The 922746-nt window shown below is 71.9% G+C and carries 771 protein-coding genes, 4 tRNA genes, 3 rRNA genes, 18 pseudogenes and 4 riboswitches (1 of these 800 running past the window's edge); of the genes and pseudogenes, 482 read left to right on the forward strand and 314 right to left on the reverse strand.

Annotated elements, in window-relative coordinates; translation table 11 throughout:
• Window positions 1-306 precede the first annotated feature (306 nt).
• The gene (gene nrdR / locus BX283_RS29600) at window positions 307-828 is read left to right on the forward strand and encodes a transcriptional regulator NrdR (RefSeq protein ID WP_101390516.1); all 522 of its coding nucleotides are present in this window, start codon (window positions 307-309) and stop codon (window positions 826-828) included.
• A 141-nt stretch (window positions 829-969) separates the two neighbouring features.
• The gene (locus BX283_RS29605; protein WP_101392644.1) at window positions 970-3864 is read left to right on the forward strand and encodes a vitamin B12-dependent ribonucleotide reductase; all 2895 of its coding nucleotides are present in this window, start codon (window positions 970-972) and stop codon (window positions 3862-3864) included.
• A 149-nt stretch (window positions 3865-4013) separates the two neighbouring features.
• On the opposite strand, the gene BX283_RS29610 is transcribed toward BX283_RS29605, so the two are convergent.
• Window positions 4014-4544 carry a TerD family protein gene (locus BX283_RS29610; RefSeq protein ID WP_101390517.1) on the reverse strand — a complete coding sequence of 177 codons (531 nt, stop codon included), beginning with the start codon at window positions 4542-4544 and terminating at the stop codon, window positions 4014-4016.
• A 124-nt stretch (window positions 4545-4668) separates the two neighbouring features.
• On the opposite strand from BX283_RS29610, the gene BX283_RS29615 reads away from it, so the two are divergent.
• The 3 genes from BX283_RS29615 to BX283_RS29625 all read left to right on the forward strand — a co-directional run bounded on the left by BX283_RS29615 (window position 4669) and on the right by BX283_RS29625 (window position 6922).
• Window positions 4669-5274 (forward strand): YdbC family protein, encoded by a 606-nt coding sequence (locus BX283_RS29615; RefSeq protein WP_101390518.1) that lies wholly within the window; start codon window positions 4669-4671, stop codon window positions 5272-5274.
• A gap of 64 nt (window positions 5275-5338) precedes the next feature.
• A complete protein-coding gene (locus BX283_RS29620; protein WP_101390519.1) occupies window positions 5339-5998 on the forward strand; it encodes a histidine phosphatase family protein in 660 nt (219 codons plus the stop codon).
• A gap of 12 nt (window positions 5999-6010) precedes the next feature.
• Window positions 6011-6922 carry an ADP-ribosylglycohydrolase family protein gene (locus BX283_RS29625; protein ID WP_101390520.1) on the forward strand — a complete coding sequence of 304 codons (912 nt, stop codon included), beginning with the start codon at window positions 6011-6013 and terminating at the stop codon, window positions 6920-6922.
• Between the two features lie 71 nt (window positions 6923-6993).
• Here BX283_RS29625 and BX283_RS29630 read toward each other — a convergent pair whose 3' ends face one another.
• On the reverse strand, window positions 6994-8550 hold the full coding sequence (locus BX283_RS29630) for an MFS transporter (protein ID WP_101390521.1): 1557 nt from the start codon (window positions 8548-8550) through the stop codon (window positions 6994-6996).
• A gap of 217 nt (window positions 8551-8767) precedes the next feature.
• Here BX283_RS29630 and BX283_RS29635 point away from each other — a divergent pair, with 217 nt between their 5' ends.
• The 3 genes from BX283_RS29635 (at window position 8768) to BX283_RS41740 (ending at window position 10941) form a co-directional block, all read left to right on the forward strand.
• Window positions 8768-9394, forward strand: a complete 627-nt coding sequence (locus tag BX283_RS29635) for a TetR/AcrR family transcriptional regulator (protein ID WP_101390522.1) — start codon at window positions 8768-8770, stop codon at window positions 9392-9394.
• Window positions 9395-9514: 120 nt separating this feature from the next.
• Window positions 9515-10225, forward strand: a complete 711-nt coding sequence (locus BX283_RS29640) for a ribonuclease HII (protein WP_101390523.1) — start codon at window positions 9515-9517, stop codon at window positions 10223-10225.
• A 392-nt stretch (window positions 10226-10617) separates the two neighbouring features.
• A complete protein-coding gene (locus BX283_RS41740) occupies window positions 10618-10941 on the forward strand; it encodes a hypothetical protein (RefSeq protein WP_257583927.1) in 324 nt (107 codons plus the stop codon).
• 228 nt (window positions 10942-11169) lie between these two features.
• Here BX283_RS41740 and BX283_RS29650 read toward each other — a convergent pair whose 3' ends face one another.
• The 3 genes from BX283_RS29650 to BX283_RS29660 all read right to left on the reverse strand — a co-directional run bounded on the left by BX283_RS29650 (window position 11170) and on the right by BX283_RS29660 (window position 14840).
• On the reverse strand, window positions 11170-11796 hold the full coding sequence (locus BX283_RS29650) for a hypothetical protein (RefSeq protein WP_101390525.1): 627 nt from the start codon (window positions 11794-11796) through the stop codon (window positions 11170-11172).
• Window positions 11797-12018: 222 nt separating this feature from the next.
• Entirely contained in the window at window positions 12019-14187 is a 2169-nt protein-coding gene (locus BX283_RS29655; protein ID WP_101390526.1) for a RecQ family ATP-dependent DNA helicase, read from the reverse strand.
• 59 nt (window positions 14188-14246) lie between these two features.
• The gene (locus BX283_RS29660; RefSeq protein ID WP_101390527.1) at window positions 14247-14840 is read right to left on the reverse strand and encodes a TetR/AcrR family transcriptional regulator; all 594 of its coding nucleotides are present in this window, start codon (window positions 14838-14840) and stop codon (window positions 14247-14249) included.
• A 171-nt stretch (window positions 14841-15011) separates the two neighbouring features.
• On the opposite strand from BX283_RS29660, the gene BX283_RS29665 reads away from it, so the two are divergent.
• Window positions 15012-15428 (forward strand): pyridoxamine 5'-phosphate oxidase family protein, encoded by a 417-nt coding sequence (locus BX283_RS29665; RefSeq protein ID WP_101390528.1) that lies wholly within the window; start codon window positions 15012-15014, stop codon window positions 15426-15428.
• A gap of 94 nt (window positions 15429-15522) precedes the next feature.
• Here the strand turns inward: BX283_RS29665 and BX283_RS29670 are convergent, their stop codons facing one another.
• A complete protein-coding gene (locus BX283_RS29670; protein ID WP_101390529.1) occupies window positions 15523-15969 on the reverse strand; it encodes a nuclear transport factor 2 family protein in 447 nt (148 codons plus the stop codon).
• 143 nt (window positions 15970-16112) lie between these two features.
• Here BX283_RS29670 and BX283_RS29675 point away from each other — a divergent pair, with 143 nt between their 5' ends.
• The 16 genes from BX283_RS29675 (at window position 16113) to BX283_RS29750 (ending at window position 33254) form a co-directional block, all read left to right on the forward strand.
• Complete coding sequence (locus tag BX283_RS29675) at window positions 16113-17582, forward strand: FAD-dependent monooxygenase (RefSeq protein WP_101390530.1); 1470 nt, start codon at window positions 16113-16115, stop codon at window positions 17580-17582.
• Window positions 17583-17637: 55 nt separating this feature from the next.
• Window positions 17638-18327: an antibiotic biosynthesis monooxygenase gene (locus tag BX283_RS29680; RefSeq protein ID WP_101390531.1), complete on the forward strand. Its 690-nt coding sequence runs from the start codon at window positions 17638-17640 to the stop codon at window positions 18325-18327.
• A gap of 411 nt (window positions 18328-18738) precedes the next feature.
• Window positions 18739-19068: a TcmI family type II polyketide cyclase gene (locus tag BX283_RS29685; protein ID WP_067162612.1), complete on the forward strand. Its 330-nt coding sequence runs from the start codon at window positions 18739-18741 to the stop codon at window positions 19066-19068.
• The gene (locus BX283_RS29690) at window positions 19065-20339 is read left to right on the forward strand and encodes a beta-ketoacyl synthase (RefSeq protein ID WP_143676493.1); all 1275 of its coding nucleotides are present in this window, start codon (window positions 19065-19067) and stop codon (window positions 20337-20339) included. The genes BX283_RS29685 and BX283_RS29690 overlap by 4 nt, the downstream gene beginning before the upstream one ends.
• Window positions 20336-21547, forward strand: a complete 1212-nt coding sequence (locus BX283_RS29695; protein ID WP_101390533.1) for a ketosynthase chain-length factor — start codon at window positions 20336-20338, stop codon at window positions 21545-21547. The genes BX283_RS29690 and BX283_RS29695 overlap by 4 nt, the downstream gene beginning before the upstream one ends.
• A gap of 129 nt (window positions 21548-21676) precedes the next feature.
• Window positions 21677-21943, forward strand: a complete 267-nt coding sequence (locus BX283_RS29700) for an acyl carrier protein (protein WP_101390534.1) — start codon at window positions 21677-21679, stop codon at window positions 21941-21943.
• Between the two features lie 23 nt (window positions 21944-21966).
• Entirely contained in the window at window positions 21967-22752 is a 786-nt protein-coding gene (fabG, locus tag BX283_RS29705) for a 3-oxoacyl-ACP reductase FabG (protein WP_101390535.1), read from the forward strand.
• A 30-nt stretch (window positions 22753-22782) separates the two neighbouring features.
• Complete coding sequence (locus tag BX283_RS29710) at window positions 22783-23718, forward strand: aromatase/cyclase (RefSeq protein WP_101390536.1); 936 nt, start codon at window positions 22783-22785, stop codon at window positions 23716-23718.
• A 6-nt stretch (window positions 23719-23724) separates the two neighbouring features.
• Window positions 23725-25200: an FAD-dependent monooxygenase gene (locus BX283_RS29715; RefSeq protein ID WP_101390537.1), complete on the forward strand. Its 1476-nt coding sequence runs from the start codon at window positions 23725-23727 to the stop codon at window positions 25198-25200.
• An 84-nt stretch (window positions 25201-25284) separates the two neighbouring features.
• Complete coding sequence (locus BX283_RS29720; protein WP_101390538.1) at window positions 25285-26787, forward strand: FAD-dependent monooxygenase; 1503 nt, start codon at window positions 25285-25287, stop codon at window positions 26785-26787.
• Window positions 26788-26917: 130 nt separating this feature from the next.
• The gene (locus BX283_RS29725; protein WP_101390539.1) at window positions 26918-27796 is read left to right on the forward strand and encodes an alpha/beta fold hydrolase; all 879 of its coding nucleotides are present in this window, start codon (window positions 26918-26920) and stop codon (window positions 27794-27796) included.
• A gap of 12 nt (window positions 27797-27808) precedes the next feature.
• A complete protein-coding gene (locus BX283_RS29730; RefSeq protein WP_101390540.1) occupies window positions 27809-29089 on the forward strand; it encodes an MFS transporter in 1281 nt (426 codons plus the stop codon).
• On the forward strand, window positions 29086-29757 hold the full coding sequence (locus tag BX283_RS29735; protein WP_257583928.1) for a 4'-phosphopantetheinyl transferase superfamily protein: 672 nt from the start codon (window positions 29086-29088) through the stop codon (window positions 29755-29757). The genes BX283_RS29730 and BX283_RS29735 overlap by 4 nt, the downstream gene beginning before the upstream one ends.
• A gap of 59 nt (window positions 29758-29816) precedes the next feature.
• On the forward strand, window positions 29817-31397 hold the full coding sequence (locus BX283_RS29740; RefSeq protein WP_101390541.1) for an acyl-CoA carboxylase subunit beta: 1581 nt from the start codon (window positions 29817-29819) through the stop codon (window positions 31395-31397).
• A gap of 28 nt (window positions 31398-31425) precedes the next feature.
• Window positions 31426-31722, forward strand: a complete 297-nt coding sequence (locus BX283_RS29745) for an acyl-CoA carboxylase epsilon subunit (protein WP_257583929.1) — start codon at window positions 31426-31428, stop codon at window positions 31720-31722.
• Window positions 31723-32453: 731 nt separating this feature from the next.
• Entirely contained in the window at window positions 32454-33254 is an 801-nt protein-coding gene (locus tag BX283_RS29750; protein WP_371655131.1) for a response regulator transcription factor, read from the forward strand.
• A gap of 328 nt (window positions 33255-33582) precedes the next feature.
• Here BX283_RS29750 and BX283_RS29755 read toward each other — a convergent pair whose 3' ends face one another.
• From BX283_RS29755 to BX283_RS29785, 7 genes are all read right to left on the reverse strand, one after another.
• Window positions 33583-33984, reverse strand: coding sequence for a GNAT family N-acetyltransferase (locus BX283_RS29755; RefSeq protein ID WP_101390542.1), 402 nt, complete (start codon window positions 33982-33984; stop codon window positions 33583-33585).
• Window positions 33968-35254, reverse strand: coding sequence for an adenylosuccinate lyase (purB, locus tag BX283_RS29760; protein WP_101390543.1), 1287 nt, complete (start codon window positions 35252-35254; stop codon window positions 33968-33970). The genes BX283_RS29755 and purB overlap by 17 nt, the downstream gene beginning before the upstream one ends.
• Before the next feature lie 52 nt (window positions 35255-35306).
• On the reverse strand, window positions 35307-36809 hold the full coding sequence (locus BX283_RS29765; protein WP_101390544.1) for a glutamine synthetase family protein: 1503 nt from the start codon (window positions 36807-36809) through the stop codon (window positions 35307-35309).
• A gap of 3 nt (window positions 36810-36812) precedes the next feature.
• On the reverse strand, window positions 36813-38192 hold the full coding sequence (locus tag BX283_RS29770; protein WP_101390545.1) for an amidase: 1380 nt from the start codon (window positions 38190-38192) through the stop codon (window positions 36813-36815).
• A 33-nt stretch (window positions 38193-38225) separates the two neighbouring features.
• Window positions 38226-40148 carry a hypothetical protein gene (locus tag BX283_RS29775; RefSeq protein ID WP_101390546.1) on the reverse strand — a complete coding sequence of 641 codons (1923 nt, stop codon included), beginning with the start codon at window positions 40146-40148 and terminating at the stop codon, window positions 38226-38228.
• On the reverse strand, window positions 40145-40495 hold the full coding sequence (locus tag BX283_RS29780; protein WP_218976530.1) for a 4Fe-4S dicluster-binding protein: 351 nt from the start codon (window positions 40493-40495) through the stop codon (window positions 40145-40147). The genes BX283_RS29775 and BX283_RS29780 overlap by 4 nt, the downstream gene beginning before the upstream one ends.
• A 755-nt stretch (window positions 40496-41250) precedes the next feature.
• Entirely contained in the window at window positions 41251-42183 is a 933-nt protein-coding gene (locus BX283_RS29785) for a sigma-70 family RNA polymerase sigma factor (RefSeq protein WP_101390547.1), read from the reverse strand.
• A gap of 238 nt (window positions 42184-42421) precedes the next feature.
• Here BX283_RS29785 and BX283_RS29790 point away from each other — a divergent pair, with 238 nt between their 5' ends.
• The 3 genes from BX283_RS29790 (at window position 42422) to BX283_RS29800 (ending at window position 46614) form a co-directional block, all read left to right on the forward strand.
• Complete coding sequence (locus tag BX283_RS29790; protein WP_101390548.1) at window positions 42422-44611, forward strand: MMPL family transporter; 2190 nt, start codon at window positions 42422-42424, stop codon at window positions 44609-44611.
• 163 nt (window positions 44612-44774) lie between these two features.
• Complete coding sequence (locus tag BX283_RS29795; protein WP_101390549.1) at window positions 44775-45539, forward strand: SDR family oxidoreductase; 765 nt, start codon at window positions 44775-44777, stop codon at window positions 45537-45539.
• A gap of 202 nt (window positions 45540-45741) precedes the next feature.
• Complete coding sequence (locus tag BX283_RS29800; RefSeq protein WP_101390550.1) at window positions 45742-46614, forward strand: sigma-70 family RNA polymerase sigma factor; 873 nt, start codon at window positions 45742-45744, stop codon at window positions 46612-46614.
• A 156-nt stretch (window positions 46615-46770) separates the two neighbouring features.
• Here BX283_RS29800 and BX283_RS29805 read toward each other — a convergent pair whose 3' ends face one another.
• The 3 genes from BX283_RS29805 to BX283_RS29815 all read right to left on the reverse strand — a co-directional run bounded on the left by BX283_RS29805 (window position 46771) and on the right by BX283_RS29815 (window position 49116).
• Entirely contained in the window at window positions 46771-47499 is a 729-nt protein-coding gene (locus BX283_RS29805) for a gamma-glutamyl-gamma-aminobutyrate hydrolase family protein (protein WP_180357285.1), read from the reverse strand.
• Window positions 47500-47541: 42 nt separating this feature from the next.
• Window positions 47542-48369 (reverse strand): SDR family oxidoreductase, encoded by an 828-nt coding sequence (locus tag BX283_RS29810; protein ID WP_101390552.1) that lies wholly within the window; start codon window positions 48367-48369, stop codon window positions 47542-47544.
• A gap of 291 nt (window positions 48370-48660) precedes the next feature.
• The gene (locus BX283_RS29815) at window positions 48661-49116 is read right to left on the reverse strand and encodes a VOC family protein (protein ID WP_101390553.1); all 456 of its coding nucleotides are present in this window, start codon (window positions 49114-49116) and stop codon (window positions 48661-48663) included.
• A 502-nt stretch (window positions 49117-49618) separates the two neighbouring features.
• On the opposite strand from BX283_RS29815, the gene BX283_RS29820 reads away from it, so the two are divergent.
• The 10 genes from BX283_RS29820 to BX283_RS29865 all read left to right on the forward strand — a co-directional run bounded on the left by BX283_RS29820 (window position 49619) and on the right by BX283_RS29865 (window position 60360).
• Window positions 49619-51124, forward strand: a complete 1506-nt coding sequence (locus BX283_RS29820) for an FAD-dependent monooxygenase (RefSeq protein ID WP_101390554.1) — start codon at window positions 49619-49621, stop codon at window positions 51122-51124.
• Between the two features lie 40 nt (window positions 51125-51164).
• Complete coding sequence (locus tag BX283_RS29825) at window positions 51165-51533, forward strand: antibiotic biosynthesis monooxygenase (RefSeq protein ID WP_101390555.1); 369 nt, start codon at window positions 51165-51167, stop codon at window positions 51531-51533.
• 552 nt (window positions 51534-52085) lie between these two features.
• Entirely contained in the window at window positions 52086-53141 is a 1056-nt protein-coding gene (locus BX283_RS29830) for a ParB/RepB/Spo0J family partition protein (protein WP_101390556.1), read from the forward strand.
• A gap of 251 nt (window positions 53142-53392) precedes the next feature.
• The gene (locus tag BX283_RS29835; RefSeq protein WP_101392647.1) at window positions 53393-54535 is read left to right on the forward strand and encodes an inositol-3-phosphate synthase; all 1143 of its coding nucleotides are present in this window, start codon (window positions 53393-53395) and stop codon (window positions 54533-54535) included.
• Window positions 54532-55482, forward strand: coding sequence for an SCO3242 family prenyltransferase (locus BX283_RS29840; RefSeq protein ID WP_101390557.1), 951 nt, complete (start codon window positions 54532-54534; stop codon window positions 55480-55482). The genes BX283_RS29835 and BX283_RS29840 overlap by 4 nt, the downstream gene beginning before the upstream one ends.
• Window positions 55479-56345: a sugar phosphate isomerase/epimerase gene (locus tag BX283_RS29845; protein ID WP_101390558.1), complete on the forward strand. Its 867-nt coding sequence runs from the start codon at window positions 55479-55481 to the stop codon at window positions 56343-56345. The genes BX283_RS29840 and BX283_RS29845 overlap by 4 nt, the downstream gene beginning before the upstream one ends.
• Window positions 56346-56347: 2 nt before the next feature.
• Window positions 56348-56956 (forward strand): EboA domain-containing protein, encoded by a 609-nt coding sequence (locus BX283_RS29850; protein WP_101390559.1) that lies wholly within the window; start codon window positions 56348-56350, stop codon window positions 56954-56956.
• A gap of 2 nt (window positions 56957-56958) precedes the next feature.
• On the forward strand, window positions 56959-57807 hold the full coding sequence (locus tag BX283_RS29855; protein ID WP_101390560.1) for a TatD family hydrolase: 849 nt from the start codon (window positions 56959-56961) through the stop codon (window positions 57805-57807).
• Window positions 57808-57811: 4 nt separating this feature from the next.
• A complete protein-coding gene (eboE, locus tag BX283_RS29860; protein ID WP_101390561.1) occupies window positions 57812-58981 on the forward strand; it encodes a metabolite traffic protein EboE in 1170 nt (389 codons plus the stop codon).
• Window positions 58978-60360, forward strand: coding sequence for a nucleotide pyrophosphatase/phosphodiesterase family protein (locus tag BX283_RS29865; RefSeq protein ID WP_101390562.1), 1383 nt, complete (start codon window positions 58978-58980; stop codon window positions 60358-60360). The genes eboE and BX283_RS29865 overlap by 4 nt, the downstream gene beginning before the upstream one ends.
• 86 nt (window positions 60361-60446) lie before the next feature.
• Here the strand turns inward: BX283_RS29865 and BX283_RS29870 are convergent, their stop codons facing one another.
• Window positions 60447-61529: a methyltransferase gene (locus tag BX283_RS29870; RefSeq protein WP_101390563.1), complete on the reverse strand. Its 1083-nt coding sequence runs from the start codon at window positions 61527-61529 to the stop codon at window positions 60447-60449.
• A gap of 335 nt (window positions 61530-61864) precedes the next feature.
• On the opposite strand from BX283_RS29870, the gene BX283_RS29875 reads away from it, so the two are divergent.
• The 9 genes from BX283_RS29875 to BX283_RS29915 all read left to right on the forward strand — a co-directional run bounded on the left by BX283_RS29875 (window position 61865) and on the right by BX283_RS29915 (window position 75022).
• Entirely contained in the window at window positions 61865-63103 is a 1239-nt protein-coding gene (locus BX283_RS29875; RefSeq protein ID WP_101390564.1) for a ScyD/ScyE family protein, read from the forward strand.
• A 271-nt stretch (window positions 63104-63374) separates the two neighbouring features.
• The gene (locus BX283_RS29880; protein WP_101390565.1) at window positions 63375-63830 is read left to right on the forward strand and encodes a carboxymuconolactone decarboxylase family protein; all 456 of its coding nucleotides are present in this window, start codon (window positions 63375-63377) and stop codon (window positions 63828-63830) included.
• 249 nt (window positions 63831-64079) lie between these two features.
• A complete protein-coding gene (locus BX283_RS29885) occupies window positions 64080-65594 on the forward strand; it encodes a DUF4192 domain-containing protein (protein ID WP_101390566.1) in 1515 nt (504 codons plus the stop codon).
• 521 nt (window positions 65595-66115) lie between these two features.
• Window positions 66116-68032: a glycogen debranching N-terminal domain-containing protein gene (locus tag BX283_RS29890; RefSeq protein WP_373979307.1), complete on the forward strand. Its 1917-nt coding sequence runs from the start codon at window positions 66116-66118 to the stop codon at window positions 68030-68032.
• Between the two features lie 209 nt (window positions 68033-68241).
• The gene (locus BX283_RS29895) at window positions 68242-69012 is read left to right on the forward strand and encodes an NUDIX domain-containing protein (protein ID WP_101390568.1); all 771 of its coding nucleotides are present in this window, start codon (window positions 68242-68244) and stop codon (window positions 69010-69012) included.
• A 303-nt stretch (window positions 69013-69315) separates the two neighbouring features.
• Window positions 69316-71097, forward strand: a complete 1782-nt coding sequence (locus BX283_RS29900) for an ATP-binding cassette domain-containing protein (RefSeq protein ID WP_101390569.1) — start codon at window positions 69316-69318, stop codon at window positions 71095-71097.
• Window positions 71098-71257: 160 nt separating this feature from the next.
• Entirely contained in the window at window positions 71258-72145 is an 888-nt protein-coding gene (locus tag BX283_RS29905) for a FadR/GntR family transcriptional regulator (protein ID WP_180357286.1), read from the forward strand.
• Window positions 72146-72492: 347 nt separating this feature from the next.
• Window positions 72493-74037 carry an RNA polymerase sigma factor gene (locus tag BX283_RS29910; protein ID WP_101392648.1) on the forward strand — a complete coding sequence of 515 codons (1545 nt, stop codon included), beginning with the start codon at window positions 72493-72495 and terminating at the stop codon, window positions 74035-74037.
• Between the two features lie 154 nt (window positions 74038-74191).
• The gene (locus tag BX283_RS29915) at window positions 74192-75022 is read left to right on the forward strand and encodes a trypsin-like serine protease (RefSeq protein WP_101390571.1); all 831 of its coding nucleotides are present in this window, start codon (window positions 74192-74194) and stop codon (window positions 75020-75022) included.
• Window positions 75023-75120: 98 nt separating this feature from the next.
• On the opposite strand, the gene BX283_RS29920 is transcribed toward BX283_RS29915, so the two are convergent.
• Window positions 75121-75351 carry a hypothetical protein gene (locus BX283_RS29920; protein WP_067165114.1) on the reverse strand — a complete coding sequence of 77 codons (231 nt, stop codon included), beginning with the start codon at window positions 75349-75351 and terminating at the stop codon, window positions 75121-75123.
• Between the two features lie 432 nt (window positions 75352-75783).
• Here BX283_RS29920 and BX283_RS29925 point away from each other — a divergent pair, with 432 nt between their 5' ends.
• The 6 genes from BX283_RS29925 to BX283_RS29950 all read left to right on the forward strand — a co-directional run bounded on the left by BX283_RS29925 (window position 75784) and on the right by BX283_RS29950 (window position 82685).
• Window positions 75784-77904 (forward strand): type IIA DNA topoisomerase subunit B, encoded by a 2121-nt coding sequence (locus BX283_RS29925; RefSeq protein WP_101390572.1) that lies wholly within the window; start codon window positions 75784-75786, stop codon window positions 77902-77904.
• A gap of 189 nt (window positions 77905-78093) precedes the next feature.
• Complete coding sequence (locus BX283_RS29930; protein WP_101390573.1) at window positions 78094-78609, forward strand: CcdC protein domain-containing protein; 516 nt, start codon at window positions 78094-78096, stop codon at window positions 78607-78609.
• On the forward strand, window positions 78606-79781 hold the full coding sequence (locus BX283_RS29935; RefSeq protein WP_101390574.1) for a sensor histidine kinase: 1176 nt from the start codon (window positions 78606-78608) through the stop codon (window positions 79779-79781). Before BX283_RS29930 ends, BX283_RS29935 begins: the two co-directional genes overlap by 4 nt.
• Window positions 79782-79903: 122 nt before the next feature.
• Window positions 79904-80515, forward strand: a complete 612-nt coding sequence (locus BX283_RS29940) for a response regulator transcription factor (RefSeq protein ID WP_257584410.1) — start codon at window positions 79904-79906, stop codon at window positions 80513-80515.
• 98 nt (window positions 80516-80613) lie between these two features.
• Window positions 80614-81090, forward strand: a complete 477-nt coding sequence (locus tag BX283_RS29945) for a DUF485 domain-containing protein (RefSeq protein ID WP_257583930.1) — start codon at window positions 80614-80616, stop codon at window positions 81088-81090.
• Window positions 81087-82685: a cation acetate symporter gene (locus BX283_RS29950; RefSeq protein ID WP_101390577.1), complete on the forward strand. Its 1599-nt coding sequence runs from the start codon at window positions 81087-81089 to the stop codon at window positions 82683-82685. The genes BX283_RS29945 and BX283_RS29950 overlap by 4 nt, the downstream gene beginning before the upstream one ends.
• Window positions 82686-82765: 80 nt before the next feature.
• On the opposite strand, the pseudogene BX283_RS29955 reads toward BX283_RS29950, so the two are convergent.
• The 6 genes and pseudogenes from BX283_RS29955 to BX283_RS29980 form a co-directional block, all read right to left on the reverse strand.
• A pseudogene (locus BX283_RS29955) lies at window positions 82766-83041 on the reverse strand (helix-turn-helix domain-containing protein); the annotation flags it as partial.
• A gap of 29 nt (window positions 83042-83070) precedes the next feature.
• On the reverse strand, window positions 83071-83748 hold the full coding sequence (locus BX283_RS29960; RefSeq protein WP_101390578.1) for a response regulator: 678 nt from the start codon (window positions 83746-83748) through the stop codon (window positions 83071-83073).
• On the reverse strand, window positions 83745-85466 hold the full coding sequence (locus BX283_RS29965; RefSeq protein WP_101390579.1) for a sensor histidine kinase: 1722 nt from the start codon (window positions 85464-85466) through the stop codon (window positions 83745-83747). The genes BX283_RS29960 and BX283_RS29965 overlap by 4 nt, the downstream gene beginning before the upstream one ends.
• Window positions 85467-85599: 133 nt before the next feature.
• On the reverse strand, window positions 85600-85836 hold the full coding sequence (locus BX283_RS29970; RefSeq protein WP_101390580.1) for a hypothetical protein: 237 nt from the start codon (window positions 85834-85836) through the stop codon (window positions 85600-85602).
• Window positions 85837-85932: 96 nt separating this feature from the next.
• Window positions 85933-86514 carry a DUF6082 family protein gene (locus BX283_RS29975; protein ID WP_101390581.1) on the reverse strand — a complete coding sequence of 194 codons (582 nt, stop codon included), beginning with the start codon at window positions 86512-86514 and terminating at the stop codon, window positions 85933-85935.
• A 24-nt stretch (window positions 86515-86538) separates the two neighbouring features.
• Entirely contained in the window at window positions 86539-87246 is a 708-nt protein-coding gene (locus BX283_RS29980; protein ID WP_101390582.1) for a DUF6082 family protein, read from the reverse strand.
• Window positions 87247-87506: 260 nt separating this feature from the next.
• Here BX283_RS29980 and BX283_RS29985 point away from each other — a divergent pair, with 260 nt between their 5' ends.
• Window positions 87507-88601 (forward strand): GTP-binding protein, encoded by a 1095-nt coding sequence (locus BX283_RS29985; protein WP_257583931.1) that lies wholly within the window; start codon window positions 87507-87509, stop codon window positions 88599-88601.
• A 33-nt stretch (window positions 88602-88634) separates the two neighbouring features.
• Here the strand turns inward: BX283_RS29985 and BX283_RS29990 are convergent, their stop codons facing one another.
• On the reverse strand, window positions 88635-91085 hold the full coding sequence (locus BX283_RS29990; protein WP_101390583.1) for a DNA topoisomerase (ATP-hydrolyzing) subunit A: 2451 nt from the start codon (window positions 91083-91085) through the stop codon (window positions 88635-88637).
• A gap of 181 nt (window positions 91086-91266) precedes the next feature.
• On the opposite strand from BX283_RS29990, the gene BX283_RS29995 reads away from it, so the two are divergent.
• The 4 genes from BX283_RS29995 (at window position 91267) to BX283_RS30010 (ending at window position 96060) form a co-directional block, all read left to right on the forward strand.
• On the forward strand, window positions 91267-92619 hold the full coding sequence (locus BX283_RS29995) for a pitrilysin family protein (RefSeq protein ID WP_101390584.1): 1353 nt from the start codon (window positions 91267-91269) through the stop codon (window positions 92617-92619).
• A gap of 17 nt (window positions 92620-92636) precedes the next feature.
• Window positions 92637-94004, forward strand: a complete 1368-nt coding sequence (locus BX283_RS30000; RefSeq protein ID WP_373979642.1) for a M16 family metallopeptidase — start codon at window positions 92637-92639, stop codon at window positions 94002-94004.
• 225 nt (window positions 94005-94229) lie between these two features.
• Window positions 94230-94390: riboswitch (cyclic di-AMP (ydaO/yuaA leader) on the forward strand.
• 13 nt (window positions 94391-94403) lie between these two features.
• The gene (locus BX283_RS30005) at window positions 94404-95174 is read left to right on the forward strand and encodes a M23 family metallopeptidase (protein WP_101390586.1); all 771 of its coding nucleotides are present in this window, start codon (window positions 94404-94406) and stop codon (window positions 95172-95174) included.
• A gap of 208 nt (window positions 95175-95382) precedes the next feature.
• Entirely contained in the window at window positions 95383-96060 is a 678-nt protein-coding gene (locus tag BX283_RS30010; RefSeq protein WP_101390587.1) for a GntR family transcriptional regulator, read from the forward strand.
• Window positions 96061-96273: 213 nt separating this feature from the next.
• On the opposite strand, the gene BX283_RS30015 is transcribed toward BX283_RS30010, so the two are convergent.
• Window positions 96274-96555 (reverse strand): HPr family phosphocarrier protein, encoded by a 282-nt coding sequence (locus BX283_RS30015; protein WP_067165150.1) that lies wholly within the window; start codon window positions 96553-96555, stop codon window positions 96274-96276.
• A 174-nt stretch (window positions 96556-96729) separates the two neighbouring features.
• On the opposite strand from BX283_RS30015, the gene BX283_RS30020 reads away from it, so the two are divergent.
• The 4 genes from BX283_RS30020 to BX283_RS30035 all read left to right on the forward strand — a co-directional run bounded on the left by BX283_RS30020 (window position 96730) and on the right by BX283_RS30035 (window position 102343).
• Complete coding sequence (locus BX283_RS30020) at window positions 96730-99798, forward strand: bifunctional GNAT family N-acetyltransferase/acetate--CoA ligase family protein (RefSeq protein ID WP_101390588.1); 3069 nt, start codon at window positions 96730-96732, stop codon at window positions 99796-99798.
• Window positions 99799-99834: 36 nt separating this feature from the next.
• Window positions 99835-100422 carry a DUF5998 family protein gene (locus tag BX283_RS30025; protein ID WP_067167157.1) on the forward strand — a complete coding sequence of 196 codons (588 nt, stop codon included), beginning with the start codon at window positions 99835-99837 and terminating at the stop codon, window positions 100420-100422.
• Entirely contained in the window at window positions 100422-101615 is a 1194-nt protein-coding gene (locus BX283_RS30030; protein WP_101390589.1) for an alkaline phosphatase family protein, read from the forward strand. The genes BX283_RS30025 and BX283_RS30030 overlap by 1 nt, the downstream gene beginning before the upstream one ends.
• An 80-nt stretch (window positions 101616-101695) precedes the next feature.
• On the forward strand, window positions 101696-102343 hold the full coding sequence (locus tag BX283_RS30035) for a thymidine kinase (RefSeq protein WP_101390590.1): 648 nt from the start codon (window positions 101696-101698) through the stop codon (window positions 102341-102343).
• Between the two features lie 72 nt (window positions 102344-102415).
• On the opposite strand, the gene BX283_RS30040 is transcribed toward BX283_RS30035, so the two are convergent.
• Window positions 102416-103189, reverse strand: coding sequence for a VOC family protein (locus BX283_RS30040; protein ID WP_101390591.1), 774 nt, complete (start codon window positions 103187-103189; stop codon window positions 102416-102418).
• Between the two features lie 224 nt (window positions 103190-103413).
• Between BX283_RS30040 and BX283_RS30045 the strand changes: the two genes are divergently transcribed.
• The gene (locus tag BX283_RS30045) at window positions 103414-104262 is read left to right on the forward strand and encodes a sulfurtransferase (protein WP_101390592.1); all 849 of its coding nucleotides are present in this window, start codon (window positions 103414-103416) and stop codon (window positions 104260-104262) included.
• 78 nt (window positions 104263-104340) lie between these two features.
• Here BX283_RS30045 and sepH read toward each other — a convergent pair whose 3' ends face one another.
• Window positions 104341-105375 carry a septation protein SepH gene (sepH, locus tag BX283_RS30050; protein ID WP_101390593.1) on the reverse strand — a complete coding sequence of 345 codons (1035 nt, stop codon included), beginning with the start codon at window positions 105373-105375 and terminating at the stop codon, window positions 104341-104343.
• Between the two features lie 509 nt (window positions 105376-105884).
• Between sepH and BX283_RS30055 the strand changes: the two genes are divergently transcribed.
• Window positions 105885-106691 carry a hypothetical protein gene (locus BX283_RS30055; protein WP_101390594.1) on the forward strand — a complete coding sequence of 269 codons (807 nt, stop codon included), beginning with the start codon at window positions 105885-105887 and terminating at the stop codon, window positions 106689-106691.
• A 4-nt stretch (window positions 106692-106695) separates the two neighbouring features.
• On the opposite strand, the gene BX283_RS30060 is transcribed toward BX283_RS30055, so the two are convergent.
• Complete coding sequence (locus BX283_RS30060; RefSeq protein ID WP_101390595.1) at window positions 106696-108006, reverse strand: D-arabinono-1,4-lactone oxidase; 1311 nt, start codon at window positions 108004-108006, stop codon at window positions 106696-106698.
• Window positions 107975-109213: an MFS transporter gene (locus tag BX283_RS30065; protein WP_101390596.1), complete on the reverse strand. Its 1239-nt coding sequence runs from the start codon at window positions 109211-109213 to the stop codon at window positions 107975-107977. The genes BX283_RS30060 and BX283_RS30065 overlap by 32 nt, the downstream gene beginning before the upstream one ends.
• Window positions 109214-109375: 162 nt before the next feature.
• Here BX283_RS30065 and BX283_RS30070 point away from each other — a divergent pair, with 162 nt between their 5' ends.
• Complete coding sequence (locus BX283_RS30070) at window positions 109376-110527, forward strand: ferrochelatase (protein WP_101390597.1); 1152 nt, start codon at window positions 109376-109378, stop codon at window positions 110525-110527.
• 9 nt (window positions 110528-110536) lie between these two features.
• Window positions 110537-111385: an inositol monophosphatase family protein gene (locus tag BX283_RS30075; RefSeq protein ID WP_101390598.1), complete on the forward strand. Its 849-nt coding sequence runs from the start codon at window positions 110537-110539 to the stop codon at window positions 111383-111385.
• A gap of 82 nt (window positions 111386-111467) precedes the next feature.
• Here BX283_RS30075 and BX283_RS40785 read toward each other — a convergent pair whose 3' ends face one another.
• Entirely contained in the window at window positions 111468-111641 is a 174-nt protein-coding gene (locus BX283_RS40785) for a hypothetical protein (RefSeq protein ID WP_180357287.1), read from the reverse strand.
• Between the two features lie 391 nt (window positions 111642-112032).
• Here BX283_RS40785 and BX283_RS30080 point away from each other — a divergent pair, with 391 nt between their 5' ends.
• The 4 genes from BX283_RS30080 to BX283_RS30095 all read left to right on the forward strand — a co-directional run bounded on the left by BX283_RS30080 (window position 112033) and on the right by BX283_RS30095 (window position 115605).
• Complete coding sequence (locus BX283_RS30080) at window positions 112033-112686, forward strand: response regulator transcription factor (RefSeq protein ID WP_101390599.1); 654 nt, start codon at window positions 112033-112035, stop codon at window positions 112684-112686.
• A gap of 4 nt (window positions 112687-112690) precedes the next feature.
• A complete protein-coding gene (locus BX283_RS30085; RefSeq protein WP_101390600.1) occupies window positions 112691-113929 on the forward strand; it encodes a HAMP domain-containing sensor histidine kinase in 1239 nt (412 codons plus the stop codon).
• A 393-nt stretch (window positions 113930-114322) separates the two neighbouring features.
• The gene (locus BX283_RS30090) at window positions 114323-114619 is read left to right on the forward strand and encodes a DUF4193 domain-containing protein (RefSeq protein ID WP_067165176.1); all 297 of its coding nucleotides are present in this window, start codon (window positions 114323-114325) and stop codon (window positions 114617-114619) included.
• Between the two features lie 11 nt (window positions 114620-114630).
• Entirely contained in the window at window positions 114631-115605 is a 975-nt protein-coding gene (locus BX283_RS30095) for a hypothetical protein (RefSeq protein ID WP_101390601.1), read from the forward strand.
• 130 nt (window positions 115606-115735) lie between these two features.
• On the opposite strand, the gene BX283_RS30100 is transcribed toward BX283_RS30095, so the two are convergent.
• Entirely contained in the window at window positions 115736-116197 is a 462-nt protein-coding gene (locus BX283_RS30100; RefSeq protein ID WP_101390602.1) for a DUF3093 domain-containing protein, read from the reverse strand.
• A 58-nt stretch (window positions 116198-116255) separates the two neighbouring features.
• On the opposite strand from BX283_RS30100, the gene BX283_RS30105 reads away from it, so the two are divergent.
• The 8 genes from BX283_RS30105 (at window position 116256) to BX283_RS30140 (ending at window position 123665) form a co-directional block, all read left to right on the forward strand.
• The gene (locus BX283_RS30105) at window positions 116256-116840 is read left to right on the forward strand and encodes a PaaI family thioesterase (RefSeq protein WP_101390603.1); all 585 of its coding nucleotides are present in this window, start codon (window positions 116256-116258) and stop codon (window positions 116838-116840) included.
• Entirely contained in the window at window positions 116837-117352 is a 516-nt protein-coding gene (gene dut, locus BX283_RS30110) for a dUTP diphosphatase (RefSeq protein WP_101390604.1), read from the forward strand. The genes BX283_RS30105 and dut overlap by 4 nt, the downstream gene beginning before the upstream one ends.
• Window position 117353: 1 nt before the next feature.
• Entirely contained in the window at window positions 117354-118145 is a 792-nt protein-coding gene (locus tag BX283_RS30115; RefSeq protein ID WP_101390605.1) for a DUF3710 domain-containing protein, read from the forward strand.
• A 131-nt stretch (window positions 118146-118276) separates the two neighbouring features.
• Complete coding sequence (locus BX283_RS30120; RefSeq protein ID WP_101390606.1) at window positions 118277-119008, forward strand: ABC transporter ATP-binding protein; 732 nt, start codon at window positions 118277-118279, stop codon at window positions 119006-119008.
• 137 nt (window positions 119009-119145) lie between these two features.
• On the forward strand, window positions 119146-121689 hold the full coding sequence (locus BX283_RS30125; RefSeq protein WP_101390607.1) for a sensor histidine kinase KdpD: 2544 nt from the start codon (window positions 119146-119148) through the stop codon (window positions 121687-121689).
• A gap of 31 nt (window positions 121690-121720) precedes the next feature.
• The gene (locus tag BX283_RS30130) at window positions 121721-122410 is read left to right on the forward strand and encodes a response regulator (protein ID WP_101390608.1); all 690 of its coding nucleotides are present in this window, start codon (window positions 121721-121723) and stop codon (window positions 122408-122410) included.
• A 97-nt stretch (window positions 122411-122507) separates the two neighbouring features.
• Window positions 122508-122906, forward strand: a complete 399-nt coding sequence (locus BX283_RS30135) for an OB-fold nucleic acid binding domain-containing protein (RefSeq protein ID WP_079126363.1) — start codon at window positions 122508-122510, stop codon at window positions 122904-122906.
• A 3-nt stretch (window positions 122907-122909) separates the two neighbouring features.
• Window positions 122910-123665 carry a DUF3159 domain-containing protein gene (locus BX283_RS30140; protein ID WP_101390609.1) on the forward strand — a complete coding sequence of 252 codons (756 nt, stop codon included), beginning with the start codon at window positions 122910-122912 and terminating at the stop codon, window positions 123663-123665.
• A 156-nt stretch (window positions 123666-123821) separates the two neighbouring features.
• Here BX283_RS30140 and BX283_RS30145 read toward each other — a convergent pair whose 3' ends face one another.
• Entirely contained in the window at window positions 123822-124499 is a 678-nt protein-coding gene (locus BX283_RS30145) for a TrkA family potassium uptake protein (protein WP_101390610.1), read from the reverse strand.
• Window positions 124499-125167, reverse strand: coding sequence for a TrkA family potassium uptake protein (locus tag BX283_RS30150; protein WP_101390611.1), 669 nt, complete (start codon window positions 125165-125167; stop codon window positions 124499-124501). The genes BX283_RS30145 and BX283_RS30150 overlap by 1 nt, the downstream gene beginning before the upstream one ends.
• 302 nt (window positions 125168-125469) lie before the next feature.
• On the opposite strand from BX283_RS30150, the gene BX283_RS30155 reads away from it, so the two are divergent.
• Both BX283_RS30155 and BX283_RS30160 read left to right on the forward strand, forming a co-directional pair.
• Window positions 125470-127521 carry an APC family permease gene (locus tag BX283_RS30155; RefSeq protein ID WP_101390612.1) on the forward strand — a complete coding sequence of 684 codons (2052 nt, stop codon included), beginning with the start codon at window positions 125470-125472 and terminating at the stop codon, window positions 127519-127521.
• Window positions 127522-127750: 229 nt separating this feature from the next.
• On the forward strand, window positions 127751-129103 hold the full coding sequence (locus BX283_RS30160; RefSeq protein ID WP_101390613.1) for a class I SAM-dependent RNA methyltransferase: 1353 nt from the start codon (window positions 127751-127753) through the stop codon (window positions 129101-129103).
• Window positions 129104-129593: 490 nt separating this feature from the next.
• Here BX283_RS30160 and BX283_RS30165 read toward each other — a convergent pair whose 3' ends face one another.
• Window positions 129594-132740, reverse strand: coding sequence for a tetratricopeptide repeat protein (locus BX283_RS30165; protein ID WP_101390614.1), 3147 nt, complete (start codon window positions 132738-132740; stop codon window positions 129594-129596).
• Window positions 132741-132998: 258 nt separating this feature from the next.
• A complete protein-coding gene (locus tag BX283_RS30170) occupies window positions 132999-133274 on the reverse strand; it encodes a hypothetical protein (protein ID WP_180357288.1) in 276 nt (91 codons plus the stop codon).
• Window positions 133275-133538: 264 nt separating this feature from the next.
• On the opposite strand from BX283_RS30170, the pseudogene BX283_RS41745 reads away from it, so the two are divergent.
• From BX283_RS41745 to BX283_RS30190, 3 genes and pseudogenes are all read left to right on the forward strand, one after another.
• Window positions 133539-133734: pseudogene (locus BX283_RS41745) on the forward strand (hypothetical protein); the annotation flags it as partial.
• Window positions 133735-134075: 341 nt separating this feature from the next.
• Window positions 134076-136337: a hypothetical protein gene (locus BX283_RS30185; RefSeq protein WP_257583932.1), complete on the forward strand. Its 2262-nt coding sequence runs from the start codon at window positions 134076-134078 to the stop codon at window positions 136335-136337.
• A gap of 81 nt (window positions 136338-136418) precedes the next feature.
• Window positions 136419-142601: a hypothetical protein gene (locus tag BX283_RS30190; RefSeq protein WP_101390617.1), complete on the forward strand. Its 6183-nt coding sequence runs from the start codon at window positions 136419-136421 to the stop codon at window positions 142599-142601.
• Window positions 142602-142720: 119 nt separating this feature from the next.
• Here the strand turns inward: BX283_RS30190 and BX283_RS30195 are convergent, their stop codons facing one another.
• Complete coding sequence (locus BX283_RS30195; protein ID WP_101390618.1) at window positions 142721-143788, reverse strand: enoyl-CoA hydratase/isomerase family protein; 1068 nt, start codon at window positions 143786-143788, stop codon at window positions 142721-142723.
• A gap of 163 nt (window positions 143789-143951) precedes the next feature.
• On the opposite strand from BX283_RS30195, the gene BX283_RS30200 reads away from it, so the two are divergent.
• The gene (locus BX283_RS30200; protein ID WP_101390619.1) at window positions 143952-144347 is read left to right on the forward strand and encodes a molybdopterin-binding protein; all 396 of its coding nucleotides are present in this window, start codon (window positions 143952-143954) and stop codon (window positions 144345-144347) included.
• Between the two features lie 17 nt (window positions 144348-144364).
• On the opposite strand, the gene BX283_RS30205 is transcribed toward BX283_RS30200, so the two are convergent.
• The gene (locus BX283_RS30205; RefSeq protein ID WP_101390620.1) at window positions 144365-145897 is read right to left on the reverse strand and encodes a PucR family transcriptional regulator; all 1533 of its coding nucleotides are present in this window, start codon (window positions 145895-145897) and stop codon (window positions 144365-144367) included.
• Between the two features lie 199 nt (window positions 145898-146096).
• Here BX283_RS30205 and BX283_RS30210 point away from each other — a divergent pair.
• Window positions 146097-146369 (forward strand): annotated as a pseudogene (locus tag BX283_RS30210) (molybdopterin-dependent oxidoreductase); the annotation flags it as partial.
• A 65-nt stretch (window positions 146370-146434) separates the two neighbouring features.
• Here BX283_RS30210 and BX283_RS30215 read toward each other — a convergent pair.
• A complete protein-coding gene (locus BX283_RS30215; RefSeq protein WP_101390621.1) occupies window positions 146435-150898 on the reverse strand; it encodes a bifunctional nitrate reductase/sulfite reductase flavoprotein subunit alpha in 4464 nt (1487 codons plus the stop codon).
• Window positions 150899-151172: 274 nt separating this feature from the next.
• A riboswitch (cobalamin riboswitch) is annotated at window positions 151173-151324 on the forward strand.
• A gap of 183 nt (window positions 151325-151507) precedes the next feature.
• On the opposite strand from BX283_RS30215, the gene metE reads away from it, so the two are divergent.
• Window positions 151508-153829: a 5-methyltetrahydropteroyltriglutamate--homocysteine S-methyltransferase gene (metE, locus tag BX283_RS30220; RefSeq protein WP_101390622.1), complete on the forward strand. Its 2322-nt coding sequence runs from the start codon at window positions 151508-151510 to the stop codon at window positions 153827-153829.
• Window positions 153830-153889: 60 nt separating this feature from the next.
• Here metE and BX283_RS30225 read toward each other — a convergent pair whose 3' ends face one another.
• Window positions 153890-154684, reverse strand: a complete 795-nt coding sequence (locus tag BX283_RS30225; protein ID WP_101390623.1) for a VOC family protein — start codon at window positions 154682-154684, stop codon at window positions 153890-153892.
• A gap of 238 nt (window positions 154685-154922) precedes the next feature.
• Between BX283_RS30225 and BX283_RS30230 the strand changes: the two genes are divergently transcribed.
• The 5 genes and pseudogenes from BX283_RS30230 to BX283_RS30250 all read left to right on the forward strand — a co-directional run bounded on the left by BX283_RS30230 (window position 154923) and on the right by BX283_RS30250 (window position 158647).
• The gene (locus tag BX283_RS30230) at window positions 154923-155825 is read left to right on the forward strand and encodes an ABC transporter substrate-binding protein (protein ID WP_101390624.1); all 903 of its coding nucleotides are present in this window, start codon (window positions 154923-154925) and stop codon (window positions 155823-155825) included.
• A gap of 113 nt (window positions 155826-155938) precedes the next feature.
• Window positions 155939-156328 (forward strand): cell division protein SepF, encoded by a 390-nt coding sequence (locus tag BX283_RS30235; protein ID WP_101390625.1) that lies wholly within the window; start codon window positions 155939-155941, stop codon window positions 156326-156328.
• Between the two features lie 134 nt (window positions 156329-156462).
• Window positions 156463-157587, forward strand: coding sequence for an AAA family ATPase (locus BX283_RS30240; protein WP_101390626.1), 1125 nt, complete (start codon window positions 156463-156465; stop codon window positions 157585-157587).
• Window positions 157584-157904 (forward strand): annotated as a pseudogene (locus BX283_RS30245) (nucleotide pyrophosphohydrolase); the annotation flags it as partial. The gene BX283_RS30240 and the pseudogene BX283_RS30245, both read left to right, overlap by 4 nt.
• Window positions 157905-158155: 251 nt before the next feature.
• Window positions 158156-158647, forward strand: coding sequence for a DUF6099 family protein (locus tag BX283_RS30250; protein ID WP_101390628.1), 492 nt, complete (start codon window positions 158156-158158; stop codon window positions 158645-158647).
• Between the two features lie 26 nt (window positions 158648-158673).
• On the opposite strand, the gene BX283_RS30255 is transcribed toward BX283_RS30250, so the two are convergent.
• The gene (locus BX283_RS30255; RefSeq protein ID WP_101390629.1) at window positions 158674-158904 is read right to left on the reverse strand and encodes a hypothetical protein; all 231 of its coding nucleotides are present in this window, start codon (window positions 158902-158904) and stop codon (window positions 158674-158676) included.
• A gap of 248 nt (window positions 158905-159152) precedes the next feature.
• Here BX283_RS30255 and BX283_RS30265 point away from each other — a divergent pair, with 248 nt between their 5' ends.
• The 6 genes from BX283_RS30265 (at window position 159153) to argF (ending at window position 167708) form a co-directional block, all read left to right on the forward strand.
• Window positions 159153-160082: an LLM class F420-dependent oxidoreductase gene (locus BX283_RS30265; protein WP_101390630.1), complete on the forward strand. Its 930-nt coding sequence runs from the start codon at window positions 159153-159155 to the stop codon at window positions 160080-160082.
• Window position 160083: 1 nt separating this feature from the next.
• Window positions 160084-161031 (forward strand): homocysteine S-methyltransferase, encoded by a 948-nt coding sequence (gene mmuM, locus BX283_RS30270; RefSeq protein ID WP_101390631.1) that lies wholly within the window; start codon window positions 160084-160086, stop codon window positions 161029-161031.
• 140 nt (window positions 161032-161171) lie between these two features.
• Window positions 161172-162638: a 3' terminal RNA ribose 2'-O-methyltransferase Hen1 gene (locus tag BX283_RS30275; RefSeq protein WP_101390632.1), complete on the forward strand. Its 1467-nt coding sequence runs from the start codon at window positions 161172-161174 to the stop codon at window positions 162636-162638.
• A complete protein-coding gene (locus tag BX283_RS30280) occupies window positions 162635-165283 on the forward strand; it encodes a polynucleotide kinase-phosphatase (protein ID WP_101390633.1) in 2649 nt (882 codons plus the stop codon). Before BX283_RS30275 ends, BX283_RS30280 begins: the two co-directional genes overlap by 4 nt.
• A 99-nt stretch (window positions 165284-165382) precedes the next feature.
• Window positions 165383-166615 (forward strand): arginine deiminase, encoded by a 1233-nt coding sequence (locus BX283_RS30285; protein ID WP_101390634.1) that lies wholly within the window; start codon window positions 165383-165385, stop codon window positions 166613-166615.
• A gap of 61 nt (window positions 166616-166676) precedes the next feature.
• On the forward strand, window positions 166677-167708 hold the full coding sequence (gene argF, locus BX283_RS30290) for an ornithine carbamoyltransferase (RefSeq protein WP_101390635.1): 1032 nt from the start codon (window positions 166677-166679) through the stop codon (window positions 167706-167708).
• Here the strand turns inward: argF and BX283_RS30295 are convergent.
• Window positions 167653-168129: an ATP-binding protein gene (locus tag BX283_RS30295; protein ID WP_101390636.1), complete on the reverse strand. Its 477-nt coding sequence runs from the start codon at window positions 168127-168129 to the stop codon at window positions 167653-167655. The two genes, argF and BX283_RS30295, sit on opposite strands and share 56 nt — an antisense overlap.
• Before the next feature lie 327 nt (window positions 168130-168456).
• Between BX283_RS30295 and BX283_RS30300 the strand changes: the two genes are divergently transcribed.
• From BX283_RS30300 to BX283_RS30310, 3 genes are all read left to right on the forward strand, one after another.
• Window positions 168457-169284, forward strand: coding sequence for an enoyl-CoA hydratase family protein (locus tag BX283_RS30300; protein WP_101390637.1), 828 nt, complete (start codon window positions 168457-168459; stop codon window positions 169282-169284).
• Between the two features lie 3 nt (window positions 169285-169287).
• Window positions 169288-171600: a bifunctional salicylyl-CoA 5-hydroxylase/oxidoreductase gene (locus BX283_RS30305; RefSeq protein ID WP_257583933.1), complete on the forward strand. Its 2313-nt coding sequence runs from the start codon at window positions 169288-169290 to the stop codon at window positions 171598-171600.
• A gap of 125 nt (window positions 171601-171725) precedes the next feature.
• Window positions 171726-172181 carry a tellurite resistance TerB family protein gene (locus BX283_RS30310; RefSeq protein WP_101390638.1) on the forward strand — a complete coding sequence of 152 codons (456 nt, stop codon included), beginning with the start codon at window positions 171726-171728 and terminating at the stop codon, window positions 172179-172181.
• Window positions 172182-172247: 66 nt separating this feature from the next.
• On the opposite strand, the gene BX283_RS30315 is transcribed toward BX283_RS30310, so the two are convergent.
• The 4 genes from BX283_RS30315 to BX283_RS30330 form a co-directional block, all read right to left on the reverse strand.
• Complete coding sequence (locus tag BX283_RS30315) at window positions 172248-173210, reverse strand: M56 family metallopeptidase (protein ID WP_101390639.1); 963 nt, start codon at window positions 173208-173210, stop codon at window positions 172248-172250.
• 4 nt (window positions 173211-173214) lie between these two features.
• Window positions 173215-173649 (reverse strand): BlaI/MecI/CopY family transcriptional regulator, encoded by a 435-nt coding sequence (locus BX283_RS30320; RefSeq protein WP_101390640.1) that lies wholly within the window; start codon window positions 173647-173649, stop codon window positions 173215-173217.
• Between the two features lie 149 nt (window positions 173650-173798).
• Window positions 173799-174635 (reverse strand): PaaX family transcriptional regulator C-terminal domain-containing protein, encoded by an 837-nt coding sequence (locus BX283_RS30325; protein ID WP_101390641.1) that lies wholly within the window; start codon window positions 174633-174635, stop codon window positions 173799-173801.
• Window positions 174636-174639: 4 nt separating this feature from the next.
• Window positions 174640-176259: an AMP-binding protein gene (locus tag BX283_RS30330; RefSeq protein ID WP_180357289.1), complete on the reverse strand. Its 1620-nt coding sequence runs from the start codon at window positions 176257-176259 to the stop codon at window positions 174640-174642.
• A 230-nt stretch (window positions 176260-176489) separates the two neighbouring features.
• Here BX283_RS30330 and BX283_RS30335 point away from each other — a divergent pair, with 230 nt between their 5' ends.
• From BX283_RS30335 to BX283_RS30385, 11 genes and pseudogenes are all read left to right on the forward strand, one after another.
• Entirely contained in the window at window positions 176490-177599 is a 1110-nt protein-coding gene (locus BX283_RS30335) for an acyl-CoA dehydrogenase family protein (protein WP_101390642.1), read from the forward strand.
• On the forward strand, window positions 177596-177994 hold the full coding sequence (locus tag BX283_RS30340; protein WP_101390643.1) for a RidA family protein: 399 nt from the start codon (window positions 177596-177598) through the stop codon (window positions 177992-177994). The genes BX283_RS30335 and BX283_RS30340 overlap by 4 nt, the downstream gene beginning before the upstream one ends.
• A gap of 314 nt (window positions 177995-178308) precedes the next feature.
• Window positions 178309-180666, forward strand: a complete 2358-nt coding sequence (locus BX283_RS30345) for a collagenase (protein WP_101390644.1) — start codon at window positions 178309-178311, stop codon at window positions 180664-180666.
• A 79-nt stretch (window positions 180667-180745) separates the two neighbouring features.
• Entirely contained in the window at window positions 180746-181936 is a 1191-nt protein-coding gene (locus tag BX283_RS30350; protein ID WP_101392652.1) for an FAD-binding oxidoreductase, read from the forward strand.
• A 161-nt stretch (window positions 181937-182097) separates the two neighbouring features.
• Window positions 182098-182409 (forward strand): annotated as a pseudogene (locus BX283_RS30355) ((2Fe-2S)-binding protein); the annotation flags it as partial.
• Window positions 182390-183883, forward strand: a complete 1494-nt coding sequence (locus BX283_RS30360) for an NAD(P)/FAD-dependent oxidoreductase (protein ID WP_101390646.1) — start codon at window positions 182390-182392, stop codon at window positions 183881-183883. The pseudogene BX283_RS30355 and the gene BX283_RS30360, both read left to right, overlap by 20 nt.
• Before the next feature lie 118 nt (window positions 183884-184001).
• Window positions 184002-184931, forward strand: coding sequence for a dihydrodipicolinate synthase family protein (locus BX283_RS30365; protein WP_101390647.1), 930 nt, complete (start codon window positions 184002-184004; stop codon window positions 184929-184931).
• Between the two features lie 2 nt (window positions 184932-184933).
• Complete coding sequence (locus BX283_RS30370) at window positions 184934-185935, forward strand: proline racemase family protein (protein ID WP_101390648.1); 1002 nt, start codon at window positions 184934-184936, stop codon at window positions 185933-185935.
• 11 nt (window positions 185936-185946) lie between these two features.
• On the forward strand, window positions 185947-186900 hold the full coding sequence (locus BX283_RS30375; RefSeq protein ID WP_101390649.1) for an ornithine cyclodeaminase family protein: 954 nt from the start codon (window positions 185947-185949) through the stop codon (window positions 186898-186900).
• Between the two features lie 28 nt (window positions 186901-186928).
• Window positions 186929-187639, forward strand: a complete 711-nt coding sequence (locus tag BX283_RS30380; RefSeq protein ID WP_101390650.1) for a GntR family transcriptional regulator — start codon at window positions 186929-186931, stop codon at window positions 187637-187639.
• Between the two features lie 144 nt (window positions 187640-187783).
• Window positions 187784-189331, forward strand: coding sequence for an MFS transporter (locus BX283_RS30385; RefSeq protein ID WP_101390651.1), 1548 nt, complete (start codon window positions 187784-187786; stop codon window positions 189329-189331).
• Between the two features lie 103 nt (window positions 189332-189434).
• Here BX283_RS30385 and BX283_RS30390 read toward each other — a convergent pair whose 3' ends face one another.
• On the reverse strand, window positions 189435-190961 hold the full coding sequence (locus BX283_RS30390) for a UDP-N-acetylglucosamine 1-carboxyvinyltransferase (protein WP_101390652.1): 1527 nt from the start codon (window positions 190959-190961) through the stop codon (window positions 189435-189437).
• A 366-nt stretch (window positions 190962-191327) separates the two neighbouring features.
• Here BX283_RS30390 and acnA point away from each other — a divergent pair, with 366 nt between their 5' ends.
• Both acnA and BX283_RS30400 read left to right on the forward strand, forming a co-directional pair.
• Window positions 191328-194042, forward strand: coding sequence for an aconitate hydratase AcnA (gene acnA, locus BX283_RS30395; protein WP_101390653.1), 2715 nt, complete (start codon window positions 191328-191330; stop codon window positions 194040-194042).
• Between the two features lie 473 nt (window positions 194043-194515).
• On the forward strand, window positions 194516-194740 hold the full coding sequence (locus BX283_RS30400; RefSeq protein WP_101390654.1) for a hypothetical protein: 225 nt from the start codon (window positions 194516-194518) through the stop codon (window positions 194738-194740).
• Between the two features lie 1196 nt (window positions 194741-195936).
• On the opposite strand, the gene BX283_RS30405 is transcribed toward BX283_RS30400, so the two are convergent.
• The gene (locus BX283_RS30405) at window positions 195937-196446 is read right to left on the reverse strand and encodes a hypothetical protein (protein WP_101390655.1); all 510 of its coding nucleotides are present in this window, start codon (window positions 196444-196446) and stop codon (window positions 195937-195939) included.
• Window positions 196443-200324 (reverse strand): polymorphic toxin-type HINT domain-containing protein, encoded by a 3882-nt coding sequence (locus BX283_RS30410; RefSeq protein ID WP_143676496.1) that lies wholly within the window; start codon window positions 200322-200324, stop codon window positions 196443-196445. Before BX283_RS30410 ends, BX283_RS30405 begins: the two co-directional genes overlap by 4 nt.
• A 526-nt stretch (window positions 200325-200850) precedes the next feature.
• Here BX283_RS30410 and BX283_RS30415 point away from each other — a divergent pair.
• Both BX283_RS30415 and BX283_RS30420 read left to right on the forward strand, forming a co-directional pair.
• Entirely contained in the window at window positions 200851-201246 is a 396-nt protein-coding gene (locus tag BX283_RS30415; protein ID WP_257583936.1) for a hypothetical protein, read from the forward strand.
• 122 nt (window positions 201247-201368) lie between these two features.
• Window positions 201369-202976, forward strand: a complete 1608-nt coding sequence (locus BX283_RS30420; RefSeq protein ID WP_101390658.1) for a trypsin-like serine protease — start codon at window positions 201369-201371, stop codon at window positions 202974-202976.
• A 93-nt stretch (window positions 202977-203069) separates the two neighbouring features.
• Here the strand turns inward: BX283_RS30420 and BX283_RS30425 are convergent, their stop codons facing one another.
• The 5 genes from BX283_RS30425 to BX283_RS30445 form a co-directional block, all read right to left on the reverse strand.
• Entirely contained in the window at window positions 203070-203987 is a 918-nt protein-coding gene (locus tag BX283_RS30425) for a VCBS repeat-containing protein (protein WP_257583937.1), read from the reverse strand.
• Window positions 203988-204204: 217 nt separating this feature from the next.
• A complete protein-coding gene (locus BX283_RS30430; protein ID WP_101390660.1) occupies window positions 204205-205137 on the reverse strand; it encodes a VCBS repeat-containing protein in 933 nt (310 codons plus the stop codon).
• Window positions 205138-205398: 261 nt separating this feature from the next.
• Entirely contained in the window at window positions 205399-206364 is a 966-nt protein-coding gene (locus BX283_RS30435; RefSeq protein ID WP_257583938.1) for a VCBS repeat-containing protein, read from the reverse strand.
• A 192-nt stretch (window positions 206365-206556) separates the two neighbouring features.
• Entirely contained in the window at window positions 206557-207543 is a 987-nt protein-coding gene (locus tag BX283_RS30440) for a VCBS repeat-containing protein (protein ID WP_101390661.1), read from the reverse strand.
• 149 nt (window positions 207544-207692) lie between these two features.
• Window positions 207693-211544 carry a GH92 family glycosyl hydrolase gene (locus BX283_RS30445; RefSeq protein ID WP_101390662.1) on the reverse strand — a complete coding sequence of 1284 codons (3852 nt, stop codon included), beginning with the start codon at window positions 211542-211544 and terminating at the stop codon, window positions 207693-207695.
• 530 nt (window positions 211545-212074) lie between these two features.
• On the opposite strand from BX283_RS30445, the gene ngcE reads away from it, so the two are divergent.
• The 10 genes from ngcE (at window position 212075) to BX283_RS30500 (ending at window position 225805) form a co-directional block, all read left to right on the forward strand.
• Window positions 212075-213529 carry an N-acetylglucosamine/diacetylchitobiose ABC transporter substrate-binding protein gene (gene ngcE, locus BX283_RS30455; protein WP_101390663.1) on the forward strand — a complete coding sequence of 485 codons (1455 nt, stop codon included), beginning with the start codon at window positions 212075-212077 and terminating at the stop codon, window positions 213527-213529.
• A gap of 58 nt (window positions 213530-213587) precedes the next feature.
• Window positions 213588-214514, forward strand: coding sequence for a carbohydrate ABC transporter permease (locus tag BX283_RS30460; RefSeq protein WP_067165528.1), 927 nt, complete (start codon window positions 213588-213590; stop codon window positions 214512-214514).
• On the forward strand, window positions 214511-215425 hold the full coding sequence (locus BX283_RS30465; RefSeq protein WP_101390664.1) for a carbohydrate ABC transporter permease: 915 nt from the start codon (window positions 214511-214513) through the stop codon (window positions 215423-215425). Before BX283_RS30460 ends, BX283_RS30465 begins: the two co-directional genes overlap by 4 nt.
• A gap of 217 nt (window positions 215426-215642) precedes the next feature.
• On the forward strand, window positions 215643-216842 hold the full coding sequence (locus tag BX283_RS30470; protein WP_101390665.1) for an ROK family transcriptional regulator: 1200 nt from the start codon (window positions 215643-215645) through the stop codon (window positions 216840-216842).
• Between the two features lie 120 nt (window positions 216843-216962).
• Window positions 216963-218078, forward strand: coding sequence for a sugar ABC transporter substrate-binding protein (locus BX283_RS30475; protein ID WP_101390666.1), 1116 nt, complete (start codon window positions 216963-216965; stop codon window positions 218076-218078).
• Window positions 218079-218275: 197 nt separating this feature from the next.
• On the forward strand, window positions 218276-219064 hold the full coding sequence (locus BX283_RS30480) for an ATP-binding cassette domain-containing protein (protein WP_101390667.1): 789 nt from the start codon (window positions 218276-218278) through the stop codon (window positions 219062-219064).
• Window positions 219061-220392 carry a sugar ABC transporter permease gene (locus BX283_RS30485; RefSeq protein ID WP_180357291.1) on the forward strand — a complete coding sequence of 444 codons (1332 nt, stop codon included), beginning with the start codon at window positions 219061-219063 and terminating at the stop codon, window positions 220390-220392. The genes BX283_RS30480 and BX283_RS30485 overlap by 4 nt, the downstream gene beginning before the upstream one ends.
• Window positions 220393-220620: 228 nt before the next feature.
• On the forward strand, window positions 220621-222534 hold the full coding sequence (dxs, locus tag BX283_RS30490) for a 1-deoxy-D-xylulose-5-phosphate synthase (RefSeq protein ID WP_101392655.1): 1914 nt from the start codon (window positions 220621-220623) through the stop codon (window positions 222532-222534).
• Between the two features lie 164 nt (window positions 222535-222698).
• The gene (locus BX283_RS30495; protein WP_101392656.1) at window positions 222699-224174 is read left to right on the forward strand and encodes an amino acid permease; all 1476 of its coding nucleotides are present in this window, start codon (window positions 222699-222701) and stop codon (window positions 224172-224174) included.
• Window positions 224175-224257: 83 nt separating this feature from the next.
• Window positions 224258-225805: an ArnT family glycosyltransferase gene (locus BX283_RS30500; RefSeq protein ID WP_373979308.1), complete on the forward strand. Its 1548-nt coding sequence runs from the start codon at window positions 224258-224260 to the stop codon at window positions 225803-225805.
• On the opposite strand, the gene BX283_RS30505 is transcribed toward BX283_RS30500, so the two are convergent.
• Window positions 225751-226176: an NTP pyrophosphohydrolase gene (locus tag BX283_RS30505; protein ID WP_101390668.1), complete on the reverse strand. Its 426-nt coding sequence runs from the start codon at window positions 226174-226176 to the stop codon at window positions 225751-225753. The genes BX283_RS30500 and BX283_RS30505 overlap by 55 nt on opposite strands.
• Before the next feature lie 159 nt (window positions 226177-226335).
• Here BX283_RS30505 and BX283_RS30510 point away from each other — a divergent pair, with 159 nt between their 5' ends.
• Window positions 226336-227493, forward strand: coding sequence for a hypothetical protein (locus BX283_RS30510; protein ID WP_257583939.1), 1158 nt, complete (start codon window positions 226336-226338; stop codon window positions 227491-227493).
• 86 nt (window positions 227494-227579) lie between these two features.
• Here BX283_RS30510 and BX283_RS30515 read toward each other — a convergent pair whose 3' ends face one another.
• From BX283_RS30515 to BX283_RS30535, 5 genes are all read right to left on the reverse strand, one after another.
• Window positions 227580-229709, reverse strand: coding sequence for a 3-hydroxyacyl-CoA dehydrogenase NAD-binding domain-containing protein (locus BX283_RS30515; RefSeq protein WP_101390669.1), 2130 nt, complete (start codon window positions 229707-229709; stop codon window positions 227580-227582).
• The gene (locus BX283_RS30520; RefSeq protein ID WP_101390670.1) at window positions 229706-230932 is read right to left on the reverse strand and encodes an acetyl-CoA C-acyltransferase; all 1227 of its coding nucleotides are present in this window, start codon (window positions 230930-230932) and stop codon (window positions 229706-229708) included. The genes BX283_RS30515 and BX283_RS30520 overlap by 4 nt, the downstream gene beginning before the upstream one ends.
• Before the next feature lie 207 nt (window positions 230933-231139).
• Window positions 231140-232423: a ribonuclease D gene (locus BX283_RS30525; protein WP_101390671.1), complete on the reverse strand. Its 1284-nt coding sequence runs from the start codon at window positions 232421-232423 to the stop codon at window positions 231140-231142.
• A gap of 113 nt (window positions 232424-232536) precedes the next feature.
• Window positions 232537-233199: a response regulator transcription factor gene (locus BX283_RS30530; RefSeq protein WP_101390672.1), complete on the reverse strand. Its 663-nt coding sequence runs from the start codon at window positions 233197-233199 to the stop codon at window positions 232537-232539.
• Window positions 233200-233510: 311 nt separating this feature from the next.
• On the reverse strand, window positions 233511-234155 hold the full coding sequence (locus BX283_RS30535; RefSeq protein ID WP_101390673.1) for a DUF3000 domain-containing protein: 645 nt from the start codon (window positions 234153-234155) through the stop codon (window positions 233511-233513).
• A gap of 91 nt (window positions 234156-234246) precedes the next feature.
• Here BX283_RS30535 and hemE point away from each other — a divergent pair, with 91 nt between their 5' ends.
• Entirely contained in the window at window positions 234247-235311 is a 1065-nt protein-coding gene (gene hemE / locus BX283_RS30540; protein ID WP_101390674.1) for a uroporphyrinogen decarboxylase, read from the forward strand.
• Window position 235312: 1 nt separating this feature from the next.
• On the opposite strand, the gene BX283_RS30545 is transcribed toward hemE, so the two are convergent.
• Window positions 235313-236692 carry an FAD-dependent oxidoreductase gene (locus BX283_RS30545; RefSeq protein ID WP_101390675.1) on the reverse strand — a complete coding sequence of 460 codons (1380 nt, stop codon included), beginning with the start codon at window positions 236690-236692 and terminating at the stop codon, window positions 235313-235315.
• 122 nt (window positions 236693-236814) lie between these two features.
• On the opposite strand from BX283_RS30545, the gene hemG reads away from it, so the two are divergent.
• Window positions 236815-238254: a protoporphyrinogen oxidase gene (hemG, locus tag BX283_RS30550; protein WP_101390676.1), complete on the forward strand. Its 1440-nt coding sequence runs from the start codon at window positions 236815-236817 to the stop codon at window positions 238252-238254.
• 4 nt (window positions 238255-238258) lie between these two features.
• Window positions 238259-238972: a hydrogen peroxide-dependent heme synthase gene (gene hemQ / locus BX283_RS30555; protein ID WP_101390677.1), complete on the forward strand. Its 714-nt coding sequence runs from the start codon at window positions 238259-238261 to the stop codon at window positions 238970-238972.
• A 74-nt stretch (window positions 238973-239046) separates the two neighbouring features.
• Here hemQ and BX283_RS30560 read toward each other — a convergent pair whose 3' ends face one another.
• The 6 genes and pseudogenes from BX283_RS30560 to BX283_RS30585 all read right to left on the reverse strand — a co-directional run bounded on the left by BX283_RS30560 (window position 239047) and on the right by BX283_RS30585 (window position 245905).
• Window positions 239047-240645: an alpha/beta hydrolase gene (locus BX283_RS30560; RefSeq protein ID WP_101390678.1), complete on the reverse strand. Its 1599-nt coding sequence runs from the start codon at window positions 240643-240645 to the stop codon at window positions 239047-239049.
• Window positions 240646-240786: 141 nt separating this feature from the next.
• Window positions 240787-241536 carry a TIGR04222 domain-containing membrane protein gene (locus BX283_RS30565; RefSeq protein WP_101390679.1) on the reverse strand — a complete coding sequence of 250 codons (750 nt, stop codon included), beginning with the start codon at window positions 241534-241536 and terminating at the stop codon, window positions 240787-240789.
• A 74-nt stretch (window positions 241537-241610) separates the two neighbouring features.
• Entirely contained in the window at window positions 241611-242357 is a 747-nt protein-coding gene (locus tag BX283_RS30570; RefSeq protein WP_101390680.1) for a DUF4142 domain-containing protein, read from the reverse strand.
• A gap of 199 nt (window positions 242358-242556) precedes the next feature.
• The gene (locus tag BX283_RS30575; RefSeq protein ID WP_101390681.1) at window positions 242557-244176 is read right to left on the reverse strand and encodes a DUF692 domain-containing protein; all 1620 of its coding nucleotides are present in this window, start codon (window positions 244174-244176) and stop codon (window positions 242557-242559) included.
• 103 nt (window positions 244177-244279) lie between these two features.
• Window positions 244280-244947 (reverse strand): annotated as a pseudogene (locus BX283_RS30580) (DUF4142 domain-containing protein); the annotation flags it as partial.
• 226 nt (window positions 244948-245173) lie between these two features.
• The gene (locus tag BX283_RS30585; protein ID WP_257583940.1) at window positions 245174-245905 is read right to left on the reverse strand and encodes a peptidyl-tRNA hydrolase; all 732 of its coding nucleotides are present in this window, start codon (window positions 245903-245905) and stop codon (window positions 245174-245176) included.
• 70 nt (window positions 245906-245975) lie between these two features.
• Between BX283_RS30585 and BX283_RS30590 the strand changes: the two genes are divergently transcribed.
• The gene (locus BX283_RS30590) at window positions 245976-246653 is read left to right on the forward strand and encodes an AIM24 family protein (RefSeq protein ID WP_101390683.1); all 678 of its coding nucleotides are present in this window, start codon (window positions 245976-245978) and stop codon (window positions 246651-246653) included.
• A 172-nt stretch (window positions 246654-246825) separates the two neighbouring features.
• Here the strand turns inward: BX283_RS30590 and BX283_RS30595 are convergent, their stop codons facing one another.
• Window positions 246826-247713 carry a polysaccharide deacetylase family protein gene (locus tag BX283_RS30595; RefSeq protein ID WP_101390684.1) on the reverse strand — a complete coding sequence of 296 codons (888 nt, stop codon included), beginning with the start codon at window positions 247711-247713 and terminating at the stop codon, window positions 246826-246828.
• Between the two features lie 606 nt (window positions 247714-248319).
• Between BX283_RS30595 and BX283_RS30600 the strand changes: the two genes are divergently transcribed.
• The 4 genes from BX283_RS30600 to BX283_RS30615 all read left to right on the forward strand — a co-directional run bounded on the left by BX283_RS30600 (window position 248320) and on the right by BX283_RS30615 (window position 254484).
• Window positions 248320-249669 carry an MFS transporter gene (locus tag BX283_RS30600; RefSeq protein ID WP_101390685.1) on the forward strand — a complete coding sequence of 450 codons (1350 nt, stop codon included), beginning with the start codon at window positions 248320-248322 and terminating at the stop codon, window positions 249667-249669.
• On the forward strand, window positions 249666-251615 hold the full coding sequence (locus BX283_RS30605) for a prolyl oligopeptidase family serine peptidase (protein ID WP_101390686.1): 1950 nt from the start codon (window positions 249666-249668) through the stop codon (window positions 251613-251615). Before BX283_RS30600 ends, BX283_RS30605 begins: the two co-directional genes overlap by 4 nt.
• A gap of 200 nt (window positions 251616-251815) precedes the next feature.
• Window positions 251816-253756 (forward strand): RiPP maturation radical SAM C-methyltransferase, encoded by a 1941-nt coding sequence (locus BX283_RS30610; RefSeq protein ID WP_101390687.1) that lies wholly within the window; start codon window positions 251816-251818, stop codon window positions 253754-253756.
• 50 nt (window positions 253757-253806) lie between these two features.
• Window positions 253807-254484, forward strand: a complete 678-nt coding sequence (locus BX283_RS30615; protein WP_101390688.1) for a DUF5825 family protein — start codon at window positions 253807-253809, stop codon at window positions 254482-254484.
• Between the two features lie 7 nt (window positions 254485-254491).
• Here the strand turns inward: BX283_RS30615 and BX283_RS30620 are convergent, their stop codons facing one another.
• From BX283_RS30620 to zapE, 4 genes are all read right to left on the reverse strand, one after another.
• Window positions 254492-255385, reverse strand: a complete 894-nt coding sequence (locus tag BX283_RS30620) for a PPK2 family polyphosphate kinase (protein ID WP_101390689.1) — start codon at window positions 255383-255385, stop codon at window positions 254492-254494.
• 71 nt (window positions 255386-255456) lie between these two features.
• Complete coding sequence (locus BX283_RS30625) at window positions 255457-256833, reverse strand: alkaline phosphatase PhoX (protein WP_101390690.1); 1377 nt, start codon at window positions 256831-256833, stop codon at window positions 255457-255459.
• Between the two features lie 165 nt (window positions 256834-256998).
• The gene (locus tag BX283_RS30630; RefSeq protein WP_101390691.1) at window positions 256999-257424 is read right to left on the reverse strand and encodes an OsmC family protein; all 426 of its coding nucleotides are present in this window, start codon (window positions 257422-257424) and stop codon (window positions 256999-257001) included.
• 52 nt (window positions 257425-257476) lie between these two features.
• Window positions 257477-258547, reverse strand: coding sequence for a cell division protein ZapE (gene zapE, locus BX283_RS30635; RefSeq protein ID WP_257583941.1), 1071 nt, complete (start codon window positions 258545-258547; stop codon window positions 257477-257479).
• 36 nt (window positions 258548-258583) lie between these two features.
• Between zapE and BX283_RS30640 the strand changes: the two genes are divergently transcribed.
• The 7 genes from BX283_RS30640 (at window position 258584) to rrf (ending at window position 267660) form a co-directional block, all read left to right on the forward strand.
• Window positions 258584-259348 (forward strand): pyrimidine reductase family protein, encoded by a 765-nt coding sequence (locus tag BX283_RS30640; RefSeq protein WP_101390692.1) that lies wholly within the window; start codon window positions 258584-258586, stop codon window positions 259346-259348.
• Between the two features lie 182 nt (window positions 259349-259530).
• Window positions 259531-259983, forward strand: coding sequence for an indole-3-glycerol phosphate synthase (locus BX283_RS30650; protein WP_257583942.1), 453 nt, complete (start codon window positions 259531-259533; stop codon window positions 259981-259983).
• Window positions 259984-260124: 141 nt separating this feature from the next.
• Window positions 260125-261516: a UDP-N-acetylmuramate--L-alanine ligase gene (gene murC, locus BX283_RS30655; RefSeq protein WP_101390694.1), complete on the forward strand. Its 1392-nt coding sequence runs from the start codon at window positions 260125-260127 to the stop codon at window positions 261514-261516.
• 13 nt (window positions 261517-261529) lie between these two features.
• On the forward strand, window positions 261530-261937 hold the full coding sequence (gene msrB, locus BX283_RS30660) for a peptide-methionine (R)-S-oxide reductase MsrB (protein ID WP_101390695.1): 408 nt from the start codon (window positions 261530-261532) through the stop codon (window positions 261935-261937).
• A 599-nt stretch (window positions 261938-262536) separates the two neighbouring features.
• Window positions 262537-264062 (forward strand): 16S ribosomal RNA (locus BX283_RS30665).
• A 280-nt stretch (window positions 264063-264342) separates the two neighbouring features.
• Window positions 264343-267467, forward strand: a 23S ribosomal RNA gene (locus BX283_RS30670).
• Window positions 267468-267543: 76 nt separating this feature from the next.
• A 5S ribosomal RNA gene (gene rrf, locus BX283_RS30675) occupies window positions 267544-267660 on the forward strand.
• The 16S, 23S and 5S rRNA genes sit together here, the layout of an rRNA operon.
• A gap of 110 nt (window positions 267661-267770) precedes the next feature.
• Here rrf and BX283_RS30680 read toward each other — a convergent pair.
• On the reverse strand, window positions 267771-268157 hold the full coding sequence (locus BX283_RS30680) for a VOC family protein (RefSeq protein ID WP_101390696.1): 387 nt from the start codon (window positions 268155-268157) through the stop codon (window positions 267771-267773).
• A 62-nt stretch (window positions 268158-268219) separates the two neighbouring features.
• Here BX283_RS30680 and BX283_RS30685 point away from each other — a divergent pair, with 62 nt between their 5' ends.
• The 3 genes from BX283_RS30685 to BX283_RS30695 all read left to right on the forward strand — a co-directional run bounded on the left by BX283_RS30685 (window position 268220) and on the right by BX283_RS30695 (window position 271138).
• The gene (locus BX283_RS30685; RefSeq protein WP_373979309.1) at window positions 268220-268888 is read left to right on the forward strand and encodes a nucleoside/nucleotide kinase family protein; all 669 of its coding nucleotides are present in this window, start codon (window positions 268220-268222) and stop codon (window positions 268886-268888) included.
• Between the two features lie 83 nt (window positions 268889-268971).
• Entirely contained in the window at window positions 268972-269931 is a 960-nt protein-coding gene (locus tag BX283_RS30690) for a hypothetical protein (protein ID WP_101390698.1), read from the forward strand.
• Between the two features lie 76 nt (window positions 269932-270007).
• Window positions 270008-271138, forward strand: coding sequence for an aminopeptidase P family protein (locus BX283_RS30695; RefSeq protein WP_101390699.1), 1131 nt, complete (start codon window positions 270008-270010; stop codon window positions 271136-271138).
• Window positions 271139-271146: 8 nt separating this feature from the next.
• On the opposite strand, the gene treZ is transcribed toward BX283_RS30695, so the two are convergent.
• Window positions 271147-272895, reverse strand: coding sequence for a malto-oligosyltrehalose trehalohydrolase (treZ, locus tag BX283_RS30700; RefSeq protein WP_101390700.1), 1749 nt, complete (start codon window positions 272893-272895; stop codon window positions 271147-271149).
• A 117-nt stretch (window positions 272896-273012) separates the two neighbouring features.
• Between treZ and BX283_RS30705 the strand changes: the two genes are divergently transcribed.
• Window positions 273013-274362: a GH1 family beta-glucosidase gene (locus BX283_RS30705; RefSeq protein WP_101390701.1), complete on the forward strand. Its 1350-nt coding sequence runs from the start codon at window positions 273013-273015 to the stop codon at window positions 274360-274362.
• 33 nt (window positions 274363-274395) lie between these two features.
• On the opposite strand, the gene BX283_RS30710 is transcribed toward BX283_RS30705, so the two are convergent.
• Window positions 274396-275358 carry a GNAT family N-acetyltransferase gene (locus BX283_RS30710; protein ID WP_101390702.1) on the reverse strand — a complete coding sequence of 321 codons (963 nt, stop codon included), beginning with the start codon at window positions 275356-275358 and terminating at the stop codon, window positions 274396-274398.
• 163 nt (window positions 275359-275521) lie between these two features.
• Between BX283_RS30710 and BX283_RS30715 the strand changes: the two genes are divergently transcribed.
• Both BX283_RS30715 and BX283_RS30720 read left to right on the forward strand, forming a co-directional pair.
• The gene (locus BX283_RS30715; protein ID WP_101390703.1) at window positions 275522-276076 is read left to right on the forward strand and encodes a DUF1707 and FHA domain-containing protein; all 555 of its coding nucleotides are present in this window, start codon (window positions 275522-275524) and stop codon (window positions 276074-276076) included.
• A 91-nt stretch (window positions 276077-276167) separates the two neighbouring features.
• Complete coding sequence (locus BX283_RS30720) at window positions 276168-276656, forward strand: GNAT family N-acetyltransferase (RefSeq protein WP_101390704.1); 489 nt, start codon at window positions 276168-276170, stop codon at window positions 276654-276656.
• 22 nt (window positions 276657-276678) lie between these two features.
• On the opposite strand, the gene lpdA is transcribed toward BX283_RS30720, so the two are convergent.
• Window positions 276679-278133: a dihydrolipoyl dehydrogenase gene (gene lpdA, locus BX283_RS30725; protein ID WP_257583944.1), complete on the reverse strand. Its 1455-nt coding sequence runs from the start codon at window positions 278131-278133 to the stop codon at window positions 276679-276681.
• A gap of 121 nt (window positions 278134-278254) precedes the next feature.
• Here lpdA and BX283_RS30730 point away from each other — a divergent pair, with 121 nt between their 5' ends.
• Window positions 278255-279202 (forward strand): LysR family transcriptional regulator, encoded by a 948-nt coding sequence (locus BX283_RS30730; protein ID WP_101390705.1) that lies wholly within the window; start codon window positions 278255-278257, stop codon window positions 279200-279202.
• Window positions 279203-279245: 43 nt separating this feature from the next.
• Window positions 279246-280271 carry a cytochrome P450 gene (locus BX283_RS30735; RefSeq protein WP_101390706.1) on the forward strand — a complete coding sequence of 342 codons (1026 nt, stop codon included), beginning with the start codon at window positions 279246-279248 and terminating at the stop codon, window positions 280269-280271.
• Here BX283_RS30735 and treY read toward each other — a convergent pair.
• Together treY and glgX are read right to left on the reverse strand one after the other, a co-directional pair.
• Window positions 280231-282633 (reverse strand): malto-oligosyltrehalose synthase, encoded by a 2403-nt coding sequence (treY, locus tag BX283_RS30740; RefSeq protein WP_101390707.1) that lies wholly within the window; start codon window positions 282631-282633, stop codon window positions 280231-280233. The genes BX283_RS30735 and treY overlap by 41 nt on opposite strands.
• A gap of 194 nt (window positions 282634-282827) precedes the next feature.
• A complete protein-coding gene (glgX, locus tag BX283_RS30745) occupies window positions 282828-284948 on the reverse strand; it encodes a glycogen debranching protein GlgX (protein ID WP_101390708.1) in 2121 nt (706 codons plus the stop codon).
• A 377-nt stretch (window positions 284949-285325) separates the two neighbouring features.
• Between glgX and BX283_RS30750 the strand changes: the two genes are divergently transcribed.
• Entirely contained in the window at window positions 285326-286561 is a 1236-nt protein-coding gene (locus BX283_RS30750) for an SAV2148 family HEPN domain-containing protein (RefSeq protein ID WP_101390709.1), read from the forward strand.
• Between the two features lie 99 nt (window positions 286562-286660).
• Window positions 286661-287383, forward strand: coding sequence for a 3'-5' exonuclease (locus tag BX283_RS30755; protein ID WP_101390710.1), 723 nt, complete (start codon window positions 286661-286663; stop codon window positions 287381-287383).
• Window positions 287384-287456: 73 nt separating this feature from the next.
• Here BX283_RS30755 and BX283_RS30760 read toward each other — a convergent pair whose 3' ends face one another.
• A complete protein-coding gene (locus BX283_RS30760) occupies window positions 287457-288308 on the reverse strand; it encodes an aminoglycoside phosphotransferase family protein (protein WP_101392662.1) in 852 nt (283 codons plus the stop codon).
• Window positions 288309-288767: 459 nt separating this feature from the next.
• Between BX283_RS30760 and BX283_RS30770 the strand changes: the two genes are divergently transcribed.
• The 4 genes from BX283_RS30770 to mgt all read left to right on the forward strand — a co-directional run bounded on the left by BX283_RS30770 (window position 288768) and on the right by mgt (window position 293159).
• The gene (locus tag BX283_RS30770; RefSeq protein WP_101390711.1) at window positions 288768-289697 is read left to right on the forward strand and encodes a carbohydrate ABC transporter permease; all 930 of its coding nucleotides are present in this window, start codon (window positions 288768-288770) and stop codon (window positions 289695-289697) included.
• Window positions 289698-289804: 107 nt separating this feature from the next.
• Window positions 289805-290602, forward strand: coding sequence for a carbohydrate ABC transporter permease (locus BX283_RS30775; protein WP_101392663.1), 798 nt, complete (start codon window positions 289805-289807; stop codon window positions 290600-290602).
• Complete coding sequence (locus tag BX283_RS30780; protein WP_101390712.1) at window positions 290602-291894, forward strand: ABC transporter substrate-binding protein; 1293 nt, start codon at window positions 290602-290604, stop codon at window positions 291892-291894. The genes BX283_RS30775 and BX283_RS30780 overlap by 1 nt, the downstream gene beginning before the upstream one ends.
• Window positions 291895-291959: 65 nt before the next feature.
• Window positions 291960-293159, forward strand: coding sequence for a macrolide-inactivating glycosyltransferase (gene mgt, locus BX283_RS30785; RefSeq protein ID WP_101390713.1), 1200 nt, complete (start codon window positions 291960-291962; stop codon window positions 293157-293159).
• A gap of 207 nt (window positions 293160-293366) precedes the next feature.
• On the opposite strand, the gene BX283_RS30790 is transcribed toward mgt, so the two are convergent.
• Complete coding sequence (locus tag BX283_RS30790) at window positions 293367-295628, reverse strand: MMPL family transporter (protein WP_101390714.1); 2262 nt, start codon at window positions 295626-295628, stop codon at window positions 293367-293369.
• A gap of 412 nt (window positions 295629-296040) precedes the next feature.
• Between BX283_RS30790 and BX283_RS30795 the strand changes: the two genes are divergently transcribed.
• The 4 genes from BX283_RS30795 (at window position 296041) to BX283_RS30810 (ending at window position 301366) form a co-directional block, all read left to right on the forward strand.
• Window positions 296041-297249: a S8 family peptidase gene (locus BX283_RS30795; protein WP_101390715.1), complete on the forward strand. Its 1209-nt coding sequence runs from the start codon at window positions 296041-296043 to the stop codon at window positions 297247-297249.
• A gap of 76 nt (window positions 297250-297325) precedes the next feature.
• Complete coding sequence (locus tag BX283_RS30800; protein ID WP_101392664.1) at window positions 297326-297874, forward strand: DUF1697 domain-containing protein; 549 nt, start codon at window positions 297326-297328, stop codon at window positions 297872-297874.
• Window positions 297875-297971: 97 nt separating this feature from the next.
• Window positions 297972-298598 (forward strand): DsbA family protein, encoded by a 627-nt coding sequence (locus BX283_RS30805; protein ID WP_101390716.1) that lies wholly within the window; start codon window positions 297972-297974, stop codon window positions 298596-298598.
• Between the two features lie 125 nt (window positions 298599-298723).
• On the forward strand, window positions 298724-301366 hold the full coding sequence (locus tag BX283_RS30810; protein ID WP_101390717.1) for a fibronectin type III domain-containing protein: 2643 nt from the start codon (window positions 298724-298726) through the stop codon (window positions 301364-301366).
• A 159-nt stretch (window positions 301367-301525) separates the two neighbouring features.
• On the opposite strand, the gene BX283_RS30815 is transcribed toward BX283_RS30810, so the two are convergent.
• Entirely contained in the window at window positions 301526-302800 is a 1275-nt protein-coding gene (locus BX283_RS30815; protein ID WP_101390718.1) for an MFS transporter, read from the reverse strand.
• An 88-nt stretch (window positions 302801-302888) separates the two neighbouring features.
• Between BX283_RS30815 and BX283_RS41750 the strand changes: the two genes are divergently transcribed.
• On the forward strand, window positions 302889-303869 hold the full coding sequence (locus BX283_RS41750) for a winged helix-turn-helix domain-containing protein (protein WP_257583945.1): 981 nt from the start codon (window positions 302889-302891) through the stop codon (window positions 303867-303869).
• Here the strand turns inward: BX283_RS41750 and BX283_RS30825 are convergent.
• From BX283_RS30825 to BX283_RS42485, 11 genes and pseudogenes are all read right to left on the reverse strand, one after another.
• A pseudogene (locus BX283_RS30825) lies at window positions 303859-304664 on the reverse strand (sirohydrochlorin chelatase). The gene BX283_RS41750 and the pseudogene BX283_RS30825 sit on opposite strands and share 11 nt — an antisense overlap.
• Window positions 304665-304670: 6 nt before the next feature.
• Window positions 304671-305591, reverse strand: a complete 921-nt coding sequence (locus BX283_RS30830; RefSeq protein WP_101390719.1) for an ABC transporter permease — start codon at window positions 305589-305591, stop codon at window positions 304671-304673.
• Window positions 305578-306390: an ABC transporter ATP-binding protein gene (locus BX283_RS30835; protein WP_101390720.1), complete on the reverse strand. Its 813-nt coding sequence runs from the start codon at window positions 306388-306390 to the stop codon at window positions 305578-305580. Before BX283_RS30835 ends, BX283_RS30830 begins: the two co-directional genes overlap by 14 nt.
• Before the next feature lie 36 nt (window positions 306391-306426).
• Complete coding sequence (locus BX283_RS30840; protein WP_101390721.1) at window positions 306427-307536, reverse strand: aliphatic sulfonate ABC transporter substrate-binding protein; 1110 nt, start codon at window positions 307534-307536, stop codon at window positions 306427-306429.
• Between the two features lie 249 nt (window positions 307537-307785).
• The gene (locus tag BX283_RS30845) at window positions 307786-309135 is read right to left on the reverse strand and encodes a sulfate adenylyltransferase subunit 1 (RefSeq protein ID WP_101390722.1); all 1350 of its coding nucleotides are present in this window, start codon (window positions 309133-309135) and stop codon (window positions 307786-307788) included.
• 1 nt (window position 309136) lies between these two features.
• Entirely contained in the window at window positions 309137-310075 is a 939-nt protein-coding gene (gene cysD, locus BX283_RS30850) for a sulfate adenylyltransferase subunit CysD (RefSeq protein WP_101390723.1), read from the reverse strand.
• Window positions 310072-310641 (reverse strand): adenylyl-sulfate kinase, encoded by a 570-nt coding sequence (cysC, locus tag BX283_RS30855; RefSeq protein ID WP_101390724.1) that lies wholly within the window; start codon window positions 310639-310641, stop codon window positions 310072-310074. Before cysC ends, cysD begins: the two co-directional genes overlap by 4 nt.
• The gene (locus BX283_RS30860) at window positions 310641-311351 is read right to left on the reverse strand and encodes a phosphoadenylyl-sulfate reductase (protein ID WP_101390725.1); all 711 of its coding nucleotides are present in this window, start codon (window positions 311349-311351) and stop codon (window positions 310641-310643) included. The genes cysC and BX283_RS30860 overlap by 1 nt, the downstream gene beginning before the upstream one ends.
• Window positions 311348-311530: a hypothetical protein gene (locus BX283_RS30865; protein ID WP_101390726.1), complete on the reverse strand. Its 183-nt coding sequence runs from the start codon at window positions 311528-311530 to the stop codon at window positions 311348-311350. Before BX283_RS30865 ends, BX283_RS30860 begins: the two co-directional genes overlap by 4 nt.
• Window positions 311527-313224, reverse strand: coding sequence for a nitrite/sulfite reductase (locus tag BX283_RS30870; RefSeq protein WP_101390727.1), 1698 nt, complete (start codon window positions 313222-313224; stop codon window positions 311527-311529). Before BX283_RS30870 ends, BX283_RS30865 begins: the two co-directional genes overlap by 4 nt.
• Window positions 313225-313339: 115 nt before the next feature.
• Window positions 313340-313423: a putative leader peptide gene (locus tag BX283_RS42485; RefSeq protein WP_310591794.1), complete on the reverse strand. Its 84-nt coding sequence runs from the start codon at window positions 313421-313423 to the stop codon at window positions 313340-313342.
• Between the two features lie 179 nt (window positions 313424-313602).
• Between BX283_RS42485 and BX283_RS30875 the strand changes: the two genes are divergently transcribed.
• Window positions 313603-316203 (forward strand): NACHT domain-containing NTPase, encoded by a 2601-nt coding sequence (locus BX283_RS30875; RefSeq protein WP_101390728.1) that lies wholly within the window; start codon window positions 313603-313605, stop codon window positions 316201-316203.
• Here BX283_RS30875 and BX283_RS30880 read toward each other — a convergent pair.
• The 3 genes from BX283_RS30880 to BX283_RS30890 form a co-directional block, all read right to left on the reverse strand.
• Window positions 316200-316763 carry a GNAT family N-acetyltransferase gene (locus tag BX283_RS30880; RefSeq protein WP_101390729.1) on the reverse strand — a complete coding sequence of 188 codons (564 nt, stop codon included), beginning with the start codon at window positions 316761-316763 and terminating at the stop codon, window positions 316200-316202. The two genes, BX283_RS30875 and BX283_RS30880, sit on opposite strands and share 4 nt — an antisense overlap.
• A gap of 43 nt (window positions 316764-316806) precedes the next feature.
• Window positions 316807-318066 carry a helix-turn-helix domain-containing protein gene (locus BX283_RS30885; protein WP_101392666.1) on the reverse strand — a complete coding sequence of 420 codons (1260 nt, stop codon included), beginning with the start codon at window positions 318064-318066 and terminating at the stop codon, window positions 316807-316809.
• 373 nt (window positions 318067-318439) lie between these two features.
• Window positions 318440-320086: an acyl-CoA dehydrogenase family protein gene (locus tag BX283_RS30890; protein ID WP_101390730.1), complete on the reverse strand. Its 1647-nt coding sequence runs from the start codon at window positions 320084-320086 to the stop codon at window positions 318440-318442.
• A 17-nt stretch (window positions 320087-320103) separates the two neighbouring features.
• On the opposite strand from BX283_RS30890, the gene BX283_RS30895 reads away from it, so the two are divergent.
• Window positions 320104-321273, forward strand: a complete 1170-nt coding sequence (locus BX283_RS30895) for a YihY/virulence factor BrkB family protein (RefSeq protein WP_101390731.1) — start codon at window positions 320104-320106, stop codon at window positions 321271-321273.
• Here the strand turns inward: BX283_RS30895 and BX283_RS30900 are convergent.
• From BX283_RS30900 to BX283_RS30915, 4 genes are read right to left on the reverse strand one after another with little or no spacing between them, the layout of a single operon-like run.
• Entirely contained in the window at window positions 321270-325169 is a 3900-nt protein-coding gene (locus BX283_RS30900) for an SAV_2336 N-terminal domain-related protein (RefSeq protein WP_101390732.1), read from the reverse strand. The two genes, BX283_RS30895 and BX283_RS30900, sit on opposite strands and share 4 nt — an antisense overlap.
• Window positions 325159-326196 carry a MoxR family ATPase gene (locus BX283_RS30905; RefSeq protein WP_101390733.1) on the reverse strand — a complete coding sequence of 346 codons (1038 nt, stop codon included), beginning with the start codon at window positions 326194-326196 and terminating at the stop codon, window positions 325159-325161. The genes BX283_RS30900 and BX283_RS30905 overlap by 11 nt, the downstream gene beginning before the upstream one ends.
• A gap of 19 nt (window positions 326197-326215) precedes the next feature.
• Window positions 326216-327952 (reverse strand): trypsin-like peptidase domain-containing protein, encoded by a 1737-nt coding sequence (locus BX283_RS30910; protein WP_101390734.1) that lies wholly within the window; start codon window positions 327950-327952, stop codon window positions 326216-326218.
• Entirely contained in the window at window positions 327952-328329 is a 378-nt protein-coding gene (locus tag BX283_RS30915; RefSeq protein ID WP_101390735.1) for a CU044_2847 family protein, read from the reverse strand. Before BX283_RS30915 ends, BX283_RS30910 begins: the two co-directional genes overlap by 1 nt.
• Before the next feature lie 81 nt (window positions 328330-328410).
• Between BX283_RS30915 and BX283_RS30920 the strand changes: the two genes are divergently transcribed.
• Window positions 328411-329133, forward strand: a complete 723-nt coding sequence (locus BX283_RS30920) for a helix-turn-helix domain-containing protein (protein ID WP_101390736.1) — start codon at window positions 328411-328413, stop codon at window positions 329131-329133.
• Here the strand turns inward: BX283_RS30920 and BX283_RS30925 are convergent.
• On the reverse strand, window positions 329073-329465 hold the full coding sequence (locus BX283_RS30925) for a VOC family protein (RefSeq protein WP_101390737.1): 393 nt from the start codon (window positions 329463-329465) through the stop codon (window positions 329073-329075). The two genes, BX283_RS30920 and BX283_RS30925, sit on opposite strands and share 61 nt — an antisense overlap.
• Window positions 329466-329631: 166 nt before the next feature.
• Here BX283_RS30925 and BX283_RS30930 point away from each other — a divergent pair, with 166 nt between their 5' ends.
• The 6 genes from BX283_RS30930 (at window position 329632) to BX283_RS30955 (ending at window position 336784) form a co-directional block, all read left to right on the forward strand.
• Complete coding sequence (locus BX283_RS30930) at window positions 329632-331134, forward strand: hypothetical protein (protein ID WP_143676497.1); 1503 nt, start codon at window positions 329632-329634, stop codon at window positions 331132-331134.
• Between the two features lie 85 nt (window positions 331135-331219).
• Complete coding sequence (locus tag BX283_RS30935) at window positions 331220-332188, forward strand: LysR family transcriptional regulator (protein ID WP_373979310.1); 969 nt, start codon at window positions 331220-331222, stop codon at window positions 332186-332188.
• 231 nt (window positions 332189-332419) lie between these two features.
• Entirely contained in the window at window positions 332420-333544 is a 1125-nt protein-coding gene (rsgA, locus tag BX283_RS30940) for a ribosome small subunit-dependent GTPase A (protein ID WP_101390739.1), read from the forward strand.
• 88 nt (window positions 333545-333632) lie between these two features.
• Complete coding sequence (locus tag BX283_RS30945; RefSeq protein WP_101390740.1) at window positions 333633-335039, forward strand: DNA-3-methyladenine glycosylase 2 family protein; 1407 nt, start codon at window positions 333633-333635, stop codon at window positions 335037-335039.
• A gap of 55 nt (window positions 335040-335094) precedes the next feature.
• The gene (locus tag BX283_RS30950) at window positions 335095-336192 is read left to right on the forward strand and encodes a calcium:proton antiporter (RefSeq protein WP_101390741.1); all 1098 of its coding nucleotides are present in this window, start codon (window positions 335095-335097) and stop codon (window positions 336190-336192) included.
• A 136-nt stretch (window positions 336193-336328) separates the two neighbouring features.
• Complete coding sequence (locus tag BX283_RS30955; protein ID WP_101390742.1) at window positions 336329-336784, forward strand: MarR family winged helix-turn-helix transcriptional regulator; 456 nt, start codon at window positions 336329-336331, stop codon at window positions 336782-336784.
• On the opposite strand, the gene BX283_RS30960 is transcribed toward BX283_RS30955, so the two are convergent.
• From BX283_RS30960 to BX283_RS30970, 3 genes are all read right to left on the reverse strand, one after another.
• The gene (locus BX283_RS30960) at window positions 336785-337156 is read right to left on the reverse strand and encodes a PPOX class F420-dependent oxidoreductase (protein ID WP_101390743.1); all 372 of its coding nucleotides are present in this window, start codon (window positions 337154-337156) and stop codon (window positions 336785-336787) included.
• 140 nt (window positions 337157-337296) lie between these two features.
• Window positions 337297-337779 (reverse strand): DUF456 domain-containing protein, encoded by a 483-nt coding sequence (locus tag BX283_RS30965; RefSeq protein ID WP_180357295.1) that lies wholly within the window; start codon window positions 337777-337779, stop codon window positions 337297-337299.
• A 93-nt stretch (window positions 337780-337872) separates the two neighbouring features.
• Window positions 337873-338847 carry a LuxR family transcriptional regulator gene (locus BX283_RS30970; RefSeq protein ID WP_101390744.1) on the reverse strand — a complete coding sequence of 325 codons (975 nt, stop codon included), beginning with the start codon at window positions 338845-338847 and terminating at the stop codon, window positions 337873-337875.
• Between the two features lie 199 nt (window positions 338848-339046).
• Here BX283_RS30970 and BX283_RS30975 point away from each other — a divergent pair, with 199 nt between their 5' ends.
• From BX283_RS30975 to BX283_RS30990, 4 genes are all read left to right on the forward strand, one after another.
• Entirely contained in the window at window positions 339047-342799 is a 3753-nt protein-coding gene (locus BX283_RS30975) for a S8 family serine peptidase (protein ID WP_101390745.1), read from the forward strand.
• Window positions 342800-342955: 156 nt separating this feature from the next.
• Window positions 342956-344518 (forward strand): protein phosphatase 2C domain-containing protein, encoded by a 1563-nt coding sequence (locus BX283_RS30980; protein WP_101390746.1) that lies wholly within the window; start codon window positions 342956-342958, stop codon window positions 344516-344518.
• 28 nt (window positions 344519-344546) lie between these two features.
• A complete protein-coding gene (locus BX283_RS30985) occupies window positions 344547-346289 on the forward strand; it encodes a pyruvate dehydrogenase (protein ID WP_101390747.1) in 1743 nt (580 codons plus the stop codon).
• A gap of 376 nt (window positions 346290-346665) precedes the next feature.
• Entirely contained in the window at window positions 346666-347124 is a 459-nt protein-coding gene (locus tag BX283_RS30990; RefSeq protein ID WP_101390748.1) for an ATP-binding protein, read from the forward strand.
• Between the two features lie 19 nt (window positions 347125-347143).
• Here the strand turns inward: BX283_RS30990 and BX283_RS30995 are convergent, their stop codons facing one another.
• Together BX283_RS30995 and BX283_RS31000 are read right to left on the reverse strand one after the other, a co-directional pair.
• The gene (locus tag BX283_RS30995) at window positions 347144-348205 is read right to left on the reverse strand and encodes a DUF2637 domain-containing protein (RefSeq protein WP_101390749.1); all 1062 of its coding nucleotides are present in this window, start codon (window positions 348203-348205) and stop codon (window positions 347144-347146) included.
• Between the two features lie 193 nt (window positions 348206-348398).
• The gene (locus tag BX283_RS31000) at window positions 348399-349235 is read right to left on the reverse strand and encodes a (2Fe-2S)-binding protein (RefSeq protein WP_101390750.1); all 837 of its coding nucleotides are present in this window, start codon (window positions 349233-349235) and stop codon (window positions 348399-348401) included.
• Between the two features lie 125 nt (window positions 349236-349360).
• On the opposite strand from BX283_RS31000, the gene BX283_RS31005 reads away from it, so the two are divergent.
• Window positions 349361-350134, forward strand: coding sequence for a GntR family transcriptional regulator (locus BX283_RS31005; protein ID WP_101390751.1), 774 nt, complete (start codon window positions 349361-349363; stop codon window positions 350132-350134).
• 458 nt (window positions 350135-350592) lie between these two features.
• Here BX283_RS31005 and BX283_RS31010 read toward each other — a convergent pair whose 3' ends face one another.
• Complete coding sequence (locus BX283_RS31010) at window positions 350593-351369, reverse strand: hypothetical protein (RefSeq protein WP_101392669.1); 777 nt, start codon at window positions 351367-351369, stop codon at window positions 350593-350595.
• Window positions 351370-351560: 191 nt separating this feature from the next.
• The gene (locus BX283_RS31015; protein ID WP_101390752.1) at window positions 351561-353234 is read right to left on the reverse strand and encodes a PucR family transcriptional regulator ligand-binding domain-containing protein; all 1674 of its coding nucleotides are present in this window, start codon (window positions 353232-353234) and stop codon (window positions 351561-351563) included.
• Window positions 353235-353493: 259 nt separating this feature from the next.
• On the opposite strand from BX283_RS31015, the gene BX283_RS31020 reads away from it, so the two are divergent.
• The 5 genes from BX283_RS31020 to BX283_RS31040 all read left to right on the forward strand — a co-directional run bounded on the left by BX283_RS31020 (window position 353494) and on the right by BX283_RS31040 (window position 360393).
• Window positions 353494-354384 carry a xanthine dehydrogenase family protein subunit M gene (locus BX283_RS31020; protein WP_101390753.1) on the forward strand — a complete coding sequence of 297 codons (891 nt, stop codon included), beginning with the start codon at window positions 353494-353496 and terminating at the stop codon, window positions 354382-354384.
• 2 nt (window positions 354385-354386) lie between these two features.
• Window positions 354387-354980 (forward strand): (2Fe-2S)-binding protein, encoded by a 594-nt coding sequence (locus BX283_RS31025; protein WP_101390754.1) that lies wholly within the window; start codon window positions 354387-354389, stop codon window positions 354978-354980.
• A 5-nt stretch (window positions 354981-354985) separates the two neighbouring features.
• Window positions 354986-357379 carry a xanthine dehydrogenase family protein molybdopterin-binding subunit gene (locus BX283_RS31030; RefSeq protein WP_101390755.1) on the forward strand — a complete coding sequence of 798 codons (2394 nt, stop codon included), beginning with the start codon at window positions 354986-354988 and terminating at the stop codon, window positions 357377-357379.
• Window positions 357380-357722: 343 nt separating this feature from the next.
• Complete coding sequence (locus tag BX283_RS31035) at window positions 357723-359180, forward strand: NCS2 family permease (RefSeq protein ID WP_101390756.1); 1458 nt, start codon at window positions 357723-357725, stop codon at window positions 359178-359180.
• Window positions 359181-359241: 61 nt separating this feature from the next.
• Window positions 359242-360393: an XdhC family protein gene (locus BX283_RS31040; protein WP_101390757.1), complete on the forward strand. Its 1152-nt coding sequence runs from the start codon at window positions 359242-359244 to the stop codon at window positions 360391-360393.
• A gap of 275 nt (window positions 360394-360668) precedes the next feature.
• Here the strand turns inward: BX283_RS31040 and BX283_RS42215 are convergent, their stop codons facing one another.
• The gene (locus BX283_RS42215) at window positions 360669-361679 is read right to left on the reverse strand and encodes an ArsR family transcriptional regulator (RefSeq protein WP_101390758.1); all 1011 of its coding nucleotides are present in this window, start codon (window positions 361677-361679) and stop codon (window positions 360669-360671) included.
• A gap of 55 nt (window positions 361680-361734) precedes the next feature.
• On the opposite strand from BX283_RS42215, the gene BX283_RS31050 reads away from it, so the two are divergent.
• Window positions 361735-362988: an MFS transporter gene (locus tag BX283_RS31050; RefSeq protein WP_101390759.1), complete on the forward strand. Its 1254-nt coding sequence runs from the start codon at window positions 361735-361737 to the stop codon at window positions 362986-362988.
• Window positions 362989-363041: 53 nt separating this feature from the next.
• Window positions 363042-364307: a GNAT family N-acetyltransferase gene (locus BX283_RS31055; protein ID WP_101390760.1), complete on the forward strand. Its 1266-nt coding sequence runs from the start codon at window positions 363042-363044 to the stop codon at window positions 364305-364307.
• Window positions 364308-364497: 190 nt separating this feature from the next.
• Here BX283_RS31055 and tsaA read toward each other — a convergent pair whose 3' ends face one another.
• On the reverse strand, window positions 364498-364965 hold the full coding sequence (gene tsaA / locus BX283_RS31065; protein WP_143676499.1) for a tRNA (N6-threonylcarbamoyladenosine(37)-N6)-methyltransferase TrmO: 468 nt from the start codon (window positions 364963-364965) through the stop codon (window positions 364498-364500).
• A 215-nt stretch (window positions 364966-365180) separates the two neighbouring features.
• Here tsaA and BX283_RS31070 point away from each other — a divergent pair, with 215 nt between their 5' ends.
• The 4 genes from BX283_RS31070 to BX283_RS31085 all read left to right on the forward strand — a co-directional run bounded on the left by BX283_RS31070 (window position 365181) and on the right by BX283_RS31085 (window position 368502).
• On the forward strand, window positions 365181-366221 hold the full coding sequence (locus tag BX283_RS31070; protein WP_143676500.1) for a 3-oxoacyl-[acyl-carrier-protein] synthase III C-terminal domain-containing protein: 1041 nt from the start codon (window positions 365181-365183) through the stop codon (window positions 366219-366221).
• A gap of 144 nt (window positions 366222-366365) precedes the next feature.
• Entirely contained in the window at window positions 366366-367367 is a 1002-nt protein-coding gene (locus tag BX283_RS31075; RefSeq protein ID WP_218976531.1) for an FAD-dependent oxidoreductase, read from the forward strand.
• Window positions 367364-368227, forward strand: coding sequence for a hypothetical protein (locus BX283_RS31080; protein ID WP_101390763.1), 864 nt, complete (start codon window positions 367364-367366; stop codon window positions 368225-368227). Before BX283_RS31075 ends, BX283_RS31080 begins: the two co-directional genes overlap by 4 nt.
• Entirely contained in the window at window positions 368224-368502 is a 279-nt protein-coding gene (locus BX283_RS31085; RefSeq protein ID WP_257583949.1) for a phosphopantetheine-binding protein, read from the forward strand. The genes BX283_RS31080 and BX283_RS31085 overlap by 4 nt, the downstream gene beginning before the upstream one ends.
• On the opposite strand, the gene BX283_RS31090 is transcribed toward BX283_RS31085, so the two are convergent.
• From BX283_RS31090 to BX283_RS31100, 3 genes are read right to left on the reverse strand one after another with little or no spacing between them, the layout of a single operon-like run.
• The gene (locus tag BX283_RS31090) at window positions 368456-368755 is read right to left on the reverse strand and encodes a muconolactone Delta-isomerase family protein (protein ID WP_101390764.1); all 300 of its coding nucleotides are present in this window, start codon (window positions 368753-368755) and stop codon (window positions 368456-368458) included. The two genes, BX283_RS31085 and BX283_RS31090, sit on opposite strands and share 47 nt — an antisense overlap.
• A gap of 13 nt (window positions 368756-368768) precedes the next feature.
• The gene (locus BX283_RS31095; RefSeq protein WP_101390765.1) at window positions 368769-370016 is read right to left on the reverse strand and encodes an MFS transporter; all 1248 of its coding nucleotides are present in this window, start codon (window positions 370014-370016) and stop codon (window positions 368769-368771) included.
• Window positions 370013-371056: a 3-oxoacyl-[acyl-carrier-protein] synthase III C-terminal domain-containing protein gene (locus tag BX283_RS31100; protein ID WP_257583950.1), complete on the reverse strand. Its 1044-nt coding sequence runs from the start codon at window positions 371054-371056 to the stop codon at window positions 370013-370015. The genes BX283_RS31095 and BX283_RS31100 overlap by 4 nt, the downstream gene beginning before the upstream one ends.
• A gap of 502 nt (window positions 371057-371558) precedes the next feature.
• Between BX283_RS31100 and BX283_RS31105 the strand changes: the two genes are divergently transcribed.
• From BX283_RS31105 to BX283_RS31130, 6 genes are read left to right on the forward strand one after another with little or no spacing between them, the layout of a single operon-like run.
• Complete coding sequence (locus BX283_RS31105; RefSeq protein ID WP_101390766.1) at window positions 371559-372521, forward strand: chlorinating enzyme; 963 nt, start codon at window positions 371559-371561, stop codon at window positions 372519-372521.
• A 45-nt stretch (window positions 372522-372566) separates the two neighbouring features.
• Entirely contained in the window at window positions 372567-374201 is a 1635-nt protein-coding gene (locus BX283_RS31110) for an amino acid adenylation domain-containing protein (RefSeq protein WP_101390767.1), read from the forward strand.
• A gap of 18 nt (window positions 374202-374219) precedes the next feature.
• Window positions 374220-374492: a phosphopantetheine-binding protein gene (locus BX283_RS31115; RefSeq protein ID WP_101390768.1), complete on the forward strand. Its 273-nt coding sequence runs from the start codon at window positions 374220-374222 to the stop codon at window positions 374490-374492.
• A gap of 7 nt (window positions 374493-374499) precedes the next feature.
• Window positions 374500-375288 (forward strand): thioesterase II family protein, encoded by a 789-nt coding sequence (locus BX283_RS31120; protein ID WP_101390769.1) that lies wholly within the window; start codon window positions 374500-374502, stop codon window positions 375286-375288.
• Entirely contained in the window at window positions 375285-376457 is a 1173-nt protein-coding gene (locus BX283_RS31125) for an acyl-CoA dehydrogenase family protein (RefSeq protein WP_101390770.1), read from the forward strand. The genes BX283_RS31120 and BX283_RS31125 overlap by 4 nt, the downstream gene beginning before the upstream one ends.
• Window positions 376454-377695, forward strand: coding sequence for a benzoate/H(+) symporter BenE family transporter (locus BX283_RS31130; protein ID WP_257583953.1), 1242 nt, complete (start codon window positions 376454-376456; stop codon window positions 377693-377695). The genes BX283_RS31125 and BX283_RS31130 overlap by 4 nt, the downstream gene beginning before the upstream one ends.
• A 28-nt stretch (window positions 377696-377723) precedes the next feature.
• Here BX283_RS31130 and BX283_RS31135 read toward each other — a convergent pair whose 3' ends face one another.
• Window positions 377724-378866, reverse strand: a complete 1143-nt coding sequence (locus BX283_RS31135) for an aromatic ring-hydroxylating dioxygenase subunit alpha (RefSeq protein WP_101390771.1) — start codon at window positions 378864-378866, stop codon at window positions 377724-377726.
• Window positions 378867-379061: 195 nt separating this feature from the next.
• Here BX283_RS31135 and BX283_RS31140 point away from each other — a divergent pair, with 195 nt between their 5' ends.
• Together BX283_RS31140 and BX283_RS31145 are read left to right on the forward strand one after the other, a co-directional pair.
• On the forward strand, window positions 379062-380387 hold the full coding sequence (locus tag BX283_RS31140) for a cation:proton antiporter (RefSeq protein ID WP_101390772.1): 1326 nt from the start codon (window positions 379062-379064) through the stop codon (window positions 380385-380387).
• A 32-nt stretch (window positions 380388-380419) separates the two neighbouring features.
• On the forward strand, window positions 380420-382216 hold the full coding sequence (locus BX283_RS31145; protein ID WP_101390773.1) for a serine/threonine-protein kinase: 1797 nt from the start codon (window positions 380420-380422) through the stop codon (window positions 382214-382216).
• 24 nt (window positions 382217-382240) lie between these two features.
• Here BX283_RS31145 and BX283_RS31150 read toward each other — a convergent pair whose 3' ends face one another.
• Window positions 382241-383257: a PAS domain-containing protein gene (locus BX283_RS31150; protein ID WP_257583956.1), complete on the reverse strand. Its 1017-nt coding sequence runs from the start codon at window positions 383255-383257 to the stop codon at window positions 382241-382243.
• 359 nt (window positions 383258-383616) lie between these two features.
• Between BX283_RS31150 and BX283_RS31155 the strand changes: the two genes are divergently transcribed.
• The 3 genes from BX283_RS31155 to BX283_RS31165 are packed head-to-tail and all read left to right on the forward strand — an operon-like array spanning window position 383617 to window position 388390.
• Window positions 383617-385002, forward strand: a complete 1386-nt coding sequence (locus tag BX283_RS31155; protein ID WP_101390774.1) for an acetyl-CoA carboxylase biotin carboxylase subunit family protein — start codon at window positions 383617-383619, stop codon at window positions 385000-385002.
• Window positions 384999-387035 carry a PEP/pyruvate-binding domain-containing protein gene (locus tag BX283_RS31160; RefSeq protein ID WP_101390775.1) on the forward strand — a complete coding sequence of 679 codons (2037 nt, stop codon included), beginning with the start codon at window positions 384999-385001 and terminating at the stop codon, window positions 387033-387035. Before BX283_RS31155 ends, BX283_RS31160 begins: the two co-directional genes overlap by 4 nt.
• Window positions 387032-388390, forward strand: coding sequence for an MFS transporter (locus tag BX283_RS31165; protein WP_257583957.1), 1359 nt, complete (start codon window positions 387032-387034; stop codon window positions 388388-388390). Before BX283_RS31160 ends, BX283_RS31165 begins: the two co-directional genes overlap by 4 nt.
• 22 nt (window positions 388391-388412) lie before the next feature.
• On the opposite strand, the gene BX283_RS31170 is transcribed toward BX283_RS31165, so the two are convergent.
• From BX283_RS31170 to BX283_RS31180, 4 genes are all read right to left on the reverse strand, one after another.
• Window positions 388413-389033 (reverse strand): hypothetical protein, encoded by a 621-nt coding sequence (locus BX283_RS31170; protein WP_101392674.1) that lies wholly within the window; start codon window positions 389031-389033, stop codon window positions 388413-388415.
• A 223-nt stretch (window positions 389034-389256) separates the two neighbouring features.
• Window positions 389257-390555 carry a phosphatase PAP2 family protein gene (locus BX283_RS31175; RefSeq protein WP_101392675.1) on the reverse strand — a complete coding sequence of 433 codons (1299 nt, stop codon included), beginning with the start codon at window positions 390553-390555 and terminating at the stop codon, window positions 389257-389259.
• Between the two features lie 604 nt (window positions 390556-391159).
• Window positions 391160-391303 carry a hypothetical protein gene (locus BX283_RS40790; RefSeq protein WP_180357296.1) on the reverse strand — a complete coding sequence of 48 codons (144 nt, stop codon included), beginning with the start codon at window positions 391301-391303 and terminating at the stop codon, window positions 391160-391162.
• A gap of 239 nt (window positions 391304-391542) precedes the next feature.
• The gene (locus BX283_RS31180) at window positions 391543-393381 is read right to left on the reverse strand and encodes a DUF262 domain-containing protein (protein ID WP_101390777.1); all 1839 of its coding nucleotides are present in this window, start codon (window positions 393379-393381) and stop codon (window positions 391543-391545) included.
• 373 nt (window positions 393382-393754) lie between these two features.
• Between BX283_RS31180 and BX283_RS31185 the strand changes: the two genes are divergently transcribed.
• Window positions 393755-394423 (forward strand): restriction endonuclease, encoded by a 669-nt coding sequence (locus BX283_RS31185; RefSeq protein WP_257583958.1) that lies wholly within the window; start codon window positions 393755-393757, stop codon window positions 394421-394423.
• 144 nt (window positions 394424-394567) lie between these two features.
• On the opposite strand, the gene BX283_RS41760 is transcribed toward BX283_RS31185, so the two are convergent.
• Genes BX283_RS41760 through BX283_RS31195 form a run of 3 tightly spaced genes read right to left on the reverse strand, consistent with a single transcriptional unit; the run spans window position 394568 to window position 398750 of the window.
• Window positions 394568-396994 carry an ATP-binding protein gene (locus BX283_RS41760; RefSeq protein ID WP_306822870.1) on the reverse strand — a complete coding sequence of 809 codons (2427 nt, stop codon included), beginning with the start codon at window positions 396992-396994 and terminating at the stop codon, window positions 394568-394570.
• The gene (locus BX283_RS41765) at window positions 396904-398337 is read right to left on the reverse strand and encodes a caspase family protein (protein ID WP_257583959.1); all 1434 of its coding nucleotides are present in this window, start codon (window positions 398335-398337) and stop codon (window positions 396904-396906) included. The genes BX283_RS41760 and BX283_RS41765 overlap by 91 nt, the downstream gene beginning before the upstream one ends.
• On the reverse strand, window positions 398334-398750 hold the full coding sequence (locus BX283_RS31195; RefSeq protein WP_180357297.1) for a hypothetical protein: 417 nt from the start codon (window positions 398748-398750) through the stop codon (window positions 398334-398336). The genes BX283_RS41765 and BX283_RS31195 overlap by 4 nt, the downstream gene beginning before the upstream one ends.
• A gap of 447 nt (window positions 398751-399197) precedes the next feature.
• On the opposite strand from BX283_RS31195, the gene BX283_RS31200 reads away from it, so the two are divergent.
• Complete coding sequence (locus tag BX283_RS31200; protein WP_101390779.1) at window positions 399198-400418, forward strand: damage-control phosphatase ARMT1 family protein; 1221 nt, start codon at window positions 399198-399200, stop codon at window positions 400416-400418.
• 135 nt (window positions 400419-400553) lie between these two features.
• Here the strand turns inward: BX283_RS31200 and BX283_RS31205 are convergent, their stop codons facing one another.
• On the reverse strand, window positions 400554-401729 hold the full coding sequence (locus BX283_RS31205) for a magnesium and cobalt transport protein CorA (protein WP_101390780.1): 1176 nt from the start codon (window positions 401727-401729) through the stop codon (window positions 400554-400556).
• Window positions 401730-402370: 641 nt separating this feature from the next.
• Between BX283_RS31205 and BX283_RS31210 the strand changes: the two genes are divergently transcribed.
• Entirely contained in the window at window positions 402371-403411 is a 1041-nt protein-coding gene (locus BX283_RS31210) for a winged helix DNA-binding domain-containing protein (protein ID WP_101390781.1), read from the forward strand.
• Between the two features lie 45 nt (window positions 403412-403456).
• On the opposite strand, the gene lysA is transcribed toward BX283_RS31210, so the two are convergent.
• Both lysA and BX283_RS31220 read right to left on the reverse strand, forming a co-directional pair.
• Window positions 403457-404788, reverse strand: a complete 1332-nt coding sequence (gene lysA, locus BX283_RS31215) for a diaminopimelate decarboxylase (RefSeq protein ID WP_101390782.1) — start codon at window positions 404786-404788, stop codon at window positions 403457-403459.
• Between the two features lie 15 nt (window positions 404789-404803).
• On the reverse strand, window positions 404804-405235 hold the full coding sequence (locus BX283_RS31220; protein WP_101390783.1) for an SAV_915 family protein: 432 nt from the start codon (window positions 405233-405235) through the stop codon (window positions 404804-404806).
• A 427-nt stretch (window positions 405236-405662) separates the two neighbouring features.
• Here BX283_RS31220 and BX283_RS31225 point away from each other — a divergent pair, with 427 nt between their 5' ends.
• Window positions 405663-407351 (forward strand): AMP-binding protein, encoded by a 1689-nt coding sequence (locus BX283_RS31225; RefSeq protein ID WP_101390784.1) that lies wholly within the window; start codon window positions 405663-405665, stop codon window positions 407349-407351.
• Complete coding sequence (locus BX283_RS31230) at window positions 407348-408955, forward strand: AMP-binding protein (RefSeq protein ID WP_101390785.1); 1608 nt, start codon at window positions 407348-407350, stop codon at window positions 408953-408955. Before BX283_RS31225 ends, BX283_RS31230 begins: the two co-directional genes overlap by 4 nt.
• Window positions 408956-409048: 93 nt before the next feature.
• On the opposite strand, the gene BX283_RS31235 is transcribed toward BX283_RS31230, so the two are convergent.
• Entirely contained in the window at window positions 409049-409732 is a 684-nt protein-coding gene (locus BX283_RS31235; RefSeq protein WP_101392677.1) for a hypothetical protein, read from the reverse strand.
• Window positions 409733-410312: 580 nt separating this feature from the next.
• Between BX283_RS31235 and gcl the strand changes: the two genes are divergently transcribed.
• Both gcl and BX283_RS31245 read left to right on the forward strand, forming a co-directional pair.
• The gene (gene gcl / locus BX283_RS31240) at window positions 410313-412094 is read left to right on the forward strand and encodes a glyoxylate carboligase (RefSeq protein WP_101390786.1); all 1782 of its coding nucleotides are present in this window, start codon (window positions 410313-410315) and stop codon (window positions 412092-412094) included.
• A 205-nt stretch (window positions 412095-412299) separates the two neighbouring features.
• Entirely contained in the window at window positions 412300-412521 is a 222-nt protein-coding gene (locus BX283_RS31245; protein ID WP_067166032.1) for a hypothetical protein, read from the forward strand.
• Window positions 412522-412754: 233 nt separating this feature from the next.
• Here BX283_RS31245 and BX283_RS31250 read toward each other — a convergent pair whose 3' ends face one another.
• From BX283_RS31250 to BX283_RS31290, 9 genes are all read right to left on the reverse strand, one after another.
• Window positions 412755-413513 carry a DUF6415 family natural product biosynthesis protein gene (locus tag BX283_RS31250; protein WP_101390787.1) on the reverse strand — a complete coding sequence of 253 codons (759 nt, stop codon included), beginning with the start codon at window positions 413511-413513 and terminating at the stop codon, window positions 412755-412757.
• Window positions 413510-413695: a hypothetical protein gene (locus BX283_RS31255; RefSeq protein WP_143676502.1), complete on the reverse strand. Its 186-nt coding sequence runs from the start codon at window positions 413693-413695 to the stop codon at window positions 413510-413512. The genes BX283_RS31250 and BX283_RS31255 overlap by 4 nt, the downstream gene beginning before the upstream one ends.
• 58 nt (window positions 413696-413753) lie before the next feature.
• On the reverse strand, window positions 413754-414620 hold the full coding sequence (locus BX283_RS31260) for a helix-turn-helix transcriptional regulator (protein WP_101390789.1): 867 nt from the start codon (window positions 414618-414620) through the stop codon (window positions 413754-413756).
• The gene (locus tag BX283_RS31265) at window positions 414617-415357 is read right to left on the reverse strand and encodes a DUF6879 family protein (RefSeq protein WP_101390790.1); all 741 of its coding nucleotides are present in this window, start codon (window positions 415355-415357) and stop codon (window positions 414617-414619) included. Before BX283_RS31265 ends, BX283_RS31260 begins: the two co-directional genes overlap by 4 nt.
• Window positions 415358-415724: 367 nt before the next feature.
• Window positions 415725-415985: a hypothetical protein gene (locus BX283_RS31270; protein ID WP_101392678.1), complete on the reverse strand. Its 261-nt coding sequence runs from the start codon at window positions 415983-415985 to the stop codon at window positions 415725-415727.
• Between the two features lie 65 nt (window positions 415986-416050).
• Complete coding sequence (locus tag BX283_RS31275; protein WP_143676503.1) at window positions 416051-416452, reverse strand: hypothetical protein; 402 nt, start codon at window positions 416450-416452, stop codon at window positions 416051-416053.
• 735 nt (window positions 416453-417187) lie between these two features.
• The gene (locus BX283_RS31280) at window positions 417188-418645 is read right to left on the reverse strand and encodes a catalase (protein WP_101390792.1); all 1458 of its coding nucleotides are present in this window, start codon (window positions 418643-418645) and stop codon (window positions 417188-417190) included.
• 205 nt (window positions 418646-418850) lie between these two features.
• Window positions 418851-419741, reverse strand: a complete 891-nt coding sequence (locus BX283_RS31285) for a 2-hydroxy-3-oxopropionate reductase (RefSeq protein ID WP_101390793.1) — start codon at window positions 419739-419741, stop codon at window positions 418851-418853.
• A 38-nt stretch (window positions 419742-419779) separates the two neighbouring features.
• Complete coding sequence (locus tag BX283_RS31290; protein WP_101390794.1) at window positions 419780-420643, reverse strand: TIM barrel protein; 864 nt, start codon at window positions 420641-420643, stop codon at window positions 419780-419782.
• A 135-nt stretch (window positions 420644-420778) separates the two neighbouring features.
• Here BX283_RS31290 and BX283_RS31295 point away from each other — a divergent pair, with 135 nt between their 5' ends.
• From BX283_RS31295 to BX283_RS31325, 7 genes are all read left to right on the forward strand, one after another.
• On the forward strand, window positions 420779-421030 hold the full coding sequence (locus BX283_RS31295; protein WP_101392679.1) for a hypothetical protein: 252 nt from the start codon (window positions 420779-420781) through the stop codon (window positions 421028-421030).
• Window positions 421027-421404: a helix-turn-helix domain-containing protein gene (locus tag BX283_RS31300; RefSeq protein WP_101390795.1), complete on the forward strand. Its 378-nt coding sequence runs from the start codon at window positions 421027-421029 to the stop codon at window positions 421402-421404. The genes BX283_RS31295 and BX283_RS31300 overlap by 4 nt, the downstream gene beginning before the upstream one ends.
• Window positions 421405-421561: 157 nt before the next feature.
• Window positions 421562-422086 (forward strand): 2-oxo-4-hydroxy-4-carboxy-5-ureidoimidazoline decarboxylase, encoded by a 525-nt coding sequence (gene uraD, locus BX283_RS31305; protein WP_101390796.1) that lies wholly within the window; start codon window positions 421562-421564, stop codon window positions 422084-422086.
• Window positions 422086-422490 carry a hydroxyisourate hydrolase gene (gene uraH, locus BX283_RS31310; protein ID WP_101390797.1) on the forward strand — a complete coding sequence of 135 codons (405 nt, stop codon included), beginning with the start codon at window positions 422086-422088 and terminating at the stop codon, window positions 422488-422490. The genes uraD and uraH overlap by 1 nt, the downstream gene beginning before the upstream one ends.
• Before the next feature lie 5 nt (window positions 422491-422495).
• Entirely contained in the window at window positions 422496-423443 is a 948-nt protein-coding gene (gene pucL, locus BX283_RS31315; protein WP_101390798.1) for a factor-independent urate hydroxylase, read from the forward strand.
• A gap of 138 nt (window positions 423444-423581) precedes the next feature.
• Window positions 423582-424970 carry an 8-oxoguanine deaminase gene (locus BX283_RS31320; RefSeq protein ID WP_101390799.1) on the forward strand — a complete coding sequence of 463 codons (1389 nt, stop codon included), beginning with the start codon at window positions 423582-423584 and terminating at the stop codon, window positions 424968-424970.
• A 308-nt stretch (window positions 424971-425278) separates the two neighbouring features.
• Window positions 425279-426682 carry a nucleobase:cation symporter-2 family protein gene (locus BX283_RS31325; protein ID WP_257583966.1) on the forward strand — a complete coding sequence of 468 codons (1404 nt, stop codon included), beginning with the start codon at window positions 425279-425281 and terminating at the stop codon, window positions 426680-426682.
• An 81-nt stretch (window positions 426683-426763) separates the two neighbouring features.
• Here the strand turns inward: BX283_RS31325 and BX283_RS31330 are convergent, their stop codons facing one another.
• Complete coding sequence (locus BX283_RS31330; protein ID WP_306822829.1) at window positions 426764-427612, reverse strand: chitosanase; 849 nt, start codon at window positions 427610-427612, stop codon at window positions 426764-426766.
• Between the two features lie 131 nt (window positions 427613-427743).
• On the opposite strand from BX283_RS31330, the gene BX283_RS31335 reads away from it, so the two are divergent.
• Complete coding sequence (locus tag BX283_RS31335) at window positions 427744-428361, forward strand: TMEM175 family protein (RefSeq protein ID WP_101390800.1); 618 nt, start codon at window positions 427744-427746, stop codon at window positions 428359-428361.
• Here the strand turns inward: BX283_RS31335 and BX283_RS31340 are convergent.
• Entirely contained in the window at window positions 428324-429334 is a 1011-nt protein-coding gene (locus BX283_RS31340; RefSeq protein WP_101390801.1) for an Lrp/AsnC family transcriptional regulator, read from the reverse strand. The genes BX283_RS31335 and BX283_RS31340 overlap by 38 nt on opposite strands.
• 133 nt (window positions 429335-429467) lie before the next feature.
• On the opposite strand from BX283_RS31340, the gene BX283_RS31345 reads away from it, so the two are divergent.
• Window positions 429468-430919 (forward strand): MFS transporter, encoded by a 1452-nt coding sequence (locus BX283_RS31345; protein ID WP_257583969.1) that lies wholly within the window; start codon window positions 429468-429470, stop codon window positions 430917-430919.
• Here the strand turns inward: BX283_RS31345 and BX283_RS31350 are convergent.
• Window positions 430888-431484, reverse strand: a complete 597-nt coding sequence (locus BX283_RS31350; protein ID WP_101390803.1) for a TIGR03086 family metal-binding protein — start codon at window positions 431482-431484, stop codon at window positions 430888-430890. The two genes, BX283_RS31345 and BX283_RS31350, sit on opposite strands and share 32 nt — an antisense overlap.
• A gap of 150 nt (window positions 431485-431634) precedes the next feature.
• On the opposite strand from BX283_RS31350, the gene BX283_RS31355 reads away from it, so the two are divergent.
• Window positions 431635-432606 carry a fibronectin type III domain-containing protein gene (locus BX283_RS31355; protein ID WP_101390804.1) on the forward strand — a complete coding sequence of 324 codons (972 nt, stop codon included), beginning with the start codon at window positions 431635-431637 and terminating at the stop codon, window positions 432604-432606.
• A 4-nt stretch (window positions 432607-432610) separates the two neighbouring features.
• Here the strand turns inward: BX283_RS31355 and BX283_RS31360 are convergent, their stop codons facing one another.
• The 3 genes from BX283_RS31360 to BX283_RS31370 form a co-directional block, all read right to left on the reverse strand.
• Window positions 432611-433816 carry an FAD-dependent monooxygenase gene (locus tag BX283_RS31360; protein ID WP_101390805.1) on the reverse strand — a complete coding sequence of 402 codons (1206 nt, stop codon included), beginning with the start codon at window positions 433814-433816 and terminating at the stop codon, window positions 432611-432613.
• Window positions 433817-433896: 80 nt separating this feature from the next.
• A complete protein-coding gene (aceB, locus tag BX283_RS31365; RefSeq protein WP_101390806.1) occupies window positions 433897-435516 on the reverse strand; it encodes a malate synthase A in 1620 nt (539 codons plus the stop codon).
• A gap of 238 nt (window positions 435517-435754) precedes the next feature.
• Window positions 435755-436363, reverse strand: a complete 609-nt coding sequence (locus BX283_RS31370) for an NTP transferase domain-containing protein (RefSeq protein ID WP_101390807.1) — start codon at window positions 436361-436363, stop codon at window positions 435755-435757.
• Window positions 436364-436515: 152 nt separating this feature from the next.
• On the opposite strand from BX283_RS31370, the gene BX283_RS31375 reads away from it, so the two are divergent.
• Window positions 436516-436824 carry a DUF5955 family protein gene (locus tag BX283_RS31375; RefSeq protein ID WP_101390808.1) on the forward strand — a complete coding sequence of 103 codons (309 nt, stop codon included), beginning with the start codon at window positions 436516-436518 and terminating at the stop codon, window positions 436822-436824.
• 162 nt (window positions 436825-436986) lie between these two features.
• Here the strand turns inward: BX283_RS31375 and BX283_RS31380 are convergent, their stop codons facing one another.
• The gene (locus BX283_RS31380) at window positions 436987-438474 is read right to left on the reverse strand and encodes a PLP-dependent aminotransferase family protein (protein ID WP_257583971.1); all 1488 of its coding nucleotides are present in this window, start codon (window positions 438472-438474) and stop codon (window positions 436987-436989) included.
• A gap of 121 nt (window positions 438475-438595) precedes the next feature.
• Here BX283_RS31380 and BX283_RS41770 point away from each other — a divergent pair, with 121 nt between their 5' ends.
• On the forward strand, window positions 438596-438727 hold the full coding sequence (locus BX283_RS41770) for a hypothetical protein (RefSeq protein ID WP_257583973.1): 132 nt from the start codon (window positions 438596-438598) through the stop codon (window positions 438725-438727).
• Window positions 438724-439233 carry a universal stress protein gene (locus BX283_RS31385; RefSeq protein ID WP_257583974.1) on the forward strand — a complete coding sequence of 170 codons (510 nt, stop codon included), beginning with the start codon at window positions 438724-438726 and terminating at the stop codon, window positions 439231-439233. The genes BX283_RS41770 and BX283_RS31385 overlap by 4 nt, the downstream gene beginning before the upstream one ends.
• 67 nt (window positions 439234-439300) lie before the next feature.
• On the opposite strand, the gene BX283_RS31390 is transcribed toward BX283_RS31385, so the two are convergent.
• The 5 genes from BX283_RS31390 to BX283_RS31410 all read right to left on the reverse strand — a co-directional run bounded on the left by BX283_RS31390 (window position 439301) and on the right by BX283_RS31410 (window position 442929).
• A complete protein-coding gene (locus BX283_RS31390; protein ID WP_101390811.1) occupies window positions 439301-439879 on the reverse strand; it encodes a hypothetical protein in 579 nt (192 codons plus the stop codon).
• A gap of 9 nt (window positions 439880-439888) precedes the next feature.
• Complete coding sequence (locus BX283_RS31395) at window positions 439889-440701, reverse strand: papain-like cysteine protease family protein (RefSeq protein ID WP_101390812.1); 813 nt, start codon at window positions 440699-440701, stop codon at window positions 439889-439891.
• A gap of 9 nt (window positions 440702-440710) precedes the next feature.
• Window positions 440711-441037 carry a hypothetical protein gene (locus BX283_RS31400; protein ID WP_101390813.1) on the reverse strand — a complete coding sequence of 109 codons (327 nt, stop codon included), beginning with the start codon at window positions 441035-441037 and terminating at the stop codon, window positions 440711-440713.
• An 84-nt stretch (window positions 441038-441121) separates the two neighbouring features.
• Complete coding sequence (locus BX283_RS31405) at window positions 441122-441763, reverse strand: response regulator transcription factor (RefSeq protein WP_101390814.1); 642 nt, start codon at window positions 441761-441763, stop codon at window positions 441122-441124.
• Window positions 441760-442929, reverse strand: coding sequence for a sensor histidine kinase (locus BX283_RS31410; RefSeq protein WP_101390815.1), 1170 nt, complete (start codon window positions 442927-442929; stop codon window positions 441760-441762). Before BX283_RS31410 ends, BX283_RS31405 begins: the two co-directional genes overlap by 4 nt.
• 133 nt (window positions 442930-443062) lie before the next feature.
• On the opposite strand from BX283_RS31410, the gene BX283_RS31415 reads away from it, so the two are divergent.
• Complete coding sequence (locus BX283_RS31415; protein ID WP_101390816.1) at window positions 443063-444100, forward strand: ABC transporter permease; 1038 nt, start codon at window positions 443063-443065, stop codon at window positions 444098-444100.
• Complete coding sequence (locus BX283_RS31420; protein ID WP_101390817.1) at window positions 444097-444786, forward strand: ABC transporter ATP-binding protein; 690 nt, start codon at window positions 444097-444099, stop codon at window positions 444784-444786. The genes BX283_RS31415 and BX283_RS31420 overlap by 4 nt, the downstream gene beginning before the upstream one ends.
• 158 nt (window positions 444787-444944) lie before the next feature.
• Here the strand turns inward: BX283_RS31420 and BX283_RS31425 are convergent, their stop codons facing one another.
• Complete coding sequence (locus BX283_RS31425) at window positions 444945-445745, reverse strand: IclR family transcriptional regulator (protein WP_101390818.1); 801 nt, start codon at window positions 445743-445745, stop codon at window positions 444945-444947.
• A 349-nt stretch (window positions 445746-446094) separates the two neighbouring features.
• Between BX283_RS31425 and allB the strand changes: the two genes are divergently transcribed.
• The 5 genes from allB to BX283_RS31450 all read left to right on the forward strand — a co-directional run bounded on the left by allB (window position 446095) and on the right by BX283_RS31450 (window position 451965).
• Entirely contained in the window at window positions 446095-447432 is a 1338-nt protein-coding gene (allB, locus tag BX283_RS31430; protein WP_101390819.1) for an allantoinase AllB, read from the forward strand.
• 13 nt (window positions 447433-447445) lie between these two features.
• Entirely contained in the window at window positions 447446-448567 is a 1122-nt protein-coding gene (gene alc, locus BX283_RS31435; RefSeq protein ID WP_101392682.1) for an allantoicase, read from the forward strand.
• A 283-nt stretch (window positions 448568-448850) separates the two neighbouring features.
• Window positions 448851-450083 carry a sensor histidine kinase gene (locus BX283_RS31440; protein WP_101390820.1) on the forward strand — a complete coding sequence of 411 codons (1233 nt, stop codon included), beginning with the start codon at window positions 448851-448853 and terminating at the stop codon, window positions 450081-450083.
• Window positions 450080-450760 carry a response regulator transcription factor gene (locus BX283_RS31445; RefSeq protein WP_101392683.1) on the forward strand — a complete coding sequence of 227 codons (681 nt, stop codon included), beginning with the start codon at window positions 450080-450082 and terminating at the stop codon, window positions 450758-450760. The genes BX283_RS31440 and BX283_RS31445 overlap by 4 nt, the downstream gene beginning before the upstream one ends.
• Window positions 450761-450786: 26 nt before the next feature.
• Window positions 450787-451965 (forward strand): cytochrome P450, encoded by a 1179-nt coding sequence (locus BX283_RS31450; protein ID WP_101390821.1) that lies wholly within the window; start codon window positions 450787-450789, stop codon window positions 451963-451965.
• A gap of 37 nt (window positions 451966-452002) precedes the next feature.
• Here the strand turns inward: BX283_RS31450 and BX283_RS31455 are convergent, their stop codons facing one another.
• On the reverse strand, window positions 452003-452779 hold the full coding sequence (locus tag BX283_RS31455; RefSeq protein ID WP_143676505.1) for a hypothetical protein: 777 nt from the start codon (window positions 452777-452779) through the stop codon (window positions 452003-452005).
• 95 nt (window positions 452780-452874) lie between these two features.
• Here BX283_RS31455 and BX283_RS31460 point away from each other — a divergent pair, with 95 nt between their 5' ends.
• Entirely contained in the window at window positions 452875-454086 is a 1212-nt protein-coding gene (locus BX283_RS31460; protein ID WP_101390823.1) for a cytochrome P450, read from the forward strand.
• A gap of 17 nt (window positions 454087-454103) precedes the next feature.
• On the opposite strand, the gene BX283_RS31465 is transcribed toward BX283_RS31460, so the two are convergent.
• Window positions 454104-455102, reverse strand: coding sequence for a Gfo/Idh/MocA family oxidoreductase (locus BX283_RS31465; RefSeq protein WP_101390824.1), 999 nt, complete (start codon window positions 455100-455102; stop codon window positions 454104-454106).
• A 155-nt stretch (window positions 455103-455257) separates the two neighbouring features.
• Here BX283_RS31465 and BX283_RS31470 point away from each other — a divergent pair, with 155 nt between their 5' ends.
• The 15 genes from BX283_RS31470 (at window position 455258) to BX283_RS31540 (ending at window position 468805) form a co-directional block, all read left to right on the forward strand.
• Window positions 455258-455977: a GntR family transcriptional regulator gene (locus tag BX283_RS31470; protein ID WP_101392684.1), complete on the forward strand. Its 720-nt coding sequence runs from the start codon at window positions 455258-455260 to the stop codon at window positions 455975-455977.
• A gap of 140 nt (window positions 455978-456117) precedes the next feature.
• On the forward strand, window positions 456118-457131 hold the full coding sequence (locus BX283_RS31475; RefSeq protein WP_101390825.1) for a substrate-binding domain-containing protein: 1014 nt from the start codon (window positions 456118-456120) through the stop codon (window positions 457129-457131).
• Between the two features lie 98 nt (window positions 457132-457229).
• Window positions 457230-458243, forward strand: coding sequence for a sugar ABC transporter substrate-binding protein (locus BX283_RS31480; RefSeq protein ID WP_373979311.1), 1014 nt, complete (start codon window positions 457230-457232; stop codon window positions 458241-458243).
• Complete coding sequence (locus tag BX283_RS31485) at window positions 458240-459289, forward strand: ABC transporter permease (protein ID WP_101390827.1); 1050 nt, start codon at window positions 458240-458242, stop codon at window positions 459287-459289. Before BX283_RS31480 ends, BX283_RS31485 begins: the two co-directional genes overlap by 4 nt.
• Window positions 459286-460131 carry an ATP-binding cassette domain-containing protein gene (locus tag BX283_RS31490; protein ID WP_101390828.1) on the forward strand — a complete coding sequence of 282 codons (846 nt, stop codon included), beginning with the start codon at window positions 459286-459288 and terminating at the stop codon, window positions 460129-460131. Before BX283_RS31485 ends, BX283_RS31490 begins: the two co-directional genes overlap by 4 nt.
• Window positions 460132-460312: 181 nt before the next feature.
• Window positions 460313-461464 (forward strand): ROK family glucokinase, encoded by a 1152-nt coding sequence (locus BX283_RS31495; RefSeq protein WP_101390829.1) that lies wholly within the window; start codon window positions 460313-460315, stop codon window positions 461462-461464.
• On the forward strand, window positions 461464-462054 hold the full coding sequence (locus BX283_RS31500; protein WP_101390830.1) for a hypothetical protein: 591 nt from the start codon (window positions 461464-461466) through the stop codon (window positions 462052-462054). Before BX283_RS31495 ends, BX283_RS31500 begins: the two co-directional genes overlap by 1 nt.
• A 75-nt stretch (window positions 462055-462129) precedes the next feature.
• Entirely contained in the window at window positions 462130-463479 is a 1350-nt protein-coding gene (locus tag BX283_RS31505) for an alpha/beta fold hydrolase (protein ID WP_257583976.1), read from the forward strand.
• 42 nt (window positions 463480-463521) lie between these two features.
• Window positions 463522-464160 carry an MBL fold metallo-hydrolase gene (locus BX283_RS31510; RefSeq protein WP_180357299.1) on the forward strand — a complete coding sequence of 213 codons (639 nt, stop codon included), beginning with the start codon at window positions 463522-463524 and terminating at the stop codon, window positions 464158-464160.
• Between the two features lie 39 nt (window positions 464161-464199).
• Window positions 464200-464979 (forward strand): exodeoxyribonuclease III, encoded by a 780-nt coding sequence (locus BX283_RS31515; RefSeq protein WP_101392686.1) that lies wholly within the window; start codon window positions 464200-464202, stop codon window positions 464977-464979.
• 74 nt (window positions 464980-465053) lie between these two features.
• Window positions 465054-465488, forward strand: coding sequence for a DUF6278 family protein (locus tag BX283_RS31520; RefSeq protein WP_101390832.1), 435 nt, complete (start codon window positions 465054-465056; stop codon window positions 465486-465488).
• A 126-nt stretch (window positions 465489-465614) separates the two neighbouring features.
• Window positions 465615-466358: an amino acid ABC transporter ATP-binding protein gene (locus BX283_RS31525; RefSeq protein WP_101390833.1), complete on the forward strand. Its 744-nt coding sequence runs from the start codon at window positions 465615-465617 to the stop codon at window positions 466356-466358.
• A gap of 19 nt (window positions 466359-466377) precedes the next feature.
• Complete coding sequence (locus BX283_RS31530; RefSeq protein ID WP_101390834.1) at window positions 466378-467283, forward strand: glutamate ABC transporter substrate-binding protein; 906 nt, start codon at window positions 466378-466380, stop codon at window positions 467281-467283.
• Between the two features lie 8 nt (window positions 467284-467291).
• Window positions 467292-467936, forward strand: a complete 645-nt coding sequence (locus BX283_RS31535) for an amino acid ABC transporter permease (RefSeq protein ID WP_101390835.1) — start codon at window positions 467292-467294, stop codon at window positions 467934-467936.
• Window positions 467933-468805: an amino acid ABC transporter permease gene (locus BX283_RS31540; RefSeq protein ID WP_101390836.1), complete on the forward strand. Its 873-nt coding sequence runs from the start codon at window positions 467933-467935 to the stop codon at window positions 468803-468805. Before BX283_RS31535 ends, BX283_RS31540 begins: the two co-directional genes overlap by 4 nt.
• A gap of 34 nt (window positions 468806-468839) precedes the next feature.
• On the opposite strand, the pseudogene BX283_RS31545 reads toward BX283_RS31540, so the two are convergent.
• Together BX283_RS31545 and BX283_RS31550 are read right to left on the reverse strand one after the other, a co-directional pair.
• Window positions 468840-469072 (reverse strand): annotated as a pseudogene (locus tag BX283_RS31545) (acyl esterase); the annotation flags it as partial.
• Window positions 469073-469084: 12 nt separating this feature from the next.
• Window positions 469085-470311, reverse strand: coding sequence for an Ig-like domain-containing protein (locus tag BX283_RS31550; RefSeq protein WP_180357300.1), 1227 nt, complete (start codon window positions 470309-470311; stop codon window positions 469085-469087).
• A 223-nt stretch (window positions 470312-470534) separates the two neighbouring features.
• Here BX283_RS31550 and BX283_RS31555 point away from each other — a divergent pair, with 223 nt between their 5' ends.
• The 6 genes from BX283_RS31555 (at window position 470535) to BX283_RS31580 (ending at window position 477416) form a co-directional block, all read left to right on the forward strand.
• The gene (locus BX283_RS31555) at window positions 470535-471692 is read left to right on the forward strand and encodes a peptidoglycan bridge formation glycyltransferase FemA/FemB family protein (protein WP_101390837.1); all 1158 of its coding nucleotides are present in this window, start codon (window positions 470535-470537) and stop codon (window positions 471690-471692) included.
• Window positions 471689-473326: a murein biosynthesis integral membrane protein MurJ gene (gene murJ, locus BX283_RS31560; protein ID WP_257583977.1), complete on the forward strand. Its 1638-nt coding sequence runs from the start codon at window positions 471689-471691 to the stop codon at window positions 473324-473326. The genes BX283_RS31555 and murJ overlap by 4 nt, the downstream gene beginning before the upstream one ends.
• 93 nt (window positions 473327-473419) lie before the next feature.
• Window positions 473420-474103, forward strand: a complete 684-nt coding sequence (locus BX283_RS31565) for a response regulator transcription factor (RefSeq protein ID WP_101390838.1) — start codon at window positions 473420-473422, stop codon at window positions 474101-474103.
• The gene (locus tag BX283_RS31570) at window positions 474100-475614 is read left to right on the forward strand and encodes an ATP-binding protein (protein ID WP_257583979.1); all 1515 of its coding nucleotides are present in this window, start codon (window positions 474100-474102) and stop codon (window positions 475612-475614) included. The genes BX283_RS31565 and BX283_RS31570 overlap by 4 nt, the downstream gene beginning before the upstream one ends.
• On the forward strand, window positions 475611-476108 hold the full coding sequence (locus tag BX283_RS31575) for a hypothetical protein (protein WP_101390840.1): 498 nt from the start codon (window positions 475611-475613) through the stop codon (window positions 476106-476108). The genes BX283_RS31570 and BX283_RS31575 overlap by 4 nt, the downstream gene beginning before the upstream one ends.
• Window positions 476109-476159: 51 nt before the next feature.
• Window positions 476160-477416: a cytochrome P450 gene (locus BX283_RS31580; RefSeq protein WP_101390841.1), complete on the forward strand. Its 1257-nt coding sequence runs from the start codon at window positions 476160-476162 to the stop codon at window positions 477414-477416.
• Here the strand turns inward: BX283_RS31580 and BX283_RS31585 are convergent.
• A complete protein-coding gene (locus tag BX283_RS31585; protein WP_101390842.1) occupies window positions 477364-478098 on the reverse strand; it encodes a hypothetical protein in 735 nt (244 codons plus the stop codon). The genes BX283_RS31580 and BX283_RS31585 overlap by 53 nt on opposite strands.
• A 116-nt stretch (window positions 478099-478214) precedes the next feature.
• Between BX283_RS31585 and ggt the strand changes: the two genes are divergently transcribed.
• Window positions 478215-480011 carry a gamma-glutamyltransferase gene (gene ggt, locus BX283_RS31590; protein WP_101390843.1) on the forward strand — a complete coding sequence of 599 codons (1797 nt, stop codon included), beginning with the start codon at window positions 478215-478217 and terminating at the stop codon, window positions 480009-480011.
• A gap of 169 nt (window positions 480012-480180) precedes the next feature.
• The gene (locus tag BX283_RS31595; RefSeq protein ID WP_101390844.1) at window positions 480181-480888 is read left to right on the forward strand and encodes a glycoside hydrolase family 75 protein; all 708 of its coding nucleotides are present in this window, start codon (window positions 480181-480183) and stop codon (window positions 480886-480888) included.
• A gap of 45 nt (window positions 480889-480933) precedes the next feature.
• Here BX283_RS31595 and BX283_RS31600 read toward each other — a convergent pair whose 3' ends face one another.
• From BX283_RS31600 to BX283_RS31610, 3 genes are all read right to left on the reverse strand, one after another.
• Entirely contained in the window at window positions 480934-481590 is a 657-nt protein-coding gene (locus BX283_RS31600) for a DUF4360 domain-containing protein (RefSeq protein WP_101390845.1), read from the reverse strand.
• A 211-nt stretch (window positions 481591-481801) separates the two neighbouring features.
• On the reverse strand, window positions 481802-482569 hold the full coding sequence (gene map / locus BX283_RS31605; protein ID WP_101390846.1) for a type I methionyl aminopeptidase: 768 nt from the start codon (window positions 482567-482569) through the stop codon (window positions 481802-481804).
• Between the two features lie 71 nt (window positions 482570-482640).
• The gene (locus BX283_RS31610) at window positions 482641-483810 is read right to left on the reverse strand and encodes a thiolase family protein (RefSeq protein WP_101390847.1); all 1170 of its coding nucleotides are present in this window, start codon (window positions 483808-483810) and stop codon (window positions 482641-482643) included.
• A gap of 127 nt (window positions 483811-483937) precedes the next feature.
• Between BX283_RS31610 and BX283_RS31615 the strand changes: the two genes are divergently transcribed.
• The gene (locus tag BX283_RS31615) at window positions 483938-484405 is read left to right on the forward strand and encodes a helix-turn-helix domain-containing protein (protein WP_101390848.1); all 468 of its coding nucleotides are present in this window, start codon (window positions 483938-483940) and stop codon (window positions 484403-484405) included.
• A gap of 136 nt (window positions 484406-484541) precedes the next feature.
• On the opposite strand, the gene BX283_RS31620 is transcribed toward BX283_RS31615, so the two are convergent.
• The gene (locus BX283_RS31620) at window positions 484542-484793 is read right to left on the reverse strand and encodes a helix-turn-helix domain-containing protein (RefSeq protein ID WP_101390849.1); all 252 of its coding nucleotides are present in this window, start codon (window positions 484791-484793) and stop codon (window positions 484542-484544) included.
• A 329-nt stretch (window positions 484794-485122) separates the two neighbouring features.
• Here BX283_RS31620 and BX283_RS31625 point away from each other — a divergent pair, with 329 nt between their 5' ends.
• From BX283_RS31625 to BX283_RS31660, 8 genes are all read left to right on the forward strand, one after another.
• Window positions 485123-486346, forward strand: coding sequence for an alginate lyase family protein (locus BX283_RS31625; protein WP_101390850.1), 1224 nt, complete (start codon window positions 485123-485125; stop codon window positions 486344-486346).
• A 183-nt stretch (window positions 486347-486529) separates the two neighbouring features.
• Complete coding sequence (locus BX283_RS31630; RefSeq protein WP_101390851.1) at window positions 486530-487921, forward strand: hypothetical protein; 1392 nt, start codon at window positions 486530-486532, stop codon at window positions 487919-487921.
• 52 nt (window positions 487922-487973) lie between these two features.
• Window positions 487974-488489 carry an HAD family phosphatase gene (locus BX283_RS31635; protein ID WP_218976532.1) on the forward strand — a complete coding sequence of 172 codons (516 nt, stop codon included), beginning with the start codon at window positions 487974-487976 and terminating at the stop codon, window positions 488487-488489.
• A 118-nt stretch (window positions 488490-488607) separates the two neighbouring features.
• The gene (locus tag BX283_RS31640) at window positions 488608-489450 is read left to right on the forward strand and encodes a nitrilase-related carbon-nitrogen hydrolase (RefSeq protein ID WP_101390853.1); all 843 of its coding nucleotides are present in this window, start codon (window positions 488608-488610) and stop codon (window positions 489448-489450) included.
• The gene (locus BX283_RS31645) at window positions 489447-490727 is read left to right on the forward strand and encodes an aspartate aminotransferase family protein (protein WP_101390854.1); all 1281 of its coding nucleotides are present in this window, start codon (window positions 489447-489449) and stop codon (window positions 490725-490727) included. Before BX283_RS31640 ends, BX283_RS31645 begins: the two co-directional genes overlap by 4 nt.
• A 50-nt stretch (window positions 490728-490777) precedes the next feature.
• Window positions 490778-492184 carry a dihydropyrimidinase gene (hydA, locus tag BX283_RS31650; RefSeq protein ID WP_101390855.1) on the forward strand — a complete coding sequence of 469 codons (1407 nt, stop codon included), beginning with the start codon at window positions 490778-490780 and terminating at the stop codon, window positions 492182-492184.
• Window positions 492185-492200: 16 nt separating this feature from the next.
• A complete protein-coding gene (locus BX283_RS31655; protein ID WP_101390856.1) occupies window positions 492201-493199 on the forward strand; it encodes a TIGR03842 family LLM class F420-dependent oxidoreductase in 999 nt (332 codons plus the stop codon).
• A 109-nt stretch (window positions 493200-493308) separates the two neighbouring features.
• Entirely contained in the window at window positions 493309-494820 is a 1512-nt protein-coding gene (locus BX283_RS31660) for an NCS1 family nucleobase:cation symporter-1 (RefSeq protein ID WP_257583984.1), read from the forward strand.
• 192 nt (window positions 494821-495012) lie between these two features.
• On the opposite strand, the gene BX283_RS31665 is transcribed toward BX283_RS31660, so the two are convergent.
• A complete protein-coding gene (locus tag BX283_RS31665; protein WP_101390858.1) occupies window positions 495013-496068 on the reverse strand; it encodes a biotin/lipoate A/B protein ligase family protein in 1056 nt (351 codons plus the stop codon).
• Between the two features lie 195 nt (window positions 496069-496263).
• On the opposite strand from BX283_RS31665, the gene BX283_RS31670 reads away from it, so the two are divergent.
• The 6 genes from BX283_RS31670 to BX283_RS31695 all read left to right on the forward strand — a co-directional run bounded on the left by BX283_RS31670 (window position 496264) and on the right by BX283_RS31695 (window position 503628).
• The gene (locus tag BX283_RS31670) at window positions 496264-498027 is read left to right on the forward strand and encodes a gamma-glutamyltransferase family protein (RefSeq protein WP_257584416.1); all 1764 of its coding nucleotides are present in this window, start codon (window positions 496264-496266) and stop codon (window positions 498025-498027) included.
• Window positions 498028-498127: 100 nt separating this feature from the next.
• Entirely contained in the window at window positions 498128-498952 is an 825-nt protein-coding gene (locus tag BX283_RS31675) for an inositol monophosphatase family protein (protein ID WP_373979312.1), read from the forward strand.
• 157 nt (window positions 498953-499109) lie between these two features.
• Window positions 499110-500534 carry an NAD(P)/FAD-dependent oxidoreductase gene (locus BX283_RS31680; RefSeq protein ID WP_180357301.1) on the forward strand — a complete coding sequence of 475 codons (1425 nt, stop codon included), beginning with the start codon at window positions 499110-499112 and terminating at the stop codon, window positions 500532-500534.
• Entirely contained in the window at window positions 500531-501067 is a 537-nt protein-coding gene (locus BX283_RS31685; RefSeq protein ID WP_101390861.1) for an O-acetyl-ADP-ribose deacetylase, read from the forward strand. The genes BX283_RS31680 and BX283_RS31685 overlap by 4 nt, the downstream gene beginning before the upstream one ends.
• A 582-nt stretch (window positions 501068-501649) precedes the next feature.
• Window positions 501650-503119, forward strand: a complete 1470-nt coding sequence (locus BX283_RS31690; RefSeq protein ID WP_101392690.1) for an AlkA N-terminal domain-containing protein — start codon at window positions 501650-501652, stop codon at window positions 503117-503119.
• 11 nt (window positions 503120-503130) lie between these two features.
• Window positions 503131-503628 carry a methylated-DNA--[protein]-cysteine S-methyltransferase gene (locus BX283_RS31695; protein WP_101390862.1) on the forward strand — a complete coding sequence of 166 codons (498 nt, stop codon included), beginning with the start codon at window positions 503131-503133 and terminating at the stop codon, window positions 503626-503628.
• 34 nt (window positions 503629-503662) lie between these two features.
• On the opposite strand, the gene BX283_RS31700 is transcribed toward BX283_RS31695, so the two are convergent.
• From BX283_RS31700 to BX283_RS31725, 6 genes are all read right to left on the reverse strand, one after another.
• Window positions 503663-507055, reverse strand: a complete 3393-nt coding sequence (locus BX283_RS31700; RefSeq protein ID WP_101390863.1) for an SAV_2336 N-terminal domain-related protein — start codon at window positions 507053-507055, stop codon at window positions 503663-503665.
• A 2-nt stretch (window positions 507056-507057) separates the two neighbouring features.
• Window positions 507058-508011, reverse strand: coding sequence for a MoxR family ATPase (locus BX283_RS31705; protein ID WP_101390864.1), 954 nt, complete (start codon window positions 508009-508011; stop codon window positions 507058-507060).
• Entirely contained in the window at window positions 508008-510251 is a 2244-nt protein-coding gene (locus tag BX283_RS31710; RefSeq protein ID WP_101390865.1) for a trypsin-like peptidase domain-containing protein, read from the reverse strand. The genes BX283_RS31705 and BX283_RS31710 overlap by 4 nt, the downstream gene beginning before the upstream one ends.
• Window positions 510252-510254: 3 nt before the next feature.
• Window positions 510255-510665: a CU044_2847 family protein gene (locus BX283_RS31715; protein WP_101390866.1), complete on the reverse strand. Its 411-nt coding sequence runs from the start codon at window positions 510663-510665 to the stop codon at window positions 510255-510257.
• A gap of 74 nt (window positions 510666-510739) precedes the next feature.
• Window positions 510740-511231 carry an NUDIX hydrolase gene (locus BX283_RS31720; protein ID WP_101390867.1) on the reverse strand — a complete coding sequence of 164 codons (492 nt, stop codon included), beginning with the start codon at window positions 511229-511231 and terminating at the stop codon, window positions 510740-510742.
• A gap of 84 nt (window positions 511232-511315) precedes the next feature.
• Window positions 511316-513013 carry a BCCT family transporter gene (locus BX283_RS31725; protein ID WP_101390868.1) on the reverse strand — a complete coding sequence of 566 codons (1698 nt, stop codon included), beginning with the start codon at window positions 513011-513013 and terminating at the stop codon, window positions 511316-511318.
• A gap of 143 nt (window positions 513014-513156) precedes the next feature.
• Between BX283_RS31725 and BX283_RS31730 the strand changes: the two genes are divergently transcribed.
• Entirely contained in the window at window positions 513157-514311 is a 1155-nt protein-coding gene (locus BX283_RS31730) for a glycerate kinase (protein ID WP_101390869.1), read from the forward strand.
• A gap of 243 nt (window positions 514312-514554) precedes the next feature.
• Here BX283_RS31730 and pssA read toward each other — a convergent pair whose 3' ends face one another.
• The 9 genes and pseudogenes from pssA to BX283_RS31770 form a co-directional block, all read right to left on the reverse strand.
• A complete protein-coding gene (gene pssA, locus BX283_RS31735; RefSeq protein WP_180357302.1) occupies window positions 514555-515406 on the reverse strand; it encodes a CDP-diacylglycerol--serine O-phosphatidyltransferase in 852 nt (283 codons plus the stop codon).
• The gene (locus tag BX283_RS31740; RefSeq protein WP_067166206.1) at window positions 515393-516049 is read right to left on the reverse strand and encodes a phosphatidylserine decarboxylase; all 657 of its coding nucleotides are present in this window, start codon (window positions 516047-516049) and stop codon (window positions 515393-515395) included. The genes pssA and BX283_RS31740 overlap by 14 nt, the downstream gene beginning before the upstream one ends.
• Window positions 516050-516234: 185 nt before the next feature.
• Window positions 516235-517440, reverse strand: a complete 1206-nt coding sequence (locus BX283_RS31745; protein ID WP_067166208.1) for an acyl-CoA dehydrogenase family protein — start codon at window positions 517438-517440, stop codon at window positions 516235-516237.
• Window positions 517441-517442: 2 nt separating this feature from the next.
• Window positions 517443-517955 carry a MaoC family dehydratase gene (locus BX283_RS31750; protein WP_101390870.1) on the reverse strand — a complete coding sequence of 171 codons (513 nt, stop codon included), beginning with the start codon at window positions 517953-517955 and terminating at the stop codon, window positions 517443-517445.
• Window positions 517956-517959: 4 nt separating this feature from the next.
• Window positions 517960-518925, reverse strand: coding sequence for a CoA ester lyase (locus BX283_RS41075; RefSeq protein WP_218976533.1), 966 nt, complete (start codon window positions 518923-518925; stop codon window positions 517960-517962).
• Window positions 518922-520933 (reverse strand): annotated as a pseudogene (locus BX283_RS31755) (protein meaA). Before BX283_RS31755 ends, BX283_RS41075 begins: the two are co-directional and overlap by 4 nt.
• A 14-nt stretch (window positions 520934-520947) precedes the next feature.
• Entirely contained in the window at window positions 520948-522285 is a 1338-nt protein-coding gene (gene ccrA / locus BX283_RS31760) for a crotonyl-CoA carboxylase/reductase (RefSeq protein WP_101390871.1), read from the reverse strand.
• Between the two features lie 398 nt (window positions 522286-522683).
• Window positions 522684-523502 (reverse strand): TetR family transcriptional regulator, encoded by an 819-nt coding sequence (locus BX283_RS31765; protein WP_257583987.1) that lies wholly within the window; start codon window positions 523500-523502, stop codon window positions 522684-522686.
• 115 nt (window positions 523503-523617) lie between these two features.
• Entirely contained in the window at window positions 523618-525399 is a 1782-nt protein-coding gene (locus tag BX283_RS31770; protein ID WP_101390873.1) for a 3-hydroxyacyl-CoA dehydrogenase family protein, read from the reverse strand.
• A 614-nt stretch (window positions 525400-526013) separates the two neighbouring features.
• Between BX283_RS31770 and BX283_RS41775 the strand changes: the two genes are divergently transcribed.
• Complete coding sequence (locus BX283_RS41775) at window positions 526014-526589, forward strand: adenylosuccinate lyase (protein ID WP_101390874.1); 576 nt, start codon at window positions 526014-526016, stop codon at window positions 526587-526589.
• Window positions 526590-526669: 80 nt separating this feature from the next.
• On the opposite strand, the pseudogene BX283_RS31780 reads toward BX283_RS41775, so the two are convergent.
• The 3 genes and pseudogenes from BX283_RS31780 to BX283_RS31790 form a co-directional block, all read right to left on the reverse strand.
• Window positions 526670-527068: pseudogene (locus BX283_RS31780) on the reverse strand (N-acetyltransferase family protein); the annotation flags it as partial.
• A 23-nt stretch (window positions 527069-527091) separates the two neighbouring features.
• Complete coding sequence (locus BX283_RS31785) at window positions 527092-527493, reverse strand: RidA family protein (RefSeq protein WP_101390875.1); 402 nt, start codon at window positions 527491-527493, stop codon at window positions 527092-527094.
• Window positions 527494-527550: 57 nt separating this feature from the next.
• Window positions 527551-528591 (reverse strand): Rv2578c family radical SAM protein, encoded by a 1041-nt coding sequence (locus BX283_RS31790; protein WP_101390876.1) that lies wholly within the window; start codon window positions 528589-528591, stop codon window positions 527551-527553.
• A gap of 165 nt (window positions 528592-528756) precedes the next feature.
• On the opposite strand from BX283_RS31790, the gene BX283_RS31795 reads away from it, so the two are divergent.
• The 4 genes from BX283_RS31795 to BX283_RS31810 all read left to right on the forward strand — a co-directional run bounded on the left by BX283_RS31795 (window position 528757) and on the right by BX283_RS31810 (window position 535339).
• Window positions 528757-529200, forward strand: coding sequence for an SRPBCC family protein (locus tag BX283_RS31795; RefSeq protein ID WP_101390877.1), 444 nt, complete (start codon window positions 528757-528759; stop codon window positions 529198-529200).
• Window positions 529201-529453: 253 nt separating this feature from the next.
• A complete protein-coding gene (locus BX283_RS31800) occupies window positions 529454-531931 on the forward strand; it encodes an MFS transporter (protein ID WP_373979313.1) in 2478 nt (825 codons plus the stop codon).
• 134 nt (window positions 531932-532065) lie between these two features.
• A complete protein-coding gene (locus BX283_RS31805) occupies window positions 532066-534507 on the forward strand; it encodes a SpoIIE family protein phosphatase (RefSeq protein WP_101390879.1) in 2442 nt (813 codons plus the stop codon).
• A gap of 106 nt (window positions 534508-534613) precedes the next feature.
• Complete coding sequence (locus tag BX283_RS31810; protein ID WP_101390880.1) at window positions 534614-535339, forward strand: class I SAM-dependent methyltransferase; 726 nt, start codon at window positions 534614-534616, stop codon at window positions 535337-535339.
• A gap of 15 nt (window positions 535340-535354) precedes the next feature.
• Here the strand turns inward: BX283_RS31810 and BX283_RS31815 are convergent, their stop codons facing one another.
• Window positions 535355-536206, reverse strand: coding sequence for a lytic polysaccharide monooxygenase (locus BX283_RS31815; protein ID WP_101390881.1), 852 nt, complete (start codon window positions 536204-536206; stop codon window positions 535355-535357).
• A 179-nt stretch (window positions 536207-536385) separates the two neighbouring features.
• Between BX283_RS31815 and BX283_RS31820 the strand changes: the two genes are divergently transcribed.
• Genes BX283_RS31820 through BX283_RS31835 form a run of 4 tightly spaced genes read left to right on the forward strand, consistent with a single transcriptional unit; the run spans window position 536386 to window position 541518 of the window.
• Window positions 536386-537219 carry a M55 family metallopeptidase gene (locus tag BX283_RS31820; RefSeq protein WP_101390882.1) on the forward strand — a complete coding sequence of 278 codons (834 nt, stop codon included), beginning with the start codon at window positions 536386-536388 and terminating at the stop codon, window positions 537217-537219.
• Complete coding sequence (locus BX283_RS31825; RefSeq protein ID WP_101390883.1) at window positions 537212-538537, forward strand: M20/M25/M40 family metallo-hydrolase; 1326 nt, start codon at window positions 537212-537214, stop codon at window positions 538535-538537. The genes BX283_RS31820 and BX283_RS31825 overlap by 8 nt, the downstream gene beginning before the upstream one ends.
• Before the next feature lie 15 nt (window positions 538538-538552).
• Window positions 538553-540574: a prolyl oligopeptidase family serine peptidase gene (locus BX283_RS31830; RefSeq protein ID WP_101390884.1), complete on the forward strand. Its 2022-nt coding sequence runs from the start codon at window positions 538553-538555 to the stop codon at window positions 540572-540574.
• Window positions 540571-541518, forward strand: coding sequence for an LD-carboxypeptidase (locus tag BX283_RS31835; RefSeq protein ID WP_101390885.1), 948 nt, complete (start codon window positions 540571-540573; stop codon window positions 541516-541518). The genes BX283_RS31830 and BX283_RS31835 overlap by 4 nt, the downstream gene beginning before the upstream one ends.
• Before the next feature lie 78 nt (window positions 541519-541596).
• Here the strand turns inward: BX283_RS31835 and BX283_RS31840 are convergent, their stop codons facing one another.
• Window positions 541597-542688, reverse strand: a complete 1092-nt coding sequence (locus tag BX283_RS31840) for an adenosine deaminase (protein WP_101390886.1) — start codon at window positions 542686-542688, stop codon at window positions 541597-541599.
• A gap of 32 nt (window positions 542689-542720) precedes the next feature.
• Window positions 542721-543461: a GntR family transcriptional regulator gene (locus tag BX283_RS31845; protein ID WP_101390887.1), complete on the reverse strand. Its 741-nt coding sequence runs from the start codon at window positions 543459-543461 to the stop codon at window positions 542721-542723.
• Between the two features lie 207 nt (window positions 543462-543668).
• Between BX283_RS31845 and BX283_RS31850 the strand changes: the two genes are divergently transcribed.
• The 5 genes and pseudogenes from BX283_RS31850 to BX283_RS31865 all read left to right on the forward strand — a co-directional run bounded on the left by BX283_RS31850 (window position 543669) and on the right by BX283_RS31865 (window position 547378).
• Window positions 543669-543914 carry a lipopolysaccharide assembly protein LapA domain-containing protein gene (locus tag BX283_RS31850; RefSeq protein ID WP_101390888.1) on the forward strand — a complete coding sequence of 82 codons (246 nt, stop codon included), beginning with the start codon at window positions 543669-543671 and terminating at the stop codon, window positions 543912-543914.
• Window positions 543915-543997: 83 nt separating this feature from the next.
• Window positions 543998-544168, forward strand: a pseudogene (locus BX283_RS41780) (DUF1905 domain-containing protein); the annotation flags it as partial.
• 155 nt (window positions 544169-544323) lie between these two features.
• Window positions 544324-544434, forward strand: a complete 111-nt coding sequence (locus BX283_RS41785; RefSeq protein WP_257584417.1) for a YdeI/OmpD-associated family protein — start codon at window positions 544324-544326, stop codon at window positions 544432-544434.
• A 279-nt stretch (window positions 544435-544713) separates the two neighbouring features.
• Window positions 544714-545273 (forward strand): annotated as a pseudogene (locus BX283_RS31860) (GNAT family N-acetyltransferase).
• A 134-nt stretch (window positions 545274-545407) separates the two neighbouring features.
• A complete protein-coding gene (locus BX283_RS31865; protein WP_101390890.1) occupies window positions 545408-547378 on the forward strand; it encodes a DUF5107 domain-containing protein in 1971 nt (656 codons plus the stop codon).
• A gap of 71 nt (window positions 547379-547449) precedes the next feature.
• Here the strand turns inward: BX283_RS31865 and BX283_RS31870 are convergent, their stop codons facing one another.
• A complete protein-coding gene (locus tag BX283_RS31870; RefSeq protein WP_101390891.1) occupies window positions 547450-547800 on the reverse strand; it encodes a VOC family protein in 351 nt (116 codons plus the stop codon).
• 24 nt (window positions 547801-547824) lie between these two features.
• On the reverse strand, window positions 547825-548634 hold the full coding sequence (locus BX283_RS31875) for a methyltransferase domain-containing protein (RefSeq protein WP_101390892.1): 810 nt from the start codon (window positions 548632-548634) through the stop codon (window positions 547825-547827).
• 237 nt (window positions 548635-548871) lie between these two features.
• Here BX283_RS31875 and BX283_RS31880 point away from each other — a divergent pair, with 237 nt between their 5' ends.
• Window positions 548872-549633: an MBL fold metallo-hydrolase gene (locus BX283_RS31880; RefSeq protein WP_101390893.1), complete on the forward strand. Its 762-nt coding sequence runs from the start codon at window positions 548872-548874 to the stop codon at window positions 549631-549633.
• Window positions 549634-549645: 12 nt separating this feature from the next.
• Here BX283_RS31880 and BX283_RS31885 read toward each other — a convergent pair whose 3' ends face one another.
• Entirely contained in the window at window positions 549646-551169 is a 1524-nt protein-coding gene (locus BX283_RS31885; RefSeq protein ID WP_101390894.1) for a bifunctional phosphatase PAP2/diacylglycerol kinase family protein, read from the reverse strand.
• Window positions 551170-551253: 84 nt separating this feature from the next.
• Here BX283_RS31885 and BX283_RS31890 point away from each other — a divergent pair, with 84 nt between their 5' ends.
• Window positions 551254-551844 carry a TIGR03086 family metal-binding protein gene (locus tag BX283_RS31890; RefSeq protein WP_101390895.1) on the forward strand — a complete coding sequence of 197 codons (591 nt, stop codon included), beginning with the start codon at window positions 551254-551256 and terminating at the stop codon, window positions 551842-551844.
• A 7-nt stretch (window positions 551845-551851) separates the two neighbouring features.
• Here BX283_RS31890 and BX283_RS31895 read toward each other — a convergent pair whose 3' ends face one another.
• Window positions 551852-552331 (reverse strand): CBS domain-containing protein, encoded by a 480-nt coding sequence (locus BX283_RS31895; protein ID WP_101390896.1) that lies wholly within the window; start codon window positions 552329-552331, stop codon window positions 551852-551854.
• A gap of 266 nt (window positions 552332-552597) precedes the next feature.
• Between BX283_RS31895 and BX283_RS31900 the strand changes: the two genes are divergently transcribed.
• On the forward strand, window positions 552598-553431 hold the full coding sequence (locus tag BX283_RS31900) for an RNA polymerase sigma factor SigF (RefSeq protein WP_101390897.1): 834 nt from the start codon (window positions 552598-552600) through the stop codon (window positions 553429-553431).
• Here BX283_RS31900 and BX283_RS31905 read toward each other — a convergent pair.
• Entirely contained in the window at window positions 553343-554545 is a 1203-nt protein-coding gene (locus BX283_RS31905) for a PAS domain-containing protein (RefSeq protein WP_101390898.1), read from the reverse strand. The genes BX283_RS31900 and BX283_RS31905 overlap by 89 nt on opposite strands.
• 71 nt (window positions 554546-554616) lie before the next feature.
• Between BX283_RS31905 and BX283_RS31910 the strand changes: the two genes are divergently transcribed.
• The 3 genes from BX283_RS31910 to BX283_RS31920 all read left to right on the forward strand — a co-directional run bounded on the left by BX283_RS31910 (window position 554617) and on the right by BX283_RS31920 (window position 557806).
• The gene (locus tag BX283_RS31910) at window positions 554617-555327 is read left to right on the forward strand and encodes an ANTAR domain-containing response regulator (protein WP_101390899.1); all 711 of its coding nucleotides are present in this window, start codon (window positions 554617-554619) and stop codon (window positions 555325-555327) included.
• Window positions 555328-555455: 128 nt separating this feature from the next.
• Window positions 555456-556670: an aminotransferase class I/II-fold pyridoxal phosphate-dependent enzyme gene (locus tag BX283_RS31915; protein WP_101390900.1), complete on the forward strand. Its 1215-nt coding sequence runs from the start codon at window positions 555456-555458 to the stop codon at window positions 556668-556670.
• Window positions 556671-556732: 62 nt separating this feature from the next.
• Window positions 556733-557806: an MBL fold metallo-hydrolase gene (locus tag BX283_RS31920; RefSeq protein WP_101390901.1), complete on the forward strand. Its 1074-nt coding sequence runs from the start codon at window positions 556733-556735 to the stop codon at window positions 557804-557806.
• A gap of 12 nt (window positions 557807-557818) precedes the next feature.
• Here BX283_RS31920 and BX283_RS31925 read toward each other — a convergent pair.
• Together BX283_RS31925 and BX283_RS31930 are read right to left on the reverse strand one after the other, a co-directional pair.
• Window positions 557819-558474: pseudogene (locus BX283_RS31925) on the reverse strand (DedA family protein).
• Window positions 558474-559244, reverse strand: coding sequence for an MBL fold metallo-hydrolase (locus tag BX283_RS31930; protein WP_101390902.1), 771 nt, complete (start codon window positions 559242-559244; stop codon window positions 558474-558476). Before BX283_RS31930 ends, BX283_RS31925 begins: the two are co-directional and overlap by 1 nt.
• A gap of 269 nt (window positions 559245-559513) precedes the next feature.
• On the opposite strand from BX283_RS31930, the gene BX283_RS31935 reads away from it, so the two are divergent.
• The 6 genes from BX283_RS31935 to BX283_RS31955 all read left to right on the forward strand — a co-directional run bounded on the left by BX283_RS31935 (window position 559514) and on the right by BX283_RS31955 (window position 565999).
• The gene (locus BX283_RS31935) at window positions 559514-559918 is read left to right on the forward strand and encodes a hypothetical protein (RefSeq protein WP_101390903.1); all 405 of its coding nucleotides are present in this window, start codon (window positions 559514-559516) and stop codon (window positions 559916-559918) included.
• Window positions 559919-560017: 99 nt separating this feature from the next.
• A complete protein-coding gene (locus tag BX283_RS31940; RefSeq protein WP_101392693.1) occupies window positions 560018-562144 on the forward strand; it encodes a phage holin family protein in 2127 nt (708 codons plus the stop codon).
• Window positions 562145-562210: 66 nt separating this feature from the next.
• Window positions 562211-563593, forward strand: coding sequence for an amino acid permease (locus BX283_RS31945; RefSeq protein ID WP_101390904.1), 1383 nt, complete (start codon window positions 562211-562213; stop codon window positions 563591-563593).
• Window positions 563594-563723: 130 nt separating this feature from the next.
• Window positions 563724-564056 (forward strand): hypothetical protein, encoded by a 333-nt coding sequence (locus tag BX283_RS31950; protein ID WP_101390905.1) that lies wholly within the window; start codon window positions 563724-563726, stop codon window positions 564054-564056.
• A 64-nt stretch (window positions 564057-564120) separates the two neighbouring features.
• Window positions 564121-564270 (forward strand): hypothetical protein, encoded by a 150-nt coding sequence (locus BX283_RS40795; protein ID WP_180357304.1) that lies wholly within the window; start codon window positions 564121-564123, stop codon window positions 564268-564270.
• Window positions 564271-564427: 157 nt separating this feature from the next.
• Window positions 564428-565999, forward strand: a complete 1572-nt coding sequence (locus BX283_RS31955; RefSeq protein WP_101390906.1) for an alpha/beta hydrolase — start codon at window positions 564428-564430, stop codon at window positions 565997-565999.
• Between the two features lie 15 nt (window positions 566000-566014).
• Here BX283_RS31955 and BX283_RS31960 read toward each other — a convergent pair whose 3' ends face one another.
• Both BX283_RS31960 and BX283_RS31965 read right to left on the reverse strand, forming a co-directional pair.
• A complete protein-coding gene (locus BX283_RS31960; RefSeq protein WP_101390907.1) occupies window positions 566015-567091 on the reverse strand; it encodes a type III polyketide synthase in 1077 nt (358 codons plus the stop codon).
• A gap of 289 nt (window positions 567092-567380) precedes the next feature.
• Window positions 567381-570287: a glycoside hydrolase family 2 TIM barrel-domain containing protein gene (locus tag BX283_RS31965; protein ID WP_257583993.1), complete on the reverse strand. Its 2907-nt coding sequence runs from the start codon at window positions 570285-570287 to the stop codon at window positions 567381-567383.
• Between the two features lie 256 nt (window positions 570288-570543).
• Here BX283_RS31965 and BX283_RS31970 point away from each other — a divergent pair, with 256 nt between their 5' ends.
• Window positions 570544-570924, forward strand: a complete 381-nt coding sequence (locus tag BX283_RS31970; RefSeq protein WP_373979314.1) for a nuclear transport factor 2 family protein — start codon at window positions 570544-570546, stop codon at window positions 570922-570924.
• On the opposite strand, the gene BX283_RS31975 is transcribed toward BX283_RS31970, so the two are convergent.
• Together BX283_RS31975 and BX283_RS31980 are read right to left on the reverse strand one after the other, a co-directional pair.
• Window positions 570914-571717, reverse strand: coding sequence for a helix-turn-helix domain-containing protein (locus BX283_RS31975; protein WP_101390910.1), 804 nt, complete (start codon window positions 571715-571717; stop codon window positions 570914-570916). The genes BX283_RS31970 and BX283_RS31975 overlap by 11 nt on opposite strands.
• Window positions 571718-571720: 3 nt before the next feature.
• Window positions 571721-573163, reverse strand: a complete 1443-nt coding sequence (locus BX283_RS31980) for a glycosyltransferase family 87 protein (protein WP_306822830.1) — start codon at window positions 573161-573163, stop codon at window positions 571721-571723.
• 112 nt (window positions 573164-573275) lie between these two features.
• On the opposite strand from BX283_RS31980, the gene BX283_RS31985 reads away from it, so the two are divergent.
• Entirely contained in the window at window positions 573276-574433 is a 1158-nt protein-coding gene (locus BX283_RS31985) for a molybdopterin-dependent oxidoreductase (RefSeq protein WP_101390911.1), read from the forward strand.
• Window positions 574433-574834 carry a hypothetical protein gene (locus tag BX283_RS31990; protein WP_101390912.1) on the forward strand — a complete coding sequence of 134 codons (402 nt, stop codon included), beginning with the start codon at window positions 574433-574435 and terminating at the stop codon, window positions 574832-574834. Before BX283_RS31985 ends, BX283_RS31990 begins: the two co-directional genes overlap by 1 nt.
• Before the next feature lie 129 nt (window positions 574835-574963).
• On the opposite strand, the gene BX283_RS31995 is transcribed toward BX283_RS31990, so the two are convergent.
• Window positions 574964-575785 carry a TrmB family transcriptional regulator gene (locus BX283_RS31995; RefSeq protein ID WP_101390913.1) on the reverse strand — a complete coding sequence of 274 codons (822 nt, stop codon included), beginning with the start codon at window positions 575783-575785 and terminating at the stop codon, window positions 574964-574966.
• Between the two features lie 261 nt (window positions 575786-576046).
• Between BX283_RS31995 and BX283_RS32000 the strand changes: the two genes are divergently transcribed.
• Window positions 576047-578065 carry a putative Ig domain-containing protein gene (locus tag BX283_RS32000; RefSeq protein ID WP_101390914.1) on the forward strand — a complete coding sequence of 673 codons (2019 nt, stop codon included), beginning with the start codon at window positions 576047-576049 and terminating at the stop codon, window positions 578063-578065.
• 95 nt (window positions 578066-578160) lie between these two features.
• Here BX283_RS32000 and BX283_RS40800 read toward each other — a convergent pair whose 3' ends face one another.
• From BX283_RS40800 to BX283_RS32015, 3 genes are read right to left on the reverse strand one after another with little or no spacing between them, the layout of a single operon-like run.
• A complete protein-coding gene (locus tag BX283_RS40800; protein WP_101390915.1) occupies window positions 578161-578820 on the reverse strand; it encodes a bifunctional 2-polyprenyl-6-hydroxyphenol methylase/3-demethylubiquinol 3-O-methyltransferase UbiG in 660 nt (219 codons plus the stop codon).
• The gene (locus BX283_RS40805; RefSeq protein WP_257583995.1) at window positions 578817-579467 is read right to left on the reverse strand and encodes a DUF2064 domain-containing protein; all 651 of its coding nucleotides are present in this window, start codon (window positions 579465-579467) and stop codon (window positions 578817-578819) included. The genes BX283_RS40800 and BX283_RS40805 overlap by 4 nt, the downstream gene beginning before the upstream one ends.
• Complete coding sequence (locus BX283_RS32015; protein ID WP_101390916.1) at window positions 579464-580174, reverse strand: glycosyltransferase family 2 protein; 711 nt, start codon at window positions 580172-580174, stop codon at window positions 579464-579466. Before BX283_RS32015 ends, BX283_RS40805 begins: the two co-directional genes overlap by 4 nt.
• Window positions 580175-580290: 116 nt before the next feature.
• On the opposite strand from BX283_RS32015, the gene BX283_RS32020 reads away from it, so the two are divergent.
• Window positions 580291-581034, forward strand: coding sequence for a response regulator transcription factor (locus tag BX283_RS32020; protein ID WP_101392696.1), 744 nt, complete (start codon window positions 580291-580293; stop codon window positions 581032-581034).
• A complete protein-coding gene (locus tag BX283_RS32025; protein ID WP_101390917.1) occupies window positions 581031-582143 on the forward strand; it encodes a sensor histidine kinase KdpD in 1113 nt (370 codons plus the stop codon). Before BX283_RS32020 ends, BX283_RS32025 begins: the two co-directional genes overlap by 4 nt.
• Window positions 582144-582150: 7 nt before the next feature.
• Here the strand turns inward: BX283_RS32025 and BX283_RS32030 are convergent, their stop codons facing one another.
• A complete protein-coding gene (locus BX283_RS32030; RefSeq protein WP_101390918.1) occupies window positions 582151-583164 on the reverse strand; it encodes an NAD(P)-dependent oxidoreductase in 1014 nt (337 codons plus the stop codon).
• A 78-nt stretch (window positions 583165-583242) separates the two neighbouring features.
• Here BX283_RS32030 and BX283_RS32035 point away from each other — a divergent pair, with 78 nt between their 5' ends.
• Window positions 583243-583554, forward strand: a complete 312-nt coding sequence (locus BX283_RS32035; protein ID WP_101390919.1) for a 4a-hydroxytetrahydrobiopterin dehydratase — start codon at window positions 583243-583245, stop codon at window positions 583552-583554.
• Window positions 583555-583641: 87 nt separating this feature from the next.
• Here the strand turns inward: BX283_RS32035 and BX283_RS32040 are convergent, their stop codons facing one another.
• Window positions 583642-584520, reverse strand: a complete 879-nt coding sequence (locus tag BX283_RS32040) for a sigma-70 family RNA polymerase sigma factor (RefSeq protein WP_101390920.1) — start codon at window positions 584518-584520, stop codon at window positions 583642-583644.
• Window positions 584521-584734: 214 nt separating this feature from the next.
• Window positions 584735-585598, reverse strand: coding sequence for an NmrA family NAD(P)-binding protein (locus BX283_RS32045; protein ID WP_101390921.1), 864 nt, complete (start codon window positions 585596-585598; stop codon window positions 584735-584737).
• Window positions 585599-585714: 116 nt separating this feature from the next.
• On the opposite strand from BX283_RS32045, the gene BX283_RS32050 reads away from it, so the two are divergent.
• On the forward strand, window positions 585715-586701 hold the full coding sequence (locus tag BX283_RS32050) for an AraC family transcriptional regulator (RefSeq protein ID WP_101390922.1): 987 nt from the start codon (window positions 585715-585717) through the stop codon (window positions 586699-586701).
• Entirely contained in the window at window positions 586698-587654 is a 957-nt protein-coding gene (locus BX283_RS32055) for a trans-aconitate 2-methyltransferase (RefSeq protein ID WP_101390923.1), read from the forward strand. The genes BX283_RS32050 and BX283_RS32055 overlap by 4 nt, the downstream gene beginning before the upstream one ends.
• Before the next feature lie 182 nt (window positions 587655-587836).
• Here BX283_RS32055 and BX283_RS32060 read toward each other — a convergent pair whose 3' ends face one another.
• A complete protein-coding gene (locus tag BX283_RS32060; RefSeq protein WP_101390924.1) occupies window positions 587837-588676 on the reverse strand; it encodes an aldo/keto reductase in 840 nt (279 codons plus the stop codon).
• A 306-nt stretch (window positions 588677-588982) separates the two neighbouring features.
• Here BX283_RS32060 and pqqA point away from each other — a divergent pair, with 306 nt between their 5' ends.
• From pqqA to BX283_RS32110, 11 genes and pseudogenes are all read left to right on the forward strand, one after another.
• Complete coding sequence (pqqA, locus tag BX283_RS32065; RefSeq protein ID WP_101390925.1) at window positions 588983-589093, forward strand: pyrroloquinoline quinone precursor peptide PqqA; 111 nt, start codon at window positions 588983-588985, stop codon at window positions 589091-589093.
• A 10-nt stretch (window positions 589094-589103) separates the two neighbouring features.
• Window positions 589104-589367, forward strand: a pseudogene (locus BX283_RS41790) (pyrroloquinoline quinone biosynthesis protein PqqB); the annotation flags it as partial.
• Between the two features lie 56 nt (window positions 589368-589423).
• A complete protein-coding gene (locus tag BX283_RS41795) occupies window positions 589424-590011 on the forward strand; it encodes an MBL fold metallo-hydrolase (RefSeq protein ID WP_257583997.1) in 588 nt (195 codons plus the stop codon).
• A 32-nt stretch (window positions 590012-590043) separates the two neighbouring features.
• On the forward strand, window positions 590044-590748 hold the full coding sequence (gene pqqC, locus BX283_RS32075) for a pyrroloquinoline-quinone synthase PqqC (protein WP_257583998.1): 705 nt from the start codon (window positions 590044-590046) through the stop codon (window positions 590746-590748).
• A complete protein-coding gene (pqqD, locus tag BX283_RS32080) occupies window positions 590745-591002 on the forward strand; it encodes a pyrroloquinoline quinone biosynthesis peptide chaperone PqqD (RefSeq protein ID WP_101390927.1) in 258 nt (85 codons plus the stop codon). The genes pqqC and pqqD overlap by 4 nt, the downstream gene beginning before the upstream one ends.
• Complete coding sequence (gene pqqE / locus BX283_RS32085) at window positions 590999-592105, forward strand: pyrroloquinoline quinone biosynthesis protein PqqE (RefSeq protein WP_101390928.1); 1107 nt, start codon at window positions 590999-591001, stop codon at window positions 592103-592105. Before pqqD ends, pqqE begins: the two co-directional genes overlap by 4 nt.
• A gap of 7 nt (window positions 592106-592112) precedes the next feature.
• A complete protein-coding gene (locus BX283_RS32090; RefSeq protein ID WP_257583999.1) occupies window positions 592113-593375 on the forward strand; it encodes a glycoside hydrolase family 105 protein in 1263 nt (420 codons plus the stop codon).
• Window positions 593372-596629, forward strand: a complete 3258-nt coding sequence (locus tag BX283_RS32095) for a glycosyl hydrolase family 28 protein (protein WP_101390929.1) — start codon at window positions 593372-593374, stop codon at window positions 596627-596629. Before BX283_RS32090 ends, BX283_RS32095 begins: the two co-directional genes overlap by 4 nt.
• A 173-nt stretch (window positions 596630-596802) precedes the next feature.
• Entirely contained in the window at window positions 596803-597804 is a 1002-nt protein-coding gene (locus BX283_RS32100; protein ID WP_101390930.1) for a chitinase, read from the forward strand.
• Between the two features lie 10 nt (window positions 597805-597814).
• Window positions 597815-599077, forward strand: a complete 1263-nt coding sequence (locus BX283_RS32105; protein ID WP_101390931.1) for a glycosyl hydrolase family 8 — start codon at window positions 597815-597817, stop codon at window positions 599075-599077.
• A 20-nt stretch (window positions 599078-599097) separates the two neighbouring features.
• Window positions 599098-601176 (forward strand): PQQ-dependent sugar dehydrogenase, encoded by a 2079-nt coding sequence (locus BX283_RS32110; protein WP_101390932.1) that lies wholly within the window; start codon window positions 599098-599100, stop codon window positions 601174-601176.
• A 60-nt stretch (window positions 601177-601236) separates the two neighbouring features.
• On the opposite strand, the gene BX283_RS32115 is transcribed toward BX283_RS32110, so the two are convergent.
• Both BX283_RS32115 and BX283_RS32120 read right to left on the reverse strand, forming a co-directional pair.
• A complete protein-coding gene (locus BX283_RS32115) occupies window positions 601237-603036 on the reverse strand; it encodes a long-chain fatty acid--CoA ligase (protein WP_101390933.1) in 1800 nt (599 codons plus the stop codon).
• Between the two features lie 242 nt (window positions 603037-603278).
• Window positions 603279-604763, reverse strand: a complete 1485-nt coding sequence (locus BX283_RS32120; RefSeq protein WP_101390934.1) for an MFS transporter — start codon at window positions 604761-604763, stop codon at window positions 603279-603281.
• Between the two features lie 114 nt (window positions 604764-604877).
• Here BX283_RS32120 and BX283_RS32125 point away from each other — a divergent pair, with 114 nt between their 5' ends.
• Window positions 604878-605846 (forward strand): Lrp/AsnC family transcriptional regulator, encoded by a 969-nt coding sequence (locus tag BX283_RS32125; RefSeq protein WP_101390935.1) that lies wholly within the window; start codon window positions 604878-604880, stop codon window positions 605844-605846.
• On the opposite strand, the gene BX283_RS32130 is transcribed toward BX283_RS32125, so the two are convergent.
• A complete protein-coding gene (locus BX283_RS32130) occupies window positions 605821-606690 on the reverse strand; it encodes a LysR substrate-binding domain-containing protein (RefSeq protein ID WP_101390936.1) in 870 nt (289 codons plus the stop codon). The genes BX283_RS32125 and BX283_RS32130 overlap by 26 nt on opposite strands.
• Window positions 606691-606922: 232 nt before the next feature.
• Between BX283_RS32130 and BX283_RS32135 the strand changes: the two genes are divergently transcribed.
• Window positions 606923-607957, forward strand: a complete 1035-nt coding sequence (locus tag BX283_RS32135; RefSeq protein WP_101390937.1) for a bile acid:sodium symporter family protein — start codon at window positions 606923-606925, stop codon at window positions 607955-607957.
• Here the strand turns inward: BX283_RS32135 and BX283_RS32140 are convergent.
• On the reverse strand, window positions 607941-608873 hold the full coding sequence (locus BX283_RS32140; protein WP_101390938.1) for a zinc-binding dehydrogenase: 933 nt from the start codon (window positions 608871-608873) through the stop codon (window positions 607941-607943). The genes BX283_RS32135 and BX283_RS32140 overlap by 17 nt on opposite strands.
• Window positions 608874-608980: 107 nt before the next feature.
• Here BX283_RS32140 and BX283_RS32145 point away from each other — a divergent pair, with 107 nt between their 5' ends.
• Both BX283_RS32145 and BX283_RS32150 read left to right on the forward strand, forming a co-directional pair.
• Window positions 608981-609436 carry a MarR family winged helix-turn-helix transcriptional regulator gene (locus tag BX283_RS32145; RefSeq protein ID WP_101390939.1) on the forward strand — a complete coding sequence of 152 codons (456 nt, stop codon included), beginning with the start codon at window positions 608981-608983 and terminating at the stop codon, window positions 609434-609436.
• A 94-nt stretch (window positions 609437-609530) separates the two neighbouring features.
• The gene (locus BX283_RS32150) at window positions 609531-610070 is read left to right on the forward strand and encodes an isochorismatase family protein (RefSeq protein WP_101390940.1); all 540 of its coding nucleotides are present in this window, start codon (window positions 609531-609533) and stop codon (window positions 610068-610070) included.
• Window positions 610071-610089: 19 nt separating this feature from the next.
• Here the strand turns inward: BX283_RS32150 and fdhD are convergent, their stop codons facing one another.
• Complete coding sequence (fdhD, locus tag BX283_RS32155; protein WP_101390941.1) at window positions 610090-610938, reverse strand: formate dehydrogenase accessory sulfurtransferase FdhD; 849 nt, start codon at window positions 610936-610938, stop codon at window positions 610090-610092.
• A gap of 290 nt (window positions 610939-611228) precedes the next feature.
• Between fdhD and BX283_RS32160 the strand changes: the two genes are divergently transcribed.
• Together BX283_RS32160 and BX283_RS32165 are read left to right on the forward strand one after the other, a co-directional pair.
• A complete protein-coding gene (locus BX283_RS32160; protein ID WP_101392698.1) occupies window positions 611229-612167 on the forward strand; it encodes a beta-ketoacyl-ACP synthase III in 939 nt (312 codons plus the stop codon).
• 226 nt (window positions 612168-612393) lie between these two features.
• Entirely contained in the window at window positions 612394-613929 is a 1536-nt protein-coding gene (locus BX283_RS32165) for an aldehyde dehydrogenase family protein (protein ID WP_101390942.1), read from the forward strand.
• 152 nt (window positions 613930-614081) lie between these two features.
• Here BX283_RS32165 and BX283_RS32170 read toward each other — a convergent pair whose 3' ends face one another.
• Both BX283_RS32170 and BX283_RS32175 read right to left on the reverse strand, forming a co-directional pair.
• Window positions 614082-614537 carry a peroxiredoxin gene (locus BX283_RS32170; RefSeq protein WP_101390943.1) on the reverse strand — a complete coding sequence of 152 codons (456 nt, stop codon included), beginning with the start codon at window positions 614535-614537 and terminating at the stop codon, window positions 614082-614084.
• A gap of 145 nt (window positions 614538-614682) precedes the next feature.
• On the reverse strand, window positions 614683-615957 hold the full coding sequence (locus BX283_RS32175) for a DUF2254 domain-containing protein (protein WP_101390944.1): 1275 nt from the start codon (window positions 615955-615957) through the stop codon (window positions 614683-614685).
• 322 nt (window positions 615958-616279) lie between these two features.
• Between BX283_RS32175 and BX283_RS32180 the strand changes: the two genes are divergently transcribed.
• Window positions 616280-616367 (forward strand) — tRNA-Leu (locus BX283_RS32180).
• A 633-nt stretch (window positions 616368-617000) separates the two neighbouring features.
• Here the strand turns inward: BX283_RS32180 and BX283_RS32185 are convergent.
• The 5 genes from BX283_RS32185 to BX283_RS32220 all read right to left on the reverse strand — a co-directional run bounded on the left by BX283_RS32185 (window position 617001) and on the right by BX283_RS32220 (window position 622523).
• Window positions 617001-618107: a methyltransferase domain-containing protein gene (locus BX283_RS32185; RefSeq protein ID WP_101390945.1), complete on the reverse strand. Its 1107-nt coding sequence runs from the start codon at window positions 618105-618107 to the stop codon at window positions 617001-617003.
• A gap of 328 nt (window positions 618108-618435) precedes the next feature.
• The gene (locus BX283_RS32190) at window positions 618436-618702 is read right to left on the reverse strand and encodes a hypothetical protein (protein ID WP_143676507.1); all 267 of its coding nucleotides are present in this window, start codon (window positions 618700-618702) and stop codon (window positions 618436-618438) included.
• A gap of 113 nt (window positions 618703-618815) precedes the next feature.
• On the reverse strand, window positions 618816-620021 hold the full coding sequence (locus tag BX283_RS32195) for a helix-turn-helix domain-containing protein (protein WP_101390947.1): 1206 nt from the start codon (window positions 620019-620021) through the stop codon (window positions 618816-618818).
• A gap of 1154 nt (window positions 620022-621175) precedes the next feature.
• On the reverse strand, window positions 621176-622009 hold the full coding sequence (locus BX283_RS32215) for a helix-turn-helix transcriptional regulator (RefSeq protein WP_101390951.1): 834 nt from the start codon (window positions 622007-622009) through the stop codon (window positions 621176-621178).
• Window positions 621993-622523, reverse strand: a complete 531-nt coding sequence (locus BX283_RS32220; protein ID WP_101390952.1) for a DUF6879 family protein — start codon at window positions 622521-622523, stop codon at window positions 621993-621995. The genes BX283_RS32215 and BX283_RS32220 overlap by 17 nt, the downstream gene beginning before the upstream one ends.
• Before the next feature lie 1056 nt (window positions 622524-623579).
• Here BX283_RS32220 and BX283_RS32230 point away from each other — a divergent pair.
• Together BX283_RS32230 and BX283_RS32235 are read left to right on the forward strand one after the other, a co-directional pair.
• Window positions 623580-625259, forward strand: a complete 1680-nt coding sequence (locus tag BX283_RS32230) for a cytochrome bc complex cytochrome b subunit (protein ID WP_101390953.1) — start codon at window positions 623580-623582, stop codon at window positions 625257-625259.
• A 175-nt stretch (window positions 625260-625434) separates the two neighbouring features.
• Window positions 625435-627492, forward strand: a complete 2058-nt coding sequence (locus BX283_RS32235; RefSeq protein ID WP_101390954.1) for a phosphocholine-specific phospholipase C — start codon at window positions 625435-625437, stop codon at window positions 627490-627492.
• Window positions 627493-627556: 64 nt separating this feature from the next.
• Here BX283_RS32235 and BX283_RS41805 read toward each other — a convergent pair.
• A pseudogene (locus tag BX283_RS41805) lies at window positions 627557-627900 on the reverse strand (alpha/beta fold hydrolase); the annotation flags it as partial.
• A 161-nt stretch (window positions 627901-628061) separates the two neighbouring features.
• Between BX283_RS41805 and BX283_RS32245 the strand changes: the two are divergent.
• Window positions 628062-629486, forward strand: coding sequence for an NAD(P)/FAD-dependent oxidoreductase (locus tag BX283_RS32245; RefSeq protein ID WP_101390955.1), 1425 nt, complete (start codon window positions 628062-628064; stop codon window positions 629484-629486).
• Window positions 629487-629502: 16 nt separating this feature from the next.
• Here BX283_RS32245 and BX283_RS32250 read toward each other — a convergent pair whose 3' ends face one another.
• The gene (locus tag BX283_RS32250; RefSeq protein WP_101390956.1) at window positions 629503-629964 is read right to left on the reverse strand and encodes a MarR family winged helix-turn-helix transcriptional regulator; all 462 of its coding nucleotides are present in this window, start codon (window positions 629962-629964) and stop codon (window positions 629503-629505) included.
• Window positions 629965-630154: 190 nt separating this feature from the next.
• Between BX283_RS32250 and BX283_RS32255 the strand changes: the two genes are divergently transcribed.
• From BX283_RS32255 to pcaG, 3 genes are read left to right on the forward strand one after another with little or no spacing between them, the layout of a single operon-like run.
• A complete protein-coding gene (locus BX283_RS32255) occupies window positions 630155-630958 on the forward strand; it encodes a CoA transferase subunit A (protein WP_101390957.1) in 804 nt (267 codons plus the stop codon).
• Window positions 630955-631758, forward strand: coding sequence for a protocatechuate 3,4-dioxygenase subunit beta (pcaH, locus tag BX283_RS32260; RefSeq protein ID WP_101390958.1), 804 nt, complete (start codon window positions 630955-630957; stop codon window positions 631756-631758). Before BX283_RS32255 ends, pcaH begins: the two co-directional genes overlap by 4 nt.
• The gene (pcaG, locus tag BX283_RS32265) at window positions 631755-632276 is read left to right on the forward strand and encodes a protocatechuate 3,4-dioxygenase subunit alpha (protein ID WP_257584004.1); all 522 of its coding nucleotides are present in this window, start codon (window positions 631755-631757) and stop codon (window positions 632274-632276) included. Before pcaH ends, pcaG begins: the two co-directional genes overlap by 4 nt.
• 73 nt (window positions 632277-632349) lie before the next feature.
• Here pcaG and BX283_RS32270 read toward each other — a convergent pair whose 3' ends face one another.
• From BX283_RS32270 to BX283_RS32280, 3 genes are all read right to left on the reverse strand, one after another.
• Entirely contained in the window at window positions 632350-633111 is a 762-nt protein-coding gene (locus BX283_RS32270; protein ID WP_101390960.1) for a hypothetical protein, read from the reverse strand.
• On the reverse strand, window positions 633111-634385 hold the full coding sequence (locus tag BX283_RS32275; RefSeq protein WP_101390961.1) for a VWA domain-containing protein: 1275 nt from the start codon (window positions 634383-634385) through the stop codon (window positions 633111-633113). The genes BX283_RS32270 and BX283_RS32275 overlap by 1 nt, the downstream gene beginning before the upstream one ends.
• A gap of 89 nt (window positions 634386-634474) precedes the next feature.
• The gene (locus tag BX283_RS32280; RefSeq protein ID WP_101390962.1) at window positions 634475-635152 is read right to left on the reverse strand and encodes a helix-turn-helix transcriptional regulator; all 678 of its coding nucleotides are present in this window, start codon (window positions 635150-635152) and stop codon (window positions 634475-634477) included.
• A 304-nt stretch (window positions 635153-635456) separates the two neighbouring features.
• Between BX283_RS32280 and BX283_RS32285 the strand changes: the two genes are divergently transcribed.
• The 5 genes from BX283_RS32285 (at window position 635457) to BX283_RS32305 (ending at window position 642828) form a co-directional block, all read left to right on the forward strand.
• Complete coding sequence (locus BX283_RS32285; protein WP_143676508.1) at window positions 635457-636167, forward strand: hypothetical protein; 711 nt, start codon at window positions 635457-635459, stop codon at window positions 636165-636167.
• A 40-nt stretch (window positions 636168-636207) separates the two neighbouring features.
• On the forward strand, window positions 636208-639504 hold the full coding sequence (locus tag BX283_RS32290; RefSeq protein ID WP_101390964.1) for a BTAD domain-containing putative transcriptional regulator: 3297 nt from the start codon (window positions 636208-636210) through the stop codon (window positions 639502-639504).
• Window positions 639505-639676: 172 nt separating this feature from the next.
• Entirely contained in the window at window positions 639677-640705 is a 1029-nt protein-coding gene (gene tdh / locus BX283_RS32295; RefSeq protein ID WP_101390965.1) for an L-threonine 3-dehydrogenase, read from the forward strand.
• A gap of 30 nt (window positions 640706-640735) precedes the next feature.
• Window positions 640736-641917, forward strand: a complete 1182-nt coding sequence (locus tag BX283_RS32300) for a glycine C-acetyltransferase (RefSeq protein ID WP_101390966.1) — start codon at window positions 640736-640738, stop codon at window positions 641915-641917.
• On the forward strand, window positions 641914-642828 hold the full coding sequence (locus BX283_RS32305; RefSeq protein WP_101390967.1) for a LysR family transcriptional regulator: 915 nt from the start codon (window positions 641914-641916) through the stop codon (window positions 642826-642828). The genes BX283_RS32300 and BX283_RS32305 overlap by 4 nt, the downstream gene beginning before the upstream one ends.
• 75 nt (window positions 642829-642903) lie before the next feature.
• Here the strand turns inward: BX283_RS32305 and BX283_RS32310 are convergent, their stop codons facing one another.
• A complete protein-coding gene (locus BX283_RS32310; RefSeq protein WP_373979315.1) occupies window positions 642904-643335 on the reverse strand; it encodes a hypothetical protein in 432 nt (143 codons plus the stop codon).
• Complete coding sequence (locus tag BX283_RS32315) at window positions 643329-643793, reverse strand: ATP-binding protein (RefSeq protein WP_101390968.1); 465 nt, start codon at window positions 643791-643793, stop codon at window positions 643329-643331. Before BX283_RS32315 ends, BX283_RS32310 begins: the two co-directional genes overlap by 7 nt.
• Before the next feature lie 184 nt (window positions 643794-643977).
• Here BX283_RS32315 and BX283_RS32320 point away from each other — a divergent pair, with 184 nt between their 5' ends.
• Both BX283_RS32320 and BX283_RS32325 read left to right on the forward strand, forming a co-directional pair.
• On the forward strand, window positions 643978-644838 hold the full coding sequence (locus tag BX283_RS32320; RefSeq protein WP_101390969.1) for a helix-turn-helix transcriptional regulator: 861 nt from the start codon (window positions 643978-643980) through the stop codon (window positions 644836-644838).
• Window positions 644839-645075: a DUF397 domain-containing protein gene (locus BX283_RS32325; protein ID WP_067166531.1), complete on the forward strand. Its 237-nt coding sequence runs from the start codon at window positions 644839-644841 to the stop codon at window positions 645073-645075.
• 58 nt (window positions 645076-645133) lie between these two features.
• Here BX283_RS32325 and BX283_RS32330 read toward each other — a convergent pair whose 3' ends face one another.
• Window positions 645134-646978 (reverse strand): FAD-dependent oxidoreductase, encoded by a 1845-nt coding sequence (locus BX283_RS32330; protein WP_101390970.1) that lies wholly within the window; start codon window positions 646976-646978, stop codon window positions 645134-645136.
• Window positions 646979-647174: 196 nt separating this feature from the next.
• On the opposite strand from BX283_RS32330, the gene BX283_RS32335 reads away from it, so the two are divergent.
• Window positions 647175-647591: a YchJ family protein gene (locus tag BX283_RS32335; protein ID WP_101390971.1), complete on the forward strand. Its 417-nt coding sequence runs from the start codon at window positions 647175-647177 to the stop codon at window positions 647589-647591.
• Window positions 647592-647679: 88 nt separating this feature from the next.
• Window positions 647680-649503, forward strand: a complete 1824-nt coding sequence (gene phsA, locus BX283_RS32340) for an O-aminophenol oxidase PhsA (protein ID WP_101390972.1) — start codon at window positions 647680-647682, stop codon at window positions 649501-649503.
• Between the two features lie 30 nt (window positions 649504-649533).
• Here the strand turns inward: phsA and BX283_RS32345 are convergent, their stop codons facing one another.
• A complete protein-coding gene (locus tag BX283_RS32345; protein WP_180357307.1) occupies window positions 649534-651612 on the reverse strand; it encodes an MDR family MFS transporter in 2079 nt (692 codons plus the stop codon).
• 71 nt (window positions 651613-651683) lie between these two features.
• A complete protein-coding gene (locus tag BX283_RS32350) occupies window positions 651684-652679 on the reverse strand; it encodes an urea transporter (protein ID WP_101390973.1) in 996 nt (331 codons plus the stop codon).
• Between the two features lie 238 nt (window positions 652680-652917).
• Between BX283_RS32350 and BX283_RS32355 the strand changes: the two genes are divergently transcribed.
• The gene (locus BX283_RS32355; protein WP_101390974.1) at window positions 652918-654825 is read left to right on the forward strand and encodes a long-chain fatty acid--CoA ligase; all 1908 of its coding nucleotides are present in this window, start codon (window positions 652918-652920) and stop codon (window positions 654823-654825) included.
• On the opposite strand, the gene BX283_RS32360 is transcribed toward BX283_RS32355, so the two are convergent.
• The gene (locus tag BX283_RS32360) at window positions 654761-656044 is read right to left on the reverse strand and encodes a helix-turn-helix domain-containing protein (protein WP_101390975.1); all 1284 of its coding nucleotides are present in this window, start codon (window positions 656042-656044) and stop codon (window positions 654761-654763) included. The genes BX283_RS32355 and BX283_RS32360 overlap by 65 nt on opposite strands.
• Before the next feature lie 722 nt (window positions 656045-656766).
• Here BX283_RS32360 and BX283_RS32365 point away from each other — a divergent pair.
• The 17 genes from BX283_RS32365 to BX283_RS32445 all read left to right on the forward strand — a co-directional run bounded on the left by BX283_RS32365 (window position 656767) and on the right by BX283_RS32445 (window position 672780).
• Window positions 656767-658263 carry a DUF6801 domain-containing protein gene (locus BX283_RS32365; RefSeq protein WP_101390976.1) on the forward strand — a complete coding sequence of 499 codons (1497 nt, stop codon included), beginning with the start codon at window positions 656767-656769 and terminating at the stop codon, window positions 658261-658263.
• A 14-nt stretch (window positions 658264-658277) separates the two neighbouring features.
• Window positions 658278-659330, forward strand: coding sequence for an ABC transporter ATP-binding protein (locus BX283_RS32370; protein WP_101390977.1), 1053 nt, complete (start codon window positions 658278-658280; stop codon window positions 659328-659330).
• A complete protein-coding gene (locus BX283_RS32375; protein WP_101390978.1) occupies window positions 659327-660148 on the forward strand; it encodes an ABC transporter permease in 822 nt (273 codons plus the stop codon). Before BX283_RS32370 ends, BX283_RS32375 begins: the two co-directional genes overlap by 4 nt.
• A gap of 1 nt (window position 660149) precedes the next feature.
• Window positions 660150-661013 carry an ABC transporter permease gene (locus tag BX283_RS32380; protein WP_101390979.1) on the forward strand — a complete coding sequence of 288 codons (864 nt, stop codon included), beginning with the start codon at window positions 660150-660152 and terminating at the stop codon, window positions 661011-661013.
• Between the two features lie 17 nt (window positions 661014-661030).
• Window positions 661031-662320 carry an MCE family protein gene (locus tag BX283_RS32385; RefSeq protein ID WP_101392700.1) on the forward strand — a complete coding sequence of 430 codons (1290 nt, stop codon included), beginning with the start codon at window positions 661031-661033 and terminating at the stop codon, window positions 662318-662320.
• On the forward strand, window positions 662317-663351 hold the full coding sequence (locus BX283_RS32390; RefSeq protein ID WP_101390980.1) for an MCE family protein: 1035 nt from the start codon (window positions 662317-662319) through the stop codon (window positions 663349-663351). The genes BX283_RS32385 and BX283_RS32390 overlap by 4 nt, the downstream gene beginning before the upstream one ends.
• Complete coding sequence (locus BX283_RS32395; protein WP_101392701.1) at window positions 663348-664421, forward strand: MCE family protein; 1074 nt, start codon at window positions 663348-663350, stop codon at window positions 664419-664421. The genes BX283_RS32390 and BX283_RS32395 overlap by 4 nt, the downstream gene beginning before the upstream one ends.
• 17 nt (window positions 664422-664438) lie before the next feature.
• A complete protein-coding gene (locus BX283_RS32400; protein ID WP_101390981.1) occupies window positions 664439-665491 on the forward strand; it encodes an MCE family protein in 1053 nt (350 codons plus the stop codon).
• Between the two features lie 62 nt (window positions 665492-665553).
• Window positions 665554-666633, forward strand: coding sequence for an MlaD family protein (locus tag BX283_RS32405; protein ID WP_101392702.1), 1080 nt, complete (start codon window positions 665554-665556; stop codon window positions 666631-666633).
• Window positions 666630-667865 (forward strand): MlaD family protein, encoded by a 1236-nt coding sequence (locus BX283_RS32410; protein ID WP_101390982.1) that lies wholly within the window; start codon window positions 666630-666632, stop codon window positions 667863-667865. The genes BX283_RS32405 and BX283_RS32410 overlap by 4 nt, the downstream gene beginning before the upstream one ends.
• A 4-nt stretch (window positions 667866-667869) precedes the next feature.
• Window positions 667870-668367, forward strand: coding sequence for a hypothetical protein (locus BX283_RS32415; protein ID WP_101390983.1), 498 nt, complete (start codon window positions 667870-667872; stop codon window positions 668365-668367).
• Between the two features lie 14 nt (window positions 668368-668381).
• Complete coding sequence (locus tag BX283_RS32420) at window positions 668382-668969, forward strand: hypothetical protein (RefSeq protein WP_101390984.1); 588 nt, start codon at window positions 668382-668384, stop codon at window positions 668967-668969.
• A 27-nt stretch (window positions 668970-668996) separates the two neighbouring features.
• Window positions 668997-669572 carry a nuclear transport factor 2 family protein gene (locus BX283_RS32425; RefSeq protein ID WP_373979648.1) on the forward strand — a complete coding sequence of 192 codons (576 nt, stop codon included), beginning with the start codon at window positions 668997-668999 and terminating at the stop codon, window positions 669570-669572.
• A gap of 14 nt (window positions 669573-669586) precedes the next feature.
• Window positions 669587-670267, forward strand: coding sequence for a nuclear transport factor 2 family protein (locus tag BX283_RS32430; protein ID WP_101390986.1), 681 nt, complete (start codon window positions 669587-669589; stop codon window positions 670265-670267).
• A gap of 5 nt (window positions 670268-670272) precedes the next feature.
• Entirely contained in the window at window positions 670273-670851 is a 579-nt protein-coding gene (locus tag BX283_RS32435) for a hypothetical protein (RefSeq protein WP_101390987.1), read from the forward strand.
• Entirely contained in the window at window positions 670841-671527 is a 687-nt protein-coding gene (locus tag BX283_RS32440) for a DUF5819 family protein (protein WP_101390988.1), read from the forward strand. The genes BX283_RS32435 and BX283_RS32440 overlap by 11 nt, the downstream gene beginning before the upstream one ends.
• Entirely contained in the window at window positions 671524-672780 is a 1257-nt protein-coding gene (locus BX283_RS32445; RefSeq protein WP_143676510.1) for an HTTM domain-containing protein, read from the forward strand. The genes BX283_RS32440 and BX283_RS32445 overlap by 4 nt, the downstream gene beginning before the upstream one ends.
• Here BX283_RS32445 and BX283_RS40150 read toward each other — a convergent pair.
• The gene (locus tag BX283_RS40150; RefSeq protein ID WP_143676512.1) at window positions 672752-674101 is read right to left on the reverse strand and encodes a DUF6801 domain-containing protein; all 1350 of its coding nucleotides are present in this window, start codon (window positions 674099-674101) and stop codon (window positions 672752-672754) included. The two genes, BX283_RS32445 and BX283_RS40150, sit on opposite strands and share 29 nt — an antisense overlap.
• Window positions 674102-674382: 281 nt before the next feature.
• Between BX283_RS40150 and BX283_RS40815 the strand changes: the two genes are divergently transcribed.
• Window positions 674383-675390 carry a DUF6801 domain-containing protein gene (locus BX283_RS40815; protein WP_180357308.1) on the forward strand — a complete coding sequence of 336 codons (1008 nt, stop codon included), beginning with the start codon at window positions 674383-674385 and terminating at the stop codon, window positions 675388-675390.
• Window positions 675391-675532: 142 nt separating this feature from the next.
• On the opposite strand, the gene BX283_RS32470 is transcribed toward BX283_RS40815, so the two are convergent.
• A complete protein-coding gene (locus BX283_RS32470; RefSeq protein ID WP_101390992.1) occupies window positions 675533-676522 on the reverse strand; it encodes a DUF916 domain-containing protein in 990 nt (329 codons plus the stop codon).
• A gap of 76 nt (window positions 676523-676598) precedes the next feature.
• Window positions 676599-677849 carry a DUF6801 domain-containing protein gene (locus tag BX283_RS40820; RefSeq protein ID WP_180357309.1) on the reverse strand — a complete coding sequence of 417 codons (1251 nt, stop codon included), beginning with the start codon at window positions 677847-677849 and terminating at the stop codon, window positions 676599-676601.
• A gap of 836 nt (window positions 677850-678685) precedes the next feature.
• Here BX283_RS40820 and BX283_RS32485 point away from each other — a divergent pair.
• From BX283_RS32485 to BX283_RS32510, 6 genes are read left to right on the forward strand one after another with little or no spacing between them, the layout of a single operon-like run.
• A complete protein-coding gene (locus tag BX283_RS32485; RefSeq protein ID WP_101390995.1) occupies window positions 678686-685450 on the forward strand; it encodes a type I polyketide synthase in 6765 nt (2254 codons plus the stop codon).
• A 31-nt stretch (window positions 685451-685481) separates the two neighbouring features.
• A complete protein-coding gene (locus BX283_RS32490) occupies window positions 685482-689918 on the forward strand; it encodes a type I polyketide synthase (protein ID WP_101390996.1) in 4437 nt (1478 codons plus the stop codon).
• On the forward strand, window positions 689915-690268 hold the full coding sequence (locus tag BX283_RS32495) for a phosphopantetheine-binding protein (protein WP_101390997.1): 354 nt from the start codon (window positions 689915-689917) through the stop codon (window positions 690266-690268). The genes BX283_RS32490 and BX283_RS32495 overlap by 4 nt, the downstream gene beginning before the upstream one ends.
• Window positions 690259-691116, forward strand: a complete 858-nt coding sequence (locus BX283_RS32500; RefSeq protein WP_101390998.1) for an alpha/beta fold hydrolase — start codon at window positions 690259-690261, stop codon at window positions 691114-691116. Before BX283_RS32495 ends, BX283_RS32500 begins: the two co-directional genes overlap by 10 nt.
• Entirely contained in the window at window positions 691113-692309 is a 1197-nt protein-coding gene (locus BX283_RS32505; RefSeq protein WP_101390999.1) for a glycosyltransferase, read from the forward strand. Before BX283_RS32500 ends, BX283_RS32505 begins: the two co-directional genes overlap by 4 nt.
• A 21-nt stretch (window positions 692310-692330) precedes the next feature.
• On the forward strand, window positions 692331-693389 hold the full coding sequence (locus BX283_RS32510; protein WP_101391000.1) for a class I SAM-dependent methyltransferase: 1059 nt from the start codon (window positions 692331-692333) through the stop codon (window positions 693387-693389).
• Between the two features lie 9 nt (window positions 693390-693398).
• Here the strand turns inward: BX283_RS32510 and BX283_RS32515 are convergent, their stop codons facing one another.
• The gene (locus BX283_RS32515) at window positions 693399-694469 is read right to left on the reverse strand and encodes an ATP-dependent DNA ligase (protein WP_101391001.1); all 1071 of its coding nucleotides are present in this window, start codon (window positions 694467-694469) and stop codon (window positions 693399-693401) included.
• Between the two features lie 65 nt (window positions 694470-694534).
• Here BX283_RS32515 and ligD point away from each other — a divergent pair, with 65 nt between their 5' ends.
• On the forward strand, window positions 694535-695560 hold the full coding sequence (ligD, locus tag BX283_RS32520; protein WP_101391002.1) for a non-homologous end-joining DNA ligase: 1026 nt from the start codon (window positions 694535-694537) through the stop codon (window positions 695558-695560).
• A gap of 4 nt (window positions 695561-695564) precedes the next feature.
• Here the strand turns inward: ligD and BX283_RS32525 are convergent, their stop codons facing one another.
• Window positions 695565-696314, reverse strand: a complete 750-nt coding sequence (locus BX283_RS32525) for an IclR family transcriptional regulator (RefSeq protein WP_101391003.1) — start codon at window positions 696312-696314, stop codon at window positions 695565-695567.
• A gap of 248 nt (window positions 696315-696562) precedes the next feature.
• Here BX283_RS32525 and BX283_RS32530 point away from each other — a divergent pair, with 248 nt between their 5' ends.
• Together BX283_RS32530 and BX283_RS32535 are read left to right on the forward strand one after the other, a co-directional pair.
• Window positions 696563-696811 carry a WhiB family transcriptional regulator gene (locus tag BX283_RS32530; RefSeq protein WP_101391004.1) on the forward strand — a complete coding sequence of 83 codons (249 nt, stop codon included), beginning with the start codon at window positions 696563-696565 and terminating at the stop codon, window positions 696809-696811.
• Between the two features lie 168 nt (window positions 696812-696979).
• Window positions 696980-698581 carry a GMC family oxidoreductase gene (locus tag BX283_RS32535; protein ID WP_257584013.1) on the forward strand — a complete coding sequence of 534 codons (1602 nt, stop codon included), beginning with the start codon at window positions 696980-696982 and terminating at the stop codon, window positions 698579-698581.
• Window positions 698582-698591: 10 nt separating this feature from the next.
• Here the strand turns inward: BX283_RS32535 and BX283_RS32540 are convergent, their stop codons facing one another.
• The 3 genes from BX283_RS32540 to BX283_RS32550 form a co-directional block, all read right to left on the reverse strand.
• A complete protein-coding gene (locus BX283_RS32540; RefSeq protein ID WP_101391006.1) occupies window positions 698592-699566 on the reverse strand; it encodes an acyl-ACP desaturase in 975 nt (324 codons plus the stop codon).
• 176 nt (window positions 699567-699742) lie between these two features.
• Window positions 699743-701383 (reverse strand): ABC-F family ATP-binding cassette domain-containing protein, encoded by a 1641-nt coding sequence (locus BX283_RS32545; RefSeq protein WP_101391007.1) that lies wholly within the window; start codon window positions 701381-701383, stop codon window positions 699743-699745.
• A gap of 330 nt (window positions 701384-701713) precedes the next feature.
• Window positions 701714-702130 (reverse strand): SsgA family sporulation/cell division regulator, encoded by a 417-nt coding sequence (locus tag BX283_RS32550; protein WP_101391008.1) that lies wholly within the window; start codon window positions 702128-702130, stop codon window positions 701714-701716.
• Between the two features lie 246 nt (window positions 702131-702376).
• On the opposite strand from BX283_RS32550, the gene BX283_RS32555 reads away from it, so the two are divergent.
• Entirely contained in the window at window positions 702377-703462 is a 1086-nt protein-coding gene (locus tag BX283_RS32555; protein WP_101391009.1) for an oxidoreductase, read from the forward strand.
• Here BX283_RS32555 and BX283_RS32560 read toward each other — a convergent pair.
• The gene (locus BX283_RS32560; protein ID WP_101391010.1) at window positions 703459-703761 is read right to left on the reverse strand and encodes a YciI family protein; all 303 of its coding nucleotides are present in this window, start codon (window positions 703759-703761) and stop codon (window positions 703459-703461) included. The two genes, BX283_RS32555 and BX283_RS32560, sit on opposite strands and share 4 nt — an antisense overlap.
• A 39-nt stretch (window positions 703762-703800) precedes the next feature.
• Here BX283_RS32560 and BX283_RS32565 point away from each other — a divergent pair, with 39 nt between their 5' ends.
• Entirely contained in the window at window positions 703801-704505 is a 705-nt protein-coding gene (locus BX283_RS32565) for an endonuclease V (protein ID WP_101391011.1), read from the forward strand.
• Between the two features lie 50 nt (window positions 704506-704555).
• Here BX283_RS32565 and BX283_RS32570 read toward each other — a convergent pair whose 3' ends face one another.
• Window positions 704556-705779, reverse strand: coding sequence for a trans-acting enoyl reductase family protein (locus BX283_RS32570; protein WP_101391012.1), 1224 nt, complete (start codon window positions 705777-705779; stop codon window positions 704556-704558).
• Window positions 705780-705884: 105 nt separating this feature from the next.
• On the opposite strand from BX283_RS32570, the gene BX283_RS32575 reads away from it, so the two are divergent.
• The 5 genes from BX283_RS32575 to BX283_RS32595 all read left to right on the forward strand — a co-directional run bounded on the left by BX283_RS32575 (window position 705885) and on the right by BX283_RS32595 (window position 712150).
• Entirely contained in the window at window positions 705885-706268 is a 384-nt protein-coding gene (locus BX283_RS32575) for an MmcQ/YjbR family DNA-binding protein (protein ID WP_101391013.1), read from the forward strand.
• Between the two features lie 100 nt (window positions 706269-706368).
• Window positions 706369-707559, forward strand: a complete 1191-nt coding sequence (locus BX283_RS32580) for a CaiB/BaiF CoA-transferase family protein (RefSeq protein ID WP_180357310.1) — start codon at window positions 706369-706371, stop codon at window positions 707557-707559.
• Window positions 707556-708698: an acyl-CoA dehydrogenase family protein gene (locus tag BX283_RS32585; RefSeq protein ID WP_101391015.1), complete on the forward strand. Its 1143-nt coding sequence runs from the start codon at window positions 707556-707558 to the stop codon at window positions 708696-708698. The genes BX283_RS32580 and BX283_RS32585 overlap by 4 nt, the downstream gene beginning before the upstream one ends.
• A gap of 21 nt (window positions 708699-708719) precedes the next feature.
• Window positions 708720-709934: an acetyl-CoA C-acetyltransferase gene (locus BX283_RS32590; RefSeq protein ID WP_101391016.1), complete on the forward strand. Its 1215-nt coding sequence runs from the start codon at window positions 708720-708722 to the stop codon at window positions 709932-709934.
• Window positions 709935-709975: 41 nt separating this feature from the next.
• Window positions 709976-712150, forward strand: a complete 2175-nt coding sequence (locus BX283_RS32595) for a 3-hydroxyacyl-CoA dehydrogenase NAD-binding domain-containing protein (RefSeq protein WP_101391017.1) — start codon at window positions 709976-709978, stop codon at window positions 712148-712150.
• 40 nt (window positions 712151-712190) lie between these two features.
• On the opposite strand, the gene BX283_RS32600 is transcribed toward BX283_RS32595, so the two are convergent.
• Together BX283_RS32600 and sph are read right to left on the reverse strand one after the other, a co-directional pair.
• Window positions 712191-712928: a MerR family transcriptional regulator gene (locus tag BX283_RS32600; protein WP_101391018.1), complete on the reverse strand. Its 738-nt coding sequence runs from the start codon at window positions 712926-712928 to the stop codon at window positions 712191-712193.
• 125 nt (window positions 712929-713053) lie between these two features.
• Entirely contained in the window at window positions 713054-714043 is a 990-nt protein-coding gene (gene sph, locus BX283_RS32605) for a sphingomyelin phosphodiesterase (RefSeq protein WP_101391019.1), read from the reverse strand.
• Between the two features lie 231 nt (window positions 714044-714274).
• Between sph and BX283_RS32610 the strand changes: the two genes are divergently transcribed.
• Window positions 714275-715132 (forward strand): oxygenase MpaB family protein, encoded by an 858-nt coding sequence (locus BX283_RS32610; RefSeq protein ID WP_101391020.1) that lies wholly within the window; start codon window positions 714275-714277, stop codon window positions 715130-715132.
• A 49-nt stretch (window positions 715133-715181) separates the two neighbouring features.
• Here the strand turns inward: BX283_RS32610 and BX283_RS32615 are convergent, their stop codons facing one another.
• Together BX283_RS32615 and BX283_RS32620 are read right to left on the reverse strand one after the other, a co-directional pair.
• Window positions 715182-716216: a LacI family DNA-binding transcriptional regulator gene (locus BX283_RS32615; RefSeq protein WP_101391021.1), complete on the reverse strand. Its 1035-nt coding sequence runs from the start codon at window positions 716214-716216 to the stop codon at window positions 715182-715184.
• 204 nt (window positions 716217-716420) lie between these two features.
• A complete protein-coding gene (locus BX283_RS32620; RefSeq protein WP_101391022.1) occupies window positions 716421-717917 on the reverse strand; it encodes a M1 family metallopeptidase in 1497 nt (498 codons plus the stop codon).
• Window positions 717918-718107: 190 nt separating this feature from the next.
• On the opposite strand from BX283_RS32620, the gene BX283_RS32625 reads away from it, so the two are divergent.
• Entirely contained in the window at window positions 718108-720102 is a 1995-nt protein-coding gene (locus tag BX283_RS32625) for a Xaa-Pro dipeptidyl-peptidase (protein ID WP_101391023.1), read from the forward strand.
• Window positions 720099-721373, forward strand: coding sequence for a M14 family metallocarboxypeptidase (locus BX283_RS32630; RefSeq protein ID WP_101391024.1), 1275 nt, complete (start codon window positions 720099-720101; stop codon window positions 721371-721373). Before BX283_RS32625 ends, BX283_RS32630 begins: the two co-directional genes overlap by 4 nt.
• Window positions 721374-721379: 6 nt before the next feature.
• On the opposite strand, the gene BX283_RS32635 is transcribed toward BX283_RS32630, so the two are convergent.
• The gene (locus tag BX283_RS32635) at window positions 721380-722351 is read right to left on the reverse strand and encodes an FAD-dependent oxidoreductase (protein ID WP_180357311.1); all 972 of its coding nucleotides are present in this window, start codon (window positions 722349-722351) and stop codon (window positions 721380-721382) included.
• A gap of 65 nt (window positions 722352-722416) precedes the next feature.
• Between BX283_RS32635 and BX283_RS32640 the strand changes: the two genes are divergently transcribed.
• From BX283_RS32640 to BX283_RS32665, 6 genes are all read left to right on the forward strand, one after another.
• Window positions 722417-723436 carry an oxidoreductase gene (locus BX283_RS32640; protein WP_101391026.1) on the forward strand — a complete coding sequence of 340 codons (1020 nt, stop codon included), beginning with the start codon at window positions 722417-722419 and terminating at the stop codon, window positions 723434-723436.
• A gap of 95 nt (window positions 723437-723531) precedes the next feature.
• Window positions 723532-725169, forward strand: coding sequence for an ABC-F family ATP-binding cassette domain-containing protein (locus BX283_RS32645; RefSeq protein WP_101391027.1), 1638 nt, complete (start codon window positions 723532-723534; stop codon window positions 725167-725169).
• Between the two features lie 95 nt (window positions 725170-725264).
• On the forward strand, window positions 725265-726398 hold the full coding sequence (locus tag BX283_RS32650; protein ID WP_257584017.1) for an ATP-binding protein: 1134 nt from the start codon (window positions 725265-725267) through the stop codon (window positions 726396-726398).
• Window positions 726395-727090, forward strand: coding sequence for a response regulator transcription factor (locus BX283_RS32655; RefSeq protein ID WP_101391029.1), 696 nt, complete (start codon window positions 726395-726397; stop codon window positions 727088-727090). The genes BX283_RS32650 and BX283_RS32655 overlap by 4 nt, the downstream gene beginning before the upstream one ends.
• A 339-nt stretch (window positions 727091-727429) precedes the next feature.
• Window positions 727430-728563 (forward strand): non-hydrolyzing UDP-N-acetylglucosamine 2-epimerase, encoded by a 1134-nt coding sequence (gene wecB / locus BX283_RS32660; RefSeq protein WP_257584018.1) that lies wholly within the window; start codon window positions 727430-727432, stop codon window positions 728561-728563.
• A gap of 173 nt (window positions 728564-728736) precedes the next feature.
• Entirely contained in the window at window positions 728737-730065 is a 1329-nt protein-coding gene (locus BX283_RS32665; protein WP_101391030.1) for a glycosyltransferase family 2 protein, read from the forward strand.
• 85 nt (window positions 730066-730150) lie between these two features.
• On the opposite strand, the gene BX283_RS32670 is transcribed toward BX283_RS32665, so the two are convergent.
• Both BX283_RS32670 and BX283_RS32675 read right to left on the reverse strand, forming a co-directional pair.
• The gene (locus BX283_RS32670) at window positions 730151-732511 is read right to left on the reverse strand and encodes a Tex family protein (protein WP_101391031.1); all 2361 of its coding nucleotides are present in this window, start codon (window positions 732509-732511) and stop codon (window positions 730151-730153) included.
• A gap of 80 nt (window positions 732512-732591) precedes the next feature.
• Window positions 732592-733455 carry a hypothetical protein gene (locus tag BX283_RS32675; RefSeq protein WP_101391032.1) on the reverse strand — a complete coding sequence of 288 codons (864 nt, stop codon included), beginning with the start codon at window positions 733453-733455 and terminating at the stop codon, window positions 732592-732594.
• 122 nt (window positions 733456-733577) lie between these two features.
• Here BX283_RS32675 and BX283_RS32680 point away from each other — a divergent pair, with 122 nt between their 5' ends.
• On the forward strand, window positions 733578-734540 hold the full coding sequence (locus tag BX283_RS32680; protein WP_101391033.1) for a GlxA family transcriptional regulator: 963 nt from the start codon (window positions 733578-733580) through the stop codon (window positions 734538-734540).
• Between the two features lie 29 nt (window positions 734541-734569).
• Window positions 734570-735205 carry a DJ-1/PfpI family protein gene (locus tag BX283_RS32685; RefSeq protein ID WP_101391034.1) on the forward strand — a complete coding sequence of 212 codons (636 nt, stop codon included), beginning with the start codon at window positions 734570-734572 and terminating at the stop codon, window positions 735203-735205.
• A gap of 50 nt (window positions 735206-735255) precedes the next feature.
• Here the strand turns inward: BX283_RS32685 and BX283_RS32690 are convergent, their stop codons facing one another.
• Window positions 735256-736011: an enoyl-CoA hydratase/isomerase family protein gene (locus BX283_RS32690; protein WP_101391035.1), complete on the reverse strand. Its 756-nt coding sequence runs from the start codon at window positions 736009-736011 to the stop codon at window positions 735256-735258.
• Window positions 736012-736086: 75 nt separating this feature from the next.
• Between BX283_RS32690 and BX283_RS32695 the strand changes: the two genes are divergently transcribed.
• Both BX283_RS32695 and BX283_RS32700 read left to right on the forward strand, forming a co-directional pair.
• Window positions 736087-736755, forward strand: a complete 669-nt coding sequence (locus BX283_RS32695; protein WP_101391036.1) for an HdeD family acid-resistance protein — start codon at window positions 736087-736089, stop codon at window positions 736753-736755.
• A 133-nt stretch (window positions 736756-736888) separates the two neighbouring features.
• Window positions 736889-737389, forward strand: coding sequence for an ATP-binding protein (locus BX283_RS32700; protein ID WP_101391037.1), 501 nt, complete (start codon window positions 736889-736891; stop codon window positions 737387-737389).
• Here BX283_RS32700 and idi read toward each other — a convergent pair.
• A complete protein-coding gene (idi, locus tag BX283_RS32705; RefSeq protein ID WP_101391038.1) occupies window positions 737364-737957 on the reverse strand; it encodes an isopentenyl-diphosphate Delta-isomerase in 594 nt (197 codons plus the stop codon). The genes BX283_RS32700 and idi overlap by 26 nt on opposite strands.
• 190 nt (window positions 737958-738147) lie before the next feature.
• Entirely contained in the window at window positions 738148-739089 is a 942-nt protein-coding gene (locus tag BX283_RS32710) for a cation diffusion facilitator family transporter (protein ID WP_101391039.1), read from the reverse strand.
• A gap of 442 nt (window positions 739090-739531) precedes the next feature.
• Here BX283_RS32710 and BX283_RS32715 point away from each other — a divergent pair, with 442 nt between their 5' ends.
• The 19 genes from BX283_RS32715 to BX283_RS40825 all read left to right on the forward strand — a co-directional run bounded on the left by BX283_RS32715 (window position 739532) and on the right by BX283_RS40825 (window position 760591).
• Window positions 739532-741370, forward strand: coding sequence for a DUF5941 domain-containing protein (locus BX283_RS32715; protein WP_101391040.1), 1839 nt, complete (start codon window positions 739532-739534; stop codon window positions 741368-741370).
• A complete protein-coding gene (locus tag BX283_RS32720) occupies window positions 741367-742104 on the forward strand; it encodes a sugar phosphate nucleotidyltransferase (RefSeq protein WP_101391041.1) in 738 nt (245 codons plus the stop codon). Before BX283_RS32715 ends, BX283_RS32720 begins: the two co-directional genes overlap by 4 nt.
• Window positions 742092-743153 carry an iron-containing alcohol dehydrogenase family protein gene (locus tag BX283_RS32725; RefSeq protein WP_101391042.1) on the forward strand — a complete coding sequence of 354 codons (1062 nt, stop codon included), beginning with the start codon at window positions 742092-742094 and terminating at the stop codon, window positions 743151-743153. Before BX283_RS32720 ends, BX283_RS32725 begins: the two co-directional genes overlap by 13 nt.
• Window positions 743131-743910 (forward strand): CDP-alcohol phosphatidyltransferase family protein, encoded by a 780-nt coding sequence (locus tag BX283_RS32730; protein WP_101392704.1) that lies wholly within the window; start codon window positions 743131-743133, stop codon window positions 743908-743910. Before BX283_RS32725 ends, BX283_RS32730 begins: the two co-directional genes overlap by 23 nt.
• On the forward strand, window positions 743907-744791 hold the full coding sequence (locus BX283_RS32735; protein ID WP_101391043.1) for a glycosyltransferase family 2 protein: 885 nt from the start codon (window positions 743907-743909) through the stop codon (window positions 744789-744791). Before BX283_RS32730 ends, BX283_RS32735 begins: the two co-directional genes overlap by 4 nt.
• An 89-nt stretch (window positions 744792-744880) precedes the next feature.
• Window positions 744881-745762, forward strand: a complete 882-nt coding sequence (locus BX283_RS32740) for an ABC transporter permease (RefSeq protein ID WP_101391044.1) — start codon at window positions 744881-744883, stop codon at window positions 745760-745762.
• Window positions 745755-746558 (forward strand): ABC transporter ATP-binding protein, encoded by an 804-nt coding sequence (locus BX283_RS32745; RefSeq protein WP_101391045.1) that lies wholly within the window; start codon window positions 745755-745757, stop codon window positions 746556-746558. The genes BX283_RS32740 and BX283_RS32745 overlap by 8 nt, the downstream gene beginning before the upstream one ends.
• A gap of 429 nt (window positions 746559-746987) precedes the next feature.
• Window positions 746988-747881, forward strand: coding sequence for a squalene synthase HpnC (hpnC, locus tag BX283_RS32750; RefSeq protein WP_180357312.1), 894 nt, complete (start codon window positions 746988-746990; stop codon window positions 747879-747881).
• Window positions 747878-748828 carry a presqualene diphosphate synthase HpnD gene (hpnD, locus tag BX283_RS32755; RefSeq protein ID WP_180357313.1) on the forward strand — a complete coding sequence of 317 codons (951 nt, stop codon included), beginning with the start codon at window positions 747878-747880 and terminating at the stop codon, window positions 748826-748828. The genes hpnC and hpnD overlap by 4 nt, the downstream gene beginning before the upstream one ends.
• Window positions 748829-748964: 136 nt before the next feature.
• On the forward strand, window positions 748965-750347 hold the full coding sequence (gene hpnE / locus BX283_RS32760) for a hydroxysqualene dehydroxylase HpnE (RefSeq protein WP_101391047.1): 1383 nt from the start codon (window positions 748965-748967) through the stop codon (window positions 750345-750347).
• Complete coding sequence (locus tag BX283_RS32765) at window positions 750344-751447, forward strand: polyprenyl synthetase family protein (protein WP_101391048.1); 1104 nt, start codon at window positions 750344-750346, stop codon at window positions 751445-751447. Before hpnE ends, BX283_RS32765 begins: the two co-directional genes overlap by 4 nt.
• Window positions 751448-751558: 111 nt before the next feature.
• The gene (gene shc, locus BX283_RS32770) at window positions 751559-753550 is read left to right on the forward strand and encodes a squalene--hopene cyclase (protein ID WP_101391049.1); all 1992 of its coding nucleotides are present in this window, start codon (window positions 751559-751561) and stop codon (window positions 753548-753550) included.
• Entirely contained in the window at window positions 753550-754218 is a 669-nt protein-coding gene (locus tag BX283_RS32775) for a 1-hydroxy-2-methyl-2-butenyl 4-diphosphate reductase (RefSeq protein ID WP_373979316.1), read from the forward strand. Before shc ends, BX283_RS32775 begins: the two co-directional genes overlap by 1 nt.
• 5 nt (window positions 754219-754223) lie before the next feature.
• Complete coding sequence (hpnH, locus tag BX283_RS32780) at window positions 754224-755246, forward strand: adenosyl-hopene transferase HpnH (RefSeq protein ID WP_101391050.1); 1023 nt, start codon at window positions 754224-754226, stop codon at window positions 755244-755246.
• Between the two features lie 4 nt (window positions 755247-755250).
• Window positions 755251-756420, forward strand: a complete 1170-nt coding sequence (gene ispG, locus BX283_RS32785; RefSeq protein WP_101392707.1) for a flavodoxin-dependent (E)-4-hydroxy-3-methylbut-2-enyl-diphosphate synthase — start codon at window positions 755251-755253, stop codon at window positions 756418-756420.
• A gap of 44 nt (window positions 756421-756464) precedes the next feature.
• A complete protein-coding gene (dxs, locus tag BX283_RS32790; RefSeq protein WP_101391051.1) occupies window positions 756465-758372 on the forward strand; it encodes a 1-deoxy-D-xylulose-5-phosphate synthase in 1908 nt (635 codons plus the stop codon).
• On the forward strand, window positions 758369-759766 hold the full coding sequence (locus BX283_RS32795; RefSeq protein ID WP_101391052.1) for an aspartate aminotransferase family protein: 1398 nt from the start codon (window positions 758369-758371) through the stop codon (window positions 759764-759766). Before dxs (BX283_RS32790) ends, BX283_RS32795 begins: the two co-directional genes overlap by 4 nt.
• A gap of 62 nt (window positions 759767-759828) precedes the next feature.
• Complete coding sequence (locus tag BX283_RS32800; RefSeq protein ID WP_101391053.1) at window positions 759829-760437, forward strand: helix-turn-helix domain-containing protein; 609 nt, start codon at window positions 759829-759831, stop codon at window positions 760435-760437.
• Window positions 760438-760447: 10 nt separating this feature from the next.
• Window positions 760448-760591, forward strand: coding sequence for a DUF6126 family protein (locus BX283_RS40825; protein WP_180357314.1), 144 nt, complete (start codon window positions 760448-760450; stop codon window positions 760589-760591).
• A 44-nt stretch (window positions 760592-760635) separates the two neighbouring features.
• Here BX283_RS40825 and BX283_RS32805 read toward each other — a convergent pair whose 3' ends face one another.
• Complete coding sequence (locus BX283_RS32805) at window positions 760636-761451, reverse strand: tyrosine-protein phosphatase (protein ID WP_101391054.1); 816 nt, start codon at window positions 761449-761451, stop codon at window positions 760636-760638.
• A gap of 197 nt (window positions 761452-761648) precedes the next feature.
• Here BX283_RS32805 and BX283_RS32810 point away from each other — a divergent pair, with 197 nt between their 5' ends.
• The 3 genes from BX283_RS32810 (at window position 761649) to BX283_RS32820 (ending at window position 766189) form a co-directional block, all read left to right on the forward strand.
• A complete protein-coding gene (locus BX283_RS32810; RefSeq protein ID WP_101391055.1) occupies window positions 761649-763763 on the forward strand; it encodes an alpha-galactosidase in 2115 nt (704 codons plus the stop codon).
• Between the two features lie 408 nt (window positions 763764-764171).
• Window positions 764172-764338: riboswitch (cyclic di-AMP (ydaO/yuaA leader) on the forward strand.
• Between the two features lie 4 nt (window positions 764339-764342).
• Complete coding sequence (locus tag BX283_RS32815) at window positions 764343-765266, forward strand: M23 family metallopeptidase (RefSeq protein ID WP_101391056.1); 924 nt, start codon at window positions 764343-764345, stop codon at window positions 765264-765266.
• Window positions 765267-765397: 131 nt separating this feature from the next.
• Window positions 765398-766189: an SGNH/GDSL hydrolase family protein gene (locus tag BX283_RS32820; protein WP_101391057.1), complete on the forward strand. Its 792-nt coding sequence runs from the start codon at window positions 765398-765400 to the stop codon at window positions 766187-766189.
• A gap of 64 nt (window positions 766190-766253) precedes the next feature.
• On the opposite strand, the gene BX283_RS32825 is transcribed toward BX283_RS32820, so the two are convergent.
• From BX283_RS32825 to BX283_RS32840, 4 genes are all read right to left on the reverse strand, one after another.
• Complete coding sequence (locus BX283_RS32825) at window positions 766254-767246, reverse strand: NAD-dependent epimerase/dehydratase family protein (RefSeq protein WP_180357315.1); 993 nt, start codon at window positions 767244-767246, stop codon at window positions 766254-766256.
• A 78-nt stretch (window positions 767247-767324) separates the two neighbouring features.
• Window positions 767325-768122, reverse strand: a complete 798-nt coding sequence (locus tag BX283_RS32830; protein WP_101391058.1) for a polysaccharide deacetylase family protein — start codon at window positions 768120-768122, stop codon at window positions 767325-767327.
• A 137-nt stretch (window positions 768123-768259) separates the two neighbouring features.
• Window positions 768260-769243 (reverse strand): pentapeptide repeat-containing protein, encoded by a 984-nt coding sequence (locus tag BX283_RS32835; RefSeq protein ID WP_101391059.1) that lies wholly within the window; start codon window positions 769241-769243, stop codon window positions 768260-768262.
• Window positions 769244-769373: 130 nt separating this feature from the next.
• Window positions 769374-769553, reverse strand: a complete 180-nt coding sequence (locus BX283_RS32840) for a hypothetical protein (RefSeq protein ID WP_101391060.1) — start codon at window positions 769551-769553, stop codon at window positions 769374-769376.
• Window positions 769554-769700: 147 nt separating this feature from the next.
• On the opposite strand from BX283_RS32840, the gene BX283_RS32845 reads away from it, so the two are divergent.
• From BX283_RS32845 to BX283_RS32875, 7 genes are all read left to right on the forward strand, one after another.
• Window positions 769701-770141: a PPOX class F420-dependent oxidoreductase gene (locus BX283_RS32845; RefSeq protein ID WP_101391061.1), complete on the forward strand. Its 441-nt coding sequence runs from the start codon at window positions 769701-769703 to the stop codon at window positions 770139-770141.
• Between the two features lie 97 nt (window positions 770142-770238).
• On the forward strand, window positions 770239-771432 hold the full coding sequence (locus BX283_RS32850) for an MBL fold metallo-hydrolase (protein ID WP_180357316.1): 1194 nt from the start codon (window positions 770239-770241) through the stop codon (window positions 771430-771432).
• Between the two features lie 197 nt (window positions 771433-771629).
• Complete coding sequence (locus BX283_RS32855) at window positions 771630-773519, forward strand: ATP-binding protein (protein WP_107503687.1); 1890 nt, start codon at window positions 771630-771632, stop codon at window positions 773517-773519.
• Window positions 773520-773526: 7 nt separating this feature from the next.
• Window positions 773527-773961, forward strand: a complete 435-nt coding sequence (locus tag BX283_RS32860) for a roadblock/LC7 domain-containing protein (RefSeq protein ID WP_101391062.1) — start codon at window positions 773527-773529, stop codon at window positions 773959-773961.
• Between the two features lie 2 nt (window positions 773962-773963).
• On the forward strand, window positions 773964-774335 hold the full coding sequence (locus BX283_RS32865; RefSeq protein WP_067166125.1) for a DUF742 domain-containing protein: 372 nt from the start codon (window positions 773964-773966) through the stop codon (window positions 774333-774335).
• On the forward strand, window positions 774313-774927 hold the full coding sequence (locus tag BX283_RS32870) for an ATP/GTP-binding protein (RefSeq protein ID WP_101391063.1): 615 nt from the start codon (window positions 774313-774315) through the stop codon (window positions 774925-774927). The genes BX283_RS32865 and BX283_RS32870 overlap by 23 nt, the downstream gene beginning before the upstream one ends.
• A complete protein-coding gene (locus BX283_RS32875; protein WP_101391064.1) occupies window positions 774924-775493 on the forward strand; it encodes a GAF domain-containing protein in 570 nt (189 codons plus the stop codon). The genes BX283_RS32870 and BX283_RS32875 overlap by 4 nt, the downstream gene beginning before the upstream one ends.
• 26 nt (window positions 775494-775519) lie before the next feature.
• Here the strand turns inward: BX283_RS32875 and BX283_RS32880 are convergent, their stop codons facing one another.
• Complete coding sequence (locus BX283_RS32880) at window positions 775520-776725, reverse strand: acyl-CoA dehydrogenase family protein (RefSeq protein WP_101391065.1); 1206 nt, start codon at window positions 776723-776725, stop codon at window positions 775520-775522.
• 611 nt (window positions 776726-777336) lie between these two features.
• Between BX283_RS32880 and BX283_RS32885 the strand changes: the two genes are divergently transcribed.
• From BX283_RS32885 to BX283_RS32910, 5 genes are all read left to right on the forward strand, one after another.
• Complete coding sequence (locus BX283_RS32885; protein WP_101391066.1) at window positions 777337-778521, forward strand: Gfo/Idh/MocA family protein; 1185 nt, start codon at window positions 777337-777339, stop codon at window positions 778519-778521.
• Window positions 778522-778629: 108 nt separating this feature from the next.
• A tRNA-Pro gene (locus BX283_RS32890) sits at window positions 778630-778706 on the forward strand.
• A gap of 167 nt (window positions 778707-778873) precedes the next feature.
• Complete coding sequence (locus BX283_RS32895; protein WP_101391067.1) at window positions 778874-781096, forward strand: NADP-dependent isocitrate dehydrogenase; 2223 nt, start codon at window positions 778874-778876, stop codon at window positions 781094-781096.
• A 169-nt stretch (window positions 781097-781265) separates the two neighbouring features.
• Complete coding sequence (locus BX283_RS32900; protein ID WP_101391068.1) at window positions 781266-782309, forward strand: trypsin-like peptidase domain-containing protein; 1044 nt, start codon at window positions 781266-781268, stop codon at window positions 782307-782309.
• A gap of 2968 nt (window positions 782310-785277) precedes the next feature.
• On the forward strand, window positions 785278-785583 hold the full coding sequence (locus BX283_RS32910) for an acyl carrier protein (protein WP_101392710.1): 306 nt from the start codon (window positions 785278-785280) through the stop codon (window positions 785581-785583).
• 7 nt (window positions 785584-785590) lie between these two features.
• Here BX283_RS32910 and BX283_RS32915 read toward each other — a convergent pair whose 3' ends face one another.
• The 11 genes from BX283_RS32915 to BX283_RS32965 form a co-directional block, all read right to left on the reverse strand.
• Window positions 785591-786847 (reverse strand): MFS transporter, encoded by a 1257-nt coding sequence (locus BX283_RS32915; RefSeq protein WP_101391069.1) that lies wholly within the window; start codon window positions 786845-786847, stop codon window positions 785591-785593.
• Between the two features lie 112 nt (window positions 786848-786959).
• Complete coding sequence (locus BX283_RS32920) at window positions 786960-787322, reverse strand: helix-turn-helix transcriptional regulator (RefSeq protein ID WP_101391070.1); 363 nt, start codon at window positions 787320-787322, stop codon at window positions 786960-786962.
• 188 nt (window positions 787323-787510) lie between these two features.
• Window positions 787511-788236 carry an SDR family NAD(P)-dependent oxidoreductase gene (locus BX283_RS32925; protein ID WP_101391071.1) on the reverse strand — a complete coding sequence of 242 codons (726 nt, stop codon included), beginning with the start codon at window positions 788234-788236 and terminating at the stop codon, window positions 787511-787513.
• Between the two features lie 60 nt (window positions 788237-788296).
• Window positions 788297-789673 (reverse strand): aldehyde dehydrogenase family protein, encoded by a 1377-nt coding sequence (locus tag BX283_RS32930; RefSeq protein ID WP_101391072.1) that lies wholly within the window; start codon window positions 789671-789673, stop codon window positions 788297-788299.
• A complete protein-coding gene (locus BX283_RS32935; RefSeq protein ID WP_101391073.1) occupies window positions 789673-790770 on the reverse strand; it encodes a phenazine biosynthesis protein in 1098 nt (365 codons plus the stop codon). Before BX283_RS32935 ends, BX283_RS32930 begins: the two co-directional genes overlap by 1 nt.
• Before the next feature lie 216 nt (window positions 790771-790986).
• Window positions 790987-791871, reverse strand: coding sequence for an inositol monophosphatase family protein (locus BX283_RS32940; protein WP_101391074.1), 885 nt, complete (start codon window positions 791869-791871; stop codon window positions 790987-790989).
• Between the two features lie 4 nt (window positions 791872-791875).
• Window positions 791876-792733, reverse strand: coding sequence for an NAD(P)H-binding protein (locus BX283_RS32945; protein ID WP_180357317.1), 858 nt, complete (start codon window positions 792731-792733; stop codon window positions 791876-791878).
• A 44-nt stretch (window positions 792734-792777) separates the two neighbouring features.
• Window positions 792778-793452, reverse strand: coding sequence for an FmdE family protein (locus tag BX283_RS32950; RefSeq protein WP_101391076.1), 675 nt, complete (start codon window positions 793450-793452; stop codon window positions 792778-792780).
• A 61-nt stretch (window positions 793453-793513) separates the two neighbouring features.
• Entirely contained in the window at window positions 793514-794131 is a 618-nt protein-coding gene (locus tag BX283_RS32955; protein WP_101391077.1) for a hypothetical protein, read from the reverse strand.
• Window positions 794128-795588, reverse strand: coding sequence for an adenylosuccinate lyase family protein (locus tag BX283_RS32960; RefSeq protein WP_101391078.1), 1461 nt, complete (start codon window positions 795586-795588; stop codon window positions 794128-794130). The genes BX283_RS32955 and BX283_RS32960 overlap by 4 nt, the downstream gene beginning before the upstream one ends.
• Window positions 795585-796865 carry a Glu/Leu/Phe/Val dehydrogenase dimerization domain-containing protein gene (locus BX283_RS32965; RefSeq protein WP_218976534.1) on the reverse strand — a complete coding sequence of 427 codons (1281 nt, stop codon included), beginning with the start codon at window positions 796863-796865 and terminating at the stop codon, window positions 795585-795587. The genes BX283_RS32960 and BX283_RS32965 overlap by 4 nt, the downstream gene beginning before the upstream one ends.
• 174 nt (window positions 796866-797039) lie before the next feature.
• Here BX283_RS32965 and BX283_RS32970 point away from each other — a divergent pair, with 174 nt between their 5' ends.
• Window positions 797040-797474: a MarR family winged helix-turn-helix transcriptional regulator gene (locus tag BX283_RS32970; protein WP_180357318.1), complete on the forward strand. Its 435-nt coding sequence runs from the start codon at window positions 797040-797042 to the stop codon at window positions 797472-797474.
• A 366-nt stretch (window positions 797475-797840) separates the two neighbouring features.
• Here the strand turns inward: BX283_RS32970 and BX283_RS32975 are convergent, their stop codons facing one another.
• A complete protein-coding gene (locus BX283_RS32975; protein ID WP_373979650.1) occupies window positions 797841-799016 on the reverse strand; it encodes a nitric oxide synthase oxygenase in 1176 nt (391 codons plus the stop codon).
• Window positions 799017-799353: 337 nt separating this feature from the next.
• Entirely contained in the window at window positions 799354-800148 is a 795-nt protein-coding gene (locus BX283_RS32980) for a helix-turn-helix domain-containing protein (RefSeq protein ID WP_101391081.1), read from the reverse strand.
• A 111-nt stretch (window positions 800149-800259) separates the two neighbouring features.
• Between BX283_RS32980 and BX283_RS32985 the strand changes: the two genes are divergently transcribed.
• Window positions 800260-801423 carry an MFS transporter gene (locus tag BX283_RS32985; protein WP_101391082.1) on the forward strand — a complete coding sequence of 388 codons (1164 nt, stop codon included), beginning with the start codon at window positions 800260-800262 and terminating at the stop codon, window positions 801421-801423.
• Here BX283_RS32985 and BX283_RS32990 read toward each other — a convergent pair.
• Both BX283_RS32990 and BX283_RS40830 read right to left on the reverse strand, forming a co-directional pair.
• Window positions 801375-802286 (reverse strand): diacylglycerol kinase family protein, encoded by a 912-nt coding sequence (locus BX283_RS32990; protein ID WP_218976535.1) that lies wholly within the window; start codon window positions 802284-802286, stop codon window positions 801375-801377. The two genes, BX283_RS32985 and BX283_RS32990, sit on opposite strands and share 49 nt — an antisense overlap.
• 37 nt (window positions 802287-802323) lie before the next feature.
• Window positions 802324-802418, reverse strand: a tRNA-OTHER gene (locus BX283_RS40830).
• A 219-nt stretch (window positions 802419-802637) separates the two neighbouring features.
• On the opposite strand from BX283_RS40830, the gene BX283_RS32995 reads away from it, so the two are divergent.
• Window positions 802638-803309 (forward strand): GDSL-type esterase/lipase family protein, encoded by a 672-nt coding sequence (locus BX283_RS32995; protein WP_101391083.1) that lies wholly within the window; start codon window positions 802638-802640, stop codon window positions 803307-803309.
• Window positions 803310-803328: 19 nt separating this feature from the next.
• On the opposite strand, the gene BX283_RS33000 is transcribed toward BX283_RS32995, so the two are convergent.
• Window positions 803329-804555 carry an aminotransferase class III-fold pyridoxal phosphate-dependent enzyme gene (locus tag BX283_RS33000; RefSeq protein WP_101391084.1) on the reverse strand — a complete coding sequence of 409 codons (1227 nt, stop codon included), beginning with the start codon at window positions 804553-804555 and terminating at the stop codon, window positions 803329-803331.
• A gap of 140 nt (window positions 804556-804695) precedes the next feature.
• Between BX283_RS33000 and BX283_RS33005 the strand changes: the two genes are divergently transcribed.
• Window positions 804696-805619, forward strand: coding sequence for a DUF2156 domain-containing protein (locus BX283_RS33005; protein ID WP_180357319.1), 924 nt, complete (start codon window positions 804696-804698; stop codon window positions 805617-805619).
• A 21-nt stretch (window positions 805620-805640) separates the two neighbouring features.
• Here BX283_RS33005 and BX283_RS33010 read toward each other — a convergent pair whose 3' ends face one another.
• The 3 genes from BX283_RS33010 to BX283_RS33020 all read right to left on the reverse strand — a co-directional run bounded on the left by BX283_RS33010 (window position 805641) and on the right by BX283_RS33020 (window position 808535).
• Complete coding sequence (locus BX283_RS33010) at window positions 805641-806378, reverse strand: AfsR/SARP family transcriptional regulator (protein ID WP_257584022.1); 738 nt, start codon at window positions 806376-806378, stop codon at window positions 805641-805643.
• A 256-nt stretch (window positions 806379-806634) separates the two neighbouring features.
• Window positions 806635-807528, reverse strand: coding sequence for a hypothetical protein (locus BX283_RS33015; protein WP_101391087.1), 894 nt, complete (start codon window positions 807526-807528; stop codon window positions 806635-806637).
• The gene (locus BX283_RS33020) at window positions 807525-808535 is read right to left on the reverse strand and encodes an SPFH domain-containing protein (protein ID WP_101391088.1); all 1011 of its coding nucleotides are present in this window, start codon (window positions 808533-808535) and stop codon (window positions 807525-807527) included. Before BX283_RS33020 ends, BX283_RS33015 begins: the two co-directional genes overlap by 4 nt.
• A gap of 263 nt (window positions 808536-808798) precedes the next feature.
• Here BX283_RS33020 and BX283_RS33025 point away from each other — a divergent pair, with 263 nt between their 5' ends.
• Entirely contained in the window at window positions 808799-811459 is a 2661-nt protein-coding gene (locus BX283_RS33025) for a TIM-barrel domain-containing protein (RefSeq protein ID WP_373979317.1), read from the forward strand.
• 115 nt (window positions 811460-811574) lie between these two features.
• Here the strand turns inward: BX283_RS33025 and BX283_RS33030 are convergent, their stop codons facing one another.
• Window positions 811575-812459 carry a DMT family transporter gene (locus BX283_RS33030; protein ID WP_180357320.1) on the reverse strand — a complete coding sequence of 295 codons (885 nt, stop codon included), beginning with the start codon at window positions 812457-812459 and terminating at the stop codon, window positions 811575-811577.
• On the reverse strand, window positions 812456-813358 hold the full coding sequence (locus BX283_RS33035) for a phosphatase PAP2 family protein (RefSeq protein ID WP_101391090.1): 903 nt from the start codon (window positions 813356-813358) through the stop codon (window positions 812456-812458). Before BX283_RS33035 ends, BX283_RS33030 begins: the two co-directional genes overlap by 4 nt.
• A 167-nt stretch (window positions 813359-813525) precedes the next feature.
• Here BX283_RS33035 and BX283_RS33040 point away from each other — a divergent pair, with 167 nt between their 5' ends.
• Window positions 813526-814125 carry a TetR/AcrR family transcriptional regulator gene (locus BX283_RS33040; protein WP_101391091.1) on the forward strand — a complete coding sequence of 200 codons (600 nt, stop codon included), beginning with the start codon at window positions 813526-813528 and terminating at the stop codon, window positions 814123-814125.
• A 33-nt stretch (window positions 814126-814158) separates the two neighbouring features.
• On the opposite strand, the gene BX283_RS33045 is transcribed toward BX283_RS33040, so the two are convergent.
• A complete protein-coding gene (locus BX283_RS33045; protein ID WP_101391092.1) occupies window positions 814159-814938 on the reverse strand; it encodes a DeoR/GlpR family DNA-binding transcription regulator in 780 nt (259 codons plus the stop codon).
• 196 nt (window positions 814939-815134) lie between these two features.
• Here BX283_RS33045 and BX283_RS33050 point away from each other — a divergent pair, with 196 nt between their 5' ends.
• From BX283_RS33050 to BX283_RS33065, 4 genes are all read left to right on the forward strand, one after another.
• Complete coding sequence (locus BX283_RS33050; protein WP_101391093.1) at window positions 815135-816022, forward strand: SIS domain-containing protein; 888 nt, start codon at window positions 815135-815137, stop codon at window positions 816020-816022.
• A gap of 72 nt (window positions 816023-816094) precedes the next feature.
• Complete coding sequence (locus BX283_RS33055; RefSeq protein WP_101391094.1) at window positions 816095-816952, forward strand: ketose-bisphosphate aldolase; 858 nt, start codon at window positions 816095-816097, stop codon at window positions 816950-816952.
• A 135-nt stretch (window positions 816953-817087) separates the two neighbouring features.
• Window positions 817088-818308 (forward strand): cytochrome P450, encoded by a 1221-nt coding sequence (locus BX283_RS33060; RefSeq protein ID WP_101391095.1) that lies wholly within the window; start codon window positions 817088-817090, stop codon window positions 818306-818308.
• Window positions 818309-818548: 240 nt separating this feature from the next.
• Complete coding sequence (locus BX283_RS33065; protein WP_101391096.1) at window positions 818549-819325, forward strand: cobalt-precorrin-6A reductase; 777 nt, start codon at window positions 818549-818551, stop codon at window positions 819323-819325.
• Here BX283_RS33065 and cobF read toward each other — a convergent pair.
• The gene (cobF, locus tag BX283_RS33070; protein WP_101391097.1) at window positions 819294-820049 is read right to left on the reverse strand and encodes a precorrin-6A synthase (deacetylating); all 756 of its coding nucleotides are present in this window, start codon (window positions 820047-820049) and stop codon (window positions 819294-819296) included. The genes BX283_RS33065 and cobF overlap by 32 nt on opposite strands.
• An 81-nt stretch (window positions 820050-820130) precedes the next feature.
• On the opposite strand from cobF, the gene BX283_RS33075 reads away from it, so the two are divergent.
• The 3 genes from BX283_RS33075 (at window position 820131) to BX283_RS33085 (ending at window position 823032) form a co-directional block, all read left to right on the forward strand.
• Window positions 820131-820886, forward strand: coding sequence for a (Fe-S)-binding protein (locus BX283_RS33075; RefSeq protein ID WP_101391098.1), 756 nt, complete (start codon window positions 820131-820133; stop codon window positions 820884-820886).
• On the forward strand, window positions 820883-822301 hold the full coding sequence (locus tag BX283_RS33080; RefSeq protein WP_101391099.1) for a LutB/LldF family L-lactate oxidation iron-sulfur protein: 1419 nt from the start codon (window positions 820883-820885) through the stop codon (window positions 822299-822301). Before BX283_RS33075 ends, BX283_RS33080 begins: the two co-directional genes overlap by 4 nt.
• 65 nt (window positions 822302-822366) lie before the next feature.
• Window positions 822367-823032 carry an LUD domain-containing protein gene (locus BX283_RS33085; protein ID WP_257584024.1) on the forward strand — a complete coding sequence of 222 codons (666 nt, stop codon included), beginning with the start codon at window positions 822367-822369 and terminating at the stop codon, window positions 823030-823032.
• 66 nt (window positions 823033-823098) lie between these two features.
• Here BX283_RS33085 and BX283_RS33090 read toward each other — a convergent pair whose 3' ends face one another.
• The gene (locus BX283_RS33090; RefSeq protein WP_101391100.1) at window positions 823099-823575 is read right to left on the reverse strand and encodes a DUF309 domain-containing protein; all 477 of its coding nucleotides are present in this window, start codon (window positions 823573-823575) and stop codon (window positions 823099-823101) included.
• Between the two features lie 106 nt (window positions 823576-823681).
• On the opposite strand from BX283_RS33090, the gene BX283_RS33095 reads away from it, so the two are divergent.
• Window positions 823682-823758 (forward strand) — tRNA-Pro (locus BX283_RS33095).
• 265 nt (window positions 823759-824023) lie between these two features.
• Here the strand turns inward: BX283_RS33095 and BX283_RS33100 are convergent.
• The gene (locus BX283_RS33100; protein WP_101392714.1) at window positions 824024-825028 is read right to left on the reverse strand and encodes an AraC family transcriptional regulator; all 1005 of its coding nucleotides are present in this window, start codon (window positions 825026-825028) and stop codon (window positions 824024-824026) included.
• Window positions 825029-825306: 278 nt separating this feature from the next.
• Between BX283_RS33100 and BX283_RS33105 the strand changes: the two genes are divergently transcribed.
• Window positions 825307-826557, forward strand: coding sequence for a hypothetical protein (locus tag BX283_RS33105; RefSeq protein WP_101391101.1), 1251 nt, complete (start codon window positions 825307-825309; stop codon window positions 826555-826557).
• A 116-nt stretch (window positions 826558-826673) separates the two neighbouring features.
• Here the strand turns inward: BX283_RS33105 and BX283_RS33110 are convergent, their stop codons facing one another.
• The 3 genes from BX283_RS33110 to BX283_RS33120 are packed head-to-tail and all read right to left on the reverse strand — an operon-like array spanning window position 826674 to window position 828237.
• Window positions 826674-827333 (reverse strand): phosphatase PAP2 family protein, encoded by a 660-nt coding sequence (locus BX283_RS33110; RefSeq protein WP_101391102.1) that lies wholly within the window; start codon window positions 827331-827333, stop codon window positions 826674-826676.
• Complete coding sequence (locus tag BX283_RS33115) at window positions 827330-827572, reverse strand: hypothetical protein (protein WP_101391103.1); 243 nt, start codon at window positions 827570-827572, stop codon at window positions 827330-827332. Before BX283_RS33115 ends, BX283_RS33110 begins: the two co-directional genes overlap by 4 nt.
• Window positions 827572-828237: a DedA family protein gene (locus BX283_RS33120; protein WP_257584026.1), complete on the reverse strand. Its 666-nt coding sequence runs from the start codon at window positions 828235-828237 to the stop codon at window positions 827572-827574. Before BX283_RS33120 ends, BX283_RS33115 begins: the two co-directional genes overlap by 1 nt.
• A 116-nt stretch (window positions 828238-828353) precedes the next feature.
• On the opposite strand from BX283_RS33120, the pseudogene BX283_RS33125 reads away from it, so the two are divergent.
• From BX283_RS33125 to BX283_RS33145, 5 genes and pseudogenes are all read left to right on the forward strand, one after another.
• Window positions 828354-828749: pseudogene (locus tag BX283_RS33125) on the forward strand (BlaI/MecI/CopY family transcriptional regulator); the annotation flags it as partial.
• A gap of 248 nt (window positions 828750-828997) precedes the next feature.
• Window positions 828998-829345: a hypothetical protein gene (locus BX283_RS42220; protein WP_101391105.1), complete on the forward strand. Its 348-nt coding sequence runs from the start codon at window positions 828998-829000 to the stop codon at window positions 829343-829345.
• A 40-nt stretch (window positions 829346-829385) separates the two neighbouring features.
• Window positions 829386-829955, forward strand: coding sequence for a DoxX family membrane protein (locus BX283_RS33135; RefSeq protein ID WP_101391106.1), 570 nt, complete (start codon window positions 829386-829388; stop codon window positions 829953-829955).
• A 159-nt stretch (window positions 829956-830114) separates the two neighbouring features.
• Complete coding sequence (gene panD, locus BX283_RS33140; protein ID WP_101391107.1) at window positions 830115-830573, forward strand: aspartate 1-decarboxylase; 459 nt, start codon at window positions 830115-830117, stop codon at window positions 830571-830573.
• Window positions 830574-830587: 14 nt separating this feature from the next.
• Window positions 830588-831217 (forward strand): aspartate/glutamate racemase family protein, encoded by a 630-nt coding sequence (locus BX283_RS33145; protein WP_101391108.1) that lies wholly within the window; start codon window positions 830588-830590, stop codon window positions 831215-831217.
• A 46-nt stretch (window positions 831218-831263) separates the two neighbouring features.
• Here the strand turns inward: BX283_RS33145 and gndA are convergent, their stop codons facing one another.
• A complete protein-coding gene (gndA, locus tag BX283_RS33150) occupies window positions 831264-832706 on the reverse strand; it encodes an NADP-dependent phosphogluconate dehydrogenase (RefSeq protein ID WP_101391109.1) in 1443 nt (480 codons plus the stop codon).
• A gap of 164 nt (window positions 832707-832870) precedes the next feature.
• Here gndA and BX283_RS33155 point away from each other — a divergent pair, with 164 nt between their 5' ends.
• Window positions 832871-834070: a transglycosylase family protein gene (locus tag BX283_RS33155; protein ID WP_101391110.1), complete on the forward strand. Its 1200-nt coding sequence runs from the start codon at window positions 832871-832873 to the stop codon at window positions 834068-834070.
• On the opposite strand, the gene BX283_RS33160 is transcribed toward BX283_RS33155, so the two are convergent.
• Complete coding sequence (locus tag BX283_RS33160; RefSeq protein ID WP_107503688.1) at window positions 834040-834978, reverse strand: DMT family transporter; 939 nt, start codon at window positions 834976-834978, stop codon at window positions 834040-834042. The two genes, BX283_RS33155 and BX283_RS33160, sit on opposite strands and share 31 nt — an antisense overlap.
• A 257-nt stretch (window positions 834979-835235) precedes the next feature.
• On the opposite strand from BX283_RS33160, the gene BX283_RS33165 reads away from it, so the two are divergent.
• Complete coding sequence (locus tag BX283_RS33165; RefSeq protein WP_101392715.1) at window positions 835236-835928, forward strand: (2Fe-2S)-binding protein; 693 nt, start codon at window positions 835236-835238, stop codon at window positions 835926-835928.
• A gap of 130 nt (window positions 835929-836058) precedes the next feature.
• Complete coding sequence (locus BX283_RS33170) at window positions 836059-837594, forward strand: SDR family NAD(P)-dependent oxidoreductase (RefSeq protein ID WP_101391111.1); 1536 nt, start codon at window positions 836059-836061, stop codon at window positions 837592-837594.
• 71 nt (window positions 837595-837665) lie between these two features.
• Here the strand turns inward: BX283_RS33170 and BX283_RS33175 are convergent, their stop codons facing one another.
• Window positions 837666-838226: an inositol oxygenase family protein gene (locus BX283_RS33175; RefSeq protein ID WP_101391112.1), complete on the reverse strand. Its 561-nt coding sequence runs from the start codon at window positions 838224-838226 to the stop codon at window positions 837666-837668.
• A 343-nt stretch (window positions 838227-838569) separates the two neighbouring features.
• On the opposite strand from BX283_RS33175, the gene BX283_RS40835 reads away from it, so the two are divergent.
• From BX283_RS40835 to BX283_RS33190, 5 genes and pseudogenes are all read left to right on the forward strand, one after another.
• A complete protein-coding gene (locus BX283_RS40835) occupies window positions 838570-838740 on the forward strand; it encodes a hypothetical protein (protein WP_180356959.1) in 171 nt (56 codons plus the stop codon).
• 168 nt (window positions 838741-838908) lie between these two features.
• Window positions 838909-840123, forward strand: coding sequence for a DUF6777 domain-containing protein (locus BX283_RS33180; RefSeq protein WP_257584029.1), 1215 nt, complete (start codon window positions 838909-838911; stop codon window positions 840121-840123).
• A 36-nt stretch (window positions 840124-840159) separates the two neighbouring features.
• The gene (locus BX283_RS33185; protein ID WP_101391113.1) at window positions 840160-842199 is read left to right on the forward strand and encodes a SpoIIE family protein phosphatase; all 2040 of its coding nucleotides are present in this window, start codon (window positions 840160-840162) and stop codon (window positions 842197-842199) included.
• 37 nt (window positions 842200-842236) lie between these two features.
• Window positions 842237-842394: pseudogene (locus tag BX283_RS41810) on the forward strand (WS/DGAT domain-containing protein); the annotation flags it as partial.
• 3 nt (window positions 842395-842397) lie between these two features.
• Window positions 842398-843258 (forward strand): Fpg/Nei family DNA glycosylase, encoded by an 861-nt coding sequence (locus tag BX283_RS33190; protein ID WP_101391114.1) that lies wholly within the window; start codon window positions 842398-842400, stop codon window positions 843256-843258.
• A gap of 32 nt (window positions 843259-843290) precedes the next feature.
• Here the strand turns inward: BX283_RS33190 and BX283_RS33195 are convergent, their stop codons facing one another.
• Window positions 843291-843938 (reverse strand): zf-HC2 domain-containing protein, encoded by a 648-nt coding sequence (locus tag BX283_RS33195; RefSeq protein WP_101391115.1) that lies wholly within the window; start codon window positions 843936-843938, stop codon window positions 843291-843293.
• An 86-nt stretch (window positions 843939-844024) separates the two neighbouring features.
• On the opposite strand from BX283_RS33195, the gene BX283_RS33200 reads away from it, so the two are divergent.
• On the forward strand, window positions 844025-844786 hold the full coding sequence (locus BX283_RS33200) for a LytTR family DNA-binding domain-containing protein (protein WP_101391116.1): 762 nt from the start codon (window positions 844025-844027) through the stop codon (window positions 844784-844786).
• 29 nt (window positions 844787-844815) lie between these two features.
• On the opposite strand, the gene BX283_RS33205 is transcribed toward BX283_RS33200, so the two are convergent.
• On the reverse strand, window positions 844816-845307 hold the full coding sequence (locus tag BX283_RS33205) for a hypothetical protein (RefSeq protein WP_101391117.1): 492 nt from the start codon (window positions 845305-845307) through the stop codon (window positions 844816-844818).
• 121 nt (window positions 845308-845428) lie between these two features.
• On the opposite strand from BX283_RS33205, the gene BX283_RS33210 reads away from it, so the two are divergent.
• Complete coding sequence (locus tag BX283_RS33210; protein ID WP_101391118.1) at window positions 845429-845617, forward strand: zf-HC2 domain-containing protein; 189 nt, start codon at window positions 845429-845431, stop codon at window positions 845615-845617.
• On the opposite strand, the gene BX283_RS33215 is transcribed toward BX283_RS33210, so the two are convergent.
• On the reverse strand, window positions 845536-846183 hold the full coding sequence (locus BX283_RS33215) for a sigma-70 family RNA polymerase sigma factor (protein ID WP_257584030.1): 648 nt from the start codon (window positions 846181-846183) through the stop codon (window positions 845536-845538). The two genes, BX283_RS33210 and BX283_RS33215, sit on opposite strands and share 82 nt — an antisense overlap.
• Window positions 846184-846394: 211 nt before the next feature.
• Here BX283_RS33215 and BX283_RS33220 point away from each other — a divergent pair, with 211 nt between their 5' ends.
• Complete coding sequence (locus BX283_RS33220) at window positions 846395-847606, forward strand: CapA family protein (RefSeq protein WP_101391119.1); 1212 nt, start codon at window positions 846395-846397, stop codon at window positions 847604-847606.
• 129 nt (window positions 847607-847735) lie between these two features.
• Here the strand turns inward: BX283_RS33220 and BX283_RS33225 are convergent, their stop codons facing one another.
• Complete coding sequence (locus tag BX283_RS33225) at window positions 847736-848260, reverse strand: universal stress protein (RefSeq protein WP_101392718.1); 525 nt, start codon at window positions 848258-848260, stop codon at window positions 847736-847738.
• Between BX283_RS33225 and lysX the strand changes: the two genes are divergently transcribed.
• Entirely contained in the window at window positions 848259-851546 is a 3288-nt protein-coding gene (gene lysX, locus BX283_RS33230; protein ID WP_101391120.1) for a bifunctional lysylphosphatidylglycerol synthetase/lysine--tRNA ligase LysX, read from the forward strand. The genes BX283_RS33225 and lysX overlap by 2 nt on opposite strands.
• A gap of 106 nt (window positions 851547-851652) precedes the next feature.
• Window positions 851653-852495 carry a polysaccharide deacetylase family protein gene (locus BX283_RS33235; RefSeq protein ID WP_101391121.1) on the forward strand — a complete coding sequence of 281 codons (843 nt, stop codon included), beginning with the start codon at window positions 851653-851655 and terminating at the stop codon, window positions 852493-852495.
• A gap of 12 nt (window positions 852496-852507) precedes the next feature.
• On the opposite strand, the gene BX283_RS33240 is transcribed toward BX283_RS33235, so the two are convergent.
• Window positions 852508-853167 carry a class F sortase gene (locus BX283_RS33240; protein WP_101391122.1) on the reverse strand — a complete coding sequence of 220 codons (660 nt, stop codon included), beginning with the start codon at window positions 853165-853167 and terminating at the stop codon, window positions 852508-852510.
• A 342-nt stretch (window positions 853168-853509) separates the two neighbouring features.
• On the opposite strand from BX283_RS33240, the gene BX283_RS33245 reads away from it, so the two are divergent.
• Window positions 853510-853989 carry a hypothetical protein gene (locus tag BX283_RS33245; RefSeq protein ID WP_101391123.1) on the forward strand — a complete coding sequence of 160 codons (480 nt, stop codon included), beginning with the start codon at window positions 853510-853512 and terminating at the stop codon, window positions 853987-853989.
• A 113-nt stretch (window positions 853990-854102) separates the two neighbouring features.
• Here the strand turns inward: BX283_RS33245 and BX283_RS33250 are convergent, their stop codons facing one another.
• The 3 genes from BX283_RS33250 to BX283_RS40840 form a co-directional block, all read right to left on the reverse strand.
• Window positions 854103-854645 carry a hypothetical protein gene (locus BX283_RS33250; protein ID WP_101391124.1) on the reverse strand — a complete coding sequence of 181 codons (543 nt, stop codon included), beginning with the start codon at window positions 854643-854645 and terminating at the stop codon, window positions 854103-854105.
• A gap of 227 nt (window positions 854646-854872) precedes the next feature.
• On the reverse strand, window positions 854873-855637 hold the full coding sequence (locus tag BX283_RS33255; protein WP_101391125.1) for a DUF4239 domain-containing protein: 765 nt from the start codon (window positions 855635-855637) through the stop codon (window positions 854873-854875).
• Window positions 855638-855690: 53 nt separating this feature from the next.
• Window positions 855691-856251, reverse strand: a complete 561-nt coding sequence (locus tag BX283_RS40840) for a hypothetical protein (RefSeq protein WP_180356960.1) — start codon at window positions 856249-856251, stop codon at window positions 855691-855693.
• A 227-nt stretch (window positions 856252-856478) separates the two neighbouring features.
• Here BX283_RS40840 and BX283_RS33265 point away from each other — a divergent pair, with 227 nt between their 5' ends.
• The 3 genes from BX283_RS33265 (at window position 856479) to BX283_RS33275 (ending at window position 860658) form a co-directional block, all read left to right on the forward strand.
• Window positions 856479-857456, forward strand: a complete 978-nt coding sequence (locus tag BX283_RS33265; RefSeq protein ID WP_101391127.1) for an SCO0930 family lipoprotein — start codon at window positions 856479-856481, stop codon at window positions 857454-857456.
• A 218-nt stretch (window positions 857457-857674) separates the two neighbouring features.
• Window positions 857675-858487, forward strand: a complete 813-nt coding sequence (locus tag BX283_RS33270) for an SAM-dependent methyltransferase (protein WP_101391128.1) — start codon at window positions 857675-857677, stop codon at window positions 858485-858487.
• Window positions 858484-860658 (forward strand): bifunctional diguanylate cyclase/phosphodiesterase, encoded by a 2175-nt coding sequence (locus tag BX283_RS33275; protein ID WP_101391129.1) that lies wholly within the window; start codon window positions 858484-858486, stop codon window positions 860656-860658. The genes BX283_RS33270 and BX283_RS33275 overlap by 4 nt, the downstream gene beginning before the upstream one ends.
• Here the strand turns inward: BX283_RS33275 and BX283_RS33280 are convergent.
• A complete protein-coding gene (locus BX283_RS33280; protein ID WP_101392719.1) occupies window positions 860628-861545 on the reverse strand; it encodes a LysR family transcriptional regulator in 918 nt (305 codons plus the stop codon). The genes BX283_RS33275 and BX283_RS33280 overlap by 31 nt on opposite strands.
• An 83-nt stretch (window positions 861546-861628) precedes the next feature.
• Between BX283_RS33280 and BX283_RS33285 the strand changes: the two genes are divergently transcribed.
• Genes BX283_RS33285 through BX283_RS33295 form a run of 3 tightly spaced genes read left to right on the forward strand, consistent with a single transcriptional unit; the run spans window position 861629 to window position 865047 of the window.
• Entirely contained in the window at window positions 861629-862336 is a 708-nt protein-coding gene (locus tag BX283_RS33285; RefSeq protein ID WP_101391130.1) for a succinate dehydrogenase, read from the forward strand.
• Entirely contained in the window at window positions 862337-864295 is a 1959-nt protein-coding gene (locus tag BX283_RS33290; RefSeq protein WP_101391131.1) for a fumarate reductase/succinate dehydrogenase flavoprotein subunit, read from the forward strand. It abuts the gene before it with no gap.
• The gene (locus BX283_RS33295; RefSeq protein WP_101391132.1) at window positions 864292-865047 is read left to right on the forward strand and encodes a succinate dehydrogenase/fumarate reductase iron-sulfur subunit; all 756 of its coding nucleotides are present in this window, start codon (window positions 864292-864294) and stop codon (window positions 865045-865047) included. Before BX283_RS33290 ends, BX283_RS33295 begins: the two co-directional genes overlap by 4 nt.
• A 63-nt stretch (window positions 865048-865110) precedes the next feature.
• Here the strand turns inward: BX283_RS33295 and BX283_RS33300 are convergent, their stop codons facing one another.
• From BX283_RS33300 to BX283_RS33310, 3 genes are all read right to left on the reverse strand, one after another.
• The gene (locus BX283_RS33300; RefSeq protein WP_101391133.1) at window positions 865111-865785 is read right to left on the reverse strand and encodes a hypothetical protein; all 675 of its coding nucleotides are present in this window, start codon (window positions 865783-865785) and stop codon (window positions 865111-865113) included.
• Window positions 865786-866071: 286 nt separating this feature from the next.
• Entirely contained in the window at window positions 866072-868450 is a 2379-nt protein-coding gene (locus tag BX283_RS33305) for an excinuclease ABC subunit UvrA (RefSeq protein ID WP_101391134.1), read from the reverse strand.
• 9 nt (window positions 868451-868459) lie between these two features.
• A complete protein-coding gene (locus tag BX283_RS33310) occupies window positions 868460-869470 on the reverse strand; it encodes an LLM class flavin-dependent oxidoreductase (RefSeq protein ID WP_101391135.1) in 1011 nt (336 codons plus the stop codon).
• A 47-nt stretch (window positions 869471-869517) separates the two neighbouring features.
• On the opposite strand from BX283_RS33310, the gene BX283_RS33315 reads away from it, so the two are divergent.
• Window positions 869518-870006, forward strand: a complete 489-nt coding sequence (locus BX283_RS33315) for a hypothetical protein (protein ID WP_101391136.1) — start codon at window positions 869518-869520, stop codon at window positions 870004-870006.
• 36 nt (window positions 870007-870042) lie between these two features.
• Here the strand turns inward: BX283_RS33315 and BX283_RS33320 are convergent, their stop codons facing one another.
• Window positions 870043-870264, reverse strand: a complete 222-nt coding sequence (locus BX283_RS33320; RefSeq protein WP_101391137.1) for a dodecin — start codon at window positions 870262-870264, stop codon at window positions 870043-870045.
• A gap of 251 nt (window positions 870265-870515) precedes the next feature.
• Between BX283_RS33320 and BX283_RS33325 the strand changes: the two genes are divergently transcribed.
• A complete protein-coding gene (locus BX283_RS33325) occupies window positions 870516-871769 on the forward strand; it encodes an extracellular solute-binding protein (RefSeq protein ID WP_101392720.1) in 1254 nt (417 codons plus the stop codon).
• Here BX283_RS33325 and egtD read toward each other — a convergent pair.
• Genes egtD through egtA form a run of 4 tightly spaced genes read right to left on the reverse strand, consistent with a single transcriptional unit; the run spans window position 871747 to window position 876084 of the window.
• The gene (gene egtD, locus BX283_RS33330) at window positions 871747-872751 is read right to left on the reverse strand and encodes an L-histidine N(alpha)-methyltransferase (protein ID WP_101391138.1); all 1005 of its coding nucleotides are present in this window, start codon (window positions 872749-872751) and stop codon (window positions 871747-871749) included. The genes BX283_RS33325 and egtD overlap by 23 nt on opposite strands.
• The gene (egtC, locus tag BX283_RS33335) at window positions 872724-873503 is read right to left on the reverse strand and encodes an ergothioneine biosynthesis protein EgtC (protein ID WP_101391139.1); all 780 of its coding nucleotides are present in this window, start codon (window positions 873501-873503) and stop codon (window positions 872724-872726) included. The genes egtD and egtC overlap by 28 nt, the downstream gene beginning before the upstream one ends.
• Window positions 873503-874834, reverse strand: a complete 1332-nt coding sequence (gene egtB / locus BX283_RS33340) for an ergothioneine biosynthesis protein EgtB (RefSeq protein WP_101391140.1) — start codon at window positions 874832-874834, stop codon at window positions 873503-873505. The genes egtC and egtB overlap by 1 nt, the downstream gene beginning before the upstream one ends.
• A complete protein-coding gene (egtA, locus tag BX283_RS33345) occupies window positions 874831-876084 on the reverse strand; it encodes an ergothioneine biosynthesis glutamate--cysteine ligase EgtA (RefSeq protein WP_101391141.1) in 1254 nt (417 codons plus the stop codon). Before egtA ends, egtB begins: the two co-directional genes overlap by 4 nt.
• A 134-nt stretch (window positions 876085-876218) precedes the next feature.
• On the opposite strand from egtA, the gene BX283_RS33350 reads away from it, so the two are divergent.
• Both BX283_RS33350 and BX283_RS33355 read left to right on the forward strand, forming a co-directional pair.
• Window positions 876219-877043, forward strand: coding sequence for a TIGR02452 family protein (locus BX283_RS33350; protein WP_101391142.1), 825 nt, complete (start codon window positions 876219-876221; stop codon window positions 877041-877043).
• Between the two features lie 92 nt (window positions 877044-877135).
• The gene (locus tag BX283_RS33355; RefSeq protein ID WP_101391143.1) at window positions 877136-878176 is read left to right on the forward strand and encodes a glycosyl hydrolase family 18 protein; all 1041 of its coding nucleotides are present in this window, start codon (window positions 877136-877138) and stop codon (window positions 878174-878176) included.
• Here the strand turns inward: BX283_RS33355 and BX283_RS33360 are convergent.
• Both BX283_RS33360 and BX283_RS33365 read right to left on the reverse strand, forming a co-directional pair.
• Window positions 878166-880850 (reverse strand): sugar-binding domain-containing protein, encoded by a 2685-nt coding sequence (locus tag BX283_RS33360; RefSeq protein ID WP_180357321.1) that lies wholly within the window; start codon window positions 880848-880850, stop codon window positions 878166-878168. The genes BX283_RS33355 and BX283_RS33360 overlap by 11 nt on opposite strands.
• 87 nt (window positions 880851-880937) lie before the next feature.
• Window positions 880938-882125, reverse strand: a complete 1188-nt coding sequence (locus tag BX283_RS33365) for an ROK family protein (protein ID WP_101391144.1) — start codon at window positions 882123-882125, stop codon at window positions 880938-880940.
• Between the two features lie 170 nt (window positions 882126-882295).
• Here BX283_RS33365 and BX283_RS33370 point away from each other — a divergent pair, with 170 nt between their 5' ends.
• The 8 genes from BX283_RS33370 (at window position 882296) to BX283_RS33400 (ending at window position 888476) form a co-directional block, all read left to right on the forward strand.
• The gene (locus BX283_RS33370) at window positions 882296-883735 is read left to right on the forward strand and encodes an APC family permease (RefSeq protein WP_101391145.1); all 1440 of its coding nucleotides are present in this window, start codon (window positions 882296-882298) and stop codon (window positions 883733-883735) included.
• 119 nt (window positions 883736-883854) lie between these two features.
• Window positions 883855-884493 carry an HAD family hydrolase gene (locus tag BX283_RS33375; protein ID WP_101392722.1) on the forward strand — a complete coding sequence of 213 codons (639 nt, stop codon included), beginning with the start codon at window positions 883855-883857 and terminating at the stop codon, window positions 884491-884493.
• A 99-nt stretch (window positions 884494-884592) separates the two neighbouring features.
• Window positions 884593-885795 (forward strand): helix-turn-helix domain-containing protein, encoded by a 1203-nt coding sequence (locus BX283_RS33380; protein ID WP_101391146.1) that lies wholly within the window; start codon window positions 884593-884595, stop codon window positions 885793-885795.
• A gap of 91 nt (window positions 885796-885886) precedes the next feature.
• Window positions 885887-886063, forward strand: coding sequence for a hypothetical protein (locus BX283_RS40845; RefSeq protein ID WP_180357323.1), 177 nt, complete (start codon window positions 885887-885889; stop codon window positions 886061-886063).
• Entirely contained in the window at window positions 886063-886560 is a 498-nt protein-coding gene (locus BX283_RS33385) for a hypothetical protein (protein ID WP_101391147.1), read from the forward strand. Before BX283_RS40845 ends, BX283_RS33385 begins: the two co-directional genes overlap by 1 nt.
• The gene (locus tag BX283_RS33390; RefSeq protein WP_101391148.1) at window positions 886557-886820 is read left to right on the forward strand and encodes a hypothetical protein; all 264 of its coding nucleotides are present in this window, start codon (window positions 886557-886559) and stop codon (window positions 886818-886820) included. Before BX283_RS33385 ends, BX283_RS33390 begins: the two co-directional genes overlap by 4 nt.
• A 110-nt stretch (window positions 886821-886930) precedes the next feature.
• The gene (locus tag BX283_RS33395; protein WP_101391149.1) at window positions 886931-887968 is read left to right on the forward strand and encodes a LacI family DNA-binding transcriptional regulator; all 1038 of its coding nucleotides are present in this window, start codon (window positions 886931-886933) and stop codon (window positions 887966-887968) included.
• A gap of 250 nt (window positions 887969-888218) precedes the next feature.
• Complete coding sequence (locus tag BX283_RS33400) at window positions 888219-888476, forward strand: hypothetical protein (protein ID WP_101391150.1); 258 nt, start codon at window positions 888219-888221, stop codon at window positions 888474-888476.
• Here the strand turns inward: BX283_RS33400 and BX283_RS33405 are convergent.
• Window positions 888440-889993, reverse strand: a complete 1554-nt coding sequence (locus BX283_RS33405; RefSeq protein WP_101391151.1) for an IclR family transcriptional regulator C-terminal domain-containing protein — start codon at window positions 889991-889993, stop codon at window positions 888440-888442. The two genes, BX283_RS33400 and BX283_RS33405, sit on opposite strands and share 37 nt — an antisense overlap.
• A gap of 163 nt (window positions 889994-890156) precedes the next feature.
• Here BX283_RS33405 and BX283_RS33410 point away from each other — a divergent pair, with 163 nt between their 5' ends.
• The 3 genes and pseudogenes from BX283_RS33410 (at window position 890157) to BX283_RS33420 (ending at window position 894052) form a co-directional block, all read left to right on the forward strand.
• Complete coding sequence (locus BX283_RS33410) at window positions 890157-891341, forward strand: thiolase family protein (RefSeq protein WP_101391152.1); 1185 nt, start codon at window positions 890157-890159, stop codon at window positions 891339-891341.
• 228 nt (window positions 891342-891569) lie between these two features.
• Window positions 891570-893004 (forward strand): annotated as a pseudogene (locus BX283_RS33415) (benzaldehyde dehydrogenase).
• 118 nt (window positions 893005-893122) lie between these two features.
• A complete protein-coding gene (locus tag BX283_RS33420) occupies window positions 893123-894052 on the forward strand; it encodes an AEC family transporter (protein ID WP_101391153.1) in 930 nt (309 codons plus the stop codon).
• Between the two features lie 23 nt (window positions 894053-894075).
• On the opposite strand, the gene trxA is transcribed toward BX283_RS33420, so the two are convergent.
• The gene (gene trxA / locus BX283_RS33425) at window positions 894076-894444 is read right to left on the reverse strand and encodes a thioredoxin (RefSeq protein WP_101391154.1); all 369 of its coding nucleotides are present in this window, start codon (window positions 894442-894444) and stop codon (window positions 894076-894078) included.
• A gap of 137 nt (window positions 894445-894581) precedes the next feature.
• Here trxA and BX283_RS33430 point away from each other — a divergent pair, with 137 nt between their 5' ends.
• Window positions 894582-896015, forward strand: coding sequence for an NAD(P)/FAD-dependent oxidoreductase (locus tag BX283_RS33430; RefSeq protein WP_101391155.1), 1434 nt, complete (start codon window positions 894582-894584; stop codon window positions 896013-896015).
• 15 nt (window positions 896016-896030) lie between these two features.
• Here the strand turns inward: BX283_RS33430 and BX283_RS33435 are convergent, their stop codons facing one another.
• Window positions 896031-896918, reverse strand: coding sequence for a nuclease (locus BX283_RS33435; protein ID WP_306822832.1), 888 nt, complete (start codon window positions 896916-896918; stop codon window positions 896031-896033).
• 221 nt (window positions 896919-897139) lie between these two features.
• Here BX283_RS33435 and BX283_RS33440 point away from each other — a divergent pair, with 221 nt between their 5' ends.
• Entirely contained in the window at window positions 897140-897616 is a 477-nt protein-coding gene (locus BX283_RS33440; RefSeq protein WP_101391156.1) for a GNAT family N-acetyltransferase, read from the forward strand.
• Between the two features lie 16 nt (window positions 897617-897632).
• Here the strand turns inward: BX283_RS33440 and BX283_RS33445 are convergent, their stop codons facing one another.
• The 3 genes from BX283_RS33445 to BX283_RS33455 form a co-directional block, all read right to left on the reverse strand.
• On the reverse strand, window positions 897633-898682 hold the full coding sequence (locus BX283_RS33445) for a M4 family metallopeptidase (protein WP_101391157.1): 1050 nt from the start codon (window positions 898680-898682) through the stop codon (window positions 897633-897635).
• 123 nt (window positions 898683-898805) lie between these two features.
• Window positions 898806-899888 carry a magnesium and cobalt transport protein CorA gene (locus BX283_RS33450; protein WP_101391158.1) on the reverse strand — a complete coding sequence of 361 codons (1083 nt, stop codon included), beginning with the start codon at window positions 899886-899888 and terminating at the stop codon, window positions 898806-898808.
• Window positions 899889-899974: 86 nt separating this feature from the next.
• Window positions 899975-900337: a M48 family metallopeptidase gene (locus BX283_RS33455; protein WP_101391159.1), complete on the reverse strand. Its 363-nt coding sequence runs from the start codon at window positions 900335-900337 to the stop codon at window positions 899975-899977.
• 141 nt (window positions 900338-900478) lie between these two features.
• On the opposite strand from BX283_RS33455, the gene BX283_RS33460 reads away from it, so the two are divergent.
• Window positions 900479-901444: a pirin family protein gene (locus BX283_RS33460; RefSeq protein WP_101391160.1), complete on the forward strand. Its 966-nt coding sequence runs from the start codon at window positions 900479-900481 to the stop codon at window positions 901442-901444.
• 23 nt (window positions 901445-901467) lie between these two features.
• Here the strand turns inward: BX283_RS33460 and BX283_RS33465 are convergent, their stop codons facing one another.
• The 3 genes from BX283_RS33465 to aceA form a co-directional block, all read right to left on the reverse strand.
• The gene (locus BX283_RS33465; protein ID WP_101391161.1) at window positions 901468-901893 is read right to left on the reverse strand and encodes an acyl-CoA thioesterase; all 426 of its coding nucleotides are present in this window, start codon (window positions 901891-901893) and stop codon (window positions 901468-901470) included.
• 186 nt (window positions 901894-902079) lie between these two features.
• Window positions 902080-902306: riboswitch (cobalamin riboswitch) on the reverse strand.
• Between the two features lie 46 nt (window positions 902307-902352).
• Entirely contained in the window at window positions 902353-903219 is an 867-nt protein-coding gene (locus tag BX283_RS33470) for a 3-hydroxybutyryl-CoA dehydrogenase (protein ID WP_373979318.1), read from the reverse strand.
• Window positions 903220-903286: 67 nt separating this feature from the next.
• Window positions 903287-904570 (reverse strand): isocitrate lyase, encoded by a 1284-nt coding sequence (aceA, locus tag BX283_RS33475; RefSeq protein WP_101391162.1) that lies wholly within the window; start codon window positions 904568-904570, stop codon window positions 903287-903289.
• Between the two features lie 368 nt (window positions 904571-904938).
• Between aceA and BX283_RS33480 the strand changes: the two genes are divergently transcribed.
• Window positions 904939-906360 carry a short-chain fatty acyl-CoA regulator family protein gene (locus BX283_RS33480; RefSeq protein WP_101391163.1) on the forward strand — a complete coding sequence of 474 codons (1422 nt, stop codon included), beginning with the start codon at window positions 904939-904941 and terminating at the stop codon, window positions 906358-906360.
• 13 nt (window positions 906361-906373) lie between these two features.
• Here the strand turns inward: BX283_RS33480 and BX283_RS33485 are convergent, their stop codons facing one another.
• From BX283_RS33485 to BX283_RS33495, 3 genes are all read right to left on the reverse strand, one after another.
• Window positions 906374-906838 (reverse strand): Crp/Fnr family transcriptional regulator, encoded by a 465-nt coding sequence (locus tag BX283_RS33485; RefSeq protein WP_101391164.1) that lies wholly within the window; start codon window positions 906836-906838, stop codon window positions 906374-906376.
• Between the two features lie 47 nt (window positions 906839-906885).
• Window positions 906886-907251 carry an STAS domain-containing protein gene (locus BX283_RS33490; RefSeq protein ID WP_101391165.1) on the reverse strand — a complete coding sequence of 122 codons (366 nt, stop codon included), beginning with the start codon at window positions 907249-907251 and terminating at the stop codon, window positions 906886-906888.
• A gap of 217 nt (window positions 907252-907468) precedes the next feature.
• Entirely contained in the window at window positions 907469-908092 is a 624-nt protein-coding gene (locus BX283_RS33495) for a TetR/AcrR family transcriptional regulator (protein WP_101391166.1), read from the reverse strand.
• Window positions 908093-908308: 216 nt separating this feature from the next.
• Here BX283_RS33495 and wrbA point away from each other — a divergent pair, with 216 nt between their 5' ends.
• The 3 genes from wrbA to BX283_RS33510 all read left to right on the forward strand — a co-directional run bounded on the left by wrbA (window position 908309) and on the right by BX283_RS33510 (window position 909708).
• Complete coding sequence (gene wrbA, locus BX283_RS33500) at window positions 908309-908914, forward strand: NAD(P)H:quinone oxidoreductase (protein WP_101391167.1); 606 nt, start codon at window positions 908309-908311, stop codon at window positions 908912-908914.
• A 213-nt stretch (window positions 908915-909127) separates the two neighbouring features.
• Window positions 909128-909271: a hypothetical protein gene (locus BX283_RS42490; protein WP_373979319.1), complete on the forward strand. Its 144-nt coding sequence runs from the start codon at window positions 909128-909130 to the stop codon at window positions 909269-909271.
• A gap of 17 nt (window positions 909272-909288) precedes the next feature.
• Window positions 909289-909708, forward strand: coding sequence for a VOC family protein (locus BX283_RS33510; RefSeq protein WP_101391169.1), 420 nt, complete (start codon window positions 909289-909291; stop codon window positions 909706-909708).
• A gap of 35 nt (window positions 909709-909743) precedes the next feature.
• Here the strand turns inward: BX283_RS33510 and BX283_RS33515 are convergent, their stop codons facing one another.
• Window positions 909744-910787 carry a CdaR family transcriptional regulator gene (locus BX283_RS33515; protein WP_101391170.1) on the reverse strand — a complete coding sequence of 348 codons (1044 nt, stop codon included), beginning with the start codon at window positions 910785-910787 and terminating at the stop codon, window positions 909744-909746.
• 123 nt (window positions 910788-910910) lie between these two features.
• Between BX283_RS33515 and BX283_RS33520 the strand changes: the two genes are divergently transcribed.
• Window positions 910911-911807: an alpha/beta hydrolase gene (locus BX283_RS33520; protein ID WP_101391171.1), complete on the forward strand. Its 897-nt coding sequence runs from the start codon at window positions 910911-910913 to the stop codon at window positions 911805-911807.
• 203 nt (window positions 911808-912010) lie between these two features.
• Window positions 912011-912532 (forward strand): hypothetical protein, encoded by a 522-nt coding sequence (locus tag BX283_RS33525; protein WP_257584042.1) that lies wholly within the window; start codon window positions 912011-912013, stop codon window positions 912530-912532.
• 64 nt (window positions 912533-912596) lie between these two features.
• Here the strand turns inward: BX283_RS33525 and BX283_RS33530 are convergent, their stop codons facing one another.
• Window positions 912597-912998: a VOC family protein gene (locus tag BX283_RS33530; protein ID WP_218976536.1), complete on the reverse strand. Its 402-nt coding sequence runs from the start codon at window positions 912996-912998 to the stop codon at window positions 912597-912599.
• 194 nt (window positions 912999-913192) lie between these two features.
• Here BX283_RS33530 and BX283_RS33535 point away from each other — a divergent pair, with 194 nt between their 5' ends.
• The 3 genes from BX283_RS33535 to BX283_RS33545 all read left to right on the forward strand — a co-directional run bounded on the left by BX283_RS33535 (window position 913193) and on the right by BX283_RS33545 (window position 915325).
• Window positions 913193-913864 carry an NADPH-dependent FMN reductase gene (locus tag BX283_RS33535; RefSeq protein WP_101391173.1) on the forward strand — a complete coding sequence of 224 codons (672 nt, stop codon included), beginning with the start codon at window positions 913193-913195 and terminating at the stop codon, window positions 913862-913864.
• A 229-nt stretch (window positions 913865-914093) separates the two neighbouring features.
• Window positions 914094-914711 (forward strand): hypothetical protein, encoded by a 618-nt coding sequence (locus BX283_RS40850; protein ID WP_180357324.1) that lies wholly within the window; start codon window positions 914094-914096, stop codon window positions 914709-914711.
• A gap of 209 nt (window positions 914712-914920) precedes the next feature.
• Window positions 914921-915325 carry a DUF1003 domain-containing protein gene (locus BX283_RS33545; protein WP_101391174.1) on the forward strand — a complete coding sequence of 135 codons (405 nt, stop codon included), beginning with the start codon at window positions 914921-914923 and terminating at the stop codon, window positions 915323-915325.
• Window positions 915326-915382: 57 nt separating this feature from the next.
• On the opposite strand, the gene BX283_RS33550 is transcribed toward BX283_RS33545, so the two are convergent.
• The gene (locus tag BX283_RS33550; protein ID WP_101391175.1) at window positions 915383-916099 is read right to left on the reverse strand and encodes a TetR/AcrR family transcriptional regulator; all 717 of its coding nucleotides are present in this window, start codon (window positions 916097-916099) and stop codon (window positions 915383-915385) included.
• A 180-nt stretch (window positions 916100-916279) separates the two neighbouring features.
• Here BX283_RS33550 and BX283_RS33555 point away from each other — a divergent pair, with 180 nt between their 5' ends.
• Complete coding sequence (locus BX283_RS33555) at window positions 916280-917926, forward strand: CocE/NonD family hydrolase (RefSeq protein WP_257584043.1); 1647 nt, start codon at window positions 916280-916282, stop codon at window positions 917924-917926.
• Between the two features lie 22 nt (window positions 917927-917948).
• Here BX283_RS33555 and BX283_RS33560 read toward each other — a convergent pair whose 3' ends face one another.
• The 3 genes from BX283_RS33560 to BX283_RS33570 all read right to left on the reverse strand — a co-directional run bounded on the left by BX283_RS33560 (window position 917949) and on the right by BX283_RS33570 (window position 921858).
• Window positions 917949-918860 carry a CAP domain-containing protein gene (locus BX283_RS33560; protein WP_257584044.1) on the reverse strand — a complete coding sequence of 304 codons (912 nt, stop codon included), beginning with the start codon at window positions 918858-918860 and terminating at the stop codon, window positions 917949-917951.
• Between the two features lie 181 nt (window positions 918861-919041).
• Complete coding sequence (locus tag BX283_RS33565) at window positions 919042-920103, reverse strand: PepSY-associated TM helix domain-containing protein (RefSeq protein ID WP_257584045.1); 1062 nt, start codon at window positions 920101-920103, stop codon at window positions 919042-919044.
• Between the two features lie 213 nt (window positions 920104-920316).
• Window positions 920317-921858, reverse strand: a complete 1542-nt coding sequence (locus tag BX283_RS33570; protein WP_143676516.1) for a hypothetical protein — start codon at window positions 921856-921858, stop codon at window positions 920317-920319.
• A 677-nt stretch (window positions 921859-922535) separates the two neighbouring features.
• On the opposite strand from BX283_RS33570, the gene BX283_RS33575 reads away from it, so the two are divergent.
• A protein-coding gene (locus BX283_RS33575; RefSeq protein WP_143676518.1) for a hypothetical protein crosses the window boundary here: on the forward strand, window positions 922536-922746 show its start. It continues 449 nt past the right edge of the window; only the first 211 of its 660 coding nucleotides appear in the window; the start codon lies at window positions 922536-922538; its stop codon lies beyond the right edge, outside the window.

Genomic DNA, 922746 nt, shown 5'->3' on the forward strand with positions numbered 1-922746 from the left:
CCGGCGGTTCCCGATCCGGGGTTCCGGCAGCGGCCGGCCGGTGCTCCGTAGCCCTCCGGGCCCGCGCGGACACGGGCCGGAATCACGCCTCTCGGCGCTGTTCCCTGCGCGACCGCCCCGCGACACGCGGTAGTGGGCAGTTGGCGGCAAAACCCCAGATCTAGTGGTTGGATTGGCACCGCCACCCAGAAGTTGTGGTTGTGGTCCTTGGGGCTGCGGTCATCGCCTATGCTTGTGGCTGCTTCGCGGGGCCTGTTCAGGCCCGACGAGGCCATTCAGTCGTGCTGCGAAGGAGGGTTGGGATCCATGCACTGCCCCTTCTGCAGGCACCCCGACAGCCGTGTCGTCGACAGTCGGACGACCGACGACGGCACGTCGATCCGCAGGCGCCGTCAGTGCCCCGACTGCTCCCGTCGTTTCACGACGGTGGAGACGGCCTCGCTGATGGTGATCAAGCGGTCGGGCGTCACCGAACCCTTCTCGCGCACCAAGGTCATCTCTGGCGTCCGCAAGGCGTGCCAGGGGCGGCCGGTCACCGAGGACGCCCTCGCCAAGCTCGGCCAGCGGGTCGAGGAGGCGGTGCGCGCCACCGGCAGCGCCGAGCTGACCACCCATGACGTGGGTCTGGCCATACTCGGCCCCTTGCAGGAGCTCGACCTCGTCGCGTACCTGCGCTTCGCGTCCGTGTACCGGGCGTTCGACACCCTTGAAGACTTCGAGGCCGCCATCGCGGAACTGCGCGAACAACGGCCTCCCGCGGACGACGCGGACGCGCGCGTGGCCGGAGTGACCCCCGAGGTCCCCGTGCCCGCCACCGCTGCCGACTGACCGGCGTACCCCGGTCGCCGATCGGCGGCAATCCAGGACCTGTCACGGGCGCCCGCGCGGCGTCCGGGGCACCAGACACACACCGTGCCACGGGAACATTCGGGCACTTTTGGGCGTTTTCGCCCGCGTATGGGAGGCGGCATGACAGAGACGGCGAGCGGCCCGGCACGAGGATCCCGCACCAAGGGTTCCAAGGCGACCAAGGGTCTGCGCATCGAGCGCATCCACACCACCCCCGGAGTGCATCCGTACGACGAGGTGGCCTGGGAGCGTCGTGACGTCGTCATGACCAACTGGCGCGACGGCTCGATCAACTTCGAGCAGCGTGGCGTCGAGTTCCCCGACTTCTGGTCGGTGAACGCGGTCAACATCGTCACCAGCAAGTACTTCCGCGGGGCCGTAGGCACCCCGCAGCGCGAGACCGGCCTCAAGCAGCTCATCGACCGGATCGTGAAGACGTACCGCAAGGCCGGCGAGGACTACGGCTACTTCGCCTCGCCCGCGGACGCCGAGATCTTCGAGCACGAGCTGGCGTACGCCCTCCTGCACCAGATCTTCAGCTTCAACAGCCCGGTGTGGTTCAACGTCGGCACGCCCCAGCCGCAGCAGGTCTCGGCCTGCTTCATCCTGTCCGTCGACGACTCCATGGAGTCGATCCTCGACTGGTACAAGGAAGAGGGCATGATCTTCAAGGGCGGCTCCGGCGCCGGCCTGAACCTCTCCCGTATCCGCTCCTCCAAGGAGCTGCTCTCCTCGGGCGGCAACGCCTCCGGCCCGGTCTCCTTCATGCGCGGTGCCGACGCCTCCGCCGGCACCATCAAGTCGGGCGGCGCCACCCGCCGCGCGGCCAAGATGGTCATCCTCGACGTCGACCACCCCGACATCGAGAACTTCATCGAGACCAAGGTGAAGGAAGAAGAGAAGATCCGCGCGCTGCGCGACGCGGGCTTCGACATGGACCTGGGCGGCGACGACATCACGTCCGTCCAGTACCAGAACGCCAACAACTCGGTCCGCGTGAACGACGAGTTCATGAAGGCCGTCGAGACCGGCGGCAAGTTCGGGCTGCGCGCCCGGATGACCGGTGACGTCATCGAAGAGGTCGACGCCAAGTCCCTCTTCCGCAAGATGGCCGAGGCGGCCTGGGCCTGCGCCGACCCGGGCATCCAGTACGACGACACGATCAACCACTGGCACACCTGCCCGGAGTCCGGCCGCATCAACGGCTCGAACCCCTGCAGCGAGTACATGCACCTGGACAACACGTCCTGCAACCTCGCCTCGCTGAACCTCATGAAGTTCCTCAAGGACGACGGCGAGGGCCACCAGTCCTTCGAGGTCGAGCGGTTCGCCAAGGTCGTCGAGCTGGTCATCACCGCGATGGACATCTCGATCTGCTTCGCGGACTTCCCGACGCAGAAGATCGGCGAGAACACCCGCGCCTACCGCCAGCTGGGCATCGGCTACGCCAACCTCGGCGCCCTGCTGATGGCCACCGGCCACGCGTACGACTCGGACGGCGGCCGCGCGCTCGCCGGTGCCATCACCTCGCTGATGACCGGCACCTCGTACAAGCGCTCCGCCGAGCTGGCCGCGGTCGTCGGCGCGTACGACGGCTACGCCCGCAACGCCGAGCCGCACCAGCGCGTCATGAAGCAGCACGCCGACGAGAACGCCAAGGCCGTCCGCATGGACGACCTGGACTCGCCGATCTGGGCCGCCGCCACGGAGGCCTGGCAGGACGTGGTCCGGCTGGGCGAGAAGAACGGTTTCCGCAACGCTCAGGCGTCGGTCATCGCCCCGACCGGCACCATCGGTCTCGCGATGTCCTGCGACACCACCGGCCTGGAGCCCGACCTCGCGCTGGTCAAGTTCAAGAAGCTGGTCGGCGGCGGCTCGATGCAGATCGTCAACGGCACGGTCCCGCAGGCGCTGCGCCGCCTCGGCTACCAGCCGGAGCAGATCGAGGCGATCGTCGCCCACATCGCCGAGCACGGCAACGTGATCGACGCCCCGGGCCTGAAGACCGAGCACTACGAGGTCTTCGACTGCGCCATGGGTGAGCGCTCCATCTCCGCGATGGGCCACGTCCGCATGATGGCCGCCATCCAGCCGTGGATCTCCGGCGCGCTCTCCAAGACGGTCAACCTGCCGGAGACGGCGACCGTCGAGGACGTCGAGGAGGTCTACTTCGAGGCGTGGAAGATGGGCGTCAAGGCGCTCGCGATCTACCGCGACAACTGCAAGGTCGGCCAGCCCCTCTCCGCGAAGACCAAGGAGAAGGAGAAGGCGGAGGTCACGGAGAAGGCCGAGGCCGAGATCCGCAAGGCCGTCGAGAAGGTCGTCGAGTACCGCCCGGTCCGCAAGCGTCTGCCCAAGGGCCGTCCGGGCATCACCACCTCCTTCACGGTCGGTGGCGCCGAGGGCTACATGACCGCCAACTCCTACCCGGACGACGGTCTGGGCGAGGTCTTCCTGAAGATGTCCAAGCAGGGCTCGACCCTCGCGGGCATGATGGACGCCTTCTCGATCGCCGTCTCTGTCGGTCTGCAGTACGGCGTGCCGCTGGAGACGTACGTCTCGAAGTTCACCAACATGCGCTTCGAGCCGGCCGGTATGACGGACGACCCGGACGTGCGGATGGCGCAGTCGATCGTCGACTACATCTTCCGCCGCCTGGCGCTGGACTTCCTGCCGTTCGAGACCCGCTCGGCGCTCGGCATCCACTCCGCCGAGGAGCGTCAGCGTCACCTGGAGACCGGTTCGTACGAGCCGACCCTGGACGACGAGGACATGGACGTCGAGGGCCTGGCCCAGTCCGCCCCGCGCCAGACCGAGACGCTGAAGGCCGTCGCCGCGCCCAAGCCGGCGGTCGTCGAGCCCCCGAAGGCCGTGCACAACTCGGCCGAGCTCGTCGAGATGCAGCTCGGCGTCAGCGCCGACGCGCCGCTCTGCTTCTCCTGCGGCACCAAGATGCAGCGGGCCGGCTCCTGCTACATCTGCGAGGGCTGCGGCTCGACCAGCGGCTGCAGCTGATCACGGACGCTCGTACCCCGAGCGCTGACTGAGGGCCGACAGGCCCTGCCCCGTGGGGACCGGTGAACTTCCGGTCCCCACGCGGGCGTTCAGGGGGTGTGCGCCCCTCCGCGCCCCTGTGCTTCACCTACGTACTACGTACGTAGGAGTCAGACGGCCCGCGCGCCCATCGCCGCGGTGAAGGCGTCCGGGTCCAGATCGAAGCCGCGTACGGCCGGGCGGAGCTCCCAGGCGCCGCCCGGGGTCCGGACGAACTCCGCGACCGTCGCGGCCGTGCTCTGGGCCACCGACGAGAAGTCGTCGCTCGCCAGCTCCCGGTACCCCTCGCGGATGCGGACCTCGGGGTTGGCCACGTCCGCGAAGACGAGCCGGTCCGGGCGCTGCTGGATGACCACGCCGACCACGATCCGGGCGTGGGCCTCGGGCTGGCGGGCGAATTCCAGCGTCAGCACCTCGTCGTCCCCGAAGCCCTTTCCGGTGGTGCTGTCGCGGCTCAGATAGACCGTGCCGTCGGGTGAGCGGCTGTCGAAGTGCACCAGATAGGCGGGGCTGCCGTACGGATCGGACGCCGGGTAGACCGCGGCGATCACATCGAGGTCGTGGGCCGGGGAGCCGACCGGGCTCGGGTCCCACCGCAGTGCCACCTCGACCTTGTCGAGTCCCTTGCTGAAGCCGCTCATCCCCAAACCCCTCCCCGTGACTGCCCGTTGTCAGCCGCTCACCGACCATGCTGCCACGCGCGCGGGGCGGTCCGGTCCTGCGGAGTGGGACCGGCGCCAGGGGCGCTGGCCGTACGATGGCGCGGTGCTGGTCAAGTGGATTCGCTGCACTGTGGTCGACCGTCCCGGCTTCGACCGGGGGCAGCGGAAGTGGGCGGGACTGCTGGGGGAGCCGGGATTCAGGGGCCAGGGCGGCGGGTGGAGCCGGGGGCGGGCGGATGTGGCGCACGTCTTCACCTTCTGGGAGAGCCGCCCCTTCTACGACTCCTTCATGGCGCGTGCCCACGACCGGCTCGCCGCCGCGCAGTCCGGCACGTTCAAGGACGCGCGCGTCAAGCTGTTCGACCACCGCTTCGATGTGAAGACCGGCTTCGAGCCGCGCTTCGGCGACGCCGACGTGGTGCGGGTGGCGCACTGCCGGGTGCACGCCGACCGCGTCGAGCACTTCAGCAGCGCGCAGGAGCGGATCTGGAACCCGGCGATGGCCGGGTCGCCCGGGATGCTGCGCGGGGTGTTCGGGGAGGCCCCGGGCAACGAGTTCCTGGTGCTCTCCATGTGGCGGTCGGCGGCCGAGCACGGCAAGTACCGGGCCGACCGGGTGGAGCGCCTCGCGCTGCGCGCGGGGACGGAGGCGGATGTCGCGGGCCTGTCCGGGGCCGTCGTCGACCTCAATCCCAGCTGGACGGTGTGAGCGATACGCCGGATGGCGGCCGGACGGCTGCTCGAATGTCAGACCGGCGATCTAGGGTTTACGCATGGCAAGACCGCGTCGCATCGTCCTCGTCCGGCACGGCGAGTCGGAGGGGAACGCCGACGACACCGTGTACGAGCGCGAGCCCGACCACGCGCTGCGGCTCACCGCGACCGGGCGGCGGCAGGCGGAGGAGACGGGGGAGCGGCTGCGCGAGATGTTCGGGCGCGAGCGCGTCAGCGTCTACGTCTCGCCGTACCGGCGCACCCACGAGACGTTCCGGGCGTTCGGGCTCGATCCGGAGCTCGTGCGGATCAGGGAGGAGCCCAGGCTCCGCGAGCAGGACTGGGGGAACTGGCAGGACCGCGACGACGTAAGGCTCCAGAAGGCCTACCGGGACGCGTACGGACACTTCTTCTACCGCTTCGCGCAGGGCGAGTCGGGGGCGGACGTGTACGACCGGGTGGGGTCGTTCCTGGAGAGCCTGCACCGCAGCTTCGAGGCGCCCGACCACCCGCCGAACGTCCTGCTCGTCACCCACGGCCTGACGATGCGGCTGTTCTGCATGCGCTGGTTCCACTGGACGGTGGCGGACTTCGAGTCGCTCTCCAATCCGGGGAACGCGGAGACCAGGACGCTGCTCCTCGGCCCCGACGGGCGGTACACGCTGGACCGGCAGTTCGAGCGGTGGCGCGTCCCCGAGCCGTACGGCATCACCGGATAGAGTGGGTGTGCGATGACCGCTGACTCCACACTCGAATCACGCTTCGAACGCGCGCTGGGCAGCCTGCGCGGGCTGTCCGTGGGAGACGCCCTGGGCTCCCAGTTCTTCGTCCCCGCCCACTATCCGCTGCTCAAACGGCGCCAACTGCCCGACGGCCCGTGGCAGTGGACCGACGACACCGAGATGGCCTGCTCGGTCCTGGCCGTACTGGCCGCGCACGGCCGGATCGACCAGGACCGGCTCGCCCGCTCCTTCGCCGAGCACCACGACTTCGACCGGGGGTACGGCCCGGCCGTCAACCGGATGCTGCGGCTGATCCGGGAGGGCGGGGACTGGCGGGAGCTGGCCGCCGCGCTCTTCAACGGGCAGGGCTCCTGGGGCAACGGCTCCGCGATGCGGATCGCGCCGCTGGGCGCCTGGTACGCGGACGACCCGGAGCAGGCCACCCACCAGGCCGAGATCTCCTCGTACACCACCCACCAGCACCGCGAGGCCGTGGTGGGCTCGATGGCGGTGGCGGCCGCCGCCGCGCTGGCCGCCGCTCCGGCGGGCCCGCCGACCCCGGCGGAGCTGCTCGACGGCGTCGTGGCACTGGTGCCGCGCAGCGCGGTCGGCGCGGGGCTCAGGCGGGCGCGGGACATGCTGGACTACGGGGACGCGGGCACGGTGGCCGCGGTGCTCGGGTGCGGGCGGCGGACCAGTGCGCACGACACGGTGCCGTTCGCGCTGTGGTCGGCGGCGCGCTCGCTCGGCGACTACGAGAAGGCGTTCTGGACGACCGCGCAGGCGGGCGGCGACGTCGACACCACCTGCGCGATCGTCGGCGGGGTGATCGCGGCCGGCAAGGCCGGGGCGCCCCCGGCCGAGTGGCTGGCGCGGACCGAGGAGCTGCCGGGCTGGGTCCCGGCGACGGTCTCGGGCTGAGCCGGATCCGGGGCCCGGGGCCTTCGCCGGGGGCGCTGCCGTGGCGGCCCCGACCGGTGGGGCGCCGCGGGTCAGCCCGGCACGCCCGCCTTGCCGCTCAGCGCCTCCAGATCGCTCTTGCGGACCTGGATGACGAAGATCGCGACCAGGGACGCGAGGGACACCAGGGCCACGGCGGCGATGAAGGCCGTGCCGATGCCGTGGGCGAGGACCTCGTCGCTCCAGGGCGCGGGCAGCTGGTGGGTCTTGGCGAAGGCCGCCTTCTGCTCGGGTGAGCCGTGCGCGAGGAAGTCCTTGAGCTGGGTCCTGCCCTCGTCGCGGCTCGCGGTGCCGAAGACCGTGGTCAGGATGGACAGACCGAGCGCGCCGCCGACCTGCTGGGTGGTGTTGAGCAGGCCGGACGCGGCGCCGGACTCGCTGTCGGCGACGCCGGAGACCGCGGTCAGGGTGAGCGTGACGAAGTTCAGGCCCATGCCGAAGCCGAAGAGCAGCAGCGGCCCGATGATCCCGCCGGTGTAGGTGCTGTCCGGGTCGATCAGGGTCAGCCAGGCCATGGCGCCCGCGGTGATCAGCGAACCGGCGACCACGATGGGCTTGGGCCCGATGCGGGGCAGCAGGTTCGTGGCTAGGCCCGCCGCGAGGACGATCGCCAGGGTCGAGGGGAAGAAGGCGACTCCGGCCTTGACCGGGCTGTAGTGCAGCACGTTCTGCACGAAGAGCACGATGAAGAAGAACATGCCGAACATGGCCGCGGCGAGGCTCAGCATGATCACGTACGTACCGGAGCGGTTGCGGTCGGCGAACATCCGCAGCGGGGTGATGGGCTGGGCGGAGCGGCGCTCCACCGCGACGAAGGCGAGGAGCAGGACCACGGCCGCGCCGAAGGAGGCCAGGGTGAGGCCGTCGCGCCAGCCGTCGCTCGCGGCCCGGATGAACCCGTAGACCAGGGCCGCCATGCCGCCGGTCGAGGTGAACGCGCCGGCCAGGTCGAAGGTGCCGGAGTGGCGCTCGGACTCCCGGATGTAGCGCGGTGCGAGCGCGGCGATGACCACGCCGATGGGCACGTTGACGAAGAGCACCCAGCGCCAGTTGAGCCAGTCGGTGAGCATGCCGCCCGCGATCAGGCCGATGGCGCCGCCGCCCGCCGAGACCGCCGAGAAGACGCCGAACGCCCGGTTGCGCTCGGGGCCTTCGGGGAACGTGGTCGCGATCAGGGCGAGCGAGGTGGGGGAGGCGATGGCGCCGCCGATGCCCTGGAGGGCGCGGGCGGCGAGCAGTTGCCAGGGTTCCTGGGCGAAGCCGCCGAGGAGCGAGGCGAGGGTGAAGACCAGGATGCCGGTGATGAACATCCGGCGCCGGCCGAGGAGGTCGCCGGCCCGGCCGCCGAGCAGCAGCAGCCCGCCGAAGGTCAGCGCGTAGGCGTTGATGACCCAGGTCAGGTCGCTGGTGGAGAAGCCGAGGGAGGTCTGGATGTGGGGGAGCGCGATGTTCACGATCGTCGCGTCCAGGACCACCATCAGCTGGCACATCGCGATGACCGTGAGGGCGATGCCGGGACGGTCGGGGCGCGGTGGATGCGGTTCGGGTGCGGGGGTGCCGGGCTTCGCGTCTATCTGATCTGACGTCATAAAGGGTCCCTTGAGACGTACTAGGAAACGCCACCGTTCACTATCGAAGACCCTAGCGAGCCGGAAAGAGTGAACACAAGCGTTCACTAAGGGGAGTTGGGGCTGGTTGGCGCCGGGATGGTGGTTCCCGTACGGGGTGTTCGGGGACGCCGTTCCTGGTCAAACGGCCGACGGGCCACCACCATGGGGGCAGACCGTCCCCAACGGAGAGAAGACGATGGCTACTTCGCGCTGGACTGCTGCCGACGAGGCCCCGCAGGTCTCGCCGCGCCGCCGGGGCCCCGTCCTGGAACGGGCGATCCTCGACGCGGCCCTGGAGCAGTTGAGCACGGTCGGCTGGAACGCCCTCACCATGGAGGGCGTGGCCGCCGGGGCGCAGACCGGGAAGGCCGCGGTGTACCGCCGCTGGTCCTCCAAGGAGGAGCTGGTGGCCGACGCGCTGCGGGCCGGGTTCCCCCATCTGGACCGGGCCGACGACCACGGTTCGCTGCGCGAGGACCTCTACCAGCTCTGTCTGCGGCTGCGGGAGGCGATGTACTCGCGGTCGGGTTTCGCCCTGCGCTCGGTGCTTTACGAGTGCGACGCCGCCAGCGCCGAACGGTTCCACGGGATGGTGCTGCGGCGTCTGGTCGAGCCCGCCCAGCGGCTCTTCCGGGAGGCCGTGCGGCGCGGAATCGAGCGGGGCGAGGTACGGGCCGACGCCACGGCGGAGGTGATCTTCGACGTCATTCCCGGGCTGATGATGTTCCGCGCGAAGGTACGCGGAAGCGAATGGCCCGACGAGGCGGTCGCGGAGATGATCGATCACGTGATGGTGCCGTTGCTGCGGGCGGGGAATGCCTGATCAGGGGGTGCGGGACTGTCTGATCGGGGCGTGCCGCCCGGCCTGATCGCGGTGTGCTCGCGCGGTACGGGGTGGCCGGGGTGTCCTCGGCAGCGCGGGCGGCGTAACCTTGCTGGCGCCATGCCGTACGAACCACCCACCCACACCGTCGAGCGCTCACTCCGCGCCACCACCGGATGCAAGATCATCGCCGGTGTCGACGAAGTCGGACGCGGGGCGTGGGCCGGTCCCGTCACGGTGTGCGCCGCCATCACGGGGCTGCGCCGACCGCCCGAGGGTCTGACCGACTCCAAGCTGATCAGCCCCAAGCGCCGCCTCGAACTGGCCGGGGAGCTGGAGTCCTGGGTGACGTCGTACGCACTCGGGCACTCCTCGCCGCAGGAGATCGACGAGCTCGGAATGACCGCCGCGCTCCGTCTCGCCGCAGTCCGCGCGCTGGACGCGCTTCCGGTACGGCCGGAGGCGGTGATCCTCGACGGCAAGCACGACTACCTCGGCGAGCCGTGGCGGGTCCGTACCGTCATCAAGGGGGACCAGTCCTGCATCGCGGTCGCGGCCGCCTCGGTGATCGCCAAGGTGCGCCGGGACGCGATGATGGCCGAACTCGGGGGAGCGGCGGGGGAGTACGAGGCGTTCGGCTTCGGCGACAACGCGGGCTACCCCTCGCCCACGCACAAGACGGCTCTGGAGGAGTGGGGTCCGACCCCGTACCACCGGCTGTCCTGGGCGTACCTCGACGCGCTGCCGCGCTGGCGGCACTTGAAGAAGGCCCGGGTCTCGGCGGCGGCGGCCGCACTGGAAAGCGGGGGCCAGCTCGGCTTCGACTTCTGAAATCCCTGGACTTTCCCCGCCCTTTACGGGGAGACTCCGCCCCGATCGCACTTTTGTGCCCACCCGGTGGTGCCCCATTCACCGGCGTTTGATAGACCTTTACCCATGCCTCTCATCCCCGAGGAGCCTCAGATTCACGAGAGCGCCCAGGGTCCCCGCGTCACTCCGGCCGCCGGCCGCACCGCGCCGACCCCCCGTCCCGTTCCTGGTCCGCGTACCGCGGCCGCACCGCGTCCCGGAACTCCGGGCCCCGGTCCCGCCCGGCCCACGCCCCCGCGCAGCGCACGCACACCGCCGCGCAGCCCCAGGCGCCCCGTCCGGCCGCTTCCGGGCCGCAGGTCCAGCTGATCCCGGCCGCGGCCGACGGCGCGCTCGACGCCGCGGGCGAGGCGGTGGACCTGCTGCTCGACACCGGTCGCGCGCCGGGCGACATCCTGGTCCTCACCACGGGTGAGCAGCATCCGTGGGCGGCGCACGAGCTGTCCTTCGGCGAGGAGTCGTACTGGGCGCAGCACGATGCCCGCGACGACGTGTTCTACGCGTCCGCCGCGGTCGCCGCGCGTGCGGCCGGTCGGCCCGTGGTGATCGTCGCCGTCAACGGCGGGGATGACGCTGCTGTGGCCGCGCTGTCGGTCGCCCGGGAGCGGGCGGGGGCGCTGCTGATCGTCTGCGGTGATCCACAGCGGGTCAACGCGGTGCTTGGCGCCGGCGTCTGAGTTTGGGCGCGCCGCCTTTTCGGCCCGGGGTTTGTCTGCGGGGCGGTGGGGGCTGGCCGCGCAGTTCCTCGCGCCCCTGGGCCCGTTGTCGTCTGCGGGGCGGTGGGGGCTGGCCCGGCCCTGAATCCGTTGTCGTCTGCGGGTCGTACGTGGCCGGTCGCGCAGTTCCCCGCGCCCCTCAAACCCGTGGCTGGGCGTGCCCTTCCCCGCGCCCCCTTTCGGGGCGCGCTAGCGTGCTGCCACTCTGCGTAGGGCTTCCGCTGAGCCGCTGCGTACGGGCAGGGGATCGGGGTCGGTGTCCGCGAGGGAGCCGGGGCGGGTTGTGGAGCTGGGGTGGCGGCCGCCGCGGCCCTCGCCCAGCACCTGCCAGCCGGCGCGGGTCAGCGTGATGTACGCGCCGCAGCGCAGCCCGTGCAGGGTGCAGGCGTCCCGCAGGCCCCACATCCAGGCGCCGTCCTCCTCGGTCCAACGCTCGTCGCCGTCACGGCAGTAGAGCAGGACGGCGGTGCGCACCGGGGTCCGGCGGCGCAGGTCGTGCGGGATCACCCGGCGCAGGTGCGCGAGGAGCGCGTTGCGGAACTCCCAGCCGTCGGCGGCGACCGGGCGGCGGACGAACGAGGCGCTGGCAGTCAGCCGTTCCTCGTGGTCCAGGACGGCGACCACGGCCGTCGACGGGGTCGGGCGGTGCCGGACGTGCAGCCCGCTGACCACCTCGCGGGGGTTGCGCAGCAGCGGGATCCCCGCCGAGGCCCACTCCGCGGGCTCCAGCATCCTGGCGAGGCGGTTCGCCGAGGCCGCCGACATGAGGGACGACGCGCCTGCCGAGGCTGCGGACGGTGCGAATCCGAAGGTCACGGTCCTCCCTTCCGGATACGCGCCCACAGTGCGGGCAGGGTCGGGTGAGGGCGCAGCACGGCACGGCCCGGGACACCGGGTCCACCGCTGAGGCGCGGCTCCAATTCTCGCTGGCTCACGGGCACGCGGCAACGAGCAAATGGAGCCGCTGACTGGAATCGGAGGGTATGACGCTCATATCCCTGCCCAGTCGCACCCCCGGTCACGCCCCGGACTCCCGGCTCACCCCTGCACGGCGAGGACCAGCGGAAACACCCCCTGCGCACCCGCCCTGCGCAGCAGCCGGGCCGCCACCGCCAGCGTCCACCCCGTGTCCGAGCGGTCGTCGACGAGCAGCACCGGACCGCCCGCCTCCCGCACCGCCCGCGCCAGCTCGTCCGGCACCGTGAAGGCGTGGTGCAGGGCGCGCACCCGCTGGGCGCTGTTGGAGGCCGGAACGCGGACCCCGGCGGCCTCCTCCCCGTACTCCACCCGCCCCAGGAGCGGCATGCGGCCGATCTCGGCGATCCGGGCGCCCAGCGACTCCACGAGCCGGGGCCTGGTGAGCGAGGCGACGGTGACCACTCCGGCCGGCCGCGGCGGGGCGTCGGGGCCGCCGCCCGCCCAGCCGCCGGGGCCCTTGGCCCAGTCGGCCAGGACGGTCACCACGGCGTCGACCACATCGTCCGGGACCGGTCCGTCGGGGCTCTGGGGGGCGAGCATCGGGCGCAGCCGGTTGCCCCAGCCGATGTCCGAGAGACGGCCCAGGGCCCGGCCGGGGAAGGCCTGTTCGCCCGCGGGGATACGGCCCTTGAGGTCCACGCCGACCGCCGCGAGCCCGGTCGGCCACATCTTGCGGGGCTCGACCTCCACGCCCGGCCTGCCCAGCTCTCCCTTGGCCGCGTCGAGCGCCTTCCCGGAGACGTCGGCGGTGAAGCGGGCGCCCGCGCAGTTGTCGCAGCGGCCGCAGGGGGCCGCCTGCTCGTCGTCGAGCTGGCGGCGCAGGAACTCCATCCGGCAGCCGTCCGTCGCCGCGTAGTCGCGCATCGCCTGCTGCTCGGCGGAGCGCTGGCGGGCCACCCACGCGTACCGCTCCGCGTCGTAGACCCACGGCTGTCCGGTGGACGTCCAGCCGCCCTTGACGCGGTGGACCGCGCCGTCCACGTCGAGGACCTTGAGCATGGTCTCCAGGCGGGTGCGCCGCAGCTCGACCAGCGGCTCCAGGGCGGGCAGGGAGAGCGGGCGGCCCGCCTGGGCCAGCACGTCCAGGGTGCGGCGGACCTGCTCCTCGGGCGGGAAGGCGACCGAGGCGAAGTAGCGCCAGATCGCCTCGTCCTCCTGGCCGGGCAGCAGCAGCACCTCCGCGTGCTCCACCCCGCGGCCCGCGCGGCCCACCTGTTGGTAGTAGGCGATGGGGGAGGAGGGCGAGCCCAGGTGGACCACGAAGCCGAGGTCCGGCTTGTCGAAGCCCATGCCCAGGGCGGAGGTGGCGACCAGCGCCTTGACCCGGTTGGCCAGCAGGTCGTCCTCGGCCTGCTGGCGGTCCGCGTTCTCCGTGCGGCCCGTGTAGGAGGCGACCGGGTGCCCGCACTGGCGCAGATACGCGGTGATCTCCTCGGCGGCCGCCACGGTCAGCGTGTAGATGATCCCGGAGCCCGGCAGCTCGTCCAGGTGGTCGGCGAGCCAGGCCAGGCGGTGGGCCGCGTCCGGCAGCGACAGCACGTTCAGACTCAGGCTCTCGCGGTCGAGGGGGCCGCGCAGCACCAGCGCGTCGGTGTCCGCGCCGGTGCCCAGCTGCTCCGCCACGTCGGCCGTCACGCGCGCGTTGGCCGTCGCCGTCGTCGCGAGGACCGGGACGCCCGGGGGGAGCTCGGCGAGCATGGTGCGCAGCCGGCGGTAGTCGGGGCGGAAGTCGTGGCCCCAGTCGGAGATGCAGTGCGCCTCGTCCACCACGAGCAGGCCGGTGGCCGCCGAGAGCTTGGGCAGCACCTCGTCGCGGAAGTCCGGGTTGTTGAGCCGCTCCGGGCTGACCAGGAGTACGTCGACCTCGCCCGCGGCCACCTCGGCCTGGACGGTCTCCCACTCCTCGGTGTTCGAGGAGTTGATCGTGCGGGCGCGGATGCCCGCGCGGGCGGCGGCCTCCACCTGGTTGCGCATCAGCGCGAGCAGCGGCGAGACGATCACCGTGGGGCCGCTGCCGCGCTCGCGCAGCAGCGAGGTCGCCACGAAGTACACCGCGGACTTGCCCCAGCCGGTGCGCTGGACGACCAGCGCCCGCCGCCCCGCGATGAGCGCCTCGATGGCGCGCCACTGGTCCTCGCGCAGCCGGGCCTCTCCGGTGGGGTCGCCGACGAGGCGGGCCAGGACGGCGTCGGCCTCGGTGCGCGGATCCGTGGTGCTCGTGTGGTTCATGCCCCCATACAACAGGACGGGTCTGACATCCGGCCCGCCGCGCGCCCCCCGGGCGGTCGCTACGGCGTGATGTGGTCCGAGCGCAGGCCGTCCAGGACGATGTCGATGTAGCGCCGCCAGTCGCCGCTGCGGCGGTGCACGATCGAGGTGAGGCCGCAGGTCAGGGCGAGGATGTCGGCGCCCGCGATATCGCGCCGGATGGCGCCGGACGCCTGGCCCTTGCCGACCAGGTCCACCAGCTCCGCCTCCAGGTCGGCCCGCATGGTGCTGGGCGGGCCCTCGGAGCCGAGCGTGCCGCCGACGACGCTGGCGAAGCCCCGGTCGCGCGCCTCCACCTCGCCGACCCGGGTGAGCAGCATCTGGAGCGCTTCGAGCGGCTCGGCCGACTCGCGGCACACCGTGCGGTAGTACGTGAGGATCTCGCCGAAGCGCTGCTGGGAGGCCGCCACGACCATGGCTTCCTTGGTGGGGAAGTGGCGGTAGAGCGTGCCCACGCCGACCTCGGCGTGCCGTGCCACCTCGTCCATGGAGACGTTGGCGCCGCGTTCCGCGAACAGCTCGCGCGCCGCGTTCAGGACCCGGGCCCGGTTGCGCTCCGCGTCGGCCCGGAGCCGGCGGCCACCGCTCTCGGTGACCGGCGTTGACGTTGGCATACGGAACCTCCCTCCGTTTGACTCTACTATGCCCTGACGTCACCTACTGAACCAGCCCCGACTTCACGCCAGTTGGGGTATGCGGTTCGCAGTTGCCCAGCAGGTTTCAAAGGTCGGCCCCGGGTGTTGACAATGGCCTGGTAGCTGCAGTGAGACGGAAGGACGAACACGATGTCGTTGCCCCTGGGGCGTACGAGTGCGCCGGAGGTGTCGGCGTCGGTGGAGGCATTCCTGGCGGAGCCGCACATCGGCACGCTGACCACCATCCGGCCCGACGGGTCCCCGCACGTGGCGCCGGTGCGGTTCACCTGGGACGCGGAGGCGGGGCTCGCGCGGGTGATGACGGTCTCCTCGTCCCGCAAGGCCCGCAACCTGATCGCCACGGCGGGCGGTCGCGTCGCCATCTGCCAGGTGGCCGGGTTCAGTTGGGTCACCCTGGAGGGCACGGCGCAGGTCGTCGACGAGCCCGCCCGGGTCACCGAGGGCGCCAGCCGCTACGCCCGGCGCTACCGCTCCGGCCCGCCCAACCCGCCCGGCCGTGTGGTGGTCGAGATCCGGGTCGACCGCGTGATGAGCCTGAACGTATAGAAGGAGACGAGGGCTCTTCGGCAAGTGGCATGCGGAGAGCGGCGGTACGGGGGGTTCCTCCCCGTACCGCCGCTCTCTTGTCGGCCGGACGTGCTCAGCCCTTGCGGGGCGGGGTGCCGGTCACCCAGATCATGCGCAGCGACAGCAGACTCAGGCGCCAGCCGTCCGGGGTGCGGCGGGCCTTCGCGCTCACCAGGCTTCCGTTCGCGAATATCGGGTCGCGGTCGGCGTCCTCCGGATGGTCGGACGGGTGGTGCACGTGCGTGGAGACGATGTTGGCGCGCAAAGAGGCCTGGTCGCCGTCGATTTCGACCACGGCGGGCGAGTTGATGTGCTGGGTGCGGGCGAAGGCCGCCAGCGCCGTGCTGTGGTACTCGGCGAGGCCCGTGATCCCCTCGTGCCGGCTCATCGGGAACTCGACCACGGCGTCCTCGGTGAACAGCCCCCGGGCCCAGGCGTCATCGAGCTTGTCGTCGTCCAGATTGATCAGGTAGCGGTCCAGGAGTCCCGCGACATCGGCGGTGGATTGGCTTGAGGTCATGGTTGAGGATGACCGGGGACCAGGCCTCTGACCAAGAGTCCTTGTAGCAGAGTTGACGTACTTGTCAAAGGCCTGTACTAGCAGCTATTTACGCTCGCTTGCCCCCTCGGGATACTGGAGAAACGCCAGTCGGAAGAGGGTAGATGTCTAACTTTGACGCGGACGTAATTATCGCGGGAGCCGGCCCCACTGGACTCATGCTCGCGGGCGAACTGCGCCTGAACGGCGTGTCCGTGATTGTCGTCGACCGCCTTGCCGAGCCGATTCAGCAGTCGCGTGCTCTGGGATTCTCGGCGCGTACCATCGAGGAATTCGGCCAGCGCGGACTGCTGTCCCGATTCGGTGAAGTGGACGTCATTCCGGTCGGCCATTTCGGCGGAGTGTCCATCGATTACCGGTTGGTCGAGGGCGGTTCGTACGGCGCCCGGGGCATCCCCCAGTCGCGCACCGAGGGCGTGCTGGCCGGCTGGGCCGGGCAGCTGGGCGCCGAGGTCCGCCGCGGGGTCGAGGTCACCGGCCTGGAGGACGGCGCCGACGGGGTCACCGTGGAGGTCTCCACGCCCGAGGGCCCGGCCACGCTGCGCGGCCGCTACCTGGTGGGCGCGGACGGCGCCCGCAGCGCGGTGCGCAAGCTCGCGGGCATCGACTTCCCGGGCACCGACCCGGCCATCGAGCTCCGGTTCGCCGACATCAGCGGGGTGCCGCTGCGCCCGCGCTTCAGCGGCGAGCGGGTGCCCGGCGGCATGGTCATGGTGCTGCCGCTCGGCCCGGAGCGCTGCCGGATCGTCTACTTCGACCGGAGCGAGCCGCTCCGCAAGAGCCCGGACCCGATCACCTTCGACGAGGTGGCCGAGGCGTTCAAGCGCCTGTCCGGCGAGGACATCAGCGGTGCCACGGTGCACTGGGTCTCCACCACCACCGATGTGAGCCGCCAGGCCGCCGAGTACCGCAAGGGCCGGGTCTTCCTGGCCGGCGACGCCGCGCACATCCATCTGCCCATCGGCGCGCAGGGAATGAGCGCCGGCGTGCAGGACGCGGTGAACCTCGGCTGGAAGCTCGCCCTGGAGATCAAGGGCCAGGCGCCCGAGGGCCTGCTCGACACGTACCACTCCGAGCGCCACCCGGTCGGTGCCCGGGTCCTCACCAACACGCTCGCCCAGCGGATCCTCTACCTGGGCGGCGACGAGATCACCCCGCTGCTCGACGTCTTCACCGAGCTCGCTGAGTTCGAGGACGTCCAGAAGACGCTGATCGGGATGGTCACCGGCCTGGACATCCGGCACGACGTGGGCGAGGGCGACCATCCGCTCCTCGGCCGCCGTCTGAAGGACGAGGAACTGGTGGTCGACGGCAAGAAGACCACCAACTTCGAGCTGCTGGCGGCCGGCAAGGCCGTTCTGTTCGACCTCACCGACGACTCCCACCTGCGCGAGCTCGCCGCAGGCTGGGCCGACCGTGTCACCACGGTCACCGCCAAGCAGCACGACTGCGACGACGGTCTGGACGCCTTCCTGGTGCGCCCCGACGGCTATGTCGCCTGGGTCTCGCCCTCCGCCTCGCGCACGGAGGGGCTCGTCGAATCCCTCAACCGGTGGTTCGGCCGACCCAACTGAGCTGGGCCCGCATCCCTTTCCACTGCCACTCGTACACCCGAAGGAAGCGAAGAACATGCCCAAGATTTCTTCCGATGACAAGAACCTGACCGTCCTCAACCTCTTCTCCACGGACGCCCCGGAGAAGCAGGAGGGCCTGCTCGGCGCGATGCGCGAGATCGTCGACTCGGCCGCCTACCCGGGCTGGATGTCCTCCACCGTGCACGCCGGTGTGGACAAGCCGGGCACGGCCAACTTCATCCAGTGGCGCAGCCGCGCGGACCTGGAGGACCGGTACGACGGCGAGGAGTTCAAGCATCGCACGCTGCCGCTCTTCGGCGAGCTGACCACCTCGATCCGCCTGCTGCAGAACGAGATCGGCTACTCGCAGTCGAAGTCGGGCGACGGCGTCGAGATCTCCCCGGCCCGCACCGACTACACCGTGATCGCGGTCTTCGGCGTCGAGGAGAAGAACCAGGACGACCTGGTCGACGCGCTCGGCCCGTCGATGAAGTTCCTGAGCGACGTTCCCGGTTACGTCTCGCACACGATCCTCAAGGGCATCGCCGCCCGCGGCCTGGAGGGCTCCTTCGTGGTCTCCTACTCGCAGTGGGAGAGCAAGGAGGCGTTCGACGCCTACCAGGCCGTGCCGCAGGCCGAGAAGCCCGCCGCCCGCCTGGAGGCCGAGAAGCGCACCGGCTCGCTCCTGACGTCGGTGGACTCCAACACCTACCGCGTCGTCCACACCCGCGCGGCCGGCGAGTAACACCTGGCACCACCGCACCACAGAACGCCCGGCTCCTCTCCTGGAGCCGGGCGTTCGCGCATTCCGGGCCGGGACGCGCAGGGAAGACGCTCCGGTTCGCGACCTGACGACACCTGACGCCGACGTGACAATTCCCGTGCGCTCACCTGCTCATCGCTGCCGGTTCTCTGACATGGCTGCGGTGTATTTGCGGAACCTGACCGAACCGGACGTAGACCTGAACCGGGGCGCCTTGAACGGCGAGCGGGATCAGAAGACCCTTGAATACATGATCCGGGGCGTGGTTCGCCACCGCTGATCCTCTCGCTCAACTCCCGTTCATGGCCCTCGAATCCGGTCGCGTCCGACGTCGTACGCGCGAGGAAGAAGGCCAGTGCCGGATCAACCGCAACCGCTGAGGAGCGAATACGTATGCACAGCACGCTCATCGTCGCCCGCATGGAACCCGGTTCGAGCACCGACGTCGCCAAGCTGTTCGCCGAGTTCGACGCGACGGAGATGCCGCACCGGATGGGAACGCTGCGCCGCCAGCTGTTCTCCTACCGGGGCCTCTACTTCCACCTGCAGGACTTCGACGCGGACAACGGCGGTGAGCTGATCGAGGCCGCGAAGAACGACCCGCGGTTCATCGGGATCAGCAACGACCTCAAGCCGTTCATCCAGGCGTACGACCCGGCCACCTGGCGCTCGCCCGCCGACGCCATGGCCGCCCGCTTCTACAACTGGGAGGCGGGCGCGTGACAACGCCTCGCAGGGTCGTCATCACGGGGATGGAGGTGCTCGCCCCGGGTGGAATCGGCACCAAGAACTTCTGGAGTCTCCTCAGCGAGGGCCGCACGGCGACGCGCGGTATCACCTTCTTCGACCCCACACCGTTCCGCTCCCGGGTGGCCGCGGAGATCGACTTCGATCCGTACGAGCACGGTCTGAGCCCGCAGGAGGTCCGGCGCATGGACCGCGCCGGGCAGTTCGCGGTCGTCGCCTCGCGCGGCGCGGTCGCCGACAGCGGTCTGGAGCTGGCGGGCCTTGACCCGTACCGGATCGGTGTCACCGTCGGCAGCGCGGTCGGCGCGACCATGGGACTCGACGAGGAGTACCGGGTCGTCAGCGACGGCGGCCGGCTCGACCTCGTGGACCACGAGTACGCCGTCCCGCACCTCTACAACCACCTGGTGCCGAGCTCCTTCGCGGCCGAGGTCGCCTGGGCCGTCGGGGCCGAGGGCCCCAGCACCGTGGTCTCCACGGGCTGCACCTCCGGCATCGACTCGGTCGGCTACGCCGTCGAGCTGATCCGCGAGGGCTCCGCCGACGTCATGATCGCCGGTTCCTCGGACGCGCCGATCTCGCCGATCACCATGGCGTGCTTCGACGCGATCAAGGCCACCACGAACCGCTACGACGAGCCCGAGACGGCCTCGCGGCCGTTCGACAACTCGCGCAACGGCTTCGTGCTCGGCGAGGGCACCGCCTTCTTCGTCCTCGAAGAGCTGGAGAGCGCCCAGAAGCGCGGCGCCCACATCTACGCGGAGATCGCCGGCTACGCCACGCGCTCCAACGCGTACCACATGACCGGACTGCGCCCCGACGGCGCGGAGATGGCCGAGGCGATCCGTGTGGCGCTCGACGAGGCGCGGATGAACGGCGACGAGATCGACTACATCAACGCCCACGGCTCCGGCACCAAGCAGAACGACCGCCACGAGACGGCGGCCGTCAAGCGGATCCTCGGCGACCACGCCTACCGGACGCCGATGAGCTCCATCAAGTCGATGGTCGGGCACTCGCTCGGCGCGATCGGCTCGATCGAGATCGCCGCCTCGGCGCTCGCCATGGAGTACAACGTCGTGCCGCCCACGGCGAACCTGCACACGCCCGACCCCGAGTGCGACCTGGACTACGTCCCGCTGACCGCCCGCGACCGGAAGACCGACGCGGTCCTCTCGGTCGGCAGCGGCTTCGGCGGCTTCCAGAGCGCCGTGGTGCTCGCCCGTCCCGAGAGGAAGCTCGCATGACGTCGTCCGTGGTGGTCACCGGCCTGGGGGTGGCATCCCCCAACGGGCTCGGCATCCAGGACTACTGGGCGGCGACCGTCGGTGGCAAGAGCGGCATCGGCCGCATCACCCGCTTCGACCCGTCGTCCTACCCGGCCAAGCTGGCCGGCGAGGTCCCGGGCTTCGTCGCGGAGGACCTGCTGCCGAGCCGGCTGCTCCCGCAGACCGACCGGGTGACCCGGCTCGCGCTGGTCGCGACCGACTGGGCGCTCGCCGACGCGGGCATCACCCCCGCCGAACTCCCCGAGTTCGACATGGGCGTGGTGACCGCGAGCGCGGCCGGCGGCTTCGAGTTCGGCCAGGGCGAGCTCCAGGCCCTGTGGTCCAAGGGCAGCCAGTACGTCTCGGCGTACCAGTCCTTCGCCTGGTTCTACGCGGTCAACAGCGGCCAGATCTCCATCCGCAACGGGATGAAGGGCCCCAGCGGCGTGGTCGTCAGCGACCAGGCCGGCGGTCTCGACGCGGTGGCGCAGGCCCGGCGGCAGATCCGCAAGGGCACCTCGCTGATCGTCTCGGGCGCCATCGACGCCTCGGTCTGCCCGTGGGGCTGGGTGGCCCAGCTGGCCAGCGACCGGCTCTCCACCAGCGAGGAGCCGACCCGCGCCTACCTGCCCTTCGACCGCGAGGCCGCGGGGTACGTGCCCGGCGAGGGCGGCGCCATCCTGATCATGGAGGACGCCGAGGCGGCCCGCGCCCGGGGCGCCCGGATCTACGGCGAGGTCGCCGGCTACGGCTCGACCATCGACCCGAAGGCCGGCTCCGGCCGTCCGCCCGGGCTGCGCAAGGCCATCGAACTCGCCCTGGCCGACGCGGGGGTCGCACCGGGTGACGTGGACGTGGTCTTCGCCGACGCGGCCGCCGACGCCGAGCTCGACCGCCAGGAGGCCGAGGCGCTCAACGCGGTCTTCGGCACCCGGGGGGTCGCGGTCACCGCGCCCAAGACGATGACCGGACGGCTCTACTCGGGCGCGGCCCCGCTGGACCTGGCCGCCGCCTTCCTCGCCATCAAGGACGGGGTCATCCCGCCCACCGTGCACATCGACCCGGCCGCCGAGTACGACCTCGACCTGGTCCTGGGCGAGCCGCGCACCGCCGAGGTGCGCACAGCGCTGGTGCTGGCTCGTGGCTATGGCGGGTTCAACTCCGCCGTGGTCGTCCGTTCCGCGTAACGCTCCGCGAGGGCGTGGTCTTTGACTGCGGGCCGTCTGTGGCTGGTCGCGCAGTTCCCCGCGCCCCCAGGGGGGCGTGGTCCAGCCACAGACACCCGGAATGCCGTATTTCTAAGAAAGGGAAATCCCATGGCCACCACGTTCACCCTCGACGACCTCAAGCGCATCCTCCTTGAGGCCGCGGGCGCCGACGAGGGCGTCGACCTGGACGGCGACATTCTGGACACCGAGTTCGAGGTCCTGGGATACGAGTCGCTCGCGCTGCTGGAGACGGGCGGCCGGATCGAGCGTGAGTACGGCATCTCGCTGGACGACGACGCGCTGACCGACGCCACCACGCCGCGCGCCCTGATCGACGTCGTCAACGCCCAGCTGTCCTCCGCGTCCGCCGCCTGAGCCACAGACAAAGGAACAACGACATGACCGAGAACACCGCACGGGTCGCACTGGTGACGGGTGCCACGAGCGGCATCGGGCTCTCCGTGGCCCGGCTGCTCGCCTCCCAGGGCCACAAGGTCTTCATCGGCGCGCGCAACGCCGAGAACGTCACCGAGACCGTCAAGCAGCTCCAGGGCGAAGGGCTGGAGGCCGACGGCTCGGCCCTGGACGTCACCGACGCCGACAGCGTCAAGGCCTTCGTCCAGGCCGCCGTCGACCGCTTCGGCACCGTCGACGTGCTGGTCAACAACGCCGGCCGGTCCGGTGGCGGCGTCACCGCCGACATCGAGGACGAGCTGTGGGACGCCGTCATCGACACCAACCTGAACAGTGTCTTCCGGGTCACCCGCGAGGTCCTCAACACCGGCGGCATGCGCCACAAGGACCGCGGCCGGATCATCAACATCGCCTCCACCGCGGGCAAGCAGGGCGTCGTGCTCGGCGCCCCGTACTCGGCCTCCAAGCACGGCGTGGTCGGCTTCACCAAGGCGCTCGGCAACGAGCTCGCGCCCACCGGCATCACGGTCAACGCCGTCTGCCCCGGTTACGTCGAGACGCCGATGGCGCAGCGCGTGCGGCAGGGCTACGCGGCCGCGTACTCCACCTCCGAGGACGCGATCCTGGAGAAGTTCCAGGCCAAGATCCCGCTCGGCCGCTACTCCACCCCGGACGAGGTCGCGGGTCTGGTCGGCTACCTGGCCTCCGACACCGCCGCCTCGATCACCGCGCAGGCGCTCAACGTCTGCGGCGGCCTCGGCAACTTCTAGCACGCCCAAGTACCCGAAGGAGGAGCGGATATGACGACCCGTGAGGTCGAGCACGAGATCACCATCGACGCCCCCGCCGCCGCGGTGTACCGGCTGCTGGCGGAGGTGACCAACTGGCCGCGGATCTTCCCGCCCACGATCTACGTGGACCAGGTCGGTGAGCACGACAACCACGAGCGCATCCGGATCTGGGCCACCGCCAACGGCGAGGCCAAGAACTGGACCTCGCACCGCGAGCTGGACCCCGAGGGCCTGCGCATCACCTTCCGCCAGGAGGTCACCACGCCTCCGGTCGCGGCGATGGGCGGCACCTGGATCATCGAGACCCTGGGCGAGAACTCCTCGCGCGTGCGGCTGCTGCACGACTACCGGGCGATCGACGACGACCCCAAGGGCCTGGCCTGGATCGACGAGGCGGTCGACAAGAACAGCCGCTCGGAGCTGGCCGCGCTCAAGCAGAACGTCGAACTGGCCCACGCGACCGAGGAGGTGACGTTCTCGTTCACCGACACCGTCATCGTCCAGGGCTCGCCGAAGGACCTGTTCGACTTCATCAACGAGGCGAACCTGTGGTCCGAGCGGCTGCCGCACGTGGCCGTGGTCCGGCTGACCGAGGACACCCCCGGGCTCCAGACCCTGGAGATGGACACCCGCGCCAAGGACGGCTCGGTGCACACCACCAAGTCGTACCGGGTGACCTTCCCCAACCACAAGATCGCGTACAAGCAGATCACGCTGCCCGCGCTGATGAGCCTGCACACCGGGATCTGGACGTTCGAGGAGACGCCGGAGGGCACGGCCGCCTCCTCGCAGCACACCGTCACGCTCAACACGGACAACATCGCGAAGATCCTCGGCCCCGAGGCCACCGTCGCGGACGCCCGTGAGTACGTGCACACCGCGCTGTCCACCAACAGCACGGCCACGCTCAACCACGCCAAGACGTACGCCGAGTCGAAGGGCTGATCCCGCATGACCACCACGGACCGCCTCGACACCCAGGTCATCGTCGTCGGCGCCGGCCCCGTCGGGCTTCTGCTCGCCGGTGAGCTGCGTCTTGGCGGAGCCGACGTGGTCGTACTGGAACAACGGGCCACGCCCACCACGGAGTCGAGGGCCTCCACGCTGCACGCCCGCACCATGGAGCTCCTCGACAGCCGTGGGCTGCTCGACGTCTTCGGGACGCCGCCGAACGAGCCGCGCGGCCACTTCGGCGGCATCCCGATGGACCTCACACTGCCCAGCCCCTACCCCGGGCAGTGGAAGATGCCCCAGACCCGGACCGAGGCCCTGCTCCAGGAGTGGGCGCTCTCGCTGGGCGTGGACATCCGGCGCGGGCACGAGCTGCGCGAGGTGTCCGACCGGGGCGACTTCGTCGAGGCGACGGCGGCCGGGCCCCAGGGCACGGTCGTGGTGCGCGGTGGCTTCCTCGTCGGGTGCGACGGCGAGGACTCCACCGTGCGCCGCCTCACCGGGGCCGAGTTCCCCGGCAACGACGCCGGCCGCGAGCTGCTGCGCGCGGACGTGGCCGGGGTCACCATCCCCAACCGCCGCTTCGAGCGGCTGCCCGCCGGGCTCGCCATCGCGGCGACCCGCGACGGGGTCACCCGGGTGATGGTGCACGAGTTCGGCTCCAAGGCCGAACCGCGCACCGGCGACCCGGAGTTCGGCGAGATCGCGGCGGTCTGGAAGCGCGTCACCGGCGAGGACATCAGCGGCGGCACCCCGCTCTGGGCCAACTCCTTCGGCGACGCCAACCGCCAGCTCACCCAGTACCGCAGCGGCCGGATCCTGTTCGCCGGGGACGCCGCCCACCGCCAGATGCCGATCGGCGGCCAGGCCCTCAACCTCGGCCTCCAGGACGCCTTCAACCTGGGCTGGAAGCTGGCCCTGCACCTCGGCGGTTCGGCCCCCGAGGGCCTGCTCGACACCTACCACACCGAACGCCACGAGGTCGGCCGGCGGGTCCTGTCCAACATCAGGGCGCAGGCCATGCTGCTGCTCGGCGATCTTGAGGTCGAGCCGCTGCGCTCGGTGCTCACCGAGCTCCTCACCCACGACGACGTCCGGGCGCACCTCGCCGGGATGATCAGCGGTCTCGACATCCGCTACGACGTCGGCGGCCCCGAGCACCCGCTGCTCGGCGCCCGGCTGCCGGACGCGGGCCTGACCACCGGCGAAGGCCCGGTGAACACGGCCCAGTTGCTGCGCACCGCACGCGGTGTGCTCCTCGATCTGTCCGGCGGCGGTGCGGCGCTGCCGGACACCTCCGGCTGGGCTGACCGGGTCACCGTGCTGCCGGCCGCGCCGGAGAAGGACGGCGCCCTCGACGGCGTGGGCGCCGTCCTGGTGCGGCCCGACGGGCACGTGGTCTGGGCGGGCGCGCCGGACACCGACGGCACCGGGCTGCGGGAGGCCCTGGAGCGCTGGTTCGGCCCCTCCCACTGACCTCCCGCAGGCACAACCCCCCACCCCCGCGCACGACCGTACGACTCCTCAGCACGACAGGGCACGTCCAGGAAAGGGAACACTATGGAGGGGACAGCCGTGGACACCGATGTCATCATCGTCGGCGCGGGTCCGACCGGTCTCATGCTCGCCGCCGAGCTGCGGCTCGGCGGGGCGCGGGTCGTCGTCGTCGAGCGGCTGGCGAAGCCCACCGGGCAGTCCCGCGGCCTGGGCTTCACGGCCCGCGCCATGGAGATCTTCGACCAGCGCGGACTGCTGCCCCGCTTCGGGCAGGGCGAGACGCTGGAGATCAGCCCGATGGGCCACTTCGGCGGGGTGCAGTTCGACTACACCGTCCTGGAGGGCGGGCACTTCGGGGCGCGCGGCATCCCGCAGTACAAGACCGAGGCGGTCCTGGAGGAGTGGGCGGCCGAGCTGGGCGTCGACATCCGGCGCGGCTGGGAGTTCCTGGAGCTGACCGACGGCTTCCTGGACGGCGACGACGTCGAGATCACCGTCCAGACGCCGAACGCGGTACGCAAGCTGCGCGCCTCCTACCTGGTGGGCGCCGACGGCGGCCGCAGCGTGGTGCGCGAGGCCGCCGGGTTCGACTTCCCGGGCACCTCCGCGACCCGGGCGATGTTCCTCGCCGACGTCACCGGCTGCGAGCTGCGCCCGCGCTTCCTGGGGGAGCGGCTCGACAACGGCATGGTGATGGCGGCCCCGCTCGCCCCGGGCGTGGACCGGATCATCGTCTGCCCCGACGACGCGCCCGCCCGCCCCAGCGGCGAGTCGGTCTCCTTCGAGGAGGTCGCCGCCGCCTGGCAGTCGATCACCGGTGAGGACATCTCGCACGGCGGCGCCGAGTGGGTCAGCTTCTTCAGCGACGCCACCCGCCAGGCCTCCGAGTACCGGCGCGGCCGGGTCCTCCTGGTCGGCGACGCCGCCCACATCCACCTCCCGGCCGGCGGCCAGGGCCTGAGCACCGGCGTCCAGGACGCGGCCAACCTCGGCTGGAAGCTGGCCGCGGAGATCGCCGGGACCGCGCCCGAGGGGCTGCTCGACACGTACCACGGCGAGCGGCACCCGGTGGGTGCGCGGCTGCTGATGAACACCCGCGCCCAGGGCATGGTCTTCCTCGGCGGGCCCGAGGCCGACCCGCTGCGCCAGCTCTTCGGCGAGCTCATCCAGTACGACGACGTCAAGCGCCACCTCGCCGGGATCGTCAGCGGTCTGGACATCCGGTACGAGCTGGGTGACGGGCACCCGTTGGTGGGGCGCCGGATCGCTCCGCGCACCCTGGTCCTGGCGGACGGCGAGACCAGCACGACGGCGTTGCTGCACCCGGCTCGTGGGGTGCTGCTCGATCTGGGCGACTCCTCGTCCGTACGGGGCGCCGCCGCCGGGTGGCAGGGGCGGGTCGATGTCGTCACCGCCTCGGCCAAGCCGGTGGACGGCGGCACCGATCCGCTCGCGGGTGCGGGTGCCGTGCTCGTTCGGCCCGATGGATATGTCGCCTGGGCCGGGGACGACGTCTCGGCCCTGGAGGCCGCCCTCGGGCAGTGGTTCGGTCCGGCGAGGCCGTGACGCGGGAGAGCTCGGTTCTGAAGGCGGTTTCGCGTCTGCGGACCGTAGGTGGCTGGTCGCGCAGTTCCCCGCCCCCCTTCAGGGGCACGGGGCCGCGGCCGATCGAACCTCAACGCAAACGGGGGCTTTGATGGAAAGCACGCTCGCACCGGCGGCCGTTTCGCAGGGTGTTCGCAGGATCACCCTGGACGCGGGCGGTGTCACCCTGTCCGCGCTGCTGTGCGAGCCGGAAGGCACCCCCCGCGCGACCGTCGTCGCCGTGCACGGCGGCGGCATGAGCGCCGGGTACTTCGACGGCCAGGCCCACCCCGAGCTGTCCCTGCTGACGCTGGGCGCCCGGCTCGGCTACACCGTCCTGGCCGTCGACCGGCCCGGCTACGGGCAGTCCGCCGCCCAGCTACCCGACGGCCTCACCGTCGCCGAGCAGACCGACGTCCTGCGCGCCGGGATCGACGACTTCACCGCCAAGTACCCGACGGGAGCGGGCATCCTGCTCGTCGCGCACTCCTTCGGCGGCAAGCTCGCCCTGTCGGCTGCCGCCCACTGCACCGGCGACGGCCTCCTCGGCCTCGACATCTCCGGCTGCGGCCACCGCTACGCCGTCACCCCGGGCGTGCTCCGCAAGGGGCTCAAGCACATCGCCCGGCACTGGGGGCCGCTGCGGCTGTACCCGCCGAACACGTTCCGCAGCAGCGGCTCCCTGGTGGCGCCGATGCCGGAGCGCGAGGCGAGCGAACTGCCGCGCTGGCCCGAGCTGTTCGCGGCCCTCGCGCCGCGCGTCCGCATCCCCGTCCGGCTCACCTTCGCCGAGCACGAGGGCTGGTGGCTGCACGGCGACAAGGACCTCGCCGACCTCGCCGCCCAGCTGACCGCCGCACCCCGCATCGTCGTCGACCGCCAGCCGGACGCGGGCCACAACATCAGCCTCGGCTGGGCGGCCCGCTCCTACCACCTGCGCACGCTCGCCTTCCTGGAGGACTGCATCACCAGGGCGGGACGCGATGCCTGACCATCCGAGCCTATGACCAGCACCTTCGCCCATCCCTTCCGCTCCCTGGCGGTCCGCAACTTCCGGCTGTTCGCGGCCGGGCAGGTCGTCTCCGTCGCGGGCACCTGGATGATGGTCGTGGCCCAGGACTGGATCGTCCTGGGCCTGGCCGACAACTCCGGCACCGCCCTCGGCGTCGTCACCGCGCTCCAGTTCACGCCGCTGCTGCTGCTCACCCTGTACGGCGGGCGCCTCGCCGACCGCTACGACAAGCGGCTCCTGCTCACCTGCGCCAATCTGGCGTCCGGTGTGCTGGCCCTGGTCCTGGCGCTGCTGGCGTTCGCGGACGCCGTGCAGCTGTGGCACATCTGGCTGTGCGCGTTCGGCCTCGGGGTCGTCAACGCCGTAGAGGTGCCGACCCGGATGTCGTTCGTCAGCGAACTGGTCGGACCCGAACTGCTGCCGAACGCGTCGGCGTTGAGCGCCGCGTACTTCAACACCGCCCGGGTGGTCGGGCCCGCTCTCGCGGGGCTGCTCATCACCGGCTTCGGCACCGGCTGGGTGATGCTGTTCAACTCCGTCAGCTATCTGGCGACCGTGATCGGACTGCGGATGATGCGGCCCGGCGAGCTCCTGCTCGGCGCGCGGCAGGAGACCCGGCCGCGGGTGGTCGACGGGCTCAAGTACGTGGCCGGGCGCCCGGACCTGAAGCTGCCGCTCGCCCTCGTCGGGGTGATCTCGCTCTTCGGGCTCAACTTCCAGCTCACCCTGCCGCTGTACGCCAAGACCGTCTTCGACGCCGACGCGGCCTCGTTCGGGCTGCTCACCACCGGGTTCGCCGCGGGCTCGCTGATCGCCGCGTTCGCCACCACCGCGCGCCGCAGCCGCCCCTCCAGCCGGCTGGTGGTGGGCGCGGCGCTGGTCTTCGCGGCCCTGGAGACAGTGGCGGGCTGGGCGCCGAACTTCCCGGCCGCGATCGTGCTGCTCTCGCTCACCGGCGGCGCCACCATCTTCTTCGTCCAGGCCGTCAACCACCGCGTCCAGCTCGGCAGCGACCCGCGGTACCGGGGCCGGGTGATGGCGCTGTACACCCTGATCCTCCAGGGCTCGACCCCGCTGGGCTCGCTGCTCATCGGCTGGCTCGCCGAACACCTGGGCGCCCGCTCGGGCTTCTACGTGGGCGGTCTCGTCTCGCTGGCGGCCGCGCTCACCGCGCTGGCCTACGACCGGCGCGGCGGGCGCGTGGAGCCGGTCGGGGAGCCCGAGGGCGACCCGGAGCAGGGCGGCCCCCTCCACGAGGCGGTGCGCCGGTGAACGCGACCCGTACGCCGCTGCGGGCGGCCCCCGCGGCCGGGCGGCTGCACCTGCTGGTGTTCCGGCCGCCCGCCGAGGAGGTGGCGCAGGTGTGCCCGCTGATGCAGGCGCTGGACGAGATGGAGGCGGCGCGTGCGGCCTCCTACGTCTCCGCCCGCGACCGCACCCAGTACGTGGCCGCGCACGCCACCCTGCGCGGCCTGCTCGCCGCGTACACCGGCCTCGAACCCGGCCGGATCGTGCTCGGCCGCGGCGCGGAGCCGTACGGGAAGCCGCAGTTGATCGATCCGCCCGTGCCGCTCCACTTCAACCTCTCGCACAGCCACGGCCTGATCGCCATCGGGGTCGCGGCGGCTCCGGTGGGCGTCGACGTCCAGCGCGTCCCGTCGCCCGAGGCCGTCGAGATGGTGCTGCCCCGGCTGCACCCGCAGGAGCGCGCCGAACTGCGCGAACTGCCCGCGGCCGAGCGGACGGTGGCGTTCGCCCGGCTGTGGACCCGCAAGGAGGCCTATCTCAAGGGCCTGGGCACCGGACTCACCCGCTCACCCGCGGCGGACTACCTGGGCGACCGCAACGCCCAGGGCCGCCCGCACGGCTGGACGGTGCGCAACGTGCCCGTACAGCCGGGCTACGCCGCCGCGGCCGCGCTCCGCAACCACCCGACGTGACCGTGAAGGCAGTCGACTCCGCACCAAGGATCCGCAACCTACAGGGGGAACCGAACACCATGCCGACCACGCCGACCACACAGTCCTCCGCCGAGGTCTCCGACCGGCTGGACGAACTCAGCGAACGCAAGGAACAGGCCGTCCGCGGCCCGAGCGACAAGGCGACCGAGGCGCAGCACGCCAAGGGCAAGCTGACCGCGCGCGAGCGGATCGAACTCCTCCTGGACAAGGGCAGCTTCACCGAGGTCGAGCAGCTCCGGCGGCACCGCGCCACCGGCTTCGGCCTGGAGGCCAAGAAGCCGTACACGGACGGTGTCATCACCGGCTGGGGCACGGTCGAGGGCCGTACGGTCTTCGTCTACGCCCATGACTTCCGCATCTTCGGCGGCGCCCTGGGCGAGGCCCACGCCTCCAAGATCCACAAGTTGATGGACATGGCCATCGCGGCCGGCGCGCCGCTGGTGTCCCTGAACGACGGCGCCGGCGCCCGTATCCAGGAGGGCGTCTCGGCGCTCGCGGGCTACGGCGGCATCTTCCAGCGCAACACCAAGGCCAGCGGGGTGATCCCGCAGATCAGCGTGATGCTGGGGCCGTGCGCGGGCGGCGCGGCGTACTCGCCCGCGCTGACCGACTTCGTCTTCATGGTCCGCGAGACCTCGCAGATGTTCATCACCGGCCCGGACGTGGTCCAGGCGGTGACCGGCGAGGAGATCTCGCAGAACGGGCTCGGCGGCGCGGACGTGCACGCCGGGGTCTCGGGCGTGGCGCACTTCGCGTACGACGACGAGGAGACCTGCCTCGCCGAGGTCCGCTATCTGCTGTCGATGCTCCCGTCCAACAACCGGGAGATGCCGCCGCTGGCGCAGACCTCGGACCCGGTGGACCGCGAGGGCGCGGCGCTGCTCGACCTGGTGCCCGCCGACGGCAACCGCTCGTACGACGTGCGCGGGGTCATCGAGGAGCTCGTCGACGACGGCGAGTACATGGAGATCCACGCGGCCTGGGCGCCCAACCTGGTGGTGGCCCTGGCCCGGCTCGACGGCCACGTCGTCGGGATCGTCGCCAACCAGCCCTCCGCCATGGCGGGCGTCCTGGACATCAAGGCGAGCGAGAAGGGCGCGCGGTTCGTCCAGTTCTGCGACTCCTTCAGCATCCCGCTGATCACCCTCGTCGACGTCCCCGGGTTCCTGCCGGGCGTCGACCAGGAGCACGACGGCATCATCCGGCGCGGCGCGAAGCTGCTGTACGCGTACTGCAACGCCACCGTCCCCCGTATCTCGGTGGTGCTGCGCAAGGCGTACGGCGGTGCCTACATCGTGATGGACTCGCGCTCGATCGGTGCCGACCTCTCGTTCGCCTGGCCCACCAACGAGATCGCGGTGATGGGCGCCGAGGGCGCGGCGAACGTGGTCTTCCGCCGGGAGATCGCCGCCGCCGAGGACCCCGACGCGATGCGCAGGCAGAAGATCGACGAGTACAAGAACGAGCTGGTGCACCCCTACTTCGCGGCGGAGCGGGGTCTGGTCGACGACGTCATCGACCCGCGCGAGACCCGCTCGGTGCTGTGCCGCTCGGTCGCGATGCTCATCGCCAAGGACGCCGAACTGCCCCGCCGCAAGCACGGCAACCCGCCCCAGTAGGCCCGACTCCCGTAGAGAGGTGACCGACATGAGCGAGATGACCCAGATCACCGAGCCCGCCACCGAGCCGGCCGAGCCTGCCGAGATGACCCTGGAGCACTGCCGTGAGCTGCTGAGAGTGGAACGCGGTAATCCGGATCCGGAGGAACTGGCGGCGCTGGCCGCGCTGTTCTTCGCGCACTTCTCGGCCATGGAGGCCCGGGCGGAGGCGGCCCGGGTGATGATCCCGAGGCAGCGCCGCTCCGCGAGCTGGCGCCGCACCGACCGGGCGACGGGCTTCGACGGCCCGCGCACCTGGCGGGCGGGCGGCCCGGTGCTCGCCTGACGACAATTCCTGACGGTTAGTCAATTAGCAGGCCGTCCCGCGCCTTTCCCTCCGGGGAGAGCGGCGCGCAGCGCCCCGAGCGGGCCGTCCGAACAGGGCGGCTCCGCCCGGGGCGCGCCGCTGTTCAGGCCGCCGGACTTTACTTGACACAGACTCTCCCGGACGACCATTCTGTGCGGTGAATGGGGGTCTTCGTCATGCAGGTGTTGCCGTACTGCAAGCTACAGCCCGATCACAGGGAGCGCTGGGGGGCGCGAGCCGCCCCTGACTGAGGCGCAGTACCGGCGAATTCAAGCCACCGGCCATCGTGACGTCACTTGGACACCTGTTATTTAACTTGCTGTCAGCAGACCCGCCTGAATTCCGTAAACCTCCAGGCCTATGTGGCGAACATCATGTCATGGCATCGTCAACGTCAGAGCCGCGCCAAGATGGCCGGATTATGTGAGTCGCGGCGAGTTACCCTTGGTTGAATCACCCCTGGTCGAATCAACTGATCCTCCAGCGTTCCGCTTCCGCATGGCGGAGACTGGTTGACGGGGGCTCCCAGTCGTGATCACGTATGGAAACGAAGAGGCGCTCTGTCCGATCTCGCTCAATAACCGACACAGTTTATTTGTTATTTGCTCGAACCTCTTTGAATTCCGTAGCAACGGTCTGTAGGTTCGTCGGTGTTCGCAGTGAGATCCGGACCGGATCTCGTATTGGACTCACTCAGATGGGGGAGGGACATGACTCGCGGGGGAGGCATGACTCAGAGTTCGTCAGAGGCAGTGCTGGAGCCTCATATACCTGTCCAGCGTGGTCCAGGGGGACCACACCTGATCGAAGAGGGCGTGTCGGAAGCGGTGCGCAGGGTGGCCGGCCTCTCCCGGGGCCGGCGGATCCTCGTGGTCGACAGCGACGTCGACGGCGCGGAGTCCCTGGTGTGCCGACTGCGCAGGCACGGCCACGAGGCCATCGGCGTGAAGAGCGGCAGCACCGCGCTGCAGGCGTACGAGGACGTCGATCTCGTCCTGCTCGACCTCGAACTTCCTGACCTGGACGGCCTGGAGGTCTGCCGGGCCATCCGCTCGGTCAGCGGCATCCCGGTGATCATCGTGACGGCCCGCGGCTCCGAGCTCGACTGCGTCCTCGGCCTCCAGGCCGGCGCGGACGACTATGTGGTCAAGCCCTACGGTTTCCGGGAATTAATGGCACGGATCGAAGCCGTCATGCGTCGCGCGAGGTTCCAGCCGCCTGTTGCCAGAGAGATCTTGCACGGGCGGTTGCGCATTGACGTGAGCTCCCGCGAGGTGAGCCTGGACGGCCGCGAGGTGGGGCTGACCCGCAAGGAATTCGATCTGCTCTGCCTGCTCGCCTCCCATCCGGACACGGTCATTCCGCGTAAGCGTCTGCTCCAGCAGGTCTGGGGCGACTCCTGGTCGCGCCGCACTGTCGACACCCATGTCAGCAGTCTTCGCGGCAAACTGGGCGACAGCGGATGGATCATTACCGTGCGCGGGGTCGGTTTCAAGCTGGGCAACGGGTGAATTTCCGCCTTTCCGCCCGCTGGGAACAAGAGAAAAACAAGTTGAACAACCGTCATATATCCAAAGAATTCTTTGGTGCGGCAGCCTGGTAATGGATGCCAAGGGTAAGGCGGGTTTTCGGCCGGGGCCTCCGGGGTAATGACATTGCCCCGGAGGCCCCGCCGCATTACCAGGTATCCACCGGAACATCAATTCCGTGCAACATCCTTATTGCACACTCCGTACGATCCCGTGGACAACTTCGTACACACCTCCGTACACACGAAAAGGCCCCCGCGGCCGGACGAGCCGGACCGCGGGGGCCTTCGTGCGAACTGCCGCCGGGTTCCTACGGGTTGAGGACCCAGGCGGAGTTGTGCTGGGTGAAGCCGATGTGCGGGTAGTAGTCCACCGCGGCCGGCGCCGACAGCAGGATGACCTTGGCCTGCGGGGCCTCCTTCTGCGTGGCGTCGATCAGCGCCCGGCCGATGCCCGAGCGCTGGTAGTCGCCGCTCACCGCGATGTCCGAGAGGTACGTCGCGTAGCTGAAGTCGGAGATGCTGCGGGCGATGCCGATGAGCCTGCCCTCCGCCCGGGCCACGACCACGAGATTGGCGTTGCGCACCATCGCGGCGAACCGCGTCACGTCCTCGATCGGACGGCGCTCACCGAGCCCGGAGGAGCGGTAGACCTCAAGGACCTCCTCCAGGTCCAGGTCCGCACCCTCCACACGCTCAATCTTCCAGGTCACGAAGTTGCTCCAATCGATCGAGAATCACGCCGTGGTTGACGAGGAAACGCTCCGGGCGCAGCTGGCCGATGTCCATGCCCTCCTGGCGCAGCGTGTCCCCGAAGTGCTCGCCGGTGGCGATCGTACGGTTCGCGGCGGCCTGGACCGCGCGGTAGGCCTTCTCCCGCTCCACCCCGTCCGCCAGCAGGTCGGCCAGGACGGCGGAGCTGTACACCAGACCGTCGGTGCGGTCGATGCCCTCCCGCATCCGGTCCGGGAACACCTTCAGGTCGCGGACCAGTTGGGTCGCCATGGTGGCCTGGAAGTGCCCCACCGCCAGCGCGTCCGGCAGGATCACCCGCTCCACCGACTGGTGCGCCAGATCGCGCTCGTGCCACAGCGCCACGTTCTCCAGGGCGGTGGCCGCGTAACCGCGCAGCAGCCGCGCCAGACCGTTCAGGCGCTCGCTGGTGGTCGGGTTCCGCTTGTGCGGCATGGCGCTGGAGCCCTGGTAGGCGGAGGTGCGCTGCTCCTCCACCTCGCGGACCTCGGTGCGCTGGAGCAGCCGCAGCTCCAGGGCGACCTGCTCGATGCTCGCGCCGAGCAGGGCGACGGCCTGGAGCAGCTGGGCGTGCCGGTCGCGGGAGACGACCTGGCTCGGGGCGGGCTCCACACCGAGCCCGAGCTCCTCGCAGACGTATGCCTCGACCGAGGGGTCGATCAGCGCGTACGTGCCGACCGAGCCGGAGATGGTGCCCACCGCCACGGCCTTGCGGGCCGCCTTGAGGCGGGTGAGCGAGCGGTCCACGGAGAACGCGAACTGCGCCAGCTTGTGGCCGAACGACGTCGGCTCGGCGTGCACCCCGTGGGTGCGGCCGACGATCACCGTCTCCCAGTGCTCCAGGGCCCGCTCGACGAGGACCTTGCGCAGCTCCACGCCGGCCGCGAGCACCAGGTCGGTGGCGCGGGCCAGGTTGTAGCCCAGCGAGGTGTCGACCAGGTCGTAGCTGGTCATGCCGAGGTGGACCCAGCGGGCCGACTCGTCGGGGATGCCCTCGCAGTAGGCGGCGAGGAACGAGAGCACTTCGTGGTCCCGCTCCCGTTCGATCTCCTGCACCCGCTCGGGGGTCGGGACGCTGGCCCGCCGCATGTCCTCGACGGCGTCCTCGGGCACCCGGCCCAGGCGCACCTGGGACTCGGAGGCGAGGATCTCCACCCGGACCCAGGTCGCGTAGCGCGCCTGGTCCGAGAAGATGTCCGCCATCGCGGGCAGGGTATAGCGGGGAATCATTTGGGCCAGCACCCCCAGGGTGAGCTTGTCGACAGGTGGTTCGGACGGGCCATCAGTAGGCCTCGAAGTATTCGCGCTGCTCCCACTCGGTGACCTGGCCCTCGGCGGGCCGCTCCTGGGCGCGCCAGGCCTCGAAGCGGGAGAACTCGCTCTCCTTGAGCTTGGCCAGGGTGGCGGCGAGCGGCTTGCCGAGCAGCTCGGCGCCCTGACCGGCCCGGAAGGCCTCCAGGGCCTCGCCGAGGTTCTGCGGCAGGGTCTCGTACGCGTCGTCGCCGCCGGCCGGGCGCGGGGCCGCGCCCACGGTGGCGGTGAGCCCGTCGAAGCCCGCGGAGAGCTGGGCGGCCAGGGCGAGGTACGGGTTGGCGGTGGGCTCGCCGGTCCGGTTCTCCACATGCGTCGCGGAGCCGCCGCCGACCACCCGGAGCATCACGCTGCGGTCCTCGTAGCTCCAGCCGATCCGGGTCGGCGAGAGCGAGAACTCCGAGCTGAGGCGGCGGTAGCCGTTGACCGTGGGCACGGAGAGCAGACACAGGTCGCGCGCGCGGGCCAGCAGGCCGTCGATGTACGCCTTGCCCTGGTCCGAGATGCCGCCGCCGTCGGCCGCGAAGATGTTGCGGCCGTTCGCGTCCATCACCGACTGGTGCAGGTGCCAGCCGCTCGGGTCGAAGCTGTCGACGCGCGGCAGCGACATGAAGGTGGCGTGGTAGCCCTGCCGGGTCGCGGTCTGCTTGACCAGGGTGCGGAACAGCAGCATCGCGTCGGCGGTGTCCAGCGCGTGCATCGGGTTGAAGGTCGTCTCGATCTGGCCCGGGCCCGACTCGTGCTCGATCGACCGCAGCGGCAGGCCGAGTTCGAGCAGCTTGAGGGCGAGCGGGCTGGTGAAGTGGGCGACCGAGTCGTAGTTGGAGTCCAGGTTGAACTGGTAGCCCGAGTTCACCGCCTCGACCTGGGGGGCCGCGCCCTGGAGGCCGAAGCCGTTGCCCGCGTTTCCGGGGGGACCGGGCAGCCGCTTGGTCAGGTACCACTCGACCTCCAGGCCAAGCACCGGCGTCAGGTCGCGGGCCGCGTACCGGGCGACGACCTGGCGCAGCACATTGCGCGCGGAGAGCGGGTGCGGGGAGCCGTCGCGCAGGTACTCGTCGCCGAGCACCCAGGCGGTGCGCGGCCCCTCGTGCGGCAGGAGCTGGAAGGTCAGCGGGTCCGGCACCAGGACGAAGCTGCCCGCGCCGGCGATCTCGTCGACGCCGACGCCCGGGTCGGAGAGGTAGTCGAGCGCGGCCGCGTGGCCGGTGTCGAAGATGAAGGGCCCCGAGCTGAAGTCCATGCCGTTGCGCAGGACCGAGCGGAACGCGTCGGCGGTGAGCGTCTTGGAGCGGGCCAGACCGTGCGGGTCGCCGAAGACCAGGCGGACGAGGTCGACCTCGTCGAGCGACGCCTCGATCTGCTCGGCGGCGGCGGCCTGTTCATCGGTCCAGAGGCCGAACTCGGTGACGAACGCGGGGCGTCCGACACCGCCCGACTCGGAGAAGGGGCGGGACCACGACCGGGAGAACATGGGTTACAGGATCCTTTCGGTTACTCGGTCCGGTGCGGCCGGCAGGGGCCCGAGGTCCGCCTCAAGGCGGCGTGCGGCTGACAGGACCAGATCGTCCGCCCCGAACGGGCCCACGAGTTGGAGCCCCACCGGGAGTCCGGCGTGGGTGAGCCCGGCCGGGAGCGAAACGGCCGGCTGGCCAGTCATATTGAAGGGATACGTGGCGGGTGTCCACGCCAGCCAGAGCAGGTCCTCCGGACGGCTCGCCCACTGGGGGCCGATCGCGTGGGGGTCGAACGGCTCGATGGGCACGGTGGCCATGGCGAGCAGGTCGTACCGGTCGAAGATCTCGTGCAGTCTGGTGCGCAGCGCGAGCCGCACCTCCTCGGCCCGCATCACGGTCGCGCCGCTGAGCGTGCGCCCGTGCCGGACGATCGCGAGGCGGCCCGGGTCGCACCACTCCTCGTCGGCGGGCGAGGTGGCGGCGGCGTCGCTGGCGGCGAGGATGTCGACGAGGGCCGGATACGGGTCGCGGAAGGGCACCTCGATGCGTTCGACGCGGTGGCCCTGCGCGCTGAGCGCGGGCAGCGCCTGCTCGCTGACCCGGCGGATCTCCGGCGAGGTGCCCGGGAACTCGATCCACCCGATCCGCAACGAGCGCCGCTGGCCGGGCACTTCGGCCGTGCCGAGCAGCGAGTCCGGGTCGCCCGGGTGCCCGCCGGTGATCACCGAGGCGAGCTCGATGACGTCCGGCACGGTCCGCGCGATCGGCCCCTGGTGGGAGAGCCGGTCGGCGCAGGCGGGCACATAGGGCACCTTGGCGAACGACGGCTTGTAGCCGACGACGCCGCAGAACGCCGCGGGGATGCGGATGGAGCCCGCGCCGTCGGTGCCGAGCGCGCCCGAGCCGAGGCCCGCCGCCACCGCGGCCGCGGCGCCGCCGCTGGAGCCGCCGGCGGAGAGCTCGGGGTCCCACGGGTTGCGGGTGGGCGGGGCCACCCGGCTCACCGTGGAGGCGCTCCAGCCGTACTCCGACGTCGTGGTCTTGCCCACCACGATGGCGCCGGCGGCCCGCAGTCGTGCGACCGAGGGCGCGTCCGCCCGGGCCCGCCGGTTCTCCAGGAGGGAGCCGCGGGCGGTGGGCAGGTCCCCGGTCTGGATGAGGTCCTTCACCGAGACGGTGATCCCGAGCAGCGGCTGCCGCTCGAACGCCGCCCGGCCCAGCTCGCGGATCCGGGCGTCGGCGAGCTCGGCCTCCCGTACGGCCTCGTCGCCCGCGACGGAGACGAACGCGCCGAGCTCGATGTCGGTCTTCTGGATCGCGGTGAGGACCGACTGGACGTGCTCGGCCGCGGTGAGCTCGCCCCGGGCGAGGAGCTCGCGTATGTCACCGATGGAGGTCAACGGATCTCCTTGCAAGGACAGGTGGGACGCCGGTCACGACACCGGCTGCGGCTGCTTGGCGTTCGCCGCGGCCTGGACCGACTTGAGGTGCCATTCGGAGTCGAAGGCGGTGACCTCGATGTCCTCGCCCGCGGCCACCAGCGCGGCGGCGGCGCTCATGGCGCTGGCGATGAACCCCGAGGTGCGGTGCGCGGCGAGCAGGTCGGACTCGTTGAACGGGGTGCCGTCGCAGCGCAGCAGACGCAGGTCCATGAACCCGTTGAACTTCTGGCCCATCACCTCGACCGCCTGGGGGCTGCGGATGCTGAAGCGCACCTTCGACGCCACATGGCCGTGGTGGTGCTGGTCGGAGTAGAAGGCGACGTCGGGGATGGTCGGCGGGATGAAGTGGTCGCGCTCCACCACCGCGGGCACCTTGGGCAGGTTCCCGGCGATGAAGTGCCAGGAGTTGTACTGCATCCGGGAGGACATCGCCCAGGCGTTGTCGGCCAGTTGCAGCACCGAGTCCTCGTAGTGGCGCTTGGCCGCCGGGGCGGGCACCACGCAGCAGAAGAAGTCGGTGATGTCCCACTTGGTGATCTCGGCGTAGCTCTGCTCCCGCAGGGCGCGCATGAGTTCGGGGATGGAGCGCATGCCCCGGCTCATCGCGAAGTCGGCCTCGAAGACGTCCGTCGCACCGGACACCGTCTCGTACACCAGGGCTTCGAGACCGGTGCCGAACTCGCCGTGCGGCCGGGCGAGCCAACCGGGGGACGCGGTGAGGCTCGCGCTCAGCTCCTCGAAGGTGGCGCCGGTGAGCGGCAGCCGGTCGCGCAGCCGCGCGACGAGCTCCGCCTCGCGCCGCTTCGACGCCTCGCCGTACGGCCCGGCCAGGCGCTCGATCTTGTGCATCAGCGCGCCGTGGATCTCGCGGTAGAGCTGGGCGTTGGGCAGGACGTGTCCGACGCGGCGCTCGCGCAGCGCCATGGCGAGGGAGTTCAGCGCCTCGACCCGGTGGGTGGGGGCGGCCGGGACCGGCTCGCCGCCGGGCACCGCGTTGTAGTTGCGGCGGGTGCGCTCCAGCATGAACGCCAGGTGGTCCAGGGTGAGCTGGGTGCCGTTGGCCTCCTCGATGCGGCCGGCGCCCGCCGAGCGCACGAGCAGGGTGAGGCAGACGACCAGCATCGCGTCGTGGTCGGACCAGCGCTCCATCTCGACGCCGAGCAGGCTGCTGAACGTCTCGCTGGGGTGGCCCGCCCACAGGGTCTTGCCGATGAGGTTGTTGCCCTCGCGGAAGTTGGTGTACAGCTTCCCCTCCTGGTGCAGGACGAAGGGGGCGGTCCGCAGCGCGGACTCCCGTACCGTCTCCAGGAGTTCGTCGCGGGCCTGGGTGCCGAGCGCCGCCAGCCACTGGCGGCAGTCGACGACCTGGTCGGCGTAGCGGGCGGCCGCGCGGTTGACCTCGCTCTCGTAGTCGAGCAGGTCCTGCGCCGACCACGGCACCTCGATCACGCCGTCGACGAGGTTCAGGTTCTCCTCGTCGGCGAGCGAGCCCTGGGAGGGGACGCGGATGACGATGCGGCCGGTGCTGGTCAGGCCCAGCTCGCCCAGGAACGCCGGGCGCTCCAGGGTGTCGCGCACCGGGGCGGCGAGGTCCTCCTCGCGCCACGAGATGCCGCAGAGCACCTTGAGCGCGGCCTCGTCCGCGGTGCGCAGCGCGCGCAACTGGACGTCGGCGGGGACATGGCCGTCCAGGGTGAGCAGGGCGGTCACCGCGGTCCGCAGGTCGGGGGCCTCGACGGCCCTCTCCCAGGCGCGCTTGAGGAGGGTGGGGAAACCGGCCTCCTCGTCCTTGACGCGGTCCGGCTTCGGCGTGGCGCCGGCCACCGCGCCCAGGCGGCTGGGCCGGCGGCTCTGCCGCTTCTTGGCGTTGATGGCCCGGCGCGAGGCGCCGTTGCGCTCGGCGAAACTGGTCATGACACACCCTCAGCGGTAAGCCCGATGTGGTTCCACATCTCGTCGGACGTCGGGGTCCAGTCCTCGTCCACGTAGATGCAGTCGACGGGGCACTCCAGGACGCACTTGGGGCAGCCCGAGCAGAGCTCGGGGATGATGACGACGTCGAGCCCGTTGTCGAAGATGGCGTTGAACTCGGGCGGGCAGGCACGCAGGCAGGTGTCGCAGGTGATGCACTCGGCCCGCTCGATGCGGCGCGGCGGCTTCTTCCACGTCTCGCTGCGGGTGCGTTCGGCGATCACCTTGTTGCGCCCGGATACCGAGCCTTCCACCTCGTCGAGTGAGTCGTCGGAAGTATTCGTGGGCATGTGGCCCCCCTCTTGTCCTGTATCGCTCGTGACCACGTAAGAGAGCATCAATAGCGGCGCCGCACCTGGGCGACGTCGGCCAGAATTACACGGAGGCCCGCTTCATGGGAATGGCGGGCGAGCGGTGTGCAGGCGCGGATCAAAACGTGTGGTGGATTCCTGCTGGAGGGAATCTTGAATCGCGCGGACTCTTGATAATCCCCGGTTCCGCAAGGGGACGCAATATGCTCAAGTCACCGCGCGGCGGCCGGGCGTACGGCGGGCGCAGGATCCCGCGAGGAGCCGGTTGACCTGCGGTAACCGGGAGATCTGGGCGAAGGGCGCGGGCGGCGGGGCCGGGCCGCGGCCGCCACACCGTACGAAGGTATACGGGAAGCGCGCCCGTGCAACCGCGGAAGTTTCGCAGTCGAACACCTTGCGCGCGCACCGCGATCTGTCAACTCCGTACGCGATTGCTTACTGGTGTCACCCTACCGTTTTCCGGGATTTGTGTCCGTTATCCCTGCCGTGCACATTCGGGTCCGGCCGGGGCTTTGGGCGAAGCAAAGGGAATCCCGTCGGGCGGGGGATTGACGGACGGGTGAAGGCGTTCTCGGGACGTCGATACAGGCGGCACGGGCGGCGCCGATACGGGATGCCGGGGCGGTCGATGTCGGTGCGGGCGACGACAGCGGCGCGCCACCGGGGCCGATGCCCGGTGGCGCGCCGCCCGTGATGCCGCTCGGTCGCCTCGTCCCCTCGCTCGCCTCGTCGCCTCAGTCGCCCAGGATCGTCAGATCGGTCCGGCTGAGCCGGTCGGGGGCCGCCCGCATGTCGATGCCGGTGATCCGCTCGTCCACGATCGTGAAGCCGAAGACGACCCGCGGCCGTCCGCGCGGCGCCCACACCGCGCCCACCGACCCGTCCACCAGCGCCAGTTGGGCGTACCGGGCCCGCCCCGAGAACGTCTTCGCCACCGAGTCCGCCCCCCGCACCTCCGTCGGCGCGCCCGCCGCCACCGCCTCCGGGTCGGCGTGCAGCACCACGTCCGGGGCGAGCATCGCGACCAGGGTGTCGAAGTCGCCGCCGCGCGAGGCGGAGAGGAAGGAGTCCACGATCCGCCGCCGCCGGTCCGGGGCGTCCGGCAGCGGGTCGACGCTCTGCACCCGCACCCGCGCCCGGCCCGCGAGCTCGCGGGCGGCCTGCGCGTCGGCGGCGCCGACGATCGGCGCGATCTCCTCGTACGGCAGCCCGAAGAGGTCGTGCAGGACGAACGCCATCCGCTCGGCCGGGTCCAGCGTCTCCAGGACCACCAGCAGCGCCAGGCCCACCGAGTCCGCCAGCAACTCCTCGTGGGCCGGGCCCATCCCGGCCAGCTCCGCCGCCAGCGCGTCGGGCACCGGGGCCGCCAGGTCGTCCGGTGCGCGGCGCGCGGCGGGCACCAGCGGCAGCAGGGGCGCGTCCGGCGAAACCGTTCTGCGCGAGCGCAGCCGGTCGAGGGAGACGTTCGCGACCACCGTCATCAGCCAGGCGGGCAGGCCCCGGACACCCTCGTCCGTGGCGTCGTCGCCGCTGTCGATGATCTGTAACCACGCTTCCTCGACGGCTTCATCGGCCTCGTTCAGCGTCCCCAGCATCCGGTACGCCACGGCCCGCAGATGCGGCCGGTTCTCCTCGAAACGCCGCGCCAGCCATTCGCCGTCGTCCATCGGTCACATTCCTCCGTCGCGCTCCGTCAGTGAGTGACGAACGCGTCACGGTCCTACCCTCTGGCCACGTTCCGTCATATCAGTGACGAACAAAACCCAGCTCATGTGACAGGAAGAGGTACCCCGATCGAGTCGAGGCGATCGGGTCGTACAGGGGAGGCCCCTCGAACAACCGGAGTTCGACCGAGCCCTGAGCGGCACACGAGCGCGCAGGACTCCCGACCCTTAGCGAGCAGTCATGACGACGCATCCTCCATCACCCAGGAAGTCCACCGAGGAGCCGCCGCCCCCATCCACGACTTCGTTCGCCCACAAGTACGCGAGGGCCGTCGCAGGCCGTCGCGCCAAGTGGGCCGTCCTCGTGCTGTGGGTGCTGCTCATCGGCGTGGGCGGATCCCTGGCGGCCAAGCTGGGCGACGTCCAGAACAACGAAGCCCAGACGTGGTTGCCGAAGAACGCGCAGGCGACGAAGGCGGTGAAGATCGCCGAGGACTACTTCGCGGACAAGGGCCGCCTCGGCGCGGTCGTCGTCTACGCGCGCGAAGACGGCCTCACCGACGCCGACTTGGCCAAGGTCAGCGGCGACCGCGACCGGTTCGTCACGGACAAGATCGCGGCGGCGGAGATCCCGCAGGTCACCGTGGCCTCCGACAAGAAGGCCGCGTTCCTCAGCGTGCCCATCAAGTCGGACAAGAGCGACAACAGCGTCCTCGGCGACGGTGTGAAGGACCTGCGCAAGGCGGCCCAGAAGAACGCGCCGGACGGCCTCGACGTCCGGATCACCGGCCCGGCCGGCAGCATCGCCGACTTCATCGATGTCTACTCCGGCATGGACGGCGCGCTGATGGGCGCCACGCTCGGACTCGTCGCGATCTTCCTGCTGTTCACCTACCGCAGCCCCATCCTCTGGTTGATCCCGCTCCTCTCGGTGGCTTTGGCCAGCCAGGTCGCCAGCGCCGTCGTCTATCTCCTGGCGAAACACGCCGGGCTGACGGTCAACGGGCAGAGCGCCTACGTACTGATCGTGCTGGTCCTGGGCGTCGGCACCGACTACGCGCTGCTGCTGATCGCCCGGTATCGCGAGGAACTGCACCGCCACGAGGACCGGCACGAGGCGATGGTCTACGCGCTGCAACGCTGCCTGCCCGCCATCACGGCGTCCGCGGCGACCGTCGGCATCGCCACGCTCTGCCTGGTGTTCGGCTCGATGAACTCCACCCGGGGCCTCGGCCCGGTCGTCGCCCTCGGCGTCGTCATCGTCTACTTCGCGATGACCACGCTGCTGCCCGCGTTCCTGGTGATCCTGGGCCGCTGGGTGTTCTGGCCGTTCACCCCGCGCTACTCGGCGGAGTACGTGGACGCGAGCGTCGAGAAGGAGCACGGCTTCTGGGCGAGGATCTCCGGCTTCGTGGGCCGCAGGCCGCGCCCGATCTGGATCGGCACGGTGATCGTCCTCGGGGCGCTGGCGTTCGGCGCGATGTCGCTGTCCACCGGGCAGACCCAGGCCGAGCAGTTCACCAAGAAGGTCGACTCGGTGGCGGGCCAGGAGCTGCTGTCCGACCACTTCCCGGCCGGCTCCTCGGCGCCCGCCGACGTCTACGTCAAGGACGCGGGCGCGGCCGCAGCTCTCACCACGGTCAAGGGCGTGGACGGCGTCACCAGTGCGACCAGCGTGGCGTCCAGGAACGGCTGGACGCACATCGAGTCCGTCCTCAAGAACGCGCCGGACACCCAGGCCGCCAAGCAGACGATCGACCGTATGCGCACCGCGCTGGACCGCAGCTCCGGCGAGGCCCAGGACGCGGTGGTCGGCGGCCAGACCGCGATCGCGCTCGACACCTCCGACGCCCAGGGCAAGGAGGAGAAGGTACTGATCCCGCTGATCCTCGCGGTGGTCCTGATCATGCTGATCATCCTGCTGCGGGCCCTGGTGGCGCCGCTGATGCTGCTGCTGTCGGTGGTGCTCTCGTACACCGCGGCCGTGGGAACCGCGGCGCTGCTGTTCCACGCGGTCGGGTATCCGCGGATCGACCGGGGGCTGCTGCTGTTCGGCTTCCTGTTCCTGGTCGCCCTCGGTGTCGACTACACGATCTTCCTGATGACCCGGGCCCGGGAGGAGGTCGGCAAGCGCGGCCACCGCGACGGCGTCCTGACCAGCCTCACCGTCACCGGCGGCGTGATCACCTCGGCGGGCCTCGTCCTCGCCGCCACCTTCAGCGTCCTCGCGGCGATTCCGACGGTGGCCTCGCTGCAGCAGGGCCTGCTCGTCGCGGTCGGCATCCTGCTGGACACGTTCATCGTCCGCAGCCTGCTGATCCCGGCGCTCGCCCTGGAGCTCGGCCCGAAGTTCTGGCGCCCGGGGCACCCCGAGCGCGACGAGGCGGACCTCCCGGTCAGGCCGCGCGCCGAATCGGCACGTCTGGGCTGACCTCGTACGCACGACAGGCGCACCTGCTCGTACGTGCGGTCCTCGATCGCGGGCGCGTCGCTTCCCGAGGGAGGCGACGCGCCCGTGGCGTGTCCGGAACCGCGGCGTCACACTTTCGCGGGCCGTCTCGTCAGTGTGGCGACACTTCAACCGAGGAGGAGCCATGACGTCGCCCATCCTGGTGACCGGCGGCACGGGCACGCTGGGACGACTGGTCGTCTCACGGCTGCGGGACGCCGGTGCCGACGTCCGGGTGCTCAGCAGGAAGAGCCGCCCGGACGAGAACGGCATCGCGTACGTGACCGGCGACCTGGCCAAGGACCAGGGCATCGGCCCCGCGGTCGAGGGCGTCCGGGCGCTCGTGCACTGCGCCAGCGACAAGAAGGGCGACGCCGACGCCACCCGCAACCTGGTCCGCGCGGCGGAGAAGGCGGGGGTCGCGCACGTCGTCTACATCTCCATCGTCGGCGTCGAGGACGTCTCGTTCGGCTACTTCAAGTCCAAGCTGGAGTCGGAGCGGGTGATCACCGAGTCCGGGCTGCCGTGGACGCTGCTGCGGGTCACCCAGTTCTACGACTTCATCCTCGACGGGGCCAGGAAGGCGCGGAAGCTGCCGCTGGTCCCGGTGCCCTCGGGCTTCAAGGTGCAGCCGATCGACCCCGAGGAGGTGGCGGTCCGGCTCGCCGAACTGGCCCTGGACAAGCCCGCCGGGCGCGTCCGCGACCTGGTGGGGCCGCAGGCCACGGACGCCGTAGCGATGATCCGCGCGTATCTGAAGGCCGTCCACAAGGGCTCCCCGGTGGTGCCGGTGTGGATGCCCGGCATCGGGAAGATCCGCTCCGGCGGGCTGCTGCCGAAGGGCCCGAGGGACGGGTACGACACGGCCCGGGTGACCTGGGAGGACTTCCTGGCCGCCAAGCTCGGCTGACGGCCGGGAACCCTGTCCCGGACGGCCGGGCGGCGTCCGGGACGGGGAACGGGAACACCAACAGGAACACCAACGGGAAGACAATTTCGTAGGAAATATCCGAACTGGATACCGAACATCCAAGATGTGAACTTAATGTGACTTGTCCCATAGGCTGGGCTTCGCGGTACGTGACGACGAGCCCGGTGGAGGAATGTGACCGATGGACGAGACCGAACGGCTGGCGGAGCGCTTCGAGGCGTACCGCCCCCATCTGCGGGCCGTCGCCTACCGGATGCTGGGCTCGCTGAGCGAGGCCGAGGACGCCGTGCAGGAGTCCTGGTTCCGGCTCAGCCGCTCGGACGTGAGCGCGGTCGAGAACCTGGGCGGCTGGCTGACCACGGTCGTCGCCCGCGTCTGCCTGGACATGCTGCGCTCGCGCGAGTCGCGGCGCGAGGACCTGCTGGGCGAGCGGCCACCGCCCGTCCACCACGGCGTACATGAGAGCGCCGACCCCGAACAGGAGGCGGTGCTCGTCGACTCGGTCGGCCCGGCGCTGCTCGTGGTGCTCGACACGCTCTCGCCCGCGGAGCGGCTCGCCTTCGTGCTGCACGACATGTTCGCCGTCCCCTTCGACGACATCGCCCCGGTCGTGGGGCGCTCCACCATCGCCACCCGGCAGCTCGCCAGCCGGGCGCGCCGCCGGGTCGCGGGCGCCGAGGCCGCGCCCGCCGCCGACCGCGGGCGCCAGCGGCAGATCGTCGACGCCTTCCTGGCCGCCTCGCGCGCCGGCCGGTTCGACGAACTGCTCGCCCTGCTCGACCCGGAGGTCGTGGTCCGTGTCGACGGCGCCGCCCTGGCGATGGGCGCGAGCGGCGCCCTGGGTGCCCAGGCGGTCGCCAAGACCTTCTCGGGCCGGGCCCAAGTTGCACAGCTCGCGCTGGTGGACGGGGCTCCGGGCATGGTCTGGGCGCCGAACGGCAGCGTGAAGGTGGTCTTCGACTTCATCGTCGTGGACGGGCGGATCGCCGCGATCGACATGCTCGCCGACCCCGGGCAACTGGACGAAATGGACGTGAAGGTGCTCGCGGAGTAACCGGCCAACCCCCGGACGGAGTACGGAAACCGGGAACGTCCCCTGTTTCGGTGGCGCCGGAACACCCTTCCATGCAACACCAAGAGGCGCAGCGCGGCCATCGGGCCGTGCTGCGCCTCTGTCATTCCTTGAGCGGATCCCGACCGGTGCGGAGCCTCAGCCGCGCCGTACCGACATCCGCTGGCGCGCCGCCTCCGCGAGCGCGATGAACGGGCTGTCGTCGTCGGACTCCTCGGCGTGCCACTGCACCCCGACCGCGAACGGGTGGTCGTTGACCTCGATGGCCTCCACCGTCCCGTCCTCGGACCAGGCGGTCACCGTCAGGCCCTCGCCGACCTCGTCGATGACCTGGTGGTGGTGGCAGGGCACGACGTCCTTGGCGAGGAACTTGGCGAGATGGCTGCCCGGTTCGAGGCGCACCTTCTGCTGGCCGTACTCCTTCCCGCCGGGGGAGTGGTTGTCGTGGCCGACGATCTCCGGAAGGTGCTGGTGGAGGGTGCCGCCGCGCAGGATGTTCATCAGCTGCTCGCCCCGGCAGATGCCGAGCGTGGGCAGGTCGGAGGCCAACGCGGCTTCCAGCAGGGCCAGTTCGTGCCGGTCGCGGACCTTGTCGTTCCAGCCGGTCTTCTCGTGCTTCTCCTGGCCGTAGAGCTCCGGGTCCGCGTCCGGACCGGCCAGCATGAGCAGGCCGTCGAGCCCGTCGACGGCCTGCTCGATCCCGGGCTGCGGAGCCAGCAGAACCGGTATGCAACCGGCGTCGGCGACCTTCTGGACGAACGTCTGGGGGACGAACGTCGCGTCCATCTCGAAGATCGCGAATTTGATCTGGGTCACGACGGCCGTGATGCCGATGATGGGCCGGCGGGTGCGGTCCAGCGAGTTCAAGGTCTCATTGACGGCGGAATGCACAGTGCACCTCACAAAGTGTCAGAGCTGGGGTACGGGGCGGAGCTCCGCCTCGTGGTGGGTGATCCACTCGGCGTACGTGTAGGCCGGCCGGCCGGTGACGACGTCGACGGTGGGAAGCACGGGTGCGACCTCCCCCTGCGTGTCCCGGCGCCGGTCGAGGATCTGGTCGGCCACGTACCCCGAGAGGTACTTGACCATCTGCTCGCGGACGCGTTCGCGCGGCACTTCCTGGAAGCGGGTGGGGATGCCGAGCGCGGCACCGATCATGCGCACCCGCTCCTGCGGGCTGAGCGACTGGGGTCCGGTGATCGAATGGATCACTCCGGATTCCGCCGCGAGCAGGGACTTCACCGCGACCGCCGCGATGTCGCGCTCATGGATCGGCGCCATCGCGGAACTTCCGTACACACCGTGCACCACTCCGTCTTTGGCGATCTGGGGTATCCAGAGGAGATCGTTGGACATGAACGCGCTCGGCCGCAGGAACGTCCACGACATTCCCGACTCGACGACTGCCTTCTCGCACGCGATGTGCGGCTCTTCGGCAGCATAGGTGACCGCCTCCGAAGACAGCATGACGACATGTTGCACCCCGGCTCGCGCGATGGCGTCGACGGCTCCCTGGAGCCGGCCGAACACCGGCCAGAGGTAGAGGCGTTCGACCCCGCGCAGTGCGGCGGTCAGGGTTTCGGGCCGGCTCAGGTCGGCCGCCAGGACCTCCACTTCGCCCGGCAGGGCGCACGTGGACGGGTCGCGTGCGATGGCCCGCACCTGCTCCCCCGATTTCAGCAGCTCGTCGACGATGTTTCTGCCGACGTTCCCGGTCGCGCCGGTTACCAAGATCATGTCTTCTCCCGTGGTCAAGGGGGGACTGACGGATGGCTTGCATTTTTGCGAAGGCGACACGAAACGGGCACGGGAAATCCGGGCAGGGCGGAACCCGGCACGGGAATTGCGGGCGGTGGACAAAAGCGGTCAGCGGGCGGCCGGGCGGCGGGCGCCGGGAATAAGTGACTGACCGGTAAGTAATGGGATTATGAAAGAAAAGTTCCGCAGGGAAGCGTCGGCCATGAGGCAGCGGTGCCTCATGGCCGACGGTGGAGCGAGGTGGAGCGGGGCGGGTGCGGGGGAGTGCGGTTACTTGACCTTGCTCTCCGAAAGGTTGATCCGCCAGGAGACCCCGAACTGGTCGTTGACCCAGGCGAACTTGGCGCTGAAGCCGTAGGTGCCGACCGGCATGATCACCTCACCCTTCTCGGAGAGGCCCGCGAAGACCCGGTCGAACTCCTCGTCCGAGTCGCACTGGATGTACACCGCCATCGCGGGAGAGAACGCGTAAGTGTCCCAGGGGGCGTGGTCGGAGCCCCGGGCGCCGTCCGGCGGAATGTTGATGCACATGAACTGCTGGCCGGCGATGGTGAAGACCGCGTGCTGCAGGGTCCCCTCCGTCCAGCCGGGCTCCCCGGCGCGGGCCCGGATGGTGTTGATCACCTCGGAGTCGTCGAAGAGGGACGTATAGAACGTCACTGCCTCCTCGGCATCCCGCGGGAACGCCAGAAAAACGGTGAGCTTCTGCGTGACTGCGGAGGACATCGTGGCTCTCCTTATTAAGTCTGGTGTTCTGCGTGGATCACCTTTCCAACATCCATTTCGCCGAGTCAAGAGGGCAACCGCGGAAAGTCGATGTCGAGCGGAGGGTTGGATCTTGGCGCCACGTCGGCTATCTGGAATGAGCCGTTACGGTCTCCTGAATGCTTCATTCCTATTCCAGTTTTTTGATCCTTTCCGGAGGGCGGAAAAGGATCACTCGAAGGATCTCTCGAATAATTCAATAAGGCTTGCCTAAGTGGCCGGGAGTCCACTTCTTGAAAAGATCATGAAAATCAGCAGGACTCATTCCCCTTGACGCCCCTGATCGCCGGGTTGCAGACTTCTTCGGCGGCCCGAAAGGTCTTTTCCCGAGCCGTTGAGCATGATCACATTCAACGCTCCGTTTTCGAGCTCGATAGGCCGCTGAGCGGCATCGAGAAGCGTTGCGAGTTCATTCCTGAAGTGCTGAATTCGATCTCGCATATCTCATCCAGGAGGGCGAAAAATGGGAACTGGCGTGATCATTGCCGGTGCCGGACCGGTCGGGCTGATGCTGGCCGGCGAACTCCGGCTGAACGGCGTCGACGTCGTTGTCTACGAGCAGAGAGCCACTCCGAGCGGCGAGTCGCGCGGGGTGGGCTTCACCCGGCGCGCTGCCGAGGTGTTCCACCAAAGGGGGCTGCTGGCCCGTTTCGGGGACATCGAGATCGGCAACGAGGGCCACTTCGGTGGCGTGCGCATCGACTTCACCGCCCTGGAGGACAACCACTTCGGCATCCGCGGAGTGCCCCAGTACCGCATCGAGGAGATCCTGGAGGCGTGGGTCACCGACCTCGGCGTGGACGTGCGCCGCGGCTACGAGGTGGTCGACTACCGGGAAGGGTCCGACGACATCACGGTGGTGGTGGAGGGGCCGGACGGCCGTGCGGAGCACGCCGCCCAGTACCTGGTGGGCTGTGACGGCGGGCGCTCCAGGATCCGCAAGCTGGCCGGCATCGAGTTCCCCGGCCGCGAGGCCACCCGGGGCATGTACGTGGCCGACGTCGTGGACCGCCCCGACATCAAGCCGCGCGTCATCGGCGAGCGGGTCGACGGCGGCATGGTGATGGCGATCCGGCTGGAGGAGGGGGTGACCCGGATCATCATCCATCCGGCGAAGCTCACGCCCCGCGACAACAGCAAGCTGACGTTCAGCGAGATCGCGGACTCCTGGCAGGAGCTCACCGGGCAGTCGCTGCACGGCGCCGAGACCAAGTGGGTCAGCGCGTTCACCAACGCCACACGCCAGGCCGCCGAGTACCGGCGCGGCCGGGTCCTGCTCTCCGGCGACTCCACCCACATCCACATCCCGGCCGGCGCCCAGGGGCTGAGCGTCGGCGTCCAGGACGCGGTGAACCTCGGCTGGAAGCTGGCCGCCACCGTCAACGGCTGGGCGCCCGAGGGCCTGCTCGACACGTACCAGAGCGAACGGCACCCGGTGGGCGAGAAGTTGCTGCGCAACACCCTCGCCCAGGCCTCCCTCTATCTCACCGGCGACGAGATGGAGCCGATGCGCCAGGTGATGCGCGAGCTGGTGCAGTCGCCCGACGCGGCGCGGCGCCTGGCCGGGCACGTCAGCGGGCTCGGCATCCGCTACGACATGGGCGGCGCCACCGGCCACCCGCTGCTCGGGCTGCGCATGCCCGACCGCGAGGTCAAACTCGGCGACGGCTCCACCACCCGGGTCTCCCAGCTGCTGCACCCGGCGCGCGGCGTCCTCGTCGTCGCGGACGGCAGCACCGAGGCGGCCCGGCTCGCCGCCGGCTGGTCCGACCGCATCGACATCGTCACCGACGCGAACTGGTCGGACCGGGTGGACATCGTCCCGGACGGCTGGGTTCCGGCGGACACTGCCGAGGGGACGACGCCGGACGCCGTCCTCATCCGTCCCGACGGGCACGTCGCCTGGGTCTCCCCGGACGGCGGCGAACTGCTCGACGCGCTCGTGCGCTGGTTCGGCTCGCCGCGCTGACCCACGGCCCGCCCGTCCCGTCCGACCCGCAGGAGGTCCCGTGATCGAATTCGTGGAGGCCGACGAGACCACTCCTTATGTACGGCAGCTCCAGGAGCGGACCGGCCCGGTCGTGCTCGTCAACACCTTCACCGTCCCGGAGGGCAAGGCCGAGGAGTTCCTGGCGCTCTGGCGCGAGGACGCCGCATACTTCACGCGGCAGCCCGGCTTCGTCTCCACGCAGATGCACCGGGGCATCGCCGGCAGCCGGATCCTGGTGAACGTCGCGGTCTGGCAGTCCGCCGCCCATCTGGCGGCCGCGCACAACAACCCCGACTTCCACCCGGGTGGTGAGGGCTACCCGGAGGGGTGCACGGTCTCGCCCCATCTGTACGAGAAAGTCGCGGTCGACGGTATCTGCGCCGCCTGACCCTTCGCAGGCCCGGGGCCCGTCACGCCGGTGTGACAGGTTCCGGGTCTGTTCTCGGCCAATAAACCGGCCAACTTCACGCCAGTGGGGTGAAGTTGGTCCACCGCCTCGCGCCGGAAGTGCGACCGGCGGTTACCCCGGCGGTGGGCGACGGCCCGGGGAGCATCACGAGTGCGAACCCGATCAACCGGGCGGAATGTGTGATTCCGGCAGCTCCTCTGACGTTGCCGAACGTCCGGCCCCCCTCGGTGGGCCGATCCCCATGACTGTTCACCTTCGACGGTACAGAAGGTTGTCCGCGCTTGACGGAACCTGAACTTCCGCTCTGACGGCCCGACGTTTGCCCTCGTACAGCAGTGCGGTACGCACCGCTCCGGGGGCCCTTAGGGCTGCCCTGCGGGCGGCTCGCGCGCGCGTGAACACCCTTGTCCTGTACGGGAATCCGGGCCTCGCGAACCGGCTCCAGGGTGGTTGACAAGGCTTCTCCGGTCGCCTTTCATTTCGCACACCGGAAGTGGATTCCGGTTCCGATTCATTGCGAGGGGGCGCAAAGTGAGTCTGGCCGAGCAATCGATTGACGATCAGTTACTGAAGATCCACGCGGCGGACCTCGACGAGGTCGTGACCTCCATGGTCTGGATCGAGTCGCATCCCGCCGGTGAAGTACGCATCGACTCCCTGGTCTTCGAGGACTCGCCCCGTCTCGGCGGCGCGGACGAGGACCACGTCCGCGTGCTCGCCGAGGCCGGCGACTCGCTGCCGCCGATCACCGTCCACCGTTCGTCGATGCGCGTCATCGACGGCACCCACCGGGTGCGCGCCGCGCTCCTCAACGGCCGCACCACCATCCAGGCCCGGATGGTCGACTGCGACGAGGGCGCCGCATACGTCCTCGCGGTCAAGGCCAACGTCACCCACGGTCTGCCGCTGTCGCGGTCCGACCGCTCGGTGGCCGCCGCGCGCATCATCATGACCCATCCGCAGTGGTCGGACCGGGCGGTCGCGGCCGCCGTCGGCCTCTCCGACAAGACCATTTCCCGGATCCGGTCCCGCTCCTCGGCGGACGCTCCGCAGTCGAACGCGCGCCTGGGCCGCGACGGCCGCCTGCGCCCGCTGGACAGCGGATACCGCCGCCAGCAGGCCGCCGCGATGATCCAGGAGCGGCCCAACGCGGGGCTGCGGGAGGTGGCCCGGGCGACCGGCCTCTCCCCGGCCACCGTGCGCGACGTGCGCCAGCGCATCGACCGGGGCGAGGACCCCGTGCCGGGCCGCTACCGCACGGCCGCGGGCCAGAGTCCGGCGCCGGGCACCCCCGTGGTGCCCCGCCAGACGCAGCGCGCGGTGAGCGCCCGCAGCGAGCGCCGGGAGGTGTCGGTCGACCGGCAGAAGCTGCTGGCCAAGCTGAGCGAGGACCCCTCGCTGCGGCTCAACGAGGCGGGCCGGCGCACCCTGCGCTGGCTCCACCACTACACGGTGGACGGCGAGGGCATGGAGAGCCTGGGCCGCGGTCTGCCCGGTCACTGGGCGCCCGAGGTCGCCGACCTTGCGCGCAGCTGCGCGGCCGCCTGGCAGACCCTTGCCGAGCAGCTCCAGCAGCGGGCCGAGTGAACCGGCCGGGCGCCGGCCGTGACAGCGCCGGTGAGCGCTGACCACCGCGCACAAGTGAAGAGCGAGAAGGCAGGAGTGCTGGTCGCGGGCCCGACGCCCGCGCCAGCACTCCGCCCGTTCACCCGTGCAACTGCGGCACACCCGCATCCGTCCACCGACCGGCGGATCATCGATACGTTCGAACAGCTGCCCAACCAGCCGCCACTTCCGTCAGGTTGGAAAGGCTTCAACGCGCTGACGTAACCAGGAGGCTGTCCGTGTCCCCTTACGCAGATACCAGCGACCACGGCCCCCGGACGGGGGTCTGGTTCATCGGAGCCCGCGGCTCCGTAGCTACCACGGCGGTCGCCGGATGCGCCGCCGTCACCGCCGGGCTCCAGCCCGCCACCGGCATGGTCACCGAGACCCCCGACTTCGCCGGCAGCGGCCTTCCCGACCTGTCGACCTTCGTCTTCGGCGGCCACGACGTGGCCAGCAGCCCGCTGCCCAAGCGGGCCGAGGAACTCGCCGCCGGGGGCGTGCTCCCGCACGGCCTGCCCGCCGCCGTGCGCGCCGAACTCGCCGCCGCCGACGAGGAGATACGCATGGGCGGCCCGCTGCCCGGCGACACCCGCGACGACGAGGAGCTGATCGCCGCCTTCGCGGCCGACATCACCGGCTTCGCCCGCCGTACCGGAGTCGCCCGCACCGTCGTCGTCAACGTCTCCTCGACCGAGCCAGCGCCCACCGCGGGCGACACCCGGCTGCCCGCCTCCTCGCTGTACGCGGCGGCCGCGCTGCGCGCCGGGTGCGCGTACGTCAACTTCACCCCGTCGACCGGCCTGCGCCACCCGGACCTGGAGGCCGCCGCCGACGCGGCCGGCGTCCCGTACGCGGGCCGCGACGGCAAGACCGGCCAGACCCTGCTGCGCGCGGTGCTCGCCCCGATGTTCCGCCAGCGCGCCCTGGCCGTACGGGCGTGGTCCGGCAGCAATCTGCTCGGCGGCGGGGACGGGGCGTCGCTCGCCGACCCGGCCGCCGCGGCGGCCAAGAACGCGGGCAAGAACCGCGTGCTGGAGGACACCCTCGGCACGCTGCCCGAGGGCGAGGTGCACATCGACGACGTACCGGCGCTCGGCGACTGGAAGACCGCCTGGGACCACATCGTCTTCGAGGGCTTCCTCGGCTCGCGGATGGTGCTCCAGACCATCTGGCAGGGCTGCGACTCGGCGCTCGCCGCGCCGCTCGTCCTCGACCTGGCCCGGCTCACCGCCCGCGCCCACGAGGCCGGGCTGACCGGCCCGCGCCCGGAGCTGGGCTTCTACTTCAAGGACCCGGACGGCGGCTCCTCGGCGCTGGCCGAGCAGTACGGGGTGCTGCTGTCGTTCGCCGAGCGGCTGCGGGAGGCCCGGTGAAGCCGGTCCTGCGCGACTGGGCCGAACTCCTGCGCGTCTCGGCCCTGTTCACCGTTCCCGGCGACGCCCTCGCGGGGGCGGCGGCCGCCGGGCTGCGCCCCAACCGGCGCACCGCGCTCGCCGTGGGCTCCTCCCTCTGCCTGTACGAGGCGGGGATGGCCCTGAACGACTGGGCGGACCGCGAGGAGGACGCCGTGGACCGCCCGCACCGACCGATCCCGTCCGGCCGGGTCAAGCCGGCCGCGGCCCTGGCGGCGGCGGCCGCCCTCACCGGCGCGGGCCTGGCGCTCGCCTACCGCGCGGGCCGCCCGGCGGGTCTGGTGGCGACGGCGCTCGCGGGCACGGTGTGGGCGTACGACCTGCGCCTGAAGCACACGGCGGCGGGCCCGGCGGCGATGGCCGCGGCCCGCTCCCTGGACCTCCTCCTGGGCGCGACGGCCACGACCGGCAGGGTGACCAAGCACCCCCTGCTGCCGGCGACGGCCCTGGGCGCGCACACGTACGCGGTGACGACGGTGTCGCGGAACGAGACGCAGGGGGGCGCGGCGGGCGCACCACTGGCCGCGCTGGGGCTGACCACCGCGCTGGGTGCCCTCGCCGGTCGTCCCGACCAGTCGGGGCCGGGCGGTCGGCGGGGAGGCGCGGGTGGGCACAACGCGACCGCGGCCCGCAGCCGGGTCCTGGGCGGAGCCGCGGTCGCGCCACGTGACCTGGCGCGAGCGGCCCTCGCCGCCGTCTACGTGGGCACCGCCGCCAAGCCCTACTTCCACGCCACCCTCAACCCGTCGCCGCAGCTCACCCAACGCGCGGTCGGCGGCGGCATCAAGGCCATGATCCCGCTCCAGGCGGCGCTCGCGGCGAGGGCCGGATCCCTGCGTACCGCCGTCGCCCTGACCGGCCTGATCCCCGTGGCCCGCAAGCTCGCACGAAAGGTCAGCCCCACATGAGCCTCCGCCTCGGCTACGGCACCAACGGCCTCACCGACCTCCGCCTCGACGACGCCCTGGGGCTCCTCGCGGACCTCGGCTACGAGGGCGTCGGGCTGACCCTCGACCACATGCACCTCGACCCGCTCGCCCCCGAACTCCCCGCCCGCACCCGCCGCGTGGCCCGGCGGCTCGGCGAGCTCGGCCTCGGCGTGACCGTGGAGACCGGCGCCCGGTACGTACTGGACCCGAGGCGCAAGCACGGCCCGTCCCTCCTCGACCCGGACCCCGACGCCCGCGCCCGCCGCACCGGCCTGCTCGTCACGGCCGTCCGCGTCGCCGCCGACCTCGGCGCGCACGCCGTGCACTGCTTCAGCGGCATCACGCCCGAGGGCACCGACGAGGACACCGCCTGGAAGCTGCTGGGGGAGGCCCTCGCCCCGGTCCTGGACGCGGCCGCGGACGCCGGTGTTCCGCTCGCGATCGAGCCCGAGCCCGGCCATCTCCTCGCCACCCTCGCCGACTTCCACCGGCTGCGCGAGCAGCTGGGCGACCCGGAACCGCTCGGGCTGACCCTCGACATCGGCCACTGCCAGTGCCTGGAGCCGCAGTCGCCCGCGGAGTGCGTACGCGCCGCCGCGCCCTGGCTGCGGCACGTCCAGATCGAGGACATGCGGCGCGGGGTGCACGAGCATCTGCCGTTCGGGGACGGCGAGATCGACTTCCCGCCCGTCCTGGAGGCGCTGGCCGCCACCGGATATGACGGTCTGACCGTCGTCGAGCTGCCCCGCCACTCCCACGCGGGCCCCGAACAGGCCCGCCGTTCCCTGGAGTTCCTGCGCCCGCTGACCGCCGGTGCCGCCCCGGCCCTGAAGGGAGCCTAACCGTGATATCTCGTGCGGAACTCGACGCCCGCTTGGGCGGCGCCGCCCGTGCCTGGCTCGACGAGGCGCTCGCCGAGGCGGCGCACACCGCCGCCCGCCCGGTCACCGGATACGGCACCCCGCCCTGGGAGCTGCGCTTCGCCTCGGCCGGGCGCCACCTCGGCGCCGACGCCGTGGACGACGCCCGCGTCCTGCTGCTGCGCACCGCCCGCGTGGACGCGGCCACCGCGACCCGGATCTACCAGCAGGGCACCGCCGCCGAGCGCCGCGCCGTCCTGCTCGCGCTGCCGGACCTCGGCCTCGACGCGGCGGCCGGGGTGCCGCTGGTCGAGGACGCGCTGCGGGCCAACGACACCCGCCTGGTGGCGGCGGCCGTCGGCCCCTACGCCGCGGCCCACCTGGACCCGCACGCCTGGCGGCACGCCGTACTGAAGTGCCTGTTCACCGGCGTGCCCGTGGACGCCGTCGCCTCCTTGCGGGAGCGCGCCCACGGCGACGGCGAACTCGCCCGGATGCTCGGCGACTACGCGAAGGAACGTACCGCCGCCGCCCGCCCCGTCCCCGACGACCTGCACCGCGTACTGGCCCTCACCGGGGCCGAGGAGTCCTGACCATGCGCATCTTCGACCCGCACATCCATATGACGTCCCGCACCACCGACGACTACGAGGCCATGTACGCGGCGGGCGTGCGCGCGGTCGTCGAGCCCGCGTTCTGGCTGGGCCAGCCCCGTACCTCGCCCGCGAGCTTCTTCGACTACTTCGACGCGCTCCTTGGCTGGGAGCCGTTCCGGGCCGCGCAGTACGGCATAGCCCACCACTGCACGATCGCCCTCAACCCCAAGGAGGCGAACGACCCGCGCTGCACGCCCGTCCTCGACGAGCTGCCGCGCTATCTGGTCAAGGACGGCGTGGTGGCGGTCGGCGAGATCGGGTACGACTCGATGACGCCCGCCGAGGACCACGCGCTCGCCGTCCAGCTCCAGCTCGCCGCCGAGCACGGCCTGCCCGCGATGGTGCACACCCCGCACCGCGACAAGCTCACCGGTCTGCGCCGCACGATCGACGTCGTACGGGAGTCGGCGCTCGCCACCGACCGGGTGCTGCTCGACCACCTCAACGAGACGACGGTGCGCGAGGCCAAGGACAGCGGCGCCTGGCTCGGCTTCTCGGTCTATCCGGACACCAAAATGGACGAGGACCGGATGGTCGCCATTCTGGACGAGTACGGTCCGGAGAAGGTGCTGGTCAACTCGGCCGCGGACTGGGGCAAGAGCGATCCGCTGAAGACCCGCAAGGTCGCCGACGCCATGCTGAAGGCCGGGTTCGACGAGGACGCGGTGGATCTGGTGCTGTGGCGCAACCCGGTCGCCTTCTACGGGCTGAGCGGCCGTCTCGACCTGGACCTGACCGCGCCCGAGGCGCTGCACGAGGGCAACTCCATCCTGCGCGGCGGCGAGTGAGCCCATGCGACTGCGCCACTTCGACGGCTCCACGGTCCACCTCGCGTACTGCACCAACGTCCACCCCGCCGAGACCCTCGACGGCGTCCTAGCCCAGCTGCGCGACCACTGCGAGCCGGTGCGCGAGCGCCTGGGCACCGACCGGCTCGGCATCGGCCTGTGGCTGGCCAGGGGAGCGGCCGAGGAGCTGAGCGCCGATCCGGCCGCGCTGCGCGGGCTGCGCGCCGAGCTCGACGGACGCGGCCTGGAGGTCGTCACCCTCAACGGCTTCCCGTACGAGGGATTCGGCGCCGAGGAGGTCAAGTACCGCGTCTACAAGCCGGACTGGACCGATCCGGAACGCCTGGAGCACACCGCCGACCTGGCCCGGCTGCTCGCCGCGCTGCTCCCCGACGACGTCACCGAGGGCACCATCTCCACCCTGCCGCTCGCCTGGCGCACCGGCTTCGACGCGGCGGCGCGCCAGGCGGCGCACTCCGCACTGCGCACGCTGGCGGGGCGCCTGGACGCACTGGAGGAGGAGACCGGCAAGTCGATCCGGATCGGCCTGGAGCCGGAGCCCGGCTGCACGGTCGAGACCACCGCCGACGCCATCGCCCCGCTCACCGCGATCGGCTCGCCGCGCATCGGCATCTGCGTCGACACCTGCCATCTGGCCACCTCCTTCGAGGACCCGGCGCAGGCGCTCGACGCGCTGCACGCCGCCGGGGTCGCGATCCCCAAGGTCCAGCTGTCGGCCGCGCTGCACGCCGAGCGGCCGGACCGGCCCGAAGTCCGCGCCGCGCTCGCCGAGTTCGCCGAGCCGCGCTTCCTGCACCAGACCCGCACCAGGAACGGCGCCGGGCTCCTGGGCACCGACGACCTCGGCGAGGCCCTGGCCCAGGGGGCCCTGCCGGACACCGCGCCCTGGCGCGCGCACTTCCACGTACCGCTGCACGCGCGGCCCGCGGCGCCGCTGACCTCCACGCTGCCCGTGCTGCGCGAGGCCCTGGCGGGCCTGGTCGGCGGCCCGGTCGCGCACACCCGCCATCTGGAGGTCGAGACGTACACCTGGCAGGCCCTGCCCGCCGAGCTGCGCCCGCGCGACCGGGACCAGCTCGCCGACGGCATCGCCGCCGAACTCACCCTCGCCCGGGACCTGTTGACCGACCTCGGCCTCAAGGAACTGCCATGACCGACGCCCCCACCCCGCTCCTCGTCCTGGACGTCGTCGGGCTGACCCCGAAGCTCCTGGAGCACATGCCGCGCCTGAAGGCGCTCGCGGGCTCCGGCTCCAAGGCGCGGCTCGGCACGGTGCTCCCGGCCGTGACCTGCGCGGCCCAGTCGACGTTCCTGACCGGCACGCTCCCCGCCGAGCACGGCATCGTGGGCAACGGCTGGTACTTCCGCGACCTCGGCGACGTCCTCCTGTGGCGCCAGCACAACGGCCTGGTCGAGGGCGACAAGCTGTGGGACGCGGCCCGCCGCGCCCACCCGGGCTACACCGTCGCGAACATCTGCTGGTGGTACGCGATGGGCGCGGACACCGACATCACGGTCACCCCGCGTCCCGTCTACTACGCCGACGGCCGCAAGGAGCCCGACTGCTACACCCGGCCGCCGGCGCTCCACGACGAACTCCACGACAAGTTCGGCACGTTCCCCCTCTTCAACTTCTGGGGACCCGGCGCCGACATCGTCTCCTCCCAGTGGATCGTCGACGCCACCCGCCACATCCTGGCGACCCGCGCCCCCGACCTGGCGCTGTGCTATCTGCCGCACCTGGACTACGACTTGCAGCGGTTCGGGCCCGACGACCCGCGCTCCTACCGGGCGGCCGCCGACCTCGACGCGGCCATGGGGCCGCTGCTCGACGACGCTCAGGCGGCGGGCCGCACGGTCGTGGCCCTGTCGGAGTACGGCATCACGCGCGTCAGCCGGCCCGTGGACATCAACCGCGCCCTGCGCCGCGCCGGACTGCTGGAAGTCCACACCCAGGACGGCATGGAGTACCTGGACCCGATGGCGTCCCGCGCCTTCGCGGTGGCCGACCACCAGCTCGCGCACATCTATGTGCGCAGGCCCGAGGACCTGGACGCCACCCGCGCGGCCCTCGCGGACGTGGCGGGCATCGACCAGCTCCTCGACGACGAGGGCAAGAAGAGCTTCGGCCTCGACCACCCGCGCGCGGGCGAACTGGTCGCGGTCGCGGAGTCGGACGCCTGGTTCACGTACTACTACTGGCTCGACGACGACCGCGCCCCCGACTTCGCCCAGCTCGTCGAGATCCACCGCAAGCCCGGCTACGACCCGGTCGAGCTGTTCATGGACCCGCTCGACCCGTATGTGAAGGTCAAGGCCGCGAAGGCGCTGGCGCGCAAGAAGCTGGGGATGCGCTACCGGATGGCGGTCGTGCCGCTCGACCCGTCGCCGGTGCGGGGCAGCCACGGACGGCTCCCCGACGACCCGCGGGACGGGCCGCTGCTGCTGTGCTCGGATCCGGACGCGGTGGGCGACGCGGTGGAGGCCACCGAGGTGAAGGGGCTGCTGCTGAGGCTGGCGGGGCTGGAGTAGTCCGCCGCCGTACTTGGTGTACGAGGAAGCTCCTGGCGGAACGATCCGCCAGGAGCTTCCTCGTACGTACGTGAGGCGAGGCCGGATCAGACCGGGCGCGCCTCGACGATGGAGACGCCCGCGGCGGTCTGCACGATGCGGTCCAGCTCGAAGCCGGTGGCGCGCAGGATCTCCGAGTACTGGCGGGCGGTGCGCTCCTTGCCGCCGACCAGGATCATCAGCCACAGGTCGACCAGCTTGGCGGGGTGCGCCGCGTTGCCCTCCGGAGGCACGAATTCCATGACGAGGAGACGGCCGTCGGGGCTGATTGCCTCACGGGCGTTCTTGAGGATCTCCAGCGCCTTCGGCTCCGGCCATTCATGCAGAATGTGCTTCAGCAGATAGGCGTCCGCACCGGCCGGCAGCGGACCGAAGAGATCGCCCTTGTCGATCTCGACCCGGTCGACCACGCCCTCTTCGGTGAGAAACGCGTCGGCGCCGAGCTCGTCCGCCCGGGAATCGAAGAGGATGCCCTTCGACGAGGGCGTCTTCTTGAGGATCGCGGACAGCAGACCGCCGCGGCCGCCGAAGACGTCGACGAGCGTCTTGTACTTGGAGAAGTCGTACGCGGCGAGAATGGGCTCGGTCTCCATATTCGAGAGCGTGCCCATACCGTTGAGGAAGATCTCGGCGAATTCCGGGTTCTGGCCCAGGTACTCGTACGCGTGCATGCCGCGGTTCTTCTCGAGGCTCGGCTGACCGGTGCGCACGGTGTGGATGAGCGCACCCCAGTCCTCCCAGCTCGCGGGGTGACCTGTCAACAGCGCCATGTCGCGCATCGACATCGGCGTGCCGGTGCGCAGCGCGTTCGCCATCGGCGTCAGCTTGAAGCGGCCGTCGCTCTGCTCGCTGAATATCCGGTAGCTGGCGAGGGCGCGCAGCAGCCGGTGGACCGCGTCGGGGTCGGCCTCGATCCGCTTGGCGATCTCCTCCGAGGACAACGGGCCGTCGGCGAGCTGGTCGGCGATCTTCAGCTCGGCCGCCACGTAGATCGCCTGGGACACCCAGGCGCCCTGGGCCAGTTCGAGGACGGCGATCGGCGCGGGCACCAGCAGCTGGGCGAAGCGCTGCACCCGCGCGCGGAACCCTTCGACGATGCGGACGACTCGGGCGGGCGGAATCGGGGGCATGCGTATCCTCCATCGGCGGTTGCGCAGCGGTATCAAGAGTCTCAATTACCGGGATACCGGAAACTATGGGCGTCGCCCGGCAGACTCTAGAGCCGAGCCCGGCGGCGAACAACCACTCAACGCGCGAAATCCCGCCCCTGGTTGGCCGAAATTCGGCGCGAGTTCGGCACCAGTGAATTCCGAGCGCGAATCAAGTGTGCAACTGCGGATGGGGTGCAGTCGGACAGGGCTTACAACTTACCTGTGAATACAGGACGGTTGAGGTAGAAGCGTCTATCGTGGCGCCGGTTGAGTCGGCTCCCAATGACGGGGGCACGCCATGATGAGGGAGAGACATGTCGAGAATACGCAGGTCTTGGAGTGGGGCCTTCGTGGCAGCGGCGGCGGTGGGCACCCTGGCCGTCACGCTGATCCCCGGCCCGGCACAGGCCTCGCCGAAGGAGGCGAAGGCCGCTGCCGGTACCACCGCGGGTGCCACTGCCAACATCGAGGTCATTGCGAGCAAGCTCAACAACCCCCGCGGCCTCTCCGTGCAGGCGGACGGGACGATCCTGATCGCCGAGTCGGGCGTGGGCAAGCCGGGCTGCGCGCCGGGCACCAAGTGTGTCGGAACGACCGGTTCGATCTACCGCGTCAAGGGCACCCAGCAGGGCCGCGTCGTCACCGGCCTGGCGTCCTCCGCGGTGGCCCCGACCAACCCGTACGAGCCGATCTCGGCCGCCGGCCCCAATGACGTGGAGGCCAACGGGTCGGGCTACCTCGTCCTCAGCGGCTTCGGCGGCGGCACGGACGACCGCGCCAAGCTCGGCGCGGACGCGGCCAAGCTCGGCACGCTCCAGACGGCGAGCGGCTGGGTCGTCGGCGACCCGGTCAAGCACGAGACGCTGCTGGACCCGGACTGGATCCTCGGCCACCCGGCCAACCCCGAGGAAGCGTCCATCCACAGCAACCCCTGGCGCTTCGCCCGCAACGGGCGCGGCTTCCTGGTCACGGACGCCGGCGCCAACGACCTGATCGGCGTCGGCTTCGGCGGCCGCACCACCACCGAGGCGATCTTCCCGGACAACGAGCTCCCGGCGCCGGGTGGCGCCGCGACCCCCTCGGCCAAGGAGAAGAAGGCCCTGGAGTCCCTCGCCCCGCAGGCCAAGACGGTCGCGGCCGATGGCACAGTCAAGGTCCAGGCGGTGCCCAGCGGCATCGTCAAGGGCGCGGACGGCGCGTTCTACGTCGCCGACATGGGCGGTCTGCGTCCGGGCGCCTCGCGCATCTGGCGGATCGTGCCGGGCCACCGCGCGGAGGTCTTCGCCAGCGGTCTGACCGCGGTGACCGACCTGGCCGCGGACAAGAACGGCAACCTGATCGCGTTGACGCTGACCGGCGGCTTCCAGCAGCAGGGCCCGCCGCTGCCGGGCAAGCTGAGCCGGGTCGACATCAAGACCAAGGCGGTCACCGAGATCCCGACCGACGGCAAGCTGGCGATGTCCACCGGCCTGGCCGTCGGCCCGAACAACGAGATCTACGTGACCAACAACTCGGTCGGCACCGAGGGTCAGCTGATCAAGATCACGGAGTAGTACCGCGCGGAGTACTCCTGTCTCGGGCAGTACTCCATACGCGAGTGGTACGGAGCGGTACTGGTCCACGGATCAGCGCGTGACGTGCGGCCCCGCCGGGAACCTGACGCCCGGCGGGGCCGCTTCGTCGTATGCGCGGAAAAATCTTCCTCCCCTTCGGTCACACTCCTGCGCCGGGACCCGTCAGACCAGTGACACGGGATCCCGGCCGATGGAATCGAGCCGGGGTCGCCGCTGAACGACCGCAGTAGATCTCTGAAGGAGAGCAGTCATGGAAGCACGGATGCAGAACCCGGCGATGGTCCTCCCCGACGCGATGCAGGCCATCCAGAGCCTGTACAAGGCCACCTACGCGGGCGGCGTCCCGGCGGGTCTGCTCGCGCTGAGCCACCTGCGCGCGAGCCAGATCAATGGCTGCGGCCCCTGTGTGGAGTCGGCGTCCGGCCAGGCGCGCAAGGCCGGCGAAAGCGACGAGAAGATCTTCTCCGTCGGCGCGTGGCGGGAGACCCCCTTCTACACCGACTCCGAGCGCGCGGCGCTCGCGCTCACCGAGCACGTCACGCGGCTGAGCGACCGCGAGGACCCGGTCCCGGACGCGGTGTGGAACGAGGCCGCCAAGCACTTCAACGAGCAGGAGCTCGCGGCGCTCGTGCTGCACATCTCCGTCAGCAACCTGTTCAACCGCCTCAACGCCACAACGAAGCAGCAGGCCGGACAGAAGTGGTAGGCACGGCCTAGCGAGGTGTTCGGTACGGCCAGGCCGGACCCGGACCGAGTGGGCGGTGTGGCGGTCGCGCGACAGCACGCGACGGCCACACCGCCCCTCCGTACAGGGACCGCCCCGCGCGGCCCGCTCAGGTGGTTCGGTTCGCCGACGCGACTCAGTATGCAGATCATCGCGGTGGCTTGTTCTCGCCTGTGGACAACGTTTTCCACAGGGGTGGTGAGGGGTGGCCGGGCGCGGGACCGTCGAGGCATGAACAAGCACCACGAATCGCACGGTTCCCACGGTCTGCCCGACGACGACCCGCAGCTCACCCTGCGCAGCCCGGCCGAACTGGCCGATGCCCTGCCGTATTTGATGGGCTTCCATCCGACGGACTCCATCGTGATGGTCGCCCTCCACGGTCGCCGGGGCCGCTTCGGCGGGCGGCTCCGGCTCGGCATTCCCCGAGCGCCAGGGGAGTGGCCGCATGTCGCGGAGCAACTGGCCGAGTGCCTGATGGCGGGGAGCGAGCGGCGGGGCCCGCGCCCGGACGGGATCATTGTGTTCCTCTGCCAGGACCCGGAGCCGGGCAGCGATATGACGAGCAGTCAAGTCATGGAGAGGCTACGGCCGTTGGCCCAACTCCTGCGTACGGCGTGCGGCGCCCTGGACGTCCCGGTCCTGGAGGCGCTGTGCATCTCGGACGGGAGGTACTGGTCGTACTGCTGCCCGGACGCGCGCTGCTGCCCGCCGGAGGGCAACGTGCTGGCCATGGCGGGTACGTCGGTGCTGGCGGCGGCCGCGACCTTCGCCGGGCTCCAAGTCCGGGGCTCCCTGCGGGAGATGGAGGCGCGGCTCGCCCCCTGGCGGCGGCCGGCGGCGGCCGACCAGGAGCGTGTGCTCGCGGCGGCGGAGGAGGCGCTGGTGCCCCGCATCCTGGACGAGGAGGAGCGGCTGCGGGTCGGCCGGGAGACCCTGGACCTGGCGGGCCGCGTGATGCGCCGCCTCTCCGGCGCGCCCCCGGCCACGGGCCGCACGGACGCGGACGCGCTGGACGACGCCCTGATCGCCCACGACGAGGCGGCGGCCCTGGTCCTCGGCCTCCAGGACCGCACCACCCGGGACCGCGCGGCCGAGTGGATGGAGGGCCCGGACGCGGCCCCGGCCCAACGCCTGTGGCGCGCCCTTGCCCGCCGCTGCGTGGGCCGCTATGGGGAGCACGCGGCGGCCCCGCTCACCCTGGCGGGCTGGGTGGCCTGGTCCACCGGCGACGAGCCCGCCGCCAGGGTCGCCCTGGGCCTGGCCCTGCGCGCGGACCCCGAGTACCAGTTCGCCCAACTCCTCCACCAGGCCTGCAACCGGGGCCTGGACCCGGAGGCGTTGCGCAGGTGCTTGCGGGAGGAGAGGCGGGAGCGGGAGGAGGGGGGTGCGGCTGCGGCGGGGGGTGCGGTCGGGGAGGCGGGGCTTGGTGGCTCGGACCGGGTGCCTGCCCTCGGGGCTGAGGCGGATGTGGCCGAGCCTGCCGCCGCCGAGCGCAGGGTGGCCGTGGAGGCGTCGGCGTCGGGTGTGGGCGGGCCCGTTCGGCGGCTCAGGTCCCGCCGTAAGTCTCCGGCGGCGACCCGGAACGAGGGCGCGGCGGCCACCTCCCCGGCGAACAGGCGGGACGCGGCGCCCGCCTCCGCCCGCCCCGAGGGCGTCGAAGGCGGCGCTCCGGCGGCCGGGTCCGCCCGGCGTGGGGCCCGGCGGACCGGCCGGGCGGGACAGCGGGACGGGACCGGCCGATGACACCGGGGCCACGCCACGCCGTGTCGCTCCGTGACCCGCGCACGGCCCGCCGCGTTCACGTGGGGGGCGCCGCGCGAGGGCGGTCCGCCCGTCCCGCGAATGCGGCCGGAGTGCTCGGAAGGCAAGGTATGGCGTTCGATGTCCCTCCCCGGGCCAATCCCCCGTCCCGGGTCGATCCCTCTTCCCGTTCCCGGGGCAATGCCTCGTCTGGGGCGGAAGACCCGCCCTCGCCCTGGGGTGACCGCTCCCTCCGGGGCGGAGCCCGGGGTCACATCCCGCCCCCGGACCCCGCCGGAGGCAGACCGGCCACCCTCGGTGCAACGGGTCGGGGGCCAGGACTCGGGGCCGGGGCCGGTGCCGGGCCTGGACAGGGCACAGGCCCGGCAGCGGGACTGGGACCGGGCCGACGCCCGGCACCCGCACCCCGCGCGTCCGGCCCGACCGGAACCTCCGGACACGGCCCAGGCTCAGGTTCAGGCCCGGGCCCCGGGTTCGGCGAGCTCCCCCCACTGCACGCGACCTTGATCTCCGTCGCCCTGCCCGGTCTCGTCGTCTCGGCGGAGCACGGCCAGCTCACCGGCCACGGCCTGGAGGGCTTCTACCGCCACGGCCGCCGACTGCTCGCGCGCTGCCAGCTGAAGGTGGCCGGGCGGGAGCCGATCGCCCTCCAGGGCAGATCGATATCGGCCGACCGCGCCCGCTTCTTCGCGGTGGTGCGCACCCCGGCCGACAGTGGCCCCGACCCCGAGATCGCGATCGAGCGGCTGCGCCAGGCCGACGGCAGCGAACGGATCACCCTGCGCAGCTCGTCGCCCCGCCCCCTGCGGCTGCCCGTGGAGATCGCGCTCGGGACCGACCTGGCCGACCTGGGCGCGGTCGCGGCGGGCCGGGCCGGGCCCGAACTGCCGGGCAGCGTCCACGACTCGGGCATGCGCTGGACGGCCCCCGGCGCGCACGCGGTGGTGAGCGCGCACCCGCCCCCGGCCGACGCGCTCGCCTCGGCGGGCGTGCTGCGCTGGGACGTGGAGCTGCCCCCGGGCGGTGCGTACACGATCGAGCTCAACATCCGCACCGACCGCCCCGCCCGGCCCCCCGGCCAGGCCGCGAGCCATCCGCTGCCGCAGGCCGAGGCGGAGGGCGACGACCCCCGGGTCGGGCCGCTGCTCCAGAGCGGCCTCGACGACCTGCGGGCCCTGCTCGTACGGGACCCGGGGCATCCGTTGGACGTGTACGCGGCGGCGGGCGTCCCCTGGCGCACCGGTCCCGCCCCGGCCGAGGCGCTGTGGGCCGCGCGGATGGCCCTGCCGCTCTCCACCCGCTTGGCGGCCGCGACCCTGCGCGCCGTCGCCCGCACCCAACTGGCGGGCGGGGAAAGGGAGTCGGGCCGCATCCCCGGGCCGCTGCGGGACGCGGGTCCGCATCTGCCCCCGAGCTGCACCGGAGTGGAGGCCACGCTCGCGTTCCCGGTGGTGCTCGCCGAGGCCCGCCGCTGGGGGCTCGCCGAGTCCGAGGTGGCCGAGCTGCTGCCGGCGGCGGAGCGGTGTCTGCGCTGGCTGCGCGGGTGCGTCGGCGCGGACGGCTATCTCGGCGAGCCGGGCCCGGCGGCGGGTCTTGCGCGGGCCGAGACCCAGGCCCACGCGCACCGCGCCGCGGTGCTGGGCGCCGAACTGCTGCGGGAGTACGGCAGACCGGGGGCCGAGGAGTGCGCGGCACTGGCGGCAGGGCTGCGCGAGCGGTTCCGGGAGGAGTTCTGGATCGAGGACCTCGCGGGCGGCCGCCCCGCTGCCGCCCGTACCGCCGACGGCCGCCCCCTGCCCCCGCTCGGCGCGGGCGCCGCGCACCTCCTGGACACCGGGCTGCTCGGCGCGGGACGGCTCGCCCCCGGCCTGCTCGACAAGGTGCAGACGGAACAGCTGGCCCGCCTCCTGGGCGGCCCGGCCATGGACTCCGGCTGGGGCCTGCGCGGCCTCGGCGCCAAGGAACCGGGCTACAACCCGTTCGGCCACCGCGCGGGCGCGGTGCGGGTGTACGACACGACGGTCGCCGTGACGGGCCTCGCGGCCGCCGGGTACGAGAAGGAGGCGAGCGGGCTGCTGCGCGGACTCCTGGACGCGGCGGAGGCGTTCGGCTACCGGCTGCCCGAGATGTACGCGGGGGAGCAGCGCACCGCCGACGGCGCCCCGCTGCCGCACCCCGCCGCGTGCCGCCCGGCCGCCGTCGCCGCGGCCTCGGCGGTCCAGCTGCTCACCACGCTCGCGGGGATCCGCCCGGACGCCCCGGCGGGCACGGTCGCCCTCTGCCCCGTACGGTCGGCGCCGCTCGGCGCGGTGCGGCTTTCCGGGCTGAGTGTCGCGGGGGAGCCGTTCGCCGTGCGGGTCAGCAGGCTCGGCGTCGGCATGGTCGAGCAGGCCGCCGGCCGGCTCCAGTTGGGAGGCTGAACGGAGTGCTGAGTGAATCCGGTACGGAGAAAGAGGCCGCGCCCGTCCCCGGGGCGGGGGCGGTGAGCGCCGAGGGTATCGAGCCATATGGGGTGAGAAACCGGGCGCGGGGCGCCTCGGGAGGAACCCGTGGGGCGCCCGGTGAAGACGGTGCGACCGGCCGCGTCCGGGGGCGTGTTTATCGTCAGGGAGACGACTATGATCGCTTCATGTCTCCCTACGACCCGTCGGCCTACCCGCCCTTCGCCGTGACCGTCGACCTGGTCGTGCTCACCGTGCGCCGCCACGCCCTGTGCGCGCTGGTCGTCCGTCGCGGGGAGCCGCCGTTCCAGGGGCGGTGGGCGCTGCCCGGCGGCTTCGTCCGGGCCGACGAGGACCTGTCGGCCGCGGCGGCCCGCGAGCTGACCGAGGAGACCGGACTCTGCGCCCAGGACCCGGCGGCCACCGCCCCGGCCCCGGGCAACGGTGCCCATCTGGAGCAGCTCGCCACGTACGGCGACCCCCGGCGCGACCCCCGGATGCGGGTCGTCAGCGTGGCGCACCTGGCGCTCGCCCCCGATCTGCCCGCCCCGCGCGCGGGCGGCGACGCGCACAGCGCGCGCTGGGCGCCGGTCGAGGACCTGCTGAGCCAGGACGGCGGCTTCGGCCGCGAGGACGAGCAGCCCGCCCCGCTCGCCTTCGACCACGCCCAGATCCTCGCGGACGGCGTGGAGCGGGCCCGCTCAAAGATCGAGTACTCGTCGCTGGCCACGGCGTTCTGCCCGGCCGAGTTCACCGTCGGGGAGCTGCGGCGGGTGTACGAGGCGGTGTGGGGGGTCGCGCTCGACCCCCGCAACTTCCACCGCAAGGTGACCGGCACCCCGGGCTTCCTGGTCCCGGCGGGCGGTACCACGACCCGCCAGGGCGGCCGTCCCGCGCAGCTGTTCCGCGCGGGCGGCGCGACCCTGCTGAACCCCCCGATGCTCCGCCCGGAGGTCTGACCCACCGCCCCTGAGGGGCACGGGGCCGTGCCATCGTGCGGCTCCGCCGCGACGGTGGTCTCCCTGTTCGAGCGGAGTCGAGAACTCGGGGGAGCGACCAGCCGCGCACGCTCCGCGGGCGAACGACGCACCCCTCGGGGAGCGCCCGCCTGCGGACAGACGCATGCCCGCCGTGGCTCACACACGCCCCGGGATGCATGAAAAGTCCTAAATGTCGCGTTATGTTACTCCGGTACCCGGCGCCCCCGCCGTACTCGTCCTCCCGCCGTGCCGTCGAGCGGTCTCACCCCCGCGAGAGAAGCGATGCTCCAGGCCATCGGACTCACCAGCACACCCCACCGCGACCGTCCGCCCGAGGTGGACGATCTGACCTTCGAGGCCCGGCCGGGCCTGATCACCGCGCTGCTCGGCGCCCCCGGCTCCGGCAAGACCACGGCCCTGCGCCTGATGCTGGAGCTCGAACCGGGCCGGGGCGTCACCTACTTCCGGGGCCGCCCGCTCCACAAGGTGGCCCACCCGGCCCGCGAGGTCGGCACCCTGCTCGGCGACGTGCCGGGCCACCCCGCCCGTACGGTCCGGGGCCAGCTCCGCCTCATGTGCGCGGTCGCCGGGGTCCCGGCCGCCCGGGCCGAGGAGATGCTCCACGTCGTCGGCCTCGACGGCCTCGGGGACCAGCGGCTCGGCACCCTCTCGCTCGGCATGGACCGCAGGCTCGGCCTCGCCGCCGCCCTCCTCGGCGACCCGCACACGCTGCTCCTCGACGAGCCCGCCGAGGGCCTCTCGCCGCGCGAGAACAGCTGGCTGTACGGGCTGTTGCGCGGCCACGCACAGCAGGGCGGCACCGTGCTGTGCACCTTCGCCGACCCCAAGGAGGCGGCCCGGGTCGCCGACCGGGTGGTCACCATCGACGGGGGCCGCCTCGTCGCGGACCAGGACGCGAGGGAGTTCGCCCGCACCCGGCTGCGCCCCCGGGTCGCCGTCACCACCCCGCACGCCGCCCGCCTCGCGTCGCTGGTCGGCCGCGAGGCCCGCGCCGCCCGCCGCTCCGTCGAGGTGGTCGCCGAGGACGGCAGCCACCTCTCCGTCTACGGCACGACCTGCGCCGAGGTCGGCGAGACGGCCTTCCGCCACGGCGTCCTCGTCCACCGCCTCACGGAAGAGGTCGGCGACACGGGCCCGACGCCGCCGGGCCCCCGCCCCGCCCCGGCGGCGGCAACCACTCCGGACACCGGGGCGGCGCCCACGGAACCCCTCCCGCCGCACACGAGCGCCCCCACCCCCCACCCGCGCCCCCCGATCACTCCCGCCCTCCCGCGCACCCCACTCCGCCCCCTCCGCTACGAGCTCCGCCGCCTGCTCGGCGTGCGCACCACGTACCTGCTCGCCGGCGCCGTGCTCGTCGGATCGGTCGCGCTCGCCGTGGTGCTGGGGCGCGCCGGGCACACACCGCTGCCGCGCCTGGCCGCCGCCTGGCCGGAGCTGCTGCCGCTGCCGCCCGCGGCGTTCGGCGCCGGAGTGCTCGGCGCGCTCGCCTTCGGCGAGGAGTACCGCTATCCCGCGCTCGCCGCCGACCGCGGCACCGTCCCGCGCAGGCTCGGGCTGCTGCTCGCCAAGCTCGCCGTGTCGGCCGCGGCCGCCCTCCTGCTGGCCGTGCTCACGGTCGCCCTGGACGCCCAGGCCCTGCGGCTGGTGTACGGCGGCGACTTGGTGCGGATCCCGCCGGACTGGCCCTCCCTCGCGGCGAGTTGGGCGGGACTGACCGTCGGCTGCGCCTGGGCCGGGCTGCTCGCGGCCGGCATTTTCCGGGCCACCGCGGCCGGGCTCGCCGCCGTCCTGGCGGTGCCGGTCGCCGTCGTACCCCTCGTACAGAAGGCGTTGTCGGCTCCGCAGGCGCGTTCGGTGGCCGGACTTCCGGCCCGGCTGCGGGACGTGGCCTGGCTGCGCTGGCCGCATCTGCTGGACAACGGTCTCGCCGCGGCCCTGCACCTGCTCGCCCGGCCGCAGGGCGCGGCCCTCGCGCTGTCGCTCTGCGTGCTGCTCTGCGCCTACGTGCTCACCAGCCTTCGATCGAGGGCTCGTTGGTGACCACGCCCTGACCTCGCCGTATACCGATGGCCACAACTCCCCGGAGAATGCCCGCTTCTTTCCGATAAAGCGTCAATTGCGAGGGGTGCGGCGATCACCCTTTCGTGTGCTTTTCACCAAAGACCTCAAGGGCCGTGGAAGTCCCGCCGACAAAGGATGCGTGAGTACCCTTGCGCACACCATGATGACCACCGCCCGCGCCGCCGACACCGGCCTCGCAGGACCGGGCGAACTCGACCGCTACCCCTATGCGGAGGCGCGTGGCGCCGACCGCGTCTCCCTCCCCTCGTGGGACGGGGCCGACGCAGACCTCGGCCGGGTGAGCCGCCGCGCGGCGGGCAGCCGCGGGAGAGGACTGCACGGCCAACTCGTCCAGCAGCTCGGCCAGATGATCGTCTCCGGCGATCTCGGCGCCGACCGCCCGCTGGTCCCCGAGGAGATCGGGCAGCGCTTCGAGGTCTCGCGGACCGTCGTCCGCGAGTCGCTGCGCGTACTGGAGGCCAAGGGCCTGGTCAGCGCCCGCCCCAACGTCGGCACCCGGGTCCGCCCGGTCAGTGACTGGAACCTGCTGGACCCCGACATCATCGAGTGGCGCGCCTTCGGCCCGCAGCGCGACGACCAGCGGCGCGAGCTCAGCGAGCTGCGCTGGACGATCGAGCCGCTGGCCGCCCGGCTCGCGGCGGGGCACGGCCGCGAGGACCTCCAGCAGCGCCTCGGCGACATGGTCGAGATCATGGGTCACTCCCTCGCCCAGGGGGACGTGATCACCTTCTCTCGGGCCGACGCGGAGTTCCACTCGCTGCTGATCCAGGCCGCGGGCAACCGCATGCTGGAGCACCTCTCCGGCATCGTCGGCGCCGCCCTCCAGGTCTCCGGCGGACCGGTCACGGGCTGTGACCGCCCGTCCGACGCCGCGCTCACCCACCACGGCCGGATCGTGGACGCGCTGGCGGCCGCCGACGGGGTGGCGGCCGAGACGGCCATGCGGCAGCTGCTCACCGTCCACCCCGAGGTGGAGCGCGTCGTTCCCGCGCCGCGCGAGCACTGACGGCGGAGGCGGCCGGGCGCGGGCCCGCCGCCCCCGCCCGGAGGAAGCACGCGTCGCCGGACCTCGGGGGGTCCGGCGACGCGATTATGGGCACTATGTCCCTTGTGGCCGTTTCTGTCGTTAATGGGGTGTGACTCGGGCCACGTGGAATGGGCGTAACACTCCTCGAAACCGTGCGATGACCTAAGAGGTAACAGCCGAGGAAGGAATACAGCAGTCGCTCGCGGCGCTGTGCAGCTCCGAGGTTCAGCCCGCGCCGTCGGCACAATCCCCAGCCGACGGTCGTCGGCTCCGGCCCGATCATGGGCGGGGCCGGAAGCCGTTTCCATCGTTCCGAGAGGTTGTTCGTGTCGGCCAGCACATCCCGTACGCTCCCGCCGGAGATCGCCGAGTCAGAGTCTGTGATGGCGCTCATCGAGCGGGGAAAGGCTGATGGGCAGATCGCCGGCGATGACGTGCGTCGGGCCTTCGAAGCCGACCAGATTCCGCCAACCCAGTGGAAGAATGTTCTGCGCAGCCTCAACCAGATCCTCGAGGAAGAGGGTGTGACGCTGATGGTCAGTGCCGCGGAATCTCCCAAGCGCACCCGGAAGAGCGTCGCAGCGAAGAGCCCGGCGAAGCGCACCGCCACCAAGACCGTCGCGGCCAAGACGACCGTGACCAAGACCGTCGCGGCCACCGCGGCCCCGGCGGCCGAGACCGTGGACGTGTCGGCGGACGACGCCGAGGCGCCCAAGAAGGCCGCCGCCAAGAAGACGGCAGCGAAGAAGACGGTCGCCAAGAAGGCCGTGGCCAAGAAGACGGCCGCGAAGAAGACCGCCGGCAAGAAGGGCGACGACGAGGTCATCGAGGGCGAAGAGCTCCTTGAGGACGTCGCGCCCGGCAAGGGCGACGAGGAAGAGCCCGAGGGCGAGAGCAAGGGCTTCGTCCTGTCCGACGAGGACGAGGACGACGCGCCCGCCCAGCAGGTCGCCGTGGCCGGTGCCACCGCCGACCCGGTCAAGGACTACCTGAAGCAGATCGGCAAGGTCCCGCTGCTCAACGCCGAGCAGGAGGTCGAGCTCGCCAAGCGCATCGAGGCCGGCCTGTTCGCCGAGGACAAGCTGTCGGCCGCCGACAAGCTCGCCCCCAAGCTCAAGCGTGAGCTCGAGATCATCGCCGAGGACGGCCGCCGCGCCAAGAACCACCTGCTGGAGGCCAACCTCCGCCTCGTGGTCTCGCTGGCCAAGCGCTACACGGGCCGCGGCATGCTCTTCCTGGACCTGATCCAGGAGGGCAACCTCGGTCTGATCCGCGCGGTCGAGAAGTTCGACTACACCAAGGGCTACAAGTTCTCCACGTACGCCACCTGGTGGATCCGTCAGGCGATCACCCGCGCCATGGCCGACCAGGCCCGCACCATCCGTATCCCGGTGCACATGGTCGAGGTCATCAACAAGCTCGCGCGCGTGCAGCGCCAGATGCTCCAGGACCTGGGCCGCGAGCCCACCCCGGAGGAGCTGGCCAAGGAGCTCGACATGACCCCGGAGAAGGTCATCGAGGTCCAGAAGTACGGCCGCGAGCCGATCTCCCTCCACACCCCCCTGGGTGAGGACGGCGACAGCGAGTTCGGTGACCTCATCGAGGACTCCGAGGCGGTCGTCCCGGCCGACGCGGTCAGCTTCACGCTCCTCCAGGAGCAGCTGCACTCGGTCCTCGACACCCTGTCGGAGCGCGAGGCGGGCGTGGTCTCCATGCGCTTCGGCCTCACCGACGGTCAGCCGAAGACCCTGGACGAGATCGGCAAGGTCTACGGGGTGACGCGTGAGCGCATCCGCCAGATCGAGTCGAAGACCATGTCGAAGCTCCGCCACCCGTCGCGCTCGCAGGTCCTGCGCGACTACCTCGACTAGGCCGCGTTCCTACGTACGTAGTACGTAGTGGTACGTGACGCAGGGCCCGGTTTCCGCAAGGGAACCGGGCCCTCGTGCGTGTCTGAGCGGGTGCGGGCCGTCAATTGCTCGTTGACTCTGGGTGTGCCTGTGTCACCCGGAGTCAGGAGACCGTATGCGACGTCCCACCGTCCGAGCGCTGCGCGGGGCGCTGGCCCTCACGGCCGCCGCGACCGCAGTACCGCTGGCCGCGCCGGTACCGGCCGCCGCCGACAGCGTGGTCATCGGGGGCACACCCGTCTCCGTGGAGAGCAACCCGTACGCCGTCGCGCTCTCCAGCCGTACCCGGTTCGGGGGTACGCGCGCGGGCCAGTTCTGCGGGGGAGCGGTGGTCGCGCCCACCAAGGTGGTCACCGCCGCGCACTGCCTCAGCAAGGAGGTGCTCGGCGCCAACGGGGTGCGGGACCTGAAGGTGATCGCGGGGCGCTCCCAGCTGCGCGGCAGCACGGGCCAGGAGGTCGAGGTGCGGGACACCTGGGTCAACCCCGGCTACAGCCCGGTGACCAACGCCGGTGACCTGGCGGTGCTCACCCTGGCGAGCGCGCTGCCCGAGTCGTACGTCATCGGGCTCGCCGGGCCGGGCGACCCCGCCTACGCGCCGGGCACCGCCGCGACCGTGTTCGGGTGGGGGGACACCTCCGGGCGGGGCAGCTACGCCTCGACGCTGCGGTCGGCGCCGGTCCAGGTGCTCCGGGACGGGGTCTGTGAGCGCGCCTACCCGGGGAACTCCGAGGGGGAGTACCTGGGCGCCACCATGCTCTGCGCGGGCGATCCCAGGGGCGGCCACGACGCCTGCCAGGGCGACAGCGGGGGGCCGCTGGTCGCCCGAGGCCGGCTGATCGGCCTGGTGTCCTGGGGCAGCGGCTGCGGGCAGGCCGAGAGTCCGGGGGTGTACACCCGGATCTCCGCGTTCGTTGGCCCGTCACGGAACGCGGCGCCCCTGTAGCGGGGCGCGGGCACGAGAACGGGCGGCCGCCCCCGCGCGCGGGGGCGGCCGCCCGTCGCCGGTCCTGGACCGGCCCTGGCTCGTCGTCAGTGCGAGGTTCAGCGATCCTCTTCGCCTGCGGATTCGGGCACCGCGGTGAGGCGGTCCGTCTCGTCCTGTATCTCAGCGGCGATCTTCTTCAGTTCCGGCTCGAACTTGCGTCCGTGGTGAGCACAGAAGAGCAGTTCGCCGCCGCTGGTCAGAAGGACACGCAGGTATGCCTGTGCGCCGCAGCGGTCGCAACGGTCAGCGGCCGTCAGGGGGCTCGCGGGGGTCAGAACAGTAGTCACGTCGCCTCTTCTCTAGCTCGACGAGCTGTCGTACCAGGGTCAACATCCAACCAGGCCGAAAACGTTCCCGCTCGTGCCTTTTCCTCGAAACTTCTTGGTCAAGGTGGCTGTCTGCTGCCGGTTGGCGGCGAATGAGCCGTATTGCGTTGCTTTACGGTTTCGCGTTGCTTGTCTCGTTTGGTCCTCCCGGCGGGGTTGCCGGTTGTTCATGAGGACGTGCCCGGAGCCTAAATGGTTCATGCCTGGATGGGAACGTGATATCCGCATCACCCCAACGAGGGATCGAACATGCATACGAGACTGGACTAGCATGAGTATTGCCGAGGGTGGCGTGACAACGGCTCTACCAGGCCTCGGTACCCTCTGACCGGCGACCGACGCCGGCCCCCTACCCATCGGGGGCGTATGGAAATTCAGCGAGGAGCGAACTGCGTGACCGCCGAGACGTCCGTTCCGTCCACTGCGCTGCTGTCCGGCGCCGACCGGGACGGCTCCAACTACACCGCGCGGCACCTGCTCGTCCTTGAAGGCCTCGAAGCGGTCCGCAAGCGCCCCGGCATGTACATCGGCTCGACCGACAGCCGCGGCCTGATGCACTGCCTCTGGGAGATCATCGACAACTCGGTCGACGAGGCCCTGGGCGGGTACTGCGACTTCATCGAGGTGATCCTGCACGACGACGGCTCGGTCGAGGTGCGGGACAACGGCCGGGGCATCCCGGTCGACGTCGAGCCCAAGACCGGTCTGTCGGGCGTCGAGGTCGTCATGACCAAGCTGCACGCGGGCGGCAAGTTCGGCGGCGGCTCCTACGCCGCCTCCGGCGGTCTGCACGGCGTGGGCGCGTCCGTGGTCAACGCGCTCTCGGCCCGCCTCGACGTCGAGGTCGACCGCAACAGCGCGACGCACTCCATCAGCTTCCGGCGCGGCACCCCCGGCATGTTCACCGAGCAGGGCCCCGACGCCCCCTTCGACCCGTCGAGCGGGCTGCTCAAGGGCAAGCGGGTGCCCAAGACCCGCACCGGCACGCGCATCCGCTACTGGGCGGACCGCCAGATCTTCCTCAAGGACGCGAAGCTCTCCCTGGAGACGCTCCACCAGCGCGCGCGTCAGACCGCCTTCCTGGTCCCCGGCCTGACCATCGTCGTCCGCGACGAGCGCGGCCTGGACGGCGAGGGGAAGACGGAAGAGACGTTCCGCTTCGACGGCGGGATCAGCGAGTTCTGCGAGTACCTGGCGCAGGACAAGGCCGTCTGCGACGTGCTGCGGCTCACCGGCCAGGGCACCTTCAAGGAGACCGTCCCGGTCCTGGACGAGCGCGGCCACATGACCCCGACCGAGGTCACCCGTGAGCTCGCCGTGGACATCGCACTGCGCTGGGGCACGGGATACGACACGAACCTGAAGTCGTTCGTGAACATCATCGCCACCCCCAAGGGCGGCACCCATGTCACCGGCTTCGAGCGCTCGGTCGCCAAGACCGTCAACGAGGTGCTGCGCTCGGCCAAGCTGCTGCGCGTCGCCGAGGACGACGTCGTCAAGGACGACGCCATGGAGGGCCTGACGGCGGTGGTCACCGTCCGTCTCGCCGAGCCGCAGTTCGAGGGCCAGACCAAGGAGGTGCTCGGCACCTCGGCGGCCAACCGGATCGTCGCCAATGTGGTCGCCAAGGAGCTCAAGGCGTTCCTGACCTCCACCAAGCGGGATGACAAGCAGCAGGCCCGCGCCGTGATGGAGAAGATCGTCGCGGCCGCCCGGACCCGGATCGCGGCCCGCCAGCACAAGGAGGCGCAGCGGCGCAAGACCGCCCTGGAGTCCTCCTCGCTGCCGGCCAAGCTGGCCGACTGCCGCAGCGACGACGTGGAGCGCAGCGAGCTTTTCATCGTCGAGGGCGACTCGGCCCTCGGTACCGCCAAGCTCGCCCGGAACTCGGAGTTCCAGGCGCTGCTGCCGATCCGCGGCAAGATCCTCAACGTTCAGAAGGCGTCCGTCTCGGACATGCTCAAGAACGCCGAGTGCGGGGCGATCATCCAGGTCATAGGAGCGGGCTCGGGCCGCACCTTCGACATCGACGCGGCCCGCTACGGCAAGATCGTCCTGCTGGTCGACGCCGATGTCGACGGCGCCCACATCCGCATCCTGCTGCTGACGCTCTTCCAGCGCTACATGCGCCCGATGGTCGAGGCGGGCCGGGTCTTCGCCGCCGTCCCGCCGCTGCACCGGATCGAGCTGGTCCAGCCCAAGAAGGGCCAGGACAAGTACGTGTACACGTACTCGGACAACGAGCTGCGCCAGACCCTGCTGGAGTTCCAGCGCAAGAACATCCGGTACAAGGACTCCATCCAGCGCTACAAGGGCCTCGGCGAGATGGACGCCGACCAGCTGGCGGAGACCACGATGGACCCGCGCTTCCGCACCCTGCGCCGGATCAACATCGGCGACCTGGAGGCCTCCGAGCAGGTCTTCGATCTGCTGATGGGCAACGAGGTGGCGCCGCGCAAGGAGTTCATCACCAGCTCGGCGGCGACGCTGGACCGCTCGCGCATCGACGCGTAGCCGCGGCGGGTCCGGCCGGGATGACCGGGCCCGCCCGGGCGTTCCGGGGCACCGGGGTGGCGCGTCCACCCGTGGGTGGAGCCGAGAGCTCCACCCACGATCAACCCCTGCTCCGATGTGTCTGACCAGCCCGTTTCCGTAACTTCGATGGCGTAGGGAAGTCCTGCCGTCGTAGTTCCGGAGGCCCAGATGTCCGCGCTCGTGAATGTGCTGGTGGCGGTGGCCGTCGTCGCGCTGATCGTCTCGCGTCAGGTGCGGCCCCAGCAGCTGGCCGACGCCAAGCGCTGGTGGCTCGTCCCGGCGGTCCTGGTGTACCTGGCGATACGGGAAAAGGGCCTGGTCGACCCGGACCACCACCTGGCCTCGGTGCTGCTGCTCGGCACGGAGGTCGCGACCGGGCTGCTCATGGGCGCGGCTTGGGGCTGGACCAGCAAGCTGTGGACCGAGGCGGACGGCTCGGTGTGGACCAAGGGCACCAGGGCGACGGCGGCCGTCTGGGCCGTGGGCATCGCCGTCCGGGCGGGGCTCGCCGGCATCGGCGCCCTGGCCGGGATACGGATGGGCACGGGCGCGCTGCTCCTCGGCCTCGCGGCCTCGCTCCTGGTCCGCAGCGGCATCCTGGTGTGGCGGACCCAGTCACTGCCCGCGTCGTACGGTGTTGCCGGCGACAGCCCGGCCCGGCCGCTGTGGAAGGACCGCGTGTGACCACCGACGTCTGGTTCACCTGGCCCTCGCGGGAGGCGCTCTCCCGCGAGGGGCTCAGCCGCGCACGGCTGGGCATCATGTGGGGCGTGCGCGCGCTGCTGCTCGGCGGGATGCTGTGGACCGCGATCAGCGAGAAGGGGCGCGACGGCTGGGCCTGGGCGGCGGGCGTCGCCATGGTGCTGGTCATGGTGGTGCTGGCCCGGGCGTTCTGGCAGCAGACGCTCGCCCACCGGCTGTGGCCCTCGCTGGGGCTGCTCGCGCTGCTGATGGCGTCGGCGCTGGTGGCGCAGCGGACCGACTGGCCCGTCTTCGCGATCATCGTGTGGTGCGGCTGCGCGCTCTCGGCCCTGGAGCGCCTCCCGCTGTGCGCCGCCGTCCCCTGCACGGCGGTGGCCCTCGGGGCGTACGCGGTGGTGAACACCGACAACTGGCTGACCACCGCCCTCACCACCGGGGGACTCGGTCTCGCCGGATACGTGCTGCGGCTGGACGCGGAGGCCCGGGGCAGCGCCCAGCGGCTGCTCGCCCAGGAGCGGGCCGCCCGCGCCGCCGAGGCCGAGTCGGCCGCGCTCGCCGAGCGGGCCAGGATCGCCCGCGAGATCCACGACGTGCTGGCGCACAGCCTCTCCGCGCAGCTGGTGCATCTGGAGGCGGCCCGGCTGATGATCGAGCGCGAGGCCGCCGGGGACTTCCGGGACCGGATCCTGGAGCGGGTGGTCGCCGCCCGGTCGATGGCGCGGGACGGCCTGGCCGAGACCCGGCAGGCGCTCTCCGCCCTGCGCGGCGAGATCACGCCGGTCGAGGACTTCCTGCACACGCTCGTCGACGGCGGCGGGCCCGGCGGCCCGGCCGGGGTCGAAGTGGCGGGGGACCGGCGGCCGTTGACGGCCGAGGCGTCCCAGGCGGTGCGGCGGGTGGCGCAGGAGGCCCTGACGAATGTGCGCAAGCACGCGCCGGGCGCCGCGGTGGCCGTCCGGCTGGAGTATCTGCCGGACGAAGTGGCCCTGGAGGTACGGGATTCGGGTGGCGGCCGGGTCGCCGAGGAACTGGCGGTGAGCGGTTCCGGATACGGTCTGCTGGGGATGAGGGAGCGCGCCGAACTGCTCGGCGGGACCCTGGAGGCGGGACCGGAGGAGGAGGGCTTCGTGGTGAGGCTGAGGGTGCCGGCATGACCGGCGAAGGGGGCGGTGTGGCGGTGGGAGGTACCGGGCCCGAGGGCGGGACCGGAAGCGGGGGCCGCGCGATCCGCGTGGTCGTGGCGGACGACCAGTCGGTGGTGCGCGAGGGGATCGTAATGCTCCTCGGGCTGCTGCCCGGGGTCGAGGTGGTGGGCGCGGCCAGGGACGGCGAGGAGGCGGTCGCGCTGGTCGCCGAAGTGGCCCCGGACGTCGTCCTGATGGACCTGCGGATGCCGCGCTGCGACGGGGCCGAGGCCACCCGCCGCATCCGCTCCGCGTATCCGGGGACGCAGGTGGTGATCCTGACGACGTACGCGGACGACGACTCGCTCTTCCCGGCGCTGCAGGCCGGGGCGCGCGGGTATCTGACCAAGGACGCGGGCGGCGACGAGATCGTCAGGGCGATACAGGACGTGCTGGCCGGACAGGCCGGTCTGGCGCCCTCGGTGCAACGGCGGCTGCTCGAACGGGTGACGGCGCCACCGCCCGCGGCCGCGCCGCCGGTGCTGCCCGACGGGCTCACCGGCCGCGAGGGCGAGGTGCTCGGCCTGGTCGCGGAGGGCCTGTCCAACCCGGAGATCTCCCGTGCGCTGCACATCTCCACGGCGACGGTGAAGACGCACATCAACAACATCTTCGCCAAGACGGGAGCCCGGGACCGGGCGCAGGCCGTGCGGTACGCGTACCAGCACGGCCTCACCCGGCCACCGGGTCCGGCCATCACCTAATGGGGTGAAGAGGGGGCGTTGAAGAGTTGCGGGGGCGTCCCCTCTGCCCATCCTTGGGCACGCGGCCGAACAGGGCCGTGGACAAGGAGTGTTGTTCGGTGGAGAGACAGGAACGGCACGACCCGGCGGCGGGGCGGATCGACGACCCCTGGTACGACGCGCTCGCCTCCGGGTGGGGCGAACTGGACGGCACGGTGCCCGCGTTCGCCCCGCCGCGGCAGCGGGCGGCCGAGCCGGAACCGGGGCACAGCGCGGCCGACATCTATCTGGAGGTGCAGCACAGCGCCGCCTTCCAGGAGGTGCGCGCCCGCTACCGCAGGTTCGTGATCCCGGCCGCGCTGGCGTTCCTCGCCTGGTACATCGCGTATGTCGTCGCCGCGACCACCGCACCTGAGCTGATGGCGCGTCAAGTCGTCGGGGCGGTCAATGTGGCCATGGTCGCCGGGCTCGGACAGTTCCTCTCCACCTTCCTGCTGACCTGGGCGTACGCCCGTCATGCGCGGCTGCGCCGGGACCGGGCCGCGCTCGAACTGCGCTGGGAAACCCAGGAGATGACGCGGGGGATGGCCAGGTGAGCGCCGGCAGGGACCATCAGGCGCTGGCGCTGCTGCTGTTCAGCGCGTTCGTGGCGGCGACGCTGGCGATCACCACCTGGGTGAGCCGTAACCGGCGCGGCTCGGCGGAGGAGTTCTACGCGGGCGGGCGGCTGTTCTCTCCCATGGAGAACGGTTTCGCCATCGCGGGCGACTACATGTCGGCCGCCTCGTTCCTGGGCATCTCCGGACTCATCGCGCTGTTCGGGTACGACGGGATGCTCTACTCCGTCGGGTTCCTGGTGGCCTGGCTGGTGGTGCTGCTGCTGGTGGCCGAACTGGTCCGCAACTGCGGGCGGTTCACCCTCGCCGATGTGATCGCCGCCCGGATGAGCGAGCGCCCGGTGCGGATCGCGGCGGGAACTTCCTCGGTGACCGTGTCCGTTCTCTATCTGGTGGCGCAGATGGTCGGCGCGGGCAGTCTGGTGGCGCTGCTGCTCGGCGGCTCCAGCGGCGCGGCCCGCTCGTGGACCGTCATCGGCGTGGGCGCGCTGATGGTGGTCTATGTGTCGCTCGGCGGGATGCGGGCGACCACCTGGATCCAGATCGTGAAGGCCGTCCTCCTCATGGCCGGAGCGGTCACGCTCACCGTGCTGGTGCTGATGCGCTTCCACGGAGACGTCAACCTGCTGCTCAACACGGCGGCCGAGCGGAGCGGCCACGGAAAGGAGTTCCTCTCCCCGGGGCTCAGATACGGCGGCGGCTGGACCGCGCGGCTGGACTTCATCAGCCTGGGCCTGGCCCTGGTGCTCGGTACGGCGGGGCTGCCGCACATCCTCTCCCGCTTCTACACGGTGCCGACCGCCCGGGCCGCGCGCCGCTCGGTGGTCTGGGCGATCGGTCTCATCGGCGGCTTCTATCTGATGACCATCGTGCTCGGCTTCGGCGCGGCCGCCGTGGTGGGCTCCGCCGAGGTGAAATCCGCGAACGCGGCGGGGAACACGGCCGTACCGCTGCTGGCGCTCGATCTGGGCGGCGGCGCGGGCTCCACAGGCGGAACGGTTCTCTTCGCGGTCGTGGCGGCGGTCGCCTTCGCGACCATCCTCGCCGTCGTCGCCGGGATCACCCTCGCCTCCTCCGCCTCGGTCGCCCATGACCTGTACGCCTCGCTGCGGCGGCGCCACGCCAAGCAGCACAGCGAGGTGGCGGTGGCCCGGGTCGCCGCCGCCGGGATCGGGGCGGTCGCCATCGGCCTGGGGCTGCTGGCCCGGGATCTGAACGTGGCGTTCCTGGTCGGGCTGGCCTTCGCGGTGGCGGCCTCGGCCAATCTGCCGGTGCTGCTCTACACGCTGTTCTGGCGGAACTTCACCACCCGGGGCGCGGTCTGGTCGGTCTACGGCGGGCTGGTCCCGGCGCTGGTCCTGGTGGTGCTGTCGCCGGTGGTCTCCGGCGGGCCGCACGCGCTGTTCCCCGGGGTGGACTTCCAGTTCTTCCCGCTGGAGAACCCGGGACTCGTCTCCATCCCGCTGGGCTTCCTGGCCGGGTGGCTGGGCACGGTGACCTCGCCCGAGCCGCCGGACGAGGCCCGCCACGCGGAGACGGAGGTGCGGTCGCTGACGGGGGCGGGCGCGGTCTAGCCATCGGCAGGATCGATCCTCCCGAGGTCAGGGCCACACGTCCGTCGTCCGCCGGATGTCCGCCGGTCCCGGTCCCGCCCTCACACCGCCCAGGCGTACCGGTGTTCCGGGCGGCCCGTCTCCCCGTACCGCAGAGTCAGGCGGAGGCGGCCGGACTGCTCCAGGAGCCGGAGGTAGCGCTGGGCGGTGGAGCGGCTGAGGCCGGTGCGGCCCGCCACCTCATGGGCCGAGAGCGGATGGTCCGCGTGGTGCAGCACCTCGCGGATCAGCTCCGCCGTGGGCTCCGAGTGGCCGCTGGGCAGCCCGGGGGCGGTCGCGGCGGTCCGCAGCGCCCCGAAGATCCGGTCGACCTGGTCCGAAGGGCTGAGACGCCCGGAACCCGGTGTCAGCGGCCGGTCGCCCACTCGTAGCGGTGCTCGGGGCGGCCGGTCTCGCCGTAGCGCAGACCGAGCCGCACCCGGCCCGCCCGCTCCAGGAGCTTCAGATAGCGCTGGGCCGTCTGCCGGCTCACCCCCGCCCGCTCCGCGATCTCCTGCGCCGAGAGCGGGCCGTCGGCCGCGAGCAGCACCTGGCGCAGCAGTTCGGCGGTGGAGGGGGAGTGGCCCTTCGGCAGGTCGGGCTCGGCCGAGACCGAGAGGGCGCCGAAGATCCGGTCCACCTGGGCCTGTTCGGCCTCGCCGCCGCTGTCGAGGGTGCGGCGCAGCGCCGCGTACGCCTCCAGCTTGGTGCGCAGCCCCGCGAAGTTGAACGGCTTGACGAGGTACTGGAGCGCCCCCTGGCGCATCGCGGCCTGGACGGTGCTCACGTCGCGGGCGGCCGTCACCATGATCACGTCGGTGTGGTGGCCGAGCCTACGCAGCTCACGTACGACGGCGAGGCCGTTCTCGTCCGGCAGATAGTGGTCGAGCAGGACCAGATCGACGGGGCGCTCGGCGATGACCGCGAGCGCCTCCGCGGCCGAATGCGCCTTCGCCACCACCCGGAAACCGGGAACCTTCTCGGCGTACGCGGCATTGATGTCGGCGACCCGACGGTCGTCGTCCACGACGAGGACGTCGATCATCGCGCCTCCCCAGGCAGTACGGTGCCGTGCGGATGCGCAGACGGCGCGGTCCCGTTCGGATCGTCACGCGGTACGGCCCCGTTCGCATCCCCGTCCAGCGCCTCGCTCAGCGCCTCCGGCAGGACCACGGTGAACTCGGCGCCGCCGTCCGGACCCGTCGCCACGCGCGCGTGGCCGCCCTGCCGCTCGGCGAACCGCCGGACCAGGGCGAGCCCCAGGCCCCGCTTGCCGTGGGCGGGCAGGGCCTTGGTGGACCAGCCCTCGGTGAAGATCAGTTCGCGCTGGTCGTCGGGGACGCCGGGGCCGCTGTCGACGACCCGCAGTACGGCCGTACGCCCCTCGGCGCGCAGGGTCACCCCGACCGAGGCGTCCGAAGTGCCGGCGGCCGCGTCCAGCGCGTTGTCCACGAGGTTCCCGACGACGGTGACGAGCCCGTGCGGGTCGACCAGCCGGTCGGGGAGCAGGCTGTCCGGGGTGATGCGCAGGGCGACCGCGCGCTCGGCCGCCACGGTGGCCTTGCCGACCAGCATCGCCGCGAGCAGCGGGTCGCGGACCTTCTCGGTGACCTGCTCGGCGGTCGTCCGGTGCACCCCGACGACCTCGGTGATGAACTCGACCGCCTCCTCGTGCATCCCCAGCTCCAGCAGGCCGAGCAGGGTGTGCAGCCGGTTGGCGTGCTCGTGGTCCTGGGCGCGCAGGGCGTCGATGAGGCCGTGGGTGGAGTCCAGCTCGCGGCCCAGGCGCTCCAGCTCGGTGCGGTCCCGCAGGGTGGCGACGGCGCCGCCGTCGTCGGTCGGCATGCGGTTGGCGACCAGGACGCGGTGGCCGCGTACGGTCAGCAGGTCGGTGCCCGTGACGCGGCCCGCGAGCACATCGGTCGTCCGGCCGGTGCCGAGCACCTCGTCCAGCGGGCGGCCCGCGGCCTCGGGGCCGACGCCGAGCAACCGCTGGGCCTCGTCGTTGAGCAGCCGGATCCGGCCGGTCCGGTCGAGCGCCACCACGCCCTCGCGGATCGAGTGGAGCATCGCCTCGCGCTCCGCGAGCAGCGCCGAGATATCGGAGAAGGCCAGGTCACGGGTCTGCTTCTGGATCCGGCGGGAGATCAGATACGCGGCGAGCGCCCCCGCCGCGAGGGCGCCGCCCGCGTAGGCGAGCAGCCCGGGGATGGCGGCGAGCAGTCTGGCGCGCACGCTGTCGTACTCGATCCCGACCGAGACCGCCCCCACGATCGCGCCGTCGGAGTCCCGCAGCGGCACCTTGCCGCGCGCCGAGCGGCCCAGGGTGCCGCTGTCGATCTCCATGACCTCCTCGCCCGCCAGCGCCTCGCTGGGGTCGGTGGAGACGACCTTGCCGATCTGCCGGCCGTCGGTGTGCGACCAGCGCACCCCGTGCCGGTCCATGACCACCACGTACTCGGCGCCGGTGGCCCGGCGGATCCGCTCGGCCTCGCGCTGGACGGGGCCGTCGGCGGCGGGCGGGGACGCGACCAGGTCCGCCGCGACCTGCGGCTGGGCGGCCGTCGACTGGGCGATGGCGAGGGCCCGGCGCATCGCCTGGTCGTCGAGCTGGTGGCTGAGCGGGGCGAGGAACAGGCCGGTCGCGAGCACGGTGACACCGGCGGCGATCGCCAGCTGCATCAGCAGCACCTGGGAGAAGACGCGCTGCGGCCAGCCGAACCGCCGCCGTCCGGGTGGGGGCGTGCTGGGGACGGCACTCATGCGTATGCACGGTAGACGGCTCCGCGACGCATTCCGAATCTGTTCGCAAATCTGTTCGCATCGTGGGCGCCGCCGACCGTCTGGCTGCGGGCGTGGATTCTTTATCCGGCCCTTATCTCTATCTATCGGTGCCTTATACCTCCGGGATGTCCGCCTTGGCGCGCACCAGCGTTTCGCGGGAGATCGCGACGATCCGCTCGTATTCGGCCCGGGCGGCGTCGCTCGGCAGCTTGCCGTCCAAGTACTCGGTCATGTCCGTACCGATGACCGCGAACCTGCCGTCGCTCAACTCGAAGATGTCCGGGCATGTCTGCCCCGACAGGCTGCCGCGTTCCCGTGGGGAGGCACCGACCCTGCGCACGATTGTCACCAAGGGACCGTTCCAATGGCTCGGAGGAGTCTAGGACTTAGGACAGACAACCAGACTCGCGGCTGTGGCGGTGTGCGCATACGGAATTGGTGACAATTACCTCAACTTGCTGATGTTTCGCACGATCTCGTCCACGCGGCGGCCGAGGCGTGCCTCCTGGGAGTCCTCCTGGAGCGCGTTCCGGTGCTGCCGGGTGGACTCCCAGTATTCGCGGAAAATAGGACTGCGGCAGATGACCCGCAGATGTCCGCCGATCTCGCTCTCACTCGTCGAACCGGTCCGGTACGCGTGCAGCACATTGCTGTAGAGGGCGTTCGCGTAGAGGAACTGCCGCTGTTTGACCGGCGGTACGTCCCCTTCGAACGTGTCCAGGACCGCTGCCAGTTCGGGGTCGTCCATGGCCTTGCTGAGCAGGTCGAAGTGGAGCCGGTGCTGGTGGGTGAGGGTGATCCGGCGGGCCAGCAGCCGGTGCTGGAGGGCGAGTCCGGCCGCCCCCGCGGCGACCGCGAGCCCGGCGAAGACGCCGCCGGCGGAGGCCCCGGCGGCCGCCGGGGCGATCGCGTGGAACCCGGCGCCGAGCGCCAGGCTGAGGACGGCGGCCAGCGCCACGGCGCCCGCCGCGAGCGCCGCCGTCGCCGCCGTACCGTCGTGCTGTCCGGTTCTGTGCAGGCTGGTCATGTCTCTTCTCCCGTACGACTGTTACTACTGTGGGGGAGCGGGCGGCCCCGGCGTGGTCCTGATCTCCTCATCGATCAGCTCTGCCAGTTTCCTTTCGTGGCTGTCCCCGGGAAGAGCGAATTTCGCGTCCCTGGAGAGTGCCCAGTAGCGACGATAGGGCTCACTGCTCCGTAAGGACCTCGCGTGTACGCGTAGTTCGTCGTCCGAATAGCTTCCCCACTGGCGGGCGAGCAACAAGTGCCCGAACGTCAGGTTGGCGAACAGATACTGACGCTCCTCCTCATGAGGGATACCCGGAAAGCCGTTCCACACTGCGGCGAGCGACGGATCCTCCATGGCCATCCGGGTGAGCTGCACATGCAGGGAACGCATATTCGCCTCGGCGCTGCGATGGAGTTCCTGGCGGGACTGGGTCAGTTCCTCGCGCTGGTCCGCGAGTTCGGTCCGCTGCATGCGCAGTTCCTGGTATTGGAGCAGCAGCGCCACCACGAGTATGAGGAATGCCAGACCGGAGAAGACGGCGCTGGCGGCGCCGAAATAGTTGCCGATCTGGCTGCGGCCCTCGGCGCGGTCGAGGCCGCCCTCGCGCCGCTGCACGGTGTCGATGAGCCAGCCGCTGACCAGGACGGCGGCCGCGCTCACCAGGGCGGTTCCGGCGAGCGTGGCGGCCGTCCAGAGGGCGAACTTCGCGGTGGAGCGGAGCCGGCCGGACGGGGCCGGGGTTCCTGTCATGAGACCTCCCGGGTGTGGGCAGTCAATCTGCCCGCGTGCCTTGAGGGCGACGCGCGGCCGGGAGGGCGGGACGGGCGTTTTGGCCAGGGGCGGGGGCGCTCGGGCGCGCGGGGGTGCGGCGACGCGCCGCGGGGGCGGGCGTCGGACCGGGCCCGCCCCGGCCGGGCCGCCCCGTTCCCAGCGCCAAATATCCTGGAGCGGGTCCGAGGAGCATCCCCGGGCCCCGCCCACGTCCCCGTCCCCGTCCGAGAGAGGCCCCCGTGAGTCCGACCGGTCCGACCCAGCAGATCCCCGTCGTCGTCCTCGCGGGCTTCCTCGGCTCGGGCAAGACCACCCTGCTCAACCATCTGCTCCGGGCCAGCAGGGGCACCCGGATCGGGGCGATCGTCAACGACTTCGGGTCCATCGAGATCGACGCGATGACCGTGGCCGGACAACTCGGTGATTCGACGCTGTCGCTCGGCAACGGCTGCCTGTGCTGCGCCGTCGACGCGAGCGAGCTCGACGTCTACCTGGAGAAGCTGACCCGGCCCGCCGCCCGGCTCGACGTCGTCGTCATCGAGGCGAGCGGCCTCGCCGAGCCGCAGGAGCTGGTGCGGATGGTCCTGGCCAGCGGGAACCCCCGGGTGGTGTACGGCGGGCTCGTCGAGGTCGTCGACGCCGCCGAGTACGAGGCGACCCGCGAGAAGCACCCCGAGATCGACCGGCACCTCGCCGTCGCGGACCTCGTGGTGCTCAACAAGACCGACCGGGTGGCGAGGGCGGGCCTCGACCGGCTGCGCGCGTCGCTCGACGGGGCAGCGTCGGTCGTCGAGTCCGTGTACGGCCGCGTCGACCCGGAGCTGTTCTTCGACCGCAGGCCGAGCACCGAGCGGGTCGGCCAGCTCGCCTTCGAGGACCTGCTGGACGATGAGGAGGAGCACGGGCACGGCGAGGTGTGCGGCTCCGAGTGCGGCCACGCGGCGCATCTGCACACCGCGTACGAGTCCGTCGCCTTCACCTCGGCCGCGCCCATGGACCCGCGCCGGCTGATGGCCTTCCTCGACAGCCGCCCCGAGGGCCTCTACCGCATCAAGGGGTTCGTCGACTTCGGCGCGGCCGACCCGCGCAACCGCTACGGCGTCCACGCCGTCGGCCGCTTCCTGCGCTTCTACCCGGAGCCCTGGCCGCCCGGCGAGGAGCGCCTCACCCAGCTCGTCCTCATCGGCTCCGGGACCGACGCCGACGGCCTGCGCAAGTCACTGGAGGCGGCGGTCGCGGGCCCGGGGGAGGTCCAGGACGAGCCCGCGATGTGGGGCGTGCTCCGATACGTACAGCACGACGAGGCCGAGGAGGCCCCGGACGCGGACGACTGACCGCGGCCGGGGCCTCCCCGTACGAACCGTCCGCTACGACGCCGGGCCCGCCAGCGCCGTCACCGCGTGGCCCAGCGGCGTGCCCGAGCCGTCCCGGCGCGGGTCCGGCTCCGGGAGCTCCACCGGTGTGCCGTTGGCCTGCGCCGCCTTCGCCGGGGCCGCCCCCGCCCAGGCCAGGACCAGCATGTCCTCGCCCTTCAGGAACCGCTGGCAGCGCACCCCGCCGGTGGCCCGGCCCTTGCGCGGATACTGGTCGAACGGCGTCAGCTTGACGGTCGCCGCCGAGTCCCCGAGCAGCGTGCCGCGCGAGCCCGCCACCGTGAACACCACGCCGTCCGCCGCCGGGTCGACCACGGTGAACGAGATCACCTTGGCGCCCTCGGCGACCTTGATGCCTGCCATGCCGCCCGCCGGGCGGCCCTGCGGCCGCACCTGCGAGGCCTGATAGCGCAGCAGCTGGGCGTCGTCCGTGATGAAGACCAGGTCCTCCTCGCCGGTGCGCAGCTCCGCCGCGCCCACGATCCGGTCGCCGTCCTTGAGGGTGATGACCTCCAGCTCGTCCTTGTTGGCCGGATAGTCGGGCACCACGCGCTTGACCACGCCCTGCTCGGTGCCGATCGCCAGACCCGGCGACGACTCGTCCAGCGTCGTCAGACAGATCAGCGTCTCGTCGGCCTCAAGGGACAGGAACTCCGAGACCGGGGCGCCGCCCGAGAGGTTGGGTGCCGCCGCCGTGTCCGGCAGCTGCGGCAGGTCGATCACGGCGAGCCGCAGCAGCCGCCCGGCCGAGGTGACCGCGCCGACGTCGCCGCGCTGGGTGGCGGGCACCGCGGACACGATCACGTCGTGCTTGGTGCGCCGCTCGGCCTCCGCGAGCGGTTCCGCGTTCGCCGTACGCGCCAGCAGGCCCGTCGAGGAGAGCAGCACCCGGCACGGGTCGTCCGCGACCTCCAGGGGCACCGCCGCGACCGGCGCGCCCGCCGACTCAAGGAGGACCGTCCGCCGCTCGGTGCCGAACTTCTTGGCCACCGCGGCCAGTTCGGTCGAGACCAGCTTGCGCAGCTCGGTGTCGGACTCCAGGATCCCGGTCAGCTCGTCGATCTCGCCGGTGAGCCGGTCGCGCTCGCTCTCCAGCTCGATGCGGTCGAACTTGGTGAGGCGGCGCAGCGGGGTGTCCAGAATGTACTGCGTCTGGATCTCGCTGAGCGAGAAGTGCTCGATCAGGCGCTGCTTGGCCTGCGCCGAGTTGTCACTCGACCGGATGAGACGGATGACCTCGTCGATGTCGAGGAGCGCGACGAGGAGGCCCTCCACCAGGTGCAGCCGGTCGCGGCGCTTGGTGCGGCGGTACTCGCTGCGCCGGCGCACGACCTCGAAGCGGTGGTCGAGGTAGACCTCCAGGAGCTCCTTGAGGCCCATGGTGAGCGGCTGGCCGTCCACCAGCGCCACGTTGTTGATGCCGAAGGACTCCTCCATCGGCGTCAGCTTGTAGAGCTGCTCCAGGACGGCCTCGGGCACGAAGCCGTTCTTGACCTCGATGACCAGGCGCAGACCGTGCGAGCGGTCGGTGAGGTCCTTGACGTCGGCGATGCCCTGGAGCTTCTTCGAGCCGACCAGGTCCTTGATCTTGGAGATCACCTTCTCCGGGCCGACCGTGAACGGCAGTTCCGTGACGACCAGGCCCTTGCGGCGGGCCGTCACGTTCTCCACCGCCACCTTGGCGCGGATCTTGAAGGTGCCGCGGCCCGACTCGTACGCGTCCTTGATGCCGGACAGGCCGACGATCCGGCCGCCGGTCGGCAGGTCGGGGCCGGGGACGAAGCGCATCAGCGCTTCCAGGTCCGCGTTCGGGTGCCGGATCAGATGGCGGGCGGCGGCGATGACCTCGCCCAGGTTGTGCGGCGGCATATTGGTCGCCATGCCGACCGCGATCCCCGTCGCGCCGTTGACCAGCAGGTTCGGGAACGCGGCGGGCAGGGCCACCGGCTCCTGCTCCTGGCCGTCGTAGTTCGGGGAGAAGTCGACGGTGTCCTCGTCGATCGACTCCGTCATGAGCGAGGTGGCGTCGGCCATCCGGCACTCGGTGTAGCGCATCGCGGCCGGCGGGTCGTCGTTGCCGAGCGAGCCGAAGTTGCCGTGGCCGTCGACCAGCGGCACACGCATCGAGAACGGCTGCGCCATCCGCACCAGCGCGTCGTAGATCGACGCGTCGCCGTGCGGGTGGAGCTTGCCCATGACCTCGCCGACCACGCGCGCGCACTTCACATAGCCGCGCTCGGGGCGCAGGCCCATCTCGTTCATCTGGTAGACGATGCGGCGGTGCACCGGCTTCATGCCGTCGCGGGCGTCCGGCAGGGCCCGCGAGTAGATCACCGAGTAGGCGTACTCGAGAAAGGAGCCCTGCATTTCGTCCACGACGTCGATGTCGAGGATCTTCTCCTCGAAATCGTCCGGCGGCGGGGTCTTCGTGCTGCGGCGGGCCATCGCGGCTGCGGCTCCTTCACCAACGAGTTCTTCTTAGCGACCACCAACAAGGTCTGCTGCTGACGCCGACCATTGTGGACCGTCCCACTGACAACGCCGACCGCGACCCGGGAACTTCGCCAGGTGTCGGTGCGCTTGCATACAGTGGCAGGACTTCTTCACCGCGATCGAAGGGACGTACATGCCCATGGGTCACACGGCCACCGCCCAGGCCGGCTCCGGCGGCCTGACAGCGACCGAGCACCGGCTGGCCAACGGCCTGCGCGTGGTGCTCTCCGAGGACCACCTGACCCCGGTCGCCGCGGTCTGCCTCTGGTACGACGTGGGTTCCCGCCACGAGGTCAAGGGCCGCACGGGCCTGGCGCACCTCTTCGAGCACCTGATGTTCCAGGGCTCGCACCAGGTCCACGGAAACGGTCACTTCGAGCTGGTGCAGGGGGCCGGCGGCTCGCTCAACGGCACCACCAGCTTCGAGCGCACCAACTACTTCGAGACCATGCCCACGCACCAGCTGGAGCTGGCGCTGTGGCTGGAAGCCGACCGTATGGGCTCGCTGCTCTCCGCCCTGGACGAGGAGTCCATGGAGAACCAGCGCGACGTCGTCAAGAACGAGCGCCGCCAGCGGTACGACAACGTGCCGTACGGCACGGCGTTCGAGAAGCTCACCGCGCTCGCCTACCCCGAGGGCCACCCGTACCACCACACGCCGATCGGCTCCATGGCCGACCTGGACGCGGCGACCCTTGAGGACGCGCGGAACTTCTTCCGTACGTACTACGCGCCGAACAACGCGGTCCTCTCCGTCGTCGGCGACATCGACCCCGAGCAGACGCTCGCCTGGATCGAGAAGTACTTCGGCTCCATCCCGACCCACGACGGCAAGCAGCCGCCGCGCGACGGCGCGCTGCCCGGCGTCATCGGCGAGCAGCTGCGCGAGGTCGTCCACGAGGACGTCCCCGCGCGCGCCCTGATGGCCGCCTACCGGCTGCCGCACGACGGCACGCGCGAGTGCGACGCCGCCGACTTGGCGCTCACCGTCCTCGGCGGCGGCGAGTCCTCCCGGCTGCACAACCGCCTGGTGCGCCACGACCAGAGCGCCGTGGCGGCCGGGTTCGGCCTGCTGCGGCTGGCCGGCGCGCCCTCGCTCGGCTGGCTGGACGTGAAGACGTCCGGCGGCGTCGAGGTCCCCGACATCGAGTCGGCCGTCGACGACGAGCTGGCCCGGTTCGCCGAAGAGGGCCCCACGGCCGAGGAGATGGAGCGTGCCCAGGCCCAGCTGGAGCGCGAGTGGCTGGACCGGCTCGGCACGGTCGCGGGCCGCGCCGACGAACTGTGCCGGTACGCGGTGCTGTTCGGCGACCCGCAGCTCGCCCTGACCGCCGTCGACCGGGTGCTCGACATCACCGCCGAGGAGGTGCGGGACGTGGCCCGGGCCACCCTGCGCCCGGACAACAGGGCGGTGCTGGTGTACGAGCCGACCGCCGCCGAAGCAGACGACGCGGCCGACGCCGACGCCAAGGGAGCAGAGCAGTGAGCGAGACCGGCGTGACCATGCAGTTCCACCCCCAGCCGGCCGCCGGCATCGCGCGTCCCTGGGCGTTCCCCGCCCCCGGCCGCGCCACCCTGCCCAACGGGCTCACCGTGCTGCGCTGCGACCGCCCCGGCCAGCAGGTCGTGGCCGTCGAGATCTTCCTCGCGGCCCCGCTGGACGCCGAGCCGGAGGGTCTGGACGGCGTCGCCACGATCATGGCGCGCGCGTTCTCCGAGGGCACCGACAAGCGCTCCGCCGAGGAGTTCGCCGCCGACCTGGAGCGCTGCGGCGCCACCCTGGACGCGCACGCGGACCACCCGGGCGTGCGGGTCTCCCTCGAGGTGCCGGTCTCCCGGCTGCCCAAGGCGCTCGGCCTGCTCGCCGAGGCGCTGCGCGCCCCCGCGTTCGCCGACGCGGAGGTCGACCGGCTGGTCCGCAACCGCCTCGACGAGATCCCGCACGAGCTGGCCAACCCGGCCCGCCGCGCCGCCCAGCAGCTCTCCCGCGAGCTCTTCCCGGCCACCGCGCGCATGTCGCGCCCGCGCCAGGGCACCGAGGAGACCGTCTCGCGGATCGACGCGGCGGCGGTCCGGGCCTTCTACGAGGCGTATGTACGTCCGGCGGCGGCCACCGCGGTGATCGTGGGCGACTTGGGCGCCACCGACCTGGACGCGGTCCTGGCGGACACCCTGGGCGCCTGGACGGGCACCCCGGCCCAGGAGCGCCCGATGCCCCCGGTCACCGCCGACGACACCGGCCGCGTGGTCATCGTCGACCGGCCCGGCGCCGTCCAGACGCAGCTGCTGATCGGCCGGATCGGCCCGGACCGCCACGACCGCGTCTGGCCCGCCCAGGTTCTCGGGACGTACTGCCTGGGCGGCACGCTCACCTCCCGCCTGGACCGCGTCCTGCGCGAGGAGAAGGGCTACACGTACGGAGTGCGGGCCTACGGCCAGGTGCTGCGCTCCGGCGCGGAGGGCACCGGCGCTGCCATGCTCGCCATCAGCGGCTCGGTCGACACGCCCAACACCGGCCCGGCGCTGGACGACCTGTGGACGGTGCTGCGCAAGCTCGCCGCCGAGGGTCTGACGGACCCCGAGCGGGAGACCGCCGTGCAGAACCTGGTGGGAGTGGCCCCGCTCAAGTACGAGACGGCGGCCGCCGTCGCCGGGACGCTGGCCGACCAGGTCGAGCAGCACCTCCCGGACGACTTCCAGGCGCAGTTGTACGCACGGCTGGCCGACACGGGCACCGTGGAGGCCACCGCGGCGGTCGTCAGCGCCTTCCCGGTGGACCGGCTGGTGACCGTCCTGGTCGGGGACGCGGCGCAGATCGAGGAGCCGGTCAAGGCGCTCGGCATCGGTGAAGTCACCGTCGTGGCAGGCTGATTGAGCCGCCCGCCGGGGCTGGCCCGAAGGCGGGCGGACGAGTCGGGTGAGGACCCCGGTGGCCGAGTGGCCGCCGGGGTCCTCCCTTATGTCCGGTTTATTGGGGAGGTTGCCTGTCTGTCATGTGGCGTGCGCTACAAAAAGACGTGTCTGTTTGGTGATTGAAAGATCAGCCGTCTAGCGTCAGTCCGGCTGTCCGTCACCACCCGTCGCAGCCGCGGCACCGGACAGCGATCGCCGAGTCCCCAACTGGCGCGAGCCAGGGGAGCCGGGGACCCACTCAGTCCCTGGGGTGAATCGGACGCCTCCGCCCGCGGAGGGGCCCGTAGGAGACCTTCCAGCTCCGAACCCGTCAGCTAACCCGGTAGGCGAGATGGAAGGAAAGGACACCGCCTCTCCATGGCGTTCACCCGTGCCACCGGGAAACACCGTCGTCCGAGCGCCGTGTCGCGCAAGAGCGCGAACATCGCGGGCATCGCCACCCTCGCCACCGCCGGCGTCGTGGGCACCCTCGCCTCCCCGGCCCTGGCCGCCGAGAGCTCCGCTCCCGCCGCCGCCTCCGTCGAGGACACCGGCATCACCCAGGCCATCGTGATCGGCGACTCGCTCGCCGACCGCATCGACGCCCAGGCCGCCGCCCAGAAGCACGCCGCCGACAAGGCCCGCGCCATCGCCGAGGCGAAGCGCAAGGCCGAGGCGAAGGCCAAGGAGGAGCGCGAGGCCAGGGAGCGCGCCGCCCGCGAGGCCGAGCGCAAGCGCCTCAACTCCTTCGTCGCCCCGATCGACGGCAGTTACGTCTCCACCGGCTACAAGACCGGCGGCTCGATCTGGTCCTCCGGCAGCCACACCGGCATCGACTTCCACGCGGGCATGGGCACCCCGGTGCACGCCGTGGGCCTGGGCACGGTCGTCGAGGCGGGCTACGGCGGCGCCTACGGCAACAACATCGTCATCCGGATGAACGACGGCACGTACACCCAGTACGGCCACCTGTCGTCCATCGGTGTCTCCGTCGGCCAGCGCGTCGAGCCGGGCCAGCAGATCGGCCTCTCCGGCAACACCGGCAACACCACCGGCCCGCACCTCCACTTCGAGGCCCGCACCGGCGAGTCGTACGGCTCGGACATCGACCCGATCGCGTATCTGCGCTCGCACGGCGTCAACGTCTGACGGCCGCCCCCGCACGTTCCACCGGAGCCCCCCGGCGCACCCGCGCCGGGGGGCTCCGGCGTCGTGGCCGGGGCGCGGTGAGCCGTCCGTGGCCAAAAGATATGCATTGCATACGGCATGTCACCGGGAATTAACAGCCGCTGGAATAGAGTCGCCGAACAGGCGTCGATCGACCGCGTTTCGCGGGGATTAAGGCGGAGGTTCGGTCATGCGCATTCCGGCGCAATCGGTATGCACGGCAATCCGCGACGACATCGTCGCGGGGCTCTTCGCGCGCGGCAGCCGGCTCACCGAGGAAGTGCTCGCCCGGCGGTACGGGGTCTCGCGCGTCCCGGTCCGCGAGGCGCTGCGCACGCTGGAGTCCGAGGGGTTCGTCACCACGCGCCGGCACGCCGGGGCCTGTGTCGCCGAGCCGACCGAGCAGGAGGCCGCCGACCTGCTCGAACTGCGCGCGATGCTGGAGCCGCTGGCCGCCTCGCGGGCCGCCGCCCGGCGCACCGAGGCCCATCTCAAGGTGCTGCGCGGCCTGGTCAGGCTGGGGCAGGACCGCATCCGGCGGGCCCAGGGCGAGGATCTGCGCTCGCTGGAAGTCTGGTTCCACGAGACGCTCGCCCAGTCCTCCGGCAGCCCCGGCCTCATCGCCCTGCTCACCCAGCTGCGGCACAAGATCGCCTGGATGTACGTGGTGGAGCAGCCCGCGCTGCCCGCCGAGTGCTGGGCGGAGCACGGGGCGATCGTGGACGCGGTGGCGCGCGGCGACGCGGAGCGGGCCAGGTCGCTGACCGCCCACCACGCCGAGCGCGCGTTTTCCGCCTATCGCCTGCGGGGTCCGGTGGACGTGAGGACTTCGCAACATGCCGTAAACACCGCGAGCGTCCGCGCTTAACGGGATCGCCGTATACAAAGGGAGTGCCGGGGTGGGCTCCTTTTGCGCTGCCTGAAATCGCCGCAGGAATTCGACTGCCTGGGCGGGACCGCAACGCGACCTGATCCTCCCGTCCAAAAGAAAGAAGCCGCGGACCCTGAATTCAGGGTCCGCGGCTTCTTTCGCGAAGTGCGGTGACGCGCCGGTCCCGGCCGTTCGGCCGACCGGATGCGGTCAGACGGTCTCGGGGAGCTCCTCGAGGCCCTCCGCGACGAGCTTCGCCAGGCGCTCCAGGGCCGCCTCGGCGCCCTCCGCCTCGGAAGCCAGCACGATCTCCTCGCCGCCCTGCGCGCCCAGGCCGAGCACCGCGAGCATGGAGGCGGCGTTGACCGGGTTGCCGTCGGCCTTGGCGATCGTCACGGGGACGCCGGAGGCCGTGGCGGCGCGGACGAAGATGGAAGCGGGGCGGGCGTGCAGGCCCTCGGCCCAGCCGACATTGACGCGGCGCTCAGCCATGGTGATGCCCTTCGAAATCTCTGACGGTTGTCTAGACCAGTCTCTCATGTCCTGCGCAGTGCTCGTGCCGACGTCGGTCCCGGATCCGGCGGCCCTTCGGCCCTGGCCGCCCTCTCCACCTTGCCCCCCACCTTGACCTGACCGCGGCGGCCCCGCGACCCGTAGGCTGCCCGTATGCAGGCTCCGCAGGAGAAGACGCAGGACCCCGCGTACCCGGCCCACTGGGAGGCCGACGTCGTGCTGCGCGACGGGGGGACGGCACGGATCCGGCCCATCGCGGCCGACGACGCGGAGCGGCTCGTCTCGTTCTACGAGCAGGTGTCGGACGAGTCCAAGTACTACCGCTTCTTCGCGCCCTACCCCCGGCTGTCGGCGAAGGACGTGCACCGCTTCACCCATCACGACTACGTGGACCGGGTCGGGCTCGCGGCGACGGTGGGCGGCGAGTTCATCGCGACCGTCCGCTTCGACCGGATCAACGCGCAGGGCAGGCCCGCCTCGGCGCCGGCCGACGAGGCCGAGGTGGCGTTCCTGGTCCAGGACGCGCACCAGGGACGCGGGGTCGCCTCCGCGCTGCTCGAACACATCGCGGAGGTCGCGCGCGAGCGGGGGATCCGGCGGTTCGCGGCGGAGGTGCTGCCCGCCAACATCAAGATGATCAAGGTGTTCACGGACGCGGGCTATCAGCAGAAGCGTTCCTTCGAGGACGGCTCGGTCCATCTCACGCTCGATCTGGAGCCGACCGCCGAGTCGCTGGCCGTGCAGCGCGCCCGCGAGCAGCGCGCGGAGGCGCGGTCGGTGCAGCGGCTGCTGGCCCCCGGTTCGGTGGCCGTGATCGGCACCGGGCGCGCGCCCGGCGGCGTGGGCCGCACGGTGCTGCGCAACCTGCTCGGGGCGGGGTTCACGGGACGCGCGTACGCGGTCAACCGGGCGTTCCCCGAAGGGGGTTCGCGGATCGACGGCGTCCGCGCCGTCCGCTCGCTCGGCGACCTCGCGGAACAGGTCGACCTCGCGGTGGTCGCGGTCCCGGCCGAGCGGGTGCCGGAGGCGGTCGCGGAGTGCGGCGAGCACGGGGTGCAGGGTCTGGTGGTCCTGTCCGCCGGGTACGCCGAGAGCGGCGCGGCCGGGCGGGAGCGCCAGCGCGAACTGCTGCGGCAGGTGCGGTCGTACGGGATGCGGCTGATCGGTCCCAATGCCTTCGGTGTCATCAACACCGCACCGGGCACGCGCCTGAACGCCTCGCTCGCCCCCGAGCCGCCGCAGCGGGGCCGGATCGGTCTGTTCACCCAGTCGGGCGCGATCGGGATCGCGCTCCTGTCGGGCCTGCACCGGCGGGGCGCGGGCCTGTCGACGTTCATCTCGTCGGGCAACCGGGCGGACGTCTCGGGCAACGACATCCTCCAGTACTGGTACGAGGACGCGGACACGGACGTGGTCCTGCTGTACCTCGAATCCATCGGCAACCCGCGCAAGTTCACCCGGCTCGCGCGGCGGACGGCGGCGGTGAAGCCGGTGGTGGCGGTGAAGGGCGCCCGCCACAGCGGCTCGACGCCGCCCGGCCACGCGGTCCCGGTGACCCGGGTCCCGGACGCGGCCGTGTCGGCGCTGCTGCGCCAGGCGGGCGTGATCCGGGTGGACACGGTGACCGAGCTGGTCGACGCGGGCGTCCTCCTGGCGGGCCAGCCGCTCCCGGCGGGCCCGCGCGTGGCCATCCTCGGCAACTCGGAATCCCTCGGCCTCCTCACGTACGACGCCTGCCTCACGGAGGGCCTGCGCCCGCACCCGCCGGTCGACCTCACGACGGCGGCCACCCCCGAGGACTTCCGGGACGCGCTGGCCCGCGCCCTGGCGGACGAGTTCTGCGACGCGGTGGTGGTCACGGCGATCCCCTGGGTGGGCGAGCCCGGCTACCCCGACGAGGCCCTGGCCACAGCGCTCCAGCAGGCCACGGCGACGGCGCCGGCGAAGCCGGTGGCGGTGGTGCACGTAGAGCTGGGAGGCCTGGCAGAAGCCCTGGCAAGCGCGGCGAGCACGGCCCGCCGCACACCCCAGCACCGCGCCCCCGCAGCGCCCGCTTCTGGGGCTCAGGGCCAGCCCCCCACCGGCGCTCCGGGCCAGATCTACGCCGGGGCCCCGGGCCAGCCCCCCACCGGCAGCCAGGGCGCACAGCCCGCAGCCACCTCCACCGGCTCTCCGGCCCAGACCCCGACCGGGGTTCCGAACCAGCCCCCCACCGGGGTTCCGGGGCGGAGCCCCGAGGGGGTGCAGGGGCGCAGCCCCGCTGGGGGGCCGGGGGCGCAGCCTCCGGGTGTCCCCTCCCTCCTCAGCCCACCCCCACCCCCGGAGGGTCTCGGGAAGGGGCGGGGTGGGGGAGAAAACACCATCCCCGCCTACCCCGCCGCGGAACGCGCGGTACGCGCCCTCGCGGAGGCCGTCCGCTACGGACAGTGGCGACGGCAGGCCGCCGAGCAGGGCAGGGTGCCGGAGTACGACGACATCGACGAGACCGGCGCCGCCGCCGACATCGAGCGGCTGCTCGGGGACGGCGACCCCAGGGGGACGACCCTCGCCGCCACCGAGGCCGCCGCCCTCCTCGCCCGCTACGGCATCCCCGTCCGCGAAGCCCTGCCCGCCCCCCATCCGGACGCCGCCGTCGACGCCGCCGCCCGCCTCGGCTACCCCGTGGCCCTCAAGACCACCGCCCCCCATCTGCGCCACCGCCCCGACCTCGGCGGTGTCCGCCTCGACCTCGCCGACGAGGAGCAACTGCGGCGTGCGTACGCCGAGTTGACCCAGGTCCTGGGCAAGCCGGAGGAGCTGCTGCCGGTCGTCCAGGCGATGGCACCGCGCGGCGTGGACACCGTCGTCCGCGCCGCCATCGACCCGGCCGTCGGCGCCGTGCTCTCCTTCGGCCTCGCCGGAGCCGCCTCCGAGCTGCTCGGCGACACCGGCCACCGGCTGGTCCCCGCCACCGACCGGGACGCCGCCGAGCTGGTCAGGTCGATCCGGACCGCGCCCCTCCTCTTCGGCTGGCGCGGCTCCGCGCCGGTGGACACGGCCGCCCTCGAAGAGCTGCTGCTCCGGGTCTCCCGCCTGGTCGACGACCACCCCGAGGTCGTCGCCGTCTCCCTGGAACCGGTCGTCGTCGCCCAGCACGGCCTCTCCGTACTCGGCGCGAGCCTGCGCCTCGCGCCCCCGCCGCCCCGCTCCGACCTGGGGCCCAGGCGCCTGCCCAGCTACTGAAACGATCGGGCCCGAAGGCCCCGTAGGATGGAGCTCATGGCGAAGACCGGCACGATGACCCAGGGGCTGCGCGCGGCGATCGAGCGCAGCGGCTACTACCCGGCCCTTGTGGCCGAGGCGGTGGAGGCCGCCGTCGGTGGTGAGCCCATCGCGTCGTACCTGGTCCACCAGGAGACCACCTTCGACGCCAACGAGGTGCGCCGCCACGTGACGGTCCTGGTCCTGACGGGCAACCGCTTCATCGTCAGCCACACCGACGAGCAGAACGCCGACACCAGCTCCCCGACGCCGTACGCGACGACGTCCACCGAGTCCGTGAAGCTCGACCGGATCTCGTCCGTGGTCGTCAGCCGCGTGGTCGCCAACCCCGAGTCGTACACCCCGGGCACCCTGCCCCGCGAGGTCGTCCTCACCATCGGCTGGGGCGCGGTCTCCCGGATCGACCTGGAGCCCGCCGCCTGCGGCGACCCCAACTGCGACGCCGACCACGGCTACACCGGCAACTCCACCGCCGACGACCTGAGCCTGCGCGTCAGCGAGGCCGGGGACGGCCCGGACACCGTGCGCCAGACCCTCGACTTCGCCCAGGCGCTCTCCGAAGCCACCGCGGCCACCGCCCGCTGATGGCCCAGCCCGCCTGGCAGGACCCGGAACCCCTCGCCCTCGACACCGCCCCCCTGCCCGAGTACGGCAGCGGCTCGCTCGCCGACCTGCTGCCCACCCTCGCGGCCGGCATGGGCGTGCCCGGCGTGAGCGCCGCCATCCCCGAGCTGACCCCGGCCGACCGGAACTGTGTGTTCCTGATCGACGGGCTCGGCTGGGAGCAGATCAAGGCCCACCCCGACGAGGCGCCCTATCTGCACGGGCTGCTCGCCACCTCGCGCGGCGGCACCGGACGGCCGATCACCGCCGGGTTCCCCGCCACCACCGCCACCTCGCTCGCCTCCGTCGGCACCGGCCTGCCGCCCGCCGCGCACGGCCTGCCCGGCTACACCGCGCGCAACCCGCAGACCGGCGAGCTGATGAACCAGCTCCGCTGGAAGCCCTGGACCGACCCGCACGTCTGGCAGCCGTACCCCACGGTCTTCCAGCTGGCCGACGCGGCCGGGGTGCACACCGCCCAGGTCTCCTCGCCCACCTTCCAGCACACCCCGCTCACCAAGGTCGCGCTCAGTGGCGGAACGTTTCACGGCCGGCTGACCGGCGAGGACCGGATGGACCTGGCGGCCGCGCAACTGGCCGCCGGGGACCGCTCGCTGGTCTACACGTACTACAGCGAGGTCGACGGCAAGGGCCACCGCTTCGGCGTCGACTCGGACGCCTGGCGCGGTCAGCTGATGTACGTCGACCGGCTGGTCCAGCGCCTCGCCGAGCAGCTGCCGCCGCGCTCCGCGCTCTATGTCACCGCCGACCACGGCATGATCGACATCCCCTTCGACGAAGAGTCCCGTATCGACTTCGACGAGGACTGGGAGCTGGGCGCGGGAGTCGCCCTGCTCGGCGGCGAGGGCCGGGCCCGGCACGTCTACGCGGTCCCGGCCGCCGAGGCCGACGTACTGACCGTCTGGCGCGAGGTGCTCGGCGAGCAGTTCTGGGTGGCGAGCCGCGACGAGGCGATAGCGGCGGGCTGGTTCGGGGCCCCGGGCGTCTGCGACGAGCGGGTGTACGGGCGGATCGGCGACGTCGTCGCGGCCGCGAGCGCCGACGTGGTGATCACCGCCTCGCGGAACGAGCCGCACGAGTCCGCGATGGTCGGCATGCACGGCTCGATGACCCCCGTCGAGCAGCTCGTACCGCTCCTCGAAGTACGCTCGTAACCCTTCCGCACTTCCCCCTCCTCTCCTCCACGCGGACGTACGCGGACGCGTGCGCAGATCCGAAAGGCCGTCACCCTCCCATGCCCGAGCTGGTGTTCTTCTCCGGAACGATGGACTGCGGAAAGAGCACCCTCGCTCTTCAGATCGAGCACAACCGCTCCGCGCGCGGCCTCCAGGGCATGATCTTCACGCGGGACGACCGCGCGGGCGAGGGCAAGCTGTCCTCCCGGCTCGGCCTGGTGACGGACGCCGTCGAGGCCGCCGACGGCTTCGACTTCTACGCGTATCTGGTCGCCCACCTCTCCAAGGGCGGCCGCTGCGACTACGTGATCGCCGACGAGGCGCAGTTCCTCGCGCCCGACCAGATCGACCAGCTCGCCCGGGTCGTCGACGACCTCGACCTGGACGTCTTCGCCTTCGGCATCACCACCGACTTCCGCTCCAAGCTCTTCCCCGGCTCCCAGCGCCTGGTCGAGCTGGCCGACCGCGTCGAGGTCCTCCAGGTCGAGGCGCTCTGCTGGTGCGGGGCGCGGGCCACGCACAACGCGCGTACGCGCGGCGGGGAGATGGTGGTCGAGGGCGCGCAGGTCGTGGTCGGTGACGTGAACCAGTCCGAGGACGAGATCGGGTACGAGGTGCTGTGCCGGCGCCACCACCGGCGGCGGATGACGGCCGCGGCCGCGCGGGCGGCCGCGTTGTCGCCCGACGTGCTGCCGGTCGACGCGTAGCCGCATCCGCGCAGGCCCGGATCTCGGCCGCGGCCACCCGGCGGAGCCGCCGAATGCCACGGCCCCGCGCCCCTAGGGGGCTGACCGGACCACCGTGAACACCGCTCCCTCCGGGTCCGCCACCGTCGCCGTGCGGCCGCTGGATCCCTCGTGCGGGGGCCTCAGCACCTGGCCGCCCAGCTCCACCACCCTGGCCGCCGCCTCGTCCGTGTCCGCGACCTCGAAGTACGTCATCCAGTGCGCGCCCTTGTCGCGCGGCAGGGCGTTTCCGACGCCGTGCAGGGAGCAGACCGGGCGGCCGTCGATGTGCAGCGTCACGTAGTCGAAGTCGGCCGAGACCACCGCCTCCTTGTCGTAGCCGAACACCGACTCGTAGAACTTGCCGACCGTGGACGTCTCGCGGGTCACCAGCTCGTTCCAGACGGGCGTGCCCGGCGCGCCCGCCACCATCGTGCCGACGTGCGCCTGCGCCTGCCAGGCGCCGAAGACCGCGCCCTCCGGGTCCGAGGCGATCACCAGGCGGCCCGCGTCGCCCGCGTCCAGCGGCCCGACCCCGACCGTGCCGCCGCAGTGCCGGATCGTCTCGGCCGTCGCGTCGGCGTCGTCGGTGGCCAGATACGTCGTCCACGCGATCGGCAGATGGCGGTCGGGCGGCAGCTGGCCGATGCCCGCGACCTCGGCGCCGTCGAGCAGCGCCCGCACATAGGGGCCGAGCGAGGCGGGCCCCGGCCGGAACTCCCAGCCGAACAGCGCCGCGTAGAACTCCTGGGTAGGAGCCAGGCCGTGCACCATGAGGCTCACCCAGCAGGGTGTGCCGGGCGTGCGCCGGGTCTCTGCCTGGGACATCGTGACTCTCTCCTCGGACCATCGCTGGGGGGAACGCGCCCTGAAGAGGCGGACGGCCGGGCCGCGCCGGCGCCCACCCCTCGCAGATGCTTGCACCACCGACGGCCGAGCGCCCCCCGGCCGCGCCGCTTTTGGCGCGTTCCCGCAGGAGCATGCCCGCTTTGGCATTTCTCATCCGTTTCGCGACCGTTACGCGGCGCCGCCCACTGCGCGAGGATGGCCCCATGAACGCCATCATCAGCGCATCCGAACTGGCGGCCGAGCTGGCCGGGGCCCGCCCCCCGGTGCTCCTGGACGTCCGCTGGCAGCTCAGCGTGGCGAAGGCGGCCGGTGCCGCCGCCTTCGACGGCCGGGCCGAGTACGAGGCCGGGCACCTGCCCGGCGCGGTCTTCGTCGACCTCGACGAGGAGCTGGCGGGACCACCCGGCGCGGGCGGACGCCACCCGCTGCCCGACGTGGCGGCGTTCGGCGCCGTGATGCGCCGCGCGGGCGTGTCCGCCGGGACACCGGTGGTCGTCTACGACGGCGGCCAGGGCTGGGCGGCCGCGCGCGCCTGGTGGCTGCTGCGCTGGACGGGTCACCGGGACGTCCGGGTCCTCGACGGCGGGCTCGCCGCCTGGACCGGCGCCCTGTCCACGGACGTCCCGGCGCCCGCCGAGGGCGACTTCGCCCCCGAGCCCGGCGCGGTGGGCCTGCTCGACGCGGACGGGGCGGCCGCGCTCGCCCGCTCCGGACTGCTGCTCGACGCCCGCGCGGGGGAGCGGTACCGGGGCGAGGTCGAGCCCATCGACCGGGTCGGCGGCCACATCCCGGGCGCGGTCTCCGCCCCCACCACCGAGAACGTGGGCCCCGACGGGCGCTTCCTGGCCCCGGAGGTCCTCGCTGACCGCTTCAAGGCCCTGGGCGCCTCCGGCACCGAGGTCGGCGTCTACTGCGGCTCCGGGGTCTCCGGCGCCCACGAGGTGCTGGCCCTGGCGGTCGCGGGGATCCCGGCCGCGCTCTACGCCGGGTCCTGGTCGCAGTGGTCCGCGGACGAGTCCCGCCCGGTCGCGACGGGCCCCGACCCCCAGTAGCGCACGACGAGGGGCCCGCGCTCGGCGCGGGCCCCTCGGCTCGTATCGACGTGTCCCACGCGGATGCACGGGGCCGTCCTACTCCTGTTTCTTGCGCCGGGTTCCGAAGACGATCTCGTCCCAGCTCGGCACGGCCGCCCGGCGGCCGGGCCGGACGCCGTCCGCCTCGGCCTGGCGGTCCGTGGTGCCGGTGAGGCGATCACGGTGACCGGCCACCGAGCGGGGCATCAGGACGTCCGCGTACGCCGCGCCGGCGCCCGCCGACGCCGCCGGTGCGGGCGGCTCCTCGACCTCGGGCTCCGCCTCGGGCTCGCTCGCCGGGGGCTCCGGCGGAGCGGCGGGCCGCTCGGGCACCACCATGTCGCCCCGGAAGCTCGGCACGGCCTCCAGGAGGCTGGTGAGCGAGTCGCTCTCGTCCGCCGCCGGTTCCGGGGCGGGCGCGGTGGGGCGCTCCAACTGGCGGTCCAGGGCGCGGTCCAGCGGCCGGTCCCGGGGCAGCCGGGCGATCCTCGGCACGAACGGGAAGCTCGGCTCGGGGGTGTCGTCGCTCTCGCCGATCAGCGAACGGGCCTCGTCGTCGACGGCCTGGACGAGCCGGCGCGGCGGGTCGTAGGTCCAGCTCGCCGCGTGCGGCTCGGTGGCCACCCGGTACACGAGCAGGACTTCCCAGGTGCCGTCGTCGCGGCGCCAGGAGTCCCACTGGACGCTGTCCTTGTCGGCGCCGCGCAGCAGCAGCCGCTCCTGGACGGCCTCGCCGAGCTGGGGACCGGTGTTCTCGCCGGGGCGCCGCACGGGGGTCTTGCGCGCCCGCTCGGCCATGAAGGCACGCTCCGCGAGCACCGGGCCCTCGAAGCGCCGGACCCGGTCGACGGGGATCCCGGCGAGCTGGGCGACCTCCTCGGCGGAGGCACCCGCACGTATCCGTGCCTGGATGTCGCGAGGCCGGAGGTGGCTCTCGACCTCGATCTCGATCTGCCCGAGCCGGGCGCGGTCGTTGCGCACGGCGGCGCGCAGCCGCTCATCGATCGGAAGCGTGTACTCCGTGCTGTCCGCAGCCTTGAGCACCAGTCGTGTGCCGTCGTTGGAGACGGCCACGACACGCAGTTCGGGCATGGGGACCTCCCGGGTGGTGCCTGCCGACGTCACCTGCGTCGCTGCTTCCGCTAGTCGAGTGTGGCCTGCCCGGGTGCAGCCTGCCACAACCTTGCCGAGTTGCCCGGCGTGTCGGGCATGGGCCCTGGAACGCCGTTATGGCACGGTTACCTGTTCGCGACGCAGAGTGACCGAAGTGGTCGCTCTGGACAGCAGGCGTCCGTGCGGTGCCGCGGCGCCGCCGGTTCGAGTGCCGCTTTCGGCCCCCTCCCGCAGAGCCCGGAAACCCGCGAGGGAGACCAGGCCCAGGGCTCGCCACAGTACTCCATTCGGGCCACCTGGGTGGACCGCCGCGCCGCCCAAGTTCTCCTGGGGGGCGGGAGTTGAACGCCGTGCGCCCTGCGAATACGCACTTCATACGTGTCGTGCTTCACAGAATCACCAGAAACGGAACTAATCGCTTCGCCCATAGGTCCCCACTACGTACAAGCTCACGGAGAAGCGTGGAGAAGGGCGAACAGAGGCTGAAAATGGGTGACAAGCCGGATACCGGGACGAAGCAGGACGAGAGGCGACTCGACCTGAGTGTGCCCCAGGTCGCGGGCAGCGCGCTCGCGGCCATCGCGGCCGCCGTGCTCGCCTCCCAACTCGGTGTCTACGGGACGATCGTCGGCGCCGGTGTGGTGAGCGTCGTGGCCACCTGCGGCGGCACGGTCTTCCAGCACCTGTTCCGCCGTACCGGGGAACAACTGCGCGACGTCACCGTCCAGTCGCTGCCCAGGGCGCGCCGCGATCCGGGCCGTCCGGCGTACGAGGACGTCCGCGAGGGCGAGTTCGGCGCGGCCACCGTCCACGGCACGCGGCTGCGCGGCTGGAAGCGGTCCGCGCTCGGCGCCGCCGTCGTCTTCGCGGTCGCGATGGGCGGCATCACCGCCTACGAACTGGCGTCCGGCGGGGAGCTGGGCGGCGGCAAGGGCGGCACCACCTTCGGTTCGGTCGTGAGCGGCGGCGGGGGCGGCGGCAAGTCGTCGCAGCGGGACTCGGAGAAGGATTCCGACCCCGGGCGGCGCACCCCGCACACGCCCGGCACGGGCGCCGACGGGGGCACGTCCACCTCGCCGGACCCCGGGCAGGGGACCGCTGGAACGCCCGCCACGGGCGGCACTTCGGGCGCGGGCGGCACCACCCCGACGCCCACCCCCACCCCGACCCCCTCGGCCTCCACCGGCGGCACCCCGACACCGCCGCCGTCGCCCCCGCCGTCCACCGGCTCGGGCGACACCACCCCGGACACCGGTGCGGGAACGGGGTCCGCGGCGACCCCGCCCGCGCCTTAGGAGGTCAGTCCCCGAGCACCCGGCGCAGATACGCGTTGCCGAACAGCCGGTCCGGGTCGAGCCGGTCGCGCAGCGCCGTGAACTCGCCGAAGCGCGGATAGGCCTCGGCGAAGTACTCGGCGTCGCGGGTGTGCACCTTGCCCCAGTGCGGACGGCCCGCGTGCGCGGTCATGATCCGCTCCACGGCGGTGAAGTACGCCTGGTACGGCGTGCCCTTGTACATGTGCACGGCGATGTACGCGGTGTCGCGCCCCGACGCCGTGGAGAGCGCGATGTCGTCGGCCGGGGCGGTGCGCACCTCGACCGGGAAGCTCACCCGCAGGTTCGACCGCTCGACCAGCGACCGCACTTCGCGCAGCGCCGCCACTACGGCCTCGCGCGGCACCGCGTACTCCATCTCCACGAACCGCACCCGACGCGGACTTGTGAAGACCTTGTACGGAATGTCGGTGTACGTACGGGCGGAGAGGGCGCGGCTGGAAACCTTGGCGATCGCGGGGATCGTCGCGGGGACGGCCCGGCCCAGCGAACAGACGACCTGGAAGAGGCCGTTGGACATGAACTCGTCCTCGATCCAGCCGCTCACCCGGCCGGGCGGGGCGGCGGGACCGGCGCTGCGGTTGTTGCGCTTGGTGTTGCAGTTGCCGGTGTGCGGGAACCAGTAGAACTCGAAGTGCTCGTTCTCCGCGTGCAGCGCGTCGAACTCCGAGGTGACCTTGTCGAAGGTCATCGGCTCCTCGCGCGCGGTGAGCAGGAACTCGGGCTCCACGGCGAAGGTGAGGGCCGAGACGACGCCGAGCGCCCCGAGCCCGATCCGGGCCGCCGCGAAGACCTCGGGGTTCTCCTCGGCCGAGCACTTCAGCAGCGAGCCGTCCGCGGTGATCAGTTCGAGCGCCGTGATCTGCGCGGCTATCGAGGCCGAGTCGCGGCCGGTGCCGTGGGTGCCGGTGGAGGTGGCCCCGGCGACCGTCTGCTCCATGATGTCGCCCATGTTGGTGAGCGAGAGGCCCTCGCGCGCGAGGACCGTGTTCAGCCGCTTCAGGGGCGTGCCCGCCTCGACGGTCACGGTCATGGCCGTACGGTCGATCTCCCGGATGCCGGTGAGCAGGTCCGGGCGTATGAGCACGCCGTCGGTGGCGGCGGCCGTGGTGAAGGAGTGGCCGGTGCCGACCGCCTTCACCTTCAGGCCCTCCTCGGCCGCCCGGCGCACGGCGTCGGCCAGTTCGGCCACCGAGGCGGGCGAGACCTCCCGCACCGGCCGGGCCGTCACGTTGCCCGCCCAGTTACGCCACGTGCTGCTGCTCGCTCCGCTCATCTGCTCCGAGCCCCTCCCGTTGCGGCGCCGGCCTGCGCAGCCGGCGGTACCCCAGGAACGCCACCGCGGCCGCGAGCGCTCCCGCCACGACGGGCACCAGATACCCCGAGCGCGCGCCCGCCGCGTCCACCGCCCAGCCGGCGGCCGACGACCCGAGCGCCACACCGACCGCGAGCCCGGTACTCGTCCAGGTCATGCCCTCGGTGAGCTTGCTGCGCGGTACGTGCTGTTCGACGAGGGCCATGGTGGTCACCATCGTCGGTGCGATGGACAGGCCCGCGACAAAGAGCGCCACGGCCAGGAACGGCAGGCTCCCGGCCAGTTGGAGCGGGATCATACTCACCGCCATCGCACACACTCCCACCAGCCACCTCGTGGCCGGGGCCCCCTTGAGGCGCAGCAGCCCGAACACCGCTCCCGCGAGGCAGGAGCCGAGCGCGTAGACGGCGAGCACCAGGCTGGCCGCCGCCTTGTGGCCGCGCTCGTCCGCGAAGGCCACCGTGACCACGTCGACCGCGCCGAAGATCGCGCCGGTGGCGACGAAGGTGGCGACGAGGACCTGGAGGCCGGGCGAGCGCAGCGCGGAGCCGCCGGTGTGGTGCTCGCGCGGGTGCGGCACGGGCTCGGTGGCGCGCTGGGCGGTCAGCCAGAAGACGCCGACGACCAGGAACCCGGCCGCCATCAGCGGCCCCGCCTCGGCGAACCAGGCGGTGGAGAGTCCGATGGAGAGGATCGGCCCGACGATGAAGCAGAGCTCGTCGACGATCGACTCCCACGAGTACGCGGCGTGCAGGCTCTGCCCGTCGCCCCGGTACAGCTCGGCCCAGCGGGCCCGGACCATGGAGCCGACGCTCGGCACACAGCCCGCGGCTCCCGAGAACACGAACAGCGACCAGTCCGGCGCGCCCTGCTGGGCGCAGACGAGCAGCCCGGCCACGGCGGCCACCGCGGCGAGCGTCGCGGGGCGCAGCACCCGGCGCTGGCCGTGCCGGTCGACCAGGCGCGAGATGTACGGCCCGAGCACGGCGGCCGACATCGCGAGGGTCGCGGAGAGCGCCCCGGCCAGCCCGTAGCGGCCGGTGAGCTGGGAGACCATCGTGACGATGCCGATGCCCATCATGGACAGCGGCATCCGGCCGAGCAGCCCGGCCGCGGAGAACCGCTTGGTGCCGGGGGCGGCGAATATCGCGCGGTACGGACTGGACATGGGCGCTCCGGCTTCCGGCTCAACCGTGCGGGTGAGGCACTAGGTACTTAAGTTCTAAAGCTTACGGTGTTGAACTCTACGGTGGCGAGCGTCCGGGGCGCACGGGGTTTTCCGGGATTCCCGGTGGCCCGGTTGTCAGTGGCGGATGGCAGGATCGATGTCATGTCCGATCTGCGCGATCAAGCTCCTGGAGCGGCCGGCGACGCGGCTCCGTACGACGCCCTGCTGCTGCTCTCCTTCGGCGGCCCCGAGGGCCCCGACGACGTGGTCCCGTTCCTGGAGAACGTGACGCGCGGCCGGGGCATCCCCAAGGAGCGGCTCAAGGAGGTGGGGCAGCACTACTTCCTGTTCGGCGGGGTCAGCCCCATCAACGACCAGAACCGCGCCCTCCTGGACGCGCTGCGCGAGGACTTCGCGCAGAACAGCCTGGACCTCCCGGTCCACTGGGGCAACCGGAACTGGGCGCCGTACCTGACGGACACCCTGCGCGAGATGGCCCTGGCGGGCCACCGCCGCATCCTCGTGCTCACCACCAGCGCCTACGCGTCGTACTCGGGCTGCCGCCAGTACCGGGAGAACCTGGCGGACGCGCTGGCCGCCCTTGAGGCGGAGGGCGTCGAGCCGCCGCGCGTGGACAAGCTGCGCCACTACTTCAACCACCCCGGCTTCGTGCGCCCGATGATCGACGGCGTCCTGGCCTCGCTGAACGACCTCCCCGAGGAGGTCCGCGCCGGCGCCCACCTCGCGTTCACCACGCACTCGATCCCGGACGCCTCCGCCGACACCTCCGGCCCGGCCGAGGAGCACGGGGAGGGCGGCGCCTATGTGCGCGAGCACCTGGACGTGGCCCGGCTGATCGCCGACGCGGTGCGCGAGGAGACCGGCGTGGAGCGGCCCTGGGAGCTCGTCTACCAGTCCCGCTCCGGCGCCCCGCACATCCCCTGGCTGGAGCCGGACATCTGCGACCACCTGGAGACGCTGCACGGCAAGGGCGTGCCCGCGGTCGTGATGGTGCCCATCGGCTTCGTCTCGGACCACATGGAGGTCCTGTACGACCTGGACACGGAGGCCACCGCCAAGGCCGCCGAGCTCGGTCTGCCGGTCGTGCGCTCCGCCACGGTCGGCGCGGACCCCCGGTTCGCCGCCGCCGTGCGCGAGCTCGTCCTGGAGCGGGCGGCCACCGAGCGCGGGGCGAGCGTCGAGCGCTGCGCCCTGGGCGCGCTCGGCCCCTCTCACGACCTCTGCCCGGTCGGCTGCTGCCCGGCCCGCGCCCCCCGGCCCGCCGCGGCCGGCGCCGACAGCCCGTACGCGTAAGGAGCGACGATGACCGACAACGCCGAGAGCGTCGAGAACGGCGGGCACGCCGAGAACGCCGGGCACGCCGAGAACGCAGAACTGCTCGCGCTCGCCCTGGAGGCCGCCCGCCGGGCCGGGGCGCTGCTGCGGGACGGGCGCCCGGACGACCTGGGCGTCGCCGCCACCAAGACGAGCTCCATCGACGTCGTCACCGAGATGGACATCGCCGCCGAGAAACTGATCACCGGCTTCCTCTCCGAGCACCGCCCCGCCGACGGCTTCCTCGGCGAGGAGGGCGCCTCCAGCGAGGGCACCAGCGGCGTCCGCTGGGTCATCGACCCGCTCGACGGCACCGTCAACTACCTGTACGGGCTGCCCACTTGGGCCGTCTCCATCGCCGCCGAGCGCGACGGCGTGCGGGTCGCGGGCGTGGTCGAGGCCCCGATGCGCGGCGAGACGTACCACGCGGTGCTCGGCGGCGGCGCGTTCCTCGGCGAGCGGCGGCTGCGCTGCCGCCCGGCCGCCCCGCTGGAGCAGTCCCTGCTCGGCACCGGCTTCGCCTACGTGCAGTCGGTCCGCGCCCACCAGGCGTCCGTCGTCCAGCGGCTGATCCCGCGGTTCCGGGACATCCGGCGCGGCGGCTCGGCCGCGATCGACCTGTGCGACGTGGCGGCCGGGCGGCTCGACGCGTACTACGAGCGCGGGCTCAATCCCTGGGACCTGGCGGCGGGCGACCTCATCGCGCGCGAGGCGGGCGCCCTGACCGGCGGGCGCGCGGGCGACCCGCCCTCCCGCGAGCTGACGATCGCGGCGACCCCGGAGCTCTTCGGCCCCCTCCAGGCCCTCCTGGAGGAGCACGGCGCCTGGCACGACTGAGAGCCTGTCTTTGAGCCGCCGGGCCCCGGACAGCGGAGACCCCCGGCACCGTCCCGCGGTGCCGGGGGTCTCCTGCGGCGTGTCAGTGTGCCGCGGCCGCCACCTCGACGCCGTGTTCGGCGGCGAGGCGATGGAGATCGTCGAGCTCGGCCTGCTCGACCTCCGCGAGGAAGTCGTCACCGTTCTCGCGAGCCAGCGTGAGGTCCGTCTCCGTGGCTTTGATGCGCTGCAGCAGTCCTGCGGTGAATGCGTCCATGGTGCGCCCCCTCGTCGTGGGTCGGTGGCGGTGGCACGGGGGTGTGCCGACGGGGTCACGATCACGGGCAACCTGTACGTGGCATGCCACATACAGGGCGTGATCGCGGGTGTGCAGTCGTCCTCCCCAGACCCGGTGTACGAGAAACCTCAACTCGCGCGGCAATCCCCGTAATTCCCGGACGGCCCGGGAAGCCGCAGGTCGGGCGGCGGACGGCCGGTGGCACCGTCTTACCGCCGGTTTATGGCCGTTAGGGGCAGGATGGAAGCACACAGTCACTGCTTCAGTGCCCACAGAACCGCCCGTACGGGCCCAGGAACGCCCGCGCGGGGTCCACAGGCGCCCACGGGGCAACACCGGCCCGCCAGGGCTCACAGGAAGGAAATGCGCCGTGCGCGTACTCGTCGTCGAGGACGAGCAGCTGCTCGCCGATGCGGTGGCCACCGGACTGCGCCGGGAGGCGATGGCCGTCGACGTCGTGTACGACGGCGCGGCCGCCCTGGAGCGCATCGGGGTCAATGACTACGACGTGGTCGTGCTCGACCGGGACCTCCCACTGGTGCACGGCGACGACGTCTGCCGCAAGATCGTCGAGCTGGGGATGCCCACCCGGGTCCTGATGCTGACCGCCTCCGGCGACGTCAGCGACCGGGTGGAGGGCCTGGAGATCGGCGCCGACGACTATCTGCCCAAGCCGTTCGCCTTCAGCGAGCTCACCGCCCGGGTGCGGGCCCTCGGGCGGCGCACCACGGTGCCGCTGCCGCCCATCCTGGAGCGCGCGGGCATCAAGCTCGACCCCAACCGGCGCGAGATCTTCCGCGACGGCAAGGAGATCCAGCTGGCCCCGAAGGAGTTCGCGGTCCTGGAGGTGCTGATGCGCAGCGAGGGCGCGGTCGTCTCGGCCGAGCAGCTCCTGGAGAAGGCCTGGGACGAGAACACGGACCCGTTCACCAACGTGGTGCGCGTGACGGTCATGACGCTGCGCCGCAAGCTCGGCGAGCCGCCCGTCATCGTCACGGTGCCCGGCTCGGGATACCGGATCTGACGCGATGGCCACCACCCCCGCGCCACCCGCGGCGCCACCGAAGCCCACCTGGGACCCCCGGGGAGCAGAGCCCCCGTTCCCCTGGGTGCGCCCGACCATCCGCATAAGGCTGACCCTGCTCTACGGCGGCATGTTCATGATCGCGGGCATCCTGCTGCTGTCGATCATCTATCTGCTGGCGGCGGCCGCGCTGCACTCGGGCAACACCCCCTTCAAGATCCTCAGCGGGCAGAACGTGACGGTGGCCAGCGGCAGCTGCCAGATCCCGGCCACGGGCAACGCCCAGGAGTTCAACGACGCGATCAGCCGGTGCATGGCCCAGCAGCGCCAGCACGCCCTGGACAGCCTGCTGACCCGCTCCCTGATGGCCCTGGTGGGCCTGAGCGTCATCGCCTTCGCCTTCGGTTACGCGATGGCTGGCCGCGTCCTGTCGCCGCTGGGCCGGATCACCCGCACCGCCCGCCGGGTGGCCGGGACCGACCTGACCCGGCGGATCGAGCTGGACGGCCCGGACGACGAGCTCAAGGAGCTCGCGGACACCTTCGACGACATGCTGGACCGCCTGGAGCGGGCCTTCACCGCCCAGCAGCGGTTCGTCGCCAACGCCTCGCACGAGCTGAGGACCCCGCTGGCGATCAACCGCACGCTCCTGGAGGTCCACCTCTCCGATCCCGGGGCGCCCGTGGAGCTCCACCAGCTGGGCAAGACGCTGCTCGCCACCAACGAGCGCAGCGAGCAGCTGGTGGAGGGCCTGCTGCTGCTGGCCCGGAGCGAGAACGAGATCGTCGACCGCAAGCCGGTGGACCTGGCCGAGGTCGCCTCCCGCGCCATCGACCAGGCCCGCGGCGAGGCCCAGGCCAAGGGCGTGGAGATCCGCGGCGAGCGGGCGTACGCGGTGGTCCAGGGCAACGGCGTGCTGCTGGAGCGGATCGCCCTGAACCTGGTGCAGAACGCCGTGCGCTACAACGTGCCGCAGGGCGGCTGGGTCTCGGTGACCACCGAGCTCCAGGACGGCCAGGCGGTCCTGGTGGTCTCGAACACGGGACCGGTGGTTCCCGCGTACGAGATCGACAACCTCTTCGAGCCGTTCCGGCGGCTGCGGACCGAGCGGACCGGCAGCGACAAGGGCGTCGGGCTCGGCCTGTCCATCGCCCGATCCGTCGCGCGGGCCCACGGAGGCCGTATCATCGCGGAGCCCCGTGAGGGAGGCGGCCTCGTGATGCGTGTCACCCTGCCTGTCTGAGATGCTTTTCGATGCTGTCGAGAAGTTCGCTTTGAGCGGAATTTTCGGGACCTGTTCCGAAGATATCCGTGTGTGATCAATCACAGGGACAAAAAACCGGCCATCTACTCTCCGTGATCAAGGCTTCCCCCGGAAAACCGGGAAAAGTCCGGGTTTCCGGGGGGTGAGATCACGGGAAGTACACGGGGTGACGCCCGTGAAGTGCGACATTCGGACCGTGTACGGTCCCGATCGCCATCCAAGACGATCACTCTTGAGGAGTGCGGCTGGGTGTCGATTGAGTAACAGACCTTGATGTGAGGCAAAATCTCCGCCTCGGGTCGGGCACAAGTCCGGCCTCTCACGCGTTACGTGCGCTGGAGACACCGCAACCACCCAGAGGGGGAGAGCGACATGGCAACGGACTACGACACCCCACGCAAGACCGATGACGACGTCGATTCCGACAGTCTTGAGGAACTGAAGGCCCGGCGGAACGACAAGTCCGCCTCGGCCGTCGACGTCGACGACTTCGAGGCCGCGGAGGGCATGGAACTGCCCGGCGCGGACCTTTCCAACGAGGAACTCGCCGTCCGGGTCCTGCCCAAGCAGGCCGACGAGTTCACCTGCATGAGCTGTTTCCTCGTGCACCACCGCAGCCAGCTGGCCCGGGAGAAGAACGGCCAGCCGATCTGCCGCGACTGCGACTGATCAGGCAGGCTGTGGCAGGCGCCGAACCGCCCCGGAAGCGACCGTTCCGGCGAAAGGGTGCCTCGGGTACGCCCGAGGTGTCACAGGGCGGCACAGGCCCGGCAGAGGGCGTCCAGACGCCCACCGAGCCCTCCGCCCTCCCCGCGGTGAGCTCTGCCGCTCGTGCACATGAGGACGAGCGGGGCCGGCCGGCCTCGCTCGAAGCAGCACTGGACGACCAGGCGGGGCCCGCGGCCGGGGCCCGACGCCTGGACGCCCTGCGCCGGGCCGCCGCCACCAGGGGCGTCCCCGCGCTCAAGAAGGGCGTCCGCTGGAGCGGAGCGAGTGCCAAGGCGGGAATCGGGCACCTCGCCGACCGCGTCATCGACATCGCCCCGCGCATTCCGGTCCGCGACCTGGCGACCCTGCGCGGGCAATTCCCGGGTCTCGGCCCGGAGGAAATCGCCGACAAACTGATCGCGGGCGCCGCGAACGCCACGTCCACGGTGGGCGCGGGCATCGGCGCCGCCGCGATGCTTCCCGTCCCGCCGGCCATGCCGGCCGAGCTGGCCGCCGAGATCACCGGCGTCGCCGCCATCGAACTCAAGCTCATCGCCGAGCTCCACGAGGTCTACGGGATGCGCCCGCCCGGCAATCTGAAAGAGCGCTCCATGGCGTATCTGACGTCCTGGACCGAGGAGCGCGGCGTCCAGGTGACCAAACCGGCGACCATCAATGCCGCGCTCGGCGGCCAGATGAAACGCGAACTGCGCCAGCAGATCATGAAGCGCATGGTCCGCAATCTGCCGAACCTGACGCCGTTCATGGTCGGGGCGGCGGTGGGCGCGGTGATGAACCGGCGCGATACGAAGAAGGTCGCGGCGCATGTGCGCGACGATCTGCGCAAGCACCAGGTGCCGTGGGACGCGCTGCCGCCGCTCCCGGCGCTGGAGCAGCCCGCCGATCCGCTGCGGCCCGGGGAGATCCCGAAGGAGCTCGGGCACTAGGCGCTTCGCCGGAGGCGTTGTTTCTTCGGCCGCGGGCCGTCCTGGGCTGGTCGCGCAGTTCCCCGCGCCCCTGAAGGCGGGCACCACGTCGGGTAGGGCCCTGAAAACGTGAGCCGGCGCCCCGCGCCCCTTAAAGAGCCGACCGCACCCCGTCCAGTGCCGCCTTGAGTGCCTGGGGGGCCCTCGTGGAGAGGTAGGCGTACGGGGTCGGGTCCTCGGGGTCGGTGATCTCCACCCGCACCGCCGTCGGGATGTAGCTGCGCAGCAGCATGAAGGCGCGCGGGTCGGCCTTGTGCAGGCGCCAGGCCCTGGCCTCCTCCGCGTCCAGCACCTCGGGTTCGCCGAGCGCCGCCACCGGGATCCGGGCGTCGCCCGCCACCAGGGTGCCCGCAACGACCCGGATCCGTACCGACCCGTACGAACTCACCACCACCGCGGCCGCGGCCGTCCCGCCGATCAGGCCCGCGAGCAGCGGCAGGCCGCCCAGCGGCAGCAGCATCAGCGCGCACGCCACCCCGACCAGGGCGGCGATCAGCCACCACGAGCGGGGGGCGGTGAGGCGTTCGGTGTACTGAGGGGCGTTCGGCTGCATGACAGCAAGCTTGGCACGGCGCGACCGGCGCCCGGGACCGCGGGTAAGGTCAGCGGCTGTGACTGCTAGATCTGCGTCCCTGACGCCCCCGGCCGACGCGAAACCGCCGGTCCGGCACCCCGACGCGCCCGCCCCGGGCGAGCTGCTCGGCGCGCACTACGAGCACTGCTTCGGCTGCGGCGGCGGACAGCCCCACGGACTGCACCTGGAGGCGCGGGCCGGTGCGGGCGTGACCGTCACCGCCGAGTTCACCGTGCGCCCCGCGCACCAGGGCGCGCCCGGTCTCGCGCACGGCGGGGTGCTCGCCACCGCGCTCGATGAGACGCTCGGCTCGCTGAACTGGCTGCTGCAGACGATCGCGGTGACCGGCCGGCTGGAGACCGACTTCGTGCGGCCCGTGCCGGTGGACACCGTGCTGTTCCTGGAGGCCGAGGTCACCGCCGTCGACGGCCGGAAGATCTACTCCACGGCGACCGGGCGGATAGGCGGCCCCGACGGGCCGGTGGCGGTCCGGGCCGACGCCCTCTTCATCGAGGTGAAGGTCGACCACTTCATCGAGAACGGCCGCCCGCAGGAGATCCAGGCCGTCATGTCCGACCCCGACCAGGTCAGGCGCGCCCGCGCCTTCGAGGTGAACCCGTGACCCGTAACCCCGTAGACGTCCTCATCCGCCGGGTCGACCCGGACGTGCCGATCCCGGCGTACGGGCACCCCGGCGACGCGGGGGCCGACCTCGTCACCACCGAGGCCGCCGAGCTCGCCCCGGGGGAGCGGGCCGTCCTGCCGACCGGGGTGAGTATCGCCCTGCCCGACGGGTACGCGGCCTTCGTGCATCCGCGGTCCGGCCTGGCCGCACGCTGCGGTGTCGCCCTGGTGAATGCCCCGGGGACGGTGGATGCCGGGTACCGTGGGGAAATCAAGGTGATCGTGGTCAATCTCGACCCGCGCGAGACCGTGCGGTTCGAGCGATTCGACCGGATTGCCCAACTTGTCGTCCAGCAGGTCGAGAAGGTGCGCTTCCACGAGGTGGCGGAGCTTCCCGGCTCGGCGCGGGCCGAGGGGGGCTTCGGTTCCACCGGCGGTCATTCCGCCGTGGACGGCACTACGGGTGGGAATCGATACGCTTCGGTCGTATCCGACCGGGAAGGACAGTGACGTGTTCGGACGTCGCAAGAAGAGCGGATCCGCCGAAGACGCGGCGGGCGAGGCCGAGCAGGTCGTCGACGGCATCGATGCTGAAGACGGCGACTACGCCGATGCCGACTACGCCGGTGACGCGGACGAGCCGCGCAGGGTGAACCTGCCGCCGGCGCCCCGGCCGGACGGTCCGTGGGACATCTCCGAGGTCTCCGAGGCGGGCGAGGGCCGGGTCGACCTGGGCGGCCTGTTCGTCCCCGGGGTCGAGGGCATGGAGCTGCGGGTCGAGGTCGCGGGCGACGCCATCGTCGCGGCGACCGTCGTGCTGCGCGACAGCGCCGTACAGCTGCAGGCCTTCGCGGCCCCCAAGAACGAGGGGATCTGGGGCGAGGTCCGCGAGGAGATCGCCTCCGGCATCACCCAGCAGGGCGGCGTCATCGACGAGGTCGAGGGTCCGCTGGGCTGGGAGCTGCGGGCCCAGGTGCCGGTCCAGCTCCCGGACGGTACGAACGGGGTGCAGCTGGTCCGCTTCGTGGGCGTGGACGGGCCGCGCTGGTTCCTGCGCGGTGTGATCTCCGGCCAGGGCGCGGTGCAGCCGCAGGCCGCGGGGCTCCTTGAGCAGATCTTCCAGGACACGGTCGTCGTGCGCGGCGAGGGCCCGATGGCCCCCCGCGACCCGATCGTCCTGAAGCTGCCGGACGACGCGCAGATGATGCCCGACGGCGTCCAGACGGAGGAGCAGGAGGGCTCGCGCTTCTCCGGCGGCATGGGCCAGCTCCAGCGCGGCCCCGAGATCACCGAGGTGCGCTGACCGGTTCCGGTTCTTCGGCGGGCCGTACCCCTTCGCGGGGTGCGGCCCGTCGGCGTACGCGGGCATTGCCCGGACGGGTGCCCGCTGCACATACTGGCGCGGCCGGGGAACACGCGTACGGGGGAGTGGGAATGAGCGAGAGCACCAGCGGGCGCGGCACGGCCGTCGCCGAGCAGCCGGGCACCGGGCCGATGGTCGTCGTCGAGGACCTGCGCCGCTCGTACGGCGAGGGCGCCGCCGCCGTCCACGCGCTGCGCGGGGTGTCCTTCGAGGTGCCGCGCGGCGAGCTCGTCGCCCTCAAGGGGCGCTCCGGGTCGGGCAAGACGACCCTGCTCAACCTGGTCGGCGGGCTCGACCGGCCCGACGGCGGCCGGATCACCGTCGACTCCACGGACCTGGCGGACCTGGGCGAGGAGGGGCTGCTCGCGCTGCGCCGGGACCGGATCGGCTTCATCTTCCAGTCCTTCGGACTGATCCCGATCCTGTCGGCCGCCGAGAACGTCGGCGTCCCGATGCGGCTGCGCAAGGCCGACCCGCGCGAGCGCGACGCGCGCGTGGAGCTGCTGCTCGCCCTGGTCGGGCTCGGCGACCACGCCCAGCAGCGCCCCGGCGAGCTCTCCGGCGGCCAGCAGCAGAGGGTCGCCATCGCCCGTGCGCTCGCCAACCGGCCCGCGCTCCTGATCGCCGACGAGCCCACCGGCCAGCTGGACGCCGAGACCGGGCTCGCCGTCATGGAGCTGCTGCGCGCGGTCGTGCGCAGCGAGGGCGTCACCGCCCTGGTCGCCACCCACGACTCCCAGCTGCTCGGGCTCGCGGACCGCGTCCTTGAGCTGAGCGACGGGCGGATCATCGACCACGGCTGACCGCCCCGGGCCCCGCCTCGCGCATCAGAATCACGTCAATACGGCAGCTCAGCCGCACCCCCGGTCCGATTTGCCGGAATCGGGGGCCGTAAGGTCGACAGCGCGTAGACGGCAGTTCTCTGAAAGACAATGGGGCCATGGCACGCGGCAAGCTTCGGATATACCTCGGTTCGGCACCGGGCGTCGGCAAGACGTACGCGATGCTGTCCGAGGGACACCGGCGCGTGGAGCGCGGCACCGACTGCGTGGTGGCGTTCGTGGAGCACCACGGGCGCCCGCGCACCGAGGTGATGCTGCACGGTCTGGAGCAGGTCCAGCGGCGCACGATCGAGTACCGAGGCTCCACCTTCACCGAGATGGACGTCGACGCGGTCCTGGAGCGCCGGCCCGCGGTCGCCCTGGTGGACGAGCTCGCCCACACCAACGTGCCCGGCTCGCGCAACACCAAGCGCTGGCAGGACGTCGAGGAGCTGCTCCAGGCGGGCATCGACGTGGTGTCGACCGTCAACATCCAGCACCTGGAGTCGCTGGGCGACGTCGTCGAGTCGATAACCGGCGTGCGCCAGCGCGAGACGGTGCCCGACGAGGTGGTGCGGCGGGCGAACCAGATCGAGCTCGTCGACATGTCGCCCCAGGCGCTGCGCCGCCGGATGGCGCACGGCAACATCTACAAGTCCGACAAGGTCGACGCGGCCCTGTCCAACTACTTCCGCCCCGGCAATCTGACCGCCCTGCGCGAGCTCGCGCTGCTGTGGGTCGCGGACCGGGTCGACGAGTACCTCCAGCAGTACCGGGGCGAGCACAACATCCGCTCCACCTGGCAGGCCCGGGAGCGGATCGTCGTCGGTCTGACCGGCGGACCCGAGGGCCGCACCCTGATCCGGCGCGCGGCCCGGATGGCCGCCAAGGGCTCCGGCAGCGAGATCCTCGCGGTGTACGTGGCCCGCAGCGACGGGCTGACCTCCGCCTCGCCCAAGGAGCTGGCCGTCCAGCGCACTCTGGTCGAAGACCTCGGTGGAACGTTTCACCACGTCATAGGCGACGACGTCCCCGCCTCCCTCCTGGAGTTCGCGCGGGGCGTCAACGCCACCCAGATCGTCCTCGGCTCCAGCCGCCGCAAGACCTGGCAGTACGTCTTCGGGCCGGGCGTCGGTGCCACCGTGGCCCGCGAGTCCGGGCCCGACCTGGACGTCCACATCGTCACCCACGAGGAGGTCGCCAAGGGGCGCGGCCTCCCGGTGGCGCGCGGCGCCCGGCTCGGGCGGGCCCGCAGCATCTGGGGCTGGCTGACGGGCATGGCGGGCCCGGCGCTGCTCACGCTGCTGCTGACCAACGTCGACGCGGACCTCGGGCTCGCCAACGACATGCTGCTCTTCCTGACGCTCACGGTCGCCGCGGCCCTGCTCGGCGGACTGATGCCGGCGCTCGCCTCCGCCGCGTTCGGCTCGTTCCTGCTGAACTACTACTTCACCCCGCCCGTCCACCAGATCACCATCGCCGACCCCAAGAACATCCTGGCCATCGCGATCTTCTTCCTGGTGGCGGTGTCGGTGGCCTCCGTGGTCGACCTCGCGGCCCGCCGCACCCACCAGGCGGCCCGGCTGCGCGCCGAGTCCGAGATCCTCTCGTTCCTGGCCGGCAGCGTGCTGCGCGGCGAGACCACCCTCGACGCGCTCCTGGAGCGCGTCCGCGAGACCTTCGCCATGGAGTCCGTGGCCCTGCTGGAACGGGCGGGCGACGTCGAGCCGTGGACCTGCGCGGGCAGCGTCGGCCCGCACCCCGTGGCCCGCCCCGAGGACGCCGACGTCGACATGCCGGTCGGCGACCACATGGCGCTGGCGCTGAGCGGCCGGGTGCTGCCCGCCGAGGACCGCCGGGTGCTCGGCGCCTTCGCCGCCCAGGCCGCCGTCGTCCTGGACCGCCAGCGCCTGGTCGACGAGGCCGAGGAGTCGCGCAAGCTCGCCGAGGGCAACCGCATCCGCACCGCGCTCCTCGCCGCCGTCAGCCACGACCTGCGCACCCCGCTGGCCTCCATCAAGGCCGCCGTCACCTCGCTGCGCTCCGACGACGTCGACTGGTCCGAGGACGACGAGGCCGAGCTCCTGGCGGGCATCGAGGACGGCGCCGACCGGCTCGACCACCTCGTCGGCAACCTGCTCGACATGTCCCGCCTCAACACCGGCACCGTCCGGCCGATCATCCGCGGGATCGACCTCGACGAGGTGGTCCCGATGGCGCTCGGCGGCGTCCCCGAGGACAGTGTCGAACTGGACATCCCCGAGAGCCTGCCGATGGTCGCCGTCGACTCCGGGCTGCTGGAGCGGGCCGTCGCCAACATCGTCGAGAACGCCGTCAAGTACAGCCCCGACGCCGTGCCCGTCCTGGTGGCCGCCAGCGCCCTCGGCGACCGCGTGGAGGTCCGGGTGGCCGACCGCGGCCCCGGCGTCCCCGACGACAGCAAGGAACGGATCTTCGAGCCCTTCCAGCGGTACGGTGACGCTCCGCGCGGCGCCGGAGTCGGCCTGGGGCTCGCGGTCGCCCGGGGATTCGTCGAGTCGATGGGCGGCACCCTCACCGCCGAGGACACCCCCGGCGGCGGTATGACCATGGTGCTCACCCTCAGCGCGGTGCCCGGCCCCGGCCCGGTCGTCGCCGACCTCTCCGCCCAGGTCACCTCGTGACCCACGGCCCACGGCAGAAAGCAGGATCCGCATGACCCGGGTGCTCGTGGTGGACGACGAGCCACAGATCGTCCGCGCCCTCGTGATCAACCTCAAGGCGCGGAAGTACGAGGTGGACGCGGCCCCCGACGGGGCGACCGCCCTCCAGCTCGCGGCCGCCCGCCACCCCGACGTGGTCGTCCTGGACCTCGGCCTGCCCGACATGGACGGCGTCGAGGTGATCAAGGGGCTGCGCGGCTGGACCCGGGTGCCGATCCTGGTGCTCTCCGCCCGCCACACCTCCGACGAGAAGGTCGAGGCGCTGGACGCGGGCGCCGACGACTACGTCACCAAGCCGTTCGGCATGGACGAGCTGCTCGCCCGGCTGCGGGCGGCCGTCCGCCGCGCCGAGCCGGTCGGCGGCGACGGCGCGGACGACGTGGTGAGCGTGGAGACCGACGGCTTCACGGTCGACCTGGCCGCGAAGAAGGTCAACCGGGAGGGCCGGGACGTACGCCTCACGCCCACCGAGTGGCACCTCCTGGAGGTGCTGGTCCGCAACACCGGACGGCTGGTCAGCCAGAAGCAGCTCCTCCAGGAGGTCTGGGGCCCCTCCTACGGGACGGAGACGAACTACCTGCGCGTCTACATGGCCCAGCTGCGCCGCAAGCTGGAACTGGACCCCTCGCATCCGCGCCACTTCATCACGGAGCCGGGGATGGGGTACCGGTTCGAGCGGTGAGCGCGCTGTGTCCCCTCGGTGAGCGGGCTGTGAGCGGCTCCGCGGCGGGGTGACCGCGGGCACCTCCCGTGTCGGTGGGGGCCGGTACGCTTTCTGTATGAGTGCTGACCTTCGAACCGAGAAGCCCGCGGGACGCTTCCGCCGGATGCTCGACCGGCTGTCCACCTCGCAGGAAGAGCTGCACTCCGCGGAACTGCAGGAGGACACGCAGGCCACGGGGTGCACCCGCATCTCCGACTGCGACGACCGCCAGATAGTCAAGGTGACTGGTACCTTGCGGACGGTCACCCTGCGCCCGAGGGCGGGCGTCCCGGCGCTGGAAGCCGAGCTCTTCGACGGGACCGCCCCGCTGGACGTGGTGTGGCTGGGACGGCGCTCGATCGTGGGCATAGAGCCGGGCCGCAAGCTGATCGCCTCGGGCCGGATCTCGATGAGCCACGGCCGGCGGGTGCTGTTCAACCCCAAATACGAACTCCGACCGCTCGGACAGGAGTAGCCGGTGACGTCAGTCGACAAGCCGACCACCACGACCCCCGCCGGACACGCGCGCACCGCACCGGACGCCGACGCCAAAGCCGTCACCGAAGCCGCGCTCTTCGAGGCGTTCGGCGGGATCCGGGGCATGGTGGAGACGTGCCTGCCCGGCCTCCTCTTCGTCACGATCTTCACGGTCAACAAGGACCTGCACAGCTCGGCGATCGCCGCGGTCGCGGTCTCGCTGCTGCTGGTCGTGGTCCGGCTGATCCGCAAGGACACCGTCAAGCACGCCTTCAGCGGCGTCTTCGGCGTGGCCTTCGGCGTGGTCTTCGCGATGATGACGGGCAACGCGAAGGACTTCTACCTGCCGGGCATGCTCTACACCCTGGGCCTGGCCGTCTCGTACCTGGTGACGACGCTCTTCGGGGTCCCGCTGATCGGGCTGATGCTGGGCCCGGTCTTCAAGGAGAACCTGTCCTGGCGCACCAGGAACCCCGGCCGCAAGAAGGCGTACGCGAAGGCGAGTTGGGCCTGGGGCCTGATCCTGCTCGCCAAGTGCGCGATCCTCTTCCCGCTCTACTGGTGGGCCAACACCTCCCAGCTCGGCTGGGTGCTGATCGCCCTGAAGATCCCGCCGTTCCTCCTGGCGGTCTGGCTGACCTGGATCTTCCTGGCCAAGGCCCCGCCGCCCATCGACGTGTTCGCGGAGATGGAGGCGGAGGAGAAGGCCGCGGAGGCGGCGAAGGCCGCGAAGGCCGCCGAGGCGGCCGGGAGCTGACGGCATAAAGGGGGGGCCAGGGTGCGATACGCACCCTGGCCCCCCCTTTATGCCGAGGGGCGCGGGCTGTGACATTTTGCGGCTCCGCCGCGTGGGCGCGACCAGCCACAGCCGGCCCGCAGTCACACCACGCCCCCCCATGCTCGTGAGGGAGCGTCAGCTCGCGGACCCTTCCCGCCGTACCGACAGCAGGTCCTCCAACTGCTCCTCGCGGGCCTGCGCGGCGACGAACAGCAGCTCGTCCCCCGCCTCCAGCGTCTCCTCCGGCTGCGGAGTGAGCACCCGGGTGCCCCGGATGATCGTGACCAGCGAGGTGTCCTCGGGCCAGGCCACGTCCCCGACCTGAGTGCCCGCCAGCGCCGACTCCGGCGGCAGCGTCAGCTCGACCAGGTTGGCGTCGCCGTGGCTGAAGCGCAGCAGCCGTACCAGGTCGCCGACGCTCACCGCCTCCTCGACCAGCGCCGACATCAGCCGCGGCGTCGAGACGGCGACGTCCACGCCCCACGACTCGTTGAACAGCCACTCGTTCTTCGGGTTGTTGACCCGGGCGACCACGCGCGGCACGCCGTACTCGGTCTTCGCGAGCAGCGAGACGACCAGGTTCACCTTGTCGTCGCCGGTGGCCGCGATGACCACGTTGCAGCGCTGGAGCGCCGCCTCGTCCAGCGAGGTGATCTCGCAGGCGTCGGCCAGCAGCCACTCCGCCTGCGGCACCCGCTCCACCGAGATGGCGGTGGGCGCCTTGTCGACGAGGAGCACCTCGTGACCGTTCTCCAGGAGCTCGCCCGCGATGGAACGACCCACCGCGCCGGCCCCGGCAATCGCGACGCGCATCAGTGACCGCCCTCCTCGGGACCCTGGGCGAAGGCCGCCTCGACCTTTTCGACCTCGTCCGTACGCATCATCACGTGGACCAGGTCACCTTCCTGCAGCACCGTCTGCGAGCTCGGCAGCACCGCTTCGCCCAGCCGGGTGAGGAAGGCGACGCGCACGCCGGTCTCCTCCTGCAGCTTGCTGATCTTGTGGCCGATCCAGGCCGTGGAGGTGTGCACCTCCGCCAGCTGGAGCGCACCGCTCGGGTCGCTCCACAGCGGCTCCGCGCCGGACGGCAGCAGCCGCCGCAGCATCTGGTCGGCGGTCCAGCGGACCGTGGCGACCGTCGGGATGCCGAGCCGCTGGTACACCTCGGCGCGGCGCGGGTCGTAGATGCGGGCCGCGACGTTCTCGATCCCGAACATCTCGCGGGCCACCCGGGCCGCGATGATGTTGGAGTTGTCGCCGCTGGAGACCGCCGCGAACGCGCCGGCCTCCTCGATCCCCGCTTCACGCAGGGTGTCCTGGTCGAAGCCGACGCCGGTGACCCGGCGCCCGCTGAACCCCGAACCGAGCCTGCGGAAGGCCGTGGGGTCCTGGTCGATGACGGCGACCGTGTGCCCCTGCTGCTCCAAGGTCTGCGCGAGAGCGGCTCCCACTCGCCCGCAGCCCATGATGACGATGTGCACGTCCCCTCACATACTTCCTTGTCGGCGTTGCCCGGTGACGAGCTTATGCGGCTCGTGGCGGGATGCACTCACCAGCGTCGGTACTTCCCCGGGCGCGGCCGGTGAGCCCGCCACGCCACGCCGTGCCGCCGCACCCCCGTCGCACAGGCAGAGACGCGGGAAACCGCCCCGGCGTTCACTCCCGCCACGCGCCGCCCGCGCGGTGGCCGGGGCCGTGGTCACGGCCATGCGGGCGGCTCTCTCGTACGGATGGGGGGTGGCGGGTGGGCCGTGTCAATCCATAGCCCTTACTCTTCTCTGTTGTGTCCAAACTGACCGACGTGCCCAAACGGATCCTGATCGGCCGGGCGCTGCGCAGCGACAAGCTGGGAGAAACGCTCCTCCCCAAGCGCATCGCGCTCCCCGTCTTCGCGTCCGACCCGCTCTCGTCCGTTGCGTACGCGCCCGGAGAAGTCCTCCTGGTGCTCTCCGTGGCGGGTGTGTCGGCGTACCACTTCAGCCCCTGGATCGCGGTCGCGGTCGTGGTGCTGATGTTCACCGTGGTCGCCTCGTACCGGCAGAACGTGCACGCCTACCCCAGCGGCGGCGGTGACTACGAGGTCGCCAACACCAACCTGGGACCCAAGGCCGGACTCACCGTCGCCAGCGCGCTCCTCGTCGACTACGTCCTGACCGTGGCCGTCTCGATCGCCTCCGGCATCGAGAACCTCGGCTCGGCCGTCCCGTTCGTCGTCGAGCACAAGGTGCTCTGCGCGGTCGTCGTCATCGTGCTGCTCACGCTGATGAACCTGCGCGGCGTGAAGGAGTCGGGCAAGCTCTTCGCCATTCCCACGTACGTCTTCGTGGGCGGCGTCTTCGTCATGATCGCCTGGGGCGCCTTCAAGGGCATGGTCCTCGACGACACGATGAAGGCCCCGACGGCCGACTACACGATCCACGCCGAGCACCAGGGCCTGGCGGGCTTCGCGCTCGTCTTCCTGCTGCTCCGCGCCTTCTCCTCCGGCTGTGCCGCGCTCACCGGCGTCGAGGCGATCAGCAACGGCGTCCCGGCCTTCCGCAAGCCCAAGTCCAAGAACGCGGCGACCACTCTCGCCCTGATGGGCGCCCTCGCGGTCACCATGTTCTGCGGCATCATCGCGCTGGCCATGGCCACCAAGGTGCGGATGGCCGAGAAGCCCGCCACCGACCTGCTCAGCAACGGCGTCCCGGTCGGCGACGGCTATGTCCAGAACCCGGTGATCTCGCAGGTCGCGGAGGCCGTCTTCGGCAAGGGCAGCTTCCTGTTCATCATCCTGGCGGCGGCCACCGCGCTGGTCCTGTTCCTGGCCGCGAACACCGCGTACAACGGCTTCCCGCTGCTCGGCTCGATCCTCGCGCAGGACCGCTACCTGCCGCGCCAGCTGCACACCCGCGGCGACCGCCTGGCGTTCTCCAACGGCATCGTGCTGCTGGCCGGGGCCGCGGTCCTGCTCGTGGTGATATACGGCGCGGACTCGACCCGGCTGATCCAGCTCTACATCGTCGGCGTCTTCGTCTCGTTCACCCTCAGCCAGACCGGCATGGTCCGGCACTGGAACCGGCACCTGGCCGGCGAGCAGGACCCGGCCAAGCGCCGGCACATGGTCCGCTCCCGCGCGATCAACGCCTTCGGCGCCTTCTTCACCGGCCTCGTCCTGGTCGTCGTGCTCGCCACCAAGTTCACCCACGGCGCCTGGGTCGCCCTGATGGGCATGGTGATCTTCTACGGAACGATGACCGCGATCCGCAAGCACTACGACAAGGTGGCCGACGAGATCGCGGCGGCCGAGGAGCGCCCGGACGAGTACGTGCGCCCCTCCCGCGTCCACTCCGTGGTCCTGGTCTCCAAGCTGCACAAGCCCACCCTGCGCGCCCTCGCCTACGCCAAGCTGCTGCACGCCAACCAGCTGGAGGCGATCAGCGTCAGCGTGGACGCGGCCGAGACCAAGGCGCTCAAGGACGAGTGGGAGCGGCGCGGCATCGACGTACCGCTGAAGATCATCGACTCGCCGTACCGCGAGATCACCCGCCCGGTCATCGAGTACGTCAAGGGCCTGCGGCGCGAGAGCCCGCGCGACGCGGTGAGCGTGTACATCCCCGAGTACGTGGTGGGCCACTGGTACGAGCACCTGCTGCACAACCAGAGCGCCCTGCGCCTGAAGGGCCGCCTGCTCTTCACACCGGGCGTGATGGTGACGTCCGTCCCCTACCAGCTCCAGTCCTCGGAGGCCGCCAAGAAGCGGGCCCGCAAGCGGCAGGAGTGGAACGCGCCGGGTTCGGTGCGGCGTGGCCCGGTGGCACCGCAGCGGCCGAAGGAGCCGAGCGGCAAGGGGTGAGCGGTTCGGCTGATCGGCTCGGGTCGATCGGCTCGGGCTGATCCGCTCGCGCTGAGCCGCTCGGGCCGAGCGGCTGTGGCCGAGCGGTCGGCGTCGTCGGCGCGCGCACGTAGACTGGGGGGCTGCTGTCCGTACGGGACCTGTGAGGGTCTCCTACGGGGACGGCGGCCCCCTTCCCCGTTCTTCCCCTGGCACCCTGGAGTCCCCCTCAATGCCCTCAACGCCCGCAATGCAGAACGAGCCCGCGTCCTCGTCCGAGGCTTCGTCCGCGCCCTCGCTGGTCGGGGAGGAGTACGAGGTCGAGGTCGGCCCCGTGGCGCACGGTGGCCACTGCATCGCCCGCACGGAGCAGGGCCGGGTTCTCTTCGTGCGGCACGCGCTGCCGGGCGAGCGGGTCGTGGCCCGGGTGACGGAGGGCGAGGAGGACTCCCGGTATCTGCGGGCCGACGCGGTCGAGATCCTGTCCGCGTCCAAGGACCGGGTCGAGGCGCCGTGCGTGTTCGCGGGCCCGGGCAAGTGCGGCGGCTGCGACTGGCAGCACGCGAAGCCGGGCGCGCAGCGCCGCCTCAAGGGCGAGGTCATCGCCGAGCAGTTGCAGCGGCTCGCCGGGCTGACGCCCGAGGAGGCCGGCTGGGACGGCACGGTCATGCCCGCCGAGGGCGACAAGCTCCCCGCGGGCCAGGTCCCGCAGTGGCGCACCCGCGTCCAGTACGCCATCGACGAGGACGGCCGGGCCGGCCTGCGCAAGCACCGCTCGCACGACGTCCAGGTGATCGACCACTGCATGATCGCGGCGCCCGGCGTCAGCGAGCTGGGCATCGAGAAGCGCGAGTGGCCGCAGATGGAGTCGGTCGAGGCGATCGCCGCGACGGGCTCGCACGACCGCCAGGTGGTCCTGACCCCGCGCGCGGGCGGCCGCCTCCCGCTGGTGGAGCTCGACAAGCCGGTGTCGGTGCTGCGGGTCGAGGAGAAGGACGGCGGAGTCCACCGCGTCCACGGCCGCGCGTTCGTCCGCGAGCGCGCTGACGAGCGTACGTACCGCGTCGGCATGGGCGGCTTCTGGCAGGTCCACCCGCAGGCCGCGGACACCCTGGTCAAGGCCGTGATGCAGGGCCTGATGCCGCGCAAGGGCGAGATGGCGCTCGACCTGTACTGCGGCGTGGGCATCTTCGCGGGCGCCCTCGCCGAGCGCCTCGGCGAGACCGGCGCGGTCCTGGGCATCGAGTCGGGCAAGCGCGCGGTGGAGGACGCCCGCCACAACCTGGCCGACTTCCCCCGCGTACGCATCGAACAGGGCAAGGTCGAGCAGGTCCTGCCCCGCACGAAGATCACCGAGGCCGACCTGATCGTCCTGGACCCGCCCCGAGCGGGCGCGGGCAAGCAGACGGTCAAGTACCTCGCGGGCCTGGGCGCCCGCCGCATCGCCTACGTCGCCTGCGACCCGGCGGCGCTGGCGCGGGATCTGGCGTACTTCGCGACGGGCGGCTACAAGGTGCGGACGCTGCGGGCGTTCGATCTTTTTCCGATGACTCATCATGTGGAGTGTGTGGCGATTCTTGAGCCTGCGGAAAAGGGCGCCTGACCTGGCGTTTTGCGTGTTATGTGCCGTGTCGGCGCTACGGGCGATATCTTGACGCTGAAATGGCGTTCGTGATGCTCATTTGAGGCTCGTTCTGATGGGACGTCAGGCATTTCGTTTCGCTGGTCAGGCGGCCTGCTGGCCTGAGTGCGGCAGGGCCTTGAGGGTCTCGTGACGGTTAGCGGTGTGTTTGTCCCTGCGTGCGCAACGTCCTGCAGGGTTCTCGGTTCTTGCGGCAGACACCCTGACGTCTAGCAGCGGCTGTATCGCGGTTGTCAGCTGTATTGGTCCGCACTCGGTCCGGATCTCGCTCCGGGGACCCCGGAGCGAGAAGGCTTCTCTCCTGGCACCACAGGACGTAGGTAATTGAAAGCGCCCTGAGGCGGCCAGGCGTTCTAGCCGGAGGCGCAAGCGCAGGTCATCTTGTGCTTCGAGGGCGTCAACGGGCAGCGGGCGCCGTCGCTTGTTCCTGTAGCGGTGGTTCAAGGCACTGCTACCTTCGCGAACCGGTCTGGGTGCCCGCAGGGAGTCCGCTGTCGACGGACTCCTGCATCCTGGTCACGAGCGCAACCACCTGTTTGGTCAGCGCCTCGTCGTTGGTCTCGCCGAGTGCGGCGACCGCCGCTGTACCGAGCGCGATGGCCTCCACTGGGTCTGTCGCCCACAGAGCCGACGAAAGCAGGGAAAGTGCGTACCCCTCTCCATGGCGGTCCCGTGCCGTTCGGAAGAGCGTGATCGCCTCACGGACTGCTTCCGTGGCCCGGTCCGGGAGCTCTAGTTTCGCCCACACTTCGCTCAGGTTCATCAGCGCCTTGGCTTGCGCGTGAGCGTTGCCGGCCTCCTTGAGCAGCTCGCTCGCCCTCGTTAGCATCTGAGCGGCCTCGGCCGATGCGCCTGCCTGGTTCCGACTGGCCCCGAGGTTCGTCAGCGCAATGCCTTCCCCGAGCTTGTCCCCGATGTCGCGACATATGGCGACGGCCTCCTCAAGAACTTCCGAATCGCCACCGAATCCGCCTTGTCGCAGAGCCGTGCCCAGATTGGCGAGGGCCATAGCGACACCGTGGCGATCGTCGGCCTTGCGGAAGGAGTCCCGTGAGGCCGCGTGCGCAGCCGCAGCTTCACCGGCCTGCCCTAGCTCCCTTAGAGCCAGGCCCAGATTGTTCTGGGCGATCGCCTCAAGGTGCCAGTCCCCGAGGAGGCGGCAGATCTCGATACCCCGGTGGTATACGCCCACCGCCTCCTCGTAGCAGCGCGACTCTTCCAAAGAGCGTCCGAGATTGTTGAGCGCGGCGGCTTCGCCACGGCGATTTCCCGTCTTGGCCTGGAGGACCACGGCCTTTCGCAGCACGAGTACAGCCCGCTCGATGTCACGCATCTCTTGGAGGGTGTAACCGAGGTTGGTCAGCACCTCCGCTTCGCCCAGAAGGAAGCCCTCCGCCCTGTGGGCGCTGAGGGCTTGCTCGTGTGCGGCAACTGCTTCGGAGAACCGGGTCAGTCCTCTGAGAGCGCATGCACGTGCGTCGATGAGCGCGGCGCGGACGCGGGTATGGGCGCTTCCGAGGCAGAGCTCCAGCGCGCTGTCGTATACGGCCGTCAATTCGGCGAAGCCTCGCCGCAGTTTGAGGTAGTCGCCGATACGTATCGCCATCTGCAGGATGGCGTAGGAGTTAGGTGCGCGGGGTGTTGCGGTGATGGCCGCGACGAGGTTCGCCCGTTCTTCATCCAGCCAGGAGAGCGCGGCGCTCCGGTCGGCGAACCGGGGCGCCGGAGACTGACCCGGGACGAGATGGCCGTGCGCCTCGGCCAGGCGGCCCGCGTAGTGGCGGAGCAGCCGAGCCGAGGCGGCGGAGCGATCGTCGTCGGACTGCTCCGCCCGCCCGGTCTCGTCCGCGTAGAGCCTGATCAGGTCGTGCATGCGCCACCGGCCGTATGTGGCCGCGCTCTGCACCAGATGGCCGCGCCCCAGGGCTTCCAGGAGTTCCTCGGCTGTGTCCGGGTCGACATCGCATAGCTGGGCCGCGGACTCGGTCGAGACGTCGGGGCCGGGGTTGAGCGCGAAGAGCCGGAAGAGCCGTGCCTGGTCCGGCGGCAGGTGCTGGTAGGACAGTTCGAAAGCGGCTCGTACCGCGAGGTTCCCCCGGCTCAACCGACGCAGGCGACGATGCTCGTCGTCCAGAGCCCGGGCCATCGAGGACAGCGGCCTGGCAGGCTGGTCCGCGAGGAGAGCGGCGACAATCCGCAGCGCCAGCGGCAGGTACCCGCACTGCCGGGCGATGGCCTCTGCCGCGTCTGGGGCGTCGTCGACCCGCGTGTCCCCCTCGCCCCGGCTCGCCCGCAGGACAAGGCGGAGCAGATCTAGGGAGTCCACGGGATTGAGGATGGTCAGGTCGTGCAGGCGAGCATCGAGGTCGGACAGCGTGTGTCGGGAGGTGATCAGTACGGGGGTGCGTGCGTCACCTGGGAGGAGGGGCCGGACCTGCTCGCCGTCCATGGCGTCGTCGAGGACGATCAGAGTGCGCTGGCCCCCGTCGGCTCGGTTGCGCAGCGTCGATCGGTACAGCCGCGCGCGGTCCTCGAGCCCCACGGGGATGTGCTCGTGGTCGATGCCCAACCCCCGGAGCATGAAGGCGAGTGCCTCGTCGGGGCCCTGACGGCGGGCAGGGTCGTATCCGTAGAGCTCGGCGACAAGGACACCGGCGAACCACCCGTCCCGCCCATGGGCGCGATGGGCAACCTGCCGCACCAACTCGGTCTTTCCGACGCCGGGCAACCCAGCTACGACGTGGACCGCCGACCCTTCGCCGATGGCACCCGGGTCCAGCACCGCGAGCAGCTCGGCCATAGCGGCTTCCCTACCGGTGAATGTGCCGGACAGGGTAGGCAGCCCCGAAAGGGCGGGGGTGGTCCGACGGGCAACGCGGAGGCGGGTGGCCCCACCCGCCGACGGTGCCACAGCGTCTCCCTCTTGTGGGATCGCGTACTGCAGCCCGTACTGCGGGAGTTGGGCCGCCAAGGCCGCCGCGTCGAGGCGCGTGCCCAGGGAGTTCAGGAGGAGGTCGCCCAAGGCGAGGGCCGCCAGGCGGCCGGGAGCCCCGGCCAGCGCCCTTTCGGCGAGGGCTGCATTGACGGCGACCACGTCGCGCTCATCGGGCCACTCCACCCACAGGGAACGGAGCATGCGCCATGCTGCTTCCGGTGCGCCATAGATCCGGGGGGCCGCAAGTTCGTCGAAGGGAGCACGGAGTTCGTCCGTCAGCCAGTCACGGACGAAGGAGGGGAAGTCGTCGGAGCGACGGGCGCGGTCGCCGAGTTCCTGGAGCGGCCGGGCCGGCACCATGGAGACGAAGTGGAACTCGTGGCCCGCCTCGGCGTGGGTGCGCAGATGCCGCCAAATCCCCTTTGCCTCCAGGGACGCGACGTTCCAGCCGTTGGCATTACGGTTCTGTCGTTTGACTTGGTGCACCTCGGTGCGGCCGCCGTGGCGGTAGACGAACTCGGTTCCCTCGCCCAGGATTCCGTTCGGTTCGAGGGTGAGTGAATCGCCGTGCCCGAGCAGGATGTACAAGGCGTGCCTGATCGTCCAGGCCCCCTCGTAGCGGTTGCCGAACTTGTCCGTCTCACCACCCGGCCTCGGCGCCACCAGCTCCCCCTTGCCCGCCCAACGGACGACTCCGCGACCCCGCCCCGTGCACGGTCGCGCGCAGGGCCACCGTACCCGGCGGCGCTGACAGCGGTGTTCCGCCGGCAGCATGGCTGGGGGAAGGCCACTGAGCTGGGCTCAGTGCGCTCGCCGTCGGCTGCCGCTGGGATTCCGGTGGAGTGGCAGATTCACAAAGGCGACGTGTGGCCGCCTGCCGAGGAGTGCTCCCCGCGGGCGGCCACAACAGGCATGGGGGAACTACTGCTCGTCGAGCACCCCGGCCCCGGCACCGCCCCAGCGCCGCAGCGTCTCTGGAACGGTGACCGTGCCGTCGGGGTCGCTGGTGCTTTTCGAGGATCGCGGGCAGCGGACGGCCGGTGGCGAGGGCCTAGGCGTTGAGGGTGTGGGCGTGTACGCCGCCTTGTCACTACCGGCCGGGCGGTAGCGGATGTTGCCGCGCCGGGCTTGGTGGCCGCGGGCGTTCGAGACCGAGCTGACCTCGACGTAGGTGTTGCTGCCGAACAGACGCTGCACCGGATCCCGACCATGCTGCGCCTGTATGCGCAGTGCGCGAGCATCGCAGCGGCAGTTCGACGAGTCCTTGGGCGGAGGCGTGCAGGTCGTCCAGTGACTCCGGCAGACGCGGCCGGAATTCCTCCCGGTACAACGCGAGGTCCTCGGCGACCGGGCCCGGGACGTCGCCGGACTCGGGGGCGGCCTGCTGCGGGCTGGAGGCATGCCTCCATTACGTCGCCGGGGAAGCGGCGCGGGGGACGACGGGCGAGCCGTGACGCAGGTGTGGCACTTGGGTTGCCATCGAGGCTTCCTACGCGGGTGGCCACCGAGAGGCGCGGCATCAGCGAGGCGGAGATCATTCGCCAGAGCATCCACCTTGTCGGCACGGCCAACCGCGTCTGGCCCGGGCCTCTCCCGTACGTACGAGAGGGTTGTCCGCACTACCACAAAGCGAGAGGTGCGCGGCGCCGTCGCCGACGACCTGCCCTGCTTTCCGATGGCTCACGTGGAGTGTGTGGCGATTCTGGAGCCTGTGCGGGACGAGGACCGAGCCGCGTTACTCCGAAGCCCCCCTCGGGCGACGCCGTTTCTGACAGAACGGCAGCTGGTGCCGTGCGAGCACAAGGCTTGAGGACTCCGTATGAGTCACTGTTGGCCACCGTAAAGTGACGAAAGTGCTTCCGGAATGTTTCGGATGGGCATACCCTGCGGGGATTACCGCACGTCAGACCGCAGCGGCTGAAGCGCGGCGGAGGTGTCATGGGTGGGGACCCGTATCTATCAGCAACGGTTGACGAACATGGGGGGTCGCAGGCGTCGTTGACGCCCGACGACAGGGCGCAGGTGCCTGATCCGTACGGGGAACGGGCCCTGCTGACCGCTGCCATGACGAAGGGCTACGGCGCCGTACCCGACGAAGAGCGTGGCCGGTTGCGGCACTATCTCGAAGCAGTCGTCTCGGTTCGTCCGGCGCCCGTCCACACCGCCGTCGCCTTCAACGCCGTGTACTTCGGGTACGACCTCGGTGGCGACGGCTACGGCGGCAGCCCACTCCGCCTCGACGACTTCCCTGTGATCACCTTCGGTGAGTGTGCCCCCGTGCTCCCGGTCGGTGCGATGGTGCGCGTCACCACCGGGTCGGACCCGGTTTACGCCGAGATCGTCTATCGGGAAGGCGCCCACCCTGAGGTCGGTGCCCTCGGTGACGTGCCGGCCTGGGTTTCGGGGGCGCCTGCGGGCGCCGAGGGCCCGGGCAGGCCGGGAGAAGATGTCGGGCTACGGCGCAGGGAGCTCCTGGTCCCGGACCTCGATGCCTTCGGGCCGGCTCTGAGCCTGTCGTCGGCCCAGCTCCACCGCTTACGCACGCGTCGGCGCTGGATGAACGAGGACGGGCATGTCGTGGTCGACGTGTGCTATCCGTCCCCGGAGGCGGCCCGGCGCGACGACCTGACGGCTTATGCGGAGCATCTGCTGACGACGGCGCGGGAACAACTGCTCAGCCCCTTCGTTCCCGTTTCCCTGGCTGCGCTGGTGGGTGGCACACAGGACGACGACCTGAGGGCGGGCCTGCTCGGTCTCCTCGACACGGTGAAGGGTGTACTCGACTCCAGCGCCGCCTTGCGCACGTGGCGGGACTACGCCATGAGCCGGACCTCCCTCGCGGAATGCTGGCGGGACCCCGGGCCGCTGGGAGGGGATGACCTCAGGTCGCTCGCCGCGGAGGTCGAGCGCGCGGCCACTCCGGAGCGGCGGCGCTACGGTCTCACCACGCCGGTCACCGTGTATACAGCCGTCGGGCCGAGGATCCGTGGATTCCCGGGAGCGACGGAGTTACTCAGGGGAGTGGGGTACGCCGCAGCGGTGTGCCGGGCGAACGTGGCGCTCACCGACGTCGTCCAAGGGAACAGCGAGCACGGGCTGTTCGAGACGGGCTCCCGGATCACGCTCGATGATGCCTTCGAAAGCGGAGGCGTGTGGCGGTCCCATTATCCCGGTGGCGCGGAAGCGGCGGGAGACACCTTCGCTCCGGCCGGGCGGGGGTGGACGTCCACGTTACCCCCGCCCTTGGAGCCGGAACCGACAACAGAGTTGGAGCCCGAGGATCTGTGCCTGGCCGACGACGCCGCTCTGAGTATCGGCGAACTCTTGCGGAGTGATGCACAGGAAATCGTCTGGCGGGTGCCCCTGCGACTGTCCCAGTTCATCGACGGGTGGTTCCCCTTGCCTCTGTGCGTCGTGGAAGAACTTCGCGGTTCTGCCGGTGCGTGCCGCCAGATTCGCCTTGAACTCCACCATGAGGGTGAGGTGTTGGGCCCGGAAGAGGCGGTGCAGGATGTCATCGCCGAACTCGGTGACGAGTCGGGCCGGTTGGCCGGGATTGTCTGGCCGCGCGACTTCTTCCCGGGCCTGATGCTGGAGCTGCGCTGTCTCCGCGGTAGCTCGTTGATCCGGCTGGCCACGACGCGGCTTGCGGAACGAGTGCAGGTCGGTGACCGTGTCACCGGCCATTGCTATGAGCCCCGTGTGCTCACGAGGGAGGACGTCCCGGGAAGCGACCGCTACGGTGACAGCGCGGTCGGGCTCGGCCCCCGGCAACTGGTCATGCGCACCGTGCGCCGTTGCGGCCTGCTCACCCTGGATGGCCATGCTCTCCTGGACCGTTCGGTGCTGCCGAGCGCGGCCTACGGGCGTTGGCCGGCTCGATCGCAGGCCGCCGCGCTGGAATCGGCTGTGGTGGAACTCCTCGCGGAAAGGCTTCTGGAACCGGCCCTCGGTAGCCGGGACTCCTGGGGGCAGCCGCATTTCCCGCCGCGCGACGGGCAGCGAACCATCCCCCTCATCGCCTACCGCCCCGCTGCCACGCGCGTAATACGTCCCTGGGGCGGCACCGGATTGGGAGGCGAGGAGATGCGAGGCGTTCAGTTCGTCCCCGGCCATCTGCGCCGCCTGCGACCGGGATGTTCGCCCAGTGAAGTGCAGCGTGTCGCCTTTCGGGAGCACTGCCGCAGGCTCGGCAAGGCGGACGGCTGGGAACTTCCCTACGGATACACGTTCGTAACCGAACATATGCGCGGTCACTGATCCGTCACCTCTTCGCGTGTCCACGGGTCCGGACGGCTCCCCTCTTTCGTCCCTGTGTCCACAGAAACGGAGTACGCGTACATGCAAGACCGCTACCGCGTCGTCACGGGGCCGCCGTGGTCCCCGGTGAGCGTCCCGGCGCAAGACCTCGAAGGCCTGGCTGTCGCGCTCAACGCCTTGGAGCCGCCGACGATCGCCGCCCTGAACGACCTCACGGTCGACATGGTGGAACTGGCCTTCAACTCCCTGCGGCCAAAGGACCGGCAGCAGTTGCTCGGCAGTCTGGGGATCCGCATGGCGGCCCCCCGTCGGGTGAGCGGTGCCCTGTGCCGGGACGTGCTCGCCAGGTTGCGGCGTGAGTCCCGGCAGCAGACCGCCACGCACGGGATCAGAGCACTCACGGTCACCGTGATGAATCAGGTGAGTGACTTCGTCTTCGCACCGCGGGGTGAGACCGTTCCCGACCCCGTTGCCCGGTGGGGCACGACGCTCGTCCGGGCCACTGTGTTCGCGTGGTGCCATGCCTCCGTTGCCAGCGCCCACATCCTTGCCTGGGCGGCGGACCAGGACTGGTTCGCGGTGATGGCCGACGGGAAGGAGACTGCTCAGCTCGTAGCTGTTGCTGCGGCGGCACGGTCCCTCGTCGAGGCGCACCCTGGCTTCGTCCCCGGAGCAGCGGAAGCCGACGACTCGCTGCTCCCGGGCGAGGGAAAGACCGTACGCCCAGCCGTCACTGAGCGGGCGGGCGGGGATCCCCCCTCCTACCAGACCGGGGTACTCGATCTCGGCACTCCTCACGAGATGACCGCTGCGGCGTCCGACGACATCGGTACCGACGAGGGGACGGATCCGGAGTCGGCATGCAGGCAACTGGAGTCAGCTCTCGCGCGTGCCCGGCAAGCTGCCGAGAACGTGATCGGCTCGATCATGGACGGTTGCCCTCCGCGGAGCGAGGACCTGGCTCCACTGGTCGCGCTGGGAGCTGCCTTCGACAGCGTCGACGCGGTGCTCCGCGCGGTGGGGATCGTGGAAGTGCCGCGCCGTCTGGAGGAGTTGACTCGTGCCGCACGTGCTTACGGGGCGGTGCGCGAGCATGACCTCCGGGCACGGGAGTTGCTGCGCGAACTGCTGAATGTCACCGCCCGGCCGGACAGCTCCGCCGCGGCTGCCGCTGCCGCTGACGCCGTGCGCAGCGCGGCCCGTTGCTTGCTGGACACTGCGCTGTGGGAGGACCGGCAATGGGATGAAAGCGCCGCGTTGGCCGCCTTGGCCCGGATCATCGGGCTCGGGCGGCAGGCGGATGCCGCGGCGGAGATCCTGGCCCTGCAGGAGCAGGTCGTGCAGACGTTGCCCACCTGCGCCATAGCGGTGGTCATCGCAGCTGAACTCACGTTGGCCCAGCCGGAGGACGCCGGTGGTGAACCCGATGAGGCCGAGGCGAGACGCGCCGCCGAGCACGCCGGCGGCGAAACGACTGTGAAGTACGCCGACCTGCCACCGTCCGGAGAGCCGGAGGAGACTGCCCGCCGCCCCGTTGAGGAGCCCGCGCCCCGGCACATCTCCGAACCGGAAGCCGTGACGGCCTACGAGCCCACGTCTGCCCTCGATGGGCAGGGCGCGCCAGCTGCAGAGAAGGACCCGACACCTCCCACCGGCCAGGACACGCCTGTCGCGACAGCGGTCTCCGAGCCGGTCCACGTTACCGAAGCGCATGCCATGCCCTCCGTGGACAGAGACCCGGACTCGTTGACGGAGCCGGAGGCGATTGTCTCGGATTCCGCGGCGCCACCTATCCGTCCCGCCGAGGACACGCTCGTCCGCGAGGCGGCTCCGGCCGTGGGTGATGCCTTTGATGAGGCCGCGGCCGAGCAGGCCTTGGCGCATCTGGTCGTGAAGCGGCGCTTCGGACTGGCCCAACATCTGGCGAGGGCCGCCGGCTACCCCGAGCCTCAGGTGGTGGCACTCCGCTTGGCCGGTGCCGCCGCGCTGCTCACCTCCGGTGACAGTAGGGCTGCCCGCCTGACGGCAGACCTGCTCCAGCAGTACGGCGGATACGCGGGCCCGGACACCGAGGGCAGTGAACTCCTCCTGCTGCCCGCACTGCTGCGAACCGCCCTGATCACTGGTGACCACTCGGCAGGGGCCCAGCTCAAGGCGCTGGTGCCCCGGCTCCCTGAGGGGCTCGCGGAGGCGGGAACCGCCGTCGCCGACCGGGCCCTCAGCGGTGCCCTGATGATCGCCTCTCCGCTGGTTGCCGGTGCCTCCGAAAGCGAGGTTCGGGTGCGGGAGCTGCGCGAGCAGAGCCGTGCCCTTCTCGCGCCGCAGAGGCTGCGGTTCGCGCGGGCGACGGAGATCGCCAAGTGCTGGCTCGCTCCGGAGGACGGGATGCTGGGATCTTTGCTCACGACCGTCGCCGGCGACAGTCGCGAAGCGATGCAGCAGGTGCGGGAACAGGCCGAGCGGCTGGGCAGGCTGGCCGAGATCAACAGCGAGATCGACCGCATGGACCGCAAGCACCGCTCGTCCAGTGGCAAGCCGCTCCAAGGCTCCGGGCGCCAGGATCTGGTCCACTTGGTGGAGCGAGCCGTCAGTCTGGTCAAGGAGTGGTGCCTGGCGGTCGAAGGTACCCGGCGCAGTGACCGTTCCGATGGGAACCGGGCGGCCAAGGAGATCGCCTCTTTGCGTCGGTCCCTGCTGGACGGCCAAGAGGCGGCGCTGATGGAGCTGGAGCAGATGGCGCGGCGTTCGGATGCCCTCGCCGCCGCGACGGCCTGGGCCGCACGCGCGTCGATGGAGGAGCTGTTCGCCATGCTCGCCGGTGACGCCATGGCCAGGCGCTCGGGTGTTTCGGTCCGCCCGGAGCTCGTGCTGGACGCCGAATTGCTGAAGGTGTGTGACACCTGTGACGAGCGGCCCTCGCTCGAGGCACTGCTGAACGCGGTCGACCGGAGCTGGCGGGACGCCCTCGACGAGCGACTCTCCCGAGACGCCTTCGCCGCGGCCCGTAGCATCGTCGAACTGGCCGAACTAGGCCTGCTGCCCGGGTCTCGGGCCGATGAGTTCGTCCCGTTCGACGATGCTGAGATCGACAGACGGGAATCCGCCCGGCGCACGAAACTGCGCAAGGCGCACGGCGAACTCGTCGCCGAGCTGCACCGTGCCCAGGCTGACGGAGCCGTGACCGAGGACCAGGACCTGGGCCTTCAGGAACTGCTGGCCGACGCTCATGACCGCCTGGAGGACGCCGACCGGCATGACCTGCTGGACGTGCGGCGGGCGTTGGACACGGTTCGGAGCGACCTGCCCGCCTTCCGCCGACAGGCGTCCGATCGGATCCGCGCCCGGCTCGACGCCCTGGAGCCCACCGCGGAGGAGCGTGCCCAGGTGCTGCGACGCCTGGAGACGAACGACCTGGCCACCGCCGCCGACCTCGTCTACTTCCTGGAAATCGGCGAACCGGTCCCGGAGATCGAGGGAGGCGAGTCGCACCTACCCGACTTCTTCCCGGCTGTGCCCGACGGTCTGCCGGGAGGCATCGACCGCAACCTCGTCGATCTGGTCCGATCGGGTGGCAAGCATCCCTCGCTTCCCATCCTGGACTATGGCGGCCTTTCCACGGACGAGGCGGCACTCGCGGCCGACGCCCTCGACGAGTGGCACGCGATGGCCTCCACGGAGCGGAATGACCGGATCCAAGTGGCTCCGACGAGGCAGGTACCGCCGCTGCTCAAGCTCCTCGGCTATGACGCCAAGAGTGCCAGAGCGCTCGACGACAGGTCCCAGCACCGGCGGGAATATCGTCTCTTCGAAGCGACTGGGGTGGAGATCAACGGCAGGGCGAAGGCGCCCGCGTTCGGCTCTCAGATCAGGGAACAGGGTGGCAACCTTCGGGTGATGGTGGTCTGGGGCAGACCGCCCGCGAAGGTCGTCATGAGCTGGGCAGAGCGTGACACCAGCGATGCGAGCCTCCTCGTCGTCTACTTCGGCACGCTGAGCCGCGAGGCTCGCGTCGAACTCGCCGTCGGTTCCAGTCGGTTGCAGCCGCTGATGGTGGTGGACGACGCGGCCCTTGCCTATCTCGCCGCCCGTGGCAATCGCCAGGTCAGTACAGCGACACAGACCATGCTGCCCTTCTCCGGTGTCAACCCGTACATCAGGGAGAAGCGTGGCCGGATCGGCGGCGAGATGTTCTACGGCCGTGACGCCGAACGCAAGAGCATCCTCGACCCGCGCGGTACCCAGGTCATCTACGGCGGCCGAGGTCTTGGCAAGTCGGCACTGCTAGCCGATGCCGGGGAGCGGTTCACGGAGCAGCGCCCCGGCTACCACCAAGCGGTGTACGTCAACCTGGACCAGGAGAACATCGGCAAAGGCAGCTCGTTCGGTCCGGAGGCGTTGTGGAGCGTCCTGGAGCGGGAGCTGGCCGAGGCGGAGATCCTTGACGACCGCCCGCAGGGGCGCAGGAAACGGCAGGAGATTTCCGAGCGGGTACGCGTCGGCATTCGAGCCTGGCTCGACGGGGACACGCGCCGCCGTCTGCTCATCCTGCTCGACGAGTGCGACCAGTTCTTCGAGGCGGACGCTCCTCGCTTCGACCAGACCAAGAAGCTCAAGGGCCTGGGGTCCGACACGAAGGACCGCGCCAAGGTCGTCTTCGCCGGACTGCACTCCGTGCAGCGCTTCTCCAAGCTCGCGAGCAACGGACCGTTCGGGCACCTGGCGCAGACTCCAAAGGTGATCGGCCCATTGGCCCCCCAGTCCGCGGCCGAGCTTCTGGTGGAGCCGATGCGGGCGCTCGGGTTCGAATTCAAGGACCTGGATCTCGTCAACCGTGTCCTCGGCTACTGCTCCTACCAGCCCTTCCTGCTGCAGATGTTCGGACACCGGTTGGTCGAGCTGATGCACCGCAAGCGGGCGCGGCGCGGAGCCGAGGGACCCTCTTATGAGGTGGAGGTGACCGACATCGAGGTCGTGGAGTCGGACGCCGCGCTCAGGGACGGCATCTCTGCGGCCTTCAAGGACACGCTGAGTCTCGACCACCGCTACGACGTGATCGCCAACGTTCTCGCTTACCACGCCCGTCATCACGGGTTGGAGGTGCGACTCAGCGACACGGAGCTGCGCGAGGAGTGCGAGACGTACTGGCGCCAGGGGTTCGAGCAGCTCGACACCGAGGGTTTCCGCGCCTACCTCTCCGAGATGGTCGGCCTCGGCATCCTCGCTCCCAACCACGACGGCCTGGGCTGGCATCTGCGCGGCCCCAACGCCTTGCGCATGATCGGTACCTCCCACGAGGTGGAGGCCCGCCTGCTCAGGGCCGAACAGGACTGTGAACTGCAGGAGAGCATCGTGCAGGAGGGCCGCCCAGAGCTGCCGGATGGCGAGCCGGCTCCGCTGACCAACACCCAACTCGACGATCTTCTGGGCGAGCGGTCCAACCGGACCCGAGTAGTCCTCGGCACATCCGCCACCGGAGTCACTGACGTTGCGCGGACCCTCCGTACGATCGCCGGACCGATCGATGGCTGGACGCTGCCGCCCGTCGGCAAGCCCAGCGTCTACAAGCAGGAGCTCACCGGAGGACGGCCCCGCGAGCGACGGGTGGTCATCAGTGACTTCGTCAACTACCGGGATCCGGTGCGGCCTGAGACCTGCCGGGAGGCGGTCGATCTCGCCGAGACGCTACTGCCCGCCACCCCGGGAGTCACCCGGGCGGTCGTCCTCGTCACCGACTCCACCCAACTGGCCCTGTGGCGCTCCCTGCTGATGGGAACCGAAGACACCTCGGCCGCCCCGGTGGTGCTGCGTCGCCACGACCGCCGCAGCCTTCGCGGCTGGGCTCAGCGTGTCAACATGTTTCATACGGAGGACCGCCTGGACCGTCTCCACGAGCTGACCGGAGGCTGGCCGCTCCTGGTCGTCCGGGCGCAACGCCTGCACGACGAGCTGGGCGACTCCGACGAGGTGTTCCGCCGCCTGGCGGGCCTGCGCTCGGACCCGTCCGAGGCCCGCGCCTTCGTCGAGGCGACCGGTGTGTACGCGGACCCTCTGCTCACCGCCGGGTACCGAGCCCTCGAGGAGGAGTTCAAGGGCGACCATTTCGATCTGGAGGCCGCGGTAACGGCTGTGGGACTCAAGATCGAGGATGAGGATGAGGCGCGATGGCTTGTCACCTGCCTCGATGCGCTCCAGGTGTTCGATCGCAGGGAGAACCAGTTGCGCCTGGAACCGCTGCTGCGTGAGTGCGCGGCGCTTCGCATGTGAAGCCCTGCGATGTCGGTCCGGCCGCCCGCATGTCCGGGCGGCCGGTCGTGGATGCTCTCGGTACCTATACGTGTTGTCCAGGGACGCGGTCATTGCCGGGACGCTTGAGCTCGACACCGTCACGTGAAGAGGAACTCCCGGCCGTCGGCGCCCGTGAAGAACCAATCCACCATCCCCTCAGTCACGTCACCCAGCGCCCCCGGCCTCCACCGAGGCTCCCGGTCCTTGTCGATCACCTGGGACCTGATCCCCTCGATCAGGTCCGGGGAGGTCAGGGACGCGCAGGAGATGCGGTACTCCTGGGTCAGGACCTCCTCCAGGGTGGGGAGTTCACGGGCTCGGCGCATCGCCCGCAGGGTGACCTTCAGGGACGTCGGGGACTTCGTCAGGATCGTTTCGGCTGTTTGCTTCGCCTCCTGGACGCCCGTCGCGAGCAGGCGGTCCACGATCTCCTCGACCGTGTCCGCCGCGTAGCAGTCGTCGATCCAGTCGCGGTGGGCGGCGAGTACGCCGGGTGGCGGAGGCTGGTGGGTGTGGCGGGGGAGTGCTTCCCGTACGGGGGAGAGCGACAACTCGTCCAGCAAAGCCGGGAGTTCGGGTGACGGTACGTAGTGGTCCGCCAAGCCGCACACGATCGCGTCCGCCGCGCCCACCGGCGCGCCCGTCAGGGCCAGGTGCGTACCCAGCTCGCCGGGTGCGCGGCTGAGCAGATACGTACCGCCCACGTCCGGGACGAAGCCGATGCCCGTCTCGGGCATGGCGACCCGGGAGCGTTCGGTGACGATGCGTACGTTGCCGTGGGCCGAGATGCCGACCCCGCCGCCCATCACGATGCCGTCCATCACGGCCACGTACGGCTTGGACCAGCGCGCGATGCGGGCGTTGAGGCGGTACTCGTCACGCCAGAAGTCCGCCGAAGCCGTGCCGCCCGAGCGGGCGTCGTCGTGGATCGCGCGGATGTCGCCGCCCGCGCAGAGCCCGCGGTCGCCGGCGCCGGTGAGGACGACCGTCTCCACCTCCGGGTCGTGCTCCCACGCCGTCAGTGCCTCGTCGATGCGGCGGACCATGGCGTGGGTCAGCGCGTTGAGCGCCCTCGGCCGGTTGAGGGTGAGGGAGGCGGCGCGGCCACGGCGTGCCAGCAGGACGTCCTCGGCGTCGGGGGCGGTGCCGGGGGTGCTGGGGGCCATGGGCTGGCGGTTCCTCTCGGATCCGGGCAGATACTCGTGTGCTCGTGTGCTCGTGCGCGTGGATCTTGGGGTGATCTCCTCGAAGATATAGTTGGACGTCCTAGTAAGTCCATCGAGTGAGGTCGGCGGGTCTGTCGGCCGCCTCCGCGCCTAGAGTGCTCGCGTGCCCACGTACACCATTGGCCAGGCAGCGGTGCTGCTCGGCGTGAGTTCCGAAACCGTGCGGCGGTGGGCCGATGCCGGGCGGCTGCGGATGGAGCGGGACGGCACGGGCAACCGGGTGATCGACGGGGTCGGGCTCGCCGCGTTCGCGCAGGAGCGGGCCGTCGGGGTGTACGAGGTGCCCGGCGGGGTGGCCACCTCGGTGCGGAACTCCTTCGTGGGGATCGTCACGGCCGTGACGGTCGACGACGTGGCCGCGCGGGTGGACATCCAGTGCGGGCCGCACCGGGTGGTCTCGCTGGTGACGCGCGAGTCCGTCGAGGAGCTCGGCATCGAGGTCGGGGTGACCGTCACCGCCCGGGTCAAGTCGACTCATGTCCATGTCGACCTGGGGTGAGCGGTGGCCTGTGGTGCTCAGCGGCACAGCAGCGCTGCCCGTAGGTCCAGCTTGTGGTCGAGGCGGGAGAGGTCTCTGCCGGTGAGCACCTCCACGCGCTCGATGCGGTAGTGGACCGTGTTCACGTGCAGATGCAGCGCCTCGGCCGTACGCGCCCACGAGCAGTTGTGCGCCAAGAAGACCTCAAGTGTCTCCAGAAGCATGGCATGTGACGCATTGTCTGCTTCTGTCAGCGGGCCGAGCGTGCGCGCGCAGTACGCGGCCCGCACCTCCGCCGGTACGCCTGCCAGCAGCGACTCCAGCGTCGACAGCTCCTCGACCGCCGTCACCCGAGCGGCGCCCGGCGACGTGGTCCGGGCCGCCGCGAGCGCGTACCGCGCCTGCCCGAGAGCGGCGCCGAGCCCTGCCGCCGCGCAGGGTGCGCTCACCCCGGCGTGGAGCGCGGTCGCCTTCGGCTCGCACTCCGCCAACAGTGGCCATACGTCGACGAGTTGACGTCGGATGTCTTCCCGATCCTCGATGATCGCCATCGCCTCGACCCCCTCGCCCCGGCCCACGACGAAGGCGACCGGAGCCACGTGACTCAGCGCCTCCGTCAGCGCGTCGGCGGCGCCCATACGCCCCTCGGCGCCGCCGGCCGTCGCGACCAGCGCGCGGTACGAGCCCCCGGCCCGAAGACCGCACGCCCGCAGCGCGCCCTCCACCGCCCTGGCGTCCGGACCGGGACCCGCCACCCCCGCCCTCACCGCCGCGACCATGTCGTCCTCCGTCTGCCGTCCCGCCGCCCGGCGGCGGTCGTGGTCGTGCCGGGACTGGGCGAGGACCTCGGCTATCTCGTGCAGCACACGCGGCGGCACCTCCGGCGCGCCCGGCGGAAGGTGCAGATGCCAGGCGTCGTACGTGCCGCTCTCCGCCTGGATCCGCAGCGTCGTCCCCGCCGCGCCACGCACACTCAGTGCGGCGCGGTCCGCGGGCAGTGGGGGTGCCGACGGGGTGCGGGCCACCGTACGGCCGCTGCTGGTCAGCAGGTAGCAGGGCGGGCCGCCGAGCGGGGCGAGCGCGCGGTCGAGGAGCACGCCGGGGTCCGCGCCGCGGTCCACGAGCCGGCTGAGCTCGGTGCGTACGTACTCCGGAAGCGCGTAGTGCGGTGCCGGGAGGCGGCTGAGGTCGCCCCACTGACGCAGGTACACCGCCTCGGTGATGGCGCGGAAACTCGTCCGCGCGGGGACGGCGAGCAGCGGCACCTGGTGCTCGCGGCAGGAGTCGATCAGCTCGTCGGGGACCGTGCCGTGGGTCTCCTCGCCCGCCAGGAGCGCGGTCGCCCCCGACGTACGCAGTGCCGAGACGAAACGGTCGGTCTTGGCGCGCGCGTCGCCCGGGTTCCACCACACCAGGCCGCTCAGCACGACTTCCCCCTCCTGGAGGAAGCGCGCCGGGTCCTCCAGATCGGTCGCGGTCACGCCGCTGATCTCTCGGCCGAGGAGCGTTTCCTCGCCCCACAGGAGGGTGAGGTCCAGGCTGTCGAGCTGGAGGAGGTGTCCGACGTGCATGCTCTGGCTCCTTGCGCGGCTGTCGGACGGGCGGATGCCCGGCTTCTCACATTCACCAGGTAAGTGCGAGTTGAGACATCGTAAATGCCAGGTCAGGGATGGGGAATGGTTGTTGGGTGATCCTCCAGATACGGGTCGCGTCGTTGGGATGTTTTCGGCGTGGCCCGCCGGGACGGTGGGCCGGATGCGGCTGTGGGGGCCGGCCTTCGACGTCCGCCGCCGCAAGGACCGCTCCCGCTTCCTGCTGGCGGTCAGCGGGGACGACGGCCACCATACGGTCGTGGCCTGAGCCGAGATCGACACCGACTTCGGCGACAAGCCCATCCTGCTCGCCACCCGTATGGACGGCCGCGAACTCGACTCCGAGGGAGCCCAGTTGGTGGCCCCGCCCGACCGGTGCGGGGCGTGCTACGTCAGCGCGATCACCAGCATCTGGGTCGGCGGCTTTCCCCCGGCGGCGGAGGTGCCGTAACCGCCAGAGCCCCGTGCCTGCCCGGCTGGCCGGATGGCGGTCACTCACCTCCGGATGGCGGTCACTCAGTAGACGTCGCGCACGTATCGCTTCCCCGCCGTCAGCTGCTTCAGATACGCCGCCGCCGACTCCTCGTCCAGCCCGCCGTGCGCCATCGCGATGTCGCGCAGCGCCCGGTCGACGTCCTTGGCCATACGGGACGCGTCACCGCACACATAGAAGTGCCCCCCGTCCTGGAGCCAGGACCACAGCAGCGGGCCGTGCTCGCGCATACGGTCCTGTACGTACACCTTGGCGCGCTGGTCACGGGAGAACGCCGTGTCCAGGCGCGTCAGGGTGCCCTCCGCGCTCAGTTTGGTCAGCTCGTCCTCGTAGTAGAAGTCGGTGGCACGGTGCTGCTCGCCGAAGAACAGCCAGTTCGGGGCGTGATGGCCCAGCGCCCGGCGTTCGTAGAGGAAGCCGATGAAGGGGGCGACGCCGGTGCCGGGGCCGACCATCACCATCGGCGTCCCCGGGTCGGCGGGCGGCCGGAAGTGCCGGGTGTGCTGTACATACACCGGAAGCGGCGCGTCCGGCGGTGAGTCCGCGAGCAGGGCCGAGCACACGCCCGCGCGCGGGTGGCCGAGGCGGTTCTCGTACCGGACGACCGAGACCGTCACGGACACCTCGTGCGGGTCGGTCAGCGGGCTGGACGATATCGAGTACAGCCGTGGCCGCAGGCCGCGCAGGACGCCCGCCCACTCGGGCGCGCTCGCGCGCACCCCGTGCTCGGCCACCACGTCCACCGCCTGGCGGCCCCAGGACCACTGCGCCAGCTGCCACTTGTTGTCAGGGCGCAGCAAGTGCTTGAGGCGGCGGTCATGGGTTCGCTCGGCGACGAACTTGAGCAGGTCGGGGCCGATCCGCGTGATGTCCAGGTGCTCGTGCAGCGCCGTACCGAACGGGACTTCGCCGACCCCGCGGATCTCGACGGGAGTCGTGGAGTCCAGACCGGTGACGGCCAGCCACTCGGCCACCAGATCCGGTGAGTTGACCGGGTGCACGCCCAGCGCGTCCCCGGCCGCGTAGGTGAGCGGGGTGTCGCTCGCGCGGGTGTCGAAGGTGAACCGCCGTACCTCTTTGCTCGACCCGGGGAGGCTGAGCAGTGAGTTCCCCGTCAGCCGGGCCGTGACGGCGGCGGCCCGGGAGCTGGGGAGGGGGACGGAGGAGGTGGTAGGGACCCTGGCAGCCGTGGAACTGCCGGGGATGGGTGTGGTGTTGAGGACCGAGGATGTTGCTGTACCCGGTGAACGGACGCCGTGCGAGGTGAGTTCCCGCTCGGCCGCGAATTCGTCGGGGAAGTTTCCGGGAGTCCCGGGGGCGGGTGCGGCGGGGGTGCCGAGGGATGTGTCGCCGGGGAGGCCGGCGGGCTCGCCGGGAGCCGATTTCCCGGCCGCCGACAGCTCCTCCAGCTTGGCCAGCACCCCGTCGAGCCACTCCTGCGCCCGGTCCTCGAAGTCCGGTTCGCAGTCGGTGCGGGGGAGCAGCCGGACCGCCCCCAGCTCGGCAAGGCGCCGGTCCAGGCGCCTGCCGTGCCCGCAGAATTCGTCGTACGACGAGTCCCCGAACGCCAGGACCGCGAAGCGGCGCCCTTCCAGACGCGGAGCCTCGTCGTCGGCCAGGGCGTCCCAGAACGCGGCGCCGTTGTCCGGCGCTTCGCCGTCTCCGGTGGTGCTGGTGATCAGCAGCACCTCGGCGTCGGTGGGCAGCGTGTCCGGAGCGGTGTCGTCCATCGGGACGAGCCGGATCCGGTGCCCGGCGGCGGCGAGCCGTTCGGCACCGGCCGCGGCGAGCTGCTCGGCGTTGCCGGTCTGCGAGGCCCACAGCACCAGCACGTCACGGCCCCGGGGGGCCTGGGGCGGCGCGGCAGGGGCGGGGCGCGGGGTGGCCCGCGAGTACATCCCGGCCAGCACGCCGTTCACCCACAGCGCGTGCTCCTCGCTGAACGGCGCCGTCGGCGGCAGTACGGGGATGCCGGGCGCGCCCGACTCCAGCCCGGCCAGGAACCCGGCCAGGTACTGGCGTTCCCGCTCGGTGAGGACCGGCGGAGGAGCGCCGAGCCCGAACACGACGGCGGGAGCGGCGCCCTGGCCCGCCCACTGGGGCGAGTCGGGGGCCGTGCGCTGGGCGGGGACGGCGTGCGGGAGGGGCGCGGGGGCGTCGAGGAGCGCGGTACCCGCGACGGGCGCCCCTGTAGTGCCGCTCACGCCCGCTGTCGCCAGCGCGCCACCCGAAACGAGCGCTCCCGCCGCTCCCGACGCGTCGGCCGAGCGGCTGGGGGATGTCACCACGGCGTCCGTCGCCGTCCCCGGCATGACGGGCCGCGCCACCTCCGCCGCGACCTTCGTCAGCGACACCGCGCACACCTTGAACTCGGGCTGCAGCGAGATCGGATCGACCGCGTCGCTGGTCACGTCGTTGATGCTCAGATCCGCGCCGAACAGGTCGTTCCAGTGGAACGGCGCGAAGCAGCACCCCGGCCGCACCCGGTCGGTCACCACGGCGGGCAGCACCGCCCGTCCGCGCCGGGAGGCGATCTCCACCCCGTCGCCCTCGGCGATGCCGAGGCGTTCGGCGTCCTGGGGATGCACCTCCACGAACGGCGCCGGGTTGAGCTTGTTGAGCTTGGCCACCTTCCCCGTCTTGGTGAGCGTGTGCCACTGGTGCTGCAGCCGCCCGGTGTTGAGCACGAACGGGAAGTCGTCGTCGGGCATCTCGGCGGCCGGCAGGTGCGGGCGCGCGTGGAAGACGGCCCGCCCGCTTGCCGTAGGGAACACCGGACCGCCGCCGTCCTCGGTCACGTACCGGATCGGGTTGCGGTCGGGACCCTCGGTGGTCGGGGCGGGCCACTGCACCGGCGTGGCGCGCAGCCGCTCGTACGTCACCCCGCGCAGGTCGTAGCCGGTCTTCGGGTTCCAGGCCCGCTTGATCTCCTCGAAGACCTCCTCGGGACCCGTGTAGCTGAACGCCTCCTCGTACCCCATCGCGCACGCCACGCGCGCGATGATCTGCCAGTCGGGCAGCGCCTCGCCGGGCGCGTCGACGGCCTGCCGGGCGAGGGTGAGGTTGCGCTCGCTGTTGATGAGGACACCCTCGGCCTCGGTCCACAGGGCGCCCGGCAGCACCACGTCCGCGTACGCGGTGGTCTCGGTCTCGGCGAACACGTCCTGGACGACGACGAACTCGGCCGCCCGCAGGCCTTCGACGACGGTGCGGCGGTTGGCGACGGAGGCCACCGGGTTGGTGCAGATCACCCAGCACGCCTTGATGTCGCCGTCGGCCATCCGCCGGAAGAGTTCGACGGTGCCGAGCCCCGCCCCGTCGGTGCGCAGCGTGCCCGGCTCCAGCCCCCACAGCTCCTCGGTGAAGGCCCGCTCCTCGTCCACGAGCACCGAGCGCTGGCCGGGCAGCCCGGGGCCCATGTAGCCCATCTCGCGGCCGCCCATGGCGTTCGGCTGGCCGGTGAGCGAGAACGGGCCGCTGCCGGGGCGGCAGATCGCTCCGGTCGCCAGATGCAGGTTGACCAGGGCGTTGGTGTTCCAGGTGCCGTGGGTGGACTGGTTGAGCCCCATGGTCCAGCAGCTCATCCACTCCCCGGCCGCGCCGATCCACCGCGCCGCCGTACGGATGTCGTCCTCGGGGATCCCGGTGGTCTGTGCGACCGAGGCGGGTGGGTAGTCGGCCAGGAACTCGCCCATCGCCTCCCAGCCCTCGGTGTACTCGGCGATGAAGGCGGGATCGGTGTGCCCGTTCTCCTGGAGCAGGTGCAGCAGGCCGTTGAGCAGCGCGAGATCCGTGCCCGGCTTGATCTGGAGGAACAGATCTGCCTTGGCGGCGGTCGCGGTGCGGCGCGGGTCGACGACGATCAGCTTCGCCCCGGCCTTGACGCGCTCCATCATCCTCAGAAAGAGGATGGGATGACAGTCGGCCATGTTTGACCCGATGACCAGGAAGACGTCCGCCTTCTCGAAGTCCTGGTACGAGCCGGGCGGCCCGTCCGCGCCCAGCGACAGCTTGTAGCCGCTGCCCGCACTCGCCATGCACAGCCGGGAGTTGGACTCGATCTGGTTGGTGCCGATGAACCCCTTGGTCAGCTTGTTGGCCAGATACTGTGCCTCCAGGCTCATCTGACCGGACACGTACAACGCGACGGCGTCCGGCCCGTGCTCGTCGACGATCGCCCGCAACCTGCCCGCCGCCTCGGCGATCATCGCGTCGACACCGGCGGGCACCGGCTCGGCCCCGCGCTCACCCCGTACCAGCGCGGTGGACAGGCGTCCCGGAGCGGCCAGCATGTCGGCCGTCGTCGCGCCCTTGGTGCACAGCCGACCGGAGTTGGTCGGGTGTGATTTGTCACCGGAGGCCTTGAGCACCGTGCGCCGGCCGTCCGGCCCCATGGCGATGTCGAGGACCATCCCGCAGCCCACACCGCAGTACGAGCAGACCGTGCGCACCTGTTCGGTGGCGGCCCGCGTGGCCTGTGCGGTCAACGGGTGTCCCCTCTCGTCTCGGCCGGGATCCCTTGGGTTTCCGACCGTACGAAATGCCCGTTACTTCGATGTCACGTGCGGCGATCACGAGTGGTTACGTCGGCCACACTAATCGCGCCCCGATGCTGTGAGCACCTGTGTGCGACTGCGGCACGCCTCCGATGTCGGACATCACGAGGCGTGCGCGTCCGATGTGAGGGGTGGCCCCGGCCCCCTGTCTGGGTAGGGTGGCGCTCGCAGCTGGTTCGCCCTGCCCGCCAGGCAGGCGCGTCGCAAGAGGGAACCCGGTGGGAATCCGGGACTGCCCCGCAGCGGTGAGCGGGAACGACCGCCGTCATACGCACTGGGCCCGGCCGGGTCTGGGAAGCGACGGCCAGTAGGTGTCCGCCGGGAATCCGGCAGGCGTGCCCGCGAGTCCGAAGACCTGCCCGTTGCCCGTGCGCGACCGATCGCGCGCGGAGATCTTGGTGACCTCGTGGGCGGGTCGGCGGGACGAGAGGTGGTTCGAGCGCGGGCACCGTTCCGCGCGGGCCGCCCTGTCCGTCATCCCTTCGCGCCCACGACCCGTACCAGGGTCGATTTCGGGACATTCTCGCGAAGGAGAGTTTCGTGACCAGCACGTCCGCAGCCGCGGCAGCACGGGCCACCGTGTACGGCTACCCCCGCCAGGGCCCCGACCGGGAGCTCAAGAAGGCCATCGAGGGCTACTGGAAGGGCCGAGTCGGCGCCGACGCCCTCCGTGACACCGCCCGTGACCTGCGCCGCGCCAATTGGCTCCGGCTCGCGGAGGCAGGCGTCGACGAAGTGCCGACCGGCGACTTCTCGTACTACGACCACGTCCTCGACACCAGCGTGATGGTGGGTGCGATCCCCGACCGGCACCGCACCGCCGTCGAGACCGACACCCTGGACGGCTACTTCGCCATGGCCCGCGGCACCCAGGACGTGGCGCCGCTGGAGATGACCAAGTGGTTCGACACCAACTACCACTACCTGGTCCCCGAACTCGGCCCGGACACCGTCTTCACCGCCGACTCCGGCAAGCAGGTCGCCGAGCTCACCGAGGCGCTGGCGCTCGGCCTCGCGGCCCGGCCCGTCCTGGTCGGACCGGTCACCTACCTCCTGCTGGCCAAGCCCGCACCCGGCGTCGACGCCGACTTCCAGCCGCTGGCCCTGCTGGAGCGGCTGCTGCCCGTCTACGCCGAGGTGCTCGCCGATCTGCGGGCGGCGGGTGCCCAGTGGGTGCAGCTCGACGAGCCCGCCCTCGTCCAGGACCGCGGCCCCGCCGAACTGGACGCCGCCGCCCGCGCCTATGGGGCGCTCGGCAGCCTCACCGACCGACCCAAGCTGCTGGTCGCCTCCTACTTCGACCGCCTCGGCGAGGCCCTGCCCGTCCTGGCCAAGGCGCCCGTGGAGGGCCTCGGCCTGGACTTCACGGGACCGGCCGCCGCCAACCTCGACGGCCTCGCCGCCGTCGGCGGGCTGCCCGGCAAGCGGCTGGTCGCGGGCGTCGTCGACGGCCGCAACATCTGGATCAACGACCACGAGAAGTCCCTCGCCGCCCTCGGCACGCTCCTCGGCCTCGCCGGCACCGTCGACGTGGCACCGTCGTGCTCGCTGCTGCACGTCCCGCTCGACGCGACGGCCGAACGCGACATCGACCCGCAGATCGCCCGCTGGCTCGCCTTCGCCCACCAGAAGACCACCGAGACCGTGACCCTGGCCCGCGGTCTCACCGGCGGCACCGGCGCGATCGCCGCCGAACTCGCCGCCAACCGCGCCGACCTGGCCTCGCGCGCCGGCTCCGCCCTCACCCACGACCCGGCGGTACGCGCGCGTACGTCGACGGTCACCGAGGCCGACGGCCGCCGCTCCCAGCCGTACGGCGAACGCGCCCCGGCCCAGCGCGCCCGCCTGCGGCTGCCGCTGCTGCCCACGACCACCATCGGCTCGTTCCCGCAGACCACCGAGGTACGCACCGCCCGCGCCGACCTGCGCGCCGGACGCGTCGACACCGAGGGCTACGAGGAGCGCATCAAGGCCGAGATCCGCGAGGTGATCGCCTTCCAGGAGAAGGCGGGCATCGACGTCCTCGTCCACGGCGAGGCCGAACGCAACGACATGGTGCAGTACTTCGCCGAGCAGCTGACCGGCTACCTCGCCACCCAGCACGGCTGGGTCCAGTCGTACGGCACGCGCTATGTCCGCCCGCCGGTCCTGGCCGGCGACATCTCCCGGCCGAAGCCGATGACGGTGCGCTGGACCGCGTACGCCCAGTCGCTCACCGACCGCCCCGTCAAGGGCATGCTCACCGGGCCGGTCACCATGCTGGCCTGGTCGTTCGTCCGCGACGACCAGCCGCTCGCGGAGACCGCCCGCCAGGTGGCGCTCGCGCTGCGCGACGAGGTGAACGACCTGGAGGCGGCGGGTACTTCGGTCATCCAGGTCGACGAGCCCGCTCTGCGCGAGACGCTGCCGCTGCGCGCCGCGGACCGCGCCGCCTATCTGGACTGGGCCACGGAATCGTTCCGCCTGACCACCGCGGGCGTACGTCCCGACACCCAGATCCACACCCACATGTGCTACGCCGAGTTCGGTGACATCCTCCAGGCCATCGACGACCTCGACGCCGACGTCATCAGCCTGGAGGCGGCCCGCTCGCACATGAGGGTGGCCGACGAGCTCGCCGCCGCCGGGTATCCGCGCGAGGTGGGACCCGGTGTCTACGACATCCACTCGCCGCGCGTACCGAGCGCCGAGGAGGCGGCCGCACTGCTGCGCAAGGGGCTCGCGGCCATCGCCCCGGAACGGCTCTGGGTCAACCCCGACTGCGGATTGAAGACCCGCGGCTGGACCGAGACGAGGCAGTCCCTGGAGAACCTCGTCGAGGCCGCCCGGACGGTCAGGGCGCAGGTGCGGCAGGGGGCTTGACACAGCCGGGGTGTGCGGGCACGCGCGCGTGCCCGCACACCCCGGGGCCCTTCCGGCTCGCTACACGTCGGCCATCTGCGGCATCTCGCCCTGCGTCGTCTGCAGGTCGATCACCGAGAAGGACGCGCCCTGCGGGTCGCTGAGCGCCGCGAACCGGCCGAAGGGCGTGTCCATCGGCCCGAACCGCAGCACCCCGCCCCGCTTGGTGGCCTTCGCCACCGCGTCGTCGCAGTTGTCGACCGCGAAGTACACGTTCACGTACGACGGCACCTCGGGCGGGAACTCCTCCGTCATCTTCATGCGCCCCATGACCATCTCGTCACGCACGCTGAAGACCCGGAAGTCGGCCGCGTCGTCCTGCATCTGCTTGGCGCCGTACGGGAAGACCGCGGGCAGGAACGCGTCGACCTTTTCCGGGTCGCGGGTGAAGAACTCGGCCCAGCAGAACGAGCCGGGCACACCCTTGGCCTCGAAGCCCTCGTGGCTGCCCGCCTGCCACACGCCGAAGACGGCGCCGCTGGGCTCGCGGGCGATCGCCATCGAACCGAAGTCGCCGACCTGCATCGGCTCCATCAGCACCTCGCCGCCGTTGTCCTTGATCTTCTTCGCGGTGGCGGCGACATCCGGCGAGGCGAGGTAGAGGCACCACGCCGACTGGCCCTCCTGGCCCGGCATCGGCGGCACGACGGCCGCCACCGCCTTGCCGTTCGCGTACGCCTGCGTGTAGTTGCCGTACTCCGACGACGCCTCGCCGAACGTCCAGCCCAGCACGTCACCGTAGAAGCTCTTCGCTCCCTCGACATCGGTGAACATCGCATCGGCCCAGCACGGAGTGCCCTCTGGTTCTGCGGCCATGACTGTGCTCTCTCCTGTGTGACAGACGGTCCGGCTTGCCACGCTAGCCAGCCGCCCCCGACCCCGCGCGTCGAGCGCTTCCACGCGCCGGAGCGCGCACTACCGGGGCGCACGAAACGGGTGACGCGCCGGGACGACGGGCAGGTAATCGGGTACGGATCCTGGCGGGGCGGGACGACTCGGGCGTAGCGTGACCCGGCGCTGGCGCGCACAGCGACTACAGGGGGCGTGTGACCTCATGGACAAGCCGGTCTGGCAGTTCTCGGACGACCGCGGGCAGGTGGCGACGGCGAGCGGGGTGCCCAGCCGGGTGACCGCCTACATCCAGGCCGGAGCCACGCTCTGGGACCACGGAGTCGGCACCGGAGCCGTCTTCGGCTCCTTCCACGACGGGGCCTCGCCCGACCGCGCCAAGGCCGGTGGGCTGCCCCTGGACCGCCTGCGCTACCTGGGCGCGGGCAGCGCCCTCGACCTCGACATGCTGCTCCAGGGCACGCCCGACCTCGTGGTCGCCGTCAGCTACGGCGGCGGCCAGGTCTACGGCCTCGCCCCCGAGACGGCCAAACACCTGGAGGAACACGTTCCGGTGGTCGTCATCGACATCGGGCACTCGCGCTCCCTGGCCGAGATCAGGGACCGCTTCACGGACCTGGCCCGCGCCCTCGGCGGCGACCGCCACCACGAGGACGCCGCCCGCCGCCTCGACGCGGCGCAGCGCCGCCTGCGCACCGTGACGACCGCCACGCGCGCGTACGCGCAAGCGTCGGCGGAGCCCCGCGTCCTCGCCCTCTCGCCCGCCGGAACCGACCAGGTCCACGTGGCGCGCCCGGGCGCCTGGCCGGAGCTGCGCGCCCTGGCGGAGCACGGCGTCCACCTGGTCGAGCCGCCCGCCGGAACCGGGGCGAACTGGACCACGCTCACCTGGGAGGAGGCGGCCGCCCTGCCCGCCGAAGTCATCCTGTCCGACGTACGGGTGAACGCCACCCCCGTCGAGCAACTACGCGCCGACCCGCACTGGCGGACGATCGAGGACCGCGCGCGCGTACTGCCGTGGAACCCGGAAGCACCGTGCAGCGCCCGCGCCCACGCCCGGTTCTTCGCCCTGGTCGCCGACGCGCTGGACTCCCGTACCGCACGTTAGTACGCCTCGGTCCGGACAACTTCACAGCTCAGAGCCGTGTCGGAGTTGGGCTGAACGGGTGAGCGGCGTCATCATGGCCGGATGCAGATACAGCACATGGGCGAGGTGGTCCGGTGAGCAGGTACGACGTCACCGATGAACAGTGGGAGGGGCTCGCCCAGGTAGTTCCGCTGCGCAGTCGCAACGAGTGGCCGTCGCGCGTCGACCACCGCACCATCCCCAACGAGTACGCGGCCGTCGAACAGCGCCGCTTCGTGGTCCTGCGCGTCCAGGTCTTCGCGGACGCGCGCGAGGTCGCCGAATACATGATGGCGCAGACCCCGGTCCTGCTCGATCTGACCGGCGCGGACACCGAAGTCGCCAAGCGCATACTCGACTTCAGCAGCGGAGTGGTCTTCGGCCTGGGCAGCGGAATGCACCGGGTCGACCGCAACGTCTTCCTCCTCGCCCCCGTCGGCACGGAGGTGGAGGGCATCGCGGAGGCCGTCGTCCCGCATACGTAAGGCGGTCCGGCGGTCCCCGGCGCGGGCAACCGCTATGCAGGGCCGTCCCGCGTGCAGGGCACCGTCCCTCATTCGTAGGAAGGTGATCGAGGCGTAACGGTTCGTCACGTTTCCTGCTCATACGGTTCCGTTCCATGAACGGAACCTGCGACCGGCCCACCGTCACCGAACTGCGGCTCTCCGCCTTCAAGGCGCACCGCGGCGCGGTCTTCCCGCTCGGCCCGCTCACCTTCCTGGCGGGACCGAGCGGCAGCGGCAAGTCCAGCGTCCTCCAGGCGTACGAGGCACTGGCCAGGCTCGGCTCCGGCGCCACCCTCGCCTCGGCGTTCCCCGACCCCGCCGGCTGCGTACCGGAACGCGCCGAGGCGGACGCCCAGGGCCGACGGGGATTCCGCATCGGCTGCACCGTCGACGGGCCCGCCGGTCCCGTGCAGCTCGACCTCGCCGTCCAGGCCGAGCCGGAACTCCGCGTCGTCGGCGAACGTTTGACCAGTGACGGCGACACCCTCCTGTCCACCGCCCTGCGCGACCCCGGCCGCTCCACCGTGCAGGCCGCCTGGCACACCGCCGGCGCCGTCCCGGTCACCCGCGCCCCGCTCCCCGACGACCGGCTCGGCACCGCCCTGCTGCCGCTGCGCGTCGCCGGGACAACCGAGGGACAGCTGCGCGTCCTCGCCGCCGCCGAACAAGTCGTCGTCGCCCTGCGGTCCGTGTTCGCCTGCGACCCCCAGCCGCAGCGCATGCGCGAACCCGTCCTGCCCGGCCAGGGAAGGCTGCGGCGAGGCTGCGAGAACCTCGCCGAGATCCTCTCCCGCACCGCCGAGGAGTGCACCATCCGGCACGCCCGGCTGGTCACCGCGGCCCGCGCGGGCTGCGCCGGGCAGGTCACCGCGCTCGCCGCCGAGGAACTCGCCGACGGCACGTTACGAGCCGTCGTGGGCCGCGGCGAACGTACCCCCACGCCCGTGGCCCGCCTGGGCGAGGGCGAACTGCGCTACCTCGCGCTCGCCCTGGTCCTGCTCACCGGCCCCGGCGTCCTCGCCGTCGACACCGTCGCCGAGATCCCCTCCGCCCTGCAGACCCTCACCGTCCTCACCGACGGCTTCGACCGGGGCCTCGACCGGCATCAAGCCCGTGAACTGTCCGCACTGGCCGCCGAGATGTGCCGCCGCGGCCACATCCGCCTCGCCGGCACCGTCACGGACGCCGGGTGCGCCCGAGGAGTCCAGGGAGCGGCAGTGGTAGACCTGGAGCCGTGACCGAACTCGACGTAGCGGGACTCCAGCGCCGACTGGCCGACTTCGCGGCCGCACGCCACTGGCAGCCCTTCCACACCCCCAAGAACCTCGTCTCCGCCCTCAGCGTCGAGGCCTCCGAACTCCTCGAGATCTTCCAGTGGCTGACCCCCGAGCAGTCCGACCACGTCATGCAGGACCCCGACCGCGCCCACCGCGTGACCGACGAAGTCGCCGACGTCCTCGCCTATCTCCTCCAGCTGTGCCAAGTCCTCGGCATCGACCCGCTCGCCGCGCTCTCCGCCAAGATCGACCGCAACGAGCTCCGCTTCCCCGTCCCCACCGCCCCGCCCACCCCGCAGCCCCCCACCGGGCTCACCCCGCCACAGACCCGCCCCACCCCTGCACAAACCGGCCCCGCCGCTGTACGAAATCCCGAAGAAAGTCCAAACGGTCACTCTTCGGAGTGAGCGAGTTATTCAAAACCCCCTGCTCGTCCACAGATTTCCCAATTCCTCTGGCTTTCCTGGCCTCAAAAGCTCACTCTAGGTAGTGACGGGGAAACGGATCGTCGTATGAACGGGGGCGACGCATGGACGCGGTACGGCTCATCGGGGTGAGCAGGTTAGCGCTCGCGGAAAGCACCGCGGCATTGGAGATCGTCGCCGAGGCCTGGCAGGCACAAGCCCTCGCCCAGGCCATCGGAAGCCACCTGGCGGCCACCGGCCCGCCGGAACTCAGGGGCGAGGCACGCGGCCTCAGCGAAACCGGCGGCCGCGGCTGCGGCGCCCTCGACCACCCCGGACTGCGCATCGGCGGCATCCGCGCCACCCAGCTCTCCGAAGTCACCGACGCCAGACAGACCCTGACCGGACTCGGCGGCCTGCTCGGAGACGTCGGCATGGCCCTCGTCGGCGTCGCCTGCGCCACCGACGAAGAAGGCCTCTACTGGCAGTGCATCGAAGCGATCGACGCCGCCGACGAGTCGAGCGACCGGGTCCGCGGAATGCTCCGCAGGCTCACCGTCCGTGAGCAGGAAAGACGGCCCGGCGCCCTGCGCGACTCGACGGCGGGCCCGTCATGACCGTACGGAACTCACCACACCGGCACTCACACGCCCGTGGAGCTGCCCTCCACCTGCCCACCGGCGTCCTGACCAGGCGGCATCCGCTCGGCCGACGACTGCAGATCGGCGTCGAGCTGCGACAGATCCGCGTTGAGCGCCGCCATCAGCTCCTCCATCTGCTGCAGCAGCCCCTTCGGCGCACCTTTCTGCTCGGGCACCAACTGCCCGGCCGGCTCCTGCGGCACGGCCTGTTCCGGCACGGCTTCCTGGGACATGGCGGCCTCCTCGGCCCAAGCCCTCCCGCGCGGCTGCGGGGGTGGCAGTTCGACAGACGCGTCGGCAACGGCCGCCGGCGCGCGGGCCGGGCGGTCCGGCTCCGCCCGAGCCAACGACCACTCAGCGCGACAGTCACTGGTCAGAGCCCGCGCGGCCCGTCAGGTGGACGATATTCACCCGACCGGGCAGCCATCGCGCACGCCGCAAGGGCGGGGTTGACGACAGTTCGAAGGTGCAGGATGGATGCATGGATCTTCGAATCTTCACGGAGCCCCAGCAGGGCGCCGACTACGACACCCTCCTCGCCGTCGCGAAGGCCACCGAAGCCCTCGGATTCGACGCCTTCTTCCGCTCCGACCACTACCTGCGCATGGGCTCCGCCGACGGCCTCCCGGGCCCCACCGACGCCTGGATCACCCTCGCCGGACTGGCCCGTGAGACCAGCCGCATCCGCCTCGGCACCCTGATGACCGCCGGGACCTTCCGGCTCCCCGGCGTCCTCGCCATCCAGGTCGCCCAGGTGGACCAGATGTCCGGCGGCCGCATCGAACTCGGCCTCGGCGCGGGCTGGTTCGAGGAGGAGCACAAGGCCTACGGCATCCCCTTCCCGAAGGAGAAGTCCGCACGGCTCGAAGAACAACTGGCCATCGTCACCGGCCTCTGGGCCACCGAGACCGGCAAGACCTTCAACCACGACGGCACCTACTACCAGCTCACCGATTCGCCCGCGCTCCCCAAGCCTGCCCAGGCCAAGGTGCCGGTCCTGATCGGCGGCCACGGCGCGGTCCGCACCCCACGGCTGGCCGCACAGTACGCAGACGAGTTCAACATCCCGTTCGCTTCCCTGGCCGACAGCGAGCGGCAGTTCGGCCGGGTGCGAGCCGCCGCCCAGAGCGCCGGACGCAGCCCCGACGATCTGGTGTACTCCAACGCCCTGGTCGTCTGCGTGGGAAAGAACGACGCCGAAGTGGCGCGCCGGGCGGCCGCCATCGGAAGGGAGGTCGAAGAGCTCAAGGCGAACGGACTGGCGGGCTCGCCCGCCGAAGTGGTGGAGAAGATCGGCGCGTACGAGGCGATCGGTTCGTCCCGGATCTACCTCCAGGTCCTCGACCTGGATGACCTCGATCACCTCGAACTGATCTCCTCCCAGGTCCAGTCCCAGCTGAACGGGGCCTGACGTGCGGCCCGCCCGTCCACTCGCCGACGCCCTGGCCCAGCGGACCGTGGTCCTCGACGGTGGCCTCTCCAACCAGTTGGAGGCCCAGGGCTGCGACTTGAGCGACTCGCTCTGGTCGGCCCGGCTGCTGGCCGACGACCCGAGCCAGATCGAGGCCGCACACGAGGCGTATGTACGGGCGGGCGCACAGGTACTGATCACGTCCAGCTACCAGGCGACGTACGAGGGCTTCGCCCACCGGGGAGTGCCCCGCCGCGAGGCGACGGCACTGCTCACTCGGAGCGTGGCGCTGGCCAGGAGGGCGGGGGAGAGGGCGGGGAGGGGGGAGGGGGGAGGGGAGGGGGAGCCCCCCAAGGACACCGAAGTCTGGGTCGCCGCCTCCATCGGCCCCTACGGCGCCTACCTGGCCGACGGCAGCGAATACCGGGGCGGGTACGGGCTCGGGGTGAAGGAGCTGGAGCGCTTCCACCGCCCCCGTGTCGAGACGCTGGCGGCGGCCGAGCCGGATGTGCTCGCACTGGAGACCGTGCCCGACGCCGACGAGGCCGAGGCGCTGCTGCGGGCGGTCGAGGGGTGCGGCGTGCCGGTGTGGCTGTCGTACAGCGTGGAGGGGCTGCGGACCAGGGCGGGCCAGCCGCTGGAGGAGGCGTTCGCGCTGGCGGCGGGGCTGGACCAGGTGATCGCCGTGGGTGTGAACTGCTGCACGCCCGCCGACGCGGACCACGCCGTGGAGCTTGCGGCATCGGTCACCGGCAAGCCGGTGGTCGTCTACCCCAACAGCGGGGAGCGCTGGGACGCGCAGGCCCGGTCGTGGCGGGGCGGCGCCACGTTCGATCCGTCCCGTGTGCGTGCCTGGCATGTGGCGGGCGCCCGTCTGGTGGGCGGTTGCTGCCGAGTAGGGCCGACCGAGATCGCACGGCTGGCGGGGTTCGTGGCGGAAGGGGCGTGAGGGGCAGGACGAGCTGAGAGCAGGGGGGCGCCGAACCGGGCGTGAGGGGCTCGGGCACACCACCCGACTCGGCGCTCCACCCCGGGCACTCCAGGGAAAATGCCTGGTAGGAGCCGTAGAAACCGGGTGATACTCGACGCGTGTTCCTGACAATCACCACGACCGGTACCCCCGAACGCCCCGCCACCGACCTCGGTTTTCTGCTGCACAAGCATCCCGGGAAGGCGCAGGCGTTCTCCACGTCGCACGGCACCGCGCACGTCCTCTACCCCGAGGCGACCGCCGAGCGCTGCACGGCCGCGCTGCTCCTGGAAGTGGATCCGGTCGCGCTGGTGCGGCGGGGCAAGGGCAAGGGCCGTGGCGGAGCCCCCGATTCCGCGCTGGCGCAGTACGTCAACGACCGGCCGTACGCGGCCTCGTCGCTGATGTCCGTCGCGCTGAGCACCGTCTTCAAGAGCGCCCTGCGCGGTGTGTGCAACGCGCTGCCGGAGCGGGCCGAGGCGCCGCTGCCGCTGCGCATCGAGGTGCCCGCGCTGCCCGCGCGCGGTGGCGCCGACCTCGTACACAAGCTGTTCGGGCCGCTGGGCTGGGCCTCGGTCTCGGCGGAGCCCGTCGCGCTGGACGAGGAGTTCCCGGAGTGGGGCGAGTCCCGTTACGTACGGCTCGTACTGGAAGGGGAGTTGCGGCTCGCGGACGCGCTGCGGCAGTTGTACGTACTGCTGCCGGTGCTCGACGACGCCAAGCACTACTGGGTCGCGCCCGACGAAGTCGACAAGTTGCTGCGCGCCGGTGACGGCTGGCTGGCCGACCACCCCGAGCAGAAGCTGATCACCAGCCGCTATCTCTCCCGGCGCTGGGGGCTGACGCGGCAGGCGATGGAGCGCCTCGAACTGGTACGGCTGGCCGAGGCCGATGACATCGCGGTCGAGGCCATCGACAACGCGGTGGACGAGACGACGGACACGGAGGACCGGCCCGTGCCGCTCGCCGTGCAGCGGCGCGACGCCATTGTGGCGGCGCTGACCGGCGCCGGGGCGAGCCGGGTGCTCGACCTGGGCTGCGGCCAGGGCCAGTTGGTGCAGGAGCTGCTCAAGGACGTCCGGTTCACCGAGATCGTGGGTGTGGACGTCTCGATGCGCGCGTTGACGATCGCCGCACGGCGGCTGCGCCTGGAGCGGATGGGCGAGCGGCAGGCCGGGCGGATCACCCTGATGCAGGGCTCGCTCGCGTACACGGACAAGCGGCTCAAGGGGTACGACGCCGCGGTGCTCAGTGAGGTGATCGAGCACCTCGACCTGCCGAGGCTGCCCGCGCTCGAGTACGCGGTGTTCGGTGCGGCGCGCCCGCGAACGGTGATCGTGACGACGCCGAACGTCGAGTACAACGTGCGCTGGGAGTCGCTCCCGGCAGGGCATGTGCGCCACGGCGACCACCGGTTCGAGTGGACGCGCGCGGAGTTCCGCGACTGGGCCGCTTCGGTGGCCGAACGACACGGGTACGGCGTCGAGTTCGTGCCGGTGGGACCGGACGACGCCGAGGTGGGTCCGCCCACGCAGATGGCTGTATTCGAGATGATCACGACCGCGAAGGAGGCGAACGCCGCATGAACGCCCAGAACGAGACGGCCTCCGAGGCCGGTACCGGCGCCAGCACCAGGGCTGGGACGTACACGGAGACCAGGACTGGAACGGGGTCGGGGACCGCCCCCGGGTCCTCCACCCCGCCCCGCAAGCGCGCGCTCGCCGTCCCCGACCTCTCGCTCGTCGTCCTCGTCGGCGCCACCGGATCGGGCAAGTCCACTTTTGCCCGTCGGCACTTCAAGCCCACCGAGGTCATCTCGTCGGACTTCTGCCGTGGCCTGGTGGCCGACGACGAGAACGACCAGAGCGCCAGCGGCGACGCGTTCGACGTGCTGCACTACATCGCGGGCAAGCGGCTCGCGGCCGGGCGGCTCACTGTCGTCGACGCCACCAGCGTGCAGGTGGAGAGCCGCAGACAGCTGGTCCAGCTGGCTCGGGAGCACGATGTGCTGCCCGTGGCGATCGTGCTCGACCTGCCGGAGGACATCTGCGCCGCCCGCAACGCGGCCCGGCCCGACCGCGCCGGTATGCCCCGCCAGGTCATCGCGCGGCACCGCCGTGAGCTGCGGCGTTCACTGAGCGGCCTGGAGCGCGAAGGCTTCCGCAAGGTTCATGTCCTGCGCTCCGAGGCGGAGGTGGACAGCGTCGAGATCCAGATCGAGCGACGCTACAACGACCTCACCCACCTCACTGGCCCCTTCGACATCATCGGTGACATCCACGGCTGCCGCTCCGAGCTGGAGACCCTGCTGGCGAAGCTGGGGTACGTGGACGGGGCGCACCCCGAGGGCCGGACGGCGGTCTTCGTCGGTGACCTCGTGGACCGCGGTCCGGACAGCCCGGGCGTGTTGCGGCGCGTGATGAAAATGGTGGCCGATGGTAACGCTCTGTGTGTTCCCGGGAACCATGAGAACAAGCTCGGACGTTATCTGGGTGGCAAGAAGGTCCAGCGCACCCATGGACTGGCGGAAACCATCGAGCAGTTGGACAGGGAGGACGATGGATTCAAGGAGCAGGTGAAGGAGTTCGTCGACGGGCTCGTCAGCCACTACGTACTGGACGGCGGCAAGCTGGTCGTCTGTCACGCGGGTCTGCCCGAGAAGTACCACGGGCGTACGTCGGGGCGTGTTCGCTCGCACGCGCTGTACGGGGAGACGACCGGCGAGACCGACGAGTTCGGCCTGCCCGTGCGCTACCCGTGGGCCGAGGGCTACCGGGGTCGCGCGGCGGTCGTCTACGGCCACACGCCTGTCCCGAACACGTCGTGGATCAACAACACCATCTGCCTGGACACGGGTGCGGTGTTCGGCGGAAAGATGACCGCGCTGCGCTGGCCGGAGCGCGAGCTCGTCGACGCGCCTGCCGAGAGGGTGTGGTACGAGCCGGTCCGTCCGCTGGCCACCGAGGCGCCCGGTGGCCATGACGGACGGCCGCTCGACCTCGCCGATGTGCACGGCCGCCGGGTCGTGGAGACCCGGCAGCTGGGCAATGTGGCGGTGCGCGAGGAGAACGCGGCGGCGGCGCTCGAAGTCATGGGCCGGTTCGCTGTCGACCCACGGCTGCTCGCGTATCTGCCGCCGACGATGGCACCGACGGCGACCTCACGGGAGGAGGGTTATCTGGAACATCCGGCGGAGGCGTTCGCTCAGTACGCGGCGGACGGGGTCGCGCGGGTCGTGTGCGAGGAGAAGCACATGGGCTCGCGGGCGGTGGCCCTGGTGTGCCGTGACGCCGAGGCGGCGCGCGAGCGGTTCGGAGTGGAGGGGCCGACGGGCGCTCTGCACACCCGCACCGGTCGTCCGTTCTTCGACGACGCGGCCGTCACCGAGGAGGTCCTCGGCCGGCTGCGGGCGGCCGTGTCCGCGGCCGGGCTGTGGGACGAGCTCGGTACGGACTGGCTGTTGTTCGACGCCGAGCTGATGCCGTGGTCGCTGAAGGCCTCGGGGCTGCTGCGTTCGCAGTACGCCGCGGTGGGTGCCGCGTCGGGGGCGGTCTTCCCTGACGCGCTCGGGGCTCTGGAGGCGGCCGCGGCGCGCGGTGTCGACGTGGACGGGCTGCTTGCGCGTCAGCGTGGGCGGGCGCGGGACGCGGAGGCGTTCACCGACGCGTACCGGCGGTACTGCTGGACCACGGACGGCCTGGAGGGGGTGCGGCTCGCGCCCTTCCAGATCCTGGCCGCCCGGGGCCGCAGCCTGGCCGCGGTGCCGCACGACGAGCAGTTGGCGTGGCTGGACCGGCTGGTCGAGCATGACCCGACCGGTTTGCTCCAGGTCACCCGGCGCCTGGTCGTCGACACCGGCGACGAGGCGTCGGTGCGGGCCGGTGTCGACTGGTGGCTGGAGCTGACCGGGGCGGGCGGCGAGGGCATGGTCGTGAAGCCGCTCCAGGCGCTGGCCCGGGACGGCAAGGGGCGCCTCACGCAGCCCGGCATCAAGGTGCGCGGACGCGAGTATTTGCGGATCATCTACGGTCCGGAGTACGTGCGCTCCGAGAACCTGGAGCGGCTGCGGCAGCGCTCCTTGGGGCACAAGCGGTCGTTGGCGCTGCGGGAGTACGCGCTGGGCCTGGAGGCGCTGGACCGGCTGGCGGCGGGGGAGCCGCTGTGGCGTGTCCACGAGGCGGTGTTCGCGGTCCTGGCCCTGGAGTCGGAGCCGGTGGACCCCCGGCTGTGACGCTGTGGGGGCGCAGCGGCACGGCTGCGTCCCCACAGGCCGGGGCGGAAGCCGCCGGTTCGCCGGGTGAGCGGGCTGCGGGCGGGACAGGATGGGGGCATGGGATTCCATGTCGACTCCGAGACCGGGCGGCTGCGCCGCGTCATCCTGCACCGGCCGGACCTGGAGCTGAAGCGGCTCACTCCGAGCAACAAGGACGCTCTCCTCTTCGACGACGTGCTCTGGGTGCGCCGGGCCCGCCAGGAGCACGATGGTTTCGCCGACGTGCTGCGCGACCGCGGGGTCGAGGTGCACCTCTTCGGCGATCTGCTGCGCGAGTCGCTGGCGATCCCGCAGGCGAGACGGCTCGTACTGGACCGGGTCTTCGACGAGAAGGAGTACGGGCCGCTGGCCACCGGGCATCTGCGCGAGGCCTTCGACGAGCTGTCCGCGGCCGAGCTCGCGGAGGCGTTGGTGGGCGGTATGACCAAGCGGGAGTTCCTGGAGCGCCACGCCGAGCCGGTGTCCGTCCGGTTCCACGCGATGGACCTGGACGACTTCCTGCTGGGCCCGCTGCCCAACCACCTCTTCACCCGTGACACCTCCGCCTGGATCTACGACGGGGTGTCCATCAACGCGATGCGCTGGCCCGCCCGGCAGCGCGAGACGGTGCACTTCGAGGCGATCTACCGGCACCATCCGCTCTTCGCGGGCCCCGAGGCCGGGCGGTTCCACACCTGGTCGAAGGGGCAGAGCGACTATCCGTCGACCATCGAGGGCGGCGACGTGCTGGTGATCGGCAATGGCGCGGTGCTCATCGGGATGAGCGAGCGGACGACTCCGCAGGCCGTGGAGATGCTGGCGCGCGGGCTCTTCGCGGCCGGTTCCGCACGGACGATCGTGGCGCTGGACATGCCCAAGCGCAGGGCCTTCATGCACCTCGATACGGTGATGACGATGGTCGACGGAGAAACCTTCACTCAGTACGCCGGGCTCGGCATGCTCCGCTCGTACACGATCGAGCCGGGCGCCGGTGAGCAGGAGCTGAAGGTGACCGACCATGCGCCGGAGCACATGCACCGCGCCATAGCGGCCGCCCTCGGCCTGGACGGGATCCGGGTGCTGATGGCCACCCAGGACGTGCACTCGGCGGAGCGCGAGCAGTGGGACGACGGCTGCAATGTGCTGGCGGTCGAGCCGGGTGTGGTGGTGGCGTACGAGCGCAATGTCACCACCAACACGCATCTGCGCAAGCAGGGCATCGAGGTGATCGAGATTCCCGGCAGCGAGCTGGGGCGGGGGCGGGGCGGGCCGCGGTGCATGAGCTGTCCCGTGGAACGCGATGCCGTATAGTGATGCGTTCAATCGCATATACTTACAGTGTCCCGCTTTCCGTAACCCAGGAGCAGTCACCATGGCGACAGACCTCGCAGGCCGCCACTTCCTCAAGGAGCTGGACTTCACCGCCGAGGAGTTCCGCGCTCTGGTGGACCTCGCCGCCGAGCTCAAGGCCGCCAAGAAGGCGGGCACCGAGGTGCAGCGGCTGCGCGGGCGCAACATCGCGCTGATCTTCGAGAAGCCGTCGACGCGTACGAGGTGCTCCTTCGAGGTGGCGGCCGCCGACCAGGGTGCCTCCACGACGTACATCGACCCGGCGGGCTCGCACATCGGCAAGAAGGAGTCGGCGCGGGACACCGCACGGGTGCTCGGGCGGATGTTCGACGCGATCCAGTTCCGCGGGGACGCCCAGGAGACCGTCGAGACCCTTGCCGCGCACGCGGGCGTGCCGGTCTACAACGGGCTCACCGACGCCTGGCACCCCACCCAGATGCTCGCCGACGTCCTCACTATGACCGAGCACACCGACAAGCCCCTTGAGCGGACGGTTTTCGCCTATCTGGGTGACGCCCGGTACAACATGGGCAACTCCTACCTGTTCACGGGCGCGCTGCTCGGCATGGACGTACGGATCGTGGCGCCCAAGGCGTACTGGCCGGCCGAGGACGTCGTGGCCCTCGCGCACGGGGCCGCCGAGCGGAGCGGCGCCCGGATCACCCTCACCGAGGACATCGCCGAAGGCGTGGCGGGCGCGGACTTCGTCGCCACCGACGTCTGGGTGTCGATGGGCGAGCCGAAGGAGATCTGGGCCGAGCGGATCAAGGCGCTGGCGCCCTACGCCGTGACCATGGACGTCCTGCGCGCCACCGGCAACGCCGACGTCAAGTTCCTGCACTGCCTGCCCGCCTTCCACGACCTCGGCACGGCGGTCGCCCGCGAGATCCACGAGCAGTACGGCCTGGCCGAGCTGGAAGTCACCGACGAGGTCTTCGAATCGGCCCACTCGGTGGTCTTCGACGAGGCGGAGAACCGCCTGCACACGATCAAGGCGGTCATGGTCGCGACGCTTGCGGGAACTCCGGCAGGGGCGGACGCGCCGGCAGCGTGAACCACACGGCCTTGCCGTGTGCGGTGGGGCGGTGACCGCAGGCCGAGCTCAGGGTACGGATCAGCAGCAGGCCCCGGCCGTGCTCCTGCCAGGGGTCGGGCTCGCTGTCCGGTTCCGGGGTGCCGAGGTCGCCCGGAGGCAGCGGGGAGCGGTCGTGGACCTCGACCTGGCAGCCCGAGTCCAGCAGCTCCACGACCAGCTCGATGGGCTGGTCGGCGGCGGTGTGCTCGACGGCGTTGGCCACCAGCTCGGCGGTGAGCAGTTCGGCGGTGTCGCTGTCGGCGGGGGCGTCGATGTCCGCCAGTGCGGTACGGATCAGGGCGCGGGCGATGGGGACGGCGGCATTGGTGTGGGGGAGCGGGATACGCCAGGAGGTCGGGGCGCCGGCCGGTTCGCGGGCGGCGCCGGAGGGGTCGGGCACGGCGGGGGTTTCCGTTCGGTCGCGTGAAGCGTCCGGGGCGCGCGGGATGCGCGGGGCGCTGCTACTCCCTTCAACTTTACGAACCGGGGCAAGGGGCAGGACAGAGCCCCCTGGCAGGCGGTGAAAGGGACGTGCGGCGCACCGGACAGGGCCATTCGCCCCGTCGCTCTGTCCGGCACCGCCGCCTCGGTCCTGGGTGAGGCCGCGCCCGGAGCGCAACCGGCAACGCGGCTAGTCCTCCCTATCGCGCCATCGTGACGACAGTCACACATGAGTGATACCTTCGAAGTGCAGGCATCTGGCAGCCCGCTGAGGAGGCCGCACGCCATGAGCCCGTTCCCCAGCTCCGCACCCCGCACCGAAAACTGGCGCCACCTGCGGCTTTCCGTGGCGGACGGGGTGGCCACCGTCACCCTCGCCCGCCCCGAGAAGCTGAACGCGCTCACCTTCGGGGCCTACGCCGACCTCCGCGATCTGCTCGCCGAGCTCGCCCGGGAGCGGGCCGTGCGCGCCCTGGTCCTCGCGGGCGAGGGGCGCGGCTTCTGCTCCGGCGGCGACGTCGACGAGATCATCGGCGCCACGCTCTCCATGGACACCGCCCAGCTGCTCGACTTCAACCGGATGACCGGCCAGGTCGTACGGGCCGTGCGGGAATGCCCCTTCCCGGTGATCGCGGCGATCCACGGCGTCGCGGCCGGTGCGGGCGCCGTCCTCGCACTGGCCGCCGACTTCCGTATCGCCGATCCCTCCGCCCGGTTCTCCTTCCTGTTCACCAAGGTCGGCCTCTCCGGCGGCGACATGGGCGCCGCCTATCTGCTGCCGCGCGTCGTCGGGCTCGGCCACGCCACCCGGCTGCTGATGCTCGGCGAGCCGGTCCGCGCCCCCGAGGCGGAACGGATCGGCCTGCTCAGCGAGCTCACCGACGAAGGGCAGGCCGACGCGCGCGCCGCCGAACTCGCCCGCCACCTCGCGGCCGGACCGGCCCTCGCGTACGCGCAGACCAAGGCCCTGCTCACCGCCGAGCTCGACATGCCGCTCGCCGCCGCCGTCGAACTCGACGCCGCCACCCAGGCGCTGCTGATGAACGGGCAGGACTACGCCGAGTTCCACGCCGCCTTCACCGAGAAGCGGCCTCCCAAATGGCAGGGGCGCTGAGCCGTGCCCGGGCCCCGGGACAGCGGCCCTCACCCCGCCGAAAGGCCGCTGCGGATCGCGGTCATCGGCGGCGGCCCCGGTGGGCTGTACGCCGCCGCACTGCTCAAACGGCTCCGCCCCGAACGTGAGATCACCGTCTGGGAGCGCAACGCCCCCGACACCACCTTCGGCTTCGGAGTCGTCCTCTCCGACGAGACCCTCGGCGGGATCGAGCACGCCGACCCCGTGGTGTACGAGGCGCTGAAGGCCGAGTTCGTCCGGTGGGACGACATCGACATCGTCCACCGCGGCCGCACCCTCACCTCCGGCGGGCACGGCTTCGCCGCCCTGGGCCGGCGCAGGCTCCTGGAGATCCTGCACCAGCGCTGCCGCGCCCTGGGTGTGCGACTGCGCTTTTCCACCGAGGCGCCGCCCGCCGCCGAACTCGCCACCGACTACGACCTGGTCATCGCGGCCGACGGCGTGCACAGCGCCACCCGTGAGGCGCACGCCCAGCACTTCGCGCCCCGTATCACCGGCCACCGCTGCCGCTATATCTGGCTGGCCGCCGACTTCGCCTTCGACTCCTTCCGCTTCGAGATCGCCGAGACCGAGCACGGCGTGATGCAACTGCACGGCTATCCGTTCTCCGCCGACTCCTCCACCGTCATCGTCGAGATGCGCGAAGAGGTCTGGCGGGCGGCCGGGTTCGACGAGCTCGACGAGCAGGGGTCGGTGGACCGCTGCGCCAAGATCTTCGCGGACGCCCTGGGCAACCGGCCGCTGCGGAGCAACAACTCCTCCTGGACCGTCTTCCGTACCGTCGTCAACGCGCACTGGTCGTACGGCAACACCGTGCTGCTCGGTGACGCCGCGCATACCGCGCACTTCTCCATCGGCTCCGGTACCAAGCTCGCCGTCGAGGACGCCCTCGCCCTGGCCGCCTGCGTCGAGGAGCAGCCCACTCTCCCGGAGGCACTCGCCGCGTACGAACAGGAGCGCAGGCCCGTCGTCGAGTCCACCCAGCGCGCGGCCGCCGCCAGCCTGCGCTGGTTCGAGGAGCTGGCACTCTACCTCGACCAGCCGCCCCTGCAGTTCGCCTTCAACCTGCTCACCCGCAGCCGCCGGGTCACCCACGACAACCTGCGGCTGCGCGACCCCGGCTTCACCGGCGCGGTCGAGCGTGACTTCCCCTGCCCCTTGGGCACGCCTCCGATGTTCACCCCCTTCCGGCTGCGCGGGCTCGAACTGCGCAACCGTGTCGTCGTCTCTCCCATGGACATGTACAGCGCCGTGGACGGCCTCCCCGGCGACTTCCACCTCGTCCATCTCGGCGCCCGGGCCCTGGGCGGCGCGGGCCTGGTCATGACCGAGATGGTGTGCGTGAGCGCGGAGGGCCGCATCACTCCGGGGTGCACCGGTCTCTACACCCCCGAGCAGGCCGCGGCCTGGCGCCGGGTCACCGACTTCGTGCACCGGCAGGCTCCCGGCACCGCCATCGGCGTCCAGCTCGGCCACTCCGGGCGCAAGGGCTCGACCAAGCTGATGTGGGAAGGCATCGACGAGCCGCTCGACGACGGCAACTGGCCCCTCGCCGCCGCCTCACCGCTCCCTTACCGTCCCGGTGTCAACCAGGTCCCGCACGCGCTCGACCGCGCGGGGCTGACCGACATCCGCGAGCAGTTCGCCGCGGCGGCCTGGCGGGCCGCCCGCTGCGACTTCGACCTGCTCGAACTGCACTGCGCCCACGGCTACTTGCTCTCCGGATTCCTCTCCCCTCTCACCAACCAACGCACGGACATCTACGGTGGTTCCCTCGCCAACCGGCTGCGTTTCCCGCTGGAGGTGTTCGACGTGCTGCGGGGCATCTGGCCCGCGGAGCGGCCGATGACCGTCCGCATCTCGGCGACCGACTGGGCGCCGGGCGGCACCACCGCCGAGGAGTCCGTCGAGATCGCCCGCGCGTTCGCCGCGCACGGCGCCGACGCCATCGACGTGTCCACCGGGCAGGTCGTCGCGGACGAGCGGCCCGAGTTCGGCCGCTCGTACCAGACGCCGTACGCCGACCGCATCCGCAACACGCTCGGCGTGCCCGTCATCGCGGTCGGGGCGATCTCGTCCTGGGACGACGTGAACTCGCTGCTGCTCGCCGGCCGCGCCGACCTCTGCGCCCTCGCCCGGCCCCATCTCTACGATCCGCACTGGACCCTGCACGCGGCCGCCGAGCAGGGCTATTCGGGGCCGGGAGCGCCCTGGCCGGCGCCGTACCGGGCGGGCAGCCGCAGGCCTCCGACCGGGCGTACGGACGCGCCCCGACCGCGGCTCACCCTGAAGTGAGCCGCGAGTCAGCCGCGAAGTGAGCTGTGGATCACAGGAAAATGACGCGCCGTGGGAACCATTCGGTCCGCCCGTCAGTTTCTACAGCGTTGTAGAAGTGACTATCAAGACCAGATGGAGACCTCATGGCCCTGTGGGACCGCTTCAAGGAGTCCGCGTCGACCATGCAGACGCAGCTGCTCGCCAAGAAGAACGACCTGAAGAGCGGCGCGTTCCGGGACGCCAGCATGGCGATGTGTGCCCTGGTCGCCGCGGCCGACGGCACCGTGGACCCGTCCGAGCGGCGCCGCGTCGCGCAGCTCATCTCCACCAACGAGGTGCTGCAGAACTTCGCGGCCGACGACCTCCAGCGCCGCTTCGACGACTACCTGAACAAGCTCACCGCCGACTTCGACTTCGGCAAGGTCAGCGTGTTGCAGGAGGTCGCCAAGGCGAAGAAGAAGCCCGCCGAGGCGCGCGCGGTGATCCAGATAGGCATCGTCATCGGCGGCGCCGACGGCGACTTCGACAAGACGGAGCAGGCCGTCGTCCGCGAGGCCTGCTACACGCTGGACCTGCCCCCGGCCGAATTCGACCTGTAGGAGGACCCGTTCTGCCTGGGGCAGAGTGCCCGTTCCGTGAGCCGGGCCGCCCGCCGGGGCGGCCCCTCACAGCACGGTCGCGGCCTTCAGCACCGTGAAGAGCGTCACGGTCGCGTTCGCCGACGCCAGCGCCGAGACCGCCGCGCCGCCCGCGGCGGTCCACAGCGCGAGCCCGGCCGCCGTCCACGCGGGCGGCAGCGCGGGCGCCGGGGGCACCGGGCCGAGCAGCGCCGCCACCCGGCGCGGCACCGGCCCGGCGGTCGCGAACCCCACCAGTGCGGTCGCCGCGCCCCGGCCCGCCGCCGGGCGCGACACCAGCGCGGCCTTGCCGATGGCCCGCGCCACCGTCCTGCGGTCGCCCACCGTCCGCGCCGCGTCCTCGTCCGCCCAGCGCTCGGCGGTGTACACCACGGCGGTGCGCAGCGGGCGCAGGAACGGGTTCGCGCGCGCCGCGAGCCCGGCCACCAGCAGGAACCGGTGGTGGCGCGCCGTCAGATGCGCCTCCTCGTGCGCGATCAGCGCCTGCCGTTCGCGTGCGTCGAGGCTCTCCAGCATCGCGCGCGACACGACGATCCGGCCGCGCGCCCGGGCCGCACCGCGCCCGCCCGGCAGCGCGTACGCATAGGCCCGCGCGTCGTCCGGCAGTACAGCCAGCCTGCCCTCGGGCAGCCCGGCCAGTGTCCGGGTCGCGCGTGTGCGCACCCGCCGGTGCAGCCACACCAGGTGCGCGCACGCCCCGGCGACCGCCATCAGGAGCGGGATCGCCACCTGGCCCACCACCTCGTCGTACGGCAGCACGGCCCGCACCTCGGGGTCGGCCCACGCGTCGGGCAGCGGATTGCCCGGGAGCTGCGCCGTGCCGACCACCATCAGCAGCATCAGGCACAGGGTGCTGCACAGCGCGAGGACGCCGCCGACCGCGGCGAGCAGCCAGGTCGCCGCGCGCGGATGCAGTTGCTGCTCGGCCAGGCGGGCGATCGGCCAGGCGGTCAGCGGCAGGACGAGCGGCAGAAAGACGAACACACCCACTACGTCAGTCCCCGGTCTCCGCTTCGGCGCCGTCCACAGCCGGCACGTCGTCTGAGCCGTCCACACTGTCCGCGCTGTCAAGGAGTGCGCGCAGCAGCCGCTCGTCGTCGGGCGAGAGCGCGGTGACGAAGCTGGCCAGCACGGCGCCCCGGTCCTGCTCGCCGTCCAGCACCTTGCGCATCCGCAGCGCCGCGAGTCCGGCCTCGTCGGCCGCCGGCGTCCAGACGAACGAGCGGCCCGCGCGCTCCCGGGTCACCGACTGCTTGGCGTACAGCCGCGACAGGATGGTCACGACGGTGGTGTACGCGAGCGCTCCGCCGATCCGCTCCCGCACCCAGCCGGCGGTCACCGGCCCCGCCGCGTTCCGCAGCGCCGCCAGGACCTGGGCCTCCAGCTCACCCTGCCCCCGCCTGCGGGCGCGCCTGTCCTCATCCGTCACTTCGTCATCCTACTGAGGGAGGTCGACACTCCCCGAGGGTTCGGGTAACACTCAGCCGTCAGCCGTCAGCCGTCAGCCGTCAGCCGTCAGCCGTCAGCCGTCAGCCGTCAGCCGTCAGCCGTCAGCCGTCAGCCGTCAGCCGTCAGCCGTCAGCCGTCAGCGCCCGGCTCTCGCCGTACGAACGCCGCCCCCGCGTCCCGCAGTCGGGCGTGCAGACGGTGGAACACCGCTGCCGACCGCTCGCCCGGCCAGTCGGGCGGCAGCAGGGCGGCGGGCAGGCCAGGGTCCGCGTACGGCAGGCGGCGCCAGGAGTCCAGGGCGAGCAGATAGTCACGGTAGGCCTCCTCGGGCGGCACTTCGGACGACGTCTGCGCGCGTGCCTCCCAGGCCCGCAGGGCGGGTTCGTGCAGCCCAAGGAACTCGTCGTGCTGCTTGGCGATCGCCGTCAGGTCCCACCACCGGCCGACCGCCTCGGCCGTCGGTGCGAAGCCCAGGTGCTCGCCCCGGAACAGGTCGACGTACGGGGCGAGTTGGAGGCGTTCCAGGGTGTGCCGGGTCTCGTCGTACAGCCGCGCCGGGGCGATCCACACGCCGGGCGCCGCCGTGCCGAAGCCGAGCCCCGCGAGCCGGGAGCGCAGCACATGGCGCTTGTTGCGCTCCGACTCGGGGACCGAGAAGACGGCCAGGACCCAGCCGTCACGCGCGCGTGGACGCGCGTGCGGGTAGATGCGGCGGTCGCCGTCGTCGAGCAACTGGCGCGCGTCGGCGGACAGGGCGTACCCGGCGGCGCCGCTCGCGGTGCGCTCGGGCACCAGGAGCCCGCGCCGTTTGAGCCGGGAGACCGACGACCGTACGGACGGGGCGTCCACGCCCACGGCGGCGAGCAGGCGGATCAGCTCGGCGACCGCGAGGGAGCCGGCCGTCTCGCGCCCGTACGCGCCGTAGAGGGTGACGATCAGGGATCGGGGTGTGTGCTGCTCGGCCACGTGATCACTCTAGGGCCCGCAGCCTGAAGCGCTGCAGCTTGCCGGTCGGCGTCCGGGGGAGGGCGTCGAGGAAGACGACCTCGCGCGGGCACTTGTAGGGGGCGAGCTCGGCCTTCACGTGGTCGCGCAGCAGCCCGGCCATGGCCTCCCCGCCCACCACCCCGTCGCGCAGCACGCAGTACGCCACGACCACCTGCCCGCGGGCCTCGTCGGGGCGGCCGATCACGGCCGTCTCCACCACGTCGGGGTGGCGCATCAGCGCGTCCTCCACCTCTGGGCCCGCGATGTTGTACCCGGCCGAGATGATCATGTCGTCGGCGCGGGCGACATAGCGGAAGTAGCCGTCGGGCTCGCGCACATAGGTGTCGCCGGTGAGGTTCCAGCCTCCTTGGACGTACTCCGACTGGCGGGGGTCGGCCAGATAGCGGCAGCCGACCGGTCCGCGCACCGCGAGCAGACCCGGCTCGCCGTCAACCACCGGTTGACCCGAGGCGTCGACCACGCGCGCGTGCCAGCCGGGCACCGGTTTGCCGGTGGCGCCCGGTCTGATGTCGTCGTCCGCCGCCGAGATGAAGATGTGCAGCAGTTCGGTGGCGCCGATGCCGTTGATGATGCGCAGCCCGGTGCGTTCGTGCCACGCTCGCCAGGTCGCGGCGGGCAGGTTCTCCCCGGCCGACACACAGCGCCGCAGTGCCCCCACGTCGTACCCGTCGAGCTCCTCCAGCATCGCCCGGTAGGCGGTCGGCGCGGTGAACAGGACGGAGACCCGGTGCCGGGCGAGCGCGGGCAGCAGCTGCTTGGGGCCCGACTGTTCGAGCAGCAGCGAGGAGGCGCCCGCCCGCATCGGGAAGATGACCAGGCCGCCCAGGCCGAAGGTGAAGCCGAGTGGCGGGCTGCCCGCGAAGACATCGTCGGGGCGGGGGCGCAGGACGTGCCGGGCGAAGGTGTCCGCGATGGCCAGCACGTCCCGGTGGAAGTGCATACAGCCCTTGGGGCGGCCGGTGGTGCCCGAGGTGAACGCGATCAGCGCCACGTCGTCCGCCGCCGTCGCCACGGCCGTGAACGGCCCCCGGGCCGTGGGCGCGTCGGCGAGGCGCAGCAGGTCGTCGGCCGTACTACCCCCGTAGGGGGTGATACGCAGCCCCGGCACGGCGGCCTTCTCCAGGTCCTCCAGCGACCGCGCGTCGCACAGGGCGTGCCCGATCCGGCCGAGCTCGCAGATGGTGGCGAGCTCGTGGGGCCGCTGCTGGGCCAGTACGGTGACGGCCACCGCGCCCGCCTTCATCACCGCCAGCCAGCACGCGGCCAGCCACGGCGTGGTGGGCCCCCGCAGCAGGACCCGGTTGCCCGGGACCACACCGAGCTCGGTGGTGAGGACGTGGGCGATCCGGTCGACCCTGGCGCGCAGCTCGCCGTACGTCCACGGCGCGCCCTCCGCCGTACGGAAGACGGGCCGGTCCGCGCCGAACCGCTCGATCGTGCGGTCCAGGAGCTCGGCGCCGCAGTTGAGCCGCTCGGGGTAGCGCAGCTCGGGGAGGTCGAAGACCAGTTCCGGCCACTGATCGGCGGGCGGCAGATGGTCGCGGGAAAACGTGTCGGCATGCGCTGAGGTCTTCAGCTCCATACGGGATCGCCCCCTTGTCGCATCTGGAGCGTATCGTTTGGATGACGACAGTCAACGGTTCGCGATACGAGCAGTTTTACGGGTTGGTAGGGCGGGCTTACGGGTCGGTGGGGACGGGTTGGCGAGTCGGTGCACTGAAAGCTCGGGAGTCGGTCGGCTCAAACCCGGAGTCGGTGTACGGAACACGGCGGGGACGCAGCGAGACTGGACGCGAGACGAGAGGGGCCGCCATGCCCGCATTCGCGCTGGAGCCGGAGCAGCAGGAGTGGTGCGCATGGCTGCGCACCACCGCCGGGGAGCGGTTGCGTCCCCTTGCGGACAAGGGTGACCCGGGGCGCGTGAACCGGCCACTCGTCGCCGCCCTCGGCGAGCTCGGGCTCCTGGAGCGGCTGTTCGCCTCGGGCGCGCTCGACCTGTGTCTGATGCGCGAGTCACTGGCGTACGCGTGTACCGAGGCGGAGACCGCGCTCGCCCTCCAGGGGCTCGGCGCCCACCCCGTGGCCGCGCACGGCACCGAGGCGCAGCGGGCCCGCTGGCTGCCCGAGGTCACCGCGGGGCGGGCCGTGGCCGCCTTCGCGCTGAGCGAGCCGGACGCGGGCTCCGACGCGGCCGCCCTCGCCCTCAAGGCCGAGCCGGACGGCGGCGGTTGGCGGCTGACCGGTGAGAAGTGCTGGATCTCCAACGCGCCCGAGGCCGACTTCTGCACCGTGTTCGCCCGGACCACCGAGGGCGCCGGGGCACGCGGCGTGACCGCCTTCCTGGTCCCCGCCGACCGGTCCGGGCTGAGCGGTACCGCCCTCGACATGCTCTCCCCGCACCCGGTCGGGACGCTCGTCTTCGACGGGGTGCGCGTCGGCGCGGGCGACGTCCTGGGGGAGCCCGACCGGGGCTTTCGCGTCGCCATGGGCACGCTGAACCTGTTCCGGCCGAGCGTCGGCGCGTTCGCGGTCGGGATGGCGCAGGCGGCGCTGGACGCGACCGTCGCGCACACCGCGCGCCGCAGCGCGTTCGGCGGCCCGCTCAAGGACCTCCAGGCGGTCGCCCACCAGGTCGCGGAGATGGCGACCCGTACGGAGGCGGCGCGGCTGCTCGTGTACGGGGCGGCTGCCGCGTACGACAGGGGTGCGCCGGAGGTTCCCAAGTATTCGGCGATGGCGAAACTGCTCGCCACGGAGACCGCGCAGTACGTGGTCGACACGGCCGTCCAGCTCCACGGCGCGCGGGCGCTGCGGCGGGGCCATCTGCTCGAACATCTCTACCGAGAGGTGCGCGCGCCCCGGATCTACGAGGGCGCGACCGAGGTGCAGCGCACGATCATCGCGAAGGAGCTGTACCGATGAATCTCCACCGGGTGAACCCCGCCGAACTCTCCCCGGCCACCGGCTTCAGCCACGCCGTCGTCGCCACCGGCGGGCGGCTGGTCTTCCTCGCGGGCCAGACCGCGCTCGACGCCGACGGCAAGGTGGTGGGCGAGACGCTGCCGGAGCAGTTCCGGACCGCGCTCACCAACCTCCTCGCCGCGCTCGCCGCCGCCGGGGGCACCCCGGCCGACCTGGCCCGGGTCACCGTGTACACCACGGACGTGGCGGACTACCGCGCCCGCGCCCACGAACTCGGGCTCATCTGGCGCCAGCTGGCCGGGCGTGATTACCCGGCGATGGCGGTGATCGGCGTCGTACGGCTGTGGGACGAGCAGGCGCGGGTGGAGCTGGACGGGTTCGCGGTGTTGGACTGACGGCTATCGGCTGGCAGATGACAGATAGCAGCTGACGACTGCCAGCTGACCGTCACCCCTCAATCGTCACTTCCCCCGTGCACATACCGGGGAATTAGAGCCCGCACAAGTCTTGTCAGTGCAATTTCACATTACTATGTTACAGCTCACGCGGCGGCTCACCAGGCCCCCAACTGCCGCACAGAACCAGGCGATTCACCCCATCTTCGGGGCGGCTTCGCCGTGCCCCGCCAAAGACCGCCGCTGCTAGACCCGTACACGCATCCCCGCACCGCCGCGCCACCCCCCAATCACCTCCCACACAGGAGACTTCGGTGTCCCAGCTCAGATCCGCCCGCAAGCCCCTGCTCGCCGCCGCCGTCGCGGCGACCCTGCTCGTCACCGCCGGGCAGGCCGCACAGGCAGCCCAGGCCCCGCACCCCGCCAAGGCCGACGCCTCGCGCGCCCTCCCCGCCACCTTCTCCGGGCGGTCCGCCCCGGGCGCCGACACGGGGGCGAACCCGTTCGACGAGGTCGACCACATCGCCAAGGCGCCCAAGCAGACGGCCCGTCAGCTGCCCGCACCCGGCGGCCAGCAGGAGGGACGCATAGCCGGGCCGCAGACCCGCGCGGTCGCCCCGGCCGCCCACAAGGGGCTGCGCGCCGCCGGAGTCGCCTGCACCCTCGACGGCATCACCGGCCTGAGCCCGCAGGGGCTCGCCGACTTCCTCACGGACCCGGCCGTCACCGCCGACGGCTGTCTGCGCGGGCTCATCTGGACCTGGGACGCGCGCCTGGCGCCGGTCATGTCCGACGCCCACGTACAGGCCGTCGCCCGGCGCGCCACCAGCCTCGCCGCCTCCCACGACGGCAAGAACAGCAGCCATCTGCTCGAACTGTTCACCTACCTCCACGCGGTCGCGTACCAGGACTACGGGCGTGACGAGATCGACGTCACCGACCAGCCCACGGTCGACGCGATGCGCGAGGCCGTCGCCGCGCTCGGCTCCGCCGCGCACACCTTCGACGTCACCCCGCAGAACGCCCAGACCCTGCGCGAGGCGCTGTACGCGGCGAGCGCGCCGGGGCTGCGGCAGCACCAGCTCCCCCTGATCAAGCGGGTCCTGGCGACCATGGCGCCGGGCGCTCCGACCGCCGCCAGCAAGGACTGGGCCGGCGCCGCGCTCGCCGCGCTCTCCGTCAACTACCTCGGCGTCTACCCGGGCAACAAGGACACCGCGTTCCACGCCGCCGCGGCCGCCGACCCCGCCTACCGCGCCGCCTTCCGCGCCTTCTCCGGCTACACCCACCTCAAAGGCACGGACAACGCCTGGGCGGTCCGCGACGCGCTGTCGGAGTACGGCCGCTTCGGCCAGATCGACGCCGTCAAGAGCCAGATCGTGCCCGACCTCGGCGCCCTGCTGGCGATCACCGAGACGAACTTCGGCAAGATGAGCCCGCCCTGGATGTCGCTCGCGAGCTGGCTCAACGTCTACGGCGAGTGCGCCGCGTACAACGTGTGCAAGGACCAGGTCGAGAAGCAGCTCTTCACCCACACGTACAGCTACGACAACGGCGCCATCCAGGTCCGCACGGCCCTCGACCAGGCCACCGTCGACCAGCTGTACTACGCGAGCAAGCAGGTGAAGTCGCAGTACTTCCGGGTGCTCGGCACCGACAAGCCGCTCGCGGGCGACACCAACACCACGCTCCACATCCACCTGTACGCCTCGCGCGCCGACTACGAGGTCTTCCAGCCGTTCCTGACCGGCCTGTCCACCAACAACGGCGGGATGTACATCGAGGACGGCGCGACCTTCTACACCTACCAGCGCCGGGTGCCGCAGGACTCCACGCTCACCCTCGAAGAGCTCTTCCGGCACGAGTACACGCACTACCTCAACGGCCGCTGGGCGGTGCCCGGGACGTTCGGGCAGGGCGCCTGGTACACCGGCGACCGCACCACGGCCATGGACGAGGGGACCGCCGAGTTCTTCGACGGCGGCACCCGCGGCGACGGCATCGCCGTGCGTAAGTCGCTGGTCAAGGGCATCATCAACGACACGGCGCGCGGCGGCCCGCGGATGAGCGTCGACCAGCTGCTGCACGCCACGTACGACGGCGACGGCTTCCGCTTCTACAACTACGCGGGAACGTTCTTCGAGTTCCTGTGGAACGAGCGGCCCTCGCTGCTGCGGGAGATGTACGGGTACCTGCGCGCGGACGACCCGGCGGGCTTCGACGCCTGGCGCAACCGGATGGGCCGGGACGCGGAGCTGCAGGCCGAGTACAACGCGTTCCTGGACGCGCAGATAGCCAAGGTGGACACGCTGTACGTGCCCGACACCAAGTACACCCCCAACGCCAAGCTGAAGTACTCGGCCCTGTCGGGCGTGCGCACCGCGTTCGCCAAGTCCACCTACACCCAGCCGGACTGCGTCGAGAACGGCGACCCGGGCAAGCGCCGCTTCACCTGCACGGGCCGGATCACCGCGCGCCTCGCCGACGCGAACGACCCGGACCAGGTCTTCGTGGACATGTCCGAGACGGTCGACTCCTTCATCCTCGACCGGGCGGAGAAGGGGGGCAACAACCTCGCCGACATGAACTGTTCCTTCGGAACAGTGGACATCTGGTCCAACAAGGCGGGCGGCACCTCCACTTACTCCTGTGAGGGCCCGCTGCGCAGCTGACGTCCCGGCTCCGGGGCCGGGGCGACTCCGACCGCTCCGGCCCCTTGGCCGCCTTGGAGGAATGTGACATATTACTGTGGTGCCCAAGAGACACCCCCTGGACGCCGTGATCGTCGGCGCCGGAGTCGTCGGTGCGGCCTGCGCGTACTACGCGGGGCGCTCCGGACTCCGCGTCGCGGTGGTCGACCGCGGTCCCGTCGCGGGCGGCACCACGGGTGCGGGGGAAGGCAATCTGCTCGTCTCCGACAAGGAGGCGGGCCCCGAGCTCGACCTCGCGCTGCTGTCCACCCGACTCTGGCGCGACCTCGCCCACGTCCTCCCACCGGAGATCGAGTACGAGCCCAAGGGCGGTCTCGTCGTGGCGCCCGACGAGACCGCTCTCACGGCGCTGCGCACGTTCGCCGAAGGGCAGCGCAAGGCCGGGGTGCAGGCGCGCGAGATCGCCCCCGACCGGCTGTACGACCTGGAGCCCCATCTCGCCCCCGGCCTCGCCGGCGGCTTCCTCTACCCGCAGGACGCCCAGGTCCAGCCCGCCCAGGCGGCCGCGCAACTCCTGCGCGCGGCACGCCAGTTCGGCGCCGAGATCCATCTGGACCAGGAGGTCGAGGACGTCCTCACCGGGCCGGACGGCCGCGTCCGGGGCGTCCGCACCCCGCAGGGCGACCTGCTCGCCCCGGCCGTCGTCAACGCCGCCGGGACCTGGGGCGGCGAGGTCGCCGCCCTGGCGGGCACCTCGCTGCCGGTGCTGCCCCGCCGCGGCTTCGTCCTGGTCACCGAGCCGCTGCCGCGCCTGGTGCGGCACAAGGTGTACGCCGCCGACTACATCGCGGACGTCGCCAGCGGCTCGGCCGCGCTCCAGTCCTCCGCGGTGGTCGAGGGGACGGCCGCGGGGCCGGTCCTGATCGGCGCCACGCGCGAGCGCGTGGGCTTCGACCGCGCGCTGTCGACCGAGGCGCTGCGCCGCCTCGCCGTCCAGGCCGCCGCCCTGTTCCCGGTCCTCACGGGCGTCCGCGCGATCCGTACGTACCATGGCTTCCGCCCCTACCTTCCCGACCATCTGCCCGCGATCGGCCCCGACCTCCGGGTGCCGGGCCTGCTGCACGCGTGCGGCCACGAGGGCGCGGGCATCGGCCTCGCACCGGCCACCGGCCTGCTGCTCGCCTCGGCGCTGCGGGGCGAGCGCACGGCCCTGGACCTCCGGCCGTTCAGGCCCGACCGGTTCGCGGAGCAGGAGCACGACGGTGAGTACGAGCAGGGGGCCGGCCGATGACGAAGGCGTACGAGCCGGAGGACGGCTCCACGGCGAGCCGCCCCGACCCCAGCCGCTCCGACCCCAACAGCTTCGACGCCAACCGCTCCGACCCCAACAGCTCCGACGCCAACCGCTCCGACCCCAATCGCCCCACCCCCAACCGCCGCTCCCCGAGGGGCGCCTCCTCGCCCGCCGCGCTCGTCCGGGCGACCCCCGGCCCCGCCTTCGACCTCACCTTCGACGGCCGGCCGATCACCGCACTGCCGGGGCAGAGCATCGCCGCCGCGCTCTGGGCCGCCGGGATCCTCTCCTGGCGCACCACGCGCGCGGGGGGCGAGCCGCGCGGCGCGTTCTGCGGGATCGGCGCCTGCTACGACTGCCTCGCCACCGTCAACGGCCGCCCCAACCAGCGCGCCTGCCTCGTCGCGGCCCGCCCCGGCGACGCGATCACCACCCAGGAGGGCACCGGCCATGCCGACCTCGCCGTCTGAGCCGTCTGAGCCGTCTGAGCCGTCTGAGCCGTCTCAGCCCTCTGAGCTGCCGGAGCCGGCCGGGCCGTCCGACCTGGCCGTCGTCGGCGCCGGACCCGCCGGGCTCGCGGCGGCCGTGGCCGCGGCCGACCTCGGCCTGAGCGTGACCGTCCTGGACGCGGGGGAGCGGCCCGGCGGCCAGTTCTACCGGCACCCCGCACCGGGCCTGCGCGCCGCCCGGCCCGAGGCGCTGCACCACGACTGGGAGGCGTTCGCCACGCGCGCGTCCCGGCTCGAAGCCCACCGTCGGGCGGGCCGGGTCACCTACCTCGCCGCCCACCACGTCTGGACGGTGGTACGGGACGCGGCCACGGGGGAGTGGCTGCTGCACGCGGTCGCGAGCGGCCCCGGCGGCGAGGAGAGTCCGGCCACGGTCCGGGCGCGGGCGGTGCTGCTCGCGACCGGCGCGTACGAACGCCAACTCCCCTTCCCCGGCTGGACCCTGCCCGGCGTCGTCGGCGCGGGCGGGGCGCAGGCCATGTTGAAGTCCGGCCTGGTGCTGCCCGGCAGGCGGATCGTGGTGGCGGGCAGCGGCCCGCTGCTGCTCGCCGTCGCCGCCTCGCTCGCGGCGGCCGGGGCCACCGTCCCGGCCGTGGTCGAGGCGTCCGCGTACACCTCGTACGCACGCGAACTGCCCGCGCTCCTCCGCAACCCCGGCAAACTGGGCGAGGGGGCGCTGTATGGCGGCGGGCTGCTGCGGCACCGGGTGCGGCTGCTGACCCGGCACGCGGTGACGGCCGCGCACGGCAGCGGCCGCGTCGAGGCCGTGACGGTGTCCCGGCTCGACCGCGACTGGCGGCCCGTGCCGGGCAGCGAGCGCCGGGTGCCGTGCGACGCGCTCGCGGTCGGCCACGGGCTCGTCCCCCAGCTGGAGCTGGCGACCGGCCTGGGCTGCGCCACCCGCCCTACGGCCGACGGCACCCTCGCCCTGGAGCTCGACCCCGCGCAGCGCACCTCCGTGCCCGGGATCTGGGCGGCGGGGGAGACCGGCGGCATCGGGGGCGCGCAACTGGCGCTCACCGAAGGTGAGTTGGCGGCAGCGGCGATCGCGTACGAGCTCCACGGAACCCGGCGTCCGCGGGGGATCGCCGCTCTGGTGCGCGGGCGGGCACGGCTGCGCCGGTTCGCGGAGGCGATGGCGGCCGCGCACCGGCCCGGCGACGGCTGGACCGGGTGGGTGGACGACGCCACCCTGGTGTGCCGCTGCGAGGAGGTTCCGGCCGGGCGGATCAGGGAGGCCGTCAAGGACCTCGGCGCGCACGACGCCAGGAGCGTGAAACTGCTGACCAGGGCCGGTATGGGGTGGTGCCAGGGCAGGATGTGCGGCCAGGCCGTGGCCTGCCTCGCGGGCGGCGGGCCGGCCGAGGACCGGCGGCCGCTGTCCTGCCCGGTGGAGCTCGGCCACCTCGCCCAACTACCGCCCTCCGCAAGCTGACCGCGCCCCCCGGACGGCCGTCCGTGAACAGACGACCGCTGTCATCACCCTGGTGCGCCTCTTGTGGCCGACGTACAGCGTTCAGTAAAATGTCACACACCACACTAGGGAGTCACCGATGACGTCTGCCCAGACCGCCGTGTCCGCCCGCCCCTCCGCCGCCCGGCAGCCCTGGCGCGGCATCATGGTCGCCACCGCCCTGCCCCTGCGCGAGGACCTGTCCGTCGACTACGACGCCTACGCCGACCATGTGCGCTGGCTGATCGACAACGGCTGCGACGGCGTCGTGCCGAACGGCTCCCTCGGCGAGTACCAGACCCTCACCGACGAGGAACGGACCCGGGTCGTCCAAGTCGCCGTGGAAGCGGCGGGCGACGGGGACCGGGTGATGCCCGGCGTCGCCGCGTATGGCAGCGCCGAGAGTCGCCGCTGGGCCGAGCAGGCCGCCGAGGCGGGCGCGGGCTCGGTCCTGCTGCTCCCGCCGAACGCCTACCGCGCCGACGAGAGTGCGGTGCGCGCCCACTACGCCGAGGTGGCGCGGGCCGGAGTGCCGGTCGTCGCGTACAACAACCCCATCGACACCAAGGTCGACCTCACGCCGCCGCTCCTCGCGCAGCTGCACCGGGACGGCAGTATCGTCGCGGTCAAGGAGTTCAGCGGGGACGTGCGCCGGGCGTACGAGATCGCCGAACTCGCCCCGGAGCTCGACCTGTTGATCGGCGCCGACGACGTACTCCTCGAACTCGCCCTCGCGGGCGCGGTCGGCTGGGTCGCCGGGTACCCCAACGCGCTGCCCGCCGCCTCGGCCACCCTCTACCGCGCCGCCGTCGCCGGGGACCTGGAGACCGCCCTGCCGCTCTACAGGTCACTGCATCCGCTGCTGCGCTGGGACTCGAAGACCGAGTTCGTGCAGGCCATCAAACTGTCCATGGACATCGCCGGACGGCCCGGCGGCCCGGTCCGGCCGCCGCGCGCCCGGCTCCTGGGGGACCAGGAGTCCGCCGTCCGCGCGGCCACCGAGAAGGCACTCGCGGAAGGGCTCCGCTGACCATGCGCACACGTCACGTCTACCACGCGGTCGACTCGCACACCGAGGGCATGCCCACCCGGGTGATCACCGGCGGAGTCGGTGTCATCCCGGGCGCGACCATGGCCGAGAAGCGGCTCCACTTCCTCGACCACCTCGAACACCTCCGCACGCTGCTGATGTACGAGCCGCGCGGCCACGCCTCCATGAGCGGCGCGATCCTCCAGCCGCCCACCCGCCCCGACGCCGACTACGGCGTCCTGTACATCGAGGTCTCCGGACTGCTGCCGATGTGCGGCCACGGGACGATCGGCGTGGCCACCGTGCTGGTGGAGACCGGCATGGTGGCGGTGACCGAACCGGTCACCACGGTCCGCCTCGACACCCCCGCCGGGCTGGTGAGCGTCGACGTCCAGGTGGCGGACGGCGAGGCGAAGTCCGTCACGCTCACCAACGTGCCGTCCTTCTGCCTCGGGCTCGACCGCAAGGTGGAGGTGCCCGGCCACGGCACGGTCACCTACGACATCGCGTACGGCGGGAACTTCTACGCCTTCGTCCACCTCGACGACCTCGGGCTGCCCTTCGACCGGGCGCGCAAGGACGACCTGCTCGCCGCCGGGCTCGCGATCATGGACGCCATCAACGCCACCGACCGGCCGGTGCACCCGGAGAACCCCGAGATCGGCGGCGTCAAGCACGTCTACCTGGCCGCGCCCGGCTCGGACGCGGTCCGCTCCCGGCACGCCATGGCGATCCACCCGGGCTGGTTCGACCGCTCCCCGTGCGGCACCGGCACCTCCGCCCGGATGGCGCAGCTGCACGCCCGGGGCGAACTCCCGCTCCACCGCGACTTCGTCAACGAGTCTTTCATCGGTACGGAGTTCACCGGCAGGCTCATCGAGGAGACCGCGGTCGGCGGCCACGTGGCGGTGGTGCCGACGGTGACCGGACGCGCCTGGATCACCGGGACGGCCCAGTACTTCCTGGACCCGTCCGACCCCTTCCCGGCGGGCTTCCTGCTGTGAGCGAACCCGGCATGGATCTCGCCCTGGTCGGCGCCGAGGAGATCGCCCGCCTGCTCACGCCCGCCGCGGCCGCCGAGGCGGTGGCGGGCGTGCTGCGCGACGGGTTCGACCCCGAGTCGGACCCGCCGCGCGTCAACCTGCCGGTCACGGCGGGGGAGCTGCTGCTGATGCCCGCCGCGTCGGGGGCGTACGCGGGAGTGAAGATCGCGGGCGTCGCCCCGGCCAACCCGGCGCGCGGCCTGCCCCGGATCACCGGAAGCTATCTGCTCCTGGACGGCGCGACCCTGCTGCCGCTCGCCCTGCTGGACGGCGCGGCCCTGACGACCCTGCGCACCCCGGCCGTCTCCGCGGTCGCGCTCGCGCACCTGGCGGCGCCCGAAGCGGCTCGGCTCGTCCTGTTCGGCGCGGGCCCGCAGGCGTACGGACATCTGCGAGCGGCCCTGGCCGTACGGGAGTTGAAGGACGTCACCGTGGTCGCCCGCAGCCCCGAGGCCGTCGAGGCGCTGGTGGCGTACGCCCGTACGCTCGGGCTTGAGGCGCGGGGCGGCACCCCGGACGACGTCCGCGACGCCGACCTCGTCATCTGCTGCACCACCGCGCGCGAGCCGCTGTTCGACGGCCGGCTCGTCGCGGACGGGGCCACCGTGGTCGCGGTCGGCTCGCACGAACCGGACGCCCGCGAGACCGACTCGGCGCTCGTGCGGCGCTCGGCGGTGTACGTGGAGTCGCGGGCGGCGGCCCTGCGCGAGGCGGGCGATCTGCTGATCCCGCTGACCGAGGGCGCGATCGGGCCCGGCCAGGTGATGGGCAACCTCGCCGAGCTCGTCAACGGGCGGGCCGCCGTGCCATCCGATCGCCCGCGCCTCTTCAAAAGTGTGGGCATGGCCTGGGAGGATCTGGCGGTGGCGGCGGCATGGCACCGTGCACGGTGCAACCCGACAGGGCAACGTGACATTGTACGCTGAGCCTCCGCGGATTCACGGAGGAAGTGCCATGGGCGACCTGAAGCAGCGCAATCTCATCACGGCCCAGGAACGGCTGCGCGACCAGGTCGCCCACGCCCTGCGCGCCGCCCTGGTCGCCGGTGAACTCCGCCCCGGCAACATCTACTCCGCCCCCGGCCTCGCCGCGGACTTCGGCATCTCGGCCACCCCGGTCCGCGAGGCGATGCTCGACCTGGCCCGCGAAGGACTCGTCGAACCCGTACGGAACAAGGGCTTTCGCATCACCGAGGTGAGCGAGCGCGACCTCGACCAGTACACGGAACTGCGCGCGATGATCGAGGTGCCCACCGTCGGCAAGGTGACGCAGATCGCCACCGTGGAGCAGCTGGAGGAACTGCGGCCCGTCGCCGAGGAGATCGTCGCCCACGCGCGCGACCACAACCTCATCGGCTATCTCGACGCCGACCGCCGCTTCCACCTCCAGCTCCTCGGCCTCGCCGGGAACGAGCGGCTCGTCGAGACCGTCGGCGACCTGCGCAAGCGCTCCCGTCTTTACGGACTGACCCGGCTCGACGAGCGCGGCCAGCTCATCTCCTCGGCCGAGGAGCACATCGAGCTCCTCGACCTGATGGTGGCGGGCGACGAGCTCGCCGCCGAGGAGTGCATGGCCCGCCACCTCGGCCATGTCCGCTCGCTGTGGGCGCAGGCCCGCGACGAGCCGGTGGAGCCGCGCCCCAAGCGCACCCTGGGCAACCGCTGACCTGCGCACGGTGACGACTGCCGGGCTGCGGCGGGCCGTTGGGGCGGGCGGGACTTGATCGACTGGTGAGGCCCAGGGGCCGGGCTTAGTGTCGAGGGGTGGACGGGACCGTCCACCGTCCCTCGTGCGAGGGCAAGGTCCGCCATGACGAGTTCGCAGCCGACACCCACGACCGACACCGCCGCCCCCGACCGCGGAGGCGGCGGCAAGGGGATCGCGCTCCTGGTCATCGCCTCGTGCCAGTTGATGGTGGTGCTCGACATCACCATCGTGAACATCGCGCTTCCGCACATCCAGAGCGCCCTGGACTTCTCCACGACCAGCCTGGCCTGGGTGGTGAGCGCCTACACGCTCACCTTCGGCGGGCTGCTGCTGCTCGGCGGCCGGACCGGCGACATCCTCGGCAGACGCCGGGTGTTCGTCTTCGGCGTCGTGCTCTTCGCGATCGCCTCCCTGCTGGGCGGACTCTCCCAGGACTCCGGCCAGTTGCTGGCCGCGCGCGCCTTCCAGGGCGTCGGCGGCGCCATCGCCTCGCCGACCGCGCTGGCCCTGATCACCACCACGTTCACCGAAGGCCCCGAGCGCAACCGGGCGTTCGGCGTCTTCGCGGCGGTCTCCGCGGGCGGCGGCGCGATCGGCCTGCTCGCCGGCGGCCTGCTCGTCGAATGGCTCGACTGGCGCTGGGTGTTCTTCGTCAACGTGCCGATCGCGGCGCTGATCGTCCTCGCGACGCCCCGGCACATCCAGGAGTCCGAGCGCCATCCGGGCCACTTCGACTTCACCGGCGCGCTCACCTCGACGCTCGGCATGACCGCGCTGGTGTACGGCTTCATCCGCGCCGCCCAGGAGGGCTGGCGCGACCCGTACACCCTGGGGTCCTTCGGCGCCGCCGTACTGCTGCTCGTGGCGTTCTTCCTGGTGGAGCGGCGTTCGGAGCGGCCCATCACGCCGCTGCACATGTTCGCCGACCGCAACCGCGCGGGCACCTACGGCATCATGCTGAGCCTCGCCGCCGCGATCTTCGGCATGTTCTTCTTCCTCACGCTGTTCGTGCAGAACGTGCTGGGCTTCAGCCCGCTGAAGGCCGGGCTCGCGTTCCTGCCGGTCAGCGCCGTCATCGCGGTGGGCGCGGGGATCGCCTCGCAGCTGCTGCCCAAGTACGGCCCCAAGCCCTTCATGGTGACGGGCTCGGTCCTGGCCGCGGCGGGCCTGTCGTGGCTGACGCTCACCGACATCCACTCCACGTACGCGGGCAGCATCCTGGGCCCGATGCTCGTCTTCAGCCTCGGCATGGGCCTGAACTTCGTCTCGCTGACGCTGATGGCCGTCTCGGGCGTGCCCGTGCACGAGACGGGCGCGGCCTCCGGCATGCTCAACGCCACCCAGCAGGTGGGCGGCTCGCTGGGCCTGTCCATCCTGGTCACGGTCTTCGGCACGGCCAGCCGCAACGAGGCGAGCGACCAGGTGCCCAAGTTCCTGCACCAGGCGACCCCCGCCGAGCGCCTGGCGTTCCAGCGCACCGGCAAGCTCCCGCGCCCCTGGAGCGACCAGGTGCTCGCCTCCGGGGTCTCCACCGCCTTCATCGTGGCCGCGATCTTCGCGGTTGTGGCCGCGGTGATCGCCCTGCTGGTCATCCAGGTCCGCCCCGCGGACCTGGAGCGCCTCCAGGGCGGAATGACCCCCGGTCCCTGAGGCCGCCCGGCGGGGACGATCTCAGGGACCGGGGACCGGCGGCGCATGTACGGAAGCAGCCGCCGGACGATCTACGGGCTTCTCTGCTAAATGTCCCAGCAGATTAAATGTCCCGGAAGATCTCGATCTGTGCGCCCACCGAGTTGAGCCGCTCCGCCAGCTCCTCGTAGCCGCGGTTGATCACGTACACATTGCGCAGTACGGACGTGCCCTCCGCCGCCATCATCGCGAGCAGGACCACCACCGCCGGGCGCAGCGCGGGCGGGCACATCATCTCCGCCGCGCGCCAGCGGGTCGGGCCCTCGACGAGCACCCGGTGCGGGTCGAGGAGCTGGAGGCGGCCGCCGAGGCGGTTGAGGTCCGTGAGGTAGATCGCACGGTTGTCGTAGACCCAGTCGTGGATGAGGGTCTTGCCCTGCGCCACGGCCGCGATCGCCGCGAAGAACGGCACGTTGTCGATGTTGAGGCCGGGGAACGGCATCGGGTGGATCTTGTCGATCGGCGCCTCCAGCTTGGAGGGGCGGACCGTGAGGTCGATCAGCCGGGTGCGGCCGTTGTCGGCCGCGTACTCCGCCGAGCGGTCGTGGTCCAGGCCCATCTCCTCCAGGACCGCGAGCTCGATCTCCAGGAACTCGATCGGCACCCGACGGATCGTCAGCTCCGACTCGGTGACCACCGCGGCGGCCAGCAGGCTCATCGCCTCGACCGGGTCCTCGGACGGCGAGTAGTCGACGTCGACGTCGATGTCCGGCACGCCGTGCACGGTCAGCGTGGTGGTGCCGACGCCGTCGACCCGTACGCCCAGCGCCTCCAGGAAGAAGCAGAGGTCCTGGACCATGTAGTTGGAGGAGGCGTTGCGGATGACGGTGACGCCGTCGTTGCGGGCGGCGGCCAGCAGCGCGTTCTCGGTCACCGTGTCGCCGCGCTCGGTCAGCACGATCGGGCGGTCCGGGGCGGTCCGCGTCACCTCGGCGTGGTAGATGCCCTCGGTGGCCGTGATGTCCAGGCCGAAGCGGCGCAGGGCGATCATGTGCGGCTCGATGGTGCGCGTACCGAGGTCGCAGCCGCCCGCGTAGGGCAGCCGGAAGCGGTCCATGCGGTGCAGCAGCGGGCCCAGGAACATGATGATGGAGCGGGTCCGGCGGGCGGCCTCCGCGTCCATGCCGTCCATGTCGAGGTCGGCCGGGGGCACGATCTCCAGGTCGACGCCGTCATTGATCCAGCGGGTGCGCACCCCGATGGAGTTCAGGACCTCCAGGAGCCGGAAGACCTCTTCGATACGGGCCACCCGGCGCAGCACGGTGCGGCCCTTGTTGAGGAGCGAGCCGCAGAGCAGCGCCACGCAGGCGTTCTTGCTCGTCTTGACGTCGATGGAGCCGGAGAGCCGGCGCCGGCCGACCACCCGCAGATGCATGGGCCCGGCGTAGCCGAGGGAGACGATCTCGCTGTCGAGTGCTTCGCCGATGCGGGCGATCATCTCAAGGCTGATGTTCTGGTTCCCGCGCTCGATGCGGTTCACGGCGCTCTGGCTCGTGCCCAGAGCCTCGGCCAACTGCGTCTGCGTCCAGCCCCGGTGCTGCCGGGCGTCACGGATGAGCTTGCCGATGCGTACGAGGTAGTCGTCTGACATGGCGGCAGGTTATCTCACATATGAGATGAGATTCCTGTTGGGGTGCGCCGTCGGGGTGAGGACTGTGTGAAGCGCCGTCAGTTCCGATGGTGGTGCGGCGCGAGCGCCGGGGCAACCGGAGTGCATCCGTCCGGGGCCCTTCGGGGCAGCCCGCGCACGCGTACGGGGCGTGCCCGCGCATGACCAGCGGCCGCCCATGTACTAGAGTTATCTCGACATCGAGATATCTGCCGAGGCGCACCGCGGCCGCACGTCATCGACGAAGTGACGGTAAGGGTGACCTAACTTAGCCTTACCTTAGCGGATTGGCTATCCAGCGTGGCGGCAGGATGCGGTGGAACGCGCACATATATGAAGGAGACTGTCGTGTCGGCGAACAGCTTCGACGCCCGCAGCACGCTGCAGGTGGGCGACGAGTCGTACGAGATCTTCAAGCTGGACAAGGTCGAGGGCTCCGCGCGCCTCCCCTACAGCCTGAAGGTGCTGCTGGAGAACCTGCTCCGTACCGAGGACGGCGCGAACATCACCGCCGACCACATCCGGGCGCTCGGCGGCTGGGACTCCCAGGCGCAGCCCAGCCAGGAGATCCAGTTCACGCCGGCCCGCGTGATCATGCAGGACTTCACCGGCGTGCCCTGTGTCGTCGACCTCGCCACCATGCGCGAGGCCGTCAAGGAGCTCGGCGGCGACCCGGCGAAGGTCAACCCGCTCTCCCCGGCCGAGCTGGTCATCGACCACTCCGTCATCGCCGACAAGTTCGGCACCAAGGATGCGTTCGCGCAGAACGTGGAGCTGGAGTACGGCCGCAACAAGGAGCGCTACCAGTTCCTGCGCTGGGGCCAGACCGCCTTCGACGACTTCAAGGTTGTCCCGCCGGGCACCGGCATCGTCCACCAGGTCAACATCGAGCACCTCGCTCGTACGGTCATGGTCCGCAACGGCCAGGCCTACCCCGACACCCTGGTCGGCACCGACTCGCACACCACCATGGTCAACGGCCTCGGTGTGCTGGGCTGGGGCGTCGGCGGCATCGAGGCCGAGGCCGCGATGCTCGGCCAGCCGGTCTCGATGCTCATCCCGCGCGTCGTCGGCTTCAAGCTGACCGGCGAGCTGAACCCGGGCACCACCGCCACCGACCTGGTCCTCACGATCACCGAGATGCTGCGCAAGCACGGCGTCGTCGGCAAGTTCGTCGAGTTCTACGGTGAGGGCGTCGCCGCCACCTCGCTGGCCAACCGCGCCACCATCGGCAACATGTCGCCGGAGTTCGGCTCCACCGCCGCGATCTTCCCGATCGACGGCGAGACGCTGAAGTACCTGCGTCTGACCGGCCGCTCCGAGCAGCAGGTCGCGCTGGTCGAGGCGTACGCCAAGGAGCAGGGCCTGTGGCTGGACCCGGCCGCCGAGCCCGACTTCTCCGAGAAGCTGGAGCTCGACCTCTCCACGGTCGTCCCCTCCATCGCCGGCCCGAAGCGCCCGCAGGACCGCATCGTCCTGGCCAACGCCGCCCAGCAGTTCGCCCTTGACGTGCGCAACTACGTCGAGGACGACGACGAGGCGGGCAAGGAGTCCTTCCCGGCCTCCGACGCCCCGGCCGCCACCAACGGCGTCCCGAGCCGCCCGACCACCGTGGTCGCCGCCGACGGTTCGACGTACGAGATCGACCACGGCGCCGTCACCGTCGCCGCGATCACCTCCTGCACCAACACCTCGAACCCGTACGTGATGGTCGCCGCGGCCCTCGTCGCGAAGAAGGCGGTCGAGAAGGGCCTGTCCCGCAAGCCGTGGGTCAAGACCACGCTCGCCCCGGGCTCGAAGGTCGTCACGGACTACTTCGACAAGGCCGGTCTGACGCCCTACCTCGACAAGATGGGCTTCAACCTGGTCGGCTACGGCTGCACCACCTGCATCGGCAACTCGGGCCCGCTGGACGAGGAGATCTCGAAGGCGGTCAACGAGCACGACCTCGCGGTCACCTCGGTGCTCTCCGGCAACCGCAACTTCGAGGGCCGGATCAACCCCGACGTCAAGATGAACTACCTGGCGTCCCCGCCGCTGGTCGTCGCGTACGCCATCGCCGGTTCGATGAAGGTCGACATCACCACCGAGGCCATCGGCACCGACACCGACGGAAACCCGGTCTTCCTCAAGGACATCTGGCCGACCGAGGCCGAGGTCAACGACGTCGTGGCCAACGCCATCGGCGAGGACATGTTCAACAAGTCCTACCAGGACGTCTTCGCGGGTGACGCGCAGTGGCAGTCGCTGCCGATCCCGACCGGCAACACCTTCGAGTGGGACCCGCAGTCCACCTACGTCCGCAAGCCCCCTTACTTCGAGGGCATGCAGATGGAGACGACCCCGGTCACCGACATCACGGGCGCGCGCGTCCTGGCGAAGCTGGGCGACTCGGTCACCACCGACCACATCTCCCCGGCCGGTGCGATCAAGGCCGACACCCCCGCTGGCAAGTACCTCACGGAGCACGGCGTCAGCCGCCGCGACTTCAACTCCTACGGCTCGCGCCGTGGCAACCACGAGGTCATGATCCGCGGCACGTTTGCCAACATCCGCCTGCGCAACCAGATCGCGCCGGGCACCGAGGGCGGCTTCACCCGCGACTTCACGGTCGAGGGCGCCCCGGTCTCCTTCATCTACGACGCCTCCCAGAACTACCAGGCCGCCGGCATCCCGCTGGTCATCCTGGCGGGCAAGGAGTACGGCTCGGGCTCGTCCCGCGACTGGGCCGCCAAGGGCACGGCGCTGCTCGGCGTCAAGGCCGTCGTCGCCGAGTCCTACGAGCGCATCCACCGCTCGAACCTCATCGGCATGGGCGTCCTCCCGCTCCAGTTCCCCGAGGGCGCCACGGCGGCGTCGCTGGGCCTGACGGGCGAGGAGACCTTCTCCATCACGGGCGTCACCGAGCTGAACGACGGCACGACCCCGCGCACGGTGAAGGTCACCACGGACACGGGCGTGGAGTTCGACGCGGTGGTCCGCATCGACACCCCCGGCGAGGCGGACTACTACCGCAACGGCGGCATCATGCAGTACGTGCTGCGGAACCTGATCCGTAACTAGGGATCGGGCTCTGCCAAGAGGCAGACCTTGATACGACTTGAGGGGCAGCACTCCAGGTGAACCTGGGGCGCGGCCCCTCAGCGTCTTTCACATCAGGACGTGGATGTGCCCGTGTCAGCAGAGACAGTCAGGCTATGCCAGGTAGAAAACCGCACGTCTTCCTCACGGCCCTTCCCCTACGGTTCGCTGCTCCGTACACGCGGACCTTGCCTCCGTAGGCAAGCAGCGACCCGGGCGATGCCGCAGCGTCGTGCTTGAACCTGTGCGGACTGCGACGCCAGGCCCGTCGAGTGCTATGGGAGAACCGTGCGCGAGCGCGTGGATCGGCGGCAGATCGCCGAACTCGCCGCCCGGCTGACCCAAGCAGCACGCGAAGCCAGCGAAGACCACGACGAACTGCTCGCCCCCACGTCACGGACTGGCCTTGACTACGGTCGAGGAACGCTGGCCCACCCCACTCCTGTTCGGCCAGCATGACCCCGTTATCTACCTTCCCGGTCGACGCCCTTCCCGTCTGTGTGGGCGAACAAGCCAATGCTGTCGCCGAGTTCACCCGGATTCCCGCCGACACAGCGGTCACGATGGCACTTGCCGCGCTCTCCACGGCCGCCAGTGTGCGCGTCGACGTCCAGATCCGCGACGGCTGGACCCACCTAGACGAACCTCTACCTGGTCGCCGCGATGCCCCGGCCTCCTGAAAGTCCGATGTCTTTGCCGCCTTGGCCCGTCCGCTATACGGCGTCGAGGCCGAGGTCGGGTAGGGGCTGCCGAAGCGCGAGCCGACGGCATCATGCAAAGACTGGCAAGGCCGACGACGCCACTGGCTGCACTGCCTTGGGCGGCGTAGTCACCGGCCTACATATGGACGCCGAGTTCATCACCGTCCCACCCATGCCCCGCCTGCCCGCCTCGGGTGACGTCGCCCCTGAGACCTGACCAAGCTCCTGGCCACACAGGGAGACAGAGGCGTCCTGTCTCCGGAAGGCGACCTGCTCGACATAATTTCGGGTCGTTACAATGACAAACCCAATCTCGGAGTCTTTGCAGGCCCAAGAGGGCGAGCGCCTGCAGGTCGAATACATCACCCGCGAAGTCGGCATGGGCAAGAAGCCCGCCCTCGCCATCGACATCACTCCGCGGCCCCGTTCTGACGGAACTCGCCCAAACCTCGGCGCCCGCGGCCGAGACCTGTTGGCCCGCTTCTTCCTCTCTTCCTGTCGCCTCAACCCATGGATTTTGCAAGGTTTCTGTTCCATCGAACGTGCGATCGCCATCGGCGAGTACTACAACACCCACGTGCTGGTGGCCTTCACCCTCATGGCGACCGACGCGGGCAGAGAGAGGCCCCAACCGGTGCTCGACTGGGTCCGCCGGACCACGGCGATCAGATTCAAGGCGCATGAACCCGGTATGGCCCGCTGCCGCGCTTTCCCACCGCGAGCGCCACAGCCCCGGCGCCCAGATCCCTCAAGGAGCTCGGTTGCCTTGGTGAGGGGAACCCAACCGCCTCGGGCCCACGCGGCCAACTTCCTGCGGCTACCCACCGCGTATAGCCTTCGCTTTTGGTTGATGGTCTACTTGCGGGCTGAAACGTGGGGAAGCGACGGTTCTCGAAAATGGAGTTGGCCCGCCGGTGGGTCCGGCGGGCCAACAGGGTGAGTAACGCCTGACTGAGGATGGCGTCAGCAGATGTTGTTGTATTCCCTCAACCGAGCGCCAGTCACAGAGGCCCGGAGCTAACGGATCCCCGCCGACGGAGTGGCGAGTGGGTCACCTCCACCGATGCGGCTATGCAATTTCACCCGTAACCCCGCGTAGCCAGGGATGCCACTTTTCCGAAGCAGGATAAACGAGGTTCATTGGCCGTTCGGGCAAATGATTTCCACCGTCCTTTTCACAGGAATTTTGGATCGATGATATCCAGGCCCCAAATGTCGCCGTGTCCGGGATATGGGCCGCGTTCGGAGGACGGGTCATCGATCACGGTGACCGTGACTCCTGTCTTCTGTGACCGGAATATTCTGTCCCCTTGAGTAACAGTTGATGAATCAAACGGCAGGCACCCGGAAGGGTGATGGAGCTCGTTCTCTACATCCGCCCATTCCGTGTACGATGCAAGGTCGATTCCGGTCTGGTCTCTAATCTTGTCCGCAAGGTCTGGCATGGAAGCGAGTCGGTGGATTTCGAGAATGATGGACCGGCAGGTCCAGTCCGACTCATCACCAAAAGTTGCCTCGAAGAGGCCGTAGTCCCGCCGCAGCATTCGCGCGCCGCGACGGCCTTGGATCTCCTCGATATAGTCGAGGGTGATCGTCTTCTCGGCCTCGACCAGCTTAACCCCCACAGAGAAGCCGAACAACGAGCCCGCCTCGATGACTCTCGCAATAAATTTTGGCCCGTTCATCCCATCTTCTCCAGTGCCTTGATCAGGAAGTGAAGTTCGCTTGCGCGGTTGCTCTCGTTACCCCAGTTGTGGCTGTTCATCTCTTTCATCGCTGCGCGGGACTTGGCGATCAGGTCCTGGCGGAGTTCGCGGCTGTTTTTGAGCGTTTCCAGGACCTTCTGCACGCTCTTGTCAGATGCCCATCCGCCGCTCATTCGGAGCGGCTTACCTCCAATTCCAGTCTCGTTGGCGAACACGCGAACCTCGTCTGAACCAACGTGTAGATGCGCTCCCTTCGTGGCCCAGTCCGAAGCCATGGAGGATACGCGGACTCCACAGATGTCATTGTGGACCAAGACTGGGGTGTGTCCCGCGAACACATAGTAGGTGTGCAGGCTGTCAACTGTCAGATTGTAGGTCCGGGCGCGCTTGGTAAAGGGGGTGTTGGACTGGACAGCCGCCGCACTGCCGTCGGCAGTCTGCAAGGTCATCCCGGCGCGGAGGTCGCTGGCCTCCACCCACTTCTTTTCCGACGGGGACCAGAAGGGGTGCTCTTGTGTGGCGGTGAGTAGTTCGCTTCCGCGATCAGTGGCTATGTCGAGCTCGTTGAAGCTCTTGTCATAGTCCGTGATGATCAGGTCAGACACTTCCTGCTGTTCAGTCTTCCCGGTTGCAGGGTCAGTCGATACAACCCTGTCGCCGATCTTCACCGATTCGATGCTCTTCGCAGATGCATCCGCCATGAGAATCTTCGTTCCAGCAAGGAAGCATGTGGCGCACTTAATGACCCGCCCGGCGCGAGAAGACTTAGCGATGTCCTCGATTCCTTCTGCACCCTTCTTCAGCAACTTGAGCTTGCCGACGGGCAGCACGCCAGCTGCAGCGAGGGTGCATTTACCAAGGCTTGGATTCTTGAAACAGTCGAGGACGTCGGTGGCGCCGAGGACTTCCATGCCTCCCTTGAGGAGGAGCTTTGCAAGGCCCATGTCGACGGTGGGCTGGACGATGATGGCGTCTTCGTTGTACACGCAGGGAGCGAGGCTGTCCCGGCTCATGAACTGGATGCACTTGTGCTTTTTGCGCTTGCCCTGCTCCTGCTGCTTGCGCTGCTCTTCGGCCAGTCGGCGCTCTTCCGCCTCCTCGGCCTGGCGCTTCTTCATCACGTCGGCCCAGGCCTGCGAAGCGAGGGTATTGGCTTCGGTGGAACTCTTACCCGCTGCCAGCGCCGCAGCGTGTGCGTCGGCCGCCGAGCTGTCAGCCTCTTTGGCAGATACACGAGCGTAACTCGCGGAGAATTCGGCTTGGGCTGCGGATTCGGCGGCGTCTGCGGCGTCGCGGTCTGCGGCGTCTGCGGCGTTGCGGGCAGTCTGGGCGGACTTGGCGGCCTGGTTGGCGCTGGCTTGGGCCTGGTCGGCCGAGTCCTTAGCGGCGCTTGCGAAGTCGGCAGCGCGTTTGGCGTTCCTGTCGGCTTCGGCTGCGGCTGCGTTCGCCTTGTCCTTCGCGTTGCCTGCGAGGAATGCTGCCTGGGCGGCGAGATAGGAGTTCTTCTGGGCGGTGGCGGCTACTCCGTCGGCCTCGTTGATCAGGCGCTGGACCTGGGCGACGTGGTTATTGGTGAGCTGGTCCTTGCGGTCGGCCATGTACTGGCCGGCCTGGATGAAGGAGTGGAGCTGGTCGGCCGGGCCCTGGAGTGCGGCCAGGGCCGCGCCTTTGACCTCGGGGCCTCCGTCGTTGACGAGCTTGCTCGCGAGGACGCGCTCGTCGATGTTGCGGGCTTCGTACTGGCCGCTGTTGAGGAAGGCGGACATGGCCTTGGCGCTGCCGTCGGCGAGGGCGGCCTTGGAGGCCTCCTTCACGCTCGGCCCGCCGTCGTTGTTGATCTTTGAGATCAGTACGCGGTAGTCGATGGCCGCCACCTCGTACTGGCCGGTGGCGTAGAAGTCGCGGACCTGCTGGTCACTGCCCTTCAAAGCCTCGGTCGCGCCTGCGCGCACCGTCTCGTAGGGGCTGTTGGAGGCGAGGTCCGTGACCTGCTGGCGTACCTCGTCCGCCGCCGCCTTTGTGATCCCGGTCCGCAAGTACTCAAGAACGTCGGCGTCTTCGCCGGACAGGGCCCGGGCGGCTGCTTCCTGGCGCCAGGAGCCGTAGTGCTTGAGCGCGCGCAGCGCGACCGCGCGGCCCTTGGCCGCAATGTCCTTGGTGTCGGCGCCAGCCTTGTCAGCGTCGGCGGCGAGTGCGGCCGCGTCGTTGGTGATGTTGGTGTCTTCGAGGGCGACCTGGGCGAGCTGCTTGGTGAACTCGTCGCTGGCAGCCTTGTTGGACTTGGCGCGCTCGACGGCTGCGTGGTTGCGGGCGGTGAGGTCTTCGGCCTCGGTGTCTCGGGCGATCGCGAAGAGCTTCTTGGCCGAGGCGACGGCGGCGCTGGCGTCGTCGGCTGCTTCCTTCGCCTTGGCAGCCTGTGTGCCCGCCTCGGTGGCCAGCTTGGTTGCGTCGCCCGCGTACTTGGCCGCGTCTTCCGCGGCGTCCGCGGCCTTCTCCGCGTGAGCGGCGGCCTTCTTGGCGTGGTCGCGGGCCTCAAAGGCGGCTTCGGCGGACTTGTTGGCCAGGGCCTGGGCGGCAGCGGCGGCACGGTTGGCCTCACGGGCGTGGCGGCGGGTCTCGGCGGCTGCGGCCTGGGCCTCGCCGGAATGGATACCCGCTGCTTCGGCCGAGGCGTTGGCCTCGTCCGCCGAGGCCGCGGCGGCATCGGCGTTGGCACCAGCATCCGCCGAGGCCTTCGCAGCCGCACCGGCTGCGACAGATGCCTTTCCGGCCTGCTCGGCAGCGGCTGCCGAGGTCGTGGCGAGAGCGGCCGCCTTGCGGGCGTTCTGGGCGTAGTTCTTGGCCGCTTCAGCCTTGCTCTTGTCGCCGAGTGCGGCGAGCGAAGCGTTGTAAGCGTCGTCGGCGGCGTTGGCGGCTGCGGCTGCGGCGCTCGCGGTCTGGGCGGCCGCGAGGGCGGCGACGCGGGCAGAGCGGTTGGCGGCGTTGGCTGCGTCGATCGCCGTCTGCGCGGCCGCGGCTGCGGCCTTGGCGGCAGCCGCGGCCTGCTTGGCCTTGGCGGCGGCCATCTTGGCCTCTGCCTTGGCTTCCTTCGTTTCGTCCGCAGCTGTCTTCGCTGCCGTCATGGCCAGCTCGGAGGCGGCGACCGCCTTGGCCGAGGCTTCCTGGGCAGCCTGTGTCGCCTCCTCCGCCTGCTGCCCGGCCTGGATTGCCTGCTCGTTGAGCTGCGCGATCGAGGCGCGTTCCTGGTCGCGGTTGCGTGCCGTGAACTGGCCGATCTCCAGGAACTCGACCACGTCTTCCGGGCTGCCCTGAAGCGCGACCTTCCCGGCTGCCTTCATGGCGGGGCCACCGGAGTTGATGAGCTTGGAGACCTTGACCCGGTTGTCGATCTTCCTGGCGTCGTACTGACCGTCGGCCAGGAACTTGGCCACGTCCTCCTGGCTGCCCTCCAGGGCAGCCTTGCCCGCGTCCTTGACGCCGGTGCCACCGAAGTTGATGATCCGCGACACCTCGGCGCGCTGGTCTGTCTCGAACGGGGCTTTCCAGCCATCCCGTAGGAACGCGGCCACATCATCCGGGTTCTTGGACGCGAGGGCCTTCTTGGCCGCCGTGCGGACCCCAGTGCCACCCACATTGATGATCCGGCTGACCGCTACTCGGTCATCAACGACCTGGATGGTAGGCACGTCGGTGAGGAACCGCTTGATGTCCTCGTCGGACCCCAGCAGTGCCTTTTCTGCCTCTTCCTTGGTCCCTGCACCACCCGCTTCCCACAGCTCTACCACTTGGCCGCGAAAGTCGACTGCGCTGGGGTCGTCCGATGCTGTGGCGGGCGTGGCTCCGAGCAGGCTGGCCACCAATGTGACGGGCAGTGCTCCTGCAGCGATGCCGCGTAGTCCGTGCTGCCGTCGTCTGCGTGCGTCTGCTGGGGAGCGTTGGGCCCTCGTGGGGAGCAGTCGATGTTTCACCCGTTTTATTCCTTTCGCGTCCAGCGCGAACGGCCGCGGCTGCCCACCCGGCAAGTGCGGCGAGGTTCCCCCTGCACATGTCGAGATATGGAGGAGCGTGCATGCGACTGCGAAGGCATGCCTCGACGGGCGCGACCCGCCCCCCGGGAGACCGCAACTCCCCCTGGTCGGATGGGGTTGGGGGCGCGCTCGGCTGCATCTTACATATGTTTTACTTACGTGAATCTCATGGGCATCTCATGTGTCCGTGCTTCATGATTGTGAGGATGCTGTGATGACGTCTCGCGCCCGGAAGGTGCTCCTGTCGACTGGTATCGGTGTAAGCGCGGCATCAGTCGGCTTTGCTTCGCTCGCTGTGGCACAGGCGGCCCCCAAGGTGACGGCTCCTACAGCTGTGTCTGCGGCAGCCGCTGACATGCCATCCACTGTCGAGGATTTCGCCTACCCGGGGGCCGCGAAGATCCTCCAGAACCAGAAGATCACCCTGAAGCGGGGAGACGGCCGCATTCAGCTGACCGACTGCAACAGCGGCTATGACATCCAGGTCGAATCGCACGTCGGCGGGCACTTCTTCTGCTTCGCCGTCAGCGGTAAGCAGGGCTTCCTGACGCTGGAACTTCCCGACGCCTACGGCATCTGGACCAAGAGCCACCCGGTGAAGGCCACCCTCACCGCCAAGGACGACGGCGCGCAGGCAGTCGTCAACGCCCCTGCCGCCGAGCGTGGCGAAGAGACTGCGTACACCCCCGTCGGTGAGAGCGGCGACGTCGGCAAGCGCTCTGTCCTCGTCGAGCTCCGCGTCACCGGCTGACCAACAGCTGCTCTCGGGCGCCGTGGCGCGCCTGCGTTCAAAGAAGCGCAAGAAGCGGGATCCCGGGGAACGGATACGGATCCTGTGCACCACCAATCGAAAGTTCGACAAGGGAAATACGCATGACTGGAAGAAGTTCGCAGACGGCGTGGACAACGGGACTTCTCGCGGCAGTGGTTGTCACGGGCTCAATATCAGGCATCCCTGCACAGGCTGTCGTTGGTGACTCCCCCAAGGATGGCGACTACTCCTTCGCCGTCAAGATTCACATCGGCGACGGCCAGCGGACCTGCTCCGGTGCGCTGGTGGACCCGCAGTGGGTGCTGACTGCTGCGAGTTGCTTTGCCGACAACCCTCAGCAGGGGTTTGACATCCCCGCTGGCGCACCGAAGATGAAGGCGCTGGTGACGCGGGCGGGGAGTCTGGATGCCGCTCCCATTCCGTTCTCCAAAAATAGAGCGGTCACCACGTTGGTTCCGGCCAAGGGGCGTGATCTGGTGATGGCCAAGATCGAGAGTGGGCTCACTATAGGGACCGGCGCTGTGCCGACTGGGTTGGAGCCGGCCTTCCGGTCTCCGACGCAGGCTGTGCCGATCCAAGTTGCGACCACAGCCCCTACCGAGGGCGAAAGCCTGAAGGTTGTCGGCTTCGGGCGCACCAAGGACGAGTGGGTGCCGGAGAAGCCTCATACGGGAGCCTTCTCCGTGGGCGGCGTCGGCGGCGAAAGCTTCGGCGTTGACAAGAAAGCCGAATCCACCGCGAGCCTGTGCAAGGGTGATGCTGGCGCTCCTGCTTTCCGGGAGAAGGACGGCAGGGTTGAGCTCGTTGGTATCAACAGTCGCTCGTGGCAGGGCGGGTGTCTTGGGGAGGATGAGACTCGAACGGGTGCCGTGGAGACCCGCATCGACGATCTCAACGGCTGGATCCAGAAGACCCGGCTGCCCGCCAAGCCTCCGGCCCTCAGCACGGTGACGACGACCGCGGACTTCAACCGCGACGGACGCACGGACGTCGCTGCTGTACTGGAAGATGGCTCGCTGAACGTGTTCTATGCGAACGCGGATGGAGCTCTGCAGTACGGCCGTCTCCTGTGGGCGTACGACGGCTCTTGGAAGTCGATGAAGAGGATTGTCGCCGGCGACTACAACGGTGATGCCTTGCCCGACATCGCGGCTGTGGACGGGGACGGCGCCCTGAGGCTGTATCTGGGTAAGCCTGATGGCGGACTTGCTGACGGCAAGCAGATGTGGTCGGACAATTCCTGGAAGACCATGCTGCACGTTGCCCGATACAAGGTCGACAGCTCTGGTCGTGACGGCCTGATCGCGGTTTGGGGCGATGGCTCCCTCTACTCGTACACGACGAGCACGGATGGTGTCCTCTCTGGTCAGAAGCGTCAGATGTGGCGGGACAGCACATGGAAGCCGATGAAGCAGCTCGCCACGGGCGACTTCAACAGCGACGGTCGCGACGACATTGCTGCCATCACCAGCGATGGCGAACTGCGGGGATACCACGGCAACGCCCAGGGTCTGCTCGCCGACGGGGTGCCGATGTGGCGCGACAAGTCGTGGGGCAACACGAATGTCCTTCTCGGCGGTGATGCGAATGGCGACGGCAAATCCGACCTTGTGGGTCTGTGGACCGGTTCTCAGGCCCTGAGGCTCTACAAGGGCACTGGCATGTCCGCCTTCGCGGACGCTGTGTCCCTGTGGCCGCAGGCTGCCTGATCTCTGCTCCCGCGCATCCCATAGCAATGGGCCGTACTCCGGCGAGGAGTACGGCCCATTGCCGTCTTCGGGGACCTCAATGAGGTCCGGAGATCAGAACAGCAGGCGGTACGTGTTCCAGCCGCCGGAGCCGATCTGCACGCGGGACTTGTACGGCGCCGAGGCGTTGCCCGTGCCCGAGTAGCGCCACAGGGTGCCGTCGTTGCCGCGGGCGATCAGGTCGGCCTTGCCGTCGTAGTCGACGTCGCCGGTGGAGACGAGGGTGTTGTACGTGTTCCACCCACCGCCGATCCGGGTGCGGCCCTCGAAGGGGGCCTTGTAGTTGCCGGTGCCCTTGTAGAGCCACAGGGTGCCGTCGCCGCCGCGCGCCACGATGTCGGCCTTGCCGTCGCCGGTCAGGTCGCCGTTGCCGGCGATCTGGGTGTACTGGCCCCAGCCGCCGCCGACCTTGTAGCGGGACGTCAGGGTGCCGTCGCCGTAGCCGAGGTAGATGTAGAGGTTGCCGCTGCCGTCGCGGGCGAGCAGGTCGCCCGCTCCGGCGCCGCCGAGGTTGCCCACGGACCAGATGTGGTTGTAGGTGTTCCAGCCGCCGCCGACGGTGAACTCACCGACGTCCCACATGAAGTAGCGGAGGTAGCCGTCGGAGCTGCGGTACCAGATGCCGTCCGAGTGGCCGTCACCGTTGTGGTCGACCTGGGTCAGGTCCTTCTCGTTGCCCCAGTTCTCACCGGACTTCACGCGGGCACCGAGGCCGCCGTTGCCATCCGGGGCGTAGCTGTACAGGTAGCCGTTGCTCGCGAAGCCGTACAGCGCGTTCCGGGTGATGTCCGAGGCCGCGGACGAGCGCAGGCCAGCCGGTGTGTGCGCCTTGGCGGACGAGGACTGGGCGGACTTGACGGGGTTCTCCGCCGCAACGGCGCTCGCGCCCGTAGCGACAAGGGCGGCGGTGACCGCCGCGGCGGCGAGACGCGAGGCTATGCGTCCGCGCGTACGGCCAGAAGTCTTGGCCACGTATTTCTCCATGGAGTTGTTGAGACATGGCGCGCCACACGACGTGCGGCCCGCCATAGGATCACCGAGATCGTTTCACGGGTTTCTCACATCCTCCAAACAGGTTTGTGCAGGAATCGTCACGGCCGGTTCGGTGGTGAACCCCGGTATGCCGAAGGGCCGCACCGCCGAAGCGGTACGGCCCTCCGTCACCTCAGGTCAGGGACCCGACGGTCGATCAGAAGAACAGCCGGTAGGTGTTCCAGCCGCTCGTGCCGATCTTCACACGGCCCTGGTACGGGGCCGCGGCGTTGCCGGTGCCCTTGTACAGGTACAGCGCACCCGCGGCGTCGCGGCCGATGAGGTCGGCCTTGCCGTCCAGGTCGATGTCGCCCGGAGCGAAGATGGTGTTGTAGGTGTTCCACCCACCACCGATCTTGACCCGGCCCTGGAACGGCGCCTTGTAGTTGCCGGTGCCCTTGTAGAGCCACAGCGTGCCCGAGGCGTCGCGCGCCACGATGTCGGCCTTGCCGTCACCGGTCAGGTCGCCGTTGCCCGCGAGCGCCGTGTACTGGCCCCAGCCGCCGCCCACCAGGTAGCGGGACGTCATCTTGCCGTCGCCGTAGCCCAGGTAGAGGTACAGGTTGCCCGAACCGTCACGGCCCAGCAGGTCACCCGCGCCCGCGCCGCCCAGGTTGCCCGGGGACAGCAGCGTGTTGTAGGTGTTCCAGCCGCCGCCGACCTTCCACGGCTGGCTGCCGTCGTTGGCCGCGTAGTACAGGTTGCCGCTGTAGTCGGCCTGCCAGATGCCGTCCGCGAGGTTGTCGGCGTTGTGGTCGACCTGGCCGATCCACTTCTGGGCCCAGCCGGTGTTGCCGTCGAAGCCGATACGGCCCTCGAGGCCGCCATTGCCGTCGGGGGCGTAGTACCAGGCCGTGTTCGACTTGTCGACGCCGTACAGGCCGAACACCGGAGCGTCGCCCACGTCGGACGCCTGCGCGCTCGTCAGGGCGCCCTTGGCCGGCTTGGCCGCCGGAGCCTTGAACGGCTTCGCCGAGGGGTTGTCGGCGGCGAAGGCGGAGGCGCCGGTGCCGACGAGGGCGGCGGTAACCGCCGCGGCAGCGAGGCGGGAAGCTATCCGTCCACGCTTACGGCCAGAGATCTTGGCCACGTATGTCTCCATTGGTCGTGAATGAGACGTGGTGCGGCTCGGGTGCCGAGTCGCGTCACGAGTTCAGCGGAATCGTTTCACGACTCCTTTACCTGTCAACCCGCCCACCACCAAAGGGGACCAAGACAACAGCTCTTTCTTGGCCCTTGTTCACCCGCCGTATCCCAAAAACGCCCAAAAGGGCCGCATTTCCCAAACAGGAATGCGGCCCTCCGGATATCGGCCGGTCATCCGCCGGCCATCCGCCGTGCGCAGAAGGCGTCAGAACAGCAGCCGGTACGTGTTCCAGCCGCCGTTGCCGATCTTCACGCGCGGCTTGTACGGGGCCGCCGCGCTGCCCGTGCCCTTGTACAGCCACAGCGCGCCCGCCGCGTCGCGGCCGAGCAGGTCGGTGGTGCCGTCGAGGTCCACGTCGCCGGAGGAGACGAGCGCGTTGAAGATGTTCCAGCCGCCGCCGATCTTGACCCGGCTCTCGAACGGTGCCTTGTAGTTGCCGGTGCCCTTGTAGAGCCACAGGGTGCCGTCGCCGCCGCGCGCCACGATGTCGGCCTTGCCGTCACCCGTGAGGTCGCCGTTGCCCGCGAGCGCCGTGTACTGGCCCCAGCCGCCGCCCACCAGGTAGCGGGAGGTCAGCTTGCCGTTGCCGTAGCCCAGGTACAGGTACAGGTTGCCCGAGGAGTCGCGGCCGAGGAGGTCGCCGGCGCCCGCGCCGCCCAGGTTGCCCGGGGACAGCAGCGTGTTGTAGATGTTCCAGCCGCCGCCGACGGTGGTGGTCTCCAGCTCGACGTACGGCTCGTACGTCATCGTGCCCTTGGTGTCCCACTTCCATATGCCGTCCGCGACGCCGTCGGCGTCGTTGTCGACCTGGGCGCCGTTCTTGAGACCGCCCTGGCCCTCGTCGAACTGCACCCGGGGCGAGAAGCCGCCCTCGGAGTCCGGCAGATAGGCGTAGGTGTTGCCGGAGCGGTCCACACCGATCAGCGGGAAGGACGGGTAGGCGCCGTTGGGGTCGCCGTCCGCCTTGGTGGCGCCGTGCTTGGCGCGCTTCGCCGCGGCGTGCGCGGCGGCCTTGGCGGCGGCGGCCTTCACTGCCGCCTTGGTGGACGGGGTCGGCTTGTCGGCCGCGAACGCGGAGGCGCCGGTGCCGACGAGGGCGGCGGCAACCGCCGCGGCAGCGAGACGGGCGGCTGCTCTTCGCCCACGCGTACGGCCAGAAGTCTTGGCCACGTATCTCTCCATAGAGTCGATGAGCCATGACGCGGCACCGGGCACGCCTGCGAACCGTGCGCCGGACACGTCACGCGATCATCGAGATCCTGACACAACTCCTTTACCTGTCAATGTGTTTGAGTGCGGAACGACGAGAAAGGGCCGCACCCCCTGCCGGGAGTGCGGCCCTTCACCCAGTGGGTCAGGCCATCAGAAGAACAGCCGGTACGTGTTCCAGCCGCTCGTCCCGATGTTCTTGCGCCCCGCGAACGGCGCCGCCGTGTTGCCCGTGCCCGAGTAGCGCCACAGGGAGCCGTCGTTGCCGCGCGCGATGAGGTCGGTCGTGCCGTCCAGGTCCAGGTCGCCCATCGAGAACAGGGCGTTGTACGTGTTCCAGCCGCCACCGATCCGGACGCGGCCCTCGAACGGCGCCTTGTAGTTGCCGGTGCCCTTGTAGAGCCACAGCGTGCCCGAGGCGTCGCGCGCGACGATGTCGGCCTTGCCGTCACTGGTCAGGTCGCCGTTGCCCGCGATCAGGTTGTACGCGTTCCAGCCGCCGCCGACCTTGTAGCGGGTCGCCACCTTGCCGTTGCCGTAGCCCAGGTACACGTACAGCGTGCCGGTGGTGTCGCGGGCGAGCAGGTCGCCGGCCGCCGCGCCGCCCAGGTTGCCCGGGGCGAGCACCAGGTTGTACGTGTTCCAGCCGCCGCCGACGGTCCACGGGGTGTCCGAGTCGTCCGCGGCGTAGTACATCGTGCCGTTCTTGTCCCACTCCCACCAGCCGTCGGCGTACCCGTCGGCGTCGTGGTCGACCTGGGTCGTCCACTTGATGGCGTCCCAGCCCGTGTCGATCTTGGCGCGCGGGCTGAGGGCGCCGCCGCCGTCGCGGATGTAGCCGTAGAGCGTGTTGGCGCGGTCCGCGGCGAACAGGTCGAACTGGGGGGCCTCGGGGCTGGGCGCGGAGGCCACCGCGCCGGACCGCGCGAGCGACGGCGTCGCCGACGCCGGGGCGGCGGGCGTGAACGGCTTCGGCGCGTTGACCGCGACGGCCGCGGTCGCACCGGCGCCGACGAGGGCGGCGGCGGCCACGGCGGCGCCGAGCCGGGCGGCTATCCGGCTCCGCTTGCTACCGGAAGTCCGAGAAGTCCCGGAAGTCCCGGAATCCTTGGCCAGGGTCTTGGCCACGTAGTTCTCCATGATCGATGAGGCTCAGATGCGACGTGGCGCGCCTCAGCAGTCGAGACGCGCCACGGGTTTCACCGGAATCTTGCCATGACTCCTTTACATGTCAATCGGCTTGAGGTAAAAGCGGCCAACTCGATATGACCGCCCGCCCGCTGGGGCCGTCAGCGCAGCAGCTCGACCTCCGCCAGCGTCGCCGGTCCGCCCGCCGGCACCAGCCGGTAGTGCCCGTACGAGCCCGGCCGGGCCACGCCGAACACCCGGGTCTGCCTGTCCCAGGCGAACGACTCACCCGAGCGTCTGTCCAGATCGACCCACTTCATCCCGTCCGAAGACCCTTGGAGGACCCACCCCTTGGGGGCCTTCGCCCGGTCGGCGGACGTCAGGGTGTACTGCACCGCGCGCGTGGCCGACGCCACCGGCAGCTCGACCGAGTCGAAGGTGCCCGCGGTCGCCGAGGTGTCGTCGAACAGCGGGCCGCTGCCCGAGACCGCGTCGGACGGCGGGGCGGGCACCTTGTCGTCGCGCGTGATCGACACCGGCGCGGCCTTCTCGCCGGTGCCCCAGGCCGAAGGGCGCGGCCCCATCGCGAAGTCCAGCGTGCCGCCCCGGGCCAGCAGGGAGTGGGGGAGCGCGGTGGAGTTCCAGGACTTGCCGTTCACCTTCAGCGACTGGACGTAGAGGTTGCGGGAGCTGTTGCGCGGGGCCTTCACCACGAGGTCGCGGCCGTTCTCCAGGTGCACCGTCGCCTTGGTGAACAGGGGCGAGCCGATGGCGTACTCGCCGCTGCCCATGACCAGCGGATAGAACCCGAGCGCGGAGAAGAGGTACCAGGCCGACTGCTCGCCGTTGTCCTCGTCGCCGTGGTAGCCCTGGCCGATCGCGCTGCCCGTGTAGAGGCGGTTCATGACCTCGCGGACCTTCTCCTGCGTCTTCCAGGGCTGCCCGGCCGCGTCGTACATGTACGTCACATGGTGGCCGACCTGGTTGGAGTGGCCGTACATGCCCATCCGGACGTCCCGCGCCTCCGTCATCTCGTGGATGACGCTGCCGTACGAACCGGCGAATTCGGGGGAGGCCGTCTCCGGGGTCGCGAAGAACGCGTCGAGCTTCTTCGCGAGCCCGGCGCGCCCGCCGTAGAGGTTGGCCAGGCCACGCGAGTCCTGCGGGGCGGTGAAGGCGTAGCCCCAGCCGTTGGTCTCGGTGTAGTCGTACCCCCAGACCCGCGGGTCGTAGGCGGCGCTCGGCACCCGCCGGTCGCCCTTGGCGTCACGGCCCTGGAAGAAGCCGGGCGCACCCGCCCCGGCGCTCGCCGCGTCCGGATCGAAGAGCTTCACGTAGTTGCGGGCGCGGCCCAGGAAGTACGCCGACTCCTCCTTGTAGCGGGACTTGTGCGTCTTCTCGTAGAGGGCCTCGCCCATCTTCGCCAGGCCGTAGTCGTTGAGGTAGCCCTCAAGGGACCAGGACAGGCCCTCGTGCGTGGAGGTCGGGGTGTAGCCGAGGAAGGGCGAGGTGTCCATGCCCTTGCGGCCGACCCCCGCGGACGGCGGGGCGACGGTCGCGTTCTTCAGCGCGGCCTCGTAGGCGGCCTCGCCGTCGAACTTCACGCCCTTCACATAGGCGTCGGCGAACGCCACGTCCGAGCTGGTCCCGGTCATCAGGTCCGCGTAGCCGGGCGAGGACCAGCGCGAGATCCAGCCGCCGTCCTTGTACTGCTGGACGAACCCGTCGACCATCTCGCCGGCCCGGCCCGGGGTGAGCAGCGAGTACGCGGGCCAGGTCGTGCGGTAGGTGTCCCAGAATCCGTTGTTGACGTACACCTTGCCGTCGACGATCTTCGCGCCGGTGTGCGTCGGGGTGTCCTGGCCGGTGCCGGGGGAGAACGGGCTGGCGTACCGGTACCTCGAACCGACCTTCTCGAAGCCGGAGTTCGGGTAGAGGTAGAGGCGGTAGAGCGAGGAGTAGAGCGTCGTCAGCTGGTCGTGGCTCGCGCCCTCGACCTCGACCCGGCCCAGGATCTCGTCCCAGGCCTGGCGCGCCCGGTCCCGTACGCGCTCGAAGGAGGTGCCCGCCGGGATCTCCGCGGCGAGGTTCGCCTTCGCCTGGTCCACACTGATGAGTGAAGTCGCGAGCCGCAGGGTGACCGTGCGGTCCTTGCCGGGCTTCAGCCGCAGATAGCCGGTGACGTCCGCGCCGCCGCCCCCGGGCAGCTTGCCGCCCGCGGTGGCCGGGGCGTCGAGGACGCCGTACACGAAGAGCCTGGTGGCGCCCTCGGAGAGGCCGCTCTTGACATCGGAGTAGCCGGTGAAGGAAGAGGCCGACGGGTCCAGGGTGAGGCCGCCGTTGTTGTTGACGTTGTCGAAGAGCACGCTCGCGTCGTCACCGGGATAGGTGAACCGCATGGTCGCGGCGTGGTCGGTGGGCGCCATCTCGGCCTTGAGGCCGTTCTCGAAGGTGACGCCGTAGTAGTACGGCTTCGCCGTCTCGTTCTCGTGCCGGAACGCCAGCGCGCGTGCGGTGCGCGAGGCGTCCGGAGTCCCGGCGGCCGCCGACGGCATCAGCTGGAAGGTCTGCCGGTCGCCCATCCAGGGGCTCGGCTCGTGGCTGGCCGAGAAGGCCTGGAGGGTGGGCAGGTTGTCGGCGTTGTTGCGGCGCGCGTAGTCGTACAGCCAGTCCTGCGAGCCCGCGTTGGTCACCGGGGTCCAGAAGTTGAACCCGTTGGGGACGGCCGTCGCCGGGAAGGTGTTGCCGCGCGAGAAGGAGCCGCTGGAGTTGGTGCCCCGGGTGGTGAGCGCGTAGTCGGCGAGGTGCGCCAGGCGCTTCTCCGGCTTCTTCGGGGCGATCGACAGGTCGTCGATCCAGCCCTGGAACTTCGCCGGGCCCTTGGGCGAGTCGTACGCCACCAGGATCCGGTCGACGGTCTTACCCGCGGCCACCGCCCCGATGCGCGAGGACACCTGGTTCCACTGGTTGACGTAGAGCGTCTTGGCCGCGCCCTGGCCCTGCGGGGTGAGCAGGCCGCCGTGCGAGTCGAGGGCCTTGAGGTCGCTCAGATAGGTGCCGTCGGTGAAGGCGAGGTCCACCGACACGTTCGTGGCGGGATAGCCGAGGTCGGTCTCCGGCATCGACGGGAAGACCTTGTAGTCGAGCACGGTGTCCCGGCCGATCCGGGTGTCCACGTCGAAGATCTTGTTGTACGAGTAGGCCCGCCCGTCCGCCTTGTGCGTACCGGCGTAACGCAGTGCCCTCTTTCCGGTGAATCCGGCGTTGGCCTTGGCGGTGGGTGAGCCGCCGGGCCCGCGGTCCGTCAGCGTCAGCATGTCCGGGGGAACCGGCGTGCTGGTGTCCCCGTTCGAGAACTGCACATCGGCCAGCTGGGTGAGATCGGCTCCGCCATTGCGGGTGATCTCCAGGCGGTAGTGCGCGTACGCCGTGGAGCCGGCGAAGTCGTACGTCTTGGTCTGGAAGCGGGAGTTGAACGTTTCACCCGAGCGGGTGTCCAGCGTCGTCCAGGTGCTGCCGTCCGCCGAGCCCTTCAGCGTCCAGTCCTTGGGGTCGCGGGGAGCCGCGTCATTGGCCGAGGTCAGCGCGTAGGTGACGACCTTGACCGGGCTGTCGAGATCGAATTCCAGCCAGGCGGTGGGCTGGAAGGCCAGCCATTTGGTGCTCGGCTGGCCGTCGACGAGGTTCTCCTTCACCTCGCCCGAGCCGTCGTTCTCGGCGCTCGCCCGCACCGCCGTGACCCGGTCGGTGACGTTGCCCGGTATGCCGCTGGTGAATCCGCCGTCGACCCCCGACGTACGTTTCCTCCCGTCCGGGCCGGTGTCCACCGTGCTGCGCCAGTCCGGCTGCGGCTGGCCGGTTTCGAAGGAGGTGCGGAACTCCTGGCCGACGGAGGCCGGTTCGGCCGAGGCGGGCTGGGCCGACGCGGCCCCCTGGGCCGTCACCACGAGCAGGAAGGAGGCCGCCGCGAGGGCGGCCGCCGGCCCTTGTCGGAGCCGGGATCTGGGCAGCATACGGAGGCCTTTCCATTGGCGGGCGCATGACATGCAGACGCACGGCCGAGGCCGGTGCGCTCCGGTCATACGATCTGGACAACGTTGTCAGAGAGGAAATGCAGGATCCAGTAGGGAGCCAAGGCATAGGTGGTGTCAAGGGTGTTGAGGGGGAATGGCCTGGGCGTTTCGCGGCATCGCGGGAGTGTCGCGGGGGTCCGGCCCACCGCGCTCCGCCATCAGATATCCAAGAGGTCTCAACTCGGGAAAGGATGCCGTCCAACCATGCTTTCGATCTTGCTCAGTTGACGGAAAGTGGACTATACCTGTCGGCGTCCGCTCCGCCGGGAAACCGGCGGGCTCGGGGGACGGGGGACGTCGGGGAAGCAACGGCACGTCATCCTCCGCAATGTCCGACGTATCCGCTGCGTACCCTGCACTACCCAAGCTTCAGCACAACTGACCGCGGTGGCGGGGCCCTTCGCCTGCAGGCGATTTGGTACGGGCGACCGGTACACCGCCTGAGTCCTGGAGAAGGCGAGGACTTGAGCATGGGATCCACCTCCGCCCACGACAGCAATGAGGGCCTGGGCCGTCGCGATCTGATCAAGCGGTCCGCGGCGCTCGGTCTGATCACCGTTCCGGCGATGGGCTTTTTGTCCGCCTGTGCGAGCAGCAGCGACGACAGCTCCAAGGAAAAGCCCACCGGCGGCCCCAAGACCGCCAAGAACCCGCTCGGCGTCAATGAGTCGGCCGGTCTCGACGTCGTCATCTTCGACGGCGGTTTCGGCACCAAGTACGCCACCGACGCGAACGCGGTGTACGAGAAGGCGTTCCCGAAGGCGAAGATCACTTTCCACAAGACCCAGAAGATCCAGTCCGAGCTCCAGCCCAAGTTCAACGGCGGCACCCCGCCGGACCTGATCGACAACTCGGGCGCCGAGCAGATGGACATGGGCGTACTGGTCGGAAAGAGCCAGCTCACCGACTTGACGCCGGTCCTGGACGCGCCCTCCATCGACGACCCCAGCAAGAAGGTCCGCGACACGCTGCGGCCCGGCATCGTCGAGATGGGCCAGTTCGACGGCGACCAGTGCTGGATCTTCTACTACGCGTACACCGTGTACGGCGTCTGGTACTCGCAGACCGCGCTCGACAAGCTCGACGCGAAGTACCCGGAGACCTGGGACGAGATGCTCGCCCTGTGCGAGAAGGCCAAGAAGCAGGGCATCGCGGGCTGGACCTACCCGGGCAAGTACCCGTACTACCTGCCGTTCTCGCTCTACCCGTTCATCGCCAAGATCGGCGGCCGCGAGGTCCTGGACGCCATCGACAACCTGGAGCCGAAGGCCTGGGAGCACCCGGCCGTCAAGGCCGCGTTCGAGGCGTACTACGAGCTCTTCAAGAAGGGCTACATCCTCCAGGGCACCCCGGGCATGACCCACATCCAGTCCCAGACCGCCTGGACCAAGGGGCAGGCGCTGTTCATCCCGAACGGCTCCTGGGTGGAGAACGAGGCCGCTCCCACCACGCCCAAGGACTTCAAGATGATGGTGGGCGCGCCCTCCAGCCTGGACGGCAACGACAAGATGCCGTTCGGCACCATCTGGGCTTCCGGCGGCGAGCCGTTCATCGTCCCGGCCAAGGCGAAGAACCCGGTCGGCGGCATGGAGCAGCTGCGCATCATGCTCAGCGAGGCCTCCTCGAAGAACTTCACCACCCAGGTCAAGTCGCTCTCCGCGTTCAACGGCGGCACGGACGGCCTGTCCCTGTCGACGGCCCTGCAGTCCGGCGTCGACGCGCTGAAGAAGGCCGGCACCAACGTCGTCAACCCGCGGCTCCAGGACTGGTACGTCAAGCTCCAGAAGGAGCAGATCGGTGTCGCCGGTCTCGGTGAGATGATGGCGGGTCGCGCGACCCCGGCCGAAACCATCAAGAAGATCCAGGGTTACGCCGACAAGGCCGCCCAGGACCAGAACATCAAGCACTACAAGCACAAGAAGTAGCGGCAGTGGTCAAGCGTCACCAGCGGCGGCACCCGCTAGAAGATCGGGGTCGGTAACCATGCAACACGGCAAGTACCGGTTCATCGTGGGATTTCTGGTACTCCCACTGGCGTTGTACTCACTCTTCGTCATCTGGCCGTTCATCCAGTCCATCTACTACTCGTTCACGGACTGGACCGGTCTGAGCCCGGACTTCAAGATGGTCGGCTTCGACAACTACACGCGGATGTTCGACGACGACATCTTCTGGAAGTCGTTGCAGCACAGTCTGCTGTTCGTCCTGCTGCTGCCGCTGGTGACGCTGGGTCTCGCGCTCTTCTTCGCCTTCATGCTCAATGTCGGCGGGCGGCGCCGAAAGGGCGCCGCCATTACCGGAGTGCGCGGTTCCGGCTTCTACAAAATCGCCTACTTCTTTCCGCAGGTGCTCTCGATCGCGATCGTCGCCCTGCTGTTCCAGTTCGCGTACAACCCCAACAACGGCGTGATCAACTCCGCGCTCAAGGGGGTCGGTCTCGGCAGCGTCCAGCCGAACTGGCTGGGCGACCCGGATCTGGCGCTGTACTGCGTGATGGCCGTGCTCGTCTGGTCCACGGTCGGATTCTTCGTCGTCCTGTTCTCGGCCGGAATGGCGTCGATCCCCAGGGACTTCTACGAGGCGGCGCTGCTCGACGGCGCCAGCCGCTTCACCACGTTCTTCCGGATCACGCTGCCGCTGCTCTGGGACACCGTGCAGTCCGGCTGGGTCTACATGGGCATCCTCGCCCTGGGCGCCGAGGCCTTCGCCTCGGTGCAGATCATGACGGTGGGCCCGGGCGGCCCCGACTACTCGACCACGGTCCTGCCGCTCTACGTCTATCAGTCGGCGTTCCGCGACGGTCAGGCCGGATACGCGACCACGATCGGTGTCGCGCTGCTCGTCGTCACGCTGCTGTTCGCGGCGGTCGTGATGCGACTGGGCCGGCGCGAGCGGCTGGAGTTCTCATGACCACTGACACCTCGACCGCCGACCTCGCCGAGGAGCGCCCGCCCGTGGCCAAGCAGGCGGCACCCGCGAAGAAGGAGAAGAAGGGCGAGGGCGCCGTCCTCAACGTCTTCTCGCACGGCGTGCTCATCCTGTGGGCGTTCATGGTCGTCATCCCGCTCCTGTGGGCGGTCATGGCGTCCTTCAAGGACGACAACTCGATCCTGTCGACCCCCTGGGCGCTGCCGGACAAGCTGCACTTCGACAACTGGTCGCGGGCCTGGACCCAGGCCCATATGAGCGACTACTTCCTCAACACCATCCTGGTGGTGGGCGGCTCGCTGATCGGCACGCTGCTGCTCGGCTCGATGGCCGCGTACGTACTGGCGCGCTTCGAGTTCCCCGGGAACCGGTTCATCTACTACCTGTTCATCGGCGGGATGAGCTTCCCGATCATGCTGGCCCTGGTGCCGCTGTTCTACGTGATGAACAACCTGAGCCTGCTGAACACCACGCACGGCCTGATCCTGGTCTACATCGCGTACTCGCTGCCGTTCACGGTCTTCTTCCTCACCTCGTTCTTCCGGACGCTGCCCACCTCGGTCGCCGAGGCGGCGATGATCGACGGCGCCTCGCACACCCGTACCTTCTTCCAGGTGATGCTGCCGATGGCCCGTCCGGGTCTGATCAGCGTGGGCATCTTCAACTTCCTGGGGCAGTGGAACCAGTACATGCTGCCGACGGTCCTCAACACGGACCCGGACAAGCGGGTGCTCTCCCAGGGCCTGGTCGAGCTCGCGACCAGCCAGGGGTACAAGGGCGACTGGTCCGGCCTCATGGCGGGCCTGGTGATGGCGATGCTGCCGGTGCTCGCCGCGTACATCGTCTTCCAGCGCCAGGTCGTCGCGGGACTCACCGCGGGGGCGCTCAAATAGCGGTACGTCACGCTCCGTATCCACCACGGGACCGCCCGTCGGCGACACGCCGACAGGCGGTCCCGTGCTATGTCCCACTGCTCAGGTCTTGACGGGAGACAACCCGAAAGGCTCAGCTTAGAGTTCACATGTTGGAGATAGGGCGGGGCCTCAAAGCTGCGGCCCCGTGCGGGGGCGGCCGTCGTGCCGCCTGCCTACGGCAGGAGTGGATGAGTCGATGGAGACTCCGGGGTCGCAGACGTCATTGCACCGGGCCAATCTGGAGCGGGTCGTACGCGCGGTCCGCATGGCGGGCTCGCTCACCCAGGCCGAGATCGCCAGGGCCACGGGCCTCTCCGCGGCCACGGTCTCCAATATCGTTCGTGAACTGAAGGATGGCGGGACCGTCGAGGTCACGCCCACCTCGGCGGGCGGCCGCCGGGCCCGCAGCGTCTCGCTCAGCGGCTCCGCGGGCATCGTCATCGGCGTCGACTTCGGCCACACCCATCTGCGCGTCGCGGTCGGCAACCTGGCCCACCAGGTGCTCGCCGAGGAGGCCGAGCCGCTCGACGTCGACGCCTCCTCCGCGCAGGGCTTCGGCCGGGCGGAAGAGCTGGTCACCCGGCTGATCACGGCCACCGGCATCGCCCGGGACAAGGTCATCGGGGTGGGCCTGGGCGTACCCGGGCCCATCGACGTGGAGTCCGGCACGCTGGGCTCCACGGCCATCCTGCCGGGCTGGACCGGCATCAACCCCCGCGAGGAGCTCTCGGGCCGCCTGGGCGTGCCGGTGTACGTCGACAACGACGCCAACCTGGGCGCCCTGGGCGAGCTGGTGTGGGGCAGCGGGCGCGGGGTCAAGGACCTGGCGTACATCAAGGTGGCGAGCGGTGTCGGCGCCGGGCTGGTGATCGACGGGCAGATCTACCGGGGCCCGGGCGGCACGGCCGGCGAGATCGGGCACATCACCCTGGACGAGTCGGGCCCGGTGTGCCGCTGCGGCAACCGGGGCTGCCTGGAGACCTTCACGGCCGCGCGGTACGTGCTGCCGCTGCTCCAGTCCAGCCACGGGGCCGATCTGACCATGGAACGCGTGGTCCAGCTGGCCCGTGAGGGCGACCCCGGCTGCCGGCGTGTCGTCGCGGACGTGGGCCGCCACATCGGCAGCGGTGTCGCCAACCTCTGCAATCTGCTCAACCCCAGCAGGGTGGTGCTCGGCGGTGATCTGGCCGAGGCCGGGGAGCTGGTCCTCGGGCCCATCAGGGACTCCGTGTCGCGGTACGCCATCCCCAGTGCGGCTAGGCAGCTTTCGGTCCTTCCGGGGGCCCTGGGCGGCCGCGCCGAGGTGCTCGGCGCGCTGGCTCTGGTACTGAGTGAAATGGGCGATTCGACCCTGCTTGAGAGTGCTCTCCCCGCCGGAGCTCCTGCGTTCACTTAGATAACGGATGGCACCGTTGTCATCTCGTTAAGGATTTACTCCTTGACGGTGGCCCCGCAGCCGAGTTGACTTCCAGCCACCTCGGCCGCAACGTCGCGGCCTCGTCAGGGAGGTTTCAGGATGAACACGCGTATGCGTCGTGCCGCCGTGGCCGTGGCCGCCACCGCGATGGCTGTCTCTCTCGCCGCCTGTGGAAGCGCCAAGGAGTCCGGCGACAAGACCAAGGAGTCGGGCGGCGCCAAGAAGGGCGACGCGATCAAGATCGGTCTGCTCCTGCCGGAGAACCAGACCGCGCGTTACGAGAAGTTCGACAAGCCGCTCATCGAGAAGAAGGTCAGCGAGCTGACCAACGGCAAGGGCCAGGTCGTCTACGCGAACGCCAAGCAGGACGCGACGACGCAGACGCAGCAGGTCGACACGATGATCACCAACAAGGTCGACGCGCTGATCGTCGACGCGGTGGACTCGAAGGCGATCGCGGGCGCGGTCAAGAAGGCCAAGGACCGGGGCATCCCGGTCGTCGCCTTCGACCGTCTGGCCGAGGGTCCGATCGACGCGTACACGTCGTTCGACAACGAGCAGGTCGGCCATGTGCAGGGCAAGGCCCTGGTCGACGCGCTGGGCACGAAGGCCAAGGACGGCCAGATCGTGATGATGAACGGTGCGATCACCGACCCGAACGCCGCGCTGTTCAAGAAGGGCGCGCACGCCGAGCTCGACGGCAAGGTGACCATCGGCAAGGAGTACGACACCAAGGAGTGGAAGCCGGAGAACGCCAACGCCAACATGGAGGGCGCGATCTCGGCCCTGGGCAAGGACAAGATCGTCGGCGTCTACTCCGCCAACGACGGCATGGCCGGCGGCATCATCACCGCCCTGAAGGCCGCCGGCCTGTCCACGCTTCCCCCGGTCACCGGCCAGGACGCGGAGCTCGCCGGTGTGCAGCGCATCGTCGCGGGTGAGCAGTTCATGAGCGTCTACAAGCCCTACGTCCAGGAAGGCCCGATCGCGGCCGAGATGGCCGTCGCGCTGGCCAAGGGTGAGAAGCTGGACTCGATCGCGAAGTCCAAGGTCGACAGCCCGACCACCAAGGGCGTCCCGTCGGTGATCCTCCCGGTCGTGTCGCTGACCAAGGACAACATCAAGGACACCGTCATCAAGGACGGTATCTACAAGGTCGACGAGATCTGCACCTCGAACTACAAGGCCGCCTGCGACGCGCTCGGCCTGAAGTAGTCCCCCGCCGGAACCCGCGCACCCGTGGTGCGCGGGGCCCCGGCCCCCGAAGCCCCTCCGGCGCCCCGCCCTCCTTCTCAGCCCCCGCTATCGGGCGGGGCGCCGGACGGAACGCTTCTTCTCCCCGTTCTCTTCTGCTCAACCTCCGCGCCCCCCTCCTCGGGCGCGGCATCCCCGCCGGTCAGGCGGCGAAGGAGATGGTTCACGTGTCCGCTACGCCCGTGCTGGCGTTGCGCGGGGTCTCCAAGCGGTTCGGTGCCGTTCAGGCGCTCACCGACGTAGAGCTTGAGGTCCACGCCGGTGAGGTGGTCGCCCTGGTGGGCGACAACGGAGCCGGAAAGTCCACGCTGGTCAAGACGATCGCAGGGGTGCACCCCATCGATGACGGCGTCATCGAGTGGGAGGGCCGCGGCGTGCAGATCAACAAGCCGCACGACGCCCAGGCGCTCGGCATCGCGACCGTCTACCAGGACCTCGCGCTGTGCGACAACATCGACGTCGTAGGCAACCTCTACCTGGGCCGGGAGCTGCGCAAGCGCGGCATCCTCGACGAGGTCGAGATGGAGCGCCGCTCGCGCGAGCTGCTCACCACGCTGTCGATCCGCATCCCCAGCGTCCGCATCCCGATCGCGTCGCTCTCCGGCGGCCAGCGCCAGACCGTCGCCATCGCCCGTTCGATGCTCGGCGAGCCCAAGCTCGTCATCCTCGACGAGCCGACCGCGGCCCTCGGCGTCGAGCAGACCGCACAGGTCCTCGACCTGGTCGAGCGGCTGCGCGAGCGCGGCCACGCGGTCATCCTCATCAGCCACAACATGGCCGATGTGAAGGCCGTCGCGGACAAGGTCGCCGTGCTGCGCCTGGGCCGCAACAACGGCGTCTTCGAGGTCAAGACCACCTCGCAGGAAGAGATCATCTCCGCCATCACCGGCGCCACGGACAACGCCGTGACCCGCCGTGCGGCGCGCAACGCGGAGGTTCAGAAGTGAGCACCGACAAGACCTCCCCCGTGGACAAGGCCGACCCGACCGAGCCCATCCACCTGGACAAGCCGCACGAGGCCCCCGTGGACGCGCCGCCGGCCGCGGGCGAGGCGGTCACCGCCGTCGACCCCCGCCTGCTCGTGCGCGAGCAGGGCTTCGCGGGCTACCTGTCCGAGTTCAAGCGCAAGATGAAGGCGGGCGACCTCGGGTCGCTCCCGGTCGTCGTCGGCCTGATCGTCATCATGGCGATCTTCCAGAGCCTGAACTCGAACTTCCTGACCGCCGGCAACCTCTCCGACATCTCGGTCGCCATGGTCGGCACCGGCATGATCGCCACCGGCATCGTCTTCGTGCTGCTGCTCGGCGAGATCGACCTGTCGGTCGGCTCGGTCAGCGGTGTCGCGGGCGCCACCTTCGCGGTGCTCAACGTCACGCACGGCATGGCCGAGTGGCTGGCCCTGGTCCTGGCGATCCTGACCGGTACGGTCGCGGGCGCCATCCACGGCTTCGTCTTCGCCCGGATCGGCGTCCCCGCGTTCGCCGTGACGCTGGCCGGTCTGCTGTTCTGGAACGGCTTCATGCTCCAGGTCCTGGGCAGCAACGGCACGATCAACCTGGACTCCGAGGGCCTGGTCGCCAAGCTGACCAGCTACTACTTCAGCGATGTGGCGGCCGCGTACGGCCTGGCCGCGGTCGCGGTGGTGGCGTTCTTCCTCACCTCGTTCCTCGACAGCCGGCGCCGCGAGGCCGCCGGGGTGCCGTCCCGGCCGCTCAGCGAGATCGTGCTGCGCACGGTGCTGCTCGCCGTCCCGGCCGTCGGCGCCGCCGCCGTCTACAACCAGTACAAGGGCCTCCCGCTCGCGGTGGTGCTCTTCCTGGCGGTCCTGGTGCTCACCGACTTCGTGCTCCGGCGCACCGCGTACGGCCGCAAGGTCTTCGCGCTCGGCGGCTCCATCGAGGCCTCCCGCCGCGCCGGCATCAACGTGGTGTGGATCCGCACCTCGATCTACGCCATCTCCGGCACCTTCGCGGCCATCGGCGGCCTCTTCCTCGCCTCGAAGATCACCGCGGCCAACCAGGGCGCGGGCAGCGGCGAGCTCCTGATGAACGCCATCGCGGCGGCCGTCATCGGCGGCACCAGCCTCTTCGGCGGCCGCGGCCGCACCTGGAACGCGCTGCTCGGTGTGCTGGTGATCACCTCGATCCAGTACGGCCTGGCCCTGCAGGGCATCGCCTCGCCGATCCAGTACATGATCACGGGTGGCGTACTGCTCGCGACCGTCGTGATCGACGCGGTCACCCGCAAGACCCAGAAGTCCGCTGGTCGCGCCTGACCCGCGGCCCCAACCCCCCGACACCCCTTGCGGGGCAAGGGGGGACCCCACAGCAGGACCACGGACGTGCCCGGTGCCCTCGGCGGCGCCGGGCACGTCCGTGCGCGGGCGCGGATGTCAGCCATTCGCGTGACGCGGAACGCACCGCCCGATGACCGCCGTCGCGAACGGAACATTAGACTCGGCGGAATCGGCATGCTCGACCAGCACGGATGCAAGGAGGCACGGGTGCCGCTGCTTACCCGTATCAGGGGACCGCGCGATCTCGACCGGCTCAGCCCGGAGCAGCTGGACCAGCTGGCCGCTGAGATCCGGACCTTTCTCGTGGACGCGGTCTCCAAGACCGGCGGGCACCTCGGCCCCAACCTGGGTGTCGTGGAGCTCACCATCGCGCTGCACCGCGTCTTCGAGTCGCCCAAGGACAAGGTCCTGTGGGACACCGGCCACCAGAGCTATGTGCACAAGCTCCTCACCGGCCGCCAGGACTTCGCCAAGCTGAAGATGAAGGGCGGGCTCTCCGGCTACCCGGCCCGCGCCGAGTCCGAGCACGACTTCATCGAGAACAGCCACGCCTCCACCGTGCTGGGCTGGGCCGACGGCCTGGCCAAGGCCAACGAGGTCCTCAAGAAGGACGACCACGTCGTCGCGGTCATCGGCGACGGTGCGCTCACCGGCGGCATGGCCTGGGAGGCGCTGAACAACATCGCCGCCGCCAAGGACCGCCCGCTGGTCATCGTGGTCAACGACAACGAGCGCTCCTACGCGCCGACCATCGGCGGCCTCGCCAACCACCTGGCGACCCTGCGCACCACCGACGGCTACGAGCGCTTCCTGGCCAAGGGCAAGGACCTCCTGGAGCGCACCCCGGTCGTCGGCAAGCCGCTCTACGAGACGCTGCACGGCGCCAAGAAGGGCCTCAAGGACTTCATCGCCCCGCAGGGCATGTTCGAGGACCTCGGCCTGAAGTACGTCGGCCCGATCGACGGCCACGACATCGAGGCCCTGGAGTCGGCCCTGACGCGCGCCAAGCGCTTCGGCGGCCCGGTCATCGTGCACTGCCTCACCGAGAAGGGCCGCGGCTACCAGCCCGCCCTGGCGGACGAGGCCGACCGCTTCCACGCCGTCGGCAAGATCCACCCCGACACCGGCCTGCCGGTCTCGACCTCCGGCCTCGACTGGACCTCGGTCTTCGGCGAGGAGATGGTCAAGCTCGGCAAGGAGCGCGCGGACATCGTCGCGATCACCGCGGCCATGCTCCAGCCGGTCGGCCTCGACAAGTTCGCCAAGGCCTTCCCCGACCGGGTCTACGACGTGGGCATCGCCGAGCAGCACGCCGCGGTCTCCGCGGCGGGCCTGGCCACCGGCGGGCTGCACCCCGTCTTCGCCGTCTACGCCACCTTCCTCAACCGCGCCTTCGACCAGGTCCTGATGGATGTGGCCCTGCACAAGTGCGGGGTGACGTTCGTCCTGGACCGGGCCGGGGTCACCGGCACCGACGGCGCCTCGCACAACGGCATGTGGGACATGTCGATCCTCCAGGTCGTCCCGGGCCTCAGGATCGCGGCCCCGCGCGACGCCGACCAGGTGCGCGCGCAGCTGCGCGAGGCCGTCGAGGTCGAGGACGCCCCGACCGTCGTGCGCTTCTCCAAGGGCGCGGTCGGCCCGGCGGTCCAGGCCGTCGGCCGGATCGGCGGCATGGACGTGCTGCGCGAGGCCGACGCGGAGCGCCCGGACGTGCTCCTGGTCTCGGTCGGCGCGCTCGCCCCGATGTGCCTGGAGATCGCCGACCTGCTGGACGCCCAGGGCATCTCGACCACCGTGGTCGACCCGCGCTGGGTCAAGCCGGTCGACGAGGCGCTGGCGCCGCTCGCCGAGACCCACCGGGTCGTCGTCACCGTCGAGGACAACAGCCGCGTCGGCGGGGTCGGCTCGGCCGTCGCCCAGGCGCTGCGCGACGCGGGCGTCGACGTGCCGCTGCGCGACTTCGGCATTCCGCCGCGCTTCCTCGACCACGCCTCCCGCAAGGAGGTCATGGCCGAGATCGGGCTGACCGCGCCGGACATCGCGCGTCAGGTCACCGGCCTGGTCGCCAAGCTGGCCGGGCTGGAGAGCGAGAGCGCCGTGGAGCCCGCGCGCGACTGACGAACGCGTCGGTGACAAGCCGACGACCTGTCAATGGTCCGGTCCGATCGCCCTGTTCGGGTGGTTGGACCGGACCATCCGCGTGAATTACCGTTGCTGCCCCGTATCCGTACCGCGTCTCGTCCCGATCATTGCGGGGACATGAGCTAGCGGAGGTGCACAAGGTGGCTGGTACCGGTCTCTTTCGGACCAAATCAATCGAGAAGTCCATCGCGGACACAGAGGAACCGGAACACGCGCTCAAGAAGTCGCTGTCGGTCCTCGATCTGACGGTCTTCGGCGTCGGTGTCATCATCGGCACCGGGATCTTCGTCCTGACGGGCAAGGTCGCCAAGGAGAACGCGGGCCCGGCGGTCTCCCTCGCGTTCGTGGCGGCAGGCGTCGTCTGCGCGCTGGCGGCGCTCTGCTACGCGGAGTTCGCCTCCACGGTCCCGGTGGCCGGGTCCGCCTACACGTTCTCGTACGCCTCGCTCGGCGAGCTGCCCGCGTGGACCATCGGGTGGGACCTGGTGCTCGAATTCGCCCTGGGCACGGCGGTGGTGGCCGTCGGCTGGTCGGGCTACGTACGCTCGCTGATGGACAACGCGGGCTGGCACCTGCCGGACGCGCTGGCCGGCCGCGAGGGCGCCGACGGCTTCGGGTTCGACATCCTCGCCGCGGCCCTCGTCCTGCTGCTGACCGCGATCCTCGTCCTCGGGATGAAGCTCTCCGCACGCGTGACCTCGGTCGTCGTGGCCATCAAGGTCACCGTCGTACTGATCGTGATCATCGCGGGCGCCTTCTTCATCAAGTCCGAGAACTACAAGCCGTTCATCCCCAAGGCGCAGCCGCAGGAGGCGGGGGGCAACCTCCAGGCGCCGCTCATCGAGCTGATGTCCGGATACGCGCCCACCAACTTCGGTGTGATGGGCATCTTCACCGCCGCCTCCGTCGTCTTCTTCGCCTTCATCGGCTTCGACATCGTGGCGACCGCCGCCGAGGAGACCAAGAACCCGCAGCGGGACATGCCGCGCGGCATCCTGGGCTCGCTGTTCATCTGCACCGCTCTGTACGTGGCGGTCTCGATCGTCGTCACCGGTATGCAGCACTACTCCAAGCTCTCCATCGACGCCCCGCTCGCCGACGCCTTCAAGGCCACCGGGCACCCGTTCTACGCCGGTGTCATCAGCTTCGGCGCCGCCGTCGGCCTCACCACGGTCTGCATGATCCTGCTGCTCGGCCAGACCCGGGTGTTCTTCGCGATGAGCCGCGACGGGCTGCTGCCCCGCTTCTTCTCCCGCGTCCACCCCAAGTACCGCACCCCGCACCGCCCGACCATCCTGCTCGGTGTGCTCATCGCGATCCTCGCGGGCTTCACCAGCCTCAGCGAACTGGCCGAGCTGGTGAACATCGGCACCCTCTTCGCCTTCGTCATCGTGGCGGTGAGCGTGATCATCCTGCGGCGCACCCGGCCCGATCTGCACCGCGCCTTCCGCACCCCGCTGGTGCCCTGGGTGCCGATCCTGTCGGTGGCCGCCTCGCTGTGGCTGATGCTCAATCTGCCCGCCGAGACCTGGCTGCGGTTCGGGATCTGGATGGTGATCGGCTTCGTCGTCTACTTCCTGTACGGCCGCTCCCACAGCCGTATCAACGTGGAGTGACGGCCGTCGGTTCCCGGAGTTGATGACACGGCCCCGTATGTCCCGCTTCGGCGGGAACTGCGGGGCCGGATAGCGTGCACCCCGTGCACCGTACGCCCATCGACTCCCTCGCCCCGTCACACTCCGTACGTACGTCACGGGTGCCGCGGCAGCGTGCGGAGCCGGTGCGCGGGCGCGGCAGCGGGTACTGGGCGCGGCTGCTGCCCGCGCTCGCCGCCCTGGCCGTACTGACCCGGCTGCCTTCCTTCCGGCATCCCCTGTGGAACCCCGACGAGGGCTATCTCGCCGTCCAGGCGCGCCAACTCGCCGCCGGGGGAGCGCTGTACGACACGGTCGTCGACCGCAAGCCGCCCTTGCTGCCCTGGCTGTACGAGGCCGCCTTCGCGGTGTTCGGCGACACCTCGCTCGGCCCGCTGCGCATCGCCGCCGTCGGGGCGCAGCTGCTCACCGCCGTGCTCCTGGCCTCCACCGCCCGCCGCCGCTGGGGCGACCGGGCGGGCCGGGTCGCGGGTGTGCTGCACCTGCTCGTCTCCGTCGGCCTCAACCCCGAGGACACCCAGGCGGCCACCTTCGAGGTGTTCATGCTGCCGTTCACGGTCGCCGCCGTGCGCTGCGCCGACCGGCGCCAGTGGGCCCGCGCGGGCCTCGCCGTCGCCGGGGCCTTCCTCACCAAGCAGACCGGCGGCGCGGCGCTCGTCCCGGTGCTGTGGCTGATGTGGCGCTCGGCCCCGCCGCGCCGCTGCGCCCTGCTGCGCACCGGCGCCGGGCTCTGCGGCCCGGTGCTGCTCGGCGCGCTGCTCACCGGCCCGGCCCGGTTCCTGTTCTGGACCGTCACCGGCTCCGGCGCCTACGCCTCTTTCACCGGCTCCGAACTCCACGTACTGGCAAGGGGGCTGGTCAACACCGCGCTCCTCGCGTTCGCCTGCGCCGGGCTGCTGCCGCCGGTGGTGCGGGTGCTGCGGATCGCCAGGACCGGCGCCGCGGACGTGTGGCTGTGGCTCGCCTCCTCGGCCGGGGCGGTCCTCGCTGGCTTCCACTTCTTCGGCCACTACTACCTCCAGCTCGTCCCGCCGCTGGTGCTGCTGGCGGCGGCCGCGCTCCAGATCCTCCCGCCGCACCGGCTGACCGGCGCGCTGCTCGCGTCGGCCTGCACCTGCGCGCTCTTCCTCGTCTGGGGCCTGCTCGCCCCGCGCCCCGAACTGGCCCACGCCGAGCGGCTGGCCGCGGCCGTACGGGCGCGCTCGGCGCCGCACGAGGCGGTCCTGGTGTGGGGCATACACCCCGAGACGTACTGGCTCTCCGGCCGCGCCCCCGCCACCCGCTATCTGACCGCCGGACTGCTCACCAACTACAGCGGCGGCCGCGACGGCCCCCAGGTGGGCGAGAAGTACGGCGTGGAGGGCTCCTGGCCGGTCCTGCGCACCGAACTGGCCGCGCGGCCGCCGGTGCTGATCGTCGACGACTCCCGGGGCGCCCCGTACGCCCCCGAACGCCTGCCCAGCCTGCGCCGTCTGCTCGCGGCCCGCTATGAACCGCTGGCCGGGACGGTCGACGGGGCGGTGCTGTACGTACGGACTCAGCCGGCCGCTTCGTCGGCGGCATCGGCGGCGTCGGCGTCCCCGGCGGGATGACGCACCGCCCGCGGCCCCACGCAGCGCGCCCCGTGCGCCTCCACCCGGCGGCGCAGCTCGCGGTCGGCCGTCACCACCAGGCAGGGGCGGTCCGGGGCGCGCCCGGCGGCCAGCTCCACGATCCGGTCGTCGCCGCTGCCGGGCGCCGCGTCCACCCGTACGCCCGCCACCGGCGCCACCCCGCGGGCCGCGCCCTCGACCACCAGGACCAGCTCGACGGGGCCCGGCCAGCCCGGCAGACCGGCCTCGGCGTACCCCACCAGGCGGTCGCGCAGGCGCTCGGCGGCGCCGCGCCGGTCGCGCCACCAGCCGTCCGGCACCGAGCCCACCACATTGGCCGCGTCCACGATCACCAGCGAGGTCGTCCCCATCCCGGCAGCGTGCCACGCGGCGGGGGAAAATCGCACGTCGGACCGGGGAAATCCCGCGAAATCCGGGCCCCGGAGCGAGTGTTATTGTCGCTGGGTCTCATGGTGTGTCGCATCTTGCCGCTCATCGCGGATCTGGTAAGGAAAGGCGGTCGGTGAGCCATGGCGTTCAAGCCTGCGCGTGCGTCGAAGGGGCAGGCGGGCCCGGAGCACGAGACCCCCACCGCCGCACCCGCCGCCGCGCCCGGCCTCGTCCCCTCGCCCGCCCTGCCCGACGGCTCCCCGGCGGTCACCAGCTGGCTGCTGCGCGGCAAGGACGGACGGCTGACCGCGTACGCGCCGGGCGCGGGCGGTGTGCTGCGCTGGACCGAGACGCACCCCGGCGGCCCCGAGTGGACCGGCCCCGAGCTGGTCGCCCCGGCGCCCGGGCTCGGCCCGCGCCTCACCGTCGTCCAGGGCGCCGACGGGTACGTCCACTTCCTCGCGCTGCAGCAGAACACGACGGCCGCGGGCGACCCCCACTACGACGTCATGCACGCCGTCCAGTACCAGTCGGGCCGCCCGGTGAAGGACTGGTCCCCGCTGGGCACCCCCTACCGCGACCAGCAGAAGGCCGCGAAGGTAGGCCATCCGGCCGCCGTCGTGGACTCCGCCGACAACGTGTGGGTCTTCGTCCGCAACGCCGGGGGCGGGCTCTGCGCCCGAGGCCAGCTGTCCTCCGGCAAGTGGGGCAACTGGAAGGACCTCCAGGGCTCCGGCTCGTACGGCACGATCTGCGCGAGCACGGCGGAGGAGGGCCGCATCGACGTGCTGGCCCCGGCCGAGCGCGGGGTGATGCGCTGGACCAAGGGCCCGGGCGCCGACGAGTTCGAGCAGCTGCCCGACCTCAAGCTCCAGGTGGCCAACGGCTCGGTGAGCGCCCAGCACACCGGCGAGGGCCGGATCACCTTCTTCTGGCGCGAGGCCGACGGCGGCGAGGTGCACGCCTTCCGGGACGAGCTCCCCGCCGTACCCCTGGGCGGTGACGCGAGCGGCCCGGTCGCCGTGCTGCGTACGCCCGTGGACGGCCACGACTGCACCCTGCTGGCCCAGCGCGGCCCCGACGGCCGCCCGGCGCTCGCCGCCTACCCCACGGAGGCCGAGTCGGCGGGCGCGGTGTGGGCCTCCACGGGCGAGGTCTGCGAGGGTGTGCCGGCGCTCGCCACCGACGCCGCCGGGCGGGTCGTCCTCGCCGCCTTCGGCACCGACGGACGGCTGCGCGTCACCCGCCAGAAGACCACCGAGCCGGGCCTCGCCCTGGAGCCGTGGGGGATCGTCTGACCCCCTGGGCGCCGGCCCGCTCACCCCTGATACGCCAGGAGGCCCCCCGCAGCTGCGGGGGGCCTCCTGTGTGCTGTGCGAGGGGGTTACGCCGGGACGCTCGCCACGCCCTGCGCCAGGAACTTCTTCCCGTTCACGCGCTCCGAGACGCCCTCGCGGTCCAGGTACGGCGTGATGCCGCCCAGGTGGAAGGGCCAGCCGGCGCCGGTGATGAGGCAGAGGTCGATGTCCTGGGCCTCGGCCACGACACCCTCCTGAAGCATCAGACCGATCTCCTGCGCCACCGCGTCCAGGACGCGGTCACGGGTCTGCTCCTCGGTGAGGACGACATCGCCCTGCTTGAGGAGCGCGGCGACCTCGGGGTCCAGCTCCGGCTTGCCGGAGTCGTACACGTAGAAGCCGCGCTTGCCGGCCTTCACGACCGCCGCGAGGTTCGGGGACACCGTGAAGCGCTCCGGGAAGGAGCGGTTCAGCGTCTCCGAGACGTGCAGACCGATGGCCGGGCCGACCAGCTCCAGGAGCACCAGCGGCGACATCGGCAGACCCAGCGGCTCGACCGCCTTCTCGGCGACCTCGACCGGGGTGCCCTCGTCGATGACGTTCTGGATCTCGCCCATGAAGCGGGTCAGGATGCGGTTGACGACGAACGCCGGGGCGTCCTTCACCAGGACCGCGGTCTTCTTCAGCTTGCGCGCGACGCCGAAGGCCGTGGCCAGCGAGGCGTCGTCGGTCTGCTCGCCGCGCACGATCTCCAGGAGCGGGAGGATCGCGACCGGGTTGAAGAAGTGGAAGCCGACGACCCGCTCGGGGTGCTTCAGCTTCGACGCCATCTCGGAGACCGACAGCGAGGAGGTGTTGGTGGCGAGGATCGCGTGCGCCGGGGCGACCGCCTCGACCTCCGCGAACACCTGCTGCTTGACGCCGATCTCCTCGAAGACCGCCTCGATGATGAAGTCGGCGTCCGAGAAGCCCTCGGCCTTGTCGAGCACACCGGAGACCAGGCCCTTGAGGCGGTTGGCCTTGTCCTGGTTGATACGGGACTTGGCGAGCAGCTTGTCGATCTCGGCGTGGACGTAGCCCACACCCTTGTCGACGCGCTCCTGGTCGATGTCGGTCAGCACGACCGGCACCTCAAGGCGGCGCAGGAACAGCAGCGCGAGCTGCGAGGCCATCAGGCCCGCGCCCACCACGCCGACCTTGGTGACCGGACGCGCCAGCGACTTGTCGGGCGCACCCGCCGGACGCTTGGCGCGCTTCTGCACCAGGTTGAAGGCGTAGATGCCGCTGCGGAGTTCGCCGCCCATGATCAGGTCGGCGAGCGCCTTGTCCTCGGCGTCGAACCCGGCCTGGAGGTCGCCGTCCTTGGCCGCCTCGATGATGTCGAGCGCGCGGTAGGCGGCCGGGGCCGCGCCGTGCACCTTGGAGTCGGCGATGAACCGGCCCTTGGCGACGGCCTGGTCCCAGGCCTCGCCGCGGTCGATCTCGGGGCGCTCGACGGTGACGTCGCCCTTGAGGACGTTCGCGGTCCAGATCAGCGACTGCTCCAGGAAGTCCGCGCCCTCGAAGATCGCGTCCGCGATGCCGAGTTCGAAGACCTGCTTGCCCTTGAGCTGGCGGTTCTGGTTCAGCGAGTTCTCGATGATGACCGAGACCGCGCGCTCCGCGCCGATCAGGTTCGGGAGCAGGGCGCAGCCGCCCCAGCCCGGCACCAGACCGAGGAAGACCTCGGGCAGCGAGAAGGCCGGGATGGCCTTGGAGACGGTGCGGTACGAGCAGTGCAGACCGACCTCGACGCCGCCGCCCATGGCCGCGCCGTTGTAGTACGCGAAGGTCGGCACGGCCAGCGCGGCGAGGCGCTTGAAGACCTCGTGGCCGCTCCTGCCGATGGCGAGCGCGTCCTCGTGCCGCTTGAGGATCTCGACGCCCTTGAGGTCGGCGCCGACGGCGAAGATGAACGGCTTGCCGGTGACACCGACGCCGACGATCGCGCCCTCGGCCGCCTCCTTCTCCACCTGGTCGAGCGCGGCGTTCAGGTTCGCCAGCGAGCCGGGGCCGAAGGTGGTCGGCTTGGTGTGGTCGAAGCCGTTGTCCAGCGTGATCAGCGCGAACTTGCCCGCGCCGAACGGCAGGTCGAGGTGGCGCACGTGCGCCGAGGTGACGACCTCGTCCGGGAACAGCTCGGCCGCACCCTTCAAAAGCTCAGCGGTGGTGCTCACTTGCTGCCTCCGGCGTCCTTGTGGTGCGGGTTCTCCCAGATGACCGTGGCGCCCATGCCGAAGCCGACGCACATGGTGGTGAGGCCGTAGCGGACCTCCGGCTGCTCCTCGAACTGCCGCGCCAGCTGCGTCATCAGACGTACGCCGGAGGAGGCGAGCGGGTGGCCGAACGCGATGGCGCCGCCGTACTGGTTGACGCGGGCGTCGTCGTCGGCGATGCCGTAGTGGTCCAGGAAGGAGAGGACCTGGACGGCGAAGGCCTCGTTGATCTCGAAGAGGTTGATGTCCTCGATCGACAGACCGGCCTTGGCCAGCGCCTTCTCGGTCGCCGGGATCGGGCCGTAGCCCATCACCTCGGGCTCGACGCCCGCGAAGGCGTACGAGACCAGGCGCATCTTGACCGGCAGGCCGTTCTCGCGCGCGAACTCCTCGGACGCGATGATCGACGCGGTGGCGCCGTCGTTGAGGCCGGCCGCGTTGCCCGCGGTGACGTTGCCGTGGACACGGAACGGCGTCTTCAGGTTCGCCAGGCTCTCCAGCGTGGTGCCCGGGCGCATCGGCTCGTCGGCGGTGACCAGGCCCCAGCCGGTCTCGCCCACCTCGGCGTTGGTGTTGCGCACCGAGATCGGGACCAGGTCCTGCTGGATCTTCCCGTTCGCGTACGCCTTCGCCGCCTTCTCCTGCGAGCGCACGGCGTACTCGTCGGCGCGCTGCTTGGTGATGTGCGGGTAGCGGTCGTGCAGGTTCTCCGCGGTCATGCCCATGAACAGGGCGGACTCGTCGACCAGCTTCTCGCTGACGAAGCGCGGGTTCGGGTCGACGCCCTCGCCCATGGGGTGGCGGCCCATGTGCTCGACGCCACCGGCGATCACCGCGTCGTACGCGCCGAAGGCGATGGAACCGGCGACCGAGGTCACGGCGGTCAGCGCGCCCGCGCACATACGGTCGATGGAGTAGCCCGGCACGGACTGCGGCAGACCCGCGAGGATGCCGGCGGTGCGGCCGAGGGTCAGACCCTGGTCGCCGATCTGCGTGGTCGCGGCGATGGCGACCTCGTCGATCTTCTTGGGGTCGAGGGCCGGGTTGCGGCGCAGCAGCTCCCGGATCGCCTTGACGACGAGATCGTCGGCCCGGGTCTCGTGGTAGATGCCCTTCGGGCCCGCCTTGCCGAACGGGGTGCGGACGCCGTCGACGAAGACGACGTCCCTGACGGTACGAGGCACGATGGCTCTCCTCCAGGGTGCGGGGTGGCACTGCTGCGCGTGGCGCACTCGCCTGAGCGCGCGCTCACCCCGCCATGCTACTTGCGGGTAACCAAACTGCCCAGTCCCCTCGGCAGGAGCGGCGAAGGTCACACTCCGCGAAGGCCCCGTCATGGCCGTACCCCCTGATGACCGTGGTCGTCAGGGGGTACGCGAGTGCCGTGCGGCTCAGCTGTTGGCGGCCAGCGCCGCCGCGAGCAGCGGCGTCACCTGCTCGACCTGCCAGCGCCGGGCGCCGTACGCCGTGAGCGCCTCGGCCACCGCGGCCTCGGACCGGTCGCCCGGCGGCTCCCAGCACACCCGGCGGACGGTGTCCGGGGTGATCAGGTTCTCCTGCGGCATGTTCAGCCGCTCGGCCAGCTCCGAGACCGCCGCCCGCGCGGCCGAGAGCCGGGCCGCGGCGGCCGGGTCCTTGTCCGCCCACGAGCGCGGCGGCGGCGGGCCCGCGACCGCCTGCCCGGGCTGCGGAAGCTCGGAGTCCGCCAGTGCCCGCGCCCGGTCGACGGCCGCCTGCCACTGCTCCAGCTGGCGCCGCCCCATCCGGTGCCCGTACCCGGGCAGCGCCATCAGGGCCTGCACGTTCAGCGGCATCGCCAGCGACGCCTCGATGATCGCGGAGTCGCTGAGCACCTTGCCCGGCGAGACGTCACGGCGCTGGGCGACCTTGTCCCGGGCCGTCCACAGCTCGCGCACGGCGGCCATCTGGCGGCGTCTGCGGACCTTGTGCATGCCGGAGGTGCGCCGCCAGGGCTCCTTGCGCGGCGGCGCGGGCGGCGCCGCGGCGATCGCGTCGAACTCCTGACGGGCCCAGTCGAGCTTGCCCTGCCGGTCGAGCTCCTTCTCCAGCGCGTCGCGCAGGTCGACGAGGAGCTCCACGTCGAGCGCCGCGTACCGCAGCCAGGGCTCGGGCAGCGGCCGGGTCGACCAGTCCACCGCGGAGTGGCCCTTCTCCAGGGCGTATCCGAGGACGCTCTCGACCATCGCGCCCAGGCCCACGCGCGGGAAGCCCGCGAGGCGGCCGGCGAGCTCCGTGTCGAAGAGCCGGGACGGCACCATGCCTATTTCGCGCAGGCACGGCAGGTCCTGGGTGGCGGCGTGCAGGATCCACTCGGTGTCGGCGAGGGCGTCGCCGAGCGCGGAGAGGTCGGGGCAGCCCACCGGGTCGATGAGCGCGCTGCCCGCGCCCTCGCGGCGGAGCTGGACGAGGTAGGCGCGCTGGCCGTACCGGTAGCCGGAGGCGCGCTCGGCGTCCACGGCCACGGGGCCGGTGCCGGCCGCGAACGCGGCGACGACTCCGGCGAGCTCTTCGTCGGTGGCTACGACGGGCGGAATGCCGTCACGCGGCTCCAGCAGGGGAGTCGGCTGCCCATCGACCGGGACGTCGTCGTCCGGGGGGGCGCCCCCGGTGGTTCGCAGTGCTGTCTCTGCTGCGGTCTTTTGGGCGTCGGTCACCTGTCAAGGGTACTTGTGTATACGCCGCGCCCGTCGACGGAACGTTCCGTCGACGGGCGCGCGAGGGGCGCACGGCGCCTTGTGGGGGGAGCATGCCCCTCGGGACCCCTGGGTCAGTGGATGATTCCGGTGCGCAGGGCGACGGCCACCATCCCGGCCCGGTCGCCCGTGCCGAGCTTGCGCGCGATCCGGGCGAGGTGGCTCTTCACGGTCAGCGCGGAGAGCCCCATGGACACGCCGATCGCCTTGTTGGACTGGCCCTCGGCGACCAGCCGCAGCACCTCGACCTCGCGGCCGGAGAGCTCGCGGTAGCCGCCCGGGTGGCTCGGGGCACCCGGGGGGCGGCGGTGCATACGGGCCGCCGCGGCGCCGATGGGGGCGGCGCCGGGACGGGTGGGGTGGCCGATGTTCGTTCGCGTACCGGTGACGACATAGCCCTTCACGCCGCCCGCGAGGGCGTTGCGCACGGCGCCGATGTCGTCGGCGGCCGACAGGGCCAGACCGTTGGGCCAGCCCGCCGCGCGGGTCTCGGACAGCAGGGTGAGCCCGGAACCGTCGGGCAGATGGACGTCGGCAACGCAGATGTCGCGCGGGTTGCCGACGCGGGGACGTGCCTCCGCGATGGACGACGCCTCGATGACGTCCCGTACTCCGAGGGCCCACAGGTGGCGTGTGACGGTGGAGCGGACTCGGGGGTCGGCGACGACGACCATGGCCGTCGGCTTGTTCGGGCGGTAGGCGACCAGGCTTGCGGGCTGCTCAAGAAGAACGGACACCAGGCCTCCTGGGGGGAAGGTGCGGGACGGAGCCGACTCGGGGATGAAGCCGGGGCGAACCGTGCAGATAGGGTCACAGACCTCTTCGGCAGGGTGCCCGTCCGGCTTTAGGGAATGATCACGATTTGGTGAGAAACATTTAGGGCAATTCGGACTGGTGGTCGAGCGGGGCGCGGCCGGTCGACAGGGGCCGCCTTACGAGCGGGCGCGCCTGACATCCCTGGGCGGGCCCGCACCCCTGGGGGCGCGGGGAAACTGCGCGACCAGCCACAGACGGCCCGCAGACGAACGACGACCCCTCCAGTGAAGCGCTAGCGAGGATCCCGTCGCTGGGGCAGCGTGACGACCCCGGCGTCGGCCGTCGGCACCGGCGGCAGCCCCGCGACCTGGCACAGCAGATCGCACCAGGCGGCCAGATGCGCGGCCGTGTCCGGCACCCCTCCGTGCCCCTCGCGCGGCGTCCAGGACGCCCGGATCTCGATCTGGGTGGCGGGCAGCCGCTGGGCGAGTCCGCCGAAGTAGTACGAGCCCGCCCGCGTCACCGTGCCGCTCGACTCCCCGTACGAGAGCCCGCGCGCCTCCAGCGCACCCGTCAGCCAGGACCAGCACACCTCGGGCAGCAGCGGGTCCGCCGCCATCTCCGGCTCCAGCTCCGCCCGTACGAGCGTGACCAGGCGGAACGTTCCCTGCCAGGCGTCGTGCCCGGCCGGGTCGTGCAGCAGCACCAGCCGGCCGTCCGCGAGGTCCTGGTCGTTCTCGACGACCGCCGCCTCCAGCGCGTACGCGTGCGGCGCGAGGCGCTGCGGCGGCCTGGTCGGGTCGACCTCGATCTCGGGGCGCAGCCGCGCGCCCCGCAGCCCGTCGACCGCCTGGCGGAAGGCCAGCGGAACGGTCCTGCCGTCCGCACTGTCCGTGCCGCCGGCGCCATCCGAAGTTCGTCCCTGAGCGGCAGCCATGCGGGGAAGACTAGGCGGAACGGGCGCCCGGCGCCGGTAGGGACACCCGGGCCCGGCCGTCGGCTTCGGGGCACGTGCGAAGATTCAGGGCGTGAACGCCAACGCACGCCCCTCGGGCCCGCCGACACAGACCTACGACTCCGCCTTCCTCAAGGCCTGCCGCCGCGAGCCGGTGCCGCACACGCCGGTCTGGTTCATGCGGCAGGCGGGGCGCTCGCTGCCGGAGTACCTGAAGGTCCGCGAGGGCATCCCCATGCTGGAGTCGTGCATGCGGCCCGAGCTGGTCACCGAGATCACCCTCCAGCCGGTGCGCCGCCACAAGGTGGACGCGGCGATCTACTTCAGCGACATCGTGGTCCCGCTCAAGGCCATCGGCGTCGACCTCGACATCAAGCCCGGCGTCGGCCCGGTCGTCGCACAGCCCATCCGCACCCGCGCGGACCTGGACCGGCTGCGCGACCTCACGCCCGAGGACGTCCACTACGTCACCGAGGCCATCGGCATGCTGACCGCCGAGCTCGGCGAGACACCGCTGATCGGCTTCGCGGGCGCGCCCTTCACCCTGGCGAGCTACCTCGTGGAGGGCGGCCCGTCCCGCAACCACGAGCACACCAAGGCGCTGATGTACGGCGACCCGCAGCTGTGGGCCGACCTGCTCGACCGCCTCGCCGACATCACCGGCGCCTTCCTGAAGGTCCAGATCGAGGCGGGCGCCTCCGCCGTCCAGCTCTTCGACTCCTGGGTGGGCGCGCTGGCCCCCGCCGACTACCGCCGCTCGGTGATGCCCGCCTCCGCGAAGGTGTTCCGCGAGGTCGAGAAGTACGGCGTGCCGCGCATCCACTTCGGCGTCGGCACCGGCGAGCTGCTGGGCCTGATGGGCGAGGCCGGGGCGGACGTCGTCGGCGTCGACTGGCGCGTCCCGCTCGACGAGGCCGCCCGCCGCGTCGGCCCCGGCAAGGCGCTCCAGGGCAACCTGGACCCCGCGGTCCTCTTCTCGACGCCCGAGGCGGTCGAGACGAAGACCCGCGAGGTCCTGGACGCGGCGGCCGGTCTGGAGGGCCACGTCTTCAACCTGGGCCACGGCGTCCTGCCGACGACCGACCCGGACGCGCTGACCCGTCTGGTGGACTACGTCCACACGCGGACCGCGCGCTGAGCTAGCTCCCCGCCGCCCGCACCGCCGACACGGCCTTGCGGGCGGCGACCAGGACCGGGTCCCAGACCGGCGAGAACGGCGGGGCGTACCCCAGGTCCAGCGTGACCATCTGCTCCACGGTCATCCCCGCCGTCAGCGCGACGGCCGCGATGTCGACGCGCTTGGCGGCGCCCTCGCGGCCGACGATCTGCACGCCGAGCAGCCGTCCCGTACGCCGCTCGGCGAGCATCTTCACCGTCATCAGGGCGGCCCCGGGGTAGTACCCCGCGCTGTTGGTCGACTTGACCGTCGCGGTGACGAACTGGAGCCCCGCCTCGCGTGCCTCGCGCTCGCGCAGCCCCGTGCGGGCGATCTCCAGGTCGCAGACCTTGCTCACCGCCGTACCGACGACGCCCGGGAACGTCCCGTAGCCGCCGCCCACGCCCGAGCCGATGAGCTGGCCGTGCTTGTTGGCGTGCGTGCCCAGCGCGATGTGCCGCTCGCGGCCCGACACCAGGTCGAGGACCTCCACGCAGTCGCCGCCCGCCCAGATGTCGTCGTGGCCGCGCACCCGCATCGCCAGGTCCGTGAGCAGCCCGCCGTGCTCGCCGAGCGGCAGCCCGGCCTTGCGGGCCAGCTCGGTGCGCGGCTCGACGCCGATGCCGAGGACCACGACGTCCGCCGGGTACTCGGCGTCCTTCGTCGCCACCCCCCGGACCCTGCCGTCCGCACCGGTGAGGATCTCGGTGACCTCGGCGCCGGTGACCGTGGTGATGCCCATCCCGTCCATCGCCTCGTGGACGAGGCGGCCCATGTCCGCGTCGAGCGTGGACATCGGCTCCTCGCCCCGGGTCACCACCGTGACCTCGTAGTCGCGGTGCAGCAGCGCCTCGGCCATCTCGACGCCGATGTAGCCCGCGCCCACGATCACCGCGCGGCGGCCCTCGGTCGCGTTCAGCGTGTCGAGCAGGGCCTGACCGTCGTCGAGGGTCTGCACCCCGTGGACGCCCGGCGCGTCGATGCCCGGCAGCCGCGGCCGCACCGGGCGGGCGCCGGTGGCGACGACGAGCTTGTCGTACGCCGTCCACGACTCCTCGCCCGACTCCAGGTCGCGGGCGCGCACCCGCCGCCCGTCGGTGTCGATCTCCAGCGCCTCGGTGCGCATCCGCAGATCGATGGCGCGCTCGCGGTGCTCCTCGGGGGTGCGCGCGATCAGCTCGTCGCGCTCCGCCACGTCGCCGCCCACCCAGTAGGGGATGCCGCAGGCGGAGTACGAGGTGAAGTGGCCGCGCTCGAACACCACGATCTCCAGGTCGTCCGGCCCCTTCATCCTGCGGGCCTGCGACGCGGCGGACATCCCCGCCGCGTCGCCCCCGATGACCACCAGTCGCTCCGCCGCCATTGCGCACCCCTAGCTCGGTCCGTCCCGCTCTTCCTTCGGAAGATACGTGCGGGAGCGCCCGGGAATTCCCCTGGCGCGGCACTCGGCGCAGGGCTGTCGGCGGTGTCTGAGAGAGTGGACGCATGGACAACTCGCCCGTCAGCGCACCCCACATCGTCGTCGTCGGGGGCGGCATCTCCGGCCTCGCCGCCGCCCACCGCCTGCTGGAGTCCGGCGCGCGCGTGACGGTCCTGGAGGCCACCGACCGCCTCGGCGGCAAGTTGTACGCGGGCGAGATCGCGGGCGCGCGCGTGGACCTCGGCGCCGAGTCGATGCTGGCGCGCCGGCCCGAGGGCGTCGGCCTCGCGCGCGAGGTCGGCCTCGGCGACCGGCTGCGGCCGCCCGCGGCGACGGCGGCGATCTGGACGCGGGGCGCGCTGCGCCCGATGCCCAAGGGGCATCTGATGGGTGTCCCGGCCGACCCCGCCTCGCTCACCGGGATCGTCTCCGCCGAGGGCCTGGCGCGCATCGCCCAGGACCGCGAACTGCCGCCGACCGAGGTCGGGGACGACATCGGCGTCGGCGAGTTCGTCGCACGCCGCATCGGCCGCGAGGTCGTCGACCGGCTGGTGGAACCGCTCCTGGGCGGGGTGTACGCGGGCGACGCCTACCGGATCTCGATGCGCGCCGCCGTGCCCCAGCTCTTCGCCGCCGCGCGCGAGAACACCTCGCTGCTCGACGGCGTCGCCCGGATGCAGGCGAAGGCCGCCGCCGCGCCGCAGAACGACGGCCCGGTCTTCCTGGGCCTCGACGGCGGCATGGGCACCCTGCCGCTCGCGGTCGCGGACGCGGTGCGGGCCAAGGGCGGCTCCATCCGCACCAGGACGCCGGTGCTCGCCCTGACCCGCACGGCCACCGGCTGGCTGGTGCGCACGGAGTCGCCGGAGGTGCCCGCGATCGAGGCGGACGGCGTGATCCTGGCGTCCCCCGCCCGGTCCGCGTCCGCGCTGCTCGCCGCCGAGTCCCCGGCCGCCGCGGCCGAGCTGGCCACCGTGGAGTACGCCTCGATGGCCCTGGTCACCATGGCCTTCCGGCGTACCGACCTGGAGCGCCTGGAGCGCAGCTCCGGCTTCCTGGTCCCGTCCGTCGACGGCCGCACGATCAAGGCCTCCACCTTCTCCTCGTACAAGTGGCAGTGGGTCACCGACCGGGCCCCCGACCTCTTCGTGCTCCGCACCTCGATCGGGCGGTTCGGCGAGGAGCAGCACCTGGAGCGCGACGACGCCGATCTGGTGGACCTGTCGCTGCGTGACCTCGGGGAGGCGGTGGGCCTCGCCGCCAAGCCGGTCGCGACCGAGGTGACGCGCTGGACCGGCGGCCTGCCGCAGTACCCGGTGGGCCACCTCGCGCGCGTGGCCCGGGTCCGCGCCGCCGTGGCGAAGCTGCCCGGGCTGCGGGTCTGCGGGGCCGCGTACGACGGGGTCGGCATCCCGGCGTGCATCTGGGGCGCCCGCCTCGCCGCGGACGAGATCATCGCCACGTCGACCCTGGCGCAGAACACTCAGCGTGACGCGGGACAATAGCCACATGAGTGCACCGGAAAAGATCCCGAACGCAGGGAAGAAGGCGAAGGACCTCAACGAGGTCATCCGCTACACGCTGTGGTCCGTCTTCAAGCTGCGCGACGTGCTGCCCGAGGACCGCTCCGGCTTCGCCGACGAGGTCCAGGAGCTGTTCGACCAGCTCGCCGCCAAGGACATCACCGTCCGCGGCACCTACGACCTCTCCGGGCTGCGGGCCGACGCCGACCTCATGATCTGGTGGCACGCGGAGACGGCCGACGAGCTCCAGACCGCGTACAACCTCTTCCGCCGCACCAAGCTGGGCCGCGCCCTGGAGCCGGTCTGGTCGAACATGGCGCTGCACCGCCCCGCCGAGTTCAACAAGTCGCACATCCCGGCCTTCCTGGCCGACGAGACCCCGCGCGACTACGTGTCGGTCTACCCCTTCGTGCGCAGCTACGACTGGTACCTGCTGCCCGACGAGGACCGCCGCCGTATGCTCGCCGACCACGGCAAGATGGCTCGCGGCTTCCCCGACGTGCGCGCCAACACGGTCGCCTCGTTCTCGCTCGGCGACTACGAGTGGCTGCTCGCCTTCGAGGCCGACGAGCTGTACCGCATCGTCGACCTCATGCGTCATCTGCGCGCCTCCGAGGCCCGGATGCACGTCCGCGAGGAGGTCCCGTTCTACACGGGCCGCCGCAAGTCGGTCGCGGACCTGGTGGCGGGCCTGGCCTGACGGCCGCCCCCACCGCGTATGCCCGGTGACCGGGCCCGCCGAGGCGGGCCCGGATTCACCCCTGACCCGGAAGATCAGAGAGCGGACGGCCGCTGCCCAGCCCTGGGTGCCGACCGCTCGTCCAGCGACACCGGGTTCGGCTCCGGGTGCGGCGCGCACGCAGCGCGCCGCACCGGCGTCCGTCCGTTCAGCAGGTAGTCCACCAGGTAGCCGTTGACGCACTGGTTGGGACCGCCGCCGATGCCGTGCGTACCGGCGTCCTTCTCGGTCACCAGGACCGACCCCGGCAGTCTGCGCTGAAGCTCCAGCGCCCCCGGGTACGGCGTCGCCGCGTCCCGCTCGGCGGCCAGGATCAGCGTCGGCGGCAGCGCCCCGTGCTTCGCCCCTACGTCCACCGGCTTCTGCCGGGGCGCCGGCCAGTAGGCGCACGGCAGGTTCATCCACGCGTTGTCCCACGTCTCGAACGGGGCGATCTCCGCCAGCTCGCTGTTGTCGCGGTCCCAGGTGGCCCAGTCCGTCGGCCAGGGCGCGTCGTTGCACTCGACCGCCGTGTACACCGCGTTCCCGTTCTCGTCGTCCCACGCCGCCTCCGGGCGCGGCGCCGCCTGCGCGATCAGCGGCTTGGGGTCGCCCTTGAGATACGCCGAGAGCGCGGTCGCCCGCATCGCCCAGTAGTCGTCGTAGTACCCCGCTTTCAGGAACGCGCCCTGGAGCTGTGCGGGGCCGACCTTGCCGCCCGCGGGCTCCTCGGCCAGCCGGGCGCGCACCTTCTCGAAGTTCTCCAGGACCTGCTCGGCCGTGGTGCCCAGGTGGTAGACGCCGTCGTGCCGGGCGACCCAGGCGCGGAAGTCCTCCCAGCGGCTCTCGAACGCCAGCGACTGGTCGAGGTTGTTGCGGTACCAGATCTGCCGCGGGTCGGGGTCGACCGCCGAGTCGAAGACCATCCGGCGCACGTGGGAGGGGAAGAGCGTGGCGTACACGGCGCCGAAGTACGTGCCGTAGGAGGCGCCGACGAACGTCAGCTTCCGCTCGCCGAGCGCGGCCCGCAGCACATCGAGGTCGCGCGCGTTGTTGAGGCTCGTGTAGTGCCGCAGCGCCGCGCCCGCGTTCCGCGCACAGCCCTGCGCGTACGCCTTGGCCTGGGCGATCCGCTCCAGTTTGTACGAGGGCGAGGGGTCGGTCGGGGACTGCGTGGGCGCCTTGGTGAAGTCCTTCGGGTCCTGGCAGGACAGCGGCGCGGAGCGGCCCACCCCGCGCGGGGCGTAGCCCACCAGGTCGTACGCCCCCGCGATCCGCTTCCACTCCGGCAGGTTCGCGACCATCGGGAAGTACATGCTGGAGGCGCCCGGGCCGCCCGGGTTGTAGACCAGGGAGCCCTGGCGCGCGGCCCGCTTGCCGGTGGACCGCACCCGGCTGACGGTGAGGGTGATCTGACGGCCCCTCGGCTTGGCGTAGTCGAGCGGGACCCGGACCGTGCCGCACTGGACGGAGCCGGGGAGCATCTCCGCCTTGGGGCAGCGGCCGAAGGCGATCCCGGTGGCGGCCGCGCGCTGGGCGGCGACCACGGTGCCGCGTGCCTCGGCGGTGAGCGGATCCACGCCGCCGGCCGGTGCGGCGACCAGGGTGGAAAGAACGACGGAACCGAGCGTTCCGTACAGCGCTGCTGCTCTCATCGCACATCCCTTTGCGGTCCATCCGGCACGACAGGCCCGGTACAAAAGGGATGATTAGCGGATCAATTGATGAAGTAAAGCACCGGAGTGCGGTGCGCCGGGATCAAAGTCCGAGAGCATCGACGTCGAGAGACGTGTCGGTCAGGCCGCCCGCCGGGCGCTCAGGGCGGTCCGTAACGCCGGGTCGTCCACCGCGCTCACGCCCCGCACCGCCACGGCGGTGAGCGGGTCGCCGGCCGGGTCGATCCGGCCGAGCAGGCGCTGGCCGTCGGGGGAGGCCCAGCGGGTGTGCGGATGGACCTCGAAGCGGGCGATGAAGAGGCAGCCGAGGGTCAGGACCATCGGCAGCGAGAACCAGGCGGCGATCTCGGCCTGGGTGGCGCGGTCCTGACCGGGCATCAGCAGGGCGATCGCGCCCAGGGCGAGGGTGAGTGCCGCCGCGCCGCGCACGGCCCGTACGGAGGCCGTGACGCCCGTCCTGGTCGCGTCCGGGACGGCGAGCCCGGCGGCCGCCAGCCGGTCGGCCAGGGCGTGCACGGCGTCGGCGGCGGCCGTGGCCGACCGGATCGCCGCTATCCGGGCCTGTCCGCCCGGACCGATCGCGCCGATCACCGACCGCTCCAGGTCGTCGCGGCCCTCCGGGTCGACGACCGTGGCCCAGCCGGTGTGCGCGAGCAGCAGCCGGCGGGCGCGGTGCATGGTGACCAGGGTCAGATCGGTGACCCGGAACGGGCCGCCCGCCAGGAACGCGGCCTCGTACAGCGACAGGCCGAGCTCCGGGTCCCGGGTGACCGGCCCCTGGTCGGCCGCGGCGGACGCGGCGAGGCAGAGCCGCGCGCACGAGAGCGCGGACGCGAGGCACGCGGCGACCAGGAAAAGTACCCAGAACATGGCCGAGTTGTATGTGAAGCCGTCAACTCGGCGCCATGCCTTTCCCACGATGTGGGCACGGAGTTATCGGTTCGTTACGGAGTGTCGGTGGGGTTGGCCCGGCTGGCGGCGGGCGGCAGTGGGAACGACGGGGTGACCGGTACGGGAGAGGCGAAAGTGGCGCCCGGGGTGGGCGGGGGCGGCCCGCTGGGCGACGCGGTCGTTCCGGCGACGCTGTCCCGCGACAGCGCGTCGAAGTCGACGAGGCCGGTCGCCTCCAGCATCCGGATGTGGTCCAGGACCGTCGTGTTGGCGTCGTCGGCGAGCGCGCGCACCAGCGAGTTGCGGGTGTTGGCCCGGACCTGCGCGACCAGCGAGAACACCTTCCCGTGCGCCGAACGCAGGATGTTGGCGAAGTCCTTCTCGTACGTGGTGCCGCTCTCCGAGGTCAAGGTCCGCAGCCATCCCTGCTGTTGGGCGTTGGGCTGGTCCGGCAGCTCCATCCCGAGCTGGGCCGCGACCTCGCGCACGCGCGCGTCGAGGAAGGCGTGCCCGTCGATGAGGTGGTGCCCGGCGGCCGTGACGGCCGCGCTGGGCGCCCGCTCGACGGCCTGCTGCCCGGCGGGCAGCTCCCACAGCCCGGCGAGTCTGACCCGTACGACGAAGTCCCGGTCGGAGGCCGACAGCGGCCCCCAGCGGGTGGGCACGGACCCGGCGTTGAGATTGGCGAGCCCGGTGCCCGAGCGGTCGGCGTAGGACCAGACGGGGAAGAGCAGGGCGGCGATGGTCGCGGTCAGGGCGACGACGACCAGGCCGGTACCGGAAAGAATTATCCGACGCATGAAAGCCTCCAAGTGCGGTGCGCACGGTAATGCGGAGGCGGGTGATCCGGGGAGTCTTTTGGAGAAAACAGTGACGGGACGGTGTGGGAGGCATCACGAGTTGGGCGAGGCGGCCATGGGCGGTGTCGGCGGCTGGTATGTTGCCCGCCCTCGTTCAGGCTGCCCTTGTTCAGGCCGCCCTCGTTAAGACCGTCCTCGTTTAGGCCGCCCTGACGAGCCCCTTCAGGAAGCGGGCGGCGCGCCCCTGCGGCCGGGTGCCGGCGCGCTCCTTCCACCACCGCCCCAACTGCCGTGCGACGTCGCCGTCGAGGTCCTGCTTGAGCAGCGACTCCACGAAGTCGAGGGCGTCGCGCCGGTAGCCGTCGCGCAGGGGGCGGCTCCTGGCGTACGCGAGGTACGCCGACCGGTACGCGTCCCCGAGGATCCGGGGCAGCTCCGGCGCCACCTTCGCGACGACGTCGGCCCGTTTGGCGGCGAGGGCGCGGGCCTGGACGCGGAGGCGGGCGGGGTCGAAGCCGTGGGGGATGGGGGTGCCGGCGACGAGGGCGGAGAGGAGGGAGGTCTGGGCCAGGGCGAGCGTGAGCCGGGTGTCGGGGGCGGGTGGGTTCTCCCCACCCCGCCCCTTCCCGAAAGCCCTGGGCGGCCGGCCGGGTGGGTGCTTGATGCTCGCTGCCGGGGGCTTCGCCCCCGGACCCCCTCGTTCGTCTGCGAGCCGTGGGGGGCTGGTCGCGCAGTTCCCCGCGCCCCTTAGGGGGTTGGGAGTGTCCGGTGCCGATTCGTCGCCCTTTGAGGGGGTGGGGGTGTCCAGGGCTGGCCTGGCGGGTTCGGGGGAGTGGGGCACCTTCAGCCCCTCCGGCGTTTGAGGAGCGGGGTCCGGGGCGGAGCCCCGGAAGCGGGGTGCAGGGGCCGCAGGCCCCGCGAGGGGGTCCGGGGGCGTAGCCCCCGGCAGAACCCCCACCCCCCGCCCCCGGAGGGTTTCGGGAAGGGGCGGGGTGGGGGAAATCCCCGCCAGCACGGCCCGGATCGCCCCCAGCTCCCCCGCCAACTCCGCCTCCGGCGGAAACGCGTCGTCCCGCTCCAGCAGCACCCCCCGAGGCGAAACCCGCGACACCAGCTCCGCCAGGACACCCAGCACCTCCGCCCCCACCGGATGCGCATGCGTGTCGTGCCACACCCCGTCCTTCTCCACGCCCCCGGCGACATGGACGTACGCGATCGCCTCCACCGGCAGCTCGGCGAGGGCCTTCGCCGGGTCCTCCCCCCGGTTCACCCGGTTCGTGTGGAGGTTCGCCACGTCGATGAGGAGCCGCACCCCCGTACGTTCCACCAGCTCCGCGAGGAACTGGCCCTCCGTCATGTCCTCGTCCGGCCAGTTCACCAGCGCCGCTATGTTCTCCAGGGCGAGCGGCACCGGCAGACAGTCCTGCGCGATACGGACGTTCTCGCAGAGCACCTCCAGCGCGTCCCAGGTGCGCGGCACCGGCAGCAGGTGCCCGGCCTCCAGGCGCGGCGACGCGGTGAGGGCGCCCCCGGCCCGTACGAACGCGATGTGCTCGGTGACCAGCGGAGCCGACAGCGCCTCCGCCCGCGCGGCCAGCTCGGCCAGGCGCCCCGGGTCGGGCCGGTCGGCACCGCCGAGGCCCAGCGAGACGCCGTGCGGCACGACCGTGACCCCGCGCCGCCGCAGCCGTACCAGCGACTCGGGAAGGTGGCCGGGGCAGAGGTTCTCGGCCACGGCCTCCACCCAGTCGACGCCCGGCAGCCGCTCCACGGCGTCGGCGATCTCGGGCCGCCAGCCGATACCGATGCCCAGCTCCATGGTGCGCCCCCCGGCGGTTCGATGTCGTGGCGTCGCCCACGACGTGCGGTGCAGTGGTCATGGCCCCGCCACGCCCGCGCCAACCCGCCGGGCCCCACCTTCAGAGGTTCATTTGAGGTTGGCGCGGTGCGGTCGGGGCGGCCGGGTCGGGCGGGGCCGGGGCTACTTCTGCGTCACCAGCGCGTCGTAGTCGACCATCCCCGTCGCCTCCAGCATGTTGATGTGGTCGAGCACCGTCTGGTTGGCGTCCTGCGCCAGGTCCCGGACGAGGGAGTTGCGGGTGTTGGCGCGGACCTCCGCCACCAGGTTGAAGACCTTGCCGTGGGCGCGCCGCAGCAGGTTCGCGAACTTGACCTCGTAGTCGCGCCCCTGGGCCGCCGTCAGCTCCTTGAGCCACCCCTGCTGCTGCTCGTTGGGCTGGTTGGGCAGCTCGACGCCCAGCTGCGCGGCGACGTCCCGGACGTGCTTGTCGAGCGCGGTGTGGCCGGTCACGAGGTGGTCCCCCGCCATCTTGACCGCCATGCTGGGCGCCCGTTCCTGCGCCTGCTGTCCGGCGGGCAGCTCCCACAGCCCGGCCAGCCGCACCTTGGTCACGAACTCGCGGTCGGTGGGCGAGAGCGGGCCCCAGCGGGTCGACACGGATGCCGCGTCCAGGTTCGACTGGTCCGTGCCGAGCCGGTCGGCGTACGACCAGACGGGGAAGGCCAGCGCCCCGATGGTGGCGGCGAGCGCCACGATGATCAGTGCGGTCCCGTTGAACCGGCCGAGTATCCCGACTCCTTCGGTCCGGTCCGTCCGTCGGATGCGTCCCACAACATGCCTCCCAGGCAGGCAACTTGGCAGTACCGGGAGGTACGGACGGGACGCGTGTTGCGTTCAGACCCTTCAGAGCCAGCCTTCGGACCCTTCAGAGCCTTCGGACGATCAGGGATCAGCGATCAGTGATCAGCGATCGTCATCCGTCATCCGTCATCCGTCGTCCGTCATCTGTCATCCGCTATCCGCGGCCCCGCAGCCCCGGGTGGTCCGCCACCACCGTGCAGGACCCCGGCGCGATCTCCGTGAACCCCGCGTCCCGTACCACCGGCAGCCCGCCGGCCGTCAGCGCCGCCCACTCCCCGCGCGGCGCCACCCGTACCGACAGCGCGAAGTCCGCCTCCCGCCACGCCGTGCGCTGCGCCTGCGTCAGCTCCCACCACGCGAGCTGCGCCCCGTGCCCGGCCTGGGCCATCGCCTTGCCCGCCGACATGTCGAGCTCCGGGTTGAGCCACAGCACCGGCGCGAGCGGGTCGGGGGCGCCCGGCTCGGCCGGGTCGTCCAGATCCGTGCCGGAGACCTGGAGCTTGGCCAGCTCCTTGGGCCAGCCGTCGAGCGGGACCGGCGGGAAGACCCGCACCTCGGCCGACTTCCCGGTGACCGTGATGCCCGGCAGCGCCGAGGCCTTGCGCCACTCCGCGCCCCGCGCCCGCCGCACCACCTTGCGGATCCTGGCGTCCTGCCAGTCCCGCATCGCCGCCGCCCACTCCCCGTCGCCGAGCGACCGCTCGTCGCTGAGCATGACCAGCACGGCCCGGGCCGCCGTCTCCAGCGCGTCGGTGCGGGCCGGCGGCTCCGTCTTCTCGATGCGGACGACCATCGGGAGGACGTACTGAGGGGCCTCGTCGCGAGGGTTCGGCTCCTGGTGGAACGGGCTCGGGGCGGGGGTCACGGGGGTCTCGTCACTGCTCACCCGACCAGTCTGCCAGCCGCCGATTCCCGGAATCTTGGCGGAACGAATCGTTCCGGGACAGGATGCCGCCATGAAGAGCGATCTTTTCTCATCGGCGCACATGGCGCAGCCGGCCACCGAGGCCGGAATGACCCTGCAGAACGCCAAGTCCATCAAGTACGCGGTCAACGGCGAGATGCTCGCGCGTCAGGGAGCGATGATCGCCTACCGCGGAAACCTGCAGTTCGAGCGCCGCGGCCAGGGCATAGGCGGCATGCTCAAGCGCGCCGTCACCGGTGAGGGCCTGCCGCTGATGGCGGTCAAGGGGCAGGGCGAGGCGTGGTTCGCGAACGAGGCGCAGAACTGCTTCATCGTCGACATCGAGCAGGGCGACGTCCTCACGGTCAACGGCCGCAACGTCCTCTGCTTCGACGCGTCCCTCTCGTACGAGATCAAGACCGTCAAGGGCTCCGGCATCGCCGGTGGCGGCCTCTTCAACAGCGTCTTCACCGGCTGGGGCCGTCTCGGCCTGGTCTGCGAGGGCGACCCGCTGGTCATCCCGGTCACCGCGCAGCAGCCGGTGTACGTCGACACCGACGCGGTGGTCGGCTGGACCGCGAACCTGAGCACCTCGCTGCACCGCTCGCAGTCCATCGGCTCGATGATCCGCGGCGGCTCCGGCGAAGCCGTGCAGCTGATGCTCCAGGGCGAGGGCTATGTCATCGTCCGCCCGAGCGAGGCGACCCCGAAGAAGACCGAGCAGCACTGAGCCCTGCGGCGACACCGAGCCCCGCGCGCACCCTGGGCTCGGTGGGCCGCAGCGGTCGCCCGCCCCGGTACGCCGTCAACGGCCTGATACGCCGTCAACGGCCCGGTCCGCGGGGAGTGGACTGGTGACGTGACCGGCGCCCGCCTGCGCCGGCTGACCAAGGCCCCGGGGCCTACCTCTTGGCGGCCGAGCCGATCAGGTCGGACACCTTCACGAAGCGGTAGCCGCGCTTGCGCAGCTCCGGCACGATCCGCTGGATCGCCCGGTCGGTGACCGGCGCCGCGCTGCGGGTGCAGTGCATGACCACCAGCGAGCCCGGCTTCACACCGGCGAGGACCTGCTCGGCGACCGCGTCCGCGTTGTGCGCGAACGCGTCACCGCTCACCACGTCCCACTGCACCGCGGTCATCTTCAGCGGCGCCAGCGTCCGCAGCGCCTCGTCGTCGTAGCAGCCGCCGGGGAAGCGGAAGTACGGCACCGCGTTGCGCACGCCCGCCTTCTTGAAGGAGGCGGTCGCCTTCTCGACGTCGGCGCGCATCTCGTCCCCGGGGACGACCGGCAGCCCGTAGCAGGGGGACTTGAAGGCGTAGTGGCTGTACGAGTGGTTGGCGACCTCGAAGTTCGGGTCGGTCCCGATGGCGCGCGCCTCGGCCGGGTACTCGTCGGCCCAGCGGCCCGTCATGAAAACGGTGGCGGGCACCTTGAGCCGCCGCAGATCGGCGATGAGCGCGGGGTTGTCGAAGCGCTCGCCGCTCGCCGCGCGCGGCCCCTGGTCGGCGGTCATGTCGGCGTCGAAGGTGAGCGCGACGACCTTCTCCGCGCCCATGGGCGCGCGGCTGAAGACGGGGGTGAGACCGCCGGGGCCGGGCGCGAGGGTGGGCGCCTGGGCGGGGGCGCGCGGGGTGGGGGAGGCAAGGGGCGCCGAGGGCGCGGTGGACGGCTTGCTCGCGCCCGGCGCCGCCTTCGCGCCACGGTCGGCGGGGGCGGGATCGGAGCTGCAGCCCGCGAGCGCGGCACCGAGAACGGCAATCGCCAGCAGCTTTCGTACAGAAATGGTCACTTGCGGAAGCTATCCGATCATCTGCTGAGCGGAGGTGTACGCCGCCGTCGGGCCACATACGTTTCCGGCCAATGAGTGAACCGGAAGGAACCGGTCCGAGAACCCGGCGCCAGGGAGCGCATGCGCAGGCGCCGAGTCGCCCCGGCGGGGTGCCCGGGTCCGGCCGTGTGCCGCGCGCGCCCCGGGGCCGGTTCGCCGCCGGGAAGGTGAATATGCCGGAGCGGGCGCACGATCCGGCGTGTTCGGGCACGGTGTTCGCCGCAGCGAAGCGAGGGAGCGGGATCCGGCCGACGGATCCGGTCGCGGGGGACGCGGTCATTCCCCTTGTCCCGCACCGGAGTTGGTAAGAGCCGCCGCCCGCCCGGGAACCCATACAGAGCAATCGGTTTCTTTGCCGAGCGCTTACGGAGTCCAATTCCGGCCTCTGCGGCAGAGCCCTTGTCGCTCCGCCGGACCCGTGGTTAGGCTCCCGCTCGCTTCAATTTCTGCACACTTTCTTCGCAACCTGACCAACTGTGGGGTGGCTGTGCGTGAAACAGGGTCTTTGGCGTGCGCGGTGCTGTTACCGCAGCTGCCGGAGTTAGCTCTGTCGCCCGTGGGGCGCTGATGGGTTCCGCCACCGAGGCGCCCGGCAAGGCCGCCGTCCGTCGGCCGCTGTCCCGGGACGTCCGGCTCTTCTGGTGCGCCAGCGCCACCGACGCGCTCGGCAGCCAGGCCTCCGGCGTCGTGCTGCCGCTGCTGCTCCTGGGCCTCGGCCACTCGGCCGCGACCGTCGGGCTCGTCGCGGGCGTCTCCACCGCCGCCGGGCTGCTCCTCGCCCCGATCGCCGCCGTGCCCGCCGACCGGGGCGCGCGCAAACCGGTGATGCTCTGGTCCGCGCTGGTCTCGGCGTGCGCCATGGGCGGGGTGGCCGTCGCCGCCGCCACGGGCCGCCCGCCGATCGCCCTGCTCCTGGGCGCGGTCCTGGTGGAACGATTCTCCACCGCCGTCTACGAGGCGGCCTCGGCCGGCACCGTCGCCCTGATCGCCCCGCCCGCCGACAGCCCCCGGGTGGTGGCCGGGCTCTCGGCCGCCGACCAGGGCGCGCTGGTCGTCGGCCCGGCCCTGGGCGGCGCCCTCTACCAGGCCTCCCGCGCCCTGCCCTTCGTCGCGGACGCGGTGTCGTACACGGTCGCGGCGGTCTGCGTGGGCGCGCTGAAGTCGGACCTGCGGCCGGGGGAAGGGGAGGCGGCATCCGAGGGAGCGGCGGGGCCGGAAGAAGCCGTGCTCGCAGAGTCGGCCCAGGAGCCGCGGCGCGGCGCGCCCGACGTCCGGAGCCAGGCCGGCCCCCGCCCAAGCCCCCCGCGCCGCCCCGCCCTCCGCGCCGAACTGGGCGCCGGGCTCGCCCTCGTCCGCACCTCGCCCTTCCTCCGGCTCGTCCTGATCTGGACGACCACGGTCAACGGCGTGATCGTCGCGCTGTACTACGGCGCCGTCTTCACCCTCCAGAAGGGCGGCCACGGCGGCGCCCCGATGGGTCTGGTCCTCGCGCTCTCCGGCGCCGCCGGGCTCGTCGGGTCGCTGGCCGCGCCGCACCTCGCGGGCCGGATCGGCGCGGCCCGGCTCCTGGTCACCGTCTCGTGGCTGCTGGTGCCGCTCGCCGCCGCGCTCGCCACGGTGCGGGGGCCCTGGGCGTACGGCGGTCTGTTCGGGGTGTTCTGCCTGCTGATGCCGCTGGTCACCGTGGTGCTCCAGTCCCGGGCGATCCAGGAGACCCCGCCTGCCCTCCAGGCCCGTACCGGCGCGGTCCTCGCCTCCGCCGTCGGCGGCTCGGCAGCCCTCGCGCCCGTCGTCGCGGGAGTGTGCGCGTCCCGCGCGGGCACCGCCGCACCCGCCGTGGCGAGCGCGGCGGTGCTGACACTGCTCGCCTGCTGGACGACGTACGTACGGGTCCCGGCGCGGGGGGTCGCCGTATGACCGGCCGCTACCAGGTCTACCGGGCCGCCCTGCCCGAGGTGTGCGCCGCCGACCCGGCACGGATGGCGTTCACCGCCGACGCCGAGGGCCGCTGCGAGGTCTTCACCTGGGACGCGCGGACCGGCCGGACCCGGCAGGTCACCGACCGCCCGCACGGCACCTTCCACCACGCGATCGACCGCGACGGCCAGGTGTGGTGGTTCGACGAGGACGAACACGGCTCCGGGCACTGGCGGTTCCAGCCCTTCGAGGGCGGGGACGACCGACCCGGCCTGACCGGCCCGGCCCCGGGCGAGCCGCGCGGTCTCGCCGTCGGCGACAACGCGACGGTCGCGATGGGCCTCGGCGACGCCCGGACCACCGCCGTCCACATCGGCCCGCGCGGCGGCCCGGCCCGCGAGGTGACGCGCGTCGACGGCCACGTCACCCTCTCCGGCATCACCCCGGACGGCCGCCTCCTCGCCGTCAGCGGCGCGGCGGGCTCGGCGCGGGCCGTGACCGTCCTCGCCGACGACGGCACCACGCGCGCGGTGCTGCCCGGCGACGGCGAGCACGGCAGGCTCTGGTCCCTGGGCTTCGCCCCCACCGGCGACCGCGCCGAACTGCTCCTCGTCCGCGAGGCCGACGACCGCTATCTGCTGGCGAGCTGGCGCCCGGAAGCGGAGTACGGCGTTCCCAATACAGGTCCGGATACCGCGTCCACAGGTCCGGGTACCGCGCCCGGCCTCACCACCCACACCTGGTGCGCCTTCGACACCGAGATCACCGCCCGCTGGCACCCCGACGGCCGCTCCGTCCTCGTACGCCAGGACCGCCACGGCCGCAGCACCCTGCACCGCGTCGACCTGGACGCACGCACGGTCGAGCCGGTGCCGGTGCCGCGCGGCACCCTGCTGGACGCCGCGCCCCGCGCCGGGACCGACGTCCACTACCTCTGGACGGACACCGCGCACCCGCCCCGGATGGGCTCCACCGCCGGGACGCCGCTGCCGCCCACGCACGGCATCCCCGCCCCGGTGCCCGGCGAGCACCGGGACCTGTGGACGCCCGGCCCCGACGGCCCGGTGCACAGCCTGCTCAGCCTGCCCGAGGGCCGTGGGGGCGCCGTCCCCGCGGTGTTCCTGGTGCACGGCGGGCCCGCCGACCACGACCGGGACGCCTACGACGGCGTGGTCCACTCGCTGGTCGCCTCCGGCTTCGCCGTCGTCCGCGTCAACTACCGCGGCTCCACCGGCTACGGGCCGCGCTGGCGCCGGGCGTTCGGCCAGGGCGTCGGGCTCACCCAGGTCGACGACCTGGCCGCGGTCCGCGCCGACCTCGTCGCGCGCGGTGTCGTCCGGGCCGACGCGGCCGGGCTGTGGGGCACCTCCTGGGGCGGCTACCTCGTCCTGCTCGCCCTCGGCGTGCGCCCGGGTCTGTGGCAGGCGGGCGTCGCCGTGAAGCCGGTGGCCGACTGCGCCGCCGCCTACCGCACGAGCACCCCGGCCCTGCGCGCCCTGGACGAGCGGCTGTTCGGCGGCACCCCCGACGAGGTGCCCGAGCGGTACGAGCGCAGCTCGCCCCTGCGGTACGCGGCCGCCGTGCGCGCCCCGCTCCTGGTGGCCGCCGCGACCCGGGACGCCAAGTGCCCGCCCGGCCAGGTGCGCGACTACCTCACCGCCCTGCGCCACGCGCGCGTACCGCACGAGTCGATGTGGCTGGAGACCGGCCACGACGGCTACCAGGCGGACGACCACGTGGCGGTCCTGCGCCGCGCCGTCGTCTTCCTCGACCGCGAGCTGCGCGGCCCCCGCCGCGCGGCCGCCCCCAGGACTCCCCGCTCGGACCGGAGCGGGGATTCCGGACGGGTCCGCACCACGGCCCCCGCCGGAACAGGCACCACCCGACACGATGAGAGGAGTTCCCATGCAGAAGGACATCATCCAGAACGACCCGCTCGCGGGTGACGAGGAGAACCGCAAGCCCAGCGTCGGCGTGACCATCAAGGTTCCGTTCCGTAACGCCGAGGACGGCGAAGAGGACTGATCCTCGCCGGTCGGCCCGGCGGTCTCCTCGACCGCCGGGCCGGCCGGTGCCTCGCCTTCCCCTTCCTGCACGCCCTTACCGCTCTTACTCCCTTACGTCGCCGTACCCGCGAGGAGCCCACATGCGTGTTCTGCTGGTCAACATGCCCTGGTCGCCGATCGACCTGCCGTCGCTGGCCCTGGGAATCCTCAAGCGCAGCGTCGACGAACGCGTACCGGGCGCCGGTGCGGAAGTGCTGCACGCCAATCTCGAATTCACCGACTGGATCACCGAGCGCACCGAATTCACCGCCGACGACTATGAGTACTACGCGCTCTCCTCCTATTTCATGGGCTGCGGCGACTGGGTGTTCTCCTCCGCCCTCTACGACGACCCGGCCTGGCGCGACGAGGAGTTCGCGGATGCGATGAAGGGCAAGCTGCGCAAGTCCCGGCTGCGTATGTCACAGGAACTGCACCGCGCCGTACCGGAGTTCGTGGAGATGATCGCCGAGCGGATCGTGGCGTACGGGCCCGACGTCGTCGGCTTCACCTCCACCTTCCAGCAGAACACCGCGGCCCTCGCCGCCGCCCGGCACGTCAAGCGGCTCGCCCCGCACATCGTGACCGTGATGGGCGGCGCCAACTGCGACGGCGAGCAGGGCGAGGCCGTCCACCGCAACTTCGCGTTCGTCGACCACGTCATCCGCGGCGAGGGCGAGACGGCCTTCCCGCAGCTGCTCACCGCCATCGGCGAGGGCGGCGACCCGGCCGCGCTCGCCGCTGTGCCGGGCCTGTGCCACCGCGCCGCCGACGGCACGCCGGTGGTCAACCCGATGGCCACCAGCCCGATCCCGCCCGTCGCGATCCTGCCCCCCGACTACAGCGGCTACTTCGAGCGGCTCGGCACCTCCGTGGCCCGCAACTGGGTCGAGCCGAAGCTGGTCGTCGAGGGCGCCCGGGGCTGCTGGTGGGGCGAGAAGCACCACTGCACCTTCTGCGGGCTCAACGGCTCCTTCATGCAGTACCGCTCCAAGACCCCCGAGACGTTCTACTCGGAGATCATGGAGCTCGCCCGCCGCCACCGGGTCCTCGACATGTACCTCGTCGACAACATCCTCGACATGGGCTACCTCACCACGGTGCTGCCGCGCATCATCGAGAGCGGCTACGACCTGCGCATGCACATCGAGATCAAGGCCAATATGCGCCGCAGCCAGCTCCGTACGCTCGCCGAGGCCGGACTGATCTACGTCCAGCCGGGCATCGAGAGCCTCAACAACCGGGTGCTCGACCTGATGGACAAGGGCGTCAGCGGCTGCCAGAACGTCCGGATGCTCCGCGACGGCGCCGAGACCGGGCTCTCGGTGGCCTGGAACTACCTCCACGGCTTCCCGGGCGAGACCGCCGAGGACTACGACCCGGTGATCGCCCAGATACCGGCCCTGGAACACCTCAACCCGCCGGTCGACCTCTCGGCGCGCATCGCCATCGAGCGGTTCAGCCCCTACTTCAACCGCCCCGAGCTCGGCTTCGACGGCCTGCGCCCCGAGGAGCACTACCGCTTCACCTACGACCTGCCCGAGTCGGAGCTCTACGACCTCGCGTACGTCTTCGAGGCCCCGCAGCGCGGCATCGGCGAGCCCACCGTCACCGCGCTCAACGACGCCATCGACGCCTGGAAGAAGCACCACGCGGACGCCCGGCTCACCCACACCGACCTCGGTGACCGCATCGTCCTGGTCAGCCGACGCCGCACGTTCGCATGGCGCGCGATGGAGCTGACCGACCCGTACGAGCTGGTCGCCTTCCGCCTCCTGGACCAGCCGCACACGGCCGCCGCCCTCACCCGCAAGGCCGCCGCCCGCGCCAAGGACGCCGCCGCCCGCGACGAGAGCGAGGTGCAGCGGCTGCTCGACTCCTGGCTCGCGCTCGGCATCGTCTTCACCGACGGCGGCCAGTACGTCCACATCGCGCCCTCGGCCGTCAACGAGGACCTGCTGCGCCTGGACTTCATGCGCCACGCCCACGCCGCACTCGACGCGGCCGAGCAGCCCGCCCGCCCCGAACCCGCCCACGTATGACGGCCACGACCGCCGACCGCGAAGACCGTACGAGCCGGAGGACCAGCCCGATGAGCACCGCCCTCACCACGCGCACCGCGGCCCTCACCGTCGCCGCCTGGCGCGACTACGACCCCGACGCCTGCGCCCTGCCCGGGATGCACCTCGGCGACCTCGAACTGACCGGCCCCACGACGGAGGAGGCCGACCGGCTGTGGGAGACGGGCGTGCGCCGCGTCCGCCTCGCGGAACCGGTCGACCTCGCCGACGTGCGCGCCCCGGGCGCCGCACACCGGGCCGTACGCGCCCTCAGCCTCGTGCGGGACCTCACCGCCCGCGCGGTGCTCGTCGAGTGGCGGCTGCGGCTCGACCCGGCGGCGGACGCCGACGCCTGGCAGGTGCTGAGCCACCTCCAGCCGCCGCAGCGCCTGGAGGGGCCCGCCGACGCGGCCGAGGCGCTGCGCCGGTGGCGCGACGGCCACTACCTGTGCAAGTGCCTGTGGCGCCAGGGGCCCGGCTTCGTCCAGATCCGCGACCGCCGCTGGGGCGACCTGCGCCGCTTCACCGCGGACGAGCCCGAGTACCACGAGGTCATCGAGGCCCTGGTGCACGGCGCCCCGGCGGACTCGGTCCCGCCCGCGGTCCTGGCCGACTTCCTCTCCGAGAAGCTGGTCCTGGAGGTGGGCGACCTGGCGTGGTGGCTGCCGTACCGGGTCAACCGCTGGATCCAGGAGGCCATGGCGATCTGACGAAACGTCAGATCTGCTGGTCCAGCAGCCGCGCCCGGCACTCCGCCACGTCGAAGTCGCCCTTCGGATACCGCGGGTCGAGCTCCCGCAGCTGCTCCAGGAGGATCCGGCTGACCGCCCAGTTCCGGTACCACTTGCGGTCGGAGGGCACCAGGTACCAGGGGGCCGCGTCCGTCGAGCACCGCTCCAGGGCGATCTCGTACGCCTCCTGGTACGCGGGCCACAGCGCCCGCTCGTCGAGGTCGCCGGGGTTGAACTTCCAGTGCTTGTCCGGGTTGTCGAGCCGCTCCAGGAGCCGTCGGCGCTGCTGCTCGGGGCTGATGTGCAGGAAGACCTTGACCACGCTCACGCCGTCCTCCGCGAGCGACTGCTCGAACCGGTTGATCTGCCCGTAGCGGCGGCCCAGCCGGCGGCGCGGGACCAGCTCGCGGACCCGGGCGATCAGCACGTCCTCGTAGTGCGAGCGGTCGAAGATGCCGATCTCGCCGGGCTGCGGCAGCGCCCGCATGACCCGCCACAGGAAGGGGTGGTTCAGCTCCTCCCGGGTGGGCGCCTTGAACGCCTTGATCCGGCAGCCGGACGGGTTGAACAGGCCGATGACGTGCTTGACCGTGCCGCCCTTGCCGCTGGTGTCCATGCCCTGGAGCACCAGCAGCACCCGCCGCCGGTCGCCCGCCGTGCTCGCCGCGTACAGCCGCTCCTGGAGCTCGGCGAGCCCCTCGCCCATCCGGGCGGTCGCCGCCAGCCCCTCCGCCTTGTCCTTCGGGCCGCCCGGGGTGGCGTCGGCCGGGAAGGAGGCGAGGTCGACGGGCTTGCCCTGGGGGATGCGCAGCAGCCGGCGCAGATCCCGCCGCTCGGGCTTCTTCCCGCCCTTGCCGCCTTTGCTGCCCTTCTCGGCCACTGCGCACCCCTTGGAGCCTGTCCACGGTCGGTTCCCTCGATCGTGCGACGGAACGCGGCGCGGCGCGAGCGCTACCGCACGAAGGGCCCCGTCACCGCGAAGGTCGTCCCGGGCGTGTAGCAGTTGACGTACATCGTCCGCCCGTCCGGGGCGAAGGTGACCCCCGCGAACTCGCCCCATTCGGGGGCGCCGGGCTTGCCAATGTCCTGGCGGCCGCGCGCCATCGCGTACACCTCGCCGCGCCGGGTCAGCCCGAAGACGTGCTGGGCGCCGTTGCCGTCCTCGCACACCATCAGGCCCCCGTCCGGCGCGAGCGTGATGTTGTCCGGGGACTCGCCGGGCAGCTGGATGTCGGTCGCCGGGCCGAAGACGACCACCAGGGTGAGGCGGCAGCGCCCCGGCTCGTACCGCCACACCTGGCCGAAGTGGTCGGCGCCCGAGCCTTCGGCCACGCGCGCGTAGCTGGAGACGAAGTAGACGCAGTCGCCGCTCCAGTAGCAGCCCTCCAGCTTCTGCGCGTGAGTGATGCCGCCCCGGCCGAAGTCCTGGAGCCGGACCGGCGTCCGCCGGGCCGACGGGTCGGGCACCGGTACCCACTCGATCCCGGTGAAGCACGTGCCCGGCTCCTGCACCACCGACAGGTCGGGCACGTCCGGGACGCGCATCGCCTCCAGGGCGCCGCCCGCGCGCAGCGAGCCCGTACCGCCGAGCGGCCGGTTCGGCAGGAAGCGGTAGAAGAGCCCGAAGGGCTTGTCGAAGGCGTCCTCGGTCTCGTACACGACGCCGTGGCGCGGGTCGATCGCGATCGCCTCGTGCTGGAAGCGGCCCATCGCGGTGAGCGGTACGGCCCCGGTGCGGCGCGGGTCGGCGCCGTCGACCTCGAAGACGTAGCCGTGGTCCTTGGTGTACCCGTTGGTCCCGGCCCGGTCCTCGGTCTCCTCGCAGCTCAGCCAGGTGTTCCAAGGGGTGCGGCCGCCCGCGCAGTTGACGGCGGTGCCGCTGAGGGCGACCCGCTCGGACAGCACCCGGTTGTCCGCGTCGAGCTCCAGGGCCGTACATCCGCCCTTGCCCATCGGGTCGTACACCAGCCCCTCGGCGTGCGGCACCGGGATCGCGGCGGTGACCCGGTTCTCGTGGTTGCGCACCAGCCGGACGCCGCCGTGGCGCCCCGCGAACGCGGCCATGCCGTCGTGGTTGCTGGGCACCCGGCCTCCGCCGGAGCGCAGCGGGTCGCCCTCGCGCGAGAGCACCCGGTAGCGGAATCCTTTCGGCAGGTCGAGCAGCCCGGCCGGGTCGGGCACCAGCGGCCCGTAGCCGCGCCGGCCGGCGGCGGCCGCGGCCGGGCCCCCGCTGAAGAGTTCGGAGACCGCGCCCGTGAAAGCGATCGCGGCGGCCGAGGCGCCGGTGCGGGCGAGGATCTGGCGTCGTGTTGCTCGCGCTTCGGACATGAGGCAACTCCCCTGTTGGCGGACAGGTATGACGAGACCCGCATGATCCATCACGCGATCAGGTGATAGGCGGATCATGCGGGTCGTGTCGCCGTACATGGCCGAAAACAGCCGGAGAGCCGTCCGGGCAAGGACGGGAGGGCCGTCCGGGCGGACGGCCGGGCGTCAGGCGAGCTCGGCGGTCAGCGTGATCGTCGTGCCCGTGAGCGCCTGGCTGACGGGGCAGTTCTTCTTGGCGTCCTCGGCGGCGGCCGCGAAGCCCTGCTCGTCCAGGCCCGGCACCTCGCCGCGCACGGTGAGGTGGATGCCGGTGATGCCCTCGCCCGGCTGGAACGTCACGTCCGCCTTGGTCTCCAGCCGGGTGGGCGGGTTGCCCGCGCCGGTCAGACCGTGCGAGAGGGCCATGGAGAAGCAGCTGGAGTGCGCGGCCGCGATGAGCTCCTCCGGGCTGGTCTTGCCGTTGGCCTGCTCGGCGCGGGACGGCCAGCTGACCGGCTGCGAGCCGATGCCGGACGAGTCGAAGGTGACGGTCCCCGAGCCCTTGATGAGCTCGCCTTCCCAGACCGTGTGCGCCGTACGCGTGGTGGCCATGATGTATCCCTTCTGGTGGCTAAGGGGGTTTACGGGCCCCCGTGCGCCAAACCTACTGCTCCACAAGACCCTTCGCGTCGCGCGCGAGGGCGGTGAGCCGGGAGATGGCCCGGAAGTACTTCTTCCGGTAGCCGCCGTTCAGCATCTCGTCACTGAACAGCCGGTCGAAGGGGACCCCGGACGCCAGCACCGGCACCTCGCGGTCGTACAGCCGGTCGGCCAGCACCACCAGCCGCAGCGCGGTCGACTGGTCGGGAACCGGCTGCACATCGGTGAGGCACACCGCCTTCACCCCGTCGGTCATCGCCCCGTACCGGCTGGGGTGGACCCGCGACAGATGGCCGAGCAGCCCGGGGAAGTCGTCGAGCGCCGCGCCCTCGGTCGCGTACGCGGCCTTGGTGACCTGCTCGTCCGAGTACGGCGCCGGAGCCTCGGGCAGCCCCCGGTGGCGGTAGTCCTCGCCGTCGATCCGCAGCGGGCGGAAGTGCGCCGACAGGCCCTGGATCTCGCGCAGGAAGTCGACGGCCGCGAACCGGCCCTCGCCCAGCTTGCCGGGCAGCGTGTTGGAGGTCGCGGCCAGCGCCACGCCCTGCTCCACCAGCTTGCCGAGCAGCGACGACACCAGGACCGTGTCGCCCGGGTCGTCCAGCTCGAACTCGTCGATGCAGAGCAGCCGGTGCCCGCTCAGGGTGCGCACGGTCTGCTGGAAGCCCAGCGCGCCGACCAGGTTCGTCAGCTCCACGAAGGTGCCGAACGCCTTGAGCGCGGGCTCGGCCGGGGTGGCGTGCCACAGGGAGGCCAGCAGATGGGTCTTGCCGACGCCGTACCCGCCGTCCAGATAGACCCCGCGCGGCGCGGCGGGCGCGGCCGGCTTGCGGGCGAACCACTTGCGGCGCCCGCTCCCGGTCGCGTGCGCCCCGCCCAGACCGGCCGCGAAGGAGCCGAGCACCTTGACGGCCTCGCTCTGGCTGGGCTGGTTCGGGTCCGGCACATACGTCTCGAAGCGGACCGAGTCGAACCGCGGCGGCGGCACCATCTCGGCGACCAGACGGTCGGCGGGGACATGCGGCTCGCGCGCGCAGAGCGACAGCGGGGCCGCTTCGGTTATGGGACTGGTCGACACAGTTCCCCACTGTAAGCGCCGTGTAAGACTGCACGGATGCGACGCCTGTTCCCTGTGACCGACCAGACATCCGCCGCCGACCAGGGCGAGTGGTCGTTCGACGCGCTGGCGGAGGCCTACGCGTACCCCGAGACGGACGGCCCCTGGCTGCGGGCCAACATGGTCTCCTCGCTGGACGGCGCGGGCCAGCACGAGGGCCGCTCGCAGCCCCTCTCCTCCGCCACCGACATGCGGATCTTCGGCACCCTGCGGGCGCTGTCCGATGTGATCGTGGTGGGCGCGGAAACGGTACGCCAGGAGGGCTACCGCCCGGCCCGGGCGCGGGAGGCCTTCGCGGCCCGGCGCGGGGCCGAGGGGCAGGGCCCGGCCCCTGTGATCGCGGTGGTGACGGCTGCTCTCGACCTGGACTTCGGCCTGCCCCTGTTCACCTCGCCGCTGGTTCCCACCCTCATCCTGACCGGCGCCGCCGCGCCGCCCGACCGGGTGCGCGAGGCCGAGCGGGCCGGCGCGGAGGTCGTCATCGCGGGCGACGGGCCGGGCGTGGAGCCCGCCAGGGCGGTCGCGGCGCTGGCCGAGCGCGGGCTGCGCCGGATGCTGACGGAGGGCGGGCCGCGGCTGCTCGGCCAGTTCGTGGCCGCCGGAGTGCTCGACGAGCTGTGTCTGACGGTGTCGCCGATGCTCACCGCGGGCAGTGCCCAGCGCATCGCCGGAGGGCCACCGGTGACCGCCCCTGAGCACTTCCGTCTGGAGTTGTTGCTGGAAGAGGCCGGGTTCCTCTACACGCGTTACCGTCGAATCTGACAATCAGCGGAATTTGCCGTTCCGGTTAGCTTCCGGTGGGCACACTTACTCACGCAGACCCCGTGCGGTCACGGGGAAGGATGGTTTCCGCAGGGGCGGGTAACCACGTCGAGGCCCCGCTGCCTCGCGGGGCACCGGCCGGAGTGAAGAGAAGGGCGTTTGTCGTGTTCACAAGCGTATTGATGATCGAGAAGCCCCTGACCTCCGTGGACGTGGAATTCGTCACCACCCTGCACGGCGACGAGCCGGTCTCCTTCGTCGTGCTCATGCAGCCCCGGGGCGACCAGGACCGCCTGCTGCGCGCCATCGACGACGTGGCCATCGGCGAACTCGACGAGGCCGTCCACGAGAGCGGCGACCCGGGCCCGGCCGCCGCCGTACGCGCCCTGGAGCACTCGCTCGCGTCCCTGCGCGCGACCGGCAGCCAGGCCGTCGGCCAGATCGTCGAGGACCACCCCCTGGACCTGCTGAAGTCCATCGTCGACGAGGTGAACGCCGACGAGGTCATCGTCCTGACGGCGCCCCACTACGTGGAGGAGTTCTTCCACCGCGACTGGGCCTCCCGGGCCCGGCACAAGGTCGGCGTCCCGGTCCTCAAGCTCTTCGCGCACAGCGAGGAGGCGCACAGCGAGTAAGGGGACGGGCGCGCCCGGACGAGGTCCGCCGGGCCGACGCCCCGTGCGCCCGCCGACCGGCGAATAGGGCGAGCGCCGCCCAGCGAATAGGCTGAGGCCGAACCGAACTCCGTACGTCGCACCCCCCGGGAGACACACGCAATGGCACCCGCGATTCCCACCGCCATGGAACGGCCGCACTTCATCGGCATCGGCGGTGCCGGAATGTCGGGGATCGCGAAGATCCTGGCGCAGCGCGGCGCGAAGGTCGCGGGCAGCGACGCCAAGGAGTCCGGCACGGCCGAGGCGCTGCGCGCGCTCGGCGCGACCGTCCACATCGGACACGCCGCCGAGCACCTCGCCTCCGACGCCAGCAGCGTCGTCGTCTCCAGCGCCATCCGCGCCGACAACCCGGAGCTCGTCCGCGCGGCCGAGCTCGCCATCCCCGTCGTCCACCGCTCCGACGCGCTCGCCGCGCTCATGGGCGGCCTGCGCGCCATCGCCGTCGCCGGCACCCACGGCAAGACGACCACCACCTCGATGCTGGCCGTCGCCCTGACCGAGCTGGGCCTCGACCCCTCGTACGCGATCGGCGGCGACCTCGCCGGGCCCGGCACCAACGCCCGCCACGGCGAGGGCGACATCTTCGTGGCCGAGGCCGACGAGAGCGACCGCAGCTTCCAGAAGTACGACCCCGAGGTCGCCATCGTCCTCAACGTCGAACTCGACCACCACGCCAACTATGCCTCGATGGACGAGATCTACGACTCCTTCGAGACCTTCGTCGGCAAGGTCGTCCCCGGCGGCACCCTCGTCATCTCCGCCGACCAGGCGGGCGCCGTCGAGCTCACCCGCCGGGTGCGCGACCTCTCGTCGCTGAAGGTCGTGACGTACGGGGCGGACGAGCACGCCGACGTACGCGTCCACAAGATCACCCCGCGCGGCCTGACCAGCGAGGTCACCGTCCTGCTCGGCGGCAAGTACCTGACCTTCACGGTCTCGGTCCCCGGCCGCCACTACGCCCTCAACGCGGTCGCGGCCCTCGCCGCCGGCGTCGCCCTCGGCATCCCGGCGCACAACCTGGCCTCGGCCCTCGGCAAGTACACCGGCGTCAAGCGCCGCCTCCAGCTCAAGGGCGAGGCCGCGGGCGTCCAGGTCATCGACTCGTACGCGCACCACCCGACCGAGATGACCGCCGACCTGGAGGCGATGCGGGCCGCCGCCACGGACTCCCGGCTGCTCGTGGTCTTCCAGCCGCACCTCTTCTCCCGCACCCAGGAGCTGGGCACCGAGATGGGCCGCGCGCTCGCGCTGGCCGACGCCTCGGTGGTCCTCGACATCTACCCCGCGCGCGAGGACCCGATCCCGGGCGTCACCAGCGCGCTGATCATCGACGCGGCCGGAACGGCCGGCGCCGACGTCACCGCCGTCCACGACAAGACGACGGTGCCGGACGTGATCGCGGGAATGGCCAGGCCCGGCGACCTCGTTCTCACCATGGGCGCGGGCGACGTGACGGACCTGGGCCCGCAGATCCTGGCGCGGTTGAGCTGAGGGAGTGCCTTCGATGTCGTACGAGGTAGAGAAGCCGGACGAGCAGTGGCGGGCGGAGCTGAGCCCGGCCGAGTACGCGGTGCTGCGGCAGGCCGGCACGGAACCCGCGTTCGTCGGTGAGTACACGGACACCAAGACCAAGGGCGTCTACTCCTGCCGGGCCTGCGGCGCGGAGCTCTTCACCTCCGAGACGAAGTTCGAGTCGCACTGCGGCTGGCCGTCCTTCTTCGACCCCAAGGACACGGACGCGGTGGAACTCATCGCGGACCGGTCGCACGGAATGGTCCGCACGGAGGTGCGCTGCGCCCGCTGCGGCTCGCACCTGGGCCATGTCTTCGAGGGCGAGGGCTACCCGACCCCGACGGACCAGCGGTACTGCATCAACTCGATCTCGCTGAAGCTGACGGCGGACGAGGACTGACGACCGGCGCGACATCCGACCTGAGTTGACGTCGGGTACGGGAGTGCGTAGTGTTCTCCGAGTTGTCGCGGGGCCGTAACGGTTCTGCGACAGCCGTCCGCCGCAGACTTGCGGCAACCCAACCCAGCACGACCTCCCGAACGGGACGAATTTCGGCATGCCGAATTTCATTTCGAATGGGCGGGTGGGAGTGGATGACTCGAACGGCCCGATTAGGAGCCGCCCGGAAAGTCCGCTAGAGTCTGGGACGTCGGAACGGCCCAACAGCCGGAAAGACAAAACGACTTGACCCGGGAGACCGGGAATCGGACACGAAAGAGTCTGATAGAGTCGGAAACGAAGGAAGCGCCCGGAGGGCCCGGAAACGGGAACGAAGGAAGCGTCCGTACCTTGAGAACTCAACAGCGTGCCAAAAGTCAACGCCAGATTGACAACCCCGGCCCACCGCTTGTCGGTTGGGTTGGAGGTTCCTTTGAAAAGTCCTGCTGACCTTCACGGTTGGTAGGCAATTACACAGCGAGGACGCTGAGGACGGTCGGTCTTATTCCGACATGACTGTCCCGCTCTTTCGTGTGTGCGCACCGGATTACCGGTACACATTCATGGAGAGTTTGATCCTGGCTCAGGACGAACGCTGGCGGCGTGCTTAACACATGCAAGTCGAACGATGAAGCCCTTCGGGGTGGATTAGTGGCGAACGGGTGAGTAACACGTGGGCAATCTGCCCTTCACTCTGGGACAAGCCCTGGAAACGGGGTCTAATACCGGATACGACCCGCCTCGGCATCGAGGTGGGTGGAAAGCTCCGGCGGTGAAGGATGAGCCCGCGGCCTATCAGCTTGTTGGTGGGGTAATGGCCTACCAAGGCGACGACGGGTAGCCGGCCTGAGAGGGCGACCGGCCACACTGGGACTGAGACACGGCCCAGACTCCTACGGGAGGCAGCAGTGGGGAATATTGCACAATGGGCGAAAGCCTGATGCAGCGACGCCGCGTGAGGGATGACGGCCTTCGGGTTGTAAACCTCTTTCAGCAGGGAAGAAGCGAAAGTGACGGTACCTGCAGAAGAAGCGCCGGCTAACTACGTGCCAGCAGCCGCGGTAATACGTAGGGCGCAAGCGTTGTCCGGAATTATTGGGCGTAAAGAGCTCGTAGGCGGCTTGTCACGTCGGATGTGAAAGCCCGGGGCTTAACCCCGGGTCTGCATTCGATACGGGCTAGCTAGAGTGTGGTAGGGGAGATCGGAATTCCTGGTGTAGCGGTGAAATGCGCAGATATCAGGAGGAACACCGGTGGCGAAGGCGGATCTCTGGGCCATTACTGACGCTGAGGAGCGAAAGCGTGGGGAGCGAACAGGATTAGATACCCTGGTAGTCCACGCCGTAAACGTTGGGAACTAGGTGTTGGCGACATTCCACGTCGTCGGTGCCGCAGCTAACGCATTAAGTTCCCCGCCTGGGGAGTACGGCCGCAAGGCTAAAACTCAAAGGAATTGACGGGGGCCCGCACAAGCAGCGGAGCATGTGGCTTAATTCGACGCAACGCGAAGAACCTTACCAAGGCTTGACATATACCGGAAAGCATTAGAGATAGTGCCCCCCTTGTGGTCGGTATACAGGTGGTGCATGGCTGTCGTCAGCTCGTGTCGTGAGATGTTGGGTTAAGTCCCGCAACGAGCGCAACCCTTGTTCTGTGTTGCCAGCATGCCCTTCGGGGTGATGGGGACTCACAGGAGACTGCCGGGGTCAACTCGGAGGAAGGTGGGGACGACGTCAAGTCATCATGCCCCTTATGTCTTGGGCTGCACACGTGCTACAATGGCCGGTACAATGAGCTGCGATGCCGTGAGGCGGAGCGAATCTCAAAAAGCCGGTCTCAGTTCGGATTGGGGTCTGCAACTCGACCCCATGAAGTCGGAGTTGCTAGTAATCGCAGATCAGCATTGCTGCGGTGAATACGTTCCCGGGCCTTGTACACACCGCCCGTCACGTCACGAAAGTCGGTAACACCCGAAGCCGGTGGCCCAACCCCTTGTGGGAGGGAGCTGTCGAAGGTGGGACTGGCGATTGGGACGAAGTCGTAACAAGGTAGCCGTACCGGAAGGTGCGGCTGGATCACCTCCTTTCTAAGGAGCACAGTACCGATTGCAGGCAAATGTTCTGCACGGTCAGCTCATGGGTGGAACGTTGACTATTCGGCACGGTTTTCGAGGGATCACTAGTACTGCTTCGGCGTGGAACGTGAACCTGAGGGAGCCGGGCCGGGCACGCTGTTGGGTGTCTGAAGGCACGGGCTTTGCCCGCTTGTACTTCAGTCGCCGGCCCCAGTGCACTCAGACCTTCGGGTTTGGGGTGATGGGTGGCTGGTCGTTGTTTGAGAACTGCACAGTGGACGCGAGCATCTGTGGCCAAGTTTTTAAGGGCGCACGGTGGATGCCTTGGCACCAGGAACCGATGAAGGACGTGGGAGGCCACGATAGTCCCCGGGGAGCCGTCAACCAGGCTTTGATCCGGGGGTTTCCGAATGGGGAAACCCGGCAGTCGTCATGGGCTGTCACCCATGCCTGAACACATAGGGCATGTGGAGGGAACGAGGGGAAGTGAAACATCTCAGTACCCTCAGGAAGAGAAAACAACCGTGATTCCGGGAGTAGTGGCGAGCGAAACCGGATGAGGCCAAACCGTATGCGTGTGATACCCGGCAGGGGTTGCGCATACGGGGTTGTGGGATCTCTTTTTCATAGTCTGCCGGCTGTGAGACGAGTCAGAAACCGTATGAATAGGCGAAGGACATGCGAAAGGTCCGGCGTAGAGGGTAAGACCCCCGTAGCTGAAATTCATGCGGCTCGTTTAAGAGACACCCAAGTAGCACGGGGCCCGAGAAATCCCGTGTGAATCTGGCGGGACCACCCGTTAAGCCTAAATATTCCCTGGTGACCGATAGCGGATAGTACCGTGAGGGAATGGTGAAAAGTACCGCGGGAGCGGAGTGAAATAGTACCTGAAACCGTGTGCCTACAAGCCGTGGGAGCGTCGCGCATCGAGTTTACTCGGTGCGTCGTGACTGCGTGCCTTTTGAAGAATGAGCCTGCGAGTTAGCGGTGTGTAGCGAGGTTAACCCGTGTGGGGAAGCCGTAGCGAAAGCGAGTCCGAACAGGGCGATATAGTTGCACGCTCTAGACCCGAAGCGGAGTGATCTAGCCATGGGCAGGTTGAAGCGGAGGTAAGACTTCGTGGAGGACCGAACCCACCAGGGTTGAAAACCTGGGGGATGACCTGTGGTTAGGGGTGAAAGGCCAATCAAACTCCGTGATAGCTGGTTCTCCCCGAAATGCATTTAGGTGCAGCGTCGTGTGTTTCTTGCCGGAGGTAGAGCACTGGATAGGCGATGGGCCCTACCGGGTTACTGACCTTAGCCAAACTCCGAATGCCGGTAAGTGAGAGCGCGGCAGTGAGACTGTGGGGGATAAGCTCCATGGTCGAGAGGGAAACAGCCCAGAGCATCGACTAAGGCCCCTAAGCGTACGCTAAGTGGGAAAGGATGTGGAGTCGCAGAGACAACCAGGAGGTTGGCTTAGAAGCAGCCACCCTTGAAAGAGTGCGTAATAGCTCACTGGTCAAGTGATTCCGCGCCGACAATGTAGCGGGGCTCAAGCGTACCGCCGAAGTCGTGTCATTGCAGCAATTAAGCCCCAACGGGTGCTGTGATGGGTAGGGGAGCGTCGTGTGCCGGGTGAAGCCGCAGCGGAAGCTAGTGGTGGACGGTTCACGAGTGAGAATGCAGGCATGAGTAGCGATACACACGTGAGAAACGTGTGCGCCGATTGACTAAGGGTTCCTGGGTCAAGCTGATCTGCCCAGGGTAAGTCGGGACCTAAGGCGAGGCCGACAGGCGTAGTCGATGGACAACCGGTTGATATTCCGGTACCCGCTTTGAAACGCCCAATATCGAATCAGGCGATGCTAAGTCCGTGAAGCCGTTCCGGACCCTTCGGGGAAAGGAAAGTGGTGGAGCCGACGAACCAGACTTGTAGTAGGTAAGCGATGGGGTGACGCAGGAAGGTAGTCCAGCCCGGGCGGTGGTTGTCCCGGGGTAAGGGTGTAGGGCGCTGTCTAGGCAAATCCGGACAGCATGAAGCCTGAGACCTGATGCCGAGCCGATTGTGGTGAAGTGGATGATCCTATGCTGTCGAGAAAAGCCTCTAGCGAGTTTCATGGCGGCCCGTACCCTAAACCGACTCAGGTGGTCAGGTAGAGAATACCGAGGCGTTCGGGTGAACTATGGTTAAGGAACTCGGCAAAATGCCCCCGTAACTTCGGGAGAAGGGGGGCCATCACTGGTGATGAGTCTTGCACTCTGAGCTGGGGGTGGCCGCAGAGACCAGCGAGAAGCGACTGTTTACTAAAAACACAGGTCCGTGCGAAGCCGTAAGGCGATGTATACGGACTGACGCCTGCCCGGTGCTGGAACGTTAAGGGGACCGGTTAGCTCCATTTCGGTGGGGCGAAGCTGAGAACTTAAGCGCCAGTAAACGGCGGTGGTAACTATAACCATCCTAAGGTAGCGAAATTCCTTGTCGGGTAAGTTCCGACCTGCACGAATGGCGTAACGACTTCTCGACTGTCTCAACCATAGGCCCGGTGAAATTGCACTACGAGTAAAGATGCTCGTTTCGCGCAGCAGGACGGAAAGACCCCGGGACCTTTACTACAGTTTGATATTGGTGTTCGGTTCGGCTTGTGTAGGATAGGTGGGAGACTTTGAAGCTGTGACGCCAGTCATGGTGGAGTCGCCGTTGAAATACCACTCTGGTCGTGCTGGATGTCTAACCTGGGTCCGTGATCCGGATCAGGGACAGTGTCTGATGGGTAGTTTAACTGGGGCGGTTGCCTCCTAAAGAGTAACGGAGGCGCCCAAAGGTTCCCTCAGCCTGGTTGGCAATCAGGTGTTGAGTGTAAGTGCACAAGGGAGCTTGACTGTGAGACCGACGGGTCGAGCAGGGACGAAAGTCGGGACTAGTGATCCGGCGGTGGCTTGTGGAAGCGCCGTCGCTCAACGGATAAAAGGTACCCCGGGGATAACAGGCTGATCTTCCCCAAGAGTCCATATCGACGGGATGGTTTGGCACCTCGATGTCGGCTCGTCGCATCCTGGGGCTGGAGTCGGTCCCAAGGGTTGGGCTGTTCGCCCATTAAAGCGGTACGCGAGCTGGGTTTAGAACGTCGTGAGACAGTTCGGTCCCTATCCGCTGTGCGCGTAGGAATATTGAGAAGGGCTGTCCCTAGTACGAGAGGACCGGGACGGACGAACCTCTGGTGTGCCAGTTGTCCTGCCAAGGGCATGGCTGGTTGGCTACGTTCGGAAAGGATAACCGCTGAAAGCATCTAAGCGGGAAGCCTGCTTCGAGATGAGTATTCCCACCTCCTTGAGAGGGTAAGGCTCCCAGTAGACGACTGGGTTGATAGGCCAGATGTGGAAGCCTCGTAAGGGGTGGAGCTGACTGGTACTAATAGGCCGAGGGCTTGTCCTCAGTTGCTCGCGTCCACTGTGTTAGTTCTGAAATAACGAACAGCTGTGTCAACACCAGCGTTCAAATTTCATAGTGTTTCGGTGGTCATAGCGTTAGGGAAACGCCCGGTTACATTCCGAACCCGGAAGCTAAGCCTTTCAGCGCCGATGGTACTGCAGGGGGGACCCTGTGGGAGAGTAGGACACCGCCGAACAAATTTTGAGAAAAGCCCCGTACCGGGAAACCGGTACGGGGCTTTTCTGCGTTCAGTCGCAAAATTGCGGCGCCAAATCCGGCGTCAGAACCGGCGCCGAATACCGACGCTCACGCAGGCTGGAGCAAGTCCCAGCGGTTGCCGTAAAGGTCCTGGAAGACCGCGACCGATCCGTACACCTCGTGGCGCGGCTCCTCCAGGAAACGGACGCCGGCCGCGGTCATCCGGGCGTGGTCGGCCGCGAAGTCCTCGGTATACAGGAAGAAGCCCACCCGGCCGCCGGTCTGGGCGCCGACGCTCGCGCGCTCGGCTTCGTTCTTGGCGCGGGCCAGCAGCAGCGACGCGGTGCCGGTGCCGCGCGGGCGGACCACCACCCAGCGGGAGCCGTCGCCGCGGTCGGTGTCCTCGACGAGTTCGAAGCCGAGGGCGTCGGTGTAGAAGGCGATGGCCTCGTCGTAGTCGCGGACTACGAGCGTGATCAGAGCAATATGGGACATGGAGCGAGGTTATACGTATGACTGTGAGGGTGCCAAGCCGGCACGAGACAGTGCGCGGCACAATGCCCGGCATGGAGATCGCTGCCGAGTCCGCTGCGGAGACCGCCGCGCTGAACCGTCTCGTCGAGCGCGCTCGGCGGCTCGCCGTCCCCGGCCGTCGGCGCGTGCTCGGTATCGCCGGGGCGCCCGGGGCCGGGAAGTCGACGCTGGCCGGGCACCTGGTGGAGCGGCTCGGCGGGCAGGCCGTGCTCGTCCCGATGGATGGTTTCCACCTCGCCCAGGCCGAACTCGTCCGCCTCGGACGCGCCGATCGCAAGGGCGCGCCGGACACTTTCGACGCGGCCGGATACGTCGCGCTCCTCGCTCGGCTGCGAACGCCCGTGCCGGGCACCGTGGTGTACGCGCCGGCCTTCGACCGCTCGATCGAGGAGCCGGTCGCCGGGAGCATTCCGGTCGATCCGGCCGTACCGCTCGTCGTCACCGAGGGGAACTACCTCCTGCACGACGAGGGCGGCTGGGCGCCGGTGAGGTCGCTGCTCGACGAGGTCTGGTTCCTGGAGATCGACGGCGAGGAACGGGTGCGCAGGCTCGTTGAGCGGCATGTGCGGTACGGGAAGGCCCGCCCGTACGCCGAACGGTGGGTCAGGGAGTCGGACGAGGCCAACGCGCGCGTGGTGGCGGGTGGCCGGGACCGTGCGGATCTTGTGGTCGGTCAGTGGGGGGCTGGGTAGGCTCGGCCTTCACCGGGCGTGGGAACGTCGTGGAGATCTACCGCGGGGCTACCGTGTGACCCGTGTGACGGAAGGCAGCTGACGTGGGGATATTCCGACGGGGGCCGAAGCGGGACCGGAGCGACGCGCCCCGGGACGCGGAGTTCGGCTATTTCTCGGGCGACGAGGGCTCGCGGTTCCGTGCCCAGGTGCGCGAGGCGTTCGCCGAGCAGGGCCTGGAGGTGACCGTCTATGCGGACTCCGTGAAGGACAGCGGCGAGCGCCGGTTCGGTCTCGCCAACCTCGCGGCGGTCTGCCACAACGACCGCCGTGGGCCCCGTGTGTGGCCGGAACTGATTCGTCGGCACGTCGGCATGGTGTTGCGCACCATGGACGGCCCCTCCGCCCTCGACACCCTGCCGCCCGAGCAGATCCGCGCGCAGCTCTACCCCCGGGTGATCAGCGAGGCGGGGCTCGACCCGCAGACCTTCAGCTACGCGCGCGGTGTCGCACCCGGCCTCTACGAGATCCTCGCCCTGGATCTGCCGGAGAGCGTCATGATGCTCACCGACGAGGCGCTGGAACCCCTCGGCCGCGTGCCGGATTTGCGCGCTCAGGCCCTGCACAACCTCAGGCAGCTGCCCGTGGAGTCGCATGAGAGCGTCAAGGGCGAGGACGGCATGCGGTTCGAGGTGATCGCCGGGGATTCGTTCTACACGGCCAGCCGGGTGCTCGCCCTGGACGCCCTGGTGCCGCAGCTCACCGGGCAACAGCTGACGGCGGACGGCGCCCTGGTCGCCATGCCGTTCCGGCACCAGCTCGCGTTCCACGTGATCCGCGACTCCGGCATGATCCCGGCGCTCAACGCCATGGCGTCGTTCGCCGCGTCCGGTTTCGAGGACACGCCCGGCGCGATCAGCCCGTTCGTCTACTGGTGGCGTGACGGAACGTTCACCCAGCTCAGCGACCGCGAGGACGAGGGCGACGGCCTGCGGATCGTCGTCGGAGACGACTTCCAGGAGCTGTTGGAACGGCTGGTGGGGGACAGCCAGGAAGACGCCTGACCGGCGTCCTGGCAGCGGGCACGTTTTTTCGCCGTCCCGATCGCGTGCCCGGTGGCGTACGGGCAGGATGGGGCCCATGGCTATTACACCTGTTCCCGCGCCCTTCACCGCCGACGACTACCGGGCCAGGATGGCCCGAGCCGCCGAGTCCGCCGCCGACGCCGGACTCGCCGGTGTCCTCGTCGCGCCGGGGCCCGACCTGGTCTATCTGACCGGCTATCAGCCGACCGCGATCACCGAGCGGCTGACGGTTCTGGTGCTGGCGGCCGGGCAGGAGCCGGTCCTCGTCGTACCGAAGCTGGAGGCGCCGGACGCCGAGCGTGCCGCCGGGGCTTCGGCGCTCACCTTGCGGGACTGGACCGACGGCACCGACCCGTACGGCGTGACCGCGCCCCTGCTGGACGTGGACGGCCGGTTCGGCGTGAGCGACAACGCCTGGGCGATGCATCTGCTCGGACTTCAGCAGAGGCTCCCGGGAACGTCCTACACGGCCCTCACAGAGGCGCTCCCGATGCTGCGGGCGGTCAAGGACGCGCACGAGCTGGCGCGCCTGGAGGCGGCCGGGGCGGCGGCGGACGAGGCGTACGGAGAGATCCTCAAGGTCCGGTTCGCCGGGCGCAAGGAGACGGACGTGGCCGCCGATCTGGCCGCGCTGCTCCTGGAGTTCGGCCATTCGCAGGTGGACTTCACGGTCGTCGGGTCCGGCCCCAACGGCGCCAACCCGCACCACGAGGCGGGCGACCGGACCATCGGGCGCGGCGACATGGTCGTCCTCGACTTCGGTGGCCTTAAGCACGGCTACGGCTCGGACACCACCCGTACCGTCCACGTCGGCGAGCCGAGCGCCGAGGAGCAGCGCGTCCACGACGTCGTACGGGAGGCGCAGCGGGCCGGGTGCGCGGCCGTGAAGCCCGGGGCGGCCTGCCAGGACGTCGACCGGGCGGCGCGGGCGGTGATCGAGGAGGCCGGGTACGGCGAGTACTTCATCCACCGCACCGGCCACGGCATCGGCGTCACCACCCATGAGCCGCCCTACATGATCGAGGGCGAGGAGCAGCCGCTGGTGCCCGGCATGTGCTTCTCCGTGGAGCCGGGGATCTATCTGCCGGGCCGGTTCGGCGTACGGATCGAGGACATCGTGACGGTCACCGAGGACGGCGGACGCAGCTTCAACAACACCGCGCGCGAGATGGCGGTCGTCGAGTAGCCGTCGGGTCAGGTGGCCGGGCCGAGCACCGCGCACGACTCCGGCGGCAGCCGGAACTCGCCGTCCGGACGCGGTGGTTGCACCGGCTCCCAGGCGGCGAGCACCCGGCAGTTGTTGCGGCCCAGGGGGATCACCGCGGGCTCCTTGCCGAGGTTGACGACGGTCCTGATGTCGCCGCGCCGGAAGGTGAGCCAGCGTGCCTCCTCGTCGTGGACGACCTTGACCGCGGCGATGTCCGGGTCGGTGAGGTCGGGGCGGGTGCGGCGCAGCGCGATCAGTTCGCGGTACCAGGCGAGCACGCGCGCGTGGGGCTCCTTTCCGGGCTCGTCCCAGTCCAGACAGGAGCGCGCCCGGGTGGCGGGGTCCTGCGGATCGGGGATGTCCTCCTCGGCCCAGCCGTGCGCCGCGAACTCCCGCCGTCGGCCCGTCCGTACGGCCTCGGCGAGCTCGGGGTCGGGGTGGTCGGTGAAGTACTGCCAGGGCGTGCGGGCGCCCCACTCCTCGCCCATGAAGAGCATCGGCGTGTACGGGCCGGTCAGCACCAGCGCGGCGGCGCAGGCGACCAGGCCGGGGGAGAGGGTCGCCGAGAGCCGGTCTCCCAGCGCTCTGTTGCCGATCTGGTCGTGGGTCTGGGCGTAGCCCAGGAAGCGGTGTGCGGGGGTCCTCGTGCGGTCGACACGCCGTCCGTGGGTGCGGCCGCGGAAGCTCGAATAGGTGCCGTCGTGGAAGAAGACCCGGGTGAGGGTCTTGGCCAGGGCGGCGAGCGGGGCGCGCGCGAAGTCGGCGTAGTAGCCCTGGGACTCACCGGTCAGCGCGGTGTGCAGGGCGTGGTGGAAGTCGTCGTTCCACTGGGCGTGCAGCCCGAGGCCGCTCTGCGCGCGCGGGGCGGTGGTGCCCGGGTCGCACCGGTCGGACTCGGCGACCAGGAACAGCGGGCGGCCGAGCTGTACGGAGAGCACGTCGACGGCGGTGGAGAGCTCTTCGAGGAACGGCAGCGCGCGCGTGTCGAACAGCGCGTGCACGGCGTCCAGGCGCAGACCGTCGAGCCGGTAGTCGCGCAGCCAGGCGAGCGCGCTCTCCAGGAAGTACGCGCGCACCTCGTCGGACCCCGGGGCGTCCAGGTTGACGGCGGCGCCCCACGGCGTGTGGTGGGTGTCGGTGAAGTACGGGCCGAAGGCGGGGAGGTGGTTGCCGGAGGGGCCGAGGTGGTTGTGGACGACGTCGAGGACGACCCCGAGGCCGTGGGCGTGCGCCGCGTCGACAAATCGTTTCAGCCCTGCGGGGCCGCCGTACGGCTCGTGTACGGCCCACGGCGCCACGCCGTCGTACCCCCAGCCGTGCCGCCCCGGGAACGGGCACACCGGCATCAGCTCGACATGCGTCACCCCCAGTTCCGCCAAATGGGCGAGGCGGGCGGCCGCGGCGTCGAAGGTGCCCTCGCGGGTGTAGGTGCCGATGTGCAGCTCGTAGAGGACCGCGCCGGACAGCCGGCGGCCCTCCCAGGGCTGCTGCCAGGGGAAGGCGTCGTGGTCGACGACGGCGCTGAGCCCGTCGGGCCCGTCCGGCTGGCGGCGCGAGCGCGGGTCGGGCAGCGGGTGGCCGCCGTCCACGACGTACCCGTAGCGGTCGCCGTCCCGGGCCCCGGCCTCGGTGAGCCACCAGCCGCTCCGCACCGGGTGCGGCTCCATGTCGTGGGTCGTGCTCTCCAGCTTGAGAGCGACCCGGTCCGCCTGCGGCGCCCATACCTCGAACAACATTCTTGATACCTCCCGTTGCCCGCGTACCGTCAAACCGTGCAGGAGGGCATCCATCCTCCGCGGAAGCCGGGATCAAGGTCTGGAGGTTGTGGTTACTCGCCATTAAGGTCCGGATCCATGACCCTGCCGCCGTTCCCGCACGGCTTCCTCTGGGGAGCCTCCGCCTCAGCCTTCCAGACCGAGGGGGCCGCCGCAGCCGAGGGCAAGGGCCCCTCCGGCTGGGACGCCTTCGCCGCCGAACCGGGCCGCATCAAGGACGGCGCCGACGCCGCCCGCGGCACCGGGTTCCACGAGCGCTACCGCGAGGACGTCGCCCTGCTCGCCGGGCTCGGCGCCGGAGCCTTCCGCTTCTCCGTCAGCTGGCCGCGTGTCGTGCCGGGCGGCAGCGGACCGGTCAACGCTGCGGGGCTCGACTTCTACGACCGGCTCGTCGACGAGCTGTGCGCCCACGGCATCACCCCGGCGCCCACGCTCTACCACTGGGACACGCCGCTGGAGCTGGAGGAGGCGGGCGGCTGGCTCCGGCGCGACACCGCGTACCGGTTCGCCGACTACGCGCGCGTGGTGGCCGAGAGGCTCGCCGACCGCGTCCCCATGTGGATCACCGTCAACGAGCCTGCCGAGGTGACACTGCTGGGCTACGCGCTCGGCGAGCACGCCCCCGGCAAGAAGCTGCTCTTCGACGCCCTTCCGGCCGCCCACCACCAGCTCCTCGCCCATGGCCTGGCCGTCGGGGCGCTGCGCGCGGCGGGCGCCCGGAACATCGGCCTCGCGGTCTCGCACACCCCCGTATGGCCCGCGAGCGAGAGCGAGGAGGACCGTTTCGGCGCGGACCTCTACGACACCATCGGCAACTGGCTGTTCGCGGACCCCGTCCTCACCGGCCGCTACCCCGACGAGAACTTCGCGGCCCTGATGCCGGGCCCGGTCGCGGACGACCTGGCCGTCATCTCGGCCCCGCTCGACTGGTACGGGGTGAACTACTACAACCCCACGCGCGTGGGCGCGCCCGCGCCCGAGGCCGTCGAGTCCTTCGCCGGATTCGAGATGCCCGCCGAACTGCCCTTCGGGATCAGGGAGATCGAGGGGTACGAGACCACCGCCTTCGGCTGGCCGGTCGTCCCGGACGGCCTGCGCGAGATGCTCCTCCTACTGAAGGCGCGCTACGGGGACCGGCTGCCCCCGGTGTACATCACGGAGAACGGCTGCTCCTACGACGGCATCGACGACGCCGGTCGCATCCGCTACCTGGACGGCCATCTGCGCGCCCTGCACCGCGCCATGGCCGAGGGCGTGGACGTACGCGGCTACTTCGTGTGGTCCCTCACCGACAACATCGAGTGGATCGAGGGCGCCGCACAGCGCTTCGGCCTGGTGCACGTCGACTACCCGACGCTGCGGCGCACCCCGAAGGACTCCTACCGGTGGTACCGGGACGTGATCCGGGCCCAGCGCGCCGCCGGCTGAGCCCGGAGATACGTTTCAGCCGAGTCCGGCGGCTCAGCTGCCGCTCGGCCACACCATGTTGATCGCGCGCTGGAAGGTCACGTACCCCGCGCGCGCGAAGGCGTCGGCCATCGGCACGTTGGCGAGGTCGGTGGCGGCGCGGATGCGCGGGACGTCCTGCGCCGCCAGGATGCGCGTGCCCTCGGCCAGGATGTCGTCGATGTAGCCGTGGCCTCGGTGGGCGGGCAGTACGCCGATGTACGCGATGATCGGGTGGTAGTGGTTGCGGGCGGGGATGACGAAGCCCACCGGGCCGCCGCCGTCCGGGAGTTCGGCGATCTGCCACCACTCGCGCGGCGACTTGTAGGTGTCGAACTCCTCCGCGTACATCAGCTCAGCGGACGCCCGCGGCGTCATCGTCAGCAGCTCCGTACGGCTGTGCTCGTCGAGCGTGCCCTCCAGGACCAGCGTCATCAGCGAGAGCAGTTCCTCGCGGTCGGTCGCCGGGCGGAACACGAGCCGGGTGGAGGGGGCTGGCAGCGGCGTCCCCGGGCGCCACTCCAGGCGCAGCCGCTCGACCAGGAGCCGCGCACCCGTCTCGGCCAGGATGTTCATCCGGGTGTCGACGACCTCGCGCGCGTGGGGATCCTCGCGCCAGTCGCCCGGCGTGAAGCGGCCGTACTCGGGGCGCGGGGCGCCGGCCGGGATCACCGCGGCCGTCGCGGTCTCCAGGAGCTTCAGCCCTACGGCGTGGCGCTCGGCGGGCGGCAGCGAGTCGTCGACGTCGAAGAAGTCGAGGGTGAAGGGGTCTTCGTGGTCCGGCGGCGTCCACCAGGACAGGCGGGCCAGCACCCGGTCCCCGCGCAGTGCCACCCACATCCACGCGGGCAGGCGGCGGCCGGAGGCCAGATCGTCCTCGACCTCGTGGTCGAGTACGTACGAGAGCTGCTGGAAGAGCCCGAGTTCCTCGGGCCCGGCGAGCGGACGGAAGGTGATGTCCGACGCGGATGTCGTCAAGGGGTTCCCCTCATGGGCGGTGACGGTCGCCAGACCCTAGCAATGGCGCAGGGCAGCCCGGCAAGCGGTTTTCCGTGCAGGTCAGGGGGGATGGAGCGGGGGAACAGGGGCAATGTGCGGCCCTGCTGGACACGCCGAGGCCGTCGGCCCGACAATCTCTGTTGTGACGTCGTCCTTCCAGTTCTCCACGTATCCCGCTCCCGCCCGGCTGTCGGACGATGAGCGCGACCGTGTGCTCGACGTGCTCAGAGAGGGCGCCGCGCAGGGAAAGCTGTCGCACGACACGTTCCTGCGCCGGATGGAACTGGCCCTGTCCGCACGCCGGTCCGACGAGCTGGCCGCGCTCACCGCCGACCTGGACACCCAGAGCCGCTGGTCGCGGGCGCTGTACGGGGCGGTGAGCCGGGTGTCCGGGTTCAGCGTGGCGATGCGCCGGGCGTGGCAGTCCGAGCGGCTGCCGAAGCTGCTGTTCCCCGTGCCCGGCCCGTATCCGCTGCGGATCGGCCGCGATCCGCACAACGGGCTGCGGCTCAGCCACGAGACGGTCTCCCGGGTGCACGCCGAGCTGACCCACCAGTCCGGCGTGTGGGTGCTGCGCGACCTCGGCTCCACGAACGGAACGAGCGTCAACGGCCGCCGGGTGACCGGGGCGGTGGTCGTCAACGACGGCGACCAGGTGAGCTTCGGGCGGATGAGCTTCCGGCTCGCGACGCACTGACCCGGAGCCCGTCGGCCCGGCTGCCACCGCGCTGAGCTGGGCGTACGCTCCCGCCGGGGCCGTTGTCAGTGGTGCCCCTCATCATGGCGGTATGAACGAGGACCAGCAGCCCCGAGTGCGGCCCGCCCGCCCTTCCGACCTGCCGCGCCTGGCCGAACTCGCCGCGGAGCACGCGGTGTACGAGAAGGCCGCGCCGCCCGCGCCCGATCTCGCGGAGCGGCTCGGAGCCCTGCTCTTCGGGCAGGAAAGGCCCCGGGCGCGCTGTTTCGTCGCCGAGATACCGGGCGGCGAGGTCGTCGGGTACGCGAGCTGCGCCCCCGAGTTCTCCACCTGGCAGGCGCGGGAGTATCTGCACATGGACTGCCTCTTCCTGCGCGACGGCCACCGGGGCCTGGGCCTTGGAGCGCTGCTGGTCGACGCGGTGGCCGCCGAGGCCAGGGAGCTCGGGATGGACCAGGTGCAGTGGCAGACGCCGGTGTGGAACGAAGGGGCGCGCCGGTTCTACGACCGCGTGGGCGCGATCGGAAGCGAGAAGCTGCGCTACTCGCTTCCGATCGACCGGGACCGGGTCTCCGGGTAGTTCCGCGTACCACCGCCCACGGTCACTGCTGGTGGAGGCCGCGTCCCGCGAGGGTCAGGAACGTCTCGCCGACCGCTTCCGACAGGGTCGGGTGGGCGTGGATGTGGCGGGCCACGTCCGACGGCTCGGCGTCCCAGCCGACGATCAGCTGGGACTCGGCGATCATCTCGGAGACGTGGGGGCCCACGAGATGGACGCCGAGGACCTGTCCGTCGCGCTCGGCGACGACCTTCACCACACCGCCCTGGCCGTGCACCATCCCCTTGGCGACGGCCGTCAGGGGCATCGAGTTGACGACGACGTCGTGCCCGCGGTTGCGGGCGTCCGCCTCGGTCAGACCTACCGAGGCGGTCTGCGGAGAGGAGTACGTGACACGGGGCACCGCCGCGTAGTCGACCGGCGGTGATGTCAGACCGGCGAGGGTCTCGGCCACCAGCAGGCCTTCGGCGAACGAGGCGTGGGCCAGGCCGAGGGAAGGAGGGGGCAGCAGGTCACCGACGACGTGGATGCCGGCAACGGCGGTTTCGAGCCTGGCCCAGTCGGCCGGGGCCACGAACCCGCGCTCGTCCGTGGCCAGTCCGGCCGCGGCCAGGTCGAGCCCGTCGGTCACCGGGGCCCGGCCCACGGCGACGAGCAGCCGCTCGGCCTCGACGGTACGGGTCTCGCCGCGCGCGGTGCGCACGGTCGCTCGTACGCCGTTCTCCAGGACGTCCGCGCTCAGGAAGCGGGCGCCGGTCTGGACGTCGATGCCGCGCTTCTTGAGGCCGCGGGTCAAGTGGCGGCTCACATCGGTGTCCTCGAGCGGCACGAGCCGGTCGGCGGCCTCGACCAGGGTGACGTCGGCGCCCATCGAGCGGTGGAAGGAGGCGTATTCGACACCGATCGCGCCGCCGCCGAGGACCAGGACGGACTGCGGGAGGCCAGGGGCGAAGAGCGCGTCGTCGCTGGTGACCACGCGCCGTCCGTCGGCCTCGAGACCGGGCAGCATCCGGGGACGGGAGCCCGTGGCGAGGACGATGCCGCGCCGGGCGGTGAACTCGCCGTGCCCGTCCACGTGTACGGTCCGGGGCCCGGTCAGCCGCGCGCTGCCCCGGACCACCGCGACCCGGGCGTGGGAGAGGTGGCCCTCCACGCCCTTGTGGTTGCGGGAGACGATGTCGTCGCGGGTGGCGACCAGGGCGGGCCAGTCCACCGAGTCGAGCGTGGCCTTCACACCCCACCGCTCGCGGGCCTCTGCGATGCCGTCCACCAGCTCGGCGGCGTGCAGCATCGCCTTGCTCGGGATGCAGCCGCGGTGCAGGCAGGTGCCGCCGACCTTGTCGCGCTCGGCGAGGACGACCGTCAGACCGAGGGCGGCGGCGCGCAGCGCGGTGGAGTAGCCACCGGTGCCACCGCCGATCACGATCACATCGGGCACTCGGTTCACATCTGACGTGTGGTGGACGGGGGTTACGGCGATTGCGGCGTTCTCGGTCATGGGCCCAGCCTCCGCCCGGACCCTGTCATGCGTCCAAGGCAATGTTCTTGTGGGGTCGATGCACAATGCTTATGGCAGAACGCTCAAGCGGGCGCGTGTTCATGGGAGAGGTGGGGGCGGAGTGAGTCTTCGGCAGATGGAGTACTTCGTGGCGGTCGTGGAGGAGTCCTCCTTCACGCGCGCGGCCGAGCTGCTGCACGTCACCCAGCCCGCCCTCTCGCACCAGATCAAGGCGCTGGAGAAGTCCGTCGGCGGCGATCTGCTGGAACGGCTGCCGCGCGGCGTGCGGCTCACCCCCATGGGCCGCGCCTTCCTGCCCCACGCCCAGCTCGCCGTGCGCAGCGCCGCACGCGCCCAGCGGGCGGCCCGGGCTTCGGCGGGGGCGCGGGGCGGCGAACTGCACATCGCGGCCGTGCACTCGGTGGCCGTCGGGGTGCTCCCCGACGTCTTCGCGCGCTGGCGCCGCGACCACCCAGGCGTCGGCCTCGTCCTGCACGAGTACGCCTCCACCGAGGCGCTGGAGGAAGAGCTCGAACGCGGCACGGCCGACCTCGCCGTGGGCCCCCGGCCGCGCCGCTGGGACGGGCCGGTGATCGAGGTCGGGGACGAGGAGATCGCCCTCATCGTCCCCTTCGACGACCCGCTCGCCGGGCGGTCGAGCGTGCGGCTGGAAGAGCTGGCGGACCACGACTGGGTGCGGTGTGCGATGGAGCCGCTGGTCGACGGGGTGCCGTTCCTCGACCTGGTCTGCGGCCGGGCGGGCTTCGCGCCCCGCACCGCCCTGCGCACCGAGCACACCTCCACGGCGGTCCGGATGGCCGCGGCCGGGGTCGGCGTCGTGGCCGCCCCCTCGCACGTGGTCCGGGGCGGGATCGGCGAGGACTGTGTGGTGCTGCCCGTCGACCCGCCGTGGAAGCGGGCCCTCGCGGTCTTCTCCCGCGTGGAGCTGACCGGCGCGGCGGCCGCCTTCGCCGAGCTGCTGCGCGGGTCCGCGCCGTATGGGGGCAAGGGTGTGTCACCCGTACGGCCGAACGCCGATCGCGACTGCGAGGCGGCGGTGGTCCGCTGAGAACAACCGCGCCCGCCCGGGCGCCGACCGGGGAGGACACCTCATGCCGGTCGACCCGGGCACACCGATACCGCCGACGCCGCTTCCGGCCGCAGCCGCAGCCGCCCCCGTGCCCGGCGTGCCCGCCGTCCCCTCCCTCTCGCTCCTCGGGCCCGAGGCGGCGAGTTGCCGCTACGGCTTCTATCGCACCCTGCGCGAGTCGTATCCCCTCGTGCGGGACGACCGGCTCGGGGCATGGCTGGTCAGCAGGTACGGGGATGTGTCGGCCGCGCTGGGTGACCCGGGGCTCGTCCGGCCCCGGCGCGGGCTGTGCTGCTGGCCCGGTGAGGCGTGGTGCACGGGGCCTCGCCGCGAAGCGGACGACGAGGCGTTCGGGGTGCTGCGGGAGGTGTCCGAACGGACCGCCTTCGTGCTCGCGCGGCGGCTGGCGCAGCGCGAAGTGGCCGACCTGGCAGAGGAGTTCTGCCACTGGCTGCCCGTGGGGACCGCCGCCACCGCACTGGGACTGTCGTGCGCGGAGCTGGCGCGCGGCAGCCGGGCCGGGGGCCGGCGGGCGGGCCCGGCCGCATCGCTGGCCGTGCTCTGCGCCGACCGGTCCGCCCTGATCGGCAAGGCGCTCGCCTCCCTTCTCGCCAACCTCCTTGATCGTCCGGACGAGTGGGCGGCCGTACGGGACGCGCCGGGCGCCCTCACCGCCGCCTGGCGCGAGTCCCTGCGGCGGAACCCGCCCGTCCATGTCGTGCTGAGACGGGCACGCGGGGACGTCCGCGTAGCCGACGGCACGGTCCCGGCGGGTGCTGCGGTCGCCCTGCTGGTCGGGGCCGCCGGCCGGGATCCTGATCGGTTCGCCGCCCCTGATCGGTTCGACCCGCGCCGGGCCGCTCCGGCCCAGCTCGCGTTCGGGCCCCCGGACTGCCCGGCCGCGCGCGTGGCCGAACTCCAGGCGGAGTGCGCGGCACGGGCCCTGTGCGAGGCCATGCCGGAGCTCCGGTGGGCCGAGGGCTTCCGGCCCACCGAGACCGGGCTGCTCACCCGGGCCCCGCGGACCCTTCTCGTACGACCCGCCTGAGCAGCGCGACCGGACGGTCGGCGAACAGATCGCGCAGCTTCACCGCACCACTGAACTCCCGGCCGCAAGGGCCGGAGCCGCCGGTGCCCAGGACGTCGGCCCACGCCCCCTCCGGCAGCGCCAGCTCCGTCGGGCCCCAGCCGCCCGACTCGGCCAGCCGCAGGGAGAGCCGGGTCACCGCTGTCACCACCTCACCGGAACGGGAGAACGCGAGGCAGTGGTCGGCGGCCGGCCCGGTGGCGATCAGCGGCTCGTATGTACTCAACTCCCCGAACGCCTCCGGAAGTTCCCGCCTCAGCCGAAGAGCCGCCACCGATACCTCGCCCTTCTCGTCCGGGGGCGAGTCCGGGCCGGTGTCCGGGAAGTCCACCGGGCGCCGGTTGTCCGGGTCGACCAGCGTCAGGCACTCCGACTCCGTGCCCTGGTACACATCCGGCACGCCCGGCATCGTCAGATGCACCAGGGCGGCACCCAGGACGTTCGCGCGCGTGGCCGAGGCCAGGCCCCGGGAGAACTCCGCGATCCGCGCGGCGAGCGCCCCGGCGGGGCCCGACGCGGCGAAGTCGGTGAGCGCCCGCTCGTACACCGGATCCTGTTCGGTCCAGCTCGTGCGCAGCCCCGCCTCGCGTGCGGCCTTCAGCAGGGCGCCGCCCAGTCGCTCCTCGGTGAGGCCGGTGCCGCCGAGGCCGACCGCCGTCTGCCAGGCCGTCCAGGCCAGCTGCGGATCGGTCGCGGGCACGCCGGAGAGCCGGCCGAGCAGGGCCCTCCACCGCCCGGGGCACTCGGACAGCACGGCGATCCGGGCCCGTACGTCCGCACTGCGCTTGGTGTCGTGCGTGGACAGCACGGTCCCGGTCGTCGGCCAGTCGCGGGCGATCCGCTTGCAGAAGGAGTGGAACTCCTCGGGGCTCACCGACGGTTGCCCGGGATCGCCGCCCACCTCGTTGGCGGACAGCAGGGCTACATATCGATAAAACGCCGTGTCTTCGAGCGACTTGGCGCGCAACGCTGATGACGTCTGCGCGAAACGCGCCTGGAATGCGCGCAGTTCGCGGCCGTCCTCCTCGGAGCTCCCTCCGTACTGTCCGAGCACCAGATCCCGTACGGCGTCGACCGCCGAGGCCTCCTCCGGTACCGCGAAGGACTCCCGCGCCCGGCCGGCCATCTCCGGAGTCAGCACCTCCTGCGCGTCGGTCCCGTACGGCCGGTACACCGGCATCCGGACCAGCAGCTCGCACAGGGCGAGCCGCAGGGCCCACGGCGCGTGGTCGCGCAGCCCCGGGGGGCGGGCGCACAGCCGTGCCGCCGCGCGCGTCAGGCGGTCCACTTCGGCGGCCAGGTCGTGCGTGACCACCTCGTACGCGGCGCGGCGTGCGGTCGGCTCCCAGTGCCCGCCCCGGTCACCACCGCCACCGTCCTGACCTGTGAACTCCTGGTAGTGGGCCAGAAGTTCCCGATGGCCGACCGGATCGGTGAAGAGGCCGTCGATCCGGTGGAGCGCGTCGTAGCCGGTCGTCCCCGCGACCGTCCAGCCGGACGGCAGCGGCTCGCTGCGGGCGAGGATCTTCTCCACCACCGTCCAGGCGCCCCCGGTCGCCGCGCTCAGGCGCCGCAGATACGTTTCGGGGTCGGCGAGGCCGTCCGGGTGGTCCACCCGCAGCCCGTCCACCACCCCGTCCCTGACCAGCTCCAGCACCTTGGCGTGGGTGGCGGCGAAGACGTCCTCGTCCTCCACCCGGACGCCGATGAGATCCGAAATCGTGAAGAAACGACGGTAGTTGAGCTCGGTGCGGGCAAGGCGCCACCAGCCGATCCGGTACCACTGCGCATCCAGCAGCTCGGGCAGGGGCAGCCCCTCCGTACCGGCGCGCAAGGGGAACTCGTGCGCCTCCCCGTACGCCAACACCCCCTCTTTCCGGTCCACCGTCAGCCGGTCCAGCTCGTCCCCGATCGGCCCGGCGAGGACCGGCAGCAGCACCTTGCCGCCGCCCGCCGCCCAGTCGATGTCGAACCACGCGGCGTACGGCGAGCCGGGGCCCTCGCGCAGCACCTCCCACAGCTGCCGGTTGTGGCGCGGCGCCGCCGCCATGTGGTTCGGGACGATGTCGAGCACCAGGCCGAGCCCGGCCGCCCGCGCGGTGCGGGCGAGTCGCCGCAGCCCGTCCTCGCCGCCGAGCTCCTCGCGTACGCGCGCGTGGTCGACGACGTCGTAGCCGTGCGTCGACCCCGGCACCGACTCCAGGACCGGCGACAGATGCAGATGCGACACCCCGAGCGAGGCCAGATACGGCACGGCGCGCTCGGCGGCACGGAAGGGGAAGTCCGGCTGGAGCTGCAGCCGGTAGGTCGCAGTCGGTGTCATACGAACGTACGTACCCCGCAACGCGGCTTCTGTGCCTTCGGCCCGCGTGTCCGCACCCGTCTGCCGCGTCGGCTTCGCCCGATGTCCGGAGCCCCGCACCCCTGTGCGCGGCCCTCTCGTGGGCGGTACGGGGCCCGTCGGGCCCCTACCGCCCGGAGGGGCCCCGGCTCCTCAGCGGGCCGTCCCGGGCCCGCTCAGGCCGGACGTCGCAGCACCGTCAGACTCCGCCCCACGAGAGTGACCCGTTCGCCCGCCGTCACCTTGGCGCCCTCGCCCGGCGGCACCCCCTCGCGTCGGCCCGTGTCGACCACCACCTGCCACTGCCGGCCGTGGTTGACCGGCACCAGGAAGTCGATGGTCTCCGCGCTCGCGTTGAACATCAGCAGGAACGAGTCGTCGGAGATGCGCTCGCCGCGCGGGCCGGGCTCCGAGATCGCGTTGCCGTTGAGGAAGACCGTCAACGCCTTGGCGCTCGCCGACTGCCAGTCCTGCTGGGTCATCTCTTCACCCTCAGGGGTGAACCAGGCGATGTCCGACAGCTCGTCGTGGGTCCCCTCCACGGGCCGGCCGTGGAAGAAGCGGCGGCGCCGGAAAACCGGGTGGTCGCGCCTGAGCCACACCATCGTCCGGGTGAACGCGAGCAGCGTCCCCTCCGGGTCGCTGCCCGGCTCGGGCCACTTCACCCAGCTCAGCTCGCTGTCCTGGCAGTAGGCGTTGTTGTTGCCGTGCTGGGTGCGGGCGAACTCGTCGCCGTGGCTGAGCATCGGCACGCCCTGCGACAGCATCAGGGTGGCGATGAAGTTGCGCATCTGGCGCTCGCGCAGCTCGATCACGCCCGCGTCCTCGGTGTCGCCCTCCACGCCGCAGTTCCAGGACCGGTTGTGGCTCTCGCCGTCCCGGTTGCCCTCCTTGTTGGCCTCGTTGTGCTTCTGGTTGTACGAGACGAGGTCGTTGAGGGTGAAGCCGTCGTGGCAGGTGTGGAAGTTGATGGAGGCCAGCGGCCGCCGTCCGTCGTCCTGGTAGAGGTCGGACGAGCCGGTGAGGCGGCCGGCGAACTCGGCGAGCGTGCGCGGCTCGCCCCGCCACAGGTCGCGCACGGTGTCGCGGTACTTGCCGTTCCACTCGGTCCACATGGGTGGGAAGTTGCCCACCTGATAGCCGCCCTCGCCGACGTCCCAGGGCTCCGCGATCAGCTTGACCTGGCTCACCACCGGGTCCTGCTGCACCAGGTCGAAGAACGACGACAGGCGGTCCACGTCGTGGAACTGCCGGGCCAGCGTCGCCGCGAGGTCGAAGCGGAAGCCGTCCACGTGCATCTCGGTCACCCAGTACCGCAGCGAGTCCATGATCAGCTGGAGGACGTGCGGCGAGCGCATCAGGAGCGAGTTCCCGGTGCCGGTGGTGTCCTCGTAGTAGCGCGGGTCGTCGGCGAGCCGGTAGTACTGCGCGTTGTCCAGGCCGCGGAAGGAGAGCGTGGGGCCCAGGTGGTTGCCCTCGGCCGTGTGGTTGTAGACCACGTCCAGGATGACCTCGATCCCGGCCTCGTGCAGCGCCCGTACCGCCTGCTTGAACTCCAGGACCTGCTGCCCCCGGTCGCCCCAGGAGGCGTACGTGTTGTGCGGGGCGAAGAATCCGATCGTGTTGTAACCCCAGTAGTTGGACATCCCCTCGTCCGCGAGCCGGTGGTCGTTGACGAACTGGTGCACCGGCATCAACTCCAGAGCGGTGACCCCCAGTTCCGTCAGATGGCCGATGACCGCGGGGTGCGCCAGCGCCGCGTAGGTGCCGCGCATCTCCGGGGGCAGCTCCGGATGGAGCATCGTCAGGCCCTTCACATGGGCCTCGTAGAGCACCGTGCGGTGGTACTCGGTGCGCGGCGGGCGGTCGTCGCCCCAGTCGAAGTACGGGTTGACCACCACCGATGTCATGGTGTGCGGTGCCGAGTCCATGTCGTTGCGGGCGTCGGGGCGGTCGAAGTAGTAGCCGTACACCGCCTCGCCCCAGTCGATGCTTCCGCTGATGGCGCGCGCGTAGGGGTCGAGGAGCAGCTTCGCCGAGTTGCAGCGGTGGCCGTTCTGCGGCTCGTACGGGCCGTGCACACGGAAGCCGTAGCGCTGCCCGGGCATTACTCCGGGCAGATAGGCGTGGCGCACGAACGCGTCACTCTCGCGCAGCTCCACCGCCGTCTCCGACCCGTCGTCGTGCAGGAGGCACAACTCGATCCGGCGGGCGGCCTCCGAGAAGACCGCGAAATTGGTCCCGGCGCCGTCGTACGTGGCGCCGAGCGGGTACGCCTGTCCCGGCCACACCTGCATGGGCAAGACTCTTCCACTTCTGATCCGGGTACTGAGGGGCACTTGACACAGATCCTCCCGGAAAAGAAGTCCGTCCCCTAGGACGCCGGAGTGCTCCGGAGGGTGATCCCCACAGCGGCTACCCCCATAGGGGCGCCGGTACCCCGGACGATCCGGACGGGCTGCGCCGGACGGATCCGGCCACAGGAGGGGGTCGCCCGGGGTCCCGGCCCAGGTGGAACCGCTATGAATCAGCTCACTCCCCCCGAACGGGCCGCACGGAACGGATCCCGTCAACAAGGGAGTTGAGAAACAGCCTTTCCATCCGGCTGCACCGCCTCCTGCTCGCGGAGTACTCTTCCTTGATCGTTGGAGGGGGACCGGAAGGCGGTGCGCGGGTGAGCTCGGGAGGGCTGGAGCTGCCCCCTGGTGACACGGGTCACGAGGGGGAGACCGGCGACATCCCGCCCGGCGCGGTGTCCGTGGCGCGTCCGGTGGAGATCGGGGCCGAACTGGACTGGGGCGCGGACGCCTGGAGCGAGGTGCGCACGCGCGCGCAGCGGGCCGGCCGGGCGTACATCTGGCTGAACCTGGTGGAACAGCGGCTGCGGGCCGTGGTGGCGGCCGTGCTGCGCCCCATCTACGAGCCGGTGCACGGCGACGACTGGGTGGTCGCGGCGGCGGGCCCGGCCGGGCAGGAGTGGGTGCAGCGGGCCGTCGCCGTACGGGAGGTCTCGCGCCGCAAGGGGTATCTGCTCGACCCCGCCGACGACAACGTCCTGAGCTTTCTCACCCTGCCGCAGCTGCGCGAGCTGATGGTGCAGCACTGGCCCTGCTTCGAGCCGTACGTGGACGACCGGCGCGACGTCGAACTCGCCCTGGACGAGCTGGAGGTCGCGCGGAACGTGGTCTCGCGCAACCGCGCGCTCAACGAGGCGGTCCTGGCCCAGGCCGAGCGTGCCTCGGCCCGGCTGCTCGACGTGCTGGGCGGCGGCGCGGGCGCGCCCGCCGCGCACCGGCTGCCCATCGACGCCGTCGAGGACCTGGTGGGCGACCGGTACGCGGACGTGGTCTCGGTCCACTCCGACCGGGTGCGGCTGCAGCGCCAGCTCCCCGCCGAGGACCTGTTCAGCCACGCCCGCCGGCTCGACGCGATAGGCATCGGCCTCAATCTGCTGGTCCAGAACTACTCGGGGCGCCGACTGGTGCGGCTCGCCGAGTCGGGCTGCCGGGTCCGGCTGCTCTTCCTCAACCCGGCGAGCAGCGCGGTCAAGCGGCGCGAGCGCGAACTGGGTCTGAAGAAGGGCGAGCTGAGCCGTTCGGTCGAGATGAACATCCTGCACATGCGGCGGGTGCGGGCCCGGCTGCGCGACCCCGGGGCCTTCGAGATCCAGGTGTTCGACGAGACCCCGCGCTTCACGGCGTATCTGGTCGACGGGGACGGCACCGACGGCCTCGCGGTCGTCCAGTCGTATCTGCGCCGGGCGCGCGGGATGGAGGCGCCGGTGCTGGTGTTGCGCGGGGGAGCGCGGCGGGATGTCGTGCGCCCCGACCAGGACGCCGAACACGGGCTTTTCGAGACATACCGTGAGGAATTCGAGTCGGTGTGGGCGGACTCGCGGCCCGTTTCCTGACCGGCCGTCGGGCGGTCCGCCGGCCTTCCGGCCCCCGTTGTCAGTGGTGCGTGCGAGGCTGGTCGTCACTGGGGGAGAGCACCAAAAGGGAGGGCCAAGATGGGGTGGCACCGCGAACCGCTGGTCGGATTCGACCTGGAGACGACCGGCACGGACCCGCTGGAGGCACGGATCGTGACGGCCGCGGTCGTCGGGGTCCGGGGCGATGAGGCGGTCCGGCAGCGGAACTGGCTGGCGGACCCGGGCATCCGGATCCCCGCGCAGGCCTCGGCGATCCACGGCATCAGCAACGAGCGGGCGGCGTCGGAGGGCCGCCCGGTGCGCGAGGTCGCCGACGAGATAGCGGAGACGATCACGGGTTACTGGGCGCGGGGCGTGCCGGTCGTGGCCTACAACGCGGCCTTCGACCTGACGCTCCTGGCGGCCGAGCTGCACCGGCACGGACTGCCGTCGCTCACCGACCGGCTGGGGGGCGCGGCCCCGGGCCCGGTCGTCGACCCGTACACGATCGACCGTGCGGTCGACCGCTACCGCAAGGGCAAGCGGACGCTGGAGGCGGTGTGCGTGGAGTACGGAGTGGTGCTCGACGGCGCCCATGAGGCGGGCGCGGACGCGCTGGCCGCGGTCCGGGTGGCCGTGGCGATAGCCGACCGCCATCCGCAGGTCGCCCGGCTGCTCCCGGCGGAGCTGCACGAGCAGCAGATCGAGTGGTACGCCGCGTGGGCCGCCGACTTCCAGCGCTTCCTGCGCAGGAAGGGCACACCGGACGCGATAGTCGACCCGGCCTGGCCGGTACGGGAACTGGTCCCGGCCCAGGGCTGACAACACGCGGCGACGGCCGACGGCACCCGGTCCGACCCGGGCGGCGCTCCGGCGCGGAGCGAGGTGCGGCGGTTCAGAACGGGTACCAGCGGACCTCGGGATCCCCGTCCCGCAGGGAGGCGACCCGGCGGCGGAACTCGTCGAGCGCCTTGGGGTTGACCGGGGCGTGCTGGGCGACCCAGGCGCAGCTGGCCGTCTCCCGGGCGCCGCGCAGCACCGCGCACCCGTCCCACTCCCGCACGTCCCACCCGTACGCCTCGGTGAACGCGGTGTACTGCTCGTCCGGCAGCCCGTACCGGTCCCGGGAGAGAGCCATGACCACCAGGTCGTGCTCCCGGAAGTCGGCGGAGAAGGTCTCCAGGTCGACCAGGACCGGGCCGTCGGGGCCGACATGGACGTTGCGCGGCAGCGCGTCGCCGTGGATCGGGCCCGGCGGGAGGTGAGGGGCGAGGGCGGCGGCCGCCTCGGCGAAGCCGTCCCGGCGGGCGCGGAGATAGGCCGCGTCGGCGGGGTCGATCGCGTCCCCGGCCAGCCGCAGCCAGCGCTCCACGCCGCCGAGCAGCTCGCGGCGGGGCAGGGCGAACGGCGGGGCGGGCAGGGAGTGGACGATACGCAGCAGCTCGGCGAGGTCGCGCGGGCCCGCGGGGCGGACCGCGGCGGGCAGCCGGTGCCAGAGCGTCACCGGGTGGCCGTCCACCAGCCGGGGCGCGGGCTCGGCGGCCCGCACCGCCGGGACGCCGCACTCCGTGAGCCAGCCCGCGATGGCGACCTCGCGCTCGGCGCGCGCCAGGAGTTCGGGGTGACGGGTGGCGTCGCGGCCGACCTTGACCACCAGGTCGCCGGTCGCGAAGACGGCGTTCTCGCCGAGAGCGAGCAGCTCGGCGGGCGCGAGCAGCTCGGCGGGCGCTCCGGCGAGGGCTTCCACGGAGCCGGTCGCGGGGCTGTCCGTGGGGTCGTTCACACCCGCCGCACCTGGCGTGCCCGCCGCCCCCGCCGCACCTGGCGTGCCCGCCGCCCCCGCCGCACCTGGCGTGCCCGCCGCCCCCGCCGCACCTGGCGTGCCCGCCGCGCCCACCACACCCGCCGCACCCGGCGTGCCCGCCGCACCCGGCGTGCCCGCCGCGCCCGCCGCACCAGGCGTGTCCGCGCGCGCCGCGTCCGCCTCCGGTGTGCCCGGTCGCCGTGCCGCGCCGAGTCCCGCCGCGGCCAGTAGCTCGCGCGCCCGTGCCTCGTCCACTGTTCACTCCCGGTGATCGTTCCGTACCGGGCAAGTCTCGCATTCACGCAGGTCGTCTCGGAGAGGAGGCAGGTTGTCTTGACGAACCGACAGACCGTCAGCACGATGACGGGGGTCATTCGGCAATCCCGGCAAAGGGGTCGAACAATGACATCGGTCACCGCAACGGCGCGGACGGGGAGACGTTCCGGCGGGCGCTCCGGCAAACCCCCGGACCACGGGGCCTGGTTCCTGGTCCTGCCCGCGCTGATCCCGATCCTCGTCCTGAGCGTGGGGCCACTGCTCTACGGCATCGCCCTGGCCTTCACCGACTCCCAGGCGGGCCGCACCGCGCCCACCCAGTGGACCGGGCTGCTCAACTTCCGGGACCTGCTGCACGACACCCTGTTCTGGGAGTCGTTCAGGATCGGCCTCCTCTGGGCGGTCGGGGTCACCGTGCCCCAGTTCCTGCTGGCCCTCGGCCTCGCCCTGCTGCTCGACCAGAACCTCCGCTTCCGGTGGCTGGCGCGGGCGCTCGCGATCATCCCCTGGGCGATGCCGGAGGTCGTCGTCGGCATCATGTGGCGGCTCGTGTACAACCCGGACGCGGGCATCCTCAACGAGACGATCGGCGACCTGGGGCTCGGGGACGGCCGGGGCTGGCTGACCGGGCTCGGCACCGCGCTGCCCGCCGTGATCGTGGTCGGCGTCTGGGCGGGCCTGCCGCAGACGACGGTGGCCCTGCTCGCCGGGCTCCAGAACACCCCGCACGAGCTGCACGAGGCCGCCGCGATCGACGGCGCCGGCGCCTGGCGCCGCTTCCGTACGGTGACCTGGCCCGCGCTCAGGCCCGTGGCGCTGGCGATCACCGCGCTCAACTTCATCTGGAACTTCAACTCGTTCGCCCTGGTCTACGTGCTGACCAACGGCGGCCCCGGCGGCAAGACCCGGCTTCCCATGCTCTTCGCCTACGAAGAGGCCTTCCGGTACGGGCAGTTCGGGTACGCGGCGGCGATGGGGTGTGTGATGGTCGCGGTGATCTCGGTGTTCCTGGCGTTCCACCTGGTGGCGCGGCTCGGCGGGGGTGAGGACACGTGAAGTCCCTTAGCGGTCCGCTGAGTTCACCGCCTTCAGCCAGGCCAAGGCGTCCGGGTCCGGGCCCCGGTCCGGGTTCGGCCCGATCGTGGGGGCGCGCCGGGCAGTATCTGGCGCTCCTCGGCTATCTCGTCTTCCTGGCGTTCCCGTTCTTCTGGCTGATCTCCACGGCCTTCAAGCCCGCGCGCGAACTGGGCTCGCTGCACCCGACCTGGATCCCCAGGCACCCCACCCTCGACAACTTCCGGCAGGCCTTCGACGAACAGCCGCTGCTGCGCGCGGGGTTCAACAGCCTGGTGGCGGCGGTCTCGGCCGCGCTGATCGCCGTGGTCGTGGCGACCCCGATGGCGTATGTGATGGCGCGCAGACGCGGCAGGCTGGCGACGGCGGCGACCGGCTGGGTGGTGGTGAGCCAGGCCTTCCCCTTCGTCCTGCTGATCATTCCGCTCTTCCTGGTCCTGAAGAGCCTCCACCTCATCAACTCCGTGGCGGGGCTGGTCATGGTGTACGTGGTGTGGTCGCTGCCGTTCGCGCTGTGGATGCTCGTCGGGTACGTCCGCGCCGTACCGCTGGAGCTGGAGGAGGCGGCGGCCGTGGACGGGGCGGGGCGGCTGCGCACCCTCGTCTCGGTGACCGCGCCGCTGCTCGCCCCCGGCATCGTGGCGACGGGGCTCTTCGCCTTCATCACCGCGTGGAACGAATTCTTCTTCGCGCTCGTTCTCCTCAAAACACCGGAGAAGCAGACCCTGCCGGTCGTCCTCACCCACTTCCTCGGCGCGGAGGGGGCCGCCGACCTCGGTCCGCTCGCGGCGGCCGCCTTCCTCGCCACCCTGCCGTCGCTGGCCGTCTTCGCCGTCATCCAGCGGCGGATCACCAGCGGGATGCTCGCCGGGGCGGTGAAGAGCTGATGCGCTCACGTCTGTTGATCCTGGCCGGGGTTGTGCTCGCCCTGCTGCTCGCCACCCTCACCGGCTGCTCGGACAGCGGCTCGGGCGGCGGCGGGAAGGTCCGGCTCCGCTTCCAGTCGCTGGCCTGGCAGAAGGAGTCGGTGGCGGCCACCAAGGAGCTGGTGAAGGAGTGGAACGCGGCCCACCCCGAGGTCCAGGTCCAGTACGTACAGGGGAGTTGGGACACCGTCCACGACCAGCTGCTCACCGCGTTCGAGGGCGGTGAGGCGCCGGACGTCATCCATGACGCCTCCGACGACCTCGCGGACTTCGCCTACGGCGGCTACCTCGCCGATCTGCGCCCCCTGCTGCCCGCCGCGCTCAAGGAGGACATCCCCGCGCGGAGCTGGCAGACGGCGACGTTCGGGAAGGGGGTGTACGGGGTGCCGTTCCTTCAGGAGCCGAGGGTTCTGATCGCCAACACGAAGATCATCACGTCCTCGGGAGTGCGGATACCCACGCCCGAACAGCCGTGGACCTGGGAGGAGTTCCGACAGGTGGCGAAGCGGCTGAGCGGCAAGGGGCGGTACGGGATCGCCTGGCCGCTGAGGGAGCCCGTGTCGATCACGCTCAACCTGGGGCTCTCCACCGGCGGGCAGCTGTTCCACCGGGAGGCGGACGGCAAGGTGCGGGTGGCGTTCGGGGAGGGGGACGCGGCCGTCCCCACGGTCGTCCACGATCAGGTCAACGTGGACGGGAGCGCCGCGCGGACCACGCTCGGCATGGGCGGCTCCGACACCCTGCCGGGCTTCTTCGGCGGCAGGTACGCGATGGCCGCGCTGGGCTTCTCGTACCGTCAGCAGATCGTCCAGCAGGCGCCCAAGGGGTTCGAGTGGACCGTGCTCCCCGCCCCGGCCGGAAGCGAAGGGCTCGCGCAGGGGGTCAGTCCGCAGACCCTCTCGGTCGCCGAGGACAGCCCGCACAAGAGGGAGGCGGCCGCGTTCATCGGCTTCCTGCTGCAACCGCGCAACATGGTCCGGCTCGCCCAGGGCGACTGGATGCTGCCGACGGGGGCCGCCGCGCTGAAGGACCCGGCCCTGCACACCGCGCGGTACGGCTGGGCGACCGGTGCCGCGCTGGCGGGGGCGCTGCGCTCGGCGCCCGCGCAGTCGGTGCGGGGGTACCCGGAGTGGAAGGACAAGGTGGCGACCCCCGCGCTCCAGGAGTACTACAGCGGGGCGATCGACCTCGGGCAGTTGCGAAAACGCCTGGTCAAGGACGGGAATCTGGTGCTGGCCCGGTATCAGCGCTGAGTTCCCGCCCGGGCGGGGCGTAAATCAAATTGCACGAGACGTCTCGTCTTGTTTACGGTCGGGGCATGACCGCATCGAAGCGTGCCCACATCGCCATGTTCTCCATCGCCGCCCACGGGCATGTGAACCCGAGTCTGGAGGTCATCAGGGAGCTCGTCGCCCGGGGCCACCGGGTGAGTTACGCGATCCCCGAGTCGTTCGCCGCCAAGGTCGCCGTGACCGGGGCCGAGCCGGTGGTCTACCGGTCGACGCTGCCGACCGAGGACCATCCGGAGGAGTGGGGGACCGAACTGATCGACAACATCGAGCCGTTCCTGAAGGACGCCCTCCAGGCGCTGCCGCAGCTCGCGGACGCCTTCGAGGACGACCGGCCCGACCTGGTCATCAGCGACATCACCTCGTACCCGGCGCCGGTGCTCGCCCACCGCTGGGGCGTCCCCTATCTCCAGCTCTCGCCGAACCTGGTGGCGTGGGAGGGGTACGAGGAGGAGGTGGCGGAGCCGATGTACGCGGAGCTGCGCGCGTCCGAGCGGGGCAAGGCGTACTACGCCCGGTACCGGGCCTGGCTCGACGAGCACGGGATGCACCACACGGATCCCGACCGGCTCGTCGGCCGTCCCGCCCGCTCGATCGTCCTGATTCCCCGGGCGCTCCAGCCCCACGCCGACCGGGTCGACGAGTCCGTCTACACCTTCGTCGGCGCCTGCCAGGGCGACCGCGCCGAGCAGGGGGAGTGGCAGCGGCCGGAGGGCGCCGAGAAGGTGCTGCTGGTCTCGCTCGGCTCGACCTTCACCAAGCAGCCCGCGTTCTACCGCGAGTGCGTGAAGGCGTTCGGGGATCTGCCGGGGTGGCATGTGGTGCTCCAGACAGGCAAGTTCGTCGACGTCCGCGAGCTCGGGGAGATCCCCGCGAATGTGGAGGTGCGCGACTGGGTTCCCCAGCTGTCGGTGCTGCGCCAGGCCGACGCCTTCATCACCCACGCGGGCGCGGGCGGCAGCCAGGAGGGTCTGGCCACCGGGACGCCGATGGTCGCGGTGCCGCAGGCCGTCGACCAGTTCAGCAACGCGGAGATGCTCCAGTCGATCGGGGTCGCCCGCCACGTACCGATGGAGGAGGCCACCGCCGAGACCCTGCGGCAAGCGGTCCTGGCGCTGGTCGAGGACCCCGAGGTGGCCGAGCGCGCCGAGGCCGTCCGCGGCGCCATGGCCCACGAGGGCGGCACCCGGCAGGCGGCCGACCTGATCGAGGCGGCGCTCGCGGGGTGACGCCCGGCGCGGCCCTCGCGGCTCTTCGGGCAGCCGGAGCGCAAAGGCCCCGAACCCGCCCCCGACCGCAAACGCCCGACCCCGACCGCCCGACCCGACCCCGACCGCAAGCGCCTGCCCCGACCCCCCACGGCGTCAACAGGCAGGGGCCCGAGGAGCATCGATCGCTCCCCGGGCCCCTGCCCGTAACACCCGCCCGCGAGGGCGTCAGACCCGCACCACCCGGTCCCGGTCCTCGTCGCCGTGGTGGGCGGTGACCGGCGGGGCGACGGCCGACTCGTCGTGGGTGAGGTCAGGCAGCCAGCGCAGCCACTTCGGCAGGTACCAGTTGCGCTCGCCCAGCAGGGCCATGACCGCCGGGAGCAGGACGCCCCGGATGACCGTGGCGTCGATCAGGACGGCGGTGGCGAGGCCGACGCCCATCTGCTTCATCGACTGCATCGACAGCGTTCCGAAGATCGCGAACACCGCCACCATGATGACCGCCGCGCTCGTCACCACACCGGCCGTCGTCACCACGCCGTGCTGGATGGCGTCCCGGGTCGTGCGGCCCTGGAGGCGGGCCTCCCGGATCCGCGACACCACGAACACGTGGTAGTCCATCGACAGGCCGAACAGGATCACGAACAGGAACAGCGGCAGCCAGGAGATGATCGCGCCGACGCCCTCCGCGCCCACCAGCGAGGCGCCCCAGCCGTGCTGGAAGACGGCGGTCAGCACGCCGTAGGCCGCGCCCACCGAGAGGAGGTTGAGGATGATCGCGGTGATGGCGATGGTCAGCGAGCGGAAGCAGAGCAGCATCAGCAGGAAGGCGAAGACCACCACGAAGGCGAAGACCGGGGTGACCGCGCCGACGATCTTGGCGTTGAAGTCCTTGGACCCGGCGACCTGACCGGTGATCGGCGCGTCCAGACCGCGCACCTTGCCCAGGGTGTCGGGCCGGACGTGGTCGCGCAGCACGTCGAGGCTCTTCTCCGCCTTCTTCTGGTCGGAGCCGCCGATCAGCGGGACGTCGACGACCGCCACGTTCTCCGCGCTGTGCAGGGTGACCTTGATGGGGCCGTTCGAGGCGCCCCGGGCGACCGCCTGCGTACGGAAGTCGGTGATGGCCTGCTTGACCTCCGGCGTGTTGATGTCGGCGGCCTTGATGACGACGTTGGCGGGGCTGGCGCCGCCGGGGAAGGTCTCGTTGACGCGGTCGTAGGTGCCGACGATGGGCAGCGAGTCGCCGAACTCCTGGTCCAGGGTCAGGTTCTGGGTGTGCATGCCGAGCGCCGGTACGGATATCGCGATCAGCGCGCCCGCCGCCAGCACCAGGGCGGCCTTCGGGCGGCGCAGCACCGCGCCGAGGACGGCACGCCAGACGCGGCTCTCGCCGTTGCCGTTGCGCTTGCCGCGCTTGAGGCGGTTCAGGAACGGCAGCCGGCCCTTCTCGACGCGCTCGCCGAGCAGCGACAGGAGCGCGGGCAGCACGGTCACCGAGCCGACCATGGCCACCGCGACCACCATCAGGGAGGCCAGACCCATCGCCTCGAAGTCGGCGAGCCCGGTGAAGAGCATGCCCGCCATCGCGACGCAGACGGTGACACCGGAGACGATGATCGCCCGGCCGCTGGTCGCGGCGGCGATGCGCAGGGCCGTCTGGGCGTCGCGCCCGGCCTCGCGCTCCTCGCGCTCGCGGCGCAGATAGAAGAGGCAGTAGTCGACGCCGACGGCCAGACCGACCAGCAGCATCACGGAGTTGGCGGTGTCGCTCATCGCCTGGACGTGGCTGACGATCGCCATCAGGCCCATGGTGGCGATGATCGCCGTGAGCGCGAGCGCCACCGGCAGCAGTGCGGCGACCAGGGCGCCGAACGCGATGAGGAGGATACCGAGGGCGACGGGCACCGCCGAGTACTCGGCCTTCTTGAAGTCGTCGCCGAAGGCGTCCTTGAACGTCTTGCCCATGCTGGCGGCGCCGATCTCCTCGATCCGCAGCCCCTTGTGCTCGCCCTGCACCTTCTTCACCGCGTCGAGCACGGGCTCGATGCGGTCGGGCGCGGTGTCGGCCTCGCCGCGCACGTCGAACTGGACCAGCGCGCTGCGGCCGTCCTTGGAGAGCGTCTTCGCCGTATACGGAGAGGTCACCTTGGTGACCTGGCCGGTGGCGTCGACCGCCTTGATCACGGCGTCCACGGCCGCCCGGAACTCGGGGTCGGTCGCCTTCACCGAGCCGTCGCGGGCCTGGATGAAGACGGTCTCGCCGGCCGGCTCCTCAAGGCCCGCGTCATCGATGATCGTCTGCGCCTGGCCGACCTCGCCGGGCAGCTGGTTGTCCTTGACGTTGATGCGCCCGGCCGCCGAGCCGATGCCCATGGCCAGGACCACGAAGAGCACCCAGATCACCACCGCCGCCCAGCGGTGGCGGGCGCTCCACCCGCCGGCTCGCGCGGCCACTCCGCGCACTCTCGTAACCCCATTGACCATGACGAGCCTGCCCCCTGATGAGCGGTGGCAGCCCGGCGCCGCCATCCCCATATGACGCTAGGGGCAGGATCCAGCCGTCTCCTCGTGCTCGTTGGTGAACCGGACCTCCGGTATCTACTCCCTGCGATGTGGGGGCATCCCCTACAAGTCGCATTCAAGCCCCTTACACGTAAAGCCGATTGAGGGGGAAGCTCCGCTTGCGTGTCGCCACGAGGTGTCCACCAAGCCTGCACATAGGGCCAGTTGACCTGCGCTGGCCTGTTCTTTGTTACGAAACCTTGTTGTGTAAGTCACAGCTGCGTGGAGCTCTTGATCTGCGCTCGTCAATCGGCAAGGGTTTCGAGCCAGCCCCGGAAGGTTTCCATCCGGTAGGCCGAACCCCCCACAAAAACTGACGAGGAGACGCCACTTCATGGCAACTCACAAGCGCAAAAGCCGCCTCAAGCTCACAGCCGGGATAACCGCCGTGGCGGCCGCGGCCGGAGTCACCGTCATGACCACCCAGATGGCCGGCGCGGCCGCGCCCGCCGAGGGCACGGTGTTCGGGCTGAACGCCCAGGGCGCGATCGACGGCAGCTACATCGTCCTCCTGGACGAGAAGGCCTCCGCGGACGCCAAGCGCAAGCTCGCCGACCAGTACGGCGGCACGCTCCAGCGCGACTACACCTCCACGGTCAACGGGTTCTCGGCGAGCGGGCTCTCGCAGACCGAGGCCAAGCGGCTGGCCGCCGACCCGGCCGTCGGCAAGGTCGTCCAGAACAAGAAGTTCCACATCACCGCCGAGCAGGCCGGCCCGCCGTCGTGGGGGCTCGACCGGATCGACCAGGCGGAGACCGCCGGGGACGGCAAGTACACCTACCCGGACAGCGCGGGCGAGGGCGTCACCGCGTACGTCATCGACACCGGTGTGCGCATCAGCCACAAGGACTTCGGCGGCCGGGCCTCCTCCGGCTTCGACGCGGTCGACAACGACAACACGGCCGACGACGGCAACGGCCACGGCACGCACGTCGCGGGCACCATCGCGGGAACCGCGCACGGCGTCGCCAAGAAGGCGAAGATCGTGGCCGTCCGCGTCCTCGACAACGAGGGCTCGGGCTCCACCGAGCAGGTCGTCGCGGGCATCGACTGGGTCACCAAGAACCACAAGGGCCCCTCGGTCGCCAACATGAGCCTCGGCGGCGGCGCCGACCCCGCGCTCGACACGGCCGTCCAGAAGGCCATCGCCTCCGGCGTGACCTTCGCGGTGGCGGCGGGCAACGAGTCCGCCGACGCGGGCCAGGGCTCGCCCTCGCGCGTGAAGGAGGCGATCACGGTGGCCTCCTCCACCAAGGACGACAAGCAGTCGGACTTCTCCAACTTCGGCTCGGTGGTGGACCTCTACGCCCCCGGCTCGGACATCACCTCCGACTGGAACACGGACGACAACGCCACCAAGACGATCTCGGGTACGTCCATGGCGACCCCGCACGTCGTCGGCGCGGCCGCCGTCTACCTCGCGGGCCACAAGGACGCCACCCCGGCCCAGGTCTCGGACGCGCTGACCGGCGGAGCCACCGCCGACAAGATCTCCAACCCCAGCGCGGGCACCCCGAACAAGCTGCTCAAGGTCGTCGAGTAACCGTCCCCACGCAGTCGTGAACGACGGCTCCCGTGCCATCCCCCACGAGGCACGGGAGCCGTCCTATCGTGTGGACATGACGACGATGTACGCCGCCCTGCTGCGCGGGATCAATGTGGGCGGCTCCAAGAAGGTCCCGATGGCCGAGCTCAGAGCGCTGCTCACCGAGCTCGGCCACGGCTCCGTACGCACCTATCTGAACAGCGGGAACGCCGTCTTCAGCAGCGACTCCGCCGACCCCGACGCGCTCGCCGCCGAGCTGGAGCAGGCCATCGAGAAGCACTTCGGCTTCCGGGTCGCCTGCATGGTGCGCACCGGCGCCTATCTGAAGGCCGTCGTGGACGCCTGCCCCTTCCCGGCCGACGAGCTGGAGGGCAAGCAGCTGCACGCCACGTTCTTCTCCGCTCCCGTCGACCCCGAGCGCTTCGCGGGCATCGACACCAAGGCGTTTCTGCCCGACACGTTCCGCCTCGGCGACCGGGTCCTCTATCTGTACGCACCCGACGGCATCGGCCGCTCCAAGCTCGCCGAAGCACTCGCGAAGCCCGCGCTGCTCAAGGGCGTCGAGGCGACGGCCCGCAACTGGAACACGGTCAAGGCGCTGGTGGAGATGACCGGAGCCTGAGCGTCCGCCGGGGGCCGGGCCGCTGCGCGAAGTGGCCCAGCCGACCGGTGCGCGAATGGCCCGGACCCCGGTGCCAATCCGCCGCTACCTTCGTCCTATGGACACCACCGAGCACACCGGCCCCACCACCGTCGACTTCTACTTCGACCCCGCCTGCCCGTTCGCCTGGATCACCTCGCGCTGGATGCTGGAGGTCGAGCGCCACCGGAACATCGATCTGCGGTTCCGGGTGATGAGCCTGTACCTGCACAACATCGGCAACGAACTCCCGGACTGGTACCGGGAGTTGGTCGACAAGTCGATCCGCCCGGTACGGGTGGCCGTCGCGGCCGCGCAGGACCACGGGGACGGGGTGCTGCGCGACCTCTACACGGCGTACGGCACCCGGATACACCAGCAGAAGAACGAGGACTTCGACGAGGTCATCGCCCAGGCGCTGGCCGAGCTCGGCCTCCCGGCGGCGCTCGCGGACGCCGCGCACGACCCCGCCTACGACGAGGCGGTGCGGCGCAGCCACGACGCGGGCAAGGATCCGGAGGCGGACGCGTACGTCGGGACGCCGACGATGCACCTCGACGGGACCGTCTACTTCGGCCCGGTGCTGAGATCGATCCCGCGCGGCGAGGAGGCGGCCCGGCTCTTCGACAGTGTGCGCGTGATCGCCGCCCACCCGGACTTCTTCGAGCTGAAGCGGACCCGGACGGGCGGTCTCGACTTCGACTGAACCGGCTCAAGTGATCGGATGACTGGCGGGAGTTGGGTGTTTGAGCGGAGCGATTTCGCCCCATGCGTTGACCGCTCCCTGCCAGTGCTCCTATGTTTCCCTGGGTCGACCCCAGAGGAGGCAGGATGCCCGCGCTCCGGAGCACGCCCGCACGAGCCGCACTGACCGGGGTGCTCGCCGCCCTGGTCCTGGCGGGCCCCGGGCTGGTGCCGTCGGCCGGGGCCGGGCCCCGTACCGCCGGCGTATATGTCTCCCCGTCCGGCCGGGACGCCGCCGACGGCACGGCGGGCCACCCCGTACGCACCCTGACCCGCGCCCGCGACCTGGCGCGCGACAAGGCCGCGCACTACCGCTCCGCCCGCTACTCCGGCGACATCACCGTGCACCTCGCCTCCGGTACGTACCGCACGACCGGGCCGCTCGTCCTCGACGCGCGCGACTCCGGCCCGGCCGGGCACCGGATCGTCTGGCAGGGAGCGGGTGCCGACTCGACGCTGATCAGCGGCGGACGCAAGGTCGAGGGCTGGCGGCCGGTGGCCGGGCGCCCCGGCCTCTGGTCCGCCCCGGCGCCCCAAGGGCTCGGCGACACCCGGCAGTTGTACGTGGACGGGGTGCGCGCCCGGCGTGCGCGCGGCGAGGTCCCGGTCGGGCTGACCATGACGGCGACCGGCTACACCGCCTCCGCCGACACCCTCGCGCGCTGGCGCCGCCCCGCCGACGCCGAGTTCGTCTACACCAGCGGCGAGGCGCTGTGGAACGTCGAGCGCAACGGCCTCGGCCAGTGGACCGAGCCGCGCTGCCGGATCGCGTCCGCGACGGGCACCGCGATCACCATGGCCCAGCCCTGCTGGGACAACTCCACCAAGCGCGTGGAGTTCCCGGACCGGCCCGGCCGGACCGTGAGCATGGTGGGCCCGGGCCGTCTGACCAACGGCGGCCGGGCCTCGTACGTGGAGAACGCCTATGAGCTCCTCGACCAGCCCGGTGAGTGGTACTTCGACCGCTCCGCGCACACCGTCTACTACCTGCCGCGCACCGGTGAGGACCTGAGCCGCGCCGACGTGGAGGCGGCCGCCGCCGAGAAGCTCGTCGACGGGCGCGGCACCAAGGCCGCGCCGCTGCACGACATCGCCTTCCAGGGCCTCCAGTTCGGCTACGCCACCTGGCTGACGCCGTCCGGGCCCGAGGGGTTCTCGGAGATCCAGGCGGGCTACACCCTCACCGGTCCGAAGGGCTGGGCGACCCAGGGCCTGTGCGGTTTCGTGGACGGCGGCACCTGCCCGTTCGCCTCGTGGACGAAGATGCCGGGCAATGTGTCCTTCGCGTACGGGCGGCGCATCGGCATCAGCGACAGCGTCTTCGCGCACCTGGGCGCGGCCGGGCTCGACCTGGGCGCCGGGACCAAGGACTCCACCGTGCGCGGCAACGTCTTCACCGACATCTCCGGCAACGGCCTGGAGATCGGCGGCGTGGACGGCCAACCCGCCGCCTCGGGCGTAGAAGTGACGAACAATCACCTCTACGCCCTGCCGCGCGAGTACCACGGCGGCGTGGGCATCCTCGACGGCTACACCCAGCACACCACGATCGCCCACAACCAGCTCGACCACCTCGGCTACAGCGCGATCTCCCTGGGCTGGGGCGGCTGGCCCGACAAGATCGGCTCGCCCGCGACGCCCAACCCGAGCCACGACAACGCCGTGCGCGACAACCTGGTCTTCGACTACATGCAACTGCTCGACGACGGCGGAGGCGTCTACACCCAGGGCCTGACCGGCACCTCGATGGCCGACGGCGAGAAGGTCACCGGCAATGTCATCCACGACCAGTGGGGCCTGGGCAAGAGCGTCTACACCGACAACGGCTGTACGTACGAGACCGTCCAGGGCAATGTGCTGTACGGGGCCGCGTACGCCAACGTCGCCAGCCGCCACACCGACTACCGCGACGCGCTCGGCAACAACGACCCGACCCTGATCGCGGGCAACTGGTGGGAGGAGGGCGCCGCCGACAGCTCCAACAAGGGCCTGGTGACCAGCGGGAACCACCTCATGGCCGGACTGTCCGACGTGCCCCCCGAGGTCGTCGCCAACGCCGGGATCGAGCCCGCGTACCGAGGTGTGCTCGCCCGTACGGCGGGTGCGGTGTCCGTGCCCGAGGCGCCCGCCCGGGTCGGGACGAGCACGGCGGGGAGCGACGGGCTGTACGTCACGTTCAACCCGAGCTTCGTCGACGGCGGTTCACCGGTCACCGGGTACACGGCGCGCGCCCTGCGCCCGGACGGTACGGAGGCGGCCCGGGCGAGCGTCGACGCGGCGGACTTCAAGCGCCTCGCGGTGGTGCGGGTCGGGGGGCTCGCGGCGGGGGAGGGGCCGTTCCGGGTGGTCGTGACCGCGCGGAACGCGTACGGGGAGAGCGCGCCCTCGCTCGCGTCGGCGCCGCTCGCGCCGAGGGCGGCGTCTGTGGTGGCCGGCGCGCCGACCGGGGCGAAGGTGCGCGTCGGCGCCCGTGCGGTGACGGTGGTGTGGACGCCGCCCGCGGGTGCGGGGGACGCCGAGGTGATCGGGTATCGGATCACCGTGTCCGACGGGCGGGTGGTGCCGGTCGGTGGGCGGGATGTGCTGGTCACCCGGCCGTCGGGCAAAGGGATGTTCCGGGTGGTGGGGTTTCTTGAGCCCTCCACCTCGTACACCTTCACGGTTGCCGCGGTTACGGCGGCGGGGACGGGGGCGGGGGTGAGCGTGACGGCCACGACGTCTGCGGCTTAGGGGGGTCGTCGTTCGGCTGCGGACCGTGGGTGGCTGGTCGCGCAGTTCCCCGCGCCCCTGGGTAGTACGGGGCTCGCTCGTCGTCAGGTGCGCCAGCCCCGCGCCCCTGGGTAGTACGGGGCTCGGCCCCCGTCAGGTGCGCCAGCCCCCCTGCCCCCCTCACCGTTCGCCCCGCCACTCCCCGTCCCGCTCGGCCCACCGCACCGCCGGGCGTACCGCCAGGCCCGCTGTCGCGAACAGCGTGGCCAGGATTGCCCAGCCCGCGAAGCCGTGGCCCACCGCTGTCACCGTGATCAGGGCCGGGCCCGCCATCATCGCGACCGCGCTGCCCGAGCTGAACACGCCCTGGTAGACACCCTGCGCGCGGGAGTCGGCGAGTTCGTAGCCCAGGGTCCAGCCGCCGGCCGAGGACAGGACCTCGCCGAACACCTGGATCACCGCGCCGGCGGCGAGCACCGCCGCCGCCCACAGTGGGGAGAGCCCGGCGGACAGCGCGAAGACCACGCACGCCGCCCCGAGCAGCAGCCCCGCGCGGCCCATCGCCCGTACCGCGCCGGGCACGTCGGAGGCGCCCCGGGTCGCCCGCACCTGGAGCAGCGCCACCAGCACGCAGTTGACGATCATCACCAGCGCCACCGACCAGCGCGGGGCCTCGGTGTTCTCCACGATCCACAGCGGCATGCCCACTTCGAGCAGGCTGAACTGGAGGATGGTCACCGCGTTGAGGACGGTCACCGCCAGGTAGGGCAGGTCCCGTACCGCCCGCCAGCGGCTCTCGGCCGGGGCCTGCGCCGTGCTCTGCGCGTCGCGCGCGGCGGCAGCGGCGTTGAGCGGCAGGCTCCGTACGAACACGGCGGGCACCACATAGGTGGCCGCGTTGACGAGGATCAGGGCGAGGTAGGCGGCGCGGGTGTCGGCCTGGAGGGCCACCGCGCCGATCGCGCCGCCCACGCCCATCGCCACATTGGTGACCATCCGCAGATAGCCGCGCGCCTCCACCCGGGTCGCGGCGGGCAGCACGTCCGCGAAGAGCGCGGACTTCACGCCCCAGCTCGCCTGGTTGAGCGAGGCGTAGCAGACGGCCGCCACCAGGAAGCCCGCATAGCCGTCGACCAGGGAGTACGCGGCCATCGTGGCGCCGCAGCCCAGCCACAGCGCGGCGATCACCCGACGGCTGCCCCAGCGGTCGGAGGCCCGCCCGGCGGGGATGCCCGCCGCCACCCCGAACAGCCCGGCCACCGTGAGCCCGAACCCGACGTGGGTCGCGCCGATGCCGCAGACGCGGGTGAAGTACAGCACGCTGACGGGGAAGAAGAGGCCGTTGCCGAAGGAGTTGAGGGACGTCATCGCGGCGAGCCGGCGCAGCACCGGGTCGACGGGGAGGAGTCCGGCTCTGGTAGCGGGTGGGGCGGGGGTCTGCGCGGTGGCGGTCATGCCGTCACTCAACCCGGTGTGTACACGCCAGGGGCAATCATTTAGCGTCGGACTAAAGGGTGGGACCACGGGGGACGGCGGGGCCGGTGTGATCGAGTTCAGGTTCGGCGTCGGCGACCTCGCGAGCACGTCGTTCGCGTACTCGCCGTTCCAGGAGGCGGTGTTCTCGCTGTGGGGCTGGTGGGACACCTCGCGCTTTCCCCATCAGCGGCCGTGGCTGCGCCGGTTGCGCCCGCTCTACGAGCGCCAGGACACCGAGCTGTTCGCCGCGCTGGTCGCCCCACACGGCTTCATCCCGGACTTCCTGACGCCCCGGCCGCACAAGGTACGGGCCACGTTCGCCGAGCAGCTGGCGCAGCTGCGGGCCACGCCGGTCGAGGTGATCGGGCCGGATGTGCTGCGCACCTTCGGCGACGCGGAGCTGCCGCCGCTGCTGCGGGACGGGCTCGCCGACCCGGCGGCGCTCCTGGAGCGGGTCGCCGCCGCGTTCGACCGCTACTGGCACGAGTGCCTCGCCCCCGACTGGTGGCCGAGGGCCCGCGCGGTCCTGGAGGCCGATCTCGCCCGGCAGTCGAAGGTGCTGGCCGAGCAGGGCGCGGCCGTGCTCTTCCCGGACCTCGACAAACGGCTCACCTGGCACGGGGACCGGGTGCGGCTCAAGCACCCGATGCCGGACAAGTGGCCGGCGGCCGACATCCAGGTCGCGGGCCGGTCCATGATCCTGATGCCGACCACGTTCGCGCGCGGCGCCATCTCCACCATCGACCCCGGTCTGCCGCCGGTCCTCAACTACCCGGCGCACGGCCGGGGAACGCTCAGCGAGCTGCCGCCGCCGGTGAACGACCGCGCCCTGGTCCGCCTCCTCGGCCCGGCCCGCGCCCGACTGCTCACCCTGCTCGCGGAACCGGCCACCACCACCGAGCTCGCCCGGCGTCTGGAGATCACCCCGGGCGCGGTGAGCCAGCACCTGTCGGTGCTCTACGACGCGGGGCTGCTGCAGCGCGCCCGGCGGGGCCGCAGCGTCCAGTACGCCCGCACCCCGCTCGCCGAGGACCTGCTCAGGCGGTGAGCGCGGCCGGTCCCGCCGCCCGCGCGCGGGCCTCCTCGTACCGTACGAGCAGCAGCCGGGCCAGCTCCGGGGCCGCGCCCAGTACATCGGCCAGCACGTCGGCGTCCCGCGCGCCCCGGGCGATCCGGTCCGGCAGGAAGCCGGGGGCGATGACGTACGGGGCGACGGCGACACGCCGCACGCCGGACGCCCGCAGCTCCCGTACCGCGTCTTCCGTACGGGGATAGCCCCCAGAAAGAACAGCGGAGGCGAACGCAGGTCGCACGGCGCACCAACCGGTGTGCCGCAGCTCCCGCGCTACGTCAGCGATCACTGCGATCGCCTCCGGGTCCGTGGAGCCCGCCGAGGCCAGGACGACCCCGGTCGAGCGCTTGTCGGCGGGGGTGAGCCCCGCCTCGTACAGGGCCTCCTGGAGCCGTCGCTCCACCGTGGACAGGAGCAGCGGCGACGGGCCGAGGACGTCGGCGATGCGGATGTCCAGCTGCGGCGGCGCCTGGGCGAGCACCGCCGGGATGTCGGCCTTGGCGTGGAAGGCCCGGGTCAGGAGCAGGGGGAGGGCCACTACTTCCCGTACGCCTTCGAAGGCCAGGCGCTCCAGGACCCGTGGCACCGAAGGGGCGTTGAAGTCCAGGAAGCCGGTCTCCACGCGCAGCCCGGGCCTCCCCAAGGTCTCGGCTCCGCTCGACCAGGGGGCACCCCCATCGACCGCACGCGCCGCACCAGGGCGTGCACGGTCGCCGCGTGCCGCGGGTCGCGGCTGCCGTGGGCGATGACGAGGAGGACGGGTCCGTACATCGTGGCTCAGCTCTTCACCAGCAGACCGCGGCTGCGCAGCACATAGCGCTCCAGCGGGCTGAAGATGAGCAGGTCGATCGCGATGCCGACGATCAGGATCAGGAAGATGGCGAGGAAGACGCCGGGCATGTCGGAGTTGTTGCGGCCGTTCTCCAGCAACTGGCCGAGCCCCAGGCCGAGATCGGGCGAGGAGGCGATGATCTCGGCGGCCATCAGCGAGCGCCAGGAGAACGCCCAGCCCTGCTTCAGGCCCGCCAGATAGCCGGGCAGGGCGGCGGGCATCACGATGTGCCAGGTGCCGCGCAGACCGGTGGCGCCCAGCGTGCGGCCCGCGCGCAGGAACAGCGGGGGGACCTGGTCGACGCCGGAGACCAGGCCGTTGGCGATCGAGGGCACCGCGCCGAGCAGGATCACCGCGTACATCATCGAGTTGTTCAGACCGAGCCAGATCACCGCGGGCGGCACCCAGGCCACCGACGGCAGCGACTGGAGGCCGGACAGGATCGGACCGATGGCGGCGCGGATGAACCTCACCCGGGCCACGATCAGCCCCAGCGGCGTCCCGATGGCCAGCGCGAGCAGGAAGCCGAGCAGCCCGCGCGAGACGCTGGTCCACACGATGTCGAGCAGGGTGCCCTGGAGCCACAGCTCCTTGAGGCCCGACCAGACCGAGGACGGCGAGGGCAGCTTGGTCTCGTCGGCGACCTCCGCCCACACCAGGCCCTGCCAGACCACCAGGACCAGCGCGATCGCGGAGAGGGGCGGCAGGACCTTCTGGACCAGGGTCTCGCGCAGCGGCGTGCGGCCGCTCTGCACCGTCTCCAGTGCGTCGAGGCCCGCCTCCAGACCGGCCAGGTCGTGGGTGTCCTTGTCGGCCTCGACGGTCTTGACGGGCTCCTCGCCCGTCGACGTCTCAGTGCTGGCCATGGCGGCGGATCTCCCCACGCAGTTGTTCGGTGATCTCTACGGAGAGCTCCGCGACGTCGGAGTCCTCGATACGGCGCGGCTGCGGGATGTCCACGGTCCACTGGTGCGCCACCCGGCCCGGCCGGGACGAGAGCAGCACCACGCGCTGAGCGAGCCGGACCGCCTCGCGCACGTTGTGCGTGACGAACAGGACGGACAGGTTCCCCGCGACGGAGTCGCTGGTGTTCGCAGCGCGCCAGATGCGGGTCAGCTCGTCGTGCAGCACGTCCCGGGTGATCGCGTCGAGCGCCGCGAACGGCTCGTCCATCAGCAGCAGTTGGCTGTCCTGCGCGATCGCGCGGGCCATCGCCACGCGCTGGCGCATACCGCCGGACAGCTCGTGCACCCGCTTGCCGTACGCGCCGGTCAGCCGCACCAGTTCGAGCAGCTCCTCGGCGCGCTCGCGGCGTTCGGCCTTGGGCACGCCGCGCAGCCGCAGGGCGAGCTCGATGTTCTTGCCCGCGGTCAGCCACGGGAACAGCGCGTGCTCCTGGAACATCAGGGCGGGCCGCCCGCCGGGCGTCTCGATCGTCCCGGCGGTCGGCTTGTCGAGGCCCGCCACCAGGTTCAGCAGCGTCGACTTGCCGCACCCGGAGGCTCCCAGGAGGGTGACGAACTCGCCCGGCGCGACATCGAGGGTGATGTCGTCGAGCACGAGCTGGGGGCCGGCGGGACCGGCGAACGACTTCGATACGTGCCCGATCCGGGCGGCGTACTCCGTCGTGGCACGCTCCTCGGCCTCGGCGACTGCGGTGGCCATGGTCGTCACCTCCTGGGAACTGGTGCGGATTCGGGGTTACTTGACGCCGAAGCCGGCGTCGGCGACCGCGGGCTTGCCCAGGGCCTTGAGGACCTTGTTGAGCGGGGCCAGGTCGTAGATGCCGTCCAGGTCGGGCTTCTTCAGCAGACCGGCCTTGACGGCGTGGTCGGCCTCGATGCCGAGGGTGGCGGCCAGCGGGTCGTCGGTGGTCTTGATCGACTGCCAGGCCGGGTCCAGGACGTTCGCGGGGAGCGCCTTGCCGCTGAGCGCCTTCAGCGCGGTGTTAGCGGAGGCCTTGGCCTTGTCCGGGTTGGCCTTGATCCAGTCGTTGGTCTTCACCGAGCCGCGCAGCACCGCCTCGACGACGTCGGGGTGCGCCTTGAGGAACTTCTGCGACACGATGATGTTCGTGATCACGAACTCCTTGTCGGCCCACAGGTCGGCCTCGTCCAGGAGCACCTTCGCGCCCTGCGCGACCAGCTTGGACGCGGTCGGCTCCGGCACCCAGGCGCCGTCGATGGAGCCGGACTTGTAGGCGTCCGGGGTGATCTTGTTGTCCGTGCGCACCACGGAGACGTCGCCCTTGCCGCTCTGGGCGTCGACCTTCCAGCCCTTCTCCGCGATCCAGTTGAGGAAGGCCACGTCCTGGGTGTTGCCGAGCTGCGGGGTGGCGATCTTCTTGCCCTTGACCTCGTCCAGGGACTTGATCTTGTCCGGGTTGACCACCAGCTTCACGCCGCCCGAGGCGGAGCCGCCGATGATGCGCAGGTTCTGGCCCTTGGACTTGGTGTAGCCGTTGATCGACGGGGACGGGCCGATCCAGCCGATGTCGATCGATCCGGCGTTCAGCGCCTCGATCTCCGAGGGGCCCGCGTTGAAGGTGGAGGTCTTCACCTGGGTGCCGCCCAGTTCCTTCTGGAACAGGCCCTCCTGGACGCCGACCAGCGCGGTGGCGTGGGTGAGGTTCGGGAAGTAGCCGATCTTCACGGTGTCCGCCGACAGCTTCTTGGCGTCGGAGGCGGCCCCGGCGTTCTGGCTGTCGTCGGACTTCTTCTCGGAGCCGTAGCTGCACGCGGCCAGCGCGAGCAGCGGGAGGGCAGCGGCGGCGGCGAGGCTGCGGCGAAGGGCGGTGCGGTTGGCAGGCACGGGAGGTGTTCCTCTCGTTGGCCCGGCGGTCAAGTCCCCCTGGGGACGGGGGAGTTGGCCGGGGGAGCGGCAGGTCTTCGTCTGTGCGGATGGAGCGGGTCGTGCGGGTGGAGCCGCGGGGCGCGCGAGCGGTGCGCGTACGTCATCGCGCACATCGGCCGACCCCGCCCTGACCGCTGCCGAGGACGCCGCTGCCGATGCGGCCGCCCTCCTTCGCGAACGTGGAGTAGAAGTCCTGGACGCTCATGGTCAGAAGTCCCACCCGTCGTAGTCGACGTCGGCCTTGACCGGCTCGGGCGAGGCGAACGACTCGCCGACCATCCCCGCGGTGAGCGTGGTGCCGTCGGCCGGGTCGATCAGGATGAAGGCACCGGTGCGCCGCGAGTCGGCGTACGAGTCGAGCGGCAGCGGCTCGGCGGTACGGATCTTGACGCGGCCGATGTCGTTGGCGACCAGCTGCCCCGGGTGCGGGTGCAGCGACAGGTCGTCCAGGGTCAGCCGGGACGGGATGTCCTTGACGATCGCCTTGACCGTACGGGTGCCGTGCTTGAGCAGCACGCGGTGGCCCACGGCGAGCGGCAGGTCCGCCACGTGGCAGACCGTCGCCTCCACGTCCTGCGTGGTCGCGGGCGCGTCCCCGCTCGGCACGATCAGATCGCCGCGCGAGATGTCGACGTCGTCGTCCAGGAGCAGCGTCACGGACTGCGGGGTCCAGGCCACGTCCACCGACTCGCCGAGCAGGTCGATCCCGGAGATCTTCGAGGTGCGGCCCGAGGGCAGCACGGTCACGCTCTCGCCGACGCGGAAGGTGCCCGCGGCGATCTGGCCCGCGTAGCCCCGGTAGTCGGGGTGCTCGGCGGTCTGCGGACGGATCACGTACTGCACGGGCAGCCGGGCGTGGCAGCCGGTGAGGTCGTGGCTGACCGGGACCGTCTCCAGGTGCTCCAGGACGGTCGGGCCGCCGTACCAGTCCATGTGCGCGGACGGCTCCACCACGTTGTCGCCGGCCAGCGCCGAGATCGGGATCGCGGTGATCTCCGGCACGCCCAGCTCGGCGGCGTACGTGGTGAACTCCTCGGCGATCGCCGCGAAGACCGCCTCCTCGTACCCGACCAGGTCCATCTTGTTGACCGCAAGGACCACGTGCGGCACCCGCAGCAGGGCGGCGACCGCGGCGTGCCGGCGGGTCTGCTCGACCACGCCGTTGCGGGCGTCGACCAGGACCAGGGCGAGGTCGGCGGTGGAGGCGCCGGTCACCATGTTCCGGGTGTACTGCACATGCCCGGGGGTGTCGGCCAGGATGAACCGGCGCCGGGGGGTGGCGAAGTAGCGGTAGGCCACGTCGATGGTGATGCCCTGCTCGCGCTCGGCCCGCAGGCCGTCGGTGAGCAGCGCCAGGTCGGGGGCGTCCTGGCCGCGCTTGGCGGAGGCGGCCTCGACGGCCTCCAGCTGGTCGGTGAGGACCGACTTGGAGTCGTGCAGGAGCCGGCCCACCAGGGTGGACTTGCCGTCGTCGACGGATCCGGCGGTCGCGAAGCGCAGCAGGGTGGTGGCGGAGAGGTCCGCGAACTGCACAGCATGGTCAACGTGCGTGGACATTTTAGAAGTACCCCTCGCGCTTGCGGTCTTCCATCGCGGCCTCGGACATCTTGTCGTCGGCGCGCGTCGCGCCCCGCTCGGTGAGCCGGGAGGCGGCGATCTCGGCGATCACGGCGTCCAGCGTCGTCGCGTCGGAATCGACGGCGCCGGTGCAGGACATGTCGCCGACCGTGCGGTAGCGGATCAGCCGCTTCTCGACGCTCTCGCCCTGCTTGGGGCCGCCCCAGTCGCCCGCGGTCAGCCACATGCCGGCCCGCCGGAACACCTCGCGCTCGTGCGCGAAGTAGATCTGCGGCAGCTCGATCTCCTCGCGGGCGATGTACTGCCACACGTCCAGCTCGGTCCAGTTGGAGAGCGGGAAGACCCGCACGTGCTCGCCCGGCGCGTGCCGGCCGTTGTAGAGCTGCCACAGCTCGGGGCGCTGGCGGCGCGGGTCCCACTGCGAGAACTCGTCGCGCAGCGAGAACACCCGCTCCTTGGCCCGGGCCTTCTCCTCGTCGCGCCGCCCGCCGCCGAACACGGCGTCGAAGCGGTGCCGCTGGATGGCCTCGGTCAGCGGCACGGTCTGCAGCGGGTTGCGGGTGCCGTCCGGGCGCTCCTTGAGGACGCCGCGGTCGATGTACTCCTGCACGGAGGCGACGTGCAGCCGCAGCCCGTGCTCGGCGACCACCCGGTCGCGGTACTCGATGACCTCGGGGAAGTTGTGCCCGGTGTCGACGTGCAGCAGCGTGAAGGGGACCGCCGCGGGGGCGAACGCCTTCAGCGCCAGGTGCAGCATGACGATCGAGTCCTTGCCGCCGGAGAAGAGGATCACCGGCCGCTCGAACTCGCCCGCCACCTCGCGGAAGATGTGCACCGCCTCGGACTCCAGGGCGTCGAGGTGGCTCAGCGCGTACGGGCTGTCGGTGCCCCCGGCCGGGGCGGCAGCGGTCGTCGTCATGCGAGACCCCTCTCGGTGAGCAGTGCGTGGAGCGCGGACGCGGACTCGCGGACGGTCTGCTGGTGCGACGCGATCCGCAGGTCGGGCGATTCGGGGGCCTCGTAGGGGTCGTCGACCCCGGTGAGCCCGCTGATCTCGCCCGCCGCCTGCTTGGCGTACAGGCCCTTCACATCGCGCTCGGAGCAGACCTCCACGGGTGTGGCGACGTGCACCTCCAGGTAGGGGGTGCCCTCGGACTGGTGGCGCTTGCGGACCGCGTCACGGCTGTCCGCGTACGGCGCGATCACCGGCACCAGCGCCTTGACGCCGTTGGAGGCGAGCAGTTCGGCGACGAAGCCGATCCGCTGGACGTTGGTGTGCCGGTCCTCGCGGGTGAAGCCGAGCCCGGCCGAGAGGAACTCGCGGATCTCGTCGCCGTCGAGCACCTCCACCCGGTGGCCCTCCCCGCGCAGCCGCTCCGCCAGCTCGTACGCGAGGGTGGTCTTGCCCGCGCTGGGCAGCCCGGTCAGCCAGACGGTGGCTCCGGTGGTCGCCGCGCTCACTTGGTTCTCCTGGGTGTTGGTCATCAGCCGTGCAGCCCGCACTCGGTCTTGTTGCGCCCGGCCCAGCGGCCGGCCCGCGCGTCCTCGCCCTCCGCCACGCGGCGGGTGCAGGGCGCGCAGCCGATGGACGGATAGCCGTCCATGAGCAGCAGGTTGGTGATCACGCCGTGCTCCGCGACGTACGCGTCCACGTCGTCCTGCGTCCAGCGGGCGATCGGGGAGACCTTGACCTTCTGCCGCTTCTCGTCCCAGCCGACCACCGGGGTGTTCGCCCGGGTCGGGGACTCGTCGCGGCGCAGGCCGGTCGCCCACGCGGAGTACGCGGTCAGGCCCTCCTGGAGCGGCTTGACCTTGCGCAGCGCGCAGCACAGGTCCGGGTCGCGGTCGTGCAGCCTGGGTCCGTACTCGGCGTCCTGCTCGGCCACGGTCTGACGTGGCGTCAGCGTGATGACGTTGACGTCCAGCACGGCGGCCACCGCGTCCCGGGTGCCGATGGTCTCCGGGAAGTGGTAGCCGGTGTCGAGGAACACGACGTCCACGCCGGGCATCGCCCGGGAGGCGAGGTGGGCGACCACCGCGTCCTCCATCGAGGAGGTCACGCAGAACCGCTTGCCGAAGGTGTCGGCCGCCCACTGGAGGATCTCCAGGGCGGAGGCGTCCTCCAGGTCGCGCCCGGCCTGCTCGGCCAGGGCCTTCAACTCCGCTCCGGTGCGCTGCTCCTGAGTCGTCGTCATATCTGCTCGTCCCCTCCGGTGTCGGCTCGCTGGAGCCCCCGGGCCAGCAGCCCGAGGAACTTCAGCTGGAATGCGCGGCTGCACGCCGCGCATTCCCAGGCGCTGTGTCCCTGCTCGCTGGGCCGCAGGTCCTCGTCGCCGCAGTAGGGGCAGTAGAAGGGCGCCGCTCGCTCGCTCACGACAGGGCCTCCTCGGTGGCGCGGGCGGTCCACGCGGCGAACCGCTCGCCGCTCTCGCGCTCGGCCTCGAAGCGCTTGAGGAGCCGCTCCACATAGTCGGGCAGTTCGTCCGAAGTGACCTTCAGGCCGCGGACCTTGCGGCCGAAGCCCGCCTCCAGGCCGAGCGCGCCGCCCAGGTGCACCTGGTAGCCCTCGACCTGCTCGCCCTGGTCGTTCAGGACGAGCTGGCCCTTGAGACCGATGTCCGCGACCTGGATACGGGCGCAGGCGTTCGGGCAGCCGTTGATGTTGATGGTGAGCGGCTCGTCGAAGTCCGGGATGCGGCGCTCCAGTTCGTCGATGAGCGCGGCGCCGCGCGCCTTGGTCTCGACGATCGCCAGCTTGCAGTACTCGATGCCGGTGCAGGCCATGGTGCCGCGGCGGAACGGGGACGGCGCGACCTTCAGATCCAGCGCCTCCAGGCCCGCCACCAGCGACTCGACCTGCTCCTCGGCCACGTCGAGCACGATCATCTTCTGCTCGGCGGTGGTCCGCAGCCGGCCCGAGCCGTGTGCCTCGGCGAGCTCCGCGATCTTGGTCAGGGTGGTGCCGTCGACGCGGCCGACGCGGGGCGCGAACCCGACGTAGAAGCGGCCGTCCTTCTGCCGGTGGACGCCGAGGTGGTCGCGCCAGACCGCGGGCGGCTGCTGGGGCGCGGGCCCGTCGGTCAGCTTGCGCTCCAGGTACTCGTCCTCCAGGACCTGGCGGAACTTCTCCGCGCCCCAGTCGGCCACCAGGAACTTCAGCCGGGCGCGGGTGCGCAGCCGGCGGTAGCCGTAGTCGCGGAAGATGCCGATGACGCCGCCGAACACGTCCGGCACGTCCTCCAGCGGCACCCAGGCGCCGAGCCGCACGCCCAGCTTGGGGTTGGTGGAGAGCCCGCCGCCGACCCACAGGTCGAAGCCGGGGCCGTACTCGGGGTGTTCGACGCCGACGAAGGCGATGTCGTTGATCTCGTGCGCCACGTCGAGCAGCGGCGAGCCGGAGATCGCGGACTTGAACTTGCGCGGCAGGTTGGAGAACTCGGGGTTGCCGATGAACCGGCGCTGGATCTCGTCGATCGCGGGCGAGCCGTCGACGATCTCGTTCTCGGCGATGCCGGCGACCGGCGAGCCGAGGATGACGCGCGGGGTGTCGCCGCACGCCTCGGTGGTCGACAGGCCGACCGCTTCGAGGCGGCGCCAGATCTCCGGCACGTCCTCGATGCGGATCCAGTGGTACTGGATGTTCTGCCGGTCGGTGAGGTCGGCGGTCCCGCGCGCGAACTCCTGCGAGATCTCCCCGATCACCCGCAGCTGCTCGGTGGTCAGCCGCCCGCCGTCGATCCGCACGCGCAGCATGAAGTACGCGTCGTCGAGCTCCTCCGGCTCCAGGATCGCGGTCTTGCCGCCGTCGATCCCGGGCTTGCGCTGGGTGTACAGACCCCACCAGCGCATGCGTCCGCGCAGGTCGTTGGGGTCGATGGAGTCGAATCCGCGCTTGGAGTAAATCGTCTCAATACGTGTCCGCACATTGAGACCGTCGTCGTCCTTCTTGAACTGCTCGTTCCCGTTGAGCGGCGTGAAGTGACCGACGGCCCACTGGCCTTCACCACGGTGGCGCCCCGGCTTGCGACGGGGGGCGGCGGAGGCGGGCTTGTCTGGGGTGGCGGCCATGGGGATACGTCCTTCGGGACTGCAGGAGGGCGGCTCTGACCTGCACACTCGCGCTGCGGGCGCGGCGGTGCGCAAGTACGGTGAAGAAGACTGGGGGCGGCGGTGCTGGGGTCTCTCAGCGGGCCGGACAGATGGCGCTGGACATGCGGCCCAGGTCGACGTGTCGTCGACTCACCAAGGCAATTCCAGTTCCGGACATGACGGAAGCGTGTCACGGGCATCTCTGGCCAGTCCACCACTATCCAAAATGTGGACAACAATGTCCCGCATCCTGAGACGCTGTGTTGTGGGTCACCTCGGGCATCCACCGGACGCGGGACCGGCGCCGCTCCTATCCTGCCTTGTGCCGGGAGGCGCCGGGGGTGAGGGGGCACGCTCGTGTGGAGTCAGCCGCAGACATGGGGCCCGGCCGTCGCGGCCTTCGCCGCCGGGGTACTGGTCCTCAAGCTGAAGGACTGGTTCACGTCACTCGTAGACAAGGCCGCCGCCCTCCTCTACGACCGGCTCGCGGGCAGCGCCCCGCTCGCCCGTACGGCCCTGCGCCGCTACATCGTCCGCGTCCACGAGCGCCACGAACGCTTCTCCGTCTCCTTCCGGGTCGACGACCCGCAGGCCATGGACATGGCGGCGGTGTACGTCCCGCTGCGCACCGCGTCCGGCTTCGGCGCGGGCGCGGAGCAGAGCGAGGCGGCGGCGTCGCTGCACGAGGCCCGCCGGGCCGTGGTCCTCGGCGTCCCCGGCGCGGGCAAGACGATGCTCCTGCGCCACACCGTCCTCGCCTGGTGCCGCGAGCGCTACCGCCCGGACGGCCCGCCCCGCCGCACCTGGTACGGGCGCCGCCGCCCGCCGAGGGCGGAACCGGGGGAGCTCGTCGACGTACCGGTCCTGCTGAAGCTGCACGAGGTGAACCTGGAGAAGGGGGACCTTCGTGACCACATCGTGAAACACTTCGCGGACCATGACTTCCCGGCTGCCGGGAAGTGGGCCGACCGGGCGCTCGCGGAGGGCCGCCTCGCCGTGTACTTCGACGGTCTGGACGAGGTGCCGACGGCCCGGCGCAAGGAGGTCGCGGACGCGATCGGCCAGTTCATGCGGACCCACGCGAAGTGCCGGACGGTGGTCACCTGCCGGATCGCCGTCTACCGGGGCGAGTTCAACGAGGACGTCGACCGGACGCTGCGGGTCCAGGAGTTCGACGAGCGCCTGGTGCGCCGCTTCCTGCACGGCTGGCCCTGGCCGGAGCACCTGCCCGCCGACACCGTGGAGCAGCTGCTCGGTGCGCTGCGCGACACCCCGCAGCTGATGCCGCTGGCGCGCAACCCGCTGCTCCTGACGATGGTCGCGTATCTGTACAGCCATGTGTACGCGGGCACCGACCAGGTGCTTCCGCACACCCGCGCCGACTTCTACAAGCAGGTCACGGACAGCCTGCTCGGCGACCGCCAGCGCGACGCGCGCTTCTCGCACCCGGTGAAGAAGGCGGTCCTGCAACACCTGGCGCTGGCCGCGCAGGACGTCCCCTCGGACGTCCACGACCGCCTGGCGCTGCCGGAGCGGGAGGTGCTCACGCACGTACGGGCCGCGCTGGCGGTGCAGGGCCGTCCGGTCGAGCGGGCACAGGAGGTGCTGGAGGAGATCGTCGAGCGGAGCGGGCTGCTGCTGGCGGTGGACAGCGGGGAGCGCTACCAGTTCGCGCACCTCACGCTCCAGGAGTATCTGGCCGCGACCCACCTCGCGGCGGACCCGCGGGGCCTGCTCGCCCGCTACGCCCGCGACCCGGCCGCGTGGCGGGAGACGGTACGGCTGTGGTGCGGTGCGGAGCCGCGCGACTGCACGGAGGTCGTACGGACGGTGCTGGAGCGGGACCCGGTGCTCGCGTTCCAGTGCGTGGCGGACGCGCAGGTGGTGGACGAGGCGCTGGTCGAGGAGATCGTCCGGATGTTCCGTGACCGTCTGGGCCGGGAGCCGGGCACGGACCGCCAGGCGGTCATCGCCGCGTTCGCGGTGGCGGCGGCCTCGCGACGGACACGGGGCACGGCCGTGTTCGGCATGCTCTCGGTGTTCGCGGCCGACGGCCGTCGCGCCGAGCGTCAGGAAGCGGCGCTGGCCGCGCTCGCGGCCACCAATCTGCCGAGGGCGGCGGAGCGGCTCGCCGAACTGCTGCCCACGGTCCCGGGGGCCGGACCGGCTCTGGTGGCCATGGGCGACCTGGCGGTCCCCGCGCTGCGGCGGGCCGCGCTGAGCGGGGAACCTGCCGCGTTGAGGCTGCTGTGGGAGATACGGACCCCGCGCGCGGCCGTGGCACTGGCGGACTACCCCGAGCACGTACAGATGTGGCCTGCGACAGCGTTCTTCCTGGCGGACATGCTGCGGGACCCGGAGATTGAGCAGGCGCTCCGGCAGCTCCCGCAGAGCTCCTACGCCCCTGGCTTCCTGTGGGTGTGGAAGCCCTTCGCCACCGGTGAGGACGACCACCTCGTCAAGCGGGTGAGCCTGCTCGCGATGGCGATCTGGGTCGACGCAGGAACGGACGCACCGCGGGGAGTGCGGGTCGACCCGCGCATCCTGGCCGCGCTGGCCCTCGTGGGCAACGGGAGCGAACCCCTCACTCGCCTCGCCCCGGAGGTGTCCGATGCGAGGCTGGCGAGGGAACTGGGACTCAGGCCCGGCGCAAGGGTCTCCGATTTAATGGTGCTAAGCGTGCTGAGGGCCGGTGCCGCCCCGGAGGTGGGGGAGCGCTTCCTCCGGATGGCGGGCCTCTCCCCGGTCCAGGTCCGCATGCTCGCCCAGCTCCCGGCCGCCGGGCGGTCGTACGCCGGAGCCCTGCTCTGTCAGTTCGGAGCGTTCCCCAGGGCCGCCTGGGAGCGGGCCGGCGCAGTGGGCACCCGAGCGCTGATCCCGGCCCGAAATCCCCAACAGGTCCTGCGCGACTTCATCCAGGACCACCTGACGGTGCGCTCACCCGACCAGACGGACTAGTGCGCCCCCGCCCAAGGCCCCGGCGTCGCCGCCTCCGCCTGCTCCTCCACCTTCGTGTCGAAGAGGCGGAACCCCCGCCGCAGGTAGTTGTCCATCGCGTGCTCCCCGTCCAGTGAGCACGTGTGCACCCACACCCGCTTGGTCGCGGCGCGGTCCGGCCAGCGGTCGGCCAGGTCCCATGCGCGGGCGATGCCGTACGACAGGAGGTGGCCGCCTATGCGCCGGCCCCGGAACGCCGGGATCAGGCCGAAGTAGACGATCTCCACCGCGCCCTCGTCCTGCGCTTCGAGCTCGACGTAACCCGCCGGGGTGCCGTTCTCGTACGCCACCCACGTCTCCACGCCCGGCCGGGCCAGGAACTCGCGCCACTTCGCGTACGGCCACGGCAGCCGGTCGAGCCAGTGGATGTCGCCGCCGACCGCCGTGTAGAGGAAGCGGCTGAACTCCGGTGAGGGCACCTCGGCGCGGACGATCCGGATGTCTCCGGCGGGCTCGGCGGCGGGGCGCAGGTCGGCCGGGGACGTCTGCTCCAGGGACCAGGTGGTGACGGGGATGCTCATGCCGTCACCGAATCACGGCCGGGGCTCCCCGTTCAAGCGCAGGTCAGTGCGGGTGGTGGCGGGCGCGGGCCCCTCGCACCGCCGGGGCCGTCGAGTGCGGGAGCAGGTCCGCCGCGTGGGGCGGCCGGACCACCTCCACCTCCACGTCCTCCGCGAACCGGTACGGCCGGTGGGCCAGCACCTCGGCCAGATGGCGCCGCAACCGGGACATCTCCGCCCGTACCGTCACCGTACGCGTCGGGTCCTCGAAGATGTCGTGGGCCAGCTGCGCGGCCGTGCGGCCGGTGCGGTGCAGGGCCAGTACGTAGAGGAGCTCGGCGTGGCGCGGGCTCAGCTCCTGGGTCCAGCTGCCCGCGTCCCCCGAGACCGTCACCGAGGAGCGGCGCGGGCGGCTCAGGTCCAGCACCACCCGCCGGGGTATCGCGTCCGCAGGCCGTACGTCGTCGCCCACCGCCTGCACCAGCCAGCCGCCCGGCAGCGGCTCCACCGCGCACATGCCGAGCGAGGGCAGCCAGACGCGGCCCGCCCGGAACGACTTCGGCAGCGGCAGCCGGTCCACCGGCGGCATCCCCGTCACCGCGGCCGTCCAGCCGTTGGTGTCCACGGCGAGCGCCCGGCCGCCGACCCGGCACAGCACGGGAGCCGCCACCGTGCGCAGCCGCTCCACGGCGGCGAGATGGCGGGTGCGCAGTTCGGCCTCGGCGAGGCGCGAGACGGAGGTGACGAACGCCAGCGTCGCCGGGTGCATCGTCGACAGCGGGCCGCTCACGTCGACCACGCCGAGCAGCCGTCCGTCGCGCGGGTCGACGATCGGCGCGCCCGCGCACGTCCAGGTGTGGTGGGTGGAGACGAAGTGCTCGGCCGAGTACACCTGCATCGGGCGGCCGGTGACCAGCGGTGTGCCCACCCCGTTGGTCCCCACCACGCCCTCGCTCCAGTCGGCCCCGACCTCGAAGCCCAGCGCGTCGGCGCTGCGCAGCACTGAGGCGTGGCCCTCGCGCCACAGCAGCTTTCCGTCCGCGTCGGAGACGACCATGATGTGCTGCGCGGCGTCCGCGACCGACACCAGCGCCTCCCGCAGCACCGGCAGCACCTCCCTGAGCGGGGAGGACTGGCGCCGCCGCTCCACCTCCGCCAGCGGCAGCAGCCTGGTCTGGCGGGCGCCGTCCGGGTCCACGCCGTGGCCGAGCACCCGGCGCCAGGACGCGTCTATCTCCGCGCGCGGGGCGACCTTGGAGGGCAGTCCGGCGAGCGCGGCCGCCCGCATGCCCTTCAGTAGCCGAGTGGCTTCCCGCACGTCCATCGCGGCCAGCCGGGCCGGGTCGAGGGGGGTGGTGTCCTGCACTGGGTCCTCCTGCCGGCACCCGCGTTCCGAGGGGGAGTTGAACGCGGGTGCCACCTGTTCATCGTGCCCGCCCGGCCGTTCGCGCGCGGCGATATGCCGCACAAGGTTGCAACCCTTTGCAACTCTCGCGAACGACCGCGCGTGTGTACGAAGGTGGTGGAACACCGGACGTCCGGTCGTCATGGCCCGTGAGGGCACATGAGAGTGCGGGGGTGGTGCCGTGTCGGCGCAGCACCACCCCCGACGCACGTTCCGGTGAGGACGCCCGGGCCGCTGAAGGCCCGGGCGTCCGCCTTTCCCGGAACGCCGGTCGGCCCGGCCCCGCCGCGGGTCAGACCCGCGCCCGCGCCCGCTCCACGACCGCGCCCAGGTCGAGCGTGTGCGGCAGCGTCCCGAAGGCCGTACCCCAGTCGCCGCCGAGCCGGGACGCGCAGAACGCGTCCGCCACCTCCGACGGCGCCCACCGCACCAGCAGCGCCCCCTGGAGCACCAGCGCCATCCGCTCCACCAGGCGGCGCGCCCGCGCCTCGATGCCGTCCAGGTCGGCCAGCTCCGTCAGCAGGTTCTTGATCGACCCGTCCAGGCGGTGGTCCGCGCCGCGTGCCTGCCCGACCTCCTGAAGGAAGGCGTCCAGGGCGTGCGGCTCGCGCTGGAGCGCCCGCAGTACGTCCAGCGCCTGGACGTTGCCCGAGCCCTCCCAGATCGAGTTCAACGGCGACTCGCGCAACAGCCGGGGCAGCCCGGACTCCTCCACGTACCCGTTGCCGCCCAGACATTCGAGGGCCTCGGCGACGACCGGCGTACAGCGTTTGGTCACCCAGTACTTGGCGGCCGGCACCGCGAGCCGCAGCAGCGCCTGGTCCTGCTCGCTGCCGGTGCTCTGGACGGCGTCCTGAGCCGCCGCGAGCCGCAGCGCCAGCGCGGTCGCCGCCTCCGACTCCAGCGCCAGATCCGCCAGCACGTTCCTCATCAGCGGCTTCTCGATCAGCACCCCGCCGAACGCGCTGCGGTACGCGGCGTGGTGGATCGCCTGCGCCACGCCCTGCCGCATCAGCGCCGCCGAACCCACCACGCAGTCAAGCCGGGTCGCCGCCACCATCTCGATGATGGTGCGCACCCCGCGCCCCTCGTCCCCGACCCGGCGCGCCCACGTCTCGTCGAACTCGACCTCGCTGGAGGCGTTGGACCGGTTGCCCAGCTTGTCCTTGAGCCGCTGGATCCGGAACGTGTTGCGGGTCCCGTCGTCCAGCACCCGGGGCACCAGGAAGCAGGTCAGCCCGCCGGGCGCCTGCGCGAGCACCAGGAACCCGTCGCACATCGGCGCCGAGCAGAACCACTTGTGCCCGGTCAGCAGATACTCCCCGGCGTCCCCGAGCGGCCTGGCCTGCGTGGTGTTGGCCCGGACGTCGCTGCCGCCCTGCTTCTCCGTCATGCCCATCCCGAAGAGCACCCCGGCCTTGTCGCCGGCCGGCCGCAGCCCCTCCTCGTACACATGGGAGGTGAGCCGGGGCTCCCACTCGGCGGCCAGCGCCGGATCGGTCCGCAGCGCGGGCACCGCCGCGTGCGTCATCGACAGCGGGCACCCGTGGCCCGCCTCCGCCTGCGTCCACACCAGGAACCCGGCGGCGCGCCGCACATGGCCGCCCGGCCGCCCCCAGGCGTCGGTCAGCCCCGCCCCGACGGCGTGCCCGAGCAGCCGGTGCCAGCTCGGGTGGAAGTCCACCTCGTCGATCCGGTTGCCGTAGCGGTCGTGGGTGCGGAGCCTGGGCGGGTTCTCGTTCGCCAGGACGCCCCACTCCTGCGCCTGGGCGGAACCCGCGGTGCGCCCGAGGGCGCTGAGCTCGTCCCGCGCCTCGTCGAGGAGACCGGGTGCCAGATGCCGCTCCACCCCCTCGGTGAGAGCGCGGTCGGACAGGAAGACGTCGTATCCCACCAGGGGCGGAGCCTGGTTGGTCACTGTGTGGGTGGTGGCTGCCATGCCGATACGGTAAGGAGGTGCAGCCAGCAAATGAAACACCCGAGCGGCCATCGGGCCGACTCCACCGGGCCCCGAGCCGACTCCACCGGGCCCGTGTCCTCTACCGCAACGTGTCGAAGCGGAAGATGGCCTGGCTGCTCCTCAAGGACACCGTCAACTCGTGCATCGAGTACCGCATCCTCGGGCTCGCCGCCGAAGCGGCCTTCTTCACCCTGCTCTCACTGCCTCCGCTGCTGCTCAGCCTCATCGCGCTGCTCGGTTACGTGGACGGCTGGACCAACACGGACACCGTCGCCAGCATCAACAAGAACATCCTGACCGCCGCCCAGTCGGTCCTCTCCGACCGGGGCGTCCACGATTTCGCCGAGCCCCTCCTGGCCGACGTCACCAAGGGGAAACGGCCGGAAATCGTCTCCCTCGGCTTCGCCTTCGCGCTGTGGTCGGGCTCCCGGGCCGTCAACGTCTTCATCGACACCATCACGGTGATGTACGGGCTCGACGGCCACCGGGGCATCGTGCGCACCCGGATGCTCTCGCTGCTGCTCTACATCGTGGCCCTCCTGATCGGCGCGGTGGTGCTGCCGCTCGCGGTGGTCGGCCCGGACCGGGTGGTCGAGCTGATCCCGTGGGGGACGGATGTGATCAGCGTTCTGTACTGGCCCGTGATGATCCTCCTTTCGGTGGCATTTCTGACCACCCTCTTCCACGTCTCGGTGCCGGTCCGCTCGCCGTGGATCGAGGACGTGCCGGGCGCCCTGGTCGCCCTGGCGATGTGGGTGCTCGGCTCGTTCCTGCTGCGGATCTACCTCACCAACACGGTCGAGGGCCCCACGATCTACGGCTCGCTGGCCGCGCCCGTCGCCGTGCTGCTGTGGATCGGCGTCTCGGCCTTCGCGGTGCTGGTGGGCGCGGCCGTCAACGCGGCGATCGACCGGGTGTGGCCGTCGGTCGCCACGGCCGCTGCCCGCGCCGCCAACGAGCGGGCCAAGACGGCCCAGGCCGCCGAGATCGTGGCCCGCGCGGCCCAGGCCCGGGCCGCCTACCAGGGCGACCCGGACGACTACGACCCCGCCGACCCCGGGATGCCGTCGGAGTACCCGGAGCGGTGGTCGCGCTTCCTCCCGCCGGACGACGTGAAGTCCCGCCTGCACGGGACGCGGGACCCGCACGGGCGCGACAAGCCCTAGCCGTCCTGGAGCGCGTCGGTGATCGCCCCGAGCGACGTGGTCACCAGCGTCGCCCCGGCCGCCCGCAGGTCCGCCGCGGAGGCGGCTCCGTCGGCCAGGCCGATGTAGGGGACGCCGAGCCGGGCGGCGCTGGCGGCGGCGCCGGGCATGCGGCCGACGACCAGTGCGTCGGCGACGGTCCCGACGGCTTGGAGGATGGCGTCCTCGCCCATCTGCGTCCGCGCCCGGATCCCGGCCAGGTCGCCCGCCGCGTCCCCGAGCACCCTTTCCACCGCCTCCGCGTCCCCACCGGTCACGACGACGACCCGCCGCCCCGACGCGACGAGCGCCCGGATCGCCTCTTGGGCATGCGGGCGGGAGAGGGTGCCGTCGTGGTCGACGAGGACGGTGCGGACGGGGGCGAGGAGGGTGCGGAGGGGGGTGAGGGAGGGGTGGAGGGTGACACGGGCCAGGAAGTCGCCGCCGCCCTGCCCCAGGGACTGGGGCTTGCTCAGCCGTGCGTCGACCCTGACCTGCGCGAGGTCGAGCTGGGCGAGTCCGTGCTCGCGGACCAGAGGGGCGAGTTCGTCGCTCAGCCAGCGCCGGACCTCGTCCACCGCGGCGGGGCTGTCCAGCAACCACCAGGCGACGTCCGCCCGAGCCGTGAAGGCCAGGCCGTCCACGGCGCTGGGGAGGGGGAACTGGAAGGTGATGCGGCGCCCCGACGGTGGCTCGATCCGCCGGAACCACACGATGTGTCCGGCCTCCTCGAACCGCTCGTACTCCTCGGCGCCGCGGGCATCGAGCATCCGGTGGAGCGCGTCCGGTACACACACGTCGACCACGCCGGCGCGAGCCGTGTCCGCCGGAGTCGGCGGAATGCCGATGACGAACTTGGCCCGGCTGTACTGGCCGTCCGGATCCACCAGGACGCGCAGCCGTACGGATTCGAGTTCGGTGCGCGGCATGTCCCGGATCAGCCGCGCGGGCAACTCCTCGACGATCTGTTCCAGTACGGCGAGCGGCGGGGCGGCGGGGCGGACCAGAAGGCGGGTGGCGGCGCCGTAGGGCTCCGCGGCCTCCGGTGCGACGCCGAACACCGCTTCGACGGCGGTGAGCAGCGAGGCGGGCACGGGTCGCAGGGCGCTGTCCGGCAGGACCTCGACGACCACCAGCGGGTGGGACGACACGATCCGCAGGAGGTCCCGCCGCTCCCTCACCATCCGCAGCAGCTCCGCCAACTCCCCCCGGTGCCGCGCCGCCCACTCGCCGGGCATCCCCTCCAGCGGATCGCCCGCCCACAGGCCGAGCGCTCTCTCGTACCGGTCCAGGGCCAGGGATCGTTCGCCCGAGGACTCGGCGGCCTCGGCCTGGAAGACGAGCTGTTCGGCGCTGAGCAGGTCGATGTCGGCGCCCTTGAGCGTCATCCGGTACGTCTCGTCGGCCGTGCCCACGACCGGGTGGCCCAGGAGCCTCAGCCGGTTCGCGACGTCGCGGACGTCGTCCCGCCAGTTCGGCTCCCACAGCTCGGTGCCCGCGATCCGATCCCCTTGCGCCAGCACCAGCGCGCACAGCATCCGCAGCTCGGGGCCGTCGGAGTCCGGCGCCGGGATGCCGTTGACCCAGGCCTCGGGCGGGCCGAGCAGGCGGTAGACGCGGCGGGTGGTGGAGGGGGAGGACAGCAGGTCGGCGGCGGCTCGCGAGCGGGCCCTGCGCGAGCCGTCCAGGAGCCCGAGGATCGTCGATGCGAGGTCGGAGGGGAGGTGGGCGAGGGCAGCGCGCGGTGCGGCCTCGGGCGTGGTGGACTCCGTCGCCGCCGACCGGGTGCCGACCGCCATCCGGAAGAGCAGCCGTCCCGCCTCCAGCAGGTCGTCCTCCAACCGAGGCCCCGGGTCGTGCCGGACGCCCGGATCGCACAGCAGCGCCCCGCGCTCGGCCGACAGCAGGACGTTCTCGGCCCGTACGGAGCCGTGGACGATGCCCTCCTCGTGCAGGGCGTCGAGAGCGGACAGCAGCTCCCGGCCGGTTTGCAGGACGTCCTCCACCGGCCACCCGTCCGGGTGCCGCGCCATCGCCTCGTCCAGCGTCGGCGCCTCCACCAGCTCGGTCACCAGGCACCACGCGTCCTCGGTCGCGAAGGCGTCGAAGTTCAGCAGCAGATGGGGGTGGTGGATGGCGGCGACCTCGCGGGCCCGGGCGAGGAAGCCGTGTGTGGGGGCGGACCTTCCGTCCGTTGGGAGGCGGTAGAGCGTGACCGCCACCATCTGTCGCAACGTCAGCTCCCGGGCTCTCCACACCTCACCGGGCGGTCGTGGTCCGATCCGCTCCCGCAACTCGTACCGCCCCTCAAGCACCCGCCCCCCGCCCACCTCCTCCGGCCCCCGGAGCAACCGCACACTCTCCCGGCTCACCAGCGCGAACGGATCCCCCGGCACCGCCCCCACCGGTCCGCCCCGCGCCGCCACCAGCGCGCGGAACTCGCCCGGGACCGCCCCCGCCATCGCCTCGATGCGGGCGTTGACCCGGCTCAGCAGTCCGCTCGTACGGACGTGGGCCGTGTGCGGCAGGGTGCCGAGCAGGACCTCGCGGACGCCGGGCCGGAAGTCGTACGCGCCCGGCGGGCCCGGCACCGCCGTGAGCATGCCGCTCAGGACGACCTCGGCCAGGTGCTGCGGCTGCGGGTGCGGCTCCACGGCCGCGTGCACGAGCCGCATCACCGGCAGATGCGCGCACCCCACCGCCAGATGCGCCGCGAGCCGGAACGCGGCCGGGGACGCCACCGACCTGAACCGCAGCACGAGTTCGTCGGGCGGCAGGTCGAGGACCGGAGCCGCCGTCTCCGCGCACGGCGGCCGCCCCCCGAGCACCGCCGCCGCGCCCGGCACCTGCGTCCCGCCGCGCGCCCCCACCAGCTCCGCCCAGTTGCGCAGCCAGCGCGCGGCGGGTTCGAGGACCGGCACGGGGATGCCGCCGGGCACGGTCGCGGCCACGTCGCTCTCGTACGGGAGGAAGGTGAGCGAGGCCCCCGCCGCCCCCGGGCCCGGCGCGCTCAGCAGTCCGGCGGCGGGTGCGAACGCCGTGTACTGCCACAGCCGTTCCGGCAGCGGCTGGACCACGGCGACCGGCAGGGTGCGGGCCCAGCCGCGCAGCGTGCGGTACCAGCGGCGCCCGGCCGGGCCGTCCCGCCACTGCGGGCCCATACAGTCGCTGAGGACGAGCACGGCGGTACGGCTGGTCGCCGCCGGGCGCGCCGGGAGCCCGCCGTCGGCGGCGAGCGGCAGCACCTCCACCGTGCGGAACGCGCCCGTCTGGGCCAGCGCCCGGTGCAGATCGCGCAGCAGCGGGCGCCACATCGCCATCGTCGGACCCGCGTCGAAGACGATCCGCAGGTGCAGCCAGCGCTCCGGGCGCGGGCGCAGTACGGGGAACCACCACTCGGGGCGGTCACCGGCCAGCGCGCCCCGGTGGGCGGTCGCCGTCTCGTCCAGCTCCCGCTCGTACGCCGACGGCACCCGCCGTTTCAGCGGGCGCACGGCCCGCTGAAGCGCCAGGGGGTGCGCGAGCATCGCGGGCGCGGGTGCGAGGAGGGGCGCGTGCTTGCCGCCGGGCTCCGGCGCGGGCGCGGGGGGCGGGGGTGTGCGCAGCGGTACGCGGTCGGGTTCCTCCGCCCGTACGGGCGGGTCGGGCTCGGGCGCCTCCGGCTCGGGCCCCGGTCCCTCCACCGCGGGCTCGGGGCGCCGGTCGGGCAGCCGCCGGTCCAGGCCGCCGCTGTGGACCTCCGGCTCCGGCCGCATGTGCTGCGCCAGCCACAGCGCCTCGGCGAGCTCCCGCCCCGTCGGCGCACGGCCGCCCGCCGCGGCGAGCACGCGCCGCAGCCGGTCCGCGAGATGCCGTTGCCCGGCGGGCTCAGAACTCATCGGGCCGCAGGCCCTCCGGCTCCAGCTGCTGGCTCAGATACGGCATGAGATGCTCGGCGAGCTGCTCGCGCGAGGCGCCCTGGAGCCCCGAAGTGCGGGTCAGATAGACCGCGTTGAGCAGCTGGTCGGTGGCCAGCTCGCCGCCGGACGCGCGGTGCAGGAACGTGTCGACCAGCTCCAGTGCGTCGTGGTCGAGCTGCCCCAGATGCGCCTCCACGATCGCCTTGAGCTGCTGCTTGTCCGGCTGCTTGAGCTCCAGCGTCACACAGCGGCGCAGGAACGCGGGCGGGAACTCGCGCTCGCCGTTGCTGGTGAGCACGACGAAGGGGAAGGCGTGGCAGCGGATACGGCCCCGGTGCACCGGCACACGGTCGTCGGCGCCCGCCACCATGATGTGCGCCTCGGGGTCGCGGTGCGCCGTCCGTACCAGCTCGGGGATCTCGAACTGCCCTTCCTCCAGGACGTTCAGCAGGTCGTTGGGCAGGTCCAGATCGCCCTTGTCGATCTCGTCGATCAGCAGGACCCGGGGGCGCAGGTGGGGCAGGAGCGCGGTGCCGAGCGGGCCGAGCCGCAGATGGTCCGCGATCTGCTCGCGTCGCGCCACGCCCCAGCCGTCGTCCCTTCCCTCCTCGCGCGCCGCGTACAGCCGCGACAGCGGGTCGTACTGGTACAGCCCGTCGTCCAGCGTGCTGCGGCTGGTGACGTTCCAGCGCAGCACCGGCCCCAGCATCAGCTCGCGCGCCACCGCGTACGGCAGGCTCGACTTGCCGCTTCCGGGCGGGCCCGTCACCAGCAGCGGGCGCCGCAAGTACAGGGCCGCGTTGACCAGTTCGACGCTCTGCTCGGTGACGACGTAGGTCTCGGCGCGGTGGGTGCGGTCCGGTGAGGAGGCCGCGTCGTCGGGGTCCTCGGACGGCGGCGGCAGCACCGGCTTCCCGTTGAAGGCGCGCCAGGGCGGCGGCGGAGGGAGCTGGGTGATGCCGTCGTGCGGCTCGCCGCCGCCGGTGTACACGGGCCACAAGGACATACGGGCTGCTCCAGATCCTTCAGCTCAGCGGGGACCGGTCGGGCGGGGCGACGGCGGGGAAGCGGCGCGGGTCCTCCCAGACGAGGGTGAGCCCGGCCGCCCAGTGCGGCGCGTCCTCGTCGTGCATGAACGCCTCCTTGCGCAACTTCAGTACGTGTCCGGGAAGTTCGCCGGGCGGCAGATCGGCCAGCCAGCGGGCCAGCTCGTCCAGGAAGCCGCTGCCCCGGCACCCTTCGTCGCAGGCGGCCCCGGTGCAGCCGGTGTGCGGCCAGAGCACGATCGGCGAGGGCGCGTTCAGCGCGGCCCCGTGCGGCTCGGTGGCCGCCCGCGCCGGGTCCGGCGGCCGGGCGAAGCCCACCGGGCCGTACACGTCCTGGAGTTGGACGGAAAGCTTGTCCGGGCGGGGCGCCCTGCCGCACTCGATGCGGTGCACGGGGGAGCCGCGGCGGCCGTCGAGGGTCTCCCACATCTGGCGCAGCGTCCACTGGAGCCTCGGGTTCTTGCGGCGCAGCCGGTCCATGACGACGACCGGCGACACACAGCCGAGCGGCGGCTCGATGCCCTTGCGCCGCACCCACTGGTCGACCGGCTTGTGCAGCCAGTTGCGCGGCAGCGCGAACGCGACCAGCGCCCGGCCCCGGTCGTCGAGGTCCCCGAACGCGGCGTCGACCCGGTCCAGGACCCACTCGCGCAGCTGTCTCTCGCCGGTGACGGTGGCCGCGTCGACGAGCCTGCGGCTGCCGTCCCGGTACGCGTACACCTCGACCAGAAGCGCGTTCCGGCCCTCGCCGCTGCGGTTGATCTCCACCAGGACCGGCGACCAGCCCAGGTCGGGGGCCCGGCCGGGGCCGCCGCCCGGGTCGTCGAAGCGGGCCCGGTAGGCGCGGGCCCACTCGCGCAGCCCGCTCCCGAGCCCGGGGTCCGGCGCCGGACCCTCGTCGGCCGCCGCCGCGAGCCGCACCGCGAACTCGGCCAGCGGCAGCGCGCCCGCCCTCGGCACCGACTCCGCCAGCAGATGCCACACGGCCTCCCACAGGTCGGCGAAGCAGCCGTCCGGGGGCGCGAGGCCCAGCGGCCCCACCGCCTGCCGGAACAGCCGGTCCGGGTCGGCCGCGCCCTCGGGCACGCGGGCCAGGAGCGCGGCCAGGGCCCGCTTCTCGGCGGCCTGGTGGCCGGGGGTCGGCACATGCTCGGCGAGCGGCGGCCAGGACCGGGCGAGGACCTGCGCCGAGACCATCCGCACCGGGTCCATCGAGGAGACCATGCCGACCACCTCGCCGCCCTCGGCCAGATGGACACCCGCCCCGCTGAAACCGCCGCTCACCGGCGTCCCGTACCCCTTCCAGTCCTCCAGCTGTGTCCACTCGTTGCTGGTCAACTCGGCCGCGCCGACGCGCAGTTCACTGATGACGCCCTCCTCGTAGTCCTCCGGGAAGCCGTGGGCGAGGAGCTTGGGCGGCGGGTACGCGTACGGCGCGTCCGGGCGGGCGAAGCGGGCGGGGCGGACCGGGACGGCCTCGGCCAGTTCGAGCACCGCCCAGTCGCCGGGGTCCCGGGAGCCGCCCGCCCAGCCGCCGCGCGCCACCACGCGCGCCGCGACCGGCGGGTGTCCCGGCAGCCCGGGAAAGCGCACCTCGGCCCGCTCCTCCTGCCACACCACATGGGCGCAGGTCAGCACCTGGCGGTCGGTGAACAGGAAGCCGGCGCCGACCGCGCCGCCGCACTCGATGTACGCGTGCCAGGAGGGTGACGCCATCACTGAGCTGCCGTGGCTCCGGGGTCCGGGGCGGTGATGGGCGCGGCGGGAGCGCCGCCGGTCCCCGGCGACCAGGACAGCTTCACCAGGAGGTGGCCCTCGACCGCCGTCCTGGCGATCACCGCGCCCGCCTCGGCGGTCAGCTTCACACCGAACTCCAGCTCCACCGCGTCCGGTTTGAGGCGGCCGTCGCGGAAGACGTGCAGCGCGGACTCGGCGGCCGCCCGGATGCCTTCGAGGGCGTTGTCGAACGTACGGGCCGCCTCGGACACCGAGTTGTCGCCCCGGCGCACCAACTTGGCGCCGGAGGAGTGCCGTTCGACCTCCACCACGACCCGCGCGCCTTCGTCGGTCTGGAACTCCATCAGCGCACCCATCGCCGCCCCCTCGCAGCCGTGCCGGACCGGGCGACCATTGTGGCGGAGCACCCCGGCCGCTGTCCGGGTTAGCCTCGAATCATGTACCGAGAGCGTGCCTCGCGGCTGGCCGGCGCGGTGGTCTGGGCGCGCACGGTGGAGCCGGGCGCCGTCCGCCCCGTCCTGCCGGACGGCTGCATGGACCTGCTGTGGCGCGACGGCAAGCTGTTCGTCGCCGGTCCCGACACGCACGCGTACGTCCCGGACGCGGCCGCCGGGGCCCGGTTCGCGGGCGTGCGGTTCGCGCCGGGCGCGGGCCCGGCGGCCCTGGGCGTACCGGCGCACGAGCTGCGCGACCGGCGCGTGGACCTCGACGCGCTCTGGCCGGGCGACGAGGTGCGCCGCCTCGCCGAACGGATCGCCGAGGCACCGGATCCGGCCACCGCCCTGGAGGCCGTGGCGCTGGCCAGGGCCGGGGAACCGGACCCGCTGATGCGGGCGGTGGCCGAGCGGCTCGCGGCGGGCGCCCCGGTCGCCGCGACGGCCGAGGCGGTCGGGCTCGGCGCCCGCCAGCTGCACCGCCGCTCCCTGGACGCCTTCGGCTACGGCCCCAAGACCCTCGCGCGCGTCCTGCGCCTTCAGCGGGCGCTCGACCTCGTGCTCGCGGGCGTGCCGTACGCGCAGGCGGCGCTCGCCGCGGGGTGCACCGACCAGGCGCACCTCGCCCGCGAGATGCGCGGCCTGGCCGGGACCACCCTCACCGCCTACGCCGACGCGGCGAAGAGGGAGACGCCCACCCCGTCCGGGTCGTGGAGCGTCGCGTAACGCTGCCCCCAGAAGGCGTCGAAGGGCTTGAGGTGACCGGCGTATCCGGCCGCCACCAGTTCCTCGTACAGCCGGTCCACCTCCTGCGGACTGTCGCAGACGAAGGCCAGGTCGGCGCGGCCGCCGCTCTGCGGGCGGGTCCAGTCCGGGTCGAAGGAGCGGATCACCTCCTCGGTGTCCCACAGGATCCGGGTGCCGCCCGGGAGCGTGTGCTCCACGTGCGGCTCGCCGTCGGCCCCGGCCGGGATGTCCAGGCCCAGGCGGCGGTAGAAGGCGAGCGAGGCGGCCATGTCGGAGACGATCAGGCCGATGGAGTCGAATCGTGCGTTCATGGCTCCAACGTAGGCTCGGCCCGGCCACGGGTCTTGTACGGAACGGACATGGACGCGGCGCCGGGGCTCGCGGGCCGCCGCCCGACCCGGTCGTGCGCGTTCCGCTTCCGTACCCCCTTGGCGCACTCTGCCTGCCCGGCGGCGCCCGGCCGCGTAGCGTGGGCGCATGGCTGCCGCCGATCAAGCGACCCGGACCGTGCCGAGCCGACAGGCCACGCGCGCCCCGCACCGGGACACCATGCGCCTCGCCCTGGCCGGCGTCGCCCTCGCGCTCGCCTGCGGCGCGGTCCAACTGGCCACCGGCGCCTGGCGGCTGCCGCTCGGCTGGGACGAGACCGTGTACGTCAGCCAGGTCGACCCCCGCGTCCCCGACGCCTTCTTCAGCGAGCCCCGGGCCCGGGGCATCAGCTGGCTCGCCGCGCCCGCCGCCCAGCTCACGGACTCGGTGCCGGTGCTGCGCGCCTGGATGCTGCTGCTCGCGGCCGCCGGGCTCACACTCGCCTTCCGCCCCTGGCTGCCCCTGGTGGGCCGCCGGGTCGTGCTGCTCGCCGCCGTCCTCTTCGCCGGTCTGTGGGTGGTGCAGTTCTACGCGGGCGAGGTCATGCCCAACCTGTACGTGGCGTACGGGGCGCTCGCCGGGGCGGGCTGGTTCCTGCACGCCGCCGCGGATCGCGACCGGCGGCGCGGACCGCTGCTCGCGGTGGCGCTGAGCGTGGCGTTCACGGCGCTCGTACGACCGTACGACGGCGGCTACTTGGCGGTGGCCCTGCTCGCGGCGGTCCTCACGGTACGGGCCTGGCGGCACCCGCGCCTGGCCGTCGCGGTGCTCGGCGGCCTCGCCGCCGGAGTGCTGCCCTGGGTGATCGAGGCGTATCTGCGCTTCGGCGGCCTCCTGGAGCGGGTGCACGGCGCGGGCGAGGCGCAGGGAGGGCTGAGCCTGCACAACGCGCTCGGCATGAACCTGATGACCCTCAACGGCCCGCTGCTGTGCCGCCCCTGCACCTCCGGCTGGCCCAACCCGCATCTGACCGCGGTGTGGTGGCTGGCCCTTCCCCTGCTCACCGCCCTCGGCGTGCTGTGCGCGGCCCGCACGGGGCGGGCGCGCACGGCGCTGCTCGCGGTCTGGTGCGCGGCGGTGCTCGGCGTGCCCTACCTCTTCGGCATCGGCTATGCGGCGCCGCGCTTCCTGATCCCCGCCTACGCGCTGCTCGCCCTGGTCGTCGCCGAGTGCGCGGCAGGGGCGGTGGAGGCGGCGCGGGGACGGTGGCGGCCGGTCGTGGTGGCCGCCCTCGCGGTGTGCCTGGGGCTCCAGCTCTGGGGCCAGTACGGGATCATGGACCGGCGTACCGCACGCCAGCAGGCGCTGCGCTCCGACGACGAGTGGCTGGTGGCCCGGCTCGGGGAGTACGGCATCCGCCCGCCCTGCACGATCGTCGGCGAGCAGTCCCAGCCGCAGGCCTTCTACGGCGGCTGCTCCTCGCAGGCCAGCGACCGCGCGGACCGCACCCAGACGGTTCCGGGCATCGTGGCGGCGGCCCGGCGCACCCCGCTGGCCCTGGTCCAGCCGACGCCGGGCCCGCCCGCCTACGCCCGGTCGTGGCCCGCCCGCAAGGTGGTCACGCCCCGGACGGGGACGGTCTGGTACGTCTTCCTGGCACCCGCTCCCTGAGCTGTTCGCCCGAAAGCGCACGTCGAAGGCCGCTCGCGGCGGGCGCCGGGCCGCCCGATCCATAGGGCGGATCGATACTTGACGGGTGACGGAGAGAAAAACGAATGGATCGGCCTCGGGCCCGCCCGACCCGGACCGCCCCGCCCGCCCCCACGCCCCCCTCGACCTCACCCATCTGCGGACCTTCCTCGCCGTCCACCGCACCGGCAGCTTCACCGCCGCCGCGCGGCTGCTGAGCCTGTCCCAGCCCACCGTCACCACACAGATCCGCGCCCTGGAGCGGCAGCTCGGGCGGGAGCTGTTCGAGCGGCTGCCGCGCGGGGTGGCGCCGACGCCGTACGCCGACGACCTCGTCGCACGCGTCGCCGCCCCGCTCGACGCGCTCGCGGCCGTCGCCGACCGCGGCCCCGGCGACGGCGCGCCCGCGCAGCCCGTGCACCTGGCCGGACCGGCCGAGTTCCTCTGCGTCACCGCACTGCCCGCCCTCGCGCCGCTGGTCGCGGACGGGCTGCGGCTGCACGTCGTCACCGGCCTCTCCGACGAACTGCTCGACGGACTGCGCGCGGGCCGCCACGACCTGGTCGTCTCGACCGTGCGGCCGCGCGGGCGCACCCTGACCGCCGTACCGCTGGCCGACGAGGAGTTCGTGCTCGTGGCCGCGCCGGAGTGGGCGCGGCGGATCGGCGCCGGGCACGTCGCGGCGGACGGCCCGGCCGCGCTGGCCGGGGTGCCCCTGGTGACGTACGCCGAGGACCTGCCCATCGCCCGTCGCTACTGGCGCCACGTCTTCGGCCGCCGCCTCACCGCCGAGGCCGCGCTCACCGTCCCCGACCTGCGCGGGGTCCTCGCGGCCGTGACGGCGGGCGCGGGCGTCACCGTGCTGCCCCGCTACCTGTGCCGCGCCGACCTCGACGCGGGCCGCCTGGTCGCCCTCCTCGAACCCGAGGACGCGCCGATCAACACCGCGTACCTGGTCCAGCGCCCGGGCACCCCCGACAACCCCCAAGTCACGCGCTTACGGGACCGGCTGCTGGCGCTGGCGGGGGAGTGGTGAGCGGGCGCGGATAAATCAGTTGGCCGGGTCCGGGGACCGGCGTTATGGTGACTGCGTTCCGTACGGCGGCCGTTGGCCGGCGTACTCCGGCTGTGAACCCGATCCGGGAGGTGTGAGATGGCTGTCATCGCGATGGGCGCTGCCCTCATCCAGAAGCGCATCAATTCCACTCCCGTGGCCGCCGGCTGAACCCAACGCACCGCCGGGGCCACCCTTGTGAAGGGTCACCCCTTGTCCTCCTCTTCTGCTTTCCGGCAGTCGTCCTCGCAGCACTCCTCCACCTCACACGCCCTGTCTCCCTACGGCTGGGACGACGACTGGGCCGCCGCCTTCGCGCCCTACGCCGACCAGGGCCTGCTGCCTGGCCGCGTCGTCCGCGTCGACCGGGGCCAGTGCGACATCGTCACCGCCGACGGGCTGCTGCGCGCCGACACCGCCTTCGTCACCCCGCACGACCCGATCCGGGTCGTCTGCACCGGTGACTGGGCCGCCGTCGAACCCGTCGGCGACCCCCGGTTCGTCCGCGCGTACCTGCCGCGCCGGACCGCCTTCGTACGCAACACCTCCTCCAACCGGTCCGAGGGGCAGATCCTCGCGGCCAACGTGGACCACGCGATCATCGCGGTCTCGCTCGCCGCCGAGCTGGACCTCGGGCGGATCGAGCGGTTCCTGGCCCTGGCGTGGGAGTCGGGCGCGCAGCCGCTCGTCGTCCTCACCAAGGCCGACCTGGTGCCCGACCCGGTCGGGCTCTCCTACCTGGTCCAGGACGTGGAGACGGCCGCGCCCGGCGTCCAGGTCCTGCCCGTCAGCTCGGCGACCGGCGACGGCGTCGAGGTGCTGCGGGCGATCGTCTCGGGCGGCACCAGCGTGCTGCTCGGCCAGTCCGGCGCGGGCAAGTCGACGCTGGCCAACGCACTGCTCGGCGCGGACGTGATGGAGGTGCAGGCCATCCGGGACGTCGACGGCAAGGGCCGGCACACCACCACGACCCGCAATCTGCTCGCCCTGCCCGGCGGCGGCGTCCTCATCGACACGCCGGGGCTGCGTGGGGTCGGCCTGTGGGACGCCGAGAGCGGTGTCGGGCAGGTCTTCGCGGAGATCGAGGAGCTGTCCGGGCAGTGCCGCTTCCACGACTGCGCCCACGAGGCGGAGCCGGGGTGCGCGGTGCTCGCGGCGATCGAGGACGGCTCGCTGGCCGAGCGGCGCCTGGAGAGCTACCGCAAGCTGATCCGCGAGAACCGGCGGATCGTCGCCAAGACCGACGCGCGCCTGCGCAACGAGATCCGCCGCGACTGGCGCATCAAGTCGGCCGAGGGCCGGGCGAACTACGCGGCCAAGCGGGGCGGCGGCCGCTGACGGCCGCCCGGGGATCCGGACACGGCGCCACGAGCGCCGTGTCCGAATCCCGCGAGTCGAACCGCCCGGCCTCGCGCACACTGGACGTGTGACCACGTGCGAAGAAACCGAGACGTACGAAGAGACCGCGACGTACGAGCAGGCCGACGAGACCCGGTACGAGGCCGTCAGCAGCCGGGACGCCCGCTTCGACGGCGAGTTCTTCTTCGCCGTGTCGACCACCGGCATCTACTGCCGCCCCAGCTGCCCGGCCGTGACCCCCAAGCGCAAGAACGTCCGCTTCTTCCCGACGGCCGCCGCCGCCCAGGGCCACGGCTTCCGCGCCTGCCGCCGCTGCCGCCCCGACGCGGTGCCCGGCTCGGCGGAGTGGAACGTCCGCGCCGACGTGGTGGGCCGCGCCGTCCGGCTGATCGGCGACGGCGTGGTGGACCGCGAGGGCGTCCCCGGTCTCGCGGTACGGCTCGGATACAGCACCCGGCAGGTCCAGCGCCAGCTCACCGCCGAGCTCGGCGCGGGCCCGGTCGCCCTGGCCCGTGCCCAGCGCGCCCACACGGCCCGGGTGCTGCTCCAGACCACCGGCCTGCCGGTCACCGACATCGCCTTCGCGGCCGGGTTCGCCAGCGTGCGGCAGTTCAACGACACCATCCGGCAGATCTACGCCCGTACGCCCAGCGCCCTGCGCGAGGAGTCCGGGACGAAGGCCGGGCGGGGCTCGGCCGCCTTCGCCGCCGGGATCCCGCTGCGGCTCGCGCACCGGGGCCCGTACGCGGCGCGCGCCGTTTTCGACCTGCTCGCCGAGGAGGCCGTCGCCGGGGTCGAGGAGATGACCGGCGAGCCGGGCGCGCGCACCTACCGCCGCACCCTGCGGCTGCCGTACGGCACGGGCATCGTGGCCGTCGACGAGGCGCGCCCGCGCCGGGGCGGCTGGCTTGAGGCCCGTATCCACCTCACCGACCTGCGCGACCTCACCACCGCCGTGCAGCGGCTGCGCCGCCTCTTCGACCTGGACGCCGACCCGTACGCGGTGGACGAGCGGCTCGCGGCCGACCCCCGCCTCGCCCCGCTGGTCGCGGCCCGGCCGGGGATGCGCTCGCCTGGGGCGGCGGACCCGGACGAGTACGCGGTACGGGCGCTGGTGGGCGGGGCAGCGGCGGGGGAGTTGACCGAGGTGTACGGGAAGCGGCTCGACGTGCCGTGCGGCGCGCTCACCCACCTCTTCCCGGAGCCCGGCACGCTCGCCGCGCACCCGGATCCGGCCCTGGCCGCGCTCACCGCCGCGCTCGCGGACGGCAGCCTGCGCCTGGACGCGGGAGCCGACCGCGAGGAGGCGGTACGGACCCTGCGCACTCTGCCGGGCCTCGACGCCCGCACGGTGGCGCGGATCCGTATGCGGGCGCTGGGCGAGCCGGATGTGGGCTTCGACGAGGAGGACGAACTCCGGCGCCCCTGGCGCTCGTACGCCTATCGGCACCTGAGCGCGGCCGACAGGCCCTAGCGCCGTACGGCTTCGCCGACAGGCGCGCCCCGCCCCCGTCTGGGAACGTCGGTACATGATCCGTCTCGCCCGCGTCCCCCTGGACCGGTGGTCGGCGTTCGTGCCGGCGCTCGCCCTGGTGCTGCTCGCGTTCACCTGGGGGCGGTCGCTTCCCTCGGGGCTGGTCGCGCTGGTGTCCTGCTTCCTGGCGGGCGCGGTGCTTGCGGCGGTGCACCACGCGGAGGTCGTGGCGCACCGGGTGGGCGAGCCGTTCGGCTCGCTCGTGCTCGCGGTCGCGGTGACGATCATCGAGGTCGCGCTGATCGTCACCCTGATGTCGGACGGCGGCGACAAGAACGCCACGCTCGCCCGCGACACCGTCTTCGCCGCCGTGATGATCACCTGCAACGGGATCGTCGGCGTCTGCCTCCTGATCGGCGCGCTCCGCCGCAGACTGGCCGTCTTCAACCCCGAGGGCACCGGCGCTGCCTTCGCCACGGTCACCACGCTCGCCGGGCTCAGCCTGGTGCTGCCGACCTTCACCACCAGCAAGCCGGGCCCGGAGTTCTCCACCGCGCAGCTCGTCTTCGCCGCGCTCGCCTCGGTGGCGCTGTACGGGCTGTTCGTCGCCACCCAGACCGTGCGCCACCGCGACTACTTCCTGCCCGTCACCCAGCAGGGCGAGGTGCTCGACGAGGAGCACGCCGATCCGCCGTCCGCCCGCACCGCGCTGATCAGCGTCGCGCTGCTCGGGGTCGCCCTGGTCGCGGTCGTCGGCCTCGCCAAGGGCGTCTCGCCGACCATCGAGCGCGGGGTGGCCGCCGCCGGGCTGCCCGCCTCCGTCGTCGGCGTGGTCATCGCGCTGCTCGTGCTGCTGCCCGAGACCATCGCCGCCTCCCGCGCCGCCGCCCGCGACCGGGTGCAGACGAGCCTCAACCTGGCGCTCGGCTCCGCGATGGCGAGCATCGGACTCACCATCCCGGCGGTCGCGCTGGCGTCGATCTGGCTGTCCGGGCCGCTGGTGCTCGGGCTCGGCGCCAGCCATATGGTGCTGCTCGCGCTCACCGTCGGCGTGGGCATCCTCACCGTCGTCCCGGGCCGCGCGACCCCGATGCAGGGCGGCGTCCACCTGGCCCTGTTCGCCGGATATCTGGTGCTCGCGGTCAGCCCCTGACCCGACGGCCGGGGCACCCGGCTGGCGCGCGGCTGTCCGGAGGGGCGGGGCCGTCGCCGACCGGTTGGGCGGCATGTACACGCTGGGGATTACACTCGCCTGACCTGAATTCGGTGCGGGGGGCGGCGGACGGGCGATGATCATCGACGACGATGCGGCGCTGCAACTGGTGATCTCGCTCCACCGGTTGCTGCGCAGTCTGCGCCGGGCCGCCCCGGCCGACGGGATCCAGCCCACCCAGATCGTGGTGCTCTCGCTGCTCGCCGAGAGCGGGCCCGCCCGCATCGGCGAGCTCGCGGCCCGGGTGCCGTGCTCCCAGCCGACCGCCACCTCGGCCGTCGCGGGCCTGGAGTCGACCGGGCTCGTGCTGCGCGAGAGCGACCCCACGGACGGCCGGGCCGCCCGTATCGTCCTCACCGACCAGGGCGCCCGCGCCCTGGTGGACGCCGCCCGCGCCGAGGCCGAGGTGCTGGCCTGGCGGCTCGGCGCGCTCGGTGCCGAGGAGGCCCGGGCGGTCGTCGCGCTCGGCCCGCTGCTGCGCCGCCTCGCCGAGGCGGCTCACGATGGCTCCGACCCGGCGAGCCGGGCGTAGTCACACGTCCTCCAGCCCCCAGCTGTGGATCTTCCGCGGCCGGATCCGGATCAGCTCCTCGCTGAAGTGCGGCCCCAAGTCGTGCGGCCCGGTGAGCAGTTCGGCCTCGCCCCGGATCTCCACGCCCCGCACCCGCCAGGGCCGTACGCTCACCACGTCGTCCACGACCAGCGCGAGCCTCGGGTTCGCCAGCAGGTTGCGCCACTTCTTGGTGGTGCCGAGGGCGTATCCACCGATCAGGATCGTGCCGTCGTCCTGCGGGAAGAACCCGACCGGGTTCGCCTGCGGCTGGCCCTTGGGGTCGACGGTCGCCAGCCGCCCCAGCCGCTGGGACTTCAGGTACGCGCGCTCGGCCGCGCTGAATTCGGTCATGGCCCCAGCGTCACACGCGTGCCCGCCGAAGGTCATCGGCTACGGGAACCAGAGCGTCCGGGTCGTACGACCTACGTCCGCACCGGCTGGGAGCCTGTTTTCGCACCCCCGTCTGGACCTCGTCGCCCGGCACGCGGCTCTCAGCCCCAGATCACCACGCCCGCCCAGGTGCCCACCACCAGCAGGCACGCGAGCAGCTCCATCAGGACCGAGTACCCGCCGGACCGCAGCACCGTACGGGCCGACGTCCAGCCCGCCCCGTGGCTGCCGAGCCGCATCCGCTCCGCGCCGTAAAGCCCGCCGAGGAAGCCCAGGATCCCGCCCACCACCGGGAGCAGGAAGAACCCGGCGATCGCCGCGACGCCGCCGGTCAGCAGGGAGCGCCGGGGCGCGCCGGCCGCCCTCAGGCGCCGGGGCGGCATGACCAGCTTGAGGGACTGGGCGAGCAGCAGCAGGCCCGTCGCCCCGGCCAGGACCGCCCAGGCCGTGCCGGTGGCGTCGCTGAGGGCCCACCACGCCACGGCGGCCCACACGATCGCAAGCCCGGGTACCCCGGGCACCAGCACGCCGAGCAGCCCGAGGAGCATCACCAGGCCCATCTCCAGGAGCTGCCACACGCCCACCTGCCCAGCGTGCAGGAAAGAGAACGTCTCCGCAGGTCCGGGCCCGGCGCCCGGCCCCTGATCCGGCCGGATCACGCCCCTGGCGCCCGGCCGCTACCGGGCCACCCAGCCGCGCTCGTACGCGTGCCAGCCCAGCTGGAGCCGGGTGGTGACGCCCGTCAGCTCCATCAGGCCCTTCACTCGGCGCTGTACGGTCCGCAGCCCCAGATCGAGCTGTTTGGCCACGCTCGCGTCCGTCATCCCGGCCAGCAGCAGCGACAGGACCTCCAGGTCGGTGGCGTCGGGGCCGGACACCTCCTCCCGTACCGCCGTGCCCGCGAGCCGCAGCGGCAGCGCGTCCCGCCACACCGCCTCGAAGAGGCCCATCAGGGACTCCAGGAGGCCGCTTGCGTGCACCACCAGGGCGGCGGGCTCGGCGTCCCGGCCGGTCAGTGGCACCATCGCCAGGCTCCGGTCGGCCACCACCAGCTTGGTCGGCACCCGGTCGACCGTGCGCACCTGCTCGTCGCGTCCGAGCGCGGCCGTGACCTCGGTGATCCCGGCGGGCAGGGCGAGCACCTCGCGCTCGATGACCACCCGGTAGGCCACTCCCCGGGTCGCGGCCCGCTCCTCGGACTCGTTGTCCATCCCGGTCACCGCGATCGGATTGCCGGTGACCAGCGCGCACACCTCGTCGGCGGCGCCCAGCTGGAGCTGGTGGAAGCGGTGGGCCACGGCGGACGCGCCGGTGACCACCTCCACCAGGTCATGCACGGCGGGCTCGGCGGCCTCGGCCCGGTACTCCTCGGCGAGCAGCGCGGCCGCCAGCTCCGCCTGCTCCAGCTCGTGGCGCTGCTGGGTGAGCAGGGCGCCGAGCGCGACGCCGGGCGGGGCCGCCACCCACCGCCCGGTGCGGGCCGAGGACTGGGCGGCCAGGCCCTGGCGCTCCAGGCGGCGCAGCGCCCGTTCCGTCTCGGGTTCGGGCAGCGCGAGCCGGTGCGCGAGGTCCGCGACCTCGGCCGCGCCCAGCGCCACCAGCGTCCGGTACGCCGACTCCTGCGTCTCGTCCAGGCCTATCGCTCCGAGCACCCTCGTCCGCCCCTCTCGCGCCCGCTGTCCACGCGTGGCGGGAAACGGCCACGGCGCAAACCCGCCTCACAACATCGTCCCCGCACCTTCCGCCCCTCTGCCAAGGTGGCGCAACCGCAGTACCAACAGCCGTCGGCAACAAGGCATTTGTGCGCTTTGCGCGCGGAGTGTTTTGTTCCGGATTCACCTGGGGAGAGCGATGCGTCCGATATCGCGCACGGCTCTGGGAGCGGCGACCGCCGCCCTGGCCATCACCGCGGTGGTGCCGTCCGTGGCCGCACCACCGGGCGCCGCGACCGCGAAGAGACCGATCACCGGCGGCGAGGCCGCCGCCCGCGGGCAGGTCACCGTCACCCTGGTCACCGGCGACCGCGTCCTGGTCGGCAGAGACGCCGACGGCAAGGCCGTCGCGGCCACCGCGCTGCCCCGCGAGGACGGCACCACCGCGCCGGTGCAGACCCGCCGCTCGGGCGACGACCTGTACGTCTACCCGGACAGCGCCGTCGCCGCCCTCGCCGCCCACCGCGCGGACGAGCAGCTCTTCAACGTCTCCGGCCTGATCCGCCAGGGCTACGACGACGCCCACTCCACGACCCTGCCGCTGATCGCCGTCTACGACCCGGCGGGCGCCCGCTCCCTCGCCCCCGCCCCGCGCGGCGCCACCCGCGGACCCGCCCTGCCCGCCGTCGACGGCGTCGCCCTCAAGGCCGACAAGGCGAAGGCCGCCGACTTCTGGGCCGACGTCACCGCCCCCCGCTCGCGCGCCGCGAACTCCCTCAAGAAACTCTGGCTGGACCGGAAGGTCGAGGCGAACCTCGACAAGTCGACTAGGCAGGTCCGCGCGGACCTCGCCTGGGCGGCCGGATACGACGGCAAGGGCACCAAGGTCGCGGTCCTGGACACCGGCGTCGACGCCGGACACCCCGACCTCAAGGGCCGCGTCGCCGCCGCGAAGAACTTCACCGACTCCGACACCACCGACGACCACCAGGGCCACGGCACCCACACCACCTCCACCGTCGGCGGCTCCGGCGCGGCCAGTGGCGGCAGGAAGAAGGGCGTCGCCCCCGGCGCAGCCCTGCTCGCCGGAAAGGTCCTGAACGACAGCGGCTCGGGTGCCGAGTCATGGATCATCGCCGGGATGCAGTGGGCCGTCGACAGCGGGGCCGACGTCGTCTCGATGAGCCTCGGCAGCCCCGAACCCACCGACTGCACCGACCCGATGAGCACCGCGGCCGAGCAACTCGCCCAGAACAATGGCACGTTGTTCGTGGTCGCGGCCGGGAACTCGGGCCCCCGCCAGAACACCGTCTCCTCGCCCGGCTGCGCCCCGAGTGTCCTCACCGTCGGCGCCGTCGACCGCGACGACTCCACCGCGTACTTCTCCAGCCGGGGCCCGGCCCCCGTCTCGCACACCCTCAAGCCGGAGATCGCCGCCCCGGGCGTGGGCATATCCGCCGCCAACGCGGGCGGGCGCGGCATCTACGCGTACCAGTCCATGAGTGGTACGTCGATGGCCGCCCCGCACGTCGCGGGCGCCGCCGCGATCGTCAAGCAGCGCCACCCCGACTGGAGCGCGCGGCAGATCAAGGCCGCGCTCGTCTCCTCCGCGAAGTCGGACGTCCCCGGTGACGTCCGCGAGACCGGCGGCGGCCGCCTCGACGTGAAGGCGGCGATCGACGCCACCGTGCTCGGCGCCCCCGCCGTCCAGGGCGGCACCTTCAACTGGCCGCAGGACAGCGGCGACCGCACCAGCGTCGACGTGCCGTACACCAACACCGCGGGCAGGCCCGTCACCCTCTCGCTCGCGGTCCAGGGCGTCACCGGCAACGACGGCTCGCGGGTGCGCTCCACGGTCGCCGCGCTCGCCCGCCGCACGGTCACCGTCCCCGCCGGGGCCACCGTCAAGGTCCCGCTGCGGCTCGACCCGGCCGCCCATCTGGAGCGGAGCCAGTACGGAGACGTCACCGGCCGGGTGCTCGCCACCGCCGACGGCGTCAGCGTCTCCACCCCGTTCTCGCTCTACGTCCAGCCGCGCACGGTCACCCTGCGGGTCAAGGTGATCGACCGGCTCGGCAGACCCGCGAGTGGCCCGTCCTCGCTCGACGTGATCGGCATCGACGACGCCACCGGCGAGCGCCGCTTCAACGAAGGAGCCGCCGACCAGATCTACGCCCTGCGCCCCGGCTCGTACTTCCTCTCCTCCTTCGTCGCCACGCCGGACGCGGGGGAGGGCGCGACGCTCAACGACTCGCTGACGTATCTCGGGCGCCCCCAGCTGGAGTTGACCAAGGACACCACGGTCGTCCTCAACGCCCGCAAGGCCCACCGGCTCGCCCTCGCGACCGACCGGCCCAGCGAGGCCCGCGCCACCACCCTCGCCTTCTCCCGCGCCTGGGACGGCTACTGGCTGCACGCCGGAACCGCGGCCGGCGGCTCGTCGATCAAGGGCTACTACGCCTCGGTCGAAGGCCGCGCCCACGACGGCACGTTCGAGTTCGGCAGCTACTGGCGGGCCTACGCGCCGCTCGTCTCCGAACTGCGCACGACCGACGGCACCGTGCTCCACCCGGTCACCGCGGGCACCGGCTCCGCCAACCTCGACGGCACCGGCCGCGCCCGCCTCGTGGACGCCGGATCCGGGGCGCCCGAGGAGCTGAAGGCCGCCGGGGCGCGGGGCGCGATCGCACTCGTACGGATCCCGGACACCGACACCTCCGTCTCCCGGGCCGCCCGCGACGCAAAGGCGGCCGGAGCCGTGGCCGTCCTCGCGTACCGCTCCTCCCCGGTCCGCTGGGTTCCGTCGGGCGGCTTCACCGGGCCCGAACTCCCGGTCCTGGCGGTCGAGTCGGGCGAGGCGGCGACCCTGCTGGTCGAGCTGGGCGCGGGCGGGGTGGAGCTGCGCTGGAAGGCCACGGCGAAGAGCCCGTACGTCTACAACCTCGCCTTCCCCGAGTCCGGCGCGATCGGCTCCGACCGCACCTACCGGGTCCGCGACAGCCGCCTCGGCAAGGCCGAGTCGGTCTACCGGGCGATGGGCGTGGCCACCGACTACGTCGACAGCACCGCCGCCCACCGCCCCTCCGGCGCGGCCGTCTACTCCGCCACCATCGACCTGGTCCCGGCCCCCGGCACCCGTACCGAGTACTACTCGCCGGGCGACACCGCCTGGGACCACCTCACCTCCTCCAGCTTCCCGTTCGGCGAGTCGATGACCGACCGGCGCCGCACGTACACGGCGGGGGAGAGCCGCCGGGAGAGCTGGTACGACGGGGTCGTCTCCCCGGTCGCCCCGCGCGACACCGACGGCAAGGAGGTCCTCGCCGCCGAACGGCAGGGCAACCTGATCGGCTTCGCCGCCGCGATGTGGGGCGACGGCGGGCACTACGCACAGCCCGGCTCCTTCGGCGACGTCGGCGCTCTGGTCCTGCGCCGCGACGGCGAGGTGATCGGCGAGAGCGCCTGGCCGTTCGGGGTCTTCGAGGTCCCGGCCCAGGACAGCGCCTACGAGCTGGAGCAGCGCGTCGAGAAGATCGGCGGCCCGGCGAAGGTCTGGCAGCGCTCCACGGGCGTGCGGACGGTGTGGAGGTTCCGCTCGAAGCTCGACGAGAACGTGTACTCGCAGGGCCTCGGCATCCTCTTCCCGCGCTACTCCCTGCCGGAGGACGGCCTCAAGACCCTCCCGGCGGCCAACGGCCAGCGCATCGGCCTCTCGGTGACGGGCCACGCGGGATACACCCCGGCGGCCCTCACCTCGGCCCGCCTGTCGTACTCGTACGACGACGGTGCCACCTGGACCGAAGCCGCGGTCACCCACCGCGGCGACTCCTGGTCGGCCTCGGTCGACCACGCGGGCGCGGCCGGCAGGCAGGTCACCCTGAAGGCCGAACTGACGGACGCCCACGGCAACTCCGTCACGCAGACAGTGACGCGCGCGTACGACGTGCGGTAGTCACCACGGTTCGCCGGGCGGCCCTGACTGTGGGGGGAAGGGCCGCCCGGCGGAGGCACGTCCGCTCGCCTCCGCGTACGGGGTGCGGATTTGTGTGCTGACCACTTTTACCCGTTCCACCGTTTTCGTACGGCCCGTGCGGTGGACAATAAGGGCATGAGTCAGCAGGGGGAGAGGCGCACCTCGGACGACGACTGGTGGACTCGCCTGTACGACGAGCCCGCCCCGGACAACTCGCCCGCAGCCGCGGGCGACACCCTCGACGACCGCTTCAAGTCCGTTGCTGAGGCGGTCGGTCCGCCGGTGCCGGACCCCCGGTCCGAGCCACGGCCTCCGCGGTACGCGCCGTGCGTGCCGGAGCAGCCCGCACCGCAGGACCGAATCGATCCTGCGGATACGGCGGGGCCCGACCCCGAACCCGAGGACAGGCCGGGTCCGGCCCCCCGGGGGATCCTGCCCAGGGCCCCCTGGCAGCAGCCCGGCGGCACGGCACCGCCCGGCTCCCGCCGCACGGGCGGCTGGTGGGAGCCCGCCGACTCCCTCCCGCCGCTGGGCCCGCCGCCGCCCGGGTACGAGCCCGCCGTCCCCGCGCCGCCGGCGCGGCCGCCGGAACCCCGCCCTGTCCAGCCGCCACCGGCCCCGCCCGATCCCCCGGCCACTGTCACCGCCCCGCCGGATCCCCCAGCCACCGTCACCGCACCGCCCGAAGCGGCCCCCGAACCGCCGCCGCCCCCCTCGCCCCGGCCGCGCGTCGGTCATGTGGGGGACCGGCCGCCCACCTACGACGCCGAGCCCACCGCGCTGCCCAACGCCCGGCCCGACGGTCTGGAGGAGCTCGTCGCGGACACCGTCCTCGACGGCGCCCGGTACGGGGCGTACGTGCTGCGCGCCGCCTCCGTACGCGGCGACTCCGCCCGCTACCGGGGCGAGCCCCGGCGCGACGCCCTGCTCACCGCCCGGTTCGGGAACGGCGAGGACGCGCTGGTCCTGGTCGCCGTCGCCAGCGGCATGCGGGCCTTCGAGGGCGCGCACCTCGCCGCCGCCGACGCCTGCCGCTGGATCGGCGGCGCCATCGGGCGCAGCCACGCCCGGCTCGCCGACGACATCAGGGCCGGGCGCCGGCGCGACCTCAAGTCCGGGCTGCACCGGCTCACCGACCGCAGCTACGGCAGGCTGCGCGCCCGCGCCGCCGAGCTGGGCGCGGAGCCCGAGGAGTACACGGCGGGCCTGCGCTGTCTGCTGCTCTCCGCCGACCCGAGCTGCCGCACCCGGGTCTTCTTCGGGGTCGGCCCCGGCGGCCTGTTCCGGCTGCGGGCCGGCGTCTGGCAGGACATCGAGCCCGCCCCGCCGGAGCCGGGCGAGGTCACCGGCGCGCCCGTCGTCGGCTTCGGCTCGCCGCCCGCCGAGACCGCCGAGGGCGACCGGCTCACCATGGACCTGCACACCGTGGAGCCCGCCCGCCCGTACATCGACCCGCCGCCCCCGCCCGTCGAACCGTTCCGCTTCCGGGCGTCCGTCGCCCGCCCGGGTGACACCCTGCTGCTGTGCAGCGGCGGGCTCGCCGAGCCGCTGCGGGGCGAGCCCGCGCTGGCGAAGGAGCTGGCCGAACGGTGGGCAGGGAACGGGCCGCCGGGACTGTCCGAGTTCCTCGCGGACGTCCAGCTGAGAGTGAAGGGGTACGCCGACGACCGTACGGCAGTCGCCGTCTGGGAGGCGTGACGCGGCGGGCCGTGGATGAATGGGAGCCATGGCCAGACAGAACGTGGCAGAGCAGTTCGTGGACATCCTCGCCCGCGCCGGGGTGCGGCGGATGTACGGGGTCGTCGGCGACAGCCTCAACCCCGTCGTCGACGCCATCCGGCGCAACCGTGCCATCGACTGGATCCAGGTCCGCCACGAGGAGGTCGCCGCCTTCGCGGCCGGCGCCGAGGCCCAGCTCAGCGGCACCCTCGCGGCTTGCGCCGGATCCTGCGGCCCCGGCAATCTCCATCTGATCAACGGCCTCTACGACGCCCACCGCTCGATGGCCCCCGTCCTCGCGCTCGCCTCGCACATCCCCTCGTCCGAGATCGGCCTCGGCTACTTCCAGGAGACCCACCCCGACCAGCTGTTCCAGGAGTGCTCGCACTACTGCGAGCTCATCTCCAGCCCGAAGCAGATGCCCCGGCTGCTCCAGACGGCGATCCAGCACGCCATCGGGCGGGGCGGCGTCAGCGTGGTGACGCTCCCGGGCGACGTGGCCTCCGAGCCCGCCCCCGACAAGGCCGTCGAGCACGCGCTCGTCACCGCGCTGCCGTCGGTGCGGCCCGGCGACGCGGAGATCGAGAAGCTCGCCCGGCTCGTGGACGAGGCCAAACGGGTGACGCTGTTCTGCGGCAGCGGCACCGCGGGCGCCCACGCGGAGGTGATGGAGTTCGCCGAACGCGTCAAGGCGCCGGTCGGGCACGCCCTGCGCGGCAAGGAGTGGATCCAGTACGACAACCCGTACGACGTCGGTATGAGCGGGCTGCTCGGCTACGGCGCCGCCTACGAGGCCACCCACGAGTGCGATCTGCTGATCCTCGTCGGCACCGACTTCCCGTACAACGCGTTCCTGCCCGACGACGTCAAGATCGTGCAGATCGATGTGCGGCCCGAGCGCCTGGGGCGGCGCTCGCAGCTCGATCTGGCGGTGTGGGGCGACGCCAAGGAGACGCTGCGCTGTCTGACCCCGCGCGTGAAGGCCAAGACCGACCGGCGCTTCCTGGACAAGATGCTGAAGAAGCACGCCGACGCGCTGGAGGGCGTCGTCAAGGCGTACACCCGCAAGGTGGAGAAGCATGTGCCGATCCACCCCGAGTACGTGGCCTCCGTACTCGACGAACTCGCCGACGACGACGCCGTGTTCACCGTCGACACCGGCATGTGCAACGTCTGGGCGGCCCGTTACCTCTCGCCCAACGGCAAGCGCAGGATCATCGGGTCGTTCAGCCACGGTTCGATGGCGAACGCGCTGCCGCAGGCGATCGGCGCCCAGTTCACCGACCGCGACCGCCAGGTGATCTCGATGTCCGGCGACGGCGGGTTCTCCATGCTGATGGGCGACTTCCTGACGCTGGTCCAGTACGACCTGCCGGTGAAGATCGTGCTGTTCAACAACTCCTCGCTCGGCATGGTGGAGCTGGAGATGCTGGTGGCCGGGCTGCCGTCGTACGGCACGAGCAACCACAACCCCGACTTCGCGGCGATCGCCCGCGCGGCCGGTGCGTACGGCGTACGGGTGGAGAAGCCCAAGCAGCTCGCGGGCGCCCTCAAGGACGCCTTCAAGCACAAGGGGCCCGCCCTGGTCGACGTGGTCACCGACCCCAACGCGCTCTCCATCCCGCCGAAGATCAGCGCCGAGATGGTGAGCGGCTTCGCGCTCTCCGCGAGCAAGATCGTGCTGGACGGCGGGGTCGGCCGGATGCTCCAGATGGCCCGGTCCAATCTGCGCAACGTGCCGCGCCCGTAAGGCCGTTCAGTGGTTGCGTAAGGCAGATGTCCACTCGGCCGTCTGGCGATGGGGTGATCCTTCGTGGTCAGTCCGTCTCCCGGCCGGGTGGCCGGAAGGCGGGCGCGACCGCAGGCGCATCCGGCCGCGCACGAGCGAATGCGGGGCCGGTGGCCGTTTTCAGCCTGTGACTCGCCTGTGGGTAAGGGGCGCTGCCATGGAGTGCCCTCCTCGTACGTGACCGCCCCGCATCCGCGCCACGAGCCGTGGAACCGCTCCCGCGGCGTATTCCGTCGGTCGTTGAGGAATCACCATGCGTGACGGGGGGTCGGTGGGGCATGCATCCCGTGAGGGTGTTCGAGACGGAAAGGGACGTGGCGACGTGCGGGTGGGGGCTATGACTGAGCGTCAGGGAGGGGGCGGGCCCGAAATCAACGGGGCGTTCCGGGGAACGGGTGCGCGTGCGGTGCTCCAGGGGCAGCTGCGGCGCAGGGTGGGTCGGTCGGACCTGACGGCGGTGCCGGAAGTGCGGCGCGCGCTGCGGGAGTTGCTGGGGGACTGGAAGCACCAGGGGCCGGTCGACGTGGCCGAACTGCTCACCTGCGAGCTGGTGACCAACGCGCTCATACACACGGACGAGGGGGCAGTGGTGACGGCCACCGTGGCACCGGCCGGGCTCCGCGTCGAGGTGCACGACTTCACGCCGGTGCTGCCCGATCCGTACGTACCGTCCGCCGACGACGGTACGCACGGCCGGGGGCTCCTGCTGGTGCAGGCGCTCGCGGACGCCTGGGGCGTGCGCGCGCACGAGGCGGGCAAGGTCGTCTGGTTCGAGCTCGGCAGCGGGGCGGCGTAACCCGCGACGCCGTCCGCGCTCAGCCGAACTGCTGCTCCAGATCCTTGAGTTTGCGCTCCAGGTGGTCCAGGCGCGGCAGCGTCTGGGTGTCGTCCTCGGCCGTGAGGTCGACGGTCCTGGACGCCGTCAGGGACTCAGTGTCCGTGACGGCCTGAAGGGAGGGCCGGTTGCGAAGGGGCAGCTGTCCCGGCTCTATGGCGGGCTCCGCGACAGCCTTCGGCTGCCCGGAGCCCGCAGTCGCCATGGACGGGACGTCGACCTGGCGGCCGCCGGGGCGCACCCGGCCCAGGCTGCCGCGGCCCTGTCGGCTGAGCGCCTTCAGATGCGCCCGCTCCAGCTTCTCCTGCTCGCGCCGGCGCAGCCGGTTCTGCTCCTTGGCCCGCCGGTCCTCGCGTACCTCCTCGACCGCCTCGTCCAGCGTCCGCACCCCCTCCAGGAGCATCAGCGACCAGGCGCCGAACGTCTCCCGGGGAGCCCGCAGCCACCGGACGATCCGGATCTGCGGCAGCGGCCGCGGCACCAGGCCCTGTTCGCGCAGTGCCGCCCGGCGGGTCTGCTTCAGCGCGCGGTCGAAGAGCACCGCGGCCGACAGCGACATCCCGGCGAAGAACTGCGGGGCGCCCGCGTGGGCGATGCCGCGCGGCGCGTGCACCCAGTTGAACCAGGCAGCCGCGCCCGCGAACGTCCACACCAGCAGCCGCGAGCCGAGCGCCGCGTCGCCGTGGCTGGCCTCGCGCACGGCGAGCACCGAGCAGAACATGGCGGCGCCGTCGAGGCCGAACGGGACGAGGTACTCCCAGCCGTCGGTGAGGCCGAGGTTCTGCCGGCCGAAGCCGACCAGGCCGTGGAAGGAGAGCGCGGCGGCGACGGCCGCGCAGCAGAACAGCAGCACATAGGAGGCGGTGCCGTAGACGGCTTCCTTGCGGCGGCGGCGCTCCTCGCTGCGCTCCCAGGTGTCGTCGCCGGACGCGCTCTCACCCGAGCGCTTGCCGCGCGTGAGGACGACCAACGCCACGACGACCCCCACGATCATCACGCCGCCCGGAAGCAGCCAGTCCAGAGATATGTCGGTCAGTCGCATGCGGTGTCCCTTGAATCACGTAAGGCGTTCCGGGCGCCATAGTGCTCCTGCCGCACGGGGCCGCAGGCGTTTTCGGGGCAAGAGACCGCCATTGGCGGTCCATGGCATACGGATAGGTGCGATCTGCTCGAACTGGTGCGGAGGTCAAGCGAGTTGGGTTCGAATCCGGCTCACCCGTACGAGTGGCGTGGATTCAGGACGCGGCGCTCAGCTTGGCCACCCGGTCGGCGTCGCAGGTACGCGGACAGGTGACGCAGGTGTCCTCGGGGCGCAGGGTGTAGAAGAGGCAGCAGCTGGCCCGGTCGCGGGTCGGCAGCGGCTCGCCCGCCGGACCGCTCAGCTCACGGAAGCCGGCGGCGCCCACATACGGCTTGGTCGAGCCCGGCAGCAGCAGCTCCAGCTCGGCCATCGCCCGCCGCTCCTCGCCGAGCAGCGCCGCCACGTACCAGAGCCCCTCGACGACCTCGTCGGTGGCCATGCCCCACAGCGCCCGCCGGCCGCGCCGCATCCGGGGCCCGAAGCCGTCGAGGACCGGGCCGAGGTGCTCGGCGACGGCGGCGCGGACCTCGGCGCGCAGCGCCTCCTCGTCCGGGACGACGTGTGCGCCGGGCAGTGCGGCGGCGGGGTCCCCGGGCAGGCAGGCGAACTCCCGCACCCGCACGGTCAGCCGTCCGAGCGTGCGCTGGAAGGAGACGTCCTCGACGGGCACGCGCGGCACCCGGCGGTGCAGGAACCACGGCACCGTGATGAGCAGACAGGCGGGCCAGGCGTAGCGGTGGAAGCCGAAGGAGGCGATGACGTCGGGGCGGGCCCGCTGCCCGTAGTCGCGCAGGACCTGCTCGTCGTCCCAGCCCAGGAAGGCGTCCAGGGCCTCACCGCCGGAGGCGAGCTGGTGCGCGCCGACCCAGCCGGGGGCTCCGGGGGCCCGCTCGCCGTCCGCGAGCTCGTGGACCCGGACGCCGGGGTAGACGTCGGCGAGGCGCGCGTAGGACGCGGCCAAGGGGCTCGGGAGCAGCGTGGACACAGTCATGCAGGGACCACCGAATCACGATCGTTTGCAGGTAAGGCTTACCTTAGCGGATGCGCGCGATGTTTGAACTGTCGCTTTGTCCGCCTATGGTGCTGGGGGAATACCGAGCGGTAGGAGGGCCTGGGGTGGAGCAGGGCAGAGCACGCGAGACGGCGGTGCCGCCGTTCGGGTCTGCCCGTGTGCCCGCGCAGGCCCGGGCGGAGGGTGACCCTTTCGAGGCGGTACGGGGTGGTGGGGCGCGCGGTGAGCACACCCACAGCGAGCCGCCCGCGCCCCAGGTCCGCCGCTACTCCGTACGCGGTCAGATCCTGGAGGCGCTGCGGGCCGCGCTGGTCGACGGCGAGCTGGTGCCGGGCGAGGTGTACTCGGCGCCGGTGCTCGGCGAGCGGTTCGGCGTCTCGGCCACCCCGGTGCGCGAGGCGATGCAGCGCCTGGCCTCCGAGGGCGCCGTCGAGGTCGTCCCGAACCGGGGCTTCCGGGTCACCGAGCGGGGCCCGCGCGAGCTGGCCGAGCTGGCCGAGGTGCGCGCGCTGATCGAGGTCCCGGTGATGCTGCGGCTGGCCCGGTCCGTGCCCGCCGCGCGCTGGGCCGAGCTGCGGCCGCTGGCGGAGGCGACGACGGTGGCGGCGGCGGTGGGGGACCGGGCGGGGTACGCGGAGTCGGACCGGGCGTTCCACCGCGCGGTGCTCGCGCTCGCCGGGAACGAGCAGCTGCTCCAGGTGGCCGAGGACCTCCACCGGCGGTCGCAGTGGCCGCTGACGGCTGCGCCGGTTGCCCGTCGGGGGGAGCTGGTGGCGGATGCGGCGGAGCACCTGGCGTTGCTGGACGCGTTGATCGCACAGGATCTGACGGTTGTTCAGACCCTTGTGCGGGAGCACTTCACGGGGTCCGCGCTGTAACGCTGCGCGGCGGGTGCGGGTCCGTGGTGGCTGATCGCGCAGTTCCCCGCGCTCCTTTTTGGCCCGGGGTTTGTCTGCGGGTGTGTGGCCGGTTGCTCGCGCAGTTCCCCGCGCCCCTGGAAACCCTCGTTCGTCTGCGGACCGTGCCCGCTTCTCGCGCAGTTCCCCGCGCCCCTTTTTGGCCCGGGGTTTGTCTGCGGGTGTGTGGCCGGTTGCTCGCGCAGTTCCCCGCGCCCCTAGGGGGTCGGCCGCAGCCGGAGAACCAAGCTCAGCCACAGGCTTTTAGGGGCGCGGGGAACTGCGCGAGCAACCGGCCACCGGCTCGCAGCCGAGGGCCGGGCCGATCAGGGGCGCGGGGAACTGCGCGGCCGGCCCACCACCGGGCCGCAGACGAATACCGGGCCCAAAAGGGGCGGCGGGGAAGTCAGCCCCCACCGGGCCGCGGGCGTAGACGGGGCTCAGGTCGTCGCCGGGGACGGCGCAAGGTGGGTCGCCAGCCACGTCGGGACGCCGCCCAGGAGCCGGAACAGCCGCGCCGCCTCCGTCCGCAGTCGCGCAGCCTCCGGCTCCGGCTCCGCGTCCGCCAGGGCCGCAAGCGCCGGGGCCGTGCCGACCAGGAAGCCCAGCTCCTCGCGGATCCGGAGCGACTCCGCGAAGCCGTGCCGCGCCTCCGCCAACTCCCCGTCGCGCAGGGCGAGTCCGGCCAGATGGCGCCAGGTGAAGGAGAGCAGCAGGGTGTCGCCGTGCGCGGTGGCGCCCGCGTGGGCGCGGCGGTAGGCGGCGCGGGCCGCCTGCGGCGCGTCCGCCACGTTCTCCGCGAGCAGCCCCCGCCGGAAGTCGAGCAGCGCCCGGCCCCGCGCCGCCGGGGCGATCAGCGCCGCCGCCCGGCCCAGCGCCGAACGGGCCTCGTCGGCGCGGTCGCGCACCCCGAGCAGCGTCGAGGCGTACGCGAGCTGGCCGCGCTCGCACGCGGCCGCCCCGCGCTCCTCGTCGTCCCCGGCCACCGCCTCGGCGCCGCGCAGCGCCTCCTCGGCCTCGGCCCAGCCGTCCCCGGTGTACAGACAGCGCTCGGTGAGCAGCGCGGCCCGCTGGAGCGCCGCGGCGGGCTCGGCGCCGTGCGGTTCGAGCAGGGCGGCCGCGTCCGTCCAGCAGCCGCGCGAGCGCAGCCGCCATACCGCCACCTGGAGCGGATGGAGCGGATCCCCGTTCTCTTCAGTCGTTCCGGAATCAGACATGGCGGAGTACGCCACGTTGCCCTCCCCGAGCGCGCCATTGAGCCGTTGAGTCCGAGCTGTTGAGTCGTGTGGCGAATCTCAGCACGGATTGGCACGCCGGGCCAAGGGCAATGCGTGAATTCCTTCACAAACGGCGAATTGCGGTGCGTCCAGGCGGCGTTCCGGCCCGGACGCGCCGTCCGCGCGCCCCCTCAGCTCATGCGCAGGGCCAGGAAGAAGTCCAGTTTGTCCTCCAGGCGCGAAAGATCACGACCCGTCAGTTGCTCGATCCGGCCCACCCGGTAGCGCAAGGTGTTGACGTGCAGATGCAGTCGCGTGGCGCAGCGGGTCCAGGAGCCGTCGCAGTCGAGGAACGCCTCCAGCGTCGGGATGAGCTCGGCACGGTGGCGCCGGTCGTAGTCGCGCAGCGGGTCGAGCAGCCGGGCGGTGAAGGCGCGGCGCACGTCGTCCGGGACGAACGGCAGCAGCAGCACGTGCGAGGCGAGCTCGTGGTGGCCGGCCGCGCAGACCCGGCCCGGGCGGGCGGCGGCGACCCGGCGGGCGTGCCGGGCCTCCTCCAGGGCGCCGCGCAGCCCCTCCGCCGAGTGCACCGCGGCGCTGACACCGAGTGTCAGGCGCCCGTCGTCGGCGAGGCCCGCCGACAGCGGCGCCTGGACGGCGGCGAGCAGCGCGTCCGCGTGCAACCCGGCGTCCGTGCCCTCGCCGACCGCGGGCAGCGGCACCAGCGCGATGGCCTCGTCGCCCGCGTGGGCGACCGCGATCCGGTCCGAGGACTCGGAGCCCGCCACGGCCGGGTCGACCAGTATTTCCTCAAGGAGGGCCTGGGCGACCGGGCCGCCCGCCACCTCCGTGCCGGCCGCCGCCGACTGGGTCCAGTCGACCCGGGCCACGATCACCTGCCAGTGCGGCGCCGAGCCGAGGCCCGGCAGCAGCACGGGGGCCGCGACCCGCAGCCGGGCCGCGATCTCGGCGGGCGCGGCGCCGGTCTGCACCAGCTCCAGGACCTCCTGGGCGAGCCGGCGGCGTACCGTACGGGCCGCGTCGCGGCGGTCGCGCTCCACGGCGATCAGCTGGGTGACGCCCTGGAGCAGGTCGAGCCGGGCGGCGGGCCAGTCGCCCGCGTCCGCCTCCACGGCCAGCAGCCAGTCCGACAGGACCGTCTCGCGCACATCGCGGGCGGCCGGGGCGGCCCCGCGCCCGCTGTGGCGGATCGGGAACAGCGAGTACGTGGTGCCCTGGACCACCGCCCGGTGCGGGCCCCGGCGGCCGGTGCGGGTCGCGGCGAGGTGTTCGCCCGCCAGAGTGGCGCCGACGGACGGGGCGAGCGGTTCGCCCGCCCCCGCGATCTGCCGCCCGGTGGGGGAGAGCACCCAGGCCCGCAGGTCCAGGTCGGAGCCGAGCAGGTCCAGGACGACCTCGGGGCCGCCGCCCGCGGGCCCCGACGTCATCAGCCGCCGGTGCCGGTCGACCACGGCCGCCAGGTCACCGGCCCGCTCGCCGGAGACCTGGCGCACCACGTGCTCGGTGATGGTGGCGAAGGCGACCGACTCGTTCACCGCGAACAGCGGCAGCCGGTGCTGTGCACACGCACGGATCAGGTCATCCGGGATCGCGCCCAGCTCGGCCTCGCCGGCCGCCAGGCCGACCACCCCGGCTCCGGCCAGGATCCGTACGAATGGCTCGGAATCGTCGGCGTCGCGGCGCCAGGCGAGGCCGGTCAGGACCAGCTCGCCGCCGGAGAGATAGCGGCTCGGATCGCGCAGGTCAGTGGTCATCACACCGCGTACGGTGCGGTCCAGCTCGTCCTCGCCGCCGAGCAGCCGCAGCCCCAGCGCGTCGGTCTCCAGAAGTGCGCGCAGCCGCATCGCGTGTCGCCGCCGATCTGTCTTGTTGTTGCCGGTGGAAAGCGGTGGGGTTACTGAGCACCGCCTTTCATACGAATCTACAAGACGTAGATGGAGACCAGCCAACTCCTTCATGGTTTCGGTGACTGCACCCGGCGGAGTGAGGCTTGTGTACTGGGGCCACACAGCGTTAACAGCACATGAACGACTTCATCAGCCGAGGGCCTGCCGTCCCCGGGACTCGCGCGAACGACCCCGATTGAGAAGAAGAGAGCCACTCATGGACTTCCTTCGCCCCGCCAGCTGGGAGGAGGCGCTCGCCGCCAAGGCCGAGCACCCCACGGCTGTGCCCATTGCGGGTGGCACCGATGTGATGGTCGAGATCAACTTCGACCACCGCCGGCCCGAGTACCTTCTGGACCTGAACCGCATCGAGCTGCTGCGCGCGTGGGAGGTCGGCGAGGAGACCGTACGGCTCGGCGCGTCCGTGTCGTACACCGAGATCATGGAGAACCTGCGGGCCGAGCTGCCGGGCCTGGCGCTCGCCTCGCACACCGTCGCCTCCCCGCAGATCCGCAACCGCGGCGGCGTCGGCGGCAACCTCGGCACCGCCTCGCCCGCCGGTGACGCCCACCCGGCGCTGCTCGCCGCGGGCGCCGAGGTAGAGGTGGAGTCGGTGCGCGGCTCCCGGCTGATCCCGATCGACGCGTTCTACACCGGTGTGAAGCGCAACGCGATGGCGCCGGACGAGCTCATCAAGACCGTCCACATCAAGAAGGCGGACGGCCCCCAGCAGTACTCCAAGGTCGGCACCCGCAACGCGATGGTCATCGCGGTCTGCGCCTTCGGCCTGGCGCTGCACCCCGAGACCCGCACGGTCCGCACGGGCATCGGTTCGGCCGCCCCGACCCCGGTCCGTGCCACCGCCGCCGAGGAGTTCCTGAACGCCGCGCTCGACGAGGGCGGGTTCTGGGAGAGCGGCAAGATCATCACCCCTTCGATCGCCAAGCAGTTCGCGGAGCTCGCCTCCGCCTCCTGCAACCCGATCGACGACGTACGAGGCACTGCCAAGTACCGCCGGCACGCCGTGGGCATCATGGCCCGCCGCACGCTCGGCTGGACCTGGGAGCAGTACCGCGGCACCGGCCGCTCGCTTGAAGGAGCTGCATAACCATGCGCGTCAATTTCACGGTCAACGGCCGCAAGCAGGAAGCCGACGACGTATGGGAAGGCGAGAGCCTGCTGTACGTCCTGCGCGAGCGCATGGGTCTTCCGGGTTCGAAGAACGCCTGTGAGCAGGGCGAATGCGGCTCCTGCACGGTCCGTCTGGACGGTGTGCCGGTCTGTTCCTGTCTGGTCGCGGCCGGTCAGGTCGAGGGCCGCGAGGTCGTCACCGTCGAGGGGCTGGCCGACTACGCCAAGCACCGCGATGACGCCCACCCCGGTGGCGCCTGCGCCTCGGGCGCCTGCGGCACCTCCGTGGACGCCGCCCAGCGCTGGCAGGCCAAGCCCCAGGACGGCCGCAGCGCCGAGTCCGGGGACCTGTCCCCGATCCAGCAGGCGTTCATCGACGCCGGCGCCGTCCAGTGCGGTTTCTGCACCCCCGGTCTGCTGGTCGCCGCCGACGAGCTCCTGGAGCGCAACGCCTCCCCGTCCGACCAGGACATCCGCGAGGCCCTCTCCGGCAACCTCTGCCGCTGCACCGGTTACGAGAAGATCCTCGACGCGGTCCGCCTCGCGGCCGCCCGTCAGGAAGAGGCGGTCTGACGATCATGGCCACCACTGGTACTCCCACCAACATCACCCAGGGCTCCAAGACCAAGGGCGGCATCGGCGAGTCGACACTGCGCCCGGACGGCACCCTCAAGGTCACCGGTGAGTTCGCGTACTCCTCGGACATGTGGCACGAGGACATGCTCTGGGGCCAGACCCTGCGCTCCACGGTCGCCCACGCCGAGATCAAGTCGATCGACATCTCCGAGGCCGTCGCGATGCCCGGCGTCTACGCCGTGCTGACCTACGACGACCTGCCGACCGACGTGAAGAACTACGGCCTGGAGATCCAGGACACCCCGGTTCTCGCCCACGGCAAGGTCCGCCACCACGGCGAGCCGGTGGCGCTGGTCGCCGCCGACCACCCGGAGACCGCCCGCCGCGCCGCGGCCAAGATCAAGATCGAGTACGTGGAGCTGCCGGTCATCACGGACGAGGCGTCCGCGACCGCCCCCGACGCGGTCCTGGTCCACGAGGGCCGCGACGACCACCACATCGGCCACGTCCCGCACCCCAACATCGTGCACCGCCAGCCGATCGTGCGCGGAAACGCCGACGAGGCCGCCAAGCGCGCCGACGTGATCGTCAAGGGCGAGTACACCTTCGGCATGCAGGACCAGGCCTTCCTCGGCCCCGAGTCCGGTCTCGCCGTGCCGTCCGAGGACGGCGGCGTCGAGCTGTACGTGGCCACCCAGTGGCTGCACTCGGACCTCAAGCAGATCGCCCCCGTCCTCGGCCTGCCCGAGGAGAAGGTCCGTATGACGCTCTCCGGCGTCGGCGGCGCGTTCGGCGGCCGCGAGGACATCTCGATGCAGATCCACGCCTGCCTCCTCGCGCTGCGCACCGGCAAGCCGGTCAAGATCGTCTACAACCGGTTCGAGTCGTTCTTCGGCCATGTGCACCGCCACCCGGCGAAGCTCTACTACGAGCACGGCGCCACCAAGGACGGCAAGCTCACGCACATGAAGTGCAAGATCGTCCTGGACGGCGGCGCCTACGCGTCGGCCTCCCCGGCGGTCGTCGGCAACGCCTCGTCCCTGAGCGTCGGCCCGTACGTCATCGACGACGTCGACATCGAGGCCATCGCGCTCTACAGCAACAACCCGCCCTGCGGCGCCATGCGCGGCTTCGGCGCGGTCCAGGCGTGCTTCGCGTACGAGGCGCAGATGGACAAGCTGGCGGCGAAGCTGGGCATGGACCCGGTCGAGTTCCGGCAGCTGAACGCGATGGAGCAGGGCACGATCATGCCGACCGGCCAGCCGGTCGACTCCCCGGCCCCGGTCGCCGAGCTCCTTCGCCGCGTCAAGGCCCGCCCGCTGCCGCCCGAGCAGCAGTGGGCGACCGCCGGCGAGCAGGCCGATGTGCGCGCGCTGCCCGGCGGTCTGTCCAACACCACGCACGGCGAGGGTGTCGTACGGGGTGTGGGCTACGCGGTCGGCATCAAGAACGTCGGCTTCTCCGAGGGCTTCGACGACTACTCCACGGCCAAGGTGCGGATGGAGGTCATCAACGGCGAGCCGGTCGCGACCGTGCACACCGCGATGGCGGAGGTCGGCCAGGGCGGTGTCACCGTCCACGCGCAGATCGCCCGCACCGAGCTCGGCGTCACCCAGGTGACCATCCACCCGGCCGACACCCAGGTCGGCTCGGCGGGTTCCACCTCCGCCTCGCGCCAGACGTACGTCACCGGCGGCGCGGTCAAGAACACCTGCGAGCACGTCCGCGAGGCCGTCCTGGAGATCGGCCGCCGCAAGTTCGGCTCGTACCACCCGGCCTGGGCGACGGCCGAACTCCTGCTGGAGGGCGGCAAGGTCGTCACCGACGGCGGCGAGGTCCTCGCGGACCTGGTCGACGTCCTGGAGGACGAGGCGGTCGAGCTGGAGCTGGAGTGGCGCCACCGGCCCACCGAGGCGTTCGACCTGCGCACCGGCCAGGGCAACGGCCACGTCCAGTACTCGTTCGCCGCGCACCGCGCGGTCGTCGAGGTGGACACCGAGCTCGGCCTCGTCAAGGTCGTCGAGCTCGCGGTCGCCCAGGACGTCGGCAAGGCGCTCAACCCGCTGTCCGTCGTCGGCCAGATCCAGGGTGGCACCACCCAGGGCCTGGGCGTGGCGGTCATGGAGGAGATCATCGTCGACCCGAAGACCGCGAAGGTGCGCAACCCCTCCTTCACGGACTACCTGATCCCCACCATCCTCGACACGCCGACCATCCCGGTCGACGTGCTCGAACTCGCCGACGAGCACGCCCCGTACGGGCTGCGCGGCATCGGCGAGGCCCCGACCCTGTCGTCCACCCCGGCCGTCCTCGCGGCGATCCGGAACGCGACGGGTCTGGAGCTGAACAGGACGCCGGTCCGCCCCGAGCACCTGACGGGAACCGAGTCGTCCTGACCCCCTGAACCCTCCGGGCGGTGCGTGCCACCCAGGAACGTCACACTTCCCAGCCGCCCGCACCGCCCGGAGCACAGAAGTACCGCACCGCTCGCGGTCCTTCACCACCGAATCACCGGCATCACCAGCACCACCAGGCAGTACCCATGAGCAGTACCCGAATGACCCAGCAGCATCCCCGTACCGCGGTACCGGAACCGGTACCCCCGCAGTACGCGGAAACGTTCGTCTCGGGCCGTCCCCCGGGTCGTGCAGCCCACGCACCATCCCAAATCCCGCAGCTTGTCTGACTGAGATCTCAAGTCTTATGCGGGTGCCCCTTTGAACCTTGGGAGTAGGCACCATGACCCAGCAGTCTGTGGAGCCCAGGACCACCGCCGAGGAGGCGGGCTCCGGCTCGCGCGTCCCCGCCGGAAGGTCCTGGCTCGACCGGTACTTTCACATAACGGACAGAGGATCCACGGTCGCGCAAGAGGTGCGCGGCGGCATCACCACCTTCATGGCGATGTGCTACATCCTCCTGCTCAACCCGCTGATCCTCTCGACGCCCGACGTCGACAAGCACACGCTGGGCCATGCGGGCCTGGTGACGGCCACCGCCCTCGCCGCCGCCGTCAGCACGCTGCTGATGGGCTTCATCGGCAAGGTCCCGCTCGCGCTCGCCGCCGGACTGAACGTCTCCGCGGCCCTGACCACCCAGGTGGTCCCCAACATGACCTGGCCGCAGGCCATGGGCATGTGCGTCATGTACGGCGTGGTCATCATGCTGCTGGTCGTCACCGGCCTCCGCGAGATGATCATGAACGCCATCCCGCTGCCCCTCAAGCACGCGATCACCATGGGCATCGGCATGTTCGTCGCCCTGCTCGGCCTGGTGAAGGCCGGATTCGTCGGCAAGGGTCAGGGCGGCCCCGTCACCCTCGGCGCCACGGGCGAGCTGGTCGGCTGGCCGGTCCTGTTCTTCTCCGTGACCCTGCTCCTGATCTTCGCCCTCCAGGCGCGCAACATCCCCGGCGCGATCCTGATCGGCATCGTGACCGGCACGGTCCTCTCGCTCGTCGTCACCAAGGTCGGCGGCCTGTCCGACAAGGACTGGGGCGGAGCCGCCCCCGGCCTCGACGGCAGCGCGGTCGCCAAGCCCGACTTCGGACTCTTCGGCGACGTCGAGTTCGGCGGCTGGGGCCAGATCGGCGCCATCAGCGTCGGCATGATCGTCTTCACCCTGGTGCTCGCCGGGTTCTTCGACGCGATGGCCACCATCATCGGCGTCGGCCAGGAGGCCAAGCTCGCCGACGACCAGGGCCGGATGCCGGGCCTGTCCAAGGCGCTGTTCATCGACGGCGCGGGCGGCGCGATCGGCGGCGTCTCCGGCGCCTCCGGCCAGACCGTCTTCATCGAGTCCGCGACCGGCGCCGGCGAGGGCGCGCGCACCGGCCTCTCCTCGGTCGTCACCGGTCTCTTCTTCGCGGCCTGCCTCTTCTTCACCCCGCTCACCCAGCTGGTCCCGGCCCAGGTGGCCGCGGCGGCGCTGGTCGTGATCGGCTCGATGATGATGAGCGCGGCCAAGCACGTGGACTGGAACGACCGCTCGGTGTCGATCCCGGTGTTCCTCACCGTGGTCCTGATGCCGTTCACGTACAACATCACCGCCGGAGTCGGCGCGGGCGTCATCGCCTACACCGTCATCAAGGCGTCGCAGGGCAAGTGGCGGGAGATCGGCGGGTTCATGTGGGCCCTGTCCGCCATCTTCCTCGTCTACTTCGCGCTCAGCCCCATCGAGAGCTGGCTGGGCGTCAAGTAGACAACGACCAGGGCGTACGACCGGACGCCCTCCACCCATCCGCTGGTTAAGGAGACCGAACATGCTGGACATCGCCGAAGAGCTCAACCGGTGGGTCGAGCAGGGCCGCACCTTCGCCGTCGCCACCGTGGTGGCCGTCGGCGGCAGCGCCCCGCGCCAGCCCGGCGCCGCCCTCGCGGTGGACTCCGACGGCACGGCGATCGGCTCCGTCTCCGGCGGATGTGTGGAGGGCGCGGTCTACGACCTGTGCCAACAGGCGCTGGAAGACGGCGAGCCCGTCCTCGAACGCTTCGGCTACAGCGACGAGGACGCGTTCGCGGTCGGCCTCACCTGCGGCGGCGTCATCGACATCCTGGTGACCCCGGTCCCCGTGGACTCGCCCGCCCGCGCGGTGTTCGCCGCGGCCCTGGCCACGGCGGCGCGCGGCGAGGCGGCGGCGCTCGCCCGGGTCACCGAGGGCCCCGCAGACCTGGTCGCCCGCCCGCTCCTGATCCACCCCGACGGTACGTACGAGGGCGCCCTCGGCGGCCACCCCGAGCTGGACCGGGCGGTGGCGGACGAGGCGCGGGCCATGCTGGACGCGGGCCGCACGGGCACGCTGACGCTCGGCGCCGACGGCCGGCTGTGCGGGCAGCCGCTCACGGTCCTGGTCGAGTCGAGCGTCCCGCCGCCCCGGATGATCGTCTTCGGCGCCATCGACTTCGCGTCGGCGCTGGTGCGGGTGGGGAAGTTCCTCGGCTACCGCGTCACGGTGTGCGACGCGCGGCCCGTGTTCGCCACGGCGACGCGGTTCCCGGACGCGGACGAGATCGTGGTGGAGTGGCCGCACCGGTACCTGGAGTCGACGGAGGTCGACTCGCGCACGGTGCTGTGCGTGCTGACCCACGACGCGAAGTTCGACGTCCCGCTCCTTGAGGCGGCGCTGCGGCTGCCGGTCGCGTACGTGGGCGCGATGGGGTCGCGCCGCACGCACGAGGACCGCAACGCGCGGCTGCGCGAGGTCGGCGTCACGGAGCTGGAGCTGGCGCGCCTGCGCTCGCCCATCGGCCTCGACCTGGGCGCGCGCACCCCGGAGGAGACGGCGCTGTCGATCGCTGCGGAGATCGTGGCGAACCGGCGGGGCGGGACGGGCGCGTCCCTGACCGGCGCGCACACCCCGATCCACCATGACGGGCCGGAGGCGCCGGTGGGGCGGATAGGTTCTGTGGCGTAGTTTCCCCCACCCCGCCCCTTCCCTGAAGCCCTCGGCCGGGCGGCTCGGTTCGTCGTCTGCGGGCCGCCCCCAACTGGTCGCGCAGTTCCCCGCGCCCCTACAGGGGCGCCCCGAAGGGGCGCATTTAAAGGGCGCGGGGAACTGCGCGACCAGCCCAGCACGGTCCGCAGACGAAAGAGGCGGGGTGCAGGGGCCGCAGGCCCCGCAAAGGGGGTCCGGGGGCGTAGCCTCCGGGAAAACCCACCCACCCTCACCTCCACCCACCCCCGGAGGGTTCAGGGAAGGGGCGGGGAGGGGCTCGAAGCCTCTGGGGACGCGAGCGCATCCCCCACCCCCGTCCGCGCGTACAGCACCACCCTGCCCGCCCGGGCCCGGCTCACCAGGCCCGTTCGGTGCAGTACGGACAGGTGGTGCGAGACGGCGCTCGGGGTGACGGACAGGCGGCGGGCCAGTTCCGTCGTGGACGCCGGGCCGTCCAGGGACAGCAGCAGCGCCGCCTTGGGCGCGCCCACCAGTGACGCCAGAGCGCCCGGCGGCCGCGGCGGACGCGCCTCCCACAGTGTCCCCACCCCCCGCGCCGGATACGCGATCGTCGGCGGCTCGGCGGGCCCCACCGGACTGATCGCGTGCTGCGCGAACAGCGTCGGCACCAGCCAGAACCCCCGCCCGTCCACCGCCGCCCCCAGATGCAGATCGCGGTGCACGAACAGCGTCAGCTCCCCGCCCCGCCACACCGCCGTCGGATCCAGCGACGTGAGCAGCGCCGCCGCCCCCTCGCGCGCCAGCAGCCGCGCCCGCCACACCATGTCCGCCTCCAGGACGGCCCGCATCCGCGGCCAGTGCGGCGCTATCGCCAGCTCCCAGTAGGCCTCCACCACGTCGGCGACGGCGTCCCGCAACCCCGTTGCGTCCACGGCCAGTTCGGCCAGGCGCGGCGGCAGCTCACGGCCCGCGTACGCCGCCCGTACGTCCGACAGCGCCTTCGACGGCGGCGTCGCCCGCACCCGCCGCAGCTCGTCCGCCACCTCCGGCAGCGGCGAGTCGGGGCGCGGCGTGATGAAGTCCGGGATCCAGCCGCTGCCGCGCACCGTCAGCTCCCCGAGCAGGCTCCGGTCGAACCCGGACGCGGCCTCCAGCGCCGCCCGGGTGTGCCGCACCCACGGCAGGTGCAGCGCGTACTTGTCGGCGCGTTGCAGCGCCCACAGGCTGGTCGCGGTCTCCAGGAGCGGCGAGCAGGCGAAGCGCATGTCGGCGAGGTCGTCGACGCCGAGTCGGTAGCTGAGCATTGAGCCCCAGCCTAAATGTCTGTCGGTGCGCGGCGAAAGGCCGTTGGCTGGGGGCATGTCCTCCACCTCCTCCGGGGTGGCAGCCCTGCTGCCACCCCGCGGCCCGCTGCGCGCGTACGCCCTCACCACCCTCGTCGACTGGATCGGCAACGGCCTCTTCCACACCGGCGCCGCCCTCTTCTTCACCCGGGTCGTCGGGCTCGGCGCCACCCAGGTCGGCCTCGGCCTGACCATCGCCGCCCTGCTCGGACCCGCCGTCGCCGTCCCGGCCGGGCGGCTGGGGGACCGGTTCGGCCACCGCCGGGTCTATCTGGCCACCGTGGTCGTACGGGCCGTCGCCTTCGCCGGATACCTGCTCGTCGACGGCTTCGCCGCCTTCCTCGCCGTCGTCTGCGCGATCGCCCTGGCCGAGAGCGCGTCCCGGCCGGTGCGCGGTGCCTACCTCGCCCGCATCGCGGACGACTCGGCGCTGGTCGCGGTCAGCGCGTACACCCGGGTGATGCTCAACATCGGCTTCTCGCTGGGCAGTCTGGGCGCGGGCGCCGCCCTGGCCGCCGACTCCCGTACCGCCTACGCGGCCCTCGTCCTGGGCAACTGCCTCTCATACGCGATCGTCGCCGCCATCGTGCTCCGGATGCCGGACGACGGCCCGAGCACGGCACCGGAGGCCGCCGACCGGCGCGTCAATCGCCGGGGCGCCCTGCGCGACCGCCGCTTCCTCGCCCTCGCCGCGCTCTCCGGACTGCTCTACATCAACGCCGACATCCTCAACCTCGGCCTCCCGCTGTGGATTTCGTCCCGTACGCACGCGCCCACCTGGACGGTCGCGGTGCTGATGCTGCTCAACACCGCGCTGGTGATCCTGCTCCAGGTGCGGGCCGCGCGCGGCAGCGAGACCGTCGCCGGGGCGGCGGTCGCGGGCCGACGCGCGGGCTGGGCGCTGTTCGCTGCCTGCGCGGTGACGGCCACCACGGCCGCGCTGCCGCCGGCGCCCGCCGTGCTGGTGCTCGCGGTCGGTGTGGCCCTGCTGACGGCGGGCGAGCTGCTCTCCTCGGCCAGCGGCTGGGGCATCTCGTACGGCCTCGCCGACCCGCACCGCCAAGGCGAGTTCCTCGGTGCCTGGAGCCTCGGCTCCGACCTGGCGAGGGCGGGCGGTCCGCTCCTGGTCGCGGCCCTGGTCACGCACGGGGGAGCGGCGGGCTGGCTGCTGCTCGGCACGCTGTTCCTGGCCGCGGGGACCGTCACCGTGCCGCTCGCCGGGCGCGGGGCCGTCGACCGCCGCGAGGAGACGGTGGGTTCACCCGGCTGAGCCGCCCGATAAATACGGATGACTGTCCGATTCGGCCGGGTTAGTGTCGAGGAATGGATCAGCTGCGCTTCCGCGACGTTCCCGAAGCCCATGTCGACCGCGCCCTCGACCTCGGATACCTCGTCTTCCACGAACGGCCCGAGGACGAGGAGATCCGCAAGTACCACCGCGAGGCACTCCTCGACTGCGACCGGGTGGGTGCCTACGACGGTGACGTGCTCGTCGGCTTCCTCGCCGCCTTCCGGTTCACGATCTCCGTCCCCGGCGGTGAACTCCCCTGCCCCGGGCTCACGTTCGTGTCCGTGGCCCCCACCCACCGCCGCCGGGGCGTCCTTTCCGGCATGATGGCCGAGCTCTTCCGCCGCGCCGCCCGCGAGGGGCGGCCGGTGGCCGCGCTCTGGGCCTCCGAGGCGGCCATCTACGGCCGCTTCGGCTTCGGCGCGGCCACCCACGGCGCCACCGTGGAGATCGACTCCGGCCGTCCGCTCGCCCTGCGCGTCGCCCCCGACGAGCGCCCGCTGCGGCTGGTCGACCCGTCGGACGCCCCCGCGCTCCTCGGGCCGTACTACGACGCGACCCGCGCCCGCACACCCGGCCGCATCGCCCGCGACGCGGTCCGCTGGCGCAAGGAGTGGCTGGCCGACAAGGACCAGGAGGACGACGAGCTGAGCCCGCCGAGGATCGTCGCCCTCGGCGCACCGGACGAGCCGCTCGGCGGGTACGCGGTGTACCGCACCAAGGGCGGCGACGACGACGCCGGTTCGCCGGGCCTGGTCCGCGTCGACGAGCTGGAGGCCGACACCCCGGCGGGCGCGGCCGCGCTCTGGCGGTATCTCGCCGCGATCGACCTGACCGGGCGGGTCCGCTACTGGGGCGGCGCCCCGGACGACCCGCTGCACCACTTCGCGGCCGACCGCGACCAGGTCCGCGTCACCCAGACGTTCCCGGCGCTGTGGCTGCGCCTGCTCGATGTGCGCGCCGCGCTCACCGCGCGCTCCTGGGCGGCCCCGGCGGACCTGGTCGTGGAGGTGCGCGACGAACGCGTACCGGCCAATGCGGGCCGCTTCCGGCTGACGGTCGCGCCGGGAGCGGACGCCGGCCCGGACCCGGCGTCGTACACCGCCTCGTACGAACCGACGGACGCCCGGCCCGACCTGGCCCTGGACGTGCGTGACCTCGGCGCCTGCTACCTCGGCGGCACCGATCCGCGCCACCTCGTGGCGGCGGGCCTGATCACCGAGCACACCCCGGGCGCGGGGGCGGCCCTGGGCGCGGCGCTGCGCACGGACCGGCTCCCGCACACCGTCGACGAGTTCTGACCCGCCGCGCCCCGCCTAGGGCCTGTCGTCAAAATCCCGTCTGCCCCGCGACGCCTGGCACGCACTCTCGCCGCACCGGGTGAAAGCCCCCGTACAACCAGTACGAGGACTTCCACCCGGCACGCCGAGAGCACGCACCAGACGCCGCAGGGCCGCCCTCCGGGCGACGACGGGATTTTGACGACAGGACCTAGTCCGACTCGGGCGGGGTGTCGGAGGTCGGCGAATACGGCTTGATGTCGAGCACCGGCGTGCCGTTGACCAGGTCCACGCCGTCGAAGTGGAGCACATTGCCCTTCACCTCGCGCACCCGCACCAGGCTCAGGCCGATGCGGTTGTGCCGGTTGGGTGTTCGGGTGGCGTAGACGCCGGTCGTGCGGCCGCTGCCCTCCCAGCCGCGCGGCACCACCTGGAGGGGCGCGGTCTCCTCCTCGGTCTGGTCGTGCAGCCAGGTCAGCAGCCATGCGTACCAGCCCTCGGCGATGCCGTCGAGGCCTCCCGCATAGGGCTCGTAGAGCACGACGTGGCCCTGGTCCCCGTAGGCCAGCGTCGCCTGCGGCGGCGTCTCCTGGGGGCGGGCGTAATCCGTCACGACATAGCCGATCGGCGACAGCGGCACGACCGCGTCGGCGCCGAGAGGGGCGGGCGGGTGGGACACCTCGTATCTCCTCGCACTGGGGAACTACGTCAACCAAGCAGAACGACGGCGCAAGGTGAACGACACCCCGCGCCGCCCCGGCGCGCAACGCCTCAAACACGCCGGTTGTGCGCCAACTTGAGAGACAGATGCCTGACAATCAATACCGCTGACAATATAGTGGGCAGCCGGGAGGTACGGCCCGAGTCGACGGGCCGGTCCGAGGAGGCAGCCCCGTGAGACTGAGTCCGCCGTTACCCGAACCGCCGGGCATAGCCGCCGCCGTGCTCTGGCTCCCGTCCCGCCGTCTGGACACCGCACGGGCGGTGGCGGACGGGCGGCTCGACCAGGAGACCGCCGACCGGCTCGGCTACAGAGCGCTGAGCGAGAGTCCCGACCGGGCGGCCCCCGAGATGGCCGTGCTCGCCGCCCAGAAGGCGCTCGCCGACGCGGGCTGGTCCGGCGACGACCTCGCCCTGGTCGTCCACTCCTGGATCTACCACCAGGGCCATGACTTCTGGTCCGCCCCGCACTACGTGGCCCACGGCATCGGCGCCCGCCACGCCACCCCGATCGGGGTGCAGCAGACCTCCAACGGGGGCGTCGCCGCCCTGGAGGCGGCCGCCGCCCGCCTCGCCCTGGACCCCACCGTCAACCGGTGCCTGGTGACCACCGCCGACCGGTTCGTGGAGCCCGGCTTCGACCGCTGGTCCGGCGACATCGACGTGGCCTACGGGGACGCGGCCACCGCGCTCCTCCTCGACCGCGACGCGGGCCCCTACCGGCTGCTCGCCATCGCGTCCGTGAGCGTCCCCGAGTACGAGGTGCTCTACCGGGGCGACGACGCCTTCACCCCGGCGCCGCGCAGCGCGTACGGCACGATCAGCGCCCGGCGCACCAAGCTGGCCTTCCGGGCGGGCGGCGGCTGGCCCAAGTTCGTCGCGGTGCTGCGCCGGTCCGTGCAGCGCGTGGTGCTCGACGCCATCGCGGACGCCGGACTCACCCCGGCCGACCCCCGGCTGCGCTATCTCGTCCTGCCCCGCCTCAGTACGGGCGCGCTCAGCCAGTTCTACGGGCCGTCCGTCCACGAACTCGCCCTGCCCCACACGGAGTTGCTCGATCTGGGCCGCGACACCGGGCACCTCGGCGCCGGGGACCCCGTGGCCAACCTCGCCACCCTCCAGGCGGACGACCGGCTCGCGCCGGGCGAGGTGGCGCTGTTCCTGAGCGCGGGCAACGGCTTCACCTGGTCCTGCGTCGCGATATCCCACGAATAGGGCGCCGGGTGTCACACCCGGGCGCCGGGAAACGTCTTTCCGGTGCGGCGTCCCCGTACGGCTGTCCCGCACACCCCCCACGACATCTGCCGCATGAAGCCATGAAGCCATGAACCCCATGAAGACATGAAGAGGTGCAGTCCCATGACAGAGCGCAACGAAGCCCTGGTCATCGGCGCCGGTGTGGCCGGACTGACCACGGCGGTGTGTCTGGCCGAGCGCGGCTTCACGGTCCGGGTCCTCGCCGAGCGCCCGCCGCGCGAGACCACCTCGGCCGTGGCCGGGGCGATCATCGGCGGCCCGGCGATCGCCGACGAGACCGAGGCGGAGGCCAAGTTCGCGCCGACCGCGATCACCCGGCCCTGGCACCAGGCGAGCCTGGCCGAGTTCACCGCGCTGGCCAAGCAGCCGGACAGCGGCGTCCGGCTGACCCGTGGCCGCCTGGTCAACCGGCAGGCCGCGGGCGGCCACGAGTGGGCCGCCCACCTGCCCGGGTACGCGCCCTGCGGCGAGGAGGAGAGCGGCGGGTTCCCGGTGGCGTTCCGGGTCGATCTGCCGATCGTGGACATGCCCGTGTACCTGGAGTACCTGGCCTCCCGGGTCACCGCCGCCGGGGGCAGCGTCGAGACCGGCGTGGTGGACTCTCTGGAGGCGGCGGCCGCCGAGGCGCCGCTCGTCGTCAACTGCACCGGGGTGGGCGCGCGCGCCCTGGCCGACGACCCGAAGGTCTTCCCGGTGCGCGGCCAGCACGTGATCGTGGAGAACCCGGGGATCGACGAGTTCTTCTTCGAGCAGAATCCCGGCCCGAACTCGACGAGCTACTTCCCGCACGGCCGCCGTCTGGTGTGCGGCGGCACCGCCGAGCGCGAGGTGTGGAGCATGGAGCCGGACCCGGCCCGGACGGAGGAGATCCTGGCGCGCTGCATCGCCGTGGAGCCCCGGATAGCCGGGGCCGCCGTCACCGGTGTCGAGGTCGGCCTGCGGGCCTCACGGCCGCAGACCCGCCTGGAAGTGGAGCCGGTCGGTTCTGCGCGGGTGATACACAACTACGGCCACGGCGGTATCGCGGTCGGCCTGTCCTGGGGCTGCGCCCAGGACGTCCTGCGCCTCGCGCTCGGCGGCGCCACCGCCGAAGTCGTCTCATGACCTCGGCCCCGGCGGACGCCCCGGGTCTGCCGGCCCTCTCGCCGGGCGCGACCGTCCTGCTGAAGCGCCTCGACGCGCTCCTGGAAGGCCTGGGGACCGGCAGGGGCGCGGCCCCCATGATCATGCCGCCGCTGCTGCCGGTCGCCGCGCTCTCCCGCCTCGACGTGTACGACAACTTCCCGCACCAGGCGCTCGTGGTGAGCACCCTCGACCTCACGCACCATCAAGAGGGCGTGAAACACGAGGAGTTCGCCCCGGAGGCACTTGAACCCGCGCTTTTCGGCCTTCCCTCGGCCGCGTGCTTCGCCGTCTACCTGCACCACGAGGGCCGCGCCCTGCCCGACGGTACGACGGTGACCGTGCTCGGGCGCTGCTTCCGCCGCGAGGAGCACTACGACGGGCTGCGGCGCCTGCTCGGCTTCCATATGCGCGAGATCGTCGCGCTCGGCTCGTACGACTTCACCCAGGAGCACCTGCGCCGGTTCGAGGAGCGGATCACCGCCCTCACGGACGCGCTCGGCCTGGCCGTGCGCAAGGAGGCGGCGACCGACCCCTTCTACGACCGGGGCGGGCAGCGGGCGCTGCTCCAGCGGCTCTCGCCGGTCAAGCACGAGTTCCTCGTCGACGGCCTCGCGATCGCCTCGCTCAACGTCCACCGCAACTTCTTCGGCGAGCGGTGCGGGATCACCCTCGAAGACACCGGCCAGGCCGTCCACACCAGTTGCGCCGCCTTCGGCCTGGAGCGCTGGCTGTTGGTGCTGTACGCCAGGTACGGGAGCTGGGAGGCGGCGACGCGGGCCGTGGTGGAGGCGGCTTCCGCGCTCGGCGCGGCGGCCCCGGCAGGCGGGGCCGAGCGGTGAGGGCGCCGGCCGGCGAACTGGCGGAGGTGGTCGCCTGGATCGGCAGGCGCCACCCGGAGGCCGCCGGGATCGGTCCCGACGACGACCTGATCGAGAGCCGGCTCATCGACTCGCTGGGCTTTCTGGAGTTCATCGTGCTGATCGAGCGGCTCAGCGGGCGGCCCGTCGACGTCGAGACCCTCGACCTCGACGACTTCCGCTCGCTGAGCCGGATCGAGCGGGCGTTCTTCAGTGGGCCGGGCCCTCGGCCATCGGGTCATAGCTCGGCGGGCTGATCAGCGGGTACACCTCGAAGTCCAGGTGCAGTCCGGCGGGGCTGCGGTACAGCAGCTGCATCAGCTGCTCGTGCGACTCGACGTCGTAGATGTTGAGCCCCGCCGAGGCGCCGACCAGGATCCAGCGGTCCCTGATGAGCCCCTTCTCCTCCAGCTCCTGGGTGTAGCGGAAGCCCTCGGCGAGTTTCTCCTGGAACTCCTCGATGCTGATGCCCACCGGGGCCCGCTTGGCTATCACCGCGAACAGCGCCATGGATGACTCTCCTTCAGTTGAGTGGGTGCGGGGCTTCCTGGTCCACGGGCGGCCCGGCGGGCATCCGCAGGGCACGGTCGGAGCGGGCGAAGCGCGCCCGCGCGAGGGTGCCGACGACCGACACCGTCACGGTCGCGGCGGCCGCGATACCGAACAGCAGCCCGAAGTCGCCGCGTCCGGCCAGCGGGCCGACGGCGGCCGTGCTGATGGCGGCGCCGGTGAAGACCGAGCAGGCGATGACCGCGGCGGCGCTGCCGCGCGCCTCGGGCGCGGCCGCCTCCAGGACCCACGCCTGGAGCGCGGACTGGCCGACGGCGAGGGCGAGTCCGGCCAGCGCGCTGGCCACCAGGATGCCCGCGACCGACTGGGTGAAGGCGGCCGTGAGGTAGCCGACGAAGAGCAGCCCGGTGCCCCAGCCGAACATGCCCGCGCCGGTCGCCCGGGCGTCGACGGCCCGGACCACCACACTGCCCCCGATGGCCGCCACCCCGTACGCGCTGGTCACCAGGCCCGACATCAGGACGCTGCTGCCGTGCTTCTGGAGGGCCGCGTTGAAGAAGTTGAACAGGCCCATCATCGCCGCGCCCTCGACGAAGGTGAACGGGATGAGGAACCGGAACCAGCCGTCCCCGAGCACCTGGGCGAACCGCTCCCGTACGCCCGGCCCCTCGGCGCCCTTGACCCGGGGCGCCTCCGGCAGCCGGGTGTACACCAGGGCCAGCAGCGGCGCCGCGACGGCCGGGATGAGCAGCGGCGAGCGCCAGTCGAGCAGTTCGGTGAGCGCGCCCGCGACGACGGTCGCCATGGCGGCGCCGACCGCGCTGGAGGACATGATCGCCGCCATCGTGCGCTGGCGGCGCTCCATCGGGATGTGGTCGCCCACGTACGCGACGGTCACCGGGATGAGCGCGGCGGCGAAGCCGCCGGCGATGGCGCGGCCCGCGATCAGCAGCGCCGCGTTGGGCGCCAGGGCCGCCGCGAGGTCCGCGACGCCGAGGCCGAGGAGCGCGGTGCGCAGCACCCGCACCCGGCCCACCCGGTCCGAGATCGCGCCGTGCACCGGCTGCATGATGCCGACCATCGCCAGATAGCCGGTGAGGGCGAACGCGATGGTGCCCAGGCTGACGTCGAAGTCCTTGGAGACGGGGACCAGGATCGGGTTGATGACGACGAGGTCGAAGTCGAGCAGGAAGAACCCGGCGCACAGGACGGCCACCACCGCGCGGTCGCTGAGCTTCCCGTCCGTCGGGCGCGCTCTCATCGGCTCACCGCCCGCACCGCGACGCAGGACCAGCTGAACCCGCCGCCCAGGCTGAGCAGCAGCGCCACCTCGCCCGGGGCGAGCCGCTTCTCGGTGTGCAGGGTGGCCAGGTTGGCGGCGGAGTCCCCGGCGCCCAGGTGCCCGGTGCCGCCGCCCAGGTCGAGGATCTCGGCGTGGCGCAGCCCGAGGCGGTCGACGGCCGGCCGGAAGAACTCCTCCAGCGGTCCGGCGCCCAGCCGGGGGAGCGTCAGGAACCGCACCTGCGGGTCGTCGGGGGCGAGCCCCGCCTCGGTGAGCGCGGTGTTCACCACCTCGACCACGGCCTCGACGAGCGCCGCGTCGAACCCGGGCTCGGCCCCGGAGGCGACGAAGGCCCGTTTGGTGCGGCGCACGTCGACCTGGGGCAGGGTGCGCGGCATCGGGCTGAACTCGTCGTCGCCGCGGTGCATCGTCTCGTACTCCGAACGGGCCACGGTGGCCACCGAGAGCAGTTCGTACGGGCCCTGGACGCGGTCCAGGAGCAGGGCGGTCCCGGCGTCGCCGTAGACGAGTTCGTAGTCGCCGAGCCAGCGGTCGAAGGCGGGCGGCGGGAAGCGGTCGCCGGTGGTGACCGCGGCGCGTGCCACGCCCGGGTCCGCGATCATCCGGGCGGCGGCGACTTCGAGTGCGGCGGCTCCGCCGTTGCACATCTGCTGGACGCCCACGGCGTTGGCGGACGGGGCGCCGATGTGGTGGGCGACGTAGTGGGCGGGCGACCAGAAGTCATGGCCCTGGTGGTAGGTCCAGGCGTGCGCCACCATGCCGAGGCCCGATCCGTCCCATCCCGCGGCCGCCAGTGCGTCGGTGGCGGCGAGGACCGCCATCTCGGGTGCCGCGTGGTCGCGGCTGACGGAGACCTCGCGGTAGCGCAGACGGGCCGCGGTCTCCTCGTCGACCCGGCCGGCCGCCAGCGCGGCCTCGGTGGTCTCGCGCCGGTCCGGGAGCCAGAGCGTCGCGGCCGCGATCCGCAGCGGCGTGGATAAGGGCGGGGACAGACGCACTGGGTCCTCCCGGAAAGGGCCCCGGAGGGCATCGTCAGTGATGCGGATTATCAGCAGGAGTCTTCTCCACCCCGGGATGCCGCGTCAAGGGCCGAAAGGCGCAAGTCGCGCGCCCTGGTGGGCCGTCGTGCACCCGGGGGAAACCCACCGTGTGCGGAGCGCGGTTCCGGGGGTTCATCCCTTGCCCTTTTTCAGCGTCTTTGTGAGCTTACGCCCGAATCCCTCCCGCGCGGCCGATTGTGCGCGGTCCCGGCGGGCCGCGCCGCCGCCCCCCCGTCCGGTCCGTTCCCCGCGACGGCCCGGCAGCCCCCGTACCCCGCCACCCGCGCAATGTCCACCGCGGGCCGTGCGCCTGTGCAACTCCGGAGGGAATGGGAGCGTCCGAACGCGGTCCTGTGTTAAACAGGTCACAACTCGCCCTCTGGTGGCGAGAGTTGACCGGAACAGCACGCATTTACCCGTCCGCTGCCGTAGCGGAGTGTCGCTTACACAGAGGTGATGCATGGACGACCTGGCCGGCACCACGACCACCGATTTCTCCCTGAGCGCACGGGAGATCGAACAGTTCCACCGGGACGGATACATCGGCCCGTTCGACATGTACGAACCCGCCGAGATGGAGAAGAACCTCCGCGCCCTGCGCCCCAAGCTGCTCAACACCAAGCGGGCGATCTACGGGCAGGAGAAGGCGGTCTCCGGCGTCACCAACCTCGCCAACTACGACCGCCACCTCGACGTCGACTTCCTCGCCGACCACATCACGCGCCCCGAGATAGTGCACCGGGTGGCCTCCCTCCTCGGCCCCGACGTGCTCTGCTGGCGCACCGAGTTCTTCCCCAAGTACCCCGGCGACGAGGGCACCGACTGGCACCAGGCCGACAACTTCTCCAACGTGGCCGGATCCAAGCACCCCCAGATCGTGTGGCCCGAGGACTCCGAGTTCGGCGGCACCATCACCGTCTGGTCGGCGTTCACCGACGCCAGTGTGGAGATGGGCTGCCTCCAGTTCATCCCCGGCTCGCACCGGACCATGAACTACGACGAGTCCAAGGTCATGACGTACGACGCGGACTCCATCGGCAAGGTGGAGAAGGGCGGCGTGCGGCGCGGCTTCTTCGGCTACGACTACCGCCAGCTCCAGAAGGACCCGAACTGGAGCCCGGACGAGTCCCAGGCCAAGTCGATGGTGCTCAAGCAGGGCCAGTTCATCGTCTTCTGGTCGACCCTGATGCACGCCTCGCACCCGCACGCGGGCCTCACCGACAACATGCGCCTGGGGTACGCGGCCCGCTATCTGCCGACGCAGGTGCAGGTCTACCCGTTCTCGGACGCCCTCCAGGAGTTCGGCGGCGAGGCCAGCCTCGACAAGTTCGGCTGCGTGCTCGTCTCCGGCGAGGACAGGTACAAGCACAACCGCTTCGTCGACCGGACCGTCAACGGCACGCCCTTCCGGCCTGCCCGCTGACCCTCGTCCGACCACGGCCATTTCGACGTCGCCACATCCCGAGGGGTGTCTGCGCTGGAAAGACATACGGGGACCCGACTCGCCGGCACCCAGGAGGCGTTCGCCCTCCATCGCCGGATCAACCGGACCGCATCCGACTACCCGCGGGACAGCTCGGTGCCCGCGCTCTTCGCCGCGAGCGCCGCCCGCGACCCGGACGCGCCCGCGGTCGTGCAGGGCGGGCGCACGTACACCTACGGGGAGCTCGACCGGCTCTCCAACGGGCTCGCCCGCCGTCTGCTCGCCGAGGGCTTCCCGCCCGGGGCGACGGTCGGGGTGTGTCTGACGCGCTCGCCCGAGCTGATCGTGGCGCTGCTCGCGGTGCTGAAGTGCGGAGGCGCGTATCTGCCGTTCGACGTGGGCTGGCCCGACGAGCGCCTGCACGGCCTGTTCGCCGACGCCGACTGCCGCTGGGTGCTGACTGACCGTCATGAGCAGCTCTCCCGACGGCTGAGTGAATGTCAGGTACTGGCGGTTGAGGGGGAGTTGGAGGAAGCCGAGGCCGCCCCGGCGGTCGAGACCACCGGTGACTCCCTCGCGTACATCAACTTCACCTCCGGTTCCACAGGCCGCCCCAAGGGCGTGGCCATCCGCCACCGCAGCATCGCCCGGCTCGTCCTCGGCACCCGTTTCGCCCGCCTCGACGCGCACAGCAGGCTGCTCCAGCTCGCGCCGGTCACGTTCGACGCCGCCACCTTCGAGATCTGGGGCGCCTTGCTCAACGGCGGTACGTGCGTGCTCTACCCGGAGGGCCTGGTGCGGCTCTCCCGGCTCGGGCGGGTCGTCGACGAACACCGCGTCACCGTCGTCTTCCTCACCACGGCGCTGTTCAACGCCGTGGTCGACGAGGCGCCGGAGGCCGTCGACGGGACCGAGACCGTCCTCATGGGCGGCGAGCTCCACTCGATCCCGCATGTGGCGGCGGCGCTGCGGCGGTACGGACCGGGGCGGCTGGTCCATGTGTACGGCCCCACCGAGGCGACCACGTTCGCCACCTACCACCCCGTCGACCGGCTGCTCCCCGACTCCGGGCTGCTGCCGATCGGCACTCCGATCCAGAACACCCGCCTCTATGTGATCGACGGCGACACCCTGTGCGAGCCGGGCCGGACCGGTGAGATCTGCCTGGCGGGCGACGGGCTCTCGCCCGGCTATGTGGGCATGCCGGAGCTCACCGCCGACCGCTTCGTCGAGCGGCTGGTCGACGGCGTGACCGAACGGCTCTACCGCACCGGCGACCACGGCACCCTGCTCCCCGACGGCTCGCTCGTCTTCCAGGGCCGCGACGACGACCAGGTCAAGATCAACGGCTTCCGCATCGAGCTGGGCGAGGTCGCCCACCACCTCGACCACCACCCCTCGGTACGGCGCAGCCATGTGACGGTGAGCACCACGCGCGGCGAACGGGCCCTGGTGGCCTTCGTGGTGACGGACGACCAGTCCGTCACACCCACCTCCCTGCGCCACCATCTGCGGACCCGGCTCCCCGCGTATCTGGTCCCGGCCCGCATCCACCTGTGCGAGGCGCTGCCGCTGACGGCGACCGGCAAGGTCGACGGCCGCGCGCTGCTCGCCGCGCACGACAGCCACACCCCACCCCCCGCCGCCCCGGCCGCCCGGCCGGTGGCCTCGCGGGACTGACCGGACGGAGGAGAGACCATGACTTCCCAGGACTCGCAGGCGGCGCTCGGTACGCCGCCCATGACCGCGACCGAGGAGGCGATCGCCGAGATCTGGCGCGGTCTGTTCGGCATCACCGAAGTGGCCGTCGGCGACGACTTCTTCGAGCTCGGCGGCAACTCGCTCACCGCCATCAAGTTCCTGTCCCGGGTCGAGGAGCGCTTCACCGTCGACGTGCTGCTGCCCGAGACGCTCTACGAGGACGCCAGGCTGAGCAGTCTGGCCAAGGCCGTCGACGAGGCGATGGCGTAGGCCCGCCGTGCGCCCCCCACCCCGCGCCGCAGCGCCGCCCGGGACCGCGACGGGCAGCCCGTTCGCCCGGTTCTTCGGCGACGCCGAGGTCACCACCCGGCTGTTCTGCTTCCCGTACGCGGGCGGCGGCACCCAGGTCTTCCGCGGCTGGCAGGAGCGGGTGCCGCCGGACGTCGGGGTCACCGGCATCCGGCTGCCCGGGCGCGAACAGCGCTTCCGCGAGCGCCCCTTCGACTCGTGGCCGCAGGCGCTCGGGGCGCTGGCCGAGGCCCTGGCCCCGGAGACCGAACGCGGGCCGTACGCCTTCTTCGGCCACAGCCTGGGCGCCCGCCTCGCCTACGAACTCGCCCACCGGCTCGCCGCCGACGGCCACCGCCCGCCCGAGCTGCTGGTCGTCTCGGCGTGCCGCGCGCCGGGCGTGGCACCGCGCACCCCGCCCATGCACACCATGGACGGGCCCACGCTGCACCGACGGCTGCGCGAGATGAACGGCGTCCCGCCCGAAGTCCTCGCCAGCCGCGCCCTGATGAAGCTGCTGGAGCCGGTGCTCCGCGCCGATCTGCGGCTCGCCGAGACCTGGGAGCCGTCACCGGGGCGGATCGCGGCGCCGGTCCTGGCGCTGTGCGGCGAGGGCGACGACATCGACCCGTACGAGGACATGGTGGCCTGGAAGCACCACACGACGGCGGAGTTCGCGATCCGGTCCTTTCCGGCCGGGCACTTCTTCCTGCGCGACGAGGAGGAGGCCGTGCTCGCGGCGATCTGCGCGCGGCTGGGGACGGGGGGCGTGCGATGACGGACCCGCTGAACGGCCCCTCGCCCCATCTCACGCCGGAACACGAGGAGTTCCGTGCGTCGGTGCGTACGTTCTTCCGCAAGGAGGTCGTGCCCTACGCGGCGGAGTGGGAGCGGCGGCGCGCGATGCCCCGCTCGGCCTGGCACGCCTTCGCCGCCGAGGGGCTGCTCGGGCTCAACCACCCCACCTCGGTGGGCGGCGCCGGACTCGACTTCTTCCACTCGGTGGTCTTCCTGGAGGAGCTGGGCCGCACCGGCTTCGGGGGAGTGCGCTTCGCGGTGGCGCTGCACGCCTACATGGGCACCAGCTACCTCGCCACCAACGGCTCGGCCGAGCTCCAGCAGCGCTATCTGCGCCCGGCCGTCGCGGGCGATCTGATCGCCGGTCTCGCGATCACCGAACCGCAGGCGGGCTCGGACCTCGGGCGGCTGGAGGCGACGGCCGTCGAGGAAGGTGACCACCTGGTGGTCGATGCCGAGAAGCGCTTCGTCGTCAACGGAGGTTTCGCGGACTTCTTCGTCACGGCGGTCCGCACGGGGCAACTCCCGGGAAACCAGGGCAGCCTGACCCTGCTGGTGGTGGACCGCAACGCCGAGGGCGTCCACGTACACCCCAACGACTCGATCGCCTGGCGGGCCTCGGCCATGGCCGACGTCAGCATGCGCGGGGTGCGGGTGCCCAAGGAGAACGTGATCGGCCGCCGCAACTCCGGCTTCGTGCAGATCATGAAGAACATGCAGCTGGAGCGGCTGGCGGCGGGGATCTCGGCGGTCGGCGACGCGGCCAACTGCCTGGACACCACCTGGAAGTACCTCAAGAGCCGGGCCATGTTCGAGTCGACGCTCAGCGCCAAGCAGGCCGTCCGCCACAAGATGGCCGATCTGCTCACCGAGGTCGAGGCGGCCCGCCAACTCGCCCACCATGCCGCCTGGAGCTACGCCCGCGACCCCCTGTCGATCACCGCCTGCTCGATGGCTAAGCTCAAGGCCACCGAAGTGGCCCGGACCGTCGCCGAGGAATGCCGCCATCTGCACGGCTCCGAGGGCTTCCGGGAGGGCGCGCCGATCGTCCAGACCGTGCATGACGCCCAAGCCGCCACCGTCGCCGCCGGAGCGAGCGAGGTCATGCGCGACATCGTCGTACAGAGCGGATACGAGGAGTTGCCGTGACCACGTCCGAGACGGAGGCGGCGAGCGCCGGCGGCCCAGCGGGCCCGAAGCCGGAGCCGCAGCGGGGCCCGGGCCTGGCGTCCGAGCTGGTGAGGGCCGGGACGGTCGGTCTGATCGCCGCGTTCGTGGGGTTCTCCAGCTCGTTCGCGATCGTCCTCGAAGGCCTGACCCGGGTCGGCGCGAGCCGCGCCGAGGCGGCGTCCGGTCTGATGGCCCTCTCCGTCTCGATGGGCGCCTGCGCGATCTTCCTCAGTCTGCGGCTGCGGATGCCGATCAGCGTCGCCTGGTCGACGCCGGGCGCGGCTCTCCTTGCCGGCTCGGCCGCGGTCGACGGCGGATTCGGCGCGGCCGTCGGCGCGTTCCTGGTGACCGCCGCGCTGATCGTGGTCACCGGACTGTGGAAGCCGCTCGGCCGCTGGGTCTCGGCCATCCCGAAACCCCTGGCCAACGCCATGCTCGCGGGGATCCTGCTGCCGCTGTGCCTGGCCCCCGCCAAGGCGGTCCAGGAGAAACCGGCGGTGGGCCTGGCGATCGTCGTCGTCTGGGCGGCCGTCGGCACCTTCAGGAAGCTGTACGCGGTACCGGCCGCGGTCGTCGTCGCGATCGTCCTGATCACCGCGACCACCCACATCTCCGCCGCCGACCTCGGACCGCTGTGGCCCAAGCCGGTCCTGGTCACCCCCGACTTCACGGCGGCGGCCGTCATCGGCATCGCCCTGCCGCTGTACGTGGTGACGATGGCCTCGCAGAACATCCCGGGCATCGCGGTCCTCAACGTCAACGGCTACGAGCCCGAGCCCGGCCCGCTGTTCGGCTGGACCGGCGCGTTCGGCCTGGCCTCGGCGCCGTTCGGCGGCCACGCGGTCAACCTCGCCGCGATCACCGCCGCGCTGTGCGCCGACGAGAACGCGGGCCCCGACCCCCGCAAGCGCTACCGGGCGGCGGCGATCGGCGGCGGCGCCTACGTCCTGCTCGGCCTGGGCGCGGGCGCGGCGGTCGCGTTCGTGGGCGCGGCCCCGCCCACCCTGATCGAGGCGGTGGCGGGCCTCGCGCTGCTGGGCGCGCTGGGCAACTCGCTGGTGGGGGCGGTGACCGACCCCGGCGACCGCGAGGCCGCGGTGGTCACGCTGGTGGTGACGGTGTCGGGGGTGCAGTTCTTCGGGATCAGCGGCGCGTTCTGGGGGCTGCTGGCCGGGGGCGCGCTGTACGCGGCGAAGCGGCGACTGCCGGCGAAGTGAGACGGGCCCCGGCGGTGAGGGCCGCGCGTCACTCCCCGAAGAGATGGGCCTCGATCGCCTCGTTGTACTTCTGGAGCGCGAACTCCTGCGTACCAAAGCAGTGTTCCTCGTTGGCGCCGGTCGTCAGACCTATCTGGATCTCGCGATAGATTTCCAGGTCCTCGTACTGCACCTGATAGGTCAGCTGCCGGTTCTCCTCCCACTGCTCGACGTTGCCTTCCCGCACCGATCCCTTGGGCACGATGAGGCGCAGTTTCACGAGCGTACGGGTCGGGCCCAGCGGGTGACTGGTAATCCACAGGAAGTGGTCCGACTGATGGAGCACGGTCTCATTGGGAAAGATCGTGTGGATCACGTTCGCCACCGACAGAAGACGCCGTTCACTGCGTTCCGTCTTCGTGATGAAGTTTATCGACCGCTTCGGCAGGATCGACCGCAGATGGGGCCCGAACGAGTCGAAGAAGAAGGTGCTGTTCTCGAAGAGCGGGTTCGCGCTCTTCGCATGGAGGAACGGGAAGTGGTAACCCTCAAGGGTGCCTTCGACGACCAGCTTCCAATTGATCTCCCACTCCTGGCTCTCGGCGCCGTAGATCTCGTACGAGGAGAGGTCGAGATCCGCGATGTCGGGACGGAAGTCGCCCAGGAACGCGTCGAGGTCGGCCCGGCCCGGATTCTCCTCGGGCATCAGCCAGACGAACCCGTACGCCTCCACCGCCGGGAGCGCCACCAGGTTGCGTTTTCCCCGCTCGACGCCGGGGAAGCAGTGCGGGCTCGGGATCGCGGCGAGGGTGCCATCCAGGTCGTAACGCCAGGCGTGATAACCGCAGATGAACTGTCGGCGCTCGCCCGACGCGTCCTTTTCCAGACGGGCTCCGCGATGCCGGCAGGCGTTGAGGAAGACATGCGCTAACCCGTCCTGGTCGCGGCTGACGATCAGCGGTCTGCCGAAATGCTCCAGGGTCGCGAAGGTGCCGGGCGCCGGAATCTCGGAGCTGTGCACCAGCATCGAGGGCAACTTGGTGAAAATACGGTCGAGTTCCGCCCGGTACCACTCCGGCGACTGATAGCGGTCGACGCTGACCCGGGTGTCCGTGTCGGTCAGCGGGAGTCGCTTGTCGCGAAGGTGCTCCAGGGCGCGGTCCAGGATCCGGAGTTCCTCGTCGCGATCCATCCGCCAACTCCCTCCAAGTCCCGTACGGGGTTTGGGTCCGCCGGAATTCTATAGCCAATTGGTCAGGGGTGACGAGACCTGTTCAATGTCAAAAAACACGCGGTTGAACGGCGGGTGTTGAACGGGAGTTGTGCCATTGCGCAAAGCATCTGTAGAACAGCGCGACACCCTGCGGCCCGACAGGAGTGAGCCGACGTGCAGACGCATCAGCTACTCGCCGGATCCACCGCACCCCCCACCGGACGGTTTCTCCTCGCCCTCGCCGTCATCCTCGCGGTGGCCTTCGTCCTGGCCCGGCTGGCGCAGCGGGTGCGGCAGCCCGCCGTGATGGGGGAGATCATCGGCGGCATCCTGCTGGGCCCGAGCCTGCTCTCCCTCTTCCCGGGCGGGCTGGAGACCCGGCTGGTGGCACCCGCCACGCTGCCCTACCTCCAGCTCCTGTCCCAACTGGGCCTGGTGCTCTTCATGTTCGGCGTGGGCTACCAGTTCGACGTCGGCCACCTGCGCACGCCCACCGCGAAACGGCAGGTGGCGGCGGTCTCGCTGAGCTCGGTGGCGCTGCCGTTCGCGCTGGGCGCGGGCCTCGCGTACGGGCTCTACCCGTGGCTGAGCAAGTCCGAGCTGAAGACGGACGGGCCGCTCGGCCCGGCGCTCTTCCTCGGCGCGGCGATGTCCATCACCGCCTTCCCCGTCCTGGCCCGCATTTTGGCCGAACGCGGTCTGTACAAGGACCCGTTGGGGTCCATCTCGCTCGCCTGCGCGGCCGTCCAGGACTTCCTCGCCTGGTGCATCCTGGCGGCCGTGGTCGTGGTGGTCCGCGCGAGCGGGCCGTGGCCGCTGGCCCGGATGGCGCTGGAGTCGGCGCTGCTGCTCGCCGCGCTCGTCCTGCTCGTACGGCCGGGCCTGACCTGGCTCCTCGACCCGGCCAGACCGTGGGCGGGCGGCACCGCGCTCACCCATGCCGTGCTCGTGGTCGGGGTCCTGCTCACCGCCGTCGCAACCGACGAGATCGGCCTGCACGCGGTCTTCGGCGCGTTCGCGTTCGGCGCGGTGGTCCCGCGCGCCCGGATCGACGAGACGGCCCCGCAGGTCCCCGAACGCATCGAGCAGACCAGCCTGCTGCTCCTGCCGGTCTTCTTCACGGTCACCGGCATGTCCGTCGACATCTCCGGCCTCGGCGGCCGGGGCCTGGCCATGATGGCGGTGGTCCTGGTGGCGGCCTGCGCGGGCAAGTTCACCGGCGCGTTCGGCGCGGCCCGCCTGACCGGCGCGACCCCGCGCGAGGCCACCGCCCTCGGCGCGCTCCTCAACGCCCGCGGCCTGACCGAACTCGTCATCCTCAACGTGGGCCTGGGTCTCGGCGTCATCGACACCCGGCTGTTCACGGCGATGGTGCTGATGGCGGTGATCACCACGCTGATGACGGGGCCGCTGCTGCACCGGGTGCGTCCACCCCTCCCGTCCGAGGACACCGCCTCGGGCACGCGTCCCCCGCGGGCTTCGATAGGCTCGGCGCCGTAAGCGCCGGGTAAAGGGACATACGGGGGCAGAACATGACGGACCATCGGCAGCAAGGCGGCGGGGCGAACGGTCCGGCGACGGATCCGGGGGTGTTCCAGCCGCTGGCGGAGGACGACCCGCGCTCTGTGGCCGGATATCTGCTGAGCGCACGGCTCGGCGCCGGTGGCATGGGCAAGGTGTACCTCTCGTACACGCCCGGCGGGCGGCCCGTCGCGATCAAGGTGATCCGCCCCGAGTTCGCCGAGGACCCCGAATTCCGCCGCCGGTTCCAGCAGGAGGTACGGGCCGCGCAGCGCGTACAGGGTCTCTACACCGCGCCCGTGGTCGACAGCGACACCGAAGGACCGCACCCCTGGCTGGCCACGGCGTACGTCCAGGGGCCCTCCCTGCACGCGGCCGTCGCCGCCCATGGCGCGATGCCGGTGGCGACCGTTCTGCTGCTGGTGGCCGGGATCGCCGAGGCGCTCCAGGTCATTCACCAGGCGGGCATCGTCCACCGCGATCTCAAGCCGTCCAACGTGCTGCTCGCGGTCGACGGGCCGCGCGTCATCGACTTCGGCATCGCCAGGGCCGCGGACGCCACCGCGCTCACCGGTACGGGTGTCAGCGTCGGCACCCCCTCCTTCATGTCGCCGGAGCAGGCGGCCGGGACGAGCTGCACGGCGGCGACCGACGTCTTCGCGCTCGGCCAGATCGCGGTCTTCGCGGCGACGGGTGCCGCGGCCTTCGGCGACGGTTCCTCGCACGCGGTCCTCTACCGGATCGTGCACGAGGACCCGGATCTGTCGCGGCTGCCGGACGAGCTGCGGGAGATCGTCACCGCCTGTCTGAGCAAGGACCCGGCGCACCGGCCGTCCCCCGCCCAGGTCATCGAGATGTGCGGCCGGGCCTCCCAGGACCCGGCGCTGCGCCGCCCGGAGGGCTGGCTGCCCTCCTCGTACGCGGCCGACCTCACCCAGGCGGCGGCCCCCACTCCGCCGCCGCAGCCCGCCCACCCGCCGACGCAGGCGGCCACGGCCGCACCCCCGGCGTACTCCCCGACCCAGGCGGCCGCGGCCCCGGTGTACCCCCCGACGCAGACCGCCCCGCAGACACCGCCGCCGGTGTACCCGCCGACCCAGTCCGCGTATCCGCACCCCGTACAGCCGCAGTCGCTTCACGCTCCCGCGGCGGGGACGGTCGCGGGCCATCCGGCTCCGCCGCAGCCGCCGCGCAAGCGCAACCGTGCCGCACTGGTCGCCGCGGGAGCGGGCGCCGCCGTGCTCATCGGTGTCGGCGCGTACCTGGTGGGGCAGCTCTCCGGCAGTGACTCGGACGGCGGTAAGGACAGCAACAACAGCGGCAAGAAGGACAGCGCGTCGTCGCAGCCCGGCGGCGCGGCTTCGGGTGCGGGCGTCGGCAGCGGGAACAACAAGGCCCCGGCGGCGCCGAAGGCAGCCGTATACACCAACATGAGCATTCCCATCGGCTACTCCGTGAAGTTCGCCGACGAGCCGCCCCAGCCGCAGAAGATGGACGTGTTCTACGAGGGCGACTTCGGCTACGCGGCCGACATGGTCAACGGAGACGCCCTCGCCACCAACCAGTCGAAGAACACCATGGCGCTGCTGGACGCCGGCGAGCCGGGCTCCCTGGCGGGCTGCCGCGCCAACACCCGGTACACGACGTCCATCACCAAGGACAAGCTCGGCAAGGGGTCCCGGATCTGCGTGAAGACCGGCTCCGGGCACTACGGCCTGGTCACCGTGCGCGGATTCGCCCCCAAGGAGTCGCCGAGCCAGTTCGTCGGCGTGGACCTCACGGTGTGGCGCAGCGTGTCCACCTCCTGACCGCGCGGCCCCGCCCGCGCCCCGTCAGGCCGTGCTGAGCGGATGGGCCGCCGTGGCCGAGCGCGGGGGCCAGGCGCGCGGGGCGAGGATGCCGAGCACGTAGGCGCGGGCGACCAGGGCGGGGCGGGTCGCGGCGCCCAGCAGGTCCCGCAGGCGGCTGAGGTGGTAGTCGACCGTCTGCCGGGACAGCTTCAGCGAACTGGCGATGTCGCCGTTGCTGCTGCCCGCCGCCAGCAGCGAGAGGATGCGGATCTGCGCGGCGGTGAGGGACGGATGGGCCTCGTGGGCGAGGCTCAGATGGGTGACCACGGCCCAGACGTGCCGCGCGCGGGTGGCGGAGTGGCCGACCGTCGTCAGATGGAGCTGTGCGCGGCGCTGCCGCCCCTGGGCGTCGACGAGCACCGCGGACGTCTCCAGCCTTCTGGTGCGGCGCGCTATCAGCCCGTTCCACCTGCGGTGCAGCCGGTCGAGGCCGGGGTCGGGGGCGAGCAGGGTGTGCGCGCGGCGGCCGACCAGGTCGGGCAGGCCGATCCGGAACAGCTCGGCGGCCGCCGCGCTCGCCTCGACCACGCGCCCGTTCGCCGACAGCAGCGCGCAGGGCAGGCCGCTGTGGTCGCGCAGGGCCTGGAGGTTGTCCTCGGCCTCCTGCCACTGGACCATGGCGCGCAGTTGGTCCGTGACGTCCACGTAGATCCCGGCGACACAGGTCCGCTCGTTCTCCCGGACCGGGAACCGGTGGCCCACCGCCCGGCCCGCGCTGCCGTCCGGGCGCCGGTAGTCGAGGGTGTGGCGCACCGGCGTCCCCCGGGTGAGGATCTCCTGGTCGAGGGCGCGGAACTGGACGGCCTCGGCGGGGGCGTCGAAGTCCTCGATGTACTTGCCGACGAGCTCGTCCGGCACGGCGCCGTACAGGTGCGCGTAGGCGTGGTTGGCCCACAGATAGCGGCCCTGGCAGTCGCGGATGAAGGCCGCGGCCGGGGCGAGGTCCACGAGGCCCGCGAAGGCGGCACCGGCATCGTCCACAGCGGTCCCTCTGTTCATATCCGTTCCGTACGCCACTGATTGACGCACAGTTATCTCCCGATGGGTATCCCCTTCAGATCGCACGCATGCTCGGTTCTCGGCCGAAGTGGCGGCCCCCGCGAGCCCCGTCGAGCGCTCCAAGCGCCCCGAAAGGCTCCGCTATTCAGGCATTTGCCTGAGTACCAGGTGCCCCTGGTGGCGTTTGGATCGCCTGTCGCGTGGTCCTCTTGAGTGAGCGGGTGAACACGCCCCGAACACAGGCACCGGGCGATTCCCCCGCTCCTGACGCGCATCACCGATTCCGTACGACGACGCGTACGACGACGGATGCGACGCGTACGGCACGTACCGACATGGACGAATGGAGACGAACTTCAGTGAGCAAGGTGCTGTTAGTGCATGCCAAGGGTGGTCCGCCGCTCGGGCACGTCCTGTCCCGGACGGCCGCGAGGGCAGAGGTGCACCTGCTGGCGCTCAGCGCTCTGCCTCCCGCTGTGACGGGCTCCGCCCGGAGACTGTGCGCCTCGGTCGTGACGGCCGACGCACACCGCTCCGACCTGGTGTCCCTGATCGTCTCGCGGGCCGAGGCCGTCGGCGCGGACGCGGTGCTCACCTTCTCCGAGTACGCGGTCGTGGCCGTCGCCGAGGCGTGCGAGGCGCTCGGTCTCGCCGGGTCCGGCAAGGCCTCCGCGCTCGCCCGCGACAAGCGGCTGATGCGGCGCACCTGGCGGGAACACGGACTGCCGCAGCCCGAGTTCCGCTCCGTCGCCACGGAGGCCGACCTGTACGAGGCGGCCGGCGTCCTGCCCTTCCCCATGCTGCTCAAGGCGGCCTGGAGCGCGGGCTCCACCGCACACCAGATCATCCGCTCCCCGTACGAGGTCTCCACCGCCTGGCGCCGCTCGCGCGAAGTGATGGCCGAATCCGCACAGTTGGGGTACGCGGAACTCCATGTGGCGGAGGCCCAGGGGCACTTCGTGGTGGAGCAGATCGTGACCGGCACCGCCTCGGACTGGTTCGACGAGCCCGGCTGGGGCGACTACGTCAGCGTCGAGGGCGTGGTCGCGGACGGCATCTTCCACCCGGTCTGCCTCAGCGGCCGGATGCCCACGGTCGAGCCCTTCACCGAGCGCGCGGGCATCACCCCCGCCCCGCTGGCCCCGGACGCCCAGGACCGTGTCGTGGCGCTCGCCCGCCGGGCCGTCGACGCCCTCGGCCTGCGCGACTGCGGGACGCACACCGAGATCAAGCTCGGCGCGGACGGCGAGATGTGGCTGATCGAGACGGCCGCCCGGTTCGGCGGCGCGATGACCGTGCCGCAGATCGAGGAGGTCTTCGGGCTCGACCTCGTCGGCATGCTCGTCGACCACCTCCTCGGGCGCCCGGTCGAGTGGCCCGAGCGGGCCCTCACCCCGGCGCAGGCGCACGGCGCGGCCGGCTCCCTCGTCGTCCTCGCGGTCGACGGCCGGGGCGAGGCCTGGCGGGACCGCAGGGTCTGGGACTTCCCCGCGGTCTCGGCGGTCGTGCCGCTCAGCCGGGGCAGCGAGCTGTCGGTGGTCGCGGAGAGCTCCCTCGCCGACGGCAGCCTCGTGCCGGTGTACGACCCGGCCGCGGGCGCCAACACCATGGCGGCCCTGTGCCTGCTCTCCGCCACCGACCCGCGGACGGTGCTCCGCGACTTCGAGACGCTGGTCGACGCCCTGCCGCGGGTCCTGCCCGCCGCGCGGCCCTCGGCCGTACAGCCCGAGGAGGTCTCCGTATGACCGCCCAACTGGTCACCGGCGTCGCCGAACCGGCCGTGGACCGTACGGTCGTGGGCGAGAACCTCTCCCTGCCGCTCTTCCGCACGCTCTCCGGGGTGCTGGCCGGTCACCCCTACCTCAAGGTCGTCGTCGACCGCGTCGAGGGCACCTGGCACCTGCTCGACACGGCCGCCCACCCCTTCCACGTCAACTACGTCGCCACCCGCGTCCTGGGCATGGAGCTCGCCGAGCTGGACGCGGACCTCGACGCGTTCAACGCCTCCGTCTACATGGACCCCGACCGCCGCTTCCTGCTCGGTGTGCTCTCCCTGCACACCGACGAGGACGCGGAGGGCCGCGAACGCACCTTCCTCGTCCTGGAGACGACCGAGGCCGACACCATGAACGGCGAACTCCTCGCGTTCTTCTACGAGTTCGTCAGGGCCCGGGTCGACGGCAGACTGCCGCTGCTGCTCAAACCCGCCAACCACGGCCAGGAGGAGGAGCTGGCGGCGATCAGCGAACGGCGCGTGCCGCGCATCCTGAGCCACGAGCTGTTCGGCTCCAGGACCCGGACGCCGCTGAACCCCGGCGAGGCCACCGGGCGGCTGCGGTTCTTCCGTACGTACGCGGAGTACACGGCCGCGGAGGCCGGGCTCGGCTGGGCGGACATCGTGGCCATGCCGTGTCTGCCGGACGACGTGCCGCGGGTGGCCGGATTCCTCAACACCGCGCCGATCACCCCGCTCTCGCACACCAACGTGCTGGCGTCCGGCTGGGGGATACCCAACGCGATCGTGCTCGACCTGGAGCAGCTCGCCGAGGAGGGCGGCCTGGACGGCGCATGGGTGCGCTACCGGGTGCGCGAGGACGAGATCTCCCTGGAGCGGCTGGATCGGGAACCGGTCCTGCGGGCTCCCGCCTGGCACCAGCAGCGCATACGCCTGGAGCCGCCTCTGCTCGAAGACGCCCCCGTGCTGGCCCTGCACCGGCTGCGCGCCGCCGACCGCGACCGGTACGGCACCAAGGCGGCCAACCTCGGCGAGCTGCACCACGTACTCGACAGCCGCAGCGCCGACCTCACCGCCTTCTACGGGAAGCCGCGCCCGCCGCGCGACGACCTGTACGGGCACCTCGCCGCGCGGCTCGGCCTGAATGCGCCCACCAAGGCCGAACTCCGCGCCAAGGCAGCCGAATTCGTGTCCGGAGCCGTGGGCGCCCCGGAGGGCGTGGCACTCCCCTTCTCCCTCCAGCAACACTTCCTCGCGTCCTCGCCCGCCCTCCAGCAGGGCATCGGCAAGCTCAAGATGGCACTCGAACTCGACGCCACCGACGTCCTGGACCCGCTCTGCCTGCAACTCCAGCAGCTGATCCGGCACACGCCCGTCCCCGAGTCCGTCACCCGGCGGATCAGCCAGGCCTTCCCCGCCCCGGCGGCGGCGCGCGGACGCCTGGTGGTGCGCTCCTCCTCCAACGCCGAGGACCTTCCGGGCTTCTCCGCGGCGGGCGTCTACGACTCGGTGACCGCCGTCCACGGAACCGGCGAACTCCTGGACGCGGTACGCCAGGTGTGGGCCTCCCTGGTGTCGCCCCGCAGCGTGCGGCTGCGCCACCAGGTCGGGATCTCCCTCGACGACACCTACATGGGCGTGATCATCCAGGAGTACGTGCCCGCCTCGCTCGGCGGCGTCCTGGTGACCTGCGACCCGACCCGACGCGAGGACTTCCGCAACGTCTACCTCAACTGCTCGCCCGGCTCCCCGGAGCGGGTCGTCGAGGGCTCGGTCCTGCCGCAGCAGTACCTGTACAACACCGTGGAGGGCGGCGGCCGGACCGTCGCCCTGGGCTCCTGGGGCGACGGACTGCCCGCCGCCACCCGCGCCCGGCTCGCGGACCTCTCCCTGACGGGGCGGCTGCTGCAGTCCCACTTCAGCGGGTCCGACTGCGCCGGGTCCGACGGCGGGGCCGACGTGGACAGGCCGCTGGACATCGAGTGGCTGATGACCGAGCGGGGCGACTTCCGGCTGGTCCAGATCCGCCCGTACGCGCTGTGATCCCGGGCCTGTCGGGTAAGCGGCCGGACACCGGCCTGACCCACACCGCCCGCCGGATCATCCACCTCAACTACGGATTCCAGCTCCTGTTCAACCTGCTGTGGTGGATGCCGGTCTTCTACGCGTACCAGAAGACGGCCGGGCTCTCGGACAGCCAGATCTTCGGCATCCAGAGCATCTACTACGTGGCCTTCTGTCTGTTCGAGATCCCGACCGGGCTGATCGCCGACCGGATCGGCGCCCGCAACTGCCTGCGGGCCGGGGCGGTGGTGATGACGGCGGCGAACCTGGCTCCGGTGGTCAGCGCCTCGTACACCGGCTTCCTGGTCCACTTCCTGGCCATCGCCCTGGGCCGTTCGCTCACTTCGGGAGCGGCGAGCGCGTACCTCTACGACGGTCTGCGGTCCGAGAAGTGCGACGACGAGCACTACCTGAAGGCGGAGGGCACCGCACGGGCCCTGGGGCTTGCGGCGAAGGTCGTGTGCTGGCCGCTGGTCGGGCCTTTGATGACGGTCGCCCACGCGGCCCCGTACGTGCTCAGCGCCGCCAGCGCCGCGGGCTCCCTGGCGTGCGCCGTCGCGCTGCCCCGGCTCGCGGGGGAGGGCGACGGTTCGGGCCGGGCGGCCGACAGGGGACGCAGGGGCGGCGCGTTCCTGCGGGACGCGGGCTCCGCGCTGCGCTGCGTCGCCTCCTCGCCGTGGCTGGCCCTGGTGATGGTGCAGGGCGTGGCGGTCTTCACGCTCTCCCGGATCTGCCAGGTCAACCTCTTCCAGCCGATCCTGCTGGACCACGGCATCGGGGAGGCCTCGCACGGCGGGGTGCTGGCCGCGATGACGGTGGCGGAGGCGGTCGCCTCGGCCCGCCCCCAGTGGCTGAGCCGTCGCCTGCCGCCGGTGGCCTGGGTCTCGATCCTCAGCCTGGTGCTCGCGGGCACGCTGGCGGCGATGACGCTCGGGGGCCCGTGGGCGGTCATCGCGCTGCTCTGCCTGTTCGCCGCCGCGACCGGCTTCGCGTACCCGGTCCAGCGCAAGCTGGTGAACGACGCGGTACCGCCCGACGCCCCGCGCGCCACGCTGCTGTCGGTCGAGAGCATCGTGGACCGCGCGGTGTGCGCCCTGGCCGCGGTCGCCGTGGGCGCCTACCTCTCCGCCGGCCACCTGGACACCCTGCTGTGGCACAGCGCGCTGGCGACGGTGCTGCTGCTGGGGGTGTTCCAACTGCTGGTGCGCGGCGGGGCGGTGCAACGGGACCGCTCCGGGGCCGGGCTCCCGGCCCAGGCCCCGGCCGCGGACGTCCGTGACGCCGGTGACACGGTCCCGCTGACGGGGGCCCGCGAGCGGCGGAACGACACGTAGGAGCGGCGCGGGCCCGGACCGGTCAGCGGGACCGGCGGCCGAGGAGTTCGACGAGCCCGACCGGGAGGAAGGTGGGCCGATGGGACTGCCCGACCTGGTAGGGGACATAGCCCACGGAGGCGGCGACCTCGACCTCCTCGGCCGTCTCCGCCTGGTAGACGACATGGCAGCGCCCCGACTCGGCCTTCGCCCGCTGCCACAGGACAGGCGCCGGTTTGCGTTCCGCGTCGGTACGGGGAGTGAGGATCCGGTCGCCGAAGTCCCGCCAGGCGAAGGGCGCGGAACCCTTCCAGGCGGCGTCGACCTCCTGCTTGAGCCTGGCGGCACGCTCGGCGTCGGTGCTGCCCCAGGAGGGCGGAACGTTGGTGATCAGACCGATCCGGACGTGGTGCTCGCGCAGGGCACGCAGATACGAGGCGGCGCCGGTCTGATAGCCGATGCTGCCGTCGGCGGCGGTGTGGACGAGGGTTTCGCCCAGGTCGAAGTAGACGACGGGGCAGGCGGGCGCGGCAGCGGTACGCGTCGGGGAGCCCGCGCCCTTGGGGGCGGCGGCACTCACCGGGGCGCAGAGACCGGCGGACACCAGGACGGCACCCAGCGCGAGGCCCACCCGGCCCCAGCTCGTGGAGGCGGATCTGTTCATGACGTGGGTCACCCTTCTCGTCGTACGCCGCGCACTGCGAGCGCACTACGAGACTGCACAGTTGTCTGGGCCATGACACATGCCGCAGGAAACTTTCTCGCGCGCCGTCTCCCGGGCGCGTACGGGAGCGGGGTGCCGGGGGCCGAGGCGAATGCCGTCCGGCACCGTCCACCCGGGCGCGTACGGGAGCGGGCAGGACTCAGACTCGGACTCAGACTCAGACTCAGACCAGTTCGGGTTGCGGTTCCGGCCGGAGCGCCGGCGCGGCCTTCGGCTCCCACTCCCTGGTGGTCCGTACATAGCCATGGACCACCGAGCCCAGCGCCAGCAGGACAAGCGGTCCGAACAGCCACGGGTGCTCGGCCATCTCCAACGGCAGATAGCGATAGGAGAGCAGCAGCGCCGAGAAGACCGCCGTGCCGTGCGCGACGAACCGCATGCCCGACCGGTCCCAGCCGCGGTCGTACGTGCGCAGAGCCACCTCGATGGTGAGCGAGAACACCATGCCGGCGACGAGATCCACGCCGTAGTGGTAGCCGAAGCCCAGGGTGGCGCTGAGCGTGGCGATCAGCCAGAAGGCCCCCGCGTACCGCAGAAGCCTGGGGGCCTTGCGGGTGTGGATGAAGATCGCGGTGGCCCACGCCGTGTGCAGGCTGGGCATGCAGTTGCGCGGGGTGATCCCGTCGTACGGCACGGGGTGCGGGACGCTGATCGACGGCGGCGTGTGCGGCCACAGATTGACCACCGCCCACTCCACGCCGCCGGTGCCGGAGGCGCCCGGTCCGTAGGCGAAGACCGGTCCGACGACGGGGAAGATCATGTAGAAGGCCGGCCCGAGGAGACCGATCACCAGGAAGGTGCGCACCAGGTGGTGGCGCGGGAAGCGGCGCTCGGCCGCCACGTTGCGCAGCTGGTACAGCGCGACGACGATCGCGGCCACCGCGAGCTGGGCGTAGACCCAGCCGAGCACGGGGCTGCCGATCGGGTCGGTGGCCTGGAGGATGCGGCCCGCCACCCACGACGGGCTGCCCAGCGCGTGATCGGCCATGGCCACGTACGGGTCGAGCACGGTCGGGCGGGTCTTCGATGTGATGAGCAGCCAGGCGTCACCGGTCTTGCGGCCGGTCACCAGCAGCAGGCCGAGCCCGACGCCCTTCAGCAGCAGCACCCGTTCCCGGCCGGTGCGGCGCGCGATCGCGAAGACCGCGACGCCCAGCATCGCCCACAACGCCCCATTGCCGAACAAATGCCCCTCGGGCGTCTTGACGCCCGCCGCCCACCGCCCCAGCGCGAAGACGACGTCGATGCCGATCGCGGCACCGGCCGCGACGAACCGCTGCCGCCGGGTGAGCACCACCATCATCAACGCCAGGCCGCCGTAGAGCGGCCCCGGCTTGGGCGGAAAGATCAACTCCCGCGCCTGAAGGGTGAGCGGCCCCGCCCCACCGGCATAGCGCCGGGCGACGACCTCCACCCCGACGAGAAACCCGAGGGTCACCACACCCGCCACGACCCACAGGATCACGCGTGGCTGACGCAGCTGGGCGAACTTGCTTCCGCGGTCTATTCGCGAGGACGTTTGCGGATCTATAGGTATCAATGGTTTGGGACCGATGTGTTGGATGCCGTGTGAGTGGATCGATCACGCGTGGATCGACCACCCGTGGATCGATCACCCTTCGGAACTTCGGGTGGGTGATGCGGGGTGTATCGAGGGTCGATCATGCCATTGGGGTGGTGGGGGGTTTCCTCGCGGGCGCCCATGGGGGGTGCGCCCCCGCCGTTCCCCCGGCCGGTTGTCGGCCCGCTGCGGCGGAACGAAACCGGGCGCGGGGCGTCCAGCCCGCCATCTCGGCCAGCGCGGCCGTGGCTGCGGCTGCTACCGCTGCTCCCGCGAAGATCTGCGGGTTGCTGGCGGCGTCGAGGCGGCGAGGGCCGCGCTGCTGCTCAGGTGGCGTACGGCCGCGCTGCTGCAACCAGGCATGTTTAGGGGGCCACTGCTCGCAGTGGCCCCCTGGACATCGTGCCCGGTGAGGCGCTGGCGCAAGGTACGGCGAACACGCGAGGGGTCGCCCCGCACCCTTCCCCCATGGTGGTCCGGTCGTCTCGACGAGTAGCCGACGGGGTCAGCGCTTCTTGGTCTTCCTCTTCTGCGGCGGGGTCCAGTCGCCTCTGTGCAGCTGGCAGCGGGAGTAGCCGATCATCGCCGGATTCTGGCAGCGCTTGCCGTTTTTGGTCTTGGTCGATCCGCACTTGACCTGCTTTCCCATTCGTCCTCCTCCGTTTGAAGGAAGGTGCGCCACGTCGAGCCCATCGTCACCGACCGGGGGTACCCAGGGCGCTACTCGCAGCCGCATTCGGCTGATTAGTTCTCCTTCATGCCTCAATGATGTCGTTTTGAGGCTGCGTTGATCGTGATGGGTATAACCGGCAGTCCTTTGCCGGGGAAGTGACCCCTGTTCCACCATTCCCCTTTTGAGTTCCTGGGGATTGATCCAGCCTTAAGTGATTACAGATCATCGGTGTCATCAGCTGTGTCGAGGCTGATCCCGGGGGCGCCGGCGCTCGACTCATCGTCCAGGGTTGGCTTGCCCATCGCGGCCGAGATGCTGTCGAGCAGTGCCGTTCTGCGGGCTTCGAAGAATCCGCCGAAGTCGTCGGCGGCCATGAGTCTCGGGTCGGCCAGGTGGGAGTGGACGCGTTCGTGCACGCTTTCGCGGGGGGTTTCCGCAGACTTGACCAGACGGCCCAGGTAATCGGAAGGAGCTACCCCGCCGATGATTCGGTTGGTGCGGGCGGTTAATGGGGTCTTGTTGATGATGCAGTTGTAGTCGGCGGCGGCATATCCGGCCTTTTCGCACCACGCCTTCGGGAAAATGTGGTGGATGTCGATGGATTCGTCGAAGTACCCGGTGACCTCCGCTTTCTCCCCGGTGCGCCAGTCCACGGCCCCCGCCTTCAGCAGGAGCGCGTAGATGCCCTTGTAGGCGGCGCTGTTGCGGGTGCGGAGGGTCAGCAGGCGGCCGGGGGCGAACTGCGCGGCGGTGACGGTCCGGGGCTCTGTCGTGTCCTTGCGGATCCAGTCGACGACATCCGGCAGATCCTGGCTGAAGCGAGTTTCGGTCGCGCCGCCGTACAGCTCGCCGAACACACCGCACCAGTACCAGCGGGCGAGCTTGTGCTGTGCTCCGGCGCTCTGCGCGGCATCCCCGGCGACGGCCAGGATCGCGGCCAGCGGGATCAGCTGTGTTCCGTACGGGAGGAACTTCGTGTCGAAGAGGAACTGCTGGTGCAGGAACTTCGCCGCCGCCTTGAATCCGGCGATGACGGACGGCGCGAAGCGCACGTAGTCGTCGAGGGAGAGAGCGAGCATGTCCTTGCGCTTGCATCCGATGCGCGGCAGCCGCTCCTCCTCGGTCCCGTGTTCAGCTTCGTGTCGGCGCCGCTCGGACGTGGCCAGCAGGGTGACTGCCTGGAGGAAGTCGGTGTTGGAGACCTCGCGAAGGATGCGGTACTCGGGTGCCTTCCAGGATGAGCGGCACTCCTGTTCCCAGTGGCTGCGCAGATCGAACTCGTCCGCCGCGTACGTGGCGGTGAGGAGTTCGAAGACGGTCAGAGTGACGCCGCCGGTGTTGACCTTCTCGAACACCTGGCACACGGCTTGGCGCGGGGTCGTCTGGCCGAGCTCCAGGACCGGCACGTGGTAACGGTCGAAGGGACGGACGAACGCGTCGTGGAAGGCGCGCCACAGTGCGAGCTTCTCCTTGTCGCCGCCCCAGTGGGCGATGAACCCGTAGCCCCAGTCCCCGCCGTCGAAGACCGCGTGGAGCGGGAAGAGCTGAGCCTCGTACTCGCGCTCGCGAGTCGAGTAGTCCTCGACGACCTCGCCCCGGAAGTTGAGAACCTTGCGCGTCGCGGGCAGAAAGCGGATCGCCTCCTCGCGGTCGCCGTTCTCGTCCAGAGCCTGGAGCATGTCGGCGTAGAACCAGCCCGACACCTGCTGCTTGCGCGAGTCCTGGGTCACCACCGGGCCCTTCAGCTTCAAGGACTGGAACAGCGACGTCAGCCGCTGCTGTCCGTCGAGCACCAGCGAGTCGGGGGTGGGCTCACCGATCGGGGTGGCGCCTTCGATGGGCCGGTACTTGAACCGGACGTCGCCGCCCGCCCTGAGCAGCATGACAGTGCCGACGGGGTAGCTCAGCGAGATCGATGCGAGGAGGCTGGCGATGTTCGGATAGGGCCACACCCATCCCCGCTGGAACTCCGGCAGTTGGGCCTTGCCCACTTCGACCTGCCGCAGCAGGTCCCGCAGCGGTCGCTTGTCGATGCTGAACGCTTCCTCGGCCACGTCGGCTCCTTGGGGCTGCCCGTCACCACAGGTCCGCGCCCGCGGCTGGCTCTCTCGTGTCACCCAAAAACTACTGTCTGCCACGACGTCGGGTGCCGGAAATGCAAAACAGCAGGCCCTCCAGCAGGACTCGACAGGCTCGTGCCTTGGGGCAGACCGCGGCTGTTCGGTCCAGCCGAGGGCCATCGATCTCGGCGTCCAACCACCCTGCCTGAGACGGCGATCCGAGCCGACCTGACCATGGCCGACTCGCGCCCTTCTCCCGCTGTGCCGCCCTGCCCAGACTTCTGTACACGGACCGGTGGGGGAGGGGGCTGCGACCATGGCGGGGCGTGGACGGGGTCGTGCGGCCGCTCGCCGCAGGCGGGAGGCGTTGCGGAAGTCGGTCGCGGTCGGCGGCTGTCTGATGCTGATCCTGGTGGTGGTGTTCTGGTCGGTGGTGTGGCCTTATGTGGTGTGGCCCTATGTCACAGGAGCCCTGCTCCTCAGCGGCATCGCAGTGACAGGCTGGCGGCTCTGGCGCACGGACCGGCTCGTACGCCGACGGGACCGTCTCTGGAGGCGGGAAGAGGCGGTGAAGTCCGGTCACCGGACACTTGCCGAGGTGGACGTGATGACCGGAACCGAGTTCGAGGACCTGGTCGCGAGCCTCTGCCGACGGGACGGGTGCACCGGCGTCCGGCGGGTGGGCGGTGCGAACGACAACGGCGCCGATGTCCTCGGGCGCCTCCCGGACGGACGGACCGTGGTGATCCAGTGCAAGCGCTATGCGCCGAGCAGCACCATCGCGAGCCGTGAGCTGCGCGATCTGCTGGGCGCCAAGGTGCACTTCGGGGCCGACCTGGCCGTGTTCGTCACGACGACGCGGTTCAGCCGCCCTTCCGAGAGGTTCGCCGTGCAGCACGGAATCCTCGCCGTACACCGGGATCACCTCGGGCTCTGGAACAACGGGGCCACCCTGCTGTCCCTGAGCGAGGTGAACGGCGGAGGGCAGGGCGACGCCCGTCATCGGGCGCGTTGGAGGCAGGCGTACGGGAAGTGAGGGGGCTCCGGCCCCCGACGTCGGGGTGCATCCGCATCAGCATCAGCAGCGTGCGGCCAAGGTCCGTCGGCCCAGGGTGCCGGAGGGCCAGATGGAACCAGAGGGAAAGCGAGCGCCGAGTCAGATCATGGCCCGGGGCAGAGCTCACCCCCGCTGTTCATCTGTCTCGTACAGCCTCCAAGCCGGCCACCGAACGGCTTCGACTTCTCCGTCCTCACTGCCCAGCAGGTTGCGTCGGTGCAGCATGAGCCGGAGGTGGCGGGCCGCGTCGGCGTCCGCGTCGACTCCCCTGTCCAGTAGCACCGCCCTCGGTGCGGTGGCACCGGCGCCTCCCACCAGGGCGTCCACCGGATGCCCGTGAACGGTCTCCCCCAGCGTGACGGTGGCTTCCTCCGTACGGGAGAGGATCCGGTACAGGCGCTTGAGCAGCACATCCTCACCTCCGCCACCGAGGGGTACGCCGTTGCGTTCCGCGGCCTCCAGCAGCGCGGCGCCCACGCCTCCCCGCTTCCGCCAGAGCTCCTTGTCCCCCACCACGATGAGGTGGCCGCGTGCCCGGGTGATGGCGACGTTCCACAGGTTCAGCTGTCCACCGATCCACTCGACGGCACCAGGGTGCATGCCTTCGCCGGCGACGAGAGAGAACACCATGACGTCGCGTTCTCCGCCCTGGAAGGTGTGCACCGTACCGATGCGCAGGCGCTCCTCGTCGTACGGCTGCAGCCGCTTGCGCAGCGTTTCGGCCTGCGCTGTGAAGGGAGTGACAACGCCGACGGTGGCCTCGGGCGGGAGTTGTTCGAGCAGATAGCGGACGCTGTCCTGCACTTTGCGGATCTCGTCCTCGTTGACCCAGGAGCCGCCGAACGGTGGGCGGGCGGCCCGCCCGGTCACATTCGTCCAGATGACAGCCGGGCGATGCGGTAGAGCGGGCCGGCCGCGGGTGTCGGTGAGGACGGTCAGCCCGCCGTCGTAGAAGAATTCGTTGGAGATCCCGGCGATGTGCGGATGGCAGCGGAAGTGCTCGTCGAGAAGCAATGTGCCGCCTGCGGACTGCTCGGCCGCGTGGAAGGCCGAATGGCGCCGGTAGGCGAGGTGGTGCTTCTCCAGCCAGTCGGACCGCAGCCCGGTCCCGCGCCGGATGAGAGCCTCACGGTGCGGGCTGGTCCGCGTGATGTGCGTCAGCTGCATGGGGTCGCCGATGACCAGGGCGCGCTGCGCCCGGAACAGCAGCGGCAGAACGTGGGGGATGGCGCACTGACTGGCCTCGTCGACGACGACGAGATCGAACAGGGCCGGGCTCAGCGGGAACCGCCGGGCGGAAAGACTGGTGACAGCCCATCCGGCCACAGCGGGCGTGTCCGTGGAACCGTTCGAGCGACCCAGGACTCTCCGCATCTGCGGCCAGTCACTCCGTTTGCCGTCCCGAGCCGTCAACAGGTCGAGAATGCGGCGGCGTCCGGCCCAGGCGGCGGCTTGGACCGTGGTGGCGAGGAGTGTGCGTGAAGCGTCCTGGACGGTGCTCTCCGCATCATGGAGAGTGCGCGTGAGTGCCGTGTCGTCAACGGCCGCCGCTTGCTGGTGTCCGTCACGCCAGTCCGCCTCGGCCGCCGCGAAGCCGGCAAGCGCTAGGCATCCCGCGGCGGGGTCACCGGCGTACCCCTTCAGCCCGGTCGTGCGCAGGAAGCGGGATCGGCGCCACGACCCGAGGAAGCGAGCGTGGGCGAGACGGCGCGCCTTGTTCTCCAGCTCCCTCGGCCGGGGCGTGCCACTGAGCAGGTCTTCCAGTTCGGTGACGGTGCTTGTGAGCTGCTGCGCGTGATGGGCACGGGCTTCGCCTGCCCGACGAAGCCGCGCCTCGGTCTCCGCGAGGTGTGCCAGACCTTGCCGTACTTCCGCCAGGCGGTCGGCGGCCAGCGCGTTGGCCATGGACGCCGTGGCCACGGTGGTGGTCGGCTCCGGGCCGGTACGCAGCGCGTGCAGCGCGGCCGCCTCATGCTCCGCGTTGCTCTTGCCGCTCTTCCGCGCCGAGCCGGTGCGCACGACGCTGCCGGGCACCAGCTTGTCGCAGCGCCGCCACACCTCGTCCACGGCGTCATTGTTGGTGGACGCGACCAGTACGGTCTGACCCGCCGCGATCGCTGTGGCCACGAGATTGGCGACCAGCTGGCTCTTGCCGGTGCCGGGCGGGCCCGTGGCCACGGTGAGGCGGCGTGTCATGGCGGACCGGAGAACAGCCGTCTGGGCTTCATTGCAGGGCAGCGGCGTCACGAGGTTCGCCGGCTCGGGGGTCGTGTGGGCGTGGGACCGGGCCCGCCGCGAGGCGTCGGGCGCCAGCGCACCGAGGGCGGTCCTCCCGATCTGGTCCGCCTGTTCGGCGATGTTGGCGAAGTCCTTGAGAAGCCCCTTCGTGAAGCCTGTCTGGGGGCGTGCGGCGAACAGGACCGCGGTGTTGCGGGCTCCGTGGCCGGGCGTGCGGACGTCTATGCGGTCGGCGAGCTGGTCGGGGCGGAGCTCCTGCACGCACGGCAGCTCGAACTCCTGCGTGAGGAGGTTGCGCACCTCCACCGCCATACGGTCGTGCTGCCCTCGGTGCCAGGACGGCTGAAACGTGTCGATGAGCTGGTTGGCCTCCTCTTCGCCCAGCCAGTCGAGCGCCAGCTGAGGATGCGGCTGGACCGGGCCGTACGGCTTGAGCCGCACCTCGCCCTCGTCCTGGACGATCTCGACCCGGCGTACCAGCAAGGGCGCGAACTTCGGCTGCCGCCAGGGGCGCCCGTTGCGTGGCCCGGTGAGGACCACGGCCGGGTAGCCCGCCCAGAGCTCGGCGTCCTCCTCGGCTGCCGACTCCACCAGCGGGGCCGCTTCCTCGGGAGAGCCACGCAGCCGTCCTCGTCGACGTCGCCGGAGATGAACCTCTCCGCGTCGGCCAGGCACACGTACGACGTGTCCTGACGGCTCACGTCCATCAGAGGCGTCTCGGCGCTCTCGGCCAGGACGCACTCGCGGTAGTAGTCCAGCAGGTTGGCCCAAGTGGGCTGCGTGTGGGCGGATTTGGCGATACGGGGTTGTGCCGCTTCTCCGGCGACGGGCCGAGGCCGAGAGCTCAGGGGATCGAGGATGGGGGCTCGGCCGAAGGGGCTGTCCGCGATGACGATGCGGTCGTCGACGCCGTGTGTGGACTGCACCGGCACCTGACGCCCGCCGTCCAGGGCACGCATGCGCCGGTTGACGTAGTGGAACAGGTCGCTGACCGTGACCGCGCCGCCGCTGTCCTTGCTGACCTTCCCCGTGCGCAGCGCTTCGACGACCTCGCCGGTGAACGCCGACGGCTTCACGTCATCGCCGTCGCCCGTGTCCGCGTACGAGTCCTCCCCGGCCCGCGAGGACGACAGGACGTACACGCCCCTGCTGGTCAGCGGCGGTGGCTGCTCGCCGGACTTGGACACGGAGCTCTCGGCCCGCCGGTCCGACGTGCGCAGGCCCATGGCGAATCCGCCGCTGCGGCAGCAGTCGATCATCACGATCTTCTGCGGGGCGACACACTCCTCCAGCGCGTCGTTGAGGAACCCGGCGCTGACGCCGGTCGCGGCCACCCGGTCGTAGTCGGTGTCCTTGGCGACGAAGTGGAACTCGCCGCCGTCGCGTACGGTGCGCACGCCGTGGCCTGAGACGTACACGAGCGCGAGTTCGTCCTCGTCGCGCTCCTGAAGGAACTCGCCCATGACGGCCCGCATGTCGTCGGCGGTGAGATCGGACTCGGTCTGGACGGAGGCGAAGTTGCCGATGTTGCGGTGCTTCAGTACCTGGGCGAGTCCCCAGAGGTCCGCCCGTACGGAGGCCAGCGGTGAGAAGCGGCCGTCGTCATAGTGCTCGTTGCCGATCAGGAGGGCCCGGCGCTTGTGGAGGCGGGTCATGCTGCGCCGGCATCCGGTTCGGGACCGTCGTCACCGGCGATCCGGTCCTGGAAATCACGGACCATACGCTCCTGTGCGGCGTCCGGACGCCCGGTGATCTCGATGGAGTCGTCCCCCACCGTGACCACGACCTTGCGGTGCCGCTCCTTGGCGCACCACTCCTTGATCAGAGTGATCAAAACCTGGGACGCCGGGCGGGCGACGGCGGCGGTGCCGGTGGCCCAGAGAGCTACCTCACCCACACCGGCACCCTTATGGCCCGGTTCGGTAGGCTCCTCGGCCTCGTGGAAACCGACGACGAGGCCGTCCGCCCTGTTCAAGGTGTCGTGCAAATCCCGGGTGAGACGCTCCTGCCGGAGTGTGTCGCCGCCTGTGGGCACGGCGAGTGTCCACGGCGTTCCCCCGTCGCGCATGTGCTGCTCCTTGTATTCGCCTCTGTGCTTGCCCAGTCTGTCCGGCGACTTTGACATGCGGGCCTCTGCAAGAGACAGCCGAGGCCGAACGGGAGGGGCGGCATCCGGCCACCTCTGAGCGTCGGAGGAGAGGTTCCCGGTTCCCGACCTGACTGACGAGAAGCGGCGTCTGCGCGAATCCAGGAGCTGGTGAGCGGCTTTCGACGTACCTTCAGGCTTCGGCCTTCAGCCTTCAGCCTTCAGCCTTCAGACGGATGAAGCCCGGATCCCCACTGCGAATCGGCACTGCGAAGCTTCAACGCGTGTGCCGTTGATAACGCGGATCGTGGTCGAGCCCGTGGCGGAAGCCGCGCGGCGGGCAAGCTCGCGCACGCGGGCCAGTAGCGTGGCGGGGGGCGTGACCCTGGATCAAGAACTCATGAGCCACCAGCGAAGGACTTTGACACCATGACAGCGGAGCATTCCCGCACCTCGGGCAAGGAGGGCGGCCATGCCGCGGCCGCCAGGACCGGCGCGCCCGTCATCCTGAGCAACGAGCCCGGCTCCTTCGCCTGGGGCGTCCTGGCCAAACGGCATCCGGCTCTCATCCAGCAGGTGCGGGACGCCTTCCCGTACGGCCGTCGGCAGCACGAGGCTCTGGATGCCCTGCTGGACGAGATCATCAACGGTGTCGTCGAGCCGCTGGCCCCCTCGGAACGCGATCACGGCCAGTGGTCGGCTTGGGGGCGGGAGCACTTCGGGCGGCCGTGGTTCGACGCTCCGTTCCTGTGGGCGGAGAGCTACTTCTACCGCAGGCTCCTCGGCGCGATCGAGTACTTCGGTATGGGCCCGTGGCGGGGAGTCGACCCCTTCGCGCCCTTCAAGCAGGCCGAACTACGGGGCGCGGCGGTGGAGGAGGAGCTCCGGGCCCTGGACGCGCTCGCCGACGCGCCGGGCGAGGCGCGGGCCACGGCTCTGCTCCGCGCCTCGCTCTGGGGCAACCGCGCGGACCTCGGTTTCCGCGTAACGGAGGGAGATCCGGCCTCCGCCGACGCCGCCGGCGGCTTGGTCGCCGACGACAGCTCCGTGCTCTGGCAGCTCCTGCCTCGCGGAGCCCACTCCACCGTTGCCGTCGTGGCGGACAACGCGGGCCGGGAGCTGATCCCGGATCTGATCCTGATCGACCAGCTCCTGGAACACCGCCATGCCGAACGAGTCGTGCTCTACGTCAAGCCCTACCCGTACTTCGTCTCCGACGCGATGACGTCGGACGTCGTCGACGGCCTTCGCCGCCTCACTCAGGCCCCTGGCGAAGCGGGCGCGATCGGCCGACGTCTGTGGCAGGCGATGGCTGTTGGGCACCTGGAGATCCGCACCCACTCGTTCTTCTGTGCTCCGCTGCCGTACGAGGAGATGCCCGACGACCTGCGGCATGAGTTCGAAGCCGCCACGCTCACCATCTTGAAGGGTGACCTCAACTACCGTCGTCTTGTGGGTGATCGGATGTGGGATGCCACGGCGCCGTTCGCTGACCTGACCGCGTACTTCCCGGGGGCCGTAGCTTCGCTTCGCACCCTGAAGTCCGATGTCATCGCAGGGCTGGAGGAGGGGACAGTGGAAGCGCTCGAACGGTCCGGCACAGCCTGGCGTACGAGCGGCACTCACGCTCTGATCCAGGTTCGACCGTAGATAGCGCTGAAGGCGTCCCAGCGACTGGAGATCAGAGGGCATTCAATGAATTGAACAAGACCGCAGCGGCGGGCAGGCCGCCGTGCGCGCGGGCAGCACCCACAGCGAATTCAAGGGGTGGGGGCGGTCTGCCGCCTACAGCCAGTCCCGCCGTTTGAAGATGAAGTACAGGCTCACGCACACCGCTGCCATCAGCAGGATCGCGAAGGGGTACCCGGCTACCCACTTCAGCTCCGGCATGTTCTCGAAGTTCATGCCGTAGATGGTTCCCACCAACGTGGGAGCAAACAGAATCGCCGCCCACGACGAGATCTTCTTGATCTCCTCGTTCTGTTCGAAGCCCGCTTCCGCCAGGGCCCGCATCTCCGCGTTCTGTTGTTGGGTGACCAGGGTCGCGTTGACCGTGAGGATTTCCGTGAGGGCCTGGCGGAAGCCGTCTACTCGCTCGCTTGTGTGGGTTACGTGGTCGGCCACGTCGCGGAGGTAGCGCTGGAGTTCCTCGTCCGTGCCGTACTTGGCGAAGCCGGCCATCAGGCCGTGCAGCATGCCGACCAGGGGGCGGGTGGCGCGCTGGAACTCGACGATTTCGCGGGAGAGTTCGTAGATGCGGCGGGACACCTCGGGGTCGCCGCGGAAGACTTCCGTCTCGATCTCGTCGATGTCGTTCTGGACGCCGGAGACGACGGGTACGTAGCCGTCCACCACCGCGTCCAGGATCGCGTACAGCACCGCCTCCGGGCCCAGGGCCAGCAGCTCCGGCGTCGCCTCCATGCGGCGGCGCACCGCCGACAGGTCGGGGGCGGCGCCGTGGCGGACGGTGATGAGGAAGTCGCGGCCGATGAAGACGTGCAGCTCGCCGAAGTCGACCTCCTCGGGGGCGTCCAGATAGCGGGCCGCGCGCAGGACGACGAAGAGGGTCTCGCCGTACCGTTCGAGCTTCGGGCGCTGGTGGGCCTCCATGGCGTCCTCCACCGCGAGCGGGTGGAGGTCGAACTCGTCGGCCAGTGAGAGCAGTTCGGCCTCCGAGGGGCGGTGTAGGCCGATCCACGCCATGCCGTCGGGCGTCTCGCGCAGCCTGCGGAAGGTCTCGGCGAGGGTGTCGGGGGACGAGACGCGGCGGCCGTCCCGGTACAGCGCGGACTCCACGACGCTGCGGTGGTCGTGGCGTACGGGACCGGGGGATGCCGGTGCCGCGGCCGCCGGAGGTGTGGGCGCGGGCGGGGTCGGTGGCGCGGCGAGTTGGCGCCGCCAGGAATGCTTCTTCGACGGCGGCGGAGACTGGCCGCCTTCTCGCTCTCCTCGTCCGGTCATGGCGTCACCCGGCTCGGAGTGGTTTCTCGCTCGGCGACGGCGACGGCGACGGCGGCGGCGCCGGGACGGGGTCGGATTCCCGTTCGGCATTGCGCCACCCGGCCCGGAGCAGCTTCTCGTTCGGGCATCGCGCCACCCGGCCCGGGGCGTCTCCGCTCGATCATGGCGTGACCACGCCCCCGGTGGCCCCGCCCGGTCATGGCGTCGCCACACCCCCGCTGGCTCCCCGCTCGGTCATGGCTTCACCTCCCGCGCGCGACCGCCTCCGGCGGTGTTCCGCGGCGGGCCGGGGTGTGCCGGAGTGCGTCAGCGTGGGCCCGCCTGGTCTCGGTGCAGGATATACGGCTCAAATGGCACAGGCTCGGCGTCGTTCCGGACGCGGGCGCCCAGTTCTTTGACAGCGACCGGGGACCTTGGACCGGAGGCCGGGGACCGCAGACCGCGCAGCGGGGACTGGGGACCATAGACCAGGCACCGGGCACCGCAGACCGACAGGAGCCCGCCCACCCCGACACCCCATCGCGGTCAGAACCTGACCTCAATCCCCACTACCGTGCCCGCATGGCCCCCAGAAGACGAGCCCCACCCCCGTCCTCACCACCCGCGCCCTCAACCGCGCCACCCTCGACCGGCAGCACCTCCTGCGCCGGACCGACGCGCTCGGGCCGAAGGACGCCGTCGCGCACCTCGTCGGGCTGCAGGCGCAGAACGTGAAGCCGCCGTACTTCGCGCTGTGGGCCCGGATCGCCGGGTTCCGGCCCGAGCAGCTCTCCGCGCTCATCGAGGCGCGTGAGCTCGTACGGATCGTGACCCTGCGCTCCACCATCCACCTCCACACCGCCGACGACGCCCTCACCCTGCGCCCGCTCGTCCAGGCCGCCCGAGACCGCGAGCTCAAGCAGTTCCGGGGGCGGCTGGAGGGCGTGGACCTGGAGCGGCTCGGGGCGACCGTACGCGCGCTGGTGGAGGAGCGGCCGTACACCATGAAGGAGATCCGGGACGTGCTCGGTCAGGAGTGGCCGGGCGCCGAACCGCAGGCGCTCTCCGTTGCCGCCCGGTGTGTGCTGCCGCTCGTACAGGTCACCCCGCGCGGACTGTGGCGGCGCAGCGGGCAGGTCGCGCTGACCACCGCCGAGCACTGGCTGGGGCGGGCGCCGGGGCCGGTCCCGGCGCCCGACGACACCGTGCTGCGCTATCTCGCCGCGTTCGGGCCCGCCTCGGTCAAGGACATGCAGACCTGGGCCGGACTGACCCGGCTGGGTGAGGTCTTCGAGCGGCTGCGGCCCGTTCTGGTCACCTTCCGTGACGAGAACGGGGTCGAGCTCTTCGACCTGCCCGACGCGCCCCGCCCCGACGAGGACACCCCGGCCCCGCCGCGCTTCCTGCCCGAGTTCGACAACCTGCTGCTGTCGCACGCCGACCGTACGCGGGTGATCCCGGCCGAGCACTGGGGCCGCGCCTGGAAGGGCAACCAGGCCTTCTCCACCCTCCTCGTGGACGGCTTCCTCGCCGGGGTGTGGCGCCTGGAGGAAGGCAAGGAGCACGCCGTCCTCACCGTTCAGCCGTTCGGGTCCCTCGGCCGCGCCCGGCGCGACGAGGTGGCCGCGGAGGGCGAGCGCCTGCTCGCCGAGATGACCTCGGCCACGTCGTACGACGTCCGGTTCGGGGACGTCATGGGGTGACCCCCGGCCACCCGGCCACCGTCGACATGACCTCGGCCACGACCGTCACACCCCCACATCCCTCACCCCCAGGTCCTCGAACGTCTCCCGTCGCACCAGCAGCCGCGACCGGCCCCCGGCCACCGCCACCACCGGCGGTCGGCCCGTCATGTTGTAGCCGGACGCCATCGAGACCTGGTACGCCCCGGACGCCGGTACGGCGAGGACGTCCCCGGGGCGTACGTCCTCCGGCAGTTCGACGTCCTCCGCCAGGATGTCGCCCGCCTCGCAGTGCCGTCCGACCACCGTCGTGGCGCGCATCGGGGCCGTCGTCGTACGGCCGACCATGCGGACCGTGTACCTCGCCCCGTACAGCGCCGGGCGCGGGTTGTCGCTCATTCCGCCGTCGACCGCGACGAACACCTGCGCGCCGGTGCGCTTCACCGACAGGACGCGGTACAGCGCCACCCCGGCCGGAGCCATGATCGACCGGCCCGGCTCCACCGTGAGGTGGGGCGGGGGAAAGTCGAACTCGGCGCATGCGGACGCAAGTTCCTCCTCGATCCGGCTTCCGTACGCCGTCGGGGACGGTGCCGCGTCGCCCGGCAGGTACGCCGCCGCGAAGCCGCCGCCCAGGTCCAGCTCCGGGAGCGTCACGCCGTGCCGGTCGCGGATGCGGGCCAGGAACGCCACCAGCCTGCGCACCGCCTCCCCGTACGGCTCGGTCGAGGTGATCTGGGAGCCCAGGTGGCAGTGCAGACCGGCGAGTTCGAGACCGGGCTGGCCCAGGACGCGTACGACCGCGTCCTCCGCGTCGCCGCCCGCGATCGACAGGCCGAACTTCTGGCCCTCCGCACCCGTCCGGATCTTCCGGTGCGCGCCCGCCTCGATGCCCGGCAGTACCCGCACCAGGACCTTCTGGGGCGTGTCCTTGGGGACTTGGGACGCGATCCGGGCGATCTCGCAGTCCGAGTCGATGACGATCCGGCCCACGCCGAGGCGCAGTGCGGTGCGCAGGTCCCTCGGGGACTTGGCGTTGCCGTGCAGCACCACGCGCTCGGGCGGGAAGCCGCGGGTCGCGGCGAGCTCCAGTTCGCCCGCCGAGCAGACGTCGAGCCCCAGGCCCTCCTCGGCCATCCAGTCGACCACGGCCCGGCACACGAAGGCCTTCGCCGCGTAGACGACCTCGGCGTCCGGCAGGGCCCGCCGCCAGGCCCGCGCCCGGGACCGCACCTCCGTCTCGTCGAGTACGTACACGGGCGTGCCGTGCCGTTCGGCCAGCTCCGCCAGGGACACCCCGGCGAGCGACACATCGCCGCCGGGCGCGTGCACGGCGGAGTCCGGCCACACCGAGGGGGAGCTCAACTCCCGTACGAGTGAGTCGGGTTCGGTTGTCATCAGGGGATCCCTCCGTCAGTCCACGAACGCGTGGATCGCGGTCACGGCGGTCCAGACGGCCGCCGCCGCACCCGTCACGCGCAGCACGCCGACCACGTCCGGGTCCCAGCCGTCCCTGCGCGCGCAGGGCTGCGCGGCGGGCTCGCGGCGTACGGCCGCCGGGGCCGGGGCCGCGAGCTGCGGGTCGACGGTCACCGTGGTCACGCCGAGCGGCTCCGCCAGCAACCGCAGCGCGGGCTCGGCGAGCCGGATCCAGCTCTGGTCGGGCCCGAGCACCGCGCACAGCCGCTCGGGACTGGTGAAACCGACGGCGGTCCGTACGCCGAGCGGGGTGCGCGAGAAGCGCAACTGCTGTCCTCCGGCAGAGCCGAGCCGCACCGGCACGTAAAGGGCTGCTGCCGGGCGGCGTTCGTCGGGGTCCGCGTCGTCGATGGTGAGGCTTTCCATGGTGGGTGCCCTCCGGTGGAGTACGAGGCCGGTCGGTGGGAGTACGCGGCCGGGTGCTGCTGGAAGCACGAGGCCGGGTGCTGCGGCGCCGCTGGGTGCGACGCGTCGAAGCTATGCCCGTCGCCGGGCCCCCGAGCCGCCTCCTGACGCGCTGTTGATCCCGTTGCGCCCGACTTTGACGGCTCCCTAGCGCGGCTCCCGGCGCCGTGCCGCCCCATCCGCCCCGACCGGAGCCGCCGCCGGGAACCGCAGCCGCTCGGCCACCGCGTCACCGTCGCCTGGGAACTGGAGGAGGCCCCTCCCGGACCGCCCCCAGGGGGCGGGGGAATCCGCCGCGCGGACTTCCCCCGCACCCCCCTACGGGGGTAAAGAGGCCTGGTCACGCACCGCGAGGTGGTAGAGAGTGGTCAGGCAACGAGGAGGGCACATGGACGCACGTGGCGCCACGCAGGAGTTCCGGGCCGCACGGGACTTCCTGCTGGAGCACCGGGAGGACTACGCGACGGCCTGTCAGGGGTTCACCTGGCCGCGCCCCGAGCGGTTCAACTGGGCGCTCGACTGGTTCGACGTCATCGCCGAGGGCAACGGCGCCACCGCGCTGCACATCGTCGAGGAGGACGGCCGCGAGATCACCCTCTCGTACGCCGAGATGTCCCTGCGCTCCGACCAGGTCGCCAACTGGCTGCGCGCCCAAGGGGTACGGGCCGGGGACCGCGTCGTCGTCATGCTCGGCAACCAGCAGGAACTGTGGATGACCGCGCTGGCCGCGATGAAGCTGCGGGCGGTCGTCATCCCCGCGACCCCGCTGCTCGGACCTGCCGATCTGCGGGACCGGATCGAGCGCGGGCGCGCCCGGCACGTGATCGTGCGGGCCGAGGACGCGGCCAAGTTCGAGGACGTGCCGGGGGAGTACACCCGGATCGCCGTCAGTCTGCCGGGCGCCGGCCCCGTTCCCGGGTGGCTGGACTTCGACGGGGCGTTCGGGGCCGAGGCGCGGTTCGAGCCGGACGGGGTCACCCGGGCCGACGACCCGCTGATGCTCTACTTCACCTCCGGCACCACGGCCCGCCCCAAGCTCGTCGAGCACACCCATGTGTCGTACCCCGTGGGGCACTTGGCGACCATGTACTGGATCGGGCTGAAGCCCGGCGACGTGCATCTGAACATCTCCTCGCCCGGCTGGGCCAAGCACGCCTGGTCGAACCTGTTCGCCCCGTGGAACGCCGAGGCGACCGTCTTCATCTACAACTACGCGCGCTTCGACGCGGCCCGGCTGATGTCCGCGATGGACGCGGCGGGTGTCACCAGCTTCTGCGCGCCGCCCACGGTGTGGCGGATGCTGATCCAGGCGGACCTGAGCGCGCTGAGGACCCCGCCCCGCGAGGTCGTCGCGGCGGGTGAGCCGCTCAACCCCGAGGTCATCGAGACGGTCCGGCGCGCGTGGGGCCGGGTCATCCGGGACGGCTTCGGGCAGACCGAGACGGCCGTCCAAGTCGCCAACAGCCCGGGCCAGTTGCTCAAGACCGGCTCGATGGGACGGCCCAGCCCCGGCTACCGGGTCGAGCTCCTGGACCCGGTGACGGGCGAGCCGGGCGCGACCGAGGGCGAGATCGCCCTCGATCTCTCGGCCCGGCCGGTCGGCCTGATGACCGGCTACCACGGCGACCCCGACCGTACGGCCGAATCGATGGCGGGCGGCTACTACCGCACCGGCGACATCGGATCCCGCGACGAGGACGGCTACATCACCTACGTCGGCCGCGCCGACGACGTATTCAAAGCCTCCGACTACAAGATCTCGCCGTTCGAGCTGGAGAGCGCGCTCCTGGAGCACGAGGCGGTGGCCGAGGCCGCCGTCGTCCCCGCGCCCGACGCGCTGCGGCTCGCCGTGCCCAAGGCGTACATCGTGCTCGCGGCGGGCTGGGAGCCCGGCCCGGACACCGCGAAGGTGCTCTTCGAGCACTCGCGCGCGGTCCTCGCCCCGTACAAGCGCATCCGCCGGATCGAGTTCGGCGAGCTGCCCAAGACGGTCTCCGGGAAGATCCGCCGCATCGAGCTGCGCGAGGCCACGGCGGCGGGGTCGAAGGCCGAGTACCACGAGGGGGACCTGCGGTGACGGACCTCTCGTACGCCCACGGCACGAGCGGCACGCCGCTGCTCGGCGACACCATCGGGGCCAACCTGGACCGGGCGGTCGCCGCCTGGCCGGACCGCGAGGCGCTGGTCGACGTGGAGTCCGGGCGGCGCTGGACGTACACGGAGTTCGCCGCGGCCGTCGACGAGCTGGCCCGCGGGCTGCTCGGCAGCGGGGTCCGCAAGGGCGACCGGGTCGGCATCTGGGCGGTGAACTGCCCGGAGTGGGTGCTCACGCAGTACGCCACGGCCCGGATCGGCGCGGTCATGGTGAACATCAACCCGGCGTACCGGGCGCACGAGCTCGCGTACGTACTGAAGCAGGCCGGGATCTCGCTCCTCATCGCCTCGCAGGCACACCGGACGAGCGACTACCGGGCGCTGGTGGAGGTGGCGCGCCCCGAGTGCCCGGGGCTGCGGGCCGTGCACTACATCGGGGACGGGTCCTGGGGCGCGCTCCTGGCGGCGGGTGATGAGGTGACGGCTGGTCAACTCGCGGATGTGCAGGCCGAGTTGTCGTGCGACGACCCGATCAACATCCAGTACACCTCGGGGACCACCGGCTTCCCCAAGGGGGCGACGCTCTCCCACCACAACATCCTCAACAACGGCTATTTCGTGGGGGAGATGATCTCCTACACCGAGCAGGACCGGATCTGTGTGCCGGTGCCGTTCTACCACTGCTTCGGCATGGTGATGGGCAACCTCGCGGCCACCTCGCACGGGGCGTGTGTGGTGATCCCGGCGCCGTCGTTCGACGCGGCGGCGACGCTGCGGGCGGTGGAGCGGGAGCGGTGCACCTCGCTGTACGGGGTGCCGACGATGTTCATCGCCGAGCTGAACCTGCCGGACTTCGGCTCGTACGACCTGTCCTCGCTGCGTACTGGGATCATGGCGGGGTCGCCGTGCCCGGTCGAGGTGATGAAGCGGGTCGTCGCCGAGATGAACATGGCCGAGGTGTCCATCTGCTACGGCATGACGGAGACGTCCCCGGTCTCCACCCAGACGCGCGTCGAGGACGACCTGGAGCGCCGGACCGGCACGGTGGGGCGGGTGCTGCCGCACATCGAGGTGAAGGTGGTGGACCCCGCCACCGGCGTCACGCTGCCGCGCGGCGAGGCGGGCGAGCTGTGCACCCGTGGCTACAGCGTGATGCTCGGCTACTGGGACGAGCCGGAGCGGACCGCCGAGGCGATCGACGCGGGGCGCTGGATGCACACCGGCGATCTGGCGGTGCTGCGCGAGGACGGTTACGTACAGATCGTCGGCCGGATCAAGGACATGATCATCCGGGGCGGCGAGAACGTCTATCCGCGCGAGATCGAGGAGTTCCTCTACGCCCACCCGAAGATCGCGGACGTCCAGGTGGTGGGCGTGCCCGACGAGAAGTACGGCGAGGAGATCCTGGCCTGCGTGATCCCGCGCGACCCGGCGGACCCGCCCACGGTCGAGGACATCGCGTCGTTCTGCCGCGACCGCCTCGCGCACTACAAGGTGCCGCGACGGCTGCGGATCCTGGCGGAGTTCCCGATGACGGTGAGCGGGAAGGTGCGGAAGGTGGAGCTGAGGGAGGGGTACGGGGAGTAGGGGGCGGGGCGGGCAGGTCGGCCGGGTTGGCCCCCTGGCCACGGGTCGGCCCCCTGCTCACGGGTCTGCTCACGGCCTGTCGGTCCGTATGGTTCACGGGCCCGTGGCGACCAGCTCGTCCGCCGCGTCGTTGACCGGCTGGGGCGTGCCCGTCAGGTCCATCACGAAGAGCGGGATGGACAGCTCGTCGCCACGGGCCCGGGCGTCCTTGGTGTACCCGGCGAGTGAGAAGTAGACGCCGGTGGCCGAACTGCTGAGCGCGTTCAGCCACAGGCACTCCACCGCGCGCAGCGACGCCGGGCGGGTCGTCGGGTCGACCTGGGCGACCAGGCCCGGGCCGCGCAGATCGATCCCGGAGGCGGGGCGCGCCTCGGACTGCAGGACGTCCAGGAAGCCGAGCCACTTGAGGTAGAGCGCCGCCGCGGTCACCGCGTCCCGGGCGGTACGGATGGTCACCGGCCGGAACGCCGGGCGCGGGGGCGCGGCGGTCGGCGGAACCGGGATGTGGGCCGGCAGCGGGGCGGGCGCCGCGGAGACCGGCCGCACCGGAATCCGCAGCACCGTGCCGCACGAGCACCCCAGCTCCGGCTGCGGCCACTGGTCCTGCCGCCCGCACGTGTCGCAGCGCACCGTGACCCAGTCCTCGGTCCAGGTGCGATGGGTGATCGGCTCGGGCGCGACCCCGCGCTGGAGCGGTGGCGCGAGCGGGGCGCCGCAGGGGCAGGGGTAGGTGGTGGCGGCGTACCGGTGCTCACGGCGGCACACGGGACACCGCACGGCGAGCGTCTCCCGCGCGAGTCCGGGCCGGGGGTGGGCGGGGCGCTGCGTGGGGCCAGCGGGGCTGCCCGGGTATCCGGCGCCGCGGGGGCCGCCGGGGCGGCCGGATCCGCCGGGGGTGGGTCCGCCGGGGTAGCCGGATCCGCCGGGGGTGGGTCCGCCGGGGTAGCCGGACCCGCCGGGGTTGGCTTCGCCGTGGTTGGGTCCGCTCTGGTACCCGGACCCGCCGAGCCCGCCCCCGAGCCCGCCCCCGAGCCCGCCCCCGGGCACCCCACCGCGCCCCACGGACCCACCGGGTCCCGGCGTCCCTCCGTACCCGCCGCCGACTCCGCCGGTCCCGTCGCCGATTCCGTGGCCGATTCCGTCGATACCCATGCCGTCCACCCCGTGCTCGCCGCCCGTACGGCCCATCGTCCCCCACTCGCGCCGCCCGCGAGGCGACTTCGGGGATCCCTTGACGCGCCTGCGTACGCCCCTTATGTTTCTTCCATATAGCAGAACTAAACTTCCGCATTACGGAATCACGGCTCTCAGGTGGCGCGACAGAGCCCGATCCGCCAGGCCGAAGCAGGAGCACTCCATGCCTCGTATGACCGCTGCCCGAGCGGCAGTTGAGATCCTCAAGCGCGAAGGCGTCACCAACGCGTTCGGCGTGCCGGGCGCGGCGATCAACCCCTTCTACGCGGCCCTCAAGGCCGGCGGCGGCATCAAGCACACGCTGGCCCGCCACGTCGAGGGCGCGTCCCATATGGCCGAGGGGTACACCCGGGCCAACGCCGGGAACATCGGCGTCTGCATCGGTACGTCCGGCCCCGCCGGCACCGACATGATCACCGGGCTGTACTCCGCGATCGCCGACTCGATCCCGATCCTCTGCATCACGGGCCAGGCGCCGGTCGCCAAGCTCCACAAGGAGGACTTCCAGGCGGTCGACATCGCGAGCATCGCGAAGCCGGTCACCAAGGCCGCGACCACCGTCCTGGAGGCCGCGCAGGTCCCCGGCGTGTTCCAGCAGGCGTTCCACCTGATGCGCTCGGGGCGCCCCGGCCCGGTCCTCATCGACCTGCCGATCGACGTCCAGCTCACCGAGATCGAGTTCGACCCGGACACGTACGAGCCGCTGCCGGTCTACAAGCCGTCCGCGACCCGCGCGCAGATCGAGAAGGCGATCGGGTTCCTGCTCGAATCCGAGCGGCCGCTGATCGTCGCGGGCGGCGGCGTCATCAACGCCGACGCCTCCGAACTGCTGGTGGAGTTCGCCGAGTTGACGGGTACGCCGGTCATCCCGACCCTGATGGGCTGGGGCATCCTCGCCGACGACCACGAGCTGAACGCGGGCATGGTGGGCCTGCAGACCTCGCACCGCTACGGCAACGCGAACTTCCTGGAGTCCGACTTCGTCCTCGGCATCGGCAACCGCTGGGCCAACCGCCACACCGGCGAACTGGACGTGTACACCAAGGGCCGCAAGTTCGTCCACGTCGACGTCGAGCCGACCCAGATCGGCAAGATCTTCGCGCCGGACTACGGCATCGCGTCCGACGCCAAGGCCGCGCTGAAGCTCTTCGTCGAGGTGGCGAAGGAGCTGAAGGCCGCGGGCAGGCTGCCGGACCGCAGCGCGTGGGCGGCCTCGACCCAGGAGCGCAAGGCGCGGCTCCAGCGCCGTACGCACTTCGACAACGTCCCGCTGAAGCCGCAGCGCGTGTACGAGGAGATGAACCGCGCCTTCGGCCCCGAGACGCGGTACGTCACCACCATCGGCCTCTCCCAGATCGCCGGCGCGCAGATGCTGCACGTCTACAAGCCGCGCCACTGGATCAACTGCGGCCAGGCGGGCCCGCTCGGCTGGACCATCCCGGCCGCGCTCGGCGTCGCCACCGCCGACCCGGAGACCCCGGTCGTCGCGCTCTCCGGCGACTACGACTTCCAGTTCATGCTGGAGGAGCTGGCGGTCGGCGCGCAGCACAACATCCCGTACGTCCACGTTCTCGTGAACAACTCCTACCTGGGCCTGATCCGCCAGGCCCAGCGCGGCCTGGACATCAACTTCCAGGTCAACCTGGAGTTCGAGAACATCAACTCCCCGGAGCTGGGTGTCTACGGCGTCGACCACGTCAAGGTCGTCGAGGGCCTGGGCTGCAAGGCGATCCGCGTGACCGAGCCGGACCAGCTGCTGCCGGCCTTCGAGGAGGCCAGGAAGCTGGCCGCCGAGTACCGCGTCCCGGTCGTCGTCGAGGCGATCCTGGAGCGGATCACCAACATCTCGATGGGCGTCAAGATCGACGCGATCAACGAATTCGAGGAGCTGGCGACGGAGCCGGGCCACGCGCCGACGGCGATCCGTCCGCTGCAGGCGTCGTAGAGCGGCAGCCGGTACGAGACCGACGGCTCCGGTGCTTCCCGTGGGGGGTGGCATCGGAGCCGTCGCCGTTCACTCGTTCGAGTTCATGCGGAGGGGTTTCGTCAGCGTTTCGGCGGCGCTCCGAGGGGCTCGCGGGCCAATCGTGTCGAATCCGAGACGGGCGGAGGCGGTGCGACGGGCCGCGACGGCGCATACTGGATAGACCATGACGCAGCCGTCCGCGCCGAGGCGCCACCTGCCCACCAGTCCCTTCAAAGCTCCGGTCGAGCCGCAGGCCAAGACCTTCGCCCTGGGCGATCGGGTCTCCCACGACCAGTTCGGCCTGGGCACGATCGTGGGCGTCGAGGACGGAGTCGCCATGCTCGTCGACTTCGGCTCCCGACGCGCACGCATCCTGAGCCCCTACACCCGCATGCACCGTCTCTGAAGACAGAGCCGCGCACCACACACAACAACAAGGCCCCGCCCGCGAGCCGCGGACGGGGTCTTGAACATGTCCGGCGGGTCGGAGGGACATGTCCGAACGTCCCGCTCTCGGAGGTCGTCGCGCTCACCCTGATGCCGCTCGCCGACCTCGTTCGTCCGTCGCGACTGACAGCGACCCACGACAGACCCAGCGCCCGCCTCGGGTGTCGTGACCAGCGGTCCGGTGGCGGGGAGTCATGGGGGAACAGCCGGGGCCTCGACGAGGCCGCGCAGGAGCGCCACCTGAGCGATGCAGCACTCGGCGAGGCGCTGAGCGTGCGCGAACTGCTGGCTCGGGACGTCCTCCTTCTGTGTCAGCCCCAGCTGCCGGCAGGCCTCGGTGATGCTCAGCAGGACGCGGCTGCGCGCGGGAGCGTCGGGCGGCATCTGGCCGGCGGCGTCATTGAGGGCCTGCCGTACTTCCACGAGGTAGCCATGGGCGCGGTGCGTGGCCTCTGTCGCCATGCGCAGATCGTGCGCTAGGTCGGCTGCCGACTCGGTGATGTTGCGGCACCTCTGCGCGATCACGTCCAGGTCCGGCCCGCCCGGGTCCGAAGGGGGGTCGCCGACCCGTCGGCCGAGGTGGATCAGCTGGCCGAGGCCGGCCGGCGCGCAGAGGTGCCCGACGCCTCGGGGCGGCAGCAGCCAGTACACCCCGGGCCGGGTGGTGCGGTGGATGGTGCCGGGGGGCACGAGAGCGTAGTACGAGAGGCCCGCGCCGTATGCGTCGTGGATGACCGGGCCGTCCACGATGCGGTCGAGGTACGGGCCGACGGCGTCCGGGCTACCGCTCTGTGCGGCGGCGTGGATGATCGCGGCGGAGATGCGCACCGCGTCGAAGGCCTTGCCGGTCGGCAGCAGGGCGGCGCCGCCCCTTTCCCACTCCAGCCAGGCTGTCGAGGGGGTGTCGAGTGCGGACGCGAGCCAGTGCGCGACGCGGGTGTCCGTCGTCATCCCGACACCGCCCCTGCTGCGGAAGCCAGGGTGCAGTTGCGGTGCGCGTGCATCGATGCCTCACCGCCCTCGCCGATGACCATGACGGTCACGATGTCCGCGCCGGACTCGTCGCATACCTCGCACTGCGGACCCTGTGCAGGGTCGTCCAAGGGCTGCTGCTCAACGGGCTCTGGGTTCATGACCAGCACGGTAGGAGGACCGATTGCGTGAGATGCTCATGATTGCGCCGGATTGCGACTACAGGTCTGCGGTTGGCCCTGGTTGCGAAATGCGCTCCATGGATGACCGGGCGCGGCTGATCAGGCGGCGGGCCTGCGGGCCGTACACCGCGCCCTCGGACAGCCACTCCCACGCCCGGGTGTACAGGGCGAGGCTGTCCTCATCGTCCAGCCATAACTCTGCGTTGATCGTCTCGACGATGACGAGCCGCTGGTCGTAGATCCAGAACCCATGTGCCGGTGACCTCTTCAGCTGGGCCCCGAAGGGGATGATGCCGAGTTCGATCGTGTCCAGGCCAATCAGACCCGTCAGTCGGTCCAGCTGTTCGGCCATCACCTCATACGGGCAGGTGACGACGTAGAGGGCGGCCTCCCACACGAGGAAGCGGAAGCGTCGCCCGGGCTCGTACAGCACTTCCTGGCGCCGGGCTCGCGTGCGCACGGCCTCTTCAACGTCCCCGGGGAGCTGTCGGAAGTCGGCATTGGAGCGGAAGGTGTAGCGGGCGTACTCCGGTGTCTGGAACAGGCCCGGGATCCGCGCAACCTCCACACCCCGGATCATCTGCGAAGCGGCGGTCTCGACGATGGCCTGCTCCTGGCGGGCGGCGTGGCCGCCGGCCAACTGGCGGCGCCAGGAACGGTAGTGCGTCTCCAGGCCGGTCAGCCGCCCTGTCAGCTCTGTAGCGAGATCGGAGCGGCCGACTGCCTCGGCCCACTGTGCGAGGTCACCCTTCGAAGGGGTCTGCTTGCCCGTCTCCAGACGGCTCACCTTGGAGCGCTGCCACCCGAGGACCGCCGCGATGCCCTTGCCGTCGAACCCTGCCTCGGTGCGAAGCTCGCGCAAGCGCGCGCCGAGGGCGATACGGGCGGATTGGAAGTCGCTCACGCACCGGAACGTACAGCCCCGGCGCCATCGGCGGTACGGGATGCATGATGCCAGGCGGTATCGCGGGCCTGGCAGGCGGCGACGACCTCGGCCGGGTCCTCGGTCACGTACACGCCGAGGGTGGTGTCGGCCTCATCGAACGCGAATCGGGCGAGGACACGGGAGTCGAACAGCCAGAAGTCGATGTCGGGCAGACGCAGCTCCTGGGCGCGGGCGCGGGTGAGGTAGCGAATGTCCTCCCCGGCTGCCACGTTGCTGGGCGCGCTAGCGAGGAGGAAGCGCTGTCCATCCGTGATCGGGTCGTCGATGAGCCGTACCCGGCCGAAGAGCTTCCCGGCCGCTGTCTGCTCGGCCACGTTCTGCCGCCACGGGTTCGCGGTCTCGGCGGCGATGTCATCGCCCGCCTGCCAGCGCTGCCATTTCTCGCTGTTGCGGTCGGTGGCGTAGCCGCGGCGGGTCTCCAACCGCCAGGCGGTGTGCCGGAACTCGCGGAATAGGGGAGCAATGGAGGAGAACGGCTCAAGCTCGGGCGCGGCAGTCCGGGGTGCGTAGCGGGTGAGCAGAGCGCGTGGCACGCGTACGAACGTCTCGCTGGGCTTCACATCGCGCAGCTGCGCCAGATGCTGGGGGTCAGTCTCGCGGTCGCCCTGGGCGAGGATCTCGTCGGTCCCAGGGATCTCGTACAGGGTGGGGCAGTCGCCGTCGTCGCTGGTGGTGCCGATGAACCGGAGCGTCATGGGGCCCTCCATCTGCTGGGTGGAGGACCAGGATGCGGCGGGTAGCGCGCGAGCGGGCGCGGATTGCGGGAGGTTGCGACTGCCGACCACACCTGGGGCGCCGATCTGTACTCGAATGCGCGCTCGAAGAACTGACCCGGTTAGCTGCTCTTCTGTTCCTGGAGCGTGTGCAGCTGGCGATCGAGTCACCCGTCGAGGAGCCGGGTCTTCTGCGCCGCGAACTCCTCCGGAGTGAGCACCCCTTGTCAAAGGATCGGCCAGGCGCGCCTGACGTGGGGCCCTTCGTGAGGGCTGGTCGTCTGGGACGCAACTACGGCATGACGACGGCCCCGCCCGGACTCCGGAGCGGGGCCCTTCACGTCCAGGCTCAGCCCGGGTAGTCCTCGCCGAGCACCTCACGCCGCGCCGCCGCGGCCTTCCGATTCAGCGCGCCCGTCATCCGAAACAGCGCCACCGTGAGGGTGAGGAACACGACGACGAGTAGCACCTGCGAGATGACGCTGACGACTGCAACGTCCTGTGTGGCGACGGCGATCATCAGCATGATGACGTTGCCGCACAGCCACCCGAACCAGATCCTGATCTTCTCTACCCGGATTGCCCGCTGAATGTCGGAGTACTCCGCCATCCCCACCACCTCACAGTCGATGTGCGCGGGAGCATAGCGCCCGTCGGCGGACGCGCGCCCTGAACTCACGGCCTATAGCTGGGGTCCATGAGGTAGATGGTGACGGCGATCTCCGGAGTCTTCAGTACGGCCGAGGCTGAGCAAACGGTTGCCATGTCCTTCTCGAAGCGGCTGATCTCCGAGTCGGCGGGGATGGTGATGGCGCCGTCGGTCTTTCGGGAGCTGCTGAGCATGTCCGCGGCCATGGCCCAGCGTTCGTGCTCGCCCATCCTGGTGACGAAGTCGCCGCAAGAGGTGTCCTTGTAGGGGGTCAGCCAGGTCTGTTCGTACTTGCTTGCGGTGGACGGGAGCTGGGCGCCCTGCTTGTTGGTGCGCGGCGTGGTGTGGTGCGTCTCAGTGGCGGTGCACGCAGTTAGGGCAGAGAGCAGGGCGGCGGTGCCGATGGCGGCTGCTGTGTGGTTGCGCATGCGGGAGATGATGTGGTGTGTGTGCGTGGCGTGTTGGCGGTGTAGCTGAGCCGTGACATGCCACGGGTACGGCGAACACCAGGGCAGGGGCATGGAGACAGACCCGCATGGTGAACGTGGTGACCACGAGGAAGGCCTTGCTGGGACCTGGGAGGGGCTGTCGAGGTCGTACCGCAGGGCGGCGTCGCCGATGGCGGAGGAACCTCACAGTGTTTCCCGCGCTGTTCCCACGGTCCCAAAAAGGATCAAGACTCCACCCATAACCGCAGGTGGAGCCTTGATCAACGAGCACTCGATTCGGGACCGTAAACCGAACCCAGCACCCGGGCTTCGAAGTGGTGACCGCCCGACGGGACGAGGCTGGCGCGACAGGACGTTCGTGCCGCCGGGCGGAGCTTGGTGGGGGAGGTGGGCGAAGCCTGCGGAGCCGTGCGAGGGCGGCCGGAAGGCGTCGCCGGGCGGAGTCGAGTGGGGGAGGGGCACGGGACCGGGGCCGGGACCGAGGCCGTGTTCGGGATCGCGGCGGCGGGGCGGTTGGTGTGGCCCGGCGGGCCTTCCTTCAGGTCAAGAAGGGGCCGGGGCAGACCTTGACCACCGCACTGGCACCGTCCGCGCCGCCGCGATCACCGAGTCGTCCGAACCCACCGGCCACCCCTCATCCGGGCCGGCGGTTCGGACAGCGTATGAGAGCTGACCTTCCGTCAGGTCTCATACGCGGTCTGGAGGTGAGGAACCTCAGTCCTCGCGCAGGGCGCGGACCGCTTCCTCGACGCGCTTGCCGTACTCGGCGTCCGCCGCGTGGAAGTGCGCCAGGTTCTTCTCGATCACGTCGTCGCGGGAGACCTGCGAGAGGCCGCCGGCGATGTTGGCGATCAGGCGGGACTTCTCGTCGTCCGACATCAGCCGGTACAGCTCGCCCGCCTGGAAGAAGTCGTCGTCCTTGACGTGGGACGGGGCCGCGTGGGTGCCCGTCCAGCCCGCGATCGCGAGCGGGGCGGAGAGCGCCGCGTCCGTCTGGGACGGGCCCGCGTAGGAGTTGGGCTCGTAGTTCTTGTCCGAGCGGCGGCCGTTGCGGGTCGCCATCAGGCCGTCGCGGCCGTAGTTGTCGGCCTCCGTCGCCTTCGGCGCGTTCACCGCGAGCTGGGTGTGGTTGACGCCCAGGCGGTAGCGGTGCGCGTCCGCGTACGCGAACAGGCGGCCCTGGAGCATCTTGTCGGGGGAGGGGCCGATGCCCGGGACGAAGTTGTTCGGGGAGAAGGCCGCCTGCTCGACCTCGGCGAAGACGTTGTCGGGGTTACGGTCCAGGACCAGGCGGCCCACCCGCTGGAGCGGGTAGTCGGCGTGCGGCCACACCTTCGTCAGGTCGAAGGGGTTGAAGCGGTAGTCGGCCGCCTCGGACGCCGGCATCACCTGCACGTACAGCGTCCAGGACGGGTTCACGCCCCGCTCGATCGCCTGGAGGAGGTCGGTCTGGTGGCTGTTCGCGTCCTTGCCGACCAGCTCCGCGGCCTGGTCCGAGGACAGGCAGCGGATGCCCTGGTTCGTCTTGAAGTGGTACTTGACGAAGAACGCCTCGCCCGCCTCGTTCGTCCACTGGTACGTGTGCGAGCCGTAGCCGTTCATGTGGCGGTACGACGCCGGGATGCCGCGGTCGCCCATCAGCCAGGTGATCTGGTGCGTCGCCTCGGGGGCGTGCGCCCAGAAGTCCCAGACGTTGTCCGGCTCCTGCTTGCCCGTGAACGGGTCGCGCTTCTGGGAGTGGATGAAGTCGGGGAACTTGATGGGGTCCTTGATGAAGAAGACGGGCGTGTTGTTGCCTACGAGGTCGTAGTTGCCCTCTTCCGTGTAGAACTTGAGCGCGAAGCCGCGCGGGTCGCGGACCGCGTCCGCGCCGCCGAGCGAGTCCGCCACCGTGGAGAAGCGGATGAACGTCTCGGTGCGCTTGCCGACCCGCGAGAGGAAGTCGGCCTTGGTGAAGCCGGTGACGTCGTCGGTCACCTCGAAGTAGCCGTACGCGCCGGAGCCGCGGGCGTGGACCACGCGCTCCGGGATCCGCTCACGGTTGAAGCGCGCGAGCTTCTCCAGCAGGTGCTGGTCCTGGAGGAGGATGGGGCCACCGACGCCGGCGGTGGCGGAGTTCTGGTTGTCGGCGACGGGGGCGCCGGACTCGGTCGTAAGCACGCGCTTCGACATCGTGACCTTCCGTACGGGAGCTGCACTGCTGAACGGTCTGCGGTGTCAGGAGCGTAGGTACGCCCCGAAGCGAACGTCAACAGTTTGTTGAAAATGGGGAGTGGTGTTCCGGGCGGCGGCGGCGCCTGGGCGCGACAGGACAGGTGTCAGCGCCACCGCCGCCCGGAAGTCTGGGGGAGCCGGAAGGCTCAGAGCCGGACCCGGGTCAGAGCTGGGCGCCCGAGAGGCGCTCCACCGCGCGCAGCAGCGCCGAGTGGTCCAGGCCGCCGTCGCCCTGGGCGCGCAGTGAGGCCACCAGCTGGGCCACGACCGCGCCGACCGGGAGCGCCGCGCCGACGTTGCGGGCGGCGTCGGTGACGATGCCCATGTCCTTGTGGTGCAGGTCGATGCGGAAGCCCGGCGCGAAGTTCCGGTTGAGGAAGTTGTCCTTCTTGCGGGTCAGCACCGTCGAACCGGCCAGACCGCCGTTGAGGACGTCCAGGGCCGCGGCCAGGTCCACCCCGGACTTCTCCAGGAAGACCACGGCCTCGGCGCACGCCTGGATGTTGACCGCGACGATCAGCTGGTTGGCGGCCTTCACCGTCTGGCCGGAGCCGTGCGGACCGCAGAGCACGATGGTCTTGCCCAGCGCGTCGAAGATGCCCTTGGCCTCGTCGAAGTCGGCCTTGTCGCCGCCGACCATGATGGAGAGCACGGCCTCGATGGCGCCGGCCTCGCCGCCGGAGACCGGGGCGTCGAGCACGCGGACGCCCTTCTCCTTGGCGTTCTTGGCCAGGTCGACCGAGGTCTGCGGGGTGATCGAGGACATGTCGATCAGAAGGGCGCCCTGCCTGGCGTTGGCCAGGATGCCGGCCTCGCCGTAGGCGATCGCCTCGACCTGCGGGGACGCCGGGACCATCGTGATGATCACGTCCGCGTCCTTGACCGCGTCGGCGATCGAGGCGGCCGCGGTGCCACCGGCGGTGGCCAGGCGGTCCAGCTTGTCCTGCTCCAGGGTGAAGCCGGTGACGGAGTAACCCGCCTTGATCAGGTTCTCGGACATGGGCGAGCCCATGATGCCGAGGCCGATCCATGCGATCTTGGGAAGGTTGCTCATGAGGGTGCCTCTCTGACTGCGGTGCTACGTAAGGAAGTTCAGCGGGCCGCGCGGGCCCCGGCCGGGAGCCACTCGAAGGCCGCCGGGTTCGCGGCCGCGTCGGCGGCCTTGTACTCCAGGCCCACCCAGCCGTCGTAACCGGCCTTCGCGAGCTGGTCGAGCAGCGCCTCAAGCGGAAGCGAGCCGGTGCCCGGCGCGCCGCGGCCCGGGTTGTCGGCGATCTGCACATGGCCGGTCTTGTCCGCGTAGGCCTCGATGACCTGGGAGACGTCCTCGCCGTTCATCGACAGGTGGTAGATATCGAGGAGGAACTTGGCGTTGCCGAGGCCGGTCGCCGCGTTCACCTTGTCGACGACCTCGATCGCGGACGGGGCGCTCACCAGCGGGTAGAGCGGCGACTCCGGCTTGTTGAGGGCCTCGACCAGGAGGATCGCGCCGATACGGTCGGCGGCGCGGGCGGCCAGTACCAGGTTCTCCAGCGCGAGCGCGTCCTGCACCTGCGGGTCGGCGCCCTCCACCCGGTTGCCGTAGAGCGCGTTGAGCGCCTTGCAGCCCACCGAGGCGGCGAAGTCCGCCGCGACCTCGATGTTGGCGCGGAAGCGGTCCGACTCCTCGCCGGGTACGGAGAGGGCTCCGCGGTCGGGGCCCGGCAGGGCGCCCGCGTAGAAGTTCAGCCCCACCAGCTGGGTGCCGGCGTCGTCGAGCGCCTTCTTCAGGGCGTCGAGCTCGGCCCGCGCCGGAGTGGGGGTTTCGATCCAGGGCCACCACAGCTCGACCGCCGTGAAGCCCGCCGCGGCGGCTGCCGCGGGGCGCTCCAGGAGCGGGAGTTCCGTGAAGAGGATCGAGAGGTTCACATCGAAGCGCTGGTCCGAGCCGCGTTCATTCTGAAAAAGAGGGGCCATGGGGTTCGGCGCTCCTTCCGTATTGCGGAAGTTAGTTTCTGCTTGATGGAAGGTTGCAGGGAGAGCGTCGAGCTTGTCAAGGGGGCCCTCCGATTGGCCTCCCGGATCTCGCGATCCGGGCAGTAGGTTGTGCGCGTGCGATTGAGAGTGGAGTTCACGACCGAGCCCTTCGACCTGGACGAGGCGCCCCCGCATGCGGTGGCCGCCCGTGAGGTCCTGCAGACGGCGGCGCTCGACGCCGTGGACGTGGGCCCCTTCGGCAACACCGCCGAGGGCGGCGCCGACCAGGTGCTCACCGCCGTCGACGCCCTGCTGCGCAAGTCCCTGGCGGCCGGTGCCACCCGGGTGTCGCTCCAGGTCAACGTGGTGGGGGAGGGCGAGAAGTGACCGAGCCTGCCGACCACCCGCTGGTCACGGCGGTCAAGCCGCTGGTGGACGCCATGGGTGCGGAGATACTCGGACCCGACCAGGCCCAGCCCGACGACGTGGTGCTCAGCTGGGAGGGCGAGGACGTGATCGCGGTGCGGCTGCCGCAGCTGTCGGACTCCCTGGACCACATCCTGGCCGCCATGGAGCGCCGCCACGGCAAGCCGCTGGCCGAGCTCGACCGCAAGGCCAAGCAGTTGGTCGTACGGACCCTGGAGGCGCGCGGCGCGTTCTCCGTACGCCATGGGGTGGAGACCGTCGCGTCCGCCCTCGGAGTGAGCCGCTTCACCGTGTACAACTACCTGAACAGGGAAAACGCCGCCAAAAGCGAGTAGCAACGCCCGCCTGTGAGCCGTGCTCGCGACGCCGCCGTCCGGATCCCCGGGCGGCGGCTTTTTGTTGCTCCAAGTTTTCAACAAAGTGTTGACGGGATGTTTCCGAGGGCGTTAGCTATCCGCAGCCCGTCCAGCACCAAGGCCACGGAGGCCGTTCGTGACTTCGACCTCGACGCCGGGCCTCGCCCGGTTCAACACCTCCGACGACAGCACGGCGCTCGCCGCGCTCCACGAGGTGTGCGCCAGCTCGGTATGGGGGAGCAAGCTGCTCGCCCGGCGCCCGTACGCCACCGCCGACGAGCTCTTCGCCGCCAGCGACGCCGCCATGGCCGAGCTGGACGTGAAGGACCTGGAAGAGGCGATGGCGGGGCACCCGCCGATCGGGCGGCCGAAGCCCGGCGACCCGACCTCCGCCCGCGAGCAGCGGGGGATGGCCGGCGCCACCGAGGAGCTCAAGGCCGAGATGCTCGAACTCAACCTGGCCTACCAGGACAGGTTCGGCCACGTCTTCCTGATCTGCGCCACCGGGGCCACCGGTGAGCAGATGCGCGACGCGATGAAGGCCAGGATCGGCAACACCGCCGAGGCGGAGCGCGAGATCGTGCGCGCCGAACTCGGGAAGATCAACCGGATCCGGCTGACCCGTCTCGTGGAAACAGCAGAAGAAGAGGACAGGGACTGATGAGTACGGCCACGACCGCGTCGGTGTCGACGCACATCCTCGACACCAGCATCGGGCGCCCCGCCGAGGGCGTCGCCATCTCGCTCGCCGCCCGCTCGGGCCGCGACGCCGAGTGGGTGGCGCTCGGCGGCTCCGCGACCGACGCGGACGGGCGCTGCAAGGACCTTCCGGCGCTGCCGGAGGGCACGACCCATGTACGGCTCGACTTCGAGGTCGAGTCCTACTTCACGCGTTCGATCAAGACAGTGAAGCAAGCCGAGGCGCAGCAGGACGCCCCCCGCGTAAGGGACAGCGGTGCGTTCTTCCCGGAGGTGGCGATCACGTTCGCCGTCGTGCCGGGCGAGCACTTCCACGTACCGCTGCTGCTCAACCCGTTCGGCTACTCCGTTTACCGAGGGAGCTAGCAGACATGACTGACGTTTCCCGCCACACCCGCCCCGTGATCCTCGGCCAGAACCAGTACGGCAAAGCAGAGAACCGCGTCGTCAAGATCACGCGGGACGGCGACACGCACCACATCAAGGACCTGAACGTCTCGGTCGCCCTCTCCGGCGACATGGAAGACGTCCACTACTCCGGCTCGAACGCGAACGTCCTGCCGACGGACACGACCAAGAACACGGTGTTCGCCTTCGCCAAGGAGCACGGCATCGAGTCCGCCGAGCAGTTCGGCATCCACCTCGCCCGTCACTTCGTGACGTCGCAGGAGCCGATCCACCGGGCGCGCATCCGCATCGAGGAGTACGCCTGGGAGCGGATCGCCACCTCCGACGCCAACTCCAAGTTCATCGGCTCGGACGAGGTACGCCACTCCTTCGCCCGCAAGGGCCAGGAGCTGCGCACCACCCAGATCACCTTCGACGGTGAGAACTGGGAGGTCATCTCGGGTCTGAAGGACCTGACGGTGATGAACTCGACCAACTCCGAGTTCTGGGGCTACGTCAAGGACAAGTACACGACGCTGAAGGAGGCGTACGACCGCATCCTGTGCACCGACGTCTCCGCCGCCTGGCGCTACAACTGGACCAGCGACGAAGAGCGGATGCCCAACTGGGAGAAGTCGTACGAGCAGGCGAAGAAGCACATCCTGCAGGCCTTCGCCGAGACGTACTCCCTCTCCCTCCAGCAGACCCTGTACCAGATGGGTTCGCGGGTGATCAACAGCCGCAGCGAGATCGACGAGATCCGCTTCTCGCTGCCGAACAACCACCACTTCCTGGTCGACCTCGAACCGTTCGGGCTCAAGAACGACAACGAGGTCTACTTCGCGGCCGACCGTCCCTACGGTCTGATCGAGGCCACCATCCTGCGGGACGGCGTCGAGCCGCGGATCCCGGTCGACATGACCAACCTCTGACGCGGAGCGCCCCCGGACACCGCCGCCCGGGGGCGTGTTCCCTCTCTCGGCACCCGTGGGTCACCCGGCCCCGGCACTCAAATCCTCTAGGGTCCTGCCGTGCCCACTCATTTCCGTAGAAGAAAAAGAGGAAGCACGATGGCACCATCGGCAGCAGCCCAGCGCATCGTCATCGAGAACTGCGCGATCGCGACCGTGGACGCCGACGACACCGAGTACGCCTCGGGATACCTCGTCGTCGCCGGCAACACGATCGAGTCGATCGGCGCGGGCAGCGCCCCGCAGGGCCTGGAGAACGTGGTCCGCCGCATCGACGGCACCGGCCACCTGGTGACCCCCGGTCTGGTCAACACGCACCACCACTTCTACCAGTGGATCACGCGCGGTCTGGCCACCGACCACAACCTCTTCAACTGGCTGGTGGCGCTCTACCCGACCTGGGCGCGCATCGACGAGCAGATGGGCCGCGTCGCCGCGCAGGGCTCGCTCGCCATGATGGCCCGCGGCGGTGTCACCACCGCGATGGACCACCACTACGTGTACCCGCGGAACGCGGGCGACCTCTCCGGCGCCATCATCGGTGCCGCGAGCGAGATGGGCGTACGGTTCACCCTCGCCCGCGGCTCCATGGACCGCAGCAAGAAGGACGGCGGCCTGCCGCCGGACTTCGCCGTCGAGACCCTGGACGGGGCGCTCTCGGCGACCGCCGAGACCGTCGACCGCTTCCACGACGCCTCCTTCGGCTCGATGACCCAGGTCGCCGTCGCGCCCTGCTCGCCGTTCTCGGTCTCCACCGAACTCATGAAGCAGGGCGCCGAGTTGGCCCGCGCCAAGGGCGTACGGCTGCACACCCACGGCTCGGAGACCGTGGAGGAGGAGCAGTTCTGCAAGGAGCTGTTCGGCATGGGCCCCACCGACTACTTCGAGTCGACCGGCTGGCTCGGCCAGGACGTGTGGATGGCGCACTGCGTCCACATGAACGACTCGGACATCGCCGCCTTCGCCCGCACCGGCACCGGCGTCGCGCACTGCCCGTCCTCCAACGCGCGCCTCGCGGCCGGCATCGCCCGCGTCCCCGACATGCTGAAGGCGGGTGTCCCGGTCGGTCTCGGTGTCGACGGCACCGCCTCCAACGAGTCCGGCGAGCTCCACACGGAACTGCGCAACGCGCTCCTGATCAACCGCCTCGGCGCGCACCGCGAGGCAGCCCTCAACGCCCGCCAGGCGCTGCGGCTCGGTACGTACGGCGGCGCCCAGGTGCTCGGCCGCGCGGCCGAGATCGGCTCCCTGGAGGCGGGCAAGCTCGCCGACTTCGTGCTCTGGAAGCTCGACACCCTGGCCCACGCCTCCATCGCCGACCCGGTGACCGCCCTGGTCTTCGGCGCCGCCGCCCCGGTGACGGCGTCGTTCGTCAACGGCAAGCAGATCGTCGAGGACAACCGTCTTCTCACGGTCGACGAGGACGCCATCGCCCGCGCCACGCGGGACGAGGCGCAGCGCCTCGCGCGGATCGCCGCGCAGGGCTGATCCCGGCCCGGGATTCCCGCCCAGGAGTCCGGCCGAGGGGGACGGCCCTCGGCCGGTCGCCGTGGACCCGAGCGGGGTCCGCGGCAGCCGCGCCCGGGGGGCGCGCACCACATGGACGTGCGCACCTCCCGGGACGGTGACCCGTGCCCATCCCCGCACGGAGCACCGCCGTTCCGCCGCACCCGTACCGCGTACGAGACCCTGCCGTACGCCGTACGTAACACCGCCGCAGCACGCACGCGTCACACTGCACCACCTCCCTGACACCCGCGTCACCGCCGACGTGTAACCGACCGGAGGAACCGCCCGTGGCCCCGCAGCCCAGGTTTCGCAACGATGCAGTCACTCCCGATCCCGCCACCGGTAAGCACCCGGTCGACGAGACCCTGCCCCCACTGAAGATGTTCACCAGCGGCCTCCAGCACGTGGCCGCGATGTACGCGGGTGTGGTGGCCCCGCCCATGGTCGTCGGGCCCGCCGTAGGGCTCACCCCCAAGGAGACCGCGTTCCTGATCGGCGCGAGCCTCTTCACCGCCGGGCTCGCCACCCTGCTCCAGACCCTCGGGTTCTGGAAGGTCGGCGCCCGCCTCCCGTTCGTCAACGGCGTCTCGTTCGCCGGGGTCACCCCGATGATCGCCATCGGCAAGGACCGCGGCCACGAGGGCATGGCCGTCATCTTCGGGGCGGTGATCGTCGCCAGTGTGCTGGGCTTCGTGCTCGCCCCCTACTTCAGCAGGCTGCTCCGGTTCTTCCCGCCCGTCGTCACCGGCACCGTGATCACCCTGATAGGCGTCTCGCTTCTGCCGGTCGCCTTCCGCTGGGCGCAGGGCGGCAACGCGGCGGCCCACGACTACGGTTCGACGAAGAACATCGGCATGGCCGCGCTCACCCTGGTGATCGTGCTGGCGCTGCGCAGGCTGCTGCGCGGGTTCCTCCAGCAGATCGCGATCCTGCTCGGCCTGGTCGTCGGCACCCTGGTCGCCGTGCCGTTCGGCATGACCGGCCTGGACGCGCTCCGCGGCGCGGACGCGGTCGGCTTCCCGACGCCCTTCCACTTCGGCGCCCCGCACTTCGAGGCCGCCGCGATCGTCTCGATGTGCATCGTGATGCTGGTCTGTATGACCGAGTCGACCGCCGACATGCTGGCGCTCGGCAAGATCGTCGGACGCCCGGCCGACGAGCGGACCATCGAGGGTGGGCTGCGCGCCGACACCCTCGGCAGTGCGCTGAGCCCGCTCTTCAACGGCTTCATGGCCAGCGCCTTCGCGCAGAACATCGGCCTCGTCGCGATGACCAAGGTGCGCAGCCGCTTCGTGGTCGCCACCGGCGGAGGCATCCTCATCTTGCTCGGCCTGTGCCCGGTGGCCGCGTCCGTGATCGCGCTGGTGCCGCTGCCGGTGCTCGGCGGCGCGGGCATCGTGCTCTTCGGCTCGGTCGCGGCCAGCGGCATCCAGACGCTGTCCACGGCGGCCCTGGAGCAGGGCGAGAACGCCCTGATCGTCGCGGCCGCGCTCGGCATCGGGCTGATCCCGATCGCCGCGCCGACCTTCTACGACGCCTTCCCGGAGAACGTCCGGGTGGTCCTCGACTCCGGTATCTCCACCGGCTGCGTGGTCGCGATCGTCCTCAACCTGGCCTTCAACCACCTTGGCAGGAAGGCGAGTTCGGAGGAATCCGCCGTGCTCGCGGAACCCGTGGTGGCCGCGCACTGAGCCCGCCGTGCCCGGCCCGCGCGCGAGCGGCGCGTACGACACCAGCCCCGTGTCGTACGCGCCGCCGCGTCGTCGGCCGGATCAGCCGATGTGGTACGGGTCGCCGTAGACCTTCCAGTCCAGCGGTGTGTCGAGGTCGAGGTTGCCCTTCTTCAGGAACACCCGCTGCTCGGTGTCGACGCGGCTGGTGTCGCTGTGCGCCTCCTCCTGCTTCATCGCCCACACGCGGGCGTCGAGGAAGGCGTTGAGGTACTTCGTCTCGTCGCCGCCCTGGGACGGCGGCTTCGCCTTGGCCAGCGCCTTCTTGCGGATGCTGCTGAAGCTGGTGGGGTCGGTGCCGTCGCCGTGCATGACGATGGCGTCGTAGTAGATGAACTGGCCGAGCGTGCCCACTCCGTCGGCCTTGCCCCGCTTGACGGCCGGGTCGAAGTAGACCCGGTCCCGCTCGTCGTTCTGGGCGTTCTTGAAGGCAGTCTCCGAGGCGGCCGTCTTCCAGTCCTTGGTGAAGTGGGGGTCGAGCCCGGCGTGCGAGTCGCTCCCGTTCACCTTGCGCAGCGCGGGCAGGTACTTCTGGAGCACGTTCCCCGGCTCGCGGGCCGAGTAGAGCTCGACCAGGTCGAGCATGTCACCGGTGCCGGAGCAGAACCCGATGATCCCGGCCGTGTAGCCCCGGCCGTCGTCGATGTCCTCGATGTACTTGTACTGGGCCTTCCAGTTCAGTGAGGAGTTCTCCGCGCTGGAGACGAGCTCCATCGCCAATTCCTTCTTGGCCGGGTCGTCGAGCCCGGTCGCCGCTGCTGCCATGGGGGCATTGTGGCCGGTCGCGGCGGTGGCCGTGGCCGCGGGTACGGCGATCACGGCGGCGCCGAGCACGGCCGACGCGGTGATCCTGAGACGACGTGCGGTGGCGCTGAAGTGGGGGGTGAGCACCTGACCTCCTGGGGGAGTTCGTCGTTCACTGTTTTGTTAGGAAACTTTCCTACCACTGGCCGACGGGAGGCGTACACCCTTGCGGCAAAAGGAAGTTGAAGATTTCGGCCGTGTCCGGTTCAGTTCACCCGGTGAATGAATCGAGCCGGGTCGAGGCGTTCAGCGACGGCGTCTTCGCCATCGCGATCACCCTCCTGATCCTGGAAATCAAGGTGCCCCCGCACGCGGGCGACCACCTCTGGAGCGATCTGGGCCAGCAGTGGCCCTCGTACGCCGCCTATGTGGTGAGCTTCCTGGTCATCGGCATCATGTGGGTCAACCACCACACGCTCTTCAGCTACGTGGTACGCGTCGACCGCACGCTGATGTTCCTCAATCTGCTGCTGCTCATGACCGTCGCGGCGATCCCCTGGCCGGCGGGGCTGATGGCCGAATACCTCAGGGAGGACAGCGCGTCACACGTGGCCGCCGCCGTCTACAGCGGGCTCATGGTCGTCATGGCCCTCAACTTCCAGGCACTGTGGTGGCATGTGACCCGGACCGGCCATCTCTTCGACGACCGCGTCGACTTCAGGGCCGCCCGGGCCACCCGCACCCGCTTCGCGCTCGGCTCGCTCGCCTATCCGGCGACGGTCCTGCTCGCCTTCGTCTCGGCGCCGCTGACGCTCGCCGCGCACGGGGTGCTCGCGGTGTACTACGGCTTCAACCAGCTCAGGATCCCCACGAGGGAGGTGCGGGAGGCCGGTTGAGGTTCCCCGCACGGGGGGCCGCGGGCACGAGGGGGCCCGCGGCCTTCACCGTGCGCAGCACCGGCGCGGTCTCCAGCGTGCGGATCGCCTCCAGTGCGCCGAGCCGGTGGGTGAGGTAGTGGTGCAGCGCCGCCGGGTCGGGGCAGAGGGCCTGGGCGACCAGGTTGCTCGGCCCGGTGGTCGCGGCGACGAACGCGAGCTCGTCGTGGCGGGCGAGCTCGCGGGCCACCTGGTCGAGGTGCGCCGGGGTCACCGACATCCACAGCAGCGCCTGTGTGGCGGCGCCGAACAGGGTGTTGTCGACCTCCACGTCGAAGAACAGGGCCCGGCTCGCCCGGAGTTCGGCCAGCCGCCGCGCGACGGTCGCGGGCGACCAGCCGGTGGCGTCGGCGAGCTCGGCCAACGGCGTCCGGCCGTCCCGCCGCAGCGCCGCGAGGAGCGGCTCGTCGGCGGGCGTGGGGAGCCCGCGCGAACCGTCGGCCTCCTCGTCCGGCACGCTCACGGGGTCGAGCGCCCGCTGCTGCTCCGCGTCCAGGGTGCGGGCCCGGCCCCGCCAGGCCGTGGGCCCGCCGAGGTAGAGGTGCAGCACATAGTGCGCGGACACGGCGGTCACCCCGGCGGTGCGGGGGATCTCGCGCAGCAGCAGCGTCTGCGGGGCGTGCACGATGGCCACGATCTCGGTGCCGCCCGAGGCGAGCTTGACCCAGGAGGTGTCCTCGCGGCGCGCGAGGGCCTGGGCGAGGTCCTGCGCGGCACGCGGCACGGCGCTCAGCCGCACCATCCACTGGGCGAGCCCCGCCTTCGCCGGATCGACGAGCCCCACCACCCGCAGCCCCGCCTCGGCCCGCAGCCGCCGGTAGCGCCGGGCGACGGTCTGCGTCGACACCTCCAGGACCGCCGCGATCCGCGCGAACGGGGCCCGCCCGTCGAGGTGCAGGGCGTGGACCAGAGCACGGTCGATCTCGTCGAGCACGTGAAATTCCTTCACCTGGGTCGCATCTATGGAACGAATCGACAAATCTGGCGCTGGGGATGGAACAGCCAGCGTACCCGCCGCAGGCTCGGGGGAGCCGCGGGAAGCCCGGCGGCTCACGAAGGGAGTGGCTGTGCCGAAGCTCGTACGACAAGGACCGGTGGCGGCGGACGCGGCGGCCGGGGTGGCCCGCGGCCCGTACCGGTGGCGCTGGGCCGCGCTGGCCGTGCTGCTCACCGCCGAGGCGATGAATCTGCTGGACGCGACGATCGTGCAGGTCGCGGCGCCCGTCATCCACACCGACCTGGGCGGCCCGGACTCCGTCATCCAGTGGTACGCCGCCGCCTACACCCTCCCCTTCGCCATGTTCCTCATCACCGGCGGCCGCCTCGGCGACATCCTCGGACGCAAGCGGGTGTTCCGCGCGGGCGTCGCCGTGTTCCTCGCGGCCTCGCTGCTGTGCGCGGCCGCGCCCTCGGCCGGGGTGCTGATCGGTGCGCGGGCCGTGCAGGGCGCCGCCGCCGCGCTCGTCATCCCGCAGACCATCGGCCTGATCCGGGCCATGTTCGACGGCGACGAGCGGGCGAGGGCGCTGGGGACCATCGGGCCGGTGATGGGGCTCGCCGCCGTCTGCGGACCCGCGCTCGGCGGGCTGCTGACCCACGCCGACCTCTTCGGCTCGTCCTGGCGGGCCGTGTTCCTGGTGAACCTGCCGCTCGGCGCCGCCGTACTGCTCGCGGCCCCGCTGCTGCGCGAGGACCGGGCGGCCCTCCGCCCACGCCTCGACCTCTCCGGCACCGCGCTCGTGGTGACGAGCTCGGGCGCGCTGGTCTACCCGCTGATCCAGGGCCCCGACGCCGGGTGGCCCGGCTGGACCTGGGTACTGATGGCGGGCGGGACGGCGCTGCTCGGGCTCTTCGGGCTCGACCAGCGCCGCAAGAGCCGCCGCGGCGGCAGCCCGCTGATCGAGGCCGGACTCTTCCGGCACCGGGGCTTCCCGGCCGCCCTGGTGACCTCCACGCTCTTCTTCGCGGTGATGAACGGTCTGATGCTGGTCGTCGTCCTCCACCTCCAACTCGGCCTGGACGCCGATGTGCTGACGGCTGGTCTCACGCTTGTGCCCTGGTCGTTCGGCATGGCCGTCGCGTCCTGGGTCGCGGGCACCCGGCTCGTGCCCCGGTACGGGCCGCGCCTGATGTACGCCGGGCTCGCCACCCTTCTCGCGGGCGTCCTGGCCGCGACGGCGGTGTACGCGGCGACCGGCCCCGCCGCCTACCCGTGGCCGCTGCCCGCCGCGCTCGCGGTCTGCGGCGCGGGCGTCGGGCTGTTCACCGTCCCGTTCTTCACGGCCGCCCTGCACCGCGTCGGCCCCGCCGAGACCGGCTCGGCCGCCGGGCTGCTCAACGCGGTGCAGCAACTGGGCGGCACCTTGGGCACGGCCCTGCTCGGCAGTGTCTTCCTGGGGGCGGCGGACCCGGCCGACGGCGCCCAGTGGGCCTTCTGGGCGGCAGGGCTGCTGCTCCTGGCGACGGCGGCCGCCGTGGCCGCCGGGCTCAGGCGGCCCAGCCCGGGTCCCGCCCGCTGAGCCCGGCCACCCGGTCGAGCAGCGGGGCATCCGCCGGGACCTCGACGACCGGTCCGAACGCGGGGGCGCGCACCGCCTCGTCACGGCTCGCGTCGAGGAAGCCGTGGACCGCCTCCAGGCTCGCCGCGCCCGGGTCGTACGGCTGGCCGGTGGCCCGGGCCAGGTCCCAGCCGTGGACGACCAGTTCGTCGAGCGCGACCAGGCCCGCGATCGCGGCGGGGAAGGTGATGCCGCCCGCCTGGGTGTCCCCGTCCCAGGCCGTCGGCGCGCGCCACGCCTCGGCCAGCGCGTCGAGCCGCCCGGGCAGCCCGGTGCGCCAGTCCTCGGGCAGTACGGGCGTGACGGACCCGGGGTCGGTGGCGGTCTCGGGGCCGGACTTCTTGGCGGCGGCCGAGGTGAAGGCGGCGGTGAGCCCGTTGATGTGCCCGAGGAGCTCGCGTACGGAGTATTTCGGACAGGGCGTCCGCGCCGCGAGCTGCTCGTCCCGCACACCGGCGAGCAGGCCTGCCACCGCGCGGGCGGCGGCGCCGAGGTCGGGACGGGGAGTCTGTGTCTGCGTATCCATGACAGTGCAGACCGGCCCGGCGACGGGAACTCATCGCCTCCGGCCGAACTCGTTTCCGGGATGCGCCACCCGAGCCGTCGGACCCCTTGCCGAGCGCCGCCACCTGTGCGATATAGGTCTGGACCATCTCGTACGGAGGGAGGCCCGGCTGTGCAACGCCCCACCGGATACGCCCTGTTGGTCTGCTCCGCCCTCGTCATCGCCGCCTGCTCGGCCACTGCCGACGAGCGGGACGGGCGGGCGCCGACCGTGCCGGGCGGGGTGACCGCGCAGGCGAGCAGCGCCACCTCCGTGCACGTCATGTGGGAGGCGTCGGTCGACGACAAGGGCGTCACCGGCTACGAGGTCCTCCAGCGGGGCACCCGGGTCAAGGCGGTGCCGGGCGAGAAGCACATGGTCGACGTCGACGGGCTCGCCCCGGCGACCGCCTACAGCTTCACCGTCCGCGCCCGCGACGCCGCCGGGAACCTCTCGGCCCCCAGCGCCCCCGTCGCCGTCACCACGCCCGCCCCGAGCCCCGCCGACCACGGGCCGCCGACCGCGCCGGGCGCGCTGCGGGGCCGGGCCGACGGGAGCCGCGCGGCGACGCTGAGCTGGCGGCGGGCGACGGACGACGTGGGCGTCACCTCGTACGACATCTACCAGGAGGACGTGCGGATCCACAGCGTCCCCGGGCGCGCGACCAGCGCCCGGGTCACCGGACTGCGGCCCGGGACCGTCTACACCTTCACCGTGCGGGCGCGGGACGCCGCCGACAACTCCTCGCCGGACAGCGATGCCGTGGACCTGACCACCGCGTCGGCGCCGGGCGCGCCCGCGAGTACCGCGCCCGCCGAACTGGCCGCGCGCTACGGGAAGGTGGCGGGGGTGCCGACCGTCGAGCTGTCCTGGCTCCCGCCGGACACGGGCGGCCCGGTCACCTCGTACCAGCTCTTCCTCGACGGACGGCTGACCACCACCATCGTGTTCGGCGCGGCGCCGCCCCCGGGCCGGGCGTCGTACAGCCTCACCGTCTCCTCCGAGAAGCCGGGCACCCGCTACAGCGTCAAACTCCGCGCCCGGCTGCCCGACGGGAAGTGGGGCGACTTCTCGGCCCAGCGCACGGTCGTCATCGGCGGCTGAAGGGCTACGAGTTGAGCCGACGGCCGCCGAACGCGCCCGAGCCGTCCGCCTGCTGCCACCACTTCTCAAGCCCGCTCTGGTCCATCGCGCTCCAGTCGGGCGTCCGCTCCACGAGGCCGACGCCGAGCTGTCGGCCCAGCTCCACCATGGACCGGCCGCTCGCGGCCCGGCCCGTGTCATAAGCGCGCAGCGCCGCCTGCCAGTCGGGTGCGGCGGTGAGGCAGGACTCCAGGGCGGTGGCGTCCTGGAGCGCCTTGACCGCGCCGCCGCCGGTATGCGGGCGGGCCACCGTCGCCGCGTCGCCCGCGAGGACCAGCCGGCCGGTGGCGTAGCGCGGCGCGCTGAAGTCGTACATCGGCTGGACGAAGAGCTCGTCGGCGGTGGTCGTGCGCACCAACTGGCCCCAGTAGGGGGCGAGTCGGGTGTCGGCGATGTGGGCGAGCCGGAGGTGCAGGGTCGCGGCCAGGGTGCCGGGCGGCAGGCTGGTCGGGTTGTCGAAGCGCAGGTCGAGGTCCGGGGGAGGGGCGGTGTAGAGCACCCAGTTGACCCGCAGCCCGCCCCGGCCGTCGGGGATGCGGTAGATGATCACGTGCCCGCCGGGGAACACGGCGTACACGCAGTCCTCGTCGGGCCACAGCTCCGGCGCCATCAGCCGGTCCGCCTCGAAGGCGCCCCGCCAGGCCAGATAGCCCGCGTATCGGGGCCGCACCTCGGGGCACGCGGCCGTGCGCACCGCCGAGCGGTAGCCGTCGGCGCCGATCACCAGGTCGAACCGCTCGCTGCCGGACCCTGTCTCCAGCTCCACGCCGTCCGGGGTGGTCTCGACCGCGCCGACGGTCGTCCCGGACCGGAAGTCGGCCGACTCGGGGACCCGGCCGCGCAGCTCGTGCCACAGCGGTCCCCAGTTGTACGTACGGAACGGGAACGGCAGCACCCCGATTCGGCGGCCCAGCGGCGCCGAGCCGTCCTTCACGTACCAGCATCTGCGGCCCAGCTGGAGCCACGGCATCGTGGCGTCCAGATAACCGGCCGCCTCCAGCTCCGCGTACCGGTCGTTGTGCATGGCCAGTCCCACGCCCCGGTCCGCCAGATGGCCCGAGGCCCGTTCGAAGACGGTGACTTCCGCCGCGCCGCCCCGGTGCGCGGCCAGCGCCGCGGCACACCCGGCGATACTGCCGCCGACTACGGCGACCCTGCCTCCACGTAACATCCGCTCATTCTGACAGGGCGGACCCGGCGCGGGGCCGGAGGCGACGGATTCGCCCCGGCCCCGCGTGGTGTGACGGTGGGTCAGCCGACCAGCTGCTCGTACGCGGGCAGCGTCAGGAAGTCCGCGTAGTCCGCGTCGAGCGAGACCTTCAGGAGCAGGTCGTGGGCCTGCTGCCAGCGGCCGGCCGCGAAGGCCTCCTCGCCGATCTCGGCGCGGATCGCGGCCAGTTCCTCGGCCGCGACCTTGCGGGCCAGGTCGGCGGTGGCGAGCTCGCCGTTCTCGAACACCACGCCCGCGTTGATCCACTGCCAGATCTGCGAGCGGGAGATCTCGGCGGTGGCCGCGTCCTCCATCAGGTTGAAGATGGCGACGGCGCCGAGGCCGCGCAGCCAGGCCTCGATGTAGCGGATGCCGACCTGGACGGCGCTCACCAGCCCGTCGTAGGTGGGCTTGGCGTCGAGGGAGTCGATGGCGATCAGGTCGCCGGGTGCCACCGAGACGTCCTCGCGCAGCCGGTCCTTCTGGTTCGGCTTGTCGCCGAGGACCGCGTCGAAGGAGGCCATGGCGATCGGGACCAGGTCGGGGTGGGCGACCCAGGAGCCGTCGAAGCCGTCGGCCGCTTCGCGGTCCTTGTCGGCCTTGACCTTCTCGAACGCGACCTTGTTGACCTCGGCGTCCTTGCGGGACGGGATGAAGGCCGCCATGCCGCCGATGGCGTGCGCGCCGCGCTTGTGGCAGGTGCGGACGAGGAGTTCGGTGTACGCGCGCATGAACGGGGCCGTCATGGTCACCGCGTTGCGGTCCGGCAGGACGAACTTGGCGCCGCCGTCACGGAAGTTCTTGACGATCGAGAAGAGGTAGTCCCAGCGGCCCGCGTTCAGCCCGGCGGCGTGGTCGCGCAGCTCGTAGAGGATCTCCTCCATCTCGTACGCGGCCGTGATCGTCTCGATCAGGACGGTGGCGCGGACCGTGCCCTGCGGGATGCCGACGTAGTCCTGCGCGAAGACGAAGATGTCGTTCCAGAGGCGGGCCTCCAGGTACGACTCGGTCTTGGGGAGGTAGAAGTAGGGGCCCTTGCCGAGCTCGATGAGGCGCTTGGCGTTGTGGAAGAAGTAGAGGCCGAAGTCGACCAGGGCGCCGGGGACCGGGCGGCCGTCGAAGCGCAGGTGGCGCTCCTCCAGGTGCCAGCCGCGCGGGCGCATCACGACGGTGGCGAGCTCGCCCGCGTCCTTGAGCGCGTAGGACTTGCCGGACCTCGGGTCGGTGAAGTCGATCCTGCGCTCGTACGCGTCGATCAGGTTGAGCTGGCCCGTGACGACGTTCTCCCAGGTGGGAGCGGAGGCGTCCTCGAAGTCGGCGAGCCAGACCCTGGCGCCCGAGTTCAGGGCGTTGACGGTCATCTTGCGGTCGGTCGGACCGGTGATCTCGACCCGGCGGTCATTCAGCGCGGCCGGGGCCGGGGCGACCTTCCAGTCGCCCTCGCGCACGGCGGCGGTCTCGGGGCGGAAGTCCAGCGTGGAGGTGCGGGCGATCTCGTCGCGGCGCTCCTGGCGGCGGAGCAGGAGCTCGTCACGGCGGGGCGTGAACAGCCGGTGCAGCTCGGCCACGAACGCGAGGGCCGCGTCGGTGAGCACCTCGTCCTGCCGGGGCAGGGGCTCGGCGTCGACGATGGCCAGCGGGGACGGCGCTGGTGCGGACATGTGCTGTCACTCCTTCGCGGGCGGTGCCCTCACCGGCCGCCGGAAGTCAGAAAAGGCACTCAGTGCCAGGACCCCGGAATGCGACTGGGGGCGCCGTCTCAATCAATCGGGCGCTTCTGAACAGTGGATACTAGTTTCCTCATGGTGGAAGTTCAATGGTTTGTTGATATCGAGATTCTCCGGGTCGACAGACCGTGGCGCTCGGTGCCACCGTGTTCACTCCAGGTGTACCGGAGGATCAGTCCAGGCGCCCGAGATCCGCCGCTGTATCGATGTCGTACGGCTCGGCCACGTCACCGCACTCGACGAGCGTGATCTCCGCCTCGTGCTCGGCGAGATAGGCGCGCGCCCCGCGGTCGCCGCGCGCGCTCGCCGCGATCGGCTGCCAGCGGTCGGTGCCGAAGAGCACGGGGTGGCCGCGTTGTCCGTCGTACGAGGCCGCCGCGAGCGAGGCCGGGGAGCGGTACGCGGCCCGGACGCGTCTAGTGGCCTCCGCGCCGATGCCGGGCTGGTCGACGAGGCTGACCAGGGCGGCGCCCGCCCCCGTCCCGGCCAGTGAGGCGAGGCCCGCGCGCAGGGAGGAGCCCATGCCCTCGGTCCACTCCGGGTTGTCGACCAGCACGCAGCCGTCGAGGTGTGCGCGGGCGCGTACCTCGTCCGCGGCGGCGCCGAGCACCACGTGCACGGTGGTGCAGCCGCCCTCGCGCAGCACCCGTACCGCGTGCTCGACCAGGGGGCGGCCCCGGTGCGTCAACAGAGCCTTGGGGCGGCCGCCGAGGCGGCGTCCGCCGCCCGCGGCCAGCAGCAGGCCCACGACCTGCGGTTCGTCCTTCGTCGGAGGTGTCATGGCCCCACGTATACCGAATGCGCCCGCCGAATTCCGTCCACACGGTGGCGCGCGCCGGGCGCGATGGCGTTAACTGGCCCGCAACTCCCGTCAGTTGACCTTCGCTGACGGGCTGTGAGCACCTGCACGAAGATGTGCGTGGGGAAGGAATTTTGTTGCGACGCGTGGAGCAGGCGCCTGTGACCGGCAGTGCGGATCCCAGGGTGGCGGGGCTGCGGGTCGCCGTGGCGCGGCTGCGGCGGGAGCTGGCGGGGTACCCCGGGGAGTTCCCGGACCGGGCCGTCGCGGAGGACGAGCTCGCGGCGCTGGACGCGATGGCGGTGTCCGGGGCGCCGGAGGTCCCGCGCCTGCGGCGCTCGCTGCTGTTGATCGCGGGGTCGATCGGGTCGGTGAGCGCGCTGTCCGTGGCGGTGAAGGGGGTCCGGGAGGCGGTCGACTTATTCGGCGAGCCGCCGCGCTGACGTGTTGCCCGGCCTTTGTCTGCGGCTGAGTGGGTGGCTGGTCGCGCAGTTCCCCGCGCCCCTGAAGGAGCGCCCCGAAGGGGCGCATCTGAGGGGCGCGGGGAACTGCGCGACCAGTTGGGGACGGCCCGCAGACGAACACCGGGCAGATCCAGAAAGTGGCTACGCCACCCAGTGCGGGCGCTCCGGCTCCCGCAGGGTCGTGGGCAGGCCCGCGGACAGGGTCGCCGCGAGACGACGGACCGCCTCCCGGGTCACATCCGGCGGCATGCAGTACGGAATCCGCAAGCGGTGCTCGTGCGTGCCGGGGTCCGCCGCGAAACGGGCCCCGCCCTGGAGACGCACCCCATGGCCCAGCGCCGCCTCGCACAGCGCGCCCGCGATCGGGCGGCCGAGGTCCACCCAGAGCGTCAGACCGCCCGGCGGCAACTGCCAGCGCCACTCGGGGAAGTGGCGGGCCAGCGCGTCCGCCAGGGCCGCGCGGCGCTCGCGCATCTGGGCCAGGCGTGACACCAGCACCTCGTCCATACCGGGCAGCAGCTCGATCGCCACCAGCTGGTCCAGGACCGAGGACGCCATGTCCCGGTGGATCCGGGTGGCCGCCAGCTCGGTGATCAGCCGCGAACCCGCCCGCACCCAGCCGATCCGCAGCCCGCCCCAGTGCGTCTTGCTCAGCGAGCCGACCGTCACGACCTGCTCCCCCTCGCCGTGGCGCGCCAGCGAGGCGAACGGGGCGGGCGCCGGAACGTCCAGCGCCATCTCCGCCATCGTCTCGTCGACCAGCAGCCAGGTGCCGGTGGCGCGCGCCGAGCGCAGCAGCCGGGCGCGCTGGTCGGTCTCCATCAGCGCGCCGGTCGGATTGTGGAAGTCCGGGATCAGATACGCGAGCCGGGGCGCGGTCTGCCGCAGCGCGCACTCCATCAGCTCGCCGTCCCAGCCGTCGTCCGTCACCGGCACGGGCGTCATGCGCAGCCCGGCGTAGCGGATCGCGTCCAGGCCGTTGGCGTACGACGGACTCTCGACCAGGACGCGGTCGCCGGGGCGTGCGAGCAGCCCCATCACCAGGGAGAGGGCCTGCTGGGCGCCGGTGGTGACCAGGATCTGGTCGGGGAGCGTCGGCAGCCCCCGCCGGGTGTACCGCTCGGCGACGGCCGCGCGCAGCTCGGGCAGGCCGAGCGGGTGGTAGCCGGGGGTGCGCAGATGGCCGGGCAGCCGCGCCCCGGCGAGCGCCAGCGCCTCGGCGTACTCGGCCTCCGGTGCGGCCGGGGCCGCCATCGCCAGGTCGATCGTGTCCGCGCCGTCCGGGAAGCTGGCCACATTGGCCGGGCGCCGGCCCGCCGGCAGCTCGGTCCAGGTGCCCGCGCCCCGGCGGCTCAGCGCATAACCGCCCTCGCGCAGCAGGTCGTACGCGGCGGTCACGGTGGCCCGGCTCACCGCGAGCGCCCCGGCCAGCTCCCGCTCGGCGGGCAGCCTCGTGTGCAGCGGAATGCGCCCGTCCAGCAGGAGGGTCCGGATGCCCTGGGCGAGCGCGCGGTAGCCGGGGCGCTCCCCGGCGGTGGCGGCGACCAGCGTGGCCAGCTGGCGGCTGCCCAGGGTCCGGCTGCTCTCGGCCACTCCGCCCAAGGAGTGGACCGTTCCCATCCCTGCCATACCAACTCCCTTGGATTGGCCCTGCTGTCCAGGCCAATCACCCTACAGACTCCGGAGGTGTCAGCGCATTGGTCTGGAACGACCGGAGAGGGCGAGAACCATGCAGGGCGAGGCGACGGTCATGGGCACGGGGACGGGCACGGTGACGGACCGGTTCGAGCGGGAGATGCAGCGGCGCCGCGAGGAGGGGCACCGGCCCCTCTCCCTCGGCCGGCTGTGGGCCCTTCGGCCGTGGAAGGGGCGGGACAGGTGAACGGGCAGGGCGGGCCGGGCCCCGGGCGGGTGGTCGTGGGCGTGAGCGGGTCGCTCGGCAGTCTGGCCGCCCTGCGCGCGGCCGCCGAGGAGGCGCGGCGCAGCGGCCGGAGACTGGTCGCGGTGATCGCGTGGGAGCCGCCCGAGGGCGAGTACCTGTATCTGCGCCACCCCGACCCGGCGTGGGCGGCGCACTGGGAGCGGGACGCGCGGCAGCGCCTCGACGAGGCCTTCGCGGACGCGTTCGGCGGGCTGCCGACGGGCGTCGAGGTCCGCAAGGCGGCGGTGCGCGGGCGGCCGGGGCCCGCGCTGTGCACGGTCGCGCACCGGCCGGACGACCTGCTGGTGGTGGGCGCGCGCACGCGGGCCTGGCGGCCCCGGGCGCGGCGGTACGTGCTGCGGCACGCGGAGTGCCCGCTGCTGACCGTGCCGGCGCCGCGCGCCCCCAGGGGTGCGGTCCGGGAGCTGCGCCGGGCGACGGCACAGGACTTCGCGCTGCGGGTGTGAGCCCCCGGCGGCCGGGGGCTCACGGGCGGTGCCTCGAAGGGCGTCAGCCGCCGCGTCTTGAGGGGCGTCAGCCGCCGCCCCGGTCGTCCTCCGCCTCCGGCGGCAGCACGTCCTGCGGCGCGCTCTGGGCGAGCGACCGGAGGAGTTCGGCCGCCGGGTACGGGCGGTTCGCCTCGACGCCCGGCGGGGGCGGTGCCGCCGGGACCAGGGTGTCCGAGCCGGGCGAGTGCAGCCAGACGGCGATCAGATGGACGGCGGGCAGGTGCAGCAGCCGCACCTCCGCGTCGCCCGGCTCACGCCCGGCGGCCGCCAGCGCGGCCGCCGTCCCGGCCACGAAGGGACCGTAGTTGAGCTGGCTGAAGACATGGCCGCCCGCCTCGTCCCGTACCGTCTCGGCGAGCGCCACCGGGCCCGAGTCGTGCTGGACGAGATAGCGCCAGGCGACCGGCCGGGCCCGGTCCAGGCCGCCGGGCAGATCGCCGAGCCCGATCACGTACATCTGGAGCGGATGCGCGAGCCGGAGTTCGTCGGCCGTGGCGGGCAGCAGCGTGGCGGTGCGGACCCGGCCGAGGCCCGCGAGGAGCTCGACCCCGGCCTCGGCGGCCGAGCGCGACTCCTGGGGTGGCTGCGGTACTTGAAGCGCCATGGTCCGTCCCTATGCCCGGGTGTAGTAGCTGTGGGTCCAGGTTCCACTGCCCTGGTAGCTGGTCGCGAGCGTGTTGTAGACCTGGTCGGACCGGCCGTAGATCGGGTCGTCGACGGCCACGATCGCGTCCGAGCCGCTCAGCGGCGCGTCCACGCCCATCGCGGTGAGGAAGTGCCCGCCGCCGGTCGACCAGCCGATCCGCACGCAGAGCGGGCGGCCCGCCTTGATCTCGGACTCGACGGTGGCGAAGTCCACCCGGTTGGTGACCATCCGGTCCAGGTGGCCGACGATCCTGAGCGGATTGTCCAGCGGCTGCTGCGAGTTGCAGCCCGCGCCGCTCGCCCCGCCGCCGCAGCAGTCGGTGCGCCCGGTCTGCGAGTTGGCCACCGCGCACTGGGTCCAGGTGCTGCCCGCGTTGTAGAAGAGCGCGATGCTGGTCGACACGGCGGCCCAGCACCAGTTGGTCTGCTGCTGGCGCTGCATCGCGAAGGCGAGGCGGCCGCCGTCCCACAGCCGGTAGACCGGCTTGTCGTCCAGGACCGTGATGTCGGTGACGATGTGCAGCGGAGCGCCCCAGTCGACGGTGACCACGAAGCTCACCCCGTGGTTGGGGTCGTACGGCGGGGAGTGCGGGCTGATGTTGCTGACCCGCACCGGCGCCGCGCCCACGAACCGGGGGCTGTGCTTGAGGTCGTTGGGGTCGACGCTGTACTCGGAGACCGTGACCACGACCGTCGAGTCGTGGTCGATGATGCCCCAGTTGAAGTTCAGCGCGGTACGGCCCTGGAGGCCGGCCCAGTACTGGCGTGCGGTACGCGGCATCGGCCCCCCTCAGCCGTTCTGGTACTCGATGGCGACCGGCGGGCCGTCCAGGACCGTGATGTCCGTGACGATGTGCAGCGGCGCGCCCCACTCCACGTTGACCGTGAACGTGACGCCGTGGTTGGGGTCGTAGGGCGGTGAGTGCGGGCTGATGTTCTCCACCGTGATCGTGGCGGCGCCGACGAACCGGGGGCTGTGCCGGGGATCGTTGTTGTCCACGCTGTACTCGGACGCGGTGACGATCACCGTGGAGTCGTGGTTGATGATGCCCCAGTTGAAGTTGAGTCTGGTGCGTCCTTGCAGGTTCCACCAGTACTGGCGGGCTGTCTGTGGCATACGGTGCCTCCGCGCGGCTCAGGCCGGACACATGCCGCATCCATGCCCCTCCGCGTCGGCCGTGACGCGTGAGCGTAGAGGAAATCAGCCCGGCTGCCGGATCAGCCGGCGCGCGCCGGCCGCCGCGACCGCCGCCGTGCGCGACTCCACTCCCAGCTTTGCGTAAATATGCACGAGATGGGACTTGACGGTCGCCTGGCTCAGGAAGAGCCGCTTGCTGATCTGGAGGTTGGAGAGGCCGTCGCCGACCAGTTGCAGCACCTCCAGTTCACGGCGGGTGAGAGCCTCGGCCGGGGTGCGCATCCGGTCCATCAGCCGGTGCGCCACCGCCGGGGCGAGCGCCGACTGCCCGGCCGCCGCCGTCCGCACGGCGGCCGCCAGCTCCTCCGGCGGCGCGTCCTTGAGCAGATACCCGGCCGCGCCCGCCTCCACGGCCGCCAGGATGTCGGCGTCCGTGTCGTACGTGGTGAGGACGAGCACGCGGGGCGCTCCCGGCCGTGCGGTGATCGCGGCGGTGGCGGCCGAGCCGTGCATCCCGGCGCCGAACTGAAGGTCCATCAGCACCACGTCGAAGCCGCCCGAGGCCGCCAGCTCCACCGCCCGCTCGGCGGTCGCGGCCTCCCCGGCCACCGTGAAGTCCGGCTCGGTGTCCAGGACGGCCCGCAGCCCCGCCCGGACGATCGGGTGGTCGTCGGCGAGCAGCAGTCTGATCGGCTCGGTGCTCACCCGGCACTCCCTTCCCGCACCGGCAGCGGCAGGGTGATCGCGACCGCCGTGCCCTGGCCCGGCGCCGACTCGACGCTCAGGGTGCCGCCGAGCGAACGGGCCCGCGACCGCATCGCGGGGAGCCCGAAGCCGCCGGTGCCGGAGGGGCGCTCGTGGCCCGGGTCGAAGCCCTTGCCGTCGTCGACGACATCCAGTGCCACCGAGGTGTCCATGAAGCTGAGCGTGATCTCCGCGCGCCCGGCCGCCGCGTGCTGGACCGTGTTGGCGAGCGCCGACTGGGCGATCCGCAGCAGCGCGACCTCGTACGGCGTGGGCAGCTCGACCGGGGTGCCGCTCACCCCGAACTGCACGGCGGGGCCGGGCGTCGAGGCGCACAGCCGCTCCAGGGCGCCGGGCAGCGAGGCCCGCTCCAGACCGGGCGGGGTCAGTGCCCGGACGAACCGGCGGGCCTCGGCCAGGTTGTCCTGGGCGGCCGCACGGGCCTGCTCGACATGCGTACGGGCCGGGTCGTCCGGTGCGAGCGCGCGCTCGGCGGCGCGCAGCAGGAGCTGGATGGAGGACAGGCCCTGCGCCAGCGTGTCGTGGATCTCCCGGGCGAGGCGCTCGCGCTCGGCCAGGGTGCCCGCCGCGCGCTCCGCCTCGGCCAGCTCGGCGCGGGTCGACACCAGCTCCTCGATCAGCTCGCGCCGGCGCTCGCTCTCCCGGTACAGCGCGTCGTAGCCGAAGACGGTCGCCACCGCGACGGCCGCGCCGAGCAGCGGTCCGATGAACGTGCCGGGCGTGACCTGCTCGCCGTGGAGCAGGAAGCTCGCGATGGCCGCGCCCGCCGTCGCCGCCACGGCGGGCAGGCCCCAGCGCCGCGACAGGAGGTGCAGCTGGAGGAAGTAGAGGGGGAAGGCCACCCACAGGGCGTCCGGCGACAGGGCGAGCAGCACCAGCCAGACGGCGCAGAGCCCGCCGAGCCAGGCGGCCCCCGCGCGGGTGCGGGGCCGCACGGCGGGCGTCAGCACCCCCGCCGCGTACACCGCCGCCATCGCGCCCACGGCGGCCAGGGCCGTCGCCTCGCTCACCGACCGGGCCGCGACGAGCGCGAGCAGCCCGGCGAGCAGCGCGTGCAGACACAGGCGCAGCAGCCGGGCGACCGGGGTGTGGGGGCGGGGGTCCATAGGTCTTCCAGCGTAAGCGGGCACGGCCCGGGCCCGGTCAACCGAAAGTTTGATGTGCGCGTCCGTCCTTCGATCCGGTCGATGTGTGCTGTGGCGCGATGTCCCGGCGGGCCCGGGCCGCGAGGCTGGAGCCATGTTCGTCGCATGGAGGGACCTCCGGTTCGCCAAGGGCCGGTTCGCGCTGATGGGGACGGTGGTGGTGCTCATCACCCTGCTCGTCGGCCTGCTGTCCGGGCTGACCGCCGGGCTGGCCCGGGACAACACCTCGGCCGTGGTGGGCCTGCCCGCCGACCGGCTCGCCTTCGCGGCGCCGCCCGGCGGCCGGGCGGTGTCGTTCACCAGCTCGGTGCTGGGCCCGTCAGTCTGGGAGGGATGGGGCCGGGTGTCCGGGGTGCGCGGCGCCGAGCCGATCGCGATCTCCACGGTGAACGCGAAGGCGGGGGAGCGGACCGAGGCGGTGTCGGTGTTCGCGGTCCGCCCCGGCTCGGGTCTGGCGGCGGTACGGGAGGGGGCCGTGGTGCTTTCGCGGGGCGCGGCGGACAAGCTGCGGGCGGCGGCCGGGGAAGCGGTCGTCGTCAACGGGCGGGCGCTGACGGTCTCGGCGGTGCGCGGTGAGGACTCCTACAGCCACACCCCGGTCGTCTGGACGGCGCTCGCCCCCGGGGCCCCGGCCACGGTGGTGGCCCTCACCCTCGGCGACGGTGTGGACCTCGCGGCGGCGGACCGGGCCCTGGGCACCACGACCCGTACCCCGGACGGCGCGCTCTCGGCGCTGCCGTCCTACAAGGCCGAGAACGGTTCGCTCCAGCTGATGCGCGGCTTCCTCTTCGTCATCTCGGCGCTGGTGGTGGGAGCGTTCTTCACCGTGTGGACGATCCAGCGCAGCGGGGACATCGCGGTCCTCAAGGCGCTCGGCGCGTCCACGCCCTATCTGCTGCGGGACGCGCTGGGGCAGGCCGTGCTGATGCTGTGCGCGGGGACGGCGGCCGGGACGGGGCTCGCGGCGGCGGTGGGCGGGCTGGTCGAGGACGCCGTGCCGTTCGTGCTCGACGTACGGACCACGCTGGTGCCCGCGCTCGTGCTGATCGGCCTCGGCGTGCTCGGCGCCGCCCTGTCCATCCGGCGGATCACCGCCGTCGACCCGCTGACCGCGCTGGGGAGTGCCCGATGACCGCGCCGCTGCTGCTCGACCGTGTGACGCTGACGTACCCGGACGGGGACGGGCGGCTCACCGCGCTGGACGAGGTGTCCCTTGCCGTGCCGTCCGGCACGCTGACGGCGTGCGTCGGGCCGTCCGGGTCGGGCAAGTCCAGCCTGCTCGCGGTGGCGGCGACGCTGATCGCGCCCGACCGGGGGCGGGTGGTGCTCGCCGGGGCCGAGACGGGGGAGCTCAGCGCGGCCGAGCGGGCGGCGCTGCGGCGCGAGCGCGTGGGGATCGTCTTCCAGCAGCCGAACCTGCTGCCTTCGCTGACGGCGGCCGAGCAGCTCCAGGTGATGGCGCACTTGGCGGGCCGGGGTGCCGGGGCGGCCCGGGCGCGGGCCCTCGATCTGCTGGACGCGGTCGGTCTCGCCGACCGGGCGGACCGGCGCCCGCATCAGCTGTCCGGGGGGCAGCGGCAGCGGGTGAACATCGCGCGGGCGCTGATGAACTCGCCGTCGGTGCTGTTGGTGGACGAGCCGACCAGTGCGCTCGATCATGCGCGGGGGGCGTCTGTGCTGGACCTGTTGGTCCGGCTCACCCGGGAGCGGGGTACGGCCACTGTGCTGGTCACCCATGACGTGGCTCACCTGTCGCGGGTGGATCACGTGGTGGAGATGGCGGACGGGAGGGTGGGGGTGGGGCGCGTGGTGAGCTGACGGTTGTCGGTGGCTGGTCGCGCAGTTCCCCGCGCCCCTGAGAATGCCGCTCCGCGGCAATCCCTTGGGCGCCCCGGAGGGGCGCACTTGAGGGGCGTGGGGAACTGCGCGACCAGCCCTCCACCGGCCCGCACCCGAAGCGCTCAGCCGAAACGCGCTCAGCCCTGCCCCGTGTTCGCCAGCGCAGCCGACAGCTCCTCCGCGATCCCCTGCAGGATCGGGACGATCTTCTCCGTCGCCGCCTCCGTCACGCGGCCCGCCGGGCCCGAGATGGAGATGGCGGCGGCGGTGGGGGAGTTCGGCACCGGCACCGCGAGGCAGCGGACTCCTATTTCCTGCTCGTTGTCGTCGACCGCGTACCCCGCGTGCCGCACCTGCTCCAGCGCGTCGAGGAAGCCCTCGGGCGTGGTGATCGTCTTCTCGGTCGCGGCGGGCATACCGGTGCGGGCGAGCAGCGCCCGTACCTCCTCCGGCGGGGTGTGCGCGAGGAGCGCCTTGCCCACGCCCGTGGAGTGCGGCAGCACCCGTCGGCCCACCTCGGTGAACATCCGCATGGAGTGCTTGGAGGGGACCTGGGCGACGTACACGATCTCGTCGCCGTCGAGCAGTGCCATGTTCGCCGTCTCACCGGTCTCCTCGACCAGGCGGGCCAGATACGGCCGCGCCCAGGTGCCGAGCAGCCGGGAGGCGGACTCGCCGAGGCGGATCAGGCGCGGGCCCAGCGCGTACCGCCGGTTGGCCTGCTGGCGTACGTAACCGCAGGCCACCAGCGTGCGCATCAGACGGTGGATGGTCGGCAGAGGGAGGCCGCTGCTGGCGGAGAGCTCGCTGAGGCCGACCTCGCCCCCCGCGTCGGCCATCCGCTCCAGCAGGTCGAAGGCGCGCTCTAGGGACTGGACACCACCGCTCGCGGCGGATGGCTTGGAGGCGTCGGTGGTGCTGGCGCTGGACGTCGGCACGGCGCGGTCCTTTCAGCTGGCAGGCGAGGCAGCAGCCTACCTGTGTGTTCTTCGCCGTACAGTGCGTACGTAGGGCGTCCTTGCCGGTCAGAGTGAGTTTGTCCGTTCCGGTGGGGCACCCCGTGGCGATAGCTACATTCTGGGAAGTGAAAGTCTAATTCCATTCTGTGGAAACCTCCAAGACCCACGCCGTCGGCCGCCACCGGACCCGGGAGACCCTTGACGGCTCCCTGATCGGCGTGAAGACTCCTTCAACAGTTCGTTGAATTTTGCTCGATGCACTCCGCTGAGGGAACGATTCCCCGATTCCCTCGTGGATGTGCGCTCCACCGCGGAAGTGAGGGCTCGGGTGTCCGACGTCAACCTGGTACTGCGCTCGTCGCGCGTCATCACGCCCGACGGCACCCGCCCGGCCTCGGTCGCCGTCGCCGGCGGGGTGATCGACGCCGTACTGCCGTACGACGCCGAGGTGCCCGCCGGGGCTCGCCTGGAGGACTTCGGCGACGACGTGCTGCTGCCGGGTCTCGTCGACTGCCATGTGCACGTGAACGACCCGGGCCGCACCGAGTGGGAGGGCTTCTGGACCGCCACCCGCGCCGCCGCGGCCGGCGGCATCACCACCCTCGTCGACATGCCGCTGAACTCCCTGCCGCCCACCACCACGGTCGCGAACCTCCGCGTCAAGCAGGAGGTCGCCCGCTCCAAGGCGCACGTGGACGTCGGCTTCTGGGGCGGCGCGCTGCCCGGCAACGTCAAGGACCTGCGGCCGCTCCACGACGCCGGCGTCTTCGGCTTCAAGGCGTTCCTGTCGCCCTCCGGCGTCGAGGAGTTCCCCGAGCTCGACCAGGAGGCGCTGGCCCGGTCGCTCGCCGAGATCGCGGGCTTCGACGGGCTGCTGATCGTGCACGCCGAGGACCCGCACGAGCTGGCGGCCGCGCCGCAGACGCCCGGTCCCAAGTACGCCGACTACCTGGCCAGCCGCCCGCGCGTCTCCGAGAACACCGCCATCGAGTCCCTCATCGCCGCCGCGAAGCGGGTCGGCGCCCGGGTGCACATCCTGCACCTGTCCTCCTCCGACGCGCTGCCGGTGATCGCCGCCGCCAAGCGCGAGGGCGTCCGGCTCACCGTCGAGACCTGCCCGCACTACCTCACCCTCACCGCCGAGGAAGTCCCGGACGGCGCGAGCGAGTTCAAGTGCTGCCCGCCGATCCGCGAGGCCGCCAACCAGGACCTGCTGTGGGCGGCGCTCGCCGACGGCACCATCGACTGCGTCGTCACCGACCACTCGCCGTCCACCGCCGACCTCAAGACCGAGGACTTCGCCACCGCCTGGGGCGGCATCTCCGGCCTCCAGCTGAGCCTGTCCGCCGTCTGGACTCAGGCGCGCCGACGCGGCCACACCCTGGAGGACGTGGTGCGCTGGATGTCGTCCGCGACCGCCGGACTGGTCGGCCTGGACCGCAAGGGCGCCATCGAGGCCGGCCGCGACGCCGACTTCGCCGTGCTCGCCCCCGACGCGACCTTCACCGTCGACCCGGCGGAGCTCCAGCACCGCAACCGCGTCACCGCGTACGCGGGCAAGACCCTGCACGGTGTCGTCAAGTCGACCTGGCTGCGCGGCGAGCGCATCCAGGAGAACGGCACCCTCACCGAGCCCACCGGCCGCCTGCTCGAAAGGAACAACTGAAACCGTGAGCGAACTGCATCCGATTCCCCTGGCTTCCTTCACCGGTGACGCCAGCCCCTACGGCGGCGGCGACCCGTACGCGGACTACCGCACCGCCGACTTCCCGTTCACGCGGTACGCCGACCTCGCCGACCGGCGCCTGGGCGCGGGCGTCATCGCCGCCAACGACGAGTTCTTCGCCGAGCGCGAGAACCTCCTCAAGCCCGACGCCGCCGAGTTCGACCCCGAGCACTTCGGCCACAAGGGCAAGATCATGGACGGCTGGGAGACCCGCCGCCGCCGCGGCGTCTCGGCCGCCGTGCCCCACCCCACCGACGACGACCACGACTGGGCGCTGGTACGCCTGGGCGCCCCCGGGGTGGTGCGCGGCATCGTCGTCGACACCGCCCACTTCCGCGGCAACTACCCGCAGGCCGTCTCCGTCGAGGCCACCTCGGTGGCGGGCTCCCCGTCGCCCGAGGACCTGCTCGCCGACGACGTGAAGTGGGTGACCCTGGTACCGCGTACGGCGGTCGGCGGCCACGCGGCCAACGGGTTCGCCGTCGACGTCGAGCAGCGCTTCACGCATCTGCGCGTCAACCAGCACCCCGACGGCGGCATCGCCCGGCTGCGCGTCTACGGCGAGGTCGCCCCGGACCCGCAGTGGCTCGCCGTGCTCGGCACCTTCGACCTCGCGGCGCTGGAGAACGGCGCCCAGGTCGAGGACGCCTCGGACCGCTTCTACTCGCCCGCCACCAACACCATCCAGCCGGGCCGCTCCCGCAAGATGGACGACGGCTGGGAGACCCGCCGCCGCCGCGACAAGGGCAACGACTGGATCCGCTACCGGCTGGCGGCGCAGTCCGAGATCCGCGCGGTCGAGATCGACACCGCCTACCTCAAGGGCAACTCGGCGGGCTGGGCGGCGCTCTCCGTGCGCGACGGCGAGTCGGGCGAGTGGCGCGAGGTCCTGCCCCGCACCCGCCTCCAGCCCGACACCAACCACCGGTTCGTGCTGGACGCCCCCGCGGTGGCCACGCATGTACGCGTCGACATCTTCCCCGACGGCGGCATCTCCCGCCTGCGTCTGTTCGGCTCGCTCACGAGCGACGGCGCGGCGCGGCTGAACGCCCGCCACCAGGAGCTGGGCGGCTGACGACACCGGGGCGCTCCGCTGGGGTGCCGGTGATTCGGCTGCGGGCCGTCCCCAACTGGTCGCGCCCACGCGGCGGAGCCGCAAATGTCACAGCCCCGCGCCCCTGAGAATCCCGCTGCGCGGCAATCCCCTGGGCGCCCCGAAGGGGCGCTTTTAGGGGCGCGGGGAACTGCGCTACCAGCCACAGACAACCCGCAGCCGAAAGTCGCGACCCGTACGACTTTGGTAGCGCGCCCCCGGCGGAACCTGCCTTACCGCCCCTGACCTGCGTAGCTTGGGTGGTATGAACCGCGCTGGTCCCGAATACCGCTGGCTGCTGCCCTCCGCCGTCGTCGCCCCCGAGCTGCCGGGCGACCGCTCCGAGGGGCGCGGGCCGCGCCGTACCGTACGGGACTGGGTCGTCGACACCTGCGCGTTCCTCTGCGCCGCGCTGATCGGCGTGCTCGCCGCCGACGCCATGAACCAGGCGTCCGACTACCCCGAGACCCTTCAGGCCGTCGACCAGTTGGCGGGGGCCCTCGCCTGCTGCGCGGTCTGGCTGCGCAGGCGGTGGCCCGTGGGGCTCGCGGCGGTGCTGGTCGCCGTCACCATCGTGGTGCCGGTCGCCTCCGGCGCGCTGCTCGTCGCCCTGTTCAGCCTGGCCGTGCACCGGCCGCTCAAGCCCGCCGTCGCGCTCGTCGGCGCCGCCGCCCTGGCCAGCGCCGTGGTCCAGCCGGTGGTCCGCCCCGACCCGCACACCAGCCTGCTGGCCAACGCGATCACCGGCACGGTGATGGTCCTCCTCTCCACCGGCTGGGGCATGCTCGTACGCGCCCGGCGCCAGCTCGTCGTGGCGCTGCGCGAGCGGGCCGTGCGCGCCGAGGCGGAGGCGGCGCTGCGGGCCGAGAACGCCCAGCGGCTCGCCCGCGAGGCCATCGCCCGTGAGATGCACGACGTGCTGGCCCACCGGCTCACCCTGCTCAGCGTGCACGCGGGCGCCCTGGAGTTCCGCCCGGACGCGCCCCCGGCCGAAGTCGCCCGCGCCGCCGGGGTGATCCGCGACAGCGCCCACGAGGCCCTCCAGGACCTGCGCCAGATCATCGGCGTGCTGCGCAGCCCCGACGAGGGGGCCGAGGACCGCCCCCAGCCGACGCTCGCGACCCTGGACGCGCTGGTCGCCGAGTCCCGCGAGGCCGGGATGAAGGTCACCCTGGACAGCCGGATCGGGGATCCGGACGGCGTCCCGGCGGCCACCGGGCGCAACGCCTACCGCATCGCCCAGGAAGCCCTCACCAACGCCCGCAAGCACGCGCCCGGCGCCGAGGTCACGGTGACCGTCACCGGCAGCCCGGGCGACGGGCTCACCGTCGAGGTGCGCAACCCGGCGCCCGTCGGCGACGTACCGAAGGTGCCCGGGTCGGGGCAGGGGCTGATCGGGCTGACCGAGCGCGCCACGCTCGCGGGCGGCCGCCTGGAGCACGGGCACACGCCCGGTGGCGGGTTCGAGGTCCGCGCCTGGCTACCGTGGCCCCCATGACCATCCGGCTCCTGGTCGTCGACGACGACCCCCTCGTCCGCGCGGGACTCACCTTCATGCTCGGCGGCTCCGACGACCTGGAGATCGTGGGGGAGGCCTCCGACGGCTCCCAGGTCGAGGAGCTGACCGACCGGCTGCGCCCGGACGTGGTCCTGATGGACATCCGGATGCCCAACGTCGACGGGCTCACCGCCACCGAGACCCTGCGCGCCCGCCCCGACGCCCCCGAGGTCATCGTCCTGACCACCTTCCACGCCGACGAGCAGGTGGTACGGGCGCTGCGCGCGGGCGCCGCCGGGTTCGTCCTGAAGGACACCGCGCCCGCCGAGATCGTCGCCGCCGTACGCCGGGTGGCGGCGGGCGAGCCGGTGCTCTCCCCGGCCGTCACCCGCCAGCTGATGCACCGGGTCGCGGGCGCACCGGAGGGCTCCGGCGACCGGACGGCCCGGGCCCGGGCCCGGATCGGCCGACTCGCCGAGCGGGAGCGGGAGGTGGCCGTCGCCGTCGGCCGGGGCCAGTCGAACGCGGAGATCTCCGCCGCCCTCTTCCTCAGCGTGCCGACGGTGAAGACCCATGTCTCGCGCGTGCTCGCCAAGCTCGGCCTCAACAACCGTGTCCAGATCGCGCTGCTCGTCCACGACGCCGGGCTGCTCGACGAGGACGGCGACGTACGCTGAATCGAACAACGGGAGGGGAACACCGCATGCCGCTCGTCGATCTGCGCGACCACGAGGACTTCACCGCCAACCCGTATCCGTACTACGCGAAACTGCGCGCGGAGGGGCCGGTGCACCGCGTCCGCACCCATGAGACGGACGAGGTGTGGCTGATCGTCGGACACGACGAGGCGCGGGCCGCGCTCGCCGACGCCCGCTTCTCCAAGGACTGGCGGGCGATCGCCGAAGGGGACTACGAGTTCACCGCGGTCAGCGCCAACATGCTGGACTCGGACCCGCCGCAGCACACCCGGCTGCGCAAGCTGGTGGCCCGCGAGTTCACCCCGCGCCGCATCGAGGCGCTGCGCCCGCGCGTCCAGAAGATCACCGACGGGCTGCTCGACACCATGCTGGCGGCCCCCGGCCGCACGGCCGACCTGGTCGACTCGTTCGCCTTCCCGCTGCCGATGACCGTCATCTGCGAACTCCTCGGCGTGCCCGATCTGGACCGGGAGACCTTCCGCAGGCTCTCCAACGAGGCCGTCGCCCCCACCCGGAACGACGGCGCGGCGATGCTGGAGATGGGCGCCTATCTGGTGCAGCTCATCGAGGACAAGCGCGCCACCGCTCCCGCCGACGACCTGATGAGCGCGCTCATCCGCACCCGGCACGAGGACGGCGACAAGCTGTCCCCGGACGAGCTCATCGGCATGGCCTTCCTGCTGCTCGTCGCGGGCCACGAGACCACCGTCAACCTCATCTCCAACGGAGTACGGGCGCTGCTCGCGCACCCGGAGCAACTGGCCGCGCTGCGCGCCGACTTCGACGGGCTGATCGACGGCGCGATCGAGGAGATGCTGCGCTACGACGGCCCGGTGGAGACGGCCACGTACCGTTTCACCAAGGAGGCCGTCGAGTGCGGCGGCACGGTCATCCCGGCCGGGGCACCCGTCCTCGTCGCCCTCGCCTCCGCCGGGCGCGACCCCGCCCGCTACCCCGACCCGGACCGCTTCGACATCCACCGCACCCCGCAGAGCCACCTCGGCTTCGGGCACGGCATCCACTACTGCCTGGGCGCCCCGCTCGCCCGGATGGAGGGCCGCATCGCGATCCGTACGCTCCTGGAGCGCGCCCCCGACCTCGAACTCGCCCTGGATGATGGGCCGTTGGAGTGGCTGCCGGGGATGCTCATCCGGGGCGTGCGCCATCTGCCGGTGCGCTGGTGAGAGCCTGTCTCTGAACCCCCCGTCGCCCGCCCGGTGCTCACGCCTTGCGGGCGGCCGCCGCCCTGCGCCGGTGCTCGCCGCGCAGCACCAGGCCCGGCCACTCGTCGCCGTAGGCGCCGCACACCGAAACCGACCACAGTGACCACTGCTGCGGCACCGAGTAGTACGGCACCAGCATCCGCGCGGTGCGCAGCCGGGACACCTTGACCGGTACGAGCGCGGGCAGCACGTCCGGCTGCTGGCCCGCCAGGATCGCCTTGCGGCAGGACGGGCAGGCGGGACGGCGGTCGGCCGCCGCCTCGCGCGGCCCGGTCCGGCGCCGGGCCCGCTGCCGGTGCTGCTTGCGCGCGGGCGGCCCGCCGCTCTCGGCCGCCGCGTGCAGCGGGTTGTAGTAGCAGCGCTCGGGCGGCCTGGGCGCGGGACGGCCCGCGCGGCGGGCGTGCAGCGCGGCGAACCGGACCAGGGCGCGCTCGGCCAGGACCGCCGCGGCGGCCAGGTCCGGCAGGTCGGCCGCCTCGTCCAGGAGCTTGCCCGCGGCCTGGAAGGCGTCGAGCACCCACGCGTAGTCGTGCCCGTCCTGGGCGTCCCCGCCGGGCCTCGGCGCGTCCGCACCGCCCGGCCTGACCGGGAGTTCGGCCGCCCGCAGCACGTCGCCGACGGCCGTGACCCGGGCCGACACCAGCCGCTCCAGGCGCTCGCGGGCCGTCTGCCACTCGTCGAGGACCCGCTGCTGCTCCTCCTTCGACGGCTCCCGCGTCCGCTGCGCGGGCCTGCCCGGACGCAGCACCCCCATGAACCACCAATGCCTCAGCACCGCGCCTCCCCTCGCTGCGACCAGGGTAGAAGCCCCCGAACCTACTGGAGAGTTAGGGTGAGCCGCTCCGTCACGACGCCCTGAAAGGACCCGCGTTGACCAGCGAAGCCACTGAGGACGCCGTCGTCGATCTCGCCGCTCTCGGGGACGGTTTCACCCGCGACCCCTACACCGTCTACGCCGGGCTGCGCGAGCGCGGCCCGGTGCACCGCGTCCGGATGCCCGAGGGCGCCGACGCCTGGCTCGTCGTCGGCTACGAGGCGGCCCGCGCGGCCCTCGCCGACCCGCGCCTGTCCAAGGAGTGGCGCAACGCCGCACCCGACCTGGGGGTGCGGCACATAGCCTCCGGCACCACCATGCTCAGCTCGGACGCCCCCGCCCACACCCGGCTGCGCAAGCTGGTGACCCGGGAGTTCACCCCGCGCCGGGTCGAGCTGCTCGCCCCGCGCATCCAGCGGACGACCGACGCGCTGCTGGACGCGATGCTCAGGCGGCCGGACAACAGGGCGGACCTCGTCGAGGCGCTCTCCTTCCCGCTGCCGATCACCGTCATCGGCGAGCTGCTCGGGGTGCCCGCCCTCGACCAGGACAGCTTCCGCGAGTGGTCCAACACCTCGGTCTCCGCGCCCGCCCTCGCCGACCGGATGGCGGCGGCCAAGGCCATGTCGGAGTATCTGACCGCGCTCCTGGAGAGCAAGCGCGAGCGGCCCGGCGACGACCTGATGAGCGCGCTGATCACCACTTCCGACGAGGACGGCGACCGCCTTTCCGGCCCCGAACTGCTCGGCATGGCCTGGCTGCTCCTGGTCGCGGGCCACGAGACGACCGTCAACCTGATCTCCAACGGCGTCCTCGCGCTGCTCAGCAACCCGGAGCAACTGGCCGATCTGCGCCAGGACTTCGACGGGCTGATCGGCAACGCGGTGGAGGAGATGCTGCGCTACGACGGCCCGGTCGAGACCCCGACGTACCGCTTCACCACCGAGCCGGTCGACATCGGCGGCACGGTCGTCCCCGGCGGCGGGCAGCTGGTCCTGGTCGCCATGGCCGACGCCAACCGGGACCCGGCCCGCTACCCCGAGCCGTCCCGCTTCGACATCCGGCGCGACGCGCGCGGCCATGTGGCGTTCGGGCACGGCATCCACTACTGCCTGGGCGCGCCGCTGGCCCGCCTGGAGGCGCGGATCGCCATCCGCTCGCTCCTGGAGCGCTGTCCCGACCTGGCGCTCGACATCCATCCGGCGGCGCTGACCTGGCGTTCGGGAATGCTGGTGCGCGGCCCGGAGAGCCTGCCGGTGCGCTGGTGAGCGCCTCCGCGTGAGTGTCAGTCGGTGAACTCCGCGACGGCGACCGGGCGGCGCTCGTGCCGTGAGCGTTCGCACGCCTCCGCGACGCGCAGCGCGTGCAGCGCCTCCCGGCCGTCGCAGGGGTTCGCCAGCTCGCCCCGCACGACCCGGACGAAGGCGTCGAGCTCGGCCCGGTAGGCGGGGGCGAACCGCTCCAGGAAACCGGGCCAGGGCTTCCCGGCGGGCCCGGGAGCTCCCGGCTCGGCCGAGGTCAGCGGGGTGCGCTCGCCGAGCCCCACCGCCAGCTGGTCGACGTCCCCGGCCAGCTCCATGCGTACGTCGTACCCGGCCCCGTTGCACCGGGTCGCCGTCGCCGTGGCGAGGGTGCCGTCGTCGAGGGTGAGCAGGGCGGCGGCCGTCGAGACGTCGCCCGCCTCGCGGAACATGGCGGGCCCGGCGTCCGAGCCGGTCGCGTACACCTCGACGACCTCGCGGCCGGTCACCCACCGCAGACTGTCGAAGTCATGGACCAGGCAGTCCCGGTAGAGGCCGCCGGAGAGCGGCAGATACGCGGCGGGCGGCGGCGCCGGGTCCGCGGTGACCGCCCGTACGGTGTGCAGCCGCCCGAGCCCGCCGGCCCGTACCCGCTCGCGGGCCGCCGCGTACCCGGCGTCGAAGCGCCGCATGAACCCGATCTGGAGGACCGTGCCCGCGCTCTCCACCTCGTCCAGGGCCGCCATCGTCCCGGCCAGGTCGAGGGCGATCGGCTTCTCGCAGAAGGCGGGGAGCCCGGCCCGGGCCGCCCGGGCGATCAGACCGGCGTGCGCGGCGGTCGCCGAGGCGATCACCACCGCGTCCGGCCCGCCCGCGAAGAGCTGGTCGACGGTGGCCGCCGCGGCCCCGGTCCGCGCCGCCGCTTCGGCGGTCCGCGCGGGGTCGGCGTCGGCGACGACGAGCTCGGTGACCGAGGGATGGCGGGCCAGCACCTCCGCGTGGAAGGAGCCGATACGTCCCGTTCCGATGAGTCCGATACGCATGGCCAAAAGGTGACGGTGCCCGTTCGTCCTGTCAAGAGTTTGTCCTGACAATCAGACTTCACGACTTCCCGTCAACATGGCCCGCGCACTACGCTCACCCCGTGTCCAAGCAGCCCAGAACCGTGCCGGATCCCGCCGTGCCGCTCCAGCTCAGCGTGGACCGCACCAGCCCGGTCCCGCTCTACTTCCAGCTGTCCCAGCAACTGGAGGCGGCCATCGAGCGGGGCACCCTCACGCCCGGCAGCCTCCTCGGCAACGAGATCGACCTCGCGGGCCGCCTCGGCCTGTCCCGCCCCACCGTCCGCCAGGCCATCCAGGCCCTGGTCGACAAGGGCCTGCTGGTGCGCCGCCGGGGCGTCGGCACCCAGGTGGTGCACAGCCAGGTCAAGCGCCCCCTGGAGCTGAGCAGCCTCTACGACGACCTGGAGGCGGCCGGGCAGAAGCCCGCCACCAAGGTGCTGCGCAACACCGTGGAACCGGCCACCGCGGAGGTGGCGGCGGCGCTCGGTGTGGCCGAGGGCGACGACGTCCATCTGGTGGAGCGGCTGCGGTACGCCCACGGCGAGCCGATGGCCCGGCTGCGCAACCACCTGCCGACCGGGCTGCTCGCGCTCGACACCGAGCACCTGGAGGCCACCGGCCTGTACCGGCTGATGCGCGGCGCGGGGATCACGCTGCACAGCGCCCGGCAGTCGGTGGGGGCGCGGGCCGCCACCGCCGCCGAGGCGGAGCTGCTCGCCGAGGCCGAGGGCGCGCCGCTGCTGACCATGCAGCGCACCACCTTCGACGACACCGGCCGGGCGGTCGAGTTCGCCGCGCACGTCTACCGGGCGTCGCGGTACGCCTTCGAGTTCCAGCTGCTCGTACGGCCGTGAGGGCGCGGCCCGTACGCCGTGCTCGTACGCCGCATGCGTACATCACGTAAGAATGTTCGGACAAAGTATTGACGGGGTCGCGCGCCCGCCGCTAGAACTCACGTGCCGCCACCGGGCGGCCGGGACGGAAGGCGGACCCCATGCGCATACCCCGCACCGCGGCCACGGCGACGGCGGTCGTCGCGGCCCTCGCACTCACGGTCGCCGGATGCAGCAGCTCGGGCGGCAAGAGTTCCGAGGAGAAGACCAAGGACGGCGCGTCCGGCGGCAAGGGGGTCTCCACACCCCGGATGAAGATCGCGATGATCACCCATTCGGGCGAGGGCGACACCTTCTGGGACATCGTGCAGAGCGGCGCGAAACAGGCCGCCGCCAAGGACAACGTCGATTTCCTCTATTCGGCCAACAAGGAGGGCCAGCAGCAGTCGCAGCTGGTCCAGGCGGCCATCGACCAGAAGGTCGACGGGATCGTGGTCACCCTGGCCAAGCCCCAGGCCGTCCAGGACGTCGTCAGGAAGGCGGTCGCCGCGGGCATCCCGGTCGTCACCATCAACTCCGGTGCCCCGTACTCCGAAAAGCTCGGCGCGCTCGGCCACATCGGGCAGGACGAGGGCGTCGCCGGCGAGGCGGTCGGCGAGCAGCTCAACGCGAACGGCAAGAAGAAGGCCGTCTGCGTGATCCACGAGCAGGGCAACGTGTCGCTGGAGGAGCGATGCGCCGGGGTGAAGAAGACGTTCAAGGGCTCGGTCGAGAACCTGAACGTCGACGGGACCAACACGCCCGCCGCCACGTCCTCCATCGAGGCGAAACTCCAGGCAGGCTCCGGGGGAACGGCCATCGACGCGGTGGTCACGCTCGGCGCGCCGATCGCGGCCGCGGCGGTCAAGGCCAAGGGCGACGCGGGCAGCTCCGCCGAGGTCGACACCTTCGACCTCAACGCCGCCGTGATCAAGCAGTTCAAGGCCAAGGAGATCGGCTTCGCGGTCGACCAGCAGCCCTACCTCCAGGGGTATCTGGCGGTCGACGAACTGTGGCTCCAGAAGACCAACGGCAATGTGATCGGCGGCGGCAGGCCGGTCCTCACCGGCCCCGCGATCGTCACCGAGAAGGACGTGCCCGCGCTGGAGAAGTACACCGCTCGCGGTACCCGATGATCCGCCGCCGACCTCACGTGACCCATACTTGGGCGGCCGGGACAGGTCCGCACCAGTCCCGGAGGCACCTGGGAGTACAGCAAGAGGAGCACGGCGTCGTGGCAAGGGTTCGGACAGGGGTACGCGCGATCGGCGCGGTGCTGGCGGCGGTGCTCGGAGCTTCCCTGGTGGGATGCAGCAGCACCGGGGGCAAGCGCGCCGAGGACGCGCGCAAGGCCGCCTCGGCGCAGGGCAAGGCGGCGGTGAACACACCCCGCTGGAAGTTCGCCATGATCACCCACTCGGGCGACGGCGACACCTTCTGGGACATCGTCCAGAGCGGCGCCAAGCAGGCCGCCGTCAAGGACAACATCGACTTCCTGTACTCGCACAGCGACCAGGGCCAGCAGCAGGCGCAGTTCGTGCAGGCGGCCATCGACCAGAAGGTCGACGGCATCGTCGTCACGCTCGCCAAGCCGGACGCCATGAAGGACGTCGTCGCCAAGGCCGCCAAGGCGGGCATCCCGGTCATCACGGTGAACTCGGGCTCCGAGAAGTCCAAGGAGTACGGCGCGCTCACCCACATCGGGCAGGACGAGACCATCGCGGGCGAGGCCGTCGGCGAGGAGCTCAACAAGCGCGGCCGGAAGAAGGCGCTCTGCGTCCTGCACGAGCAGGGCAACGTGGGCCACGAGCAGCGCTGCGCGGGCACCAAGAAGGCCTTCAAGGGCGAGCTGCAGAACCTCTACGTCACCGGCACCAACATGCCCGACGTGCAGTCCTCCATCGAGGCCAAGCTCCAGGCGGACAAGTCCATCGACGCCGTGGTCACCCTCGGCGCGCCGTTCGCGGACACCGCCGTCAAGGCCAAGGGCTCCGCGGGCAGCTCCGCCGAGGTCGACACCTTCGACCTGAACGCCAAGGTCGCCGCCGAACTGAAGGACGGCACCCTCGGCTTCGCCGTCGACCAGCAGCCCTACCTCCAGGGGTACGAGGCCGTGGACCTGCTCTGGCTCTACAAGTACAACGGCGACGTCCTCGGCGGCGGGCTGCCGGTGCTGACCGGACCCCAGATCATCACCAAGGACGCGGCCGCCAAGCTGGAGGACTACACGAAGCGGGGGACCCGATGACCGCCACCGCACCAGCGCCCGCGCCCGCGCAGGACGAGCGGCTGATCCAGCGGTCGGTGCTGCGCAAGCTGCTCGGCCGCCCGGAGCTCGGCTCGGTCGTCGGCGCCATCGCCGTCTTCGTCTTCTTCTCGATCGTCGCGGACAGCTTCCTGCGGGCCTCCAGCCTCTCGACCGTCCTGTACGCGGCGTCGACGATCGGCATCATGGCGGTGCCGGTGGCGCTGCTGATGATCGGCGGCGAGTTCGACCTGTCGGCCGGTGTGCTGGTGACGACGTCGGCGCTGGTGTCGTCGATGTTCAGCTACCAGATGACCGCGAACATCTGGGTGGGCGTCGGGGTCTCGCTGCTGACCACGCTCGCCCTCGGCGCGTTCAACGGCTTCATGCTGACCCGTACCAAACTGCCCAGCTTCATCATCACGCTCGGCACCTTCCTCATGCTGACCGGCCTCAACCTCGGCTTCACCAAGCTGATCAGCGGCACGGTCTCCACCAAGTCCATCGCGGACATGGAGGGCTTCGCCTCGGCGAAGAAGGTGTTCGCCTCCCAGCTGACCCTCGGCTCGGTCAACCTCAAGGTCACCATCCTGTGGTGGTTCGGCCTGATCGCGCTCGCCACCTGGATCCTGCTGCGCACCCGCTTCGGCAACTGGATCTTCGCGGTCGGCGGCGAGGCGGACGCGGCCCGCGCGGTCGGCGTGCCGGTCTACAAGACCAAGATCGGCCTGTACATGGGCGTGGCGTTCGCCGCCTGGATCTCCGGCCAGCACCTGCTCTTCTCGTTCGACGTGGTCCAGTCGGGCGAGGGCGTCGGCAACGAGCTGATCTACATCATCGCGGCCGTCATCGGCGGCTGTCTGATCACCGGCGGCTACGGCTCCGCGATCGGCTCCGCGGTCGGCGCGTTCATCTTCGGCATGACCAGCAAGGGCATCGTCTACGCCGAGTGGAACCCGGACTGGTTCAAGTTCTTCCTGGGAGCGATGCTCCTGCTGGCCACCCTGCTCAACGCCTGGGTGCGCAAGCGGGCGGAGGCGACGGCATGACGGACGCGACCTTGACCAAGAGCTCCGAGAGCCCCCTCGTGGAGCTCGACGACGTCAGTAAGTACTACGGCAACATCCGCGCCCTCGAAGGCGTCTCGCTGGAGGTCCACGCGGGCGAGATCACCTGCGTACTGGGCGACAACGGCGCCGGCAAGTCCACCCTCATCAAGATCATCGCGGGACTGCACCGGCACGACTCCGGCGCCTTCCGCATCGAGGGCGAGGACGTCTCGCTCAGCAACCCGCGCGAGGCGCTCGACCGGGGCATCGCCACCGTCTACCAGGACCTCGCGGTCGTCCCGCTGATGCCGGTGTGGCGCAACTTCTTCCTCGGCTCCGAGCCGACCAGGGGCGCGGGCCCCTTCAAGCGCCTCGACGTCGACCTGATGCGCCGCACCACCCGCTCGGAGCTGCTGCGCATGGGCATCGATCTGCGCGACGTGGACCAGCCCATCGGCACCCTGTCGGGCGGCGAGCGCCAGTGCGTGGCGATCGCCCGCGCCGTCTACTTCGGCGCCAAGGTCCTGGTCCTGGACGAGCCCACCGCCGCGCTCGGCGTCAAGCAGTCCGGCGTCGTGCTCAAGTACGTGGCGGCCGCGCGGGACGCGGGTCTCGGCGTGGTCCTGATCACGCACAATCCGCACCACGCCTACCTGGTCGGCGACCGGTTCGTGCTGCTCAAGCGCGGCACGATGACCGGCAGCCATCTGCGCACCCAGATCACCCTGGACGAGCTCACCCGCCAGATGGCGGGCGGCAGCGAGCTGGAGGAGCTCAGCCACGAGCTCCAGCGGGCTCCCGAGCCGCACCTCGGCGGCAGGCCCGCCGACACCGGCGAGTAACGGCCGGGGCCGCCGGGGCGGCACGGGCACACGAGGTCGGGTCCCGGCCGGGGTGGCAGAATCGGGCACGGCGGGCGCCGTCCGCCGCCGGTCACCCCGGCTCCCCGAGACCTCCAGGGACGACACCAGTCGTGCGAGCACTCCAGGACACCCCTCTCCCGACGCGAAGGGGTGCGGCCCGATGAACACCTCCTACCGGGGCTCCGCCCGGGCCACCGTCCTGCGCACCGTCGGCACCCGTGAGCGCCGCTCGCACCTGACCGCCCCGCGCGTGCCCACCGTGGGCATCGACATCGGCGGTACGAAGGTGATGGCGGGCGTCGTCGACGCCGACGGGAACATCCTGGAGAAGATCCGCACCGAGACGCCGGACAAGTCCAAGAGCCCCAAGGTCGTCGAGGACACCATCACCGAGCTGGTCCTGGACCTCTCGGACCGCCACGACGTGCACGCCGTGGGCATCGGCGCGGCCGGCTGGGTCGACGCCGACCGCTCCACCATCCTCTTCGCCCCGCACCTCGCCTGGCGCAACGAGCCGCTGCGGGACGCCCTGCAGTCCCGGCTCGCCGTCCCCGTCATGGTCGACAACGACGCCAACACGGCCGCCTGGGCCGAGTGGCGGTTCGGCGCGGGCCGCGGCGAGGACCACCTCGTCATGATCACGCTCGGTACCGGCATCGGCGGCGCGATCCTGGAGGACGGCCGGGTCAAGCGCGGCAAGTACGGCGTGGCCGGCGAGTTCGGCCATATGCAGGTCGTGCCCGGCGGCCACCGCTGCCCGTGCGGCAACCGCGGCTGCTGGGAGCAGTACAGCTCGGGCAACGCCCTGGTCCGCGAGGCCCGCGAGCTGGCGGTCGCGGACTCGCCGGTCGCGTACAACATCCTGGAGCGGGTCAAGGGCAACATCCCCGACATCACCGGGCCGCTGATCACCGAGCTCGCCCGCGAGGGCGACGCCATGTGCGTCGAGCTCCTCCAGGACATCGGCCAGTGGCTCGGCGTCGGCATCGCCAACCTGGCGGCCGCCCTCGACCCGTCCTGCTTCGTCGTCGGCGGCGGCGTCAGCGCGGCCGACGACCTGCTGATCGGCCCGGCCCGGGACGCGTTCCGACGCCATCTGACCGGCCGCGGCTACCGGCCGGAGGCCCGTATCGCCAAGGCGCAGCTGGGCCCCGAGGCCGGTATGGTCGGCGCCGCCGACCTGGCCCGCCTGGTCGCCCGCCGCTTCCGCCGCGCCAACCGCCGCCGGGTGGAGCGCTACGAGCGGTACGCCCAGGTCGCCGAGGCCGTCCGCAAGTCGAGCTCCGCCCGCACCACCCAGGGATCGCCGTGATGACCCCCGCGGACCGGCCCGCCGTGCCGCGTCAGTCCCCGCCCCCGGACCGGCCCCAGGCCCCGGAGGACCACCGGCACATGATCCGCCGCCGCTGGCTGACCGCGATCATCATCGTGCTGCTCATCGGGGTCCCGGCCGGCTATCTGGCCATCTCCGCCGGGCAGAGCCGCGACAGCGGCCGCGACAAGGAGAGCGAGGCCTCGGCGACCGGGCTGCAGAACGACTGGCCGTCCAAGACCCAGCGGCGCATCTACGACGTACCGGTCCCGTCGTCCGCCACGGACGTCAAGTACTTCGAGACCAACAGCTGGGCGGTCAGCAAGCTGTACGTGCAGTTCCGGACCACCGCGGCCGGTCTCGCCGAGTTCCTGAAGGACTCCGGCACCAGTACGGCGGCACTGCGGCCCGGTTCGGTGGCGATCGGCGCGACGGACGCGAGGACGGTCGGCTGGTCCTTCCCGTCGGGCCACGACTGGGCGGGCACCCGCCACGCCCAGAAGGACCCGCTGCCCACGCAGGACATCACGGTGGACGAGAGCGACCCGGACAACCCGGTCGTCTTCGTGGTCTCCACGGCGACGCCGTGAGGGGAGGGGGCGGCTATCGCCACCCCCTGACCGGAGCGTGCCGGTCCGCTCACTAGTCTGGAGCGAGTGAGCCACGTGACTGAGACGCCTGTGACCGAGACGCCCGAGCCCGCGAAGGCCCCGACCCTCCAGTACCGCATCGACGGCCCCGACGACGCGCCCGTCCTGGTGCTCGGCCCTTCGCTCGGGACGACCTGGCACATGTGGGACCGCCAGATCCCCGAGCTGGCCGGGACCTGGCGGATCGTCCGGTTCGATCTTCCCGGGCACGGCGGCGCCCCGGCGCACCCGGCGGTCTCCGTCTCCGAGCTCGGCGATCGGCTGATCGCCACCCTCGACGAGCTGGGCGTGCGGCGCTTCGGTTACGCGGGCAGTGCGATCGGCGCGGCCGTCGGTGCCGATCTGGCGCTGCGGCATCCGCAGCGGCTCGCCTCGCTGGCCTTGATCGCCGCCTCGCCCCGGTTCGGTACCGCCGACGAGTTCCGCCAGCGCGGTGTGGTCGTGCGCAGCAACGGCATGGACCCGATGGCCCGCAGCGCGCCCGAGCGCTGGTTCACGCCCGCGTACGCCGCGGCCCAGCCCGCCATCGTGGAGTGGGCCGTCCAGATGGTCCGCACCACCGACCCCGGCTGCTACATCGCCGCCTGCGAGGCGCTGGCCGCCTTCGACATCCGCGCCGACCTCGCCCGTATCGGCGTCCCCACGCTGGTCCTCGCCGGCGCCGAGGACCGGGTGACCGGGCCCGGCGACGCGCGCACCCTGGTCGCCGGGATACCCGAAGCGCGGCTCGCGGTGGTGCCGGGCGCCGCGCACCTGGCGCCGGTCGAGCAGCCCGCCGCCGTCACCGATCTGCTGGTGCACCACTTCTCGACGTCCTGGCACGAGACGCTCCCGGCGATCCCGGTACCGCCCGCGCCGCCGGTCGCCGTCGCCGCGCCGCCGTCGCCGTCGCCGCAGACCCTGCACGTCCCCGTCCCGATGGCCGCCGAGCCCGTACCGGCCCCGGCGCCCGAGGCCCCCGGGCGGCCCGACCCGTACGAACAGGGCATGAAGCTGCGGCGCGAGGTCCTCGGGGACGCGCGCGTGGACGCCGAGACCGCCGAGGCCGACGGCTTCACCGGCGACTTCCAGGAGCTCGCCACCCGCTACGCCTGGGGCGAGGTGTGGGCCCGCGACGGGCTCGACCGGCGCACCCGGGCCGTCGTCGCGCTCGCCGCGCTGGTCGCGGGCGGCCACCTCGACGAGGTCGCGGCCCACACCCGCGCCGCCCTGCGGGCCGGGCTCACCCCCGACGAGATCAAGGAAGTGCTGCTCCAGACGTCCGTGTACTGCGGCCTCCCGGCGGCGGGCGCGGCCTTCCGGGCGGCCGCCGTAGTCATCCGCGAGGAGACCACCCCGCAGGCGGGGTTCACCGACGGGCTCTGAGCCGTCCGGGCGAGGCGGCGCCCGCCGTAGCAGGATGGGGTCATGAGCCTGAAGCTGACCAAGAAGACCCACGCGTGCGTCCGGCTGGAGAAGGACGGCCGGACGCTGGTCATCGACCCCGGCGCCTTCAGCGAGGCGGACGCCGCACTCGGCGCGGACGCCGTCCTCGTCACCCACGAGCACCCCGACCACTTCGCCGAGGACCGGCTGCGGACCGCTCTGGAGGCCAACCCGGCCGCCGAGATCTGGACCCTGCGCAGCGTCGCGGAGAAGATCTCGGCGGCCTTCCCCGGCCGGGTCCACACCGTCGGGCACGGCGACGCGTTCAGCGCGGCCGGGTTCGACGTCCAGGTCCACGGCGAGCTGCACGCGGTGATCCATCCGGACCTCCCGAGGATCACCAACGTCGGCTTCCTGGTGGACGGTTCGCTCTTCCACCCCGGCGACGCGCTGACCGTCCCGGACCACCCGGTGGACACGCTGATGCTGCCGGTGCAGGCGCCCTGGAGCAAGATCTCCGAAGTGATCGAGTACGTACGGGAGGTCAAGCCGCGCCGCGCCATCGACATCCACGACGCGCTCCTGACCGACCTCGCCCGGCCCATCTACGACACCCACCTGGGCAATCTGGGCGGCGCCGACCACGCCCGGCTGGCCCCGGGGGACTCGACGGAGCTGTGACAGCGGTGAGTGTCGGACCCCGCCGTTAGGCTGGTGGACATGCGCATCGCGACCTGGAACGTCAACTCGATCACCGCCCGGCTGCCCCGTCTCCTGGCCTGGCTGGAGAGCACCGGCACGGATGTGCTGTGCATCCAGGAGACCAAGACCACCCTGGAGGGCTTCCCCGCCGCCGAGCTCCGCGAGCTGGGCTACGAGTCGGCGGTCCACGCGACGGGGCGGTGGAACGGGGTGGCGCTGGTCTCCCGGGTCGGCCTGGACGACGTGGTGCTCGGTCTGCCCGGCGACCCCGGCTTCGAGGACACCCTGGAGCCCCGCGCCGTCTCGGCGACCTGCGGCGGAGTCCGCCTGTGGTCGGTGTACGTGCCGAACGGCCGCGAGGTCGGCCACGGCCACTACGCGTACAAGCTGGCCTGGTTCGAGGCCCTGAAGGCGGCCGTCGCGCAGGACGCGGCGGGGGAGCGGCCGTTCGCGGTGCTCGGTGACTTCAACGTCGCCCCGACCGACGAGGACGTCTTCGACGTGGCGTTCTTCGAGGGCCAGACCCATGTCACCGAGCCCGAGCGGGCCGCGCTCGCCGCGCTGCGCGAGGCGGGCCTGTCCGACGTGGTGCCCCGCCCCCTGAAGTACGACCGGCCGTACACGTACTGGGACTACCGCCAGCTGTCCTTCCCCAAGAACCGGGGCATGCGCATCGACCTGGTGTACGGCAACGCGCCGTTCGCCAAGGCGGTCAAGGACAGCTATGTGGACCGCGAGGAGCGCAAGGGCAAGGGCGCCTCCGACCACGCCCCGGTGGTCGTGGACCTGGAGATCTGAGAACCGGAGATCTGAGAATCGCACTCCGCGTGCCCTGTGGTGCGCAGGTCTGTGCGAATGGGACGCTTGACGCCATGAACATCCTGGACAACTGGCGCAAGCGGCACGGCTCGCAGCGGACGGCGGCGCTCGCCGAGGCGGTGCAGACCGATCCGGAGGGCGTGGGCGAGCTCCTCGCGGAGTGCGAGCTGCTCCGCGTCAGGGCGCAGCAGGCCGGGCTCGAACTCGACGACAGCCCCGCGTCGTTGGCGGCGCTCGACCAGCTGCCGCCGCACTGGCGCGACGACCCGGAGGAGCTGCCCGGCCTGGGCAACGACGCGGGGCTGTACCTGGGGACCGTCCTGGTGCGCACCGTCGAGGGCGCCTCCTGGCAGGTGTGGCCGAGCGGGGAGCCGGTGGTGCGGCTCGCCTCGGGGCGCGAGATCGACGTGGTGGGGGCCGGGACCGAGTGGGCGGCGAGCGGAACACCCGAGCTGTCGCAGATCTACGCGGAGGCCGCGGAGATCTGACGGGCCGACCGTCCCCTAACCCAAAATACGGTTTATGTCCTGTTCGTGCGTGTCGAGGTGAAGTCCCTTTCCGGGCTGGATAGTTTGCGCTGACCTCGACACAGCGAAGAGTGGGCAGGACAGTGTATGGCCGTCGATCCGTTGATCGAGCTGCGTGACGTCAACAAGTACTACGGGAAGCTGCACGTCCTGACGGACATCAACCTCACTGTCGGACGCGGGGAGGTGGTGGTCGTCATCGGCCCGTCCGGCTCGGGCAAGTCGACGCTCTGCCGGACGATGAACCGCCTGGAGACGATCGAGTCGGGGTCGATCTCCATCGACGGGCGGCCGCTGCCCGAGGAGGGCAAGGCCCTCGCGGCGCTGCGCGCCGAAGTCGGCATGGTCTTCCAGTCCTTCAACCTCTTCGCCCACCGGACCGTCCTCGCCAACGTCTCGCTCGCCCAGATCAAGGTCCGCGGCCGCAAGAAGGAGGAGGCCGACCGGCGCTCGCGCGAACTCCTCGACCGGGTCGGCCTCGCCTCCCAGGCCGACAAGCTGCCCGCGCAGCTCTCCGGCGGCCAGCAGCAGCGCGTCGCCATCGCCCGCGCGCTCGCCATGAGCCCCAAGGTCATGCTCTTCGACGAGCCCACCTCCGCGCTCGACCCGGAGATGATCAACGAGGTCCTGGAAGTCATGCAGCAGCTGGCGCGCGACGGCATGACCATGGTCGTCGTCACCCACGAGATGGGCTTCGCCCGCTCCGCCGCCAACCGCGTCGTCTTCATGGCCGACGGAAAGATCGTCGAGGACCGCACCCCCGAAGACTTCTTCACCAACCCGCACAGCGACCGGGCCAAGGACTTCCTCTCCAAGATCCTCAAGCACTGAACGGGGAGTGGACGCAACCATGAGGCGTACGCGACGCGCGCTGGCCGCCCTCGCACTGCTCCTGGCCGCCGCCGGGTGCGGCAAGTCCGGCAGCCCGCCGGTCAAGGGCCCCAAGGCCGAACTGCTGCCCCGCTACCAGGTCATGACGGGCTTCTCGCTGCCCGACTCCGCGGTGTGGCGGCGGGCGAAGAACCGCGGGCACCTGGTCGTCGGCGCCAAGGAGGACCAGCCGTACATGGGCGAGAAGGACCCGGCCACCGGCGTCTACTCGGGCTTCGACATCGAGATCGCCAAGATGATGTCGGCCTCGCTCGGCTTCGACCCCACGACGATCGCCTTCCGGACCATCGCCTCCGCCAACCGCGAGACGGCGCTGCAGAACGGCCAGGTCGACTACTACGTCGGCACCTACACCATCAACGACAACCGCAAGAAGCTGGTCGGCTTCGCCGGGCCGTACTACATGGCCGGCCAGGGCCTGCTGGTGCGCACCGACGAGAAGGACATCGACGGGCCGCAGGACCTGAACGGCAAGCGCGTCTGCTCGGCCGCGGGCTCCACCCCGTACCAGCGCATCCAGAAGGACTACCCGAAGGCCGATCTCGTCGCGTACGACACGTACTCCGTCTGTGTGGACAACCTGCTCACCTTCCAGGTCGCCGCCGTCACCACCGACGACACCATCCTCAGCGGATACGCGGCCAAGGTGCCCGACGAGCTGAAGGTGGTCGGCAAGCCGTTCTCCGAGGAGCCGTACGGCATCGGTGTGCCGCGCGGCGACAACGCCCTGCGGTTCGCCCTCGACAACGCCATCGAGACCCACGAGAAGAACGGCGACTGGCAGAAGGCGTACGACGCGACGCTCGGCCTGTCGGGACGCAAGGCCGCGCCCGCCCCGCCCATCGACCGCTACCCGGCGAGCTGAGGCCCCGCATGGACGTACTGACCAAGAACTTCTCGCTGTACGGCAAGGGCTTCCTCGGCACGGTCGAGCTCACCGTCTACGCCTCGGCCGTGGCCCTCGTGCTCGGCTTCCTGATGGCCTCCTGCCGGGTCTCGCCGGTCGGCTCATTCCGGGCGCTGGGCACCGTCTGGGTGAACGTGCTGCGCAACACCCCACTCACGCTGCTCTTCTTCGCGGTGCTGCTCGGGCTGCCGCGCTTCGGCCTGGTGCTCCCCTTCAAGCTGTTCGCGGTGATCGCGCTCGGCTGCTACACCTCGGCCTTCATCTGCGAGGCGCTGCGCTCGGGCATCAACACCGTGCCCACCGGCCAGGGCGAGGCGGCCCGGAGCCTGGGGATGACCTTCGGCCAGACCCTGTCGGCCGTGGTCCTGCCGCAGGCCTTCCGCTCGGTCATCCCGCCGGTCGGCTCCACGCTGATCGCGCTCGCCAAGAACTCCGCCATCGCGGGCGCGTTCAGCGTCGTCGAGCTGCTCGGCACCTACAAGACGCTCAGCGAGCTCGGCTACGACATCATCTGGACGTTCATCTGGATCGCCGTCGGCTATCTGATCATCACGCTCACCATCAGCGCCGTCTTCAACCTCATGGAGAAGTACTGGGGAGTCGCCCGATGACCGCACAGCTGTCCGCGGAAGCCACCGCCCTCTACGACATCCCCGGCCCCAGGACCCAGCAGCGGCACCTGCTCTACGGGCTCGTCTCGACGGTCCTGATCCTCGCCCTGCTCGGCTGGGTCGTCTACCTCCTGTTCGACACCGACCAGTTCACCGCCACCAAGTGGCGGCCCTTCGCGTACGAGGGGATCCAGCGGCTGCTGCTGCGCGGGCTCGGCAACACGCTCAAGGCGTTCGGGTTCGCGGCCCTGTTCTCGCTGGCGCTCGGCGCGGTCCTGGCGACCGGGCGGCTCTCCGACCACCGCCCGGTCCGCTGGCTCGCCACGCTGCTGGTCGAGTTCTTCCGCGCCATGCCCGTCCTGGTGATGATCTTCTTCATCTTCGTGGCGCTGAAGGTGCAGCCGTTGCCGGCGCTGGTGGCCGGACTGACGCTCTACAACGGCTCGGTGCTCGCCGAGGTGTTCCGCTCCGGCGTCAACTCCGTGGAACGCGGCCAGAAGGAGGCGGCATTCTCGCTCGGGATGCGCAAGACGCAGGTCATGACGTACGTGCTGGTCCCCCAGGGGATCCGGGCGATGCTGCCGACCATCATCAGCCAGCTGGTGGTCGCGCTGAAGGACACCTCGCTCGGCTTTCTGATCACCTATGAGGAGTTCCTGCACGCGGGGAAGCTCATCGCTTCGAATCTCGACTACGATTTGCCGTTCATCCCCGTGGTGATGGTGATCTCGCCGATCTACATCGGGATGTGCATGCTGCTTTCCTGGTTCGCCACCTGGATGGCCAGGAGACAGAAGCGCAATCCCAAGACGGAGGCCGTGGACGTCGCCCCGGCCGAACCAGGGACGCTGCTGCCAGGAGCGCAGTAGCCAGGGGGCAGACCCTCCCGGCAGCAGCCGGTGATCACTCTTCGCGGAGAGGGACCGTCAGATACGACGGGTCTGACGCGGGCGAGGAGAAGGTCAGCTGCGCGCCGGTCGGGTTGTGCTCGATGTGGAGCGGGTCGACGGTGTCCACCACCAGTGCCGGACGGTGGAGGGGGCGTTGCTGACCGGCTTGCCGAGGCCGAGCGGGCCCACGTCGTACAGATACACGACGAGGGCGCCGCTCTCCTTGGTGGGAGTGACGGGCCGATGGCGGAGGAGCTGTCAGCCCGCGGTGGTGGCGCCGGTCAGGGCGCTCTTCTTCTGCCACTGCTCCCAGGTGAGGTTCCACTCGCCGTAGCCGTTGTTGACCGCCTGGGGGCCCTTGGTGTCGTCGCCGACGATCTCGAACGGGTCGCCGACCTGCACCGTGCCGTACAGCTCCTTGGCGTTGGCGTCGCTCATGCCGATGCAGCCGGAGCTGTGGTTGGTGTTGCCGAAGTACGGGGAGTTCCAGGGCGCGGCGTGCGCGTACATCCCGGACCAGGTGAGCCGCATCGAGTAGTCGACCATCTTGTTGTAGGCGTCGCCGAGGCCGACCGTCTCGGAGTTCATGTTGATCGTGCCCTCCTTCGCCATCAGGACGGCCTTGCCGCGCCAGGACCGCTTGTCGCCGCCCGGCGTGCCCCCGGACACCGGGATGTCCTTGACCACGGCGCCGTCGCGGTACAGCTTCAGGCGGTGGTTGTCGAGGTCGACCTTGACGACCTGGTTCCTGCCGACGGTGAAGCCGGTCTTGTAGTCCTTGACGAACCAGCCGCTGCCCGAGTCGACGCCGTTGAGGTCCGCTTCGAGGGTGACCTTCGTGCCGGACTTCCAGTACTCCTTGGGCCGCCAGTCGACACGGGACTTGCCCGAGTAGTCCTCCATCCAGCCCCAGGACCCCACGGTGTTGTCCGAGGTGGTCACCTTGAGCTGCTTCTCGACCGCCGCCTTGTTCTTCACCGGGTGGTCGAAGACGATCGACAGCGGCTGGGCGACGCCGACCGTGGTGTCCTTGCCGGGCGACAGCGACAGCTTGTTCACCTTGTCGGCGGCGGCGGTCGTGAAGCCGGCCTTGGCGGTGGAGCCCTTGTCGTCCTTCGCCTCGACCGCGTACGTCGTACCGGGCGCGGCGACCCGGTCCGAGGTCCAGGTCCTGCCGTCGGCGCCCGTCTTCCCGGCCAGCTTGCCGCCCTTGGCGTCGGTGACCGTGACCTCCTGGAGCTTGCCGGCGGCCAGGGTGACCTTCACCGGCTCGCCCGCCTTCGCCTGCTGGCCCGTCAGGTTCACCGATATCTCGGCCTTCTTGCCCGCGCCCGCCAGATCGGCGGCGCCCCCCTTGCCGTCGCCGGACCCGCCCGAGCCACCGGAACAGGCGGTGAGGGCCGCGGCGAGGACAGCGGTGCCGACGATCGCGGCGTTACGGACCGGGCGGCGGCGGAGCGGGGTGTGGCGGCGTATGCGGCTCAACTGGAAAACCTCCGTAGCAATGCTTCTCCATAGGAGAGAGTCGGTAACTCGACTCTAGGTTGCGGAAAGTGCGGGGAATCTCCGGATTTCGATTGTGACGAGCACCGCAGAGGAACCGTCATCATCCGGTCACATACGCCGCGCGGCCCGGTCATGGTCCGCTGTGAGCATCCTGTGCATCCCCGCGGCACCGACGGCGGGGCGTACTTGGGAGGTCACCCACGTGTCCGCACTGCTCGTGAGCGGCGACCGCGACCAGGACCTGCGGGTGCGTGGTCTCTCCGTCGCCGAGTACCGGTCCTTTCTGGAGGACCGTACCGACGTGAGTTTCCTGCAGCACCCGTCGTGGGCCGAGGTCAAGGACCAATGGTCGGCGGAAAGGGTCGGCTGGCACCTTGACACCGGTGAAATGAAGGGCGCGGCCCTGGTGCTCTACCGGCAATTCCCGGGCACCCGGAAATACTTCGCCTACCTGCCCGAAGGCCCGGTCGCGGACTGGGCGGACCCCGACATCGACCGCTGGCTGGGGCCGCTGCTGCGCCATCTGCGCCGGGCGGGCGCCTTCGCCGTGCGCATCGGGCCCTCGCCCGCCTACCGGCGCTGGGACGCCGCCCTGCTGAAGTCCGCGACCGGGCCCGGCCGCAAGGTCGGCGATGTGCTCGCCACCGAGGTGGACCCGCTCGGCTCCGCCGTCGCCGAGCGGCTGCGGGCGCGCGGCTGGCGGCGCTGCGGGGGCGACGACGGCGACGCCGACGCCCAGCCGCGCCATGTCTTCCAGGTCCGACTGGCCGGGCGCACCCCCGACGAGCTGTGGTCCGGGCTCAACCAGGAGTGGCGCCGCAATGTGCGCACCGCCAAGAAGGCGGGCGTGGAGGTGGTCACCGCGGGCGCGGCCGATCTGCCCGAGTTCTACCGGCTGCTGCGGATCACCGAGGAGCGCGACGGCTTCCGGCTCGGCCGGTCGCTTGCGTACTACGAGCGCCAGTACGCGGTGCTCAACGCCGAGCAGCCGGGCCGGATGCGCCTCTACCTCGCCCTGCACGGCGGCGAAGTCCTGGCCGCCCACACCATGATCACGGCCGGGCGGCGGGTCTGGTACCAGACCGGTGCCTCCGCCGACCACCGCCGCGAGGTGCGGCCCAGCAACGCCCTGCAGTGGCAGATGATGCTGGACGCGCACGCACTCGGCGCCGAGGTGTACGACATGCGCGGGGTACCCTCCACCCTTGATCCACAAGACCGCCCGTTCGGTCTGCTGCGCTGGAAACTGGGCACCGGCGGGCAGGTGGTCGAGACACTGGGGGAGTGGGAGACACCGATGAGCGGCACCGCCAACCACGCGCTGTACCGCGCGTTCCAGGCCTATCTGGCGCGCCGGTGACGGCCCCCGTCCACGCCGGGCCCCGCCACGCGGCCAAGGCGTCGGTGGCGCGCAGCGGCGCGGTGATGGCCGCCGGTTCGGTCGTCTCGCGGGCGACCGGGTTCGTGCGCTCCGCCGTGGTGGTCGCGGCCCTCGGCACCGGGCTCGTCGGCGACGGTTTCACGGTCGCCAACACCATCCCCAACATCCTCTACACCCTGCTCATAGGCGGCACCCTCAACGCGGTCTTCGTGCCCGAGCTGGTCCGCGCCGCCAAGGAGCACACCGACGGCGGCAAGGCCTACACCGACCGGCTGCTCACCGCGTGCACCGCGGCCCTGGTGGCCATGACGGCCCTCTCGGTGCTCGCCGCACCGCGGATCATCGACTTCTACACCGACTACACCGGCGCCCAGCGCGACCTCACGGTCGCCTTCGCCCGCTACTGCCTGCCGCAGATCCTCTTCTACGGACTGTTCACGCTGCTGGGGCAAGTGCTCAACGCGCGCGGCCGGTTCGGCGCGATGATGTGGACGCCCGTCCTCAACAACCTCGTCGTGATCGCGGTGTTCGGCCTCTACCTGGCGACCGCCGGGACCTCCGGCGCCACCCTGAGCGCCACCGACACCCGGATCCTGGGCTGGGGCACCACCGCCGGGATCGTGGTGCAGGCGCTCGCCCTGTTCCCGGCGCTGACCGCGGCCCGGTTCCGCTGGCGGCCGCGGTTCGACTGGCGCGGCAGCGGCATCACCCGCCCGCTGCGCTCGGCGGGCTGGCTGGTGCTGCTCGTCCTGACCAACCAGGCCGCGTACTGGGTGGTGACCCGGCTCTCCACCATCGCCGGGCAGCACGCCCACGACCAGGGTGTCGCCGGTGGCGCGGGCTACACCGCGTACACCAACGCCTACATGCTCTGGGTGGTGCCGCACGGCATCGTCACCGTCTCCATCCTCACCGCGCTGATGCCCCGGATGAGCCGGGCGGCCGCCGACCGGGACCCGGCGGCGGTGCGCCGCGACCTCTCCTACGGGCTGCGCACCAGCGCCGCGATGATCGTCCCGGCCGCCTGCGCGCTGCTCGCGCTCGCGCCCTGGCTGATGGGCGCGGTCTTCGGGTACGGCAGGACGTCCCCGGCCGATGTGTCGGTGATGGCGGGGATGATGATGGCGTTCGCCCCCGGGCTCATCGCCTTCTCCGGGCAGTACGTGCTCTCGCGCGGGTTCTACGCGCTGAGCGACACCCGCACCCCGTTCGTCCTCAACCTGGTGATCGCCGGGTGCAACGCGGGCCTGACCGCGCTCGCCTTCGTGCTGCTGCCCGCGCGCTGGGCGGTCACCGGGATGGCCGGGGCGTACTCGCTCGCCCTGTTCGCCGGGTGCGCGGTCACCGCGTACACCCTCGACCGCAGGCTCGGCGGCGGCGGGCTGCTGCGCTCGCCCTCGCTCGCCGCCCACGGCCGACTGCTGCTGGGCTGCGTGCCCGCCGCGCTGCTCGGATACGCGGCGGCCCGCGCGGCCGACGGGCTCGGCGACATCGCGGCGACCGGGGCCGGGACGGCCGTGCTGCTGGTGACGGTGGCGCTGCTCGCGCGGCCGCTGCGGCTCGACGGGATCAACGACATGATCGGCAAGCTGCGGGGCGGCCGGAGCCGCTGACCGGCCCCGCCGCCCGGCCGGTCCTGGACCCCTGCGGCACGTGAGACCCCTGCGACATCCGAGACCCCTGAGACTCCTGGGATACTGACGCTCATGCCACGCGTGCTGCTCATAGAGGACGACCCCTCCGTACGGGAAGGGGTCGAGCTCGGTCTGCGTCGGCGCGGCCACGAGGTGCGCGCGGCCGAGACCGGCGAGGCGGGGCTCGCGGCGCTCGGCACCTTCCAGCCCGAACTGGTCCTCCTGGACCTGATGCTGCCCGGCATCAACGGCGTCCAGGTCTGCACCCGCATCCGCGAGACCAGCCAGCTGCCGATCATCATGCTCACCGCGCGCGGCGACGACTTCGACGTCGTGGTGGGCCTGGAGGCGGGCGCCGACGACTACATCGTCAAGCCCGCCCGCACCGAGGTCATCGAGGCCCGCATCCGGGCCGTGCTGCGCCGCCTCGCCGACCCCGGCGGGCGCCCCGGCCTCGAATTCCACGGCGAACTCGCCCTCGACCGGGCCGGGCTCACCGCCGCCAAGTCGGGCGAGCGGCTGCAGCTCGCCCCCTCCGAGCTGAAGCTGCTGCTGCACCTCGCGGCCTCGCCCGAGCAGGTCTTCAGCCGCCAGCAGCTGCTGGAGTCGGTGTGGGAGCACAGCTACCACGGTGACGCGCGGCTCGTGGACGCGTGCGTGCGGCGGCTGCGGAACAAGATCGAGGACGTGTCGGGCAGCCCCCGCTACATCCAGACCGTCCGCGGCTTCGGCTACCGCTTCGGACCGCTGCGGTGATACGTGCGCTCAAACGGCTCGGGCGCATCGGCCTGCGGGCCCGTCTTGTGGCCGCCTTCCTCCTGGTCGCGGTGATCGCCGCGGGCACCACCGCGACCCTGGTCTACCAGGAGGCCCGCTCGGCGATCCTCCAGCAGGCCCAGGACACCGCCGTCGACCAGCTGCGCGAACAGATCGGCGCCCAGAAGGTCACGCTGCCGATGAGCCGCGAGTCCCTGCGCCAGCTGAGCCTCGCCGTGGGCCGCCAGGGCAAGCCGCACCCCTGGTACGTGTACGCCGAGTACGGCACGCTGCGCGCCTCCAACGTCAGCCAGCCCACGTCCGCCCTCCTCACCGAGGAGCTGCGGCGCCGCGCCCGCGCCAACCCGCACGGCACCTTCCAGCGGGTGATGAAGGACGGCCAGCCCTGGCTGACCATGGGCATGCCGGTGCGGCTCGGGGTGGAAGGGATACAGCCCACGCAGCCCAGCGGGATCATGATGTACGCGGTGATGCCGCTCAGCGCCGAGGAGGACACCGTCCAGGCGATGGTCAGCGCCGCCCGCGACGGCGCACTGCCCGCGCTCGCCATCGCCCTGGTGCCCGCGCTGCTCGCCGCCCGCAGCGTGCTGCGGCCGGTGCGCGATCTGCGCCGGGCCGCCAGCAGCATGGGCAAGGGGCGTCTCGACACCCGTATCGAGGTGAAGGGATCGGACGAACTGGCCGATCTGGCCTGGACGTTCAACGAGTCCGCCAAGGAGCTGGAGCGGTCCGTCGAGGAGCTCCAGAAGGCCGAGGCCAGGGCCCGCCGGTTCGCCGCCGACGTCTCGCACGAGCTGCGCACCCCGCTCGCCGGGATGCTCGCCGTCACGGAGGTGCTCGACGAGGACGCCGACCGGCTCGACCCCGACACGGCCGCCGCCGTGCGGCTCGTCTCCGCCGAGACCGGCAAGCTCGCCACGCTCGTCGACGACCTGATGGAGATCTCCCGCTTCGACGCCAAGGCGGCCGCGCTCAACCTCGACGAGGTGGACGTGGCCGAGACCATCGCCAAGACGCTCCAGCGCAGACGGTGGGAGCAGGAGGTCGTCGTCGAACTCCCCGACGGGATACGGGCGATGCTCGACCCCAGGCGCTTCGACATCGTCGTGGCCAACCTCGTCGGCAACGCGCTGCGGCACGGCGCCGCACCGGTCCGGGTGACCCTGCGCACCGAGGAACTCCCCGAGGGCCCCCGGGTGGTGACCGAGGTGCACGACAGCGGCCCAGGGCTCGCCCCGGACGTGCTGCCGCACATCTTCGACCGCTTCTTCAAGGCCGACGCCGCCCGGACCCGCTCGGTGGGCAGCGGCCTGGGCCTCGCCATCACCCTGGAGAACGTCCGGCTGCACGGCGGCACGGTCCGGGCCGCCAACCACCGCGAAGGCGGCGCCGTGTTCACCGTGGCGCTCCCGCTGCGCCCGCCGCTCGCGGAGCCGCTGCCAGGGGAGCCGCTGTCAGGAGAGCCGCTGGCGGGGGAGCCGGTGTCATGAGGCGGTCGAGGACCCGCGCGCTCGCGCTGCTGCTGCCCGCCGTGCTGGCGCCGGCCGCCTGCGGGGTGCGGCCGTCCGGGGTCGTGGAGGTGGGCGACCCGGCGATCGTGCAGACGGTGCCGGACGCCGCCCACGGCGGCGTGGCCGTCTACCTCAAGGGCCCCGACGGAGTGCTGCCCGTCATCCGGGACTCCGGGGAGAAGGAGAAGGCGACCGTGGGCCGGGCCGTCATGACGCTCCTCGACGGGCCCCGGGAGGCCGACCGGGCCGCGGGGCTGACCTCCGAACTGCCCGGCTACTTCGAGGCGATGGCGATCAACGTGGAAGGCACCACCGTACGGATCACGCTGTACCGCCCCGTACGCGACTTCTCCGCCGTGGCCCGCCGGCAGCTGGCCTGCACCGCGGCGCACGCGATGGCGGACAGCGGCGCGGTCAGTGTGGTCCTGAAGGGCAGCGACACCACGCTCGCTCCGGAGCGCTGTCCGTTCTGAGGCGGCCGGGCACTCTTGTCGCGGGCGTCCGGTTGCCGTCACCTTGGTGCGATGAGTGATCTGCCGGACGTCTTCGACCCGCGCCGGTACGCCGCCGGGCCGCCCCACGACGACTACCGGGAGCTGCGCGAGCGGCACCCGGTGGCCTGGCAGGAGGAGTACGAGGTGCTGGGCTGGCCCGCCGGGCCCGGCTTCTGGGCGGTCACCCGGCACGCCGACGTCGTACGGGTGCTGAAGGACCCGGCCACCTACTCCTCCACCCTCGGCGCCACCCAGATCCGCGACCCCGACCCCGACGACCTGCCGTTCATCCGCCGCATGATGCTCAACCAGGATCCCCCGCAGCACGGCAGGCTGCGCCGCCTGGTGAGCCGCGCCTTCACCCCCGGCCGCACCGACCGGTTCGAGGCGGCGGTACGGGCCCGGGCGCGCACCCTGCTGGGCGCGGCCCGCGACGGCGCCGAGGACGGGGTCTTCGACCTGGTCACCGAGGTCACCGACGACTACGCGCTGCTCAACCTCGCGGATCTGCTCGGGGTGCCCGGCAGCGACCGCGGGCTGCTCCTCGAATGGACCGAGCGGGTCATCGGCTACCAGGACCCGGACGAGCCGCCGGTGCTCGGCCCCGACGGGCGGCCGGTCAACCCGCGCTCGCCCGCGATGCTGCGCGAGATGTTCGCGTACGCCCAGGAGCTCGCCGCGTACAAGCGGCGCGAGCCCGCCGACGACATCATGACCTCGCTGGCGCACTCCGAACTGGCCGACGCCGAGCTGGAGATGTTCTTCTTCCTGCTGACCGTGGCGGGCAACGACACCGTGCGCGCCGCCGCGCCCGGCGGCTTCCTGGCGCTGGCCGAACACCCGGACCAGCGGCGGGCGCTGGGCGCGGGCGAAGCCTCCCTGGACACGGCCGTGGACGAGCTGCTGCGGTGGCACCCGCCGGTTCTCACCTTCCGCCGCACCGCCGCCCGGGACACCGTGCTCGCCGGGCAGCGGGTGCGCGCGGGCGACAAGGTGGTGGTCTTCCACGCCTCGGCCAACCACGACGAGCGCGTCTTCACCCGCCCCCAGCGGCTGGACCTGACGCGGACGCCCAACCCCCACGTCTCGTTCGGGGACGGCCCGCACGTCTGCCTCGGCGCCCACTTCGCCCGGCTCCAGCTGCGGGTGCTGCACGAGGAGGCGCTCCGGCTGCTGCCCGGCTACGAGCCCGCCGGGCCGCCGCGCCGACTGGTCTCCAACTTCATCAACGGGGTCAAATCGCTGCCGCTCCGGCTGCCGGGGCCGGGGTCAGGGCCGCGCGGGTGACGTCGGCGACGACCTCCACCACGTCCGGGCCGTACGCCAGGGAGTTGACGACCTTCAGAAGCAGGCAGAACGTGCCGTTGCCGTGTTTGCGGGCCAGCTTCTGGTGGTTGCGGGCGAGATAGCGGGTGGCCGCCTGGTTGGTTATCGCGCGCTGGCCGCAGAACAGGAACACCGGCCGCTGCCCCTGGCCCGCGGTGACCCGGGCGAGGATCACGTACTCGGTGACCCCGCCTTCCACCTGGTACTTCTCCCCGCCGATGGTGAACGCACCCCGGTCCGGGCCGGGCTCGGTGTCCACGTTCATCGTCACCCCCGGCAGCAGGGCGGAGAGGTGCGCGGCCATACGACGGTTCGAGTACGGGCCGCCGAGGCAGAACTCGGTGCGCTCGCCGAAGCCCTGCTGGGTCAGGTCGTGCTGGACGATCCGCGCGTGGGCACCGCAGTCCTTGATGAGCGAGGCGAGTTCGAGGAGCGCGAACACGTCGAACCGGTGCACCGCGCCCTCCGCCCCCGCGTCCCGGTTGACGACGAGCAGGCACTCGGAGTGGGTCGGCAGCCCGAAGAACGCCTGCTTGCGGCGGAGCCTTCGGTTCCAGAGATAGGTGCGGGTGAGCCAGCCCAGGGCGGCGCTGATGCCCGCGGCGACCACTCCCAGCACGATGTTGCGCACGTCGTCGTTCATGGGCGGGCATGTTAGCGGGAGTTCGATGTCGTGTTCGTGTCGCCTTCGCGGACGGTCCTGACGCGACCGCGGGCGCGGCGCTACGCTGCGCGGACATTCGCACCCAGGAGGTACGCATGCGTCGCTCCGCCGTCCGCAGTCTCTCGTTACTGGCCGTCGCCGCGGCCGTGGCGACCTCGGTCGCGGCCGCCCCGCCGAGAACCGCGCCCCCGCCCGTCAAGACGCCCGAGGCGATCGGCTACGGGGGCGCCGTCGCCAGCGTCGACGCGGACGCCACCGCAGCCGGCATCGAGGTCCTCAAGCACGGCGGCAACGCGGTGGACGCCGCCGTCGCCACGGCCGCCGCCCTCGGCGTCACCGAGCCGTACTCGTCGGGCATCGGCGGCGGCGGATACTTCGTCTACTACGACGCGAAGTCCCGCACCGTGCACACCATCGACGGCCGCGAGAGGGCGCCGCACTCCGCGACCTCGTCCCTGTTCCTGGAGAACGGCAAGCCGCTCCCGTTCCCGGACGCGGTGACCAGCGGGCTCAGCGTCGGCACCCCCGGCACCCCGGCCACCTGGGACGCGGCCCTCGACGCCTGGGGCTCCAAGCCGCTGAGCCGCCTCCTCAAGCCCGCGGAGAAGATCGCGCGCGACGGCTTCACGGTGGATGACACCTTCCGCCAGCAGACCGCCGACAACCAGGCGCGGTTCGCCGACTTCCCGGACACCGCCAAGCTCTTCCTGCCCGGCGGACAGCTCCCGGTGGTCGGCTCGAAGCTGAGGAACCCCGATCTCGCCCGCACCTACGAGGAGTTGGGGCGTACGGGCGCGGACGCCGTCTACCGCGGCGACCTGGGGCGCGACATCGTACGGACCGTCCGCAAGCCCCCCGTCGCGGCCGGCTCGGCGCGTGTCGCCCGCCCCGGCGACCTCACCGAGAAGGACCTGCGCTCCTACGCGGTCAAGCACCAGACACCGACGAAGGTGGACTACCGGGGCCTGAAGGTCTACGGCATGGCGCCGTCGTCGTCGGGCGGCACCACGGTCGGCGAGGCGCTGAACATCCTGGAGCACACCGACCTGTCGAAGGCGTCCGAGGCCCGGTATCTGCACCGCTACATCGAGGCGACCCGGGTGGCCTTCGCGGACCGGGGCCGCTGGGTGGGCGACCCGGCCTTCGAGGACGTACCGACCAAGGGGCTGCTCTCGCGGAAGTTCGCGGACTCGCGGGCCTGCCTCATCAGCGACACCAAGGCCCTGACCAGCCCGCTGGCGCCCGGCGACCCCCGCCACCCGGCGCCCTGCGCCACCTCCGGCCAGGCCTCGCCCACCACGTACGAGGGTGAGAACACCACGCATCTGACGGTGGCCGACAAGTGGGGCGACATCGTCTCGTACACCCTCACCATCGAGCAGACCGGCGGCAGCGGCATCACGGTGCCCGGCCGGGGCTTCCTGCTCAACAACGAGCTGACGGACTTCTCGTTCGCCCCGGCGAACCCGGCCGTCCACGACCCGAACCTGCCGGGGCCCGGCAAGCGGCCGCGCTCGTCCATGTCGCCGACGATCGTCCTCGACGCTCATGGCAGGCCGGTGCTCGCGCTCGGCTCGCCGGGCGGCGCGACCATCATCACCACGGTGCTCCAGTCCCTCGTCGGGCACCTCGACCGGGGCCTGCCGCTGGTCGACGCCATCGCGGCCCCGCGCGCCAGCCAGCGCAACGCGGCGGCGACCGAGCTGGAGCCCGGGCTCTACAACAGCCCGCTGAAGGCCCAACTGGAGGCGCTGGGACACAAGTTCACGCTCAACCCGATGATCGGCGCGGCGACCGGGGTGGAGCGGCTCGGTGACGGCCGCTGGGTGGCGGCGGCCGAGAAGGTCCGGCGCGGTGGCGGTTCGGCGATGGTGGTGCGCCCAGCTGGGTGACACTTCGTCAGAACCCGTCCGCCGGTCGGGTGAAGCGGGCGCGGCCCTCGTCCCGGTGGGGACGGGGGCCGCGTTTCATTTCATGTGACCAGTATTGACGCGCTCATGCAGACGGGCCAGATTGTTCGGGTCAGGTAAGGAAACTTTCCTAACAGAAGGGTGCCCCCACGTGCGTACTCGAACGCTCGCCCTCGCCGCCGCCTTTGGTGCCACGCTGCTGGCCACCGCCGCCCTCCCCGCCACCGCACTGAACACGGCCGCCGCGACCGGTTCCCCCACCCGTACCGAGGAGGGTTCGGTCGGCGCGGCCGAACTGCTGGCCAAGGTGACGACCTGTTCGCAGATCTCCAGCGGCAAGTACCGGACCGACAGCGAGACCGCCGCGACGGTCCCGGTCTGCGGCAAGAACGGCGCCGTGTTCTGGAAGGCCGACCTGGATGTCGACTGCGACGGCCAGACCACCACCGCCTGCAACCGCGGCACCGACCCGTGGTTCCAGGGCGACACCGCCTTCCACCAGTCCGACGGCAAACCGCTGAGCGCCGAGAAGCTGCCGTACGTCGTCGTGCCGAGCTCCAGCTCGATCTGGAACTACTCCTCGGCCGGGATAAAGGGCGGTGGTGTGGTCGCCGTCATCTACAAGAACAGGGTCGAGTACGCGGTGGTCGGCGACACCGGCCCCTCCAAGATCATCGGTGAGGCGTCCTACGCCACCGCCAAGGCGCTGGGGATAAACCCCGACCCGGCCACCGGCGGGGCCGAGTCCGGCGTCACGTACATCCTCTTCAAGAACTCGCGGGCGAAGCCGATCGAGAGCCACAGCGCGGCGGTCTCCCTCGGCGACGAGCTGGCCAGACAGTTCGTGGCCGCCAACTGAGCGGGTGCGGGCCGCCCGCGCCGTGCCGGGCGGCCCGCGTGCGTGTCACTTCGGCGGACACACCTTCCACGAGAAGTGGTAGATGGTGTTGATGCTGGCGTCGGTCGAGTCCATGCTGATGAAGCTGGTGGTGTTGGTCGTGTCGGAGGTGCCGCCCCCGGCCCGCAGTTCGGTGTTGATGTTCAGATAGCGCTCCTCACCGCAGGGCTTGTAGACGAGGGCGGAGACGTCCGTGGTGTCGTTGGTCTGCCAGTCGTCGGAGAACGGACCCTTGAACGGGTGCGTGGCGGAGGCAGTCTGGGACATGCCCTGGAAGTAGTAGTTCGCCCGCTCCTGCGCGGTGGCGCCCTTCTCCAGATGGGCGAAGCCGCGGTAGTCGGCCGAGGCGATCGCGTAGGTGAAGCCCTGCGGGACGTGGACGTTCAGCGCCAGCTGGCAGTTCTTTCTGATGTCGGTCGGCGAGGAGCCCTTGCCGACCTGTGCCGTGTAGGTGCTGTACGTGACGGTGAACGCGGTGTTGTCGGGTGAGACCGCGACGGCCGCCGTACCCGCCGGACACCCCGAGCCGTTGACGGTCACGAGGTCGATCACGATCTTGTCGGGCGGCGGGGTGCCCCAGCCGCCGGGGGAGTGGGCGGAGGCGCTGAGCGGGGCGGCCAGCAGAACGGCGGACGCGCCGCCGATGGCCAGTGCGTTGAACATGACGCTCCCTTCGGGTCATGTCGCCAGCCCGGGTTCTCCTGTGGGGGGTTGGCGGGACCATGACAGCAGAACGTCACCTTCCGGTACAGGTACGGACCAGCCAGCGTGAGGCCGTTTCGGGGGGCGTCTTCTGGCCCGAACCGGGCGCCCGGTTCGGGCCAAAAAGCTGTGCCTCACGCTGTCATGACGGAACGTCAATGAAGGGTGCGGCTCACACAAGCGTCAGAATCCGCGGCCCGGAGTCCGTGATGGCCACCGTGTGCTCGGTGTGGGCCGCGCGGACGCCGGTGACCGTGCGCAGGGTCCAGCCGTCCGGGGCCGGGTAGTACCCGTCGGTGCCGTCCGCGATCAGCATCGGCTCGATCGCCAGGACCATGCCGTGCCGCAGGGTCATGCCCCGGCCCGGGCGGCCCTCGTTGGGCACCCCCGGGTCCTCGTGCATCTCTCGGCCGATGCCGTGGCCGCCGAAGTCCTCCGGGATGCCGTATCCGGCGCCCCGGCACACCGTGCCGATCGCGTGCGCGATGTCGCCGATGCGGTTGCCCACGGTGGCGGCCGCGATGCCCGCCTCCAGCGCCTCGTACGCCGTCGATATCAGCCGGACGTCCTCGCTCCGCGCCCGGCCCACCGTGAAGCTGATCGCCGAGTCCCCGGCCCAGCCGTCCAGGACCGCGCCGAAGTCGACGCTGACCAGGTCGCCGTCGCGCAGCCGGTAGCCGTCCGGGACGCCGTGCACGATGGCGTCGTTGACGGAGACGCAGGCGACGGCGGGGAACGGTACCGGCGCGAAGTCCGGGTGATAGCCGAGGAACGGCGAGGAGGCGCCCGCCGCGCGCAGTACCTCATGGGCCGCGGTGTCGAGGTCCAGCAGGCTCACGCCCACGTCCGCCGCGTCCCGCGCCGCGGCGAGCGCCCGCGCGACCACCCGCCCGGCCTCCCGCATCGCGTCCATCTGTGCGTCCGTCTTGATCTCTACCATTCCAATTACTATACCGGTCGGGTGGAGCGGTCACGCAGACGGCCATACGGGTGACACGGGCTGAGGCGAGGTCAGAGGGCTTCCAGGACCGTGGCGTTGGCGAGTCCGCCCGCCTCGCACATGGTCTGGAGGGCGTACCGCGCCCCGCGCAGCCGCATGGAGTGCACCAGCGTGGTCATCAGCCGGGTGCCGCTGGCGCCCAGCGGGTGGCCGAGCGCGATCGCGCCGCCCTGCACGTTGACCTTCGCGGGGTCGGCGCCGGTCTCCTGCTGCCAGGCGAGCACCACGCTCGCGAAGGCCTCGTTGACCTCGAAGAGGTCGATGTCGCCGAGGCCGAGTCCGGCCTTGCGCAGCACCTTTTCTGTCGCGGGGATGACTCCGGTGAGCATGAGGACCGGGTCGGAGCCGGTCACCGCGAAACTGTGCAGCCGGGCGAGCGGGCGCAGCCCGAGCTTCGCCGCGGTCTCGCTGGAGGTGATCAGGACGGCGGAGGCGCCGTCGTTCGTGGGGCTGCTGTTGCCCGCCGTCACCGACCAGTCGATCTGCGGGAACCGCTCGGCGAAGTGCGGGTCGACGAAGGAGGGCTTCAGCCCGGCGAGGATCTCCGGGGTCGTCGTGGGACGTACGGACTCGTCCCGCGTCAGCCCGGCGATCGGCGCGGTCTCGGCGTCGAAGAGCCCGGCGTCCCAGGCCGCGGCGGCCTTCTGGTGCGAGGCGGTGGCGAACTCGTCCATCCGCTCGCGCCCGATCGACCACTTCGCCGCGATCAGCTCGGCGCTGATGCCCTGCGGGACGAGGCCCTCCGGGAAGCGGGCGGCCACGCCCGGGCCGAACGGGTCCTTGCCGGCCGGTACGTTCGACCACATCGGCACCCGGCTCATCGACTCCACCCCGCACGCCACGACCAGGTCGTACGCCCCCGAGATCACGCCCTGGGCGGCGAAGTGGACGGCCTGCTGCGAGGAGCCGCACTGGCGGTCCACGGTCGTCGCGGGGACGGTGTCGGGGAACCCGGCGGAGAGCCAGGCGTACCGGGTGGTGTTCATGGCCTGCTCGCCGACCTGGTCGACGGTGCCGCCGATCACGTCGTCGACCAGCGCCGGGTCGACACCGCTGCGCTCGACGAGGGCGCGCAGGGTGTGGGCGAGCAGTTCTACGGGGTGTGTCTGGGAGAGCGCCCCGCCCGGCTTTCCCTTTCCTGTCGGGGTACGGACGGCTTCCACGATCACGGCGTCACGCATCGCGTGCTCCTCGGTTCCGCTCGGGTCCCACCCGCGCTACCGGCGAGTAGGTTGGAAAAGTGGATTCACTGTAACTCGCTGGGTTGGAAAATCCAATGCACTGGTGATCCTGGCTTACCGTGGAACCATGACGACGTCGCACAAGAACTCCCGGCCCTGCTCGATCGCCGACGCGCTGGCGGTCGTGGGGGAGAAGTACGCGCTGCTCGTCCTGCGCGAGGTCTTCTTCGGTGTGCACCGCTTCGACGCGATCGCCCGCAACGTGGGCGCCCCCCGCGACATCCTCACCGCCCGGCTGCGCCGGCTCGTCGACGCGGGCGTCCTGGAGAAGGTGCTCTACAACGAGCGCCCGCCGCGGTACGAGTACCGGGCCACCGAGGCGGGTCAGGAGCTGCGCCCGGTGCTGCTGATGCTGATGCGCTGGGGCGACCGCCACCTGGCGGATGTGCCGCCCACGGTGTGGCGGCACTCGTGCGGGGCGGATCTGGACCCGGCGATCATGTGCCGGTCCTGCGGGGAGGAGGTCCATCGGCGGGATGTGGACCCGCGGTTCCAGGTGCCGGGGTGGACGGCGGAGGGGGCGGAGTTCCCGTAGGGGGGCGGGGTGGGGTGCGCACGGCCCCCTCGCGGGCCGACTTCCGTAGTGGGGTGCGCACAGCACTTTCAGGGGCGCGGGGAACTGCGCGACCAGCCACGCACGGTCCGCAGACGAATCGCCACCGGCGAAGTGCTTACGCCGCCAGCGGCGTGCAGTGTCCCGCGACCTCGTCCAGCGAGAGGCCGAGCACGGAGGCGAGCGCGGCCACGGTGAAGAACGCCGGGGTCGGCGCGCGGCCGGTCTCGATCTTCCGCAGGGTCTCGGCGGAGAGACCGGCGGCCGCGGCGACCTCGCTCATGCTGCGCCCGTCGCGCGCGGCCCGCAGCAACCGGCCGAGCCGTTCGCCGCGCTCGCGCTCTTCGGGGGTGAGGGGGGTGCGGACCATGAGGGCGAGTCTAGTCCCGTACCCCCTTCGTTCGTCTGCGGACCGTGGCTGGCTGGGCGCGCAGTTCCCCGCGCCCCTAAGGGGGCCGTGCCGGATCCGGGAGGCTCAGCGGAGGGGGCCGTGCTTGAGCCGGGGGGTTCGGTGGAGGGGGCCGTGCTTGAGCCGGGGGGCTCGGCTGAGGGGGACGTGACCCGGAACCGGGGGGCTCGGCTCAGGGGTGGACGTGTCCGAGCCGGGGGGGTCGGCTGAAGGGGACGTGTCTGAGCCGGGCGGCCCGGTCGGCCCAATAGATTCTGCGGGCGGGGCCGACCGGCGCCACCGTGGAAAACGTGTTCAAGCCGCCCACCCAGGCCTGGCCCCGCCGCGCCGCCGCCCTCGCGCTCGCCGCCGCCCTCACCGCCTGCGCCCCCGCTTCCCGCGTCTCCGCGACCGTTGACCAGGGCGCCGTCACCGCCTTCCGTCACCCGGGCGTGGTGATCGGCAAGAGTCAGCTGGACGCCGTACGAAAGCGGGTGCGGGACGGCCGGGAGCCGTGGCGCTCGGCGTACGAGAAGATGCGGACCAGCCGGTACGGCTCGCTCGCGTACACCGCGCACCCCGCCGAGGTCGTGCCCTGTCCGCCGAACGCCGGGCCGCCCTCGTGTCTGGCCGAGCGCGAGGACGCGATCGCCGCGTACACCCAGGCGCTCCTCTGGTCCGTCGGCGGCGACGAGGCGCACGCCCGCAAGGCCGTCGAGATCATGGACGGCTGGTCGAAGGTGATGAAGGAGCACACCGAGGGCAACGCGGGCCTGCAGACCGCCTGGGCGGGCTCCTCCTGGGCGCGCGCCGCCGACATCGTGCACGCGGGCTACCCGAAGTGGGGCGCCGCCGACGTCCAGCGCTTCAAGTGGATGCTGCGCAAGGCCTATCTGCCCGCCTTGACCGCCAAGGTCCCCGACTACAACGGCAACTGGGAACTGGCGATGACCGACGCGGCCATCGGGATCGCGGTGTTCGTGGAGGACCGCGAGCTGTTCACCGAGTCCCTGGCCCGCTACCGGGCGCGGGTCCCCGCGTACTTCTACCTGGGCTCCGACGGGAAGCTGCCCAAACCGCCGCCCGGCGGCACCATGAACACCCCGGAGAAGCTGGCCACGTACTGGTTCGGCCAGCGCACGTACGCCGACGGGCTCGGCCAGGAGACCTGCCGCAACTTCATGCACATCGGCTATTCGCTGGCCGCCTCCGGGCACATCGCGGAGACCGCGTGGCAGCAGGGCGTCGACCTGTACGGGCCGACGGCCGAGCGGCTGCGCGCCGCCCTGGAGTTCCACGCCCGCTACCAGCTGGGCGAGGCGGCCCCGCCGTGGCTGTGCGGCGGCAAGGTGGAGCGCACGATGGGCCCGGACGTGGAGGTCGCCCTCAACCATCTGCGCAACCGGATGCACCTGAAGCTCCCCGAGACCGAGAAGCTCGCCGAGCGCATGCGCCCGGCGGGGACCGACGACCTGTTCGTGGCCTGGGAGACGCTGACGCACGCGGACAACCCCGGGCGGGGATCGGCGGTGTGACGGGCGCGGGGCGCGCGGGGGCGCCGCGCGGGGGCGCGCGGCCCCGTCCATCACCACGCCGTTAGGCGCGCGGCCACACGCCGGTATCGCGGCGAAGACCTCGGCGTAACACGGGCGCAATACGGGGGGTATCGAATGCCCACGGACCGTGGGGGTTCAGTCGAGCGGTTGGGGGATCGCGCCATGACGGTGAATCAACTCCCGGTGGACATCGGGGTGTTCGTGCGGTACATGGGCCGGATGACGGCCCTGCTCGATCGGTACGGCGGCTGGTACGGGGTCTTCTCGCAGCGCGACCCCGACGGAATGGCGGCCTGTCTCGACGGCAGCGAGATCCCGCCCTGGGACGTGGTCGAGTCGCTGCTCCAGGACCTCGCGCCGACGCACGGCCCGGAGGCGGTGGCCCGCGAGACGGTGCGGGCCCGGGCGCTGCACACCGCGGCCGCCGCCGCGTACGACGCCCGCCCGGGCGGCCGCGAGGCGCTGCGCGCACGGCTCGCCCTGATGCTCCGCGAGCAGGCGTACGCGGCCGACCGGCTGCCCGCCGCAGCCCCGGACGAACTCGCCTGGATCCAGGACGACCTGGCCCGGGCGACCGCGCGCTGCGCCGAACTGCGCGCCCGTATCGCCGCGTTGGGGCCGGAGGTCCCGAAGGGCTGGTTCAGCGAGCGGGCGGTGGCGCGGCCCGGCGGTTCGGCCGAGGGGGAGGGCGGCCCGGGCGGGTGGGGCGGCCCCGCCGGTCCCGGCCGACCGGGCGCCTCCGGCGAACCCGGGCCGCCCGGAGGTGCGGGTGCACCGGCCGCCGATCCGGCGCCCCGCGTCCCCGCGCCCCGCCCCGCCGCGCGCCGTATCTCGCGCGGGGCCCGGTTCGCCGGGATCGAGGCCGACGCGGCCGAGGCGGAGGACTCCGGGCCCTTACTGCCGCCGGTCGCCGCCGCCGCGCCCACCGGGGCCCGGTTCGGCGGCGGTTGGCACACCCGCAGGCAGCCCGAGCACGCCCGGGGAAAGAGCGAGCAGCGGCAGGAGCGGGCGGACGACCGCGACCAGCGCCGGAGCGTGCGCGAGGCCGTCGTCCGGCTGGTGCGGCTGCGTGCCCGGGGCCGCACCGGCGAGGCGCACGCCGTGCTGTGCGAGGCGGCCGCCGGGCCCGCCGCCCTGCTGCCGCTGTTCGCGGGCGAACTGCACCGCGCGGGCCTGGGCGCCGACTGGGCCACCCTGCTGTGGGAGGCGGCCTCGCTGCCGCCCGACCGGCTGGCCGCCGCGGCCGACGCGCTCGCCGCCGCCGGCCAGGGCGCCGACTGCCACCGGCTGCTGCGCCAGGGCGTGAGCCGGCCCGCCGAGCAGATCGCGGACGCGGTGCTCGCGCTGGGTGACGCCGGGCGCGAGCGCGAGGCGGACGCGCTGCTGAGCGCCTTCGTCCGGGTCCGCACGCCGGAGGACGCGGCGCAGCTGGCCGCGCACGCCCCGGCGCGGCTGGGGCCGCAGCTGCTCGCCGCCGCCGGAGCGGTCTCCGAGGGGCGACGACGGGACGTCCTCCACGCCTTCCGGGTGGCCAGAATTGCAACAGAACGTTGAAGACTTCGGATTGAGGTGAGGGCGCGGCTGGGCAGGGTCCGTACCGATGGACATGGACTCCCGCACAGCCCCGCCGCGCATACCCTGCCCGCGTACGCCCGCCGCCGCCGCGTTCTTCGACGTCGAGGGCACGCTCCTGGCCGTGCCCGGGCTGCCCGAGCCGTGCCGCGACGAGCCCGGGCCGCCGCTCGGCCGCCTCTGGCACGCGCCGGTCCTCGCGGCGCTGCACGACCACGCCGCCCGGGGGCATCTGGTGGTCCTGGTGACGCCGTCGTCCGCCGCCGCCGTCGCGCCCCTCGCGCGCGAACTGGGCGCCGACGCCGTGCTCTGCGCCCGGCCGAGGTCCCCGATGCGCGGCCAGGGCAAGGGGTACGCGGCCCGCGCCCTGCTGCGCGAGCACGCCCTGCTCGCCGCCGACTGCTACGCGTACGCGGACGAGGCGGCCGACCTCCCGCTGCTCGCCGAGGTGGGCCACTCGGTGGTCGTGGGGGAGGACCCGGTGCTGCTGAGGCACGCCCGGCGGGGCAACTGGGCCCGGCTGCCCGGCCCCGTACCGAGGGAAATGTGATCGACTTCGTGGCGTAATGGAGATGGTCTTGCCACGGTGCGTGACGGGCTTTACCGTCTCTCCACACGCAATCTACGCGTGTGGATGCCTGGCTGACGGCCCGTCTAAGGAGCAGCTCATGGCCACTGTTGTCCGCGCCGCACTGGTCCAGGCCAGTTGGACCGGCGATACCGAATCCATGATCGCCAAACATGAGGAACACACCCGTGAGGCGGCCCGGCAGGGTGCGAAGATCATTGGATTCCAGGAGGTCTTCAACGCCCCGTACTTCTGCCAGGTGCAGGAGCCCGAGCACTACCGGTGGGCGGAGCCGGTGCCGGACGGGCCGACCGTGCGGCGGATGCAGGAGCTCGCCCGCGAGACCGGGATGGTGATCGTCGTCCCGGTCTTCGAGATCGAGGGCTCCGGTTTCTACTACAACACCGCCGCCGTGATCGACGCCGACGGCAGCTACCTGGGCAAGTACCGCAAGCACCACATCCCCCAGGTGAAGGGGTTCTGGGAGAAGTACTACTTCAAACCGGGCAACCTGGGATGGCCGGTCTTCGACACCGCCGTGGGCCGGGTCGGCGTCTATATCTGCTACGACCGCCACTTCCCCGAAGGCTGGCGGCAGTTGGGGCTCAACGGCGCCCAGCTCGTCTACAATCCGTCGGCCACCTCGCGTGGACTTTCGGCCTATCTGTGGCAGCTGGAACAGCCCGCTTCGGCGGTGGCCAACGAGTACTTCGTGGCCGCCATCAACCGGGTCGGCCGCGAGGAGTACGGCGACAACGACTTCTACGGCACCAGCTACTTCGTGGACCCGCGCGGCCAGTTCGTCGGCGAGCCCGCCAGCGACAAGGAGGAGGAACTCCTCGTCCGGGACCTCGACTTCGGGCTCATCGACGAGGTGCGCCAGCAGTGGGCGTTCTACCGCGACCGGCGGCCCGACGCCTACGAAGGGCTGGTGAAGCCGTGACCGCCCTCTTCGACCGCCACCGCGCGGTCCTGCCCGAGTGGCTGGCGCTCTACTACCGGCACCCCATCGAGATCACCCACGGCGAGGGCCGCCACGTCTGGGACGCCGAGGGCAACCGCTACCTCGACTTCTTCGGCGGCATCCTCACCACGATGACCGCCCACGCCCTGCCCGAGGTCACCAAGGCCGTCTCCGAGCAGGCCGGCCGGATCATCCACTCCTCGACGCTCTACCTCAACCGCCCGATGGTGGAGCTCGCCGAGCGCATCGCCCACCTCTCCGGCATCCCGGACGCCCGGGTCTTCTTCACCACCTCCGGCACCGAGGCCAACGACACGGCGCTGCTGCTCGCCACCGCCTACCGCGGCTCCAACCAGATCCTGGCGATGCGCAACAGCTACCACGGCCGCTCGTTCAGCGCGGTCGGCATCACCGGCAACCACGCCTGGTCGCCGACGAGCCTGTCGCCGCTGCAGACGCTGTACGTGCACGGGGGCGTCCGCTCCCGGGGCCCCTACGCCGAGTTGAGTGACCGTCAGTTCATCAACGCGTGTGTGGCGGACCTGGAGGACCTGCTCGGGCACACCCGCGAGGTCGCCGCGCTCATCGCCGAACCCATCCAGGGCGTCGGCGGCTTCACCTCGCCCCCCGACGGGCTCTACGCCGCCTTCCGCGAAGTCCTGGACCGGCACGGCATCCTGTGGATCAGCGACGAGGTGCAGACCGGCTGGGGGCGCACCGGCGAGCACTTCTGGGGCTGGCAGGCGCACGCCGAGAACGGCCCGCCGGACATCCTCACCTTCGCCAAGGGCATCGGCAACGGCATGTCCATCGGCGGTGTGGTGGCGAGCGCCCGCGTCATGAACTGCCTTGACTCCAACTCCATTTCGACCTTCGGCGGCTCCCCGGTCACCATGGCCGCCGGCCTCGCCAACCTCTCGTACCTCGTCGAACACGACCTCCAGGGCAACGCGCGCCGCGTCGGCGGCCTGCTCATCGAGCGGCTGCGGGCCGTCGCGGCCCAGCTCCCGCTCGTACGCGAGGTGCGCGGCCGGGGCCTGATGGCGGGAATCGAACTGGTCCAGCCGGGCACCGACGAGGCCCATCCGGAGGCGGCGGCCGCCGTGCTCGAAGCGGCGCGCGAGGGCGGTCTGCTCATCGGCAAGGGCGGCGGCCACAACACCAGCGTGCTGCGGATCGCCCCACCGCTGTCCCTGACGGTCGCGGAGGCGGAGGAGGGCGCGGCGATCCTGGAACGGGCCCTGCGGAGCGTCTAGTCCGGCCTGAACGTGTACGACCTGTACGTGTACGAAAGGGAGCACCACCCATGAGTACCCGCACCCTGATCACCGGCGGTCTGGTGATCACCGCCGCCGACGAGATCCACGCCGACGTACTGATCGAGGACGGCCGCATCGCGGCGCTCGCCGCGCACGGGTCGAGCGCGGCGCAGGGCTGGAGCGCCGAGCGGACGATCGACGCGTCCGACAAGTACGTCATCCCGGGCGGCGTCGACGCCCACACCCATATGGAGCTCCCCTTCGGCGGGACCTTCGCCTCCGACACCTTCGAGACCGGGACCCGGGCCGCCGCCTGGGGCGGCACCACCACCATCGTGGACTTCGCCGTGCAGTCGCCGGGCCACGCGCTGCGCGAGGGCCTGGACGCCTGGTACGCCAAGGCGGACGGCAAGTGCGCGATCGACTACGCGTTCCACATGATCCTCTCCGATGTGAACGAGCACACGCTCAAGGAGATGGACCTGCTGGTGGAGGAGGGCATCACCTCCTTCAAGCTGTTCATGGCCTACCCCGGCGTCTTCTACAGCGACGACGGCCAGATCCTGCGCGCGATGCAGCGCTCGGCCTCCAACGGCGGGCTGATCATGATGCACGCCGAGAACGGCATCGCGATCGACGTCCTCGTCGAGCAGGCGCTCGCCGCCGGGCGCACCGACCCCCGCTACCACGGCGAGGTGCGCCGCGCGCTGCTCGAAGCCGAGGCCACCCACCGGGCGATCCAGCTGGCCCGGGTCGCCGGGGCGCCGCTCTACGTCGTCCATGTGTCGGCCGAGGAGGCGGTCGCCGAACTGGCCGCCGCCCGGGACATGGGCCTTCCGGTCTTCGGCGAGACCTGCCCGCAGTACCTCTTCCTCTCCACCGACAACCTGGCCGAGCCGGACTTCGAGGGCGCCAAGTACGTCTGCTCGACGCCGCTGCGGCCCAAGGAGCACCAGGCCGCGCTCTGGCGGGGGCTGCGCACCAACGACCTCCAGGTGGTCTCCACCGACCACTGCCCGTTCTGCTTCGTCGGGCAGAAGGAGCTCGGCCGCGGCGACTTCTCCAAGATCCCCAACGGGCTGCCGGGCGTGGAGAACCGGATGGACCTGCTCCACCAGGCGGTGCTCGACGGCCACCTCACCCGGCGCCGCTGGATCGAGATCGCCTGCGCGAGCCCCGCCCGGATGTTCGGGCTCTACCCGAAGAAGGGCACCATCGCCCCGGGCGCCGACGCCGACGTCGTCATCTACGACCCGCACGCCGAGCAGACCATCTCCGCCGAGACCCACCACATGAACGTGGACTACTCGGCGTACGAGGGCAGGCGGATCACCGGCCGCGTCGAGACGGTCCTCTCGCGCGGCGAACTCGTGCTGCACGAACGGCAGTTCACCGGACGCGCCGGACACGGCGTCTACACCCCGCGGGCCACCTCCCAGTACCTCGGCCAGTAACCAGGAGCAGCACCACATGGACTTCGGACTCGTCCTGCAGACCGACCCGCCCGCCTCGACCGTCGTCGGCCTCATGCGCCGCGCGGAACGCAACGGCTTCCGCTACGGCTGGACCTTCGACTCGGCGGTCCTGTGGCAGGAGCCGTTCGTCATCTACAGCCGCATCCTGGAGCACACGCGGCAGATGCACGTCGGCCCGATGGTGACCAACCCGGGCACCCGGACCTGGGAGGTCACCGCCTCCACCTTCGCCACCCTCAACGACATGTACGGCAACCGCACGGTGTGCGGCATCGGCCGCGGCGACTCCGCGATGCGCGTCGCCGGACGCAAACCCAACACCCTGGCCCGCCTCGGCGAGGCCATCGGCGTCATCCGCGACCTCGCGGAGGGCCGCGAGGCCGAGGTCGACGGACAGCGCCTGAAGCTGCCCTGGGTCAGGGACGGCAGGCTGCCCGTCTGGATGGCGGCGTACGGACCGAAGGCGCTGGCCCTCGCCGGGCAGAAGGCCGACGGCTTCATCCTCCAGCTCGCGGACCCGTTCCTGACCGAGTGGATGGTCAAGGCGGTCCGCACGGCCGCCGTGGAGGCCGGGCGCGACCCCGCCTCCGTGACCATCTGCGTCGCCGCGCCCGCCTACGTCGGCGACGACCTCGGCCACGCCCGCGAGCAGTGCCGCTGGTTCGGCGGCATGGTCGGCAACCACGTCGCCGACCTGGTGTCCCGGTACGGCGAGCACTCGGGCCTGGTGCCCGAGGCGCTCACCGACTACATCAAGGCCCGCCAGGGCTACGACTACAGCCACCACGGCCGCACCGACAACCCGGACACCGCCTTCGTCCCGGACGAGATCGTCGACCGCTTCTGCCTCCTCGGCCCCGTCGAGGCGCACATCGAGAAGCTGAAGGCGCTGCGCGACCTGGGCGTCGACCAGTTCGCGGTGTACGCGATGCACGACGCCCGGGAAGCGGTCATCGACGCGTACGGGGAGCGGGTGATCCCGGCGCTGAGCTGAGGAATTGCGGGGGCGCCCGGCCCGCACCGGGCGCCCCCGTCCCCGTAACCCGCCCCTCCCCACGGCCCGTTCGCCCTCCCCCTCGTCCCCCGAACGAATGGCCCCGCCCATGACCGACACCGCCATACCCACGGACACCGCCCCGCCGGACAGCCGCTTCGCCAACGACGACCTCCGGCCGGTGCCGCCCGAGGAACGCCGCTGGACCACGTACAACTTCGCCGCCCTGTGGGTCGGCATGGCGCACAACATCCCCTCCTGGACGCTCGCCTCCGGTCTGGTCGCCCTCGGCATGGACTGGAAGCAGGCCGTGTTCACCATCGCGGTCGCCAATGTGATCGTGCTGGGCCCGATGCTGCTCACCGGGCACGCGGGACCGAAGTACGGCATCCCCTTCCCGGTGCTCGCCCGCGCCTCCTTCGGGCTGCGCGGTGCCAATCTGCCCGCGCTGATCCGGGCGGCGGTCGCCTGCTGCTGGTTCGGCATCCAGACCTGGATCGGCGGCCAGGGCGTCTTCGTCCTGCTCGGCAAGGTCTTCGGCGGCTGGGCCGACGCCTCCGTGATCGGCGGCGAGCTCTGGACGCTGTGGCTGTGCTTCGTCCTCTTCTGGGCCCTGGAACTGGCCATCATCCACCGGGGGATGGAGACGCTGCGCCGGTTCGAGAACTGGGCCGCGCCGTTCGTCCTGGTCGGGGCCGTGGTGCTGCTGGTCTGGATCGCCCACAAGGCGGGCGGCCTCGGCCCGCTGCTCGACCAGCCGTCCAAGCACGGCTGGGGGCGGGACTTCTGGCCGGTCTTCTTCCCGTCGCTGATGGGCATGATCGGCTTCTGGGCGACGCTGTCCCTGAACATCCCCGACTTCACCCGCTTCGGCAAGGGCCAGCGCGCCCAGGTCTGGGGCCAGACCCTAGGCCTGCCGACCACCATGACGGCCTTCGCCCTGCTCTCGGTGCTCGTCACATCCGGTTCGCAGGCGGTGTACGGGGTGCCGATCTGGGACCCGGTGGAGCTGGTGGCCCGGACCGACAGCGTCTTCGGGCTGCTGTTCGCGCTGCTCACGGTCCTGATCGCGACGATCTCCGTCAACATCGCGGCGAACGTGGTCTCCCCGGCGTACGACCTCGCCAACCTGGCGCCCCGCTTCATCACCTTCCGTACGGGCGCGCTGATCACCGGTGTGGTGGGCGTGGTGATCTTCCCGTGGAAGCTCACGTCGACGCCCGAGCTGTACATCTTCACCTGGCTGGGGGTGGTCGGCGGCCTGCTCGGCACGGTCGCGGGCATCCTGATCGCCGACTACTGGATCATCCGCCGCACGGTCCTCGACGTACCCGACCTGTACCGGCCGGGCGGCCGCTACTGGTACCGGGCGGGCTGGAACTGGCGCGCGGTGGCCGCGTTCGCGATCGGCGGCGTGCTGGCGGTGGGCGGCTCCTACTCGACGGTCGACGCCAAGGGCGCCAAACAGGGCCCGTTCCCGGTGGACGGCCTGATCCCGGCCCTCAAACCGCTGGCGGACTACGGGTGGGCGGTGGGGCTGGGGGCGGCGTTGGTCGTCTATGCGGGGCTGATGGGGACGAGCGGGCGGAAGACGCGGGGCGGTGCCGCCCCGTCCCCCTAGGGGCGCGGGGAACTGCGCGACCAGCCCCCCACTCAGCCGCAGACAAACTCCGGGCCAAAAAGGGGCGCGGGGAACGGCGCGACAAGGCCCCCACTCGGCCGCAGACAAACTCCGGGCCAAGAAGGGGCGCGGGGAACGGCGCGACAAGCCCCCACCGGCCCGCAGCCGACCATCCGCCCCCCAGCGGAACGCTTAGGGCACCCTCGCGGTCCACTCCTCGTTCGAGAACTTCGTCTCCGCCAGGTCACGTGCCCGGCTCATCTCCTCCTCCGTCACACGGCCCTCGGCCAGCCCGTACCGCCCCCGGAACGAGGCGATCATCCGGTCGATGACCGCCTCGCGGGGCAGGCCCGTCTGGCGGCGGAGCGGGTCGACGCGCTTCTTCGCGCTCTTCGTGCCCTTGTCGGAGAGCTTCTCGCGGCCGATACGGAGGACTTCCAGCATCTTGTCGGCGTCGATGTCGTACGCCATCGTCACGTGGTGCAGCACCGCGCCCTCGTCCGCGACCACCCGCTTCTGCGCGGCGCCCGCGATCTTGCCCGCGTCCGTGGCGATGTCGTTCAGCGGCTGGTACCAGGCCTTCACACCCATGTCGCCGAGCGCGCCCAGCACCCAGTCGTCCAGGTAGGCGTAGCTGTCCGCGAAGGACAGGCCCTGGACCAGGGCGTCGGGGACCGAGAGCGAGTACGTGATGGTGTTGCCCGGTTCGATGAACATGGCGCCGCCGCCCGACACCCGGCGCACCACCGTGATCCCGTGGCGCTCGGCGCCCTCCGGGTCGACCTCGTTGCGCAGCGACTGGAAGCTGCCGATCACCACCGCCGGGGCGCCCCACTCCCACACCCGGAGGGTGGGCGGGCGGCGCCCGGCCGCCACCTCGGCGGTGATCACCTCGTCGAGCGCCATGTGCAGGGCGGGGGACTGGGGGCCGTCGTGGATCAGCTGCCAGTCGTAGTCCGTCCAGTCCGTCGCGTGCGCGAGCGCGCGGCGGACCGCGACGCCTACGCCCTCCGACGTCAGTCCGTACATCGTCGTGTCCGGCGGCAGCGCCGCGTCGATACGGGCCGCGAGCCCGGCGGCGTTCGTGTCGGCCGGGGCGCCCTCCAGCGCGTTGTTGATCGCCAGGATCGCCTCGTCCGGTTCGAGGAAGAAGTCACCCGCCACCCGCACACCGCTCAGCACGCCGTCCTCGACGTCCAGATCCACCACCACGAGCTTGCCGCCGGGGACCTTGTACTCACCGTGCACCGCTGCTCCTCCATCCGTTCCGAGCGGAATCAACGGTAGACGGGGGGTCTGACATTCCACGGAGGGCGTCGCTAGCCTGCCGGGATGGCCGATCACCTAGCTCACGCCGTGTTCGCCGGAGAAGCCGTGAACGCCGCGGATCCGTACGCCGCGCCCCCGTTCACCACCCGCCCCACCCTCCAGGGCACCTTCGGGATGGTCTCCTCCACCCACTGGCTGGCCTCGCAGTGCGCCATGGCCGTCCTGGAGGACGGCGGGAACGCCTTCGACGCCGCCGTCGCCGCGGGCTTCGTCCTCCACGTTGTCGAGCCGCATATGAACGGCCCGGCCGGCGAGGTGCCGATCCTGCTCGCCCCGGCCGGGGGCGCGGTGCGGGTGCTGTGCGGCCAGGGGCCCGCGCCCGCCGGGGCGACGGCCGACCGCTACCGCTCGCTCGGGCTGGACCTCGTGCCCGGCACCGGTCCGCTCGCGGCCGCCGTGCCCGGCGCCTTCGACGCCTGGATGCTCCTGCTGCGCGACCACGGCACCAAACCGCTCGCCGACGTACTGAAGTACGCCATCGGATACGCAGAGGACGGGCATCCGCTCGTCGAGCAGGTCGGGGAGACCGTGGACGGGGTGCGCGCGCTCTTCGAGAGGGAGTGGCACTCCTCGGCCGAGGTGTATCTGCCGGGCGGCCGCGCCCCGCGCCCGGGGCGGCTGCTGCGCAACCCGGCCCTGGCGCGCACCTGGCGGCGCCTCCTCAAGGAGTCGGCCCCCACGCGCGCGTCCGCGACCGGGGACGGCCGGGTGCGGCAGATCGAGGCGGCCCGGCGCGTCTGGCGCGAGGGGTTCGTCGCCGAGGCGCTGCTCGCGCAGGCGCACCGCCCCACCCTGGACACCAGCGGAGAGCGCCACACCGCCACCCTGACGGCGGCCGACCTCGCCGGGTGGTCCGCGACGTACGAGGACCCGGTGACGTACGACTGGAACGGCTGGACCGTGTGCAAGGCGGGCGGCTGGAGCCAGGCGCCCGCGTTCCTCCAGCAACTGGCGCTGCTTCCGGACGAGTTGCCGCCGTACGGCTCCGCCGAGTACGTCCACCTCCTCGTCGAGGGGTGCAAGCTCGCCATGGCCGACCGGGAGGCCTGGTACGGGGACGCGGCCCCGGTGCCGCTCGACGAGCTGCTCTCGGACGACTACAACGCGGCCCGGCGCGCGCTCGTCGGCGCCGGGGCCTCGTACGAGCTGCGGCCCGGCAGCCCCGGCGGGCGCCCGCCCCGGATCGCCCGTGAGGCATTACGCGCGCGTGGCGCGGACACCGGCGTACGGGCGGCGGGCGCCGGAGAGCCGACCGTCGCCGCCAACGGCGCCACCCGGGGCGACACCTGCCACCTGGACGTGGTCGACCGCTGGGGCAACATGGTCGCCGCGACCCCGAGCGGCGGCTGGCTCCAGTCCAACCCGGTCGTCCCCGAGCTCGGCTTCCCGCTCGGCACCCGGCTCCAGATGGCCTGGCTGGAGGAGGGGCTGCCGAACACGCTGACGCCGGGGCGCCGCCCCCGTACGACGCTGTCGCCCACCCTGGCGCTGCGCGACGGCGTACCGGTGCTGGCGTTCGGCACGCCCGGCGGGGACCAGCAGGACCAGTGGCAGCTGCACTTCTTCCTCGCCGTCGCCCTCGGCGCGGGCGAGCGCGGCGGACTCGGCCTCCAGGGCGCGATCGACGCCCCGAACTGGCACAACGACTCCTTCCCGAGCTCGTTCTACCCACGGGCGACCCGGCCCGGCAGTGTCACGGTCGAGGCGCGGACCGGCGCGGAGGTGGTGGCGGGGCTGCGGCGGCGGGGGCACCGGGTCACGGTCGGCGGCGCCTGGTCGGAGGGGCGGCTGTGCGCGGTCGCCCGCGACCCGGGGACCGGGATCCTGTCCGCCGCCGCGAATCCGCGCGGGATGCAGGGGTACGCGGTGGGGCGCTGACCCGGGCCGCCCGCCGACGTCACCTCGATGACGCCCGGAATTGGGGCCACGTTCGTCGATTGTCAGTGGGGCATGTTTTGCTGGACGCATGATCGAAGGGTTGCTCGCAGAGTTTCTGGAAGTCCGGTCGTCCCACGTCGAGGAGGCGGTCCGCAAGGCGGCGGCCGTCGAGATCATGCCGCGCTTCCGCCAGCTCGCCGCGCACGAGGTCCTGGAGAAGAGCGGCCCGCACGACCTGGTGACGGTCGCCGACCGGCGCGCCGAGGAGTTCCTGACCGAGGCCCTGACCGAGTTGCTGCCCGGCTCGGCCGTCGTCGGCGAGGAGGCCGTCGCGGCCGACCCGTCGGTGTACGACGCGCTGGGCGGCGACGCGCCGGTGTGGATCGTCGACCCGGTCGACGGGACCCGCCAGTTCGTCCGCGGCGAGGAGGGCTTCTGCACCCTGGTGGCGCTCGCGCACCGCGGCGAGGTGCTGGCGTCGTGGACGTACGGGGCGGCGCTGGACGTCATGGCGGTCGCGGTCCGCGGCCGGGGCGCGACGTTCAACGGCGCGGCGATACGGTCCGGGGCGCCCGCGCCCGGCGCGGTGATCGAGGTCGCCACCTCCCACCCGGACTACACGACGGACGACCAGAAGCGCGCGCTGCTCGGGCTGCGCACTGACGGCGTCAGCCCGCGCCCGTGCGGCTCGGCCGGGCTCGAATACCTGGCGGTCGCGCGCGGCGAGCTGGACGCGACCGCGTTCTCCTGGGAGCTGGCCTGGGACCACGCGGCCGGCCTGCTCCTGGTGACCGAGGCGGGCGGGGTCCACACCACGGTGACGGGCGAGCCGTTCCGGATAACCGGCGGCAACGCACTGCCGTTCACGGCCGCCCGGGACGCGGCGACCGCGGAGCGGGTGCGGAGGCTGCTGGCGGGGGAGTGAGCGGACGCGGGAGCCGCCGCGGGGAGAGGGATGCGGCCGAACGCCCGCCCCGGGCCCCCGCGCGGCCGCCTGGCGCAACCGCGCCCACCCCGGGCCTGATTGTCCGCGGCCCGGAATATGCTGGGTGCCTTGGCCACAAGGGCGTGAGGAGCCGAAGGTGCCGTCGATGCTCGATGCCGTCGTCGTGGGGGCGGGGCCCAATGGACTGACCGCCGCGGTCGAACTGGCCAGGCGTGGTCTGTCCGTTGAGGTCTTCGAGGCCAAGGACACCATCGGGGGCGGCGCCAGGACCGAGGAGCTCACCCTCCCCGGCTTCCGCCACGACCCCTGCTCCGCCGTGCACCCGCTGGGCATCGGCTCCCCGGCCTTCCGCCGGATGCCGCTCGACCGGTACGGACTGGAGTGGCTGCACCCCGAACTGCCCATGGCGCACCCCTTCGACGACGGCACCGCGGCCGTGCTCGCCCGCTCGGTCGCCGAGACCGCCGCGTCGTTCGGCCCGCGCGACGCGGGCACGTACCGCAGGCTGGTGGCGCCGTACGTGGACAAGTGGGACGTCCTGGCGCGCGATTTCATGTCGCTGCCGCTGAGCGCCCTGCCCCGCGACCCGATCGGCCTCGCCCGCTTCGGCATCGACGGACTGCCGCCGTACGCGTGGACGATGCGCCGCTTCCGGGACGACCGGGCGCGCGCGTTGCTGGCCGGGCTCGTCGGCCATGTCATCGCGCCGCTGAGCGGGGTGGCGACCTCCGCCGTCGGCCTGGTCTTCGCGCTCGCCGCGCACGCGAACGGCTGGCCGCTGCCGCGCGGCGGCTCGCAGTCGATCTCGGACGCGCTCGCCGCGTACCTGCGCGACCTGGGCGGCTCGGTGCACACCGGCTTCGAGGTGAAGCGGCTCGACGACCTGCCGCCCGCGCGCGCGTACGTCTTCGACACCTCACCGACCGCGCTCGCCCGGATCGCGGGCCTGGGGCGGGCGTACGAGGGGTATCGGTACGGCGCGAGCGTGTTCAAGATCGATTACGCGCTTGACGGCCCGGTGCCGTGGACCGCGGCCGAGGCGCGGCGGGCCGGGACCGTGCAGGTCGGTCCGTCCAGCCGCGAGATCGGCGCCGCGCTGAGCCAGGCGTCCGGGGGCACCGCCCCCGAGACCCCGTTCCTGATCACCGCGCAGCCCAGCCTCGTCGACCCGTCGCGGGCGCCGGAGGGCAAGCACGTGTTCTGGGCGTACGGGCACGTGCCGAACGGGTGGGACGGCGACCTCACCGACGCGATGGAGCGCCAGATCGAGCGGTTCGCGCCGGGCTTCCGCGACCTCGTGCTCGCGCGCGCCACGGCCGGGCCGCCGCAGCTCGCGGCGCACAACGCGAACTATGTGGGCGGTGACATCGCGTGCGGCGCGGCGAGCGGGTTGCAGCTGCTGCTGCGGCCCACGCTGTCGCTGTTCCCGTACACGACCCGGCACCCGTCGGTGTTCCTCTGCTCCTCCGCGACCCCGCCCGGCCCCGGCGTGCACGGCATGTCCGGGCACAACGCGGCGAAGGCGGTCTGGCGGGCGCTTCGGAAGGCGGACGGGCGATGACGGGTTCTGCTTCGCGGCCGGAGATCGTGCTCGTCCGGGGCGACATCACGGAGCAGTCCGTGGACGCGATCGTCAACGCGGCCAACTCCTCGCTGCTGGGCGGGGGCGGGGTCGACGGTGCGATTCATCGGCGGGGCGGGCCGGAGATCCTGGCGGATTGCCGCCGGCTGCGCGCGTCCCACTACGGCAAGGGCCTGCCGACGGGGCGCGCCGTGGCCACGACCGCGGGCCGGCTCCCCGCGCGGTGGGTGATCCACACGGTGGGCCCGGTCTGGCAGCGGGACGAGGACCGCTCGGCCCTGCTGGCCTCCTGCTACCGGGAATCCCTGCGGGTGGCGGGGGAGTTGGGGGCTCGGACGGTGGCGTTCCCGGCGATCTCCACGGGGATCTATGGGTGGCCGTTGGACGATGGGGCGCGGGTCGCGGTGCGTACGGTGCGGGAGGCGGCGGCCGTGGCGGGGTCTGTGGAGGAGGTTCGCTTCGTCCTCTTCGACGAGAGGGCGTATCGGGCGTTCGAGGAGGCGGCGGGGTAGGCAGGCGGGTTCGTTTTGCCCCTCCCCGCCCCGTTCCCTTAACCCTCCGGGGGCGGGTCATCCGCGGGCCGGTGGCGGGCTGGCCGCGCAGTTCCCCGCGCCCCTTCTCGGGTCGGTGTTTGCGTGCGGGTTGTGTGTGGTTGCTCGCGCAGTTCCCCGCGCCCCTTGCGGGGCCGTGGCTGAGGGCGCTGCACTGCCCAGGTAGCTTCTCGGCCGCCCGTGCCCGCAACCCCCTAGGGGCGCGGGGAACTGCGCGGCCAGCCACAGACGGCCCGCAGACGAACATGCACCGGGCGAGGGCCGCCCCACGGCCCGGGCCGACCCCAACCCCTTAGGGGCGCGGGGAACTGCGCGACCAGCCCACCACCGGCCCGCAGACGAACCCCGGGCCAAACAGGGGCGCGGGGAACTGCGCGGCCAGCCCGCCACCGGCCCGCAGACGAACCCCGGGCAGAACAGCCCCCGCGGACAAACTCCGGGCCAACAGGAACGTTGATGTCGGATTCCTGCCAGCGGCAACCCCCGGCCGTGGCCGATGCTGGGCCCATGAACCCCGTCGCCGCCCCCGCCGCCCCCGCCACCATGCACACCGACACCGAGCGCTGCGTGCGAGCCGTGCAGGCCAAGGACGCTCGTTTCGACGGGTGGTTCTTCACCGCCGTTCTGACCACGCGGATCTACTGCCGGCCCAGTTGCCCGGTCGTGCCGCCGAAGGTCGAGAACATGACCTTCTATCCGAGTGCCGCCGCCTGCCAGCAGGCCGGGTTCCGGGCCTGCAAGCGGTGTCGGCCGGACACCAGCCCGGGGTCGCCGGAGTGGAACGCCCGCGCCGACTCCGTGGCCCGCGCCATGCGGCTCATCCGGGACGGTGTCGTCGACCGCGAGGGCGTGTCCGGGCTCGCCGCGCGGCTCGGGTACAGCGCCCGCCAGATCGAGCGCCAGCTGCGCGCCGAGCTGGGCGCCGGGCCCCTCGCCCTGGCCCGCGCCCAGCGCGCCCAGACCGCCCGGATCCTCATCGAGACCACCGCGCTCCCGATGGCCGACGTCGCCTTCGCGGCGGGTTTCGCCTCCGTGCGCACCTTCAACGACACCGTCCGCGAGGTCTTCGCGCTCGCCCCCACCGAGCTGCGCACCCGCGCCGCGCGGGGCATCGCCCGCCAGGCCCCCGGCTCGATCGCCCTGCGGCTGCCCTACCGCGCCCCGCTCAACCCGGACAACCTCTTCGGGCATCTGGCCGCCACGGCCGTTCCCGGTGTGGAGGAGTGGCGCGGCGGCACGTACCGCCGCACGCTGTCCCTCCCGTACGGGCACGGCATCGCCGAACTCACCCCCGGTCCCGACCACATCGGCTGTCTGCTCTCCCTCACCGATCTGCGCGACCTCACCCTCGCCATCAGCCGCTGCCGCTGGATGCTCGACCTCGACGCCGACCCGGTCGCCGTCGACGACCGGCTGCGCGCCGACCCGCTGCTCGCCCCGCTGGTCGACAAGGCACCCGGACGCCGGGTGCCGCGTACCGTCGACGCGGCGGAGTTCGCCGTACGGGCGGTGCTCGGCCAGCAGGTCTCCACCGCCGCCGCCCGCACCCACGCGGCCCGCCTGGTGACCGCGCACGGTGAGCCGGTCGAGGACCCGGCGGGCGGGCTGACCCATCTGTTCCCCACCCCCGAGGCGCTGGCCGGGCTCGACCCCGAGTCCCTGGCCCTGCCGCGCAGCCGTCGCACCACCCTCACCACGCTCGTCTCCGCACTGGCCGACGGCAGCCTCGCCCTGGGTTTCGACACCGACTGGGACCGGGCGCGCGCCCAGCTCCTGGAGCTGCCCGGCTTCGGCCCCTGGACCGTCGAAGTGATCGCGATGCGGGCGCTCGGGGACCCGGACGCGTTCCTCCCCTCCGACCTGGGAGTGCGCCGCGCGGCCCAGTCGCTCGGCCTGCCCTCCTCGCCCGCCGCCCTCACCGCGAGCGCCGCCGCCTGGCGCCCGTGGCGGGCCTACGCCGTTCAGTACCTCTGGGCCACCGACGACCACCCCATCAACCGCCTTCCCGCGTGAGGACGTTCACGATGACCACCACCCACACCGTCACCGACAGCCCGTACGGCCCGCTCACCCTCGTCGCCGAGGACGGCGTGCTCAGCCGCCTCTACATGGAGGGCCAGCGCCACCGCCCGCCCCAGGAGACCTTCGGCGAACCCGACGACGGCGGCCCGTTCCCCGAGGTCATCCGTCAGCTCGGCGCGTACTTCGCGGGCGAGCGCACCGAGTTCGACCTGGACCTCGACCTGCGCGGCACCGACTTCCAGCGCGCGGTGTGGGACCAGCTGCGCCGCATCCCGTACGGCGAGACCCGCTCGTACGGCGAACTCGCCCAGGCCCTCGGCAACCCCGGCGCCTCCCGCGCGGTGGGCCTGGCCAATGGCAAGAACCCGGTGGGCATCATCGTGCCCTGCCACCGGGTGATCGGCTCCACGGGGAGCCTGACGGGGTACGGCGGCGGCCTCGACCGCAAGAAGCGGCTGCTGGCCTTCGAGAAGGGGGCGGGGGAGGACGCGCTGTTCTGACGGATGCCTCGTTCAGAGGCCCCGTGACCTCCCCTCAGTCCTCCACCAGCAGCGCCCCGAGGCGCAGGAACGCCTTGTACGTCTCCGGGGCCAGCCACGACAGCTCCACCGTACTGCCCGTCGTCAGATGGCCGTCGCGGGGGACCGTGAGGATGCCCCGGCAGCGGGAGCTGAGGCTGCGGATCGTCGCCGCGTCCAGGGTCCAGCCGGCGGCGGGCCGGCTGTGGTTGAGGACGACCACGGCCTCCGCCACCAGGTCCGACCTGCCCATGGACACCAGGCGGTCCACGGCCCGCTGCACCTGTGTCACCCCGGCGGGGTCGGCCCGGGAGACGATCACCACCCGGTTGGCGAGTTCGAGGACGACCTGCGGGAACTTGTCGGTGTCGGCGAGCGTGATGTCGAAGTACGGCGCCGTCACGTCCGCGACCTTGCGGTATTCGTAGTCCGCGAACTGGCCGACCGAGGGAGGGTGGGACACCGAGTCGTTGGCCAGGACCATGAGTCCGGACCGGTGCTGCGAGAGGAACAGGCGCAGGTGCTCGAAGTGTTCGACCTCGTGGCCGGAGCGGGCCAGGTCGTTCAGACAGGCCTCGGTGGCCCGGTAGACGCGGCGGGCGATGTGGATATGGGTGCCCGCGTGCCGGTCGGTGTCGACGGCCAGCACCCGCTCCTGCCGCTGCTCGGCCAGCACCGCCCCGAGCACCGTGGTGATCGTGGTGCACCCGGCCCGGTCCTTCACGCCCAGTACGGCGATCCGCAGCGGGCGGCGCAGGGGCGCCCGTATCGTACGGATCCACTGCTCGCGGTCGTCCTCCTCCTCGGGGTCGTCCTCGGTGTCCGCCGCGGCCGGGTCGTCCGGGTACTCCTCCCACTCCACCGGGACGGGCAGCAGCGCGCCGAACGCCTCGGCCAGCTCCCGCGCCGTCGGCCGGGCCTCCGGCTCCTCGTCCACCGAGCGCAGCAGCAGGTCGCGCAGGTGCTCGTCGAGGCGGCGGAACTCGGGGTGGCGCCGCAGAAGGTCGAACTGGTACTGCCGCCAGTGCCGCCCCGTGACGGCGTGCAGCAGGATCGCCCCGACCGAGTACACATCGCCCGCCGTGATCCGGGACTCGCCCCAGGACGTCACCTCTGGGGCCCGGTAGGGCGAGTTGGGGGGCACGGTCAGCAGGGAGGCGCTGGAGGCGCCGTCGATCCGGACCGACGTCCAGCTGACGATGTGCAGGGTGCGTTCGGTGACGAGGACCGTGCCCGGCGTCAGCGCGCCGTGCACCAGGCCCTTGCCGTGGCAGCGGGCCACGGCCCGGGCCAGGCTCCAGCCCAGCCAGGCCAGCAGGGGCGAGTCGCGCAGCGGCCCGGCCGCCTGGAGCACCGCGCTCAGGGTGGGCGCGGGCAGCCCGTTGCTGAGGGGGTCCAGGCCCAGCGCGATCCAGGGCGTCGGCGTCGTCTCGTTCAGGTCGCTGGCCACCACGACGGGGGCGTACACCCCGTCCATGCGCCGCAGCGCCCGCCGCTCGGTGGCCAGCAGCTCCCGGGCGGTGGGCGAGTCGGGCGAGCGGGCGACCCTGATCAGCACCTGCCGCCCGTCCTGGTCCTCACCGATGTAGGCGACGGCCTTGCCGCGGCTCTCGTCGCGCAGCTGGAGCGTGTACGGCCCGAGGACCTGCTGGTCGAGCAGTTGCAGCGGCTGCCACGACGGGGCCGCCTCCAGGACGGAGGGCAGCCCCACCTCCTCGCGCTCCACGACCGCGGACGGCGGCTGCACCGAGATCATGGGCTTGGCGCCCAGATGCGTGAGCAGCCGGTCCTCCAGCCAGGCGAACGGCCTTGTCCCGGGCAGGAGTTCGCCCGTCCCGGACGGATGGGCGAGCCAGGCCGGGAAGTCGGGGGAGCGGCCCACCAGTGTGGCGAGGCGGTCGGTCACCGCGCGGGTGGTGCGCAGCAGGTCGATCGGGGAGGCGGTGTCGAGCAGGATCTCCTGGACGCCGTCGAGGAAGCCGAACCGGCGGTGCTGGGCGGGCAGTCCCGGGCCCGGCGGGTCGGCCTGGCGCATCAGCCCGCCGAGGAACACCTCGGCCAGATGCGCGGTGTCCGAGCGCCACGGCACGGCCGCCTGCACCAGCCGCATCACCGGCACCGTCAGCGGCGAGATGGCCGCGAGGTGCGCGGCGAGCCGGTACGCCTGCGGGGACGCCGCGTCCCGGAACCGCAGCACCGCGTCGGCCGGGTCCGTGCCCCGGGTCGCCGCCTCGCCCCGCAGGCCCCGCACGCCCGGCGGCGCGAGCAGCGGCAGCTCCGCGCTGGCCCCGGGCGAGGCCACCAGCCGCGCCCAGGCGGCGACGGCCGGGGGATACGGCTCCAGTACGGGGACGGGCACCCCGGGAAAGCGGTCGCCGAGGCCGGGCGGCAGCAGCGGGTCGGTCACCTCCCAGGTGTGGTTGGCCGCGCCGCGCCGCCGCGTCGTCACCGACCACTGCTCCGAGCGGATGCCGGAGGCGTCCCACATATGGGCGGGCAGCGCGTGCACCACCGCCGTCGGGCCCTGCCGGGCCCAGCGCTCCAGGGCGGTGTGCATCCGCCCGTCCCGCCAGCACGCCCCCACCCCGTCGCTGATCACCAGGACCAGGGTGCGCCCCGAGGGGTCGGCGGAGGACGCGGGGGAGAGCAGCGGCCCGCCGGGGTCGAAGGGGCGCACCTTGAGGCCGGGCGCGTCGGCCGAGCGGGCGTCCAGGCCGTGCACCCGGATGTCCCGGAAGGCGCCCAACCGCTCGAAGACGGAGCGCAGTTCGGTGGCCAGCCTGCGCCACAGCAGCATCGACAGGCCGTCGTCGATGAGCAGGGTGAGATCGAGCCAGCGTTGCCGCGCGGGCCGCAGCACCACGTCGGGAAGGCCGCTCTCGGCCATCGCGGTGGCGGTCGCCTCCTCGTCGAACTCCCAGAAGTGCGAGCCCGTATGGGGCTGCTTCAGCAGCCGCAGGGACCGGCTCAGCCGCAGCTCCCCGTCGCCGAGCGCCTTCTCCTCGGGCACCCGCACCGGCAGCGCCCCGGTGCCGCGCGGGGAGCGGGGCGGCGAGGCGGTCGCGCCGGTGAACTCGGGGGCGCTGCGGGAGGCCGCCGCCGCGTGCAGCGCGCCCAACAGCTGGGTGGGGAGCGGTGGTTGGGATCCAGTGCCCTCCTTGGGGTCGCCGTCCCCGGATCCGTCGGGCGGCACCGCCGTGCCTTCGGGCGGCGTACGCGGTTCCTCCCACACCGGCGGGCCCGACTGCCGCGCCCGGTCCGGTGCCAGGGCGCTCGCCAGCGGAGCGGCGGCGCCGCTCGGCAGCCGGGCGGCCAGCCACAGCGTGTCCAGGAGCTCGTGCGTGGACAGCTCGTGGCCCACCAGGGCGGCGAGCTTGGCCAAGGCGTCGGAGGGCTCCGCGCGCGGCACGGCTAGACCGATCCGCCCAGCCGGTGGAGCACCGCGTCCAGCAGGCCCTCGGCGTTCAGGTTCACCCCGCCCTTGCGCAGGAACACCGCGTTGAGCAGCTGGTCCGTCGCGAGCTCGCCGGGCGCGCGGCGGTTCAGGAACGCGTGCAGCAGGTCGTCGACCCCTTCCAGAGCCCCCTCGCCCAGGTGCGCCGCCACGATGTCCCGCAGCCGCTCCTCGTCCGGGTCCGGCAGGTCCAGGCGGACGCAGCGGCGCAGGAACGCGGGCGGGAAGTCGCGCTCGCCGTTGCTGGTGATCACCACCACCGGGAACTCGCGGCAGCGCACCACGCCCCGGGTGACCGTGACCCGTCCGCCCTCGGGGTCATGGGTGAGCACCGGCACCTCGGACTGCGCCTCCGGCAGCCGCGACAGCTCGGGGATCTCGAACTCGCCCTCCTCGAACACGGTCAGCAGGTCGTTGGGGAGGTCGACGTCGCCCTTGTCGAGCTCGTCCACCAGCAGCACCCGCGGCCGCTCGCGCGGGACGAGCGCGGTGCCCAGCGGTCCCAGGCGCACGAAGGTGCCGATGTCGGGCTCGGGCGCGCCGCGCTCCTGGCGCAGATGCGTCTCGCGCAGCCGCCCGATGGCGTCGTACCCGTACAGCGCGTCCTTGAGCACGGACCGGCTGTTGACCGGCCACTGGAGCACCGGACCCAGCGACAGTTCGTGCGCGACGGCGTGCGCCAGTGAGGACTTGCCGGTGCCGGGGTGCCCGGTGACCAGGAGCGGACGGCGCAGATGCAGTGCGGCGCTCACGACGTCCGCTTCGGTGCGGCCGATCAAGTACGGGCGGTGGCGCACCCGCGTCCCCGGGGCGCCGTTGGCGAACTGCCGCCACGGCGGCGCCTCGGGGAAGTCCACCTGGCGGGCCGTGCGGTCGCCGCGGAAGAGCCGCCACCCGTCGTTCTCCGTCATGTCGCCTGATCCGTTCCTTGTGAGAGGCGGGCGATTCCTTCCGGTCCCTGCGAGGGGTCGGCGAGCTGCAGCTCGTCGGGGAGCGGCAGCTCGGCGTCCTCCCACACCAGCGCCGGCCGTGCGGGAACCTGCGGGTCCATATAGGCGCGGACTCTGAAGTGCCGGACGCGTTCGGGGAGTTCGTCGACGGGTCCGTAGGGACCCGCCCCGTCGAGCCGGGCGGCATCCCCCGGCCCCCCGGCCGCGCGGTCCCACAGGACGATCGGCACCCCCATCGCCAGACAGAAGTGCAGGAGCCGCGTCCGGGCGGCGGGGGGCCCGTGCACTATGACGCGCGCGGCGTCGTAGTGGGTTGTCTTGAGCAGCCGGATGAGCTCCATCTCGTCGGAGATGTGGTGGTCCGCGACGAGCGGTTCGCTCTGGTGCCGGGCGCCCCAGCGGCGCTTCAGGTCGCCCGCGCCGGTGCGCGAGCGGCGTCTGATCTGCGGGCAGCGCAGCACCAGGTGGAAGTCCTCGCCCAGCGGCGCCGGGAAGAACTCCTCCGCGCTCGCCCCGTCCCACTCGTCCACCGGCAGGTGCAGCGCGTCCGGGGCGACGGACACCGCGACCAGCGCCACGTTCTGCCCCGCGCCCTCGGCGCCCCCGGCCACCTCGCGTACCAGGCGGGCGATCTCCCGCCCGGTGCGCGGCCGTTCGGCGCCGACGGCGGTGCGGGCGGCCGTGCCGTCGGCGCGCATCCGCCACACCGCGCAGCGGTAGCGGTCGGCCGGGTCCTTGGGGTGGCGGCTGAGCTCCACCAGGACGCGGACCCCGGTGCCGGTCGAGCGGTCCGACCAGCGCGCCGCGTCCGCCCGGCGCTCACCCAGGGCCGAGGGGTGGATGCCGAGCCGGTCCGCGACCCGGCCGCTCCACTCCTGAAGGGCCTGGCAGGCGATGCCGCCGGTCTCGGCCGCCGCGTACTCCACGACCCGCAGCAGGGCGGGCAGCCGGGGTGTCTCGTCCGGCACCGGCGAGCCGTCGCCGGGCCACTCCTCCAGCTCGCGCACCGCGCCGGGCACGTCGTCGGGGTCGAGCCGGGCGGCCGTCAGCGACCGGGGCAGATCCACATACGGCAGCGCCGCCGTCGCCGCCCGGGGGAGCAGCCCCGGGTCGTGGCGGGTGAGATGGTCCCACTTCACCAGCAGCGCCCGGTGCTCGGCGACGGAGAGCAGCCCGGCCGCGTCGGTGAGCCGGCCGAGCGCCAGCAGCCGGTCCAGCTGGGCGCGGCCCCGCGCGTCGCCGAGCGACGGGGCGAGCGACTCGGCGAGCGTCGGCAGCGCGCGCTCGACCGTGCACAGCAGCACCGCCAGCTCCTCCACCGACGGCGCCGTCCCGTCCGTCCGGGTGCGCAGCCCTAGGGCCGCCCCGAGCGCGGTGGAGTGCGCCGCCCGTGACGTCGGATCGCCCAGCAGGGCGTGCAGCGGGCCGACCATCATGTCCCGCACCGACTCGTCGCCGCCGACGGGCTCGCGCGCGCCGGGCGGCGCCGGGTCCGGGGCCGCCCCGACCCGTAACAGCTCCTGCCGGACCGACTGCCAGGTCAGGCCCCAGCTGCGGCGGACGGTGTGCTGGGTGTCGAACTCCCCGTCCGGCGGGGTGATCCGGCCCATCACCAGGCCCACCGCGGCGCCGTCGGCGGGCGACCACAGGGGCCCGCCGCTGTACCCGTCGTCGACGGCCGCGCCGGAGAGCTGCCCGTCGAGGTAGCCGATCCGCCCGTCGCACGAGCCGACCTGGACGTCCGCGTACGAGAAGGGCTGGCCGCCGCCGTACCAGGCCCGCACCAGCTGCCCGGCCCGCATGTCGAGCCAGCGCACCGGGCCCACCGGGGGCGGCGGCTCCTCGTCCAGTTCCAGTACGGCCAGGTCGCCGCCCCACTCCAGGGAGCCGTCCGCCACCGGTCCCTGGCGGTCGGCGGCGCGCGGCGGCACCCAGGCCACCAGCCGCGCCTGCCGGGCGCCCGCGGCGCCCGGGGCCAGCGCCGGGAAGGAGACGTCGAGGGTGACCGCGCCCGGGTCGCGCGGGCTGAGCATCCGCAGGCCCAGCGCCGCGTTGACGACGTGCGCGCAGGTCAGCAGTCTGCGGCCGGAGAGATAGACGCCCGCGCCCGCGGTCCGTCCCCGGTCGGCCGAGAGCACCCGCACCAGCGCGCCGCGCGCGTCGGCGGAGGGGTCCGCGCCGGGTGCCTTGAACCAGCCCACGGGTCAGTTGCCGCCGTCGGCGCCGTCGGTTTCGCCGGGCCGCAGCTGCCAGGTGGCCGAGACGGTCATGCTGGCCTGGCCGTTGGCGCCCACGATCCCGAGCTTGAGGTCCTGGCCGATCTGGAGGCCGAAGCCGACGTCGAGGGAGTCGGGCGGGTTCGGGATCCCCCGTACGGAGTCGTGCACCTGCTGGAGGAAGGGGCCCAGCGGTCGCAGTACGGCCGCGAGCGTGTCCGTGGCGAGCGCGGCGACCCGCTCGCCGCCGCGGCCGACGGGCGTGGCCCCGCCGATCCCGCCCGGCAGGTCGTCGTCCGCCCCCCGGGCCGTCGGTCTCTGTTCGCCGACGGGGGTGAGCCCGACTCTGACCCGGGCCCCGTCGTCGAGGATGAGTTCCATGTAATCGTCTTGCGGCACGGGGACATTGTGGGGGCAACTGCCGTCGGGGGCAGCATGGTTGACGGAATGCGCTGACGTGGATCCCTTGGTCGTCAGCCCACCGCCCGGCCGTTCTCCAGCTCCACCGTGCCCGTCTCCGCCGTGAGCGCGTCCAGCGCGGCGAGCACGCGGTGGCCCAGCTGCCCCGGCAGGTACGCGGTGAGCTCCTCGCGCGGGACCAGCCGCCAGTCGGTCAGCTCCTCCTCCTGGAGGCGGATCGCGTGGAACCGGTCCTCGGGGAGGACGCCGCCGTCGTACACGTACGCGACGATCGGCGGCCGGTCCGGCCCCGGCACCCAGTCGACCGCGAGCAGCCGTCCCGGGCTGACGTCCAGCCCGATCTCCTCCAGGGACTCGCGCCGGGCCGCCTGGCGGGGGGTCTCGTTCTGGTCGGACTCGATGGTGCCGCCGGGCAGGGCCCAGCCGTCGCGGTAGTTGGGCCGCACGAGCAGGACATGGCCCCGGCCGTCACGGATGAGGGTGGCCGCGCCGGCGAGGACGCGGGGGAGGGCGGCGATGTACTTCGCGTAGTCGTGGGTGGTCACGGGGGACAGGGTAGGTGCGCTGCCGTTCGGCCGCGGGGCCTCGGTGGCGCGCCCACCCGGCGGAGCCGCACTGCCGCCACCCCGTCATCCCTCCGGTGTACCCGACGCGGTGCCGGAACCGCCGTCACCCGTACGGTACTTGGCCGTTCGGCGGCGCTGCTCGGTGAGCGCCTCGCCCACCATGGTCCGCACCGCGTCCCGCACCCCGTGCAGCGCGTGGCCGCGCGCGGGCCCGGCGCCGGGGTCCTCGCGCAGCTCCTTGATGAGCGCCCAGCACAGCCCGAGCATCACGAGGACGAACGGCAGGGCCACCAGGATCGTGGCCGTCTGGAGCGACTTGAGGCCGCCCGCGACGAGCAGCACCGCCGCGACCGCCGCCATCAGCACGCCCCAGAGCACCACCAGCCAGGTCGGCGGGTGCAGCGAGCCCCGGCTGGTCAGCGAGCCCATCACCAGCGAGGCCGAGTCGGCGCTGGTGATGAAGTACGTCATGACCAGGACCATCGCGAGGTACGAGGTCACCGTGCCGATGGGCAGCGCGTCCAGCATCGCGAAGAGCGAGGCCTCGGCGCCGTCCTTCACCTTGGCCGCCAGATCGGCCGTCCCGGTGGAGTCGAGGCGGATCGCGCTCCCGCCCATCACGCAGAACCACAGGACGGTCGCCCCGCTCGGCACCAGCAGCACGCCGACCAGGAACTCCCGGACGGTGCGGCCGCGCGAGATGCGCGCGATGAAGGTCCCGACGAAGGGCGCCCAGGACAGCCACCACGCCCAGTAGAAGATCGTCCATGCGCCCAGCCAGGTCCGGTCGGTGAAGGCGCCGGTGCGGCTGGCCATGGGCAGCAGCTGGTGCAGATAGCCGCCGACGGACGCCGGGATGGTGTCCAGGACGTAGACCGTTGGCCCGAGCAGGAAGACGAAGAGCATCAGGGCGGCGGCCAGCACGATGTTGATCGTGGACAGCCACTTCACGCCCTTGTGCAGCCCGGAGAACGCGGACAGGACGAAGGCCGCCGAGAGCGAGGCGATGATGATCAGCTCGGTGGCGGTGGAGTCGTTCACGTCCGCCGTGATCTCCAGGCCCTTGGCGACCTGGAGCGCGCCGAGGCCGAGGCTGGTCGCGGTGCCGAAGACGGTCGCGAAGACCGCGAGCAGGTCGATGCAGCGGCCGGGCCAGCCGTCCGCGCGCCGGGCGCCGATCAGCGGTACGAAGGCGGCGGAGAGCCGGTTGCCGCGCGCCTTGCGGAACCCGGCGTACGCCAGGGCCAGCCCCGCCATGCCGTAGATCGCCCAGGGGGTGAGCGTCCAGTGGAAGAACGAGTACTCCAGGGCCGTGCGCGCCGCGTCGCCGGTCCGGGGCGCGGCGCCGCTCGCGGGCGGCGGGGTGAGGTAGTGGGTGAGCGGCTCGCCCACCCCGTAGAACATCAGGCCGATGCCCATGCCCGCGCTGAACATCATCGCGATCCACGCGAGGTTGGTGAACTCGGGCTCGGAGTCGTCGGCGCCGAGCCGGATCCGCCCGTACCGGCTGATCGCGAGCACCACGCACAGGACGAGGAAGGCGTCGGCGGCGATCACGAACAGCCAGGCGAAGTTGGCGAGCACCCAGGCCAGGGCGGTGGCGGAGGCGCTGTCGAAGGAGTGCTTGCCGAGCGCGGCCCAGGCGACCACGGCCACCACCGCGGCCACCCCGATCGCGACGACGGTGAGGTCGGGCGCCGGGTTCTCCGGGTGGTCGGGCGGGGCGCCGGGGCCGGAATGATCGATCGAATCCGTGCTCATGGCGCCCCACTATGGTCCGCGATATGGAGGTTTCGTGGGGTGGCACGCCGTCCCGCCGTGCAGGACTCCTATGGGCAGGGCCGCGTACGGCGGATAGGGTCGGAGCGGCGCGACTGCCTGTTCGATAGCAAGGGATTAGCAAGGTGACGGACGGAGCAGTTTTCGAATCCGCGCGCGTGCTGGTGGCGGCGGACAAGTTCAAGGGCTCGCTCACGGCCGTACAGGTCGCGGAGCGGGTGACGGCCGGGCTGCGGCGGATCGTGCCCGGTCTGGCGGTGGAGACCCTGCCGGTGGCCGACGGCGGCGACGGCACGGTCGCGGCGGCGGTCGCGGCCGGGTTCGCCCGCCGCGAGGCCCGGGTCACCGGTCCGCTCGGCACCCCGGTCACCGCGGCCTTCGCGGTACGGGACGGGGTGGCCGTGGTCGAGATGGCGGAGGCGTCCGGCCTCCAGCACCTCCCCGAGGGCGTCTTCGCCCCGCTGACCGCCACCACGTACGGCTCGGGCGAGCTGCTGCTCGCCGCGCTCGACGCGGGGGCGCGCACGATCGTGTTCGGGGTGGGCGGCAGCGCCACCACGGACGGCGGCGCGGGCATGCTGTCGGCGCTCGGGGCGCGCTTCCTGGACGCGGCGGGCGAGCCCGTGGCGCCGGGGGGCGGCCCGCTCGCCACGTTGGCCACGGCGGACCTCTCCGGCCTTGACCCCCGGTTCGCCTCGGTCGACCTGGTGCTGGCCAGCGACGTGGACAACCCGCTGACGGGGCCCAAGGGGGCGCCCGCGGTGTACGGGCCGCAGAAGGGTGCCACGCCCGAGGACGTGGCGACCCTGGACGCGGCGCTCGGCCACTTCGCCGAGGTCCTGGAGGCGTCCGTGGGCCCCCGTGCCGCCGAGGCGGCCCTCGCCCCGGGTGCGGGCGCGGCGGGCGGCATCGGATACGGCGCGCTGGTCGCCCTGGGGGCGACGTTCCGGCCGGGCATCGAGGTCATGCTGGACGTCCTCGGCTTCGCCCCGGCCCTGGCCCGGGCCACCCTGGTGATCACCGGCGAGGGCTCGCTCGACGAGCAGACCCTGCACGGGAAGGCCCCGGCGGGCGTGGCGGCGGCGGCCCGGGCCGCGGGCATCGAGGTCGTCGCGGTCTGCGGCCGCCTCGCCCTGCCCCCGGAGGCCCTGGGCACGGCGGGCATCCGCCGCGCCTACGCCCTCACGGCCCTGGAGCCGGACCCGGCTCGCTGCATGGCCGAGGCGGGCCCGCTGCTGGAGCGCACGGCGGAACAGATCGCCAGGGACTTCTTGACCTGACCGTTTCGCCTGCGGGGCGCCCACTAGGGGCGCGGGGAACTGCGCGCTCAGCCAGGCACGGTCCGCAGGCGAAGGGTCATCGTTCGTCTGCGGACGGTGCTGGGCCGCTCGCGCAGTTCCCCGCGCCCCCCAGGTGCGCAGCCACAGACTGCCCGCAGGCGAACCGATCGCACCCCACGCCGCGCAAGCGAAAGGGCCCCGGGCCGAAACGGTCCAGGGCCCTACACACCGCGCCGCCAGGCGCTACGGCTGGGCCGCCCGCGCCTCACGGCGGTTGTCGCGGATCGAGTTCACCCGGCGAGCCGTGGCGAACAGCGGAATCACCGCGCCCAGGACGACCTGGAGCACACAGCCCGTCTGGAGCAGCAGCTGACCGCCGGGCGCGTCGAACGCCCAGGCCGCCAGCAGCCCCATCGCGCCCACGATCCAGCTGAGCATGGCCACCGCGAGGATCCCCCGCGGCTTCGGGTACTCGACCCGGCTGACCATCAGCCACGCCACCCCTATGACGGCGAGCAGCGTCGGCACGAACGGCAGCTCAAGGAGCACGATCGAGACGACGGTGAGCGCGCCGAAGGGGCTCGGCATGCCCTGGAACATGCCGTCCTTCATCGTCACGCACGAGAATCTCGCCAGCCGCAGCACCACCGCCAGCAGCACCGTGATCGCCGCCACGGCCGCCACCCGCTGATGGGCGTCGTCCGCGACCATGCCGTACACGAGTACGAAGTACGCCGGGGCGAGCCCGAAGCTGATCAGGTCCGAGAGGTTGTCCAGCTCGGCCCCCATGGGCGAGCTCCGCAGCTTCCGCGCGACCAGGCCGTCGCAGAGGTCGAAGATCGCCGCGAGCAGCATCAGGATCACGGCGGTCGCGGCGGAGTGCCGCGCCATGCCGGTCTCGGCGCTGCCCGACAGGTGCGGGATGAGGATTCCGGTGGTGGTGAAGTACACCGCCATGAACCCGCAGGTCGCGTTGCCGAGCGTGAGGGTGTCCGCTATCGACAGCCGCAGGGAGAGGGGCATCTCCTCCGCGTCGTCGTCGGCGTCCGCGCCCGGCACCCAGTCGGTCTGGGTGTCCGGATCAATCACGGTCAATTCGAGTCACCCCCGCGGTGGTCTTCTGCCCGACCTCGACAGCGACCTCGACCCCCTCCGGAAGATAGATGTCGACGCGGGAGCCGAACCGGATGAGACCGATCCGCTCGCCCTGCTCCACCTTGGTGCCCTGGGGGATGTAGGGGACGATCCGCCGCGCCACCGCACCCGCGATCTGCACCATCTCGATGTCGCCGAGCTCGGTGTCGAAGTGCCAGACAACGCGCTCGTTGTTCTCGCTCTCCTTGTTGAACGCCGGAACGAAGCCGCCGGGCACGTGCTCGACGGACGTCACCGTGCCGGCCAGGGGCGCGCGGTTGACGTGGACGTTCAGCGGGCTCATGAAGATCGCGACGCGGGTGCGTCCGTCCTTCCACGGCATGATGCTCTGCACCACGCCGTCGGCGGGGGAGATGACCCGCCCGGTAGCGATCTCGCGCTCGGGGTCGCGGAAGAACCACAGCATGCCCGCCGCGAGCGCGGTGGCGGGCACGGCCACGGCCTTGGCGGCGCCGGAGCGGCGCGCGCGGGCGAGGCTGAGGGCTGCGGTGGCGACGGTCGGCAGAAGCCACGGCGATGCTCCGCGAGCAAGACGTCCCTGGAGGAAACCGTCGCGAGATGCAGAGGTTTGGCTGTGGGGCATGGATGACCTTCGTAGCGGATGATGCCGCGCTGGCAAGTGGGGGACGGCGGCTGGTTTACCAGCGATGCTATCGGTTGCGAGCCGCAACTGGGAAAGCCAGAAGCCGAGTCGGTCGGCCGGAAGCCCTCAGAAATCGCCTACAGGGTGTGATGTTCTTCGCGGCCAAACCGACCTAAAAGCGGCAATCAACCCTGGAATCGGTACTCTTCGAGAAGCCGACGCCCAATGATCATTTTTTGGATCTCGGCGGTACCTTCACCGATGAGCAGCATCGGCGCCTCGCGGTACAGGCGCTCGATCTCGTACTCCTTCGAGAAGCCGTAGCCACCGTGGATACGGAAGGCGTCCTCCACGACCTCCTTGCAGTATTCGGAGGCGAGGTACTTCGCCATCCCTGCTTCAAGGTCGTTTCGTTCCCCGGAGTCCTTTTTGCGTGCTGCGTTGACCATCATGGCATGAGCGGCCTCGACCTTGGTAGCCATCTCGGCCAGCTTGAACTGAATCGCCTGGTGCTGGGCGATCGCTTTGCCGAAAGTGTGACGTTGCTGGGCATACGAGACACCCAGCTCAAATGCACGCTGAGCGACGCCGCAGCCACGCGCCGCGACGTTGACGCGGCCGACCTCGACTCCGTCCATCATTTGGTAAAACCCTCGGCCGGTGACCCCGCCGAGGACCCGATTGGCCGGAATGCGTAGTCCGTCCATGATGAGTTCGGTCGTGTCGACGCCCTTGTAACCCATCTTGTCGATCTTGCCGGGGATGGTCAGACCGGGCCGGACCTCTCCGAAGCCGGGCTCCTTCTCCACCAGGAAGGTCGTCATCGACTTGTGGGGGGCGGTTCCCTCGGGGTGTCCTTCGTCACTCCGGCACAGAACGGCCACGAGCGATGACGTTCCGCCATTGGTCAGCCACATCTTCTGGCCGTTCAGGACGTACTCGTCGCCGTCCTTGACGCCCTTGGACGTGATCGCCGACACATCCGAGCCGAGCGCGGGCTCCGACATCGAGAACGCGCCGCGCACCTCGCCCAGCGCCATCCGGGGCAGGAAGGTGTCCTTCTGCTCCTGGGTGCCGTGCTGCTTGAGCATGTACGCCACGATGAAGTGCGTGTTGATGATGCCGGAGACCGACATCCAGCCGCGCGCGATCTCCTCGACGCAGAGCGCGTACGTCAGGAGCGACTCGCCCAGACCGCCGTACTCCTCGGGGATCATCAGCCCGAACAGGCCGAGCTCCTTGAGGCCTTCGACGATCTGCGTCGGGTACTCGTCCTTGTGCTCCAGCTGCGTCGCGACCGGAATGATCTCCTTGTCGACGAAGTCCCGGACGGTGGCCAGGATTTCCTGCTGGACGTCGGTCAGACCGGCGGTCTGGGCGAGACGGGCCATGGCTACTTCTCCTGCTGCTTCAGCTCCGGGCGGCCGGGCTGCTCGCCGCCGCGCTCCTTGATGTACGTCTCGGTGGGGACCATCACCTTGCGGCGGAACACGCACACCAGCGTGCCGTCCTGCTTGTAGCCCTTGGTCTCGACGTAGACGATCCCGCGGTCCGACTTGGACCTGGAGGGCGTCTTGTCGAGGACCGTGGTCTCGCCGTAGATCGTGTCGCCGTGGAAGGTCGGCGCCACGTGCTTGAGCGACTCCACCTCCAGGTTGGCGATCGCCTTGCCGGACACGTCCGGCACGCTCATGCCGAGCAGCAGGGAGTAGATGTAGTTGCCCACGACGACGTTCTTGCCGAAGTCGGTCGTCTTCTCCGCGTAGTTGCTGTCCATGTGGAGCGGGTGGTGGTTCATGGTGAGCAGACAGAACAGGTGGTCGTCGTACTCGGTGACCGTCTTCCCGGGCCAGTGCTTGTACACGTCCCCGACGGTGAACTCTTCGTAGGTGCGGCCGAACTGCATGGTGTTACGCCTCCGGGATCTCGAACTTCGACGTGCGCTGCATACCGGCCGCCCGGCCCTTGCCCGAGATGACCAGCGCCATCTTGCGGCTGGCCTCGTCGATCATCTCGTCGCCGAGCATCGCCGAGCCCTTCTTGCCGCCGGCCTCGGAGGTGAAGTACTCGTATGCGTCGAGGATGAGCTCGGCGTGGTCGTAGTCCTCCTGGGAGGGCGAGAAGACCTCGTTGGCCGCCTCGACCTGGCCGGGGTGCAGCACCCACTTGCCGTCGAAGCCGAGGGCGGCGGCGCGCTGGGCGACCGCCTTGTAGCCGTCGATGTTCTTGATCTGGAGGTAGGGGCCGTCGATCGCCTGGAGGTTGTTGGCGCGGGCGGCCATCAGGATCTTCATCAGGATGTAGTGGTAGGCGTCCGCCGGGTAGCCGGGCGGCTGCTCGCCCACGACCAGCGACTTCATGTTGATCGACGCCATGAAGTCGGCCGGGCCGAAGATGATCGTCTCGACGCGCTGGGAGGCCGTGGCGATCTCGTTGACGTTGTTCAGGCCCTGGGCGTTCTCGATCTGCGCCTCGATGCCGATCTTGCCGACCTCGAAGCCCATCGTCTTCTCGATCTGGGTCAGCAGGAGGTCGAGCGCCACGATCTGCTGGGGGGTCTGCACCTTCGGCAGCATGATGCAGTCGAGGTTGTGCCCCGCGCCCTCGACGACCGTCACGACATCGCGGTACGTCCACTCGGTCGTCCAGTCGTTGACCCGGACGACCCGGGTCTTGCCGGTCCAGTCGCCCTCGTTCAGGAACTTGACGATGGTGTGCCGGGCCTCCGGCTTGGCGAGCGGCGCGCAGGCGTCCTCCAGGTCCAGGAAGACCTGGTCGGCGGGGAGGCCCTGCGCCTTCTCCAGGAAGCGCGGGTTCGAGCCCGGGACGGCCAGGCACGAACGGCGCGGCCGGAGACGGTTGACAGAGCTGGTCATGCGGGGACCTCCAGAGGGTCGAGCTTGTTCGCTTTCCGGATCTCGTCGACGATACGGCCGATGATCTCCGTGATACCGAAGTCCTTCGGGGTGAATACGGCGGCCACGCCCGCCTGGCACAGCTCCTCGGCGTCCGCCGGCGGGATGATCCCCCGACGATCACCGGGATGTCGGGAGCGCCGGCCTCGCGCAGCCGCGCCAGCACGTCCGGGACCAGCTCGGCGTGCGAGCCGGACAGGATCGAGAGGCCCACGCAGTGCACATCCTCCGCCAGGGCGGCGTTGACGATCTGCTCGGGGGTCAGCCGGATCCCCTGGTAGACCACCTCGAAACCGGCGTCACGCGCGCGTACGGCGATCTGCTCGGCGCCGTTGGAGTGCCCGTCCAGGCCCGGCTTGCCCACAAGGAGGCGCAGCCGGCCGGAGCCGAGCTCGTCGGCCGTACGGGTCACCTTCTCGCGCACCAGCGCCAGCGGCGTGCCCGCCTCGGCGGGGACCGCGACCGGAGCCGAGGAGACCCCGGTCGGCGCCCGGAACTCGCCGAAGACATCGCGCAGCGCCCAGGACCACTCGCCCGTGGTGACGCCCGCGCGGACGCACTCCAGGGTCGCGGCCATCAGGTTCTCCGACCCCGCGGCCGCCTTTTTCAGCGCGGCCAGCGCCTCCGAGGCCCGGGCCTCGTCCCGGTTGTCCCGCCACTCGTGCAGCTTGGCCACCACCCGCGCCTCGTTCGCCGGGTCCACCGTCATGATCGCGGTGTCCAGGTCGGAGGTGAGCGGGTTGGGCTCGGTCGACTCGTAGCAGTTGACGCCGACGATCTTCTCCTCGCCGCCCTCGATACGGGCCCGGCGCTCGGCGTGCGAGGAGACCAGCTGCGACTTGAGGTAGCCGGACTCGACGGCCGCCATCGCGCCGCCCATCTGCTGGATCCGCTCGATCTCGGCCAGGCACTCCTCGACCAGCGAGTCCACCTTGGCCTCGATGACGTGCGACCCGGCGAAGATGTCCTCGTACTCCAGCAGGTCGCTCTCGTGCGCCAGGACCTGCTGGATGCGCAGCGACCACTGCTGGTCCCAGGGGCGCGGCAGGCCGAGCGCCTCGTTCCAGGCGGGGAGCTGGACGGCCCGCGCGCGGGCGTCCTTCGACAGCGTCACGGCCAGCATCTCCAGGACGATCCGCTGGACGTTGTTCTCCGGCTGCGCCTCGGTCAGACCCAGCGAGTTGACCTGCACGCCGTAGCGGAAGCGGCGCTGCTTGGCGTCCTCGATGCCGTACCGCTCGCGCGTCACCTGGTCCCAGATGCGGCCGAACGCCCGCATCTTGCACATCTCCTCGATGAACCGGACACCCGCGTTCACGAAGAACGAGATCCGCGCGACCACCTCGCCCTTGCGGTCCTCGGGCACCTGCCCGGACGCGAATACCGCGTCGAGCACGGCGATCGCGGTGGACATCGCGTACGAGATCTCCTGGACCGGGGTGGCCCCCGCCTCCTGGAGGTGGTAGCTGCAGATGTTGATCGGGTTCCACTTGGGGATGTGGTTGACCGTGTACGTGATCATGTCGGTGGTCAGCCGCAGCGACGGACCGGGCGGGAAGACGTGCGTCCCGCGCGACAGGTACTCCTTGACGATGTCGTTCTGCGTCGTGCCCTGCAGCTTGGTGATGTCGGCGCCCTGCTCCTCGGCGACCACCTGGTACATGGCCAGCAGCCACATCGCGGTGGCGTTGATGGTCATCGAGGTGTTCATCTGCTCCAGGGGGATGTCCTGGAACAGCCGCCGCATGTCACCGAGATGGGACACCGGGACCCCGACCCGGCCCACCTCGCCGCGGGCGAGGATGTGGTCCGGGTCGTAGCCGGTCTGCGTGGGCAGGTCGAAGGCGACCGACAGGCCGGTCTGGCCCTTGGCGAGGTTGCGCCGGTAGAGCTCGTTGGACGCCTCGGCGGTCGAGTGACCGGCGTACGTCCGCATGAGCCAGGGCCGGTCCTTGTGACGCTCAGTCATATGTCGCTCCGTGCTCAGATGTTGCGGAAGCGGTTGATGGCGTCGAGGTGCTGGGCGCGGAGTTCGTGGTCGCGGACGCCGAGGCCTTCGCGCGGCGCGAGGGCGAGGACGCCGACCTTGCCCTGGTGCAGGTTGCGGTGGACGTCGTAGGCGGCCTGCCCGGTCTCTTCGAGGCTGTAGACCTTGGAGAGGGTGGGGTGGATCTTGCCCTTGGCGATGAGGCGGTTGGCCTCCCAGGCCTCGCGGTAGTTGGCGAAGTGCGAGCCGATGATGCGCTTCAGGGACATCCACAGGTAGCGGTTGTCGTACTCGTGCATGTAGCCCGAGGTGGAGGCGCAGGTGGTGATGGTGCCGCCCTTGCGGGTGACGTACACACTGGCGCCGAAGGTCTCGCGGCCGGGGTGCTCGAAGACGATGTCGATGTCCTCGCCGCCGGTCAGCTCGCGGATGCGCTTGCCGAAGCGCTTCCACTCCTTCGGGTCCTGGGTGTGCTCGTCCTTCCAGAACTTGTAGCCCTCGGCGTTGCGGTCGATGACCGCCTCGGCGCCCATGGCGCGGCAGATGTCGGCCTTCTCCGGGCTGGAGACGACACAGATCGGCGTGGCGCCGCCGGCCAGCGCGAACTGCGTGGCGTACGAGCCGAGTCCACCGCTCGCGCCCCAGATCAGGACGTTGTCGCCCTGCTTCATACCGGCGCCGTTGCGGGAGACGAGCTGGCGGTAGGCGGTGGAGTTCACCAGACCGGGCGCCGCCGCCTCCTCCCACGACAGGTGGGCGGGCTTGGGCATCAGCTGGTTGGACTTGACCAGCGCGATCTCGGCGAGGCCGCCGAAGTTGGTCTCGAAGCCCCAGATGCGCTGCTCGGGGTCGAGCATGGTGTCGTTGTGGCCGTCGGAGGACTCCAGCTCCACCGACAGGCAGTGCGCCACGACCTCGTCGCCGGGCTGCCAGGCGTTGACACCCGGCCCGGTGCGCAGGACGACGCCCGCCAGGTCCGAACCGATCACGTGGTACGGCAGGTCGTGGCGCTTGGTGAGCTCGCTGAGCCGGCCGTAGCGCTCCAGGAAGTTGAAGGTGGACACCGGCTCGAAGATCGAGGTCCACACCGAGTTGTAGTTGACCGAGGAGGCCATGACGGCCACCAGGGCCTCGCCCGGGCCGAGTTCGGGCACCGGCACCTCGTCCAGGTGGATCGACTTGCGCGGGTCCTTGTCCCGGGTGGTGAGCCCGGCGAACATCTCCGCCTCGTCCTTGTGCACGGTGATCGCGCGGTACGACTCGGGGATGGGCAGAGCCGCGATGTCGGCGGCGGTGCTGTCCTGCGACTGAATCGCGTCCAGGATTTCCTTCACGGTGTTGCCTCCGGCGAAGCGCGTTGGGAACGCTGAGGGGACTGCTGCTGTGGAGGTGTGCCGTCGGTTCGGCGGTACTACGGGATCGGCGGCGCCTGGTGGGCGCGGGAGGGTGCCTGTGACGCAGGCGTCCGGGCGCGCTCGCTGGAAAGCTTGCGGGGACAGCCGGCGTACGAAAGGTCTCTGCACGCCGGCCGCCCGGACAACATCAACGTATGGCACGCAGTGCCAGTCGGCAAGACACCGCGTGCCAACAATTTCTCTCAATTGCGTAATGACCTGCACGGATGAGCGATGATCGATCGATTCCGCTTGCGGAATGCCCTCGGGAGCCGGGAACGACGAAAGCCGCCCCAATGGGGCGGCTTTCATCCGGATGCACCAGATTCCGTACGGTTTCAGCGCTGCCGGAGCGCCTTCTTGATCGACTGCATGATCTCGTCCAGCGGCGCGTCCGTCCGCGCCACCGCGACCAGCACCTCGTCGCTGGTGGAGACGGACGCGGCGGCGGGCTTCGGCTCGGCGGTGCGGCCCGCCCCGATCCCGGAGCCGAAGGTGTCCCGGACGATCGCGAAGGCGTGGTCGAGCTGGGTCTCGACGTCGCCCTGGCCGCCCGCCCGCAGCCAGCGCCGCAGCACGTGGTTGTGCGCGGTGACGACCGCCGAGGCGGCGACCTCCGCGAGCAGCGGGTCGTCGTTGCCCGCGTGGTGCTCGTGCTCGTCGAAGTGGCCGAGCAGATAGCGGGTGAAGAGCCGCTCGTAGCGGGCGACCGAGGCGATCTCGGCCTCCCGCAGGGTGGGCACCTCGCGGGTCAGCTTGTAGCGCGCCACGGAGACCGAGGGGGAGGAGGCGTACATCTTCATGACCTCCTTGATCCCCCGGCACACCGTGTCCAGCGGATGCTCGTGCGGGGGCGCGGCGTTGAGCACCGCCTCGGCCCGTACGAGGGTGTCGTCGTGGTCGGGGAAGATCGCCTCTTCCTTGGAGCGGAAGTGGCGGAAGAAGGTGCGGCGGGCGACCCCGGCGCGGGCCGCGATCTCGTCGACCGTGGTGGCCTCGTACCCCTTGGCCGAGAAGAGCTCCATTGCCGCGGCCGCCAGCTCGCGGCGCATTTTGAGCCGCTGGGCGGCCGCGCGGCTGCCGGCGGCACTTTCCGGGGCGTCGGGCGTGGCGGACGTTCGGGTCGGCCGTTTCGATGAGGCAGCGGGCTGGGGCATGGACCGAACGTACTGCATATGTGCAGGAAGTCGCGCTCGCGGGGGCGGACCGCCCGACGGATCGAGCAGCCCGCCCCAGCCCTCCCCCGGCCGGTGGGCGGGGGAGCCCCACGGCTCAGCGCCGGGCATACTCGCGGAATCCACGGCCCGTCTTGCGGCCCAGGCACCCGGCCGCGACCAGGTGCTCAAGGAGCGGGGCGGGCGCGAGGCCCGGGTCGCGGAACTCGGCGTGCAGCACCTTCTCGATGGCCAGGGACACATCGAGGCCGACCACGTCGAGGAGTTCGAACGGCCCCATCGGGTAGCCGCCGCCGAGCCGCATCGCCGCGTCGATGTCGTCCAGCGAGGCGTAGTGCTCCTGGACCATCTTGATCGCGTTGTTGAGGTACGGGAAGAGCAGCGCGTTCACGATGAACCCGGCCCGGTCCCCGCAGTCCACCGGGTGCTTGCGGATCTTCGCGGTGACCTGGCGGACGGTGGCGTGCACCTCGTCCGAGGTCAGGACCGTACGGACCACCTCGACCAGCTTCATCGCGGGCGCCGGGTTGAAGAAGTGCATCCCGATGACGTCCTGCGGGCGCGAGGTGGCGCGGGCGCAGGCGACGACCGGCAGCGAGGACGTGGTGGTGGCGAGCACCGCGCCCGGCTTGCAGATCTTGTCCAGGGACGCGAACAGCTGCTGCTTGACCCCCAGGTCCTCGGCGACCGCCTCGACGGCGAGGTCCACCTCGGCGAAGGCCTCAAGGGCACCGGCCGGGGTGATGCGGGACAGCGTCTCGTCGCGGGCCTCGGCGGACATCCGCCCCTTGTCGACAGAGCGCGAAAGCGACTTGGCGATACGGGACTTGGCGGTCTCGGCCTTCTCCAGGCCGCGCGCGGCGAGCACCACGTCGTACCCGGCCTTGGCGAAGACCTCGGCGATGCCGGAGGCCATGGTCCCGGATCCGGCCACGCCGACCGAGCGGATCTCGCGGCCGCCGCCCGTGCCCGCGATCGTGGCGGGCGTCTGGGCGTCGGCCACCACCGTGGCACTGCCCGGGGCCTCGTACGTGTAGAAGCCGCGGCCCGCCTTGCGGCCGGTCAGGCCCGCCTCGGCGAGCTGGCCGAGGATGGGCGCGGGGGCGTGCAGCCGGTCGTGCGAGTCGGTGTACATCGCCTCCAGGACCGTGCGGGCGGTGTCGATGCCGATCAGGTCGAGCAGTTCCAGCGGGCCCATCGGCAGCCCGCAGCCCAGCTTCATCGCGGCGTCGATGTCCTCGCGGGAGGCGTACTTCGACTCGTACATCGCGGCGGCCTGGTTGAGGTACCCGAAGAGCAGCCCGTCCGCGACGAAGCCCGGGCGGTCGCCGACCGCGACCGGCTCCTTGCCCAGGTCCAGGGCGAGCCGGGTGACCGCTTCCACGGCGGGCGGTGCGGTCAGCACCGAGGAGACCACCTCGACGAGCTTCATGGCCGGTGCCGGGTTGAAGAAGTGCAGGCCCAGGACGCGTTCGGGGTGCGAGGACTCGGCGGCGAGCCGGGTCACCGACAGGGCGTTGGTGCCGGTGGCCAGGATCGCGGTGGGCGCGACGATCGCGTCGAGCGCGGCGAACACCTGCTGCTTGAGCTCGTACGACTCGGGCACGACCTCGATGACCAGGTCGGCCTCGGCCGCCGCCTGGAGGTCGGTGAAGGTGCGGAACCGGGCGAGGACGTCGCGCCGCTCCTCCTCGGTGATGCGCTCGCGGGCCACGGCCCGGGCGGTGGACGCCTCCAGGGAGGCCACGGCCCGGCGGGCGGCCTGCTCGCTGATGTCGATGCCGATGACCTCGCGGCCCGCGCGGGCGAGCACGTCGGCGATGCCGGTGCCCATGGTGCCGAGACCGACCACGGCGACGGTGTTCAGGGGGGTGTCCATCACGGGACTCCAGGGTGAGTGACGACTGAGGAGAGGGCGCACGCGGCCGGCGTCCGGCTGTCGCCAAGGCGTCGGTGAGGACGCGGGTGCGCGCGGCGGCGCACGGCGTGCGGGAGGTGAGTCGTGGTGGTGCTGAGGGCCGACGGACCCGGTCCCGGGGCCACGCCGTGAAACTGCCGAACCGACGAACACTCGCGGTGGCTGCGTCACCAGGCCACCGGAGTTCGCGGGGGGTACCCGCTCACATGAGATTAACTGGTGAGTAACGAGCGCGCCATACCGCGGAGGCAGCCAGTCCATGTGATCTGGCTCGCCCTCGCGGCCGGGGCGTCGTTCGTCCGCGGACCGTGCTGGGTTGCTCGCGCAGTTCCCCGCGCCCCCGGCTGCCTGGGGGCGCGGGGAACTGCGCGAGAAGAGACCACGGCCCGCAGACGAACGAGGGTTTGAGGGGCGCGGGGAACGGCGCGAGCAACCCACCACCGGCCCGCGGACGAAGCCCGGGCACCACAGGGGGCGCGGGGAACGGCGCGGGCAACTCACCACCGGCCCGCAGACAAAGACCGGGCACAAACACCCCGCAGCGGAGGTCCGGCCCGGCCCACTACGCTTCCCGCATGGACGAGGAGCTCCGGTCCTTGGCAGACCGGCTGCGGGACGAGGCCAGGGCGTCGGACGCGGTGCCGGCGTACGAACGGCTGCTCTCGACCGACGACCCGGACGAGCTCGCGGCCGTGCTCACCGAGCGCGAACGCCCCCTGTGGGCGCGGGAGATCGCGGCCTTCCGGCTCGGCTGCGCGGGGGACCGGCGCGCCTTCGAGGCGCTGGTGCTGCTGCTCAACCACCGGGACCCGGCGCGCTGTGTCTCCGCCGCGCACGCCCTGGCCCGGCTCGGCGACCCGCGCACGGCACGGGCGGCGGCCGCGCTCGCCACCAACCAGCTGCGCACCGCCTACGCCCTGCACCCCGTGCGGCTGCTCACCGCGCTGCGCGCCCCCGAGGCCGTACCGGCGCTGATCACCACCCTGCGGCCGCTGCTCTCGCCCGACACCCCTTACTGGCGGGTGGCGCTCGCCTGCGTGGAGGGGCTGGGGGAGCTGGGCGACAAGCGCGCGGTCGAGGTCCTGGAGACGGCGCTGGCCCGCCCCCGGCTGGCGTCGGCGGCCGCCGTGGCGCTCAGGCGCATCGCGTAGCGCACCTCGGGCACCGCGACCCCGTCCACTACGAAGTCCTCCTCGGCGCCGTCCGGGGCGAACCCGGCGCGCTCGTAGAACCGCCGGGCCCGGTCGTTGGCCTTCAGCACCCACAGCAGCAGGCGCGGATACCCGTCGGCGGCCGCGCGGGCGGTCAGCTCGGCCGCCAACAGCCGCCCGGCGCCCGTGGACCAGTGGCCGGGGTGCACATACAGGGCATACAGCTCGCCGTCGGCCGTCCGCCTACCGCCGTCCTCCCGGTACGGCCCGTAGCAGCCCCAGCCGATCACCTCGCCCGCCCGTTCGGCAATCACGTTGACCACAGAGCCGTCGCCGTCGGTCAGATGCTCCCGGCGGCGCTCGGCGTCGCGCTCGACGCTCAGACCGTCCAGGTACGGCTGCGGGACCAGACCCCGGTAGGCGGTCCGCCATCCCTCGATACGCACGGCCGCGACCGCCTCGCAGTCGGCCGCGGTCATGTCCCGTACGCGGAGGTCCGTGCTCAACGGTCGGCGACCACCGCGAACGCCTCGATCTCCATCAGGAGTTCGGGGCGGAACAGCGCCGCGACCTGCACCGCCGAGCTGGCGGGGAGCCGGCCGCTGTCGAGGTGCTCGTCCCGCGCCGCGCGGACCGCGGGCAGGTGGGCGATGTCGGTGACGAAGACGGTCAGCTTCACCACGTCGTCGAACGTCGCCCCCGCGGCCTGCAGACAGCGGCGCAGGTTCTCGAAGATCTGCCGCGCCTGTGCCACCGGGTCGCCCTCCCCGACCACGTTCCCCTTCTCGTCCAGGGCGCACTGGCCGGATATCGCGATGAACCGGCCGGTTCCCCACACCACATGGCTGTAGTTGACGCCGGGTGCGAGGCCGTCCGGGGTGGCGATGTGCGTCAGCGAAGTCATGCGTCCATCCTGGACCATGCCACTGACAACGCGGCCACCGGGATTTGGCCAGAACGGTCAGAGCAGGGTGAGCTGGGTCGGACCGGCCGGTTCCGGTTCCATGCGCCGCGGAATGCGCCGGGCCGCGCCCCGGTGCGCCGGTCCGATGCCGAACTCGGTGGCCAACTCGTGTACTTGGCGGGTGATCCGGCGCTGATACCACTTCGGCGCGTAGGCCCCCTCCGCGTACAGCCGCTCGTACCGCCGCACCAGATGCGGATGGTGCCCGCCGAGCCACCCCATGAACCACTCGCGCGCCCCCGGCCGCAGATGCAGCACCAGCGGCGTCACCGAGGTCGCGCCGGAGGCGGCGATCGCGCGGACCGTGGCGCGCAGCTGGTCGGGGTGGTCCCCGAGGAAGGGGATGACCGGGGCCATCAGGACGCCGCAGCCGATGCCGTGGTCGGTCAGCGTCCGTACGACGTCCAGACGCCGTTCGGGCGCGGGCGTGCCCGGCTCGACCGTGCGCCACAGCGCGTGGTCCACGAACCCCACGGAGACGGAGATGCCGACGTGGGTGACCTCGGACGCCTGCTGGAGCAGGTCCAGGTCGCGCAGGATCAGCGTGCCCTTGGTGAGGATGGAGAACGGGTTGGCGTGGTCGCGCAGCGCCTCGATGATCCCCGGCATCAGCCGGTAGCGGCCCTCGGCGCGCTGGTAGCAGTCGGCGTTCGTGCCCATGGCGATGTGCGCGCCCTCCCACCGCCGGGAGGAGAGGTGTCGGCGCAGCAGCTCGGGCGCGTTGACCTTGACGACGATCTGCGAGTCGAAGCCGAGCCCGGTGTCGAGGTCGAGATAGCTGTGGGTCTTGCGGGCGAAGCAGTACACGCACGCGTGCGTGCAGCCCCGGTACGGGTTGACGGTCCACTCGAACGGCATCCGGGACACCCCGGGCACCCGGTTGACGATCGAACGCGCGCGGACCTCGTGGAAGGTGACCCCGCGGAACTCGGGGGTGTCGAAGGTGCGGGTCACCACCGCGTCCGCGTCGAACAGCGCGGCCGCGCCGCCCGCGCCCGGCCCCGGTGAATCGGTCTCGGCCAGATTGTCCCAGCGCATGAACGCCTCCTCGGGCCTCTTCCGTAGCACTGACCTCAGAATAGAACATCTGTTCCCATGATCGCAGCAACCCCGATTTTGGGGGCCCGGACCCGAGGTGATTGGCTTTGCCCACCCCGAATCCGGGCGTACCCCCCGGATGTCACGAGTGCTGGAGGAAGAGCCATGGCGCAGGTCGAGGCCACCACGGAGCGGATCATCGCGGCGAGCCCGGAGACGGTGTTCGACACCGTGGCCGACTACAAGGACAGCCGCCCGAAGCTTCTGTCCGAGCACTTCAGCGAGTACCAGGTGCGCGAGGGCGGCGACGGCGAGGGCACCCTCGTCCACTGGAAGCTCCAGGCCACCAGCAAGCGTGTGCGCGACTGCCTGCTGGAGGTCTCCGAGCCGACCGAGGGGCAGCTGGTCGAGAAGGACCGCAACTCCTCCATGGTCACCACCTGGACCGTCACCCCCGCCGGGGAGGGCAGCTCCAGGGTCGTCGTCACCACGGTGTGGAACGGCGCGGGCGGCATCGGCGGCTTCTTCGAGAAGACCTTCGCCCCCAAGGGCCTCAACCGCATCTACGACACGGTGCTCGGCAAGCTCGCCGCCGAGGTCGAGAAGTAGGCCCGACCCGACAGCCGGCCCCTGCGCGTTTCCGGTCACAGTCACCGGTTCGAGTGGTTTTCACGGCGGCCCGGTGGTGCGCCCGCGCGTCCCGGGTCGTGTGAAACGCGCTGATGGGGCGGTGGACGCGCGCCCCGCCAGGGCGAGTTGAGCTCCCCCGCCCCACTCCTCTTCCGCTTGCTCCCCATTAGCGCCCGATGCGCAGTATGTACGCCGCGCAGGCGAATCAGGCGGCGCGACGAGGGGAGCAGACGTGGGTGGGATCACTCTGGTGAAGGACCCGGCGCGAGGCGGGCCTTCGGGGGAGCGGCGCTGGATGCGGCGGGCCGCGCAGCAGCCGGCCCCGGAGTTCTCCGACGCGGCGGCGGTGGACGGGCCGCCGGTGGACGGGCCACCGGTCCCGGCGCCGGTGGAGGGTGCGAACGAGGCCCCCGTGGGGCTCACCCCGCGCCGGGTGCGGATGGTCTTCGTCGGCCTGATGCTCACCATGCTGCTCGCGGCGCTCGACCAGATGATCGTGGCGACCGCGCTGCCGAAGATCGTCGGTGATCTGCACGGCCTCGACAAGGTTTCCTGGGCCGTCACCGCCTATCTGCTGGCCTCCACCATCGGGCTGCCCATCTACGGCAAGCTCGGCGACCTCTTCGGCCGCAAGCCCGTCTTCCAGTTCGCCATCGTCGTCTTCGTGATCGGCTCGGCGCTGGCCGGCTGGTCGCGGACCATGGACCAACTCATCGCCTTCCGCGCCCTCCAGGGAATCGGCGGCGGCGGCCTCATGATCGGCGTACAGGCGATCATCGCGGACATCGTGCCGCCCCGCGAACGCGGCCGCTTCATGGGCCTGATCGGCGCCGTCTACGGCCTGGCCTCCGTGGCCGGACCCCTGCTCGGCGGCTTCTTCACCGACCACACCTCGTGGCGCTGGTGCTTCTACATCAACGTCCCCTTCGGCCTGGTCACCCTCGCCGTCATCGCCGTCGTCCTCAAACTGCCCCGGCCCGCGGCCCGCCCGCGCCTGGACGTCCTCGGCTCGCTCCTGCTCGTCGCCGCCTCGACGTGCGTGGTGCTGCTGACCAGTTGGGGCGGTACGGAGTACGCCTGGGGCTCGCGCACCATCCTGGGGCTGGCCGCCGGAGCGCTCGGCACGACCCTGCTCTTCGTCGTCGTCGAGAACTACGCACGCGAACCGGTCATCCCCCTGCGGCTGTTCCGCGACTCGATCTTCAACATCTCCGGTCTGGTGGGCGCGGTCATCGGCGTCGCGCTCTTCGGCGCGGCCAGCTATCTGCCGACCTTCCTCCAGATGGTGGACGGCGCCAGCGCCACCGAGTCCGGGCTCCTCGTCCTGCCCATGATGGGCGGCATCGTCGCCGCCTCGATCATCTCCGGACAGCTCATCAGTCGCACCGGCCACTACAAGATCTACCCGGTCCTCGGCAGCGCCGTCTCGGCCGTCGGCATGTGGCTGCTCTCCCGGCTGGAAACCGACACGCCCCGGCTCGACTACAGCGTCTGGATGGCCGTCCTGGGCATCGGCATCGGCCTGGTGATGCCGGTGCTCATCCTCGCCGTGCAGAACGCCGCCGACCCCGCCGACCTGGGCACCGCCACCAGCGCCAACAACTACTTCCGGCAGATCGGCGGAAGCGTGGGCGCCGCCGTCTTCGGCACCCTGTTCACCAACCGCCTGGCGCACTCCCTCGAAGACCGGCTCCCCGCGGGCGCCCGCCTCCCCGACCCTGAGTCGATCACCCCGCAGCTGGTCCACACCATGCCGCCCGCCCTGCGCGACGGCTACATCCGCGCGTACGCCGACGCGATGCCGCGGATCTTCCTCTATCTGGTGCCCGTGCTCGTGCTCGGCCTCCTGCTCGCCTTCTTCCTCAAGGAGAAACCGCTGGTGTCCCAGAACGCCCCCGCCGTCGAACCGGCACCCGTGCCCCACGCCCGTACGTCCAACGCCCCGTACACGAGCGGAGTTCCCGTCTGCGGAACGGTCCAGCACAGCGACGGGACCACCGTGCCGCGCGCCGCGCTCACCCTCGTCGACGTGCGCGGGCAGCAGGTCGGGCGCGGCGGCAGCGGCGAGGACGGGCGGTACGCGCTGAGCGTTCCGGGACCCGGCAGCTACGTGCTGATCGCGGCGGCCGGAGGGCACCAGCCGCAGGCCGTCTCGGTGACCGTCGGCGAGCGCCCGGTCGACCTCGACGTGGTCCTCGGCGGCGCCGGACGGCTGGCCGGATCCGTGGTCACCGCCGACGGCACCCCGGTCAGGGACGCCGCCGTCACGCTCACCGACGTACGCGGCGAGGTCGTCGCCACGACCCGAAGCGGGCGCGAAGGAGCCTATGTGATCAGCGAGTTGGTGGCCGGCGAGTACACCCTGGCCGCGAGCGCGCCCGCCTTCCGGCCCGCCGCGCTCCCGGTGAGCGTCCAGGCCTCGCGCGAGACCCGGCAGGACATCGAGCTCGCGGGCGGCGCGGTGCTGCGCGGCACGGTCAGGGCGAGCGGCGGACGGCCGGTCGAGGACGCGCGCGTGACGCTCCTCGACGCCGCCGGGAACGTCGTGGACACCCTCACCACCGGCCCCGACGGCACCTTCCGTTTCGTCGACCTCTCGTCCGGCGAGTACACGGTGATCGCCGCCGGGTATCCGCCGGTGGCCACGGTGCTTCAGGTCGCCGGCGGCGGACGCACCGAGCGCGACCTCCAACTGGGCCACGAGGACTGACTATTCTTCAACCAATTGCCCGGTACACGCGGGCGTGCGCCCTATTCCGGCGTTGCCCCGCGCAAGGCCTTCGTATGGCCGTACGGTAGGTGGCACAGCCGCAGATCCTTGCGGCGGGGAAGGAGCCTCCACCCATGGACAGTGGCACTCCGCCGACACTGCCGCGGCAGTCCGCCGTGGCCGGACGGATTCCGCTTGCCGTGATCGTCGTGGACGGCGACGGGCTGGTGTCGCACTGGTCGACCGGTGCGCGCCGGCTCTTCGGACCCGCCCGCGAGGAGGCGGTCGGCCTGCCCGCCCTCGATCTGCTGCCCGTCTCCGGCGCGCTGCGCGAGGACCGGCCCGGCGACGTCCTGCGCGAGCTCGACGCCTACGACGAGTTCGGGCCGGGCCTGGACGCCTCGCTCAGCGGCCTGACCTCGTACCCGACGGCCGGGCGGGCCACCCTCTCGGATCCGGGGCGGTCCCGCGTCGAGGTGCTCTGGTGGGCGTATCCGCTGGTCGGGCCGGGCCCCGGACGCCTGCTTGTGCTGGCGGCGGACGCGCGGCAGCTGCACGCCGAGCACCCGGGGCCGGGTGGCGGCGCCGTGGAGCGGATAGCACCCGGCTTCGGCCTGCACACCGAGTTCCAGGGCGCCGACGAGCTGGCCGGGCGGCTGCCCGAGATCCTGCCCAGCATGAGCGTCGGCGAGAGCTCCCGGATCGTCTCGCAGGTGCTCGAACTCGGCTATCCCGTCCTGGAGTTCAGTCAGCACGACCGGGTGCCGGTGACGCCCGACTGGGGTGTGCCCCGCCGGGCCGAGCGCAGGGCCGCCCGCGACGACGATCGGACACCGGCCATCGCCGGTGCGGCGCCCGCCCCCGAGTTCGAGCAGGACCTCGAATACGCCGCCGTGCGCGAGCGGCTGGAGTTCCTCAACGAGGTCAGTGGCCGAATCGGTTCCTCCCTCGATCTGTCCCGGACGATCCAGGAAGTGAGCGCCGCCGTGGTGCCGCGCTTCACCGATGTCGCGGGCACCTATCTGCGTGAACAGGTCATCGCCGGTGAGGGGTTCCCGGACGGGCCGCCGGACGAGACCACCCTGTGGCACCGGGTCGCCGTCGAGCACGTCGACGCGCCCGGGCGGTGGGACGACGTCGTACCGGTCGGCGAGTCCATGCCGTTCCCCGCGCACACCCCCTTCTTCCAGTGCATGACCTCCGGCGAGCCCGTGCTCGTCCCGCGCATCAGCGAGCAGATGGGCACCGCCATCGCCTCGCAGTTCGAAAAGCGCGACATCCGGCCTCTGATCAACGGCCGGTCGATGCTGGTGGTTCCCCTCAAGGCGCGCAATGTGGTGCTCGGCTTCATGATCCTGCTGCGCCACGCGGAGCGGACCGAGTTCAACGACATGGACCGGGTGACCGGCGCCGAACTCGCCGCCCGCGCCGGGCTCGTGCTCGACAACGCCCGTATGTACACCTACCAGGAGAGCGTCGCCGAGACCCTCCAGGACTCAATGCTGCCGCAGGTCACCCCGCAGATGACCGGCTGCGACACGGCGACGCGCTATCTGCCCGGCACCCTGCTCGGCCGGGTCGGCGGCGACTGGTTCGACTCCATCAAGCTGCCCGGCTCCCGGATCGCCCTCGTGGTCGGGGACGTCATGGGACACGGCCTCAACTCGGCCGCGATGATGGGCCAGTTGCGCACCGCCGTCCAGACCATGGCGGGCCTCGACCTGCCGCCCGCCCAGCTCCTGCGCAACCTCGACGACCTGGCGCAACGGCTCGGCGAGCACTATCTGGCGACCTGCCTGTACGCGGTCTACGACCCCATCGAGGGTGAGCTGCTGCTGGCCAACGCGGGCCATGTGCCGCCGGTCCTGGTCCGCGCCGCCGACGGCCGCAGCGAACTGCTCGACCTGCCGACCGGGGCGCCCATCGGCGTCGGCGGAGTGCCGTTCGAGACCGCGCGCGTACGGGTCGAGCCCGGCGACCGGCTGGTGATGTGCACCGACGGCCTGGTCGAGGTGCGGGGCGAGGACATCGGCGTCGGGCTGGCCACGCTCTGCGAGTCGGCCGCGCACCCGGCCGCCTCCATGGACGACGCCTGCGACACCATCATCCGCGCCCTCAACACCCGGGGCGGCCGCAAGGACGACGTCGCCCTCCTGATGGCCCGGCTCAACGGCATCGCGCGCGAGGACGTCGCCGAGTGGTCGCTCGCCATAGACGCGCGCGAGGTGGCCCGGGCCCGCGGCCTGGTCGTCGGCCGACTGCGCGAATGGGGCCTGGAGGAGGTGGCGGAGACCGTGGAGCTGTTGGTCAGCGAGGTCGTCACCAATGCCGTACGGCACGCGCACAGCCACCGGGTGCGGCTGCGGATGGTGCGGGCCGAGTCCCTGCGCTGCGAGGTCGTCGACGACGACCACACGCTGCCGATGCTGCTGCACGCCGGGCCGCTCGACGAGGCCGGGCGCGGACTGCGGGTGGTGAGTCGGCTGGCTCGCGAGTGGGGGACGAGCCGCACGGGCGAGGGCAAGACCGTGTGGTTCGAGGTGCCGCTGCCGCGCGGGGGGCGCACGAGGCGCTGAACCGGCTCGAACGCGAGGTGAATGATTTGCGCCGGGCGCTTGTCGGCGTGCCCTCGGAGCGATAGACCGATCTTGACACTGTGCGTGCCAGCCTGGGGAGTCGGTCATGAGTGTGACGAGTCGGTACAAGGACGCCTGGGAAGGGTTCTGGAACGAGGCCCCCGACGAGACGGGTGCGGTGTTCTGGGACGCCGAACCCGCCTTGACGGCAGGTCCCCACCTGGCGCTCTTCGAGCCCCATCTGAGCGATCTGGCCCTGCCCATGGTCGACTTGGGGTGCGGCAACGGCACCCAGGCCCGCTTCCTCGCCGACCGCTACGACAGCGTCGTCGGCGTCGACCTCTCGCCCGCCGCGGTGGAGCGGGCCAGAAGCCAGGACCCGGACGGGCGGGTCCGGTTCGAGCAGTTGGACGCGACCGAGGAGAAGGCCGTCCAGGACCTGCACGCACGCCTCGGCGACGCCAACGTGTATGTGCGCGGGGTGCTCCACCAGTGCGAACCGGCCGACCGCCGGCCCCTGGCCGACGCCCTCGCCACGCTGGTGGGGACGCGCGGCCGGGCCTTCCTGGTGGAGCTCTCGGAGGCGGCCAAGCCGGTCCTGATGGGGCTCGCGCGGGACCCGGCCGGGGCGCCGCCGAAGCTCCGGCCGGTCTTCGCCCACGGCCTCACCCCGGGCGAGGTGGCCGACGCGGCCGTGCCCGCCCTGCTCCGCGCGGCCGGTCTGACGGTCGTGGCCCGCGGCGAACTGCCGCTGACCACGACCGAGTACCGGCCCGACGGCACCCGGATCGCGCTGCCCTCCAAGTGGTGGGTGGTGGGGCGCGCCGAGTGAGGTCCGGCGGGCGGGTCAGGAGTCCTTGCGCCGGCGCAGCAGCAGCACACCGCCGGCCAGCACGCCCGCCATGGAGACCGCCGCGACGGGCTGCGCCGCCGCGCCGAGCGCGAACGAGTCCTTCGACGGCGTGCCGCCGCCGTGCCCGTGGTGGCTGACGGTCGACTTGGCGGCGCCCGCGTCGATGCCCTGCTGGCTGGGCGCGGACGGCTGGGCCGCCGCCTGCGCGGCCTTGCCGTACACGACGTCCGAGCAGCTGTAGAACGCCTCGGGGCTGTCGTTGCGCTGCCACACCTTGTAGATGATGTGGCGGCCGGTGCGCGCGGGCAGGTTCCCGGTGAAGTTGTAGTAGCCCTCGGTCGAGGTCCTCGTGGTGGCGTACGTGGCGACCGGCTGGGAATCCAGGTCGGACCACTTCAGCGGCTTCGTCGGGTCGAAGCCCTCCTTGGTGATGTAGAGAGTCATCGTCCCCGAGTGCGGGGCGGTCACCCGGAACCTGAACCCGAAGGAGCCCGCCGCCACGCCGGTGGCCGGCCAGTCGGTGCGGGCCCAGTCGAGCGCGCGGTACTTCTCGCGGTTGGCCGAGCACAACTTGCCGTCGGGGATGAGCTGTTGATGGTGCCCGTCGGCATTGGCGATGTTGACCTCGTTCCAGTCGTAGAGCGGCTGGGTGCCGGAGTCGGCGACCAGGTCCTTGCACACTTGCGACTTGGGCGTCTCGGGGCCTTCCGCGTAACAGGCGGCGACCCGGCTGACGGGGTTGAACACGGCGCCGTGCGCGGCGGCGGGCGAGCCGGCGACGGAGAGCAGTGACGCGGACGCCACACCGAGGACACCGAGCGAGGCTGCTGTGCGTCGTACGGACATGTGGGGGCTCCTTCTCAGCTGGTTCGGACCAGAGGCTGGCATTGGTCTGGACCAACACGCAAGAGGTCTGCACCAATTGGCTCGATCGCCGACGGGTGGCGGGAGGCCGGCGAGGACACGCGTTCGGGGTTATCCACAGGGCTGGTGAGGGCGTTCCGCGACGCGTACGGTTTCGTGGCATGAAGATCCTCATCAGCGCCGACATGGAGGGCGCCACCGGTGTCACCTGGCCCGCCGACGTGCTGCCGGGCACCCCGCAGTGGGAGCGCTGCCGCGGCTTGTTCACGTCGGATGTGAACGCGGCGGCGCTGGGTTTCTTCGAAGGCGGCGCCGACGACGTCCTCATCAATGAGGCGCACTGGTCCATGCGCAATCTGCTGCTGGAGCGACTGGACGAGCGCGTGGAGATGCTCACCGGACGGCACAAGTCGCTGTCCATGGTCGAGGGCGTCCAGCACGGCGACGTGGACGGGATCGCGTTCGTCGGCTACCACACGGGCGCGGGCGCCGAGGGCGTGCTGGCCCACACCTATCTCGCCAACTCCATCACGGGCGTCTGGCTGAACGGGACGAGGGCGAGCGAGGGCCTGCTCAACGCGCACGTGGTCGCGGAGTACGGAGTGCCGGTGGTCCTGGTCACCGGCGACGACCTGACCTGCGCGGACGCGGAGGGGTACGCACCGGGGGCGCACAAGGTGGCGGTCAAGGACCACGTCTCGCGGTACGCGGCGGTGTGCCGCACCCCGGCGCGTACCGCCGCCGACATCAGGGCGGCCGCCAAGGCGGCGGTAGGCCTGGCGGTGCGTCAGGACCCGGTGCGAGGCGGGCCGTTCACCGTCGAGCTCGAATTCGACGCGGAGCATCTGGCGATGGCCGCCACGGTGGTCCCGGGCGCCGAGCGGACCGGGGAGCGCCGCGTCGCCTACACGAGCGACACCATGTACGAGGGCATCCGCACCTTCAAGGCGGTCACCACGATCGTCTCGGCCGCGGTGGAGGAGCAGTATGGCTGAGCACATCGACGGCCGGGCGCTGGACGAGGTCGTGTCGTTCACCTCGGAGCTCATCAGGATCGACACCACCAACCGGGGCGGCGGGGACTGCCGCGAGCGCCCGGCCGCCGAGTACGTGGCGGAACGGCTCGCCGCCACCGGTCTGGAGCCCGTCCTCCTGGAACGGACGCCCGGGCGCACCAACGTGGTGGCGCGCATCGAGGGCACCGACCCCTCCGCCGATGCCCTCCTGGTCCACGGCCACCTCGACGTGGTGCCCGCCGAGGCCGCCGACTGGGAGGTGCACCCCTTCTCCGGGGAGATCCGCGACGGCGTGGTGTGGGGGCGCGGCGCCATCGACATGAAGAACATGGACGCGATGGTCCTGGCGGTCGTCCGGGCCTGGGCGCGCGCGGGGATCCGCCCCCGCCGGGACATCGTCATCGCGTACACCGCGGACGAGGAGGCCAGCGCGATCGACGGCTCCGGCTTCCTCGCCGACCACCACCCCGGCTTGTTCGAGGGGTGCACCGAAGGCATCAGCGAAGCGGGCGCGTTCACCTTCCACGCGGGCCCCGGTACGGCCCTCTACCCGATCGCGGCGGGCGAGCGCGGCACCGGCTGGCTGAAGCTCACCGCCCACGGCCGGGCGGGCCACGGCTCCAAGGTGAACCGGGCCAACGCGGTCAGCCGCCTGGCCGCCGCGATCGCCCGGATCGGGGAGCACCAGTGGCCGGTCCGGCTCACCCCGACAGTCCGCGCGGCCCTGGCCGAGCTCGCCGCGGTGTACGGGATCGCGGCCGACCCGGCCGCCCCCGACTTCGACGTGGACGAGCTCCTCGGCAAGCTCGGTCCGGCCGCCGCCCTGGTCGAGGCGACCGTGCGCAACAGCGCCAACCCGACGATGCTCGAAGCCGGTTACAAGATCAATGTGATTCCGGGCCACGCCACCGCCTATGTGGACGGGCGGATCCTGCCGGGCGGCGAGGACGAGTTCCGCGACACGCTCGACCGGCTCACCGGCCCCGACGTCGACTGGGAGTTCCACCACAAGGAGGTCGCCCTCCAGGCCCCGGTCGACTCCCCGACGTACGCCAAACTGCGCGCGGCCGTCGAGAAGTTCGCCCCCGAGGGGCGCGTCGTGCCGTACTGCATGTCCGGCGGCACCGACGCCAAGCAGTTCTCCCGGCTCGGCATCACCGGCTACGGCTTCTCACCGCTGAGACTGCCGCCCGGCTTCGACTACCCGGCGCTGTTCCACGGCGTCGACGAACGGGTCCCGGTGGACGCGCTGCACTTCGGCGTGCGCGTCCTCGATCACTATCTGCGCGCGGCGTAGGGGGAGTGGGAAGACATGGTGCCCATCGGGCCTTACGGAACGTGGCCGTCGCCCATCGACGCCGAGCTCGCCGCCAGCCGCGACGGGTCACCCGACTTCGTCGGGGTCGTCGGCGAGGAGGTGTGGTGGAGCGAGCCGCGCCCCACCGAGGGCGGCCGCCGCGCCCTGGTCCGGCGCCGGGCGGACGGAGAGGCACGGACGCTGCTGCCCGCGCCGTGGAACGTACGAACGCGCGTCATCGAGTACGGCGGCCAGCCCTGGGCCGCCGTCCCGCGCGACGACGGGGGCCCGCTCGTGGTCTTCGCCCACTTCCCGGACCAGCGTCTGTACGTGTACGAGCCGGACGGCGCCGGGGAGCCGAGGCCGCTCACCCCGCTCTCGGCGGTGGGGCAGGGGCTGCGCTGGGCCGACCCGGTCCTCGTGCCGGAGCGCGGCGAAGTCTGGTGCGTCCTGGAGGAGTTCACCGGTGACGCGCCCACCGACGTCCGCCGGGTGCTCGCGGCCGTGCCCCTGGACGGCTCGGCCGCCGAGGACCGCGGCCGGGTCCGCGAGCTCTCCGACGGGCGGCACCGCTTCGTCACCGGCCCCCGACTCTCCCCGGACGGCTCCCGTGCGGCCTACCTCGCCTGGAACCACCCGGACATGCCGTGGGACAGCACCGAGCTGATCCTCGCGGACATCGGCGACGACGGGGTCTTCGCGGGCGCGCGGGCGGTCGCGGGCGGCCCCGGCGAATCCATCGCCCAGGCCGACTGGGCGCCCGACGGCCGGCTGCTCTTCGCCTCCGACCGCACCGGCTGGTGGAACCTCTACCGCACCGACCCGGCCCCCGCGCTCTCGCCCTCCTCCCACCCGGCGGACCGCGAGGGCGCCGCGGTGCCGCTCTGCCCGCGCGAGGAGGAGTTCGGCGGGCCGCTCTGGCAGCTCGGCCGCCGCTGGTTCCACCCGCTGGAGAACGGACTGGTCGCCGTGGTCCACGGCAGGGGCGCGACCGCGCTCGGCATCCTGGACCCGGAGAGCGGTGAGGTGGTGGACGCGGCCGGACCCTGGACCGCCTGGGGCTCCACGCTCGCGGTGCACGGCAGCAGGGTCGTCGGCGTCGCCGCCAGCCCGCGCACGGCGGCCGAGGTGGTCGAGCTGGACACCCGGTCGGGCCGCACCCGCGTCGTCGGGCGCGCCCACGACGACCCCGTGGACCCGGCGTACTACCCGGAGCCGCAGATCCGCACCTTCACCGGCCCGGGCGGCCGCGACATCCACGCCCTGGTCTACCCGCCGCACCACCCCGGCCGGGTGGCGCCCGCCGACGAGCTGCCGCCCTACGTGATCTGGGCGCACGGCGGCCCCACCAGCCAGGTCCCGCTCGTCCTCGACCTGGAGATCGCCTACTTCACCTCGCGCGGCATCGGCGTGGCCGAGGTCAACTACGGCGGCTCGACGGGCTACGGACGGGAGTACCGCGACCGGCTGCGCGAGCAGTGGGGCGTCGTCGACGTCGAGGACTGCGCGGCCGTGGCCCGGGCGCTCGCCGACGAGGGCACCGTCGACCCCCGGCGGCTCGCGATCAGGGGCGGCAGCGCGGGCGGCTGGACCTCGGCAGCCTCGCTCGCCACCACCGACGTCTACGCCTGCGGCACGGTGATCTACCCGGTCCTCGACCTCGCCGACTGGTCCTCGGAGGACGGCACGCACGACTTCGAGTCGCAGTACATGGAGTCCCTCATCGGCCCCCGCGCCGACCTCCCCGGCAGGTACGAGGAGCGCTCGCCGATCACCCACGCCGAGCGCATCAGCGTGCCGTTCCTGCTGCTCCAGGGGCTCGACGACGTGATCTGCCGCCCCGTACAGTGCGAACGGTTCCTGGCCAGGACGGCGGGCCGCGGCATACCGCACGCGTACCTCGCCTTCGAGGGCGAGGGACACGGCTTCCGGCGGGCGGACACCATGGTCCGGGCCCTGGAGGCCGAACTCTCCCTGTACGCCCAGACGTTCGGCATCGACCGGCCCGACGTCCCCCTCCTGGAGCTGAAGAAGTGACCTCGCCGCACCACGCCCCCGCCCCGCTGACCCGTCCCGCCCGGCTGCGGCCCGGCGCCCGGGTGGCGGTGGTCGCCACCAGCGGGCCGGTGGTGGGGGAGCGGCTCGACGCGGGCCTGGACATCCTGCGCGGCTGGGACCTCGAACCGGTCGTGATGCCCCATGTCCGCGACCGGCACCCGGAGTTCGGCTACCTCGCGGGCGCCGACGGGGACCGGGCGCGTGACCTCCAGGAGGCGTGGTGCGACCCGTCGGTCGACGCGGTGCTCGTCGCGCGCGGCGGCTACGGGGCGCAGCGCATGGTGGACCTGCTCGACTGGGACGCCATGCGCGCCGCCGGGCCCAAGGCGCTGGTCGGCTACAGCGACGTGACCGCGCTGCACGAGGCGTTCGCGATACGGCTGGGGCTCTCCACCCTGTACGGGCCGATGGTGTCGGCGGCGACCTTCCTCAAGGACGACCCGACCCAGCGCTCCCTGCGCACCACGCTCTTCGACCCCGAGGCGGCCCGCACGCTCGCCCCGGAGGGCGCCCGCCCGATGGTGCCGGGCCGGGCCCGTGGCGTCACCGTGGGCGGTTGCCTCGCCCTGCTCGCCGCCGGCCTCGCCACCCCGCACGCCAGGACGTCGGCGCGCGGCGGACTGCTGCTGATCGAGGACGTCGGCGAGGAGGACTACCGGATCGACCGCATCCTCACCCAGCTGCTGCGCTCGGGCTGGCTGGACGGGGTCGCCGGGGTGGCGCTCGGCTCCTGGGAGGAGTGCGGACCGTACGAGAAGGTGCGGGCCGTGCTGTACGAGCGGCTCGCCCCGCTCGGGGTGCCGGTGGTGGAGCACTTCGGCTTCGGCCACTGCACCCCCTCGCTGACCCTGCCGCTGGGGGTGCCCGCGGTGCTCGACGCCGACGCGGGCACGCTCACGCTGGAGGTGCCCGCGCTGGTGTAGCGCGTACGCCATCGAGACGTACGCCTCGACGGAGACGTACGGCATGGAGGCGTACGGCAGGGAGGTGTACGCCGTCCGCTACAGGGCGGCGTAGCCCGGGCGGACCAGTTCGTCGATGATGCGGCGGCGCTCCGGCAGCGGCAGGAACGCGGCCTCCACGGCGGCGACGGTGAACTGCTCGAACACCTCGGGCCCGTAACCGAAGGCGTCCACCATGTGCTGGAACTCCTCGCTCATGGTGGTGCCGGAGACCAGCCGGTTGTCGGTGTTCAGGGTGACCCGGAAACCGAGGCGGCGCAGCAGGTCGATCGGGTGCGAGGCGTAGTCCTTGGCCGCACCGGTCTGGAGGTTGGAGGTCGGGCAGACCTCCAGGGCGATGCGGTTGTCGCGCAGATAGGAGGCGAGGTGGCCCAGGTCCGCCGTGCCGTCCTCGTGCACCGTGATGTCGTCGGTGATCCGCACCCCGTGGCCGACGCGCTCGGCGCCGCAGATCTGCACGGCCTCGTGGATCGACTCCGCGCCGACGGCCTCGCCCGCGTGGATGGTGAAGTGGCAGTTCGACCGCTTCAGGTGCTGGAAGGCGGGCAGGTGGCGGGCCGGCGGGTTGCCGATCTCGCCGCCCGCGATGTCGAACCCGGCCACCCCGCGCTCGCGGTGCGCCACGGTCAGCTCGGCGATCTCCAGGGAACGGTCGGTGTGGCGCATGCCGGTGAGCAGCGCGCGGACCGTGATCTTCCCACCGGTGCGGCGCTCGCCCTCGCGGAACCCGGCGTTCACCGCGTCGACGACCTCGTCGAGGGTGAGTCCGCGCTCCAGGTGCTGCTCGGGCGCGTACCGCACCTCCGCGTAGACGACCCCGTCCGCCGCCAGGTCCTCGGCGCACTCCGCCGCGATCCGCTCCAGCGCCTCGCGGGTCTGCATCACCGCGCAGGTGTGGGCGAAGGTCTCCAGATAGCGCTCCAGGGAGCCGGAGTCGGCCGCGTCGCGGAACCAGACCGCGAGCGCCGCCGGATCCTCGGTCGGCAGGCCCTCGTAGCCGCACGCGCGGGCCAGTTCGACGATCGTGGCGGGGCGCAGACCACCGTCGAGGTGGTCGTGGAGGACGGCCTTGGGCGCGCGGCGTATCCAGTCGGCGACGGACTGGGCGGCAGGGTTGTCAGACAAGTGCATGACCGGGGAGTGTACAGCCTCGGTCGCGCGGGCTAGCCGCTCTGCAGTACGGGCAGCGCCGGGGAGCCGGTCGGGAGCATGTGCTTGGCGGCCAGGACGGGGGTGCCTTCCACCCGTACGACCTGCGTGATCAGTACGGCCGGGGTGTCGGCAGGGCGGTCCAGCTGCTCGCCCCGGCGGCGGCCGAGGAGGGTCGCCGTGACCCCGCTGTGCGCGGTCAGCGGCACGCCACGGGAGGCGTCCGCCAGGACCGCGAGCATCGACCGGGCGGGCTCGTCGGCGAGGGCCGCCGCGAACGCCGGGTGCAGGCGTTCGAGGACGTCCTGGGGAGCGGCCCACTCATGGCAGAGCGCCACCGCCAGCGCCTCGCCGACCAGCACCGTCTCCCAGAACCGCAGCTCCGCGCCGGCGGCCGGGAGCAGGTGCTGGGTGGTGAAGTCGGTCGGCTCCTCGACGCTGCGCAGCAGGGCGCGCACCCGCACCGGGCCGCCCGTGCCGAGCAGCTCCTCCAGCGGCTGGAGCTGCTCGAAGCCGCGCCGGGGCGGCCGGTCGTTGACGGTCCGCCCCACGCCCCGGCGCACCGAGAGCAGCCCGTCCTCCTGGAGCAGCAGCAGCGCCTCGCGCAGCGCCGGGCGACTCACCCCCAGCTCGCCCGCGAGCCTGGGCTCCGAGGGCAGGGTGGAGCCCGGCGGGTAGGTGCCGTCGTGGATCGCGTCGGCGATCCGCTCGTACAGGGCGACGACCGGCCTGCGCTGCTGTCCGCTGACTGCCATGGCGCAAGCATGGCCCGGCCGTCACTTGTCTGACAAGGCGGGCCCGGGTGGGTCGCCCCGCGCCGGTCCGGACCGGGATGCCCGGCTCACCCGTACGGACCGCTTCAGCGCCCCTTCCCGTACGGGACCCGTCCATCCTGTACGGAAGGGGTGTCCACCACTCCTCGAAGGTACGCACCCAGCAGCACCCCCAGAAAGGGCCGGGTCATGAGCCCCAAGGACGCGTCGGGCGGGACGAAGGGCGGCACGGGGTTCGGAGGCGCCCTCACGCCGTCGAGGATCGCGGTCGGCGCGATCGCGGTCCTCGCCCTGATCTTCATCTTCGAGAACACCCGCCAGGTCAAGATCCGGCTGCTGATCCCCGAGGTCTCCATGCCGCTCTATCTGGCACTGCTCGCGGTGTTCGTGGTCGGGGTGATCTGCGGGGGCTACTTCATTCGCCGCAAGGGCTGATTGTTGTGGCCGGGTAATCGTCAACTCGCCGTATATCGTGTCCGTTTGGCAGGGCACAGGCGGTGAGGGCGAGGAGTGCGAGCATGAAGTTCAAGGCCACGGTCATCCCGTCCGGGAACGCGCTGGGCGTGGAGGTGCCGCAGGAGGTCGTCGACGGGCTCGGGCAGGGCAAGCGGCCGCCCGTGGTCGTCGCGGTCAACGGCCACTCCTGGCGCACCCGGATCGCCGCCATGCGCGGCCAGATCCTCATCGGCATCAGCGCGGCCAACCGCGAGGCGAGCGGGGTCGACCTGGGCGAGGAGATCGAGGTCGACGTCCAGCTCGACGACGAGCCGCGCGTGGTGGAGGCACCGGACGACCTCGCGGCGGTGCTCGACGCGGATCCCGCGCTGCGGGGGCGTACGAGCGGATGGCGTTCGGCCTCAAGCGCAAGCAGGTGGGGGAGATCGAGAGCGCGAAGAGTCCGGAGACGCGGCAGCGGCGGATCGAGAAGTTGGTGGAGTCCTTGCGGGGCAAGTAGGTCTTGGCCCGGGGTTTGTCTGCGGGCCGGTGGTGGGTTGCTCGCGCCGTTCTTCGCACCCCTGAGGGGGGTGCGAAGCTCGGGGCGGGCGGGCTGCCCGGGGGCCCGGTGTTTGTCTGCGGGCCGTCCCCAACTGGTCGCGCCGTTCCCCGCGCCCCTAAAGGTGCCGCTCCGCGGCAATCCCCTGGGCGCCCCGCAGGGGCGCATCTAAGGGGCGCGGGGAACTGCGCGACCAGCCCACCACCGGCCCGCAGACGAACCCCGGGCTACCCTGACCCCGTGTCCGACAAGATCACCTACCTCGCCGAGGGGCCCCGCGTGGGCATTCGGGGCTTTACGTTCGAGGACGCGGGGAGTTCACCGCGCTCGCGCGGGAGAGCCGGGGGCTGCACGCGCCGTGGTTGTTTCCGCCGACCGAGCCCGACGCGTACGCGGCCTACGCGGGGCGGCTGCTGGAGGACCCGGACCGGTACGGGTTCCTGGTCTGTACGCGCGAGGACGACCGGATCGCCGGATTCATCAACATCAACAACGTCGTCCAGGGCGCCTTCCGCAGCGGCGCCCTCGGCTACGGCGCCTTCGCGCACGCCGCCGGGCGCGGGCTGATGGGCGAAGGGCTGGACCTGGTCACCCGGTACGCCTTCACCACGCTCGGCCTGCACCGCCTGGAGGTGAACATCCAGCCCGGCAACACCGCCTCCATCGCCCTGGTCCGCCGAGCCGGATACCGTCTCGAAGGCTTCTCGCCCGACTTCCTCTTCATCGACGGCGCCTGGCGCGACCACCAGCGCTGGGCGATCACGGCGGAGATGGTGCCTCCAGCACCCGAGCCGCGCTGACCCCCCGCCGGCGGACACCCTTTGCGCAATCCTGACCAGGGGATCCTCTGGTCAGTGTGGCGCGCGCCGTGTTCCATGGTCACGGGGCGGCCGCAGGGACGGGGCGGCCGACCGCGCGAGGGAATGAGGTTGCCTTGGCCACGACCGTGCGACGTGCCGTACTGACCCTGCCCGCCGCCCCGTTGGGGCCGCCCAACCCGCTGCCCGCGCTGCGGCCGCTCGACGAGGTGCACACCCTGGACGAGCGGGCCCGCGCGGACCTGCCGCGCGACATGGCCCGCCAGATCGGCTACCGGCCGCTGGAGACGGTCCTGCCGGTACGGATCCTCGACGGCTACGGCCGCGAGCGCACCCCCACCGACCTCGACACGCTCGTCCTGGAGAACTCCCAGCTGCGCGTCACCGTACTGCCCGGCCTCGGCGGCCGGATCCGCTCCCTCTTCCACAAGCCGACCGGGCGCGAACTCCTCTACGTCAACCCCGTGTTCCAGCCCGCCGACTTCGCCCTGAACGGCGCCTGGTTCTCCGGCGGCATCGAGTGGAACATCGGCGCCACCGGCCACACGACCCTCTCCTGCGCCCCCGTGCACGCGGCCGTCGTCCTCGCCCCCGACGGTGGCGAGATGCTGCGCCTGTGGGAGTGGGAGCGGTTGCGCGACCTGCCGTTCCAGGTGGACCTGTGGCTGCCCGAGGACTCCGACTTCCTGTACGTGGGCGTCCGCGTGCGCAACCCGCACGAGCGGACCGCGCCCGTCTACTGGTGGTCCAACATCGCCGTGGAGGAGGACGAACACACCCGCGTCGTCGCCCCCGCCGACCGGGCCTGGCACTTCGGATACGAACGCGCGCTGCGGCGGGTCCCGGTTCCCGAGTGGGACGGCGCCGACCGTACGTATCCGCTGCGCGGCGAACACCCCGCCGACTACTTCTACGAGGTGCCCGACGGCGCCCGCCGCTGGATCGCCTCGCTCGACGCGGCCGGGCAGGGCCTGGTCCAGACGTCGACCGATCCGCTGCGCGGGCGCAAGCTGTTCCTGTGGGGCTCCGGCCGGGGCGGGCGGCGCTGGCAGGAGTGGCTCACCGAGCCCGGGACGACCGGTTACGCGGAGATCCAGGCGGGCCTGGCGCGCACCCAGTTGGAGCACGTCCCGCTGGAGGCGGGCGCGGAGTTCGCCTGGCTGGAGGCTTACGGCCCGCTCGCCGCCGCCCCCGACCTCGTACACGGCGACGACTGGGCGGCGGCGCGCGGCGAGGTGGCCCAGCGGCTGGAGACGGTGCTGCCGCGCGAGCGCGTCGAGGAGGCGTACGCGGCCTGGCGCCCGTACGCCGACACCGAGCCCACCGAGTCGCTGGCCACCGGGTCCGGGTGGGGGGCGCTCGAAGTGCTGCGGGGGAGCCTGAAGCTGCCCGGCACGCCGTTCGCCGAGTCGACGCTCGGCGAAGAGCAGGCGCCCTGGATGGAGTTGCTCCACGCCGGCGCGCTGCCCGAGCCGCGCCGGGTCGTCCCGCCCGGGCCGACCCTGGTGGCCCCGCACTGGCGGGACATGCTGGAGACGGCGCCCGCGTCCCCGCTCACCGAGTACCACCTCGGGGTCGCGCAGTGGCACGCGGGCGACCGCGCGCAGGCCGTACGCAGCTGGGAGCGCGGGCTGCCGCTCGCCCCCTCGCGCTGGCCGCTGCTGCGGTGCCTGGCGGTCGCGGACCGGCTCGCGGGCAACGCGGACCGGGCCGCGTCGCTGTACGCGGAGGCGTTCGACGACCTGTGCGAGGAGCGGCGGGACGGGGAGCAGTGGGTCGCCGCGACCGCCGCGCTGGGACGGGAGGCGATGGGGGCGCTGCTCGACGCGGGGCGCCCTGCCGACACGCGTGCGGTCTGGGAGCGGCTTCGGGCCCCTGTGCGGGAGCGGGGGGCTTTTCGGCTGCTGGAAGCACAACTTCTGCTGGCTGAGGGCGACTTGGCGGGGGCACGTGCCGTCTTCGACGCGGGGTTCGAGGTCGCGGACTTGCGTGAAGGCGCGGAGATACTGGGTGAGGTGTGGGCGCGGATCACGGATGAGCCGCTGCCGGGGCGGTACGACTACCGGATGCGGCCGTCGCTCCGCTAGGGGGCGCGTTTTCGGCTGCGGGTCATCTGTGGCTGGTCGCGCAGTTCCCCGCGCCCCCAAGAGGGCTCCCCCTAGGAGGACTTGTGGTCCACGTACTCGAACACCGACCCGTCCGGATGCACCGCGATCAGGTTGCGGCCCACCGGGGTGGGGACCGGGCCCGCGATCACATGGGCGCCCACCCCGGTGAGGGCCCGGTAGGCGTCCTCGACGTCCTTCACGGCGATCGTGGCCGACACCTTGCGCAGGATCTCCAGCTCCGACTCCGGACCGCTCATCAGCAGGAAGCAGCCGACCGCGGCGACCGAGACCCCGCCCCGTTCGAAGCGGAGGGCTTTGCTTCCGGTGAGGCGTTCGTAGAAGACCACCGAGGTCTCCAGATCGTCGACGCAGATGCGCAGTGTGGTTCCGAGGATCTCCATACGTACGAGCCTAGTTGGTGACCGTCACACGCGGCAGAGGATCTCGCCGTGGGGGACCATGAACCACGCGTCGTCGTGGGCGCCCCACTCCCGCCACTCCTCGGCGATCTCCGCGAGCACCGCCTCGGTCGCGTGTCCGCTGTCCACCGCGAGTTTCGCGTACGAGGACGCCACCGTGCGGTCCGCCCACAGACCGCTCCACCAGGCGCGCTCGTCCGGCGTGGCGAAACACCAGGTCGAGGCGGTGGAGGCAATGTCGGTGAAGCCCGCCTCGCGGGCCCAGGACCGCAGCCGCCGCCCGGCGTCCGGCTCGCCGCCGTTGGCCCGGGCGACCCGGTGGTACAGCTCCAGCCAGGTGTCCAGGGACGGGAGTTCGGGGAACCAGGTGAAGGCGCCGTAGTCGCTGTCGCGCACCGCGACCAGACCGCCCGGCCGGGTGACCCGGCGCATCTCGCGCAGCGCCTGGACCGGGTCGCCGACGTGTTGCAGCACCTGGTGGGCGTGGACGACGTCGAAGGAGCCGTCGGGGTGGTCGAGGGCGTGCACGTCCGCGACGGCGAACGCCATGTTCCGCTGCCCGCGCCCCTCGGCGTACGCGCGCGCCTGCTCGACGATCGCGGGCGCCGCGTCGGCGGCGGTGACGTGGCCGTCCGGGACCAGCGCCGCCAGGTCGGCGGAGATGGTGCCGGGTCCGCAGCCGATGTCCAGGACCCGGGCGTCCGGCTTGAGTTCACCGATGAGGTACGCGGCGGAGTTGGCCGCGGTGCGCCAACTGTGAGAGCGCAGTACGGACTCGTGGTGGCCGTGCGTGTAGACGGCGGTCTCCTTCGGCATGACCGGCTCCCTCTCTCGACGTTCTCCCGACCTTCTCGCGGTCGGTACCGCCACCGTACGCCGCCGTGTCGGATGGTGAGACCTGCGTTTCGTCATATGGACAGCGCGGCGTCGTCCGCCGGGCGCGCTCCGGGGCAGCCGGGCCCCGTCGAGTCGGCACTACCGGCGAGGTGGAACAAGCCGTAGCGTCGGGTGCGTTACCCCTGCCGAGCAAGAAAGATCACTTGGGAGGGCACCATGGGTGAGGTATCGATCCGGTACGTGGGCGGGCCGACGGCGGTCGTGGAGATCTGCGGATTGCGGCTGGTCACCGACCCGACCTTCGACGCGCCGGGCGACTATCCGGTGGGCCCCGACCGCAAGCTGGTGAAGACGGCGGGACCGGCCGTCGAGGCCGACGAGACCGGGGCCGTGGACGCGGTGCTGCTCTCGCACGACCAGCACCCCGACAACCTGGACGAGTCCGGGCGCGCCTACTTGGCCCGGGTGCCGCTGGTCCTGTCGACGCCCGCCGCGCACGGCAGGCTCGGGGACGTGGTGACGGCGCTGCCCAACTGGGAGACGTACGAGCTCGGCGAGCGGCTGCGGATCACCGGGGTGCCCGCGCTGCACGGGCCCGAGGGCGCCGAGGCGCTGACCGGGGAGGTCACCGGGTTCGTCCTGCACGGCGACGCGGTGCCGACCGTCTACGTCAGCGGTGACAACGCCTCCCTTGACCACGTCCGCGCGGTCGCCGAGCGCTTCGGCCCGGTCGACGTGGCCGTCCTCTTCGCCGGGGCCGCGCGCACCCCGCTCTTCGACGGCGCCCCGCTGACCCTGACCAGCGAGGCCGCCGCCGAGGCCGCCCAGATCCTGGGCGCCCGCCATGTGGTGCCGCTCCACTTCGAGCACTGGGTCCACTTCAGCGAGGGCGCGGACACCCTGACCGAGGCGTTCGCCGCCGCCGGACTCAGCGAGCGGCTGCGGCTGCTGAAGCCGGGGGCGACGTTCACGGACTAGGGCTGCCGTGGGTCACGGGCGCACCGGCGGCCGGTACACCGTCAGCGCCTCCGGCAGCTTGTCGACCGTCAACTCACCCTCTATGCGGGCGACCTCACCGTCGTACGCCACCGGTGTGCCCGGCGCGATCCGGCCGATACGCAGTCGGCGCATCCGCCGGGCCGCGTGGACGGGGGAGCGGCTGAGCGGTCCGGCGAGCGCGGCCGCCAGCAGCCGGAGGCCGGGCAGCCGGCCGCCCTGCACCACCCGGACGTCGAGCAGCCCGTCCGCCAGGTCGTAGCGGTGGGCCGGGGCCGGGCCCAGGCGCTGGTAGATGCAGTTGCCCGCGAACAGCAGCCACAGCGCGTGCGGCCTGCCGCTCAGTTCGGCCTCCAGGGGGCGCTCGCCGCGCAGCACCTCGTACGCCGCGAGCACCCCGGCCGGCCAGCTGCCGATCCGCGGCGACCAGCGCTCGCGCAGCCGCACCAGCTCCGGGTAGACGCCGAGGCTGAAGGTGTTGACGAAGTATCCGGCGGCGGCGCCGTCCGGGCCCGGCGTGAACCGGCCGAGGTCCACCTTGACGGCGTCGCCCGAGGCCAGCGCGCGGGCGGTGTCCTGGACCTCCTCGATGCCCAGGTCGTACGCGAAGTGGTTGAGGGTGCCGCCGGGGAACACCGCGAGCGGTACACCGTGCCGGGCGGCCGCCACCGCCGCCTGGTTCACCGTGCCGTCGCCGCCGCACACCCCGAGCGCCCGGCCGCGCCGGGCCGCCTTGTCGAGCGCCGCTGCCAGGTCCTGCGGGGCGCACTCCACCACCTCGGCCAGCGGCAGCGCCTCGCGCACCGCCGCGGCCTTCGCGGCGGCCGAGCCGGAGGTCTCGTTGACCACGACCACCAGGTGCTCGCCACCGGGCAGCGCGGGCGCGTCCGCGTGCGGCCGTCCCGGCGCGGGCAACTGGCGCCGGGTGGGCACCAGGCCCCGTACCGCGAACGCCGCGCCGACGCCGAGGGCCGCGCCCACCAGGACGTCGCCCGGATAGTGCACCCCCGTGTAGACCCGGGAGGCGGCCACCGAGAAGGCGACCGGCGCCACCGCCGCGCCCCAGCCCAGCGACTCCAGGGCCACCCCGGTGGCGAAGGCGGCCGCCGACGCGGAGTGCCCGGACGGAAAGGACGTGGTGATCGGCTGGTGCTTCAACTGCCGTACCAGCGGCACCAGGTCGATTATCGGCCGGGGCCTGCGCACCGACCGCTTGACCACCGTGTTGACGGTCGCCGAGGCGAGCGCGAGCGAGGCCACGCCGCGCAGCGCCGCCCGGCGCGCCCGGGGCGAGCCGGTGGCCGCCATCGCGGCGGCGGCGCCGAACCACAGCAGTCCGTGGTCGGCGGCCCGGCTCAGCCGCGGCAGCACGGCGCGGGCGCCGGGCCAGTTGCGGTCGGCGGCCACCTTGAACAGCGCGCGGTCACCGGCGCCGAGGCTGCGGGGCAGGGTCCACACGGGCCGCTCGGCGGAGTCGGGCGGCAGGGGCGGTACTGACGGCAGGGACGGAAAAGACATGGCCCATGGGTACCCGCGCGCAGTCGGCGCAATCCGTGCCCATCCCTGCTTGAGCCGTACGCCCCGGTCGGGAAGAGTGAGCTCATGGACTCTTCTGCGTCTGCGGACCACGCCCAGCTCCTCGACCGGCACCGCGAGGCCGTCGCCTTCTTCGGCTCCCGCGTCCACGCGGTCCGGGCCGACCAGTGGGACCTGCCCACGCCGTGCACCGAGTGGACGGTGCGGGACCTCGTCAACCATCTGGCCGTCGAGCAGCTGTGGGTGCCGCCGCTGGTCGCGGAAGGCCGCACCATCGCCGATGTCGGGGACGCCTACGACGGCGATGTGCTCGGCGCCGACCCGGTGGGCGTGTGGGAGTCGGCGCGGGCCGCGGCGGTGGCCGCGTTCGCCGGGCCGGGCGCGCTGGACGGCACGGTCGAGCTCTCGTACGGCAAGACGCCCGTCGCCGCGTACTGCTCGCAGATGGTGGCGGACGCGGTGGTGCACGCCTGGGACCTGTCCCGGGCGATCGGCGCGGACGAGCGGCTGCCGCGGGACCTGGTCGACGCGGCGGCGCGGGAGTTCGGCGGATACGCCGACCAGCTGCCCCGCGCTCTGTTCGACGCGCCGGTCGCGGTGGCCGAGGAGGCCGACGCCCAGACGCGGCTGCTCGCGATGCTGGGCCGGAACGCCTGACGGCGGGTCAGAGCACGTGAGGGGGGCCGGTCCGGTCGGCGGGCCCTCCTTGCCGGGGCACCTCCGGCCAGCCCTGCGGGGCCGCCCGGCTGATGTCCCCCAGCGGCGAGCGGGGGTCCTGGTGGGCGGCGACGTCACCGAGGCTCAGCATGCCCAGCGGCCGCCCGCCCTCGACCACCGGCAGCCGGCGCACCGCGTGCCGCCGCATCAGCCGCACCGCCGTCGCCAGCTCGTCGTCGGGACCCACACACACCGGTGAACGGGTGCACACGGACTGGACGCTGACGGTCAGCGGGTCGGCGCCGTCGGCCACCGCGCGCAGGGTGATGTCCCGGTCGGTGAGCACCCCGATCAACTGGTCGCCCCGCGCGACCAGCACGTCCCCGATGTCCTGGGCGCGCATCAGCTGGGCCGCTTCGACCAGCGAGGCGTCGGGCCGTACGGCCGCCACACCCGCCGTCATGACTTCCCGCACGTACCGTGCCATCGCTTTCCGCCTCGTCTCCGTCTCGGTTCCGTGTCCGCGTCTCGGTTCCGTCCCGGCGCAGTACCCCGCCCCGTCCCGTCCATGCCGGACCCGGGGCGTTTGGAGCGGATGACCCCGGGCAGGCGCTCATCGTGCTTCGGACCGGAGGCACGTCCGTGGGAGCGGCTGTCCGCTCCGGGCGTGCCCGTGTCATCGGCCGGGGCACCCGGCGCAGCCCTCCCGGCGGTAACCACCATCCGAGACCACCGTTCAGGGAGCTGTCCCACATGCGTACACACGCACAGGCCACAGCCAAGCACCCGCACGACGACGCCCCCGATACCGCCGCCGCGTTCGCGCGGCTCGCCGCACTGCCCGACGGACCCGAACGGCATGCGCTGCGCCAGGACCTGGTCCGGGCCTGGCTGCCCATGGCCGAGCGGCTGGCCGGCCGGTTCCGCAACCGGGGCGAGGCCCTCGACGACCTGCGCCAGGTGGCCGCCCTCGGCCTCGTCAAGGCCGTCGACCGGTACGACCCGGAGCGCGGCGCCGCGTTCGAGAGCTTCGCGGTGCCGACCATCACCGGCGAGCTCAAGCGCCACTTCCGCGACCACATGTGGACCCTGCATGTGCCCCGCCGGGTCCAGGACCTGCGCGGCCGGGTCCGCGCCGCCCGCCAGGAGCTCATGCAGACCGCCGGCGCCCGCAACCCCTCCGTGGCGGACATCGCTGCGCACACCGGCATGACCGAGGACGAGGTCAAGGCCGGTCTCGAAGCGCTCGACAGCTTCTCCGCGCTCTCCCTCGACGCCGAACTGCCGGGCGCCGAGGACGGCTACAGCCTCAGCGACTCGCTGGGCGCGCCCGACCCGGCGCTCGACGTCGTCGTCGACCGCGAGGCCGTCAAACCGGGGCTGCGCCGGCTCCCGCCGAGGGAGCAGCAGATCCTCTACATGCGGTTCTTCCGCGACATGACGCAGAGCAGGATCGCCGAGGACCTGGGCATCTCCCAGATGCACGTCTCCCGGCTGATCAGTCGCTGCTGCACTCGGCTGCGGGATCAGGCGCTGCGGGAGCAGGCTCCGGCAGCTCATCACCCGGCGGAGCGGGACGCCGCATAGCCAGCGCCACATGACGGGACATCACGTCCATCGCCTGCGCCTCGGCCATGGAGAACGGCCGGGCCGGCCCCGTACGGAAGAGCGTCAGCACTCCCTGTACGGGGCCGGGCGCGCCGAGCGGCACGCACAGCAGGGACGTCACGTCCGCGCGGGCCAGGACCGGCGCGCCCGACGGGTCGTGGCCGAACCCGTCGGTGTCCTCGGGCTGCACCTGGAGCGAGGTCACCCCCGCCCGGGCCGCCTCCGCGACCAGCGGGGAACGGGCCGGGTCCTGCCCGGCGACCGCGTGGCGCAGCGCGGCGTCCGCCTCGGCCGCCGGGCCCAGCACGGCGACGCGCCGCAGCCCGCCGTCCACCACATCGGCCACCACCCACTGGGCGAAGCGCCCGCACAGTACCCGGGCGGCCGTGGCGAGCACCTCGGTGCGGTCGCCGGGCGGCAGCCGCAGCAGCGCCGCCGCCATCGTGTCCACCAGGTCCATCAGCCGGGCGTGCCGCGTCGACTCGTCGAGGTCGGGCACCTCGGGCGGCGCGGCGGTGGCCGAGGCCGCCGCGGATATCCCGGGCTGGAAGACCACCAGGACGGCCGCGTGCGGCTCGTCCGGCGGCCGCAGCGCGGTCAGGGTGGCGTGCAGCGGCTCCTCGGGGCGCTGCTGGAGCCGTACGGTCAGCCCCCGGTCGCCCTCGCCGCGCGCCACGGCCGCCGCCTGCGAACGGAACGCGGCGCGGTCGCCCGGCATCAGCAGGGCGGCCAGCGGCCGGCCGGTCGCGTACCCGGCGCGGGCGCCGGTCAGCCCGCTGGCCGCGAAGTTCAGCCTGCGCACCACGGTCTCGCGGTCGACGAGCGCCACCGGCAGCGGCAGCCGCTGGAACAGCGCCTTGAGCAGCAGCCGCTCCTGCCGGTCGCCCGGCGAGCCGGGCGCGCCCGCCGCCTCGGTCACGAACTGCTCGTAGCGGGGCCACAACTGGTCGACCACGTGCTGGAGTTCGAAGAGCGCGGCGTCCAGGACGGTCAGCCGCTCCCCGTCGGACTGCGAGCGCGCGGTGCGCAGCTCGCCCACCCGTCTGACGAAGTCCGCCAGTTCCTCGCCGAAGTCGTCCGCCGTCTGCGTCATGGCAGCAAGTTAGCCGCTCGGACCGTTTCCCGGACCGGGCGCAGGGAAGGCGCGGTTCAGGAGGTTCTCCCATGTTCTCCGAGACGGAACGTCAACGGCCGCACTCCGCCTCCCCCGTGGGCCGGCTCTCCCGGCTCGCCGAGCAGTCGTTGCGCTGCGCGCCCGCCGCGTGCGGCGCCGTGGCAACCATCGCCGACAGCGGACCCGACAGCCGGGTCACCGCCACGCACCCGGACCTCGCGCCGCTCGCGAGCGTCCAGCTGGCCTGCGGCGACGGGCCCATCCCGACCGCGCTGGACGTCGGCGCCCCGGTGGACGCCGAGGACCTGCTGACGGAGAGCCGCTGGCCCGGCTACCGCGCCCTGGCCCTGGAGTCGGGCGTACGGTCCTGCGTCACCCTCCCCTTCCGCCGCTGCGGCATCGAAGTCACCCTCAGCCTCTACAGCTTCCGCCCCGGCTCGCTGGACGACGCCGCCGTGTGCGGCCCGGTGAGCATCCTCGGCGAGGAGACCACCGCGGGGATCGCCCGCGACCGCCGCTACCACGCGGCCCTGGCCGAGGTGGGGCAGCTGGAGACGGCGCTGCGTTCCCGCGCGGTGATCGACCAGGCCAGCGGCATCGTGATGCATGTGCTCGGCTGCGACGCCGAGGAGGCCTTCGCGGTGCTGCGCACCGTCTCGCAGCACGCCAACCGCAAGCTGTCCGAGGTCGCCGAGGGCGTGGTCCGCACCAAGGGCCGCGGCCTGGAAGGCGAGCTCGCCGCCGTCCCCCGCCCCGTGTGACCGCCGCCCGCCCGCGACCCGTACGGCACATCCCCGTACGCATGCGGAGCGGCGCCGCCGAGCAAACCTCCGTATAAAGGGCTCAAGGAGCCGAAACGGCGGACCGCGGGGCGCGAAGGAGGCGGCGCATGCACGGGACGGTGGCGGAAGGCCGGGGACCCGTCCGCTACGGACCGCCCGCACCCGGCACCGGGCTGCCCGTCCTGCCCGAGCTGGCCGGGGTCCTGGCGGGCGCCGCCGGACGCGCCGCACCCGAACCGCCCGGCGGCGGACCCCGGCTGCGCGAGGCCGCCTGCGGCTACTGGCGGCGGCGCGGGCTGCGCGGCGACCCCGAGCTGGTGGCCGCGGCCCCCGGCGCCCCGGCGCTCCTGTTCGCCCTGCTCGCCTCGTACGGGGGCGACGTCCTGCTGCCCCGGCCCTGCCCGGCCTGGTGGACCCCGCAGGCCCGGCTCCTGGGACGCCCCGCCTACCACGTGCCGACCCCGGCGGAGTGCGGCGGCGTCCCCGATCCGTACGCCCTGCTGGAGACCGTGCGCCGGGTGCGCACCGAGGGCGGGGTGCCCCGGCTCCTGGTGCTCTCCGTCGCCGACGACCCGACCGCGACGGTCGCGCCGCCCGAGACCGTACGGGAGGCGTGCGAGGCGGCCGTGGGGGAGGGGCTGCACATCATCAGCGACGAGACCTGGCGCGACACCCTGCACCACCCGCACGACACGGTCCTGTTCAGCCCCGCCGAGATGTGCCCCGACGACGTGACGGTCCTGTCCGACCTGTCGGGCGCGCTCACCCCGGCCGGGTGGCCCGCGGCCGTCGCCCGCTTCCCGGCCACCGAGCGTGCGGAAAGGGCCAGGGCCCGCACCCTGGACATCCTCACCGCGCTCGGCTCGGTCGTGGCGGGCCCGGTCGCGGACGCCGCCGCCTATGCCCTGGGCGAGCCGGACCCGGTCGCGGTGCGGATGCGCCGGGCCGCCGCCCTGCACGGCGCCCTCGCCGAGGCGGCCCACCGCGCGGTGCTCGCCGCCGGGGCCTTCGCCCGGCCCCCGCAGGCGGGCCGCCACCTCTACGCCGACCTCGGCCCCCTCCGCAACCGGCTGGCCGCACGCGGGGTCACCGACTCGATGGAGCTGGAGGAGTACCTCACCGGCCGGCTCGGCGCCCCCGCCCCCGGCGGCCACCGCTTCGGCGACGAACTGGGCGCCCTGCGCGTCCGGCTCGCCACGGGGCCGCTGCTCGGGGCGACCGAGGAGGAGGGCGCGCGGACGCTGGAGGCGGCGGACCCGCTGGAACTGCCGCATGTACGGCGGGCGTTGGACGCGTTCGGGGAGGCGCTCGACGGGCTGTGACCCCCGCCGGGCCGCCCGGCACGCCGCCGCAGATGGACCGCCACCGGACAGGAGCCGCCTCGATGACGGAACAGACGGGACAGACGGGACAGACCCAGGAGTCGGAACGAGCCCTGCGCCCTGGGACCGCCCCGCCGGTCATCCCGCCGGTCACCGCGCCGCCCCCGCGCCCGCTCGGCGAGCACCGCCGCTGGCCCCGGTCGTTCGCCGACCGCCTCTCCGCCCCGCTGCCCGGCGTGCGCGCGATGGCCCGGCTCGCCAGGGAAGGGGCGCTGCGCCCGTCCCCGCAGGGGCTGCGCGGCATCGCCGAGCTGCCGTTCGCGCCCGGGCCGCTGCCCGCGGTGGACACCGCGACGGTGGCCGTGACCTGGGCCGGGCACGCCAGCTGGGTGGTGCGGATCGGCGGTCTCACCGTCCTGACCGACCCCGTCTGGTCCCGCCGCATCCTGGGCACCCCGGCCCGGCTCACCCCCGTCGGGGTGCGCTGGGAGGACCTGCCGCCGGTCGACGCCGTCGTCATCAGCCACAACCACTACGACCACCTGGACGCGCCCACCCTGCGCAGGCTTCCGCGCCGCACCCCGCTGTTCGTCCCGGCGGGCCTGGCCCGCTGGTGCAGACGCCGCGGGTTCACCCGGGTCACCGAGCTCGACTGGTGGGAGTCGGCCGAACTGGCCGTGCCGGGACGCGAACCCGTGCGGTTCGACTTCGTGCCCGCCCACCACTGGTCCAAGCGCTCCCTCACCGACACCTGCCGCTCGCTGTGGGGCGGCTGGGTGCTCGGCGACCGCCGGGGACAGCGCGTCTACTTCGCCGGGGACACCGGCTACGGCCACTGGTTCAAGGAGATCGGCCGCCGTCACCCGGACCTCGACCTGGCCCTGCTCCCCATCGGGGCCTACGCGCCGCGCTGGTGGCTGCGCGATGTGCACGCCGACCCGGAGGAGGCCGTCCAGGCGTGCGAGGACCTGGGGGCGCGGCGGATGGCGCCGATGCACTGGGGCACGTTCGTGCTCTCCGCAGAGCCGGTGCTCGAACCGCTCGCCCGGGTGCGGGCGGCCTGGGAGCGGACGGGCCGCCCGCGCGCGCATCTGTGGGACCTGCCGGTCGGCTCCTCCCGGGTGCTGGCCGTCTGATCGCGTCCGGGGCTACTTGGGGTGCGGGGCCTCGGCCGGTGCGGCCGCCGCCCCGTGCCGCAGTCGGCGCCACACCGTCGGGGCCGCGCTGATCAGCAGCGTCAGCACGACCGCCGCGACCACGCCCTGCCACGGCTCCGGGAAGAGCGAGCCGCCCAGGATGCCGATCAGTCCGTACGCACCGGCCCACGCCACACACGCGGGCAGGTCGCCGCGTACGAACGTGCGCAGGGGCATCTCGCCGAGCAGACATGCCAGCATCACCGGGATCCGGCCCGCCGGGACGAGCCGGGAGAGGACCAGGACCGCCGCCCCGTGCCGGTTCAGCTTCTCCTGGGCCTGCTCCAGGCGGTCCGGCGCGGCCCGCTCCCGCAGCGCCGCCAGCCACCGCGACCCACCGCGCGAGCGCACCCCGCGCTGCCCCAGCCAGTACAGGCCGACGTCCCCAGGAACGCGGCGAGCGCGCCCACCGCGAAGACCAGCAGCAGCGAGAACCACGCCGTCTGGTGGAAGGCGACCACCGCGGCCGTCGACACCAGCGCCCCCGTGGGCACCACGGGCACCAGCGAACCCAGCACCACCAGGATGAACAGGGACGGATAGCCGAGCGCCTGCTGGGTCGACTCCGGCGGCACCTGGCCCGCCGCCCGTGCCAGGAACGCGGCGATCACCGGGCGACCTCCGGCCGTACGCTCTCGCCGTGGGCGAGGCGGTGCACCGTCACCCCGGGCGCGAGCCGGGCCGCGTGGCGCACGAAGTCGTCGCCGGGCGCGTGGAACTCGTGCGGGCGCACCCCGTCGAGCCCGATCGGCCAGTACGTGCCGTAGTGCACCGGCACCGCGGCCCGCGCCCCGAGCCGGGCCAGCGCCTGGGCGGCCCGGCCCGCGTCCAGATGGTGCGGACCCAGGTACGGGCCCCAGCCGCCGACCGGGAGCAGCGCCACGTCGACCGGGCCGACCTCCTCGGCCATCTCGTCGAAGAGCCCGGTGTCCCCGGCGAAGTAGGTGCGCGCCCGGCCCTCGATGACATAGCCGAGCGCGGGCGCCCGGTGCGGCCCGAACGGCAGGCGCCGCCCGTCGTGCCGAGCGCTCACCGCCCGTACCCGCAGGTCACCGGCGTCGACCAGATCCCCGGCGCGCACCTCGGTGAGGCGCAGGCCGAGCTTGCGCAGGCCCGGCACGGCCCGGATCGCGCCGTGCGGCACCACCAGGCGGGTGCCGGGCGCGAGCCGGGCGAGCGAGGGCAGGTGCAGATGGTCGGAGTGCAGGTGCGAGACCAGGACCACCTCGGCGACGGCTGCCTCGGGCGGCGGCACCGCCCCCCGTCGCCTGCGCAGATGCGCCAGGCGCCGGGCGAAGAGCGGATCGGTCAGCACCCGCACCCCGGAGTCCTCGACCGTGCAGGTGGCATGACCCCACCAGGTGATCTCCACCGGCACCCGAAATCTCCTCCGCTCGAAAACCACCGTGCGCGCTGTTGGGTACGAGCCTAGGTGTCGTGGGGCGCACCGGACCGGGTCCGGGGTAGGCATCGGTCCACGAAGGGAAGGCCCGGCATGATCATGCACTCTGAGCAGTGCCCGCGCTGCGGCGGGATACTCGCGGTCACCCAGGACGGCTGGAAGATCTGCCACTCCTGCGGCTACTCCTCGCCGCCGTGAACCAGGAGTAGGGTCGGCACCACAGACGAAGGGCATGGGGGTCGGTCATGGGTGACGTACGAGTGGCGGCGATCGCCAGTCTGACCCCGCTGGAGGAACTCGACCTGGACCCCTTCCTGGTGGACACCCGCAGCCAGCACGAGATGTGCGCGCGCTGGGCCGCCGACAAGGGGTACGTCGTCACCCGGCAACTGCTCTTCTACGGCCTGCGCCCCGACCACCTAGGTCTGTGGGCGGACGTGGACGCGGGCCAGGTGGATCTGTTCGTCGCGCCCAACGAGCGCGTCCTGGCACGGGCGTTGACGTCCGTGCCGGACTTCTCCGCCGAGTGCGAGCGGCGCGGGGTGCGGCTGGAGACGGCCGGGCTCGACGAACCGTCGTACGACGCGGCCAAGAAGGCCCACATCCACCGCAGGCTCTCGATGCCGACCGCCGGGTACGACGGCTGCTGAGGCGCCCGCCGCCCGCCGCGCAATCAAATTCGTCGGCCGGTTTCCGCCCCTGTGACACGCTGGGAGGGAACGGCGAGGCGAGAGGCAGTGACGAGCGGCGTGAGCACAGGGCGATGGCGGACGGCGGGCAGCGCCCTGGTGCGGGTGGTCGTGGTGTGGGCGGTCTCCACCCTCACGATGATGGTGCTCGCGGGGATCCTGCCCGACTTCCGGCTGAAGTCCGCGGGCGGCGACAGCATCACCCGCGTCGCGCTCACCGCCGCCTGGGGCGCGGGGGCGTTCGGTCTGCTCAGCGCCCTGGTGTGGCCGCTGGTGGTACGCGCGTTCCTGCTGGTCCCGGCCCTGGTGCTGGGCCTGTTGGTGTTCTTCCTCAACGGCTCGCTGCTGCTGATCGCGCTGAGCCTGATCCCCAGCGGGCGCGGCGCGGCCCAGCCGGAGACCGCGGTGGTGGTGGCCGCCGCGATGTCCGCCGTCGCCTCCGCCACCTCCACCGCGCTCGCGGTCCGGGACGACAACGCCTACCGGCGCAGACTCTCGCGGCTGGCCGACCGGCGCCGCCGCAGACGCGGCGACGAGGACCGGGGCCCCGAGACGCCCGGCACGGTCTTCCTCCAGCTCGACGGCGTCGGCCACGACGTGCTGTGCCACGCGGTCGGCGCCGGTCTCATGCCGACCGTCGCGGGCTGGCTGGAGCACTCCCACCGGCTCACCCCGTGGCGCACCGACTGGTCCAGCCAGACCGGCGCCAGCCAGCTCGGCATCCTGCACGGCTGCACCTTCGACGTGCCCGCCTTCCGCTGGTACGAGAAGGAGACCGGCGAGCTGATGGTCTCCAACCGCCCCGCCTCCGCGGTCGAGCTCCAGCGCCGGGCCGTGGAGCGCACCGGCGACGGCGGCCTGCTCACCGTCGACGGCGCCAGCCGCGGCAACCTCTTCTCCGGCGGCGCCGACCAGCTCGCCCTGGTCCTGTCGATGGCGGCCCGGCGCGGCCGCCGCAACCGGTCCCGGGCGGGCTACTTCGCGTACTTCTCGGACCCGGCCAACGCCGTCCGCACCGCGCTCTCCTTCGTCGCCGAGGTCGGCCGCGAGATCGGCCAGTCCACCCGCGCCCGGCTGCGCGGCGACGCGCCCCGTGTGCGGCGCGGCGGGCTCTACCCGTTCATCCGGGCGTTCGCGACCGTCGTCGAGCGCGACGTGGTGGTCGCGGCGGTGATCGGCGACATGCTCGCCGGGCGCACCGCCGTCTACGCCGACCTGGTGGCGTACGACGAGGTGGCCCACCACTCCGGGCCGCGCGGCCGGGACGCCCAGAAGGTCCTGGAGCGCCTGGACCGGTCGATCGCGCTGCTCGCCAAGGTCGCCGAGCACGCCCCGCGCGCGTACCGGATCGTGCTGCTCTCCGACCACGGGCAGAGCCCGGGCGAGACGTTCCTGGGCGCCTACGGGCTGACCCTGAAGGACCTGGTGCGGGCCGGGTGCGGGCTGCCCGTGCCGCGCAGCGCCGGGCGCACCAAGAGCGGCGCGGAGGCGCGCGACGCCGTGCGGGTGGCGCTGCATCGGCCGGTCCCGGAGAACGGGGAGCCGGGGCCCGGCTCCGACCCGATCGTGCTCGCCTCCGGCAACCTCGGCCTGGTCTCCTTCCCGGACACCGAGGGGCGGCTCAGCCGCGAGGAGATCGACCGCCGCCACCCCGCGCTCCTGCGCACCCTCGCCGGGCACCCCGGCATCGGGTTCCTGCTGGTGCGCAGCGAGGAGCACGGCGCGCTGGTCATCGGCGGCGCGAGCACGGACGCGGTCCACGAGGTGCCGCTCGCGGAACTGGAGGACGGCAAGGGCCCGTTGACCGGGTTCGCGCCCGGCGCGGCCGACGCCGTGCGGCGCACCGACACCTTCCCGCACACCGCCGACATCATGGTCAACTCGATGTACGACCCGGTCACCGGCGAGGTGCACGCCTTCGAGGAGCAGATCGGCTCGCACGGCGGCCTCGGCGGCGAGCAGGCGCACCCGTTCCTGCTGTGGCCGCGCGAGCTGTCGGCGCCGGTGCCCGAGGGCGGCCAGCTGGTGGGCGCCGAGCAGGTGCACCACGTGCTGCGGCGGTGGCTGCGCGAGTGCCTGGGGCCGCAGGTGCCGGTTTCCGCCGCCACGCAGATTCCCCGGTCCGAGAGCGAAGCGGACGGACCATTTCCGGTTGAAGGGGCCGCTCTGCGGGACAAATCCGCGTGATTTTGAGCGGGGCCCTCCGTACCCGACCATGAACGGGTTTTGGCACGGAGAGAGGCGCACCACCCCATGACCACGCAAGAGACCCAGAGCAGGCATGCCCGGCAGTTCGGATTGCCGGTGGCGACCGCCCTGGTCATGGGCAACATCATCGGCGGTGGGATCTTCCTGCTGCCGGCGTCGGTGGCCCCCTTCGGCACCATCAGCCTCGTTGCCTTCGCGGTCCTGACCGTCGGCGCGATCGCGCTGGCGCTGGTCTTCGGCCGTCTCGCCGAGCGGCTGCCGCAGACCGGCGGACCCTACGTCTACGCGCGCGAGGCGTTCGGCGACTTCGCCGGCTTCCTCGCCGCCTGGTCGTACTGGATCACCACCTGGGTCTCCAACGCGGCGCTCGCCGTGGCGGCCGTGGGCTACCTCGACGTGCTGATACCCATGCACGGCAACAAGGCCGCGACCATCGCGGCGGCCCTGCTCCTCCAGTGGCTCCCCGCGCTCGCCAACCTCGCGGGCACCCGGTACGTGGGCGCGGTCCAACTGGTCTCCACCATCCTGAAGTTCGCCCCCCTGCTGTTCGTGGCGGTCGGCGGGCTCTTCTTCTTCGACCCGGCCAACCTCGGCCCCCTCCAGGCCGACGACCACAGCGCGATGGGCGCCGTCTCCGCCTCGGCCGCGATCCTGCTCTTCAGCTACATCGGCGTCGAGTCGGCCGCGGTCAGCGCGGGCGAGGTCCGCGACCCGCGCCGCAACGTCGGCCGCGCCACCATCCTCGGCACCGTCGCCGCCGCCCTGATCTACCTGCTTGGCACCCTCTCGGTCTTCGGCACCGTGCCGCACGACCGTCTGGTGACCTCCACCGCGCCGTTCACCGACGCCGTCAACGCCATGTTCGGCGGCAGCTGGGGCGGCACCGCGGTCGCCGTCGCCGCCCTGGTCTCCATGGTCGGCGCCCTCAACGGCTGGACCCTGCTGAGCGCCCAGACCCCGTACGCCGCGGCCAAGGACGGCCTCTTCCCCCAGGCCTTCGCTCGCAAGAGCCGAGGCGTGCCCACCGTCGGCGTCCTGGTCACGGTCGTCCTCGCCTCGTCGCTGACCGTCTACAACTACACGGCGGGCTCGAAGGGCGTCTTCGAGATGCTGGTCCTGGTCACCACCTTCACGGCGACCGTCCCCTACCTCCTGTCCACCGCCGCCCAGATCTACTTCCTGGCCTCCGGCCGCGCCGACCGCGTCCACCGCGGCCGACTGGTCCGCGACGGACTGCTCGCCGCCCTCGCCGCCGCCTTCTCCCTGTGGCTGGTCGCCGGCTCCGGCTACGCGGCGGTCTACCAGGGCGTGCTGTTCCTCTTCGCGGGCGTGCTGGTGTACGCGGTGCTCGCGGCCCGCAAGGAGCGCCCGGCCCAGGACGCGGTGGAGCTCCCCGAGGAGGCCGTACGGGAGAGCGCCCGCGTGTGAACGGGCGCGCGGCGCCGCTGTTCACCCCCAAGGGGCCGGTGTTCCGGGTGCGCTGACGGGCGTTCACCCGGGAGGGGGGATCTCGCCCGGATCCTGGCAGTTCATGGGGTTTTGCGGGCAGGGTTGAGGCATGCCGCCCGCTCTCCCCGCCGCCCTGCGCCGCGCCTTCGTGGTGCTGCTCGTGGTGGCCGCGCTGCTCGGGGCGGCGCCGGGGGCGGAGGCGGCGGGACCGCCCGCCGCGGAGCGGACGGCCGTGTCGTCGGCGGTGCCGGGCCCGGCGGGCGAGGAGCAGCCGGACGAGGCCGCGCCCGCGCCCGAGGCGGCGGCCCGCGCGAGCCGCCCGGCGCCGGAGACCCGTTCCGTACGAGTGGCGCCCCGGCCCGTCGTACGGGAGCCCGGTGGCCAGGGCCCCGGGCGGCCCGCTTCCCTCGATGCCCTGCGCTGTGTGGTGCTGCGCTGCTGAGCGTTCCGTGCGGAACAGAGCTCAGCGGTACGTCAACTCACCAGCACAGCGAGGTGGTTCAGCCATGCCCATCGACCCCTTCGCGGCGCTCAACGCGATGTTGCGCGCCGAGGCCGCCCGGATCCGGCCCCCGGCCCCCGCGACCCCCGACCGCGAGGACCCCGAACCGGCGGAGGAGCCGCGCCGAACCCCGGCGGACCCGCACGGCAAGTAGCCGGGCCCGACCTCGGCAGGGCGGTGGACGGACTCCGGCCACCGCCCTGATGACCTGCTGTTCTCACAGGGAGTGACGACGGCGGGCGATCCGTCGTGCGGTACTCCGTTCGGCGGCTTACGTTTGCTGCGGGGGCACCCCGACCGAAAGGTCTGCCATGCGCGGACGTACGACAGCGGGCGCCGCCGGTGCGGCCCTGGCGCTGCTCGCCCTGGCGGTCCCGGCCACGGCGGACAGCCGCAAGCCCGATCTGACCCGCTTCTACACCCAGCATCTGACGTGGGGCGGCTGCACGGTCCCGGACGCCCCCAAGGGCATGGAGTGCGCCGAGCTGACCGTGCCCATCGACTACGCCCGGCCCGAGGACGGCACGATCGCGCTGGCGGTGGGCCGGGTCCGGGCGGCCGAGTCCGGCGAGGGCCCCACCGGCACGGGCACCGGGGCGGGCACCTCCCCGACCGCCCCCAAGGGCTCGCTGGTCTTCAACTTCGGCGGCCCCGGCGAGTCCGGCCTCAAGGACCTCGGCGGCTTCACGGCGGACACCACGCGGCTCGCCCCGGCGTACGACCTGGTGAGCTTCGACCCCCGGGGCGTGGGCCGCAGCGCTCCCGTGCGCTGCGGCGCCAAGGCCGAGCAGGACATCGAGAGCTCCTCGGACGCCACGACCGACGACGCCGAGGGCCGGGCGCAGCTCGTCGACGAGCTGCGGACGGTGGCCGAGGAGTGCCGCAGGAACACCGGCAAGCTGCTCCCGCACGTGGGCACCATCAACGCCTCGCGCGACCTGGACGTCCTGCGCCAGGCGCTCGGCGACAAGAAGCTGAACTACTTCGGCATCTCCTACGGCACCCGGCTCGGCGCGGTCTACGCCGCCCAGTTCCCCAAGCGGACCGGGCGGATGGTCCTGGACGCCGTGGACTCGCTGACGGCGAACGCGGCCGAGTCGGCGCTCGCCCAGGCCACGGCGTTCCAGAAGGGCCTGGACACCTTCCTGTCCGACTGCGCCGCCCAGGGCGCCCGCTGCCCGCTCGGCGCCACCACCGCCAAGGCGACCAGCACGCTGGACGCGACCGTCGCCCAGCTCGACCGCAAGAGCGCCACGACCGCCTCCGGCGCCGACTTCACCTCCGCCGACCTGCGTACCGCGATCACCAACTCGCTCTACGCCGAGCAGCTGTGGCCGACGCTCGCGCAGGGCATCGCCACCCTCCACGACAAGGGCGACCCGGCCGTCCTCGACGAGATCAACAAGCAGTTCGCGGGGGAGGACCCGCAGGGCAACCGCGCCGACGACGACAACAGCCGCGAGGCGCTCCTCGCGGTCAACTGCGCCGACGACCCGGAGCGGGCCAAGGACCCGGCCGCCGAACTCGCCTCACTGGAGAAGAAGTTCGCCAAGGCCTCCCCGATGTTCGGCCCGGACCAGGTGGGCGCGGCGATCTCCTGCACGGGCTGGCCCGCCGGTACGGACTACATCCGCAGGATCGACAAGACCGGCGCGCCCCCGGTCCTGCTCATCGCCACCAAGGGCGACCCCGCCACCCCGTACCAGTGGGCGGCACAGACCGCCCGCCACCTGGGCAAGGGCGTGGTCCTCACCTACGAGGGCGAGGGCCATGGCGGGTACACGGCCTCGCAGTGCGTCCGCGATCTGGCGGACACCTTCCTGCTCGACGGCGTCCTGCCGGCCGAGGGGACCTCCTGCGCCCGCGAGACGCCCTCGTCCTGAGCCCGCCCGGGGGGCTCAGTTGCTCATCGCGGCCGCCATGGGGGCCGCCCTGGCCCACCGGCCGATGGCCGTCTCGGCCGTGATGCCGGGGCCGAAGCCCGCGATGAGGCCGCCCGCGCCGTCCGCCGCGCCGCCCTCGTCGAAGAGCCGGGCCAGCGCGTCGAAGACCACGGAGCTGGCGATGTTGCCGCGCTCGGTGAGGGTGGCCCGGCTGAAGCGGAACATCTCCGGCGGCAGGTCGAGGAAGTGGCACAGGTCGTCCAGGATGCGCGGCCCGCCCGCGTGGACGATGAAGAAGTCCATCTGCGGGATCTCCCAACTGTGCTGCGCCACCAGCGCCTTGAGCGCGGGCGCGAGCATCTCCATGGTGCCCGGGACGCGCTTGTCGAGCAGGAAGTGGAACCCGGTGTCGCGCACGGCGTACGAGATCCAGTCCTCGGTGTTGGGCACCAGGTGCGAGCCGTTGCGCTCGATCCGCATTCCGGTGCCGCCCTCGCCGCGCACCACGGCCGCCGAGATCGCGTCCCCGAACAGACCGTTGGAGAGCAGCGAGCCGACGCCGATGTCGGTCGGCTGGTAGCAGAGCGAGCAGAACTCGCAGGACACGATCAGCACGTTGGAGCGCGGATACGCCGTGCAGAAGTCGTGCGCGCGGTTGATCGCCGCGCCTCCGGCGGCGCAGCCGAGCTGGGCGATCGGCAGCTGGCGGGTCTCGGTCCTGAACCCCATGGTGTTGATCAGCCACGCGGTCAGCGACGGCATCATGAAGCCGGTGCACGACACGTAGACGATCAGGTCGATGTCCTTGGGCTCCACCTCGGCGTGGGCCAGCGCCTGCCGGACGACACCGGGCACCCGGGCCTTGGCCTCCGCCTCGTACAGCAGGTTGCGCTCCTCGAAGCCGGGGTGCTTGAGGGTCTCCTCGATGGGCTGCACGAGGTGGCGGGTGCGGACCCCGGTGTTCTGGATGAGGCGCAGGACGAGGTCCCGCTGGGGATGGTCGGCGTGCGTCTCGCGGGCGAGCGCGAGCGTCTCCTCCTGCGTGATCACATGGTCGGGTACGGCTACTGCGGGTCGGCACAGGGTGGCCATGGAACTTCCTTGTCTCCTGCCGGGCGGACGCCTGCGGTTTCCACGCGGGTGCTCCAGGGGTGTGCGGTCGTGTGCCTGTCACGTATCCCCGACCGTGGTCATGCGCATGTCCCCGAAAGGGGCAATTAACCGATTAGGGGGAGATTCCGGAGCGGGTAGCTCATTCGGGTGGCGCGCTACGGCCGAACGGGGGACGGGAGCGCATCCCGGGCAGCGCGCGGCGCGCGGACGGCCGGAGCCTCCCGCGTGCCGTTCTCGGCGGCCCTGCCGGTGGTCGGCCGCTCGCGCCTCAGCCGGTGAGTTCGGAGAAGGTGAACGCGAACTCGGCTGGTTCCGCGTGCAGTTGGTGCTGCGGAAGCGGGCCAGGTCCGCACGACTGGGAGCCGATGCCGTGCTGGCGGTGGTCGAGTGTGACCCAGACCGTGTCGCCCGGGACGAGGTCGGTCAAGTGCCTGGCCGCGTCGAGCTGTTCGGTCGTCCAGCGCCGCGCGCTGAACCAGAACTCGGGGTCGCCCTCGACGCGCAGCCCTCCGATCTCGGCCCAACGGACGTCCGCCCGGGCCCCGTTCTCCTGCGGCCGGACGTACGGCGTCTGGAGGCTGTCGACGTCCGCCTCCCACAGCCCGACCGCCGACGCGCTGGCCGTGTCCGGGTACGCCTCGCCCGGCCCGCCGCCGAACCAGCGCACCGGGACGCGGCTGCCCGGGGCGGTGCCCGTGAGCCCGAACCGGACGCCGAGCCGGGGCAGCGGCACCGGCCACTCGCCCTCCGGGGTGACCGCGACCGTCAGCCGCAGCCGGGTTCCGTCGGACGTCCACCGGTACTCGGTGGCGAGGCCCACGTCACGGGCCGCCGGGGCGACGCGGGTGCGCACGACCAGCGCGTCCCCGGTCACCTCCACCGAGTCCAGGCGGTGGTGCATCCGGTGCAGCCCCAGCTCGCGCCAGCGCGGCGCGTACCGGCGATCGGGCTGCCAGGCCGCGCCCTCGTCGTTGTCGGTGGGCGCGCGCCACACGTCGAGGCGCGGCCCGGCGACGGCCACGGCGCCGAGGGACACGAGAGCCCCCGTCGGGGCGTCGAAGAGGGCCGGGCCGAGAGCGACCCGGTCCCCGGAGCGGGAAGGGCGAGCACCTACGGCGACATGACCCAACACCCGTGTGTCTACAGGAAGTTGAGCCCAGGCCATCTCATGCCCGCGCTCTGCCCACGCCGTCGCCTCCGCGAGCACCGCCCGTACCGTCCACCGGGTCTCGGCCCCCGGGGCGGCCCCAGCGGGACGCTCGGGGAGCTTCAGCTCCGCCCGCTCGCCCGGCCCGAGCTCCGGCACCGCGAGGGTGCCGGAGGCGAGGGGCACGCCGTCCGCCTCGTACGACCAGGTGAAGGCGAGCCCGGAGAGGTCGGCGAAGGCGTACAGGTTGGTGACGCGGACCGTGCCCGCCCGGCCGTCGCCCTCGATGCGTACCGGCTCGATCACTTTCTTGTACTCGGCCAGACCGGGGGACGGGGAGCGGTCCGGGAAGAGCAGGCCGTCGCAGACGAAGTTGCCGTCGTGCAGCTCCTCGCCGTAGTCGCCGCCGTAGGCGTAGCCGTACGCCGGGTGCTCCAGGCCGTGGTCGATCCACTCCCAGACGAAACCGCCCTGGCAGCGCTCGTACGTGTCGAACAGGGCCTGGTACTCGGTGAGTCCGCCGGGGCCGTTGCCCATCGCGTGGGCGTACTCGCACAGGACGAAGGGGAGTCGGCGGCGCGCCCGCGGGCCGCCGTCGAGGCGGCGGCCGATCCGCTCGACCTCGGCGTGCGAGGCGTACATCCGCGAGTACATGTCGGTGTCGTGGCAGTCGGGGTCGCCCTCGTAGTGGAGGAGGCGCGAGGTGTCGCGGGAGCGGATCGCATGGGACATGGCGGTCAGTCCGCGCCCGGTCCCGGCCTCGTTGCCGAGCGACCAGACGACGACCGACGGGTGGTTCTTGTCGCGCTCGACCATACGGGCCGCCCGGTCGAGCAGCGCCGGGGTCCAGCGGTCGTCGTCCACCGGATTCTCGCGCCAGGCCTGCTCGACGAAGCCGTGCGTCTCCAGGTCGCATTCGTCGACGACCCAGAGCCCGAGCTCGTCGCAGAGGTCGAGGAAGGCGGGGTGCGGCGGATAGTGGCTGGTCCGCACGGCGTTGATGTGGTGCCGCTTCATCAGGAGCACGTCGCGGCGCATGGTCTCCGCGTCCAGGGCCCGGCCGGTCGCGGGGTGGAACTCGTGCCGGTTGACGCCCCGGAACAGCAGCGGCTGCCCGTTGACCTTGATCAGGCCGTCCTCCAGGGCGACCGTGCGGAAGCCGATCCGCAGCGGGACGCCCTCGCCCGCCGTGGCCAGCACCCCGTCGTACAGGCGCGGGGTCTCCGCGGTCCACGGCTCGACCGGCACGGTCGCCTCGGCGCCGGTCACGAGGTCGATGCCGAGCTCGGGCACGGTGACGCGGCCGGCGGTGTCGCTGTCGACCCGCAGGGTTCCCTCTCCGGTGCGGTGGTCGTAGGAGGCGTGGACGAAGTGGTCGCCGACGCACCCCTCGGGGCGGTGCAGCAGCGTGACGTCCCGGAAGATGCCGGGCAGCCACCACTGGTCCTGGTCCTCCAGATACGAGCCCGACGACCACTGGTGCACCCGCACCGCGAGCACGTTCCCGCGCGCCTTCAGGAGCGGCCCGACAGTGAACTCGTGCGGCAGCCTGCTGCCCTTGAAGTGGCCCAGCTCCCGGCCGTTGAGCCACACCCGGGCGCACGACTCGACACCGTCGAAGCGCAGCACCGCGCCGCCCTCGCCCCTCGGCCAGTCGTCCGGCAGGTCGAAGACCCGCAGATGGTCGCCGGTCGGGTTCTCGGTCGGTACGCGGGGCGGGTCGACCGGGAACGGGTAGAGGTGGTTGGTGTAGATCGGCCCGCCGAACGCGCCGTCGCCCTGGAGCACCCAGTGCCCGGGCACCCGCATCTCGTCCCACTCCCCGGCGTCGTACCCGGGCGAGGCGAACCCGTCGTCGTGCGCGTCGGCGGTCCCCGCGAGCCGGAACCGCCAACTCCCGTTCAGCGAGAGCCGTCTGGCGTCCGAGTCCGCGTACCAGGCGCGCGGTGGCAGCAGATGCTCCCCGCCGCCGGGCGAGAGGGATGCGACGTAGTGGACGTCCGTGACGCCGGGGCTGCGGGAGGACACGATCCGGAGGCTAGGGGGGTGATCGGGGTGGGGACAAGGGGGCGACGGGGGGCGCGAGCGGGAGGGCGGGTGGCGGTGGGGGTTGCGAGCGGGACGGCGGGTGGTGGCGGGCGGCATTACCTCCCTGGTAATCGACCCCCAGCACCCCCGCCGGGCAAGGTGGAGCCATCGGGTCCCGGGCGGCGCACTCCGGCCGGGGCCCGGGTTCCAGCACCGTGTTCCTTCTTGATCCAGATCCTTTCGGAGGCTGATTTCCATGTCCCAGAACCGCTACGAGACCGCCGTCGCCCGCTACTTCGAGGCGTGGAACGCCAACGGCTCGGCCGAGGAGCTCGCCAAGGCCGTCGAGGCCGCCTGGAGCGCGGACGGCTCCTACACCGACCCGCTGGCCGACGTCACCGGGCACGAGGCGATAGCCGCGGTGATCGGCGGGGCCCACGCCCAGTTCCCCGGCTTCGAGTTCCGTCTGGACGGGGCCGTCGACGGGCACCACCACCTGGCCCGGTTCCGCTGGGAGCTGGTCTCGTTCGCGGACGGGTCCGCGCCGGTCGCCGGGTCCGATGTGGTCACGCTCGCCGAGGACGGCCGGATCGCCACCGTCGCCGGGTTCCTCGACCGCGTACCGCCTACGGCGTGAACGACTGGAGGTAGGCGAACGTCTCCGGGTCGGCCGGCAGGAACGTCTCGATGGCCAGCTCGGAGACGGTCACGTCCATCGGTGTGTTGAACGTGGCGATCGTCGATATGAACGACAGCACCGTGCCCCGGTGTTCGATGACCAGCGGGAGCGCCAGGGGGCAGTCGACCTGGTCGGGGCCGTCGTCGTCCCCCGCGTCGGGCACGGGGTGCGCCGCGACCTCCTCGTACAGCTCGCGCAGCGCGTCCGAGCGCATCAGGGCGATCTGGCGCTCCATCTGTTCGAGCAGATGGCCGCGCCACTGGCGCAGATTGCGGATGCGCGGCGCCATGCCCTGCGGGTGCAGGGTCAGGCGCATCGCGTTGAGCGGGGGAGTCAGCAGCCGCTCGGGCACGCCTTCGAGGAGCATCTCGATGCCCCGGTTCGCCGCGAGGACCGTGTACGTGCCGTCGACTATCAGCGCCGGGAACGGCTCGTACCCCCGCAGCAGCCGCTCCATGGCCTCGCACAGGGAGCTGATGGACGGGTCGTCCAGGGACGTTTCCGTGTACTGCGGGGCGTAGCCGGCCGCCAGCAGCAGGGCGTTGCGCTCGCGGACCGGCACCTCCAGGTGCTCCGCGAGGCGCAGGATCATCTCCTGGCTCGGGCGCGACCTGCCGGTCTCGATGAAACTGATGTGGCGCGCGGACGAGTCGGCGCGCAGGGCCAGCTCCAGCTGGCTGATCCTGCGCTGCTCGCGCCAGCCGCGCAGCATCGGCCCTACTCCCGTGTCGATCCCGGCAGTTGTCGTCATACGTCAGACATTAACCCGGGCCACTGACAACGCCCTGTGCCGCACCCCCCACCCGGCCAGCGCGAACGCCGCCGCCACCGCGTAGGCGCTGGTCCTGACGGCGTCGAAGGAGTGCGGCATCGCCCACGCCGTCACGTAGCAGACGGCTCCGGCCGCGGCGACGGCCAGCCACTCCCAGCGGCCGTCCAGGGCCACCAGCGCGACGAGCAGCAGCGCGTACCACGAGTAGCCGGGCGTCATCAGGCAGAACGCCCAGCCGAGCACCAGCAGCGCGCCGCTCCACGGGCGCTCCGGATCGCCCCGGCGCAGCACGTACAGAGTCACCAGCGCCATCAGGACGAGCGCCGCGGGCAGCGCCCAGGAGTCCGGGAGGACCAGCCGCAGCAGCCCGTAACGGCTGCGGGCGGAGGCGTCGTCGTACCCCTCCTCCTCCGCGTAGCCGCCCAGATAGCCGAAGACGGACGCGTGCGAGACGAGGACGTACGGGAGGTAGGAGAGCGCCACGAAACCGGCGGCCGGGACGAGGACCGCGGCCGCGCGCCGCCAGTCGGGGCGGCGCCCCGCGAGCACGCCCGCGAGGGCGCCCGGCAGCACCACGGCGGGCAGCATCTTCGCCGCGATCCCGGCGCCGATCAGCACGCCCCCGACCGCCCGGCGGCGCACCGCGACCGCGCCGAGACCGGCCACCGCCAGCAGCACCGCCAGCACGTCCACGTGCGCGTTGTTCACCCCCTCGATCGGCACCGCCGGGCACCACGCCCAGTACGCCGCCCGCCCCACGTCCTCCCCGCGCCGCCGCAGGACCAGCACCAGGACGCCCGTGGTGGCGACGGCGAGCACGGCGCCGCCGGTCTGCAGCGGCTTGTGGCGGGCGGCGGCGGGGGACAGGCCGTGGACGCCGAGGAAGTACGCCTCGGCCACCGGCGGATAAATGGTGTGCACCTTGGGGCGGTTGAGGCGGGTGCAGCGGTCCGGCTCGCCGAACCGGGCCCGGCCGGGGCCCTCGCACGCCGCGCCCCTGGGGAACAGCCAGTCGTCCCGCAGCCCGGCCAGCTCCCGGGCCGCGGGGGTGTGGTCGTACGGCGAGATCCCGGCCGCCTGCACCCGGCCGTCCCAGGCGTAGCGGAACATGTCCGTGCTGGTGGTCGGCGGCGCCGCCAGACCGGTCACGGCGACCAGCACCCCGCCCGCCAGGACCAGAACGGTCCGGTGGCGGGCGGGCACCCGGCGCAGCGACCACACGGCCGCCGCGAACAGCAGCCAGCAGGCCAGGTACCACCAGGAGAGCGTGCCCGGGCGGAAGTAGTAGCCGTCCTCGACGACCGTCAGGACGAGCACCGCGGCCAGCGCGGCGAGGAGCAGGACGGTCGGGGCCGTACGGCGCAGGGCGCCCGGTGCGGCGGTCGGCGGGGCGGCCGGGGCGGTGTCGGTACGCGGGGCGATCACCCGTCCACATTCGCAGGCCGAGGGGCGCCCGGACGGCCCAGCACACCACACGTCCGTGAACCGTAAGGTGTCAGGAGCGCTGTTCAGGGCCTTCCGGGGATGTCATGGAGCCATGAAGCCACGACTCCCGCTCCCACCGCCGTCGGCGCTGCTGCCGTCCTTCCGGGGCGCGCTGCACGACCGGCGTACCGCGACGGCGATCGGCCGGCTGCTGGGTCCGGCCATGCTCGTCTGCATGGTCACCGGTGTGCTGAGCCACTATCTCCAGCACCCGCCCGGCTGGCTGGCGGACGACCTGCCCGCCCGCCCCGCCTGGGGGTACCGGCTGAACCAGGGGCTGCACGTGGGGGTGGGCATCGCCGCGATCCCGCTGCTCTTCGGCAAGCTGTGGACCGTCTACCCGAAGCTGTTCGTGTGGCCCGCGCTCACGGGCGTACGGCATGCCCTGGAGCGGCTCTCGGTGGCGGTGCTCGTCGCGGGCGCCGTCTTCGAGCTGCTGACCGGGCTGCTCAACACGGTGCAGTGGTACCCGTGGCCGTTCAGCTTCGTCCCCGTCCACTTCGCGGTCGGCTGGCTCCTCACCGGCGCGCTGCTGCTGCATCTGGCCGTCAAGTGGCCGGACATCAAGGCGTACTGGTGGCAGCGCTCGGCCGCCACGCGCGCGTTGCCGCAGGAACCGGAGAACGCGCCCGACCGGCGCTCGCTGCTCACCGGGCTCGCGGTGGCGGTGGGCGCGGTCACCGTGACGACCGTGGGCCAGTCGTTCACCCCGCTCAAGGACCTCGACCTGCTGGCGCCGCGCCACCCCGACCACGGCCCGCTCGGTCTGCCCGTCAACCGCACGGCGGCCGCCGCGGGGACGACCCGGGTGGATCCGGCGGCCTGGCGGCTGACGGTGGCGGGGCCGCGCCCGTACGAGCTGACGCTCGACGAACTGGCCGCGCTGCCCCAGTACGAGGTGGAGCTGCCCATCGCGTGCGTCGAGGGGTGGAGCAAGAACGCGCACTGGACCGGCGTACGGATCAAGGACCTGACGGAACGCGCCGGGGCGCCCGGGGCCGCGCTGCGGGTCGTCTCGCTCGAACAGCACGGCGCGTACCGCGTGATGGACATGGGCCGCACCTACGCGCGCGACCCCCTCACCCTCCTCGCCCTGCGCCTCAACGGCCAGGTCCTCACCCCCGACCACGGCTATCCGGCCCGCATCATCGCCCCCAACCGCCCCGGGGTGCTCCAGACCAAGTGGGTCACGCGACTGGAGGTGCGGTGATGGCGGGCCGTTACGCGGTGGGCGCGCTCGGGCTGGCCCTGATGGGCCTCGGGGTGTCGCTGGTGTGGGCGCAGTCGCCGTGGGATGTCGCGGTGTGGCTGGTCGGTTCGATCGTGCTGCACGACGGCTTGGTCGCACCGCTGGTGCTGCTGGTGGGCGTCGGGGTCGCCCTGACCCGGCCGGGGGTGCGCGGCCCGGTCCGGGCGGCCCTGGTGACCGCGGGCTGCCTCACGGCGATCGCCCTCCCGGTCATCCTGCGCCCGGGCCCGTACAAGAACGCGACGGTACTGCCGCTGGATTACGTACGGAACTGGTTGGTGTCGCTGGGGGTGGTGGGCGTGGCGGCGGGCCTGACAGTGGCGGTCAAACGTGTACGAGCCGGGCGCCGCAGCCGCTCTTAGGGGCGCGGAGAACCACCCGCAGCCGAACACTGACCCGATAAGGGGCGCGGGGCTGTGACATTTGCGGCTCCGCCGCGTGGGCGCGACCAGCCCCACGGTCCGCAGCCGAACACCGCACCGCACCTACACCTACAGGGCTCGCGCAGCCCCCCGCATCGTCTCCGCCCCCTCCCACACCGTGAGGAACGCCAACCGCAGACACGCCGCGAGGGCCGGATGCTCGATGTACAGCGCGGTCGTCGCACCTGTCCCCGCCACCGGATCCGGCATGTCGCACAGCACCAGTGACGCGTCCGCGATCACCAGCTTGAGGGGGAGTTCCTCGGTGAAGCGCGCCTCCTCGCCCGCCTCGCCGAAGCGCGCGACGCTCTCCAGGACCTCCTCGTCGCGGAGCGCGTCGTACGTGTACAGCGCCCGCACCGTCCCACCGCCCCGCCGCAGCCGCCGCGCGGCCTTGAGACCCGGCAGGTTGGCGGCGGGCGCGACGAACGGCGGGCGGCAGAACGTGAGGAGCTCGCTGTCCGCCTGGTCCTGGATGTCCGCGAACCGCTCGGCGATCGTCTTCGGGTCGCGCAGCACCTCGATGTAGTCGAGCGGGTCGGTGTGCGAGCGCCCGGCCTCCCACAGCGGGAGCAGCGCCGCCGTGAGCCCCGTGGAGACGTGTTCCAGCCGCTCCAGGGCCTCTCTCTGACGGGCCATCAGGCGCGTCAGGGCGAGCTCCGGTGCCACCGCCCCGAACGTGGCCACCCGCCCCTGGTGCGCGACCGCCAGCTGCGCCCTGACCAGGCCGTCGAGCACGTCGTAGACGCGCTGGCGGGGCACCTCGGCCTCCCGTGCGACCTCGGCCGCCGTATAGGAGTCGCGCCGCACCAGCGCGAGGTACACACGCGCCTCATAGCGCGAAAGTCCAAGGGCGACCAGGTCGTTGACCGACTCCTGCTCCGGCTCCATGGTCGACCACGGTATACGCGATCAGTGCGGTGTGATCCAGCCGAACCCCCACAAGAATCTGGGAATCCTTGCCTTGCGCTTTGCCCTACCGGAGTTGTCGGCACCCGGCGGCTGTCCTACCTTCAACCGTGCCACCACTCAACAGGGTGGCACTTTCTCAGAGGCGATCTTGTCATGCACCCGCCATGCAGACCCAATGACGGTCGCCTTCCGCTCGCCCCTCATCCCGGCGAGCCGACCCCCCCCATGGAGGGCAGTTCCATGTACGCGAACAGATCCCCCCACGCGAAGAGATCCTCGTACGCGAAGAGACCCGTCGGTCTGGCGAAGCCCATCGGCAGAGCCGCCACCGCACTCGTGTCCCTGGTGGCGCTCGCCACCGGCGGACTGCTGGCCGCCGCCCCGTCCGTCTCCGCCTCCCCCTCGCACGACGCCGCCGTCCCCACCGAGCGGCTGTGCGCGCAGGCCACCCAGCCGGGCCGGATGTCCTGCCTGGCCCTGGCCCGTACGGATGTGAAGCACCGCCTCGGCGTCGTGCCGGACGCCGCACCCTCCGGCTACGGCCCCTCCGACCTGCAGAGCGCCTACGCCCTGCCGTCCGGCGGCTCCGGCGCCACCGTGGCCATCATCGACGCCTACGACGACCCCAACGCCGAGTCGGACCTGGCCACCTACCGTTCGCAGTACGGCCTGCCGGCCTGCACCACCGCCAACGGCTGCTTCAGGAAGGTCGACCAGAACGGCGGCACCAGCTACCCGACGCCCGACTCCGGCTGGGCCGGTGAGATCTCCCTCGACGTCGACATGGTCAGCGCGGTGTGCCCGTCCTGCCACATCCTGCTCGTCGAGGCGAACCAGCCCACCATGGAGGACCTGGGCGCGGCCGTGAACCGCGCGGTCACCATGGGCGCCAAGTACGTCTCCAACAGCTACGGCGGCGGCGAGGACTCCACCGACCCGTCCTCCGACTCCGCGTACTTCAACCACCCCGGCGTCGCCATCACCGTCTCCTCAGGAGACAGCGGCTACGGCGTCGAGTACCCGGCGGCCTCCCAGTACGTGACCTCGGTCGGCGGCACCTCGCTGAGCCGCGCGAGCAACGCGCGCGGCTGGTCCGAGTCGGTCTGGGGCAGCAGCTCCGGCGGCCAGGGCGCGGGCTCCGGCTGCTCCGCCTACGACCCGAAGCCCTCCTGGCAGAAGGACACCGGCTGCGCCAGGCGGACCGTCTCCGACGTCTCCGCGGTCGCCGACCCGGCCACCGGCCTCGCGGTGTACGACAGTTACCAGGCCGGCGGCTGGAACGTGTACGGCGGCACCAGCGCCTCCGCGCCGATCATCGCGGGCGTCTACGCCCTGGCGGGCACCCCGGCGGCGGGCAGCTACCCGGCCTCCTACCCGTACGCCCACGCCTCGTCGCTGTACGACGTGACGTCCGGCGCCAACGGCTCCTGCGGCACCTATCTGTGCAAGGCGGGCACCGGCTACGACGGCCCGACCGGCCTCGGCACCCCGAACGGCACCGCCGCGTTCACCGGCGGCACCGGCCAGGGCAACACCGTCACGGTGACCAACCCCGGCAACCAGAGCACCCAGGTCAACACGGCGGTCTCGCTCCAGATCAAGGCCACCGACTCGGACGCCGGGCAGAGCCTGACGTACAGCGCCACGGGTCTACCGGCGGGGCTGTCCATCAACTCCTCGACCGGTCTGATCTCCGGCACCCCGACGGCCGTGGGCACCTCCAGCGTGACCGTCACCGCGCGGGACACCACCGGGGCCACCGGCAGCACCTCGTTCAGCTGGACCGTCACCCAGACCGGCGGCTGCCAGCCCGCCCAGCTGCTCGGCAACCCCGGCTTCGAGACCGGCTCGGCCGCGCCCTGGTCGGCGACGGCCGGGGTCATCGACAACAGCGCCAGTGAGGCCGCGCACTCCGGCTCCTGGAAGGCCTGGCTGGACGGCTACGGGTCGACGCACACCGACTCGCTCTCCCAGACGGTGGCCATCCCGCAGGGCTGCCACGCCACGCTCACGTACTACCTGCACATCGACACCCGCGAGACGACCACCTCCACCGTCTACGACAAGCTGACGGTGACGGCCGGCTCGACCACCCTGGCCAGCTACTCCAACCTCAACAAGAACACCGGTTACGCGCTGAAGACGTTCGACCTGTCGTCGCTCGCCGGGTCGACGGTGACCCTCAAGTTCAACGGCACCGAGGACTCCAGCCTGCAGACGTCGTTCGTCGTCGACGACACGGCGCTGAACCTCAGCTGATCCCCCTAAGGTTGATCCCCCCCCACGGCTGATCCCCCCACGGTGAGACGGGCCGGGTCCGGACTCCTCCCCGGAGTCCGGGCCCGGCCCCCCGTTCACGTCCGGCGCAGTGCGACGAACGGGCGCCCGGCGGCCGTCCACCGCTCGGCCGCCCGCCAGCCGGTGGCGCGCGCGTACCGCAGCAGTGCGGCGGTGCCGAGCCGCGACCAGGGGAACCCGGCCCCGAAGGCGCCCCGGCCGTCGGCCACCCGCACCTCCACGCGCTCGTCCACGTCGAAGGGCGCCGCCTCCACGAGCAACTGCCCTTCAGGACAAACCAGTTGGGCCGCCCGTTCCAGCAGTGCGGCGGGGTCGCCGCCGATGCCGACGTTGCCGTCAAGGAGCAGCGCGGTGTGCCAGCGGCCCTCGCCGGGCAGCGGGTCGAAGACCGACCGGCACAGCGCGCTGCCGCCCGAGCGCTGGGTGCGGCGGACGGCCTCGGGGCTGACGTCGACGCCGAGCGCGGCCGTACCGAGCGCGGCGAGCCCCACCACCAGGCGCCCGGGCCCGCACCCGATGTCGAGCACCGCGCCCCGGCACCGCCGCAGCACGGTCAGATCGGCCGGGTCCGGCGCCGCGCACCAGCGCTCCACTTCGAGCGGCAGCAGCCACCCGTCCCGGCGGTGCAGGAACAGCGGCCCGCGCCCGCTGCGCAGGGCGGCGGTGTACGGATCGGCCCGCCAGGCGAGCGCGGCGGGCACGGTGGTCGTGGTCATCGCGCGACGCCCGCCTCGACCGAGCTGCCCCCACACATGGCGACGGCGCGCGCGAACCGGCCGTCCGGCGCGAGCGCCGCCACTTCGCGCACGTCGGCCGCGGTGTCGACGTCGCGCAGCGGTGGCAGTTCGCGCACGGTGAGCCCCGCCTCGACGAGCCGTCGCCGCTGGACCGCGCCCGTCTCGGGGACGGACATCGGCACCCCGCGCAGCAGCGCGGGATCGGGCGCGGTCAGTCCCAGCGACCAGAAGCCGCCGTCGGACGCCGGGCCGAACCACGCCTCGCCGGGCCCCCAGCCCGCCAGGGCCGGGGCCAGCAGGGCCGGGCCCACCTGCGGGGTGTCCATGCCGATGAGCAGGGCGGGGCCCGGATCGAGCGCGAAGGCCGCCGCGAGCCGTTCGTCCAGGCCGCCCGCGCCCTGCGGGACGACCTCGATGCCCGGCGGGAGCCATGGGCCGGGCGCCCCGTCGAGGACGAGGACCCGGCGCCGGGCCGGTGCGGCGAGCACCGCGTCAAGGGTGTCCGCGAGCGCCGCCTCGGCGATCCGCGCGGCCTGCTCGGGCGAGTACGGCGGGGTCAGCCGCGTCTTGACCCGGCCCGGCACCGGCGCCTTGGCGATCACCAGCAGGGCGACCGGCGCCGTCACCGCACACCCGCCGTCGTGGCGGGGAGCGGCGGCAGGGCGAGCACCGCGCGCATGTCCCGTACGGCCTGCCAGGTGCCCCGCCAGGTGCCGGTCACCTTCGACTTCCCGGTGCGCGGCAGATACGGCACGTCGTGCTCGCGCACCCGCCATCCGGCGTCCGCCGCGCGCACCACCATCTCCAGCGGGTAGCCGCTGCGCCGGTCCGCGACGCCGAGCGCGAGCAGCGGCGCGCGCCGGGCCGCCCGCAGCGGGCCCAGGTCGTGCAGGCGCAGCCCGGTGCGGCGGCGCAGCATCCCGGCCAGGGCCAGGTTCCCGGCCCGCGCGTGCGGCGGCCAGGCCCCGCGCGCGGTGGGCCTGCGCCGCCCCAGGACCAGGTCGGCGTCACCGGCGGCCACCTCCCGTACGAAGGGCGCCAGGAGCGAGGGGTCGAGCGAGCCGTCGCAGTCGCAGAAGCAGACGTACTCGGCCCGGGCCGCGAGCAGCCCGGCGTGGCAGGCCGCGCCGAAGCCGCGCCGGGCCTCGTGCACCACGGTCGCGCCGAGCGCGCGGGCGATCTCGGCGGAGCCGTCCGTCGAGCCGTTGTCGACGACGACGGCCCGCCAGCCCGCCGGGATCCTGGCCAGTACCCAGGGCAGCGCCTCGGCCTCGTCGAGGCAGGGCAGTACGACGTCCACCGTCGTGGGGATCGAGTCGGTCACGCCCCACACGGTACGAAGGCGCGGCGGACAAATCGGGACTTCGGGTTCTTACGAAACAGGGACATCGTTCCGGGTCCGCCGTTCGGGTGGCGACGCGGGGCCCCGCCGGATGCGACGCTGTGGCCATGCACAACGCCCAGTCCCGCATCCTCGTCGTCGACGACGACCCGACCGTGGCCGAGGTGGTCACCGGCTATCTCGAACGCGCCGGGTACGAGGTCGAGCACGTCGGCGACGGCCCCGCCGCCCTGCGCGCGGCCGGTGCGCGCAGGCCCGACCTCGTCGTCCTCGACCTGATGCTGCCGGGCATGGACGGCCTGGAGGTCTGCCGCACCCTGCGCAGCGCCGGTCCCGTACCGGTCATCATGCTCACCGCGCGCGGCGACGAGGACGACCGCGTCCTGGGCCTGGAGGTGGGTGCGGACGACTACGTCACCAAGCCGTTCAGTCCGCGCGAGCTGGTGCTGCGCGTCGACTCCGTGCTGCGCCGCAGCCGGGCCGCCGCCGCCCGGCCGGGCCCGCCGGTGGCCCGCGCGGGCATCGTCCTGGACCCGGCAGCCCGCCGGGCGGTCAAGCAGGGCGCCGAACTCGCCCTGACCCTGCGGGAGTTCGACCTCCTTGCCTATCTGATGAGCCACCCGGGCGAGGCCGTCACCCGCGAGCGGCTGATGCGCGAGGTATGGGGCTGGGAGTTCGGCGACCTGTCCACCGTCACCGTCCATGTACGGCGACTGCGCGGCAAGGTCGAGGACGACCCCGCCAAGCCCCGGCTCATCCAGACGGTGTGGGGCGTCGGCTACCGCTTCGAGGCGGACGCGGACGACGCGCCGCAGGGCGCGGCCCTCGCCGCGGAGGAGGGCCGGCCGTGAAGGACGTCCTGCTCATAGCCGTGTACGCGTTCCTGGGCGCCGCCGCCGCGGGCCTGCTCGGGGCGCTCGCGCTGCGCCTGCTGCGCCACCGCTCGGTCACCGCCTCGCTCGCCGTGGTGGCCGCCGTCGCGGTCAGCGCGATGCTCGCCGGGACGCTCGCCGTGGCCTGGGAGATGTTCCTGTCCTCGCACGACCTGAAGGTCGTCACCCTGGTCATCGCGATGGCCGCGGCCGTCTCGCTCGCCACCGCGCTCCTCCTGGGCCGTCGGGTCGTCGCCAGCAGCCACCAGCTCGCCCTGGCCGCCCGCTCGTTCGGCGACGGCGGCAGCTTCGCCGCGCCCGAGGGACCGGCCACCGCCGAACTCGCCGCGCTCAGCCGCGAGCTGGCCGCCACCAGCGCCAGACTCTCCGCCTCCCGCGAGCGCGAACGCGCCCTGGAGACCTCCCGCCGCGAGCTCGTCGCCTGGATCTCGCACGATCTGCGCACCCCGCTCGCGGGGCTGCGCGCGATGGCCGAGGCCTTGGAGGACGGCATGGCCAAGGACCCCGAGCGCTATTTCCGGCAGATCCGCACCGAGGTGGAGCGCCTCGACGGCATGGTGGGCGACCTCTTCGAACTCTCCCGCATCCACGCGGGCGCCCTCGCCCTCAACCCGGCCCGGATGTCCGTGCACGACCTGGTCGGGGACGCGCTGGCGGGCGCCGACCCGCTCGCCCGCGAGCACGGCGTACGGCTGGTGGGCGAGCGCGTCGAGCCGGTCCCGGTCGAGGTGGACGGCAAGGAGATGACCCGGGTCCTGGCCAACCTGCTGGTCAACGCGATCCGGCACACCCCGGCCGACGGCACGGTCGCGGTCGCGGCCGAGGCGCGCGCGGAGTCGGTGGTGCTCTCGGTGACGGACGGCTGCGGCGGCATCCCCGACGACGATCTGACCCGTGTCTTCGACACCGGCTGGCGCGGCACCGAGGCGCGCACCCCGCCGGGCGGCGCGGGCCTGGGCCTGGCGATCGTGCGGGGCATCGTCGAGGCGCACGCGGGCAGCGCCGCCGTCCACAACGTGCACGGCGGCTGCCGCTTCGAACTGATCCTCCCCGCGGCCCGTTCCTGACAAAGTGTCAGCCGACGGCCGGGCGCAGCTCGGCCCGCGCGAACTCCGCCATCCCCTCCGCGAACCCCACCGCCGGCCGCCACCCGAGCTGCTCGCGCAGCCGCGCCGAGTCGGCCGTGATGTGGCGGACGTCCCCGAGCCGGTACTCGCCGGTCACCACCGGCGCGGGCCCGCCGTACGCCGCCGCCAGCGCCTCGGCCATCTCGCCCACCGTGTGCGGGGTCCCGCTGCCGGTGTTGTACGCGGTGAGGGTCCCGGGCGGGCGCTCGCCCAGGGCCTCCAGGGCCACCGCGTTCGCCTGGGCCACATCGCGTACGTGGACGAAGTCCCGGCGCTGGCGGCCGTCCTCGAAGACCCGGGGCGCCTCGCCGCGGGCCAGCGCCGAGCGGAAGAAGGAGGCGACCCCCGCGTACGGGGTGTCGCGCGGCATCCCCGGCCCGTACACGTTGTGGTAGCGCAGCGACACCGCACGCCCGCCGGTGGCGCGCGCCCAGGTGGCCGCCAGGTGCTCCTGGGCCAGCTTGGTGGTGGCGTACACGTTGCGCGGGTCGGCGGGCGCGTCCTCGCCGACCAGGCCCGGCGTCAGCTCCGCGCCGCAGCGCGGGCACAGCGGCTCGAAGCGCCCGGCCGCCAGCTCCTCGTACGGCCGGGGCCCGGGGCGTACGGGGCCGTGGCGCGGGCACTCGTAGTGCCCCTCCCCGTACACCACCATCGACCCGGCGAGCACCAGGTCGCGCTGCCCCCGCTCGGCCATCGCGGCGAGCAGCACCGCCGTGCCGAGGTCGTTGCACGCCACGTAGTCGGGCGCGTCGGAGAAGTCCGTGCCGAGGCCGACCATCGCGGCCTGGTGGCAGACGGCGTCCACGCCGCGCAGCGCCCGGGCGACCGCCTCCGGGTCGCGGACGTCGTCGCCGGACCGGACCGCGCGGTCGAGGACGACTGGTTCATGGCCCCGGGCGGAGAGGGCCGTGACGATCTGCGAGCCGATGAAGCCCGCGCCTCCCGTGACAAGTACACGCATAGGGGCGACGCTACGGAGACGGAGCCGGATATACCGCGCTCCACCCCGCACCGTCACCACCTCGTAAGGAGTCCGGTCATGCCCGTTGAGCCGCTGTCGCAGAAGGACATCGAGGACCGCCTGCGCGAACTGCCGGGCTGGTCGCTCCCGGACGGCGAGGAGCGCCTCGCCCGCACCTACCAGCTGGCCTCGCACTTCGCGGCGACCGCGATGGTCATCCACATCGCGCAGATCCAGGACGAGCTGAACCACCACTCGGACCTGACGCTCGGCTACAACACGGTGGCGCTCACGGTGAACAGCCACGACGCGGGCGGCCGGGTCACCGAGAAGGACTTCGAACTCGCCCACCGCGTCGAGGCGATCGCCCCCGGCCACGGCGCGGGCTGAGAGCCTGTTTTCGAACCCCCGTCTTCGCCCCGACGCCCGGCACGGCTCTGACCTCCCGGGGCGCGCGGGCCCCGGGAGGCGCCGGGGTCACGCGTCGAGCGCCGCCACGTCCAGGTCGGCCAGCCGCTCCAGGTCGGCGAGGATGTTGATCTCCACGATGCGGTCGTCCCGGACGGTGAAGCCCAGCACCGCCATCGTCCGGCCCTCCGGGGCGTTGACCACGCCCATGGCGCCGTTGACCAGCGCCGGACGGGCGAATCTGGCGTACTGGGCGAAGGACAGCGCGTTCTGGACCACGGCGTGGGCGCCGAGCACCGTCTTGGACGGGGTGAGCGAGCCCGGCCCGTAGTCGGCCCGGAGCACGATGTCCGGGTCGAGGGTGGCGAGCAGGCCCTCGAAGTCGCCGCCGCGCGCCGCCGCGAGGAACGCGTCGACGACCTTGCGCTGCCGGTTCAGGTCCGGGTCGGGAACGGCCCGGCCCTGCACCCGGCGGCGGGCCCGGCTGGCCAGCTGGCGGGTCGCCGCCGGGGCGCGGTCCACGATCGGCGCGATCTCCTCGAACGGCACCCCGAACATGTCGTGCAGCACGAACGCCAGCCGCTCCGCCGGGGCCAGTGTGTCGAGCACGACGAGCAGGGCGAGCCCGACCGAGTCGGTGAGCAGCGCCTCGTGCTCGGGGTCCACCCGGTCCGGGCGGTCCACGATCGGATCGGGCACGTGGACGTCGAGCGGATCCTCTCGCCGGGCCTGGCGCGAGCGCAGCATGTCGAGGCAGACCCGCGAGACGACCGTGGTGAGCCAGCCGCTCAGGTTCTCCACGCCCTCGCTGGAGCTGGCCGCCCGCAGCCAGGCCTCCTGGACGGCGTCCTCCGCCTCGCTCAGCGAGCCGAGCATCCGGTAGGCGACCGCCCGCAGGCGCGGGCGGTTCTCCTCGAAACGCTCCGCCAGGGATTCGTTCTCGTCCATCGGTTCAGCTTCCTTCGTCGCGGCGTGTCGTCAATGCGGTGACAGACGAAAACCTAGTCCGAAGGAATGCCGACTACCCGACGGCAGGCCCCGATTGCGGTAATCGGACGCTCACGGAGGGCGTGGTGTTGGTCACGGCAGGTTTCGGTCACCTGGCCGGAGATCAACGATCGAGGCGGTCGGGCGGGCCCGGCGGGCCCACCCGGCCCGGTGCTCAGCCCTGCCAGTCGCCGGCCGCCGCCGCGTCCCGGGCGAAGTCCGCGAACGCCTTGGGCTCTCGGCCCAGGACGCGCTTGACGCCGTCCGTGGTCGAGGAGTTGTGCCCGTCGAGCAGCGTCGTGAACAGCTCCGCGAGCCACCGCGCCTCGCCCTGCGGGAGCCCGTACCGCTCCAGCAGCCCGGCGTACTCGGCGCCGGACATCGGCACGTACCGCACCGGGCGCCCGGTCGCGGCCGACAGCGCCGCGGCGACGTCGGCGAGGGTCAGCAGCTGAGGGCCCGTCAACTCGTGGATCAGGCCCGTGTGCCCGTCCTCGGTGAGGGCCTTGACCACGACGTCGGCGAGGTCGTCGGCGTCCACCCACGGCTCGGCCGTGTCGCCCGCCGGGAACGGTATCTCCCCCGCGAGCACGCCCTCCGTCATCGCGCCCTCGCTGAAGTTCTGGGCGAAGAACGCGGCGCGTACGACCGTGAGGTCCGCGCCCGACTCGCGCAGGGCGTCCTCGGCCAGGACCGCCGCCGGTTCGCCGCGCCCGGAGAGCAGCACCAGGCGCCGCACACCGTGCCGGCCGGCGAGCTCGCCGAAGGTCCGCATCGCCTCGACCGCGCCGGGTGCCGCGAGGTCCGGGAAGTAGGTCACATAGGCGGCGTCGGCGCCCGCGAGGGCCGGGCCCCAGGTCGACTCGTCGGCCCAGTCGAAGCGCACCTCGCCGCTGCGCGACCCGGAGCGGACCGGCACCCCGAGCGCGGTGAGCCGCTCGACGACCCGGTGCCCGGTCTTGCCGGTGCCGCTGGTCACGAGCACGGTGTCCGGCGTGGTGGAGGTGGTCTGATGCGTGTTCAGCTCTGTGTTCGTCATGCGTCCAGCTTCGTGGGCGCCGCCCCGACTCTCCATGCGCCAGGGGCTCATGCGCATACGTCTGCGTCCACGGGCCCGCCACTCGCCCCGATCGGGCTCCGACTAGGCTCGCGGCCATGGACGCACTCGCCGGACTGCTCGACGGACCGCGCGCCCGAGGGGCGTTTCTGCTGCGGATGGTCATGGAGCCGCCGTGGTCCGTACGGATCGAGGACCGGGCGCCCATCTGCCTGATGTCGATGACCCACGGCGAGGCGTGGATCGTCCCCGAGTCGGGGCCGCCGGTGCTCGCCCGCCCCGGTGACATCGTCGTCGCGCGCGGCCCCGACCCGTACACCGTCGCCCACGCGCCCGACGCCGAGCCGTTCGCGCGGATCGGGCCGGGCGGGGTGTGCACCACGCTGCGCGGCGAGCCGCTGGCGCAGTCCATGGAGCTGGGCGTACGGACCTGGGGCAACGCCGCCGACGGCTCGGCCACCATGCTCGTCGGCACGTATCTGATGGAGGGCGAGATCAGCGGGCGGCTGCTCGATGCGCTGCCGCCGCTGCTCGTGCTCACCGCCGAGGAGTGGAACTGCTCGGTGATGCCGTTGCTCGACGAGGAGATCTCCCGGGACGAGCCCGGCCAGAGCGTCGTCCTGGACCGGCTGCTGGACCTGCTCCTGATCGCGGTACTGCGGGCCTGGTTCAACCGGCCGGGCGCCGACGCGCCCGCCTGGTACCGGGCGATGGGGGACCCGGTGGTGGGGGTCGCGCTGCGGCTGCTCCAGAACGATCCCGCGCACCCGTGGACCGTCGCCGCGCTCGCCGCGAAGTGCGGGGTCTCGCGGGCCGGTCTGGCCCGGCGGTTCGGGGAGCTGGTCGGGGAGCCGCCGATGGCGTATCTCACCGGCTGGCGGCTCGCGCTCGCGGCGGACCTGCTGCGCGAGGGCGACGCCACGGTCGAGGCGATCGCGCGGCAGGTGGGGTACGGGGGCGCGTTCGCGCTGAGCGCCGCGTTCAAGCGGGTACGCGGGGTCAGTCCACAGGAACACCGGATGAATTGCCGAAACGGCAAAGGGATTCCCGGCTTCGAGGAGGCCGGGGGCAGGGTGGAGCCATGAGCGACTCACACGGCCACGAGGGCCGGAATGGGCAGGAGAGCCAGCACGCAGGCCGCCGGGGTCACCCCCATGGCCACGGTCACGGTCACGGCCACGGCGAGGGCTGGGCCGACTTCGACTGGGAGGCCCTGCTCCCGCTCCTGGTGGGCGAGGCCGAACTGTTCTCGGGGGCGTACGGGGAGGCCGCGGCCTGGATCGGCGGGCAGCGGCCGGACGCCGAGGTGCGCCGGATCCTCGACATCGGCAGCGGCCCGGGGGTGGTGACCTGTCTGCTCGCCCAGGCCTTCCCGCAGGCCGAGGTCGTCGCCGTCGACGGCAACCGGGCGCTGCTCGGCCACGCGCTGGCCCGTGCGGAGCGCCTCGGCCTGGCGGACCGGGTCCGTACGATCGAGGCGGAACTCCCGGCCGACTTCGGCAAGTTGGGCGAGGCGGATCTGATCTGGGCGGGCAACTCGCTGCACCACCTGGGCGACCAGCGGGCCGCGCTCGCGGGGTTCGCGGGCCTGCTGCGGCCGGGCGGCACGGTGGCCCTCGCCGAGGGCGGGCTGCCCACGCGCCGGCTGCCGCGCGACATCGGCATGGGACAGCCCGGCCTGGAGGCCAGGATCGACGTGCTGGTGGACGAGCGGTTCGCCCGGATGCGGGCGGAGCTGCCGGATGCCAAGGAGGAGACCGAGGACTGGGCGGCGCTGCTCACGTCCGCGGGCCTGACGTCCCCGGCCACCCGCACCTTCCTCGTCGACTTCCCGGCGCCGCTGGACCCGGCGGTGCGGGAGCAGGTGGTGTCGGCGTTCACCCGGCACCTGGAGACGGTGGGGGAGGGGCTGTCACCGGAGGACCGGGCGGTCCTGGGGCGCCTGCTCGACCCGGCCGACGAGGCGGGTCTGGCGCTGCGGCCGGATGTGTTCCTGCTGGCGGCGAGGACCGTTCATACGGCGCGGCGGGCGAATTGAGGGGCCCGGGGTTCGTCTGCGGGTGAGTGGGGGGTTGCTCGCGCAGTTCCCCGCGCCCCTGAGATGCGCCCCTGCGGGGCGCCCCCAGGGGATTGCCGCGTCAGCGGCATTTAAGGGGCGCGGGGAACTGCGCGCTCAGCCCATCACCGGGTCGCAGACGAAGGCCGGGCAGGCAAGGGGCGTCAGAAGTCGAAGTCGTCCGGGTCCGGCCCCAGCCGCTTCGCCTCGTCCAGCGCGGCGATCGCCGCGATGTCCTCCGTGTCGAGCTCGAAGCCGAACACGTCGAAGTTCTCGGCGATGCGCGACGGCGTCACCGACTTCGGGATGGCGATGGTGCCGAGCTGGAGGTGCCAGCGCAGCACGATCTGCGCCGGGGTCTTCGCGTACTTCTGCGCGATCGCGACGATCGTCGGGACCTCCAGGAGGCCCTTGCCCTGGCCCAGCGGCGACCAGGCCTCGGTCGCGATGCCGTGCTCGGCGTGGAAGGCGCGCAGCTCGGGCTGGGCGAGCTGCGGGTGGAGCTCGACCTGGTTGACCGCCGGGACCACGCCCGACTCGTCGATGATCCGGCGCAGCTGCGGCTCCTTGAAGTTGGAGACGCCGATCGCCTTGGCGCGGCCGCTCTCGGCGAGCTCGCCGAACGCCTTCCAGATCGTCACGTAGTCGTCGCGCATCGCGCGCGGCCAGTGGATCAGATACAGGTCGACGTAGTCGAGGCCCAGCTTCGACAGGGAGGCGTCGAACTCGCGCAGGACGCCGTCGCGCGTCCACGTCTCGCTCGCGTTGTTCCACAGCTTCGTGGTGACGAACAGCTCCTCGCGAGCCACTCCGGACGCCGCGATCGCCTTGCCGGTGCCCACTTCGTTCTCGTAGATCGCGGCCGTGTCGATCGACCGGTATCCGGTCTCGATCGCGGTCGTGACCGCCTGCGCGGCCTCGTCGTCCGGCACCTGCCAGACACCGTAACCGAGCTGCGGCATCTCGACGCCGTTGTTGAGGGTGATGGAGGGGACCTTGCTCACGAGCGGTCGATCCTTACGTCGTCGGTTTCGTACTCAGAGCGTCAACGATCAAGCGGACACAACCATTCCCGACGATTCCGGCGGCGACAACCCGAGGGTGATCGTGGCCTGATTTCTGCGCTACAGATCCGACCTTCTCGGTTCAGACCATTGACCGCGCACCAACAAGACGCGACTCTATGGCACATAACTGAACGCGGTACATCCTTGTGAACGCCGCGTCCGGTCCTGCCCCTGCATATGCCGTGCAGAGTTCACTCCTGAACCCCACCTCCCAGGAAGATCTGGAAAGGCAGGTACGACCCCATGAACGACAGCAAGGAAACATCGGAGGAAACGCCCGTCTGGGTGACTCCGGACTATGTGGTCGTCGAGACCGCGCTGGAAGTCACCGCCTACGCCCTCACCGACCGGTAGACCCACCGCCATGCTGCTCCAGGTGCTGGGCACCTCGGCGGGCGGCGGACTGCCCCAGTGGAACTGCGCGTGCCCCGGCTGTGGCGGGGCACGCGCCCACCCGCACCGGCGCCGCCGCCACGCGTCACTGGCCGTCAGGGTCGCCGACCACCGCTGGTACGTCGTCAACGCGGGCCCCGACCTCACCGACCAGATCGAGGCCGCCCCCGCCCTCCACCCCGGCCCGGGCCTGCGGGACACCCCCGTCGCCGGTGTCGTCCTCACGGACGCCGAGCTCGACCACACCCTCGGCATCGCCCGGCTCCGCGAGGCCCGCGCCGGAGTCGAGATATGGGTGGCCCCGCCCGTACGGCACGCACTGCTGAACGGACTGCGCCTCGGGGATGTCCTCGGGCCCTACACCCCCTGGAATGGCGGGAGTTGGGGCCGGACCCGCGCCCCCTCGGTGACGCCCTCGAAGTGAGTGCCCTGCCCATCTCGGCCAAACGGCCGCGTTACGCGCACGGACTGCCCCCACTGCCCGGAGCCCGTGACGACCTCTCCTGGGTCGTCGCCCTGCTCCTCCACGAACCTTCCACCGGCGCCCGCGCCGTCTACGCCCCCGCCCTCGCCGCCTGGCCCGACGCCCTGGGCAAGGCCGTCGAGGACGCCGACTGCGTCCTGGTCGACGGCACCTTCTGGGACGACGACGACCCCGTACGCACCGGAATCTCACCCCGCACCGCCACCGCCATGGGCCACCTGCCCATCGACGGGCCCGACGGCACCGCCCACCGGCTCACCGGTATGCGCGGCCGGTGCCTCTACACCCACCTCAACAACACCAACCCCCTCACGGACCCCAACGCGGCCGAGCACACCCGGCTCGCCGCACTGGGGCTCGAAGTCGCCGCCGAGCGGATGGTGATCGAAGTATGAGCTCCCCTGGAAAACTCGTCGCGGACGCTCAAGTGCCTTGGACTGAGGACGAGTTGGAGTCACGCCTGCGCGCCGTCTCCGACGCGCGCTACCACGACCGGCACCCCTTCAACGTACGGATGCACAAGGGTGACCTGCGCCCCGGTGAACTGCGGCGGTGGATCGTCAACCGCTTCCACTACCAGCGGTACATCCCCGTCAAGGACGCCCACATCCTCGCGAAGCTCGACACACCCGCTCTGCGGCGTACATGGCTGCGGCGCATCCAGGACCACGACGGCGTACGCGACGGTGAGGGCGGCATCGAGCGCTGGCTGCGGCTGGGGGAGGCGGCCGGGATCGACCGGGAACGGCTCACCTCGGGCGCCGAGGTGTTTCCCGGCGTGCGGCTCGCGGTCGACGGATACGTCAACTTCTGCCGGGTGCGACCGCTCCTCGACGCCGTCGCCGCCTCGCTCACCGAGCTCTCCGCACCGGGGCTGATGCGCACCCGCATCGAGGCGTTCGAGCAGCACTATCCGTGGATCGAGGCGGACGGGCTCGCCTACTTCCGCACCCGGATCGAGCAGGGCGGCCGCGACGGCGGCGAGGCGCTCGCCCTCGTCAAGGCCTGGGCGCGCACCCGTGAGCAGCAGGAACGGGCCGTCGCCGCGCTCGCCTTCAAGTGCGACGTCCTGTGGTCGCTGCTCGACGCGGTGGAGCGCGGCGGGCCCGACGCGTCCGGGGGTGCGTCATGAGCCCCTGGCGGCCGGCGCTCTCCCGGTCCGTGCTGCTGCGCCACGACCGGGTGCGCGGCGCCGATCTGCTGGTGCTGCCCGAGCGCGTCGTCGTGCTGCGCGGCCCCGCCGGGCACATCGTGCGGCTGTGCGACGGCCGCCGTGATGTACGGGAAATCGTCGACGAGCTCGGCGTGCGTTTTCCGGGCGCGCCGGTCGCCGACGAAGTCCCGTTGTTCCTCGGCAGGTTGCGTGACGAGGGGTGGCTGAGATGACCGTGGACCCGCCCTGGGCGCTGCTCGCCGAACTCACCCACGGCTGCCCGCTGCGCTGCGCGTACTGCTCGAATCCGGTGGAGCTGGTACGCCAAAGCCGCGAGCTGGACACCGACGGCTGGCGGCATGTCATGGCCCAGGCGGGCGAGTTGGGCGTCGTCCACACCCACCTCTCCGGCGGCGAACCGCTGCTGCGCCGCGACCTGCCCGAGATCGTCGCCGCCGCCGACGCGGCCGGGATCTACACCCAGCTCGTCACCAGCGGGATCGGACTGGACGCGGAGCGCCTGAGCGTGCTGGTGCGCGCCGGACTGCGGGCCGTGCAGCTGTCGGTACAGCACGCCGACGCGCGGGCCTCGGAACGCATCGCGGGCCGTCGCCGCTCCTTCGCCGCGAAGGAGGCGGCCGCCGCCCTGGTGCGGGGGGCGGAGCTGCCGCTCGGGCTCAACGTGGTGCTGCACCGTGACAACCTGGACGGCCTGGACGCGATCGTCGAGCTGGGGCTCGGCTGGGGCGTCGACCGCATCGAGCTGGCCAACGCCCAGTTCTACGGGTGGGCCCTGCTCAACCGGGACCACCTGCTGCCCGAGCGCGCCCAGTTGGAGCGCGCGCGGGAGGCGGTGGAGCGCTGGAGGGAGCGGCTCGCCGGGCGCGTCGAGCTCGTCTGGGTCGTCCCCGACTACTTCGACGGCACCGCGAAACCCTGTATGGGCGGCTGGGGCGCCGTCTCGCTCACCGTGGCACCCGACGGCAGCGTGCTGCCCTGCCCGGCCGCCGCGTCGCTGCCGGGCCTCGACCCGCCGAACGTCCGGGACCGGCCGCTGGAGTGGATCTGGCGCGAGTCCCCGGCGTTCAACGCCTACCGGGGCACCGCCTGGATGCCCGACCCCTGCCGCGGCTGCGAGCTGCGCGCCACCGACTTCGGCGGCTGCCGCTGCCAGGCGTACGCGCTGACCGGCGACCCGGCCCGCACCGACCCGGCCTGCCACCGCGCCCCCGACCACCACCTCGTCGCGGAGTTCACGGCCCGCCGCACCCCCGACCCGGCGCGGCCCCTGCCCGTACCCCGTTCGTTCCGGTCGTCCCCCCAGCCGTCCCCATGAGGTGACCATGAAGAGAACCCGCGGCCGCGGCCGCGCGCACCCCACCCCACCTCCCGCTCCCCACGCCTCCAGCCGTATCTCCCGCCGGGCTCCCCGCCTGCTCACGGCCGTGCTGGCCGCCGCGCTCGCGGCGGGCGGGATCGGCGCCGCCACCGGGCCCGCCACGGCCGCCCGGCACCGGGCGGTCCAACGGTCCGACATCCGGGCCACGGACTGGTCGGTCGCCCTGACCAAGTCGACGACGGCCCGCTTCACCCCGTCGTCGATCGGCGGCTGGTCGTACCCGGTCGGGCTGTACCTCTTCGGCCAGTACCAGGTCCACCAGCGCACCCACGACCCCAAGCTGCTCTCCTACATCAAGAGTTACGTCGACCGGTTCGTGGACAGTTCGGGCAGGATCGGCCAGAGCTTCAACAACCTCGACAGCATGCAGGCGGGCCGACTGCTCGTGATCCTCCACCACGAGACCGGGCAGGACCGCTACCGGATCGCCGCCAAGAAGATCCGCGACCGGCTGACCACCTACCCGCGCACCGCCGACGGCGGCTTCTGGCACGCCGACAGCAGCAGCCGCGCCCACCAGCTGTGGGCCGACGGGGTGTACATGGTCAACCCGTTCCTGGTCGAGTACGGCAAGGAGTTCGGCGACTCCGCGTACGCCAACGACGAGGCGGCCCGGCAACTCGCCGTATACGGGCGCCATTTGCAGGTCGCCAACGGCCTGCTCAAGCACGCGTACGACGAGTCGCGCACCGCGAGCTGGGCCGACAAGTCCACCGGGCTCGCCCCAGAGCACTGGTGCCGCGCCATCGGCTGGTACTCGATGGCGATCGTCGGTGTGCTGGACGCGCTCCCCGCCGGGCACCCCCGGCGCGCCGAGCTCCTCACGTATCTGCGCAACCTCGCGGGCGGTCTTGAGCGCTACCAGGACCCGAAGACCGGCCGCTGGTTCCAGATCGTCGACAAGGGAGCCAAGTCCGACAACTGGACGGAGACGTCCTGCTCCAGCATGTTCACCTACGCGCTGGACCGCGCGGCCCGCCAGGGCTACATCGACCCGCACTACGAGGCGGTCGCCCAGCGCGGCTACCGGGGTGTCCTCGACCGGATCTCGCTCGGCGCGGACGGCCGGACCAACCTCACCGACATCTCCGTTGGCACCAACGTCGGTGACTACGCCTACTACGTCGCACGCACCCGGGCCACCAACGACTTCCACGGCCTCGGCGCCTTCCTGATCATGAACGAGCAACTGGAGGAGGACAGGTGAAGAGATGCTCCGCGCTGCTCGGCCTCGTCGTGGCCGCGTTGCTCGTACTCGTCCAGCCCACCGCCCTCGCGGCACCTTCGCAGTCTGTCGCCCAACCAGCGGCGCCCGCAGCCGAGTTCAACGTCAAGAGCTACGGCGCCAAGGGGGACGGGTCCGCCAACGACAGTCCGGCCGTCGACAGGGCGATCACGGCGGCCAACGCCGCCGGCGGCGGCACCGTGCGGTTCCCGTCGGGCACCTACAAGTCGCAGAACACCCTCCATCTGAAGTCCGACGTCACCCTGCAACTCGACGCCGGGGCCACGCTCAAGGGGTCGGGCGCCGGCAAGTACGACCCGCCCGAGTCCAACCCGTACGACAAGTACCAGGACTACGGCCACAGCCACTTCCACAACGCCATGATCTACGGTGACCGGCTCACCAACATCGGCTTCACCGGCTCCGGGGTCATCGACGGCGGCGGCAACCTCATCACCGGCAACCCCAAGTCCGGTCAGGCCGACAAGATCATCTCGCTGACGCGGTGCGACGGGCTGACCCTGGGCGGCGGGCTCACCCTGCGGCGCGGCGGCCACTTCGCCGCCCTCATCAACGGCTGCTCGCACGTCGCCTCCGACCGGCTGCGCATCGACACGGCGAGCGACCGGGACGGCTGGAACATCATCAGCACCACCCATGTGGCGATCACCCACGCCGACATCGCCGCCAACGACGACGCCCTGGTCTTCAAGAGCGACTACGCGCTGGGCGCCAAGCTGCCCAACGGCCATGTCACCGTCCAGGACAGCAAGTTGTCCGCGAAGTGCTGCAACGCGCTGATGTTCGGCTCGGAGACCTGCGGCGACTTCACCGACTACCAGTTCCGGGCGATCACCATCAACGGCGCCGACAAGTCGGGCCTGGGCATGGTGTCGATGGACGGCGCCGACATCAGCGACGTCCACTACCGCGACATCACCATGACCCACGTGCACTCACCGATCATGCTGAAGACCGGCACCCGCAAACGCTGCGGCAACAACCCCGGCGTGGGACACATCGGCAACGTCACGTACGACAACGTCACGGCGACCGGCAGCAGCCCCTCCTTCAGCCCGACGCTGTGGGGCGAGTCCGGTGCGAACCACATCAACGGGGTGACGTTCACCCACGTCGATCTCACCGTCCCCGGCGGCAACGGCACCATGTCGACCGGGGTGCCGAGCAACAGCTCCACGGACTACAACCCGAACAGCATCGGCACCCGCCCCGCCTACGGCTGGTATCTGCACAACGCCGACAACGTCTCCTTCACCGACAGCTCGGTGCGGTTCGCCGCCGACGACGGGCGCCCCGCGGTCATCGCCAACGGCGGCGGCCCGGTGCGGTTCACCCGGTTCACCGCGCAGCGCGGCAGCTCCAGCCCGCACGACCTGGGCTTCCAGAACATCACCGGCTACTGCGTCACCGACAGCGCCAACACCTCCGGCGGCGCCCTGCGCGTCGCCCACTCCGGCTCCAGCTCCTCGTGCACCCCCCTCACACCCCGGTACGGGACCAACCCGCGCCAGGACTTCCTGCGCGCCTCGACCTCCGGGCTCTTCCTGCACTGGGGCGAGCGGACCGCGCCCGCGCACACCAGCTGCTCGGCCTGGGAGTCCGATGTCACCGGCGGCGGCTGGACGCCCGACTACTGGGTGAGCGAGGCACAGAAGCTGCACGCGCAGTACCTCGTCCTCGCCAGCTTCCACAGCCGGCTGGGCTACGCCCGCCCCTGGCCGTCGAAGATCCCCGGCAGCTGCTCGACCAAGCGGGACTTCCTGGGCGAGCTGATCGCGGCCGCCAAGGCCAAGGGCCTGAAGACCATCCTCTATATGACCGACGACCCCCAGTGGCACAGTGAGGGCGGCCATGAGTGGCTGGACTCCGGCGCCTACTCCTCGTACAAGGGCAGCCATGTCGACCTGACCACCCGCGACGGGTTCGGGCAGTTCAGCTACGACAACTTCTTCGAGGTCATGGACCGCTACCCCGACCTCGGCGGCTTCTGGATCGACAACGACAACGCCTACTGGGAGAGCCACCACCTGTACGAGCAGATCCAGCAGAAACGCCCCTCCTTCACGCTCAGCAACAACAACGAAGACACGCCGGTCATGGATATGATCAGCAACGAGCAGAAGACCGGGATGAGCCCCGCCTACGACTATCCGCAGGCGCTCTACACCGCGCAGCCGCGGCTCACCGAGGCCGACTTCAAACTGCCGTCCACCGGCGCCTGGTGGTACGACGGATCGAATCCGGGCGTCGACAAGAAGCTCACCCTGGGACGGCTCGTCACCAACGCCGGGTCGTCGGTGAAAGCCCTCATGGCAGAAACGGCCCAGGTGAACGGGAAGTTCCCGGCCAACCAGGCTTCCTTCAACGACTTCGCCAACGGCTATCTGGGCCCCATCTGGGAGTCGCTGCACGGCGTCGAGGGTGGCGGATACCTGTACGGCGGGCTCAAGCCCGGGTTCTGGAACGACGGCGCCCACGGCGTCACCACGATCAGCAGGACCGACCCCGACCGGCAGTACGTCCACGTCATCACCCCGCCCAGCACTTCGGTCCTCAAGCTGCGCGACAACGGCTACCGGGTTTCCGCAGTGACCAACCTCCGCACCGGCGCGGCGATTTCGTACAGCCAGTCCGGCGGCACGCTCACCCTCAGCGGCCTGGGCGGCTGGGACCCGTACGACACCGTCTTCAAGGTCACCACGGCCGGGCGCACCGGGATCATCCCCGCAGACACCTACACCATGACCGCCAGCGCCTCGGCGAGCGGACACGGGGCCGCGGCCGCGGCGGACGGCAGCTATCTGACGTACTGGGACAGCGGCAAGACCCTCCCGGTGCGGCTCGACTACGACCTCGGCTCGGCCAGGAAGATCCAGTACCTGGGCGTCAACCAGCGTGAGGACTCGGTGAGTTACGCGAGGTCCGACACCGAGCAGTCGGCGCGCATCAAGGGCTACAAGGTGTACGTCAGCGCGGACGGGAGCACCTGGGGGAGCCCGGTGAAGTCCGGCACGCTCCCCAGCGCGCGGGGCGTCGCGATCATCGACCTCCCGGCGACCACGACCCGCCATGTGCGCCTCGAAGTGACCAGCACCTACGCGGCCTCCTCCGACAGCGCCCGCTACAAGCGTCTGCGGATCGACGAGACGTGGCTGGGCTCGGCGTACGCGGCACCCGGATCGCGAGCCCCGGAAGCCGGTTCCGGGCGGGGCTGATCCCGGGCGCTCCCACCCCAAAACCCCCAACATGCCTGCCACAAGCGGAAGTTGGGACTACGCGAGGCATTGACATCAGGCGCTTCAGGCACTGCTATGCAGTGATGGTTAGGAAGCTTTCCTAACTCGTCTTTCCTGACGCACCTTTCCCCCCTCGAAAGGACCGACCCCCCATGCACGTTGCCGCTCCCCGACGCCGCGCCGCCGCGGTCGCCGCCGGCCTCGGCTGTCTCGTCCTGCCCCTGGTGGCGTCCGGGCCCAAGGCCGTCGCCTCCGCGCCGCTCGCCGCGGGCACCATGGCCGCCGCCCCCTACGAGTATCTGGGCTGGGGCAACCCGCAGAAGCCCACCGACGTCATGGCCGCCACCGGCGTCAAGTGGTTCACCCTCGCCTTCGTCCTCTCCGACGGCGGCTGCAACCCGAAGTGGGACGGGTCGCGGGCGCTCACCGGCGGCTCGGACCAGTCCGCGATCAACGCCATCCGGGGTGCGGGCGGCGACGTCGTCGTCTCCGTCGGCGGCTGGAGCGGCAACAAGCTCGGCGAGAAGTGCTCCAGCGCCTCCGCGCTGGCCGGTGCCTACCAGAAGGTGATCAACGCGTACCACCTGAAGGCGCTGGACATCGACATCGAGAACACCGAGTTCTCCAACGCGACCGTACGCAAGCGGGTCGTCGACGCACTGAAGATCGTGAAGACGAACAACCCCGGGATCGTCACCTACGTGACCATGGGGACCACGCCCGGCGGGCCGGACGCCGACGGCAAGGACCTCATCAAGAAGGGCGCCGCGGCCGGGCTCGCCAACGACGGCTGGGTGATCATGCCGTTCGACTTCGGCGGCCACAGCGGCTCCATGGGCTCGGCGACCGTGAGCGCCCTGGAAGGACTGAAGTCCGCGGTGAAGAGCGCGTACGGCTACGGCGACGACGCCGCGTACCGGCACATCGGTGTGTCGTCCATGAACGGCAGGACCGACGAGGCCGGTGAGACCGTCACCACCGGCGACTTCCGGACCATCCTCGGCTACGCCAAGCAGCACCACATCGCGCGGTACTCCTTCTGGTCGGTCAACCGGGACCGCCAGTGCGGCTCGGGCGGCAGTGGCGACGCGTGCAGCGGGGTCTCCCAGGCGCCCTACGCCTTCACCAAGATCGTCGTCCAGTACACGGGCTGAGGGAGTGACGATGACACAGCAGCAGTCCACAGGGCCGCGCGGTCGCGTGGCGGGTGTCCTCATCGCCGCCGTGGGCCTCCTGGGCACCGCGCTCGCGACCACGCCGGCGGCCGCCGCGGCCGGTCCGGCAGTCCCGTTCGGCAGCCACCAATTCCCGTACGCCGCAGGCACGTTGAAACCGAGCGGTACCCAGGCGGCGGTCGACCAGCAGGTCGTCACCACCTACAAGGCGTGGAAGTCCGCGTTCGTGAAGCACAACTGCGGCAACGGCTGGTACCAGGTGCTCTCGCCGGACGCCGACCACCCCTATGTGGCCGAGGGGCAGGGGTACGGGATGGTCGTCACCGCATTGATGGCGGGGGCGGATCCCGACGCGAAGAAGATCTTCGACGGTCTGGTCAAGTACACCCTGGCCCACCCCTCGGTGAACAACTCCGCTCTGCTCGCCGCCGAGCAGGACTCCTCCTGCAAGAGCGTCGACGGCTCCGACTCGGCCACCGACGGCGACCTCGACGTGGCGTACGGACTGCTGCTCGCCGACAGGCAGTGGGGGAGCACCGGTACGTACGACTACAAGCAGCTGGCGGTGAAGCACATAGCCGGCATCAAGAAGAGCGAGGTCAATGCCACCACCCACCTGATGCTGCTCGGCGACTGGTCCGGGTCCGGCGAGTCGCACCACTGGATCACCCGCTCCTCGGACTGGCTGATCGACCACTTCCGGGCGTTCCGCACCGCGACCGGCGACGGCGCCTGGGACACCATCCGCGCCGCCCACCAGAACCTCATCACCTCGCAGCAGTCCAAGTACGCCGCTGCCACCGGGCTGCTGGCCGACTTCGTCGTCAACACCGACGGAACGCCCAAGCCCGCCCCGGGCAAGGTGCTCGAAAGCTCCCACGACGGCGACTTCGGCTGGAACGCCTGCCGCGACCCATGGCGGATCGCCACGGACGCGGTGACCAGCGGGGACGCCGCCTCGCTCGCCTCCGCGCGCAAGCTCAACGGCTGGATCAAGGCCAGGACCGGCGGCGACCCGAACAAGATCGGCACGGGCTACCACCTCAACGGCTCGGCCTACGAGAGCGGCAAGGACATGGCGTTCACCGCCCCGTTCGCCGTCGCGGCGCTCACCGACCCCGGCTCGCAGACCTGGCTCGACGCGCTCTGGGGCAAGCTCGCCGCCACCCCGGTGGACCCGAAGCTCTACTACGGCGCCAGCGTCCAGCTCCAGTCGATGATCGTCGCATCCGGCAACTACTGGGTGCCATAAAGGGTTTGAAGGAGGATCAGATGCGTCTCGCGCAACCCCCACGACCTGCGAGAAGCCTGGCGCGGAAGACGGCAGCGAGCGCCGTGCTGCTGCTCTGCGCGGGTCTGGTGCAGGCGGTCCCGCAGTCCGCGTCCGCCGCCCCCACGCGGTACGAGGCGGAGAAGGGCACCTACTCGGCGGGCTCCACCGTCGACACCAACCACACCGGATATTCGGGCACCGGGTTCGTCAACTCCAACAACGCGGTGGGCGCCTACGTCGAGTTCACCGTAGACGCGGCCGCCGCGGGCAACGCCACGGTCGGCATCCGCTACGCCAACGGCACCACCGCCAACCGCCCCGCCGACGTCCTGGTCAACGGCACGGCCGTCGCCACCGCGCGCGCGTTCAACGCCACCGCCGACTGGGACACCTGGGCCACGTCCACCCTCACCGCTCCGGTGAAGGCGGGCAGCAACAAGATCCGGCTCAGCGCCACCACGGCGACGGGGCTCGCCAACATCGACTACGTCGACTTCGCGGCCTCCGGCGGCGACGGCCAGGCCCCCACCGCGCCCGGCGCGCCCAGCTGCTCGGCGATCACCGAGGACTCGCTCACCCTCACCTGGGGCGCCTCCAGCGACAACGTGGGCGTGGCGATGTACGACGTGTACGAGCACGGCAACAAGATCGGCGAGGTGGCGGGCAACCTCACCTCCGACACCCTCACGGGTCTGACCCCCAACACCGCGTACAACCTCACGGTGTTCGCCCGCGACGCGGCCGGAAACGTCTCCCCGGCCAGCCCCGCCGCCGACTGCACCACCCGGCCCAGCACCGACACCACCCCGCCGACCAAGCCCGGCACGCTCACCGCGTCCAACGTCACCGCCGGCAGCGCGGACCTGAAGTGGGGCGCGTCCACCGACGACAAGGGCGTCACCGCGTACGAGGTGCGCAGCGGGACCAGCGTCTACCAGAGGGTCACCGGGAAACCGCCCGCCACCAGTACCACCGTGACCGGGCTCGCCTGCGACAGCGCGTACACGCTCACCGTGGTCGCCAAGGACGCGGGCGGCAATACCTCGCCGGACAGCAACGCGGTCGCCTTCACCACCGGCGCCTGCCGCAGCGACGGAGGTGTGCCGTCCTCCATCAGCACGCTCTCCAGCGGCTGGACGATTCCGTGGGGCACGTTCTGGATGCCGGACGGATCGAGCGCACTGGTCACCGAGCGGGACAGCTTCAAGGTGTTCAAGGTGACCCCGAGCGGCACCAGGACGCAGGTCGGAACTGTGCCGGAGTCGGTCACCACCAACGGTGAAGGCGGGCTGATGGGCGTCGCCGTCGACCCGAAGTGGGCGAGCAACCACTACGTCTACTTCATGCACAGCGCCTCCGAGGGCAACCGGGTGGCGCGTATGACGTACAACGGGAGCACGCTCGCCGACTACACCGTCCTGCTCAAGGGGATCAAGAAGAGCAAGTACCACAACGGGGGACGGCTCGCGTTCGGCCCGGACGGGTATCTGTACGCCTCGACCGGTGAGGCCCAGACCCCCGACCTCGCCCAGGACAAGGGCTCGCTCAACGGCAAGATCCTGCGTATGACCACCGACGGCAAACCGGCCCCCGGCAACCCGTTCGGCACCTACGTCTACAGCTACGGCCACCGCAACCCGCAGGGCCTGGCGTTCGACCGCAACGGGCGGCTGTGGGAGGCCGAGTTCGGCAACAGCTCCAAGGACGAGCTCAACCTCATCAAGCCGGGCGGCAACTACGGCTGGCCGGTCTGCGAGGGCTCCTGCTCCACGGCCGGGATGACCAACCCCAAGGCGTCCTGGCCCACCGGCCAGGCCTCGCCCAGCGGCATCGCCGTCGTCCGCAACGTCGTCTACATGGCGGCGCTCAAGGGCGAGCGGCTGTGGCGCGTCCCGATCAACGGCGACACCGAGAGCGTGGGCACCCCCACCGCGTACTACGTCGGCTCCTACGGACGGCTGCGCACGGTCACCAAGGTGCCCGGCGAGGACGCGCTGTGGCTGTCGACCACCAACTGCGACAACAACGGCGACGCACCCGACGGCTCGGACAAGGTCTTCAAGGTGCTGATCAAGTGAGCTGAACGGGAGGTGAGTCGACCGGTCTACGGGGGGCGGCGCGCCCTGTACCACGACGGCTCAGTGGTACAGGGCGTCCACCTCCACCGTGTAGGCCTCCTCGATGGCCCGCCGCTTCAGCTTGAGCGACGGGGTGAGCAGACCGTGCTCCTCGGTGAACTGATGGGCGAGGATCCGGAAGGTACGGATCTGCTCGGCTTGGGAGACCAGGGTGTTGGCGGCGACCACCGCACGCCGCACCTCGGTCTCCAGGTCGGGGTCGCGCACAAGCTCGGACGCGGTCATCGACGGTTTGTTGCGCATCGCCAGCCAGTGGTCCACGCCCTCCTGGTCGAGGGTGACCAGGGCCGCGATGTACGGGCGGTCGTTGCCGACGACGATGCACTGGGCCACCAGCGGGTGGGCCCGGACCCGTTCCTCCAGGGCCACCGGCGAGACGCTCTTGCCGCCGGAGGTCACCAGGATCTCCTTCTTGCGGCCGGTGATGGTCAGATAGCCGTCCTCGTCGAGCGCGCCGATGTCACCGGTGGCCAGCCAGCCGTCCTTGAGCACCTTCTCGGTCGCCTTGGGCTCGTTGAGGTAGCCGGAGAAGACCTGGCCGCCGTGCAGCCACACCTCGCCGTCCTCCGCGATGTGCACGGTGGTGCCGGGCACCGGCTGGCCGACCGTGCCGAACCGGGTGCGCTCGGGCGGGTTGGCGGTGGCGGCGGCCGTGGACTCGGTCAGGCCGTACCCCTCGTAGATCGTCACGCCCGCGCCGGCGAAGAACAGCCCCAGACGGCGGCCCATGCTGGAGCCGCCGGACATGGCGTGCCGCACCCGTCCGCCCATCGCCTCGCGGACCTTGCCGTACACGACCTTCTCGAAGAACTGGTGCTGCATCCGCAGCCCCGCCGAGGGCCCGGGCCCCAGGCCGAAGGACTTCTGCTCCATCGCCTCCGCGTACTTCACCGCGATGTCCACGGCCTTGTCGAACGGACCGGTCTTGCCGTCCGCCTCGGCGCGCCTGCGGGCCGCGTTGAAGACCTTCTCGAAGATGTACGGCACGGCCAGGATGAAGGTGGGCCGCAGCGACTGGAGGTCGGGCAGGAGCGCGGAGGCGGAGAGCGCGGGCTGGTGGCCGAGCTTGACCCGGCCCCGGACCGCGGCGACCTCCACCATCCGGCCGAAGACGTGCGCCAGCGGCAGGAACAGCAGGGTGGCCGCCTCGTCGCCGGGGCGCGAGTGGAACACCGGCTCCCAGCGGGCGACCATGGTGTCCGCCTCGAACATGAAGTTGGCGTGGGTGATCACACAGCCCTTGGGGCGGCCGGTGGTGCCGGAGGTGTAGATGACGGTCGCGGTGGACTCGGGGGTGACCGCGCGCCGGTGGCGGTGCACCACGTCGTCGTCGATCTGCTCGCCCACCGCCAGGAGCTCGCCTAGCGCCCCCGCGTCGAGCTGCCACAGCCGTTTGAGGTGCGGCAGCCGGTCCACCACCGAGCCGATGGTCATGGCGTGGTCCTCGTGCTCGACCACGCACGCGGTGACCTCGGAGTCGTGCAGCATCCAGAAGACCTGCTCGGCGGAGGAGGTCGGGTAGATGGGGACCGGCTGGGCGCCGATGGACCAGAGCGCGAAGTCGAAGAGCGTCCACTCATAACGGGTGCGGGACATGATCGCGACCCGGTCGCCGAACCGCACACCGTCCGCGATCAGCCCTTTGGCGAGGGCCAGCACCTCGTCGCGAAAGCGTGCCGAGGTCACGTCCTGCCACTGGCCCGCCGCGTCCTTGCGGGCCAGCGCGGCCCGGTCGGGATCGTCGAGGGCGTGGTCGAACACGACGTCCGCCAGCCCGCCGACGTGAGGCGCCGTCGCCATGGGTGGGACAGTGAACTCGCGCAATACCTTGCTCCTTGTGGCGCTCCGCACAGCGCCGGTGACGGTACCCCACCCGGGGTCCCGACGGGAGGGGCGTCAAGGAATACGGTCAAGTGCGACGAGGTCCACCATCACCACAGGTCAGCACCGTGAGCGCGGCGGTGCCAGGCCCGCCCGCCCCGCATCGCGACCCCCGAGTCGGATGCGGTCGGTTTTTTCTCCACGGAATCTGTACGACCTGGTCACGCCCGCTCTACGGGGACCGCGACATTGGTCCGTACCTGGGCGGGCGCGGCCTTCGGCGTCCGTACCAGCGCGAACACGGCGAGCCCGGCCACCACGGCGAGCGCCCCGGCCGCCACCGCGGCGCCGTTCAGGCCCGAGGCGAACGCGGAGTGCAGCGCCTCGTCGGGGACCCGGCCGCGCAGCGAACCCGCCGCGCCGCCCGCGAGCGCCCGGGCCTCGGGCGCGCTGTGCAGCGAGTCGGCCATCCGGGAGGTGGCGAGGGTGCCGAACACCGCGATGCTCACCGCGTAGCCGAGCTGGCGCATGGTGTTCATGGCGCCGGTCGCCATGCCGCTGCTGCGCTGCGGCACCGAGGCGAGCGCCGCCGACGCCAGCGCCGGGCTGACCAGGCCCACCCCGATGCCGGTCACCACGAGACCCGCCACCAGCGTCGTCCAGTCGGAGCCCGCGTCGAGCATCGCCTGACCGAACAGCCCGGCCGCGATCAGCAGCAGCCCGAGGCAGATCAGCAGCCGCTGCGAGACGCCGTGCAGGAACCGCCCGCCCAGCGCCGAGGTCACGAAGGACGCCAGCGCCAGCGGCACAAGGGCCAGACCGCCGGTCACCGGGCTCATGTCCAGGAGCGTCTGGAGCCAGATCGAGGTGTACGGGAGCACGCCGAAGGCGGCCGAGTTCAGCGCGAGCGCCGCCACCAGGACGCCGACGAACGCCGGGCGCCGCAGCAGCGACAGATCCATCAGCGGCCGTTCTGTACGCCTCTCCACCACGACGAAGACCAGCAGCGCGGCCGCCGAGGCGGCGAAGGAGAGCAGGGTGCGGGAGTCGCCCCAGCCGTCGGTGCCCGCGTTCACCGCGCCGTAGGTGAGGGTGCCGGCGAAGAGCGCGAACAGGACCGTGCCCGCCCAGTCGGTGCGCCCGCCCGCCGGGCTCTTGGACTCCGGGACCACCCGGACCGTCAGCCACACCGCGGCCGCGCTCACCGGCAGGTTGACGAAGAATATCCACCGCCAGCCGAAGCCCTCGGTGAGCAGCCCGCCCAGAATCGGGCCGAGAGCCGCGGCCGCGCCGTTGACCGCGCCCCACACGCCGAGCGCCACCGAGCGGTCCCGGCCCTGGTAGGCGGCGCCGAGCAGCGGCAGCGTGGTGGCGAACATCGCGGCGGCGCCGACCCCCTGGAGCGCGCGCATCGCGATCAGCGTCCCCGCGTCGCCCGCCAGACCGCAGGCGAGCGAGGCGCCCGCGAAGAGCACCGTGCCCGCCGCGTAGAACTTCCGGCGCCCCGCCTTGTCGGCGCCCGCGCCCGCCCCGAGCAGCAGCGCGGCCAGCGCCAGCGCGTACACGTCGATCACCCACTGAAGGCTCGACAGCGAGGCGTCCAGCGAACTCGCCATGTCCGGCAGCGCCACCGTCACGATGGTCACGTCCAGCAAGAGCATGAACGTTCCCAGGGACACGGCGACCAACGGCCCCCACTTGCGCATGACATTCCTCCGACCTAGTTCTTTCGACGTCCCGTACGATCGGTTCCGGCCGGACCGAAGCTCCACCCAGTCCGCCTGACACGCAGGAATCCGACATCGGGAGGGCTCAGGCCGATGGATTCACCCGAGTTCGACGAACTGGACCAGCGGCTCGTGAGCGCGCTCGTCCTGGACGGTCGGGCCCCCTTCAGCAAGATCGCCGCCGTGCTCGGCGTCTCCGACCAGACCGTCGCCCGCCGCTACCGCAGGCTGTACGCGGAGGGCGAACTGCGGGTCGTGGGGGTCCGCGACACCGAACGGCTCGGCCACACCCGCTGGATGCTGCGGCTGCGCTGCACCCCCGACGCGTCCGTCTCCATCGCCACGGCGCTGGCCCGGCGGCCCGACACCGCCTGGATCGGGCTGACCTCGGGCGGCACCGAGGTGGTCTGCACGACCGAGTCGCGCCGGCCCGAGGACCACGAGGCGCTGCTGCTCGGCAAGCTGCCGCGCACCCCGAGCATCGTGGAGATCGGCGCCCACCAGCTGCTCCACCGCTTCTACGGCGGCCCGCTCGGCTGGTTCACCAAGGGCTCGGCGCTCACCGCCGAGGAGCGGGCCGCACTGCTGCCCGCACCGGTGCAGCCGCCGTCCGGCCCGATCCGGCTCGACGAGGAGGACGAGGCCCTCATCGCCGCGCTCGCGCGCGACGGCCGGGCGTCCTACCCAGAGCTCCAGAAGGCCACCGGCCGCTCGGAGTCCGCCGTCAAACGGCGCCTGGACCAGCTGCTGCGCCGCGGAGCGCTGTTCATCGACGTCGAGTTCGACAGCACCCGGTTCGGCTTCCGCAGCAGGGCGCTGCTGTGGATCACGGTGGCGCCCTCGGCGCTGGCCAGTGTGGGCGAGGCCCTCGCCTCGCACCCGGAGGTCGCCTTCGCCGGGGCCACCTCGGGGCCCGCCAACCTGGTCGCGGTGGTCATCTGCCGCGACCCGGCCGGCCTCTACACGTACCTCAGCGAGAAGCTCGGCACCCTGGAAGGGGTCCGGCACGTGGAGACCGCGCCCTTACTGCGCCAGGTCAAGCGGCTGACGTACGCGGGCTGAGGCCGCTCGCCAGGATCGCCGCCGCGAGCGCGTCCGCCGCCTCCTGCGCCGAGGGGCGGCGCCCGCCGTGCAGCAGCACGAAGTCCACCGGCCCGAGCTCGGGCAGCCCCGACCTCGGCGGCAGCGGTACCAGCCCCGGCGGGACCAGACCGCGGGTGTGCGCCATCACGCCGAGCCCCGCCCGGGCCGCCGCGACCAGTCCGCTCAGGCTGGCGCTGGTGCAGGCGATCCGCCACGGCCTCCCGTGCTCCTCCAGCACTTCGAGCGCCCGCGCCCGGGTGATGCCCGGCGGCGGGAAGAGGATCAGCGGCACCGGCCGGTCCGGGTCAAGGCGCAGTCCCGGCGCGCCGATCCAGCACAGGGTGTCCTGCCAGACCCGCTCGCCGTGGGTGTCGCCGGGGCGCCGCTTGGCGAGCACCAGGTCGAGGCGGCCCGCCTCCAGGCGGCGGTGCAGGGTGCCGGAGAGCTCGACCGTCAGCTCCAGGTCGACCTCGGGATGGTCGCGGCGGAACGCCTCCAGGACCTCCGGCAGCCGGGTGAGCACGAAGTCCTCGGAGGCGCCGAACCGCAGCCGTCCGCGCAGCCGGGTCCCGGTGAAGTAGGCGGCCGCCCGCTCATGCGCGGCCAGGATCGTCCGGGCGAAGCCGAGCATCGCCTCGCCGTCCTCGGTGAGCCGGACGCTGTGCGTGTCGCGGCTGAACAGCGGCCGCCCGGTCGCCTCCTCCAGGCGCCGCACGTGCTGGCTGACCGTCGACTGCCGCAGCCCGAGGCGCCGCGCGGCCTGCGTGAAGCTGAGCGTCTGGGCGACGGCGAGAAAGGTCCGGAGCTGGTGCGGCTCGTACACGGCAGCAGGTTATCGCGGAACGCGATGACAGTCAGAGTGGTGTACGGGATTCCCGATCGGTCAGGCGGAGGGAATGATCGGGAAGGTCCGACCGGGCGGGGTGGGACCCGCCGTACGACCCGACCGGGCGCGACCCGCGGTACGACTCGACGGAGGGCGGCCGGACCCGCCGTACGACCCGACCGCCCGTGAAGACCCGCCAACGCGCCGAGCGAAGAGCCGAGTGGAGCCGATGAACCGCCGCACGCCCCAGCTGCCGTCCTGGCTGCCGATCGACCCGTTCATCATGACGCTGATCGGCACGGTCGCCCTGGCGGCGCTGCTCCCGGTCTCCGGCGGCGCCGCGCGGGTGGCGAGCGGCGCGTCGACCGGGGCCGTCTCCCTGCTCTTCCTCCTGTACGGGGCCCGGCTCTCCACCCGGCAGGCGCTGGACGGGCTGCGCCACTGGCGGCTCCATGTGACGGTCCTGGCCTGCACGTTCGTGCTCTTCCCGGTGCTCGGGCTCGCCGCGCGCGCTCTGGTGCCGGTGGTGCTGACCCCGGACCTCTACCACGGCCTCCTGTTCCTGTGCCTGGTCCCGTCGACCATCCAGTCCTCGATCGCGTTCACCTCGATCGCGCGCGGAAACGTGCCCGCGGCGATCTGCGCGGGCTCCTTCTCCAGCCTGGCGGGGATCTTCGTGACCCCGCTGCTCGCGGCGCTGCTGCTCGGCGGCGGCGCCGGAGGCGTCTCGGCGGACTCGGTGCTGAAGATCGCCCTCCAGCTCCTGGTCCCGTTCGCCTGCGGGCAGTTGCTGCGGCGCTGGGTGGGAGGTTTTCTCACCCGGCACCAGAAGGTGCTGGGCCTGGTGGACCGGGGCTCGATCCTGCTGGTCGTCTACACCGCGTTCAGCGAGGGCATGGTCCGGGGCATCTGGCACCAGGTGAGCCCGGCCCGCCTGGGCGCGCTGCTCGGGGTCGAGGCGGTGCTGCTCGCCGCGATGCTCGCGCTGAGCTGGTACGGGGCGAAGCGGCTCGGGTTCGGTCGGGGCGACCGGATCGCGATCCAGTTCGCCGGGTCCAAGAAGAGCCTCGCGGCCGGACTGCCCATGGCCGGCGTCCTGTTCGGCGCCGACGCGGCGCTCGCGGTGCTGCCGCTGATGCTCTTCCACCAGATGCAGCTGATGGTCTGCGCGGTGCTCGCCAGACGGCGGGCGCGCGACCCGCTGGAGGAGTCCGGCCCGGTCGCCCGGGGCGCGGCGGCGCCCGTCCTCACGCGGCGCCGGTGACGAGCACCACCTTGCCCAGGTTGCGCCGCGAGTCGATCAGTTCGTGCGCGCGGGCGGCCTCCTCCAGCGGCAGTTCGGCGTGGACGGCCGCGCGCAGCGCGCCGCCGCGGTGCAGCTCCCACAGCTCGTCGCGCCAGGCCGCGTACAGCTCCGGCTTGCCGCGGGCGATCAGCGCCATCTGGAAGGCGATCACCGACTTGCCGCCGACCAGCAGGTCGTAGACCTCGACGGTGCCGCCGCCGGAGCTGAAGGCGACCAGCCGCCCGCCGGGCGCCAGCGCCTTCACCGCGGGCTTGAGCAGCCCGCCGCCGACGCCGTCGAGGACGACGTCGACCGGCTCGCCCCAGGACTCGTCGCCGTAGAGCACGACCTCCTCGGCGCCCATCTCCCGTACGAAATCGGCCTTCTCGGCCGAGCTCACGGCCGCGACCACCCGGCTCGCGCCGCCCGCCCTGGCCAGTTGGAGCGCGATCTGCCCGACCGCGCTGGCCGCCGCCGTCACCAGGACCGACTCGCCCGGCCGCGGCCGCGCCGATTCGTAGGCGCCGCGCGCCACCAGCCCGCTGCGGACGAGCGCGACCGCCTCGACGCAGGAGGCGTGGTCGGGGATGCGGGAGGTCATGGCCTCGTGGAGGACGGCCAGTTCGGCGTACCCGTGCGAGAAGCAGAGCCCTGTCACGCGGTCGCCCGGGGAGAAGGCGGTGACGCCCTCGCCGACCTCGACGACCGTTCCCGCGACCTCGCCGCCGAGCGGGAACGGCTCCTTGCCCTCGCGCACCTTGCGTACGACGGGGAGGGTGACGCCGATCGCGTCGGCGCGGATCAGCAGTTCGCCGGGGCCGGGCGCGGGGGCCTCGACGTCCTCGGTGAACAGGACCTCGGGGCCGCCGTTGACCTCGAAGCGAACACGGCGCATGGACTCTCCCGGGTGAGTGCGATGGATTCATTGGTGGTCCCAACGAGTTCAAACGATAGACCGGAAGTCATTGGGGAGTCCAATGGTTTCTGGGTAAGGTCGACACCGTGACCGAACGCGCCGACTCCCTCCCCGCCCTCCAGCGCATCCAGGCCCTGCCCAGCTGGGTCCTCGGCCGGGCGGCCACCCGGGGCCGCGCCCTCGTGGCGGCGGCCATCGCGCACGAGGGCGCCAAGATGTGGCACCACGCCGTGCTGGCGGCCGTCTCCGAGTACGGGCCGCTCGCCCAGGCCGACCTCGGGCGCCGGATCTCGCTCGACCCCAAGGACCTGGTCGGCGTCCTCAACGACCTCCAGGCCGACGGATACGTCGTACGCGAGCCGGACCCCCGCGACCGCCGCAAGAACGCGGTCACGGTCACCCCTCGGGGGGAGGCGATGCTGACGCGCTGCGCGGTGGCAGCCGAGCGGGCCAACGACGCACTCCTGGCACCGCTGGACGCGGCCGAACGCGAGCAGCTGATGGCGCTGCTGCGGCGGATCGGGGCGGAGGAGCTGGAGTAGGGCGACTGCCGCGAAGGGCGCCTTCGGCCGTCGCGGTGGCCGCAAGTGCCGCCCCCGGCCGCCTTCTTGATCATCGGGGCGGTAGCGTGCCGTCATGACCGCACCTGACGCTCCGCTGGATCCCGCCCGTACCGCGCTCGTCCTCGTCGATCTGATGGACCGCATCACCGCGCTGCCGCTCGCACCCCGCTCGGGGGACGAAGTGGTCGCCACCGCCAAGGAGTTGGCGGCCCGCGCCCGCGCGGCGGGCGCCACCGTCGTACTCGTCCGCGTCGAGCGGCCGCACGTCGAGGTGCAGCCGCCCGGCAGCGACCTGGTGGCGGGACTCGCGGCGGAGGGCGACCTGACCGTCGTCAAGCGGACCATCGGCGGCTTCCACGGCACCGGTCTGCACGAGCTGCTGTCCGAACGCGGTGTCACCACGCTCGTGTTCGGCGGCATCGCCACCAACCTCGGGGTCGAGTCCACCGCCCGCGCCGCCGCCGACCTCGGCTACGAGCTCGTCTTCGCCGAGGACGCCATGGCGGCGCTCACCGTGGACGAGCACCGGGCGGCGGTCGGCCTGAACTTCCCGCGTCTCGGCACCGTCCGGCCCGCCCCGGAGGTCGTCTTCGCGACGGCGCACGGCGTGTAGGACGCCGGCGGCGGGCCCGTCAGCCCTGGGTGGCCGGAGCCTCCAGGGCGACGCGGTGCTCGCCCGCGTACACGTTCATGGAGGCGCCCCGCAGGAAGCCGACCAGGGTCAGGCCGGTCTCGGCGGCCAGGTCGACGGCGAGCGACGAGGGCGCCGAGACGGCGGCGAGCAGCGGGATCCCGGCCATCACGGCCTTCTGGGCCAGCTCGAACGAGGCCCGCCCCGAGACCAGGAGCACCGCCCGCGACAGCGGCAGCCGCCCGTCCTGCAGAGCCCGCCCCACCAGCTTGTCCACCGCGTTGTGCCGCCCCACGTCCTCCCGTACGTCGAGGAGCTCGCCCTCCTCCGAGAAGAGCGCGGCCGCGTGCAGACCCCCGGTCCGGTCGAAGACGCGCTGGGCGGCCCGCAGCCGGTCCGGGAGGCTCGCGAGCAGCTCGGGGGTGACGCGGACCGGGGGAGCGTCGGCGATCGGGAAGCGCGCCTGCGTACGGACGGCGTCCAGGCTGGCCTTGCCGCACAGACCGCACGACGACGTGGTGTAGACGTTGCGCTCCAGCGTGATGTCGGGGACCTCGACGCCGGGGGAGAGCTTCACGTCCACCACGTTGTAGGTGTTGACGCCCTCGGCGGTCGCCCCGGCGCAGTAGACGATCGACTGCACCTCGTCGGCCGCCGCGATCACGCCCTCGCTGACCAGGAACCCCGCCGCCAGCGCGAAGTCGTCGCCCGGGGTGCGCATGGTGATGGCGAGCGGTCTGCCGTTCAGCCGGATCTCCAGTGGCTCCTCGGCCACCAGCGTGTCCGGCCGGGCGGAGACCGCCCCGTCCCGGATGCGGATGACGCGGCGGCGCTCGGTGACCCGTCCCATCTCAATTCCCGATTCTGTACGTGCCGGAAGCCGGAGCGGCCCTTGGTGCGAGATGCCGTGGGCCACCTGGCGATCGTGCGGCGAGGTGACCTCGACGATCTCATTGTCCTGCACGCGCAGAGTGAGGCTTCCGCGGGCGCCGCGGTGCGCGCGGGACGCACGGGAGCTGACACAAGGCTCCAAAGGCACGCCGGGAAGCCTGTTGGATCTCTTGCCCCTGTACCGGTCGGTAGCCACGAAGACTGGATGGCTCCTGATGTCCTACGAGGGGAAACCGCGGCATGACCGGCATGCGAGGTTCACGCGTCGTCGCGCTCGGGCACTACCAGCCCGCCAAGGTGCTCACCAACGACGAGCTCGCCGCCATGGTCGAGACCAGCGACGAGTGGATCAGCAGCCGGGTCGGCATCCGCACCCGCCACGTCGCCGGGCCCGACGAACCCGTCGACGAGCTGGCCGCGCACGCCGGCGCCAAGGCGCTGGCCGCCGCCGGGCTGACCCCCGCCGACATCGACCTGGTCCTGGTCGCCACCTCCACCGCGATCGACCGCTCCCCGAACACCGCGGCCCGGGTCGCCGCCCGCCTCGGCATGGGCTCGCCCGCCGTCATGGACCTCAACGTGGTCTGCGCGGGCTTCACACACGCCCTGGCCACCGCCGACCACGCCGTCCGGGCCGGCTCGTCCACCCGGGCCCTGGTCATCGGCGCCGACAAGATGACCGGGGTGACCGACTGGACCGACCGCACCACGTGCGTCCTGGTCGGCGACGGCGCGGGCGCCGCCGTGGTGGAGGCCGCGGACGAGGAGCTGATCGGCCCGGTCCTGTGGGGCTCGGTCCCCGAGATGGGCCACGCCGTACGCATCGAGGGCACCCCGCCCGTCTTCGCGCAGGAGGGCCAGGCCGTCTACCGCTGGGCCACCACCCAGCTGCCGCCGATCGCCCGCCGGGTGTGCGAGCGCGCCGGGGTGACCCCCGAGGAGCTGGCCGCCGTCGTCCTGCACCAGGCCAACCTCCGCATCATCGAGCCGGTGGCCCGCAAGATCGGCGCGGTGAACGCGGTGATCGCCCGCGATGTGGTCGACTCCGGCAACACCTCGGCCGCCAGCATCCCGATGGCCCTGTCCAAACTGGTGGAACGCGGCGAGATCCGCACCGGCGACCCGGTCCTGCTCTTCGGCTTCGGCGGCAACCTGTCGTACGCGGGACAGGTCGTCCGCTGCCCGTGACGGAACCCGGCGGCGAGTGGGACCGCTGAAACGCGCGTGACCGGACGCCGGGACCGGGGGTTCTCCGCGCCCCAACAGCCCCCGGCCTCAAGTGATGTCACTCATAATTGACCGTGGGTGCGTATCGCGGCAGGTCCCCGAGTCACTAACGTCGCCGTACGGCCGCCCGGTGCGAGGGCGGCCAGCGCCACCTCCTGCCCCGCCCTAGTTGAGCGGAGACCCACAGATGGCACCCACCCTCATCCTCAAGCCCGGCACCGCCTGGGCCGATGCCTGGCAGCGCTGCCGGGCGATCGCCCCCGAGGCGTTCCGGGACGACCGCGTCCTCAACCTCTGGGGCGGCCAGTGGCGGCCCGACGGACGCGCCCTGCCGGCCGCCAGCCCGATCGACGGCAGCCCCATCGCGGGCCCGCCGCGACTGGACGCGCCCACCGCCCAACAGGCGGTCCGCGCCTCCCTGGACCAGCACCGCGCCTGGCGGCACACCCCGCTGCCCGAGCGCCGTGCCCGCGTCGGAGCCACCCTCGACGCGCTCACCGAACACCGCGAACTCCTCGCCCTGCTCCTCGTCTGGGAGATAGGCAAGCCCTGGAAGCTGGCCCAGGCCGACGTGGACCGGGCCATCGACGGAGTCCGCTGGTACGTGGAGAACATCGACGCGATGCTGGAGGGCCGCACCCCGCTCGACGGCCCCGTCTCCAACATCGCCAGCTGGAACTATCCGATGAGCGTGCTCGTTCACGCGATGCTGGTACAGGCACTGGCGGGCAACGCGGTCATCGCCAAGACCCCGACCGACGGCGGCCTTTCCTGCCTCACCCTGGCCAGTGCGCTGGCCGCGCGCGAGGGCATCCCCGTCACCCTCGTCAGCGGCAGCGGCGGCGAGCTCTCCGAGGCCCTGGTGCGCTCGCCGGAGATCGGCTGTGTGTCGTTCGTGGGCGGCCGCGACACCGGCGCGCGCATCGCCACGGCCGTCACCGACATCGGCAAGCGGCACATCCTGGAACAGGAAGGACTCAACACCTGGGGAATCTGGAACTACTCGGACTGGGACGCGCTGTCCGCCGTCATCCCGAAGCTGTACGACTACGGCAAGCAGCGGTGCACCGCGTATCCGAGGTTCGTCGTGCAGCGCGCGCTCTTCGACCGGTTCCTCGCCGCGTACCTCCCGGCGGTCCACACCGTCCGCACGGGCCACCCCCTCGCGGTCGAGCATCCCGAAGACGCCCTGCCCGGGCTGGACTTCGGGCCGCTGATCAACGCGGCGAAGGCGAAGGAGCTGGACGACCAGGTCGCCGAGGCGATCGACCGGGGCGCCGTCCCGCTGCACCGGGGCAGCCTCGCCGACGGCCGGTTCCTGCCGGGCCAGGACACCAGCGCGTATCTGCCGCCGGTGACCCTGCTCAACCCGCCGTCGTCCTCACCGCTGTTCCACGCGGAGCCGTTCGGCCCGGTCGACACCATCGTCCTGGTCGACACGGAGGCGGAGCTCCTGGCCGCCATGAACGCGTCGAACGGGGCGCTGGTCGCCAGCCTGTCGACCGACGACCCCGAGACGTACGCGCGCCTGGCGCCGCAGATCCGGGCGTTCAAGGTCGGCCGGGGCAAGCCGCGTTCGCGCGGCGACCGCGAGGAGCTGTTCGGCGGCTACGGCGCCTCGTGGCGCGGCGCCTTCGTCGGCGGCGAGCTCCTGGTGCGGGCGGTGACCGAGGGTCCGGCGGGGGAGCGGCTGCCGGGGAACTTCCCGGAGTCGTACGCGTAGGAGGCGTCGGCCTCCCGGGTACGCGGACGGCCGGCCGGAGCCGGGGTGCTGCCCCGGCCCCGGCCTGCCGGAGCGAGGGCGTTCCCGCACGCGTACGGGGAAACCGGCACGGAAAAATCGGCCCGTATACGGGGGCTGGGGATACCGAAGGCCTACGCGCCGCGCTGGCGCAGGGCGGCGAGGGCACGGTCGGCGTGGACGCTCATCCGGATCTCGCTCTTGACGACCTCCAGCACCCGCAGGTCGGTGTCGATGACGAAGGTGACGCGCTTGGTCGGGGCGATGCTGAACCCGCGCTTGACGCCGAACAGCTCCCGTACGGTGCCGTCCGGGTCCGAGAGCAGCGGATAGCCGAAGGAGTGCTTCTGCGCGAACTCCGCCTGCCGCTCCACCGCGTCGGCGCTGATGCCGACCGGCTGGGCCCCGAGCGCCCGGAACTCCCCGGCGATGTCGCGGAAGTGGCAGGCCTCGGCGGTGCAGCCGGGGGTGAAGGCGGCCGGGTAGAAGAAGAGCACCACCGGGCCCTGGGCCACCAGCTCGGAGAGGGTACGCGGGGTGCCCGTCTCGTCGGGGAGCTTGAAGTCGTCGACCTTGTCGCCAATTCTCATGGGCGCAGTCAACCACTGGCGGCGGGGAGGGCGGGGCCCGGGGCGCACGGGCGCAGCGGACTGTCGTCGCATTCCCACCTGCCCCGCGACGCCTGGCACGGGCAGGGCCGCCCTCGGGGCGACGACGGGAATGTGACGCCGAGCCCTAGCCGATCCCCTGCCGGTCCGCCTCCAGTGCGAACGAGCGCTCGGCCGCCTCCGGAACGGCTCGTTCCACGGCTTGGACGAGCAGGGCGCGGTGCCGCAGCAGCGGCGGGCGCCGCTGCTCGGGAGCGAGCCGCAGCAGTTCGTCCAGGGCCGCCACGAGCCGCCGGGTGACCTGCGGGCTGCCGACGGAGTAGATACGGATCTCGGCGAAGCCCAGGTCGACGAGGTCCTCCCAGGAGGGGACGGGCTGCACCAGCCGTACGGCACCCTGGCGGTCACGGTGTCCCACCGCGCCGAGCGGCCGGTGGGCGAGCTCGGCGAGCAGCTGCACGATCCGGTCGAGGCACTGCACGGCCGTCGTCGGATCGTTCACGGCGGGGGAGAGGGCCCGCAGCGCGATGTCGCAGAGCTGCCGCAGCCCGAACCCGAGGTCCTGGTGGAACGTGCGCTCCACCCCCACCGACACGGTGTACCCGAGCGCGCCGCGCGACGGCGCCCGCCCGCCGTGCACCGCGAGCACGGGCGTGCCGGGCACCACGAAGTCCCCGATCCTGGGGATCAGCCGCAGCACGACGCCCTGGCGCCGGGCCGCGCGCACGAGCCGCGCGATGTTCACGTCCCGCAGCACCCCGGCGCGCCCGCTGTGCCCGATCTGCCCGCTCTCCGCCGCCGGCGGCTCGTCGCCCATCCGTCCCCGCGGCATCTTGTGCACCACCCGGAACGCCTCGGTGGTGATCCGGTCGACGACGTGCCCGACGCGCATCAGCCGCAGCGTGGCGTTCACGTACGCGATGAAGAGCAGCAGACTCAGCGTGACCATGGCGATCGTGAGCAGGCTCTGGGTGAAGGGCACGCTGTCGACGATCTTGGGATCGGTCTCCCCGCTGTACGAGGTGAGGACGAGCAGCGACAGGGCGAAGGTCGCCAGGAAGACGGCGAAGGTCAGCTTGGTGATCCGGGACCGTACGAAGATCCGCACCACACGTGGGGTGAACTGCCCGCTCGCCATCTGCACGGCGACCAGCGAGATGCTGAAGACGACACCGATGAAGGTCATCATCGCCGAGCTGACCGTGGTGATCACGGTCTTCAGATCGTCGACGATCCCGATGAGATCGCTGACAGCGTCGTACTCCCGCTGCCGCTGGAGCTCCTGGACGATCGCCGTGTCCAGCCAGAACGCCAGTTGCCACAGCACGCACACCAGCGCCAGCGCCGCGCTCGGCGCGAACCAGAAGGTGTCCCGCAGATGCTCCCGCAGCGGCGACAGCATCCGGGGCCGCCGATAACGCTCGCCGTTGCCCACACCCCGAGGCTAGGGCCCGCGCCCCGCACGACCTGCGCCCCACGCCCGGCGAGCCCACCGCCGTACCCACATGGTGGCGCGGACGCGCCCTCTGCGACTTTCACGCTGGGTGCGCGCACGGCCACCCTCGGCCCCCACCCCGGCGATCCATGGCCGAAGAGCCCGAACGTCACCCATGCCAAGGCCCGGCGATCGCCTGACCACGCAATATGCGGGTGAACACCACCTCAAACCCCTGGTAGAGTTATCTCTGTCGCCGCGGGGGAAAAGCCCGCGAGACACACACCTGGTCCGGGTGGCGGAATGGCAGACGCGCTAGCTTGAGGTGCTAGTGCCCTTTATCGGGCGTGGGGGTTCAAGTCCCCCCTCGGACACCAGCGAGAACCCCAGTTGATCTGGGGTTTTCTGCGTTTCTGGGGTGTGGCGTGACCAATCGCGTGACCAACAGCCCAGAGAGTTGCCTGGTCAGACCAGGGATGAGAGGCCGCGGCCCGCACCGGAGGCGGCGAGCTTGCGCGCCCCGTCCTTACGTGAGTGCCCGTAGCGGGCCATCGTGTAGCCACGGCGAGTGGTGCCGCACGTTAGCAGAGACCTCTACGGGGTTCTCCCCGGCCTCCAGATCGTTCGCGACCTTGCTGTGCCTCCAGTCGTGGATGCGGAAGTCGTCCGGCAGGTGCAGCCGGTTCCGGAGGGTGCGCGCACCGTGCGGATACCTTCTCGGGGTCCTGGGGGCCGCCTGCCTCACCCCTATAGGGCTTGAAGCCGTCCCGAGCGAACACCAGGTCCTGATCCGCCCAGGCGGAGCCGAGCCGCTTCCGCTCGGGATCGCGACGTGAACCGCGCCACGGTCGTCCAGCTCGACGCCTACCGCCCGGCCCCGGCCCCGGTGGATGCCCCCGCGCCGAAGCACCCGGAACCGCTCCCGAACCCTTCTTGGCGCTGCTCTGATCAGCTCGAACAAATCAACGAATGCCCCTGCCGAATCGGCAGGGGCATTCGTTCGTTCGAGCCTATGGCCGGCTGATGACGTTGTTCGGGTCGTCCAGCCATACGCGTTGTCCGCTGCCATCGACCGACAGCCCGAATCGGGAACGGCCGGGCTTCCCTAGGTCATGCCAGTTGAGGAAGGCCGTCTGTACTTCGGCCCATAGGGCTCGGGGACCGTACTGCTCGACCTCGTATGTCTCCGCGCCGGGGGCGTATTCCACGGTTGCCCACGACTTCCGATCGTCGGAGAAGAACCACAGCGTGGCCTCTCCGCTGTCGTCGTCCGCATCGCACCATCGGTACCAGGCGTCAGTGACACTCAGGCTCGTGAAGAACGCCGGATCGTCCTGGATGACGTTTTGCGGAGCGATTTCGGTCGTGCCCTTCTCCCCCTCCTCCTGGTGGTACAGCTCAGAGATCCGTCCCGCTCCGGCCCGGTGCGAGCGGTCCCACATGAAGGCGGGATAGCCGGAGAACCCGCCCTGCGCCTCGCCGTCCACCACGTCGAGCGTGGCGTAGGAGCCGCTGAAGAAGCTACTGCCCCACGGGGTGACGATCCGTCCCGAGGGGCACTGCTCCAGCCAGGTTCGCGGGATCTCGCGCATGGTGCATGTACAGATGATTCGCCGGTACGGGGCACCTCCCGGGTATCCGTGGCGGCCGTCGCCGGCCACGACGGTTGGGCGGAACCCGGCGTGTTTCAGGTTCTGCCGTGCGAGGGCTGCCACTTCCGCGTCCACCTCCACGCTGAACACGTTGTGATCGCCCAATCGGTGGGAGAGCCAGGCCGCGTTGTAGCCGGTGCCCGTGCCGATCTCCAGCACGGTGTTGCCGTCTCGTACTTCGAGCAGGGCCAGCATTTCGAGCATGACCGACGGCATCGACGAGGACGACGTGGACAGTCGGAACGCCCCCTCCGGGGTCTCCTGTCCGTCGTTGACCTGAGTGACTACCGGCACGTCGCTGTAGACCAACTGCGCCCAGGCTTCGGGATCGGCGCTGATGTCGCCGCCCTCGAACACCTCGGGGACAAACAGAGACCGGTCCACCGAGGCGACGGTATGCCGCCATTCCTTGGGTAGAACGCTCTTGCTCTCCAGACACTCGACGAGCTCTTGCTGGCTGGCCATGGGCCCTCACTTCTTCGGCGGCTCGTACGGCTTGGTCGGCCCCGGCGGCCTGTCGCGGTGGCCGTCACTGTCGGAGGTGTCCGGCTTCCCGGAGTGGTCTCCGCCCTTCTTGCCCATGATGTCCTCACTCTCCTTATGGATGGGGTGGATGGGGGTGCAGCCCGCTCCCCGCCGGGACCTCACACCAGCAGGGAGCGGATGATCAGGGGGTGAGCTTGCCGGTGGCGGTCAGAGTGATGATCAGAGCTGCTGTGCCCCAGCTGAGGAGAGCCAAAGTTCCGCCCCAGAAGGAACCGTCACGGATGATCTTCCAGCCCCTGTAATCGACTCACCTCTCGCCCCTGATGGCGGCGGGGGCGCGCACGTTGCGGTTATGTCTGACCAGCGCTCTGAGCTGGATCAGCTCCCTGTCATTGGCGGCCCGAACGGCCACGGTACGGGTGTGCCAGCGAAGTCCCGAGGGACGAGTGAGGATCAGCTTCGTGCCGTGCTGCTCGTGGACCACGCCCACCATCTGACTGCCCCTGTCGAATACGGCCGTGCCGCGCTTCCAGTCCGCTACCGGGGCCGTTCCAGGCTCACGTGCGTTCGTCATGCTCCATGCCTCCGGGCCGCTTCATCTCTTGCGGATACCGTGCAGCCGGAAGCGAGCTCAGCCCAGGGACAGGGCGTGCGAGTGCTCAAATCAGGTAGGACGCAGTGTCCCAGTTAGCTCTCAATCTCCAAACGGATCGCCAGATCTCTGATGGGGGAACTACGGCGCCGCTCGCGCTCCCGCAGCTCCGCGATGAGGTGCCGGGATGTGGAGTGGTAGCGCATCCACTCAGGGGCTGTCTGTTCAGCAGCCAGTAGAGCCCTCGTAGCTTCTGGGGCACGGTTCATCTCCGCGTAGGCCAGAGCGCGGTCCAGATGATGCCGGGCGAGCCAAGTAGGCGGCAAACTAGCCGAGTTGGTGATGCGTCTGGCGTGGCTCAGAGCCTTGTCCGGCTTTCCCATGTCCACGTACGCGTTCACCGTCGCCACTCCGGCGTTCGTCGGTCCGAAGGGCGTCGCGTAGTCGAGTCGGTCAACACCGATGCGTGCGGCTGCCGCCGTGGCCAACGACAGCAGTTCTTCGGCCGTGTCGGTGCGCTCCGCCCGGACTGCGGCACTGGCGCCGCGAAGCAGAAGAATCCCCCACAGCGACAGGTCGATCGGCGCCGACCTGAAACCGGGCTCGATGCGCTCCGCCATCCGGACTGCAACTTCTTCGGCATCCGTCACGCGCCCTTGCTTGGAAAAGATCCAAGAGAGCGACGAGACCCCGATGATTTCCAAGCGTGGATCGTCGGACTCCTTCGCGGCAGCCATGGACCGCTCCAGAGCCGTATAGGCAGCGTCCTCCTTGCCGAACGCGGTGAGCGTCGTGGCTGCCACCTGGTACGCCTCGGCAAGCACGCCGCAGGCCGCTGCACGATCGGCGCCCGTGTACTCATGGACGGCGGCACGGGCATCGGCCAAAAGGGTCGGCAGCAGTGCGGTGATCTTCGTTAACTCACCCTGGCGACGGATCCGCTCGGTGCTTCGGATGCTGTCGCGAAGCTGGGCGACTGTAGGCGGCGACACCTCGTCAGGCTCACCGAGTCCTGGAAACCCCGATACCGGGGTGACTGCCTGCCTCAACGCGAGGAGGCTCGGCGGCTCTCCTCCGTCGCTCGGCTCCAACACCCTGGGCGCTCCGAGAAGTACAGACGTCTCCACGTCCAGCGCCCGCGCGAACTTGTTGAGCGTGCTCATTCGAGCCGTCATCCGCTGGTTCTGCTCCAGCTTCCGAACCGTATCCACGCTGAGCTGAGACTTCTCGGCAAGCTGCTCCTGAGTCATGCCACGACGCATGCGCAGCTCGATCAGCCGGTCCCCAAGTGTTGTCGCCATGGCCCTGCCTGTCGGAAGAGTGAAGCGCCTCGGGACTACGGTACGCCGCACGGGCTTGGCCCGGACGCGCTCCAGTCCCGTTGACCACGTGACCAACGCATGACCAACAGCGGTCCGAAAGGGCCCGAAACAGGGTGAATGCATGACCAGCGGAAGCGGTCAACTCTGCGGTGTGTCGCGGGTCGTCGAGCAGGTCAGAGCTATAAAGTGCTGGTGTCTGAGTGTCCGAGTGGAGAGTTCAAGTCCCCCCTTCGGACACCAGCGAAAACCCCAGTTGATCTGGGGTTTTCTGCGTTTCTCAGGGCCCTGGGAGCCGCCTGCCTCGCCTCGGTGGAGCTTGAAGCCGTCCCGGGCCAACACCAGGTCCTGATCCGTCCGGGTGGAGCAGAGCCGCTTCCGCTCGGCCTCCTGCCGCTCCCTCTGCCACTTGAGTACGAACACGCAGTCGCGGACGCCGTAGCACTTGGGGCAGTGGACAGAGCCGCCGATGTGGGGCTGCCGGAAGAACTCCACGAGGTCCGCGTAGCGAGGATCGACCCACGCGACCACGGCTCAGGGGGGTCGAGGAAGCGGATGGCGACGCCCCGGCGCCGCAGCTCAGCTGCGGCGCAAGCTCACTCATGACTGACCGGTGTGGTCGAGGCTCCCGAGCCGGATCACCTCGGCGACTCTCTCGGCCAGGTATGCCGGGAGCTGACCCACCTCGACCCAAGCCGTCCCCTTGCGGCTGAGCATGGGCCGCAAGCGCGCCGTCCGAGTCGCCTCAGCCCCCATACCGTTCAGAGCTTCCCTGAGCGCGTCCGTGGCGTTCTGAGCGCGGTCCCAGGCATCGCGCCATTCCTGCATCTCCATCATTTCCCCCGCTTCGCGTGGGGGTGATTGCGCACCTCTGCCGCAGCGTCGTACGCCGCACTCCACTTCTTCGCCGCCTTGGCTTCCCTGAGCTCCCTCACGAGAGCCACGCACACACCACAACCTTCCGCCGGGGTGCAGTCGTACAGATATGTCTCCACGGCTCCGGCCAACTCCACCGGCGGTTCCGGGTACTTGAGCGGACTGGTCATGGCTTCCTCTCGTCGGCGTATTCGGTACCTGACGAGTGTCTGCCTGATGCCGCCTCCGGCCGGCCTTTATTGTCGTTGTGGGGTAAATGATCACGCACGGCAGTCTGCGGCCCACCGGCCGAGCAAGGCTCTGGCTTCGTCGCCGAACAATGCGTGACGCTCGTACATGCGGAAAACTTCGAGATGTTCCGCAATATCCCTGGCGTCCTGGAAAACAATACGGCCGGTGAATGTCTCGACAGTCGCCAGCCGCTGGTCATAGACGGTGAAGGTGTTCATGGGCCCACGACCCACAACTGTGCCTGTAGGGATGACCCCGATACGCACATTGGGCAGGTGGGAAATTGAGGCGAGCCGATCCATCTGGACGGCCATAGCCGCAGGCGGGACAACGGCCCACCTGACAGCTTGTTCTGTCAGCAGGAACGTGAAATGTTTCGTGCTTTCGTAGAGGACTGCTTGCCGTTCCAGCTTCCTCGCGACCGTCTTGGTTGTGTCCACTGGGGAGTTACTTAGGCTGGCCCTGATGTATTCAGGTGTGGCGAGGAGTCCCGTCACCATCGCAGGCAGGAAGTAGCGGAGCGCCGAGGCTTCCCCTTCAAGGCTGGCCAGCTCGGCTTGTCGCTTCTCCAGCCCTCTTCGCCACGATGCCCGCTTACTTTGCCGCTCTGTATTGGCTAGCCGCGCCAGGGCAGTAACTTCGGCCAAGAGTTCGGGAGGCGCATCGAGGGCTCTGAGAATCAACTCAACATCGACAAGACCAGGGGTGACTCGACCAGTCTCGATATTGCTCAACTTGGTCTGAGAAATATTGCAGCGCCGAGCTAGCCAGACTTGAGTACGCCCGGCTCGCTTTCGCATGCTGCGGAGTGTTTCTGCTAGGTCAGCTTTCGACTGGCCTAGCTGGTCAGGGTCGAGCGTCAAGGCCCCTCACGTACTCCTCGAAAGGTACTGCGTGCTCCCTGGCGACCCGCTTCCACTCCCGATAGGGGGTCGGATCACCTTCGTACGCTTCACGATTTATCTGAGTTCCGTCCGGGCGGAAGTTCAGGTGGACGATGCGGGAGTCGTCGAACATCCACCAGTCTCGGCCTGAGAGCGGCAACCCGAAGTCGTCAAGCGTCACATCCAAGATGCGAATGTCTTCCCCAGCGGAAATGTTTCCGGGGATGCCCCAGGCGAATTGATACAGCTGGTAGTCGGTGAGCGGCTGACGCACGATGCGGACACGTCCGATGCGCTTGCCGGATTCGATGTACCCACGCACTCGTTCGTGCCAACGGGCATTGTGGCCGGTGGGCTTGTCCTCACCGCGCAGGAAGCGGGCTACGTTCTCCTGCTCCTTGGGCATGGTGTACGTGGGCTGCGCCTCGAACCGCCACGCTTCGCGCTCGAAGGCGTCGAAGGAGCGGCGCCAGTCGTCACCATCCAAGAGCACGGACAGCCTCCCTCAGAACGTGCTCCGGGATCTCCACCAGTCCCTCGCCCGGGAGCGGAGTGAAGGCATGGGACACGTCACCCTGGACGACGATCGAACCGCTCTTGGTCCGGTAGACGTTCGGACAATCGGCGTCGTCACAGTTGGGTCCGCCGACGCTGTCAGTTCCTCACGCGCCATGATTCCCCTTCTCGGGTGCAGGGGCGTTCCCTGTCGCCAGGAGGACGGTAGGCCGGGCCCGCATGCCAGGTCTATGGCACTTCGTCAATATTCGTGTTGTCGGGTAGAGGATCTTGAGCACCCTGACCAGTCACGCGCACGTGAGGGTTGGCCACGCGACCAACGCATGACCAACAGCGGGAGGCCCGGCACCCCTCGCGACTCCCGCTCCAGCCGGATGCGGTACACACGGACCAGGTTCGTGGTGAGCGGCTTCCTGACCGCCCCGATGTGCGTGACCCGCTGCCCGGCGCGGCGTATGCCATCGAAACAAGACCGTAGTGCCTGGTTCCGTTCGGTGGAAGATCCCTTTACCGGGTCTTCTGTGGCATTTGAGGCCTGCTTGAGGTTGGGCAGCGGCTGGAAAAATGAACCGCTCGGTAGGTATTCTTAGGTGTTCCATCGCGAGCCGCCGTTGTCCCCGCACCGTCGGCACCGCCATCCCCGCCGTCACCCCCACCCCACCGAACACCTCGCAGGGGAGCAGTACTTGAACGCCACAGCCACAGCCACAGCCACAGCCAGAGTCACAGCCGCAGCCACAGCCAGAGTCACAGCCGCAGCCGCAGTCGTCACCGCCATGGCCGAGCCCACCTGGGAACTCCTCGCGCGCGAAGTGCCGCGCGAGCTCCCGCTCGGCGCCTGACTCGCGGGCGCCCGCCGGACGTATCCGAGGCGTCCGGCGGGTGCCCGCGGCCGACCCCCCCGCCCGGGGTACAGCGTCACCACGTGGCCCGGGTCACTCAACTCGCGGCCGGGCGGGGGCTGTTGGCCCGGGTGTTCGGATGTCTACCCTGTTACAGGCCTTGAGGGATGGAACGCCTGAGGGGGAGACGCATGAGTACCGATATCAGGAGCGGCACCGAGGACACAGCGCGACCGAAAGAGCCGGCGAAGGGTGAGAAGCTGGCCGACTGGGCGGACGGGCGCCTCGGCATCTACTCCATCGCCCGGACCCAGATGCGCAAGATCTTCCCGGACCACTGGTCCTTCATGTTCGGCGAGATCTGCCTCTATAGTTTTCTCGTCCTCATTCTCACCGGCATCTATCTGACGCTCTTCTTCGAGCCGAGCGGTGTGGAGGTCGTCTACCACGGCTCGTACACCCCGCTGAGCGGCGTCCGGATGACCAGGGCCTATGAGTCCACCATCGACCTCAGCTTCGACGTACGCGGCGGGCTGCTGATCCGTCAGGTCCACCACTGGTCCGCGCTGGTCTTCTGCGCGGGTCTCCTTGTGCACATGATGCGCGTGTTCTTCACCGGGGCCTACCGCAAGCCCCGCGAGCTGAACTGGCTGTTCGGCTGGACCATCCTGTTCACGGCCCTCATCACCGGCCTCACCGGCTACTCCCTCCCGGACGACCTGCTCTCCGGCACCGGCATCCGGTTCGCCGACGGCGCCATCCTGTCGATCCCGATCGTCGGCACGTACATCTCCTTCTTCCTCTTCGGCGGAGAGTTCCCCGGGCACGACATCATTCCCCGGCTCTACTCGGCGCACGTGCTGCTGCTGCCGGGGCTCATCCTGGGGCTGGTCGTCACCCATCTGATCCTGGTCTTCTACCACAAACACACCCAATTCGCCGGTCCCGGGCGGACCGAGAAGAACGTGGTGGGTGCTCCTCTGATGCCCGTCTACACCGCCAAGGCGGGCGGGTTCTTCTTCCTGGTCTTCGGGCTGCTGACGATCATGGGTGCGGTGGCGACCATCAACCCCGTCTGGGCGATGGGGCCCTACCGGCCGGACCTCGTCTCGACCGGCGCCCAACCCGACTGGTATCTGGGCTTCTCGGAGGGCCTGATCCGGGTGATGCCCGGCTGGGAGATCAACGCCTGGGGCCATACGCTCGCCCTCGGCGTCCTCATCCCCTTCATGCTGTTCCCGGTGCTGCTCGCCGCGATCGGTGCCTATCCGTTCATCGAGGCGTGGGTCACCGGGGACAAACGCGAGCACCACATCGCGGACCGGCCGCGCAACCACCCCGTCCGCACCGGCCTCGGCACGGCCTGGCTGGCCATGTACTTCGTGTGTCTGATCGGCGGCGGCAACGACCTGTGGGCCACCCACTTCCACCTCTCGATCAACTCGATCACCTGGTTCGTCCGGATCAGCTTCTTCGCCGGACCGGTGCTCACCTTCATCGTCACCAAGCGCATCTGCCACGGACTCCAGCTCCGCGACCGCGACAAGGCGCTGCACGGCCGGGAGAGCGGCATGATCAAGCGGCTGCCGCACGGTGAGTACGTGGAGGTGCACGAGCCGCTCGACCAGGGCCAGCTCTACAAGCTCACAGCGCACGAGCAGCCCGCGCCCTTCGAACTGGGCCCGGAGGTCGACGAGAACGGCGTACGGCGCAAGGTCCCCCGCTCCCAGCGGCTGCGCGCCAAGCTCGCCAAGGCCCTGTACGGGCCGGGCTCGCACGTCCCCAAGGCGACCGTCGAGGAGTACAAGCAGATCCAGGCCTCGGGCCACGGCCACGAGCAGGTGGAGGAGCAGGAGCGCCAGCCGCGTTAGCGGCAACAGGCATCAGTACGGAACACGGGCCCCGCCGGTCGTCGCGGCGGGGTCCTGTTCGTCTTGCGTACCGCCGCTCGACATGGATACGCCACTGGGTCTTCCGTATTGCTCGCTGTTCTTGGAACACTCCAGTCGCTTCTGTCCCCACACCCTTGCAGAGGTCACCTCACTCATGGCTGAACTCAATCGGCGCCGGTTCATGCAGCTCGCCGGCGGCACCGCGGCCCTCACCATGCTGTCCGACAGCATCGCCCGCGCCGCCGCCATCCCGGCGCAGGGCAGCACCGGCAGCATCCAGGACGTCGAGCACATCGTCGTCCTGATGCAGGAGAACCGTTCCTTCGACCACTACTTCGGCTCGCTCAGCGGCGTCCGCGGCTTCGGTGACCCGCGCCCGGTCACGCTTCCCAGCGGCAAGTCGGTCTGGCACCAGGAGGGCGGCGGCAAGGAAGTGCTGCCGTTCCGGCCCAAGGCGGACAACCTCGGTCTCCAGTTCATCCAGGACCTCAACCACGACTGGGCCGGCGGCCACAAGGCGTTCAACAACGGCAAGTACGACCAGTGGGTGCCCGCCAAGACGTCGACCACGATGGCGTACCTCACCCGTGAGGACATTCCGTTCCACTACGCGCTCGCCGACGCCTTCACCATCTGCGACGCGTACCACTGCTCGTTCATCGGCTCCACCGACCCGAACCGCTACTACATGTGGACCGGGTACACCGGCAACGACGGCACCGGCGGCGGGCCCGTCCTCGGCAACGACGAGAAGGGGTACGGCTGGACGACGTACCCCGAGCGCCTGGAGAAGGCCGGGGTGTCCTGGAAGATCTACCAGGACATCGGCGACGGTCTGGACGCGGCCGGCGGCTGGGGCTGGATCAACGACGCCTACCGCGGCAACTACGGCGACAACTCGCTGCTGTACTTCAACAACTACCGCAACGCCAAGCCCGGCGACGCGCTGTACGAGAAGGCGCGCACCGGCACCAACGCCAAGGCGGGCCAGGGCTTCTTCGACATCCTCAAGGCCGACGTGAAGGCCGGGAAGCTGCCGCAGGTCTCCTGGATCGCGGCGCCCGAGGCGTTCACCGAGCACCCCAACTGGCCCGCCAACTACGGCGCCTGGTACATCGCCCAGGTGCTCGACGCGCTGACCTCCAACCCCGATGTGTGGGCGAAGACCGCGCTGTTCATCACGTACGACGAGAACGACGGCTTCTTCGACCACATCGTGCCGCCGTTCCCGCCCTCCTCGGCCGCCCAGGGCCTGTCCACGGTCTCGACCTCGGCCGACTACTACGCCGGCGACATCAGCCACGGCGCCGGCGCCTACGGGCTCGGCCAGCGCGTCCCGATGCTCGTCGTCTCGCCCTGGTCCACCGGCGGCTACAGCTGCTCCGAGACCTTCGACCACACCTCGATCATCCGCTTCATGGAGCGCCGGTTCGGGGTCCAGGAGCCCAACATCTCGCCCTGGCGGCGGGCCATCTGCGGCGACCTGACCTCGGCGTTCGACTTCGGCAAGTCGAACACCACGCCCGCCTCGCTGCCCTCGACGGCCGGCTATGTGCCGCCGGACCACAACCGGCACCCGGACTTCGTGCCGGTGCCGCCCGCGACCGGCAGCGTGCCCAGGCAGGAGCGGGGCTCGCGCCCGACGCGGCCGCTGCGGTACGCGCCCTACGTGGACGGCTCGGCGAACGTGTCCACCGGCAAGTTCACGCTGACCTTCGGCGCGGGCGCCTCGGCCGGGGCCCAGTTCTTCGTGACCTCGCCGAACCGCACCGACGGGCCGTGGACGTACACCACCGAGGCGGGCAAGACGCTCTCCGACGCGTGGAACACCGCGTACTCCAAGGGCACCACCGACCTCACGGTCTTCGGTCCCAACGGGTTCCTGCGCACCTTCCGCAACCCCGGCAAGACCGCGGGCCCCGAGGTGACCGCCCGGCACAACGCGGCCACCGGCAACCTCGACCTGACCCTGACCAACGCGGGCACCTCCAGCGCGCGCCTCACGGTCACCGACGGGTACAGCGGCGCCTCCCAGGCGCTCACCGTCCAGCCGGGCGCCACCGTCAAGTACACGGTCGACCTCACCGCGAGCAAGCGCTGGTACGACGTGTCGGTGGTCTCCAGCACCACCGCCACGTTCCTGCGCCGGTTCGCCGGACACGTGGAGACCGGCGCGGTCGGCGTCAGCGACCCGGCGATCCTCACCGCCTGACCGTCCCGTGGCAGTGGCCGGGCCGTCCCCCTGGGGGCGGCCCGGTCCGCGTGTAGGGGTCCGGTCAGCGCGCCAGGAGCTCGCGCACGGCCTCCACCACCTCCGCCGGGGGGCCTCCTCCGCCATGAAGTGGCCGCAGGAGACGGTCCGGTGGACCAGGTCGGGGGCCCAGGTGCGCCACAGCTCGGCCGTCCCGGCGTCGGGGGCGGCGCCCCAGTCCTGCTGGAGCACGGTCACCGGCATGCGCAGCCGGTTGCCGGAGCGGCGGTCGGCCGTGTCGTGCTCGATGTCGATGTGAGCCGAGGCGCGGTAGTCGGCGACGATCGAGGGGACGGCCGCGCAGCAGGCCCGCGGATACGCGGCGCGCACCTCGGCGGGGATGGCGGCCAGGTCGCGGGTCCACCGATCCTGGAGTCCGGGGGAGCGATGCGGTGGGTGCGTTCCCTGGGGCCTGACCTGTGCCGAGCGAGCGGCCGGATCGGGCCAAATCGTATGACTCCGGCAGGTGGAGGGTATTGCTGCGCGTCATACTGGTCGGCCACGGATCGCGGCGGACAAGGGGAAGCACGGTGTTGGAGAGGGTGAACGGGACGGGCACGTCCCGGAACGGGGGGCGGCACGCCGTCGTCATCGGGGCGAGTCTGGCGGGGCTGCTCGCGGCCCAGGTGCTCGCGGACCACGCCGACCGGGTCACGGTGATCGAGCGCGACCGCCTGCCCGACGGGCCCGAGCCGCGCGGCGGTGTGCCGCAGAGCCGCCACACCCACGTCCTGCTGACGGCCGGTCAGCGGGCCTTCGACGAGCTGCTGCCGGGCATCACGGACGAGCTGCGCGAGCACGGCGCGCCCCGGATCGGCATGCCGAGCGACATCGCGCAGTGGCAGGCCGGGAGCTGGTACCGGCGCACCGAGGCCACGGCCCATATCTTCTCCCCCTCGCGGCCCCTCCTGGAGTGGCTGGTGCGCCGCCGGGTTCTGGCCAACCCGCGCATCGAGACCGTGCAGGGCACCGAAGTGGTGGGGCTGCTCGGCGACGCCCGGCGGGTGCGCGGGGTGCTGCTGCGCGAGCGCGGCGCGGCGGCCGCCGCGGTGGGCCGCGAGCCGCAGCTGCTCGTTGCCGACCTCGTGGTGGACGCCTCCGGCCGTGGCACCCGTGCCCCCGACTGGCTCACCGCGCTGGGCGCGGAGCGGCCCGAGGAGGAGACCCTCGACACGGGGCTCGCCTATGCGACGCGGGTGTACCGGGGCCCGGCGCGGGGGTCCGACTACGACGACATGAACGGCCACTTCATCGTCCCCAACGCCGGCCAGACGTACGGGGCGGTGGTCATGCCCGCCGAGGGCGACCGGTGGATGGTCACGCTCTCCGGGCTGCGCGGCGCCGAACCGCCCACGGACGACGCGGGGTTCACCGAGTTCGCCGACCGGCTGCCGCACCCGATCGTGCGCCGCTGGCTCGACGGGGCGAAGCCCGAGTCCGCCGCGCTGTCCTACCGCACCACCGCGAACGTCCGCCGCCGCTACGACCGCCCGGGCCTGCGCCCCGCCGGGTTCCTGGCCACCGGCGACGCCCAGTGCGTGTTCAACCCGATCTACGGACAGGGCATGACGGTCGCGGCCCTGTGCGCCGTCGCCCTGCGCGACGTGCTCGGCGACACCCGTCGTACGCCGACGACCCGCCGCGTACAGAAGGCGCTGTTCGCGGCGGCGCGCCAGGCGTGGGACATCTCGGCCGGGTCGGACAAGGGCATGCCGGGCGCCGAGGGCAGCGCGGCGGGCGGCACGGTGGCCGACCGGATCTCCGGCTGGTACCTGGAGCGCGTCCAGCTGCGGGCCACCGGGGACCCGGTGGTGGGCGCGGCCTTCCGCGAAGTCCTGTTCCTGACGGCCCCGGTGACGTCGCTGTTCGCGCCGCGCATCGCGAAGGCGGTGCTGTTCGGCCCGGTGCGCCCCGCGCCGCAGGAGCCGCCGCTGCGGCGGGAGGCGATGCAGTAGCTGCCCCGCGCCCCGGTCAGCTGGCCGCCGCCTCCTGCGAGGCGGCGCCCAGGCCCTCCGCCGCGTCCGCGACCCGGCGCAGCAGGTCGAGGAAGACGGTCTGCTCGGCGGGGGCCAGCGGGGCGAGGAAGACCTCGTTCATCCGGGCCGTGCGGACGGTGAGTTCGCGGTGCACGGCGCGGCCCTCGTCGGTGACGTCGAGCCGGGAGCGGCGGCCGTCGCGCGGGTCGCGCGTCTTGCGCAGCAGCCCGCGCCGGGTCAGCCGGGTGACGACCTCCGCGATCGTCGACCGGTCAAGGCCCACCCGCTCGCCGACGGTCCGCTGGTCCAGGCCCGGGGAGGCGACCAGCGTGTTGAGGACGGCGAACTGGGGGGACGTGGTCTGCTCGGAGACCATCGTGTTCCAGAGCAGATAGTGGACCTGCTGGAGCCGCCGGGCCAGATGTCCGGGGTGGCCGCTCAAGTCGACTGCGGACACGGTGTGTTCCTCTCCTGCTGCCGCTCGACAGCGAGCGCTTTCGGTCAACCGCGTACGGTCAAGTGTTCAGCCCACTGCGGGTGTTGACCCGTCCGACTCGTCCCGTTAGCTTCGGAAGGCGGTAGGTGCTCAGTGCACTGACTAAACACTGAGCCTACCGCTACGGGGAAGCGAAGGGCAGGGGGAAGCAATGGCCGAAATTCGAGGGCTGCGCGAGGCGGTGGCCGACCTGATCCGCGATGGGGACACGGTCGCCATGGAGGGGTTCACCCATCTCATTCCGTTCGCGGCGGCCCATGAGGTCATCCGGCAGGGCATCACCGATCTCACGCTGGTGCGGATGACCCCGGACGTGATCTACGACCAGCTCATCGGGGCGGGGCTGGCCAGGAAGCTGGTGTTCTCCTGGGGCGGCAGCCCGGGCGTCGGCTCCCTGCACCGGTTCCGCGACGCGGTGGAGAACGGCTGGCCGCGGCCGCTGGAGCTGGACGAGCACAGCCACGCGGGCATGGCCAACCGCTATGCGGCGGGCGCCTCCCGGCTGCCGTTCGCGCTCCTCAACGGCTACCGCGGCAGCGACTTGGGACGCCGTACGACAACGGTGTCAACGCTCGACAGCCCCCTCACCGGGCAGGAGCTGGCGGCGGTCGCCGCGGTCAACCCGGACGTCACGGTCATCCACGCCCAGCAGGCCGACCGCGAGGGCAACGTCCAGCTGTGGGGGCTCGCCGGGGTGCAGAAGGAGGCGGTCCTGGCGGCCGAGCGGGTGCTCGTCACCGTCGAGGAGCTCGTCGAGGTGCTGGAGCCGCGCCCGGGCGGCGTGGTGCTGCCGGGCTGGGTCGTCGACGCCGTCGCCTGGGTGCCGGGCGGAGCCCATCCCTCGTACGCCGCCGGGTACTCGGAGCGGGACAACGACTACTACCGGGAGTGGGACCGCGTCTCGCGGGACCGGGACGTGTTCCAGCAGTGGCTCAGGGAGTGTGTGACCGGATGAGCGACGGGCTGGGCGGGGCCGGGCCGGGGCCACAGCGGCGGCGACAGCAGTACGGGGCATCGCCCGACGGTCTCGACCAGCACGTCATCGACACCGAGACGGCCGAGGTCCGGGCCGCTGTCCGGGAGAGCGGCGCCGGCCACCCGCCGTACGTGGGCAGCCCGTCGCGCCTCCCGCGGCGTCCGCCGCTCCCGGTGCGCGACCCGGACGCCGTCGAGCTGAGCGGGCCGGTCTTCGGCGCCGGTGATGTCGGCCCGCTCGACCACGATCTGACCGTGCACCACCGGGGCGAGCCGCTGGGGGAGCGCATCACGGTCAGCGGCCGGATCGTGGACGGCCGGGGGCGGCCGGTGGCGGGTCAGCTGACCGAGATCTGGCAGGCCAACGCGGCCGGACGGTACGCCCATCGGCTCGACCGGCACCGCGCGCCGCTCGACCCCCACTTCACCGGCTTCGGCCGCTGCCTCACCGACGCGGACGGGCGCTACTCCTTCACCACCATCAAGCCCGGCGCGTACCCCTGGCAGCACCACGAGAACGCCTGGCGGCCCGCGCACATCCACTTCTCGCTCTTCGGGACCGCCTTCACCCAGCGGCTGATCACCCAGATGTACTTCCCGGGCGACCCGCTCCTTGAGTACGACCCGATCCTGCTCTCGGTCCCCGGCGAGGCCGCGCGGAGTCGTCTGGTCGCGGCATACGACCCCCAACTATCCGTCCCCGAATGGTCGTTGGGCTACCGCTGGGACATCGTGCTCGGCGGGCCGTCCGCCACCGCGTTCGAGGAGGGGGAGCGGTGAGGCAGCCCACGCCCGCGCAGACCATCGGGCCCTTCTACGGCCACGCCCTGCCCTTCGCGGGCGGCGAGGCGATGGCCCCGCCGGGCCACCCGGGCACCCTCACGCTGCACGGCCATGTCTACGACGGGGACGGCGAGCCGGTGACCGACGCCCTGCTGGAGTTCTGGCAGCCGGGGCCCGACGGCTCCCGTACCGGCAAGCCCGGTTCGCTCGCCCGCAACGGGGTCGACTTCACCGGCTTCGGCCGGGTCCCCACCGACGGGTCGGGCCACTGGACCCTGCGCACGCTGGCGCCGGGCGGGGTCCCGTACCTCTGCGTCGCGGTCTTCGCGCGCGGCCTGCCAAACCACTTGTTCACCCGGGTGTATCTGGCCGAGGCGCCGGACCCGCTGCTCGACTCCCTGGAGCCGGAGCTGCGCCGCACGCTGGTGGCCGCGCCCGACCCCGCCGTGCGCGGCCACCGCTTCGACATCCATCTCCAGGGGCCGCACGAGACGGTGTTCCTGGAATTCCACTGACCCGCCGCCGACTCCGCCCGCGCCGTGGCCCGGCGCGTGCCGGAGCCGACGGCGCAGGCGGAGTGACGGGCCGTCAGCTCTGCGGGACGTACGACGGACGGCCCCGGCCGCGCGTCAGCGCGTACCCGGCGACACCGGCGAGCGCGCCGAGCACACCGCCGACGGCCGTCCAGATCCAGCGGTCGGTCCACCAGCCGGACGACCAGCCGTCCTCCGGCTCGGCCTTCGGGCCGCCCGCGCCCAGCGGCGTGGACAGGCCGCCGTCCACCGCGTGGGAGCCCCCGGTTTCCTTGGTGGTCGGCTTCATCTCCGCCTTGACGGGCAGACCCCGCTCGGAGGCGGGCAGCCCGACGGCGGTCAGCCGTACGTAGTAGCTGCCCGGCAGCGGATCGTTCGACCAGCCGTCGGCCCAGGCGCGCACCGGGCGCAGCGTGCAGGAGAGCGTCACGCTGGTGGCGTCGGGCGCGGCCGCGCGGGACTGCGCCCCGTACATGCACGGCTGGCGGCGGCGCAGCCCGTCGTACACGTCGATCCGCCAGGTCGTCGCGGCCTGGCGGCCGGCCGACGGCAGCGTCACCGTGGCGTCGACGGTGGGGCGCTGCCCCGCGTCGGCGGGGAAGACCCAGTACAGGTAGTCACCGCTCGACGCCGTCGCGGTGGCCTGCTGGCCCTGCTTGACGACCGTGGCGGCCCGGAACGTGGTGCCCGCCTCCGTCGGCGCGCCGGAGGACTTGCTCGGGCTGGGCGACGGCGTGTCCGCCAGCGCCGGTGCCGCCGGGGCGAGCAGCGCGGCGCCCGTGAGCAGCGCCGCGGCCAGCATCCTTGTGGTACGCATCAGTTGGTCCTCCAGACAGCCACGCGCCAGCGCGAGATCCAGCCCCACAGCAGACCGGCGAGGAGGCCGGTGAGCACCAGCACGCCGAGCAGCCACCAGCCGCGGCCGAGGCCGAAGGCGGCCACGTCCGAGGGCTGGTCGGGGCCGTCGACGACGTCCACGGTCAGCTCGACGGGCATGCCGGGCGTGGTCTTCACGGACGCGGGCGCCGAGAAGGAGTTGCTGACCTGGAGGCAGACGGTCTCCACGGCGTCCTTGTCGGCGTCGTCCTTCGCCTCCGGCTTGGGATAGCGCAGACCGGTCGAGATCAGGTCGGTGCGGCCGTCGCCCGCCTCGGAGCCGCGCACGATCTCCCGGCCGTGCCGGGTGACGGCCCGCATCAGGACGCCGTAGTCGTTGTTGACGGCGCGGTCGGCGCCGATGCTGACGGCGGCGCGCAGCTCCTGGCCGGGCTTGACGTCGACCTTGTACCAGCGGTGCTCGCCGAACGTCTCGCGGTCGGTGTACAGGCCGGGCTTCAGCTGGGGCGCGCTCTCGCAGCTCGCGGCGCCGTTGGTGGCGACCGGGACCACCACCGGGTCGGCGGCGCGGTCCACGGACTGCTTGACGCGGTCCTTGAGCTCGTCCTTGTGCTTCACCGAGGTGTACGTGCCGCCGGTCGCCTGCGCGATGCAGGTCAGCTGGTCACGGGTCTTGGCGTCGGGGTTGAGCCCGAGGGTGTCGATGACCAGGTGGATGCCCTGGGCGGCGATGTCGCGCGCCACCTCGCACGGGTCGAGCGGGGCGCAGGTGTCCTCGCCGTCCGTGATGAGCACGATCCGGCGGGTCGCCTCGCCGCCCTTGAGGTCCTGCGCCGCGCCCTGGAGGGCGGGGCCGATCGGCGTCCAGCCGGTCGGGGCGAGGGTGGCGACGGCGGTCTTCGCCTCGGTGCGGTCGAGCGGGCCGACCGGGTACAGCTGGCGGGTGTCCTTGCAGCCGACCTGGCGGTCGTTGCCCGGGTAGTTGGCGCCGAGCGTGCGTATGCCGAGCTCGACCTCCGGCGGGGCCGAGTCCAGTACGTCGTTGAAGGCCTGCTTGGCGACGACCATCCGGGACTGGCCGTCGATGTCGCGGGCCCGCATGGAGCCGCTGACGTCGAGCACCAGCTCGACCTTGGGTGCGGCCTTCTGCGCGGGCGGTCCGTCGGCCGCGACCGCGTCGGCCGGGAGGATACCGGTGGCGAGGGTGGCGAGCAGCGCGCCCACCCCGGCCGCCAGCCGTTTTCTGGTGATCATCGCCGGATCCTATGGAAGATCGGATCCCCGCCCAAATCCGGCGACGCGGCGGCCGGTTCCGCCGAGCGGCGGGCCGAGGGCCGCCCGGGTCAGGGATCCGCGCGCTTCACGCTCTCCAGGAGCATGTCCAGCCACTCGGTGACCTTGTCCCGGTGCTTGTCCGTGGGGAGCTGGGCGGCCCGCCAGGCGATGCCGCGCACCCCGTGGTCCTGGAGCAGGCGCTCCAGCGGGTCGTCCCCGGCCGGGGCGAGCGCGTCGAGTTCGCGCTCCCGGTCGTGCTCGCGGGCGGCGAAGGCGTGCAGCAGCTCCTGCTCGGTGCGGAGCAGCGCGTCGCCGAGGGCCTCGCTGTCCTCGGCGGTGAGATAGCCCGCGTGGACCTTGAAGAAGCGCTGGATGGCGTCGCAGTGCTCCATGGTCGGGCGCCGGTCGCCGTTGATGAGCGCGCCCGCCTGCTGCCGGGACATCCCGGCGCCGTCGGCGATCTCCTGCTGGGTGTAGGGGCGGCCGTTCGGTTTCAGCCGGGAGCGGCGCAGCGCCGAGAACCGCTGGAGGAACCGGGCCTGGACGTCCGGTTCGCCGGCCGGGCGGCCCTCCAGCAGCGCCTGGACGACATCGGCCGGAACACCGGAGGCGTCGGAGAGCTGGTGCACGTCGAAGACCTCTGCCTGGCTCATTCCGAGCTTGCGGGCCAGTTCGTCGACGCGGGCGGCGATGTCCCCCAGAGGGCCCGTGGCCGCCGGTCCCGGATCCGAGAAGCCGTCCGTCACCAGTAATTCTCCTAGATCACACGAGTTGCTCCGCACACCTCGAACACAGAGTGAAGATGTCCGGAGGCTACTTGCTCACACCGCAGAGAACCAGAACTTGCCACAGCTGTGGCGTATTTGAGGCGTTCTCGGGCCGGAATGCCACGATGGTTGACATTGTCTCGTCGGCGGGAGCAGGATCGCACCACGGTGCGAAGATCGACCTCTGTGCGGCGAGGCCGCTGGGCCATGAGGACGCAGAGGACGGCAGGCGCACCGCGTGCCTGCAAGAGGAGTCGCGTTCTCGATGGTGAAAGAACCGTTGGTGAACAGGTCAGCCGGCCCCGTACCGGAGAACGGACGGGGCGCCACCGCCACCGACCAGTGGGACGCCGAGGCGCGTGCCTACGTCGACGACCACATAGCGATGATGGACGCCACGGACTTACCGTCGTTCCTCGTCGACCGCAGTTGGAACGTCGTGCACGCCAACACCGCGTACGACACGCTGTTCCGGGCCGTGGGCCCCCACCCCACCGCGATGCCGGGCGACAACTTCCTGCGTTTCGTCCTCTTCCACCCCCACGCGGGCTCCGTGCTCGCCCAGCACGAGACGGGTTGGTGCCTCCCCATGCTCGCGCAGCTCTCGTCCGCCCTGGAGCGCGACCCGCACGACCCCGAACTGCGGGCCGTGCACCGTGAGATCGCCGACGACCCGCTGATGAGCGCGGCCTACCAGCAGGGCCTGCCGCACTGGATGCGCATGGTCGGCCCGGCCGCCGTGCACCACGACGGGACCGTACGGGCCGTGCGCCACCCCGACCCCGGCTGGGACGCCGTGGAGTGCCGCGTCCTCGACGAGTCCTCCGGCACGCTGGGCGAGCTGGGACTGCGCCGGGTCACCCTGGTCCTGCGCCGCGAGAGCGCCGAGCCCCGCGCGCACGCCCCCGAGAGCGCGCCGAGAAACGTCGTGATCACCCGGCGCCGGGGCCATCTGAGCGTCGTCCGCACGGAACCGGCCCCCGTCGAGAGCTGATCCGGAGCCGCCCGTCACGGCCGCCGTGGACAATGGGCGGGTGACACTCCGCTACCGCGTACTCGGACCGACGCGGGCCCTGTGCCCGGACGGCGGCGAGGTGCCGCTCGGCGGCGCCCGGCTGCGGGCCCTGCTCGCCGCCCTCGCGGCGGGCGCCGGACGCGCGGTGCCGGTGCCGGAGCTGGCCGCCCGGGTCTGGGACGACGACACCGCGCCCGCCGACGAGGCCGCGGCCGTGCAGGCGCTGGTCGGACGGCTGCGGCGGGCGCTCGGCCGGGACGCCGTGGAGTCCGCGCCGGGCGGCTACCGGCTGGCGGCCGACCCCGACGACATCGACGTGTTCCGCTTCGAACGGCTGGCCGGGGAAGGCGCGGACGCGCTGGCGGACGGGGACGCGCGCAAGGCGGCACAACTGCTCGACGACGCCCTCGCGCTGTGGCGGGGGCCGGTTCTCGCCGACCTTCCGGTACGGGAGCGGGACCCGCTGGTCGTCCGGGCCGAGCGCCGCCACGCCGAGGCGCGCCGCTCCCGCCTCGCCGCCGACACCGCGCTCGGCCGCGCCGAGCACACCCTGCCGGAACTGGCCGCCCTGGTCGCGGCGGCGCCCCTGGACGAGCCGCTGCGGGCCCTGCACCTGCGCGCGCTGACGGCGGCGGGGCGCCGGGCCGAGGCGCTGGTGGCGTACGAGTCGGCCCGCCGCGCGCTCGACGAGGCGCTGGGCACCGCCCCGGGGCCAGAACTGCGGGCGTTGCACGCCGAGTTGCTGCGGGACGACCCCTCGACGATCCCGTCCGCCCGAGCCGTGTCGGGCCAGTACGAGGAGAGCGCTCCCCGCCCCGGCAACCTCCGTGCCCGCCTCACCTCCTTCGTCGGGCGCGAGCCGGAACTCCTCGCCCTGCGCGCGGACTTGGCCGACGCCCGGCTCGTCACCCTCACCGGGCCCGGCGGCGCGGGCAAGACCCGGCTCGCCCTGGAGGCCGCCGAGGCCGTCGCCGCCAAGTGGGCCGACGGCGTCTGGCTGGCCGAGCTCGCATCCGTAAGGGAGGCGGCGCAGCTGCCGCAGGCCCTGCTCACCGTGCTCGGCGCGCGCGAGAGCGTGCTGCTCACCGCGGCCGAGACCGGACCCCGCGACCCGCTGGAACGGCTCGTCGCGCACTGCGGCCACCGCCGGATGCTGCTCGTCCTCGACAACTGCGAGCAGATCGCCGCCGGGGCGGCCGAGCTGGCGCACGAACTGCTCACCGCCTGCCCCGGCGTCACCGTCCTCGCCACCAGCAGGGAACCGCTCGGCGTTCCGGGAGAGCGGGTGCGCGCGGTGGGCCCCCTGCCGCTGGACACCGCCCTGCGGCTGTTCGGCGAACGGGGCGCGGCGGCCCGGGCGGGCTTTCGCGTGGCCGAGGACCCGGAGGCCGCCGCCGAGGTCTGCCGCCGCCTCGACGGCCTGCCCCTCGCCCTCGAACTCGCCGCCGCCCGGCTGCGGATGCTCACTCCGCGCCAGCTCGCCGACCGCCTCGACGACCGGTTCCGCCTCCTCGGCGACGGCGCCCGCACCAGCCGCACGCTGCGGCCCCGGCAGCAGACCCTGCGGGCCGTGGTCGACTGGTCCTGGGAGCTCCTGGACGCACGCGAGCGGGCCGTGCTGCGCCGCCTCGCCGTCTTCTCCGGCGGCTTCGCGCTGCCCGAGGCGGAGGCGGTCTGCGCCGATCCCGCCGACCCGTCGCCGCACCCCGGCGACGTACTCGGCCTGATCGCCTCCCTCGTCGACAAGTCCCTGGTCGTGGCGGCCCCGGACGGCGGCGCGATGCGCTACCGGCTCCTGGAGACCGTCGCGGAGTACGCGGCCGAGCGGCTCGCCGAGTCGGGCGAGCGCACGGCGGCCGAGCTGCGCCACCTGGTCGCGTACCGCGAACTCGCCCGCACCGGCGAGGCCGTGCTGCGCGGGCCCGGGCAGGCCGACGGGATTCGGCGGTTCGAGACCGAGCACGGGAACGTACGGACCGCGCTCGGCCGGGCCGTCGAGCACGGCCGCGAACAGGACGCGCTCTGTCTGACCCTCTCCATGAGCTGGTTCTGGCAGTTGCGCGGCCACCAGAGCGACGCCCGCGCCTGGTCGCTCGCCGCGGCCGGGATGGGGCCCGACCCGTTCGCCGAGCCGGTGCGCCCCGCCGTGCCGCTCGCGGCCCGCTGCACCGACGCGCCGCCGCCGTGGTCCGAGGAGCAGCTGTGGGAGGCCCGGCGCGGGGTGCGGATGATGCTGTTCGCGGGCGGCGGCGAGGGCGAGGGTGCGGAGTTCGCCAATCCCGCGGCCCGGCCGTATCTGGGTCGGATCGTGGCCGCGTACGGCTCGGCGATGCCGCAGAACTGCCGCCAGCCCGGGTCCGTCTGGTACTTCGCCCGGATGCTCACCCGTGAGTTCGCCGGGTTCCCGCAGGCCGTCGACGCGATGGTCCAGGACTGCCGGGCGCTGGGCGAGCCCTGGGACCTCGCCTTCGCGCTGCTGCTGAGGGCCAAGCTGGCCGGCGGTCCCGACGCGGACGAGGCGCTGGCCCTGTTCGAGCGGCTCGGGGACCCGTGGGCGATCGCCGAGACGCTCTCGGCGCGCGGCGAGGACCACTCGCGGCGCGGCCGGTACGAAGAGGCCGCCGCCGACTTCGAGCGGGCCATGGAGTCCACCACCTGGACCGGCGCGCACGCCCAGGGCCCCATGTTCAAGGCGCGCCTCGCCACCGTCCGCCTCGCCGTCGCCCGGACGGCCGAGGAGAGCGGGCGGGCCGAGCGGCTGCTGCTCGACGCCGTCGAGGAGTCGCGCCAGTACACGGGCGAGGGCGTCGGCACCGCCCGGATGCTGCTCGCCCACCACTACGCGGCCACCGGTCGCGTCGGCCGGGCGCGTGAGCAACTGCGCCTGACGGAGGGCGAGTTCACCAAGAACGTGCCCGAGATGTTCCGCGGTCTCGTCGCCGGTGCGGACGGCTGGCTGGACTGCCTCTGCGGCGCGTACGCCGACGCGCTCGGGCAGGTGCGCGAGGCGGTGCGGCAGCTGGAAGGACAGGCGTATCTGGTCGCCCCCAACCTGATCACCAGCCAGTTCCTCGTCGCCGCCTGGGCCAAGGCGCACCTGGGCGCCGCCGAGGAGGGCGCCCGGCTGCTCGGGGCGTACGACCGGCACGCCGACGGGCGGCACGGCGGCTTCGGGCTGCGCCCGCTGCCGTCCGAGCCCGCCGTCCGGCGCCGCGCCGAGGCCGAACTGCGCGCCGTGCTCGACGACACCGCGTACCGCCGCTCGTACGAAGAGGGGCACGGGCTCGCCGTGGAGGTGGCCGCGGGCCTGGTGTGAGGTGCGGTGGTGAGCCGCGTGGAGGGGGAGCGCGCGAGGGGCGCGTGAAGCTCGGCTGTTGGCCCGCTTAAGAAAACCTCGATGGACGCGAGTGGCTCTTGCTCGGCAGATTAGTGATCAGCCATGGAACCATGGCTTTCGCCCCTCTTTGTACGTCCCGGGAGCCGCCCCCATGAAGGCCCTTGTCAAGCAGCACGCCGAACCCGGACTGTGGCTCATGGACGTCCCCGAGCCGGAGACCGGCCCCGGCGACGTACTGATCAAGGTGCTGCGCACCGGCATCTGCGGCACCGACCTGCACATCCGCTCCTGGGACGGCTGGGCGCAGGGCGCCGTCAAGACCCCCCTCGTCCTCGGCCACGAGTTCGTCGGCGAGGTCGCGGCGGTCGGCGCGGACGTCCGGGACATCGCGGTCGGCGACCTGGTCAGCGGCGAGGGCCATCTGGTCTGCGGCAAGTGCCGCAACTGCCTGGCGGGCCGCCGTCACCTGTGCCGCTCCACGATCGGCCTGGGCGTGGGGCGCGACGGCGCCTTCGCGGAGTACGTGGCGCTGCCCGCCGCCAACGTGTGGGTGCACCGCACCCCGGTCCCCCTCGACGTCGCCGCGATCTTCGACCCGTTCGGCAACGCCGTGCACACCGCGCTCTCCTTCCCGCTGGTCGGCGAGGACGTCCTGATCACCGGCGCGGGCCCGATCGGCATCATGGCCGCGGCCGTCGCCAAGCACGCGGGCGCCCGCAACGTCGTGATCACCGACGTCAGCCCCGAGCGCCTGGAGATCGCCCGCAAGGCGGGTGCCACGCTCGCGGTGAACGTGGCGCAGTCCTCCATCGCGGAAGCGCAGCGGCAGCTCGGTCTGCGCGAGGGCTTCGACGTCGGCCTGGAGATGTCGGGCCGCGCCGAGGCCATGCGCGACATGATCGACAACATGACGCACGGCGGCAAGATCGCGATGCTCGGCCTGCCCGCGCAGGAGTTCGCCGTCGACTGGTCGAAGATCGTCACCTCGATGATCACGGTCAAGGGCATCTACGGCCGTGAGATGTTCGAGACGTGGTACGCGATGACGGTGCTGCTCGAAGGCGGCCTCGACCTCTCCCCGGTGATCACCGGCAGCTACGCCTACCGGGACTTCGACGCGGCCTTCGACGAGGCCGCCACCGCCCGCAGCGGCAAGATCATCCTCGACTGGACCGCCTGAGTCCGCTTCACGGCATCTAGGAGCCTGAGCATGTACGCGTCCGTCCGCGACGACCTCCAGAAGACCCTCGACGAGATCCGCGAGGCCGGTCTCTTCAAGCCCGAGCGGGTGATCTCCACCCCGCAGAACGCCTCGGTGGCCGTCCCCACCGGCGAGGTCCTCAACTTCTGCGCCAACAACTACCTGGGCCTCGCCGACCACCCCGAGGTGATCGCCGCCGCCAAGGAGGCGCTCGACCGCTGGGGCTACGGCATGGCCTCGGTCCGCTTCATCTGCGGCACCCAGGACGTCCACAAGGAGCTGGAGGCGCGTCTGTCGGCGTTCCTCGGCCAGGAGGACACCATCCTCTACTCGTCCTGCTTCGACGCCAACGGCGGTGTCTTCGAGACCCTGCTCGGCGCCGAGGACGCGGTGATCTCCGACGCCCTCAACCACGCCTCGATCATCGACGGCATCCGGCTCTCCAAGGCCGCCCGCTACCGGTACGCCAACCGCGACATGGCCGAGCTGGAGGCGAAGCTCAAGGAGGCCTCCGGTGCGCGCCGTCGCCTCATCGTCACCGACGGTGTCTTCTCCATGGACGGCTACGTCGCCCCGCTCCAGGAGATCTGCGACCTCGCCGACCGCTACGACGCGATGGTCATGGTCGACGACTCGCACGCCGTCGGCTTCGTCGGCCCCGGCGGCCGCGGCACGCCCGAGCTGCACGGCGTCATGGACCGGGTCGACATCATCACCGGCACCCTCGGCAAGGCGCTGGGCGGCGCCTCCGGCGGCTACGTCGCGGCCCGCGCCGAGATCGTCGCCCTGCTGCGCCAGCGCTCGCGTCCGTACCTCTTCTCGAACTCGCTGGCCCCGGTGATCGCCGCCGCCTCCCTGAAGGTCCTCGACCTGCTGGAGTCGGCGGGCGACCTGCGCGACAAGCTCGCCGCCAACACCGCGCTCTTCCGGACGAAGATGACCGAGGCGGGCTTCGAGATCCTGCCCGGCGACCACGCCATCGCCCCCGTCATGATCGGCGACGCCGCCGAGGCCGCCCGCATGGCCGAGCTGCTCCTCGAGCGCGGTGTCTACGTGATCGGGTTCTCCTACCCGGTGGTCCCGATGGGCGCGGCCCGCATCCGGGTCCAGCTCTCCGCCGCGCACTCCACCGAGGACGTGGAGCGGGCGGTGGCGGCGTTCGTCGACGCTCGGGCGACAATGGCCGGGTGATCGACCCGCGCCGGCTCCGCATCCTGCGCGCCGCGGCGGACCACCGTACGGTGACCGCCGCGGCCGCAGCGCTCTATCTGACCCCCTCGGCCGTCTCCCAGCAGCTCGCCGCCCTGGAGCAGGAGACCGGCCACACGCTGCTGACCCGCAGCGGCAAGGGCGTACGGCTCACCGCGGCCGGCGAGATCCTCCTGGAGCACGCCAACGCGGTCCTCGCCCAGCTGGAGCGGGCGGAGGCGGAGCTCGCCGCGTACGCGGGCGGCGCGGCCGGCGACGTGACGGTGGCGGCGTTCGCCACCGGCATCGCGGAGGTGCTCGCCCCGGCCGTGGCCCGGCTGCGCGGGACGCACCCCACGATCCGGGTCCGGGTGCGCGACGCCGAGGGCGACGAGTCGCTGCCGATGGTCCTGGACGGCGAGGCGGACGTGGCGCTCGCGGTCGAGTACCGGGGCGCCCCCAGGGAGGACGACCGGCGGCTGGCCCGGGTCGCGCTCTACGCGGAGTCCTTCGACGCGGTGCTCCCGGCCGGGCACCCGCTGGCGCCCGCGCCGCAGGTGCGGCTGTCCGAGCTCGCCGAGGACGACTGGATCGGCCCGTACCCCGGCAACCCCTGCCACGACGTGGTCTTCCTCGCCTGTGAGCTGGCGGGCTTCGAGCCGCGGCTCGTCCACTCCTCGGACGACTTCCGTGCCGTGGTGGCGCTGGCGGGAGCGGGGGCGGGCGTGGCGCTGGTGCCGCGCTCGGCGCTGCGCGGCATGGAGCAGAAGAACACGGTGGTGCGCCCGGTGGCGGGCCCCGCCGCCACCCGCCGCGTCTTCGCGGCGGTCCGCAGCGGCGCCGAGCACCACCCGCTGATCAGCCCGGTCCTGGACGCCCTGGTGCGGGCGGCGGAAGGTCTGACGACGGGCTGAGCCCGTGGGCGGGGAGGTCCGGTCCGTAGGGGGCGAAGTCCCACCCCGGGTCGGCGCGAAGGGCGAGCGAACAGGCTAGGTCCATGCCGGTGCCGTTCCAGTCAGCTGGCATACCACCAGGTAGAGCGGGATGGGGGGTGTGTACGGGCTGGTGCTGTCGGGGCAGTGGATCATCCGCCGTCCCGGGTTCTCCGGAACGCGCGCGTCCGGGGCGTAGCGGGCCGGGTGCGGCCAGGTCAGGTCGTGGTCCGAGCCCGCCGGGACGACCCACCACCAGCAGTCGGCGTCCGCGAAGACACAGCCCGAGCGGGGCAGCCGGGCCAGCACCCGGAAGCCGTAGGAGGCGGGCACCGCGACCGCGTCGCAGCCCAGAGACGCCGGGAGCGCCGGCGGCAGCACGAGTCTGCCGCCGGTCGCTCCGGCGCCCCCTTGCGAGCCGGGCCCCCGAGGCCCCCCAGCCTCTTCCCGGCCGCCTCTGGACAGAAGTGTGCGTGGGCCCCTCAGCATGCAGGGACCGCCCCGAGCCGGGCCCAGACGATCCGGCCGGTGCCGTGCGGCACGTCGTGGGCGCCCCAGGCGACGCTCAGCGCGTCGACGAGCAGCAGCCCGCGGCCACCCTCCTCGCCGTCGGTGGCGTCGCAGAGCGTGGGCCCGCCCGTGCCGTACCCCTGGTCCCTGACGGCAACCGTCAAGTGCCCGGAGGTGAAGGAGAGTTCGCAGGACACCCGGGTGCCCGCGGTGTGCACGACGGCGTTGGTGACGAGCTCGGAGACGACCAGCGCGGCCGCGTCGCCCAGCTCGTCGCACAGACCCCACCGGACGGAGACCTCGGCGGTGTGGCGGCGGGCGGCGGCGGCGGATTCCGGCCGGGCGGAGAGTTCGAACGCGTACCGGCGGACGTCGGCGACGGACACCGTGGAGGCCGCGCCTATGAGCTGCGGGACGAGCGCATTACCAGGGGCCACGACCGGGTCCTCACAGTGGGGAAGCGGTGCCGCACGCGACAACCGCATGTGCGGGCGTTCACCGACCTACCTTCCACCCATCCGTGACACTTGGCAAGGGGCACTCTGAAAATTGCAGAGTGCTGTGTTCTGGGCTGAGGTGGCATGGCACACTGCTCGGCAACAGGGTTAGGGGAGGTCTGACGTGAGTGAACCCCGGTCCGCCCCGACCGTGGGGCAGGTCGTGCTGGGCAGACGCCTGCAGGACCTGCGCGAGCGCGCCGGCCTCAAGCGCGAAGAGGCGGCGAAGGTGCTCCGCGTCGCTCCCGCCACGATCCGCCGCATGGAGACGGCCGAGGTCGCGCTGAAGATCCCGTACGTACAGCTGCTGCTCAATGCGTACGGCATCGGGGACGAGGAGACGGACCGTTTCATCGAACTCGCGGAGGAGGCCAACAAGCCGGGGTGGTGGCAGCGCTTCCACGACATCCTGCCCGACTGGTTCAGCATGTACGTCAGCCTGGAGGGGGCGGCCTCGCTCATCCGGACGTACGAGCCGCACTTCGTTCCCGGACTGCTCCAGACCGAGGAGTACGCGCGCTCGGTGATGGTCAGCGGCGCCCTCGGGCAGACGAAGACCGCCGACATCGAGCGGCACGTGGCACTGCGCATGGAGCGCCAGTCGCTGCTCACCCGGGCCGATGCGCCGCGGTTCTGGGTGATCATGGACGAGACCGTGCTGCGCCGCCCGGTGGGCGGGCCCGAGGTCATGCGCGGCCAGCTCGACCGGCTCCTGGAGGCGGCCGAGCTGCCCCATGTGACGATCCAGCTGGCCGAGTTCGCGACGGGGCACCACCCGGGGACGTACGGCCCGTTCGTCCTGTTCAGATTTGCCGTGCCGGAGCTGCCGGACATGGTCTACAGCGAGTACCTGACCGGCGCGGTCTATCTCGACGCGCGTCCCGAGGTCGACACCCACCTCGAAGTCATGGACCGCATGGCGGCCCAGGCCGCGACTGCACGACGCACGAAGGAGATCCTGGCGGATCTCCGCGAGGAGCTGTGAATGGATCACATATACAACGGCATGCCGGCCCGCGAGCTCGGGACCGAGGGCTGGCACAAGCCGTGGAGCGGTGGCAACGGCGGCAACTGCGTCGAGGCCATGAAGCTGGCCGACGGCCGGGTCGCGGTGCGCCAGTCGGCCGACCCGGAGGGCCCCGCTCTGATCTACACCAGCAACGAGATCGCCGCGTTCATCCTCGGCGCCAAGTCGGGCCAGGCCGACTTCCTGCTGACGTGATCCACCGGACGGCCGCCGCCCGGCGCCCCCTTGGGGCCCGCGCGGCGGCCGAGCCGTGTCAGCCCACGTCGAAGATGTTGGGCAGCCCCAGGCGGTAGCGGAAGCGGTCGTCGCGCTTGAGCAGGTCCAGCTCCGGGGCGCTGTAGAGGGAGGCCACCGAGCAGCGCGGTGCGGCCGAACCGGCCCGGTCGAGCAGTGCGTTGGCGGCGAGGCGGCCCGAGGTGTTGGCCCCCTCCATGGTCGCCAGGTCGATGGGGACGGCCACGTAGTCGCCCGCCAGATAGAAGTTGGAGATCTTCGTGCCCGCCGAGGGGCGGTTGTGGAACGTGCCGACCGGGTGGATGAGCAGCTCGTCCTCGTTCCTCGGCTCGGGCGTGCCGATCCCGGAGACGCCCGGGTCCAGGAACCACGAGTGCAGCTTGCCGTCGCTGAGCACCGTCTTGCCGGTGTCGTTGACCGAGGCCTTCAGCTGCGCCCACACCTCGCGCGCGACCTCCTCGCGGGTGCACTGCTTGGCCGTCTTCCCGTACAGCATCCCGGGCTTGTCCCACTCGGAGATGTCCACCGAGAGGCAGTCCACCACCGTGCCGTCGCCGTAGTCGGTGCGGAAGTCGTGGTGCGGCCAGTGCTCGGCCTGGGCGATCGCGGTGAGCGACCAGGGGGAGTCGATGCAGTCGAAGTGGCCGTGCACCCCGTCGGGCCGCTCGGTCAGATAGAACTGGATGCCCGTCATCCAGTCCGTGCGCAGCTTGTCGCAGCGGGCCAGCTGCGGGTCGGCCGCGCGCATCGCGGCGCTCCAGGTGGGCCGGGCGTGCTCGACGGGGAGCGCGCAGACGTAGTGGTCGGCGCTCACCGTGCGGCGCGCCCCGCCCGGGTCCTCGACCACCGCCCCGGTCACCTTCGTGCCGTCGTACGCGAACTCCCGCAGCGTCCAGCCGACTTGGAACTCCACGCCGAGGGTGCGCAGATGGGCGACCCAGGGGTCGATCCACGCCTCGTTGGTGGGGGCGTTGAGGATGCGGTCGAGGGGGCCGTCCGCGCCCCGGCCGAGCGCGTTGAAGACGAACGCCTCCAGGAGCGAGCCCACCGTGCGGGTGCTCGCCTCCTCCGCCTTGGTGGCCACGATGTTGCGGGTGACGCCGACGGCGAGGATGCGCTGGTACTCGTAACTCATCTGGCCCGCCTTGGTGAACGTCCACCAAGGCGTCGCCTCCCACTGGTTGTTGCGGCGCTCGTCGCAGCTGGTCAGGAAGGTGACGAGGCGGTCGGCGAAGTACGCGATCTCGCGCGCGGGCAGCCGCTGGAAGGTGCCCAGCACTCCGGTCAGGGCGCGCCGCAGGGCGTCCAGGGTGAGCTGCTGCGGGGTGCCGGACCAGGGCAGCGGCAGCCGCAGGTCCTCGTAGCCGGTGCGGGCGAACATCATCTCCTTGGGCGCGACCAGGTTGTCCCAGACGCCGTGCGGGTTGCCCGGGAAAGGGATACGCCGCATCGTGTCGGGCAGGTTGTGGTAGATCCCGGGGATGAACCGGAAGCCGTGCTCGGCCGGGAGCGGGCCGCGCCCGCCGCGCGCGCTGTCCGGCACGTCCATGCTGCGGGCCTTGCCGCCGAGCGCCCGGCGCTCGTAGAGCGTGACGCGGAAGCCGCGTTCGGCCAGCTCGTGGGCGGCGGTGAGCCCCGCGACCCCGCCGCCGAGGACCACCACCGACTGACCGGCCGCCGGGGCGGCCCCCGCACGTGCCGCGGCCGCGGCGGGCACCGCCGCTTCGAGCCCCAGGGCGGTCGCCGCGCCCGCCACCGCCGCCCCCGCGACGAACGTGCGTCTCGTACTGCCTGATGTACTGCCCGAAGGACCGCCCGAATCGCTGGTCGCCGTGCTGGCCGCAGTGGTGCCCGAACGCTCCATGGTGCCCCCTATTACCGGTGGTAACAATCACGTCGGCGCAGGAGCATACGGATGCGGCGGCCAAGCCGGAAGAGACAATCGAGCCCAGTGTTCCGTGGGAGCACGGCAGTTGCGGCCACCACCGGCCGAGCCGTGCGGGGCCGTACGGGGCCGTACGCGATCGGGCACGAGCGGGCGGATGTGGTCAGATAGGGGCATGGCCCGACGCACCCCCCGACCCGCCCGCCCCCAGGTCCCCGAGGACTGCCCCTGCGGGCTGCCCGCGCCGTACGCCGAGTGCTGCGGCCGCTACCACGCCGGGCAGGCGGCGCCCACCGCCGAAGCCCTGATGCGCTCCCGCTTCAGCGCCTTCGCCGTCCAGGACGAGCCGTATCTGCTGCGCACCTGGCACCCCGACCACCGGCCCGCCGGTGTCGACTTCGACCCGGGGATGCGCTGGACCCGGCTGGAGATCCTGGACACCAAGGACGGCACCGCCTTCCACACCGCCGGCGAGGTCGCCTTCCGCGCGCACTACACCGAGGGCGGCGGCGAGGGCTCGCTGCACGAGCGGAGTCGATTCGTCCGGTACGAGGGTGCCTGGGTGTATCTGGACGCGGTCTTCACGGAGTGAACCAGGTCGGGTCGTTCGGCGTCCTTTCCCGTATATACGGCCGAATGCGGCCGTGATCGCCCGGATCACGGGGGAAACAGGGGGAAAGATGTCCGACACCGCCGGGGACGAACTCGTCCCGTACACCGACCGGTTACCGATTCCCGAAGTGCTGCGGCCCGCCAGGGCCGATGTGCACCACGAGACCGAGATCGCCGTCCGCCCCACCTGGGTGCGGCTGCACAGCCAGCTCCCGCCCACCTTGATGTGGGGGTACAACGGCACCGTGCCCGGCCCCACCATCGAGGTGCGGCGCGGCGAGCGGGTGCGGATCGCGTGGACCAACCGGGTGCCGCGCGGCAGCGAGTACCCGGTCACCGCCGTCGAGGTGCCGGTGCGTCCGCCGGGCACCGCGCCCGCCACCACGGAGGCCGGGCGCGGGGGCGTCGAGGCCAGTGCGGACGTGGCCGCGCTGCCCGCCTGGACCGTCACGCATCTGCACGGCGCCCAGACCGGCGGCGGCAACGACGGCTGGGCCGACAACGCGGTGGCGGAGGGCGACGCCCAGCTCTCCGAGTACCCGAACGACCACCAAGCCGTGCAGTGGTGGTACCACGACCACGCCATGAACATCACCCGGTTCAACGTGTACACCGGGCTCGTCGGCACGTATCTGGTGCGCGACGACGAGGAGGACGCGCTGCGGCTGCCGTGCGGGGAGCGGGAGATGCCGCTGATCCTCGCCGACCGCAACCTCGACACCGACGAGGACGGGCGCCTCAACGGGCGGCTGCTGCACAAGACGATCGTCGTCGACCCGAAGAACGCCGAGACGGGCCGGCCGGTCTCGGCCCCCTTCACCGGCCCGTTCACCACGGTCAACGGAGTGATCTGGCCCTACCTCGAAGCCGACGCCGCCTGGTACCGCTTCCGGCTCGTCAACGCCTCCAACGCCCGTATCTACGACCTGGTCCTGCTCGACGAGGAGGACAACCCGGTGCCCGGCGTCCTGCACCAGATCGGCAGCGACGGGGGACTGCTGCCCGCCCCGGTGACGGTCGGCTTCGACGCGGCGCTGCCGACGCTGACCGTGGCGCCCGCCGAACGCATGGACCTGCTCGTCGACTTCCGGCAGCTCGAAGGCCGCAGCCTGCGCCTGGTCAACAAGGGCGCGGGCAAACCCGCCGGGGTGCCCGACCCGGTGAACAACGTCCGCTATCCGCAGGTGATGGAGTTCCGGGTGCGCGAGTGCCCGGAGCCCGACACGTTCGTCCTGCCGCAGGTCCTCTCCGGCTCCTTCCGGCGGTACGAGCACGGGCAGGTGCACCACGGCCACCGGCTGATCGTGCTCACCCCGCCCGGCACCGTCGGGGGCGGCGGCCACCCGGAGATCTGGGAGATGGCCGAGGTCACCGAAGGGCCGACCGGGCCGGCGGAGGGGGTGGTCCAGGTCCAGGGCGCCGACGGCACGGTGAAGACGTACCGGCGGATCTCGCGCACCTTCAACGACGGCCTCGGGTTCACCGTCGCCGAGGGCACCTTCGAGCAGTGGAGCTTCCTCAACCTCGGCGGTCCCGTCCACCCGATGCACATCCACCTCGCCGACTTCCAGCTGATGGGCCGGGACGCGTACACCGTGGACGGCTTCGACGCGAAGCTGGGCGGCACCCGCAAGCCGGTGGCCTACGACGCGACCCGGCCGGTCCCGCTCGCGCCCAACGAGCGCGGACTGAAGGACGTCTTCCGGGTCCCGGCGGGGCAGCTGGTGCGGGTCCTGGGCCGCTTCGACGGCGCGTACGGCCGGTTCATGTACCACTGCCATCTGCTGGAGCACGAGGACATGGGCATGATGCGGCCGTTCGTGGTGGCGCCGCCGGAGGCGCTCAAGTTCGACCACGCCGGGCACGGCGGCCACGGGGGGCATACGGGCTGAGGCACGGGGACTCCTCGGATCGGGGCGCGGTCAGGACCTGGCCGCGCCCACTGTCTCGCGGTCGGCCGGGGGCAGGCCGTTGGCCAGGTCCTCGGCCAGCAGCCGCTTGGCGATGGCGTCGGCGGCGGCCCGCAGCTCCGCGCTGCGCGGCCTGCCCCGGTCGCGCTCCAACTGCTCGTTGAGCCAGTCCGACCAGGACGCGCTGATCGCGTCGACCTCGCGGCGGCCGCCCTCGGTGAGTGTGAAGTAGGTGCCCTCGCGGGTCAGGAAGCCTTCGTCGACCATCCGCTGGAAGACCGGCACCAGCACCTCCGGCGGCACATGGCGGCGGGCCGCGATCAGACCGAGGCCCGCGTGCCCGACCATCCTGGTGAACAGCTCCACCTGCATCACGGCCCACGCGCCCGCCATGTCGAGCCGGGAGTCGGAGCGGGTCACGATGTGGCGCGCGGTGTCGATGCCCGTACTGCGGACGATCTTGCCGACCGACAGTTCGAGGAGCCGCTGCGAGTCGCCGGCCGACGGCTGCGCGAAGCCCTCGCCCATGTCGGTGGAGGAGGAGCGGGCGGTGTCGCGCAGCTCGACCTGCTTGAGGAACAGCGCCACCAGGAACCCGACGGCCGCCACCGGCACGGTCCACAGGAAGACGGTGTGCAGCGAGTCCGCGTACGCCTGGACGATCGGCGCGGCCGTCGCCGAGGGCAGCGACTTGAGGCCCTCGGGGGACTGCGCGGCCCTGGCGAGCGCCGCCGGGTCCGCGCCGCCCGCCTTCGCGGCGGCCGCGATCCCGTCCGCCAGGTTCGGCTTGAGGGTGTTGGCGTAGATGGTGCCGAAGACCGCGGTGCCGAACGAGCTGCCCAGCGTACGGAAGAAGGTCACGCCGGAGGTCGCGGTGCCGAGGTCGGCGTAGTCGACGGTGTTCTGCACGGCGATCGTCAGGACCTGCATGCACAGGCCGATGCCGAGGCCGAGCACGAACATGTACAGCGACTCCAGCCAGGCGCCGCTGTCCGGTCCCATCAGCGAGAGCAGATAGAGCCCCACGCCCATCACCAGCGCGCCCACGATGGGGAAGATCCGGTACTGGCCGGTCTTGCTGACCACGTTGCCGCTGAAGACCGACGCGATCAGCAGCCCGACCACCATCGGCAGCGTGCGCACGCCCGAGACGGTCGCCGAGTCGCCGTCCACGTACTGGAGGTAGGTCGGCAGGAACGTCATCGCGCCCAGCATCGCGAAGCCGACGATGAAGCTGAGGACCGAGCAGACCGTGAAGACGGGGTTGCGGAACAGCCGCATCGGCAGCATCGGCTCGACGGCCCGGGTCTCCGCCCAGCAGAACAGGGCCAGCGCCGCCACCCCGCCCGCGAAGAGCACGAGGATGACCGGCGACGTCCAGGCGTACTCGTTGCCGCCCCAGCTCGTCGCCAGGATCAGGGCGCTCGCCCCGGCCGCGACCAGGCCGATGCCGAGGTAGTCGATCACCGGTCTGGCGACCGAGCGGATCGAGGGGATGGTGCGGGCGGCGGCGATGACCACCAGGATCGCGATGGGCACGTTCACGTAGAACGCCCAGCGCCAGCTGAGATGGTCCGTGAACAGCCCGCCGAGCAGCGGCCCGATGACGGTGGCGACGCCGAACACCGCGCCGATCGCGCCCTGGTACTTGCCGCGCTCGCGCAGCGGGATCACATCGGCGATCAGCGCCATCGCGGTGACCATCAGCCCGCCCGCGCCGATGCCCTGGAGCGCCCGCCAGGCGATGAGCAGCGACATGTTGGTCGCGAGCCCGCACAGGAACGAGCCGGTGATGAAGACGACCGCCGAGACCTGGAAGACCACCTTGCGGCCGAAGAGGTCGCCGAACTTGCCGACCAGGGCGGTCGCGACGGTCTCCGCGAGCAGATACGAGGTGACCACCCAGGACATGTGCGCGGCGCCGCCGAGGTCCGAGACGATCGTCGGCAGCGCGGTGCCCACGATCGTCTGGTCCAGCGCGGCCAGCAGCATCCCGAGCATGATCGTGCCGAAGACGATGTTGCGCTGGCGGACGTCCAGCACGGGCGGCGCGGCGGGTGCCGAGGGCGCGGTGTCGCTGGCTGTGGTCACACTGGCACCCTCACACCACCGCAGGTGGGGCGCATGCCCTGTAGGCCGTGCGGGTGAGCCCGGACAGTGGGTCAGCCGGGCAGGGGCGCGCGGGCTGGGTCCGGCTCGGCGGGCAGCGGCGCGCCCGTGCGCCGCAGTCTCGGCAGCGCCGGGACCGACGCCAGGAAGACCAGGGTGGTCAGGACGAACGGCCAGGTGAACGGGCGGCCCCCGGCCGGGGCGAGGAGCGCGCTCAGCGCCGGGCCCAGGACCGTCGCGGCCGCCGCCCCCACCACCGCGAACCCGAGGCTCCACCGGTCGGCGGCGAGCAGCACCCCGCACAGCGCCATCGCCACCAGCACCGCGTTGTACCCCATCGTCCCGTCCGCGATCCGCTCCGCCGGTGCCCCCAGCGCCCAGGCCGTGAGGATCCCGACGGCGCTGCCCGCGCAGGCCATCGCGCCCGCGAGCCGGTCGGCCGCGAAGATCCCGGCGAGGAAGATCAGCCCCACGTACCACTGCGGCACCAGGAAGATCTGGGCGACGTTGGCGAAGAAGCCGTGCACCAGGTCGCGCAGGCCCGGGGCGACCGGGCCCTCGGCGGCGCGGGCGAGCGCGGCCGGGCCGTCGCCCTGGTGCCACACCTTGCCGAAGGCCGGCGCCGCGATCGTCATGGCGCTCGCCGTCAGACAGAAGGGGAGCGTCAGGGTCGGCAGGCCCCAGGTGCGCAGCACGGTCGCGGTCGCCCCGGCGACCACGGTGACCACCGCGCAGCCGCCCGCCGCGAGCAGCGCGGTGGACAGGTGCCCGGCTCCCAGGACCACCGCGAAGCCCACGGCGACCAGACAGGCGTTGAACCCTTCGAGCCCGGCCGCGACCCGCCCCCGCTCCACGCCGAGGAGCCGGGCGGTGCCGGTGCCCACGGCGGTGCCGAGCAGCCCGTACAGGCCGTAGTGCCAGCCCGCCACGAAGAGCCCTACGGAGAAGACCGCGCCGGTCACGGCGCTCGGCACGAAGTCGACCTGAGCCTGCCCCCGCAGGACGTGGACGGCGAACCGCCCCCACCGCGCGGCGCGCGAGTGCCCCACCTGAATCCCTCCCGTCCGACGGGCCCCCGACGGCCCAGGGCACTGTAAGGGGCGCGGGCCAGGCCGGGGCAAGAGGTGCGCTCTGGTCGGAACCTCCCACGATCGCCCGCCCGGCTCGGCGGATCCGGTGGGATTGATTTCTCGTTACGCGACGGTAAGTTGACCAGTCAGTCATCTCTCGTACCACCGGTAAGTGCTCCGTACCACTCCGCCCTGAGCCGAGCAGAGGAGTCGACGCATGGGCGTACGGAAGGATCTGAGGACGGCCGTGCGACGCGGCGGTCTCACCGGGCGGGCCCGGGTGGAGCTCGTGCGCGAGGGCGGTGAGGTGCGCGAGGCGCGGGTCGCCCCGCTCGCCGCCGGGCCCGGCACGGGCAGCGTCGCCGACATCCCGTTCACCAACGCCGCCGAGGCGCCGGACGCGGTGGTGCTGCGCCGCAAGCGCGGCGGGCGCTGGCGGCCGGTCACCGCGGCCGCCTTCGCCCGTGAAGTCGCCGACACCGCCAAGGGGTTGGTCGCCGCCGGACTCGAACCCGGCGGGCGCGTCGCCCTGATGTCGCGCACCCGCTACGAGTGGGCCGTCCTCGACTTCGCGATCTGGGCGGCGGGCGGGGTGAGCGTCCCCGTCTACGCCACCTCCTCGGCCGAGCAGATCGACTGGATCCTCGCCGACTCCGGCGCCGGGATGCTCATAGCGGAGAGCGGCGCCGAGGTGCGGACGGCCGGGGCGGCCACCGAGGGTCGCCGGGTGTTCGTCATCGACGACGGCGCTCTGGCCCAACTCGCCGTCGGCGGGCGCGAGACGGACGACGAGGAGCTCGCCAAGCGGCGCGCCGCACTCGGCCCCGACACCGTCGCCACCCTCTGCTACACCTCCGGCACCACCGGAAGGCCGAAGGGGTGCGTGCTCACCCACGGCAACCTGTACGCCGAGGCCGCCAACACCGTCGAGCTGATGCACCCCGTCTTCCGGGAGGTCAGCAAGCGGGCCGCCGCCACCCTGCTGTTCCTGCCGCTCGCCCACATCCTCGGCCGCACCCTCCAGCTCGCCTGCATGCTGGCGCGCATCGAGCTCGGCCACTGGCCCAGCCTCAAGCCCGACGAACTGCGCCCGGAACTACGGGAGTTCAGACCCACCTTCGTCGTCGGCGTCCCGTACCTCTTCGAGAAGATCCACGACACCGGGCGGGCCACCGCCGAGCGGATCGGCCGCGCCGCCTCCTTCGACCGCGCCGACCGGATCGCCGTGCGGTACGGCGAGGCGGCGCTGAACCACTTCCTCGGCAAGGGGAAGGGGCCCGGCCCCGCCCTCCGCCTCGGCCATGCGCTGTACGACCTGCTGGTCTACCGGCGTGTGCGCAAGGAGCTCGGCGGGCGGCTGCGGTACGCGCTCAGCGGCGGCTCGCCCCTCGACCCCGAGCTGAGCCTCTTCTTCTACGCCGCCGGCATCCTCGTCTTCGAGGGGTACGGGCTCACTGAGACCTCCGCGGCCGCCACCCTCACCCCGCCGCTCGGCCCGCGCCCCGGCACGGTCGGGCAGCCTGTGCCCGGCACCTCGGTCCGTATCGCCGACGACGGCGAGGTCCTGGTGAAGGGGCCGATCGTCTTCGGCGGCTACTGGAACAACCCCGAGGCCACCGACGGTGTCCTGGCCGACGGCTGGTTCGCGACCGGCGACCTCGGCCGGCTCGACGACGACGGCTATCTCACCATCACCGGCCGCAAGAAGGACATCCTGGTCACCTCCGGCGGCAAGAACGTCTCGCCCGGCGTCCTGGAGGACCGGCTGCGCAGCCGTCCGCCGGTCGGCCAGTGCGTCGTCGTGGGCGACAACCGCCCGTACGTCGCCGCGCTGGTCACGCTCGACCCCGAGGCGCTCCGGCACTGGCTGGCCGTGCGCGGGCGGCCCGAGGACACCCCCGTCGAGGAGCTGGTGGACGACCGGGAGCTCGTCGCGGATGTGCAGAAGGCCGTGGACCACGCCAACGCGGCGGTCTCGCGGGCCGAGTCGATCCGCCGGTTCCGGCTGGTGGCGGGGGAGTTCACGGAGGAGAATGGACTGCTCACCCCGTCCCTGAAGGTCAAGCGGCGGGCGGTGGCCGCCGCGTACGCCCACGAGATCGAGGAGCTGTACGGGCAGGGGTGACCGAGGAGGCGGGCAGGGCGTCGGCGCGCTCGCGCAGATGCATTGCGCGCAGCACGACCTCGGTGGCGAAGCGGTGCTCGGGGTCGGCCAGCCGGCGCCCGAACGCCGCGTCGAGGTTGCGCATCCGGTAGCGGACGGTCTGCGGGTGGATGTGCAGCACCTCGCCGATCTGGGCGGCGGTGCCACGGGTGGCCAGCCACGCCCGCAACGTCTCGATCAGGCGCTCCCGGCGGGTCGCCGTATGGCCCTGGAGCGGGGCCAGTTCACGGGCCGCGAGCAGTTCAAGGAGCGCCGGGTCCGACATGAGCAGCAGGGTCACCAGATGGTCCGTGCAGTGGACGACGGGCGCCTCGGTGATGATCCCGGACAGCGCGAGGCCGAGCGCCTGGCGCGCCCAGCGCAGCGAGTCGGCCGCCCCGGCCAGGGCCACCGTGGGCCCGGCGGCCGCGCGCGCCCCGCCGAGCGCCTGGGCGAGGGCCGAGCGGCGCTCCGCGTCCAGGGCGCCGGGCACCAGCAGATACGGCTGCGGGTCGCCGAGGTCCATCAGCACGTCGCCGTGCAGGGCGGTGCGGGCGGGGTGGGCCCCGGCGCTCAGCGCGACCAGGGTCAGCTCCTCCGGCAGCTGCCAGCCCGCCCGTTCGGCCAGCTCGACGAGGGTGGCCCGGGGCGTGCCGCTGCCCGACGCGATGAGCCGCAGGATCTTTCTCCGTAACTCGTCCTGGTCGTCCTCGGCCGACGACCTGGCCTCCATATAGCCCTCGCTGGCCAGCGCCTCCAACTGGTCCATGTACGCGAACAGGGTGTCCGCGAACGACAGCATGAAGACCGGGGAGAGGTTGTAGCGCTTGCCCACCTTCTTGGTGTGGCGCAGCGCGACCCGGGCGCCGATGCGGAAGGTGCCGCGCAGGGTGTCGAGACTGCGGCCGTGGGCGGCGGCGAACCGGCCGAACGTACGGATCATCTCGTCCCGCAGCGGCGAGGGCACCGAGGGCCGTACCACCTGGTCCACGAAGATGGTCAGGCTCTGCTCGATCGCCGAGTGCACGAACCGGCCGTGCGGGCCCGCGAAGACGTCCGCGAACTCCGGGTAGGCGCGGATCACCTCGGCCTTGATCTCGTCGAGCAGCGGCGGGAGTTCGGGCCACATGATGGTGGCGAGCTCCCGGGGGATCGGTCCCAGCTGCTCCGAGGAGGCCGAGGCGTGGAGGGCGTTCGGCATGCGCTGTCCCTTTCACTGGCCGGGACGTACGGCTCGACGTTCGGCTCGGGTGGGCGACGCACCGTGGGCCTGCTGCGGGGCCGACGTCAACTCACAACATCTGCAACATAGACCAGCCCGCGCCCGAAGGCACCAGTGCGTACGGAGGAAATGTGTGCCCCGTGACGGGTTCTCGTACTGGCCGGACACAAAGGTGCTCGCCCCGGCGTACAAGTGGCAATGGGATTGCCCGAACATGACGGAAAACGTTGACCTGTGTACGAATTTCCGGGGGTGGTCGGCGCACGCGCAATAACATGCGTGCGCGTGGCGGCCGCGCGCTCGGCGGCCGGATTCGGCCGTCGGGTATTGCACCGCCCGATTCCCCGCGCGTAGCGTCCTGGGTGCCCCGGGGTCGACGGCTCTCGCCGCCCCTCACGGCGGGCCGCCGCCCGCTCCCCGGCGGCGCGGCCCACGCCCCAGGGCTGCGGATCCCGGCGGGGTCCCGCGATCCGTCCCCCCGGATCGCGGGGCCCCGCTTCTGCGTGCGCGGGGTTGTGTGCCGCCGTTGATAAGGCGAGCGCCCGGAATTGTGGCGCCGGTGACAAGTAATCACCGGCGGGCGAGGAGCGCGGAGATTCGCGCGGAAGCGGTATTGCGGCACCGGGTTACCCGTACGTAACGTCACGGCGACATCGGCCGTTCCCGGCGCCCGTAGAACCGCTATTCACAGGAGCAGAGCCATGGGCGGTGCATTCGACCGGCGTGGTGCCGCTATCGCCGCCACGCTCGGCGTGATCGCGCTTCTCCTCGGCCTTGTTCCGGCGTCGGGGACAATTGCGCGGGACCGTGAGACGGGCGTTCAGGCCATTTACGACTGTGCGGCGGGCTCCGTACACCGGGCCGTCACCGTCGGGTTCGCCGGCGTCCATCCGACGGGCGGCCGCCCCGGACAGCCGCTGCGGACCGAGCGGTTCACCGTACGCCCCGAGCTGACCCGGGACGCGGTCACCGCCCTCCTGCCGCCGGGCACCGCCGAGGTCTCCGGCACCGCCCGTCTCGCCGTCGAGGTCGCGCAGAACGGGGCGTCGGCCCGCGCCGACTGGGCGGGGCTCGTCGCGCCCGCCGCCCGTGCGGGGGCCGATGGGCCGCAACCCGTGTTCGCGGGCGAGGTTCCGGTGATCACGCTGGGCTCGCCGGGGGAAGTGACGCTCGTGGCGGGGGAGTTGACGCTGATGCTTCAGGCGACACCGGCACCGGCCTCGCCGTCGGGCCCGGCCTCCCCGTCGGCACCGGCCTCCCCGTCGGGACAGGCTTCGACGCCGGCTCCGGGAGCCTCGGACTCGCCCGGTGCACCTCAACTCCCCGCTTCCACAGCCCCGTTGGAGCTGCGCTGCCGACCCGCAGCACCCACCGGCCCGCGTCTCGCCGTCTGGACGGTGACCGAGCCCTCCGCCCCGAGTACTGCCCCGGCCCCCTCCACGACTGCGGGCACCCGGACGCACCAGCCCGCGATCCAGGTCGGTCCCGCCCCGCTCGCCACCGCGCCCGTCTGCCCGGCGGACCCGCCCGCCGGGGAGCTCGACCCGAGCAGGCTGCCCAAGCCGCCACCGGGCGCGGTCGAGGGGCACTTGGGCGCCTCGCTCTGCGTGGTGGCTGTCGGGTACGCCACCGTGCACAAGCTCGGCAGCGCGATGGTCGTCAACGATCCGCACGACAGCCCCGGCCCGATGCACCTCAACCTCGGCAAGCGCACGGTCAGCGCCCCCGACTACGACGAGTCGGACTCGGTGGGGCTGCTGCGCTTCCCCGACGCCCGCTCCACGTTCCTCACCTTCGGCTTCCAGCCCACCAGCGCGAGTGTCGGCTTCGAGCCGGAGCCGGTCACCGTCGTCAACATCCGGCGCGGCGAGACGTTCACCACCACCATCGCCTACCGGCAGCACCTGCGCATCCACGACGTACGCGTCAACGGCGTGCCGCTGGACGTCGGGCCGCGCTGCCGCACCGCCCGGCCCTTCGACACCGTGCTGAGCGGTGCGTACAACTTCCTGACCGGCGGGGTCCTCGACGGGGAGATCGCCATCCCGCCGTTCGCCGGCTGCGGCAGTCGGGGCGAGGACCTGTCGCCGCTGTTCACCGCCGCCCTCTCCGGCCCGGGCAACGCCGTCCGGATCCGGCAGGGGCAGCTCGCGGGGGCCGGCAGCGCCCCGCCCGTCCCCGAACTGCCCCGGCGCTGAGGAGCTGCGAAGCCATGGGAATCGACGTGGTCGTCGAGGGGCTGACCAAGGCCTTCGGACGGCAGACCATCTGGCAGGACGTCACGCTCACCCTGCCCGCGGGCGAGATCAGCGTGATGCTCGGCCCCTCCGGCACCGGCAAGACCGTGTTCCTGAAGGCGATCGTCGGACTGCTGCGCCCCGACCGGGGCCGGGTCCTCGTCGACGGCGTCGACATGGCCAACAGCCGCGAGAGGGACATCTACGAGGCCCGCAAGCTCTTCGGGCTGCTCTTCCAGGACGGGGCGCTCTTCGGCTCGATGAGCCTCTTCGACAACATCGCCTTCCCGCTGCGCGAGCACACCCGCAAGAAGGAGTCGGAGATCCGCCGGATCGTCATGGAGCGCATGGAGGTGGTGGGCCTGGTGGGCGCCGAGCGGAAGCTGCCCGGCGAGATCTCCGGCGGGATGCGCAAACGGGCCGGGCTCGCGCGGGCGCTCGTCCTCGACCCGCAGATCATCCTCTGCGACGAGCCGGACTCGGGCCTCGACCCGGTGCGCACCTCGTACCTCTCCCAGCTGCTCATCGACATCAACACCCAGCTCGACGCCACCATGCTGATCGTCACGCACAACACCGACATCGCGACCACGGTCCCGGACAACATGGGGATGCTGTTCTGCCGCGAGCTGGTCGCCTTCGGTCCCCGCGAGGTGCTGCTGACCAGCGAGGAGCCGGTGGTCGAGCAGTTCCTCAACGGGCGCAGGGCCGGCCCCATCGGCATGTCGGAGGAGAAGGACCGGGCGACCCTCGCCGAGGAGGCCTCGCACGGTCTCGTCGTCGGCCCGCCCACCCGGCGCGCTCTCGCCCCGCAGCTGAAACCCACCCCCGGCCTGCCGCCGCGCCGGGCGGTCCAGCGCCGCCGCGCCCGGGTGCGCGAGCTGCTCGACGAGCTGCCGCCCGCCGCCCGCGCGGCCGTGGAGGCGGATCTGCGGGATACGGCGACACCACCCCGTACGTCCAACGGCGCCGAGACGCTCGTACGGACCAGGCCCCTGCACACCTACGAGGGCGGGGGACCCGCATGAGCGCGCCCTCCGAGCCGGTGGCCGAGAAGGCCGTCGCGGTACGGCCGCCGCTGCGGGTCCTCAACCCGCTGCGCGAGACCGGCAGGCTTTTCGCGCTCGGCTGGACCGTCGTACGGCTGACGTTCCGTCGGCCCTTCCAGGTGCGGGAGTTCGTCGAGCAGTTCTGGTTCATCGCCAGTGTCACCATCCTGCCCGCGATGCTGGTGACGATCCCGTTCGGCGCGGTCATCGCCCTCCAAGTGGGCTCCCTCATCCAGCAGTTCGGCGCCCAGTCCTTCACCGGGGGCGCGAGCGTCCTCGTCCTCGTCCAGCAGGCCAGCCCGCTCATCGTGTCGCTGCTGATCTCCGGGGTCGCGGGCTCGGCGATCTGCGCGGACCTCGGGGCGCGGACCATCCGCGAGGAGCTGGAGGCCATGGAGGTCATGGGCGTCTCGCCGGTGCAACGGCTAGTCGTACCCAGGGTGCTGGCGGTCATGTCGGTCGGGCTGCTGCTCAACGGCCTGGTCTCGGTGGTCGGGACGCTCGGCGGCTACTTCTTCGCGGTGATCGTGCAGCACGGCACCCCCGGCGCGTACCTCGCCGGCTTCTCCGCTCTCGCCCAGCTCTCCGACCTGCTGATCGGCGAACTCAAGGCGGTGCTCTTCGGGTTCATCGCCGGAGTGGTCGCCGCCCACCGGGGCCTGAACCCCAAGGGCGGGCCGAAGGGTGTGGGGGACGCGGTGAACCAGTCGGTCGTCTTCACCTTCCTGATCCTCTTCTTCGTCAACATGGTGCTCACCGCCCTCTACCTCCAGCTCGTCCCGGCGAAGGGGCTGTGACATGGCGCTCCTGGACCGGGCCCGCGGCCGCACCGCCACCGACACGGGGACACGCGAGCCGAGCCGGCTGTTCGCCTGGCTGGACCGCCCCGGCGACGAGCTCCTGTTCTACCTGCGCGCCCTGCTGTGGATCCCGCGCGCGGTCCGCCGCTACCCCAAGGAGGTCCAGCGCCTCCTCGCCGAGGTCTCCTTCGGCAGCGGCGGGCTGAGCGTCATCGGCGGCACGGTCGGCGTGATGATCGGCATCACCGTCTTCACCGGCACCGTCGTCGGCCTCCAGGGGTACGCGGCGCTCAGCCAGATCGGCACCGACGCCTTCACCGGCTTCGTCTCCGCGTACTTCAACACCCGCGAGATCGCCCCGCTGGTCGCCGCGCTCTCCCTGTCCACCACGGTCGGCGCGGGCTTCACCGCCCAGCTCGGCGCGATGCGCATCAACGAGGAGATCGACGCGCTGGAGAGCATGGGCGTGCGGTCGATGCCGTATCTCGTCTCGACGCGGATCGTGGCGGGCGCGGTGGCGATCGTCCCGCTGTACGGGATCGGGCTGCTCGGGTCGTTCCTGGCGTCCCGGATGGTCACGGTCCTCTTCAACAACCAGTCCACCGGCACCTACGACCACTACTTCCACCTCTTCCTCGCCCCCACGGACGTGCTGCTCTCCTTCCTCAAGGTGCTGGTCTTCAGCGTCATGGTGATCATGGCGCACTGCTATTACGGCTACCGCGCCACCGGCGGACCGGCGGGCGTCGGCGTGGCCGTCGGCCGGTCGGTGCGGACCGCGATCGTGCTGATCAGCGTCACCGACTTCTTCCTCAGCCTGGCGCTGTGGGGCGCCACGACCACGGTGAAGGTGGCGGGATGAGCGCGCCCGTGCGGGAGATGCCTGCGAGTGTCCGGGTGAAGGCGCGTCCGGCGGACACCGTGCTCGCCCGTCGCCGCAGGCTGGCCGGGCTGGTGTATCTGCTGCTGCCGGTCCCGCTGATCTGGCTCTCGCTCGCCTTCTACCACCACGACTTCGAGTCCACCGCCCGGGTGGTCGTGGAGGCCGGAACGGTCGGCAACGAGATGCGTCCGCAGGCCGACGTGAAGCTGCGGGGCGTGGTGATCGGGCGCGTCGCGAAGGTCGACACGGACGGCCGGACCGCCCGGCTCACCCTGGCCATGAAGCCGGGGCAACTGCGCCGGGTGCCCTCGGACGTCACGGCCCAACTGCTGCCCACCACGCTCTTCGGCCAGCGGTACGTGGCGCTCGTGCCGCCCGCCCGGCCCTCCGCGCGACCGCTGGCGCCCGGCAGCGTCATCCCGAAGGACCGCAGCCGCAACGCCGTCGAACTGGAGACGGCGCTCGACCACCTGCTGCCGCTGCTCACCGCCGTACAGCCGCAGAAGCTCTCCGCGACCCTCACGGCCGTCTCGGACGCGCTGCGCGGACGCGGCGACAGGATCGGCGCCTCGCTCGCCCAACTGGACGCCTATCTCGGCAAGTTCAACCCTCAGCTGCCCGTCCTCAACCGGGACATCAAGGAGTTCGTACGGGCTGGCGAGGGGTACGCGCGGGCGGCGCCCGACATCGTCGACGCGCTCTACGACGCGACCACCACCAGCGCCACGCTCGCCGCCGAGCAGCACCGGCTGGCGACGGTGTACGCGTCGGTGACCACCTCGTCCCAGGACCTCACCACCTGGATCCGGCAGAACCGGGCCAACCTCATCCGGGTCACGGCCGCGAGCCGCCCCACCCTCCGGATCCTCGGCCGGTACGCCCCGGCCTTCCCCTGCACCCTGAAGACCCTGGCCGACTTCGTCCCCGCGATGGACCGCGCCCTCGGCAAGGGCACCGACGCCCCGGGGCTGCACGTCGACGTGACGGTGGTCCGGGACCGGGGCGCCTACCGGCCGGGCCACGACGCCCCGGCCTACACCGCCACCGGCGGCCCGGCCTGCTACCCGGTCCCGTACGGTGGCGGGCCCGGGTCCGGGCAGGCCCCGGCGTCCCCGGCGCTCGCCACCGTCGGCGGCGGGCTCGGCGTGGCCAACTCGCCGCAGGAGAACGCCCTGGTGAACGAGGTGCTCGCGGCCGGGGAGCGACGGACGCCCGACGCGCTGCCCGACTGGTCGAGCGTGCTCGCCGGGCCGGTGCTGCGGGGCGCGGAGGTGAGGCTGAAGTGAACCGGGCCCCCCTCACCGGACCGCTCCTCAAGTCGGCGGTCTTCGTCCTGGTCACCGTGCTGGCCACCACCGTGCTCGCGCTGAGCATCAGCAACACGGGCCTGGGCGACAAGGACACGTACAAGGCGTGGTTCACCGACGCCACCGGGCTCACCGAGGGCGACTCGGTACGGATCGCGGGCGTCAAGGTCGGTCAGGTCGAGTCGGTCGAGATCGTCCAACGGCGGTACGCGGAGGTGCGGTTCTCCGTGAAGCGAGGCCGGGTCCTGCCCGCCTCCAGCACCGCCTCGATCAAATACCTCAACATGGTCGGTCAGCGCTATGTCGCCCTGGAGCGCGGCACCGGCCCGCTCGGGCAGCCGCCGATGCGGCCGGGCGGCACCATACCGCTGCGCCGCACCTCGCCCGCGCTCGACCTCACCCAGCTGTTCAACGGCTTCCAGCCGCTGTTCCAGGGGCTCTCCCCGGCCGAGACCAACAAGCTGGCCGGTTCCGTCGTCCAGGTCCTCCAGGGCGAGGGCCCCACCGTGGAGAGCCTGGTCACCACCATCGGGTCGGTCACCAGCACGCTCGCCGCCAAGGACGCGGTGATCGGGTCGGTGGTCGACGGCCTCAACACCGTGCTGCGGACGGTCAACACCCGCGAGACCCGGCTGACCGGCCTGATCGACACCCTCGACGAGCTGGTGGCGGGCCTCTCCGGCGACCGCAAGCCCATCGGGCAGGCGATCAGCTCCCTGTCGGCGCTGACCACCAGCACCGCCGGACTGCTCGACGAGGGCCGGGCGCCGCTGCGCGACAGCATCGACCAGCTCGGCCGCGTCTCCGCCAATCTCGCCGACGACGGGCCGCTCCTGGAGCAGTTCCTGCGGCGCACCCCGGACAAGATGCGGGCCGTCACCCGCCTCGCCTCGTACGGGAGTTGGCTCAACCTGTACCTCTGCGAGGCCAGGGTGACAGGCGTCGCCACCGACGACGGCAGCCCGCCGCCCACCGGCATCGCGACCAAGGACCAGAGGTGCCGCCGATGATACGAGCACGCGTCCGGCGCGGCCGCGAGCGGGCGCGCAGACCGCTCGCCGAACGGCACCCCGTGGCGATCGCCGTCGTCGGTCTGCTCACCATGACCCTCATCGGGCTGCTCGTCTACAACGTCAAGGCGCTGCCGTTCCTCGGCGGCGGGACCCGCTACACCGCCGACTTCAAGGAGTCGGCCGGGCTCCACCCCGGCGACGAGGTCCGCATCGCGGGCGTGAAGGCCGGGGAGGTGAACGCGGTCGGGCTCGACGGGCCCAAGGTGAAGGTGTCCTTCACCGTGAAGGACGCCTGGGTCGGCGACGCCAGTACGGTCGGGATCGCCATCAGGACGCTCCTCGGCTCCAAGTACCTGGCGGTCGACCCGCGCGGCACCGCCGCCCAGAACCCGCACCGGCGCATCCCGATCACCCGCACGACCTCCCCGTACGACGTGCTGGACGCGCTCGACGGACTCGGCGAGACCGTGGGTGAACTCGACACGCGGACGCTCGCCAAGAGCTTCGAGACGCTCTCGGCCACCTTCAGGAACACCCCGCCGGGCGTGCACAAGGCCGTCACCGGACTGGCCGACCTGTCGCTGACCATCGCGAGCCGCGACGAGCAGATCACCCGGCTACTCAAGGGCACCGACCAGGTCACCAGGACGCTGGACGGCAAGAAGGACCGGGTGCGCGGCCTGCTGGCCAGTGGCGGGCAGCTCCTCGCCGAGGTCGGCTACCGCAGGGACGCCATCCACGGCCTGCTCACCGGCGCGCGGAACCTGAGCATCCAGCTCAGCGGGGTCGTCGCGGACAACAGGGCAAGGCTCGGGCCCGCGCTGGACTCGCTCGACCGCGTCACGGCGGTCCTCGCCAGGAACAAGGCGGGCCTCGACCGGATCCTGGCCCAGGCGGGCCCGTACTACCGCCTCGTCGGCAACACCCTGGGCAACGGCCACTGGATGGACAGCTATCTGTGCGGCCTCGTCCCCAGGACGTATCTGCCCCCGGGCAGCCCACCGCCGGACGGCTGTATGCCGCCCAAGGCCACGGGACCGAAACCAGGGAAGGAGAGCCGGAGTTGAGGCCTTCGCGATTCACCGTGGCCCGGCCGCGCGGAGCCGCTGCGCCCCGGCCGCGCAAGCTCCTCGCGCTCGGCGTCGCGTTCGCGTTGCTGGTCGCGGCCGGCGTCTCGGCCGTCGCCGTGCGGGTCCTGGGCGACGACGGTGCCCTGCACCTCACCGCGTACTTCGACCGGACGGTCGGCGTGCACGAAGGGTCGGATCTGCGCGTCCTGGGCGTAAGGGTCGGCAGCGTCGGCCGCATCCGGCCCGAGGGCCGCCAGGTGCGGGTCGCTCTGCGCGTGCGCAAGGGCGTACGGATTCCGCAGCTCGTGCGGGCGGTCGTGGTCGCCCCGAGCGTCGTCTCCGGCCGTTTCGTGCAGCTCAGCCCCGCCTACAGCGGCAGCGGGCCGATGCTGGCGGACGGGGCGGTGATTCCGCGCGAGCGGACCGCGACCCCGATGGAGGTCGACGAGCTGGCCAAGAGCGTCAGCGGCCTCGTCGAGGCGCTCGGTCCCGACGGCGCCAACAAGAAGGGCGCGCTCTCGGACCTCATCGACACCGGCGCCAAGAACCTCAAGGGCAACGGCGACGCCGTCGGCCGTACCGTCCAGCAGCTCGGCGGCGCCGCCAAGGTGCTCGGCGGATCCAGCGCCGACCTGGTCAGGACCGTGCGCCGGCTCCAGTCGTTCGTCACGATGCTGAAGGAGAACGACGGCACGGTCCGCACCACCGAACAGCGGCTCGGCGACGTCACCACCTTCCTCGCGGGCGAGAAGGACGACCTCGCGGCCGCCCTGGGCCGGCTCGGGACGGCCCTCGGCCAGGTGAGGACCTTCATCCGCGACAACCGGGGCAAGCTGAAGAAGGACGTCGACCGGCTCGCCACGCTCACCCAGTCGCTCGTCGACCAACGGGCCTCCCTGGGCGAGGCGTTGGACACGCTGCCGCTCGCCGCCGCCAACCTGGAGAACGCCTACGACCCGGCGACCCGCACCATCGACGGCCGCGCCGATCTCAACGAGCTCGGACCGCTGCCGCTGCCCGCCGCCGAGACGTACGGGCGGCCGAGCGCACCGGGGGCCGGGCGGTGAGGCGCGCCGTCGCGCGGGGCGGACTCGCGCTGTGCGCCGCGGCCGTCGTCACCGGTCTCGCGATGGTGCCGGGCGTCGGGCTGCCCTCGTTCCACGGGATCGAGGATCTGCCGCTGCCCGGCGGCGCCGACCTCGGCAGCCACCCGTACCGCGTCACCGCGGTCTTCAAGGACGTCACCAGCCTCTTCCCGCAGTCGTCGGTCAAGGTCGACGACGTTCCGGTGGGGCGGGTCGAGAAGATCACGGTGAGCGGGGACGACTGGCTGGCCCGGGTGACCATGAAGGTCAACGGCAAGGTGCGCCTGCCCGCCGACGCCTACGCCAACTTGGAGCAGTCCAGCCTGCTCGGCGAGAAGTACGTCCAGCTCGTCGCGCCCGGCGACCTGGCGCCGCGCCCCGACCTCAACGACACCACCGGCCCGCGCCGCGCCGCCGTCGTACGCGACACCGTTCCGCTGGCGGACGGCGCGGTGATCCCGCTCGCCCGCACCAACCGCAACGCCGAGGTCGAGGAGGTCTTCGGCGCCCTGTCGATGCTGCTCAACGGCGGCGGGGTGCAGCAGATCAACACCATCACGCGCGAGCTGAACCGCGCTCTCGACGGCCGGCAGTCCTCGGCCCGTTCCGTGCTCACCCGGATCGCGGCCTTCGCCAAGGACCTCGACGGGCACCGCGGCGATCTCACGGACGCGCTCGGCGCCCTCGACCGGCTGTCGTCCACCGTGGCCGCCCGGGACACGAAGGTCGGCACGGTACTGGACCGGCTCGGCCCCGGCCTCCAGGTGCTCCGGGACCAGCGCGGCTCGCTCGTCACCATGCTCAGGTCCCTGGACACGCTGTCGACGGCGGCCGTCGCCACCGTCGACCGCACCCGGGCCGACCTCGTCGCCGACCTGCGGGCGCTCGCCCCCACCCTGAAGGGCCTGGCCGACGCGGGCCGGAACCTGCCCGCCTCGCTCCAGGTGCTGATGACGTATCCGTTCACCGACGAGGTGCTGACCGGCGTCAAGGGCGACTACCTCAACGTCTATCTCAAGGTCGCCGCGCCGCCCGGCACCGTGATCCTCCCGGCGCACGGCGGATCCGCGCCGCCCGGCGGCGCGCTGCCGCTGCCGCCGGTCGGGAAAGGCGGTGCCCGGTGATCACCCTCGGCACGCACCTCAAGAACCTCGCCTTCCTGCTGCTCGGGGCGCTGGTGCTGGGCTACATCGCGGTGACGTACGCGGACCTGGGCCGCTTCGTCGGCGCGCCGGGCTCGTACACCGTACGCGTCCAACTCGCCGAGACCGGAGGCCTGTTCACCGGATCCGGCGTCACCTATCGGGGCGTCGACGTCGGCCGGGTCCGCGGTATCGCGCTGACCCGAGACGGCGTCGAGGCGCGCCTCGCCATCGACGACGGGACCCCGCCGATCCCCGCCGACCTGGAGGCGAAGGTGGCCGGTCTTTCGGCGGTGGGCGAGCAGTACCTCGACCTCGCGCCCCGCACCGACCACGGGCCCTACCTCCACGACGGCGACACGGTCGCCCGCGAGGACACCCGTACGCCCGCCCCGATCACCCAACTCCTCACCGGCATCGACTCCTTGGCGTCCTCGGTGCCGACGGACGAGCTGCGCACCGCCGTCGACGAGCTCGGCAAGGCGTTCGCCAACCAGGGCTCCAACCTCCAGGTGCTCCTGGACGCGGGCAGCCAGTTCCTCAACGCCGCCGACCAGGCGCTGCCCGCCACCACCAAGCTGCTCGCCGACGGGGAGACCGTGCTGAGGACCCAGGCCGACAGCACCCGGGCCCTCTCCTCCTTCGCCACGGGTGCCCGCCGGCTCGCGCGGCAGCTGAAGGACTCCGACTCCGACCTCCGCCGGGTCATCGACCAGACCCCGGGCACGGCGGACGAGTTCACCGCGCTGCTGCGTGACACCGACCCCGGTCTGAGCGTGCTCCTCGCCAATCTCACCACCACCTCCGAGCTTCTGGTCACCCGGCAGCGCGGCACCGAGGAGCTGATGGTGCGCCTGCCCCGGGTGGCCGCGGCGGGCTCCACCGCCGTCGGGCCCGGCGGAGTGAACTTCGGCATGGTCACCACCTTCTTCAAGCCACTGCCCTGCACCAAGGGCTACGAGGGCACCCCCTACCGCAACGGCCACGACACCTCCGGGAGTACGCACGTGAACACCTCGGCGCGCTGCACCGCCCCGGCCGCGAGCGGCCAGAACGTGCGCGGTTCGGGCAACGCGCCCAGGGGCCCGATCCCCACCCCGGCCGTGCCGGGCTCGCTGTCCGGCTCCCGTGGAGGAGCCGGCGTGCTCGGCGCGCCCTCGGTGCCGCCGGGGAGCCCGACGAGCCTCGCCGGTCTGCTGGGAGTGGGGGAGTGACGGCATGAGACGCCGACGGCCGGTTCTCGTCCTGGGGCTCGTACTCGCCCTGGCCCTGTGCGGTGTGTCCGGATGGTCGTACGCGCGGGCCCGGGGCGACGCCGACCTGGCGTACGCGCACAGCCGCGACGCGGTACTCGCCGCCGGGCGCCACCACATCGCCCGGCTGAACTCCGTCGACGCCCACGACGTCGACGCGGACCTGGACGCCTGGCTCGACGCGACGACCGGCCCGCTCCGGGACGAGTTGCGCACGACCCGCGCCGAAAGCGCCCGCGTCATCGCGGAACAGGGCACCACGACCCGCGCCGAGGTCACCGCCGCGGCCGTCACCGAACTCGACGACCGGTCCGGCACGGCCCGGCTGATCGCGACCGTACGGATACAAGGCGAGCCGCGCACGGGCACCCCGACCACCGACCGCAAACGCTTCGAGGCGGGCCTCACGCGCACCCGTGGTGGCTGGAAGCTCGCCTCACTGACCGCCGTCGGGACCGGCTGAGAGGAGGGGACGCCATGACCACGACCGAGGAGACGGCCGCCGAGGCCCGTGCCGCCGAGGAGACGGCCACCGCGGCCCGCGCCACCGGGGAACCCGCCGCACGCAGACACCTGCGCCGCTTCCTGCTGCCGCTGCTCGTCGCGGCCCTGGTGGTGGTCAGCGGCGTCCTGCTGCTGCTCGCCGGGCGGACGCAGCACTCCCCGGCCGCCGCCAACCGCGCCCTCACCGACCGGGCGGCGACCGACGAGGTGCTCGACGAGGTGGGGGCGGCGGTGAGCCGCGTGTTCAGCTACGGCCCGCAGACCCTGACCCGCACCCGCGCCGACGCCCGGGCCCTGCTGAGCGGCCAGGCGGCCAAGGAGTACGACGCGCTCTTCGCGCAGGTCCAACAGCGCGTGAGAGAACAGGAGCTGACGCTCACCACGCGAGTCGCCCGCGCCGGGGTCACCCGGCTCACCGGCACCCGTGCGGAGCTGCTGCTCTTCCTCGACCAGACCAGTGTGCGGCGCGGCGCCGAGGAGACCACGGTGGCCGCGCAGCTCTCCGTGAGCGCCGGGCGCGACGGCGGGCACTGGCGGATCACCGCGATCGAGGCCCGTTAGGGCGAGAGGGGAGGTGCCATGGCACGGCTGACACCGACGGCGCGCAGACGGCCGTCCCGTACCGCGACGGCCGGACTCGCGGCCGCGCTGGCCTGCGCGTTCGCCGTCTGGACGGGCGGTTCCTGGTATGCGTCCGCACACGACGAGCGGGCCGCCTTCGCCCGTACCAGGGACGAGGTGCTGCAGGCGGGCGAGCAGGGCGTACAGAACATGAACACCCTCGACCACGGCGACCTGGCCCACGGTCTCGACCTCTGGGAGGAGTCGGCCACCGGCGACCTGCTCAAGGAACTCAAGGACAGCAGGAAGCAGTTCGCGCAGCAGGTCGAGAGCGCCGGGACCACGACCACCGCCAAGGTCCTCTCGGGCGCGGTCACCGAACTCGACGGACGGGCGGGCCGGGCCCGGGTGATGGTCGCGATCCGGATCACCGTCGTCGCGGCGGACCGCAGGAGCAGCACCAAGGACAGCCGGATGCTCGGCGAACTCACCCGCACCCCGGCGGGCTGGAAGCTCAGCCGCCTGGGCCAGGCACCCGTCGGCGACGCGCCCGGTCCCGCCGCCACCCCGTCCGCCGGTACGCCCACCCCCAGCGGCAGCTGACCCGGAGGCCCGCGATGTCCACCACCCGCCACCTCGTCAACCGGCAGCGCCGCCTGGCCGCGCAACGGCCGCCTGCGCAACAGCCGTCCGCGCAACGGCCGCCCGATCCCGTGCGGCGCCGGAGACCCACCGCGCCGGCCGCCCGCCCCGCCACGAGCCTCCTGTCCCGGCCACTGCTGCTCACCGCCCTGGCCGTGCTGCTCGCCGCGTTCTCCGTCCTCGCATACGTCCAGGGCGGGCGGCAGGACACCGCCGGGAGCAACACCGCGCTATCCGACACCGCCCATACCGGCGAGGTCAAGGGTGCCGTCGACGACGCCGTGCAGGGGATCTTCTCGTACGACCACACCGACCCGGCCCGGACCGAGGCGGCGGCCGCGCGCCGGCTCACCGGTGCGGCCGTGGGCCAGTACCGGACCTTGATGGGGCCGGTACGGGAACAGGGGCCGGGGCAGAAGCTCGTGCTGACCACCACCGTCACCGACAGCGGTGTCGAGGTGATCGACGGGGACCGCGCCCGCGTCCTGGTCTTCGCCGACCAGAGCAGCACCCGTACCGGCAAGGACGGGGGCACCACCGTCGCCGCCGCGATGTTCGCGGTCGACGCGGTCCGCCGCGGCGGCATCTGGCGGATCGCGAGCCTCGACACCTTCCAGCGCGCCCCGGGCACCCCCACCGGCCAGGGCAAGGAGTGAGAGCCGTGTTTCCTCGACAGCTGAACCGGACCGTGGCGCGCCTCGCGCTGCTCGCCGCCGTCGGCCTGCCGACCGCCGCGTGCGGATCCTCGGCGCAGCCGCCGCCGGAGGTGGACTGGGCGGGCGGAGTCTGCGCGCACCTGGCGGACAGCGGGGCCGGGCTCGCGGTGCCCACGGTCGACCAGGCGCAGCCGGTGCGGGCCAAGGGGCAGATGGTCTCCTTCCTCACCGCGCTCTCCGAGCGGCTGGGGGCGCTGCGCGCGGACATGCGCAAGGACGGGGCGCCGCCCGTCGACGGCGGCGCGGCCGCCTTCGACACGGCCCTCGCCCATCTGGACCGGGCCCGTACGGCGGTGGGCGACGCGGTCGCCACGCTCTCCAGGGCCCAGGTCACCGACCAGAAGTCGCTGAAGTCGGCGCTGGACGCGGCAGGTTCGTCCCTGAAGGCGGTGAGCGCGTACAAGGGGCCTGCCGACGACCTGCGCGCGGACCCGAAGCTGCGGAAGGCGTTCGACGACAACCCGGAGTGCGCCGCGGCCGTCGACGCGGCCAGGGGCGGGCAGGAGCAGGGCGATGGATCCTGAACCCGACCGCCCAGACCGCGCAGACCGCCCCGAGAGCCCCGAGAGCCTGCGGGAGCTGTCGCGCGGGCAGCGGCTGACCGTCGTCGCCGCCGCGATCGCCGTCGCCGTCGGCCTGCTCGTCCACACCGGCGCGACCTTCCTGCACCTCGCCCCGCGCAACGCGGCCACCGATGCCATCGGCGACACCGTCAACTCCTATATGGCGCCCGAGTTCACGCAGAGCTGGCAGCTCTTCGCGCCCGACATCACCCGGACCACGACGGCGGTCGCCGCCCGCGTCGACCTGCGCGCGGCGGACGGGACGACCCGCACCGGCCCCTGGCGCGACCTGACCGCCCAGGACCTGGCCGAGCTGCGCGGCAACCCGCTGCCGAGCCGGATCCGCCAGCAACTCGCCACCGCCTGGAGCACGATGCTCGCCTCGCACGACGCCCAACAGCGGCCCGTGGGTGCCGTCGGCCTCGACAGCGAGCAGTACCTCAAGCGCCTCGCCCTGTCCCGGATGCCCGCGACCCCGCGCGGCGCGCGCATCGAACGGATCCAGTTCCGCTCCACCGACACCACCGTCCCGCCCCCGCCGTGGAAGACGGGCGCCACCCGCACCGCCCCGGTGGTGCGCGTCTACCCGTGGTGGCCGGTGGGCACCGACGACCTCGCTCGGGGGAGTACGTCATGAAGCCACGACCAGCCGGTGGGGGAGCGCTGGACCGGGCCCTCGGGCGGGCGTGCGACGCGCGCGTGTGGGCCCATCAGAGCGCGGCCGTACGGATCGGCATGGCCGGGGTGTGGCTGCTGCTCCTCGTCCACGAGTTCCCGCGGCGCGAGCGGATCTGGGGGCCGGACGCCCCGTGGAGCTGGCGGCTGGCGGAGCACTCGCTCGACCGCAGCCATGCGTTCAGCGTGCTGCGCTGGTCCGGCGGCGAGCTGTGGTTCGAGGTCTTCTACGTGCTGTCGGCGGCCGTCGCCGTGGCGCTCCTGCTCGGCTGGCGCACCCGGACGGCCTCCCTGCTGTTCCTCATCAGCGTGCTCTCCCTCGACCACCGCAACGAGAACGTGCTCAACGCGGGCGACACCATCTTCCGCATCACCGCCGTCTACCTCGTCTTCACCCGGTGCGCCCAGGTGTGGTCGCTGGACGCCCGTCGGCGCGGGCGCGCCCCGGACACGGGCGACCGCACGGGCGTGGTGCTGTGGTCCGCGTGCGGCCTGGTCCTCGCCTGGGCGACGCTCCTCGCGCTGCTCACCGGCGGCTGGGCGCTGCTGCTGTGGGGCTGCTGGGCGGGCCAGGCGGCGTGGCGCGGGGTGCGCGGCCGACCGGGCGTGCGCCGGACCCTGGAGCTGATCGGCCATCTGCTGCACAACGGGGCGGTGGCGATGATGATGATCCAGCTGTGCCTGCTGTACGGGTCGGCCGGCTGGTACAAGATCCAGGGCGCGCCCTGGCAGGACGGCACCGCCGTGTACTGGTCCGCCGGGCTCGACTGGCTGGAACCGTACCCCGCGCTCTCGCACGCCCTCTCCTCGCACGCGCTGACCGTCCTGGCGCTCACGTACGGAACCGTGCTGGTCCAGGTCGCGTTCCCGTTCAGCCTCCTCGACCGGCGGGTCAAGAACGTCCTGCTCGCGCTGCTGTTCGCCGAGCACATCGGCATCGGGCTGCTGCTCGGGCTGCCGTACTTCTCGCTCTCGATGATCGTGGCCGATCTGGTGTTCCTGCCGACCGGGTTCCTGGTGTGGGTGGGGGAGCGGGTCGCCGGGCTTTGGCGGCGCCTGGCCGGTGGGGCGGGTGCCCTTGGGGAGCGCGGTGGACGACCGGCCCCCGACGCCCGGGGCGCGGAGGCCGGTACGGCGGCCCGCTCGGAGGAGCACACGGAGGAACCCTCGGAGGAAGGGGAAGGGGTCACCCCTTCTTGGCGAGCGTCATGTTGATCGTGTTCCCCGGGCCCGAGGTGAAGGCGCTGAGGATGTCGTTGAACGCGCCGCAGCTCTTGAGCGGCGGCAGGGTGTACGTGCCCTTGAGCTTGCCGCCGCCGAGCGGGTCGAACCTGCCGTCCGACGCCAGGTTGACGTCGGCGGGCGTGCCGGTCTTGCAGTCCGTGCCGCCGCCCAGCGGGATGCCGAAGACGGCGATCTCGGGGAGCTTCACGTACATGCTGGACTTGGTGGTGAGGTCACCGGCCGTGTTGAGGGTGCCGTTGGTCCGGCCCACCTGCTGGAACTCGATCTTCGCGGTCGCGGGGAGGAAACCGAGGATCGAGAACTTGCCCGAAGTCGGGTTCAGCGTCAGATCGGCGTTGTACGTGCCCGAGGCGAGGTCGAAGTCGGCCTCGATGCCACCGGCCAACGCGGCGGTCCCGTTCGCGGCCTTGATGACCGAGCTTCCGGTGAGGCCGTAGCTCAGGTGGATGGGCGGGTTGGGGTTGGTGGGGTTGGTCGGACTAGTGGGATCGGTCGGACTGGTGGGGGTCGTGGGGCTAGTTGGGTTGGTCGGGTTCGTTGGGTTCGTTGGATTGGTGGGGTTGGTCGGGTTCGTGGGGCTGGTTGGGTTCGTCGGGCTCGTGGGGTTGGTCGGGTTGGTGGGATTGGTTGGGTTGGTCGGGTTCGTGGGGTCGTTGTCCACGACCTTGAAGCGGTGCAGGGTCTTGTCCGTCGACGTCAGCGTGCACGCGGCGTCGAACGTGTCCTTGCCCGTGACGAGTTGAACCGGCTTGCCGTTGGCGTCCCGCGCGATCATGTCGTGCAGCGAGATGTTGTTGACGTCGATGCTGCCGTCGCCGGTCTTGTCGAAGGTCAGCGAGGGCGCGTTGCCCTTGGCGACGACGGTGAAGTCGGCGGGCGGGCTCGGGATGTTGCCCTTGGCCACGTCGTTCTCCACCTTGATCCCGGAGAGCGGCCCGGACGGGGTGTTCACCGTGACGTCGGCGGTGGCCTTGCCCTCCAGGGTCTTGGCACCGACCAGCCCCAGGCCCTGCGCGGCCCGGGAGCTCACCAGCGTGTTCGCGTCGATCTCGAAGGCCGGGGTCGCCTGGCCCTTCTGGATCTCTGCCGGTATGTCGGCCGTGATCGTGATTTTGATCGGGTCGGCGTTGATCAGGGGGAACACGCAGGAGTAGTCCTGCACCAGCTTGGCCGGAACCGCCGCTGCCGTACCGACGGCGGTGACCGACACCGTGGTGGTGACCACACCGATGGCGGCGGTCACGGCCAGGGTGGACAGCGCCCCCTTGGTCCGCTTTCTCTGAATTCCCATGAGCTGCCTCTCGAAGTGGTGAAACCATCGTGTTGCGGATCGGAAACTACTGAGCGGTAAGGTGCGGGTCAAGGTTAAATTCAGTACCGAACAAACCGGGAATTGCGAATTGGCACACCTTGATGAATCGGGCGGTCTTTTTTCGTCGTCCCGTGCGCATTCCGTACGCCTTGGGGAGGTGATTCGGACGTACTGGCGGCGGGCGTGAAATGGCTGTTGACCGCCCTCTGTGGCCTCACTACTTTCCTTGGGGTATGGGAGTTCCTAAAAGCAGAACCAGGGTGAAATGCGCGCTCGGCGGCTCGGCCGCTCTCGCGCTGGCGGGCGGCGCGCTCCTCTCGTGCGGGGTCGGCAGCGCGGCCGCCGTGGAGGCCCGGCTTTCACAGACGTACGAGTGCAAGTTCCCGCTGATCGGGGCGGATCCGCTGAAGGTGGCAATCACCGCCGAACTGCCCGCCTCGGTTCCCGTGAACACCCAGACGGGCGCGATACGGATCGACGCGCTCTCCACGGTGAGCGCGCGGGCGGCGCAGGGGCTCGGGCTGGTGGGCGCGAAGAGCGTGGAGGGGATAGCCTCGGCGAGCGCCACCGTGAACCTGCCGGGCGGCGATCAGCTCGACGTGGGCCTCGATACCACCGTGGCGAAGGCCGAAGTACCCAGTCCGGCCAGGGATTTCGACGTCAAGGCGGCCGGCGCGGCCCCTTCGCTCTCCTTCCGCAGGCCCGGCTCGGCCACCATCGACGTCAACGCCCTCACGCTGAAGCTGACGGCCCGGGACGGAGCGGGCAAGGTCGTCCAACTGCCGCCCTACGGCGACGTGTTCGAGGCACCTTGCACGCTCAAGCCCGCCGACCAGAACAAGACACTCCACCGGTTCACCATCACCGGCGCCGACCCCACGGGCGCGACCCCCACCGCCCCGACCCCCTCCGGCCCCACCCCGACGGCCTCCGCGACGGCCGGTCCGGGGCCGACGGGACCGTCCCCGACCGGCCCGAGCCCGACCGGCCCCGGCGGCACCCCCGGCCCCACCGGAACCACCGTCCCCAGCCCGTCCGTCCCGCCGCCCGGGACGACCGGCGGCACCTCGGCCGGCACCGCTGGCGGCACCGACCTGGTCACCCACGTCAACGGCCCCGGTTCCGGCGGCGGCAGCCTCGCGGGCACCGGCGCCGCCGCCGCGGGCTGGCTGCTCACCGGCGCCGGGGTGCTCGGCGCGGCGGGCATCACGGCCCTCCACTACGTGCCGCGCCGCCTGCGGGGCGAGGACGAGGAGGGGACGGCATAAGAGGCTGGCACCGGGACCGTATGAGGCCCCAGGGACCGTATGAGGCCCCAGGGACCGTATGAGGCGACGACACCGCGCGAGCCGCACGCGTACGGCCGATTCGCGGGACGACACCGCGTCAGCCGTACACCCACGGCCGAAGTCACCCCCTCCGCCCCGCCGCCCGGCGCCGCAGCGCCCACCACACCACCACCCCGGCCAGGACGAGTCCGGCGAGGGCGACGACCGTCCAGTTCACCGTGGCGTAGCCGACCTCGGCGGTCTCGACGAGGTTGCCCGCCGTGTCGCTGGCGGTCACCTCGACGTTCCCCCAGTCCACCAGCGGCGGCCCGACCCACTTCTGGGTCACCTCGACGCGCTGGCCCGGCAGCAGTTCGGCGGGCAGCCGCCGCCCCGGGGGCTCGAAGGCGGTGTGCCCGAACACTCCCTTCGCCCGCAGCGTGACCTGCGGCGAGAGCATCACATTCCCGCTGTTGACCAGCGCGTACGAGATGGTCGCGGCGCGTTTCGCGCCCGGCACCAGCGGCGCGGTGTAGCGGAATCGCACGTCGTCGATGCGCAGCCCCTGCACACGGGCGCCGTTCACCTTCAGATAGACGCGGGCCCCGACGGCCTGCTGGACCGCGACCCCGTTGCCGTCGGCGCGGCCCAGATGGGTGTCGAGGGCGACGATCGCCCCCGGATGGTCGCCCGGCTCGGCGCCCTTGGGCACGGTGAGCGTGAACGGGACGGTGACCTCGCCGCCACCGGGAACGGTCACCTCGGTGCGGTCCAGCCGGGTCCAGGCCCCGACGCCGGTCATCCGTTCGCCCTTGTTCCGTACGGCGAAACCGCCGTCGCGCGGCGTGTTGTAGCCGTCGGTTCCGTACAGCTGGAAGGTCGTCGTCCGGGCGTCGAGGTTCTTCACGGTCACCTTGTCGCGCACGGTCGCGCCCCGGTCGGCGGTCATCCGGAAGTACGCCCGTGCCGGTGTGTCCGGCGCGCCCTGGTGCACCGGGAAGACCGACCAGCGGCCGTTGTCGGCGGCCCGAGCGAGGGGCGCGGGCAGCGCGGCGAACGCCGCGAGCAGGCCGAGGACGGCGACGGCGGCGAGGAGCGGCGCCCACCGCCGCGAAGTGCTGCGCTTGCTCATACGGGTTCCCCCTGGGAGCTCGTGGGGACGGAAGCGGGCCGGTCGCGGGGTGCGACCGGCCCGGGGGAGGCGCGACTCACGTCAGGGTGAGGGTGAGCACGGCCTTGTAGTCGCCCGCGGCTGCCGTCGCGGGGATGGCGAGGGAGAGCGCGCTGTCCACGGCGAACTGACCGCCGGTGGCAGCCGCGTCGGGCGCCCCGGCCAGGGTGGCGCCGACGGTTCCGACGGGGCCCTCGGTCCCTGGCACGCAGTTGCTCTTGGAGCCCGGGGACGTCGTGCACGCGGGCTTCCAGCTGAGCTTGTCCGCGCCGATCGCACCGGCCGTACCGGTGAAGTCGGTGACCTTGCCGGTCAGCGACCAGCCGGTGACGCCGTTGCGGGCGTCCTTGACGGTGACGGTCTGGAGGCTGCCGCTGGAGACGCCGCCCACGCCCTGGTTCACGGCGGAGAGAGGCACGCTGTCACCGGGCTGGCTCATGGAGAGCGTCCCGGCCGCGGCCTTCACCTGGGTGCTCAGGTTCTGCTGAGCGGTGGAGCCGGAGGGGGCTGTGGGGTTGGTGGGGTCAGTCGGGTTGGTGGGGTTCGTTGGATTGGTGGGGTTGGTCGGGTTCGTAGGGTTGGTCGGGTCGGTTGGGTTCGTCGGGTTCGTTGGGTTGGTGGGATTCGTAGGGTTCGTGGGGTTCGTGGGGTTCTTCGGCACGATCTTGAAGCTCGCGAGGACCTTGTCCGTCGACTTCAGCGTGCACGGGGCGTCGAACGTGTCCTTGCCCGTGACCAGCTGGATCGGCTTGCCGTTGGCGTCGCGCACGATCATGTCGTGCAGACCGATCCCGTTCACCTCGATACGTGCGTCGCCCGCCGTATTGAAGGTGAGCGAAGGCGCGTTGCCCTTGGCGACGACGGTGAAGTCGGCGGGCGGGCTGGGGATGTTGGTCTTCTCGACCGTGTTCTCGACGCCGATTCCGGAGAGCGGCCCGTCCGGTGTGTATACCGTCACGGTCGCCGTCGCCTTGCCCTCCAGCGTCTTGCCGCCGACGAGCCCGAGCCCCTGTGCCGCCCGTGAACTCACCTTCGTGGCCGTGTTGACCGCGAAGGCGGGCGACGCCGTGCCCACTTCGACCTCGGTCGGAATCTCGGCGGTGATGGTCGCCTCGATCGGGTCGCTGCCGATCAACGGGAATACGCAGTCGTACTGCTGGACGAGCTTTGCCGGGGCCGCCTGCGCGGTCCCGGCGCCCGCGAATCCGAGCAGCCCCGCGACGACACCGCCGGCGGCGGCGACGGCCAGGGCGGATCTCGTCCCGGACTTTCTCTGCTGAGCTCCCATGAGCTACCTCTTGTGTGTTGTACGGACAGTGCGGAACTGGCGCGAACACTCGCCCGTGAAAGGGCGTGAGGCTAGGTGAAGGGCGGAAAGTTCCGCGTTTCGGATGCGTAAACTACTTGCGAGTAGGGGGACGGTCAAGGTGCGCGATATGCAAGGGTGGCGGAGGTCCCGGGCGTTACTGTTTCTTGTCACCGCGGTGAGTGCGGCCGCGCCCTTTCTTGTCTCCGCCGCACACATGCTCACCGGCGTGACAAATTCCGAAAGGGAACTGGAATGGAGAGAAAGGGGAAATGAAATCCCGGATGCGGTGAGGAATGATCCGTATCCGGTGCGCCGATCTCGTCGGTCCCGCCGGGTGATCCCGTATCCGTCCATCTGCCGCGCGGGCGCGATTGCAATATGACGGCGTGTCAGATATGACGGAACGTCAGGAAAGGTGGGGAGCCCATGGGGAAGCCGGGACGGCAGGGGGCAGCGCGGCGGGGTGTGAGGCGCCCTGGCAGCCGCTCCCCGCGATCGGTAAGGTCGGCCCCGGCCGAGCGGCAGCCGGCCGCGTCGACCCGTAAGGCACCACGCTCGCCCCGGTCCTCCCCGTCGGGCGGCGCCGTCGAGAGTCCCCGCCCCACCGCACGTCCCGGCAGCGGTACGAGTTCCGGCACCAGCGCAAGTCCCCGTATCAGCGCACGTCCCGGCAGTGGTACGAGCTCCACCAGCGGCCCGGCGCCGCAGGGCGGTCCACCCCCCGGCCGTCCGGCGCCCCCGCCGCCCCCGACCCTTCGGGGCTCTCCGCTGCCGCCACCCCCCTCGCAGCATCATCGGTCTGATTCGGAGTGTTCATGACGCCCGTAGCGCCGAACCCTGAACTTGTCATCGGAGTGAGCCCGTTGGGCCTGCCCGACCCCCGTCCGGTCGCCGAGGTCCGCCGGGCCGGCGGACTCGGAGTGCTGGATCTCGGAGCGGGCGACCGCCGCGCCAGAGAGGCACTCGCGCGCGTACGGCACTGGACGGCGGGCGCGTTCGCCGTCCGGGTCGGGCCGTACTGTGCGCTGACACCCGAGGAGGTGGCCGAGGAGTGCGGCGGCGCCCTCCCGCCCATCGTGCTACTTGCCGCCGACGCCGACTGGAAAATCGGCCAACTGGCCGACGAATGCCGGGTGTTGGCGGAGGTCGGGGACCGGGACGAGGCGCGCCGGGCCGCGGCGGACGGCGCGTACGGGCTGGTGGCGCGCGGCAGCGAGTGTGGCGGCCGGGGCGGTGACCTCGGCACGTTCGTCCTCCTCCAGGCGCTGCTCGCCGACCCGGCGTACGACCTGCCCGTATGGGCCTGCGGGGGCATCGGCCCGCGTACGGCGGCGGCGGCCGTGGCCGGCGGCGCGGCCGGGGTCGTCCTCGACACCCAGCTGGCCCTGCTCGCCGAGTCCGGCATCGACGACGAGGCGGCGGCGGTGCTGCGCACGGCGGACGGATCCGGGACGAGCGTCGTCGACGGCGTCCGGGTGCTGCGCAACGTCCGCACCGGCCTCGAACTCCCCTTAGGCCAGGACGGGTTCCTCGCCGCCCGGTTCGCCGACCGGTGGGGCACCGTGGCCGCGGCCGTACGTGGAGTGCGCGAGGCCATCCTCGCCGCCGTGGGCGATCCGGCCGTGGCCCGGACCCTGGCGGCGGGTTCCGCGATGGCGGACGCGCTCGGCACCCGCCTGCCGGTCGTCCAGGGCCCGATGACCCGGGTCAGCGACCGCGCGGGCTTCGCGGCGGCCGTGGCGCGCGAAGGGGCGCTGCCGATGCTGGCGCTCGCCCTGTCCGACGGCGACCAGAGCCGCGCCCTCCTTGAACGAACCCGCGACGAACTGGCCGGACGTCCCTGGGGCGTGGGCATCCTCGGCTTCGCGGACAGCCGGATCAGGGCGGAACAGCTCGCGGCCGTACGGGCGGTCCGGCCCACCCACGCGATCATCGCCGGGGGTCGCCCCTCCCAGGCGGCCGACCTGGAGGCGGTCGGCGTCAAGACGTTCCTGCACGTGCCGTCGGCCACGCTGCTCGAACAGTTCATTGACATGGGCATGCGTAAATTTGTCTTCGAAGGCGCCGAATGCGGCGGACATGTCGGACCGCGCAACAGCTTTCCGCTCTGGGAGGCGCAGTTGGCGGTGGTCGAGGAGTACGTGGCCCGCGCGCCCGGCACCGCGGGCGACTTCCAGGTGCTGCTCGCGGGCGGCATCCACGACGAGCGCTCCTCGGCCATGGCCGCCGCGCTCACCGCCCCGCTCGCCGCACGCGGCGTCGCGGTCGGCGTCCTGATGGGCACCGCCTACCTGTTCACGGCCGAGGCGGTCGAGCACGGCGCGATCCAGCCGGTCTTCCAGCGCCAGGTGATCGCCGCCGGGGCCACCGCCCTCCTGGAGAGCGCCCCGGGCCACGCCACCCGCTGCGTCGCCAGCCCGTACACCGCCGACTACGCGGCTGCCCGCGCCCGTCTGCGCGCCGACGGCACCCCCGACCGCCAGGCGTGGGAGGAGCTGGAGCGGCTGAACATCGGGCGGCTGCGGATCGCCAGCAAGGGAGTGGAGCGGGAGGGCCCCGAGCTGCGGCCGGTCTCCGAGCAGCGCCAGCTCGACGCCGGGATGTTCATGGCCGGTGAGGTGGCCGTGCTGCGCTCGGCGGCCACGACCGTCGGCGCGCTGCACGACGCCGTGAGCCGGGGCGCCACCGCCTTCGCCGAGCGGCGCTCGGCCGAGCTGCGCGAAGCCCTCGGCGTGTCCGAAGAGGTCGTCGAGGAGCCTGCCGCGCAGCCGCTCGACATCGCTGTCGTGGGCATGGCCTGCATGTTTCCGAAGGCCCCCGACCTGGCGACGTACTGGGCGAACGTCATCGGCGGCGTCGACGCGGTCACCGAGGTCCCCGCCGACCGCTGGGACCCGGAGATCTACCACGACCCCACGGGCGAGCGCGCCGGTACGACCGCGTCGCGGTGGGGAGGCTTCCTGCCGCCGATCCCCTTCGACCCGTTCGCGTACGGCATCCCGCCCGCCTCGCTCGGCAGCATCGAACCCGTACAGCTGCTCGCCCTCGAAGCGGCCCGGCGGGCGCTGGAGGACGCCGGGTACGGCGAACGGCCCTTCGACCGCTCCCGTACGTCCGTGGTCTTCGGGGCGGAGTCGGGCAGCGACCTGTCCGGCGCGACCACCCTGCGCATGGTCCTGCCCGCCTATCTGGGGGAGATACCGGCCGCCGTCGAGGAGCAGCTGCCCACGCTCACCGAGGACTCCTTCCCCGGCATGCTCGCCAACGTCATCGCGGGCCGGATCGCCAACCGCCTCGACCTCGGCGGCGCCAACTACACAGTCGACGCGGCCTGCGCCTCCTCGCTCGCCGCGCTCGACGTGGCCTGCAAGGAACTCGCCTCCGGCACCAGCGAGATGGTGCTCTGCGGCGGCGCCGATCTGCACAACGGCATCAACGACTACCTGCTGTTCTCGTCGGTGCGCGCCCTCTCCCCGACCGGCCGCTCCCGTACGTTCGACGCCTCGGCCGACGGGACCGTGCTCGGCGAGGGGGTGGCCTGCGTGGCGCTGAAGCGCCTGGCCGACGCCGAGCGGGACGGCGACCGGGTCTACGCCGTGGTCAAGGGCATCGGCAGCGCCAGCGACGGCCGCTCCCTCGGGCTCACCGCGCCCCGGCCCGAGGGCCAGCGGGCCGCGCTGGAACGGGCCTACCGGGCGGCCGGGATCCCGCCCGCCCGCGTCGGCCTTGTGGAGGCGCACGGCACCGGGACCGTGGTCGGCGACCGCACCGAACTGGCCACGCTGACCGCCGTGTTCACCGAATCGGGCGCGGCGCCGGGCGGCTGCGCGCTCGGCTCGGTCAAGTCCCAGCTGGGCCACACCAAGTGCGCGGCGGGCCTGGCGGGCCTGATCAAGGCGGCGATGGCCCTGCACACCGGCATCACCCCGCCCACGCTCCACCTCCAGGAGCCGAACGCGGCCTGGGACCCCGCCACCAGCCCCTTCGCCTTCCACGCCGAGGCCCGGCCGTGGGCGGCCCCGCCGGCCGAACGGGTCGCCGGGGTCAGCGCGTTCGGCTTCGGCGGCACCAACTTCCACGCGGTGCTCACCGCCCACGCCACGGACGCGCCACCGGCCCAGGGGTACGAGGAGTGGCCGGCCGAGCTGTTCCTGTTCCGGGGCGCGGACACGGCGGCGGCGGGGCGGGAGGCCCAGTGGCTGCTGGGCGAGCTGGGTGGGCCGGGCGCGGGGCTGCGGCTCCGGGACGCGGCGCTGGTGGCGGCCCGGCGCGCCGAGACGCGGCCGGGTCCGGTGCGGATCGCGGTCGTCGCGGAGAGCGTCGACGAGCTGCCCGGGCTCCTGCGGAAGGCGGCGGCAGGGGAGCGGGGACAGGGGGTGTATCTGGCGGACGGGTCCGAGCCGGGCGCTGGCTCACCCGGGACGGGCGGGCCCGGGAGCGAGGGCTTCGGGGCCGACGCCAAGGTGGCCTTCCTCTTCCCCGGCCAGGGCAGCCAGCGGCCCGGCATGCTCGCCGAGCTCCTCGTCGCCTTCCCGGAGGCCGCGCAACTCTTACGGCAGGGCGGGTCGTACGCCCACGCGCTCTATCCGCCCAAGGCCTTCGACCCGGGCGCGGCCGACCGTCAGCAGGAGACGCTGAAGGACACCAGGATGGCTCAACCGGCCCTGGGGATCGCTGGGGTGACGGTAAGTCACATTCTGGAGTGGGCAGGCGTAAGGCCCGACATGGCGGGCGGGCACTCCTACGGGGAACTGGTGGCCCTGGCCGCTGCCGGAGCCCTCACCCCCGACGCGCTGCTCGACCTGAGCGCCCGCCGGGCCGAATCGATCCTGGACTCGCTCGGGGAGGACCCCGGCACCATGGCGGCGGTCGCGGCCGCCCCCGCCGACGTGGAGCGCGTCCTCGCCGATGCGGGGCTGACCGGCCGGGTCGTGGCGGCCAACCGCAACGGCCCCCGCCAGACCATCGTCTCCGGCCCCACCGCCCTGGTGGACGAGGCGCTGGACCACCTCCGGGGCGCGGGACACGCCGTGCGGCGCATCCCGGTCGCCTGCGCGTTCCACAGCCCGCTGGTCGCCGGTGCGGGCGAACGGTTCGCCCCGGCCCTGGCCCGGCACCCGGTCAGGGCGCCGGAGTTCCCGGTCTGGAGCAACCGCACCGCCGCCGTCTATCCGGCCCGGCCCGAGGGCGTACGCGCCGAACTGGCCGCGCAGATCGGGTCGCCGGTGCGGTTCGCCGAGCAGGTCGAGGCGATGTACGCGGCGAGGGCGCGGATCTTCGTCGAGGCGGGGCCGGGCACGGTGCTGACCGGCCTCGTCGGCCAGATCCTGGGCGACCGGCCGCACCTGGCACTCGCCTGCGAGCCCCGCCCCGGCGCCGGGCTGCGCGGCCTGCTGGAGTCGCTGGCGCGGCTCGCGGTCGCGGGTGTGCCGGTACGCGCCGGGCGGCTCCTCCAGGGCCGGGGCGCGGTGACGGTACGGCCGGAGCCGCCCGGCTGGACCGTGGACGGCCACCTGGTCCGCACCCGCTCCGGCGACCTGCTGCCCGGAGCCCTGCAACCGGCCCGACGGGTCAGTCTGGAGACGAACACGGTGACGCGCGACAGCCCCTCCCAGCACGACCTCATCGCGGACTTCCTGCGCACGACGCGCGAGCTGGTCGCGGCCCAACGGGACGTCCTGCTCACGCACTTGGGGGCGACGGGCGGCGCCGCGTCCCCGCCGCCGGTCCCACCCCGTACGGAATCCGTCTCCGTCGTACAGGCCCCGGTGGCGTCCGAGGAGGCCCCGCAGCCGGTCGTCGTCGACATCGAGCAGGCCGTGCTCACCGTCATCAGCGAACGCACCGGCTATCCGGTCGACATGATCGAGCCCGATCTGGACCTCGAAGCGGACCTGAGCATCGACTCCATCAAGCGCACCGAGATCGTCGGAGAGCTGGCCCGCCACCTCGCGGGGACCCGCACCTTCGATGACGCGGAGATGGAGGAGCTCTCCCGGGCCCGTACGGTCGCCGCGATCACGGCGTGGATCACCGGGCACGAGACACAGGCCGGGCCCGAGTCCGGGCCCGCGATCGCCGCACCCGAACCCGAGCCCGTCCGGGGCGTCGCCCCGCGCCGCTTCCTCCTGGAGGAGACGCCTCTCGACGTGCCCGCCACGCCACCGGACGCCGACCTCCACGGCAGGCGCTTCGCCCTGCTCGGCGGCGGTGCGACCGCCGAGGAGCTGGCGGCCCGGCTGCGGGAGCGGGGCGCGCAGGCCGTCGCGTACGACACCGACCGCAGGCTCGACCCGGCCGACGGCCCCCTCGACGGGGTCTTCCACCTGGGAGCCATGGCCCCGTCCAGCGGTGGCGAGGCGCTGCTCCCCGGGGCCTTCGAGGTCTTCCGGGCCGCACTGCGCCTCGGACCCCGGTGGCTGATCTGCGGCAGGACCGCGCCCGGCGCCGCAGAGGACGCGGGGGCGGGGCTGCACGGGCTGTTCCGGACCATCGGGCGGGAGTACGGCGACATCGCCGCCCGCGTCGTCGACCTGGACCCGGCGGCCACCGCCGCGCGGCGGGCCGACTTCCTGCTGGCCGAGCTGTACGCAGAGGACCGCGCCCCCGTCGTGGTGCGCACCGATGCCGGGCGGTACGGGTACGAGCTCGTGGAGCGCGCCCTCGGCGGGCTGGCGCGGACCGGTGCGGGGCCCGCCGGGGACGGGGCCGCCGAAGCGGCGGCGCTCGGGCTCGACCGGGACTCCGTCGTCGTACTCGCCGGAGGCGCGCGCGGCATCACCGCCGACGTCGCCCTGGCGCTCGCGGCGGCCTCCCACTGCCGCATCGAGCTCTTGGGCAGGACCCCGCTGCCCACCGGGCCCGAGGACCCGGAGCTGGCGGGCGCCGCCGACGCGGCCGCGCTGCGGGCGCTGCTCGCCGCCCGGGGGGACCTGGCCCCCGCCGCGATCGAGCGCGAGGTGAGGAACGTCCTCGCGGGCCGCGAAGTCACCCACACCCTCGACCGGTTGGAGCGCCTCGGCAGCCCCGCCGCGTACCGCGTCGCCGACATGTGCGACGGCGGGGCCGTGGCCCAGGCCGTCAAGGAGATCCAGGCCGAACACGGGCGCATCGACGTGGTCGTGTACGCGGCGGGCGTGATCGAGGACCGGCTCATCGAGGAGAAGGACCCCGAGTCGTTCCGGCGGGTGTACGCGACGAAGGCGGACGGCGCCCGCGCCCTGCTCGACGCCGCGTCCCAACTGCCCCACGGCCCCGGGACGGCCGTCCTGTTCGGCAGTGTCTCCGCCGTCCTCGGCAACCGGGGGCAGAGCGACTACGCCGCCGCCAACGACGCGCTCGCGCAACTCGGCGAGCGGTGGGCGCGGCGCACCGGGCGGCGGGCGCTGACCGTGCACTGGGGGCCGTGGGCGCCGTCCGCGGTGCACGGCGGCATGGTCACCCCGCACCTTGCCCGCGAGTACGCGCGGCGTGGTGTCGCCCTCATCGACCGCGAGGAGGGCGCGCTCGCCCTGCTCCGGGAGCTGGCCTGGGGCGACGCGTCGACCACGTCCGTGGTCTACACGGCGTCGGGTTGGTGACATGACCGCCGAGACGTCACGGGCAACGGATATGAGGGGGCGTCAAGTCCCCGTCGCCATCGTCGGCATGGCCGTCCTGCTGCCCGGCGCCGGGGACCTGGACGCGTACTGGCGCAACCTCGTCGACGGCGTCGACGCCGTACGGGAGGTGCCCGAGGGGCGCTGGGACCCGGTCTACTACCGGCCCGGCGACCCGGGCGGCGCCGCCGACCGGATCTACTGCCGGCGCGGCGGCTTCGTGGACGGCCTCGCCGAGGTCGACGCCGCCCGCTTCGGCATCATGCCGAACTCCGTCGCGGGCACCGAGCCCGACCAGCTCATCGCGCTGTCGGTCGCGGCCCGGGCCCTCGCGGACGCGGGCGGCGAGGAGCGGCTGCCCGAGCGCGGCCGGGTCGGGGTGGTCCTCGGCCGGGGCGGCTACCTCAACCCGGGCCTCGTCCGCCTCGACCAACGGGTGCGTACGGCCCACCAGTTGACGCGGATCCTGGGCGAGCTGCTGCCCCACCTCGCCCCGGACCAGCTCGACCGGGTGCGGGCCGCCTTCACCGAGACGCTGGGACCCGAGCACCCGGAGTCGGCCATCGGGCTCGTCCCCAACCTGGCGGCGTCCCGCGTCGCCAACCGCCTGGACCTGCGGGGCCCGGCGTACACGGTGGACGCGGCCTGCGCGTCCTCGCTCATCGCGGTGGACCAGGCGGTGGGCGAACTGGCCTCGGGCCGCTGCGACCTGATGCTCGCGGGCGGCGTCCACCACTGCCACGACATCACCCTGTGGAGCGTCTTCGCCCAGCTCCGCGCCCTCTCGCCGAGCCAGCGCAGCCGCCCCTTCCACGCGGCCGCCGACGGCATCCTCATCGGCGAGGGCACCGGCGTCGTCGTCCTCAAGCGCCTCGCGGACGCCGAACGCGACGGCGACCGCGTGTACGCGGTGATCCGTGGCACCGGCGTCGCGGGCGACGGCCGCGCCGCCACTCTGCTGAACCCCGACCCGGGCGGCCAGACCCGCGCGGTCCGCCAGGCCTGGCGGGCGGCGGGCCTCGACCCCCGCGACCCCGGATCCCTCGGCCTCCTGGAGGCGCACGGCACCGGCACCCCGGCGGGCGACACGGCCGAACTGGCCACGCTGGCCGAGGTTTTCGGGCCCGGCGCGGACGGCGCGGACGCGCCCGTCATCGGCTCGGTGAAGTCGATGATCGGCCACTGCATGCCCGCGGCGGGCGTCGCCGGACTGGTGAAGGCGGCCCTCGCCGTGCACCACGCGACCCTGCTGCCGACCCTGCACTGCGATGACCCGCACCCCGCCCTCGCCCGCACCCGCTTCCGCCCGGCGGCGGCCGCCCGGCCGTGGGAGGGGCCGCTGCGCCGGGCCGCCGTCAACGCCTTCGGCTTCGGCGGGATCAACGCCCATGTGGTCCTGGAGCAGGCGCCGGGAGCCGTGCCCGCCCGGCGCCGGGCGGCCGTGCGCGAACCGGAGCGCGTGCTGCGCCTGTCCGCAGACACCGTGGAGTGCCTGGCGCGGGCCCTGGACGCGGACGACGCGACGGTACGGGAGCGGGGCGCCGCCCCGTACGCGCGAGACACGCTCACGGCCCGGCTCGGCATCGTCGACCCGACCGCCAAACGGCTGGCGCTCGCCCGCCGTGCGGTGGCCCAGGGCCGCCCGTGGCGCGGCCGCAGCGATGTGTGGTTCGCCCCGCACCCGCTGCTCGGGGAGGCGGGCGGGGGCAAGGTGGCGTTCGTCTTCCCCGGCCTGGAGGCCGAGTTCGCGCCCCGGGTGGACGAGGTGGCCAAGCACTACGGGCTGCGGCTGCCGGGCCGTACGTACACCGAGGCGACCGACGTCGCCCGGCACGGGCTCGGCGTGCTCCGCGTCGGCCGGGTCCTCGACGAGGCCCTGCGCGCGCTCGGCGTCCGGCCCGACGCCGTCGCCGGACACAGCGTCGGGGAGTGGGCGGCGATGATCGCGGGCGGCATGTTCGCGGCCGACAAGGCGGACGCCTTCTTCGCCTCCTTCGACCCGGACTCGCTCCGGGTGCCGGGCCTGGCGTTCGCCGCGATCGGCGCACCTGCGGCCCGGGTGAGCGAGGCGCTCGCCGACTGGCCGGACCTGGTCCTCTCGCACGACAACTCGCCCGGCCAGTCGATGGTGTGCGGCCCGGAGGCTCCCGTAGAGGAGTTCGCGGCGAAGCTCCGGGCCGAGCGCGTGATCTGCCAGGTGCTCCCGTTCCGCTCCGGCTTCCACACACCCATGCTCGCTCCGTATCTGGGCCCGATGAAGCGGGGCGTGGACGCCGCGGAGATCCTTCCGCAGCGGGTCCCGGTCTGGTCCGGCACCACGGCGGCCCCGTTCCCGGCCGACCCCGACGGGGTCCGCGCCCTGTTCGTCCGCCACCTCCTGGAACCGGTACGGTTCCGGCCGCTCGTCGACGCCCTGTACGCGGCGGGCTTCCGCGCCTTCGTCCAGGTGGGCACGGGCCGTCTGACGTCGCTGATCGACGACACCCTCAAGACCCGCGACCACCTCACGCTCTCCGCCAACTCGCCCCGGCGCGGGGGGCTGGCACAGCTGTTGCGGGTGGAGACGGGGCTGTGGGCGGAGGGGTACGCGCTGTCGCCCGCCCGGCCGGTCGGGGCGCGCTCCTCCGCCGCCGCCCCGATTCCCCTCGACCTGGGGGCGGCGCTGGTTGCCCTGGACCCTCGCCGGGTGGAGGAGTTACGTGCGGAGCTGAGCCCTCGTACCGAGGTACGGGCCGAACACCGCCTATCAGCAGGCGTGTTGGGGGCGTCGCTCACCCCGCACCACCCCGTCGCGGCAGAGCTCGACGCGCTGATGCGGGAGACGGCGGACAGTGTCGCGGCGGTACTGGAGGCGGCGGGCCCGCCCCCCGAGCCCGAGCCCGAGCCCGAGTCCGATCGCGAGCACCGCACCCGGCTCCGCGTCTCCACCGCCGACATGCCCTACCTCCTCGACCACTGCTTCTTCCCCCAGCGGCCCGGATGGCCCGATCTGGCCGACCGGCATCCGGTCGTCCCCGCCACCACCGTCCTGCACCATCTGATGGCCGCCGCCGAGCGGGCCGCGCCCGGGCACCGGGCCGTCGCCGTCCACGACGTGCGGCTGGAGCGGTGGGTCAACGCCATCCCGGCGGTGGACGTGACGATCACCGCCCGGCCGGACGGCCCCGGGCGGTGGGCGGTCGCGTTCGGGCCGTACGCCCGCGCGAGCGTCGAGCTCGCCCCCGGCTACCCGGCCCCGCCGCCCGCGCCGCCACTGGACGCGGCCGACGAGCGGGCGCCCGGCATCGCGGCGGCCCAGCTCTACGAGGACCGGTGGATGTTCCACGGGCCTGCCTTCCAGGGCGTCACCGCCCTGCGCGGGGTCGGGCCCCGGCACGTCCGGGGCACGATCACCACGCCTTCCGCGCCGGGCGCGCTCCTCGACAACGTGGGCCAACTCCTCGGCTACTGGCTGATGTCGACCCACCCCACCCGCACCGTCATCTTCCCCGTCGCCCTGGCGGAGGCCCGCTTCTTCGGGCCGCCCCCGCCCCCCGGAACCCCCGTCGACTGCCACGCCGTCATCACCTCGCTCACCGAGGACACCCTCCTCGCCGACGTCCGGCTCACCCTGCCCGGCGGGGCGGTGTGGGCGGAGCTCTCCGGCTGGCGCGACCGCCGGTTCTCCGGGCTCGACGCCCGCAGGTCCGGCGGCTACCCGGAGCACCTGGCCCTCGCCGAGGCCCGGCCCGGCGGCTGGTGCCTGCTGCGGGACGTATGGCCGGACCCGGCCTCCCGCGACCTGCTGATGCGCATCCAGCTGGGCCGGGCCGAGCGCGAGGCGTACGAGAAGAAGCCGCCGCGCGGCCGGCGGCAGTGGCTGCTCGGCCGGATCGCCGCCAAGGACGCGGTACGGAGGTGGCTGTGGGAGCGCGGCGAGGGCGCGGTGTTCCCGGCCGAGATCGAGATCGTGAACGAGGAGTCGGGGCGGCCCCGTGCCGTGGGGGTGCACGGCCGTACGCTCCCGGCGCTCGACCTCTCCCTCGCCCACCGGGGCGATCTGGCCGTCGCTGTCGTACGCCCCGCGCGCCCCGGCCCGTACGGCAGCGGTGTCGGTATCGACATCGAAGAGGTCGCGGAGCGCACCCCCGAGACCCGGCGCGTCGCCCTCGGTTCCCGTGAACTCGCCCTGCTGGAACGGCTCGTGGCCGGATCGGGAGAGCCCGAGGCCCTCTGGTTCACCCGGTTCTGGACGGCCAAGGAGGCCGCCGCCAAGGCGGAGGGCACCGGGTTCGGCGGGCGGCCGCACGCCTTCGAAGTGACCCATGCGGCCGGTGAGGCCCCCGACTCCCTCACCCTCACCGTCACCGTCGACGGCCGCCGCCACCACGTCCACTGCACGCTCGTCGACCCCACCCATGTCGTGGCCTGGACCACGGCTGCGACGACCCTTGAGGAGAACACCCAGTGACCACCAGCGAACGGCCGCCCGGCCCCGTCCCGCTCGCCCCGCCCGACGAGGAGCAGGTCCTGGCCGAGATCGCCGCCCTGATCGTGGAGGTGCTCGGGGACTACGCCCCCGACCCCGCCGACATCCGCCCCGAGACCCTGTTCGGCGACGATCTGGAGCTGGAGAGCATCGACCTCGTCATGCTGTCCGGACATCTCCAGGAGCGGTACGGCGAACAGGTCAACTTCGCCGAGTTCGTGGCCTCCCTGGAGATCGACGAGGTGATCGCGCTGTCCGTGGGGCGGCTCGTCGACCATGTCCTGCGCAGCCTGGGCGCGGCCCCGGAAGCGGGAGCCGCCCCATGGTCATGATCCGCGCGAACGGTCTCGGCCTGCACGTCCAGCGGCTGCGCCCGCCCCACCGACGGCCGGAGGCCACCGTGGTGTTCGTCCACGGCGCCTTCATCGACAGCCTCGCCAGCTACTACTTCACCCTCGGCCCCAGGTTCGCCGAGGCCGGGTTCGACGCCGTCATGTACGACCTGCGGGGACACGGCCGCAGCGAACGCCCGCCCAGCGGCTACACCCTGGAGCACTTCACCGCCGATCTCGACGCGCTCCTGGACGAACTGGGCATCGCCCATCCTGTCCACCTCGTCGGCAACTCCTTCGGCGGCACGGTCGCCCTCGACTTCGTGGTCCACCGGCCCGAGCGGGTCGCCACCGTCACCGTGGTCGAGTCGGGGCCCGCCAGCCGGGCCTGGTCCCACACGATGACGAACGCCCTGCGCCACGCGGGGGACATGGGGGACGACGAGGCGCTGGTGTGGTTCACCGAGCAGTACGGGACGCTCTCCTCGACCCGGACCGGCGACGCTCGCCACGACGCGCACATCCGCCGCCTCGGCCGGGCCGCCGCCCGGCTCGTACGCGCCACCACCATCGCCGAGGACATGCCCACCGGGCGGGTGCTCACCGACGAGCAGCTGGGCGGGGTGCGCTGTCCGGTCCTGCTGGTCAACGGGCAGGAGGGGCTGGTGGCGGCCGAGTCCGCCCGGCTGCGGTCGCTGCTGCCGCACTGCCGGGTCGCGGTGGTGCCGGGGCAGAAGCACTCGGTCCTGGTCGAGGCCTCCGACGCGGTCGGGCGGCTCGCCCTCGACTGGGTCCGCGAGCACGCCGCAGCCGCGCCCGAGCCCAGTGGACCGGGGCCGGTCCGGTGAGCCGCTTCCTGTTCGTGGTGCCGCCGCTGACCGGCCACATCAACCCGGCGGCCGCCGTCGCCGCCGAGCTGACCGCGCGCGGCCACGAGGTGGCGTGGGCGGGACGGCCCGCGATCGTCGAGCGGCTGGTGGGGGAGCGGCCCCGGGTGTACGGGTGCGCCGGGCCCGACCACCTCGCGGGACGGCCTCCGCAGCTGCGCGGAGTGGCGGCGCTGAAGTTCCTGTGGGCCGACTTCCTCGGCCCGCTCGCCGAGGCGATGGCGCCCGGGGTGGAGGCGGCGATCGCCGCGTTCGGCCCGGACGTGGTGGTGGCCGACCAGCAGACCGTGGCGGGCGCCCTGGTGGCGGAGCGGCTCGGCGTGCCCTTCGCGACCTCGTCGACCACCTCGGCCGAACTCACCGAGAGCATGGCCGGAATGCCCGGGGTGCGCAGCTGGCTCACCGGGCTGCTCGGCGAGCTGAGGCAGCGCATCGGCGACCCGGCCGCCACCCACGACCCGCGCTTCTCCCCGGCCCTCACCCTCGCCTTCACCACCCCCGAGCTGACCGGCCCGTACACCACACCGCCAACGGACCTGCGGTTCGTCGGACCGGCGCTGGCCGCCCGGCGCTCCGCCGCCGGGGACTTCCCCTGGCAGTGGCTGGACCTGGCGCCGGGCACGGCGGCGGTCCTGATCACGCTGGGCACGGCCAACACCGACGCGGGCGGCCGCTTCCTCGCCGAGAGCGTCGCGGCGGTCCGCGCCCGCACCGGACAGCTGCGGGCGGTGGTGTGCGACCCCGGCGGGCTGCTCGGGGCGGTGCCGGCCGGGCCCGATGTGCTGGTCAGGGCGGAGCTGCCGCAAGTCGCCCTGCTGGAGCGGATGGCGGCGGTCGTCTGCCATGCCGGGCACAACACCGTCACCGAGGCGCTGTGGCACGGGGTCCCGCTGGTGGTCGCGCCGATCCGGGACGACCAGCCGGTCGTGGCGGCCCAGGTGGTGGGCGCCGGGGCCGGGGTGCGGGTGAAGTTCGCGCGGGCGGGGCGCGAGCAGATCGGCGCGGCCCTGGACGCGGTGGTGACCGAGCCGGGCTACCGGGACGCGGCCCGCCGCGTCCGGGACGCCTTCCGCGCCGCCGGCGGCGAGTCGGCCGCTGCCGCGCACCTCGAAAAGCTCGCCGCCGAGGCGCCCGTCGCCGGGCGCGCCCGATAGCCCCCACAGAGAGGGACGCACATGCCCGACAGCGAACGGATCGCCGAACTCCGCCCGTCGTACCGGGACGAACTGGCCCGCGGTACGGGCCGCTTCTTCCTGCCCGCGCGCACCGACTGCCCCTGGTGCCTGGGCACGGACCTGCGCCGCAAGTTCCGCACCACGGACCTCATCCAGGGCAAGCCCGGCGAGTTCGTCCTCGACCGGTGCCGCGGCTGCGGTCACGTCTTCCAGAACCCGCGCCTGAGCCAGGAGGGCCTGGACTTCTACTACCGGGACTTCTACGACGGCCTCGGCGCCGAGACGACCGCCAAGATGTTCGAGGGCAGCGGCAGCAAGAAGCGGTTCCGCCGCAGCGCCCGCGCGCTGCGGCGGGTGGCCCTGCCCGGCCGGTGGCTGGACGTCGGCACCTCGCTCGGCCACTTCTGCGCCACCGCCAAGGAGGTGCTGCCCGACACCCGGTTCGACGGCCTCGACATGGGCGAGGGCGTCGAGCTCGCGGCCAAGGAGGGCCGCGTCGAGGAGGCCTACCGGGGCCACTTCGTGGACCTCGCCGAGGAGATGGCGGGCCGCTACGACGCGGTGAGCATGTTCCACTACCTGGAGCACACCCTCGACCCGCACCGCGAACTGGCCGCCGCGCACCGGGCGTTGGCGCCCGGTGGACATCTGCTGATCGAGGTCCCCGACCCCGAGTCCCTTTCGGGGCGGCTGCTCGGCCGGCTCTGGCTGCCCTGGTTCCAGCCCCAGCACCTGAACATGGTCCCGATGGGCAACCTGTGCCGGCGGCTGGGCGAGCTCGGCTTCACCGTCGAGGTGGCCGAGCGGCGCGACGCCCACATCCCGGCCGACCTGGTGTGCGCCACCTGGTTCCTGTTCGACTGGCTGCTGCCGCGCGACGACGCGCCCTGGCGCCCGCGCCGCCCCGGCCGCGCCGCACGGGCCGTCAGGTCCGCGCTGGTGTGGGCGGCGCTGCCGGTGCTCATCGCGGTGTACGGGCTCGACCAGCTGCTCAACCCGCTGGCGCGGCGGACCCGGTTCTCCAACGCGTACCGGGTGATCGCGCGCCGCGACGGCTGAGCGCGCCGCTCATCCGCCCGACAGCACCTCGGCCAGGTCGTAGCGGACCGGTTCCTCCAGCTGGGTGTACGTACAGCTGTCGGGGGACCGGTCCGGGCGCCAGCGGCGGAACTGGGCGGTGTGCCGGAAGCGGTCGCCCTCCATGTGGTCGTACGCCACCTCGCACACCCGCTCCGGCCGCAGCGCCACCCACGACAGGTCCTTCTTGCCGGTCCAGCGGCTCTGCGCGCCCGGCAGCCGGGCGCCCTCGTGGGCGGCCTCGTCCAGCCAGGCCGCCCAGGGGTGCCCGCCGCCCACCGGGTCCTCCAGCAGCAGCGGCGCCAGCTCCTCGACCAGCTCGGCCCGCCGCTTCATCGGGAAGGCCGCGCAGACCCCGACGTGCTGGAGGGCGCCGGAGGCGTCGTACAGGCCGAGCAGGAGCGAGCCGACGACGGGGCCGCTCTTGTGGAAGCGGTAGCCCGCCACCACCACGTCGGCCGTGCGCTCGTGCTTGATCTTGTACATCAGCCGGGCGTCCGGGCGGTAGCGCAGATCGAGCGGCTTGGCCACCACGCCGTCGAGCCCGGCGCCCTCGTACCGCTCGAACCACTCCTGGGCCTCCTCGGCGTCGGTGGTGGCGGGCGCCAGGTGTACCGGCGCCGTGACGCCCTCCAGGGCCTTCGCCAGGGCCGTCCGGCGCTCGCTCAGCGGGGTGTCGAGCAGCGAGTCGTCGCCGAGCGCCAGCAGGTCGAAGGCGACGAAGCTGGCCGGGGTCTGCTCGGCCAGCAGGTTCACCCGCGAGGCGGCCGGGTGGATGCGCTCGGTGAGCCGGTCGAAGTCGAGCCGTCCCTCGTGGACGATGACGATCTCGCCGTCCACCACACAGCGCCGCGGCAGCCGCTCCTTGAGCGCCTCGGCGAGCTCGGGGAAGTAGCGGGTCAGGGGCTTGCCGTTGCGGCTCCCGATGACGATCTCGTCGCCGTCGCGGTGCACGATCGCCCGGAAGCCGTCCCACTTCGCCTCGTACTGCATCCCGGGCGGAATCCTGGCGACCGACTTGGCGAGCATCGGCTTCACGGGCGGCATCACCGGCAGATCCATGCCATTGATTCTCGCCGGACTGTGCCGATATGCGCCATTTGCGGCTCCCGCCTACCGTGGCCTGCATGGGCACGAGCAAGGGCGAGGCCGTCGAGCTGGACGTGGCCGGACGGGCCGTCCGGCTGTCCAACCCGAACAAGGTGTACTTCCCGGAGCGCGGCTACACCAAGCTCGACGTGGCCACGTACTACCTGGCCGTCGCCGACGGGATCACCCGCGCGCTGCGCGACCGCCCGACCACCCTGGAGCGCTACCCCGACGGCGTCGACGGCGAGTCCTTCTTCCAGAAGCGGGCCCCCAAGAACCTGCCCGAGTGGATCCCCACCGCCCGCATCTCCTTCCCCAGCGGCCGCCACGCCGACGAGATCTGCCCGGCCGGGCCCGCCGCCGTCCTGTGGGCCGCCAACCTGGGCTGCCTCACCTTCCACCCGTGGCCGGTGCGGCGCGCGGCCACCGACCACCCCGACGAACTCCGCATCGACCTGGACCCGCAGCCCGGCACCGACTTCGACGACGCGGTCCCGGTCGCCCACGAACTCCGCGCCCTGCTGGCCGAGTCGGGCATCCGGGGCTGGCCCAAGACGTCCGGCGGCCGGGGCATCCACGTCTTCGTCCCGATCGAGCCGCGCTGGACCTTCACCGAGGTGCGCCGCTGCGCCATCGCGATCGGGCGCGAGCTGGAGCGGCGCATGGCGGGGAAGGTCACCACCGCGTGGTGGAAGGAGGAGCGCGGCGAGCGGATCTTCGTCGACTACAACCAGACGGCCCGCGACCGCACCATCGCCTCCGCCTACTCGGTCCGCCCCAAACCGCACGCCCCGGTCTCAGCGCCGCTGCGCTGGGACGAGCTCGACTACGTCCACCCCGAGGACTTCGACCTGAAGACCATGCCCGCGCGGTACGCCGAGGTGGGGGACGTCCACGCCGACATGGAGGACCACGCCTTCGGCCTGGAGCCGCTGCTCGAACTGGCCGCCCGCGACGAGCACGAACACGAGCTGGGCGACATGCCCTACCCGCCGGACTACCCCAAGATGCCGGGGGAGCCCAAGCGGGTGCAGCCGAGCCGCGCCAAGAAGGAGGAGGCGTAGCCGCCTAGGCGGTGGGCGGGCGGCGCTCCGCCGGGGGCAGCAGGAGTATCTCCAGGGCCTGCGCGCACGCCCGCGCCTGGGCCAGGAACCAGGCGCCGCGCTCGTCCGTCATCACCGCGGGCGCGGCCCGCAGCGAGAGGGCGAAGCGGGCGTGGCCGGAGCGGTCGAGGACCGGCACGGCGAGCGTGCGCGTCCCGTATCCGGTGCCGTACGCACCGGTGGGCGCCGTCTCGCTCTCCTCGCGCGCGAAGCCGTCGGCCCGGACATCCGCCAACTCCTCGTCGAGCGCCGCCGGTTCGTCGGTCCGGGGCCAGGCGAGCAGCACCCGGCCCGGCGCGGTCGAGCGCAGCGGGCGGCGCAGCCCGGCCAGCGGGGGCACCGGGCCGCCCGCGACGCTCACCACGTGCGGGCCGCTGCGCAGCGCGAGGTCGGCCGCGGCGCCGGTCCGCGCGGCCAGGTCGGCCAGTTCGGGGGCGGCCAGATGCAGCCCGCGCTGGTGGTACGAGAGGCGGCCGAGCTCGGTCATGGCGGGGCCGAGCCGGTAGCGCGCGGTCCGCACGTCCTGCTCCAGGAAGCCCGCGCCCACCAGCGTGCGGGCCAGCCGGTGCGCGGTGGAGACGGGTAACCCGAGCCGCCGGGAGAGATCGGACGCGCTGAGGTCGGGACCGTTGTCGTGGAAGGAGTGCAGCACCTCCAGGGCGCGCTGCACGGCCTGCGCGCCGGTCGGGGTGCGCACCGTGGTGGCCTCGGTCATATCGGCTCCCTGCCGGGTCGTGATCGACGAAGGGCTCCACACTACGGCCGGGTCATCTGGTCGCTCAGGGCAACGGCGAAGGCGACCGGAACCGCTCCGGCAACGCGTTGCCCATGGCCGGTGGAGGACCGGGAAGGGCCGGTGAGCGGTGCCCCGGCAGCCGTAATCGGCCAAAGACCGCGCGGCGGGAGAAGATCGTTCAACGATCATTGACCGGACGTTGATCCGGCCGGGCCAGCATGGATGTCATGTCGATCAACACCACCATCGCCGGGCAGGAACTCGCCTGGCAGGAGACCGCGTTGTGCGCCCAGGCGGGGCCCGAGTTCTTCTTCCCCGCGCCCGGGAGCTCGACGCGGGAGGCCAAGCAGCTCTGCGGCAGCTGCGAGGGGCGCCAGGCGTGCCTGGAGTACGCGCTGGCGAACGACGAGCGGTTCGGCGTCTGGGGCGGCCTCTCCGAGCAGGAGAGACTCCAGCTCCAGCGCAGCCGGGCCTGACACCGGGAGCCCGAGCCACGAACCCGGCCGCCTCAGGAACGGCCGGGTTCCGCCGGCGGACGCGCGTGCCCGTTTCGGGGGCGGGCCGCGCGTCCGCGCTCTGGCACGTCCGGCCCCGGCCGGTCATGCTGGACGAGCTGGAGGACCCAACGTCACGGCCTGGGGGGCGTGTTGAGGACAGCGGGCGGTACGGCGCGCACATACGACTACATCGTGGTGGGAGCGGGTTCGGCGGGCTGTGTGCTGGCGGCGCGGCTCTCCGAGGACCCCGGCGTCCGGGTCGCGCTCGTCGAGTCGGGCCCGCGCGACCGCAAGCCGGAGATCCGCGTCCCGGCCGCCTTCCCGAAGCTCTTCAAGACCTCGTACGACTGGGACTTCACGACCGCGAAGCAGGAGGCGCTGGGCGGGCGCGAGCTCTACTGGCCGCGCGGCCACACCCTCGGCGGCTCCTCGTCCCTCAACGCCATGATGTGGGTCCGCGGCCACCGCGCCGACTACGACGCGTGGGGCGAGGCCGCCGGGCCCGAGTGGGCGTACGACGCGTTCGTCCGGTACTTCCGCCGGGCCGAGCGCTGGACGGGCCCGACGCCCCGGGATTCGGTGTACGGCACGGACGGGCCGCTGTGGATCTCGCCGCTGCGCGACCCGAACCCGCTCACCTTCGCCTTCCTCGCCGCCTGCCACGACCGGGGCATCACGGGGCTCAGGGAGCTCAACGGCCCCGACCACTCCGGGTACGCCACGACGCCCGTCAACCAGCGGAAGGGGCGCCGGTGGAGCGCCGCCGACGGCTATCTCAAACCGGCCGCGCGCCGTCCCAACCTGGACATCCTCACCCAGACACGGGTGCGCGGGCTGGAGTTCGAGGGGACGAGGGTCACCGGCGTCGTCACCGCGGGCGGCCCGGGCACTCTCACCGCCCGACGCGAGGTCGTCCTCAGCGCGGGCGCCGTCGGCTCGCCGCACCTGCTGATGCTCTCCGGGATCGGCGACCCCGAGCGGCTGCGGGAGGCCGGGGTCGAGGTGAAGGTGGCGTCACCGGACGTCGGCCGCCACCTCCAGGACCACCTCGCGTACGCGGTGACCGTGCGCTGCCCCCGGCCCGTCACGCTGACCGGCGCCGACACGCTCCCCAACCTCGGCCGCTTCCTGCTGCGCGGCCGGGGCCCGCTGACGTCCAACCTCGCGGAGGCCGTCGCGTTCGTGCGCACCCGGCCCGATCTGGTGGCGCCGGACATCGAGCTGATCTTCGCCCCGGCACCGTTCGTCGGCCACGGGCTCACCCCGCCCACCGAGCACGGCCTCACCGTCGGGGTGGTCCTGCTGCAACCCGTCGGCGAGGGCCGGATCGACCTGGGCGGCACGGCCGCCGCCACCCCGCCCCGGATCGACCCCGGCTACCTCACCGCCGAGGAGGACCTGCGGCGGCTGATGGTGGGGGTGCGCCGGGCGGAGCAGCTGCTCGCGACCCCGGCCCTGGCCGAGCACACGGCGGGGCCGCTGGCGCCCTACCCGGGCGTCGTCGACGACGAGGCGCTCGCGGCGGCGGTGCGCGGCTCGGCCGAGACGCTGTACCACCCGGTGGGCACCTGCCGCATGGGCCGTGACGAGGGCTCGGTCACCGACCCCCGGCTCCGGGTGCGCGGCGCCGAGGGCCTGCGGGTGGTCGACGCGTCCGTCATGCCGCGCATCACCCGCGGCCACACGCACGCCCCCACGGTCGCCCTGGCGGAGAAGGCCGCGGAGCTGATCCGGGAGGACGCGCGGTAGCGGGGTCGGCTCAGGCCTTGCCGCGGGCCAGCAGCCGGGCCTTGCGCGCGGCGAGCTTCTCGTCGAACTTGCTCGCCTCCGAGTCCAGCCCGCCCATGTACAGGCCGAGCTCCTCCTGCGCCTTCAGGCCCTCCGGGCCGAGCCCGTCGATGTCCAGGACCTTCAGGTAGCGCAGCACGGGCTGGAGGACGTCGTCGTGGTGGATGCGCAGGTTGTAGATCTCGCCGATCGCCATCTGCGCGGCGGCCCGCTCGAAGCCGGGCATGCCGTGGCCGGGCATCCGGAAGCCGACGACCACGTCGCGTACCGCCCGCATGGTCAGGTCGGGGGCGAGCTCGAAGGCCGCGCCGAGCAGATTGCGGTAGAAGACCATGTGCAGGTTCTCGTCGGTCGCGATCCGCGCCAGCATGCGGTCGCAGACCGGGTCGCCCGACTGGTGGCCGGTGTTGCGGTGCGAGATGCGGGTGGCCAGCTCCTGGAAGGCCACGTACGCCACCGAGTGGAGCATCGAGTGCCGGTTGTCGGACTCGAAGCCCTCCGCCATGTGCGCCATGCGGAACTGCTCCAGCTTGTCCGGGTCCACGGCGCGCGAGGCGAGCAGGTAGTCGCGCATCACGATGCCGTGCCGGCCCTCCTCGGCGGTCCAGCGGTGCACCCAGGTGCCCCAGGCGCCGTCGCGGCCGAAGAGGGAGGCGATCTCGTGGTGGTAGCTGGGGAGGTTGTCCTCGGTGAGGAGGTTCACCACCAGCGCGATCTTGCCTATGTCGGTGACCTTGGACTGCTGCGGGTCCCACGCCTCGCCGTCCTCGAAGAGACCGGGGAAGTTGCGCGCGTCCGACCACGGCACGTACTCGTGCGGCATCCAGTCCTTGGCCACCTTCAGGTGCCGGTTGAGCTCCTTCTCCACGACCTCCTCCAGCGCGTACAGCAGCCGGGCGTCGGTCCACACGTCCGAACTGCCGAGGTGGGGAGAAGTGATCGTCACGAGGGTGCTCCAGGGGGACGGGGAGGGGGGACGGGTTACCTACGCCTACGTAGGTTACGAGACCGTAGGTTAAGCGCGCGGTAAGCCGCAGCCAAGTCCCGTCCTCCCTCCATCCGACCACTCTCCGTCATAAGACCAGGTCATAGTGGGTCAGGAGGAGACAAGTCAGACATCCGTCAGCTGCCTTCGCGCACCTCCTCGGCCGTCGTGGCGCGCAGCTCGCCGTCGAGCAGCAGCCACCGCGTGACCCCGATCGACTCCAGGAACGGCACGTCGTGGCTCGCCACGATCAGCGCCCCCTCGAAGGCGGCCAGCGCGTCGGTGAGCCGCCGCACGCTCGCCATGTCCAGGTTGTTCGTCGGCTCGTCCAGCATCAGGAGCCTCGGCGCGGGCTCGGCGAGCAGCAGCGCGGCGAGCGAGGCCCGGAAGCGCTCGCCCCCCGAGAGCGTTCCGGCCGGGCGGTCGGCCCGGGCCCCCTTGAACAGGAAGCGGGCGAGCCGCGCCCGGATCGCGTTGCCGGTGGCGTCCGGTGCGTACCGCGCCACGTTGTCGACCACGCTCAGCTCGTCGTCCAGCACGTCGAGGCGCTGCGGCAGGAACCGCAGCGGCACATGCGCCACCGCCTCGCCGGCCGCCGGTGCGAGCTGCCCGGCGAGCGCCCGCAGCAGGGTCGTCTTACCGGCCCCGTTGCGGCCGACGAGCGCGATCCGCTCGGGCCCGTGGATCTCCAGACTGCCCAGCGCCCGCTCCGCGTACGGCAGCCGGAGGTCGCGCAGGGTCAGGACGCCCTGGCCCGGGTGGACCTTGGTGTACGGGAGCTCGATACGGATCTCGTCGTCGTCCCGGACCGCGTCGACCGCCTCGTTGAGCCGGTCCCGGGCCTGGGCCAGGCGCTCGGTGTGCAGGATGCGGTGCTTGCCCGCCGACACCTGGGCATCGCTTCTGCGGCCGTTGGCGACGATCTTCGGCACCCGCTTGTTCTCGTAGCTCTTCTGGGCGAACCGCTGACGCCGGGCCAACTTGACGTTGGCGTCGGAGAGTTCGCGCTTCTGCCGCTGGACGTCGGCCTCGGCGGTGCGCACCATCCGCTCGGCCGCCTCCTGCTCCACGGCAAGCGCCTCCTCGTACGCCGAGAAGTTGCCGCCGTACCAGGAGACCTCGCCGTCGCGCAGATCCGCGATCTGGTCGACCCGGTCCAGGAGTTCGCGGTCGTGGCTCACCACGACCATCACTCCGGGCCAGGCCGCGACCGCGTCGTGGAGCCGCCGACGGGCCCGCAGATCCAGGTTGTTGGTCGGCTCGTCGAGCAGCAGGACGTCGGGGCGGCGCAGCAGCAGCGCGGCCAGGCGCAGCAGCACCGACTCGCCGCCGGAGAGCTCCCCGATGGTCCGGTCGAGCCCGACGGCGTCGAGGCCGAGCTGTCCGAGCGCCGCGCGGGCCCGCTCCTCCATGTCCCAGTCGTCGCCGACGGCCGTGAAGTGCTCCTCGCGGGTGTCGCCCGCCTCGATGGCGTGCAGCGCGGCCCGCACCCGGTCGATCCCGAGGGCCTGGTCGACGCGCATACCGGTGGCCAGGGTCAGGTTCTGCGGCAGATAGCCGATCTCGCCCGCCGTGCTGACCCGGCCGCCGGCCGGGGTGAGTTCACCGGCCAGCAGGCGCAACAGCGTGGATTTTCCCGAGCCGTTGAGGCCGATCAGACCGGTGCGGCCGGGGCCGACGGCCAGCTGGAAACCGTCGAACACCGGGGTGCCGTCGGGCCAGGCGAAGGTGAGGTCGGAGCAGCTGATGTGCGTCGAGGACGCGGTGTAACTGGACATGGATGTCTCCCTGTTGCGGGAAGGGCGGGGGCAACGGGAACTGAGACACCGGTGTCAGGGCAGCAGGAGAAAAGAAAAGAGGCCCTGGTCGTGGAGGACGGCTCGGAGGCAGGTCACACCGCGCGCGCGACACGGAAGGGAGTGCGCGAAACGGTGTCTCAGATGCCTCAGACGAGCAACGTCCTACTCCGATCGACGACAACAGGGCCGAGATGAACGTACGACGTGACGCCGACCGCGTGCAAACGATTTACGGCACGCGGTTGATCGGTGCGAAACCGACCGCCACGAGGCCGGTCGGCGCGGCGGTCGGCGCGGCGGCGGCCGCGCTCAGCAGGCGTCGCGCAGCAGCGCGGTCAGGTCCCCGTCGAGGTCGAGGTAGTGGTGCTCGTGGCCGGCGGGCACCATCAGCTGGGTGCGCTTGAGGAAGCGGCGCAGCTCGGAGGTGCGGATGTGCACCATCGCGGTGCCCTCCGGGGCGTGGAACTCCACGACCGTGCGGTCGAACCCGTACGGCCGCACCCGCACGTCGCCCATCCCCGCCGAGGTGTCCACCCCCGTTTCCAGGAGTTCGCGCGAGAACGCCCAGCAGACCTCCACCCCTTCGAGGGTGGCGGGCGCGGGGAAGACCATCCGGACGGCGAACGGGTCCTCGCGGTCGTAGGTCAGCGTCGCGGGAACGGTCTGCACCCGGGGGTCGGACGCGATCAGGCGGGCCTCGACGGCTTGCTCGATGACAGTGGACAACGCCCTGCTCCCCTAACCTCACGACCGGGTACTTCACTTCCTGCTGCTCACGAAGACGGCAGAAAACACGGTTGCGTGCACCAGAGCGGAGGGTGAGCTGTGTCACCTGATCGCTACGTGTGCGTCACTTACCGGTGCGTCACCGCTCGGTCTTACGCGGTGCTTAACGGGCTCCGGATTGATGTCGATACGGTCGAATTTCGCCCTCTGGACGCCCCTCGCGCGGGTCGGCTAGCTTCCAGCGCCATGAAGCCCATGGGGAAGACGAGACGCATGCTGTCAGTGGGGCTCGGCGGGGTGGCCCTGGCGGCCGCGCTGACCGCACCGGCCCAGGCGCACGGCCACGGCGAGGGCGGGCCCGCGCCGAAGTGGCAGCTCACACAGACCGGTACGGACGCCCGGTTCCGGGGGCTCGCGGCGGTCAGCCGGACCACCGCGTGGGTGGCGGGCACGAAGGGCACGGTGCTGCGGACCGTCGACGGCGGGCGGCACTGGCGCGATGTGTCGCCCCCGGGCGCGGGCGGGCTGGAGTTCCGCGACGTGGAGGCCTTCGACAGACGGCGGGCCGTGGTGCTGGCCATCGGCGAGGGCGAGGCGTCCCGGGTCTACCGGACCGAGGACGGCGGCGCCACCTGGAAGGAGTCGTTCCGCAACCTCGACCCCAAGGCGTTCTACGACTGCCTCACCTTCTTCGACCACCGCCACGGGCTGGCGGTGAGCGACCCGGTCGACGGCAAGTACCGCGTCCTGTCGACCGCCGACGGCGGCCGCTCCTGGAAGGTGCTGCCGAGCGCCGGGATGCCGGACGCGCAACCGGGCGAGGCGTCCTTCGCGGCGAGCGGCCAGTGCCTGGTGAGTTCCGGCCCGCACGACGTGTGGTTGGCCACCGGCGGCGCCGCCACCGCGCGCGTCCTGCACTCCACCGACCGGGGCCTGACCTGGACGGCGGCCATGTCGACGATCCCGGCCGGCGACCCGGCGCGCGGCGTCTTCGGCCTCGCCTTCCGCGACCGTACGCACGGGCTCGCCGTCGGCGGCGACTACCGGGCAGGCCAGGCCTCGCCCCGGGCGTCCGAGGCCACCGGGAACGGCGGCCGGAGCTGGTCCCCGGCGACGGTCCCGGTCGCGGCCTACCGCTCCGGCGTCGCCTGGCTGCCGCACAGCCGCTCGACGGCGCTCGCGGTGGGCCCCACCGGCACCGACGCCACCACCGACGGCGGCCGCACCTGGCACACCGTCGACACCGGCTCGTACGACACCGTGGACTGCGCGCCCGACGGGGCCTGCTGGGCGGCGGGCGAGAAGGGCCGGGTGGCCCGGGCGACCCGCTAGGAGGCGGGCAACTCCTGCCGGAAGGGGGCGAGTCCGGGGGCGACCTTGGTCGCGAAGAACTCGGTGATCCGGTACGCGCAGACGCCGTTGACGCTGAAGGGGTCGGTCGCCACGATCTCCTCGATCGCCGCGCGGTCGTCCCCGACGGCCAGGATGACCCCGCCCTCGCGGGGCTCCTTGCGGCCGGAGGCGATGAACACCCCGGCCTCGTACTGCCCGTTCAGCCAGGTGACGTGCTCGGCGAGCAGCTCGTCGACGCGCTCGATGGGGGCGGTGTAGGTCAGGTCCAGTATGAACATGATCGTCAGGCTACTCCGGCCCGCGTCTAGGGTGAGGGCATGGTGACGCTGACGGAGATCCCCGAGGGCTGGCCCGCCGACGAGGCGCGGGCGCTGGCCGTGCAGGACGAACTGCGCGGCCGGGTCGTGCTCGACGAGCCCGGCCCGCCGCCGGGGACCGGTCTGGTCACGGGCGTGGACGTGGCGTACGACGACGAGCGGGACGTCGTCGCGGCGGCCGCCGTCGTCCTGGACGCGGCCACCCTGGAGGTCGTCGAGGAGTCCACCGCCGTCGGCCGCGTCGCCTTCCCGTACGTGCCCGGCCTGCTCGCCTTCCGGGAGACCCCCACGGTCCTGGCGGCCCTCGGCGCGCTGACCCGGGACCCCGGCCTTGTGGTCTGCGACGGGTACGGGCTGGCTCACCCGCGCCGCTTCGGCCTCGCCTCCCACCTCGGCGTGCTCACCGGGCTCCCGGTGATCGGCGTCGCCAAGAACCCGTTCACCTTCACCTACGAGCAGCCGGGCACCCGCCGGGGCGAGGCGTCGGCGCTGCTGGCCGGACCGGGCGAGGAGGTCGGCCGGGCGCTGCGCACCCAGGACGCGGTCAAGCCGGTGTTCGTCTCGGTCGGCCACCGGGTGACCCTGGACAACGCCTGCGCCCACGTGCTGAGCCTGACCCCGCGCTACCGCCTGCCGGAGTCGACGCGCAGGGCGGACGCGCTGTGCAGAGAAGCCCTGCGTACGGCGCTGCACCGCACCCCCTAGGGGCGCGGGGAACTGCGCGGCCAGCCACGCACGGTCCGCAGCCGAAGGACTCACCGCGCGTCGGCCACCCGAAACCGGATCCCCGCCTTCTGGATCCGTTCCAGAAGGGCATCGCCCATCGCCGTAACGGTGGTCAACTGGCCTGCCAGACGCGGCAACTCGTCGAACGCCAAACTGAGCGCCCCCTCCGCGAGGATCTTGGCCGTCTCGTCGTACCCCGGGTCGCCGCCGGACACCTCGGTGAACACCCGCCGGCCCCCGCCTTCTCCCACGAACCGCAGGGAGAACCAGCTCCGGTCCCGCCGCTCCTGGTCGGGCCCGGTGCCCGGCTCGTAACGGTTGATCAGAAACCGCCGCGCGGCGGGCACTTGGGCCACCCCCAGCGCCGCCCCCGCCCCCGCCACCGCGCCCAGCGCGAGCGGCAGCCGTCGTACGGCGGCGAAGTGGCGGTAGCGGAAGTCGGGCCCGTAGCGCGCGCTCGCCGAGGCCGAGCGGGCCACCACCACCGGGTCGAGGACCGGCAGCGGCAGCGCCCACGCGCCGGTCTCGCGGCTGAAGTGCGGCGCGCCCAGCGGCGCACGGGCCCGGCGCCCCACGAGCCGGGGCTCGTGCAGCCGCCGCTCCCGGGCCGCCCGCAGCTGCTGCGGGCCCCGCCCCATCGCGGTGATCGCGGAGGCCAGGGTGCCGCCCGAGAACATCGCGTTGGACCGTACGAACCCGTCCACGCGCAGCGGCACGCCCTCGGGCAGCTGCTGGACCGTGTAATAGACACCCAGGTCGCACGGCACCGAGTCGAACCCGCAGGCGTGCACCAGGCGCGCGCCGGTCTCCCGGGCCCGCGCGTCGTGGCGTACGTACATCGTGTCCACGAACTCCGGCTCGCCGGTCAGATCGAGGTAGTCGGTCCCCGCCTCGGCGCACGCGGCGACCAGGCCCTCGCCGTACCAGACGTACGGGCCGACCGTGGTCGCCACCACCCGCGCGGACTCGGCGAGCGCGCGCAGCGAATCGGGGTCGGCGGAGTCCGCGGTGATCAGGGGGAGCGAGGCGCACGCCGGGTCGATCGCGGCCAGCTTCTCGCGCAGCGCCTCCAGTTTCGCGGCCGAGCGCCCCGCGATCGCCCAGCGGCACCCCCGCGGCGCGTGCGCCGCCAGATACTCCGCCGTGAGCGTGCCCACGAACCCCGTCGCCCCGAACAGGACGAGGTCGTACGGCCGCGCCGCCCGCCGTGCCTGCTGCTCCGCCGAACGCTCCGACCGCTCCGACCGTTCCAAGGGGGTGCCCTCCGATTCATCCTGCCCCGGTCGCGCTCCCGCGCCGTTGTCGGTGGCTGAGGCTAGCGTGAGAAACGGCGTCGCGGGTGATCAAGGAGGACGGACATGGGAGCACCGCCGAAGGCCGCGCTGGCGAAATGGGAGAAGGTGCGGGCGTTTGCCCTGGGGCTGCCGGGGGCCGTGGAGGAGCACCCCTGGGGGGAGACCGTCATCAAGGTCAACAAAAAGATTTTCGTCTTCCTCGGTGTTGACGACGGCAGCCATCCGCTGGGCATGGGCATCAAGCTGACGGACGACGCCACGCACGCGCACGCCCTGACCTCACCGGGCGCCCAGCCGTCCGGGTACGGCCTGGGCAAGTCGGGCTGGGTGCGGGTGCCGCTGGCCGAGAAGGGCGCGCCGAGGGCGGAGCTGCTCTGCGAGTGGGTGGAGGAGAGCTATCGGGCGATCGCCACGAAGAAGCTGATCGCGGAGCTCGACGGCGGCTGAGCCGGGGGGCGAGGGAACGCCGGTGTACCACTCGGTAAAAACCAAGCGCTTGCTCGCGCAAGGGGCTTGTGCGAAGTGGAACGTGTTCTTAGCATCACTGATGTTACATCAGTTGTGTCACAGTGCTGGGGGCTCGATGACAGGTTCGGGAAACGGCCCGCTCACCGGGGTGCGCGTGGTCGAGCTGGCGGGGATCGGGCCCGGCCCGTTCGCCGCGATGCTCCTGGCCGACCTCGGCGCCGACGTGGTCAGGATCGACCGCCCGGGCGGTGCGGGACTCGCCGTCGACCCCGCGTACGACCTGACCAACCGCAACAAGCGCTCCGTGCTGATCGACCTGAAGTCCGCCGACGGCCCCCGGCGCGTCCTCGACCTGGTCGAGAAGGCCGACATCCTCGTCGAGGGCTACCGCCCCGGCGTCGCCGAACGCCTCGGCGTCGGGCCCGAGGAGTGCCTGGCCCGCAACCCGGGGCTGGTCTACGGGCGGATGACCGGCTGGGGCCAGGACGGCCCGCTCGCCGCCCGCGCCGGACACGACATCGCGTACATCGCGGTCACCGGCACCCTCGGCATGATCGGCAGGCCGGACGAGGGGCCGACGGTCCCCGCCAACCTCGTGGGCGACTACGCGGGCGGCTCGCTCTACCTCGTCGTCGGCGTCCTCGCCGCCCTCCAGCACGCCCGGACGTCGGGGGAGGGGCAGGTCGTGGACGCCGCGATCGTGGACGGCGCCGCCCACCTCGCCACCATGATCCACGGCATGATGGCGGCCGGCGGCTGGCAGGACCGGCGCGGCGCCAACCTGCTCGACGGCGGCTGCCCGTTCTACGGCACCTATGAGACCTCCGACGGCCAGTACATGGCGGTCGGCTCCCTTGAGCAGCAGTTCTACGACGAGTTCATCCGCCTCCTGGGCCTCGACGCGGTCGCCCCGGCCCGTAAGGACCTGGCCCGCTGGGAGGAGCTGCGCACGGCCATCGCCGAGCGGTTCCGTACCCGTACGCGCGAGGAGTGGACGGCCGTCTTCGAGGGGTCGGACGCGTGCGTGGCGCCCGTGCTCTCCCTGCGCGAGGCCCCTGCCCACCCTCATCTGGCCGCCCGCGCCACCTTCGTCGAGCACGGCGGCCTGACCCAGCCGGCGCCCGCGCCCCGGTTCTCGGCCACCCCCGGCTCCGTCCGCCGTCCGCCCGCCCTGCCCGGCGCCGACACCGCCGAGGTCGCCCGCGACTGGGCCGTGCCGGAGCTCGCCGGGGCCGGGAACGCCAAGCCCACCAAGGAGAACGACCGTTGAAGCGGCAGATCTTCACCGCCGAGCACGACGCCTTCCGCGAGAGTGTCCGCACCTTCCTCGCCAAGGAGGTCCTGCCGCACTACGACCAGTGGGAGAAGGACGGCATCGTCTCGCGCGAGGCCTGGCTGGCCGCCGGGCGCCAGGGGCTGCTCGGGCTCGCGGTGGACGAGGAGTACGGGGGCGGCGGCAACGCCGACTTCCGCTACAGCGCGGTGCTCGCCGAGGAGTTCACCCGGGCGGGCGCGGCGGGCCTCGCCATCGGGCTGCACAACGACATCATCGGGCCGTATCTGACCGGGCTCGCCACCGACGAGCAGAAGCGGCGCTGGCTGCCGGGCTTCTGCGACGGCTCGCTGATCACGGCGATCGCCATGACCGAGCCCGGCGCCGGATCCGACCTCCAGGGCATCGCCACGCACGCCGAGGACAAGGGCGACCACTGGCTGCTCAACGGCTCCAAGACGTTCATCTCCAACGGCATCCTCGCCGACCTGGTAATCGTCGTCGCGAAGACCACTCCCGAGGGCGGCGCCCACGGGCTCTCGCTGCTCGTCGTCGAGCGGGGCATGGCGGGCTTCGAGCGCGGCCGCAACCTCGACAAGATCGGCCAGAAGTCCCAGGACACGGCCGAGCTGTTCTTCACCGACGTACGCGTCCCCAAGGAGAACCTGCTCGGCGAGCTCGACGGCGCCTTCATCCACCTGATGACCAACCTGGCGCAGGAGCGCATCGCCATCGCCGTCGCCGGGATCGCCGCCGCCGAGCACCTGGTCGAGATCACCACGCAGTACGTGAAGGAGCGCGAGGCGTTCGGGCGGCCGCTCGCCACCAAGCAGCACATCCGCTTCGAGATCGCCGAAATGGCCACCGAGTGCGCCGTCACCCGTGCGTTCCTCGACCGCTGCATCGTGGATCACTCGAACGGGGAGCTCGACGCCGTACACGCCTCGATGGCCAAGTGGTGGGCCACCGAACTCCAGAAGCGCACCGCCGACCGCTGTCTGCAACTGCACGGCGGCTACGGCTATATGAGCGAGTACCGCGTCGCCAGGGCTTTCACGGACGGACGCATCCAGACCATCTACGGCGGGACCACCGAGATCATGAAGGAGATCATCGGTCGTTCCCTGCTCGGCTAACCCTCTTTGAAAGGCTTTTCCGTGAGCACCGAAGCGTATGTGTACGACGCGATCCGCACCCCGCGCGGCCGGGGCAAGGCCAACGGCTCCCTGCACGGCACCAAGCCGATCGACCTCGTCGTCGGGCTGATCCACGAGATCCGGGGGCGCTTCCCGGACCTCGACCCGGCGGCGATCGACGACATCGTGCTCGGCGTGGTCGGCCCGGTCGGCGACCAGGGCTCCGACATCGCCCGGATCGCGGCGATCGCCGCCGGGCTGCCGGACACCGTCGCCGGGGTCCAGGAGAACCGCTTCTGCGCCTCGGGCCTGGAGGCGGTCAACCTGGCCGCCGCCAAGGTCCGTTCGGGCTGGGAGGACCTGGTGCTCGCGGGCGGCGTCGAGTCGATGTCGCGGGTGCCGATGGCCTCGGACGGCGGCGCCTGGTTCGCCGACCCGATGACCAACTTCGACACCAACTTCGCCCCGCAGGGCATCGGCGCCGACCTCATCGCCACCATCGAGGGCTTCTCGCGGCGCGACGTCGACGAGTACGCGGCGCTCTCCCAGGAGCGGGCCGCCGAGGCGTGGAAGGACGGCCGCTTCGCCCGGTCCGTCGTCCCCGTCAAGGACCGCAACGGCCTGGTCGTCCTCGACCACGACGAGCACATGCGCCCCGGCACCACCGCCGACTCCCTCGCCGCCCTCAAGCCCTCGTTCGCCGCCATCGGCGACATGGGCGGCTTCGACGCGGTGGCGCTCCAGAAGTACCACTGGGTGGAGAAGATCGACCACGTCCACCACGCGGGCAACTCCTCGGGCATTGTCGACGGCGCCGCCCTGGTCGCCATCGGCTCGCGCGAGGTCGGCGAGCGCTACGGGCTCACCCCGCGCGCCCGTATCGTCTCGGCCGCCGTCTCCGGCTCCGAGCCCACCATCATGCTGACCGGCCCCGCCCCCGCCACCCGCAAGGCGCTCGCCAAGGCCGGGCTCACCATCGACGACATCGACCTCGTCGAGATCAACGAGGCGTTCGCCGGAGTGGTGCTGCGCTTCGCCCGGGACATGGGCCTCTCGCTCGACAAGATCAACGTCAACGGCGGCGCCATCGCCATGGGCCACCCGCTGGGCGCCACCGGCGCGATGATCCTCGGCACGCTCGTCGACGAGCTGGAGCGCCGCGACCGGCGCTACGGCCTCGCCACGCTGTGCGTGGGCGGCGGCATGGGCATCGCCACCGTCGTCGAGCGTCTCTGACCGTCCTCTTCCCGGCCAACCCCGTTACGGAGCAGCATCACATGACCGAGAGCACGACCATCCGCTGGCAACAGGACGAGACCGGCGTCGTCACCCTCGTCCTCGACGACCCCAACCAGTCCGCCAACACGATGAACCAGGCCTTCAAGGACTCGATCGCTGCGATCGCCGACCGCGCCGAGGCCGAGAAGGACTCCATCCGCGGCATCATCTACGCCTCCGCCAAGAAGACCTTCTTCGCGGGCGGCGACCTCAAGGAAATGATCCAGGTCGGCCCGGAGAACGCCCAGCAGGCGTTCGAGACCGGCACCGCCATCAAGCACTCGCTGCGCCGCATCGAGACCCTGGGCAAGCCGGTCGTCGCCGCCATCAACGGCGCGGCGCTCGGCGGCGGTTACGAGATCGCCCTCGCCAGCCACCACCGCATCGCCCTCGACGCCCCCGGCTCCAAGATCGGCCTGCCCGAGGTGACGCTCGGCCTGCTCCCGGCGGGCGGCGGCGTGACCCGTACCGTACGGCTCATGGGCATCGCGGACGCGCTGCTGAAGGTGCTGCTCCAGGGCACCCAGTACTCACCGCAGCGGGCCCTGGAGAACGGCCTGGTGCACGAGGTCGCGGCCACCCCCGAGGAGATGCTCGCCAAGGCCCGCGCCTTCATCGACGCCAACCCCGAGTCCCAGCAGCCCTGGGACGTCAAGGGCTACCGGATCCCGGGCGGCACCCCGTCGAACCCGAAGTTCGCCGCCAACCTCCCGGCCTTCCCGGCCAACCTCAAGAAGCAGCTGAACGGCGCCCCCTACCCGGCCCCGCGCAACATCCTCGCGGCCGCCGTCGAGGGCTCCCAGGTCGACTTCGAGACCGCCCTGACCATCGAGGCCCGCTACTTCACCGAGCTGGTCACCGGCCAGACCGCGAAGAACATGATCCAGGCGTTCTTCTTCGACCTCCAGGCCGTCAACTCCGGCGCCAACCGCCCCAAGGGCATCGAGCCGCGCCCGGTCCGCAAGGTCGCCGTGCTCGGCGCCGGCATGATGGGCGCGGGCATCGCGTACTCGTGCGCCCGGGCCGGCATCGACGTCGTCCTCAAGGACGTCTCGCTGGAGGCCGCACAGAAGGGCAAGGCGTACTCGGAGAAGCTCCTCGCCAAGGCGCTCTCCCGGGGCCGCACCACCGAGGCGAAGCGGGACGAGCTGCTCGCCCGGATCACCCCCACCGCCACCCCGCAGGACCTGGCGGGCTGTGACGCGGTGATCGAGGCGGTCTTCGAGAACACCGAGCTCAAGCACAAGGTGTTCCAGGAGATCCAGGACATCGTCGAGCCGGACGCGCTGCTCTGCTCCAACACCTCGACCCTGCCGATCACGGGCCTCGCCGAGGGCGTCACGCGGCAGGCCGACTTCATCGGGCTGCACTTCTTCTCGCCCGTCGACAAGATGCCGCTCGTCGAGATCATCAAGGGCGAGCGCACCGGCGAGGAGGCGCTGGCCCGCGCCTTCGACCTGGTCCGCCAGATCAAGAAGACCCCGATCGTGGTCAACGACTCGCGCGGTTTCTTCACCTCGCGGGTCATCGGCCAGTTCATCAACGAGGGCGTCGCGATGCTCGGCGAGGGCGTCGAGCCCGCCTCGATCGAGCAGGCGGCGGGCCAGGCGGGATACCCCGCCAAGGTGCTCTCGCTGATGGACGAGCTGACCCTCACCCTGCCCCGCAAGATCCGCGACGAGACGCGGCGCGCGGTCGAGGAGGCGGGCGGTGTCTGGCCCGGCCACCCGGCGGACGCGGTCATCGACCGGATGGTCGACGAGTTCGGCCGCCCCGGCCGCAGCGGCGGCGCGGGCTTCTACGAGTACGACGGCGACGGCAAGCGCGTCCGGCTCTGGCCGGGGCTGCGCGAGCACTTCGGCAAGCCCGGCGTGGACGTCCCCTTCGAGGACATGAAGGAGCGGATGCTCTTCGCGGAGTCGCTCGACACCGTCCGCCTCTTCGAGGAGGGCGTGCTCACCTCGGTGGCCGACGCCAACATCGGCTCCATCATGGGCATCGGCTTCCCGGCATGGACGGGCGGCGTGATCCAGTACATCAACGGTTACGAGGGCGGGCTCCCCGGCTTCGTGGCCCGCGCCCGCGAGCTGGCCGAGCGCTACGGCGACCGGTTCCTGCCGCCCGCGCTGCTCGTGGAGAAGGCGGAGAAGGGCGAGAAGTTCGCCGACGCGTGAGCGAGGGGTGAGGGCGGGGGAGCGCGGAGCCCCCCGCCCGTCACTCCGACTCGGCGCGGAACGCCGCCCGCAGCTCCTCCTTGAGCGAGCGCTGGAACGCGGTGACCAGCGCCTGCACCACCATGGGCTGCATATGGGCCGACAGCGACCGCATCGCCGCCACATGGTCGGGGTCCGACTCCCGCTCCCGGTACGGGTTCCACACCTCGTCCCGGAACAGCCGCGTCAGCTCGTGCGCGGCCGAGCGGGTGTGTTCCAGCAGCACGGTCCGCGCCGCCAGGATCGTCTCGTGGGCGATCGGCACGTCCAGGAGCTGCACCCCGAGCGCGAGCAGGCCCGGGTCGACCAGGAACGCGTCGGCTTCGCCCTCGGTCCGCTCGAGGACGCTCATCGCGGCCAGCCGGTCGAGGTCCGTGTCGGACAGCGCCCGCCCGGCCCGCCGCTCCAGCTCGGCCCGGGTGGCCTCCTCGGCCGCGTCCGGGGCCCAGGAGGCCACCACGGCGCGGTGGATGGCCAGGTCGTGCGCGCTGAGGTCGGGCGGCAGCTGCTCCAGATACCGCTCGATCGCGGCCAGCGTCATCCCGTGGTGCTGCAACTCCTCGATCAGCGCGAGCCGGGACAGATGCGCCGGGCCGTAGTGGCCGACGCGGCGCGGACCGATCGCGGGGGGCGGCAGCAGACCGCGCGTGCTGTAGAAACGGATGGTGCGCACGGTGACCCCGGCCCGCGCGGCCAGTTCGTCGACCGTCAGGGTCGGCTCCTCGGTCTCCGTCGCCATGGCGGTGCCTCGTTTCCCCGGGTGCGCGGACTGCGATGCAACAGTATTGCTGTCTCACCACTGTTGTCACCCACGCCGTGGTCACCCGCGCTGCGGTCACCTACCCGGGGAACGGGCCGCCCGGCTCAGCCGCCCGCGACCAGCGGGTAGTGGTCGGAGAGGTTGGTGTACGTGTAGCTCTTGCCCCAGCTGCTCACCGTCCAGGGCTCCGACTGCTCCTTGACGACGTTGTTGTTCCAGCCGGACGGGCGCGCGTGCCCCTGGTAGTGCAGCACGTAGTCGAGGTCCTCGCGCGCCTCCCCGGGGTAGCGGTAGGCGGCGATCGAGTTGTCGACGGTGTCGAACGAGTAGGTGTGGCCGGTGCGCGAGTCCGCCGCGACCAGACCGCCGTCCGCGAGCATCGAGGCGTACTCGGAGCTGTGCGAGTCGACGTTGAGGTCACCGGCGAGCATCACCTGCTCGTTCGCCGGGATGTTCTTGGCGTCCAGGAACGACTTGACGGCCTTGAGCTGGAGCGAGCGGTCCTTGGCGGCCTCGCCCGCGCCGCAGCCGGAGTCGGTGGACTGGAGGTGGGTGCCCACGACGTGCACCTTGGTGCCGTTGACGTTGAGCACGACGTACGCGATGCCCTTGTTGGACCACCAGTCGGCGCCGCAGGCGTCCTTGAAGATCACCTGCTCCTTGCGGACGATCGGCCACTTGCTGAGCACGGCGACGCCGCCGTCCTCGGGGGTGGTCGAGGAGTACGAGCCGCCGGTGGCGTCCCAGCCGTCCTTGCTCCGGCCGACGACCGGCGTCTGGTACGGGTACTGGGCGGCGGCGTTCCGCTTCAGCGCGTCGGAGGTGGTGTTGTCGAACGCCTCCTGGAGGACGACGACGTCGTTGCCCTGGAAGAAGGGCGTGGCGGGTATCGCCTGGGCCCGGTGCTCCTGGCCCCAGTTCGGGTACAGGCTGGTGCTCATCATGAACGTGTTGTACGTCAGGACCTTCAGCCGGGGCGCGTCCGTGGAGGCGGTGTCGGCCGAGGCCGACGGGGCGGCGGCGGCCAGCGTGGCGGCGGCGAGCGCGGTGGCGAGGGCCGCGCCGGGGACACGGTGAAGCGCGGAGTGCGGCACTGGAACTCCCGTGGGTGGAGTGGGGGGTTGGGCTGGCGGCCACATCAAACCAGCCACAGTTACTTCGGGGTAACCGTTCGGTGGCGCATTTCTTGCCGGGGTCGTAACCAGCGGGGGATCTTGGTGTGGAAACGCCGGATGTCGGGCGGGGTGTCAAGGCGGATGGGCCGGCTGTCAGGGCGGATGACAGTGGGGAGAATGTGTCATCTGTTATCTGATATCCCTGAATACATGATCGAAAGTCGTTCGCTGTCAGCCCCCGCCCCGCCGCCGCCCGGCGGTGTCCTGTGGAGTCTCGCCGGCGACGTGCGGATGCTGCTCACGCTGCCCGCCGCCCTCACCCTCCAGGTCGCGCACCCGGCCGTCGGCGCCGGGGTCGACGAGCACTCCGTGTTCCGGACCGACCCCTGGGGGCGCGGCGAGCGCTCCCTGCGCTCCCTCCAGCTGTGGGTGTACGGCGGCGAGGCGGCCGTAGAGGAGGGGCGGCGGCTGCGCCGGCTGCACCGGACCATCCAGGGCACCGACACGCGGGGCCGCCGCTACCACGCGCTGACCCCGGCCAACTACGCCTGGGTGCACGCCACCGGCTACCCCGTCTTCGCGCACTCCCAGAAGTATCTGAACCGCCCCCTCACCGAGGCCCAGGAGCGGCAGCTGTACGCGGAGTGGCTCCAGGTGGGACGCGTCCTGGGCATCCACGACCGGGACATGCCGCAGACGATCGAGGAGTTCTGGCCGTACTACCGCAAGATGCTGGGCGACGAGATCGCCTCGAACGCGGTCGTCGAGGAGCTGATCTCCGTGGACGCGAAGGTCCCGGCCCCCGACCGCGGCCCGCTGCCCGTGCGGCTGCTGCTCCGGCTGTGCTGGCCGGTGCTGCTGCCGCGCATATCCCGCTTCCGGCGGTTCGTGACCCTCGGGTTCCTGCCGCCGGACGCGCGCGACGCGCTGGGCCTGGAGTGGACCGACGCGCAGGAGCGGAAGCTGCGCCGGTTCGGGCGCGTGGTGCGGGCCGTCGTGCCCGTACTGCCCGAGCGGCTGCGCTACCTCCCGCTCGCCCGGGAGGCGAGGGCACGGTACAGAGGCTGAAACAGAGCCACCGGTCCCATCGGGTACCTCCAGATACCTTCAGATGTTTTCAGGCCGATGCCCGGCGTACCAGCGCCGTCTCCGTGATCACCGGCGTGGGCACGTCCGCCGCCCCCTCGGCCAGGCCCCGCAGCAGCAGCCGGGCCATCAGCCTGCCCATGCCCTCGATGTCCTGGCGGACCGTGGTCAGCGGGGGGTCGGTCGTCTCGGCCACCCCGCGCATGTCGTCGAAGCCGACCAGGGCCACGTCCTCGGGGACCCGGCGCCCGTGCTCGCGCAGCACCCGCAGGGCGCCCGACGCCATCAGGTCGTTCGCGGCGAACACCGCGTCCAGGTCCGGGCGCCGCTCCAGAAGCCGGGCCATCGCGCGGGCCCCGCTCTCGGCCGTGAAGGCGCCCTCCTCGACCAGCTCCGGACCGGTGCCGGGCAGCACGTCGTGGAACCCGTCGAGCCGGTCCGTCGCCGACGTCTGGTCGCACGGGCCCGCGATGTGGGCGATCCGGGTGCGGCCGAGCGCTAGGAGGTGGCGTACGGCCTGCCGCGCGCCGCCCCGGTTGTCGGCGTCCACATACGGGACGGGCCGCTCGCCCGGCGCCGCCGGCCAGCCCGGGCGGCCCCCGTACACCGTCGGCATCCCGGTGCTGCGGGCGATCGCGGGCAGCGGGTCGTCGGTGTGCAGCGAGAAGGCGAGGGCGCCGTCGACGTGGCCGCCAGCGAGATAGCGGGCGATCCGGTCGTAGTCGCCCGGCCCCTCCACCAGGAGCAGCACCAACTGCGTGTCGTGCGCGGTGAGTTCCCTGCTGATGCCCCGGATCTGGTGCGAGAAGAACGGGTCGGAGAAGATCCTGATCTCCGGCTCGGGGATGATCACGGCGACGGCGCCGGTGCGGCGGGTGACCAGGGTCCGGGCCGCGTGGTTGGGGACGTACCCCAGCTCCTCGACCGCCCGGCGCACCTTGTCGACGAGCGGCGGCCGCACTCCCGCACCGCCGTTGACGACCCGGGAGGCCGTGGCCCGCGAGACTCCGGCGTGCGCGGCGACGGCTTCCAGGGTGGGGCGGGCCCCGGGGTGCTGCACGGTCAAGGGGGCTGCTCCTCGCACGCGACGGCGGTGTGCCACCTACAGCTTATGCCGCGCTGAGCGCTTCACCGGAGGCGTATGCCCCCGCTGCGGACCCCCGCGCCCCTGATGAGGGGCGCGGGGCGGTGACATATGCGGTTCCGCCACGTGGGCGCGACCGGCCACAGACGGGCCCGCAGCCGAATCACCACATCACCAGCGGAGCGCTCAGTGGTCGTGGATCTCGTTCGTCGCCGCGATCTTCTTCCAGGACTTCGGCTGCGTCACGGTCGAACCGGCCGAACCGGCCACCAGTTTCGCCTTCTTGGCGGCCGGGGCGGCGGGCTTCGACGGCTGGTAGAGCCAGGTGTCGAAGAGCCCGGCGAGCGGCTTGCCGGAGACCTTCTCGGCGTACTGCACGAAGTCGCCCACCTTGGCGTTGCCGTACTGGTGGGCCGCCGGCCAGCCCTTCAGGATGGCGAAGAACGTCGTGTCGCCGACCGTGTTGCGCAGCGCCTGGAGGGCGAGCCCGCCCCGGTCGTAGACGGCGAGGTCGAACTGGTTGTCCGCGCCCGGGTCGCCCGGCTTCACCTTCCAGAACGGGTCGTCGGCCGGGTGCTGCGCGTACACGTAGTCCGCGAGCTCCTGCGCGGTGCCCTCGCCCTCCTTCTCCGACCAGAGCCACTGGGCGTAGCGGGCGAAGCCCTCGTTGTTCCAGATGTCCTTCCAGCCGTCCACCGAGACGCTGTCGCCGTACCACTGGTGGGCCAGCTCGTGGACGACCACCGACACGTTGGCGCCGTTCGCGAACTGCTTGGGGCTGTAGTACGGCCGCGTCTGGGTCTCCAGCGCGAAGCCGGTGGTCACGTTCGGCACATAGCCGCCGACCGAGTTGAACGGATACGGGCCGAACACGTCACCCAGCCACTCGGCGACCTCCTTGGTGCGCTCGATGCTGGCGCGCGCGGCCCCGTCGTTGTCGCCGAGGTCCTTGCTGTACGCGTTGATCACCGGCAGCCCGTTGGCGGTGGTGTCGGTGGTGATGTCGAACTTGCCGATCGCGAGCGTCGCCAGATACGTGGCCTGCGGCTTGTTGGAGCGCCAGTTGTAGCGGGTCCAGCCGAGCTTGGAACTCTGCGACTGGAGCGTGCCGTTGCTGATCGCCTGGGTGCCGTCCGGCACCAGCACCGACACGTCGTAGGTGGCCTTGTCCAGCGGGTGGTCGTTGGACGGGAACCACCACACGGCCGAGTCGGGCTCCTGCGCCGCCACGCCGCCGTCCGGCGTGCGGTGCCAGGCGGTGTACCCGTCGATGCTCAGCTCGGACGGCTTGCCCGCGTACTTCACCACCACCGAGACCGACTTGCCCTTGGCGAGCGGCGCGGCCGGGGTGATCTCCAGCTCCTGGGTGCCGGACTTGGCGTACTTCGCCTTGGTGCCGTTGACCCTGACCTCGCTCACCGCGAGCCCGAAGTCGAGGTTGAAGCGGGAGAGGTTCTGCGTGGTGGTGGCGAGGATCGTCGCCGTGCCCTCCAGGAGGTCGGTGGCGGGCTGGTACTTCAGCCGCAGGTCGTAGTGGGAAACGTCGTAACCGCCGTTGCCGCTGCTCGGGTAGTAGGGGTCGCCGATACCCGGGGCGCCCGGTGTGAAGTCGGTCGCGGAAGCCGGGATCGCCAGCAGCAGGGACGCGGCGAGCACGCTCGGGGCGAGGATTCTGCGGTGCACGAGTGCTCCAAGTCGTCGGGGTGAACGATCTGTTCGGAGCCTATTCAGCGCCCGCCCGGCAGGTCATGTCCATGGCCCCTTCTGTCACACGATCGCCATTGCGCCGACATGGTGACCTGCTCGTCCAGGAGCACTTTCGGACCGTGCATGCCCCCTTTTGCACGGGAGTTGACGGGAGTACCGTCCGCCCATGCCGATTCCTGCGCGGTCCAGCCGCACAAGGTTCAGATCGCTCCGGTCGCCCGGTGGGGCGCGCCTGCTCGTGATGGCGGCCGCGGCCGCCCTGACGGCCCTGTTCCTCTCCCCGGTCGGCGCCCAGGCGGCCCGTGCCAGGGAGAGCACGCCCGTCTACTCGTACGAGAACGCGATACGCGAATCCGTCTGGGTCGACACCCGGCTCGACGAGGACGGCGACGGCAGGGGCGACCGGGTCGCCGTCGACATAGTCCGCCCCCGCGAGCCCGCGAGCCAGGGCCGCAAGGTTCCGGTCATCATGGACGCCTCGCCGTACTACTCCTGCTGCGGACGCGGCAACGAGAGCCAGCGCAAGACGTACGACGCGCAGGGCCACGTCGTCCAGATGCCGCTCTTCTACGACAACTACTTCGTGCCGCGCGGCTACGCCTTCGTCGGCGTCGACCTGGCCGGAACCAATCGCTCGGACGGCTGTGTCGACATCGGCGGCCCGTCCGACATCCAGTCCGCCAAGGCGGTCGTCGACTGGCTGGGCGGCCGCGCCCGCGGCTACACCACCCGGACCGGGAACCAGCGGGCGAGCGCGGGCTGGACGAACGGCCGCACCGGCATGATCGGCAAGAGCTGGGACGGCACCATAGCCAACGGCGTGGCCGCCACCGGCGTGGAGGGCCTCAAGACGATCGTCCCGATCAGCGCCATCTCCTCCTGGTACGACTACTACTTCGCCAAGGGCGCCCCGCTCTACGACTCCGGACCCGACTGGCTCTCCCACGCGGTCGAGAGCCCCGAGGCACAGGCCCACTGCGGCGCCGTGCAGCAGCGGCTCGTCGACGGGGCGCCGCGCACCGGCGACTGGACGCCGCTGTGGAGCGGGCGCGACTACGTGGCCGACGCGGGCGACGTCAAGGCCAGCGTGTTCGTGGTGCACGGCATGCAGGACCTGAACGTACGGACCAAGAACTTCGGCCAGTGGTGGGACGCGCTGGCGGCTCAGGGCGTCGAGCGCAAGATCTGGCTCTCCCAGACCGGCCACGTCGACCCCTTCGACTACCGCCGCGCCGACTGGGTCCCCACCCTCCACAAGTGGTTCGACCACTACCTCCTCGGCTACGACAACGGCATAGAGCGCGCGCCGATGGCCGACATCGAGCGCCACCCCGACCAGTGGTCCACCGACCGCACCTGGCCCCCGGCCGGCACCCGTGACACCGTGCTGCGCCCGGTCACCGGCTCCGCGCCCGGCGTCGGCGGCCTCGGCCTGACCCCGGCGCCGGCCGGCGCGACCGAGACGTTCACCGACAACCCGCAGCTCGACGAGGGGAACTGGTCCGCCGCCGTCGACAAGTCCACCCCCGAGAAGGCCGGGTTCGTGACCGGGCCGCTCGGCGCCGACCTGCGCCTGTCCGGCTCCTCGAAGGTCACCGTCACCGCCACCCCGACCACCACCAGCGCCCACCTCTCGGCGGTCCTGGTCGACCTCGGACCCGACACCATCCGCAACTACGGCGGCGACGGCGAGGGCATCCTCACCGGCACCGCCCGCACCTGCTGGGGCGCGAGCACGGCCGGGGACAGCGCCTGCTTCAAGGTGACCTCGGCCGACACCAAGGCCGTCGACTACACCGTGTTCAGCCGCGGCTGGGCCGACCTCGGCAACTACGCGGGCGACACCGGGCAGCCGCTCACCCCCGGCAAGCCGTACACGATCACCCTCGACCTGCACGCCACCGACCACGTCGTCCCGGCCGGCCACCGCCTCGCGCTGATCGTCGCGGGCACCGACAGGGACCTCATCGACCCGCCCGCGAGCCGCCCCACCCTCACCCTCGACCTCGCCCGCACCTCGGCGAAGCTGCCGCTCCTCGGCGGTACGAGGGCGTTCCGGTGGGCTACCTCCGCCACCCCGCACCAGATCGCCCCGCGGGTCCCGCACCCGGCCGGCGTCGAGGCGCCGCACCTGCTCCACCCGGTCCCGGAGGCGCGATGAGAGCCCGCACCCTGCTCCTCGGCGTCACGGGCGCCGCGCTCGCCGTGCCCCTGGTGACGGTCCCGGCGCGGGCGACCGCGAGCCCGCCCCGTACCGGCTTCGAGGTGAGCGCCGGGGCGCGCTGGACCGGCGAGCGCGAGGAGCAGGACTTCCTCGCGGCCCTCGCCCAGGGCAGCGACCGGGCCTCGGTCCAGCGGATCGGCACCACCGGCCAGGGCCGCCCGCTCCAGCTCGTCCGCGTCGGCACCGGGCACACCGCCCACCGCGTCCTGCTGGTGTGCAGCCAGCACGGCGACGAGCCGGCTGGACGCGAGGCCTGTCTCGCCACCGTCCGCGACCTCGCCTACGCCGAGGACCGGGCGACCCGGCGGCTCCTCGCGCACACCACGCTGTACGTCGTGCCGACCGCCAACCCGGACGGCCGGGCCGCCGACACCCGCGTCAACGCCGACGGCGTCGACATCAACCGCGACCACATCGCCCTCAGGACGCAGGAGGCACGGGCCGTCGCCGCCGTGCTGCGCGACGAGCAGCCCGACGTCGTCTACGACCTGCACGAGTACAGCGCCACGCCCAAGTACTACGACAAGGACCTGTTCGACCTGTGGCCGCGCAACCTCAACACCGCCCCGGCGGTGCACGAGGAGGCCCGGACGCTGTCCGGCGCGTACGTACGGGAGGCCGCCCGGGCGGACGGCTTCTCCACCGGCACCTACGGCATCTGGACCGACCCCGTCACCGGCGAGCCGGTCAAACAGGTCGCGGGCGACGGCCAGGAGCGGATCCTGCGCAACACGGCGGGCATCAAACACGCCGTCGGGCTGCTCATCGAGAGCCGTGTGGACCCGGCCACTGAGGCCGAGAAGGCCGACCCGGCGCTCAACAACCGGCGCCGGGTGGTCTCCCAGCTGAGCGGGCTGCGCGGACTGCTGAGCTTCACGGCCGAGCGCAGGGGCGCCGTCGAGGCGGCCACCACGGCCGCCCGGCTGACCGGATACCGCGACCGGGGGCCGGTCTACCTGGGCGGCGCGGACAACGAGCCCGCCAAGCCCGAGCAGACCCTGACCGACCCGCCCTGCGGCTACCGCCTCACAGCCGCCCAGTACACCGAAGTGAAGGACCGCCTCGCCCTGCACGGCATCCGGGCGAGGCGGTCCGCGGACGGCGCGTTCGTCCCGCTGCGCCAGCCGCTGCGGGCGCTCGTGCCCCTGCTGCTCGACGCCCGTGCGCAGTACGGGCTGACGGCGGCCGAACCCGTTCAGCGCTGCTGAGACGGGTCAAAGGAGGGGAGTGCGGGAGGCGGCCAGCGCGGCCGCCTCCCGCGCACACCCCCAGGCGACGGTGACCCCGGCGCCGCCGTGCCCGTAGTTGTGCACCAGCAGACCGCCCGACACGGTGGTCTCCGCCTCGATCCGCACTCCCGCGTCCCGCACCGGCCGCAGCCCCACCCGGTGGGCGAGCACCCGCGCCCCGGCGATCTCGGGACGCACCCGCGCGCATCGCGCCACGATCTCCTCGGCCATGCGCGGATCCGGGGCGAGGTCCCAGTCGCCGTCCTGCGCGGTGCCGCCGAGCAGCAGCCCGTAGGGCTGGGGGAAGAAGTAGGTCGTGTCGGAGGAGGAGTGGTCGACGGAGGTGTACCACTCGCTCACCCCGGGGTTCTCGACGACCACCAACTGGCCGCGCACCGGCCGCACCCCGGGGTCGGGAACGAGCGTACGGGCGCCCAGGCCCGTGCAGTTGACCACGACCGGCGCGTCCGGCCAGGAGTCCGTGCCGCGCGAACGGAGTCCAGAGCCCGGGGAAGCGTCCAACGCGCGTATCTCCACCGTCCCGCCCGCCGCCTCCAGACGCCCCCGCAGCCACGCCAGATGCACCGGCATGTCGATCAGCGGTATCCGGGCGCGCACCCCGTCCGGGGACTGGCGCAGCCCGTCCACCTCGGCCGCCCACGGCCCGAGTTCGGAGAGCCGGATGCCCGACTGCAACCCCTCGACGAGCCGCACCCCGGTCCGCCCGGGATCGGCGGCCAGCTCCTCGTACACCCGCAGGGAGGCGAGCGCCCAGTCACCGACGCGCCCGGCGGGCTCGATGCGGTACGGCCACCACAGCGCCCCCGCCACCGCCGATGTCGTCTCACCGACCGGGTCCCTGCTCCACACCCGCACCTGCCGGCCCGACTCCGCCAGGACCACCGCCGTGGTCAGACCGATGACTCCGCCACCCAGCACGATCATCTGCTCGCTCATGCCCGGACGTTAGCGGAATGGGTGACCCCGTGCTCGGAACAGCCGCAGATGGGAATACTCAGGACATGTCTGCCGCGTACGCGACCTTCGCACTCGCCCCCGCGATGCGGGCAGGCGACGTGGCGGGGGCCGACTCTCCCCAGCTGCACCGCGACTTCATGGACTTCGTCGTCGACGGCCGGCCGCTGCTGCTCCAACTCGCCGACCTGGACGCCGTCTCCCCGCTCGCGGCGGACGTGCCGCCCGCCATCCTCGATGCCCAGGTGCGCAGCCTCCTCCTGGAGACCGAACCGCCGCTGGCCGACGGGCGGTACGTGGTCTACGCCTGCCCGGAGTGCGAGGACCTGGCGTGCGGCGCGGTCACCGCGGTCATCGAGCGCTCCGGCGACGACATCATCTGGCGGGACTTCGCCTGGCAGACCGGACCCGTACCCGATCTGCCGCTCAACGGCTACCACGGGATAGGGCCGTTCCGCTTCCGCGCCGAGGAGTACAGAGCCGCCCTGGAGCGGCTGCTCGGCGACGAGCCGCCCCGGCGGCGTCGGGTCCTGCTGATCGGCACCCGCGCGGCCGTCCTCGGCAAGCTCGCGGCGGCCCTGCGCTCGATCGGCATCGGCGCGGACATCGCCCACGACGTGACCGACGCGATCCCGGAGGAGCTCGCCGCCTACGGGGCGGTCGCCTTCGGCCGCGCGCTCCCGGAGGCCGAACGCGCGGCGGTGCGCGCCGCGTTCCAACGCGCCCACGCGCACCCCGTGTACGTGACGGGCCTGGCCCCCATCACCCCGCTCCTGGTGGCCCAGCTGGAACAGGCCCTGGACCGCACGCCGCCGGCCCAGCGCCGCCTCACCTACCTCTCCGCCTCCCCGGACGAGGCCCGGCTCGCGGTCGGCGCGACCTGCCGGGTGCGGCTCACCGCGTACCGCCTGGACCGGCTGCACCGCGTCCACACCCAGGAGGTCCTGGACGCGGTCCTCGACCCCGGTCCGCACCGCATCCCGCTGGACGAGCGCGCCCTGCGCGGAGAGTCCTTCCTGGTGGCCCGCACCACGGGCGGAGTGATCACGGCGGCGGTGGTGCGCTGAAACGGTCCGCTGGGCGTGACGTGCCCGGCCCCGGCCGCTGATCGTCGGCCGTTCGTCGGTCGCTGTCAGCGCACCCCAGTAGGATCTATGTCCTCATGACTGCCACTCTCGTCGCCAAGGACCTCGCCGCCGGCCACGGCGACCGCACGCTCTTCGCCGGGCTCGACCTCGTCGTCGCCCCCGGCGACGTCATCGGCCTCGTCGGGGCGAACGGGGCGGGGAAGTCCTCCCTGCTCAGGCTGCTCGCCGGACTCGACACGCCGGAGGACGGCGAGCTGAAGCTCTCGCCGCCCGGCGCCACCGTCGGGCATCTGCCGCAGGAGCCGGACCGGCGCCCCGGCGAGACCGTGCGCGCCTTCCTCGCCCGCCGCACCGGCGTGGCCGCCGCCCAGGAGGCCATGGACGCGGCCACCCAGGCCCTGGTCGACGGAGCGCCCGGCAGCGACGACGCGTACGCGGAGAGCCTGGAGCGCTGGCTCGACCTCGGCGGCGCCGACCTGGACGAGCGCGCCGAGGAGGTGGCGGCCACCCTCGGCCTCACCGTCGGCCTCGACCAGCCGATGACGGCCCTCTCCGGCGGCCAGGCCGCCCGCGCCGGTCTTGCCTCGCTGCTCCTGTCGCGGTACGACGTGTTCCTGCTCGACGAGCCCACCAACGACCTCGACCTGGACGGTCTGGAGCGTCTGGAGTCCTTCGTCAAGGGCCTGCGCGCGGGCACGGTCGTGATCAGCCACGACCGCGAGTTCCTCACCCGCACGGTCACCAAGGTCCTCGAACTCGACCTCGCCCAGCAGCAGATCACGCTCTACGGCGGCGGCTACGAGGCGTATCTGGAGGAGCGGGAGACCGCCCGCAGGCACGCCCGCGAGGACTACGACGAGTACGCGGACAAGAAGTCGGCCCTGGAGAGCCGGGCCCTGATGCAGCGCGGCTGGATGGACAAGGGCGTCAAGAACGCCCGCCGCAAGGCGGGCGACAACGACAAGATCGGCCGCAAGTTCCGCAGCGACGCCAGCGAGAAGCAGGCCTCCAAGGCCCGCCAGACCCAGCGGATGATCGAGCGCCTTGACGTCGTCGAGGAGCCCCGCAAGGAGTGGGAGCTGCGGATGGAGATCGCGTCCGCCCCCCGCTCGGGCGCCGTCGTCGCCACCCTCAGCCAGGCCGAGATCCGGCGCGGCGACTACACCTTCGGCCCCGCGACCCTCCAGATCGACTGGGCCGACCGCGTGGCGATCACCGGCGCCAACGGCGCGGGCAAGTCCACCCTGCTCGCCGCCCTGCTCGGCCGCCTCCCGCTGGACGCGGGGCGGGCGACGCTCGGCTCCGGCGTCGTCGTCGGCGAGGTCGACCAGGCCCGGGGTCTCTTCGTCGGCGAGGAGTCCCTGCTGGAGGCGTTCTGCGCGGCCGTGCCCGACACCGAGCCCGCCGAGGTGCGCACGCTCCTCGCCAAGTTCGGCCTGCGGGCCGACCACGTGCTGCGCCCCGCCGCCTCCCTCTCGCCCGGCGAGCGCACCCGGGCCGCGCTCGCGCTGCTCCAGGGCCGGGGCGTCAACCTGCTCGTCCTGGACGAGCCGACCAACCACCTCGACCTCCCGGCGATCGAGCAGCTGGAGTCCGCCCTCGACTCGTACACCGGCACCCTGCTCCTGGTCACCCACGACCGCCGGATGCTGGACGCGGTGCACACCACGCGGCGCATCGAGGTGGCCGACGGCAAGGTGACGGAGCAGTGAGCCGCCCGACCTCGCGGTGACCCGAGCCCCGGGACGCGCCCCGGGACGCGCCCGCGTTACGTGAGCGGCGGGCGGTGCGCGCGTACGGTGAGCGGGTGGACCGCGAGCGCGACCGACTGCAGGCCGTTCTGGAGGCGCTGCCCCGGGCGGCGATCGTGCAAGGCGGCGACGAGCACGTGGTCGCCGTCAACCGCCGCTTCGTGGAGATGTTCGGCCTGGCCGGACGGGTTGCGTACGAGCCCGGGGACCCGCTCGGACCGGTGGTCGAGGCGGTCTGCGACACCTTCGCGGACCGTCCCGCCTGGGTGGTCGAGACCACCCACACGATCGCGGCCCGCCGTATCCACCGCGCCGCCGAGATCGACCTCACCGACGGCCGGGTCATCCGCCGCGACGTCGAGCCGCTCTACGACTCCGATGGGCGGCCCTTCGGATCGCTGTGGACCGCCGAGGACATCACCGAGGACAAACGCCGTGAGCACGCGCTGCGCCGGGACAACGAGGCGCTGGCGGAGCTGGCCCGCCAGCGCAACGAGTTCCTCGCCTCCGCGTCGCACAATCTGCGCACCCCGCTGACCTCCATCATCAGCTTCTGCGATCTGCTCGCGGACCCGGCGCCGGGCCCCCTGGACGCGGACCGGCTGGACTTCCTGGACGCGATCCGCCGCAACGCGCGGCGGATGGCGACCGTGATCACCACGCTGCTCGACACCACGCGGATGCGCGAGCCCCAACTGCGCCTGGAGTTCGGCGAGGTGGACATCGGGCGGATGCTGGAGCACGCCGTACACGACCGCATGTCGACGCTGACGGAAGCGGGCCTGTTCACGGTCCTCTCCTGCGAGCCGGGCCCGCCGCTGTACGGCGACGAGCACCGTCTGGAGCACGTCCTGGCGAACCTCCTGGAGAACGCGGCCAAGTTCACGCCACCGGGCGGGAGGGTGGGGGTCGACGCGGCGCCCGAGGGCGAGGGCTGGCGCATCACGGTCTCGGACACGGGGATCGGGGTGCCGCGGGCGTACCGGGAGGAGATCTTCTCCGGTTTCGTACGGGCCCCCAACGCGGAGAGCGGCGGCTTCCCCGGCACCGGCCTGGGCCTGACCTTCAGCCGGGACATCGTGCGCCGCCACGGGGGTGACCTCACCGTCTCGGACGCGCCGGGCGGGGGAGCGGTCTTCACCCTGCGCCTACCGGTGGCCGGGCCCGGGCGCGGCGGGGAGGAGCCGTGACGCGGATCCTGACCGTCGAGGACGACCCGGACGTGGCGACGGCGCTGCGGGTACTGCTGACCCGGGCCGGGTACGAGGTGGTGGCCGCCGCCGACGGCCGCGAGGGCCTGCGCCGCCTCTTCGCCGACGGCCCCGACCTGATGATCCTCGACATCGGCCTGCCCGGCCTCGACGGCTGGCAGGTCCTGGAACGCACCCGGGACATGACGGACCTGCCCGTACTGCTCCTCACCGCACGCGGCGCCGAGAGCGACCGGGTGCGGGGTCTGCGGGCCGGGGCCGACGACTACCTGCCCAAGCCGTTCGGCAACGACGAGCTGCTGGCCCGGGTAGAGGCCCTGCTCCGCCGGGCCGCCCCCGCGCGCTGGGCGGGAGCCGCCCACGACGACGCCCTGCGCCTGGTCCCCGAACGCCGCGCGGCCCTCTGGCACGGCGAGGAGGTCCGCCTCAGCGACATCGAATACCGCCTGCTCCAACTCCTGGTCCGCAACCGAGGCCGAGTGGTCACCACGGACCAGCTACTCGACCAGGTCTGGGACGACCCCCAGGGCATCGGCCGCGACCGAGTGAAGTTCGCGGTACTGAGACTGCGCCGAAAGCTCCAGCAGGCGGCGGGCGAGGGGGAGTGGGATCCGATCGAGGCGGTGCGGGGGTTGGGGTATCGGTATCGGGGGGAGGGCGGGGGCCACTAGAGGGGGCAGGGGCAGGGGGCGCAGCCCCCGCCCCTCCAGGGGCGCGGGGAACTGCGCGACCAGCCCTCCACGGTCCGCAGGCGAACACAGCGGGGTGCAGGGGCCGCAGGCCCCGCAAAGGGGTCCGGGGGCGGAGCCCCGGGAAACGAGCCTCCACCCCCACCCACCCCCGGAGGGTTCAGGGAAGGGGCGGGGAGGGGGCCAAAGGTCCCGCCCACCCGGGGGCCGAACGTCACGAACCCCCACACCGCAACCATCCCGCAACCAACCACCACCACCCCCCGCAACGCACCCCCCACACGCTCATGGACGTCCCGCCCGGCCGTCCGAGGAGCCCCCGTGCCCACCTCCCACCCCCTCCCGCCCCGCAGCATTGCCATCGTCCTCGGCACCCGCCCCGAGCTGGTCAAGCTCACCGAGCTGATCCGCCTGCTCGGCCCCGCCGCGCACGTCGTGCACACGGGCCAGCACTACGACGAGGAGCTCTCCGGCCGGTTCCTCACCGACCTCGGCATCCCCGAGCCGACCTACCTCACCGGCATCGGCGGCCGCCCCCGCGCCGTCCAGATCTCCGCGGCCCTGGCCCAGCTCGACGCGCTGTTCCTGGCGGAGCCGCCGCTGGCCGTGGTCGTCCAGGGCGACACCAACGCCGCGCTCGCCGGCGCCCTCGCCGCGAACGCCCGGTCGGTACCGCTCGTCCACGTCGAGGCGGGGCTGCGCAGCCACGACCGGAACATGCCGGAGGAGCACAACCGGGTCCTGATCGACCGGCTCGCCGACGTCCTGTGCGCGGCGACCCCGGAGAACCGCGACAACCTGCTGGCCGAGGGCGTGGCCCCGGAGCTCGTGGAGGTCACGGGCAACACGGTGGTCGAGGCGGTCCACAGCCGGCTCCCGGCCGCCGACGAGCGCTCCGCGCACCTGGAGGAGCTGGGTCTCACCCCGGACGGCTACGTCCTGGCCACCGTCCACCGCCCCGAGAACACCGACGACCCGGCGGCCCTGCGCGCGATCCTCACGGAGCTGGCCGCGCTCGCGGCCGACGTGCCGGTGGTGCTGCCGCTGCACCCGCGTACCCGGGCGCGCGTCGAGGCGGCGGGGCTCGCCGCGCTGCTCGGGCCGCTGCGGGTGACCCGTCCGCTCGGATACCGCGACTTCCTTGCCCTGGCGCGGCACGCGGCGCTGCTCGTCTCCGACTCCGGGGGCGTCCAGGAAGAGGTCACCGTGCTGGGGCGGCCGCTGGTGGTCGTCCGCAACTCCACGGAACGGCCGGAGGCGATGGCCGACTTCGCGACGCTGGTGGCGCCGGGTCCCGCGCTCGGGCGTGCCGCACGGCAGGTGCTGGCCCTGGGGGCGGCGGGCCGCGCCCGGCTCGCGGCCCTGCCGAGCCCGTTCGGGGACGGACGCGCGTCGCGCCGGATCGTGGGCCTGCTGACGGAACTGGCCGCCACGCCGTACGCGACGGCGGCGTAGCGCTTCGCTTGAAGGCCGCCCGCCGACCGCGGGTCGTTGCCGACTGATCGCGCAGTTCCCCGCGCCCCTCAGTGGCCGAAGGCCGTCGGTCGGCTGCCGGTCGTCGTCGGCTGGTCGCGCAGTTCCCCGCGCCCCTTGCGAGGGCGCCGCCCCCCACTCACCGAAAGCCCCCCATGCTCGACAGCCTCCTCATCCTCCTCTTCCCCTTCGCCCTCCTCACCTGCTTCCTCCTGTACTGGGCCGGAGCCCGGCACGCCTACCTCAACCGGCCGCGTACCGAAGCCGGTGACCCCGCCGCCCTCGACTGGCACTTCTTCGTGCCGTGCCGGGACGAGGAGGCCGTCGTGGGGGCCACCGTCACGCAGTTGCGCGGCGACTTCCCCGCCGCGCACGTGTGGGTCGTCGACGACGACAGCGACGACCGGACCGGGCTGATCGTCGCCGCCCTCGCGGAGGACGACCGCCGGGTCCATCTCGTACGTCGAATACGCCCCGACGCCCGCACCGGCAAGGGCGACGCGCTGAACGCCGCGTACGACCAGCTCGGGGAGTTCCTGCCGGAGGGCGCCGACCGCGACCGGGTCGTGGTGTGCGTCGTGGACGCCGACGGGCGGCTCGACCCGCGCGCCCTCGAACTGGTCTCGGGCCCGGCCGCGTTCGGGGACCCGGAGGTCGGCGGGGTGCAGATCAGCGTGCGGATGCGCAATGTGGACGACCCGCGTCCGCTGCCCGACCGCGGCCGGACCGCCAACGCGTTCGCGCGGCTCCTCGTCCGTGTCCAGGACATGGAGTTCGCCGTCTCCAACGCCGGGATGCAGCTGCTGCGCGGCCGTACCGGCTCGGTCGGACTGGGCGGAAACGGCCAGTTCACCCGGCTCTCCGCGCTCGACCGGATCGCCGACGCCGAACGCCGCCCGTGGCAGCGCGGCGCGCTTCTGGAGGACTACGAGCTGGGCCTGCACATGATCCTCGCGGGCTTCCGCATCACGCACATCGCCGACACCTGGGTCTCCCAGGAAGGCCTGCCGCACGCCCGCCGACTGCTCACCCAGCGCACCCGCTGGGCGCAGGGCAACTTCCAGTGCGTGCGCTACGCCCCGCGCATCGTCTCGTCCCGCCACTACAGCGGCCGGGGCGTGCTGGAGACGCTGTACACGTTCTGCCAGCCGGTCGCGCATCTGCTGACGCTCGCGCTGAGCGCGTTGCTGCTGCTCCTCGGCGGCGTCGGCTCACTGGCCCTGTGGCCGCTCATGCTGGTGCTCGCGGCCCTGGCCATCGGCCCGTTCGTCCTGTGGGGCCCGGTGTACCGCCGCGACCACGCCCCGGACGCGTCCCGTCTGACGGCGGTGCTGTGGGGCGTGGCGCTGTGGCTGTACGCGTACCACCTCTTCGTGGTCTCGGCCCGCGCCTTCGTCCGTATGGCCCGGGGCCGCAACGGCTGGGCGAAGACGCGACGAAACGCGGAACCGCTCACGACAGGCCCGGTGGCCCTGGAGGCGTGACCCATGCCCCGCGCCCCTGAGGGGCGCGGGGAACTGCGCGATCAGCCACAGCGGACCCGCAGCCGAAGTCACCGCACGCCAGCGGTCACCTGCGACCCTTCGGGTCCAGCAGCCCCGCCTTGCGCAGGGCATCCGCCATCGCCCCGTTCGCCGGGGGCGGCGGCGACTGGCGGCCACCACGATTGCGGTCGCCACCGCCCCGCTGCTGCTGCCGCTGCTGAGGCGGCCGTCCCTCCCGCTTGGGCCCGCCGCCCGAGGCGCCGGCCTCGTCGTCGAGCCGCAGCGTCAAGGAAATCCGCTTGCGCGGCACATCCACGTCAAGGACCTTCACCCTGACGATGTCCCCCGGCTTCACGACCTCGCGCGGGTCCTTCACGAACGTCCTGGACAGCGCCGACACATGTGCCAGCCCGTCCTGGTGCACCCCGATGTCGATGAACGCGCCGAACGCCGCCACGTTCGTCACCACGCCCTCGAGGACCATCCCCGGTTCCAGGTCGCCGATCTTCTCGACGCCTTCCTTGAAGGTCGCCGTCTTGAAGGCGGGCCGCGGGTCGCGCCCGGGCTTCTCCAGCTCGCGCAGGATGTCCGTGACCGTCGGCAGACCGAAGGTCTCGTCCACGAACGCGTCGGCCCGCAGCGACCGCAGCACCGCCGTGTTGCCGATGAGCGCCGCCACCTCGCTGCCCGTGGACTTCACCATCCGGCGCACCACCGGATACGCCTCGGGGTGCACGCTGGACGCGTCCAGCGGGTCGTAGCCGCCGCGGATGCGCAGGAAGCCCGCGCACTGCTCGTACGCCTTCGGGCCCAGGCGGGCCACGTCCTTGAGGGCCTTGCGGGAGCGGAACGGGCCGTTGGCGTCGCGGTGCGCCACGATGTTCTCGGCGAGTCCGGCGCCGATGCCCGAGACGCGCGAGAGCAGCGGTGCGGACGCGGTGTTGACGTCCACCCCCACCCCGTTCACACAGTCCTCCACGACCGCGTCGAGCGAGCGCGACAGCTTCACCTCGGAGAGGTCGTGCTGGTACTGGCCGACGCCGATCGACTTGGGGTCGATCTTGACCAGCTCGGCGAGCGGGTCCTGGAGGCGGCGGGCGATGGAGACCGCGCCGCGCAGCGACACGTCCATGTCGGGCAGTTCCTGTGAGGCGAACGCCGACGCCGAGTACACGGAGGCGCCCGCCTCCGACACCATGACCTTGGTGAGCTTCAACTCGGGGTGCTTGGCGATCAGTTCACCGGCGAGCTTGTCGGTCTCGCGGGACGCCGTGCCGTTGCCGATGGCGATCAGCTCGACCGCGTGCTCCTTGGCGAGCCCCGCCAGCTTGGCGAGCGCCTGGTCCCACTTGTTGGCCGGGACGTGCGGGTAGATCACGTCCGTCGCCACGACCTTGCCCGTCGCGTCCACGACGGCCACCTTCACGCCCGTACGGAACCCGGGGTCGAGCCCCAGCGTCGCGCGCGTCCCGGCCGGGGCGGCGAGCAGCAGGTCGCGCAGGTTCGAGGCGAAGACCCGCACCGCCTCGTCCTCGGCGGCCGTGCGCAGCCGCAGCCGCAGGTCGATGCCGAGGTGCACCAGGATCCGGGTGCGCCACGCCCAGCGGACGGTGTCGGCCAGCCACTTGTCGCCCGGCCGGCCCCGGTCCGCGATGCCGAAGCGGCGCGCCACCATGTTCTCGTACGCCGAGGGGCCGGGCACCGCCGCGTCCTCCGGGGAACCTTCGGGCTCCAGGACGAGGTCCAGGACCTCCTCCTTCTCGCCGCGCAGCATCGCCAGGACCCGGTGCGAGGGCAGCGCCGTGAACGGTTCGGTGAAGTCGAAGTAGTCGGCGAACTTGGCGCCCGCCTCCTCCTTGCCCTCGCGCACCTTGGCCACGAGGCGGCCCTTGGTCCACATCCGCTCGCGCACCTCGCCGATCAGGTCGGCGTCCTCGGAGAACCGCTCGGTGAGGATGGCGCGGGCGCCCTCCAGGGCCGCCGCCGGGTCCGCGACGCCCTTGTCCGCGTCGACGAACGCGGCCGCGGCGGCCAGCGGCTCCACCGACGGGTCGGTGAGCAGGCCCTGCGCCAGCGGTTCGAGGCCCGCCTCGCGCGCGATCTGCGCCTTGGTGCGCCGCTTGGGCTTGAAGGGCAGATAGATGTCCTCCAGGCGCGCCTTGGTGTCGGCGGCGCGGATCTGCCGCTCCAGCTCCTCGGTGAGCTTGCCCTGCTCGCGTACGGAGTCGAGGACCGCCGTGCGGCGGTCCTCCAGCTCGCGCAGATACCGCAGCCGCTCCTCCAGGGTGCGCAGCTGGGCGTCGTCGAGCATCTCGGTCGCTTCCTTGCGGTAGCGCGCGATGAACGGCACGGTCGACCCGCCGTCGAGCAGCTCGACGGCGGCCTTCACCTGCCGCTCCCGTACACCGAGTTCCTCGGCGATCCTGCCTTCGATGGACGTCGTCACGATCCCGTACCGCCTTCTCGCAGAGCTTGAGGCGCCATTGTGGCAGGCGGCACCGACAATCGGCGGTCAGCCCTTGCCGGTCAGCCCTTGCCGGTGAGGTCGGCCGGGAACGCGCCCGCCGCCAGCGCCGTCATCAGGAAGCCCCGGGCCAGCTCGGTCAGCCGGGCCACGCCGTCCGCGCCGAGCAGCTCGTACGGGGCGCGGTCGAGCCGGTCGGTGCGCTCCTCGACCTCGGTGCGCAGCGCGGTGCCCGCCTCGGTCAACTCGCCCTCGGCGTCCAGGATCCCGCGCTCGCGCAGCCGTCCCACGGCCGCGTCCCAGTCGGCGCGGCGCCAGCCGCGGGTGCCCAGGATCCAGCGCGGCGCCATGCCCTTGCCGGTGGCGGTGTGGCTGACCAGCGCCTCCAGCGGGTCGAGTTCCGCGTCGAGCAGCGCCATGAGGTGACCGTCGCCCCGGTGCTCGCGCAGCAGCGTCGCCGCGTGCCAGTACGCCAGGTGCGGCTCCTCGGGCACCGGCAGGTCGGCGTGGGCGGCGTACAGCGGCCGGGCGTGGCGGGTGCAGCCCTCGGCGGCGCGCAGGGCGAGACGGGCGGCCTCGGCCATCTCCGGGGAGGTGAGCACTTCCTCGCCGAGCAGGCGCCGCAGGGTGCTGTCGACGGCCCGCAGCCGGGCGGCGAGGACCGCCTCGGGGGAGGCGATGTCCCAGACGGCGGGCACGTGCAGGGCGACCAGCTCGTGGTTGAAGTTGTAGAAAGTGGCGGTGACGGTGCCGGGTCCCACCGCGCCCAGCGCGGCGGCGCGTCCGGCGAAGTAGGCGGCGCGCGCGTCCTCGATGCCGATCCCCGCGAGCTCCTTGGCGAGGTCGGGGGAGAAGTAGACCGTCGAGTGCAGCGGGTTGACGGAGTTGTGGCAGTGGCGGCCGGCGCGCGGCGGGAGAGACGTCATAGCCGCAGGTTACCGACTGGTCGGTACGGCGTGAAGCCCTGGGGCGGGACGGGCGCGGCGTGGCAGGAAAGGTGGGGTACTCGTCATTGCGGACACCTCGGGCGCCCCGAAGAATCAAGGGCATGGCACAGCGAACCGTCCTCATCGTCCTCTTCGAGGACGTCCAGAGCCTGGACGTCACCGGCCCCATGGAGGTCTTCACGGGGGCCGGCCACTTCGCCCGGGCCGTCGGCGACGAGTACCGCGTCCGCACCGCCTCGCTGGACGGCGGCCCGGTCCGCAGCTCCAGCCGGCTCACCCTCGTCCCGGACTTCTCGCTGGCCGAGGCGCCCGGGCCGCACACCCTGCTGGTGCCGGGCGGCAGCGGCACCCGCGCCCCGGACCCGGCCCTGATCGCCTGGCTGCACGAGCACGGGCCCCGGGCCGAGCGGCTGGTCTCCGTCTGCACCGGGGCCGAGCTCCTCGCGGCGGCGGGGCTGCTCGACGGGCGCCGGGCGACCACCCACTGGGCGTACTGCGCGTCCCTGGCGCGCCGCCACCCCAAGGTCACCGTCGAACCCGACCCCATCTACGTACGCGACGGGAACGTGGCCACCTCGGCCGGGGTGACGGCCGGGATCGACCTCTCCCTCGCGCTGGTCGAGGAGGACCTGGGGCGCGAGGCCGCGCTCACCGTGGCCCGCCACCTGGTGGTGTTCCTGCGCCGCCCGGGCAACCAGGCCCAGTTCAGCGCCCAGCTCTCGGCTCAGACCGCCAGCCGCGAGCCGCTGCGAGAGGTGCAGCACTGGATCACCGAGCACCCCGGCGAGGACCTCTCGGTCCCGGCACTGGCCGCCCGCGCCCGGCTCTCGCCGCGCCACTTCGCCCGCGCCTTCCAGGCCGAGACCGGGACGACGCCCGGCCGCTACGTCGAGCGCGTCCGCGTCGAGCACGCCCGGCGGCTCCTTGAGGACACCGCCGACGGAGTCGAGGAGATCTCCCGCGCCTGCGGCTACGGCACCCCGGAGGCCATGCGCCGCGCCTTCCTCAAGTCCCTGGGAACCGCGCCCGCCGAGTACCGGCGCCGGTTCCACCCCGCCAACTGACCTGTCCGCCCCACTCCGAGAGGAACCCGATGCAGATCGCCATCCTGCTCTACGACCGCTTCACCTCGCTGGACGCGATTGGCCCGTACGAGATGCTCTGCCGCCTGCCCGACACCGAGACGGTCTTCGTCGCCGAGCAGGCCGGTCCGGTGACCAACGACAAGGGCAGTCTGCGCATCGTCGCCGAGAAGACCCTCGACGAGGTGCCCCGCCCGGACGTCGTGGTCGTTCCGGGCGGCCCCGGCACCGAGGAGATGCTGCGGAACGAGGCCCTGACCGGCTGGCTGCGCGCCGTCGACGCGACCACCACCTGGACGACGTCGGTGTGCACCGGTTCGCTGCTGCTCGCGGCGGCCGGGCTGCTGAAGGGCCGGCGCGCCACCACGCACTGGCTCGCCTACGACGTCCTGGCCGCGCTGGGCGCCGAGCCGACCGGCGAGCGCGTGGTCACCGACGGCAAGTACCTCACCGCCGCCGGGGTCTCCTCCGGCATCGACATGGGGCTCACCTTGGTCGGCCGCCTCGCGGGCGACGAGTACGCGCAGGCCGTGCAACTGCTGACCGAGTACGACCCGCAGCCGCCCTACGACGCGGGCTCGCCCCTCAAGGCCCCGGCCGAGCTGGTGGCCAGGCTGCGCTCGGGCGGCCACCTCGTCGTGCAGTAGCGCGGCCAGCCCGAAGCGGCCCAACCCCAAGCGGCCCAACCCCAAGCGGCTCAGCCCGAAGCGGTCCAGCCGAAGCGCGGGTCCCGGCGCTCCAGGAACGCGGCGACACCCTCCGCGGTGTCGCCGCTGCCGCGCGCCTGCTCCTGCCAGTACACGTCCCGGTCGGTGCGGCCGTTCGCGAACTCCTTGGCCGCCGCCTGGGTCAGCTGCGAGCGGGCGGCGAGGACACGGGTGAACTCGGCCACCCGCTTGTCCAGTTCGCCCGCCGCCAGCACCTCGTCCACCAGGCCGGTCCGCAGCGCCCGTGCCGAATCGATCAACTCGGCCGAGAACAGCAGGTACTTGGCGGTCGACGGACCCACCAGCGCGGCCAGCCGCCGGGTCGAGGACGACGCGTAGACGATGCCGAGCTTGGCCGGGGTGATCCCGAACGAGGCGCCCTCCTCCGCGAAGCGCAGGTCGCAGGCGGCCGCGAGCTGGCAGCCGCCGCCCACGCAGTAGCCGCGCACGGCGGCCAGCGTCGGCTTGGGGAAGGCGGCGAGCGCCTCCTCGGCCGCCACCGCGAGCGACTGCGGGTCCTCGCCGGGCCCGGGCGCGCGCAGCGAGGAGATGTCCGCGCCCGCGCAGAACGTCGGCCCGGCGCCGGTCAGCACCAGGGCCCGTACTCCCGGGTCGGCGGCCAGCTCGTCGAGCAGCGGCGGCAGCGCCCGCCACATCCCGGCGGTCATCGCGTTGCGCTTGGCGGGGTTGCTGATGACGACGGTGGCCACCCCGTCCGCCACGGTGTGCTCCAGCTGCGGCTCCATGCGCCGGATGCTATCCGGGCTGACCGCTCCTATGATCAAGAGGGGGCCGACCGGCGATGCCACGAGGAGGCGCTGATGGCCGCACCCGCAACCGCACGCGACAGCAGGAAGCTCCGCCGCAGTTTCGGACGGCTGACCGTCCTCGGCGCGGTCCTCGCCCTCGCGGGCCTGGTCGGACTCGTCTACACGGGCGTGGCGACCCTCACCTCGATGCTCCTGTTCGGCTGGCTGCTCCTGGTGGGCGGCGTGGTCGGTCTGTTGCACGCGATCCAGTCGCGCGGCGCCAACTTCTTCTGGCTCGGCGTGGTGGTCGCCGCCCTGAACATCGCGGCCGGTGTCGTGGTCATCCGCCGTCCCGAGGGCTCGGCCGAGGCGCTCACCATGTTCGCCGCGCTGCTCTTCCTCACCGGCGGGGTGTTCCGGCTCGCGGGCAGCGTGGTGGTGCGCGGGCCGCAGATGGGCTGGACGCTGGTGCAGGGCGCCTTCGGCGTGCTGCTCGGCGTGCTGGTGCTGGCGAGCTGGCCGAGCAGCAGCCGCTATGTGATCGGCTGCTTCTTCTCGCTCGGCCTGCTCTTCGACGGCCTCGGCCTGATCGCGCTCGGCGTCGGCGGCCGGCGGATCGTGGGCCTGGTGGCCGAGGGGCGGCCGGACACCGACGCCCGGGAGCCCGAACCCGTACCGCAGACACCCCCGCAAGCCATGGCAAAGCCGTCAGACAACGATCAGGGGCGCATGGGGATGTGACATCGGCGGGCGGTTGTGATCAGAAAGGGTCGATACGCGCTGACTTCTGTTCAGTGGCCCGGTCCGGACCATGCCACTCCCAACACTCGTTACGAAGAGCGTGACAGCCGAGTGCGAGGGTGGGTGCCGGAACATGGAGATCCGCGGGAGCGTGCCACCCGACGCCGCGCCGGCCAGGCCGCTCCCGTACGAGGGGGTCTGGCGCTTCACCGCACCCGCGATCGACGCCTCGGTCCCGCAGGCCCGGCACGCCGTGCGCGACCTGCTGCGGCGGCAGGGCGTGCCGGTCCACGACGACCTCGTCCAGGGCCTGCTCCTGATCGTCTCCGAGCTGGTCACCAACGCGGTCAGGCACGCGGCCCTGCTCTCCCCGCAGGTGGCCGTGGAGGTCGCCATCGGCGCCGAGTGGATCCGGGTCTCGGTGGAGGACAACCACCCCTACCGCCCCAAGGCGCTGGAGACCGACTACGGTCAGACCGGCGGGCGAGGACTGCTGCTGGTGCGCGAGATCACCTGCGAGGCGGGCGGGGCCTGCGACGTCGAGCAGACCGCGAGCGGCGGCAAGATCATCTGGGTGGCCCTGCCGCTGGCCCCGCCCCCCGGCGCGGTCACCAGCCCGCGGCAGGCCCTGTGAGCTCCCTGACCGCGGGCCGGGCCGCGTCCAGGACCGTCATGAACCACGCGGAGAAGGGCGCCCGCTCGTGCAGCCCGGTCAGCTCCTGCGGCGAGACGAAGGCGGTCTCGTAGACCTCCTCCGGGTCCGCCTGCACCGGCGCCTGCACCAGACCGACGAAGAGGTGGTTGTACTCCTGCTCCACCAGGCCCGAGTCCGGGTCCGGGTGGTTGTAGCGGACCGTGCCCGCCTCGGCGAGCAGCGAGGGCGAGACGCCCAGCTCCTCGTGGGTGCGCCGGGCGGCCGCCGCGAAGGGGGACTCGCCGGGGTAGGGGTGCCCGCAGCAGGTGTTCGACCAGACGCCGGGGGAGTGGTACTTGCCGAGCGCGCGGCGCTGGAGCAGCAGCTTGCCCGTGGAGTCGAAGAGGAAGACGGAGAACGCCCGGTGCAGCTTGCCCGGGGCCTGATGGGCGGAGAGCTTCTCCGCGGTGCCGATGGTCCTGCCGCTCTCGTCGACCAGTTCGAGCATGATCTCTTCGGCGGTCCCGTTCGACGAGCTGCTCGCCGTAGTGGCTGGTGTGGTCGGCATAACCATCCTTCGCTTCGGTCCTCGGCTGCCAAGTCTGCCGTACAAAAGCGGCGTGTCCGCACTTCGACGGGCGGCGCATGTCCGTAATGCGTCGGGTGCGCGACACCACCGAAGAAGGGATCGTGCCCAGCCGCACCGAAGCGGAACCATCGAACGTGCGAGCGAGCAGGGGTGTCCGGCCCGCCGCCGGTCAGTGGCAGAGCCGGGCCTCGTGGGCCGCGTGGCCGCTCGGCTCCAGCTGGAAGGTGCAGTGCTCCACGTCGAAGTGATCACCCAGGCAGCCCTGGAGGTCGTGCAGCAGCTTCTCGTGGCCCACCGAGTCCAGGGCCTCCTGGCTGACCACCACATGGGCCGAGAGCACCGGCATCCCGGAGGTGATCGTCCAGGCGTGCAGGTCGTGCACGTCCTCGACGCCGGGCAGGGCCACGATGTGGGCGCGCACCTCGCTCATGTCGACGCCCTTGGGCGCGGCCTCCAGGAGCACGTTCAGTGTCTCCCGCAGCAGCTTCACCGTACGCGGGACGATCATGAGGCCGATCACGAGCGAGGCGATCGGGTCGGCGGCCTGCCAGCCGGTCGACATGATGATCACGGCCGAGATCAGCACCGCCACCGAGCCGAGCGCGTCCGCGAGCACCTCCAGGAAGGCGCCTCGCACATTGAGGCTGTCCTGCTGGCCCTTGATCAGCAGCGAGAGCGAGACCATGTTGGCGACCAGGCCGATCAGGCCGAAAACGATCGTCGTGGGCCCCGAGGTGTCGGCCGGCTCGACGAACCGCTGGACCGCCTCGTACAGCACGTATCCGCCGACGCCGAGCAGCAGCAGGCAGTTGGCGAGCGCGGCCAGGATCTCGGCGCGGGCGTAGCCGAACGTCCGGTTGTGGCCGGCCGGGCGGTTGGCGAAGTGGATGGCGAGCAGCGCCATGGCCAGCCCCAGGGCGTCCGTCGCCATGTGCGCCGCGTCCGCGACCAGCGCCAGCGAGTCCGCGAGCAGCCCGCCGACGATCTCGACCACCATCACGCCCAGCGTGATGCACAGGGCCACCCGCAGCCGCCCCTTGTACGCCGCGGCGGCCGTCCCGGTGGGCGCCGGCCCGCCGTGCGTGTGTCCGTGGTCGTGCCCAGCCCCCATGGAAGGCCACCTCTCAGACGGTCGGCAAGGTTGTGCGATCTCCGTACGAGGGGCCAGTGAACTACGGGCGGGGGGTATGGGGCAACACGGCACTGAACACCGTTGTCATGTGCCCTGACCTGCGGAAACGTACTGCCTTCCCAGTTTGTACGCCGTTCGCACACGCGTCGCAGGTCAGAGCGGTGCGCGGCCGTCGCGCACGGCGCGCAGCCCCGGTGCCGGCCGACGGGGGGCGGTTTGTGGGGCGCGGCCTTGATCGACGATGATGATCCACGCGGCGGTCCCCCGCCGCAGGGCCCGATCGGGGCGTAAACAGGCGATGAACTCCCGGTTCCACGCATCCGATAGCCTCCCGATAGCCTCTGCCGACGCGCCGCCCGCCGCTTGTTTCCGGGCCGGGCCGTCGGACATCAGCCATGCCAGCTCCAAGGAGTGAGTTCGTCTGTCGACCGCCATCCTGACCGGACTTCCGGTCCCCGGGTCGCAGCTCGCACCCGAGCTGCGCTCGCTGGGCTTCGACGTACGGTCCGCCCAGCGGCCCGAGGACCTGCCCGGCCTGCTCGCCGAGGTCCCGCCCGGTGAGCGGGTCGCCCTGGTCGATCCGTCCTTCGTGGGCCACACGCACGCCCTGCGCCTCGCCCTGACCGACCCCCGGTTCCCGGCGGCGGCGGTCACCGGAGCCATGGCGGTCCAGGCGGAGGCCCGCCCCGCGCTCGGGCGCGCGCTCGCGGAGCTCGCCGGGGCACCTGCCCCGGCCGCCTCGGGCGCTCAGGTCGCCGTGAACGCCCCGACCACCGGGACCGGCGTCCTCGTCGACCGCCTCGCCTCCGCCCTGGAGGACCGGGGCACCGCCGTGCACCGCCCCGAGCTCGGCTCGCTGGTGGCCACCGTGCCCGCCGGGCCCGAGGCCGCCTTCGCCGCCCGCAAGGCCGTGGACGCGGTGGACGACGAGGCCGTCCGGCTGCGCACCGCGGTGAAGTCCCGCGACGGGTTCTTCACCACCTTCTGCATCAGCCCGTACTCGCGCTACCTCGCCCGCTGGTGCGCCCGCCGGGGTCTCACCCCCAACCAGGTCACCACCGCCTCGCTGCTCACCGCGCTGATCGCGGCCGGCTGCGCGGCGACCGGCACCCGGGGCGGCTTCGTTGCGGCCGGCGTGCTCCTCCTCTTCTCCTTCGTCCTGGACTGCACCGACGGGCAGCTCGCCCGCTACTCGCTCCAGTACTCCACGCTCGGCGCCTGGCTGGACGCGACCTTCGACCGGGCCAAGGAGTACGCGTACTACGCGGGCCTGGCGCTCGGCGCGGCCCGCGGCGGCGACGACGTATGGGCGCTGGCGCTCGGCGCGATGGTCCTCCAGACCTGCCGCCACGTCGTGGACTTCTCCTTCAACGAGTCCAACCACGACGCCAGCGCCAACACCAGCCCCACCGCCGCCCTCTCCGACAAGCTCGACTCGGTCGGCTGGACGGTCTGGGTACGCCGGATGATCGTGCTGCCGATCGGCGAGCGCTGGGCGATGATCGCGGTCCTGACCGCCGTCACCACGCCCCGTACCGTCTTCTACGTCCTGCTCATCGGGTGCGCCTTCGCGGCCTGCTACACCACGGCCGGGCGCGTGCTGCGCTCGCTGACCCGCCGGGCGACCCGCACCGACCGGGCCGCTCAGGCGCTCGCGCAGCTCGCCGACAGCGGGCCGCTCGCCGAGTGCGTGGCGGCGACCCGCTTCCGTATCAAGGGTGCCTGGGCCGCCCCGGTGACGGCCGCGGTCGGCGCCGCCGCCCTGGTGAGCGCCGCGCTCACCCAGCCGTTCGGCAGCCGCCAGATGATCGTCGCCGCCGTCTTCTACGCGATCACGTCCGGCATCGCCGTCTCCGCCCCCCTCAAGGGCGCCCTCGACTGGCTGGTGCCGCCGTTCTTCCGGGCCGCCGAATACGGCACGGTCCTCATCCTCGCCGCCCGCTCCGAGGTGAACGGGGCCTTGCCCGCGGCCTTCGGACTGGTGGCCGCGGTCGCCTACCATCACTACGACACGGTCTACCGCATCAAGGGCGGCTCCGGCGCGCCGCCGCGCTGGCTGGTCCGGCTGACCGGCGGCCACGAGGGGCGGACGCTGGTGGTCGCGGTGCTCGCGGCGGCCCTCGCCGACCGGGGCACGGACTTCACCCTGGCGCTCACCGCCCTCGCGGTGGCCATCGCGCTCCTGGTGGTCGTGGAGTCCATCCGCTTCTGGGTGTCCTCCGGAGCACCCGCAGTACATGACGAAGGAGAACCCGCATGATCGGCCTCGTACTCGCAGCCGGTGCCGGACGGCGTCTGCGCCCCTACACCGACACGCTCCCGAAGGCCCTCGTGCCCGTCGACGGCGACACCACGATCCTGGACCTCACGCTCGGCAACTTCGCCGAGATCGGTCTCACCGAGGTCGCGATCATCGTCGGCTACAAGAAGGAGGCCGTCTACGAGCGCAAGGCGGCGCTGGAGGCGAAGTACGGCCTCAAGCTGACCCTGATCGACAACGACAAGGCCGAGGAGTGGAACAACGCCTACTCCCTGTGGTGCGGCCGTGACGCGATCAAGCACGATGTGATCCTCGCCAACGGCGACACCGTGCATCCGGTCTCCGTCGAGAAGACGCTGCTGGCCGCCCGCGGCGAGGGCAAGAAGATCATCCTCGCCCTCGACACGGTGAAGAGCCTCGCCGACGAGGAGATGAAGGTCATCGTCGACGCCGGGAAGGGCGTCCGGACGATCACCAAGCTGATGGACCCGGCGACGGCCACCGGTGAGTACATCGGCGTCACCCTCATCGAGGGCTCCGCCGCCGACGAGCTCGCCGACGCGCTGAAGACCACCTTCGAGCGCGACCCCGACCTCTACTACGAGGACGGCTACCAGGAGCTCGTCAACCGCGGCTTCACGATCGATGTCGCGCCGATCGGCGAGGTCTCGTGGGTCGAGATCGACAACCACGACGACCTCGCGAAGGGCCGTGAGATCGCGTGCCAGTACTGACCCGGCTCATCCCTTCGCCGGTCGTCGTCGACATCAGCCGGGGCGCCCTGGACGACCTGGCGGGCCTCCTGGCCGACCAGCGGATCTCGGCCTCCGGCAAGCTGGCGATCGCGGTCAGCGGCGGCTCGGGCCAGGCGCTGAGCGAGAAGCTCGCGCCGGTGCTCCCGGGCGCCGACTGGTATCCGGTCGCCGACGGCACCATCGACTCCGCCGTACAGCTCGCCGACGACATCAAGGGCAAGCGGTACGACGCGGTCGTGGGCCTGGGCGGCGGCAAGATCATCGACGTGGCGAAGTACGCCGCGGCGCGGGTCGGGCTGCCCATGGTCGCGGTCGCCACCAACCTCTCGCACGACGGCATCTGCTCGCCGGTCTCGATCCTGGACAACGACAACGGCCGCGGCTCCTACGGCGTGCCCACGCCCATCGCCATGGTCATCGACCTCGACGTCATCCGCGAGGCACCCGTCCGGTTCGTCCGCTCCGGCATCGGCGACGCGATCTCCAACATCTCCGCGATCGCGGACTGGGAGCTCTCGCACGAGGTCAACGGCGAGCCGGTGGATGGCCTGGCCGCCGCCATGGCCCGTACCGCGGGCGAGTCGGTGCTGCGCCACCCCGGCGGCGTCGGCGACGACGAGTTCCTCACCGTCCTGTCCGAGGCGCTGGTGCTCTCCGGCATCGCCATGTCGATCAGCGGCGACACCCGCCCCTCGTCCGGCGCCTGCCACGAGATCAGCCACGCCTTCGACCTGCTCCACCCCAAGCGCTCCGCGCTCCACGGCGAGCAGGTCGGCCTCGGCGCCGCCTTCGCGATGCATCTGCGCGGCGCCGCCGAGCAGTCCGGTCTCTTCACGGAGGTGCTGCGGCGGCACGGCCTGCCCGTACTCCCGCAGGAAATCGGCTTCTCCGCCGACGAGTTCGTCCGGGCGGTGGCGTACGCGCCGCAGACCCGGCCGGGCCGTTTCACGATCCTGGAACACCTCAACCTGTCCACAGCCCAGATCAAGGACGCTTACGCCGACTATGCAAAAGCCATCGGTAGCTGAACTCCGCCCGGTCGTGCACCCTCCGGGCGTCAAGGACCGGCGGAGCGGCGAGCACTGGGGAGGCCGGCTCTACATGCGCGAGGTCTCCCTGCGCGTCGACCGGCATCTGGTGACCACGAAGGTCACGCCCAACCAGCTGACCTACGTGATGACCGTCGCCGCCGCCTTCGCGGCCCCGGCCCTGCTGGTGCCGGGGATCTGGGGCGCCGTGCTCGGCGTGGTGATGGCGCAGGTCTATCTGCTCCTTGACTGCGTCGACGGCGAGGTCGCCCGCTGGAAGAAGCAGTACTCGATGGTCGGCGTCTACGTGGACCGGGTCGCCGCCTATGTGCTCGACGCCGCCGTGCTCGTCGGCTTCGGGCTGCGCGCCGCCGACATCTGGGGCACCGGCCGCATCGACTGGCTGTGGGCCTTCCTCGGCACCCTCGCCGCCCTCGGCGCGGTGCTGATCAAGTCCGAGACCGACCTCGTCGGTGTCGCCCGCCACCAGCAGGGCATGCCGCCCGTCAAGGAGGCGGCGTCCGAGCCGCGTTCGTCCGGCGTGGCGCTGGCCCGCCGGGCCGCCGGCGCGCTCAAGTTCCACCGGCTGATCCTCGGCATCGAGGCGTCCCTGCTGATCCTGGTCCTGGCGATCGTGGACCACGTGCGGGGCGACCTGTTCTTCTCCCGCCTCGGCGTCGCCGTCCTCGCGGGCATCGCGCTGCTCCAGAGCGTGCTGCACCTGGTGTCCATCCTCGCCTCCAGCAGGCTCAAGTGAGCGCCCCGCTGAAGGTCGGCGCGGTCGTCATCACCATGGGCAACCGCCCGGAGGAGCTGCGCGCGCTGCTCGACTCGGTCGCCAAGCAGGACGGCGACCCGGTCGAGGTCGTGGTGGTCGGCAACGGCGCCCCGGTCCCGGACGTCCCGGCGGGCGTGCGGACCGTGGAGCTGCCCGAGAACCTGGGCATCCCCGGCGGGCGCAACGTCGGCATCGAGGCGTTCGGTCCGTCCGGCGCCGAGGTCGACATCCTGCTCTTCCTCGACGACGACGGGCTGCTGCCGAACACCGACACGGCCGAGCTGTGCCGCCAGGCGTTCGCCGCCGACCCGGCGCTCGGCATCGTCAGCTTCCGCATCGCGGACCCGGAGACCGGGGTCACCCAGCGCCGCCACGTCCCGCGGCTGCGCGCCTCCGACCCGATGCGCTCCTCGCGCGTGACGACCTTCCTGGGCGGCGCCAACGCCGTACGCACCAAGGTCATCGCCGAGGTCGGCGGGCTGCCCGACGAGTTCTTCTACGCCCACGAGGAGACCGATCTCGCCTGGCGGGCGCTGGACGCCGGCTGGATGATCGACTACCGCGCGGACATGGTCCTGTTCCACCCGACGACGGCGCCCTCCCGGCACGCGGTCTACCACCGGATGGTGGCCCGCAACCGGGTCTGGCTGGCCCGGCGCAACCTGCCGGCCCCGCTGGTCCCCGTGTACCTGGGGGTCTGGATGCTGCTCACGCTCGCCAGGAAGCCCTCCGGGCCCGCCCTCAAGGCGTGGTTCGGCGGCTTCAAGGAAGGCTGGACCACTCCGTGCGGACCGCGCCGCCCCATGAAGTGGCGTACGGTCTGGCGGCTGACCCGGCTGGGCCGTCCGCCCGTCATCTGACACTCTCGGATCTGAACATCGGGTGCGGGCCACCGGGCTCCGGGCACTTCGGTCATCGGGCGAACTTATGAAAGCGAAAGTTTCCTCTTGTGAGTGACACAACTCTGTCCCCGGCGGACCTCGCCGCCAAGCACGGCCTGGCGGTGAGCGGCGCCCGGCCGGGGCTGCTCGACTACTGCCGCCAGCTCTGGGGGCGGCGCCACTTCATCCTGTCGTTCTCGCAGGCGAAGCTGACCGCCCAGTACAGCCAGGCGAAGCTCGGCCAGATCTGGCAGGTGGCGACCCCGCTGCTCAACGCGCTGGTCTACTACTTCATCTTCGGCGTGCTGATGAACGCCAAGCGGGGCATCCCCTCCGACGTGTACATCCCGTTCCTGGTGACGGGCATCTTCGTCTTCACCTTCACCCAGAACTCGGTGATGGCGGGCGTCCGGGCGATCTCCGGCAACCTCGGCCTGGTGCGCGCGCTGCACTTCCCGCGCGCCTCGCTGCCGATCTCCTTCGCGCTCCAGCAGCTCCAGCAGCTGCTGTTCTCGATGATCGTCCTGGTCCTCGTGGTGGTCTCGTCGGGCAGCATGCCGATGGCGTCGTGGCTGCTGATGGTGCCGGTGCTGGCGTGCCAGTTCGTCTTCAACACCGGTCTGGCGATGATCATGGCCAGGCTCGGCAGCAAGACCCCGGACCTGGCTCAGCTGATGCCGTTCGTCCTGCGGACCTGGATGTACGCCTCCGGCGTCATGTTCAGCATCAAGGTGGTCCTCCAGGGCAAGCCGCACTGGCTCGCCCAGGTCCTCCAGGTCAACCCGGCCGCGGTCTACATGGACCTGGCCCGGTTCGCCATGATCGACGGCTACGGTGCGAGCAACCTGCCCCCGCACGTGTGGGCGCTGGCGGTCGGCTGGGCCCTCGTGGTGGGCGTCGCGGGCTTCGTGTACTTCTGGAAGGCAGAGGAGCAGTACGGCCGTGGCTGAGGACAACATCCGTATCGCCGACGCGAGCGGCGAGCGCATCCCGACCGTCATCGCCGACGACGTGCACATCGTGTACACGGTCAACGGCGCGGGCGGCGGCCGGGGCAGCGCCACCGCCGCGCTGAGCCGGATAGTGAAGCGGGACAAGGGCGAGTCGCGCGGCATGCGCAAGGTGCACGCCGTACGGGGCGTCTCCTTCACCGCGTACCGCGGCGAGGCGATCGGCCTGATCGGCACCAACGGCTCGGGCAAGTCGACCCTGCTGCGGGCGATCGCCGGGCTGCTGCCGCCGGCCAGGGGCCGGGTCTACACCAACGGCCAGCCGTCGCTGCTCGGCGTCAACGCCGCGCTGATGAACGAGCTGACCGGCGAGCGCAACGTGATCCTGGGCGGCCTGGCCATGGGCATGTCGCGCGAGGAGATCAAGGAGCGGTACGCGGAGATCGTCGACTTCTCCGGCATCAACGAGAAGGGCGACTTCATCACCCTGCCGATGCGGACGTACTCCTCGGGCATGGCGGCCCGGCTGCGGTTCTCCATCGCCGCCGCCAAGGACCACGACGTCCTGATGATCGACGAGGCGCTCGCGACCGGTGACCGCAAGTTCCAGATCCGCTCCGAGGAGCGCATCCGCGAGCTGCGCAAGCACGCGGGCACGGTCTTCCTGGTCAGCCACAGCATCGGCTCCATCAGGGACACCTGCAACCGGGTGCTCTGGCTGGAGCGGGGCGAGCTCCTGATGGACGGCCCCACCGACGAGGTCGTCAAGGCGTACCAGAAGGAGACCGGCCGCTGACAGTCGGTCACCGTTCGAACGATCCCGTGAGCCCCCGTCGATCAACCCCGGCGGGGGCCTTCGCGTCCTTGGGGGCGGTCCGCGGGACGGGCCGGAATGTCAAGGCTCCGTCAAGTCGCCTGCGTCGGGGGAAGGTTGGCCCGGATTGAAGTGTTCTTGTAATGCGCGCAACACCCCGACGTGTTGTCAGGCGTTGTACAACGTAAGCTGTACCGGTGTTGATCGTGACGGATGGGCGGTACCGCCCCGGGCAGCCCGCGCGGGAGTCGTCCGTCACTCGGGAGGCTCGGCGGCGTGTCCGAAATGGGATGTTTTGGGTCGGCGGTGTAGAACGGGAGATGTGACGGCAATGGCTACGGGAAATCTCCAGCTACGAGAGACCTCCGCCGTTCCCGTACCGGGCGGCCCCCGGTGACAGATGTCCGGGACGTGCGCACCGACTCCCCCTCGCGCACCACGCTCGACAAGGCCACGGAGGAGAACTTCCCGGTGGCCCCCTTCTTTCTGCCGCGCGCCTGGCGCGACGACCTGATGGCGGTGTACGGCTACGCCCGCCTGGTCGACGACATCGGCGACGGCGACCTCGCACCCGGCGGCGCCGACGCCCGGCACCTGGGCGTGGCTCCCGCCGACGCGGACGACCGGCTCGTGATGCTCGACGCCTTCGAGGCCGATCTGCGCCGCGTCTTCGACTCCACCCCGCGCCACCCGCTGCTCAAGGCCCTGCAGCCCACCGTCCGCCGCCGCTCGCTCACCCCCGGCCCTTTCCTCGGCCTGATCGCGGCGAACCGGCAGGACCAGCAGGTCAGGCGGTACGAGACCTACGAGGACCTGGTCGCGTACTGCGAACTGTCGGCCAACCCCGTGGGGCGCCTGGTGCTGGCGATCACCGGCACCGAGAGCCCCGAGCGCGTCCGGCGCTCGGACGCCGTCTGCACGGCGCTCCAGATCGTCGAACACCTCCAGGACGTCAGCGAGGACCTCGCCCGGGACCGCGTCTATCTGCCCGCCGAGGACATGAAGCGGTTCCATGTGACCGAGGCCGACCTGGCCGCGCCGCGTGGGGGCGCGTCGGTGCGCGCCCTGGTCGCGTTCGAGGCGGAACGCGCCGCACGGCTGCTGAATGAAGGCACCCCCCTGGTGGGTAGCGTCCACGGCAGACTCAGACTGCTGCTGGCCGGTTTCGTGGCCGGGGGACGCGCCGCGCTCGACGCGGTCGCTGCCGCCGGCCACGACGTACTCCCTGGACCTCCCAAGCCCACCAAGTCCAGTCTGCTGCGCGAAGTGGGAGCCGTGTTGCGTAGAGCGCGTAGAGAGGGGTGAGCCGGACCGTGGATCCACACGCACACGTGTCCGCGCCGGTACAGGCCGCGTACAGCTACTGCGAGGCGGTGACCGGACAGCAGGCGCGCAATTTCGCGTACGGCATCAGGCTGCTGCCGACCGACAAGCGCCAGGCGATGTCCGCGCTCTACGCGTTCTCGCGGCGCGTCGACGACATCGGCGACGGACTCCTGCCCGCCGAGGCGAAGAAGCAGCGCCTGGAGGAGACCCGCGCGCTGCTCGGCCGGATCGCCGAGGGCGCGGTCGAGGAGGACGACACCGACCCGGTGGCCGTGGCGCTCGCGGACGCGGCGCGCCGCTTCCCGATCCCGCTGGACGGACTCGACGAGCTCATCGACGGCGTCCTGATGGACGTGCACGGCGAGACCTATGAGACCTGGGACGACCTGAAGGTCTACTGCCGGTGTGTCGCGGGCGCCATCGGCCGGCTCTCGCTGGGCGTGTTCGGTACACAACCGGGCGCACCGGGCGCCGAGCGCGCCCCCGAGTACGCCGACACGCTGGGTCTCGCGCTGCAACTCACCAACATCCTCAGAGACGTTCGCGAGGACGCGGGCAACGGGCGCACCTATCTGCCCGCCGACGACCTGGCGAAGTTCGGGTGCGCCGCGGGCTTCCACACCCCGGTCCCGCCGGCCGGCTCCGACTTCGCGGGCCTGGTCCACTTCGAAGTGCGCCGCGCCCGGGCCCTCTTCGCCGAGGGCTACCGGCTGCTGCCCATGCTCGACCGGCGCAGCGGCGCCTGTGTCGCCGCGATGGCCGGAATCTACCGCCGGCTGCTCGACCGCATCGAGCGCGACCCCGAGGCCGTGCTGCGCGGCCGGGTCTCGCTGCCCGGCCGGGAGAAGGCGTACGTGGCGGTACGCGGACTGTCGGGGCTCGACACCCGTACCGTCTCCCGGCAGACCGCCAGGAGGCGCGCCTGATGGCCCATGGGCACCTGGACGTGCGGCCGAGGAGCATTACGCGTGGAGGGTGTGCAACCCCCGCTCCGGCCGGGGCGTCCCTGACTGCGACGGCCGGTCGTGCGCACGACACCGGCACGGCCGGAGGGGAGGGCGCATGACAACCCCGCAGCCCGAACGCGCGGTGGTCGTCGGCGGAGGCCTGGCCGGAATCACCGCCGCGCTCGAACTCGCCGACGCCGGCCTCGGCGTGACCCTGATCGAGGGCCGCCCGCGGCTGGGCGGCCTCGCCTTCTCCTTCCGGCGGGGCGAGCTCACCGTCGACAACGGCCAGCACGTCTACCTGCGCTGCTGCACGGCCTACGGCTGGTTCCTCGACCGGGTCGGCGGCAGCCACCTGGCACCCCTCCAGGACCGCCTGGACGTGCCCGTCCTGGACGTCGCCCACCCCGGCGGCCCCCGGCTCGGCCGGCTGCGCCGCTCGGCCCTGCCCGTGCCTCTCCACCTGGCCAGGAGCCTCGCCACCTATCCGCACCTCTCGCTCGCCGAGCGGGCCTCCGTCGGGCGCGCCGCACTCGCGCTCAAGCGCCTCGACCCGGCCGACCCGGCGCTCGACGGGGTGGACTTCGCGACCTGGCTCGGCCGCCACGGCCAGTCCGCCCGCACCGTCGAGGCCCTGTGGGACCTGGTCGGCGTGGCGACCCTGAACGCGACCGCCCCGCACGCCTCCCTGGGGCTCGCCGCGATGGTCTTCAAGACCGGTCTGCTCTCCGAGCCGGGCGCGGCCGACATCGGCTGGGCGCACGTACCGCTGGGCGAGCTCCACGACACGCTGGCCCGCAAGGCGCTGGCCTCGGCCGGGGTGCGGGTGGAGACCCGTACCAAGGCGGAGTCGCTGTCCCGTACCGAGAGCGGCGGCTGGCGGGTCGAGGTGAGCGGCGAGACGCTGGACGCCGAGGCGGTCGTCCTGGCCGTCCCGCAGCGCGAGGCGCACGACCTGCTGCCGCACGGCGCGCTCGACGACCCGGGCAAGCTGCTCGACATCGGCACCGCGCCCATCCTCAACCTCCATGTCGTCTACGACCGCAAGGTGCTGCGGCAGCCGTTCTTCGCCGCCCTCGGCTCACCCGTGCAGTGGGTCTTCGACCGCACCGAGTCCTCGGGGCTCACCGGCGGGGGCCAGTACCTGGCCGTGTCCCAGTCGGCCGCCCAGGACGAGATCGACGAGCCGGTGGCCGCGCTGCGCGCGCGCTATCTGCCCGAGCTCGAACGGCTGCTGCCCGCCGCGCGCGGCGCTGGCGTACGGGACTTCTTCGTGACCCGGGAGCGGACAGCGACGTTCGCCCCCACCCCCGGCGTGGGACGGCTGCGGCCGGGCGCGCACACCAATGCGCCCGGCTTGTACCTGGCGGGCGCGTGGACCGCCACCGGCTGGCCCGCGACGATGGAGGGCGCCGTACGCAGCGGATTCAGCGCCGCGGGCGCGGCTCTCGCCGTACTCGGCCGCTCCCACGCCCACCCGCTTCAGGAGGCGGCATGACCCTTAGCAGCACTGGAACAAGAGGAGAGACTGTGCCGACTGTGCCTTCGGCTGACTCGGCTGTCGACACCGTGGACGTCGCCGCGCTTCTGGAGCGCGGACGGACGATGTCCACCCCGGTGCTGCGCACGGCCGTGGACCGGCTCGCGGCTCCCATGGACACCGTCGCCGCCTACCACTTCGGGTGGATCGACGCCCAGGGCAACCCGGCGGACGGCGACGGCGGCAAGGCGGTGCGGCCCGCGCTCGCGCTCCTGTCCGCCGAGGCGGCCGGGGCCCGGCCCGAGGTCGGCGTGCCCGGCGCGGTCGCGGTCGAGCTCGTCCACAACTTCTCGCTGCTCCACGACGACCTGATGGACGGCGACGAGCAGCGCCGCCACCGCGACACGGTGTGGAAGGTGCACGGCCCGGCGCAGGCGATCCTCGTCGGCGACGCGCTCTTCGCGCTGGCCAACGAGGTCCTCCTGGAGCTCGGCACGGTCGAGGCGGGGCGCGCCACGCGCCGGCTGACCACCGCGACCCGCAAGCTCATCGACGGCCAGGCCCAGGACATCTCCTACGAGCACCGCGAGCGGGTCACCGTCGAGGAGTGCCTGGAGATGGAGGGCAACAAGACGGGCGCGCTGCTCGCCTGCGCCTGCTCCATCGGCGCGGTGCTCGGCGGCGCCGACGACAGGACCGCCGACACCCTGGAGGCGTACGGCTACCACCTCGGCCTCGCCTTCCAGGCCGTCGACGACCTGCTCGGTATCTGGGGCGACCCCGAGGCCACCGGCAAGCAGACCTGGAGCGACCTGCGCCAGCGCAAGAAGTCCCTGCCGGTGGTGGCGGCCCTCGCGGCCGGCGGCCCGGCCTCCGAGCGGCTCGGCGAGCTGCTCGCCGCCGACGCCAAGAGCAACGACTTCGACACCTTCTCCGAGAAGGAGTTCGCCACCCGGGCGGCGCTCATCGAGGAGGCGGGCGGCCGCGAGTGGACCTCGCAGGAGGCCCGCAGGCAGCACGCGGTGGCGATCGAGGCACTCGGCGCCGTCGACATGCCCGAGCAGGTGCGGGCGCAGCTGACCGCGCTGGCCGACTTCGTGGTCGTACGGAAGAGATGATCACCATTCGCATATGACGCGACGTCGCCGGAGCGGGCCCGCCAGGGGGCCGCGTCCGACGGAGACCCCAGCACAGCAGACGTACCACTGCACTTGCATTAAGGGGAAGCCATGACAGCGACGACCGACGGAAGCGCCGGGGCCCCGCGGCCCCCGGCCGCCGCGGCCAGCGGACCGACCGCACCACCCGGCGCGGACGAGGTGCTCGACGCCGCCCGGCGGGCGGCGGACCGCGCGGTCGAGCATCTGCTCGGCAGGCAGGACGCCCTCGGCTGGTGGAAGGGCGACCTGGAGACCAACGTCACCATGGACGCCGAGGACCTGTTGCTCCGTCAGTTCCTCGGGATCCAGGACGAGAAGACGGTCCGGGCGGCCGCGCTCTTCATCCGGGGCGAGCAGCGCGACGACGGCACCTGGGCCACCTTCTACGGCGGCCCGCCGGAGCTGTCGGCCACCGTCGAGGCGTACGTGGCGCTGCGGCTCGCCGGGGACCGGCCGGACGACCCGCACATGGCGCGGGCCTCGGCGTGGGTCAGGAGCCAGGGCGGCATCGCCGCCTGCCGGGTCTTCACCCGGATCTGGCTGGCCCTGTTCGGCTGGTGGAAGTGGGACGACCTGCCGGAGCTGCCGCCGGAGTTGATCTTCCTGCCCAAGTGGTTCCCGCTGAACATCTACGACTTCGGCTGCTGGGCCCGGCAGACGATCGTGCCGCTCACGGTGGTCTCCGCCAAGCGGCCGGTGCGGCCCGCGCCCTTCGCGCTCGACGAGCTGCACACCGACGCGCGCGACCCCAACCCCGCCAAGCCGCTCGCCCCCGCCGCGAGCTGGGACGGCGCCTTCCAGCGGCTCGACAAGGCGCTGCACGTCTACCACCGCCTCGCCCCGCGCAGGCTGCGCCGCGCCGCGATGAACACCGCCGCCCGCTGGATCGTCGAGCGCCAGGAGAACGACGGCTGCTGGGGCGGGATCCAGCCGCCCGCCGTCTACTCGGTGATCGCCCTGCACCTGCTCGGCTACGACCTCCAGCACCCGGTGATGCGGGCGGGCCTCGAATCGCTCGACCGGTTCGCGGTGTGGCGCGAGGACGGCGCCCGGATGATCGAGGCCTGCCAGTCCCCGGTGTGGGACACCTGCCTCGCCACCATCGCGCTCGCCGACGCGGGGCTGCCCGCCGACCACCCGGCCCTGGTCAAGGCCGTCGACTGGATGCTCGGCGAGGAGATCGTCCGGCCCGGCGACTGGGCGGTGAAGAAGCCGCAACTGGCGCCCGGCGGCTGGGCGTTCGAGTTCCACAACGACAACTACCCGGACATCGACGACACCGCCGAGGTGATCCTCGCGCTGCGCCGGGTGCGCCACCCCGACCCCGAGCGGGTCGAGGGGGCGATCGGCCGGGCCGCGCGCTGGACGCTCGGGATGCAGTCGAGGAACGGGGCGTGGGGCGCCTTCGACGCCGACAACACCAGCCCGTTCCCCAACCGGCTGCCGTTCTGCGACTTCGGCGAGGTCATCGACCCGCCGTCGGCCGACGTCACCGCGCATGTGGTGGAGATGCTGGCCGTCGAGGGCCGGGCCCACGACCCGCGCGTGCGCCGGGGCATCGAGTGGCTGCTCGCCGAACAGGAGGCGAGCGGCGCCTGGTTCGGGCGCTGGGGCGTCAACTACGTGTACGGCACCGGCTCGGTGGTGCCGGCGCTGACGGCCGCCGGGCTGCCCGCCTCGCACCCGGCGATCCGCCGGGCCGTCACCTGGCTGGAGTCGGTGCAGAACGAGGACGGCGGCTGGGGCGAGGACCTGCGCTCCTACCGCGAGGAGCAGTGGATCGGACACGGCGCCTCCACCGCCTCCCAGACCGCCTGGGCGCTGCTCGCGCTGCTGGCGGCGGGGGAGCGGGAGAGCAAGGCGGTCGAGCGGGGCGTCGCCTGGCTCGCCGGGACCCAGCTGGCGGACGGCTCCTGGGACGAGCCGTACTTCACCGGCACCGGGTTCCCCTGGGACTTCTCGATCAACTACCACCTCTACCGCCAGGTGTTCCCGCTCACCGCGCTCGGCCGCTTCGTCCATGGAGAACCGTTCTCTCCCAACGGCCCCAAGGGGAAGTGATGGACGTACTCCCGGCTGACGTACTGCCCGCCCTCCCCGAACCCGTACCGCTGCTGGTCGCCTGCGCGCTCACCATCGAGGAGCTGGCGCTGCGCAGCGGCGGCCGGGGCCGGGCACCGGGCCAGGTGGTCACCGTGCTGCGCAGCGGCATGGGCCCCAGAGCCGCCGAGCGGGCCGTGCTGCGCGGCCTGGGCACCTCGGCGAACCGGGAGGCGGCCGTGATCGCCTCCGGATTCTGCGCCGGTCTGGCCCCGGGGATGCACCCCGGGGACCTGGTCGTCGCCTCGGAGACCCGCGACCCGCGCGGCACCACCGCCTGCGTGGGTACGGAGGTGCTGGCCAAGGCGCTCACAGCGGCGCTGCCCGGCCGCACCGTGCACACCGGTCCGCTCACCGGCTCCGACCACGTGGTGCGTGGTCATGAACGGGCCGAGCTGCGCGCGACCGGGGCGATCGCCGTGGACATGGAGTCCGCGGCGACGCTGTGGAGCGCCGTCGGGGCCGGAGAGCGTCCGGTTGCGGCCGTACGGGTGGTCGTGGACGCTCCAGAACATGAACTCGTCCGGATCGGCACGGTACGCGGTGGAATATCGGCTTTCCGCGTTCTTCGTGCCGTCCTTCCCGCTTTCTTTGAATGGCACCGTTCTTTGCCGCTCCCCAGGAGGTGAGCCAGATGGCCATGCCGCTTCGCCAGTCCATCAGGGTCGGGACCTATCTTTTTGAACAGAAGCTCCGCAAGCGTGAGAAGTTCCCGCTGATCGTCGAGCTGGAGCCGCTCTTCGCGTGCAATCTGAAGTGCGAGGGCTGCGGCAAGATCCAGCATCCGGCCGGGATCCTGAAGCAGCGTATGCCGGTGGCCCAGGCCGTGGGCGCCGTCCTGGAGTCGGGTGCCCCCATGGTCTCCATCGCGGGCGGCGAGCCCCTGATGCACCCTCAGATCGACGAGATCGTGCGCCAGTTGGTGGCCAGGAAGAAGTACGTCTTCCTCTGCACCAACGCCCTGCTGCTGCGCAAGAAACTGGAGAAGTTCACCCCGTCCCCGTACTTCGCGTTCGCCGTGCACATCGACGGCCTGCGCGAGCGGCACGACGAGTCGGTGGCGAAGGAGGGCGTGTTCGACGAGGCGGTGGCGGCGATCAAGGAGGCCAAGCGCCAGGGCTTCCGGGTCACCACCAACTCCACCTTCTTCAACACCGACACCCCGCAGACGATCATCGAGGTGCTCAACTTCCTCAACGACGACCTCAAGGTCGACGAGATGATGATCTCGCCCGCGTACGCCTACGAGAAGGCGCCCGACCAGGAGCACTTCCTGGGCGTCGAGCAGACCCGCGAGCTGTTCAAGAAGGCGTTCTCCGGGGGCAACCGGCGGCGCTGGCGGCTCAACCACTCGCCGCTCTTCCTGGACTTCCTGGAGGGCAAGGCGGACTTCCCGTGCACGGCCTGGGCGATCCCCAACTACTCGCTCTTCGGCTGGCAGCGGCCCTGCTATCTGATGAGCGACGGGTACGTACCGACGTACCGGGAGCTCGTCGAGGAGACCGACTGGGACAAGTACGGCCGGGGCAAGGACGACCGGTGTGCCAACTGCATGGCGCACTGCGGCTACGAGCCCACCGCCGTCCTCGCGACCATGGGGTCGCTCAAGGAGTCGCTGCGCGCGGTCCGCGAGACCGTGCAGGGAAACCGCGGGTGACGTGATGAGGACCGGAGAGCCCGTCTCCCTGGGCCTCCCCGCGCTGCCGGCCCGGCCGTTGGCGATGCGCCGCCCCTCGCGGCGCATCCAGGTCGGGTCGGTGGCCATCGGCGGGGGAGCGCCCATTTCCGTGCAGTCGATGACGACGACGCGTACGTCGGACATCGGCGCGACCCTTCAGCAGATCGCGGAGCTGACGGCTTCGGGTTGTCAGATCGTGCGGGTGGCGTGTCCGACGCAGGATGATGCGGATGCGCTGGCGACGATTGCGAAGAAGTCGCAGATTCCGGTGATCGCGGATATTCATTTCCAGCCGAAGTATGTGTTCGCGGCGATTGATGCCGGGTGTGCGGCGGTGCGGGTGAATCCGGGGAACATCAAGCAGTTCGATGACAAGGTGAAGGAGATCGCGCGGGCGGCGAAGGACGCGGGGACGCCGATTCGTATCGGTGTGAACGCGGGGTCGCTGGATGCGCGGTTGCTGAAGAAGTACGGGAAGGCGACGCCGGAGGCGTTGGTGGAGTCGGCGCTGTGGGAGGCGTCGCTCTTCGAGGAGCATGATTTCCGGGATATCAAGATCTCGGTGAAGCACAACGATCCGGTGGTGATGGTCGAGGCGTACCGTCAGCTGGCTGCGCAGTGCGAGTACCCGTTGCATCTGGGGGTGACGGAGGCGGGGCCGGCGTTCCAGGGGACGATCAAGTCGGCGGTGGCGTTCGGTGCGCTGTTGAGTCAGGGGATCGGGGACACGATCCGGGTTTCCCTGTCGGCGCCGCCGGCGGAGGAGATCAAGGTGGGGATGCAGATTCTGGAGTCGTTGAATCTGCGTCAGCGGCGGCTGGAGATCGTGTCGTGTCCGTCGTGTGGGCGTGCTCAGGTGGATGTGTACAAGTTGGCTGAGGAGGTCACGGCGGGGCTGGAGGGCATGGAGGTGCCGCTTCGGGTCGCGGTGATGGGGTGTGTCGTGAACGGGCCCGGCGAGGCCCGTGAGGCGGACCTGGGTGTGGCTTCGGGCAACGGCAAGGGGCAGATCTTTGTGAAGGGTGAGGTCATCAAGACCGTGCCCGAGTCGAAGATCGTCGAGACGTTGATCGAGGAGGCGATGAAGATCGCCGACCAGATGGAGGAGGAGGGCGTCGCCTCCGGCGTCCCGAGCGTCACCGCGCGGGGCTGACCGGCACCACCGAGAGCTGAACGGGATCCGAAGGGGGCTCCAGCGTGACGATCTTGGAGAATGTTCGGGGGCCGCACGACCTCAAGGCGCTGGACGGCGCCGAACTCACCACGCTGTCCCAGGAGATCAGGGAGTTCCTGATCCACGCGGTGGCGCGGACCGGGGGCCATCTCGGCCCCAACCTGGGGGTGGTGGAGCTCTCCATCGCCCTCCACCGCACCTTCGACTCGCCGGTCGACCGCATCCTGTGGGACACCGGCCACCAGAGCTACGTACACAAACTGCTCACCGGGCGCCAGGACTTCTCCAAGCTGCGCTCCAAGGGCGGGCTCTCCGGCTACCCCTCGCGCGCCGAGTCCGAGCACGACGTCATCGAGAACTCGCACGCCTCGACCGTGCTCGGCTGGGCCGACGGGCTCGCCAAGGCCAACGAGATCCTGAAGAGCGACGCCCATGTCGTCGCGGTCATCGGCGACGGCGCGCTCACCGGCGGCATGGCCTGGGAGGCGCTGAACAACATCGCCGCCGCCCGGGACCGGCCGCTGATCATCGTCGTCAACGACAACGAGCGCTCGTACGGCCCCACCATCGGCGGCCTCGCCAACCATCTGGCCACCCTGCGCACCACCGACGGCTACGAGCGGTTCCTGGCCTGGGGCAAACAGGTGCTCCAGCAGACGCCGGTGGTGGGGCGGCCGCTGTACGAGTCGCTGCACGGCGCCAAGAAGGGGTTCAAGGACGCGTTCGCGCCGCAGGGGATGTTCGAGGACCTGGGGCTGAAGTACGTGGGGCCCATCGACGGGCACGACATCGAGGCCGTCGAGTCGGCGCTGCGCCGCGCCAAGCGCTTCCACGGCCCCGTCCTCGTGCACTGCCTCACCGAGAAGGGGCGCGGCTACCAGCCCGCCCTGGACGACGAGGCCGACCGCTTCCACGCGGTCGGCGCGATGGACCCGCTGACCTGCGAACCGCTGACGCCGTCCAACGGCCCCTCCTGGACCTCCGTGTTCGGCAAGGAGCTGGCCGCGCTCGGCGAGGAGCGGCCGGACGTCGTGGCGATCACCGCGGCGATGCTCCACCCCACCGGGCTCACCGAGTTCGCCGCGCGCTTCCCCGAGCGGGTCTGGGACGTGGGGATCGCCGAGCAGCACGCGGCCGTCTCGGCGGCCGGACTCGCTACCGGTGGCCTGCACCCCGTGGTCGCCGTCTACGCCACCTTCCTCAACCGCGCCTTCGACCAGGTCCTGATGGACGTGGCCCTGCACAGGTGCGGGGTGACCTTCGTCCTGGACCGGGCCGGGATCACCGGGGTCGACGGCGCCTCGCACAACGGCATGTGGGACCTCTCCGTCCTCCAGGTCGTGCCCGGCCTGCGGATCGCCGCCCCGCGCGACGCGGCCCAGCTGCGGGCCCAGCTGCGCGAGGCGGTCGAGGTCGACGACGCCCCGACGGTGCTGCGCTTCCCCAAGGAGTCGGTCGGCCCCGACATCCCCGCGCTGGAGCGCGTCGGATCCATGGACGTACTGCGCCGCGACGAGGAGGCCGAAGTGCTGCTCGTCGCGGTCGGGGTGCTCGCGCCGGTCTGCCTCCAGGCCGCCGACCTGCTCGCCGGGCGCGGCATCCGGTGCACGGTGGTGGACCCCCGGTGGGTCAAGCCCGTCGACGAGCAGCTGGCGCCGCTGGCCGAGCGGCACGCGCTGGTCGCGGTCGTGGAGGACAACAGCCGTGCCGGAGGCGTCGGCTGGGCCGTCGGGCAGGCGCTGCGGGACGCCGGGGTGGACACCCCCCTGCGCACCTTCGGCATCCCCGCGCAGTTCCTCGCGCACGCCAAACGCGCCGAGGTCCTCGCCGACATCGGACTCACCCCGGTGGAGATCGCGGGACGGATCAGCGCCGCGCTCGCGGCGCGCCAGGACGCCGCCGCGGCGGCCGAGAAGGAGAACGACGGATGACCGACGGCGAACCCAAGGGCTTCGACCTGGCCCGGCTCCTCGCCGAGCGCGGGGCCGAGCGCTACGAGCTGCACACGAAGTACCTCAACCACCAGCTGCCGCGCATGCTGCGCACCATCGGCTTCGACAAGGTCTACGAGCGGGCCGAGGGCGCGTACTTCTGGGACGCGGACGGCCAGGACTACCTGGACATGCTCGCCGGGTTCGGGGTGATGGGCCTGGGCCGCCACCACCCCGTCGTGCGCAAGGCGCTCCACGACGTGCTGGACGCCTCCCTCGCGGACCTCACCCGCTTCGACTGCCAGCCGCTGCCCGGCCTGCTCGCCGAGAAGCTGCTCGCCCACAGCCCGCACCTGGACCGGGTGTTCTTCGGCAACAGCGGTACGGAAGCGGTGGAGACCGCCCTGAAGTTCGCCCGGTACGCCACCGGCCGGCCCAGGGTCCTGTACTGCTCGCACGCCTTCCACGGGCTGACCACCGGCTCGCTCTCGGTCAACGGCGAGTCGGGATTCCGCGACGGCTTCGCCCCGCTGCTGCCCGACACGGCGGTCCCGCTCGGCGATCTCGCCGCCCTGGAGCGGGAGTTGAAGCGTGGCGACGTGGCCGCGCTGATCGTCGAGCCGATCCAGGGCAAGGGCGTCCACGAGGCCCCGCCCGGCTATCTGCTCGCCGCGCAGGAGCTGCTCCACCGGCACAAGGCGCTGCTGATCGCGGACGAGGTGCAGACCGGGCTCGGCAGGACCGGCGACTTCTACGCGTACCAGCACGACGAGGGCGTCGAGCCGGACCTCGTCTGCGTCGCCAAGGCGCTCTCCGGCGGCTATGTGCCGGTCGGCGCCACCCTCGGCAAGGAGTGGATCTTCAAGAAGGTCTACTCGTCGATGGACCGCGTCCTGGTCCACTCCGCCAGCTTCGGCTCCAACGCCCAGGCGATGGCGGCGGGCCTCGCGGTGCTCTCGGTCATGGGGGACGAGGAGGTCGTCGCCAACGCGCGCGTCACCGGCGAGCTCCTGAAGTCCCGGCTGGCCGCGCTGGTCGACCGCTACGAGCTGCTGCACGACGTGCGCGGGCGCGGCCTGATGGTCGGCATCGAGTTCGGCAAGCCGTCCTCGATGCGGCTGCGCGGCCGCTGGACCATGCTCCAGACCGCCCGCAAGGGCCTCTTCGCGCAGATGGTCGTGGTGCCGCTGCTCCAGAAGCACCGCATCCTGACCCAGGTCTCCGGCGACCACCTGGAGGTGATCAAGCTGATCCCGCCGCTGACGATCGGTGAGCGCGAGGTGGACCGGTTCGTGGAGGCGTTCACCGCGGTCATGGAGGATGCGCACGGCGGGGGCGGCCTGATGTGGGACTTCGGGAAGACCCTGGTCAAGCAGGCCGTGGCCAATCGGTAGGGCTTTTTGCCTCTGGGGCAAAAAATTTGCCCCAGAGGCAACCCGCTGACTGAATGGAGTGCATGAGCACTCCCGCCGAAGGCGCCGGGGAGCCGTCCGGCCCCGCGCTCCCCGATGTCGCCCCGCGCCTGCGCGACCTGCGGCGCCGCCGGGGCCTCACCCTGGAGGCCGCCGCCCCGCGGGCCGGTCTCTCACCGGCGCACCTCTCCCGGCTGGAGACGGGCGCCCGCCAGCCCTCGCTGCCTATGCTGCTCGCGCTCGCCCGTACCTACGGTACGACGGTCTCCGAGCTGCTCGGCGAGATGCCGCCCGAGCGCGAGCCCGTCATCCGGGGCGGCCGGGCCGAGCCCGCCGAGGCCGACGGCTGGACCTACCACCGGGCCGGGCACCCCGGCCGCGCCATGCAGGCCCTGCGCGTGGAGGTCCCGTACGGCACCCAGCGCGAGCTCGTCCGCGTCCACCCCGGCGAGGAGTGGCTGTACGTCCTGTCCGGGCGGCTGCGGCTCACCCTCGGTGACGCCGCGCACGAGCTCGACCCCGGCGACAGCGCGCACTTCGACTCGCTGACCCCGCACCGGATCTCCGCCGTCTCGCACGGCGGGGCCGCGTTCCTGTTCGTCCACACCCTGCTCCAGAGCCCCGATCCGCATCCGCACCATCCGCACGGCTGAGAGGTACGACATGTCGCAGAACCAGGGACGGTCCGGCGCGAGCACCCAGGAGACGAAGTTCCCCCGGGGGCTGGTGATCCGCCTCTTCGCGTATCTGATCGCGGGGCACATCTTCGCGGCCTTCCTCTACCTCCTGTTCACGGTGGGGAAGTGAGCGCGCCCCGCGCCCCCGGGGGCGCGGGGCGGTGACACCCGCGGTTACGCCGCGTCCTCCACCAGCCGGTCCCGCAGCCGCTCCCGCGTCTCCTGCGTCAGGCCCAGGCCCTCGGCCAGATACCGGTCCGTGCTGCCCCACGTCTCCTCGATCGTGTCGAACGCCGCGTGCAGATAGGTCGCGCGGGCGTCGAAGAGGGGGTTGAGCAGCTCCACGATCTCCGCGCTCAGCCCGGCCGGGGAGGTGTCGCTGCGGTGCATCTTGTAGCGGCGGTGCGGGTCGTTGGACTTGAGGTAGTCCGCCTCGATGGCGTCCCGCTCGACGCCCACCGCCAGCAGCGACACCGCGATCGACAGGCCCGCGCGGTCCTTGCCCGCCGCGCAGTGCATCAGGGCCGGGACGCTGTCCTCGGCGAGCGCGTGCAGCACCCGGCTGTGCTCGGCCGTGCGCTCACGGATGATCGTCCGGTACGAGTGGGCCATCCGGTCGGCGCCCCGGCCGTCGGAGAGGACAGAACGCAGCTGGTTGATGTCGCCGTCGCGGACCATCTTCCAGAACTCGGCCCCGTCGGCGGGGTCCGTCAGCGGTATGTTCACATTCCGCACCCCCGGCAGGTCCACGTCCGGGCCCTCCAGCTTCTGGTCCGCCGCGTTGCGGAAGTCGAAGATGGTGTGCAGCCCCAGGGTGGCGAGGAAGGCCGCGTCCTGCTCGGTCGCGTGTGCCAGGTGGCCGCTGCGGAAGAGCCGTCCGTGCCGCAGCCGGCGGCCGTCCACGGTCGGCAGTCCGCCCACATCACGGAAGTTGCGCACCCCGGAGAGCTCGGGTTCGGTCGAAGGGACCTGCGGAGTCTGCTGCGTCACGTTGGCTCCTGATGTGGTTCGAAAAAAAGATCACGCCGCCTCGATCCGACGATACGACATGGGTTCCCGGGGCAATCATCTCGACGGCCGGACCGGAAGGCGACCCCCGCGCACCCGTTGCCCTCACGGGTGTGGCACCCCGATGCTGTTGCTGATGTTCGTGCCTGTGCGTACCTGTGCGGAACTGGGGGTCGGGGATGATCGAGACCGCGGACGGCGGACGGGTGTGGCTGCTCTCCGGCCGCACCAGCGGCTATGCGCTGCACCTCACGGACCACGGGGAGCTCCTGCATCTGCACTGGGGCCCGCGCCTGGCCCTCGCCGACGCCGAGGCACTGGCCGCCCAACCCCTGCCGCCCTACCGGCCCTTCGAGTCACCACTGGATGGTCAGGAGGAGTACGTGGTGGAGGGCGGGCCCCGTTTCGCGCGCCCCGCGCTCTCCGTACGCACCCCACAGGCGCGCGGCACCGAATGGACCTTCGAGGACGCCTCGGCCGACGGCGACGAGCTGCGGCTGCGCTTCACCGACGCCCTGCACCGCCTGAGGCTCACCCTGCACTACCGGATGCGCGACGACGCCGACGTCGTCGAGCGCTGGGCGACCGTCGCCCACGAGGGCGCGCCCGGGGACCCGGACCTGGAGCTGCTGCGGGCCGACGCCGCCGTGTGGACGCTGCCGCTGCGCGACGGCTGGCGCCTCAGCCAGCTGCACGGCCGCTGGGCGGCCGAGTCCCGGCTCGTACGGGCGGAGCTCACCCCGGGCGACAAGGTGTTCGGCAGCCGCCGCGGCCACACCGGCCACCAGCACCTGCCCTGGGTCGCCCTGGACGCCGAGGGCGCCGCCACCGAGGAGAGCGGCGAGGTGTACGGGTGCGCGCTCGGCTGGTCCGGGTCCTGGCGCATCGCCGTACAGCACCTGCCGGACGGCCGGGTGCAGATCAGCGGCGGCGCCGGGTACGACGACTCCGGGCTGCTGTCGCTGGCGCCCGGGGCCTCGTACACCACTCCGGTCTTCGCCGGGCTGTGGAGCCCGGACGGCTTCGGCGGGGCCAGCCGGGAGTGGCACGCCTGGCAGCTGGCCCGGGTGATCCCGGACGCCGAGCGGCCGCGGCCGGTGCTCTTCAACTCCTGGGAGGCCACCGGGTTCGCCATCTCGGAGCCGCAGCAGCGGGCCCTCGCGCACCGGGCGGCCGCGCTGGGCGTCGAGCTGTTCGTCGTCGACGACGGCTGGTTCGGGGAGCGCACCCACGACGCGGCCGGGCTCGGCGACTGGACGCCCAACCCCGACCGCTTCCCCGGCGGGCTCAAGCCGCTCGCGGACGAGGTGCACGCGCTGGGCATGCGGTTCGGGATCTGGGTCGAGCCGGAGATGGTCAACCCCGACAGCGCGCTGTACCGGGCGCACCCGGAGTGGGTGCAGCACCAGAGCGGGCGCCGCCGCACCGAGTTCCGCAACCAGCTGGTCCTCAACCTCGCCCGCCCGGACGTGCGGGAACACCTCTGGGAGCAGCTGGACGGCCTGCTGTCGAGCGCGCCCGTCGACTATGTGAAGTGGGACTTCAACCGCTGCTTCACGGACGCGGGGTGGCCCGGCGAGGAGTATCCGCAGAAGCTCTGGCTCGAGCATGTCCAGGCGCTGTACGGCCTGTTGGACCGGCTGCGGGCCGCGCACCCCTCGGTCGACTTCGAGTCCTGCTCGGGCGGCGGCGGCCGGATCGACCTCGGCATCCTCTCCCGTACGGACCAGGTGTGGACCTCCGACAACACCGACCCGCTGGACCGGCTCGCCATCCAGGACGGCTTCAGCCAGCTGCACCCGGCCCGGGTGATGGCCGCCTGGGTCACCGACAGCCCCAACACCCTGCTCAACGGCCGCCGCAGCAGCCTGCGCTTCCGTTTCGTGAGTGCGATGGCCGGGGTGCTCGGTGTCGGCGGGGACCTGACCCGGTGGAACGAGGACGAACTGGCCGAGGCGCGCGGGTGGGTGGAGCTGTACAAGGAGATCCGGCCGGTGGTGCAGCTCGGGGCCCAGTACCGGCTGCGGCCCCCGCGCGGCGGGCTCAGCGCCGTCCAGTACGTACGCGGCGACGACACCGTGGTCCTCGCCCACCTCGGGGCCCAGCACTACGGCGAGCTGCCCCCGGCCGTGCGGCTGCGCGGCCTGGATCCGGCGGCGGCCTATCGGTGCCTGGACACCGGGGCCGTACACAGGGGAGCGGTATTGCTGCACCGGGGTCTGGACACCGGGCTGCGGGGCGATCTTGATGCGGCGGTGTTCCGATTCCGGCGGCTGGACGAGCGCCCGGCGTAGCCCGGCATAGCCCGGCATAAGGAATGCGCGTTCTCGGCGAGGAAAAGGATCTTCCTCGGGACGCACGGGTCAAAACTGGACATAGCGGGGCGATAGATGGTGTGACGGGGTGAATGGGCGGGAACTTTCGTCCGGATTGAGCGATTTGATGGATCCTGTCCATCTCCCCGGCCGCCAAGGGTGGTTGTCCGTGAGGAGCGTCATATCCGTGACGTTCCGTGGTGGCGGACCCGAATGAATTCCCCCGTCCGGCGGGGCCTGTTGGGAATTCCGGTCGACGCAGGGTGACCGCAATTCCCGGCTGAATTCCCGGCCGGGAATGCCGAAGGTGAATGGGCACTTGTCGCGGCCCACCGGGCTCGCTTACGGTCACCGCAATCCGGGTGGACCGCCGAATCCTGCCACCGCTCGGAATCCGCACCCATCCACGCGTGGCAGGAGCGGGGGACCCAGGTAAGCGCCGTCCGGAATTCCGGCACGGCTCGGGGTGAAGCCGGAGCACCGCACACGGTGCCCCGGCCGGGCAGCTCCAGCCCGAACCCGACAGCTCACCTCGCAGGCGCCGGAGAGGAATCCGCCATGCCCGCGAAGGGTAAGCACCGCCGTCCCAAGTCCAGTCCGATATCCCGGGGCATGGTCGCCGCCGGTACGGGCGGCGCCGCGCTCGCCATCCCGCTGCTCGGCGCCACGGGTGCGCACGCCGCGGTGAAGACCGCCGCTCCCGCCACCGCCCCGCAGCAGGCCGCCCGCACCCTCCCCGCCGCCGCGGCCGCCGCCCCGCAGGCCGCGCCCACCACGTACAAGGTCAAGAGCGGCGACTGCCTGTCGCAGATCGCCGAGGACCACCGGCTCGGCGGCTGGCAGCGGCTCTACCAGGACAACCGCGAGGTCGTCGGCTCCGACCCGGCGCTGATCCGCCCGGGCATGAAGCTCGTCCTCGGCGCGAAGTCCCAGGCCGGCGCCGTTTCACACGGCTCCGCCAAGGCGAGCGGCTCGCACGACTCCGGTGCGAAGGCGTCGGCGCCCCACACGTCGAAGGCGTCCGGGACCACCGCCGACACCGCCTCGGCCCCCGCCGCCAAGCAGGGCTCCTCCTCCGGCTTCCGCGCCCCGCTCGACAGCGTGAGCATCGGCACCCCGTACCGCATGGCCGGATCCATGTGGTCCAGCGGCTACCACACGGGCGTCGACTTCGCGGCCGAGACCGGCACCGCGGTCAAGGCCGTCGGCGCGGGCACGGTCGTCTCGGCCGGCTGGGGCGGCGCGTACGGCAACCAGGTCGTCATCCAGCACGCCGACGGCATGTACTCCCAGTACGCCCACCTCTCGCAGCTCTCCGTCTCGGCCGGGCAGACCGTCACCGAGGGGCAGCAGCTCGGGCTCTCCGGCGCCACCGGCAACGTCACCGGCCCGCACCTGCACTTCGAGATCCGCACCACGCCCGACTACGGCTCCGACGTCGACCCGCTCGCCTACCTCCGACAGCAGGGCGCGAGCCTCTGACGGGCGTTGTTCCCGCCGGGAATTGGCGCGTATTCCCGCTGCGGGAAACTGACCGGGTGGCCTATATCACCCACCGTCAACCCCTCCTTACGGTCGCGTAGGTCACACCCGTAAGGGAAAGATATGGTCTCGTGGCAGACGATTCGAGATCATTCAGCAGCGGTACGTTCGGGTCGTACACGGCGCTCGGCGACAGCTTCACGGAAGGCGTCGGCGACCCCGGCCCGGACGGGGCGTTCGTCGGCTGGGCGGACCGGTTCGCCGTGCTACTGGCGGACCAGCGACCGGAGGGGGCCTTTCGCTACGCCAATCTCGCTGTCCGCGGCAGGCTCCTCGACCAGATCGTCGAGGAGCAGGTGCCGCGGGCCAAGGAGCTCGCGCCCGACCTGGTGAGCTTCTGCGCGGGGGGCAACGACATCATCCGGCCGGGCAGTGACCCGGACGACGTGGCCGAGCGCTTCGAGCGCGCCGTGGCCGACCTGAAGAGCGCGATCCCGACGGTCATGGTGACCACCGGGTTCGACACGCGCGGGGTGCCCGTTTTCAAGCATCTGCGGGGCAAGGTCGCCACCTACACCGCGCACGTGCGCTCCATCGCGGACCGCTACGGGTGCCCGGTGCTCGACCTGTGGTCGCTCAAGTCCGTGCAGGACAGGCGGGCGTGGGACGCCGACCGGCTGCATCTGTCGCCGGAGGGGCACACCCGGGTCGCGCTGCGCGCCGCCCAGGTGCTGGGGCTGCCGGTCCCGGCCGACCCGGACCAGGCATGGCCCCCGATGCCGCCGCGCAACACGCTGGACGTGCGGCGCGACGACATCCACTGGGCACGCGAGCACCTGGTGCCGTGGATCGGCCGACGGCTGCGCGGCGAGAGCTCGGGCGACCATGTGGAGCCCAAGCGCCCGGACCTGCTGCCGCTCTGACGGCCCGTCCGGTCCGCTCGTAGCTTCTGACGGACCGTCATACGGGTGGCGCCGCGCGCACGGCTCAGCCGTGCAGCAGCTTGCGTTCCGTCTCCGGGTCGAGGCCGACCCGGGGGCGGTCCGGCCGCTGCGGCGGCTCGCCGCCGATCGACTGGAGCCAGGCCCAGGTGTCGGCGACCGTCTCCTCGACGGGACGGCAGCGCAGCCCCGAGAGCACGGCCTTCCACACGTTCGAGCCGTGCATCGTGGTGTGCAGCTCGCCCGGCGGGATCCACACCGGCAGGTGGTTCCACGGCTCGACCCCGGCGGCCAGGATCGGCTCCGGGTCCGTCCAGCGCAGCTCGGCGCCGCCACCGGTGACCCGCGCGCACGCCTCAAGGAGTGCGCCCATGGTGGTGTGGTCCGGCGGGGAGACCAGGTTGTACGGGCCGCAGAGCCCGAAGTCGGCCGCGCTGACGATCCACTCCGCCAGGTCCCGGGCGTCGATGAACTGGACCGGCAGATCACGCGGCCCCGGCGCGAGCACCTCGCCGCCGCGCGCCATGCGCCCCAGCCACCACGGCAGCCGCCCGATGTTCTCGTACGGGCCGAGGATCAGCCCCGCGCGCACCAGGAGCGAGCGGTCCGGGCCGAACTCCCGCACGGCGGCCAGCTCGCCACCGCGCTTGGCCTGCGGATACGCCACCTCGTCCGCGGCGTCGGGGGAGCCGTCGACCAGCGTCGCGCCCTCGTCGGCCCCGGCCGGGACCGGGTGCTCGTAGACGGACCGGCTGGACACGTACACATACCGGGCGACGCGCCCGTCGGCGAGCAGCCGTGCCGCGTCGCGCACCGCCGAGGGCGCCCCCGACCAGGTGTCCACGACCACGTCCCACCGCCCGTCGGCGAGCGCCGCCAGACCGCCGTCGGCCGTCCGGTCGCCGATCAGCGCCCGCACGCCCGCGGGCGGCTCGTGGCGGCCCCGGTGGAAGACCGTCACCTCGTGCCCGCGCGCCACCGCGGCCTCGGCCACGGCGCGGCCGACGAATTCCGTCCCACCCAGTATCAGCAGCTTCATGGCCGCAACTCTGCCTGCCGCGAAGGCTCCTGAGAACCGTTGCATGCTGAGGGCGAAATCCGGTCGGGCCCGGGCACGTCAGGGGCGGTAGAGCTGGCCGGGCTTGGGGGCGGCGGGGGAGAGCAGCTGGGGCACGGTCACGAAGGTGAAGCCGCGTGCCTTCAGGGCGTCGATGATCCCGGGCACGGCGGGCACGGTCCCGTCGTAGATGTCGTGCAGCAGGATGATGCCGTCGCGGTCGGCCTGGTCGAGGATGCGCTCGGTGATCAGGGCCGAGTCGTTGGTGGAGTAGTCCTTGGCGGTCGCGCTCCACAGGATCTGCGAGAGCCCCAGCTCCTTGCTGACCTTGGTGACGTCCTTGTTCGTACGGCCCTGCGGCGGCCGCATCAGGACCGGCTTGCGGCCGGTCAGCGCGGCCACCGCCTCCTGGGTGCGGTCGAGTTCGGCGCGGATCTCGGCGGGCTTCAGCTTGTCCAGGCGCTCGTGCGACCAGGTGTGGTTGGCGACCTCATGGCCCTCGGCGGCGATGCGGCGCACGGTGGCGGGGTACTTCTCGACGTGGTTCCTGCCGAGCAGGAAGAAGGTGGCGTGCACCTTCTTCTCCTTGAGCGTGTCGAGCAGTTGGGGCGTCTTCGCGCCCGGCCCGGCGTCGAAGGTCAGGGCTATGCACTTGGCCTTGCGGCAGTCCACCCCGGCCGCGGCGCCCGCGTCCGCGCCCGCCGCGGCCTTGCTGTCGAGCGCGTCGCCGCGGGCGGAGCGCGGCGAGACGGCGCCGTCGGAGCAGCCGGTCAGCGTCGCACCGAGCGCGGCGACCGCGACCAGCGCGGCGGCCGCCCGTCCCCGGGCACGGCGGACTTCGGAATTGCTGCTGCGCATGACGCGCCTCCCCTTCGGCCTGGTCCAGAACATGAACCGGACTATACGCGAGGTGTATACACGGGGTGCATAGTGGGGTGGCGTAAGAGGGCAGGAGCGCAAGAGCGCAGGTGGGGCCGGGTGGGCGGGCGGTCCGGCTACTTGCGGCGCGACCCGGCCCGGCCGGAGCCCTTGCGGCGGGAGGCGCCGGGCTCGCGGGAGGGGCCGCCCTTGGGGGCCGAGGGGGAGTCCTTGCGCCCGGACGGCACGGGCGCGGCCGAGGCGCTCCAGTGCGACGGGCGCTCAAGCCCGGCCGGCAGGAGGGTGCCCGCGTCGCCCTTCGCCGCGTTGACCTGCGTCTGGGTGAGGAAGAGGCAGTCGGTGAGGTCCGCGCCCGCGAGGTTCGTGTCGCGGAAGTCCGCGCCGATCACGTCGGCGAGCCGCAGGTCCGCGCCGCCCAGGTCGGCCGCGATGAGGTACGCCCCGCGCAGGTCCGCGCCGCGCAGGTCGGCGCCCTTGAGCCGGGCACCGAACAGGTCGGCGCCCCGGCGGTCCTTCTTCTTGCCGCGGACCTCGGCGCGGACGAGCTCGCTGGTGCGCAGCAGCAGCGTGTTCACCTCGGCGCGGTGCGCCGCCACGTCCAGCGCGAGCAGCGTGTCCACATCGCTGAGGGTCAGCTGCTCGATCTTCTCGTACGCCGCCGCCACCTGCCGGTGGACGGGGCGGGCGGCCGGGCGGGCCCTGGCCTCGGCGAGGTACCAGAGCAGTTCCTGGAGCTGGCGCATCACGGGCAGCGCGGCGAACATCTGCCGTGATCCGTCCGGGGCCTCGCGCCAGTTCCGGCCGACGAAGGTGACCTGGGAGATCTTCTGGCCCGCGCCGAAGCAGTCGTACACCGTGCAGCCCTGGAAGCCCTTGGGGCGCAGCTTGTCGTGGATGCCGCAGCGGAAGTCCTGCCGGAGGTTGGAGCACGGGTCCCCGACGGCCTTGTCGATCGCGAAGTCCGTCGACCGCGAGAACGCCAGCGCGACACAGCACAGGCCGAAGCAGTTCGCGCAGTCGGCCCGCAGCCCGGAGCGGTCGTCCGCCGGACCGGGGGCGGTGGCCTGCCCACGTACGCGGTTCTCGGATGTCTCGGGCAAGGCGGTCGCTCTCCTGCGGTGTCGGTCGGCCCGGGGCGGCTGGGGAGGGGGTCTGCCGCAGGCCCGGTACGGGTGAATATGCAGGTCGAGCCTATCGCCCGAGCCGCGCCGCCCAGGGGCGGCGGCGGGGCTACGCGGCTTCGTCGAGGTCGGCGGTGGTGGCCGCCGCCCACAGCGCGAGCAGCCGCTCGTACTCCTCCGAGGGCCAGCCGCCGTCCGGGTCCGCGCTGTCGACGAGGTCGCGAATCGCCGCGTTGGCGGCTTCGGCGTCCGGCAGTACGGAACCAGGGACGTGGGCGGAAGTGGACATGCGTCCAGCGTAAGCGCACGGTCCGGCAATCCGCCCCGAATAGTCACTGCCAGGTCCATCACACGGTCATCGACCCTTCCCCACATCGCCTTCACCCCGCGTGCGCGGGCGCGGGAATCGGATGTGTGCGCGCGCTGTTCCATGGCCATGACGGCATTCGACGCACATGAGGAAGCGCTGCTCAAGCTGGTCGCGGCCGAGAAGGGCGGCGTCCTCGCCACCCTCAAGCGCGACGGGCGGCCGCAGCTGTCCAACGTGAACCACGCGTACTACGCGGACGAGGGCGTGATCAAGGTCTCCCTCACCGACGACCGCGCCAAGACGAAGAACCTGCGCCGCGACCCGCGCGCCAGCTACCACGTCACCAGCGCCGACCGCTGGGCCTGGACCGTGGCCGAGGGCACGGCGGACCTCTCCCCGGTGGCCGCCGACCCGCACGACGCGACCGTCGAGGAGCTGGTCCAGCTGTACCGGGACGTCCAGGGCGAGCACCCGGACTGGGACGACTACCGGCGGGCCATGGTCCGCGACCGGCGCGTGGTGCTCCGGCTGCGGGTCGAACGCGCCTACGGACAGCCGCGCGGCTGAGCCGTCCCCGGCGGGTCGCTGCCGCGTAACGGCGCGGTTCCCCCGTTGTCGTACCCGCCGCACATAATGGAACGACCCCCGAGCCCCAGGAGGTGCCGTGACCGGCGCTGGTTCTCTGCTCCCACTCCGCTCCCGGCTGCGCGAGCTGCGCCCCGCCGCGTTCGGGGCCGACCCGGCGGGGGAGCGCCTGGAGCGGATCCGCCGCTCGCCGAACTTCGCGGACGGGGTGTTCCAGAACCCGGAGGGCGCGCGGACGCGGCCGTCCGGCTCGATGCTGGAGTTCGCCAAGATCTACTTCGAGAAGGAGCAACGCGCCCGGCGCGCCCCGGTGGGCAACATCCCGGTGCACGCGACGACGCTCGCCGACCTCGCCAAGCCGCCCGTCACCGGGCTGCGGCTCACCTGGATGGGGCACTCCAGCGTGCTGGCCGAGATCGACGGCCGCCGGGTGCTCTTCGACCCGGTGTGGGGCGAGCGCTGCTCCCCCTTCGCCTTCGCCGGGCCCAAGCGCCTGCACCCGGTGCCCGTGCCGCTGGCCTCGCTCGGCCCGGTCGACGTGGTGGTCATCTCGCACGACCACTACGACCACCTGGACCTGCCCACCATCCGCGGCCTTGCGGGTACGGGGACGGTGTTCGCGGTCCCGCTCGGCGTCGGCGCCCACCTGGAGCACTGGGGCGTCCCGGCCGACCGCGTCCACGAGCTCGACTGGAACGAGTCGACGAAGGTCAACGGGCTCAGCCTCACCGCCACCCCCGCACGCCACTTCTGCGGCCGCGGCCTGCGCAACCAGCAGCACACGCTCTGGGCGTCCTGGGCCGTCGCCGGCCCCGAGCACCGGATCTACCACAGCGGTGACACGGGCTACTTCGAGGGCTTCAAGGACATCGGCGCCGAGCACGGCCCGTTCGACGCCACGATGATCCAGATCGGCGCCTACAGCGAATTCTGGCCGGACATCCATATGACTCCGGCCGAAGGCATGCGGGCCCACCTCGACCTCCAGGGCGGCCGGCCGCACGGCGTGATGCTCCCCATCCACTGGGGCACCTTCAACCTCGCCCCGCACCCGTGGGCCGAGCCCGGCGAGGGCACGATGGCCGCGGCGGCGGCCGCGGGCGCCGGGATCGCGCTCCCCATCCCGGGTGCACCCTTCGAACCCACCTCGGAAAACGTGCCGTCCGCGCCCTGGTGGCGCCCGGTCGCGCCGACCCCGCCCGGCGGCTGGCCGGTGCACACCCGCAAGCCCGCCAAGGCGGGAGAACAGGAGGCGGCCCCCGTCGTCTCCTAGGAGCCGACCGGGGTATTTCGCGCTGCCGTACGAGGCGTCATACCAGAGCGGGACGCGGTAGGGGGAACTTTTCCAACTGCGCACCGAGGGTGAGGGGTTGACCACTACTGTGAGTGGCCGACGATCAACGCGGGCCCGCATCGATTGAGTTGGGCCCGGGACCACGATCTCTGGGACCCCACGTACCGAGGACGCAGATGTCTCATCTTCGCGCACCCGCCGCGCGGTCCGAGCGCCGCGAGGGCGGGCGGCACGGACGCACCGCACACCGGCCGCAGCCCCCGGCCGCACCCGCGAGCGCCCCGGCTCCGGCGAGTCGGCCGCCGAGCGGGCCGCGCCCGTCCACCGAGGGCCGTATACGCCCCCAGCTGCTGCGCACCGCGGTGCTGCCCGCCGTGGCCGCCGTGGTGTGCGGCGCGGCCGCCGTCGTCTTCACCCTCCACTCCACCCACGCCCACCCCTCCGAGCTGCTCTGGGCGGCGCTCGGCGGCATGGCGCTCCTCGCCGTCGCGTCCGTGGCGGCCGCCGCGGTGGGCGCCGACCGTGCTGCCAAGACCGTCCTCGGCCGCGCCAACGGGCTGCGCCGGGGCAGCGCCCGCTCGGCCGCCGACCTGCGCACGGTGGTCGAGGGGCTGCGCCGCGGCGAGGGCCCGCCGGCCCGCCGGGCGGCGGCCCAACTCCCGCCGGACGCCGACGAGTTCGAGCTCCTGGCGCACGAGCTGACCCGCTCCCACGAGGCCGCCGTGGCCGCCGTGGTGCAGGCCTCGCAGCTCTCCAGCAGCGTCGGCAACGAGCAGAAGGTCGAAGTCTTCGTCAACCTGGCCCGCCGCCTGCAGTCCCTGGTCCACCGCGAGATCCAGCTCCTGGACGAGCTGGAGAACGAGGTCGAGGACCCCGAGCTGCTCAAGGGCCTGTTCCACGTCGACCACCTCGCCACCCGCATCCGCCGGCACGCGGAGAACCTCGCCGTCCTCGGCGGCGCCATCTCCCGCCGCCAGTGGTCCCACCCGGTGACCATGACCGAGGTGCTGCGCTCCTCGATCGCCGAGGTCGAGCAGTACCCCCGGGTCAAGCTGGTGCCCCCGATCGACGGCACCCTGCGCGGCCACGCGGTCGCCGACGTCATCCACCTGCTCGCCGAACTCGTCGAGAACGCCACGCTGTTCTCCGCCCCGCACACCCAGGTGCTGCTGCGCGCCCAGCTGGTGACCGCCGGGCTCGCCGTCGAGGTCGAGGACCGCGGTCTCGGCATGCCCGTCACCGAGCAGAACAAGATGAACGCGCTGCTGTCCGACCCCGATCAGGTGAATGTCGCCCACCTTCTCCAGGACGGCCGGATCGGCCTGTTCGTGGTCTCCGCGCTGGCCCGCAGGCACGGCATCGCGGTCCGGCTCCAGACCAACATCTACGGCGGCGTCCAGGCCGTACTGGTACTGCCGCAGGGCCTGTTGGGCGCCGACTCCGAGAGCCACAAGGAGGGCCAGACGGCCGAGCGGCAGCCCCTCCCGGAGCCCGTCAGGACCCCGCTCCCGCCCCAGCCGCAGCCCCAGGCCGCCCCCCAGCCGCCCGCGCCCGCCCCGGCCCCCGCGCCGATGCCGGCGCCCGCGCCCGCGCACCGCACGCCCGCGCACGGCACCGCGCTGCCGCCGCTGCCCCGCCAGCCCCAGCACGGCGAGACCGCGTCCACCCACGGCACCACGCCGCTGCCGGTGCGCGCCGCCCACGAGGAGCGGCCCAACCCGGCCGCCGCCGTCCCCGGCCACCGGGGCACGGGGGAGGCGGCGGTGCCCCCGATACCCGTCGCGAACGGTACGGTGCGCGGCGCGGCCCGGCCCGACCTTCCCCGGCGCCGCAGCCAGGAGCACCTCGTCCCGCAGCTGCGGGACGCTCCCGCCGCGCGCAAGGAGGACGAACACGCCGTGCACGACCCGGGGTTGATGGCGGCGTTCCAGCGGGGCATCGGCCTCGCCGAGTCGCAGCCGGCCCCGCACGACATCCCCGCGGTACCGCAGCCGCACCCGCCCCACCCCGCACAGCCGTTACACCACCCCCAGGCAGAAACTGACGCCGAACACTCCAAGGAGTAGATGCACCATGGCGAGCGATGCGCCGACCGGACACGTCTCGGACCTCGACTGGCTGCTCAGCGGCCTTGTCCAGCGGGTGCCCTACACACGCAACGCGGTCCTGCTCTCCTCCGACGGGCTGGTGAAGTCCGTGCACGGTCTGGACGTCGACAGCGCCGACCACATGGCGGCCCTGGCCTCCGGTCTCTACTCGCTGGGCCGCAGCGCGGGCGCGCGCTTCGGCGACGGCGGCGAGGTCCGCCAGGTGGTGGTCGAGCTCGACTCCACGCTGCTGTTCGTCTCCACGGCAGGCTCGGGCACCTGTCTCGCCGTGCTCGCCGGACGCGAGGCGGACGCGGCGGTGCTCGGATACGAGATGGCGATGCTGGTGAAGAGCGTACGGCCCTACCTCGTGACGCCGGCCCGGCAAGGCGCCGGGACACCGAGCGGCACGAGGCACTGAGCGTGCCGGCCCCGCAGGACGGCCCATGGCTCGACGACGCGGCCGGGCGCCTGATCCGGCCGTACACGGTGAGCAACGGCCGCACCCGGCCCACCGCCACGCTGGACCTGCTCTCCCAGGTGATGGCGACCGGGCAGCCGCCCCAGACGCACCTCGGGCCCGAGCACTCCCAGGCGCTCGGGCTCTGCGAGGGGCCGACCTCGGTCGCGGAGATCGCGGCCCATCTGCGGCTGCCCGCCGTCGTCACCAAGGTCCTGCTGTCCGACCTGGTGGACTGCGGGGCGGTGACGGCCCGCGCGCCCCGCTTCCACCACACCCCCACCGACCGTTCTCTGCTGGAGGCAGTGCTCGATGGCCTACGACGACGGCTCTGACGTCAGCCCCGCCGTGGATCTCTTCCCCACCGCGCTGAAGATCCTCGTCGCCGGCGGCTTCGGGGTCGGCAAGACGACCTTCGTGGGCGCGGTCAGCGAGATCGAACCGCTCTCCACCGAGGAGCTGCTCACCACGGTCAGCGTGGCGCACGACAGCCTCGAAGGGGTGGAGTCCAAGACCACCACGACGGTCGCCATGGACTTCGGGCGCATCACGCTCGACGAACGGCACGTCCTGTACCTGTTCGGCACGCCCGGGCAGGAGCGGTTCTGGTTCATGTGGGACGAGCTCTCCGAGGGCGCGCTCGGTGCGGTGATCCTCGCCGACACCCGGCGCCTGGAGGACTGCTTCTCCGCCGTGGACTTCTTCGAGCGGCGCGGGATCGGCTTCCTCGTCGCGGTCAACGAGTTCGACGGGGCCTACCGCTACACCCCGGAGGAGGTCCGGTCCGCCATAGACCTCAAACCGGAGGTTCCCGTCGTGCTCTGCGACGCCCGTATCGGCAGCTCCGGGATCGGCACCCTGGTCACCCTGGTCCAGCACCTGCTGTCCACCTTCCCGGCCGCCACCAGCCATGGAGCGCACACATGACGTACGACCCGACCGGCCATCTGCTGCTCACCCCCGTCGACCGGGAGGCGCCCGTCCGCGTGCAGCGGCTGCGCCAGCTCGGTATGGGGGAGCAGCCCGATCCGGCCTTCGACGAGTTCGCCCACAAACTCGCGGAGGTCACCGCGGCGCCCTATTCGATGGTCAACTTCATCGACGAGCACCAGCAGTTCTTCGCCGGGCTGCACACCCCGGAGGGGGCGCACGCGGGCACCGATCTGAACGCGGTGGCCGCCTCGGGCGGGGTGAGCCGGTTCATGGCCCGCGACCACGGCTACTGCCCGCATGTGGTGGTGCGCCGCAAGGCCCTGGTCCTGGAGGACGTCTGCGACTACCCGCGCTTCGCGGGCAACCCGGTGGTCGACGAGATCGGCATCCGCTCCTACCTCGGCGCGCCGCTGATCGACCGGACCGGTATCGCGCTCGGCACCATCTGTGTCGTCGACACCGAGCCGCGGCCGTGGGGCCGGGCCGGTCTGGAGACGATCAAGTCGATGGCGGCCGAGCTGATCGAGCAGATCCACCGCCGGGAGGACGGCGGCTTCTGACCGCCGCCCCGCCGGTTGCTGTGCGGTCAGTGGGCCGCCGCGAACTCCTCCGTGCGGACGACGTCGGAGAGCCGCTGTGACCACTGGCCCTTCGTCGTGCCCAGCGCCACTTCGGCCAGCCGCAGCAGCTGGACGTCGGTGGTGCCGGCCGGGGCGAAGATGTGGTGCGCGTCCCGCAGGTACCGCTCGATCGGGCGGTCGGTGAAGAGCCCGGCCGCGGCGTGGATCTCCATGGCGGCGCGCGCCGAGTCCAGCGCGGACTCCACGTTGACCACCTTGGCGTTCATCAGCTCGGCGTCGCACGGCAGGCCCTGGTCGAGCAGGTGCACCGCGTGGTACGCGGCGAGCCTGGCCGTCATCAGCCGGGACTGCAGCTGGCCCAGCTTGATCTTGATGTTGGGCAGTTCGTACAGCGGTTTGCCGTAGCGGATCCGCTCGGTGCAGAACCTGGTGGTCTCCTCCAGGATCGCCCGGTGGATCCCGAGCGAGACGGCCGTCAGATTGGCCCGGCCGTACAGGACGCTGGAGGAGTAGGCCACGGCGAGCCCGTCGCCCTCCTCGCCGAGGCGGCTCTCCACCGGCACCCGGCAGTTGTCGAAGTGGAGCTCGCCGAAGCTGAAGCCGTGCAGGCCCATCGTGTCGCGCTCGGCGCCGAGCGAGAACCCGGGCCGGTCGGGCTCGACGAGGAACGCGGTCAGCCCCCGGGAGCCGGGGCCGGTGCGGACGACGACGCCGTGCACATCGCCGACATGGCTGTTCCCGACGTACACCTTGCGGCCGTTGAGGATGTAGTCGTCGCCGTCGCGGACCGCGGTCGCCGTCATCCCCAGCACATGGCCGCCGGACTCCGGCTCGGTCACGGCGATCGTCGGAAGGCAGTCACCGGCGGCGACGGCGGGCAGCCAGTGCTTCTTCTGCTCCTCGCTGCCGAAGTGGACTATCTTGGCGACCCCCAGCTGGGAGGCCTGCGCCATGGCGCCCATGGCCGCGCTGACCCGGGACAGCTCCTCGATGATGATGGTCTTCCCGAGGTGTCCGACGCCCATTCCCCCGTACGACGGGCTGACAGTGGCGGCTATCCAGCCCTGCCGGGCGATCAGCCGGGACAGCTCGTACTGGACGGAACGTGCCGCCTCCATCGCCGCTATCCGGGGCCGGATCTCGCATTCCGCGAACTGCCGTACACACTCCCGTAGTTGGTGATGCGGGCGGCTGCTGAAGTATCCGTCCATGGCGAGCCCTCCTCCGCGAAACGCCTGCTCGCAACGGTGTTCGAGCAGGTGGTGCATCGGCAGTGGTCCCCGTCCCGAAGAGGCCGACCCCATCATGTTGTTGATCATTCAGTGGCGCTTCAACGTCCTTGTCAACTTTGGCCGAAACGCAGCGTGTTGACGTTTGACTACTGGTGTGTTCTGTGAGGTTGGCCTCCCCGGTTCCACTCGGTTGGCATTCCCCTGTCCCGCCTCCTTGCCACATGCCAAGGGCAAAGGTTTCGTGGGCATACGGCACTGAGGGACAGCTTTCGGTCCCGGATGCACCCGGGGATGGCATCGAGGAGCACCCCGGGACGCGATTGGACGCCGGGCGCGAACGCATTCGGAAGCGGCTGGGCCGCCCGCCGTACGGCCTCCGCCTGTGCGAACCTGATCGTTTCCCGCCGTGCGGGGCAAGCGCTGTTCCGGACCCGCGCGTTGGAGTGCCGTCAGGTGACGGCGGCGCGAAACAGTTGTCCCCGGCGCGTGGTCCGGCGTGCGGCATCCCGCCGGGCGCCGATGTCATCATCGGCGGCACCGGACCACCCGGCGCGCCGGGTCACCAGGCCCCGAACGTAAGGAAGTTGACCATGACCGACCTCCGTATCGGCGTCCTCGGCTTCGGCCTACGGGGCAGCCTCGCCCGCGTCGCCCACCGGCCGGGCCGCGGCTCCGCCGTGACCGCGCTCGCCGACCCCGACCCCCGCGCCCGCGCGGAAGCCGCCGGGGCCTTCCCCGACGCCACCATGACCGGCGAGCACCGCAAGGTCGTCGAGGACCCCGACATCGACGCGCTGCTCGTGCTCACCCCCGACCACACCCACGCCGACCTCGCCTGCGCGGCCCTGCGGACGGGCAAGCCCGTCTTCGTCGAGAAGCCCCTGGACATCTCGGTCGAGCGCTGCGACACGATCCTGCGCACGGCGTACGAGACCGGCTCGCGCCTGTACGTCGGCCACAACATGCGCCACATGCCGGTGGTCCGGCTGATGCGCGACCTCGTCGAGCGCGGGGCGATCGGCACGGTCAAGACGGTCTGGATCCGCCACTTCGTCGGCTACGGCGGCGACTGGTACTTCAAGGACTGGCACGCCGAGCGTGCGAACACCACCGGTCTGCTGCTCCAGAAGGCCGCCCACGACATCGACGTACTGCACTGGCTGGCCGGCGGCTACGCGCGCGACGTCCAGGCGATGGGCGACCTCATGGTCTACGGGGACAACCCGCACCGGCGCGCACCGGGCGAGCCCAAGGCGGACGACTGGTACACCAAGGACGGCCACTGGCCGCCGCACACCCAGCGCGCCCTGAACCCGGTGATCGACATCGAGGACGTCTCGCTGCTGAACATGCGCCTCGACAACGGCGTGCTCGCCGCCTACCAGCAGTGCCACTTCACCCCCGACTACTGGCGCAACTACACGGTGATCGGCGACGCGGGCCGACTGGAGAACTTCGGCGACGGGCCGGGCAGCCGGGTCAAGGTGTGGAACGCCCGGCGCTCCCACTTCCGCGACGAGCCCGACGAGGTCCACGAGGTGCCCACCGCCCCGGACGGCTCGGGGCACGGCGGGGCGGACCCGCTCCTGATGGACGAGTTCCTGCGCTTCGTACGCGAGGGCGGCCGTACCGACACCTCGCCGGTGGCCGCCCGGATGGCCGTGGCGGCGGGCTACCAGGCGACCATGTCGCTGCGCGACGGCGGCACACCCCGGCGCATCGAGCCGCTGGATCCGGAGCTCGCGGCCTATTTCGCCGCCGGTCAGGTCCGCTGAGGCGGCCCGCCGGACCGGGCGGCCGAAAGGGGTTCGTGACCACCGGTCGAAGTGCGGTATTGTTCTCGTGCACGTTCGGCCCGGGGAAACCCCAGGTCAGACGGGCATCGGGACGTGGCGCAGCTTGGTAGCGCACTTGACTGGGGGTCAAGGGGTCGCAGGTTCAAATCCTGTCGTCCCGACCAGCTTTTTCGCAGGTCGGAAGCCGTCTTCTCCATCGGAGAAGGCGGCTTTCCGTGCGTCCGGGCGGGGAAAATCGCCGCTTCCACCGGGCCGGGCCCCTGTCCGGCCCGGCTCCGTCACGAGATATCTTGATGTCGAGCAATGTTGCATACGTGGAGTGGAGCACCCGGTGACTGACTCGACCATCATCTACACCCACACTGACGAGGCGCCCGCGCTGGCGACGTACTCGTTCCTGCCTGTGGTCCAGGCGTATGCCTCGACGGCCGGGGTCACTGTGGAGACGCGGGACATCTCGCTGGCCGGGCGGATCATCGCCCACTTCCCGGAGTACCTCCAGGAGGGGCAGCGCATCGACGACGCCCTCGCCGAGCTCGGCGAGCTGGCGAAGACGCCCGACGCCAACATCATCAAGCTGCCGAACATCTCGGCCTCGATCCCGCAGCTCAAGGCCGCCGTCGCCGAGCTGCAGGCGCAGGGCTACGCGCTGCCGGCCTACCCGGACGACCCGCAGACCGACGAGGAGCGCGACATCCGCGCCCGCTACGACAAGGTCAAGGGCAGCGCCGTGAACCCGGTGCTGCGCGAGGGCAACTCGGACCGCCGCGCCCCCGGCTCGGTGAAGAACTACGCCAAGGCCCACCCGCACCGCATGGGCGCCTGGACCCCCGAGTCGAAGACGAACGTGGCGACCATGGGCGCCGACGACTTCCGCTCCACGGAGAAGTCCGCCGTCGTCTCCGGCGCCGGCTCGCTCCGCATCGAGCTGGCGGCCGAGGACGGCACCACCACGGTGCTGCGCGAGTCCGTACCGGTCCTGGCGGGCGAGGTCGTCGACGCCTCCGTGATGCGCGTCGCCGCGCTCCGCGCGTTCCTCACCGAGCAGATCGACCGCGCCAAGGCCGAGGGCGTGCTGTTCTCGGTGCACCTCAAGGCCACGATGATGAAGGTCTCCGACCCGATCGTCTTCGGCCACGTGGTGCGCGCGTTCTTCCCGCGGACCTTCGAGAAGTACGGCCAGGCGCTGATCGCCGCCGGACTGTCCCCGAACGACGGCCTGGGCGCCATCCTCAAGGGCCTGGACTCCGTGCCGCAGCTCGGCGCCGAGATCAAGGCGTCCTTCGAGGCCGAGCTCGCCGAGGGCCCGGCCCTCGCGATGGTCGACTCCGACAAGGGCATCACCAACCTGCACGTGCCGTCCGACGTCATCGTCGACGCCTCCATGCCGGCCATGATCCGCACGTCCGGCCACATGTGGGGCCCGGACGGCCAGGAGGCCGACACCCTCGCCGTCCTGCCGGACAGCAGCTACTCCGGTGTGTACCAGGTCGTCATCGACGACTGCCGCGCCAACGGCGCCTTCGACCCGGCGACCATGGGCTCGGTCCCCAACGTCGGCCTGATGGCGCAGAAGGCCGAGGAGTACGGCAGCCACGACAAGACCTTCGAGATCGCCGCCGCGGGCACCGTCCGCGTCGTCGACGCCGAGGGCAACGTCGTCCTGGAGCAGCCGGTCGCCGCCGGTGACATCTTCCGGATGTGCCAGACCAAGGACCTGCCGATCCAGGACTGGGTCAAGCTCGCCGTCACCCGCGCCCGCGCCACCGGCGTCCCGGCCGTCTTCTGGCTGGACGCCGAGCGCGCCCACGACGCCGTCCTGATCGAGAAGGTCAGGACGTACCTCGCGGACCACGACACCGACGGTCTCGACATCAAGATCATGTCCCCGGTCGAGGCGACCGCGTTCTCCCTGGAGCGCATCCGCCGCGGCGAGGACACGATCTCCGTCACCGGCAACGTGCTCCGCGACTACCTGACCGACCTGTTCCCGATCCTGGAGCTGGGCACCAGCGCCAAGATGCTGTCGGTGGTCCCGCTGATGAACGGCGGCGGCCTCTTCGAGACGGGCGCCGGCGGCTCCGCCCCCAAGCACGTCCAGCAGCTGGTCAAGGAGAACTACCTGCGCTGGGACAGCCTGGGCGAGTTCCTGGCCCTCGCGGTCAGCTTCGAGCACCTCGCCACGACCAAGGGCAACGCGCGCGCCCAGGTCCTGGCCGACACGCTCGACCGCGCCACCGGTTCCTTCCTCAACGAGGACAAGTCCCCGAGCCGCAAGCTCGGCGGCATCGACAACCGCGGCAGCCACTTCTACCTGGCCCTGTACTGGGCCCAGGAGCTGGCCAAGCAGACCGACGACGCGGCGCTCGCCGAGGCGTTCGCGCCGCTGGCCAAGACGCTGGCCGAGCAGGAGGAGACCATCGTCGGCGAGCTGATCGCCGTCCAGGGCTCCCCGGCCGACATCGGCGGCTACTACCAGCCCGACCCGGCGAAGGCGGCGGCGGTCATGCGCCCGTCGGCGACCTTCAACCAGGCCCTCGCGACCCTGGCCTGATCCGACAGCGGCACCCGTACCGCCCCGGCCGGCCATTGCGCCCGGCCGGGGCGGTCCCCTTTCCCGGGGCCGCTCCCCGGATTTCCCCGCCCGACCTTCGCGGACCGGCCGCGAAAGCGCCGCCGCGCTGGCACGATGGGGAAACTGCGGCGCCGCTCAAGGGGGAGCAATGGTCGAGTTAACCGTGGAAGAGCGTCAGCGGCTCGTGACCCTGCTGGCCGCCGTGCCGGTCCTCGGCTCCCCGTCCGGGCGCGCCGAGATCCTGAACCTGGCCGGTCTGGGCGACCTCGTCCCGCACATCGACCTCGAAGGCCCCACCCTGGTCGCGGTCAGCCGCCTCGTCACGCACCTCTCCTCGTACGGCAGGGTCTCCTACGACCACGAGGCCCTCGGCCTGCTGCTCAACGTGATCGCCACCCTCACCGGCAAGGAGCAGCAGGACTTCCTCGCCGCCCTGCTGCTGCGCCACCGCATGATGGTCCCGGTCTCCCCGGCCCCCGCGGTCACCGCCTGGAAGGGCGCCACCAGCCCCGGCCTGGTCGAAGAGAAGATCATCGCGGCCAACACGCTGCGGCCGGTGCACTTCCTTGAGCTCGCCCTGACCGCCGCCCGCCCGGTCTGCCACATCGTGGTCGAGCACGGCACCGGCCACTGGACCGGCACCGGCTTCCTGGTCGCCGACGACCTGCTGCTCACCAACGAGCACGTACTGCCGCACGCCGATCTGCTCGGCAGCACCCGCTTCCTCTTCAACTACGAGGACGACTCGGCGGGACGGCCGCGCCCGGTGCACGAGGCCCGCGCCACCGGGCGGCTCCATCTCGCCGACGCGCGCTGCGACTTCGCGCTGGTCGAGCTCGCGCAGAGCCCCGGCGGAAAGTGGGGCCACCTGGAGATATCCGGGGCGCCGCCCCGGCCGGGCGACCGCGTCAACATCGTGCAGCACCCCGCCGGGCGGCCCAAGCAGATCGCCTTCCAGAGCAACTTCGTGGAGTACGTGGACGCCGACGTCGTCCAGTACGTGACGGCCACCCTGCCCGGCTCCTCCGGCGCCCCCGTGCTCACCGACGACTGGCGGGTCTGCGCGGTCCACCACGCCGGCGGCAACCTCCAGGAACCCGCCACCGGCAGCTACTACTACCGCAACGAAGGGATCCTGCTGAGCCGGATCCTGCGCGAGCTCCCGCCCGACGTCCGCTCCCGCCTCGGCTGAGCACCCGGCGCACCTGGGGGAGACCGCCATGCCAGATTCCGACCGCGGCGGGCCGCGCGGCAGACTCATCCAGGCCCTCGCCACCCTGCCCGGCATGAACGACCCCGGGCAGCGGACGTTCCTCCTGGAGAGCGCCGGCTACGGGGAGGCGCTCCTGCACGTCGCCCCCGGCACCACCACCGTCACCTTCTTCACCTCGGTCGTCGCCCGGATCGCCCTGGACGGCCCGCGCGCCCTCGCGGACTTCGTGCGCGCGCTCGCCGCGGTGGCGGTCGTCGGCGTGGACCGCCAGGAGGCGATGGCCCGGATCGCCGACGAGGTCGCCGGACTCGACGCGGCCGGGCTCGACGCGCTCACCGCCACCGGCACCCCCTTCGCGGGGCTGCGCGAGCGGGCCCGGCGCGCCACCCTGCGGGAGATCGCCGAGATCGGCTCCAAGTACCTGCGCGAGCTCTACTTCCGCCACCACGAACTGGAGGACCGGGTCGAGGAGTTCCTGGCCAACGACAGCACCTGTCTGCTGGTCGTCTCCAAACCGGGCCGGGGCAAGACCAATCTCCTCTGCTCCCTCGCCGAGCGCCGCCTCGACGACTCGCCGGTGCTGCTGATGTCGGCGCGCGTCCCGGTCTCCGAGCCGCACGGGCTGCTCAGCCTGATCGCGACCCGCCTCGGCTACGGCGCCGACTGGCCCGGCTGCTTCGCGGACCTCGCCCGCACCGCCGCCCCCGGGCGACCGCCGCTGCTGCTCCTCGACGCGATCAACGAGTCCCCGGCCAAGCCGGACGCGATGAAGGCGGCGCTGCACGAGCTGCTGCGGCAGGCCGAGAGCGCCGGAGTGAAGGTGGTGGTCACCTGCCGCACCGACTTCTGGCAGTTCTACCGCGCCCCGTTCTGGGCCAGCTACGTCTGGCAGCGCGAGCCCGTGCAGAACGGCCCGAGGGTGACCCCCGCGACCCGGGTCGAGGACGTGCCCCTCTTCCCGCTCGCCTCCTTCCCCGAGATCACCGCCGCCTACTTCGGCGCCTTCGGTATCCGGGGGCAGCTGCGCGGCGAGGCCGCCGAGCGCTGCCGGCACGCCCTGGTGCTGCGCATCCTGTGCGAGGCGTACCGCGACCGCGACATCGGCGTGGTCGAGGACTTCCGGCTCTTCCGCCTCTTCAAGCTGTTCTGGGAGCGCAAGGTCGAGCAGGTCGCGTACGCCACCTCGCTCAAGAGCCGGGGCGCGGTGGCCGAACTCGTCCTGGAAGTGGCCCGGTTGATGCGGCAGAGCCGCTCCACCTCGGTGCCGCGCAGCGCCGTCGGCGCCGCCCTGCGCGCCACGGCGGCCGAGCTCGACAGCAGCGACTCGCTCTACAGCCGGGTCATCGACGAGGAGATCATCCTTGAGGAGAGCGTCGACGACGAGATCGGGGTGCGCAACGTCGTCTTCATCTACGACCGCTTCGCGGAGTACGTACTGGCGCTGAGCCTCTATCTCGACCACGGCTGGGAGGCCAAGCACCCCGACGGCATCGCCGCCGACGCCCTCGCCCTGATGGCCCAGGAGCCCGGATTCGCCACGCTGCGCGGCGCCCTGGAGTTCCTGGTGCTGCGCCTGGAGGACCGCAGGGCGGCCGACGAGGCGCACCTCGCGGTGATCCGCGCGATGCTGGAGCACGACTGGAAGTGGCGGGGCATCGGCACCCAGCTGGTCTTCCAGCTGGACCCGCACGGCGCCCGGTTCTGGGACTTCGTCCACGAACTCGCCGCGCAGGAGCACGACTTCGTACGGCGTATCGTCGCCGACCAGATGGACCGGATCGCGGCCACCGGCGGGGCGCATGTGCTGGCGCCCCTCAACCGGCTGCTGTGGGACGGGAACGCCACCGTACGGGCGGCGGCGCGGCGCAGCCTGCTGCGGCTGCCCGCCGACGTGGCGGCGCAGGAGGTCCGGATGCTGCTGGCCCGCCCCGACGGCGACGCGGTGAAGCTCGCGGCCCGGCTGCTGGTGGGCACTCCGGAGGGCGGTCCGGGACTGCCCGCCGAGCAGGTCGCGCGCCTGGCCGCCGAGCACGCCGCGCACCCGCGCCTGCCCGACGCGGTCCTCGCCGAGGTGGAGGCGAGCCGGGGGATCGCCTACACGGAACTGCCCTGGCTGGCCGCGTGCGAGGACGCGTTCGCGGCGGCGCCGGGCCGCGCGGCCGAGCGCTGCCGCGAACGCGTGCGGGCCCTGCGGCTGCGCCGGGAGAGTGAGCTGGAGCAGGACCGGAGGTTCCTGCGGGAGTTGTTCGAGCGGATCCGTCAGGCGCCCGAGATGACCGGACTGGCGGACATGCCGAGCCGCGAGAGGACGTACTGGATGGAGGTCCTCTGGGAGCGGATCAAGGCGGAGGGACTTCCCGGTCCCCGTCTCAAGCGCTTGCGGGCGGAGTACGGGGGCTGGCTGTTCCCGTCTACGATGAGCGATCTGTGGAACATCGGCCGACTGGTCCTCGGCTCGCCGAGCCTGCGGCGCGGCCCGGCGGAAGGCCGGACCGAATGGGTCCAGTTCTGTCTGCGCACAGCCGGTCTGGCCGAGCGCCGTATGGCGGAGCGCGAGGCCCTGGCGATGGCCCACCCGGAGCAGCTGGTGCTCTGGATCTGGGAGACCGAGCAGGTCCGACGGGCGCGGGTGAGCGCGCTCGACGCGCTCGTGCTGCGCCTGGAGAGCGTGCCGGTGGCGCGGCTGGCCGAGGAGTTCGAGGCCTACCAGCACCAGGGGCAGCTGGCGCAGACCTCCCTCGCCGATCTGCTGGAGGCGCTCTGCCAGGTGCTGCGCGGCAACCCGACGGCCCCCGCCCAGGTCCTCGCCCCCCTGGTCGTCTGGCACGAGACCCGGGACAGCCGGGTGGTCGAGGAGGCGCTGGCCGAGCTGCACTGGATGGACCCGGACGCGTTCTGGTTCCTCCTCCAGTCCTTCCTCAACCACCCCGACCAGCGTCTGATCGACATGGCCTCGCGGGCGGGGGAGTGGGCCGAGCGGACCGGCGAGCGCGGGTCCGACCGGCGCCGGGACATTCTGGACGGGCTCGCGGAGATCATCAACGAGATCGCCGGGGTCCCCGTCGAGGAGGTCCGGATGGGCGCGCGCTTCGCCGAGGACCTGGACATCGACTCGCTGTCGATGGTGGAAGTGGTGGTGGCGGCCGAGGAGCGCTTCGATCTGCGCATCCTCGACGAGGACGTCATGGACGTACGCACGGTGCGGGAGGCGGTGGACTACATCGCCAACTCTGCTTCCACGAGGCCGATATGACGGGCAATCAGCCGACGCGTACGGCCGCGCGCCCCGCCTCCGCCCCGGCGCGCTCCGATGCGGCCCCCCGTGGCCACACCACCGTCGCCGCCCCCACCGCGCCCAGCGCGATCACCCCGAGCACCCCCGCCGTCACCGGCACCCCGGCCCCCGCCGCCAGCCACCCCGCGAGCGGGTACGTCAGCAGCCAGCAGCCGTGCGAGAGGGAGAACTGGGCGGCGAACGCGGCCGGGAGGTCGGGTGCCGCCGTGCGGCGGCGGATCAGGCGGCCGGCCGGGGTCAGTACCGCCGAGCTCGCGGCGCCGATCGCCGCCCAGGTCAGCAGGATCCCGGCCCAGCTCCAACTCCCGGCCGGGGCAAGGGTGGTGGCGGCCACCGCGACCAGGACGCAGGGCAGGGCGTAGGCCGCCGGGAGCATCACCGCGCGGTCGCCCGTACGGGCCAGGAGGCGCGGGAGCCACAGCGCGGCGGCGATGGAGCCGGTCCCGTACGCGCCCAGGGCGAGCGAGACCGCGCCGGCGGGCTCGTGGAAGTGGCCCCTGACCACGACGACCGTGTTGACGAACACCATCGCGCCCGCCGCCGCGACCGCGAGGTCGAGGGCGAGCAGCGCCCGCAGCCGGGGGTCCGCCCAGAACAGCCGGGCTCCGGAGGCGGCCTTCGCGTACGCGCTCGTGGTGCGGGCCGCCGGGGTCGCGCGGGGCAGCACGGCCGACACCACGAGGGCGGCGGAGCCCAGGAAGCCCAGGGTCGTGCCCGCGAAGAGCCAGTGGTACGAGACCACGGTGAGCAGCAGCGCGGCGAGTGCGGGGCTCAGCAGGCTCTCCAGGTCGTAAGCGAGGCGGGACATGGAGAGCGCGTGGGTGTAGTCGCGCTCGGCGGGCAGGACTTCGGGCACGGTCGCCTGGAAGACGGGGGTGAACGCGGCCGAGGCGGCCTGGAGCAGGAAGATCAGCGCGTACACCTGCCAGACCTGCGAGACGAACGGGAGCGTCAGGGCCACGCCCGCGCGGATGAGGTCCGTCGCCACCAGCAGGGTCCGGCGCGGGATCCGGTCGGCGCAGGCTCCCACCAGCGGGGCCACTCCCACGTACGCCACCATCTTGATCGCGAGCGCGGTGCCGAGGATCGCCGAGGCGTGGCCGCCCGCCATGTCGTACGCGAGCAGGCTGAGCGCCACGGTGGCCAGACCGGTGCCGAGGAGCGCCACGACCTGGGCGGTGAACAGGTGGCGGTAGGTGCGGTTGCGCAGTACGGACAGCATGGGACCCGTCCCGGGGCGCGAGAAGGTGCTGGGACTGTCATCGTAACCAATACGTGCGTACCTATGCACATATTGGCCGGATCAAGGCCCCTGGGGCGGGCGGGGGCCTGCGTCAGTCGTGCGGCGGGAGGGCGCCGAGCTGGTGGTCGGCCACGTTCAGGGCCTCGTCGACCAGGCGCCGCAGATGGCCGTGGCGCAGCGAGTAGACCACCCGGCGGCCGTCCTTGCGGGTCGCCACCAGGCCGGCCAGGCGCAGCTTGGCCAGGTGCTGGCTGACCGACGGGCGGGCGGCCCCGCAGGCCTCGGTGAGGGTGGTGACATCGGCCTCGCCCGCGCCGAGCTCCTTGAGCAGGGCGAGCCGGGTGCGGTCCGCGAGCAGCGTCAGCACGGCGACCGCGACGTCCAGGCGCTCGTCCTCGCCAGTGGTGTGCGGGTGCGGGGCGTGCGCATCTGACAGGTGCTTGCTCGCGCTCATGTCCCCATCGTAGAGGGCCGGTACGGGCCTGAGCGGTCTCGGGGAAGCGGGGCACGCCCCCACGCCGCCGCGGAAACGCACCCCACTTCCCCGAGACCGCTCAGCCGGGCGGCCCGCCCGCACCGGTTCGCCGTGGAGAGCCTGTCCTTGAACCCCCGCCCGCGCGGCGATGCCCGGCGGACAGGCTCTCAGCGGGTCGGGATCACGCCGCCGTCGACGCGGACGACCTGACCGGTGATGTGCCGGGCGGCGGGCGACGCCAGGAACCGTACGACCTCCGCCATGTCCTGCGGCTGTCCGGCCCGGCCCACCATGGTCTCCGCCACCCGGGCCTCGTGGAACTGCTCCGAGCGGCGGTCGCGGAAGAACTCCGTCTTCTCGACATAGCCCGGCGCGACCACGTTGCAGGTCACCCCGCGCGGCCCGAGCTGGCGGGCGAGGAAGATGTTCCAGCTGTTCATGGCCGCCTTGGCCGCGCCGTACGAGCCGGCGCCCCGGTCGGCCGCGAAGGAGCTGATGTTCACCACGGCCCCGCCGGAGGCGAGCTGCTTGTCGACGGCGGCGGTGGTCAGCACGGCGCCGAGCAGATTGGCGTCCAGGTTGGCCCGCCAGCGCTCGGCCAGGCTCCGCAGATCGCCGGGCGGCGGGGCGTCGAACTCCCGGTTGCCGCCCGCGTTGTTGACCAGGACGTGCAGCACGTCCGGCAGCCGTTCGCCGAACGCCTCCAGCTGCTCGGGGTCGGTGACGTCGCAGGGCAGCGCCGTCACCCGGCCGCCGAGCTCCTCGGCGGTCCGCAGCAGCACGTCCTCGCGGCGGCCGCTGATGACGACGTGGTCGCCGTCGGCGAGGAACGCCGCCGCTATCGCCTTGCCGATGCCGGTGCCGCCACCGGTCACCAGGACGGTTCGAGTCATCTCCACACACTCCAGGGGTCGTTGCAGCGAGGTAAGGCGGGGTCGTGGCGCGGGCCGCGCTCAGGCCGAGGTGCCGAAGGCCCGGGCCTCCATCAGGTCGTGGCTCAGATAGCCGTCGTGCGGACTGGTCCGGCCCGCCTGGTACGTGGGGATGGGCCCGAGCAGGACCTTGCGGATCGACCGCTCCCGCAGCGCCTCGCGCGCCAGCGGCTCGTCGCCGCCGAGGATGGTGAGCGCGAGCGTGTCCCGCAGCGGGCCGAACCCCTGCTCGCGCCGCCACGGCAGGATCCACACGCACGGGAACGAGAGCTCGATCCTCGCCCCGGGGTGGTCCGCGCGGTCGCAGAGCAGCACGGCGGGGCGCAGCGCCCCCGACCCGTCGCCGAGGTCCGCCACCGGCCCCTCGGGGTAGAGCGGCGCGGCCACGTCCACGGCCCCTTCCAGCCGTCCCTCCAGATGCTTGCGCAGTGCCTGCGCCTCCGCGAGCGGCAGCACCGGCACCTGTGCGTCGGGCGACTGGGGCGGCGCCGGGGTCAGCCGCGCCAGGCGCTCGGCCACGGCCGCCGCCAGGGCCGCCGGGTCGGCGTCGGTGAACACGGCGGTCGCGTTGGTGCAGCGCATCCCCGCGTCGTAGCCGACCGACCGGCAGATCACGTCGAGGGTCTGCTCGGTGATCTCCCCGGTGTGCAGCAGCTTGGAGCGGCCCGGGCCGCGCAGGATGACCCGGCGGTCCTCGCCGTAGCGCCGCGCCGCCGCGTCCCCGCCGAAGACCAGGCTCAGATCGGCGGCCTCGACCAGCGCGTCCCCGGTGGCGTGACTGCCGGGCAGCAGCGAGAGGTAGTGCGGGGCGACGCCCGCGTCAAGGAGTGCGGCGATCATCCGGGCCGGGGTGAACGGATCCCGTGTCCCCGGCCGCACCACCAGCCGGTACCCGCAGGCCAGCGCGGTGAGCCACTGGGTGTGCGTGCCGGGGTTGTTGCTGGGCGCGATCACCGCGAGCACATCGCCGCGCCGCGTCCACACCGTGGAGATCTCCCCGGGCACGGGCGCGGCCGAGGCGCCGGCCGGGCGCTCGGCCAGGAACTTCGCCCCCACGTTGGCGAAGGTCTCCGCGACGTCGTGCAGCGAGTGCCGGGCCACCGCGACGGGCACCCCGGCGACCCGGGACTGGAGCTCGCAGTAGGCCTGCGGGGAAAGCCCGTTGAGCGTGGCCGTCTCGAACAGCTCGCCCGCCGCCGCGATGCGCTCCGGCTCCGGCGTGTGCTCGGCCCCGGCCCGCGCGTCCGCGACGGTGAGGCGCGCCAGGAGCGGCGGGGCGAGGTGCACGAGCGCCAGCAATGTGCCGTCCACGCCCGCGAGTTCGGCGCGCTCGGCCGAGTGCCTGGGCAGGCCCGCCCGGATCAGCGGGATCTCGTGGAGGTCCTTGGCCTCGGCCATCAGTAGACCCCCTCGACCACGGAGGTGGACGCCGACTCGTAGGGGCGGACCCCGGAGAGCTCGATGCCGGGGGACTTGTCGGCCGAGGTCCGGCGGGTGGCCACGTCCCGCTCCAGGGTGGGCGGGGTGAAGTAGTCCCGGGTGAGCACGGTGATGACGACCCGGCCCTCCTCGTCGTCGGCGACGATCCGGTCGGGCTGTGCCGGGTCGACGAGTTCGACCACGGTGTACGGGTAGAACGGGCGGAACACGCACGGGGCCTTGTCGCCGGGCCTGGGCGTGCGCTGCGGCGCCACGCCCATCATCGTGTTGCCGTACGCCCCGGCCAGTTTGGCCTGCGGGAACAGCTCCTCGTCGATCAGGCGCAGGGTCTCGCCGTCCATGCTGGTGCCGCCCCAGATGATGCCGCGCACGCTCTCGCGCAGCAGGGCGTACACGTCCTCGCGGGCGCCGATGGACTCCAGGATGCGCGGGGTGGTGGAGATGCCGCGGATGTCCTGGGTGCGCAGGACGTCCTTGACCTGGTCGAGGATGTGGTCGACGTAGCGCCGGAACTCGCTCTGGCGGCCCTCGGCGACACAGCGCCGCACCCAGCGCGGGTCGAGGTCGACGAAGTAGCAGAGGTGGCCGCGCAGTTCGGAGAGGGTGGTGATGTTCTTGGCCATGACGTGCGGGCCCGTCGGGCCGATGTGCAGCCAGTTGCCCTCGCCGGAGGGGAAGCCCTGCTCGTCCAGGAGCAGGCTCTGCCACTGGACGTTGCGGCGCCGGGAGGTCGCGTCCACGATCCGCTTGGGCGCACCGGTGGCCCCGCCCGACTCGTAGATCCCGTACCGCACCCCGGGTGTGCTGCCGCGCGGCACGAGCTGGTGGGCGGGTATCCGGCTCCAGTCCACCGGCACGTCCGCGAACAGGCGCAGGTCCGCGAGGCACTGGACGTCGGTGCGCGGGTCGAAGGAGAAGCCCTTGGCGCGTTCGACCCAGTACGGGCTGCCGGTCAGCGGCGAGAAGTGCCACTCCATGGTCGCGCGGACGAGGTCGTCGATGTCGGGCAACTGGTCAAGTGGGGGCTCGAACACGGAACTGAAGTCGTCGGCCATCTCGGTTCGGTCCTGTCCGTTCTGGGTGGCGATCGTTGACCCGGCGGCTCGACGCGCGGCGGGCGTAGAACAGTTGACTGATTGTCAGAGGTGCTGATTGTTGGCAGTATGTTGAGCGCGGGAAGGGGCGTCAAGACTCCCCGCGCGTCAGTGGGGAGCTGGCCGTGCGGGTGAGACGCCCCGTTCGGCCGGAGGGTCGGGCCAGGCCCTCCGGCCTCACTCCGTGGACGGTGGCGCCGGACGGGCCCTGGGGCCGGGGAGCGCCCCGGCCGGCCGGATGCCGTGCCCGGCGAAGGCGGCCAGGAACGTCCTGGTGAGCCTCGGACGGCAGATCAGGGCGAGGGGCGCCGCACCGGAGGACCCCCCTCGGGGACCGGGCCGCCCCTCCTGCGCGCCGGCCAGTCTGGTCACCTGCAACCCCGCCGCGTCCGCGACCCGGAACAAACCCTCGTCGCCCCAGTCCCAGTCGCCCGTGGTGTGGATATAGGCGTCGGCGTCGCCCTGGACCACCGCCAGGGTCTTGGCGCCGGGCGAGCCCATCGGGACCAGCTCGGCCCCGGTCTGGCGCACCACCGTACGGGCGAAGGGGGCCGGATCGCGCGTGTCGACCACCACCCGGGGCCGCTGCCGGGGCACCGGCGAAGGGTGCCGCCACCCCGCGTCCCGGTCCGCCGTGCACACCACTTCGCACAGCGCGGGGACCGCGACGGCCGCGGCCACCACACCCCGCTCGCGCTCCCACAGCGCGAGCCGCACCGACCAGTGCGGATTGCCGTCGGCGTGGTACTCCTCGGCCGAGTCCAGCGGCTCGACCAGCCACACCCGGCGTCTGCGCAGGGCGTCCGGCGGCCGGGCGGCCGGGCCGGTGAGCACGCCGTCGCGCGGATAGCGGGCGCGGATCCGGTTGCGCAGGAGCAGCCCGGACCAGGTGCGGCCCAGCTGCGCCAGCTTGGCGCCGCCGGGTCCCAGGCCCTCCTCGTGCTGCATGCGCAGATCGAGGAGCAGCCGTCCGGCCGCCACCGTGGCGCGGGCCGCGAAGCCGGCGGCGAGGAAGTCGTCGGCCACGACGGTCCGTTCGGCGGTGCGCGGGATCGCGGGCATCGGCTCAGCCTCCCGAGTCCGGCAGGAAGTGGTGCAGGTGCTCCTTGAGGAATTCCGCCACCGGGCGCGGCTCGTGCCCGGTGATCCGGCGCACGTCCTCGGTCACCGGCTCACCCGCGCCCTCGCGGAACTGCCCGAAGAGCGCGTCGAGTTCGGCCTCCCACGGCCGGTGCTCCCGGGCCAGCCACGCCGCGAGCTCCGGCCCGGCCAGCTCGCTCGCCGAGACCGGCGTGGACATCAGCCCGGACAGGAGCTCCGCCAGCTGGGCGAAGGTGGGCGCGGCCGGGCCGGTGAGGGCGTAGGTGCGGCCCTCGTGGCCCGGCTCGGTGAGCACCCGCGCGGCCACCTCGGCCACGTCGTGCTCGTCGACCACGCTCACGCCTCGCCCGCCCGCCGGATCGACCAGCACCCCGCGCCGCCGCACCTCGGGCGCGTAGTGCCGGATCAGCTCCTGCATCGGGTAGTTGGGGGACAGGATGGTGTACGGCAGGTCCCGCTTGGCCAGATACCGCTCGGTGATCCAGTGGTGGCGGGCGCCGGGCGCCGGGCTGTCCTCCCGTACCGCCGCCTGCCACGGCGACATCTTCACCAGCCGCGCGCCGACGTCGGCGGCGACGTCCACGGCGGCGCTCTGGCACTCGACGTCGCAGGAGGCCGAGAGGAACAGGCTGGCGCAGCCCTCGGCGGCCGCCCTGACCGAGGCCGGGTCCGACAGGTCCCCGGCCACCACCCGTACGCCCGGCCCGGCCGGGACCCGCTCGGGGTCCCGGGCCAGGACGGCCACCTCCACGTCACGTTCCCGCAGCGCGCGGACCACCAGCTGCCCGAGCCCGCCGGCCGCGCCGATCACGAACACTGTCACGGCCGCAGGGCCCCTTCCGTACGTACGCGCTCGGTCGGCATCGGTCAGTGCTTGTGCTCGTGGTGGTGCTTGTGGCTCTGCGGGTGGTGCCCGTGGTCGCCGTGCCCCTCGGGCAGCACACCGCCGTGCGCGGCCAGATGGCAGGCCGGGCAGACCATGCGGCCGCGGTGGTCGTGCAGCGTCTCCACGCTGGTGGGCTCGCCGCAGTCCACGCAGAGGTCCGTGCGGGCCAGGTGCTTGACGCCCGGCGCCGCGGCCTCGACCTTCTCGGCCACCAGGATCTCCTCGTCCGCCACGCTCAGCAGCGCGGAGATCCGCTCGCCCTGCAGCCGCTCGAAGGCCGCCCGGTCCTCCAGGGTCGCGGTGCCGTCGTCGATCCGGCCGGCCAGCGCCCAGATCTCCTCGGTGCGGAAGACGATGCTGTCGGCCTTCGCCCTGATCCGCACCCCGGCGGAGCCGTCGCGCTCCCAGAGCGTGAACACGTTGCGGCCCGCGTCCTGGTGGATCAGGTTGCGCTTGCCGTACGTACAGCCCGTGAGCACCTGGAGCGCGTCGACCGCGCAGGCGTCGGTCTCCGAGACCAGGACCAGGGGCGTGGCCGGGTCCTTCAGGTCAAGGGCGGTGAGGGCGGCCTCCGCGACTCGTACGCCGAAGGCGGCGCCGGGGCATTCGTGGCCGTGGAAGCGGATGACGTCGTTATAAGCCTGGGTGCGATCCATGACGACCTCTTGATGAGTGAGAGACGGAAGGGTGCGGAACGGGCGTGTGAGGGAGGGCGGTTCAGGCCCCGGCGGTACGCGTTCCGGGCAGCGGCGGGACGATGCGGATCGTCGCCTCGCGGTCGTTGTCGCCCTCGAAGAACGCCCGCAGGACCGGGCGGTGCAGATCGACGACGGACAGGATGAAGGTCCACTGGCCCGACTCGGCGGCCAGCACCCGGTCCAGCCGGGTGCAGGTGTCGCGGAGCGGATCGTGCGGCCAGGGCACCCGGTGGGTGTGGTAGTTGCCGAACAGCACCCAGCCGGCGTCGTCGCAGGCGTCGTCGATGTCCATCAGCTCGCGCGGATCGGCGATCCAGCCGCGCTGGTCCATCGGCGTCTCGGACGGGATGGCGTGCTCCTCGACGACCTCGTCCATCCGGGCGCGGTGGCCGCTGTCGTGGCGCATGTTGACGATGAGCGGGAAGACGGAGCCGACCTGGATGCCGCCCGGCACCGGCCGGCCCGCCAGCATCCCGAACGCCTTGCGCTCCTCGGTCTCGCCCGCCAGGTAGTGGCCGGTGAACTTCCGTACGGCGTGGGCCACCAGGCTGGAGTAGAGCGGGCGGGGAAAGATGATCTGGCGGGCCCGGGATATCTCCCCGGTGTCCGGCTCGGCGGTCGCGGTCGCGGCGCTCATCGCGCGTCGCCGCCTTCCGTCCGCGCGGGCCGTGCGAGGGCCGCCCGGGCCCCGGCCACGGCACGGCCGGTCAGGGCGACGGACTGGCCGAGGTAGGTGGCCGGGTCGAAGATCTCGTCGAGGGCGGCGGCGTCCAGCGGCGCGCCCGCCAGTCCGTCGCGGCCGGTCACCTCGCGCATCGAGGAGCCGTTCTCCCGCGCCGCCTGGACGAGTTCGTACACGTACTCATGGGCGGTCTGCTTGCCGATGTGCTTGCCGAGCGCCAGCATCAGCTTCTCGGTGGCGATCTGCTCGGCGACCGCGGAGACGTTGGTACGGATCCGCTCCGGCCGCACCGCGAGGCCGCCGACGAGGTGCGTGACGATCTCGCACGCGGAGAGCGCGTAGTGCGAGGCGTCGGGCACACAGGCCCATTCGATGCGCAGGGACCGCGAGTCGCGCTCGTGGTCGCCGCCCATGCAGGCCAGCGCGTTGGCCATCTGCGCGGCCGCGAGGCGGGCCATCACGACGGCCTGCTCGCACGCCTCCGGGTTGCGCTTGTGCGGCATGGTGCTGCTGCCGACCTGGCCGTGCCGCCAGCCGATCTCCAGCTCGCCGAACTCGGGGCGGGACAGCGTGCGCACCTCGTCCCCGATCCGGCCCATCGTCCCCGCGACCATGGCGAGGCACGACACGAACTCCACGACCCGGTCCCGGGACACATGCCAGCCGACCGCCGGCGCCGCGAGCCCCAGGCGGGCGGCGAACGCGTCAAGCAGTGGCAGTGCCTGCTCGCCGAAGCCGGCCATGGTGCCGACGCCGCCGAAGAGCTGGGCCGCGAGCACCCTCGGCCGCAGCTGCTCGATGCGCTCCAGATGCCGGACGATCTCGTCCAGCCAGCTGGCGATCTTGACGCCGAAGCCCATCGGCAGGGCGGGCTGGGCGTGGGTGCGGCCCAGGGCCACGGTGGCGCCGTTGGCCTCGGCCAGCTCGGCGAGCTGCCCGGCGAGCGCCCGCAGCAGCCGGTCCAACTCGTCCAGGACGTCCCGCATTTCGAGGACCTGCGCGGTGTCCTGGATGTCCTGGGTGGTGGCGCCGTAGTGCACGTACTCGCCGGCGCCGCCCTCGCAGGAGGCCTGGAAGACCCGCAGGAAGCCGACGAGCGAGTGGCTGGTGCGGCGGATCTCGGCCTGGATGGCGGGCAGATCGAGCCGCTCCACCCGGGCCGCGTCCGCGATCATGCGGGCGGCGTCCGCGGGGATGATGCCCAGCTCGCCCTGGCTGAGGGCGAGCGCCGCTTCGACGTCGAGCCATCGTTGGTACCGACATCGGTCACAGAAGATGCGGTGGCTGGCTTGTGTGCTGTACCGGTGCCCGTAGAACCGCGAGTCGGTGATGTGACTGCGTAAATGGGCGCACTCGGCCTCGGCCGGAGCCTGGCTGGTGATCGGGGTCTGCGGCGAGGGTGCGGTGGTCATGACGGTCGCCTCTCGGACTTCTGCGGGGTACGGACGGAACGCCCCCGGCCGCCCCGGGGCGTGGGGCGGGTCGGGCGGTAGGGACTTGCGCCGTAGGGCTTGTCGCCGGGCGAGACGATCGCTGAGGCCGCGATGTCGGCGGCCACCTGACGGGGACTCACCCGCCGGTCGCGCGCACCGCACAGGATGTCCCCGACGAGCTCGCGCATCATCGCCCCGATGGTGTCGAGCACCTCGGGCGCCGTCGGGGTGGCGCGGGGCCCGAAGAGCGCCTCCATCGAGGCCGAGCCGCCGATCCCGCCGATGAAGTCGGGGACGACCACGACTCCCCGGTCGAGCAGGAGCCGCTCGGCGGTGGCGCTCAGCCCGCAGTTGGCGCCCACGGCGACGATCGGCACCGGCAGCACCGCCGCCTGCGAGGCGGTCACCGCGTCCTCGCCGGCCGCGAGGACGAGCACGTCGGCGGGCAGTTCGAGCAGGGCCTCGCGCGGCAGCCGCATCGGCTCGGCCAGCAGGCTCTGGACCGGGCGGCTCTGGTCGAGGGTGAGCATGCGGGCGATGTCGAGGCCGCGCGGGTCGACCGCGCAGCCGTACTCGTCGGCCACGACCGTGATGCGTACGCCCGCTTCGAGCAGGGCGAGGGCGGCGGCCCGGCCCAGGTTGCCGAAGCCCTGGAGGGCGACGCTGACCTGGCTGTCGCGGCGGCCGGTGTGGGCGGTGGCGGCGAGCGCGGAGTGGGCGAGGGCCTGGCCCGCCCGGCGCTGGCCGAGGGTGAGCAGACCGACCCGTGTGCCGAGCAGGTCCATCCGGGCCCGGAACTCCCGCTCGGTGATCCGCTGGGCCCGCCGGACGGCGGTCTTGGCGGAGCCGATGCCGAGCGCGGCGGCCATCCTGTCCAGTTCCTCGAACCGGGTGCCCATGTCGCAGCCCATGCTGAAGCGGGTGGTCAGCTCGCCGGCCAGGAAGGCGACGAACCGGCGCAGTACCTCCTCGCGGTGCGGCCCGTGCGGGTCGTAGGCGATGCCGCACTTGGCACCGTCGACGTTGACCCCGAGCACGCGCTGCTTGAGCGTCATGCGCCCCGCGAGGGTCTTGAGGGTGTCGGCCGTGAGTCCGGCCTGCATACGGCACCCGCCCGCCGCGAGGCGGCAGTCGGTGGCGTCGTACACCAGGTAGCCGGGACAGTGCACAACCGGATCCGCATACTCGATGACGCTGACCATGGTTCCCCCGTCGGTCATGAAGAGCGCGCGGCAGAAGGCGCGCGAATTGAGCAAGATAGATTGTCTGCTACAGTGACAATCAGGTGCTCTGTTGAACCGGGAGCATGGCCGACCGGTGACTGGGGAGTCAAGGGTCCGGATTCGCGGCCCTCATGATGGACCGTCACCACTGGAGGGTGAACCGAAAAAGTGGTGGCGAACCGGGAACCGAACAGTGGGACACAGCCGTTGTTCCAGGGGTTGCAAGGCTGGCACGGCTTCCTTCTCCGCAAGGCCGGCCAGCGCTTCACCGAGCAGGCCGAGCAGGCACTGGCCCATCTGGACATCACGCTGCGTCAGTTCGGGGTGCTGAACGTGGTGGACTCCGAGCCCGGTATCAACCAGCGCATGGTCGGTCAGACCCTGCGGATCGACCGGACGACCATCGTCGGGCTCGTCGACGACCTGGAGCGCAAGAACCTCCTGGAGCGTCGTCGCGGCGCCGACCGCAGAACCTTCGCGCTCTATCTGACCGACCACGGCACCGTGTGCTTGCGGGATGCCGGGGACCTGATGGTCAAGATCCATGAATCGTTCCTGCAGCCCCTGTCGGCGGCGGAGCGCGATGTGCTGCGTGAGCTACTGCAACGGCTCGCGGTCGCGGACGACTCGTCGGCCCTGTAGCGGGAAGCTCCGGGGCCGCGCCCCAACTCTCGTATTGCCACGCCATTTTGACGATCCATCAGCCCATTGCTGTCTGTCACTCTTGCGCATCATGTGCAAGTGCGCCAGCCTGGCAGTGGGTCTGTCGGTCTGCCCGTATGCGCTACGGACCCCCGTCCGCCCGGCCGCGTCGCGCGTCCTGGGCGGCACCGCCCTCTGTCGGGGGTCAAGGCGGCTGCGTACGTCAAAGGGTTCGGGCTCGCGGCGGACGGCCCCGGCAGACGGAAGTACCAGAACATCTCAGATCCCCAGGGGACACCGCGGTACGCCCGCGACCCCGCGCCCGCCTACGCACACCCCCCTCCCCGGTGACCCGGGAGGCGCGCCTCACGACATGCGCCGAATCGATTCGCCGCGGGCCCGTGCGGCCGCCTCCGGATGGTGCGCGAACCTCGGCCGCAGCTCCGCCGCGTCGTAGGTGCGGTGGAACACCTCGGTCGTCGCGCCCGACATCGGCGGCACGATCCACGACCAGTCGGCGGGTACCGAACGGCCCTTGTGCTCCTCGCGCTCCAAGTGCCGTACGAAGCGCCGGGACTCCGTGTGGTGGTCGGCCATGGTGACCCCGGCCCGGTCGAAGGAGTGCAGCACGGCCCGGTTGAGCTCGACCAGGGCGCGGTCCTTCCACAGCGAGCGGTCGTCGGCGGTGTCCAGGCCGAGCCGCTCGGCCACGCGCGGCAGCAGGTCGTACCGGTCGGTGTCGGCGAGGTTGCGGGCGCCGATCTCGGTCCCCATGTACCAGCCGTTGAAGGGCGCGGCCGGATAGTGGATGCCGCCGATCTCCAGACACATCCCCGAGATCGCGGGCACCGCGTGCCAGCGCAGCCCCCACTCCTGGCTCCACGGGTGGTCGGGGTGGTCGAGCGGCACCTCCAGGACGGCGTGCCGGGGCAGTTCGAAGACCCGCGGCTTGTCGTCGACGCCCTCCACGACCAGCGGCAGCACGTCGAACGCGGTCCGCGGGCCGCCCGGCCAGCCGAGCCGCAGCGCCAGGTCGGTGAGCCCCGCGTTGCGCGGGTCGCCGAGGACCCGGCCGTCCTGGGCGCGGTAGCCCGCGTACCGGATGAGCTGCTCGTTCCAGATGCGCGGGGCCGGGCGGCCGGGCGCGTCCGGGGCGAACACGGTGATCAGGGGCCGGATGCGGCCGCCGTTGGTGGCGTGGACCAGATGCTCGGCGCACGCCTCGGCGATCGGCTCGGCGTCGGTGAGGCGGCGCAGATCGCGCACCCGCAGCGAGCGCCAGTAGAGGCGGCCGATGCAGCGGTTGCTGTTGCGCCAGGCCACCCGGGCGCCGAACGTCAGCTCCTCGGTGGTGTGCCGGTACGTCCCCGTGGCGCGGATCTCGTCGCGCACCTCCGCGAGGCGCCGCCGAGGCCCGCCGAGCGCGGGCTCCTCCGCGTGGTGCAGCCGGACGAACTCGGCGGCCTCCCGCCACAGCGCCGCTTCGGCCGGAGCCGGACCGCCGCTCGCGGGGCGCCTCGGCCTGGCGAGGAATTTCCGTATCACGCGTACCTCCGGGCCCGACGACGCTCGATGGGCCCCGATGATGCCCGCGATCCGCCCGCGGCGGACGGCCGTTGCGGAGCAGTGATGGGCAATGGCGTGTTCGGATCGCGCGATGACTGTTTTCGATCGGGTGGAGGGTGGGGCGGCGGGGGAGAGAGTTCGCCGCAGGGGACGGGGGATCCGTCGGTGCGAGGGGTGTACGGGCGGCCTGGCCGAGCTCGCCGCGTGGGACCGGGAGCACCCCCGTGACTCCCGGTCCCACGCGGCCCCGCCCGCCCCCCCCGGCCGGGCGGCCCCCCTCGTACATGGTGGCAAGCGCCCCATGTGAGCCACGTCAACCCTGCGTTGGGCCCGGGGTAAACCCGCGCGGTACACCGGACCCGGTCGCGGCCCGGCGCGCGCCCGGCGTGTGCCCGAACGCCCGCCGGAAGACGTCGATGAACGCGCTCGTCGACGACCAGCCGCACCGCTGGGCCACCGAGGTGACCGAGGCGTCCCCGGCCAGCAGCACCAGGGCGTGGTGCAGGCGCAGTTGGGTGCGCCACTGCGGAAACGTCATCCCCATCTCCGCGCGGAACAGCCGGGCCAGCGTGCGGGCGCTCGCCCCCACCGCCGCGCCCAGCGCCGCCAGCGACCGGGGGTCGGCCGGGTCGTCGTCCAGGATCGCGCAGAGGGCAACGAGCCGGGGATCGCGGGCCGTGGGCAGGTGCAGCGGCTTCTCGGGCGCGTGCCGCAGCTGGTCCAGGACGACCGCCAGCATCCGGCGCGCCTCGGGCGTCTCCTTGGGACCCGGCGAGCTGTACGCGATGATCAGCTCGCGCAGCAGCGGCCCCACCGCGAGCACCGCGGGCCGGGCAAGCCCCAGCGGATCGCGGTCCACCGGAACGCCCACGGTGTGCAGGGCGGTCTCGCCGTACGCCCGGTGCTCGTGCGCCGTCCCGGCCGGCACCCAGATCGCCCGGGTGGCCGGGGCGACCCAACTGCCCGCGTCCGTCGTCACCGACAGGACGCCCTGGCCCGCGTAGACGACCTGATGCACCTCGTGGCGGTGCGCCAGCACACCCGTACCCGGCGCCAGGTACCTCGTCGTGGTCGGAATGTGCGGCGGACCGTGGCGGAATATCGGCACAGCCCGGCACTTTATCGGAAGCCCGCCGACAGGCCGCGCTCGCAGGATCGAGGGGTGACGACCACAGCGCAGCCACCGGGCTCCACCAGGAAACCGTCCGCGACAGCCGTGATGGCCCTCGGCCACGCCACGGTCGACTTCTACCAGGGGGCGGTGCCCGCGCTCGTCCCCTTCCTGGTCGCCGAGCGCGGCTACGGCTACCCGGCCGCCTCCGGCATCGTGCTGGCCGCGACCCTGCTCTCCTCCCTCGTGCAGCCGCTGTTCGGGGCGCTCACCGACCGCCGGACGATGCCCTGGCTGATCCCGGTGAGCAGCCTGTGCGCGGGCGTCGGCATCGCGCTGTCCGGGCTCGGCGGCTCCTACGTCCTGACCTGGCTCGCGGTCGCGCTCGCCGGGATCGGCGTCGCCGCCTACCACCCGGAGTCCGCCCGGCTCGCCCGCACCGCCGCCGGGGGCAGCCACGTCGCCATGGGGTGGTACTCGCTGGGCGGCACCCTCGGCTTCGCGCTCGCGCCGCTAGCCGTAGGGCCGGTGCTCACGGCCGGGGGGCTCGGCGCGACGCCGTGGCTGGTGCTGCCCGCGGCGGCCGGGGTGCTGGGGACGGCGGCCTCGGTCCGGGTGCTCGCGCGGCGGGCGGCGGTCGGGCGGGCCGCCGCCGCCCGGTCGGCCGCGCCGGACAACTGGCCGGTGTTCCTGCGGCTTTCGGCGATCGTGGTCTGCCGCTCGGTGGTGTTCGTCGGGCTGAGCGCCTTCATCGGGCTGTACGCCCAGGAGCGCGTCGGCGGCGGCCCCGCGACCGGGTCGGCCGCGCTGTTCACCCTCTTCGCGGGCGGGGCGGCGGGCACGGTCGCCGGGGGGCGGCTCGCGGTGCGCTGGGGCCGGGTCCGTACCGTACGGCTCGCGTACGCAGCCTCGGTCCCGGCCGTGGCGGGCGTGGTCCTGGTGCCGGGGCCCGCGCTCTTCGCCTTCGCGGCGCTCGCGGCCGCCGTGCTGTACGTGCCGTTCTCCCTCCATGTGACCCTCGGGCAGGACTTCCTGCCGAGCCGGGTCGGCACGGCGAGCGGGGTCACGCTCGGACTCGCGGTGAGCGTCGGCGGAGTGGTCTCGCCCGGGATCGGCGCGCTGGGCGAGGAGGCGGGGCTCGGCGTGGCGCTCGCCCCGCTGACCGCTCTGTGCGCCCTCGCCTGGTGGCTGGCGCGCGGGCTGCCCGAGCCGGACGCGGCGGCCTACGGGGCGAGCACCGGCAGCGCGCGCGGCACCACGTCCAGCGTGTAGCGCGCCGAGCCGGTGTGCAGCAGGTCCCCGTCGTGCTCGAAGAACAGCGGCTCGCCGTCCGTGCGCTCCACCACCACCCGGCGCCCCCGCGCGTACACCACGCCGTCCCGCCCCACATGGCTGCCGTCGCGGGCCAGGCGCACCATGTCCCGCAGCGGCAGTTCGGCGCCCGCCACACAGATGTCGAGCAGCCCGTCGTCCAGCACCGAGCGCGGCAGCGGCATGAACTGCCCGCCGCGCCGCCGTCCGCCGCCCACCAGGACCGAGACGGTCGCCCCGGACTGCACGACGACCCCGTCCACGCTCACCCGGCCTCGGTACGGCCGGAAGGCGATCATCGTGCGCGCCACCGCCGTCTGATAGCGCCGCCGGCCCGGGCCCAGCGCGTCCCGCACGCTGGTGAGCGCCTGCGCGGCGAGCCCCGACGAGGCGCCGAGCAGGGCCAGTTCACCGGTCTCCTCGATCCGCGCCAGATCGACGCGGCGCACATGCGGCGCCGACAGGGCGGCCTCCAGGGCGGCGGGCCACGGGCGGTCGGACCAGAGCTCCCGGTAGAAGGAGTTGCCGCGGCCGCCGGGCAGGACGAGCAGGGCGGCGCGCCGCTCCTCCCGCCCGGCGAGCAGACCCGTCATGATCTCGTGGGCGGTGCCGTCGCCGCCGACGCACACCAGTACGGCCGGGCCGCCCGGCCCGCCCGCGGCGCGGGCGAGCTGACGGGCATGGCCCGGCCGCTCTGTCACAGCCAGCTCGACGGGCGTACCGGCCCCCGCGATCCGTCGCGCGACCTCGTGAGCCATCTCCCGGGAGTACGTTCCCGCGGCTGGATTGGCCACCACCAGAACGGACTTGGGGGACGGACTCATCGACGGACACCTCGGCGCGCTCGGCGAAGCAGTGCTGTGGCGGAGAGGACAGGATTCGAACCTGCGCGGGCTGCTCGTGCCCGGTCCGGAACACGCCCGGAACCCCCGTTGGACCTCTTCGGGTACCTCTCCCATCGTCGTACGGATGGATCCTCGCGGGGGCCGCTGAGACCCCACTGAGACGACACTGAGACGCGTGTCTTACCCGGCCCGCCACCTGGTCACGCCGTCCGCCCGGCCCGTGGCCCGATCCGCCCGCGAACAACTGTCCCTGTGCCACGGGCAGTTGACTACCGGCCCGCCGGTCATTACGACGGCAGCGCGGGGGCGAGCGAAAGGCTGGGCTGTGCGATGGAGGACGACGATCCGCGCTGTCTGCGCCCGGGCGAGGCCCGGGCCCTGCTGGCCGGCCGCCCATGGCGGCGGGCCGTGGTGCTCAGCGGACAGGAGGGCAGACTCGCCCGGAACGCCGTGGTCCCCGGCTACCGGCCCCGGGTCTGGCCCGACCGGGTGGCCCGGGCGCTGCGCGAGGCCCGCCCCGGCCTGGCCTGCCTCCTGGTGCAGGCCAGGCGCGAACTCGTACTCGCCGAGGTGCGCTCCCGCCAGCTGGCCCAGGCGCTTGCCTTCCGGGCCGACCTGGCCCTGATCGCGTGCGGCGGGCCCGATGTGCGGGCGCGCCGGTTCGACGCGGACGTGGTGGAGACCGAACTCAGCCGAATTCTCGCCTCGTTGAAGGAGACGGAGTGCCGCCACACCGTGGTGGTCAGCCCCTTCGACTGGTCCGCCTCCGGCCAGGTGGCCCCCGCCCAGCGCGACCGGGTGCGCTCCCGCCAGCGCCTCCTCGTGGAGCGCCTGACGATAGTGACGCTCCGTCATGGGGCGCTGCACATCGACCTGATGGGCCAGCCGGACACCGACCCCGGAACACTGTGGGGCCCGCAGCCGGGCCGCCTCAACAGCCGGGGCCACGCGCTGGCGGCGGCGCTGGTGGTACGGACACTGGCGGCCCGGCTCGCACCCTGACCCCTGTCGTCGTGGCCGCTCAGTTCCTCAGGCGGCGGCCCGTCTCGGCCCGGCAGGACCGGTCCAGCGCCTCGTACAGATGGTCCAGATCGGCCCGGGTGAGCACGGCGGGCGGGGCGAGGCGCAGGACGTGCGGGGCCCCGGGCGCCCTGCCGGTGATCACGCCGTGCCCCACCAGCTCGATGAGCAGCCCGGCCGCCGCGTCCGGGCCGGTGAACTCGATGCCGAGGAGCAGCCCCCGCCCGCGCACCTCGCGCACCGCCGGGCCGTAGTGCCCGCGTACGATCCGGCCGGTCACCCGCAGGATCTCCGCGCCGAGCACCCGGGCCCGCCCGACCAGGTTGTCCTCGCGCAGCGCCGCGACGGCCCCGCGCGCGGCCGCCATCGCCAGCGGCGCGCCGGAGCAGGGGTACGGGTCGGCGTACGGGGCGTGGTCGAACGCGGCGGACACCCCGGCCGTCGCCACCACCGCCGCCAGCGGGACCACCCCGGCGCCCAGCGCCCCGCCGACCAGGAGCAGATCCGGCGCGACCTCCTCGCCGCCCGCGCCCCACCAGGCCCCGAGCCGCCCGAGCCCCGTCGCGGTCTCGTCCAGGGCGAGGAGCGCCCCGTACTCCCGGCACAGCGCGGCGACGCCCCGCAGGAAGCCGGACGGCGGCAGCACCACCCCCGCACCGCCCTGGACGGGCTCGACGAGGACACAGGCCCGCCCGGGCACCCCCGCGAGCATCCGCCGCAGCGCGGCCGCGTCTCCGTACGGGACCACGGAGGCGCCCGCAGGTATCAACTCTTCGAGATATGCCTCGTGCTGACTGCCTGTCATTGAGACGAGCCGGGTCCGGCCCCGGGCGCGGGCCATACGGGCCGCGAGGGTCAGGGCCTGGACAGGCGAGCCTGTGAAGTGGACCCGTTCCAGGCCCGGCGGGGCGACCGAGAGGAGTGCGTCGGCGGCGAGCGCGGACTGCGGCTCAGGGAAGAGGCCGCTCGCCACCGGCCGGCGCTCCAACTGCTCGCGGACGTGGCGCAGTACGGTCGGATGGCGTGCCCCGGTCAGCGGGATGCCGAGGCCGCCACAGTCCAGGAACCGGCCGCCCGCGTCGGTGGTGATCCAGGCGCCCTGGGAGGCCACCTCGACCTGGCCGCCGAGGAGTTCGCCGAGGGCGCGCCCCTCGCCCGTCCGGGAGCGGTACAGCCTGCGCAGTGCCTCGCGGCCGGTCCGCTGCCGGACGACCGCCGCGACCGTCATCTCCCGGTTCGCCCCCTCTCCCGAAGAACACCGGAAAACTGCCACCGCCCGCTGAGATGAATCTGAGACGCGACTGAGACGGGTGTGTCAGGGAATTGGGGCCCGCGGCTGCGACGATGCTCATGACAGGGGGGAATGTCATGAGTATCGATACCTTCGCCGTTGACGGCGGCGACACGGTTTTCGGGGCGTTACGGGCCCACGGAGAGAATCCCAGCGCGTTCCTCGCGATGAACGAGGGAAAAGAGTACTTCACTGTTGCGGGCAGGCCCGGAGTGATCCCTTATCGGGATACCGGCGGCCAGCTGCGTCAATCCGCCGGAGTGATCGCTCCCCACGACGGCCAGGAGCCGTTGCTGCGCGCCTTCATTCAATTCGCCGCGGAACGCCGCCGCAAAGTGGTCGCCACCCGGCTGCGGCGCCCGGAGGCCCAGCTTTTCGCGCGCTGCGGCTTCACGGTGAACCAGGCGGGCTCGTCCTATTCGGTCTATCTGCCGGAATTCCACCTCGGCGGCCCGCGCCTGGCCGACCTGCGCCTCGCGGTGTCCCGGGCGTGGCTGGCGGGGCTGCGAGCGGCCGAAGCGGCGGACGGGGACAACGCGGCCCGGCGGGGGGAAGTGGCCGACGGGCGGCGGGTGTTCGAGGGCCGGATCGGGGACGAGGTCGTCGCGTCCGTCACGTATCTGCCGGTCTTCGGCACCCGCCCGGGGTGGCTGCACCACACCGCGCACCGGGCGCCGGGCGCGCCCCAGGGCGCCCTGGAAGCGGTCGGCCTGGAGGCGGTACGGGTCTTCGCGGCCGAGGAGGCGCAGTGGCTGCACCTCGGGTTCACCCCGTTCGCCGGACTCGGCGCGCAGTACGAGCTGGGGTCCGCCAGTGTGCTGGCGGCGCGGCTGCTGCGGCTGGCCGCCGAGCGCGGCGAGTGGCGGCACACGGCGGCCGGGCGGCTCGCCCACCAGCGCATCTGGGATCCGCATCTGGTGCAGCCCGGCTATCTGGCCTGGCAGGGCCGGGCGGCCGCCGGGGCGCTCGGCGAGCTGCTGAGGCTCGCCAAGTCGCCCTGACGGACGCCCGGGTGGCAGAGATCAGAGGGCGACCGGCTCTCTGCGCAGGATGTCCTGGAAGCGGGCGCGCAGGGCGTCCCCGGGCTCCAGGCCGAGGTGGTGCGAGAGCCGCTGCCGGGTGCGGTGGTAGGCGTCGAGTGCCTCGGCCTGGCGCCCCGACCGGTACAGCGCGGTGATGAGCTGCTCGCAGAACCGTTCGCGCAGCGGGTACTGGGCGTGCAGCTGCTGGAGTTCGGTGATCACCTCGCGGTGCCTGCCGAGGTCGAGCTCGGCGTCGAAGAGGTGCTCGTACGCCATCAGCCGCACCTCGGTGAGCCGGGTGTAGGCGAGCCGGCTGATCATGCCCTGGCCGGTGTCGAGGAGCGCGGGTCCGCGCCACAGGGCCAGGGCCTCGGTGAGCAGCCGGACCACGCGCTCCGGCGACGCCCGGCGCGCGGCCGTGGCCTGCCGCACCAGGGTGGTGAACAGCGAGGCGTCGACGTCCCGTTCGGGCAGCGACAGCGCATAGCCGAAGCTGGACGTCTGGATGAGGCCGCGCAGCCCGTCGCGCCCCGTGCGGGACTCGATGATGCGGCGCAGCCGGGCGACATGGCCCTGGAGCGAGTTCTCCGCGTTGCGCGGGAGTTCCTCACCCCACAGCTCGTCGATGAGATCGTGGCGTGAGACGGGCCGGTTGGGCGACAGGGCCAGTGCGGCCACGATCGCCCTGAGCTTCTCGCCGGGAATCCGGAAGGTGAGATGGCCGTCGGTGATTTCCAAAGATCCGAGCAGGCGAACTTTCAACGTGCTTCCCCCGTGCTTCGTGCTGAATCCTGCGACTCCGCCGACGCCAGATCGGGATCTTCCGGCAGCGCCGGTGGATTTCGATGATCACCGCTCGAAGAGCGGTGATCTTACCCCGTAACGAACATGAATGAAGAGTATTTGTCGCTTCTGACACGGTCAACGCAATTGAAAGTCGAGTGACCCACTGTGAGGGGGCTCACGCGGGAGCGCGCCCACGGCTCGGCGCGATTCAGCCGACGAGCCGGAGCGCGGTCCGCGACCGCCCCACGCTCACCGTCTGACCCCACGTCAACTCCAGTGCGTCCGACTCGATTCCGTCGCCGAAGGCGACGAGCCGGTCCGACTCCACCGTCAGGCGCAGCCGCTCCGCGCTCTCCAGCACCCCTTCCACCAGGCTCGTTCCGGTGGTGGGCGAGGGCCAGGCCTCGCGTACGAACCAGATCAGCCGGGGGTCGGCCGGGGCCGGCAGCGCGAGGTTGCTGCCGCGCTGCTGCCACAGCGAGCGCAGCCAGCCGGTCGACCCGGTCCCGGTGCCCACGAGCAGACCGGAGGAGGCCTGGGGCTCGGGGGTGGTGGCCGGGTCGTCGGGGCCCAGGCGGTAGCGGGCCGTCTGGTGGCCCGGCGGGCCGAGGTAGATCTCGTTCAGCGCCAGCAGCCGCTGGGTGTCGTCCGCGACCGCCTCCACCATGGTGAGCTCGTCGGCGCGGGCCGTGGCGGCGCACGGCAGCAACGCGCCCGCGTCGGACGGGCGGTGGCGCACCAGCACGCCCGGGTTGCGGCCCGGGTCGGTGTCGATGCCGACCACGGGCTGCCCCGAGAGGTACTTGGCCGTGTTGGCGACCAGGCCGTCCTGCCCGACGACCACGACCACGTCCTGTGGCGCGAACAGGAACCGGTCCAGATCGGCGCGCTCCACCCGCGACTGCCGCCACTGGAGCGGCACGGCCGCCGCCACCTCGGCGAGCGCCCGCCGGGTGCGGTGGTGGCGCTCGGCCACCTCGTCGAGCGAGCGCCCGCGCGAGGCGAGGAAGAACGCGGCCTGGCCGTGGGTGCCGTGCCGGGCCAGCAACTCCTCGTACTCCGTGGTGCGGTGGACGAGCACCGCGCGCGGCGCGAGGCTCACCGCTCCTCCCCGGCCGGGCGGGCCAGCTTGGCGAGCAGCCCGGTGAGCACGTCGGGGGAGAGGGTGAGGCTGTCGATCCGGGGCAGGTTCTCGGCGAGCCGGGTCGCGGTGAGGGCGTGGAGCGTCGCCGTGTCGGCGTCCGCGTGTACCCGCAGCCAGGCCGCCTGCGCCTCGGCGCGGGCCTCGCCGGTGGTGCGGGCCGCTTCCGCCTCGGCCTGCGCGAGCCGGACCGTACGGGCGGCCTCGGCCTCGGCGCGTACACCGTCGGCGGCCGCGTTCTCCTCGGCCTCGCGGCGGGCGTTGGTGCCGCGCTGCTCGACCAACTGCTCTTCCCTGCGGGCGAGTTCGACCTTGCTGGCGAGCTCGTTCTCGGCGATGGTGCGCTCGCGCTCGACGGCCACCGCACGGCGCTCGTACGTCGCCCGGTCGGCCTCCTGCTGGATCTGCTCGCGGGCGGGGGTGCGCAGCGCCCGCTCCACCTCCGGCTCGGGGCGGATGGCGACCACCCGGACCGCCACCACCTCGATGCCGGTGGCGGGCAGCCGGGGCTCGGCCGCCAGCCCGGCCGAGATCCGCTCGCGCACCGACGCCACCCCGTCGACGAGGGCGGCCGCCAGCGGGGTGCGGGCGAGCACGTCGAGCGCGTGCTGCTGGGCGGTCTCGGTGAGCAGCGTGGACAGCTGCTCCAGCGGGGCGCCGCGCCACACACCGCTGTCCGGGTCGATCGAGAAGTCGAGCCGGGCGGCGGCGACGGCCGGGTCGCTGACCCGGTAGGTGACGGTGGCCTGCACGGTCACGTCCTGGAAGTCGGACGTCCTGGCGTGGAAGGCCATCGCCAGCTCCCGGTCGTCGACCGGCACTTCGGAGAGGGCGGCGGACAGCGGCCGGAACCAGAAGCTGAGCCCGGGGCCGTCGTGGACGAGCCGGCCGCGCTTGTGGTGGCGGATGTAGGCGGTGGGCGCGGAGCGCGCGTGCCGCCAGCCGAACCGGCGGTTGATGTCGGCCATGGTGGGACCCCCTTTGTTTTCGTCATGGCGACGATATGGGGTCTCCTCGATATCGTCAAGATGACGAAATGAAGGTCTCGGGGCCCATGGCTTTACCCGTCCGGTATCCGCGAAGCCGTTGACATGTACCGGCCGCGTCGTGAATCTTGATGCTCGAAACTGCACGGTTCCAAGCATGAATGCGCACGCACTGCCCCCTCATTGTTCGGAAGTGGCTTCGGAACCAGCTTCGGAAGCGGCTCGGTACGAACGGAGAACACTCCTTGCGGAACCTTCGACACCGCCGGGGGAGAGTGGCCGCCGCCGTGCTCGCGGCGGCCGCCCTCACCCTCACCGCGCTCACGGTCCCGGCCGCCTCGGCGGCCGACGCCGCCCCGCCCTCCGGCACCCTCGACGGCACCTCCAAGAGCGTCACCTGGCAGAGCCCGGTCTACCCCAAGGGCACGGTCGGCTCGCCCGACAAGTGCGGCACCCCGGCCGATGACCCCTCCAACGCGGTCTGCGCCCGCTTCGACCTGACGGTGAACCCGCCGGCGGGCGAGTGGGACGACAACCCCGAGGGTGGCGTCCCTGTCTCCATCCAGTGGGAGAGGCCCACCGACGACTTCGACCTCTACATCTACGACTCGGCGGGCAAGAAGGTCGCCGAGAGCGCCGGGACCGCCGACCCCGAGGCGACGGTCATCCCCAAGGCGTCGGGCACGTACCACGTGGTCGTCGTCCCCTACGACGTGCACGACAACTCCTTCACGGGCAAGGCCTATCTGCCCGAGGCGAGCGACGCCGGGAACCTCACCGGCTTCACCGGCGGACACGGTACGTACGAGATCGCGGCGGGCCCGCTGAAGGCCCGCGCCGAGTTCTTCGAGGACGACACCCTGCGGCTGCAGGCCTCGCCCGACGGCGTCCTCGCGGACCCGCCGGGCAGCCGCATGATCCAGCACCAGCCGAAGCCGCGGCGGGCGACCACGTCCTTCGACGCGGGTGCCTACTACGGGATCCGCGCCAAGGACACCGTCCTGCGCGTCTACAAGAAGCCCCTGCGGTTCGGGCTCTACAAGGCCGACAACCGCACCGCGATCTGGCAGGAGGCCGACCCGCTCCGCTGGACCACCGGCGGGCTGCGGCAGAGCCTGACGCGCGGCGCCGCCGAGCAGTTCTTCGGCGGTGGCGAGCAGAACGGCAGCTTCTCGCACCGCGACCAGGTGATGAACGTCGGCAACAACACCAACTGGAACGAGGGCGGCTACAACAACTCCCAGCCGTTCTACGTCTCCTCGGCCGGCTACGGCGTCTTCCGCAACACCTTCGCCCCGGGCGTCTACGACTTCGGCCCCCACGTCCGCACCGGCCAGCAGGAACGGCGCCTGGACGCCTACTACTTCACCGGTGACGTGAAGTCCGTGATCGGCAAGTACACCTCGCTGGTCGGCAAGCCGTTCATGCCGCCTGTGTACGGGCTCGAACCAGGCGACTCCGACTGCTATCTGCACAACGCCAACCGGGGTGAGCGGCACACCCTGGACGCGCTGAAGGTCGCCGACGGATACACGCAGAACCAGATGCCGCTCGGCTGGATGCTCGTCAACGACGGCTACGGCTGCGGCTACGAGAACCTCGCCGAGACCGGCCAGGGCCTCCAGGCGCACCACGCCCAGCTGGGCCTGTGGACCCAGGACGGCCTCGACAAGCTCGCCGACCAGGTCAAGGCGGGCCAGCGGGTCGCCAAGCTCGACGTGGCCTGGGTCGGCAACGGCTACGGCTTCGCCCTCAACGCCTGCGACCAGGCGAAGGCCGGCATCGAGGACAACAGCGACGCCCGCGGCTTCGTCTGGCTGCCGGTCTCCTGGGCGGGCGCCCAGCGCTGCGGCGTCCTGTGGAGCGGCGACCAGAAGCTGAGCTGGGACTACATCCGCTGGCAGATCCCCACCTACGCGGGCGCCACGCTCTCCGGCATCGCCTACAACACCGGTGACGTGGGCAGCATCTTCGCCCACGACCCGAAGATGTACGCCCGCGACCTCCAGTGGAAGGCGTTCCTGCCCGCCATCATGACCATGGACGGCTGGTCGAGCGACCTCACCACGCACAAGCCGCACGACCAGCAGCCTTGGCTGGACGGCGAGCCGTACACGTCCATCAACCGCAAGTACCTCCAGCTGAAGGAGCGGCTCATCCCGTACATGTACGGGCTCTCCAAGGACGCCACGAAGACCGGCGTCGGCGCGGTCCGCCCGCTGTCCCTGGAGTACCCGGACGACCCGAATACGCTGGGCCCGAACGCCAAGTACGAGTTCCTGGCGGGTCCGGACTTCCTGGTCGCCCCGGTCTACAGCGACACCGAGGTGCGCGACGGCATCTATCTGCCCAAGGGCACCTGGACCGACTACTGGACCGGGAAGACCTACCAGGGCCCGACCACCATCAACGGCTACAAGGCGCCGCTCGACACGCTTCCCCTGTTCGTGAAGGGCGGCTCGATCGTCCCGATGTGGCCCAAGGGCACGCTGTCCTGGCAGACCCGGGACAAGGGCGAACTCGACTACGACATCTACCCGCAGGCGGGCAGGTCCGCGTACACGCTGTACGAGGACGACGGCGTGACCCGGCAGTTCGCCCAGGGCTTGTCGGCCACCCAGCGGGTCCAGGTGCTCTCGGCGGGCCGCGGCTCGGTCATCGAGGTCGGCCCCAGCGTGGGCAGTTACACGGGCAAGCCCGCCGCTCGCGCGTACCGCTTCACGGTGCACGCGAAGTCCGCGCCCGCGGCCGTCGCCGTGGGCGGCGACCGGCTGCACCGCTACGGCTCCGCGCAGGAGCTGGCGGCGGCCGGGTCGGGCTGGTTCCACGACGCCACGACCGGTGTGACGGAGGTCAAGACCGCCTCGGTCCCGACCGCGCACGGCTTCACGGTCACGCTCGGCTGACCGACGGGCAGCGGGGGCCGCACCGGAGTTGCCGGTGCGGCCCTTCGTCGTCACGGCTTCGCCGTCGGGTGGGTGCGCGCGGCGACGGTTTGTGCGCTCTGAGGCTCCGGTGCGCTCAGACGGGCACGTGGACCGGTTCCGGCGCGCGCGGGGCCGGGACCTGCACCGGCTCCGCGCCGGTCAGCATGATCACACCGCGTGCGGCGACCGCCGCCGCGGCCGCCGCGGTGAGCCAGCCGAGCGGTCCGCCGTGGAACCGCTCGCCGAGCAGCGCCACGCCGATCACGGCGGCCGCCGCCGGGTTGGCGAGGTTCACCACGGCGAGCGGCGCGGCCAACCCGCCCCGGAACGCGGACTGCGAGAGCAGCAGCCCGCCCACCGCGAACGCCGCCACAAGGACGGCGAGCAGGGTCGTCTGCCACCAGGCCATCGGCCCGCCCGGCAGTTCGCGGGCGAGCGAGGCGGTGACCGTCTGGGTGAGCGCGGAGGCCACGCCCGAGGCGACGCCGGAGGCGGTGGCGTGACCGAGGCCGACGCGGCCAGAGCCGGATCCGGCGCGGGAGGCCACCGCGATCAGGAGCGCGGTGGCCGCCGCCACGGCGAGTCCCTCGCGCAGGCTCAGCGCGTCGCCGGGCGTCGCGGGCCCGGTCAGCGCGATCAGCCCGGTCAGCCCCGCGAGCGTCCAGGCGGCGCCGCGCCACTCGCGCCGGGTGACCCGGCGCCGCTGGTAGTACGCGCCGATCGGCAGCGCCGCGACCAGGGTGAGCGCACCCAGCGGCTGGACCAGGGTGAGCGGGCCGTAGTGGAGGGCCGCGACGTGCATCAGCGCGCCCGCCGCGTTCAGCCCGACGGCCCACCACCACTGCGGCCGGGCGAGCAGGGCGGCGAGTCCACCGCCCCCGTTCGCGGAGGCCAGCCGGGACTGGGCGACGGCGGCGAGGGCGTACCCGGCGGCCGAGGCGAGCGAGAGCAGGATGGCGAGGACCGCGGACTCGTTCATCGCAGCGCCTCCGCGAGCCGGTCGGCGTCGGCGGTACGGGAGACGCCCGTGCGCCCGGTGGTCAGGGCAGATTCCGGGGCACGGGCGGGTTCAGGGGCCACGGCGGGCCGGGGCGCGGGGCTCCGGCGCACGTGGACGGCGACGGTGCGACCGCTGCGTACCGGCTTCGGACGCGGCACCAGGTACAGGGCCGCGCCGAGGAGCGCGGCCGCGACGAGCGCGTCCAGCCAGTAGTGGTTGGCGGTGCCGACGATCACCAGCAGGGTGAGTGCCGGGTGCAGCAGCCACAGCCAGCGCCACCGGCCGCGGGTCGCCGCGACGAGGCCGATCGCCACCATCAGCGCCCACCCGAAGTGCAGCGACGGCATCGCCGCGAACTGGTTGGCCATGGTGTCCGTGTCCGGCTTCGCCGAGTACACCGACGGCCCGTACACCTGCGCGGTGTCCACGAGCCCGGCCGACGCCAGCATCCGGGGCGGCGCCAGCGGCAGCAGGATGTGCAGCGCGAGCGCGGCCGTGGTCACCAGCGCCAGGACCCGGCGGGACCAGAGGTAGTGGGCGGGCCGCTTCACGTACAGCCAGACCAGGAAGGCGATTGTCGCGGGGAAGTGGACGGCCGCGTAGAAGGTGTTGGCGACCTGGATCAAGGTCTCGTTGTGGAGCAGGAGCCGCTGCACCGCGCCCTCGCCGGGCAGATGGAGCGCGCGCTCCCAGTCCCAGACGCGGTCGGCGTTGTGGAAGGCGCGCGTCTCGTGGCCGTTCGCCAGCTGCCGGCCGAACTTGTACACGACGAAGAGCGCGGTCACGAGCAGCAGCTCGCGCACCAGGGGCGGCCGGGAGGTACCGGTCGTCTCCGGTCCGGTGGGACGCCGGGTCCCTGGACGTATACCGGCAGCCATTCTCCGGCCCCTTTGAGCAAGAAATCGAGCAGAAATCGACAAGCGAACGTACGAAGGCTAGATCGGATTTCATCGAGACGCAAACGTCTCGATACGTTTGCGTCTCGGTTGAGCGGCGCCTACTCTCGTATGTGCAGGAGCACGGCCCCACGCACCGGAGGAACGCGATGTCGACGCAGGCCGCGACGGCCGCCGCACGCCGCAGCAAGATCAGCCCCGAGCGGGAGCTTGAGCTGTACGAGGCGGTGCTCGACCTGCTGCGCGAGGGCGGCTACGACGCCGTGACCATGGAGGGTGTCGCCGCGCGCACCAAGTGCGGCAAGGCCACGCTCTACCGCCAGTGGAAGTCCAAGTCGGTCCTGGTCACGGCGGCGCTCGGGGCGAGCCGCTGCTCGTTCTTCACCGGGATCGACACCGGCACGCTCGCGGGCGACCTGCGCGAGGCGGCGCGGGCGGCCTCCCGCGCCAAGGGCCGCGACACCGAGCTGATGGAGGCCGTCGGCCAGGCCTATGTGATGCACCCCGACCTGCGCGAAATGCTGCGCGAGACCATGCTGAACCCGGAGATCGCCGCGCTCGACGCGATGCTGCGGCGCGGGGTGGAGCGCGGTGAGGTGGACGCGGACAACCGGGCCGTCGACTTCGTCGCCCCGGCCTTCATGGGCGTCCTGCGCGTCGAGCCGCTCTTCGAGGACCGCTTCGCCGGGAGGGACGCCCTGCCGGAGTTCCTGGAAGCGGTGATCCTTCCGGCGCTGGGCCTCAGCTGACGCTCAGTCAGTTGCCCTGTACCGTACGGGAGTTCAGACCGCCAGTACCGTGACGCCCGCGTCGGTGAACCGGGCTGCCGTCTCCTCGGACACCCCCGCGTCCGTCACCAGCGTGCCCACCTGATCCGTCGCGCAGATCCGCGCGAACGTCCGCTTGCCCAGCTTGGTGGAGTCGGCCGCGACGATGACCCGCTCGGCCCGCTCGCACAGCAGCCGGTTGATCCCGGCCTCGTCCTCGTCGTGCGCCGACGCGCCGTGCGTGACGTCGAAGGCGCCGACGCCGAGCACCGCCACGTCCATGGTGATCTGGTTGAGCACGCCCCCGGCCAGCGGCCCGGTGAGCTCGTAGGACTGGGGCCGGGCGACCCCGCCGGTCACCACGATCTTGAACTGGGGCCGCACGGCCAGCTCGTTGGCGATGTTCAGCGCGTTGGTCACGATCGTCAACGCCGGTGATCCGGAGGCGAGTTCGGGCCGTACGGCGAGCGCCCGCGCCACCTCCGTGGTCGTGGTGCCGCCGGTGAGCCCCACCGCCTCGCCGGGTGCGATCAGATCCGCCACGGCCTTCGCGATGCGCTGCTTCTCCGACGCCTGCCGGGCCGTCTTGTAGCGCAGCGGCAGCTCGTACGACACCCCGTGCACGACCGCGCCGCCTCGGGTGCGGACCAGCATCTGCTGCTCGGCGAGCTGGTCGAAGTCGCGGCGGATGGTCGCGGCGGACACGCCGAGCGCCGTCGCCGCCTCCTCGACGTCGAGGCGGCCCTGCTCCACGAGCAGTTCGAGCAGCGCCTGCCAGCGGGCGTCGCGCGACATCCGGAACCTCTTCTCTGCCGTGCTCTGGGGTACTTCTCGGCCGTGCCCTTGGGCGCATCCTGCCGTCGTCACCGTCGGTGATGACTTTAACTCACCTCAAGATGCTTGATTGTGCTTGAAAGCTAGCTATATTTTGCAGAAACACGCATCCGGTTACGGATCCGGGCCACGGATCCAGAGCGAGTGGGAGCCCGGCATGAGCCATGTCGAGAACGAACTCAGCAGCCAGCCCGAGTGCTGGAAGCGCGCCGCCGAGCTGGCGGTGCACCACAAGGACGCCCTTCCCGCGCCGGGCGAGCGGGTCGCGATCGTCGGCTGCGGCACCTCGCTGTTCATGGCCCAGGCTGCCGCCGCGCTGCGCGAGGGCGCGGGCCAGGGCGAGACCGACGCGTTCGCCGCGTCCGAGTACCCGGCCGGCCGCTCCTACGACCGGGTGGTCGCCCTCACCCGTTCCGGCACCACCACCGAGGTCCTCGAACTCCTCGCCCAGGTGCGCGGCGGCGCCCGCACCACCGCGATCACCGCCGACCCGGAGACCCCGGTGATGCGGGCCGCCGACGACGTGGTGGTCATGGAGTTCGCCGACGAGGAGTCGGTGGTCCAGACCCGCTTCGCCACCACGGCGCTCACCCTGCTCCGCGTCCACCTCGGTCTGCACCCCGAGCAGGCCGTCGCCGACGCGCGTACCGCGCTGGCCGAGCCGCTGCCCGAAGGGCTCGTCGGGCGCGCCCAGTTCACGTTCCTGGGCCGCGGCTGGACGGTCGGGCTCGCCCAGGAGGCCGCGCTGAAGATGCGCGAGGCGTCGCTGTCCTGGACCGAGGCGTACCCGGCCATGGAGTACCGCCACGGCCCGATCAGCATCTCCACCGAGAACACCGCCACCTGGATGTTCGGCGAGGCCCCCGACGGGCTCGCCGAGCAGGTGCGCGCCACCGGGGCCCAGTGGGTGGCCGGAGGCCTCGACCCGCTGGCCGAGCTGGTACGGGCGCAGCGCCTCGCCGTCGCCGTCGCGGCCGCCCGGGGCCTGGACCCGGACCGCCCGCGCCACCTCACCCGCTCGGTGATCCTCGACAGCCAGTCATAGGGGCCGCGGGGGAACCGCGCGACCAGCCACGCACAGCCCGCAGCCGACCCACCGCACGGAGAAGGACCCCGGATGCCACTCGCCCAGACCGCCACCCTGGTGACCGACGCCGCGGCCAAGCGCAGCGCCGTCGCCGCCTTCAACATCATCACGCTGGAGCACGCCGAGGCCGTCATCGCGGGCGCCGAGGCCGCGCACTCGCCGGTCGTCCTGCAGATCAGCGAGAACGCGGTGAAGTTCCGCTACGGCCGGGTGCTGCCGCTCGCCCGGGCAGCCGTCGCCGCTGCCGAGGCCGCCGCCGTACCGGTGGCGCTCCACCTCGACCACGTCCAGCGCGACGACCTGCTGCGGCAGGCGGCCGACGCCGGGTTCAGCTCGGTGATGTACGACGGCGGCCAGCTGCCGTACGAGCAGAACCTCGCCGCGACGCGGGCCGCCGCTGATTGGGCGCACACCCAAGGCCTGTGGATCGAGGCCGAGTTGGGAGAGGTCGGCGGCAAGAACGGGCAGCCGCCGCTGGACGCGCACGCGCCCGGCGCCCGGACCGACCCAGAGGAGGCGCGCGCCTTCGTCGCCGAATCGGGGGTCGACGCGCTCGCCGTCGCCATCGGCAACACCCACGCCATGACCACCCGCACGGCCGCCCTCGACCACGGACTGCTCGCCCGCCTCGACGCGGCGCTGCACGTCCCGCTGGTGCTGCACGGCTCCTCCGGCGTCCCCGACGGCGAGCTGACGGCGGCGGTCGCGGGCGGCATGGCCAAGATCAACATCGGTACGGCGCTGAACATCGCCATGACCGACGCGATCCGCGCGTATCTCGCGGCCCACCCGGAGGCGGTGGACGCCCGCAGCTATCTGACGGTCGGGCGCCAGGCGATGGTGCAGGCGGTCACCCGTCTGATCGGGGTGCTGAGCACCGGAGCCTGACGCGCGCGGCGCGCCGCCGGGCCCCCTTCCCCGGGCCCGGCGGCCGCCCGCGCCCCTCGCCGGTCACCGACCACGGGCACTTCCGGCGCGACCGGTGCTCTTCCGCCGTGGACCCGCTTCGTACACGATGAGCCTGTGGACAGGCATGAGCACGCACGGCTCGACGCGCTCCAGCGCGACCCCTATCCGCACTACGCGCGCGCCCGCCGCGCCGAGGGCCTGACCTTCGTGCCCGAACTGGACGCGTGGCTGGTCGCGCGCGACGCCGACGTACGGGAAGTGCTGCGCCGCCCCGAAGCGTTCTCGTCGGCGAACGCGCTGCGCCCGGACGTGATCCCCGGCCCCGCCGTCCTCGCCGAACTCGGCAGCGGCTTCGGCGGCCGCCCGGTCGTGGTCACCTCGGACGGCCCCCAGCACCAGCGGCTGCGCGCCCCCATCGTCCACGGCCTCTCGGCCGCCCGGGTGGCCGCCGTGCTCCCGTACGCCACCGAGCGCGCCACCGCCCTCGTCGAGGCCTTCAAGGCACGGGGCCGGGCCGAGCTGATGGGGGAGTACGCGATGCTGCTCCCCGGCGATGTCATCGGGCGGCTGATCGGCCTGGACGCGGTGGACGTGCCGGTGGCGGTACGCGGCGGCCACCGGGCGGAGGAACTGCTGTTCCGGCCGCTGGAGGAGCCCGAGCAGATCGCGGCGGCGCGGGACGTGGTGACGATGCAGCAACTGCTCGACACATATCTGCGGGCGAGACGGGCCCGGCCGCGCGACGACCTCTGCACGGCCCTGCTGACGGCCCTCGCGCCGGGCACCGGCGAACTGACCCTGGAGGAGCGCCACGAGTTGGTGGCCCACCTCCAGAACTTCCTCCTGGCAGGCCATCTGACGACGACGGCGCAGATCGGCACGACGGTGCTGCACCTGCTGCGCCACCGCACGCAATGGGAACTGCTCTGCGAGAAACCGGAGTTGATCCCGGCGGCGATCGAGGAGGCTGTGCGCTACGACACGGCGCTACAGGGCTTTCGGCGCATCACGACCCGCCCGGTCCTGCTGTCCGGGACCGAACTCCCCACCGGGGCCGCCGTCTTCGTGGCCTTCGGCTCGGCCAACCGCGACGCCCGCCGCCACGAGCGTCCCGACACGTTCGACATCACCCGACCGCCGTCCCGCCACCTGTCCTTCGGCCACGGCGCCCACAGCTGCCCCGGCGCGAACCTGGCCCGAGAACAACTCCACCTGACGATCCACCTCCTCACCACAAACTTCCCGACCCTACGCCTGGCCACCCCGGACACACCGGTACGGATGCACCCGACGCTGATCCATCGGTCGCCGGAGGTGTTGGAAGTGGTGTGGTGAGGGTTCGCGTGCGGGTGGTCTGTGGCTGGCCGCGCAGTTCCCCGCGCCCCTAGGGGGTACGGGGTGATGGCGAGTGCGAGGGCGAAGCCGAGCATTTCAGGGGCGCGGGGAACTGCGCGACCAGCCCGCCACGGTCCGCAGACGAACACAGCGGGGTGCAGGGGCCGCAGGCCCCGCGAGGGGGCTCGGGGGCAAAGCCCCCGGGGAAGGGGTGGGGCGGGGCAAACTATCCTCGGCACCATGCCCGCCCCCCACGCCCTGATCCTCGGCGGCACAGCCGAAGCCCGAACCCTGGCGACCGCCCTCACCGAAACCGGCATCCGTGTCACCACATCCCTCGCGGGCCGCGTCGCACAGCCCAGACCGCTCCCGGGCGAGCTGAGAACCGGAGGGTTCGGCGGAGCCGAAGGCCTGGCGCGCTGGATACGGGAGCACCACGTCACCGCACTCCTCGACGCCACCCACCCCTTCGCCCACCGCATCAGCGAGAACGCGGCCGACGCAGCCCGAAACACCGGCACCGAGCTCATCGCGTTGCGCCGCCCCGGCTGGACCCCCGCCCCCGGCGACATCTGGCACAGCGTGCACACCCTGACCGAGGCCGCTGCCCTCCTGCCCACCCTCGGCCGCCGGGTGTTCCTCACCACCGGCCGCCTGGGCCTCCAGGCCTTCGTCCCCGAGGACCCGGTGGATCCCCTCCACGCCCTCTGGTTCCTCATCCGCTCCGTGGAGGCCCCGGACCCGCCGACCCCGCGCCACTGCGAAGTCGTCCTCGACCGGGGCCCGTTCACCCTGGACGGGGAGCGGGGGCTCCTGCGGGAGCACCGCATCGACGTCCTCGTCACCAAGGACAGCGGCGGCCCCGCGACCGCCGCCAAGCTCACCGCCGCCCGCGAGCTCGGGCTGCCGGTCGTGGTGGTGCGGCGGCCCGACCCGCCCGCCGGGGTGCGGACCGCCCCCGACGTACAGACCGTGCTCGCGCTGCTCAGCCCCGCCGCAGCAGATACGTATCCATGATCCACCCCTTGCGCTCCCGCGCCCGCGCCCGCAGCTCCTCGATGCGGTCGGAGACCTCGGACAGCCGCCCCTGCACCAGGATCTCGTCCGGCGTGCCGACGTACGCACCCCAGTAGATGTACAGGTCCTGGTCGAGGTGACGGGTGAAGGCCTGGCGCGCGTCCAGCATCACCACCACGTCGTCGACCCCCTCCGGCCAGCCCTCCGCGAGCCGCCGCCCGGTGGTGATCTGCACGGGCCGGGCCACTCTATTCAGCCCCGTCCGGTGCTTGGCGAGGAGCGCCGAGACGCTGCTGATGCCCGGCACCACCTCGTAGGCGAACTCCACCGCGCCCCGCTCCAGGATCTCCTCCAGGATGCCGAGCGTGGAGTCGTACAGCGCGGGATCGCCCCACACCAGGAACGCCCCGCACTCGTCCTCGGCCAGATCGTCCACGATGAAGCGCTCGTAGAGGTCGGCCCGGCGGCGCCGCCAGTCGTCGACGGCGGGCGAGTAGTCCGATGTCTTGCGGTCCCGCTCAGGGTCCCGCGCCTCGACGAGCCGGTACGGCCGGCCGGTCACATGCGTGTCGAGGATGTCCCTGCGCAGCCCGGTCAGATCGGACTTCTCCTCGCCCTTCTCCATGATGAAGAAGGCATCCGCCTTGTTCAGCGCCTTGACGGCCTGGAGCGTCAGATGGTCGGGGTCGCCCGCCCCGATGCCGATCACATAGATCTTTCTCACGGCCCCGAGTCTGCCGCATCCGTGCCGGGGCACGGACAGCGAGGCCTACCGGGGCCGGGACCCACCGCCTATCCTCCGACCATGCGTGTCGCACTCTTCGTCACCTGCGTCAATGACGCGGTGTACCCGGCCACGGCCGTCGCGACGGTGACACTCCTCGAACGCCTGGGCGTCGAGGTCGACTTCCCGCCCGGACAGACGTGCTGCGGACAGGCCCAGTTCAACACCGGCTACCGCCGGGAGACCGAGCCGCTGGTGCGCCGGATGGGTGCGGTCTTCGAGGGGTACGACCACGTGGTCACCCCGTCCGGCTCCTGCGCGGCGATGGTCCGCGAGAACTACCCCCGCATCGCCCGCAAGGCGGCCGCCGAGGGCCGTGGCACGGAGCTCGGCGGGATCGCCGGATCACTCGTCCCGCGCGTGTACGAGCTGTCGGAGTTCCTGGTCGACGTCCTCGGCGTCACGGACGTCGGCGCGTACTTCCCGCACACCGTCACCTATCACCCCTCCTGTCACGGTCTGCGCACGCTGGGGCTCGGGGAGCGGCCGCGCCGGCTCCTGGAGGCCGTCAAGGGTTTGGAGCTGCGCGAACTGCCCGGCGCCGAGGAGTGCTGCGGCTTCGGCGGCACCTTCGCCCTGAAGAACCCGGCCGTGTCGGCGGCGATGGGCACCGACAAGGCGGACAGCGCGCTCACCACCGGCGCCGAGGTGCTCTGCGGCGCCGACAGCTCTTGCCTGATGCACCTCGGCGGCATCCTGCGCCGCCGGGGCGACCCTCTGCGCCCTCTGCACCTCGCCGAGATCCTCGCCAGTACGGAAGCGGAGCCCCACCCATGAGCGGCACCTTCGTCGGCATGCCCGCCTTTCCCGAGGCCGCCAGGGAGGCCGTCGGCAACAGCACCCTGCGCGCCAACCTCCGGCACGCCACCCATACCATCCGCGACAAACGCGCCAGAGCGGTCGCCGAGCTCGCCGACTGGCAGCAGCTGCGCGAGGCGGGTAAACAGATCAAGAACCACACCCTGCGCCATCTCGACCGCTATCTGGTGCAGTTGGAGGAGTCCGTCGTACGGGCCGGGGGCACCGTCCACTGGGCCGCCGACGCCGACGAGGCCAACCGCATCGTCGCCGACCTGGTCAAGGCCACCGGCGAGCGCGAGGTCGTCAAGGTCAAGTCGATGGCCACCCAGGAGATCGGCCTCAACGAGGCACTGGTCGCCGAGGGCATCTCCGCGTACGAGACCGACCTCGCCGAACTGATCGTGCAGCTAGGCCACGACCGTCCGTCCCACATCCTGGTCCCGGCGATCCACCGCAACCGGGGGGAGATCCGGGACATCTTCCGCGAGGAGATGGGGAGTTGGGGCCGACCGGCCCCGGACGGTCTGACCGACAGCCCCGCCGAGCTGGCCGAGGCGGCGCGGCTGCATCTGCGCGAGAAGTTCCTGCGCGCCAAGGTCGGCGTCAGCGGCGCGAACTTCATGGTCGCCGAGACCGGCACCCTCGTCGTCTTCGAGTCGGAGGGCAACGGCCGGATGTGCCTGACCCTCCCCGAGACGCTGATCTCCGTCGTCGGAATCGAGAAGGTGATCCCCACCTGGCGGGACCTGGAGGTCTTCCTCCAGACGCTGCCGCGCTCGTCCACGGCCGAGCGGATGAACCCGTACACCAGCATGTGGACGGGCACCACGGACGGCGACGGCCCCTCGGTCTTCCACCTGGTCCTGCTGGACAACGGCCGCACCGACACCCTCGCCGACGAGGTCGGCCGCCAGGCGCTGCGCTGCATCCGCTGCTCGGCCTGCCTCAACGTCTGCCCGGTGTACGAACGGGCCGGCGGCCATGCGTACGGCTCGGTCTACCCGGGCCCGATCGGCGCCATCCTCAGCCCCCAACTCCGGGGCACCGCGAGCGAGATCGACGCCTCGCTGCCGTACGCCTCCTCGCTCTGCGGGGCGTGTTACGAGGTGTGCCCGGTCGCGATCGACATTCCCGAGGTGCTGGTCCATCTGCGCGAGCGCGTGGCGGACCGGGGCGGCAAGGGGCACCGCCTGGAGAAGGCGGCGATGAAGGCGGCGAGTTGGGCGATGGACCGGCCCGCGGTGCTGGCGGCGGCCGAACGCGCGGCGACCCGGACGCGCCGACTGCACCCGAAGAAGGTGCCGGGCACCGGAGCGTGGACGGCCGGCCGCGAGCTGCCGGAGCTGCCGGAGAAGTCGTTCCGCGACTGGTGGAAGGGGGAGGGGCGGTGACGGGGCCGGTGCCGATGGATGGGGGAAGGGCCGTGACGGGCTCGGTGACGACGGAAGGGGGAGCCGTGGCGGGACCGGTCCGGAGCGCGAGGGGTACGGGCGGAAGCTCCCGCGACCGCATCCTGGCCCGCGTCCGCACGGCCGTGGCCGACGCCCGCGAGGCCCCCGAGGTCACCCGGGCCTACCTGACCAGCCACACCCCGGACGACCCCGCGGCCGTACTCGACCTGCTGCACGAGAACCTGGCCGAGTACCGGGCGCTCGTCCACCGCACGGACGCCGAGGGCCTGCCCGCGCTCCTGGCGCGGCTGCTCGCCGAGCACGGCTCGTCGACGGTCCTGGTTCCGCCCGGGCTGCCCCCGGAGTGGCTGGGCGAAGCCGGTCCCGAACGCGTCCAGGACCGGTCCGAATCCACCGCGGCCGAACTGGACACCGTGGACAGCGTCGTCACGGGGTGCGCCCTCGCCATCGCGGAGACGGGCACGATCGTCCTGGACGGCGGCCCCGACCAGGGCAGACGCCGCATCACGCTCGTCCCCGACCACCACGTCTGCGTCGTACGGGCGCCGGACCAGGTCGTCGCGTCGGTGCCCCAGGCGATGGCGCGCCTCGACCCCACCCGCCCGCTGACCTGGATCTCGGGCCCGTCCGCGACGAGCGACATCGAGCTGGACCGGGTGGAGGGGGTACACGGCCCACGCACGCTGGAGGTCGTCCTGGTCATCGGCTGAGCCTCGCGGATGAGCCGATGAGCCGGTCAGGGGGACGGGGGGACGGGGAATCACGGGCGCAGCTGGTCAGCGGGTCAGTCGCGGCGCCTCGGCCCGCGCGTCCACCGGCCCCGGCAGCCGCTCGCTCAGCTTCCGCGCCCACGCCATGAGCCCGCTCAGGTCGACCCCGTAAACCGCTGTCCCCGCATACCGCCCCAACGAGTCGGCGCCCCGCGCGAGCAGCGCGGCGCCGCCCTTCGCGTTGCCGCGCGCGGCGTGGGTGAGCCCGACGGCGAGCTGGGCGAGCCCCCGCCACAGTTCGCGCTCACTCTCCGGCCCCGACTTCCAGGCGTCCTCGAACACCTCGTGCGCGTGGAACGGCATCCCCGCGTCCAGCAACCGCTGCGCCTCCCGCACGGTCTCGTCCGGGGTGCGCACGACCCCCTCCGGCTGCCGCTCCACTCCGGCCGCCCCGTACGGCAGCGGCCGCCCGAGCCCGTCCCTGGGCCGCGCGTTGCGGGCCCGCCCCTCGGTGTCCCGGTCCCGGCGCGAAGAAGTCTCCATGCGCCCATTGTCCCCCGCCGCCGCTCCCCGTACCGGAACACGGCCACGAGTGAGGTATGGTTCTCATGCACGACCGGCCAGGGGAAACCCCAGGTCAGACGGGCAACGGGACGTGGCGCAGCTTGGTAGCGCACTTGACTGGGGGTCAAGGGGTCGCAGGTTCAAATCCTGTCGTCCCGACCAGCGTTCTTCGCAGGTCGAAGCCCGCTTTCGCAGAGATGCGAAGGCGGGCTCATCCGTTTTTCCAGGCGTTCGCGCGCGGGCTCCCGCCCAGCGTCGACCGCGGGCTGCCCCCGGCTCAGCGGGGGAGCTGATCTGGCCCAGGAGCAGCCCGCGTGCTGCCGTCGACTACGGCGCCGACACCGTGCCGGATCCCGGGCACGGTGCTGCCAACGTATCGCCGGGATCGACGTCGGCCGATCCGGGATGCGTGGCCGTTTCACGCAGGCTAGGGGGTGCCCAGGGTCTGCGAGGGGAGTTCGCCGAAGCGCCTGCGGTAGTTGTCGGCGAAGCGGCCCAGGTGGGTGAAGCCCCAGCGGTAGGCCGCCTCGCCCACGGTCAGTTGGGCGGGGTCGGCCTGGCGCAGCTCCGTGTGGACGCGGGTCATGCGGACGTCGCGCAGGTACGCCATCGGGGACATGCCCAGATGGCGGCGGAAGCCCTCCTGGAGCCAGCGGGCGCCGACTTGGCCTATGCCGGCGAGTTCCGTGGTGGTGAACGGGCGCTCGGGGTGGGCGTGGATCGCGTCCACGACCCGCTTGACCGGGCCGGGCAGCGCCGCCCCGACCGGCTCGTCGAGCTCCTCGCGGTAGGCGTGCTCGGTGGCCAGCAGCAGCCCCGTGAGCAGGGCGTCCTGGAGCCGGGCCGCCATGAGCGGCTGGGCGAGCGCCCCGTGCTCGTTGTCCATCTCCTTCACGACCAGCGCGACCAGGCGCGCCCAGCTCAGGCCCGGGCCCCGGCTGAGGTCGAATTCGGGCGCGAGCCGCACCCCGGTGGGGACCGAGCGGTCCAGCAGGACCTCCAGATGGCGCAGCAGGTCCGGGGCGCCGATCTTGACGGCGAGCAGGCGGCAGTCCCGGTTCCACCGCTCCAGGGTCGACTCGCCCCGGGGCTGGAAGACGGCCGCGCGCCGGGCGTTCGCGGTGGTGGGCGTCCGCGACCCCTGCCGCCAGGCGAGCTCCCCGGAGAGGGGGACGTCGACGTGGTACGCCCCCAAGTCGCCGAAGCGCATGTGCACATCGGTGCCGCAGCGCAGGTCGCCCAGGGTCAGCGGCCCCAGCTGCACCACTTCGAAGGCGGCGTCGAGCCGGTGCTCGCGGTCCAGTACGTCGATGGAGTTGGCGTAGTACATCTCACCGATCACCTGGCGGGCCTCGTCGAGGTCCCCGGTCCGGAACGAGAGCCGGGACGCGGTCGGCGCACGCCGCGTGCCGGTCTGCGAAGTTGCCTGCATGGCCCACATCTTCCCGGTGGGCGGGCCCGGCCGTCACCTGTCCTTCATGGACCCGTCTCCGCCGGTGGCCGCGCACCCGGTCGGGTCGCGGGAATCGCCGTCGCCCTATGGCGGTCGTGCATTGCGGCCGTCGTGGAGAAATCCGGTGCGGCCCCTCTGTGTTTGCCGTGAAAGACGTTGAACGCGTCGTACTCTGAGGCGGTTATCGGCTATCGGGTTAATTCAGAACTCTCCGGTCCGTACGTCGAGGGCCCGTGGGACGACTGACGGGAGAGGCGATGCGCGAGATCACCCGAAGGGGACTGCTCGGGGCCGGACTTGGTGCCGTCGCGGCGGCCGGCCTCGCCGGCTGCGGTACGGAAGGCCGGGACGGCGATGCGGGGCGAGCGCATGCGCCGGGGAACGGGCCAGGCCATCCGGCGGCGCCCAACGCGCCGGTAAAGCCCCAGGTCAAGCTGATCGGTGACGGTTCGACCGCTGACGCCGGGCCGCAACCGCACCAGCCCGACAAGCCCGTGCCGCTCGAACCGGGCCAGACCCCGCCGCAGTTCGTGATCTTCTCCTGGGACGGCGCCGGAGAGGTCGGCAATGGGCTCTTCCCGCGCTTTCTGGAGCTCGCCCGCGACCACGGCGCCTCGATGACGTTCTTCCTCTCCGGAATCTATCTGCTGCCCGAATCCAGCAAGTCGCGCTACCGCCCGCCGAACAATCCCGTCGGCGCCTCCGACATCGGCTATCTGACCGACGCACATGTGCGCGAGACGCTGAAATATGTGCGCGAGGCCTGGTACGACGGCCATGAGATCGGGACGCATTTCAACGGGCACTTCTGCGGCGGCTCCGGCTCGGTGGCCAACTGGTCGCCCGACCAGTGGCGCAGCGAGATCGAGCAGGCCGTCTCCTTCGTCACCGAGTGGCGCACCAACACCGGCTGGCACGACCTCGAACCGCTGCCCTTCGACTACCGCAAGGAGCTCGTCGGCGGCCGTACGCCGTGTCTGCTCGGGCAGGGCAACCTGCTGCCCACCGCCCGGCAGCTCGGCTGGCGCTACGACGCCTCCTCGCCCGGCGGGCGTCAGGTGTGGCCCGACAAGCGCCAGGGCGTCTGGGACCTGCCGCTCCAGGGCGTGCCCTTCCCCGGGCACTCCTTCGAGGTGCTGTCGATGGACTACAACATCCTCGCCAACCAGTCGAAGAACACCACCCGCGGCATGCCGTCGCGCTACCCGGGCTGGCGCGAGCAGGCGACCCGCGCTTATCTCGCCGGGTTCCAGCGCGCGTACGAGACGAACCGCGCGCCCTTCTACATCGGCAACCACTTCGAGGAATGGAACGGCGGCATCTATATGGACGCCGTCGAGGAGGCGCTGAAGGGGATGGCCGGGAAGAAGGACGTACGGCTGGTCTCCTTCCGCCAGTTCGTGGACTGGCTCGACGTCCAGGATCCCCGGGTGCTGGACAAGCTGCGCGCGCTGGACGTCGGCCAGGCCCCGGCGGGCGGCTGGAACGCGTACTTCAAGACCGGCTGACTCCTATGGCTCCGAGGCCGTCCGGGGAACTCGGCCGACCTACCGCCGACCCGGACCTGTCCGACGCCGACCGCTACTGCGCGGCCTGCATGGCGGCCTGCTGAGCGGGCGGTCCGTCACTTGCCGGAGACCTGCTCCTCGTGCCGTATCTCGGCCGGTACGTGCGGCGCCGCCAGCCGCGTGCCCAGCGTCAGCCACACCGCCGCGAACAGCCAGCCTCCGAGCACATCGGTGAGCCAGTGCACCCCGAGGTAGACACGGGAGAGGCCGACCGCCGCGCCCCACCCGAGGATCAGCGCGGCGGTGAGGTGCGCGGAGGTCGAACGGGAGCGCCTGGTCACGCCCCACACCAGGAGCCCGGCCGTCAGCGCGGCGGTGGTGGCGTGGCCGGAGGGGAAGGAGTGGCCCGAGGCGTGCGTGGCCCAGTCGGCCATCGCGGGGCGCGGGCGCCCGAGAGCGTTCATCACTCCGTACCGCACGGCCTGGCCGAGGGCGAGGACCGCGAGCGCCCCGGCCGCCGCGCACAGGCGCTGCCGGGCGTCCCGCCCGGCCAGCAGCCCGGCGCCCACGGCCAGGAGATACGGGAGCGCCCCGGTGCCGGTGGCGGTGACCGCGCGGGCGACCGCGAGTGCCACCGGCGGCCGGTGCTCCAACGCCCAGGTGTGCGAGGCCCGGTCGCCGGGCAGCGGTGCCCCGTCCCGTACGGCGACGAGCACCGTGAGCAGGACGAACAGCAGCAGGCACACCGCCGCGCCGACGAGCCGGGCCCTCCTCATCGGGCGGTCACCAGCGGGCGCGGCCGGGTCCCGCCGAGCCGGGCCACGAGCGGCGCGGCCGACGCCGTGGCGAGCCGGGCGCCGCCGACCCGCCGGGCCCGCCACCAGGCGAGGACCATAAAGGCCGCGAAGAGCCCCGGACCGTAGTCCGACCAGAGCCGGACGGCGGTGTCGACCGGGCCGGGGGTGTCCCGCGCGAGCTCGGTGACCCGGCTGTACCACCCGTCGTCGAAGTGCATCAGGGGGTGTCCTCGGTAGTGCGGGCGCGGCGGGCCCGCAGGATCTCCAGGGCGATCGGGAGCAGCGAGACGGCGACGACAAGCGCCACGAGCGGGAGCAGATAGCGGTCGACGTCGGGGATGGAGGAGCCCAGCGCGTACCCGCCGAGGACCAGGCCACACGTCCACACCGCGCCGCCGATGACCTGCCAGAGCGCGAACACCCCGGCCGGGACGCCGAGCACGCCCGCCAGCGGGTTGAGCACGGTCCGGACGATCGGCACGAAGCGGGCCAGGACGATCGCCTTCGCGTGGCCGTACTTGGCGAGCAGCTCCTCGGCGCGGGCCGCGCCCTCGTGGAGCTTGCGGGACTTGGCGCGGGCCAGCAGCGCGCGGCCGCCGCGGCGGCCGATCCAGTACCCGACCTGCGCTCCGACGAGCGCGCCCGTGACGGAGGCGAGGAGGACCTGCGGCAGGGAGAGCGAGACCGGCCCGTCGCCGCCCGGCACGCACAGCAGCCCGGCGGTGAACAGCAGCGAGTCGCCGGGCAGGAAGAAGCCGACGAGCAGCCCGGTCTCGGCGAACAGCACGACGGCGACGCCGATCGCGCCGAACGCCGAGAGCAGCGAGCCCGCGTCCAGCACGTTCACGGCCTGGGGGGCGGCGGCGAACAGGGGTACGGCCATGGCGGTGGGCCCTCCCATAATGGATTTCGGGCCACGAGCAGCGCGGAGCCCGACTGACTACAGTGGTGTAGACGGTCTACAGAACTGTAGACGAAAGATCGAGGAGGATCGTTCCCATGGCGGTCGTTGACGGGCCCGGCCACTTCGGCGGCCGTGCGGGCGGCGACGCGCGGCGCCCCGCCGGTGAGCTGGAAGCGGGCGTGCTCGCGGCGCTGTGGGCCGCCGGAGGACCGCTCACGCCCGGCGAGGTGCAGGGCGCGCTTGGCGGCAGCCTGGCCCGCACCACGGTGACGACGATCCTCACCCGGCTGTACGAGAAGGGCGCCGTCACCCGCGGCCGCTCCGGCCGGGGCTTCGCCTACACCCCCACCGAGGACTCCCCGGGCCTCACGGCCCGCCGGATGCACACCGAACTCGCCAAGGAGGAGGACCGCTCCACGGTCCTCGCCCGCTTCGTCTCCCAGCTCAGCGACGAGGACGAGCAGTTGCTGCGAACCCTGCTCGACGGGGAGGCGGGGGCGTCCGGCGAGGCGATATCCGGCGCCGGGGCTGCCTCGGGCCATGACCGGTTCAGTTCGGGCCACGACCGGGCCGCCTCGGGTCATGAGCGGACCAGTTCGGGCCACGACCGGTTCGGTTCGGCCCGCGACCAGGCCGCCTCGGCCCACCGCCAGGCCAGCTCCGATCGCGGACGAGCGCCCTTGAGCCACGATCACGACCCGGCCCCCTCGGCCCCCGACTCCGCCGGCGGTGGCCGGGGATGATCTTCGCGGTGCGGATCCCGCCGCTCGTGCCCTTCCTCGCCGTCCCGGCCGCGCGCAGACTCGCCGATTCGCTGCCGCCAGGGCCCGCCGCCCCTCTGCACCCCGCGCTCCGCCCCCTGCGCGCGCCCCTCGAATACGCCCTGGAGCGCTGCGCCGACGAGGCCGCCGCCTCAGCCGTGGGCGACCGCGGGCTCGCCGCCCGCGCCATCGGCCGCGCCGCCCTCGCATCGAGACCGCCCAGGGCGAGGACTGACCCGTCCGGGCACGCGGTGGCACCCCAACGGCCCAGCAACGCTGAGGCCCGGCGCCCGCCGCCCCGGAGAGTGGATCCCGTACGCCCGTGACGGCGTGCCATGCCACGAACGGCCAGCGCGGGAGGCAGCCATGACATGCATCAACCGACGGGACCTGGGACTCCTCGTCCTGCGGGTGGGCACCGGCGCCGTCCTCGCGGCGCACGGCACCCAGAAGCTCTTCGGCTGGTTCGGCGGCGGCGGGATCGAGGCCACCGCCGCCGGGATGGAGCACATGGGCTTCCATCCCGGCAAGCAGAGCGCGGTGGCCGCCGGGCTCGGCGAGGCCGGCGGCGGCGCGCTCCTGGCCCTGGGCCTGGCCACCCCGGCCGCCGGGGCGGCGGCGGCCGGAGCGATGGCGGGCGCGGTCGCCGTGCACGCCCCGGCCGGGTTCTTCGCCCAGGGCGGCGGCTTCGAGTACCCCGCGTTCCTCGGCTTCACGGCCGCCGCGATCGGCGTCGCCGGAGCCGGGCGCTACTCCCTCGACCACGCCTCCGGCCATGTCCTGGACCGGCCGTGGACGGTCGCCCTGGCGTTCCTCGGCAGCGCGGCGGCGGCCGCCCTGGTCGTCGGCCGACGGGCGCAGGGTCAGGACAACGGCGACGTCGAGGGGGAGCGGGCGGAGGCCGACGCCTCGCCGGAGGCCGGGACGTCCGCGTAACCCAGGGGCCCACGGCGGGCGCCGGGCATTCAACTCGCGCCGCTGTTGAGATCGAGACGCAGGCCACAGGCCCGCGCGGCGGACCGGGGCCGTACCCTGTCGTCGACGGCGCGTACCCCGACCGGGGGCGCGACCCTTTGTACGCCAGGGAGTGACGCAGTGCTGCGCACCATGTTCAAGTCCAAGATCCACCGAGCCACCGTGACCCAGGCGGACCTCCACTACGTGGGGTCGGTGACGGTCGACGCCGAGCTGATGGAAGCCGCCGATCTGCTGCCCGGCGAGCTCGTCCACATCGTCGACATCGACAACGGCGCCCGCCTGGAGACCTACGTCATCGAGGGCGAGCGCGGCTCCGGCGTCATCGGCATCAACGGCGCCGCCGCCCATCTCGTCCACCCCGGCGACCTGGTGATCCTCATCAGCTACGCCCAGGTCGACGACGCCGAGGCGCGCACCCTGCGCCCCAGCGTCGTCCACGTCGACGCCGACAACCGCATCGTCGAACTCGGCGCCGACGCCTCGGCCCCGGTGCCCGGCACCGACCAGCGCCGCGGCCCGCACGCCGTGGCCGCCGTCCCCGTCCCTTCCAGCCCCGCCGCCGTTCCCCAGCACTGATCCGGGAGAAACGTATGCTCGCGCTGCTCCACACCTCGATGGTGCACGTGCCGGTCTTCAACGCCCTGCGCGACGAGAACCACCCCGGCCTCGAACTGCGCCACCTGGTGTACGAGGAACTGCTCGGCCGCGCCCGCGGGCTCGGCCCCGCCGGTGCCGCCGAGGCCACCAGGACGGTCATCTCCGAGATCACCGCCGAGGGCGCGACGGCGGTGCTGTGCACCTGCTCGACGATCGGCGCCGTCGCGGAGGCCGCCGGGGCCGAACTCGGCGTGCCCGTCCTGCGGGTGGACCGCCCGATGGCCGCGGCGGCGGTCGCGTACGGCTCCCGGATCACGGTCCTCGCCGCCCTGGAGGCCACCCTGCGCCCGACCTCGGACCTCCTCCACGAGGAGGCGGCCGCGGCGGGCCGCGAGGTCTCGCTGCGGCCGGTCCTGGTGCCCGACGCCTGGCGCCGCTTCGAGAAGGGCGACCTGGAGGGCTACGCGTGGGCGGTGGCCGAGGCCATCGAGGAGGTCGAGGACGCGGACGTCATCGTCCTGGCCCAGGCCTCCATGACACCGGGCGCGCAGCTCGTCCCGTCGAAGATCCCGGTCCTGTCCAGCCCGCGCCTCGGCCTGGAGGCGGCGGCGAAGCTGGTGTGAACGGGCGCGGTCCGGGGACCCTGGGCCCCCGGACCGCGCCCGCCGCTCAGCCCGCCTCGACCTCGGTGCGGTCCCCGCCCCACAGCGTGTGGAACGAGCCCTCGCGGTCCACCCGGCGATAGGTGTGCGCCCCGAAGAAGTCCCGCTGCCCCTGGGTGAGCGCCGCCGGCAGCCGCTCGGCCCGCAGCGCGTCGTAGTACGCCAGCGCCGCCGAGAAGCCCGGCACCGGCACGCCCTGGCGCGTCGCCGCCACGACCACCGCGCGCCAGTCCTCCTGCGCCGCCCCGATCTCCTCGCCGAACCGCTTGTCCGAGAGGAGGCTCACCAGGTCGGGCTCGGCGTCGTACGCCGCCCGGATCCGGTCCAGGAAGGCCGCCCGGATGATGCACCCGGCCCGCCAGATCGCGGCCACCGAGCCCAGGTCGACACCCCACTCGTACTGCTCGCTGCCCGCCCGGATCTGGTGGAAGCCCTGGGTGTACGACACGATCTTCGACGCGTACAGCGCCTGCTCCACCTGGGCGGCGAAGGCCTCCGCCGCCTTCTCGTCGAGCGGCTCGGGCACGGGTCCGGCGAGCGCGCCGGACGCCTCGCGCAGATCGGCGTGGCCGGAGAGGGAGCGCGCGAACACCGCCTCGGCGATGCCGGAGACCGGCACCCCGAGGTCGAGGGCGATCTGCACGGTCCAGCGCCCCGTGCCCTTCTGCTCGGCCCGGTCCTGCACGACGTCGACGAACGGCTTGCCGGTCGCCGCGTCCTCGTGGGCGAGCACCTCCGCCGTGATCTCGATCAGATACGAGTCGAGCCGGCCCGTGTTCCAGCCCCGGAAGGTCTCCGCGATCTTGGCGGGGGAGTAACCGGCGACCGTGCGCAGCAGGTGGTAGGCCTCGGCGATCAGCTGCATGTCGGCGTACTCGATGCCGTTGTGCACCATCTTCACGAAGTGGCCCGCCCCGTCCGGTCCGACGTGCGTCACGCACGGGGTGCCGTCCGGGGCCTTCGCCGCGATCTTCTCCAGGAGCGGGCCCAGCGACTCGTACGACTCGGCCGAGCCGCCCGGCATGATGCTCGGGCCGTGCAGTGCGCCCTCCTCGCCGCCCGATACGCCCGCGCCCACGAAGTGGATGCCGCGCTCGCGCAGCTCGCGCTCGCGCCGGCGGGTGTCCTCGAAGTGCGCGTTGCCGCCGTCGATGATGACGTCGCCCTCTTCGAGCAGCGGGGCGAACTCCTCGATCACCGCGTCCGTCGGCTCGCCCGCCTTCACCATGACGACCAGCCTGCGCGGCCGCTCCAGCGCCGCCACGAACTCCTCGGGCGTCTCGGCGGGCACGAACCGCCCCTCCTCGCCGAACTCCTCGACCAGGGCCCGGGTCTTGGCCGCCGTCCGGTTGTGCACCGCCACCGTGAGGCCGTTGCGAGCGAAGTTGCGGGCGAGGTTGCGCCCCATGACGGCGAGTCCGGTCACGCCGATCTGGGCTGTTCCACTCATGGCTGTGCTCCTGAATCATCGGATGCGCTGCTCGATCAACCCTACGGAAGACTCCAAGCCGCGCGACTCGGCCGGCATTCCCCTCGAAGCGTGGGTACGCACTCTTGTCACGGTCCGTTCAGAGCCCCTAGTTTGGCGGCTCCCGAGGCATTCGAGGGGGACCCATGTCCGTACGCGGGCGGCACCGCCGGTATCAGCCGAGCCGTATCAACCGGGCCTCGCTGACGGTGACGGCGGGCGGGGCCGGTATGGCCCTGCCCCTGATCGGCGCGGGCGCCGCGCACGCCGCGTCGATGGATGTGTGGGACAAGGTCGCGGCCTGCGAGTCCACCGACAACTGGAAGATCAACACCGGTAACGGCTACTACGGCGGGCTCCAGTTCAGCCAGTCGACCTGGGTGGCCTACGGCGGACGGCAGTACGCGCCGCGCGCCGACCTGGCCTCCAGGAGCGAGCAGATAGCCGTCGCGGAGAAGGTGCTGGACGCCCAGGGCCCGGGCGCCTGGCCGGTCTGCTCGGGCGAGGCGGGGCTGACCCGGGGCGCCGCGCACACCACCACGGCGCACACCACCGCCGCGCACACCGCCCCGGCGGCGCAGCACGCGCGCGTGGCGAAGAAGGCGGCGCCGCAGGCGAGCCCCACCAAGGTCCCGGGCAAGCGCGAGGGCTACACCGTCATCCCCGGCGACTCCCTTTCCCGGATCGCGCACACGGAGCATGTCAAGGGCGGCTGGCACGCGCTGTACACCGTCAACCGCAAGGTCGTCGGCCCCGACCCCGATCTGATCCTGCCCGGCCAGCGCCTGGCCCTGCCGGACACGGCGACCCCGCCGAAGACCCACCCGCAGCCGAAGCCCCACCCGAAGCCGAAGCCCCAGCAAAAGCAGCCCGCCAAGCCGCAGCCCAAGAAGCCCACCGCCCCGCACAAGCAGGCGCCGACCCCGGTCGTCCACAAGAGCGCCGGGTTCAGCGCGCCCGTCGACGCCGGCCCCAGCACCCCGTACCACAAGGCCGGTTCGTCCTGGGCGAGCGGCTACCACACGGGTGTCGACTTCCCGGTCTCCACCGGGACCTCGGTACGGGCCGTGGCCACCGGCAAGGTCGTCGAGGCGGGCTGGGGCGGGAGTTACGGCTATCAGGTCGTGATCCGGCACGCCGACGGCAAGTACAGCCAGTACGGCCATCTCTCGGCGGTGAACGTACGGGCCGGACAGCAGGTCAACTCCGGCCAGCGCATCGGCCGTTCCGGCTCCACCGGCAACGCCACCGGACCGCATCTGCACTTCGAGATCCGCACCGGCCCCTCGTACGGGTCGGACATCGACCCGCTGGCCTACCTCAGGGCGGGCGGCGTCAGCCTCTGATCGGCCTTGGTGCTCTTGCCCTCGGCGCTCTGGCCGGGCGCCGGGATGCCCGGCAGGGTCGTGCGCTCGGTGCGTGAGCGGCGGGAGGCGGCGCCGAGCCGCTCGGTGGTGAGCAGGATCAGCCCGCCCGCCGCCACGACGCCGCTGGCGAGGGCGAAGACCAGCCCGGCCGTCCCGTAACGGAACTCCTCGCCGAACATGGTGAGCCCGACGGTCGCCGCGACCACCGGGTTGACGACGGTGACGGTCGCCAGCGGCGCCGCGAGCCCGGCGCCCCGGTAGGAGGCCTGGGAGAGCAGCAGACCGGCGGCGGCGAGCACCGCTATGGCCAGCAGGCTGGGCACTTCGGTGAGCTGGAGGCCCGCGTCCCAGTCCTCGGCCACCAGCTTGGTGAAGACCGACGCCATGCCGAAGGAGACACCGGCCGCGGCGGCGAGCAGCACGCTGCGCACCACCGGCCCGTGCACCACGCGCGAGGCGAGGAAGAGCACGGCCATCCCGCCGAAGGTGACGGCCGCGAGCAGCAGGCGCTGGCCGCCGCCGACCGAGTCGGCGTCCGCGTCGGTGGTGAGGGCGAGCAGCCCGGCGAGGCCGGCCGTCGCCATGACCGCGCCGCGCCAGGCCGCCGCGCCCGCCTTGCGGCGGACGAAGACGGCGGCCATCGGCAGCGCGAAGACTATAGTCAGCGCGCCCAGCGGCTGGACCAGGGTGAGCGGTCCGCAGGCGAGTGCCACCACGTGCAGGAGGGCGCCGAGACCGTTGAGTGCCACGGAGCCCCACCAGGCGCCTTGGCGGAGGTAGGTGCTGTCGGGGGTGGCCGCGGCCACGCGCTCCTGGACGATCGCCGCGGCCGCGTAGGCGACGGCGGAGACCAGGGAGAGCAGCACGGACAGGGCAAGGGCACTCATGCATCCACGATCTCTCGCGAATCGCCTTGCGTCGTCGTCCTTGAGACCGCATTGACACGTACTGCCATAGGAGTAGGCGTCTACTCCAGAAGTCGTCCATACATCGGACATTCGGCACAACTGCTGGTGAGGGTGGGTGTCTCCGGACCTTTTCGGCCAGGTGCGCGACGGGGGATGTCCGGTAGTAGTCGTACGCGAGTTCGAGGGGAAATCTGTAAGAATCCACGGGTGGACGGCAGGAGATCGGGGGACGAGTGGTGGATCTGGCCGCGGTGGCGTCGGTGGGCGGGTTCTTCGCGCTGCGCACCGGACCGGCCGACGGTGCGCACCTTCCGCTGGCGCGGCTGTACGCGGGCGAGGGCGCCCCACTGACGGCCCGGATCGACACCGTCGCGGCCGCCCTGCGCGCGCCCGAGCGCCGGACCGCCGCCTCCATCGCCCACCTGGGACTCGTCGCCCGGCTCTGGTCGATCGCCCTCGGGTCCGCCGTGCTCCACGGCGAGCTGCCCGACCTCGATCCGAAGGCCCTGTCGTGGGACGGCGGCCGCGGCGCCCCCGACGACCTGTTGCTCGACGCGGTCCGGCCGCTGCCCGGCACCGCCGAGCGGATCCGCGAGAGCGTCCAGTACGGCCACCTCGTCCCGCTCGCCGAGGCCTTCCGCCGCGACACCTCCATCTCGTCCGGCCTGCTGTGGGGCAACGCGGGCTCCGCGCTCGCCGGGGCCGTCCGCGAGCTGCACCGCTGGGCGCGGCGCGAGGGCCGCCCCGACGCCGCCCGGCGGGTGCTGGAGCTCGGCGCCGAGCTCTTCGCCCACCCCGACCTGGCGGGCACCGGCACCCTGCTCCCCGGCCCGGCCTTCCGGCGCCGCAGCTGCTGCCTCTACTACCGCTGCCCGGGCGCCGGACTGTGCGGCGACTGCGCCTTCGACCGGCCGCCGGCACGCGCCTGACCGGCGGCCGGTCAGGCTCGCGGTTTGGTGTGCGGTTTGGTATGCGGCGCCCTCGATCCGTACGATTCCGCTTTTGGGAACTTCCACACGCGGGCGAGACCGCACATATGACCGAGGAACGGCGACGGCGATGACGGTGACAGAGGACATCCAGGACCAGGGGTACGGTCCCGGCATCGGCCAGGAGCCCGGCGAACCCGACGTGGAGTACGGCCCCGGCATCGACCCGGAGCGGCTCGCCGTCTGCCTCAGCGTGCTCGACGAGCTCGACACCATCGAGGTCGACCACCCGGACGCGATCGCCGTGCGCCGCGCCACCGCCGCCATCTACCGGACCGTGAAGCAGCGCCGCCGCCAGGAGCGCCGGGCCGCCAAGACCGCCCACGACCGGGCCGTCACCGAGGCCACCGCCACCGGCTCCGCCGAGCGCATCGACGACGAGACCGAGGGCATCCTGCCGTCGTCCGCGACCCCCACCGGAGAGATCGCGGGGATACTCCAGCGCCCGCGCTCCTGCTACATCTGCAAGACGCGGTACGTCGAGGTCGACTACTTCTACCACCAGCTCTGCCAGAAGTGCGCCGCCGAGAACCGCTTCCGCCGGGACGCCCGCACCGACCTGAGCGGCAAGCGCGCGCTGCTCACCGGCGGCCGGGCGAAGATCGGTATGTACATCGCGCTGCGGCTGCTGCGCGACGGCGCCCACACCACGATCACCACGCGCTTCCCCAAGGACGCCATCCGCCGGTTCAAGGCGATGGAGGACTCGGCGGAGTGGATGCACCGCCTGGAGGTCGTCGGCATCGACCTGCGCGACCCGGCGCAGGTGGTCGCGCTGGCCGAGCAGACCGCCGAGCAGGGTCCGCTGGACATCCTGATCAACAACGCCACCCAGACCGTGCGCCGGCTGCCCTCCGCCTACGCCGCCCTGGTCGACGGCGAGGGCGCCCCGCTGCCCGCCGGTGAGCTGCCCGCCCACCACGTCATCGGCGCCTTCAACTCCGGCGCGGTCGGTGAACTCGTCGGGTCGGCCGCGCTGCCGCTCGGCACCTCCGGCCTCGACGCCCAGCAGGTCGCCGACCTCGCCCTGGTCGCGGGCAACGCCAGCATCGCCCGGCACCACGACGGCACCGCCATCGACGCGGGCGGTCTGCTCCCGGACGTCGTCGACACCAACACCTGGGTGCAGTCCATCGACCAGATCTCCCCGGTCGAGCTGCTGGAGACCCAGCTGTGCAACTACACCGCGCCGTTCATCCTGATCAGCATGCTCCGCCCGGTGATGGCCGAGGCCGCCCGCAAGGCGCCGAACGGCCGCGCGTACGTGGTGAACGTCTCGGCGATGGAGGGTGTCTTCAGCCGCGGCTACAAGGGCGCCGGTCACCCCAATACCAACGCCGCCAAGGCCGCCATGAACATGGTCACCCGGACCAGCGGCCAGGAGATGTTCGAGACCGACAAGATCCTGATGACCTCGGTCGACACCGGCTGGATCACCGACGAGCGCCCGCACCACGACAAGCTGCGGCTCGCCGAGGAGGGCTTCCACGCCCCGCTGGACCTGGTCGACGGGGCCGCGCGCGTGTACGACCCGATCGTGCGCGGCGAGGCGGGCGAGGACCTGCACAGCGTCTTCCTGAAGGACTACGCGCCCGGCAACTGGTAGGCCCACCGGATACGCGAAAGTGGCCGGCCTCCCTCGGGGGGAGCCCGGCCACTTTCGCGTATCCGCCGGGGTCAGGCGCCCCCGTGCCGCGCGGCCACCAGCTCCAGGACCGGCCGCCAGTCCTCCATCACGCCCACGTCCAGGCCGACCACCTTCCCCGCGTCGTCGGCCTGGCGCAGGGTGAGCGCCGCCTCGGCCTCCGGGCCGAGCGCGAAGGCGTCCGCCTCCTCGGGCGTCATCACCCCGCCCTGCGCCCGCAGGGTCAGCTCGCTCTGCGGCGACAGCGTCCGGTCGGGCTCGACCGCCGCGAGGTAGCGCTTGGCCGGAACGTGCAGCCGTACGAGCCGGGCGACCCGCGCCCCGAGCAGCGGGCGCACCGCGTCCGCCGCGCGGTCCGCGTGCCCGGCGTCGTCACCCGGACGGAGCAGATGCCCCAGATCGTGGACGAGCCCCGCGACCTGGAGCTCCTTGTCACTCGGATGGGCGCGCCGCAGCAGATGGGCGGTCTGCAGGGCGTGGTCGTGCAGATCGACCGGATCGCCGCTGCGGTCCGGTGTGTCCCAGGCGTCCCGGCAGGCGTGCAGCAGGTCCATCAGTTCCGCGACGGACCGAGGCCGGCTCGGCAGGTCCATGTGAACTCCTCCCCGGGTGGCGACCGACGCCGGCCAGCAGATCATGGCTGGATGAACTCCGTGCTGAACGGGCGGCGAAGGAAAGTTGACGCAAAGGAAGTGGCCCCATCGAGCGGAGGCCCGCTCATTTGGTTACTCTGACCCCGACGGAAGCCATCAAAGGATCCACCAGTCCTCGATGCCCGTTCCGGGACCGGCCTGCAACCTGGCCGTGCTTCCGACAGAGTGCCGGCGCCACCGCGTCAGAACTGCCCCTGCCCCCTGCCCCCTTGGGCGGCCGGCGACCGGGAAGAGACCGGAGTCGCCAGTACGCCCAGGGTTACGCGACACAGAGGAGTGCGCGGTGACACCAGAGATGACAGAACGCGAACAGCGGACGCCGGAACGCGGCGACCGGCCGGGCCGGCCCGAAAAGCTCCGCAACCTCGAAGTCTGGGCCCGTTCGGCCCCGATCCGGCTGGCCGGATACGAGGACGACCTGGCCGAGCCGCACATTCTGCCTGGCATTGACTGAGTGGTTCCGTGCGACGTGTGCCCCCTGTTCCGGCAGGGGGCACACGTCGTTCCGGCGTGCCGCCAGGGGTGCGGCCGGGCTACCCGTATGCCGGTCGTCCGCTTGCGGGACCGGCGGACATCCGGCAGACAATAAGGGATAACTCGGGGCAAGAGGTGGGAGATTTACGTGCGCCCGATCCCGCGCCGGTTCACCCTGGCGGCAGCCGTCATGTCCATCGGAGTGTTCGTCGCGGCCTGTGGCAGCGACAGCGGCGGCAACAGCGCCTCCGATCAGAAGGAGCTGTTCCTGCAGCCCGTCGCGGCGTCCGGCCCCGACCCCTTCACGGAGTCGACGGCCAAGGCCGCCAAGCCGCTCACGCCCTCCCAGCCGCCGCCCAGCGCCCCGAGCAGCCCCACCGCGACCGTGCAGGCCATCCGCGCCGTGTCGGGCTCCACGCCCGGCCTCTACGGCGGCACCCAGTCGGTGGCCAGCTGTGACGTGGAGCAGCAGATCCGCTTCCTCAACGCCGACCGGGTCAAGGCGCGCGCGTTCTCGGAGACCGCCGGGATCAACCCCGACGACCTCCCGACGTTCCTGCGCGGGCTGACCCCCGTGGTGCTGCGGGCCGACACCCGGGTCACCAACCACGGCTTCAAGGACGGCCACGCCACGGCCTTCCAGTCCGTGCTCCAGGCCGGCACCGCCGTCATGGTCGACGACCACGGCACCCCGCGTGTGCGCTGCGCCTGCGGCAACCCGCTGAAGCCGCCCGTCGCCACCCGGGGCGCCGCCTCGCGCGGCCAGTCCTGGCCCGGCTACCACCCGCAGCGGACCGTCGTCATCAACCGCACCACCACGGTCATCAACAGCCTGATCATCGTGAACGTCATCAACAACACCTGGATCGAGCGGCCCACCGGCGACCACGGCATGCACGACCGCGAGCGGCCCGACATCCAGATCGACCCGACGGCGCCGGTGGTCACCGACTCGCCGAGCACGCCGGTGAGCCCGGACCAGTCCAGCCCCGCCGTCTCGCCGAGCGAGTCCACGCCGTCCACCTCCAGCACCTCCCCGAGCACCAACTGCCCGAGCACGACCCCGACGGTCACCGTGACGAAGTCGCCCCCGTCGGTGCCGCCCGGCGGCACCACGCCGAGCGCGCCCACGACCTCGGGCTGCCCGACGGCCACCGTCACCGTCAGCCCCAAGGTGACGACGAAGCCGCCGTCGGTCCCGGTCACGCCGAGCGAGCAGATCGTGCCGACACCGTCCACCGAGCTGCCCACCCTGCCGTCCGAGCCGCCCCCGGTCTTCCCGCCCGACTCGTCGGGCGGCCAGATCCCGTCGGGCACCTCCGACTTCGACACCGAGCCGCCGCTGGACGCCAGACTCTCCTGACCGGCGCCCCCGATCGGACCGAGGATCGGAGTGACGATGGACGAGTGGCCCGCGCCCCCCGGTCTCGGCCTCGCCCTCAACCGCATGGGCACCTTCGACTGGGACCTCATCAGCGGGCAGCTGCACATGGACCGGTCCGCGCTCGCCGTCTTCGACATGGAGCCCGAGGAGTACGACGGCCGGCCCGAGACCCTGGGCAGCCGGGTGACCCCGGCCGAGGGGACCCGGCTCGACGCCCTGGTCTCGCAGGCGCTGAAGAACGGCAGCGTCCACTACGGCGCCTACTTCCGCGTCCGGCTGCGCGACGGCTCCGCGCGCTGGACGCACACCCAGGGGTATGTGGAACGCGACGCCACCGGCCGCCCGCAGCGCATCATCGGCGTGGTCCGGGACGCCACCCAGGAGCTCACCGAGTACTCCGACCGCCCCACCGCCGACGACGAGGAGCAGCGCCGCAGTACGAGCGTGGTGGACAGCACCACGGCCGCGCTGGCGCACGCCCGTACCGTGCAGGACGTCATCGACGTGCTCAAGGGCTCGCACGGCCTGGAGCACCTGGGCGCCACCAGCCTGGTGATGGGGCTCCTGGAGGCGGGCCGGATCCATCTGGTGGCCGAGGGCCCCGAGGACAGCTTCGTGCCCGGCACCCGCTGGACCCGGGTCGACGAGCAGTACCCGATGAGCGAGGTCGTACGCACCCTGGCCCCCCGGTTCATCCAGACCGCCGACGACTTCGCCCGCTCCTACCCGCGCCTGTGGCCGCACATCAGCGGCCTCGGCATCACCGCCGCCGCCTATCTGCCGCTGATCGCCCAGGCCCGCCCGATCGGCGCCCTCGGCCTGCTCTACAGCGACAAGACCGGGTTCACCGCCGACGAGCGCAACCTCCTGGTGGCGCTGGGCAGTTCGATCGCGCAGAGCCTGCAGCGGGCGGTCCTGTACGAGCAGGAGCACGACCTCGCCGAGGGGCTCCAGCAGGCCATGCTGCCGCGCCGCATCCCCGAGGTGCCCGGCGCCCAGATCGCGGTGCGCTACCGCTCGGCCCGGCTCGGCCGGGACATCGGCGGCGACTGGTACGACGTCATCCCGCTGCCCGGCGGCCGGGTCGGCGCGGTCATCGGCGACGTCCAGGGCCATGACACGCACGCCGCCGCCGTCATGGGCCAGCTGCGGATCGTGCTGCGCGCCTACGCCGCCGAGGGGCACACCCCGGCCACGGTGATGGCCCGCGCCTCGGTGTTCCTGGACGAGCTGGACACCGACCGCTTCGCCACCTGCACCTACGCCGAGGCCGACCTGTCGACCGGAGTCGTCCAGCTGGTGCGGGCCGGACACGTCGACCCGCTGCTGCGGTACTCCGACGGCAGCTGCCGCAGACTGCCCGTCGAGGGCGGCCTCCCGCTGGGCCTGTCGGCCGAGTTCGGGCGGCTGGAATACCCGGTCACCACCGTCGAGCTGGACCCCGGCCAGACGCTGCTGCTCTATACCGACGGCCTGGTCGAGCAGCCCGGCGCCGACCTCGACGACGGTATGCAGCTGCTCGCCGCCCTCGTGCGGTCGGGGCCCGGCGACCTCCAGGAGCTCGCCGACCGGCTGTGCGACGTGGTCGACGACCGGGCGGGCGACGACGACGTGGCGCTGCTGCTCCTGCGCCGGCGCGCCCTGGAGGCCCCGCGGAGCGGCGGCCGGCTCCAGCAGCACGTGGCGCAGAACGACCCGGAGGCGCTGAGCTCCTCGCGCCATATGATCCGGGCCGCCGTGCGGGCGTGGGGCGCCCGGGAGCGGGCCGACGAGATCGAGCTGGCGGCCGACGAGCTGATCACCAACGCGCTGATGCACACCGACGGCGGCGCCATCGTGACCGTACGGGTGCTCGCCGGGCCCGAGCGGCGGATGCGCGTCGAGGTCGAGGACCGCTCCAGCGCCCTGCCGCGCCGACGCGAGGCGGGCGACTCCGGGGTGTCGGGGCGCGGCCTGATGCTGGTGGACCGGCTCGCGGACGTGTGGGGCGTGGAGTCGAGGGGCAGCGGCAAATGCGTGTGGTGCGAGTTCATCGTCCCCGAGCGCGCTACTTGACGGTAACCATCCGTAATCCGACCGTACTTGACCGTAAATGGCGCCGCTGGCCCGCGGCCGGTCCCTCGTGGTCGCCCTGTCCGCGTACGGCGGCCGGGTCCACGTGGGCCTGGTCGCCGACGGCAAGCCGTCCCGGACGTCGACCGGCTGGCGCGGGCGCTGGGCGAGGAGCTCACGGAGCTGGTTAATCTGTGAGGTATGCCGGAATTGCCCGAAGTGGAAGCGCTCCGCGACTTCCTCGCCACGCATCTCGTCGGCCATCGGATCGCCCGCGCGCAGCCGGTCGCGATCAGCGTCCTGAAGACGTACGACCCGCCGCTGACCGCCCTCGACGGGCGTGCGGTCACCGGGGTGGGGCGGTACGGCAAGTTCCTCGACATCGACGCCGACGGCCTCCACCTGGCGCTCCATCTGGCCCGGGCCGGCTGGCTGCGCTGGCACGACGAGCTGCCCGCCGGGCCGCCGCGCCCCGGCAAGGGCCCGCTGGCGCTGCGGGTCGCTCTGGAGGGCGGCGCCGGGTTCGACCTGACCGAGGCGGGCACCCGCAAGAGCCTCGCCGCGTACCTGGTCCGCGACCCGCGGGAGGTGCCCGGCATCGCCCGGCTCGGGCCCGACCCGCTCGCCCCGGAATTCGACCGCGACCGGTTCGCCGGACTGCTCGCGGGGGAGCGGCGCCAACTCAAGGGCGCGCTGCGCGATCAGTCGCTGATCGCCGGGATCGGCAACGCCTACAGCGACGAGATCCTCCATGTGGCGCGGATGTCGCCGTTCAAGCAGGTGGACCGGCTCACCGACGACGAGACCACCACGCTGTACGAGGCGGTCCGCGCCACCCTCACCGACGCGGTGGAGCGCTCGCGCGGGCTCGGGGCGGGCCGCCTCAAGGCGGAGAAGAAGAGCGGGATGCGGGTGCACGGCCGCACCGGCGAGCCCTGCCCGGTCTGCGGCGACACGGTCCGCGAGGTCTCCTTCGCGGACTCCTCGCTCCAGTACTGCGCCACCTGCCAGACCGGCGGCAAGATCCTCGCCGACCGCCGGATGTCCAAGCTGCTCAAGTAGCGCTTCCCGTACGGAGGATGGTCACCCCGTACTCAGCCCGACCTGGTCAGGGTCGCGAGCCGGGCCCCGTCCCGGGTCCGTACCTCGAAATGGGAGATGTCGGCGGGCGCCAGCGCCGCGGCCCCGCGCATCGTCACCTGGGCCCCGTCCTGAACCGCCCAGGTCGCCACCGTGTCCTCCTCGCCGCCGCGCCCCACCGCGACCAGCGTGCACACCGCCGGGCCGCGCACCCCGCCCACGTCGAGCCCCACGTCGGTGCCGAACCCGGCGGGCGCGGCCGCCAGCGTCGCCGTCACCCCGGGCGCCGACGCGGTCGCCGTCCAGTGCGGCGCGGCCGGGTCCGCCATCAGGCCGAGCGCCGCGAAGGGCGCGCCCACCACCAGCGCCGCCGCGGCCACCAGCAGCCCTAGCCGCCTCCTGCGCCGCGCCCGCAGCCGGGCGCCCACCGCGCCGAGCGCCGCGTGGAGCAGCCCGGGCGACGGCGCGGCGACCGGGTCCACCCCGGGCGGCGTCCAGCGGGCGTACGCGGCGAGCAGCGCCTCCACGCTCCCGAGCTCCTCCAGCAGGCGCGCGCAGTGCGCGCACCCCGCCAGGTGCTCCTCGAAGCGGAAGGTTTCGGCGACACCGAGCACCCCGAGCGCGTACGCCCCGACGTCCCGGTGGAGTTCCAGCGGCCTCATGCCGTCTGGTACGCAGACGGCGGCCCAATCACTCAAGTCACACGGGAAGGGACAGTAAGGAGTCGGCGCACCTACAATCCGACCGCATGCTGCGCGTACTGGCCGTCGACGACGAAGCCCCCGCCCTGGAGGAGCTGCTGTACCTCCTGCGCTCCGATCCGCGGATCCGCAGCGCCGAGGGAGCCACCGGGGCCACCGACGCGCTGCGCCTGATCGGCGGCGCGCTGGACGCCGGGCCCGACGACGAACAGGGCGTCGACGTCGTCTTCCTCGACATCCACATGGCCGGGCTCACCGGACTCGACATCGCCCGGCTGCTCGCCGGGTTCGCCCGGCCGCCGCTGATCGTCTTCGTCACCGCGCACGAGGGCTTCGCCGTCCAGGCCTTCGACCTGAAGGCGGTCGACTACGTGCTCAAGCCCGTCCGCAGGGAGCGGCTCGCGGAGGCGGTGCGCCGGGTGGCCGAGATGACGGGGGAGCGCGGCCCGGCGCTCCCGGAGGTGCACGAGTCCGCCACGGCCCACATAGCCGTCGAGCTCGGCGGCGTCACCCGGTTCCTGGCCGTCGCCGACATCGCGTACGCCGAGGCGCAGGGCGACTACGCCCGGCTGCACACCGATTCCGGCAGTCATCTGGTGCGCGTGCCGCTGTCGACGCTGGAGGACCGCTGGCGCGCGCACGGGTTCGTGCGGATCCACCGCAGCCACCTGGTGGCGCTCGCCAGGATCGACGAACTGCGCCTGGAGGCGGGCAGCATGACCGTCCGCATCGGCGGGGCCGAGCTCCCCGTCAGCCGCCGCCATGCCCGCACCCTCCGCGACCAGCTGATGCGTCGCGGCGGTCGTTGACGCTCCACCGCCTGCCTACTGATGGTGCGTCAGAACAGATGGATCGCCAGATGCCCGAGCGGCAGGCCGAGTTCCCACGCCGGGGTCCACACCCGCGGCTCGTCCTCGGCCTCGGCGCGCGGGTCGACCCCGCCCGGCACGACCGCGTCCAGGTCCGCGGCCAGCAGCTCGGTCTCCTCCAGCCACCGCCACGCGTCCCGCGCCAGCGCCAGGTCGGGGCCGGACCCGGCCGCCTCCCGCTCGCGCAGGCGCTCGCGGACCCAGCCGTGCCACGGCCGCCCGGCCGCGGTGAGCGAACTCCACTCGTCGAGTCTGGCCACCACCCGCGCGCCGCCGACCGCGCCGTCCGACAGGAAGATCGTCAACGCCAAGGCGTTGCGTCCGGCCCTGAATTCGAGCGTCGTCGGCGGCATGAGATCGCCGGTGCGCAGTAATTCGTCGGCGATGTACTCCGCGTACATCCATGCCATCGGCACCAGCAGTTCGCCACCACTGGTCCCGTTCGTACCCTCCGGACGCATTCCGTCTCGCCTCTTTCATCGACTGTCCAGGCGCTCCAGGGAGCTCCAGGGAGCATTGAACCGGGGGCGCGTGCCCGCCGTGGCCAGAAGGGCAGGATCCGTCATCCCCTACGAGGTGCCCATGCATGTGCGGCAGTCGCTCGGCGCGTACGTCCTCGGCGCCCTCGCGCCGGACGAGGACCGCCGGGTCGCCGGTCATCTGCGCACCTGCCCGGACTGCCGCGCGGCCTACCTGGAGGTCGCGGAGGCGCCCTCGATGCTGGCCCTGCTCTCCGAGGAGGACCTGGCGGACGGGCCGCCGGACGAGTAGCCCGGCAGGACCCGCGCCAGGGCCCGCAGAGCATAGTACGAGCGGGACTTGACGGTGCCGCACGGCACCCCCAGGACCTCCGCCGCCTCGGCCACGCTCAGTCCCCGGAAGTAGATCTGCGCCAGCACCGCCCGGTGCTCGGGGCTCAGGGTGCGCACCGCGTCCCGGACGTCGAGCGCCGCCGCCGACCGCTCGGCGTGGTCGTCCTGCGCCTCCACGCGCGCGTCGAGCACGGCGTCGTGCACCTCGACCGGCCGCGCCTGCCGGTTGCGGCGGGCGTCGATCGCCAGCCGCCGCCCGACGGTGAACAGCCACGGCCGCATCGAGGCGTACGGGCCCTCGAACGCCTCCGGGTGCTGCCAGGCCCGCACCAGCGTCTCCTGGAGCAGGTCCTCGGCGCGCTGACGGTCGCCGTAGGTGAGGCCGAGCAGGAAGTGCATCAGGGCGGGGCCGTGCTCGCGCTGGAGTGCCGCGAGGTCGGGCTCGCGGGTGTACCGCCGCGGCGGCGCCGCACCTCGTGGGGCCGCGTCCGCCCGTGGGGCCGCGTCCGAGATACCCGTGCTCACCGTGGTGCTCCCTTCCCGAGAAGTCCGCAGGCCGCAGCCCGTATCCGAGCGCAGTCGGGCGCGAAGGGACAGCCGCCGGACCGCGACATGCGACGAACGGTCGAATGGAGCGGCGAATGGTGCGGCGAACGGTTGGGGAATCGGACTATCTATGCATGATGTGGATATCTGATAATCAATCAGGTATTTCCGACCCATGGAGCCCGGTGCCATGACCAGCAGCACGAGCCGGCGGACGGCGGCCGTCGCGGCCCTCGTCCTCGCCGCGACCGCCGGGTGCGCGGTGGAGCACCCCGCCCCCGCGCGCCTGCCGCACCACCAGGACTCCGAGCGGCCCGGCACGCCGTCGCCGGCCGGCGGCTCCGCGAAGGCGGGGCCGCGCCCGTTCACGCTGGTCGCCACCGGTGACGTACTGCCGCACTCCTCGACCATCGAGCGCGCCGCGGCCGACGCGAGCGGGGACGGCTACGACTTCCGGCCGATGCTCGCCGGGGTCAAGCCGGTGATCTCCCGGGCGGACCTGGCGATCTGTCACATGGAGACGGTGTACGGGCCGGACGGCGGGCCCTTCACCGGCTATCCGGCGTTCAAGTCGCCGCCGCAGGTGGCCGCCGCGCTCAAGGACACCGGGTACGACTCGTGCTCGACCGCGTCCAACCACAGCCTCGACGACGGGGCGGACGGGATCGCCCGGACCCTTCGCGCCTTCGACAAGGCGGGCCTCAAGCACACCGGATCGGGCCGCACGGCCACGGAGTCGGCGGCGCCCGCCCTGCTGGAAGCGGGCGGCGCCAAGGTCGCCCAGCTGGCGTACACATACGACACCAACGGCTATCCGATGCCGGACGGCCAGCCGTGGGCCGTCCACCTCATCGACGAGCGGAAGATCCTCGCGGACGCGCGCGCGGCGCGGAAGGCGGGGGCCGACGTGGTCGTCGTCAGCCTGCACTGGGGCACCGAGTGGCAGACCGAGCCCGACGAGCAGCAGCTCACGCTGGGCAAGGCGCTCACGGCCTCCCGCACCGGCGGCCGCCCCGACATCGACCTCGTCCTGGGCACGCACGCGCACATCCCGCAGGCGTACGAGAAGGTCAACGGCACCTGGATCGTCTACGGCGAGGGCGACCAGATCGCGGGGGAGATGTTCAACAACTCCGGCGCGCGCGATCCGCGCGGCAACATGAGCTCCATCGCCCGCTTCACGTTCACGCCGCCCGCCCGGGAGGGGGCGCGCTGGGAGGTCACCAAGGCGGAGTTCATCCCCCAGTGGGTCGACGCGGACCGCGGCCGCGTCATCAACCTCCCCGAGGCCCTGCGCACCTCCCCCGACCGGGAGGACTACCGCACGGCACAGACGGAGATCCGGGAGGCGGTGCTGGGCCGCGGGGCGGTGAGGGACGGACTGACGATGGCGACGGGGTAGGGGACCTCTCGTTCGGCTGCGGACCGTGGGTGGCTGGTCGCGCAGTTCCCCGCGCCCCTAACCACCTAGGGGCGCGGGGAACTGCGCGAGCAACCCACCACTCAGCCGCGGACAAAGGCCGGGCCGGACCTACGGCACCACCGTCACCGGCCACCGCCCCGCCTTGACCAACCGCACCGCCACCGACCCCACGATCCGGTGCCCCGCAGACTCCGACGCACCCACCACCACCGCGTCCGCCTTCAGCGAATCCGCGGCCGCCACCAGCCCCCCGTACGCGTCCCCGCGCAACGTGTGGAACTCCCAGCGCACGGTCCAGATGTCCCGCACCCGTTCCGCCGCCGCGCGGATCTCCTCGGCGAGGCCCTCCGCGATCTCCCCGGTGGTGTCGGGGACCGGCGCCCCCATCGCGGCGCCCGCGGGCACCAGTGGCTGGACGTAGACCACCGCGAGCAGCGCGTTCTGGCGCCGGGCCAGCCCGCTCGCGTACGCCGCCGCGCGCAACGAGGAGTCGGAGCCGTCCACCCCGACGACGATGACCTTGGGACCGTCCGTACCGCGTTCGAAGGCTGCTGTCACACCATCGAGGCTAGTCCCACGCGGGGGCGCGCCCGACAGGCGGCCCGGCGTGCCGCTCCCTAGAGTGCAAGGCATGCGTGTCAGCGAGGAGACGCCCATACCGGCACGGGCCCGGACGCCCGCGCGGTCCCGGTTCCTGAGCCGGGTGCCGGAGGCCTTCGCGATGTTCTTCGCCGGGCTCGGGCTGTACTGCGGCGCCATCGCGCTGGTGCCCGTGCTGCGCCGATGGCTGCGGCCCCTCTCCTGGTTCCTCGACCGGGTCACCGTCCCCGTCAGCGCCAACCTCGCCTACGCCGTCTTCCTGCTGCTGCTCGCCGCCGCGATCGGCGCCCGCAAGAAGGTCGCCTGGTGGCTGGTGGTCGGCTACCTCGGGCTGCTCTTCCTCGCCGACGTGCTGCTCGTCGCCGTCGCCGAGTGGATGTGGGCCGCCAACGGCATCGTGTGCGGGGCCGCGCTCCTCGTGCTGATCCTGGCGCGCGGCGAGTTCTACGCCGAGACCCGGCGCGGCGCGGTCCGGCGCGCGCTGCTCGTCCTGGTGCTCGGACTCGCCGCGGGCGTCGTGGCCGGCTGGGCCCTGGTGGAGATCTTCCCCGGCACGCTCCCGCGCGGCCAGCGGCTGCTGTGGGCCAGCAACCGGGTGCTCGGCGGCCTCGCCTCCAGCGGCCAGTTCGACGGCCGCCCGCCCCGCCCGCTCTACTTCTTCCTCGGTCTGTTCGGCGCGATCGCCCTGCTCAGCGCGGCCACCACGCTCTTCCGCTCGCAGCGCATGGAGGCCGCGCTGCACGGCGACGAGGAGCCGCGCATCCGGGCCCTGCTGCGCGCCTACGGCCGGGACGACTCGCTCGGCTACTTCGCCACCCGCCGCGACAAGGCGGTGGTGTTCTCGCCGAGCGGCAAGGCGGCCGTCACCTACCGGGTGGAGGCCGGGGTCGCCCTGGCCAGCGGCGACCCCGTCGGCGACCCGGAGGCGTGGGGGCCCGCCATCGCCGCCTGGCTGGACGTGGCCAGGAAGTACGCCTGGGCGCCCGCCGTGATGGGCGCGTCCGAGGAGGGCGCCACCGTCTACGCCCGGTACGGTCTGGGCGCCATGCAACTGGGAGACGAGGCGATCCTGCACGTCGCCCGGTTCGACCTGGACGGCCGCGAGATGCGGGTGACCCGGCAGGCCGTCCGCCGCGTCGCCAGGACCGGCGCCACCACCCGGATCCGCCGCCACTCGGCGCTCACCGACGAGGAGATGGGCCAGATCGTCGACCGGGCCGACGCCTGGCGGGACACCGAGACCGAACGCGGCTTCTCCATGGCGCTCGACCGCCTGGGCGACCCGGCCGACGGCGACTGCCTGCTGGTGGAGGCGTTCGACGCGGACGGCAAGCTGATCGCGCTGCTCTCGTTCGTGCCCTGGGGCCCGGACGGCATCTCGCTCGATCTGATGCGGCGCGACCGCAGCGCACCCAACGGCGTCATGGAGTTCATGGTGGCCGAGCTCTGCGCGTACGCACCGAAGCTGGGCGTACGGCGGATCTCGCTCAACTTCGCGGTGTTCCGCTCCGCCTTCGAGGAGGGCGCCCGGATCGGCGCGGGCCCGGTGCTGCGGCTGTGGCGTCGGCTGCTGCTGTTCTTCTCCAAGTGGTGGCAGCTGGAGGCGCTGTACCGGTCGAACGTGAAGTACCAGCCGCAGTGGTTCCCGCGCTTTCTCTGCTACGGGGACGCGGGCTCGCTCGCCCGCGTCGGGCTCGCCTCCGGCATCGCCGAGGGCTTCGTCTCCGTACCCAGTCTGCGCAAGCTGTGGGGCAAGGGGCACCCCAGGGGCGTCACCAGTCCTGGCAGCACCGAGGGCCTGCCGTCCATCGAGGCGCTCGGCCTGTCCGAACAGGGCGCCGCGGGGGCGGGGGAGCGGCGGCTGCCCGATCAGGTGCGGGTGCGCCACCGCAAGCTGGAGCGGCTGCGGGCCGAGGGCGCCGAACCGTATCCGGTGGTCATTCCGACGCGCACCCACACCCTGGCGGACCTGCGCGCGGCCGGTGCGGGCACGGCCGCCACGGTGGCCGGGCGCGTGATGGCCGTACGCGACTTCGGCGGGGTCGTCTTCGCCGTACTGCGCGACTGGTCGGGCGACCTCCAGCTGGCGCTCACCCGGGACGGCACGGGCGCGCGGGTGCTCGACCACTTCACCCGTGACGTCGACCTCGGCGACCACATCACCGCCACGGGCACCACCGGCACCACGGTCAAGGGCGAGTACTCGCTCTTCGTCACCGGCTGGCAGATGACCGGCAAGTGCCTGCGCCCGCTGCCCGACAAGCGGCTCGGCCTGGCCGACCCCGAGGCCCGGGTGCGCCGCCGCTACCTCGACCTGGTGGCCCGCCCCGAGGCCCGCGACGTCGTACGGGCCCGCTCCACCGCCGTCCAGGCGCTGCGGCAGGGCCTGCTCGACCGCGGCTATCTGGAGGTCGAGACACCGATGCTCCAGCAGATCCACGGCGGCGCCAACGCCCGCCCCTTCACCACCCACATCAACGCCTACGACCTGGACCTGTATCTGCGGATCGCCCCCGAGCTGTATCTCAAGCGGCTGTGCGTCGGCGGGGTCGAGAAGGTCTTCGAGATGGGCCGCACCTTCCGCAACGAGGGCGTCTCGTACAAGCACAACCCCGAGTTCACGATGCTGGAGGCCTACCAGGCCTTCGCCGACTACGACGTGATGCTCGATCTGACCCGCGAGCTCATCCAGGGCGCCGCGACCGCCGCGTTCGGCGCGCCGGTGGCGCGCAAGGCCGGTCCCGACGGGCGGCTGGTGGAGCACGACATCTCCGGACCCTGGCCGGTCAAGACGCTGTACGGGGCGCTCTCCGAGGCGCTGGGCGAGGAGGTCGACGCCGACACCGAGGAGCGGGAGCTGCGCCGGCTGTGCGACCGGGCCGGGGTCCCGCATACACCTGAGAACTCCCGGGGCGACGTGGTGTTGGAGATGTACGAACGGATGGTCGAGGAGAGGACCCAGCTGCCCACGTTCTACAAGGACTTCCCGACCGACGTCTCGCCGCTCACCCGCCAGCACCGGAGCGATCCCCGGCTGGCCGAGCGCTGGGACCTGGTGGCGTTCGGCACGGAACTGGGCACCGCCTACTCGGAGTTGACCGACCCGGTGGAGCAGCGGCGGCGGCTCACCGCGCAGTCGCTGCTCGCGGCAGGCGGCGACCCGGAGGCGATGGAGCTCGACGAGGAGTTCCTGGACGCGCTCGAATACGCCATGCCGCCCACCGGCGGACTCGGCATCGGAGTGGACCGGCTCGTCATGTTCCTCACCGGCCTGACGATCCGTGAGACACTGCCGTTCCCGCTGGTACGCCGCCACTGAGCCACGGCCGTCAACGGTTCGCCCGGGTGCGTCCCAACGGGTGTTTTCGGCCGCGCGGGCGGTGCGCTTCAGCCGCCGGGACCGCGTGTCGTGCGAGCCATGGGTCATGAAAAAGGATGAGATGCTCCCCGGGCGGCGCATGTTCCTGCGCGTCGGCGCCTGTCTGGGAGCCGCCGCCGCCCTGCGGATGCTGACCGCCGAGGACACCGGCGCTCCGGAGCGGAAGGCCGCGCAGGCCGCCGCCGGCCCGCAGGCCGCGGCGCCCCGGCTGAAGTCCACCGCGTACCGACTGGAGCCGATGACCGCCGAGGCCCCGCCGCAGTACCGCACCGCGCTGCCGCCCGTGCGGCGCCGGCCGTTCCTGAGCATGCCCGAGCTCGGCCCCGACACCATGGTGCTGACCTTCGACGACGGCCCCGACCCGCGCTACACGCCGGAGATCCTGCGGACCCTGCGCGAGCACGACGTGCGCGCGATGTTCTTCGTCTGCGGCGAGATGGCCACCGACAACCGCGACCTGCTGCGCGAGATGCGCGACGACGGGCATGTGATCGGCAACCACTCCTGGACGCACCCGCTGCTCATCAAGATGTCGCGGGAGGCGGTACGCGACGAGATGACCCGGACCAGCGAGGTCGTCGAGGAGGTGCTCGGCGAGCGGCCGCAGTGGTTCCGCGCCCCCTACGGCGCCTGGAACCGCAACTCGTTCCAGATCGGCGCCGAACTCGGCATGGAGCCGATGGGCTGGACCCTCGACACGCTGGACTGGACGACGCCCGGCACCGACACGATCGTGCGCCGGGTCCAGCAGGGCGCCGCCCCGGGCGTCGTGGTGCTCTCGCACGACGCGGGGGGCGACCGCTCGCAGAGCGTGGCGGCGCTGCGCACCTATCTGCCCCGGCTGCTGGCCGCGGGCTACCGCCTGCGCGTACCGCCCAAGCGGCGCTGAGGGCGGGGAGGTTCAGCGGGTGGCCACCATCCGGGCGAAGACCACCACGTTGCCGTCGTAGCCCTTGGTCCTGGTGAAGCCGCCGCCGCAGGTGATCACCCGCAGCTCCGGGTGCCCGGTGTCGCCGTACACCCGGGCACCCGGGAAGTTGTTCTTGTCGTAGACCTCGACGCCGTAGACCTCGAAGACGGCCACATGCCCGTCGTAGCGGGTCACCTCGACGTGGTTGCCCTTCTTGAGCGAGCCGAGTCCGTAGAAGACGGCGGGGCCCCGCAGGGTGTCGACGTGGCCGACCATCACGGCGGTGCCGCGCTGGCCGGGGGCGATCGCGTTCTGGTACCAGCCCGCCAGATTGGGGTCGTCCGGCGGCGGCGCCTGCACCCAGCCGTCCTGGTCGATGCCGACCTCGATGACCGGGGCGTCGACCTTGATCGCGTCGATCCTGACCCGGGAGGCCGGCGCGTACCCCAGCGGCTCCACCGGGGCGGTGGAGGTGGCCGGGACGAACACCTCCGGCCGGCCCGCCAGCGCGGCGGCCGCCGCGGGCTGCGGGGGGCCCATCGTGACGTCCGCGCCGTTCCGCATCAGCGCCAGACCGGTGAGCATCACCAGGGCGAGCGCCCCCCACGGCGACCGCCTCCGATGCTCCGAGCCGCCCTCTTCCTGCCCCATCTCGCTCCCTCCAAAGCCCTCCGTGCCACCTCTAGGCACGGTAAGGGCGTACTCGCACCCCGGCGATCAGAGAGGTGCGAACGGGTGGTGGCGGAGGCGGCCGCCGATCCGGGCGGCCACGGGGGGTGACCCATCCGTGTCATTGGTCCGACAAAAATTCTGACGGTCTGTGACCTGCGGGTCCGTCAGATCGGCGGTTCGCTCACCGGCGTGTCGGCTCACCAGGGTGGACCAGCGCGACATGCGAGGTGAGAAGCCTGCGGTGAGGGTTCGTCATGGGAGGCGTACTCGTCGAATTTCCCGGAGCACGGCTTTGGGGCGCCCTCCCTCGGAGGTTCAACCATGCGTGCTGCACGCGCTCTCCCGGTGGCCGTGGCCGCCTTCGCGGCGGTGGGGCTCTCAGCCCCGCTCGCCTCCGCCAACTTCGGCCCGAGCAACGTCACCGTCAACCCCAGCGCGGTGCACCCGGGCTCCACGCTGACGATCACGGCCAACGGCTGCGGCCACGGCGGCATCGTGACGTCGAACGCCTTTTCCCCCACGTCCCTCTCGGGCGGTGACACCGGGTTCGCGACCGCCAGGATCCACGACCACATCACCCCCGGGTCGTACAACCTGTCGGTCCGCTGCAACGACAACCCGCGGACGGAGACGCGCAGCTTCACCGTGCTCCCCGGCCGCGGCGCGATGGGCGGCCTCGGGGGCGCCGCGGGGCCGACCCAGACCGAGATGGCCGTCGGCGGGTCCCTGGTGGCGCTCGCCGCCATCGGCGGTGCCGTGTTCGTGGCACGGCGCCGCCGCACGAGCGGCGGGCGGGTCTGACCGGCCGAACCTCCCGGACAGAGCCGAACCGCCCGTCGCCCCGAGTCCTGGCCAGGACTCGGGGCGACGGGCGGTTCGCGGCTCTCTGTGCCGGAGCTTGCCTGCCGGACGGGCTAGTTGTCGCGGCGGCGCAGATAGAACATCAGGCCGCCGCCGGCCGCGGCGACGAGCGCGAGGCCGACCGCGATCTCGCCCTTGTCGATGCCGTCCGCGGTGCCGCCGAGGCCGCCCCGCACACCGCGCGAGGGCGCGGTGGTGGTGCTGATGGTGGGCCTGGTCGTGGGGCGGAGCGTCTGCGGCCCGCCGGTGATCGTGAGATCGGTGGTGCCCCGCTCGCCGGCGCACATGAACGTCACGGTGTAGGTGGCACCGCGCCTGGCGTTGAAGTCGACCTGGGCGGTCGTGGAGCTGTTCGGCGAGATGGTCACCGTGTTGAAGACGCCGGAGGAGGCGGTGGCGGTGGAGGGGCACCCGGTGACGTTCAGCGTGACCGTACCGCCGGGGGCGATGGTGGAGGGGGACACACTGAACGCGAACGACGTGATGTTGCTGCCGTGCGCGCCGCCGCCGTCGGCGGCCAGCGCTGCCGCGGGGGTGGCGAGGGAGAGAGCCGCGGCGCCGAGCAAGGTGGCGGATGCGATGCGTATCGCGCCCATGGACAATCCTCCGGGTCCCCGAGGAGCACTGCGGAACCGTTTTCCACAAAAAGCGGGAAATGCACCTCGTGCCCGACACGCTAGGAGCGGGCGGCCCCGGTCGCGATCGGTGTCCGGCGAATGGGGCATTCGCTTCCCCCACCCGGCGGACCTGTCGGGGTGTCACCGGGGATTTCGGCTGAGCGTGCCGGGCGTCGGGGCGCAGGCGGGGGTCCGAGGACAGGCGCTCAGGTGAACAGGTCGGGGAAGAGGTCGCGGAACGGCGCCGAGGTGGCGGACAGGCCCCGGCCGAACGGTGCGTCGAAGTCCCAGATCAGGAAGAGCAGGAAGGCGATGAGCACGCTGAAGAGCCCGGCCAGCAGCAGTTCGCGCCCGGTGCGGCGGATCTGGAGCGTGAAGATCAGGCCGACGGTCACCACGGCCCCCGTGATCAGCCCGAACCAGACGACCCCGGGCATCGTGGCCCCGGCGCCCGCGCCGCGCGTGTTGCGGGCTTCGTCGACGGCCGCCACCTGGTCGACCAGCGGCTGGTACGCCTGGCCCTCGTGGTCGGTCTTGGGCTCGTAGTCCGTGACGTCCCGGCGCAGCTGGGCGAGCAGGACCGACCCCCGGTCGCCGAGCTCGCCCTTGACCTCCATGTGGTGCCACTCGGAGCGGACGACGTAGGTGACGTACGAGTCGACGTCGGCGCGGATGCGCTCGCGGGCCGGGCCCGGGTAGACCTGGACGCGCTCGCTGATCTCGTGGAGCGCCTGCGCCTCCTGGCGGACGGTCTCCGAGGCCGAGCCCCGGGCCTCCCAGACGCCCGCGATGGCGAGGCCGAGGACGATCGCGTAGATCACTCCCATCATCATCGTCATGTACTCCATGACGTCCGGGGTCTGGGAGGGGTCGTCGTCCTCGCCGATGCGGCGGTGGTTGACGATGACGATGGTCAGCACGACGACGCAGGCCGCGGCCATCGCGATGGCGAGGACGATCCAGTCCTTCAAGGGGGAACCTCCGACGAGGGAGAAGCGGGAACGGCGCGGCGCGGGGCCGACGGCTAGCTGGAGCGGGGGCGGAGCACCGCGACGGCGACCACCGCGGGCACCGTGACGAGCAGGGTGAGCGTCACCGTGGAGAGCCCCGGAGCGTGCTTCTTCCGCGGCGGCCTGCGGTACGCGGGCAGCGCGATGGGCCGCTGCCGGGGCGGCGGAGTGGCGGAAGGGCTCGGCGGCACGGGCGCGGGGGGCGGCGGGGGCGCCGGCTCCGGTGGTACGGGCGCCACCGGCCGGGGCTTCGGTGGCTGCGGCGCGGGCGGAGCGGGCGGCGCGGGAGGGACCGGCTTCGGCGGGGCCGGTGGATGCGCCGGCGGGGGCTTCGGCGGCGCTGGAGGCTCGGGCGGTTCGGGAGGCTTGGGCGGCGGCGGTTTCGGCGTGGGCGGCGGGGGCGACGGCGTGCAGATGCCGCCCCCGGCGACCGCCACCGCCCAGTCGTCCCCGGCGCCGCCGGAGACCGAGGCGTACGCGCAGGCGTCCGCGCGCGCGTACGGCGCCGGGCCGGTCAGCAGCAGGGCGAGGGCGGCGGCCGAGAGCAGCCGCCGCGCCAAGTGGGTTACGGGCACGCCAGGATCATCCGGCCCGGGGGACCGCACGGCCATGAGACCGACGCGGATTCGCCTGATGGGGGGAGGTTGGGTGGGTTTGCGTTTGGAACCGCCGGGGGGCGGTTCGGCGGGTGCGGGAAAATTCTTTCGCAGGCTTTGAACACTCCAGGGGCCGCCACGCGTACCTAGGGCCATGAAAGGCGCACCCAGGCGCCACAAGAAGCAGCGGATCAAAGGGAGTTGACATGGCAACCTGGCGCAACGCCTCGCTCGCGGTGACGGCGGCGGCAGTACTGGCACTCACGGCGACGGCCTGCGGCCAGGACAAGGGAAGTGCCTCGCCGAAGGGCCAGTCCGTCGGCAACGCCGCTCAGGCCGCGGGCAGTGGGAACGCGTACGGATACGGCGACGCGGGCTACGGCTCGGGGTCGGGCACGGCCAACCAGGCGGCGGCCAAGGCGGCCGGGCAGCTGGCGGTGTGGGACAGCAAGGAACTGGGCAAGGTGGTCACCGACAGCGCCGGATTCACGCTCTACCGCTTCGACAAGGACACCGCGAGCCCGCCCAAGTCGAATTGCGACGGCGACTGCGCGAAGCTGTGGCCGGCCGTGCCCGCGGGCAGCGTCACGGCGGCTCCCGGCACCGACGCGAGCCTCATCGGCGAGGTGACCCGGACCGACGGCAGCAAGCAGCTGACGCTCGCGGGCTGGCCGATGTACCGGTACACCAAGGACACCAAGCCCGGCGACGCGACCGGGGAGGGCGTGGGCGGCACGTGGCACGCCTCGGCCCCCGACGGCAAGAAGGCGACGCCGTCCGCCGACAGCGCCGGGGCCGGGGGCGGGGCGGAGACGCCGAGCCTGCCGGGCCTCTCGGTCCGCGAGGACCCCAAGCTCGGCAAGATCATCGTCGATTCCCGCGGGATGACCGTCTACCGGTTCAAGAAGGACTCCGCCTGGCCCATGAAGTCGGCCTGCACCGGCGACTGCCTCAAGAAGTGGCCGGTGGTCGCGCCGGTCGACAAGAAGGACACCGAGGGCATCATCCAGAAGGGCTTCGTCACCTTCAACCGGCCCGACGGGATCAAGCAGCAGTCGGTCAACTGCTGGCCGATCTACACCTACGCCGGTGACAGCAAGCCTGGCGACACCAATGGCCAGGGCGTGGGCGGCACCTGGTGGGCCGTCTCTCCCGAGGGAAAGCTGATCGCCACCGCCAAGTGACCCCCCTCCCAAGGTCGTCGGCCCGTCACCGTGTCCCCCGCGCGGTGGCGGGTTCGACGTGCGTTCCGGCGGGTGTGACCGAACTTGTGTGTGACCAATAACGGATCGGCATTTTCCGTTTTTACTCGCCCTCCTGCCTGACGATCAGTAGCCTCAGCTCGAACACTGACCATGCACATGGCCATCACACCCCCCGCGGCGAGTTGTTGGAGACATAGATGGAGCGTCCGGCCTGGGCCCCTACGGGCATCGACATCTCGGTGCCGAGTGTGTCCCGCATCTACGACTACTACCTGGGCGGCTCGCACAACTTCGAGGTGGACCGGGAAGCCGCGCGCAAGGCCATGGAGTTCATCCCCGGGCTGCCCAAGGTGATGCAGGCGAACCGGGCCTTCATGCGGCGGGCGGTCCGTTTCGCCCTGGATGAGGGAATCACCCAGTTCCTGGACATCGGCTCGGGCATCCCGACGTTCGGCAACGTCCATGAGGTCGCCCAGAGCGCTGCCCCCGAGGCGCGGGTGGTCTACGTCGACCACGACCCGGTCGCCGTCGCGCACAGCAAGGCCGTCCTGGAGGGCAACGACCGGGCGGGCGTGGTCGCCGCCGACCTGCGCAAGCCGCAGGACATCCTCAGCAGCCCGGAGGTCACCCGGCTGCTCGACCTGGACCGGCCGGTCGCCCTCCTGCTGGTCGCCGTCCTCCACTTCGTGGAGGACTCGGACGACCCGCGCGCCGCGGTCGCCGCGTTGCGCGACGCGCTCGCCCCCGGCAGCCTGCTGATCCTCACCCACGCCGCGTACGAGGGCATCCCGCTCAGCGAGGACCGGGCCGGCGGCGCGGTGGGCGTCTACCGCAACATCCGCAACCCGCTGGTCATGCGTACCAGCGAGGAGATCGCCACCTTCTTCGACGGGTTCGAGCTGGTCGCGCCCGGTCTGGTGCAGATGCCGATGTGGCGCCCGGAGAACTCGCCGGAGCAGGAGGACCCCTATGCCTTCTCGGGGTTCGCCGGCGTGGGACGCATAGCGTGAGCACCCCGATCCGCACGGACGGGCAGCTCGTCGATCCGGACGGCCCCGAGTCGCGGCTGAAACGGTTCGCCACGATCTGGAGCCGGGCCATCTTCCCGGTGACGGCCACATCGCTGACCCGCCCCGAGTTCGAGCGCCATCTGCTGCCGCTGGCGCGCCGCCTCATCGAGGCGCTGCACCGCCGCCACTTCGACCCGGCGCCCGCGCACGAGATCGGCGCCGCGCTGGTCGGCGCCCACTGCACCGACCCGGACGCGCTCAGCCGTACGCTCGGCGTGGTCGACTCCTACCTCGTCCTGTACTGCGGTACGGGTGGCGACCTGCGGGCCGAGGAGGCGCGGGCCCGCTGTGCCCGCCTCCAGCACGCGATGGCCGCCGGGTTCGCCCAGGCGCTGCGCGAGCGCACCCTGAGCGAGCAGGAGGCCATCGCCCGCTCCGCGCTGTCCGCGCGCAGCGCCGCCGAGGAGGCCCTGCACACCACCGAGGCCCGGTTCCGCGCGGTCTTCGAGGGCGCCGCCGTCGGCATCGGTATCGCCGACCTCGAAGGCCGCGTCCTGGAGGTCAACGAGACGCTCACCCGGATGTTCGGCGGCGTCGAGGGCCAGCTCCGCAGCCGCAACGTCAGCGAGTGGGTGCACCCCGAGGACGCGCCGCAGGTCTGGAAGCTGTACGAGGAGCTGGTGCGGGGCGAGCGCGACCACTACCGGGTCGAGAAGCCGTACTACCGCGGCGACGGCACCGTCCTGTGGACCAATCTGACGGTCTCGCTGCTGCGCGACGCCGAGGGCCGCCCGCAGTACCAGCTGGCCCTCCTGGAGGACACCACCGAGCGGCGGCTGCTGAATCTGCGGCTGCGCTACGAGGCCACCCACGACGCGCTGACCGGCCTGCCCAACCGCACCCTGTTCTTCGAGCGCCTGGACAAGGCGCTGGCGGCGGGCGAGGGCAAGCGCTTCGGGCTCTGCTATCTCGACCTCGACGGCTTCAAGGCGGTCAACGACAGCCTCGGCCACTCGGCGGGCGACCGGCTCCTGGTGGAGGTCGCCGACCGGCTGCAGAGCTGTGCGACCGGGCCCGGCGAGATGGTGGCGCGGCTCGGCGGCGACGAGTTCGTGGCGCTGACCACCGGCACCGACACCCTGCGCGAGGTCGACGAACTGGCCTCGCGCATCCTCGGCGTGCTCTCCGCGCCGATCCGGCTGGAGGGCCGCGAGCTCACCGTGCGCGGCTCGATCGGCGTGGTCGAGGGCCCGGCGGGCGAGCGCGGCCCGGCGGAGGTGCTGCGCAGCGCCGACATCACGATGTACCGGGCCAAGGCGGCCGGCGGCAACCGCTTCGAGCGGGCCGACCCGGAGGCCGACGCCCGTGCGATCACCCGGCACGGGCTCACCAACGCGCTGCCCGCCGCCCTGGAACGCGGCGAGTTCTTCATCGAGTACCAGCCGCTGGTGCACCTGGGCGACGGCAGTGTGCACGGGGCGGAGGCGCTGGTGCGCTGGTCGCATCCGCAGCACGGCGTCCTGGGCCCGGACCGGTTCATCCCGCTCGCCGAGCACACCGGTCTGATCGTGCCGCTCGGGCGCTGGGTGATGGAGGAGTCCGTACGCCAGGCGAGGTCCTGGCAGGAGCGCCACCCGGGCTCGCGGGCGGGCGGCCCGCTGCGGGTCAACGTGAACCTGTCGCCGACGCAGCTGCACCACCCGGGCCTGGTGGCCGACACGGTGGAGATGCTGGAGCGCTCCGGTCTGGAGCCGGGCGCGCTGTGCCTGGAGGTCACCGAGTCCGCGCTGATCGGCGCCGACGACGATCTGCTCAAGCCGCTGCGCCAGCTCGCGGACATGGGTGTGGACATCGCCCTGGACGACTTCGGCACCGGCTACTCGAACCTGGCGAACCTGCGGCGCCTCCCGGTGAGCGTGCTGAAGCTGGACCGTTCCTTCACCCAGTCCATGCAGCAGCACCCGGCCGACCCCGTCGACATCAAGATCGTCGAGGGGATCGTGTCACTGGCCCACAGTCTGCAACTGGCCGTCACCGTCGAGGGCGTGGAGACCGGGGCCCAGGCCGAGCAGCTGCGCGAGCTGGGCTGCGACACCGCCCAGGGCTGGTACTACGCCCGCCCGGGCGCACCCGACCGCATTCACTCGCTGGCGCTCACCGACGCGGTCTGACCCGTACCGATGCTCAGCAGGACCCGCTGCAACTCCCGTGCGGCGCGCGGCGGGTCCACGTCGCTGCGGTGGGCGAGCGCGATCGTGCGGCGCAGGCCCGGGCGGGCCAGCGGGGTCACCCGCAGATCGCGGCCCGCCCGCGCCGCCACCATGCTCGGCACCACGGCGATGCCGAGCCCGGCCCGTACGAAGCCGAGCACCGCGTCCATCTCGCCGCCCTCGACCGTGAACACCGGCTCGAAGCCCTCGCCGCGACAGGCCGCCACGGTGAGCTCGCGCAGGTCGTAGCCGTGCCGGAACATCACCAGCGGCGCGTCGCGCAGATCGCGGATATGCACCCGGCCGCCGCTGCCCGGGGCGGGTTCGGCGGCGGCCGAGACCACCACCAGGTCCTCGTGGAAGAGCTCGACGCTGGTCAGCGCGGGGGAGCCGGGCGGCAGCGGGAGCACCACCAGGGCCAGGTCGAGGGCGCCGCGCGCCAGCTCCCGTACGAGGTCGTGCGAGCCGCCCTCCTCGATCAGGAGCTGGATCCCCGGATGGCGGTCGTGGAAGGCGCGCAGCACGTCCGGCAGCAGACCGGTGCACAGGCTCGGGGTGGCGCCGAGCCGGACCCGGCCGCGGCGCAGCTGCGCCAGCTCCTGCACCTCGATCCGGGCGGTGTCCGCGTCGGCGAGGATGCGGCGGGCCAGCGGCAGCAGCGCCTCGCCCGCGTCGGTCAGCGCGATATTGCCCCGGGCGCGGCTGAACAGCTCGGCGCCCAGCTCCTTCTCCAGCGCCCTGATCTGCTGGGAGAGCGAGGGCTGCGCGACATGGACCTGCTCGGCGGCGCGGGTGAAGTGGCGGGTCTCCGCGACGGCCACGAAGTACAGGAGCTGCTGGAACTGCATGGGCCCACGATAGGCCATGGCTATCGAATTGAGCGTATTCATGTCTTGGACCTCTCGGGACCTCCGGCCCTAGCGTCTACGACATGGCTCTGGCAACGCGGACGGACCGAAAACCGTCCTTGACGCGCACCGTGTGGGACTCGACCGTCGGCAAGAAGGCGGTCATGGCCGTCAGCGGCCTGATCATGCTGACGTATCTGGCCGTCCACATGTTCGGCAACCTCAAGATCTTCTTCGGGGCGGGCGACTTCAACGGGTACGCGCACTGGCTGCGCACCGTCGGTGAGCCGTTCCTGCACTACGAGTGGGCGCTCTGGATCATCCGGGTGGTGCTCGTCGCCGCCGTCGTCGCGCACGCGGTCTGCGCGTACCAGCTGAGCCGGCGCGACCTCAGGGCGCGCCCCAGCCAGTACGTGCACAAGCGGCCGCGCGCGAGCTACGCCACCCGCACGATGCGCTGGGGCGGGATCATCCTCGGCCTGTTCATCGTCTGGCACGTCCTGGACCTGACCACCGGGACCGTGCACCCAGGCGGCTTCCAGTCCGGGCACCCGTACCAGAACGTGATCGACACCTTCTCCACCTGGTACGGCAACACGATCTACATCGTGGCGATGCTCGCCCTCGGCCTCCATGTCCAGCACGGCTTCTGGAGCGCCGCCCAGACCCTCGGCGCCGGCAGCGCGGCCCGCGACCGGATCCTCAAGACCCTCGCCAACGTGCTCGCGCTGGTGCTGACCCTCGGATTCATCTCCGTCCCCGTCGCCGTCATGACCGGAGTGGTGAGCTGAATGACCTCATCCATCGACTACACGCGCTACACGCTGGGCGAGCCGATCGCCGACACCAAGGCGCCCTCGGGCCCCGTCGCCGAGCGCTGGGACACCCGTCGCTTCGAGGCGAAGCTGGTCAACCCGGCCAACCGCCGCAAGCACACCGTGATCGTCGTCGGCACCGGACTCGCGGGCGGCTCGGCCGGGGCGACCCTGGCCGAACAGGGCTACCACGTCGTCCAGTTCTGCTTCCAGGACTCGCCGCGCCGCGCCCACTCCATCGCCGCGCAGGGCGGTATCAACGCCGCCAAGAACTACCGCAACGACGGCGACTCCATCCACCGCCTCTTCTACGACACCGTCAAGGGCGGCGACTTCCGGGCGCGCGAGTCCAACGTCCACCGCCTGGCGCAGATCTCGGTGGAGATCATCGACCAGTGTGTGGCCCAGGGCGTGCCCTTCGCCCGCGAGTACGGCGGACTCCTCGACACCCGCTCCTTCGGCGGCGTCCAGGTCTCCCGTACGTTCTACGCACGCGGCCAGACCGGACAGCAGCTGCTGCTCGGCGCCTACCAGGCACTCTCGCGGCAGATCGCCGCCGGGAACGTCGAGTTGCACGCCCGCACCGAGATGCTCGACCTGATCGTGGTGGACGGGAAGGCGCGCGGGATCGTCGCCCGGGACCTGGTCACCGGCCGGATCGACACCTACTTCGCGGACGCGGTGGTGCTCGCCAGCGGCGGCTACGGCAACGTCTTCTACCTCTCCACCAACGCCATGAACTCCAACGCCACCGCCGTGTGGCGGGCCCACCGGCGCGGCGCCTACTTCGCCAACCCGTGCTTCACCCAGATCCACCCCACCTGCATCCCGCGCACCGGCGAGCACCAGTCCAAGCTGACCCTGATGAGCGAGTCGCTGCGCAACGACGGCCGGATCTGGGTGCCGAAGGCCAAGGGCGACACCCGGCCCGCCGCCGAGATCCCCGAGGACGAGCGCGACTACTACCTGGAGCGCATCTACCCCTCCTTCGGCAACCTCGTCCCGCGCGACATCGCCTCGCGCGCCGCCAAGAACGTCTGCGACGAAGGGCGCGGGGTGGGGCCCGGCGGCCAGGGCGTCTACCTCGACTTCGCGGACGCCATCGCGCGGATGGGGCGCGACAAGGTCGAGGAGAAGTACGGCAACCTCTTCGAGATGTACGAGCGGATCACCGCCGAGAACCCGTACGAGGTGCCGATGCGGATCTATCCCGCCGTGCACTACACGATGGGCGGACTGTGGGTCGACTACGACCTCCAGACCACCGTGCCGGGGCTGTTCGCGATCGGGGAGGCCAACTTCTCCGACCACGGCGCCAACCGGCTCGGCGCCTCGGCCCTGATGCAGGGCCTGGCCGACGGGTACTTCGTACTCCCCTCCACGATCAACGACTATCTGGCGCGCAACCCGCACCAGGATCCGGTCACCGCCGAGCACCCTGCGGTCGCCGAGGCCGTCGCCGAGACCGAGGACCGGCTCAACCTGCTGCTCGCGGTGGACGGCGACCGCACCCCCGACTCCTTCCACCGCGAGCTCGGCGAGCTGATGTGGGAGTACTGCGGGATGGCCCGCACCGAGGAGGGGCTGCGCAAGGCGCTGGAGCGGATCCCGCAGATCCGCGACGAGTTCTGGCGCCGCATCAAGGTCCCGGGCACCGGAGAGGAGTTCAACCAGTCCCTGGAGAAGGCCAACCGCATCGTCGACTACCTGGAGCTCGCCGAGCTCATGTGCCTCGACGCGCTGCACCGCGCCGAGTCCTGCGGCGGCCACTTCCGCGAGGAGTCCCAGACCCCGGACGGCGAGGCGGCCCGGCGCGACGAGGAGTTCTCGTACGCCGCCGCCTGGGAGTTCAGGGAAACCGGCACCGCCCCCGTCCTGCACAAGGAAGACCTCGTCTTCGAGTACGTCCACCCCACCCAGCGGAGTTACGCATGAAGCTCACCCTGCGCGTCTGGCGGCAGCGGAACGCCGACGCCGAAGGAGCGATGTCCACGTACGAAGTGGACGGCATCTCGGCCGACATGTCCTTCCTGGAGATGCTCGACACGCTCAACGAGGAGCTCATCCTGGGCGGCGAGGACCCGGTCGCCTTCGACCACGACTGCCGCGAGGGCATCTGCGGCGCGTGCAGCCTGGTCATCAACGGCGACGCGCACGGCCCCGAGCGCACGACCACCTGCCAACTGCACATGAGGGCGTTCGAGGACGGCGACACCATCGATGTCGAGCCGTGGCGGGCCGCCGCGTTCCCGGTGGTCAAGGACCTGGTGGTGGACCGCTCGGCGTTCGACCGGATCATCCAGGCGGGCGGCTACATCAGCGCCCCGACGGGAGCCGCGCCCGAGGCGCACGCCACGCCGGTGCCCAAGCCGGACGCCGACTTCGCCTTCGAGCACGCCGAGTGCATCGGCTGCGGCGCGTGCGTGGCGGCCTGTCCCAACGGCTCGGCCATGCTGTTCACCTCGGCCAAGGTCAACCACCTCAATGTCCTGCCGCAGGGCGCGCCCGAGCGCGAGACCCGGGTGCTCGACATGGTCGGCCAGATGGACGCGGAGGGCTTCGGCGGCTGCACCCTCACCGGCGAGTGCGCCACCGCCTGCCCCAAGGGCATTCCGCTGCCCTCGATCGCGGCGATGAACAAGGAGTGGCTGCGGGCCACCAGGAAGGCGAAGAAGGTCGGCCGCTGAGCGGTCGGCCGGTGGACGTGCCCCGGGCCGCGGGTCCGGGGCACGCCCCTTTCGGCGTACGGCTCAACTCGTGACGGTGATCTGCTGGGCCGGGTCGGTGGTGTCGCTGACGTCGTACGTCGCGCTGAAGGTGGCCGTCTGGTTGCCCGTCGGGCAGAGGAACCCGCCCGTGCCGGTGGCGGCCACGGGCGCGTTGGCGATGGCCAGCCTGGACGGGGAGCCGTTGGTCCAGGTGCCCGGGACGCTGGTGGGGCCGCCGGGCGACGCGGTGAGCGTGCAGCTGGCCAGGCCGCTGGTCTTGATGACGACGCCGCCCTTCGGCATGGTGAGCCCGGCCGAGATGGGCGAGCCGTACTGGGCGGAGATGCTCCACTGGCCGTTTGTCGCGTTGCTGGTGACGGTCACGCCGACGCCGAAGATGCTGGTGGTGCAGCCGCTGAAGGTCGGCGGGTTGATGGCGGCGGAGACGGGACCCGCGGCGTTGTGGTTGCCGGGGGCGGCCGGGATCTGGTTGGTGCCCGTGCCGTTGGGGAGCGACGCGGAGACCGTACAGGTCATGGTGGTGGAACCGGCGGTGAAGGTGGCCTTGCCGTTGAGTTTGGCGCCGAAGGAGTGGCCGGCCGGGTTCACCGTGGTGGAACCGGGGGCGACGGCGCTCGCGGCGGTGGTGGCGCCGAGGGCGAGAGCGGCCGCGGTGGCCACGAGGGCGGCGGGCACGCGGAATCTGCGGGTTGCCATGGGGGGCTCCTCGGTCGGACGACTTCGATGGGGTGGGGGTTGCGAGGAGGAACTCAGGTGAATCCGAACCCTGGTGAACTTGAGAGTAAGTCCGCTTTTTCGGACCGAACAGCGGCTGTTCCGCCATGAATTGACGAGCCGTCAGCTTGTCGCCCGGTGCAGTTCTGCTACTGATCGGCGCTCGAATGCCGACTGGCCGAGCGGACTCGTGGCAGGCCGGTGCGGTACCGCGCCCTATGGGGGCGCGGGGAACTGCGCGACCAGCCACGGACGCCCCGCAGTCGAATCACGGCGCTTCCAGCGGAGCGCTCAGCGCCTTCGCCAGATACGGGGCCGTGCGCCCGGCCCCCGCCGACGCGACCTCGCGCGGCGGGCCCGCCGCCACGATCCTGCCGCCCTCGTCACCGCCGCCGGGCCCGAGGTCGACCACCCAGTCGGCGCCCGCCACCACGCTCATGTCGTGCTCGACGACCACCACCGAGTGGCCCGCGTCGACCAGGCCGTGCAACTGGCGCAGCAGCACCTCGACATCGGCCGGATGCAGCCCGGTCGTGGGCTCGTCCAGGAGGTAGAGGGTGTGGTCGCGGCGTACGCGCTGGAGTTCCGCCGCCAGCTTGATGCGCTGGGCCTCGCCTCCGGAGAGCTCGGTGGCGGGCTGGCCGAGGCGCAGATAGCCGAGGCCCACGTCGAGCAGCGCGGTCAGGCTCCGGGCGGCGGCCGGGGTGTCGGCGAAGAAGTCCGCCGCCGCCTCCACGGTCAGGTCGAGCACCTCGGCGACGGTGAGCCCCCGGTGGGTGACCTCCAGCGTCTCGGGGTTGTACCGGGCGCCGTGGCAGTCCGGGCAGGGCGCGTACGTACTGGGCAGGAACAGCAGCTCCACCGAGACGAACCCCTCGCCCTGGCAGGTCTCGCAGCGCCCGCCGGGCACGTTGAAGGAGAACCGGCCCGCCTTGTAGCCGCGCGCCCTCGCCTCCTCGGTGGCGGTGAAGAGCTTGCGTACGACGTCGAAGAGGCCGGTGTAGGTGGCGAGGTTGGAGCGGGGGGTGCGGCCGATCGGCTTCTGATCGACCGTCACCAGGCGCCCCACACCCGGTAGTTCCTCGGTGACCTCGCCCACCAGGGTCGACTTCCCGGAGCCCGAGACGCCGGTCACCGCCGTGAAGACGCCCAGCGGCAGCCGGGCCGTCAGGCCCCGCAGATTGTGCCGGGTCACCGGGCCGACCTCCAGCCACCCGGACGGCTCGCGCACCTCGCGTACGGGCGCGGGCGCCGTGTCGAAGAGGAAGCGGCGGGTCTGCGAGGCGGCCACCTCGGCCAGCTCGTGCGGCGGTCCGCTGTGCAGCACCCGCCCGCCGTGCACTCCGGCGTGCGGACCCACGTCCACCAGCCAGTCCGCGTGCCGCACCACATCGAGGTGGTGCTCGACCACGAACACCGAGTTCCCGGCCGCCTTCAGCCGGTCGAGGACCGTGAGCAGGGCCTCCGTGTCGGCCGGGTGCAGCCCCGCCGACGGCTCGTCCAGGACGTACACCACGCCGAAGAGCCCGGACCGCAGCTGGGTGGCGAGCCGGAGCCGTTGCAGCTCACCGGCGGAGAGGGTGGGCGCGGTCCGGTCCAGGCTGAGGTAGCCCAGGCCGAGCTCGGTGACGGGGTCGATCCGGCTCAGCAGGTCGGCCGTCAGGACCTCGGCCGTGGGCCCGCCGTCGGCCGAACGCAGCACCTGGGCGAGGGAGGTGAGCGGGAGAGCGGCCAGCTCCGCGATGGTGCGGCCCGCGAAGGTGACCGCCAGAGCCTCCGGCCGCAGCCGGCTGCCGCCGCAGACCGGGCAGTCGGCGGCGGTGAGGAACCGCTCGGCCTTCGTCCGCAGGGTGGGGCTCTTGCTCTCGGCGAACGTCTTCATCACATAGCGGCGGGCGCTCATGTACGTGCCCTGGTACGGGCGTTGGATGCGGTTCGCCTCGCGCACCGGGTGCACCGTGACCACCGGCTGCTCGTCGGTGAACAGGATCCACTTCCGGTCCGCCGGGTCGAGCTCGCGCCAGGGCCGGTCCACGTCGTACCCGAGCGTGTCCAGGACATCGCGCAGGTTCTTGCCCTGCCAGGCGCCCGGCCAGGCCGCGATGGCGCCCTCCCGGATCGACAGGGACGGGTCGGGGACGAGGAGCCCCTCGCTGGTGCGGTGGACGCGGCCCAGGCCGTGGCACTCGGGGCAGGCCCCGGCGGCCGTGTTGGGCGAGAAGGCGTCCGAGTCCAGGCGCGCGGCGCCCGCCGGATAGCTGCCCGCGCGGGAGAACAGCATCCGCAGCGAGTTGGAGAGCGTGGTGACCGTGCCGACCGAGGAGCGCGAGGTCGGCGACGAGCGCCGCTGTTCGAGCGAGACGGCGGGCGGCAGCCCCGAGATCTCCGCGACCTTCGGCGCGCCCACCTGGTGGATCAGCCGCCGGGCGTACGGTGCCACCGACTCGAAGTAGCGCCGCTGGGCCTCCGCGTAGATCGTCCCGAAGGCGAGCGAGGACTTGCCCGACCCGGAGACCCCGGTGAAGACCGCCAGCGCGTCCCGGGGGATGTCCACGTCGACCCCGCGCAGATTGTGCTCGCGGGCGCCCCGCACCCGTACATACGGGTCGTGGGCGCGGTCTTCGGGGGCTCCGGCGGGGCTTTGCATACCGGAATTCTAGGCGGGGCCGCCGAAGAGGCCCGCGAGCCGCCGGTAGGAGTCCAGCATCGCGCCCCGGTCGTACGTACTGGTCGTGACCAGGTACTCGTCGGCCGCGCTGCGCGAGAGCAGCTTCTCCAGGGCGTCCTCGACCTCGTCCTCGGTGCCGTGGATCTGGCCGCGCAGGGCCTCCTCGAAGAGCGCTCGCTCGCGGCCGGTCATCGCCAGGGCCTGGATCTCCTCGGCGGGGGAGAGCGGCGGGAACTCGCCACGGGTGCGCGAGTACGCCGTCGACCAGGCCTCGGGCAGCAGGATGCGGCGGGCCTCCTCGGTGGTGTCCGCCACCGCGACCGTGCCGGAGACCACCACGTACGGGCGGTCGTTCCACGCGGACGGGCGGAACGCGTCGCGGTAGTCGTCGATGGCGCGCAGCATCGTCTCCTCGCCGCGCACATTGGCGATGACCAGGGCGAGACCCGCCTCGGCGGCGAGCCGGGCGCCCTGCCCGGTGGCGAGGACGAAGGCGGGCACCCGCAGGCCCTCGGCGGGGCGGGCGTGCACCTGGGGGTGGGCCGTCTGCGTACCGTCGAAGTAGCCGAGGAGCTCGGTCAGCTGCCCCGCGAAGTCGTCGGCGTCCCGCTTGTCGCGGCCGAGCGCCGCGCGGATGCCGTCGGTGAACCCGACCGAGCGGCCCAGGCCCATGTCGATACGGCCGGGGAAGAGGGATTCCAGCACCCCGAACTGCTCGGCCACCACCAGCGGTTGGTGGTTGGGCAGCATCACCCCGCCCGTGCCGACCCGGATCGTGGAGGTGGCGGCGGCGACGGCCGCGGCGAGCACGGTCGGCGCGGAGCCCGCGACGCCCGGCACGCTGTGGTGCTCCGAGACCCAGAAGCGGTGGTAGCCGAGCCGCTCGGCCTCCTGGGCGAAGGCCACGGTGTCCCGCAGCGCCCGCGGGCCGTCGTGTCCCGCGCGGATGCGGGAGCGGTCCAGGACGGAGAAGCGCGTCGACGCGATCACTGAGCTCACACAACCTTCAACGTCTGTGCCGCGCCAGGATTCCCTAGGGTGGGCGCATGACCGAGAACAGCAGGCCACTGGCCGTATTCGATCTGGACGGCACGCTCGCGGACAGCGGCCACCGCCAGCACTTCCTGGAGGGCGCGAAACGGGACTGGACGGCGTTCTTCGCCGCGGCCCCGGCCGACCCGCCGCTGGCGGAGGGCATCGCGCTGTGCCTGGCGGCCGCCGAGGAGTGCGAGGTCGTCTACCTCACCGGCCGCCCGGAGCGCTGCCGCCGGGACACCCGGACGTGGCTGGCCGCGCAGGGCCTGCCCGACGGGACGCTCCATATGCGGCCCAACGCCGACCGCAGGCCCGCCCGGACCACCAAGCTGGAGCTGCTGCGCCGGCTCGGCGCGGGGCGCGAGGTGCGGATGCTGGTGGACGACGACGAGCTGGTCTGCGACGCCGCCGAACGGGCGGGCTTCCGGGTCGTACGGGCGCGGTGGGCCGCCCCTTCCGAGGCGCTCAAGGACGCGCAGGAGCGGGAGGGGCGGACCTGAGCGGGCGGGGTCCGTCGGACCCCGCCGCCCCGGCCGTCACACCTCCTGGTCGTCGTCCAGCCGGAAGCCGACCTTCAGACCCACCTGGTAGTGCTCGATCCGCCCGTCGGCGATCTGGCCGCGTACTTGGGTTACTTCGAACCAGTCCAGATTGCGCAAGGTCTGCGACGCGCGGGCGACGCCGTTGCGAATGGCCTGGTCGACGCCCTCGGGGGAGGTGCCGACGATCTCGGTGACGCGGTACGTGTGATTGGACATGGAGGTGCACTCCTCTTCGTCGCGTCCCTCCACCGTGCCCCACCTCGCGCCGGTTCGCGAGGCGTCGGCCGGGCGCGGGCGCGGGGACGGGGGCGGCCTCGGTTCCGTAACGGGGCTTGACCGGTCCATTGGTACAGACCAAAATCGGCCGCACCCGAACTAGCCAACAGCGCTTTCCCCCAGAAGAGCCGTCTGCGCTTTCCCCACGTCGGGTCATGACTGCCCGTGCCATGACGCAGAAGGTGACCTCCGTGAAGAACCGCTTCCTCCATGCCCCCGTCGTGCTCGTCACGGCCCTCGCACTCGGCGGCTGCGGCGCGCTGCCGGGCGTGGGCGGGGACTCCGGCACCACCGTCACCGTGTGGCTGATGAAGGACAGCGCCTCCGACGACTTCGTCAAGCGGTTCACCGACGAGTTCGAGAAGGAGCACCGCTCGGTCAAGCTCGACGTACGGATCCAGGAGTGGACCGGCATCGGCCAGAAGGTGAGCGCCGCCCTCAAGACCGGCGAGGCGCCCGACGTCATCGAGGTCGGCAACACCCAGGTCTCCCAGTACGCGGCGAGCGGCGGACTGCTCGACCTCACCCTGGAGTCGCTGCGCGACTGGGGCAGCAAGGACTGGCTGCCGGGCCTCGCCGAACCCGGCAAGGTCGACGGGGTGCAGTACGGCATCCCCTGGTACGCGGCGAACCGCGTCGTCATCTACAACAAGGACCTGTTCGACGCGGCGGGCATCACCAAGGCCCCGAAGACCCGCGCCGAGTGGCTGGCCGACACCGACAAGCTGAACACCGGCGCGCAGCAGGGCATCTACCTGGCCGGACAGGACTGGTACACCCTCGCCGGGTTCGTCTGGGACGAGGGCGGCGAGCTCGCCCAGGAGAACGCGGGGGAGTGGACCGGCACCCTCGCCACCCCCGCCGCGCTGCGCGGCATGGACTTCTACCGCCGCCTCCAGGCGCTCGGCGCGGGCCCCAAGGACGCCGACGAGGCCACACCCCCGCAGGCCGAGGTCTTCGCCAAGGGCAAGGTCGCCCAGATCATCGCGGTCCCGGGCACCGCCAAGGCCATCCAGAAGGCCAACCCCGCGCTCGCCGACAAGCTCGGCTACTTCCCCATCCCCGGCAAGACCGCGGCCGGTCCGGGCGCGGTCTTCACCGGCGGTTCGGACCTCATCGTGCCCAAGCGGTCCGCGCACCACACCGAGGCCGTGGAGGTGGTCAAGGCGCTCGCCGGGGAGAAGTGGCAGCAGGACCTCGCCGCCACCATGAGCTATGTACCGAACAAGCCCAAGCTCGCGGCCGCCGTGGAGAACCAGGCGGGCACGGCCGCGATGGCGCAGGGCGCGGCCCGGGGCCGGGCCACGCCCAACTCGCCCCAGTGGGCCGCCGTCGAGGCCGACAACCCGATCAAGCCGTACATGACCGCCGTGCTCACGGGCGCGGACCCGAAGACGGCGGCCCGTACGGCCTCTTCGCGGATCAGCTCACTGCTGTTCCCGTGACGCGGCCCTCGCTGCCCAGGACCGCCAGCGACAGCGCGAACCGGCCGTCGGCGTCGGTCCACCAGTGGGTGGCCGTCAGCCCGGCGGCCGCGAGCTCCGCCCGTACGCCCTCGCGGCGGAACTTCGCCGAGATCTCGGTCCGCAGCTCTTCGCCCTCCTCGAAGCGGACGACGAGGTCCAGCTCGGGGATCTTCACGGTGAGGTCGGCGCGGGCCCGCAGCCGCATCTCGATCCACTCGTTCCCGGCGTCCCAGCGCGCCACGTGCGCGAAGTCGTCGAGGTCGAAGTCCGCGCCGAGCTCCCGGTCGATGACGGCGAGCACGTTCTTGTTGAACTCGGCCGTCACCCCCTCCCGGTCGTCGTACGCCCGCACCAGGACCGACTCCTCCTTCACCAGGTCGGTGCCGAGCAGGAAGCTGTCGCCGGGCTCCATCATCGCGGCGACCGAGGCCAGGAACCGCGCGCGCTCGGCGGGCAGCAGATTGCCGATGGTGCCGCCGAGGAAGACCACCAGGCGCGGCCCCGGCGTGGCGGGCAGGGCGAGCGGCCGGGTGAAGTCGGCGATCAGGGCGTGCACTTCGAGCTTCGGCCGCTCCTCGATCAGTGCTTTCGCCGCCCCTGTCAGGGCGCTCTCGCTGACGTCCACCGGGATGTACGTGAGCGGGTCCGGCAGCGCGTCGAGCAGCAGCCGGGTCTTCTCCGAGGAGCCCGAGCCCAGCTCGACCAGGGTGCGGGCGCCGGAGGCGGCCGCGATCTCGGCGGCCCGGCGGTCGAGGATCTCGCGCTCGGCGCGCGTCGGGTAGTAGTCGTCGAGCCGGGTGATCTCCTCGAACAGCTCGCTGCCCCGGGCGTCGTAGAACCACTTGGGCGGCAGGGTCTTGGGCGTACCCGTCAGCCCGTGCAGCACGTCGGCGCGCAGCGCGGCCCCGGTGGCGTCCTCGGGCAGGGTGCGGGTCAGCTGGAACGGGTGGGACTGGTGCACGAGGAAGGCTCCTTGAGGGGGGTCAGTACGAGGTCGGTACGGGTCGCGGACAGCAGGGTGCGGTCGGGGACCTCGTGCCAGTGCGGATCGTCGTCGTAGGGCTCCGAGGCGACGACCGTGCGGTCGCCCGGCCGGGCCAGGTACCACAGGGTGTCGCCCCAGGCCGTGGCGGCGATCGTCTCGCCGTCCGTGAGCAGCAGGTTCAGCCGCGAGCCCGGCGCGGCCCCGGCGACCTCGGTCACCGTCTCGGCGAGCGCCCGGCCCGGCTCGTCGCCCGCCCGCAGGCGGTGCAGCAGCAGGGCCCACACCAGTGCGGAGTCGCAGCGCGCCTCCAGGCGCAGCAACTCCTCCGCGGGCAGGGTCGCGGCCAGTGGGGCGAGCGAGCCGGGCCAGCCCTTGACCGCCCCGTTGTGGCTGAACAGCCAGTTCCCGGCGGCGAAGGGGGCGGCCGCGGCCTCGCCGTCCGCGCCGGGTTCGGTGGCGTCCCGGACCGCCGCGAGCAGCGCGCCGGTGCGCACCACCCGGGCCAGGTCCGCGAACGACGGGTCGGCCCAGATCGGCCCCGGGCGGCGGTAGCGGCCCGGCACCGGGTCGCCGTCCGCGTACCAGCCGACGCCGAAGCCGTCCGCGTTGACCGTCCCGTACCGCTGGCGGCGCGGCGCCCAGGACTGCCGGTACAGCGCGTGCGGCGGGCTCACCAGGAGCTCTCCGAGCGCCAACGGCTCGCCCAGAAAGGCGAGGTGACGGCACATCAGGCATCCCTCGCGGTCCGGAACCCGGCGAAGATCTGCCGCCGCACCGGAAGGTCCCAGTTGCGGAAGGTGCCCCGGCAGGCGACCTGGTCCACGGCGAAGGAGCCGCCGCGCAGCACCTTGTGGTCGGGCCCGAAGAACACCTCCGAGTACTCCCGGTAGGGGAACGCCACGAAGCCCGGGTAGGGCATGAAGTCGCTGGACGTCCACTCCCACACGTCGCCGATCAACTGCCGTACCCCCAGCGGGGACTCGCCCGCCGGATAGGCCCCGGCGGGGGCCGGGCGCAGATGGCGCTGGCCCAGGTTGGCGTGGTCGGAGGCGGGGTCGGCGTCGCCCCACGGGTAGCGCCGGGAGCGGCCGGTGGCCGGGTCGTGCCGGGCCGCCTTCTCCCACTCCTCCTCGGTGGGCAGCCGCCGCCCGGCCCAGCGGGCGTACGCGTCCGCCTCGTACCAGCTCACATGGAGCACGGGCTCGTCCAGCGGTACGGGCTCGGTTACCCCGAAGCGGCGGCGCAGCCACTGGCCGCCCTCGCGGTGCCAGAACAGCGGGGCCGTCAGCTCGTGCCGGCGGACCATGGCCCAGCCCTTGGGCTCCCACCAGCGCTCGTCGGTGTAGCCGCCGTCCTCGATGAACCGCAGATACGCGCCGCAGGTCACCGGGGTGGTGTCGAGATGGAAGGCCGGGACGATCCGGTGGTGGGCCGGGCGCTCGTTGTCCAGGGCCCACGGCTCGGCCGAGGTGCCCATGGTGAACGGGCCGCCGGGTACCAGGACTTCGGCGGGCAGGTCCGCGGTGGAACCCTTCGGCGGCTCGGGGGCGGCGAGCGCGGCCGGGCCCTTGCGGAGCTGATGGGTGATCAGCATCGTCTCGTCGTGCTGCTGTTCGTGCTGGGCGATCATCCCGAAGGCGAAGCCCGCGTCGACGAGCCGGGGGCCGCCCTCCAGCGGGGTGCTCTCCAGGACGTCGAGCGCCCGGCCGCGCACCTCGGCGGCGTACCGGCGTGCCTCGGCGGGCGAGAGCAGCGGCAGCGAGGGCCGGGAGGCGCGGGGGTGCTCGAAGGCGTCGTACAGCGAGTCGATCTCCGGGCGCATCGCGTCCCGCCCGGCGACGGCCCGCAGCAGCCACTGCTCCTCCTGGTTGCCGATGTGCGCCAGGTCCCAGACCAGCGGCGACATCAGCGGCGAGTGCTGGGCGGTGAGGTCGTGGTCGTCGACGCAGGAGGTGAGGGTGGCGGTGCGCGCCCGTGCGGCGGTCAGCGCCGCAAGCGCGCGCTGCCGCAGCGCCTCCGGGTCGGTGGGGGCCGCTCCGGTCGGTTCGGGGCCGGTCATGAGGAGGTGTCCTTCCCGGGGGCGGGCGCGGGCGAGGTGTCCGCGGGGGAGAGGCCCCGTGCGACGTAACGGTCCGTGAAGGCGGCGACCGCCCGCCGGACCTCGGGGGTGGCGCCGAGCCGGGGCAGCGCCTCGATGGCGGCGGCGAAGCAGATCTCGGCCGCCTCCCGCAGTTCGGGGTCGGTGAGCCCCGAGCGGGCCGCGTCGACCCAGAGCGGGTTGCGCGGCGCGGGCGGCGAACCGGCCCTCTCGGCAAGGGACTTGACGGCCCGGTAGGCGGTCTCGGCCGCCTCCTGGTCGTCGAAGAGCGCGGTGGTCACGGCGAGCGGGACGATCCAGCCGTCCTCGCCCGGCTGCGCGTCGATCATGCGCAGCTCCAGGTGCCCGCGCGGCCGCACCGGCGGGAAGAGCGTGGTCAGGTGGTAGTCGAGGTCCTCGCGGGTGGGCCGGCGCGGCTCGCCCGTGCGCAGCCACTCCCGGAAGGTGAGCCCCTCCGGCGCGTCCCAGGGGCCCTCGTCGGAGCGGACGCACATCACCGGCGCGTCCAGGACGTGCGCGGCCCAGGCCGCCCGGGGCTCGGCGTCCAGCGGCGGCGCCAGCGACCGCACCGGGTCGATCGCGGTCCACACCGCCTGCCGGGAGGAGCGCCAGTCGGTGCGTCTGCCCTCCTGCCAGGGGGAGTTGGCGAACGCGGCCACCAGGACCGCGCCGAGCAGGTGGGCCAGGCGCCAGCGGCGCCCGAAGCCGAGCGGGCCCGGCTCCTCGTACCCGGCGTCGAGGCAGACCTGGACGGAGGCGGAGGTGCACATCATGGCCCGCCCGGCCGGGCCCGTCCGGTCGAAGTGGGCTTCCATGGCGTCGTACCGGGGGTCGTGCAGGAAGCGGCGCGGCGGCTGCCACGGATCCTGGCCGAGCCCGGTGAGAGTGAGGTCCCTGGCGCGAAGAGCGGCCCGGACGGCCGTCAGATCGGCCGCCACGGAGTCGATGCACTCCATGAGGGAATCGGCGGGAAGCGAGCTGAGCTCCAGCTGGCCGCCGGGTTCGACGGTGAGTGCCGACCGCAGGGGCAGTGCCCTTAACGAGGCGTAGGCGGCGGCGAGTCGATGGTGCTGTACGGGGAGGTGCGGGTCGTGCAGATCATGGACGAGCCATTCCACTTCGACGCCGACGGCGCGAGGTGGGCCGGTCTTGAAGCAGATACATCGAAGCAGATCATCCGCTTCCGTTTCTGTGAACTGTCTGGTCAGCATGGTCGCTTCCCCAACTCGGGGGCCTTTTCGGTGCACTGTCCCACCTAAGCCACTGCCGTCGTCTCGCACAAGAGTGCCCATCCGGACGGAAAGTATGTTGCGGGAGTGTCGTCCCGACGTCAACGATGCTAGATATGAGTGCACGACTGCGCGAGCTCGCGCGCCACACCGTGGCGATCACCGAAACCGGGGCGTACGAGGCGCCCGGCGGGGCCACGGTCTCGATCGCCGCCTGGCTGGCGGCGGCCGTCGACGGAACCCGGCTCTTCGGCCCCGGCCCGGTGCCGGTGACACCCGACCTCGACCGCTCCAGCGTATGCGCGGTGACCGGCGAGAGCAGCCTGGAGGCGGCCCGGCGGCTGGTGGGCGAGGGCCCCGGCGAGGTGGCCGTGCTGAACTTCGCGTCCGCACGCAACCCCGGCGGCGGCTTCCTGAACGGCGCGCAGGCCCAGGAGGAGGCGCTCTGCCGCTCCTCCGCGCTGTATCCGACGCTGCTGACGGAGCCCGGGTTCTACGAGCACCACCGCGCCGACCGCGATGTCTTCTACACCGACCGGGTGATCCACTCGCCGGGTGTGCCGGTCTTCCGGGACGACCGGGGACGGCTGCTCGACGAGCCGTTCCGGGTGGGATTCCTGACCTCGCCCGCGCCCAACGCGGGAGTGATCCGCCAGCGCAGCCCGCAGGCCCTGGACCGTATCCCGCAGGCCCTGGCGCGGCGCGCCGAGCGGGTGCTGGAGACGGCTGCCGTCTGCGGCTACCGGCGCCTGGTGCTCGGGGCCTGGGGCTGCGGTGTCTTCCGCAACGACCCGGCGGGGGTGGCGGGCGCCTTCCACGGCCGGCTCACCGGCGAGGGCCGCTTCGCGCGCCACTTCGACGAGGTCGTCTTCGCGGTCCTGGACCGCACGCGGGACCGGGCCACGCTGCGGGCCTTCGAGACGGTGTTCGCGACGGCCTAGCGGCCCCCGTGGGGTGAGAGCCGCCTGCCCGCTTGCGCCGGACGGCGCAGTGTGCGGGGCCCCGGGGGCGGACGGCGGCCAGGCTCGGGGGCATGATCATCCGAGCCCTCACGGCGCTGCTCGCCGCCCTTCTCGCCGTCGCCGCACCCCCGCCCGCCTCCGCCGCGGAGCCCGCGCCGCCGCGCACCGTCTCCGCCTGGCTGCCGTACTGGGACCAGGAGGGCGCGTACCAGGACGCCCTGCGCCACGCCGCCCAGCTCCACACCGTCAGCCCGTTCTGGTACCAGGCGATCAGCGCCGAGCGCGTCGACGGCCACCCGGGCGCGGGCGACCGGCGCATCGTCGACGGGCTGCACGCGGCCGGGATCGCCGTGGTCCCCACCGTCATGGAGACCATGAAGCCCGGCGTCCTCGCCACGATCCTCGCCGACCCGGCCCGCCGCGCCGCCCACATCACGGCCCTGCTCGCGGTCGTGGGCAGCCGCTCCTACGACGGCCTGGACATCGACTACGAGTCGATCGCCCCGACCGGCGACGCCGCCTACCCCGCGGTACGGGCGAACTACGCCACGTTCGTCACCGAGCTGTGCGAGCGCCTGCACGCCCTGGCCAAGAGCTGCGTCAGCACCGTCTCGCCGCAGACCGCGACCACCGGGCGCGTCTGGGACTACGCGACGCTCGGCCGGGCCGCCGACCGGGTGCGGATCATGGCGTACGACCGGCACTGGTCGGGCGGCGCCCCCGGCCCGCTCGCCGGGGTCGACTGGTACGAGGAGATCCTGCGCCGGGCCACCGCGCTGATCCCGCCCGACCGCATCGAGATGGCCCTGCCCGCGTACGGCTGGGACTGGCCGGCGGACGGCGGCGCCCGCGCCCGGCACGTCACCATGCGCGAGGCGGAGGCCCTGCGCGTGGCCGAGGGCAGGCCGTACCGCCTCGACCCCGTCTCGCAGACCCCGCACTTCAGCTACCAGGACGGGGACACGGCCCGCGAGGTCTGGTACCAGGACGCCCGGGGCATCGAGGCCGACCTGCCGGTGCTGGCCCGCCACGGCATCCGCAACACCTCCCTGTGGGCCCTGAACTTCGAGGACCCGGCGGTGTGGCCGGTGCTGGCCAAGGTCAGCCCGTGACGATGGCGGTCGGGGTGTTCCACCCCGAGATCCGCAGCCGGGGCGCGGAGCCGTGCAGGTCGGCGGTGCGGTAGGTGGCGGTCAGTGTCGCCGACTCGCCGGGCCACAGGCTGACCTGGTTGTCGGACCAGTGGACGGGCAGCACCGGGGTGTCCTCGGCGTCCACGAGGTGGGCGTCGGTGAGCAGGGCCGGGGTCCTGCCCGGGCCGGTGTTGGTGAGCGTGACGGAGGTGGTCGAGATGCCGTCGCCGCTGGTGGTCGTCGCGGTGGCGCCCACCCGCGCCTTCGCCATCGCGCTCAGGCCCTTCAGATCGGCGTAGGCGGTGGTGGGGGTGTGGTACCAGTCGGTGTGCGCGTAGTCGAGGACGTCCGCCTTGGTGGAGAGCCAGTAGACGTTGCGGCTGACCTCCTTGCCGGTGGCGTCGGTGAGCAGTAGCCGGGCCAGGTACGTCGTGGACAGGCCGCTCACGTTCGCCGGAACGGTCAGCGCGGTCGTCCTCGCCCCGTCGCCGCCCACGGCCACACCCGTCGCCGTCCTGTCGTACTTCTGCGTCCCGTCGGTGCTGAACAGCGTCACCCGGGCGGTGAGACCGGACACGGGGGTGTGCGCGCCGTTCACCACGGCGACCGTGCGGTTGTCGTAGGAGTACTGGATGTGCAGCGGCTCGTTCGCCTTCTTCGCGCCGAAGTACGCGCCGCCCTGGTCGAGGTATCGGTCCGTCAACTGCCAGTGCAGGGAGGTCCAGCCGCTGTTGAACATCCAGTGGACGACGCCGGTCGCGGGCTTCGATGCGTCCTTGGCGTTGCGGGCGTACGCCTCGTACTGGGCGCGCACGTTCTCGTACTGGGCGAGCTGCGCCTTGCGCACATAGTCGTCCAGGCCCGTCGGGGCGCCGTAGCGGCCGGTCAGGGCCGCGTCGTAGAGGGCCAGGGTGGCGAAGGCCGAGGAGGGGGAGCGGTGGTACTGCTTGGCCGACGGGCTCTTCCAGAGCGTGTCCAACTCGGCCGGTGACATCATGCGGCGCAGGGTGTCCAGGGTCGGGACGTCGGGGCCCGCGCTGGTCTCGGAGTTGAAGCCGGTGGCCCCGCCCTCCTGCTTGTTGTACCAGTAGGCGGGCGGCACCCAGTCGTACGGGCCGGTCATCTTCATGCCCGAACTGCCGGTGATCGGCGCGGAGTTGTCGGAGGCGGCGGCCACGACCGGGGTCGGCCAGTCGGCCGCCCGCAGCGCGTCCACGTACCCCTTCTCGATCGTCTTGTCCGGGGCGAAGTCGCTGCCGATCAGGAACGAGATCACACTGGGGTGGTCGCGCAGCCGGGCCGCCTCGGCGGCCATCGACGCCTTCGCGACCGGGTAGTCCGCCGCGGTCCACTTCTCGCCCGGCTCGCTCCCGTTGACCTGGCCCTCCCACTTGTCGCAGCACTCCCAGCCGGGCAGCGTGAGGATGCCGTACCGGTCCGCGAGGTCGAAGAACTCGTCCGGCTCGATGTGCCCTTCGAGCCGGACGGTGTTGAGGCCCAGATCGAGCGCGTACTTGAGCCGGTCCTCCACATAGGTGCGGTCCCAGCGCAGATACTCGTCCGGTGACCAGCCGCCGCCCTTGATCAGCAGCGGGCGGCCGTTGACGGAGTACTGGCGGGCGCCGTCCGCGTTGAGCGGTGCCTTCACGTCGCGGATGCCGAACGACTCGTGCGCGGTGTCGGAGGGGGCGCCGGAGACCGACGCGGTCAGGTCGAGTCCGTACAGCGCCTGCTCGCCCATTCCGGCGGGCCACCACACGCGCGGTGAGGTGAGATGGAGTTGGGGGAAGGCGGCCGGGGTGAAGGTGACCGTCTTCGTCTCGTGCGCGGCGAGCGTGACGTCCTGGCTGAAGGAGGCCGCGCCGATCGTGCCGGAGACGGTCGCGGTGACCGTCCCCGCCGAGTCGTTGCGCGCCTGGGCCTTCACCGTCAGGTCGGCGCTCGCGAGCGACGGCACGGCGAGGGCGGTGACGACGTGCGCGTCCCGCAGCGCGACCGGACCGCCGCGCCGCACCAGCACGTCCCTGACGATGCCCATGTTCTCGTCGGGCGGGGGTTGCAGCCAGTCGATCCACCCCATGGTGAGGTTCTTCCTGGGATCGTTGGGCTGGATACGGAAGGCCACGGTGTTGGTGCCGGACCTCACCGCCGAGGTGATGTCCAGCTCATGGCGGGTGTACGCGCCGGCGACCGCGCCCTTCTCCGCGACCTGCTGCCCGTTGACGAACACGTCGGCGGCCGAGATCACCCCGCTGAAGTCGAGATACGTACGGGAGGAGGTGTCCGCGACGGTGAAGTCCGAGCGGTACCACCAGGGGACGGCGAAGTCCGCTGTGGGGATGTTCTTCTGGTTGGTGGAGTAGAAGGGGTCGGCGTACCTGCCCGCCGCGAGCAGGGCCGCGAGGACAGTGGAGCGGGGCCCTGCCGGGTACCAGCCCGCCGCCGGGTAGCCGGGGCTGGAGACGGCCGCGGCGGAGTCGGTGACCTTGGCGGAGGACTGGATGGTGTACCCGGAGAGCGCCATCGTGGTGGGGACAACTGCCGTGTGGGCGGCGGGAGTTGCCTGCTGGACGCCCGAGGCGAGGGCGAGGGTCAGGGTGAGGGCGGCGGCCGCGGCGGTCCTTCGGCGGACGAAAGCTCGACGGTGGAACACGGTGGTCTCCCGGCATCCAGGTCAGGCATCAAAGTTAGGAACCCTTACTAACTCGCATCCTGAAGGTAGAGACCTGAGGAAGCCATGTCAACGACCGGAGTTGCCCGAGCGGGTGCGCCGCTCGAACGTCACGTCGCGTGCCGTCCCCAGCGCCGTCGCCACCGCCCCCAGCAGCACCGCGTCCTCGCCGAGCGAGCTCGGTGCCACCTTCGGGCGCAGCGGCGTCAGGGTGCGCAGGGTCTCCCGTACGGTCCGCAGCAGCAGATCCGCGCTGTGGCCCACGCCCCCGCCGAGCACCACCAGATCCGGGTCGAGCACCGCGGCGACGGCCGCCACCGTGTGGGCCAGGCGCTCGCCCTCCAGCTCGACCGCCTTGACCGCGGCGGGATTTCCGGCCCGCGCGGCCTCGAAGACGTCCTTCGCCGTGAGCGGCCCGGCCATGCCGTGCGAGCGCGCCGCGGCCACCACCGCGTCGCCGGAGACCGCGTCCTCAAGGGTGTCGGGCTTCTGCCGCCCGGGCCAGGGCAGGAAGCCGATCTCACCGGCCCCGCCGTGCGCGCCGGTGAAGAGCTGGCCCTCGCTGACGACGCCCATGCCGAGGCCGGTGCCGATCATCACGTACACGAAGAGGCGGCTGCCCGAGCCGACGCCGAACGTGTATTCGCCGAGCGCCGCCAGATTGGCGTCGTTGTGGACCGCCAGCGGCATCCCGAGCCCGTCGCGCATCCGGTCGAACAGGCCAGGGCGGCCCCAGCCGGGCAGGTGCTGGGCATAGCGGACCCGCCGCTTCTCCGCGTCGTACACACCGGGCGTGCCGACGACCGCCTGGGCGATCTTCTCCGGGTCCACGCCCGATCCGGCGACGAGCTGATGGGCGGTGGTGACCACCAGATCGGCCATCGTGGAGGAGGTACGGGCCTGGTTGCGGACCTCCGAACGGGCCACCACCGTGCCGTCCAGATCCGCGAGCGCGACCCGCAGCCAGGCCCGCCCGATGTCGATGCCCAGCGCGTATCCGGCGGTCGGGTCCGGGGCGTAGAGCACCGCGGACCGGCCGCGCTCGGGGATATGCGTGCCCGCCTCGCGGACCAGGCCGGTGGCGGCGAGCGCGGCCAGCGCGCTGGAGACCGTGGGCTTGGACAGGCCGCTCTCGCGGGCGAGCTGGGCCCGCGAGGAGGGGCCGCCCGCGCGCAGCCGGTCGAGCAGCAGCCGCTCGTTGCTGTTGCGCTGACGCTGTGGGTTCCAGGGCTGCTCACCCTCGTCGCTGCTGGTCATCGCATCATTCTCACGCATCGCTCCGGACGGTTTCCCGGCGACCTCTTGACGCCAAAAGTAAAGGTACTTAACTTGAGCACGCCCGGCGCCGGGGCGCATCCCCGCACTGGCGAAGAACCGCCGCTCGCACCGCCGTTGCCCACGTCCCCCGAGCCCCAGGGAGGTCCCTCGTGTCCGGAACCCCGCCGCCGACCGGCGGCTTCGTCCGCCGTATCGGACTCTTCCAGGCCACCGCCATCAACATGAGCCAGATGTGCGGCATCGGCCCGTTCGTCACCATCCCGCTGATGGTCGCCGCCTTCGGTGGACCGCAGGCCGTCCTGGGCTTCGTCGCCGGGGCGGTGCTCGCCCTCGCCGACGGGCTGATCTGGGCCGAACTCGGCGCGTCCCTGCCCGGTTCCGGCGGCAGTTACGTCTATCTGCGCCAGGCCTTCCAGTACCGCACCGGGCGCCTGATGCCGTTCCTGTTCGTGTGGACGGCGATGCTGTTCATCCCGCTGATCATGTCCACGGGCGTGGTCGGCTTCGTCCAGTACCTCGGCTATCTCGCCCCGGACATGGGCAGCACCACCGGCGACCTGGTCGGGCTCGGGGTGATCGCGCTGGTCGTCCTGCTGCTGTGGCGCGGCATCGAGCACATCGCGCGGATCACCACCGTCATGTGGGCCGTGATGATCGCCTCGGTGGCCCTGGTCATCATCGCCTCGGCCACCCACTTCAGCGCCGACCGCGCCTTCACCTACCCCTCGGGCGCCTTCGAGCTCACCAGCAACCACTTCTGGCTCGGCTTCGCCGCGGGTCTCACCATCGGTATCTACGACTACCTCGGCTACAACACCACCGCGTACATGGGAGCCGAGATCAAGAACCCCGGGCGCACCCTGCCGCGCTCCATCGTCTTCTCGATCCTCGGCATCATGGTGATCTATCTGCTCCTCCAGATAGGCACCCTCGGTGTCATCAACTGGCAGCGGATGACCGACCCCGGCGACATCGCCTCCACGTCCGTGGCGTCCGCCGTCCTGGAGAAGACCTGGGGCAAGGGCGCCGCCGACGTCGTCACGGTCCTCATCCTCGTCACGGCCTTCGCCTCCGTCTTCACCGGACTGCTCGGCGGCTCCCGGGTGCCCTACGACGCGGCCCGCGACCGCGTCTTCTTCCGCCCGTACGCCAGGCTCCACCCCCGGCACCGCTTCCCGACGCTGGGCCTGGCCACGATGGGCGTCATCACGGCGATCGGCTTCCTCATCGGCCGCCACACCGACCTGGCCACGCTGATCCAGCTGCTCACCACGGTGATGGTGCTGGTCCAGGCGCTGGCCCAGATCGCCGCGGCGACGGTCCTGCGCAGCCGCCAGCCGAGCCTGCGCCGCCCCTACCGGATATGGCTCTACCCCCTGCCCAGCGTCGTCGCCCTGGTGGGCTGGCTGGTGATCTACGGCTACGCCGACAAGAACTCCCCCGGCCGCCACCCGATCGAATGGTCCCTGGCCTGGGTCGCGTTGGGCTGCGTGGCGTTCGTGGCGTGGGCGCGGTTCGAGAAGGTGTGGCCGTTCGGGGCGCGGGAGGTTCGGGAGGAGTATGTGGAGGAGGGGGTGGGGGCGGTCTGAGTGTCGTACGGGGTGAGTTCTGATGGCCCCCCGGCCGGGCCCGGCCCGGTTCCGGGTTCCGGCGGGGCCAACTCCGCACTGTCCGTGCCGCACTCGACAGCGTGTCCTACGCTTCCACCATGATCCGCACAGTGGCCTTCGACGTCGGTGAAACCCTCGTGCGCGACGACCGCTACTGGGCTTCCTGGGCCGACTGGCTCGACGCCCCCCGGCACACGGTGGCCGCCCTGGTCGGCGCTGTGGTCGCCCAGGGGCGGGACAACGCGGACGCACTGCGGCTCATCCGGCCGGACATCGACGTCGCCGCCGAGTACGCGGCTCGCGAGGCCGCCGGGCAAGGCGAGTTCCTGGACGAATCCGATCTGTACCCGGACGTACGCCCGGTCCTGACGGCCCTGCGCGACCGGGGCGTACGGGTCGTGATCGCCGGAAACCAGACGGCTCGCGCCGCCGAACTCCTGCGGGCCCTGGACCTGCCCGCCGACGTGATCGCCACGTCCGGCGAGTGGGGCGTGGCGAAGCCCTCGGCCGCCTTCTTCGCCCGAGTCGTCGAGGCCGCACGGACCGCGCCGGGCGAGACGCTGTACGTCGGCGACCACCCGGCGAACGACGTCGGTCCCGCCCTCGCCGCAGGCCTGCGGACGGCACACCTGCGGCGGGGCCCGTGGGGCCACCTGTGGGCGGACACGGCGGAGGCGGCTGCGGCGGACTGGCGGATCGACTCCCTGGACGAGCTGGTGCGGATCGTCACCGGCTAGGCGGGGGCGTCCCCAACTCGGGCTCCGGGCAAGGGCCGTTCATGTGCGCACAGCGTGCGCGGACGGGTACGGTTCGGAGCAGCCCGAACGGAGTTCAGCATGTCCGCCGACCGTGCACGCGAGGTGGGGCAGCGCATCGCAGCCACCCGCCACTCCCGCCGTATGACGCAACAAGACCTCGCCCGCGCTTCCTTCCTCTCCCTCGCCATGGTCAAGGCCGTCGAGCGGGGCGCCCGTATGCCGAGTGATTCATCCCTCGACGCCCTGGCGGACAGCCTTGGCGTGGACCCGTCCGCACTGCGCACCGGCTACGCACGGACTGAGCACCGTGTGCACCGGGCGCTGCCCGCGATCTCCGCCGCGCTGGCCGCGTACGACGCCCCGGAGGGGCCACCGGTCCGGACGCTGCCCGAGCTGCGTGCGGCTATGGACGAAGCCGTGAACTGGCGCCTGGGTGCCCAGTACGGCCGCATCTCGCAGGTGATCCCGGGCCTTCTTGAGGACAGCCTCCGCGCCCTGCACGGGGAACGGGGCGCCCAGGAGCGCCGCGCCGCCGCGCTGGTCGTCTCCGCCGCGCGGACCGCCGATGCCGTGGCGTTCAAGTTCGGTGCCCACGACCTGTCCGCCCGTCTGGTGGACCTGATGAGGTGGGCCTCGCTTCGGGCCGAAGAGCCGCTGCTGGCTGCTTCGGTCGCGTACGTGCGGACGGAGCCGTTCTTCGTCGCCCGTGCCCACAGGGCAGGTCTGCGCGCCCTGGAGGCGGCCATCGATGCCAGTCCGGCGCCCGATCGGGGCAGTGCACGTGCCGCCCGGGGGTCCCTGCACATGCGGGCAGCCGTCATCGCCGGCCGGGCCGGAGACCCGGATGCGGCTGACAGCCACCTCGATGAGGCACTGCGACTGGCCGATCAGCTCCGGGAGGACGTCTACGACGGCACTGCCTTCGGTCCCGACTCGGTCCGCGTTCACGAGGTGTCGGTGGCCGTGAGTCTGGGCGGCGACCACGTCGAACGTGCCCTGAGTGTCGCCCGGGACTGGAAGCCGCCGAGCGGCATGCCCGCTGAGCGGCGGTCCGGCTACTCCATCGAACTGGCCCGCGCCCAGCTGTGGGCCGGTCTCATGGACGATGCCTTCGAGTCGCTGAAGGTTGCTCGCCGCATCGCCCCGCAGCACACGCGTGAGCACCCCTGGGCGCGCGAGACAGCGGCGACGCTGCGTCGGCTGAAGCGAACCGACGACGAGTCGTTGACGCGGTACGCGGAATGGATCGGCGCGATCGAGCAACCCCTTCGAGGGATCTGAAGGGATACAGGCTGTAGCCCTTGTGCCCCTTCCACGAGTCCACCATCTGCCGTGTCCACATGACATGACCTGGCAGATGGGAGTCCGAAGCATGAGAGACACCAACGAAGCTGCACGCTTGGCGCAGTACCGGCGTTGCGAGGTCTGCAAGGAGCCCGGCGCCGACACCATCACCCGTATGTTCGTCGCCGACACCGGCGGTGACCACACCAGCTACGCGCACGCCGACTGCGCCAAAGTGGCCGGGGCCGGGGTGATCACGCCGTGATGAATCAGGCCGCGCGAACCGTCACCGACTGGCTCGCCTCCGCACACCCCGCACCCGCCCAGGCCCGTCGCGAATTCGACGTAGGTATCGCCCTCGTGCCGACCGGCGAGAAGTTCGACGCGATCCGCCTGCCCGCGCCCGTCGTCCACGCGGCCGCAGGCAGCGAAGACCCCGACGCCGTCGCCGCGTCCCTCGCCGAAACCCTCCCCGGCGGGGCCGTCATCCACGACGCGTACGGCATCGGCGTCTGGTACTACGCCCTCGTACCGCCAGGCACGTACGCCAACTGGCAGGCGCCAGGCGTCGAGTGCCTCCGTCCAGGGACGTGGCTCGGCGTGCCCCGCCCCGACCTCACCGCACGACCCGGCCCCCACTGGGCCCTGCCACCCCACACGGCCGCCAGCGTCTGCGCGGCCCAAGCCGTCGCCGACCTGGTGACGCGCGGGCAGAACAGTCTGCGCCGGACACCGGCATCGACACCGGAGCGGACGCCATGAGGTCCGTGATCCGGTACGCGGAATGGACGCTCGGCCCGGACACCACCCCCGGCGCCTCCGCACCCGTCTACGCCATGGAGTGCACCACTTGCCTCGACACCTCCCCGCCCTCCGACACCCGTGACGGGCCGGAGGACTGGGCGATCCGGCACACCGCACGGCACCACGATCACGCCGGATTCCGGGCCGTCGTGACGTCGTTCGGCCGGGTCACTCCGGCGCCGGGCAACCCGTTGTACGAGCAGCAGTCGCCCCGTTGAGCGCCCGCCTCGCGTCCCCCGCCCCGGACGGTGTATCCGGTCCCCGCCGTACCGACTTCGGCCAACCGCCGGACCGGGGCACCGGTGGTTCTGCAAGGATGCCGAACGCGATGAGCGATCCCTCGAAGCAGCAGCAGCCGCAGCAGCCCGCCGAGCGTCCGGTCCCGACCAGTGCCGACGTGGCCCGACTGGCCGGAGTCTCGCGTGCGACGGTGAGCTATGTACTCAACAACACCTCGGCCGTACGCATCAGCGAGCCCACCCGCCTACGGGTCCGGGAGGCCGCCCAGGAGCTGGGTTACGTGCCGCACGCCGCCGCCCGCAGCCTGCGTGCCGGACGCACCCGGATCGTGCTGCTGCCCAGCGGGCACATCCCGGTCGGACCGCTCTACAGCCGTTTCCTCAACGAGCTGCAAGGGGCGCTGCGGCGCCTCGACTACACGGTCGTGCAGTACAGCGGCCTCGGCCTGGGTGCCGACGACGCGGCCCGCGCCTGGGCCGAGCTGCGGCCGGTCGCGGTCATCTCGCTGGCCGAGACCGAGCTCACCGCCCAGGGCGTCGAGCTGCTGAAGCGGTCGGGGGCGCGGGCGGTCATCACGCTGGGCCCGCACCGTGTCGAGGGCGCGCACTCGCTGCTGATGGACCAGCGCGAGATAGGCAGGTGCGCGGTCGGCCACCTCCTGGAGCGCGGCCACCGCCGCATCGGCGTCGTGGTGCCGTCCGAACCGGGCCTGGAACTCTTCTCCACCCCCCGCCTGGCGGGCGCGCGCAAGGCCGTCGCGGGCACGGACGCGGTGGTCGAGCCGCTGGAGCTGGCGTACGAGGAGGAGGCTGCGGCCGGACTGGCCCGGCGCTGGCGGGGGCTGGGTCTGGACGCGGTGTTCGCGTACAACGACGAGTACGCGATGCTCCTGATGCGCGCCCTCCAGGACGCGGGCGTGGACATCCCGGCGGAGGTGGCGATCGTGGGCGCCGACAACCTCCTCCTCGGCAACCTCCTCCGCCCCCGCCTGACCACGGTCAACATAGACATGGTCGCGGGCCGCCACCTGGCGGAACTGGTGGACGCGGCGGTACGCGACCCGTCGGCGGTGGGGGAGCGGAGGGACCTGATGGGGGCGACCTTGGTGAGGCGGGAGTCGAGTTAGCGCGACTTGTCCATACCCCTCCGTTGTGGACGCGCCTTCCGGTCGGTAATGAGCCTTGTCTTTTACGGGGTGCAGGGGCGGAGCCCCGCCGGGGTCCGGGGCGGAGCCCCGGAAGCGCCTGGGGCTTGCCCCAGCCATCTCCCCCAGCCGCCCGCAGGGCTTTCGGGAAGGGGCGGGGTGGGGGAAATTCCGCCCCCGCGAACGGAGTGGCACCGCACACCCCCCGCCCCCACCCCCCTACCGTCCCCCCATGCACCCCTCCCGCTTGGTCATCCTCATCGTCCCCTCCCACGTGGAAACCCGCGGCACCGCCTCCGTAGCCGACAGCGCCGTCCGTTCCGCCCTCGTCGAGGCGACGGGCGAGACCGGCGAGACGGGCTACCCCCGCTACGCCGGCCACGGCATCGTCGCCGACATCGACCCCCGCACCCGTACCGTCGAGGCCCTCCTCGTGGACGGCGCCGAACTCGACTACGGCCTCACCGCACTCATCGCCCCCGAAGAGTGACCGGGCGCCCCCGACACCCCCAGCACCGCAAGATCCGCCGAGATCCCCGCCGCTGCGGCCCGCAGCTCCGGGAGCAGCGTCCGCAGCATCTCCTCCGGGCGCCCACGCCCCGCGTGCTGCGCCACGTTCACCGCCGCCACCACCCGCCCGCCCGCCCCGCGCACCGGCACCGCCAGCGAACGCAGCCCGACCTCCAACTCCTCGGCCACCAGGGCGTACCCGTCGGCCGCGCACCGCTCCACGATCCTGGTCAGCCCGGCCGCGGACGTCACCGTGTTCGGGGTCAGGGCGGGCAGCCCGTCGGGCAGCGGCGGGCGTTCCCCCGGCGCGAGAGCGGCGAGCAGCACCCGCCCCATCGACGTCGCGTACGCCGGGAACCGCGTCCCCACCGTGATGTCGATGCTCATGATCCGTACGGTCGGGACGCGTGCCACATAGCGGATATCGGCCCCGTCGAGCACGGCCATCGACGCCGACTCGCCGGTCCGCGCCACCAGGCGCGCCAGGTGCGGCCGGGCGACCTCGGCGGGTCCGAGCGCCGAGAGCCGGGCACAGCCCAGTTCGAGGACCCGGGGGAGCAGCCGGAAGCGGTGGCCCTCAGGACCGCCGCGCTCCACATACCCCAGCTCCACGAGGGTGAGGAGCGAGCGCCGCACGGTGGCCCGCGCCAGGCCGGTCGTCTCGGAGACGGCCGTGAGCGTCAGGCCCTCGCCCCGGTCCGCGCCCAGCGCGCACAGCACCGCGAGGCCACGGGCCAGGGACTGCAGGAAGTCCGGCCCCAGCTCCCGCTTGAGAGCGCCGGACGCGTCGACGAACGCGGCGCCCTGCATCGGATCCGCCCCCGCCACCGGATCCGCCCCATCCACCACGGTCCGCTCCGCGAGCGCCGCCTCCATCGCACCCCCCGCCTCCCGCAGCCGGGGCAGCACCGCTTCCCGCAGGGACCGGGGGCTGTGCCTGCTCGTATGGCTCGCCACGCTCACCGCGCACACCGTCGCGCCCGCCCCGTCCCGTACCGGCACCGCCACCGCGATCAGCCCCGGCTCGATCAGCTCCTCGTCGAGCGCCCACTCCAGCGCGCCGTCGGCGAAGAGCGCGCCCGGCGCGCAGCGGTCGGCGGGCAGCAGGTCGCCGACGCGGAAGGCGAGCGACATCGTGCGGCGGCGGGCGGCGGTCCGCAGGACGACGCGGACGCCGTCGCCGTCGGGCACGCCCACCGAGACGGACTCGTCCAGCTCGTCCGCGAGCCGTCCCACCAGCGGGCCGAGCGCCGCCGGGATCCCGCTGCCGCGCAGATAGGCGCCGGACAGCGTCATCAGGCGCGGCGCGAGCGCCACGTCCCGGCCGTCCACGCGGACCAGGCCGAGCCGGTCCAGGGTCGCCACCACCCGGTCGACCGTCGCTCGGGGGAGCCCGGTGGCCCGTACGAGCGTGCCGCGGTCCGTGCCCCGGTCCGGGTCGTACGCGGCGAGCGCGCGCAGCACCGCGAGGCCGCGTTCCAGCGGGCCGACCGACATGTCTGGGGACACGGGTCCTCCTGGGGCCGTTGACAGCGCGCCGCGGGCGGGCCGAGACTCGGGACTGATTGTGAACCAAAGTTCACTGGGCGAACAGAGTGCGTCGGACCGAAGGCGTCGCGCACCACGCGGGCACGGCCGACCGAGCAGCGGGAGAGAACCGATGAGCATCCGGGACGTGTACATCGTCGACGCCGTGCGCACCCCCATCGGCAAGTTCGGGGGCGCGCTCGCCTCGGTGCGGCCCGACGACCTGGCCGCGCACGTGGTGAAGTCGCTCGTCGGCCGCTCCCCGCAGCTCGACCCGGCCCGTATCGACGACGTCTACTTCGGCGACGCCAACGGCGCGGGCGAGGACAACCGCGATGTGGCCCGGATGGCCGTGCTGCTCGCCGGGCTGCCGGTGTCGGTCCCCGGCGTCACCGTCAACCGCCTGTGCGGTTCGGGCCTGGAGGCCGTCATCCAGGCCGCCCGCGCCATCGCGGTCGGCGACGCGCACATCGCGGTCGCGGGCGGCGTGGAGTCGATGTCCCGCGCCCCATGGGTGATGCAGAAGCCCGAGCGCGCCTTCCCGGCCGGTCACCAGCAGCTCTTCTCGACCACGCTCGGCTGGCGGATGACCAACCCGAAGATGCCCGCCGAGTGGACGGTGGCGCTCGGCGAGGGCGCCGAACTGATCGCGGACCGGCACGCGTTGACCCGTGAGCAGCAGGACGCGTTCGCCCTCGACAGCCACCGCAAGGCCGCCGAGGCCTGGGCCAAGGGGCTTTACGACGGCGAGGTCGTCCCGTACGAGGGCGTCGACCTCGCCCGTGACGAGTGCATCCGCGAGTCGTCCTCCATGGAGGCGCTCGCCCGGCTCAAGCCCGCCTTCCGCGAAGGCGGTTCGGTGACGGCGGGCAACTCCTCGCCGCTCAACGATGGCGCCGCCGCCCTGCTGCTCGTCGACGAGGAGGGGCTGCGCGCCACCGGCCGCGAACCGCTCGCCCGGATCCGCACCTCCGCCGTCACCGGGATCGAGCCGCAGCTCTTCGGCCTCGGCCCGGTCGAGGCGGTGCGCACCGCGCTCGCCAAGGCGGGCAAGGGCCTCGGCGACCTGAGCGTCTTCGAGCTCAACGAGGCTTTCGCGGCGCAGTCGTTGGGGTGTCTGGCCGAGTGGCCGGAGCTGGATCCGGCCGTCGTGAACCCGCGCGGCGGCGCCATCGCCATCGGCCACCCGCTCGGCGCCTCGGGCGCCCGCCTCGCCGGGGCGGTGGCCCACCAACTGGCCGCCAAGGGCTCGGGCGTGGGCCTCGCCGCGCTCTGCATCGGCGTGGGGCAGGGGCTGGCGCTGGTCCTGGAGCGCTAGGCGCTCCGCTGGGAGTGCGGTGATTCGGCTGTGGGTTGTCGGTGGCCGGCCGCGCAGTTCCCCGCGTCCCTTTGGGGGGCCGGTAGTCCGCTTGGGAGACCCGTATCACGAGTGACGGGCGGGACATTTGTTCGTGCGGCCCCACTAGGATGCCGCACGGGACTTCCCCGCGATCATGGCTTCCCCTCGGTCATCGCTCTCGATCACGCGTGAGACTGGAGATCCTTCATGACCCTGCTCGACCCCAAGACCTGGCAGGCGCGGACGCTGTCGGGGGTGAGTACGAGGTCACCGAGCCCGCCACCGGAGAGGGCCTGGGCACGTACACCCTGGCCACCGCCGACGACATCGCGGCAGCCGTCGCGGCGGGCCGCGCGGCCCAGCCCGGCTGGGCGCGCTCCCCGCACTTCGCCCGTGCGGCCGTACTGCGCCGTGCGGGCGACCTGTTCACCCACTATGCCGACGAGCTGCGCGAATGGCTCGTACGGGAGTCCGGCTCGATCCCCGGCAAGGCCGACTTCGAGCTGCACGTGGCCGCCCAGGAGTGCTACGAGGCAGCCGCGCTCGCCTCCCGGCCGCTGGGCGAGGTGCTGCCGAGCGAGGAGCCGAGGCTCAGCTTCACCCGGCGGGTGCCGGTCGGGGTGACCGGGGTCATCGCCCCGTTCAACGCCCCCCTCATCCTCGCCATCCGCTCGGTCGCGCCCGCCCTCGTGCTCGGCAACGCCGTGATCCTGAAGCCCGATCCGCGCACCGCCGTCTGCGGTGGCTTCTCGCTCGCGGCGGTCTTCGAGGAGGCGGGGCTGCCCGAGGGGCTGCTTCACGTACTGCCGGGCGGTGCCGAGGCCGGGCAGGCCCTGGTCGCGGACCCCGGTGTCCCGGTGATCTCCTTCACCGGCTCGACCGCCGCCGGGCGCAGGGTCGGCGAGGCCGCCGGGCGGCTGCTCAAGCGCGTCCACCTGGAGCTCGGCGGGAACTCCGCGCTGGTCGTCATGGAGGACGCCGACATCGAGGGCGCGGTGGCGCAGGCCTCCTGGGGCTCCTTCTTCCACCAGGGCCAGATCTGCATGACCACCGGCCGTCACCTCGTCCACGCCTCGCTGTACGAGGAGTACGTGGAGCGGCTCGCCGCGCGGGCCGACGCACTGGCGGTGGGCGACCCGTACCGCGAGCAGGTACACCTCGGGCCGGTCATCGACCGGTCCCAACTGGCCAAGATCCACGGCCTGGTGGAGGCCAGCACCGCGCGCGGCGCCCGGCTCGCGGCGGGCGGCACCCACCGGGAGCTGTTCTACCGCCCGACCGTCCTCGCGGACGTCGACGACCACATCCCGGCGTACGCGGAGGAGGTGTTCGGTCCGGTGGCGCCGGTCCGGCCGTTCCGGAGCCTCGACGAGGCCGCGGCCCTGGCCGCCGACGGCCCGTACGGGCTCTCCCTCGGCATCGTCACCCGCGACACCGCGCTGGGCCTGGAGCTCGCGGACCGCATCCCGACCGGCATCGCCCACGTCAACGACCAGACGGTCAACGACGAGGCGGTGGCCCCTTCGGCGGCGTGGCGGCGTCCGGGACGGGGGCGAGGTTCGGCGGTACGGCGAACGTGGAGGCATTCACCGAGCTGCGCTGGACGACGGTACGGCGGGAGCCGGCGACGCACGGTTTCTAGGAGGACATCGCGGTCCGGGGCAGGCCGTACCCCCTAGGGGCGCGGGGAACCGCGCGACCTCCACGCACGGTCCGCGGCCGACCAACTGCCCCACCGGCGGAGCGCCTACGCTGACGCGGTGCACTCAGTGATCAGCGGCTTTCTCCCCATCTGGGTCCTGACATGCTGCGGCTGGGCCGCCGGGCGCTACCAGGTGCTCGGCGCCCAGGCCCAGGCGCAACACGTGCTCGGAAGGTTCGCGTTCACCTTCGCCATGCCGTCGCTGCTGTTCCTGACGATGTCCCGCTCGCACCCGGGCGACCTGGCCCGCCCGGGCGTGGCCGTCTTCGCCGCCAGCCTGCTCACCGTGTTCGCGGCCGGACTGCTCGTCAGCCGCTGGATGTTCCGCCGCAAGCGCGGCGAACAGGCGATAGGCGCGATGGCCGCGTCCTATGTGAACTCCGCGAACCTGGGCATCCCGGTCGCCGTGCACGTCCTGCACGACACCTCGTTCATCGTCGCCGCCGCGCTCTTCCAGATGCTCTTCATCACGCCGCTGATCCTGGTCCTGATCGAGCTGGACGTACGCAGGGCAGGGCGCGAGCGGTGGACGCGGATCCTCCAACTCCCGTTCCGCAACCCGGTGATCGGGGCATCCGCGCTGGGGCTCACGGTCGCCGGGCTCGGGCTGCGACTGCCCGAGGAAGTGGTCTCGCCGCTCCAGATCCTCGGCGGCGGCGCCGTGCCGGCCGCGCTCTTCGCGCTCGGCATGTCGCTGAACGCGCGTGTACGGCCCGACGCCGACGGCCGGACCGAGCGGCTGATCCTGGTGGGGCTGAAGGTCGCCGCGCAGCCCCTGCTCGCCTACGCGCTGGGGCACTGGCTCTTCGGGCTCGACGGGCACGCGCTGTTCGCGGTGGTGCTGTGCGCCGGACTGCCGACCGCGCAGAACGCCTTCATCTTCGCGTCCGAGTACTCCCTGGACACGGAGCTGCCCAGGGACACCGTGCTGCTCTCGACGCTCCTGTCGATGGTGTCCCTGTCGCTCATCGCCTGGCAGCTGGGCTGAGGCTCAGGACGAGCGGGCCGACCCTACTGCGCCTTGTTGGCCTCTTCCACCGACTTGCGGACCTCGTCCATGTCGAGGGCGCGCGCCTGCCTGATCACGTCCTCCAGTGCCGCCTCCGGCAGCGCGCCGGGCTGCGAGAAGATCGCCACGTTCTCGCGGACGATCATCAGCGTGGGGATCGAGCGGATCTCGAACGCCGCCGCCAGCTCCTGCTGGGCCTCGGTGTCCACCTTGGCGAAGACCAGGTCGTCGTGGCGCTCGGAAGACGCCTCGTAGACCGGGCCGAACTGCCGGCAGGGACCGCACCAGGAGGCCCAGAAGTCGATCAGGACGAAGTCGTTGTCCGACACGACCTGGTCGAAGTTCTCCTTGGTCAGCTCCACAGTCGCCATCACGCACTCCCTCTTCCTGGCCTCACCGTGAAGCCGCTTCGCACAACGGCGGCCGCCGTCGTGGTATTCCGGATGTTTTCCGCTGACTCACGGCTGCCCCTGTGGCTCCGGGGTACTCCCCGCACCAGACTGTGCGTATGACGGAAGCCCTGGAATACGACGTGGTGGTGCTGGGAGCGGGACCGGTCGGCGAGAACGTCGCCGACCGGGTGCGGGCGGCGGGCCTGAGCGCCGCCGTGGTGGAGAGCGAGCTCGTCGGCGGCGAGTGCTCGTACTGGGCGTGCATGCCCAGCAAGGCGCTGCTGCGGCCGGTGATCGCCCGCTCGGACGCGCGCAAGGTGCCCGGCCTGCGCGGGAGCGTGGCGGGCCCGCTGGACGTGCCCGCGGTCCTCGCACACCGCGACGAGTACGTCTCGCACTGGAAGGACGACGGCCAGGTGCGCTGGCTGGACGGCATCGGCGCGCACCTCTACCGGGGCCACGGGCGCCTCTACGGCACCCGCAAGGTCAGCGTGACCAGCCCCGAGGGCGAGCACCACGTGCTGACCGCCCGGCACGCGGTCGCCGTGTGCACCGGCAGCCGCGCGGTCGTGCCCGACCTGCCCGGCATCGCCGACGCCAGGCCCTGGACCAGCCGCGAGGCCACCAGCGCGCAGGAGGTGCCGGGGCGGCTCGTGGTCGTCGGCGGGGGAGTGGTCGGCGTCGAGATGGCGACGGCCTGGCAGGCGTTCGGCGCGCAGGTGACCGTGCTGGTGCGCGGTGACGGGCTGCTGCCGAAGATGGAGCCGTTCGCGGGCGAGCTGGTCGCCGAGGCGCTGAAGGAGGCGGGTGCCTCCGTCCGTACGAACGTGTCCGTCTCCGGGGTCGTACGGGACGGCGGCACCGGCCCCGTCACCGTCCTCCTGGACGACGGCGGGCGCATCGAGGCGGACGAGATCCTCTTCGCCACCGGCCGGGCGCCGCGCACCGACGACATCGGCCTGGACACCATCGGGATGGACCCCGGCTCCTGGCTGCCGGTCGACGACTCCTGCCGGGTGGCGGGCAGCGACTGGCTGTACGCGGTGGGCGACGTCAACCACCGGGCGCTGCTGACCCACCAGGGCAAGTACCAGGCGCGGATCGCGGGCGCCGCCATCGCCGCGCGCGCGGCGAAGGTGCCGCTCCTGGAGACCGACCCCTGGGGCGCCCACGCGGCGACCGCCGACCGCGCCGCCGTCCCCCAGGTCGTCTTCACCGACCCCGAGGCCGCGTCGGCGGGGCTGACGCTCGCCGAGGCGGAGGCGGCCGGGCACCGCGTCCGGGCCGTCGACCAGGACCTGGGCGGCGTGGCGGGCGCGGGCCTGTACGCCGACGGCTACCGGGGCCGCGCCCGGATGGTCGTCGACCTGGACCGCGAGGTCCTGCTCGGCGTCACCTTCGTCGGCCCCGGTGTGGGCGAGCTCATCCACTCCGCGACGATCGCGATCGCGGGCGAGGTCCCGATCGGACGGCTGTGGCACGCGGTACCGGCGTACCCCACGATCAGCGAGGTGTGGCTGCGCCTGCTGGAGGCGTACCGCGACCAGTAGGAGCGGGCGCCGGGGTCAGCGCTCCTCGAAGACGAGGTTCTCCGGCGGCTCGGTCATCCGGACCGTCTGATCGGCGACGTCCACGACCGTCGACAGGGTGGTGAACTGCCCCTTGGACACGATCAGGACGCGATCGGGCCGCTGGTCGAGGAAGGCCTTGAACCCGGCGAGCGAGGGGTCCCCGGCGCCGAGGACCAGATAGTCCGCGAGCCGCCGGAACAGCTTCGGCAGCACGACCGCGCTGTCGGTGAGCGAGAGCAGACCGTCGATCTTCGCGCCGCTCGTGGTCAGGTCCACCGGCCACAGCCCGTTGGCGGCCGTGCGCGCCTCCTGCACCGCGGCCGTCATCGCCGCGCGCAGCTCGACGAACAGCTTGGTGTAGTACGTCGGATAGGCGAGCCCGTCCGCCAACTGGGCGAAGTTGGCGGTCTGCTGGAGCAGCGCCGCGTCGACGAAGTGCTGCTGGCCGCTGGGACCGGGCGCCGGGCCGCGTCCCGCGATGGCCACACAGCGCCCGTGCAGGTCCGCGCCCCGGGTGAGGACGAACCCCGGGGCCCGGTCGGGCTCGGAGGCGGTGACCGTGCCGTGAGCGTCGCGCTCGACGCCGGTGAAGCCGAGCCAGGCGGTGAGCGCGTCGGCCGCCCGGTCGGCGAACGGCGGGGGCTGGTGCGTCTCGCGGCCGTGCGCCGGGATGTAGTGCGTCTCCAGGGTGTCGATGCCGTCGAGCCGCAGCTGGGCGCCGCCGGTCCGGTTGCGCTGGACGCGGTGCGGCCCGGGCACGAGGTCCCACTGGGCGGGGTCGGCCGGGTAGAAGCGGACGGAGTCGCCGTCCGGGCGGGCACCGGTGATCCGGTACGTTCCTTCGATCACGAGCATTCCCACGACGGCCTCCTCAGCGTGCACACCGGGCACCTCCAGCATCCGCCGCGCAGCCGCCGGGGGCGCCCGTACGGCGCGATACTTACGGTCCGCCGGGCCCCGGCGCGCACAGGACCGTACGCCGTTGCGCGTACGCCCCGTCCGCTCCGGCCACCACCTCGTCGAACGCGTGCGAATCGGCCGGGCCAGGGGCACGGCAGGGCCTCGGTTCGCCCGTACGGCCCTCCATCGGTAATACTCACCGCATGACTTCACGCATTACGGGCTCGGGTGGCGAGGCCGTGCGGATCCGGCGTGCGGTGGCGCGCGACGCCAAGCGCCTCACCCGGCTCGTACGGTCCTCGCGGGCGTACGAGGGCCCGTACGCCGCGATGGTCGCGGGCTACCGGGTGGGACCCGACTACATCGAGACACACGAGGTGTACGCGGCGGCCGGCGCCGACGACCGGCTGCTCGGCTTCTACGCCCTGCTGCTCGCCCCGCCCGAGCTCGACCTGATGTTCGTCGCCGACGACGCCCAGGGGCTCGGCATCGGGCGCCTGCTCATCGCGCACATGACGGACCGGGCCCGGGCCGCGGGGCTCGACCGCGTCCGGGTGGTCTCGCACCCGCCCGCCGAGGGCTTCTACCGCAGCGTCGGCGCGCTGCGGACCGGCACGGCCCGCGCGAACCCGCCCGCGGTGATGTGGGACCGGCCCGAGCTGGAGATCCAGATTCCCTGACCGGTCCCGGACCGGCTCAGCCGAGCGGCACCCCGACCTGGCTCCACGCCTTGGTGACGGCCTGGAGCTCGTCGCCGTCGCCGAACAGGGTGCGGGCGGTGGCGACGGTGAGGCGCCCGAAGTCGGCGAACTGGGCGTCGCTCGCCAGCTCCCCGCCGGTCAGCGTGGAGTACCAGATCTTCCCGGCCCGCTCCCAGGCGTTGCCGCCCAGCGCCGTGGCCACCAGGTAGAACGCGTGGTTGGGGATGCCCGAGTTGATGTGCACCCCGCCGTTGTCCCGGCTGGTGCGCACGAAGTCGTCCATGGTGGCGGGCTGCGGGTCCTTGCCGAGCTGCGGGTCGTCGTACGCCGTGCCCGGCGCCTTCATCGACCGCAGCGCCTCGCCGTGGATGCGCGGGCCGAGCAGACCCGCGCCGATCAGCCAGTCGGCCTGGTCGGCGGACTGGCCCAGCGCGTACTGCTTGATGAGCGAGCCGAAGACGTCCGAGAGCGACTCGTTGAGCGCGCCCGACTGCCCGAAGTACTCCAGGTTGGCGGTGTACTGCGTGACGCCGTGGGTGAGTTCGTGGCCGATGACGTCGACCGGGATGGTGAAGTCGAGGAAGAGGTCGCCGTCCCCGTCGCCGAACACCATCTGCTCGCCGTTCCAGAAGGCGTTGTCGTACTTCTCGTCGTAGTGGACGGTCGCGTCGAGCGGCAGCCCGGCGTCGTCGATGGAGTGCCGGCCGTACGCCTTGAGATACAGCTCGAACGTGGCACCCAGCCCGGCGTGCGCCCGGTTGACGGTGGCGTCCTTGGACGGCGTGTCGCTCTCGGAGTGCACCTTGCGGCCGGGCAGCGTCGTCTGCGTCCCGGCGTCGTAGATCGTGCGGTTCGGCTTGTCGGACGGCGTGCCCGTGGGGGGCGTGATGCCACGCACGGTGGTGATCCGGCGCCGGGTGCGCTGGAGCGCGTCGTGCTCCAGGGTGCGGCGGGCGGGCTCAAACATGGCGGGGTCCTCGGCCTGCGCGAGCTTGTCGAGGACATGCGGCGGGACGATCGTGCAGAACACGGTGTTGGTCTCCATGCCGAGCAATGTGGCACAGCGTGACCGCTTCGGTGATGCCTGTAGTCGAGTTGGCCGAAAATCGGTGGCGGAGTCGGAACGCCCGCTTCTACGGAGCGTGACGGTGACCCCTCAACCGACCGATCAGAGCCAGCCGTTGCGGCGGAACCCGCGGTGGATGGCGAAACAGGCGACGGCCATGACGGCGAGTGCGAGGAAGTACCCGTACTTCCAGTGCAGTTCGGGCATGTGGTCGAAGTTCATGCCGTAGATCCCGCACACCATCGTCGGCACCGCGACGATCGCCGCCCATGCCGTGATCTTGCGCATGTCCTCGTTCTGGGCCACGGTCACCTGCGCCAGATGGGCCTGGAGGATCGAGTCGAGCAGCGCGTCGAAGGAGCCGATCTGCTCGTTGACCCGGGCCAGATGGTCCGAGACGTCACGGAAGTACGGCTGGGTGTCCGGGCCGATGAGCGGTATCGGTCCGGTGGCCAGGGCCTGGAGCGGGCGGGTCAGCGGGGTCACCGCCCGCTTGAACTCCAGGAGTTCGCGCTTGAGCTGGTAGATGCGGCCCGCGTCACCGCGCCCCGCGGTATCGCTGAACACGGCGGTCTCCACGGCGTCCACGTCGTCCTGCATGGCGTCGATGACCACGAGGTAGTCGTCGACGACGTGGTCCGCTATGGCGTGCAGCACCGCCGCCGGGCCCTTGGCGAGCTGGTCGGGCGTCTCCTCCAGGGCCTCGCGCAGCGGGCCGAGGGAACCGTGCCTGCCGTGCCGCACGGTGACCACGAAGTCGGGCCCGGTGAAGATCATCAGCTCCCCGGTCCCGACGACCTCGCTGGTCGCGGTGAGCTCCTCGTGCTCGACGTAGCCGACGGTCTTGAAGACCGCGAACAGCACGTCGTCGTACGGCTGGACCTGCGGGCGCTGATGGGCGCGGACCGCGTCCTCGACGGCCAGCGGATGCAGCCCGAAGAGCTCGGCGATCCCGGCGAACTCCTCGGCGCTCGGCTCGTGCAGCCCCACCCACACGAACCCCTCCTTGGCCCTGCGCACCCGCCGTACGGCCTCCTCCACCGGGCAGTCGCCGGGCTGGCGCACCCCGTCCCGGTAGACCACGCAGTTCACCACGGCGCTGCCGAGCGGCGAGCGGGCCGGGTGGCTGAGGTCCACCGTGCGGCGGTAGGCGCGGCGGACCGCCCTGCGGAGGTTGCGGATCATGGGCACGGCTGGGCACTCCTTCGGCGGATCGGCGGCCAGTGTGCCATGCGCGGCTCAACGGCCGGTCGGGACGCCGAGGCCGCAGGTCACCGCGGTGCGGCGACCTCCCCCGTGACGTCTCCGTCGAAGGCGGCGGCGAGGCGCAGATAGCGGGCCGCGTCCTCGGGCCGGCCCTGGCGCTCCAGGGTGCGGCCGAGCATCAGCGTGGCGTACTGCTCGACGGGGTCGCGCTCCAGTACGGCACGCAGCTCCCGCTCCGCCTTGTTGAGCTGGGCGGAGTGGTAGTAGGCCCGGGCGAGCAGCAGTCTCGGCGCGACCTGCTCGGGCACCTCGTCGACGATGCCGGTCAGGATGCGTACGGCCGTGACGTACTCCTTGGCCTCGAAGAACAGGTGGGCGCGGTCCCAGCGCTCGGCGGTGGTGCCGGACTCGTAGTAGCTGTCGACCACGGAGGATCCTCTCGTAGCTGGTCTGCTCTGCCCTTACGGACGCCACAACACGAGATTGTGGTTGAACATTCCACAACCTCGCGGGTGCGGCGCGCGTGGGAGGCTGCCACCGGGTGCCCCGACAGGAATAGGTTGACCGACATGAGCAATCTCGATCGTCAAGCCACGCTCTCCGTGTGCGGCGGCCGCGGCTTCGTCGTCGCCGAGCCGGTGCGCGAGCTCCTCTCGCCGCGCACCGTCAAGCTCGGCGAGTCCACCGAGGTCCGCCGACTGCTGCCGAACCTCGGCCGCCGTATGGTCGGCGCCTGGGCCTTCGTCGACCACTACGGCCCGGACGACATCGCCGACGAGCCCGGCATGCAGGTGCCGCCGCACCCGCACATGGGGCTCCAGACGGTGAGCTGGCTGCACGAGGGCGAGGTGCTGCACCGCGACAGCCTCGGCAGCCTGCAGACCGTACGCCCGCGCGAGCTCGGCCTGATGACCTCGGGGCGGGCGATCAGCCACTCCGAGGAGAGCCCCCGCCCGCACGCCCGTCTGCTGCACGGCGCCCAGCTCTGGGTCGCCCTGCCCGACGCCCACCGTCACACCGAGCCGCACTTCCAGCACCACGCGGACCTGCCCACGGTGACCGCGCCGGGCCTGAAGGCCACGGTGATCCTCGGCGAGCTCGACGGCGCCGCGTCGCCGGGCACGATCTACACGCCCCTGGTCGGCGCCGACCTGACCCTGACGGCGGGCGCGGACCTCGCCCTGCCCCTGGACCCCGACTTCGAGTACGCGGTCCTGTCGATGTCCGGCGAGGCCCACGTGGACGGCGTCCCGGTCCTCCCCGGCTCCATGCTCTACCTCGGCTGCGGCCGCACCGAACTCCCCCTGCGCGCCGCCTCCGACGCGGGCCTGATGCTCCTGGGCGGCGAGCCGTTCGAGGAGGAGATCGTGATGTGGTGGAACTTCATCGGGCGTTCGCAGGCGGACATCGAGGAGGCACGGGAGGAGTGGATGTCGGGGGCGCGGTTCGGCGAGGTGAAGGGATACGACGGGGAGCGGCTCTCCGCCCCCGCGCTGCCGCCGGTGCCGTTGAAGGCGCGGGGGAGGGTGCGGTGAGCGGGGGCTGACCTTCTGGCTCGTTACGTGGCGGTCGTCAGCCCCGGCACCCCTCTCGGCGTGCCGTCCGCGTCGATCGCGACGAACGTCAGCTGGGCCGTCGCCACCTCCGTCGTGGGGCCGGACGCGTTCCAGCGTTCGGCCGTGACCTGGACGGTGACGTCCATCGAGGTGCGGCCGGCGCGTTCCAGCTCCGCGTGGACCGTGAGCAGGTCGCCCGCGCGGACGGGGGCGAGGAAGGCCATGCGGTTCACCGAGACGGTGACGGCGGGCCCGTCCGCGTGGCGGCCCGCGGCGGCCGCGGCCGCGTCGTCGATCAGCTTCATGACGACGCCGCCGTGGATGGTGCCGTACAGGTTGGTGTCGTGCTCGCTCATGATGTGCGCGAGGGTGACCCGGGAGTCGGCGGGCGCCTTGTGGGCGCGGCCGGTGGTCGTGCGGATGCCCATGGGGTTCACGGGACTCTCCTTCGCGAGTCGCGGCGGGGATCCCGGCGGTCGGTGCGAGGAGCCGGATTTCGCCAAGGTCGCGAAGGGCGTGGAGGAACGGCAGCGCCGAAGGCCACGCGCGATGGGTGCGTGACCGCCCGCTCCGCCGGCCCTCCCCTCGAAGGCCGCCGAGATCGCCGTACGCACGGGTGGCGTACGGGCAGTGGCAGGTCTTCGGACTCGCGGGCGCGCCTGCCGGTCTCCCGGCGGACCCCTACTGGCCGTCGCTTCCCGGGCCCGGTGGCCGGGCCCAGTGCTGATGACGGCGGTCGTTCCCGCTCACCGCTGCGGGGCAGTCCCGGATTCCCACCGGGTTCCCTCTTACGACGCCTCCCGCCTGGCGGACGGGGCGAACCAGCTGCGGTGACAGCGTAACCAGAGACCGGCAATCGGACGGCAACCGGCTCCGCGGGCGACCCATCACCCCTCGCCGTACCGGTGGAACCCCCGCCCGCTCTTGCGGCCCAGCAGGCCCGCCTCGACCATGCGCTGGAGCAGCGGCGGCGGGGCGTACAGCGGCTCCTTGAACTCCGCGTACAGGGAGTCCGCGATCGCCGCCACCGTGTCCAGGCCGATCAGATCGACGAGCCGGAGCGGGCCCATCGGGTGGGCGCAGCCCCGTTCCATGCCGGCGTCGATGTCGGCCGCCGAGGCGAAACCGGACTCGGCCATGCGGATCGCCGCCAGGAGGTACGGCACCAGCAGGGCGTTCACCACGAACCCCGCCCGGTCTTTCGAGCGGACCGTGGTGCGGTCCAGGACGGACGACGCGAACTCCTCTGCTCTGGCCAGGGTTTGGGCCGAGGTGTGCAGGGACGGGACCACCTCCACCAGTGGCATCACCGGCACCGGGTTGAAGAAGTGCAGCCCCACCACCCGGTCCGCGCGCCCGGTCGCCATGCCCAGGCGCATGATCGGGACCGACGACGTGTTGGTCGCCAGGATCGCGTCCGGGTCCTCCACGGCCTTGTCGAGCGCGGCGAACACCTCGGCCTTGAGCGCCGGGTCCTCGGGGACGGCCTCGACGACCAACTGCCGGTCGGCCAGGTCGTCCAGGCTGCCGCTGAACACGAGCCGGGCCAGGGCGTCGTCCCGCTCGGCCGGTGTCGCCTTGCCCCGCTCGACGGCGCGGTCCAGGGAGTGGACCAGCCGCTCGCGCGCCGCCCGGGCCGCTCCCGCGTCGGTCTCGCAGACGACGGTGTCGAGCCCGGCCCGGGCACACACCTCCGCGATCCCCGCCCCCATCTGGCCGCCCCCGACGACCCCCACGCGCTGGATAGTGCTCATGATCCCTCCGTACGTTGTCGGCAAGCCCTCGTGGGCGGACGCGCTCGCACGCGGACGCGCGCACGCGTCAGTGGAACTGCTCCTCCTCCGTCGACCCGCGCAGCGCGAGCGTCTCGGCGGCCGGGTTGACCGCCGTCGAGACGAGGTCGAAGTAGCCCGTGCCGACCTCCCGCTGGTGCTTGACGGCGGTGAACCCGTCGCGCTGGGCGGCGAACTCCCGCTCCTGGAGGTCGACGTACGCCGTCATGCCGGACTCCGCGTAGCCGTGCGCCAGGTCGAACATGCCGTGGTTGAGGGAGTGGAAGCCCGCCAGGGTGATGAACTGGAAGCGGTAGCCCATCGCCCCCAGTTCGCGCTGGAACTTGGCGATCCGGTCGTCGTCCAGCGCCGCCCGCCAGTTGAACGACGGCGAGCAGTTGTACGCGAGCATCTGGTCCGGGTACTGGTCGTGGATCGCCTCGGCGAACGTACGGGCCTGCACCAGATCGGGTGTGCCCGTCTCCATCCACAGCAGGTCCGCGTACGGGGCGTAGGCCAGGCCGCGCGCGATCACCGGGCCCATGCCGGGCTCGACGCGGTAGAAGCCCTCGGCGGTGCGCCCGCCCGTGGCGAACCGGGCGTCCCGCTCGTCGACGTCGCTGGTCAGCAGGTTGGCGGCGAGCGCGTCGGTGCGGGCCACGATCAGGGTGGGGACGTCGGCGATGTCGGCGGCGAGCCGGGCGGCGTTGAGGGTGCGGATGTGCTGGGCGGTGGGGACGAGGACCTTGCCGCCGAGGTGGCCGCACTTCTTCTCGGAGGCGAGCTGGTCCTCGTAGTGGATGCCCGCCGCACCGGCCGCGATCATGGCCTTGGTCAGCTCGAACGCGTTGAGCGGGCCGCCGAACCCCGCCTCCGCGTCCGCGACGATCGGCGCGAGCCAGTCCGTGGTGTCGCCCGCGCCCTCGGCGGTGGCGATCTGGTCGGCCCGCAGCAGCGCGTTGTTGACGCGGCGCACCACGGAGGGCACGGAGTTCACCGGGTAGAGGCTCTGGTCGGGGTAGGTGTGACCGGCCTGGTTGGCGTCGGCGGCCACCTGCCAGCCGGAGAGGTAGATCGCCTGGAGCCCGGCCTTCACCTGCTGGACGGCCTGGCCGCCGGTCAGCGCGCCGAGCGCGTGGATGTAGTCCCGCTCGTGCAACTGCCGCCACAGCCGCTCGGCGCCGCGCCGGGCGAGGGTGTGCTCCTCGCGGACGCTGCCCGACAGCCGTACGACGTCGGCCGCGCTGTAGGTGCGTTCGACCCCCTTCCAGCGGGGCTCCGATGCCCAGCGCCGGGCGAGTTGCTCGGCGGCTGCCGTGACGTCCTGTGCCATGTCCGTCTCCTGGGAGTGCGAAGGGTGTTAAGGAGGGTGGGGGAGTCGTCGCCGGGGATGTGCGGCCGCCCGGAGCCGTACGCCCGGTGAACGGGGAACCGCGCCGCCGGGCAGGTCGGGATCGCCGGGAGTGGAGTGGAGCGGCTTCCCGACCGGTCGGCCCGGGGCTTCGTTCCGGGCGGCCGCGGTACGACTGTGGCAGGGGCTCCGGGCGGGTGTCGATGCTGGCCAAAAGCCATGTTGTGCGAATCTTCCGGCCCGGATCTGCCAACTTTGCCAACCCGCCCGTGAGTTACGCTGATCCACGTCCGATCGGCTCGCGGGGCGCGCGCGCCCACCCGCACGCGAGGGACGCGAAGGGGGACTGGGTGAGCAGGACGTACGCCGGTGCGCGGCTTCGGCGGCTGCGCGAGGAGCGTCGGCTCAACCAGGCCGAGCTGGCCAGGCTGCTCGCGATCTCGCCGAGCTATCTGAACCAGATGGAGCACGACTCGCGCCCGCTGACCGTGCCCGTACTGCTGCGGCTGACCGAGGCGTTCGGCGTCGACCCGTCGTTCTTCTCCGAGCACGACACCACCCGGCTGCTCGCCGGACTGCGCGAAGCCATGGCCGACGAGGTGTCCGCCGCCCGTGTCTCGCCCTCCGACCTCGCCGACCTGGCGGCCAGGCTGCCGGCCGTCGCCGAGGTGCTCCTGGACCTCGGCAGACGCAACCAGGACCTGACCGAGCGGCTGGCCGAACTGACCGACGGACGCGACGACTCGGCGCCGCCGGTCGCGGCCCGCACCCCGCACGAGGAGATCCGCGACTTCTTCTACCGCCGCCAGAACTACCTCCACGACGTGGACCTGGCCGCCGAGGAGCTCGCCGCCGAGGTCGGCATCCGCCCCGGCGAGGTCCGCCGCGCGCTCGCCGCGCGCCTCGCGGACCGCCACGGTGTGCGTCTGGTCACCGAGGACGGCGATCGGCTGCACCGCTACGACCCGGCGACCCGCGTCCTGCACCTCTCCCCGCGCCTGCGCCCCGGCCAGCAGGCGTTCCGTCTGGCCACCCAGCTCGCCCTGCTCGAATACGCCGACGAGCTGTCCCGGCACGCCGCCGAGGACTTCGACCCGGCGGCCCCGGCCTGGCCGCTCGCCCGCATCGGCGTCGCCAACTACTTCGCCGCCGCGCTGATCCTCCCGTACCGCACCTTCCACGCGGCGGCCGAAGAGGTCCGCTACGACATCGAGCGGCTCGGCGACCGCTTCGGCCTCGGCCACGAGACCGTCTGCCACCGGCTGAGCACCTTGCAGCGTCCGCGCGCCCGTGGCGTGCCGTTCTCGTTCGTACGGGTCGACCGGGCGGGCAACATGTCCAAGCGCCAGTCGGCGACCGGCTTCCACTTCTCGCGAGGCGGCGGCACCTGCCCGCTGTGGAACGTGTACGAGGCCTTCGCCTCGCCCGGCCGGATCCATGTGCAGATCGCTGCCATGCCCGACGGGCAGCGGTATCTGTGGACCGCCCGCACGGTCAACCGGCACCGCGGCGGGTGGGGCGAGCCCGCCAAGACGTTCGCGATCGGCCTCGGCTGCGAGCTGCGGCACGCCTCGCGGCTGGTCTACTCCGACGGGCTCGACCTGGACAACGCCTCCGCCGCGACCCCCATCGGCATGGGCTGCCGCATGTGCAAACGGCTGGACTGCCCCCAGCGCGCGGTGCCCCCGCTGGGCCGCGCCCTGGCGATCGACGAGAACAGCACGACGTTCGTGCCCTATCCGGTGGCCGAGGGCGCCGACCGCGAGGTATGAATCGGCGGCGCGGTCACATGGCGTGGCCGCTGCCGTACGGGGCGTACAGATCGAGCAGTCTGGTGCGGGCCGCGTGCAGCCGGTGGGCCAGGACGCGGCTCACCCAGCCGGTGACCGCCGCGCTGAAGGCGGGGTCGGACTCCATCTGGGCGCGTACGGCGTGGGCGTCGAACTCGAAGGCGTGGACGGGTGTCTTGACCTCGGCGCCCAGCTGCCACACATAGGGGCGGAACAGCCAGGACCAGCCCACCAGTTCGTCGGAGCCGAGCGTCTCGATGACGGCCGGGCGTCTGCCGGGGACGTGCATGTCGAGGGTGACCGTGCCCGAGCGCAGGACCCAGAACCGGTCGGCGTGGCCGCCCTCGTTGAAGAGACGGGTTCCGGAGGGGAAGTCGACCTCGTGGGCGAGGCCGGTGAGGCGGGTGCGGTGCTCGTCCGCCAGGGCGCTGGTGAGCCGGGGGAGCGCGGGACTGCTCATGGGCGGCCTCCTTGTCGAGTCCCCCTGGTGGCGTTTCCCCTCCAGTGTCACCCGCCCGCGACCAGGACCGCCTCCTCCAGGGTGGGAACCACGCGCAGCACCGCGCCCAGGCCCGACAGCGCCAGGATCCGCAGCGTGAACGCGTGCGCGCACACCACGGTGAGAGTGCCGTGGCGGGCGGCCACGCGGCGGCGGGCGGAGCTGAGCAGCCGCAGGCCGGAGCAGTCGAAGAAGGTGACCGCCGTCAGGTCGATCACGACGTGGGGCTCGTACGGGGCGGTCACCGCGTCCAGGTGCGGGACGACCTCGAGGGCGGTGGCGATGTCGATCTCGCCGCGGAGGGCCAGCACGGTATGCCCGTGCAGGCGGTAGACGCGCGACGGTGGAGCGAAGTCCGGAAGGACGGTGACCATGTGCTCACCTCGGCGGAGGCGACCCGCCCGCCGGGGGCGGACGGAGGAGAGGGGGTGGCGGACGACGTGCGGTGGAACGGTGGAGACGTTCGGCCCCACGTGTGCAGAACCGGAGCCTCCGGTGTGTGCATGCCCGTCCCAAGTGGCCGTTGAACATGGTGCGTTGGCATATGACGAATCGGTTCGGCAGACAGTCCGGCGGTCGGCCGACGAACCGTCAGGAACCGTCGTCCGTGGGGGTCGCCCCTGGCCCTACTCCGAGCAGATCGTCGATGCCTGCCTTGATGCGCTCCGGTGTCACCCGCCGCCCGACGGTGAGGTGCTCCATCAGGCTCGGGACGAACGGCGCGAGCAGCAGATGGGCCAGGACCGCCGTGTCCGCCTCGGGCCGCGCCTCGCGCAGGAGCATCGACACATGGGTGTGCAGCGTCGCGTACACCCCGCTGGTGTAGCGCGCGCTCGGTGACGCGGCCTCCGCCAGCTGCATGATCTCGCGCTGCTCCACGATCCGGTCGGCGAGCGCGTGCAGGAAGGCGCGCAGCCGTTCGGCGGGCGGGGCGCCCGGGCCGAGCGGCGGGGGGCCGGTCAGGAACGACTGCTGGAAGCGCTGCTCGCTGTCGTCCAGGAGGGCGAAGAGGAGCTGGCTGACGTCGCCGAACCGCCGGTAGACCGTGCCGACGCCCATGCAGGCGGCGTGCGCGACCGCGTTCATGGTGACGGCCTGGGGCCCCTGCTCGGCCACCAGACGAGCCGCCGCGTCGAGGATCTTCCGGCGGTTGCGAGCGGCGTCGGCGCGCTCGGGCGGGGCCTGGCCCGTGACGGAGAGTTCGATGCGGGTCATGTCCCGAGGCTATCGGATAGCTATCCGCTTCGCCCCGCGGTGCCGCAGGGCAGGGGGCAGGGGCCGGTGGAGGCGGGCAGGGGCGGTCTCCCAGAAAATCGCTTGCGAAGTGGATTGCTATCCGCTTTACTCGATCCCGTCGGAACCGGATACCTATCCACTTCTCCGGTCCCGTCGTCCGTCTTACGAAGATCTCTGCTTGGGAGGGGCCTCGTCATGAGTGCCAAGGTTGCGGTCGTCTACTACTCGGCCACCGGAAACGTCCACCAGCTCGCCAAGGCTGTCGCGGAGGGGGCGGAGAAGGCCGGCGCCGAGGTGCGGCTGCGCCGGGTCCCCGAGCTGGCCCCGGACGCCGCCATCGACGCCAACCCGGCCTGGCGCGAGCACGTCGAGGCGACCAAGGACACCGTCGAGCTCGCCACACTCGACGACCTGGAGTGGGCCGACGCGTACGCGTTCGGCTCGCCCACCCGCTTCGGCAACATCGCCGCGCAGCTGAAGCAGTTCATCGACACCACGGGCGGCCTGTGGCAGCGCGGTGTCATGGCCGACAAGCCCGTCACCGGATTCACCAGCGCCCACAACAGGCACGGCGGCAACGAGTCCACCACGCTGGCCCTGTACAACACCTTCCACCACTGGGGCTCGATCATCGTCGCCCCCGGCTACACCGACCCGGTGGTGTACGGCGCGGGCGGCAACCCGTACGGCACGGCGCACTTCGGCACCGACGCCGTCGCCGAGGAGACGCTGGTCGCGGCCCGCTACCAGGGTGAGCGTCTGGCCACGATCACGGGACGCCTCCAGGCCGGCGCCCGCTGACCCTGCGGCTGCCCGGGCGCCCCTGACCGTACGTAGCGGTCGGGGGCGCCGACGCGTACTCGGGCGTTAGGCGTGGACGCTGAGGGGCACCCGTACGAACCGACCGTACGTGCAGTCGAGTTCGGAGGTACAGCCATGGGTCTGGGCGGATGCATTCTGCTGATAGGCATCGGAGCGATTCTCACGTTCGCGGTCGACTGGCACGTTCAGGGCATGAACATCCATGTGGCCGGTCTGGTCCTGATGGCCGTGGGCATCATCGGAACCGCCGCGTACGTGAGCATCTTCAAGCGTCGGCGGGTCCAGCCGCCGCCTCCTGCCGCGCCGGTGGTCGAAGAGGACCGCCGCTACTACTGAGGCGTGGAGGGCCTGGGATGGAACCCCTGTCCAAGAAGGTGACGACGGAGTCGACGGGCTTGGTCGAGGCGGCGGTCCTCGCCCTCGACTGCGCCGAGCCGGAGACCCTGGCGGAGTTCTACGCCCGGCTGCTGGGCGGCGAACCCCCCGGAGAGGACGAACGCTGTACGGAACGGATCGAGATCACCGGCCGCGGCGGTACGCGGATGGCCTTCCGCCGCGACCACGGCGCGGCCCCCAACAGCTGGCCCCGCCCCGACGACTCCCAGCAGGCGCACCTGGAACTGCTGGTGGCCCGGGAGGACATGGACGCGGTGGAACGCCAGGTGATCGCGCTGGGCGGCCGTCCGCTGGACACGAAGGACAACGGCGGGCCGCACGACACCAGGCTGTACTCCGATCCGGCGGGGCATACGTTTTCGCTGCGGAGCCGGTGAGCGCGGGCGGTCCGCCGGGCGCGGAGGCGGAGCGGTCAGTCGATGCCCTGCCCGAGCAACTGCCATGCGGTGAGGGCCAGTCTCGCCCGCATCAGCCCGGTGGGCTCGGTGAGTTCGATGTCCAGGGTCCTTCCGATCTGTTCGAGCCGGCGCGCGACGCTGCTGTGGTGCAGGTGGAGGCGTTCGGCGGCCCGGCGCAGGGAGCCGGTGGCGCAGTAGGTGTCCAGGGTCTCCAGATCGTCCGGAGTGTCGGCGATGCGGGCGATCGCGGCCACGTCGGCGTTCTCCCGCGCGGTCTCCTGGGGTATCTCGGCGAGCAGGGCCAGCGCCCCCAGGCGGTCGTAGTGGACGACCGGTTGGCGTGGCGTGGTGAAGCGGAGGGCGGTGCGGGCCTCGCGCCAGGACCGGTCGGGGGCTTCGGCGGCGCCGATGCCCGCGCGTACGCCTGCCGGGAGGCGGTTCGGGTCCAGGGCGGTGGCGAGGATGACGCCCGCGTCGGCGAGTGGCGCCGCCTTGACCGGACGGTCCGGGCAGAGCAGCCCGGCGACCTGGTCGAGGGGAAGGCGCGACCGTACGGCGGCGACGCGCACCGGAAGGCCGGGGGCGAAACCCAGGAGCCGTAGCGCCCGGGCTCTGGCGGCCTCGTCGATGTCGGGGCTGACCGCCAGCTCGACCAGTGCGGGGTCGGCCATGGTGGTGCGGGCCGGGCCGTACCTCTCGACGACGGCCGCGGCGGCGATGGCGAGCCGTTCGAGCAGCACGTCGTCGAGCGAGCCGGGGGGGCCGGGGCGCTCCAGCCACACCGCGCCGATCTCCTCGTCGTCGAGGGTGATCGGCACCGTGGTGGAGGCGGGCCGTGGAGGTGTGGCCGCTTCTCTGCCGTCGGGCGAGAGCCGCAAGGCCCGCCTGGAGCTGTGCAGTCGAATCCCGGCCACGCATTCGGCGAGCCCCGCGGAGGCGCGTGCGAGCGCCGGGAGATCGACGCGTCGGCGCATGAGGGTGTCGTAGAACATGACGACGCGGATCGCGCCTTCGACGTGCGAGTCCAGTTGCGACAAACGTATGGCCAGTGCCTCCATGCCTGGAGGATAGGCGGTGACAGGCGAGGTCATGGGGCGGGCGCCGATCGGTGCGTGATCGGGGCGAGTTGCCCGACGTATGGCGGATGACCTTGGTGGGCGGCGGCGGTGAGGATGGTCGACATGGACCCCGAACTCGAAGCATTCATTCCGTTGTTCCCCCGAGCCGACCTGACCGACCCGGTCGCCGAGCGCAAGAACTTCGCGGAGCTGGCCGCCGCGATCCCGGCGCCGGACGTCACACGTATGGAGGTGGAGGACCGTATGGTGCCCGCCGATGTGGAGGTGCCGGTGCGGATATACCGCCCGCACCGAGCGCAGGGCGCCATCGTCTGGTTGCACGGCGGTGGATTCGTCATGGGCGACCTGGACACCGAGCACCCGTGGGCCGCGCGGCTCGCGGACAGCTCCGGCGCGGTGGTGATCTCGGTGGGCTACCGCCTGGCTCCCGAGCACCGTTTCCCGGCCGCGCTGAACGATGCGTACGCCGTGCTGGCTTGGGCCGCCGAGCATGCGGCCGAACTCGGTTTCAATGTGGGGCGCATCGCGGTGGGAGGCCACAGCGCCGGCGCGGCGATCGCCGCGGCGGTGGCGCTGCGGGCACGGGACGAGCGGGGCCCGCGCATCTGCTTCCAGCTGCTGAACCAACCGGGCCTCGACGACCGCCAAGAGACCTGGTCCGCGAGGCAGTTCACGGACACACCCTGGATGAACCGCGACAAGGTCACCGCGATCTGGCGCCACTACCTGGGCCCCACACCCGCGTCCCCGTACGCGGCCCCCGCCCGGGCCACCGACCTGTCCGGCCTACCGCCCGCATACCTCACCACAGCGGAGTTCTGCCCGAACCGCGACGAAGGCATCGGCTACGCGTTGCGTCTGCTCCAGGCGGGCGTACCGGTCGAACTGCACCAGTGGGCGGGCACGTTCCACGGCTCACAGGCGATCTTGTCGGCCGAGGTGTCCCAGCGGCAGATGGCGGAGCTGGGGGCGGCGTTGAGGCGGGGGTTGGTGGGGTGAGGTGGAGAGGGCGCGCTCTGCCTGGTTGGTTGTAGGCCTACTCGACCACTCGGTATCCGCTGCGCACACACCGTCCGCTACTGTTGAACGCGTTCAAGTTGGCGCGTAGGGCCGGCGTGGGGTGCTGTGCGGCGGGGCGAGAGTGGGGGGTGCCTGAGATGGCGCAGAGTGCGAGTGGGAGTGCTGCCGGGCACACGGGATCTGTGCCGTCGTCGGTGTCGATGGCTGTGCTGTGCGTGACCGTCGCCGCGCTGGCATTGGTATGGATTGAGTGGTTCGGCAGTTCCCTCGGGGCCGCTGTGTTGCTGATTCCTGTCGCCGTCGTGGTTGGGCCGGTGGTGCTTTGGTCGGTGAGCGCGGCGGTGACCGTCGCGTACGTCCTGCCTGCTGTAGCCCTTGCTCATTGGTTCGTGCGGCGCACCGGCCGCACGAACCAGTGGCGGTGGGTGGCCGCGAGTACCGCACTCGGGCTGCTGCCCGCGGTCGGCCTGCCCACGATGGCCCGGATCCTGCACGGCGGGCTCCATGACTGGCGCCAGATAGCCGTGCAGGGTCTGGTGTTCGCGGGTGTGCTGTGGGTTGTTGCGACTCCGGCCGCTCTTGCCGCGCACATGGCCGTGTTGCGGGAAGGCGCAGGAGAGCCGGTCCGGCCGGTTGGCGACATCCTCCTCTGGGGGACGCTGGGGCTGTCGATCGAACTCACAGGGTGGCTGGCATGCCTCTGAACCAGGCGGTGGGTTGTGAGTGGACCGCCGTGCACCCGTAGCAGTCGTGCTTTTGTCGGTGTGATCAGGCGACCAGCTCGCTGATCTCGAACAGATGCTCGTCAGGGTCGCGGAAGAACGCCCGGATCTCGTATCCGCGATCCACCGGCGGGGTGAGGAAGCGCGCCCCACGTGCCCGGAGCGTTTCGTACGCGCCACGACAGTCGCGTACTCGAAAGATCAGTTCGGCGCTGACCCGGTCGGGATCCGTGGGCGGCGTCATGGTCACGTTCGGCTTGTCCTCGGTGGGGCCGCCGCCCGGGACCAGGAGCAGCCAGCCGCCCAGCATTCGCAGCACGCACGCGGACTCGTACTCGTGGTCGACGTGCGCGCCCAGCACCTCCTCGTACCACTGACGCGAAGCTGCGACGTCGGAGACGACGAGCAACCGGGTCATTTCCATGTCCTCGGTCGGGAAAGCACTCACGGGGCACACCTCCTTGGGGCGAAACCCCGCCGCTCCGGGGTGGCCCTTGTTTCTCATCGTCGGGGGTTGTGCCCGTCGCGCCACCGGAGCCAGCCGCATGCACCTACCGAGTCGCCAGCGGTGCGGGGGCGAGCCACGATGGGCGGGCACATCTCGTATGTCTCGCGTATCCCGATGCGGGGAGGCTTGATCCCATGGCCGCAGACACCGCGCCCGAGCCGGAACGCGGGCCCGTAAGAGTGCTCGTCTTCGGGGGCTCGCTGCGCGCCGGATCCCTGAACGGGCGCCTTGCCTCGCTCGTCGCCCGGCTGGTGGAACGTACCGGCGCGGCAGTCGAACTCGCCCATATGCGGGACTTCACCATGCCGGTCTACGACGGGGACGTCGAGACGACCGAGGGACTGCCGCCGGGCGCACTGGCTCTGCGCGAGCGCATCGAGGCGTGCGACGGGTTCGTGATCTCCGCTCCCGAGTACAACGCGTCGGTGTCCGGGGTGCTGAAGAACGCCATCGACTGGGTCTCCCGTGTCCGCCCCCAACCGTTCAAGGACAAGCACGCGCTACTCGTCTCGGCCTCGCCCTCCATGGTTGGAGGAAACCGGGGGCTGTGGGCGCTGAGGGTCCCGCTCGAACACCTCGGCACCCGCGTCTACCCGGACATGTTCAGCCTCGCCAAGGCGCACGAGGCTTTCACCGAGAGCGGTGACCTGTCCGACTCGGCGCTCCAGGAGCGCCTGGCGGACACGGCGGCGTCGTTCGTACGGCTGGTGGAGGCCGACACCCGTTACGTATGTCTGCAACGTCGCTGGTACGAGTTCCTGGGGGACCGCACGGACGCGCCGGTCACCCTGCGCGCCCAGGACTGAGCGTCTTTCGGGGCGCCGTGGCGGACCGTCACAGCGACGTCCCCCCGTCTTCTCCGTCGTGCGGGGACCACGGCGGCGTCCAAACAGGCCATTGTTTAGGTAATTTAGCTATTTCGAGACATTTGATCATCATTTCTTACATGATGTGAATATTTTCCGTATAGGTTAGGTGTTGTCAGTCGGAGAATTTCTTCGGCTGTACAACCGAAAGGCTTACCTCATGCGCTCCATGCGCACCATCGCCATCCCCCGAAGCCTTCTCGTCGCCGTGTTCGCCGTAGCCGGCCTCGCCGCTACCCCTGTCCTCGCTTCCGCGACGGCACAGACCAACACGGGCATCGCCCGCACCCACACCGGCCTTGGAGCCCTGGGGCTCCCCGGTGGCAACGGAGCCAATGGAGTGGGGAGCAACGGTGGGATCGGTGGCCTGGGCGGCACCGGTGGCGCGGCCGGCGCCAACGGCAACGGCGGCAACGGAGGCGCGGGCGGCAACGCCAACGGCATCCTGAGCGTCGGCGGCGCCGGTGGTGCGGGAGGTGCCGGCGGGGCCAACGGTAATGGCGGCACTGGCGGGTTCGGTGGCGCAGCCACACTCAATGGCACCGGTGGCAAAGGCGGCGTAGGGGGCGTCGGCGATGCCGGGGCCGGTATCCCCGGTGGCACGGGCGGCAACGGTGGTGCCTCCACAGCGGGAGGCGGCCACAAGGGCGGTACGGGTGGCGCCGGCGGCGCTGCCAGCCCCGTATGCCCGGGCAAGCCGGGTGGCAACGGCACCGCTGCGACGTTCGGTGCTGACGGCACCACAGGTGTCACCGGCGCTGCCGGTCGCACCACCCTTCCCTGCTGAGCGCCGCACGACCTCGCACGACCAGTGAAAGGCCGGTCCTCTTGCCCCTTCAGGGGTGGGAGGACCGGCCTTTCGCGTGGATGCCGAGGCGCGAGGGGGGGGGCGGCCACATCGGCCGACAGGAAGCCTCCGCTCCCTCGAAGAGTCTGGCACCATGCAGCGACATCGCAGTGTGGGACAGCATCGACCCAAGGAAGCAGGCATCGAAGATGACCGATCCCGACGGTACGAGGCAGCACCATCCGGTCGTCGTTGCGCACCGAACCCACCGCGCGGGCGACGCCCAGTTGCGCATCGCCGATGCGATCACCAAGTTCGCCGGCTCCATGCCGTTCGTCTATCTGCATGCCGTCGGCTTCGCGCTCTGGATGCTGTTCGTGGAATCCAACCCATGGCCCACGCTGACCCTCGTCGTATCCCTTGAGGCGATCTTCCTTTCGACGTTTGTCATGATCGGCCAAAACCGGCAGGCGGAGTTCCAGCAGGCGAAAGCCGATCACGACTTCGTCGAGCAGGAACTGGAGCTCAAGACGAACACCGAGCTGACCAGGGCCATTCACACGATGACCGCGGAACTCCACCGTCGGCTGCTGACCACCCCCGAGACGCAATAGCGCCGCCGTAGTCTCCAATTTCGGTCTCCTGTGCGCGGCGCCCAGGACTGAGCGCGATCAGTCGGTGTCGAGGCCGTCGATCAGCCGGTTGAGGAACCGGGTGAAGGTAGCTTCGGGGGTGAGGGGGCGGCCGGGGGCGGAGAGGGCTTCGGCGAGTTCCGGGTGGTGGCCGTCCGTGGCGACGGCGGCGAGGTAGCGGGCTTCGGCGGCGGCCCGGTCGGGCGACTGCGAGGCGGTGGCCTGCGCGATCTCATGCGCGGTGTGCCCGGCCACGAATGCTGTGAGCTGGGCGAAGACCTCCAGCTTCGCCGCACCGTCCAGCCCGGTGGGCCGCAGTGCGGCGAGCGCGCGCTCCAGGAAGGCCAGGGTGTTGGGCCCGGGGACGCGGCGGCCGGTCAGGGCGGCGGGCAGCCAGGGGTGGCGCAGCATGTGGGCGCGCTGGAGGTGGGCGATGGCCTTCAGGTCGGCGCGCCAGTCGCCGGTGGGTGTGTCCGTCGTCGGCAGTTCGCCGCTGACGTGGTCGACCATCAGGTTCAGCAGCGTCTCCTTGTCGGGGGCGTAGCTGTAGAGCGACATGACGCCGGCTCCGACCTGTGCGGCGACCCTCCGCATGGTGACAGCTTCGAGCCCCTCGGCGTCCGCCAGCGCGACGGCCGCGGCGGTGATCGCCTCTCGGGTGTAGGCGGGCTTGCGGCCTCGGCGGGGCTGGGCGGGGCTCAGCCAGAGCTGCTGAGGATCGATGCCCGGGGCGTCGTTCTCTCCCTCGCGGGACATGGTCCCTGCTCCTTCCCTTGATCGCGGAGGCCTTGCGGGTGTCAGTCAAGCATGCTCTATTCTCGTACAGTGTACGGAAATGAAGGAGGGGAAGGAACGATGACATCCCGCACGCACGGTCCTGCTGTGCCGAGGCCGACCTGGGCAGCGCCTTCCGGGAAACCGCCACTGTCCTCGCGGATGCTGAGGGCGACTTGGCGCCGCCTCCCGGCCAAACTGCACGAGGTTGGGTGGGAGCCGGGGCTGGTGGTACCGGCCGACGACGGCAGTCCGCTGATCGCTGACCACTACTTCCCGCGCGTCGACGGGAGTGGCGCCGGGGGCGACTTCCCCACCCTCCTGGTGCGTTCGCCGTACGGCAGGGGCCTGCCGTGGTCGCCCATGTACGGCCTGCTCTTCGCCGAGCAGGGGTTTCATGTCATCCTGCAGAGCTGCCGTGGCACGGGTGGTTCGGGGGGCACCTTCGACTTCTGGCGCAACGAGGTCGCCGACGGCCGGGCCACGGTGTCCTGGCTGCGCGAACAACCCTGGTTCAACGGAACACTCGGGACTGTCGGTCCCAGCTACCTGGGTTACGTGCAGTGGGCCCTCGCCGCCGACCCGCCGCCGGAACTGAAGGCCATGGTGGTGCAGTTGGGCCTGCACGACCCCTACGCCCTGTTCCACGCGGACGGTGTGCTGCGCCTGGAGACCGCCCTCGCCGTCGGTGTAGGTATGAACTACCAGCACCAGGGCATGGCACCGTTCCTGAAGGCGACCCTGCGCCTGCAACGCCGTCTGGGTGAAGTCACCACCGCGAAGCCACTGCGCGGGGCGTACGTCTCGGCCTTCGGAGGTGAAGTGCCCTGGTTGGACGAGGTGATGGCCCACCCGGACGCCAAGGACGCGTACTGGAACGGCGCGTCAATGGCACAGTCGGCGGAACGGCTCAGCGTTCCCACAGCCCTGATCACCGGATGGCACGACGCACTGGCCGACCAGACCTTCGAGCAGTACGACCGGCTGCGGCGGGCCGGATGTGACACCTCCCTGCTCGTCGGCCCCTGGACGCATACCTCCGCCCTGCAACAGGGGTGGCCGGAGGTGTTCGCCGAGAGCCTGGCCTGGCTACGCGCCCACCTCGGCGCCGGTCCCTCCGATCTCCGTCCCACGAGGGTGCGCGTGCACGTCGGCGGCGAGAACGCCTGGCGCGACCTCGACGACTGGCCGACGGCCACCGCCGCCACCCCGTGGTTTCCCACCGCCGAGGGGCATCTCACCCAGCAGGCCCCCACGGACTCCGCACCGCTGACGTCGTTCCGCTACGACCCGGAGGACCCCACTCCGTCCCTCGGTGGCCCGTTGCTCTCCCGCACGGCCGGTTCGCGCGACAACAGCGACCTGGAGGCCCGCGAGGACGTACTGACGTTCACCGGCCCGCCGTTGACCGAGCCGGTGGACATCCTCGGCCCGGTCTCCGCGTGGTTGAGTATCTCCACGGCCACCGGTCACGCCGACCTCTTCACCCGCCTGTGCGACGTGGACCCGCAAGGCCGCTCCGTCAACATCTGCGACGGCCTTGGCCGTCTGCGTACGGAGGGGGAGGAGCCGTCGCAGATCACCGTCCCGATGAGCTCGACCGCCCACCGCTTCGGCGTCGGCCACCGCATACGCTGGCAGATCAGCGGCGGCGCCCACCCGCGCTACGCCCGCAACCCCGGCAACGGGGAGTCGCCGCTGGACGCCACCACTTTCACACCGGTGCGTATCACGCTCCATGCGGACTCGGCGCTGATGCTTGCGACGCGTACGGCGGTGCGTGCTGCCGAGGCCGAGGACACCGTTTGACCGGTCTGGGACCGTTCCTGGCTCAGCCGACGAAGTCCTGTGCCCACCAGTAGTTGCCGTTGCCGTCGACCGTGACGCCGACGCCGGTGTACTTGTAGGCGTCGCCCAGGATGTTCTGCTCGTGCAGCGGTTCCTTGATCCACGCGTCGACGACCGAGGGGGCGTCCTTCCAGAAGCCGGGTGCGCCGGCCGCGTTCTCGGCGAGGGGCCCGACCGGGCGGGAGTAACCGTACCGGGCGAGCGAGTCGCGGATCGCCGCGAAGGTCCAGTGGCCCTGCTGACCACGGCGGGCCTGCTCGTTGGCCTCGTCCTGTGCGGCGCGGGCCACGGCGTCGTCGTACTGGAGCGCCGCCTTACCGTGCTGTACGCGGTAGTTGTTGACCAGGTCGAACACCTGGCGCTGCAGTGCGGCAGGCGGGTTCTGGCCCTGGTCGCCGCCCCACTTCCACACCTGGGAGGGCGTGAAGTTGCAGGTGTAGATCTGTACCGGGGTGTTGTCGGCGGTGTTCCCGCCGGAAACGTCCAGGCACTTGTTGGACCGCGGGTTGATGAGCACGTCGCCCTGGTAGCGGACCCACTTCTGCGCTGGGCTGCCGTTGCAGTCCCACAGCTGCACGGGAGTGCGGTCGGTGGTGCCGCTGGAGGCGACGTCCAGGCACTTGCCTAACGCGCTCACCGTCGAACCGATCTCGCCGGGCTGCTCGGTGTAGGTCCATCGCTGGGACGCGGTGCCGTTGCAGCCGTAGATCTGTACGGGGGTGCCGCTGGCCGTCTTCCCGCCGCGGACGTCGAGGCACTTGCCCCCGAGCCCGACGACCTGACCGGTCAGCTGCGCCGCCTGTGCCGCCTGCGCCGTGGCCGGAACGGCGGCGATACCCATCGCGGCGACGGCCAGCGTCCCCCATATGTGCGACTTCTTGAGTGCCAGTGTCATGACAGTCGGTCCTTGCCCTCGAATCCGCGGCCCGGGTGTGCCACCAGGGCCGTTCATGTCGTCGAGGACGCTAGGGACGGGCTCTCAATATCGAATAAACGCCTTGTCAGCGGTCTTGGTCGGCGCCCGAGAAGGGCGTCAAGCCCCGTACGGCCTCCGCGTCGCCGTCGACGGGAGTCGCTCAAGTCCGAGTGGCGAGCCCACACCCCTTGCCGGTCCGCTGCTCCAGCGGCGCGCTGCGGTCGTACGGGTCGATCCCGGGGCCGTCACCCGTCCCGGCGGTGTTTCCCGCGCCGAATGTCGGGACGAGGTAGCCCGTCGTGGTGCCGCAACCGCCGTTGGTGATGTGGACTTTGTACGAGACGACGGAGAACGTTCCCGGCTCGGTGATCACCTTCGCGGGGTTGTCCCAATTCACCACGACTTCGCGCCGCACGATCGTACGCTCGACCTCGTCGCTGCCCGCAGCTGCGCGCACAACCGGGTATACGTAAGTGATGTCGGTGGACACCTGGAGCGCGCCGCGCTCACCTTGCTGATACGTCATCCGGCCCCGTGTCTTCACCACGTCCCCGACGAGACGTGTACGCGTCTTGTCGAACCGGCTGAACAGCAGCAGCGGGTCGTTCTTCTCGGTGGGTGTGCGGAACGCGGCCGACAGATAGTCCTGGACGTCTTTCTGGTGCGGATTGATCCGGGCGATCGCCTTGGTGGGGTGATCGCCGTTCAGTACCGCCGAATCCAGGCTGGCGGCGACGAGGAAGTCCCGGGTGCGGCCGAGTGCCTGTGCCACCTCGGCCGTACTCATCCACCCGGTCGCCTTGGCCTCGGGAACTGTGATCCCGGCGGCGTTGTCGGCCCAGCGTGCTGCAGGTGATCCCCTGAAGGGTTGGTCGAGGGTGGGCCGTTCCGCAGCCGGTGTGGGCGGCGGTTGGTCGGGGCGTCCCGACTCGGCGGCAAGAGGGGTGTCGGCCTGTGCGTCATCGCCGAACCATCCGACGACCAGCCCCGGAGACAAGGCCACGACCAGCAGAACGAGCGACGCGAGGAAGCCGACGACGTACCAACCCTGCTTCCTCCGCCTCGGCCGGGCAGGCGAGTGGCCACGCCACACCTGCGGCGACTCGGGTTCCTCACGCAGCCGCCGAGCCACCATGCGGGCTCGCGCGGACGGCTCCTTGGGCGCGTCCGCCACGCCGTCCGCGGACTCCCGAAGAAACCGCTCCCACTCCTCATCAGGCACCGACGATCCGCCGCCGTGCTCCGCAACCCCACCCACGCCAATTCCCCCTGCGTCACCCACCGCCCAGGCCCTCCCCGGCGGCCTGCCAATGGTCGCACAGCGGGTTGCTGGACCAGGTCTACGGTGCATCGGTACGGGCGCTCGGTAGGGCAGTGGCATCGTCCATGACGCCCGATCCCCAATGGCGCCCGCTGCTCCATGGCGCCCGGTTCCTCAGACTTCCGGCTCCGAGCGTTCCGCGCCGCCCCGGTGCAGTACCGCTTCCCGGGCCCGCCGGGCGGATCCCTCGGCCGCGCTCCGGCCGGTTCCCCGGTCGGCGACGATCACTGCGCCCACACTGCCCTTGTCCGCCCAGCCGCACGCTACTTCGGGGACGCTGGCGGCGGGTTTGTACGTCACGCACTTCATCCAGCCGCCGTAGCGGCCCGGGTCGGCGTTCCACTCGGCGCTGACGGTCAGGCCGGAGCTCTCCAGGCCGTGGCGCAGCTCGTCGAGGAGGTCGGGGGTCATGGCATGGAAGTCGCCCGTCGCACCGAGGACGACAAACGCCGTCCGGCCGAGCTCCTTGTCCCCGTAGACATAGGTGAACGTCTCGCGCGCCACACCCGCGAAATTCCCCTTCAACTGGTCGGCCATACCTTGCTGGACGGGTGTGAGCTCCAGCCTGTCCAGGCGGCCGAGGCTCGTGGGCGCGGCGACCGTGTAGCGGGGATAGTCGCGGTACTGGATCTGCGACCAGGTCACGGAACCGGCGGCCGCTCCGACGGCGGTGGCGAGGACGAGCGCGCCGGTGATGCGGTCACGTGGGGTGGGGGCCGGTACGGGCGGCAGCACCGGGAAGGTGAGGTCCTGCGGGGTGGGGGAGGGGGCGGGAGAGGTGTGTGTCCGGGCCCTGCGTCGAGCTCCGCGCAGGACGAGGTGCAGGGCGGCTGACGGCAGGAGCGGGAGTACGGCGGCGCACGCGGCCCATGCCGGGAGGGGTACTGCGGGCACGGCGAGGAGTATCGCCGCGTAGGCCACCCAGGACAGCAACGTGCTCGCCAGTGGGCGCACGACCATCAGGCGCAGCGGACTCCGGCCCGGCCGGACCAACGCGCCCAGGGTTTCGGCGAGCACCGCGAGGCGTTCGTCTTCGGGGCGGGCGCCTGCCTGGATCCGGGCCCGGTCCGCGGCCGTGCGGGGGGTGGGAGAGAGCCTCAGTACCAGCCGCGCGTCGTGGCGCTGCACTCGGGCGGGCTCGGGTACACCCTTGCCCCCGGCAGCACGCTCGGCCCGGAGCGCCTGGACCGAGCCCGGGGCCAACTCCCGTACGCGTGCGGCGAGTTCCGGTCCACGACGGTGACGTCCGGGCCGTTCCAGGTAGTCGGCGTTGAGGCACAGTTCCGCGTAGGCGGACAGCAGGTCGATGTCGTCGGGGAAGGCGTCCAGGCCTGCACGGTATGCGACCTCGGCGCGGTCGTCGTGGTCGTCGTCGCCTTCGGCGGCGTGCGCGCGGCCCAGGACGGAGTAGAGGCGGGCGCTGGGCCGCACGCCGGCGTCCAGCGCGCGCCGCGCAACTTGCCGGGCCTCGCTGAACCGTCCCTCGTGGAGCAGGACCTCGGCCTCCTCAGCTGCGGCTGCGGCTGCGGCTGCGGCGGCGGTTGCTGTGTCGGCTGGCGCGTTGGTGGCGGTGTCCGCCTTCGCGTCACCCGCAGCCTCAGTCTCCGCTTCCGCTTCCGCGCATGCCGAACTGTCTTCTTGCCCCTTGGCCTGCATGATTTCCCACCCTGTGAACGCTCCGAACGGTTCGGTCAGAATTCCGTTCAGTGGGCAACTATTGTTGCTGGGTGGTGGGACGGTCAACCGGGTTGATCAGTGACCAATGCCAAGGCTGGCCCGGCCCTACGCTCCGACCTGCGGTGGTACCGGTCGGCGTGGTGCGTTGCGGCTCGGCAGCAGGGCCGGTGTGGCCGAAGGTGCTTCCTGCGCGGAGGGAAGCCTCGCACGGTCGAGACGCCCCCGCATGCGGGTACCAAACTGATGCCGCTCCGAGCAAAGATCATTCCGGGAAACCGGCCTCCGGTGCCGCCGCAGATCGCGATGCCGACGGGACGCTGGTTCGCGTAACGGATGAGGCAGCCTGCCGATGTGCAGGCCGAGGGGCCGGTGGCGGGCTTGGTGGTCTCCAGGCCTTCGCGCACGTAGTCGAGGCGGTCGGGGGGGGACAAGCCAGACGATCTCGGCCTCGTCGGTGAGCCGGTCGGGCGCTGGCCGGTGCATACACATCCTCTCCAAGAGCAACGTGCCCAGTGTCCGTCGAGTATTGCGGCTCATGGCGGCGGCACCTGGCGGCGCCGTCGTGGTGACCGGCGGCCGTTGTGTGCCAGGGGCTCAGAAGGACTGAGTACGGCGACTCATGCTGTGGACCAGCGCGTTCTCGTAGCGTCCAGCTCATGATCCGTATGGGAATAACGCCCGCCCCGCGCCGCTCGCGTGCCGCGATGGGAGCCATAGTGCTCGGCTGCACGGTGCTCGTCGGCGCGGCGACCGTCGCGGCTCGGACGGTGCCTGCGGCCCTGCACAAGATCGCGGCAGGGACGCCGTATCCGACGGCCGACCCGGATGCGGCCGCTGAGCGTCTGCAGGGGTACTCCCGCCAGGCGT

It is taken from the genome of Streptomyces sp. TLI_146, assembly GCF_002846415.1.
Taxonomy (GTDB): Bacteria; Actinomycetota; Actinomycetes; order Streptomycetales; family Streptomycetaceae; genus Streptomyces.

Coding starts and splice junctions, on each gene's coding strand:
- BX283_RS30145 (WP_101390610.1), bottom strand. CDS start 124,499: ATGCGCGTCGCGATTGCCGGGGCCGGCGCGGTGGGTCGTTCCATCGCG.
- BX283_RS31040 (WP_101390757.1), top strand. CDS start 359,242: ATGCTGGACATCGCCGAAGAGCTCAACCGGTGGGTCGAGCAGGGCCGC.
- BX283_RS31350 (WP_101390803.1), bottom strand. CDS start 431,484: ATGGATACGCAGACACAGACTCCCCGTCCCGACCTCGGCGCCGCCGCC.
- BX283_RS30705 (WP_101390701.1), top strand. CDS start 273,013: ATGACCCTGCCGCCGTTCCCGCACGGCTTCCTCTGGGGAGCCTCCGCC.
- sepH (WP_101390593.1), bottom strand. CDS start 105,375: ATGCCCGAACTGCGTGTCGTGGCCGTCTCCAACGACGGCACACGACTG.
- BX283_RS30995 (WP_101390749.1), bottom strand. CDS start 348,205: ATGCGACTGACCGACATATCTCTGGACTGGCTGCTTCCGGGCGGCGTG.
- BX283_RS33555 (WP_257584043.1), top strand. CDS start 916,280: ATGCTGAGGGCGACTTGGCGCCGCCTCCCGGCCAAACTGCACGAGGTT.
- BX283_RS41795 (WP_257583997.1), top strand. CDS start 589,424: ATGGGTGGCCCCGCCCGTACGGCACGCACTGCTGAACGGACTGCGCCT.
- BX283_RS32270 (WP_101390960.1), bottom strand. CDS start 633,111: ATGCGTACCACAAGGATGCTGGCCGCGGCGCTGCTCACGGGCGCCGCG.
- BX283_RS31020 (WP_101390753.1), top strand. CDS start 353,494: ATGGACTTCCTTCGCCCCGCCAGCTGGGAGGAGGCGCTCGCCGCCAAG.
- BX283_RS33290 (WP_101391131.1), top strand. CDS start 862,337: ATGACCTCATCCATCGACTACACGCGCTACACGCTGGGCGAGCCGATC.
- BX283_RS31705 (WP_101390864.1), bottom strand. CDS start 508,011: ATGACGGAGAACGACGGGTGGCGGCTCTTCCGCGGCGACCGCACGGCC.
- BX283_RS31095 (WP_101390765.1), bottom strand. CDS start 370,016: ATGAGAGCGCGCCCGACGGACGGGAAGCTCAGCGACCGCGCGGTGGTG.
- BX283_RS31840 (WP_101390886.1), bottom strand. CDS start 542,688: ATGCACTTGTCTGACAACCCTGCCGCCCAGTCCGTCGCCGACTGGATA.
- BX283_RS31785 (WP_101390875.1), bottom strand. CDS start 527,493: ATGACTTCGCTGACGCACATCGCCACCCCGGACGGCCTCGCACCCGGC.
- BX283_RS31920 (WP_101390901.1), top strand. CDS start 556,733: ATGACGGAACAGACGGGACAGACGGGACAGACCCAGGAGTCGGAACGA.
- BX283_RS32040 (WP_101390920.1), bottom strand. CDS start 584,520: ATGGACGAGAACGAATCCCTGGCGGAGCGTTTCGAGGAGAACCGCCCG.
- BX283_RS32185 (WP_101390945.1), bottom strand. CDS start 618,107: ATGGCCAGCCAGCAAGAGCTCGTCGAGTGTCTGGAGAGCAAGAGCGTT.
- BX283_RS30380 (WP_101390650.1), top strand. CDS start 186,929: ATGGGCGACCTGAAGCAGCGCAATCTCATCACGGCCCAGGAACGGCTG.
- BX283_RS33135 (WP_101391106.1), top strand. CDS start 829,386: ATGACATGCATCAACCGACGGGACCTGGGACTCCTCGTCCTGCGGGTG.
- BX283_RS31990 (WP_101390912.1), top strand. CDS start 574,433: ATGGCGGGCCGTTACGCGGTGGGCGCGCTCGGGCTGGCCCTGATGGGC.
- treY (WP_101390707.1), bottom strand. CDS start 282,633: ATGACACCGACTGCGACCTACCGGCTGCAGCTCCAGCCGGACTTCCCC.
- pcaH (WP_101390958.1), top strand. CDS start 630,955: ATGAGCGACGGGCTGGGCGGGGCCGGGCCGGGGCCACAGCGGCGGCGA.
- BX283_RS32950 (WP_101391076.1), bottom strand. CDS start 793,452: ATGGATCGCACCCAGGCTTATAACGACGTCATCCGCTTCCACGGCCAC.
- BX283_RS30830 (WP_101390719.1), bottom strand. CDS start 305,591: ATGGCCAGCACTGAGACGTCGACGGGCGAGGAGCCCGTCAAGACCGTC.
- BX283_RS31825 (WP_101390883.1), top strand. CDS start 537,212: ATGGCTGAGCACATCGACGGCCGGGCGCTGGACGAGGTCGTGTCGTTC.
- BX283_RS31245 (WP_067166032.1), top strand. CDS start 412,300: ATGACGCAGCCGTCCGCGCCGAGGCGCCACCTGCCCACCAGTCCCTTC.
- BX283_RS31535 (WP_101390835.1), top strand. CDS start 467,292: ATGGACGTACTGACCAAGAACTTCTCGCTGTACGGCAAGGGCTTCCTC.
- cysD (WP_101390723.1), bottom strand. CDS start 310,075: ATGACGACGACCGCTGCCGCCCCGGCCGGGGGCACCGACAGCCCGTAC.
- BX283_RS29625 (WP_101390520.1), top strand. CDS start 6,011: ATGACCGCTGACTCCACACTCGAATCACGCTTCGAACGCGCGCTGGGC.
- BX283_RS32125 (WP_101390935.1), top strand. CDS start 604,878: ATGGATTCACCCGAGTTCGACGAACTGGACCAGCGGCTCGTGAGCGCG.
- BX283_RS31090 (WP_101390764.1), bottom strand. CDS start 368,755: ATGGCGCTGTTCGCGGTGATAGCCAAGCGGGCCCCGGTGGGCATCAGC.
- BX283_RS32195 (WP_101390947.1), bottom strand. CDS start 620,021: ATGGCGACAACACTTGGGGACCGGCTGATCGAGCTGCGCATGCGTCGT.
- BX283_RS29630 (WP_101390521.1), bottom strand. CDS start 8,550: ATGACGTCAGATCAGATAGACGCGAAGCCCGGCACCCCCGCACCCGAA.
- BX283_RS31150 (WP_257583956.1), bottom strand. CDS start 383,257: ATGAACAGAGGGACCGCTGTGGACGATGCCGGTGCCGCCTTCGCGGGC.
- tdh (WP_101390965.1), top strand. CDS start 639,677: ATGAAGGCCCTTGTCAAGCAGCACGCCGAACCCGGACTGTGGCTCATG.
- BX283_RS33405 (WP_101391151.1), bottom strand. CDS start 889,993: ATGTCGGTCGGCCCGCTGGAACGCGGCCTCGCGGTGCTGCGCGCGCTC.
- BX283_RS32645 (WP_101391027.1), top strand. CDS start 723,532: ATGACTGCCACTCTCGTCGCCAAGGACCTCGCCGCCGGCCACGGCGAC.
- BX283_RS30025 (WP_067167157.1), top strand. CDS start 99,835: ATGGCGAAGACCGGCACGATGACCCAGGGGCTGCGCGCGGCGATCGAG.
- BX283_RS33160 (WP_107503688.1), bottom strand. CDS start 834,978: ATGAGTGCCCTTGCCCTGTCCGTGCTGCTCTCCCTGGTCTCCGCCGTC.
- BX283_RS29800 (WP_101390550.1), top strand. CDS start 45,742: ATGGACGAGACCGAACGGCTGGCGGAGCGCTTCGAGGCGTACCGCCCC.
- BX283_RS30845 (WP_101390722.1), bottom strand. CDS start 309,135: ATGTCCACGCACGTTGACCATGCTGTGCAGTTCGCGGACCTCTCCGCC.
- BX283_RS32440 (WP_101390988.1), top strand. CDS start 670,841: ATGGATCCTGAACCCGACCGCCCAGACCGCGCAGACCGCCCCGAGAGC.
- BX283_RS29660 (WP_101390527.1), bottom strand. CDS start 14,840: ATGCCAACGTCAACGCCGGTCACCGAGAGCGGTGGCCGCCGGCTCCGG.
- BX283_RS32310 (WP_373979315.1), bottom strand. CDS start 643,335: ATGCTGAGGGGCCCACGCACACTTCTGTCCAGAGGCGGCCGGGAAGAG.
- BX283_RS30560 (WP_101390678.1), bottom strand. CDS start 240,645: ATGAGAGCAGCAGCGCTGTACGGAACGCTCGGTTCCGTCGTTCTTTCC.
- BX283_RS31655 (WP_101390856.1), top strand. CDS start 492,201: ATGGACTTCGGACTCGTCCTGCAGACCGACCCGCCCGCCTCGACCGTC.
- BX283_RS32385 (WP_101392700.1), top strand. CDS start 661,031: ATGCCTGCGAGTGTCCGGGTGAAGGCGCGTCCGGCGGACACCGTGCTC.
- BX283_RS32825 (WP_180357315.1), bottom strand. CDS start 767,246: ATGAAGCTGCTGATACTGGGTGGGACGGAATTCGTCGGCCGCGCCGTG.
- BX283_RS29940 (WP_257584410.1), top strand. CDS start 79,904: ATGCTCCTCGGGCTGCTGCCCGGGGTCGAGGTGGTGGGCGCGGCCAGG.
- BX283_RS30360 (WP_101390646.1), top strand. CDS start 182,390: ATGCCGACCTCGCCGTCTGAGCCGTCTGAGCCGTCTGAGCCGTCTGAG.
- BX283_RS29720 (WP_101390538.1), top strand. CDS start 25,285: ATGGAGGGGACAGCCGTGGACACCGATGTCATCATCGTCGGCGCGGGT.
- BX283_RS32675 (WP_101391032.1), bottom strand. CDS start 733,455: ATGACGTCTCTCCCGCCGCGCGCCGGCCGCCACTGCCACAACTCCGTC.
- BX283_RS31770 (WP_101390873.1), bottom strand. CDS start 525,399: ATGGACACCCCCCTGAACACCGTCGCCGTGGTCGGTCTCGGCACCATG.
- BX283_RS31740 (WP_067166206.1), bottom strand. CDS start 516,049: ATGCCCCACAGCCAAACCTCTGCATCTCGCGACGGTTTCCTCCAGGGA.
- BX283_RS29750 (WP_371655131.1), top strand. CDS start 32,454: ATGACTCGCGGGGGAGGCATGACTCAGAGTTCGTCAGAGGCAGTGCTG.
- BX283_RS30190 (WP_101390617.1), top strand. CDS start 136,419: ATGCAAGACCGCTACCGCGTCGTCACGGGGCCGCCGTGGTCCCCGGTG.
- BX283_RS30885 (WP_101392666.1), bottom strand. CDS start 318,066: ATGGACGTGCGGGAAGCCACTCGGCTACTGAAGGGCATGCGGGCGGCC.
- BX283_RS30255 (WP_101390629.1), bottom strand. CDS start 158,904: ATGTCCCAGGAAGCCGTGCCGGAACAGGCCGTGCCGCAGGAGCCGGCC.
- BX283_RS32925 (WP_101391071.1), bottom strand. CDS start 788,236: ATGACTCGAACCGTCCTGGTGACCGGTGGCGGCACCGGCATCGGCAAG.
- BX283_RS31250 (WP_101390787.1), bottom strand. CDS start 413,513: ATGACGACGGACACCCGCGTCGCGCACTGGCTCGCGTCCGCACTCGAC.
- BX283_RS29810 (WP_101390552.1), bottom strand. CDS start 48,369: ATGATCTTGGTAACCGGCGCGACCGGGAACGTCGGCAGAAACATCGTC.
- BX283_RS30735 (WP_101390706.1), top strand. CDS start 279,246: ATGCCGGTCGACCCGGGCACACCGATACCGCCGACGCCGCTTCCGGCC.
- BX283_RS30100 (WP_101390602.1), bottom strand. CDS start 116,197: ATGCAGCCGAACGCCCCTCAGTACACCGAACGCCTCACCGCCCCCCGC.
- BX283_RS30900 (WP_101390732.1), bottom strand. CDS start 325,169: ATGAGTTCTGAGCCCGCCGGGCAACGGCATCTCGCGGACCGGCTGCGG.
- BX283_RS31985 (WP_101390911.1), top strand. CDS start 573,276: ATGAAGCCACGACTCCCGCTCCCACCGCCGTCGGCGCTGCTGCCGTCC.
- hydA (WP_101390855.1), top strand. CDS start 490,778: ATGAGTACCCGCACCCTGATCACCGGCGGTCTGGTGATCACCGCCGCC.
- pqqD (WP_101390927.1), top strand. CDS start 590,745: ATGAGCCCCTGGCGGCCGGCGCTCTCCCGGTCCGTGCTGCTGCGCCAC.
- BX283_RS32405 (WP_101392702.1), top strand. CDS start 665,554: ATGGTGCCGGGCGTCGGGCTGCCCTCGTTCCACGGGATCGAGGATCTG.
- BX283_RS31495 (WP_101390829.1), top strand. CDS start 460,313: ATGAACACCTCCTACCGGGGCTCCGCCCGGGCCACCGTCCTGCGCACC.
- BX283_RS30815 (WP_101390718.1), bottom strand. CDS start 302,800: ATGACCGCCACCGCGCAGACCCCCGCCCCACCCGCTACCAGAGCCGGA.
- BX283_RS32420 (WP_101390984.1), top strand. CDS start 668,382: ATGACCACGACCGAGGAGACGGCCGCCGAGGCCCGTGCCGCCGAGGAG.
- BX283_RS29640 (WP_101390523.1), top strand. CDS start 9,515: ATGCCGTACGAACCACCCACCCACACCGTCGAGCGCTCACTCCGCGCC.
- BX283_RS30375 (WP_101390649.1), top strand. CDS start 185,947: ATGGATCTCGCCCTGGTCGGCGCCGAGGAGATCGCCCGCCTGCTCACG.
- BX283_RS30980 (WP_101390746.1), top strand. CDS start 342,956: ATGAGTCAGCAGGGGGAGAGGCGCACCTCGGACGACGACTGGTGGACT.
- mgt (WP_101390713.1), top strand. CDS start 291,960: ATGACCGCATCGAAGCGTGCCCACATCGCCATGTTCTCCATCGCCGCC.
- BX283_RS33460 (WP_101391160.1), top strand. CDS start 900,479: ATGAGCAATCTCGATCGTCAAGCCACGCTCTCCGTGTGCGGCGGCCGC.
- BX283_RS31520 (WP_101390832.1), top strand. CDS start 465,054: ATGAACATCCTGGACAACTGGCGCAAGCGGCACGGCTCGCAGCGGACG.
- BX283_RS33265 (WP_101391127.1), top strand. CDS start 856,479: ATGGCAACCTGGCGCAACGCCTCGCTCGCGGTGACGGCGGCGGCAGTA.
- BX283_RS32885 (WP_101391066.1), top strand. CDS start 777,337: ATGACCGACCTCCGTATCGGCGTCCTCGGCTTCGGCCTACGGGGCAGC.
- BX283_RS32135 (WP_101390937.1), top strand. CDS start 606,923: ATGAACCGCCGCACGCCCCAGCTGCCGTCCTGGCTGCCGATCGACCCG.
- BX283_RS31025 (WP_101390754.1), top strand. CDS start 354,387: ATGCGCGTCAATTTCACGGTCAACGGCCGCAAGCAGGAAGCCGACGAC.
- BX283_RS31685 (WP_101390861.1), top strand. CDS start 500,531: ATGACGGGTTCTGCTTCGCGGCCGGAGATCGTGCTCGTCCGGGGCGAC.
- BX283_RS29725 (WP_101390539.1), top strand. CDS start 26,918: ATGGAAAGCACGCTCGCACCGGCGGCCGTTTCGCAGGGTGTTCGCAGG.
- BX283_RS30400 (WP_101390654.1), top strand. CDS start 194,516: ATGACCCCGTTATCTACCTTCCCGGTCGACGCCCTTCCCGTCTGTGTG.
- BX283_RS32595 (WP_101391017.1), top strand. CDS start 709,976: ATGACCGAGAGCACGACCATCCGCTGGCAACAGGACGAGACCGGCGTC.
- BX283_RS31530 (WP_101390834.1), top strand. CDS start 466,378: ATGAGGCGTACGCGACGCGCGCTGGCCGCCCTCGCACTGCTCCTGGCC.
- BX283_RS31010 (WP_101392669.1), bottom strand. CDS start 351,369: ATGTCTGATTCCGGAACGACTGAAGAGAACGGGGATCCGCTCCATCCG.
- BX283_RS30810 (WP_101390717.1), top strand. CDS start 298,724: ATGCCCGCGCTCCGGAGCACGCCCGCACGAGCCGCACTGACCGGGGTG.
- BX283_RS32100 (WP_101390930.1), top strand. CDS start 596,803: ATGCACGTTGCCGCTCCCCGACGCCGCGCCGCCGCGGTCGCCGCCGGC.
- BX283_RS30070 (WP_101390597.1), top strand. CDS start 109,376: ATGTCCGATCTGCGCGATCAAGCTCCTGGAGCGGCCGGCGACGCGGCT.
- BX283_RS33245 (WP_101391123.1), top strand. CDS start 853,510: ATGCGTGCTGCACGCGCTCTCCCGGTGGCCGTGGCCGCCTTCGCGGCG.
- BX283_RS29655 (WP_101390526.1), bottom strand. CDS start 14,187: ATGAACCACACGAGCACCACGGATCCGCGCACCGAGGCCGACGCCGTC.
- BX283_RS32485 (WP_101390995.1), top strand. CDS start 678,686: ATGACGCCCGTAGCGCCGAACCCTGAACTTGTCATCGGAGTGAGCCCG.
- BX283_RS32300 (WP_101390966.1), top strand. CDS start 640,736: ATGTACGCGTCCGTCCGCGACGACCTCCAGAAGACCCTCGACGAGATC.
- BX283_RS33430 (WP_101391155.1), top strand. CDS start 894,582: ATGACGGAAGCCCTGGAATACGACGTGGTGGTGCTGGGAGCGGGACCG.
- BX283_RS31640 (WP_101390853.1), top strand. CDS start 488,608: ATGGCCACTGTTGTCCGCGCCGCACTGGTCCAGGCCAGTTGGACCGGC.
- BX283_RS30370 (WP_101390648.1), top strand. CDS start 184,934: ATGCGCACACGTCACGTCTACCACGCGGTCGACTCGCACACCGAGGGC.
- BX283_RS32990 (WP_218976535.1), bottom strand. CDS start 802,286: ATGAGTCCGTCCCCCAAGTCCGTTCTGGTGGTGGCCAATCCAGCCGCG.
- BX283_RS30230 (WP_101390624.1), top strand. CDS start 154,923: ATGGACAAGCCGGTCTGGCAGTTCTCGGACGACCGCGGGCAGGTGGCG.
- BX283_RS30240 (WP_101390626.1), top strand. CDS start 156,463: ATGAACGGAACCTGCGACCGGCCCACCGTCACCGAACTGCGGCTCTCC.
- BX283_RS30090 (WP_067165176.1), top strand. CDS start 114,323: ATGGCAACGGACTACGACACCCCACGCAAGACCGATGACGACGTCGAT.
- BX283_RS33045 (WP_101391092.1), bottom strand. CDS start 814,938: ATGTCGCGCGACGCCCGCTGGCAGGCGCTGCTCGAACTGCTCGTGGAG.
- BX283_RS32795 (WP_101391052.1), top strand. CDS start 758,369: ATGACCGACGGCGAACCCAAGGGCTTCGACCTGGCCCGGCTCCTCGCC.
- BX283_RS31285 (WP_101390793.1), bottom strand. CDS start 419,741: ATGAGCAACCTTCCCAAGATCGCATGGATCGGCCTCGGCATCATGGGC.
- BX283_RS31390 (WP_101390811.1), bottom strand. CDS start 439,879: ATGGCGCTTCAAGTACCGCAGCCACCCCAGGAGTCGCGCTCGGCCGCC.
- BX283_RS30000 (WP_373979642.1), top strand. CDS start 92,637: ATGCAGTTCCACCCCCAGCCGGCCGCCGGCATCGCGCGTCCCTGGGCG.
- BX283_RS32665 (WP_101391030.1), top strand. CDS start 728,737: ATGCTCGACAGCCTCCTCATCCTCCTCTTCCCCTTCGCCCTCCTCACC.
- pqqE (WP_101390928.1), top strand. CDS start 590,999: ATGACCGTGGACCCGCCCTGGGCGCTGCTCGCCGAACTCACCCACGGC.
- BX283_RS30610 (WP_101390687.1), top strand. CDS start 251,816: ATGCGTGTTCTGCTGGTCAACATGCCCTGGTCGCCGATCGACCTGCCG.
- BX283_RS31135 (WP_101390771.1), bottom strand. CDS start 378,866: ATGGATCGCGACGAGGAACTCCGGATCCTGGACCGCGCCCTGGAGCAC.
- BX283_RS30920 (WP_101390736.1), top strand. CDS start 328,411: ATGTACCGAGAGCGTGCCTCGCGGCTGGCCGGCGCGGTGGTCTGGGCG.
- BX283_RS30060 (WP_101390595.1), bottom strand. CDS start 108,006: ATGAGCGGAGCGAGCAGCAGCACGTGGCGTAACTGGGCGGGCAACGTG.
- egtA (WP_101391141.1), bottom strand. CDS start 876,084: ATGCTGACCAGACAGTTCACAGAAACGGAAGCGGATGATCTGCTTCGA.
- BX283_RS31955 (WP_101390906.1), top strand. CDS start 564,428: ATGCGCGGACGTACGACAGCGGGCGCCGCCGGTGCGGCCCTGGCGCTG.
- BX283_RS40150 (WP_143676512.1), bottom strand. CDS start 674,101: ATGGGAATTCAGAGAAAGCGGACCAAGGGGGCGCTGTCCACCCTGGCC.
- BX283_RS33535 (WP_101391173.1), top strand. CDS start 913,193: ATGGCCGCAGACACCGCGCCCGAGCCGGAACGCGGGCCCGTAAGAGTG.
- BX283_RS31995 (WP_101390913.1), bottom strand. CDS start 575,785: ATGGAGCCGGAGCAGGAGTCGGTCAACGACCTGGTCGCCCTTGGACTT.
- BX283_RS32000 (WP_101390914.1), top strand. CDS start 576,047: ATGTACGCGAACAGATCCCCCCACGCGAAGAGATCCTCGTACGCGAAG.
- BX283_RS30285 (WP_101390634.1), top strand. CDS start 165,383: ATGGGATTCCATGTCGACTCCGAGACCGGGCGGCTGCGCCGCGTCATC.
- BX283_RS32395 (WP_101392701.1), top strand. CDS start 663,348: ATGATACGAGCACGCGTCCGGCGCGGCCGCGAGCGGGCGCGCAGACCG.
- BX283_RS30695 (WP_101390699.1), top strand. CDS start 270,008: ATGGCTATTACACCTGTTCCCGCGCCCTTCACCGCCGACGACTACCGG.
- BX283_RS33560 (WP_257584044.1), bottom strand. CDS start 918,860: ATGACACTGGCACTCAAGAAGTCGCACATATGGGGGACGCTGGCCGTC.
- BX283_RS42490 (WP_373979319.1), top strand. CDS start 909,128: ATGAACATCCATGTGGCCGGTCTGGTCCTGATGGCCGTGGGCATCATC.
- BX283_RS29740 (WP_101390541.1), top strand. CDS start 29,817: ATGCCGACCACGCCGACCACACAGTCCTCCGCCGAGGTCTCCGACCGG.
- BX283_RS32360 (WP_101390975.1), bottom strand. CDS start 656,044: ATGCCGAACGCCCTCCACGCCTCGGCCTCCTCGGAGCAGCTGGGACCG.
- BX283_RS31845 (WP_101390887.1), bottom strand. CDS start 543,461: ATGGCAGTCAGCGGACAGCAGCGCAGGCCGGTCGTCGCCCTGTACGAG.
- BX283_RS31690 (WP_101392690.1), top strand. CDS start 501,650: ATGCACACCGACACCGAGCGCTGCGTGCGAGCCGTGCAGGCCAAGGAC.
- BX283_RS30925 (WP_101390737.1), bottom strand. CDS start 329,465: ATGAACGCACGATTCGACTCCATCGGCCTGATCGTCTCCGACATGGCC.
- BX283_RS33350 (WP_101391142.1), top strand. CDS start 876,219: ATGAGTGCACGACTGCGCGAGCTCGCGCGCCACACCGTGGCGATCACC.
- BX283_RS32580 (WP_180357310.1), top strand. CDS start 706,369: ATGTTACATCAGTTGTGTCACAGTGCTGGGGGCTCGATGACAGGTTCG.
- BX283_RS32840 (WP_101391060.1), bottom strand. CDS start 769,553: ATGTCCACTTCCGCCCACGTCCCTGGTTCCGTACTGCCGGACGCCGAA.
- BX283_RS33410 (WP_101391152.1), top strand. CDS start 890,157: ATGAGCATCCGGGACGTGTACATCGTCGACGCCGTGCGCACCCCCATC.
- BX283_RS30565 (WP_101390679.1), bottom strand. CDS start 241,536: ATGTTCTGGGTACTTTTCCTGGTCGCCGCGTGCCTCGCGTCCGCGCTC.
- BX283_RS31935 (WP_101390903.1), top strand. CDS start 559,514: ATGGGTGACGTACGAGTGGCGGCGATCGCCAGTCTGACCCCGCTGGAG.
- BX283_RS31830 (WP_101390884.1), top strand. CDS start 538,553: ATGGTGCCCATCGGGCCTTACGGAACGTGGCCGTCGCCCATCGACGCC.
- BX283_RS32525 (WP_101391003.1), bottom strand. CDS start 696,314: ATGACCGAGGCCACCACGGTGCGCACCCCGACCGGCGCGCAGGCCGTG.
- BX283_RS33320 (WP_101391137.1), bottom strand. CDS start 870,264: ATGTCCAATCACACGTACCGCGTCACCGAGATCGTCGGCACCTCCCCC.
- hpnE (WP_101391047.1), top strand. CDS start 748,965: ATGACAACCCCGCAGCCCGAACGCGCGGTGGTCGTCGGCGGAGGCCTG.
- BX283_RS31960 (WP_101390907.1), bottom strand. CDS start 567,091: ATGGCCACCCTGTGCCGACCCGCAGTAGCCGTACCCGACCATGTGATC.
- BX283_RS31630 (WP_101390851.1), top strand. CDS start 486,530: ATGACGGTGAATCAACTCCCGGTGGACATCGGGGTGTTCGTGCGGTAC.
- BX283_RS30835 (WP_101390720.1), bottom strand. CDS start 306,390: ATGGCCACCGCAGTCGCCGAGGCCGAGGAGCGTGCCACGACGGAGTAC.
- BX283_RS30615 (WP_101390688.1), top strand. CDS start 253,807: ATGAGCACCGCCCTCACCACGCGCACCGCGGCCCTCACCGTCGCCGCC.
- BX283_RS33515 (WP_101391170.1), bottom strand. CDS start 910,787: ATGGAGGCACTGGCCATACGTTTGTCGCAACTGGACTCGCACGTCGAA.
- BX283_RS31265 (WP_101390790.1), bottom strand. CDS start 415,357: ATGACGCTCCGGTTCATCGGCACCACCAGCGACGACGGCGACTGCCCC.
- BX283_RS41765 (WP_257583959.1), bottom strand. CDS start 398,337: ATGACCCGCCTCCACAAGCGCCGGGCCCTCCTGATCGGCAACGAGCAC.
- BX283_RS29895 (WP_101390568.1), top strand. CDS start 68,242: ATGTCTCCCTACGACCCGTCGGCCTACCCGCCCTTCGCCGTGACCGTC.
- BX283_RS30045 (WP_101390592.1), top strand. CDS start 103,414: ATGAACGCCATCATCAGCGCATCCGAACTGGCGGCCGAGCTGGCCGGG.
- BX283_RS30575 (WP_101390681.1), bottom strand. CDS start 244,176: ATGGAGCTGGGCATCGGTATCGGCTGGCGGCCCGAGATCGCCGACGCC.
- BX283_RS32830 (WP_101391058.1), bottom strand. CDS start 768,122: ATGCGCAGCAGCAATTCCGAAGTCCGCCGTGCCCGGGGACGGGCGGCC.
- BX283_RS29795 (WP_101390549.1), top strand. CDS start 44,775: ATGACGTCGCCCATCCTGGTGACCGGCGGCACGGGCACGCTGGGACGA.
- BX283_RS30405 (WP_101390655.1), bottom strand. CDS start 196,446: ATGAACGGGCCAAAATTTATTGCGAGAGTCATCGAGGCGGGCTCGTTG.
- idi (WP_101391038.1), bottom strand. CDS start 737,957: ATGCCGACCACACCAGCCACTACGGCGAGCAGCTCGTCGAACGGGACC.
- BX283_RS30330 (WP_180357289.1), bottom strand. CDS start 176,259: ATGGAGCTGAAGACCTCAGCGCATGCCGACACGTTTTCCCGCGACCAT.
- BX283_RS41760 (WP_306822870.1), bottom strand. CDS start 396,994: ATGGCGGTGGAGGTGCGCAACCTCCTCACGCAGGAGTTCGAGCTGCCG.
- BX283_RS32170 (WP_101390943.1), bottom strand. CDS start 614,537: ATGAGAATTGGCGACAAGGTCGACGACTTCAAGCTCCCCGACGAGACG.
- BX283_RS32910 (WP_101392710.1), top strand. CDS start 785,278: ATGGCCTCGCGGGCGGGGGAGTGGGCCGAGCGGACCGGCGAGCGCGGG.
- BX283_RS32690 (WP_101391035.1), bottom strand. CDS start 736,011: ATGGAGCCGCAGCTGGAGCACACCGTGGCGGACGGGGTGGCCACCGTC.
- BX283_RS40850 (WP_180357324.1), top strand. CDS start 914,094: ATGCGCACCATCGCCATCCCCCGAAGCCTTCTCGTCGCCGTGTTCGCC.
- BX283_RS29930 (WP_101390573.1), top strand. CDS start 78,094: ATGTCCGCGCTCGTGAATGTGCTGGTGGCGGTGGCCGTCGTCGCGCTG.
- BX283_RS32500 (WP_101390998.1), top strand. CDS start 690,259: ATGGTCATGATCCGCGCGAACGGTCTCGGCCTGCACGTCCAGCGGCTG.
- BX283_RS31075 (WP_218976531.1), top strand. CDS start 366,366: ATGACAGAGCGCAACGAAGCCCTGGTCATCGGCGCCGGTGTGGCCGGA.
- BX283_RS30125 (WP_101390607.1), top strand. CDS start 119,146: ATGGCACGCGGCAAGCTTCGGATATACCTCGGTTCGGCACCGGGCGTC.
- BX283_RS29790 (WP_101390548.1), top strand. CDS start 42,422: ATGACGACGCATCCTCCATCACCCAGGAAGTCCACCGAGGAGCCGCCG.
- BX283_RS30440 (WP_101390661.1), bottom strand. CDS start 207,543: ATGGAGAACTACGTGGCCAAGACCCTGGCCAAGGATTCCGGGACTTCC.
- BX283_RS30955 (WP_101390742.1), top strand. CDS start 336,329: ATGATCATCGACGACGATGCGGCGCTGCAACTGGTGATCTCGCTCCAC.
- BX283_RS32915 (WP_101391069.1), bottom strand. CDS start 786,847: ATGCTGTCCGTACTGCGCAACCGCACCTACCGCCACCTGTTCACCGCC.
- BX283_RS33080 (WP_101391099.1), top strand. CDS start 820,883: ATGAGCGGCACCTTCGTCGGCATGCCCGCCTTTCCCGAGGCCGCCAGG.
- BX283_RS31255 (WP_143676502.1), bottom strand. CDS start 413,695: ATGAACCCAGAGCCCGTTGAGCAGCAGCCCTTGGACGACCCTGCACAG.
- BX283_RS29730 (WP_101390540.1), top strand. CDS start 27,809: ATGACCAGCACCTTCGCCCATCCCTTCCGCTCCCTGGCGGTCCGCAAC.
- BX283_RS33390 (WP_101391148.1), top strand. CDS start 886,557: ATGAGGTCCGTGATCCGGTACGCGGAATGGACGCTCGGCCCGGACACC.
- BX283_RS32930 (WP_101391072.1), bottom strand. CDS start 789,673: ATGGCCGAGGCCAAGGACCTCCACGAGATCCCGCTGATCCGGGCGGGC.
- BX283_RS30650 (WP_257583942.1), top strand. CDS start 259,531: ATGATCGAGAAGCCCCTGACCTCCGTGGACGTGGAATTCGTCACCACC.
- BX283_RS32555 (WP_101391009.1), top strand. CDS start 702,377: ATGAAGCCCATGGGGAAGACGAGACGCATGCTGTCAGTGGGGCTCGGC.
- BX283_RS32860 (WP_101391062.1), top strand. CDS start 773,527: ATGGCGAGCGATGCGCCGACCGGACACGTCTCGGACCTCGACTGGCTG.
- BX283_RS30860 (WP_101390725.1), bottom strand. CDS start 311,351: ATGACGACGACTCAGGAGCAGCGCACCGGAGCGGAGTTGAAGGCCCTG.
- BX283_RS29815 (WP_101390553.1), bottom strand. CDS start 49,116: ATGTCCTCCGCAGTCACGCAGAAGCTCACCGTTTTTCTGGCGTTCCCG.
- msrB (WP_101390695.1), top strand. CDS start 261,530: ATGTCGTACGAGGTAGAGAAGCCGGACGAGCAGTGGCGGGCGGAGCTG.
- BX283_RS40785 (WP_180357287.1), bottom strand. CDS start 111,641: ATGGACGCATTCACCGCAGGACTGCTGCAGCGCATCAAAGCCACGGAG.
- BX283_RS32055 (WP_101390923.1), top strand. CDS start 586,698: ATGAGCGACTCACACGGCCACGAGGGCCGGAATGGGCAGGAGAGCCAG.
- BX283_RS30795 (WP_101390715.1), top strand. CDS start 296,041: ATGGCAACTCACAAGCGCAAAAGCCGCCTCAAGCTCACAGCCGGGATA.
- BX283_RS31280 (WP_101390792.1), bottom strand. CDS start 418,645: ATGTCGAAGCGCGTGCTTACGACCGAGTCCGGCGCCCCCGTCGCCGAC.
- BX283_RS32875 (WP_101391064.1), top strand. CDS start 774,924: ATGACGTACGACCCGACCGGCCATCTGCTGCTCACCCCCGTCGACCGG.
- hemQ (WP_101390677.1), top strand. CDS start 238,259: ATGAGTGCACCGGAAAAGATCCCGAACGCAGGGAAGAAGGCGAAGGAC.
- fdhD (WP_101390941.1), bottom strand. CDS start 610,938: ATGGGACGGGTCACCGAGCGCCGCCGCGTCATCCGCATCCGGGACGGG.
- BX283_RS41775 (WP_101390874.1), top strand. CDS start 526,014: ATGGACGAGGAGCTCCGGTCCTTGGCAGACCGGCTGCGGGACGAGGCC.
- ligD (WP_101391002.1), top strand. CDS start 694,535: ATGGGCACGAGCAAGGGCGAGGCCGTCGAGCTGGACGTGGCCGGACGG.
- eboE (WP_101390561.1), top strand. CDS start 57,812: ATGCGACTGCGCCACTTCGACGGCTCCACGGTCCACCTCGCGTACTGC.
- BX283_RS33250 (WP_101391124.1), bottom strand. CDS start 854,645: ATGGGCGCGATACGCATCGCATCCGCCACCTTGCTCGGCGCCGCGGCT.
- BX283_RS31805 (WP_101390879.1), top strand. CDS start 532,066: ATGGACAGTGGCACTCCGCCGACACTGCCGCGGCAGTCCGCCGTGGCC.
- BX283_RS33225 (WP_101392718.1), bottom strand. CDS start 848,260: ATGCCTTGCACTCTAGGGAGCGGCACGCCGGGCCGCCTGTCGGGCGCG.
- BX283_RS42485 (WP_310591794.1), bottom strand. CDS start 313,423: ATGTCCGGAACTGGAATTGCCTTGGTGAGTCGACGACACGTCGACCTG.
- BX283_RS33510 (WP_101391169.1), top strand. CDS start 909,289: ATGGAACCCCTGTCCAAGAAGGTGACGACGGAGTCGACGGGCTTGGTC.
- BX283_RS41785 (WP_257584417.1), top strand. CDS start 544,324: ATGGCGTTCGGCCTCAAGCGCAAGCAGGTGGGGGAGATCGAGAGCGCG.
- BX283_RS32445 (WP_143676510.1), top strand. CDS start 671,524: ATGAAGCCACGACCAGCCGGTGGGGGAGCGCTGGACCGGGCCCTCGGG.
- BX283_RS33445 (WP_101391157.1), bottom strand. CDS start 898,682: ATGGAGACCAACACCGTGTTCTGCACGATCGTCCCGCCGCATGTCCTC.
- BX283_RS31055 (WP_101390760.1), top strand. CDS start 363,042: ATGGATCAGCTGCGCTTCCGCGACGTTCCCGAAGCCCATGTCGACCGC.
- BX283_RS30130 (WP_101390608.1), top strand. CDS start 121,721: ATGACCCGGGTGCTCGTGGTGGACGACGAGCCACAGATCGTCCGCGCC.
- BX283_RS30805 (WP_101390716.1), top strand. CDS start 297,972: ATGGACACCACCGAGCACACCGGCCCCACCACCGTCGACTTCTACTTC.
- BX283_RS32560 (WP_101391010.1), bottom strand. CDS start 703,761: ATGTTCATACTGGACCTGACCTACACCGCCCCCATCGAGCGCGTCGAC.
- BX283_RS32370 (WP_101390977.1), top strand. CDS start 658,278: ATGGGAATCGACGTGGTCGTCGAGGGGCTGACCAAGGCCTTCGGACGG.
- BX283_RS31035 (WP_101390756.1), top strand. CDS start 357,723: ATGACCCAGCAGTCTGTGGAGCCCAGGACCACCGCCGAGGAGGCGGGC.
- BX283_RS33205 (WP_101391117.1), bottom strand. CDS start 845,307: ATGCGTCCGGAGGGTACGAACGGGACCAGTGGTGGCGAACTGCTGGTG.
- BX283_RS33020 (WP_101391088.1), bottom strand. CDS start 808,535: ATGGCCGACATCAACCGCCGGTTCGGCTGGCGGCACGCGCGCTCCGCG.
- BX283_RS33300 (WP_101391133.1), bottom strand. CDS start 865,785: ATGGCAACCCGCAGATTCCGCGTGCCCGCCGCCCTCGTGGCCACCGCG.
- argF (WP_101390635.1), top strand. CDS start 166,677: ATGGCGACAGACCTCGCAGGCCGCCACTTCCTCAAGGAGCTGGACTTC.
- BX283_RS31875 (WP_101390892.1), bottom strand. CDS start 548,634: ATGCCGAAGGAGACCGCCGTCTACACGCACGGCCACCACGAGTCCGTA.
- BX283_RS40795 (WP_180357304.1), top strand. CDS start 564,121: ATGCCCATCGACCCCTTCGCGGCGCTCAACGCGATGTTGCGCGCCGAG.
- BX283_RS30445 (WP_101390662.1), bottom strand. CDS start 211,544: ATGCTGCCCAGATCCCGGCTCCGACAAGGGCCGGCGGCCGCCCTCGCG.
- BX283_RS31575 (WP_101390840.1), top strand. CDS start 475,611: ATGAGGCGGTCGAGGACCCGCGCGCTCGCGCTGCTGCTGCCCGCCGTG.
- BX283_RS32610 (WP_101391020.1), top strand. CDS start 714,275: ATGATCGAAAGTCGTTCGCTGTCAGCCCCCGCCCCGCCGCCGCCCGGC.
- BX283_RS29745 (WP_257583929.1), top strand. CDS start 31,426: ATGAGCGAGATGACCCAGATCACCGAGCCCGCCACCGAGCCGGCCGAG.
- BX283_RS31370 (WP_101390807.1), bottom strand. CDS start 436,363: ATGACACCTCCGACGAAGGACGAACCGCAGGTCGTGGGCCTGCTGCTG.
- BX283_RS31850 (WP_101390888.1), top strand. CDS start 543,669: ATGAGCCCCAAGGACGCGTCGGGCGGGACGAAGGGCGGCACGGGGTTC.
- BX283_RS32515 (WP_101391001.1), bottom strand. CDS start 694,469: ATGGATCTGCCGGTGATGCCGCCCGTGAAGCCGATGCTCGCCAAGTCG.
- BX283_RS32255 (WP_101390957.1), top strand. CDS start 630,155: ATGGCCGAAATTCGAGGGCTGCGCGAGGCGGTGGCCGACCTGATCCGC.
- BX283_RS30415 (WP_257583936.1), top strand. CDS start 200,851: ATGCCATCCACTGTCGAGGATTTCGCCTACCCGGGGGCCGCGAAGATC.
- BX283_RS30460 (WP_067165528.1), top strand. CDS start 213,588: ATGCAACACGGCAAGTACCGGTTCATCGTGGGATTTCTGGTACTCCCA.
- BX283_RS31695 (WP_101390862.1), top strand. CDS start 503,131: ATGACCACCACCCACACCGTCACCGACAGCCCGTACGGCCCGCTCACC.
- BX283_RS32150 (WP_101390940.1), top strand. CDS start 609,531: ATGACCGCACCTGACGCTCCGCTGGATCCCGCCCGTACCGCGCTCGTC.
- hemG (WP_101390676.1), top strand. CDS start 236,815: ATGGACAACTCGCCCGTCAGCGCACCCCACATCGTCGTCGTCGGGGGC.
- BX283_RS31815 (WP_101390881.1), bottom strand. CDS start 536,206: ATGTCCGTACGACGCACAGCAGCCTCGCTCGGTGTCCTCGGTGTGGCG.
- BX283_RS29995 (WP_101390584.1), top strand. CDS start 91,267: ATGCCCATGGGTCACACGGCCACCGCCCAGGCCGGCTCCGGCGGCCTG.
- BX283_RS33035 (WP_101391090.1), bottom strand. CDS start 813,358: ATGGCTGCCGGTATACGTCCAGGGACCCGGCGTCCCACCGGACCGGAG.
- BX283_RS31275 (WP_143676503.1), bottom strand. CDS start 416,452: ATGCGCAACCACACAGCAGCCGCCATCGGCACCGCCGCCCTGCTCTCT.
- BX283_RS31395 (WP_101390812.1), bottom strand. CDS start 440,701: ATGCCGCGTACCGCACGCCAGTACTGGGCCGGCCTCCAGGGCCGTACC.
- BX283_RS32855 (WP_107503687.1), top strand. CDS start 771,630: ATGTCTCATCTTCGCGCACCCGCCGCGCGGTCCGAGCGCCGCGAGGGC.
- BX283_RS33145 (WP_101391108.1), top strand. CDS start 830,588: ATGCTCGCGCTGCTCCACACCTCGATGGTGCACGTGCCGGTCTTCAAC.
- BX283_RS29710 (WP_101390536.1), top strand. CDS start 22,783: ATGACGACCCGTGAGGTCGAGCACGAGATCACCATCGACGCCCCCGCC.
- BX283_RS33485 (WP_101391164.1), bottom strand. CDS start 906,838: ATGAGCAGTCCCGCGCTCCCCCGGCTCACCAGCGCCCTGGCGGACGAG.
- murC (WP_101390694.1), top strand. CDS start 260,125: ATGGCACCCGCGATTCCCACCGCCATGGAACGGCCGCACTTCATCGGC.
- BX283_RS31360 (WP_101390805.1), bottom strand. CDS start 433,816: ATGTTACGTGGAGGCAGGGTCGCCGTAGTCGGCGGCAGTATCGCCGGG.
- BX283_RS33465 (WP_101391161.1), bottom strand. CDS start 901,893: ATGGGCATCCGCACGACCACCGGCCGCGCCCACAAGGCGCCCGCCGAC.
- BX283_RS30300 (WP_101390637.1), top strand. CDS start 168,457: ATGAGCCCGTTCCCCAGCTCCGCACCCCGCACCGAAAACTGGCGCCAC.
- BX283_RS31745 (WP_067166208.1), bottom strand. CDS start 517,440: ATGGCCCGTCTCGCCCAGACCGCCGGTCTGACCGACGTCCAGCAGGAA.
- BX283_RS31810 (WP_101390880.1), top strand. CDS start 534,614: ATGAGTGTGACGAGTCGGTACAAGGACGCCTGGGAAGGGTTCTGGAAC.
- BX283_RS30420 (WP_101390658.1), top strand. CDS start 201,369: ATGACTGGAAGAAGTTCGCAGACGGCGTGGACAACGGGACTTCTCGCG.
- BX283_RS32275 (WP_101390961.1), bottom strand. CDS start 634,385: ATGATCACCAGAAAACGGCTGGCGGCCGGGGTGGGCGCGCTGCTCGCC.
- BX283_RS32935 (WP_101391073.1), bottom strand. CDS start 790,770: ATGGCCGACGACTTCAGTTCCGTGTTCGAGCCCCCACTTGACCAGTTG.
- BX283_RS32625 (WP_101391023.1), top strand. CDS start 718,108: ATGCCGATTCCTGCGCGGTCCAGCCGCACAAGGTTCAGATCGCTCCGG.
- BX283_RS33195 (WP_101391115.1), bottom strand. CDS start 843,938: ATGAGGCCGCTGGAACTCCACCGGGACGTCGGGGCGTACGCGCTCGGG.
- BX283_RS29845 (WP_101390558.1), top strand. CDS start 55,479: ATGAGCCTCCGCCTCGGCTACGGCACCAACGGCCTCACCGACCTCCGC.
- BX283_RS31895 (WP_101390896.1), bottom strand. CDS start 552,331: ATGGCACGGTACGTGCGGGAAGTCATGACGGCGGGTGTGGCGGCCGTA.
- BX283_RS30890 (WP_101390730.1), bottom strand. CDS start 320,086: ATGGCAGCCACCACCCACACAGTGACCAACCAGGCTCCGCCCCTGGTG.
- BX283_RS30770 (WP_101390711.1), top strand. CDS start 288,768: ATGACATCGGTCACCGCAACGGCGCGGACGGGGAGACGTTCCGGCGGG.
- shc (WP_101391049.1), top strand. CDS start 751,559: ATGACAGCGACGACCGACGGAAGCGCCGGGGCCCCGCGGCCCCCGGCC.
- treZ (WP_101390700.1), bottom strand. CDS start 272,895: ATGTTGTTCGAGGTATGGGCGCCGCAGGCGGACCGGGTCGCTCTCAAG.
- BX283_RS33380 (WP_101391146.1), top strand. CDS start 884,593: ATGTCCGCCGACCGTGCACGCGAGGTGGGGCAGCGCATCGCAGCCACC.
- BX283_RS31195 (WP_180357297.1), bottom strand. CDS start 398,750: ATGCGCGACGGGGGAACGCCGTGGACACTCGCCGTGCCCACAGGCGGC.
- BX283_RS31490 (WP_101390828.1), top strand. CDS start 459,286: ATGACGGACGCGACCTTGACCAAGAGCTCCGAGAGCCCCCTCGTGGAG.
- BX283_RS32630 (WP_101391024.1), top strand. CDS start 720,099: ATGAGAGCCCGCACCCTGCTCCTCGGCGTCACGGGCGCCGCGCTCGCC.
- BX283_RS31970 (WP_373979314.1), top strand. CDS start 570,544: ATGTCCCAGAACCGCTACGAGACCGCCGTCGCCCGCTACTTCGAGGCG.
- pqqA (WP_101390925.1), top strand. CDS start 588,983: ATGAACGACAGCAAGGAAACATCGGAGGAAACGCCCGTCTGGGTGACT.
- BX283_RS30630 (WP_101390691.1), bottom strand. CDS start 257,424: ATGGCCACCACGCGTACGGCGCACACGGTCTGGGAAGGCGAGCTCATC.
- BX283_RS33220 (WP_101391119.1), top strand. CDS start 846,395: ATGACCAGCAGCACGAGCCGGCGGACGGCGGCCGTCGCGGCCCTCGTC.
- BX283_RS33270 (WP_101391128.1), top strand. CDS start 857,675: ATGGAGCGTCCGGCCTGGGCCCCTACGGGCATCGACATCTCGGTGCCG.
- BX283_RS42215 (WP_101390758.1), bottom strand. CDS start 361,679: ATGCTCAGCTACCGACTCGGCGTCGACGACCTCGCCGACATGCGCTTC.
- ngcE (WP_101390663.1), top strand. CDS start 212,075: ATGGGATCCACCTCCGCCCACGACAGCAATGAGGGCCTGGGCCGTCGC.
- BX283_RS29775 (WP_101390546.1), bottom strand. CDS start 40,148: ATGACCAGTTTCGCCGAGCGCAACGGCGCCTCGCGCCGGGCCATCAAC.
- BX283_RS30015 (WP_067165150.1), bottom strand. CDS start 96,555: ATGGCTGAGCGCCGCGTCAATGTCGGCTGGGCCGAGGGCCTGCACGCC.
- BX283_RS33155 (WP_101391110.1), top strand. CDS start 832,871: ATGTCCGTACGCGGGCGGCACCGCCGGTATCAGCCGAGCCGTATCAAC.
- BX283_RS29980 (WP_101390582.1), bottom strand. CDS start 87,246: ATGACAGGAACCCCGGCCCCGTCCGGCCGGCTCCGCTCCACCGCGAAG.
- BX283_RS32035 (WP_101390919.1), top strand. CDS start 583,243: ATGCCCGTTGAGCCGCTGTCGCAGAAGGACATCGAGGACCGCCTGCGC.
- BX283_RS32165 (WP_101390942.1), top strand. CDS start 612,394: ATGGCACCCACCCTCATCCTCAAGCCCGGCACCGCCTGGGCCGATGCC.
- BX283_RS32800 (WP_101391053.1), top strand. CDS start 759,829: ATGAGCACTCCCGCCGAAGGCGCCGGGGAGCCGTCCGGCCCCGCGCTC.
- BX283_RS30390 (WP_101390652.1), bottom strand. CDS start 190,961: ATGTCAGACGACTACCTCGTACGCATCGGCAAGCTCATCCGTGACGCC.
- lysA (WP_101390782.1), bottom strand. CDS start 404,788: ATGACAACCGAACCCGACTCACTCGTACGGGAGTTGAGCTCCCCCTCG.
- BX283_RS29865 (WP_101390562.1), top strand. CDS start 58,978: ATGACCGACGCCCCCACCCCGCTCCTCGTCCTGGACGTCGTCGGGCTG.
- BX283_RS40825 (WP_180357314.1), top strand. CDS start 760,448: ATGTCGCAGAACCAGGGACGGTCCGGCGCGAGCACCCAGGAGACGAAG.
- BX283_RS30265 (WP_101390630.1), top strand. CDS start 159,153: ATGGATCTTCGAATCTTCACGGAGCCCCAGCAGGGCGCCGACTACGAC.
- BX283_RS31975 (WP_101390910.1), bottom strand. CDS start 571,717: ATGACGACAACTGCCGGGATCGACACGGGAGTAGGGCCGATGCTGCGC.
- BX283_RS32235 (WP_101390954.1), top strand. CDS start 625,435: ATGGCTGAACTCAATCGGCGCCGGTTCATGCAGCTCGCCGGCGGCACC.
- BX283_RS33470 (WP_373979318.1), bottom strand. CDS start 903,219: ATGAGCACTATCCAGCGCGTGGGGGTCGTCGGGGGCGGCCAGATGGGG.
- egtC (WP_101391139.1), bottom strand. CDS start 873,503: ATGTGCCGTCACCTCGCCTTTCTGGGCGAGCCGTTGGCGCTCGGAGAG.
- lysX (WP_101391120.1), top strand. CDS start 848,259: ATGCGTGTCAGCGAGGAGACGCCCATACCGGCACGGGCCCGGACGCCC.
- BX283_RS30870 (WP_101390727.1), bottom strand. CDS start 313,224: ATGGCCGCCACCCCAGACAAGCCCGCCTCCGCCGCCCCCCGTCGCAAG.
- phsA (WP_101390972.1), top strand. CDS start 647,680: ATGTCCGACACCGCCGGGGACGAACTCGTCCCGTACACCGACCGGTTA.
- BX283_RS41075 (WP_218976533.1), bottom strand. CDS start 518,925: ATGACCAGCTCTGTCAACCGTCTCCGGCCGCGCCGTTCGTGCCTGGCC.
- BX283_RS30545 (WP_101390675.1), bottom strand. CDS start 236,692: ATGGCGGCGGAGCGACTGGTGGTCATCGGGGGCGACGCGGCGGGGATG.
- BX283_RS31515 (WP_101392686.1), top strand. CDS start 464,200: ATGCGCATCGCGACCTGGAACGTCAACTCGATCACCGCCCGGCTGCCC.
- BX283_RS31510 (WP_180357299.1), top strand. CDS start 463,522: ATGAGCCTGAAGCTGACCAAGAAGACCCACGCGTGCGTCCGGCTGGAG.
- BX283_RS31750 (WP_101390870.1), bottom strand. CDS start 517,955: ATGCAGTTCGGCCGCACCTACGAAGAGTTCACCGTCGGGGACGTGTAC.
- BX283_RS31440 (WP_101390820.1), top strand. CDS start 448,851: ATGAACCGCGCTGGTCCCGAATACCGCTGGCTGCTGCCCTCCGCCGTC.
- BX283_RS31000 (WP_101390750.1), bottom strand. CDS start 349,235: ATGACTGTGTCCACGCTGCTCCCGAGCCCCTTGGCCGCGTCCTACGCG.
- BX283_RS31880 (WP_101390893.1), top strand. CDS start 548,872: ATGGGTGAGGTATCGATCCGGTACGTGGGCGGGCCGACGGCGGTCGTG.
- BX283_RS30985 (WP_101390747.1), top strand. CDS start 344,547: ATGGCCAGACAGAACGTGGCAGAGCAGTTCGTGGACATCCTCGCCCGC.
- BX283_RS29675 (WP_101390530.1), top strand. CDS start 16,113: ATGTCTAACTTTGACGCGGACGTAATTATCGCGGGAGCCGGCCCCACT.
- BX283_RS33520 (WP_101391171.1), top strand. CDS start 910,911: ATGGACCCCGAACTCGAAGCATTCATTCCGTTGTTCCCCCGAGCCGAC.
- BX283_RS31670 (WP_257584416.1), top strand. CDS start 496,264: ATGGTCTCCTCCACCCACTGGCTGGCCTCGCAGTGCGCCATGGCCGTC.
- BX283_RS30470 (WP_101390665.1), top strand. CDS start 215,643: ATGGAGACTCCGGGGTCGCAGACGTCATTGCACCGGGCCAATCTGGAG.
- purB (WP_101390543.1), bottom strand. CDS start 35,254: ATGATTCCCCGCTATACCCTGCCCGCGATGGCGGACATCTTCTCGGAC.
- BX283_RS33050 (WP_101391093.1), top strand. CDS start 815,135: ATGAGCCATGTCGAGAACGAACTCAGCAGCCAGCCCGAGTGCTGGAAG.
- BX283_RS32955 (WP_101391077.1), bottom strand. CDS start 794,131: ATGAGCGCCGCGACCGCGACCGCCGAGCCGGACACCGGGGAGATATCC.
- BX283_RS31890 (WP_101390895.1), top strand. CDS start 551,254: ATGGACTCTTCTGCGTCTGCGGACCACGCCCAGCTCCTCGACCGGCAC.
- BX283_RS29605 (WP_101392644.1), top strand. CDS start 970: ATGACAGAGACGGCGAGCGGCCCGGCACGAGGATCCCGCACCAAGGGT.
- BX283_RS29620 (WP_101390519.1), top strand. CDS start 5,339: ATGGCAAGACCGCGTCGCATCGTCCTCGTCCGGCACGGCGAGTCGGAG.
- BX283_RS30075 (WP_101390598.1), top strand. CDS start 110,537: ATGACCGACAACGCCGAGAGCGTCGAGAACGGCGGGCACGCCGAGAAC.
- BX283_RS32140 (WP_101390938.1), bottom strand. CDS start 608,873: ATGCGCCGTGTTCGCTTCGAGGTCAACGGCGGCCCCGAGGTCCTGTTC.
- BX283_RS32175 (WP_101390944.1), bottom strand. CDS start 615,957: ATGCTGTCGCCGCTGCGGGAGCATCTGCGGGACACCTTCTGGTTCGCG.
- nrdR (WP_101390516.1), top strand. CDS start 307: ATGCACTGCCCCTTCTGCAGGCACCCCGACAGCCGTGTCGTCGACAGT.
- BX283_RS30020 (WP_101390588.1), top strand. CDS start 96,730: ATGCAGGCTCCGCAGGAGAAGACGCAGGACCCCGCGTACCCGGCCCAC.
- aceA (WP_101391162.1), bottom strand. CDS start 904,570: ATGGCACAGGACGTCACGGCAGCCGCCGAGCAACTCGCCCGGCGCTGG.
- BX283_RS29665 (WP_101390528.1), top strand. CDS start 15,012: ATGTCGTTGCCCCTGGGGCGTACGAGTGCGCCGGAGGTGTCGGCGTCG.
- BX283_RS29975 (WP_101390581.1), bottom strand. CDS start 86,514: ATGACCAGCCTGCACAGAACCGGACAGCACGACGGTACGGCGGCGACG.
- wrbA (WP_101391167.1), top strand. CDS start 908,309: ATGAGTGCCAAGGTTGCGGTCGTCTACTACTCGGCCACCGGAAACGTC.
- BX283_RS31945 (WP_101390904.1), top strand. CDS start 562,211: ATGACCACGCAAGAGACCCAGAGCAGGCATGCCCGGCAGTTCGGATTG.
- BX283_RS31320 (WP_101390799.1), top strand. CDS start 423,582: ATGGCACCATCGGCAGCAGCCCAGCGCATCGTCATCGAGAACTGCGCG.
- BX283_RS31170 (WP_101392674.1), bottom strand. CDS start 389,033: ATGAACAGATCCGCCTCCACGAGCTGGGGCCGGGTGGGCCTCGCGCTG.
- BX283_RS30905 (WP_101390733.1), bottom strand. CDS start 326,196: ATGTCCTTGTGGCCCGTGTACACCGGCGGCGGCGAGCCGCACGACGGC.
- BX283_RS32115 (WP_101390933.1), bottom strand. CDS start 603,036: ATGGCGACGGCGCCTCACGTCGGCGGGCTGGCGGACGTCGTGTTCGAC.
- BX283_RS31600 (WP_101390845.1), bottom strand. CDS start 481,590: ATGTTCAACGCACTGGCCATCGGCGGCGCGTCCGCCGTTCTGCTGGCC.
- BX283_RS32565 (WP_101391011.1), top strand. CDS start 703,801: ATGGTGACGCTGACGGAGATCCCCGAGGGCTGGCCCGCCGACGAGGCG.
- BX283_RS31420 (WP_101390817.1), top strand. CDS start 444,097: ATGACCGCGCCGCTGCTGCTCGACCGTGTGACGCTGACGTACCCGGAC.
- BX283_RS42220 (WP_101391105.1), top strand. CDS start 828,998: ATGATCTTCGCGGTGCGGATCCCGCCGCTCGTGCCCTTCCTCGCCGTC.
- BX283_RS31915 (WP_101390900.1), top strand. CDS start 555,456: ATGCACGGGACGGTGGCGGAAGGCCGGGGACCCGTCCGCTACGGACCG.
- BX283_RS31445 (WP_101392683.1), top strand. CDS start 450,080: ATGACCATCCGGCTCCTGGTCGTCGACGACGACCCCCTCGTCCGCGCG.
- BX283_RS31105 (WP_101390766.1), top strand. CDS start 371,559: ATGGACGACCTGGCCGGCACCACGACCACCGATTTCTCCCTGAGCGCA.
- BX283_RS31220 (WP_101390783.1), bottom strand. CDS start 405,235: ATGGAAAGCCTCACCATCGACGACGCGGACCCCGACGAACGCCGCCCG.
- BX283_RS40820 (WP_180357309.1), bottom strand. CDS start 677,849: ATGGGAGCTCAGCAGAGAAAGTCCGGGACGAGATCCGCCCTGGCCGTC.
- BX283_RS32470 (WP_101390992.1), bottom strand. CDS start 676,522: ATGAGCAAGCGCAGCACTTCGCGGCGGTGGGCGCCGCTCCTCGCCGCC.
- BX283_RS29875 (WP_101390564.1), top strand. CDS start 61,865: ATGTCGAGAATACGCAGGTCTTGGAGTGGGGCCTTCGTGGCAGCGGCG.
- BX283_RS33240 (WP_101391122.1), bottom strand. CDS start 853,167: ATGGGGCAGGAAGAGGGCGGCTCGGAGCATCGGAGGCGGTCGCCGTGG.
- BX283_RS30010 (WP_101390587.1), top strand. CDS start 95,383: ATGCGCATTCCGGCGCAATCGGTATGCACGGCAATCCGCGACGACATC.
- BX283_RS32160 (WP_101392698.1), top strand. CDS start 611,229: ATGCGAGGTTCACGCGTCGTCGCGCTCGGGCACTACCAGCCCGCCAAG.
- BX283_RS29870 (WP_101390563.1), bottom strand. CDS start 61,529: ATGCCCCCGATTCCGCCCGCCCGAGTCGTCCGCATCGTCGAAGGGTTC.
- BX283_RS33315 (WP_101391136.1), top strand. CDS start 869,518: ATGACCGAGAACAGCAGGCCACTGGCCGTATTCGATCTGGACGGCACG.
- BX283_RS31565 (WP_101390838.1), top strand. CDS start 473,420: ATGCCACGCGTGCTGCTCATAGAGGACGACCCCTCCGTACGGGAAGGG.
- BX283_RS30685 (WP_373979309.1), top strand. CDS start 268,220: ATGCCCGGCATGGAGATCGCTGCCGAGTCCGCTGCGGAGACCGCCGCG.
- BX283_RS30800 (WP_101392664.1), top strand. CDS start 297,326: ATGACGACGATGTACGCCGCCCTGCTGCGCGGGATCAATGTGGGCGGC.
- BX283_RS33280 (WP_101392719.1), bottom strand. CDS start 861,545: ATGCAGTTCCAGCAGCTCCTGTACTTCGTGGCCGTCGCGGAGACCCGC.
- BX283_RS30365 (WP_101390647.1), top strand. CDS start 184,002: ATGACGTCTGCCCAGACCGCCGTGTCCGCCCGCCCCTCCGCCGCCCGG.
- BX283_RS33305 (WP_101391134.1), bottom strand. CDS start 868,450: ATGCAAAGCCCCGCCGGAGCCCCCGAAGACCGCGCCCACGACCCGTAT.
- gcl (WP_101390786.1), top strand. CDS start 410,313: ATGCCTCGTATGACCGCTGCCCGAGCGGCAGTTGAGATCCTCAAGCGC.
- BX283_RS30780 (WP_101390712.1), top strand. CDS start 290,602: ATGCGCTCACGTCTGTTGATCCTGGCCGGGGTTGTGCTCGCCCTGCTG.
- BX283_RS33545 (WP_101391174.1), top strand. CDS start 914,921: ATGACCGATCCCGACGGTACGAGGCAGCACCATCCGGTCGTCGTTGCG.
- egtB (WP_101391140.1), bottom strand. CDS start 874,834: ATGACCGGCCCCGAACCGACCGGAGCGGCCCCCACCGACCCGGAGGCG.
- BX283_RS29915 (WP_101390571.1), top strand. CDS start 74,192: ATGCGACGTCCCACCGTCCGAGCGCTGCGCGGGGCGCTGGCCCTCACG.
- BX283_RS32190 (WP_143676507.1), bottom strand. CDS start 618,702: ATGACGAACGCACGTGAGCCTGGAACGGCCCCGGTAGCGGACTGGAAG.
- cysC (WP_101390724.1), bottom strand. CDS start 310,641: ATGACCAACACCCAGGAGAACCAAGTGAGCGCGGCGACCACCGGAGCC.
- BX283_RS32545 (WP_101391007.1), bottom strand. CDS start 701,383: ATGTCCAGTTACACCGCGTCCTCGACGCACATCAGCTGCTCCGACCTC.
- BX283_RS29780 (WP_218976530.1), bottom strand. CDS start 40,495: ATGCCCACGAATACTTCCGACGACTCACTCGACGAGGTGGAAGGCTCG.
- BX283_RS31225 (WP_101390784.1), top strand. CDS start 405,663: ATGGACGCACGTGGCGCCACGCAGGAGTTCCGGGCCGCACGGGACTTC.
- BX283_RS32880 (WP_101391065.1), bottom strand. CDS start 776,725: ATGGACGGATACTTCAGCAGCCGCCCGCATCACCAACTACGGGAGTGT.
- BX283_RS30475 (WP_101390666.1), top strand. CDS start 216,963: ATGAACACGCGTATGCGTCGTGCCGCCGTGGCCGTGGCCGCCACCGCG.
- BX283_RS32510 (WP_101391000.1), top strand. CDS start 692,331: ATGCCCGACAGCGAACGGATCGCCGAACTCCGCCCGTCGTACCGGGAC.
- BX283_RS33385 (WP_101391147.1), top strand. CDS start 886,063: ATGAATCAGGCCGCGCGAACCGTCACCGACTGGCTCGCCTCCGCACAC.
- BX283_RS30465 (WP_101390664.1), top strand. CDS start 214,511: ATGACCACTGACACCTCGACCGCCGACCTCGCCGAGGAGCGCCCGCCC.
- BX283_RS32110 (WP_101390932.1), top strand. CDS start 599,098: ATGCGTCTCGCGCAACCCCCACGACCTGCGAGAAGCCTGGCGCGGAAG.
- BX283_RS33090 (WP_101391100.1), bottom strand. CDS start 823,575: ATGGAGACTTCTTCGCGCCGGGACCGGGACACCGAGGGGCGGGCCCGC.
- BX283_RS33175 (WP_101391112.1), bottom strand. CDS start 838,226: ATGGACCTGCCGAGCCGGCCTCGGTCCGTCGCGGAACTGATGGACCTG.
- BX283_RS32870 (WP_101391063.1), top strand. CDS start 774,313: ATGGCCTACGACGACGGCTCTGACGTCAGCCCCGCCGTGGATCTCTTC.
- BX283_RS30990 (WP_101390748.1), top strand. CDS start 346,666: ATGACTGAGCGTCAGGGAGGGGGCGGGCCCGAAATCAACGGGGCGTTC.
- BX283_RS33110 (WP_101391102.1), bottom strand. CDS start 827,333: ATGAGGAGGGCCCGGCTCGTCGGCGCGGCGGTGTGCCTGCTGCTGTTC.
- gndA (WP_101391109.1), bottom strand. CDS start 832,706: ATGAGTGGAACAGCCCAGATCGGCGTGACCGGACTCGCCGTCATGGGG.
- BX283_RS32680 (WP_101391033.1), top strand. CDS start 733,578: ATGGCACAGCGAACCGTCCTCATCGTCCTCTTCGAGGACGTCCAGAGC.
- BX283_RS33105 (WP_101391101.1), top strand. CDS start 825,307: ATGCGCGAGATCACCCGAAGGGGACTGCTCGGGGCCGGACTTGGTGCC.
- BX283_RS31905 (WP_101390898.1), bottom strand. CDS start 554,545: ATGACGCAGACGGCGGACGACTTCGGCGAGGAACTGGCGGACTTCGTC.
- BX283_RS30310 (WP_101390638.1), top strand. CDS start 171,726: ATGGCCCTGTGGGACCGCTTCAAGGAGTCCGCGTCGACCATGCAGACG.
- BX283_RS32375 (WP_101390978.1), top strand. CDS start 659,327: ATGAGCGCGCCCTCCGAGCCGGTGGCCGAGAAGGCCGTCGCGGTACGG.
- BX283_RS30335 (WP_101390642.1), top strand. CDS start 176,490: ATGCCCGCATTCGCGCTGGAGCCGGAGCAGCAGGAGTGGTGCGCATGG.
- BX283_RS31475 (WP_101390825.1), top strand. CDS start 456,118: ATGCGCATACCCCGCACCGCGGCCACGGCGACGGCGGTCGTCGCGGCC.
- BX283_RS31585 (WP_101390842.1), bottom strand. CDS start 478,098: ATGAACGACGACGTGCGCAACATCGTGCTGGGAGTGGTCGCCGCGGGC.
- BX283_RS33550 (WP_101391175.1), bottom strand. CDS start 916,099: ATGTCCCGCGAGGGAGAGAACGACGCCCCGGGCATCGATCCTCAGCAG.
- BX283_RS32120 (WP_101390934.1), bottom strand. CDS start 604,763: ATGCGCAAGTGGGGGCCGTTGGTCGCCGTGTCCCTGGGAACGTTCATG.
- BX283_RS30120 (WP_101390606.1), top strand. CDS start 118,277: ATGAGCGAGAGCACCAGCGGGCGCGGCACGGCCGTCGCCGAGCAGCCG.
- BX283_RS33115 (WP_101391103.1), bottom strand. CDS start 827,572: ATGCACTTCGACGACGGGTGGTACAGCCGGGTCACCGAGCTCGCGCGG.
- BX283_RS29880 (WP_101390565.1), top strand. CDS start 63,375: ATGGAAGCACGGATGCAGAACCCGGCGATGGTCCTCCCCGACGCGATG.
- BX283_RS31660 (WP_257583984.1), top strand. CDS start 493,309: ATGACCGACACCGCCATACCCACGGACACCGCCCCGCCGGACAGCCGC.
- BX283_RS30480 (WP_101390667.1), top strand. CDS start 218,276: ATGGTTCACGTGTCCGCTACGCCCGTGCTGGCGTTGCGCGGGGTCTCC.
- BX283_RS33365 (WP_101391144.1), bottom strand. CDS start 882,125: ATGACCAGCAGCGACGAGGGTGAGCAGCCCTGGAACCCACAGCGTCAG.
- BX283_RS32530 (WP_101391004.1), top strand. CDS start 696,563: ATGTCGATCAACACCACCATCGCCGGGCAGGAACTCGCCTGGCAGGAG.
- BX283_RS30205 (WP_101390620.1), bottom strand. CDS start 145,897: ATGCACGTCGGACACCTCCTCCAGCTCGACAGCCTGGACCTCACCCTC.
- BX283_RS32020 (WP_101392696.1), top strand. CDS start 580,291: ATGCACAACGCCCAGTCCCGCATCCTCGTCGTCGACGACGACCCGACC.
- BX283_RS33100 (WP_101392714.1), bottom strand. CDS start 825,028: ATGCAGGCAACTTCGCAGACCGGCACGCGGCGTGCGCCGACCGCGTCC.
- BX283_RS29670 (WP_101390529.1), bottom strand. CDS start 15,969: ATGACCTCAAGCCAATCCACCGCCGATGTCGCGGGACTCCTGGACCGC.
- BX283_RS40845 (WP_180357323.1), top strand. CDS start 885,887: ATGAGAGACACCAACGAAGCTGCACGCTTGGCGCAGTACCGGCGTTGC.
- BX283_RS32575 (WP_101391013.1), top strand. CDS start 705,885: ATGGGAGCACCGCCGAAGGCCGCGCTGGCGAAATGGGAGAAGGTGCGG.
- BX283_RS30030 (WP_101390589.1), top strand. CDS start 100,422: ATGGCCCAGCCCGCCTGGCAGGACCCGGAACCCCTCGCCCTCGACACC.
- BX283_RS31820 (WP_101390882.1), top strand. CDS start 536,386: ATGAAGATCCTCATCAGCGCCGACATGGAGGGCGCCACCGGTGTCACC.
- BX283_RS32415 (WP_101390983.1), top strand. CDS start 667,870: ATGAGACGCCGACGGCCGGTTCTCGTCCTGGGGCTCGTACTCGCCCTG.
- BX283_RS32765 (WP_101391048.1), top strand. CDS start 750,344: ATGACCCTTAGCAGCACTGGAACAAGAGGAGAGACTGTGCCGACTGTG.
- BX283_RS33190 (WP_101391114.1), top strand. CDS start 842,398: ATGCCGGAATTGCCCGAAGTGGAAGCGCTCCGCGACTTCCTCGCCACG.
- BX283_RS30605 (WP_101390686.1), top strand. CDS start 249,666: ATGACCGGCCGCTACCAGGTCTACCGGGCCGCCCTGCCCGAGGTGTGC.
- BX283_RS32330 (WP_101390970.1), bottom strand. CDS start 646,978: ATGGAGCGTTCGGGCACCACTGCGGCCAGCACGGCGACCAGCGATTCG.
- BX283_RS31635 (WP_218976532.1), top strand. CDS start 487,974: ATGGACTCCCGCACAGCCCCGCCGCGCATACCCTGCCCGCGTACGCCC.
- BX283_RS30880 (WP_101390729.1), bottom strand. CDS start 316,763: ATGAGCATCCCCGTCACCACCTGGTCCCTGGAGCAGACGTCCCCGGCC.
- BX283_RS32230 (WP_101390953.1), top strand. CDS start 623,580: ATGAGTACCGATATCAGGAGCGGCACCGAGGACACAGCGCGACCGAAA.
- BX283_RS30600 (WP_101390685.1), top strand. CDS start 248,320: ATGGGTTCCGCCACCGAGGCGCCCGGCAAGGCCGCCGTCCGTCGGCCG.
- BX283_RS32920 (WP_101391070.1), bottom strand. CDS start 787,322: ATGAGCGCGAGCAAGCACCTGTCAGATGCGCACGCCCCGCACCCGCAC.
- BX283_RS33075 (WP_101391098.1), top strand. CDS start 820,131: ATGCGTGTCGCACTCTTCGTCACCTGCGTCAATGACGCGGTGTACCCG.
- BX283_RS32030 (WP_101390918.1), bottom strand. CDS start 583,164: ATGCGTGTACTTGTCACGGGAGGCGCGGGCTTCATCGGCTCGCAGATC.
- BX283_RS31205 (WP_101390780.1), bottom strand. CDS start 401,729: ATGACCGGACGAGGAGAGCGAGAAGGCGGCCAGTCTCCGCCGCCGTCG.
- BX283_RS30975 (WP_101390745.1), top strand. CDS start 339,047: ATGCGTCCGATATCGCGCACGGCTCTGGGAGCGGCGACCGCCGCCCTG.
- BX283_RS29885 (WP_101390566.1), top strand. CDS start 64,080: ATGAACAAGCACCACGAATCGCACGGTTCCCACGGTCTGCCCGACGAC.
- BX283_RS30385 (WP_101390651.1), top strand. CDS start 187,784: ATGACGAGTTCGCAGCCGACACCCACGACCGACACCGCCGCCCCCGAC.
- BX283_RS31610 (WP_101390847.1), bottom strand. CDS start 483,810: ATGCGTGACGCCGTGATCGTGGAAGCCGTCCGTACCCCGACAGGAAAG.
- uraH (WP_101390797.1), top strand. CDS start 422,086: ATGAGTACGGCCACGACCGCGTCGGTGTCGACGCACATCCTCGACACC.
- BX283_RS33055 (WP_101391094.1), top strand. CDS start 816,095: ATGCCACTCGCCCAGACCGCCACCCTGGTGACCGACGCCGCGGCCAAG.
- BX283_RS32810 (WP_101391055.1), top strand. CDS start 761,649: ATGATCGAGACCGCGGACGGCGGACGGGTGTGGCTGCTCTCCGGCCGC.
- BX283_RS40790 (WP_180357296.1), bottom strand. CDS start 391,303: ATGGGAAAGCAGGTCAAGTGCGGATCGACCAAGACCAAAAACGGCAAG.
- ggt (WP_101390843.1), top strand. CDS start 478,215: ATGCGTCGCTCCGCCGTCCGCAGTCTCTCGTTACTGGCCGTCGCCGCG.
- BX283_RS33170 (WP_101391111.1), top strand. CDS start 836,059: ATGACGGTGACAGAGGACATCCAGGACCAGGGGTACGGTCCCGGCATC.
- BX283_RS30720 (WP_101390704.1), top strand. CDS start 276,168: ATGAACGAGGACCAGCAGCCCCGAGTGCGGCCCGCCCGCCCTTCCGAC.
- BX283_RS30590 (WP_101390683.1), top strand. CDS start 245,976: ATGAAGAGCGATCTTTTCTCATCGGCGCACATGGCGCAGCCGGCCACC.
- BX283_RS31540 (WP_101390836.1), top strand. CDS start 467,933: ATGACCGCACAGCTGTCCGCGGAAGCCACCGCCCTCTACGACATCCCC.
- BX283_RS30055 (WP_101390594.1), top strand. CDS start 105,885: ATGGGTGACAAGCCGGATACCGGGACGAAGCAGGACGAGAGGCGACTC.
- BX283_RS33570 (WP_143676516.1), bottom strand. CDS start 921,858: ATGCAGGCCAAGGGGCAAGAAGACAGTTCGGCATGCGCGGAAGCGGAA.
- BX283_RS32050 (WP_101390922.1), top strand. CDS start 585,715: ATGGACGCACTCGCCGGACTGCTCGACGGACCGCGCGCCCGAGGGGCG.
- BX283_RS33355 (WP_101391143.1), top strand. CDS start 877,136: ATGATCATCCGAGCCCTCACGGCGCTGCTCGCCGCCCTTCTCGCCGTC.
- BX283_RS33375 (WP_101392722.1), top strand. CDS start 883,855: ATGATCCGCACAGTGGCCTTCGACGTCGGTGAAACCCTCGTGCGCGAC.
- BX283_RS31015 (WP_101390752.1), bottom strand. CDS start 353,234: ATGCGGCTGCGCGCACTTCTGGAGACCGACGCGCTGGGGCTGCGGCTG.
- BX283_RS29900 (WP_101390569.1), top strand. CDS start 69,316: ATGCTCCAGGCCATCGGACTCACCAGCACACCCCACCGCGACCGTCCG.
- BX283_RS31910 (WP_101390899.1), top strand. CDS start 554,617: ATGTTCTCCGAGACGGAACGTCAACGGCCGCACTCCGCCTCCCCCGTG.
- BX283_RS31270 (WP_101392678.1), bottom strand. CDS start 415,985: ATGGCGGAGTACTCCGACATTCAGCGGGCAATCCGGGTAGAGAAGATC.
- hpnH (WP_101391050.1), top strand. CDS start 754,224: ATGGCCATGCCGCTTCGCCAGTCCATCAGGGTCGGGACCTATCTTTTT.
- BX283_RS31790 (WP_101390876.1), bottom strand. CDS start 528,591: ATGCGCTGGGACAATCTGGCCGAGACCGATTCACCGGGGCCGGGCGCG.
- BX283_RS33450 (WP_101391158.1), bottom strand. CDS start 899,888: ATGATCCGCAACCTCCGCAGGGCGGTCCGCCGCGCCTACCGCCGCACG.
- BX283_RS31485 (WP_101390827.1), top strand. CDS start 458,240: ATGACCGCCACCGCACCAGCGCCCGCGCCCGCGCAGGACGAGCGGCTG.
- BX283_RS29685 (WP_067162612.1), top strand. CDS start 18,739: ATGCACAGCACGCTCATCGTCGCCCGCATGGAACCCGGTTCGAGCACC.
- BX283_RS30065 (WP_101390596.1), bottom strand. CDS start 109,213: ATGTCCAGTCCGTACCGCGCGATATTCGCCGCCCCCGGCACCAAGCGG.
- BX283_RS29695 (WP_101390533.1), top strand. CDS start 20,336: ATGACGTCGTCCGTGGTGGTCACCGGCCTGGGGGTGGCATCCCCCAAC.
- BX283_RS33005 (WP_180357319.1), top strand. CDS start 804,696: ATGAGTATCGATACCTTCGCCGTTGACGGCGGCGACACGGTTTTCGGG.
- BX283_RS31030 (WP_101390755.1), top strand. CDS start 354,986: ATGGCCACCACTGGTACTCCCACCAACATCACCCAGGGCTCCAAGACC.
- BX283_RS33210 (WP_101391118.1), top strand. CDS start 845,429: ATGCATGTGCGGCAGTCGCTCGGCGCGTACGTCCTCGGCGCCCTCGCG.
- BX283_RS30755 (WP_101390710.1), top strand. CDS start 286,661: ATGGGGTGGCACCGCGAACCGCTGGTCGGATTCGACCTGGAGACGACC.
- BX283_RS32380 (WP_101390979.1), top strand. CDS start 660,150: ATGGCGCTCCTGGACCGGGCCCGCGGCCGCACCGCCACCGACACGGGG.
- BX283_RS31525 (WP_101390833.1), top strand. CDS start 465,615: ATGGCCGTCGATCCGTTGATCGAGCTGCGTGACGTCAACAAGTACTAC.
- BX283_RS29785 (WP_101390547.1), bottom strand. CDS start 42,183: ATGGACGACGGCGAATGGCTGGCGCGGCGTTTCGAGGAGAACCGGCCG.
- BX283_RS33030 (WP_180357320.1), bottom strand. CDS start 812,459: ATGAACGAGTCCGCGGTCCTCGCCATCCTGCTCTCGCTCGCCTCGGCC.
- BX283_RS32365 (WP_101390976.1), top strand. CDS start 656,767: ATGGGCGGTGCATTCGACCGGCGTGGTGCCGCTATCGCCGCCACGCTC.
- BX283_RS30930 (WP_143676497.1), top strand. CDS start 329,632: ATGGCTGCCGCCGATCAAGCGACCCGGACCGTGCCGAGCCGACAGGCC.
- BX283_RS33295 (WP_101391132.1), top strand. CDS start 864,292: ATGAAGCTCACCCTGCGCGTCTGGCGGCAGCGGAACGCCGACGCCGAA.
- BX283_RS31725 (WP_101390868.1), bottom strand. CDS start 513,013: ATGAGCACGGATTCGATCGATCATTCCGGCCCCGGCGCCCCGCCCGAC.
- BX283_RS29715 (WP_101390537.1), top strand. CDS start 23,725: ATGACCACCACGGACCGCCTCGACACCCAGGTCATCGTCGTCGGCGCC.
- BX283_RS30915 (WP_101390735.1), bottom strand. CDS start 328,329: ATGGGTGCGCTGATGGAGTTCCAGACCGACGAAGGCGCGCGGGTCGTG.
- BX283_RS31620 (WP_101390849.1), bottom strand. CDS start 484,793: ATGGTCCGCACCCCCCTCACCCCCGAAGAGCGCGAGCGCGGCGAACGG.
- BX283_RS30640 (WP_101390692.1), top strand. CDS start 258,584: ATGCGACGCCTGTTCCCTGTGACCGACCAGACATCCGCCGCCGACCAG.
- BX283_RS30160 (WP_101390613.1), top strand. CDS start 127,751: ATGCAGAACGAGCCCGCGTCCTCGTCCGAGGCTTCGTCCGCGCCCTCG.
- BX283_RS32985 (WP_101391082.1), top strand. CDS start 800,260: ATGGCCCTCGGCCACGCCACGGTCGACTTCTACCAGGGGGCGGTGCCC.
- BX283_RS30960 (WP_101390743.1), bottom strand. CDS start 337,156: ATGACCGAATTCAGCGCGGCCGAGCGCGCGTACCTGAAGTCCCAGCGG.
- BX283_RS33440 (WP_101391156.1), top strand. CDS start 897,140: ATGACTTCACGCATTACGGGCTCGGGTGGCGAGGCCGTGCGGATCCGG.
- BX283_RS30040 (WP_101390591.1), bottom strand. CDS start 103,189: ATGTCCCAGGCAGAGACCCGGCGCACGCCCGGCACACCCTGCTGGGTG.
- BX283_RS31900 (WP_101390897.1), top strand. CDS start 552,598: ATGCGTACACACGCACAGGCCACAGCCAAGCACCCGCACGACGACGCC.
- BX283_RS30535 (WP_101390673.1), bottom strand. CDS start 234,155: ATGGCTGCCGCTCAGGGACGAACTTCGGATGGCGCCGGCGGCACGGAC.
- BX283_RS31615 (WP_101390848.1), top strand. CDS start 483,938: ATGACGACGTCGCACAAGAACTCCCGGCCCTGCTCGATCGCCGACGCG.
- BX283_RS29820 (WP_101390554.1), top strand. CDS start 49,619: ATGGGAACTGGCGTGATCATTGCCGGTGCCGGACCGGTCGGGCTGATG.
- BX283_RS32775 (WP_373979316.1), top strand. CDS start 753,550: ATGGACGTACTCCCGGCTGACGTACTGCCCGCCCTCCCCGAACCCGTA.
- BX283_RS30910 (WP_101390734.1), bottom strand. CDS start 327,952: ATGGCGTCACCCTCCTGGCACGCGTACATCGAGTGCGGCGGCGCGGTC.
- BX283_RS30135 (WP_079126363.1), top strand. CDS start 122,508: ATGAGTGCTGACCTTCGAACCGAGAAGCCCGCGGGACGCTTCCGCCGG.
- BX283_RS30340 (WP_101390643.1), top strand. CDS start 177,596: ATGAATCTCCACCGGGTGAACCCCGCCGAACTCTCCCCGGCCACCGGC.
- BX283_RS33495 (WP_101391166.1), bottom strand. CDS start 908,092: ATGACCCGCATCGAACTCTCCGTCACGGGCCAGGCCCCGCCCGAGCGC.
- BX283_RS30250 (WP_101390628.1), top strand. CDS start 158,156: ATGGACGCGGTACGGCTCATCGGGGTGAGCAGGTTAGCGCTCGCGGAA.
- BX283_RS30625 (WP_101390690.1), bottom strand. CDS start 256,833: ATGTCCGAAGCGCGAGCAACACGACGCCAGATCCTCGCCCGCACCGGC.
- BX283_RS33000 (WP_101391084.1), bottom strand. CDS start 804,555: ATGACGGTCGCGGCGGTCGTCCGGCAGCGGACCGGCCGCGAGGCACTG.
- BX283_RS31290 (WP_101390794.1), bottom strand. CDS start 420,643: ATGGCCCCTCTTTTTCAGAATGAACGCGGCTCGGACCAGCGCTTCGAT.
- BX283_RS29965 (WP_101390579.1), bottom strand. CDS start 85,466: ATGAGTGCCGTCCCCAGCACGCCCCCACCCGGACGGCGGCGGTTCGGC.
- BX283_RS32995 (WP_101391083.1), top strand. CDS start 802,638: ATGGAGGACGACGATCCGCGCTGTCTGCGCCCGGGCGAGGCCCGGGCC.
- BX283_RS32045 (WP_101390921.1), bottom strand. CDS start 585,598: ATGACGAACACAGAGCTGAACACGCATCAGACCACCTCCACCACGCCG.
- BX283_RS32695 (WP_101391036.1), top strand. CDS start 736,087: ATGGCCGCACCCGCAACCGCACGCGACAGCAGGAAGCTCCGCCGCAGT.
- BX283_RS32105 (WP_101390931.1), top strand. CDS start 597,815: ATGACACAGCAGCAGTCCACAGGGCCGCGCGGTCGCGTGGCGGGTGTC.
- BX283_RS33200 (WP_101391116.1), top strand. CDS start 844,025: ATGCTGCGCGTACTGGCCGTCGACGACGAAGCCCCCGCCCTGGAGGAG.
- BX283_RS31050 (WP_101390759.1), top strand. CDS start 361,735: ATGTCCTCCACCTCCTCCGGGGTGGCAGCCCTGCTGCCACCCCGCGGC.
- BX283_RS32335 (WP_101390971.1), top strand. CDS start 647,175: ATGGCCCGACGCACCCCCCGACCCGCCCGCCCCCAGGTCCCCGAGGAC.
- BX283_RS31145 (WP_101390773.1), top strand. CDS start 380,420: ATGACGGACCATCGGCAGCAAGGCGGCGGGGCGAACGGTCCGGCGACG.
- BX283_RS31160 (WP_101390775.1), top strand. CDS start 384,999: ATGACCGCCCAACTGGTCACCGGCGTCGCCGAACCGGCCGTGGACCGT.
- BX283_RS33185 (WP_101391113.1), top strand. CDS start 840,160: ATGGACGAGTGGCCCGCGCCCCCCGGTCTCGGCCTCGCCCTCAACCGC.
- BX283_RS33490 (WP_101391165.1), bottom strand. CDS start 907,251: ATGGTCACCGTCCTTCCGGACTTCGCTCCACCGTCGCGCGTCTACCGC.
- BX283_RS33120 (WP_257584026.1), bottom strand. CDS start 828,237: ATGGCCGTACCCCTGTTCGCCGCCGCCCCCCAGGCCGTGAACGTGCTG.
- BX283_RS29700 (WP_101390534.1), top strand. CDS start 21,677: ATGGCCACCACGTTCACCCTCGACGACCTCAAGCGCATCCTCCTTGAG.
- ispG (WP_101392707.1), top strand. CDS start 755,251: ATGAGGACCGGAGAGCCCGTCTCCCTGGGCCTCCCCGCGCTGCCGGCC.
- BX283_RS30225 (WP_101390623.1), bottom strand. CDS start 154,684: ATGGCCGCAGAACCAGAGGGCACTCCGTGCTGGGCCGATGCGATGTTC.
- glgX (WP_101390708.1), bottom strand. CDS start 284,948: ATGCAGGTGTGGCCGGGACAGGCGTACCCGCTCGGCGCCACGTACGAC.
- BX283_RS33395 (WP_101391149.1), top strand. CDS start 886,931: ATGAGCGATCCCTCGAAGCAGCAGCAGCCGCAGCAGCCCGCCGAGCGT.
- BX283_RS33235 (WP_101391121.1), top strand. CDS start 851,653: ATGAAAAAGGATGAGATGCTCCCCGGGCGGCGCATGTTCCTGCGCGTC.
- BX283_RS30505 (WP_101390668.1), bottom strand. CDS start 226,176: ATGGGGACGACCTCGCTGGTGATCGTGGACGCGGCCAATGTGGTGGGC.
- BX283_RS31580 (WP_101390841.1), top strand. CDS start 476,160: ATGAGTGATCTGCCGGACGTCTTCGACCCGCGCCGGTACGCCGCCGGG.
- BX283_RS29610 (WP_101390517.1), bottom strand. CDS start 4,544: ATGAGCGGCTTCAGCAAGGGACTCGACAAGGTCGAGGTGGCACTGCGG.
- BX283_RS32730 (WP_101392704.1), top strand. CDS start 743,131: ATGCAAAAGCCATCGGTAGCTGAACTCCGCCCGGTCGTGCACCCTCCG.
- BX283_RS31080 (WP_101390763.1), top strand. CDS start 367,364: ATGACCTCGGCCCCGGCGGACGCCCCGGGTCTGCCGGCCCTCTCGCCG.
- BX283_RS30085 (WP_101390600.1), top strand. CDS start 112,691: ATGGCCACCACCCCCGCGCCACCCGCGGCGCCACCGAAGCCCACCTGG.
- BX283_RS29855 (WP_101390560.1), top strand. CDS start 56,959: ATGCGCATCTTCGACCCGCACATCCATATGACGTCCCGCACCACCGAC.
- BX283_RS30005 (WP_101390586.1), top strand. CDS start 94,404: ATGGCGTTCACCCGTGCCACCGGGAAACACCGTCGTCCGAGCGCCGTG.
- BX283_RS30570 (WP_101390680.1), bottom strand. CDS start 242,357: ATGCGTCGGATAATTCTTTCCGGTACCGGCCTGGTCGTCGTCGCCCTG.
- BX283_RS29635 (WP_101390522.1), top strand. CDS start 8,768: ATGGCTACTTCGCGCTGGACTGCTGCCGACGAGGCCCCGCAGGTCTCG.
- BX283_RS29990 (WP_101390583.1), bottom strand. CDS start 91,085: ATGGCCCGCCGCAGCACGAAGACCCCGCCGCCGGACGATTTCGAGGAG.
- BX283_RS32090 (WP_257583999.1), top strand. CDS start 592,113: ATGAAGAGAACCCGCGGCCGCGGCCGCGCGCACCCCACCCCACCTCCC.
- pucL (WP_101390798.1), top strand. CDS start 422,496: ATGACTGACGTTTCCCGCCACACCCGCCCCGTGATCCTCGGCCAGAAC.
- BX283_RS31450 (WP_101390821.1), top strand. CDS start 450,787: ATGCCGCTCGTCGATCTGCGCGACCACGAGGACTTCACCGCCAACCCG.
- BX283_RS32710 (WP_101391039.1), bottom strand. CDS start 739,089: ATGGGGGCTGGGCACGACCACGGACACACGCACGGCGGGCCGGCGCCC.
- BX283_RS29765 (WP_101390544.1), bottom strand. CDS start 36,809: ATGTTCTCCCGGTCGTGGTCCCGCCCCTTCTCCGAGTCGGGCGGTGTC.
- BX283_RS32940 (WP_101391074.1), bottom strand. CDS start 791,871: ATGCCCGCGATCCCGCGCACCGCCGAACGGACCGTCGTGGCCGACGAC.
- BX283_RS29960 (WP_101390578.1), bottom strand. CDS start 83,748: ATGATCGACGTCCTCGTCGTGGACGACGACCGTCGGGTCGCCGACATC.
- BX283_RS30280 (WP_101390633.1), top strand. CDS start 162,635: ATGAACGCCCAGAACGAGACGGCCTCCGAGGCCGGTACCGGCGCCAGC.
- BX283_RS32640 (WP_101391026.1), top strand. CDS start 722,417: ATGTCTGCCGCGTACGCGACCTTCGCACTCGCCCCCGCGATGCGGGCA.
- map (WP_101390846.1), bottom strand. CDS start 482,569: ATGGTAGAGATCAAGACGGACGCACAGATGGACGCGATGCGGGAGGCC.
- BX283_RS30195 (WP_101390618.1), bottom strand. CDS start 143,788: ATGGCCCCCAGCACCCCCGGCACCGCCCCCGACGCCGAGGACGTCCTG.
- BX283_RS32325 (WP_067166531.1), top strand. CDS start 644,839: ATGGATCACATATACAACGGCATGCCGGCCCGCGAGCTCGGGACCGAG.
- BX283_RS30510 (WP_257583939.1), top strand. CDS start 226,336: ATGGCGTTCAAGCCTGCGCGTGCGTCGAAGGGGCAGGCGGGCCCGGAG.
- BX283_RS31410 (WP_101390815.1), bottom strand. CDS start 442,929: ATGGACCCCCGCCCCCACACCCCGGTCGCCCGGCTGCTGCGCCTGTGT.
- BX283_RS33065 (WP_101391096.1), top strand. CDS start 818,549: ATGCCCGCCCCCCACGCCCTGATCCTCGGCGGCACAGCCGAAGCCCGA.
- BX283_RS32720 (WP_101391041.1), top strand. CDS start 741,367: ATGATCGGCCTCGTACTCGCAGCCGGTGCCGGACGGCGTCTGCGCCCC.
- BX283_RS31765 (WP_257583987.1), bottom strand. CDS start 523,502: ATGCCCCAGCCCGCTGCCTCATCGAAACGGCCGACCCGAACGTCCGCC.
- BX283_RS40800 (WP_101390915.1), bottom strand. CDS start 578,820: ATGACCACGACCACCGTGCCCGCCGCGCTCGCCTGGCGGGCCGATCCG.
- BX283_RS32490 (WP_101390996.1), top strand. CDS start 685,482: ATGAGGGGGCGTCAAGTCCCCGTCGCCATCGTCGGCATGGCCGTCCTG.
- BX283_RS31500 (WP_101390830.1), top strand. CDS start 461,464: ATGACCCCCGCGGACCGGCCCGCCGTGCCGCGTCAGTCCCCGCCCCCG.
- BX283_RS32700 (WP_101391037.1), top strand. CDS start 736,889: ATGGAGATCCGCGGGAGCGTGCCACCCGACGCCGCGCCGGCCAGGCCG.
- BX283_RS30680 (WP_101390696.1), bottom strand. CDS start 268,157: ATGTCCCATATTGCTCTGATCACGCTCGTAGTCCGCGACTACGACGAG.
- BX283_RS41770 (WP_257583973.1), top strand. CDS start 438,596: ATGGGCACGGGGACGGGCACGGTGACGGACCGGTTCGAGCGGGAGATG.
- aceB (WP_101390806.1), bottom strand. CDS start 435,516: ATGTCCGCACCAGCGCCGTCCCCGCTGGCCATCGTCGACGCCGAGCCC.
- BX283_RS31950 (WP_101390905.1), top strand. CDS start 563,724: ATGCCGCCCGCTCTCCCCGCCGCCCTGCGCCGCGCCTTCGTGGTGCTG.
- BX283_RS30790 (WP_101390714.1), bottom strand. CDS start 295,628: ATGGTCAATGGGGTTACGAGAGTGCGCGGAGTGGCCGCGCGAGCCGGC.
- BX283_RS31200 (WP_101390779.1), top strand. CDS start 399,198: ATGACAGCGGAGCATTCCCGCACCTCGGGCAAGGAGGGCGGCCATGCC.
- BX283_RS31870 (WP_101390891.1), bottom strand. CDS start 547,800: ATGGAGATCCTCGGAACCACACTGCGCATCTGCGTCGACGATCTGGAG.
- BX283_RS31795 (WP_101390877.1), top strand. CDS start 528,757: ATGGCGCAGGTCGAGGCCACCACGGAGCGGATCATCGCGGCGAGCCCG.
- BX283_RS31465 (WP_101390824.1), bottom strand. CDS start 455,102: ATGCGTATCGGACTCATCGGAACGGGACGTATCGGCTCCTTCCACGCG.
- BX283_RS30950 (WP_101390741.1), top strand. CDS start 335,095: ATGATCCGTCTCGCCCGCGTCCCCCTGGACCGGTGGTCGGCGTTCGTG.
- BX283_RS32355 (WP_101390974.1), top strand. CDS start 652,918: ATGGGCGTACGGAAGGATCTGAGGACGGCCGTGCGACGCGGCGGTCTC.
- lpdA (WP_257583944.1), bottom strand. CDS start 278,133: ATGACCGAGAACGCCGCAATCGCCGTAACCCCCGTCCACCACACGTCA.
- BX283_RS31115 (WP_101390768.1), top strand. CDS start 374,220: ATGACTTCCCAGGACTCGCAGGCGGCGCTCGGTACGCCGCCCATGACC.
- BX283_RS32960 (WP_101391078.1), bottom strand. CDS start 795,588: ATGACCACCGCACCCTCGCCGCAGACCCCGATCACCAGCCAGGCTCCG.
- BX283_RS32900 (WP_101391068.1), top strand. CDS start 781,266: ATGGTCGAGTTAACCGTGGAAGAGCGTCAGCGGCTCGTGACCCTGCTG.
- BX283_RS33400 (WP_101391150.1), top strand. CDS start 888,219: ATGCACCCCTCCCGCTTGGTCATCCTCATCGTCCCCTCCCACGTGGAA.
- BX283_RS31400 (WP_101390813.1), bottom strand. CDS start 441,037: ATGCCACAGACAGCCCGCCAGTACTGGTGGAACCTGCAAGGACGCACC.
- BX283_RS31125 (WP_101390770.1), top strand. CDS start 375,285: ATGACGGACCCGCTGAACGGCCCCTCGCCCCATCTCACGCCGGAACAC.
- BX283_RS32600 (WP_101391018.1), bottom strand. CDS start 712,928: ATGGCGACGGAGACCGAGGAGCCGACCCTGACGGTCGACGAACTGGCC.
- BX283_RS30035 (WP_101390590.1), top strand. CDS start 101,696: ATGCCCGAGCTGGTGTTCTTCTCCGGAACGATGGACTGCGGAAAGAGC.
- trxA (WP_101391154.1), bottom strand. CDS start 894,444: ATGGCGACTGTGGAGCTGACCAAGGAGAACTTCGACCAGGTCGTGTCG.
- BX283_RS32430 (WP_101390986.1), top strand. CDS start 669,587: ATGTCCACCACCCGCCACCTCGTCAACCGGCAGCGCCGCCTGGCCGCG.
- BX283_RS31885 (WP_101390894.1), bottom strand. CDS start 551,169: ATGTCTTTTCCGTCCCTGCCGTCAGTACCGCCCCTGCCGCCCGACTCC.
- BX283_RS33285 (WP_101391130.1), top strand. CDS start 861,629: ATGGCTCTGGCAACGCGGACGGACCGAAAACCGTCCTTGACGCGCACC.
- fabG (WP_101390535.1), top strand. CDS start 21,967: ATGACCGAGAACACCGCACGGGTCGCACTGGTGACGGGTGCCACGAGC.
- BX283_RS33040 (WP_101391091.1), top strand. CDS start 813,526: ATGTCGACGCAGGCCGCGACGGCCGCCGCACGCCGCAGCAAGATCAGC.
- BX283_RS32845 (WP_101391061.1), top strand. CDS start 769,701: ATGACGGCATTCGACGCACATGAGGAAGCGCTGCTCAAGCTGGTCGCG.
- BX283_RS31380 (WP_257583971.1), bottom strand. CDS start 438,474: ATGGCAGGGATGGGAACGGTCCACTCCTTGGGCGGAGTGGCCGAGAGC.
- BX283_RS32635 (WP_180357311.1), bottom strand. CDS start 722,351: ATGAGCGAGCAGATGATCGTGCTGGGTGGCGGAGTCATCGGTCTGACC.
- BX283_RS32815 (WP_101391056.1), top strand. CDS start 764,343: ATGCCCGCGAAGGGTAAGCACCGCCGTCCCAAGTCCAGTCCGATATCC.
- BX283_RS32685 (WP_101391034.1), top strand. CDS start 734,570: ATGCAGATCGCCATCCTGCTCTACGACCGCTTCACCTCGCTGGACGCG.
- BX283_RS29680 (WP_101390531.1), top strand. CDS start 17,638: ATGCCCAAGATTTCTTCCGATGACAAGAACCTGACCGTCCTCAACCTC.
- BX283_RS31415 (WP_101390816.1), top strand. CDS start 443,063: ATGTTCGTCGCATGGAGGGACCTCCGGTTCGCCAAGGGCCGGTTCGCG.